Genomic DNA, 922,746 nt, shown 5'->3' with positions numbered 1-922,746 from the left:
GCAGGCATGGCAACATGCAACCAAAACTGGCGAAGTTTGTCCTGCAGGATGGAGACCTGGCAAAAAAACTCTTCCAGTTAACACCGATGCTGAAAAGATGGCCGGGCATGTTGGAGATTACATTACAATTGAAGAAATTATGGATTAACAATTAATCATCATATCAAATCAAGCAGCACGATTATCCGATGGATGAACGTGCTGCTCTTTTTTAACCCTGACTGTGCTGTCCTGTCACTAAAAACCTCACCCTTTCCCGCGAGGAGAAGGGCTGGGCTTGAGATGTTGACTCTCGCCCACTTCACCAACACCTAATATAGTTACCAATATCTTTTCCTGTGATTTTTGGTACAATTAGGAAAGATGGCTAAATTGATATTCAAGCAAAGTAAAACACAACTATTAATAAACACAGGAATAATGATCTACGAGGATTTAGGATATAACAACGAACTAGAACAATATCGAAATGAACAAGGATTGGATTCATTTGAGATGGGTCGGGTTGTATCGGAACACAAGGAAAGATATGTTGTAAAGACACCAACAAATGAGTACGATTCTGAATTGATAGGTAATTTGCGCTTTACGGCCGAGAGCAGACATGACTTTCCGGCCGTTGGCGATTGGGTTGCTTTTTCGGAATACGATGAAGGCAAAGCTCTGATTCATGCCATCTACCCTCGCAGTTCCGTGATTGAACGACAAGCAGTTGGCAAATCAGGACAGGTGCAAATAATTGCGGCAAATATCGATTGCGGCATAATTGTACAGTCCGTTAACCGGGATTTTAATATCAACAGATTAGAAAGGTATTTGACAATCTGTTATGCCTCTAATGTGGAGCCGATCATCCTTCTAAGCAAAATTGATTTAATCACTGCTGTCGAGTTGGAAACGCTTCTGAATCAGATCGCAGAACGCATTAAAGATGTGTCTGTAATTGCCATCAGTAATGAATCGGATGCTGGATTAGATCAATTAGCAGCACTCATAAATAAGGGGAAAACCTATTGTTTGCTTGGTTCCTCGGGCGTAGGGAAATCGACACTGCTAAACAAGTTGAGCGGTAAGGAACTGATGAGTACAGGTGCGATTAGCGAAAGTATTGACAGAGGGAAACACGTTACCAGCTACAGAGAATTGATTGTGCTTGAAAATGGCGGGATTTTAATCGACAACCCAGGAATGCGGGAAGTTGGAATCACAGACACCGCGAGTGGTTTAGAAATGACATTTGATGGCATTATGGAATATGCTGAAAATTGCAGATTTAAAGACTGCACCCACCAACACGAGAAAGGCTGTGCCATTTTAGAAGCTGTCGAAAATGGTGAAATTGATGCCAACACCTACGCTAATTTTCAAAAAATGCATCGGGAAAAAACTCATTTTGAATCGACGGTGCAGGAAAAGAAAAGCAAGGATAAAAGCTTTGGCAAGATGGTTAAAAATGTAAAAAAACAAAGAAAACAGGATAAGTTCTAAGCAGAATCAGTACTTCTCCCAAAAACAAAATGGCCCCCTCTGTCCTTCGTTCCTACAGTTTTCGAAATCCCTTTGCAAAGGAAGAAAACGACAGAACTGAGTCTTCCCTTTTTAAGGAGAAGTGTCGACAAACGAAGGGGTGAAAACAACAATACCAGAACCAGTAAGCGTTTTTTTTCCATGACTTTTCAAAAACCTCACTCTATCCCTCTCCTAAAGGAGAAGAGAATACAGCTTCTGTATCTACACATTTTTGAAAGAAAGCTCCCTTCTTCTCGAGCAAAAGGGTCGGGTTTGAGGTATTAGCTCTCGCCCAGCGACCAACACCTAAAACACATACCAATATCTTTCCTTACTATTTCTTGCAACAATTGGGAAAGATGGCTACTTTCGGGCTCTAATAAAAATGAGAACAACTCATTCCTATAGGTAGGGATAAACGCACCAGTACAGATATAAAGAAATTGTGCGTCGTGCGAAAAAACCAATGGGAAAAGAATCGAATGATAATAGTAAATCACATTTAGCGATTTATTTTAATACACAACAAAGAGTATGATAAAAAAAACAGAAAAACCATCACCAGAAGCAAAAGCGCTTTCTCTTTTTTTAATGGCTTACAAAACGATAGACCCTATTTACAAAGAGAAATCCAAACGTATCAATAAACTGTGGAGTTTGGTGTTAAAAGATGAATTTAGCAGGATTGAATATATTGAAGAAGTGCAAAATATGTTAACATCCTATGGTGGGTATGCAGAAGTTGTAGAGAAAACAGTTCGTTTTTACATTGAAAACACCGGCGAATGGAAATTAGAGGGTGATGATAAATATTGCCGCGACGCTAAGAAAATTGCTGATAAAATCATGAATAAGTAGACAGCCTATTACCAAGATACAGACTAAATCTCTTCATGTGTTTTTATTAATAAGTACGCGAAGAATTTGGCCCATTTCAGGATATCGAAGAGTTAAAATGCTTTCAAAAACTGAATCTAATTAAAATAAAAAAGCCACCCCACAGGTGGCTTTTCTCATTATTCCCCCTGCTTTGGTTACTTCCTTAAACCGCCGTCAGGGATCTTCGACCGCTGACGGGGTATCATCTCCCCGAGCCCGTCAGCGGTTTTTTGACCCTGACGGCGCTTTCAAACGCAAAACTCACCAACACCCGAAACTCTTACCCATACATTTTTATGAGATTTTGACTATTCATAATATACTAGTAAATTAGATTATTATTATTATTATATGTGAAAATCTTATTAATGAGACTTCTTGAAGCAATAGAACACGGCAATTATTATCATATTTTCAACAGAGGTATTAATGGTGAAGATTTGTTTCGAACAAATGATAACTACACTCACTTCCTTCAACTTTACGAAAAGTACATCGAAGAAATTGCTGATACTTTTGCATGGTGCCTTATGAAGAATCATTTTCACATATTAGTGCGAATAAAAGAGAAAAATGAAATCGGATTTATTCCTATTAAAAAGAATAATCATACTACTATAACACCGCCGTCAGGAATAAAAACCGCTGACGGGGTTTCCTCGAAACAATACGATCCCTCCCGTCAATTCTCACACTTATTTAATGCATATGCTCAGTCAATAAATAAGGAATACAAACGAAGCGGCAGCTTATTTGAAAGCCCTTTCAAACGAATACATATTACATCAGATAATTATTTTAAGAAACTGATTAGCTATATTCACAACAACCCTTCACATCATGGCTTTTGCGAAAATTCCATCGATTATCCATGGACATCTTACCATTCTTTATTATCGAAAAAGCCAAGCAAACTAAAACGCGAAGAATTAATCCATTGGTTCGACAATAAAGAAAATTTCATTAGCTACCACCAACAGAAACAAGACTACATCAACATCGAAAATTTAATTATAGAATAAGCCCGTCAGCGGTTTTTTTACCCTGACGGCGCTTTAAGGAAGAAACTCTAACACCCAACACCCCAAATAACAAACCGCCGTCAGGGATCTACGACCGCTGACGGGGTATCATCTCCCCAAGCCCGTCAGCGGTTTTTTTTACCCTGACGGCGCTTTAATTTCATACAGCAACTTCTTCCAATTCGAAACCACCCCTACATCCCCTAAAGTGGACTTCTTCCCAAAACTACTGCCAATAAGCCCCTTTAGGGGTTTGGGGTAATAAAAGGCATCATATTTTCTGTCTTAACGGTAAGTTCACGCCCACCTCACTAACACCAAAATATTTACCAATATCTTTTCTTATGATTTCTTGCATCAGTTGGAAAAGATGCCTACTTTCGAATGCTATTAAATATAAGAATCTATGGAATTAGAAACAGTTTTAAAACTAATTATATCTATTGCTGGTTTAATTTCTGTAATAATAAAACTATTAGACTCATTATCTCAAACTAATAGAAAACGGAAATTAAAAACAGACCTAGAATTACTTGAGAAGATAAATTCTGGAGATATTGATTCGGAAGATAAAGAGAAAATAAATAAACGATTAAAGGAAATTCTTCATGAATATCTTGACATTAAAGAAACTACCGTTAAGTGGTTTGATATTTTCTATGCATTGACCTTATTTGTTGGTTTCGGTTGGTGGACAATTTATATTTATGAAATAAATACGGAATTTAGTCCTTGGACAATTCTGACAGGACTTTTATCTTTTGTTGGTTTATCATTACTTATTGATAATAAATGGAGAAAAAAGAAAGAAGATAAAGTCATTCTTAAAATTACAATCTTGGATGGTTTTAAATATGCGATAGTAATGCTAGGCTTAGCAAGTCTTATAGGATTCTTTTTATATGCAAAATATGACGGATATACACATTGGTATATTTTGATTGGTGTATTTATCCCAATTGGATTTAAATTGCTAGCTGATGGAATCAAATTAAAATAAAGCATATAGGCTTCGTGCTTTTATGGAGCATTTGAAATGCCAAACTCACCATATTCAAACCTTATATAAACAAAAGAAAGCCACCCCACAGGTGGCTTTTCTAATCTCCCCCACAGCACGTCAGCGGTTTTTTTACCCTGACGGCGCTTTCAAACACAAAACTCACCAAAACCCAACACCCTAAATAACAAACCGCCGTCAGGGATCTTCGACCGCTGACGGGGTATTATCTACTCCCATTTTTTTTACCCTGACGGCGCTTTCGGGATCGGCGGTGTACAAAAACCCAACAATTCCCAAAACAAACCGCCGTCAGGGATCTACGACCGCTGACGGGGTAAAACTAAATTTTAGGAGTCTCATTAACTACCAGTTCTTCATCCACAGGCTCGCCTTGCAGGTATCGGTATTCGAAACCATAGGTTCTCATAAATCTGCGCACATTGGAAGTTGTCTCGTTTCTCATCGAAAATTGAATGTAAGCCGCAATTTCCTTAATCATTTCATCCACCGGTTCGCGAACTTCGGCCAAATCTTTCTGTACCTTATTTACAGCACGATCGGCAGGAGCAATTTCGTCGAATTCCTTTTTTGCAGACTCCAAAGCCAAAGCAACTTCCTCTGCCGAAGGATTGCTCATAGCCGGATACCCTGCTTCAACTGCCTTTTGCTCTCCCAAGAGAATGTTTTCGGCAGCCGTTACCAAATCCATATCCTTACTGAAAGTAGGTAATTCACCCCCCGCAGTAATGTTGTAGTAACGCAACACTTCTGCCGGATGATCCATTCGGTAGGTTCTTCTTCTTAAACCATCAAAAAAATCGCGTACCACAACCTCCAGCTTTACAAAGGTTTCATTTTTCTCGCGAACCTCTTTCTGCCTGACCGATAAGCTGGAATTGCTTAGATCGTAAACGGTCCGAAATTTCAATTTCAGCTCTTCTGCCTCGCGCAGCAATTTGGGAGGAATAAAACTAGTTCCTAATACTGCATCTTTCTGTGCAGTTGCAATGGAACGATCTAACATTTTTAACCGATTTAAATCGGATGTAGGTAATACTAAAGAAGCCATTTAATCTTTAATTATAGTTAAACAAAAGGATCAATGAATATCGTCTTCGCTTGATCCGGATAATTCTAAAATGATTTAACATGCAATTATTGTAAAATCTCTTGTTTTAGGAGCCTTTCCGAGCACACGGAGGGGGCATTCCCGAAACTCCGAGAGCATTGTGTGTCCCCAAAATGGGCATTCCCGAAACTCCGAGGGCCTTTTGTGTGAATATAATCGGCATCTGCGAAACTCCGAAGAGCTTGTGTTTTGCGGCAATCGGCATTCATGAAACTCCGAGGGCATTGTGAGCCACTAAAACAGGCATTCATGTAACTCCGAGGGCTTTGTATTTTGCTAAAACAGGCATCCACGCAAGTAGATGCCCATTTATATGGAGTAAAACAGCTGTTTTTAAGAAGAAAAGATGCCTGATGCAACATGTTATGCCATTTTGAATTACCGCCCCCCTCTACTCAACAATACATTTTTTAAAATCGAATCATGAAGTTACTATTTATTAGCACATCTGCAAAACAATACACTTCATAAATATGTTCACTCAAAGCAAATACCCCACTCTTACTAGGAAATACGAGGATAATTTTGTTATGATTTACCTGTAAAACACAAGCAATTGATATTCACCTAATTTAGAATAGCCCATCAGTGTTTTTTTTACCCTGACGGCGCTTTCAAACGCAAAACTCACCAACTCAAATAACACCACAAATAACAAACCGCCGTCAGGGATCTACGACCGCTGACGGGGTATCATCTCCCCGAGTTTCCTTTTACCCTGACGGTGCTTCCGAACATCAACAAGTACCTGCTGGTGGGCGATTGCATCGCGTTCCTAAAAAACCAAACACCAATAAGTCCCAAGATTATCTGATGCTATTTCATCCTTCATTTTCTCCAATATGCCAATACGGTATTTGTTTGACTTTAACATTCCAAAGCAATATATTTAAGTAGCAAGTGTAATGGTATCTAACAGAAATTAAAAGCACATGAAACTGATCTACACCTCAGATCTTCATGGAGATCAATACCTGTACGATGAGCTGGTTGAGATTATCGCACGGGAAAAGGATGCTGATGCTCTTTTGTTGGGGGAGATCTATTTGCCCATACCCGGAAAGTCTCCGATCAGCTGCAATATATAGACCGCTGTTTTTTACAATTCGCACAGGAAATTAAGCTTGATATTCTTTTTATTCCGGGTAACAACGACTGGCCGGCAAGCATTATTAAATTGGAGCAGTTGGCTCTCCCAAATATCATTATGCAGCTTCGCCTGAAAAGTTATCTCTACAAAAACATCCGTTTATCGGGCTACGGAATAGTACCTCCCACCCCTTTTACCCGAAAAGATTACGAAGCCCGGGATCTTGAATCAGATGTAATTCATCCTCAAAAAGGCGCTTACTTCTCCACCACCACTGGTATTGTAAAACCAATTCCTTCTGACTACTTCATAACAAAACCAAGTATAGAGGAACAACTCCATAATATCGATCCAAAGAGCAGTATCTGGATTTGCCATTCTCCCCCTTATGGAGGTAAGCTAGATGTAAGCTGGGAACAAACACACCTGGGCAGTAAGGCCCTCACAAACCAAATATCTAAGCGACAACCTATTTTAAGTTTGCACGGACACATTCATGAATCTCCAATGCTCAGTGGTACTTGGATTGAAAAAATAGGGGAATCTTACTGCATTAATCCTGGTCGCAATGCACAGCAACTTCACGCTGTTATTATTGAACTAGATGAAAAAGGAATCCTTTACTCACTTCAACATACGGTATTCGGGAATTGTAAATGGTAAGCCCAGATTTCGATATCTGAGAAAAAACTGAATACCAATAAACTGAATGACAGGCAAAAATGGCTTCCATCAATACAGATACTAAACTCGACCGATATTGAATCTATCTGCAACAAATTGAATTCAAAACTTTTCACCACTTACTTCAAAAATGACAATTTAACTACCTTAAGACAAATGCAGTTTAGCATAAACACAAAACAGCTCAATCGCCCTGTTTTAAACTAATACGAGAAATATTTATTGCGAATATTAGTCAGGCATTCTATATTTTTTTTGCTACTTTTAGTCACACAAATTAATCCACTGGCATGAGAAAAGTTCTAGCCCTCACGATCATATTTATCTGCATTAATTTCCTCACTGGTTTTGCATCAACACAAGATATAAATCAGGAGCGATTTCAAATTGATTCCTTAAAGGAAGTAAATCAAATTGAAACCAATCAGGAGCAAATCGTAGATAACTACAACCAAATAGCTTATTTATTTGGTGGTATTAATATTGACAGCTCTTTGGTATATAGTAGCAAAGGCATAATACTGGCCAAAAAAATTAACTACTTGCACGGACTTGCCGTATCTCATTCATACCAAGGCAGAGCACTAATTGAAGCAGGAAAGTTAAAACTGTCCATGGAAAATTTTGATAAAGCTCTTATTCAATTTAGCTTAGAAGGAGATTCAATCAATATGTTGGATTGTTACAGTGGCATAAGTTATTTAGCTTCTTATGGATCCAGTCAATTAAAAAGTCTTAACTATAATCTTAAAGCACTCGAATTTGCCGAAAAATTAAAAGATACGAGTAGTTTATCCACAAGATATAATAACATCGGTGCCATTTACAAACGACTCGATAATTACGATCTGGCCTTAAACTATTTTCAAAAATCTATTGATCTTGAACAAAAAATTATTAGTCGAGAACAAAAAAAGATTAGCAAGGAACAACTAGCCATTAATGTCGGAAGTTTGGCCATTTCCTATTCAAATGCAGGAGTTTTAAAGGTGGAACATCAAAAATTTAAAGAGGCTGAATCCGATTATCAGAAAATAAAAAGCTTACTGCCTAAAATTAATAGTGAATATGTTCGATCCTATTTATTTCTTTCCCTAGCAGGTTATTACAATGGCATCAACAATTTTGATTCAACCAATTATTATATAGTTAGAGCCCGTAAAATTTGTATCGAAAATAATTACCAACACATTCTGGTGCGAGTATATCGTCAACAAGGAGAAACGCTTTTAAAACAAAAACAGTATCGTGAGAGTATTTATTTTCTCGACAAATGCCTTAATTTATCCGATTCTATTGGTTTGCACGAAGAGTATCCAGAAATTTATAAGATGAGTGCTGAAGCTTATTCCCATATTGGAAATCATCAAAAAGCTTATAATTCACTACTAAAGGCAAATAGTGCTATAGATTCGTTAAAAAGTGAGAAAGTAACTGGGTTTTTAGTCGAATTTGAAGAACAGAAAGTAAAAAATGAACAGGAACAACAACAACTTAAACTGGCACTTAAAAATCAGCAGGTAGAAAATACTGCTATTAAAATGAGAAATAAATTTATAAGTGCCTTATTGGCAATTATCTTCCTCATTTTAGCAATTGTAATTGTTGTGTTCTATTTTTTAAAGTCCAAGAAAAATAACAAAATTCTGAAATCAAATCATAAACTAATTAAAAAACAAAAATTACTTCTGGAGGAAAATATCCAAAAACTTGAGATTAGCGAAGAAAACCTTCAAAAATCAAATGCAACCAAAGACATATTCTTTTCTATTATTGCTCATGATTTAAAGAGTCCTTTTAGTGCAATTTTAGGTTTTAATGATGAATTGGCACTCCATTATAATGAATATAGCGATGATGAGCGAATGGAAATGATCAATCATGTTGGAAATGCCTCTAAATCGACCTATTCCCTTCTCGAAAATTTATTAACATGGTCGAGGTCACAAAGTGGAGCAATTCAACTACATAAAGAAGCTCATCAGATTAAAAGCCTTATAAATGAGAGTATTTCACCAAACTTGGCGACTGCTGAATTAAAAAAAATCAATGTTGTAAATAATATTGATGATACACAAATGGTTTGGGCAGATAAGGAAACCATTAAAGTAGTCGTTTCCAATTTATTTAGTAATGCCATTAAGTTCTGTAATTCAGGTGGTGTAATTTATTTATCGTGCAAATTAAATAAGAACATGCTCGAAATTTGCACACGTGACACAGGTATTGGCATGAGTGAACAAATAATGGATGGTCTTTTTAATATTGAAAAGAATGTTCAACGCGAAGGAACCAATGAGGAAAAAGGAACGGGATTAGGTTTAATCCTTTGTCAGGAATTTGTTCATAAAAACGATGGCCAAATTTGGGTGAAAAGTAAGCTTGGTGAAGGCAGTGCAATGTATTTTTCTTTACCTGTACATCAAAGCAATTAATATTCCCAAAGCACTCCTTGATACTTACACAGTCGAAAAAAATTAAGCTAACAAAAAGGTCTAAATAGAAATAAAATGAGTGAAAAGAATATTCGCTGGGGAATTATTGGATGTGGAAATGTAACCGAGATAAAAAGCGGACCCGCTTACCAGAAGACCAAAGGCTTTGAGCTGAAAGCCGCAATGAGACGTGATAAAGCCAAACTGGAAGATTATGCTTCCCGACATGGCATTGAGAAATACGATACCAATTCTGATGCAATTATTCAAGACAGCGAAATTGATGCCATTTATATTGCTACCCCGCCCGATTCGCACAAATACTATGCATTAAAAGTTGCCGAAGCTGGAAAAATTTGCTGTATTGAAAAACCGATGGCTCCAAATGCTCAGGATTGCTTAGATATTTGCGATGCCTTTAAGCAGAAGCAATTGCCTTTGTTTGTAGCCTACTACCGCAGGTCATTGCCTCGTTTTAAACAGGTAAAGGAATGGTTAGACGAAGGTGTTATTGGCGAACCAAGACATATAAGATGGCACTTAAGCAAGTCGGCCAATGAACTTGATCTGTCAGGAGAATACAATTGGAGAACCGACTCTAAAATAGCAGCGGGTGGCTACTTCGATGATCTGGCCAGCCATGGTCTCGACCTTTTTTGTTTTTTACTTGGCGATATTAAAACAGCTACCGGACTAAGCCTAAACCAACAAGATTTATATTCTTCAAAAGATGCAGTTACAGCATGTTGGATACACGAAAATGGAGTGACTGGTTCGGGAAGCTGGAATTTCGGCTGTAATAATCGTGAAGATTGTGTGGAAATTTATGGCAGTAAAGGGAAAATTGAATTCTCTGTTTTCGACGAAACGCCCTTGTTGCTTACAAATTCAGAAGGAATGAGTGAGTTATTCATCGAAAATCCGGAAAATATTCAGCTCTATCATGTTAAAAACATAAGGGAACATTTGCTGGGTAATCGTAAACATCCCTCAACTGGCCAAACTGCCGCACACACCACCTGGGTTATGGATCAAATACTTAAAGGGTGAAAACCGAATAAACTGGCCATACTATTTGACAGTCCAATCCATTCATCTCTCAGTAGAAAATATCCGCAGCATAAAAGCACCTTTTAATTAATAGTACAGTACTTGGCAAACTTGACACATAATAATTACAATATCATTTTGTATGTTTAGGTCTTTACTAATTGTTAAACCAAATCATATGAAAAAACTTGTACTATTATTTGCCATTATTGCAATTGGCACATCTTCTTTTGCCCAGGATATTAAATATGGAGTTAAAGGAGGTTTAAATCTAGCCAATTTTAGTGGCGATGACCTTAACGGCGATTCTAAAGCAGACATCTACTTTGGTGGTTTTATGAGAATGACTCTTTCAGAATGGCTAGCCTTTCAGCCCGAGCTGGTTTATTCCCGTCAAGGATCATCTGATGACAGTGAAGGAATTGAATCAAAATTTAAAACAAACTTTTTAAACATTCCTCTTTTGTTACGCGCAAAAATGCTTGGTTCCGATAAATTATATGCAATTGCAGGACCTCAAGTTGGCATTCACCTAAGTTCTGAATTAGAGGAAGACGGAGACTCCATGGATTTCGATAAAGGAATGAGAGATATGGATTTTTCAGTAGTTCTTGGTCTGGAATATGAACTCAACACACAATTTAGCATCGAAGTTCGATACAATTTCGGATTATCAGAGATATTTAATGATGACTATTTTGAAGTAGATGCTAAAAATTCAGTTTTTCAAGTCGGTATAGCAGCATCATTCTAATTCCTCTTATATTTATAAAAACAAAGTCCGATCCAACCTGATCGGATTTTTTGGTTTAAGGAACCTTCCAATTCATGATAGTAACTGCTTGCTTCCCTCCCGGGCTATTCTATTCAGCCAACATTGTTCCTTCTTGTCATAAACAAAAAACTTAATTAAATTAGCATCTTCTGTTTAACCAAGATAGCCACGAATGAATGCGCCTGTAATCAAAAACCGCTTACACGTTGTCGATGCCTTAAGAGGTTTTGCCCTTGTTTCTATTATGCTTTTACACAACATAGAACATTTCGACATCTATTTCTCGCCAGCAAACCTTCCTGCATGGATGGTCTCCACAGATAAAATAATTTGGGATTCCTTATTTTTCCTTTTTGGAGGTAAATCATACGCTATATTCGCCTTACTGTTTGGCTTAACCTTTTTTATTCAGACTGATAATCAAAACAAACGGGGTAATGATTTTAGAGCCCGTTTTGCCTGGCGTTTGGTGCTTCTTTTCATTTTTGGGATCATAAACTCAGCATTTTACCAAGGCGATATACTTACTCTTTATGCCTTTGTGGGTTTGTTTTTAATCCCTTTGGTAAAACTGAACAACAGGTGGGTATTTGCTATTGCTCTACTCCTATTCATTCAGCCTTACGAATTATTTAACTTGTTTAAAGCAATACAAAATCCTGATATTAAATTGGCCAATCCAATATCATGGACCTATTTCGGCAAAATGAATGAATACGTTAAGTCGGATTCTTTTAGTAATACGGTTTATGGAAATCTGACCAATGGAAAAATGGCGGTTATTAACTGGAGCTGGGAGAACGGGCGATTTTTCCATATTCTTTCAACTTTTCTATTCGGGATGCTGGCCGGTCGGATGAATCTTTTTTCTCAATCGGATAAAAATACGAAATTCTGGACAAGGACATTTATCATTTCAATCGTCCTGTTTATCCCATTATTTATTCTTCAAAAACACCTAAGCGGATTAATTAGTAGTGAAGCCATCCGTAGATCTGTGAAGACCATCGAAGCCTCATGGAGTAATCTTTCATTCATGATATTTCTGGTATCCGGATTTGTTTTACTTTTCAACACAAATGCATTTCAAAATATTCTGAAACCTTTTTCAGCAATAGGAAAAATGAGCCTTTCCAACTATGTATTTCAATCCATATTAGGTGCAAGTATCTACTACGGCTTTGGTCTTGGAATGTATCAATACACAGGCGCAACTTATGGTTTGTTGATCGGTATCAGCCTTGCTCTAATTCTTGGGCTATTTTGTTTCTGGTGGAATAAAAAACATACTCACGGACCCTTGGAGGCTATTTGGCACAAAGCTACCTGGTTGGGTGCTAAATAGATTTTACTCTTCACGCATCATCAATTCCCTGGTAATTTTCCAACACGATCTTCTGCCCTTGTTACCAATGCGGCAGGCAATCATACATTTTTGTAGATTTTCGATTAAAACCCCTACAGAAATGGAACTTTTAGGATCTTAAGAATTCATTAACTCACTGAAATATAACGACTATCTGTTTACGGTACTTATTTTGCCTGTTCGTTTGTATATTTTTTAGAACGACTAACAAATAAATAGATTATGAAAGTATTGATACCAGTGGTTGATCATGAAAATGCAAAAAATAAGATTACAAAAGAATTTGATGATGCTGCCTCTTACTGCATATACGATAGCTTGAATAAAACTTATGAGTGGATACCAACTAATGCATTAACAAGCAAAATTGGCAACATAAGCTTTGCATTAAAACGCAAGGGTATCCTTTCGGTGATAATAAGAGAAATGCCAATCATGGCCATTCATCTTTTTACAGAAATGGGAATTGCATTATATCCTGCACAGGGAAATAGTTTAGATGAAAATATTAACCTGTTCGACAAAAAAGAATTGAAACCCCTTACTATATTGAATGAAAATGTTCCACAACTTGCTGTTTCAAATCGCAATTCATCTTGCGGATCCTGCAGTTCCGGATACTAGTTTTGTGTAGTTAATTTACCACTATTAGTTCCAATCAAGCAAATTCTATTACCGAATCATTACACTTAAATAACCCGATATGACAGCAAGAAAATTAAACTGGAACCGATGGATGCAGGATGGGGATCAATTTCTAAAAGGGGCAACACCAAAAGGCGTAAAAAGCATCTTGGGAAATACCGTTAGATACAATTTGTTATCGATGTCCTTAGAAGGATACATCATGGCAATATTGGATTATCATCACAACATGCCTCAAAATCACACCTATAGTGATCTTATTTATGGACTGGAAGAGGTGATGCCAATTGATGAAACCCTTAAAACCCGTATTTTAAAATACGAGAACATCCAATCTATTTGCTCTTTGGAAAAGTATCATCGCTCAGAACCCACTGATGAAGACTTAGTTGATTTATTTGGAGCAATTCAAGAGATAAGCAAAATGGCACATGAAACTTGCATTGCAAGCATATAATCACCTTACTACTTTGCAATTACAAAATAATACAATCTATGCAATCTCTTCAATCAAATAATCTTGCTTATTGAATTGAATACAATCCCCTTTTTGCTTGCCAACAAATTGTTTTGCAAGTGGAGAGGTTAGAGAAACCAAGTAGTATTCGTTATTGTTTAGTTCAACTTTACCTAAAGGAACAGACACGAAAAATCGAAGTTTATCCGTAATTACAAGAGAACCAAGAGAAATAGCCGGATTTGAAATTTCAGGGTCAATTTTATGCAATACGCTTTGTATGCTTTGATTGCTTGCTAATTGCTGAACCATTTTCTCCTGTTCCAAATGAACCATAGCCCGCCCTGTTTCATGCTTATCACCCGCACTACTCTTAGTTTCATTTCCTGCTGATTCCTTTAATTCCTGTAAAGTCACTTGATTGAACTTTAACTTCTCACTTATTATCTGAGATGCTAACCGATACAGTTCTTTTTTTATCTCTAAGTATTTGCTCATAAAATTAGTTGGATTTTCGGTAAATTATTTTTTCCAGTCTGTACCTTACTTGTTAACGGATTTATTATCAAAAATGATCATAAATCCTTTCTTAATTTATGAAGAAAATATCATATTTTCTAGTGTTATCGATAATTCAATTAAATTGGATAAGATGGAAAAAACAATAACTCTCCTACTCATAGTTTTTGCCATTTTTAATGCCTCCACAAGATTTCCGTTAGGGTGTAAAAGTAAGAATGAGCCAGACAAATTTCCGAGGCGAAACCGATGATAGATTATTTAAACAGAAGCTTATGCCGGTATATTATCAAGTTATCAATTCAATAAAAATATTGACTTATAAACTAAGCTTATTTATTCAAGACTAGACTCAAGAGATACACTAAATAGTGATAAAATAAATAGCTCTATAAATTATTTTCAGGTTCCAATACAATCTCGCCATTTCAAGCAATTCAAATTTATTTTAGGCCCACAATTTGGAATCACCTGTAAAAGTTGGGTCTGAGACTTAAATTAGCTATTTTTTAGTCCATGAATATGCAAAATTGCAATCTTTCGAGGATGTAGATTTGACATTGAGTCCGGAGATCGGGACCCCTTAGTGAAGAGAGCGTTAAGAACAAAAAGTTGTTTAAGCGTAGCGAGTTTTTTGTTTAGCAATCGAACTAGTAACGGGTGATTGAGGACGTTGTCAATGATTTTTTGTTTCGTTTTTTATCCTAGAAAAAATGAAAAGCCCGTCCGGCTAAAGGACAAGCAAAAAATAATGAGGTTCACTCCTTTTATTGAAAATTGGTAACATTCAAAACTATCCTAAAGTAAAGCTTTGACTCACGAATTATCGGAACTGTCCTAAGGTTCGGATTTCAACTTTTCAAGCTTCGAGGATAAGCCTTTTGCTATTCCGACGCAAACGCGAATTGCTTTCCAAATATTTTTTTTACCTGCGCTGGTACTTACTGCCACATTAATATTCCAGGGTGGCATTCGCTGTGCTCATTTACTCCGGGCTAAACTATTTGAGCAAATGATAACAAAGGGACGCATGTAAAATACTTCCCTTTTCGCTTGACTGCAATTTATGCATGATTAGTTAAGAAGACCCAAAATTATCTCCTGATCCACAATTCGGCTATCTATTAGATTCAAAATTAAAAGTTGGTAGTGATGCACATATAGGCAAATCCTTATTCTAAGAATTCGATTATGGAGCTGTCCTGGGTTTTTAATATTTGGAATCCGATCGTTTAGTGCTAACTATACGCTACCACATGGGTTTATTTGAATATTACAATCCGTCTAAAGTCGATTCATCCATCAAGAGTTCTGCCTTCTCTGTTGGTCAGGCTTCTCTATTTTAAGAAAAAAATTATTTTTATTCATTTTAAATACACTTCAATCTCATATCAGAAATAAGAAATTACATTATCGAAACTGCTTTGTTTCATGAAATTGACAATTTACAATACCCTCTTGATCTTCTGCTAAAAAATATATTTGTTGCAGAATATTCAAAAAAAACTAACTTTAAAAGCGTTTCATTACAATTTAAGAACTGTTCACCTCTAACTCAAGGCAAACAGAAAATCTGAACTTGTACCCGCTGAAACTTTATTAAAAAAGCAAACTGACTCTAATCTAAATGAGAATTTCTGAAATCATTCTTCTTTGTGCCTTACAAACATTAGGGTTAATGGTTATTCTTTCACATAAAAAGTTCAGAACGCCAGCCAATCTTCATCTGAATGTTATTCTTTTTTCAATGTTGATCTACTATGCTTTTTATTATTTCACGTACAGCATCGCAGATCTTAAACAATACGTACCCTATTTTTTGTGTTTTGCTTTTATTTCACCTCCAATAATCTATTTTTACTGCGAATCGATAATGACAGGGAAATTGGCAAAATTTAAATCTATTGCTCCACATACCATACTCCCCCTACTTCTTTTTCTTTGTGTATATGTTCTGGATATATATGCCTATGAAATTCTTCAAAAATACGTATTCATAGGCATGCTATTGTTATTAGCCCTGTTACATATTTTATATCCACTACTTGTCATCTCTAAATTGGGGAAACTTTATCAGCTTGAGAGGTTTCAAATTATTGGCATCTTCAAATACAATAAGGAAAAAACCCTAATGATAAAGCTCTTTGTTACAATGATGCTATTACATTCCGTTCTCTTAACTGGTAAAGCAATTGTATTCTGCGTAACAAATGAGTATTGGAATTTTCTGGAGGTGATAAACATCGTATTTTTCCTAATACTTAGTTATGTAATAGCCTATCATGTAATTACGAGTCCTAATGCAATACATCACACAAAAAAGAAAAAAACAATTGTTAATTTCAAACAATACTCAAAATCAAGTCTGAAAGAAGAAGACGCAAAGTCAATAGCACTTCGAATTAATAAGTTATTTCAGGAAGAAAAGGTTTACTTAGATCCTGAGATTTCATTATCTGCTACCAGTAAAAAACTCACAATTCCTAGTCATCACATTACCGAAACGTTAAATGGCCTATTGGGACAAAGTTTTAATGATTTTGTAAATAATTACCGTGTTGAAGAGTTTAAAATTCTATTAGAGGATAAGAAATTTAGAAATTACTCTATTCTGGCTTTGGCATTTGAAGTTGGTTTTAAATCAAAAGCTACTTTTAATGCTTCCTTCAAAAAATTTACCAAACAAACTCCATCAGAGTACCAAAAATCCTTAACAATCGAAAAGTAAGTTCTTACTCTTGACTGATAACAATTATTAAAAAGAAAAGCAGTTATCCTTAAATAATAGTAAGGTATAATTTCCTTAATTCATTGCAAATTTTACACATTGGCAATATTTACCCTCTTACAATAGCCGAAAACCAAATTCTTTCTGCCCTATTTTTCAAGTGTTCCCAAAGCATTCCGCTTACAATAAGACTCCACTCGTGAAATCGGGTCAAAATCACTTTCAAAAGAGAAAAAAATCAGTAAAGCCAGAAACACACCTAACAACCTATGCACATGACTAATGTGTAGTATCCCCAATAATATAAGACGTCTTAAAATCTTAGGATTGTCGATTTTAAAACCTTTGCGGAGTAGGTTTGGCATATAAAATAACGTTAGAATTCGCTAATGAAATTCAGATGTTATTTAAGCTAAAGCTTTTGTTCTAACCCAACAAAAGAAAAATCAAACCTAATAAACAAATTTTATGAAAAAATTATTATTCTTAAGTCTAGTTCTCTTATTTACTAGTTCACTTCAAGCGCAACAAGAAACCGGATATTACACCTATGGTGTTGAAGGAATTAAAGCAGCAAGCCTTCCAGGACCGGGTTTTTATTACAAAATGTATAATGCCTATTACTCATCGGATAAATTGATGGATGGCAATGGAGATGAAATGGATATTGACTTTGATGTAACTGTTTTTGCGAATGTACATCGATTCATCTACATCACTAATAAGAAATTTTTAGGTGCCGATTACGGAATGAACATTATTGTACCTCTTGTTTCTACTGACCTATCAATTGGAGCTTTTGGTATTTCAGATTCTCAATTTGCTCTTGCAGATATCACAGTTGAACCAGTAATATTGGGTTGGCACAAAGATAGATTTGACGCTGCATTTGCAGTGGCAGCTATTCTTCCTGTGGGAAAATATGATATGACGGAAGCTGTATCAACTGGAAAAGGAATGTGGACAGGAATGGTAACTTTTGGAGGAACCTATTATCTAACTAAAAATAAGCTGTGGGCAGCTTCAGCTTTATGTAGATACGAAACTCATAGTGAAAAAGACGATTATAAAGTTACTACTGGAGATGGTTTCGGATTTGAATGGGGTGTATCAAAAACAATTCCTAAGGCGAATGCAGTTTGGGAATTAGGAGTAACTGGATATGCAGGATGGCAAGTATCTGATGACAAAGGTGCTGATGTATTTTACGATGCAAATGATCACGATCGTCAGTTTGCTATTGGACCTTCTGTTAGAATGATAATTCCAAAATTAAATATGGTATTCTCGTTACAAGCTGAAAAGGAATTTGGCGTAAAAGATAGATCTGAAGGTTTCATGAGCTGCTTATCGTTTGTAAAAGGATTTTAAGTAATAATTCCTGCTACTATATTTTACATTCGTAGCAGGATACTTCAATCATTAAATTATCATTTAGCGGCAAAAAAACATTCGATATGACAGACAAAAAAACTGACAATTCAAGCGCCTTAAACAGAAGAAATTTCCTTAAGCTTGGTGCTGCAGGTGCCGCACTTGGTGCTATAGCGATACCTGCAAAAGCAAAAGAAACGATAACTAAAAAAATTGATGAAAAAACTGCTGGGAATTTCATCAAAACACATGATGAATTTCCACATGAAATTCGTGATGATTATAAACCTCATAGCAACCAAGATATTATGTTTACGGCTGGTTTTTGGGGATTTCACCCTGAAGATGTAGATGTAGCAAACTCAGGAAAACAATTTGGCTACAAAACATTTATGCATTATGAGGAGAAAAAAGGATTTGATCAATTATCAAAAGCTTTAAATGCCGGAGGTTGGGCATTGCACAATAATGTTTCTCCTTTAGCCTCACAAGCTATTTCGGGCTCAGGAATTCTAAAATGGGATCAATATAGAAAAAAAGAAGGTGAATTTCTTCCCCATCACGACTGGGTAAACGAACATCAGTACGAATTCGAAAATAAACAAGAGGCTACTAATGCTATTAAAAGAGCCGCAAAACTATATGGTGCCGATTTAGTAGGAATTACCAAAAGAGATAAGCGATGGGATTATTCTGATTTTGTAGATCCTCAAGCAATAATGGAAGGCAGACCTGAAGACTCTGTTTATGGTTGGGAAAGATTTCCTTTCGAGCCTAAATCTGTAATTGTAGTGGCTTTTGAAATGGATTATGAGGCCATTGCGACCGCCCCTACTGATGTTCAAGGTGCAGGTGCAGGTGCAGAATACTCATCAATGACAAAGACTGTTTATCAAATGGCTGTTTTTTTAAAGCAATTAGGATATCAAGCTGTGCCATGCGGAAATGATACTGGTTTAAGTATTCCATACGCCATTGCTGCCGGATTAGGTGAAGGGTCAAGAATGGGAAATTTAATTACCTATAAATATGGACCTCGTGTTCGATTGGCGAAGATTTATACTGATTTTGAATTTGTTGAATACGACAAACCTATTGAATTTGGTGCAATGGAATTCTGTAAAAACTGTATGAGGTGTGCTGATGCATGTCCGAATGGAGCAATTACTTTTGATAAAGAGCCCTCTTTTGAGCCAACTCATGAAAACAAAGACAGATCCTGGTACAATGCTAAGGGAGTGAAAAAATATTATATGGATGCTAGAAAATGTTTCTATACTTGGGGAGAGTTTGGTACTGATTGTGGTTCTTGTATGGCCTCCTGTCCTTATAATAAACCTGATTTCTGGCACCATAGACTGGTTGACAAAATTACAGCAGCGATGCCTGGTCCTGTGCATGATTTCATGCGAGAGATGGATCAACTTTTTGGATACGGAGAAGTTGGCAATCTAGAAAAAATTGACAAATTCTATGATCCAAAGGGACGAAGTTATAATGGTCATTAATCTTTAAATCTTATTACTATGATTTTTACAGGAATAGAAACATTATTCTACTTATTAGGAATTATTACCACATTATTCGTGATGGGTTTACTTAAATATAATAAAGAATTAAAGTTTAACGCATTAAGCTGGGCTCTTTTAGGAACAGGTAGCTTTTTATGCATCTTTTGCATTGCCTGGTCGGTTAGTTCAGTTTTAGAAGGTGTGCCAAGGGCAGCAAGTATGGGCCTAGTTATATTCGGAATCCCATCACTTTTATTCCTTTTGTTAGGTCGAAAAGTTGCTTTAAAAAAGAAGTAAAAACATGTTAATCAATAAATTAAAAAAATCATTAATCAACGGATTTGCATTTGCAAGTCTGTTGATTGCTTTTTACATTGGACAATCGAACACAAAAGAGATTGATCTAATTTCTCATTCTAGATTGTTTCAAGAGTATCAAATCGATAAAATATGTAATGAAAAAGGAAGTATAATAGCATATAAAGGAAATAATTTAATTGGTTACGTTTCTTGTGGAGAATCGCAAGGTTATGGAGGCCCCTTAAAAGTGATGATATTAGCTGATAGCTTGGGGAAAATTATCAATTCAGAATTGCTTCATGATACCGAAACACATGCTTATATCGAAAAATTAAAAAATAAACATTACTTCGATCAATATCCCAATAAAATACTTAATGATAAATTTCTGATACATGATGATATTTCAGCAGTTTCGGGAGCAACTATCAGTTCCAATGCAATAGCCTTAGCAAGCAGGGAAGCCTCATGGAGCATTGCTTCTCATAACTTTTCTATGGATCTTCCCGATGTGGGTATTGGCTGGAAATTTGGTTTATATGAACTCTTAGTGCTTTTAATTTTTATTCTGGCATTTATTGCAACTCAATTTAAAAATAAAAAACTAAGATATCTGACCCTTTTCAGTTCCTTTATCGTTATCGGTTTTTTGATTAATTCATCCATTTCACTTTCTCACATAGCCAGATTGATATTGGGATTCATTCCAGATATCAGGCAACATCTTGTATGGTGGATTCTCTTAATTGGAAATCTGTTGATAATTACCATTTTGGGAAAAAATGTTTATTGCAACTCAATATGTCCATTTCATGCAGGACAAATATTGCTAAATAAAATTTCAGGAATCAACTTCAAAATAGCTCCACAGCTAAGCAGATACCTAATTAAAACGCCTAAGTTTTTATTGTGGTTGTCTTTACTATTAATCTTAATTTCGAAAAATCCTACACTGGCAGCATACGAACCATTCGCAATGTTTTTCTCATTAGATGGTATTGGTATCCAATGGTATATTCTTCCAGCATCATTAATCGGATCACTCTTTATTTCTGATTTTTTCTGTCATTACTTTTGCCCTGTTGGTGCCAGTTTTCGATGGCTTATCGATATCAGAAAAAAATTGATTAACCAATTGAAGAAACAAAATGGATAAAAAGAAACAAACACAATTGGCAGCTCTATTATTTTATGGAGTCATGCTACTTTCGATATTGGCTTTTTTAGCCACAAACATTAAATTTTAGTTGGCGCTAGGGTTTATTTTACATTAAAAATAAAAGTCTTTAATACAATGACAACATAACAATAAACTAGAACATGAAAGATAAAGTATCCAAAACAACGCGCAACTATTATGTAGATATTATTTCGCTGACACCTTTCCTGTTGATGATTGGGACAGGAATTATAATGTTGATTTATCATACAGGCAAACCATATTGCACAGAAACTTTAAGTATTGATGGTAATACTTGGTTGATAATTCATGAACTTTTTTCTGTGATATCTTTTATTTTAGTTGTGATTCATTTAACTATACATATTGATTGGTTGAAAAATCTTTTTTTTAATAAATTATCAGATAAACATAAAAGCATAAATATTACTTTGTTTATTGTATTTTCATTGACCGCATTAACCGCATTTTCCTCTTGGCTAATTGTTTCCAATACTGAAATTTCAGAAGGATTAAGAGGTGCTCATAATAAATTAGGACTTTTGTTAATTATTTTTTTTTCAGTTCACATCACAAACTATTTCAAATGGTTAGTTAAAATGACAAATCAAGTTTTCAGCAAGAAAAAAATAATATAGAATAAAGTAGCCAGTTACTATCACATGGTATTTTTCGATTCTAACTTTCTTGGCTACAAACATTAAATTTTAGTTGGCGCTAGGGTTTAAAAAAAGGATTTATTAGTGTTTCGCTAATAAATCCTTTTAATTCTTTTATACTGTCTATGCTTGATTTTTCAAGCAACACTGCTTGTACTTTTTCCCTGATCCACAAGGACAAGCATCGTTGCGGTTAATCTTCCCGCTTTGCTCAATTGGTGATTCTGAAGAAGCAAAAATGTACTCCAGATGTTGGTAATGATTTTTCCATTCGGGATCGCGCATTTCACAAAACGCAGTACCTGTCTGAAAATCAGAAACTTTACCTTCCATCACATCAATATAGTATTTCAACTCAACTGCAGTATGCTTGCCTTCAAATTTAGATAGAATTTCTTTGAATTTCTGAAGGGTATCAGCACGTTGTAAATCACCCAATACACGAATGTAATGATCTAACCAATGAAAATTATCCTTCTCTAAAATAGAATGAATCCTATCAAATTTCTCATCAGAAGCATAATATAATGCCTCAAAACAATATAGATATGGCTTTTTAGTATCTGATTTAATATTTTCCTCAATAAAATCAAGCACTTTACCTACGAACTCTTTCGGGAATTTTCTAGCTAGTAAGCCAACCAAATAAACTGCCTGCTCGTTCATTAGATCCCAATCTTCCTCAACAGAGAACATATCCAATAATGGTTCAAACAATTCTTCAGAAAGATGCTTCTCTGCAACAATACAATACCATAATGGAGCCGGCAACATGATTCTATGCTCGTCAGAATAATATGCTTCACCATTGTAAGCGTTTTTAAAGGCGAAAACCAATTTCTTAGTTAACTCTTTGGTGTTTTCCTGATTTCTCAGGAAATCAATTGCTTCATATGGAATTCCCTTTACTTGGGTATCTAAAATTTCAAATGCTTGTTCTGTCGATTGTATCATAGTTCTGTATTAGCTAGCAAAGATATAGAATATTCAATCTTATTGGGAAATATTACTATTCTTTACAACATTTTTAAATTAAAATAAGTCGGTATTACAACCGAAATGAAAAAAATAAAGCCCTGAATTTACATTCAGAGCTTTAAACCCAAACTAGAATTAAAATGAATTAATTATCCATTTTAAAAACTTTCGTTAATATATCATCCAACAAACACCATTTTGTAATTGATGATTGTAATAGATTTAAGCCTACAAAGGCCGTTAACAACAACCAATTAATATGTACGTAATATGCCAGTAAAATACTAACAAGTACCATTGTTCCAACAATTGCTCTAAAAACTCGATCTTTCATCTTCTCAATAATTTAAATTTAAATAAACTTCTCTACATCTAGCATATAAGCATGCATTGGATTGCAACAATCTATATCATTGTTGAATAGAGTAATTTGACTCAGTAATTTAGAACCTTTTTCATCATTTAAAAAGGAAAAAGAAGCGATAGAATCATAATAGTCCTTATTAGAGGCAAACCAGTTTGGTACCTGACCATCTTTAATATGTTTTTGAGTATACCCTCTTACATCAAATTCACTATAAGTCTCAACACCCGCGGTGCGATAGATTTTTTTTAAATCATCGTAAAAGGAACCCACGCAAAATACAATTACAACTTTCATTTATTTAGAGTTAGATTAGTATTAAGATATTTCATTCTCATTTTCGATAACACCTGATTTTTTTTCGATTACAGGGTAATTTTTCTTTTCAGTCATATAATAGATAAGAGGTACAATAACCAAAGTCAGAAATGTTGAGGCAATTGAACCGCCCATTAAGGAAATGGCTAAGCCCTGAAAAATAGGATCAAAAAGGATTACAACCGCTCCAATAACAACAGTTCCGGCAGTAAGCAATATTGGTGTTGTTCGCACCGCACCAGCTTCAATCACAGCTTCTTTTAAGGGAACACCATCATCCAAACGAAGATTAATAAAATCGATCAGAAGAATTGCATTCCTCACCATTATCCCGGCAAGGGCAATCAATCCAATCATAGATGTAGCGGTAAAGAAAGCCCCCATCAACCAGTGTCCAACTAATATTCCTACCAGAGATAACGGAATAGAAATCATCATCACAAAGGGAACTTTATAATTCTGAAACCATCCAATTATCAGCAAATAGATAACCAATAGCACAACTGCAAATGCAGTGCCTAAATCACGGAAAACTTCATAAGTAATTTGCCATTCTCCATCCCATTTTAAACTGTAATTATCTTCTAAAAATGGCTGTTGAGTATACTCCTCGTTCAATTCATATCCTTCAGGCACCTTAATATCACTCAAATTTTCAGCGATATTTAGAATTCCATAAACCGGACTTTCCAATTTTCCTGCAACATCAGCGGTAACGTAAACTACTCGTTTTTGATTTTTACGATAAATGCTTTTCTCTTTAATCCTCTCGTTTATCTCAACAATATCACCCAAAGGAATAAGTTGACCTGATTGTGCCAAAATATTGATTCTCTTCAAGTCTGCTATGCTGCTTCTATCCTTCTCTTGCAAACGTAACTCAATACCCACTTGATCTTGATCCGCCTCTTGATACAACTGCGCAACTTCCTGTCCGCCTAATGCCATATTTAAGGTCTGAACTACTTGCTGGGTGGAAACGCCAGCCAACATTGCCTTTTCCTTATTAACATTAAACTGGAATTCAGTTTGATCATCTTCAACCAACCAATCAACATCAACAACATCATCTGTTTTTGCAAAAAGAGTTTTTACTTGAGCCGCAATTTTTCGTTGTCCCTCTATGTTAGGACCATAAATTTCAGCAACCAAGGTTGACATTACAGGTGGTCCTGGTGGAACCTCAACAACTTTAACATTTGCATGGAATTTATTACCAATCTCCTGCAACCCAGGTCTCATTAGCTTTGCAATATCATGACTTTGCTCATCACGCTCCCCTTTATGAGTTAGATTTACTTGAATATCTGCTACATTCGATCCACGACGCAAATCGTAATGACGAACCAAACCATTAAAATTCATTGGTGCCGCTGTTCCCACATATGTCTGATAGTCTACCACATTCTCTTGTTGCGAAATGTAAGCGGCCAATTCTTTTGCAACCACAGCAGTTCTTTCAAGAGTAGTTCCTTCCGGCATATCAATTATTACCTGAAATTCATTCTTATTATCGAAAGGAAGCATTTTAACTGCAACCTGTTGAAAATAAACCAAGGTCGTAGAAGCAAGCAATAGGAATATTACAGTACCAATAAAACTCCACCTTTTCCATTTCGATTCAAGCATTGGTGTAATCGTTGCTGAATACAGCTTGTACACCATAGAATCTTCCAATTTAAAGGCCTTCTCGTTATCATCTTCTTTTACTTTAAATCGTAACAAACGATAAGCCAAATAAGGAGTAATAGTAAGAGCTACTAATAACGAGAAAATCATTGCGATGGATGCTCCAATAGGCATAGGACTCATGTATGGACCCATTAAACCCGAAACAAAAACCATTGGCAGAACAGCAGCGATAACAGTGAAAGTTGCCAGAATTGTTGGATTTCCAACTTCATCAATGGAACGAAGAGCGGCTTGCATAAACGGCAATTGTTTCATTTTAAAATGACGGTGCATATTCTCCGCAATAATAATGGAGTCATCAACCACAATTCCCGTGACAAAAACCAAAGCAAATAATGTTATTCTGTTTAGAGTGTAATCTAGAAAATAGTAACTAAACATGGTTAAGGCAAAAGTAATTGGTACCGATAAAAAGACAACCAAACCACCACGCCAGCCCATTGCCAACATAACAACAAATGTTACAGCAATAATAGCTCCCAATAAGTGCATTAACAGCTCTGAAACCTTATCCGAAGCCGTTGCACCATAGTTACGGGTTACTTCAACATGAACATCCGAAGGAATTAAATTCTGCTTCAAAACGGCTATTTTTGTTAAAATTTGTTCCGCGACTTTCATCGCATCAGAACCCCGGCGTTTAGCCACCGAAAGAGTAACTGCTGGATACTCTCCTTTCGAAACTTCCTTGGCCTCATTTATCTTTCCGTAACCAAAACTCACATATTGCGATGGCACTTCGGGTCCGTCGATTACCTCTGCAACTTGTTTTAGATAAATTGGACTACCATTAGCCACACCAACTACTAAATTTGCAACATCTTCTGAGTTTTCAAGAAATCGACCCGTTTCAACTAAATATTCTGTATCGTGATTGTTAAATGTACCGGAACCGATTTGCTGATTGGATATTTCAATTTGTCTGGCAATACTTAAAGGATCTATGTTATAAACAGACATTTGCTCCCGATTCAAAACAACCCGTACCTGACGAGAACGTCCGCCGATTACTTTGGTTTCCGAAACATCATTTACCTTTTCTATCTCGTTATTAACTTCCTCCGCTAATCTTTTTAATTGAAAATCATTATAATTTTCACTCCAGAATGTTAATCCAAGAACTGGTACATCATCAATTGCTCGCGTTTTAATAAGTGGCATAGAAGTACCTTGTGGCATTTGATCCATGTGTTTCATAATCTCATTGTACATCTTAACAAGAGATCTTTCAATATCCTCTCCAACGTAAAATTGAACAATTAACATGGCTTGTCCTGGCATTGATGTAGAATAAACATACTCAACACCGGGTATATTTGCCACTACTTTTTCAAGCGGCTGCATTACCCTCGATTCAATTTCTGATGGACTTGCACCAGGATATCTTAGAAAGATATCAGCGATAGGAACATCGATTTGTGGCTCCTCTTCTCGTGGCGTCAAATAGGCACTATACATGCCGATTACCATAAAGGCGACCATCAAGAGTGGAGTTAATTTAGAATTTATGAATAGTTTGGCCAGTTGGCCTGCAAATCCTGTTTTCATGTGTCTATATTTTGATTGTAACTATCGGTTGTAATTATTGAATAGTAACTGTGGCTCCATCCCAAATTTTTCCCTTATAGGAAGTAATGTATTTTTCACCATCGCTTAAGCCCGATAGAATTTCAACCTTGTCACCAATGGTCTTTCCCAGTCTTACCCAACGTAACAATGCTGTACCACTCTGACTTATTGTATATATTCCAGTTAATTGTCCATTGTGGATCAACACATTTTTAGGAATCATTATAGATGGCATACCTCCCTTTTCAATCAATACATTCGCATACATACCACTATATAAACGGCTTTTTTGTTCGCTGGTAGGCTTCAAAATTATTTTCGCTTCGAACTGATTGCCAGTATATTGAGAAGACGGATTTACTTCCGCCACAAAAGCACTGATTTTCTCATTGCCCAATGCATTAATTTGAACCAAAACGGTATCATTCTTTTTGATTTTCAAAATTTCTTTTTCGGGAATTCGAGCCATCACTTTAAATTCGTCTTGCTTTTCGATAGCTACCAATGGCATTCCCGGAGAAGCCAAATCACCTGCATTCATATATTTTTTGGTAATCACACCATTGTAAGGTGCCCTAATGCTTGTATATCGAAGCATTTCCTCTACCTCAACTCCCATTTCACTAACAGCTTCCAATCGTGCTTTTGTCATATTGAATTGCGTTGTAATATCATCCAATTCTTTCTGAGAAGCGCTCTTTTGTTCAAACAATATAGTATAACGATCATAATCTTTTTTCGCATTGGAATAGGCCGCTTCCGCCTCCAATTTATTTGCTTTTATCTGAGCTTTTTTAGCATGAATATCCTCTGCATGAATTTCAACCAAAACCTGACCGACCTTTACCTTTTGACCAGTTTCTACATTAATCTTAGCAATTTGCCCCATAATTCGCGTACTAAGATTTGAATGTGTCTCAGCTTCCACTTTACCTGAAAAGCTCATTAATTCAGCTTGATTTGTCAATTTAGCTATTTCGACAGCTACACTAACCTCAACCTTCTTCGTCTCCTTTGCTTTACTTTCTCCGCCACAAGATTGTAATGATAATCCACCACCTAGTGTTATCAATGCTATTATTAAAAAATTCCTTGAGTTCATATCTGTAGATTCTTTTTATGATTGTTTATTGTAATTCCTTTTCCAGTAATAATTCCAATTGAAAAACCGCAACATGATAGTTGTATAAACTATTAATATAATCCAGATTTCGAGCCATTGAAACAGTCTCAGTATATAATATATCCGTTGTTTTCTCCAATCCTTGCTTATACCTGTTGGTTCTTATCCGAAGAGCCTCTTCAGCTTGTTCTTTGGCTAACTTGCTCAGTTCAATTCTATCATATGCTACTTTTAAATTTCTCTTTGCAGATTGAATTTCCATCGTGTTTTTGGATAAATATTCAGCGAAGTTTAATTCAGAGATTTTTAACTCGGCCTTCGCCTTTTGAACTTTGCCGATATTTTTATAGCCATTAAATAAAGTCCACGATAAACTGGCTCCAATCATATAATTATTAGCAGAAGTTCCGAAGAGTTTATCATCATTCCATTCGTAAGCACCAAAAGCATTTAAGCGGGGAAGAAACTGCATCTTCTCAGATTTAAGCATATTTTCTCTTGCCTCTACACCTTTTCTATATGCATTCAAATCGGAGCGGTTTTCAATTTGAGATGACTGTTCTAAACCATTTAGCAGGGATGGTTTTTTCTCTAGAGAATCTGTTGTTACAATCACAACATTAATATCCATACCTAATAAATAAGCCAAAAATTCTCCTGCACCCTTCTTATTATTATTTGCATCAGCTAACTGATTATCTAATTCCAGAACTCTTACTTTTGCAGACAACAAATCAGCTTCTTGCACAAAGCCTTGCTTCAAATTATTTTCAGTAAGCTGTAAAGCTGAAGCCGCGGCCAACTTTGATGCTTCCAAAACAAAAACAGCTTCCTGTGCCAACTCAAGCTGATAGTATGCCTTTTTCACCTCAAACTTTGTAAAGTTTATGGTTCTTTCAGTTCTGTAATCAACTGCTTTCATTTTTGCATTAGCCGCTCTTCTACCATAAATTCCGTCGATATTAATTAATGGCTGCAGAACCTCAATTTTAGTATTGAAATTTTTGGTCTGACCAGGATCATTTAGCAACAGTGGATTAAAGTCAGCTTCAGTAGTTATCTCCTGCTTCAATTTGAATCCAAAACTGCTTAAAGGATCGTTAGTAACTATTCCCGTGTGGGAAAGATTCAATATGGGTAAGAAAACCGAGTTTGTTTGGCGGAATTCAGCCTTGGCAACACTACCCTGTGCCTTCGCCTTATTAATTTCCCAATTATTTTCTGAAGCTTTTACTAAGGCTTCTTTCAAACTTAACTTCAATTCTACAGTTTGCGATTTTCCATTAAGAGAAAAGCCCAAGACTAGAAGTAAAATGAAATAAATTTTAAGGTTTCGCATGTTTCTATGTTCTTTTAATTTCGGATCAAATCTAAGCAAGAATATTAAAACATCCAAATATCTACATGTGTATAGTTATTATTATATTTCTATCTTAACTTTGATTTTATTTATAGTAATTGAAATTTAGATATTTAGAAGACTAAAAACAATAGCAACTTAAGATAATGTGAAATTTCTCACATTATTAATTGCATAAAAAAAAGGCTCTCCATGAACTGGAAAACCTTTATATATAAAGACATTAATCTCTTTTTACTTTTCAAGTATTTTACGTAACATATTTAATGCATTCAACGAGGCCACCCGAATATTTCTTTCTCTATTTTTATACAAATAAAATTTATGAGAAATCACTTCTTCCGGTCCTGCTACAGCAATCCAAACAGTTCCAACCGGCTTTTCTACAGTACCACCATCCGGACCAGCTATTCCTGATGTTGCAATTGCATAATCGGTATTTAGTAGTTTTTGGGCACCGATAGCCATCTGCTCAACAACTTCTTGACTTACTGCGCCATATTTTTCTAAATCCGCCGCATTCACCTGCAAAACATTCTCTTTTACCTCATTCGAATAAGCAACAACAGCACCTTTAAAATAAGCAGAACTACCAGCATGAGAAGTTAGTAAATGAGCAACATTCCCTCCAGTGCAACTTTCTGCAGTTCCTAAACTTTTTCCCTTATCGGATAATAGTTTAGCGACTGACAATTCAATAGGATAATCATCATATCCGAATATATTCGCCGGAATTATTTCCCTTAATTTGTCTAGCTGTTCCTCAATAACTCTTTTCAATTTATTTTCATCATCACCTGTAAGACTCATTCTTAAACGAACAAGTCCGGGGGAAGGTAAATAAGCTAATTTCACACAATTTGGTAAATTAGCCTCCCAATCTATCAACATTTCAGCCAGCACAGATTCTCCAATTCCTTCGGTCATAATTGTTTTGTGCAAAATAACCGGTGTAGAAAAGTGCTGCGCCAATGATTTTAAAATCTCATCCTGCATGATTCCTTTCATCTCGAAAGGAACACCTGGCATTGAAATGACTACTTTCCCCTCTTTTTCAAACCACATACAAGGAGCTGTACCATGATTATTCTGAATTATCCTTGCTCCATCTGGCACTAAAGCCTGTTCCCGATTAAAATGATTCATAGAAATTCCTCTATCCCCAAGTCGTTGCTCAATTTTAGCATACAACAAATCATTCTGGACTAAACTCATCCCGAAAAAGTCACTTAAAGTCTTTTGGGTTATGTCATCATTTGTTGGTCCTAAACCTCCCGTAATTAAAACAAGGGAAACTCTTTCCATTGCCTGTTTTAGGGAACTTACTATATCATTTTTTTGATCTGATATACTGGTTATTTTCCCAACATTAATACCTATACCATTTAATTCTTTAGCCATCCATGCTGAATTGGTATCAACAATTTGACCAATTAGAATTTCATCGCCAATTGTAATTATCTCTGCTTGCATTTGCTTATTTTATTAACTGTAATGCTTTTAATCGTTGTAAAAGACTAGGATGAGAATAGTAAAAGAACACATAAACCGGATGCGGCGTTAAATTACTCAAGGAGCTAACAGACAGCTTTTTTAAAGCATTGCCTAAGGCTTTCCCATCGTAGTTCTTCAAGGCATAATCATCGGCCTCGTATTCATTCTTACGTGATAATAAATTCATTCCCAAGCCTAAAAAAGTTGAAATAGGAGAATACAAAATTCCAAATGCAATTAATCCCAAATGAAATCCATGCTGCTTGGCTCCTAATGCTTCTGATAAAAGGGGATTTGAAATAATGAGTGAAAAGATGTAAAACATAAATCCAGTTTGCAGTAAGGATAATAATATACCGCTAAGTGTATGTTTCTTTTTATAGTGGCCAATTTCATGTGCCAAAACCGCAACAATCTCCTCTTTGCTCAAATCATTAATTAATGTATCAAACAGAACAATCCTTTTTTTAGAGCCAAATCCACTAAAGTATGCATTTCCTTTCGATGATCGTTTGGAACCATTCATTACGTATACGTTATCCAATTTAAAACCGACCTTACCCGCAAATTTACTGATCTCATCTTTTAATTCACCTTCTTCCAAAGGTGTTTGCTTATTAAATAAGGGAACCAATAAAGAAGAGTAAAACATGGCCATGAAAATCATGAAAAAAGCAATTACCAACCACGCCATCCACCAAAAGTTGGTTGTGGTCTGCAAATAAATCCATATTATAAGAGCTAAAATACCACCACCAATTACGATACTTAGTAATCCTCCTTTCAATTTGTCTAAAACAAAGGTTTTTAAACTTGTTCTGTTAAAACCATACTTCTCCTCTATTACAAATGTAGAGTAGTACGAAAAAGGCAATCCAAGTATACTTGAGAAAAACATGATAACCCCAAAAAAGGCTAACGCAATTGCTATTGGATGATCGAAATAATTCCTTGCCAGCTCATCAACCCAAGCAAAACCGCCCAGTGCAATCATTAAAACCGTAGCTACAAAACCAATACTTGATGATAGTAAAGACGGCATTAACTTGTCTTTTTGATAGTTCTGAGATTGATGATATTTTTCCTGATCGTAAATACCCTCTAATGCTTTCGGAAGAATTGGCGACCATTTTTGATGATTAAGGTATTCCAAAAACCGTTCTAAAATAAAATCTACTGTTAGTATACCTAGAATGATATAAAGTATTCCTGTTGACGTCATTTATGATAATATTGATTTATTATAAAGTACAAAATTAAAAAACCCTGATAGAATAATCTCTTCAGGGTTATATTTTTTATTCAAGTAAAATTATTCTCCAAAAAAACGATCCAATTTCTCTTTGTTTTTAGTTCTCTCGTTAAGTTCCAATGTATATTTTTTAACGATTTTGAATTCGGAAGGTAAAGACTTAAGTTTTTTATAATTATAAATTGATTTTAGAATCCATTGATTAGCGGTTAAAAAATCTCCCTTAATTTCATTTGCGAAAGCCAAATTGTAACAAGCTCTTCCGGCAAGTTTAAAGTCATCTTCATTCGATATTTCCGTCCATAAGATTATTGGACTCTCCCAATCACCGCGATCAATATAATATTTTGAAATGGCTAATCGGTCATCACCAGAGGCAAAATATTTTCTAGTTATATCAATCCATTTAGGCGCAAGCATGTCTGCATATTGATTTCCAATCTGATAAGATACATCCTTGAAAAGGTCTTTCCTTTTTGGTAATTTATCTTCAATTAATCTATTGTATGAAGGTGATGTTACTTCGGAAAACAAACTATCAATTACTATTTGTTCATCAAGATATGTCTGCTTTAAAGGGTCGTATATTCTCCAAACAGCATAAAAATTAACATCAGCAATTCCATAATATAATACATCTTCAAAAACGGTGTAATTATTATACAACTGAATATCTTCTAGACAAATTAAAACATCCGATCCAGTACTCGCACAGATACTATCTACAAGATCCCATTTCATTGGTTTATAGTTTCTGTTACCTTTCATTTCCTTTTTATCCAACTGAATAAATGGAATAGAATCCATTGCTAAATACTCTGATAAATTCTCAGTAAAACCCTGATAACAATTTGTCGATAAAACAATATTATAATCGGTTGTATCGATAAGAAGGGTACTGTTAACAGTGTAAATTTGACTTACGGAATCAATTTTAAAACTGGTATTTCTATCAACAAAGCCTATCGTCTTCACATCAGACGGAATAATAACCTTAGGCGCGTTTAGACCTTGAAAACTGTAGATAGAAAGAGTTTTACAGGATACCAATAAAAATAAGGAGATTACAATAATAAATATCCTTTTCATATTTACAAGTAGAGTAGATAAACGTTTATTCATTTGATTAATTTTTCACTTTTGAGATTCAAATTCCAAGCCAATACTTTCTCAAAAACCATTCCGAGATCATTAATATGATAATAATAATTAATAAAAATAACATTTCAATTAAATTACCATATTTAGTTTCCACCGATAAAGTAGATTGTGAATGTTCATTTCCCCTAATTTTCTTTACTATTTCCGGTAGTTCGGATAATCCAAAAACTTCTCCTTCACTTAAACTTGAAATTTGTGACAACATTTTCAAATCGGCCTGCAAATTATTACTTTCTGTACTATTAGAACTAACAATAAATTGCCCTGTTTGTTCCAAATTATTTTCAATCTCCTGCGTTTTCGCAACAAACGAATAATTGCCTTTAGTCAATGCTTTGATTTTCAATTGATATTTACCCGATCGTTTTTCAAAACTATAGTTAAATGATTTGCCCTCCTGATTAGTCAGTATAAAATCCATATTAGCTTGGTTAACCAGCTCATAACTCTTATTATACATCTCAACATCAAATACTATTTCATCTCCTTCTGAAACAGATTTGGCATATTTAACAACTAGTTGATTTCGGTCTATCTTTAAAGATAAATACTGAACTACTTGGTTTATCAAATCAACAAATACCATAGGAGATTCATTCATTCGTGCCAAATGCAATTTCCAACGCCAGACTCCCTCCCCAAAAATCCATGCCGTTTTTTGATTATCCCGATGTGTAAAAGCAATTTGAGGATTAGTGGTTTGAATTGATTTAATGCCTTGGTATCCGATAACCTGATGTTCTGAACTGAAATCATAAATCCCCAATGGAGATAGTAAAGGTGGCATCTTCTCTAATATTTCTCGATTAGACTTCTTTAAATCGAATAAGTTAAAAGTCTCGTTACCAACAAACGACGATTCTGAAAAAATACTTTCATTTCCTGAAATAGTTACGCCCAAATTCAATTTATTTACTGCTGAAATATCTGAGTTGCCACCAACAACCATTAAAATGGGAATTTCCTTTTGTTGAATTTGCTGCAAAAAGCCAGAATAAGAATTCAGATGAGATGGAATCTGATAAAGAACTACCAAATTATATTTCCCGAGATCAGCTTGTTTCTGGGCCAGGTTTATTAATTCGACTGTAAAATTCAAATTTTCATTAACTGCCGATTGAATAGCAGCAATATCGGGATGATATTGATCAAAACATATTGCTATTTTTCGTTGATTATCCAATACATCAACAACAAATTCGTAGTGATTATTGATTTTAGAATGTTCATTCTTATCTGCAATGATATCCACTTTAAACTTTTGCAAACCTGCCTTTTCGGGTGTTATAAAAAAGTCTTTTTCAATATAGAATGAATTATTTTTGATTCGAATTTCATCAGAAATCAAAATCTTTGACCCCTTGGAAATTTTCAGTTGCACCAATTCCGAATCGAAATTAGTTGCTTTTACACCAATCCTGACAGGTAATTTGCTATTCACAAACCCTAGTTCGTTTGTTTTAACAGACATCACCGAAACATCTTCAATACGAGCTGTGTCTCCTAACTGTAAAGTGTGTATTGGGAAACTTACGTCTTGTAAATCGTATCTAGGATTACTTCCCTTATTGTACAAGCCATCGCTAGCAATAACAACCTGAACATTACTAGAATTCCCGTAATTATTTTTCAAAAATTCAAACAAATCGGAAAAATTCGTATTTGTTTCTGAATAATCAAAATTCGATAATTCCTTTACTTCACTCCCAAAACTAATTTTCTTAATCTCAAATTCTGAATTCAATGATTCCAGAAATTTCTCAATTTCAGAAGGGTATTCATTCAAATAAAATAATGAATCACTGCTCAAGCCAATAGATTTAGAGTTATCCTGAGCAAAAACCAAAAGAGGTTTTTCTATTTTTTCTGACGAATATTTTAATTTTGGTTCCAGAATTAACAAAAGGAGTAATAAAATTGAAAACCCTCGCAAAAATGCCAAAATGTAAAGTTTAGGCAAAGAAAGATCCTTATGATATGGCCTTTTGAAAAAATAAACCCAGACAACAAGTAAGAATGAAACTAAAGCAAAGGGCAATACCCACCACAAGGAGTATTCTGAAACTATAGTGATATTCAATTTTAATGATTTTAGAATTTTAACAAATTTAACAAACTAAGTTTAAAAGCTGGTTTTAAATCAAATAATATCAACTATTAATTCTTAAATTTTCACGTTTTAATAACACTCAAATAGTGATATTTTAAAGATTTAATCTTCTTTAACACTTGTTTAGACCAATTAACTTGATTCATCTATACATTTGTAATGTACAAAAGAACAAAAAGTAGTTTTTTCATATAGTAGATTAAGGTTTAAAGTGAATAGAAAAAAAGTCGGCTGGTTACCGACTTTTTTTGTGCTTAAAACTTTTTAGCCAAGCAATTATAATACTTCAACTGCATAATTGTAAGCGGAAATTTATTAAAAATATCAATTTCTATTTAAATAATCATAGTTTCGATAACCATCTTTTTCCTTGTACCAATCTTCATATAGATCTCCTCCTGACTCGGCCCATGTTGTAAAATAAGGGTAGCCTAACATTATTTCCTGCTTTTCTTTAGGGTAAGCAAAATCATGAATAATATTAATTGCCCAAGGTAAATTATTACTGTCTTTATAATAAACACCACTTGCAACATTAGTTTTATCATCATAAGAACCAAAAAAATCATTATCAACCAAATCAGTAGGTTGTTGATTTGCACAATGAATCTCCTTACCTCGATTACCTCCTGTAAATATAAATGGATTTAATTCACCCATCATAGAAGATTCTATCGGTTCTGTATAAGCAATAACTATTTCAATTTCCGAATCATTGGAGTTTGCCCACGCATTATCAAATACAATAACAACAGGTAAAGTTTGATCTGATTCTAAGCCCTTCCCATTCAGACTGACAATATTTTCTGTCAAATGATACCCCGAGACTTCTTTTATTAAGGATTCATCCATTTCAAATTGAATGCCAAAACCATTTTTTAATGAGCCTCCAATATTTTTAACAACATAATTCAATCTGGTTTCAACCATCAATCCATCAGCATTCTCAATATTTATATACCGATAATTTACTACTAAATCATTAAAATCATAATCCCCTTTAGATGGCCACAAATCTTCAAATCCATAAGTTCCCCATCCATATATCGAAGGAGTATAAGTTACCGAAGCCTTTTCTGCATCTTCAGGAAATTCATCGTAAAAATCAATAACTCCATCTCCATCCGTATCTACATCTGAAATACTACTTTCATCATAAGGCAAAGTTGCTAAATCATGAATAAGAGTGGGATAAGTCGAACGAGACTCAAAACCTCCAGTTACCTTATCCATAATAAATGTTAATCCTTCACTGCCTATGGCTGTTGCCCACCACAACTCACCATTAGAATCAAAAGTTAATGAATTAGGATAGTTTGGTAAGGTTTCAGAACTTATCCATGTTGCATCAATTGCATTTCCATCGGCAAACTCACATTTATACAAACCTGTTGTACTTGATAAATACATTGTTCCATCTTTATCAAATGCTAAATCTCCTCCTGATGTTGTTTCCAAACCATTGATTTTATAAGTTGCTATCCTCTTTGCATTACTAGGATCCAAAACATAAACGTAGTTTGATGTTGAAAAATACAGCATTCCATCGGTTATATTATAGCCTAACCTCGGCCCTCCTGTATTTACAGAACCAATTGTTTCCCATGTTTCTTCATCAATATTAAAACAATAAAGATTATTGGGTGACTTATTCCCTATCGTATATAATTTCCGGGAAATTGGATCAATGGCGCATGTGTAACTACCTGTATTATCCGGTAATGAACTAATAACCGTTAATTCATTTGAGACTTCATTTATTGTAAATAAATCTCCCCCTCCATTTGTTCCATAAAATATATCAACTGCAGCTTTCGTAGCTTTAGTGCTCACTCCTTTCTTAAAAATTGATTTTTGATTGTTAATTTCAATTATTGACGAACTGAAAATTCCCATTTCATTTTTCACCACATACAACGAATTATATGATGATGGTATGGTAAATTCCATTTCAAAAATTTCTTCGGAAGTAACAAACGAAGCAATCTTATTATTCAAAGCATCAGAAATTTGCAGTGTTGCATTAACTGTCTCTCCTGACTCATCCTCGTAGGTGACCTCTGTATTCGTAAATTCTTCATCATACAAATAAACAGAATACTTAATTTTATTAGTGCTTTTCACCTTTACACCACTAAAGGAAACGGTAACATCTTTGGCTGTTTCAAAATTAAAATCGAGAGGAATGTCTAATTTTGACATAACTCCAGTATCTGTATCTTTAGTAATTGAATCTTCCGTAACACAGTTACTTAATGCAAGTAATATGAAAATCAGACTAAAAAATTTAATAAAGTTTTTCATTATCATAAGTCTTTAAGTAGTCAAGAAAATAATGTTTTAAATATCAAAACCTGGTCTTATAAAATCTCTTGATTCTGGGAATATTTTTTCGACCATTGTACGCAAACCTGATAGTATTAATAATAATGGCAGCATTCTATCCTCTGTCTCAGAAAATTTCTGCATAAAACAAGTCCATGCTTCAATAGATGCATCAATAGACAATAATGCGACTTTACCTGAAGCAATACTGTCATGTTTGTAAAATTCATTACCGGTTTCTTCGGTATTCGCTTTACTTCTAAGTGATCTAAATAATTTACTGGGGATAATAAATTGATGCCATCGAATAATTTCGTACGAATTGAACACAACTTTTTCAAGCTCACTCATCTCCTCTTCATCCTTATAATCTAATAATTCTTTTAAGCTACAACTACCTATAAATAGTAAAGATTCGAATTCTGCAAACCAACTATCTACCAATTCTGAATACATATCTGCCTGACTCATTATTTGACCTTTAAATATAAGGTCGTCTTTCTTCTCCTCTTCTTCAACATCAAAATCATCTGTCTTTTCGGGCATTTCCATTCCCAAATCTTTAGCCGCCTGTTTCAATAGCTCCATACTTAGCTGAAACATTTCATCCAAATTATCCATTGCTGAAGTAGCCTCATAATTAGACGTATCCAAGTCTGGAACACCCTCCTCCATCATTTTATAGTTAAGACAATTACTTGTGAAACTGCATCTTTCACACCATCCATCACAATAATTATAAATACCCGGAATTAAGTAAGGATTTTGAATTAAGGCAAAGAGCAAATCTTTATTCATATTTATAGCAAACTTCTTTTAATTGATTTTGTAGGATCTAAATTCCTAAGCAATATTGTAATTTAAGCTTCAATATTTCCATTATTTAAGAACAAATTCAGAAGATATGAAACCTCAGGTCTAACATCGCGTAATTACAAATACTCGTTCTTTGTTATTACGCACAACATCACTAAAATTGTGACTTATCATTTAACTTTTGTACTAAGTATTATAACGATTAGTTTCAAAATTCATTATGTTTTTTAATAAAAAATACAAATATACTGGCATTCTAAAAGATCAATTCCTTTTAGTAAGTATCATTTTTTCCATAATCCTTGGATTTGTTATTGGTGGTGTTTTTCCAGAATTCGCAATACATTTGTCACTCTTAGGTGAAGTATTCATTAACATTTTAATGATGTTGGTGGTTCCTTTGGTTATCCTATCGATGATAGTAGGTATCGCCAGATTAGGCAATTTACGTGCGCTGGGCAAAATTGGAAGTAAAACAATTCTATACTATTTCACCACTACCGCAATTTCGGTTATTATTGGAATGATCTTGGTAAATCTTATTCAACCTGGTGTAAATACCAATCTAGATTTACCCGAAGCCAATCAGGATATCATAAACAAAAGTATTGCTGTTTCAGAAGCAGTAAAAGAGCTGATTGTTGGAAATCCTGCAAAAGATCAACAAGGCCTAATCGGACACAACCTATTTCTGGCGATGGTAAAAATGGATATTTTACCCTTAATTGTATTTTCCTTGTTTTTTGGAGCGGCCTTATCATCCTTGGGTGAAAAATCGAAAAAAGCAATGGAATTTATCTCTACAATGAATGATGCAATTATGAAACTAGTTAATTGGGTAATGTATTTTGCCCCAATTGGCATTTTGGGATTACTGTCAGCGAGAATTGGTAATGCTGGTGGTTTTGATGTTTTTTTACCCGAACTGAAATCCTTGGGTAAGTTCAGTTTTACTGTCGTTCTTGGACTATTATTACATGGAACTCTTATATTAAGTGTTGCTTTACGGTTTTTGGGTAAACGTTCCCCTCTAGCCTATTGTAAAGGCGTTGGACCAGCTTTACTAAATGCATTTTCTACAGCCTCAAGTACTGCGACCCTACCTTTAACCTTGCACGGTGTTCAGCAAGAAAATAATGTGTCAAAAAAAATCAGCAATTTTGTTCTACCCTTAGGTGCAACAATAAACATGGACGGAACCGCACTTTATGAAGCTGTTGCCGCCATTTTCATTGCTCAAATTTATGGATTAGAATTAAGTACCGGACAACAGTTAATTATTTTCATTACTGCGACATTGGCTGCAATTGGTGCTGCGGGAATACCCGAAGCAGGACTAGTGACTATGGTAATAGTACTTAAAGCTGTTCACTTACCCATTGAAGGAATTGGCTTACTTTTAACAATCGATTGGTTATTGGACAGATTCCGTACAACTGTAAATGTGTGGGGAGATAGTGTTGGTGCAGCAATAATAGAAAATTTTGAAAACAAAAAAAAGCCACTTAAAAAAGTGGCTTAGTATTCTATAATTTGTCTTAAAATGTTTAAACCATTCCAAGTTTTGTCATTTCATCAACTAACAGTTTTCTATTTTCATCCATCATTCTGCACATTGGAGATCTAAATTCTTCATCAAGTTTATTCATAATCGCCAAACCTGTTTTCACAGGAATTGGATTCGATTCGATAAAACACAATTGAATTAATCTTAGATATTTAAAATAAATTTCTTTAGCCTTCACCAAATCACCTTGAGAAGCGGCATTCATTAAATCATGAAACTCCTTAGGTATTAAATTTGCTATTACAGAAATCACACCACTAGCGCCCATACAAACCGCTTGAAAAGCCAAGGCATCATCACCCGAAAAGACCATAAAATCAGATGGCTTATCTTTCAAAATACAAGCCAGTTGCTCCAAATTACCGGAAGCATCCTTTATTCCAACAATATTATCAAATTCATTGGCCAATTCAACGACCAAATCGGCAGGAATATTACCCGCTGTTCGACCAGGAACATTGTACAAAAGAATAGGTACATTAACCGCTTTTGCAATTTGAGAAAAATAATCTTTCAGACCATTTCTAGTTGGTTTGTTGTAATATGGCGATACTACCAAAACTGCATCAACACCTAGAGATTCTGACAGGCAGGAATTTTCAATTGCTTCAGATGTCGAATTTGTACCAGAACCTGCAATAACCGGAATTCGTTTATCCACCTTATCAACTGTATGTTTAATTAGTTCCGCATACTCCTTTTTATTAAGAGTTGCTGCTTCCCCAGTGGTTCCGCAAACTACAATTCCGTCAGTTTCATTTTCCAAATGAAAATCAATCAAATTATCAAAAGCAGTATAATCAATACTACCATCAATATTAAAAGGTGTTACAATAGCAACAATAGATCCTTGCCAAGCTTTTCTCATTTATTTATACTTCTTGATTATAACTTGCAGACATCCGCAAGATTTTGTTAATGCTTGCAAATATAGATTCTACAATAAAATGAACGAAATTTTTAGAAAATTTAGTCAATAATTCTACCTTCTGTTAATTTTTGAACATCTTTGTATAGTTTTTCAACAAAATCCAATTCATGATAACAATTCCACAAGTTGTAGAAAAAATAGTTAGCTCACAACCCTTTTTAGCAGAAGCTTTGGTCGATGGTTTAATAAACATTTCTTCTCTTGCTCGTAAAATTCAGAATCAGGTTGAACAAAGCGTAAAGAAACCCGTAAAAATAGGCGCCATCATCATGGCACTTAACCGATTAGCCCCAAGTTTGGAGGTGAAGATTAATCCGGGATTAAAAGAAGTTATTACTAATGTTGGCGATATTATTGTTCGCTCTCAATTGGTTGACTTCACCTATAAAAACTCAAATACCCTTATCGAAAAACACACAGAATTGTTAAAATCTATAGGTCCAAATCAAGAGTTCTTTTACACAATGGTTCAGGGAGTATTTGAATCTAACTTGGTCGTTAGCAATACATTAATGGAAAAGGTAGAGGAAGTATTTTGCAGTGAAATGCTAGTAAGCAAAAGTGAAAATTTATCGTCTGTCACTTTAAAGCTTCCATCAACCAACAGTCAACAGCTTGGATTCTATTATTTTATACTTAAAAACATTGCCTGGGCAGGCATCAATATTCGCGAAGTAATTTCAACTACCAATGAATTTACTCTTGTTGTAAATGATGCTGATATCGATAAAACCTTTTCGGTTTTAAAGAACATGGGAAAAAACTAAAAATATATAGAATTAGAAATGGCTGTTTTAGATAAAACAGCCATTTTTTTATTCCATATTATTGCAAGCAACATTTTTTGTACTTCTTCGCGCTTCCACAGAAGCACAGATCATTTCTATTTGGTAAATTATCTTTCAACTTTTCAGTAACTTCTGGAACTTCTCCTGATACATAAACCCAAGCTTCAGACTCCAATTTAAACAAGGATCTTTCGTGCATAACTTGCTTTTGTCCATCCTCTTTAAAACTTGCTTTAAATTCTACCCAACCAATTGAATCAGTCTCGCTTCCTTTTTCTGAGCTTATAATTTCCAATCCAAGCCATTCAACAGATTTAGCCCAGTTTAAAATCTCTTCTTTCTGATCGGCAGGACATTTGTCGGATGCATAAGTTTTTAAAATATAATCTATATCAGCTAGAACAAAGGCCGAATATCTGCTTCGCATTAGTTCTTCAGCCGTATTCGCTTTGCGAGTAGCGGCATGAATTGCACCACAACAATCATTATACTTTAAACTATTACCACAAAAACAATTCTTGTCCATCTTTAATTGCTGTATGATTCGTGAAAAAACCGATCCAATTTATCAAAATCCTGTTCTCCTATCAAGCTTAAAAATTGTGCAAAATGAGGAGTCGTATTTTCTAAAACATCTTTAATTTTAAACATGGCATTAAACTCTGTAATAAACTCAGCACGCATATCAAAAGCACTAACTAATGTCTCATAAAAAATTCGGAACAAACTTTCTTCAGATTCTAATGTATGATCATCAATTGAGATTACCTTCATTAAATTCATTAATAAATTATAGTCTTTCAATTCGATGGCCACGGCAATTCCCTTTGTAAAATGTGCAAAGAGAATTTGCAAAGATTCCTTATCATTGTATTCTGGAATCGGAACCGGTATAAATTTGCAATCTGCATAAGACTGCAAAGCTTCCTTTTTTCTACCTGCATTTAAAAGCATAAATGCTCTTACATTTGAAATACTCAAATGATAAAAATCACGATACTTATCAAATGGCAAATCAACTAATGACTGATCGAGAACCTTAACTCCATTGTTCATTGCTTCATTAATCTTCTCTTTATCCCGCTTAAACGAGAACTCAGCCATAAACTGCAAAGCCCAATTCACACCATAAACCCACTTACCACTTGTCGAACAAGATGAATATCCTTTACGATACTCTTCTCCTGCCTCGTTTAATTCTCCAAAAAGAGAGAATGATGCCGCACGTAATTGAAGAATTTCCAAATAAAATTGAGCATCATCCTTAAGAAGTTCTACTGAATCATTATTTAAAAATCCACGAATTTTTTTTGGGTCTTTCGATTGAATCCCATTATTGTACATCTCAATTAGAGATTGATATATTTTTTCTTTTTCCTTCATAATTAAATTTTAGTATTTGTTCTTATTTTTTGAACAAATACAAGTGATACTAAACAAAGAATTGCGCCGGCCACAAATGGAATTCGCCAATTCACCATCCATAACAAACCTCCAACTACAGGAATAACAACAGCTGATATGTGATTAATTGTAAAGCCTACTGCCATTGAAGGAGCAATATCTTTTGCATCACCTGTTTTTTGAAAATAAGTATTAATTCCCATCGAAAACCCAAAAAAGATATGGTCAAGAATATAAAGTCCTGCAACAATCAAGGCATTTTCGATATAAGCATATCCTAAAAAGACAAAAACCAAACCGATATACTCTAATGACAACATTTTACGTTCGCCATACCTATTGATTCCTTTTGCTATCATTGGAGAGACAAAGTAAGCGATGACATTATTGATTACAAATAAAACAGCCACATCCTGAACTGTATAATGATATTTTTGCACCAGCATAAAAACCGCAAATACAACAAAAATCTGACGGCGGGCACCGCTCAGAAAATTAAGGACATAGAAAAGCCAGTATCTTTTTCTAAATACCATTCCCTTATTTTGAGGAAGAATACTCTTATCAACCGGATCCCAAAAAAATGCCCAAACCCCTAAACAAAAAACAACTGCACCAATCAGAATAAAACTTGCCTGTAAGGAAATAAAATGAGCAATTGCAAAAACAAAAGCTCCCATACTTATATTTGCTATAGCTGACCAACTCCTTTGTTTTGCAAATACTATAGGTGCCTGTTCTATTGTAAAATACTGAAGTGTAAGTGATTTATTTGTTGTCTCGAAATAATGAAAACCAACAGACATGATTACCGTAGTAATTATTAAACCTAAAAACGAAGGGAAGAATCCTGTTAAAGCAACTCCTAAACCAACAAATAATACTGATAATGCTGATAAACGATGTTCTTTAATCACCAACAACAAATACACAACTAAAAGGGCCAGAAAACCGGGTATTTCCCGTACCGACTGAATCACTCCAACCTGAAATCCATTAATACCAACTTCCTCTACCGCAAAATTATTGAATAATGTTCTCCATCCCTGATGTCCTGCTGTGGCTGCAATAACCAATACCATCAGATATTGAAACATTATATTTTTTTTAAGCTCTTTAGTCATCTTCATTCTCCTTCAAAAAATTGAATGCCAAAGGTACAAAATTGTAGTGAATGGAAGGGAACAATCCCAATATGCTAAACAAAATGAAAATTCATTAGCTGGATGTCTTATTTATTTTACATTTTTGCACCAAATATCATTAAAATCGAAAGAAGATGAATTTTAAAGAACTTAGCCAGAAAAGATATTCAGTACGATCCTACAAAGCTATGTCTATTGAAAATGAGAAACTTATTAAAATATTAGAAGCTGGTCAAATTGCACCTTCAGCAGTTAACAATCAGCCATGGCATTTTATTGTGATTCGTGAACCTGATAATCACAAACAATTTTCTGAGATATATCATCGTGATTGGTTTAATGAAGCTCCTGTTTACATCGTAATTTGCGGAGATCATAATCTATCGTGGAAAAGAAGTGAAGACGGTAAAGATCATTGCGATATTGATGCTGCAATTGCTATCGATCACATGACGCTTCAAGCCACAGAACTCGGCTTGGGTACTTGTTGGATTTGTAATTTTCACGTCCAAAAATGCATTGATTTTTTCAAATTGCCTGATCATATTGAACCTATAGCCATTATTTCTTTAGGATATCCATCAAATCAAGCACCACCACAAAAGAAAAGAAAATCACTAGAGGAAATTGTACATTGGGAAAAGTTATAAACGAGAATAAGTATGTTGAAAATTCCAGTTACCGTAATTACAGGTTTCTTAGGCTCAGGAAAAACCAGTCTTCTTAATCATTTAATATCAAGTTATCCTGATAAAAAATTCGCTATTATAGAGAATGAATTTGGTGAAGTAAATATTGATTCTGAACTAGTTGCCAATGTTAAAAATGAGGATATTTTTGAATTAAGCAATGGTTGTATTTGCTGCAGCTTAAATGATGAGTTGTATGTTGTTTTACAAAATCTAATTAAATCAGATCATCAATTCAATCATCTGCTTATTGAGACAACGGGAATTGCTGATCCTGGTAGTATTTTGGCATCATTCATTACCGATCCGTTCATAAAAAAAGAATTTGAATTGGATGCGGTCATTTGTCTGGTTGATGCTGCAAATGCTTCTAACATATTAGACACGGAAATTGTTTTAACCAAACAAATAGCTGTTGCGGATCAAATATTAATAAATAAAACAGATGTTGCTGGCCGTGAAAAGACAGATGCACTTAAAATAGAGATTGCAAATATTAATAAGTTTGCCCGAATTGAAGAATGCGTATTCGCTAAACCTGCAAACATGAATTTGCTTGGCTCCTTCTCCTATGATCCGGCAAAGGTATACCAGTTTGTATTAGGCCTCGAAGCAAATTCAACAGCTAACAGTCAAATTACTCATGGTATTGAAAACATGTGTTATACTTCTACCACTCCTATGGATCAAATGAAACTAGGTATGTGGTTGGATGCATTTCTTAAATTTAATCAGGAAAGTATCTATAGAATTAAGGGAATTCTATATTTGGAAGGTGTTGACAAACGAATTATACTGCAATCAGTACATACTCAAATACAGGCAACGGTTGGGAAAACTTGGACAGAAGATGATATAAAGGAAAGTAAAATTGTAATAATTGGGAAAAGCTTGAATCGGAAAGTAATCAATAATAATCTTGATGAACTCCTTGTAAAATAAAAACGAGAGGATATCTCCTCTCGTCTTCATTATTTTTTCAACCCGTTTCGCTTATCCTTTCCAGTTGTGTGAAATTCAATATTTTTAATTTCCGACCATCCATTTCAATAATGCCCTCATTATGAAATTCTTTAAGAATTCTAATGGCACTATCTTTAGACATGCCTGTAAGGTCAGCAACATCTTGTCTTGAAAGATGCAAATCAAAATTTAAATCTTCATATACTTTACTTGATAAATAAATAAGTCCATCAGCTATGCGGCCGTGCATTTGCTTTTGCGATAGACTAACCATTTTTTCAAAATTAAAAATCCCCTTTCGGGTACAGTTTTTAATAAATTCCTCGGCAAATATGGGATTTGTTTGAATCGCTTTTTTAAAGGCGTTTATTTCAATAAAACAGGCAGTCGTATTATCAAGTGCGGCAATCGAATAATGATGTCTGTTATCAAAATACAAGGAAGCCTGTCCAACAATTTCCCAAGGTTTAATTATCCTTATAATGAGTTGTTTGTCTTGTACTCCTTCTACATATAATTTTGCCAAACCAGTTGTCAAAATTAAGAGATGAGTAGCGGAAGTTCCTTGTTTAAATATTGTTTCACCTGCCTTGAATTTCACTTCAAACCGACTTTCATTCAATTCAAGTAATTCAGGACGAGAAAGTATACTTAACATGGGGATTCGCATATTGCAATCAAGGCAACTTTTGCAATTATCCGATTTTGAAAATTTAGCCATAGTAGTATTAGAGATATAGTGTTCAATATTAGTCAGGAGGCAAATCTATTTGAAAATTTCACCAAAACAAATAGTGTATTTTAAATAAAAAATGCTTCAAAACACACCGCATTTTCTTCAGTTTTTTTCTAATTACTATTAAATATAGAAAAAAGACTGAGATAAGCCTAGCGAAAGACTGATAAATGTCGATTTGAATTAGACAAATTCCTTTTTTTCATAAAATAAATCTCGGTGTACCAAACCTATTGCGGTAAAGGCAAATATTTATCTTTAGTGTAAAATGAATTAATCACTATTATCAGTAGTTTAGAACTTAAATTTAAATCTCAATACTATGCAAAAGAATAACTTAGTAAGTCTTTTACTAGTTTTCCTGACAAGTCTATGTTTTGTTTCGTGCGAATACGATACCGTTGAAGTAGATAAAGTCGTGATTCCACCTGATCAGGAAATCTCCTTTAGCGCGGATATCGCACCCATATTTACTTCCAATTGCGTTAGCTGTCATGATGGAGGAACTGATCCAGATCTGCAAGCCGATAAAGCTTTTGATGCATTGACAAACGGTGGTTATATAAATGTTGACGTTCCAGCAAGTAGTAGTTTGTATGAAAAACTAAATGAAGGATCTCATAACACCAGAGCTTCAGCAGCTGAAAAACAATTGATACTAGAGTGGATAACCAGAGGTGCTAACAACAATTAAAACTAATCGCTATGCTAAGATCTAAATATACAATACAGAAATTTATGAAAATGACATTTTCATTTTCTTTATTTCTTGTTATCACCTTGATTGCATCACAAAATTGCCTTGCTCAAGAAGATGAATTTGCAAATGATCCTGTTTCGGGAACTTTTGAATCCGGTCTACTTGGAGAGACACAAACTACTGAAATGCCATTCGCCGGTGAATTTGAAATGCATATTCAGCACCGTTTTGGATTAATTGAAAATGGACTGGAAGATGTTTTTGGTGTTTATGCATCCGCAAACATTCGTATGGGGTTAAATTATGGTGTTACCGAAAAAATCATGTTGGGATACGGTTATACTAAAGAATTCAAATTGCAGGAATTCCAAGGTAAGTATAAAGTATTAACTCAAACTGAATCGAATTCGATTCCTGTTTCTGTTGCTTTATATGGTAACTTATCAATTAATTCGCAAGACGAAATTGTTTTTGGTAATGACTATACATTCTCCGACAGACTTGGGTATTTCTCTCAATTAATAGTAGCTCATAAATTTAATGATAACATTTCATTACAATTAGCTCCTAGTTTCACCCATTTTAATAAAACAGATACCTTAGTTGAACATGATAAGATAGCAATTAACTTATCAGGTAGAGCTAAAGTTACGCGTTCAATGGCTGTGTTTTTCGAATACGATCAGCCTTTAAATATTGATGACATGAGAGAATTTACCAATTCGGATCAAACAGATCCTGAAGCCAACCTAACTTTTGGTATGGAAATTGGTACTAGTACTCACGTATTCCAGGTGTTTATGTCGAACTATGAAGGAATTACTCCACAAAGGAATAGTTTGTATAATAAAAATAAAATTGGAGACGGGGATTTTCTTGTAGGTTTTAATATTATGGTAAGATTCTAGTTAATTACTTCACTTAAAAAATTACAGTTATGAAGAGTATAAAAGTATTTATTGTTATTGCAATTGCAGTTGTTGGATTTGCATTTACAGCACAACAAAAAAAGGCTGAAGCATGGGACGTTCCAGCAGAATATAAAAGTATGGAAAATCCATTGGCTAACGATGAAGCTAGTGTAAATAGCGGAAAAATGGTTTACATGAAGCATTGTCGTTCATGTCATGGTAATGCAGGATTAGGAGACGGCCCAAAGGCTGCTCGTCTAAATACATTCCCTGGTGATTTTTCAGGTGCTGAATTTCAAGCTCAAACTGATGGCGAGATCATGTACAAATCTATCTTTGGCAGAGATGACATGCCTAACTACGAGTCTAAAATTCCTAGTAAAAAAGATAGATGGGCTGTTGTAAACTACATGCGTACATTTAAAAAATAAGTAAAATCAAACAAGATTAAAGGGGTATAAATTATTATACCCTTTTTTTCTGATATTCTAATTAGAACCAAATTGCGAACATTTAATATTTTCAGAATGAACCTGAGCAGTTTTAAACATCTATTTCTGATTGTTGGTTTCCTTTGTATTGTTTCTTTTGGTTTCGGGCAGGAAACAAATAAAGAAAATCAGTCTGAGAGCAACAAAAACCAAAAATGCCTTAAATGCCATGGAAATCATACATTCAAATACATGAATGAGAATTTTGGCATTGAGATAAAAGAAAAAATGTATGGCGATAGACTAATTGATACCATTGCATATAGCCAATCGAACCATGGAATGTTCAAATGCACAGATTGTCACTCTCCGGAATACGAAGCATTTCCGCATGCTGGTAATTTACGCATGGAACTTATGTATGCATGTATTGATTGCCACGGGGGGGATCCTGAGTACCAAGAATTTCATTTTGAGGAGATTGAGGAAGCCTTTTACAAAAGTATGCACTATAATAAAGCACCAGATGCTTTTAATTGCTGGAGTTGTCACAATCCTCATTCTTATAAAACCCAGGCAAGTAAAGGGGGTAAAATTTCTGAAACCGTTACTTACGACAATAATATTTGTTTAAAATGCCACGCAGATGTAAGTCAATTTGAATTGCTTACAGAAAGAGAAAACATTAACATTTTAAAAACTCACGATTGGCTACCCAATCAAGAGCTTCATTTTAAAAATGTTAGATGTATAGAGTGCCATACGCAACTAAATGACAGCCTACTTATAAGTCATGCGGTTATGCCAAAAGAGAATGCTATTCGGGAATGTACTAAATGTCATTCCGAAAACTCACGCTTAATGGCTAGTCTTTACAAGTATAAGAGTATGGAATCGCGTAAAAGCAATGGTTTTGTTAATGCAGTAATTATTAATGAATCGTATGTAATAGGTGCGAACCGTAATAAATATTTGAATATATTAAGTGTAATAATTTTCGGATTAGTTCTTACGGGAATTTTCATCCACGCACTTTTCAGAATCTTTAAACGTAAATAGTATGGCAAGCGAAAAACTTTATTTATATCCTATTTGGATTCGTATATGGCACTGGTTAAATGCGGTACTCTTCATTACACTTTTGATTACCGGTGTTAGTATGCAGTATTCAAATCCTGAGAATCCTCTTTTAGTATCATTCGAACTATCAGTTGAGCTTCACAATCTTTGTGGAATACTCATTAGTTTAAATTACCTCCTTTTCATTTTTGGTAATGCTTTCACATCAAATGGAAGACAATACAAAATGAAAACCGAAGGTTTAATGACTCGAATATTCAACCAATCGATATACTATCTTTTCGGAATGTTCAAGAAACAGGATGCGCCCTATCCTATTTCTGCAGAAAATAAGTTTAATCCTATGCAGCGTTTTATATACTCAACTGCAATGTATGTTGGATTTCCATTAATAATTGCAAGTGGTATGGCAATGTTATTACCTGAAATGATTATTCCTCAAATATTTGGATTGAGTGGATTATTACTAACGGCAATGTTGCATGTCGTTATTGGTTTTGTTTTATCTCTTTTCTTGTTCATTCATTTGTATGTTTGTACAATAGGAAGTTCAATTAGCAGTAATTTTAAAAGCATGATAACAGGTTGGCACTAGCATCAACTATTATAAATACTAAACCGGATCCATTGGATTCGGTTTTTTTTTGTCGTAAAATCAATTCGAAATCGATAAATCATTACTATTTTTGTCTGTAAATATTAAAACAGAAAAAAAAATAGCAATCACGATTCACCCTATTTCGAATAATGATTGTCTTACTAGTAACAACGCACAAATAAAGCTGTCTTTTAAAAGATGAAACAACCAATAAAAAATATCATTTCAATTGTTCTGCTGGTATTCTACCTGGCAGGATTTTGTGGTATTCATCTTTTAAAACATAGTTGTTCTTCTTGTGATCATTCAGAGGTACAAGTGTCGATGAATTCAGATACAGAATGTTCTAACTGTCCCTGTGAAGAAAGCCAACGTTCATATAAAAATCATTCATATGATCAAGCCAATAAGCTTTGTTGCGATTTTGATCTGGTATATCTAAAAACAAACCCAAGATCAATTATCAATAAAACGAACAATGCACCAAGTGCCTCAAAATTTGTTCTTCTTATATCTTATGCAGTAAGCATCGAAATGCTTTTCACTCCAGAAACGTATGCTGAGGAGTTTGAAGCCTGTAATTCTGACCGGCAAAGACGCATCAAACCTGATGTATTGTGCTGTTTTATCTGCTAACCCCTCCTACTTCTTCATCCAATTAATTCTCTGATTTCTTTTCAATAAGAAGGCTTCTAGAATTCCATTGACAAAAAAACACTCATTTATTAAAACCTCTATTAGATAGGTCGTCATTTTAAATGACCTCACTGATCTAATGTGCTTACTTATTACGTATGAAAATTAGAATTATTACAATAATCCTTTTTCTACTTCCAATTATCTCTTTTGCAGAAGATATTAAAGGGAAAATTATTGAAAAACCTTCTTCGGGGGAAATCATTCCACTTGCAGGAGCTTCAATATTTTGGAAAAACACAACAATTGGAACAGCCGCAAATACCAATGGCGATTTCATCTTAAATTCAAGTAATAAATCTGATATTTTGGTTGTGCGATTTGTTGGTTATGAAACAAAAGAAATAACCATTAAACAAACCAATAATGCGGACTTAGTGGTTGAACTTGTTCCAAATATTTCTTTAAACGAAGTTATTATATCGAAGCGTAAATTGGGTACCGTTTTAGATCGGGATAACCCAATACAATCGCAAAACATTACGGGTGCGGAACTTTGTAAAGCGGCCTGCTGCAACCTTTCCGAAAGTTTCGAGACCAATGCTTCAGTAGATGTATCTTATGCTGATGCCGCAACAGGTGCCAAATCCATTAAACTTCTTGGTCTAACAGGTAAATACATCGAAATGATGACCGAAAAGAATCCAAATTTCAAGGGATTAGCATCTGTTTATGGCATGGCTTACGTACCAGGTCCTTGGATGGAATCCATACAGGTTTCTAAAGGCGTAGGATCCGTTATAAATGGATATGAATCAATTACAGGCCAAATTAATATTGAGTATCAGAAACCTCAACAATCGCCAAAATTCTATATAAACACTTATGCAAATAACATGGGAATGGCTGAGGTTAATGCAATTACTTCCGTGAAGTTTTCACCAAAATTATCAACTTCTATCCTAGCCCATGTTCAAGATAACGATCGAGAAATAGATAAAAACAAGGATAACTTTTTAGATGACCCGATGGTGACACAATACAATTTTGTGAACCGTTGGAATTGGGATGTCAGTGAAAATTTCAAAACCCAATTTGGTGTTAAATTCATTGATGAACAACGAATTGGTGGTCAAAAAGGCTATAAAACAAATCAACCAAATGATATCAACAACAAATACCGTATCAATATTGATACACGCAGATATGAAGCATTTGCAAAAATTGGTTACTTATTTCCTAATGATGACGATAAAAGCCTTGCATTAATCACGAACTTTTCCTCTCACAAGCAAAATTCTTTTTATGGCCTAAGAACTTACGATGCGGATCAAAAATATTTCTACGCCAATTTGTTGTTCCAATCATATATCGGAAATTTAAAACACAAATACACTACTGGTTTATCGTATGTATACGATGACTTTAAAGATTATTTATCAGGAGATAATTTAGGAACCAACCGCACCGAGAAAGTTGCAGGTGCGTATATGGAATATACATGGCTTCCCAATGATAAAATTACCTTACAAACAGGTTTGCGATACGATGATCACAATATCTTTGGTGGTTTTGTAACTCCGCGTGTACATTTCAGATATCAATTTGCGCCAAAAACGACAATTCGATTAGCTGGTGGTAGTGGCCGTAGAACCTCTAACCCTATTGCTGAAAACAGCTTTTTACTAGCTTCAAATAGATCATTTGAAATTTCGGACAATTTAAAACAGGAAAAAGCATGGAACTTTGGGTTGAGCTTAACTCAGTATTTCAATCTATTTGGAAAAAGATTCACTGCTTCCGCTGATTTTTATAGAACAATATTTGACAATCAGGTAATCGTTGATCTGGATAACAGCGTGAATTCAGTGAAGTTTTACAACTTGGATGGAAGATCATGGGCAAACAACTATCAAGTAGAATTAAAATTTGAGCCAGTAGAACGTTTTGATGTAACCACTGCCATTCGCTTTTCGGATGTTAAGGCAGATATCAATAATGAATTCAGAAAAGTTCCATACGTGAATCGTTACAAAGGTTTGATCAATTTATCGTACGCAACCAATTTTAATAAATGGCAATTTGATTTCACAACTCAGTTTAATGGTGATGTGAGAATTCCATCTACTCAAGAAAATACGGATAATTTTCAAAGAAGAGAAAAATCTCCAGCTTATGCATTACTAAACGCACAAATCACAAAACGATTCCGTATTTGGGAAATATATTTTGGAGCTGAAAATTTGGGCAATTACACTCAAAAGAACCCAATTATCGAAGCTGAAAACCCTTTTGGAGAACAGTTTGATGCCTCAATGATTTGGGGACCAATACAAGAAAGAAAAATTTATTTAGGTGTTCGCCTAACCATTGAATAACAAACAATTAAAACAAATATCATGAAAAACCTATTACAGATTTTAAAAAGAACGATTGTAGCTCTTAGTATCCTATTAATTTCCTCTACAGTTTTTGCAGGCAACCAAGAAGAGAAGAAAGTTGACACCGTTATATTCAAAGTAGAAATGGATTGTACGGGATGCGTCAGCAAAATTGAAAAAAATATTCCTTTCGAAAAAGGCGTTAAAGATTTGAAAGTTGATTTCAAAAAGCAGCAGGTAAGCATTACTTTCAAAACTAAAGTAAACAGCAAAGAAAATTTAAAAAAGGCTCTTGAAAAATTAAAATTTAAAGTAGAAGAACTAAAGGGATAATGAATTCACATGTGATTTTCATCATTATTAAAACCGAGAAATTTCTCGGTTTTTTTTATTCTCACTTCAAGATACTTCTTTCTATTCTATAATTCACATCCTAAACTTGCTTGTTTTTAAACGCCAATCAAACTTATTTTTTATACTTATGGGATAGATATAAAAAAACCACTCGTTTTAGGAGTGGTTATATAAAACCAACAAATAATTTAATACGTTACCATTGGTGGTAAATTCTTAGCTTGCTCAATAAATTCCTCTATCTGACTTTCTCCAGGAACAACTCGGGTAACCTTCTTCTCTGCATGAACTTCGAGAAGCTTAGCATGTAAATTTTCAGCATTTCGGTTACGTAATTCTTTTACTGTATCAACACCCGATACTTTTAGTAATTCTGCAAACTGACTTCCAATTCCTTTAATTCGAAATAGGTCAGCCATATTTACAAAATCAAGTACTTTGCCTTCATCAATACCACTTTCCGATGCTATGGTTTTTCTACCAGCTTTAGTACATCCTTTTTCCAATAATCCACTAACAGTTTTAATACCTGCTTTTTCTAATTTTGCCGAGAAAGTTGGTCCAATACCTTCAATCTCTGAAATTTTTTGTGTCATCTTTTAAAAAATTAAAAATTAAACTTACCTTTTAACATACCTCCTATTTTATCTTTAATTCCACCTCCAACTAAATCCGCCATTAAATCTTTTACTCCATCGTCATTATCAGTTGGCGCTTCGTCTGTGTTATTTATAAATTTAAATACCATAGGAATTATTGCAGAACTAATCATCTTAGCCATTGTATCACTAACTCCAAGCTTTGAGATTAAATTAGAGCCATAGTTCGAAGCGATGGATGACACTAACGAACTTGATGATCCTCCAGAAAAGGCACTTGTGATGTCCCCAATATTTCCAGAACTAAAAGAATCCTTAAGTCCACTAAGAATACTATCCTTAGCTAAATCCAAGGCTTTTTCATTTTTATTAGAAGGCAAACCCATTCCTTCCAATAAATCCGCACCTTCAGTACTAAGTGCTTTACTTATTAAATCTTTAATCATTATTATTTTTTATTATCAAATTAATTGTAATAATTCAACATTAAAACATGCAGCCATTTCATTTGCTTTCAAACAATTTTACTTGTATCCATGGAATACGTAAGGCGCTTGCATGCAATCAGAGAATAAAACTCTTGTTTACTATTTAGGAAACAAGGGGATCTAATTATTTAAATAAATATGAAGAATTAGAGGTATTAAATTTTAGAACCAATGAAACTTGCAGTTAAAATATTTAAGAGAATTCTTAATAATCATGTATCATTTAAAGCACGATTAGAGGGAGATCAAATAACTAAAACTAATTTAATTCCTTTTTTCAACTCTTTCATTACTACTAGTTTTGCAAGAGTGTTTTAGTTTATTTAGACTAATTTAATTAAATTTAGTAGTATAAAAAAATAAAAATAACCCGCCTTAAAGAAGAATACACATGACAAAAGAAACTACATTATTAATTGGAGGTGTTGTGGTAGATAACACTCCAATTGATGGTCAAAAAGTGACAATATCGGCTAAATCACTAAACCGACATGGATTAATCTCAGGAGCTACCGGAACTGGAAAAACTAAATCTTTACAAGTATTGATTGAGGAACTATCCGGTATAGGTGTACCCTCTTTAGTCATGGATATTAAAGGTGATATTAGTGGTTTGGGTGCAGAAGGCAGTACAAACCAAATTATTGAAAAACGCGCACATCATATTCAAATGGATTGGATTGGAAAACGTTTCCCTATCGAATTCATGAGTATATCCGACGAACCTGGCGTTTCACTTAAAAGCACCATTTCTGAGTTTGGTCCTGTGATCTTAAGCAAGATACTATCTCTTAATGATACACAAACTTCGCTCCTGTCTATTCTGTTTCTGTTTTGCGATGACAAGAAACTCCCCTTACTCGATTTGGACGACTTAAAAACAGTTCTTCGATATGCCGCTGGAGAAGGAAAAACTGAAATACAGAAAATGTACGGATTAGTACCTATCAATTCCGCACACGCTATCATGCGAAGATTAACACAATTGGAACAACAAGGTGGAAATCGAATTTTTGGAGAACCTTCATTCGATGTTGATGATTTATGCAGAACGGATGAAAATGGATTGGGCATGATAAATATTATCCGTTTAACGGATGTTCAATCAAAACCTGCCTTATTCTCAGCCTTTATGATGGCTTTACTTGCTGAGGTATTTGAAGTATTTCCTGAAAAGGGAGATGTAGATAAACCAGAATTAATGATTTTTATTGATGAAGCACATTTACTATTCAAAAATGCCTCCAGAGAACTTCTGGATCAATTGGATACAATTATAAAACTGATTCGCTCGAAGGGAATTGGACTTGTTTTTATCACACAAACACCTGATGATATTCCGGAAAATATTCTTAGCCAACTTGGTTTTAAAATTCAACATGCATTAAGGGCATTTACTGCCAGAGATCGAAAAGCAATTAAGCTCCTTTCCCAAAATTTCCCTGAAAGTGATGCATACGATGTTGAAAGTCTAATCACAGAGCTGGGTATTGGAGAAGCATTGATTTCCTCACTTGATCGCAAAGGAAAGTACACCACTGGTTCATTCACTAATGCGACCTCCTTACTCCCGTATGGATGTTTTAAATCCTTCTGAAATAAATGCCATAGTTAGAAAATCGAAATTAGCCGATAAATACAACAAGGAAATAGATAGGGAAAGCGCCCACGAAATATTGATGGAACGAATTGAACAAATGCTGGAAAAAGAACAAGAAGATAAAGAAGAAACAAGCAGACCTAAGGCGACTCCAAGAACCAAGAGAAGAGTGAAAAATCAGTTTGAACAAATCATGAGCAGCTCTATTGGCACAACCATTGTTCGTGAATTAACCAGAGGAATTTTAGGTGTTTTTGGTATTTCGACCAGCACAAGAAGAAGTTCTAGTAGAACCAAGACTAAGGCAAAAAGTAAAATTTAGGGAAACCGTTTATTTATTCGATTCCCTTAAATTAGGCAATAAAAAAAGTTGCTCAATCTTTTCAGATGAGCAACTTTTTATTGATTACATATTTTTTGAAAAAATCTAACTACCAGGAGTAGGCTCAGCTTCTAAAGCTTCAATTGAATTTTGCAATAAAGCTTTTATATATTTTGGATTGTGAACACCCAAACTACGATCTTCATCCAATCCAGCCCAGTTAAAGAAAGCACGTGCCTGAACCATTGGGTAAACTCCAACAACTGGTTCATAAGCTTCATCTGCGGCAACATACTCAACAACACCTAAGCGAACTAATTCGTCTCTAAGAGTTTCTAGTTGACCTTCAACAAGTGATTGTACTCCTCCATAATTGAAATCTGTTTCTGTAACACCATGACATGTATTACATGCTAAAACAGAAGGATTATATGTATGTCCACCTTGATCTTCATCATTATCAAATTCTGACATATGACAACCAGTACAAGAAGCTTGAGCTAAGTGAGTAGCAGAACCTGCTGCAGGATAAGCTACAGAACCTTCAATTTCAGCAAAACCAACACCAGCAACAACATTTGCCTGCGCACCATGATGAGGTCCGTAATGAGTACTAGAAATATTAAATGTAGCATCATCAGGATTCGTAAACAAAGGCTCACCTCTTCTTGATTGGTGACAATTCGCACATAAATTTGAATTTCCTCCTAAATCCATAGTACTGGTAGGATCAAATATTGGAGCAACAGGATCCTTAAGTCTTAAAGCATAGTCGCTACCGTCAAACGACTCATGCAAACCATGACAAGTTGCACATTCCCATGCTGTAGGGTTTGTAATATCACCAGCAACAGCACCTGTATTTGCAAACTGCACAAAACCTTGATGTGAGTGACATGCTGCACATGATGCACGACCACCTGCGTAAGCAACTGCATTTAAACCACTACTGTGAACAGACATGGCAAATTGAGCATCAATATTAGATTTTGTTTCTGTAGCATGGCAATCTAAACAAGTTGAGTTACCATCGGTTCCATTAAGTCCGTCTGCACCATCAGTACCAGCTGCACCCATAGGTCCTTCTTTTGTACAACCAGCTATGAGCAGAGAAATGGCGAAAACACCAATTCCTACAAATTGAAAAAATAAGCGAGTTTTTTTCATAATAAAAAATATAAGATTAAATTTAGTAGTTACATTTTTGCCATAAAGAGCGTTTCTCCTTATACTTTTTAAATATATATGAATGCAAATGCCTTATCAATAAATGGCTGGCGAGATTTATAAACTACAAGAAAGAGGTTTGTTTTGTTTAAAAAACGAGGAATTTGGTTTTTAAATCGATATTTATCACCCGGAGAGCGATTTTTGTCGGCTAAGCCTGCAATAGGCTGACATACAACGCTATAAAGATTACTAATTGAACTATAACAAGGAATACATTTCGTTTGAGGCAAAAAAAATCAGCCGAAGCTGATTTTTATTGATTATAAATTAAAATAAATTCTTCTAATAATCTAATATTTCAGTCTCATTCCGCAAAATCATTCTGCCATAATCACTTAGTGCACTTAGCACTTCAGCTCCAGGATAAATAGTAACAGATGCAATTTTTTCTACTCTCATTCTAATTTCCCGAACAAAGGTTTCATCTTTGGCCATTCCTCCGGTTATAATTATTGCATCAACAGCTTCCTCCCCAAATACAGGATACATAGAACCTATTGATTTGGCTACCTGATAAGCCATTGCCGACAAGACCTCTTTGGCTTTAGAATCACCAGCATCCCTCATTTTACAAACATCAAATCCGCTATACGTATTGAAATAGGCATACAATCCACCTTCACCAGTTTGCATTTTCAGCAATTCCTCTTGTGAATATTTACCCGAGAAACACATTTGAATCATTTCGCCCATGGGCAAACTACCACTTCGAATAGGAGAAAAGGGACCATCTCCATCATATGCCTGATTTGAATCAACGACTCTCCCCTTTTTATGAGCTCCGATACTAATTCCTCCACCCAAATGAGCAATAATCAAATTCAAATCTTCGTACTTTTTAAAGACAGATTGAGCATATCTTCTTGCACTTGTTTTTTGATCCAATGCATGAAAAATGGAGCGCTTTTTAAACTCAGGCCTCCCTGTAATTCTCGCTATGTCCTCCAATTCATCAACCACAACAGGATCAGCAACAAAAGCATCTGCCCCATCAATTTGCTCCGAAATTGCGTAGGCAAGCAATCCACTTAAATTAACAACATCATTGCCAAACTCACAATTCGAGAGATCCTTAACCATGGCCTCATTAACTCTATAGACTCCTGATTTAACTGGTTTAAGAAGTCCACCCCGGCCAATTATAATTTTTATTTCCTCAAGATATATATCATTAGCCTTTAACTCATCCATAATGATTTTTGCACGATATTTCGTTTGATCGCAAAAGCATTTAAAATCAGTAAGCTCTTCAGGTTTGTGGTTAATTTTCTTCAAAAAAACCGGAGAGTTCATCCGATAAACAGCTATTCGTGTAAATTGCATTCGCGGATTTAAGGCAAGTATCAGTTCTCTACTCATAGTGATGGTGTTTATTGTTATGTGATTTATAGCTATTCGTCTTGAGCTATTAGCTTTTAAAAAATTTATTGTCTACTTTATAATTGTTATAATGAACCCATTTTAGCATCCAATATATCTTGAGATAACCATTCTTTGAATTTCAGATGTTCCTTCTCCAATTTGCAACAATCTTTGATCACGATAAAATCGTTCCACCGGATATTCTTTCATTAGACCATATCCTCCATGAATCTGAACAGCTTCATCGGCAACTTCCTTTGCTATTTCGGAACAATACAATTTAGCCATAGCAGCTTCTTTTCCGTATTCTTCGCCAATATCTTTCAACCAACATGCTTTGTATAGTAAATTCCTTGCCAATTCAATTTTCAGAGCCATATCGGCTAATTTAAACGAAATGGCTTGAAATTTCGACAGTGTTTTCCCAAATTGCTTTCTCTCTTTTGCATAAGCAAGAGCCAATTCGTAAGCACCCTGAGCACATCCAAGTCCCATCGCGGCAATAGATAGTCTTCCTGAATCCAAGGTTTTCAACATGACTTTAGAGCCCATGCCACGCACTCCCAGAATATTTTCTTTTGGAATGCTGCAGTCATCAAAGAACATTTCGGACGTATCCGAAGCCCTCCACATCATTTTACCATGCATGGCTTTGGATGTCCAGCCAGATGTTCCTTTTTCTACAATAAAAGTCGTGAATTCTTTTTCATTACCCTTTATTGCTGTAACCGCCTGAACTGTTACACCCGAACACAAAGGAGTTGATCCATTTGTAATAAAGATTTTCGAACCGTTAATCTCCCAACGATCACCTTTGTCTTTTGCAAATGTTTTTGATCCCCGGGAATCAGAACCAGCTTCAGGTTCTGTCAATCCGAACGCCCACAGTTCTTTACCAGAACAAAGTCCGGGTAGATATTTTAATTTTTGCTCTTCATTGCCAAATTCATACAATGGGCCAATTCCCAACGAATTATGAGCCGCAAGTGTGGCTGCATGCGAACCATCAACCCTTGCAATTTCCTCAACTGCAATTATATAAGACAAATAATCGGTATTATGTCCTCCATATTTTTCAGGAAGTGTCATGCCAAACAATCCCATTTCGCCCATTTTTTGGGTTAATTCAATAGAAAACTCCTCTTTCTCGTCTAGTTCCTGAGCCAATGGTTTTATATCCCGTTCGGCAAAATCCCGAACAGCCTTTCTTATCGTATCATGTTCATCATTCAAATATGGAAGCATATATATTTCTATTAGTAATTAATTATCCAGGAATGAGGAAATATCCCTGCCACTTCAATCTCTACGCTTCCTCATTCACAAATATTAAGTTAGCAACTATCAATGATTTCGCAAATTCCATTCTAGATTTATTTTTGAAATTCCCCGGATAATATAGTGGCGAGAACATCATCAGGAACCACAACCTCTTGATTCAACAGTGCAGATGCAAACATTTTACCCTGAGCATCAATCATTAATGATTTAGTTCCACCACCATCTAAAGCTTCTTCCAACAAAAAATTCAGAGCCATTAAATTATCAATTTCAAATCTTGTTACTTTGCCTTTTGATAATCCGAAAAACATATTCGTAATTCTTTCTGAAGTTAGTTCCGTTTTCAGGAATTCATATACCTCTTTGGATCTAGCCAATACCCCAACATTTACGGTATCGCCCTTATCTCCGGAACGAGCCAAACATATATCTCTAAATGGAACAGCACACATTTTTCTGCCTTTTTCCTTTTTCACATTGTCATGATAAGAATTCGATGATTGTGTTGCTACTAATTCCTGTTCATTTCCTAAAACAGATGGTATTTCTGATGTTTCTTTAATTTCTCCCTCTTTATCCAAAACGTAAACCATCGAGGAGATACAAGTTTTGGGAATTAAAGTAGGCCAATAAGTAATAACCTGTTGCATTCTAGCTCTACCACCTATTACGGCAACTCCAGGAGGTCCGCTCAAGATCAACGGAGCAATACTCATCGAAAAGTCTTTGATTTTTGAAACATCAGTATCGTAAACTGATAATCGCAGTAATATTTCATTGGGATTGATATCTTCAGCCAAATGCTGATGACAAGCATTGTATCCAACAAATTCAGTATTTTTCTTTAAATAAGAGTGCTTTAAACGTTGCCAAAATATTTTCTCGAACTCTTGTGCTTTAAGTAATACTTTGCCACCGCTAATTACGATAGAGCTTGTCGCTTTGTATCCATCTTCAAACGCCATCGAAACTTTTAAATATGGAGTGGATGGATGACCTTTTGCATTTTTCACCAATACACGATTTTCACCTTGCTCTTTCAATACTAATTGACTAAAATCGGCGACAACATCAGGACTGATATATTGAGCAGGATTGCCCATTTCATATACCAATTGCTCGCGAATTGTATCGATACTGATTAAACCGCCGGTATTCTCATGCTTATAGACCGTAAATTCACCATTTTTATTCATTTCAACAATAGGATATCCCATGTTATCCCAGCGTTTAACTTTTTGCCAATCGGTAAAATTGCCACCTGTTGACTGAGCCCCACATTCGATAATATGACCGGCTATTAAACCAGAGGCCAACTTATCCCAATCATCCAGTTTCCATCCCAATTCATAAATCATTGGTGCCATAGTTACTGAGGTATCGGTTACGCGGCCAGCCAGTATCAAATCGGCTCCACTCGCTAAAGCCTTTAATAAAGGAGGCACACCCAAATAAATATTCGCACTTTGTATGTTCTCGAAGATATCCTTAAAATCATCTCCGGTATCCATGTTCTTAAAACTGGTTTTGGCAGGATAAAATTCATCTATTCTTTCGATGATATTATCACCTTCAACCACTGCAATTTTAATAGTGATGCCTTTCTTTTTCAATTCTGAAAGAATTTTACGTGCACAACCGATTGGATTAATTCCTCCGGCATTTGTAATCATTCTTACACCTTTCTCTTTCATTAAATCAGCCACATCTACGATCTGATCCACAAAATCAGTTACATAGCCTAAAGATTCGTTTTTTAACTGTTGTTTACGAAGAATACTCATCGTTACTTCAGCTAAAAAATCAGAAGATATGTAGTCCACATCTCCACCTTCCAACTGTCTTCTAAGTACTCCAAGGTCATCGCCCCAGAAACCACCGGCATTTGCAATTCTGATTTTGTCTTTCATATGTTTATAATTTTAAGTTTTTGTCATATGGTCCCGAAAGCTTTCGGGATTACCATGCTGGAATAATCATCCCCCTGTGTGTCAAAATCACTTTGGCATGGACGTTTCATATTTTCAAAGTATAAGTATCATGTTTCAATCATATCCATTTATCGTAAAATTCTTTCGTCTTGGTCAATTCCCATTAATCATTTAGTGATTACACACTCTGTATTTTCTTCCTCCACCTTTGCGGCAAGCATTACACACCCTGTATTTTTCTTCCTCCACCTTTGCGGCAAGCATTACACACTCCGTATTTTCTTCCTCCACCTTGCGGCAAGCATTACACACCCTGTACTTTATCTTCCTGCAACCTGCAGCAAGCATTACACACTCTATATTTCTTTTCTGCAACTTGCAGGAGACTTACGCTTAGCGGTTAATCCCTATTCTCCAACTGCTTCCAATTTTATTAACTCCATTGCGTTCTTCACCTGATCCCCCTCACTCACAAAAACATTTCCTATAACACCTCCAAACGGAGCCAAAATACTATTCTCCATCTTCATGGCTTCCACAATAATCAGTACATCACCTTTAGCCACTATCTGTCCCGTTTTGGCTTCAATCTTAACCACTCTGCCAGGCATTGGTGATAAAATTCTTCCATCACCTTCTTTCTGATCAGAAACCCCAACATCTCCTATATTGGATTGAATCTCCGACCATCGAATCATCTCACGAACTATCCCCTGACAACTCACAAAGCTCTTTCCCTCTGTATTTTTCGATTGGTAAAACTGATATCTGACACCATTAAACTCCAACATTAATTGAAAGCCATCAATACTCACATTATCAATAATATAATTAGTATTGTAAATTTTTATATTGTATGGGTTTTTGCTGATTATTTCAATATCAAGTACTTCCTCATCTACAATTCTAAGTTTTGTTCCCTGCTGTCTCCAATAACCAATCTCTTCCCAAATTGAATCGACCTTCTCTCTGTTCAACTCAAACAAAGCAAAGCTGATTTGAAAAAGGAATGCTGGTATTTCAAGCTTATCTTCCTTCATTTTTTGCATCAACTCATCGTTATGATTCTGACAAAAATGGGTTGAGATCTTATTTCGTTTAAAATAGCTGGTATTCAACAAAGTATGCAAATACATGATGTTATTTTTGATTCCATGTATCTCGTAATTGTGCAAGGCATGATGCAAGCCTTCAATGGCCAAATCCCTGTTTTCGTCCCAAACTACCAATTTTGCTATCATCGGATCGTAATCAGGATGTATCGTACATGGCCCCACTATGGCGGAATCCAGACGCAGTCGCCCCTCAAACAATTTAGGCGCTTTGTAAAAACTTATTTCACCTGGCGATGGGATGAACTCATTTTCTGGATCTTCCGCATAAATCCTCGCTTCAATAGCATGTCCCTTCATGTGAATATCTTCTTGTCTCAACTTCAGCTTTCGCCCCGAAGCAATTGCTAACTGCTCTTCCACCAAATCAATTCCAGTAATCATTTCCGTTACCGGATGTTCCACCTGAATTCTTGTGTTCATCTCCAGAAAGTAGTAATTCAAGTCCTCATCAACCAAAAACTCAATTGTTCCTGCATTGGTGTAACTCATTTCCTGAGCCAAAAACACAGCCATATTGCCCATTTCCTTCCTCAATTCAGGCGTTAAAGTTGGCGAAGGAGCTTCCTCAATCACTTTTTGAAATCGTCTCTGAATAGAGCATTCACGCTCAAATAAATGCACCACATTTCCATGTTTGTCTGCTAAAATCTGAACTTCTATATGACGTGGATTTTGAACATATCTTTCTATCAGAACTGTCCCATCACCAAAATAAGTTGTTGCTTCGCGAGATGTTGATTCCAATGCCCCTTTTAAATCCTCTTTTTTATGAACGATGCGCATTCCTTTGCCACCACCACCAGCAGCAGCTTTAATCAAAAGCGGAAACTGCATTTCATTTGCCGCAGTAATCAATTCCTTAATGTCCCCAATCACCCCTTCTAACACAGGTACACCAATCGACTTGGCAAATTCACGGGCATTTACCTTATTCCCCATCAATTCGATTGCGTTAGCATCCGGACCCACAAAATCAATTCCATTATCAGCACATAATTGAGAAAAAACTGCATTCTCAGCTAAAAATCCATATCCTGGATGAATGGCATCCGCTTTTGCTTTTCGTGCAATTTCAACGATCTGATTTAAATTAAGATATGTTTCCTGCAAGTTATTTCCCTGCAACGGATATGCTTCATCGGCTTGCAATACGTGCTCTGCCTGCCGATCGAGTTCAGTATACAGCGCAATGGTATGAATACCCAGGTCTCTTGCTGTTCGCATGATTCTTAGGGCAATTTCGCCACGATTCGCTATTAGTAGTCTTTTGTAGTACATTTTTATTCAATTAGTAATCGACAATGAAAAATTATTAATTGTTAATTATTTTCTGTCCAATTGGGTTTCCGTTTCTCCAGAAATGAACTCATTCCTTCCTGACCTTCATCCGATTGACGCAATTCAGCAATCATTTTAGCTGTATTTTCCATTGTTTCTTCATGATTCCAAACATTCTCCACATCGTACAGCAATTGCTTGCAGGTAGAAACTGCAATGGGACCACTCGATTTTAGCATTGAAATCAAATCCTCTAATTTTGCATTTAGCTTCTTTTCACCAAACGACCAATTCACCAAACCTGCTTCCTTTGCCTTTTTACCGTTGAATCTCATACCTGTCAGCATCAATTCTTTAGATTTGTATTCACCAACCCGTTTCATCACGTAAGGAGATATACAAGCCGGAACAATGCCGATTTTCACTTCGCTTAATGAGAAAACTGTATTTTTATGTGCCAGAACAAAATCGCAGGCCGCCAATAATCCATTCGCTCCACCAATTGCCGCACCATGCACTAAAGCAATCGTGGGAAACTTGCAGGAGTAAACAGCATTAAAGCACATCGATAGCTTATAACTCTCCAGATAGTTTTCCTGATATGAATAATTGGCAACCCCTTTCATCCATTTGAGATCAGCCCCAGCGCAGAAAGATTTTCCTTTACCTCTCATGATCACAACCCTGATACAATCGTAATTCATCTTTTCAATTTCTTCGAAACAATCAATGATTTCAGCAATCATCACCTCATTAAAGGCATTATGTATCTCAGGACGATTCAAGCTAATCGTTCCAATTTTGTCTTCTATATTAAATTCTATTGTTTTAAATTGTTTCATTAGTTTATATTTTAATATCAATCAAACATCCCCCTGTATCCCCCTTCAAAGGGGGGACTTTAACACATTGTGATTCCCCTCTTGAGAGGGGATTAAGGGGAGTGTTTACATCCTAAACACACCAAAATCCGGTTCCCCAAACTCTTTATTCACGGAAGCAGCTATTCCCATCGCCAATATCTTTCTTGTATCGGCCGGATCAATAATTCCATCGTCCCACAAACGTGATGTACTGTAATAGGCTGAACCTTCCTCTTCATATTTTGCTAAAATGCTCTCTTTTAGATTATTTTGCTCCGCCATAGGAAATTTCTTCCCTCTTTTCTGAAGTTGTTGTTCTTTCACCTGCACCAAAACACCTGCAGCCTGTTCGCCACCCATTACTGAAATCTTGGCATTGGGCCACATAAACAACAATCTGGGTTCATAGGCGCGTCCTGCCATAGCGTAGTTTCCTGCTCCAAAAGAGCCACCAACAATTACGGTGAACTTAGGAACCTGAGCATTTGCAACTGCATGAACCATTTTGGCTCCATCACGGGCAATTCCTTTGTGCTCATACTCTTTCCCCACCATAAAACCAGTAATGTTCTGCAAGAAGATCAACGGAATTTTACGAAAACAGCACAATTCAATAAAATGTGCCGCCTTAAGCGATGTCTCAGAGAAAATAATGCCATTATTGGCTATAATTCCAACCGGAAAGCCCATGATCTTAGCAAAGCCAGTAACTATGCTTGGAGCATAACGCTCTTTAAATTCCTGAAATGAACTTCCATCAACAATTCTTGCTATCAATTCGTGGGCATCAATTGCTTTTTTCAGGTCAATTGGAGCCAATCCGTACAATTCATCAGCGGGATATGCCGGTGCTTTCACTTCTTCTCTTTCCAATCCAAATTTCCGCACCTTAGGCATCGATTCGAATATATCTCGGCAAATCTGAACCGCATGTCGGTCATTTTCAGCCAGATGATCTGCAACTCCTGAAATGGAAGTATGCATTTCGGCACCACCTAATTCTTCGGCAGTAACATCCTCACCTGTTGCAGCCTTCACCAATGGAGGTCCGCCAATAAAAATGGTTCCTTGTCCTCTTACAATAATGGTTTCATCACTCATGGCCGGAACGTACGCTCCACCTGCAGTACACGATCCCATTACAATGGAGATTTGAGGAATTCCTCTGGCCGACATTTTCGATTGATTGAAGAAAAATCGCCCAAAATCATACTTATCAGGAAAAACCTTCGATTGCTCTGGAAGAAAAACACCTCCCGAATCGACCATATAGATACAAGCTAAATGGTTTTCCATGGCAATTTCCTGTGCACGAATGTGCTTCTTAATGGTTTCCTTGATGTAAGTTCCACCTTTCACCGTTGCATCATTAGCAACAATCACGCACTCTCTGCCATGAATTACGCCAATACCAGTCACAATGCCTGCTGAAGGAAATTGATTTTCGTATTGGTCGCAAGCAGCCATTGCTGATAGTTCTAAAAAAGGAGTATTCTTATCTAACAACAACTCAATGCGATCTCTTACCAATAACTTTCCGCGCTTCAAATGACGCTCTTTGGCTTTTTCATCAACACCATGCATTATTGACTTTAATCGATGGCGATATTCTTTCATCAATTTCTCGTAAGACTTCTTATTATTCAAGAAATCCGCAGATTTTACGTTTATTTTTGATTCTATTTGATTCAATGCTTTATTGTTTTTACTTCCGTTTAAACAAATCTTTTATTCTTAATTAATTTAAAAAAATGAATTATTTCATTCAGGACACAAGATCTTGTGTCCCTACAGAATAATTACATATTCCTTCTATATTGACCACCAACCTCATACAATGCATCGGTTATTTGACCGAGTGTGCAGAATTTGCAAACTTCCATTAAAGAGGCAAATACATTTTCATTCTTCAAGGCCGTCTCTTTCAACTCTTCCAATGCCTTTACAGCCTTTTCCTTCTGATTCCTATGTACTAAGTCTTTAAATTTCACCTGATTGACTTTCTCTTCCTCATCGGAACGAATGACTTCCTTTGGCTGAACTGTAGGAGAACCTTTTGAGTTTAAAAATGTATTCACACCAACAATTGGTAATTCACCACTATGCTTCAAACTCTCGTAAAGCAGAGATTCTGATTGTATTTTGCTTCTTTGATACATGGTTTCCATTGCTCCTAACACACCGCCACGTTCCGTTAATCGATCAAATTCTACCATAACAGCTTCCTCTACCAAATCCGTTAATTCTTCGATGATGAATGATCCCTGCAAAGGGTTCTGATTCTTGGCCAATCCAAGCTCTTTATTAATGATGATTTGAATCGCCATTGCTCTTCTTACCGACTCCTCTGTTGGCGTTGTAATAGCCTCATCGTAGGCATTTGTATGAAGAGAATTACAGTTATCATAAATTCCAGTTAAAGCTTGTAAAGTTGTTCGAATATCATTGAATTCAATTTCTTGTGCGTGCAGCGATCTACCCGAAGTCTGAATGTGATATTTCAGTTTTTGGGAGCGACTATTGGCCTTATATAGATATTTCATGGCCTTCGCCCAGATTATTCTCGCTACCCTACCGATTACGGTATATTCCGGATCCATTCCATTGGAGAAAAAGAAGGATAGATTCGGTGCAAAATCATCAACCTTCATACCTCTTGAAATGTAATATTCAACCAAGGTAAATCCGTTAGATAATGTAAATGCTAATTGAGAAATTGGATTGGCTCCAGCCTCTGCAATATGATATCCTGAAATAGAAACCGAATAGAAGTTCCGAATCTGGTTTTCGTTGAAGTATTGCTGAATATCTCCCATCATTTTCAGAGCAAAATCAATAGAGAATATACAGGTATTCTGCGCCTGATCCTCTTTCAGCATATCTGCCTGAACCGTTCCCCGAATCTTACAAATGGTTTCTGCCTTAATTTTCTGATATACGTCTGCAGGCAATACCTGATCTCCGGTTGCGCCCAATAAAAGCAATCCTAATCCGTTATTTTCTTTTGGCAAATCCCCTACATAATAGACTCTGTCTTTCCCAGCGAAGATTGCTTCAAGTTTTACTTTAACCTCATCTTCCAGTCCATGTGCGCGAATATATTTCTCACATTCCTGATCGATAGCTACATTCATGTAATAAGCAACCAACATAGGAGCCGGCCCGTTAATTGTCATGGATACCGAAGTTTTCGGATCGCACAAATCAAAACCACTGTACAGTTTCTTGGCGTCATCCAGAGATGCTACAGAAACACCTGCATTTCCAACTTTTCCGTAAATATCAGGTCGATAATCTGGATCGGCACCATACAAGGTTACCGAATCGAATGCCGTTGATAGTCGAACCGCTGGTTGACCTAAGGCCAAATAATGAAATCGCTTGTTCGTTCTTTCCGGTGATCCTTCTCCTGCAAACATTCTTGTTGGGTCTTCGCCTTCCCGTTTGAACGGGAAAACGCCTGCTGCGTAAGGAAATTCGCCGGGAACATTTTCTTTTAGATTCCATTTTACGATATCGCCCCAACTTCTATAGCCAGGCAATACAATCTTAGGAATCCGGGTTTGCGAAAGAGTTTCAAAATGTGTTTCCACCGATAACTCTTTGCCACGAACCTTATATTGAAAGGTGTCGTCTTTGTATCTTTTTTTCTTTTCTTCCCAGGAATCTATAATATTCTGATGCTTAAATCCTTTCGAAAGAGATTGTTTTTTTCGCAACAAGACATCTCTAACACCATCACCTTCAATTATCTCAATAGACTTATCTAAAGCATACAATTGATCTGCAATTTCAGATTGCTCTTCAGCCTTTCGATTGTATCTTCTTACCGTTTCAGAGATCTCTGAGAGATATCTTACCCTGGCTGGTGGTACAATTTCGATCTTTTGACTCGCCTCAAGAAGAGGTTTCCCATTCTGCGCAAAACCGGCAGCATTACTCGAGTTTAAAAACTGAATTAAGGCATGATAGAGCTCGTTTACGCCATGATCGTTAAACTGAGAAGCAACTGTGCCATAAACTGGCATATCGTCCGGATTTCGATCCCACAGAAGGTTATTTCTCTGATATTGCTTTTTCACATCGCGCAAAGCATCCTGAGCCCCTTGTTTGTCGAACTTGTTAATGGCAATCAAATCAGCAAAATCGAGCATATCAATTTTCTCCAACTGAGTTGCCGCCCCAAATTCGGGGGTCATCACATACAATTTCACATCGCTGTAATCAACAATTTCCGTATCCGACTGTCCAATTCCTGAACTTTCAAGGAAAATACAATCAAATCCTGCTGATTTCATCAAAATCAAAGCATCATCAACATGTTTCGACAATGCAAGATTAGCACGACGCGTAGCCAAAGATCTCAAATATATGTTTGGATGATTAATGGCATTCATGCGGATTCGATCACCTAGCAATGCGCCACCACTCTTTTTCCTTGAAGGATCTACAGAAAGGATTGCCAGTTTCAATTCTGGATAATCGATATGAACTCTACGGATCAATTCATCCGTTAAGGAAGACTTTCCAGCTCCGCCTGTACCGGTAATTCCAATAACAGGTGTCTGATTGACTTTAGCACTACTCTTCAATTCAAGATATAAATCAGAATCCTGAAGTAGATCATGTTCAGCCAAGGTGATTAACCTTGATAGCAAATTAACGTTCTCACTAGTAATTTCTGATGCTTTTGGCAATTCAAAATCATTCAATGAGTAATCCGATTGCTCCAAAACCTCATTAATCATTCCTTGCAAACCGAGGTTACGACCATCATCAGGAGAATACAAACCAGCAATTCCGTAAGCTTCCAGCTCTTTAATTTCAGATGGTAGAATTACTCCTCCGCCACCTCCAAAAATACGAATGTGTCCGGCATTTTTTTGCTGCAACAAATCATACATGTACTTAAAGAATTCCATATGCCCACCCTGGTAAGAGCTTATGGCAATGGCTTGTACATCTTCTTGAATAGCACAATCCACAATCTCTTCGGCAGAGCGGTTGTGTCCCAAATGAATCACTTCAGCTCCAGAAGACTGAATAATTCTTCGCATGATATTAATCGATGCATCATGTCCATCGAAAAGCGAAGTTGCTGTTACAATCCGAACTGTATTTTTAAGCTTGTATGTCGTGTTTGCTGTCATGCTTTAGTTGTGAAGTCTATAAGTTCAAGGCTTTTTCAATAATTTCTGCTATGTCTATATTTTGCAATTCCGCTTCTTTGTTCTTTAATTTTATTCCATCTGTCAACATGGTCATGCAAAAAGGACAAGCTGAAGCAACTTTATCTACTTTCCTCTCAATAATCTCTTCGGTACGTTCAATGTTGACTTCCTTATCTCCTTTTTCGGCTTCCTTAAACATTTGAGCGCCACCGGCACCACAGCACAGACCGAAACTTCTCGCTCGCTTCATCTCTTTCACCTCACCAAAAACAGCTTTAATTACATTTCTAGGTGCATCATAAATTCCATTTCCTCTTCCCAGATAACATGGATCGTGATAAGTGATGCTTTCGCCTTTAAATGGATTGTTCTCCAATTTCAGTTTCCCGGTTCGAATCATCTCATCCAGAAACACCGTGTAATTAATCACCTCGTAATTTCCGCCCAAGTCAGGATATTCATTTTTCAAGGTATTGTAACAATGCGGACAAGTGCAGATGATCTTCTTCACCTCATAGGAATTAAGCACTTCAATATTCTGCATGGCCTGCATTTGAAAAAGCATTTCGTTCCCGGCACGCTTTGCAGCATCACCTGTACAACTTTCTTCTTTCCCCAAAACAGCATAGCTTACGCCAAGATGATTCAATATTTTAGAAAACGCTCGTGCTACTTTCTGATACCTGTCATCAAAAGCACCGGCGCAACCAACCCAATACAAGTATTCAGGCTTTTCGCCTTTCGCTGTAACGTCCGCCATGACAGGCACATTTATTTTTGTTTCTATTGTCATTTCAAAACAGTAATTAAAGTACAACTTATCTTAAAACGCCTCAACCAACTCCACTACAGATAATTAAACAAACTAATCAGCCCATTTCATTCTATCTTCAGGAGAGAATTGCCAGGGAGCACCATTGTTTTCAATGTTTGCAAACATGACATTTAATCCAGCTGGTGCAGCCGATTCCTCCATCACCAAATACCTTCTCATATCCATGATTAAGTTAGGATGACTAATATCTATCGGACATTCCTGAGCACAGGCATTGCAAGTTGTGCAAGCCCAAATCTCTTCTTCAGAAATATAATCGCGTAAGAGTGATTTATTATCCTGCTTGCCTGCTAATGCCAATGGTCCTTTCTCATCCATCCGCTTTCGCAGATCAACAAATATTTTCCTTGGAGACAAAAGCTTTCCTGTGATATTAGCCGGGCAAACATCCGTACATCGGCCACACTGTGTGCAGGATAAGGAATCCATATAATTCTTCCAGCTAACATCTTCAATGTCTTTCACTCCAAAACGGGCAACCTCTGCGCTCTCATCATAAGCTGCTTCAGGATCGAGCATTAGCTTAACTTCACGGGTAATACTTTCTAAATTTGGATACTTAGTAATCGGTTCCAAATTCGCCAGAAACACATTCGGAATGGATAGAAAAACATGAAAATGCTTCGAATAAGGCAAGTAATTAGCGAATGTGAATATCAATAAAAGATGCACCCACCAACCCGGCTCTTGAAGCAAGCTAAAGTCCCATCCAAATAAATTAACCAAAGTGGCAGAAACGGGATAAACTCCTTCGTAGCCATTTGGGTGACTACTAATGTATCCCATATTGAAACAAATCAGGGAAACCATTAAAAATCCAATAAAATAAAGAGATAAAAGAGCATCCCAATTGGCTTTTGCTGTCATTTCCACTCCTGTAAAACGTTTTATCTTTAAGAACATTCTACGAAGAATAAAAAGCTTGATAAAAACGATAATCAACAAAGCAAATACATCTCCAGAGGCAATAACGACATCGTAGAACCATCCTGTAGAGGCAAAAGCCCTATCCAATCCACTAACACCATCCACAACCATCTCAATACTACCCAGAGTTATCACTAAAAACCCCCAGAATACCAATGCGTGCATCAGCCCAATTACTGGTTTTCGAAATATTTTGGTTTGCCCGAAAGCCACATTCAAAGTATGGGAAATTCTCGCTCCAATATTTTTAATTGGATATGCGGGCTTTGTCAAGCTAAAGAATCCCCACAAACGCTTTACCGAATAGGCAAACACACCAAATGTGATCAATAATGTGATGATGAAGAGGATTTGTTTTATCATGATTCAGTAATTAATGAGATTAGTAACAAACTTTTAGCCCTCTTTCACAGGCTTATTATTATTTTGAATTCCGAATTGCTTCTGTCAATTTTGGCAATACTTCCATAACGTCACCAATGATCCCATAATCTGCAACACCGAAAATAGGCGCTTCAGGATCCGTATTGATGGCAACTATACATTTGCTCCTGCTAATACCAGCAACGTGCTGTATGGCTCCGGAAATACCGGCAGCGAAGTATAAATTGGGTGCAATTACTTTTCCTGTTTGCCCAACATGCTCCTCATGTCCCCGCCATCCTTCATCAGATACCGGACGCGAACAAGCTGTTGCTGCTCCCAACTCTTCTGCCAAATCTTCTACAACACCCCAATTATCAGGGCTCCTCATTCCTCTACCTGCTGACACAACAATATCTGCATCAGCAAGGTCAACTTTATTTGTTTGCTTTTCTTCCTCAAGAACCTGAATTTTGAAAAGACTGGCATCCAAGTGTGGCGAAAATTCTTCGATCAACACATCAACCTGATTTTCTACCAGACCAAAACAATTCTTAGCAATAGAGATAATCTTTACAGGGGAATCAATTTGCACATGTCCAAAAGCTTTTCCTGAAAAGGTGCTTTTTTTAACGACAAATGGATTTAGCGATATTGGCAATTCGAGGACAGCAGATGCCATTCCCGCTTTCATTTTTACTGATAGTCTTGGAGCAATGGCTTTACCACTCTCATTATCGCTCAAAACAATTGCGCTTGCGCCTTCCATTTTCGCAATTTCAGAAATTACCTGTGCATAAACTTGACTTGTTAAAATATTCATTTTAGGATCGTTAACTGATATTATTCTCTCAGCTCCATATTTCCCCAAATTTTTTAAATCATCGTTATTCACCTCTCCAATTGAAACAACAATAAGCTTTGTGTTCAATTGATCGGCTAAATTTTTCGTATATGATACCAATTCATAGGTGGAATTCTTAAATTTCCCGTTCCAGTTTTTGGCAAATGCTATTACTGACATAAGCTTTTTATTTAGATATGAGATAATAGATTTAGAAGTGAGACTATATTCACTGTAAAATCCATCTACATTTATTAAACATGGTAATCTTATTACTTACAATACCTTAGCTTCATTTTTCAACAATTCAACCAATTGTTCTACATGCTCTGAATCAATCATCTTGCAAGCACCTTTAGTTTCAGGCAAATCAAATTTTACAGATTTAGTTAGTATTTCCATCTCCACTGCTGCTTTTACCTCTAAAGGTTTCTTTCGAGCCATCATAATTCCTCTCATCGAAGGAATTCTGGGTTCGGTTGCAATTCCTTTCTGAACTACAGCCACCAATGGCACTTCGGTTTTTATTTTTTGCTTTCCTCCCGGAATTGCCCGATAAAGAATAAGCTCATCCTTATCAATATTTACCTGACTTACAGATGAGACTCCAGAATAATCCATAAACTCTGCAATCATTGCTCCAACAGACGAACCATTGTAATCACTTGATTCGATACCACTAAAAACAATATCAAAAGGATTTTCCTTTAAATATGCAGCAATTTGTCCGGCCACATAGTATGCGTCGGCAGGATAGCCATCAATACGAATCGCCTTATCAGCGCCAATAGCAAGTGCTTTTCGTAAGGTTGCATCTGTTTGCGTGCCTCCAACATGAATTACACAAACCTCATCAACAGAATTGCCGGCATCTTCTTTCAGCTCTAATGCACGAGTTAAAGCCAGCTCATCCCATGGATTAATGATCCACTGAACACCTGAATCATCAAACAGAGTATTATCTTCCTTAAACTTCACTTTTGTGGTGGTATCAGGAACATTACTTATACAGACCAGTATCTTCATATGCATTTATTTTTAGTATCTGGCACCGAAATAATAGTGTAAAGACTAATCCGGCTACAGCAGTTTATATTAACAATCAACTTAATCTATCTATTTAAATAACAATCTATTTATCACTTATTTACAATCAATTAGTAATTTTAATTGATTCTTTATCAATAGCTTCTAACCCATTAATCCTCTGGAAATAACGATCTTTTGAATCTCCGAAGTGCCTTCATAGATCTGAGTTAGCTTTGCATCACGCATTAGGCGTTCCACATGATATTCCTTCACATATCCATATCCTCCGTGAATCTGAACTGCCTCGGTGGTTACCTTCATTGCAGTTTCGGCAGCATACAATTTTGCCATAGCACTTGCATGTCCGTAGGGTTGTCCCTGATCTTTTAACCAGGCAGCTTTTAAACAGAAGAATCGAGCAGCCTCAATCTCCACTGCCATATCGGCTAATTTAAATGCGATTGCCTGATGATGGATAATCTCTTTCCCGAAAGCTTTTCTTTCCTGTGCATATTTTAATGCCAATTCGTAAGCACCAGAAGCAATTCCAAGAGCCTGAGAAGCAATTCCTATTCTACCGCCTTCCAGTGATTGCATGGCCAATTTAAATCCAAAACCTTCTTCACCTAAACGATTTTCCTTTGGGACTTTAACATTATTGAACATTACAGAGCAGGTATCTGATGCCCGCATTCCCATTTTATTTTCATGTGGACCGACAAAAACACCTTCCGATTTGGCATCAACAAGCAAGGCGTTGATGCCCTTGTGTTTTAATTCCGGATGAGTTTGGGCCATTACAATGTAAGTAGAAGCTGAATTCCCATTGGTGATCCAATTTTTGGTGCCATTTACCAAATAATGATCGCCCATATCAACGGCAGTAGTTCTTTGCGATGTTGCATCAGAACCTGCCTCTGGTTCCGATAAAAGGAAAGCTCCGATTTTTTCGCCTCGGGCCATTGGCTTTAGAAATTTCTGCTTTTGTTCTTCAGTACCATATTTTTCTACCCCCCAGCAAACCAATGAATTGTTTACCGACATGATTACAGAAACGGAGGAATCAACTTTTGAAATCTCTTCCATAGCCAAAACGTAAGATATGGTATCCATTCCACCACCATCATATTCAAGCCCAACCAGCATTCCTAAAAAGCCCAGTTCAGCTAAACGCTTAACTTGCTCCGTTGGATACTCTGCTTTATCGTCCCGTTCAATTACTCCTGGAAGCAACTCGCGTTGTGCAAAATCTCGCGCCGCATCCCGAATCATTAATTGCTCTTCAGTAAATTCAAAATTCATAGTTTTAGTTTTTAGGTGTGATACTTAAAACCGGATGAATCCTCCCTTCTATTCCCTCTTACATCATCCCCTTATCCTCTTTTCAATCATCTTACTTATTCAATTTATTCTCCACGTTTGTAAACAATAGCTACCAAAGACTTATCATCTCCGCCCATGTTTACAGACATTGCATATGGTTTTTCCTTTGTTATTTCAATTTGTGCTTTTCCTGCTTTTCCTGTCAATTGCTCCCAAATGGTTACAGCCTGATGTACTCCGGTTGCACCAGTTGGATGCCCCCAGCCAATTAAACCACCTGTTGTGTTCACCGGAATTTTCCCACATCTGGCAGTGTGACCTGCCAATACGAATTCACTACCTTTTCCCTCTTCGGCAAAACCAATAGCCTCCAGAGCCATAATCCCAGCAATGGAAAAACAATCGTGAACCTCAACAGTTCCTAATTGATCAATAGTAATTCCAGCCATTGCCATTGCCTTCTCTGCGGCCACTTTCATGGTCGACAAACTGGTCATGTTCTCAGGTTTCTGTGTTATATCTGCGACAGCATGTGCAAAACCTACTATTTCAACTGCATCTTTTACGTCTAATCCGATTTTTCTTAAACCTTCTTCCGAAACTATTGCAATTGCCGAAGCACCATCAGAAACCTTAGAACAATCAAAAACATTTAAATGATCAACAAAGCCTCTTGGATTTACAGGGGTGTTTGCCGTTCCCTCCAGATCTTTATTGGTATTGTGGAATTCCTGAGCTGTTTCGCACAAGCGGGCATTTTCAATGGCATTGCAATACCATTTAGCCATAGCCTTACGAGCGGTTTCCCGGCCAAACTTTTTGTAGTAAGCACCCGCACGATCACTAAACGCACCTGGAAAAAAGTAAGCATGACCCTCTTTACGTGAGTTTTGCCATCCTGCACCTGCAAGAACATCAGCTCCGTACATCGCCTTCATGGTATTCTGAACTTCAAAACCAAGAGCAAGTACAACATCAGCCGTTTCTGCCAAGATGGATTTAATTCCTGTTGTAAGAGCTAAACCACCAGATGCACAAGCACCTTCCACGCTAACGGCTGGTTTGTACTTCAAGCCAGCATCAATCATAGGCAGAAAAGCAGGCAAATTAGCTTGCTTATTGAATCGAGCCGCCATAAAATTTCCAATCACTCCTTCATCAACATTTTCAGCTCCACCAATCATCTTCAAGCTCGCTTGTCCAGCTTCCCTGATGTAATCCTCCAAACCCGGTCGCGGCTTTTTAGGATGAAATTCATTTCTTCCGGTTCCCATTGAAATGGTATTGTAACCGGCTGTCATGTATGTTTTTTTACGTAAAGCGTTCATTTACTGATAGTATTAAATACAGAGTAGTTAGTCGTTAAACAATTTCAGTCCATTTAGTCCACAAGCCACTCATGGTTAATAAATCCATTTTAAAAATACTCGTTAATGGGTCCGTATGCATGGAAGAAACCTGTTTCCATAACGGTATTCACATCTTCTTTTGATTCAGCAACTTTCGTATCAACAAGCATTTGACCGATGGCTTTGGAGTTTTTACCATAAGCAATAGCCAAATTGGCTCCAACACTACCAATTTGATGCAGTTCAGTAAAAAATTTCTGCAAGACATCAGCTTTATTCGGATCGCGAACAACAGATTTCCAATAGACTTTAAGAGTTGGTAATTCGCCCAAAATTGCGGCGCAATCCATTTCTATGCCTTCGGTTAAAATGTATTTTCCCTGCTCCAAATCGTAAACTTCCATTATTCTGCCTTTCTGATATTTAAAAATACCATCCTTTTGCGATCCATCGGCATACTGACCACCTCTCACTTCATTATCAAACATCTGATTCAAAACAGCATTTGATAAGGTCTCATTTGGAAATGATGGCTGCATACTCTCCAGTATAAATCGGGTAACATCAATTCCCACATAATCCAGCAATTGAAAGATTCCCATAGGTCGAATCAATAAATCACGACTGATGGTGTCAACTAAGAAAAAAGCTTTCGCCCATCCTTCGGTTTTAGCTAATTCTCCAGCCAGCTTCAACGCATACAATGCATCACGCATAAAGTGACCATTTCCAATAAATCCGGCAATATCTCTTGATTGAACAACAATTTTGCGCATCGTTTTGGCCAAATTCACCGAAAAGGCAGCTAAATCATCATTCGTATTGTCTGTTTTAATAATCTCCAGCAATTTTTGAATTACCGGAGGATTGTAAAAATGATATCCTATGACATCCCCATGTAAACCGGCCTCTTTTTCGATTCCCCCAATTGGAATGGATGAAGTATTGGTTAAGAACCAGGCATTTGGATTGTTTTGTTTGATTTGTGAGAACAATTTCACTTTTAATGCTTTGTCCTCTTTAATTGCTTCAAATATCAATTGCGAGTCATAAGCCGTTTCAATACGAGTCGATGTTTGTATCATTGCCATTACATCATCCACAAACTGATTGATGATTTCTTCGTTATCAATTAAATCCTCGCGATCCTGATACCAAGTGCGCAATTCAACTATATTTTTTTCAGCGTGCTTTAGCAATTGCGTTTTCACATAACCCAACAAATTGCTTAAAGCAGATTGTGATACATCAATTGCGTTTAATACAAATTCCTTATCCTCTTTTTTACCCAATTTTAATTTGGCCATTTCAAGAGACAACAAAACAAGAATACCGCTTCCCATTTTACCAGCGGCGCCTAAGACACTTACATTTTCCATTTTTCGGATCAAATCCATATTATATATTGTTTTAATTTTATTGTTTTTATCAGGTATAACTCTTCCATTTGAGCTAAGCAAAACCTATCTACACTACCTGCAAATCATGAATTTCATGATAAGTCTCCCTACAAAAATTGATTACTCTACCAGTTTGGTTTGCGCTTCTCGAGAAAAGCTGTCACGCCTTCTTCCCGTTCCTTCTGATCCTCTTTAAAAAGACGACCAAATTCTTTGGATTCCATTTTGCCTGCATCTTTGCTCGACAATTCTAAACCATTGCGAACCATCTCTTTGATTAATCGCAAGGCATTCGGACTTTTAGAGGCAATTTTACCTGCCAATTCCAAACTAACTTCGAGAACAGTTTCTGGTGGTGCCAGTTTTTGAACTACTCCCAATTGATATGCTTCGCCAGCTGTTATTCCTTCACCAAGCATCATTAGATACATCGCATTTCCAGCTCCAACCAATCGAGGTAATCTTTGCGTACCATTAAATCCGGGTATCAAGCCCAAATTCACTTCGGGCATACCCAATCTGGCTTTTTCACTGGCTACACGTATATCACATGACAATGCCAATTCCAACCCTCCCCCAAGGGCAAAACCATTAATGGCCGCTATGACCGGAACATCCAAATTGGCAATCTGATCGAATACCTTTTTTCCAATTTCAGAAAAGTCGTACGCGGTTTGAGTGGAATACTCCTGCATGGCTTTAATATCAGCTCCGGCAATAAATGCTTTTCCCTCTCCGGTAATCACTAATACTCTAATGCTTTGGATAGTTTCCTTATCGTCTAAAAAACAGGCTAGCTCCTTAAAAACATCCTCGTTTAAGGCGTTTAAGGCTTCAGGACGGTTAAGAGTCAAAATTCCTATTTTGTCTCTTTTTTCAAATTTTAAATAATTAAAGTGCATGTGTATATAATTCAATTATAGTTGCCACATGGAACTTTTCATGCTTTGAATATTCATTTTCTGTAAAATATCATGCATATTCAAACATGAACGTTTCATAGGTGTGTAATAAGACGTTTTTTCATCTACATATCTAAATATAATAAAAACTCTTAACATTCAAAAGGTAAGTTTTCTGACTTACATACCTTTAGCTCACACCCCCAACATTTACAAGGCTTTAAGAAAATAAAAAAAGTCAAAAAAAGATCTTTAATTCTTTTTATACACCTTAGCAAAATAAAAAACCTGATCCGTTAAACGGATCAGGCTCTATATCATCAAAATATAAATTAAATGGCTATTTTCTTATGCCATATTGTGGTAAACATTCTGAACATCGTCGTTGTCTTCCAATTTTTCCAGTAATTTCTCAACATCGGCAACTTGTTCTTCGGTCAATTCTTTAGTATCCATTGGAATTCTTTCGAAACCAGAAGAAATAACTTCTATTTCATTTTCTTCCAGATAAGATTGAATCTTTCCAAAATCAGGGAAGTTACCGTAAAGCATTATGCCTTCTTCCTCAGCAAACACTTCCTCTACTCCTATATCGATTAATTCAAACTCTAATTCTTCAATATCCTGTCCTTTATTTTCAATCTGAAAATGACACTTGTGCTCGAACATGAATTCAACACTACCGGCAGTTCCTAAACTACCTTTGCATTTAGTAAAATAAGAACGCACATCAGCAACTGTTCTTGTATGATTATCGGTAGCCGTTTCAACTAAAATAGCGATACCGTGCGGAGCATATCCTTCGTAAATAATCTCCTTGTAATCTTTCTGATCTTTAGAAACTGCTTTTTTAATTGCTCTTTCAACATTATCCTTAGGCATGTTTACTGCCTTTGCATTTTGAATAACTGCACGCAAACGTGAATTCGTTGCCGGATCAGGGCCGCCTTCCTTTATTGCCATTACGATATCTTTGCCAATTCTCGTAAAAGCTTTAGCCATCTTATCCCAACGCTTAAACTTACGCGCTTTCCTAAATTCAAATGCTCTTCCCATAATTTATGTATATGATTTTGCGCAAAAATAGCACATGTTATCCAATCTGTAAAGCGAAAGTACCTTTTTTTTTGAAACTGCAAATGAGCTTTGAGTAAAAGACTGAATTAGAAATGTTGTATTTCAATGATTTATTTCCAGTACTGATGGTGTTCATTTTTTCTATCCTTGATTCCCCTATGCAGATATAAAGTATGAAAAAGCTCATTGTTTACTTGAAGTTGAATGCTTATTTTTAGCAAGACAAAGTCAAACCAATAACAAGCCTACTCAAATGAAAAAGATGATCATTTTGTTTTCTGCTCTACTGGTACTATCAGCTTCCGGCAATCAGACAAAAGCAGAACAAAAAGCAGATGTTTCGAACATCTCAAGCGCAAATATCAATCAGACGATTGAAATACTGAGCACAAGCAATGCAGATAAGAGCTTGGTTGAAAAAGGAGTAAAACATGCGGCTAACCTATGGCGTGCCAGCGACGGAACTGAAGAAGAATTTACAGCCTTCTGTAAAGAGAACTTCATTACTGATCAAGCAGAAAAAGAACTCGTATTCGAGAAAATATCACGAAACATCGAAATTATAACCGGTCATTTTAATAAAATCACTCTTGATTTATTAGAGCCTGTGCATTTAAATACATTTGAACAACATCCTATTGACAATGCATTTGGAGCTTACAGCGTAGATTCGCATTGGATGAATGATTTCTACCAAAACAAGATTGCTTTTATCATTGCCTTAAACTTTCCGGCATTTAGTTTGGGTGAAAAAGAAGCCAATGCAAAGAACTGGACCCGACAGGAGTGGGCTTATGCTCGTTTAGGTGATTATTTTACAGCAAGAGTTCCAGCCGAATTGTTGCAGGAAGTCGGAAAAATGGCCGCTAACACAGATGTTTATATCATGGACTACAATATTTATGTAGGACATTTAACTGATGCCAAAGGAAACCGTTTCTTCCCTGAGGATAAAGTTCTTTTATCGCATTGGAACCTGCGTGATGAACTTAAAGCGAACTACGCCAACAAAAATGATGGTTTAGAGAAGCAAAAGATGATCTATCAGGTGATGCAGCGCATTATTTCTCAGGAAATCCCTGAAAAGGTAATTAACAAGGGCGATGTTGAATGGGATCCTTACACAAACATGGTTTACCAAAACGGAAAAACTATTGATGCGACTCCTGAACCAAATGAAAGATACCAGCAGATATTGAATAATTTCCACGCCAACAAAGCGATGGATGCGTATTATACCGATCAGAATACCTTTATCAAAAGACAATATGACGGCGCGAAAGAGATATCCGCGGAAGCGACAGAGAAAATCTTTACTGATTTTATGCGCTCGGAAGAAACGGTAAAAGTTGGAAAACTAATTCAAAAGAGATTGGGTCGGAAATTACAGCCATTCGACATTTGGTATGATGGCTTTAAGGCTCGCAGCGGCATGGACGAATCGAAACTGGATGCACAAACCCGTGAATTGTATCCTAATGCTGCCGCCTTGGAAGCTAATTTGCCAAACCTATTGGTGAAGCTGGGTTACGATGAGGAAAGAGCACAATGGTTGGGTGATCATATTGCTGTTGATCCTGCAAGAGGATCGGGTCATGCCTGGGGCGGTGCTGCAAAAGGACAGAAAGCGCATTTGCGTACCCGAATTGGTGCGAAAGGAATGGATTACAAAGGATACAATATTGCGGTTCATGAATTTGGACACAATGTTGAGCAAACTATCTCCTTGTATGATGTTGACAATTTTGTAATGAATGGTGTTCCTAACACTGCATTTACAGAGGCCTTGGCGTTTATCTTCCAAAAAAGAGATATGCTTTTATTAGGCATTACTGATGATTCACCACAAAAAGATGCATTGAAGAAATTGGATTTATTTTGGAGTGCATACGAAATAATGGGTGTATCGGTATTGGATATTCGTATGTGGAAATGGTTGTATGCAAATCCTGAAGCAGATGCAGCTCAGTTGCGCGATGCGACCATGCAAATTGCTAAAGAAGTTTGGAATGAGTTCTACGCTCCTGTTTATGGTGTGAAAGATCAGACCATTTTGGCCATTTACTCGCACATGTTGAACAGTCCGCTGTACTTATCGAACTATGCTTTTGGGAATGTGATTGAGTTCCAATTGGAAGAGCAGTTAAAAGGAAAGAGTTTCCCTGCCGAAGTAGACAGAATATTTAAGCAAGGACGCTTGACTCCAAACCAATGGATGGTTGAAGCTACGGGTAATGATTTATCGGCACAACCTTTATTGAAAGCAGCTAAAGAAGCTTTGGAAGAATTAAAATAGAAGATATTGTTTATAATATGGAGGCTGTCCCGCGAGGGATGGTCTCTTTTGTTTTTTAGGACTAGCTAAGCCGATTAATATATTATTCTCAGTGCTACTTCGTGAGATTTGTGGTGGGAAAATAAAAACATCGATAACATATTAGATAAAAATAACTGAGCACGGAGGACACAAAAATGTTCTCTGTGCTACTCAGTGGTGAGAAAATAGAATATTAATAGCATAAAAGAGATTAAAAAATAGTGTGCCACGGAGGACACATAGGTACACAGAGGAAAAGAACAGCAGGATTTTCAAACAATTAATACTCTGTGCGACTCAGTGCTCTCTGTGGTGAGAAAATAGAATTTTAATAGCATAAAAGAGATTAAAAAATAGTTGCCCCCGGAGGGCACAGAGGCACACAGAGAAATAAAACAGTAAAATGGCTCTTTGGTTTAAGAAATTAACTCGGGCTAAGAATTACATATTTTCCCTATTGGTATAATCATAAATAATCTTTATTTTCGATTCGGACTATAACGAACAGTCTGAAAGTTTATTATTTATATACTAAACACAAAATCAACCCAAATGGAAGCATTTTTCTTCTTTATTTTTTTCGCAATAGCCATTGTTATTTTAATATCAGTAGTCTTTTTCAGTAAAAAAGCGATCATTAAACGAAAGCTGAAAAAATCGGTTCTCCGGAAAATTGCAGATTTTAAAGATGGTGAGCTAGCAAGAATTGTTGGAACCGTAGAATTTGTTGATGCTCCCCTTCTGTCTCCTCTTTCGAATCGTAAATGCTCCTATTACTATGTACATATTGAGCAAAAAGTATCATCAGGCAAAAATTCGAAATGGAAAACGATTATTGAGGAGGAAATATCAAACAAATTTTTAATTCGGGAAGAAACCAGCTGTGCATTTATAAACGACAGTAAGATTAAATCTTACATTGTTCAAGATGAAAGCTATTCTAGTGGCTTTTTTACTGATGCTAGTGAAAATCTTGAAAACTACCTTGCCAGTAAAGGTTATAAAAGTGAAGGCTCTTGGGGATTCAATAAAACACTTCGGTACAAAGAAGGAATTCTTGAAGAAGGAGAAAAAATAGCTGTGTTCGGAATGGGAGAATGGAAGGATGCTGCTGAATTGAACTTGCCTGAGAAGTATGGACAGGTTCTTGCCATCAAATCGAGCGCTGAGGATTCCATTTACTTAAGTGATGATCCTGATACTACAGAAAAGAATACCGCTAAAAGTATTTCTTCAGAAAATCCAATAACGAACGAGATTAGGAAGAAAAGACGTTATAGAAAATAAGGTGCAAATATCAATCTGGAATGCGATTAAAGAAGCTCCTGAAGAATTAATACAAAGCTGTAATTTATAATATTAAGACTGTCCCGCAAGGGATGGTCTCTTTTGTTTTTTAGGACTAGCTAAGCCGATTAATATATTATTCTATGTGCTACTTCGTGAGATTTGTAGTGACAAAATCAAATATTAATACTCCTGAGAAAAAAAACTGACCACAAAGTACGCAGAGGTACACAGAGAAATAAAACAGCAGGATGTTCCAAACAATTAATACTCTGTGCTACTCAGTGCTCTCTGTGGTGAAAATAAAATACCAATAGCATAAAAGAGATTAAAAAATAGTGGACCACGGAGGACACAGAGAAAAAGAACAAAATGGCTTTCATTTTTGTATTAAAAATCCTGTTGCTCCTTTGCCTCTGATTGTAAATCAGATAAAGCTTCGGATCAACCTACTATGCTCTTTGCGACTTCGTGAAATTTGTGATGAGAAAATCAAATGGCAATATTCCTGAGAAACAATAAAATAAACTGACCATGGAGGGATACTGAGGTACGAGAAAAAAAAACCAGAATGATGTCAAGTTTTCAACATTAGACATTAACTTAAGCCCAGATTTACTCAATCTCCTGATTGGGACAACAAGAAAAATCACATATTTATAATGCATTGATTTATTAAATCATATCAAAATACAAACAAGAACTCAATGCTAGCCGTACAAACAATTATCGTGCATACTTATAGGGAATTTTTAAGCAAATACTAAATGAGCAATGACAACCCGACATATCAAGAATTGCAGAATGAAATAATCAAATTAAAACTTGAATTAAAAATTCAGGATAAAATGATTAATACAATTCCGAATCCCTTGTTCGTAAAAAACAAAGATTTCATCTATACGAATTGTAACGACGCTTTTGCAAGTTTTCTCGGTTTGCCTAAAACTAAAATTATAAATTCCAGTGTTTACGATATTGCTCCAAAGGAACTTGCTGACAAATATCAACTTGCAGATTGTGAATTACGTGACAGTGCAGAAAATCAAACCTATGAAAGCCGGGTTAAATATGCCGACGGGACTTTGCATGATATATTATTTCATAAGGCCAATATAATCGATGATAAAAATGAGTTTTACGGAATTGTTGGTATCATGCTTGACATTACCGAACGTAAAAGTTCTGAACAAGCTCTGCAAGAAAGCGAAAAGCAATTAATTGAACTCAATGCCACAAAAGACAAACTTTTTTCAATAATAGCGCACGATTTAAGAGCTCCGTTTAGTAGTATTTTAGGATTTTCGGAACTATTGATTGAAGACGCAAAAGATATTGATGAGTTAGAAACTGAAGAATATTTAAGATTAATAAATACGACTACTAAAGACACACTTGTTTTACTTGACAATTTATTGAATTGGGCAAAATCACAAACCGGACAAATAATTTTCGACCCACAAAAATTGATATTGTCATCCATTATCGAAGAGACAATAAAAAATTCAAATTCGACAGCAAAAATTAAGAATATATCTTTAAACCATATTCAATCGGATGAGTTTGAAATTGATGCTGATAAAAACATGTTGAAGACTGTTTTACGAAATCTTATTTCGAATGCAATTAAATTCACAAAGCCAGGAGGAAGAATAACTATTTCTTCAATTCCGAAGCAAAGCCAAGTTGAAATTTCCGTTTCGGATAATGGAGTTGGAATAAATAACGAAACACTTACTAAGCTATTTGAGATAGATACCAATACTACAACCAAAGGCACAGCTGAAGAAAAAGGATCGGGCTTAGGCTTACTGCTTTGTAAAGAATTTGTGGAAAAACACAAGGGGAAAATTTGGGCGGAAAGCAAAAGAGGAGAAGGAAGTATTTTCAAATTCACCTTGCCTTTGAGTACTTCGTAATAATATTGGCGCCAAAACTAACATTCCGCGACTTTCGGTACGTCAATAGAATACCCTCTTGTCTTTAGGGACATCAATCATTAATTTACTAGCAGATCTTACTTTTTAAGACCTTTCAGCTCACAGTTTGAAGCAAAAGCTCATCAAATATTTCATTCAGATCATACTTTCAACCCGAAAGCTCACTAAATGGCCTCTTCTGCTCATCCTTTAGGTATAAAATCACCTATCTATCCCTATTAAAACAGAGAAACTCATTTAGTGAGCAGAAGTATCCATATTTGCCATTGGAAAGACACCTCACCCTAGCCCTCTCCTGAAGAAGAGGGAATCAAAAAAAACATGGATGAGATTTTATCTTATCCAGCCAATTAAAAACAAGCAACAGAAAACATTATCCCGACTAATTTGTGTATTATTAAGAATTGAAACAAATAGTGAAATTAGAGAATGGCAAGAACACATATAGCAGATTCATCGGATGTTCCGAAAGGGAAAATAAATAAAAGTGGTTTAAAAAGTGCTTTAAGACTTTACAAATACATTAAACCCTACAGAGGACAATACTTTTTGGGTATTTTTTTCTTGTTGGGTTCAAGTTTGGCGAGTTTGGCTTTTCCCAAGCTCTTGGGTGATTTGGTGAACTCTGGCAATGATACAACGCTGGGGCAAAGCTTAAATCAAACGGCTCTATTAATTGCCTGCATATTGATTTTACAAGCCACCTTCTCGTATTTTCGCATTGTATTATTTGTGAACGTAACCGAAAGATCGCTTGCAGCACTTCGTCAGGCCACTTACCGCCATCTAATAAAGCTTCCTCTGCAATTTTTTGAACGCCGAAGAGTAGGTGAACTCAACAGCAGAATATCGGCAGATGTGATATTGCTTCAGGAAACCATGACCAGCACCCTGGCCGAATTCATTCGACAGATTATCGTAATTACAGGTGGAATTACTTTATTGGCTATTATCTCGATAAAGCTTACTGCCTTTATGCTGATTACTTTGCCCCCAACCATGATTGTTGCAAGGTATTTTGGCCGGTTTATCCGGAAATTCTCCAAAGATGTACAAACCAAGCTGGCCGATTCGAACACAATTATTGAAGAGACCCTGCAAGGCATACAGAGTGTAAAAGCTTTTACCAATGAACATATCGAAATTGCCCGTTACAAAAAGAAAACCTTAGAAATGGCCGATTTAGGCATGACCCGAGGCAAGTACCGAGGGGCATTTTCCTCTTTTATTATTCTCGGCCTTTTTGGTGCCATTGCCGCCATGGTGTGGCAAGGTTCCCGTTTACTGCAAGCGGGTGAAATGCAAGCCGGAGATTTATTTTCTTTTGTTATTTATTCAGTCTTTGTGGGGGGTACCATTAGCGGATTGGCCAATGTATATACTAATATTCAGAAATTTATTGGAGCCACCGAAGACCTGTTCAAGATCTACGATGAAGAACCTGAAGATATTCAGGACATCAGTGAAATTGATCCTAAATTTAGGATGCAGGGAGAAATTAGCTTTAAAAATTTGAATTTCGCCTACCCGTCGAGAAGCGAGCAAGCAGTTTTAAACAATATCAATTTAAAAATTGAGAGCAATAAAATGATTGCTCTGGTTGGGCATAGCGGAGCTGGAAAAAGTACCATGGCCTCACTCCTGCTGATGTTACATCGTCCGCCTAAAAACAGCTTATTTTTTGACCAGCATGACAGTCATGACATTCCCTTATCGGCCTTACGAAGTCAGATATCCTTAGTGCCGCAAGATATTTTTCTATTTGGAGGGAGTATCAGTGAAAACATAGCCTATGGAAAATCGGGGGCCAGCGAGCAGGAAATTTACGAAGCCGCACAAAAGGCCAATGCCCTGGAATTTATAGAACGCTTTCCCGAAAAATTTGAAACTGTTGTTGGAGAACGTGGCACCCAGCTTTCAGGAGGTCAGCGCCAAAGAGTAGCCATAGCGCGTGCGATTCTTAAAAACCCTAAGATTTTAATATTGGATGAAGCCACCTCCTCGCTCGATTCCGAATCGGAAATGCTGGTTCAGGAAGCGCTCGAGAAACTCATGACAGGAAGAACATCCATTGTAATTGCCCACCGATTGTCGACCATTAGAAAGGCCGATGAAATTGTTGTGATGGAGCAAGGCGAGATTGTGGAACAAGGTACGCATGATAGCTTGATGAAGATTTCGGAAGGGAAATACAATAAGTTGATTCAGTTGCAGTATTCGAATTAAGTTAACACCTCACCCTAACCCTCTCCTTAAGGAGAAGGAACTAAATTGCAGCATTCGAATTAATGAGCTAGTTTTTATAAAAAAGATAGACGCAGATCCTTATGATTTTTTAAGATCTGCACTGATTATAAGACTAGAGGAATAAAGGTGCAGAGCACCGTGGTATTTATAGCAACAGCCATTATCATGATTTTTAGGTACAGAGTACCGTGGCATTATTTGTTTTGTCTTTTTTAAAAACTTCAACTGGCAGTCTGTTAATTAGGAAGAATTTGACATTGAGTCCGGAGATCGGGACCCGTTTAGTGAAGATAGCGTTAAGAACAAAAAGCTGTTTGAATCGAGATAATTTTGCGGGCCTCATCGATTTCGTTTCACTCAATTGAGCGTAGCGAGTTCTTTTTATTCACATATAAATTTCATAAATAGGAGTTCATGATCTCACAAGTTCGGTAGTTTAGCAATCGAACTACTAACGGGTGATTGAGGACGTTGTCAATGATTTTTTGTCTACTTTTTCATCCAAGGAAAAAGTAAAAGCCCGTCCGGCTTGAGGACAGGAGAAATAAAGGTCTAGAGCTCGAAGACTAGTCATACCCTGACAAGAACAGCTTGCTTATAGTCAGAGCATGACCAAATACCAATTCGTATTAAAAGAAGCTTAAATTATCATTACTAAGCGGATAAATTTGCCATTATATTCTTTCGTGCTTACAGCACTTCTTATTTTGATATTAATTGACTACTACCATAATAACATCCCTACGGGATTTTTAACAGCTCCAGAGGAGCGATAATATGGTAGTTGATAGAGAATAAATAAAAAAGAGCCCCGTAGGCGGCGATACAATGTAAAAACAATTGAAAAGAGTAGCAACAGCCATGTTCATGATTTTTAGGTACAGAGTACCGTGGTAGTATCTATAAATACTTCGCAGCGCTTTTACGATTGTTCTCAAAAGGGGACAGATTGCCACAGTCACTATGCTCCTTCGCAATGACATTTTGTGAATGTTGTTTTTTCTCTGTGGTACTCTGTGTTCTCCGTGGTGTTTTATTTTTCACTCATTACCTCTTGATCTTCCTTACTCAATAATAATCTGCGTCTGATTTTATAAACCAGTTACTCTTTTATCTTTTTGTTTTTATTATTTGTTTTGTCTTTTTTGAAAGCATCACCTTGCAGTCTGTTAATTAGGAAGAATTTGACATTGAGTCCGGAGATCGGGACCCGTTTAGTGAAGATAGCGTTAAGAACAAAAAGCTGTTTGAATCGAGATAATTTTGCGGGCCTCATCGATTTCGTTTCACTCAATTGAGCGTAGCGAGTTCTTTTTATTCACATATAAATTTCATGAATACCCGCTAAAATTAGGCATGAATCAAAAATGAAAAGCCCGTCTGGCTTGAAGACAAAACCTAAGAAAGCTAAAATTTAAAGTATCGATTTTGAGAGTTGGTAAAAAAAAAGAATTGTATTTAAGGTCGGTTCATTAGTGAAGCTGCCGACGAAATTTCAAGCGAGATGAGTATTGTAGTGAAAGACACAAGCCCTAAGAATTAGCTGAAAAGTCTAAAGTAAAATCGACCTCAAAAAAATCACCTCTCCCCCTACTCTTCATTGCCGGCAATTTTCAAATTCCAATCTCCCCCTTTCGGGGATAAGCCCAAAAATTCAAATATAAAGCCTCCCCACTTGGGGAAAGGCGTCTTTTTTCAATTTGAAGCTTTCCCCTGTTCGGGAAAGGTCTCTTTTCTCAAATCGGAGCTTTCCCCTGTTCGGGAAGGGTCTCTTTTTTCAATTTGAAGTTTTCCCCTGTTCGGGAAAGGTCTCTTTTTTCAAATCGAAGCTTTCCCCTGTTCGGGAAGGGCATTTTTTTTCAATTTGAAGTTTTCCCCAAGCAACGAGATACCGATCACTAACTAATTATAATCAGCATAAAACACGATCCTATCCTACTTTTTCACACACTCATAATGAACTTTGTAGGGGTTAAAATGGGCTCTGCAGCAGTAAAAACGGGCATTTCCAGTCCTGAAATGATTATGTATAGATATTCTTCCGCAATAAATTTCACCTTATTCTGCTTTTTTCACCTCAACTTATGTAGAGCAGTTCTTTTTTAGTTCTGCAAATTGTTTTCCCTACCTAATTACTACTGTTTAATGCATTTAATGCTTAGTTTTAATGGCCTTTAGAGAAAATTGTTCTGTCCTATTGGTAGGATAAATACACTTTTTAAAATTATATAATCGAAATAAACAGCCTTGTATTTATAAGTTAGCAATAATATCAAAGCAACATAAATTCAATAAATATGAAGAACATACTTTTAATATTAATCTTATTTACGATAAATATGATAGGTTATTCTCAAGAATTACCTACTAAACCAGCAAATGGATATACATTTCCAATTGGTAGTAAATTCACTATTGAGTTACATCCAATTGACTCAACAAAATTTGACTATTCTATTATAAAATATGAACCATTTCAGGAGTTGGTTGATACATGGGAAAATGACTCTATTTTTAAAGAGAATGGACAAAAAGGAACTATCGAATTCTGTTTCTGCTTATCAACAAGTGGTGATTCTGATGAAGAGAAAGAAAAAAACATGAAAATCCTTTTATTGATGAAAAACCGGACTGAACATACATTAACATACAATTCAGATATTCAAACTGAGGTAAATGGAGAGTTTAAAGAAACATCAAATGCCGGGACTTTCCCAGGAGCAAAAGGAACAGAAATGTGGCCTTATATGATTCATCAAATTGGACTGAATGGTTTTAAAAAAATGAAGTAAATACTATTGCACACATCGAATAAGCTGTCGTTAGCCTAGCGGAAAACCTCTCCCACCACCAAATACTTCGCAAGCTTAAACCAAGCGGGTCTTGCAGTGGTTCATTAGGTGTGAGTGTTATCGCTATTTACATCAATAAATACACTTTTTTAAATTAAATAATCGAAATAAAGAATGAAGGACCAAACGCATCGGTTGATTAAGATGTGTACAAATTTTTAATTATAATATTATGTGGATAAGATCTCAAGATAAAAAACAGTTGATACAAATTGCAAGTTTGTTAATTACAAGAAACTTTGGAGGAAAGCTGAAGTTTGCTATAATAGGCAGTATTGCAGGGGCTTCTATATTTAGTAACTCACAAATTGTAGGACTTTATAAAACAAAAACCGAAGCACTCCAAGAATTAGATATAATTCAAAAATATTTGGAGACTGGTGATACTGGAGTTTATCAGGTAAATTAAAATATTATAAGTTGCCATTCATTCCCCACATCAGAGTAACTGATTAATTTGTTAAGCTAAGGGGAAAAGAAGGTGGGAAATTTACCCTTGGTCAAAATTGGCGAAACGAACTTAAAACACAAAGAATATGATAAAAAGAAACATCTCTTTAATTTTAGTAATATTAGCAATGACCTTAAATATATTAAGTTTTGATTTTTCAAATTTCAACATTGAATCCAAAAATACCTGGATCTTTTTAGCTGCTTCAATAATTATCATTGTTTCGATAACAGCACTAGTTATTAACGAAAACAAAAAAAAACGAATTATTGACAAGTAAAAAGATGAACGGATTTTTAGCACCTTTTCGATAAGTAAATTTAATCGGCCTGCTTTCTTGGCGCAAGACTCACTTCGTGTTGTGATCTCCCTTCGGTCGGTAGATAAAGATTACTCTTTAATCCCGATAACTATCGGGAGCCCAAAAATTTTATTAATAACATTGGCATTCATTTGCAAAAAGCAGAAACCTTATTAACAAAATCAACAGAAGAGTTATGAAAAAGTATTTTACCATTTTACTGATACTATTTCAAATAGTATTATACGGATGTCAATCTCAGAACAAGAATATTTCAGCAGAAGTTAAGGAAAACATCAAAGCTCGTGTTGATAATGGTATTAATACAGGACTAGTTGTAGGCGTAATTACTTCTGATGGCGTAAGCTATTATAGCTATGGTGTAAAATCTTTAGAGACCAAGGAGCCTGTTGATGAAAATTCTGTTTTTGAAATTGGCTCTATTTCAAAAACCTTTACGGGAATTTTATTAGCTGATATGGTTGTAAAAGGGGAGTTAAATTTGGATACCCCTTTGCAAGAACTTTTACCCGAAGGAGTCACATCTCCCATCAGAAATGGAGAATCAATTAAACTGTATCAGATGTCCAATCATACCTCCTCCTTACCTGGAATGCCTGATAATTTCAACCCTGCTAATCTTGCTAATCCTTATGCAGATTACTCAGAAGAGCAAATGTATGCCTTCTTAAATAGTTATGAATTGACTCGTGATATTGGTTCAAAATATGAATACTCCAATTATGCTCAAGGTTTGTTAGGGCATGTATTGGCAAATAAAAAACAAATGACTTATGAAGAGTTAATGGTAAAGACTATCGCCAAACCTTTAAAATTAGAAAATACACGCATTGCCTTTACGCCAAAAATGAAAGAAAACTTAGCTATGGGTCATAGTGCTGGTGTTGAGGTAGAAAATTGGGACATACCAACTTTAGCTGGTGCAGGAGCTATTCGTTCTACAACTGTTGATATGCTAACTTACTTGGCAGCTAATATGGGTTTAAAAAAGAGTGATTTGTATCCAGCAATGCACTTGTCACATAAGAATTCAACAAGCAAAGGCAGTAGCTCAATGGTAGGCTTGGGATGGCATATTAGGTTACGTAATAAGTTGGAAATTGCATGGCATGCTGGAGGAACAGGAGGTTATAGAGCCTTTGCAGGCTTTATTAAAGGTGGAGATAAAGGTGTAGTCGTACTGACAAACTCAGACGTTGCTGTCGATGATATTGTATTCCATCTATTAGATCCAACATCAGCTTTAAATAAGCCCCAAAAGCCTTCTTTTGTAACCCATCTTAAAAAGAGTATTGAAAATGAAGGAATTGAAGTAGCTACAAGAACTTATTGGGAATTAAAGAAAAATCGAACTGACAAATATGATTTTGGAGAGAACCAATTGAATGGTTTGGGGTATTCTTATCTTGGGAAAGGTGAACTTGAAAAAGCTATTGCAGTGTTCAAACTAAATATGGAAGCCTTTCCTAATTCTTTCAATGTATATGACAGTTATGGCGATGCATTGATGAAGAACAAAGAAAATGAAAAAGCCATTGCCAGCTATAAGAAATCTGTCGAAATCAATCCTGGTAATACTAATGGTATTGCAATGCTTAAAAAATTAGGAGTGGATACGGAGAGTTTGGTAAAAGAGGTAACTGTTGAAGATGCTATTTTGGAAAGTTATGTTGGTAATTATAAATACCAAAAGTTTATTATGAAGGTTACTAAAGATGGTAAGCAAATGAAAATTCAAATAACAGGTCAAAATGAAATTGAAATTTATCCTAAATCTGAAAATGTGTTCTATTTAAAAGTAGTTCCAGCTTTAATTACATTTAATAAAACTGAACAAGTTGAAAGTCTGACCTTATCTCAGGGCGGACAAGAAATCATCTATAAAAGGTAAGGCAAAATTCAAATCATCATAAGCGGTGATAAGCCCCCGAGCTATCGGGATTGAAAGTTTAGTACAATTAATCCCGACGAGCCGGAACCAGCAAGCCAATTAAATTTACTCACCTACCCTATTTAAAAGGTGTTCGTGATTTAAAAATGGACTTACTCCCACTATAAATAAGTAAATTTAATCGGCTTGCTTCGGTACGCATGACTCCCTCTGGTCGGTAGATAAGGTAAAACCTTTACCCCAGAAGTTGCATTTGTAGGTTGAATTCAGCTAGTAAAAAAGGAAAGTCCTTTTTTACAAATCTTTTTTTTATAGCTCCATTTCAAATACAATTAAATCGCCTTTTTCCGTTAATCTTGTCGCACTAATTGCTACAAAATTCTCATCAGCAGCTGTTAAATCGTTTAGTTTAATTCCTTGTGGTAAACTAAATTCTTTTTCTGATTGAATACTGCCTGTTTCGTCGATATGGACTAGTTTGATTTTGTTATCAAATGTTCCTGCAATAACAAAACTATTATCAGGTAAACTTATAATTTGTTCTATATTTCCATTTCCAGAAACAGGAATAGGAGATTCCCAAATCTTTTCCCCATTTATAGTATATGCACTTGCAAAAGCTCCTGTAGTATTTAAACCAGCAAAAAGCAGTTTATTGTTCCCATTAATACCAACAGCGGTTGATTTTACATCTTGATCCAACAAAATATCCCATTTTAAATAACCTGCCTGGTTAACAGCAAATATCCAATTGCCTGCAGCAGCATAAGTAATACCTAAGGTATCACCAGCTAAATTATAAAGCTTGCCCTTGCTTGAGTAGGCACGAGACCACAACATTTTACCATTGGCATTGAGTTTTACTAAACCAGGCGTAAAAGTTGAATCGTTTGTGTTTTTGCTATAGCCTGCAACTAAAATTTTATTGTCGGGATAAACTACAAAATCAAGTACTTCATCAATATCAATTCTTTGATTAAATATATTTTTACCATTGGCATCGAGCTTATAAAGCCACGCTTGCCCTTTCACACTATCAACTATGGCATCAGTAATACCGGCAACATAAATTTCGTTCTGAGCGCTTATGCTCACTTTATTTACAAGATCATCAAAACGGTTTCCTAGCATCTTATTCCAGATCATTTTTCCACTGGTATCTAGGCCTAAAAGCCAAGAGTCATACATCTTTCCCTCTGCTTTACGCGACGATGCAGCTACTACAAGCTCTCCATTTGGGCGTTTAGCAATTCCACCACCAAAATCGTTAAACTGCTGGTTATCGAACCCTTTTACGAACTTGTAATTTTCCATTGGAAAATCCGTAAGGATCTCTTCTCCTAATACACTCGCTTTTAGATTAAAAATATCAACGTAATGCTTGCCTTCGGGGAATGAAGCCACAAATTTGTTATAAGCCTCTAAGCTATTTACACTTTTAGCCCATTCAAAAAGCAATTTCTGTTTTACAGCTTTAGCTTTTGGCATTTTTGATGAATTAGGAAATTCTACTATAAAATGCTCAATAGCTTCAAGTGTATTTTTATCGTATGCTTCTTTAAAAGCCATTCCTTCCATTAATTTCTTAGCCTCATCAACTTGAGCAGCCTCAGGATATTTTTCAACAAAATTCCGGAAACTATTCAATGACCCCTCACTTACAGCAGTTTTATAGGCTAACTTATTGCGCATCTTTATTGCTATATCAGCTTGAGCTGATTCAGGATAATCCTTTAAAAATTGATTAAATGCAGCAAGCGTATTTTTATTCTCGGCTTCACGAAACAAGATATAATTCAAAATATGTGAAACATTGGTATAGTATTTCGAATCAGGAAATTCTTTTAAAAACCGCTTGGCATAATCTGTATTATTTTCCTCCCGCACAAATTTAATCAACTTATCTTCCACTTGTTGGCGCTGCCAGTCCATGTTTTTAATTACAGTTCTATTACTACGCCTTTTATCTTGTTTAGAAAACAAATCATTTAAAACATCGTTATCGTCAGCAGTAAACTGAGATTGTGCTTCATAAGCTTTCTGAAAGTATCCCCAAGCTTTAAAATAATCTTTGTCAGAATATTCATCATATGAGTAAACGATAGCTAGTCCTAAATTAGCCATTGCTGATTCAGGTTCATCTAATAAAATTTTATCGAAATGTTCTTTAGCCTTAGTAAGTTCTTTATCAATATCATCCTTTGCACTTGCCTCCATGCCTTTGAATAAATAATTATTGTATATTCTTTCAGGCTTCTGTGCTAAACTAGCAAATGATATTAGCAATGAAATGATTAGTATATTTATTTTTCTTGAGTTCATAAGTAAGAGTTTATTTTTTTAGTACTAAAAATTCCACACGACGATTCTTTGATCGTCCAACTTCTGTTTTATTGGTATCTAAAAACTTAGATTCTCCATACCCAACCCCTTTGATTATTTGAGAATTGATTCCTCTACCAACAAGATACGTAACCACAGACTCTGCTCGTTGCTGACTTAAACTTTGATTTAATTCATCAGAACCCACATCATCAGTGTGCCCACTAATCTCAATCAAACTAACTGTTCCTTCTTTTAAAAAATCGACTACTTTATCGAGTTCTTCAAATGAAGTTGGCAAAAGCGTACTTTTACCAGTTTCAAAGAAAATATTATTTAAAGTAAGAGCACCTCCTTCTTCAATATTTCTTAATCCCTCGGTAAAAGCATCTTTAGACAGCAGTGGCTCTTTAAAAACAATAGTACCCTCGGAGTGGCAATTATTTTGATCACTTACATGGTAAGTATATGTACCTGCTTTTAGGTTTTGAATTTTTTGTGCATTTTTTGTTCCATTACTCCAATCAATAGTATAAGGAGCTTCTCCTCCTGATATTTTTAAGCTAATGACACCATCATTTATTATTTTATTACTTTGACCTGTAACAGGATTTTGACCTCCTGTATAAGAAGAATCAATAAGCACGGTTGCTAAATCTTTAGGAACGCATGCACACATACTACAATCAACTAGCGGACGAATCTCAAAATCGTCGAAAAAGTAGTAAGCATATGTCTTGCCTTTTTTATTCTTAGTATCACGACCAGTAACTACATAGTTCGTATTATCATAGTTATTAAAGTTGCCCACAACAAAGAATTCCTCACCTCCTTTAGCTGTATACACTTGACAGAACTGAACCCATTCGTCTGTATTGTCTAAAAATAAACCCTCTTTATTCGTTAAATGCGCCTTTAAGTTTAAAAATGTTTTATTCCCATTTGCTAATTCTGAATTTGAAAAATGCACGCTCAACTGATCAACAGCAAATTTACTTCCAGATGCTAATTTGTACCAAAATGAAACACAATATTTTTGACCTGCATCCATAGAGCTAATTAAAGTACCTTGAAAGTATTCTCTAAAATCGCGATTACTTCCACTTAAAATAGCTCCCACGTACCCTTTACCAGATTTAGCCTTGCTATATCCTGCAAAATTATCCGGTACTTTTACTTCATTAGAGCCACACTCATTAAAATAATCGGGAGTAGTAGCTGTTGGATATGTCCAGTTAGGAACTAATTTATGCGTGTGGTCCATAAAAGTGTAACTTTGAGGACATTTTTCATACACTTCAAAACTAGGGTTAAGTACCATATTCTGAACTTGAGCATATGATCCAAAGCATGTGAAAATAACACTCAATGCTATGAGATGTTTTATGTAGAGCTTCTTCATTATTAAATGGAATTATGTTTGTGTTGCCTAAAAATAAATAAATATATTGAATTGGCACGTTTAATGATGAAATTGCAACATAAATTATAGTTTTTGCTAAACTATTTATGTTTTCTAAACACTTATTAATGAGATGCATTGTATTTATAATTATGCTATTTTAGCATGGATAATAAATAATTAAAACATGAAAATAAATTAATCCCTCAGGAAAAATATGTTATAATTACCTAGTGTGCTCCCTCCCACTAAATTGAAACGGTTTACCAATTTGGTGTAAAGTCTACTCTTTACCTTTTGCAAAGGATGTGCCTTAACGGGCAATGCTAAAATCGCACTGACAGAAGAATATCAGGAACAAAAGATGGGGATTGATTTTATAGTATCATCTTTGCATTCCAAGGTCAAAAAATATGCAGATGAACAAATATATATATTCCTTTAATTGTGACATTACTGAAAGAGAGTTGTGCACGCTCGAATCGAAATATATTTTTAATGAGGAAGAAAAGAATAAACTGCTTTTTTCCAATATAAAAGTAGATCCTTCGAGTAGTGCTTTCATTAGAAACAGACTTGAACTTATTTCATGTTCTAACGATTATTCTACTTTAATAAATGACATCAAAAAAGAGAGTATTTGCGCTGAAGGGTTCAAAATTGAATATTTAGTTTTTGATGGTGATACTACTGAGTATACCGACAGGCTAAATAAGTTAAGAGACATAGGCTACAGCATTGAAGGAGAACCTGATTATTATAAGCCAACAACAACATATGCTTTGTGCTATTACGAAGGTATTTGGTATTTTGGGGTTTCAATTAAAAACAATATAGACTGGCATAAACACAAGCAAAAACCATGCTCGTTCAGTAACTCAATAGGTGTAAATATTGCCAAAGCTCTTGTCAATATTGCAGCAAAGGCAAACAAAGAGAAAAAGCTGCTGGATGCTTGTTGTGGTGTTGGCACAATAATGTTAGAAGCCTGTTTTGCCGGGAATAACATTGAGGGTTGCGACATTAACGAGAAAACGTGTAATAATGCACGGGAAAATCTTTCTCACTTCAATTATACTGCAAATATATATCACTCCGATATAAAAGACATTAGCAAAAGGTATGAGGCTGCTATTATCGACCTGCCCTATAATTTGTTCACCAGTGCAACTGATACTGAAATCGTAAACATTATTGAGTCGACAGCAGAAATCACAGATCGACTTGTTATTGTATCTACCTCAGATATTACAAACTTAATCAGCAACACAGGATTCAGAATATCAGATTATTGCAGCGTTAGTAAAAGTGGAAAGAAGAATTTCGCCAGAAAAATCTGGGTTTGTGAAAAGAATTGATAGATAATGAGGATAAAGCTTCTGCGCATAGCTCAAGCGTGGTCAAAATAAAAAAGGCAGCACCAACGTGCTGCCTTTTCTCATATTTTAGTTTTCTCTACAATCCAAAAAAGCTTGTAAATACTTTACGGATTCTTTAACGCCACCCGTTTCGCGAACTGAGTGCATGGCAAACATTGGGTTTCCAGTGTCTACTGTACGGATATCGACCTGACCCCCTTGAAACATTACCAAGTGTATTGGAGTATAATAGCCACCCCCAATTTCCCAACACGAAAAAGAGCTTTTTCTGGTGTTATTGTGAGTCACAAATACTTAAAAATTATTAGGATGTTCGGTCGTGTTGTTATATTTTAACGGTCACAGAGGTAAGAGTGTTTTCAAATTGTTTTACTTAACTGTGAGAGTCAGCATGAAAAAACATGAACCAAAACGTGTATTCACAAAAGTGACATTATTATGAGGAATAATGGAGTAATGGACAAATTAGCTACAAAAGAATACACCAATATCGATCAAAAAGTACGTGATGCCCAGATTGAACTGCTTTATCAGCAAACGAAAACTGGCCTGATTGGGGCTTTAATTGTTGCGCTTACTGCCTGTGTCATTTTCTGGCAGGTTATTCCTCAATGGAAACTTGCCTTGTGGGCAGGAATAATAGTTCTCCTTACGATAGCAAGAGGCGGCATTGTATTCGCGTTTGAACGCCGAGCACCTTTAACATCTGATATTGATCGATGGGCAAAGCTTCATGTCATCGGTGTTATTGTTTCCGGCTTAACGTGGGCCATCCCCTTTGCATTCTTATGGCCGATTGAACATCCGGAATATCAGGCGGTATGGCCAATAGTTGTTTTGCCTCTGAGCGCTGCAGCTGTTGCAGCCTACTACACATGGACACCTTCTTATGTCTCATTTCTAATCCTCACGGCATTGCCTATATCATTACGGTTTTTCTTTGAAGGTGGGAGTCTCTATAATATCTTGGGTTTGCTTTGTTTGTTCTTCATTGCAATTTTGCTGCGAGCTGGTCAGGTGATGCATGCTGCCAGTGTGCGTGCGTTTATATTAGGCATTCGTAACGAAGCACTTAATAAGAACTTGAAAGTAGAAATAACAACAAGGGAGCAACTTAACGTGCGTCTTCAACAGGAAATAGCCGACCGAAAGTTGGCAGAAAATGAAATCAGAAAACTCTCCAAGGTATTTCTGGATGGTACTAATCCATGCTTTATAGAAGATTTACATGGCAATATTCAGGAAATGAACAATGAGGCTGTGAATGTATATGGCTTTTCAAGAGAGGAATTAGTTAACAAATCGAGTCAGCTACTAGTGCCGGATGGAGATCATGAAAAAATGGATGAGTTGATTAAACTTTGCGTAGAAGGTAAATTGGTTCGTGATGTTGAGTGTTTGCGATTGAAAAAGGATGGCAAGGAAATCCCTGTTCTTATGACTTTATCCTTATTGACTGATGAAGAAGACAATCCTTTTGGCATAGCTTCTATTGATTCAAATATAAGCGAACAAAAAAATATTGAGAAGCAACTAACAAAATCTAAAGCTGCGGCTGAAAGTGCCAATGCAACTAAGGATAAGTTCTTTAAAATTATTTCCCATGACCTTAAAAGTCCCTTTAGCAGCATAATTGGTTTTTCAGACTTATTGATTACGGAATATGATTCATTTGACGATTTGGAAAGAAAAAATTGTATTCAAGAAATTAATACGTCATCTCTTAATGCATATAGCTTACTCGATAACCTTTTAACTTGGGCTAGAACTCAAACGGATGAAATTAGAATCAATAAAGAAAAATTAGATTTGAAAGAATTGGTAGCGACAAGTATTTCTACCTATTTGTTAAATGCAGATTCTAAAAACATTAAAATAATCAATAAGGTTCAATCTGAATTGATTGTATCCATTGATAAAAATACAGCTTTAACATTCATTAGAAACATAGTAAACAACGCTATAAAATTTACGCATAAAGGAGGGCATATTACTATTGATTCACAGGTTAATGAAGATAGCATCAGTCTCCATATTACCGATACCGGTGTGGGTATGTCTCCTGAGCTTATTGATAATTTATTTCAAATAGACAAGGATATATCAACCAAAGGAACCGATAATGAAAAGGGCACAGGATTGGGGCTTATTCTTTGTAAAGAATTTATTGAAAGAAATGGAGGTTCAATTATCGTAAAAAGCGAAGTGAATAAGGGCAGTGAGTTTATTATATCATTGCCCCTAGAGAGTGATTGATAGCCAAAACGTTTAATATTACAAGATTCGCTATTGAGGCGATGAGTAGACCTCTGGAATCTTTGGGCTTTGAAATTACAGGACACGACACTATTTTAAAGGTGTTCCTGATTTAAAAATGGGCTTGCTCAGAATGTAATAAAGTAAATTTAAACGGCTTACCTACTTGGCGCACTGCTCACTTCGGTAGGTAAATAAGGCTACTCATTGAATCGCCCAAGAAATTTAGCAAGGCCCATTAGTGGCAATATTTAAAAAAAAGAGACTTGGAAATGATAGGAGAAAATTTAGTAAAGCAAATAGAGTTTATCAAAGAAATTGATAAAATAAAATACATCCAGAGACGGACAAAATTGCTCAATAGCGACCGAAATGAAAATGATGCTGAACATAGTTGGCATTTAGCGATGATGGCAATTGTCTTAAGCGAATATTCTGATGTGAAAATTGATTTGCTAAAAGTCGTGAAAATGGTGTTAATTCACGATATCGTGGAAATAGATGCTGGAGACACCTTTTTGTACGACCAAAATAAAAATCATGAAAATACCGAAGAAGAACTGAAATCTGCCAAACGGATTTTTGGTATTCTACCCGAAAAGCAGGCTGCAGAATTTATCGAAGTTTGGACTGAATTTGAAGATGGTATTTCTAATGAGGCGAAATTTGCAAAATCAATGGACAGACTTGAACCTTTATTGCAGAATACATCAAATAATGGTGGGACATGGAAAGAATTTGGAGTAAAATATCAAACAGTTTACGATAAGAAAATAGCAATAAAAAATGGTTCGACAGAATTATGGAATTATGCTGAAAAACTTATTGAAGATAGTGTTGAAAAGGGCATCTTAGAAAAATAAATACGACACCAAACATCTGGTATAAGTAATGGCAGGAAAAGTGCAACGCAATCGGCAACTACTCCTACACGAGCCTTCAAAATAAAAAAGGCAGCACCAATGAAGTGCTGCCTTTTCTTATATTTTAGTTTTCTCTACAATCCAAAAAAGCTTGTAAATACTTTACGGATGTACACATTGTCTTTTACTCCACCCGTTTCGCGAACTGAATGCATAGCAAACATAGGGTTTCCGATGTCTACTGTACGGATATCGATCTGACCCGTTGAAACATTACCAAGAGTGCTCCCTCCCACTAAATCGGAACGGTTCACAAATTTTTGGTAAGGAACATCTGCATTCTTGCACAAGGTTTCGAATACGGTTCCCGAATCACCATCGGTAGTGTATTTTTGGTTGGCGTGAATTTTGATTACCGGTCCTTTGTTGATGTAAGGACGGTTGGTTGGATCGTGTTTATCGGGAATATTCGGATGAACGGCATGAGCCATATCTGCCGAAATCATGAATGAATTATAAATTGCGCGGTGAAAGGCTTCCATATCCTTACCCAACTTGAAAACAATGCGCTGCAATAAATGACGCAATACAGGAGAGCCAGCTCCCTGCTTTGTTAAACTGCCAACTTCTTCGTTATCGAAAATGGCCAGCATCTGTGTTTTTTTCGAGTTACCGACAGATAGTAAAGCTGATAATCCGGCATGTGTCATGGCTAAATCATCCAACTTAGCCGAAGAAATAAATTCTTCGTTTAAGCCCATAACACAACCTTTTTCTACTTCAAATAAATTAATATCAAAATCAATAATGGCTTCTGCATCAATCTTCAACTCCTCAGCCATCAAGTTCACCAAACAGTTATCCTTTTCCATTTCATCGGTGATCATGGCCAGTAAAGGCAGCATGTCCTTCTGTTTGTTTAGGGCTACTCCTTCGTTCACCTCACGATTCATGTGAATGGCTATATTTGGAATCACCATCAACGGACGATCGATCTTCACATATAAATGCTCTGGATTCAACGGGTCGTTTGATTTTACGGATACTCGACCTGCTATGGAAAGCGGACGATCCATCCAGGTATTCAAAATCGGGCCACCGTAAACTTCAGTATTTAGTTTGATGTAATTTCCTTCCACTGCGATCTCAGGATTTGGTTTGATCTTAAATCCAGGAGCATCGCTGTGAGCGCAAATCAATTGGAATCCTTCTTCCTCGATTTCGCCTGTGCCAATCTGAAAAGCAAAAATGGCAGATCCGTTTTTGGTAGTGAAATACTTCCCTCCTTTTTCAATGGTCCATTCTTCCCGAAGATCCAATTCCTGAAATCCTGCTTCGGTTAATTCTTCACGGATATTATTAACCGCATGGTATGTGCTCGGACTTTGATGGATAAAATCAATCAGTTCCTGTGCTTGTTGTTTGTCGATATTCATAAGTGTATGTTAATTTTGTGTTTTATATCTCTGAGTCTCAAAACTACATTATTTTTTAGTTAAAAATGAATTAAGACCTGACAGGTTTTGGAAACCTGTCAGGTCTAAGCATAATTTTTTTATATTTGTTACCAATCGTAAAACCCTAAGCAAAATTAACCTATGACAACTGATCCTATTCTGGAACTCTACAATCATCAATTTGCCATTATTTCATTGGAAACTACCGGTATTTCACCTCAACATGGCGATCATTTAATCGAATTGGCCATACAAACTGTAAATTGGAATGGCGAACTTCTCGATAGTTACGAAACATTGATACATCCGGGAAAAGACATCGAAGGATTCCAAATTCACGGTATTACGGATGAAATGGTGAAAAATGCACCTTCCATCTCTGAGATTGCACCTGATATCTTATCCAGATTAAATGGTAAAACATTGGTTGCTCATGATCTTGATTTTGCCATCCGATTTTTAGAGCCGGCATTGAATGGAAAAATCGCAAATTTAAAGGGTATCTGCACCTTAAAATTGGCCAATTTGGTTGCTCCGGACTCTGGCTTGCGCCGATTGGAACAATTGTGTACGTATTACGACATCGATTTATATGCCCGACATACCGCTAAAGCTGATTCACTGGCAACTGCCAAGCTTTTCTCAATATTGAAGAACCTATACAATCAAAAGTTCGAAATAGAAGATTTTGTACGAGATTTTCTATTCGTAATTAAAATTGATGATTGTCCGAACGGACGTAATATTTTCATTAAGCGTAAGGAAGCTCGGAATATTGCCAACATTCAAAAAACCCGCCTTTATGACCTCTTAAACCGATTGACTTCCAATGCGGGAGACTCGGTTCCGGTTCGTCAATATTTAAATGTTCTGGATCGGGCACTTGCCGATCGTATTTTAAGCGAAAGGGAAATCGTTTCATTGGTAGAACTGGCTTCGGATTACAAACTATCCAAAGATCAGGTAATGAAGATTCATAGGGAATATTTGCGAAAGTTAATTCGTATTTACCTGCTCGATGAGATTTTGACCAATACAGAAATGGAAGACATTAATTTGGTTTCCGAATTATTGTGCATCCTGCCAAAAGATCTGGATTTGTTAATAGAGTATGAACGAACTAAAATACAAATCACCACTCCAGGCTTACAAAAGCAACTGAAATCGTTAAAAGGCAAGAGTGTTTGTTTCTCGGGTCATCTTTCCTGCAAAATAAACGGTGAGCGTATTGATAGTGAATTGGCACAACAATTGGTGAAAGAGCGTGGTTTAATGGTAAAACGTGTAGTTTCCAAAAACGTAGATTACCTGATTACCGCTCATGCAGAATCCTTCTCGGGAAAAGGCCGCAAAAACCGCAAAGCTTTGGAATATCATATTAATGTGATGGATGAGAAGATCTTTTGGGAGATGATTGGAGTACTAGTGGATTAATTACGAATGAATAATTAGGAATTACGAATTGAAGCTCCTGCAAATTTGTAATTTGCAGGTTTCGAGAACAGGGATTTGTAATCCCGACAAGCACAATATCCAAACTGAAATTAAAAATCTCATACTCGGTTACCCCAGATTACAAATCTGGGATAGCTCTTCCAAACAAATTTGAAAAAACGCTGTCAGGCCTTTTCAACCAATGTGTTTTCCATTTCTTTAGAGAAGGCCGATGAATCCAAAACCTCTTTTAGTGCAGAACTTGCGAATACCAATGGATACATGTCCTCGAAATACCAAAGTGAGGCAAAATAAAGCCCAATAGGTGTGGCTTTAATTTCTGATAAGTCATTGGGTAGGTTCTTCTGCAACCAATTAATCCCCATGCTTATTTGCTCCCAGTTATCTTTACCACTTAACGTCCGAGAAGTACTCCTTAGCGCTCGGATTGCCAGTGAAGTTTCTTCAATTGTAGAGATCAGAGAAGCATTTCCTCCCCATCCACCATCTTGATTCTGAGTAGAAACAAGGAAATCTACCGCTTTAATTTTAACTTCACCTAATCCGAACACACACACTGACTCAATGCAAGTTAAAGAATACAAAACAATAGAAGTCCCATACACCGGATTGTGATGTTGTGCATCATCTTCGTTCCCAAACCACAGTGGCAACCATGAACCGTCCTCTTGCTGTGTTGATTTTAAATATTGCCAGGCTTTTCTGAAACAAGCATGGATTTTTGCTCTTAATTCTGGGTTCATTTCCTTGTTCCAAAGAGCAAGTGCCTTCATGGCATGAGCAGTAATATCAGGGCAAGAGCAATCAAAAGGCAATTTCCCCCAACCTTTGCAGAATGTAGGCATTCCTCCATCCGAATTTTGCATTTTCAGCAACCAGTTTATTCCATCTTCGATCACTTTCTTTGGAATGTCCTGAAACTCTTTCAGTCGATGCAAGGCAACCAGTGCTCCCGAAGTATCATCAGCATCCGGCACTCCACCTTCAAGGTGTGTCCATGCCCAACCACCCGGTTCTGCTTTGGTAAAGGGATGTATTGCTTTCAATTGCTGATCAAGTAAACAGTTCACTGTCTTCTCCATTTCGGGTAACTCGGCTAAATCGTCATCATCCAATGCATTTAGAGATAAAGAAGTCACCCAAGTGGCCAAATGCGTATCTATTGGCCAGCTTCCATCTTCCCGAATGGATTTACTTAAAAAATTAGACGCTTTAGAGCAAACCTCAAGCTCTTTCTCTCCCGATCCCACCAAACTCATGAGAACGAATCCTGTTAGTGGCATGGCCTCTAAAAAGCCTCCGTTATCGGGTTGCTTTTCAGCCAGGACCCTCAATATTTTTGCTTTTACCGATTTATTTAAACTCTCAATAGGTTTGCTTGCTTTGGTATTTACTGATTTCACCAGTCCGATGGCTATTAGAGCCGGAATGGCATAACTTACCACAGAAAGGTTCAGTAATTTGAACAGACGATCGGGAAAAACCGCCATCTGAAAAGGCAGTTGTGGGACCAAATCCCAACCTTTCTCTCCCAGTCTGCCGCATAATGCACACATGGCCAAAATAGGAACCGAAAAGGTCTGATCTTTCTGATAATGATTGAGAATGGCAGTACTTATTGATTTAGGATCCAACTTTTTCAATCGATCAGTCAGCCAATTTTCAGCATCGTGAATGCAGTCGGCATATTTAGGATCATCTTTTACAATGCAAAGACAAGCCCAAGTCAGGAGTGTTGTGCTCAAGTTACTTTTATTGCGAATGGTATCGCCCCATCCTCCATCTAAATTGGAATTGTGGCGTAACCATTTTAATCCGCTCGTAATTTGAATATTGTATTTCTTGGGATCGTATTTCCACAATGCAAAAACCGCAATTGCTGTTGACAAGGCACTACTTGACAATCTGCCATCCCAGGACCCCTTATCATTCCGAAGAGAGATGATATGGTCATCCAGTTTTTGTTTGAGGGATTGTATGTTGTCGTAGCTTGGAGTCATTTTTCAAATAAGTATCAAGTGACAAGAATCAAAAACATTCAAAATATAAGCACTGTTAGGAATAAAAAAAAAACCGCTTATGAGCAATTAAAACTTTCAATCTCGTCATCCTGAACGAAGTGAAAGATCTCTTCCTATTCAACAGATCCCTCGGGATGACAATGAAATCCGCAACTCATAACTTAAGAAAGTACTCCTAAACCCAAAAGCGCATAATAAGTATATTCCACATCACAAGTCATGTCGGCAATGCTTCCAAAGAACCCGCCGGACTCATCCCAGTGCAGATTGATGAAATTTACGGAATTTTCGGCATAATCCTGCATATTTTCTCCCGTTACCTGCAAAGCAAGAAGTGCTGTTGAAGTAGATAACAAATCAGCAATAGGAACACCTTTTGCGGCTTTGAAACCTCCACGTTTGGTGAGCATTTGTTTTAACCATTCCTTTGTTTTCACCATTTCTTCCAACTCGCTGCTTGAACTCATAATCAGACCTGCTGCAGTGGAAGAAGTCACACCATCAATGCTATTCTCTTCATTGGCAAATGATCCGTTTTCAGCCATTAAAGTAATATTTGCATCAGTAATCTCATCCAAAACTTCTTGCTCGGTTTGTAAGTCCTGATAAAGTGTCCACATCAGGTAATTTGCATAGATCGTAGACCTCTCTGCTGCTTTTTTGTTATGATTGTATCCACCATCATTTGCTAGGTTCTCTTCCAGTTCCCATAACAATTGAGAACAATTAATTTTTAAGGATTTCACTACTTTTCCAAGAATTAAATCTTTAGCAAAACTAATGGACAGGAATTTAGATGCAGGTAATCTCGATTTTTGCCTTAAATCAATCAGATGCAGCAAGAACTCGCATCGCACAAAACAAATTGAATGTACAAAATCCAGTTTTTCTGCATGTTTTATTCTTCTTAGATATTTTCGTTCTTCAACTACATTTACTTTATAATCTAAAACCAGGGCAAGAGTATAACCAAACACCGAATAGTATAGATCAGCCTTTCCTGCACGATCCACAAATCCCCCGTTTTCGCTTTTCTGAGAACTTAAAAAGGATTTTATTTTATTTTTAGCTTCATTGCTTAGTACTTCTGTTGATTTTAAAAGTGCTTCGAGTATGAATTGATTGCAATTTGTATTTTTCTTCAAGATGATATGAATTGTAAATATTAATTTTTCTTTTATCTCAAGCCGATGGGCTTTTACTTTTTTATTTTTCACCCCTATTCCTAAAGCTTTCGGGACCACTAAAGGGGACTTTCAGAAACCATCAACAAATGATTCTTTAGCCCCTTTCATGGCTTGTCTGTTTATGAATTTCCCGGAACTATCCGATTCAACAAACGGGTCAATAATATTTTCAATGTTGGATTATTTAATGGTCGTAAGGCTTTTAAAGCATTTCGCTTGTAAATATACAGCATTTCTTCTGCTTCTTTCATAGCTTGTTTGGTTTCCTTCCATTGTAAAAACTCAGTATTGATGCTTTCATCTCCATTTTGAGTTCTATCGAAGCATTCCTGCATTTTCTGAGGGTGCTTTTGGTTCAAAAGAGTTGAAACCAAAGATGGCTGAATGGTATTAAAACCACTGACAATGCTTGTTTGCCTGAAATCATCCAAATCATCATTGATTTGATATGCGATCCCCAAAGCATTACTATATTCTGAGATAATATTTAAAATATTCTCGTCAGCATCGGCTAGGATTGCTCCAAACTGCAGTGCAACTTCAAATGCCGGAGATGTTTTGTTGCTAAAAATGCGCAGAATCTCTTCCTGTGTAAGCAATTTTCCATTGTTTCTCCACAAGAGCTCCTCTCCTTGCCCAAGAGACAAATCCCGATGTCCGTAAGAAGCTACTTTTAACAATTTCCGAATGTGTTTTGCCTCCGATTCAGCAATCATCTGATAGCCATACCCAAGCAATAAATCGCCCACATTTATAGCAACAGGAATATCATATTCCTTATGAAGAGTAGGCTTCCCGTATCTCTCATCATCTTCATCAGCAATGTCATCATGAACTAAAGAAGCTTTGTGAAAACATTCTATGGAAACGGCTAATTTTTGAATGGTATCATCATACTCACCTGATTTCCCCGTAAGAGCATCGTAAACCGCAAGCATAATGATCGGACGCCAACGCTTTCCATCGGTATTCATCCACCGAATTGCAATATTTACGGTATCATCATCCTGTCCAAAAAGTGTCTTTAATTGAGCTGTTGCAAACCAATCCTTTACCTGATATTTTATAGAATCCAGGTTGATCCAACCTTTCCAATTTGCTTCACTACGCATGGAAAGCACTTCATCTAACCAGATTTTATCCACTTTAGAATCCTTACAATCATTATTGTACAAAGGAATTGCAAGAGATGGAACAGCCTCTTTTACTGCTAAAGGAAACGAACGTTCGAAGGAGTGCAGGCAACCAACACCAATCACACATTCTACCTTACCCGAAGATAAAAGCAAACTTGCCGAAGTAGTTCCTTCAGTAACTATGGTGTGATAGCCCAATTCATCGGCCTGAGAAATGATTTCAGCCAAATCGCAGCGACCGCATTGCTCGCAAAGTAATCCGAGTTCATCGTACTTTGCAGGACATTGTGTAGAGTGACTAATGCACTTGGGCAACAACAAAATGCGTCTGTTAAAAGGAATCCCGGCAACAATATGGCTCCATGCGTAATTGTTAATCATCACAGCCAAAAGCTTTTGATACAAAAATAGCTCAGGATGCTTCCTGATCAATTCACCGGAATGAAAAATGACTTCTTCCTCCTGCAAAGGCGGTATCAGTTCGCATTCAGCAGCGTAATCTCTAATCAAATCACGAATTTGCTTCAACTTTTCAGGATGCTGAGGCAAATCGTTTCCGAAGCTTATATTTGGCTGTTTGTTTTTTAAAATCATTTTTTACAATTAACAGTGATCAGTTAGCAATTAACAGGTTTTAGAACCTCACCCTAAATTCCTCTACTAAAAGAAGAAGGCTTTTAAAACCTGGAATATTTTATAATTCGTAATTGTTAATTATTCATTCGTAATTATTCTATCCGTATGCTCCAAAGCCAAAGAAAGAGTATTTCTTGGCAAAGCGATAGACCCAACTTTTTTCTGGAATTTCTTTTCCAGGTATGTGATGACCTGCACAAGGCTTCATCTTATTTAATTCTTCAAATGAGCTACTCCTTTTCGATGAATCATAGGCATTTACATCTTTTAGAATCGTGTGCAATTCCTGCGGATTATCCAATAAAATGCATCCTTGGGTGCAGTCGTTGATGCCTTTTCGCAAGCCACCAATGAATTTCGAATTCTCAATGATGTTGACAATATCAGAGCCATCGCCAACCGTTTCGCCTGCAAATTGAATTGGCGGACAAAATTCAATATCCCCGTAAGGATTAATATGATGCGACAAGCCCAAAGCTCCAGGGCATATCGCTTGTCCTTTCTCATCCCAATACGTATCGATGATCATTAAAGGAGCTTTCACCCGGATATCAACCATGAATTGACGCAATTCCAAAATCTCTTCCTCAGACAATGCCAAATCTGTATTTGGACGTTCACCCACAGGACGATAAATGTAAAACCACAGGTAATGAATTCCCTTTGTGATGCAAGAATTCACAAATTCTTCGTTCACCAAATCCTTAAAATTAGACTTGCAAACACTTGTAGCTACACCGGTGAACAATTTATTCCTGGTAGAAGCCTCAATTCCTGTCATGGTTCTGCCATATACATTATCGGCACCTCTTCGAATATCACTCACATCCTGCAGACCTTCCACACTAATTAACGGCGATACATTACCCAGTTTCCGAAGCTTTTGCGCCACTTCATCAGTAAGCAAAGTACCATTGGTAAACATCTGAAAATAACAATCGGGATGGCGTTCAATTACCTCCATTAAATGAGGATACATCAAGGGTTCTCCACCCAATAATCCAAAGAAGTAAGAACCTTTCTTTTTGCTGGAAACAATGATATTATCCAAAGTCTCCATATCCATTCCTTTGGATTGATTGTTGATTGTCACCCAACAGCCCTGACAATTAAGATTGCAATTATCGGTAATCGAAATCATCATGAAAGCAGGATACAACTCTCCCTTTTTCAGACGTTTCTTGTGTTTCGAAACGGCTTTCATTCCCTTCCAGCCCAAATTATAGCCTAGTTTCCAAAGCAATCGGGCATCCACCTGTTTCAATATCCTTGTTCCGAGAGAAAATATCATTTATATCTATTATTCAGACCTGACAGGTTTTTAAAACCTGTCAGGTCTATTAAATTTAACAACAGCTCGATTTTGAATTACCGTCTTTACAAGCACAAGATGAATTTGAATCCCCATCCTTACAGCCACAGTCATCAGTACTTTCAGGATCATCTTTACAATTGCAATCACAGTCGCATTTCTCAGTTTTCTTTTCTTCTTCTTTTTTATCAGCTCCGCTGCAACAAGCTCTGCGCTCCTCTTCAGCCATTTTAAACTGATCCTTTTTCAGCAAGGAAACCTGAAAGTTCTTTCTGCGGGCACTCAATACTGAATAAACATCTTCGTTCTGAATTTGTTCGAGAATATCTGTCTTTTCATTCTGCGTACCATCGCCTTCTCCACCATCAATAGGACTTTCGGCATGTTTTGGGAAAATGATTGCATTCTGAGGACAAACCCGGGCACATGCCGGACACATATCCTTACAATTCGCCGAAGCTGAAACCACAACGGTTCCATCATCCTCCACCGAATAAACACTGAATAAACAGAAATTTAAACATTTACGACATCCATTGCAACGATCGTAATCAATTACGGGATACCAAGGCTTCCATGAATCTGAATATTTGATCTTTAAAGGTTTACCTGTATTCGATTCCAATGCAGAAATAAGCTCTTCCTGACCATCATCGTCAACATGATGATATTCTGTACCATTCCCCTCTGTCTTTCGCCCGGAATTATCAACCAAATGCTTCATGGCGCGAGCCTGACAGCCAAAAACGATGGCATCCTTTGCATTGTACAAACTTTCCAAATCATCGGGATTCTTCAAAATTGTACCACACATGTCCTCGATGTAGGTATAAGCTATATTTTTCTCCTCCAAGGTGCTCATCAGCTTCTGAACCGATTCCTTTTCGATCTTTCCATCTTTTTCGCACCCGCAAATGAATATTTGTTTGCTCATAATTCCTCCAATTTGTTATTTTTTCTTCTAAATCAAACAGATTTGAAATATTAGAAGTGAGATGTAAGAGAAAAACATTCAAAAAAACTTAGTAACTCTTTCACTCATTAATCCATTAACTCTTTAACTCTTTTTCTTAATATCATATGCCAATAAAGCGTCTCCATGACGGATGTATAAAACTCCTTTGTTTATAACTGGTTGAGCAAAATGCTCTTTAGTTCCTTTGGTCACTTTAAATTTACTTACTAATTCCATTGTTTCAGGTGTCACATTTACCAAGCCAACCTGACCTCTTTCGTTGTAACAGTACAACATACCATCGGCAGCAATGGTAGATCCACGACCAAAGCTCAATGTATCCTGAGTTTCGCCAGTCTCGGCATCCACACTCTTCCAGACTTTCTTGCGATGACCGGAAGCTATGATTTTACCGTTCAATTTTACAGCACCACCCATGATGTTGTCCAATTCCTTATTTCGCCACACTTCCGTGATTTGACTTCCGTCTTCGGAAACCTTCATTTTTACCGTTCCATTGCCACATCCGGCAACGTAATACAAATAACCATCTTCAAAAATTGGAGTGTTTCCATTGATATCGCAAAGCGTGTCCTGCAGTTCCGTCCACAATAGCTTTCCTGTCTGCGATTCGATGCCTAATAAGGCATTGTCTGAGAAAGTTACCAAAACTTTTCGGGATGGAAAATCCAATAACAATGGAGAACAATAAGCAGATACCTCACCAACACCGGCACAAGTCCAAGCCATTTCGCCGGTAAACCGATTCAAGGCAATGATGTTATTTTCCGCCCCACCTGGTGATGCAAAAACCAAATCGCCATCCACCAATAAAGATTGTGAATATCCAAAGCGAGTATTTTTACCTTCATATTTCTCCAGCATGTTAATCTTCCACTTTATTTCTCCAGATTCAGCTTGAATACAGGCAATATCTCCCATTCCTGAGGCAACATATACCAAATCATCTACCACAGTTGGAGTTGAACGACTTCCAATGAAGTTTTTCATCCAGTCTTTACCAAATTGAGTTTTCCAAAGTATATTTCCTTGCAAGTCAAGAGCTATTAGGTAAGCGAGGCTATCAATTTCACCATTTAAATACATGATATCATCACTAAATACGGGTGAACCATAACCATTGCCAATACTATCAATATCCCAAAGCAGGTTTGGACCATCAGCAGGCCATTCTTTCAATAAATTGGTTTCGTCGTAAATTCCGGAACGGTTCTCGCCTCTCCAGTCACTCACTTTTTTCTGCTTGGAATTACAAGCAAACAAGAGTACGGCAATAATTAGAATGCTTAAATTTTTCATTGGGTTAGTTTAAGTATGATAGTTTAGTTTTATTCATTCTTTAATGATTCAACGATATTGTATTTTTTGATTTGTCGTGCAGGAATCCAAATCCAGATCAATCCACTGATTAATATACCGAACAGCAATGACAATACATATCCTACCGGCATATGAAATGAGGGTGAAAACAGTGATGGAAGCACACCTATTAGTGCAGCACCTAATCCACAAAGCAATCCTACGATCAACAGAAATAGGTTTTCGTAAAAGAGCAGTTTGAAAAGACTATTTTGCTGATAACCGATTGCAGAAAGCAAAGCCAGTTCCTTTTTGCGTTCCATGATGTTTCGCATCAATACGATTCCCAAGCCTATGGTACCGATGATTACACCCAAGCCTCCCAGAAACATGAACATGCTTAAGTAGGTGTTTTCAACCGAATAAAAAGCGGCCAGACGATCGGATGTTTTCATTCCTGAAACGCCCAAATCCTGAAGGTTATTCTCAAACTTTTGCATTAACTGATCATCACTATCTTTCTGTGAATCAACTAATAATATTTTTGATCCGCTAATGGATGGAAAGTGCTTTTGAAACTGTTTATCAGCGATTAAGATATTGCCCTGGAAGATGGAGTTGTTCAATCCTCCCATAAGTACTAATTTGATGTCTTTTCCAAATTCATTTTGATAGATCAAAGTATCACCTACCGCTTTTTTCAAGCCCCAAACAATAACTGTCTGATCTGCGAAAGCAGGAATCACATCCTCTCCTAAATCCTGATTTAAAATTTGCCATGGATGCTCCGAATCTACATTAGCGACAAGTGCCGCAAATGAAAAAGCATCCTTTTTATCGAGCAACAAAGGATCGAATCCCAATATTCTGGGTTTCTGCACCTGATTTAGATTGAGGCAACTGGCATCATCACCTTCTAAGGCTCTGAACTGTACAAATTTTGTGGTGGAATCGAGATCACCTTCCCAAAATCCGACTTTCTCAAGTCCTTCTGCAGTATTTAAATCAAATAAAACAGGCATCGTGCTTTCCATCCAATATTCATAGCCACCTGTACCCGATTGATTCGCATTTTCAGTATCGAAGAATGTTTTGCGATTGGCTCCTGTAATTAGAACAGAGAATGTGCCCAGTGCCAATAATGCTACACTTGCCAAACTTCTCTTGCGGTTGCGTGCACTGTTCTTCATGGCCAGTTGCAACAAGGAAGGTGTTTTACTACTTCTGGTAGAACTCAATTTTTGCAGATACATGTGAACAAAAGCACAGGCTCCAATCATGAACAAGCCTCCTGCAGACAATAATAGCTCCGCATTTTGATCCAAGGAGGATGCAAAGGCATAAGCAATCATAGCGGCAGTACCTATCATTGATAAAATCCCTATTACTACAGATATCCGATTGGTTTTTAAAGAGCTGTTCTCATCATTGGTATTCTGAATTAGCTCGCTAGCCGTTTTCTTTAACTTTTTGCGAGTCACCAGCCAGATGCACAGCATTGCAACCACAAGACCTATCGCAAATCCAGTAAACAAAGTGGTTCCGCGCAGATGAACATTCAACATATTGGTACGAACCACATCGGTCCACACCGAATTAAGCGCTTTTAAAAGCAGATGGTTGTATAAAATGCCGCCTAAGACACCAACCAATCCTCCAACTACCACAGTTACTAATGACTCATAGATTCTTATTCGTAATATTTGTGATTTATGGAAGCCTAAACCCAGGAGAATTCCGTTTTCCTGACTTCTGCTATCGAGATTTAAAGAATAAATCAAGATGGTTAAAAGCACTCCTGCAAATATGATGAAGAAGCTGAGACTTAAGAACAACTCACCAAAATCGACCATGTTATTTGCTGTCGAAACGCCTGCACTACGAACCGATACAAAGTTTAAATTAAGCAAGTTAGGATCCATCACCGAAAGCATGAGTTTCTCTAGATCTTTCTGATTCAATTCCTTTTCATCAAATCGGAACGCAGTATATTTTCCATATTTATTGCTCCACAATTCAATCGCTTTTTCCTGAGAAATGAAAGCTTTTGGAGTTCCCTTGTACTGTTTCCAGTAGTCTTCGTCTTTCGGACGGATTTTTGAAAAATCAACAGGAACTCCTGCTTCCCACTCGTTGCAGCTACCTGCATCTGATAATCCCGGAAAGGATGGCATCATGGATTGATCCAATAAATCACTGCTTAAAGGCAATACTTCCTTAACTACAAATGTCTGCTTCTGCTCTTCAAGAGCCCGCAAAGCGCCAATTACAAAGTAATCCAGAGATATTGAATCTCCTACTTTGGCATCCAGGTCATCAGCCAACCATTGATTGATAATCATTTCCCCATCAGACAGATTCGACAAGCGTGAATCACCCTTGATGGCAGACACAAACGAATAGGGTGTTTCTTTATCCTTACAGCTGATTCGGTTCACAAAATAGGTAAGAAGAGATTGCTGCTTAATTGCGATTTTCTCCAGCTCATCAGAAATTGGCGTATCAATAAACACCCGATCCGAAATCAATTCCAACTGATCTTTTCCTGTAATAGAGCGGATTTCAAGACCGGCATCCTTCACATTCCAGTTCTTCTCTAAACTGGCTTCTACCTCAGGTAAAGAGAGCGCAGATTCGCCCGCAGGACTTGCCAGCAAAAGATTCGCCCGTCCTTCCAGTTCCATTTCCTGGGCCAGATAATCTCTGGAAAGAAAAACATTGTAGGGTGCAACCTGATTGTTTTTTAGACTAAACCGACCCAGTTCCTGATCGCCGGCAATGGCTTTTACCTTTACCCGCAAGGCAATAGTCTGATCCTCATCAGAAACAAAAGGAGCATTGGCGGGAATCAAAGTCCCCTTTTCAACCCGTAACAGAAATTCGTCACCAATTTTCAGGCTCATTTTATCTGCCAGATTCGAACTAACAGCTGCTTCCCCATCTTTCAGGTCAATTTCCTGAGCAGATGAGAATTTCCAAAATTCCTGATCAACCCCATAGGCCTGAATATTATTCGTACGAGTCTTATTTTCAGGCTGAATGGCAATTCCTTTTACCTGCAAAAGAGCAGCTGCATTCACATTTAAATCTGCCTGAATCTCTTTTGCCAGCTCGGCTCTAACATACCGATCGCCAGTTGGCATGGCATATTCGACCTTAGCCAAACGAAGGTTTACCAAGTCGTGCAAACTGTATTTTACCGAATCACCAATAATTAATGCTCCTGTAAGAACTGCAGTACTCAGAATTGTTCCCAAAAAGACTGCAAAATGCTGCTTTCTGAAGTACCAGAGACTTTTGATGATGTATTTGAAGATATTCATGTAATATCAATTAGTAATTAAGAATGAATAATTGTTGTCTTTAATGAACTTCATCTTGTATTATTAATTATTCATTACCAATTGTTAATTGTTTTAAACTTCCTTCTTCCAATTGATAAATCTTCTTCATCTTTTTGGCCAAATCCATTGAGTGAGTGACTATAACTACAGAAACCCCTTGCTTTTCGTTGATGCTCACCAATAAATCGCCCAATTGTTCTGCTGATTTTTTATCCAGCGAACCCGTTGGCTCATCGGCAAGAATCAGATTTGGCTGATGAATTAAGGCACGAACAACTGCTGCCCGCTGGCACTCTCCGCCCGACATTTGTCCTGGTCGCTGATAGATCAATTCTGATAAGCCAACAAAATCCAAAAGCTCTAACGCCCTTTTTTCAGCATCCTGCTTCTGTTTTTTATCCTTTACAGGGATAAATGGCAGCAAAACATTCTCAATTAGGTTCAACTGAGGCAACAAATGATGAGACTGAAAAACAAAACCCAAATTTTGATTGCGAAAATTGGCCAATTCCCTCTCATTCTTCTGCGATAAATCTTCACCGTCGAAAATTACACTGCCCGAATTGGCGGTATCCAAAGAACTAATCACATTCAACAAGGTACTTTTGCCCGATCCGGATGGACCAACAATGGCGATGGATTCTCCCTTTTCAATAGCCAGGGAAAGATCATCCAATATGATTCTCTTCTCAGCACTACCAGCGTTTTGGTAATATTTGGTGATGTTCTTTAGTTCTACAATCATATCATTTTCCTAATTTAGTTCCAGACCTGACAGGTTTTAAAAACCTGTCAGGTCTCAAAATATCATTCTTTGCTCTACTATTCAGCATTTTTTCGTTCTATACACTTCCTGCTTCGTTGAAATCAACTTGTCCTTCGATGTATTTTACTGCCCATCGGGATAAAATCACCTTCCATCGAGGTAAAAAGCTCAATCATCGCCTAATTTAGTCGATCATCGCAGTAAAATGGTCAATCATCGCCTAGTTCAAGCCGATCATCGGGCTAAATGGTCGATCATCGCCTGTTTTAGCCGATCATCGGGGTAGGTGACCAATCATCGCGGGGCTTTCAGCGCTTTTTTATTTCTCTCCAAAGGCATAAACGCTTCCATCCATACAAGCAACAACAATCATCCCTTCCACCACAGCAGGCGTTCCTACAATGGCTCTTCCGATCTCGTAAGACCAAACTTGTTGACCGGTTTTTCGATCCAAAACATATATTCTTCCATCTCCTGATCCAATAACTACCGAATTACCAGCAATTACAGGAGATGCTTCTATTTTATTTTTGGTTTTGAATTGCCATTGAATGATCCCGTTTTCTTTATCGAAACAGTAAACCTGTCTGTTTTCAGCGCCAATGATTACCTGATCGGCCGAGACCGATGGAGAAGCCAAATAGGAAATAGCTCCCTCTTTCTTCCATTTAACCTGATTTTTAGCGTAGTCCACACAGAAAAATTCGCCATCGTGATTTCCAAAATAAGCCTGATTTCCATCTAAAGCGACGGATGATGCGATATAGGTGGCAATATCCAATTTGTTTTTCGCCGTTCCGGTTTTCACATCCACTTGATGGAGAAAACCATCACACCCACCGAACACGGCAATTTCACCATTGCAGGAAGCCGCTCCGTTAATAAAATTATCAGATTCATACTTCCATTCCAGTTTGCCTGATTTTGCATCAACACAATGCAGATTAAAGTCGTAGCTTCCGATTAAAATCTTCTTCTGTTTGCTTGATTTGTCGTAAAACCAACTGGCTGATCCTGAAATCTGACCATCAGTGATGTACTTCCATTCCACCTCTCCGGTAGTGGCATCCAAACAATAGAAGATTCCTTCCAAAGAGCCAAAAAATACGCTTCCATCTAAATACAAAGGCGAAGCTTCCACGGATGTTTTGGCATCAAACTTCCATTTCAGTTCACCGGTTTTTGAAATGGCGTACAGTTTACAATCATTAGAACCAACAAATATGTTCCCATTGCTAATAATTGGCGATGATTTAATGGCATCTCCTGTTTTAAAACTCCACAATAACTGGGGCGCTTCGGGCACACGAGCTTCCGTTATCCCCGTAAGGCTTGAATTGCCCCGGAAAGACAGCCAATTGTGCTTGTTTTGGGCAATTGCTGGAATTGCCAAAACAATGGATAGTATGTATAGTATAAATTGTTTTTTCATTTTCTATTTTTTCTCATTTGACGCTGACAGGTTCAAGAACGCTGTCAGGTCTTTCTTTTTAATTACTAATTAATAATTCGTAATTAATAATTTCTTTTAACCTCATCCCCCAGCCCCTTCTTCCCGAATTATCGGGACAAAGGGGAGCCTTAATTTCCCTCTCCTCGAGGAGAGGGATTAAGGGTGAGGTATTATTTCAACATTTATTTCGATGCTAATGCCCATTTTAACAAGCCTCAGTATTTACTTTTTTCTTTGTCCTTTAGCCGGACGGGCTTCTACTTTTTTAAAGATAAAAAACTAGAGAAAAAATCTTTGACAAACGTCCTCAATCACCCATTACTAGTTCAATAGCTAAACAAAAAGAACTCGCTTTGCTCAAACAGCTTTTTGTTCTTAACGCCATCTTCACTAAATGGGTCCCGATCTCCGGACTCAATGTCGCTCCCACTTCTACTTTTTAATTACTAATTGATAATTCGTAATTCATAATTACTTTTAACCTCATCCCCCAGCCCCTTCTTCCCGAATTATCGGGACAAAGGGGAGCTCTGCATCGATTTAGGTCTTCACAATTTTTTTATATTTCTGCTCCTATTTATTAGACTCTGACAAGTTCAAGAACGCTGTCAGGTCGTGTTAATTCCCCTCTTGAGAGGGGATAAAGGGGAGTGTTTTAATTAGCTAACAATAACATCCCCCTGATTCCCCCTTGAAAGGGGGACTTCCAAACCTTTCAGGTATTCTTTTTTAGATTTGAGATAAGAGACACTCATTGACTATATTCATTTACTCATTCATCAACAAACGCTGTCAGGTCTTTCCTCGTCGCTTCCCTTTTTACTTAGTTGTTTTTCAGTTGTACTATTTCACCTCATTTCTCCCTTAAATACTTTAAAGCACTTTCTCACTTCGTTTCTTTTGTCCTTTAGCCGGACGGGCTTCTACTTTTTTAAAGATAAAAAACTAGAGAAAAAATCTTTGACAAACGTCCTCAATCACCCATTACTAGTTCAATAGCTAAACAAAAAGAACTCGCTTTGCTCAAACAGCTTTTTGTTCTTAACGCCATCTTCACTAAATGGGTCCCGATCTCCGGACTCAATGTCGCTCCCACTTCTACTTTTTAATTACTAATTCGTAATTATTAATTCCTAATTGGAGCGAAGCGACAAAGCTCCCGTAGGACATGCTATTGCGCACTCTTTAGCTGCAACAGTCAAGGCTTTGTTAATGCTTTGATTAAAAGGCACCGATACTTTAACGGTAAATCCCCGTCCGATATTGGTTAAGCCTGTTTCTTCCTTGTACTTGCCCGCAATTTCTATGCAAAGTCCGCATTTAATGCACTTTTCCGGCTCGTAAATAATACTTTCGTGATCGTAATACTTCACCACACTGTTTCGTTCGCCAAATGAAAATCTTCTGCGATCGGCATTGTGTATGTCTGCACAAACACGAAGCTTACAATTATCCAGTTTGCGACAATCGCAATGCAAACATCTGGCAGCTTCTTCCATGGCTTCCTCTTTCGTAAATCCCTTTTCGGATTTTGCCTCCACACGATCACCCAATACTGACTCTTTCAAATACTCACTCAACTCTTCTTTTCGCAGGGTTCCAAATCGGGAATTGAATGCCCGCTTTGTTGCTTTTCCTTCTCCTTTTCGCAAAAACTCATCAACTGACCATGCTGTTTCTTTTCCCATTGCCACGGCTTTTACAGCCATTTTTTGAGTACGGATTGCACTGCCTGTTGCAAAAATCCCTGTCTGATCGGTAGCGAATGTGTCGCTGTCTGCCCACAAGCCAGTCTTCGCTGATTTTAAACCCAATTCTTCCACATTTTCAAGACCACTTCCTGTTGCCAGGATTACAGCATCAAAACTGGATTTAATCTGTTCCCAGTTCTCTTTTTCAATTTTTTGACCAATAGTAAAAACGACACCAAATTGTTTCAGTATTTCTATTTCTTTTATCAGGATACTTTCAGGTAAGTCCCCTTTTTCGATGGCTTCAAGCAAACTTCCTCCCAAGCGATTTTCTTTCTCGAAGACCTCGCAAGCATGTCCCTCTTTCACCAAATGATAGGCTGCGGCTAATCCGGCCGGACCGGAACCAATAACTGCTGCTTTTTTGCCACTTGCTTTTTTCTTATCCGGAAAATAGAAAGACTCCTCTTCATTTGCAGAAATTCGCTTCAACAGGCAAATGGAAACTGCCTGATCGACATCCTTACGTCGGCAAACTTTCTCGCATGGAGCGGAACAAATGTGTCCTAAAATCCCCGGAAGGGCAATTTCCTCTTTTACAATTTTCAAAGCCTCATCGAATTTACCCGCAGCAATGAATCTGTTCATTTTCGGTATGTCCATATATGCCGGACAAGCCACGCGGCAAGGTGCCTCGCAATCGCCAACATGATCGCTCAACAACAATTCAATGGCTTCTTTTCTCGCTTCAAAAACTTCAGCATCATCACTAACCAAATCCATTCCTTCAGTAACTTTCGTAGCACATGAAGGCAACATCTTCTGATTCGCATTATTTTTCACCATGCAAACCATACAGGTAGGATGATTGCTGCATCCCTCCAAATAGCACATGCTGGGAATCTCAATTCCAACAGATTGTGCTGCCTTTAGAACGGTCGTTCCTTCGGGAACATTGATGGCTATATTGTCTATTGTTAGTTTTGGCATCTTTATATTATCTATAGACCTGACAGGTTTTAAAAACCTGTCAGGTCTTTTAATTATTTTATTTCAACGGCATCTACCGGACAAATTTGTTTACAGATATCGCATTTAATGCACAATTCATTGTCCACTTCGTGTAATTCGTAAGGTTTAGCTTTAATAGCATCTACCGGACAACGTTGAGCACATTTGGTACAACCCGTGCAATTGTCGTTTATTTCGTAGCGAATCAACTCCTCGCATTTGCCAGATGGACATTTGCCATTAATATGCGCTTCATATTCATGTCGGAAATACTTTAATGTTGAGAGTACTGGATTTGGAGCAGTTCCACCCAAAGCACACATACTTCCTTTCTGCGTATTAAGAGCCAGTTGTTCCAATAAATCAAGATCACTTAATTTTCCTTTTCCTATCTTGATTTTCTCAAGGATTTCCAACATGCGTTGCGTTCCAATTCTACAAAATGTGCATCGTCCGCAAGATTCTTCCTGCGTAAATGACAAGAAATAGTGAGCGATATCAACCATACAATCCGATTCATCCAAAACGATCAATCCTCCCGATCCCATCATGGCTCCCACTTCTTTCAAAGAATCAAAGTCGATTGTTGTATCGGACATGGAAGCAGGAATGCATCCTCCTGAAGGACCGCCAATTTGAACAGCTTTAAATTGCTTCCCATCAGCAATTCCACCACCAATTTCTTCAACAATTTGCTTGATGCTTATTCCCATTGGCACCTCAATTAATCCACCACGCTTAATCTTCCCTGCCAAAGCAAAAACTTTTGTTCCCTTGCTTTTCTCAGTTCCAATTTTACTGAATGCTTCCGCACCATTTCGAATAATGTAGGGAACCAAAGAGAATGTTTCTGTATTGTTGATTAAGGTGGGTTTATCCCACAATCCTTTTTCTGCCGGATAGGGTGGCCGCAACTGCGGAATTCCACGTTTGCCTTCAATGGATGCGATTAATGCAGTCTCTTCGCCGCACACAAAAGCTCCAGCACCTTCAAATACTTTTAAATCAAAAGAAAAATCAGAACCTAAAATATTTTTACCAAGCAATCCTTTGCTTTTGCAGATTTCCAAACCTTCCTTAATCCGCTTTACTGCAAGCGGATATTCTGCCCGTATGTAAAGTCTGCCTTCAGTTGCTCCCACGGCATAAGCACCAATTAATATTCCTTCAATAATTCTGAACGGATAAGATTCCAGTAACATTCGATCCATAAATGCGCCCGGATCTCCCTCATCACCATTACAGATAATGTATTTTTGATCAGACTTTGCATTCTGAACCATTTTCCATTTGATAGCCGAAGGAAAACCTGCTCCTCCGCGACCTTTCAGCCCGCTTTTTTCAATTTCCGAAATAATCTCATCCGCAGAAAGCTCATTCAAACATTTTTTAAAGGCTTCGAAACCATGTTTGCTAAGGTATTCTTCAAAATCGGAAGGTTTTATCTCTCCCCGGTATTCTGTTGCAATGTTTACCTGCCCTTTCAAGAACTCCGAAATTGGTGAATGTTCTTCATTCGCATTGTATCGGTTCGAACTCTTAGGGATATCTGAAAAAGTAAGGTTCTCAGCGTAATTGTAAAAGCGATTTTTGAAACGACTCATCCAACTCTTAGACTGAAAGTGTTTCTCAATTATATCGCCAACGTCATTTGCATTTATTTTCGTATAGTAAGCTGCCTCTTCCCCTTTTTTATGGATTTCCATCATAGGAACCTGATTGCAAACGCCCACACAACCAACCTGTTTCACATCTACTTTAATCTTGTTCTCGGCCAATGTCTTTTCCAGTTCCTCTTTCACTCCGGAACTACCACTCGCAATGCAACATGATCCCAATCCAATTCTAATTTCACCCTGAGAGATTCCTTCTTCAGTCACTTCTCTCACAATTTTTTCTTCGCTTGGTGCCAGATTTTTAAAATCCTCTATAATTTCAGCTACTTTACCCGTTTCAACATGACCGTAGGTAACCGCATCAATCTGAACCACCGGTGCCAGCGTGCAACAGCCCAAACAGGCAACTTCCTCTACCGTAAAAAGCTTCTCAGTATCTGTATCTACGCCTTTTTCCAAACCCAATTCCCGTCGAAAACCATCGTATACCTGCTTTGCCCCTTTAACATGACAAGCAGTTCCAACACAAACCCGAATAATATGTTTTCCCACCGGCTGATGACGAAACTGCGAGTAAAAAGTTGAAATTCCAGTTATTTGAGACTCAGTTATAGTTGTAGTTTCACAAACCCTTTTCAGTGCGGGTTCGGGCAAATAGTTGTATTTCCCTTGAATTGCCTGCAAAATTGGAATTACCTTATCAGGCTCTTTTCCAATTCTTCCAACAACATCATCTACAAAATCGATCATCTTCTCCATATCTATTTCCCTATGCAATAAAGATTTTTCTCACCCCGAATATACACTCTACCATCTGCAAAGGCAGGCGATGCATCCGATTTCTCTCCCAAAGCTGATGTTGCAACTTCCACATATTCCTTCTCTGCTTTAAAAATATGCATCACACCTACCCTGTCCATTAAATATATTTTACCATCAACCAATATTGGAGATGCATAAAATCCTGCGTCAAATTCCTTTTCCCAAAGTATTTCACCAGCTTTTGCATTGTAACAGGCAACAGCACCATAACTGGTTATCACAAACAACAAATCATTGTAAGCAATTGGACTCGGAACATCGGAAAGGTAATCGTAAGCTTCCCATAAAATTTCAGGTTTAGCTCCCGGTTTTATTGCTACCAAACTGGCGTATTCGTTTAGCGCAAATACGATTCCGTTTGCATAAGCTACCGAAGGACCAACCTCACCGGTAATGCAGTCTATTTTCCACAATTCCTTTCCTGTTTGTACATCATAGGATGCAATGCAAGGATCAGCTGCTAATAATACTTCAACCTGATCTCCGTTTTGAACAATCACCGGCGATGCCCAGGAAACTCTTACTTTGCGCGCAGTACTCCAGACTTCTTCTCCGCTTGATGTTGACAAAGCCATTACTTTCGAGTTTGTTTTCTGATCATACTGAACAATCAACTTGTCTTCAAAAACAATCAAAGATGATGAATGTCCGTAATGATTATCAGGGACACCTAAATTCTTAGCCCACTGCTTTTTTCCACTCATATCTACTGCGATCAGATCACCATTTGAGAATATGGCAAAAACTGAATTCCCATCAGTCGTAACCGTTGACGCGGCATGACCAGTATCTGGAGTTACCTCCGGCGGATTTGCAGGTGATCCAGTAATCTGTTCTGCTTTAGCTGTCCAAAGTAATTTACCGTTGTTTCTATCGTAGCAATAAACTTCCCGACTTGTAGCAGTGGCTCCGGAAAGGAATAATTTATTTCCCCAAATTACCGGAGAATTATAGGCATGAATAGGAACAGGCTGTTTCCACAGGATATTTTTGCCACTTGCTCCATCCCATTCATTTGGGATGTTCTTTTGGTAAGCAATCGCATTTCCTCCCGGTCCGCGGAAAGATGGAAAATTTGCCATCATCTCTTTCGTTGGATATGTTCCTTTATATGAATTGGTTTTCGCTTTTTCAACCACTACTTCTTCCTTCTTAGCAACAGGAACAACAATTTCCTCTTTTGCAGCTTCCTCCTCTACTTCTTCAGCAGCTTTTTCTTCAACAACTGGCTCTACTATTTCTTCATTTGCGACAACCTCAACAACAGTAACATCTGTTTGATTTGTTTCAGCTTGCTTCGTGTTCGCAGTTGCAGCCGCCACAGTGAATTGATTCCCCAACTCCTTATGCGTCAGAAATGCAAATATCAAAGTGATTCCTACCATTCCAAAACCACCAATCACAATCCATTTCCTTGCTTTTTCGCGAAATAGAATGATATTCTCCTCTTTCTCTTCAGAAATCTGCGGTAACTGTTGCTTGCCCGCATAAAATAACTGCAAGGCAATCGTCGTAATTATAATGCCAAACAAGAATAAATATCCGCCGGCTTTCACTTGCCATTGATTTGTAAAATAGGCTTTACGAACCAATAAATCCATCTCGCGTATTTGCTCTCTTAACTGAGCATCGTTCGGATTATCATTCAAGCGATCAACCAAACTGTTAATCACTTCGGTATTTACCGGATCAATTCTATTAATCTGAATGTAATTCACCAAAACCAACATGCAAATTATGAAGGAAAATGTTCCCGCCACCATTGCAATGCCTTTCCACAGGGATAGGTTGGTGCGATTTAGTTTAAATTTGTTAGTCATATGCTTTACCACAAAGGATACCCGAAGTACGCCACAAAGTCCCACAAAGGATATTGTTAATCGCAAATCCAAGTACGATTATTAAAATTATAATATCACTCTCTTAATTCCGTTTTCCAAATGCTTCACATTAAAATTTACAAGTAAACCCAATTTGCACTCTGCTAACTTCATATAGGTTAAAATCTGAGCTAAATGAATATCTGCAATTGAATCAACGGATTTTAATTCTATTATTACTTCATTATTTACTAGTAAATCAATTCTATAGCCAACATCAAGTTCCACATCTTTATAAAAAAGAGGTACAGCAACCTGTTTCCTAACCTTAAGCCCTTCCTGTTGCAATTCATACATCAAACAAGCTTCGTAAGCAGATTCTAATAAACCCGGACCAAGTTCTGTATGAACTCGAAAACAACAATCCAATACCTTTTTAAAAACTTCTTCTATATCCATTTTCCTTTGTGCTTAATCCTCTTTTTTTTTACCACAAAGGAAGCTCCAAGTACTTCACTAAGGGCACAAAGTATTTTATAACTTTCTATTCATACTTTGTGTTATTCAATCTTTAAATTCTTCTTTTTACTTTGTGCTACTTCGTGCTATCCTTTATTTTCCTTCGTGGTTAAACCTTCCTTTTTTTGTGGTTAATCCTTTTCCACAGGACAATATTTTAAACAACGTGCACAACTCACACAATTCCCTTTGTCTGGCGTATAATCTTCACGATATCGGTATGTTGATAATCCGGATAAAGCCAAACCGATAATCAAACCAATAAAAGCACCAAGAATCCAACCGCCATAATAAAACTGCTTAACAATCTCTGATGCTTCCAGATACAATTGTTTTACTGGTTTCCCAGAAGTTCTGAATCCTACAATTTCCAAACTCTCGTTCATGGTTTTAGAATCGAAATGAAGCATTTCATCTGCCAAACGAACTTTGGAGTTTACCTTTGCAAGGTTTTCATGAAAATTTGCACCAGTCCATCCGCCAACAACCATTAATGCAGGTATAATTAAACTCAGCAAAATAAATCTTCGCGTAGCAGATCTCTTGTCTTCCATTTGTTTCACCTCAACAGGTTTGTTAATAGCATCCAAAGGACAAGAGCTCTCACAAAGTTTGCACTGAATGCAATTCGAAGGTGTGATTGTCAAATGATTTTTCGAAACCCGGCTTACCAAATTCAAAATAACTCCATACGGACAAAAGAACCGACAATAAGGTCTTGCTATAAAAATGCTGATTAGTAAAAAAGCCGCTCCAATCGCAAACATGAAGAATGTTGCATTGAATCTAAAAATCCCCACGAAAGGATCGTATCGACAAATGATAAAATCGGTTGCGGTTGCTGCATATAAAATAGATAATCCCAAATAGATGTATGGAATTAAGCCCAATGCTTTTTGCAACCACTTCTTTAGAGTCACCGGACGCATTAGGAAAACATCCTGCACTGCTCCAAGTGGACAAACTCCTGCACAGAATGTTCTACCAAAAAACAGTGTATAAGCTAAAGGAATCACAAAAAATGCCAAAGCAGATAAAGGAATGTGATAGCCCGGATTGAATAAGGCCAATACAACATTCTGAACGGAACCAACAGAACAGACACATCCTTCCCTGAAAAAACCAAAATATAAAATGGAAAAAATGGATACTGCAACGACTCCGGTTCTTGATCTTTTCTTTAAGATAAACCACGTTATCAGGCTTAGAGCTGCAATTAATACCAATACATCCAATAAAGCGAACATTCCACTACTTGGTACCGGCATTGATGTAACCGGCTGTGTATAGCCCGATTCGAATTCGGGTTTTGGGAAACGTTGCTGTTGTGAAAAGGCCGCAAATTGCGTTCCCACAAAAACTATCAGTAAAGAGATAAAGACTAAGCTTTTCTTCATTGTGATCGATTATATTTTTTTATTTGATTTAAAACCGGCAAACTTATAAGCCTGCTCGATGGGTACTCTTGAAAATGCATCGGAAGGACAATCTCTTGCAATTGCACAATGATTGCAATTCACGCAAAGATCATGGCTAACCTGAAGTTGCAAAGAACCATTTCCGAATGCACCACAGCCTTTTACACATTTTCCACAACCAATACACAGTTCATCGATAATCTCATATTTAAAAAACGGATCCTCCACATAAGAACGTTTGATTGCACCGGTTGGACAAAGCTGGTTTTCGGCTCCTGTAGATAATTTCTTCACGTTTGGGCGGAAATAGCCTCCGCATAAATCGCAATAGCCACACATATCGTAAACATGAATGCATTTTACTGCCGAAGGTGTTACCACACAACTCGTAGCACAACGCCCACACTGCGTGCATTTTGTAGGATCCAATTGCCAAAGAAAATCTCCCTTTTGGCTTTTTACTGCCAAAACTCCTGCAATACCCACAATACCAGCTCCCGCCGCAAAACGAAAGCATGTATTGAGAAAGTCTCTTCGATTCTTCTTATTTTCCTTCATTATTCAATCAAATTATTTTGAAACCTTCGTTCTGAACTTTTCGCCTTCCGGAAGTCGGCAAGCCTTAAGTTTATCGCATCCCTGACATAGAAAATCAAAATCGCATGAAGCTTCTTCACCTCCGTAATTTCGAAGAATCAGAGTTCCGCTCATCACGGCTAGACCTCCTAAAAGCAAACCTCTAAATCCATTTCTTAAAAATTCTCTTCTATTGATCATCGTTTATTTTGCTTCAAATATTCGTATCATTTTTTGTACAGGATCTAAAACCAAAATTCGATCCTGAGAATCAACTGCTAAATCAATACCTACTGTTCCTTCTTCAAATAATTCAGGAGCCGCAACAACTGATTTAAAATCACCGGAAGGCAAATGAATTTTCACTCTTTCCAGCCCTTTCTCTGCCGTTACAAATGAGCCATCAGATAGCATTGCTATATTAGCAGGATTGCAACAACCGCTAAAACCGTCCAAACTCATAGAAGTTCGTTCCCATGAGGAAATTTGCTCACCTCGGGAATTGTAGGCCTCAAAAGCATGTCTGCCCGGATTTACAACCCAAAGCTCAGCTTGTCGGCCAATCATCAAGTCAAAATACGGACTTGGAATCACAAAGCCTTTTATTCCAGCCTCGGGGTTTTTCCCACCTATTTCGTTTATTTTCTCACCATCAATATTATAATGATGCACAATCTTCTGTCCTGCATCAGCTACGTAAACATTGTCTCCATCAATGGCAAGTGAAGTAATAAATGCCTTTTCACCTGCGACTACAAAGCTGTTTCGCAGACTACCATCCGGTTTTCTGATATCGACACGATTGCCCAAACCAACCAAAATGTTTCCATTTTCAGCAACTGTCAAGCAACGAGCCTCTCCTCTCACTTTTAATGAATTGATTTGTTTTCCTTCCGAATCTAAAACCAATATATTTTCATCGGTACTCACATAAATTTGATCTTTATCATCAATTGCGATCCCATGAAGCTCATTAGCCTGAATTTTTATTTGTTTTACCTCTTTATGACTAATTTTTGAAGAGTCGACTTTACGCAATTCTTTCAAATCATATTCATAAATATTTTCCTGTGGCCTATCCGTAGTCACAAAAAGATCTTTTGCCATGAAAGCCACAACAACAAGAAGTAAAATTACCGAAAGCCATAGAATCAATTTATTTTTCATCTGTCTATCCTTTTAATTTGCTCTAATATCAATACACAACAAATGTTTGGCATCCCTCATTAACAATCTTCCGTCCACTACAACCAAAGGTCCCCAAGCATCGTGTCCATCCAAAACTTTTGTTTTATCCAACAGCTCAAACTTTTCAGTACTTGCCTTGGCTATAGTCAAAGTTCCATCATCTTTCAGAATAAAGAACTTCCCATCAGCAATAATATAAGGTCCCAAGCCAAAACGATCATTCGTTCCACTCGTCCATACTATTTTAGTACAATCATTAGGATCACAGCAAACAAATCGATTCCTCATTCCACCGGCATCCTTAGGTAAGATAGCGAACATTCGATCTTTGTAAACAATTGGAGTTTGTTGCTCGGAGGCAACACCGTCTTTCGGTTTAAATTGCTGAAGTGTAAGCGTTTCGTAACTATCCCCATTCTTTTTTATCTGAAATAAAATGGAACCTGCACCATAACCAGCAGTCATGAATATTTTGCCATTTTTCAGTACAACTGGCGATGGAGCAACAACTGAAGGAGAAAACTCTTTGGTTTTCCAGAGAATTTGTCCGATGTCGTCGCCTTCAGCAGAAACACCTACAATTCCGCCAATAGCCGCATAAACCCACATCCTTTTTCCATCTAAAGTCATTGGCATAACCGATGAATGAGACATTTGCCAATTATCTGGATTTGGAGTTTCCCAAAGTACTTTCCCTGTGGCACAATCAACAGCCATTAGCAATGATTTTCCACCCGGAGCAAGAATAACTACATCACCATCAAGAATGGGACACTGACCTGTATACCAAAACGGAATCTCAGACATGTAATCTTTTACCAGATCGAGTCCCCATAGAAATTCTCCGGTATTAGGATCGGTGCACATAACATGACAACGAGGTCCCATTGTAACAATATATTTATCGTTGATTGCCGGAACAGTTCTCGACATTCCATGATTTCGCTTGATATGAACTCTATACCATCTGCGCCAAAGTTCCTCTCCCGTTTCCAAAGAAAAACAACGCAAAGCATCAGCCTTTTTCACTTCATCGTAATCGAGAACATACACTTTCCCATTGTAAACAACAGGGGCTGCATGCCCTTCACCCATTTCTACCTGCCAGTCAATTTTAGGACCTGCACCCCAATTACTAATTAGCTTTGTATTATCAGTTGAAATATTATCAGATTTTGCTCCTCTAAATTGGGTCCATTTCCCAGTTAAACTGGAATTGTTTTCAGTGTAAAGATCAAATCCTTCTCCTATAAGAACTCTTTCAGAAGATTCACTTTGTTCCGGACGATTATCCATTCCCGGGATACTAGCATGAATATCCTTTACAGGATTATAAGCCAGCCAATACACAAACAAGATGCTTGCAACAACAACAGACAAGAGAATTAATCCTTTTTCGCTTCTTTTGGACAGCATATTCTGCAACTTAAGGTCAGTTCAATAATATTATTTAAACCCGGCAGGCGTAAAAACCTGACAGGCTTGAAAATGGTTTAAGATTCTTTTATCGAATATGCCATTAGAGCTGTGGCATGACGAACATATAATACACCATCATTAATTACCATATGAGCCCAATAAGGACCTTTCCCATATGGTACTTTAAATGAACTTATTACTTTAAATTCTTTCGGGTCAACCTTTACCAAGCCAACATTACCATCTTTCTCATCATAGCAATAAAGCATTCCTTCCGCCGAAATGATAGAACCTTTATTTTCCCACTCAGTCTCATACATTTTCTTACCTGTCTCCCATTCCAAGCAAACCCAATATCCATTTCTATTATTGATCCAATTTGCACCATAGATATAACCATCTATTTGAACTGCTCCACCGTGATGTACATCGAGTAAGGAATCAACATAGGCCACTTTTACAGACATTGCATCCTCACTTAAATCAAGCATTACGGATTTATGATCGTAACCATTGGTTATAAATATCTTTCCATCCTGATACAAAGGAGTATTGGTGTTAATATTTGCTTTAGTCTGTTCTCCAGCATAACTGCCATAATCAAACTGCCAATCGATATTACCATTTGAAGGATCAACTCCGATGGCATTATTTTCCGTAACCGTAACAATCTGTTTCTTCCCATTTCTTTCAATCAAAAGAGGAGAAACATAAGCGGGCTTATCATCTATACTTTTCGATTTCCAAACGGTTTCACCAGTCATTTTATTCAATGCAACCATAGTGGTTTTCTTTCCACAAGGAGTATAAAACACCAAGTCTTTGTACAGAAGAAGAGATTCTGAAATCCCCCAATTTCCATATTCACCTTCAAACTTTTCACTTGCTTTTACTTGCCAGTTAAGTTCTCCTGTGATTGCATTCACACAAGCTAAGTCACCTCTTCCACTTGATAGATAAATCCTGTCATCTTCAATAGTCGGTGTGCAGCGAGCATCAGTAAATGATTCATCCCATCCACGACCATATGGGACTTCCCATTTCGGCTTTCCATTCATATCAAGAGCCAACAAGTAATCCATTGAGTCTTTTAGTCCGGTCACATAAACTGTATTGTGCGCTATAGCAACGGATGAATATCCTGTTGGTAGGCTATCTATATGCCAAAGCATTTTAGGTCCTTCAGATGGCCACTGCTTTAGTAAACCTGTTTCGGTATATACACCTGTGCGGTTTGGGCCACGCCATTCACTTTTTTCTTTTGTGAAATTACACTGAGTAAACAGAGCTAGTAAAATAATACAAATTGGGAGTAAGCTTTTCATTAGTTTTAGGTTAGAGTTTTAAGCGGCTACTTTGCTTTTATCGAATATACCATTAAAGAATTTCCATGACGCACATACATTCTTTGATTGTTAATCACTAAATGTGCCCAGTGTTGCTTTTCACCATAAGGAACGCGAAAAGAACTCACTTTTTCAAAGCTTCCATTACTTACATCAACTAGTGCAACTTCACCGGTATCAGCATAGCAATACAATTTCCCATCAGCAAAAATCACATTTCCTCTACCAAGCATTTTCGAAGAGTATAGTGTTTCTCCAGTTTTCCAATCCAAACAAAACCATTCCCGATTGTTTTGTCCAGAACCATATATTTTACCATCAAGCAAAACGACTCCTCCCATTTGATTGTCCAGAGTTTCATTTCTCCAGACTTCAGTTACGCTGCTTCCATCATCAGCCAAATCGAGCATTACACCACCTTTTCCATAACCACTCAAGCAATATAAATAACCATCATGATATAAAGGTGTATTAGGATGAATTGAATATTTATTTGGATGTTCGAAAGACCAAAGGAATTCTCCCGTTGCTGCATCCACACCAATAATTGAACTATTTGTATGAGTAACCAGTAAATTACCAGTAGGAAGCTTTATCAGTGCAGGAGAACAGTAAGCAGATTTTTCGCCATTCGATTTTGCTTTCCAAATCAATTCGCCGGTTTTCACATTTAAAGCAATCATGCTTGCATTAGGACCGCCTGGTGTACAAAACAGTTTATCTCCATCGGCTACCAAATTTTCTGTAACACCCCATCGTGTATTTTCGCTTTCAAAGTCATCCAATATATTTTTAGACCACTGAAGATCGCCATTTTCAGCATTTAAGGCAACAACTTTCCCAAACCCACTCATTATAAAAACCAAACCATTATAAATCATAGGACTTGTTCGAACGCCGTTATAAGATTCCATCCATTCTTTTCCGTATACCGTTTTCCATAGAGTTTTACCAGAATGATCCAGTGCAATTACAAAACCATTTTCGCCTTCTGTTCCAGCGGTGTAAAGCATTTTATCAGTAACTGCAGCTGAAGCGTGTCCCTCGCCAAGAACATCGAAATGCCAAAGCAATTCAGGACCATCAATTGGCCATTCTTTTAACAATCCGGATTCTGCATAAATTCCATCACGGTTTTCACCTCGCCATTGAGCATTTTCCTGAGCAAAAATCATTGTTCCTGCAATCAACAACACAAATAATAAAGAATATTTTTTCATTCTAAAAGGGCTTTATTCAATTAAAAAAATCCAACTCATTAAAGATACAGGCTATTCATCGGTAATAGAAATGAACAAGCAACTGAATACAATATATATTTTAGGTCTAAATAAACACAATGATAATTCCATACCAAACAACTGAAATATCTCATTATAAAAAAAACACTTTACAACATTAATTAGAATCTGTAAAAAGGTGAACGTTTACGCTACAACACCCTTCTAAAAAGGATTACAAGACTTAAAGACCTTTTTCTATTTTACAAAAACATATTGTAAAGTATTCACGTTATCCACTAAAATACAATTGAAAATAAGTAATAATATCCCTTAAACAGTATCAAATTAGATGCCGTTAACAACTTTTTAACGCCTCTTTAAACTCAAAATAAATAAGCAGGCTTTAAAATTACTTATTTTTCTATATGATTTCTATTATCTTTAGGCAATACACCAATACAATTAACTACATGAAAAGATCGATATTACTTATGATTCTAGGACTTGCAATTTTTTCATTTGCATGCCAATCTAAAAAAACTGAAAACAAGGAAGCACCTCTCCCACTTGGAGTTAGCCAAATTATGGTAAAAGAAACTTTTAATGCCGGTGGTTATACCTACATAAATGGAACAAATGACTTATGGCTAGCGGTTGGGCAACACCCAATAGAAGTTGGTAAAACCTATTATTATAAAGGTGCATTGGAAATGAAAGACTTTCACAGCAAGGAGCTAAATCGCGACTTCCCGGTTATTTATTTCCTAAATACCATTTCGGAGACTCCTATTGCAAATGAAATGCCAATGCAAGCCTCGAAAATGAAGAAGCAAACGGCAAAAAAACTTGAGGTGTCAATAGAAAAAACAGAAGGAGTAACAAGTATTTCTGATATCTTTTCTAAAAAGGATGATTTCTCGGGAAAAGAAGTAACAGTAAAAGGAAAAGTTGCCAAGTTTAATCAAAACATAATGGGTAAGAATTGGATACACATTCAAGATGGTTCCGAATTCGAAGGCGATTTTGATCTTACCGTTACCTGCATGGAAGTTGTTTCTGTAGGCCAGATTATTGAAGTTTCTGGAACAATTGCATTGAATAAAGATTTTGGTGCTGGCTATTCTTATGATGTTATCATGGAAGAAGCTAAACTACAGGGTGAGAAAAAATAACAGCAGCTCATAATAAATTAATATGTTCACGCGTTGTTTTGCATTAAATTTTTACATAAATTTAACCAAAGAGTTTCTTTTAACTACATACAACTAATTCACAATGAATAAAAAGCGACTTCGGTCGCTTTTTTAGCGATCAGATTTTAAAACTAAAAACAACTGACATTGGCTTATTATTAAACATTGATAAGCACAACTACTACCTATTACTCCTTTGTTATATTGAAATTATTAGTAGTCCGATCGGCAGACATTAAAATATTCTTTCTTCATATGTCTTTTTAATTTTCCTTAATTTGTTACTTTTAAAAGCATATTAAAAACTATCCAAATGAAAAAATGGTTTTTCATTCCCAGCCTGATTGTCCTAACAATTGCATTATCGACTATACTTTTATATCGGTGCAACCCGGATGATTACATTTTATATCAATCTTCCGATTTTACCGTATTTCCTAATCGAATAGAACAAGGAGAATATACAGCAACGGCGCACAACAACTCGCATATTACCTCCAATTACCCAGGTTTAGGTAGTGAGGAATGGAAGCTTGAATCCGATCTAAGTAAATACCCCAAATATGAATCGAATCAGATTTTATTAGATGCCATTTATAACCTTTCGCTTGAAGAGATAGAAAAGAACATAGCTCCTGACAGCACTTTTAATACTGGTGCAAAATGGAAAGGTGTATGGACTCGTGATATTAGCTATAGTATAATTTTGGCTCTGGCAATAACAAATCCCGAAATCTCGAAAAAGAGCTTACTAAAGAAAGTTAAGCACGGGAAAATAGTTCAGGACACAGGCACAGGTGGTTCATGGCCAGTAAGTTCAGACAGAATGATTTGGTCTACCGCAGCATGGGAATTGTACAAGTCAACAGGAGATATGGATTGGCTTAGAAAAGTTTATTTTATCATTAAAAACTCGACTGAAGATGATCTTAATGTTGTTTGGGATTATCAGAAATATCTATTTAAAGGAGAATCTTCTTTTTTGGACTGGCGTGAACAATCTTACCCAAAATGGATGGAACCTGCTGATATTTTTAATTCCTATAGTCTTTCGACTCAAGCTGTTCACTATCAAAGCTTACAAGTATTGATGAAGATGGGAAAGGTGCTAGGCAAAGATGTGCAAAAATACGAAGATATTTCTCAAGCCTTAAAAAGGAGTATTAATGAAAAACTTTGGTTGCCTGAAAAAAAATACTTCGGACAATATCTATATGGAAGGAAAAATCAAACGCTTTCTGATAAATCGGAAACTTTAGGTGAAGCGCTCATGATAATTTGGGATATCACCAACGAACAAAGGCAAGATGAGCTTATTTCAAATACACCCGTAACCAAGTTCGGAACTCCTTGTTTCTATCCTCAAATACCAAACATACCAGCTTATCACAACGAAGCAATCTGGCCTTTTGTGCAGGCTTACTGGAATTGGGCATCGACTAAAACTCATAATGTAGAAAGCGTTCAGTGGGGAATTGCCAATATGTTCCGTTCAAGCGCACTCTTCTTAACCAATAAGGAAAACCTGCTTATAAAAAATGGGGATTTTAAGGGAACAGAAATTAATTCAGATCGTCAGTTATGGAGTGTAGCTGGCTCTCTATCTACCTTTTACAGAATTTTAATAGGTATGAACTATACGGCTGACCATCTGGAGTTTAAACCATTAATTCCTCGCGAATACAAAGGCAAACAAAGTATAAAAGGCCTTCGATACCAAAATGCTGTATTAGATATTGATATTTACGGGTTTGGCGATCAAGTTAGCTACTACTCACTTGATGGAAAATATTACCAAAATGCGATCGTACCAAAAGAAATGGAAGGAAAACACAAAATTGAAATTCGAATGAATAATCAGTTGCCTGCCAAATCAAAAATCAATATGGTAGATAATGCAGTGTCGCCAGAAACTACTTCGCTTCGGTTTGCCGAGAATCAATTGTTTTGGGAGAAAAAAGAAAGCGCTAATCATTACAATGTGTATAAAAACGGGCAACTCCTTTTAGAGACTGAAGATACATACATGTCGGAAGTGAGCATTACTGAACCGACAGAGTTTCAAATTCAGACTGATGATGATAAGGGAAACTTATCATTCTATAGTGAGCCTCTTTATATTTACAATTCGGATTTTGAAAGAATTATTGAAGCGGAAGATTATAATTCCAATATCAAAACGACCTACGTTGAATTGAACAAAAAACAAAATCGGGAATTTTATTTTAATATTCGAATTCCTAATGAAGGAAAGTATTATATCGATTTTTTATATGCAAACGGAAACGGTCCGATTAACACAGACAACAAATGTGCAATTCGCAGTTTTTGGGTAAACAACGATTACACCGGATGTGTCATTTTTCCTCAACGAGGAGAAAATGATTGGGATAATTATGGCTACTCCAATTCCTTTTCAATTGATTTACAAAACAGAAATAACTTTTTTAAAATCAGCTTCGAGGAATTTAACAAAAATATGAATCAAGAAGTAAATTCCGTTAGAATTGACAAGATCCGACTAATTAAGATTCGATAAAAACACGACCATTTCTATAATAAAGCTTTACATCAGGTAACTATTTATAGATAGTTTACGTTTCCTTAAACAGGCCTTTTTGAATGTAAATACTCTATTGAATGAAATATGTAAATCTAATACTTCTTATTTTTCTTTCGAATATTTTAGTTGCTCAAACTAAAATTGATAGTCTTGAAGTTTTACTTCCAGAAAAACAAGGCCTTGAAAAAGTTGAAGTATTAAATAAACTTGCCTATGCCTACTGGAATGTTTCCCCAGATAAAGGTCTTAATTATGCAAATATGGCCCACACCATTGCTTTGAAGGAAGACAGTAAAATAGATATTGCAAAATCCCTTCAAACTATAGGAATAAATTATTGGGCGAAAAGCGAACTACATCTTGCCTTAGAAAATTACCAAAAGGCTTTTAAAATATATGAGAATCTTAAAGACTCTAAAGGAATTAGCTCTCTATTAAGTAACCTGGGAATGGTTTATAAAGATCTCGCCAATTACGAAAATGCATTATCACATTATTTAAGGGCCTTAAAAATATCAGAAGACAAAGGATTCACTGATTTAACGTCCAAAATCCTAAGTAACCTTAGTACTGTATATTTAGCTCAAAACAATTACAGTAAAGCTCTCGAATATACACAGGAAGCTATTAGCATAAACAAAAAACATGGTAAAAGCGGGATTTTAGCGGTTCAAGAAAATACGCTTGGTAGTATTTATGAAGCTGAAAATAATTATAAAAAAGCTCAAGCTTGCTACAAAAGAGCCTTGCGAATTAATGAAAACAATAAAGATAGTTATGGAACAACAATAAGCTTATATAATATTGGAAACACAGAATATCATCTTAAAAATTTTACCAGTGCAATAGAATATTTTGAAAAATCTCTTACACTTAGCACTAAAATTGATGATCAAATTGGTGTGTTGTTTGCAAATAAAAGTATTGGGCTCATTCATAAAGAACTAAAAAAATATGACTCAGCACTAGCTTATTACAAAAAATCATTTGATTTAGCTACTGAATTGAATTTAAGGGAAGAAAAATTAGATATCTATAAAAATTACTCTGAGCTATATAAGGCTGTTGGTGAATTCAATAAATCATTGAATTATCTGGAAAAATTCGTTTCGCTAAAAGATAGTATTTATACTGAAAATAGCTCGAAACAAATGGCCGAAATGCAAACAAAATATGACAGTGAAAAAAAGGAAAAAGAAAATGAATTGCTTCGAAAAAACAGCGAAATTCAAAATTTAGCAATTGCCAAACAAACCACTATAAGAAACTCATTTATAGCTTTATCCGTATTTATAATTTTAATAGCAATTATTTTATATAGTCGTTTTAAAATTAAAAAAGATGCCAACACAATACTCTCCCAAAAAAACAATTTAATAGAAAAGCATAAAGAAGAACTTTTACGAAAAAACAATAAGCTAACAGAACAATACGGTCAAGTTAAATTATTGAATGCCACAAAAGATAAGTTTTTTAAAATCATCTCTCACGATCTTAAAGCACCATTTAATTCAATATTGGGTTTTAGCGAATTATTAAATTCAAATTATTATTCACTTGACGATACTGAAAGAATTGACATGATTGGTGAAATAGATAGATCATCAAGATTTGCCTATGAATTACTGATAAACCTTCTTACCTGGGCTCGAACTCAAACAGGAGATACTATGATTAGTAAAGAGCCTCTTATTTTAAAGGAATTAGTGGAAACCTGCGCTAATCTGTATGGACAAAGCGCTGTTGCTAAAAACATAGATATTATTGTAAATATTCCTACTGATATTACGCTCACAATTGATAAAAACACATCGCTTATTTTTATTGGTAATTTGATTAACAATGCCATAAAATTTACTCCCGAAGGGGGCTTAATATCAATTAACACCTCTGAGGAGGACAATTTTGTTCGTCTACATATTGTTGATACGGGTGTTGGCATGCCTCCTGAGGTGATAAAAAACCTATTCAAGATTGATGAAGGTATTTCTACCCAAGGCACAAATGATGAAAAAGGAACGGGTTTGGGACTAATCCTTTGTAAAGAGTTTATTGAAAAAAATGGCGGTGATATTAGTGTTATTAGCGAAGTTGGAAAAGGAAGTGAATTTACTGTAACAATTCCAAAAGACTAATTTCGGTCTTATATCAATTTTTGGTATAAAAAATGAATTAAGTGGTAAACTCGGTTAAAATTCTCAAATTTTATAATAAAGCTTTACGTCAGGTGGCTATTCGTGGATAGTTTACGTTAATTTGCACATGCATTTTTGCACTTATATACTCCCCTACATGAAATATGCATTTATAATTATTTTAATTTCTCTTTCGAGTGTTTTGGTCGCTCAACCTAAAATTGATAGTCTGGAAGCTTTACTTCCCGAAAAACAAAAACTAGAAAAAGTCAAATTATTAAACGAGTTAGCTGTTGCATATAGTAATGTATCACCAGATAAAGGTCTTGATTACGCTCAAAAGGCTTACGCTATTGCTTTGGATAAAAATAGCAAAACAGATATTGCAAAATCGCTTAAAAATATTGGAGTCAATTACTGGGCTAAGAGCGAAATGCATCTTGCATTGGAAAATCACCAACAATCATTAAAAATTTATGAAGAGATAAATGATCTTAAAGGGATATGTTCTCTTTATGGTAATATCGGTCTCGTTTATAAGGAACTTTCAGACTACGAAAATGCGTTAAAATACTACCTGAAATCACTTGAGATATCAGACAAAGAGGGATTTAATGATATTTGTATCAAGACGGTTATTAATATTAGTAATATATATATAAATCAGAAAGACTATCCCAAAGCTCAGAAATATGTTCAGGAAGCTATTGATATGTCTGAGAAGTTTGGGAACACAACTATGTTGGCTAGCCCACTAACTACAATGGGGCAAATTTATTCAGCTCAGGACAAGTTAACAAAAGCAGAATCTTTTTTTAAAAAATCGCTTGAAATAAACAGAAAAAACGGCAATATTTTTGGCTCAACAATTTCTTTATATAATATAGGTGGTATAGAATACAAACTTAAAAATTATGCTAAAGCCTTAGAATACTTTCAAGAATCTCTACTCTTAAGCACTAAAATTAATGATCAAATTGGTGTGTTAATGGTTAATAGAAATATTGGACTTATTTATAAAGACCTAAACAAGTTTGATACTGCCCTATCCTATTATAAAAAGGCATTTGAATTGGCTATTGAATTGGATTCAAAGGAAGAAAAGCTGGATATCTATAATAGATACTCTGAGCTATATAAGTCTACTGGTCAGTTCGATAAATCCTTAAATTATCTAGAGAAATATATTTCCCTTAAGGATAGTATCTATACTGAAAACAGCTCGAAACAAATTGCAGAAATGCAAACAAAATATGATAGCGAAAAAAAGGAGAAAGAAAATGAATTACTCCGAAAAAACAGTGAAATTCAAAATTTAGCAATTGCCAAACAAACCACCATAAGAAACTCATTTATTGCTTTATCCTTACTTATAATTTTGATAGCAATTATTTTATATAGTCGTTTTAAAATTAAAAAAGATGCCAACACTATACTCTCCAAAAAAAACAATTTAATTGAAGAGCAAAAAAAAGAACTTTTACAAAAAAATAATAAGCTAACAGAACAATACGGTCAAGTTAAATTATTGAATGCCACAAAAGATAAGTTTTTTAAAATCATCTCTCACGACCTTAAAGCACCTTTTAATTCAATATTGGGTTTTAGCGAATTATTAAATTCAAATTATGATTCACTTGACAGTACTGAAAGAATTGACATGATTGGTGAAATAGATAGATCATCAAAATTTGCCTATGAATTGCTAATAAACCTTCTTACCTGGGCTCGAACTCAAACAGGAGAAATTAAGATGAATAAAGAATCTATTATTTTAAAGGAATTAGTAGAAACCTGCGCTAATCTGTATGGGCAAAGCGCTGTTGCTAAAAACATAGATATTATTGTAAATATTCCTACTGATATTACGCTCACAATCGATAAAAACACATCGCTTATTTTTATTGGTAATTTGATTAACAATGCCATAAAATTTACTCCCGAAGGGGGCTTAATATCAATTAACACCTCTGAGGAGGAAGATTTTGTTCGTTTGCATATTGTTGATACGGGTGTTGGCATGTCTTCTGAGGTGATAAAAAACCTATTCAAAATTGATGAAGGTATTTCTACCCAAGGCACAAATGACGAAAAAGGAACAGGTTTGGGACTAATCCTTTGTAAAGAATTTGTTGAAAAAAATGGTGGTGATATTAGTGTTATTAGTGAAGTTGGAAAAGGAAGTGATTTTACTGTAACCCTACAAAAATAGCAACAAAACCGCAGCCTCACTGCCTCGGTTTTGTTATACTCCACTCCAAACTCTAGTTTTATAAAAATATTAAAGTTCAATCCTCTCCTACTAAAAAAAAAGCATTCGACTCTAAATACTTATAAGTCTCAATTCGCGAATGGTAAGAGAAAATCACTTTGATTCTTCAATAGAGTCCAAGAAGCTTTGATGCTTTCTTCCAGTTACGGTCTCAAAGTCGGATACTAAATCAAAAGCACCATTTCTTATTCCTTCATAAATACCTGCAATAACATTACCGAAAAAATCCCCATAAACATTGGTTCTATCTTGTTTATACTCCTCTACAGAAACTTCATGGTATTTCAAGTTTGTTCCATAAACCTTATTAATGGCATTAGTTAATTCCTGTTGGGTAACGCATTCACCAAATAAATTATAAACGCCACCATTCAGACTATCCTTTTTAATCATACTCACATAAGCAAATGCCAGTTCTTCTCGAGTAGCATAAGCACATCGACCATCACCACCAGAGTTTTTTATTTCACCCGCTTTAACATACTCCCCAATACAATCAATATCCGGTTCCAGATAAAGACCATTCCTCCCAATGGCGTATTGAAGGCCGCACTCCATAATGTCCTTTTCTGTTTGTCGGTTCGATTTAATCACGCTGTCAAAAGCACATTTTCCTTCGTCGCCAAAAATACTGGTATATATAATTTTTTGCACCCCAGCTGTTTTTGCCCCATTTATGATATTCCGGTGTTGTAGAATTCGTTTCTCAGGCTCGTCGTTTCCCGAAAGAATCACAACAACATCAATACCTTTCAAAGCTTCTTCAAAATCTTTAGGATTATTGTAATCCCCTTTTCTTATTTCAATGCCTAAGTCCGCTGCCTTTTCAGGAGTTCGTGCCAAGCCAATGATATTCTCTTTTCCAAATTCAGCAATTGCTTTTTTTACAATTGCCCTGCCTAGATTTCCGCTAGCTGTTGTTACTGCAATTTTCATTTGTTTAAAAATTTGTTAAATATTATTATTGTATTCTTTCAAATGAAACTATTGATAATCTTCACCTTCAACCAAAAATAAGCCTTCGCTTTTTTAGGTATACGATTTGCAAAGCAAGATTAAAAATAGATCCCTAGATTAATATTAAATCGTCTGTTCCATTTTGTATCTCCACCTTCTGCTAGTGCTTTGGTATAATTTTCCCCAATCCACGGATGATTTTTAGCCAGCACATAATCAATTAGCATATAAATTGGACCGGTGTGAATCATACAACCTGTCACATTCATGTAAGAAGAATCAAAACCTGCAATTGATTTGTCCAGAGCTGAAAAATCGTTGTAAAACTTGATGTCGTTTAAAAGAAGATGGTTGATCTTTATTTTGTAACCAATCGCCACACTGTAACTAACTCCCTGGTTGGCTACCTGATAATCGGCAGCAAATGCTCCCATCTCTATGTAATCAAGTTTTACAGAGTCTTTCGCTAAGAACTTATAAATCAAAACTTCGGCTTTTAAATCCCAATTGCTTTTTTGCACAACAGCATGCAAGGCTCCAGCCCACCGATCACCATTTTCTTCAGATACTTTATTGTAAATGCCTCCATACTGACCTGATACTCCTATTTCGATAGGCATTTCTTTTCCAAAATGATAGACCGTTCTTCCGGTAATGGTATTTATTTCCTGGTTATCCTTACTGATATCATAGGCATATCGTCGGTTCCCCTGACTAAAAATATCTTCGGAATTTTTCGAAAAGCTAAGCTGAGCTTCATAGTTTCCTTTAGTATACTCCAGTAATCCTCCTATGTCTGCATCATCCTCAAATCCTAAATAATACTGCATATTAAACATGAAACTATTACTGGTGTAGGGTAATATTCCAAAAGGGGTACGGGGCATGCCCAGCTTCAGTTTTAAATGATTGGTAAGAGGAAGGCCAACATATGCATTTCGAAGCATGAAACCACCAAACGATTCCGCATAGTATCGATTTTCAAAAGCGAATTCAATATCTTTTATCCGGCCACGGGCATTTACTATGAAAACATCGAAAATGGCTCTGCCTCCGGTTTTCTGATGCTCTTCGTCCCAACTGTTATTCATATAAGTATACCTGAATGCACCACCTATAATGAGTGTATCATTTTGGTGTGCTAATTGTGCAACGAGCTTTGTGTTAATTAGTAAAAGGCACAGCAATGCTGCTAATAACTTGTACATAGTTATTTTATTTAAGTGTGTAAGTGTCGTTTAATTGGTGTTTACTGTACTGATTTTCCCTTCGTTCATGTGTATAATTCGAGTACCCAGTTTTTCAGCTTCGTCCTTATTGTGAGTTACCATGATAAAAGTTGTATTCAAGTGTTGATGGATATTTTTCACCAGATTTTGCAGGTTTTCACGGGTTTCCTCATCCAGGGCTGAAAAAGGTTCATCCATTAATACGATCTCTGGATTATGGGCTATGGCTCTTACAATTCCCACTCTTTGACCTTGACCTCCACTTAGCTTTTCGGGAAACTTGTTTAGAATTTCCTTGTCTAAATTTACCAAGGGTAATAGTTCCTCAATACGCTGTCTGCATCGAACTTCATCGTAATTATTTAAATTCATGCAATAGCACATATTCTGGTAAACAGTCAGGTGCGGGAAAAGCGCTCCTTCCTGAAGAACATATCCCATTTTTCGCCTCAATTGATGGATCTCCCAATTGTCGATATTTTCGCCTAATAGCTCAATTTCGCCATCTTCACGATGCAGCAAACTGTTGATTAAGCGCAAGAGGGTTGATTTTCCACAGCCACTTTTACCGGTAAGGCAAATAAATTCGCCTTTTTCAACGCTAAAAGACAAATCGTGAAGCACCTTTTGTTGTCCGTAAGAAAAGTTAACACCACTGAATTTGATAATATTTGAGTTACTCATTATTTCTATTCTTTAAGCTGTTCAATAAATAAGGTTGCTACCTCTTTGGGATCTTTGTTCAGCACTTCCACCTCATAATTCATGTGCATCATGGTTTCAGTACTTATTTTTTGATTTAGTTTGACCAATAAAGGCTCTAATTCCGGATACTTTTCAAGGATTCCCATTCTTATTATTATTCCAGCCTCGTAAGTCGGAAAATAATTTCGGTTGTCGATTAACACTTTAAGCTTTTGTGCAACAATTTTCGCATCAGTTGTAAAGGCATCAATAGCATTTACCTTGCCCTCAACCATAGCATTATATCTCAAATTGATATCCATTTCGTGAATGGAAGAAAAATCAAATCCATAAGTATTTACCAGGCCTTCGTAACCATCGGGACGCTCAAAGAAATCGAACTCGGCACCAAATTTAAAATGCTTACTATATAGTGCAAGGTCCGAACAATTTTTAATGTTGAACTTTACAGCCAAACTATCGGGTATTGCCAAAGCATAAGTATTATTAAATCCCAGTAAGCCCAACCATTTTAATTTAAAATTGTCTTTGTATTGTTTCTGTATCGAATTGAAATCGACCTGATTATTTCCCGGTAATTTCTCTTTCAATACACTCATCCATCCTGTGCCAGTATATTCCACATACATATCTACCTCGCCATTTACCATTGCTGGATGAATATTGGTTGTACCACCACCGATTCCAAATTTGCGTACGACATTTAGCTCTGTATTGCGCTCTATTAATTGTGCAATAACCTCTCCTAAAATAAATTGTTCGCTTGTTGGCTTGGAGGCTACAGTCACTGTTTTTACATGATTCGATTGAAATGGATTTGTATTGGCAGCAGCAGCAATGAGTGCAGCTAAAAGCAGAATTACATTTACATACACCCTTAGCTTTTGCTTTTTCGAGGAGTTTTTACTGATTATACACACCAATTTACCTTCGAAAACACCTACCCATCTGTCGCTTAAAATAGCGAGCAGCGATATTCCCAAAGAACCTGCCACAATCATAGGAGTATTCATTGTGTTCAGTCCCCTAAAAATAGCTTGCCCTAAACCACCCGCGCCTATCAAAGCAGCAAGTCCGGTTAGTGCAACAATCATTACAGTGGTTATTCGTAAGCCTGATAGTATTGCTGGCAGTGCCAAAGGAAAATAAATATCCTTGAAAATCTGGTATTTGGCAGCCCCCATAGCCTTGGCTGCCTCCACAATATCAGAGCGTACTTCACTTAATCCGGAATATGTATTTCTGGTCATCGGCAGTAAGCCATACAGTACCAATACGATTAATGCATTATTAAGCCCTATTCCCACCAGTGGTATTAATAAACCAAACATGGCGATAGAAGGTATGGTGTACAAAAAGTTAACTGCCGACAGAACAATTATTCTTGATTTAGCTGAGTAAAACACCCAAATGCCTAATAATATTCCAATAATTGTAGTAAAAGCAAGTGCTCCGAACGAAATCAGGATGTGTTCTGAGAGCAATTGAAGAAAGTAGTCTTTTCGTTCAAATATTTCCATAGTAAGAATTTATAGTTAGAGAAGATTATTCCCTTCTAATACATTGTATTTTGATTTGCCGATCCCTCAGGAATTTGTTGCAAAGAATCCCAGTGTTCGCAAATTTTTCCAACTTCGTCGAGTCTAAAAAAATCCATGGTCACATATTGATCATTTCCTGGCCATATTTGATGCGTATGCAAGGACACCAAATTGCCCTCTGCGATACACCTTACAAATTCAATGGTTTTTTCATGATATTCAATGTGCATTCTGTCGAAATATTCAATAAAAGCTTACGGACCATTCCCAACTAGTGGATTATGCTGGATATATTCACTACCCACATATTTTTCAACGGCCTTTATCGGATTGCCTTCATAGGCCATTTTATAAAAAGCAATTGCATTTTTTTTGTTGTTTTCCAGATTCATTCTTAGGTCGATTTTGGGTTTCTCTTAATTTTCGGGTGATATAAATCAACCGAATAGATTTTTTGCGGATTCGATTGTTTTGTTCCGAAACAAAAGTAGATGATAATTGAGAAATTTAAAAGGTAAATATGCTCCATTGTATGATACTTTTCTTCCATTTTACTCTAAACTCCTGCCTTTTGAAAAAAAAGGAATGCCCTTTCAACTTCAATTTATACGATGCATCTCTAAAATCTTCCATCAACCCCCTTAGGTTCGATGCGAATAAAATTTCATCTATCTCTTTAATTGGTGCGGATGAAAAAATTAAATGGTCTATTGATAAAAAAGATTTCTTACTAGATCTATCAAATGCAAAGCCAAAACAAAATTTCACTTCCCAATAAAAATTGAATTCAAATAATTAAAACTGAGGAAAATAAAGGGACAATTAATTTAGATTAATTGTCCCTTTTTTATTGTCTGCAAATTTCATTAAAATAGATTTGTAGTAAGCATCCTGAAAACAGTAAACTACCTGTTAATGTTGCTATTGATGCTTCTATGGAACTCGAAAACCAAAACATATTCAGACAATATTTTTTTTAATCGATCAACTTCGATTTTATTTCCATATTACAACACGACTACACTGATAAAATTTCAAAAGCCATAATTATTAGTACTGTTAATACCATTACTTTTTTCACTGTAAATAATTTACAATATTTTAAAATTTAGGCAACAATTAGAAATATTCAAGTATTTTCGTCATAAACAATAAAACAATTAGCTATAAATAATGAGAGCCACATACATTAATCCTAAAGAATTCGACAAGCAATTAAGTGAAAGAAAACAAAGCATTAAATCGGTTGCAGAATTACTTGGAATAGAAATAAGTATCGCTGATAAACTTTTGGCTGGACACAAATCAATCTCCAATTTACAAATCCTGAAATTAACTGAGATGGGTGGCTATTGCTACCAAGGACTAGTTACAATAAATAGAACTCTTCCTATAGATTGCGGTAGCGAAAATGAAGTTAATCCCAGCAGTCAACCTGTAATCATCCGCAAATCAATAAAAATAGATCGAAATATTCAGCAGAAATATATTTGTAAGAAATGTGATTTTTTTATATCGGATACTGTTAATTATTGTCCTTCCTGCGGAAAAGCACTTCCTAAATTTATTAGAAAAAATAAATAAACAATATTAAAAAAACGTCTTCAGGAAAATGACTATAGCTAAACAGTATAACAAATAAAAAACATTAGTAATACTTGATCTTAAAATGATATATAAAGAATAAAACCTTAATGAGGAGAGCTTTTTTCAAGTATTTAATAGATTTCGACTTTAAAAGAGAAACAAAAAAGATTGAGTAGGAAATAAAGATTCACTGAGTTTTAATTGAATGAACATTTAACGACATAGCGATGCAAATACTTCTATTTACTTCGCCTACACTACAGTTACAGAGTATGTTCCCAATTTATACTCTAAAACTATTATCACCTTGCTTAAAAAATAATTGACAACATTTAAAAAACTTGACCGGAATTAAAATTATTCTGCTATTTTCGTAATAATCAATAAGAAACCTAAACTATAAATCATGACTACATCTTACATAAACCCAAAAGAATTCGACAGACAATTAACTGAAAAAAAATTAACCCTTAAAGATGTTGCTGAAATACTTACTCTAGAAATTAATCATGCAAAAGATATTTTTGCAGGATACAAATCGATCCCTGAAATTGAAATCCTTAAACTACATGAATTAATGGGTTTCGTTTACCTTGATCTTATTACAAGTGAAAAAACAATTAACGAAAATAAACCAATCAAAATAGTAAGGCCTAAAAAACATAGCTCAAATAACAATCATTCAATTTTGAAGAATACCTACCTTGACATTGATGAAAAAGCCAGCTGTGAAAAATGTAATTTCCTGATTAATAACCCAGTCAATTATTGTCCGAATTGTGGAGAATTACTTCCTCAGCTTATTAGAGATGATAAGACAATTCCTAATGAAAAATGAGAATCTAGATGTAGTATTAGACTCTAAAAATATAAAAACCCAAATTGCATGTTTTACGATATTATAGACAAATTGGACTTTTCAGAGTCTGATAAATACGCATGGGAAGAAATAGATGGCAAACCCCGTTACCGTTGGTACAAATATGCACTAAACTCGGTATACATGATATCCAGCATTGATGACCTACGTGATATTGACAACATCAGCTTTGATGATCTTGGCGCTTATTACGACAGCGTGGCCTGGGTCGCAAAAAACGACCCAGACGCTTTGAAGCACATCATGGGAACATTGGTAGAACCGGTTACCGATATCGTAAAACAAAAACTGCTCAGCCATCTGCTCAAACGAAAATATTATGAGTCTTGCGCAATTGTTGAAAAATATTTGATCTCTTTTCCAGTTCCCCCCGAAAGAACTTTTACCCGCAAAAAAGAAAAATTCACAAAAGATGTAAACGAGAACATTGCAAAACAGATCTATCATTTATCTAATCTTCTTGTCACCTTAAAAACAACAGGCAAAGAAAAACTCTACGAGCCGGAAATGACAGATTCCCTAAGTAAACTTCTGAACTTTGAATCTTTTTCGGACTACCTTATTCGTGAGCATCTCGATTCGTTGGAGTGGTTGCGACAAAATGCTCTTGATGAGCTAAAAGAAATGTTTACAGTTGAAATATGCACGGAAACAAAAGACAATCTGCTTACTTATCTGGCCCAAAAAGAACTTTACTCATTGTGTCAGTTTTTTAAAGAAACATTGCAGGTGCTCGAAATGCCGTTCTACTTCGAAATTCCACCCTACCATAAAAAAATAACGAATGATGATGGGGACTATATTAATGAAGATGAGGAGTAAGGCTAAGAACTTGCCTGATTATCTAAATTCCAGAAAATAAAACAAATACTATCAACAATTTGAAACCATACAGTAATTGAGACATCTAAAAAAAATCGGAATTTCTTTTTTATGGATTTTATCCTGTTTGAATCTATTCGGCCAGAATGAGAATCTTAAATTCAATGATATATATGATTTACTTGAACAGAAGAATTTCTTTAAGGCAAAAGAAATGTATTCTTTCGCTAAAAATAATTTTCCCATAGCCTATCAAAAATTCACTGAAGCCCTTTTAGATAATGCATTTAACCGACTGGATGAATCGCAGGAAAAGATAACATTCCTAATCGATAAAAAACTAAGTATTCCTGATTCTCTTCAATTAAAACTGTACGAAGTAAAAATGGATAACTCTTTGAAACTGTACAATTACAAAGAAGCTAAAAATTCCATTATTACTATTTTGAGTGATTATAAAAAAGATCTTACTAAGAAGGAAACAGCCAGTTTTGAGAACAGCTTAAAAATATGGTCTTCATTAGAAAACACTTCTCCGCAAAAAGTAATTATCAAACAGAATACAATCCTGAAGATGGAAAAAGACATCGCAGGCCTAAAAAACCTGAAAGTGTCTGCAAATTGTGATACCCTAAATTTTATTTTTGATACGGGTGCTAATTTATCGACCACTTCGCAATCTGTTGCAGAGCGGCTAAAAATGAAAATCATTCCTGTAGAAATAGAAGTCGAAACTATTACAGGTACTAAAATTTTGGCTCAGTTGGCCGTGTGTGATCAACTGACAATGGGAAATGTCGATATGTATCATGTCATTTTTTTGGTATTACCAGACGAAGACTTGTCTTTTCCACAGATAAATTATCAGATTTATGGAATATTAGGTTTCCCCTTAATTGAAGCCTTAAAGGAAATACAGATAACCCAAAATGGTGATTTCATTATTCCTAAAGAAAGGACGGCTTTCATAGAGAGTTCGAATATGGCAATGAATGGATTAACCCCTTTAATTTACATAGACGGAATGCACTTTACTTTTGATACAGGTGCAGATAATACAATGCTTTACCATTCTTTTTATAAGGAAAACCTTGATGAAATTACCAAACATTATCAGCCTGAAAAAATTAGTTTTGGAGGTGCCGGTGGGAAAGCTGGATTTGATGGATATGTGATCAATCATACGTTCAATATTTTGGGAAAAGACGCTGCACTCAAAGACATTCAGGTATTGAAAGAAAAAATTAAAGAAGATGAAACAGTGTATGGAAATATAGGACAAGACCTGATTCAACAATTCAATACCATGACTTTAAATTTCGATAAAATGTTTATAAGGTTTGAATAAGACAACTTGCGAATACATACAAATGAGTGAGCTAAGTTACATTGCGACTTTGCTATTTTTAGTTCACAATTAAAAGCAGATGTGTAGACAATAACATCCCAACCCACAGCACACAATGACAAACCATTAGACACTGTAAAATGTAAAGAAAATTGCTTCGTGTGAAAATTATTGCTTTGTAGATTAGGGCAAAGATACAATGAGATTAGCTCCCTTAGGAGCGGAAACAGGGTAGATGACCGAACAATAAAAACTGGTGTAATTCTGCTGATGGAATAAACTACCTGTTACTATTGATACTTCGATTGAACTTGAAATCAAGATACATTCACAATATTTTTTTAAAAACCGATTACCTCGGTTTTATTTCAATAGTACAATGCCACTACACGGATAAAATTTTTAAAGCGATAATTGTTCATACAGTTAACATTATTACTTTTTTTTCACTGTAAATAATTTACAATATTTTAAAATTAAGCTAACAATTAAAAATATTCAACTATTTTCGTGATAACAATCAAAAATTAACACTAAATATGGCATTCAAATACATTAATCCTGAAGAATTTAACAAGCAATTGATTGAAAAAGCACTAAGCGTTGAAGCGGTTGCTGAATTACTTGAAATTGAAATTGGTATCGCAAAAAATATTTTTTCAGGATACAAATCAATCACCAACTTTGAAATTCTAAAATTACATGAATTAGTCGGTTTTAGTTATCCAGATCTTATTGGAAAACAAAAATTACTTGACCCAAATAAACAAAAAGAAATAAAGATAAAAAAAAACTCAGGACTCACATATCAAACGTACAAAATTAGGGGATAAGTATCTTAACGTTTACCAAAAGACTAATTGTGACGAATGTAATTACCTAATCATTAACCCAGTCAATTTTTGTCCGAAATGTGGAGAATTACTCCCGCTAATTATTAGAGAAGATGAAGTTATTCCTGGTGAGAATAAATCTTCAGGCGAATAACTATAATTCTTCAAAAAAAGGGACAATTGAAAATCATCAATTGTCCCTTTTTTATCGCCTTATTTCTTCTTCCAAATTGTCATTTGCGCTATTGTATGCTGATATTTTCTTGATGTTTCACGAATAACAAAAGGCACATCCTTCGGTTCATCCAACAAATAAAAATGCTCTTTCAAAATCTCCTTTAACCCATCCAGTGTTGTGTAAGGTTCGCCATCTTTTCGATATCCACCCACCCATTTATTTAGCTCAGTAAACTCTTCCAACCAAGTGTATGGCGAAGTTAATACCAACATTCCATTTTCATTAATTCGCTGGTGAATGTCTTTCAGAAATTGAATTGGGTCGTACAATCGATCAATTAAGTTTCCTGCAAACACCAAATCATATCCGGTATAAATATCCTTTAAATTGCAAGCATCTGCTTGAAAGAATTCCACCTTATTTCGAATAATATCCAAATTATGATCTTCCAGTTTCACCTCCTGATAACTCGTCAACTTTCCTTCTTCCTCTCGGATATATTTTAGTTTTCCGGTTTCTTTTAGCTGAGTTCCAATTCGAATAAAGCGAGCCGAAAAATCTACTCCTGTCACCCGATCGAAATGTTTAGCCAGCTCGAATGATGTTCTGCCAGTTGCACATCCCAAATCCAGCGCATTTCCTTTGTGTAAATCGGCCAGATGATTTTCAATAATCGAAAGACAAGCTTCTGAATAATTTTGGATGCCAAAATATTCTTCTCCATATTGAAATTCACAATATTGCGATACCAAATTATCGGTTTCGTAGTAATCGGTTTCAATTTCCACTTTCACATCCGATTCGATATACCGAAAACCTGCATGCTGATAAAAATGACGACGAAAAGCATAACGGGAATCGCGAATGGCCAGGTTCCCCGTCGAAATCCACGAACCTCCTTTAATCAGATTGTGTTTGGCATCAAAAGTTGGTGTTGAAAAATCATCGTAAAACGGATGAATCTCGAAACCATCCAATCCTGAAATAGGCATCTCGGTCCATTGCCACACGTTGCCAATTACATCGTAAAAACCACCGGTTTCAAATTTATCCACCGGACAAGAGGAAGCGTAATGCTCCAAATTAATATTCCCTGGTGCTATTTCCCATTCCGGCTGATCGGCAATATGCAGTGAATCCCGTAAACGATAATACTCCGCCTCGGTTGGCATGCGTAACGTTTTGCCTGTCTTCGCAGATTTCCAGTTACAGAAAGCCTTTGCTTCCAGATAATTTACCTCCGCAGGCCAATTCCAAGGCATTTCAATAATCTCCAGCAGCGTGCGAAACTTCCATTCGGTCCCCTCTTTCACCCAAAACAAAGGATGGGTACATTTTTTATAAGTCACCCAGCCCCAGCCTTCTTCCGTCCACCACTTTTCTGTTGTGTACCCATCATCATCTACAAAAGCCTTAAACTCTTCATTAGAGACTAAAAACTTTGATGCGTAAAATGATTTTATTTTAGAATTGTATTTTCCAAACTCATTGTCCCAACCATACAAAGCATTATCTTTTCCTTTTCCGATACTAACCTTTCCCGATTTAACCTTTACCAATTCGTTAGCTGGAGCATTCCCCCATTCCTCGCAAATTTTAAAGAGAGAATTTGGCTTCACCAGATCAATCGGCAATTGCCGAATCAATACCGATGATGTTTCAATATGAATACGCTGATGTTCTATCCCCATTACAATCACCCAAAACTGACTTTCCCAATTGATTGGAATGGTAAGAGGAAGCTCTAAAATCAGCTTCTCAATCATTTTTTTAGTCTTGTTACGATAAACCTGAGTCTCCTCTACAGTCGGCCAGTCGTAATGCTTTTCATTCAAATCATCCCACGACATTTCATCCACCCCCACAGCAAACATCGATTCAAACTTTGAATCAATTCTTTCAGTAATAATTCCTGCAAGTATCAGTTTATTAACAAAAAAAGTTGCCGTATGACCAAAATAGAATGCCAATGGATGACGCAATGGATCAGCACGATGCAGAAATGCTTCCTGTCCATTTAGGCAATCGTATAACCGTTCATCCAATTCCCAGGTAGCTCTAAAATAATTGAGAAGTTCTCTTCTTTTTTCTTCAGGATTCCCTTGGTTCAATATTGGTGTTTTAGTCACCAATAAATCTTGCTGACTCTTTGTTTCTATCATATTTCCCATAAAATTTCAGCTTTGAATTTTTCGCTTTCATTGCAAAAATGAAGTTAATGATTATTCTTATCCATTCAAAAAACCATTCTAGTGTATGACAAACAATCAAAAGATAAGTTTTGTTTTGAGAATTTTAAGTATTTTAACAAGGCACTAATTTTCAATTTATGAACTATCTTATTTTTTTACTAATTGGACTTGTAGCTGGATGGATTGCCGGCATTCTATCAAAAGGTCGCGGTTATGGCATCTTAGTCAATATGATTTTAGGTGTAATCGGCTCTTTCGTTGGCGGCACAATTTTTAGCTTTTTCGGAATTCATCTCAACGGATTCTTTGGTTTACTGATATCGGCTACTGTTGGCGCCATAGCTATTATTTGGATTGTAGGATTACTTTCGAGGAAATAAGGCGGTTTCAAAGCATTCACCCCAAAATCCCATTTAGACACCCGAAAACTTTCAGTATAGAGTGCATTTATGAATTCGAAACTCTATTTCTCAAAAAAATAGTCCGATTCTACCTTGCAAATCCTTACCGAATATTTTTGATACCAATTCTCTTTGCCTCTTTCCTGAGCAATTTGATGAGCAGGATGTGCTTGCCATTTTTTAATTGCATCCATACTCTCCCAATACGAAACTGTTATTCCAACTTCATTTTCGGCCGATTCTGCTCCCAGAAAACCAGGTTGTCTTTGGGCTAGTTCTATCATGGAATCCGCCATTTCAGAATACCCCTTGTCAAGCGGTGTTTTTATCGAAGTAAATACAACAGCATAATAGGGTGTTCTTATTGTTTTAGCAATCATTTTTCTACAAAATTAGTTTTTACAATTTCTTTATCTTCCCAACTAAGCATTTGGGAAGGCACACTATCTTTAATAACCTGACTAATTACATTCAGCAGGTTTCGTCTCACCTCAGTCTTTAATGAAACCATCGTCACTTCTCTCACCCTCTTCTTCCCTTTTATCACCTTAATCATTTCTTCCTGTTCCGAAGGAATCATCAAAGTAGAAAGTTCAGGCAAAAAGGTAACTCCTCCTTTGTACTCTACAATTCTTCGCAGTGCGTCAATATTATTACTTTCATATACAAAATTACCATTGCTGTTGGGTTGAATACTGCAAATATTAGTCACCTGATCCATAAAACAGTTTCCTTCTTTCAGCAGCCAAACATCTGAATAATCTAATTTTTTGATGTCTATTTCATCTTGAGAATACAGTTCATGCTTATCAGAGACATACAAATAAAACCGCTCATAAAATAAAGGATCCAAAACCAGATTACTTTTCAATTTAATTGGTGTTGAGAGAATTCCACCATGAAAGGTTCCATTTTTAATTCCCCGTAAAATATCTTCAGTAATTGCCTCCTGAATCTTTAGCTTGATTTTAGGATACCTTTTATTCAAGTCATCGATAAACAAAGGCACCAAAAATGGGGATAAAGTTGGAATAATCCCTAAACAAACATCACCCTGAATCTCTTCAGACAACAAAATGGCAAAATCTTCCAATTGCCTCGATTCTGTTACCAAAGATTGCGCTTTCTCCAAAAAGGCAATTCCATTTAAGGTAGGCTCAACACTTTTGGTCGAACGATCGAAAAGAATAATTCCCAACTCCTCCTCTAAAGCTTGTATTTGCAGGCTAACAGCCGGTTGTGAAACCCCCATCGATTTAGCAACACCTATGTAACTTCCTAAACGGCCCAATGCCAAAGCATACTTTAATTGTTTTAAGGTCATCCGATAACTTTTTCTTATTAGAATGATGAAGTTAATTAAATTTTCTTTCTGTGATCATTGAATTGAAATTTTAGCCCCCAGAAAAAACAACCAATAAAGTTAATCGGGCTTGAGTGAACAGCAGGATAGTTTTGTACCTTTGGCATTCTTAAAAATTAATGAAGAAATTTGAGATTGGATGATTAGAAGTCCAGAATCTTATCACTCTCATCTAAAATCTTATTGAGCATGAAAATTGGAATTATAGGTGCAATGGAAGTCGAAGTTGTTAAGCTTCGCGATCAATTGGCCAACAGAAATGAACAAAGAAAAGGATCATTTGTTTTCTATACGGGTACTTTAAACAATGTAGAAATTGTTTTACTTCAATCGGGTATTGGAAAAGTAAATGCAGCCATTGGTGCTGCATTGTTAATCGACAATTTTCAACCCGATTATGTGATTAATACTGGTGCTGCAGGTGGTTTCCCCGGCGATTTAAAGGTTGGAGATATCGTAATATCCGAAGAAGTTATTCATCATGATATGGATTGCACCGTTTTCGGTTATAAAATAGGCCAAGTTCCCGGAATGCCGGCTAGCTTTATCGCAGATGAGAAATTAATTGCCTTGGCAGAGAAGTCGGTTCATTTATTAACCGATTTACAAACAAAAAAAGCATGCATTCTTACTGGAGATCAGTTCATGAATAATGCAGACGCTACAAATAAAATAAAAACACTATTCCCTACTGCCGAAGCTGTTGAAATGGAAGGTGCTGCAATTGCACAAACTTGTTACCAATTCAGTATTCCATTTGTGGTTATCCGATCTATTTCGGATATTGCAGGACAGGAAAATGACATCGAGTATCAGGAATTTGTTGAAATAGCCGCAGTCAATTCAGCCAAAATGGTAACAGAAATGGTTCGTGAGTTAGGAAATCAGAAATAAAAAATAGTAATATGGAAAAAATACAAAGCTTTACAGTTGATCACAATAAATTGAAAAGAGGGATCTATGTATCCCGTAAGGATAAAGTTGGAGCAGAAACCTTAACAAGTTTCGATATTCGAACCAAATTGCCAAACCAGGAACCGGCAATGGATATTCCTGCAATGCATACTATGGAGCACTTAGGCGCAACCTTTTTGAGAAATCATAAGGAATGGTCCGATCGCACGATCTATTTTGGTCCAATGGGTTGCCGTACTGGATTCTACGTTATTTTTAATGGCGATTTAGAATCAAGGGATATTGTAAAACTAACTCAGGAAATGTTTGATTTCATGGCTAATTTCACAGACGAAATTCCAGGAACCAACAAGATTGAATGTGGAAATTACATGAGCCACGATTTACCAATGGCGAGATGGGAATCCAACAAATTCAAAACTGAGGTTTTGGGAAATCTTACTGAAGAAAACTTAAATTATCCTGAATAAGGAAGAAATACAAAATTTAAAGAGGCTGCTATTCATGTTAGAATACAGCCTCTTTTTTTTGTATAAATTTCCTTATATTTATTACCGCTAAATATCTGTACACGATGAAACTTTCAGGATCCAAATTTCTTATTATAACGATTTTGATATTGCTAATTCCCATTTATGGAAATTGGAAACTAATTGTATCTGGTGAAAAAACAGAAGGTGTTGTTGTAAAGATTATTGAAGAAAAGAGCGGCATGTTGCTGTCTTTTTATTCTGTTATTGCCTACGAAGCGAATCAAAAGAAATATGTTCTTAGAGGTCCTGAAAATGTTGAATATCCTATTGGCAAGAAATTTCAGATTCTTCACTCAAAGGAAGATCCTCAAGATGCGATCATTTTCTCAATAAAAGGATTTTATTTTAACAAATACGCTTCGGTTTCGGTTGTTTTATTCATACTATGGATCGCATTTTACCTTAGCTTTTCACCAAAGAGTGAAAACCGGGACTCTGAAAAGCAAAAAAAGAATTCAAATAATAAGACGCCCAGAAAAAAGCTGCTTTAAAGAAAGATAAATATCTGACCATCTCCTCAGGCATCAAAATTAACTATTATTTAAAATAGTTAAGCTTACCAACAACTCCCCTTCCACTTTTCCCATTTCGCATATTTTGATTCTAAATTGCAACGAATATGTTGCGAAAACTAAACAAATCATAAGGAAAACCTATCAAATTTTATTAATTTGGCAGGCAAACATTCTATAAGTACTAATACTAACACCTAACAACGTGAAAAAGACTTTTATTTATGTACTTGTTGCAGGTATCGGTTTAACCGCCTGTAATAGTAACAAAAGCGAGCAAAAGACTGACAATCCGTTCTTTGCAGCCTACGACACACCACATCAAACAGCTCCATTTGATTTAATTAAATTTGAGCATTACGAACCCGCCTTCATGGAAGGCATGAAACAAGGTTTGCTTGAAATTGATGCTATTGCTAACAGCAAAGAGGCTCCGACTTTCGAAAATACAATTATTACCTACGAAAAGTCTGGTGCATTACTTGATAAAGTAAGCGATGTATTTTATAATATTAAAGGATCTGAAAACACTGATTCTATTGCAGCTCTTGCAAAAAGATTGTCTCCATTAATGACAAAGTACAGTGCTGATATTAGTTTGAATGAAAACTTATTCAAAAGAATTAAGTCTGTTTACGATCAAATGGATGAATTGGATCTTTCTGTTGAAGAACAAAGCATGCTGGATAAAATCTACAGTGGTTTTGTTCGTAGCGGAGCAAATCTTGCTGATGATGAGAAAAACCAATTACGTGCTATCGATTCAGAACTTTCAGCTTTAACACTGCAATTTGGTGACAATATTTTAGCCGAGACAAACAATTTTAAATTGGTGATTGACAACGAAAAAGATCTTGCTGGTTTACCTGCAGGTGTTGTTGGTGCTGCTGCTGAAACTGCAAAATCAGATGGTAAAGAGGGTAAATGGATGTTTACGACTCAAAAGCCAAGTATGCTTCCTTTCCTTCAATACGCTGAGAATCGCGACTTGAGAGAAAAATTATACATGGGATATGTGAATCGTGGTAACAATAACAATGAGTTCGATAACAAAGAGATTGCCAAGAAAATTATAAATCTACGTCTTAAGCGTGCTCAGTTATTTGGATTCAAAAACCATGCAGAATTTGTTCTTGAAAAGAACATGGCTAAAACTCCTGAAAATGCATTTAAATTATTGAATCAACTTTGGGCAGCAGCCTTGCCAAATGCAAAAAAAGAGGTTCTTGAAATGCAAAAGGTAATCGATCAAGAAGGTGGAAAATTCAAGCTGGCTTCTTGGGATTGGTGGTTTTATTCAGATAAAGTAAAAAAGGCGAAATACGATTTAGATGAAGAGGAATTAAAACCATACTTCGAAATCAACAATGTTCGTGACGGTGCTTTTACTTTAGCGACTAAATTATATGGAATCAAATTCATTCCACGTACTGATATTGCTAAATTCAATCCTGAAAATCAAGTGTTTGAGTTGCAGGAAGCGGATGGAACACACATTGGTATTTTCTACGCGGATTATCACCCACGTGCTTCGAAAAGAGGTGGTGCCTGGATGAGTTCATTCCGTAAGGAGTCAGGTTTTGGTACTGATAAGTCTGTTAGTCCGATTATCATGAACATTTGTAACTTTACAAAACCTGTTGGTGATACTCCTTCTCTATTAACTCCAGACGAAGTAGAAACTTTATTCCACGAATTTGGTCATGCTCTACACGGATTCTTATCGAAATGCAAATACAACATGTTGTCTGGAACTTCAGTTTCCCGCGATTTTGTTGAGCTTCCATCTCAGGTAATGGAAAACTGGTGTTTTGAACCAGAAATGTTGGCACTTTATGCTAAACATTATAAAACAGGTGAAGTAATTCCTGTTGAATTGGTGAAGAAAATTCAAGATGCTGGTAAATTCAATCAAGGATTTGCAACAGTTGAATACTTAGCCGCTTCCATGTTGGATATGAAATATCATACATTAACTGAAGAGTTAACAGAAGATGTAATGACTTTCGAGAAAAAATATTTAGATGAACTAGGATTAATTTCTGAAATCTATCCTAGATATCGTTCAACTTATTTCAATCACATTTTTGCTGGTGGATACTCTGCTGGATACTACGCTTACATTTGGGCTGGCGTATTGGATTCTGATGCTTTTCAAGCATTCAAGGAAACTGGTTTATTCAACAAAGAAACTGCAAAAGCTTTCCGCGATAACGTATTGGCTAAAGGTGGTTCTGAAGATCCAATGGTATTGTACAAACGATTCAGAGGTGCAGAACCTAGTATTGATGCATTATTAATCAAACGTGGTTTAAAATAATTTGTAAACTATAGCTTTTAGCTGATTTACAAAATTCAAAATATAAAAATCCGGTTCACATTGTGAACCGGATTTTTTATGTCTGGGTAATTCGTAATGGAAAAGCAAGGTTTTTTGGGATCAAAATTAATCTTCGTATTCAGCCTTTTTCATGTACATATTTAAGACTTTCTGTTGCATTTCATCAATTGGATAACCATCGGGCTCCAGAACAAAATTCATGGCAATCCCGTCCAGCATCGAGGCAAGAAAACGTGTTTCCATCTTTGGATTTTCAGCCCCCTCCTTTCTAAAATAGTCAACGATCATTTTAAATTTCGAAGTTGCAATTTTGTGTAGTTCCTGCCTGTACTCCTCAACAACTCCAGGCTGAAATCTTAAAGAATAGAATAGCTTAAAAAATTCAAGATTTTTTTCAATAGAATCGAAATAATCATTAATAAAAAACAGCAACTCAACTTCTAATAACTTACCATCTTGATTTGGATCGATACCATCGAATATCATATGTACCGCTTCAGCAACTATCGTGTGCAAAAGATACTCTTTGGTCTTGAAAAGAGAAAACAACTTCTCTTCACTAATACCAACTTCACTTGCAATCATAGCTCCTGTTGTCGAGAAATAACCATCTCTCACAAAAATTTCTAACGCAATATTTAGAATATCTTTCTTCAATAAATCATTCGTTGGTGTAATTTTCATTGCTCCCATAACCTGAAATTTTAAGAATTAAACCTCCACTCGGTATCCTAAGTTACAACAGAATTTAGCTTATTTCCAAAATTAATCGGTACAACATCCAATAAGAGTTTTTAAAATTCGCTAAGAGTAAGCACTTCTAAAACAATAGAAATGGACTTTTTCAATCCTTAACAATCTGTCACTAAAAATAAAAAGTACCATTAATTAGGCTTCATTCATCCACTGAACAGCAGCTTGCATGGTCGTGAAAGGTTTCACAGGTAGGAACTTAAATCTGACTTGAGCAAGCATAGGAAAAACTGTTTTCTCGGGAGTATCGGCAATCACAGCCATTTTTAAATTAAACAACTTCTTATTCTGAAGAATGAATTGTAAAATTTTCGGGAACTCCTTAATTCCAATTTTAAAATTAGCTTGAGTTAAATCGGTAATAATACCCACAATATTTAGTTCTGCATATTCCTTAAAAATGTATTTGAAGGATTCAGTCACATCCGAAACTTCAACATCCCCAAAAAATTCACGCACAATAATTGTATGCTTATTCGATTCAATTAGTCGATACTCAACTTCTGCCATATTTGTAGTTTATGCAAAATTTATTTTTTCAGATCGGTAACCAAACGATTGATTGAAATCATATCGAAATCGCCAAATTTTTCAGCTTCATAATTCTTTACAAATTCCTGATTAATTAAGAATAATTTACTGTTGTAGGTATCCTGAGGATAGGTGTTTTCACTATGAAATTCATCAAAATCAGTAAAATTAAGCGGACAAGTCGATAATTCCCAATCATTGCCATCCAGACTCATAAATAGTAATGGCAATCCGTGTGTACGACAAATAAATGGTCGGGCTTCGTATATTTGACACAAATCGTCGATTAGGAAATTGCAGTCGTCAGCCTCTTCGTCCAACTCCAAATGTTGCTGTGGTGGGTTTGCTTTTAATTCCTGTAGGATACTAAAATACTCAACCGGCAAAACCGAAAAGTGCATACAACACTCCGAACATCCTTTTTTACAAGCCATTTCATCTTTGTGCAGTTTGGCCAGCTGATCACTCAATTCGCTCACTTCATTTCTCAGTTCGCGATATTTTCCCAATTCGTTTTGTGCCTTATCGTTCATGTTCTATCTTTTTAAGCTGACAAAAGTACTTAGTTTAAGTCCTTATTCCAATTCGATAGGCAATAGTTCCCCCAGTTCAACCTGTTCCGGCGTAACAATTGCTTGGATAGCATAAAGCTCCACTCCATACTCAAAGGCTTCGTTTAAAGTTTTTGCATATTCAAGATCGATATCAAATGCAGGAGCAAATTTACTAACATCTGTTCGCTGAATAACATAAACCATCACAGCTCTTTTGCCCTCTTTCTTCACCTTCATTAAGGTATTAAGATGCTTTTTACCTCGAGTAGTCACAGCATCCGGAAAACGAGCGTACTCACCCACTTTCATGCTCACATTTTTTACTTCGATAAAGCATTCTTCGTCCTCATTCGAAGCAAAAACATCAAATCGGCTATCGTCAAATTTCACTTCTCTTTTTACGAACGAATATTCTCTTAAAGCAACAAATTCTTGATTTTTTACAGCTTCGTAAACCAGTTGATTTGGAACAAGCGTATTAATCCCTACCCAAGAATCGTTAATCTTGATCATTTCCCAAGTGTACTTTGTTTTCCGTTTGGGATCATCCACGTAAGTCAAGTACACCTCTGCACCTTCTTCCAAACAAGACTTCATGCTTCCCGAATTAGAGGTGTGCGCCACAACAATATCCCCATTATCCAACACAACATCAGCTAAAAATCTTTTGTATCGCTTTATTAATCGACCATGCACTAGTTTATTAGGGAAAATCATACATCTATTTTTGTTGGAAAACCAAAGATAAGCAGATTTCTCCTACTTTTGTGATGCAAAATGAACTGAATTAGAATGATGCCAACAGATATTGCTCCCAAAATATTTATTTACAATCCTACCTGCGAAATGGCCATTGCCAACGGAACAGTTAGTTTTATGCCCAACAAAACATTAACCAAGTTTAAACAGGATTTGGATGTATTGCCGATGTTTTTTGCGGATAAAAATGATACCGTATTGGTTCATGAAATGCCAGATCAAAAATTTATGGAACTCCTGGAAAATGCAGGAGTATCTGTACCGAATTTCAAACAACTCACACTTGCATTAACAGATTCCGATTTTATTAAAATGCCAAAAGACAGTCTTCATCCTTGGGGATGGAGTCCAAGAATTCATCATATTTTGAAGCCTTTTAAAGAATCATGCAGCAGCCGTTTTTTAAATCAGCCCAATGCATTCTGGAAAGTAGAGCATCGTGATTTATACAGTCGTAAAAAAGCGCTGGAAGTTGTAAAAGAAGCAATTAAGCACAATAATAGTTCATTATTCATTGATATAGATCAGACTGCACAAGTTTGCACCAGTGTAGCTGAGGTTGAAAAGCTAATGCACAAATGGAAACAGATTGTAATTAAGTCACCCTTGAGCTCGGCAGGCAGAGGTCTGCAAATTCTCCGGCATACCACTTTAAACGAATCAATTATTCAATCAATCAATAGTGTAATTGCCTCGCAATCTTATGTTATGGTTGAACCTTTTTTAAAAAAACAATTCGATTTTTCGCTTCAGTATTACTGTGATGAAAAAGGCAAACTAAACTATTTAGGTTTAGGATTCTTTGATACCAATTCGAAAGGGCAATATTTGTGTAACTACCTTGGCGGTATTCCATCAGAAATGGATACACTTTTAAATGAAAACCGTATTTCCGAACTACAGACTTGCATGTCGGAAGTTCTTTCGGCTTCGGATATTGCAACCAACTACACGGGTTATTTTGGAGTTGACTGCATGCTTGTTTTAGATCACGATGAGAAGCTTCAAATTCATCCGTGTTTAGAAATTAATCTTCGTTACAACATGAGCACTCTAGCTCTTTTTCTAAACGAAAAAATTCATCCTGATACAAAAGGAATTTTTAAAATCTTCAATCAATTCAAAGAAAGTTTCGATCAGTTTCATCTGGAAATGACAGAGAAACATCCTTTAGAAATGCAAGATGGAAAATGGATGAATGGATATCTACCATTGGTAAGTCCTTTTCAGAATAAAACTTTTGGCGCCTATATTTTACTTGAAAAGGAATAAAAAAATTGGGATTCTCACTACTTGTGAAAATCCCAATGATTCAGATTCTATTTGGACTAATTGTGGCCCAAATCAATTCATCTGGCCTAATTTTTAATGATGATGCTTTTCCTCTCCAAAATACAGATGAGACAAATTATGAACAGCCTCATTCAATTTTTCGATGTATTTTAAGTCGGTTGTTTGTTTTGATTTCATTGCATAAACACAAATTTCATGCAAAACAGCCAAAAGCTTGGCATTTTTCTTTTGTACTTCAGCATCATCCGAAACTTTCAGTCGTTGAAACATAAAATATTGAGTCGCAATATTCTGTATCTTATTAGCATGATCTTCTTTATTGGTAATCCATCGTACCAACTGATTGTAATCTACTTCTTCCGCTGATGATAATTCATTGATCATTTTCATGCTTTTCTCAATCGTTTCAATGTCTTCCGACAACATGATTATCCGAAGAGAATCAGCGTAAATACCGCAAGGAATCTCGCAATGCGCATACGTTTTATTTGAAGTACCAACTAAGAGCATGAACAATAGTACTATGCCTGTTCCAATTTTAAATTGCAAAGTTTTCATGGTAACCATTCTTTTTTAGTGAATATTTAAATTTCCTTATTTAAAATTAGTCTAAACATTCATAATACAAAAACTTCCTGCTTTTTATTTTCTTTCAAATAAGCAACTATTGTCCATACCGCTGAATTTCAGGGATCAAATCATTTTAATATATTGCTTTCATCACCTTTCCTTATTCATATTCAGAGCTAATCTCCTGTTTAGCATCAATTAATGCCTGCCGGATTTTAAATGAATGCAGTAAATTATCAGCATTCTTCCATTATACCCCATAAAAAAAAGAGCTATCGTGAAATTTATTCGGTAGATCTGTTTCAATTTCACTTAAAATGAAATTTAAAAAACCAGGGATCGTAAAAACAGAAAAGAGGATGACCTAAATTAAGGACACCCTCTTTAAACTAATTACGTCACTAAATTTTAATGTTTATTATATGTTCTTATCATTTCCAACCTAGTACTATCACTATTGTAAGGTACCAAGCTTGCAACTCGTGAGGAGTCACCTATTACCGCCAGAATTATCCAGAGCTGATCTACCTTCTCCTGTTTAAAACCAAAAAATCAAGCCTCTGACCATTCGCTTTATATCTTTTTTCCAAATACTATAAGATTACCTGCAGTGTGAAACATTTTAAATCCCGGATATTTGAGTTTCCAGAATTAGATTTGCTTCCATGTATTGAATGCCAATTCCATCCAAGTCTTTTGCATCTTCAAGTCCCATATACACATGCATGCCAAGTCGCTCTGCTGCTCTGAATGTACCTGCATAAATTCCAGTGGTTAAATTGTTTTCTTTAAAGGCAGGTTTCATATGATTTTAGATACTTCACAAAATACCGAGCATAAGCCTTGTATATTTTATCACGCCTTATTAGGCGTCCATTCACTGGATCAATTCCAGCCATCTCACCTCTTTTTTTCACCTAGGTCGGAGGACTACAGAGGGAAGCAAAAATAGTTAAATCCGGATTGTAGCTTACAAGTTCATTAATATAAGTAAACACATAGAAGTATTCGAAAAATCCGATGCGCTCAACAAAAAAATTATAATTAAAGAATACACCTTAATTTGTAACGTATCGATTCCAAAATTTAGCATTGTTGTTAGCTAATTCACCAATATTAAAAATCCACCAATTCTCGACACAATCCGAATAGTCTACTCCATTATAATGGATGTACGACCACTCTTCTGCAAACCCATTAGGGAACATTTCGGTAATAACTCTATCAGCTTCAATCCATAATCTTTTTGCTTTTTTGTTGGAAGACGATTTTGCTAATTCAATCCATTTACTGTCTTTATTTCTGTATTCAGGTGTTGAATACGATCCCCGGTCTCCCCAATCTACATCAGTAGGTGCATTTCCATCATCAATGGCAAAATAGCTGGTTTTATCTTTCACATAAACCAAGTCGGTAGAATCCGTTTTGTCTTCGTTCCACTTACTATGTTGCACTACAATTACATTTGATTTCACTGTTGACTCCGGAACTATTTTTAGGACTTCCACAATCCAATCTGCCGTAATGTTCGATTGTCCTGCTTCTTGAACCCAAACTTTTCCTCCTTTTTCTAATATTGAAATCACTTTGTCGGTAATGATTTGTACTGAGCCCTGCCAATCTGCATGCGCATTTGTCCACTTCTTGCCAAATACCATATTAAATAAATCACCCGAATCAATAAATTCTCCATCCTGGATTCCAATGGCTCCAGCTACCGCAAAACAATCCACACCTTTAAGGTCCTTATGCAATAGCATACAACCCAAAGCAGCTTGTGCATGAATATCATCAGGGTCGGGTTTACTATCAAACTGAGCAATTAAAATATCCTTTTTTTTATCAAAACCTGGACGTTCGATAGCATTCGCCAAAGTAGACGATGCAATAAGTACAATAACAAGCAATATTCTTAGTTTCATATGTTTATAATTTTAAGTTTTTGTCATATGGAACTTACCATATAATCATCTCCCTATGTGTAGAAAGCTTTATACATGGACGTTTCATAATATTATATTAATATAATCCGTATAAAATGAGTTTTACAAAATTGAAATTTATTAAACTTCAAAACTAAATGGACAAGCCGTAGCATAAAGTTAAGAGATCGTTTTATTATTCAAATAATTGAATTTCTGGTTCAGAGTAGAATTATAAAATTCTTATTTCAATACCTTTGTAGCGAATGAAATTATTTGCTTTTCTATGCAATTGAATGGCAATATGACCTTTCTTAGACACTCTGTTTTTCACATGGTTTTCATCATCTAAAACACCTGTTCCATCATAATCGGAAACTTTAATGTTGTTTACATAGGTTGTAATGTGCATTCCCTTGCAGACAATTCGCATATCGTTCCAACCCGGTCTTTCATCGTTCCAATAATAAAAAACTGTTTTGGGTGCACAATCCTTTTCCGAAATACTCCAGTCGGGCAAACTTGGATTTATCCAGCGATTTGTATTTCGGGTTTCGTCGTAAATCAGACCATTTCGCCATGGATCGTTGGGTTCAATATCAACCTGCGGTCCATCCATCCACCCCAAAAAGTCACCATCCAACTTGGCATTTTCATCATATCGGCTACGAATTTGAATACCTGCATTGCCTTTATTTTCTCTTGTTGCTTGAAATTGAAGACGTAACTCAAAGTCTGCATACTCGTCAACTGTTTGCAACCACATGTATTGATGATCGGAGCTCCCTTTTGTATTGCATAAAATAGTTCCATTATCAACCGCCCAATAACCTTTGGTTTTATCAGCCTCAACACATTTTACGTCCCAACCGTCCAGATTTTGTCCGTTAAACAAACTTTTCCATTTATGATTTGCCGAAAAGACTTCAATAGAATTCATATTTGAACCCCCTTGTTTGTAACTGCCAGCAGCCACATATATTTTATTGTCATATAAAACAGCGCCACTTCCGTGACGTCCAATAACCATTGGTGAAAGTTGCTCCCACTTTTCGGTTTCCAAATCGAGACTTTGAGTTTGATAATAAGCATGTTTATATACGCCTTCGCCACCCATATAAATGAGTTTATTATCCATCGCTACAATTCCGCCAGCAGCTGAAGGAAAAGGAAGCTCTTCTTCAAGAGTATACCATTCTTCCTTTTTAAAGTCATACACATCAACATAAGGAACGGTTGCTTCGAAAAAAGCACCAAATCTATTTGGAAAATGAACACTAGAATTTCTACCTCCAACACAATACAATTTATCGCCGACAGTAATACCTGGAAAATGATCGCGAATATGCGGCGCTTTGGTCAATACTTTCCACTCTCCCGTTTTTAGGTCATAACTATCAAAAAGGTTATTTGTTCCACTGGTATGACCGTAATCAATACCACAAGCCATATATATTTTATCCTTGTAAACAACAGCTCCGGCACCACCTCTCCTTCGGTTTTCAGGAATCAGCGGACCTTTTTCCCACTTGTCAGTTTTTGGGTAATAAAGCCAAATGTTTTCAAGAGGTTTTTCTATAGGATATTGACCCTCCATAGCGCCTACCAAATAAAAGACATCGCCATAAACCACTGCCTGAAAATGATTGATTTCCATGGGTGATTTTCCTTTGGTTTCCCAGGTATTTGTTTTTGGATCAAAAATATTTACCGGATTTACACCACGTCCTCCAAGCAGGTAAAATTTATCATTGTACTCGATAAAAGAATTTTCGTGACGCCCGGTTACATCGCCTTTTGCATCAATTAAAGTCCAGCGAAAATCTTCTAAATTTTGTGCTGATAGTGGTTCATAATTCAGCAAACCAAAGAGAATGGCAATAATTGAGTATGAGATAATTTTATTCATCATTCTGTATTTTTTCAATAAAAACTTAACGATCTAATTGAATCTGGTTCTTCCGTTCATCTTTTTTCAGGAATCTTTCTAGAGAATTATCTTAAAAGGATCTATATGGGAACTATTTTAATCGTATCCTGCCCCTTTCCCTTTCAAATTATTAAACATTACTCAATTCCATCGCCAATAAAGTCTCTGAATTTTGAAGGGGATCCATTATCGTCACCTACTAATAAGTAATAAAACAAACCACAATCTGAAATATCTGCATCACCTCCGCTATGTGCCTGCACTCTGGTGTACATCCAACGAATATTAGGATCTTTATGATCTCTCATCCAATACCAAACAGAAAAGTCTTTTTTTGAATGCCATAAGTTATTGGGATTATCCTTGTCATTTTGATCCTTAATTTTCTTATACTTCATGCGATGGCCACAAAGTTTTTGTACATCCTCCCAAGTTCGATGGTAATCACGTCGTGTCTCATTTTCATTAAACTCACTATGCGACAATAAATAAACATGGTTTAACGCTTCTATATTTCCCTGTTTTATGACTTCTTCTACCACCTGATATAAAAACTCAGAAAGGCCGGCATGCATAAAGTACAAGGGATCTGAAGCCGTTGATTTTCCAATCTCCTTAGCCAAATGCAATTTTGAATCTTGCAGTTGTTTCGTTACATCAAAGAAATTGTCTTTGTTGAATCCCCAACGAACAATAGCACCATCAGCACTTATTTTCAACTGGTTTTCATTATCAGGTCCCGTTGGAGCATCAATGAAATTGTTGTAAGAGCAATGCACCAATTTTTCTTGTAAATCCAATTTTGCCATTATTGCGCATGAAGCGACAAGCGCGCCCCAATCATCGGGATCGCCCGTTGGCCACTTATATTGATTGTCGGGAGCGCTGTTGCCATCAAAGCTTACCGCCACGCGGTTATTGTTATATCCCCAAGACTGTGCAACTGCCCTATTTTCTGACAACACAATTAAAATAAGTAACAATAACAGTTTTGTACTAATTTTCATCCGTATAAATTTTAATTTATTCAAAAGTAATCTCCATGTTAATATGCTATTTTCTTAAGAAATCGTTTTGGGAAATCATTACTCTTCCTTGCAATTCTGGTAACAATACAATTTACCTCTTTCCATTATTTGTCTGAAGAGTAATCACTTCCTGATGTTTTTTCAGGAAATCTAAATCATACCCAAAGCTGCCCTTGGGATGATTTGAAGAACAACTTACCAAAATAATAAAACTGAAATACAACAAAAATGTAAAATATTTAGACATTATTTTTGTATTGTTTTAATGATGAAAATCTCTCTAATCGTACAATCAATCTTAGTTAACTCTTGCTATTGATTCCTAAAATTTCACTTTAAAAACAAAGGCTGCTCCATCTTGGTTTTCGCCATTTACATTTATTTCCAAACCATTCTCGGTTTGTTTCCAATCAATTTTATTCTTTGCGCTGATAAATTCAACCGATTGTACTGGACGTGTCTCATTTTCATTATTAGTTGCCAGAGATTTGATTACAAAAGTTCCATTTTCAGCATAACCAAGAGCTGTTGCATACAAAACATCTCCTTTTGTAGTAAATCGGATGTCCTTTGAGGTTAAGGCCTCATTGTTTCCTTCTGAATGATGTCCTTCGCTAGCTTTGGTTGGTCCTTCACCGAATATTTTCCATGGACGTGTATCGTAAATGGCTTCTCCGTTTGTTGCTAACCAATCGCCTATTCCCAATAAAACATCTTTTTGATCCTGTGGAATTGTGCCATCAGCTTTAGGTCCTACATTCAATAACATAGTTCCATTCTTACTCACAATATCAATTAAATCATCAAGTAAAGAATTAGAAGTTTTACTCTCCCAAGTGTTGGTATAGCACCAGGAATTCTTACCAATTGAAGTATCTGTTTGCCATGCATCTTTGCTGATATCAGAACGTTTTCCACGTTCGATATCCAATACATTGGTTCCTTCAGGGAATGATTCGTAGCCCATATTTTTACTTTGCAGAACTACCTCTTTCTTATTTTCCAAGCCCATATTGTAATAATAAGCGGCTAATTTTGAATGATAAGAAGCAAATTCCGGACGATCCCAGTAAAAGTCGAACCAAAGGATATCAGGATTGTAACTGTCGATAATATCAGTAGTACGTCTCCACCAAAGATCCATAAACTCCTCACTTACCGGAGCATATCTTTTGTGTGCAGGCCCGTACAAATCTGCCAATTCAGGATTACTGGTATCAAACCTCTCTTCGTGATTATAGTAATCCCAGTTAAAAGCAAAATGAGAAGATACGCCAAACTTTAATCCAGCATTCGCGGTTGCTAGTTTAAGCTCCTTAATAATGTCTCGTTTTGGCCCCATTACTGCGGCATTCCAACGAGTAACATGAGAATTATACATCGCAAAACCATCGTGATGTTCTGCTACTGGAACAACATACTTTGCACCGGCTTTTTTAAATAAGTCTATCCATTGTTTTGCATCGAATTTTTCGGCTTTAAACATGGGAATAAAATCCTTATATCCAAAAATAGAAGGGTGTCCATAAGTTTCCGTGTGATGTGTATAAACCGGATTTGTTCCTTTTTTAGACAAGGAAGGATCAGTTTGGTGCCATAGCATAGAATCCTGATACATATGTCTTGGATACCACTCATTATCATAGGCTGGTACCGAATAAGCGCCCCAATGAATAAAAATTCCAAATTTGGCATCTTCAAACCAAGCAGGGATCTCATAATTTTGAATAGATTCCCAATCTGCAGTGTATTTTTCTACTTTTTTATTGCTTTCAGAGCAACCCATTGTTAAAAAAAGGGCTAAGCTTAAGAATAGTGTTATTTTTCTCATTACTAATAGTATTGGTAGCTTCTTGCACTTACTTAATTGCTACATGTTATAAACAGAAGCCAAACCCAAATTCTTATGGTATTGGCTTCTGTAATTTTAATTATTCATTTGAAAATCGCAAAGCTTAAAATAACACAACAGCTAGTTTAGTTGTAATCAGATTTGTTTGCAATCTCAAATTTAATGAGGCAAAGATTCACTTGGATATTCAGTTAAAGAACCTCCTGAATTACCTTGTTCTGTAAGTCCAATAGGCATATAAATATGCTTAGTCCAATCAACACCTGGGTAAATAGCTCCCATTACACTTGGAGCTCTTCCACTTCTTACTAAATCATACCATCTATCACCTTCACCTGCAAATTCAACACGTCTTTCGTACCACAGTACATCAAGAGTAGTTGCAAATCTTGAAGGATAAGTTGCAATTAGCTCATCTACACCATCAAAACTAGCAGCACCACCGTAAACGTGATTCTTTCTAACTTCATTGATCAAAGATTTAGCTTTTGCTTCATTCACTGTTCCTCTTAGATTACATTCTGCCAACATCAAATAAACATCAGACAAACGAATGATCCGTTCGTTACCTGGACGATTAAGAGCTAAACCACCTACATAATCGTAATCTTTCCATAATGAATATTTCTTTTGTGCGTAACCCACAAAGTCTAATTGGTTATATTGGTCTATTGCCCATTCAACCTGATCATCTTCTGATTTACCTACATTGTAATCTGTTACCAACTCATCGTAAGTCCAAGCAACAGAAGTTTTTCTAGCAACATCATCTGGCAGGTAATAATCCATCAAATCATTTTGAGGAAGTAAGAATCCCCATCCACCATCAATAACATCGTTTCCTGGATATCCACGAGGTCCACAAAACTGAGCCCAAAAGTTTCCTTCTGTAGTTTCATCTACACTACTCCAATTGCTTTTACCACTTTTTGTGGTACGTTGAATTTCAAAAATTGACTCTGAATTATTCTCTGCATGCGGTGCAAACAATAGCGCATAATCAGTAAACAAAGCATAGTTTGGATTGTCAACTACTTTCTGTAAATAAGTAGCAGCTTCATCAAAAGTTGCTTTATCATCATTATTCCAGTCAGCTTTGTAAATCAAAACTTTCCCTAATAAGGCTTGAGCAGCCGCTTGAGTTATACGTCCAACATTAGCAGCATCGTGGGCATCCTCTAACATTGGAATTGCTGCTTTCAAATTATTAATGATGAATTCATTTACAACAGCACGATCTTCTCTCACAAATTTCTGACTTTCAGGAAAAATAGTTTCTGTAACCACCGGACATGGCCCATAAGTTCTTAAAACATCAAAGTGATACCAAGCTCTTAAAAATTTTGCTTCTGCTTTATAAACGTTAGTCGCATCACTTTCAAGCTCTGAATTGATTACCAAATTAGCACGATAAATACCTGTATAATTTTTTTTCCAGATACCATCCGAAGCTGAGTTTACTGAATTATTTACAAAGTCTTCCAGAGCTTGAACATCCGGCTGATCACCTTGTCCACCGCCTCCGGTTTTCATATTGTCTGAACGAATTTCGCTAAAAGGAACACAAGAACCAGCTATACCTCCCCATTGTAATGGGTCATAAGCTGCCATAAGAGCCGCAAACATCTGAGCATCTGTTTGGTAGAAATTATCCTCAGTGGATTTATTCACAGGATCGGTGTCCAGAAATGAATCGGAACATGAAGCAGCGATTAGTAAGACCGCAATAATGAATATATATTTTATTTGTTTCATACGTTTAAATTTATTTTTAATCATATTATATATTAGAAACCTACGCTAAGACCAAATCTGATTGTTCTAGCCTGTGGATACATAGAGTAATCTAAACCTGTATTTAGGATATTTCCTTCCATTGCTCCCACTTCAGGATCGAACATTGGGTATTTTGAGAAAACAGCAACATTATCAGCAGCAGTATAAATTCTCACTTTTGATAAATTCACAGCCTTAACCCATCTTTTAGGTAAAGTATATCCTAATTCAATAGTACCAATCTTAAAGAAAGAAGCATCTTTCACGTGGAATTCAGAAGCTTTTCTCACGTTATCATTAGCATCTGCAATACTTAGTCTTGGCACACCATTGTTATCCCCGGCTTGTTGCCATCTATCTAACCAGAAATCAGGCAAATTAGCACGTCCGTAGGCTTCATCTCTGTATTGAGCCATCCAAATATCCATACCTGTTTTTCCGTGCATCATCATGCTATAATCAAAACCTTTCCATTTAGCATTAATACTCACACCATAAGTCCATTTTGGCCATGGATTTCCAATATCAGTTCTATCATCTGGTGTAATTGCTCCATCTCCGTTAGTATCATGCCATTTAAAATCACCTGGCTGTGCATTTGGATATATTTCACTGTTGATATCAGCCGGAGTCTGGAAAATCCCATCAATCTTATATCCATAGAAAGTTCCAATGGGTAAGCCTTCTTGCATACGAGTTACATTAGTTGTTCCTTTCCACCATCCACCTTCTTCATATCCATTATCATTACCCACTTTGGTAACTTCGTTCTTTAAATAAGAAGCATTCGCATTGACTGCAAAATCAACTTCTCCAACGTTAAAATTGTATCCAACTTGGAATTCAAGACCTGAGTTTTTGATCTCACCTGCATTATAATAAGGAGCATCATTACCTCTTACGGCCTCAACAGTACGTTGAAACAATAAATCTTGAGTCGTTTTAGTATAATAATCCATACTAACTCTTAATGCACCATTATAGAAAACCATATCGGCACCGATATTTAATTGCTCACTTGTTTCCCATCTAACATTAGGATTTACTAAGTTGGATGGAGATGAACCTGTAATCACAGACCCATTACCAAGTGTGTAATTTCGATCATTGGCAATTGTTGAAGTGTATGAAAATGGGCTAATTGCCTCATTACCATTCTGACCCCAACTTGCACGAAGCTTTAATTTATCAAAGTTCTCAATATTCCAAAAATCTTCGTTTGAAACATTCCACCCAAAACTAACTCCTGGAAATATAGCGTATCTATCCTTTGGTCCGAAATTAGAACTACCATCACGACGCACAACAAACTCAGCCATGTATTTTTCCTGATAGTTATAACTTAATCGACCAAAATAAGAAGAAATTGTATGAACAGGATCTGCCTCTCCATAATTAGTAACCCCTTCAATATTACCTGAATTAAGCCACCAGAAATTATCATTACCATCGGCTTCTGCAGGATATCCAACTCTTGAACCTCCTAAATTCTCATAGGTGCTTTCAGATGCTGAAGTACCTAATAAGACTGTAATATGATGATCACCTATCTCTTTTGTATAAGTCAAGGTATTCTCCCATTGCCAGAAAGCTGCTCTATCTGAGTTTTGAGACACCTTGTTAATATCTGAGTAGTTAGACACATTATGATAATAAGTAGGACTAAAACTTCTACTGCGACCACTTTTGAAGTTTGCAGCAAGATCTGTTTTAAAAACAAAATCTTTTAAGAAAGATATTTTCGCATAAGTGTTTCCATATATTCTTTCGCTACGGTTATACCCATTTGAACTAACATCCATAAAAGACATTGGATTCCACATTCTGGTAAATGGAACGGCAGTAGTCCCGTAACCACTTTCATCGGCTGGAGCATAACCATCTCCATAAACAGGCGTAGTAGGGTCCATTAATAATCCGTAATAAACAGCATTGTAACCATTCGAACCTGTAGCAATGCCACTTTTATCGATATGTGTAAAGTTAATGTTAGCACCAACAGTTACGTTTTCATTGACATCAAAAGAAGCATTCATTCTAGCATTGTAACGCTTAAAGAAGGATTTATCTAAATTACCTCCAATAATACCATCTTGGTTACGGTAACCAAGAGATAACAATACACTCCCTTTTTCGCTTCCCATAGTTGCAGTAACATTGTGCTCCTGAACTGGTGCACTGGAAGCAATAGCACCTAACCAATCTGTATCTATTCCATTGTTTTGAGTTGGCATTGAAGTTGGATACGCATTACCATCGTTTGCATAGTATTCTTGCATGATTGTTAAATACTCGTCGGTATTTAATAAGTCAGGCTGATTAAAAGCAGACTGTACACCGTAAAAACCATCATAAGTAAGAGTAGTCTCTCCTTTTTTACCTCTTTTAGTCGTAATCAAAATTACCCCATTGGCAGCTCTGGCTCCATAAATTGCAGCTGAAGTTGCATCTTTTAATACTTGTAAAGACTCAATATCATTCGGATTTACCGAATTCATGTCACTCATTGGCAAACCATCAATTACATATAAAGGGTTTGAGTTACCATTAGTACCTACACCCCGAATCGTAATTTTCGAACTTGAACCTGGCTGACCAGAAGATTGTGATACAACAACACCGGCAGCACGTCCTGTAAACGCTTGATTAATGTCCGCAGGTCTTGATTGTAAAATGTCTTTAGAATCGAGGCTAGTAATAGAACCTGTTACAACACTACGCTTTTTAACACCGTAACCAACAGCTATTACTTCATTCAAATTAACCGCATCATTTTGCATCTTCACATTTAGTGTTGATCCTGTTACGCTAATTTCCTGGCTTAGCATTCCAATAAAGCTAAATACCAACACATCACCTTTATTTGCGGCGATGGAGTATTCTCCGTCGATATTAGTAACTGTTCCAGTTGTTGTACCCTTAAGGATTACAGTAATGCCGGGGATTCCAAAACCATCTTCAGCGCTTGTTACGACACCCTGCACCATGTTTTGTGCAAAGGCACTAAAGTTGCACATAAGCAATAGAATTAGAGCCAAACCTACTTGACTATACTTCCCTTGCAAATAGAAGAATTTCTTTTGTTTCATAAGATATAAAATTTAGTTATTAAATTCAGTCATAAATATAGCCTTGCAATTCGTCCGCGAAAGGGTGTGTTTTTTTACGAACATGGGGGACTGTATTAACAGCATAAATTTCCTCTGTTAGGATTTTCCGGGAAAGGATTTAGGGGGTAATTTTTGTCAAACTTGGGGGACTGCTTGTTGTAAGAAGTTCATATTCTGTTAAAAAATGTTTAAAAGGGAAATGCATCAAAAGAATAAGCGAGCCATGAAATTCACTCATGGCTCGCTTATTCTTTCCTTCAAAATGAAGATTTTTACTCTTTATTTTCTTGTTTTGCATATTCCGATGGATTTAGATCGAACTCCTTTTTGAAACAAGATCTAAAATATTTCAGATCAGAGAAGCCAACCTCGTATGTTACGTCAGCTACCGAATATCGCCCTGTTTTTAATAATTGACACGCACGCTTAAGCCTTACACTTCTAATAAACGCATTTGCTGTCTGTCCCGTTAATGATTTTAGCTTCTTATTTATATTTACCTGTGGCATACCATATATCTTTGCCAATTGCTCAACCGTAAATTCATAATTAGAAATATTTTCTTCTATGATAGTCAGCAATTTTTTCAGAAATCTCTCATCAGCAGAAGTAGTGGTAACTTCGGAAGGATTTATTTCAATTGTCTTGTTAAATCTTTGCTTCAATTCATTCCTGTTTCTTAATACTCCGGCAATTTGAGCTTCAAGCACATTCAAATCAAAAGGCTTGGAAACATACGCATCAGCGCCAAGCTGAAAACCTTTTATTGAATCTTCAGAAGATGTCTTTGCCGTAAGCAAGATGATTGGTATATGGCTGATTCGTTCATTCGTTTTAACTTCACGACATAATTCTAAACCATCTTTTATTGGCATCGAAATGTCACTAACAATAATGTCAATATCATATTTTTCTGCCATCTCTAATCCTTCTACACCATTTACTGCCTGATATACATTATAATAATCGGTAAAAGCATCTGTTAAAAATTCCAACAACTCTATATTATCTTCAACAATCAGAAGGCTATGCTCACGGGAACTTGATTCAGAATCATCTTGTAATTGTTTTATTTCTCTTTGAATTATTTCTACTTCGGAATTTGCCCTATTTATTGATTCGACCTTTACTGACTGATCCTCAGAAACATCAGAAGATTTGTAATGTCCTTTTCCTCTTTTCAACACCAATTCAAAACAACTGCCTACACCTTCGGCACTTTCAAAACTAATTTCGCCACCGTGCAATTCTGCTAATCCTTTAGAGTAGGATAAACCAATTCCTGTCCCACTGGAATTGGCATGTCTCAACTTTGTTCCCTGATAAAAACGTTCAAAAATATGAGACTGCAACTGCTTTGGAATTCCAACACCATTGTCCTTAACCTGAATGATAATATGATCTGTATCATATGAAAGAACCAATTCAATTTGTCCTCCAACATTTGTAAATTTAAAGGCATTCGACAACAAATTATAAACGATCTTTTCTATCTTATCTGTATCAACCCAAACGTATAATTCATCCTCCTGACCTGAAAATTTAAACTGAATATTTTTATTCGACGCCATTTCCTGAAATGAAAAATAGATCTCTTTTAAAACCTGTACAATATTTACATTCCTTACCAACAACTTCATTTTATCCTGTTCCATTTTCCTGAAATCCAACAATTGATTGATCAATCGAAGCATTATGGAAGAGTTTCGTTCAACAGCTAAACACCTTTCTCTGGCTTTTTCCGATAATTCTTCTTCATTTCGAAGTAATTTCTGAACAGAACCGATAATGAGAGATAAAGGAGTTCTAAACTCATGGGATATATTTGTAAAAAACCGAAATTTCATTTGATTTAATTCTTCTATTTTCTCTTTTTCAAAATGCTCCATCAAAAGCTCATTCTTTTGCTTAATCTTTATGATCGAAAAACGTTGAAAGAACCACAGCAGAACAAGAAATAGCAAGCCATAAGCAAGCAATGCAAGATTACTGTGCCACCATGGCGGAATTACAACAATCTCTATTTGCTTTGCTTCTTCAGACCAAATCCCATCATTGTTTGACGCATATAATTTGAATACATATTTACCGGCAGCAAGACTCGTATATTTAGCAAATCTCTCATCAGAATTCTTTACAATCCAACTTTTATCAAATCCTTCAAGCATGTATTTATACTTATTTTTTTGCGGAGCCGAAAAATGTAACGAAGAAAAATAAATAGCAAAACTATTTTCAGAATTCTTAAGTTTAATACTATTTGTATGATTAATTACTTTATCAAGAATAACTCTACGATGAACCTTCTCTCCTACTTTTACCGATTCGTTAAGCACCTGTAAATCTGTAAATGCAACTTTGGGAGGAGTTTTATCTTCGATAATTTGTTCGGGATAAAATGTATTGAACCCATTAACCCCACCAAAAATCATCATGCCATCACTTAATTTGCAACAGGCCAATTCACCAAATTCATTATCCTGCAATCCATCATTAATATCATAATTCATGATATCATTGGTTTTTGGATTAAAACGTGTTAATCCCTTATTCGATGAAATCCACAAGCATTCATTACTATCCTCCAATATGCCTTTTATCACATTATTAGGGAAGCCATCCGAAGTGTTGTAGCGTGTAAATGAAATTGAGTCAATATTATTCTTGTAATTAATTTTATTAAGTCCGCCTCCCATGGTACCCACCCACAAATCCCCATTTGTTGCTTGAAAGAGAGGCAATATGTAATCATTGCTTAAAGAATTTTCATTTTCCGGATTATTATTGAATACTTTAAAAGATGGACTCGGTTTTGCTAGTTCATCAACGGAAAGAAAATTGAGCCCTGCATCGGTTCCTACCCAAATATTCCCCTGCTTATCCTGCATAAGACTCCTAACAATATTGGAGGATATATTTCCTGGTTCACCAAGAGCTCTATAATTTGTTAGACGATAAGTATCACCCACTATTTCATACTTAAACAGGCCAGCCGAACCATAGGTTCCCAACCAAATATTTTCATCCTTGTCCTTTAGCATTGTAAAAATTGACGCTCCAATATCTGAGATCAAATCCTTCTCATCTGATGCCAAATGTTTCCCATCATTTCCAAAACGCTCCAATACTTGTGGAAAACCGGCACCCGCCCATATTTCATTTTCGCCTTTATTATTTTTAGTTTCAATTACCGAATAGATTCTATTTTCAATCTTATCTCCAATAGCAAAATGATTCTTAAAACCAGATGCAAAATTTCTATTTTTGGAAGCCTCCAAATAATCAACACCTCCACCTTCTGTGGCAAACCATATATTATGAGAGCTATCTTCAAAAATGGATCTGATTTTATTACATGAAAGACTTCCCTGTTGCCCTGTACTCTTGTAATGACTAATTTTTTTTCGTTTAGGATTGTATTTATTTAATCCTCCTCCATTGGTTCCAATCCAAATAATACCTGAAGAGTCTCCGTAAATACTCATAATCAGACTACTGTTCAAATCTGATTTAGACCGACCTTGGTTAATCTCAGCCTTAAACTTAAATTTCTGATTTATAAAATCACATGAATAAACTAAAAGCTTTTTATTGGATGAAGCATATAGGTTTTGGTATTCATCCAAGTATATATCATTAGTCGGAAAATCATTTATTTGTACCAATCGCCTTTGATTACTATCATCAACATCTTCCTGCAAAAAGAATAATCCGCTGTCTGTTGCCACCAAAAAGCCACTGATTACGGGTATAATAGACCTTACATTTAAATGTTCGAATTCTTTAATCTGAGTTGTCTTTATTCGATTTGAGACTTTCTCACAAACGACCAAGCCCCTATAAAACCCTAACCATTTTCGTCCTTGCAAATCTTCACTCACCACATTGCAACCTTTTGAAACCAATGGAGTATTAGCTACGGTAATTAAATTGGTTGTTTCGTATTGCCCATTTACTTCCGAGATAATGGTAACACCTTTAGCTGTTGCTACCCATACCGTACCATCAGCCATACATTCAAGATCTAAAACCCGGCTATCCGCTAATTGAATTGGATTTTGTGCAGTATTCCTGATTTGAGTAAAAGTCTCCTTATCAACATCAAACACACATACTCCTTCGTTTGATGTTCCGATCCACAACTTACCCTTCTGATCCTCTTTTACCTTATAAATTAAATTACTCGAAAGACCTTCTCCTTGTTTGTTTCCTTGATTAATTCGAAAAGTACGGAAAGAATAACCATCGTAACGATTTAATCCATCATTGGTACCAATCCATAAAAAGCCGTTGTGATCCTGAAAAATACAGTTCACATCATTTTGCGACAATCCTTGTTGTGTCGTAATTTTTTCGAAGATATATTCTTGTGCCGTGAGGAAACCTAATTGGAAAAATATAAAGACTAAGCAGATCAATTTTTTCATGGGGATAGTAAATAATTTGCAAGTGCATATTATATAATAAAAATGACTTTCAATTGAATTTTTTGGTGATTAAAACAGGGTTAAATTAGTAAAATACCTTCTAATTAAGAAATCGGAATATAATTTGACTTATGCCAACAAAATTATCATCATCATCATTATCTACTCTTTCTTCAGAATCCCCCACACTATTTAAAAAATTCATATTTTTGTGTACACTTATTCAATTCTCAAGAGAATGAAAAAACCCAATTTCAGAAATAAAAACGAAGAAGAAATCAAGGCTTATATTGCGAAGAACAAATTAGATGCTCAAAGAAGTGACACGGGCTTGTACTATCTGATATGTAAGCAAGGTGAAGGTGCGAAACCAACTTGTGATTCGAATATTACAATTAGCTACATTGGTTATTTAACTAATGGTACTATTTTCGATAAAAGCGAAAGTCTGGAAATTAATCTATCGGTTGTGATTGAGGGCTGGAAAGAAGGAATCCAGCATTTTAAAGAAGGTGGAGAGGGAATTCTATTAATCCCTGCTCATTTGGCCTATGGCAATACCGACTATGGCTCCATTCCTGGAGGATCGGTTCTTATTTTCGATATTCTACTGACGAAGGTGTTTTAGGACTACAAAGAGGTTCTGTAATAAGGGATTTTCAAAGTACTCTCCTTATAAAAACAGATTACCAATTCGTCATTAAAAAAAACAGAATTAATAAGGGGAATATTACAATTAGACCCAACCAAGCATTAGCCGGATGTTTGCACGTAACAGGATACGAAGGTCTTTCCGTTCCCTTGATTAAACTACGAACTAACTGGAACACATATCGTAAAGCACCTCCTAATAAACAAAAAATGGCTAAATGCATAGTTCTTATCTAATTAAACCTGACAAGTTTTAACACTTATCAGGTCTTACTATAATTTACAGCCATTTTGAATGGCTTTGTATTTACTGTTGAGGATAAAGAATTAGATGCGTTTCATCATTGCTTCTATTTCCCTGATTTGCGCTGTTAACACTTTTTGCTTGTCCAACTTTTTGGCATCCTGCAAATAGTATGTTGCCAATTTTTTGTTTCGTTTCGAGAGAGCAATTCCAGACAAATTTAATTTAGCAACTGCCTGATCAGTTTTCAATCTTAAACCTGTCTCCAAGGCTTTTTTAAAATGTTTTTCAGCTTGTGCATTTTTTTGCTTTTGCGCTTCAACTAAACCGGAAAGATAGTAGTAATATGCTTCCTGAGTTTTAATCATGTTTTCTGGATTTTTCACTCGCCCCAATACCTTGCCTGAAGCCTCAAACTTATTTTTCCTCACAAAATAAAAGGCAAATAAATTCATTTCATTTTTGAAATGAAACAGAACAAAAATTCCGGAAAGCAGAACTACTAATACACCAGTACCCACTAAGGCCTGAATAAAAAGAAAGATGGATCCCAAAAATAGAATTCCTGCAATTATCAACCGCACATATTTTCTTATCATGATAATGATTTTTTAAATTAATGCTACAAAACAAAGCATTTTTTCATATAAAACAAGCATTTCATCCCTGTCTTTTTTTATATTTCATTAAATGTGTTTGTAATTTAACGTCATATAACTCAGTACCCGCAGAATACAATTCATAAATATTTTTTCCACATTCATAATCTAAATTCACTATAATTTCTTGTAAGAGCATTAATTATTGTGTGACATTATTCTAATTGATTTTAAATTGTTAGAAAAATCGTGTGTGAGAGAAGAATCTTCTACTTTTGGCATCTTAAAAGGAAAGAAAAATGGATATCGTGAAAATGCCTAATAGGGAGCAAGAAAAGAAGGATCAGTACTTTCAGCGAAAGATTGCTAAAAGAATGGGGAAAGCCATTAGCGATTTTGAATTGATAGAGGATGGGGATAGAATTATGGTAGGCGTTTCAGGAGGTAAAGATTCTTTAGCTTTACTTGAACTTCTCGCTTTGAGGCGTAAGTTTAAGAAACAGAATTTTGATGTTGTAGCAGTACATATCAATGTATTGGAATTGCCATATGAAGTTGATCGTGAGTTCCTGAAAGCTTTTTGCGAACGCTTGGATGTAGAACTTATTTATCGGGATATAAATGTTGATTTCGAAAGGCCTAGTAAAAAGCCAGCCTGTTTTAGATGTTCGTGGCATAGGCGGACTACCCTATTTAAAATGACAGATGAGTTTAAATGCAATAAGCTTGCTCTGGGTCATCATATGGATGATGCTATTGAAACTCTTCTGATGAATATGATGTATCAAGGGGCTATATGTAGTATGCCAGCCAAACTGAGTATGTTTCAAGGAAATATCATTTTAATTCGCCCTTTAATTCTTTTGAAAGATGCAGAGATGCGGGAATATAGCAGAATTAGAAAGTTTGTGTTGGAGAAAGAACTTTGTCCGCACCAAGATGTCACGAAACGCAAGGAAACAACTAAGATGATTGAACGTATTGCCGGCGATGATTCGCGGATCAGAACCAATATGTTCCGATCTATGAGCAATGTTCAATCGGAATACCTGCCAATTATTCCTGATAAAATCTGAGTTAGTTGATTTGAATAGCTATTTTAAATTCTTCCATAAAAAAATGGTCATGTAATAATTTACATGACCATTTAATAATTATCTTAATTCTATACGTTTTATTCTCCTATTGCCTTTCGAAATGAGTTGGCTCTTTCAACAAAATCTCCGAACTCTCCATATTCAATAAAACGACTTACGTATCCTTCACACTTTTTACAAACTCCTTTAATTAAAATATCATTCATATCATTAAGAATATTTTCCCTTACTTCAACTCCTTCAATGCATACATCTTTACAATGAACACAGTAGGTGCCCTCTTGTACGATATAACGATAGGCTTCTTTCTCCTCTTCGTCTAATAAAATATTAAGCTGAAACTGATTTAGATGGATTTCTTTTAATGTTTTCATAGTTTGTTTTTGCCTATTCACAACTCGCAAAGAGCGTAAAATTTAGTACTACAACAGCTTACACTATCTTATCTCTTGGAATTAATTACTGGTTTTCTTTTAATAATTTTCTGCCAGATTCAATATGCTTATCCCAAAAGTAGTAAAATTCTGCGATATGCTTATTACTAACTCTAATCATCCTCATTAACCACAATATTAACAAAGACAATACCGTAGCGGTCATACAAATCGTGTTCAAATATGTTGGATTTACATTTGCAATCCCCTGAACGACAACAAGTCCCAATTCAGATCCAAGTAGTTTATTTATATCAATATAGTTTGCACTAACTAAAAGAATTGCAGATGTAATCGCTATCAAACCAAATAATACTTGCAAAACAACAAGTAAACACCTCTTTCTTGCAGCACAATGACTTCCCGTATAGATTTCATTAAATTTGCCTGCTGATGATTTTAACCAGCTTTCCATTTCATTTTTCATTACATTATCGCTGTAAAGTTTTACCATTTACTAATTTTGCATTAAAATTTATGTTGATAATTTAAAATCGACTACAAAATTAATCAAATATCAACAAAAACAAAACTTATGTTGATAACAACTCTGTTTTCACAGCAATAAGAGCATCAAATTAAAATGGTTTCTATTCTATCTATTTCTTTTTTTTGAAAAAAACATCAAAGATTTCCGATTGCCGGAATAGAATAAGACTTAAAACTCTTTTTATTTTAATAATCCTTTTATCTTTGCCTAAAATATGATAAAAAATGAGTTTATACCGATTATTTATACGTCCACTTTTAATTCAGTTCGATCCTGAAGGTATTCACCGATTTACATTTACTTGTTTCAAGTTATCTCAGAAATCTAAATTTATTCGGTCTTTAGTTTCTGCTCAGTTTAGTATTAAAGACGCTTCGTTAGAAAGGGAACTTTTTGGCTTAAAATTTCCAAATCCGGTTGGTTTAGCTGCTGGACTGGATAAAAATGCAGAAGCTTTTGACTTTTTAGGAAGTATGGGCTTTGGTTTCATTGAAATTGGCACACTGACTCCAAAAGGACAGTCAGGAAATCCAAAACCTCGTTTATTTCGTTTTGTTGATGATAAAGCATTGGTGAACCGAATGGGGTTTAATAACGAAGGTGTTGAAGAGGCTGTTAAACGATTACGCAAGAAAAGAACCAATGTAATAATTGGTGGAAATATCGGTAAAAATAAAAACACGCCTAACGAAGAAGCTACTGATGATTACTTAAAGTGTTTTGCTGCTTTATATCCTTATGTCGATTATTTTGTAGTGAATGTAAGTTCTCCCAACACTCCAAACCTGAGAGAATTACAAGGGAAAGAGCCTTTAATGAAGCTCTTGAATGAAATTATGGATTTGAATAGAAGTAAATCGAAATGCAAACCTGTACTTTTAAAGATTGCTCCTGATGTAAATGAATCACAATTGGATGATATTATTGAAGTTGTTAAGGAAACTGCGATTGACGGAATTGTTGCAACCAACACAACAATATCCCGTGAAGGATTATCGTATTCGGAAAGTGAAATTAAAAAGATAGGTGCCGGTGGATTAAGCGGTCAGCCGCTTCGAGAGCGTTCCTCCCAAGTGATTCGTTACATCCATGAAAAATCTGGCGGGAAAATACCAATTATCGGCGTTGGCGGCATCATGACAAAAGAAGATGCTTTGGAAAAACTGGATGCAGGAGCCTCTCTTGTACAGATCTACTCCGGATTTATTTATGAAGGACCTGCATTAGTTAAAGCAATCAATAAAGAGTTGATTAGAAAAGGGGCTTGAAAAGTCAAACAGTCCAACAGTCGAACAGTCGAACAGTCCAACGGTCGAACAGTCGAACAGTCGAACAGTCGAACAGTCGAACAGTCAAAGAGTCACTACTTACCCCTACCCCGAAAGCTTTCGGGGCCCCTAAAGGGGACTTTCCCCTTCTTAATTTTAATTTCGGTATTCTTTTTAAGCCCCTTTAGGGGTTTGGGATATCTTGAAGGTCAAAATACTTAAAATAACAATAATCTAATGTATTGCCCTGTGGCTTTAGCCCGAGGATAAAAAGGATATCTTCTTTCCTCTTTGGGAATTCGTAATTATTTCAATATTTAACACCGCCGTCAGGGATAAAAACCACTGACGGGGTTCCAGATCTTCCTTCTCTTTTTTAAATTCATAATTAGTTAAATCAATAAAAAGTTGATTAGAAAAGGGTCTTGAAAAGTCGAACAGTCTTAAAATAACAATAATCGAATGTATTGCCCTGTGGCTTTAGCCCGGGGATAAAAAGGATGTCTTCTTTCTCTTTGGGAATTCGTAATTATTTCAATATTTAACACCGCCGTCAGGGATAAAAACCACTGACAGGGTTCCAGATCTTCCTTCTCTTTTTTAAATTCATAATTAGTTAAATCAATAAAAAGTTGATTAGAAAAGGGTCTTGAAAAGTCGAACGGTCGAACAGTCAAAAGGTCACTACTTTACCCCTAAATCCCCTAAAGGGGACTTTCCCCTTCTTAATTTTAATTTCGGTATTCTTTTTAAGCCCCTTTAGGGGTTTGGGGTATCTTAAAGGTTAAAATAACAATAATCGAATGTATTGCCCTGTGGCTTTAGCCTGGGGATAAGAAGAACATGTTTTATATCTTTGCTAATTCGTAATTATTTCAATACTTAACACCGCTGTCAGGGATAAAAACCCCTGACGGGGTTCCATATCATCCTTCTCTTTTTTAATTCTTAATTTATAATTAGTAATTCATAATTATTTCGTCACCTCTTCTAAGCTCAAATTCCGCATTCTCTCCATTTTACTGACTTCAACACTGATAAATCCGTATTCCTCTGTTACTTTTCCTTCGATGCAGTAGCAACCCGGCCCACGAAATGGATAGTCTTTGGCAACAGGTGGAAAATGAATCGTATCCAACCAATGCCCATCCAAATCGATCCAGGTTCCAAAATACATGATCTTACCATTACTTGCCTTGGTTGGCTTCCGATGAATAAGATAGCCTACGATGCGGATGTAACGACCAATCAGTTGAGGCAAATGACATGCCTTTAAATCGGATGCAAGTTCATCTTTCAGCAATTCGAAAGGCGACTGTATGGATAAACCCAGCAGTTCAATTTCATCAAAAGCATCTTCTAATTTATGTTTCCATAGTTCCGGAAGCTTGAATTCTTTTACTTCGGTCTGGAATAATGTTTTTTCAGGTTTGGTCTTTTTGCTGTTTCCCATTAGATAATGAGCATCCCAAAGCAATTCTTTTTTGTCTTTCCCTGTAAAGCGAAAAGCTCCTGCCCGAATCAGGATAATCAATTGCTCCAGACTAACTGGAAATCGCTTCACAAAATCGCGCAAGCTTGTAAACACTCCATTCTCATTCCGTTCTCTAATCAGGTCTTTTCCTGTTGTTCGTTCCAAATCGCGCAACAAATAAAAGCCCAACCAAATGGTTCTTCCCTGAATTCTATTCTCCCAAGAACTTTGATTGACACAAGGTGCTTCAACCCTTGCTCCATGCATAATTGCTTCGTGCAAATAAAGCTGAGCAGAATAAAAGCCACCGCCATTATTCAAGGTTGCCACCATATATTCCAAAGGATAATAAGCTTTTAAGTACAGCGCCTGAAAACTCTCTACAGCATAACTGGCCGAGTGCCCTTTTGCAAAAGCATAATTGGCAAAACTCTCAATTTGTCGCCAAATATCCTGAACAATAGAATCGACATAGCCTTTTTGCTTGCAATTGGAGAAGAACTTGCCTCTAACTTTAGCAAACTCATTGCGTTGCTTAAACTTCCAGGACATTCCTCTGCGCAAAACATCTGCTTCGTCGAGCGATAAACCGGCAAAATAATGCGCTACTTTAATCACATCTTCCTGATAAACCATTACACCGTAGGTTTCTTCCAAAATTTTATACAATTCGGGAATTTCACGCCTTGCCTCTTCCCTTCTTTTTTCATCCTGAAAACGAAGAATGTACTCGCGCATCATACCGCTCTTAGCCACTCCAGGCCTAATAATGGAACTGGCAGCCACCAATCGCTTGTAATCCTCGGCCTTTAGTTTGGTTAAAAGCATACGCATGGCCGGCGATTCCACATAAAAACAACCAATCGCTTCCCCTTTCTTCAACATGCGCTTCACCCGCACATCTTCCATATACAATTTGGTGTTGTGAATGTCGATATCAATGCCATGATTTTGCTTGATAATGGCAAGCGTGTCTTTAATTTTACCCAATCCTCTCTGACTCAGAATATCAAATTTATGCAAGCCCAAATCTTCAGCAATATACATGTCGAACTGAGTGGAAGGGAAACCTTTAGGCTTGAGCTCGGTTGCCGAATAATTGCTTACTGGTTCATCTGCTATCAGAATACCACTTGAGTGGATACTGCCATGACTTGGAAATCCTTCAATATACTGACTGTAACGAATCACCCATTTGCCATATTCATCAGCTTCTGCTGGATTTGGATTCCTTTGCAGCCGGGTTATTTCTTCATCGGGTAAACCAAATACTTTACCAATTTCCCGAAAGGCGGATTTGTGGTTAAAAGTGATAAAAGTACCCAACAGAACCACACGATCCCAACCATATTTATCAAACAGATACCGGGTTACGTCATCTCTGTCGGTCCATGAAAAATCAATATCAAAATCGGGTGGTGATGTTCGGAATGGATTGATAAACCGCTCAAAGTAAAGATCCAGATCAACCGGGTCAACATTAGTAATTCTCAGAAGGTAAGCAACCAAACTATTGGCTCCACTTCCTCGTCCTACATGGTAATACCCCCTGCTCATGGAGTATTTTACCAGATCCCAATTAATCAGAAAATAGGAACAGAAATTCAATTCCCGAATTACTTTCAATTCCTTATTCAAACGATCCAAAATCTCATCAGTCACCTGATCGTAACGATAGCTTAATCCGGCGAAAGCCGCCCCTTTCAACAAATCAAAATCTGCCTCTTCGGAAGTAGTAAAACGCTTTTTGTTTTTATTGGTGCCGAACTCAAACTCCATACTGCAAGAGTTCAACAGGTTTTCGGTGTTCTCTATTACCTTCGGATATTCCTTATAAATCTCCAAGAGTTCACTTCTACTTCGGTATTGATCTTCAAAATCAGCTTGTTCAGACTTGGGCAGTTTGCTTAGTAAGGTATTCTTATCAATGGCCCGCAACAAACGATGAATGTTGTAATCGCGTTTGTTGCAAAAGCTTGCTGTTTGCAAAACGACCAACTTCTGCTGATGGTTTTTCCACACAGTAAACGGCAAACGAATTAAATCCTTTGGACTCACACCCACATATTCATTTTCCTTCAAATCCCGAAGTTCTGAAGTGAAAGGATAAACGACATAGGCATACTTAAAATCAGGCGCGCAGAATGAGAATTCTTTCTTTTCATGCAAATGAGCTGTCAGGAACTCATTGATTTCACGAAATCCATCAGCATTTTTAGCAATTGCAACATATTGCTGTTGTACTCCGTTTCGAAAGTCAACACCTACCACAGGCCGAATACCAAACTCCTTGCATCGCCTTACAAAATCGAGACTTGCCGCTGTATTATTGATATCCGTTAAGGCAATAGTCGTGAATCCTCCCGCAGTAAGCTCTTTTAAAAGATCTTCAACAGAAAGTGTTCCGTATTTAAAACTGTAATATGAATGACAATTTAAAAGCATGCTTATAAAGTATAGAAAGTCTAGAAGGGTCTAAGAGTCTGGAAAAGTCTTGAAAGGTCGAACAGTCGAAAGTCAAACAGTCGAACAGTCGAACAGTCAAAAAATCACTAATTATCACCCCTACCCCGAAAGCTTTCGGGGCCCCTAAAGGGGACTTTCCCTTATTAATTTAAATTTCGGAATTCTTTTTAAGCCCCTTTAGGGGTTTGGGGTAAATAAAAATTACAGTAAATTCTTAATTCATCATTATTAATTTATAATTCTCATTCATCGTCTTCAGAATGCTGGAATAATCAAGACTATACCGTTGACGAAAAGATATTAAAAGTCCACGAAACCTTATATTAAACACACTAAAGTGAACTTTTCTTTATTTCATCAAACTCCTATTTTCTTATTTAACCCCCTTTGAGGATAAACGAAGATTCTTTGCTATTCATCCTCAATAAGGAGCACATCCAATTACGGCTTACCAATTGCAGGAATAGTTGGTGCTTGACCATTGAAAGGATTCATGCCACCAATGGTTTTTGAGTCCATACCAATGGCACGTTTCACAGCACCTTGTCCGTAACGATTTCGCACATGATCCATTGCCTGATAGAGTTTTATCAGCTTCTCGGAATCCTCGAACAGACGAATTTGATAAGTTCCACCCACCAAATAACTAAAGCGAACGCCAATCAATCGAATCAGTACTCTACGGTCATATATTTTATCAAACAAATCGAGCACTGTTGCGATGAGCGTGTGATCTAAAGATGTGTAGGGTATTCGCCTTTGTTTGGTATAAGTCTGAAAATCGGAGTACCTGATCTTAATCGACACACAAGCAGTTAGTTTGTTCTCATTCCGCAGCTGATAACACATATTTTCGGCCATAGCCACCAAAAGACTACGTAGTTTTGCCACATCGGTGGTATCCTTCTCGAAAGTGCGCTCGCTGGAAATGGATTTTCGCTCGCTCCAAGCTACCACAGGAGTAGTATCAATTCCTTGTGCCTTTTTCCAAATTACCGTTCCATTTTTACCCAATACACGTTCCATCAGCTCCATGGGCATTTCCTGTACGGTTCGAATCTTTTCGATACCCATACTTCGCAGCTTGTGATAGGTTTTATCACCTACCATGGGTATTTTCTTTATGGAAAGTGGTGCCAAAAAAGGCATTTCGTTTCCTTCCGGAATTTCGATGTGATTATTGGGCTTGGCCTCTCCTGTCCCCACCTTCGAAACTGTTTTACTGGTCGAAAGTCCAAAAGAAATGGGTAAATGTGTCTCTTTTAAAATCTTCTCTCGTAATTCCCGAGACCACAAATAACTGGTCTGAACAAAACGATCCATTCCGGTAATATCCACGTAAAACTCATCTATCGATGATTTCTCAAAAATAGGTGCACTCTCCTTTACAATTTCAGTCACCATATCGGAAAACTTACTGTAAGTCCCGCTATCTCCTCTTATCACAACAGCATCCGGACATAATAGCCGGGCCATCTTCATCGGCATGGCAGAATGAATGCCATACACACGCGCTTCGTAACTACAGGCGGCCACAACACCCCTGTCTGATGTTCCTCCAATCAGTACCGGCCGATTATTCAATCGACTGTCTAAAAGCCGCTCACAGGATACAAAAAAAGTATCCAAATCCATATGTAATATTGTTCTCCTCACAGCTTGTCGATATTTTCGTCATTTTCCTGACTATAATTTAGTCATTTATTGCTATCTTTGAAAAAAAGAAGCTATGTTTTTTGCAGAAAATATCAAGTTCCTTCGCCAGAGGAGGAAGAAATCACAGCTTAGTTTATCTGAGCAACTGGGCATTACCAGGACAACTTTGGCAGGATATGAAAAGAGTGTTCAGCCACCATTTAAAGTGCTGATTAAATTCGCGGAGTACTTTGGTGTATCAATAGATGCATTGCTGCGCTATAATTTGCAGGAATTATCAGAATTTCAGCTTTCGCAGATAGAAGATGGATTCGATATTGATGTTACCGGTAAAAAATTACGACTGCTTACCATATCCGTCGATCGTGATGGCGAAGAAAACATCGAAATGGTTCCTTTAAAAGCACAGGCGGGTTACACAAGTAGTTACGGCGATTTGGAGTTTATTGGCTCATTGCCCAAATTCTCGCTTCCCTTTCTACCCAAAGATAAAACTTACCGCACTTTTCAAATTGCAGGAGATTCAATGCTGCCAATTCCCGAAGGTGCATGGGTTACTGCTTCCTTTATTCAAAACTGGGAACTAATTAAAGATGGCACTCCCTGCATTATAGTAACACTTGAAGATGGGATCGTCTTTAAAGTAGTGTACAAGCAATTGGAGAAAAACCAGACTCTTCTTTTGGTATCCTCGAATCGAAACTACAAACCTTACGAATTGCCTATTAAGAAGGTAATTGAGATCTGGAAATTTGAAACTTACAATGGGTTTGAGATTGAATAAATTCAAAAAAAATAAAAATAATGCATGTAAAAGTGTAACTATCCTTACATCCTCTTACTAAATAATTGTAAAACATTTTGAAAAAGAAAAATTTAAAACTATTTAGAATATGAAACCAAAGACCAATATTATCAATAAATCATTGGAAAAGGATGAGTGCATCAGCTTCCTTAGTAGACATGGTTACAGTATTAATAAAAATGAGAAGGATACAATTGTATTAAAAAAACCAGGTACAACATGGACTTTTTACGGTAAGAATATGCCGATGGAATTAACAATTTTTTTTCAAGAAGATGGCACTCAATTATCTCTAAAATACGATGCTTTTGCCTTGTTTGATACAGGTGATTTACAAGAAATACTTCTTGAAATTTCTAGCGGACTAACCCAAAATGAAATTAATTAGAGAACGTTATAATGTAAATAGAATTGTAAGGGGTGCGCAAATGAACCTCACTCAGACCTAAAAAACGGAATTGAAAAAATTTGTGTAAAAGTAGAATCGGAATTGAGGCGAGAAAAAACATTTCACAGTCGAGTAGCCGCTAGATTATTAACCTAGCGGAGAACCTCTCAAACCACTGTACGTACGGGTCTCGTATACAGCGGTTCGTTAGGTATCAGTGTTATCGCTCTTTACACCAACGCAAAACCTATAAACGATACGGGCTTCAGGCTTAACCGAAGGCTTGTGTATATTTATTAAGTCGCAAAATCTTATGGATTTTGCCCTGGAAAAGAAAAAACAAATCAAAACAATAAAATTTCGCTATGTGCGTGGCGAAAAACAAACGCCAGTTTGCCCCGTACTGTTAATAGCTACACGGGTAACAATTTAAAATTCACACACATTGAAAAAAGAAGATCAATTCAATCAGCTTCTGTCAGAAAATAGTGAACGCATACATCGAATTTGCTCTTACTACAATTCAAATACAGAAGATCAGAAAGATATGTACCAGGAGGTGCTGATTAATATCTGGAAGAGTCTGGACAATTTTAAGGGTAATTCAGCGATTAGCACATGGATTTACCGCGTTGCTGTTAATACATCATTAAGCTTTACGGGCAAAGCCTTCAAGCAAATGAAACTGATGGTAAACACCGATACACAGAACCTGAGTTCCATTCTCGATGATGAAGATTTGAAAAATAAGCAAAAAGAAGAAAGCCAATTTAATCAGCTTCAGAACGAACTCAATATGCTATCGGTTATCGACAAAACCTTAATCTCTCTACTTCTTGAAGGATTAAGCATGAAAGACATTGCTGATATCATAGGCATAAACGAACCCAATGTGAAGGTTAAAATACATCGCATTAAAACACAACTAAAAACTAAATTGACAGGAGGTACTCATGAGCTTAAGTAAAAATAACAGCGAAAAAATAAATATGGATCACTTAATGAGTAATCTCATAAAAGAAGATTCTAGATACGCCAGTATCTTTAAAGCACTTAAGATTGTGTATCGGACGTTTATTCCTATCTATGTGATATTGACAATCGTTATCTATCTTATTTCCAAAGACATAATGGACCTCATTGCAGGACTAACAATTATAAGTTCATTTGTAATTTTCCTCATCTTTTTAGGTAAATATCAAAACGAATACAAAAATGCTGATTATTCATTACCAACTCTTACAATGTTGAAAAATGCAGCATCCAGATATCAACCCATTCGACCAAAAGACGTATGGGTAATTCTTGCACTTGTATTAATGGATATCGGTTTTAGTATAAATTCCACCAATAAAGTAGACCTATTAACTTTCCAGATCTATTTTGGTGCATTTTTTACTCTTGCATTAATTATTGGCTTTACTATATGGTATCTCAAATACAAACCGTTGCGAGATCATGCTCTAGAGATTATTGCTGAAATTGAAGGCGAGTAATAAAACCTATTCTTACTATATAAATGCCCAAACCTCATCGGTTTGGGCATTTTATTTTTCAATAATCGTCAGAATTTATTCTGCAAAGAGGAATAATGCTCGTCTAAATAATCAGAAGCCAAACGACAAATGATGGTGCGCGATTGTATCGCGTTCTTTCACCATCAAACACCAACAAACCACCGTCAGGGATCTGCGACCGCTGACGAGGTATCATCTCTCACGGCGCTTTCAAACACGAAACTCACCAACAAAACCCAACACTCCAAACAACAAATCACTGTGAGTCCCGATGCATCGGGATCGACCGCTAACGGGGTAAAAAAAGACTCTTCGCCCGGTTTGAATCATTTGAAATATTATTTAACATCCTATTATTGAAAGTTTTCATATTATACAGAACTTACAGAGCACACGAGATGGGCATTTTTGAAACTCCGAAGGGGTTGTGTGTCACTAAAATCAGCATTTTCAAAACTCCGAAGGGCTTGTGTTCCCCAATAATGGACATCCACGAAAAAATATGAGCATTGCGTGTCACTAAAATCGGCATTTTTGAAACTCCGAGGGGTTTGTGTGTCACTAAAATCGGCATTTTCGAAACTCCGAGGGGTTTGTGTTTTGCTAAAATGGGCATCCACGCAAGTAGATGCCCATTTATATGGAGTAAAACAGATGTTTTTAAAATTGATTCTGCAAAGAGAAATAATGCTCGTCTAAATAATCAGAAGCCAAGCGACATGAATTTATGGCCGATTCATTTTCCCCGAGAAAGCATGAAACGGCTGTAGACAAAGTACAGCCGGTTCCATGTTGATATTTAAAATTCTTTCTCTCCTTCTCAAAATGATAAACTTCGCTCTTACAAATTAAGGCTTCCCTAATTTTATCATCCGTAAAGTGACCTCCTTTTAATAAAATAGCAGTTCCCCACTCTTTGGATTTTTCTTTTGCAATTTCAATTCCCTCTTCCACAGTATTGATCTTGCAATCTGCAAGCAACTCAAACTCCTGTTTATTGGGAGTAATCAGTTCGCACAAGGGGAACAATTCCTCTTTTAGCAAATGCAATGCTGATGAATCGAAAAGAGCCTTTCCACTTGTAGAAGCCAAAACAGGATCGAGAACAACATGTATTTTCGGAAATTGCTGTAAACAATTGCAGATCACCATCAGATTTTCTTGACTACAAATAGCGCCAATTTTAACTGTTCGAACAGGAAATGATTGTAACAATTTTTCTATTTGAGATTGAAGCAATTCAGGATTTACAGACTCCACAGAAAATACTTTTTCAAAATTTTGAACTGTAATTCCCGTAAGTGCCGAAAGAGCCCAATAGCCCAAATCATGTGCAACTTTACAATCTTGCTGTATGCCTGCTCCACCACTGCTATCCGAAGCTGCAATTGTCAAAAAATATTCCATCCCTACATGCTTTTATCATTTTTAACTGCACATAAATTCCCGCACATGGTACAGTGATCCTCTTCGCTGCTCTCCGATTCCATTTTCCTCTTTCTGGCCATTTCCGGATCGATACTATTCTGAAACATACTCTCCCAATCCAGATCGTAACGTGCTTTCGAAATTGTTAAATCCCGATCACGGGCACCTCCTACATTATTGACTAAATCGGCTGAATGTGCGGCAATTCGACTAGCAATTACACCTTCCTTTACATCTTTTACATCAGGCAAACATAAATGCTCAGCTGGCGTTACATAGCAAAGAAAATCGGCTCCGTGAATGGCAGCAACAGTACCACCAATTGCTCCCACAATGTGATCGTATCCAGGAGCCGAATCGGTAACCAATGGGCCCAACACGTAAAACGGCGCTTCTCCACAAAGTCTTTTCATTAACTTCATATTGGCTTCAATCTGATCCAAAGGCATGTGACCAGGCCCTTCTACCATCACCTGAACGCCTTTGTCTCTGGCACGATCAACCAATTCCCCTAAAACCAACAACTCGGCAACTTGTGCACGATCGGTAGCATCAGCACCTGCTCCCGGACGCAAACCATCGCCTAAACTAATGGTAACATCGTATTGTTTGCAGATATCCAAAATTCGATCGTATTGTTCATACAATGGATTTTCCTTGCCGTTTTCTTTCATCCATCGTTTCAGTAAAGCGCCTCCACGGCTTACAATCCCGCATACTCGTGAATCATTCTCGAGAAAAGAAAGAGATACTTTGGTGACTCCACAGTGCAAAGTCATAAAATCGACACCCATTTTTGCCTGAATTTCAATTTCACGAAACAAATCTTCCGGATCGAGCTCTTTAATCTCTTTTCCTTCGGCCAGCAAGCGTGTAGCAACACCATAAATAGGCACTGTGCCAACCATTACTGATGATTCCTGAATAATTCGTTGCAGAATGATGTGCAAATCGCCACCCGTTGACAAATCCATAATCGCATCAGCACCATAGTGAATGGCCACTTTCATTTTTTCCAATTCCTCATCAAAATGGCAATGCTTTTCGGATGTTCCCATGTTTGCATTTACCTTAGTTCGCAAACCATTACCAATTGCAATAACCGGAAAGTCATGATTTTTGTTTTTAGGAATTACAATTCGACCTAATGCAATCTCGTTTCGCAACCATTCAACTTCAACTTTTTCGTTTTTTGCAACGATATGCATTTCGGCTGTGATAATGCCTTCTTTGGCTTTTTCTATTTGTGTATTCATTATTTCTTGTTTATTAAATTAGTATACTCCAGAACTCTTTCATCAAACTGATCGGTTTGCATAAAATGTCGCACCATGGCCATATTTTTAGCTCCTGCACTGAGAATAGTCTGTATATTTTCGGGGAAAATCCCACCTATGGCAACCACAGGAACTGCAGCAATATCAAGCACCTGCTTTAGTTGATCAATACCAACGGGTTGATCGGGTTTTATTTTTGCATTGGTAGGATATATGGGACCAAAACCTATGTAATCAGGCCTCTGAACCAGAGCTTCCTGCACTTGTTGTATGGAATGAGTTGACAAACCGATTTTCATCTCTCCAACGATATTCCGAGCTTCTTCAATGCTCATATCATCTTGTCCGAGATGTAAAAAATCAGCTTCGCAAATTGCTGCAATATCTGCACGATCATTCATCACAAAACGGGTATCACTCCCTATGGTAATGGCTCTAATTTCCTTTCCAATCCTTATTAATTCCTTATCGGATATCAATTTTTCGCGTAACTGTAACATCTTTACTCCTCGCTCAACACACGATTCGGCAATGGAACGGTATGACGTTTGAGCTTTCGTAATGATGATGTATAAACCAAAGTCTTCCATCCTATTTACTCAGATTTTCAGCAATTAAACCCGCTAATTTTTCACCGGACAAAAGCATTCCCCCAAAAATAGGTCCCATTCGAAATCCGCCACTCACACCATTCGATGCCATGCCGGACACATATAGTCCAGGATAAATTTCCTTGGTGTTCTCAACAGTAGTGCGCTCCGCTTCATCAATGGATAAAGAACACTCACCCATCACCTTACCTGTTTTTGTGTTTAGCTTCACATTATTTTTACGTTCCAATGTTCGTGCAATATCACAATCGTGACCCGTGCCATCCACAACCGCTTTTGCCATGATTACCAAAGGATCTACATGCAATCCTTCCCGGCGAACCGGAGACCAGTTTAAAACAACACCGCATACTCTGTCGTTTTGAAAAACCACATCTTCGATAACTGAACAATTGAAGATTTTTACGCCTGCCTGAGTAGCATGATAAATTAATGCAGAGGTTGCATGTACTGAATCAAGTGTATAATAGTCATCCTGATAGTGTTGGTAGGAAACTCCTAATTCATTCAAAATATGCAATGCATCTTTCTGAACCATTATTTCATTAAACATCATAGCACCACCCCACATGCCGCCACCTGGAGCCAGTTTGCTTTCATACAAAGCAACTTTAAAGCCTTTCTTGGCGAGATAATAGGATGCCACCAATCCAGAAGGTCCACCTCCTACAATTGCTACATCAACCGATAAATTTTCTTTGAGTTTTTTAAAATAGGAATCGACGATTCCTGCAGATACAATTTGCTCCATTTTACTGTTTATTAAGTGAATAATAGTAATAAACAGGGGCAGCCCTACTCCAAAAAAGTAGACTTTTCTTTACTTTCCTACGCAGGCATTATCCTGATCAGGTAAAGGGTATGTTCTCAGCCTTAAAGTTAGGCACCCCTAGTTTATATAAATGCAAATGTAAAATAAAAAACCAGAATTGACACTTCCCCATTGAATCTTTTATGGATTAATTCTCTGGAAAAATTACCTTTGCCTACAAACAATAAGCTTGCAAACAATGTTAGATTTTAAGATAGAGGAAGATAAATGTATTGAATGCGGTCTTTGTGCTCAAGATTGTCCGGTTGGGATTATAGAATTGAATCCAAAGCCTGTAATCCGAAGAGAAAAGGAGAAGAATTGCTTGAAATGCCAACATTGTTTAGCCATTTGTCCTACGGGGGCACTTTCAATATTGGGAAAAAAACCTGAAGACAGTGTTTCGGTAAGTGATGAAATGCCAAAGCCGGAAACAATCAGCAGATTGATAAAAACCAGACGTTCAATCCGGAAATACAAAAAGGAAAATGTAGACAAGGAATTAATTCAGGAGCTGATTGAAACGGCGGCACATGCACCAACAGGACACAATGACAATGCTGTTTTGATATCATTAATTGATAATAAAGAGGATTTAGATTTGTTTCGATCAAAAGTTTACGACTCACTAAAAAATGCCAGAGAGACCGGCACACTTGAGAAGCGATTTCAATTCCTGCTTTCCTATCAGAAATTATGGAAAACCAAAGGTGTGGATGTGATATTTAGGGATGCACCACACATGATTATTGCTTCAGCCCCATCCATTGATGCTTCGCCAATGGCTGATTGCTTAATTACACTGAGTTATTTTGAACTGATAGCTAATTCGCATGGAATTGGTACACTTTGGAACGGAATGATAAAATGGGCCATTGATGATATCGATCCTGAATTACGCACATTAATTGGCATACCAAAGGATCATACAATTGGCTATGTGATGATATTTGGTAAATCGGCAGTGAAATATGCCCGAGGCATTCAATCGGAAGGTTTAAAAGTGAATCGCATAAAACTGGAATAAAAAGAACTCTGTTTATCACATCAGATTCCTACAATAGATTCATTCTATTAACATTTTATTAAAACAATAGTATTCAGGTCCTGCTTATTTTGCACTTTCAATTGGTGTGCATAATTCAATTTATCACGAATCTGAAATCATAAAAAAAAAATCTCACAAAATGAAACGTCCATGCAAAAGTGATTTTAACACACAAAGGGATGATTATTCCAGCATGGTAAGTTCCATATGGCAAAAACATAAAATTATAAACATATGAAAGTAGTCGCATTTAATGGAAGTCCGAAAAAAGAAGGAAACACTTACCATGCCCTTAAATTGGTAACTGAGCAATTGGAAATGCAAGGTATTGAAACAGAGATCGTGCATGTTGGAAACAAAGGAGTAAAAGGTTGTACCGCTTGTGGTCAATGCGCTAAAAATAAAGATGAAAAATGTGTGCTAAAAGGAGATGATCTAAACATTTGGATTCAGAAAATGAAAGAAGCCGATGGCATTTTGCTTGGCTCACCTGTTCATTTTGCATCCTTGGGAGCAAATATGAAATCGTTTTTAGACCGGGCATTCTATGTGAGTGGTGCAAATGGGAACTTGTTTCGCCACAAAGTTGGTGCTTCGGTTGTGGCAGTTCGTCGTTCGGGAGGATTACCAACTTTTAACGAATTGAACAATTACATCACCTATGCAGAAATGATGGTTCCGACCTCAAATTATTGGAATGTGATTCACGGAACTACTCCAGGTGAAGCATTACAAGATGAAGAAGGCGTTCAAATTATGAGAGTTTTAGGGAAAAACATGGCTTACCTATTGCAATTAATTGATCAGGGAAAAGACAAGGTAGAAGCTCCGGTACAGGAGAAGAAAATATACACCAACTTTATTCGATAATTCGAGCCACTAGCATAAGCCTTTGATATATAAACTGCCAACTTTACCGATTGGCAGTTTTTTTTTGATTTAATCCCCAATGAACTTTAATGAATTTTAACTCTTATGTAATGAGCTATCAATCAACATATAACACATCAATGTAACCAAGGATCATTCATGTAAGATATTGTTTGCGTCGTTAAATCAAACTAAAATTGTATAGAATTTAAAAGCATAACTATAAAAGTTAGTGCAATTTTAATAATGAGCATTAGTCTGTTTTTATCGACCAATGCTGATGCAAAAAAGAAAAATATGAAAGAAGGAAAAAAAGAGTACCCAAAAGCTTTTTCCCATATTGGAATCACAGTTCCGGATTTGGATAAAGCTGTTGAATTTTACACCGAAGTAATGGGTTTTTATATTATTATGCCACCTACTGAGGTTGTTGAGGAAAATGAAACTGCAATTGGTGAAATGTGTATTGATGTGTTTGGCAAAGGATGGGGAACATTTCGCATTGCCCACCTTTCCACCGCAGATCGGATAGGATTTGAATTGTTTGAGTTTAAAGAAAGCAAAGAACAGAAACCTACATTTGAACCATTCAAATCGGGTCTGTTTCACTTCTCAATTCAGGATCCTGACGTAGAAGGATTGGTTGCCAAAATTGTTGAACATGGTGGAAAACAACGCATGCCAATCAGAGAATACTATCCGGGAGAGAGACCTTATCGCATGTGTTATGTAGAAGATCCTTTTGGCAATGTATTTGAAATATATTCTCACTCCTACGAATTGCATTATTCACAAGGAGCGTATAAGTGATGATCCTTTGCAAAAGCTTTTCCCCATTCATCTAATTCAAGGATAATGGGGATTATTGCTTTGCCCGACTCGGTTAATTTATAAACTACATGAGGTGGAACTTCAGGATACACTTCCCGACTCACCAATAGATCGTTCTCAAGTGCTCTTACCGAAAAAGTGAACATTCGATTTGATAGGCCAGCTATGGATTTCTGAAGTTCACCAGACCGCATCTCGCCATCTTTTAAATGAAAAAGGATTAATGACTTGTATTTGTCTCCAATTAAACGAAGCGCAAATGCAAGAGAGCAAATATATTCCTTTCCATCGTAGTTGATTATCTTAGGAGTGCAGCTATTATTTTCCATATAAAACTATAAATTTATTGGTAAAGGTAAGGATTTACTAACTTGTATTAATCATCAACTTTAAACTTAGATATGACAAAAAAAATAAACCAAACAGTACTGATTGTTCTTCTTTTCGCATTTGGTGCCTGCCAAAATACCAAGCAGGTAAAAGAAAGCAAACTTCATGTAATTGCTTCCTCAGAGCTGCAATGGACTGGTGTAGCAGTAAGTCAGGAAGGACGAGTTTTTGTGAATTATCCAAAATGGTCAGATAAGGTACCTGTAAGTGTAGCTGAAATTATAGATGGCAAAGCGATTGCCTACCCAAACACGAATTGGAACGACAGCGACAAGCCAGATTCATTTACTGCGATTCAATCGGTAGTCGTTGATAAAAAAGATCGCCTTTGGATTTTAGACACAAAGAATCCTCAATTCAAAGGAGTTTTGGAAAGCGGTCCAATCTTGTATCAATTCAATCTAAAAACTAATCAAAAAGAGAAAGCATATGCATTCCCAAAAGGAGTATTCACTGCTAATTCTTACTTTAATGATGTTAGAATTGATACCAGTAAAGAAATTGCCTACATGACTGATTCGGGCAATGGTGCTATCATTGTGCTGGATTTGAAATCGGGAAAATCGCGTAGATTGCTCGACAATCATTCTTCAACAGAGAATGAAGTTGACTCTTTAATTTGTGATGGCCACAAGTGGAAAAATAGTGTGCATTCCGATGGAATTGCATTAAGCCCAGACAGGAAAGACCTGTACTATAGTGCACTATCAGGTCATTCTTTGTATAAAATCTCAACTGCCACTTTAGTAAACGAGCAACTTTCAGATGAGCAAATTGCTATCGAAGTAAAGAAAGTAATGACAATTCCGGCAACCGATGGAATGCTGTTTGATAAAAAAGGGAACCTTTGGTTAGGTGGATTGGAAGACAATTCTATCAATAAAATCGATGCCAATGGTAAACTTGTTCAGGTTGTTCAAGATGATCTGGTACGTTGGCCGGATTCATTTGCAGAAGATAAAGATGGAAATATTTACTTTACAACTTCACAAATTTACTTGCCGGAAAATCTTCGCCAATCATACGATATTATCCGCTTTAAGCCCGAATAATAAGTTCGATAACAACAATTGGATTTAAAACAAAAAGGCCATTATTCTAGTAACAGAATAATGGCTTTCTTTTTGCTCAAATAGTTATCTAATCATTTATTGTAACTTTTTTCTCATGCGATAACATCCAATCATAAATATTGGAATTAAATGCGTCATATTCAGCATTCTCTTTTCCCATTCCTGTTCCTTCGTAGGTGTAGGTCCAAGAGTCATGCGCAACATCAGGATAAAGTGTAATTTTGGCTTTTTCGGTTGGATGGATGCTATTTATTGCTTCAATCATGCTTTTTGATTTGGAAGGTGCAACAGTTGCATCACTCTCGCCGTGAAATGCCCAAACAGGAATGTTTTTGAAATTTTCTGCCTGTCCTGTATTTCCACCGCCACAAATTGGAACTACTGCGGCCACATGAGATTCATCGCCAAATGTTCCAACATAACTAAAACATCCAAATCCACCCATACTTAAGCCTGTAATGTATATTCTGCGTTCATTAACTTTGTATTTCTCAATTATGAACTCTACAAAACGTTTTATTTTATCAGTCTGCCAACCATCATCATGACATTGAGGAGAAATAACCAGCATAGGATATTTTGGGGCCCAATTTCCATTTTCTATCATTTCAGGAGGACCATTTACAAGAATTCGCTCCAAATATTCCGGATGTTTGAAACTATTGCCAGTTTCTCCGGAACCATGCAAGAAAATCAGTAATGGATACATTGAATCGTTATCATCATCGTATCCTGCGGGCTGATAAGCATAGTAACCATAGGGTGTATTCGCTTCTGCCAATATGTGACCCGAATGAATTCCTCCTGTATCGAGAGGTAAATTTGAAAGATTATAATAATCGGTTTTAGATAAACCATCCTCACTGGAACAAGAAGAAGTACAAAACGAAATGAGTATACAAAAGGAAATAAAAACACAGTTCTTCATAATACAAAATTATTTTATAATTAACAGTTAATTTTCAATTATGAACTAGTACGAGATGAAATTAATTTTGGTTGGATTTATTATAATAATTTTGCCTTCTTGTTAAATAATCACGCTTTTTAATCGGAACTTATGTCTTCTATTGTGACTGGTTCAGTCATTTCTTAAATCCAGTTTGCAAAACTTTTCTGAAACTGCAGCTATTTTTTATAGTTCAGACATCACCTGGATGGATTTTATGGTGAAAAACTTGATTCCTGCAACACTTGGCAATATCGTTGGAGGTGCTTTGTTTGTTGGAACTGCCTATTGGTATGCTTACGATAAAAAATAGCTAGCAGTTGCAAGTGTTATGTCATCCCGAGGTATCGAGGGATCTGTTACTGACAAGATCCTTCACTTTGTTAAGGATGACGAATGATTAGATTAAATTTTCAGGTGCAGAGCACCGAAGCAATTATCCAAATCAGAATAAAAAAGAGAATGCTCAAATTAATGAACATCCTCTTTGTATTTCTTATCTGTCTTCAAGCCAGACGGGCTTCTACTTTTTCCTTGGATGAAAAAGTAGACAAAAAATCATTGACAACGTCCTCAACCACCCTTTAATAGAATAAATTCTAAACAAAAAAAACTCACTTCGCTCAAACAGATTTTTGTTTTTAACGAATTTCTTCTAAAAGGGTCCCGGTCTCCGGACTCCATGTCAAATCCCCTACTCATCATTATTCTGCAAAATAATACTCATTTATTTTTTAGGTGCAGAGCACCGCAGTATTTGTAGAAAATTTATAAGACAAACGAATAAAGGTGCAGAGCACCGAAGCAATTATCCGAATCAGAATAAAGAAGAGGATGCTCAAATTAATGAACATCCTCTACATATTTTTTATTTGTCTTCAAGCCAGACGGGCTCTTACTTTTCTCCTTAAATGAGAAAAGTAAGCAAAAGAATCAAGCTTCTCGGATGCTGTATGGCTTTCCATGGTTAATTCGTGCCCCGAATAACGCCCGATCAGCAATCCCCGAATCAAATCTGTTTTCTAAAAAAAAACAAACATTTATTACTTAGGTGCAGAGCACCGAAGCATTTATCCAAATCAGAATAAAGAAGAGGATGCTCAAATTAATGAACATCCTCTTTTATTTTATAGACTTTCGACTGTTGGACTATTTGACTCTTCTAGACTTTTCGAGACTATTCAAGACTCTTTTATCCTATTTATTCTTCACTGTAACGAGTGCAGCCATTTCTTTGGCCTGATCTACGCAAATAAAAACATCGGTACCGATAGAATTGTAGGCTAGTGTTATGCCCATTCTTCGGTATTCACGACTGGTTGGTTTCCCAAACAAACGTAAATCTGATTTTGGATAGATTGCCGCTTTCTCCAAACCTTCGAAATATGGATTAGTCCCTTCTTTATGTGCAAGAATAACAGCACTTGCTCCTACTCTTTCCAAGGTGATTTCAGGAATAGGCAAACCTAATACGGCCCGACAATGCAATTCAAATTCACTAAAATTTTGAGTGCCTGCAAGAGTAACCATTCCAGTATCGTGCGGACGAGGTGATAATTCCGAAAAGACAACTCCATCTTCGCAAATAAAGAACTCAACACCCCAAAGACCGGCACCACCCAATTCCTGGGTTACTTTCCTGGCCATATCCTGTGCCGCTTTTACATCTGCATCAGAAATTACTGCTGGCTGCCAGCTTTGCTGATAATCGCCACGTTCTTGAATATGACCTATTGGAGGGCAAAATAAAGTTGGCCCGTTCTTCTGACTCACCGTTAGTAAGGTAATCTCAGAAGTGAATTTTACGAATGCTTCTACAATCACATCACCAGAATCACCACGACCTTTAGAACCGGCTATATTCCATGCCTTTTCAATATCAGCCTCACACTTAATTATCGATTGGCCTTTACCTGATGATGACATTAATGGTTTCACCACGCAAGGCATTCCAACCTCTTCCACCACAGTATACATCTCCTCTAATGAACCGGCATACAAATATTTTGCAGTTCTGATTCCCAAATCTTTTGCTGCCAAATCGCGAATCGCTCTTCGATCCATAGTGAAGTTAGCTGCTTTCGCACTTGGTACCACCTGAATGCCCTGTTTCTCGTAATCGTAAAATCGTTCGGTACGTATCGCTTCAATTTCCGGTACAATTAAATCGGGTTTGTGCTTGGCTACCACTTTATCAAGAGCATCCCCATTCAGCATATCAATCACCTCAAACAAATCGGCAACCTGCATCGCCGGAGCTCCTTCGTGACTATCGACTGCCACAACATTTTGTCCCAATCGTTGAGCTGCAATAACAAATTCTTTTCCCAGCTCACCTGAGCCCAATAGTAAAATCTTCTTTACCATAAAATTACTTTCAATTATAAATGGATTTATAGAAATCGTGTTTGGTTGTTGGCCCGCAAAATTACATTCATTTTTTCTATTATGCATATTCTCACGAAGCTATTTTAACACCCCCCAGCTTGTCAATCTCGCCTCAGTTTCTGAAGGCAGAGCCAAAAAGAATCAGAAAAAACAAACAAGATGACAATTTCAGTTTCATTATCAATAATTTATGCTTAGCGACAAGCATGATGCTCCAATCAAAATAACTTTAAAAATTTATCCTGCTTTAATATGTCTAAAAGCACTTTACAATCTAATTATTGTATTATTTTTGTTGCCTTATTAAAAAAATAGATCTGCCAAAAACCGTGTCCTTACAATTAATGATTCTTCTAAATAATGCTTACTCCCATTATAGAATCATTCATACCTATTGAAAATGAGAAACAATAAATTCATAAAATTCATTGGCTCAATTGAGCAAATCCCTTCCTTGTATTACCTGATCAAGTGGCTGTTAATCTGCACATTTCTGGGCGCTATAGCTGGTAGTATTTCTGCATTTTTCCTTTTAAGTCTTGAATGGGTAACAGATTGGAGAGAAAGTCACCTTTGGATCATAGCCCTGCTTCCTGTAGGTGGTTTTATTATTGGCTTGTCGTATCATTTATACGGAAACAGTGTTGTTAAAGGCAATAATTTACTACTTGAAGAATTTCATTCTCCCAAAAAAATTATTCCATTTAGAATGGTACCCTTGGTTCTTTTTGGAACTATTTTAACTCATTTGTTTGGCGGTTCGGCTGGTCGAGAAGGAACAGCAGTCCAAGTGGGCGGGGCTATCGCCGATCGTTTTACGAAAGTATTTAACTTCTCGAAAATAGATCGTAAAATTGTATTGATTGCTGGTATTAGTGCTGGATTTGCATCGGTTTTTGGAACACCATTGGCAGGTGGGATTTTTGCACTCGAAGTTTTGGTTCTAGGAAGAATCAGACTGGATGCCATCATACCCAGTTTTATGGCCGCCATTTTAGCCGATTACTTTTGTCGGATTTGGGGCGTTTCTCATTCTCATTATTCCATCAGCTCTGTTGTTGAAATGAGCCCCGAAAATTTACTTTGGTCCCTTCTCGCAGGCATTATTTTTGGACTGGTTGCAATGCTTTTCTCAAAATCAACTCATTTTTGGAGTCATTTATTTGCGAAGTACATAAAGTATCCTCCCTTTCGTCCGGTAATTGGTGGTATCGTTTTGGCGATTGCAATTTATGCACTTGGAACAACAAAATATATTGGATTGGGTCTTCCGACCATTGCCGATTCCTTTACGATCAACCTAAATTCATACGACTTTTTACTTAAAGTACTATTCACCTCTTTTACATTGGGTGCCGGTTTTAAAGGTGGCGAAGTAACCCCTTTGTTCTACATAGGTGCCGCACTAGGCAATGTTTTAATTTGGTTCATTCCACTGCCTATGAGCTTACTGACCGGAATGGGCTTTGTTGCTGTTTTCGCAGGAGCTACAAACACACCCTTGGCCTGCACTGTAATGGGACTTGAATTATTTGGTGCCGAAGCCGGCGTTTTTCTTGCAATTGCCTGCAGTACCTCCTATCTATTTTCAGGACATTCAGGCGTTTATTCGTCGCAAATTATTGGAAGCCCTAAAAACACAAATTACACCAAAGAAAAAGGACTTCAATTGTCTGAAGTGACACGCAAAATATTTCAGAAATAATTGAGATAACAACTGTTTGAATTCACAGTGAAAATACCGTTGGAAACAAAAAGTTAAATTATCTTGAGCGTTGATCCCAAAGCATCGGGAAAAGTATTTTATCCCATCTGCTGAGCGATTGTATTGCATAACATTTAATAAGTAATAAGGACAGAATAAAGTTGTGCGGGTATCAAGAGTATTGACTACAATGAATATTAATTACCTTAAATTCAGCTAATGGTATGGCAACATTATTTTTTATTACAAAAAAAATTGCCACATTCGGGTAATCAAACGAAACAATATTAATATTGTAAACTTCAATAGAATCATTCCTAAAGAATTTATCTATTAATATTACCTCCATTTAAACAAAACTTCATGAGTAAAGAACACAAAACCCTTACTGAGTTTTTCTCATTTCTTGTTAATAAACAAGAAAATTTTCAACTTCGACAAGAGGATGCAGAAGATATCATTCAAGATTATTACAATTTAAAAAATGAGCAGATTGAAGAATTAAAAGAAGAAAAAAGGGTAAAAGGCTTAAAAAAGTTAGCATTAATTGTACAGAAAAGAGAAGAAAGGGAAAACCAAGCCAGAATCAAAGCACAATTCAAAGCACAACAGCAAGTAAAAGTACAAGTGCAAGTAAAACAGGTTATTCCGAATACAAGTCCAAATACAAATATGATGCGTCCTAAAGTAAAAGCAATAAAGGAGATGCAGGCTTTAATTGATCGCATTAGAAACTGATACAAGAAAAATGCCCTTCCTGATGCGCGATTGTATCGCGACCATATAATAAGTCAAAACCAGACAATAGCATCGTGCGATAGCAAGGGTAAATTATTGGGAGTCCTAAAAAACACAAATTACACCCAAAAAAAAGGACTTCAATTGACTGAAGTTAGACGCAAAATTTTTCAAAAATAACAGATTTAGGAACTGTTAAATTTATCTTTACGATCAGCGAAAGCATTTGATAATGAAGCAAAACCCTTTTTTATTGAGACAAAATCAGTAAGGGGTAAAAATGAAATATACATGAAGTAAGGGATTACAATTCCCCTATGAATCAAAAATTTAAGCGACTTAGATAAGTCGCTATTTTCAATCATTAAAAATTAATTTACACAGCAACTATTTCTTCTCTCATGCTGTACAGTACGAATATAACCTCCTCTTTCTCCCGCTGACCAATATTATTCATATCCAAGGCTTTCATCATATCGGATAGTACAGCCAAGAACTCCGTATCGCTAATATTTAAGCCTTTATGTGTGGCAAGCATATCCAATCCTTTGTACACAACAGGTCCGCCGGTACCCGCAATAAAAAAAGTGGCAGCACCATTTTTCAAAGCGGCCACATCCATCTTCGCATTCTCGAACCGGGTTGCTATCGCTGGATTTACCAAATGCAAATCGACCACGTTGCCGGCAATTTTTGTTATTCCCTCTGTTCCTCCTAATCTCTCATAAAGTGTCTCGCTCATCTTCTATCCTCCTTTTAGTGAATAGACAAGAAGTTAGCACATTAAGACACTAAAGTCAAGGAACATAGCTTATTTAGAAATAGGCTTATCCCTATCAATAGGGCTACTTATTTCAACTTTGCTAAAGAAATTAATGTGTTGACTTTAAACTCCCGCTAATTTTATGTGTTTCATCCCGACCTATAGCGCATACATCGAAAAAACTACAATGGTTTGCTATCGAAATTTTATATTTAAGCCTTTAACATATAATATCTATTTTAACGAACATTAATCACATCGAATGAAAATGAATTTAAAACAAATGGGAAAAGGACTACTTGCTGTTGCTTTTGCGACAACAATCTGTTTGCAGGCAAATGCGCAGGTAAATTACAAGACTCGCGAAGAAATACCAGAAAAATACAAATGGAATTTTAGTGATATTTATGAAAGCTGGGACGACTGGGAAGTTGATTTCAAAGCAATTTCGGGTGACATGGAGAAAATCATATCCTGCAAAGGAACTCTTGGTGAAAGTTCTGATAACCTACTAAAGTTGATGACTGCACAAGAGAGCTTAATGAAAAAAGCTTACAAAGTATATCAATTTGTTTCTTTCCAAAGCACGGTTGATACCCGCAATATGGAATTACAGGCAAAACTACAGAGAGTTGGACTTTTGTTTGCAAGCTTTGGGCCAACCACAGCTTGGATTTCGCCGGAAATGATTGCAATTCCAGAAGCTACAATGAAACAGTGGCTTGCTGAAAACAAAGACTTAAAAATTTACGAATTCGAATTAATGGACATGTATCGTTTACAAAAGCATGTTTTAAGCGAAGAATTGGGTAAAATGGTTTCTTACTACTCTCAGGTATCCGGAACTGCGGGATCTGTATTTTCGGCTTTATCAACCACGGATATCGAATTTCAGGAAATTGAATTATCGGATAGTTCGAAAGTTACGGTAACACCAGGTGTGTACTCTCAAATTACCAGCTCAAGTACACTAACTCAAGAAGACCGTAGAAAGGCTTATGAAGCAATTTACGATGTGTACTACAAGAATAAAAATACTTATGCCGCAATTTACAACGGCATTATCCAGGCTGAATGGGCAAATGCTCGTGCCAAAAATTATGAAACATGTTTAGATGCATCTTTGGAAGGAAACAACATACCGAAAGATGTGTATTTGAACTTGATTAAGACTGTAAAAGAAAATACTGCGCCAGTTCAGAAATATTACAAGCTTCGTAAAAAAGTATTGGGCTTGGAAAAATACTATGGATTTGACGGATCAATCAGTTTGGTTGATTTTGATAAGAAATTTCCATATGATGAAGCAGTTAAAATAGTCACTGAATCGGTTTTGCCTTTGGGTAAGGATTATCAGTCGAAATTAAAAACAGCAACCGCTAGTGGTTGGTTGGATGTTTATGAAAACCCAGGAAAACGTTCCGGAGCATTTTCAGCAGGCGTTTACGGTGTGCATCCATACATGCTATTAAATTACGATGAAACACTGGAATATGTATTTACTTTGGCTCATGAGTTAGGTCATACCATGCACACAACTCTATCGAACGAGACTCAGCCCTTTACAACTTCTAATTACACTATTTTTGTGGCCGAGGTTGCTTCTACCTTTAATGAGCGTTTGTTGTTGGATTATATGATGAAAACAACCAAAGATCCGAAAGAGCGTATTGCTTTACTAACTCAGTCTATTGAGGGAATTATTGGAACCTTTTTTGCTCAAACAATGTTTGCTGATTACGAATATCAGGTTCACACTATGGTGGAGCAAGGACAGCCTGTAAACGCTGAAATTCTTACAAATACCTGGGGCGAAATTGCTGACCAGTATTATGGAGATGTTTCTGAAAAAACACAATATTCGAACTATCCTTGGACAAGAATCCCTCATTTCTACAACTCTCCTTACTACGTGTACCAATATGCAACTTGTTTTGCATCGTCGGCCAAATTATATAAGGATGTAACCGAAGGAAGCAAAACAGAGAAACAGGATGCTTTGAAAAGATACACAACTCTTTTACAATCGGGTGGTAACGATTTCCCTATGGAACAATTGAAAAAAGCTGGTGTTGACTTGTCGAAACCAGAAGCTATGTTGGCTGTTATTAATCAATTGGATAAGTTGGTTGATCAATTAGCCATCGAAATTGATAAGATCAAAATGTAATCGCTAGAAGCTACTTATATGAAGAGGGCGTCCAATAATGGGCGCCCTTATTTTTTTATTGTACACTTTTCATGTAAACGACCCACTATAAGCATTACAAGCAACTGCCGGCCAACACATTTACCTGAAAATTAAAATTGATCAGACAAAACTAAGAATCCAAAAAACAAAAAAGAGGGTGACCTGGTTATAGGCACCCTCTTTAAAAATATTTTGGTATTGCTTACATGTTCATACCACCACAAACGTGAATGGTTTGTCCTGTTACGTAAGAAGAAAGATCACAACCTAAATAAACGCAGGTTTTTGCGATTTCTTCCGGAGTTCCACCTCTTTTCAATGGAATTTTACTTGCCCATTCTTTCACAACATCCTCAGGAAGTTTACCAGTCATTTCAGTAATGATAAAACCTGGGGCAATCGCGTTAGAACGAATTCCACGGGAGCCTAATTCTTTAGCTACCGATTTAGTAAAACCAATAATACCCGCTTTAGAAGCTGAATAGTTCGATTGACCTGCATTTCCACTTACCCCTACTACTGAACTCATGTTGATGATAGAACCACTACGTTGCTTCAACATTGTTTTTGTAGTTGCCTTGGTAAAGTTGAATACCGATTTCAAGTTCACGTTGATCACCATATCCCACTGTTCTTCAGTCATACGCATTAACAAAGTATCTTTTGTGATACCCGCGTTGTTCACCAAGATATCAATAGCACCAAATTCCGCTACAATTTCAGCTACAACTCTATCAGTATCAGCAAAGTTACTTGCATCAGATGCATATCCTTTGGCTTTAACGCCGTAAGAAGCAATTTCTTTTTCAGTTTCGATTGCCTGCTCATTGTAGAACAAATCAGTAAAAGCAACATTAGCACCTTGTTTTGCAAATTCGATTGCAACTGCTTTACCAATACCACGAGATGCACCGGTAATAATAGCTGTTTTTCCTTCTAATAATTTCATGAAATTCTATTTTGATTTTTTACTTTCAATATTATAACCGGATGATCCAGTTTTCAAACTTAAGATTACCAATGATTTAAACTGTGATTAATCACATCATCATTTGAAAATCGATAACAAATATAAAATATTTTCCTCTATTATACTTTATAAATTAGGCTTTTGAAACACCCTTTCGGGATTTGCAAGACATTATAAAGTTCTGAAACCCGTCTGCAAAAGCCAATTAATCAAAATAGTAAGTCTTTAATTCTGAAAAATCAGCTCCTCTAATTCCAGCAATATTTCACCGGCTTTTATTGGCAGAAATATTTCCTTATTCCTTATCACAAGTTCCCAATTCTATTTTTTTGGCGCTGTGACCACAAGTTGTTTTAGTTTCGTTTGATTGAAGTCTTTAACTACTTGATTAATCGTGGAATCTATTTCAGTGAGCTTCTGATAAATCAAATCGTTTGAATTATCCCTATTCTCAGTTACAATTACAGGCGTAGGAGATTCGGATAAGTAATTGCTAACGATTGGAGACACAATGATTGAACATATGGCTATAAATATCGATGCGTACGCAAACATTTTCGCTATCTGTGAAGACTCTCTAGCCTCCTTTAATTCTAAATAGTCGATATACTTCTGTGTGGCTTCACCTTTTATAAATGACTTTTCGGTTTTAAATTCCTTTAATTCATCAAGTGTAACAGGAGTAATATAGGGCGGGCCTGTGCTGTTATATTTTACACTTGCTTCTGCATCTGGATTATAAAAATTAGTGTAAAACCAAATTGTAAAATTACAGGCAAACACAGGACTTTCAAGGTCTTTCTCTATACCTAACTCCTCCACAACTTTACTAAATGATATACCTGTAGTTTGATTCTCAAACCCAATCTCCAGAGCTTTAATGTATATGTTTCCTTTCATTCTCAATGTATTATTTTGATCTACTAAAGTACCAATTATTTAACATTGCCCTTTAACTGTTATATAAAAAGATGTAGCAACAAAAGAAAATGTCCGAGAAGTAAAATTTCACTAGAAAACGTCATGTTGAGCGAAGTCGAAACATCTGTGATCCAAAGTGAAAGATTCTTCGACAAGCTCAGAATGACAATAAGATTGAACTTTTCGGACACCCTCTTACTAATTTAAGACTACAATAAAGATTTTTAAAAAAATCCCAACTGATGTAGCACAAGTAATTTGATAAAATTATCAAAAGTTATATACCACAAAAAAATAAGGCACTAAGCTCTCACCTAATACCTCTTCTCTAATTGCTCAATTATATGAATTAATTTATTTTTCTGGATAAATCAACCCCTCCAATTCCAGCAATATTTCACTCGCCTTCCCCTCTAGAAAAATATCTGTAATACGATTGGTATAATTGGATGGCTCGGTATTTATTTCGATAATTGTTGCTCCTGCCCGCTTTGCCTCGCTAGGAATCATGGATGCAGGCATTACCTCTCCTGTGGTTCCTATTATTAGCACCACATCGGCCTTTCTTGCGGCTAAAATTGATCTGCGGTAAGCTTCTTCAGGAATTCCTTCCCCGAAAAACACAAAATCAGGTTTTAAAATGAAACCATCATTTACACACAAGGGTGGCAACACGTCCAAATTAATCTCTTCGGGCACATACATCTTTTTACATTGCGGACAAATCAGTTTCTGCGAATTACCATGAAATTCCAGAACATTCTTAGATCCGGCCATCTGATGCAGATTGTCTATGTTCTGAGTCACCAAGGTCTTTAGAATTCCTTTTGCCTCAAAATCAGCCAATACTCGATGAGCCTCGTTGAATTTTGCGTTTCCAAAAAAATCATAAAATATCGTTTTAATGGCCGTCCATGATTCTTTGGGGTGAGAATGAAAAAAATCCAGATCCAGACATTGCGGATCGTATCGACTCCATAATCCATTAGTTCCCCGAAAGGGAGGTATTCCACTTTCAACTGAAACTCCAGCTCCTGTAAATGCAATCATGGCTTTCGAATTCCTTATTAATTCTGCAGCTTTCTGAATATAAACTTTCATAGGTTTAAAATTTGTTTTTTAGTTGCCATATAGCCTGTCCCAAATTTATCGGGAGAACTTACCATGCTGCAAGAATCATCTTCCTGTATGTCAAAATCACTTTGGCATGGACGTTTCATATCTAATTATTTTAAATTCAAAATTAAGAATTAAGAATTAGAAATACCGGGCTTTAAAGGCAATGTGAAAAATAATTTAATCTCTTTTCTGAACAATATTCACATGTAAAAGGATACATCTTTTTATTTTTCCAAAAAAACACGACACTTACACCCTTTTATTCAGTAACTTAAAAGATGTAACGTTTATTTAACATTCCTGTAACATTCCTGTAATATTAGCTTCATAACATTGCAGTACCAACAGATGAGGAGCATGCTTCTCTTCTGCTGTTAAAAGTGAAATATAAATATTTTAATAAATACCAGAACAATAGTTCTAAACTAAAATCTTAAAAAGATGAAAAAATTTCAACTGCTTCTAACTGCAATTATCGCAGTCACTCTTATGACTAGTTGCGGAGGCTCAGGAAAAGAGAAAGCTGAGACCATCACTGGTGCCGGTGCAACTTTTCCACAACCATTTTACAACAAAATTTTCAAGAATTACTCTTCAGAAAAAGGTCTTGTGGTTACTTATGGTGGAATTGGATCGGGTGGCGGTATTCGCAGCTTGAAAGATGAAATTGTTGATTTTGGTGCAAGTGATGCATTTTTAGACGATAAAAAATTAGCAGAAATGCCTGGTGAAGTTCTTCACATTCCTACTTGTTTAGGTGCTGTTGTTGCTGCTTACAACCTTCCTGGCAAACCAGAATTAAAATTCACGCCAGAATTAATGGAAGGTGTTTTCATGGGTAAAATCACGAAATGGAACGATGCTAAAATTACTGCTGTAAATCCAGATATTGAATTACCCGATTTGGCAATTACTGTTGTTCACCGTTCAGACGGAAGTGGTACAACCTTCATTTTTAGTGATTACATGAGTAAAGTAAGTGCCGATTGGAAAGAAATAGTGGGTACAGGAAAATCATTGCTTTGGCCGGTTGGACTTGGTGCTAAAGGAAATCCCGGAGTTGCCGGAACTATTAGCCAAACAGAAGGTGCTATTGGTTACATCGGATCGGAGTATGCATTTGCTCAGGATATTCCCGTAGCAAGCCTTCAAAATTTAGCGGGTAACTTTATTAAACCTTCTGTTGAGTCAGTAAGTGCTTCGGCAAAAGGTGAAATTCCAGCCGATACACGTGTTAGCTTAACAAACACGGATGCGGTAGATGGATATCCTATCTCAAGTTTCACTTGGTTGATTATCTACAAAGAGCAGGACTATAAGAACAGAAGTTTAGACCAGGCTGTTCAAACCATCAAATTGATTGAATGGGTTATTGGTTCGGATGCACAAAAAGAAACAACTAAAGTGCATTACGCACCGCTTCCTGAAGCTGCTGCAGCTAAAGCTAAAGCTGTTTTGAGTGCCGTTACCTACAAGGGTAAGTCTTTAAAATAACAAACTGATTAATTACAATAGTAAGCTTGCTTTCAATTTTTTTTATTCTCACAATAAAAAAGCTCTCCAGACTTAATTGGAAGCAAGCTACTATTTAACAGGAACCGTTCAAAGCTTATGAACAGCGAGAAAATATTTCGATATCTTTTAATTGGTAGTGGCGTTTTAATAGTATTAATCGCTTTAGGAATCGTAACTACCCTATTTATTGGGGCAATCCCCTCATTTAAGGAATTTGGGTTTGGTTTTATTTATTCCGCTGACTGGAATCCAACCCAAGGAAGAGAATCATATGGTGCTCTCCCCTTTATCATTGGAACACTGGTTACTTCAATTCTGGCATTACTATTAACATTTCCATTCGCCTTTTCAATCTCATTATTTTTAGGCGAATATTTCAGGAATGGTAAATTACCATCCTTTTTACGATCTGTAGTCGATCTACTGGCAGGAATCCCATCCGTTGTATATGGTTTATGGGGATTTTATGCTTTACGACCCGTAATTATCGACCTAGGGCTAAACGCTCAGGGATTTGGGATTTTCACCTCTTCCATTATCCTAGCTATCATGATAATCCCTTACGCATCCTCTCTTGGATCGGAAGTTATTTCAATGGTTCCAGGCAGCTTAAAGGAAGCGGCCTACTCCTTAGGTGCGACCCGCTTCGAAGTTGTAAAAACGGTCATTATCCCTAATGCAGGTTCAGGAATTTTCGCAGGATACATTCTGGCTTTAGGAAGAGCAATTGGAGAAACAATGGCAGTAACCATGCTAATCGGTAACTCCAACAAAATTCCAACTGGGATTTTCGATTTAGGAAACACCATGGCAAGTTTAATCGCCAACCAATTTGGTGAAGCTGATGGTTTAAAATATACTTCTTTGGTTGAAATAGGATTGCTCTTATTTGTAATCACAGGTATTGTAAACTACCTCGGCAAATTAATCATGAAAAAATTATCGGCTTAACCGAAATAAGATATATAGAATGAATACATCCACTCAAATATCAAACGCTAGGCTTAAAGGACGATTACTTAAAGATAAGCTATTCACTTATATGCTTATATTTTTGGCTTTTCTCTCAAGCGTACCTCTTTTCCTGATTCTTTTCGAATTAATAAAAAAGGGATACAAGCAAATTAACATCAGCTTCTTTTATAAAGTGGCCCCAGACACCATGGAAGCAATGGTAGCTGTTACTAATAATGAGGTTATTCCCGGAGGTATCGCAAACGGAATTGTTGGTACACTTATCATCGTAGGCATGGCCTCATTAATCGCAATTCCGCTGGGAATTATTTGCGGCATGTATTTGGCTGAAAACTCGAAAGGAAACTTCGCTGGTGTCGTTCGGTTTATTGTAGATATGTTACAGGGTGTTCCGTCTATTGTTCTTGGAGTTATTGGATACATTTGGATCGTAAAACCTATTACCGGAGGCTTTTCGGGCTTAGCGGGAAGTGTGGCCCTTTCCATAATGATGCTGCCCTCAATTGTACGTTCAACCGAGGAGACTCTAAAGATGATCCCCGACACTTTAAAGGAAGCAGCACTTTCTTTAGGCGTTCCCTATCACAAAACCATGCTAAGAGTCGTGTTGCCATCAGGCATTAGTGGAATTCTTTCGGGTGTAATTCTTGGTATATCACGAATTGCAGGAGAAACGGCCCCCTTGATGCTAACTGCATTGGGAAGTGCTGCTATCAGCACAGACATTACAGAACCATCAAGTGCTATTCCTCTATTGATATGGGAATTTTACAACGATCCAAATCTGGTAGACATGATTTGGAGTGCATCATTGTTCTTGTTATTTTTGATTTTATGTTTAAACCTTACTGCTAAAGCAATCGCAAAAAGATGGAAAGTACAGTATTAGAAAAAAAGGAAGCTGAAAAAAGAGTTACAAAAAAAACAAACAAAGTCAACACCATGATGCAAAACCCAATAGAAAATATAGAATCTCCTATTATTAACATCGATAAACTATCGCTTTCCTACGGCGGAGACAAATATGCCATTAACGATGTTTCTGCGGGAATTGCAAAAAATAAAATCACTGCGATTATGGGCCCATCCGGTTGTGGTAAAAGCACATTGCTTAGAGCCATTAACCGAATGCACGAATTGAATCCTGATACACACAACAAGGGCACTATTTATCTTGGCAAAGATGACATTTACGAGATGAACCCTATTCTATTGAGAAGAAGGATTGGAATGGTTTTTCAACGCCCCAATCCTTTTCCAACCATGAGCATTTACGACAATGTAATTGCCGGTTATCTTTTAAATGGAATAAAATTGAAACGAAAAGAAAAGGATGAAATTGTAGAAAAATCTTTACGGGAAGTTGGTTTGTGGAGCGAAGTGAAAGACTCTCTTCATAGCAGAGGAACATTTTTATCGGGAGGACAACAGCAACGCTTGTGTATTGCCAGAACACTTGCTTACACACCCGAAATTATTCTTTTGGATGAACCTACCTCCGCTTTAGACCCAATTGCTACGGCTAAAATTGAAGATCTTTTAGTGAAATTAAAAAAAGATTTTACAATTGTTTTGGTTACTCACAACATGTCGCAAGCGGCAAGAATATCAGATTATTCAATGTTTATGTATTTAGGTGAATTGGTGGAATATGGTAAAACCAAACAGATGTTTACCATGCCTAAGGACAAACGAACAGAAGAATACCTAACCGGGAAATTTGGTTGATTTTCATTGATTAACTAATTTCAATACTAACAATGCAAATTCGCAAAAAATGTCAATCAATAAAGATAAAAAATTTGAAAAGCTTGATCATGATTTCAGTAAAATGCAATCACTGCTTTTTCAACAATTTGAAATTCTTGAAGAAGTTGTAACTAATGGCTTAGATAAAATCGATAAAGGGCTTCCCAACACCTTTAAAAAGAACGAAATTAAAATTGATCAGTTTGAATTAAAAATAAACGATACGATCATCCAAATAATTGGTTTGCAACACCCAATGGCAAGCGAGTTACGCCTTTTAGTTGCCTATTTTCGAATAATTGGATCTGCAGAACGGATCGGTGATCAGCTAAATAACATCATGCGGTTTTTCCATAAAATGGATCCTCCCACAATTCACGACGATCATAAAGACTCGGTTTTAAACATGTTGTCGCTGAGTGAGAAAATGGTTAAAAAAGCACTAATCTCCTTCATAGACGGAGATCGGGAGTATGCAATCTGGGCCATTAAAAACGATGAGATTGTTGACGAAATGCAATCCACGATTCTGAGAAGAATGGTTCGAAAAAATTCACCCAATGGCAGTGACTCAACGGCGATTTTTAATCTGTTAAACTTCAACAGCATACTTGGCAATATTGAGAGAGTTGCCGATCATGCAACAAATATTGCCGAAGCGGCCATTTATTACCAGCAAGGAATTGATTTACGTCATCAGGAATTGCCTGAGGAGGATCAGTAAGCAACTAGTAAAGTTGATGAACTACTAAAACTTAAAACTCAACTTTTTGAACCAAAACTCAGGAAAAGAATTCCAAGCATGAAGGATTTAAAGATTTTAGTGGTTGATGATGAAGAGGATTTATGCGAAATCCTCCAATTCAACCTTAAACAGGAAGGATTTGATGTAGATGTTGCCTACTCAGCAGAACAAGCTTTGAAATTAGAACTTAAAACCTACGATTTCTTCCTTTTAGATATTATGATGGGAGAAATTTCAGGGCTCGATTTAGCAAAAATAATTCGAAGAAACCCCGATCTGGAAGCCAAACCAATTCTATTTATAACAGCCAAAACAACCGAAGCTGACAGGTTGATGGGTTTTAATGCCGGAGCAGATGATTATGTCACCAAACCGTTCTCGGTAAAGGAAATAATTGCAAGAATTAATGTAATTTGCAAACGTATTTTTTCTGATTCAAAGGAAGATCCTATTTTCGAGTTTGAAGATTTGAAAATGATCTCGGAATCGAAAAAAGTATGTATTGATGGCAAAGACATTGGTTTAACCAAAACCGAATACGAAATACTTCGATTGCTCATCAGTCATACAGGAAGAATATATTCCAGAGAAGAAATAATGAGTATTGTTTGGGCAAACGACAGCTTTATTGGTGACCGAACAGTAGATGTTAATGTGAGACGAATACGAAAGAAAATTGGTGAATATCACAAATTTATTAAAACGAAATCTGGCTACGGTTACTATTTTGAAACTAGAACAAACTAATGTCCCAAATCTATAAATACATGCAAAAACCCATTCCAAAATCCGGATCAAAATACAAAAAGAAGTTGTTCTTTTTCTTCTTTATCATCGTACTGATCTTCTCTGTTTTAATAGGCGGATTTCAATACAATCAGGAACGATTATACCGTCGTGAAAAATTAGAATATGCTCTAAACATTTATACCGAACAAGTACATGAGCTTATTCGAAAAAAAGATCTGAATGCAAGTCTTAATTTTTCGGAGATTGATACATTGCGTGCCTTAATGCCCGACAAAGACATTAGAATATCGGTTATTACCGGAAAAGGTAAAGTTGTGTATGATTCGTATGTGGATAACCTGGAAAGACTGGATAATCACATGAAGCGACCCGAAGTTCAAAAATCTTTGCATTCTCAAAAAGGAAGTAATATCCGTTTATCGGGTTCTACCGGACAATCGTATTACTACTATTCCAAAAACTATTACGAATATTTTGTTCGAACGGCTCTTCCAATCAACGAAAGTGTGCTTGACTTTTTAAAGGCAAACTCCCTATTCTTTTACTTTTTGCTTGGCTTATTTGGGGTAACCGTAGTTTTTCTAATTTACGCCACCGAGCATTTTGGAAATTCGATTGCAAAGCTTCGTAAGTTCGCAATTAATGCAGCACATAACAGAGAAATCGATCCGAACGAGGATTTTGGAAAAACAGAATTGGGTGAAATTAGTCACCAAATTGTAAAAATTTACCGCAAACTAAGCAATACAACCGAAGCTCTTAGTCAAGAGAAGGAGAAACTAATCATGCACCTTCAGATTGCACAGGAAGGTGTTGCCATATTTGATAAAAAAAAGAACCTGATTCTCTGGAACAGTCATTTTATTGATTACATCAATTATTTGTCGCATATATCGAGTCACAATTATCAGGAACTGTTTGAGCTTCCTGAATTGCTTGAAATCACTGATTTTATCGACAGAAACATCAAAGAGTTGGAAACGAATTACATCCCAAACATTGATATTATCAGCACGAAAAAAACCATTACAATCGGACATAAAGTTTTCTTGTTTCAGGTGGTTGTTTTTACCGACGGAAATTTCGAAATCTCAGTTAATGACATCACCAAACTGGAAAATGAAAAAACCATTAAACAGGAAATGACTCTTAATATAGCACACGAATTGAAAACTCCTATAACTGCTATCTCCGGTTTTCTGGAAACTATTAAGGACAATCCCACCATGCCCGAAGACAAAAAAGCACAATTTATCGAACGTTCTTGTCTGCAGGTTAATCGTTTATCGAATTTAATTCAGGATATCTCCTTTCTCACGAAAATTGAAGAAGCTAATGAGCTATTCTCCATTGAAGACGTAAATGTGAATGAAATAGTAACAGATATGGTAACCGATTTTGAATTGAAATTGGCTGAAGCAAATATGGAAATAGAACTCATATTCCCAAGTGATCTTACTATTAAAGGCAATCCTGAACTCTTGGATTCAATTTTCAGAAACCTGATTGACAACTCGATACAATACGCAGGAGAAGGCTGTAAAATCGACATTGAACATTATTTTCAAGATACGAATTACCATTACTTCTCATTTACCGATAATGGAATTGGAATAAAAGAAGAACATCTGCCACGAATATTTGAACGTTTTTATCGGGCCGATAATGGTCGTTCGAGAAAAATGGGTGGCACGGGTTTAGGTCTATCAATCGTAAAAAATGCAGTTGCCTATCACAAAGGGAGAATCTTTGTTAAAAAACGAAAAGAAAAGGGAATTGAGTTTTTCTTTTCGCTTAAAAAGGAAATTTAAATGCGAGTATAAAGAAATATAAGCCACAGGAATTCCCTGTGGCTTTTTTTTTATGATACTAATTTCAAACGATTGTTCCGTTTTTTTAATTCATTGCAAAAAATGGGACAAAGAAATTGTGCATTAATTCCTATCTTACATTTTCATTAAAATTCAACTTGGAATGTATAAAGCATCTGAAAACAGATATGATGATATGCCCTACCGCAGATGCGGCCGAAGTGGTTTATTGCTGCCGGCAATTTCATTAGGACTGTGGCACAATTTCGGACATGTAGATGTCTACAATGAATTCAAACAAATTATTTTTCATGCCTTCGATCGTGGTGTTACCCATTTCGATTTGGCCAATAACTATGGACCACCTCCAGGTTCTGCCGAAGAAAATTTCGGGAAAATTTTTAACAAAGACCTAAAGCAATATCGTGATGAAATGATTATTTCGACCAAAGCCGGATATGGAATGTGGCCGGGACCTTATGGCGATTGGGGATCACGAAAATATTTGATTTCAAGTTTGGATCAAAGTCTGAAAAGAATGGGGCTCGATTATGTCGATATCTTCTATTCACACCGTCCTGATCCTAACACGCCAATTGAGGAAACGATGATGGCGCTTGACCATGTTGTTCGTCAGGGTAAAGCATTATACGCAGGAATTTCAAATTACAGTGCTGATCAAACCCGTGAAGCCTCAAGAATATTGCGTGAACTGGGAACTCCTTGCCTAATTCATCAACCAAGATACTCCATGTTTGATCGCTGGGCTGAAAATGGCCTTTTAGATGTTTTGGAAGAAGATGGAATTGGAGGCATTGCCTTCTCTCCTTTGGCACAAGGAATGTTGACCAACAAATATTTGAAAGGAATTCCTGAAGGTTCAAGAGCAGCTAAATCGCATGGATTTTTGCAGAAAGATCAAATTACTGAAAAAGTAATTGCTAAAGTTAAAGCTCTGAATGCAATAGCAGAAAAACGCGGACAAAGTTTGGCTCAAATGGCAATTGCCTGGCTACTGAAAGATGAACGAATTACTTCGGTATTGGTCGGAGCAAGTTCGGTGAATCAACTCGAACAAAACATCAATTCGGTAAACAATCTGCATTTTGAAGCTTTTGAGTTAAAAGAAATTCAAGATATCATTAATTAAGTACTTCAAATAGTACATACTAGAAGGATTCTTATTTTTAATAGGAATCCTTTTTTGTTTTAAGCTTACTTTATTTTTATGTATTAATTGTATTTGATATGTAAAGAGATTTTCTTACTTTTAATCCACTTTAAGTTGTTAAAAATTAAACAAGTAAAACTTACCTATGAAATCATTCAAACCCTTTGTGAACCTTACGAAATCAGAAGCCACTGGAGTTTACACTCTTAATTCCGTAGTTTCTTTACCCAAAGATTATGCTCTTAGTTCCATAGATCAAGGTCTTATTGAAAAAGACGGAAAAAAAATATGGACAGTAACAGCATCTGTTACCACTAATGGTTCTACAGAAACCGATATTGTTGAATTTGCAGTTCCTCTAAAACAAGGACCTTCAGAAGAAATCACAAAAGTGATTATGACTGTAATAGACTCATCAAGTTTGAGTACTTCGGTTGCAAATACTGCTGAAGAAAATAGAACTGATGTGAATTATGATGATGCAGAAACAACCAACCCATAGTTATTAGAACTTACCAAAGAATGATGAAAATCGGGTTACTAAATTATACCTTTCCGATATTTATCATTCATTTTTTTTTACCTTAAATTGGTCATTAGTTTTAATCGAATTTCGTATGAGAAACCTTGTCTTGTTATTAATCTTATTTTTATTTATAGCAAAGCCCGTAGCTTTTACTCAGAATTTAGATTCTATTGACAAAAAATTAGATTCAATTTCAGAATTCAATTTAAAAATTGAATTCTTAAATGAGTGGACAGGCAAGAACTATCGGAAATTACCAGTTGAAGCAATTCATTATGCAGAGGAAGCTATAAAATATGCAGAAGAATCCGAAAACTACTCGGGAGCTGGAAATGCCTTCATTCGCATTGCTTTAGTGCATTTCCGTAAGGAAGACTATACTCAGTCAATTTCTTTTTTTAATAAAGCTCTTGATAAATTTACAATTTCAAAAGACTCTATTGGTATATATAACACTTACATAAACAGAGGAATCGTTTATCGAAATATGAATAAACACAATCTGGCTATTGTTGATTTATTTGCTTGTATAAAATATTTCGAAAAAAAGTCCATGACCTTTGAGTTATCCTTATCTTATAATAGTATTGGACTCGTATATAAGGATTTAAAAGAATACAGCAAGGCCCTTGAATATTACAACAAGGCTGAGGAAATTTTCAAAAGGGAGAATCAAATTTCATCTTTATATAGCTCAAATACTAACATTGCCAATATATTATCCATTCAAAATAAATTTCAAGAAGCATTAAATTATTACAAAAGCAATCTTGATATTATAAAAGAAAAGCCCAATAAGTACAAGCTAGCCCAAACCTACCACAACATGGGCTCTTGTTTTTTTGAAATGGGTAACTATCCACTTGCTTTGGAGTACTTAAATCAGAGTTTGGAACTAAAAGAAAAAATAGGAAATAAAAATCTAATAATAACAACACTTAACAGTTTTGCTCATGTTTTTTATCAACAAGGAGCATATACTAAAGCCTTAGAGTATCGCAAAAAAGCTCTTGGTCTTGCGGTAGAGACCCAAAATATTGAGTACCAAAAAGATTGTAATAAAGAACTCTTTAAAATTTTCACACATTTAAATATGGGCGATAGTGCATTGCACTATTTCGCTAATTATGAACTGCTAAAAGACAGTATTTTCAACCATGAAAATCTGAAAGAAATAGCAGAGATTCAAGAAAAATATGAATCGGAAAAGAAAGAAACACAAATTGCCCTATTAGAAAAAGACAACAAGAGTAAAATGTGGCAACGAAACAGTCTGGTGGTATTATTGTTTTTACTATTGGCTTATGCGATTTTTATTGTCCGCTCTTACTATCAAAAGAAAAATACAAATCGATTACTGCAATTGCAAAATAAGCGAATTAAATGGCATAAAACTCTTTTGGACCAAAAAAATGAGGCTTTAACAGATTCCAACAAAACCAAAAACAGGTTGTTTCAAATCATTTCGCACGACCTTCGATCTCCTTTAGCATCTGTCTACAACCTTGCACAGCTGATGAAAATATTTGTTCAGCAAAAAAAGTATGATCTACTTGAGGAAAGTGGTAACGATATGGAAGAATGCATAAATAATGTATTGAGCCTAACCGATAATCTTTTGTCCTGGTCATTAAATCAATCGGGTAAGCTACCTTACAAACCAGCTATTCTCTCATTAAAACCTCTTCTAGAGAGTAATCTTCACACTTATTCGAGTGTAGCAAAACAAAAAAGCATACATCTTCAATTACTTCTCGACGAGACTCTATTTGTATTTGCCGATCGCCAAATGCTGGATACAGTAATTCGTAATTTGATTAACAACTCCTTGAAGTTTACGCCATCAGGAGGAATTATTGTTATCGGTGCGAAGCAAAAAGATGATTCAATTGAAATATGGATAAAAGATAGTGGAATAGGAATATCCGAAGATCTGATATCCGATATTTTTCAATTTGACAATTCGAAGTCTCAATTAGGAACCAAAGGTGAAAAGGGAAATGGATTAGGCTTGCTGCTTTGCAAACAATTTATAGAGCAAAACAGAGGTGACATTTGGGTCGAGAGTACAATAAATGTTGGCACGACTTTCCGATTCACCATTCCTGCGGGCGAAGATACAAATGAAATTGCATCCGTTCTTTCTACAAATTTAAATTCAAATTAAACTTTTTTTTTTGTTCATATCTCCCATATTCAAAAATTACCAAAACTTAATCATTCAATAGGATCAGATTTAAATAAAAATCACTAATTTTGCGCCCTTAATAATTAAAGGAAATAAGTGTATGATTTCAGTTTCAAATTTATCTATTCAGTTTGGTAAAAAACCTCTTTTCCAGGATGTTAATATAAAATTCACCCCTGGAAACTGCTATGGAGTTATTGGCGCAAATGGTGCTGGCAAGTCCACTCTAATAAAAATCATTTCCGGCGAATTGGATTCAACAACAGGATCAATAATAATGGAACCTGGTGAGAGAATGGCAGTTTTAAAGCAGAATCACCATGAATTTGATGAGTTTACAGTTTTAGATACAGTAATTATGGGCCACGCAGAATTGTGGGCTGTATTGAAAGAGAAAAATGATGTATACGCAAAACCTGATTTTTCGGAGGCTGATGGAATTAAGGCATCGGAACTGGAAGAACAATTTGCTGAAATGGATGGTTGGAATGCTGAAAGTGGAGCAGCCGAATTATTAAGCGGTTTAGGTATTAAAGAAGCTCTTCATTACAAGCTAATGAAAGAACTGAGTGGTAAGGAAAAAGTTCGTGTGCTTTTGGCACAGGCCCTTTTTGGAAACCCGGACAACTTGCTTCTCGATGAGCCTACCAATGATCTTGACCTTGAAACAGTAATGTGGCTGGAAAACTACTTGGCCAACTTCGAAAATACTGTTATTGTGGTATCGCATGACCGTCACTTCCTGGATTCGGTATGTACTGATATTGTTGATATCGATTTTGGAAAAGTTCAAATGTTTTCGGGTAACTACACCTTCTGGTACGAATCCAGTCAGTTAGCTGCCCGTCAGCAGGCAAATCAAAATAAAAAGGCCGAAGAGAAGAAAAAAGAACTTCAGGAATTCATTGCCCGATTCAGTGCCAATGTCGCCAAATCGAAGCAAACAACTTCCCGAAAAAAGATGATCGAAAAATTGGATATTTCAAATATTCAAGCCTCTACCCGTCGTTATCCTGGTATTATATTTCAGCAGGAACGTGAAGCTGGAGATAAAATTTTCTCTTGTGCAGGCTTAAGCAAAAGCGTAGAAGGAGAAGTTTTATTTAAAGATGTTGGATTCACAATCGAAAAAGGTGAAAAAGTAATATTCCTTTCAAAAGATCCACGCGCAATGTCTGCCCTATTCGATATTATTAACGGAATAGAAAAGGCCGACTCTGGAAGTTATGAATGGGGAGTAACTATTACACCGGCATATTTACCCCTTGACAATAATCAATTCTTTGAAGAACCAGTTACTTTAATTGATTGGTTAGCCCAATATTCAAGCGATACAAGTGAGATTTATCTTCGAGGATATCTTGGCAAAATGCTTTTTTCGGGTGAAGATATTTACAAAAAAGCAAATATTATTTCAGGAGGAGAGAGAGTTCGTTGTATGATTTCAAGTATGATGTTGAAAAATGCCAACCTACTGGTTTTGGATACACCAACCAATCACCTGGATTTGGAATCCATTCAATCGTTCAATAATTCATTGATCAACTTTGGTGGTACCGTGTTAATGTCGTCTCATGACCACGCATTCATTCAAACAATTGCTACTCGTGTTATTGAATTAACCCCAAATGGAATCATTGATAAATTAATGGATTACGATGATTATTTTTCCAGCGATAAAATTAAAGAGCTAAGAGAAAGCTTATACAAGATTTAGTCTAAATAAAACCTATATATTTCATCCCCCATGCATTTATTTGTTTGGGGGATTCTTTTTTTACTACTCCCGAACTACAGTCTTTGCACAAAATCGATAGTTAAAACACAATTGCAGACTTTTTAATCATTGCTATTTTACTTTTCCAGACTTTTTTATTTATCTTTGCCGCACTACCTAAACAACCCTTCATCAGTATATTAATACATACTTTAAACACAAGTTTATGATTCCTAAAATAGAACGTGCTACAATTGTAGTGCTGGATAGCGCTGGCGTTGGTTATTTGCCAGATGCTGAAGAGTTTGGAGATGTTGGTTCCAATACATTTGGAAATATAGCCAAACATTGCAATGGTATTCATTTACCAAACATGCAAAAACTAGGTTTGGGTAACCTAACTGATATTATGGGTGTTGCCTTAAACAACAATGTAAATGGTGCTTACGGGAAGGCTGCAGAAGCGTCGAAAGGCAAAGACACAACAACTGGTCATTGGGAAATTGCCGGAGTTAAGCTGGAACGTGCTTTTCCTACCTATGCGAATGGATTTTCAGAAAAAACCATTCAGTTATTCGAAGAAAGAACCGGCCGAAAAGTAATGGCAAACAAGCCTGCTTCAGGAACTGCTATTCTTGATGAATACGGAGAAGAACAAATGAAATCGGGCAACTGGATTATTTATACTTCTGCCGATCCGGTGTTTCAAATCGCTGCTCACGAAGAAATTATTCCTTTAGAAGAATTATACCGCGCTTGTGAAATAGCATTGGAAATTTGCACTGAATTGGAGCCTGTAGCTCGTGTAATTGCACGTCCATACTTGGGAAGTGGAAAAGGAAATTTTGCCAGAACAACGAATCGTCACGATTATTCTGTTTTACCACCCGCTCCTACTGTTCTCGATCGATTAAGTGCTAATGGATTGGATGTTATCGGTATTGGTAAAACAAAAGATATTTTTGCCGGACAAGGAATTACTGATACCCGCGGAACCAATAAGGACAATGTAGATGGGATCAATAAAACCCTAATTGCTTTAAAAGAAGATTCAAAAGGCTTGATTTTCACAAATCTGGTTGATTTCGACATGATGTTTGGACATCGTAGAAACCCAGAAGGATACAAAGCAGCCCTGGAGGAATTTGATCGTTATTTACCTCAAATTCAAGCCAATTTAAAAGAGGATGAAATCCTGATTTTAACCGCCGATCACGGATGTGATCCAACCTACCCAGGAACTGATCACACCCGCGAATACATTCCAATAATGGTGTTTGGTAAAAACATCAAACAAAATGTTGATTTGGGAACTAGAACATCTTTTACCGATATTGCCGCTACCATTGAAGAACTTTTATTGGGCAACAAAGTAGAAGGAAGTTTTGCAGAAGAACTTTACAATTAAAAATCTCTTTTTACATTAGAAAAAGAATTAGATAATAAACAGGAATGCCACTTCAACAAATTGAAGTGGCATTTTTATTTATTCCTTTGAAGCAATCTTCTGAATTTATTCTTCAATTCAAGTTAATCCAGCATTTTAAGCAAATGCTCATGTATTCCTATTTTATATCCGCGTGAAGCGAATTTAATATCGCCATTGGAATGTAAAACCAATATGAGTGGCTTTTCAATTTTACCTGTAATGCCCAACACTTTTTTAGCCTGTGTAATCAACTCATTATTTTTATCCTTGTACAGCTCGTGATTCGATGGCATATTGACAAAAAAAGCTTCGGAGAAGTTCTCCGTGGCGATTTCTTCCGCCTGTATTACAACAATATTCCCATCCCATTCCTGGTATCGCTTTTTGGTATCTCTAAATTCTTCCATTAAATGACGAGTTGGCTCCTTTCCAGGCTCCAGCCACATCAATACAATCGCATTCTGCTTCTCCAATGATCCGAGCGATACTTCTTCCCCTTTATCATTGGCAACAATCATTTTAGTGTCCAAATGACCCAACATCTTACTTTCCACCTTTGGATCTCTAAACACCAAATCAATTTTAGTGGTCTGATCTTTCTTAATTTCAAAATGATTCAAATGTGTATAAACGGTCCCGTCAGCGCCACGCTTGCCTGTTACCAATCTGTATTTGCCAACCTCTAACTCTAATGTAGCGGGCAAATCGGATAATTTAAAATCCCAACCATAATCAAGGCTTTCATAAACACCATCAATCATTTTCCCGATGGTGAAATGCATATAATAACCTGGATCAAAATCCTTTGCGGTATTATTCAACATTACAAACCCCGTAATTGGCTGATTCACAATTTGTTTTTCGAAGTAAACATTCATCCATTCTTTGCCATCGAAATACTGTGGTGTTTTTTCTGCTGGCTCCAAACGCGAAGGAATTCCTAAACTTCTGCAAACAGCTACAAAAAACACATCCCTAGACTCTGCATTCGAAATTTTCAATTCAGAAACACCTTTAGGAGTAATTGGCAAGTTGTAATAATTTTCCACTTCCGTAATTTGAATTTCGCTTAAAATCCATTGCTTAATTTGCTCAACTCTCTCTGCCCGTTCACCAGTAAATTGATCTTGAAATGCCTTTTGCAAGTATCCTCGGTAAGCAATTACCCACTCGTTGCTGATTCTTGGATTCAAAACACAGTTCAAATAAACTTCCTTTGAATTGTAATCATCCAGCTTGTATTTTTCGATCGTATTATTCAAATGATCTAATAGGATTTCAGATCGCGTGTCTCGCAAATCCTTATCAGCAATTAAATTAAGAAGATCTACTGCAAAAGAACCATTCTCAGCAGATGTAGCTTCAATAAATTTTTGAATCTCCTTCCAGTTTCCTTGACTTTTCTTGAATATCTTCCAGATCATTTCTGAATCCAAAGATTTTTTCTCTGCTAAACTACTGGCAGTGATTGAATCGATAAAAGTAGTTCGATATTGCACGCGAATACTGTCTTCATAAGACAAGCGAATATCATTTTGCTTCTTTTTGCTCTCATCAACTGAATAAGGATCTTTCTCTACCGGAGGAACCATATTTAAATCGGTAATTTTATCTCCGTAAAAACCACGTCCTAATCCCAAACGAAGCGTATCAGTTCGCTTAACGCTGATTTTCCTGCCAGCATACTCTCCATCTTTACTGGTCCAGATCAATAGATCACCCAAACCTGTGGTTAGGTAAGTCAATCCATCAGCATCAGTTTTCTTACTGGCAATTGGATAAAACTCTGCATAGTTATACAGTCCGAAATCTACTTTTGCATTTCCAACTGAATTACCTGATTGATCAACTACCTGCACGTAAATTTTCTTCACATCAGCGTAGTTTTCCACTACATTAATCTCAGTGAAATTATCTGAACGCTTTACAACTTCATAATTCCCCTCAAAATCACCAAAAACCTTGGTATGCACCAGCATTGCTCTGCGGGCAGGTTCGGTAAACCAACCCATATTCAAATCTGGTTCGGGCTCACAAGCTCCCAAATAAGACCATTTACCATCTGTCCACACTTCAACCCAAGCATGATTGTCATCGCTATGAGCCCAACGTGGAGTATAAACCTGACGGGCAGGAATGCCTACAGATCGTAAAGCAGTAACGGTAAATGTTGATTCTTCACCACATCGGCCCCATGAAGTTCTCACAATGCTAAGTGGTCCGCTTGTGCGAATATCAGTTGGTGCGTAATTTACTTTTTCGTGACACCAATGATTCACTTCGAGCACAGCTTCTTTCATCGACATGCCCTTTAATCTTGGTTTTAACTCTTTCAGAAATACCCATCTGGCTGAATCCAAATTTTCATTATTCACGCGATACGGCAAAACAAAATGGCGAAATAAATCATCAGGAATTTTATTTCCCCACTCAAAACTTTCTCTCGCCTCAAACGAAGATCTCACTTGTTGTAAAAAGAAATCACCATTATAATCAGCCAAATCGCACAAAGGCATGTAGGCATACAGAAATTGTAATGCTTCTTTTTCTTCAGTAGTAATATTTTTCTGAAATACAGAGAAAAGTTCATTTGACCGATTAGATGCAAATTCTTTTCGCTTTTCGAATCGTTTGGAAACTTTTGCACGAACGGCACTGTCTTGAATAAAATGTACATCGGAACAGCCCCAAAAGAAAATGAGACTAAGCAGAAGGATAGAAATCTTCCTCATTAGTAGAATAATTAGTTATAAGTCCTCGGCTTTTAGGATGCTTACAATTTTACGAATTTTCTGGGAGTCTGCCTCATAAAATTCAAATTCAGGCACCTTTTCTTCGCCTCCCATTGCTATTTTAGGATTCTGATATTCCATTTTACCTCTTACTAAAGACTTTGCGGAACAATGAAACTCTTCAGCACCAGTGTGTTTTTTTAAACTCAAAATATTTTCATGACTTATTCCACTTCCCGGCATGATCACTATTCGTCCACTAGCCTTTTCAACTAAGTCTTTCAGTAAATCTTGACCCAATACTGCAGTTTGCTCTCCTCCAGATGTGAGAATTCGATCGGCTCCAATCTCTATTAATTCTTCCAAGGCTTTAAAATGATCCTTCACCATATCAAAAGCTCTGTGAAAGGTGAAATTCATTGGTTTTGCCAAATCGATAAGTTCCTTGGTTCTTTCCACATCAATGCTTCCATCAGAAAGTAAAACACCAGATACAACACCATCCACTCCTACTTCTTTACAGTATTTAATATCCAACTTCATACACTCAAACTCAATATCAGAATAGCAGAAATCAGCACCACGCGATCGTACAATTACATGAACTGGTATTCTTACTAATTCTTTAGCCATTTTAATGCAGGAAGCACTAGGGGTAGTTCCTCCTTCGTGAACACCTGCACACAATTCAATTCGGTCAGCACCAGATTGTTCTGCAATAATTGCTGATTGAACAGAGTAACAACATATTTCAAGCAGTGATGTTTTCATTTTATAATAATATATAAAAAAAAGTTACCTCTTACGAGATAACTTTTAGTGTAAAAGAAGTCAACACTCAACATAAGCTAGTTTGCATTTAAATGATTTTCATTTAAAAAACCAACAAAAGAGATTAAGCTTTCTTCCTTTTTAGGATTTATTTTATTCTGTTTAATAAAATCATATAATTTAGGTTGTTCATTAAATTGTCTCTTTAATTTACCTCTCGTTTTTCCTAATTCAATTAAGCTGGTTCCTTTACAAACAAAGTAACTATGTACTTTTATTATTGAACTTGATTTTTTCCCAGCATCCAATTGCATATTATAACTTGATGGCTGTACTTTAGTATTATACTTGCATAGTAAAGAATTTTCATCATCAATTAATACTTTATAAAAGCCTTTTTGAGAAGATTTTAATAGATTCTCTGTAACAAACAAATCCTCATCATCAGTAAAAACGATACTTCTTATACGATAGCTCGGCAATACCTTTACTTCCCCCTTATACTTAATTTCCAGCTCATTTCTTCGCAAATCAATTCGAGTTTCCATCCCTTTTATAATACTGCTATCTGTCACCATATAAATATCAGTTTTTTTCCAATCTTCACATAAATAAAATGTGCCAACCTGAGATTTCTTAACCCTTAATTTTAGCAAATTTGGATCTTTCAAAATATTTCCTTCAAACACCCTCATAGAATTTGCTTGAAATGTCTTACTATGTTGCCCAAAACATAAATGACTGAATGACAACAATAAAAGCCCTATCCCCATAATGACTTTTACTTTACTTAAACCAGATTTGCTGCGATCTGGTTTTGGTAGGTTAATTAATTCCATGTGTGATTTTTTTGTGTGATTTAATTAATACTTAACAAGTAATAAAAGTATGTATTCTATATTACATAGCATAACATCTTTTAATTATTTTCTCAAAAATATCTCCAACAATTGCCCATTCAGCAATAAGAAACTTTCACAATTTTTCACTAATTTGTATAACAAACAAAAACCTCCGCATCCAATGACCAGATCTAAACTGATTCTATTATTTGTTGGGCTATTTTGTACTCTTACCCTTTTTTCTCAACAAAATAATATTCGATTCAAGAGAATTACCATCAATGAAGGTCTGTCACTCAGCTCCGTCTATTGTATTTTTCAGGATTCGAAAGGGTTTATGTGGTTTGGCACAGAAGATGGATTGAATCGTTACGATGGTAAAAACTTTACAATTTACCGAAGCGATCCTGAAAACTCCAATAGCATCTCAAACAAATGGATTGAACAAGTACTTGAAGATCGTTCGGGAAATTTATGGTTTGGTTCCAGAGGTGGATTAACCCAATTTAATCCGGTAAGCGAAATTTTCACTCAGTACAGAGGCATAGAACCCAATAATCAATTAAGTAATGACACGATCACTCATCTATATGAAGATCAAAATAATCGGTTGTGGGTAGGCAGTCTGAAAGGAATTACCTGCATTAATACTAAACAGGGAACTATTGAAAAGCATAATTATCCTAAAGGCTTAGATTCAAAAATCAATTGTTTTCTTGCGGATACCAAAAACTTCTGGATCGGCACTAAACTTGGGCTTTTTCATTACGATTCTGAAAAAAAATCATTCAAAGAAATAGAATTACCAAAATCTGATTCAAAATGGAATGTAACAAGTCTTGCAAGCGCTGATAATTATTTATGGGTTGGAACCAGCAATGGTTTACTTTCTATTTCAAGAGATTCATTAACTGAAAATGCACAACTCTTTTTAAACGGACTGCATATAGAAAACCTTTTGCCAGACAGGATAAATAGCTTATGGATTGTGACTAATAAAGCACTATTCAAAACAGATAATTCTTCCAAAATATTCCACAAAGCAGTAAAGTCGTTTGAAGTAACCAACAGTCTTTCGATAAGTACAAACAAACCAATACTTAAAAGCAGCAATGAAGAAATCTGGTTTGGCACGTTCGGATCTGGAATCTATCGGATTAATCCAGTAAGCAATCAAACATCGCACGATACAAACAATTCTGCAGATCCTCAAAGTTTATCAGAGAACTCAATAAACTGTATTTATGAAGATAGAAATGGAATTATTTGGATTGGAACATTTGGCGCAGGAATCAGTATATACAATCCCCAATCACATAAATTTGAACTCTTTAAAAATAATCCCTTAAGTGAAAACAGTTTAGCCAGCAACTTTGTCTGGTCTACATGGGAAGATCACAATGGTGACCTTTGGATTGGAACAAACAACAAGGGAATTTCAAAATACATCGTAAAAAGGGATAGTTTCGTTCATTACGATGTGCGAAAATCAGTTAATGATCCCTATTCGGCAATACGAAAGGTGTTTGAAGACAGAAAAAATAATATTTGGATAGGAACAGATGGTGAAGGATTATTCAAGCTAAACCCTTTTACAGGTAATAAAACTCAATACAAACACATCTCGAATGACAGTACTTCTCTTTGTGACAATTCTGTTCGGGTAATTTTTGAAGACAGTGAAGGGATTATTTGGGTTGGAACCCGAGGCGGTCTAAATCGTTACCATGATAAAACCAATAAATTCACCCAGTACAAACACATAGACGGAGATACAAAAAGCCTATCGCACAACTTTATTTATTCTTCGATATATGAAGATTCGAAAGGCCTGTTATGGATTGGCACATACGGAGGTGGCGTAAACATATACGATAAAAAAAACAACACATTTAAAAGTTATCAATACTACGACAACACTAAAAATGGTTTGTCAGATAATGTTGTTTTCTCTGTTTACGAGGACGAGGATGGTATATTTTGGCTGGGAACCAATACTAAATTAAATCGTTTCGATTCCCAAACCGGTCTGTTTTCTCATTTTGGCATTGAAGAAGGATTACCCAACAATGTTGTTTATGGAGTTTTACCTGATGCATTCGGAAACCTCTGGTTGAGTACTAATAATGGAATTGCTAAATTTTCAACACAAGATTATTCTGTAAAAAACTTTACCGTTGATGATGGATTACAAAGTAAAGAATTTAATGGCGGAGCTTATCACAAAGGGAAAAGTGGAAAGTTATATTTTGGGGGTGTTTATGGTTTAAATGTTATTGATCCGAATTTAAAATTCATCGAAGAAAGATCTTATAATATTGTTCTTACCAAACTGGAAATTCATGGACAGGAAGTTCTGGTTGATAACTCTAATGCTGAAAATTTCAATAATCAAATTCAATACTCCAAAGAAAGCGATTCCTATTATCTCAAAAAGAGTATTGCTTACACCGATAGTATTGAACTAGAATACGATCAACGATTCTTCTCCATAGAATTTTCGTCTTTATCCTCCTATTCTTCCGATAAAATCAACTACACCTATCGGCTGCAAGGTCTCGAAAAGAAGTGGGTTAATTCTGGAAATCGCAACTATGTCTCCTACTCCAATCTCTCTCCGGGAGAATATGTTTTGCAGGTTAAAGCTCAAAATCAAGATGGACAATGGAATAAGCATTCAAAAGAACTTTTCATTGAAATATTCCCACCATTTTACATGACTTGGTGGTTTGTTTTCATTGAAATAATAATGGGAACGATAATAACAATTTTTGTTTATCGATTTTTACTTAATGCCAAAACGAACAGATTACTAACTCAACAAAACGAAAAAATCAAATGTCAAAACCTGCAATTGAAAGAATTGAATGCCACAAAAGACAAGTTCTTTAGAATCATTTCCCATGATTTAAAGAATCCATTCACAAGTCTGCTTTCAATTAGTGAAATGATTCATGAAAATTTTGACTCTGTGGAAGATCAGGAAAAAAGAACCGGTATTCGAAAAGTTCATGAATCGGTAAAACACATTTATACATTATTGGAAAATCTATTGACCTGGTCAAAATCACAAACAGATAAGATTGATTTTAAAGCTGAAATCTTTAACCTGACTGATTTGGTTGAGCAGTCAATTTGTTTGTATACAGCATCTGCTGAAAAGAAAGAAATCAAAATTATTTTGCTCAATTCAGAGAAAAATATCGCTTTTGCTGATCAAAACATGTGTAGCTTAATTGTGAGAAATCTCATTAACAACGCAATAAAATTCTCGGAGCCCAAGAGTCAAATTGAGGTTGACATACAAGATAAAAATGAATTTCTGGAGGTTCAAATTATAGATCATGGAATTGGCATAGCCAGCGAAAATCTGGATAAACTTTTCCGAATCGATCTAAAATTCAAATCAACAGGAACCGCCGGCGAAAAGGGAACAGGATTAGGACTTTTGCTATGTAAGGAATTTGCAGAAACGAATGGTGGTAAAATTTGGGTTGAAAGCACAATAGGCGAAGGAAGTATATTTTACTTGCACATTCCTCAATCAAAATAAGCCGTTTAAAAGCCAAAACATGAAATATTGGTTTGATTTTCGCGATAATTTAAGGATATTTGCACCTGAATTTAACCTAACGAGAGACTAAGCAAATATTTACCTGATGAAAGATAAGGTTCTTCAATTAGCAAAAGAAAAGAATGCAGTAATTCTTGCCCACTACTACCAAACCCCTGACATACAAGAGATAGCCGATTTTAAAGGCGATAGTTTGGCTCTAGCGCAAAAGGCTTCTGAAGTAGATGCAGACATTATTTTGTTTGCAGGCGTTCATTTTATGGCTGAAACTGCCAAAATATTAAATCCGACCCGAAAAGTACTTTTACCCGATTTGGCGGCTGGTTGTTCTCTTGCAGAATCATGTCCGGCTGACGATTTTCGTAAATTTAAAGCACTTCACCCCGATCATATCGTTATTTCATACATCAACTGTACTGCCGAAATAAAGACTTTATCAGATGTGATTTGCACCTCAGGAAATGCAGTTCAAATTGTTGAATCCTTTCCGAAAGAGCAAAAAATAATTTTTGCTCCGGATAAAAATCTGGGACGATATGTTAATGAAGTTACAGGCCGACAAATGGTTCTTTGGGATGGAACCTGTGAAGTTCATGATATTCTTTCTTCGGAGAAAATCATGAAAATGAAAATCGAAAATCCTGATGCTGTACTTGTTGCTCACCCAGAATGTGCGCATCCTGTATTGTTACTTGCCGATTTTGTAGGTTCAACCACCGCAATGTTAGACTACTCTAAAAACAGTGCATCCAAAAAAATCATTGTAGCTACTGAAACGGGTATTCTTCATCAGATGCAAAAAGATTCTCCTAACAAAGAATTTTTAATTGTTCCTGCCGATGAAACTTGTTCATGCAATGATTGTGCTTACATGAAGTTGAACACAATGGAAAAAATATATCTGGCATTAAAGAATGAAAAACCTGAAATCATTTTACCCGATGATGTAATGGAAAAAGCAAAAGCACCAATTGTTCGAATGCTTGATTTATCAAGACACTTGATTAAATAGTATTAGAAACTTACAATACAAAAAGGGAGATCCAATAGGGTCTCCCTTTCTTATGATCTGAATCTTGAAATTTTAAATTTTAACACTTTCAGGAGAAACCCCAGCTAATTCACAAGCTTCCTCAAAATGCAAATCATCTAAGGCTTTGTAAAGAACTGCAAAAGCCGAGTGTATCCAAACAATTGAGACAAAAACCCCAACAATCATACATATAAGTCCTAATATTAATACAAAAAAGGAAAGAATCCCCATTCCAAAAATTGTCCAAAAGTATCCTTTGCTTAAATAAAAACTAAGCTTTACTGCCTGAATTGGATCTGCTTTTTTATCCATTATTAAAAAGGGTACAAAAATCAACTTGCAAGCCAAATAAATTCCCGGAATAATAAGAAACAAAAAGCCTACTCCAACTATTCCAATCACCAATAAATGGCTCAAAATCACGAATAAGAATTTCTTAAATCCATCTAATATCTCTTCGAATTGCGGTTCTGTTTTCCTCGACGCTTTCAGAAACATCCAATCTACACCATATTTGAATGGAGTAATAATTAACAGGTAATAGATAAAGCTCAGAAATTTTAATGAGAAAAATCCGAGATTAAATGAATCCTGATCTTCCCATCCCATCTGATTGTATCCCATCGGAGTATCGATAATCCCGACAACTATAATTGCAAGCAATAAAATTAAAAAGTTATTCTTCAAAACACTCCAACCATCTTCAAAACAGCCTACAACAGTTGGATATACTTTTAAAATAAGATCCTTTTCACAATAATCTACTTTCATAAACTTAACTTGTTACTATTCAATTCTTCAGGTTACTTTTCTGATGTAAATAGAATCGCTAAGAAGCTATTTATTTGATTTCATATAAATATAGGACATATTAAGGATGTAAAAAAATAGGCTCTACAATTAGAAAATATCCATTTCAATAAAAAAAGTGAAAAAACGGATAGGGTATAATTCCTTTCATGCATCATAGTAGTAGAGACAAGAAAATACACGATCGGTTTTCTCAAACTATTAAATCTATTATTAAATAAAACATATTGCCATGAAAACAAAAATTAGATTTTATTTCGCAATTATTCTTTCTGCTTTTTTGTTTTTCTCTTTTAGCAATGTAATGGCCGCAGAGGGAAATATCAGTAAAGAAAAAAACAAAGTGCAACAAGTAATCGACACTTTAAAATACGATGTTTATAAAGGGAAGATTCAGGATGCAAACACTAACGAACCTCTAATGTTCGCAACAATAACTGTAAAAGGTGTTAATGTTGCTACAGTATCGAACAATGATGGAGAATTTCTTTTAAAAATCGCCAAAGATCTTCCTGTCAGTAAAATTGAAGTTACTTATATCGGATACAAAAATCTCGAAATCCCTATTAATTCGTTAAAGGAAAAGAGAAATATCTTTAAACTGGAATCGGTTACAATTCCGTTGGATCAAATTAACATTTACCCATTAGATCCTTTATTTTTGGTGAAAAGTATTTTGGCTAAAGTATCTCAGAACTATTCTACAGAACCAAATATGATGAAAGGTTTCTATCGCGAAACAGTGAAGAAAAACCGTTCTTACGTGGCTATTTCTGAAGCTGTTGTAAATGTTCATAAATCGGGTTACAGACAAATGAGAGATGACCAGATTCAAATTTACAAAGGCCGTAAAAGTCAGGATGTAAAGAAAATGGATACACTACTTTTCAAATTGCAAGGCGGACCATACACATCACTACTTTTAGATGTTGTGAAAAATCCTTACAATTTGCTTTCAGAAGACTTCATCGACAACTATAATTTTTCAATTAAATCAATTACTAAGATTAACGACAAAATTCATTACGTAATTGAATTCAAACAAAAAGAAAACATTGATATTCCACTGTATTATGGATTACTGTATGTTGAATCAACAAATTTAGCCTTAGCAAGTGCAAAATTTAGCTTGAACCTAAGTAATGAAGAGGAAGCAACTCGCATGTTTATTAAACGTAAACCTGCAGGTGTAAAAGTAACTCCTACCTCAGCCGATTACTTTGTTAACTATCACGAAAAGGATGGTAAATGGTATTTCAATTATGCAAGAGGAGAAATTAATTTTAAATGCAACTGGAAACGCAAGCTTTTCAATACTAACTATACTGCAATGACCGAAATTGCTATTACCGACCGCGAAGAACAAAATATTGTACGCTTTAAAAGAGATAATAAATTTAAAGCAAATCAGGTAATGGTTGAAGAAGTAAGCAACTTTGCTGACGCCAATTTCTGGGGAGCATATAATACAATTGAACCAGATCAATCGATCGAATCAGCAATTAGAAAACTGAAGAGGAAAATGAAATAATGAAATATTGAATTCAGAACATACAGGAGTTAGTTATCTTTTAAACCTTTACCCACTGAATTCAAAACCAGAAAAGAACCGTTCACTCATGCTTGGGGAAACATGAAAAATTTAAGAACGGTTCTTTTCATCCATACAGGAATCAATTATCGAGAAAAGAAAAATCTAAATTATTGCCATTTTTATAATGAAAATATCAACAATAATATTGAAGATCTTTCCTCTACTGATTGAAAAATCCTAACTTAGAAAGTGTAACAAGCTTTTTAAAACACAGGAAGAGATACTAAAATGTCGGAAGATACAGATACGATACTTAAGAACATACAAAGTGGTAACTTACAGGAGTTTGAAAAGTTATTCAGAGAATATTACCCTTTACTATGTCATTACGCTCTGCGGTTTGTGAGAGACACAAATCAATCAGAAGAAATTGTTCAGGAATTGTTTTGTCAGTTATGGGAAAACAGAAAAACCTTAAAAATACACACTTCATTAAAAGCGTACCTTTACAAGGCAACTTATTTTAATAGTCTGCAGGTATTGCGAAAAAGAGGTGTAAAAAAAAAGTACCAAGAATACATTAAAAACAACAAACAAGAGAACTCATTACCAATAGATTCGGTAGAAGAAAAAGACATTCATAATATTGTAAATAGAACTCTTACGAATTTACCCGATCGTTGCAGTCAAATATTTAAAATGAGTCGGTTTGAAGGTCTAAAATATCAGGAAATTGCCGACAAATTATCTATTTCGGTAAAGACCGTTGAAGCGAATATGGGAAAGGCCTTAAAAGCCTTCCGGAAAAGTTTAAAAGATTACATTGGAATTATTGTGCTATAAACAAAATGAAAAAAAATACATCACATAAAATTGAGTGGGAAATCATTTCGAAATATCTAAGTGGAGAAATGAGCGCAGAGGAAAAATTGACATTTGAAAAGTTGATTGATTCCAATCCTGAGTATGCCGAAATTGTTTCTGCATCCAATAAAGATTTGGGCCTAATTCAAGAGGTTAACAAAGTTCAACAACTATTTAATGTTGATGCGGCTTGGTCGGCAGTAAAATCGAATTTAAGCAATTCTAAAAAGAATAATACCCTAAAGGCAGTTCCTCTGTTTTCGTTCCAAAACACCAGGACGTTGATACAGATTGCAGCCATGTTGGTGATTACCATTGGTCTTGGATTAGCATCATACCATATCTACACAGATAAGCTTGCTCCTTACCAAAGTATCTCATCTGAATTATATGAAAGTGGCAAATCGATAACTTTGGCTGATGGTTCCATCGTAAACCTGAATGGCAAATCGGAATTGGTTTACGAGAAGTCGTTTTCGGGAAATGAAAGACGGGTAAAACTAACTGGTGAAGCATTTTTTACCATTACTAAGAATCCTGCCAAACCATTCATTATTTCAGTTGGGAATGCAGAAGTTAGAGTTTTGGGGACATCCTTCAATGTGAATGCTTCCAATAAGCATGTGGAAGTTCTGGTTGAAACAGGTAAAGTTCAATTCTCACTTGCAAAAGAACCAAATAATAAAATTATTCTTGAAAAAGGTGATTTTGGAATATTACAAGATGATTTACTTGAGAAAACCATACAAAAAGATGAAAATTACCTCTCCTGGAAAACTCATTTAATGGTTTTTAAAGCGATGAGTTTACAAGATGTAGCCAAAGTAATAAATCGAACTTATCAGGTTAATATTGAATTCAACGACACAGCAATTCAGAATTTACCAATCACAACATCATTCAACCAAACACCTCTTACTGATGTTCTGGAAAACTTATGTCGCCCACATAACTTAAGCTACGAAAAGAATGGTAATCAAATTATACTGAAAAAAGAACTTAAGTAATTCACTTGCCGGATGAAAAGCAGAAAAACATATCAAAAAACAGTACGAAGCAAGCTTTCTTATGCATTGCTTGTGCTTTTGATATGCTTTGCTCAATCTACCCTTTCGGCTCAGGAATCACTCTTACAAAATAAGATTTCAATTGATATCACAGAACTAAGTATTAATGATGCATTGGATTCTCTTGCGGCAAAAAACAACTGCTATTTCACCTATAATTCCGATTTATTTACAAATAACGAAAAGCTTAGTCTTAAAGCTAATGATATTGAATTCGAAGTATTATTGCGGAAAATAATTCAAGATACCAGTCTTACATTCCAGGTAGTTAATAGGCATATCATTATTGTACCCGCCTTATACAGAACAAACGAACCTGTCACCTCAAGCATTATTCCTTACATTTCGTACCGAAATATTAGTGGCAAAGTAACAAATCAATCAGCTAAAATGTCCTTGCCCTATGCGAGTATTGGTATTCGAGGCAAGCATGTTGGTACAATTAGCAATCAGGATGGTGAATTTGCGCTCACTCTTTCATCGGAAAATAGTAAAGACACACTTGTTGTTTCCTATGTTGGCTTTAAAAATTTTGAAATACCTGTTTCTGAGATTTTAAATAATCAACTTGAGATCCAATTAAAGGAGGATTTCATTTCACTTCAGGAGGTTGTAATTAGAAATAATGATCCGAGATCGATACTAAAGGCTGCTATAAATAGAATAGACATTAACTATCCGCAAAACGCGGCTAACCTCACCTCTTTTTATAGGGAATCGGTACTTAAAAACAATAAGTATATGATTTATCTCGAATCTGTTTTAGATATCTACAAAAATCCGTATTCGGAGAATGAGCTTACCGATAAAGTGAAAATATTCAAGAGTCGTAAAATTTATGACGTATCTCGTTTGGATACCATATCGTTTCGATTAAAAGGAGGTATTCAGGGTTGTTTGATGCTGGATATTGTACAAAACCCACCCGAATTCCTGAATCCTGAATTTATACATTTATACAACTACCACTTATCCGACATCAGTACATTTAACAACCGAACCGTTTACATCATTGAATTTCAGCCGAAACCAAATTTGAATATGCCTCTTTTGGAAGGCAAGCTGATCGTTGAAACCAGAAGTTTAGCCATTATTGGCGCCGAATTTGGCTATAATAAAGATCGATTGCCTGAATTAACAAATCAATTCATTAGCAAAGCAAATGCAAAAACTAAAGTCAGAGCTCTACATATTCAATATGCTGTAAACTATCGAAATATCAACGGAAAATATTTTCTAAATCACACATTGGGTAATTTAAAATTTAAGGTTAAAAATAAAAAAAAGTTCTTTTCACAGACTTTCTCAACTTCATTCGAGATGGCAACAACAAAATTAGATACCATTAATGTGAGACGATTTAAGCATCGTGAAACCATTGTGCCAACAACAATTCTTTCAACCGAAAATCTTACTTACGACAACCATTTCTGGGGAAATCAGACATTCATTAAGCCCGAAGATAATATTAAAGAAGCCATTAAAAGAATTAGCACCAGCATGCAGCAAGTTGCTCTGGATACTACAAAATAACTTCGATTTTAAAATTTCGCATGACCTATATTTGTCCAAATTGTAAAAGAACATTATTGGGCCCCAACCAATATCATTCTTGCTACATTACTGATAAAGAGACTCATTTACAGAAAACGAGTTCAGATATTTCCGAACTATTTGAAGTCCTCCTATCCTATCTTACAACATTCGAAAACGTCAAAATTATTTACTTAAAAACTTGTATACAGTTTAAGATAGGCGCAACCTTTTTGTCGGTTTACACAAAAAAGAATCATTTGGTATTGGAGTTTCAATTGCATCGGGAAGAAGATCAATTTCCAATTTACCTATGCAAAAGAATATCCAGAAATCGAGTTTTACATCGCCTTGCCATTGGTGAGTTATCTGAGTTTGATCAGCAATTAAAAAACTGGCTGAAGGAGGCCTATCAAACCATCAAGAAATAATCACTTCATCCGATTTTAATTTGCTTTGAAACAAAATATTCTAAAAGTCTTTCTATTTTTGTATTCCTTTACAAAAAAACTAACAAATCCGTAACTTCAATAAATGAGAAGTCGAATAAAAAAAATATTACAAAATTCAATTGGAATAATAATTGGTTCCGTTTTTTTGTTTCTCACATTACGTGATAAGCCAATGGCTCCAGTATGGGAAAGCCTGGCGAATGCTGACTATTTTTTCATACTACTTAGCTTCATCTGTTTGTTCATCGTTTTTTATTTGCGAGCCTTACGCTGGAAACTGTTAATGGAAGAATCTGGAGCATATCCAAAATCAGACAAAGTACTAACCTCTCTCCTTCTGGGCTACTTGGTAAATAGTTTCACCCCAAAATTCGGTGAAATAATTCGTTGCACATCACTGCAAAAAACAACGAAAGTTCCTGTTGCCGTTTCGATGGGTAGCGTTATGGCCGAGCGAGCTTACGATATGTTGATCTTAGGTCTTGGTATATTTGCTGTATTTTGTTTTGAAATGGATCGTTTACAGGGAATTTTTGAATCAACAATAGGTGGTATTTCTCATATTTACGGCTACCGCTATTTGTATGTAATTCCGATTGCTGTACTTGCTCTGTTTATTCTTTTCTTGATTAGCTTACGCAGAATAAAAAAATCGGAGCGTCGTCCAATAAAAAAGATCGTTGAATTCTTACAAAGTATGTTTCTATCGCTTAAGCAAGGATTACTTCTCAAGAAGAGATTCCAGTTTATTTTGTTGACACTGCTAATTTGGACAATGCTCGTTGTCTTAAATTACATCTACCTGCTTTGCTTGCCCGAAACATCAGGATACCCATTCAGTTTTGCAATTGTAATTCTTTTCATTGGTGGAATTGGTTGGGCGTTACCAAGTCCGGGAGGAATTGGAACAACTCATTTCCTGCTTCTTCAATTATTTCTTGCCTTTCAGCTGGATCCTAACGCAGGAATCAGCTTCGGAATTCTTTCCAATGGATTAACTTTTATTGGAACCATAGTAATTGGTGGTTATGGCTATTTCAGATATCGGGTGGAAACAAAAACACTTAAAAAACAGTAAAAACTTAATTTAAGTTCCCTTTTGCCAACAAGCTTATTAGGAACCCAACAAAATCATATTTTACACCTATCTTTGTCCGATAAAATCATCTGAACACAAAAAATGAAATTTAGTCAATATAGTTTTTCCCCCGATATTAAAAGAAATTTGGAAGATTTAGGTTTTAACAGACCTACCGATATCCAATTCAAAGCCATTCCCCCAATTGTTCGTGGAGAAGACGTGCTTGCAATTGCTCAAACCGGAACAGGAAAAACAGCTGCATTTGCGATTCCTATCATCGACAAACTGCACAAAGGAAAAAAGAGTAAAAGCAGCAACGGCATTAAATGTGTTGTAATGGTGCCTACCCGCGAGCTGGCGATTCAAATTACCGAAGTTTTTCAAAAAATTGGAAAACATACCAAAGTAACAAGCTTTTGTGTATTTGGAGGTGTTGAACAGGCTCCTCAAATAGCGAGTTTGCAAGATGGAATCGACATACTAATAACTACTCCAGGTAGAATGTTCGATTTAACCAATCAGGGATTTATTCAGCTTGATAAAGTAGAAACGCTGGTATTGGATGAAGCCGATCACATGTTGGATTTAGGTTTCATAAAGGACATTCAGGATTTGATCTGTTTTCTTCCAAAGAATCGTCAAACCTTGTTTTTTTCAGCGACCATCACTCCTAAAATTAAAAAACTAGCCTATTCGCTGGTTCGAAGTGCTATTCGAATTCAAATTTCGCCTAAAGATCCTGTATCTAAAAATGTAGAACATGGTGTTGCTTTTGTTGGAATGGATGACAAGCGTTTCTTTTTAGAACGTATGATTAAGGAACATGTAGAAAGCAAGATACTTGTTTTTGTGCGAACAAAAGTTAGAGCCGAACGTGTTCACAAAGCCATGCAACGTGTAGGAATAGAAACACAAACCATTCATGGAGATCGCGAACAGGATGATCGTTTAATTGCCTTAAATGCTTTTAAAACAGGAGAAGTAAAAATCTTGATTGCAACAGATGTAAGTGCACGTGGTATCGATATTCCAAATGTTGATTATGTGGTGAACTATGACATGCCTGATGTTGCTGAAAATTACGTTCACCGTGTAGGTAGAACGGGTCGTGGCGTGCAAAAAGGATTGGCCATCTCTTTCTGTGACCCAACAGAAGAGAAAAAGTTATTAGCTGATGTAGAAGAATTTACAGGCACCGAAATTCAGGTAATGGACATCTCGAAAGGAGATTATTCAGCGACCATCGATTTTTCTGAAGACTACGCAAAGAGCTTGAAGGAATTGATGAATGAAGCTGAAGATTTTCTGGATAATCCAAAAAAGAAAAAATCTAAAAAGAAGGTGCCTGCCAAAAAAGCTCCTAAAAAGAAAAAAAAATAATCAATATGATTTAAAAAGAACCTCAAAACCAAAACGGATTTGAGGTTCTTTTTTTATAAGTTAAACTCGATATTTGGAGACACAAATAGGCCTGATTCTTTGCTTTTCGGCAAAAATCCAAATATATTCGTTCCTCATTATCTAAATCAAACACCTATGCAATCATTAATCTCTCCCGAAAACAATTTAGTCTTGTTTTTCGTGATAGCAGGAGCCGCGGCTTTTGGTCTCTATTCAGAACACAAAAAATGGTTCGGTAAACTATCCGGAATTTTAGTTACCATGATATCCATGTCCATACTGGCAATGGCCGGAGTGGTTCCTGTAGCATCAAACCCAACCATTAAAGTGGATGTGTACAATATGGTATTTTCCTATTTTATTCCTATCTCCATTCCCATGTTGCTGTTTAGTTCCAACATCCTTAAAATTGTAAAAGAAAGCGGAAAACTTTTGATTGCATACATTCTGGGTGCTATCGGCATTGTTCTTGGTTGTTTCATTGCCTTTTCGTTTATTGATTTGGGCGCCAATTCAGGAAACACAGCAGGAGTTATCGCAGCAACATTAATTGGAGGAAGTGTAAACTTCATTGCAGCGGCAGAAATATTGAATTTCAGCAGCAATCCGTTATTTACAGCAACCATTGCTGTTGATAATTTTGTATCAAACTTATATACACTGTTCCTGTTCCTGACTCCTTCTCTCCTATTCTTATCACGCTTTTTTGTAAAGCCAAAGAAAGAAAACGAAGTGGAGGATGTTTCAAAATTAGAAAAAGCACAATTCCCAATGACCTTGGAGCGGGTAGCCGTTTCTATTTTTATCGCCGCATTTATTGCAGGCGCAGGAACCCTTTTAACGCCCTATCTTCAAGACTTATTGCACACAAAATTAAACCTTAGCATATTGGTAATTACTGTTTTAGCAGTTCTTGCCGCGAACTTCTTTCCAAAGAGACTAAAACCATTGGAAGACACAGCCTTCTCGCTTGGTTTGTGGATGATGTACATCTTTTTAGCAGTAATTGGTGCGGCTACCAACATGACACAGATATTTAGCATTGGCCCGGCCGTATTGGGATTTTACCTAACCATTATGCTCTTCCATTTTCTGTTTATGCTGGCATTGGCCAAACTCTTTAAACTGGATGTTTACGAGGTAGTTATTTCATCGGCAGCAAACATCATGGGACCATCGGTTGCAGCTCCTATGGCAGCTTCTATGGGACAAAAGAAGCTGGTAACACCTGCTATTCTGGTAGGTATTTTAGGTTACATCATCGGAACCTTTGTTGGTGTTTCCATTGCCTTATATTTAAGCTATTGATAATCAAAACACAAAGAATGTGAATTCTCATATTTAAAAGAATGGCTTTGCGTAAATGCAAAGCCATTTTTTTATGTGAGAAAATGCAGGTAAAATTGTTTCTAAATAATTCATAATATAGAACCATTCAAATAGCATAATTGCACTATTCATTGAATTGTTTTTCTAATTTTATGTTTCTAAAAAATTGCACTTTATCCTGAACTAATCACACAAACTAAAGATGAAAAAATCCAACATTATTGACCTTGCTCTTAAACTCTTTGGAATCTATGTAGTTATTGCCGCACTTCTTTATCTTAAAGATCTGCACTTTATTAAATCGATGTTCACCCAAAACATTCCTGATTATATGGATTTTGTTGGTTTGGGATTATTCTTGGCAGGAGGAGTAATCACTTTTATCATTGGCTATTTATTAATCTTTAAATCATCAAGAGTAGCGAAGAAAATCTGTAAGGAAGACTTTGACATCAATTTAGCAATCGATCCTAATTACAGTAAAATTCTGGAAATTTCATTGGTGATTTTTGGGCTGTACATTCTGATCTTTCATTTTCCATATGTCATATCAAGCATTAGTCAGATAATAAGCCACCTGACCAGAGACTTCCCTCAAGAGAAAGCATCGCTTATCTATTCAATTTGCTCTTTGTTTCAATATCTATTTGGATATCTTTTAGTAACTAACTCCAAAGCTATTGCTGCCTGGATCATTCGAATCAACAAGAAAAATTTTGGGGAAGTGGAAAATTAAAAGGGGCTGTAAATCCCTTCAACAATCACTCATGCAGGTTATAAAACGGTAGCATTCAAGCACCGAAGCTCTCAAGTTTCGGTGTTTTTATGTCTCACCCATAGTAGAATCTTTCCTAGTAGAGAATCACTTACATCTCACCACCATCTATAGTGTCAAATTGTATATGGGCTCCAATTCGCTCCAGAGCGAAGCATCCATTTTGGTGCTGGAAGCCCTTTCGCTTCTTGCGGATGGTTCCTCAATGGTGCTGATTAAGCCATCGCACCAATGCGAAATAGGCTTTTGATGAAAATAAGACCTTCGCATTACTGCGAAACATGTGTTTTGATTAAAAAGAGACCTTCGCATTGGAGCGAAAGGGATTTTATGAAGAAAAAGAAGCCTTCGTCCGAGTGCGAAGGGTATTCCATTATAAAAAGAAAGCCTTCGCTCCGGGTAAATTGATCCATTATCATGCCGGGAGCCTATCTATTCTATCAAAACCTGAGGGTCTCACTACAAGTGAGGCTCTCAGTGATAAATACAAAAGTATCTCCATAATTAAATAATCATTGGTTCTCTCACGAGCACCAAACACAACAAAATTGATTTTTTTTCAATTTATGATACGTGTGCCGCCCCTTTTAATTGTCTATTGATTAGAAAGAGCTTAAATTCCTTTTTTAAAAATTAGCATTGCATGCATAACCGACTTCAGTATTAACCATGGAACACGCGCTAAAAACCCAAGCATTCGAAAACCTGACGGAAACAAGAATAGAGCAACTATTTAAAGAGCACTATTCTGTTTTAACGGCTTATGCCAATAAATTCCTGTCCGATTTCGATGATTCAAGAGAAATTGTACAAGATGTTTTTGTGCATCTGTTCGATCATCGGGAATCTGTGAAAATTCATACTTCCGCCAAGGCACATTTGTATACTTCGGTGCGAAATGCTTGCTTAAATACCATCCGGCAAAGAAAAAATCATGCAACTCATCATGAAAACATAAAATATTTAAGTTCTGGTTTTAGCTTGGAAGCAGATAAAATTTTAGAACAAACCGAATTGGAATATGCCCTTTTTAAAGCCATTGATGAATTGCCTGAACAATGTCAGCGAATATTTAAACTGAATAGAATGGATGGATTTACCAATCAGGAGATAGCCGACCAGTTAGGGATTTCGAAAAGAACCGTTGAAACTCAAATCTCGAAAGCTTTGAAAAGCCTACGAGTAAAGATTGGTCCAATGCTGGCAACACTTCTTATTATTTACTTACTGAACGCATTAAAATAATTTTTCATTTTTTTTGAATTCGAATACGTGTGTAGTCATTCTTATTTGTCTTACCATTAGAAACAGCAAAATGAAACAGAACAATCAACATATCGACGAGCAATTTTTATTTTCCATTTTGGAAGGAACATCATCTGATCAGGACAAGCAACAATTCCAGGAATGGATGCAAGCTGATTCTGCAAATGAAGAGAACTTTCTTAAAATGCAGAAGATTTGGAAATCGAGCAAAGAGATTGAGGTATTCCAAAAAATTGATGAAGAAGCAGATTGGAAAATCATTAAAGCAAAATCAGGAAAAACAGTTCGACTGAAAAAAGTTAACCTGTTTATGCGATATGCTGCCACTGTTCTTGTTTTACTCTCTCTTAGTTTGGTTTATCTGTATCAGACAACACCAGGTTTTGGTAAATATGCTCAAACCAAAAGCATGCAAACAAAAGATAAAATTGTGTTGGCTGATGGAACTGAGGTCTTTTTAAACAAGAAGAGTAAAATTATTTATCCTAAACATTTTAATTCAGACGTAAGAAATGTAGAAATGGAAGGAGAAGCCTACTTTCAAGTTAAGCCCGACCCGACCAAACCATTTATAATCAAATCCGGAAATGCAATAATTGAAGTGCTTGGTACCAGCTTCAATGTTAAAAATGAAATGGATGGAGCAACTGTTGTAAGTGTTAATTCTGGAAAAGTCAGCCTGAAAAATCAAGAAACACAAGAGGTGATTTACCTTACAAAAGGAGAAAAAGGAATTTTATATGATTCGTTCATTACTGAATCGGTGAACAATGAACCTAATTTTGATTCTTGGAAAACTGGAGTCCTTCGATTTAAAGACATGCCTATTCCATTAGTGTTTAAATACCTTGAGAATTTTTATAATGTTAGAATTACTAACAAATGTGAAAGACTGGACACTTTAAAATTCAACAGTTATTTTGATAACGCCAGTATTGATGAGGTAATTACTGAATTGGAATTGCACTTACGGGTTAAAACAGTTAAAAAAGGAAATCACCTAATTATTTCTGACAAAAAGAAATAAGTCAAAAATCTAAATCACATGAAAAACAAGTTTCTATTATTCGCTTTTATCATGCTTGCTAGTGTGAGCTTTACAAAAGCACAAAACACAATTATAAAAGCCAATTTACTAAGTCCGTTAGTGCGCACAGGATCATTTTTTGTAGAGCACAAGTTAAACGACAACAGCAGTATTCAATTGGGTCTTTTGTATACAGGCAATACCTGGGACGACACCAAGGTAAGAGGTTGGGGAATTACTCCGGAATACCGTTTTTATCTTTCAGAATCACCAGCACCAAAAGGATTTTTCGTAGCACCCTATGCTCGTTATTTGAATTATAATTTGGAGAATGATGCTAATGATGAAGCCACCTTAAATGGATTTGGTGCAGGTTTGATCATTGGTCAGCAGTATATTTTTAAGAAAAGAGTAAGCTTTGAATGGTTTTTTGGTCCGGGTTACACAAGCATTAATCTGGATACGAAATCGGGAGCTGAAGAAGATTTTGATACCGATAATTGGGATGGCTTTACATTAAGAGCAGGACTTACAGTTGGAATTGCATTCTAGAACGAAAACACAAAATTATGACACGACAATTATTTACATACCTATTCGTCATTTTATCGGGATTCAGCTTTGTTAGTTGTGAGAAAATTAATTCGAACGACTTGGCTTATGACACTCCGGTTTATCAGTCTTATAAGCTTGTATACGATAACTATAAGAATGAAACTACTGCAAGTGCAGAATTCAAGGTAAGAAATAGCTCTGGTGTTCATATCAAATTGGTTGAAGATTCGAACGTGAAATTTAATGGGGAAAGACATCACGATTATTGGCCTCTATTTCATGAGTATACATGGAAAACGAGAGGTTTTGCTGATGTTGATTTCATCTATAATAAAAGCTGGGATCGAGATTTTGTGAACAGCATTTATACCGATGACATTGCCTATACAACAATCCCTAATGACTTAGACGAAATTGATTTGTTTTCATCGGGAAGATTGTACTGGAATGGTTCGCCTTTGGGTTACGATGAGAGTATTACCATAAGTATTGAGCAATCGGGAACAACTATTAGTAAGACTGCCAGCCGAAGAAATGCAGAATACATTTATCTGGACTCCGATGACATGAGAAACCTTTATCCTGGCTCTGCAACAATTTATTTAGAAAGGGAAAAAAGATATCGTTTGGATGAAGAAGATGGATATGCAGGTGGTAAAAAAATCATTATCATGAAGGATAGAAGACAAATTTATCTTTACGAATAATTCAAAACAAAAATTAACAATTAACCTACAACCAAATATTAAAAAAGTAAAATGAAGAAGTTATTATTTATTGCGATTATCGCATTTGGATTTGTTTTTGAATCACAAGCTCAAACCGTTCACTACAAAGTTATTACTTCGGTAGAATCAATAGTTCCTATGGGAATTGGACGTTCACGAATAATTGAAGAAAAAGCTAGTATTGATGCCGAAGCTTTTACCACAGAAAGAACCGACGGCAAAAAAAGCAAGCAGAAAGATGTGAAGCGCTCCGATGCTAAAGTTGACAAATTTGCTGAAACAAAATTATTGAATTTTTATAGTATCGCAGGTATCAATTTTCAAAACATAGCTTCGAACGATGCATTAACTTCCTCAAAAATAAACACGCTTAGCGCTGAGGGGTGGGAACTTGCCTTTGTGACCAGTGGTGTTGAAAGCGACAGTGGTAAAGGCGATGGAAATGGTATCTATATCACCAGATATATTTTTAAGAAAGTAAATTAATTTTCAACGATAAGTTTACAGAGAACTCCTATCAGGAGTAATATCAATTCATGAAAAGGAAGTCTTCGGACTTCCCTTTGTCGTTTATAAGAACATATTGTAAATTTGACAGATATTCATTTTGAACCTATACTCTACATGAGAAAATTTTTGATTCTATTTTCTTTCCTTCTCCTCTCCTCTTCAGTTTTCTGTCAGGAATCGGTCTTGTCTAAACAATTAGAATTTGAGAATGTTGCTTATCCTTTGCATGAGTTATTGAACGAAATAAGTTCACAAACTGGTGTTGAATTTAGCTACACCAGCGAATTAAATACAAATCAATACATAAAACTCCCCTCTTTAAAGGGAAGTTTAAAATACTTTCTTAACGAGATTATTGATACAAAAGCATTTAAAATCATCAATAGGGACAATAAAATATTTTTAGTTGGAATTCCTCCATCAGAACGAAAATACAGCATTAGTGGATTCGTAACCGATTCTGAAACAGGGGAATCTCTTATTAATGCGAGTATTGTCAATTTAGAAGATTACACCGGAACAATTAGCAATAACTTTGGGTTTTACAGCTTTACACTCAATCAAAAAGCCCATCAACTGCAAATTTCCTATGTGGGCTATCAGAATATTATCATTGATCTAAACCCAAAACAAGATACCAGCATTAATATCTCACTACAGCCTAATTCTATTCTTAATGAGATTAAAGTGCTTGCCGATCAAAAGAGCAATAACATCAATCATCAATTTGTAAGTACCAGTTCGCTAACCTCCGAAAGCTTTAGCAATTCAGGTATTTTAGGAGAAAATGATCTATTTCAGAATTTAGTTCAATTTCCCGGAGTTCAGACCTCCAACGAAGGTCTTGGAGGATTTATCGTTCGAAATGGTTCCCCTTCTCAAAATTTAATTCTTCTCGATGATGTTCCCGTTTACTATTCCTCTCATTTACTGGGTTTATTCTCTGTATTTAATCCCGATGCAATCAACCACGTAAAATTGATAAAAGGTGGATTTCCGGCACATTACGGAGGCCGAGTCTCCTCGGTTCTTGACATTAGAATGAAAGATGGGAATTCAAAAAAATTAGGTGGCGATTTTAGTATTGGTTTGCTGACTGCGAAGTTTAACTTGCACGGTCCAATTAAAAAGGACAAAACAACATTTAATCTTTCCGTTCGTCGCTCCTATCTCGATTTGCTGGTAAATGGTATTTTGGATTTAGCCGATAGTGATATAAACGCCGGATACTATTTCGGTGATTTAAATTTTAAACTCACGCATAAATTTTCTCAGCGCGATAAGATTTTCTTCAGCACTTATTGGGGTGGCGATTTAATTAAGGTGAAAAATACGGAAGAACGAACAGCCACATCAAAAGAGAAGACTGAAAATAAGGTTGGATGGGGCAATTTCACAAATTCGCTTCGCTGGAATCATGTTTACAGCAATCACCTTTTCGCCAATACATCCTTGATACTAAGCAGGTACACTTTTTTAGTTAAGGATAAGAGATCAACACAAAATGAAGATGAAAGTTTTAAGGAAAACTACAACTATCAATTTAGATCAGGTATTCGTGATTTCTCCCTTAAAACAGAATTTGACTGGATTCCTGATGCTAAACATTACTTGAAATTTGGAATGGAAACCTCACTTCATCACACCAAACCTGGCAGCGAACTGTACCGAAACAACGATCAAGACGAACAAAACACATCTAACGATCAAATTATCAGTTCAAAAGAAATAATTTTATTTGGAGAATGCCAGATTCAATTCGGCAAAAAATTCCTTGTAAATATAGGATCGCGTTGGAGTAGCTTTATTGTTGAAGGAACCTACTACTCTACTCTCGAACCTAGGTTTAGTACACAATATCATTTGAATCCAAAATGGACCCTTACGGGAAGTTTTTCCCAAATGACTCAATATCTTCATCTGGTCACTACCAGCTCTTTAAGTCTGCCTACCGACCTTTGGTTGCCGGTAACCAGCAAAATTAAGCCTATCGACTCATTTCAATATACCGGTGGAACGAATTATTCCATTTCCAAATCAGTAAAGTTCTCAGCAGAATACTATCACAAATTATCCCGCAATGTTTTGGAATTCAGCGATGCTTCCTTTTTCCAAAACGTAGGTGCCGACTGGGAAAAGATGGTTGTAGCAGGAAAATCATGGAGCAAAGGATTGGAATTTAACCTGAGTAAAACCAATGGCAAAACTACGGGTAATATGGCCTATACACTTTCCAAATCGCATGTAAAATATCCAGAAATAAATTCGGGTAAAACATTTGCTTCTCCTTACGATCGCCGTCACGATTTTTCGGTACTTTTCAATCAAAAATTAAGTAAGAAGGTCGATTTTTCTATAGCCTGGGTGTATGGAAGCGGTTTACCTGCAACACTTTCCTCAACAAATGTGAATGCGGTTTCCCCTTACTCCCCCGGAAGTATATCTTCAGTACCCATTTTTTCACATCGAAATGGATTTAGATTGCCAGACTATCACAGAATGGATTTTTCAATCAATTTCAGAAAATTTAAGAAACATGGAATAAGAACATGGAACCTAAGTATTAATAATGTGTACAACCGAAAAAATGCCAACTACGTTTCCATTAGCGAAAATCAAAACGAATTTGGTTCCACCACATATAGTTTAAAGCAGATTAGTCTGTTTTCTTTTCTTCCAAGTGTAAGTTATTCCTATAAATTTTAAGAAGAGTTATTATGAAACGTCCATGTATAATACTTTTCACACACAAGGAAATGATTACCAGGTAAGTTCCATCTGGCAACTAAAAAACAAATAATTATCATATGAAATACCGATTACTTTTTCTCAATATCTGCATCCTTTTCCTTCATATCTCCTGTGAAGAAGAATTGCAGGTTCCTATACCGGATGAAGAACCTAAATTGGTGATTAATGCACTAATAGGAGTCGATAGTTTACTCAGGGTTCATGTAAGTAAGAGTTCGGGGTTTCAAAATAAAAATGCGAACTCCCCTTTAACTACTGCCAATGTTGAGATAAGCCAAAACAATCAGAAATTAGGCTATCTGATACATGAAAGCAATGGCTGGTACTCCTTGAATTCAAATGTATTGGCAGCAAATAACTCCTATCAGATTGAAGTTTCCCATCCCGATTTAGAAACAGCTAAATCTGAAACTGAAGTAGTGGAGAAAGTAGCAATATCAAATCTAAACTATCAAGTTAAAGAAGAAAATAAAATAGAATTTACCATTCAATTTCAGGATAAAAAATTGCAGGAAAATTATTATATGATTTTACTGAAAGCAATTGATGGCAACACAATATCCACAATTGATTATTATAGCGATGACATTATTTTCAATGGTAATTTAGCAGAAAACTCCCTTGGTATTCAGCAAAATATGCTTCGTGGTAGTCGTACATTCACCGATGAGAATTTAGATGGTAACAACATTAGTATATACGTTTACAATGGGTTATTTGATAGTTCAGACCTGTTTCAAGAATATAAAATAGAACTGTACCACATTACATCAGATTACTTTAAGTATGAACGTTCAATAACTTCCTATCACAACCGTGATGATTTACCTTTTTTCAACAAAGTAAATCTTCATTCCAATGTAACTGGGGGCTATGGGATTTTCACCGCATACGCTATTGATTCAAAAACAATTAATAATGAGTAATCCGTAAACTCTACCAATTATTATTGATTTAATAAGATCTGCTAAAAAATCGAGTAGCTTTATTATCTCTTAAAATTTGACAACCAAATATGCTCCGATACATACTCATCTCTATTGCTGTTTTACTAATAAATTCAACTCTTATATTCGCTCAGGGAAATTACGAATGGAGTTCTGCGAAAAATGGTGAAGGCTTCAACTCCTTTCTTTTGCGTAACAATGTTTCTCCAGACAAGGATTTAGCAAAATTCAAAGAAGTAAATAAAGGCAGGTTTACCAAAAATGGTGATTTAATTGCAGGTGAAAAATACGAAATACCTTCGCGTTTCAGACTACTTCAAGCTTCCATTTTAGGCAAAGATCATCAAAACGTAGAACAAGTTGATAATTCAATGAGTGGTGCCGTTTTATACTTGGTGGCCGGACATGGTGGACCGGATCCAGGTGCAGTAGGCACAATTTCGGGTAAAAAAATAGCAGAAGACGAATATGCCTATGACATTGTACTTCGAATGGGTGAAGAGCTCCTTTCTCGTGGAGCAAAAGTGCATTTTATTATAAAAGACCCTAATGATGGAATTCGAGATGACGCTTACCTTAAACCAGATCATGACGAACGTTGCTATCCTTCACAGAAAATACCCCGAAAACATACTCGCCGATTAAAACAAAGAGCTGCTGCAATAAATATTTTAGCCCGTAACGAGAAAAAAACAACTTACCAACGTTTAGTTATCCTCCATCTCGACTCAAGAAGTAAAGGAAACAGCACCGATGTATATTTCTATCATCATTCAGCAAGCAAAGAAGGCAAAATTTTAGCTCTAAGCTTACAGCAAAAAATGAAAGATAAATATGCAAAATTCCAGCCTAATCGCGGATACAATGGGACTATTGGCACAAGAAGATTATACATGTTGCAAACTACAACACCTCCTTCTGTATTTATTGAATTAGGGAATATCAATAACAAAAAAGATCAGTTGCGATTTCTAAAATCAGAAAACAGACAAGCCTTAGCGATATGGTTATGCGAAGGAATAAAAGAAAACTATCTAAAAATTAAAAAGAAGTAAGAACGGGAAAAAGAATCAACTATTTGTTTCATGTTACTTAGTTAAGCATAACTTTTATGTGTAAACTTCAATGTAATAGGTTCAACCAAATTATGGAAATCCTCATAAGAAAGCATGATAAGCTCGGTATGAGTCCCTGCATTGAATACGATATCATCATCTTCAATTAAACTTTCAGCCACATAAACCTCCAGACCGTATAAATTACCAAATGGAGGCATGGCTCCCACTTCACATTGTGGAAATATATCTTTAAAATCTTGCTCATGCGCCAACTCTACTTTTTTACATCCCAGCATTTTTTTTAATAAATCAAAGTCAATCAAATAAGATGCAGGCAATACAGCCATGCACATCCTTCCATCTACTCTAATCATAACTGTTTTGGCGAGCATTTTACCAGGAATGTGGGCCGATGCTGCAATTTGCTGAGCGGTGTAGGCTGACGAATGACGAATCGTTACATATTTAATATGTCTCTCATCTAAAAACTCTTTCAATTTACGAATAGGCATAATACTTTGGATCTTACGGTTAAAATATAAGTACTCTACATAAGGTTTTAATAACCTTTAATTGGCATGGCCAACTGGGGTTTTGATTTCTCATTCTTACTTCTACCCATTATTTTGAGATTAATCGGTATGCTATAATTTACGAAAAAAAAAGCAGTAAGTAAAGAGATATAGCTGATTGAGTAAGTATTTAGAATCATTTCCCCTTGCTAAATCGGCTACTTAAATTATTTAACTACGAAATCTATCGTATTAAAATTTTGTTATACGAATGTTTTCGTATATCTTTATCTACGAAAACAATCGTATAACGGAAATCACCACAACAAGATGCCACAGAAGAGTAAGCCAACCGCAGCAGAATTAGAAATATTACAAGTCCTTTGGACGTACGGTCCATCGAATGTTCGATTTGTAAATGACAAATTAAAGTCGGAAAGAAATGTAGGTTACACTACCACTCTTAAGCTAATGCAAATAATGACTGAGAAAGGGATACTTGAACGTAATATGAATTCAAGAACCCATATTTATAAGGCCATTGTGGAAGAAAAAGAAACTAAAAATCAGCTAATCGATAAATTTATTTCCACGTTATTTGGTGGATCAACCTCCGGAATGGTTCTGCAGGCTTTGGGCAATCAAAAATGCTCAACTAAGGAACTAAATGAAATTAAAAAGCTAATTAATAACATCGAAAATCCGGATCAAAATGGAACTGATAAATAATTTCGATTTATATGAATTAAGCCATACGATTGGCTGGACTCTGGTGCATTCCTTATGGCAAGCGATGGTAATTGGAGGTCTTATTTGGCTGTTATTCCGATTTATCTCAAAAGACAATGCAAGAATACGTTATGCCTTTTCAGGCTTAGGACTGATACTAATATGTGTTGCCTCGGCAATAACATTTTACCGTTATATTCCTTCCAATACAAGCATAGCTGTAAGCGATATTGCAGCTCAAATAAAAACAATTGGATTCGTTCAGCAGGAAGAAAGCTTCTTTGCCAGACTATGGATTCAATTACAAGCTCAATTGGAAAATACATTCCCCTATCTGGTTAATATATGGATGATTGGAATGCTCTTTCTTTCCATAAACTTGATTTTAAAATACATTCAAACCCTAAAATTAAAAAAGCACCTAACCTATCCTTTGCGATCTAAGTATATGGCCATTGCCAATCGGTTGGTGTTAAAATACAATCTGAAGCAAAACATTCTTTTTAAGGAATCGGGTCTACTCGACATTCCTTCTGTAATTGGATATTTTAAACCAATTGTACTTCTTCCGGTTTCCATGCTAAGCGGAATCCCCGAAAATCAATTGGAAATTATCATAGCACATGAATTGGCACATATTCGCAGACACGATTATTTGCTGCAATTCATTCAAGGCATTATTGAATTAGTATTCTTTTATCATCCTGTTGTTTGGTGGCTATCTTCTGTGGTAAATGCCGAAAGAGAGCACATTTGTGACGATCTGGCGGTTACGGTTTGTGGTGAATCCTTACCTTTAATTAAAGCATTAAATAATATGGAAGCAATCAGAAAAAAACAGTATGAAATGGTGTTGGGATTCTCTGGTAAAAAGGGAAAAGTTTTGAATCGGATTAAACGTATTCTTAGACCTAAAGCCTCAACCAATCCAAGAAGAGAACGATTTATGCTTAGCGGCGTATTTACGCTCCTGTTCGCAGGTTTGTTCCTGATTTCGAATTTTGCAATTTCAGGGAATACAGATTCTCAGAAAGCATTCTATTCGAAAATCAACATCCTTGACAAAACAACAAATCAAGCTGAGAAGTCCATTCAGATGGAAGCCCTTCCTATTGATTTGGTGAATGCCAACTCAAAAAATGATCAGAAAAAAAAGAACAAAAACCAAACAGAAGTAGTTGCAGCTGAAACTGAGCTTGAAGAAGTCACAGAAGTGGAAGAAGCAGCAGAGGTAGAAGAAATGGAACTATTGGAAATGCCACCTATGCCTCCACTACCTGCAGCCTTAGACATGCCTTTTAATTCTTTTGATGCTCCTGAATTTAATTTCCCAAAAGATTCTGTAAAATCAGACAAATGGGTGAAAATGAAGGCCGATGAGATCATAAAAGAGCAGTTGAAAGAAATGAAGTCGGCAGAAAGAGAAATGAAGGACATGAAAATTGACCTTGATGTTGACCAAATGCGAAAAGAACTTCAGGAAGGATTAAAAGATCTTGATTTTAATTCTGTTGATTTTCAGGATGAGATGAAAGAACAGCAAATTGAAATCGACAAACAATTAAAAGAATTAACCGATGGGAATTTCGCCAAGAAACAAGAATTACAGAAAATGGAACTTGAAAATCACTTGAAGGAAATAGAGTTGACTACTGAATTAAATAAGAAGGAAAAAGACCAACTTAAGTCTGAACTCAAGGAAACCGTTGAACGAATGAATTCAAAGGAGTTTCAAGATCAACTTAAAAAACAGCTTGAAGACGCTAAAGAATCTCTTAAACAACACAAGGCGAAATTCGAATCAGGAGAATTTGAAAATAGAATGAAGGAACAGCGTGAGAACATTGAACAAGAATTGAAAAAAATTGAGTCTCCGGAGTTTCAGGAAAAAATAAATCGGCAAATTAAAGAAAGTAAGACAAGAATTCAGGAACATATTCAGAAAGTTAATTCTGATGAATATCGCCATGAATTGGAAGAAAGTATAAGAAAATCACCCGAAACCAGAAAAGGTTTACCACAAAGCCATTCCAGCATTAGCGATCCAGATAAACAACCGCTTATAATTTTAGATGGGGAAAAAATCACTCGTACGCAAATGGAACAGATTTCACCAAACGAAATTGAATCAATTAGTGTTCTTAAAGATGCCTCTGCAAGTAAATTATATGGGAAAGAAGCCAAAAATGGAGTTATTGTAATCACCAGTAAATCGAATGATCAAAAAAAGAATTCCACTAGCAAGCTTAATTTAGGAGATCTGAATAATTCACCTTTATATTTTCTTGATGGGGAAAAAATTTATCGTGAAGAAATGGATCAAATAAAACCAGAATCGATTGAGTCGATGAATGTTATTAAAGGTGAACAGGCCATTAAAAAGTACGGTAAAAAAGGTACAAATGGTGTTATTGAAATCACCAGTAAAATTCAAAGTTCAAAAAATGCACCTGTTGTGAAAATTAAGGGAGCATCAATCAATAATCCACTTTACATTGTTGATGGGAAAAAGATATCTGCAAAAAAAGCAAACAAGATAAACCCCGACGATATTGAAAGTATGGATGTGCTAAAAGGTGAAAATGCAATTAAAAAGTATGGTGAAGAAGCTAAAAATGGGGTTATTGTAATTACTCTTAAAACCAAATTTTCAAGCATAAACTCGTCTGTCAAATTCCTAGGGAATACAAATAAGGATGAACCTCTTTATATTATAAATGGTGAAAAAATATCAGCTGAGGAAATGAATAAGATTGACGCTAATAATATCGATTACATTACGGTATTAAAAGATGAAAAAGCGACAAATCAGTATGGGAAAGAAGCCAAAAATGGCGCCGTGGTCATTCGATTAAAAGAATAGCCAGTACAAAATTATTTTTACAAAGACCACATTTCACCAATGTGGTCTTTTGCATTTATCATCATAAAATTTTAGCCTCAGCCACTTGCAGGCAAAAGATCAAATTCGTATATTGACTCAATACCTTATACATTTTAATACTCAGTCAATGTTATTCTTGCTTGTCATATTAATTTCATTTGTTTTGGTGTGGCTTACCTCCCGCTTTAGCAAATACCTCATGAAATTTTCGAGAAATGATCGTTTGCGTTTTGCCTATGGAGTCGGCTTTATATCGATTGGATCCATACATATACTCCTTCCAACACCTTTTGAGCATATGTTCTCCGCAATTTCAAATTCAACTTACGAAATGGTTACTATTTTAGGATTTGTATTATTAGTATGCGGGGTTGGCCTCCTAATTCGAAGAGTTCACAAAGAAGCTGCAATTATTCTCATCGTATTAATGCTTATTTTCATTCCTCTTAGTGTAATAATGCTTACCACCTACGTACCAGGCCCACTTGGCCTTGAATACGAACCAGTATTAGGATATGTAAGAATTCTTGCATTCTCACTTCTGATATGGTTTTTAATAAAAGCATGTGAACTTTCACCAAGAAGAAAATACAACAAAACAAAATACGATCAGAATATTTAGTCTCCGTTTTTATTTTTTACAGTTCACGCATTTTTTCATAACTTAATGAATGCCTAAAATTTTGCGACACCATTAATTTACACCAAAATAATTATAACTATGAGTTATTTTATCCGTCTAAGTACGAATTTTAAATTCGACGATGCCATCGACCGTATGACCAAAGCTCTTCAAACCGAAGGGTTTGGAATATTAACCGATATTGATGTAAAAGCTACTTTGAAAGAAAAACTTGACGTAGATTTTAAAAAGTATCGAATTTTAGGTGCATGCAACCCTTCTTTTGCCTACAAAGCGTTTCAGGTTGAGGATCAAATTGGTATCATGATGCCATGTAATGTAACTGTAATTGAACAAGATAATGGTCATGTGGATATTTCTATAATGGATCCGACGGCTGCTTTTAATGTAATAGAAAACGAAGAATTACAGCCATTTGCTGTCGAATTAAAAAATAGACTGGAACGTTGCCTAACTTATTTGGAAGAAGAATAATCCCGTGAGTTTTTAATTTTGTGTTTCACCTCCTAAAATTGCGTCATGAAACGTTTTCTTTTACCCATTTTTATTCTTTTATATTTTGTTTCCTTTTCGCAAAACTCGATTGCTGACAATGCTACTTCTAAGCATAGGCAATTCGATTTTTGGTTGGGAGAATGGGACGTTTATACAAATGATGAACTCGTAGGTCACAACACAGTTAATCTGCTGCAAGATGGTTATCTGTTACAAGAAAATTGGGTATCCGAAAAGGAGAATTTTACAGGCACCAGCTATAGCTTTTACAACGATAAGATTGACCAATGGCAACAAATTTGGGTTGATAAAAACGGAAATAATCTACTGCTAAAAGGAGCTTTTGAGAAGGGGGAAATGGTTTTATCCAGTAGTACAGACTCCTATATGGGAGAAGATCAGTCGCTTCATAGAATTAGCTGGATTATAATGCCAAATGGAGATGTAAAGCAAATTTGGGAATCGACCATCGACGATGGTAAAATTTGGAGTATTCAGTTTGAAGGGGTTTATAAAAAGAAGAAATAAATTTAATAGGACTTCCCTTTTTCATCAACCATTGGAACAAATCGAACGGGAAGTACATTCTGTTTGCTGATTTTCCCATTTTGTTTCTTTAGAAGAACTAACTTTTTAACATTCTTCTCTCCCACAGGAATTACCAACCGGCCTCCTTCTGCCAGTTGAGCAATTAAGGCTTCGGGAATTTCTGTCGGAGAACAAGTCACGATAATTCCATCAAAGGGAGCCTGATCTTCCATACCCAAATAACCATCTCGGCAAAAGGTTTTTACATTTTCATATTTTAAGGAGTCCAGAACAAAAGCCGCCCTTCTCTGCAATGATTCAACAATTTCGATGGAATAAACTTCAGCACAAATCTCTCCCAGAATAGCCGCCTGATACCCAGAGCCTGTGCCTATTTCCAAAACCTTGCTTTTCGAATTCAAATTGAGCAACTGACTCATATAAGCAACAATATAGGGTTGTGAAATGGTTTGTCCTTCCCCAATAGGTAAAGGGCGATCCTGATAAGCAAAACTCTGTAAACTAGCCGGAACAAACAGATGCCTTTCCACTTTTTCCATGGCACGAATAACAAGAGGATCATCCACTCCTCTTTTCATTATCTGATCGATGACCATATTTATCCGAAGTTTCTCAAATTCCATCTCCTGCAGATTAGCAACTTCACTAAATTCTCCAAATGAAAATATCAATAAGAGTAAAAGACTGAAGACTTTCATATTTCAAATTCCTTATTTAGTTAAAGTTACGACTTTAGGCACAAAAAAGGAATCGAAAAGTGCGTAAGCTATCACTTAATGCAGAAAAATAGAGCATAAATGCGAATTGGAAAGCAAATTTTATTAATTTGAATTCAATTTCAAGTGTACTAATTTAAGAGTTTGGCATGCGATTAATAATCTTTATCCTTTTTATATCAGTAAGTAATTTTTCTCTTTTAAATGCTCAAGACAGCCTTGCTCTGCACTATTCCAAATCACTTTCGACAAGTCGTATACAAAACGATGTTGTAGTACTAGCCTCGGATAATATGGAAGGAAGAGACACCGGTAGTAAAGGGCAAAAGCTTGCAGCTAAATATATTCATCAACAATTTCTAAATGCGCATTTAATTAATCCTTCAGGCACTAAAGACAGTCTAGAATACTTTCAGAATTTCTCAGTTTACAAACAAGAACAGTCTGGGGCGGAAATCAAAAACTTGGATAAAGAATTTAAAAATTACGAAGACATTCTTATTTCAGGATTCACGAATTATTCAAACGATAGTATGGATCTCGTTTTTTTAGGAACTGCCCCTGACACAAGCTATACCAACAAAGATTACTCCAATAAAGCAGTTCTTTTTCTAAGCTCTAATCTGTATGCTGCAGCCATAAAATCAAATGATATTGTGATTGCTTCCAAAGCCAAATTGGTTCTGTTTTGCAATCCAAATCAAAACAATCAATACAAGGGATTACTGAACAAGAGAAAAGCAATATCTCCTAGAGGAATGAAGCTTAAATCGGAAATTAATGGTAAATCTAATCCTTTTGATTCCATAAGTTCGAACCAATCTTTTACCAAATACAAAAGCAGAATGAACACCTTTCAAGGAGCAATCTCAAATTCTGTTGCCAGTGCACTTCTTCAAATTAAACCAAAAAGATTAAAACAAATATTAGCGACTAATCAGGTAAACCAAAGCGAACAAGCAAATCGAAAGTTTGCTTTTAATTTCAGCTTAAAATACAAGGAAGTAAGTACTGAGAATGTGTTCGCCTTTTTGCCGGGAACCGATAAAAAGGAAGAAGTTTTAGTTATTTCTGCTCATTACGATCATATTGGAAAAAAAGATGGTGAAATATTCAATGGAGCGAATGATAATGCTTCAGGAACTGCGTCAATCATAGAGATTGCACGAAAATTTCAGGAAGCAAGTGATAATGGACATAAAACAAAAAGAAGTATTGTATTTGTTGCATTTACCGGCGAAGAAAAAGGTTTGTACGGATCAAAATATTTTACTGACAACCCACCGGTGCCTTTATCGAAAATTGTTGGGAATTTAAATTTGGATATGCTGGGCCGATACGACCAATTTCATGATACCACAGATTATATTTACTTGCTGGGAGCCAATCATCTTAAGCCCAAATTGAAAGTCATATCCGATAGTATAAATCAGATCAGCACAAAATTACAGCTTGATTACAAATACGATACGCCTGATAATTTTCTGTATCGAGCTTCAGATCAAGCATCCTTTGTAAAACATGGGATTCCCGCTATTTTTTATTTTAACGGCTTACACAAAGACTATCACCAAGCAAGCGACACAGCCGAAAAGATAGATTTTCAGGCCATAAAACGAGTATCTGAACTTGTATTTTTAACTGCGTGGGAACTCGCAAACGAAAATTAGCTCACTGTATGTAATGACCGTAATTAGAGCCAAAAAGTTATTTTTTAGTTATTTAATTTTAAACAAGACATAACATAAAATCATTTTTTACGTATGTTTGTATTGTTACTATTGATTTACCTAATTACATCATTATGAAACGTCATTATTTTTTCATTATACTTTTCATCATTGGAAGTTTTTCATGTGCAAAAGACAACGAATATTCAGGTTATATTGATGAAAACGAAGCATTGCTGGAAAGTTTGAATGAAGTTGATGGTAGAGATCACACCTATAACTATGATTTTAAATTATTACAATTTCGCGAGAAAGTTGACTATTATGCTCCCGTAAGTTTTTCTCAGGCATTATCAAGTATTCCTTCCGTTATGAGAGATAAGATAAACCTTTTATCTATAGATGATTTGCCATTTACACCTGCACAGCAACAAGCAAATATTGTAACTTCATGGAATGCATTCAACAAATTGGTATTTCAAGTTCAGTTCTCTTATTTAGAGAATACAACAGGATACCAAACCGATTTTAAAGATTTCTTTATTATCTCGATAACTCAATATCCTGAAGATCCTTTTTTAGACCCTGAAACCACTTTAGCGATGGAAGAAAATCTTCCTAGTAATTATCAAAAATTAGTATTGGAGGGAACTCATCCATTGTATTACAAACCAGCAGCTGGAATTTGGCCAAGAATGTTTGATTATTATAAATTCATTGAAGAGGATAACCTATTGGACAAGGAGTCCACTGGATCATCACAATATTACACCTGGTACAATGGTTTGATCTATAAAATAGGATTTAATATGGATGTATCGGGAACCGACCATGAAGCATTAATCCGAAAAATAATACTAGGAAGTTAACATACAAAAAGGACAGCAGATGCTGTCCTTTCTTATTTCTTTAGATCTTTTTTACAACTTACTGCAAGTGCAGGATCAGATATTGCTTTATCGAGTTTTAGTTCATCTTTGGAAGATTCATATAATAAATTGTACACCTCTCTAATTGAAAGGCTTTCTTCTCTGCTTTCAAGCAAAATTAATTCATCACCTTTTCTTACTTCTCCTTCCTCAAGCACACGAACGTATATGCCCGGGAAACCAGCATCTATAAATTGACGAACCATACTGCTGCAATCAAAACGGTAATTTAGTTTGTAACACGGTTGTCTGGGTTGAGAAACCTGAACCTTGGCATTTCCAATTTTAAAGACATCACCAATTTTAATGTTTCCTTCATCTAATTCCGAAATGGTTAAATTCTCTCCAAACATTCCATAATTCCAATCCGAACGGGGGAATTTCTCTTTCCAAAATTCATAATGCTTTTCCGAGTACCAATAACAGGCTTTATCTGCACCACCATGATACTTTCGGTCAATTACCGAGTCGTTAACGACATCATTCTTCGCCAAACAAATTGCCTGATCGACAGCATATTTATACATGCCTGTTTTTTCAATTTTTCCGTGATAATTGATTTCAACACTTTCCCCTATGTTTGTAGAAACGACTTTCATTCTTTGGTTTAAAATATTTTTGCAATTATTTTTTAAGAGATTGCAGTATGTATTCAAATTCCTCTTTTAAAGTTTCGTAATTTTCACTTGAACAGTCAAGGACTAATTCCATTCCAACTCCAGCTTGAACAGAATGCAAAACAATAGTTGTTCGCTCATTATTATTGGAATCGGTATGATTCGCGAAATAACCAATGCTTTGAGGAAGAGTAAATAGATCTTTCTCCTTTGTAATTACTCTCTTTACATCCACCGAGAGGCGTCTTCTTCTGAACGAGGAATAATCAATCAGTCCAATATCCAATGGAACATCTTCCAAAGAAATCAGACAAGATGCTAAATCTTCTATATTCTCATCTTCATTCATTGCAAGTCTGTAAAAAAGGAAACTCAATCTGTCATCAAGCTTGTACCTCTCCGATAAATACCACACTCCTTCCGGAAAACTAATATTAACATCAGCTCCATCAATAAAATATGTGTCTTGGTATAATTCTTCGGCAACTGGCTTGCCATCTTCCGAAAGGTATGTCCAAATTCCAAACTTAATTCCTTTATTGAACTTCCCCATATGGGATATCTTACCATTCGGATAATAATAGATAGCAGGACCATGCAAAGTATCATTTTGAAATTTCACACTTAAACTAGGCTCTCCACTTTCGAAAAACTCTGAGTAAATTCCATTTGCAATATTATTTACAGCAAAAAATTCTTTTTCCTTTTTTCCATTTTCCCACCATAAAGTCACCATGCCTTTCTGTTCTCCGTCTACATATTCAAACTCCTTTTTTATCGAACCTGAAGGATAATAATTACGACTAGTACCATTCTCCACTGCATACTGATTAAAACCTACTTCGTAAAGCTTGTTCCAATCTATATTTGCTTGTAAACCCTTATAATGATATTCAGACAGAAGCACCTTATCAATTGTGAAGTCCTTTACCAAAAATTGATTCTCAGTAATTGGATTTATCGTAGAAAAATACTGAGCGTTCTCTTTCTCAGCAGCCAGCCAATCCTGATTAAAATATACAGTATCCTGAGCTATACTGGCAAACGGAAGAAGTACGATAAAAACGAATAAATAGCGGGCTAAGTTCATATGAAATCAATTTTTTAATAATTATGTACAAAATAGCTAACTTTTTCCATATTAAGCGAAGTATTTACCTACAATTTCTCTTTCTGCTACGCTCATGAAACTTCAAATGAGCCAAACCATTCAACATTTCTTCATCACTGTAATAATTCCAATAAGTATCAAAACCATGTTCTACTCCATGCAATATTTCAAAAGAATGCTCAATCGAATTTTCTTTTAAGAACTGATGCATCTCAAAACATGCTCTTCGATTCTTGTTCCGAACAAAACTATCCTCAGTACCAATTTCAAGTTTCAGCCATGTTGATTCCCTTTTTAATGCCTCTAAATTCTTTCGCCCAAGGAAGAAATTATCCTCCAGAGTGTAGTCACTTACATAACCCATACCAACAATCGACGAAAACAAACCCGGATATTTTAAATAGTAATGAATGGCACCAGCCGCACCACGTGAATGACCTTCAATAGAAATCTGTTTTCCATGATCTCCTGCATGAAAAGAATTCTGACAAAACTGTATGAATTCACCTCCTTGCTCTTTTACCAAAAGACTTTCATTTTCCTCTGCAAACCACTGAACGTTATCGCGATCATTATCTCCACGAATTCCAGCAATCACAAGCGGCTCAATATCTCCATTTGTAATCCATTCATTCAATTGTTCTGCCTGAACATATTTATTAAAAGTACCTTCATCACCACCTTGTCCGTGTAAAAACAGCACCAGAGGATAGGTTTCATTTGGACTCCAATTAGGAGGTAGGTAAACAAAGTACGGAACCCAGGATCTTGCTCCCGTTTTAAATATCGATACATTTATTTTTCCAGCACAACCCTCAAAATCAGTAAGTTCTATAATATTATCAAACTCTTGCATTTATTTTTTATTCGTTTTATAGCTTTTCCGGGAACATCTTAAAAATTAAAACAATTCTATCAAAGCTAAATTTGTTCACTTCTACAAAACTAAAAATTATCCTTCAAATAAAAACTTTATGAGACTTTATCCTTTGCCGGCAATTTGATATCTCTGAAAGACTGAATAGTTAAAGAATCTATCACCTATGATATTAATTCTCTCGATGCTGGTATAAAGATTATTGATTAATATAATTTGTGACTTAGTCAAATCAATTCTACATTTGCAGGCGTTACAATAAACAAGATTAACAATAATTTAAAATCGAAATAATATGCAAACTTTAATTGGAAAAAAAGCACCTTCATTCTCTGCTGGCGCTGTGATAAACGGAAATCAAATTGTTGAAGAATTTTCATTGGACCAGTATATTGGAAAAAAAGAAGTAGTATTCTTCTTCTATCCTCTTGATTTCACTTTCGTCTGTCCTACAGAATTGATCGCTTTTCAGGAAAAATTAGCAGAATTTGAGGCTAGAAACGTAGCGGTAGTTGGTTGTTCTGTTGATTCACCGTATTCTCACTTTGCGTGGTTAAATACTGAGAAAAATAAAGGTGGAATTAAAGGTGTAACTTATCCTTTGGTGGCCGATTTGTCGAAAACAATTTCTGAAAACTATGGTGTATTAGCATCAGAGTACGATTACAATGAAGAAGGAAATGCTGTTTCTACCGGAGAACCTGTTGCTTACCGTGGCTTATTCCTTATCGATAAAAGAGGAACTGTTCGTCACTCTGTAATTAACGATTTACCATTGGGAAGAAGTGTTGATGAAGCAATTCGTATGGTTGATGCATTACAGCATTTCGAAGAAAATGGCGAAGTTTGTCCTGCAAACTGGAACAAAGGAAAAGAAGCGATGCAAGCTACTGCTGCAGGTGTTGCCGACTACCTAAGCAAAAACTAATAAAAAGACAAAACAATCCTCTCATCCTGGATTTATCCGGGAATAAAATCAAAAAAACAAAACATGAAAATTAACAAGTACCAAGACATTAACACCATTGATGGTGAAGCTAAGAAAGATTATATCGACAGACATTCTGCATTCGTTTACTGTGATGACTCAGCTAAAAAAGGTGAAAAATTCAAAGTAAAAGTGAAAATTGGTGATGCTTATTCTCACCCAGATGATTTAGATCATTATGTAGCTTGGCTTCAACTTTGGGATGGTGAGAAAATGTTAACACAAGCTAATTTTTCAACAGGAATTTTAGGTGGTGAAGCCAATCAGGCTGAAGTAGATTTTTACGTAGTACCCTCTCGTAAAATGAAACTAACCGCTACAGCTTACTGCACAAAGCATGGCTTATGGCACTCCGATGAAAAATTAGTAGAAATTGCAGAATAACTACTCGTTAATAAATACAAAAAATGCAGTAACCCAATGGTTACTGCATTTTTTTTTGTTCCTATTTGTTTTGTCTATTCAGTCGCAACAACTTCTTCTTTCTTCAAATACTTATCAAGGAATACTACAACCTGACCGTATCCTTTAATCTCATTTTCCTTTTTACGGAAACCATGCCCTTCATCATCAAATACGATATATTCAACAGGTACACCATTCTTTTTCACAGCGTCAACAATCTCATCCGATTCCGCTTTCAAAACACGAACATCATTTGCTCCCTGCAACACCATTAGTGGTTTCGTTACTTGATCAGCAAAAAACAGTGGCGATTTATTATATAAGGCAACAGAATCAATGGTTGTAGGATCACCAATTTCGGCATACAAAGCCTTACGGAATGATTCCCAATAAGGAGGAATTGATTTTAAGGTACGCAACCAATTGGTCACCCCAAAAATATTAACACCCACCTCAAATTCCTCAGGAGTAAAAGCCAATGCAGCCATCGTCATGTAACCGCCATACGAACCGCCAATAATTCCAATTTTTGTTTCATCAACAACACCTGTCGAGGCCAAAAATTCCTTTCCCCAAATACAGTCCTTCAAATCCTCGTCACCATGCTTCTTGTCATCCATCGCATAAAACTCCTTACCATAACCACTACTGCCACGATTATTTACCGCCAAAACAGCATAGCCATGGTTCACCATAAACTGAATTAAAGAGAAGTAACTCACTCTCGATTGTCCACCCGGACCACCATGAACCCATACAACAGCAGGAACTTTACGATCTGTAGCCGCAATTTTAGGCTGATAGTAAATGGCTGGAATCATAACACCGTCAAACGATTCGTAACGAACCACTTTTGCCTCAACCAAATTAGCAGGATCTATTTCGGGATTTAAAGTCTCAGTCAATTTTTTCGCTTCAGCATCTCCCAGTTCAAAAACATAAATGTTATTAGGCGAAACAGAGGTTCCAACAACCAAACGGACACGACTCTCATCCTTTGTCAGACCCACTGATTTTATGTCACCACCTTTTATTTCGGGCAGTTTCACTTCCTCATTCGTTGCCAAATCGATCATCTTAACATTCGTTTTGCCATCTTCATTAATCCCAATAATCCGGTATTTTTCATTGTACGAATCGTAAGCATACCAAACATCCCAATCGGCCTTAAAAACCATTTCCTTTTCACCCAATTCAATGTCGTATTTATTCAGATAAACAAAATCCGAATCTTCATTACTTAAATAGTACAAATACTTATGATCCAAACTAAAAAACTGAGGATTGTAAGTGGCATCGCCAGAATGTTTTGAAATGTGCTTTTTCTTGCCCGATTTCCGATCGTACAAATACATTTCGTTGTTATTTGTAGTTATGCTTTGGGTCAAGGCAAGATATCTATTGTCCTTACTTTTGGCGGCAACATCCAATCCGTCGTTATTTTCATACAACATTTTTGCAGTAAAATCGCCTTTCTCTATGGATTCCAGACCGATCTGATACAAATCCATAAATTTTGGATCTCGCTTATTGCTTTGGTAGTAAAACGATTTCTCATCGCGGTCCCAGCCCCAAAATCCTGCTCTTGCGCCTTCAAAAGGAGTTAAATCGGTAATCGTACTATCCACATCTCTCATGTAAATATGATTGTTCTCATTCCCCCCCTGATCGTAGGATAAAAGCACCTTATCACTGTTTGGGAAATAAGCCAATCCGAAAAAAGATTCCTTTTCCGAATTCGTCAATTGTTTAGCAGGAGATCCGTCAACAGGAATTTCAAACAGGTTGTAAATACCCGTTTCATTGCTACTCACCAACAATTTACTACCATCGCTGGAGAACGAACCGCCACTCACATTGGTATTTTTGTAAAACTGTTCAATACTGTAGGAAGGAATCTCAACAACTTTTTTTTCGGGCTGACAAGCAGCTAACACGAATAAAAGGGCAAAAAAGATCAAATAATTACGCTTCATAATTGTGATTTAATAAGGTTAGAAAAACTATTGAAGTACTTAAAGAAGTGGTGCCTATATAAAATTAGCACAAAGCGACCGGTTTACAAAATATTATTTTACAGCCTGTTGCCCACTTTTCAAATAAGTATTTGGGCGCTCCCCAGCTTACGCACTTCTCAGCCCACGGGTCAGGCTTTCCGTTTCAACGCCTCACCTCCCTTTCGCTCCGCTACAGGAATGTCTCGGGGTTTTCTCTTCAATCCTTAACGCAAAACATCCGAATGATATTAGCACCTACTCGATTCAAAAAAACAAGCAATGTTTTCCAAATTCCTTTATCTTTGCCGGATCTTTAAAATAAAATACCCATTTATCCAATGAAAGAATCTGTTGTAATTCTGTGTGGTGGTGGTCCGGCTCCGGGCATAAACACCGTGATTAGTAGTGTAGGAAAAGTATTTTTAAAAAACGGTTATCGAGTAATTGGTTTACACGAAGGCTACAAAGGTCTTTTCTCCAAAGATCGTGAAATGGTTGATCTCGATTTCGAGACTCTTGATGGAATCTTCACAAGAGGCGGTTCACACCTAAAAATGAGTCGTTTCAAACCTAAAAATTCTGATTTCTCAACCGATTTTTTCGTTGAAAACAATGTGAAACTATTGGTTACCATTGGGGGCGATGATACAGCATCTACGGCAAACCGAATTTCAAAATATCTGGAAGAAAATAAGGTAAACATCTCTAACATTCACGTACCAAAAACCATCGACAACGATCTTCCTTTGCCTGAAGGATCTCCAACATTCGGATATCACTCAGCCAAAGACGAAGGAGTTAAGATTGCAACCACAGTGTACGAAGATGCCAGAACTTCTCAGAACTGGTTCGTATTGGCAGCTATGGGACGGGAAGCCGGTCACCTGGCTTTCGGAATTGGTACTGCCTGTCATTTTCCAATGATCATTATTCCTGAGATGTTCAACAAAACCAATATTTCAGCCGAAAAAATTGCTCAATTGGTAATCTCCTCCATCATTAAAAGAAGATTAATGGGCTTGAATTACGGAGCAGCTATCATCAGCGAAGGAGTTTTCCATTTTATGAGCGATGAAGATATCAAGAGTACAGGCGTTAATTTCACCTACGATGCTCACGGACATCCCGAATTGTTCAATGTAAGCAAAGCTCACGTTTTCAATATGGTGATTCAGCGCAAAATGAAATCTTACGATCTGAACATCGGTACTCGTCCGGTTGAACTTGGATTTGAAATACGTTGTTGTCGTCCAATCGGCTTTGACCTGAATCTTTGCACTTTACTAGGCAATGGAGTCTACACTTTATTTAAGCAGGGTCATTCGAAATGTATGGTTACTGTTGATCCCGTAGGCGATGCTTCTCCTCTATTCCTAAAAGATGTAGAAGACGAAAACGGAAAGGTTAAACCACGATTGGTTGATGTGAACAGTCAGCGCGTGCAATCTGTATTGAACTACAACTTGCATTATCTTACAGCCGAAGATGTTGAAGCAGCAAAAGCATATCTTCCTGATGCAGAAAACTATGTATTCACCAAAATTTTGAATTGGGAGTAGAAAAGAAGGTTCAAGGAAAAAGTAACAAGGAAGAAGTACCAAGTGTAAAGGAACAAGGAGAAAGGTACAAGGAAAAAGTTCCAAGAAAAAAAAGGTACAAAGTAAAAGGAAAAGGCACAAGACTTTGTCATCCCGATGATGCGAGGGATCTCATTCCTAAGGAATAAGTAAAAGGAAAAAACATACAAGCGAGCTCAAAAGGCTCTAAAATTAATAACCCGGGGTAATGGAGCAATTGTTGCTGCCACCTCGGGTTACTAATATCATGTAGATCTGTAATTCTTGCCAATACTCGTTATTGTAACAAGCTTTTTTGATTCGGAAGCATAACTGCTCAGCAAGTATTCTGAACCAACAATTCATTTTCGAACAGATCCTTCACTGCGTTCAGGATGACCGTCGAGTATTTATCTTTCTTCTTTGCCTTTCACCTTTTAGCTTGATCCTTTGCACTTGAAACTTATTTTTCTAATTTTGCATCACACACCACTTACCTAACGGACAAATCGTTCAATATTGAAGCAAATTAGTAACTTTAATTCACGGAATTTATCATTCCGATATCAACGAAACGACTATGTCTGAAAATAATGTAAACGCATTTTTACTCTTCACTTGTCCCGATAAGAACGGGATTGTAGCTAAAATCACCCAATTCATATACCAAATAGGCGGAAACATCATCGATTTGGATGAACATGTAAACCAGAACCAGCAGTTTTTCTCTTTACGAATTGCATGGAACATGACCAACTCTACTATTCCCGCTTCCAAGCTTAAAGAGGCTTTTGAACCTCTTGCCAAGGAGTTTGATGCGCATTGGAGAATTGAATTTTCGAATCACAAGCAACGCGTCGCCATTTTTGTATCGAAATACGACCATTGCCTGCAGGAAATTCTGTGGCGTTATAACATGAACGAATACGACATCGAGATTCCTTTAATCATCTCGAATCACCCAGATTTGAAACCAATTGCCGATGCTGCTGGAATTCCATATCATGTTTTTCCGATAACCAAGGAAACCAAACAGGAACAGGAAGTAAAAGAAATTGCTTTACTAAGAGAACTCAATATCGACTTGGTCGTTTTGGCTCGCTACATGCAGGTTTTATCGCCGAACTTTATTCGTGAGTTCAACAATAAAATTATCAACATACACCACTCCTTTTTACCAGGCTTTGTGGGAGGAAACCCATACAAGCAAGCCTACGAGCGAGGTGTGAAGATGATTGGAGCTACCAGCCACTTTGTTACCGAAAATCTGGACGAAGGACCAATTATCGAACAAGATATTATGCGGATAACGCACAAGGATACCATTCAAGATTTGATCCGTAAAGGTCGTGATTTGGAGCGTATCGTTCTGGCTCGTGCCCTTGCCTACAAAGCCGAACATCGCATTATTGTAGATGGTACCCGTACTATTGTTTTTTAATTACACCATGAGCTTGGTGCTCTCACTCCCAGTGAGGGTACCAATAAGATCTATTTATTGGGAATCCCACTCCAGTGGGAGCCCCACTAATTATTGAGCAAGATATTATGCGGATAACGCACAAGGATACCATTCAAGATTTGATCCGTAAAGGTCGTGATTTGGAGCGTATCGTACTGGCTCGTGCCCTTGCCTACAAAGCCGAACACCGAATTATTGTGGATGGTACGCGTACTATCGTTTTTTAATTACACCATGAGCTTGGTGCTCTCACTCCCAGTGAGGGTACCAATAAGGTCTATTTATTGGGAATCCCTCCAATTATCGAGCAAGATATTATGCGGATAACGCACAAGGATACCAGTAAAGATTTGATCCGTAAAGGTCGTGATTTGGAGCGTATCGTACTGGCTCGTGCCCTTGCCTACAAAGCAGAACACCTTATTATTGTGGATGATACTCGTACTATTGTTTTTGAATAGATAATTGAAGTTCTTATTATCACCTAAGAGTTCACCCTTCTGAGGCTCTCGTTAATCAGATGGATACCCTCACTCGGAGTGAGAGCATCAAAAAAAATTATTCTTTCAGCGTAAATGTCTGGCTGCACATGATCTGGTCATCATAGATAATCTCAAAAATCCATTCCCCCAGCTGCATTTCCCAGTCTAATTCAAATGTGTAGAAGTCATAGCCTAACTCATCACTATAGCAATCTTTTTCCTCTGTTGTTTCAGTAAATTGTTCCTTGGTCACAGGATTCACCAACTTAGGATGTCTAATTCTGCACACGAAATCAACAAGTTTCGCTTCTTCTGAATCCTGACTGAACTGATAGCTTATTCCAAAACTCAAACCAGTCGTAGGATGAATAACATCGGTTTTTTCCACAAACTCCATATCGTCAGAAAGCAAAAAGTATCCTGTCGTACTACCCGGAACAATGTCTTTCTTCGTCTCTCCTATCGCTTTACAAATTCCGTAATCAACTATTTTTATATTCATTATCGTCGTTTTAAACTGATTGATAGCCTCACTTTGAGTAAGGACAGCAAAACTACAGTTTTTTTTGTCACAACTCCTAATTTTAGTGGACTTCACGAAAAGTGTTCGGGGTTAATATTCGTTTATTTTTTGCCATTAGTAGATTCTCTGGCTAACTGATGGCAAAAGTCTTGCTTTTCATTTCCTGAATGTCCTTTTATCCATTTAAACTCCATCAATTTACCTTCGCAAAGCCGATTCATTTTTTGCCAGTCTTTTACAAATTTCACTTCACTGCCATGGGCGGTTTGCCAATTGTTATGCTGCCAAAAATGAATCCATTGCACCAATCCACGTATCACAAAACGACTATCGGTGTTTACTTGTATCTTCTCAATAGCTTGCAGATGCTCCAAGCCTTCCATTACAGCCAATAACTCCATCATATTGCTGCTTCCCTGCTTAAAAGACTGATGATAGATGTGTTGTTCCCCATCCGGAGTTTCGGTAAAACCACCATAGCCCGACAGCTTCATTTCAGAAGCATGCGATCCATCGGCAAAAATTTTATGAATGCCTTTCATTTCCGTTTCACTTGTGGTGATTTTCAAGTTTTCAGTTCGCCGATCAACCCTGATATAATGGTGAAAATCAGCTTCTTTTACAAAATTGAAACCGTCAATAAATACACAATTAATGGTTTGCCCCAGCCTTAAATTACCGCTAATGGCCGAGCGCATCACCTTCTCGAATTGGAATTGAATTTTACGAACGACTTCTACAAGCTTGGCATCGTCTAAATAAACAACATGGCTTTCCACAGGAAAATAAACCACGCGAATGCTTTCCCTTTCATCCGAAAGTAAACATTCTATTTCCTGCTCTTTAATTGCCTGAATCTGAACTGTGATTTTTATTGCTTTCAATCTGTTATGCTTTTATACTGCAATTTACCTCTAATTCAGATATTCCTCCTGAAACATTCCGAGATTTTTTTTATCAGTTGGATGAAAAAAACCTCTTAGCTTTCTAACACCTTATTTCGATCCAGTTCCTCAGCTAATGCTATCGCCTCTTCAATTATTTCATCCGGGTAACCGTTAATTTGAAGTATTCTGATGGCATTTCTATTTTTCAGCTTGCCTTCCTTCAATTTGTAGTCAAAATCAACCGATTTATCGCTTACAATTTCACTAAAGTGATACAATTCATATTCATCCTCGAGTAAATCGGTTAATTCGATATCGTGGGTAGATACAAAAACAATATTCTCGTTTTTAGCCAATGAAGACAATACGGCCTTGCCTGCCGAAATCCGTTCAATGGTATTTGTGCCTTTAAAAATCTCATCCAACAGGAACAAATTAGCTGTGCCCTTGCCGGCATTGTCAATCATATCCTTAATGGTGAGAACCTCTTCGAAGTAATAACTCTTATCATTCATCAGATCATCACTAATACGAATGGCTGAGTGGATTCGAGCTCGGGGAATCGCCATCGATTTAGCAAAGCAAGTATTAATGGTAAGCCCCGTAATAACATTGATGCCTATGGCCCGAATAAAAGTAGTCTTGCCAGACATATTTGAACCTGTAAGCAATACCGATTTATCATTCACAACAATCTGATTTGTAACGCAATCGAAAATTAGAGGATGATAAATTTGATCCCCAATAATTCTGCTATTCTCTTCGCATATTTCAGGAATACAATTTACTTCAGCGCCCACTCGTAGCGAAGCAATGGAAACCAAAGCATCAACACGTCCTACGAACGAGTACACCTTCTCGACTTCCTCTCTTCTTGTATCTAAACGTTTCAATACACCAAACAAAAGCAATGGCTCCAGTAAGAATAGTATTTTTATAAGCTCCAAAAGAGACCATAATATAACTTGGAAATCACCTTCAATTTTCGACTCCAATTTAAAGATGAGCATGCTGTTTCTAACCTGATCAATTACTTTAATCGATTCGGTCAAAATTGGGTTTATCTTTTTTAAGTTTTCGTGTTGAAACAAATGGTTCGCAACACGTTTTAGAATCAAAAGCTGAGAAATGGAACCGGAATAGCTCGACAAATTTTTCTTGTTCCACAAATGAAAGCAGATGTTAATAATAAAAACACCTATTAAAACGAAAACCAATTTTAAATTAAAAGGCAAAAGAAGAACAGACAGAATACTGGTAAAGGATAACAAACGCATCACAAAAAACCATTTTGGTTGCTCTAAATACCCTTCCTGAAATAAAGTGGAAATGTAGTAAGTCTCTCGCTGATCCAGTTTCGTTAGCTCCGCCTGAATCTCAAGCCGAAAATCAGAATCACTTGCAAATTGAGTGATTAGCTCCTCATCCAACTCCAAATGTTTTGAATCGGAAGGAATCTCTCTCAATTTGTTGTACAAATATTGTTGCCCTATTTTTGAATTTGTTCGATCTAAGAACATAAACAACTCATCAAAATCGAGATCGTTACAAGTCTTATCTGAAAGCATCTGCAAAGATTCGGAATGATCTTTATTCCGAAAATACTTCTCAATTAATTCAAAACTGAAGGATTCATCTTTCAGCTTCCCAAAGGAGGCTTTTAATTGTTCTGCTTGCTTTTTCTTACAATTAAAGATCATATTGTGCGCAAATTATATACTTCTTTTTTTCAATCCTAACAGTGTCCTTGGACCTATTATCATTTGAATATTTGTTCTTGTTTAACGCTGTCAGGTCTTACAGACGCTGACAGGTTTTGGGTTTCCCTCTTCACTTCATTAAACCTGTCAGCGTCCATGGACCTGTCAGCGTTTGATTCCAATTAAATTCCCAGCCACTCATCCATTTCATCAACAGGTATAGATTGCGTGTGACAATATTTAAAATTCTCCCTATCAGAGAACCATTTAATAACAGCCTCTCTCCTAATTTTAGTTGGTTTAGAGCTTATACAACCTAAGTAGCTACTCCAACCGTATTCTATTGGGTGCTCACAAAAACCATGGTGCACCGGATTTTGATGGATATACACTAATACATTATTTAAATAACTTTCGTTGTTAATTAGCTTACGCTTAAACGGACGTTCGAAAAGAGATCCGTGGCGATTGTTTCGTTGATTAATATATTTGGTATAAGCGTTAAAAAAGTGCGAAAAATGAAGATGTGGTTTTGGAATTTTAACGCTGTCAGGTCTTTCAGACGCTAACAGGTTTTGGGTTTCCCACTTCACTTCATTAAACCTGACAGCGTCCATTGACCTGTCAGCGTTTGAATGTTTGTAAACAATTCCCTCCTTTAACCTTATCAGAATATGAAAATGGTTAGGCATCATTACCCATGCAAAAGTATCTGCAATAGGATCGATGTGTTTTTCGTACAGGTTCAAGAAGTATTGATAATTTTCTTCACTTGTAAACAAGTCGCACCCGTTTATTCCCCTATTGTAGATATGGTAATAGTTTCCTAATTCTAAAGGTTCTGTGGCTTGCATAAGCTTGTTGTAAATGATAAATATTTCTTCTTTTTAAACGCTGTCAGGTCGTGTAGACGCTGACAGGTTTCCCACTCCACTAAATCGGTCAGCGTCCTTGGACCTGTGAGCGTTTGATTGTTTGCAAATAAATCGCATCCGTTTATACCACGATTGTAAATGTGATAGTATTGCCCAAATTCAAGAGTATCTAGTGCCTGCATACAGTTGTAATAAATAATAGATCTTTCTTCTTTTTAAACGCTGTCAGGACTTGTAGACGCTGACAGGTTTCCCACTGCACAAAACGCTTACAGCGTCCTTGGACCTGTAAGCGTTTGATTGTTTGCAAATAAATCGCACCCATTTATACCACGATTGTAAATGTGATAGTATTGCCCAAATTCAAGAGTATCTAATGCCTGCATACTGTTGTAATAAATAATAGATTTTTCTTCTTTTTAAACGCTGTCAGGTCTTGCAGACGCTGACAGGTTTCTTACTGCACAAAACCTGACAGCGTCCTTGGACCTGTCAGCGTTTGAATGATAGCACGCAGCATGATGTGCACCGGCGTTGTTTCTAATGAAATATATTATTTACCAAAAGACTAGCAGTAAAGGCTAAAACCGCATAAACAGTATAGACGGCCAAGTAAATGTCAAGATTGGATGTATCTATAATTTTAGACTTATAAGATGGATTTTTGTCGTGTTGCTGCTTTTGATAGAAATGATACCCAATTACAAACACTGGTGTCATGATAACATATAGTCCGAGGTTCATTGAACTTTGAATCAAAGCTGCTGGTAAGTCAAATGACTCAGAATTTAGAAGAGAAAGCAATAAGCTGGCCCCAAAAATTAGTACCGTAGCCGCAATGGCTACTTTTAATCGATTTTCTCTCCAGGTAAATAATAGTGAATCAATCATTCCTTACTCCTTTATTTTTAAGATCATGTTATTTCTTTTGCTTGGGCTCAAGGGTAATTTGAATGAGTAGTATCCAAATTCGAGAGTATCTAATGCCTGCATACTGTTGTAATAAATAATAGATCTTTCATCTTTTTAAACGCTGTCAGAACTTTCTGTATTATATTCCCAACCACTCCTAGATATCATCAACTTGTATAAATTGCTTTGATTTAAAATTTCAATTTTTGCTATATATCAGCCACCATAAAAGATGGCTGTTTTTTCAAAAAAAGCAGAGTTCAGTTCCCGAAGCCTCCCAAACCTTCGTGTATTTATTTCATCCTAGGATCATCACTCAGGTCTTCGTTTTCATCCTCATTCGCGGCATAGTGATACTGCATTCTTTCATCTAATGAAGGTCCATCATTATATAATTCCATAAAATGATAAAATAAATGAGTAGGAATATCTTGACGCCACGGCAGAATTAACTCATTAAGCATGTCTGCAATATCTCCATCTTTTGCAATCCAAATAATTTGGTTGTTCTCTGTACTAGCTTTAGTGATCTCAAATATTTGAATTTTGGATAGTTCTGGACTAAATGAAACTAGTTTTTCAAGTATTTTTCTTGTTTGGTAGAATGAATTGCTATTAATTAAATTCTGAACCAATAAATCCTTTTCCAGTTCCCTAGCCAATTTAATATCCGGATACTCTTGTTTAAAGAATTCAGATAATTTTTTGAAATGAATGATTGATGATTTTTTTTCTTCTTCCCATTCTTCTTTCAAGAACCGATTGAAATCGTTTATATCAATTGTTGAATAATAATCTTTATCACCTGAAATAAAGTATAAATCTTCGAATTGATTGACGTTCATCACAAGAGATTCCCAATTGATAGCATCACCATAAGAGTTGTTTTTACCTGGAGGGTTTCCAAGGTCAAATCTAAGTTTTCCTTTCGTTACGATGTCGTCAGTAAATTCAATTATTTCAGCAACACTGAATAAGCCATCAATAATCTCATCTGCTTTGAGTGACTTTTCCTTAATATCCTTCTGTAGACTATCAATTAATTTCTTCTTAGTATCTAAGTACTGTTTTTGAATTTTTTTCAAATCTTCAAATTCAGGATATTCTTTAAAGAATTGAGGAAATGCTTTACTGATTTTTTCCTCTTTAACATTCTTTAGGGCATCGGCTATTTTAGTGTCTCTATTTCTTTTAAATTCTTGAATTACCTGCCTTGGCATATATAGGCAGATATCATTATTTTCAATTAGTAAAATCAGCTTTTTCAGTTCTTCCAAGTCGTCGCTCGAAAGATGATAAAATGATAATAGTATGTTAGTGTCAATAAAAAGGTTCTTCATTTATTTTTTTGTTTATTTTCAATTCTATCTTGTCTCTTCTACTTCTATAGCATCCACAATCTTTGCATCTTCCTGCTTACTATATTCCTCTAATTGTTTTAAGTAATTTAGAATAGTCTTTTTTTCAGATACTGTGTCGTGAATATGGTCGCATTGCTTTTCATGGTGTTCAAATGAGTATTCAGCTAGATTAAAGTATCTTAGGAATATTTCTTTTTTTTCTACTGCTTTTTCAAGATCTTCAATTAAAGAATTAATGCAGATTTTTTGAAGTCTTGTATTATCAGATTTACTGTAATACTCAAGGGCTTTAAACCACCAAAAAATTTTATTGGCTAGGTTCAAATCATTATCATTGCTTGATAAAGCAAACAATCGAGCACTTTCCGCTTTTATTAAGTTCAATTCCTTATCAAGTTCTTTTATAGTTTCTTCTTTTATCTTAGGCTTTTCCTCCTTTATAATATCTTCAAATTCTTTTCTGAATAGCTTTTTAGCTACGTCAATATTGAACCAAGCGAAAACGACAACCAATAAAGTTACAAATACACCTAATAGCGAGAGTATCCATATAAATCTTGAGTCTTGACTTGCTATTACTTTATCATACACAGCAATCAAATCAGGTGGCACAGTACTGTAAACATGGGTAACAATGGTATCATAAACATGAACATGAGTAATAGTTGTATCAATAACATTCACCTGAGTGTGTAGGCTATCAATATGGGTAGTGGCTTGAATCATTATTAAATAGTAATTAGATGTTGTTGTCTTATTTAGTTGTCCCTAGCATTTTAGTTATCTCGGTTAAGCTTAAATTAAAATTTGAACTTTTTTCACTTAAGTAACCAGTTGAACCTTGCTCATAAATGGCTTTGGCTAATTGTAGCATTAATTCATTACGATGTATTTCGTCATCTTTAGGTAAAATACTATCGAACAATTGGTAAGATTCAAATGCATTAGCACGGTGCCTGTTTACATTCTGCAAATGCTTGTTTACAGAGTATTGTTTAAATGAAAAGCTCATGAAAAATACCTGAATAGCGATGATTAATACTCGTGCCACGATATTTCCAAGATTGTAGTTGATGAAAACTCCAGAATCTGACATATTCTCAGTTTTGAGGCTATCAAAAGCACCAAAAGATAATGTAAGGATGAACACTATTGCAGTAATAATACCAGCACTTAGCCAGTAATGCGAGTAAGTTTGATGTTTTTCCCATACCCTTTGGAAAATTAAAGCATAATCAGATGTGATATGTTTTTTGGTTTGTTTCTGAAGTTCGTTGAGTAGAGATTTAATGGAATTACTATCCCTTTCTGATTCTTTAAGGTTTGGTAATTTTGAATTGATTAAATCTTCGATTTCTTTGATACTTGATAATTCAGGTTCGTTTGCATATAGCTTTATTGTTAAAATCAAATTAAAGAATTTGGTTTGGGCAAGATTGTTACTGAAATTATGGAATTTAATCATGTAACTTTCTACTTCCTCTTGTGTTGGTTCTTTGTTAGTTTTCTTAAACCCTTTAAGTGATTTTTCAGAAAAAAGAGAAATTCGGTTCAACCAGTCAATACAAATTTCTAAAAGTTCTCTTTGTAAATTTTCTGGTATAACATTAAGATTTTGAGTATTTATGTTTATAGCTTGTTTTAATGGTAATGAGACTTTTAGATAAGAATTCCGGAGGAAGGTTTCATCTTTTCTAGTTAACTCAAGTTTAGGTTTTATGTCAGAATAGTCTAATTTTAATACTTGAGAGAATAATTCCTGTACATAGTCTTCTGAATAAACTGTCATAATATTGCTTTTTCGTCTTTAACTTCCAATGATTTTTTCGCCTTTATTATTTCTGTAGAATCAGCTTTAGATTTAATCGTAGGCTGATTAACTTGCTGTCCTTGTTTTGTTTCTTTATTTTCGGATACTTGCATGATAAAAGAGATAACACCAAAAACACCACCAATAATTCCAAAAATGAATACTGGCCAGAAAGTTTTAGTTTGCCATCTTGCAATTTTCGCGTCATTGTTGAGTTTCTCAAAAGATATATCGTTATAATCTTGTTTCTTCTTCTTTTCTTCCTGCAACGATCTGATATAATTACCATATCCATAATGAGCTTCAATATCCCTATAAATATCTGGGTTTAATTCATAGCTATCTTTATCTGGACAGATTAGAATTTTTTCTGATACCAAGAAAGTAAGAGCTTTTTCCAACATTATTGGAGGAATGCCAGTTCTTGCTCTTTGAATATCTCGAATTCTGAGACTAATTGGGTAATCTCTTCTAAAAACATTAACAAGCACGTCGAGCATGTCTATATCCATGTAGTATCTTTTTTTATATTAAACTTCTGTAGGAGTGGTACTCGCAACACCTTGCTCAACCTTGGCAGGTAGTACAAAAAGAAATTCGGCTAATGCTTGAGTAAAATCAATTAATCTCTGGGCTTCTTCTTGAGTGGGCATTTCGTAATCTCCATCAGCATGCCTTTGGCCGTTTGCTCCCAATCTTACTTGATGTGCCCACTTCGCCATTTCATCTGTAATAAGATGGTCTGTTGCTGCCTTATTAATTCTAGGGTAAAGACCACCTTCAGTATATCCTTTGGTTTTAAGCATAGCGTCAATTGAAGACGCGGCAACCATTATTGAAGCAGATGGAGCATGAAGACTATTAATGGCCTGTTTTAAATATTCTTTTGCCGGTTCAGGTATAACAGAATCTACAATTTTAGATTCTGGGTACATTTCAGTAATATGTCCATTGCTATTTGGGCTAGATGCGAGGACAACACCTCCACATTGGGTGCATCGATATGTCATCCAACATCTTATATGACCTCCTTTAAAATCTTTTGTGGTAAATTCTGAAGAGGTATGTAATGATGGGTGTGCAATTTTACAATGAGGGCATCTGTCAAGAATTAATTGGGTGCTTAAATTGGGCATATTTTTAGATTTTATTTTTGAAATATTTCTAGTCTTTTAATTCATTTATTCAATTAACAGTACCAAAGCTAACAAAATTCATATAACTCTTATCCTGTCAAAGTTGCCAAATTAAATTTAAGTAGTAAATCGCTCAATTTCTTACCCCTAAGCCTAAAAATAGGCAAGTAATGCCATTTGCACAGCAGATGTATTCATTTGAGCATAAAAGAACTTAATTTGTGCAACAGAGAACCCCATTAGTGCATAAAATAGTGCTTCCGTAACTGCAATAATGCCTTTCCGTAACATATATTTGGGCTTCCGTAACAGCAATAATGCCTTCCGTAACATGGATTGGAGCTTCCGTAACAGGTCAAATGAGTCTCCGTAACATCAACCATGCCTTCCGTGACAAGACTTAGAACTTCCGTAACGCACGGAAGAACAAAAACGTGTTACAAATGGACTAAAAGAACGAACGGAAGAATAGAAAGTTGGAACGGAAAGGCAAAAACAGGTAGCAGAACAAGTACATCCTGTAGTGAGGCATAAAAAAAGGGAAACATTGCTGCTTCCCCTCCCTCAGTTTTTACATGTATGTAGTTGTAAATACTTACTTAATTTTCAATTGTTGTTTCATTTATTATTTCTTCTGTTTCGGGCTGATTTCGATAAGCGGCCATCCGTTCACGGCTGTACTTGCTGGTATACGCCTCTCGTTTCACCGGATTATTCCGAAACACAAATTTGCCATAGCTTCTTACTTCATCTACTATTTCTTTGGTAAGTGTATAGGCCTTATCGCGAACCAATTTAATATCATCTTCGAAATACATGTGCCCGTTAAGCTCTCCTAACAAACCCCCAAAGTAATCAGCCATTCCAGTTGCCTTATCCAATAAGCTCAGGTCGTAACTTATGGCTGTTAGTGCAGGTGCATTTTCTCTTCCCAGAACTGCCAAATCGGCTAAATCCTGAATGGCATCCGATCTTGATGTTCCCTCTTTAATCTTTTTCACTATTTCTAATTCCGTTGGCTTATTCCGAAGGGCAAAGGCCAGATGATCTGCCAATTCATCGCGAAAGCGAAACAGCTCTGGGGCTTCTGCATCCCAGGCCTCTCGGGCTTTCTTCTTATCCGTTTTTTGTGACTGCCAATTGGATTGTGCGGTGCGAAGTGCTCCGGTGCAAGCCAATAAACGATTCAAGCTATTCGGCTCCATATTGTATTTCACCAATGAAGCAATGTCGAGACTGGCTCGGGAATGCAATCCTTCCGCTTCGTTGATGTAAACCTGATATGGCATATCGCAATAAACAATTGCCTCTTCGGTTACAGCCTTAATTTCTTCCAATAAGTCCAACAAGTTTTGTTGATCAGACATAATACTATTTTTTAAAGATGAATACTATTCTACCCCACAATCAATTCTTCACAATAACTATTTTGATTGAAACGCTCCTTTCGGAAACAATCGCTTAACAAAATCATGATGAAGCTACAAATTAATTATTGAATTAAAAACCTACAATCAAGTCCACCACCATCTTATTTATGTTTATCCCAACTATTTACTTAGTAAAAACGAGCCTTACAGAAGGAAAAAATAATTTCACATTTAATCAACAGTAACAAGTTAAACAAAACACATCAATCTCGACTAAAAACACAAATAATACTCACTACTACATCCTCATCCATAGCATTTTCAATAAACACAGCGCGAAACACCACCAAAAACAAAACGAACTACTAGTCTATTTTTATGCTCAAGTTAAAAGTCTGAATTTCCAACAGACCAATTGCCTAATCAACAATAATATTTGTTTTTATTTTTCTTATCATTAAATTAAAAATCCATCAACACGACTTAATCCTATGAGTTAATAATAGTAAAATCCAGCTTGTATACACTCTATTTTCAACAGTCAATAAATTGATAATCCGAAGTGAAAACCCAGACAAAATAAAGGATACACAACAGCTACATAATAAACAAAGGCCAAGTAACATTTTTGTGCCAATTCGGACAAAAGAGCAAGGCCAATACTATTTGAGATGTGCTTTTGGAATTTCAGACGCTGACAGGTTTTGTGTTTACCACTTCATTAAACCGGACAGCATCGAGACGAAAAGACCTGACCCATTTTAGAAACCTGTCAGGTCTATCTGTAAATCGTCAATTTCATCAACGCGTATAGATTGCCTGTGACAATATTTACAATTCTCTTGATCAGAAAACCAAAAAGGTGCAAAAAATGAAGTTGGCCTTTTGGAATTTCAACGCTGTCAGGTCTTTCAGACGCTAATAGGTTTTGTGTTTACCACTTCATAAACCGGACAGCATCGAAACGAAAAGACCTGACCCATTTTAGAAACCTGTCAGGTCTATCTGTAAATCGTCAATTTCATCAACCTGTATAGATTGCCTGTGACAATATTTAAAATTCGTTTTCATTCTGCTACTATTTTATGGACTTATTTGGATAATGGGCTGAGTTGGAAAAAGGGATAAGTTACTTGGCAGAGTGCGGGAGGTTTCCTGTCTGGGTAGATAGGAGGAAAACATGCGGGAAACCACTATTGGTGTGATAATATTTAACTAAATTTACTCACCCAAAGCGTAATGTTATAGATATTAGTTTAGGGGGAAACTACTTTAAATAAATGTGCATGAAGAGCGGTGGCCCAAAATTGGAAATAAAATACCATCCCAAAAATATGCTTGAATAATCGAAAAGATATGCAATTAAACGAAGAATTCTCAAATCAAGTTGTGTTACCAGATCAACTCGCTCCAATAGAAGTCCAGGAATTTGAAGCTCTGGAAAATAAGTATAAACTTATAAATCAAATAGGTTCTGCAATAGTTTTGGTATTCGCTTTGATTGGCTTTTTCCTTTTTACGCAAATCTCATCGGGTAACATCCCAATTACAGTAGTAATAGCTGTCCCCTTTATTTTTGCCGTTTTATTTATTGGCAAATTAGCCTTCATCATTCTCGGATTTCCTAAAAAAGGATATTTACTTAGAGAACAAGATGTATCCTACCGCAGTGGACTTTTTATTTACAAACTAACTACCATTCCATTTAATAGAATTCAACATGTAGAGGTGAGTCAGAACATGATAGAAAAAAGTTTTGGTTTGTCGAGAGTTAAAGTATTTACCGCTGGAGGCAGTGTTAGCGACCTTTCGATTCCTGGACTTTTGCCTGATAAGGCCCACCAAATAGAATCATTCCTCTTATCAAAAGTAAGCAAGCATGAGTAAACCCGATTTAACAAAACCGACCCGACAAGCCTTGCGAGGAATTTTGGTGATTTTCGTTTTCGAAGTTCAAAAAAGATTGCGGGTATTTTGGCCTATCCTCCTCCTTATTTTTGCTCAGAAGAAGCTACTGCCAGCATCAATAACTATTCCTATGGCAATAGGAATTATTTGCCTGTTAATGCTTGTTCATGTCATTCTTTACTACCTGAATTTCTACTTTTACATTGAAGGGAATCAATTTATCATTAAAAAAGGCTACCTGCGCAAAATAGTTCTTTCAATACCACTGGAACGCATACAAAGTGTGAATACAAAGCAAAACCTTTTGCAACAACTATTAAATGTATATTCGCTTGAAGTAGATACTGCAGGATCGGTAGGAAATGAATTAAAGATCTATTCCTTAAGCGGTTCCTATACCGAGCATCTAACTCAATTCCTGGAATCACATAAGGAAAATACGAATGAAGAGAAGTCTGAATCAATTTCCGATACCAGCAAAGAAGTAGAAATCATAAAACTTAGCCCCGCGGATTTATTGCGAATAGGAATAAGTCAAAACCATTTTAAAACAGGATTAATTATTCTTGTTTTCGTTTCTCAGATAGTGGATCAAATTAAAGATTTATTTCAGAAAGAAACCGATGCCTATTCCGATTCCGTTCAAAACATTATATCCAACTCAGGCATATTAATTTTTACGGCATTAATTATTTTCGCTCTGGCAATATCGATCTTCGCAACACTCCTGTTCACGGTCATAAAATATTACGATTTTAAACTTGTTAAGTACCAACAAAATTACCGCATAACCGCTGGCCTGTTTAATAAGCGCAAGGTTTTGCTTCCATTCAGCAAAGTACAACAGCTCAACTGGGAAACCGGACCCATAAAAAAGATGTTTGGTATATTTAAAATCAGCTTTAAACAAGCTGTGAGTAAACAAGTACAGCAAAAACAAGTGATTGATGCTCCCGGTTGTTTGGAGAAGCATATTGAAAGCATCCGAAATGAAGTATTTAAGGGAGATCTGCCTGATTACAGCGAAAAGATTTATTCACACCGCAGATATTTCAATTTGTTATGGTTCCAAAGAGGATTGTTTCCTGCAGCACTCGCAACTCCATTGTATATTATTGAGCCTTTATGGCTGATTGCAGGAACATTTTGGCTGGCTATATCAGCGGTGTACTGCTGGGTGATGGTCCGAAAAAGCTATTTTCAATTTAATAAATCACAATTGATCGTTGGCAAAGGAGGGATAAATACTGAGTGGCAACAATCCGAAGCCTTTAAAACACAATCTGTTGATTTTAGACAAACGTTTTTTCAAAAACGAAGAGGCTTGGCTTCATTACGAGTAAACAATGCATCAGGACAAATAGATATCCCTTACATCCAGGAAGATATTGCAAATAAACTGATGAACTACATCCTTTATCATGTTGAGACATCCAACAAGAAATGGATGTAAATTGAAATCAGTTTGACTCTTCATTAAATCGGTCAGCGTCGTTTTGGAATTTTAACACTGTCAGGTCTTTTAGACGCTGACAGGTTTTGATTACTCAAACTTCACTGCATTGAAACCTGACAGCGTCTTTGGACCTGTAAGCGTTTGAATGTTTGAAACGAAAAGACCTGTCAGGTCTATCTGTAGTAAAGTCCAAAGAAATCGTCGATTTCATCAAAGGGTATAGACTTCTTATGACAATATTCAAAATTCTCTTGATCAGAAAATCAAAAAGGTGCGAAAAATGAAGATGGGCTTTTGGAATCTTAAGGCTTACAGGTTTTGCGTTTACCACTTCCTTAAAACCTGACAGCATCCTTAGACCTGTAAGCGTTTGAATGTATATAGCTTAGTTTTTCTACAAGCATGCAAGTCCTCTAGACTCAAAAAGCCATAACCAATGCTATTTGAGATGCGGTTTGGGAATTTTAACGCTGACAGGTTTTGGTTACTCAAACTTCACTGCATTGAAACCTGACAGCGTCCTTGGACCTGTTAGCGTTTGAATGTTTGAAACGAAAAGACCTGTCAGGTCTATCTGTAGTAAAGTCCAAAGAAATCGTCGATTTCATCAAAGGGTATAGACTTCTTATGACAATATTCAAAATTCTCTTGATCAGAAAATCAAAAAGGTGCGAAAAATGAAGATGGGCTTTTGGAATTTTAACGCCGTCAGGTCTTTCAGACGCTGACAGGTTTTGTGTTTACCCAAACTTCACTGCATTGAAACCTGACAGCGTCCTTGGACCTGTAAGCGTTTGAATGTTTGAAACGAAAAGACCTGACAGGTTTTAGAAACCTGTCAGGTCTATCTGTAGTAAAGTCCAAAGAAATCGTCGATTTCATCAAAGAGTATAGACTTCTTATGACAATATTCAAAATTCTCCTGATCAGAAAATCAAAAAGGTGCGAAAAATGAAGTTGTGGTTTTGGAATCTTAAGGCTTACAGGTTTTGCGTTTACCATTTCCTTAAAACCTGACAGCATCCTTAGACCTGTAAGCGTTTGAATGTATATAGCTTAGCTTTTCTACAAGCATGCAAGTCCTCTAGACTCAAAAAGCCATAACCAATGCTATTTGAGATGCGGTTTTGGAATTTTAACGCTGTCAGGTCTTTCAGACGCTGACAGGTTTAGGTTACCCACACTTCACTGCATTGAAACCTGACAGCGTCTTTGGACCTGTTAGCATTTGTATGTTTGAAACGAAAAGACCTGACAGGTCTATCTGTATATCACCCTACAATTCCATCCCTTCCCACCTGCTTTAGCTGGTGGTTCAATAAAACCTCAGAAACTTAAAGCATAAAAAAAACCGTCTCAATTACTTGAGACAGTTTTACTTTTAAGAAGTTTTCTGACTTGCCTTCTTATTCTTTAATAAAATTAGCAATAGCTTCTACCAAATCGGTATTCACCGGAAGAATTGGATTGGTATAGGATGCGATATTTTCCTGCATTCCCATTTCAATGGTTTTTAGCACATGATTCATGTTGTTCACAACAACCAATTCCGCATTTGATGATGCTGCTTTCAACTTATTGGCATCCTCTAGCCCAACCTGAATATCTTTATCACCCTGAAGGATTAATATAGGACAAGTTAAATTCGCAATTAGGTCGCTCGGGCTGTATTTAAACCAAGAGATTAGGTAAGGCTGAACTGAGGCTCGAAACAAAGCGTTCAATTCGGGAGGAGTATTTTTAACCAATTCACCCATTTTCAGACTGTCTATAATTAATTCCACCTTCAAGTAAAACTCAGGTGGTAATTTAGGTTTCAACTGTTCTTTAAGAATCAAATCGGCCGACCTTCCTGCTCCGGCAATGGATACGAATCCTTTCACTTTTACCTTCTGAATTGCCAATAATGCAAGCAAAGATCCTTCACTGTGCCCTGCCACATAAATATCCGTAAATCCTTTTTGCCCAGCATGCTTAATTAATTTGGTAAGATCATTAGCATATTGATCAATATTTAAATCTTCCTCTTTAAAATCGGCATAAGCACTTTTTGCAATAGCTCTTTTATCGAATCGTAATGTTGATATCCCTTTCGACACAAGAGCTTCGGATAATAATCGCAAGCTATTGTTTTGCATGCCAGGTTGGTTCCCATTCAAATCGGTTGGTCCCGAACCCGCAACAATAATCACCAACGGAGATGCTGTAGAGCTGGCTTCCTTGCTTAGAACGCAATGCAAGCTTGTTCCTTCAACCTGAACATAGGTTGTATCAGTTTGCTGTGCATGAGTGCACAATACACTTACCAGAAATGCTGTTAACAATACAAGTTTTTTCATTTTATTGAATATTTTGGATTAAAATACTGCTTAAATAACCAGATAAAATCATTGCCCCAATCATTGCCACTATGAATGATGTTACCAACTTTGCCCCTTTCAAATTCGCAGAAATCTTGTAGGCATTAAACATTAAAGTTACCATCCAAATGGTTAGCAAAAGTGTTAAAATGATTAAAGTAATGGCAAGTATCACGCTAAAAGTTGATATCTCAACAGGTTCTCCTGAATGAAGAAAAGTCCACGTTAAAAACGAACTAAACTCCTGCATCGAATCAGAAAAAGCGAAAAAGGCTGCAAAAAAATATGGATATCGTGCCAAAGCTTGTGTTCCAAAAATATCGAGCATGCGAACAGATGATTTTGACAAGATAATTGCGGCCAAATAAAGGAGTATTGATATGGATAGCCAATTGAGTAATGACTGAACAACAAAATACCAAACCGGAGAAGAGAAACCAATCTTTACGGATATGATATCGGGAAAATGAGTATGACTTAGATACCCAACAATGGATGTTGCAAGAATGATCAACAGTCCATTTAGTAAAGATTTTAATCCTGCAATGTAAACAAAAGGGTTAAAGATTTTTTGAATCATGATCTTGCAATTTTTCAATTTTGGTGATGAGTTCGTCTAGCATATTTCTCACAGTAGGATAACTTAGCTTTAATTTCTCGGCCATTACTTTTAGACTCCCACTACTTTTTATAAAATCCAGAATAAAAGCTTGATCCTTATTACCAAGCTTTAATAAGATTGGCAATTCGAATAGTCCTGTTATAGTTGTATCGCAGCTTTCGCAATGCAAACTATTTACTTTAAGTCCCGATTCACAACTGGGACAATTAATCGGCAGTTTTTTATTCATATCATTACAATTTATTCAATAAATATAAAACTTATTTTAATATTATTCAACTATAAATCAACTTTATTGATTTTAACATGAATTTTAGTCCTGATTCATTTATATAAACTACTCGAGTTAAAGCATAAAAAAACCGCCCCAATTTCTTGAGACAGTTTAAATTATTTAGATCCGAAAATTTCTTACCAAATGTCAGCTCTTTGCTCTTCTGTTCGGTACAAAGGAGCTTCCGGACTAATTTCGAAAGCAGCATAAAATTCAGGAATATTGAATAATCCACCATTCACACGGTATTCTCCAGGAGAATGCTCATCTTCTTTGATCAATTTTCGTAAATACGTATCTCTTACATTACCTCTCCAAACTTTAGAGTAAGCAAGAAAGAAACGTTGCATGTTATTAAAACCATCAATATCTGCAGGCTTCTTACCATTCAATGCCATTTTGTAGGCTTCCATCGAAATGGTTAACCCACCGTAATCAGCAATGTTCTCACCCAATGTCAATTTACCATCAACATGTAAATCATCGAATGCCTGAAAACCGTTAAATTGCTCAACTAATTTCTCAGCTTTTGCGTTAAACTTATCTGTATCCTCGGCAGTCCACCAGTCTCTCATGTTGCCATCCTTATCGAATTGACGACCAGAATCATCAAAACCATGAGTCATTTCGTGACCAATAACCACACCAATTGCACCGTAGTTTACGGCATCATCACCATTCATGTAAAAGAAAGGAGGTTGAAGAATTGCAGCTGGAAATACGACTTCATTCAATAGTGGATGATAATATGCATTCACCGTTTGTGGAGTCATGCCCCATTTCTCTGTGTCTACTGGTTCTCCTAATTTGGCAATGTCCTTTTCGGAACTAAAACGAGCCGCATTCCAAAGGTTTTCAATATATGAGTTCGTTCCAACTTCTAGTTTCGAATAATCTTCCCATTTATCAGGATAACCAATCTTCACACCAAAAGCATCTAACTTCGCCAATGCTTGAATTCGGGTGTCTTCGCTCATCCACTCTAATTTTTCAATTCTTCCGCGCAAAGCGATTTTCAAATTGTTCACCAATTCGTCCATTCTCACTTTAGCTTGTGGTGGAAAATATTTCTCAACGTATAACTGACCCACTGCTTCACCTAAAACAGAACCTGTCGAATTAGACATACGTCTCCAACGTGGCTGCTGTTCGGTTGCACCTGTTAGGGTAGTTCCGAAAAAAGCGAAATTTTGCTTTTCCAATTCAGAACCAACAGCACCTGCAGCATCGTTTAACACTTTCCATTTCAGATACAATTTAATATCATCCATTTTTTCATCAACCAACATATTATTCAACTCAGCCATAAAACGAGGGTGAGTTATAATAACATATTCTTTAATGTCAGCACCCAATTCCTTGAAATAAGTAGCCCATGCAAAATTTGGATATTCTTTTTCTAGTTCTTCAAGAGTTTTAGGATTGTACATCGCGGGATAATCTTTATTCTCCAAACGAGTATTGAATTTTTCTGCCATGCGAGTTTCAAATTTCATGATTCTCCCGGCATTGCTTTGAGCTACTTCTGCATCATCACCAATCAATTCAAACATCTTGGCAACATGCTTCACAAACTCTTTACGGATATTTTCACTAGTCTCGTTATCGGCAACATAGTAATCACGATCAGATAAGGAAAGACCATCTTCCGAAACATACATACGGTTAACTGTCGTATTCTTCATATCCTGGTCAACACCTGCACCAAACAAAGCACTAACACCCATTTTATGAAGATGCAGCAATTCATTACGTAAGTCTGTTGCATTTTGCACGGAAGCTATTTGTGCGAACTCAGGAAGCAAAGGCTGAATCCCTACTTTATCAATTTTCTCAACATCCATGGCAGTTGCATAGAAGTCCTGAATTTTCTTCAAGTTACTTCCAGGCTCGGCATTCTCCGCTTTAGCAGCCTCTTCCATAATATTATGCACAGCTTCATTAGCGCTTTCCCCTAAAATATCAAAAGCACCATATCGACTTTTATCAGCAGGAATTGGTGTATTTTTCATCCAAGTACCATTGGCATATTCGAAGAAATTATCACCAGGATTCACTGCAAGGTTCATGTCTTCTTTATTCAGTACGCCTGTACCTTTTGGTGCTTTTTCAGCACAACTTACCATGATGGAAAGCGCTAAACCTGCGCTCAAAATCCCACCTGACAATTTTTTAATATTCATTTTGTGTGATTTGTTGTTTATACTTTTATTTTACTCGCCCAAAATAGGAAAAAGCCACGATAACTACTTATTTTTTCGATATTCATTATGATTTCCCCGACAAGAATGATTTTGTTATCAGATTTTAAAGAGATATTTTTGCACCGGATTACAAAATGGATGATGATATGAACGAGGGGATGAACACAAAAGGCAGACTTGTATTGGGAATGAGCGGAGGAACCGATTCTTCGGTAGCAGCGATGATGCTAAAAGAACAAGGCTATCAGGTTATTGGTGTTTCTTTGTGGTTTTTTGGCCCAAACAATTCATTTGATCCTACTGATCCTCTACCCGATTTTATTGTTGATGCTCAAAAATTGGCGCATCAGTTAGGTATCGAACATCATGTGATTGATGCCCGCAGAGAATTTAGAGAAACCATTATTCAGTTCTTTTTGGATGAATACATGGCCGGACGAACTCCCAGTCCATGTATTCAGTGCAATCCGCAACTGAAATGGAAATTACTTTTGGAGAAAGCCAATGAGCTGAATTGTGAATTTATTGCTACTGGACATTACATTCAGATTATCAAGGAATCGGATAATTTCTATATCCACAAAGGAAAAGATCCTGCGAAAGATCAATCTTACTTCCTTTGGAATTTGGGACAAGATATTTTATCGAGAACAATTACTCCTTTAGGAAAATATACTAAAACGGAAGTGCGTGAATTGGCTCGAAACTACAATTATGCCGAAGTTGCCAAGAAAAAGGAAAGCATGGGCATCTGTTTTATGGATCACATGGATTACCGCGACTTTTTACAAGAAATGATTCCTGATCTGGATCAGAAAATCGGCCGGGGAAAAGTAACCGATACCAAAGGCAATCATTTGGGTTGGCACGATGGATATCCCTACTACACAATTGGTCAGAAAAGAGGTCTGGACCTGGAAGAAAAATCGGGCTTAATGGTGAGTAAGATTGATGCCAGTAGCAACACCCTTATCCTGGAAAAGAAAGATGATTTGAATCGAATGAATATAAAGGTTTCCGATTATTATTTCAATAATATTGCTGACAGTCAGTTGCCAAATATTAACACCATTGTGCGGGGATTGGGCCGAAATCCACAAAAATACAGCACAATACATATCATCAATGGTAAAGAACTGGAAGTGAAATTAGAGGATCCGGCATGGGCAATTGCACCCGGGCAACCAGTCGCATTCTACATTGGTGATAAATTAATTGGTGGCGGTTTTGCCGAGTAGCTCCGTTTAATAAATTGAGGCTTGCGAATGATATCATTCTACTCATTAATAAGTAAATCAGACTCAATACTTTTCCGGAAATGATTAACTAATTTCTGATCTAAATCATTAAATTCTCTATATTCCTTATTTAAGACACATATGGTTCCGAACAATTCCTCGTTAGGATATAGAATTGGCAAGCCCAAATAGCAACACATGCCATTGTTATACTTGAGTTTATCCTTCCAAAAATCATCTGATAAGGCATCTTCAATGTAAACTTTAGCTTTGCTCGCAACAACCGAATCGCAGTACGAACCAATACTAAGCTCTCCTCTGTCTCCAATTGAATAAGGGTTATTCTCGTTACGCGAACTAACAAGAACTTCCAATTCGTGAGGATGCAATTTCATAATTAGAATTGCAGACACCTTTAATAAATCCTCAAGCAGATCAATTTCATCTTGCCATTTGCACAAGATTTCCTTTCCTATATTTTGTTTTTCTAATGTCTTCATCTCGAATTACTTTTAAAGATTAATAAAGTTATGCGAAAATTATCCATAATGTCAAGTACAAATTTCATGCTAAAATCTCTTGTATCTTAAAAATCTAAAATATCTTTACAGCAAACAATCAACAAACGATTATGGAAAATATAGATGGGGCTTTCATGAATGAAGAATTAATTAAATTAATTCAAATGAGAATGCCCTATGGAAAATACAAAGGTCGATATTTAATTGATATTCCTGAACCTTATTTGGTTTGGTACCGACAAAAAGGATTTCCTGCTGGGAAATTAGGAGAAATGCTTGCTTCCATGTATGAAATAAAACTAAATGGATTAGAGGGAATGTTACGACCGCTTTGCAAGAAGTATCAGTGAGCAAGTAGTAGCAGTTAGCACAAAATTAAAATTTGCAATTCATAATTATTTCAAATATTAGTTTGCAAGGCCATTGATTTAAACAAACACCACACCTGTTTTCCTTTGGTAAGCTCCATTTTTAACAAAGAAGCATGTGTAATTGAAACAAGCAATTTAAAGCCAACATCAACAAGGCAATAGATCCGATTATCTTTCTCAATTATTTTCATTATTGTTCCCGGCAACTGATTTCTGATGGAAATATTTGGGATCCTCTCCAAGGTTAAAGAAATATCTTCAGGTCGAAGTGACACATTAATTTCATCACCAATTTGGCAACAATCACTTACCATTTCCCGCTCAATGCTAATTTCCTGACTAGCATCCTTGTTCGTTAAAATGCTTAGTCCATTTTCCTTATCGTGAGCATCCACCTTAAATTGAAGCACATTCATTAAACCAGCACCCCGCATTACATCAAACATATTCTCCTGCTCAATCAAATCAAGATAGTTTCCGTGCCCAAGAACACGTCCATTTTTGAGCAGAAACAACTCTCGGGTCAAACTTAGTAAATCAGGCAAATCATGACTTACAACAAGCATTGGTATGTTGAATTTTCGATTGATCTTAATCAGGTAAGGAATAATCTGTCTACGCAACTTTACATCCAGAGAGGAAAACGGTTCATCCATCAGCAAAAGCTTAGGAGAACTGAGTAAAGCCCTCCCTATCGCCACTCTTTGCTTTTCTCCTCCGGATAATTGTTTGGGTCGCTTTTCAAGCAAATTATTTAATTCCAATAAGTTTACCAATTCGGCAAATTCAATAACTTGTTTGCCTTTAGGTACGTACTTTGTGGCAAAGAGCAGATTTTTCCGAACAGTCATGTGAGGAAATAATCGTCCTTCCTGAAACACATATCCAATTTTACGATTTCGGGCAGGCTCATTTATGTTCTTTACAGTATCTACCAACAAGATATCGTCAATCTGCAAAAATCCTTCATCGGGCTTCTCTAAACCAACCAATAAGTGCATTAAAGTTGTTTTACCTGCTCCCGACGGACCAAATACCCCAGTAATTCCCCGAAAGAAATCAACTTCAATATCCAAAGAGAAATTGCCTTTTTTACGTTTTAAATGTGCCGATAAAGCGTGCATAAACAACAGATTTTTTTTCGTTCTTAAAATAGGTTTTACAAAGCTAAATTCGCTTGTATAATTTCTTCACTAAATATTCAGAAACAGACATAGCCAAAAAAGAAAACACCACAGCAACCAAAAGCAATCGGAATGCTGAACTTTCCATTCCTGGAACCTGAATCTGATTAAAAAGAGCCAATGGTATTGTCTGTGTTTCTCCGGATATATTTCCTGCAAAAATGATGGTCGCACCAAACTCACCCAATGATCGTGCAAACGAAAGAACAAAGCCACTGATAATACCTGGCAAAGCTAAGGGCAAAGTCACTCTCACGAAACTCTGAAACGTGCTGGCGCCTAATGTCTTCGCGGCTTCTTCGAAACCCGGATCTACCATTTCTATTGAAAGACGAATGGCACGAACAGCCAAGGGAAAAGACACAATCATAGAGGCAATTACAGCAGCATAATAGGTAAAGGCAATTCGTATTCCAAACCATTCATATATAAACTGACCTATCAGCCCTTTTGAACCCAGCAAAAGCAACAAAACGAATCCTGTTGCAACAGGTGGCAGTACCAATGGTAAATTTACAAAACCCTCAATTAAAGACTTTCCTCTAAATGATTTACGGGCCAGCCACCAGCCAGTCAAAATTGCCATTGGTAAAACCAGAATAGCACACCACAAAGCCACTTTAAAAGAAAGGCCTATTGCACTCATTTCTGTTTCCGAAAACACGAACCAATTCTCCATAATTAGTTTATTTTAAAGCCATTCCTTTTCCAAATCAACTTGGCTTTATCTCCCTCTAAAAAAGTTAGAAAAGCTTTTAAATTTTCATCAGATTTTATTTTTCCTGCACCATAATAAAGTATCGGGTCACAATCGGCAACTGCAAATTCATAAACTGTTCTTACTTTTTTAGATTTCTGCGCGTCCGACGAATACACCATTCCCATTTCAACCTCTCCCATTTCGACCATAAAGAGTGCATCCCGTACATTTTTAGCTGGTAATATTCGTTTCGCTAATTTTACTTCCCAAGAATTTGAACTCATAATTTGTTGAGCATATTTACCTGCAGGAACATGAGCTGGATCACCAATTGAAATACGACCTTTAAAGAGATCGGGGAAATTAACAATCGAAACCGAATCAATAAATAACTCCTTATTCTCTATTGGCACGATCGCTACCATTCTATTTCCAGCGATGCTACTAATCGAATTTCGATTAACCAATTGCATAGAATCCAAATAATCCATCCACTCCTTACTTGCAGACACATAGTAATCAAAACCAGCACCACTTTCAATTTGTCTGGCCAATATACCTGATGATGCAAAATTTAACTGAATACGTATACCTGTTTCATTTTTAAATTCTCCCGCAATCTCTGTCATTACATTGGTAACACTTGCCGCCGCAAATACACTAATTGAATTCTTTGATTTATCACCAGATGAGCATGATATCAATAAAATAAAGAGGAGCAAATAGAGAAACTTAATTTTCAACAAAAAATTCATGAAGGATTAGCTTAGTTGGGGATTAAAGACCTGAAATTAGTAATTTTTTTCAAGTTACCCCTTCTGAAATCAGAAGATCACTCAAAAAATTCGATTATCAGGCTTTTTTCAGGCGCAACTCTTCTAAACGAGAACGAATTGGTTTGTATCTAATTAGAAAACCCAAACCCAATATACAAGCATAAACAAGCCAGTCTTCTTTGAGTAATATCACATGCAAAAGAACTAAGCCTGCGGCCACGTAGGCCATTCGGTGAAGCTTCTTCCATGCCTTTTTCAATAGCTTCATGGATCTTTTATTTGAGGTAATCATTAGCGCAACCACTATAATTCCTGCCAAAAATCCCAGCACCAATTCCGGTTCACTAAAAATAGCAAAGAATCCCTCATATTTTAGAAATAAGGAAAAATGAAGAAGCACGTAAATACCTGTCGTTATGCCTATTGCCTGACGAGTATAGAGACTGCACGTCCACCCAAAAAGAATTCGCACAGGTGTGCACAGTAAGATGGTAATCAGAAAACGAATGGCCCATTCTCCTGTAGTATGAATCGCAAATTTAATACCTGGGATGGTATCAAAATCCATTTGTTCAGCTATGTGCGGAGGATATTCATAATCATCAAAAATGAGAAAATCGTAATTATTATTCTCGAAATTGAAATTTGCCAATTCATATAAGCTGAAAAGAGGTACAAACGCAATGACACAAACTAAAATCCAGTCCCAGTTTTTTTTCAGCCAATTCATATAAAATTCAAGATTAGTATCGCGGAACCTCTTTACTGAAATGAAATAGAATTAAAAGTTGCTCAAAAAAGCAATCCAGCGAAATGTTCAAGCGCGAAGTTGCAAAAAATACAAGAGATGATAAATACCAACATTTAGGTATTTGAAGTATTACAAATTATCCGACCCTGCTGATTTGTTTCAATTTCTCCATATCCAAAATGAAAATACTACGACCGTTTACTTTAATAATTTGATCTGCTTCAAACCCACAAATCTGTTTTGATACACTTTCTCTACTGGTACCAATCATGTGAGCAATTTCTTTACGGCTAAGAGGTAAGGTGAAATTTGAAGATTCAAAAATAACACTGGAAAAATACAATAAAGCATCAGCAACCTTTCCGAATATCTTCTTTTGATGCTGATCGATAAAACGATGATAATTTCGCAAACTATCATTACATACCGAAGACAATATCTCATAACTAAACCTTCCATTTTCTTTAATAAATTTAGAAAAAACAGGTAGTTTAATATAACAAACCGTTACATTAGTTAAAGCCATATAGGAATAGTGATTTGAACTGTTACTAAATATAGAATGCAATCCTAAATAAGATTGAGGTTTAATCACTTGTAATATATACTCTTGCTTGTGTTCGCCCTTTCCATATTCCTTAACAAGTCCGCGACGTAAGTATACCACATGATCTACAAAAGAACCTTTCGACAAGATTATTTCGCCCTTTTCGAATGATGTCTCATGGTAGTTATCACTCAACAAAGCTAGATCATCTCTCGACAGCGTTTGAACCGCACAAGACTTGTCTGTACAAATTTCACAATTGGAAAAAATAGAGTCCTTTGGTTGTATCAACATAATGATGTAATATATATCACAAAGATAAGATAAAACATTCACAATAAGTAATTTTTAGATCTACAACAGAGGTTTTAACTTTACAGTAAGCACCTAGAATAATGAAAAAAACATTACTTATATTATTATTACTTAGCTCGATATTATTCATCGACTATGTTGTACTTATTGCTTTCGGTTGGTCAGCTTTTGAATTGGGGGCTCAGGATCAATTTTATTGTGGGTTCTATTGCAAATTTGCGGTATTTCTTCTGATATTATCTATTGTTGGTGCAGTCTTGATATCAAAGAATATTTCACAAAAATCAATTTAAAAGCAGTAAATAAATTACATGAATTTGCTCTACAAAAAAAAGAGGTCTGACATTTCTGTCAAACCTCTTTTTTTACTTTTTTGAAATTAAAATCTTACAGACCTAAATTCTTATTTTTTATCACCTCATCTTGAAGTTTTCTTGCCAATTTTTGCTCGCGTACAAGGGCGTTTTTACGATGTGTATCAAATTCCTCGCGCACATCTTCCAAAGTGTCTTTGGTTTCAACCGTTATTACGTGACTCCTCTTAAACAAAAAGAAACATATACCAGCTACCAAAAGGGATATCAGAATTAAAACCCACATTATAGTATTGTAAGTTGATTTTGGAAGTTGCATTCCCAATAAACCCATACTGTCCTTAGATTTAACCGTTTCTTCCAGTTGATCTTTTGCCGTTTGCAATTCTTTCTTTAACGAACTAATCTCTGTATTCTGAGTAGACACTAAGGATTTTGAATCCAATAAATTCTTTTTCACAAAATTCAAAGAATCCGTAACATTGGACTGGAATTTATCTAAAGAACTCTTCTTAACCACTTTGTAATCTTCGTAGCGATTAGATTTGCTCATCATATAATCAAACTGCTCTTTTATTGATCCTTCGTCAAGATAAGATTTTGAAGGCTTCCTTACGACTGGCGTTTTAGCCTTTGGTTTGGTTACTTCCTGCGTTGTTACCTCCTGCTTTTTCACCTCTGCTTTAACTTCTGTTGAAGTTTCAGTAGTCTGTGCGAATGTTGAAAGTGAAAATAAGGCGAAAAGTGTGATTGAAAAAAATGTTTTGTATATCTTCATTGGGCTTCTTTTTGTTTTTTTAGTTCGTTTTTGAATTACAAAGAAAACGATATTCATCTTAGAAAATTGTTATTAGAGAATAATTTTTCTTAAACTTATTTTACGCTGAATTTCTACTAGCATTAATATTACCATAAAGTGACCGAATAACCAAGTTTTGCAATGTGATATATTTATTCTGATCAATATTTCCGGACAAGTCCATTTCCCGAATTTTCATTAAAGCGAATTGCTGGATACATATTAAGGGCAATACAATTTCTTCACGTAAATGAATTGAATCCTTTAATTCCAGTGATAATTCCATGATTTCCTTTTGTCCGGACACTTCCAACAACATATCAATACTTAATTGATATTCCCTGTAAATCCAGTTCCAAAATTCGCCAAACTCCTCATCCTTTTTCATGTATTCAGTTAATGAAAAATAAGATTTACTGATGGATTGCATGCTGTTTTCAACCAAAGTTCTAAAAAATAATGAATTATTGTACAAACTTTTGCAGCCTTCCATTCGTCCTTCATCTTTCAACCTTTTTATAGATGCTCCAACACCAAAAAAACCTGGTACATTTTGCTTCATCTGGCTCCATGCTCCTACAAAAGGAATTGCCCGTAAATCTTCAAAATTCAATTCTGCTGATGCCTTTCGTTTGCTGGGTCGACTACCAATCTTTGCTTTTCCATAGTATTTTAGCGCACTCATTTTCTCTAAATAAGGAACAAACTTATCCGATGATTTAAACCGATGATATTCCTCCAAACTATATTGTGAAAGAGTTTCCATGATTTCCTTGTCTTTAAGACACAATTGTTTGCTCCGATCTTCGAACAACCGATTTCCCAAGCCTGCAGTAATCAGTAATTCCTGATAATATTTTGCAGATGCCTTAGTTCCAAATTTCGAACTAATGGTCTGACCTTGAATAGTTACTTGTATTTCCTGATTTTCGATATTATTTCCTAGGGAAGAATAAAATTTGTGAGTATTCCCGCCTCCTCGCGCCGGCGGTCCGCCCCGTCCATCAAAAAAGACCACCACAATCCCTTTTTCACGAGCCAAACGTGTTATATTCTCTTTGGCTTTATAAATGCTCCAATTTGCCGAAAAATAGCCACCGTCTTTGGTTCCATCCGAAAAGCCAACCATTACGGTTTGCTTCTTACCTCTCGATAATAAATGCTGATAGTATACTTTATTTTCAAACAACTCCCTCATTGTTTCATCTGCCTTTGCCAAATCATCAATTGTTTCAAAAAGTGGCACAATATCCAGCGGTAAAGTTTCTTCCCATGCGCAAAGTTTAGCCATTGCGAATACTCGCGCAACATCAACGGAAGTCTGACAATTACTGATAATGAAACGATTACAAGCAGACTCCCCATTTCTTTCTTGAATTTCTTTTATGGCAGAAAAAACAGTAATCGTATCCTTACTCACCTCATCATCAGTCTGAATAGAAGTGACAGACCCATTTAATTCAAACAAATTTTCCATACTAAGATCGCCAATTTGCTTATTGATAACAGGAGAAGATTCACATAAAACATCGAAAGCTGTCTTTATGATTCGACTGTCCTGCCGGATATCAATACTGGCAAAATGAGCACCAAATAACTTCACCTTATTCTGAAATTTCTTCAATAAATCAAGAAAAAAACCATCGTGTTCTTCAATTAATATTTTTTCAATTTTTTTTAACGAAATATTTATTTCCTCAACAGAAATCCCAGTACCAGATTCGCTTTTATTCAATGCCTTAAGAACCTTTTCTTCCAAATCAACAATTAGCTCATACACGCCTTTAAAACTAAAACGTCTTCGCAAGAGTCTCAAATCCTTGTAATAATTAGAGAAAAGAATATACCGAAGCCGTTCAGCAACTTTTAATGTCGTTTCTGTATTTACATAGGGGTTCCCATCTCTGTCTCCACCTGGCCAAAAGCCAAATGAAATTGTAGGGCAAACCATTTCATCAGATAATTCTTCATTATTTAGCAATTCGGAATACAAATCAGATGCCGACTGATAAAATATATTCTCCAAATACCAGCTTAAACTTTTAGCCTCATCGTATGGTGTTGGTCTTTCCTTCTTAAAAAACGGCGTTTTTCCCAATTGCGTGAGCAATAATTTAATTTGAAGTAAATCACTTTTCTGAATGGATTTTATTAAATCATTAATGATTGCTAACACCGTGCTTGGATAAAATTGCGTAGGATGAGCCGTTAATACTACCCGCACGGCAAATTTCTCCAAATCACGTTTAAATCCCTCTCCTTTACCAAGTTCTTTAATTTCCGCTTTCAATGCCTTCAAACTACCGGCTCCATCTAAATCGTTCATTTTATCAAAGACTGCGTCTTCCACTGCATCCAGCAAAACTACCTGTCGTTCAATATAATGAATCACACGAAACATAAAATCAAACTGTTCTTTCTCAGTTCGAAAAGAAGTTTGTTTCTCAAAAAAGTTCTCGAAAATTTCAACAGGTGATTTCCCTGTATCTAAGCCTTTAGAGCATGAATCTTTCAGAATGGGAATTAAAATACCCGTTCCATGTATGCCATCTAACGGCAAGGTTAAAAATATACTATTGTACAATTTGTACTTTAAATCAACTTCATTTTGGAATTTTTCAGATCTCATATAGCAACTATTTATTCCCCCTTGAATGTGTATATCAATTTATCCTATTAAGATAATAAAACGAATTGAGAATAACGCAGTGCTCAAACTATCTCTTCCGCACAAATTGCTTTATGGATCTCTTAAAGGATCGCAAAAAAACTATTGCACTTCACCCCTCTATTAAAAAAAGGACTGTTGTAAATCCGGCTAAATAATACTAATCCCTAATTACATTTCGGTATTTTAAGGGTGAAGTGCCATATTGCTTTTGAAAAAGTTGACAAAAGTGTGAAACATTGGAAAAACCAGACTCCCAGCAAATGTCGTTTACTGATTTGTCTGTGCTTATTAGTAAATGAGAAGAGTATTCCAATCTTTTAATTCGAATCCAATTAGCCGGGCTGTCATTGTACTTCTTCTTAAACTCTCTTTTGAATTGCGACAAGCTTTTGTTCGAAAGAAATGCGAGGTGATCAACATTAAGATTTCGATAAATGTTCGATTGCAGAACCGTATCAATAGCCGACTGACGTACCATTAATATTTCCCTAAGGAAACTAATAAAATAGGTTCGCTCCTGCCCTAATATCAGAACTAAAAGAAGTTCATTTAATTTGTTGCTTAATAATTCTGGAGCAGGAAGTGGTAGAACTTGAAAATAAGAAATCAAAGAAGAGATATACACCTGCATCCATGAATCCATATGATATTGATAGGCACCCCAAGTTTTAATATCCATGGCTTCCGATGAGTGAAGCATGTGTTGGTATTTATCAACAAACTCGACAATAAATTCCTCTTTTAAGAAAATAAAAATACCGGAATTTTGGTTTCCCTGAATCAATTTTTCGTTGATAAGAATTGAGCCTTTTTTAATGAAAATGGCTTCGCCTTCCTCAATCTGGTAGTAATGATTCGGAGTAACTACACCTTTGTTGCCTTTCAGGATAAACATTAGCGTATGCTCACCAATAAAAAACTTTTCCAACTCTTCCTGGTTGGTATTGGAATAATAGACAATATACTGTTGATCGGATTCCAAGATTTTACAGACCTCCGATCGTTCAAAATATGCTTTTAGTTCCTCGCTAATCACCTTATTAATCTTTTATTTGAAATAGAGTATGGATTGCAAATTAGAAGTCTGATTTTAATCAAATTTGCAATCCATTACATTTTATGAAAGTAAGAATTAATTAATAAATTACAGAGTTAAGATCTCTGGCTTATCATTCTCCAAGTGATTTTTTAAGTCCCTCAAGAGTCCGAATCGATGAATCAATTTGAAAATCAGTCTGATTATCAGAAGTATTCATTGCCCGAATCATTTCTTTCACCTTAGGAATTGCCGGACTATTCATGCTAAACTTCTCTAAGCCTAAACCAATTAACAGGTTAGTCGCCTTAGCATTTCCTGCCAACTCACCACACATACTAACCTCTATTCCCGCTTTTTTCGAACGGCTTATAATCTCTCGAATAGCTTCTAATACCACTGGATGAAAGGGACTATGATATTTAGCTACGCTGTTGTTATCCCGATCTAATGCCAACAAATACTGAGTAAGATCATTGGTCCCAATGCTTAAGAAATCCAATTCTTTAGCTAATTGTGGAATAAAAAATATGGTTGACGGCACTTCTATCATTACGCCAACTTTCATCTTCTTCGAAAAAGCAATTCCTTCTTTATTCAAATCTGTTTGCACTTTGCGAAGCAATTCATTGGCCGAAAGAACCTCTTCAATCACACCAACCATTGGATACATCACCCGAACATCGTATTCAGCGGATACACGGCAGATTGCTCTCAATTGTGTTTTAAATAATTTGGTATCCTGCAAGCAATATCGAATGCCTCTTAGGCCTAAAAATGGATTGTTCTCAGCAGGAATATCAAGGTAAGGAATGGGTTTATCTCCGCCGACATCAAGAGTTCTGATGGTGACCGGATAGCCTTTCATGTTCTCACAAACCGTTTTATATGCCTGATATTGTTCCTCTTCCGACGGAGCATCTTCCCGGTTCATGAACAGGAATTCTGTTCGATAAAGGCCAACTCCTTCTGCTCCATTCTCGAATGATATCTTCGCTTCCTTGGGTCCACTTACATTTGCTACTATTTGAAAGGTTTTTCCATCTCTAGTAACAGCCGGGGCTTTAGCTTTGGCCAGAGATTCCTGCCTTTTTACTTGCTCTACCTCTTTAGCTTTTCTTAAATCTGCAATTACATCCGGATGATTTGCCGTCCAAATATCACCTGTTGATCCGTCGATAGCAATTTCCTCGCCATCCATAATCTTATCTATCTGCTCCCCTACACCAACAATTGCCGGAATACCCAAGGATCTTGATAAAATTGCAGAATGAGAAGTCTCCCCACCAGTTCTTGTTATAATTCCCTGCACCAAATTAAGATCCAATTCCATGGTCTCGGCTGGTCCTAGTTCGTCAGTAACAATAATACAAGCATGAGTAAGTACAATCTTCTTTTTGGGTACACCTAATAGCTCCACAAGTACTTTATTACCAACTTCCACTACATCTGCAGCTCGTTCTTGCAAATAGGCACTATCCATCGCTAAATATTCTGTTTCCAATTTCTTGATCTGGCTTGACCAGACATAAGCTGCATTTATTTTTTCATTACGAATAGTGTCTTCAACTTCTTTAAGTAAATCTTGATCTTGCAAAAGAAGTTTGTGGTAATCGAAGATCTCTGCCTTTTCTTTAGTCAGCTCACGGGTAATTTTCTTTTGAATCACCCCCAACTCTTGAATTACCCGATCGATCGATTGGTGCAACAAGAAAATTTCATGATTTGTATCCTCAACATTTTCCTTATTAATAGTTGGTAATTCTTTTTTGAACCATAAAGATTTGCCAACTGCGATTCCCTCAGAAGCAGCAATTCCATGAATTGCACCATCCAAAGCCTCTGACTTCACTATTTTTTTTGTTGTTGTTTCAATAATTTCCTTGTCATCATCACCAAAATTTGCATCTCTGAAATAGATCAAGGCCTTTTCCAGCTCATCTGCATCTTTACCAAAAATGACAAAATCCAGAACTTCGCCATTTTTCGCACCCAAAGTACCAACCTGACTGATACTGGAGGCAGAAACAGGTTTCTTTCCCTTGGCACTAACCAAAGCTCTGGCGTTAAAACGATTCACAATCTCAATCAATTTTGCGGCAGGTCTGGCATGTAGTCCTTGTTTATTTGGAACAATAATTTGTAAATTTATTCCATCTACAGGTAGTTCATTTTGCTCATCCGATACAGTTTCATCAATCTCTTTTTCTGGTTGTAAAAGAACATTTTTAGCATGTAATGAATTCCTAGCCTCGGCAATCACATCTTTCATATCAGAACCAGACATGGCTTGAGCTGCCGCTGCAATTGTACCTTCAACAAGAGGAGCTTCACACAAAACCACTTTATTCCGAATATCATCCTCCAAAAATTCCAAGGCTATTTCGGCACTCATTATTGCACTTCCAATATCCATTAAAACCAAAACGCCATCCTCAGAATAAGCGGCACGAATTGCTTCTTCAATTTTCATAGGATCGGTTCCAATGGGATTATTCTCATCATCTAAGCCGCCAGCAACTTCTATCCTCACTTTATTTTGCCCCATTTGCATGGCAAGTTCTTTGACTCCCTCTGCCAACATTTTACTATGCGAAACGATTACTAATCCGATCATCTTTTCCTATTTTTTTCCAACAATAATTCCTTGTAATATATTCACGATAAAACATGAAGAGGTAGCTCCTGGATCTTGATGTCCAATACTTCTTTCTCCCAAATAACTGGCTCGGCCTTTTCGTGCAATCATGTTGATAGTCGATTTCAAACCTTTATCAGCCGCTATTACCATTTTATCGGATGCAATCTCTAAAGTATCCTTCTGGTTAACTGATTCGCTAAGCGATTCAACAACAGGAGTCCAAACATCTACCATAGTTTTATCCCCAACAGATGCTTTACCAATGCCTTTAACACCATCCAATCCTTTAGAAATTCCAGTAGATAAATCTTCTAAATTCAACTCCATCTTGCCCATTAAGGCCATTCCCATTTGCATAAAAAACTTTCCGTAAAGAGGTCCTGAAGCTCCACCTACACTAGAGATTAAAGTCATTCCGGTGTTTTTCAACATTGCTCCTATATCTTGATCCGCAAAGGTTTCTGTTTTTATAAGGACTTTTTGAAATCCTCTATCCATATTTATCCCATGGTCGGCATCACCAATTGCAGCATCCAATTGAGACAGATAATCTTTATTCTGCCTCATCACCACTGCAATTTCTTTCAGCCACTCATTAATTGAAACCTGCGATATTACATTCATCATGTTTGTTTTATTAATTAAATCTTGTTTAAAAACTCAAATTCAACTACTCTTGAAAATGAATTTTAATGTAATAAATCAGGATGTCACAAATAATTATGAACATCCTGACTTATACTTTACTAATTTATTGAACTTATATGCCCCAACGAAGACCGGGTGTATTTACCGGTGCATTCCAAAATTTCTTCATTTCTGCATCTGCTTTAACCATAGTTATGGTGCAACCTTGCATCTCAAGAGAGGTAATATAAGCCCCAACTAACTTCTCTACGATTTTAATTCCTTTTGCTTCGCAGATTTCAGCAAGCTTTTTATAAACAACATACAATTCTGAAAGTGGAGTTCCACCCAAACTGTTCACCATCACAATAACCTCATCACCAGCCTTCAATGCATCACTGGTAATAACTTTATCTTCCCAGTCTCCTTTTATTCTATCCCACTCTCTTACAGTTCTGGTATAGTTTTCATCTTCTAATATTCCTGACACCAACATGCTTGTGATTTCATCTGCAGTGGTATGTTTCATTCTTTTACGTCCAGGCTCTCCATGTATACCAACGCCGAACTCAATCTCGTCATCACCTATTTCAAAATTAGGTTTACCACCCGCCGGTACAATACAAGAAGTTAACGCCATTCCCATTGATCTGCCACTACAATTTACTTTTCTTGCCAAATCAGCACATTGATCTAAATTATAACCAGCCTCAGCTGCTGCCCCAACAATTTTTTCCATGAGCACGGTTGTTCCCACTCCACGTCTACCTGCAGTGTAAAGACTATCTTTTACAGCAACGTCATCATCAACTAAAATGCTTTGAACTGCAATTCCCTCCTCATGCAACATTTCGGTTGCCATATCAAAGTTCATTACGTCACCTGTATAATTTTTCACCAAAAATAAAACTCCAGGACCACCATTCACTTGCTTTGCACATTCAAGCATTTGATCGGGTGTAGGCGAAGTAAACATTTCCCCCGGACAAGCACCATCTAACATTCCCATTCCTACAAATCCACAGTGCATTGGTTCATGACCACTTCCTCCGCCAGAAACAATAGCAACTTTGGTGCTAATTGGAGAATCTGAACGATACATGTATTTTGGCTCAAGATTAATCTTAACACCAGCATGTGCTGCTGCCATTCCTTGCATTTGTTCTACAACAACATCGTCTACTTTGTTTATTAATTTTTTCATAGAAATAAGTTTTTACAGGCTAATTGTTGGGTTTGTTTCCTTCGAGCTGAAGATTACTTAACAAAATTTCCTGTTGTAATTATTTGTTATTTTATATAGTGTGAATTAAGCGGTTTCATTTCATACAAAATGTTGTATTTGGCTCATTTCTTATCTAATTTGGTTAAAACGATTGCGAAATGCAAACAGATTCAAAAAAAGAGTAAAGGCAAGCTATTAGTTATAAGACATTTTAAGTTTTATTAAAAAAAATGTACGACAATTACTTCCTAATAATCCCACACATTAACCAAAAGCAACATATCCGATAAAATGGATTAACTCCATCCATTTAAATCCCCTTATTTAAATTAAATGGAAACGTAATTGACTGCAAATTCAGCTCTTCCTTAACTATCACTATCAGGTATACAAAATTCTCAAAAACTTCACTCGATTATAAAATAATTATAATAGATAAATTGTACCTTTAGGATTGTCGCACCTATGACTTACACCCTAACCAGATACACTTATATTGCATATGATTAAACATCTTAAAATAATTGAATCTGACCCCATGTTGATTGATTATCAATATGTGATTCAAAAAAGATTAAACGCAGCTTCTCAAAAAGAAAGAGAGATCACAAAATCAACACTTTCAGACTTTGCTAATGGACATCACTACTATGGACTCCATCGTAATTCAAATCATTGGATCATACGGGAATGGGCTCCAAATGCAGATAAGATGTTTCTTATTGGTGAGTTTTCTGACTGGCAAGAACATGCGGACTATCAATTCAAGAAAATCGAAAATGGGAATTTTGAGCTGAAACTGCCATTAGCTTCACTAAAACAAGCTGATTTCTATAAATTACTTCTTCATTGGCCTGGAGGAAAAGGAGAACGTATTCCCGTGTGGTGTACACGAGTAGTACAAGATGCGAAAACACTGATTTACTCAGCACAAGTATGGCAAAGTGAATTGCCTTTCGAGTGGAAATATGAGTCAAAGAGAGTAAAATACAAATCGCCACTTATTTATGAAGCCCATATTGGAATGGCTACCGAAAAAGAAGGCGTTGGCACTTACAATGAATTTCGTGAGTTAGTGCTGCCTCGAATTCACAAAGCTGGTTACAATACAATTCAATTGATGGCCATTCAGGAGCATCCTTACTATGGCTCTTTTGGGTACCATGTTTCGAGTTTGTTTGCCGCCTCTTCCCGTTTTGGAACTCCCGAAGAATTAAAGCAACTAATTGATGCGGCACATTCATTGGGCATCATGGTAATTATGGACATTATCCACTCGCATGCTGTAAAAAATGAATTGGAAGGCATAGGTAATTTCGATGGCTCACCTTATCAGTTTTTTCATGCAGATGAACGAAGAGAACATATCGCATGGGATTCTCTTTGCTACGATTATGGAAAAAATGAGGTCCTGCACCTTTTATTATCCAATATAAAATACTGGTTAGAAGAATATCATTTCGACGGATACCGTTTTGATGGCGTTACGAGCATGCTGTATTACGATCATGGTTTATCGAGAGATTTCACCAGCTATGAAATGTATTTTGACGGCGGACAAGATGAAGATGCCATTTGCTACTTGACATTAGCGAACAAACTAATTCACGAATACAATCCAAATGCAATTAGTGTTGCCGAAGAAATGAGTGGATATCCGGGATTAGCATCCTCACTTGAAGATGGAGGTTTGGATTTTGATTTTAGATTGGCAATGGGAATTCCCGATTATTGGATCAAGCTGATAAAAGAAACACTTGATGAAAACTGGGATGTAGGTAAAATCTTCTACGAATTATCCAACAAACGATACGAAGAAAAAACCATTAGCTATGCCGAATCTCACGACCAGGCACTGGTTGGTGACCAAACACTTATTTTCCGTTTAATTGAAAAAGCCATGTACGATAGCATGGATAAATCAAGCGAAAACTTAGTCGTTGATCGTGGAATTGCTCTTCATAAATTAATTCGATTGTTAACTATTTCCTGTTCCGGGAATGGTTATTTAAATTTTATGGGCAATGAATTCGGACATCCCGAATGGATAGATTTCCCACGTGTAGGAAATAATTGGTCCTATAAACATGCACGTCGTCAATGGAGTTTAGTTGACAATCAACTCTTGCGTTTCGAAACTTTAAATGAATTTGATAAAGACATGATTGCTCTTCAAAACAAAGAGGAATTCATTAATGAACCCTATATCAATTGCGTTCAATCCGATCAGGGAAATCAAGTTTTAGCTGTTCAGAGAAAGGATTTGCTTTTTGTTTACAACCTAAATCCAAACGAATCGTTCACTCATTATGGTATTCCTGCAAATTCAGGTAAATACCAACTGGTACTTAATTCTGATGAAAAAAAATATGGAGGTTTTGATCGCGTAGACGGAAATCTGCTTTACTATTCGAAACCTGAAGCACTAATGTCGAACAAACACAGGATTTACTTATATCTTCCAAGCAGAACAGCACTGGTATTCAAGTATATTCCTACAAAAAGAATTTTTTAAAAATGACCGACCAGAAACCAATTATATACCAGTTAGTTCCTCGTTTATTTGGAAACAAAAACACAAAATTTGTTGTAAATGGCTCGCGGAGTGAAAACGGAACTGGTAAATTCAATGATATCAGCAATAAAGCTCTTCAGGAAATTAAAAAACTTGGAATTACTCATGTTTGGTATACTGGAATTCTTGAGCATGCAATTGTCGAAGGATATCCTGATGCCGGAATTCCACATGGCAATCCATTAGTGATAAAAGGAAAAGCAGGATCTCCTTATGCAATTAGAGATTACTATGATGTAAACTCCGATTTGGCTGAAGATGTAAATCAGAGAATTGAAGAGTTTCAAAATCTGCTTACCCGTACGCATCAGAACAAAATGAAGGTGATTATTGATTTTGTTCCCAACCACTTGGCCAGAGAATATCATTCGGATGTAAAACCCAAAGGCATTTCCGATTTTGGCGAAGAGGATAATAGTGGTGTAGGTTTCGCGCCCAACAATAATTTTTACTATTTACCGCATGAACATCTACACCTGTCTGATGAAATAAGAAAGCATTTTCCAAATATAGATTATCTGGAATTCCCTGCTAAGGCAACAGGAAACGATCAATTTACCGCCAATCCGCAATTAAATGACTGGTACGAAACTGTAAAATTAAATTATGGTGTCGATTATCAGAATAATCATTCCTTACATTTCGATCCCATTCCAAATACATGGATAAAGATGAAAAACATTTTGCTCTATTGGGCAGAAAAAGGAGTTGATGGCTTTCGATGCGATATGGCCGAAATGGTGCCCGTTGAATTTTGGCATTGGGTGATTGAAGAAATAAAATCGGCATTTCCTGAAATTCTTTTTATTGCTGAAGTGTACAATCCTTATTTATACGAAGCTTACATCAAAACAGGTAAATTCGATTATTTGTATGATAAAGTGGGTTTGTATGATACGCTCAAGGGAATTATTAGAAGTGAAAGACCGGCTAGAGATATTTCACAATGCTGGCAATCCTTAAATAATCTGGATGAATATATGCTTCGTTTTTTGGAAAATCATGATGAACAACGACTTGCCTCACCCTATTTTGCATCAGATCCAATTAAAGCCCTTCCGGCGATGATGCTATCTGTTTGCTTTAATAAAGGTGCCGCCATGATTTACTCCGGACAAGAATTTGCAGAAACAGGAATGGAAGAATCTGGCTATAGTGGCTCGGATGGACGTTCTACAATATTTGATTACTGGAACTTACCCGAACATCAAAAATGGATGAATGATGGCAAATTTGATGGAGAATTATTATCTGATCAGCAAAAAAACTTACAAAATGCCTATCGCGATATCCTGAAGCATGCACAATTGCCAGCCATCTCCCAAGGTGAATTTTACGATATCATGTGGCAAAATACTGATTTATCGATCTTTAATTCGGATAAGGTTTATGCCTTTTTGCGACACACTGCCGAGCAAAAGGTATTGGTAATCTGCAATTTTGATTCTAACAATCAGCATATACAGGTGAAAATTCCTGCACATGCTATGGAAGTAATGAATATTCCTCGTCCGATAGAATTGCACTTTAACAAACTTTTTTCAGAGGAAGAATATAGGCTTAGTTCTAATGAAGTAGCTGAAATTGGATTGCCTCTAAGTATTCCCGGTCATCAATATCTTCTATTAGAGATTAACGTCTAAAGGAATTCGACAATTTTGTTAGCTATAAATACATAATTAGGAACAGCTCAATTAGGAATTATTACGAATTAGATACAATTAATTCTGTACATTAAACGTAGTATGAAGTGTAATTGTACTACGTTTACACAAATTTTTTAAATTAATTGCGAAAAACATTGCTTTGGGGGTTTTGCCTTAGTATTGCAAAACGCAAAAAACAAACTAGGAATGTTAAAGAGTGAATTAGAGATGAGAATATCAGGTAAGAAAATATCAGTAAACCGACCTGAACCAATTGTGGCAGATATTGAAGTATTTCCTTACAAAAAACGTATGGATCCTATGGATGCTGTGGATGCACTAATTGATGGGCATTTCGTTTTAATCGTTGATTATTACAGCAGTGGACTAGCCGTTCTCAGTGAATTAAAAAAACATCTTGAAAAAAAATATCCTGATCAAACATTTAGAGGACAACGTGAATTCAGAACTGCTTACAAAGAGCTTTCTAATAAACTGTTACTACATATAACAAATAACAAACTAACTGTAAGAAAATCACCGGAAATTGGCTGGTTAAAAGACTTGTATCCTGATTTTACTGAATTCCTATTACCATATCCGCAGGTACAAGGATTAAACAGCTCTTGGCAATGGTATGACAAAGGCATCTTCGTTCCTGTTCTTGATCGAAAAATACATCCTTTTTTCGGTACCTACTTCCCTACTCGATTTGAACACGTAAAGGTATTTGAGAAATGGCTAGACCGTTACAAGGGAGATAAAAAATCGGCCATAGATGTAGGAACTGGTTCCGGTATTTTAAGCTTTCAAATGTTAAAGCATGGATTTGAAAAAATTTGTGCAACAGATAACAATCCAAATGCAATAATAGGATTATCTAAAAGTTTGAGTAAAACCAAATTAGAATCGAAGATAGAACTGCAATTTGGAGATTTATTTGCTCAAAATAATACAAAATCAGATTTGATTGTATTTAATCCACCATGGTTACCTGCTTCTTACAATCCAGAAGGTCTTGATGGAGCAATTTACTATGAAAAAGATTTGTTTCCACGCTTTTTTGCAGAAGCAAAAAAACACACTAAAATTAATGGCCGGGTGGTAATTCTTTTTTCTAATTTAGCTCAAATTACCAATCAGAAAGAAGGTCATCCTATTGAAAAGGAATTGGCTGAAGGTGGTCGTTTCGAAAAGGAATTGCTTTTACATAAGAAGGTTCGATCAGCTTCAAAAAACACAAAAAGAAACCAAAATTGGCGCCAGGAAGAAATGGTGGAACTATGGGTGCTAAAATTGCTTTAACCAAACATAGAAATAATATTAAATGCCAATTTATTTCGTAAATTTGAAATCATATTTTATCAGTGCAAATTGGAATATTAATTTTATACTAAAATATCATGGCTAAGTCACAAGACTCTAAGAAAAACGTCAAAAAAGAATCGACAAAAACAGCAAAAGAAAAAAAAGAAGAAAAAAGAGAGAAAAAAGCTAAAAAAAATTAATACTTTTTGATCTTGTTTCATACAATATAAAAAAGCCTGGTTCCATATGGAATCAGGCTTTTTTATATAAAATTAAACCTGTTCAAAGAAGTTGTATTGCAATAAAGAAGACATATGTTACCACGATGGAAATTTCTCAAATTCTGATAAAATTGATTTGGACTATAAAAAAGAAGATAATGAATTAGTATTTTTTGTAAAGGATTCTTCCTTTCTATTTACTAGAGGCGTAAATAATTACAATCTTTCAGTGATTTCATATTTTAAATCAAATTAAGGCTAACAGGATAGAATCCCCATTTTTATCAACAGAATAAAGCTCATTAGGACTCAATAAAAAATATTTAATTTTTATTGAAATATTCCGTAAATTAAGTACACTAAAAAAACAAGAGCTAAATGTACTCCAAGTATCAAATAGCTGTTTGATTTAACACATTCACTTAAATCCAACATTATGAGCATTTTAAAAGTTATTGAAGTAATGGCATCATCCAAAATAAGTTGGGAAGACGCCACAAAAAACGCAGTAAAAACTGCGGCGAAAACGATTAAAGAAATCCGTTCAGTGTACGTTCAGGACATGAGTGCCATTGTCGATAAAAATGACATTACTGAGTACCGGGTTAATGTTAAAATCACCTTTCAATTATTAAACTAGTTCTTTCAGTACTTATTCAACATTGTTTAACCAAATAAAATGCAGGGAGAAAATTTCCAGAAAATCTGAAAAAACTCATGAAAAAGAAAAATCTGAGTTAATTCTGGCCCTTTTAAAAAACTTTGGTTTCGGCACAAGTACCATACTAGTCGCTATGAATGGCAAAGAAGTCACTCTTAGGATTCAACTTACCAATTCTCCTTCGATTGAGCCACCAGTTTCTGTGCCGTTAAAAAAGGAGATTATTTATCAAAAATTGCCAAAGAGGTGTATGGAAAGGCCAATAAATACGATATTATTTTTGAGGCCAACAAACCAATGCTAAAGGATCCAAATATGATTTATCCTGGACAGGTTCTCGTAATTCCACCTTTAAGCTAAAATTAAAAAGGGCTGTTTCGAAACGAAACAGCCCTTTTACTATCATTCTTATTTTAGATCCACTTCACGTAATTAAAATCCTGACGATGTGGAAGATTATCATTAAAAGGATACATTCTCAATCCAAAATCAAAGATTCCCGGATCATTCAATACCAAATCCAATCGATAGAAAGCTAGAGAATCAACTTTATGATCCATAACGAGTTGCTCTGTTCGAATCGGTCCTGGATTTTGAGTATCCATTGAAGCTCTTATCACCAACTCAACACAAATTTTTTCTTCAACTAAATCTTTCAAATCAAGTGCAACTTCAACGTGGTAATTTTCACCTGATAAATACTTGTGCTTAGGTGTACTCGGTGCATCAACAGAAACGACCTCAATTTTTTCCCACGAAACAAGGATTTTTTGTTTCCATTTGACTATGTCTTTTAAAATTTTGTAGTCATTCTCCTTTGTTTTTGTAACACGTTGATACATCTTAGTATAAAAACGATCCTTATAATCGTCAATCATGCGCTTGGTAGTGTATTCCGGAGCAATTTCAGCGATACATTTTTTAATGTACTGAATCCAATCCACTGGAATATTGTTCTCATCACGCTTATAGTATAGAGGAATAATATCATTTTCAAACATCGAATAAATTGTCTGAGCATCCAATTCATCCTGAAAGTCTTGATTCTCATAAGTACGTTGTTCGGATAGAGCCCAACCCGCTCCTTCGCGATAGCCTTCTAACCACCAGCCATCAAGAACACTAAAATTAAGAACTCCATTCATCACCGCTTTTTCTCCTGATGTTCCTGAAGCTTCCAATGGTCGTGTTGGTGTATTCATCCAAATATCGACACCTTTTACCAATCGTTGCCCCAATTCCATGTCGTAATTCTCTAGAAACAGAATCTTACCCTCAAATTGCGGACGACGGGATATCGCAACAATTTGCTTAATTAAATCCTGCCCTGCTTTATCCGCAGGATGCGCTTTCCCCGCGAAGATAAATTGCACCGGTCTTTCTGGATTATTTAGAAGTTCGGACAATCGATCGATATCACTAAACAATAAATGAGCACGTTTATAAGTCGCGAATCTACGGGCAAAACCAATTGTTAAAGCATTCTCATCTATTGAATCCATCGTTTCTACTAACGAACGAGGATCTTCGTATCGTTTAACCCAGTTTTTTTGGAAACGATCCTTCGCAAAATCAATTAGTTTTTTACGCAATACATTTTTAATCGCCCAGATTTTCTCATCTGGAACATCGTATATTTTTTTCCAATATTCTTTGTTCGATAAATCATTTTTAAATTCTTTATCAAATTCTTCTTCGTGCAAAGTCATCCATTCTTTTGCAGTCCAGCTAGGGTAATGAACACCATTAGTCACATAACCAATATGTAATTCCTCAGGGAAATATCCCGAGTAAAGATTATTGAACATTTCCTGAGAAATTTTTCCATGCAGCATACTTACTCCATTCATGGCAACCGACGTGTTGGCGGCCAAATTACTCATTGAAAATTTCTCGTTATAATCCAAAGGATTCACTCTACCCAGAGCAAGAAATTGATCCCAACCTAAGCTCAATTTTCCTGGAACATATGACAGATAATGTCTAATCATATCAGGAGAAAAAGTATCATGCCCAGCAGGAACAGGCGTATGTGTCGTAAACAGTGATGAAGCTCTTACAATTTCCAAAGCTACTTCGTACTTATAACCTTCTGAAATTAGATTAATCAAACGCTCCACATTTATTAAAGCAGCATGTCCTTCGTTGCAATGATACAAGTCTGGTTGAATATTAAGTGCCTCAAGTGTTTTAATCCCTCCTAATCCCAGAAGTATTTCTTGCTTTATACGGTGATCCCAATCGCCACCATACAACTGGTGAGTTAATGATCGATCCTGCTCTTCATTCATAGATGTTTCGGTATCCAACAGATATAAGGAAATTCGACCCACTTTAACTTGCCAAATTTTAGCAACAACAGTTCTTCCTTCTAAAGAAAAAGAAATATTTTTCTCCATACCTGAACGATCTCTTACCCTACTGATTGGCAATTGAGAGAATTTTTGCTCACTCAACTCAACCAACTGTTCCCCATTTATGGAGAGATGCTGATTAAAGTATCCAAAACGATACATAAAGCCAATCGCAACCATATCAACATTAGAATCACTGGCCTCCTTTAAATAATCACCTGCTAAAATTCCTAATCCTCCGGAATAAATCTTTAAGTTATTATTTAAACCATACTCCATACTGAAATAGGCAATTTTAGCTTGCCCTTCAGTTGGTTTCACTGCCATATAATCATTAAACTGCTTAAAAACGTCAGAATAATTCTTCATGAAAGTTGCATCTTCCGCCAATTCCTTCAATCGAGAACTCGACACTTGCTTAAGCAATAAAATTGGATTCTTATTGCAGGTATGCCATAACTTTGGATCTATAGATTGATAAAGATCGATTGCTTTATAGTTCCAACACCACCATAAATTTTTTGATAATTTCTCAAGGCCAAGTAATTCCTTTGGAAGATTAGTTTCAATAATTAATTTCCTCCAATTAATATTATTGCTTCTCTGTACATTCAAATGATTTTCCACCTCAACATGTACAGATGCGTCATTTTCCTTTTCCATATTATTTTTGATTGCTATTTCGTATGCACGGTAATAATTCTCTATAAAATTTTTCCACAATGTTCTTTTGGCAATGCTACTCGCATTTTCCCTACACCTTAGAATATCATCTACTGATTTTGTTGAGAAATTAAATATTTGAGAGGATATATTTTCAACGACTTCTTTTCTATTTGAATCATTTCGTTCAACTACTGCAACACCACCTTTACCCGCTTCTCCAATCATTCGAACCCATTGACCAAATCCGGCTAAAGAAGTTGTGATTGTAGGAACACTAAAGGCAACACTTTCCATTGGAGTATATCCCCAAGGTTCATAGTACGATGGAAAAACCGATAAATCCAATCCCATTAAAAGTTCATAATAGGACTTATTAAATATACCATCCATACCATCCAGATAGGTAGGCACAAAAATAACCTTAATTCGCTCGGTCAGACTATTTGTAAAACCTAAAGACTTAATCTTATTCAAGATCTCATCATGGTCTACATTCCCCAAATAATGGGTTGAAAAAGGTGAAACTAAAGGATTTCTATCGGGATATTTAGCCAGATTCTCTTGCAAATCCTTTCTGGCACCTCGCTGATCTCCAGGAATTAAAAAGAAAACGACAATGTCGCGATCCAAATATTTATTTTCATTCAGCTTCGCCAAAGCTTCCAGAAATACATCAATCCCCTTGTTTTTGTACTCGTACCGTCCTCCTGTTCCAAGAAATAAGGTATCTGCCTGAATTTCATAACCCAGAAGTGACTCAGCAACTTTCTTAAAACTTTTTTTGGATTCCTGCCTTGTAATTTCAAGTTCTGCCAATTCGGGAACAAATTCATCTTCGAAACCATTTGGCATCACGACATCTATTGCCCGTCCATGAAACTGCTTACATTCGCGTGCGGTAATATCACTAACTGTTGAAGTACAATCAGCCGCCAGAGCCACACATTTTTCCATTGAACATTTGGCCGTAACATTATACTGTCTTGGTTTTTCAATTGGATTAAAATTAAGCAGATTATCGTACAAATTCTCATAGTTACTGGCTAATACACGTCCAAGCATACTCGCATGAGTTGTGAAAATTGTAGCAATATCAGGAGCCTTGTATTTTAAATACAAAAGACCTGCACCCGACATCCATTCATGAAATTGAGCAACAATTTTATTCTTAGGTAAATCCTTGTATTCTACAAAACTTTCAATGACTCTACCACTTGCATATCCAAATAATGCAGCATCCCTATAATCATCATGTCCGTACAAAGATTCTACTCGATAAATTTCCCAAAGTTTGCTATAAATAAGATCCTTTTGCGATTCTAAACATGAAAAATCGATTAGAATCACCAAGGGATTCCCAGCTATTTTCCATCGTCCTATTCGAACCAATAAACCTTCTGCTATTAACTTCTCTTTCCATTCCGGAAACAAATTTTCATCTTCCTGAAATTCCTTTTCCCGGTGTTCAGCAATCTTGAAATCTGGTCCTATATAAATGATTTGATCGTTAAATAATGGTTTCAACGACAAGGCCTTTGTAGAAATAACGGTATGAATTCCTCCTACCTTATTACAAACCTCCCAACTAACTTCAAATACAAAATCTGGAGTTATATCCCTATTATTCATACCTAATATATTATTATTGATTAGACATTGGTCATTTTTTTTGTAAAATGGCCAAAGCATTAACTATTCTAAAATTCAACAAAATACATTCTCTTTACTAATTGCATAACAAAACAAATTTAGTATTTCATTAGCTCCAAAAAGCATCCCAACACCATTCTTTTTTATGAATTAAATATTCAATTCGCTCAATTGCTGTTCATATTTAGCGATTATTTCATCCTTTTGTATGAGCTGATTTTGCAACTCTTTGGGATCAACTGCCACTCCTTCTTTGAGTTCTTTTAAACGTATCTGAAAATCGCTTACTACGTTCATGTAATTAATAAAAGCATCGTAAGGCGAACTGTAAGGATTAAAAGAAGAATGTGCATCACCATCTGAAGTAAACTTGGTACACATGTAATAAAAATGGTCGCTGGCTTGTAAATATTTCCAATCCTTATTAATTCGATCATCATTTACAGCCAAAACATCATCACGCAAAGCGTATAGTTTTTGAAAAGCTTCATCTTGAAGTTTATTTCCCAACCACGCTGACAAATCGCGCTCTTCATCGGCCCAGGAAATAACATTAGGCACATGTGCTTGTGCAATTGGGTGAAATTCTGCGGCAACTTCCGAAGGAGTAGAAAATTTATATTTCGATTTGAGAATAACATCCTGTGGAAGGTGAGCCAGAAACTCAAAAATCCCAGATTCTTTCTTCTGATGTTCTCCGAATGTATCGTAATCCATGAATATATTCACCAAATCCTCTTTATCATCCATTTCGTTTAACCAGCCAACCAATTTTGTAGTTGTAAGTGGCCATTCTTTCCATCCTTTAGATGAAAACCGAAATGAAATATCATCACTCAATTTATAGTTGCGCATTAAAATTTTCAGCTTCGGATTAATGGCATTACAATACAAATAATTTGGACTCTTCCATCCTAAAATATGCTTTGCCCCTTCTGTTAAAATTGCCTTATAGCCCATTTTGGCAACCATTGCACCAATTTCATCAGAATAAATCATTTCTGTATTTCTAAATACAGTAGGTCGTCTTCCAAAAAGATCTTCTATTTTATCGCTGTGGCTGGTAACTTGCTGAACAAATTCATCTTGATTGATTAATGAGGCAAGAGAATGAGAATAAGTTTCCGCTAAGAACTCCACATCACCGGTTTTTGCCAGTTCTTTAAAACTATCAATCACCTCAGGAGCATATTGTTCAAATTGATCCAAAGCAATTCCCGTAATGGAGAATGATATTTTAAATTTCCCTTTATTCTTCTTCAACAATTCCAGAATAATCTTATTTGCCGGCAAATAAGATTCATCCACAATTTGTCTCATGATCGACTCATTGGTATAATCATCGTAATAGTAGTGATCGTTACCGATATCGAAAAATCTGTATCTTCTTAAACGTAATGGTTTGTGAATCTGAAAATATAAACAAAGTGCCTTCATAATGTTAATTTTTAATTTGTTGTTCGAATAATTGAATTGCTGAGTTGTAGACATCATGAACATTAATTGCCGCTTTGGCCCATTTCAAATTATCCACTTCCTCTTTCCCCTCTTCCTTAAAAACTTCCGAAAGAGAATCATACTTAATAATTCCGTAAATGGCATCAGCCATTGCATCAATATCCCAATAATCAACTTTTACAGCGTGAGTCAGAATTTCCGATACTCCTGACTGCTTTGATATAATAACAGGAACATTTGATTGCATTGCCTCCAAAGGCGAGATTCCAAATGGTTCCGATACCGATGGCATCACATATACATCGCTTAAAAGGAACATATTAAAAACATCATCTCCCTTTAAAAAACCTGTAAAATGAAACTTATCACTGATACCCAATTGAGCCGCTCTATCCACCATTTGTTCCAGCAAATCTCCACTACCGGCCATTACAAATCGCACATTATTTGTTCTTTTCAAAACCTGATGAGCAGCTTCGACGAAATATTCCGGACCTTTTTGCATTGTTATCCGGCCTAAAAAAGTTACAACTTTTTCTTTAACTCCTTTTTTAATTTTCGCCTTTTCTTCCATAGAAACAGGTTCAACCGCATTGTAAACAGTAACCACCTTATCGGGATTCTGTCCGTATTTTTCGATAACGATATTACGGGTTAAATTACTCACTGCAATAATTTTATCGGCAGCATCCATTCCCATTTTTTCAATCTCATAAACCTTCGGATTTACATTTCCTCCGCTTCTATCAAAATCAGTAGCATGAACGTGTATCACCAATGGTTTCCCAGACATTTCTTTTGCAGCTATTCCTGCAGGATAACAAAGCCAGTCATGTGCGTGTATTACATCATGATCATGTTCAGCAGCAATAGAGGAAGCTACAAAAGCATATTTATAGATCTCCTCCATTAAATCAGTACCGTACTTTCCACTAAATTCAAGTTTCCCTTCGTTATCAACTTTAAAAAACTTGTTTTTTCCAAATAAATCCTGGCTCCTAAATGTATAATATTCATCAGGATCATTATAGGGAATCAATTGCGATTCTACTTCCAAATAGGTATGCTGAGACTTAAAATTTTCAATATGAGTTTGAACCTGCTGAATAGAAACAGAATTCGCACCAACTAAGCTCATTGTACTCTGATCTTCATCTCCATGAGCCTTAGGAACAACAAAAACAATATCCAGATCTTCAATTTTAGCCAAACCTTTTGTTAGTCCGTAACAAGCAGTACCTAACCCTCCGGAAATATGAGGTGGAAACTCCCACCCAAACATTAGAACTTTCATATACAGATTATTTTAAAGATGATTTATTAAACATTTTAGTAACTCTAATAATTTCTGCCACACTTAACCCGTAAGAAGTAGCCTCATTCGGCTTGTGAGGCGGATTTCCGCTGTAAATTTCAGATACAGTGCCCAAGCCATGCTCGAGCAAACTATCTTCGAATACGGCTAACCATCTTTTAATCTTAGTTTCACCACTCAATTTATGGAGCTTTAAATAAGCTTCAGCAAAATGCCCTATCAACCAAGGGTAAACCGATCCATAATGAAATGCCTTACTTCGGCTTTCTTCGTTTCCTTCAATCACTCCCTCATATTCATGATTTTTGGGTGAGAGTGTTCGTAAGCCTCTTGGTGTTAATAGTTCGTTCTCAAGCACATCCAGCACAGCTTTCTTCTGATTATCAGAGAGACAGGAGTAAGGAAGCGATACTGCAAATAATTGGTTGGGGCGAACAGCCCAACTCTTATGAGTATCATCTACATAATCCGCCAGATATGATTTACTTTCATCCCAAAATGCATCAATAAATGATTCTTTCAAATTTTCTTTAACACCTGCCCATTCTGCAACAAACTTAGTGTCTTTAGCTTCCCCAGCCATTTCTAATGCAAAACAAATTGCATTGTACCAAAGCGCATTAATCTCAACAACATAACCCATTCGCCGGTTCAAACTAACCCCACGATGCTTAACATTCATCCAGGTTACTCCTTGCTCCATAATCCAGAGCAATCCATTGTCATGCATCTTAATAGCCAAATTAGACCCATGTTTATAGGATTGAAATATTTCCTTGATCTTTTTACTGTATTTTTTCCAAATCTCCTTTCGGTCTGCTCCCGCTTCAATGTATTTTTGCAGGGTCCAAAATGACCACAATGGAACGTCAACAGAAAATCTTCCTTCATTAACAGCAGGATCTTTCGAAAAGCGATTGCAAACCCTCTTAAATACAGTATCAAACGCATCCAGAAAAGTTTTCTGATCACCTCTTGCCAAAGTTAGTCCTGGCAAGGATAAATAAGTATTTCGTTCGCTGGTACTAAACCAAGGGAAACCGTTTATGATACGTGTTCCGTGACTGTTCTTTGAAAAGAATTGAACCGCTGAATTTTCCAAACAGTTCTCAAAACTGTCTTGACGTACTCTTTTCTTTAACTCCGAATCGAATTGTTTAGCTAGTGTCTTGGGCGAAATTTCTTTCGTTCCGGCCGAAAACACAATGGATTCTCCCTTTTTAATATTCATCTCGAAATAGCCGGGAACAAAAAGATCCTCATGGTAATCATATCCTCTTTTCTTTTCCTCTTTGTACTCTATATCATAGTACCAATCCGGTACATGTACAAACTCCGACTCAACCGAAGACTGCATGTATAAATATGGAAAGTCCTGATACAAACGTATTTTAATACCATTACTGATATCTTCGGATCGGGTATTAGCATCCAGATTTGCCTTTGTTAAGGAATGAATATTCCTAAATGCCAAAAAAGGCTGCAAACGCAAAGTTGTTGACGAATTTGCTTCCAGTAAAGTGTAACGAACCAAAACCCGTTGCTCTTTTTCAACCAAAAGCAACTCTTTTCGTAACACCACACCACCTACACGGTAAATTATTGTAGGAGTTGGATCCATTAAATACTCACGAACATATTTATTGCCTTTCGGGCTATATTCTCCGGGAAATTTATGAATCCCCAAATGAAAAGGGGAATCATGCTGAACTATTGTCTCATCTAAGGATGATAAAAGAACATGATTTTCACCACCAAAATTATCTATTGGACATATTAAGAGTCCATGATATTTGCGGGTATTGCAATTAATAATAGTCGAAGAGGCAAAAGAGCCTGCACGATTGGTTCGAATGTATTCTTTTTTCAGAGAATACTCTGTATTTACCAATTGAGCTTTGTCAAATTTAAGGTAGTCCATTAACAAACGATTTTAGGGTTGGGTTTCAGGCAATTAGCTTACTTGTGTTATCATAACAAAAAATTTTGCTTTGATTAAAGTTATCACTTTTATTTAGAAAACACGCGCTATCCATAGCATTTTTATATTATTTTTTTGCGAATTTATTCACACCTCATAATGCAGTTAACATATTATTTTTCACTACACTTTACCGAAATCGATACAAATGAAAAAAAAGTATATTTACATCGTTTTAAATATGCGAAATTGTTAAACAAAAGCAAAATTGACAATACTGTTCCGGTATAAACGTTTAGCGCTAATATCATTAGACATATTAGAGAATTTTTTCTTTAAATAAATCATTATCCTATTTTTCTTAAACAAACTCCAAATGAACCATCTTCAAGTAATTTCCATACTCCTTTTACTGCTCTATTTTTCAGGAATCATGTTCATTGTTCTCCGGTCGAAAGCAAGTAAAAATACTGAAGATTACTTTTTAGCCGGCCGTCAACTTCCCTTTTGGGCCTTAGCTGTTACATTCATAGCATCGTGGTGGGGAGGCGGATCTGCCATCGATTTGGTGGATCATGGATTTAATCAAGGAGTCAGCTCGTTTTGGATTTATGGAATGCCGGTTCTTTTCTCCACTTTTTTAATGTACTTGTTCTCGAAAGCGATTCGAAAAATAGGAACCATTACCCAACCTCAATTAATGGAGTTGCGCTATAACAAATCCGTTGCCCTTCTTCTCTCCATACTCATACTTGTTTTCATGATTTTAGGAGTAGCCACACAAGCGGTGGTGATCGGGAAATTCTTTCAGGCCTTTTTCGATATCGATTACAAAATTGCAGCCTTGGCAGGTACAAGCATTGTTCTTCTCTACTCTTTCTTTGGCGGATTTAAGGGTGTAGTAGTTACTGACATCATTCAGTTTGTGTTTCTACTGATTGCGGCCATTGTGCTTTTCATCTTCACCTACAATCACTCAGGAGGCTTTGAGCGGGTTTATGAGATTGCTATAGCCTCTGACAAGCCGGAGTTCTTTTCCTTCTTTCACAACCTCTCTAACAACTTTGTATTCATTATTACCTTTGGCTGTTCGTGGATGATACAAGCCAACATTTGGCAACGCATTTCGGCAACCAAGACTCCTGCCGATGCCAAAAAGATGATGGCATTGGCTTTTGTGGTTTTTATTCCTTTATACCTCATCGTAACACTAACCGGCGTACTTAGCCTTGGTTTATTCGATTCGGTGCCCGAAGGAGGAATTGTACCAGCCATCATCATTCAATACATGCCGGTTGGTCTTGCGGCTTTTATGTTTCTGGGTTTGTGCTCGGCCATTATGTCGACCATGGATTCGATGATTAATACCGGCGCCTTGGTTTTAAGTGTGGATATTTTCAAAAATCGATTTCGCCCATTGGCAAAGCCAGAGCAAATGGTTTGGGCTGGTAAAATCTCAACCGTAATCATTGCCTTTCTGGGATTGCTGCTTGCTCTTGAAATTCGTTCGATTCTAAAAATCACCTGGATTGGTTCCGATTTCCTGGCAACAGGAGCATTTGTGCCACTGATTCTTGCCTTTATTTGGAAAAGAGGAAATTCAAAAGCGGCTACTGCCTCTATCCTATTTGGTTTGCTGTTTTCTACCTACAATCTGCTTATCGCCTTGGGCGTAAAATTACCAACAGCATGGGAAATTGCCTCGGTTCAGCAGGCAGGAATTGGTATGGTCGCTTCACTCCTAATATTTGTATTCGTTAGCCTGATAACCAAACCAGAAACAGAAAAAGCAAAGGCATTTATCGAGAAAGCAGGGATGATAAAGTAAAGACAGAACCAAATAACCCGTCAGTGGTTCCCCCTTGCTGGCGCCAGCTTTTAACTAGCGCTTACCGAAAACAGAATCTGTAGGATTCAAATCTTTATAGAAACAATCAATACTCTTAATTCAAAGCACCGTCATCTCAACACATCGGGACTGACTATTTTTTGCTCTGATACAATTGGGGATTTCCGCCTATTCCGTAGTTTTATTCTTAAAAAAGACGCCGATGGATTCTAAAACCTCAACCGACTTTATTGGTTTGGTAATAAAACCATCACAGCCAGAATTTAACGCCTTGTCTTGTTCACCCTCTTTTGCATCATCAATCATCGCCAACACGATTATAGAAGTATTGAATTCACGAATTAATCCGGCGGTTTGATAACCGTCAACACATGGAAGATCGGCACTTATCAGCACCACATCAATCGCCTGGCAATATTGGCATTTAGCAACAGCTTCGAGTCCGGTTTTAACGTGAATTACAGTTTTGGCAAAACCATCCAAAATTTCTTGTAGCGATAAGGTGATTTCCGGATCATTTTCAACCACTAGTACATTTGGCTGCACGTAGCCTTTCTCAGAATAGTCAGCACCATTGGTCATCCTATTTTTCGGAAGCTGCAAGGGTATCGTAAAGTAGAATTCCGAACCATGCTTTACTTTTGAGTTAACCCACATCTTCCCCTTTAGCATATCTACATACGATTTAGAAATGGCTAATCCCAATCCTGAACCTTGCTGTACTTTTTTGATGTTGCCGGCGATTTGCTCAAAACGATTGAAAATAAGACTCAAGCTCTCTTCCTCAATTCCAACACCTGTGTCGATAACAAAAAAGACAAGTTCACAATTCTCTATTCTGTAGCCCATCTCTATCTTACCCGAATCGGTAAATTTAATGGCATTTTTAATCAAATTTGTTAGTATCGATTCAATTTTCACCTGATCGGAAATGATGATAAAATCGCTACCGGGAATTCCTTTATGCAATTTCAAATTCACATTTTTACTTGAAGTTTGCTCCTCGAAAAACGCAAATAACTCATCCAGTATTTTGTTAACATTCATTTCCTTAAGATCTGACTTTACCTGACCCGCTTCAATTCTTGAAATATCAAGGATGTCGTTTATGGTTTCAAGAAGCCTTTGCCCACTCTGATCCATAATTTGAGTATAGCGTTGAATATTCTCCTTGGTTATATTGGGTTTTTTCAACAATTCTAAAAAGCCCAGAATACCATTCATCGGAGTGCGGATTTCGTGGCTCATATTGGCTAAAAAAGCTGATTTCAACCGATCACTTTCCTTTGCTTTTTCTAAAGCTGCCTTAATCTCATTATCCATTTTTATTCTTTCAATAGCAACACTCACCTCATGAGAAATTACTTTCAAAAACTTAAGATCATCTTTACTATATGCATTTTCATCAGTAAAACTTTGTATTGCCAATACTCCAATTAATTTTTGTTTCACCTTTAAAGGAATACCAAGCCATACTTTAAGCCCCGGCTCCAACATTTTAATTTCTCCTGACTTTAAAAGCTGAAGTAACCTCCTGCTTTTCGCCAACAAAGGCCGCTGAGTCTTAAGCACATATGAACTTAAAGTAATTCCAAAGGGTACAAACTCGAATTTGACTTTACTTGTTCTCACATAGGGCACCTCAATGGTCTCACTTTCCGAATTGTAAAGAGAAATGTAAAAATGAGTTGCATCAATAACAGAACCGATCTCTCTCTTTACCAACTGAATTAGTTTTTCGAGGTTCTTGCTACTATTAACAGCATGGGTAATGGTTTGCAATACATTCTGCAGCTTTTCTGCCCGTTTCCTTCCTGAGATATCAAAATTGATGCAGTACACTTCATTTTCACCCTCCCTATTTTTCAACATTGCATAACTCGCGAAGGCATAAACAGGTAAACCAGCCTTACTCTTTAAGATAATTTCGGCACTGGGAATGGATATGTTGCTCTCATAGAAATTAACAACAGCACTTATAAAATCTGCCTTCGTTTGATCGGGGATAATTAAATCTTCCAGATATTTACCTACGGCTTCCTCCTTTGTGTAACCATAATTTTTCTCGCTCGTTTTGTTCCAGTAGGTTATTTTTCTGTTTTTATCATAGCCAACAACGGCAATATCCTGAATATTAAAAATAAATCGATCAAAAGGGTATTCCTGAGCCTCTTTTGCTTCTATATCATTTACTAAGGCTGAATCATTCATATAAATACAGAACATTTTATCACCGGAAAATTCGAGCGGAATAAGCGTTATCCCAATGGGTCGAAGTCTTCCTTTTGCCGTTTTTACGATCCATTCAAAATTGACAATTCCTTTTTCGCAGGCATCCTTTTGCCTGCATGTAAATAATTCCTCCGATATTTTTCCGTTTGCTTGTATGGGGGAAGACAGATCGAGAAAATTGGCGTTCACCAATTGATCAACAGATTCGGATTCAAGAAGTTTGACTGCAGCCTTATTTGCATTGTGTATTTGGGTACCATCGCAAACAAGTGCAGCAGAAGTAGATTTTTCAATTTCTTGAAAAGTTAACTTTTCATTCTCAAAGACTGTTTTTCTCCCTTTCATATTGACTTTTATAGGCTCGATACTAAATTTAGAGCATTTATGCAGAAACACCAAATAAACAGTTTATTTCCAATCAGTAAGCACTGTAATTTCGAGACCATAAGACTTGATGGTTATTTGTTTAGAATTGACACAGACGCTTTCAGGCCTAAACACGCTGTTAGGTTTACTGAAGTAGAACTCCATATTAAAATATTGTCCTTTATGGATTTCAGGAGAAGACACTCATCTAACTAATTCGTTTTTTGTAACATCCTGAATGACAACCCCCCGGACAGGAGTGAGTATTTCCCGGACAAGAATGAGAGCTTCCCGGACAGGAGTCAGGGCTTCACGGACATGAATTACGGTTTCACGGACAAGCTGGGAGTCTTTCCCGGACAGGAGGTACTGTTTCAGGGACACGTTCCAGATCATCCCGGACAGAAATCCAGTATTCATTTTGAGTCAGGAGACAGTGAAGTTTGGGAGGAAGGCATTAAAAAAGGGAACCCGAACAGATTCCCCATGGTGTGGACCAAACCACTATTTCGTAAACAGCTACATGCCTTTCAATTAAGCCTGTTCAGCATCCACCTCGTTCTCAATTTTTGTTCTGCGATATTCCGCTTTCCGGTCGCGCTGGTATTTACTGGCATACAAACGCACATGATCCTCGTCTTTGCGAAAAGCAAATTTTCCATATTCTCTTATTTCGTCAACCAAAACTTTTACAAGAGTGTAGGCTTTGTCGCGGATTACCTTTTTCTCATCGTCGACATACATATTGCCATTTACCTCGGCCAATAAGGCACTCATGCGTTCCGCTTCAGTAAGAGCAGTATTGCACTGCTCCATATCGTAACTAATCGCTTGCAAAGGCTCCGGATTCTCTTTTGCCAGCGAACCCAAACGCGCCAAATCCATCACTGCATCGGCATTCGAGTCTCCCTCGCTAATTGTATCCAAAATTGCCAGCAAACGCTGGTTGTTCCGGTAGGCAAACCTCATGGTGGCGTACATATCACTAATTTGTTCGTTCATTTTAGGAGCATCGGCTTTCCATTTTGCCATAGCCTCCTTGCGCTCGGTATTCTGATTCTCCCAATTCAGTTCAGCCGTAAGCAAAGCGCCTGTTAATACATTGCAACGCTCAATTTTTTCTTGTTGCAATCCCAAAGGCGCCAAAACAGCAATGTCCTCTTCGGCTATGTTGCATACCTTTTTGGCTTCGTGAATAAAGATTTCGAAAGGAAGATTACAATGTTTTACTGCCTCGCGGGTAACAGCTTGAATTTCTTCTAATGAATCCTGATAGTTTTGTAATTCTGACATTAATAATAGTTTTAAAAAAGTGAATATTATCTTTCCTCACCAATTCTCCCACACAAATTTTGTTTTGATTGCACTGCCCCGGCCGGGAACAACTATTTAACAAAAACGCAATGAAGCTAAACAATAATTATTTAATAAAAAAACTTTACACCGCATTATTTCATCAACACCACCACTTATTATGTATGAACAAAGTTGGAATTGCAGTAAACACACGCTCTTGCGGATATAAAAAAATAAATGCACGCCAGAAAAATATATGCGTTAAGTAGGTTTTCAGAAACCTAAAGGTAAATACTCCTATCAATACCTATATAAGATCACTAACCCCTAACTGACAATGAGTTTTAAAAGTAAAGAAAACAAGCCGCCAGCTTCCTGTCTGAGCTATACCCATATAATTATATACAGTAGCAAATTTTAAAATATTGACTACAAAAAGCATTTTTACCGCCAAAATAAATACACACTCCCATTTTATGATTACATTCGGACGCTATTCAGAAAACACAGGGCTTTTACTATACAAAAGAGTTTAAGGTGTTTTATCTGGAAAGCACACTGACCTGATAAATCATCGAACCTAAATTATAAAAAATGAAAAACGACAAAACACGCCCATTTTTCCTGATGCTATTCTGCATCTTTTTACTTTCTCTTATTTTCACCGCATTCGACCTTCCATTTGGCAATGCCAATACTAGCCCCTACGATATAGGTTTCGTTCTTGGAGCAACCCTCGGAAACCTGATTAAAATTTTTATTACACTTGCCTTGTGTTATTTTGTTTACCGGAAAGTGAGGGCTGTTAGGAAGTAAACTATATATTTTCAACATATTATAATTCTAAATATGAAAAAATATTCAATAAATATATCCCACTACAACTCATGAGTAAAGAAATTCCAGAATATCAAGTAAAGCAAAATTTATTGAGTTCATTCAGAAACCCCAAAGAATGTGCAGAAAAGATAAATGATTTGAAAAACAGTACAGACTACAGTTTAGTAAATAGTCTAGTGCAATATCTTAAAAAAAACATCCCTCCATTTGAAAAGTGCCTTTTTGGGAATAGTTTACCTGAAAAAATCACAGAACTTGGCACTCACAAAACTTATTTTTATAAACCGGAATCTTTAAAAAATGAGATAAATTGGATAATCCTATCCATTAAAAATTCAAAAGAAATAATAAAGAAATTTATTGTCTTAAGAAAATCCTTTGAACACGAAATCTTACTTGGTGAAAATGACAAAGCTTTACAAATACTTTCAGTTGTTGAAAAAGAAATAGGGGTTTCAATTTGGCTGTATGAAAGCAAGTTACTTGTTTTTGAATTAATGAAAAAGCCAGAAGAAGCAATAACATTATTGTCAAAGATTAACGAAGCAAGACTTGAGGATGAGAGTAATAACAAAAAAAATAAGCAAAAGATAAACAATAAAAAAAACGAAAATGGATTTGTTTCACTTTTATTACACTATTTATCATATAGAGCACAAAGAGATATCTCAGCATTAAGATATGACCAAGATCTATTTAATAATTTCAAACGCAATAGAACTGAATTTCAAAATGATTATTACAATTACTACTTATTTAGATTAAATTTTTACGTCAATTATAATATTGATGATCCGTCAATACCATTAATAATGGAATCGACAAACTCAATTGTAGATCGTTACGTTGTCTTGATTCAGGTATTGCAAGCTGCTTTCTTAAAAGAAGAAAGTAAGGATACCATTATCTCACGAAGTAAGGCTCTATACAAGTTAACTGAAGACTCTATTTTATTACCATATATGTTTCTGAGCAATCCAGAATATGATTGCGATGACTATTTTGATAAAGAATACCTTGACATTATTGATCTTTATTATCGAGGAAAATATTCAGAAGTCATTATTAAATGTAAAAATTACATTAAACTAAAGACAGACAATTTTGAAGTTCTTAGATTTTACTGTTTTAGTCTCTTATTTGCCAATAACGGATATAGCCCTATACACCTCGACCAATCACCAATCAATCAGATAAGTAGAAAGATTTTCAATTCTATCTCAGAGAAGGATAATTCATCATCTTTATATAATCTTTATCAACTTAATAAAAATCTATATGGCTTCACAATAGCAAACGGACTTGATTATTTCATTAAGGAAGAGAATAATTCTGAAAAATCAGATGAACTTCGTTTTTTATCATTAAAATATTTTGATCCAATTTATTCTAAAATTTTTAAAAGTGATAGTATAGCTATTAAATACCTAGAAAATGGATGTAAGAAGATTGGACAATCCACATCTACTAATCACCAGATTAATAGAATTAAAAAATCATTAATAAACAACACTAATATTGTAGAACATATATTAGAAAAAGACAACGCTAAGATTTTATATGAAAAACAAGATTACCAAGGATCGTATGATGCTTGGATTACAATTTTAGAGAAAAACAGACAACGAAACCCAATCATCCAAATTGCTATAAATAGCGCATTTGATTGCTTATTGAAACTTGAAAAATACCAAGAAGCAATTAAGCTATTTGTGACTGAATATATACAAAGCCCTATTGGTGTTAAAAAGACTAATGTCGATTCATTTATAGGATTCTTAAAAAAACAAAAATATAAAAATATAAAGAGGTCAATTGAACTACCAATATTTGTTGGATTAAACTCATCAAAAGATACTGACAAAAGTTTTATTTTAAAATCATTCTGTGATTATTATGATGTTAAAAAACCATCTGAACTTTTTGATGAAATAGATGATATAGATATTCATAAAAAAGAATCATTTTTTTATGTTATAGTTAGTGAAGATATATTAAGGCATTATTACCACATAAACAGTACTCCAGAAGAACTTGAAGAAAAACGAAAACTATTAATGTACTTAATTAATTTAGACACTCCTAAAATTGAGCTGTACAAAAAAATGCTTGACGAAGTATTTGATGAACTTATAATATATAAAGGAAACAGGAAAATTGATGAAAGTAAAATCTATGCTAATGATCAAGCAATAATTAAATACGAACTAAAAGATATAGATGGATTATATGATAGATTTATGACCCAATATAAAATACTTGAATCAGAAAAACCGATATTAGTTCTTAAAAAAGTCTTTCATCCAGTTATGAATTCCAAAATTGCAGACGCAACTATATTATCGGCAGATTTCATGTATACTGACAATGCAATATATCAAGTAGCATATGATCTTTACGATGGTGTAAGAGACAAATTTTTGTTTAGTAAATTTGGATTGGGAACATACTTAAGCACAAGAATTAGACATGGCGTTTTAGAAGGTGAATTACGATCCGATTTTGTAGCCTGTAATTTAATGCTAAATAAAACAAATGAAAAATATGTAAATAATGAATATTGGGCTAGAACTTATGGTTTAGATAAAAGAAGTAATGATGAACTCTATAAAATTCTCTCAGAATTTTCTGAGAAAGTTGATGACTTCATAAGCTATTTTAAATTTGATGTTCTTCAAATTAAAATAATCGAGAAAGAAAGAGGATACTTTAATTATGATGTTAATGCTGAAACACTTTCACTACAAGCCTTAGAAATTGCAATTAATGCAAAGGACTCTGACGAATTTAGTCAGTTAGTTATAAAAAATCTATGGCAAATAACAGAGCGTAACCTCCAAACTATTAGATCATACATTAAAAACAATTTATCTGAAGAATTTCACAAGTTGCTAAATGAATTAGATCTGAAAGTTAATATTCCAGCTTTGACTCACATAAGAGATGATTTTAATAAAACAATTAGTGATATTAGAACAAATACAAATCAAAAACTAACTCGCATTGAAGGTTGGTTTCACATCCAAGAATCTAAGTTTGACAACTTTAAACTTGATGAATTATTATCAATTGTATGGGATAGCACTGAGAAATTTTATCCTAAAAATAGTCATCCTCTCGAATCAAAGCTTCAAGGTGCTAAAATTACAATTAAAGCTGCTTATGGAATTCATTTTAGCGATATAATGCGAATTTTCCTAACTAATATGTTTAAAAACAGCATTCCAAGAAGTACGTTTAAAATAGACACTAAAATTGAAAATCAAATATTAACATTAACCTTTGAAAATCAAATAAATGTAGACACTGAAACTCTAAATAAAGAATTTGATCTAATAATGGAATCAACAGCACGATTGTCGTTAGAAGGAAAAAGTGGTCTAATTAAAGCCAAAAAAATACTTAAATATGATTTAGGTGACTTGAGCAACTATGTCTGTATTAAAGCGGTTGAAGGAAAATGTATTGCTACAATTAGAATAAACCTAGAGAATCTTACAGTATGAAAAAGATACTTATAGTTGAAGATGAACAAAGGAAACTTGACAGCATTAAGGAGTTCCTTACAAACGAATTTCCAAAGTTTGAATATGTTGAAAAGCGTTCTTACAACTCAGCAACAAAAGAAATCTTCGAGAATTATAAAGATTATGATATTATACTTTTAGATATGTCTATGACAACTTACGATGTTACTGCAGATGAATCTGGAGGTGTCCCAGAACCTTTAGCTGGAGCTAATATATTGGATACAATGTACTTAATGGACATCACCACAAAAGTTGTTGTTGTAACTATGTATGAAAGTTTTGTTGGAAAAAAATTATCAGAATTTGACATCGAATTAAAGAGCAATTATCCTGACAATTACTTAGGTTTTGTATTCTTTTCTTATAAAAAAACAGATTGGCAAATAAAATTAAAAACTTATATAACATCCTACTATGATAAAAATACTAATTGTTGATGATACAGCAAAAAAGGTGTCTTCTATCCTTTCAGTAATAGTTGAAAATTGCAACATTCCTATAGAGAGTGTTGATATTGCGAGGTCTATTAATTCAGGTCGTAAATTATTATGCAAAAATGACTATGATCTTTTATTACTAGATTTAGTTTTGCCTTTGAATGATGATGAAGAGCCAGATATTGAAGAAGGGCCTAAGTTTATAGATGAAATATATATAAATGAACAAATAAATATTCCAAATCAGATTATTGGCTTAACCCAATATGAAGAAAAATATCCTGAGCTAAAGAAGAGGTTCGAAGATAAGGTTTGGTATTTAGTAAAATATGAACAGTCAAAGAATGATTGGAAAACGAAGTTACAGAACAAGGTACTTCATTTGAGAAAAAATAAAGAATCGATTTTAAATTCAGTATTAGATCGCAATAAATTTAACATAGGTATTATATGTGCTTTACCTGAAGAGTTTGCACAACTTAAAGAAGCATTTAATAAAGTAGAGTGGAAAAAAGAAAAGAATGAAAACCATCCTTTTGATCTTTTTAGCTGTAATGTAGTTACTGGATATGGAAACTCTCTTAAAATCATTGCTGGCTGTGTAGGCAAACCCGGAATATCAGCAACTTCAATACTCTCTACAACTCTGTATAATCTGTATAAAATTGACCACCTATTTATGACTGGATTTTGTGCTGGATTCGAATCAGACGACTTAGATTTTGGTGATTTAGTTATCTCCGAATCTATTCAAGACTATAGTGTTGGTAAGATTAAAGAAGATAAAACTGGTAGTATTAGCCTACTAAAAGAGTTACAACAAATTCCAGCAAACTATGAACTTATCTCCCAAATGAATACATTTATTTCGGACGGAGAAAATATCGACAAAGTAAATAGATCTCTTCGAAATGTTAATTTATTAGATTCCCGAAACAATATAAAAGCATTATCAGGTCCATCTGTATGTGGTCCATTTGTTGTAGCCTCAGAGACGATGATGGCTGAGTTGAAAAAAGATTCTCGAAAACTAAAAAGTCTTGATATGGAGGGGTTTGGACTATACTTAACATCTCATATTTTAAATAAAAAATGTTTATGGATAAAAGGTATAGCTGATTTTGCGAATTCAAACAAAGGAGATGAATATCATGATAGATGTTCATACGGTAGTGCAATCTTTCTATATCATTTTATTAAAGAATCATTCTAAACCCTTCGTTTAATATATGAAAAGCTACAATCAAAAATTGCTTGCCGTATGGTTCTAAATGAAAGGGTTACAGCCCACATTCGGCATTTTAAAACTTAGCTTTCACGTAAAAATTAAACTAATAATTAAAAATTTATCAAAATGAAAACGAACAGCCTATTTTACATCCTTAGCCTAATAATGCTAGCGGGATCTTTATTTTTAATAATTAATTATCCAGAATCGGGAAGATATTATATGATTGCTGGAGTATTAATTGCAATTGGTTTAGTGCTAAATATTATAAGCTTCTTTGCTAAAAAAAGAGTTTAACTGGGAAGTGAAAACGCCATTCCGCAACAAACAAAGCCACCTCACGGTGGCTTTACAAGGTCACAGTTGGCAGTTGAGCGCAAAGACATCCACTCACAATTGCAAAACAAATTGGAAGGTAGCGGTAAAGAATAAGTTTATTGCAAATAATTAAACTCAAGAAAACAATGGAAGTAACCGGTATTCTGTTCATTATAGTAATAATTGGATTTTTAATCTACATGCTCTACACAAAAACACAAAGCATTAGCGCTGTAGATGGGTTACTAAAAGAATATTACGAGGATCAAAACAACATAATTACGAACATTTCAAAATTCAGCTTTACTGAACGCTTAAAATATGGAGTGCCAGTAATTCCATTTATGGGCTTTTATTATTCTACATGCTACAGTTTGTTTGCAAAAGTAGATGAAAGCTATTTCAGAAAACTAGACACTACCGATAAGAATGATACAGAACAAATTCGTTACGTAGAGATTCTGTTTTCGCAAAATGGAATCGAATACAACGAGTTTGACACATACGACTTTTAAGGAATATGCAGAAGTACTGGAAAGTAAATCCAAGAAAATCAATCACATTCCATGAACAAAAAGAAAGGATCTTGCTCGGCAAGATCCTTTTTTCGTGCTTTATAGCAAATTACAATTCATTTAGCATCGAGTCAGACCCTGACATGAACGGCTCGCTTATAGTCAGAGCCTGACGAGCTGGGATTTCAATTTACAGCAATGAGTCCAAAAATTCGGAAGCCGTTCCACTGTTTAATGCTTTTATGAATGCGGTTCCAATAATTGCCCCATTGGAAAAGCTGGAGGCATGCTGAAAGCTTTTTTTATCGTGTATTCCAAATCCTATTAACGAAGGAATATCCAAACGGGCTACCTTTTTAAAGTATTCTTCCCTCTCGGCACTTTGCTCTAAAGCACCACCTGTTGTTGCCGATGATGAAACCATGTATAAAAATCCTTTGGCGGATTTTTCTATTTTCGCCATTCGTTGATCGGTAGTTTGAGGGGTTACTAGTAGAATATTGTAAACGCCATGCGCCTCAAACTTTGCTTTAAATTCCTCTTCGTACTCCTCCAAAGGCAAATCGGCCAGAATAACTCCATCGATACCACAAGTTTGGCAATCCAGCAAAAATGCATCGACACCATATTTAAAAACCACATTCCAATAGCCCATTAATATCAAAGGCATTGTAATGGTCTTGCGAACATCTTTGAGTTGCTCAAAAAGCAGTTTCAGGCTCATTCCCTGATCTAAGGATTTCTTTGCTGCAATCTGAATTACAGGCCCATCAGCTAAGGGATCGGAAAATGGGATTCCTATCTCTACCAAATCAACCCCTTTATCCTGTAAAAGTTTCAGGTTGGGTACGGTATCGTTCAAGTTCGGATATCCGGCAGGAAAATAGATGGACAAAATATCCTTTCCTTTATTTTGAAATAATTGATCTATTCGGTTCATGATAAACTAATGAATAATTAACAATTAGAAATTAATAATTTACTAAAACCTAATTGTTACTTGTTATTACTAATTCTCGTAATTTATATTTTCACCCCTCTGCCTATCGGCTCCTCGAAAGAATTTTGAGGTAAATTGTGTTTCGTTATTATTAATTCTTAATTACAAATTATTAATTTCTTTCATGTAAGTCTCCATATCCTTATCGCCTCTTCCTGAGAGATTCACGACTACCACATCATCTTTACGAAAGGTCATTTGCTCTAAGGCTGCCAAAGCATGAGCCGATTCCAGAGCGGGAATAATTCCTTCGGATTGTGCCAGCACCATGGCAGCATCCAAAGCTTCCTGATCGGTAACGGAGAGAAATTGTGCTCTGCCCGTCTCGGCCAAATGTGCGTGCAAAGGTCCTACGCCAGGGTAATCCAGCCCTGCCGAAATAGAGTAAGGTTCCGTAATCTGACCATCCTCATCGTGCATCAGCATGGTTTTGCTGCCATGAATAAAGCCAATATCGCCAATGGTAATGGTTGCGGCGGTTTCGCCACTATTAACACCCAAACCAGAAGCCTCCACAGCCACTAATTTCACATCCTCTTCGTCCAGATAGTGATAAAAAGCTCCGGCGGCATTGCTTCCACCACCTACACAAGCAATCACGTAATTAGGATTCGGGTTTCCGGTCTCTTTGGTTAGCTGCTCGCGAATTTCTTTCGATATTATAGATTGTAATCGGGTTACCATGTCTGGATAAGGATGTGGTCCAACCACCGAACCTATCAAATAGAATGAATGAGGGTTGGCAATCCAGTCTCGAATGGCTTCGTTGGTGGCATCCTTCAAAGTCTGATTTCCCGAAATAGCCGGAACAACCTTTGCGCCCAACATCTTCATTCGAGCCACATTTGGTGCCTGACGTTCTATATCCAATGCGCCCATATACACAATGCATTCCAAACCAAACAAAGCACAAACGGTAGCTGTTGCCACGCCGTGTTGCCCTGCTCCTGTTTCAGCAATGATACGGGTTTTACCCATGTATTTGGCAATTAAAATCTGCCCAACGGTATTGTTTATTTTATGTGCGCCTGTATGCGTTAAATCTTCACGTTTCAAGTAGATATTTGTTCCAAATCGTTTTGATAAATTCGCCACTTTAGTCAATGGTGTTGGCCGGCCCACGTAAGTATCCAACAATCTCTTATAATCTTTCTGAAACTTCTCCGAATTGATAATCTTCAGGTAGTTCTCACGTAATTCATCAACATTGGCACGCAACAATTCAGGAATGTAAGCACCTCCAAATTGCCCGTAGTAACCTCGTTCATTTACTGCATATTTATTATTGCTCATCTTCTTTTTTCTTACTGATTTTAAAAACTCTTCTACTAACACTACATTCTTTACTGCAGGACTTCGTTCAAATCCTGAATTCACATCCAAGCCAAATAGTTTGGAATGCTGAAAGGCTTTTACTGCTTCAACATCATCAATTCCAATTCCTCCGCTCAGGAAAAAAGGAGTTTCGCCTTTGTATTTTTTTAAGATTTCCCAATTGAACTTTTCACCGCTTCCGCCATAAGAATCTGATTTTGTATCAAATAGGAAATAATCACAAGCTTTATGATAGGCTTCCAGTCGTTCAAACTGAAAGTCCTCGTTCAACTGAAAGGCTTTAAACACCTCTATGCCAGAATCTTTTATCTGCTGACAGTCTTCCGGGCTTTCGTCTCCATGCAATTGAATTACATCGAGTTGATATTTCTTCGCCAAAGTCAGAATCTTTTCTGCAGCTTCATTCACAAAAACGCCAACTTTACGGATATGCAAAGGAATCATTTTCGTGATTTCTGCATCAAAATCGTCTCCAACGTAGCGCGCAGATTTTGAATAAAAGATAAAGCCCACATAATCCAATGGCAAAGCCATCAGCTCTTTAATATTACTTTTATCGCGAAGACCGCAGACTTTTATTTTCATTGTTTTTGATATTATATATTGTTCGCCATGGGTTCAAAAATACCATTCGGACACGCCATGGCGTGTCCCTACATTTGCAAAATGAATTGTTTGCAGGCATTGCCTGGTGAATCCTGTTTCATGAAATGCTCTCCCATTAAAAATGCCTGAAAACCATTCTCCCTCATCTTTCGCACAACCTCAGGACTATCCAGGCCACTTTCGGCTACTCGTATCATATCTTCGGGCAATTTGGCTGCCAATTGTATCGATCGATCTGTATCTACCGAAAAATCTTTCAGGTTTCGGTTGTTGATTCCCACCAAATCGACATATCGGTTCACATGTTCCAGCTCCGATTCATCGTGCAGTTCAAGCAACACTTCCATGCCCAGATCCTTTGCTATAAAGGCAAAATCCTTACAACGCTGAGGGCTCAATATGGCTGCAATCAGCAAGATCACATCGGCGCCCATGGCTTTCGATTGGTAAATCTGATAAGCATCTACTATGAATTCTTTTCGCAGCAATGGAATGCTTAGGCTTTCGCGTGCCGTACTAAAATCGACCGCTTTTGCGCCAAAAAACGCCTCATCGGTCAATACCGAAACCATAGAAGCTCCTGCTTCCTGATAAGATTTTACCACATCCTTCGGTTTTGCTGTTCCGTTAATCACTCCCTTCGAAGGCGATTGACGTTTGAATTCCGCGATCACACCCGAGGCTCCCTTCCGGGTAATCGACTCTTTTGCTGAGAAACAAGTTCGTTTGAAATTCTCCTGCTCCATCAATTGAAAAATTGGGGTTTGCTCTTTCTGAAGAGCTACTTCTGCCAATTTTTGCTGTACAATCTTGTCTAATATATTTTGCTTTGCATTCATGCCTGGTTTCCTTTTGTCAGTTTCTTCAACACCTCATACGAATTTCCCGAAAGCAAAGCTTCTTCTGCTCTGCCAATGGCATCTGCCCTGCTAATTTCAGGATGCAAACAATGAATTGCCAATCCTGCATTAATTGTAACCACCGAATTTTGAGCGTAGGTTCCTTTTCCTTTAAGGATGTCGACAAAGATTTTGCCTGCTTCCTCAACCGTTTCGCCACCATACAATTCTTCCTGATTCAATTTCCGTTTTCCAAATGCTTCCGGTTCCAACAACTCTTCCGTTCTGTTTCCAATCAACTTCACCTTTCCGGTCAACGAAACCTCATCGTAACCATCAATTCCGTGAATAATCGTATAATTTGAATCTGTTTCCTGCAGTAAATACTGATACAAACGAGCCAATTCCAAGTCAAAAACCCCAACAATCTGATTCTTTGGGCGCGATGGATTTACCAAGGGACCCAACATGTTGAAAAATGTTCTTACGCCTAAATCGCGACGAATTGGCGCTATATTTTTCATGGCTGGATTGAATAGCGGTGCATGCAAAAAACAAATGCCGGCTTTATCCAAATCTCGTTTCAAATCCTCTTCCTTATTTTTAAACTGATAGCCCAAATGCTCAATCACATTGGAAGATCCGCAAAAAGAAGAAACGCCATAATTTCCATGCTTCGTTACTTTTTCGCCAGCGCCGGCAACCACAAATGAAGCTAAGGTTGAAATGTTAAAAGTGTTCTTTCCATCCCCGCCAGTTCCGCACAAATCAACGCCATTGTATTCCGATAGGTCAACAGGAATGCACAATTCAAGAAGAGCTTCTCTAAATCCTGTTAATTCCTCAACGGTAATGCTTCGCATCATAAATACGGTTAAGAAGGAAGTAATTTGAAATTCGTTAAAATTCCCTTTTGTAATCCGAATCAAAACCTCTTTCGCTTCCTCTTTTTTTAAGGTTTTGTGTTCGAACAAATGGTGTAATATATTGCGCATTTTATCTATTTTATCCTAATTTAATTTAGCTAACAGCATTCAGTTTTCTAATACTTGAAGCTTGTTACTTGAAACTTGTAACTTAATTATTCAGCCAATTCTCAATCATTTTCAATCCATTAGGAGTCAGAACCGACTCGGGATGAAATTGAACACCTTGCACGTCATATTCCTTGTGTCTAATTCCCATGATTTGTCCTTCTGCATCTTCACAGGTAACAATCAAACAATCAGGCAAATTCTCTTTCGTTACATTCCAAGAATGATATCTTCCTGCAGTAAACTCCTGATCGATTCCCTGCAAAACCCCTTTGTCATCATCAGTTCGGAAAACCGAAGTAGCCACACCATGATATACTTTATCCAAATTCTCAATGCTTCCGCCAAAAACCTCAGCAATTGCCTGTTCTCCCAGGCAAACACCTAATATCGATTTAGTGGCTGCGTATTCGCGAATCACATCTTTTAAAATGCCTGCTTCATCAGGAATTCCCGGTCCCGGAGATAGTAAGATCTTATCGAACTTAGCGATCTCTTTCAAATCAATCTCCCGGTTTCTGTGCACTTCAATATCATTTGCACCCAAATTCCGTAAATATTCCACCAAATTATAGGTGAAGGAGTCGTAATTATCTAAAACTAAAATCTTCATATCCTATATAGTTTGTGCCAGTTCCATTGCTTTTCGCAAGGCAGCTAATTTGTTACTTACTTCTTTTAATTCATTCTCCTCTATGGATTTATCAACAACACCGGCTCCAGCCTGAAAGTACAAATGATTGTCCTTGCTCATAAAACTTCGGATCATGATTGCCTGATTTACTTCACCGTTAAATCCTAGAGAACCGATGCAACCACCATAAAAACCCCTTGCCGTTGGCTCGTATTCGTCAATCAACTGCATAGCGCGGTATTTAGGAGCTCCCGATAAGGTTCCTGCAGGAAATGTGTCTCCCATTAACTGAAAGGGGTTGTAATCATCGGGAAGTTCACCTGAAACCTTGGATACCAAGTGAATTACATGAGAAAAGTACTGCACCTCACAAAAGGTTTCTACTTTAATATTTTGTGCATCGCGACTCAAATCATTTCTGGCCAAATCAACTAGCATCACATGTTCAGCCTGTTCTTTTTCATCCTTCAGCAACTCTTTGGCCAGTTCGGCATCTTTCACGGCATCACCGGTTCTTCTGAATGTGCCTGCAATTGGGTGAATGTATGCCTTTTTGTTTTTAATTTCAATCTGCGCCTCAGGCGATGATCCCATGATCCGGAACGATCCGTAATCGAAATAAAACAAGTAAGGCGATGGATTAACTGATCGCAAAGCGCGGTACAAATTAAAATCATCACCTTTATAAGCATGTGAAAACTGACGGGAAAGAACAATTTGAAATACATCACCTCTTTTACAATGTTTCTTACCCTGTGTCACCATATTTAGATAGGTTTCATCGTCCATATTCGATTGCTCCTCACCTTCCAAAGAAAATGTAAAAGCCGGCAGATTTCTATTCCTTAATAAATCAGAAACTTCGCGTATTCTCGAATCATCTCCATTTTTAACCAATTCAATGATCTTCAATGTATTGTTGAAATGATTCACTTCAATGATAAACCGATAAAGCGAATAACACATCTGAGGAATCCCCGATTGCTTCTTTTCCAAATTAAAATCCAAGTCTTCGAAATAAGGAACCGCATCAAAAGTCGTGTAACCAAAAAGTGCATTTGCCTTTGGCACATTTTCCTTTCCTTCTAGGTCAAACTGTCCAACAAAGTCTTTCAACTTTCCCGAAACAAATCGTTTGCCTTTGCCTCTTGCATCACAAACTTCTTTTTTGCCTTCAATCTCTTCAATCAATCGTCCATCTTTTAGGGTAATGCTGGCAATTGGTTCCAAGGCAATAAAAGAACTGGCATTTTCCGGGCTGTGGTAATCCGAACTTTCCAATAATATTGCACCAGGAAATCGATCTCTCAATTTCAGATACATACTTACCGGAGTAATTACATCGGCAAGTAATTCTTTTTTTAGGTATTTAAACTTTATCATTTGGCTGGTAGTTAAATTCGATTCAAAAAAAAACGGCCTACTGAGTATCAGTAGGCCGTTTGCTTTGTTCTTATATTTTAGGAACTAATTTTTGCACATACGGGGGTCACCTCTGCTCTGGTTTTGAGAGTTCATAGCTATGCCACCACCAATATTTGTTAATCATTCCAATCATATTCTTTTTTTCTTCCTACAAATCTAATTAATAATTTACCAAATTTCCAAATCTTAATTTATGAATTATCCAACGCCCAAAGAAAATAAATCTCGCTTTTCCTTTTAAACAAAGGCTTACAGCCAATATTATTTTTTCGTAAATTTATTATAAATTCTTATCGCAATCCAACTCCTCACACACACACCCCCACTTATTACAGGGGTGTCTTCTCAAAAAAACATATTGTATAAACAAACACCCCTTTTTGCACATACATAGCAAAAAATATTTATTTTATATTTTCCTCCCAAACAAGCTACACCTACCGTTTTCACTACAACTACAGCCCATCGTCCACATCTTCTCAAACGTTATCATTCTGAGGCCTCAGTAATTTAGATTTGCAGTATAAGAAATAATTCATACATTTGGACAGACAACAAGTAAACAATTGATTATTTAAGATGAAAACATTCGGTACTTACTTTTATTATTTCTGGTATTTCTATTATCCACAACGGTAAGAGCAAGAATTGATATGTAACGAATCAAACAGATACATTTAAAGGTCTTGCGCAACATGCAAGACCTTTTTTTATACAACAAAACAAGATGAACAGTACAGGATTGGCATTTCGATATTATTATTTTTATTTCTGGTACAACAACGACCGGGCGGGATGCCTTATACCTAATTTTAAATAAAAAGTATAGAAAATATCCTGCTCCTACCGAGCGGGATATTTTTTTATATATAACCAAGATTTTAACCACAAGAACAATGATTCAACCAGCAAATAGAACCCAAGGAGTTAAAGAGTACTATTTCTCAGTAAAACTAAAAGAGATAGCTAAACTAAACGAAGGTGCAGTAAAAGTTCTTAATCTGGGAATCGGTGATCCGGATATGTCACCATCAGAAGATACTTGGGAAATGCTTAAAGAAGCCTGCGCTCATCCAAAAAGCCATGGTTATCAGTCGTACGTAGGAATTCCGGCATTGCGCGAAGGATTTTCAAAATGGTACAAAACCTTTTTCAATGTAGACTTAAATCCGGACAACGAGATTTTACCCTTATTGGGATCTAAAGAAGGAGTCATGATTACTTCATTGGCTTACTTGAATGAAGGCGACGAGGTTTTAATTCCAAATCCGTCCTATCCTACTTACACATCGGTAACCAATTTATTAGGCGGTAAGATTGTTTCTTATCCCTTGGTTGAAGAAAATAATTATCATCCGGATTTTGATGCTCTTGAGAAAAGAGATTTAAGCAAAGTGAAAATCATGTGGGTTAACTATCCTCATATGCCAACCGGAGCGAGAGCAAGCAAAGAATTACTGGAAAAAATAGTTGCTTTTGGCCTAAAACACAAAATATTAATCGTTAACGATAATCCATATAGCTTTATTCTTAACGATACTCCTCTGAGCATTATGAGCATTGAAGGAGCAAAAGATTGTTGTATTGAATTAAACTCGTTGAGCAAGTCGCACAACATGCCAGGCTGGAGAGTTGGAATGATTTGTGGAAAAGCCGAAATGCTTGAGCCTGTATTAAAGGTAAAAACCAATATGGATTCGGGCATGTTTTATCCGGTTCAGCAAGCTGCGATCAAAGCACTGGCTGAAGATCAAAGCTGGTACGATTCAATCAACAAAGTATATAAAATCAGACGGGATTTGGTTTTTAAGCTGATGAATCTGATTGGATGTTCTCCGAGAGAAGATCAGGGTGGAATGTTTGTTTGGGCAGCGATCCCTAAGAAATACAAAGATGGCTACGAGCTAAGCGATAAAATTTTAAAGGAATCAAAGGTATTTATTACACCAGGTGGAATATTTGGAGATCAGGGAGATAAATACATTCGAATTTCATTGTGCAGCAGCGAGGCGGGAATTGAGGAAGCCATAGAAAGAATTAAAGAAAATTAGAACAGAAAAATTCGAAACAATGATACTATCAGTAATAGGATTGGGATTAATTGGAGGATCGATAGCTCTTGATTTGAAAAAAAGAGGATTCGTAAGCAAGGTGATTGGTGTTGAGAACAATACATTGAATGCTCATGCTGCTAAAAAACTAGGCCTTGTTGATGAAATTCAGGATTTAAAAACAGCTGTTTGTTCATCCGATCTGGTTATTCTAGCTATTCCTGTTGATGCTTGTTTGAGATTATTACCAGACATCATGAATTTAATAGATCATCAAATAGTTACCGACTTAGGTTCTACAAAAGAACAGTTAATCGAGTCGATTGCCAATCACCCAAAAAGGAATCAATTTGTTCCTGCTCACCCGATGGCTGGTACTGAATTTTCGGGACCGCAGGCAGCGCACTCGGGTTTATTTGATGGAAAATGTTCAATTATTTGTAATCCGGAAGATTCAGACAAAAAAGCAGTAAATCTGATTACAGAAATGTTCCATTGCCTGAGTATGAGATGTGTTTTTATGGATGCAGAAGTGCATGACAGACAAACGGCTTACGTTTCTCATTTATCACACATTAGTGCTTTTGCCTTATCGTTAACCGTATTGCACAAAGAAAAATCGGAGAAACACATTTTTGAGCTGGCCAGTGGTGGATTTGATTCTACTGTTCGTTTGGCAAAGAGTTCGGCCGAAATGTGGACACCAATCTTTCAGCAGAATAAGAAAAATATTGGAAAAGTGCTTCAAAAATACATCAACACCCTTCAACAATTTAAAGATTTAATTGAAGAGGATAATTTGACCGGAGTTAATGATTTAATATTTGAGGCGAACGACATCAGAAGAATTCTTGATCAGAAAGAAAAAAACGAGAAAGAAACAATAGAGAACACAGAGAAGATTAAGCACAAAGCTTAAAAAAGCGAAAAGGAAAAAAGGTAAAAGGGACAAGTGACAAGGAAAAAGGAAGAAAGGTGAAATTACAGCTCATTCCTTATAAAAGAGTTTTAGGCTAAAAACCAAGAACACATAGTTCAGAATATCATCTAAGTAAAAAACCATATTTTTAATCACTCAGAAAAGAGTAAAAAAAAACAGTATACAATGAAGAATTTGGAAATTAAGGATCTAAGCAGTTGGCCAATTGACGTTAGTACGCGCCCTCTTGTTATTGCAGGACCTTGTAGTGCTGAAACAGAGGAACAAGTGATGGAGGCTGCACGAGGAGTTAAAGCAGCGGGTATTCAAATTTTCCGTGCAGGAATCTGGAAACCACGTACCCGTCCAAATAGCTTTGAAGGAATTGGTGCAAAAGGATTAATCTGGTTGCAAAAAGTAAAAGAAGAATTCGGATTGATTACAGCTACTGAAGTAGCAAACGCCCGTCACGTTGAATTGGCTTTAGGTGCAGGAGTAGACATTTTATGGATTGGCGCAAGAACCACTGTTAATCCATTTGCTGTTCAGGAAATTGCTGATGCATTACGCGGTCATGATATTCCTGTTTTGGTGAAAAATCCAATTAATCCTGATTTGGAGCTTTGGATGGGTGCAATTGAGAGACTTCATGCAGTTGGATTAACAAGATTAGCTGCTATTCACCGTGGCTTTTCAACCTACCAAAAATTGAAATACAGAAATGATCCTCAATGGCAAATCCCTATTGAATTGAAAAGAAGAATGCCACAACTTCCTATCTTTTGTGATCCTAGTCATATTACCGGAGATCGTGACCTGCTTGATGAAGTAGCTCAAAAATCGATGGATTTGAACTACGAAGGATTAATTATTGAATCGCACTGCAAACCAGAAGAAGCCTGGAGTGATGCCAAGCAACAATTAACACCAATTGCTCTTAAAGAACTTCTAGCTAACTTGGTACTTCGTGATCCTGAAGCACCGAATGAATTGGTTGACAGCACTCTTGGTGAACTAAGACATTTAATTGATGATTTCGATCAAAAATTACTTGAGTTATTAGAGAACCGTATGCAAGTTTCCAAAACTATCGGACACTACAAAAAAGAAAACAACATCACCGTTTTGCAAAACAAACGTTGGGGAAGTATTTTGGAGAAAAGCATGGAAAATGGAAAGAAGAAAGGCTTTAGTGAGCAATTCATTAATAGCTTGTTCAAAGCGATTCACCAGGAATCCATCAACCAGCAGGAAGAAATTATGAACTCATAATATTAGTCTAAAGTAACTAGTCATTCGTATTTTGTGCGCTTGACTAGTTACTATCTACTAACATACTCAGAACTCAGAAATGAAGACCATACACATCGAAAAGCAAAACAGCAGTATTTTTGTTGGAGAATCATATCTAAATGTTAACAAATACCTGCCGGAGAAAAAATGCTTTCTAATTTGCGATGAGAACATTTACCAGCACTACTCCGAATTCATCAATCAATTCGATTATATCGTAATGGGTTGTGGCGAAGGAAACAAGAACTGGCAAACCATCGAAAAGATCATCGATCAACTGCTTGAAAGAGGTGCTGACCGAAATAGTTTTCTTTTGGGAATGGGCGGAGGTTTGGTCTCTGACGTGACTGGTTTTGTTGCTTCTATTTTTATGCGGGGACTTGAATTTGGTTTCATTAGCACATCTCTACTATCTCAGGTTGACGCTAGTGTTGGTGGAAAAAATGGAATTAATTTTGGCAAACTGAAGAACATGATTGGTATTTTCAATCCTCCAAAGTTTGTGATTTGCGATCCGGTATTGCTCCAAACCTTACCGAAACGTGAAGTTAGAAGTGGATTTGGCGAAGTAATTAAGCATGCTTTCATTAAAGATGAAGACTTGTATAACTTCCTAAATGAAAACAGTGAGGCTCTTCTGAATTTAGATCCAAATTTAATGGAAGACTTGATTTACAGAGCTGTTTCAATTAAGACTGAAGTTGTTGAAGGTGATCCTTTTGAAAAAGGTGAACGTAAGAAACTGAATTTCGGACACACCATTGGTCATGCTATTGAAAATAATTCAGATTTAACTCATGGCGAAGCTGTATCAGTTGGTATGAGTTTAGCATGCCGAATATCTCAAGAATTGTGTGAGCTAAGCGATGCTAATGTAAAACAAGTCAATGACTTATTGCGAAAATTTGAATTACCCTTGGAACATGATGTTTCTGCCGATACGATTAATCAATATCTGATAAAAGACAAAAAGAAAAATCGATCGACCATTGATTTTATTCTACTCAAAAAAATAGGAGAAGCCACAATTGTCACTCTTCCTATTGAAGAACTAAAAACCAAGGTGATTGGACTTTGTGCCAATCCTAAATAACCACATTAACACCCAAAATTATGAGAGTTCGAATCCAATCCTCAACCATTAAAGGAAGACTGACTCCCCCTTCCTCAAAAAGCATGATGCAAAGAGCTTTAGCCGCTGCAATGTTGGCCAATGGAGACTCTGTAATTCACAATCCTTGTAAATGTGAAGATGCAGATGCTGCAACAGATATCATACAACGAATGGGTTCTGTAGTCACCAAAAAGGAAAATTCGCTAGAAATAACTTCCAAAGTAAGTGAAGCTCCCAAAAGTATTCATGTTGGAGAATCCGGACTTTCGTTAAGGATGTTCTCTCCTATTGTTGCGCTAAAACCGGAAGAAATGGAAATTACGGGAACAGGCAGCATCTTAAATCGACCCGTTCAGAACATTATAGAAGGATTGGAAAATTTGGGCATTGAATGTGAAAATCCTGGCAAAGGATTCTTGCCTATTCGTATAAAAGGTGGCTACAAAAGTAATTTTGCAAAAATTGACGGATCGTTAGGATCTCAATTCCTCACAGGTCTATTAATGGCTCTGCCCTTGCGAAAAGAAGATACAACTCTCAAAGTGAGCAATTTAAAAAGCATTCCTTATATTAATATGACTCTGGATCTAATAAAACATTTCGGCATTGAAATAGAACATGAGAATTACGAGAACTTTCAAATAAAAGGAAATCAAATCTACCAGCCAACCGAATACACCATTGAAGCCGATTGGAGTTCGGCAGCTCCTCTTTTAGTTGCCGGAGCGTTGAAAGGAATTGTAACACTGGAACACATGAATCCTGATTCTTATCAGGCAGATAAAGCAATTTTGGATGCCTTGCAAAAATGCGGCGCTTCCATTGCATGGGAAGGCAACAATTTAACTGTTGAGAAAAAAGATTTAAATGCCTTTGATTTTGATGCAACACACAGCCCGGATCTTTTCCCTCCTTTGGTTGCTTTAGCGGCTCACTGTGTAGGAGAAAGCAGAATTACAGGTGTTCACAGATTAGAGCATAAGGAATGTAATCGTGGTGTCGTTCTGAAAAAGGAGTTTGCCAAATTAGGAGTTCGAATTCGCATCGAAGGTGATGAAATGATAATTCCGGGTGGTGATGTACAAGGAGGATTGGCAAAGAGTAATAATGATCATCGAATTGCCATGGCCCTTGCTGTTACCGCATTGGCCTCACCAAGTCCGATTGAAATTGGCCAGCACGAATGCGTTGCAAAATCCTACCCTGAATTCTTTACGGATTTACGAAAAATTGGTGGCGGTGTAGCACAATTCTATTTCGACAGTCAGTTTGTTTAAAAAAATAAGCTTGGTGATTGTATTACCAAGCCATTCTTACTTATATATTTAAAATGATAATAGTTAGTGCTTGTTTGGCCGGTTGTGAGTGCAGATACGATGGCAAAAGCAACGAAGTTCCTGAAATTAAAAAACTGGTGCTTGAGAACAAAGCCATAGCTCTGTGTCCTGAAGAATTAGGAGGCCTTAGTACGCCACGCATACCCTGCGAAATAGTGAAAGTCAATAATGAAGTAAAAGTAATTGGTCGCGATAAAAATGACTATACAGCCCAATTTACAAAGGGTGCCGAGATATTCACAAATGTGGCAAAAGCCTTGAATTGCAAAACGGTAATTTTAAAAGCCAACAGTCCGTCATGCGGATATGGAAAAATTTATGATGGCAGTTTTACGGGCAAATACAGAAAAGGGAACGGATTTACGGCGGAAAAACTATTTGATTTGAACATCAGTATTTTGAACGAAACCAATTTCAACGACTTCTTCAAAGAAGAAAGTGAATTGCAAAGCGATTAAAAATAATTAATTTTAATACGAATAACAGATTGTGGACATGATCTCCACATCTTATACCTCTATACAAATGAACAATTTCGGAAGAATATTTAGACTAAGCATATTTGGAGAATCGCACGGAAAAGGAGTTGGGATTACAATTGATGGATGTCCATCGGGAATTGACTTATGCGATGAAGATCTGTTAGCTGATATAAGCCGCCGAAAGGCTGGCGCAAAAGGAACAACCCCAAGAATTGAGGCAGATATGCCAAGCATATTGAGTGGAACTTTTGAGGGAAAAACCACGGGTGCCCCATTAATCATCCTGTTCCACAACAAAAATACCAAATCGAAAGACTACAGCAATCTATTAGACAGTCCGCGTCCTGGGCACGCCGATTTTGTTGCTCAGCATAAATATGGTCGACACAACGATTATACCGGAGGCGGTCATTTCTCGGGAAGAATCACCCTTGGGATAGTTGCTGCAGGTGTTGTTGCCAAGAAGATTTTAGGTGATGTAAAAATTGATGCCAAGCTAACCGAAGTTGGTGGTCAAAGTGATTTTGATGCTGCTGTTGAAGATGCATTGCTGCAACACGATTCAATTGGTGGAATTGTAGAATGCCGAGCCAATAATCTTCCTATCGGATATGGCGAACCTTTCTTTGATTCAGTAGAATCGATGATTTCACATCTTATTTTTGCGATACCTGCAACCAAAGGAATTGAATTCGGTTCGGGCTTTGCAGCAGCAAAAATGAAAGGTTCCGAACACAACGATAATTTTATTGATGCAACAGGTAAAACGGAGACCAATCATGCCGGAGGAATCAACGGAGGAATTACCAACGGAAACGAACTGGTATTCCGCGTAGCAATAAAGCCGACCTCATCGATTGGTATCAATCAGAAAACCATGAATTTTGCCAAAGGCGAAGTGGAAGATTTACTGATAGAAGGCCGACACGATGCCTGCATTGCTTTGCGGGTTCCGGTAATTATTGAGGCAGCAACTGCAATTGCATTGGCTGACTTAAAATTGCTCGATAAGGCCAGAAGATAAACAGCTCTTTACTAAAAATACAAACCCCACAAGGATAATCTCTTTGTGGGTTTTTCTTTGTTCATTTTTCGCACAGATAACATTTCATCACACAAATGTTTTTTCGTAACTTATTCACTACAACATACTTTACGGATATTAATTAAACTTAAACCTAAAATGAGAAATTACGGAAATTTGTTACGGATTTGTGGGTATTTCGTCTTGTTCTGTTTTTTAGCAACAAAAATATCTGCTCAGGAACCACAAATAAAAAAGAGAATTGCTGTTTTTGTATTCGAAGATAAAACAGACAAAAGCTGGAGGTGGTGGAACAACAAAGGAGTTGGTGATGGAGTTAGTGATATGCTGACAACGGCTCTTGTAAAATCAGGAAACTATAGAGTGATTGAACGAGCCGAAATTGATCGGATTCTTAACGAACAGGATTTTGGACAAAGCGGACGGGTTACACAACAAAGTGCTGCCCAGATGGGAAGTGTTTTGGGTGTTGAAATTGCGGTAATAGGATCTGTATCGGAGTTTGGATACAAAAAAGGAGAAACCGGAGGTGCCATAAGAGGATTGGGAGTTGGTGTATCCAATCAATCGGCAACAGTTGGTGTTGACGTTCGCATGGTGAATACCACGACCGGAGAAATTGTAACAGCCGAAAATGTACGGAAACAAAAATCAGCCAAAGGACTAAAATTAAGAACCAACAAACTCAATTTTAAAGATCGAAAAGACTTTGATGAATCCCTTGTTGGAAAAGCAGCACGGGAAGCCATTGAAGATATCGTTTCGATGATTGATAACAATGCCAACAACATTGAATGGCAGGCAAAAGTAATTACAGAAAAGGCTGGTGTGGTCTTTATTAACTCAGGAGATGCCGATGGCTTAAAAATTGGGGATGTATTATCCGTTTACAGCAAAGGAGAAGATTTAATTGATCCCGACACGGGAATTTCATTGGGTAGCGTAGACTCAAAAATAGGTGAAATTAAAATTACAGATTCCAGCATCGGTAATGGGAAAGCATCGAAATGTTCAATTGTTAAAGGCACAGGCTTCGCAAAAGGCAATTTTGTTCGTTTAAAATAGACGAATACAATATTTTTAAAGAATACCACTGAGAACACAAAGTGACGCAGAGAAGAAAAACGAATAAGAAAAATCTGTAAAGCTCAGTTTACTCTGTGGTTAGGTGTTTTTTTGCTTGCCTCTCACGAATACCTCATCTAATCACAAATACAGTATTCTAAAAGAATACCACAGAGAACACAAAGTGACACGGAAAAGAAAAACGAACAAGAAAAATCTGTGAAGCTCAGTGTACTCAGTGGTTATTTTTTTGTTTGCCACTAGATGAAGAATAAACAATGGATTATTTTACCCCAAGTTTTGCTGTGGCAGAATGTATTTAGAGTGGAGTACTTTACCCCAAACCCCTAAAGGGGCTTAAAAGAGTAGTCGATTCGAAAAGTCCCCTTTAGGGGTAAAAGGACAAATGCAACATTATAATACAATTTGTATTCTCTGTTTAGAATTCGATTAATTCAGGGAGAGCTTTTCTTACTGATTTAATAAGGTATTCGCTAAGGATGTGAACACAAATACATAAAAATAGAGACACTACCAGAGCGATGCCTATTTTTTGATACCGCAGCCCTCATCACACAAAACTGATGACTCAATTTTTATGCCGATGAAGCTTTCGCGCGAGAGCGATGCCAATTTTTTGATGCCGGAACCCTCTTCGCTCCATGCAGATTCTTCCATTTTTATGGCTAAAGACCCTTCGCATTACTTCGAAACAGTTTTCCTGATAAAAAACAAGCCTTCGCAAAGGTAAAAACCTCCTTTTTTATGCCGGGGAAGCCTTCGCTCCAAAGCGAATTAGCTTTCATGATAAAAAAATAGCCTTCGCTCCCTGCGAATGACTCCCTTTTTATGCCGGGGAAGCCTCCGCTCCAAAGCGAAACGAGCATAATCATCATGAAAAGCCTATAAACATTGGCATTTCCCAATTCAGGCAAAAAAATATACTCTTCGCTGATGAGGCATGCCTTTTCCTCCACCACCAATTCTTCTTCATCTTATTTTAATGAAACTAAATTATACAAACAAGAAAAATCTTTGAACCTCAGTGTACTCTGCGGTTAGGTGTTTTTTTGCTTGCCTCTCACGAATACCTCATCTAAACACAAAATAGTATTTCAAAAGATTTACCACAGAGAACACAAAGTGACACAGAGAAGAAAAACAAACAAGAAAACTCTGTGAACCTCAGTGCACTCAGTGGTGATATTTTTTGTTTGCCTCTCACGAATACCTCATCTAATCACAAATACAGTATTTCGAAAGAATACCACAGAGAACACAAAGTGACACAGAGAAGAAAAACGAACAAGAAAACTCTGTGAACCTCAGTGCACTCAGTGGTGATATTTTTTGTGCTTTTCTCTCACTAATACCGATTATATAAATTTGTGGGCGCTATCCTCCACCTTGCTCAACATAGCTTCCTATTTATTACATCGGCATTAGAATCCGTTTTTTTCATTCGTTTAAAACAGACCAGCCTAACTTTTACAAGCTTATTTCTTTCACGAAAAATTAATTTTATTTGTATATTTAGAATAAGACTGTTAAGATCAAATGCACTGAAATAATCGCCCATGCATCAAAAAGATAACAGATTGCATACAGAGACCATCTACATTAAGAACATGGTTTGCAATTGTTGTGTGCGGATTTTGAGTATGGCCTTAGTCAAAAATGGGATTCAAGTAGATCAAATTCGATTAGGCAAAGCTGATATTAGTTACGACCCCAATCAACACAATATGGATACTATTAATTCCATTCTTCAAGAGAATGGGATGGAATTAGTAATTAGTCATGAACACAAAATAGTAGAACAAATAAAAACAGCTGTTATTGAATTGATTCATCAAATGAATAACGTGGATTCTATTGTCCAAAAATCGGAATATTTGGTAGGCAAACTTGGATTAAGCTATCAGCAATTATCCAAAATATTTTCCCGCCACGAGTCCATTACTTTGGAACGTTTTATTATTCTAAATAAAATAGAACGTATTAAAGAACTAATTGATCAGGACGAATTCACGCTCAGTGAGATTGCTTTCATGATGGATTATAGTAGTGTGCAATACCTATCCAGCCAATTTCATAAAATTACGGGTTTGTCTGTAAGTGAGTACAAAAGAAACCCTGAGAATCACAAAAATCCATTGCACTCCCTGTATTAATTACTCCAGATACCCTTTCCTAACTTAGCAAAACCAAATATTATAACTTATTCACCGAATATTGTAATATTTACTACCTGATACTTTCTTAACTTTTTATTGATATTTAAAGGCTTACTGTGCTTTATCTTACGAATACCCGAAAAGCACATGAACCTGCAAAAACCAAGCATTAATTCCGATATCATGAAGTTAAAAAGAAACATAGCCATCAGTGAAAACGGATTTTTATTTAATCCGGAAACGGGAGACTCCTTTATCGTTAATCCTATTGCAAAAGAAATATTGAACTATCTGGAAGCAGGATACGACAACGAAAAGATTAACCAATTAATACTCGATCGATATGAAGTCGATCTGGTAACTCTTGAAAAAAACATGGAAGATTTCTTTACAATGCTCCAACACAACGAATTACTTGACAGATAAAATGGAGAAACCAAAATTTAATATCGCTGTAACAGGATTAAACAATACTGATAATCCGGGACCTGGAATACCTGTTATTCGAGGTTTAAAAGAGAGCAAGGATTTTGACGTAAGAATAATTGGTCTGGCTTACGAGAATCTGGAGCCAGGAATCTATATGCGCGATTTGGTCGACAAAACCTATCAAATTCCCTACCCATCATCAGGAAAGGAAGCCGTACTTGAAAGAATTGAGTACATCAATTCCAAAGAAAACCTCGATTTCATCATTCCCAATCTGGATGCTGAGTTATACACCTTTATTCAATCGAAGGAAAAACTTGAGAAAATGGGCATTCGGACATTCCTGCCTAGCATGCAGCAGTTTGAGGAACGACACAAGGCGAACCTTAACGAATACGGAGATAAATATGGTATTAAAGTTCCTTTTAGTAAGTCGATTACAAACCGAAGAGACATTGAAGAACTGAAAGAGGATTTTGAATATCCTTTGCTCGTGAAAGGTAAATTTTACGATGCCTATTTGGCCTATACTCCTGAGCAGGTGAATACTCATTTTAACAAAATCTCAGCAAAATGGGGACTTCCGGTTATCATTCAGGAATTTATCAGAGGTACTGAGGTGAATGTTATTGCTCTGGGCGATGGTCATGGAAATACTGTTGGTGCAGTGCCCATGCGAAAACAATACATTACTGATAAAGGAAAGGCTTGGGGAGGAATTACCATTCAGGACAATAAAATGCTTGATTTAACCAAGAGTTTAATCAAACAAACCAAGTGGCGAGGAGGAATGGAATTGGAACTGATAAAAACCAATCAGAATGAATATTTCCTGATCGAAATCAATCCTAGAATTCCGGCATGGGTTTATTTGGCTGTTGCCGCCGGACAAAATCTTCCTGAAGCAATGATTAAACTGGCATTCGGGATGGATGTTCCAAATTATTCTGAGTACGAAGTCGGAAAAATGTTTATCCGATATTCTTACGACTTAATTGGAGATATCGCACAATTCGGAAGCTTATCGGTTACCGGAGAAATGTAAAAATTCAGCGTGAAGCTACACAATTATAAAAACTTGAAAACCTAACAACCTGTCAGATGAAGAAATTGGATTACGAAAGGCCGATACTCAATAAAGTAAATGCTGGTATGCCCGACAAATTCGGAATGAAGACTAAAACAGCAACGCTTAGCCATATTGAAGAACATTCCGTTACTGATATATTAAAGGAATATGGTTCACCTGTGTATGTAATTTCGGAGCCTTGTATTCGGAAAACATATCGAACTGCTTACAAAGCATTTTCCACACGATACCCGCGAGTGCAATTTGCCTGGTCATACAAAACCAACTATATGAATGCCGTTTGTAAAATATTTCATTCCGAAGGAGCATGGGCTGAAGTAGTTTCGGGTTTTGAATACTCCAAAGCCATTGAAAACGGCATCTCCGGAGATCAAATCATATTTAATGGCCCCGAAAAATCAAAAGAAGATTTAGAAAGAGCAATTACCGATGGAGCCATGATTCATTTAGACGGTTTGGATGAATTCTATTTTCTGGGCGAATTGGCTGAAAAGCTAAATAAAAAAGCAAATGTTGCAATACGCATCAATTTAAATGCGGGTATCTATCCACAATGGGATCGTTTTGGTTTCAACCTTGAAAACGGGGAAGCCTGGCATGCGATAAATCGCATTATGCTACACGACAACATGGAATTAGTTGGTCTGCATACCCATATGGGAACCTACATAACAGCAGTTAGCGCTTACGCGATCGCTGCGAGTAAATTGGCAGATATGGCTGTTCGTTTGCAGCGAAAATTTAATCACAGTATAAAATACCTCGATTTGGGTGGAGGATTTGCGACAAGAAATACTCTGAAGGGTGCCTACCTTCCGGGATCTGACACCTGTCCTTCTTTCGATGATTATGCCGAAGCTCTCACATCCGCTCTTTTGGGAAGTGAATTGCCTCCCGACAAATTGCCTCTTTTAATACTGGAAACAGGTAGGGCTTTGATTGATGAATCCGGTTATGCATTAGGAAGTGTATTGGCAAACAAGCGTTTGGTTGATGGTCGTAGAGCTACGGTTATTGATATTGGAGTAAATATGTTATTCACTGCCTTTTGGTACGAACATGAGGTTATGCCTACGAAATTAAATTCGGAGCAAACAGAGAACACAACAATTTATGGTCCTTTGTGCATGAACATTGATATAATTCGCGAAGCCATTCAATTTCCTTTGCTTCAAAAAGGTGATGCTATTGTAATTCCAAGAATTGGAGCTTACAACATGACCCAATGGATGCAATTCATAAAACTTCGTCCACCCGTTTTGTTAATTGATGAAGACAGAAAAATACACCTTATCCGTAAAAAAGAAAGCTTTCAAGAATTTAATGCCCAGGAAAATGTCCCTGAACATCTTAAATAATAATGAAAGAGCTTAAACAAAACATACTATTTTTTGGAGAAGCAACTCTAAACAGCTACGCTCAGGTATTTTTCTCACGAAACAAAGCCTTTGCGGTATTGCTTTTGGTGGTTAGTTTTTTCGATCCGTGGGCCGGAACAGCAGGTCTGATTTCCATTTTAACAGCAAACTTAGTTGCTTTCAAAATGGGCTTCTCAACCTATTACATTAAAGATGGAAGCTATGGATTTAACAGTCTTTTAGTAGGCCTTGGCATCGGCTTATATTTTCAGCCTGGACTCGAAATAACTGTTTTGGTGATTCTGTCATCCATTCTCACCTTATTCATCTGTTTATTTTTGCAAGGAGTGTTCACAAAATATGCCCTGCCCTTTTTAAGCGTTCCTTTTCTGCTGGGAATCTGGATGATTATGCTCGCAAGCAGCGACTTAACTTCATTAGGGATTAGTGAAAGAGGCATTTACGAAGCCAATGAAATGTTCAGCCTCGGTGGTTTAAAATTGGTAAATGTATACCATTTCATACAAAATTGGGAGTTGCATGAATCGGTATCCATATTTCTGAAATCGCTGGGAGCAATTTTCTTTCAAAGCAATTGGCTGGCTGGATTATTTATCCTGATTGGATTACTTTTTTATTCCAGAATTGCCTTTACATTCGCCATTTTAGGATTCTATATTGCTTACTTTTTCTATATCCTTATCGGTGTAAATATTACCGAATTAGGCTATACTTTTATTGGCTTTAACTTTATTCTTACTTCAATTGCTCTTGGGGCTTTTTACTTAATTCCATCCCCTTATACTTATCTCTGGATTATTCTGTTATTGCCAATCGTGGTGTTAACCACACTCAGCAGTATGCATTGGTTTGCTCCTTACCGATTATCTGTTTATGCACTGCCATTTAATGTGGTAACTCTTCTTTTCCTGTACATTTTAAAATTGCGACATCAGCCCAGCGGAAGACTTCAGGAAGTGCAGGTGCAGCACAACTCACCTGAAAAGAATTTGTATTACTTCAAGAGCAATGTTCAGCGTTTGTCCTCAAATGTATTCCCTGATTTTCAACTTCCGTTTATTGGAGAATGGTCGGTAACACAAGCTCACGATGGTGAAATTACACACAAGAATGAATGGCGCCATGCCTGGGATTTTGCAATACGTAATGATCAGGATGAGCAATATAAAAACGATGGCGATTTTGTAGAAGATTACTACTGTTACAACAAAACAATATTATGTCCGGCCGATGGCGAAATTGTGAATATTTTGGATGGTATTCCTGATAATACAATTGGACAGGTAAATTTAGAACAGAATTGGGGAAATAGCTTGGTGATTCGTCACGATTACGGTTTCTACTCGCAATTAAGTCATTTTAAAGAAGGCGGTTTTAAAGTGAAAAAAGGTGATATGATCAAAAAGGGTGAGGTATTGGGCATCTGTGGAAATTCCGGCAGATCGCCCTACCCTCATCTTCATTTTCAATTTCAGGCGACACCCTATATTGGATCTGCAACATTGGATGTAACACTTCCTCATTATATTAAGCGTCAGGAAAATGATTTATGCCTACAATCGTATTCTAAGCCAAAGCAAAACGACAAACTCTTACGAGGAGAAATTCATCCTCTTCTCTCTCAAACATTTGGTTTTCAATCTGGACAAAAATTCACCTTATCGGTAGAATCAGAACTCGATTCAAAATTGTTGCTTTTAGAAAAAAACTGGGATTTTGAGGTAAAATCGGATGCAATTGGAACTACTTACATTCAATGCCTGCGAACAAATTCCAAGGCCTTTTTCTCTGTAGAAGCTAATGTATTGCAATTCCACAACTACCTTGGCAACAGACGATCGTTGCTTTACTATTTGTATCTATCCTGTTATAAAGTTTATTTGGGATATTATCAAGATCTGAATGTAAAAGCCGAAATTCCACCGAATCAGGTTTTCAATTCAAGCAAACTCTTTCTACAAGATTTCATCGCTCCCTTTTACATTTATTTAAAATCAGACTATCAATTAAAATATCAAAATAAAAAGGAAGGAATCAGTTCCGAAAAAATTGACCTCAGGTCTAAAATTGAGTGTGGCTACTCCAATAAGAAAGAGCATCTAAGCTGTGAAATAAAAATCGAAAGTAGTGCTTCGTTACAGATAAAAATTAATAGAAATGGTAAATTAATAGAAATAAAATGTGGAAACATGCAAGCATATTAATTCTGGCTATTCTTCTTGGTCTATCTGCAAACTGCCAAAAAACACTTAGTGTTGCTCAGGTAGACAAAGAAAGCTTTGCTCTGTTCCAAAAAGGGCAATGGGAACAATTGATTCTTGAAGGTGAAAAAGCCAACAAGCAAGGTATTGATTTTTACTATCTGCAATACCGTATGGCTATTGCTTACTATGAGCTGAAAAAATACAGGAAAGCGGCTAGCCTTTTTCATAAGTTATACCTGCTAAATGGCGAAGATGCCATAATCAAAGAGTATTTGTACTTCTCATATCTTTTGGGTGGTCAGGAAAAAGATGCAATCCAATTGCAAAACAAATTAGCCCAGTCTACATCGGAGAAATATGGCATCGGTAAAACAAAAGTTATTTCCAGTATTTATTCAGAAGTCAAAAATGAACTATTGGATGACTATGCAATTACTTCAGATCTATTGCAAGAACAAACAGTTCGTAAAGACTTTCTGCACTATAGCATTGGGCTAAATCATCAGTTGGGAGAAAGAGTTTCACTCTTCCATGCATTTAGTCATGTAGATGTTAAGAATTCTATTGTAAGCGAGACCTACTTATTCGACGAAGATATTACCCAAAATCAATACTACTTAAAAAGTTCTATTCAAGTAGGCACAGGAACCGAACTAGTAATCGCAGGGCATATTATGCAAACAAAAATAGACGGAAACCCTCAGACAGATATACTTACCACTGCACTTAGCCAACAAACCACATTCACAAAGGCCGGTGGAAATGGGAATGGTCCTGGTGGTGGTGGTGATGGAGGAAATGGACCCGGTGGTGGCACTGATGGTTCCGGAGATGGAAACAGTGATGGTACAGGAACAGGAAATGAAACAGGAAATGGAAACGACCCGACCAATACAGATACTGCTGATACCGAGATTATTCTATCTCCTTATCACTTCAGTCAAAATAACTTCATAGCTTATCTGGGACTTACACAGGATATTTCCAATTGGAAACTTGGTGCAGGAGTTTTATACTATAGCGGAGACGATCTTACCCGTTGGCAACAAGAACTAAAGCTAACATTTTACCCTTTAGGCAATACAAACATTAACCTATCTGTAGGTTTTAACAATCAAATAGAAGAAACAACAGATGGGAATTCCCTAAATCGAAGTTATTGGAAAACTGCTATTGCATTTCGCATAGCAAAAAATACTTGGGCTAGTGCCGGGTACACTTTTGGAGATTTATACAAGCAAGTAGAAAATCAGGGATATTCCGTTTTCAATGGCGTTAACCTTGTAAAAAACCGGAAGGAGTTTTCGATTTATCAGTATCTATTCAAAGGAAAACTAAATGTGTTCCTGATCTATCAAAATCAGAACGAAAAAAATAATTATACGATTAATGATGTGATAAATAGTCAAAACATCAACGTTCAATCAATAACCGGAGGAATCAAATGGAACTTCTAAAAAAATCAAAACGCAATATCTTTCTGATCTTATTCTTCTTTATGCTTATTGGTAATGCAATAGCTCAGGATTTTCAAACTACAGGCACTGCATTCGAAGAAAGCTACAAATATGAACGAGAAGGAGACTTTTCTAATGCCATAAATCAGCTAAAAGCAGTATATGATTCAGATTCCTATGAAATTAATTTACGTTTAGGCTGGCTCAATTATCAGGCAGGTGTGTTTAATGAATCCATTTCTCATTATCAGCGGGCAGCTAATTTAAAACCCTATGCCGAAGAAGCAAAATTTGGTTTGGTATTACCCAAAGCCGCCATTGGAAAATGGGATGAAGTTGTAAATATCTATAAAGAAATTCTTAAGGTATCCCCCAACCAAACCGTTGCCAATTACCGCTTAGGTCTTATTTTCTATGGGCGAGAAGATTTTGAAAAAGCTCATCAGCACTTTAAAAAGGTAGTGGATTTGTATCCTTTTGGATATGATGCACTTATTATGTTAGCATGGACCAATTTTAGAATGGGAAAAAGTCGTGAGGCTCTAATCTTATTTCAAAAAAGTCTTTGGTTCATGCCTAATGATCCATCAGCATTAGAAGGTCTTAAGCTCTTAGGCCAAGCACAGGAAAGCCCTTCGGAGTAAGAAAGACCATTTAATTCCTGATTCTTATTTTCGATATCAATTTATATTATGTACATTTATTCGAACAAAAATAAACATTAACAATCGAGAATAATGACAACAGATTTAATGATGATTGATATGGAAATCGGCATAAAAGCCTACGATATTGATGCAATGGGAATCGTGAGTAATATAGTATATATCAGATGGTTTGAAGATTTACGACATCTATTTTTAGAGAAGTACTTTCCGTATGAAGAAATGATAGCGACCAATATCTCCCCTATTTTAATAAAAACAGAAGTACATTATAAAGTTCCGCTAACTATTCATGATCATCCAAATGGAACATGCAGAATTAAAAATCTGGGGTCCAGCAAATGGGAAATGGATTTTGAAATAAGTTCGGGTGATATTATTCATTGCAAGGGAAAACAAGTAGGTTGCTTTTACAATTTAGAGAAGAAACGACCGTCATTAGTCCCGGAACGTCTTCTTGAAGCTTACGAAGAGGCTAAATTGCAAATGCATGACGAATAGCACCGTTAGTCAATCTTCTTTTGTTAACGGCTGAAACTTTATGAGTAAAAGAGTAAAATACATTTCCGTATTAAGAGGAATAAATGTGGGTGGCAAACGTAAAATTTTGATGGCTGATCTTAAAAAAATGTATGCTGAATTGGGATTTGAAAATTGCATCAGCTACATACAAAGCGGAAATCTAATCTTTGAATCTAAAAAGTTATCCAATACGGAACTTGGAGGAAAAATAGAAGATGCCATCTCAGAAAAATTTGGTTTCGCTGTACCGGTAATTGTGAGAACATGCGAAGAATGGGAACAATCAGTTCTGGCAAATCCATATACTAATTCTCATGAAAAAGAGAGTCTTTGTCTCACCTTCCTCAATGAAACTCCAAAAGCAGAATTAACAGCAGTAATTAGTGAGTTAAACTTTGAACCGGATAGTTTTCGAATTATCGATAAAGATGTCTTTATTTACTGCTCGAGAAAGTATCATCAAACCAAGCTCAGCAATCAGTTTTTTGAATCGAAACTAAAAGTAAAAGCAACAACCCGTAACTGGAATACTGTTCTTAAATTATTGGAACTATCAGCAGAATAGAATTCGCGGTATAAAGTTGTTCAATTTGGCTCTTATACATCCCGTAAATCACCCTTCTTATCGAAAAGTGTAAAAAAATAACAATTCTTCTTGCACCTATTTCTATTTTCGTTGTCTTAAAGCAACACAAATATAACTCAACAACATGAAAAGAAATTTATTGACTCTCCTATTTTTACTGATAGGAATAGGATTATTTGCGCAGGAAGTACCTGTTACAAAAGCAAATTACGAATTGGCGGCTAAATTCTCGCCCAACCGATTAAAAAATATGGTCTACTCAACCAGCCTTACTCCTCATTGGTTAAAGAATGGCGAGAAATTCTGGTACAACTACAAAACTTCGGAAGGAAACATTTACTATTTGGTAAATCCGGTAAGCAACACAAAAGTGAAATTATTCGATGCGGTAAAAATGGCTGCTGACATGAGTCGTCTAACGGCAGATCCATTTGATGCTCAGCACATGTATATCAGTAAATTGAAATTCATTAATAATGAAAAAACGATTCAATTTGAAGTGAAAAGTAAGCTTGTAGAAGAGGAAGAAAAAGACGACGAGGAAGACGGAGATAAGCAGGTAGAAAAAAAAGACGGAGAAGAAAAAAAGAAAGATAAAAAGAAAATGGTTGCCAAAGTTTGGCATTTCGAATATCAAATTGCTTCTGAAAAACTAAATCTACTTGATGATTTTGAAAAATCATTGGAGCAAAAGGATTGGGCATCGGTTGCTCCAAATCAAGAATATGTGATTTTTGCCAAGCACCACAACCTGTATTGGATGGATGCGGAAAACTATAAGAAGGCTCAAAAAAGCGAGAAAGATTCGACCATTATTGAACATGAATTAACTACGGATGGTGTAGAATATTACAGCTATGGCAGCGGCACTTATGGCAAAACCAATAAGGAAATAGAAGAAGAGAAGGACAAACGCAAAGAAACCTATGTAACATTCTCTGCAGACTCAAAAAAGTTCGCATTAACCCGAGAAGATGAACGGGAAGTTAAAGATCTTTGGGTAATTAATTCGGTGGCTTCACCCCGACCAACTTTAGAAAAATACAAATACCATATGCCGGGAGAAAAAGAAGCTCCTCAATATGAAATTCTTATTTTCGATTGGGACAGTAAAGAATCTGTAAAAGTAAAAGCAGCAGCTTTCAAGGATCAGTCTCTTTCAATTCTAAGAGCTCCTAAGAAGAAAATGAATGCAGATGATGATTTGAAATTTTCAAAGTGGATATCCACAAACAGTGATGTTTTGTATTTTAAACGTCAGAGTCGCGACATGAAACGCGTCGATATCTGTACCGCAAATACTTCAACAGGTGAAGTGAAAGTGCTGATTGAAGAACGATTAAATACCTATATCGAAACCAAACCAATTGGTTTTGTAAATAATGGCAAGGAACTTATTCAATGGTCTGAACGTGATGGTTGGGCACATTTTTACCTATACGATGGTGAAGGCAATTTAAAGAACCAAATTACATCAGGTGCATGGCATTGTGAAAAAATTCAAGGAATTGATGAAAAGAACAGAGTGCTTTATTTTACTGGAAATGCCCGTGAAAATGGTGAAGATCCATACTACTCGCATTTATATAGCGTAAACTTTGATGGATCAGGATTAAAGCTTCTGAATAAAGGAGATTTCTCGCATGATGTGAGCTTAAATGATCAAAATCACTACTTTGTAAACAACTCATCAAGAGTAAATACAGCTCCTGTTTCGGCTTTGTACAATGCAAAAGGAAATAAGTTAATGGATTTGGAAACAACTGATTTATCGAGATTATTCGAGGCTGGTTACCAATTTCCTGAACCATTTAAGGTGAAAGCCGGTGATGGTGTAACCGATATTTATGGGGTTATGTACAAGCCTTTTGATTTTGATCCAAACAAAAAGTATCCAATACTTACCTATGTATATCCTGGCCCGCAAACCGAAGCCGTTTACAAAAGCTTTTCGACCCGTATGGACAGAGCCGATCGTATGGCTCAGCTAGGATTTATTGTAGTTACAATTGGTAACAGAGGTGGTCACCCTGCCCGCTCAAAATGGTACCACAACTACGGTTATGGCAATTTAAGAGATTATGGTTTAGAAGATAAAAAAGTTGGTTTAGAACAATTAGCGAACCGATTTGACTTTATTGATATCAACAAAGTTGGAATTTTTGGTCACTCAGGCGGTGGATTCATGTCTACAGCTGCAATGTTGGTTTACCCTGATTTCTTTAAAGTAGCAGTTTCTGCTGCAGGAAACCACGACAACAACATTTACAATCGCTGGTGGAGTGAAACTCATCATGGTGTAAAAGAGGAAATATCTGAAAAAGGAGATACCACTTTCACCTATAAAATTGATACTAACCCAAGCTTGGCGAAGAACCTAAAAGGAAAGCTAATGATTGTAACTGGTGACATTGATAACAATGTTCATCCGGGAAATACAATTAGAATGGCCAATGCCTTGATTAAAGCGAATAAACGATTCGATTTTTTCATCTATCCGGGTCAGCGCCATGGGTTTGGTGACATGAGTGAATACTCGTTCTGGTTGCGCGGTGAATATTTCTGCAAGTATTTACTTGGTGATTTCAGAAACAGTGCCGATTATGTAGAAATGCAAAATGATCAGCCAAGAAACTAAGACTCTCTTGACCTAAGATATTTGAAATCCCGATTTGCAATTGCAGATCGGGATTTATTTTTATTAATTGAGTTGATCGTTCTGCAAACGAAATCAATTTTAATGTTAAATAATTTATTATTAGATTTATAAAATATCAAGCTCACACATTCAACTCTCTAAATAACATGAAAGCCTTCGCTATATTCATAAGCATATTATTATCCACATCAATGTCAGATTCGTTCAAATTGGATCAGAAAAGGTATTCCCGAGTTCGTGAGGCTTATGCCGAAAAAGAACAAATCATCCTTGATCTTTTAAAGACTAAAGGAATTGAAACCAAAAATCTGCAAATATACCTAAGAGCTTTTAAGCTTGGAAAGAAAATAGAATTGTGGGCGAAAAATAGTTCAGACGATAAATATCAGCTTATTAAAGAATATAAAGTTTGTCGCACATGTGGAAAACTTGGCCCCAAACGTCAACAAGGCGATATGCAAATTCCGGAAGGCTTTTACTTTATTGATCGATTCAATCCAAGTAGTAATTACCACCTTTCCTTAGGATTAAATTACCCCAATAAATCAGATCAAATTCTTGGTACAAAAGGCAAATTAGGTGGAGATATTTTCATTCATGGTTCTTGTGTAACTATTGGGTGTTTACCAATAACCGACGATCAAATTAAAGAACTCTACCTGTTTTGTATTGAAGCCAAAAACAGCGGACAAAGCAAAATACCGGTTCACATATTCCCTACTATCCTCAGCGACAAGAATATGGATGTACTTAAAGAAAAGTATTCGAAGGATTCTGACAAATTAGTTTTATGGAATAGTCTGGAAAAAGCTTATGATCTTTTTAATGAAACAAAGCAAATGCCAGAGGTTCGGTTTTTAAATGATGGTACGCATATAGTCGAATAATAAAAACTTATATTCTCACCCCTCTGTCCTTCGACTCCGCGAAAGCTTTCGGGATCCCCTTAAAAAGGGAGAATCGTAAAACTACTGAGATCTTTTCCCTCTTGAGGGAAAATGCCGACAGGCAAAAGGGTGAATCAATCATGCTCTATTATTTTTCACAAATTCTATCACAAAACTCTCTTAAAATTTTCTCTGTAGCTTCAAAATCAAGACATTCATCAGTAACCGAAACGCCGTATTTTAATTTCGATTGGTCAGAAGGAATACTTTGCTTGCCAAAATTCAGATGGCTCTCAATCATAAATCCCATAATGGATTTATTTCCATTGGCAATTTGGTCAGCCAAACTCGACAGTACAACTTCTTGCTTACCCGCTTTTTTATAACAGTTCGCATGACTACAATCGACCATTATTCTTGGCACAATTTCCAAATCAGTCAATTTCTTTTCAATCGCGGCAACATGTTGAGCTTCAAAATTTGGTTTCTTACCTCCACGAAGGATAATATGAGTATTTGAATTCCCTAAAGTATGAATAACAGCCACTTTGCCTTCCGGATTGATACTCACAAAATTATGAGATGCTGCAACTGCTTGCATAGCGTTAATGGCGATATCAATATTGCCGTCGGTGCCATTTTTAAAGCCAACAACTGAGGATAAACCGCTTGACATATTACGGTGACTTTGAGATTCAGTAGTGCGGGCACCAATTGCCGTCCACGAAAAAAGATCTTGAATGTACTGTGGTGTAACAATATCCAAAGCTTCTCCAGCAGCAGGTAATCCAAGTTCTGCAATATAAACCAAAAGCTCACGAGCTTGCTTCAATCCATCCTGAATTTCACACGAATTATCCATGTAAGGATCATTTATCAAGCCTTTCCATCCCACTGTTGTTCTAGGTTTTTCAAAATAAACCCGCATCACTATAAACAAATCATCTTTTAAATCATCAGCTAATACTTTCAATTTTTGAGCATACTCCTTTGCCGATTTAATATCATGAATAGAACAAGGTCCAACAACTGCTAGAATTCTTTTATCACTGCCATTTAGTATATTTTTAATAATAGTCTGTCCATTATTAACCGTTTCTATGTGTTTTTCACCCAGCGGATACATTTTTTTCAATTCTATTGGAGTAATAATAGACTGCTCAACACTCACATTCAAATTCTCTATTCTCGAATCCATCATACTTTCAGCTCTTATTGATTTTGGTATAGATCGCACTTTTTCCAGTACAGCTTGTGAAATTAAGTTTTATTTTTTTTAAAAGAAATTTTAGCCCGTACAATATAAAGTATCACCACCAAAATCTATAAAAATAGATCAATAACTCTTTACGGAAATTTCTAGTGTTGTATATTAAAACTCCTAAACAATCGAGCTCTTCCCTGCTTATTAAAAGTTTATATCAAATCTAAACAAGTAAAACCTTTCTTCAAAAACCCAATAATTCCAAGCCCCCAACTTCGAATCAATAACATAAACATATCAAAACCAGTAACAAAACGAGAAAACAGCAACCAATAAATCTAGAGATATGGATATAATTCTTTAAATTAGATAATTAACAAAAGAAAGCTGAATGTTTGACATTCACTTTTCTTTGACAGATTGAATTTGAATCATTTAACATCTTACAAATACACACTTAATTCAAATAAATCATGGCCAAAATTGTTGTCTTAGGCGCAGGTATTTCAGGACATACCGCTGCCGCCTTCATTAAAAAGAAATTGGGCAAAAAACACGAAGTTGTAGTGGTTTCTCCAGGCAGTTATTACCAGTGGATCCCCTCAAACATTTGGGTTGGAGTAGGCCGAATGAGTGTTGATCAGGTTCGGTTTAAACTAAAAAAAGTATACGACAAATGGAAAATTGACTTTAAACAAGCCAAAGCTGTTTCCATTCATCCCGAAGGAAATGAAGTGATTAACAGAGGATTTGTCACTATAGAATATACGGATCCAGAGAAAATTGGAGAAACAGAGCAAGTCGACTACGACTATCTGGTAAATGCAACTGGCCCTAAATTAAATTTTGAAGGTACACCAGGCTTAGGCCCTGGTAAAAATACAGAATCAGTTTGTTCCTGCGATCACGCCATCCATGCATGGGAAAAATTGCAAAGCTGCATAAAGAAAATGGAGGCTGGCGAAAAGCAAACATTCTTAGTTGGAACAGGACATTCCATGGCAACCTGCCAAGGAGCGGCATTCGAATATATCTTAAATGTTGCTTACGAAATAAGAAAACGAAAATTAGAGCATTTAGCTGAACTTATTTGGATCACTAATGAATACGAATTGGGTGATTTTGGAATGGGTGGCGCTTTTATTAAACGCGGTGGTTACATCACATCAACCAAAGTATTTGCCGAATCATTCTTAATCGAAAACGGAATTAGATGGATTAAACGGGCAGGTGTTTTCGAAATTGAACCAGGAAAAGCAAATTACGAGACTCTCGATGGAGAAAAAAACTCAGTCGAATTTGATTTCTCGATGTTGATTCCTGGCTTTTCGGGTGTTGGTTTAAAAGCCTTCGATAAAAATAACGAAGACATCACCTCTACTATTTTTGCACCCAACGGATTCACCAAAGTTGATGCTGATTATACGCCAAAAGATTTTGAGGAATGGAAGGCTGCAGATTGGCCTGAAACCTATCGCAATCCAACTTATCGAAACATTTTTGCCCCGGGCATTGCTTTTGCTCCTCCTCACTCCATTTCGAAACCAATGAAGAGCAAAAACGGAACCGCTATTTTTCCTGCTCCTCCCCGCACAGGAATGCCATCGGGTGTATCCGGTAAGATTGTAGCCTTAAACATTGTTAATTTGGTTAAAAAAGGGGAACACGACTTAAAACACAGAGCTTCGATGGCGAAAATGGGCGCCGCATGCGTTGTATCTGCAGGATTTGGCATGACCAAAGGATCGGCCGCAACCATGACCGTTTTTCCAATTGTTCAGGATTGGGATAAATATCCTGAATGGGGACGCAGTATTAAATATACCATGGGTGAACCAGGCTTAGCGGGTCATTGGCTTAAATGGACGATGCATTATATGTTCCTGCACAAAGCCAAAGGATACCCATTTTGGTGGTTGTTACCTGAGTAAAATTTCAATTAAGTCGAATTTGTTATAACAGATATATCATGAGCAAAACAAAACGAAGAGGATATTATGAAGAAGCTTATCCTCCAATGCCTACAAAAACAACAATGTTTTGGCGCAAAGAGATCTTCTTTCAAACCTATCGGTTCATTGTTCTTAACATTAAAATTATCCGAATTGTGGTAATGGGACATTCTTAATGAATTAAAGAACACATAAATGGGGAATTTACAGCTTGTAAGTTTCCCTTTTACTTTTGCACAACTAAAAAGTAAAATACTTGTTGCCTTTACCCGTAATTGTAAAACACCTAAAAATTTACAATTACGGGTTTATCTTTCATTATCACCACTAAAAATAAAATCAGTAGGAAGCTCAACACCCTTGATGTGCAAACATGTAATTATTTATGATACCTACTCCTTAAATTTTCAAGCAAAGCAACATAATCTTCAAAATTATTCCGAACTTTGCAAAAACTAATAATTATGGTGATAGACAAAATTGAAAACCAACATCTTTATGTTGGTTTAAGTAGTAGAATTGACAAAGCATTGAACTACATCAGCAAAACAGATTTAGTGAATACTGAAATTGGCAAGTATGAAATCGACGGGCAGAATGTAATCGCAATTGTTCAAGAGTACATCTCAAAAAATCCAGAAGACGCCAAACAAGAAAGCCATTTCGAGCACATCGATATTCAGTACATTATCTCAGGAGAAGAAATGATGGGACTCGGCATTTTAACAAATCAAGTTCCTCATACTGTGATTCACGAAAAAGATGTTGCCTTTTATCCGAACGATTCAACTCCTTTTAAACTAGAAAAAGGAATGTTTGCCATCCTTTATCCGAACGACCTTCACTGTCCGGGTATGAAATGCGGTGAAAATTCGAAGGTAAAAAAACTAGTCGTTAAAATTCGCATCTAAATTTCGAAGAAAAATACAGACAGCAAGCTGAAATCTACTTTCAGCTTGCTACTGCTTCTTCCCCAAAGTTTTCAAGTTATACCGAGTTTTTTTCGCTGGCCATAGCTAACTAATTATTCAAAATGGTATAACATCTATCTCCCTCCATAGAAACATAACCAACTACAAATCCTCATCAACTACAACCACATTATAATCTGACTTGCACCCTTTTTTATAGTGCCAAACACAAATAATATTCTTAAATTTAATCTAGAGTGTTAAAAATCACTGAACTAACAAATTTAAAAACACTAACTAAAGAGGAATAAGCTCATTCCGAGCGGTTCCTTTGTGCCTCGAAATAATTATTAATTAAACCCCTAAATGTTATGAAAAAATTAAGTTTACTTGTTGTACTCTTCTCTTTCCTATTTGTGGCCTGTGCCGATAAAAAGCCAAAAGCTGAAAAAGTTGAAGTAACAACAGAAATGGAAAATATGCAAGTTGATACTAGCGTTATTGATTCTCTTGCGACTGAATTGGAAAAAACAAAAGAAGATATTGACGAAGCCGCCAAAGAAGTTGATCAATTATTAGAGGAGTTATAATCGTAAAAGCAAAGCTATGAAAAAGTTAATTATAAGCTTACTTTCCTTGTGTATCATGATGTGCACCAGTCAGGCACTAATGGCCCAAAAAGGATTGGAAAAAAAGGGAAAGGAAAAAATCGAAAAAAAGCACAACTCTCAAATGGATTCCATTCAAAAGGGAATGAAAGACAAAAAGGAGAAATTCGAAAAAAAGGGTGACGCTCACATGGACAGCATGAAGGTCCACAAAGAAAAACATCAGGGAAAATACAAAGATGCCAAGGAATCGGCGGAGTCGAAAAAAGAAGAAATGATGGGTAAAAGAGATTCCATGAAATCTGAAATGATAGAAAAAGGGCATGCTTTTGGAAAAGACAAAGAGCTGGAAGGCAATGGATTTGGACAAAAAAGAGCCGAACAAGCAAAAATGCACAGGGAAAAATGCCGTAAGGAATTAGACGAAACGGTAAACAAATCGGATGAAAAAATAAAAGCTGCCAAAGAAAAAATAAAGAATGCAAGGGAAAAGTTAGAGAAAGAAAAAAGTGAAGGCAAAGCTACTGACGAGATGTATCAGGAAAAATTAGAAAAAATTAAGAAAGCTGAAGACAGCGTGAAAGCTTTGGAAGAAAAAGTGGAAAAAGCGAAAATGGAAGAAGAATAAAAAGAAATCTTAATGGATATCACCTCTGCTAAAAGTACAACAGTACTAAGCAGAGGTTTTTTTGTGTCTAGAAAAATCTCTTAATATCAACCTCTTTAGCTAGAGGATAATCGTTAACCGAAAGAAAACGAACCATTTCGCGTGCAAAATAAGGAGCTAACATCACTCCTTTTGTACCCAAACCATTAAAAATTGCAACATGCTTGTGCAATGGATGAGTTCCCAATACCGGACGGCGATCGGCTACCGTTGGGCGTATACCGGCCCAATGATTAAGTACAGTATATGGCAGCGAAATTAAAGCATCCAAGCGAGCTAACATATTCGTTCTTGCTGCAATGGTAATCTCCTCATTATAATTTTTCCAATCGTAAGTAGAACCTACCTTAAAGCGATGCTTACCAACAGGCATTACAAATAAATTTTTGTTAATAATATAATCTTCAGGCAATTCCTTACATTCTATTTCTAACACCTCTCCCTTAGTAGGATTAAAGCTAAGGTTCTTAAAAAATGGGTTTTCAGTAGCATAATGTCCTTCACAAAAAACAATTGTCTCAGCAGAAATTCCGTGCCAGGTAATCTCACCATCAATAAACCCTACATCTTTATAGTCAAAATTCGAATCTATCAGCAATCCTTTTGATTTAAAAAACTTCCGCATTTTTTTCAGTAATTTTTCCAGATGCACATAGCCTGAATTGGTCACCCGTCCGTAGGCATTAAAATCCTTAATCCCCTTACCTATCGAATTGCTTCCAAGCCCAACAATATAATCAGAGAAATGGCCTTCTTCTATTCGCTCTTCCCACATTTTTGTCTCATTTTCAACCAAAGGTTTAATGATATCCATAGGAAACAAAAACTGATGTTCCAATTCACTTTCCAAATCCTGATACATTTTCGTCATAACAGGTAATACTTCATCTACCATCCAACTCTTGGTGAGTCGTTTAAAAACAAGAGGATTATACATTCCTGCAGCAACATCAGAAGCCTTACTTTTATCCGGACACGATACAATCGTAAAATTGAGTCCAGCTTTATACATTTCATATGCCAGTAATGATCCCGCTATTCCCTGCCCTATAATCAGAAATTTCTTTTCCATAAATTGGTGTTAAATAATTCTGCAAACTTAGCAATTTCAGACTTATAAGTCTTATTTACGCCTCGTGACTTGAATTGTTACTTGTTTGAATGTAAAAAACGATTACTTTTGCAATGCTTATTAATTCTAAATTAGAATAACAAAAATGCTACTTCACAATAAACTTAGCAAAGAAGAACTAAAGAAACAACTTGAAAACGAAAACTTTAGCAGAAAAACGTTTTCATTTTACCGATATGTGATTATTGATAATCCTCAAGAGTTTCGTGATCAATTGTACCAAAAGTGGTTTGAATTAGACTGTAAGGGAAGAATATACATTGCCCGTGAAGGGATTAATGCGCAAATGAGCGTACCGGAACACAAGCTGGACGATTTCTTTTTATTCTTGAATAGTTTGATCGAATTGCAGGACATGCCAATAAAATGGGCTGTAGAAGATGATGGAAAATCATTTTACAAGCTAATCGTTAAGCTTCGACCAAAAATTGTTGCTGACGGATTGGATGATAATGCCTATGATGTAACCAATGTGGGGAATCATCTCTCACCCATTGAGTTTCACGAGCAAATAAGCAGGCTGGATACCATCGTTGTGGATATGCGAAATCATTACGAAAGTGAAATAGGACATTTCGAAAATGCAATTTGCCCCGATGCAGATACCTTTCGCGAGGAAATAGACATTGTGGTTGATGATTTGAAGGACAAAAAGGATCAGAAAGTACTGCTTTACTGCACAGGAGGAATTCGTTGCGAAAAAGCCAGCGCCTATCTCAAACATCATGGTTTCGAGGATGTGAACCAATTGCATGGTGGAATTATCGCCTATGCTCAGGAAATTAAACAGCTTGGGCTGGATTCAAAATTCAGAGGGAAAAACTTTGTGTTTGATGAACGGTTGGGCGAAAGTATTAACAATGAAGTAATAGCTAAGTGTCACCAATGTGGTGCAACTTGCGATACTCATACCAATTGCGCCAACGACGATTGCCATTTGCTCTTTATTCAGTGCGAAGAATGCCGCGATCATTACCAAGGCTGTTGTACCGATGAGTGCACAGAAATTATTCAATTGCCATTGGAAGAACGAAAACTATTGCGATCTAAATTTCACGACAAATACAGTAAAAGTCAGATTTACAGGAAGAGGATCAGGCCAAAGTTGAAGGGAATTAAGAATTAGGAATGATGAATTAAAAATTACTGCACCCCTTTCTTTATCAGGATTTCCCTAAAAAAGTGAAGACTCAAATAATAAAAATCACCAACTAACGAATTAATCACTAAATCCCCTAAAGGGGACTTGATTCAATATCTGAATAATTAGGTTAATAATTGAATAAGGGCCTTTAGAGGTTTGAGTTGGAAAAAATAAATTCCAAGGAACAAGTAATAAGAAACAAGTTCCAAGAACTATCATCTGAGCCGTGCCTTAGCTCGGCAATATGAAGGGAAAACAAAAAGCGTCATCCTGAACGAAGTGAAAGATCTCGTCGATGGAGACAGATTACTCGATTCCTTGGGATGAAGTATTAAAAACAAAGACGCTGTCAGGTTCTACGAACACTTACAGGTCGATAACTGATAACACATGACCAATTTTTGGCACAACATACAAACTCCCAGCTTCTCACTCGCTCCCATGGAGGACGTTACCGACACCTCGTTTCGCGAGATTGTTTTACAAACTTCGCAGGAAGCGAAACTGAACATTCTATTTTCAGAATTTACTTCCGTTGATGGAATGTGTCACCCCATAGGACAAGATAAGGTAAAGCACCGGTTGCGAATTAATAAATCGGAAAAAGCATTGCTGAAGCAGAAAAACGTTAAGATAATTGCGCAGATCTGGGGAAAAGATCCGGAGAAATATTACAAAACAGCTCAATACATAGCCCGAGAAACCGATTTTGATGGCATAGACATTAACATGGGCTGTCCGGTAAAAAATGTGGTGAAAAATGGCTGTTGCTCGGCCCTTATTGCTCAACCCGATTTGGCCAAAGAAATTATTTTAGCCACAAAAGAAGCTACCAATCTGCCTTTGAGCGTGAAAACCCGAATAGGATTTAAGGAAGTGGTTACCGAATCGTGGATATCCCATTTGCTGGGAACACCTATTGATGCTCTGGCTATTCACGGACGCATACAAAAACAACTGTCAAACGGAATGGCCGATTGGAACGAAATAGCGAAAGCGGTGCAATTAAGGAATCAACTTGCTCCCCACATTAAAATTATTGGTAACGGCGATGTAGACAGTTACGAAGAAGGACTCCAAAAAGTAAAGCAATATGGTGTTGATGGCGTAATGGTAGGTCGTGGTATCTTTAAAAACCCTTGGTTCTTTTATCCCGATAAGGGAGATGTGAGTATGGACGAAAAACTGGCTCTTTTAAAAGAGCACACCCGCGTGTTCGATGAATCTTGGGGGAAAACTAAGAATTTCGCCATACTGAGACGTTTTTTTAAGATTTACACCAGTGGATTTATTGGTGCCTCTGCCCTGCGTAATCTATTAATGAATACGCACAATGCAAAGGAAGTTTACGAAACGCTTGAACGGTTTGCTGTGAGTAATGAACTGAAAACTGTAAACTGTGAGTAAGTAAATAGGGCCTCAATTTTAGATTCCAAAACTACTTGAACCTTCGACTTTCTAGACTTTTCAAACCCCTTGGTATAATTTTCGTGATATTTGAAGCAACCAATTGATCTTTTTGCATCTGCTTTATGTAGTTCGTTACGAACTAAAATGATTACTCTGATTCGCCATCAAATGAAAACTAAAAATTTAATTCTGCTAATTGCAACAATTGCAAGTCTTCTGAGCTCATGCGATAATGATAAATATTCGGATTTCACCACAGTTCCGAATGATTACTTTCCATTGCAAATTGGCGATACATGGGAATACGACGATCATATCCGTAAAGTAACGGGAACCGAAAAAGTAAACAACATCGAATACAAAGTAGTTACAAATAAAACCTACCGTGCCGATACCCTATATTATTCCTACAACAACTACTATCGTTTAGGGAGTTATGGAAAGGTTTACCAACTTTACCGCGATAAATCTGATGAATTCCTATTTCTTAATTTTTCTCGCAGAGAAGGTGAAAGCTGGAGTTACGAAACTGCTGACAGAGATGATCAGAAATGGAATGTAGAAGTTCTTCCTGAATTAAACTTTACCATTAATAATCACATCATAAAAAACTGTAAATCATTCTTTTACAACGTTCCCGGCTGCGCCGATGAAGAACACCAGATAACTTTTGCCCCTGGAGTAGGTGAAATTCATAGTTACTCAACAGCTTGGGGAATTAGCCAAACAATTCAAAAAACAAAGATTAATGGCATCATCCGTCAATTTTAAAAATTAGTAAAGTGGCACAATTATTGTTCATAAGTAACCAATTACGAATTACTGCATCTAGTATAAGAATGAAGTAATTTACTCTTAAACTTGTCCTATATTATGAAAATATTTACATCAGTAATGATCATTATTCTATTAGGTCTTTGTCATTATGTCGACGAATTAAGCCCAAAACAACAAGAAAACTTACCAGCGCAAAGTAGCAACAAGGCATATGGCCCTGTTGAGTATGAACAAAACGAAATTGATATTTTAAAAACCGATACCGTTTACTACACCCTTCAAAATACTAAAGAAATAGACATTAACAGAACTGTAAACTAAAAAGGACGTGGCTTGACAACAATTTTCAAAAAGAAAAGATTAATGGGATTGAATAATTATGTCAATAAAAAAGGATAGGCTCTCACCCATCCTTAATTTTCAATTCGTTTCTTGAATTAACAACACCTTTTTTACAGAAACTTCCGCGTCTTTACTATTTCGAGCTTTACGAGAACGAGCTTTGATATTTGCACTCATAATATATTCGTGGATAAGCTTACAAATAGCAGCATATTTCTCTGGAAAAGCAACTACCACTGCATCTAAGTAAGGAAGCAATTGTTCATTTACAATTTTGCGAACCACACGTCTTTGAGCCGATGGCGCAATAACTTTTGCCACCCCAGTCACAGTATTTTGGGTCTCTAAGAATTGAATTCGAAGATTTCCACTTGTCTTTACAAACTTGTCAAATAGACTCTCAACACCTGTTAATCCAGCCATTTTTTGCTTCAATTCCGGCTCATTTAAATTTACAATCAGCAACTTCGATATGATCATCTGAGACTTGTAACTCTTACGGTGCATGTTCATATCATGAATATCAAACACTTTCCAAAGTTCACGGGCATCTTTCGCTTTGTTCTCATCCAATTCGTAGGTGTTGGCCCACAAAAATTTCTTTACACAAACAAAAGCCTTATCGGCAAGCTCATCCATTTCGTGCAAATCCTTTGAATGGATACTCGCCTTTGTCAGTTGTAGGCCTTTGGTTAAGACTACATTTTCGGTTCCCAAAAAACCCAGTAAAGTAGTCAATACTGCATCATTGCTCCAATCGCCCTTCGCAAAGGCAATTAAAAGATTAGTTACAGCGCTACTCACCTCGTTGGCAGTACAGTAATGATGAATTCTCTCTGTCATTCTTACTTAATTTATAAATTGGTTGCTTAACATTATCTAAGCTATGAAATTTCCACCAAACAATAAAAACTATTTAGTAATATTTTATGTTTTACTCAAAATGAGCAACCGAATACATTTCCCTGTTTCACTATTCATTTTTTATGTATATCTTCATGAGTTTTTATTTTTACATGATGTAAAACAAAAGGAATTAACCCCAATTAATAAACAGTAATCTAAAGAACAAATACGCGCGCTTAATTCCTACTGTTTCCAACAGACATGCCGTGCATTTTTCATCTATACCCCTTCCCGGGGATGTAAGAAAACAAGTAACCACCACTCCAAAAGCCGTAAACCTGCAAGACAAGCGTGCCCACACTTCATCATATACAAATTCACTATTCAATGCTTGTTATTTAATAAAACTACCATCAAATACATATCAACATGATCTGATTTTAAGACAACTAGTACTACATTCCTGTTTACCGAACGGTAAAGCACAAATTCAAGCATAATACCTACTACGCATTGCTTTTTAGGCAAGTTCAAACTTGATTTTAATACATACAGCTCTTATTATGCAGTCAATTCAATCTTAGGTCAACTGAGAACCTAATGTCCAATGATAAAATAGATTGGGATAACAATTACAGATATGCTTTAACCATCTCACAGATTTCACTTTGCTACGCTTAAATAGTTTGTATTTGTTAAATATTGAAAAGATAGTTTTTTGAAAAACAAGTATGAGCAAATGCCGTCAATCGAGCGTGCCGCGTGCAACTAATGATTATTTGGAAAGCAGAAGAGCTTTTCGATTGACTTGATTTTTTTTTTGCTTTTTTGATCTAAGCAAAAAAGTAAAAGCCCGTCTGGCTTGAAGACAAAATAACGATAAGATCTTGGATTAGCAGATCCCTCGACACCTCGGGGTCACAGTTCTATAAGCATATCATCCTTAACGAAGTGAAGGATCTATTCGATAAAAACGGATTTCTCTGGATAAGGATAAAAATAATACAAAAACACCCTTTCCCCTGTCGGAAATTCCCCTAAAAAAAGAAATACCGAAGGTTGAAGCTTGGAATAGCTCCAAAACAAAGTAATTTAAAACTTCAAAACAGCCCCAACGTTCTCTCCCCTCATCTCATCCAAAAGAGCGGTTTCTTTTTGGAAATTCTTCCATTGTTTCGAGAGATCATCACTTAGCATGTAGCGTTCACATTCTTTAAATTGACTAATTACAGATTTGGGAATTTGCTTTTTATTTGCCCAATCATAAAACGCTTTGTATTCTGTAACGACCTTTTGTTTGTAATCTTCGGGTAAAGCTTTTGTGTTGTAATGCAAGGGTCGATCGAGCATATTAATGTAAAGGCCATCGGCTTCTATAATCTGCTCCAGCAAACAAATCTGGTACAAAGCAGGCAAATTAAAAATGGAGAAAACCGAAATGGTTGGCGCAATGAGAAATTTGATGTGCTTGTGTTTGCGAATCAATTCCCGATTTTGTTTGTATTGCTCCCAATCAAATCCCTTTCGAATATACTCTCCAAGCTTTCCATGTGCATCAATGCTCGATAAAATCTCCACTTTACTAAAGAGTTTCCAGTAATTCAACACATTGTACTCTCCCATTTGTAACAGGGAAAAGTTAGTGTTGTATCGCAAATCAATTTGTGTGGCTTTATTTTTCACCAGCCAATCGAGCAATAGGTAATGTTCTTTGGTAACCAAAGGCTCACCACCCGCAAAGTAAATTTCTTTGGCTTGCAGTAAGGCTTCTCCTGTTTCTTCAATAAATGCATCGAAATCCTGAATATTCTGTAATAGGGCCTTCTCACCTAAATTACGTTTCATTAGTTTGGCCTCAGGAAACCATCCAGAACTGGCACCATGCCAACAGGTGCGGCAGGCAAAATTGCAGGCATTTGAAAAGCGGATATCAAAAGTAAAAGGCAAATTCGTTTCCTGCTCCTGAAATATAGCACCAAACTTCTCATGAGTCTCCTGTCGGATGCTCTTCCCTCCTGCTTCCTCTAAGCGGGAACAAACTGCACAACGTGAATCTTTCTCACCTTTGGCAAACTTTGCTCTCAATTCGTTGATGGCATCACCATTCCATATTTCGGCAAAAGATTGAGTATTGCAATCTCCGTAAGGAATATTGGCAACACAACATGCTTTTACTCTGCCTGCATTTCCAACATGATAATGTATCCATGGCATCAGGCAATATGGTTTTGTGTTTGTCATTTGGCAAAGATAGGAATTGAATTATGAGTTATGAATTAATAATTCTGAATTAAAAAAAAACTTACCACTGAGAACACCGAGTGACACAGAGATAAAACCTTGTACGACTTTGTGAAGGACTTCTTTTTCCTTCTTGGTTAAACTTCTTTACGCAAAAAAAGAGACACGATAGTTCGTGTCTCTTCAATTATAAATTGATAATTACCAATTATTTTAGTCTGCCATTAAAACCGACAGAGCAATGCAATAGAATTTTGATTTTTCGCTTTCGCTTCGCGACATTACCACAACAGGTTTTGTCGTTCCCTGAATTAAACCGGCCAATTCGCCACCTGCAAACAACATTAGTCCTTTATAGAACGAGTTGCACGCTTCTAATGATGGAAATACCAGACAATCAGCCTCACCGTTAATTGGTGTTGAAATTCCTTTGATCTCAACAGCTGCAGGATCGCAAGCAAGGAAAACATCCAAAGGTCCATCAACAATACAATCTGTTATTTGACCACGATCGGCCATTTTGCAAATAATTGCATCATCGATACTAGATGGAAACGCTGCATTTGGTTTCTCAGTAGCAGATATCAAGGCCACTTTTGGTTTTTCGATTCCGAATTTATTAGCCATTTTCACAGAATAGTTAAGCATGGCAATTTTCTGATTCAAATCAGGAAAAGGCAATACCGCTGTATCGGAAACAAACAAAAGCTTATTGTATTTTGGTAAATCCAATGCACAAACGTAACTCATTACCGCTTTAGGAGGCAATAAACCATGCTCTTTGTTCAAGACTGCTTTCAGGAATTTATCTGTTCCAACCAATCCTTTCATCACCACATCTACCTCGTCGGCACGAGCCATACGAACCGCTTCAATAGTAGCCGCAACATCATTAGGAATATGAACAATGGTAAAAATATCAGGATTGATTCCTTCCGCTTTGGCTTTATTTCTGATCTCAACTTTATCACCAATCATAACAGCCTCAACAAAACCTTCAGCTATAGCCTTGGCAATTGCACCAATTGTATTTGGATCCTGTGCATACGCAACAGCTATTTTCTTTTTCTTTCCGCTCTCGCGAAGGTGCTCAACCATTTGATCGAGTGAACGTATTGGGGCCATTTCCTTAAGATTTTAGACGTTAAATATGCCAATAAGCATCAAGACAAAACGCAACACTTGCCCTTATTCCTTGGTACTTGTTACTTGTTCATTAGTACTCGTCCCTTGGTACTTGTTCCTTGGTACTTGTTCCTTGGTACTTGTTCCTTGGTACTTGTTCCTTGGTACTTGTTCCTTGGTACTTGTTCCTTGGTACTTGTTCCTTAGTACTTGTCCCTTGGTACTTGTCCCTTGGCACTTATTCCTTGTTACTTGCTACTGTTACTTATTTTGAGCTACTAAAGCAGCCAATGCAATTGAATAAAGTTTCGTTTTAACACTATCGCCGCGGGATGAAAGAATTGCCGGACATTTAGCCCCAACAACCATAGCACCCAGCTCAGCTTTTGCCAATTTGGTGTTCACCTTGTAAAATACATTACCCGATTCAATATTTGGAAATACCAAACAATCGGCATCACCAGCGACTGGTGAATCCAGCTTCTTAATCTCCGCCGATTCTTTATCAATCGCCACATCAATTGCCAAAGGTCCATCAACGTAAGCATTTTTTATTTGACCTCTGTCTGCCATTTTCGAAATGATAGCTGCATGAACACACGCCTCCATTTTTAGTAAAACCTGTTCTGTTGCAGCTATTAAAGCCACCTTTGGTTTATCGATACCCAAAGCGCGAGCAACATTTATCACATAGTTTGTTATGGCAATTTTCTGATTTAAATCGGGCTGAGGAATAACGGCAACATCGCTAAACACTATTAATTTGTGATAATTAGGACTTTCCATTACGGTAACATGACTCAAAACTGCTTTTGGAGGCATCAATCCCGTTTCTTTGTTTAGAATTGCCTTCATGTACTTGTCTGTACTTACAAGGCCTTTCATAATCATATCGCCTTCGCCATTATTGATCAACTCAACAGCTTTTTGTGCTGCTTTCAATTCATCCGGCTCATGCACAATAGTAAACTTGCTACTATCAAAATTGTGTTCTGCACAAGTTTTCTCAATGGTTTCTCTGTCACCAACCAAGGTAGCATCTACAATTCCGTGCTGAATTGCATCGTAAACAGCTCCGATCGTATGAGAATCGTTAGCATAAGCAGCTACCAAACGCTTTTTTTCATTGTTTTTAAGTACTTCAATGATCTGATCCAAACGTGTAATCATCTTCAATATTTTTAGTGAGTGTGTTTCAGGAAAAATATTCCTATTATTTAAGTTGTAAGGCAAAAATAGGAAATAATTACGAATTGTTTCGAAACAAGACGTCAAAAGCTACAAATAATCTCAATATAGATCGTTTACATTGCAGATTGCAAGTTGTCAGCGAAAAAACTATTTGTTTTTTGGAATTGAAAAGAAGAAACTAGTTCCCTTATCTTTAACACTCTCCGCCCAAATCTTCCCGCCATTGAGTTCAACAAATTCTTTACTGAGCATTAATCCAAATCCTGTCCCAGTTTCATTTGCAGTACCTTCACTAGAGGAAACAGCATCTATCTTAAAGAGTTGGTTCAATTGCTTTTCTGTCATCCCGACTCCCTGATCAGAAACCTGAACCACAACATCACCTTTCATCTTGTATGACTTTAGTTCTAGGGTTTGCCCAGGAAATGAAAATTTAATTGCATTCGACATTAAATTTCGAATCACAGTATCTATCATCGCCATATCAGCTGTCACATTTACAGGTTCAAATTCACCCTTTACATCAAGCCCTTTCAACATCCCCAAACTCTTATGGATACTTAAATTCTTTTCCATAAGCATCTTTAAATCAAACCCTTCGGCGTTTAATTTAAAATCCCCCTTTTGAACATTAGCCCACTCCAATAAGCTTTCCAAAAGCTTAAATGTATCATCAGAACTTCTATAAATGGTTTCTATCAGCTCGAAACTTTCCTCTTTCGATAAAATATCAGAATCTTTCATTAGAATCGATGAAAACCCGCGAATGGCATTGAATGGATTTCTCAAATCGTGCGCAATTATAGATAGAAATTTATCTTTTGCAATATTCGCAGTTGCTAAATTTTCATTAACCTTTTGTAGCTCCATGGTTCTATCTGAAACTATCTTCTCTAAGGCCAATAGATTTTTCTGAGTTCGCCTCTTGCTATATTCGTTTGTAACATAGATTAGAAGAAATATTATTAAAAATTCAATAAAAAAAGTATACCATCTTAAATACCACTGCTGTTCTACTTCAAGCTCAATAATACAATGTTCACTCCATGCATAATTTCCTTCATGTTTTCCACGAATACAAATTTGGTATTCTCCTGGTTTTAGATCTGATATTAAAATCTGATTTTTTGCAGATAATTCTTTCCAATCACTATCTTTTTGATAGTTTTGAACCGTACAATATTGAAATTTATTTCTCTTTTGCGGATAAATACTGGCTGCAACATCCAACAATAACATTGAGTTGGCGCTCATCGAAATAGCACCACTTTGATTCGGAAGCACCCCTTCGCCATCAGCCAAGTAAACTACCGGCATTGGAGTTCGCTGAATGGAATCAGAAATTTGCGCAAAAGCAATACCATTTGAAGTTCCCACCCATAAATTATTCTCCGAATCAACAAGCAAATTACGATTTGTGAATGTTTTTGAAGGCAAGCCCTGCTCCGGCGTAAATAAAGAAATATCCGTTTTCCGTTTACGAACAACCCCTTTGCTTGTAGTCACCCAGATTGAATTTTGTTTATCAAAAACGATAGAATTGACTTCACTATTTGACATTTCGCCCAAATTAATTCTCTCAAAAGCCTTTTCTGTGTATTTTAACAAACCTTCTGAGGTACCCATATACAATGTATCCCGATCCAATTCCAGATCTATCACCCAAAAATCTTCACTAATTGCAAAAGGAATTGGTTTGCTAACATTAACAATTTCATTCTTATCAACATCATATTTAAACAAATAAGAATTTTTAAATTGGGCACCTATATAAAGATTCTGTTTTGTGTCTAAACAGATATCCTGTACAATACGTTTTCTTTGAAACGAATCAAAATAACTCTTAACCTGACCTGTAGTTAAGTTAAGCTTAAATAATTCTTTGTTCGCAACAACCCATGCAATTTTCTTCGAAACAATCTGAATACTGGTAACTGCCTGATCTGAAATCTTGAGATTAAAAAGGAAGTCATCCCCTTTAAAAATATTCAAACGACCTTGCTCTGTTCCCAGTAAAGTTATATCTCCGAAGGTCTTAAAAACATTTAACGATCCCTCAAAAGTGAAAGGTATGCTTTCGATATTTTTTTGGCTATCTACATTAAAAACACTGTTTCGACCAGCAAAATTCACACTTCCTTCATTAGTAAGATTAACAGATATAATGTATTCTGAATTGGCTGTTGAAAATTGATATGAAAAGAACTTCTTTTCCATAACAACAGCTCCCGAATTTGTTGACACCCAATATTTCCCAAAATCATCCAAAAAGATATCGTTAACCGTAAAGTATGGGAAGCCTCCTACAGAATAAATGCTATTCTTATCAGCAATATCTAGTTCTACTAATCCTTGAAAAAATGTTCCCAATAATAATTTATTATCAGAGATCTTCTCAAAACAGGATGCAATGATATCCGTTACAATTACTTCATTCTTAATGATTTTGCCTTGAGTATCGAATAAAATTTTAACCACACCTGCTGAAGATCCAAGTAAAAATTCATTTGGCCCAATTTTAAAAGAGGCCTGAATAATATGGTTAAAATTAAAGTCTAACTCAATAAATGCATTGTGCTTAGAATCAAACTTATAAATCCATCCCTTTTGAGAGACAACGATCATGTTTCCATTATCACACTCTAAAAACTGAAAAGATCTGGCATAAGATGAAGTCATGTTTTTTTCATCCATCTTGTATTTTGCCACAATCCCTTCCTTATATCTATAAATATGATTATAATCCGTAATCCATAAATCGTTTTTCGAATCTTCAAATAAATGCTTAGGGTATTTTGGTTTAGACGGATCGGTATTGCATTCAATAAATAACTCCATTTCTGGTTGCTCTACTGAATTTGTTATCTTATAGATAGCATCATCAGAAACAGCCAAAAGATCCCCATTCTTCCTTTTAAATAATTCTTTAAAATAGCCGGATTTATCTTCGGGTAAAGTAAGTGGCTCAAAATGATCATTCTTTAAGAATAATACTCCGTCGTCTGTGGCAAAATAGTATACACCCAAAGAATCCTGTCGGATGGATTTAACCAATTCTTCATTTAGTTTATTCTCTTTATTGTATTGATAAAATCGAAAATTCGTTCTCTGTCCTTCAGAAGAAAAGGAGCCTGATACAAATAATAGAATAAGAAAAACTTTAATTGATATGATACTTGTTCTAATCATTGATTAGTTTTCAATTTACACTATAAAAATAATACGTAATGAATACTAGTGCCTTAACGATAATCGTAATATTTTGTTTCAATAAATATTCATAAATAACAGTTTTATTAATGGATAAAGCTAATAATAAAGTATAAAAGCGAGTACTTTCAAAAAAAAAAGCTCTGCCAAACGACAGAGCTTTCATACATTATAATAATATCAATTATGCCTTTAAAAGACGTTGAGTATCCTGCGCAATTACCAATTCTTCATTTGTAGTAATCACCATAGCTTTTACTTTTGATCCTTCTTTAGAAATAATAGCATCTTTTCCTCGTAATCCATTATTCTTTTCAAAATCAAAATCAAGACCTAAGTATCCAAAATCTCCAACAATTTTCTCACGAGAAAGAATATCATTTTCACCAATACCACCAGTAAAAATAACCAAATCAACACCACCCATTGTTGCAATATAAGAACCTACAAATTTTTTCACTCTGTAAGTGAACATATCCAATGCCAATTGAGCTCTTTTGTTTCCTTTTTCAGCAGCAGCTTCCAAATCTCTCATGTCTGAAGAAATACCTGAAACTCCAGCCAATCCACTTTCCTTATTAATCATCTTGTTAGCCTCTTCAATCGACAAGTTTTTCTTTTCAGAAATATAAAGAAGTGCACCTAAATCGAGGCTACCTGTACGAGTACCCATTAACAAACCTTCGTTTGGAGTAAATCCCATTGAAGTTTCGATTGATTTTCCACCTTTAATTGCACAAACAGATGCTCCATTACCCAAATGACAGCTAACAATTTTTTTGTCTTCGATTTTCCATCCCAAAATATCACAGGCTTTGTGAGCAACAAATTTGTGACTTGTTCCGTGAAATCCATATTTACGAACACGAAGATCTTCGTAGCAATCGTAAGGCAAGCCATACATAAATGCTACAGGAGGCAAAGTTTGATGAAATGAAGTATCAAAAACAGCAACTTGAGGAATACCAGGAAGAAGTTTTTCCATGGAAAGAATTCCTTCTAAGTTAGCAGGATTATGAAGTGGTGCCAATTCACAACAAGCTGCAATCTGTTCTTTAGCTTTTGCATCAATAATAGCACTATCTTTAAAATACTCACCTCCGTGTGCTACACGATGACCTGTCGCATCAATCTCCTTAATATCAGCAATTACACCATGCTCAGGATTTACAAGTGCTTTCAACACAAGATCAATTGCTACTGTATGATTTGGAATATCCTGTACAAGCTCGAAATTACTTTTTCCTTCTGTTTTGTGAGTTAAAATTCCTTCTTTAAGGCCTATTCTCTCAATACAACCTTTAGCCAGCAAAGTGGCTTCCTCACCCATATGCAACAACTGATACTTTAAAGAAGAGCTGCCACAATTAAAAACTAGAACGTTCATTGGAATTTTGTTTTATTATTAATTTGATATCTATTTTATTATAATCCTGCAGCCTGATTCGCAGTTATTGCAACCAAGTTTACGATGTCGCTAACCGAACAACCTCTTGACAAGTCATTAATTGGAGCTGCCATTCCTTGTAAAATAGGACCAACTGCCTCTGCTCCTGCCAAGCGCTGAACTAATTTGTAAGCAATATTACCAACTTCCAATGTTGGAAATACAAGTACATTTGCTCTTCCAGCCACCTTGCTGTTTGGAGCTTTTTGTGCACCAATTGCCTCAACAATTGCAGCATCAGCTTGCATTTCACCATCAATTTGAAATTCCGGTGCCATTTCTTTAGCCAAACGAGTAGCCTCAACTACTTTATCAACCATTTCGTGTTTACCCGATCCCATTGTAGAGAAACTCAACATGGCTACACGTGGTTCCATTTTTGCAATTGCTTTTGTTGTTTTTGCTGTTGCAACGGCAATTTCAGCCAATTCACTTGCTGTAGGATTTGGATGAACTGCACAATCTGCAAATACCATCATTCCATTATCACCAAATGTTTTATCTTTCAAGAGCATAATAAACGCACCAGACACTACAGAAATACCAGGCATTGTTTTTATAATCTGAAATGCCGGACGTAATACATCACCAGTAGCATTTAAAGCACCTGCAACTTCTCCATCAGCATCACCAGCTTTAATCATTAAGGTTGCCAAATACAAAGGATCTTGCACCAATACCATGGCTTTTTCCATTGTCATTCCCTTTTTCTTTCTCAATTCAACCAAAATTTCAGCATAAGCTTCCATTTTGTCATGATTTTTAGGATCAACAATTGTCGCTTCTCCAATATTTTTCAAATTTAAGCGAGTTGCCTCCGATGCAATTTTATCAGCGTTTCCAATCAATATAATTTTAGCGATTTTTTCACTTAAAATGATATCGGTAGCCTGTAAAGTTCTTTCTTCAGTTCCTTCTGGTAAAACGATTGTTTTACCACTTAAACGTGCATTCTCTTTAATCCTCTGTAATAAATCCATTGGTATTCAGTATTTTAATTGGTTTTGTAATCTCGACTTTACAAAAATAGGAATAAATCGTAAACTTTAGATTCCTAAACCAATAATTTTTCATCATTTCCATTTTATTTTTTTAATAAATATTCATTCTCAATAAGTCTAGGTTTTAAAATAAAAATGTAATTTCAATTTTAGAGATTCAATCACACCAATCATAACAATTCTATGGAATCTACGATACAAAACACTCTCTTTGAGAAACTTCAGGGGCGAATGGCCGGAGAACTGCATCGTGACATGACTACACGTCTTTTATATGCGACAGATGCTTCTGCCTATAAAGTTCTTCCCTTGGCTGTTACTTATCCTAAAACCGAAGATGACTTACAGCATTTGATTCAATTTGCATCTGAGAATAATTTATCCCTAATCCCAAGAGCTGCTGGAACATCTTTGGCAGGCCAAGTCGTTGGTGATGGAATTGTGGTTGATATTTCGAAATACTTCACTAAAATTATAGAGGTAAACAAAGAGGAAGCATGGGTTCGTGTTCAACCAGGTGTAATACTTGATGAATTAAACCTGCACTTGAAAAATTACGGTTTGTTTTTTGGACCGGAAACTTCAACCAGCAGTCGCTGTATGCTTGGTGGTATGCTGGGAAACAATTCTTGCGGATCGCATTCTATTATATATGGAAGCACCCGCGATCATACTCTTGAAGTAAGTTGTATTTTGAGTGATGGCAAAAAAGCGATTTTTTCATCTTTAAGCAAGGCTGAATTTGAAAGTAAATGCGATGAAAATAATGGCTTGGAATCGAAATTGTATCAACAAATAAATAGAATCCTTTTATCTGATGAAAATCAGAAAGCAATTACCAAAGAATATCCTGACCCAAAAATAAAAAGAAGAAATACCGGATATGCTATTGACATATTAGCAGATTCCTCTCCTTTTAAACCAAATGGTAAAGCGTTTAATTTTAGTCAGCTTTTAGCTGGATCGGAAGGAACATTGGCTTTCACAACCGAAATAAAATTACACTTAGTTCCCGTTCCTCCTAAGGAAAAAGCTTTGGTTTGCGCGCATTTCGCAAATTTGGAAGATGCAATTAAAGGAAATCTAATTGCATTAAAATACCATCCGGGCGCTGTAGAATTAATGGATGAGCAGATTCTAAAATTAACGGAAGGAAATATCACGCAAGCAAAAAACCGATTCTTTTTGGAAGGAAATCCCGGTGCACTCCTTATTATTGAGTTCGCCAGAGAATCAAAAGGTGAAATTGATAAAATTGCTCGAGAGATGGAAGCTGAATTCCGGCAGAATAAACTGGGCTATCATTTCCCAATTGTTTCGGGTTCCCAAAATATCTCGAGAGTATGGGATTTACGAAAATCAGCATTAGGAATTTTATCGAACATGATAGGTGATGCGAAGCCAGTTTCCTTAATCGAAGATACTTCGGTGACACCTGAAGATTTGTATGATTACATTGCAGACTTTAAGCTATTAATGAAGAAGCATGATATTGAATGTGTATTTCATGCACATATTGGTACCGGAGAAATTCACCTGCGTCCTATTTTGAATCTGAAGGATTCCAAAGATCAGGAGAAATTTCACGCCATAGCTTTGGATTCTGCTAAGCTGGTTAAAAAGCACAATGGCTCTTTAAGCGGAGAACACGGAGATGGCAGACTTCGGGGGGAGTTTATTTCCATCATGATTGGAGAACAAAACTATCAGCTCTTACGGGATATCAAGCAATGCTGGGATCCCCAGAACATCTTCAATCCCGGTAAAATTGTCGATACACCAAAAATGAACACGCATTTGCGGTATCAACCCAATCAGGAAACACGCGATATCAAAACTTACTTCGATTTCTCTACTGATATGGGAATTGTTCGTGCTACAGAACGTTGCAACGGATCTGGCGATTGCAGAAACACCCACATTACGGGCAAGGGAATGTGCCCCAGTTATCAGGCCACTTTAGATGAAAAATTGACAACCAGAGCGAGAGCCAATTTATTTCGTGAATTCCTGACCGACTCAACTAAAATAAATCCGTTCGACCACAAGGAATTATACAATATATTAGATTTATGCTTGTCTTGCAAGGCTTGTAAATCAGAATGTCCGTCGAGTGTTGATATGGCCAAACTAAAAGCTGAATTTCTACAACAATATTACGATTCCAATCCAATTCCACTTAGAAGTAAGCTAATTGCCAACATCACTAAAATAAATAAGCTTGGAAGTTATGCTCCCAGCCTATTCAATTCTATAAATCAACATCCTATTATTGGCAAAATAATTAAAAATAATCTTGGTTTTGCTGAAGAAAGAAGCATTCCTAAGTTGCATAAAACGACACTACGAAAATGGCATTCTTCATCCAAAAAAGAATCAAATAAAAAGAAAGTATATCTATTTGCTGATGAATTTACAAACTACAACGATACTCCAATAGGTATCAAAACAATTCAATTGCTCGAACATCTAAATTATCAGGTTATTATTCCAGATCATAAAGAAAGTGGCAGAACATATTTATCGAAAGGATTGGTGAAAAAAGCTAAATTTCTAGCAATAAAAAACGTGAACCTTCTTAAAGATCTGATTTCAGAAGAAAGTCCACTTATTGGTATTGAACCGTCTGCAATTCTCACTTTTCGTGATGAATATCCGGAATTAGTAACGGCAAATATGGTAAAAGATGCTAAACTACTCGCAAAATACACCTACACAATAGAGGAGTTTTTATATCAGGAAATGCAAAATGGTAAAATTAAAAAGGAACAATTTACCTCAGCAAAAAAAGAGGTGAAATTCCACACACATTGTTACCAGAAAGCTCTTGCCTCATCCTTACCCATAAAAGAGATATTAAGCTTCCCCGAGAACTATAACGCAACGGAAATTCAATCTGGTTGTTGCGGAATGGCTGGGTCATTTGGTTACGAAAAAGAACATTACGATTTAAGCAAAAAGGTTGGTGAGCTGGTACTTCTTCCCGAAGTACGAAGAATGCCAAAAACTACATTGCTAGCTGCTTCAGGAACCTCATGCCGTCATCAAATAAAGGATGAAACAGAACGTGAAGCCCTGCATCCGGTTGAAATTCTGTTTGAGGCCTTACGCTAATTAAGACTCTATTTGAAAATTGTGAATGTTTCTTATATCAAGGAAATAAAAAGATATATGGGCGGTCGCTATGTTCTAAAACTGAACAATCAGACCTCTTCAAAAATAATTAGCGGGCGAAATTATCAAGAGCAAATTAAAGCTTTAACGATTTTTTAAGATTGTTGAAACACTTGATAATTGTCGTTCAGGATAGCAAATAGTCGAATAAGTTAGGGGAATTTCACCCCTAACTACTCACAAAATCCTACCTGATACTCTCCCATCATATGCCCTCTTCGCTAAACGGGTTCTAATCTCTAGCCTCAATGCTAAGTCTCATATTCAACTTGTGATAGTAATCCTGCTTCAAAGCATCATTTAAAATCCAAAAGGAGTGTTAAAATTTCGAACGGAGATACTCTTGAAAACAAAAAATGATTCTTGCTATAAAATTCATAGTCTTTCCGCTTAACATGAAGTATTTCCACTAAATACTGAGTCTTTCCGCTAAATATAGAATCTTTCCCCAAATTTTTAAAGCTTTCCGGGAAAGAGATGAAATAAAGGGGAAAGAGAGCGAAAATCATGGAAAGACTTAAGATTTTAGAGCAAGCTTAAGAAAATCACGGAAAGATGAGCGTAAATAGGGAAAGACTCAAGATTTCTCAATTCCGATACGAGAATAGTGAAAAACGATAAGCATAAACTATAATTGTTAATAGTAAATTAGGTCCTGACTGCGATAAGGATAAAGAATTTAATACTTATTGCATAGAAACATTTAGTACGCGATTGATTTTTTAAGATTGCTGAAACAATTGAAAAAAATCATTCAGCTTAATTACGGTCGCAAATTCTCTGTGTAAACTTGCCAATGCTGTATCGTGAATAAGCTGAGCGGAGAATTTTTCACCATTAACACCAATCTTATCGAACGTGGCTGTAGCATCTTCAATTAGATAAGTTTCGTAGCCAAAATTACCGGCCATTCGCGTGGTAGTAGAAATGCAATGATCTGTTGTTAAGCCAACAATAACAAGTTTTGAGATCTTTTTTTCATCCAGCAGTTCTTTTAAATTTGTACCAATAAATGCCGAATTCACATTCTTTTTAATCACAATTTCTCCTTCTATGGGTTTGGTTAATTCAAGAAAATCGTTTCCCGGATTACCTTCAACAAAAGGCGATTGTGGCGTTGTAGAGCAATGTTTAATGTGAAATAAAGGCAAATTATTCTCACGCCAAACTTTCAAAATTTCAGCAGCATTTTCTTCTGCTCCAAGATTATTTCTTCCTCCACCCCAATACTCAATATCCTCAAATCCTTTCTGTAGGTCGATTAGCAATAAGGCACAATTCTGTTTAAAATCCATAATTTCAACAATTAACCTAATAAAAACACCATTCAACAATATTTAAGCTACTCTTCTAGTAATATCCTTCAACAAAATATTTAGCTGGATCCTTCCAAATTTCATTCTTACAATCTAAATTATATTTAATAGCTGCTGTTACATGCAAGGCTACACCAATCAATTCTTGCCCAGTTGTAAACTTTTCTCTTTTATAACTTAAATCGCCTAACTTAAGGTTCGAATTTTCAGCTAATACTACAATCGCAAAATCCTCTCGTTTGACATCATTAAAAGGGGCATTCTTTTTTTTAAAATTATCCCACTCCTTTAAATAATTATCATCACATTTTTCTTGTCCAAATACACTTCCGGAAATTATTACAAAAAATATTAGACTAATAAAGATTCTCATAAGTTGAAGTTTTTATAAGATTATGAAATAAATCTAAGAATTGTTAACCTATTAAACAAAAATGAATTCAAGTAATAAAAGACAAGCTGTTTCAATGTGAAATTCATGAATTCACACTTGATTTACCTCAGAGTTTATCTGTTTTTGTGTGATTTTAAAATCTATTTAAATCCCCAATCGTGACTTATAATATCTTTGAAATCATTTTCCCCTTGCCCAAAATATTTCATAATGCGCAGAATTAAAATGATCATTGATTAAAAAAATCACAAACCTTACTAAAAACAATATTTAAGCTTTCCTCAATATTTTGCGATTCCTGCTTATTCATTGGAAATGGATTTTCATGTGAATATGAATATGGAAAATCAAGCTCTTCAACAGTAATATCTATATCTCTGGAGGCTCCTTTCAAGGTGTTTTCGATCTCATAGGTCGGAAAAACAGAATCTCCTTTTAATGCGATAGCATAAATCTGATTTTCCGATTTCTTAAATAAAGCTTCTCTAAAATCCCTCATAACCCTATAATCCAACATGGTATGAAATACTTTTCCTTCCATATGATCTTCTTCAATATAATGACGCAAAAGATCATCTTTCTTTAAAAAACTACTAAAATGCTCAACCAAGTAGGAATACAAAGCAACATTAACCTCACTATCTAAAATAAATTTGGAAACAGGAGATAAACGATTAAATACGGCACCACTGCAAAATAAACACAATTTAGTTTCACTAAAATAATTTTTGGGGTTCGTTAACTTCAGAATTTCAGCCAAAAAACCTCCAATAGAGTAAGCAAAAATATCAAAGCTAAAATCCTTATCAATCAACTCATGCTTACCACTTTTACACTCCTCAATAAACTGAATAATATCGTAATAGCTTTGCAAACCCGACCAAATAAATCTTTGTGGCTTAGAATGAAGACGCATGCTAATGGCCACGTTCGACAAGGATGAACCAATAATATTTGGAAATTGAGCTTTGCGTTTTTTACTTAATTCAAACATTGCCTTTTTATCACTCCAAAGTTTTGGTGCACGCTGCATATGAAATGCGATAGGAAAAAACACAACTGCACTTTGTGTTTTCTCACAAATAGCTTGCCCCCAAGGCAAATATTTATCCCATGTTTTTTCATTAAACCCATGAAAAATAAACGTGACTTTTTTCACGCTATCATTCCCTTTCGGTTTTAATATCTTATAGGTGAAATTTTGATTTTCTTCTACAATAACATCCTCAATCTGAACATCATCCTGAATTTCACCTATTTCATTCTTGGATAGCATGTTCTCGATAAGATCCAATTTATGACTGGCACAATAATAATTGGTTTTACCAGGTAAAATATCGTGTGCCAAAGAATGAAATTGATACTCGCTAAATTCCATATTGTCAAACTCTGGCTCTCCTCCATCAAAGGCTAATTTCAATTTTTGACACCGATCAATATATGACATAATAACAAACTTTTATGAATTGATTTTGACAACTGAATGCAATTCAGTTGATTTACTTTACAAAATTCAAATTTACAAAAACACGACTAATTAACAAAAAACAAATTCATATATACTTCCCAATTTTTTATGGTTATTTTTACAACCGTTCAGCAAATCACTCTAATGAAATTTTATGTACCAGAAAGATTTTATAATGCGCATGATCGAAATGATTGCAGATTTGATTGCTCTCCTTTTGGGTTTGATTAAAAAAGGAGATTTACCACAAGCATCTAAATTATTAGAGAATGCCTATCGTGATTTTTTAAAAGAAGATGCTTCCTTTTTCAGAAATCTTCCCAAAGAGAAACTAACTAATAAATTGCTGACAGAACACAATTACACGAATGGTCATTTGAAAATATTATCGGAACTTTTTTTTGCAGAAGGGGAACTGAATTTCGCGAAAGGTGATATGGAGACCAGTCTGAATTATTACGAAAAGTCGTTACTGATATTAGAATTTTCAGAAGAATCATCAAATACATTCTCCTTAAGTTCGGAAGCAAAAACAAACTTATTAAAAGCAAAAATTGAAACATTAAAATTTAAAATATGAAACGTCCATGCCAAAGGGATTTTGACACACAGGAGGATGATTATTCCAGCATGGTAATCCCGAAAGCTTTCGGGACCATATGGCAAAAACTTAAAATTATAAACATATGAAACGTCCATGCCAAAGTGATTGTGACACACAGGGGGATGATTATTGCAGCATAGTAATCCCGAAAGCTTTCGGGACCATATGGCAACTAAAAAAACAAATTATAATCATATGAAATTTAGCAGAAAAGAAGAGAACCTAAAAACAATTAAAGCTGCATTATTAGCATTAGGAATAATGCTAATAACACTGCTATGTTTGGGAATATATGTTAGCATAAACAATTTCGGATCACTTTCGTTTATTGTAGTTCCTTTTATCTTATCTCCAATCCTTTATGTGTTTGCAAAAAAAACATTCACCATTACTGAAGAAATTAAAAGCAGAGAAATATAGAATCTAAGAGAGGTTGCAATTTTAGTTTTTTACTTAAGCTTCTATTTAAATTAATCGTGAAGAAAAAGTGGATGGTCTTCTGAAAAAATCAGAATAAGCATATTTACACTCCACATAACAATCAACTTTTTCATCAAAAAAATGAAACGAACCACATTTACTTTAACTTTGCATGTTCACACATCAGATCATGCAAACAATACAAGAAATATTAGCACATTATGGCGGACGTATTCTGTCTACCAAAACTTTACCGGCCCGAGGAGCAACTTTTGTCCCCATTCCAGAAGAAATGAATCCCGAACTGAAGGATTGTATCAAACAGATGGGCTTTGATAAATTGTACTCTCATCAGGCAGAAATGTACAAACGTGCGATATTGGGTAAAAGTGTTGTTATCACCACAGGAACTGCAAGTGGAAAATCACTATCCTTTTATCTTCCTGTTATTCAGCGTATTTTAGAAAACCCAACTCGAAGGGCTGTGTTTATTTATCCAACCAAGGCTTTAACAAAAGATCAGCTGCGCAACATTGTTGAATTTGTAGAATATTTTGGAAAACATCGCATTCAAGCAGGAATTTACGATGGAGATACACCTGCTGCAGAGCGCAGTCGTATCCGACAAGAGGCTAATATTATTCTTACCAATCCGGATATGATTAATGCCACTTTTTTGCCCAATCACAACCGTTACGGGTTTCCACATTTGTTTGCAAATTTAGATTTTATGGTGATTGACGAACTGCACACCTATCGAGGAGCTTTTGGATCTCATGTATCGAATGTAATGCGTCGTATGTTGCGAATATGCCAATATCATGGAAATACACCACGTTTTCTCTGCAGCAGTGCAACCATTGCCAATCCCACTGAATTAGCGAAGAACATATGTCATCAGGAGTTCGAATTAATCGAAAAAGATGGCTCACCTGCTCCCGAAAAAGAAATTCATTTCTGGCAACCGGAATACATAAAAGAAGCTCAGCGCAAACGATCGGTTACCGAAGAACTAAAAGGCCTTCTTCCCGACCTAATAGCAAACGGCATAAGAGTAATTACCTTTTGCATGTCGAGAAGAGAAACCGAAGTGGTGACCAAAGAATGCAGAGATATTCTTGCTCAGGATCCGTTAAAACTTGGACCCGATTTCTCGGATAAAATATCGGCCTACCGTGGAGGCTATACTCCATTGGAACGTGCTAGAATTGAAAAGAATTTGGTAGAAGGCAAAATTTACGGCGTGGTTTCCACCAGTGCCTTAGAACTTGGAATAGACATTGGAGCTCTGGACATGGTCGTAATGGGTGGATTCCCCGGAACACGCGCCAGTTTTTGGCAGCAATTAGGGAGAGCCGGAAGAAAAGGCAACAAAGCTCATGCTGTGCTTATGCTGAAAGAAAAACCAATGGATCAATATGTGGGAATGAATCCTAATTGGTTATTGGAATCGGCGTCGGAAAATGCGGTAATCGACAAAAATAACCTGTACATACAATTGGCTCACATTAGAGCAGCCTCGGCAGAACTGCCACTAAGCATAGATGATATAGCAAGTTTTCCCGATTTGGGAGAGATCATTCCTTTGCTGCAAAAAGAAGGAGAACTAAGCGAACACAACGCTCAATATCAATGGAGCGGACAAATTTCACCGGCCCACGAAATCAGCCTTCGAAACATCACTAGCGATACCGTCAAAGTGGTTGACAGGGAAAAAGAACACACGATCACGACAGTAGATTTATTACAAGCAAAAAAAGAATTTTATCCAGGTGCTATCTATCTGCACGACAGCATACAATACAAAAGTTTGGATCTTGATTTGGAAGGCAAAACCGCGTGGGTAAAACAAGTTGAATCGAATTACTATACCGAGCCACACAAACCCGGCAATATCGATATTCTCATGGAACACGAACAGCAGGAAAAACATCGAATCTATTCCTGCTTTGGAGATGTAAAGGTTAGTGTTTTGGTATCGGGCTACAAGATGATACAGTTTAATTCACATCAAAATTTAGGCTACGAAAGCTTATCGCAGATTTTGCAATCACAAATGGATACAGAGGCTTGTTGGATTCAAATTCCAGACAATGTGGTTCGTGTTTTTGTGGCTACTGGCAAAGCACCAAGCCTTGAACCTCTAAAAGAAATGGCCGAAGACAAGCCCATTCCTCGCTTCGATTACACCGAAGGATTGGTTCATTGTTTGAAAGCTGCTGCTTCTATGCGGGTAATGGCTACTTATTCCGATTTGGGCGGTGACATCTTCGGATTTGCACATCCTAAATCACATCAACACAAACATGCTATTATTCTATTCGATGAATATCCAGGAGGTTTGGGATTTTCGGAAAAAGCATACGAATACTTAAACGAAATCATCCAAAATGCAGGTCAGCTGGTAAAAGATTGTCCTTGCAAAGATGGTTGTCCCGCTTGCGTTGGCGATCACAGAATTAACAAACACCTTATTTTATGGGCTCTTCGCTCCTTTTACAAAGAAATTCCTTTACCAGATAATGTAAAAATAGATGGTTTGGCTAATTATCGTGCTACACCCTTTCAAAAAATGGAATGGAATCAAGTAAAGGATCAATGGCAAGAAGTTCTCAACCGCTTCGATCGTGAAAATCTATTTGGAGCACGATTTTTAAAACAAAGCAGCTCCTTGGAAGTAAAGGGCAACAAATTAATTCTTTACTATTCGGATAGCAGCTTAAAACTAGCCCAAAAACCAGATGTAATAGACGGCATTCGTTCCGAATTATCAAAAGTCATATTGCTACCAGAAAATTTTGAATTGATATTATGTCTGGATGATAGCGAGGCCAATCTGCGAAACCAATTGAAATTACAACGAATCATGAGTAGTGGAAAAGGGAGTCTTAATAATTAGGAATTCAGCACAAAACTAGGGTTTTAAGAGCTACAATCATCCACTTTTTTTACAAAAAACAATCCTATATTAAAGGGATCTTGTCAATTCAAAAAAATCAAAATAATATTAATAAAGCTTGAGTTTAAAGAATCTACATAGAAAATTAGGCATCAACCATCAGTCTGGAGATGAATTCGATCCAATTGCGGCCTTCGAGGCAGAAGATTTACCTGAAAATCTGAACCTAATTCCACCTGAACGATTTACCGAACCCAAAGACAATTACAAGCAGGAGTTAAAACTCGTGGCAGAAAAAAATGCCAGTTTATCTGCAGCTCTCGAGCATTTGAATCCTTATCAGCTTCAAGCCATTTTCAGCGACGAGCAAAAAGTTGTGCTCAGTGCCATGGTGGGAAGTGGGAAAACCACGGTTCTAACTTATAAATTACTCTACCTTCATTTTATAAAAGGCATACCGCTTTCGCAGATGGCCGTACTTACCTTTACCAATAAAGCTGCCCGCGAAATCAGAGAGCGTATCCTCTCTTTTTATGGAGATAAAATGATTCCAAGCAGTCAGGAATTAAGATATTTTGGCACCTTTCATTCCATGGCACGCCAATTACTCAAAGAGCATCCTAAATTACAGGACTTGGGCTTTACCCCCTCTTTTTCCATTATGGATCAAGAAGCAAAAGAAGATTTTCTCCACCGTTTAATTCTAAGTCATGAGTTGAATGTGAAATATCAAAACAAGCTGGATAAACGATTAAAATTGTATCGTCACGAGAAGCAGATTCTCTATGGAAACATGAAGTATCCTGACGATTTGCCACAATTGCTGCAATTATCGCGTGAGGAGAAACAAGCCAATAATTTGATGGATTTTGATGACCTTATTTCCATTGTAAATTGGTTACTTCATCGCGACAAATCCTTTCTGCCACAGTGGATTATTGTAGATGAGTTTCAGGATTGTAACGAAGATCAATTGGAATTTATCAATCATTTAAGCAATAAAGACACTAGCTTTTTAGCCGTAGGCGATCCAAATCAAAGTATTTATGCCTGGCGAGGAAGCACAAGTAAAATCTTGCAAAACTATGTGGCTGACTCTTCTTGCTGCATGATGCGTTTGCCTCTAAACTACAGAACATCAAGCCAACTGCTCGATGCCGCAGCTTGTCTGCTCCAAAAAGACGATAATAATTTGCAGGCAACTCGTCCTGAAGGAAAAAAACTGATCATTCGAAATCATTTCGATGATCATCAAGAAGCCCATTATTTGGTGCAAAAATGCCGAGAATTGAACCAAACCGGAACACCATGGGAAGAGATTGCTCTCTTGTTTCGTACCCGCCAACAAATCGGCCTATTCGAAACCATTTTTACAAAAGAAGGTATTCCTTGCGAAATGCTAAGCAAAACCAGTTTAAGAGAACAACCCGCTCTCTTTTGGTTACAAAGAATTATGCTTGCCGCATTTCATCCAAACGACTTTGACAGCATTCTTCAGGTTTTTACGTCGACGGAGTTCGGATGTTTAAAAATGGGTAAAAGTTTGATTACTGCTTATCAGAAATTTACATGGGAGAAGAAATTTGACACAAAACTGGAGGCTTTCTCGGCATTTATGAAGGGAAAACACAGCAAACAAGAGTATCATATTCAATTGATAAAGGCGCTATTGCAGCTGCCAATTTACCTGCAGAAGGAAAAAATGGAACACGATATTTACAGTTTCCTTTCACTTGATCTATTCTTAAAACCAACTTCAGTTCATTATCAAAAGAATGCTGGGGAAGTAAAAAATGCACTTCAAGAATTAAATCAATTTGCACGCAAAAATTATTTCGGCAATTGGCTCGAGATCTATCAGGCAGCCATGAGTCAGGTAAATTTAGAAGGTCATTTTCAAATCAATGGCAACATAAAAAAAGAAAACAAAGGTGTACGATTGCTCACGATTCATGCTGCTAAAGGTCTGGAATTCGATTATGTATTTCTAAGTGGAGCCAATTCAGGAATTATTCCTTTGGATCGCAAGAAAGAAGGACACGATTACCTCAAGGAAGAGAAACGCTTGCTATTTGTAGCCTTAACTCGGGCACGTAACCATATGGAAATATCCTGGCACACGCAAAGTAGTGCTTGGAATGCTCAGGAAGGTCCTTCCTATTTTCTCAATTCGATTCCCAGTACTCTAGTAGAAAGAATTGATACTAAAACATCAGTTATTAAAGAACCAGAAAAGCAACAAGTTGCAGAGACAAATGACAAATGGCAAAAAAACATGAAGATAAAACACCCTAAATACGGTGAAGGTATTATCCTTAGCAGCAATCTGAATGAAATCACATGTAATTTCGACAAATTTGGAAAAAAGAGTTTTGCTGCCGCTTGGGCTTCCATAGTTAAAATATAAGAATTCAACTTAAGCCTATAAAACTCACTTAGAAAATCTCAATTTTTAAGTGATATTTTATTATTGTTCATTACTTTTACATGAAAATTATAATGTTAGAATACTTATGTACCAGAAAGATTTTATAATGAGAATGATTCAGATGATAGCTGAGGTTATTGCTCGAATTTTAGGTTTAATTAAAGACGGAGATCCAGAGCAAGCTAATCTCCTATTGGAAAATGCTTATCACGACTTTCTAAAAAAAGATGCTTCCTTTTTCAGAAATCTTCCCAAAGAAAAACTAACCGTTGATTTATTGACCGAACACAATTACACGAATGGTCATTTGAAAATATTGTCTGAACTTTTCTTTGCCGAAGGAGAGCTCAATTTTGTGAAAGATGATATGGAAACCAGTCTGAATTATTACGAAAAGTCGTTACTTTTATTAGAGTTTTCAGAAGAATCATCAAATACATTCTCCTTAAGTTCGGAAGCAAAAATAAACTTATTAAAAGAGAAAATTGAAACATTAAAATGTAAAATATGAAACTCAGCGCAAAAGAAAAAGACCTAAAAACAATAAGTACTGAACAGCTTCAATTGGAAGCCAAAACAATTAAAGTTGCATCGATAGCATTAGGAATAATGCTGATAATGCTTCTATGTTTGGGAATATATCTTAGCATAAACAATTCCGGATCACTTTCGTTTATTGTAGCTCCTTTTATCTTATCTCCAATCCTTTATGTGTTTTCAAAAAAGGCATTCATTATTAATGAAGAACTTAAAAGCAGAGAACTATAGAATCTAAGAGAAGTTGCGATTTTGATTTTACTTAAGCTTCTCCATAACATTACTTTTTGTGTAACGCTATTTCAGCACAAGACACTAAAAAACAGAAAAGAGGATGCCCTAATTTGGACACCCTCTTTATTTTTATTTGATTCGACAATTAAAATTTGTAGGCACTGATCAAATGATTACTTTCATTCACAAGAACTACATTGTCCACTTCATCAATCACATAATCTGGTGTTTTATCCATCAATTCAATTTGAATATCAGCTTCACCGGTTAATTTATTTACCTTATAAATGAAATGCTGGTTTCCTTCAGTTTCATTCTTCACTTTAGTAACAATAAACTTATGAGTTTTTATTGATTTTGAATTCGAATACCTTGTTTTAGTAATTTCGATTACTGGAGCCATATTCCCATCTGTTGTTTCTGCATATAAGCCTCCAACTACATTTGTTTCAGCAGTTCCATCTGTTTGATCAGAAGGAGTTCTATAAGCTCCATTAGATAGTGAAGACAGCATCTTAATATTATCTAAACTACCTTGAATATCAAAATCGACCCCAGCAAGCATTAATCCAAGTTGTGCTGCTTGTTTTAAACCACCCAAATCTGATGCTGGTTCAAAATATTTAGTATAAATAATTTTTCCTGAAGGTGATAATAATGACAAATGCTGACCTGTACTCAACAAATAGCCTGCGCCCTCAACATATTCAGCTAACAAAGGTGTTTTCTTTTTCACATTTTCCAGCTCTGCATCTTCCGCAAAAAGTTCAATTTTGCCAGTACTAAGATCAAATTTATAAGCTTTTTTATTCTCAAAAAGAATCACCTTATCTTCTTTCTCATCGTAAGTAACAGCAGGTATTGCTTTAAATTTCACGTCTCTATCCCAAACATCTTTACCTTTTTCAAAACCTAAAATATTAGATCTTTCCGTAGAAATATACAATACCCCATTTGCGGTTGGAGTTACATAATATGAGTATCCTTTAATTTTGGTTTCCCACAATTTATCCCCTCCCATGTCTACCAAAGCAACAGAACCGTCCTTTTCATTTTTCCCAACAGCAATGTATCCATTCTCGGTTGGGATAACTTCCTCTAAAAAGTCAATTTTAAAACTTTTCTTCCATTTAAAATTATTTGTTTTAAGATCAATAATATTGAATCCTTCTGTTTCCACAAGAATCAAATTTTCATCAATATCGGCTCTTACATCAACAAGTGTTCCCTTCAACTTTAATTTTCCTGGGGTAATATCCTCACCACTATTGGGATTCAAAACTTTCAATTTATTCGATTTTTTAACCCCTACGTACAAACTATTGTTGGCCTCAGAAAAAACCAACGCATTAATTTTTTTATCGGCTTCGTACTTCCAGGTAATTTCACCATTAGTTAAGCTAATTGCATAAATTTCATTCTTTATTCCAATCACTAAATTATTTTCCGTGGTGAAAAATGGTCCCTGATCAATATAGCTTCCTTTTGATAATCTTTTAATCAATCCTTTTGATTCACCAACAACAGCAATCCATTCCTTTTCCCAAGTTTTAAGACTAAAACTCATTAGGTTTCGTTCATTATCCTTTAGTAATTCAAATAATATGATCCCCTGATCTGGAATAATAGTAAAATCCTTTATTCTATATCCATCATCCTTGGTATCAAACAAAATGTCACCATTACTTGAGTTCATTAAAATTCCTCTTACTTTACCAACAATCGGAGCATATTCAAAATAAATAATTGGTAAGCCATCAATTGTCATGAAACTATTCTTATCAACAGTCTTAAACTCTTTATTGTGCCATATTGTTTCACCATTTTCATTATTCATTGCAAGTAGTCCTTTCGCACCTGAGGCAATAATAAAACCTTCATTTGATTGCTTGATCCATCCTACTTCGTACAAAGCTTCCTTCAAATCAACGTTCCATAATTTATTTTGCGAAAAAGTGGTTACCACAAATAACATTGCAAAAAATATTGCACTAGTTTTTTTCATAAGTAGATTCATAATAATTCAATTATTAGTATATAATGGGTTTATATAAAAAAACACAGGAAAGAAAAACCTAACAACTTAATAAAAACACCTCCATATTTGATCGATTGTCCAATTTATGGAAAAACAAACAATTAATCATATAAAATGAAATAGATTGATTATAAACTACTATGAAAAGCCAAAATATTCTGCGACACATGTTGAAGAAGCATCTTAATCGTTGGATATTGTATTTGAGAAAATCCTACATTTGTCTGTTACCAACAGTAATTTTTTACCCAATGAGCTTTCCCCATAAAAAAACAAAGGCCGACATAGCCTTAAAATATTTCCACAAACCGCCTGGTTATTTCAACTGTGCTCAGGCTATATATAAATCTTTTCAAGAAGAGTATCAGATTACTAACGATGAGATCATTGAATTCTCGAAATATGGGAATGGTAAAGCAAAAGATGGCAATTGTGGTGCTTACTATTCGGCTTTGGAATTACTAAAAGACAAGCCTGAATTAGTAGATGAATTTACCCGACGTTTTCAGGAAAAATCAGAATATTTAAGCTGTTTTGATATTCGATTCAACTACAGCATGTCCTGCACAAATTTGGTGCGTTTGGCATCCGACCTACTTGAAGAATTAACTCCATTATCTTCTGAAAAATAATGAAAGCCATCAAAGTTACTGCTGCAATTATCATTAAAAATGAGAAGGTATTTATTGCCCAGCGAAGCAAAAATGACGAATTATCTGGCAAATGGGAATTTCCGGGCGGTAAAATTGAATCAAATGAAACAGCTCAGGAATGCCTTGAAAGAGAATTATTTGAAGAATTTGGGATAAGAACAAAAATTCTTGATTATTTAGGAGAGAGCATATTTGATTATGGAAACAAGTTGATTCATTTGTTAGGCTACTTTACGGAGCATCTTTCAGGTGATTATATTCTTCAGGTTCACCAAAATTGCAAATGGATTGATGTTAATGAATTCGACGACATTGACTGGGCACCTGCTGATATTGAACTTGTAAAACAATTAAAGAAGAAATTAACCGACCAATAACTCATCTACCGATTTCTTTAGAAAATCTCTTGAATGATAATCCTCGTCTACAATTTCATTATTCCAAACAATAATATCTAAATCAATATTCCGCGGTCCAAATTTAACTTGACTTCTATCCCGCCCCATTTTATCTTCCAATTGTTTCAAATACAAATTGAATTCTTCACGGCAATGATGTGTTTTTACTCTAACCGCCCCATTGATAAAATCGTCCTGATCGGTTATTCCAATGGGCTTTGTTTTAATCCACTTTGAATGCTTTTTCACCAAATGATCTTTAGACAAAAGACACAACATCTTACGAATGTTTTCAATTGGATTAATATTCGACCCTATCCCCACAATACAATCATTCATTACACATTGCTTTAGTAAAACTATTGTTTATGATTCATCCCTCCTATAAGCCTCTAACTCAACCGATACCGATTCTGCAAATCGCAAGGCATGAGGCTTATCCACTTCAACTTTTGCCCACTCCACTTGAGGATTCGCTATAACCACATCTAAAATTTGTTGAGTAAGATTCTCCAACATTTTAAACTTGCCTTCCTGAACAAGCACAATCACCTTTTTAGTTATTGTTTTGTAATTGTATGAATTATCAACATCATCAGTAGCTATCGCTTTATCTACATTAGCCTTAATGGTCATATTAATTACAACATCTTGTTTATTAAGCAATTCGTCCTCATTAAAGCCAATATATGTTCTAATTAACAAATTTTTAACACGAATAATTGCCATAAGTTATTTTTTATAAAAGTTGTCCTCCCCCGTCGCAAAACAAAATTTGCCCGGTTAAGTTCTGATTTTCCAATATATAATCCAAGGACTGCAAAACAGGATCTATTCCACCAGGAATTTTCATTGGTGTCTTTTTTGCAATTCTTAGCAAATATTCCACTCCCTGATCCTCAGGAGGCAGAGTTGCACCTGGCGCGATTCCATTCACTCGAATAGCAGGTGCAAATTCCAGCGCCGACATTTTCGTTAAATGACCCAATCCAACTTTTGACAAACTATAAGCTGCATGTGAGCTTGAATTGTTTGCAATCCGGGTATCTAATAGATTTACAATAAGCCCATTTATACTATTTAAAGCATAATCGCGGGATAAGATAAAAGGAGCCAAAAAATTCACACTCATCTGCTCTTGAAACAATTTTACCGAAGTTTCGCGTATCACACCCGAATCAAATACTGAAGCATTATTTATTAAAACATCTATCTTTTCAAAATGCAGTAAAACCCTGTCGATTAAACCTTCGACATCTTCGGTACAATGCAAATCACATTTGAAAATTTTAAATTTCTGGTTGGGAAATTGATTCCCCAATTTAGTTTGCAAATCAATAGCTTCACTTTTAGATGAATTATAGTGAATGGCAATATTGAATCCATTTTTCGCCATATGGATAGCAATAAATTTCCCAATTCGCTTTGCTGCACCAGTTATTAAAGCTGTTCTATTCGTCATACATTCGATGGTTTTGTATAAAGTTAACGAATATCTACTCTGATAAAAAGTTTATAATAAATTATTTTTTGATTCAGTAAATTGGATTTAATCCATCAAATAGTTTAAATAAAATAAGTAGAATATGTATTTTGCATTCGTGTTAAAAATTGGTCACAATACCGATCCGCTACTAAAAACAGATATGACTAAAATTGAAATAGAAGCCGAACTAAAACAAATTTGCCCTTCCCTGCGCTTGGGCATTATTCAATGTAAGGTAAATACCAAAGAAGAGTGCCCTGATCTTTGGCACATAATAAATGAAAACACAAGAGATATTCAAGAGAATCTGGCCATTGCCGGCATTAAAGATATTCCAAGTATTGATAGTTCAAAAAAGGGATATCGAGCTATTGGAAAAGATCCCAGCAGATATCGTTTATCAGCAGAATCTCTACTAAGAAGAATTGTGAATGGTAAAGGTTTGTACAAAATAAATAATGTAGTGGATTTGTTGAACCTTGTTTCTATTAAAAGTGGGTTTTCGATTGGAGGATACAATGCTGACAAAATAGAAGGACTAGTTCAATTTGGAATTGGCAATACAGATGAGCCATATCAAGGCATTGGCAGAGGTAAATTAAACATTGAAAGACTTCCGATTTTCAGAGATAATTTGGGAGCGTTTGGAAGTCCGACAAGTGATTCCTTACGAACCCAAATCGATGAAACGTGTAATAATTTTCTCATGATAATTATTAGTTTTCAAGAGGAGGAAGCCTTACCTGAGGCAATTAAGTTGGCCATCGACCTACTTAAAACACACGCTTATGCCGAAGAAATTCAATCAATAATTATATAATTGGTAAAGCCTGCCGAACTATTCGGCAGGCCATACTTTCGCTAATCTGTATATTATTACTGAAGCACAAAATTGATAACGGTAGAATAAGAAACTTTTACTGGTTTTCCTCTTTGTTTACCAGGCTCAAACTTTGGTAAGTTTCGAATTACCCGTAAAGCTTCCTGATCCAAAGAAGGGTCAACACCACGAAGCAATTCTACTTTGGAAATACTCCCGTCTTTGCCTACAACAAAACTAACATAAACCCTTCCTGTTATTCCATTTTCCTGAGCTATTACGGGATATCGAATGCTGGAATTTATGTGTCTGTACAATTCCAAATTACCTTCAACATTGTTTTTGCAGATATCAGGTCTAAATATTGGCATTTCCTCTACAATCACAAAAATTTTCATTTCCTCGTCAACCTCTTCCTCCACAAATACTTCTTGTGGAGCGATTTCAAATTCAGTTTCCTGATTAAAGTCATCTTCGACTATTTCAAGTTCATTTTCTAACTCAGTATCGTCTTCAACGATAGTGATCACATCTGTTAAATGAATTTTTGGTGGCAATTTTGGTTTCTCTTTAATTTCTTCCTGCCTGGTAATTGGAATTATCTCTTCGTCTAATTTCAGATCAACTAAATTTCTAATTTCAACGACTTCTCGGACTCTTGTAGGCCATTCAAAAGATATTAAAGTTAATGCCAAAGCCACAACCAACCCTATTTCAAAAAACAAAGATTTTCGTTTTTCCAAATCAGCGTTTGGATTCTTTTTGGGAATCATAGCTAAACATTTTAAATATTAAAGTATAGTATCCGTAGCGACTAATAACTGAACACCACTAAAACATCTCATAATGTTCAGCTTAAGCCCTCATAAGAGGATGAGTTCAAAGAACGGTTTATATAACTAATATACGATTTTTATTCCTATTTGTTTCAAATTAAATAGCACTTATGTACAACAGGTATTTATTGCAGAACAAAATTAATAAAGCCTGAAAACCAAACAGGAACTTTTTTATTAAATTGTTTGCCAGGCTTAAATTTAGGCAAATTTTGAACCACGCGAATAACTTCCTCGTCCAATAAAGGATCAACTTTACGAATCACCTGAATATTTGATATTCCACCATCTGTTGTTACTACAAATTTCACAAAAACCTTTCCCTGAATATTCGATTCTTGGGCTGCTATTGGATACCGAACCATTCTTTGCATCGTAATAAACAAGTCGTTACAACCTTCTTCATAGGTTTTATTTTTTTGAGGATTAAAAATTGGCATTTCCTCTACACTTACAAAAGGTCTCACTTCATCTAAAATTTCCTCTTCATAAACTGGCTGTTCAATTATTTCCTCATTAGGATCCCCAAACGAATCCTCTGGGATATATTCAATTTCAGGCTCCTCTTCAATTTTCAACAGATCAATTAAATCAATTTTTTTAACCTTTGGAGGCTCCAACTTCTTATCTGGTTCACTAAATGTTATTAGTGCCAATTCTTCAATATCATTAAATGAATCAAATACAATAACATCTGGTTCATCCATAGGCACTTTGTATTCAAAAGCCATTAATACAAACAGTAAACTAATTAAGAAACCTAATTGCAAAAACAATACTCTTTTCTTCTCTAAATTATATCGGGGGTTCTTTTTCACTTGCATAACGATGAGTTTTTTGTGAAATTTAATCGATTTACTCATCCATTCAAACTAACTTTTTAGTTATATGGATTAAAAAAAAGGTTCTATTGCAGTACAAATGAAATATACCCACTAAACCAGACACTAACGGGTTGGTTTCGTTGCATTCCAGGTTTAAATTTTGGCAAATTTCGCACCACACGAATAGCTTCCTTATCTAGAGATGGATCAACTGGCCTCATCACTTGAATCTGCTCAATATCGCCTGTTTTCGTAACTACAAATCGAACATATACCTTGCCTTCAATCCCATTTTCCTGAGCAAGCATCGGATATTTTGTCATTTTTTGCATGGTTATAAACAAATCCCTTAGGCCCTCATCATAAGTATTATTTCTTTGAGGATTAAAAATTGGCATTTGCTCTACCATTACGAAAGGAACATCATCATCATTTTCCTCAACATCCTCTTTAACATCCGTTATCGCATAAGAGTCATCTTCTGACGCATTAGAATCAATAATATCTAAATCAATAACATCTTCATCATCCTCCACTAAAATTAATTCAGTTAGAAGTATCTCCTTAATTTTTGGCACTTCCTTTGGCTTGGGTTTATCCTGCACTGTAATTGGTACTATTTCGTCCATTTCTTCCAGCACATCGAAATTTAAATCAGCAATTTTATCAACAGGTGTTTCATACTCGAAAGCCATTAATACTACAACAAGACTTACAAGGAGTCCGATTTGTAAAAATAAACCTCGTTTCTTTTCCAAATCATAGCGGGGGTGTTTTTTAACTTCCATAACAAAGGGGGTTTTGGTTAGACAATATAAATTGGTTTTACTTTATACCTAAGGAATTAGCTCTACAACTAAAACTTTAGTTAATATACGTAAAAAAATTTATTAGTTCAAAGAAAAACGAATAGGAATTGTATAACGAACCTCAACTTTTTTTCCCTGTTGCTCTCCAGGCACCCAATTTGGCATGTTATTTATCACCCGTAAGGCTTCCTTATTCAATTCAACATTTGCACCTTTAATTACTTTTGCTTTAGCAACACTTCCATCAGTAGTCACAACAAATTGAACAAAAACCTGGCCTTCGTAACCTTGATCTGCAGCGAGTACAGGATATTGAATTTTTCTTGCGATGTATCTTCTCAGATGTCCATTTGCTTCTGTAAATTGAGGCATCTTCTCTACCAAAACGTATTCTTTGCTTTTATTCGTTCTAAGAATATTTTCAAGATGATAATCCGATGCATTCTTTATTCTTGCCTGCAAAGGATCGGGCGATGTAATCGGCTTATCAAATAAATTCTTTAATTGAAAATTAATCGGAACAGTGTATGAGATATTCACAAATTCCCCGTCTTTCTTTCCAGGAATCCATTTAGGCAGTGACGACACAACACGTAAAGCCTCACGATCTAATTGAGGATGAACTTTTTTTGCCAAAGCAACATTAATGACATTCCCTTCTTTATTAACTACAAAAGAAACGAACACACGACCTTCAATCTGCCCAGATTGAGCAAGCTTAGGATACTTTACATGTTTTGCTATGTATTTTTGAAGAGCAAGAACACCACCAGGGAAAACCGGCATCTCGTCTGTTATCGTTTTAATCTCATCCAGATTGATTGTCTCCTTATATTCCAATTTATTAATTCTGTGAGCAGGTGAATAAATTGGAAAATCATTTTTCGTTTCGTTGTAAAAGTTAATAGGATCACGTTTAAAAGATGAAAACAAATCTAAATCCGTTGGCAACAACTCTTTAAAAGAGAAATCAGAATCTAACTTTTCTTCCTCTTTAATAGTGAAGGCAAATGCAGATAACAAAACCATAAATATTGGAATAATAAGCAGGAGTTTAACCAAAGCAATTCTTGGTGTTTTTAATCTGCCCAACATTGTAATCCTTTTTTTCAGGGTAGATTGACCAAAATTATTGGCCAGGCGAAACAAATCACCACCTGCAAATTGATTTACAATATGCATTTTATATTCGTTGGCATTCACAGCTCCATTTACAACCTTATCATCAGCTAAGTATTCATGAACTTCCTGAATTGAGTACTTATAAAACCAAACAACAGGATTTAACCAGAATACAACTGTAAGGATTTCAATCATTAATAAATCGAAAGTATGAAGTTGATCGACATGTACCCTCTCGTGAGCTATAATGGATGTGAAATTTGCCTTTTTATAATCTGCTTTTCCAATAAAAACAGAATTCAGAAAAGAGAAAGGAGGATAATCATCGTTCATTATCACCAATCGTAATCCCTTTTCACGTAAAATCTGACTGCTTTTTGTCCAGGACAATAATTGGAATAAATTTTTAAAAAATCGAATTGAGAATAGAAATACTCCTAGTATATATACTATACCTAGGTATTGATACCCTGTAAGCACTTTATTTACTGTTGCAGTAACAACAACCTCTTCGAGCATATTGCTGTTTAAATACTGCTGTGAAGCTATAACTACGGCATCTAAAACATGAAATGGATTTTCTATTGCACTCTTTGGTTCTGGTTGAAAAGGAATTTCAAGAGTTGGAATTAATACGGAAGCAAGCAAAGTGAGCAACAGGAACACACGGTTTATTCTAAAAAAAGTATCCTTTTTTAGAAACAACCAATACAAAGCATAAAAAAAAGCCATGCATATTGCCGATTGCAAAAAATATAAAATGATGCCTGTTATCATTCCAAATTTTAGATTATTTACTTTGCTTTTTAATTTGTTCTTCAACCATTCTCTTTACCTCTTCCAGCTCCGACAAACTCACCTGTTCTTCTTTCGCAAAAAACGAAACCATATCGCGATATGAGTTCGAAAAATAATTACGAACAAAACCTTTCATAAATTTACGAGTGTATTCTTTTTTTCCCACTAATGGAAAATACTGATGACTTTTACCGTAAGCAATATGGCTGACAAAGCCTTTCTTCTCAAGAATTCGAGTAATTGTGGATATTGTATTGTAAGCAGGTTTTGGTTCGGGGATTTTCTCTATAATCTCTTTCACAAATGCATTTTCAAGCCCCCAGAGGATTTGCATCACTTGTTCTTCTGCTCGAGTTAATTCTTTCATTGATCTTATTTTAGGATGGTTTCTTGTCTTAAATATATAACTATAAGTTTAGTTTTACAAGTACCTAAAAGCACATTATTATTGTAACGAAACAAAGTCCTACTGCTCAGATCATTATTTAAATATAATTCAGCTTATTTGAAATGAATCTGCATCAAGGTGAAGTGGAAATTTCCGCCTGAAATCGTTTAATTCATCTAAATTTAATTGCAAAGTAATAATTTCCTCCACGTGATCGGTACATTTCCCAACAAGCCTGCCTTTTGCATCAAAAACAGAAGAATCTCCCGAATAGGAAAGCCCCAATCCATCGATTCCAACTCGATTCACTCCAAGCACAAACGACTGATTTTCAATTGCTCTAGCTTTCAGGAGTGTATTCCAAACCTCTCTTCGAGCCTCGGGCCAGTTGGCAACATATAGCAAAACATCATAATCATTCTGATTTCGGCTCCAGACCGGAAAACGCAAATCATAACAAACCAAAGGACGAATTCTCCATTTTCCAAGATTGAAGACAACCCGATCGGCACCATTTGAAAAATGCTTGTGCTCCTCTCCCATTCTAAACAAATGACGCTTATCGTATGAACAGATTATCTTTTCTCCATCGACACAATACAAACGGTTAAAATAGTTCCCATCTTCCTCTACAATAATACTCCCAAGAAGAGTTGCATTTAACTGCTTAGCTTGATTTTTCATCCAATCAAGAGTCATTGCAGCTTTAGGCGAAATCAGATTTTTATTCTCCATCATAAAACCAGAGGAAAACATTTCCGGCAGAACAATTAAATCTGTCTGATTTTTCATCGGTAATAGTAGATTCGAAATTCGTTTCAGATTCTCTTCTACATTTCCCCACACCAATTCCAATTGTACTAAGCTAACTTTTAGAGTATCAGACATCATTTTGTAAATTACAATCCTGTTGTGAAATTCTTTGGGTATTTTGGTTTACAGTTAATGTATTTGCTTTTAATTGTTATCATATCCTTCTCAACATCTCCTGTAGGATAAAAAGCCTCATCACAAGTTATGGTTTTTTCTTCGTAGTTTATTTCTGCCAAATAAATGGGAACCTTTGCCTTTAAGGCGATATAGTAAAAACCCTTTTTCCATTCTGATCGCAAACCGCGACTTCCTTCAGGCGCAATCGACAAATACAGAGACTCACGACTTGCAAACTCTTTCGCTAACTCGTCGGTCATATTGCCTTTTGTGGTTCGGTTAACCGGAATTACACCCCATGTTTTTAAAAAATATTTAAAAGGGAACACAAACATCTCCTTCTTCATCAAAACAGTTGTAGGAATATTATAAGAAAGAAAAGCGAGCTTTCCCCAGATAAAATCCCAGTTGGAAGTATGAGGTACTGCAATCACTACAGCCTTTTTCACCTGTGGTATACCCCCTAAATATTTCCACCCAAACAATTGCATTAGTAACCTGCTAATTTTAGCCCTCATCGTCTCCATTTTGTGATCATCATGCAAAACAATCAATTCTTTACTAACAAAACAACAGCAAATCAATTTATTTTAACAGAAAATATCTCGTCAAGCTCAATAAATCTCAATAAAAACTATTATTTTGTAAAAAACTAGCAAAATGCAAATATTAATTTCAACCACATAAATCATAATCACTTTGGCTTTTATACAAAAGGACACTTTTTTTTCCGGTAAATGGTTTTACAATTATACCATTTTAATTTTTGGTGCGCTGGTATTGGCGGCCGGATTTGTTTTTTTCATTATCCCTCATGGTATTGTTCCCGGCAGCATCTATGGTATCGGAATTATCATTAACAAACTAACCCTCGGATTATTTCCTCATGGTATTTTCGGAATTTTAAATCCGGCTGATTACGATGGTTTCTTTTCGGGGCTGCTCTATCAATTCATGGATTATTCGAATAACTTGTTTAGAAAATATGGTGGCGGTATACCTGTTGGTGTAGCAAGTTTGGCGATTAATATTCCTCTAAGTTTATTAGGAATTAAATTACTAGGGCCACGATTTGGAATTAAAACCTTTATCTCATTTATTCTTTGTGCATTATTTATTGATACTATTAGCACTTGGTGGGGACTCATACCTTTGGTTGACGATGTACTTTTATCCTGTATTTTTGGAGGAATCTTTATTGGTTTTGGTTTAGGTCTAATACTAAAAGCCAAAGCCACTTCAGCAGGATCTGATATTATTGCCATGATTGGGGCTAAGTACACTGGTCTCCCTCTAGGACAGCTTGTTATTTATGTTGATTCGCTAATTGTATTGAGTAGTTTATACATTAGAATGGATTGGCAAATTCCATTGTATTCATGGATCGTAGTTTTCATTATTGGGAAAGTCACCGATATCACTTTACAAGGCTCCACATACGAAAAAGCGCTATTTATTATTTCTGATAAACATGAAGAAATCAGAAGAAAAATCAACGACGACTTTAAACTTAATGGAACCATAATAAAAGGCAACAGAACTCTTGATCTTAAGGAAAAATCAATAATCTTTATCGTTGTTAACCGAAGGGAATTATCAATGCTGCAAGACTATATTCATTCTATTGATCCGATAGCCTTTGTGAGTGTAATGGACACAAATGAAATTCTTGGCAAAGGATTTAAATCACTAAATGATAATTTAGAAGAAAACGAAGGCATCAAACCATAGAACTTAAACCTTCCTCAGACAAGACAATTTTCCAAGAGTACTGAAAAGCTTCAACAATTTAACGATCATTATTGTTCGGCTCTTTACTTAAAAATTCGGGTGAAGGAAGTTCGCCAATTTTGCTTCTGTATTTCTTTTATTTTAAGAAGTAATAGATCGGAACAGTCAGGTGGCATTGCCGCATTGCCAATTTTTAAGAATAGCAGGAAAAGTTCTCTGTCGGCTCCTGTTGTATCAGACAAATCCATTCGTGAAAAATACAAACGCAGTTGTTCTTCTTCTTTTACTGTTGACTTTCCTGAATAATATTTGAATAAAACTTCATTACTTTTCAAATCTGTTAAAATAACATTTGGATCTATTCTCGCTCTAATTGCTTTCCGTACCACGGATAGAATGGATTGTACATTATTAATTCCCAATCCTACAACTATAGAGATATCATCCATACGCAATCTTACCATAGCACGTAAGCACATAACCTCGGCCTGCAGTGGAGACAAATCTTGAGTTAAACTACAAAAACGTGCTAAAACAGGATTGGTTTCAGCTAATAAATTATTTGTATGGTTTGAAAATATTCTTTTTTCCAGGCTATTCGATCTAAGTGTCGCCAGCTTTCTTGCAATTTTAAACACGTAAATCATATCGGTATGACTGAATTTCTTTCGCTCCTTCCAACATTCCTCCAGTGTTAAAGAAACGACTTCAATCGTCTCCTGCTCATTTCTTAATAAGCAATATACGTAATAGTAGACCTTATCCGCATTGGAGAAAATAAACGTATTAAAATGTGATTTATCCATTTTTCAGCAAGTAGTAGTGTCTTGTGATTACACATCACAATTGTGCGGGTATACTGACCAAACCAAGAAAAGTTACGCTGCACAAAGGAAAAACAGGTATTTTGAATAAATGCCTACAGTCAAAGTTGCTTTTTTATTTTAAAGGTGAATCTGGCTCTTTGGCCATATGACTATAGGTTAGTTTTTCCAGTAAGGCCGGAAACCATTTCTTGAGCCAAACGGTTAATTTTCCTTCCATAAATGTCATAATCAGTTCCCGTTTTCGTTTCACCACAGCAACAGCAATTAATCGAGCACATTCCTCGGCACTCATCATTTTACTCTCATCTCGTGGAGTTTCACCCTGGGAAGAGCCATCAGCAGTTAAGGCAACATTTCGAACATTGGAAGCGGTAAAACCAGGAGCAGCAACCAGAACATGAACTCCAGTCTTCCGGTTTTCAACACGTAAGGTATCCAAAAAGCCACGAATAGCGTATTTTGATGCAGAATACCCAGATCTGGCAGGCAAGCCAATATAGCCGGCTATAGATATCACTCCTACAACAGACCCTTTTGATTTGGTAATGTATGGCATTGCAAATTTGGTACAATATACAGTTCCCCAAAAGTTAACATCCATCAAATTTCTAATTACCGATAAATCCAAATCAGCAAAAAGAGCTCTCATGGAAATTCCTGCATTATTTATCAATACGTCGATACCTCCGAATCTCTTTACTGTTTCTTTCATTAGATTTTCACAATCCTCTTCAACGCTTACATCCGTTTTAACGGTTAAAACTTCATTTCCCATTGCCTTGATACCTTTTTCAACTTCTTTTAGCTTATCGAGGCTTCTTGCGGCTAAAACAATTTTTGATCCACGAGATGCAAATTCAAAAGCCAATGCTTTTCCTATTCCAGAAGAAGCTCCTGTAATCACAACAATTTTTTGATTCATGAAAGAGAGATATTAACAGTTTATAAAGTGACAGATAATCGATTTTTCTGTTTTTTTTTCGACTACAAATTTAAAAATATTTTACGGCATTGAAATTTTAAAGTCGTAAATTCAAATTTATTGCCGGAAAATCTGGAATTTCCTCTAAATTATTCGCTAAAACAAACAGATCTTCGACACAAAAAAAGACCATTATCATAAGGATTTCAAGGATGAATTAAAAAAATGAACTTTTTTTTCACTCTTTTTCATTTCACTATCAAATTACGAACCAATACAATAAAGCAAACCAGCTTACTTCCTCTTGCAGGATATAGAGATTTATGACATTTTCAGTTTGCGATTTAAATTTAATCGCTCTATATTTGCATCGCTTTAAAAAACCAAAATTATCTGATTCCTTAGCTCAGCTGGTAGAGCACATCACTTTTAATGATGGGGTCCTGGGTTCGAACCCCAGAGGGATCACAAAAGACAACCAAAGTCTTCAAAAAATAAGGATGATTCCTTAGCTCAGCTGGTAGAGCACATCACTTTTAATGATGGGGTCCTGGGTTCGAACCCCAGAGGGATCACAAAGACAACCAAAGTCTTCAAAAAATAAGGATGATTCCTTAGCTCAGCTGGTAGAGCACATCACTTTTAATGATGGGGTCCTGGGTTCGAACCCCAGAGGGATCACAAAAGACAACCAAAGTCTTCAAAAAATAAGGATGATTCCTTAGCTCAGCTGGTAGAGCACATCACTTTTAATGATGGGGTCCTGGGTTCGAACCCCAGAGGGATCACAAAGACAACCAAAGTCTTCAAAAAATAAGGATGATTCCTTAGCTCAGCTGGTAGAGCACATCACTTTTAATGATGGGGTCCTGGGTTCGAACCCCAGAGGGATCACAAAGACAACCAAAGTCTTCAAAAAATAAGGATGATTCCTTAGCTCAGCTGGTAGAGCACATCACTTTTAATGATGGGGTCCTGGGTTCGAACCCCAGAGGGATCACAACTTAAGCAATAGCTTAAAAAGAGCTTATAAAACTAACGTTTTATAAGCTCTTCTCATTTGATATAACATTACAATTCTGCAATAAAGTTGCTCAAACTTGTCTCATGCAAAAGTTTTAATTTCTTCCGGATCCGATATCTTGATGTATGAATGCTTTGCAAAGAAATATTCAGAATTTGTGCCATTTCATTACTATCAAAATTTAGCCTGATAAGAGCACAGTGCTTCTGCTCTGTTGGCGTTAAATCAGGATATTTTTCACGTAATTTCTCATAAAAGTCACTATTCACTTCTACAAAACGCATATTAAACTCTTCCCACAGCTTATTGTTTCGATTTGCGTATTTACTATGTAATGAATGGTGTTTTCCAGGTGCAACTTCTCTAATTATCTCAAGTAATTCATGCAAGGCTTTTTCTTTATCAATCATCTGGAGTGCATAAGTGGTCAGTTCTTTGCTCTTAACTTCCAAAACTGCACTATTTTTCTCCATTTCCATTATTTGTTTCAAGCTAAGTTTTTTCAGCTTTACACGAAGTCGAAAAAACAGGAATCCAGATACTCCAAGCAACACAATAAGCCCAATTAAAAGCCTAAGTCGCACTTGTGCTGCATTTTTTTGCTCGATAAGCACATTTTGTGCTTGAAGCAAGGTCTCTTTTTCTAACAAAGCCTCTTTGTACTTATTTTTTATTTCAAACAATTTATTATTCTGATCGCTTGTTGCATTAAATAAGCTATCTGAAACTTTTGTTGATGCATTCAAATAGTTGTAAGCGTTCACATAATTATTCTTCTTTAAATGCAAAGAAGATATCTTCCTGAGAAGATCAGGTCTAAATTCAACATATGCCTTTTTAGCTTCAATTGTGTTTAAACTTTTGGAATAATAATACAAGGCACTATCGGGTTCATTTTGCGCAAGCTTTAAATCTCCAATGAAAGAGTAGCATACGACCAGATACCTCTCATTATTGCGAGTCAGGTACTTAGAGGCATTGTAAAGATGTTTCTCTGCCAATTTTAAATTCCCCATTTTCAAATAAAGGTACCCTTTATCCGTTTCCACATACGGTAAATTCTTATCTGGATTTAACAAATAACATGAATCCAGATAATTCAAAGCAAGATCGTACTGTTCATTATCCCTGTAAATTGAGGATAAACTAAAATAGGAAGCGATAATCTCCCCGTTTTTAACGGATTCTTTCTCGTTAAGAATCTTAGCTTTTTTCAAGGAGAGACTCAGGTGATTTATAGCGGAACTATCCTTATTATATATGCCATAAAGAATACCTAAATTCCGGTGAATCGTAATAATGTTTTTTTCATTTCCATACTTATCAGTCAATAATAATGCATCCCAAAGCTTTTCAAAGGCAAGATTGTAATTCCCTCTAAATCGTTCAATATCGGTTATGCCAATGAGACATCGAATTGCATTCCCAAAGTCTTTTTTTTGCATGCAATGCTCATAACTTTTAGTTAATAAGCCCAAGCTTTTTTCTGGATCGGTTTGAATTTCACCCAGACCCAGTTTAATAGTATCGATATAACTTGTATCTAGGTCATCATGTTGGTAATTTGAATTTGTATAGCTGCTGAAAAATACAGAAACTGCTAATCCCGCAAAAAACACAAAACACAAACTCCTGATATTATTCATGATAACAAAGATTACAGAATTTAACCAATAAAATTTCACTCGTAAGCTTTTAAGCCTATTGTCTAGTTGCAAACATACAAAAAACAGCAACACACTAGTAAAAACATCGAATAGTACATTGATTGAATAGTGTCTTACAAGTTAAAACAATTCTCTATTCGCTAGATTTACAATATTAAAATAAAAGCTTTGACATTAAAAATGATAAGCTAATTAAATTCTAGTTTGCTTTTTTAAAGAAAACAAAAATCAAAATCATGAATGGAATTCATCAAATAATACTCCTTGCAATTGCGGTAATATTGAATGCGGGAATATCAAAAGCTCAAGAGGTAGACTTTTCATTTCAGGATCATTCGATGTCGATAGAAGACAGAGCCGAAAATTTAGTTTCCCAAATGACTTTAGAAGAAAAAATTAGTCAATTGACAAATAGTGCTGCAGCCCTACCCCGTTTCGATATTCCGGAATACGATTGGTGGAATGAAGCATTACATGGTATTGCGCGTAATGGCAAGGCAACTATTTTTCCGCAAGGAATTGGTATGGGAGCTACTTTCGACCCTGAATTGGTTCAACGTGTAGCATCAGCTATTTCAACGGAAGCCAGAGCCAAATATATTATTTCCCAGAGAATGGGCAACAGAAGCAAATATGCTGGTTTAACCTTTTGGACACCCAATGTAAACATATTCAGAGATCCGCGTTGGGGACGTGGACAGGAAACCTATGGCGAAGATCCGTTTTTAATGTCGAAAATTGGAATCTCTTTCGTAAAAGGTCTTCAAGGGGATGATCCTATTTATTTAAAATCAGCCGCTTGCGCAAAGCATTTTGCTGTTCATTCGGGACCAGAAGCTTTACGCCACGGATTTAATGCCGCGCCAAGCAAACAAGATCTGTATGAAACTTATTTACCTGCCTTTGAAGCTTTGGTAACAGAAGCAAAAGTGGAAGGTGTTATGGCTGCCTACAATGCAGTTTATGGAAAACCTGCATGCGCAAGTCCATTTTTACTCCAAGAGATTCTACGCGACAAATGGAAATTTGATGGATATATTACTTCAGATTGTGGTGCTGTTAGTGGTGTGACAAGTAGCCAAAAGTTTGTAAAAACCCCTGTAGAAGCTGCAGCTGTTTCCTTGCAGGCAGGAACGAACTTAAATTGTGGTGGCACCTACAAATTATTGAATCAAGCTGTAGAACAAGGACTCGTAACCGAGGATTTGATTACTGAGCGTACCAAGCAACTTTTCAAAACACGTTTTCGATTGGGAATGCTGGATGAATCAGCTGATAATCCATACAGAAATATCAGTCCTGATAAAATTCATTGCGATGAGCATGTTCAACTGGCTCGTGAAGCAGCACAAAAATCAATTGTTCTGCTAAAAAACAGAAATAACACATTACCATTATCAAAAGATATCAAAATACCATATGTTACCGGTCCGTTTGCAAATTCAGCAGACATGCTTATCGGAAGTTATTACGGGGTTAGTTCCAACCTGGTAACTATTTTGGAAGGAATTACAGATGCTGTTTCATTAGGAAGCTCGTTGAACTACCGTTCGGGAGCACTGCCTTTTCAGGCTAATATAAACCCAAAGAACTGGGCGCCACATGTAGCCGCCGAATCGGATGTAACCATTTGCGTTGTAGGACTTACTGCTGATTATGAAGGTGAAGAGGTAGACGCAATTGCTTCTTCGGATGTAGGTGATAAAAAAGACCTGAAACTTCCGGATAATCAAATAAACTACATCAAACAGCTTGTTGAATATAAAAAAGGACCATTGGTATTAGTAGTTGCAAGTGGAAGCCCAATTTCGTTGGAAGGAATCGAAGAAGACTGCGATGCGATTATACAAATCTGGTATCCAGGTGAGCAAGGAGGAAATGCAGTAGCAGATGTTTTATTTGGAGATATTTCACCATCAGGGCATTTGCCAATAACATTCCCTAAAAATGCGGATCAGTTACCTCCTTACAAAGACTATTCGATGAAAGGTCGTACTTACAAATACACGACCAAGGAACCTATGTATCCGTTTGGATTCGGTTTAACTTACTCTGAAACAGAAATCAGCAACTTGAAGTTAAGCTCAATCAAGCTGAAAAAAGATACGGAACTAAGTGCACAGGTTGATATTAAAAACAGTGGTAAGTATGATATCGATGAAGTTGTGCAGCTTTATATTAGTCCGAAAGACACAACAGGAGGATTACCGATTAGCAGTTTGAAAGCTTTTGAACGTATCTCTCTCAAAAAAGGAGAACAAAAAACAGTTTCATTCACAGTTAATCCTGAACAATTGAAAGTAGTGAATACCGAAGGAGAAAAGGTATGGAGAAAGGGGGACTATCAGGTTGTTGTGGGCAATTGTTCCCCGAGTACGATAAGCAAGAAACTAGGGGCTGCCACACCTCAACAAATCAATATTCAACTGAAATAATAAAAGCATTTTACTCTCAATTGAAATATGAAAAAATCACGGACATATTCCTCTTTGTTTTTATTGTGCAAATTTCATTTGCACAAATAAAAGTATGGAATACTCCAAAGTCAAATAAAACGATCCATTGTTCGCAATGGATCGTAAATGATTTGGTTTATCATGTAAAACAAAAAAATGATTCGACATTCGGCAAGGAGGTTTATGCTGTGGTCAATTTAGGTCAAGAGACACAAACGATTCCATTATTTTGCAATAACTGGAAAATGACATCACCCAATGGTTTAACACATTAACAGGTGATTTTATGATAGAAACAAAATAGAAGGCAATTGAAAATAGTTTCTGGAAGTGGCGGCCTTGGCATAATGAAGCCGACGCGATCTTAATTATTCGAAATTTGCGTCCGCTAGATAAGAAATAGATTAAACTCAATAACTCTATGACTAATATTTATAAAAGCATCAAAATCTTTTTCGCGATTCAATTGATAACAATACTTTTTGTAGGTGTCAGTTGTTCGCAAACAGACATTAAAATCACAAACAGTCCCAATAAAGTAGTTAACTCAGGCATAACTCCCGAAAAAGAGGCTATCATACAAAAACGTGTTCATGAGATTTTTGCGACACTAAGTTTGGATCAGAAAGTTGCTCAATTAATGGGTGAGGCCGATCAGCCCAAGCTAGCTCGCGGTGAAGCCATTTCAGGATACAACATTGAAGGAGCCACTACCCTGCCCCAACAAATAGGAATTTCATGTTCGTGGAATCCAGAATTACTGAGAACAAACACCTCTCTCACCTCCAAATTAATGCGATCGCTGGGAACCACGCTGGCTCTTTCGCCTATGCTTGATGTTAGCAGAAATGCCCATTGGGGAAGAATGGAAGAAAGCTTTGGCGAATCGGCCTATCTGACCTCGCGAATGGGACTTGCTTTTGTAAAGGGAATGCAGACCGACGATTTGACCAAAGGAGTTGCGGCTACAACCAAACACTTTGCAGGATACGGCGGTAAAAACGATGACCTACGGGAATTTTACGAAGAAATTTTAATGCCTCATGAAGTCGCCGTTCGCCTGGGGAATTCACAAAGCTTAATGCCTGGTTATCATGCCTATCAAGGCGTTCCAGCCCACGCATCAGATTTTTTATTAAAAGATGTATTGCGGGAAAAATGGGGCTTTGATGGCGTGGTTGTTTCGGACTATTTCGCAGTTAAACAAATACATGCATCGCATAAGTATGCAAACAGCAAATTAGAGGCTGGAGTAATTGCATTGAAGACCGGAGTAGATTTAGAGTTGCCTAGTGGCGATGCATACAAATTATTGCCTGAAGCTCTCAAAAAAGGTTTCGTCTCAATGGAAGCTATTGATCAAGCCGTAAAACGGATTTTAACATTAAAAGGAAGGTTAGGATTACTCGATCCTGAAAATCCAATTCAAATTGACAAGAATATAGAATTAGACCCGGCTCATAATCGCCAACAGGCTTACCTATCAGCTTGTCAATCTTTGGTTCTTCTGAAAAACGAAGGGATTCTTCCTTTAAAAAAGGATATCAAGAACATTGCTGTTGTTGGTCCCAATGCTGATGCGGTGGAATCACTACTCGGAGATTACACCAGTCAAACATTGAAGCTTTATTGGGGAAAGAAACCAATAAGCGGAACAAATCCAAAATTGGTAACCTTATTGGAAGGATTGCAAAATAAAGTCGATACTGACGTCAACATCGAATATGAACGCGGTTGTGACTGGACAAAATCATACAAAGAATCGGTTGCTAAAGTTGGTGACATAGGCGATGAGCGCGAAAAGAAAGTGGTCGAAATCGACTCAAAAGATTTTGGTACACCCAATCCTGAAAAGGCAATAGAATATGCAGTAAACAGTGATGTAATAATTGCTGCCATGGGCGAAAACAGGTACTTGTGCGGAGAAGGGCGCAACCGTAATGATATCAGACTGGCAGGAGAGCAGGAAGAATTTGTTCAAAAATTGATCGCTACAGGCAAACCCGTAGTCCTAATTATTTTTGGGGGTCGTCCACATGTTTTAACCGCTGTAAATGATGGCTGCAAAGCAATAATTCAGGCTTGGTATCCTGGCGAAGAAGGTGGTAACGCCGTTGCCGATTTATTACTCGGAAACATTAATCCTTCCGGCAAAATGACCGTTACAGTTCCTCGTACCAACGAACAATGCCCAATATGGCACAGTGGCGGTTATGATTCCAGTGATATGCCACTTTATTCTTTCGGACATGGTTTGTCGTACACTACCTATAAATATTCCAATATAACAGCGCCTGACAATGCAAACACAACTGACAAATGGATTTCTGTGGAATTTGACATTGAAAACACAGGCAATATGGATGGTGCTGAAATTGCCCAATTGTATGTAGCAGCAACCGATTTATCAATGCCTCGTCCTCCAATAAAACTGGAAGGATTCACAAGAGTTGAACTAAAAAAAGGCAACAAAACACACATCCAATTTTTAGTGTCGCCTCAGCAATTTGCTTTTTATAACAAAGACATGAAATTGGTAATTGAACCAGGCAATTATAGTTTCCTTGTCGGTGCTTCGTCAACCGATATCAAACTAAAATCAACAGTAAGCTTAAAAGGCGAGATTCAACATCTATCTCAAAAGGATATTTTCTTCAGTGAGACCATTATAAATTAATTTCATTGGATCAGGATCAAATGAAGACTCCATAATTCAATATAGTATTCGAAAAAAATAAAATCATGAAAAAAAGACCAGCCAAAATTCTAATATGCTCCTTGTTAGTAAGCGTTTCGATACTAGTAAATGCTCAAACCAAAGATGCTGCGGATTTTTTCAATCAACTTTCAACAGAACGAGTAGCCTCAGACAATACCATTCTTTGGGAACAAGTTGCTCCTGGAAATGCGGGATTTGCAAACTTGGTGCGTTACCACCCTACTATACCCGGATTGGTAGTTTTATGTCCTGATATGTGGAACATTTATCAATCGAATAATAATGGTGCCGAGTGGTACAGCATGAAAGATCCGGATGGCAATGGTGATTTTTACCACATTCGCGATTTGTATTATTCACCCAGTGATGCAAATTTTGGCTTGGCCATTGAATCTTCAAGATTGTGGAAAACGGAGGATACAGGACAAAACTGGACCAATCTTACGAATTGTCCGTGGTATACGAAAGATGCTGATGGCTACGATAAAGATGGTTGGAGAAAAAAGGTGGCCTCTTTAGCTATCGATCCAAACAATAAGAATGTTTGGTTTGTGGGCGGAGGTTCAAATGTAAGAGGACAAGAATGGTTATCCTGCTATCAGGAGATTACGGCAGCTCAACCACACGGCACAAGTGCTGATAATGAGGGGAAATTATGGCGTACAAAAGATGCTGGCTCAAGCTGGACTCTTGTTAATGCAGGAATGGATACAAAAGCACAAGTTGGACGTATTATTGTGAACCCAAAGAATTCACAACAGGTGTTTGCTTCATCAAACTATGGTTTGTATCGATCGGATAATGGAGGAACCAGCTGGACTCAGATTTCTGCAGGAAAGTTGGACAACGATATTGTTATGGACATGGATTTCTATTACAATGCGACAACTGATCAATTTGTTCTCTACCTGATTGATCAGATTCAATATCATGCCAATGGAAACACTACTAAATGTACTGGAGGAATTTTTAAATCGACTGATAACGGAGACAACTGGACAAATATTACCGGAGATTTAGGATTAGATATCAACCAATTAACAGGAGGTACGCCAGCAAATTACTACAAGTACATTGCCAAGTGGTTCGGCATTACTGAAGCTGCAGCAAAATCGGCTTACCCTACTTTGCCAACGCATGCCCTTCAATGTTTTAATATGCTAAGTGTTGATCCGAGTCGCGAAAGCGCATTGTACATTGGATTTGCCGACCCGCAAATTGCAAACTCAATTGTACCGGGACGGGTTTGGACAACCAGCAACGACGGTCAAAAATGGATAAATACAGCTCGTTTGTATGGAGATATCTGGGCCAACGATAAGGCATATTGGGAATCGAGAGACAATCCATATCATGAAAACATGAAAGTTGGTCATGAATCTCCTCACATGCAATCTGGTAACGATTATGCCTTGCGTTCCACCCGGGGAATTGCCGTTGGTGTGGATGGAAGCGTGATGATGATTTCGGATCACAGCACCATGCTAAGTACCGATCATGGGGAAACATGGAATCAAATGGATGAAGATTACACCGCTGATGGAAATATCATTGGTCACGGAAACAGTAACCTTCCTGCATTAACAATAGGACAAGATAAACGCTACGAAACGGCCATACTTGGATCGGGAGAGCATCGTGTATGGATTCCAACCAATGACAGTCCGGATGATCGCCAAGCATTAAAATTTATTAAAAGTGCACAGGAAACAGTAATCTCCATGGCTTTTGATCCATACGATAATCAAACCATTTATTCGACTTCGAGTCGACAGGCAAATAAGCAAAATATTTTTAGAAGTAGCGACGGAGGATTAAATTGGGGAAATTATGGTGTGGCCACACCTGCGACTAATGCTTGGGGCGATGATTTCTATACCAACGCACTGACTATTGATCCCATTGATAATAAATATTTCTATTTCGGAATTACAAGCATTAAAAATGCCTCGAAAGAAAATCAAGGCGGCTTTTATTTTTCTGATAATCAAGGAAAAACCTTTTCACAACGGAACAATGGTTTGCCTTCTCCTTCCAGAATAAAAGATATTGAATTTGATCCTCGTGATGATACCAGAGCCTCTTTGTTTGTGGCTGCAGAGAAAAACGCATTTTCTCAAGAGACACCTGTTGCACAGGGTGGCCTTTATCACTCAAGCAACAGAGGTGAAAATTGGACGAAAGTAAACACTCCATCTTCTGTTGAAGGAGTTAACTATATTGTCATCGATCATACAAACCGAATGTATATAACAACCGGATACCGTGGTGCAGGTGATGGTGTTTGGTATACCGATGATTTTGGAACTACCTGGAATCAAGTGTTTAAATATGCTGGGGCAGAATGCATCGATATCTCTCCTTACGACCATAATTTATTGGTGGTTACCGTAGAATACTTATCTAAAAATCCGGGTGTATTTGTAAGCCGTGACAGAGGACTTAGCTGGGTAAAAAGTAATAAAACGATAGGATCACCAAACCATATTGAGGACATCAAATTCAACATTCAAAATCCGTCGGAATTGTGGCTGGCTACATTAGGATGCGGTTTTTACAAAGGGGAAATCGAAAATGGTAGTGCAGTACAAGCCGTAAGCGTTTCTCCCAAAGTTATTGAATACAACGCGGGAGATGACAAGCAAATTACCGCTGAAATTATCCAAAATCAATACGCTAACGAAACGATTGTTTGGAAATCGGATAACCCTGCAGTTGTTACAGTCGATCAATATGGATTAATTACACCCGTAAACAAAGGAAAAGCTACAATTTGGGCTACCATTTCCAATGATCGGTTTTCAGACAATTGCGTAGTAGTGGTTCATGAAAATACCCTTGTAGGTATTAAGGATATACTCGATCCAAAAAATCAGACGCCAACGAAAGAAAATGTATTTATAAATCCAAACATCGTAAGTGATTCATTTTCCATAAGCGGAGCGAATGAAAATAGTGATGTAAATATCTACTCCATGCACGGAAGCAAGGTGTTGGAAACAAAGAACACCCGGGAAATTAATATTTCGGATTTTAAAGCTGGCGTTTACATTGTTGAAATACTCTTTGAACAAGCCCGTATCACCAAAAAAATAGTAAAAATCTAAAGCAGAACATTTAATAAATAAGTCGTTTCAGTCAACTGATTTTAGAACTAGACCAATCATAAGAAAAACCACCAGAGCAATTTGGTGGTTTTTTTATATCTAGTGATTAAAGCATTCCTGCTGCATTACGATGCAAAATCGCAATCTTTCGAGGATGTAGATTTGACATTGAGTCCGGAGATCGGGACCCGTTTAGTGAAGAGAGCGTTAAGAACAAAAAGCTGTTTGAGCGTAGCGAGTTCTTTTGATTCACATTTAAATTTCATAAATAGGAGTTCATGATCTCACAAGTTCGGTAGTTTAGCAATCGAACTAATAACGGGTGATTGAGGACGTTGGCAATGATTTTTTGTTTCGTTTTTTATTCTAGAAAAAATGAAAAGCCCGTCCGGCTAAAGGACAAACAAAAAATAATGAGGTTCACTCTTTTTATTGAAAATTGGTAACATTCGAAACTATCCTAAAATCAAGCTTTGACTCACGAATTATCGGTACTATCCTAAGGTTCGAATTTCAACTTTTTAAGCTTCAAGGATAAGCCTTTTGCTATTCCGACGCAAACGCGAATTGCTTTCCAAATATTTTTTTTACCTGCGTCGGTAATTACTGCCACATTAATATCCCAGGGTGGCATTCGCTGTGCTCATTTACCCCGGGCTAAACTATTTGAGCCCTTCAGGCTCGAGAAAAAAATGATAACAAAGGGACAAATGTAAAATACTTCCCTTTTCGCTTGACTACAATTTATGACTTATTAGTAAGAAGACCCAAAATTATCTCCTTATGCAAATTCCATGCTCCTCTCCTGTTTCCCTTGAGCGATGTAATCGCGCAGTGCATCTAAATTAGCATCTTGCAAGGTATCCAAATCGAATTCCTTGTCTTTTAATTTAAAAAGATCACCTAAACCTGCTTCTTCGAACATCACGGTTAAGCGAGGATATTTCTCAGTATCTATATTCGTAAAGGTGCTTAAACAATCAATTTTCCAATAGCTGATGTCTTTCCAACCTAAACCGCTGATTTCTTTCAGCTTATCGCCTTCGGGTGTTGATGAATGAGTAATGAATAGGAAAGTTTTAAAAACCAGTAAATCGTCAATTACATCAGCAACCAAGTATCCAACTCTACAATTATGCAGCTCGTACGGAAAAAGAATATGATCTTTGTAGATAATAAATTTATCCATATCAAGCGTATTTTCCCACAATGTAAAATATATCGATGAAGAATCCAGCAGATCAAGTCGGTCAATTAATCGTTGTTTTGCATGTGATTGCATGTAAACAGCCAGCTCCTCTTTTTCTCCGCTGTAAGCTCCTTTCAGAAAACCTGATTTTACTTTTAACCAATCCATTCCTAAATTTAACTTGGGCAAGCCAATAGAAAATGCGGGGCGGTATACATTATTAATTTTAATGTGTTTTTTCCTTGCCGGATGAAGATACAATTGCACCGACATTTCCATTTCCGGATTATCAGGAACAATTGCAGCCATTCTAATATCAATACTATAATATTTAGTATCAATAGAACTCAAACTCATTGCCGCCTTACTAATTGAAAGAAAAAACTGAGGAGCAAAACTTTTAAAACCTATTATGTGGGGGCCAAATAATTCCTTTAAAGCCTGTTTTCGATTAGCAGTTGTCGACTTGCAATCCATTAGCCCCCCTAACAACCAAAATATCTGTAATTCGTAGGCCGAAAACCAGCTGCCACTTGATTGGAATGAACCCACTCTAATTTTTTTCTGAATACAATCGCCTAATTTTTGAAGTTCCTTTGAAGGTATTGGCTGACCTTTTGCCGCAACGGGTCTGGTAAGCACCACTTTATTGGTAAACATCGATCTCTTTTCTGATATAGATAAGCTGTTGTATTGCATTAACAAATCCAACTTATTAAAAAAGACTCGGCATGCCTTATCAAAAGCCGAGAATCCTCCTCTTTTATAAAAAATTCGGGCCTGATCAGTATTTTTGGGTTTTCTTCTTTTTGCCATTGGGGATTACATTTTAGTCTGCAAAAGAAAACCCCCATTTGTTGAGATGGGGGAATTCAAAAAATAAAACGATCAATTAGCAACTTCCTCAGCCTTCGAATTTTTTCGACGGGTAGTACGACCCAATGCTTTTGCATTAACCTGATCCACCACTTCATTTATGGCAGTTGCAATTACTAAATATTCAGGTTTGTCTGTAAGATCATTCATGGTAGACAAAAGTTTTTCCAGGCTAACTAAGGCTGTTCTAATATCTTTCGTCGCCTCAACGCTCTCCGATTTCTCTTTTCCCGTACCATCATTAAATTTATCAGCTTCTTTTTCCTCAAATACCGCTTGCGCTGATTTCAATTCATTGTACAATACATTGGCCGAAATTTTCTCCAAAGCCTCAGTATATACAACATCAGCATCTATGATATTGAAAAAATTAGTTGTGTTAACAGTTTGTTTCTGATACCCCAAATTATGAATATGCATCTCTGGCACAGATGCGATTACCAGTAATCTATCGGCAAACTCTCTCGATTCAGAATTTAATCTGCGCGAACAGGAAATCAGGTAATGATAAAATGACATCCACGCATCATCCCTATCCAAATCCAATTTTGCCAACACCTCGGTTACAGCCTTCGATTTTACCATTTGTGCACTACCAAGTAGCTTATCATTTGCTGCTTTTAGTTTCGCTTTAACTTTCCCCAATTGTAATTCGGGTTCTTCGTACCGATTTAAAATATCCAACACATAAGTTGCTAAAAATTGGTAATCTGATAAAATCAACAAATAGAATTTCGTTTTGTTAAACATCTTTATAAATTTTAATTATTTGCATTATGCTAACATCAATTTAACAAATAAATAGCTATTATACAATTACAAATGCATTACGTTTCTAAATCGAAGCACAATATTTCAACAAAAAAAGCCTGTATACATAATAAACAATGAGGAATTACAGAGGATAAAAAAAAATCTTTTAAAAAAAAAACCAAATTTACCAATCCTCATTCCCCAACATGCATCTGTTTACTAGTATTTTTTAAAAAAAGCATGAAAACCAAATCATTTTAAATGCATTTAAAAAAAAGGAGCCCATTATAATTTCGCTCAACACCCTTTGCTATAGAAATATGATTAAAACGAATTGGGTAAAGGACATTTTAAAAAAAATGTATCCATCTTAAAATCCCGATGATCGAATTTTAAAAAAAATGCACTCAAAACGAAGCTAAACAAGAGTTATTTTGGAAGGAGACAATCAACAAAGCCAGTAAAAACAGCCCATTGCAAAAAACAGGTAATAAACATAGCATTAAACCAAACACTATTCCCCTTCTATTTTTACCGTATTTCCACTTTACACCCACAACATGCCACGGCTCTACTATTTAGAACAAATACCACAACACTTATTCTGTTTTGTTAATTGAATATAGATTGCTACATTAGGCAATTGTTAATCACCGCAGGCTCGTTGCGTGCAACTTCCCTAACGTACAACAACAGCAACTTACAAACACCTATTCGATGAATGAAAATCCATTTGGAAGAACTAAAAAAAAATCAATTTTACAGAAAGCCTTTGCAGGCAAATTGACAAATTCCGAAGGTATGATATATAGTTTGGATAGGATTTATATACCGCCCTTTCAGGGCTATTCCTTTTTCGATGGTCGCCTATTCGATGGATTAAAATCCATCTCTATTATATTTTGTCCTTTCAGGACATAACAACAACTTACAAATACCTATTCTGTGAATGAAAATGCATTTAGTAGAACTACTAAAAAAAATACATAAAGCCTTTGCAGGCGAATTGACAAATTCCGAAGGAATGATATATAATAACGATGGGATTTATCCCATCGGGGAAGTAAGACCAATAAACAAGCCCTGAAAGGGCGAAATAAAATAATCATGGGACAATCATTAGTACAAAACTACCTTCACATCGTATTCAGCACAAAACATCGTGAGGCGCTCATACATTCCCCACACGAAGAAAAGCTGCACGCCTATCTTGGTAAAACATGTAATGAGCTTAGTTGTCCCATATTAATAGTAGGAGGTCATGTCGATCATATTCACCTACTTTGTATGTTATCAAAAAACAGTAGTTTGGTAGAACTTATCAAACGCATCAAAACATCATCGTCGAGATGGATGAAAATGCAGAGCTCTGAATTGGCGCATTTTTACTGGCAAGATGGTTATGGTGCCTTCTCGGTAAACCCAACTGAGGTGGATGTCATTCGAGACTATATACAGAACCAGCATCAGCATCACAAGAAGCATAGTTTTCAAGATGAATACCGTGCTTTTCTTAAAAAATACAAGGTCGATTATGACGAGAGATACATCTGGGATTAATATTTCGCCCTTTCAGGGCTATTCCTTTTTCGATGGTCGCCTATTCGATGGATTAAAATCCATCGCTATTATATTTTGTCCTTTCAGGACATAACAACAACTTACAAACACGCACAGATAAGTGATATAAGATGCATCGCATTTTAGCCACTTGTTAGCACTAATACTAATTAAATGACAAGAAACACTATAGAATTGAAAACATAATAATACAACTAAGCCTTCGCATGGCAAAAACGGCCCAATAGGTAAGGTAGTTTGATGGTTTCGGTCATCGAATTTCTAGTTTATGGGGAATGAACTAATTTGAGGAACTTTTAGCAAAGGGAATGCTAGGAAATAAAGTTCCTAAAATGGATTGATTTTGAAAATATTGTAAAGCTGCGGAGTAATCTACAGCTTTTTTTATCTATTCATATCACAAGATTTTACTAATGAGCACAGTTATCGCACTAGCCTTGAATTAATGGTGCTGTTAGAGTTAAAAGGGCCCCAGATTTAAGAACCTCAATTCTATTTTCAAATAAAAGCATTTTCATTTTTCATGTATGCTTAAAACCGCTATATTTAAACACTAAACGAATAGCCTTATGAGTTTTTAGACAAACTGCCGTCCCAAGCAATTTTAAAAAATTAATGATATATCACATCAAAAAATGGAAAATCAAGATTTTGAGAATACTGACAATAGAAAGCTTAAAGTTTTGAGTAAACTAAATTTAGCATCCATCTTTGAGAATACAACAGATAGTGTATGGGCAATAAATTCGGCATATGAAATTCTATATGCTAACAGTGTTTTTGTTTCTGCTTTTCATGAGGGGTTCGGAATTTATCTTAAGACAGGAATAAACCTTCTTTTGTCACTTCCTAAACCTTTTAGAGAAGTCTGGAAATTACGATATGACAGAGCCCTGAGTAATGAATCGTTTTCATTTATCGACAATATTAATACTGAGAATACTTCACTATACATTGAAGTATTTATGAATCCGATAGTTGTTGACGAAGAAATAATTGGAGCATTGTTTTTCGGAAAAGACATCACTAAACGCAAGCAAACTGAAAAGGCATTGATCGATTCACAGTTGCTACTAAAGTCCAGTTTAGAAAGCCAAAGTAACACAATACTTTTCTCTATCGATAAAGATTATCACTATCTGTACTTCAATTCGGCTCATGCTAAAGTAATGAAACATGCCTATGGAAAGGAAATCGAAGTTGGAATGAATATTCTGGATTGCATAAGCTCTGATGAAGATAGGGCAATAGCCAAAGACAATTACGACCGAGCGTTGAGGGGCGAAACTCATTCAAATGTTAGGATGTATGGGACCGAAAATCTTGCTTATTACGAAAGTTTTTTTAATCCGATTAAAAATGATAGGAATAAGATTATTGGAGCAACAGGCTTAGCAAGAGATATAAGTGAAAGGAAAAGATCTGAATTAGCGTTAATTGAAAGTGAAAGAAAATTAAAAGAATTAAATGCAACTAAAGACAAGTTTTTTTCAATTATAGCACACGATTTACGAAGCCCTTTTAACAACATTATAGGATTTTCCGAATTGTTAATTGAAAAAGTAAATGATACATCATTTACTGAATCTGAAAAGTATTTAAACGTTATAAATTCGTCGGCTAACAACACGCTTACTCTGCTGGATAACTTATTAAACTGGGCAAAATCTCAAACTGGAAAAATTAGTTTCAAGCCAGAAAAAATAGTTTTTTCAAATATCATTCTGGAAGTTTTAAAACTTGAAAAAACAATAGCAAATGCTAAAAACATCTCTTTAAATTATTTCACTGCAGATGAAATTGAAGTTTATGCAGATGAAGATATGCTGAAAATAATTTTAAGGAATCTTATTTCCAATGCAATTAAATTCACAAAACCTGGAGGAGAAATACGTGTCTTTGCAATTTTAACAAAAGATTGGGTTGAGATAACCATTTCGGATAATGGTGTTGGTATGAATGAAGAAAAACGTAAAGAGCTTTTTAAGATATCTTCAAATTCAAGCACAATTGGCACAGCAAAAGAAAAAGGTTCTGGTTTAGGTTTAATCCTTTGCAAAGAATTCGTTAAAAAACATGGTGGAAATATTTGGACTGAGAGTGAATTAGGCAAAGGTAGTGATTTCAAATTCACACTACCTTTTAATAAATCCGAATGAAGAATGACAAAACTGCTTATAACGAACTAAACGTTCGTGTGGCAGGAACTGCCCAATAGGTACGATGGGTTGATGGTTCCGATGACAAAATTGCTATTTTATGAGTAATAATTTAATTTGGGTAACTTTCAGCAAAGGGAATGCTAGGAAATGAAGTTCCTAAAATGGATTTGTTTTGAAAATATTATAAAGCTGTGGAGTAATCTGTAGCTTTTTTTTGTTTTCATCTCAAAAGATTTCACTAGTGAGCATAGCCATCGCACTAGCCTTACATTAAAGGTGTTTTCAGAGGCAAAAGTGACCCAAGAAAGAACCTCAATTCTATTTCCAAATAAAAGCATTTTCAATTTTCAGGCATGCTTAAAACCGCTATATTTAAAGACTAAACGAGTAGCCTGATGAGTTTTTAGAGAAACTGCCCTTAGTGGCAAGCAAGGTGAAAATACAAAATAGCATATGAAACGTCCATGTATAAAGCTTTCTACACACAGGGAGGTGATTATATGGTAAGTTCCATATGACAAATAAAAAACGAATAAAAAAACACATGAAATTAAAAGCAATAATCTTTGATTTAGACAACACGATTTATTCAGTATATTCTATTGGTGATAAATTATTTGAACCATTATTTAATCTATTTCAGAATGACCCTGACTTACATGATAAAATTGAAAGTATAAAAAAAGATATTATGAGAAAACCATTTCAAAAGGTTGCTTCAGAATATCAACTTTCCGAAACATTGATTAAAAAAGGATTTGAAATACTTAAGGAATTGACCGCTGATATGGGAATGACCCCATTTGAAGATTATATTTCCACAAAACAATTAGATTGTGATAAATTTTTGGTGACAGTCGGATTTACAAAAATGCAAGAAGGGAAAGTCAAAAATTTGGGAATAAAAGAAGATTTCAATGAAATTTACATCATAGACCCACAAAAGGACAATAGAACAAAAAAGGAAGTTTTTGCTGAAATTATGGAAAGACATCAGTATCAACCCAATGAGTTGATAGTAGTAGGTGATGACCCAAATTCAGAAATACAAGCAGCTAAAGAATTAGGAATAAAAGCAATTTTGTACGATAAGTTAATATTTAACAGTCACCGAACTGATTTAATAAGGATAACAGATTATCAACAGTTGATAAAATTCATTGAGGATTATGAATGAATGCCAGCCACTACCCCACAATATACCCAATGCGGTTTACGAGCGAATTTGAACCTAATTTGTATTAATAAAGCGTCCGCACTGTGCATATTGTCAACCTTATGGACAAGCAAAATAAACGATATAAAGCAATAATAAAATGAGTGAAATACCAAAGAAAATGCGCGGAGTCTATTTAAATAGGCAGAGCATGACGAGCTGATATTTCAAACAGATTTTTTGGAATTAAATGGATGTAAAACCGCCACCACACTCTCCTACTTAAAAAACTCCATCAATTCTTTTTCCAATTGGAAGAAGGTTTGAGGAACAGCAACTGTTTTCAGACTTGGATCAATCAGAAACATACTTGGAGTCACGTAAATATTAAATTGTTCAGCCGTTACGCCATTTAAACCATCGGTATCGCACGCATTTACCCAAGGGTAATAGTTTTGAGAAACCATTTGTTGCCAATAATTCAAATTATTATCAAGTGATACTGCTACAACCTCCAAACCTAATTCATGATATTCCGGATACAAATCGTTAATACGCTCCAGCATCTCTCTACTATGAATACAACTCCCCGACCAAATTATCAGTAGAGTTAAATCACTATTAACATCTGATAATGATTGAATTTTACCATCTAAAGAATTGTTTAGCGGCACATCAGGAACCACCCACCCGGTATTGTTCAGATATGAATTCTGCATTCTGTTTTGTATCACCTTATTGCCCATAACGTATTCACAGGTATTCATCACTTTGTAGGCATCCACTGTTACATGGTAAATTTCAGGATGATCTTTTTCAGAATAACGATTCATTAAATAATTCGCCAGATATTTTTGAGAAGTAGGCTCCAATTCGGTTAGCCAAAACAATTTATTAATTACTTCTTTTATCTTTTCATAGCTTTCTGCTTTTATCAGATCATCAATGTGTTGTGCTTTTAAAAACTTTCCAATTTTTTCATAATAAATTGGCGTTGCTTGCAATACTGAATCTGAAAAAGTGAAGTAATCAAAAAAATGCTTCTGAAGATAATCATCGTAATCCTTTCCTTTTAGTTTAAAATCAGGCATTAATTCTTGTTGAGCCAATGCCATGCGTGCCGGCCATTCGTCGATATGAGATCGCCACAAATCTTTTACTAAAACTTTCTTCTCTTTTTGCACATTTTTAAACTGGGAGCGCAACTCTTTATATGATGAATCTCTTTTATTTAAAGCATTCAGTTTTTCTCTTAAATCCTCAATATTTCGATTCAACGCTTCAAATACTGAAAGGTAATAATGGAACTTATTATTTTTATCATTATCAGGAAAACGAAGCACTCCCCCTTCTGGTTTCCCTTCTAAGGAGAAGTGAAAATCAGGAGTGGAAATCATAAAATCAATTTTTTCATTCTCACCCAAAAGTCTGTAGAAACCATAATTACCTTCCCACGAAAAAGACAGGATTCCATTTTCACTTACATCCGTTTTGTCAATAACGAACGTCCCTCCTTCATCGCCTTGCAAAAGTAAAAACTCTTCGTTCTTACAATTGGGCATTTCAACAGTTAATTTCAGTTGCATTTGTCCAAACACGCTTTGTGTGATCAGCAAAAATACAAATGCAAGAATTTTATTGTTTGCAAATATCATGTTCCTAATTTATATGATATAAATTATCAAAGTGAGCTATAAAGGTACGTAATTCTTATAATGGATAGGCAAAGGCTGATCTTTAATTAACAAATTGGAATCAAAAAAAAACAGGATCAAAATGAAGTTTTCCAGTTTTCATTTTTCCGTAAATTTAATATTCTTAAGAAAAAAATCCCTTGGCTCAGCTGGCAGAGCCCAACACTTTTAATCTTGGGGATTATGGATTTGAATTCCAGAGGGATCACTTACAAACCACCAAATGACTTCGGTGGTTTTCTCATTTTATATAATGATTAATTAGCCTCTCCTTTTTAAACATTTTACCTATATTTAATGGTATAATTTCAATATGCATGCAACGCATGCTTTCCGCATTCGTCATTAGAATAGAAATTGATTAATGAGCTCATCGTACAAGAACATTCACCAGGACCTAATTGAGCTTTGTGGAAAAAATGACCCCAAAGCCCAGTTCAAAATCTATAAGTTATACTACAAAGCAATGTATAACACATCTTTACGAATTGTAAAAGATGCAAGAGAAGCAGAAGATATTATGCAAGAAGCATTTTTATCTGCCTTCAGAAACATTAAAAAATACAAAGGTGAGGTTAGTTTTGGTGCCTGGCTAAAAAGAATAGTTGTAAACCGTTCTTTGGATAGTTTAAAAAAGAAAAAATTGGAATTATTTCCTCTCGACAATGAGCTGTATAAATTATCGGAAGAAGAGGAAAACCAAAGCGTTACATATTCTGAAGAACAAATTAATAGTATAAAAAAAGGAATAGACCTGCTACCAACAGGCTACCGAATTATTTTGAGTCTGTATTTGATTGAAGGGTATGATCATGAAGAAATAGGAAGCATTCTTAACATTACTGCCTCCACTTCCCGATCACAATTCTTACGAGCGAAGAAAAAACTAATTCAGATAATTTCGGAAAAAGAAAACCAAAAATTGCTATGAACCATTCTCTTTCATTTATCAACTTGATAAGCTAAAAGATCAGTTGGCGTAACGAATAAAGAAGATGAAAAGAAGGTTACATACTAACATTTGTAAGTATGAAAGAATTAGAAGAAATTTTAAGAAATCACAAAGATCAATTTGATGATAATGAACCTCAGGATGGTCATTTCGAAAATTTTCTTGAGAAGTTAAATCATCAGAAGAAAAAAAATGTGTTTGAAAGTATCCCAAACTTTTTAAAAGTGGCTGTAATAGTTACTTTTGTAATCTTTTCGGGACTGATTGGATACCAGATTCGCAATTTAGAGGATAATCAGTTAGGCTTGGGAGGAATATCTCCTGAATACAGAGAGGTTGAATTATTCTACACTGCTAATATAAACAGTCAGCTTGGCATGTTGAAAAAACTTGGGAGTTTTAATAAAGAACAGCATCAAAGTATCCTGCAAGAAGAATTAAAAGATATGGATGAACGATATTCACAGCTAAAAAAAGAGCTTGAACTACATCCGGATGATGACAGAATTATTCAAGCAATGATTGAATATTATCAGGTTAAGACAAGTATTTTAAATCGTATAATTGAACAATTGTATCAGATAAAAAAACAAACCAAAAACAATCTTAATACAGCAGTGTAGGTTAAGACAATATAATAAAAACTAAAAAAATCATACCCGTAAATAAAAAGACTATGAAGACATTAAAATTTAAATTTTCCGCTTTCTTATTTGTTGTACTTCTCGGTTTCACAACAAATGCCTTAGCATTAGATGACTTCGAGAAACAAATTAAAGAAGTATTCCCTGCCTCGCAAGGCACTGAATTTAGTATCAATAATAAATACGGCGATGTAAACATTAAGAATTGGGATCGTGATTCTGTATCTATTAACGTTACTATAACATTAGAAACATCCAGCGAAGAAAAAGCCAAATCGCTCTTCAAGAGTATCGACATAAGGCTCTACAAAATGGGGAATGAAATTACAGCCTTAACTGAAATGTCGCATCAATTCAAAACAGGTAACAAATTCAGTATTGATTACGAGATATTTATGCCTGATTATACCCAACTGGATCTTACTAATAAATTTGGGAATATTTACATTAATGCGCTACGTGCTAAAGCCAATATTAATTTGAGCTACGGAAACCTTCAAGGCGAAAGCTTTCTTTACCCTGAAGATAAACCTGTTAGCACCATTAACCTTAGCTATGCCAAAGCAACGATAAACGAATGTAACCGTACCAAATTAACTCTTAAGTATTCGAAAATGAATATTGGCACAAGCAAGGCCTTAGTTGTGGTGAGCCGTTACTCAAAATTACATCTTGACAACAATAATACCCTTATTGCTGACAGTAAATACGATGCTTTTGATATTGTAAACACCAACACTTTTATAGTTACGATGGGGCAATATTCCGACTTTAAAATTGAAAATGTAAATAAAAATTTGGAATTAAATCTTCGTTACGGAAATTGCAAGGTCGACAATGTCTCAAAAGAATTTGAAACCATTAAAATTGATAATCAATATGTTGCCAGTAGAATAGCGATAGAAGAAGGTGCTAACTATTCATTGGATGCAGAAACAAAATATTGTGGCATCAGCTATCCCGAAAATGCTCAGGTAATTGAGAAAATAGTGAACAATGCCGAAACTTCCCTGAAAGTGGTTGTTGGAACGTCAACGACTCCAAAAGGAAAAGTTACAATTAACAGTCAGTACGGCAATGTAAGTCTTAAATAAGTAATTGACTAAACAATATATCATCCCTCTTTGTCATGCAAAGGGGGAATTTTTTAATTAAAAAAGGCTAATTCAAGAAAATATGTCTCATTTTCGACCATTACAATTCATAATGTTGTATTTTTAGCCTGCAAACAATAAGAAACTTAAAAATGACTTTTGCTAACAGAGTAAACGCCTTGCGTTCTTTATTACATGAAAAAAATATTCATGCCTACATTATAACCAGTTCAGATCCTCACATGAGCGAATACGTTCCCGACAGATGGAGCACACGTCAATGGTTATCTGGATTTACCGGCTCGGCAGGAACACTTGTCGTAACCCAGGAAAAAGCGGGTTTGTGGACCGATTCCAGATATTTTCTTCAAGCGGAAACCCAATTAGCTGGTAGTGGAATTAAACTCTTCAGAATGGGAACTGCAGGAACTCCTACTCAAAACGAATGGTTATCCGATGAGCTACCTATAAAACCAAATGTTGGATTTGACGGAACCTGTTTCTCTGTTGCGCAAACCAGAGAGTTAAAACACAAATTAGGCGATTTAGGAATTAATATCGAGGAAGAATTCGACCTTGTTAATGAAATTTGGGAAAATCGGCCAGAACTCCCTACCAAGCCAATTTATGATCATGAAGTTTGCTATTCAGGTCAGACCCGATATAGTAAATTGCTGAATATCCGCAAACAAATGGAAGAATTTGAATGCAACTTCCATTTTGTAGGTAGTTTAGATGATGTAGCCTGGATATTCAATATCAGAGGTAATGATGTCGATTACAATCCCCTTGCCTTGGCCTATGCCATAATAGGAGTCGAATCGGCGACCCTTTACCTTAATGAAGGTCAAATTTCTAATGAATTGATTCAAAAGTTAGCCGAGGACGAGATTTATATTGCTGATTATACCCGAGTGTTTAACGATTTGAGTGAAATAGCAGGATCCTCGAATGTTCTTTTAGATTCAAACAGAACTAACTTAAATATTTTCAACTCGATAAGTGCCAATATTATTGAACGAGAAAACCCTTCACAACTGCTGAAAAGTCTAAAAAATGAAGTGGAAATAGAAGGAATGAAAAACGCCATGAAGAAGGATGGTGTAGCTCTAACTCACTTCTACTATTGGCTCGAAGAAAATATTGATAAAACAAAGATTACCGAATTTACGGTAATGGATAAACTCAAGGAATTCAGATCTCTTCAAAAAGATTTTAAAGGCGAAAGCTTTGGAACAATTGCTGGTTACAAAGATCATGGAGCTCATCCTCATTACTCTACAACACCTGAATCGAATGTTGAAATTAAAAGGGAAAGTTTACTTCTAATTGATTCCGGAGCACAATACCTTGATGGAACGACTGATATTACCAGAACCATTCCCTTGGGCGAATTAAATGAAGAAGAGAAAACTGATTTCACTCTGGTTTTAAAAGGAATGATTCAATTAGCACTCGCTAAGTTCCCCAGAGGAACTCGTGGATGCAATTTAGATATCCTGGCTCGTCAGGCATTGTGGAAAAGTGGGAAGGATTACGGTCACGGAACAGGGCATGGTGTTGGGTGTTTTATGAATGTTCATGAAGGTCCTCAAAGTATCCGACAAGAAATTAAAGATCAGGCCTTACTACCCGGTATGATAACTTCCGATGAACCGGGATTTTACCGTGAAGGATTTTACGGAATTCGTCATGAAAATCTTATTCTTTGTTGCCCGGAGAAAACAACTCAATTTGGAGAATTCCTAAATTTTGAAACAATCACCTTGTGTCATTTCGAAACGAAAGGTATTATAACTAAGCTTCTAACTCCCGAAGAAAGAGAATGGTTAAATAATTATCATGAGAAAGTTTACGAGATAATATCTCCCGAACTGGATGACAAACACAAAAACTGGTTAAAAGAAAAAACCAAAACGATATAAAGCAAAAACGCCTCAGCAATGAGGCGTTTTTCATTACGAATATATTGTAACTACAAGCTTTCTTCGGCCTCCTCTATTTCTAAACTCGCAAAGATAAATTCCTTGCCAAGTACCTAAATTTAATCGGTGATTAGTAATTGGAATTGTAAGTTCAGGCCCCATTAAGGATGATTTTACATGAGCAGGCATATCGTCAGCCCCTTCAAGAACATGAGTGTAATACGGTTTGTTTTCAGGCACAATATTATTCATGATAGATTCAAAATCGTCGCGAACAGACGAATCAGCATTTTCATTAATAGTTATGGCTGCCGAAGTATGTTTCATGAATAAATTCAGAATTCCTACTTTAGGCAAATCAGGTAAAAGCTTTGCAATCTCCGAATCGATGAGATGATAACCTCTGCCATAAGCAGGCAAAGTAATTTCTAATTGTTGGATCATAGAATCAAAATAATAAGTACTTCAATGCAAGATAATATATTCAATGAGAAGCTCAAAGAAATGCAAATTCCCATAACTGAATTTTACAACAAGAATTAAGTTATAAACATCAAATTATGGGAATAGCCTTACGATTTTATAAAAATAAAACAACTAATGACGAATGCGAACATTCACCTTAATTGACTTCTTATCAAACTCCTTTTTAACACAGGCAATCATCTGTTTTTTAGTTAAATGATCTTCCGATTCAACTTTACGAATTCGATCTTTAAGCATAGCTTCCTTGCTTATGTGCTTTGCAAGATGAACCTTAGTCTCAGCTGGACCAAATAGATAAATCTCTTCTGCGTCCTTTAAACGACCAGTAATATTTTCAAAATAATGCTTTAATTGATGACGTCTTTTATGTGTAATTTTTGTTGCGGGATTAATAAACTGATTCCCCATTCGCGAATAAGCTTTTGTCTCTCCTTCGAAACGCATTCTGGTTTCAATCTCAGATTCAATCTTATCAACCTTTGTTCCACTATCCTCAATACTAATAATGTAGGCTTTTTCGGTATCTAACCAAACTCCAATGTTTTTTTTCATTTTCGCCTCTTTTTAATGAATAGAATTTAAATTAACTTGAAATGGTTTGTAATTGGCAGGTTTTAGAGAAGTGCAATCATTATTCCATTGAAAGCACATATTCGCACAATTTCATAAAGATGGATTTTCATCTGCTGATAGTAATAAATAACGTATGTTTTACTTATTTGATCTAAACTAAAATTACGAAATTTCCAGCCCCTTGTCAAGTTTAATAACTGAATACCAACACTATTAATACAATAAAAAAAGCACTATTTACAAGATTATTGCTGATGAAAAATTTGATGAGAACAGCAAACATCAAAATTAAAAATTAGACGAAAAAGAAACGAAACATACTAATATGGAGCTTATGCGAAAACAAAAAACGGGATTCATTTCTGAATCCCGTCCTATATTTAAATCAAGATTAAGCTTCTTATGTCTCAAAACGACACGATGACAGCTTATCAATATAATTAATAATTTCAGCTAACAATCTGAAAATGTTCCTGAACAAAGCTAAAACAAATGTCATCAACGGCATTGCAAACAGCATTATAAGCCTGTAATCTAATGTTTTCCTCTCCCTCCACATCGGCTGGATCAGGAAGTTCATACAACAGAATTTCAGGATTTCCATCCAAAACAGGAACACGACTCTCCATTTTTTGATCGAAACACAAAACGAAATCAAAAGTATTCTGCTCAAGCTCCGAAACTGCTTTCGATTTGTATTCCGGTATATCCATTATACATTCAGCCATTGCTTTTTGCGCCAATACGTGAATTGATCCTTTCTCAAGGCCTGCACTCCAAACCTCAATGTGTCTTTTACCATAATACTTCAACCATTTTTCAGCCATTTGAGAGCGGGCCTCATTCTTATCACTCAACACCAATACTTTCTTCACAATTCAATCTTTTAAAAATTAGACGCAGCAAATGTATAAAATTGCCAACAAAGAGAATAAGTTACAAAACAGTTAGAGTCTAATTCAATGCCATTTTTTGATTCTTGGCATACTCTTCTACTTCCGTAAAAACGCGCATAAAGTTTCCACCCCAAATTTTAGCAATTTCTTCTTCCGAATATTTCCTCTTCAATAATTCTTTAGTAATATTCATCATTTGACTGGCATCAACACAATCCTTTAGACCGCCTCCGCCATCAAAATCAGTACCAATTCCTATGTGATCAATTCCAATTAATTTCACGATATGATCGATGTGGTCAACTGCATCTGCCACGGTAGGTTTGTCTTTTGGATAATCAATTTGCATCTGACGCCATTCGTCCCACAATTTATCTTCCTCCTCTTTCGACATCTTACTCGCATTCCGATAACGAGCGTGTAAGTCAAGCTCTTTTTGATAACCTACAGTAGTCGTATCTGGCGCTTTAACGTAATCGTCTAAAATGCACATTTGTATAACGCCGCCATTTTCAGCCAATGCCACCAACATTTCATCTGTTAAATTTCGAGGATTATCGCATACTGCTCTGGCACATGAATGTGAAGCAATCACAGGTGTTTCAGACAATTTCAGGACATCAAAAAATGAGCTGTCCGAAATATGTGATACATCAATTAAAATTCCCAAATCATTCATTTTAGGAACTACTTCTTCGCCAAATGAGCTCAAACCATTGAACTCAGCTCCATCTTTATCTGTAGATGAATCACAAATATCGTTATTTGATGTATGACACAAAGTGATGTAGCGAACTCCCTTATTAAAATATCTTTCTACCTCCAAAATATCCTTCCCAATTGGAAATCCATTCTCAAGGCCAATAAAAATTGCCCTTTTCCCTTCTTTTTCCAATCGATATCCATCTTCGACAGACAAAGCGACTTCGGCCAAATCATTATTTTTTTGACAGGCAGCATAAATAGAATCTATTAATTCATCTGCCTTACTACGTGCAACAAGTATATTTTCAGAAGTTCTTTCTCTTTGCGAAGTAAATGCGGCAAAAAAGATTCCATCTAATCCTCCCTCTTTCATTCTGGGAAAATCAACACGACTACCTCCTTCAACAAACGGATGAGCAACAGCAATATCGAAATCTTTATCTAATAAATGATAAGGAGTATCCACATGAGTGTCAATAGTAAATGCATGATTGTGAATTTTAGCTGCTTTTTGATCCAGGCTTTCACAAGACGATAAAACGGTTATTAGGGTAACTACCAGTCCTGCCAAATAAACTTTTTTCATATTTATCTAATTTTGGGTTATTGAATGCGTAAAGATAGGCTCCCGAAGGCAAAAAAAGTAAAATATTGATTTATTTATATTTTATGGAAACTATTCCTTTATTTAGAATTGCTTTGTATCTTGGTATTTTAGTAATTTTCAATAAAGTTTTCGATCCTAAAACTTAACAGACTGTTTACCATTATGGTTCAATCAACATATCGATTTATTCTTTTGTTTATCTTCTTGCTTCCACTACAATTAAAAGCACAACAGAACTCCATACTCAAAGGAAAAATTACTGATATCAGGCAAAACCCTATTTCAGGAGCGAACATTCAAATTGAAAGTTTTTCTCACTATGCCACGAGTGACACCAATGGAAATTACACGATAAAAGTTCCTTCAGATCAAACATTCATCCTAAAAATATCGCACATAAGCTATCAAAATATTGTTGCTAATTTCAAATTAAGATCAGGAGAAATAAAAGTTTACAATCCCATCTTAAAAATAAAACAAGAACAACTGCAAGAAGTTATTGTAGAATCGAATCAAAGCATTAAAGATAAAAACATAACCATTAACACGGAGCAATTAGAGCAGTTGCCTGTTTCTGGAAATGGAGCCGTCGAACAAATAATTAAAACCCTTCCCGGTGTTAGTTCCAATAATGAATTAAGCTCACAATACTCAGTTCGTGGCGGAAATTTTGATGAAAATTTAGTTTACATCAACGAAATTGAAATTTACCGTCCTAATTTGGTTCGGTCTGGTCAACAGGAAGGATTAAGCATCATTAATCCTGATTTAGTCTCATCCATTCAATTTTCTTCTGGCGGATTCGATGCGAAATATGGTGATAAACTCTCTTCGGTATTGGATGTAAAGTACAAAAACCCAGACAAATTCGAAGCTTCCGCTGAGGCGAGTTTACTGGGTAGCTCTTTTCACTTTGCCAACAGCAGTAAAAACAACAAACTCAGCTATATGGCTGGATTTCGATACAAAACAAATGAATATCTGCTCAACTCATTGGATACCAAGGGTGAATACAAGCCTAATTACACAGATGTTCAGGCCATGATCAATTATCGTTTTTCATCATCATTTAGCATGCATTTGTGGGGAAGTTTCAGTGAAAACAATTACAATTTTAAACCTGAAACCAGAAATACTTCTTTTGGTACAATAAACAATGCCCTTCAACTTAAAATTTATTTTGATGGCAAAGAAAAGGACAAATACGAAACAAATATTCAAGCATTTACATTAAAATTTCATCCAAACAGCAAGGCTTTGTACCGTTTAATTGCCAGCAGATACGAAACAACGGAGAAAGAAACTTTCGATATCATGGGTCAATATTATCTAAGCGATTTATTTGTTTCACAAGGAGGAAGTTCATCGGAAAGTATTGAGAACTTGGGTGTAGGAACATTTATTGATCATGCCCGGAATAAACTTAGCAAAAAGGTTACTACAATAGATATAAAGGGAGATCACAACATCGACAATTTATTTCTTCAATGGGGAATTGGCGGAAAACACGAAGAGGTAGATGATCAAATAAATGAATGGCAATATCAGGATTCAGCGGGCTATGCAATTCCTGTTTCCAATAGCAAAGTGGCCCTTGCCTACTCAAGAAATGCAAACAATAAAATTAACAGCAATCACATCACATCTTTTGCTCAGGGAACCTATGTACTTCAGAATGACAATGGCGAATTTCAATTTACCGGCGGTTTACGACATCATTTCTGGGATTATAATGATGAGAGTTTCTTCTCTCCCCGCGCATCTGTCAATTACATTCCAAACTGGGAAAAGAAGGTTAAATTTCGCTTTTCGACCGGTTACTATCAGCAAACACCATCGTTTCGTGAAATGTTAACTATTAATGGACAAATAAGTAATCATCTAAACCTGCAAAAATCCATTCACTATGTTTTGGGTCAGGAATATTACTTTGAAGCATGGAATCGACCGTTCAAATTTTCGAGTGAATTGTACTACAAAAATCTCAAATCACTCACTCCATATGACATTGAAAATGTTCGAATTCGATACTATGGAGATAAAAAATCAAAAGGTTACGCAACAGGCTTAGATTTAAGAATTAATGGAGAATTTGTTCCGGGAACCGAATCGTGGGCAAGCTTATCGATAATGAAAACCGGAGAAGATATTATTGGCGATGAACTAGGTTATTTACCAAGGCCAACGGACGAACGAGTAAATTTCTCGATGTTTTTTCAGGATTATTTGCCAAACAATCCATCTTACAAAATGCATTTAAGCCTATTTTATGGAGGAAAATTACCAGTATGGACTCCCAAAAAAGGGAAAAATGACAAAAGCTTTCGAATGCCTAATTACAGAAGAATAGATTTGGGCTTTTCAAAAATATTGCTCGATGAAAACTCAAAGAGTAAAAATGGATTATTGAAACATTTTAAATCGATGTGGATCAGTCTTGAGGTATTCAATGTGTTGGATATAAATAATACGATATCCTATTTATGGATTAATGATGTGTCGGGGAATCAATATGCAATTCCAAATTACCTAACGTCAAGAAAATTAAACGTAAAGCTTGCTGCTAAATTTTAACAGAAGGCTTATTATAGAATAGTCTTTTAGCTATTTTGAATAACGAACAAAACTTACATATGCTTCAATTTTTGCATCCTCAGGTACTTTGGGCTCTCTTAGCTCTGCTACTTCCTATCATTATACATCTTTTTAATTTTAAGAGATATCAAAAAATATATTTCAGTAATTTAAAGTTTCTTAAAAATCTGAACATTGAAAATAAGCGACGATCAAAAGTGAAAAAATGGCTGTTGCTACTACTTAGACTTCTGGCATTAGCATGCATTATCATAGCCTTCTCACAACCATACATCTCCAACGAAAATGGCAATAATAAGCATCTACAACAATCAGGATGCTTTACTATCTATATCGACAACTCATTTAGCATGAATGCCGAAACGGAAAGTGGTAATGCCTTAGAGGTTGCAAAAAACAAAGCCATTGAGTTAATCAACAGCTACCCAAGCTATTCTAAAATTAGAATTTACAGCAATAATTTCTATTCCTTTTCGTCGAATTTAAACAAGCAACAGGCCATTGCAAGAGTAATGGATATAAATCCTTCACCAATTCCTGTTAGGCTTTCGGAACAAATTAAAAAAATACAAATTAATAATGCCGGTGATGATTGTCGACTGTATGTATTCTCCGATTTTCAAAAGGGACAAAGCGATATTGAAAATATTAAAATTGACAGTACAAATTCAGTCACATTTCTACCCCTTTCTGTTCAACGATCAAACAATTTATTCATTGATTCCTGCTGGTTTGAGAAGCCTTATCATCAGCTTAATCAAAGTCAGGAGCTCTTTGTTAGAGTGGTAAATACTTCGAATCAAAACTATCAGAAAAATCCCATTAAATTAAGCATAAACGACAGTACAAAATCGATTTCCAGTTTTGATATTGACAAAAATTCAGAGAAAATTGTAAGCCTAAAATACCTGAATCACAAATCAGGAATTTACCAGGGAATGGTTGAAATTAACGACTTTCCCATCACATATGACAACCAATTTTATTTTTCGTACAATATTAACAGTCAAATTCAAATCTTATCTGTAAATCAGGATAAACCCAATAAATATTTGAATAAATTATTTTCAGGAACGGAAACATTTGCTTTTAGAAATAGTAGTAAATCCGGAGTTTTTAATGAAAATTTAGAAAACTATCAACTGATTATCTTAAATGAGATTCAGGAAATGGAGAGTGGTTTCAATCAATCAATTAAAAATTATTTATCAAATGGAGGACATGTACTATTCATTCCAAGCGATAAGAATGATACTACTGTAAATTTATTTCTTGAAGAAATATCGGTTCCCCAATTAACACAGATCGATTCAAGCAAGCAAAGATTAGCAAAAATCGAGTTGAATTCGGAACTCTACCAAAATGTTTTCGAAGAAATTAAGAAAGATGCACGACTCCCGGATATTTACAAACATTACAAATTAGGACGCTCTACAAATATTCTATCAGAAAACATTTGGAAGACGCAAGCCGGAGATGATCTGTTAACCAAATTAAAATTTGGAAACGGTCAATTCTTTCTTCTTACCATACAGCTTAATCCTGAGTGGACCAATCTAATTACTCACCCTCTTTTCGTACCCACATTTATTAATTTAACCCGTGACAGTAATAACGCACAAAGCTTATACTACACCCTAGGTAATCAGGAACCTGTTAGAACAGCATCATTCAATCAAAACTCATCCAGCGAAGAGTTTCACATCATTAACAAGAAGAATCAGACAGATATCATCCCTGACCAGGAAAATAACTTTGATAAAGGCTTACTTCTCTACCCTCGTGATCAAATTGATCAGGCCGAGAATTATTTAATAACAAAAAGTGATTTAATAGTTAATTCCTGCTCTTTTAATTATTCAAGAATAGAATCAGATCCTGAATATTTCACTTTAGATGAACTTAATAATCTGATAAAGATACAAAAATTGCCTATCTCGATTAATTCTCCTGTAAAAATGAAACTATCTCAGCTTTATAACGAACAAAGTAATGGAAAGCAGTATTGGAAGTTATTTGTTATACTCTGTCTGATCTTTTTTGTATCAGAAACATTGTTACATCGAATTAAAATAAAAAAGGATGTTATACAATCATAACTCACAAAATTGAATACACACAAATCGTCATAAAATCAAACGCATAAGCCTATTTTAAACAACATAACACGCAAACTAACCCACCCAATATGAAAATTGACACATCCCTGCAAATCAGACAGTTAGATAAAATTCATCGTATAGCAGGCATTGGCTACTGGATCTACAACTACAATTCGAATGAAATGTGGTGGTCGAACATCACCTATTCAATCTTAGGATACGACAAGCAAGACTTCACTCCAAACAGACAAAATCTGGCTAAACATATCCATCCTGAAGATCTTGAATTCTTCCTGATCTCTTTGCAACAAATGACAAAACAAGCAATTGAGATTGAATTTCGTTTTTTCAAAAAGGGAGAATTAAGACTCGGTAAAATTACTGGCGAAGTCTACGACGACAGCAATGAAGGACTGATTGAAGAAGTTCTTTTTCAGGATATTACCGACATAAAGATAAAAGAATATGAAATTGCAAGAGCGTGGAACAAAGCACTTGAAGCAGAGAACCTAAAGAACTCATTTTTAGCTAACATGAGTCATGAATTAAGAACCCCATTAAACTCGATAATAGGTTTTTCGGAACTGCTAGAATCCTGTAATTCAGACGACAGTGTCAATAAATTTGCATCCACAATAAAAGCTTCTGGAGTACAACTACTTCGAATTATTGAGGATATATTAAAAGTCTCAATGTTAGAAAGCCGTGTCTCTAAACCTATTAAAAGGAATTTCCATCTCAATCAAATGCTCTTAGACATCAAAGAAAATAGTTTGGAGCTACTGCACGACAGCAACAAAGAGCACATTGAACTACTTTTAAATTTCGGATTAGACTCCACAAACGACATCATCAAGTCAGATCAGATCAAAATCCGAAGCATATTTAAAAACCTAATACACAACGCAATAAAATTCACCGAAACAGGAAGCATTACCTGTTCTTATAAAATCGTAAAAGACACAATTCACTTTTCGGTTACCGATACGGGCGTTGGCATACCTTCCGAATATGAAAATCAGGTATTTAAGCGATTCAGACAAGTTAACGAATCGGGAAAAAAGTTTTATGGCGGTACAGGTCTAGGAATGTACATTTCCCGACTTGAACTTGAATTACTTGGAGGTAAAATATGGTTTGTTTCAGAAAAGAACTTAGGAACAACTATAAACTTCACAATCCCAAACATATTAACATCTGATAATCAGACTGAAGAGGATAATTCCTCAGGAAATTATAACTGGGAAAATTATACCGTTATAATAGCCGAAGATCAAATAACCAATTTTAAAATTCTTGAAGCTTATCTTCAAAAGACAAACATCAACATACTCTGGGCAAAGAACGGACAAGAAGTAATTAAAGCCTGCTCACAAAACCCCGAAATAAACATTGTTCTTATGGATATTAACATGCCATATACCAATGGATTAGACGCAACAAGAATCATTAAAGAAAAAAGACCAAACCTAACTATTATTGCACAAACAGCATATGCCTTAATTGGAGACAAAGAAAAGTCACTGGAAGCTGGCTGCTCTGACCATTTGGCAAAACCAATTAGAAAAAGCGACTTACTTGAATCGATGGCAAAATTCCTCCCATAATTCAAACAGTCTGTATTCATTGGGACAGCATCTCTAATTTATAATCATAAAAATACAATTATTTTAAAATATCACTTATGATAACATAAGGCTTCCAACAACATTTATATTAAAACATTAAAAAAAACCTCAAAAGTGTTGGTTTATAAAAAAATAATTGCAAATTTGGCATACTGGATTTTACGAGTTTAATCCTAAAGAACAAATCTTTTAAACATTGTAATTATGACAAATGCAACAACATCCATGACTGCGAAAGATTACATGGAGAAGGAATCCAATTTTGGTGCGCACAATTACCATCCACTTCCAGTAGTTCTAGAACGTGGAGAAGGTGTATATGTTTGGGATACAGACGGGAAAAAATATTTTGATTTTCTTTCTGCTTATTCCGCAGTTAACCAAGGTCACTGTCATCCAAAAATTGTGAAAGCATTAGTTGACCAAGCTCAGAAACTTACTCTTACCTCCCGTGCCTTTTATAGTAGCAACCTAGGTAAATACGAAGAATTTGTAACTAAATATTTTGGCTACGATAAGGTGTTGCCAATGAATACAGGAGCTGAAGCTGATGAAACAGCGCTCAAGCTAGTTCGTCGTTGGGGATATGATGTAAAAGGTATTCCTGATAATGAAGCGAAAATTATTGTATGCGATGGAAACTTCCACGGACGCACAATTACTATCATATCAATGTCTTCGGATCCAGATTCATACAAAGGTTTTGGACCTTTCACTCCTGGATTTATCAACATTCCTTACAACGATGTTGTAACTCTTGAAAAGGAACTAAAAGATCCAAATGTATGTGCATTTTTAGTTGAACCGATTCAAGGAGAAGCTGGAGTTTACGTTCCTGAAGATGGTTTTTTGAAGAAAGCATTTGATCTTTGTAAAGCAAATAATGTTTTATTCGTTGCAGATGAAGTGCAAACTGGTATTGCCAGAACAGGTAAATTATTAGCTTGTGATCACGAAGGTGTACGACCTGATGTATTAATTCTTGGGAAAGCAATTTCAGGAGGTGTTGTTCCAGTATCTGCCGTATTAGCTGATGATGAAATCATGCTTTGCATTAAACCAGGTGAGCACGGTTCTACTTTTGGTGGTAACCCAATTGCTTGTGCTGTTGCGATGGCGGCTTTAACTGTTGTTAAAGAAGAGAAATTAGCTGAAAATGCCGAAGCTATGGGTAAAATCTTCCGTAAAGAATTACAAGAGGTTAAATCAGAAATGATAACTCTAGTTCGAGGAAAAGGATTACTTAATGCAGTTGTTATTAAGCCTAAAGATGGGAAAACAGCTTGGGATGTTTGTATGCGTTTACGCGATAACGGAATGCTTGCAAAACCAACTCATGGTGATATTATCCGTTTTGCTCCTCCATTAACAATTAACGAAGAACAATTGAGAGAAGCTCTTGAAATCATTAAGAAAACAATGGCTGAATTCGAATAATAATTCAATAATTTACAAAAGGGATTTTCCAGCTTGGAAAATCCCTTTTTTTATTAAAAATTCACTTTTACTGAATGATTAATTTTGTTCTAACAACTTTGTTCGGATACTGAATGGTCAAAAAATAGATACCACCAGTTAGGTTTTTCAGATCGAAAGCAATTCGATTATTAAGAAGACTATTTTCAATGTTTCGAGTAGCAACCACTTTTCCTGCTTGATCAAATATTCTCAACACACCGTTTTGATCCGAATTTGAAATCTCTATGAAAAATTCGCCTCTACTTGGATTTGGATAAACGACTAGCCCAGTCTCTAAAATTAAATCTTCAATACCTGTAGTAATAAATACTTGTTGTGATTTTTCACTCTTAGGACAAGCGTCGTTTGAAGCTGTTAAGCGAACCACATATCCCGTTCCATTCGTATTATCCAATACAAAAGAATGACTTGGCTCAAACTCACTGCTAAGGATTCCATCGCCAAAATCCCAAACAATAGTTGTTGCGTTTGTACTTAAGTTTACAAAATCAACTCGATTGTATTCAATCTCGAATGTAAAATCAGCTAAAGGCGGTTCAATTGGACTTACTGAAACAGAATTAGAATATTGCGTTGTAAAACCCTCTTTCGAAACCATTGCTCTGTATCTTGTATTTTGAACAACTTCATCGGATATAAGAATTTCCGCATTTTCACCAGCAAGATCTTTGTAGATCTCATTCAATTCATCAAACTTTTGCCACTGAATTGTACCGTCAAAACCAACTAGTGTAATACTTGAACTAGCGCCATAACAAACTAATTCAGGGTTTGCCTTGGCTTCACCGGCCCTATTTTCCTGAGGTTCAGGAATGGTAAATGACTGAGATAATTTAGGAATTATTCCCGTGCCTTCAAACTCCAGACGTGCTCCTTCCACCTCCCTTTCGCTAGCCGCAGTAAGGTCTATGTATTTAATAAGGCCATCAACTGCAATTTGGGTAAAAGTTCCCTTAAGCGACCAATCACCATCATCACCTTTCTTAACTGCTATAGGAGTTTCATTATCAGTAACACAATTATTTCGAAATTGATCCTGCAATTTAAGTTGTGGCTGCCTTAACAACACTTCGCCATTTTTGAGCGGTGCAGATGGTTCTTTAACAATCACCATATATTTTGATTTTCCATGATGAATGGTTTGCTCAAATCGAACCGTATCATAGTTGCCCGAATAAATATACATCGAATCAACGCCAGATTTTTGTAGGATAGAAGTAACAGTCGGATCAAATGTAATTTTCCCTGGCTCAGAGATATCGTAATTTCCCCCTAGGCTGCGTATTCCATAACGGATATCAAAAATTAGTGATCTCCATGTTTTATTATCAGTAAATTCCACAAAGAAACTTCCATCAACAGAAGCATCCACAGCACCTAAAATAACCGGAGGAGGAGGAATTACAATATCAAAACTATCCGATACAACATTAGGCAGAGCATCAGAAGTAAACAGCAATCGTGCTCCCTCCACCCTATTTTCACTGGCTGCAGTCAAATTCAGATAAGTTACAAGTCCATCTATGGCTGTGATAGTTTTAACGCCCCCTAAATTCCACAAATCAACCACATCAGTTTCCGAACCGTCAGAATATTTCGAAGTTAAAATTTGAGTGGCATTATCATTTTCACAATCATTTTCATATTGATCCTTCAATTGCAATTTAGGTTGTTGTGCCAGTGTATCTCCATTATTTTCCGGACCAATTGGTTGATCAACAATCACCATATCTGTTGCAACACCATGCTTTATAGATTGTTCAACAATTGCATTCGCATATCCATTGGCAATTACAATTAATGTATCTGTTCTTGCAATCTGAAGTATCGAATCCCTATCGGGATAAAAAGTAATACCTCCGGCTTCAATCAGATAAGAAGTATCGACTAAAGTTTCGCCGGCAAATGAAATTGCAGAGATAGAATCCCTCCAACTGGCATTGTCACTTGCCTGTATTGTGAATTCATTATCCACAGTAACATCCAACGCGGCAGTCAACTCAATAATTGGAACTGGAATCGTAAACAAAGCAGATATCACCGTGTCCTTATCAAAGGAAAATTGCAGGTAAGCCGAGTCGATTGCAATTTCACTTGTGGCCATTAAATCAGTAAAACTAACTACGCCACTAACAGACTGAGCTTGCAGAGTTCCTCCCAAAGTCCAGACATTCTGATCATATTTCACTACACTTACTTGCGTAAGATTATCTCCGGTACAATCATTTAAATATTGATCACTTAATTTTAAAACAGGTTGCTGAGCTAATAATTCACCGTTATTCTCCGGATCCAATGGCTGACTTGTGATCAGCAAACTATCGGCTAAACCGTGATTGATATTTTGCTGAACTGTATCGTGAGCAAAACCCCGAGACTGCACGATAATCTGGAACGACCCATTTTTTTGCAGAAATTCAGATTCAGAAGGAATCAACTCCAGCTCACCAACTTGACTTGTATTGTAACTTGCTGCACCCAAAACACTATCGTTAACAGTCACAACATTAATGCGACTCCTCCACACAGAATCCTCTGTAAAAGTAATTTTGAAAGGATTATCTACAGTAACATCAATCGCAGCATTTAAAACCGGAGCACTACTAACATCCGGAATAGTAAATGAAGTTGAAACAACAGAAGTCAAATCTGTAGAGCTAAATTGCAATTCGGCATCTGTTACAGGACCTGAACTATATGCCGACAAGTCGGTGAATGTTACTATTCCATTCGTTGCGATTTGCTCAACAGTTCCCGCCAAACTCCAATCTCCGGTATCATTTCTTGAAACAATAATACTTTCTTGAATTTCAGAGGTACATTCATTTGCATACTGATCTAAAAAACGAAGAATAGGTTGTTGCTCAAGAACATCCCCATTTGTTAACGGAGCCAATGGCTGTTGAGTTATTTCCATACTCGCGATTGCTCCATGCCCAACTTCTTGTTCTATCAGTACATTACTATAACCTGTTGAATAGATTACAATATTGAATGTTCCTGCCTTTTGCAGCAACACCTCTTGCGAAATATGAAAAACAATTGATTCTGTACCTATGCTGTAAGCTGATGCAGGAAGGGTATCTCCTTCATAAGTAATTGTCGTTACACTATTTCTCCAAGTATCATCAATTGCAAAAAAGCTTAGTGAAAAATCCGCATCAACTGTAACCTGAAATGCAGGATTGATATTTGGAGGATTTAACAATTCAACAATGTCGAATGGATCAGAATTCACTGAAGTGAGTCCTGCTCCTGAAAATGTTATAAAAGCACCCGTTATAGCCGTTTCACTTGAAGCAATTAAATCACTGTAAGTAAGCACTCCTGATATAACAGATTGAGTTACGCTTCCACCCAAAGTCCATGCCTGAGCATCTCCATTGGTGGCAGTAATCTCAAAAGTATCATTACTCCCACAACTATTATTGTACTGATCGCGCACTGATACCCTTGGTTGCGTATCCAAAGAACCACCATTCACCAATGGTGCTGTAGGTTGCCTGTCAATAAAAATAGTATCTGGAATACCATGTTTAATTTCCTGATTGACCGCTGCATTTTGATATCCTCTGGAATAGACTAAAATTTCTTTCGTACCGACTACTTGTAATTCAGTACTTTTCGATGGATCAAAAACAATTTTCCCTCCTTGACTTTTGTCATATACATCAGAAGAAAATAGGTTTCCTCCGTAAGAAATTGAATCAATTTCTCCCTGCCAACCGGCATTTTCTGAGAATGTAACATCAAACAATGAATCAACAGTTGCAGTCGTTGAGGCAATAAGAAATGGAGCAATAAGAGGTGCTGGGATAATAAATGTCGCCGACTCCTGGCTTGTTAGTCCTGTGCCAGAAAAAGTGATTGTTGCATCAATTACCAAATCCGTACTTCTGGCGGTCAGATCGGTAAAATCAACAATCCCATTAGTTACCATTAACGAAGTAGTTCCCTCTACTACCCAGCTTCCTCCTGTTGCATTTGCATTGATAGTTTGTACACTATTTGTTGTACAATCATTTGAATATTGATCTTGTATTTTAACACCTGGTTGTGTTTGTAGTAAACCCGCATTGCTTGCCGGTTGTTGCGGTTCAGTTGTTATAACAATAGATGTGGCTGCACCATGCCCAATTGCCTGCAGAACAGAATCTTTCAGGAATGAGGTAGACGTGATATAAATATATTTGCTAGCCACCGTTTGTAAAACAGGTGATTCAATAGGTTTAAAAGTTATTATTCCTTCAATAGAAGTATCGTATGCTCCAACAGGCAGCACTTCGTTTCCATATCTGATTTCTGTAACTTGACTTCTCCAAGCAGGATTATCCACGAAAGTGATATCAAAATTTGAATCAACCGTCACACCACTTGCAGCAGTTAATACTGGTGATGCTGCTAAGTCTGGAATGTCAAAAGTATTTGAATTAACCGTTGTTAAACCTACACTTGAAAATGCAACAAAAGCATCAGTTATTGCGACACCACTAGATGCTGTTAAATCAGTAAAACTAGCAGAACCATTAGTAACTTTTTTCACCAATGTTCCTCCTAATGTCCAAACATTAGCATCTCCTTTTGCTCCAGTTATTTCAATTGTATTTTCACTCGTACAATCATTAGCATACTGATCTCGAAGCGTTACAACAGGTTGATTAGCTAATAATGCCCCATTCTCCACCGGAGCCGATGGCTGCAAAACAATTACCATATCGGTAGCCACACCATGCTTTATTTGTTGTGACACACTTGCATCATTATACCCCAAAGCATAAACAATCAAATCTTTTGTTCCTGCTACTTGTAAATCAGTATCCAAAGAAGGATCAAATATTATTTTTCCTGATTGAGTAATATTATAGGCAGTCGCATCAATTAAATTTCCATCATAGCTTATCGAATCAATGGCAAGTTGCCAAGTGGCGTTTGCACCAAAGGTTATCTCGAAACTTGCATCTACTGTTGCTGTTGAAGAAGCTAGCAGTGTTGGTGATGCATCCAAAGAGGGAATTGTAAACGCCGTAGATACAACATCTGTTAAAGCAACTGATGAAAAAGTAATGCTGGCTGTAGTCAATTCCGCACTACTATTTGCCGTTAAATCGGCATAAGTGAATACACCTGAACTGGCAGTTAGTCCAGTTATTCCGCCCAACGCCCATGTTCCGCCACTTGTTGTTTCCGAAATAGTACTTGTATTATCCGTAGTACAAATATTTGCGTATTGATCTCGTAAATGAACTACTGGTTGTGTAGCAAGCTGACCACCATTACTCGAAGGACCAACTGGTTGAGTAAAGATAAAAAGCTCATTGGCAATTCCATGTCCAAGTTCCTGGTTTAAAGTATCATTTTCGTAGCCACTGGAGATTATAATAATTTCCTTTGTACCTGCAGTTTGTAAAAAATTTGATTGAACAGGTTTGAAAATAATTCGAGTAGCAATAGTGGCGTCATAAGCTGCTGCCGGAATAGAATTGCCATCAACTGTAATATCGGATATACTTCCCCTCCAGGCAGCATTATCCGCAAAAACAATTTGAAACTCTCCATCAACTGTTGCATTAATTGCTGGAGAAAGACTAGGTGAAACGTTTACAGGAATATCAAAAGTTGCAGAATTAACAGTCGGGAAACTACCCGATGAAAATGTTAAATAAGCGCCAATAACCGGTGCATCACTCGTAGCAGACAAATCAGTGTATGTGAACGATCCTCCCCCTAAAGTATGATCGGGTGAACCGCCCAATGACCAGGATCCGGCATCCCCCTTTACAACAGATATTGCTGTTGCATTATCAGAAGTGCAGGGATTTAAATATTGATCCTGACTTATAACAATTGGTTGTTGTACCAATAAACTACCATTACTTGTTGGCGCTGTTGGTTCAACATTCACTTTAATTGACGCTGGCACACCATGACCAATCGTTTGTGATAAAGTTGCATTTGAGAATCCTGCAGCAACAAAAATAAAATCTTCTGTTCCAGCAGTTTGCAAAGTGGTTGAAAGAGATGGATCAAAAGTGATTTGACCACTCGTTAGTGTATTGTAAGCCGAAGCATCAATCTCAACACCACCATAGCCAATACTACTAACTTTACTTTGCCAACTGTTTTCATCAACAAAAGTTACCGTAAATACTCCATCAACGGTCACGCCTGAAGTGGCTGTTAATGCAGGAGCTGAATTTAGCCCTAGATCAAATGTTGTCGAACCCACACCTGTTAATCCTGATGCTGTAAAAGATATAAAAGCTCCCGCAACTAAAGCATCACTACTTGCAGTTAAATCAGTATAGGTCAAGATACCTGAAGCAACAGCATTCACCAGAGTTCCTCCCAAAGTCCAATTAACAGGATCATTTCCAGCTGCAGTAATTGAAATTGCACTATTCGTTGTACATGTATTATCGTATTGATCCTGAATAGCAACAACAGGCTGCGTGGTAAAAGAATTTCCATTCACACCAGATGGTACAGGCTCTGTGTCCATAACCAGTTTAGTTGCCACGCCATGACCTAAAGTCTGGGAGACAGTTGCATTATCATAACCGTCTACAAATACTACAATATCAGCCGTTTTTGCCATTTGAAGGACAGCATCCACCGATGGATTGAATGTTATTTTATTACTTGTTGAATTCACACTATAAGCTCCTGGAGAAATTATATTTCCATCAAAAGATATACTGTCGATATCAGATTCCCAATCTACATTATCATCATAGGATATTTCAAAAATCCCATCTACTGTAGTTCCTGATGATGCAGTAAGATTTGGTGCTGTATTTAAGCCAAGGCTAAAATCAGAAGAAGTTATTCCTGTTAATCCGGTTGATGAGAAACTAATATTTGCTCCCGTTATATTCTCATTACTACTGGCTGTAAGATCCGCAAAAGTATGAGTTCCTGAATTTGCATTTTGATTTAAAGCACCTCCCAAAATCCAATTTCCAGCATCCCCTTTTGCCGCAGAAATTACCCTGCTCCCATCGGATGTACAAAGATTATCGTATTGATCCAGAATTTCAATTACAGGTTGTGGATTTAAATCTCCACCATTAGCAGAAGGAGCTCCCGGCTGAGTATTTATTGCCAATTTATTAACTGCACCGTGAGATATAGTCTGAGATAGTGTTGCATTACTAAATCCGTTTGCAGAAATAATAAGATTTGCAGTTCCTGCTGTTTGAAGTGCTGTTGATGAAGAAGGAGTAAACACAATTTCTCCCGGAGTGGTAATATCGTAGGCCACCGCATCAACAGTAAGACCATTATATGTAACAGCACTTATTTTAGATTGCCATCCATCAATATCGGTAAATGTAACTGTAAAATCAGAATCAACATCAGCATTACCATCCTCTGCCAAATCTGATGGCGGATCATTTAAACCAATACTAAAAGTAGATGAATTTACACTTGTTAAGCCCGTGCTAATAAAGGATAGAAATGCACTTGAAATAGTTTCATTACTACTAGCTGTTAAGTTAGTATAGGAAAGAGTTCCTGAACTAACACTTACCGTTGCATCACCTCCTAAGGTCCAATTACCCGTATCACCCTTAGCAACTGTTACTGACGTAGAATTATCAGATGTACAGTCATTATCATATTGATCCTGCAGCTTTACAACTGGCTGATTCTGAAGCTGACCTCCATTTACACTTGGTCCACTTGGTTCAGTTACCATTACAATAGCTTTAGCCGAACCGTGACCAATGACTTGCGAAATAGGAGAACTATTATTAAATCCATCAGCAGAAATAACAAAATCAGCAGTTCCAGATGTCTGTAATGCTGAAGATAAAGATGGCGTAAAAGTTATTTCTCCGCTTGTTGCTGTATTATAGGCGGCATTATCTACTGTAGTCCCGCTATAAGTGATACCATTAATATTAGATTGCCAGTCATTTTCATCTGTAAAAGTAATAGTGAAAGGATTATCAACTGTAACACTACCTGCTGCAGTTATATCAGATGGCGCATCGTTTAAGCCTAAACTAAAATCAGAAGATGTAATTGGAGTGATTCCCGGAGAAGTGAATTCAATACTTGCACCAGTAACTTCCAATGCACTACTTGCCGTTAAACCAGAGAAAGTCAATACTCCTAAATTCGCATTCTGATCAGGTGTACCTCCAAGAGTCCAACTTCCGGCATCTGCCTTTGCTGCAGTAATTGTTCTATTTCCATCTGTCGAACAAAAATTAGAGTACTGATCCCTAATCTCAATGGCTGGCTGAGGATTTAAATTCCCCCCATTTATGGAAGGAGTGCCTGGCTCTGTTGTTATTGCCAATTGATTTGCAGCTCCATGTCCAATAATCTGTGTTAATGGTACTGTACTATTGAATCCATCAGAAAAGATAACAAAATCAGCAGTTCCTGAAGTTTGTAAAGCTGTTGATTGAGAAGGATCAAAAGTAATTCGATTACCTATACTTGTATCGTAAGCAACTCCATCTACAGTATTGCCGTTATAAGTTATACTTGATATTTTACTTTGCCAGGATTGGGAATCAGAAAAAGTAACTATAAACGGAGCATCAACAGTGGCTACACTAGCAGCAGTAAGACCAGGAGGTGTATTCAAAGCCAAATTAAAAGTTGTAGAATTCACTCCCGTCAATCCAGATGCGGAGAAAGAGATAAAAGCGCCATTTACAATTTGAGTACTTGATGCTGTTAAATCAGAATAAGTCAAAATTCCTGATGCAACTGTTCCTGATAATGTTCCTTGCAAATCCCAGGATGCAGGATCGTTTTCTTCAGCGGAAATTGATACTGTACTATTGCCGGCACAAAGGTTATTGTACTGATCCCGAACATTAACGACAGGCTGAGTTTGAAATGAATCTCCATTATTAGCAGGTGCAACAGGCTCTGTAGCTACTACTAAATTATTAGCTGCTCCATGTCCAATTGTCTGAGATATTAAGGCTTTGTCATATTGCGAAACAAATATCTCAATATCTCCTGTCTTAGCAGTCCTTATTTCTGAATCTAATGCAGAAGCATCGAATATGACCTTGTTTTGGGTCGAATTTACCGTATAAGTCTCTTGAGGAATTAAAACTCCATCAAATTGTATTGAATCAATATTTGCTTCCCAAAAAATATCATCTGGAGAATAAGAAATTTCGAAAGGACTATCCACTGTAGCTCCCGATGCGGCTATTAAACCAGGTGGTAAATTTACAGGAATATTGAATGGATCAGAATTGAGCGTTGGTAAGATGCCAGATGAAAAAACTAAATATGCTCCATTAACAACCAAATCACTGCTTCCCGTAAGTCCGGCAAATGTAACAGTTCCTCCTACCGAAGTAACGGTAGTACCTGTACCTCCCAGAGTCCAAGCTCCAGATACATCTGCAGCGACAGTTACCTGGGTTGCTTCATCACCAATACAGTCATTACTATACTTATCCTGCAATTTAACAACAGGCTGTGTTCCTAATAAGCCTCCGTTTGAACCCGGATCTGTTGGCTGAGTAACCATTATAATATTCGCAGCTATGCCATGACCGATAATTTGATCAACACTTGCATTAGCATATCCTGAAACAATAATTTCCAAGCTAAGATCTCCCGGATCTGTATGTGGAACTTGTAAGATAGAATTTCCACCCGACGGAATTAATGTAATTTCATCTGCACCTGTATCAATAGTGTAATCAGTACCTAAAAGCAATTCCACACCGTCGTATGTAACAGAAGTAAAAGTTGTTTCCCATGTGGCATCATCAATATATTCCAAAATAAAACTAGCATCAACTGTAGCTCCTGTTGCCGCAGTAAGTGTTGGTGGAGTATTCACAGGAATATCAAATGGATCAGAATTGAGTGTTGGCAAAGAGCCAGATGAAAAAACTAAATATGCTCCATTAACAACCAAATCACTGCTTCCCGTAAGTCCGGCAAATGTAACAGTTCCTCCTACCGAAGTAACAGTAGTACCTGTACCTCCCAGAGTCCAATCTCCAGACGCATCTGCCGCTGCAGTCACCTGATTTGCAACGCCTCCGGTACATTCATTATTATACTTATCCTGCAATTTCACAACAGGCTGTGTTCCTAATAACCCTCCGTTTGAACCCGGATCTGTTGGCTGAGTAACCATTATAATATTCGCAGCAATACCATGCCCAATAATCTGAGATACAGTACCATCAACACCAGGCGTATTAGTGGAAGTAATTGTAATTACCAGAGTTGTATCATTTTGTAAGAATTCACTTGAATCTGGATAAAATAATATCTTATCAGCAACGGATAAATCATACGCTTTAGCCGGAAGAATATCATCACCATATGAGATTTGTGAGACTGCTAATCGCCATGCAGAATTATCCGTAAAGGATATTTCAAAAGGAGCATCGACTGTTGCGGAAGGAGCTGCAGTAATATCTGCAGGAACTTGAGCGTGTACGAAAATAGTAGAGATAACCCAGAGGCATCCCAAGAGTAGATATTTTTTCATAATTACAGGACTTTAGATAACTAACACTTAGTCATTACCAAAGGCTATACCACGAAACATAGAACGCTCATTATCTGGATGCTACTGTAAAATCATTTATTTTTGCATTTATACGATAACGGATAAAAAATTAAAAGGTTTAAAAAAACTCAATAAAAATCAGAGTTTCATCCCAATCAAAAAATGACATCCTATATTGGATGAATTCTCCATATTCGGATAAAAAAAAAGCCGAATCGATAAGATTCGGCTACTACTTTAAATTTTAAAGTCCTTTATTCTGAAAGTCCTAAAGATTTTTGAGATTTTGGAATGTAATGTCTTATTCTAAAATCTCTGGAATAATTTACAACTTGAATGCCTTGATTTTCCAATCCTCCAAATGCATTTACTCTTTTAAAATGGTAATTAGATTGTAATAAATCCACGTTCATTTTATTTAAGTGACCAGGGAAAGCACGCCCAAAACTGCTAACAGCCTTTGAAAAATATCGACAAAGATCAAATGCTCTAAAGCTAAAATCATTTGGCTCACATTTGAATTTATCTCTAAAATCAGAAACAAAAGAATCAATCTTAACTTCCTTATAATCTATATTATAAGGAGTTATCACACTTAAATTTAAATTATAAAAAATTTCAGCATCTAAACTATTAAATCGTTGCCACACAGGAAAACCAATTAGACGAATATCGAATCGTTGACTTAAAATATTTAAATTCGAAATTATATTTTCAACATAAGGTTGCAAGGTAGATGGAATAATAATGACATTTTCAACTGTATCACTTAACATCCTCTCAATACCAAAAAGACCATATTCATCAAATGAGATCTTTTTATAGGTCATATCATCATTTTCCCAGTATTTTCCTTTTTCAAACAAATTCCGCTCAATGTCTGTCACCAGTTGAAATTCATTCAAATGCTCATAGCGATCAGGATGAACCACAATCAAATTCCTCGTATCCAAATCGTAAGAAACAAAATCTGATATTTTCCCACAAATTGACTTCACAGAAGTATTTATTTGAATTACAAATGGATTTGTTTGCAACTCTGAATTCTTCGGAGAAAGAGGAGAAATAATAGGTATTCTTCTTCTTTGAGCAAAATCAGCAACAACAGAAAATGTATTTTGATACACCGGTCCAATAATGAAATCTAAATCAGTATACTGCAATCCGGCAAGAATTCGTTGAAGTCGCTCGGGATTTTTTTCGGTATCAAAAACATGAAGATCTACTGATAATCCATCTTTTTGAAGAGAATCAACAGCCAAAAGAACACCTTGATAGAAACGAATAAAATCATGCGATCTACTGTATAAAACCCTAGGTTCTAGCTCTGTAATAATCTCAATAGTATCCTTATAGAAAACATTCCTATTTATGGAATCATTTGCATTTAAATAAAGAGGCAAAAATAAGGCAATTCTTATCTTATTTTGAATCCTAGGTTTCAAAATCACTTCTGAAACAACAGAATCAACAACTTGCTGCACTTCCAAAATTGTATCTTTTGGAGCCCCTTTCTCTACAAAATATTCTGGTGGAACTAAATACCTGGGAATTCGAACCCAATCACCAATTTTCAGAGTCGTTCTTTTCACCTTTGGATTTAACTTTCTGAATTTTCGCAACTTCATAAAAAACTTTCGGGAAATAGCAGATTCAGTATCCCCTTGCTTTATTACGTAATAGTAATAATACTTATCGTGCTTTGGTGTAAAATTAACCTGCACCTCCTTTTTAATTTTAGGTACTTTAACAATCGATCCCAAGCTTAGATTAGGTCCCATATCAGGATTTGAGGACCTGATCACTTCAACATCAACACCATATTTTCTATACAAAGAAAATAATGTATCTCCTTTCTTAATAATATGATAAAAGAATTTATCATCCTCCTTTTTCACTAAGACAGAAGGAAGAACAGTTTCTGCATCTACAACAGGAATTCTTAAAACCTCTCCAATATTAACAGTTACGTCCGTTTTTCGATTCACTTGCAAAATAACAGCAAGGTCAACACCATATGCTCTGCTAATTGAGAACAAGGTCTGCTTCTCCTTAACAACATGTAAAAAACAGGTCTGTCCACCTACAACAACCTTATTATTAGATAATTCAACTGTTCTAGATTGAGCTTCCGCAAAATTAACAGCCCCAAGGATGAGACATATCAGAAGAATACTTCGGAAAAAATAATTCATTAATTATCTGTATTTCAAACATTTATAGTTAACATGTAATGACCAACAAAAATACTAAAGTCCGCTTGGAAAACAAAATATCTACAATAATTGCACCGTAAAAAATAAAATCGAAATTCTTCACCAGAATTTCGATTTAAATATGCTTTCTCACAATCAATTTTTCATTTTTATTCGCGAATCAATTCTCCAATAGAATATGTTCGTCATATTCTATTTCAATTTTCAATTTTTGTCGAGCCTCTTCATTTGCCAATGCTATGAATGTATCTTTGCATTCTTTATTTAACGCACTGCCTGCCATATTCAAATAAAATTTAAATTTAGCCTTTTCCCTTTTCATAGCTATTATCAAAGCATCCTGATAGGACAAATCATTTTTTGCATGATCTATATCCTCCAAACTCCCTTCAATCTTCAGATCCTGAATTTCATCAAAATCAAATCCAGTTTTCACGTCCTTCATCTTCTCCAAACGAAGCATTCTAGCAGTTTTTTCCAGAGCAAAATTCCGAAAAAGACCTTTCATATTTTCCCTGTCCATTCGATTGGCAATTTCAGAATAAAACTCAATTTCATCCATCTCCTTTTCAATGGCATAATCGATAATTTCCTCAAATGTCCTAAAAATTTTCATTTCTTTTTTTGTTAATTGATAATAAATTACGAAACCAAAAATCAATTTTAGTAGGCTATTATTTCACTTTCCAGTTCGACTTTAAAAGTTACAAAATATTAACAATCAATACAAAAGAATTTTTAATGACAAAAAAAAGAGTCTTGATTCCCCAAGACTCTTTTCAGTATATTGATTACAATTCTAATTCTCTTTTAGAATATTACTATCGTACTCCACCTCGAAACGAAGCTTATGTTTTGCTTCTTCCTGAGCAAGCATCAGGAATAATTTTTTTGAAGGTTCATCTGTCGATGCAGAAGCAAGATCGTTATACAATCTAAAGGCAATTTTCTCCTTTTTCATGGCAAGAATCAAAGCTTCCTGATAGGTAAGATTTGATTTGTCAACATCTACATCCAATAAATAATCACCAATTTTTAAATCAGCAATTTTAGTTTCTGAAACCTGAACCTTTTTACCATTCTTAATTGCTTCCAATTTAGCACGATGACCAAGTTCTTCCAAGGCATATTGCTCAAAAGTATCTTTCATCTCCTGATGCTTCATTTTCCCAGCTAGTTCTGTATAAAAATCAGCAGCCATTTGCTCCTCATTAATGGCAAAATCCAAAATATCTTCTATCGAATTAAATTCTTTCATAGCTATTAATTTTAAAGTTCTACTTTTTTAGACATATACTTCTCCTTTAAATAAACATCCATATTTGCAGCAGCTTTACGACCATCGCCCATTGCTAAAATAACAGTAGCACCACCACGAACAATATCTCCTCCTGCAAAAAGTTCAGGAATTGAGGATTGCATTTTATCTTTTACAACCTCAATAGTTCCCCATTTTGAAACCTCTAATCCTTCAACCGAATTTGGAATTAATGGATTTGGAGAAACTCCAACTGCAACAATTACAACTGTTGCATCAATTGTATATTCAGAACCTTCAATTGGAACAGGTCTTCTTCTGCCCGATGAATCTGGCTCTCCCAATTCCATTTTCTGAACCCTTATTTGTTTTACACGCCTATTTTCATCAGCAATGTATTCAATTGGATTTGTTAAGGTAAGAAATTCGATTCCCTCTTGTTTTGCATGATGAACTTCTTCAGCACGAGCAGGCATTTCTTCTTCAGAACGACGATAAACAATAATTGCTCTTTCAGCACCTAATCGTTTTGCAGTACGAACCGAATCCATAGCGGTATTACCACCACCAACAACTACAACATTTTTACCACGTAAAATAGGCGTATCTGATTCTTCAGAATCTGCTCCCATTAAATTTACACGGGTTAAATATTCGTTTGATGACATAATTCCGTTAGAATTCTCACCTGGAATATTCATAAAACGAGGTAAACCAGCACCACTACCTACATAGAATGCTTTGTATCCTTCTTTCTTTAAATCATCCAAACTTGCTGTTTGACCAACGATATAATTGGTGATAAATTTAACACCCATCTTGCGTAAATTCTCAATCTCTACATCAACAACGGCATTTGGCAAGCGGAATTCAGGAATACCGTATTTCAACACACCACCAATTTCATGCAGAGCTTCGAAAACTGTTACATCATAACCCAATTTCGCCATATCACCAGCAAAAGACAGTCCTGATGGTCCAGAACCAATAACGGCTACTTGAACACCATTCGGTTCAGCCAATTTAGGAACCGAAATCACACCCGATTCTCTTTCAAAATCAGCAGCAAACCGCTCTAAATGACCAATTGCTACTGATTTCAGGTTCAATTTTTCAACGTAAAAACATCTCTCCTCACACTGCGCTTCCTGTGGACAAACACGACCACAAACGGCAGGCAAAGCACTTGTTTCTTTTAAAACAGATGCCGCTTCCAATATGTCTCCGCGTTCAATATTCTTAATAAACTTAGGAATATTAATGCTTACCGGACATCCCTCCATGCAGGTTGGGTTAGCGCAATCCATACAACGTGTTGCCTCTAACATTGCCTGCTCTTTAGTCAGACCCATATTCACCTCAACACGTTGCGATTTAATGCGCTCTTCAGGAGCCATTTCTGTCATTTGAACCCTTTCGATCGACATGCGATCTTTGGCTTTTGTTAATTTTTGGAGTTCGACTCTCCACTCTTTTTTACGTTCGTTTTTTATATATTCTTCAGACCTTTCCATTGTCCTGTTTTGTCTTTAGTTAATTAATTCTCAAAATGATCCATTTTGTCTTTTTCTTCTTCCTTATAACCTCCTAATCTCGACATCATTTCGTCAAAATCAATTTTATGAGCATCAAACTCAGGTCCATCCACGCAAGTGAACTTCGTTTTACCATCAACAGTAACCCTACATGCACCGCACATACCAGTTCCGTCAACCATAATACTATTTAAACTAGCCATAGTAGGAATTTCATATTTCTTGGTTAACAAGGAACAAAATTTCATCATAATGGCAGGACCAATGGTTATGCACTCATCGACTTTCTCACGCTTAATCACCTCTTCCATACCTTCGGTAACCAAACCTTTTCTTCCATGCGATCCATCATCAGTCATCACGATAAGCTCATCGGAATTTTTGCGCATCTCATCTTCCAGAATCAAAAGATCTTTTGATCTTGCAGCGATAACAGTAATTACACGATTACCTGCTTTTTTATATCCTTCAACAATTGGAAGTAAAGGCGCTACGCCAACACCACCACCGCAACAAAGCACAGTACCAACATTATGTATTTCAGTCGGTTTGCCTAAGGGGCCAACCAAATCAGTTATATATTCTCCAACCTTAAGATCGCACAACTTTGTAGACGACACGCCCATTTTCTGAACGATAATGGTAATGGTCCCTTTTGCAATATCAGCGCCAGCAATAGTCAAGGGAATACGTTCCCCTTTTTCACCAACTCTTACAATTACAAAATTACCAGGCTTGCGAGCCTTGGCAATTAAAGGTGCCTCAACTACAATCTTAACAACCTTTTCTGAAAAATTCTCTTTTTCAACTATCTTGTTCATTACTTTTCGAAATAAATGAATGAATAAAATGCTAAATAACATCAATACCAAAACACGAAACCATCTGGACTTCAGTCGTTTGCAATTCCAACTCACAATAAATATTTATATATCAAATGTAGAAAGAAGTAATTTTTCAGCCTAGTCAAACACATCTAAATTAGCGGGGGTAAATACTTTAGGATGAATCTAAATAGGCAATACTCCTACCTGCTCATGATTCATAGAATAAAATAGAAAAATTCCTAAATCTCCTATTCAATTCTAATACCAAATAAATCAAACTTGTAAAATTGTAACGGAACAACATTCTAATTTAATACAACAAACACAGGGCGAATTGAATAATTCGCCCTGTGTTTATTAAAATTTATTTTTCACTTACAAAGTAATCGCTCTTCCTTCGTAACAAGCTTGGAAGATCGCTTTGATCTCTTCGAATTTTGGTTTTCTAGGGTTGAAAAGAGTACAAGGATCATCCATTGCATTCTGTGTTAGTACATCCAATTTCGCATCCCATTCTTCCTGGCTAACACCATATTCTTTAATAGAACCCACAACACCCACTGATGCACGAAGTTTTGATACTTCTTGTGCAAACTCTTCTGCACTTGTTCTTCCTGATAAAGCTGCAAGCTCACTGTATTTGTTAGTTACTTTAGAGTTGAAACGAATCACATTCGGCATCAAAATAGCGTTACCACATCCGTGAGGAATACCGAAAGTACCACCAATTTGGTGAGACATAGAGTGAACAATCCCCAACCATACGTTTGTAAATGCCATACCTGCCATACAGGAAGCATCGTGCATTGCCTGGCGAGCTTCTAAATTATTTGGTTCTTCAATAACAGTCGGTAGAGTTTTGAATACAAGATCAATAGCACCTTTTGCCAACGCATCATTATAACGGTCAGCAATATTAGAAACATAAGCCTCTACGCCATGACTTAAAACATCCAATCCTGTGTTAGCGGTTACATGCTTAGGCATGCTTGCACATAAATCACCATCAATAATTGCAACATCAGGTGTTAACTCGTGAGATACAATTGGGTATTTAGTTCCTTTTTCTCTGTCAGTAATAACAGAAAGACCTGTCACTTCAGTACCCGTGCCACTTGTAGAAGGAATTGCTACAAAATAGGCTTTGTTACGCATTGGTTTCACAGCAAATGGAGCTGCCAATTCTTCCAGTTTTGAATCTGGATACTCGTAGTAGATCCACATTGCTTTTGCTGCGTCGATAGACGAACAACCGCCCAAACCAACAATAACATCTGGTTGCTCCTGAGTAAAGAACTCAGCACCTTTCAATACAGTTTCAATTGAAGGATCAGGTTCAACACCCGAGAACACAACTGTTGATATACCTGCTTCTTTCAAGTAGTTTTCTGTTCTTTCTAGAGATCCGTTTGCTTTTACAGAGCTACCACCGATTACGATAACCGCTTTTTTCCCTGTTAATCCTTTTAGATTTTCAAGGCTACCTAGTCCGTGAAAAATTTCTTTTGGTACTTTAAATTTTGCCATAATTCTATTCTATTATTTGGTTTTTCGATTTTTACAACGAAGGTTCTGTCATTACGTTTTTAGTCAGAACGCTTGTTGTTATTACGAAGGCAAAAGTAGGGCATGTGGGGGCAGATCTACTTACTGAAATAGTTCAATAACTTATTAAAAAAGGTCAAGTTGATTTTGTCGTGTTATTTGAGAGCTTTAGATATGTGTATATCGCCCATTAGAACAGGAAGGTTGACTGATTGAGTTTATTTGGTGGTCTCAACTGGACTGATTCCAAATTTGTTTTTGAAAGCAATACTGAAGTTTGATAGGTTGCTATATCCAAAATCCAAATAGATATCAGAGGCTTTTAATTCACCATTCTCTAAAAGTTCTTTTGCTCTTAGCAGTCGCTTGTCTTGCAACCATTTTCCGGGGGATTCATTGTATTCCGTTATAAAATAGCGTTTAAAGGTCGATAAACTCATATTGCACAAAAAGGCAATTTCTTCCAGTTTTAAATTCGAATAGACATGACTCTCAATTGTCTTTTTAAAGGGGGACGTTTCCTTGGATATCAGGGAATGCAGGTACAACTCAAATTTCTGACCATATTTGGCAGTCAGGTACAGCATGATTTCTTCAAACTTTACGGAAAGTAAATTTACATTGAAACTAGAGGACATTGCACTCATTCTCGATAGTGAATCCAGATAAGACGCAATATAATCGTCATTTTCAATAACGAAAAAAGGGATTTCATCCTTGAGGCTTTCCTGCTTGGGCGTATATTTTTTCAAAAACTCCTTAAGTCTGTTTTCCGAAAAGAAGAGAAGCTTGCAATAATAAATATCGTCATTATCAAGTAGCTCTGTCCATAGCCAATTCCCCTTTCTTATGAGTAGGGATTGTTTCTTATTAACCATGACCGATGCATCAGCAAAATGGACTTGTTTTTTACCCACCTGTAAAAAGCTAAACATGTTCATACTCAAATTGACCTTGCTCTTAACAACATCACTGGTCATTTTAAAATCATAAACAAACAAATCCTGAACAGGCTCGTCTTTATTAAGATATATTTCCGGAATATTTTCTATCGACATGAATATATTTTTATTTCTACAGGATCCTGCTTTCTCAACATCTCATTTTTTTAAATTAAATGATACGAAGAAGATATCGAACCGGCAAAAATAACTCTTTTTTTATGAAGTTTTTAGTTTCTTAGTTCAATCTCCAAATTCTGTTATCTTTGATAACCCCGAAATTAATAAACAAAAAATGATACAGGACGAAAAAAACAATATCGAAAATCAGATAAAAGAAAAAATAGAACAGCTTGAAAATGATATCGTAATGCTAAAGGATTTAACTCAACCTATTTCACCAGATTGCGCCATTGGTAGAATTAGTAGAATGGATGCAATAAACAACAAAAGTGTGAATGAAGCTGCTTTGCGCAAAAAAGTAGTTCAGCTATCAGCATTAAAAGAATCTCTCAGAAATATCGATTCAGATGATTTTGGAAAATGCATAAAATGTGGAATGCAAATTCCCATCGGAAGAATCATGATTATGCCTGAAAGCAAGAAATGTGTAAATTGTGCTTCAAGATGATAATTTCGTATCTTTAAAAGATTCATTCACCTAATCATAATTAACTAATGGAACTAATTACTCCCTCATCTGCCATTGGGATGATTGTAATGCTTCTAATTTTTGCACTTGCTTTTTTATTACCCTTACTAGCCTTACTTGATGTTTTAAGGAATGAGTTCACCAACTCGAATAAATTAATTTGGATTTTAATAGTTCTACTATTGCCCTTTATCGGTCCAATTATATATTTTATAATCGGATCAAAACAGAAAATTAAATAAGATTACATGATACTTTCAATCATATTTGACATTTGGCTAATAACCAAACTAATAGCAATATTACTTCCTTTAATTGCGATAATCGACATATTAATGCGTGACTTATTAGGACTAAATAAATTATTTTGGATATTAATAGTTGCCTTTATTCCATTCATTGGTTCAATTATCTATTTCTATGAACGATTTACTTACAAAGCTAAAATTTAAATATCTTTGTACTGATAGTAATAAATAACTGGCAATTCATGCTTATTCACCAATTTTAGACCAGTTACTAGCATACTAGTAACTAACATATTTTAAACACAATGGCAAAAACCAAAAAAAATATAGTCTACTCTACAAATCCTGATTACAAATTTGAATACGATGAAGATTTAGTAGAAGAAACGATAGCTCCCAACAAACAAAAACTAAGAGTTTTATTGGACAAAAAACAACGAAAAGGTAAAGTTGTAACTCTAATTGAAGGTTTTGTGGGTACTTCTGATGATCTTAAAGAATTAGGCAAACTATTAAAAACCAAATGTGGTGGCGGAGGTTCTTCAAAAGATGGCGAAATCTTAATTCAAGGCGATCATCGTGAGAAAATTATGGATCTTTTAAAAGCAGAAGGTTATCAGGTAAAACGAGTTGGAGGATGATTCAATAGACGCACGCTTGTGCTCCTAAATAAATATAACACATTAAAAAAACCGAAATCATTACAGATTTCGGTTTTATTTTTTCTTTCCTTTTAGTCCCCTTTAGGGGATTTAGGGGTAATTATCTTATAAAGATTTCAAACAATCTGAAATATTTTTTTCAATTCTTGCATTAACGCTTTTGGCATCTGCTTTTACGAACTTCTCGCCAATAATTTTCTCGTACAATTCGATATAACGCTCAGAGATCTGATTCACTTTTTCGTCGGTCATTTCAGGAACTTTTTGTCCTTCTTTACCTTGAAAACCATTCTCCATTAACCATTCGCGAACAAACTCTTTCGATAGCTGCTTTTGCTGCTCATTCTTGGCCAAACGCTCAGCATATCCTTCCGAATAAAAATAACGCGATGAATCTGGAGTATGAATTTCATCGATCAAATAGATCACACCGTCTTTTTTACCGAATTCATATTTTGTATCAACCAAAATAAGACCTTTTTCGGCAGCAATCTCAGTTCCTCTGGCAAATAAAGCCTGAGTATATTTTTCAAGCATTTCGTAATCTTCTTTAGATACGATGCCTTGTTTTAAAATTTCTTCTCTTGAAATATCTTCATCGTGACCTTCCATTGCCTTGGTTGTTGGCGTAATGATTGGTTTCTCGAATTTCTGATTTTCCTTCATCCCTTCGGGCATTGGCATGCCACAAAGCACACGTTTACCTGCTTTATATTCTCTCCAGGCATGACCGGTTAAGTAACCTCTAATCACCATCTCCACCATAAATGGTTCTGCCAAATGACCAACTGTTACCATTGGATCAGGAGTTGCAATTTTCCAGTTTGGAACGATATCAGCTGTTGCATCTAAAAAGCGGGTGGCAATTTGATTCAATACCTGTCCCTTAAAAGGAATTCCTTCAGGTAATACAACATCAAAAGCTGAAATACGATCAGAAACAACCATAGCAAGATACTCATCATTAATATTATAGACGTCTCTTACCTTACCTACGTAAAGATTCTTTTGATTCGGGAAATTAAAATCTGTTTTAACAATTGCTTCTTTCATTGCTCCAAAAATTCTAATAATTTATAAAAATGGTTTAAACTATAAGGCATTTGCTGTGTTCTGTTACCGATATAACATCAGTTTGAAAATTAGCCTTTATTTAGTGCGAAGATAGATAAAAGTAAAAAAGCAGAAAAGCACTACTAACTATTTATATCCATCTCAACTATCTTTTTACAAAACTGCTTACCGATAACCGTTTTACTGTTCTTTGCTTTCTCTCTTTTTTTCCTGCCTTTCATCTTCCAATTCGTAAGCAGAAACAATTTCTTTCACCAATCGGTGTCGTATAATATCCGATTTATCGAACTCAACCATCGCAATTCCTTTTATGTCCTTCAAAATTCGAAAGGCCTGAATCAATCCCGATTGTTGTTTTCTGGGTAAATCAATTTGAGTAATATCACCTGTAATCATGAATTTACCACTTGTTCCCATCCGCGTTAAGAACATTTTCAACTGCTTGACTGTTGTGTTTTGTGCCTCATCTAAAATTACAAATGCTTCGTTCAAAGTCCGTCCACGCATGTAAGCCAAGGGAGCAATTTGTATGATTTCAGCCTCCAGATAATCTACCAGCTTACGTGGCGGAATCATATCCAGCAAAGCATCATACAAGGGTTGCAAATAAGGATCTATTTTCTCTTTTAAATCTCCGGGAAGGAAACCCAGATTCTCCCCTGCCTCAACTGCCGGTCTGCTTAAAATGATCTTTTTAACCTCAGAATTACGCAGGGCTTTAACAGCCAGAGCAATGGCAGTATAGGTTTTACCCGATCCGGCCGGACCAATAGCAAAAATCATATCGTTCTTTGCCGTCTTTTCAACTAACTTTTTTTGATTGGCCGTACGGGCGCGAATAATTTTCCCATTATTCCCAAACAGAATCACGCTTTTAGGATCATCAGGATCCTGAATCTCGGGCGTGTTTTCCAATACAATTCTTTTAATGTTGGAAAGTGTTAGAACATTATATTGATTATAATGCTGAATCAACAGGTGCACTTTCTTCTCAAATAAATCAAGCGTTTTTTCTTCACCATTGGCAAATATTTCATTGCCTCTTCCAACTATTTTCAACTTTGGAAACATCTCCTTCAAGATTGCCAATTTTGAATTATTAATTCCATAAAATTCGAGAGGATCAATTACCCCTAAAGATATGCTCTTTTCAATCATATATTCCGTTCAATATTCATTACTTTTGAGTCTACAAATTAATTATTAATTCCGATTTGTTTAGCAGTACAAAAGAGAAATCTGAATAAAATATCAATTAAATAAATTTTCTTTCTCTTCTAAATATAAGATCCAGTTATGGCAATAATAAGTTTAACTACCGATTGGCAACACCGCGATTACTACCTGGGGGCACTCAAGGGGCGATTGCTATCCATATGTCCGGGAGTACAAATTGTCGATCTGAGTCACAATGTAGACAACTACAACATATCTCAGGCATCATTTATTATTAAAAATGCCTTTATCCATTTCCCCAAAGGAAGCATTCATATTATAGGCGTTAAATCAGAAGAAACTCCGCAACACCCGCATGTTGCAGTAAAATATAAGGATCACTATTTTATTGGTGCCGACAATGGTATTTTTAGTTTGGTAACGAAAGGAGAACCTGAAGAAATAGTGCGCATAGAAAATATTGAAAAGGAAGATAACTTTCTTACTTTTCCCGAGCTAAATATATTTGCAAAAGCGGCATCTCATATCATTAAACACAAACGACTTTCGAAATTAGGATCTATCCAAAAAGAGTTGTTCCGTTTGATTCCCATTCGCGCATTAATTCAGAAAGGAACAATTACCGGACAAGTAATTTATATTGATTCGTATGGCAATGCAACCACAAATATTTCAAAAGAATTGTTTGAATCTGTCCGTCAGGAAAGAGAATTCGAAATTTTGGTGCAAAGCAATCATTATCGAATCACAAAAATTAACCTGAATTATCACGAAACTTCCGAAGCTGATTTTTTGGCACTCTTCAACTCTTCAGGATTGCTGGAAATTGCAATAAACAAAGGCAATTTAGCAGAACTATTACAATTAGAAATAAACTCCGATATTAGAATCAAATTTCATGATCATTAGATTTGTAAAACTGGAAATACTGCCGCAACACATTCAAGATTTCAAAAATCTTACATCGGGTGAAAAAGATGATATTATCGCCTTTCCTGGTTGTTCTCATCTGGAGGTTTTACAGGATGTATCAAACCCAGCGGTATTCTTCACAGTAAGTCATTGGCAATCGGAAGATGATTTAAATACTTACCGAAGCTCCGATTTTTTTCAAGGCAACTGGAAAGAGGTTAAGCAATGGTTTTCAGCTAAACCCGAAGCTTGGAGCCTACGCAATGAATAGGGCGTATCCCTCCTTTCCTTGCCCGCATTCCATCTCTCAGTCGGGTCAGGCTTTCCGCGACTACTCCTCGCCCACCCCACAAATTCCGCCTCTGCTGTGGGGTAATCGCTTCAATCCTTTACGCAAACTAATTTTCAGCAGCATACTAAATTTCTTCTATTATAAAAAACTGTTATAAAACAAAAATAACAACAGAACTTCTATATATTTAGCTCGTAAACAATGCACATTTATAATACCAATTCACATTTAATTTTATTGACTTAACAATTGCTCACAACTATAATATGGGGAAAGAAATAAGGTACATCACCAATTTTTTCATTTTAATTATCGTCACCATTACCCTACTAATCGGTAGTTCCTTGGCATGGAATATTCACAAAGAAAATCAAACTGCATATGAATTAGCTAAGGTCGAAGCTTTAGGCAGCTACAATAAAGATTTAGTATTTCGCAGATGGGCCTCAATGCATGGCGGTGTTTATGTTCCTATAACTGATTCAATTCAACCGAATCCGCATTTAAATTTCTTAGAAGAGCAAAACGTAACAACCACAACGGGTAAAAAATTGACTCTGGTAAATCCAGCATACATGGCAAGATTGGTTTTTCAAATTGGTGAAAAACAATACGGTCAAAAAGGACATATCACCAGCTTAAATCCCATTAGACCAGAGAACAAAGCTGATGAATGGGAAACAAAAGCTCTTCAATTATTCGAAGAAGGAAAAACAGAATTCAGCAGTATTGAACAATTAGACAATGAAAATTATTTGAGACTAATGCTGCCCATGCATGTTGAAAATAGTTGTTTAAAATGTCATGCACATCAAGGATATAAATTGGGAGATATTCGTGGAGGAATAAGTGTTTCAATACCTATGAGTAATTACAAACCTATCGTGCAAGCCAATATTAAAAGCGTGATAATCACCCACTTAATCTCATATCTAGTCGTGCTATTTTTCAGTGCCTTAGGCTATCGAAGAATAGTAATAGAAATGAAAAATCGCAATCGGGCACAAAAAATAATATTGAAAAATGAGGCAATTCTTCAGCAACGAAATAACGACCTATTAATGGCTAAAGAACAAGCCGTTGAAAGCGATCGTCTCAAATCTGTTTTTTTACAAAACATGAGTCATGAAATTAGAACTCCAATGAATGCGATTATGGGATTTGCCTCATTCCTTCCAGATAGTTTTAATGATAAAGAATGCATTGAAGAATATTCCAATATTATTATGCAACGATGTGATGATCTGCTTGCTATTATTAATGATATTCTTGACATCTCAAAAATAGAGACAAAACAGATTCCTCTTAATTTTGAAGAATGCAACACAGATGTGCTTTTATTGGAAATACAAGCATTGTTTACTGAAGAACAAAAACGTCAGGATAAGGAAAATATCAAATTAATAATAACCAATTCTACCTCTAAAAATAAAACCTTTACAACCGACAAAGAAATAGTAAAGCAAATAATAACAAACCTAATCAGTAATGCTTTAAAATTTACAAATCAGGGGCAAATTAAAATAGGCATAACAGTTAATGATTTCAAGAGTGTAATAGTACAAGTTTCAGATACTGGAATTGGAATCCCAGCTACAGAGCATAAAAAGATTTTTGAACGCTTTGCACAAGTAGAGCAAGGTACAAATCGTGTTTACAATGGAACAGGACTTGGTTTATCGATTGTCGAGGGCCTTACAAATGCATTATCTGGTACAATTCATCTTGAATCGGAATTGGGTAAAGGAAGTACTTTTACAATTACACTGCCACAAAATCAAGCTCCGGTTTACAAAACATCAAATTCGAATGGCGCAAAACCTGATTATAATTTTAGTGGCAAAACCATTCTTATTGTAGAAGATGATATACCAAATGCTCAATATTTAAAAGAGGTTTTTAAGAAAACATCCGTTAAAACAATTCATGCTGCCAATGGAACTGATGCTATTCGAATTGCATTATCTCAACCCATAGATGTAATTTTAATGGATATTCGTCTGCCCGATATTAATGGTTATGATGCTACCCTAAAAATAAGAGAAAAAAACAAAAATGTGGTAATTATTGCCCAAACTGCTTATACTTCGGGTCAGGACAGGAAATATGCCATCGATTCGGGATGTAATGAGTATTTAAGCAAACCAGTTAAGGCAAAAACATTGCTAGAACTAGTCAACAAGTATCTTAACGGTTGAAATATAAAATACAACTCTTTTTATTTTTCCCCTTAAAGTGAAATTGATATTTTGATACTGCATTCGCTTTATCCAGTTATGCTTTGCAAAAATTGCAAATAAAAATCAGCATCTTTATTCAAATATTTACCACATACTACTTAATTGAATAAATAATGAAAACAATTGGACTAATTGGCGGAATGAGCTGGGAATCATCGGCTGTTTACTATGATCTGATCAACAAAAAAGTAAGAGAATTATTGGGCGGATTTCACTCCTGCAAAAGCATTCTACTTACCGTAGATTTTGACAAAATTGTAACATTACAACACGAAGAAGAATGGGATACTCTGGATGATATGATGGTAGAAGCCGCACAGCAATTGGAACGTGCCGGAGCAGATATTGTCGTTCTTTGCACCAACACCATGCATTTGTGCAGTCCGGCAATGATAAAAAGCATTTCCATACCATTTTTGCACATTGCAGAAGCTACGGGAATGGCAATTCTAGATAAGAACATCAAAAAAGTTGCCTTATTGGGTACAAAATTCACGATGGAAAAAGATTTCTACAAAGGATATTTGGCAGACCATTTTGGCATTGAAGTAATCACTCCAACTGATGAAGAAAGAGAGCAGGTTCACAATATTATTTATCAGGAATTGGTTCATGGCAAGTTCAAAAATGAATCGAGAGAAACCTACAAGAATATCATCAAAAATTTAGAGCTCAGAGGTGCCGAAGGTGTGATTTTGGGTTGCACCGAAATTCCTTTGCTGATTTCTGATGCCGATGTAGACATTCCTACATTTGACACAACCACAATTCATGCAGAAAAAGCTGTAGAATGGGCTCTGCAAGCTAGTTCTGCAATAAAAAAATAAAAGGGAAATATTAACCCCAGAGAGCACTGAGTTGCACAGAGGAAAAATTGACTCTTTGTGTTTCTTCGTGATATCCCTTCGTGTACTTTGTGGTGAAATTGCTAGAAATGACAATACAACACGCAGAAAAGCTCCTGGTTCATTGAACAAATAAACCCCTAAATCCCCTAAAGGGGACTTTTTAGCAAGTAATTTAGAACTTGAAAACACAAGCACAGAGAACACGGAATACAACAGAGAAAAAAATTGAATTCTTTGTGTTTCGGCATGTACTACTTTTGTGGCCTTTGCACTTACTATTATTATGGTTTTTTTAAGCCCCTTTAGGGGTTTGGGGATAAGAAATAGGTAGTTGAGCTTTATTTCCCTTATCTTTGTCGGCGGAAACAAATCCGTAATAATAATCAGAACAAAAATATATGTCGTTTGCATCTTTAGGATTATCTTCATCTTTACTAAAAGCTCTGGCCGATCAAAACTACACCGAAGCCTATCCAATTCAAACAGAAGCTATTCCAGCCATTCTTAAGAAAAAAGATGTATTGGGTATTGCCAAAACAGGATCAGGAAAAACAGCCAGCTACGTTTTGCCTATTCTAACCAACCTTCAGGGAGGAAGTATTTCTAAAAACAGATACATCAAGACATTGGTATTGGTGCCAACACGCGAATTGGCCATGCAGGTTTTTGAAGTCTTTCAACAGTTTTCAAATGCACTTCCCGATCCAGTTAAATGCTTGGCTGTTCATGGTGGAGTTTCTATTAATCCGCAAATGAAGGCAATGAACAATGTGGATGTTTTGGTTGCCACTCCGGGTCGATTATTGGAATTGGTCGATTCGAATGCAGTTCACCTGACTGAAATTGAAGCATTGGTGTTGGATGAAGCAGATAAAATGCTAAATCTGGGATTTAAAGATGAGATGAACCGCATATTTGCTCTTCTGCCTAAAAAACGCCAGAATCTTTTGTTCTCGGCTACTTTAAGCGATGATGTAAACAACGTAAATCAGGTTCTTTTGAACGACCCAATGGTCATTAAAATTGAATCGGAAGAAAATACGCTCGATTTAATCGATCAGATCGCCTATTCTGTTGAAGAAGAGAAAAAAGGGCCACTCCTTCGATATATAATTAAGCGCAACGATTTAGAACAAGTGCTTGTATTTGTTTCTTCGGCACACAAAGCCGATGCGGTTGCCTACAAACTAAGTAAAAATGGCATTCAGGCGACCAGTACGCACAGTAAGAAAAGTCAGGGCGCCAGAACTGAAAATCTACGAAAGTTTAAAACCGGTGTGTTGCGTGTTTTGGTTACTACCGATTTATTAACCAGAGGTATCGATATCGAATTTTTGCCTTATGTGGTGAACTACGACTTGCCTCGATCACCTAAAGATTACATCCACCGAATTGGACGAACAGGTCGTGCAGAAGAACCCGGAGAAGCCATTTCCTTTGTTACCGAAGAGGATGAGCATCACTTTAAAGTGATTCAGAAAAAGATGAAAATAAGATTAAACCTTATTCAAAGTAAGGACATTGATCTAAAAGATATTAAATAGAAGCTTGCCGTAGTAAAAGCAAGTATTCCAACAACGAATTTTTAAAACACATTCACGTGAAAGACCTACTTCTGGTTACTCCTCCTTTTACTCAATTAAATACTCCTTATCCGGCAACGGCTTATTTAAAGGGTTTTTTTAATGGGAAAAACACCTCCTCTTTTCAAATGGATTTGGGTATTGAAGTAATTCTGGCGCTTTTTTCCAAAGAAGGTTTATCGGAACTTTTCGAAATTGCTTTGGATCAGGATCATATTGTTTCGGAGAATGCCCAAAGAATATATGCCCTGCGAGAGCATTATTTATTGGCAATTAACGATGTGGTTTCTTTTCTGCAAGGGAAAAATCAAACTCTGGCCCGACAAATTTGCAGTGATAATTTTCTTCCTGAAGCCTCCCGATTTGAACAAGTTGAAGATCTGGATTGGGCATTTGGTTTGATGGGCATGCAGGATAAGGCAAAGCATTTGGCAACGCTCTTTCTTGAAGATTTATCGGATTTTATTAGCGAATGCATAGATGAGAATTTTGGCTTTAGCCGATATGCCGAAAGATTGGGCCGAAGCGCTTACTCTTTTGATGAGTTGTATGAGCATTTGCAAAAAGAGCCCACTCATATCGATCAGATGAGCACAAACATTCTGGCCAAACAAATTGAATTGAATCAGCCTAAACTGGTTTGCTTTTCGGTTCCATTCCCAGGCAATTTATACAGTGCTTTTCGTTGTGCCCAGTTCATTAAAAAAGAATATCCTGCCATTAAAATTGTTATGGGTGGAGGATTTCCCAATACCGAATTAAGAAGTCTGACTGAGCCAAGAGTATTTGATTTCGTGGACTTCATTACATTGGACGACGGTGAATTACCGTTGGAACTTCTGGCGAATCATGTATTACATCCGGCCAACGAAACACCAGCATTTAAACGAACCTATGTTCGGGAAAACGGCGAAGTGCAATACATCAATACCGCTACCCAATGCGATTACAAACAGCATGAATTGGGTACTCCCGATTATTCGGATCTTTTGCTTGACAAATACATTTCGGTAATCGAGATTGCCAACCCCATGCACAGTTTGTGGAGCGATGGACGATGGAACAAGCTAACCATGGCTCACGGTTGCTACTGGGGAAAATGCACCTTTTGCGATGGTTCTTTAGACTATATTAAAACTTTCGATCCCATTGCTGCCAAATTACTGGTAGACCGGGTTGAGGAAATTATGGCACAAACAGGTGAAAAAGGCTTCCATTTTGTTGATGAAGGGGCACCTCCTGCATTGATGAAAGCTTTCGCCATTGAAATTCTAAAACGGAAGTTGTGCATCACCTGGTGGACTAATGTTCGATTCGAAAAGAGCTTTACCAAAGACCTTTGCATCTTGCTAAAAGAATCGGGCTGTATTGCCGTTTCGGGCGGATTGGAAGTTGCTTCGGATCGAATGCTAAAGCTGATTAACAAGGGCGTTAACTTGCAACAGGTTGCTCAGGTAACTCGTAATTTGACCGAAACAGGAATTATGGTTCATGCCTATTTAATGTATGGATTTCCATCTGAAACGGTACAAGAAACCATCGACAGTTTGGAAGTTGTTCGACAAATATTCGAAATTGGCATTGTGCAGTCGGCATTTTGGCATCAGTTTGCACTTACGGCCCACAGTCCGGTTGGTTTAAATCCGGAAGCTTATGGCATTACGCCTGAATACAAAGCGATCACCTTTGCCAATAACGATATTCAATTTACCGACAAAACGGGTATCGATCACGATCTGTTTAGCTACGGATTGAAAAAATCGCTCTACAATTTCATGCACGGTGTTGGCTTCGAAATTCCTTTGCAGGAATGGTTCGATGATGTGCCATCTGGATTTAGAATTCCGAAAACCACTATCAAACACAATTTTATTCAGAACTGTTTGGAGACTGTAGCTTACACAATACCTAAGGATTCGTCCCATGTAATTTGGTTGGGAGGCACACCAGAAGTATTGACCAGCTCGAAATCGAAAAAAGGCAGAACTTGGGAACTTTACAAGATGACCTTTCATGAAAAAACAGCTAGCTTTGAAGTATCTCTTGAAAAAGAAAAAGGAGATTGGTTTTTAGAAGTGTTGAAAAAAATATCCGTTAAGGAAGAAAACCTCCTTAGCTTGGCTGATTTAAAAGCTGATTTTGAGAATCAGTTTGATGATTTTGAGTTGTTTTGGTATTCGAAACCAGTTAACCAATTGCGGGAAAATGGCTTGCTTATTTTGTAAATAGCAGTTATTAACCTCCCATCCCACCTCGAAAGCTTTCAGGATAGGGGTAAAAGAAGTAAAGAATAATTAGAAATTAGCAAATAGTAAAATGGAATCAGACGAGAATAATCTTACCGACAGAGAACAAAAAAATAATCCATTGCACGGCGTTAAGTTAGCCGATGTATTGGAACTTCTGGTTTCGTATTACGGATGGGAAGAACTGGGCAGCATGATTAAAATAAACTGCTTCACCAGCGATCCTTCAATCAAATCGAGTTTAAAATTCCTTCGGAAAACACCTTGGGCCCGCGAAAAAGTAGAAGGCCTTTATTTAAAATGCATTCGGAAACATAAAACCAACAATTCATAAATATGCCTCAACAATGTCCTCTTTGTAATAGCACAGCGAAGCTTTTTCATACAGATAAGCACAACAGTTATTATCAATGTGATGCATGTTTTGGCATTTTCTTACCTATTAATTCAAGACCAACCAGCCAGCTCGAAATAGCACATTACGAGCAACACAATAATGATGTTGAGGACAAAGGATATCAGAAGTTTGTCTCCCCTATTACCGAGGCCATTTTGCATGATTTTAACGCAAATGACAAAGGCTTGGATTTTGGTGCAGGCACAGGTCCTGTTGTCTCCAAAGTACTGAATGATCACGGTTTTTCCATTGCCCAATACGATCCTTACTTTCACAACTACCCTGAATTGCTGAACGAAAAATACGATTACATTGCCTCCTGCGAGGTGATCGAGCATTTCTTTGATCCCCACAAGGAATTTACATTGCTTAAAAAATTGCTAAAGCCCCAAGGGAAGTTGTATTGCATGACGCACATTTACGACAAAAGCATCGAATTTACGAACTGGTACTACAAAAATGATCCAACCCACGTGTTTATTTATCATGCAAATACCATCGAGTGGATTAAAAAAGAATTTGAATTTGCAGATGTGATGATTGATAACAGATTGATTATTTTCTCAACTTAATCAGAGTAATATTAGGGTGCCCTGCACCTGCTTTGGTACTAATACCAAGCTTACTACAAATATTTTGGTGCTCTGCACCTATTTTCACCATCGTACAAAATTAACCTACAAAAACTACGCTACTCTGTTGCTTACGATTCATTTTAGGTACGTAGTACCGTGGTATTTGTAGAAATAAATCATCAAAATTTAAAAAGGTGCAGCGCACCGAAGCCACCAACAATAGACTCTGATTATTTTATGGCAACGATAAAAAAGTCACCACAGAGTTCACTGAGGAACACAGAGAAAAAACAACAATATTCACAAATTGTCATTGCGAAGGAGTATAGCGACTGTGGCAATCTGTTCCCTTTTGAAAACAATCGTAAAAGCGCTGCGAAGTATTCAACTTTTGGGCTCTACTTTTTTGTGCATAGCTAATTATGGGGAATTTGACATTGAGTCCGGAGATCGGGACCCGCTTAGTGAAGATGGCGTTAAGAACAAAAAGCTGTGTGAGCAAAGCGAGTTCTTTTTGTTTTATTGGCTGCATTGATTTAGATAAAAATTGTTTTTTATTAAAAAGTGATATTTTCAGAGCAAGCGTTGCCGATCGGGCGTTATTCGGAGTACTCATTAACCATAGAAAGCCGTGCAGCATTCGAGAGGCTTGATTCTTTTGCTTACTTTTCTCATCTAAGGAGCATTGAAAATCATGAATGCCTTAATTTGAATTTATTTATGAATAAAAGTAAGAGCCCGTCTGGCTTGAAGACAAAACATCAAACCTAAGAATGCTAAAATTTAAAGAGCTTCGGTACTCTGTACCTAATTCACTATCGTACAAAATTAACCTACAAAGACTTCGCAACTCTGTTGCTTACTATTCATTTTAGGTGCGTAGTTAACATGCTACATTTATAGTCACGATGATGATTAAAGAATCAAAAGTCAAAACACGGAGCTTTGACATGGAGTCCGGAGATCGGGACCCGTTTAGTGTCGATGGCGTTAAAAACAAAAAGCTGTCTGAGCGTAGCGAGTTCTTTTATTCATATATAAATTTCATAAATAGGAATTCATGATTTCACAAGTTCGGTAGTTTAGCCATCGAACTGATAACGGGTGATTTAGGACGTTGTCAATGATTCTTTTGCTTACTTTTCTCATCTAAGGAGCATTGAAAATCATGAATGCCTTAATTTGAATTTATTTATGAATAAAAGGAAGAGCCCGTCTGGCTTGAAGACAAAACCTCAAACCTAAGAATGCTAAAATTCAAAGCATCGATTTTGCGACTTGGTAAAAAAAAAGAATTGCATTTTCTGATGTGATGATTAATAAAAGATTGGTCATTTTCTCAAGGTAATCAGAATAATATTACGGTGCGCTGCACCTATTTCAGCACTAATACCAAGCTTACTACAAATATTTGGGTACTCCGTACCTTCCCAATCAAGCAACAGACTTGCGTAATATTTGTTGATAATTAGCACAAGCAATATCGAAAGGTACAGCGTACCGGAATATTAAAAAAATTCACATTTTAGGATGTGATGATTCAATATAGATTAATTACCTTTTCATAGTAATTAACCCTTACCCCATGATCTTAAAATACACAACAGGAAAACTGCCTCCCAACTTCTTTATGCTGGGTGTTATTTTATTGCTGTTAGGTATACTGGCAGCAATTATGTCTGAATTTGCTGGCCTAGTCGCTATTCCTTTGTCCATTCCGTTACTTTTTATTCGAACAGGCATCTTAATCGATCCAAAAAAGACACGGATCAAAAAATACATCGGTCTGTTTGCTTATCAATCGGGAAAATGGGAAAGCATCGCCCCAATTAAGCATCTTCAAATTATTCGGGTACGCCAAACAACAGGAATGGCTGTTCTTTCTATCGCCAGAAATGAAATCAATGTAGTTTATAAATTATTAGCCGTTTTGCCCAATGAAAACATCGAACTTCTTTCGGGAGAAGGTCGGTTCATTAGTGAAGCCGCCGACGAAATTTCAAGCGAGATGAGCATTGAAGTAAAGCACACAACTCACAAGGACCAGCCATAAACTTATGGCTAAAATAATTATCCAATGCATCTATAAAAATTCCATTTGTAAACCTAATACCCTTCGCTTCGGTTCTATTTAAAACGGTTCTTAATTTATGTGACTATGTTCATGTATTGCTATAATAAATGTAAATTGAGAAGATATGCTCCTTGGCAATTTCCATAGCAATTGTTATTAATAGCCCCAGAGCTTAGTAAATCCGCAAACGCGAATACCAATTGAATTTTCAAATCGAAATTGTAGAACGTTGAAATTTAAGACGTAATTATGAAATCAAACAAACCGGAAATCAAAGATGAGCTAGAGAAGATCAAAAAAAACGACCCAGGTGTTTTTGATTCTATGGATATAATGTTCCAAGTTATTGAATTGATCTATGACAAGAACAATAATGCAGTTGATTACTATTACCGACAAGTAAACCCGGCATTTGAAAAATTGGTAAACAAGAAAAGTTCTGAATTGGTAGGCAAACGAGCAAAAGATATTTTTGGAGTTGTTGAAGATCATTGGTTAAAAACATATGAAAAGGTTGAAAAAACCGGAATCCCTGCAAATTATGAGAATTACGGTAAAGAACTCGATAAGTACTATAACATTAATGCCTGGAAGACTGGTGACAAACAGGTAGCGATTGCTTTTACAGAGATAACGGAACGCAAACTAGTAGCACAAGAACTGATTGAAGCCATAGAACAAGCAAAACAAAGCGAAGAAAGGTTTACCCTTGCAATGGACGCCTCGAATGATGGAGTATTTGATTGGAATCTTGAAACCAACGACATCTATTATTCTCCGGGATGGAAAAAAATGCTCGGGTATGAAGACAATGAACTGCCAAATGATTTTTCTGTTTGGGAAAAAATGACAAATCCCGATGACGTTCAAAAATCTTGGGCAATGCAACAGAAATTGATCTCGAAGGAAACAGACCGTTTTGTTTTAGAATTTAGAATGAAGCATAAAGAAGGACATTGGGTTGATATCCTTTCACTAGCAAAAGCAATTTTTAATAACGAAGGAAAAGCCATTAGGATTGTAGGAACTCATACAGACAAAACCGAACTCAATCTTACAGAACACAAATTAAGAGACAGTCAGAATTATTTATCTGCTGTTTTTAACAACACACAAGATTTGCAACTCTTATCGAAAAATGAGGGGAACAAAAACTTCAAAATTGTTGCCGTAAATAAAGCATACCTAAAAAAAATAAATCAAATTGGATTACAGGTCACAGAAAAAGAATTGGTTGGGAAAAGTTTAAAAGAATTACTTTGTGATATTCTATTTCTTGATCAGGAGATATTCGATTACACCCTTAATTACTATCAAAAAGCGATTGAAACCCGCGAAAAAGGAACTCACACGGAAAGCTTCCCTATTAATGGAAAAACCTACCACTCCAAAACATCCTATACACCAATATTTAATTCAGAGGATGGAACAAGCTATGTTTTCTATAACTCTCATGATATCAGCAATGAAACAGAATCGATTCAATTGCTGCAAAAAAGTAAAGACCGATTTGCATTAGCAGTAGAGGGTTCGAATGATGCAATATGGGATTGGGATAACCTGGAAAGCGATGAATATTGGTGGTCAGATCGTTTGTATGAAATTTTAGGTTATAAACCCAGCGAAGTGGAAGCACGAATCTCTAACTGGAAAAAATGGACACATCCTGATGATTCTGATCTGGTTATGGAAAGACTTACCGATCATTTTGAAAAGAAACTGCCTTATAAAGTTGAATTCAGAATGAAAAAGAAAAACGGCGATTTTGTCTGGTTACTCGTTAGAGGAGAATCTGTTCGCGACAAAAATGGAAAACCCATTCGTATGGCTGGCTCCTTATCGGATATTACGGTAAGAAAAAAAGCTGAACAAGAAATAGTAATTGCAAAAGAGCGTGCCGAAGAAAGTGATCGCCTTAAATCTGCTTTCCTCGCCAATATGAGCCACGAAATACGTACTCCAATGAATGGAATACTGGGTTTTGCCGATCTGCTTAAAACACCAGATCTTCCTGTTGGCAAGCAAAAAAAATACATCAACATTATTGAGGATAGCGGAAACCGTATGTTGAATATCATCAATGATATTATAGATATTTCAAAAATTGAAGCGGGTCTAATGGAAATCGATATCGAAGAATCGAATGTAAACGAACAAATCAAATTCATCTATTCATTCTTTAAGCTCGAAGCTAAAAACAAAGGATTAAAGCTTACCTACAATACTGCATTACCCACAAAAGAAGCGATTATTAAAACCGACCGCGAAAAAGTTTTTGCAATACTAACAAACCTTGTTAAAAATGCTATAAAATATACCAAAAAAGGATCAATTGAACTTGGTTACCTTAAAAAGGCTGACAAACTTGAATTTTACGTGAAAGACACCGGATTTGGCATTCCGAATGACCGCACAGTAGCAATTTTTGATCGATTTATTCAAGCAGATATTGAAGATAAAATGGCTCGTCAGGGTGTAGGACTGGGCTTATCAATTACCAAATCGTATGTTGAAATGCTAGGTGGTACAATATGGGTAGAAAGCGAAGAAGGTGTTGGCTCCATATTTTATTTCACCTTGCCCTACCCTGACTAATTGAAATGGAGAACTCAATGGAAGAACTAAAGTAAAATCGACCTCAAAAAAATCACCTCTCCCCATACTCTTCATTGCCGGCAATTTTCAAATTCCAATCTCCCCCTTTCGGGGATAAGCCCAAAAATTCAAATGTAAAGCCTCCCCACTTGGGGAAAGGTCTCTTTTTTCAAATCGGAGCTTTCCCCTGTTCGCGAAAGGCCTCTTTTTTCAATTTGAAGCCTCCCCACTTGGGGAAAGGTCTCTTTTTTCAAATCGGAGCTTTCCCCTGTTCGCGAAAGGCCTCTTTTTTCAATTTGAAGCTTTCCCCTGTTCGGGAAAGGTCTCTTTTTTCAAATCGAAGCTTTCCCCTGTTCGGGAAAGGCCTCTTTTTTCAAATCGAAGCTTTCCCCTGTTCGGGAAAGGCCTCTTTTTTCAAATCGAAACTTTCCCCTGTTCGGGAAGGGCATTTTTTTTCAATTTGAAGTTTTCCCCAAACAAGAAGATAGCGACCGATCACTAACTAATTATAATCAGCATAAAACACTATCCTACTCCCCTTATCTTATTTAAAACCATTTAAAATTGCACAGTAATAAAAACATACATAATACAACCAAGAACCAATAAATACGCCACATTTCAATAACTAGCAGAGCATTAACAATTCGCAACCTAAATAATATTATTTTTTATTGTTAATTTTTATAAATAAATTCAGTACTTAAATTAAAAAAATCTATAAACATTTAAATCTTTATTTTATGTATTCAATTATTAACGTTCACAGCCTACAAAATGCTGAGTTTATTCAATTCATTAAGAATTTTTTAAGTATTCTAGCCAAAGAAAACTCTGAACTTTAAAAAGTCAAAGAACAATACGACGAACTGTTTGCCAATTTTACAGCAATGCAGGATTTTTACAAACCTGAACTTGGCAATAAACTCACTGCCAACGTACAAGAGTTGGATGGACAAAGAGACAACGCTCTATATGGTATTTTAGACGTATTAAAAGGTTATACAAGGCATTTTAATCTGGAACAAAAAGAAGCTGCTGACCTGCTGTTATCCTCTATCTATATTTACGGAGACAATATCCCATCGGATAACTATCAAAAAGAGAGTACAATTGTTACAAAAATTTGTTCGAACTGGAAAAATGAAGAACAATACTCCAGCGCACTTAGTAGCTTGCATCTTACCCCATGGGCCAACGAGCTAAACAAATTCAATATCCAATTCGAAGACCAACACATGGAAAGATTGGAACTGGATGCCAATGCTCCCGAAATAAAAATGCGCGATTACCGCACACTATGCTCCGAGAGCTACCGAAAAGCACTAAAATACCTCGATGCCAATGCAGTACTAAATGGCGAAGCAGCCTACAAAGCACTTTCTTTAAAAGTGAACAAGCTAATCGAAATCAATAGCAAACTGATCGACAGTAGATCTAAAAAGACAGAAGAAACTCTCGCCGAAGAACTTTAATTAATATTGATATGTGTTTGCAAACCACTCCGAATGGAGTGGTTTTTTAATGAAGTAAATTACAGTTTCCCATTCACAAAAACCGGCCTGCCCTACTTCATATTGTTAAAAAACAGCACAGTAAAACGATTATTAATTTTACCTTTAGCATTCAGTAATTGGAATAAGAGAATTGTAATGCAGTATTCGAATAAAACAATTGGAATTTACAATTGAAGAAGCGAAACATCTCTTGCAAAAACAAAAAATCCTTTAGACCTAAATATTATGGATAACACGAAGAATAACAATAACTTACAGTAGACGACAGATAAGTGATATAAAGTGCATTGCACTTTACACATACGTTACCTGCAAGCTTTAAAAAAAAACTGCGGTACCATAATGAATATAGGAGTTAAATAATGAAACGGATTTTAGTAATATTTGGATTCTTATTAAGCATATCTTGTTCTTCTCAAAATAGAATACAGATTGATTCAATATCCAATGAAGAGATCGTTGATATTTTTAATAGAATAGAACTTCTCCGAGAGTTTAAAACTGAGGATTTAATGATTCGATTGTTTAGTTACGCGAATGAATCAGGAAGCGCTGGTTTTAATAGTGGAGAGATTACAAATGATATTTATTTTGCAGTTTCTGAATTTGATGAACTACCTAAACAATCGCTTTTTAAGATTAAAAATTTATACTCAACTGAAATAGTTAGCATTGATGAAATTAAGAATGACAAAGTCCTAATTACATTAGTACATATTGAGAATAAGACGAAAAAAACTTTAGAATTAGAATTGACAATTAATGAATTAATAAAGACAAGTAATTAAAACATGTTTATAGGCTATTTTGATTGTATAGTTTTGGGAGTTCTAGGGATTCTAAATGCCGTTTATTGGTATAAGAGATTTAATAGAAAATTAGGGTGTTTAATAATCGGATTAGCCTTTGGAATAATCTTGCCTATGATTTCAATGAAAATTGAGATTGTTCGAGTTTCTAATGAGTTTGAAATAGTAGATGGATTTAATTTACTATACACCTATTTTAGATTCCCGATGTATTGGATCGTTGGGATATGTCAATCTATTTTAATCAATGTTCATGATAAGCCCAAAAAGCCAGCAGGTAACAAAAGCTAAATTTCATGGGCGCTGATAAGCAGTTCGAAAGTTTAGTACAATTAAGAAACACCAGCAAGCCAATTAAAATTGGTTTGTTCAAAAATATATAGGAAATTTAATCGGTTTGCTTACTTGGCGCATTGATAAGATTACTCTTTGAAATCGCCCACGCAACTTAGCAAGACCGTTATGCGCAAGCACCTTGGGCAATTATTTTGAAAACTATAATATTATTTTAATTCTAACTTATGAAAAAATCAACATTACTTTTTATTTTAATAATATTGACGGCAATTAATGGAATATCTCAGGTATATGAGAATGATAAAAGATGTCAATTAGAAAAAGAAGATGACTACAGTGTATATAATTCAGAAAACACATCTAATCTCGATCTAATTCAGGCTCTAGAAGTTGCTGGAATAAGAATTAATAAATTTCGCCTAGGAAAGTTTGATAAAAAATACAACTTAGCTATAACAATTGATGAATATGCAGACTTTAAATTGTTAGCTACAGATACCATCTTTGCAGGCGACAACGAATACACCTATTACAAAGAAGACAACGAAAAATACTTTGTAGACTACATTGATGAGATTAAAATATTTACAAGGGAGGATGACAATAAATTCTCACTTAATATAAAGACATATAGTGTTGATCTAAAAAATATTCAATCATTTAAATTAACTAATGAAGAACAATATTTTAACCTAAGAAATTATTCAAAAACGAAATGGAAACTCGATAAAAAGATACCCTTGTTAATATATGCTTCTTCATGGGAAAGGAATGGATTTCAGACGTTCTGTGGAGCTGTAGTGTTGGAAGAAAATGAGAAATATACAGAAAGAATTCTATCATCTTCACCTCATTATTTTTTAGTTTCTTATAGAATAACAGAGATGAATATTTAAGAAATTAGTATTGCCAGCGCATAACAAAAGCTAAATTATCATGGGCGTTGATGAGTCGTTTGAAAGTTTAGTTCAATTAAGAAACACCAACAAGCCAATTAAAATTGGTTTGTTCAAAATATAAACAATTTCACTCGGCTTGCTTACTTGGCGGTTTGATAAGATTACTCTTTTAATCGCCCACGAAACTTAGCAAGACCGTTAGGCATAATAGCGGAAGCGATTTTTCACTAAACCATATAATTGAGAAATGGTAATATTTATTGGATTATTTATTGCAGGATTTGGCTTAATGATGTACAAATTTTATCGTGGGTATTCATTTCATCATAAAATAGGTATACCAATCATAATATTAGGATTATTGATTTCGATTGGTGGAGTTGGTTTTCAAATCAGCAAGAAGAATGCAGAAAACATTATGAACTTGAGCACACTTGAAATTAAAAAAGTGACAATTAGTAGTATTTATGATCCTAATGATAATTTTAATGAATATTCTGATTTTGCAATTGAAAACCCTGATAATATCAAACTATTTCTTGAAACAATTCAGAAAGGTAAAATATGCAAGTATGAAACTGGGACAATTGAATGGTATATGAATTTAAAAATTGAACTTGAATCGAACGAAATATTATATGCAATAATTACAAAAACTGAAAACGGTTTTGAATATAATCAATTGATAAAATTTATTATTACAGCTGGTTCAGATGATTATTATTGTATAGATAATATATCATGTTTTGAATCAATCATTAAATAAACTATTTGACAATGCTACAATGCCTAACAAAAGCTAAATTGTCATGGGCGTTGATGAGCAGTTTGAAAGTTTAGTACATTTAAGAAACACCAGCAAGCCTTGTAAATTTGTCTTGCTCAAAATATAAATAAGTAAATTTAATCGGCTTGCTTACTTAGCGCATTGATAAGGAAATTACTTTAAATCGCCCACGAAACTTAGCAAGACCGTTGTGTGCAAGCCACGCAGACCGACAACTACGAACTAAATGATTATGATAAAATTGAAATCTAAATACTTACTAATTTGCTTGGCGATTATGCTGTTGACTCAATGTAATTATCGCACTTCAAGTCAAAAGAGATTTTCAAAGACACTTGATATTGAGATTCCTAAGAATGTGGAGATACTTAAAGATGAATACCAAGATATGTGGCAGGACTTCGCGATTATTTATGAAATAAAGTTGAGTGAAAAACAAATGTCGGACTTGACCCATAGTATAAGAAGTTCAAAATATTTCAATCCAAGAGTTTTTGTTACTGACTATGTGCAACAAGATATGTTTTTAGACCATGGTGATTTAAAAGCTGTTTGGGCAAAGACAGATTCTGGATACATTTTTCAAAATGATTTCAAAAGGGATGCATATTCAGCAAAGATTGATACCGTTAATTTGACCGCTAAGTTTAATGAATCACATGACTAAAAAAAGAACCAAGCTTAAAATCATTATAGGATTTTTAATTCTAATGATTTCCTTTTCTTGCTCAAGAGGCAGCAAGATTAAATTCTATTCATTGGACAAAGACAATTGCGTGACCGTTCTGACAAAAGATACCTTACGATATGTTATCGCAGGTGATTATGATAAGGTTCCTGATACGAATTTTGTAAAACTTGATATTAGTAAAATAACAGAACTTGGAGATGGAGTTTGGATTTGTTGGTTGGAAAATCAAGGTTGGGATATTGTTGTAGATAAGTCTATTATAATTGAGAACAAATTAGACACAGTAAAATACCGATTTGACACAAACTTGCCTGTTGACGAAAGAGAAATACCAACAGAGATTAAATTTAGACAGGAAAATTGTGCAATCTTTGATTATTATTTAATGAAATTAAGCCCTGATAAAGGAGCAATTGTAGAAATAAATTGATTAGAAACAATAAAGGCCAGCACACAACAATGTATATACAAAATAGGCGTGACAGTAGTAAATTCAAGGGTTGTAGCCCGCTTCAACTTCTCAACGGTTTGATAAGCTTGAAGCCCGCAATCGCCTACTTTGCATATACTTACCGTTGTGGCGCATTGAAAATAGACTAACATGAAGCATTTGATCTTATTAATTTTTGGATTTGCATTATCTATAAATTTGATTGCACAGGAATCAGATTCTTTACTAGTTTCTAAAATTGACAAGATTGCAAATGATATTGACAATAATCCAGAGTATCAAAGACTACACGAAGATGGAGAATTAACGAAGAAGAAATGGATGTTTTTTGAAAAACACGTTGGAGGCTTTTATTCTAATATTGTTTATTCTGACTCTTTGATTTTATCAACTGAAAATGAATTCTTTTATGCAAAACAAAACAGAACAAAAAATGAGAAATTTTATTTCAGTGAACACAGACTGATTAAATACACTGAGAAAGTGATTGTAGATAGTATTTTAAGACACAGAATTGATGCATATTTTGACAACGAAGGATTAGTCAAAGTCGAGAATGAAATACATGATAAATTCTTATTTGACTTGGAGAAGCAGAAATCAATAATAGATAAATCAAAGAAAGAAATTTCTCTTAGACAAATGACTACCAGTGAATGGGTACGACTATTTGGAAAGAATTAAAAGATAGAAACAACGACGCCACAACAAAAGCTAAATTATCATGGGCGTTGATGAGTAGTTTGAAAGTTTAGTACAATTAACAAACACCAGCAAGCCAATTAAATGTGGTTGCTTAAAAATATAAACAATTTTACTCGGCTTGCTTACTTGGCGCATTGATAAGATTACTCTTTTAATCGCCCACGAAACTTAGCAAGACCGTTGTGGTGCATAAACTGAATAACGACATATTATGAAGAAAATAAGCAAATTATTTATATCATTTTTGATTTTATTTTCATGCTTAAAAGTTTATGGGCAGGAAGCCAAATCTGATACTGTTTTAGTCACAAAGACAATTACTGAATTCTATGAATGGTATATTCATTCAACTAGAAGTGAAGAAAATGAAGAAAACAGACCTGTTTTCGTAATTGACAGTAATGACATTGTTCGTTTAGATCTAACCAGATACTTGACTAACCTTCGGATATATCATTTTTCTGAACAACTTATATCACGCGAAATCGCAAACTACAAAAACTGCGAAGAGAATCTTAAGAAGATTACAAAGGAAGAATTTTTAAGTTTTGACGATATTTTTGCCTACGAGGATATTGATTGTGGATTTGACAATTCTTATAAATGGATTGGTGGACAGGAAATGATTGATGGAATTAGGATTAATAAATTAGACTTCTCGAACAAAAAGAACTGTCATGTTGAAATAGAATATTATAGCATAAACGGAGACGAAAAATCATTTTGGAGAAATAGTACCGTAATAATATTAAGGAAAAGAAAGAGTAACTGGGAAATTCTAGACATTAAGATTTGAATTACGCACCACAACAAAAGCTAAATTATCATGGGCGTTGATGAGCAGTTTGAAAGCTTAGAGCAATTAACAAACACCAGCAAGCCAATTAAACTTGTCTTGCTCAAAATATAAATAAGTAAATTTAATCGGCTTGCTTACTTAGCACTTTGATAAGGTAATTACTTTAATTCGCCCAAGAAACTTAGCAAGACCGTTACCCACCATATTAAAAAAGAAAATGAGACAATTATTATTATTATTAATTATTTCTATTCTGAGTTGTAATTACAAAAACTCAAAGAAAGAAGAAGTTGTAAAAACCGATAATATCACAGCGGTTTCTATTGACACGACTATAGTAGAAAAAGAATTGGAAAAAGTAAATGAATGCGGATGCATTGACTATGCCTTTTCACAAAAAGATGAACCACCATTGTTAACTCACAAAATTGGAAATTCAAAAATCATTGTTTGTGGATATCGTGGTGAATATGAAGACAAAATTACACTTGGGGAAATTCTTCCTGATTCAAGTTTCTATGTGAGTGGATTTGTAGTGTTTAATTGTTCGGGTTCTGAGCCCACCTCAATATTTATGGATGGGGAATATTATTTGGACATAATTAAACCAAAACCGGAAGAATTAGAAATTGTTCGACTCAAGAAAATGCCAAGAGATACAAGTTTAAAATATGAATGGACAGAAGTTCTTTCAATAAGAATTTTTGAGCAAAATGGATTAATAAAAACAGATAGTTCATTCGTATTACCAGTTGACTCCTATAATCAAGATTTCTTAAAACATTTCAAATCGGAAATTGATAGGATGAAGAACGACACGAAAGGAAAAATAAACTATCCTGATTATTTGATTGACTATAATTTTATTCAAGCAGTAAAAAATCCTGAAAAATATTCAAAAGAATTTAAATCTATTGGACCTTTTGATGGCTACTTAGTACCAATTTATCGAGATGCTTTAAAATATTATGAATTATTTGAAAAAGAAAATACAGTGGGTAACAAAAGTAACCGTTGCACAACCAAATAATATTTCTAAAAATAAGATGGGAGCTTTAAAAGTTTGCTAATTAGCGAGCTTTTAAAGCTTCCTTTTTTAGCTTAATAATCCCGAAACTTAAAATTATTGAAGCCTTAAAAAGGAATTAAATGAGCCAAATTGATTCATTACAATAGAAAAACAGGTAATGGCCTGATTAACCATTATCTTAGTCTTTTTACGAGCAAATTTCAGCAGTTTTTTAAGATTATAGGCACAGGCAACATGTGCTTTACTTTGTTGATCTGAAAACCTTCCTAAAATAAGCTTTACAACGATTATCTTATTTCCTTGAATTAATGTTACTGTTAGAATTAAAAGTGGCCCAAATAAGAACCTCAATTCTATTTCCAAATAAAAGGATTTTCAATTTTTATGTATGCTTAAAACCGCTATATTTAAGACTTAATTGAGCAGTTTGATTAGTTTTTAGACAAACTGCCGTTAGCTACAATTTTATAGACAGATATGAAACACCTAAAAAATCTATTTAATGTAATTTCAAAAGTTACTGGACTTATTTTTATTATTGGGTTATTGTTTATTTTTTTTAACAGACTCACTTTTGTTAATTCTCTACCTGATAAGTATAAAGATTGCGAATGGAGTGGTACATGGCAAAGCGAAAATTTAGGATCCATTAAAGGTCGGTTAGTTGTTAGCATGCCAGACACATTACCACAAAATAAAGAATTTAAAGTCGATGCATTAATTTATTATGACATCTGGAGTATTTATAAAACTGGATCAACAAAAGAGATCAAGCTTATATGCTTTTTTGATGATGTCAATTCAACAACTGGAGATAATAAAATCAATGCTCAGGATAAAAGACAGTTAAGTTTTAAAGCAAAGTTTATTGACAGCTCTGGGCAAATAATTGAATATTTAGGAGTTTCAAATAATTCTAAAACAGTGATTCTTGGTGGTTATAAGTCCTATTATCCTGGAGATTTAGGAGTGTTTAAAATGAAAAAACAGTAGCTAACAAAAGCTAAATTATCATGGGCGTTGACGAGCAGTTTGAATGTTTAGTGCAATTAAGAAACACCAGCAAGCCAATAAAATTTGTCTTGCTCCTACTATAAATAAGTAAATTTAATCGGCTTGCTTACTTAGCGCATTGATAAGGAAATTACTTTAAATCGCCCAAGAAATTTAGCAAAACCGTCGTTGGCACAATTACGATAGAGCCTTGAAATAATCTATTAAATAGAAAGGTAACTGATAATTTATTTTAAATAGCATGTTTTGGCTGATAGAATATATTAGGTTATTTTTTATTTTAAAAAAGAAAATTCAAGGTTTTCCAAAATAGTAAAAAAATATAGCCAAAGTGAGATATTAGAGAATTTAATAGGTTCTGGAAATTCCGCTTTGACATTAAAGAGAATTATATTGTGAAAAAATAGGCTTTGTGATGAGTTGAGATAATAGGATTTTCAATTCACTTACAATACAGACATAATCAGTTAAGTATAATTCACCGCAACCAAAGACATTAATTTAGTATGAAAACAGTATATAAAATTTTTAATAAAGATTAACTGAAGTATTATAGATAATATACTATACGTTAGGATGAATTAGAAACAATTTAATTAACTAATAATTTATGATTTTAGAAGTAAAAACTTTTTCAGAACTTACCCTAGAAGAATTGTATGAAATATTACAATTACGTTCAGAAATATTTGTGGTAGAACAAAATTGCGTATATCTAGACACAGACGGAAAAGACCACAAAGCATTACATGTTTTAGGAAAGAAAGACGGAAACATTATAGCTTATACACGATTATTTAATGCTAACGACTATTACAAATATGCAAGTATAGGAAGAGTATTGATAAAAAAATCAGAAAGAGAATTTGGTTACGGACACGATCTAATATGTTTTTCAATAAAAGCTATTCAAGAAAAATTTAATAAATCAACTATAAAAATTGGTGCTCAAACATATCTGAAAAAATTCTATGAAAGTCACGAATTTAAGCAAATAGGCGAAGGATATATTGAAGATGGTATTCCGCACATATATATGATACGAAATTGAATTTGAAATTTACAATAGCTATGAAACAATTCAGATAAAAAAGTGCCTAATCAAGTAAGCTGCCGCTAGGTTCTTAGCCTAGCGGAAAACCTCTCACACCACTTTTAATAACCACCAGCAAGCCATGTGAAGTTACTACTCTATTTTAAAAGTGTTCGTGATTTAAAAATGGTCTTGCTCAAAATATAAATAAGTAAATTTATAAGACTATTACATTATCAGAGAAAACACTTTATTTTTTAATATTTTTGCCTTATGAAAAAATTAATGAATTATTTCCTGCAAGGCTTGCTGTATACTGCACCCATTGGAATTACGGCATACATAATTTATGTGGTTTTCAATTTTACAAATAGTTTACTGGATGATGTCCTGGAGAACTTCCTTAAAATAGACATCCCAGGATTAGGACTCATTGTGATTTTCTTCTTTCTGGTATTAATTGGAATAATTGGCAGGAGCATATTTGCCCAACCATTCAAAATCTTGTTTAAACGTTTACTTGAAAAAGCTCCTTTATTAAAATTGATCTATTCAGCATTAAATGATCTTTTCTCAGCATTTGTAGGAAAAGAAAAAAAATTTAACAAACCAGTTCTTGTATTGGTAAATCCAATCTCTAATCTGGAAAAATTGGGCTTCCTAACAGCCGAAGATTTAAGCAAAATAGATGAGAAAGATAAGGTTGCGGTATATTTCCCTCATTCTTATAATTTCTCAGGAGAGTTGTTCATTGTTCCTAAAACCCAGGTAAGGCCACTAGATATAAATCCGGCAGTTGTTATGAAGTTTATTATTTCTGGTGGTGTTTCTGATATCTATGAAAAACAAGAAACAGGGAATAGCGATAATTAGAAAATGTTAAAGATGTCAGGCAAAATTAATTTTTATTGCTTTTGCTGTATTACTTGTGTACGCAGGTGCAAAACCTATGCTGCATAAGTGCATAGCCCATTTTGGATTTAAGTCAGTTTATTTAGATTATTAGACAGCCACCCCTTGGCGGTTATACCGAGACACTGATAAATAAGAACTTATGGAATTATACTCAGAAAGATTAATTTTCAAGGAAATTTCAGTTGATGATTTAGAAATTATTCATCAGATGCATTCAAGCCTGGAAGTTGATGAATTTGGCACTCTAGGAATTCCAAAAAACATTGAAGAGACAAGAGAAAGAGTTAATTCAATGATTAAAGTACAGACTGAAAAAAACAGAAAATCATACAATTGGAAAATAATAACTAAAGATTCAAATTCTTTTATTGGATTAGCAGGGATATCATTATCACTGGACAGATTTAAATTAGGTGAGATTTATTATGAATTACATCCAAATTATTGGGGTAATGGATATGGAACGGAAATTTCAAAAGAATTGATAAGAGCAGGTTTTGATAAATTTCATCTTCATAAAGTAGAAGCTGGAGTTGCAACAGAAAACATCAAATCAGTACGTATATTAGAAAAATGCGGAATGACAAGAGAAGGATTAAGAAGAAAAATTCTTCCGATTAGGGGAGAATGGATAGACAACTATCATTATGCAATTGTAGAAGACGACCCAAGGCACTATTAATAAAAAAGGTACAAACCTCCACTATGCCTCCTGCACCACCTACCCTCTTATTGAAATTTGAATAAATCCCAAAACTCCCAAATACTTTTGTAAATTTGATCTTCGAATATCAAATACAGAACCAATGGATAGAAAACTACAAGCCTTTGAGCGCTTACTAAATATTATGGATCAGCTTCGTGATGGCTGTCCATGGGATAAAAAGCAGACCTTTGAGAGTCTGCGAACACTTACCATCGAAGAAACCTACGAACTGGCCGATGCCATTTTAAAAGGCGAAAAAGAGGAAATCAAGAAAGAATTGGGCGATATTTTGCTGCACATTGTGTTCTACGCCAAAATCGGTTCTGAAACCAACGATTTCGACATTGCCGATGTTTGCGATGGCATCAGCGAAAAGCTAATCTATCGTCATCCTCATATTTTTAGCGATACCAAAGTTGCCAATGCCCAAGAGGTGGAAGAAAACTGGGAACAGTTGAAGCTCAAAGAAAAAAATGGAAACAAAACCGTTTTGGAAGGAGTTCCAAAATCACTGCCTGCTTTAGTAAAAGCAAACCGAATTCAAGATAAGGTGCGAGGTGTTGGTTTCGACTGGGACGAAAAAGAACAGGTTTGGGAAAAGGTAAAAGAAGAAATGCACGAATTGGAAGTGGAAATCAAAAAAGGGGATCAGGACAAAATGGAAGCCGAATTTGGCGACATGTTCTTCTCCTTGATTAATGCAGCCCGTTTGTATGGCGTAAATCCTGAAAATGCTCTGGAACGCACCAACCAAAAATTCACCAAACGATTCAATTATCTGGAAAGTAAAACCATGAAATTAGGAACAAACCTAAAAGACATGAATTTAGCCGAAATGGATTTGATTTGGGAAGAGGCCAAGCAGTTTGATAAATAAGTGAGAAGTTTCAAGGAAGAAGGAACAAGTAAAAAGTTTCAAGTTTCAAGTTTCAAGGGAAAAGTAAAAAAAACAAGACCTGACAGCGTCCTTGGACCTGTCAGCGTCCTTGGACCTGTCAGCGTCCTTGGACCTGTCAGCGTCTGAATAAATAAGTTTCAAGGAAGAAGGAACAAGTAAAAAGTTATAAGTTTCAAGGGAAAAGTAAAAAAACAAGACCTGACAGCGTCCTTGGACCTGTCAGCGTCTGAATAAATAAGTTTCAAGGAAGTAGGAACAAGGAAAAGCTCCAAGGGACAAGTTTCAAGGGAAAGGAAGAAGGAAAAAGTCCCAAGGAGTAGGTAAAACCCAAGACCTGACAGCGTTTTTCAAACCTATCAGCGTCTATCTAAATCAATAAAAAAATAAAGTGCCTGGAGTTAATTACTTTAGACACTTTCTGCTTGAAGTACTTTTAACTGATTTTGCTATCTTGTGTATTCCATAAAAATCAGAAAAATGAACATTCTTCAAATTATACCAGGCTCGGGAGGCAGTTTTTACTGTGGTAATTGTTTGCGCGACGATAAATTTCATCTTGCCATGAAAAAACAGGGACACGAAGTGACCAAATTACCTATGTATCTCCCCCTGTTTTCTGATGAGCATGACTTGAACGAGATTCCTGTTTTTTATGGAGCCATCAGTATTTATCTAAAGCAATTGTATCCTATTTTCAGACATGCACCCTCCTGGGTAGATCGTTTGTTGAACTCTAGTCCAATGTTGAAATTGGCTGCAAGCATGGCAGGTTCAACCAATGCAAAAGGGCTGGAAGAAATGACCGTTTCGATGTTAATGGGAGAAGAAGGAAAGCAAAAAGAGGAACTCAACCGCATGGTAAGCTGGATGGCGGAATATCTGAAGCCCGATGTAATTCATTTATCGAATGCTCTGCTTTTGGGTTTGGCTCCTAAGTTAAAAAAGGAATTTCCCAATGCGATACTGGTTTGCTCGCTGCAAGATGAAGATGTTTGGGTAGATGCGATGAAAGACTCCTTTAGAGATAAAATTTGGGCATTGATGAGTAGCAAGGCAGAACATTTGGATGCATTTATTGCTGTGAGTGATTTTTATGCAGGCGTTTCGCTGGAAAAAATGAACATTCCAAAAGAGAAAGTCTTCACGAACTATTTGGGTGTTGATCCTGAGGAATACAAGTATGCATCACCCGGAATGAAAGCAAGAAACATTGGCTACATTTCCCGAATGTGTGAAGGAAATGGTTTCGATATTATCATTGATGCCTTTATCGAACTAAAAAAAGATACTACTTACGAAGATGTGAAATTGATTGTAACGGGAGGATCAACTGGTGACGATAAGCCTTTACTAAAACAAGTTCGGAAAAAATTGAAAAAAGAAAGGCTCTTGGAACAAGTTGAATTTCATTACGATTTTGACGGTGAAGGAAGGCATGAATTCTTCAAAAAAGTAAAACTAATTTCTGTTCCGGTGAGAAATGGGGAGGCTTTTGGTTTGTATCTACTGGAAAGTATGGCTTCGGGCGTACCGGTTGTGCAACCAAAACTGGGCGCATTCCCCGAGATTGTTGAAAAATCGAAGGGTGGAATCATCTATGAGAACAACACAGCACAAGAACTAGCCATAACTCTTAAAGCACTTTTGAACAATGAAGACAAATTGCAGGAGCTTTCAGTGGCTGGCCGGAAAGGTGTTGAAAAGGAATTCAATATTTATACACAGGCAGATAATTTGATTCAAATTTACAGTGAGTTGATGGAGAAGAAATAATTAAATACCTACTTCTGAAAGCTTCGGTACTCTGTACCTAGATTAAGCATTTTACAATTTTCCCTACAAAGACTTCGCAACTCTATTGCTTAATTCATAGCAAATTACAGGTGCATAGCGCCGTAGTATTTGTAGAAACAAATCATCACAGGATTACAAAAGGTGCAGCGCACCGTGGCATTCATAATTGTTTTCAAACCTATTCAAATTGAATAATCAGGTATATTATTGAAATATGTGTGAATTAAATCGGACCTCTTTTACAGTTCCTGCAGAAAAGATTGAATCGATCGGGAATGATTATTCATTCCCATTTTTTTTTGCTAGTTGCACGACCAAAGGCAATTCCATTCCTATTTCCTGCATCAAAACTTTATTACACATGGTTTTTCCCGGCGAATCTGATGCAATAATTCAAAGATATCAATGAATATGAAACCAAACGTAAGAAACGGGATGAAAAGTCATTCCGTTTTTTTTATAAACAGCCAGATTTGCAATCCATTCGATGATTTAAAAACTGATAATACTGTTCTTACTGCTGGTTTTCTCATAAATATCCTTGGAGAACATGAAAAGACGAGCTGGTTTTTTAGAGCTTCCAACTCGCTTTTCGTCGAGCGGAACAATATAGCTTTTGCAAATTGCCTTTTTCCTGAAATTTCGATTGTCAATTGTAGTATTCAGCACCGATTCGTAGGCTATCTGCAATTCATTCAAGGTAAATTTATCGGGTAAAAATTCAAAAATCACCGGCTCACTCATCACCTTTTGCTTCAAATCGTCGAAAGCACGGACAATAATCTCTTCATGATCGAAGCCCAAATGCGGTAAATTCTTAAGAGGAAACCATTTCGTATCCCCATTTTTCAAATCAACCCTTTCGGCAGGAAGTAAAAAATAGTAGGCTACCGACATCACGCGAGCTTCCACCCCTTTACTTTTCAACCAAAGCAAATCCTTCTCATTTTTAATTCGTTCAGGATTTCCAAATGTTCGAAACTGTTTTTTATAAACATCCTCAAAGCCAGTAAGTTCTTTAAAAATTCTGACCGCAGATTCATCCAGTCGCTCACTTTTAAAAACATGATCGCCCGTCAAAACCCAATCGTCGATTACAGGATATTTTAGATCATGCATATTTAGCATACGCCTCGACAATAGGATATTAATATTGATATTATCAAACCCAAAGACAACGCAGTCTACCGAAATATTGGCTATTTTTCTAAAATCCATCATAAATTAAACGTTGAATCCACGCTTTATCTTCGTGGATTTTCGGAACAAATATAAGAATCTTGTTTTTCATATCCCAATAATTCCCAATTAATGTAGGAATACAAAACAAACGTACTTTTCACGCAAAAAAGAAATACAAACAAAGTTTAAATCCATAAAACCTTCTCAAACAAACTAAAACAGAGATGAAATAAATAAAAATACAAACGCTTATATCACTATATTTCAGGATTTTAATCATTTAGCAATCGATTTATTTTTTAAGATGTTTGGTTTTTAAGTTTTTTTTTAGATACATTTGTCAAGCAAACGTATTAATTACGTTTTATAGATTATTTGATTTGTACTTAAAGCAAGAGCACGATGAAACTACAACTTAAAAAATGTAGGCTTTTAATGAAAAAGCAGAATTTAAAAAAGAGTCTATTAGTACGTTTAAAAAACATCAAATTATTCTTTGTACTGTTGTTTGGTGTACTAATCTTTCAAAGCGCAAACGTTCTAGCACAAGAAGAAAAATCACTTGCTGATCATTTCAACATCAACCTAGACCTAAAAAACATGCACCTTTGGCACGGCTCAGTAGTTACTTCCGGAGCCATGATGGCTTCCAGCATGGAATATTCGTCTACCGATCAGAAATTCATCTTAGGCTTATGGGGTGGCGCTAGTTTTAGTGGAGAATACAAAGAGTTTTCCTACTATTCAAAATACAAATTCACAAACAATTTTTACGCAGAACTAGTAAGCCACAACAATTATAGTAACGAAGAAAATCCAGACATTTTCAGTTACAATAAGTACAGCTCACCCAACTTCCTTGACATCGCTATAACTTACACCTTATCCGAAGATTTTCCGATAAGTATCTATTGGTCAACAATTCTATTTGGAGAAGGTGGTGATTATGAAACTCAGGATGATGGTAGCGTTACCAATTCATATTCGAACTACGTTGAATTATCCTATCGGATTTTTAAAGAAAAAGACACCGAGCTAAAAGCTTTTGCAGGAGGAGCGTTTTCTTTTATTACGGATAAAACCTTTTACAGTGAGAAGGCAAATATGGTGAACTTAGGTATAAGTCTTACTCATTCCCTAAAGATTTTCTCTACCAGCTTTCCCATTAGAGGAACAGCAATGTGGAATCCCGAGACAAAGCTTGGGGCTTTACAATTAGCAATTACACTTTTTTAACAAACCATTCAAACGATATAAATCATGAAAAATGACTCATCGCAAAATTTTGCCCTTCTTGATGAAGAACAGTTACCGATAGCAAAAAACAAACTTCATGGAGGAAAACATTTTGCCGGATTATATGCCGGAGAGCACGTTGCTGCAACCGAATTTGTAATTGGTGCGACTTTTGTTTCTCTAGGAGCAAGCACAAACGATATCTTATTCGGACTTCTTATTGGTAACATTCTGGCCGTACTTAGCTGGACCTTTATGACTGCGCCCATTGCGGTTCAAACCCGACTGAGTTTGTACACCTATTTAAATAAGATTGCCGGAGATTCGATGACCAAATTATACAATTGGGCCAATGTGATTATCTTCACTGTTATTTCAGCTGCCATGATCACCGTATCCTCTTCGGCAGTGCGATTTCTATTTGATATTCCCGCCCAGTTGAACTGGTATTCTACCAATGTTTGGTTTATACTTATTGTGATTGCGGTAGGAATCGTTGTCGTGTTTGTTGCCATTTATGGTTTTAGCACCGTGGCCGATTTCTCGAGCATTTGCGCCCCATGGCTCTTCACTCTTTTTGTTGCCGGAGCCTTAGCACTTCTTCCTGCACTCGCCTATTCTGTAATCGGATCGACTAGCATTTCAAGTTGGAGTGAATTTATTCATATCGGCGATCTGTCGATTTGGAAAGGAGTCACCAGTGACGGGGAAGCTGGAATTGGTTTATTAGAAGTGATCGGCTTTGCTTGGGCTGCCAACACCATTACCCACGTTGGGCTTATTGATATGGCGATTCTTCGTTATGCAAAAAAATCCACTTATGGCGTTTATTCCAGTTTTGGAATGCTATTCGGACACTATGTTGCCTGGATTGCAGCAGGAATTATGGGAGCTGGAGCAGGTGTTTTACTAAGTCAACCTGTTGTGGCCTTAGATCCAGGTGATGTAGCCTACTATGCTTTAGGAGCTTCTGGTTTTGTGATTGTAATTATTGCCGGATGGACTACCGCCAATGCCAATTTATACCGTGCGGGTCTGGCTGCTCAAGCCATATTCAAAAATCATTCCCGAAGAAGAACTACATTAATTGTAGGTGTTTTCACGGTGATTATCGCTTGTTTCCCTTTTGTTTTCTCGAAAGTGTTACCTATGCTTACCTATGCCGGACTACTTGTTGTACCAGTAGGAGCAATTGTGTTTGCCGAGCATTTTATTTTTCCAAAAATCGGCTTGACCCGATATTGGGCTTACTATAAAAAACTAGTGACAAGCAAGCCTGCTGTTATTTCCTGGGGAGCAGGGTTAATCCTCGGATTTGGCCTCAACACTTTGGATATCATGTCGTTCTACTATCTTTTTATTCCCACTTGGTTCTTTACAGTGATCTTATACACCATACTGGCTAAAATGAATGGTGCTACAGAAGATTACACAGAGGAAATCAAAGAAGAAAAACAGCTTCAAGCTGATATAAAAACCTATCAGGAAGAAAAAGCAAAAGATGAAAAAGTTCAATACGAAGACAAATCACTATTCTCTAAAATTCTGAACAGCCTGGCTATAATTTGTTTAATTATCATTACCCTTTTAGCCTTGAATACGATGTTTGGAAGTGCCGATTTAGAAAGCTACAATAGCAACAAAACCTTCTTTCACAAATATGCCTTCTACTGCACCATCGGTTATTTTGTATTTGCCTACTGGAGCCTTCGTAGAAAAAAAGCATTGATTAAATAGAACAATAGTAAAGATCATATCAGCATAGTATTTTCCATTCCGAAGATCAAGTTAAATCTGCGACAAGCAAGCTACTGTGCGAATAAAAACATATAGAAATGAAAACATCGATAGCATTAAATCAAGAGAATTTAGGCCTCATGCCTTCAAATGTGCAAACACCATCCTACGATAGGAATAAAGTTACAACTAGCATTGTTCACATTGGCGTAGGGAATTTCCACCGCTCACACGAAGCTTACTACACCAACGAATTAATGGAACGTTATGGCATTATGGATTGCGGAATTTGCGGAATTGGTCTGCTGGATTACGATCGAAGAATTTACAACATCCTTAAAGATCAGGACGGACTTTACACCTTGGTCATCAAAAACCTGGATGGTACCCGAAGTGCCAAAATAATTGGTTCATTGGTGGAGTATATTTTTGCTCCAGAAAACCCGATTGCAGTCATCGAAAAAATGGCGAATCCTGATATCAAAATTATTTCCTTAACCATCACCGAAGGTGGCTATAATTTGAACGAAGCCACGGGTGAATTCAATTTCAGTAATCCCGTGATTGTAGAAGACATGAAGAACCCAATGTCGCCCAAAACTGTTTTTGGTTATCTGGCACAAGCCCTAAAACTAAGAAAAGAACGAGGGATAGCAGGTTGCACAATACAATCGTGCGATAACATACAAGGCAATGGCGACGTGGCTAAAAAAGCTCTTTTAAACTATGTGGCAAAAGCGGAACCAGAATTGCAATCCTGGATAGAAAAGAATGTTTCTTTTCCGAATGCAATGGTCGACCGAATTACACCGGTAACCGTTGCCGATGATATTAAAAACTTGCAAGATGAATTTTTGGTCGACGATCAATGGCCTGTTGTTTGCGAACCTTTTATTCAATGGGTAATTGAAGACAATTTTGCAAACGGAAGACCTGAATGGGAAAAGGTAGGCGCTCAATTTGTAAAAAATGTAGTTCCATTCGAGAATATGAAGTTACGCCTACTCAATGCGGGCCATTCGGTACTCGGAATGCTCGGCGCTTTGCATGGCTATAAAACCATCGATGAAGCTGCGAGAGATGAAGATTTTTCAATCTTCCTAAAAGCATTTATGGACGAAGAAGTTACGCCAATTTTAGGCGATTTGGGAGATATCAATCTGGAACAATACAAACAGAGCTTGATAAAACGTTTCCAAAATGTTTACATCAAAGATATTATTCCACGAATTTGCCTCGAAAGCTCTGCTAAAATTCCAATCTTTTTACTCCCTACCATAAAAGGACAATTACAAGGAGATGCAAAAATTGCAAGAGCCGCTTTTGTCGTTGCCGCCTGGTGTAAATACAATGATGGAGTGGATGAAAATGGAAATAGCTATGAAATTGTTGATGCCATGAGTAATGAACTAATTCGCGCTGCCGCTTTATCGCATCAAACACCAATTCGATTTTTAGAAATTGAAGCCATTTTTGGGAAACTGGTAAGCGACAAAACTTTCGTAGATGCATTCCTAACTTCTCTTGAAATGCTACGAAGCAAAAAAGTGAAAGATTGTGTGAAAGAAATGAACTCAAAATTAGCATCAAAATGAAACAGATAGTCTGCTACGGCGAAGTATTATGGGACATGCTTCCAAGGGGTAAAAAGTTGGGGGGAGCTCCCTTGAATGTTGCCTTACGGGCGCAATCACTTGGCAATAAAGTAAAAGTCATCAGCAGCATCGGACAGGATGCCATTGGAGATGAGATTATTGAGGAAATAAAAAGTTTCTCAACAAGTATTGAGCACATTCAAATCAGCAAACACTTTTCAACCAGCGAAGTCTTGGTGAAATTGGATCAAAACGGATCAGCATCTTACGAAATCAAAATGCCATGCGCCTGGGATGATATCGTCCTTTTGGATAAAGACATCGACATTGTAAAAAATTCGGATGCTTTTATATTCGGAAGCTTGGTTGCCAGAAGTAAAACCTCACGAGAAACACTCTTTCAACTGCTCGAACATGCAAAATTCAAAGTATTTGATGTCAATCTGCGCTCGCCACATTACACAGAAAAAAGCATCATTGACTTAATGAACGATGCTGATTTTATAAAATTCAACGACGATGAAATTTTTGAGATCTGCGCCAGCATGGGATTTGCAAGTAAAACTCTTGAAGAATGCATTGAATTTATTGCCAATAAAACCAAAACCAAAGAGGTTTGTGTAACCCTTGGGAAAGATGGAGCGGTTCTCTTTATCGAAAACAAATTTGTCTACAGTAAAGGTTTTAAGGTAAAGGTGGCTGATACGGTTGGTGCTGGAGATTCGTTTCTTGCAACAATAATTAGTAAACTTTTGCATGAAACCGACCCTCAGGAAGCCATTGAGTGCGCCTCCGCTGTTGGAGCCATTGTAGCCTCTAAAAGTGGTGCAAATGCAGAAGTTTCAATCCAAGAAATCGAAAACACAATGCAAACATCAAAATAAATAGCACAACGAACAGGAATTGGGGAGGCGCAAGTCTCCCCTTTTTTTCAAACAAAATTAATCTGTTAAAAATTAGCATTCTTGAGTGAAAAACAATGCTACATTTCCCAAAGCAAAGATTGAATGGATCGAGAATCATTTTTCAAGCCCAATTTTTTAGCCAATTGCACAACCAAAGGTAATTCCATTCCTATTTCTTGCATCAGCACTTTGTTGCACATGGTTTTTACCGGCGAATCGGAAGCAATGATTCGCCCCTCTTTCATCAACACAACATTATCAGCCCACTCGTAGGCAAAATCCGGATTGTGTGTCGAAATCAAGACCGTTTTGCCCTGTTTGTTCAAATCATCAATAATCTCATTCATAATGTGCTTGTGACGGTTGTCGAGCCAGGCAAAAGGCTCATCAAACAAAATAATTTCCGGTTCCATGGCCAAAACTCCGGCCACTGCAACCTGCTTTTTCTGTCCGTAACTCAATTGATGGGGCGCTTTGTCTTTCAAATCCTGAATGCTTAACAAATTGAGATACTTCTCTACTCTGATTTCTATATCTTTTTTATCCAAACCTAAATTAAACGGACCAAACGCAACATCCTCGTACACACTTGCTGCAAACAACTGCACATCCGGATCCTGAAACACATAACCCACTTTGTGTGCCATTTGCTTTCGCTCTGTGGTCGAGAACCCAAATTGTTTTCCATCCAAAACATACTTCCCTTTCTGAGGTTTATGAATTCCATTCAAGACCAAAAACAAGCTTGATTTTCCGGCTCCGTTCTCACCCAAAAAAGCAACTTTACTACCCTTTTCAATTTCAAGAGAAATATCATCAAGCCCTATGGTGCCCTCAGGATAAGAATATTTTATATTTTGGAGTTGAATCATTTTAGCAAATATGAGTTATGAATAATGAATTAAGACAAAAATGAAACCCAACTAGAGCCACTGCAAACAATACTATTAGAAATAATTGTTTGAATCGCAGGGAATCCTGTTGTTGCCTGAAATACAATTCGCCATGATATCCTCTGGATTGAAGCGCATCTAAACTTCGATTGGAAAAGAGGAGACTTTTTATGAATACGCAGGAAAAAAGCATGCCAACAGATAGTATTGACTGTTTTTTACTTACATATCCAAGACGATTTCGTTGTGCAATATGAACCTGACTAGTAAAAGTAAAAAGCAATGAAATGTAACGATAGGTTAAGACAAATAACTCGCGCAAGATCAAAGGAATTCTCAATCTTCGACCAATGTCATTAATCTCTGATAAAGTACAAGAAAGAATCAAATAATTAAGCGCCATAATGGCTGCCATTGCCTTAAAAAACAATTCGATAGCTTTGTCCAAGCCAGCATTTTCCAAACCAATACACAAACCCATACTATCGAAACAAAATAAACTACTTTTCGGATCGGTATGCAATGAAACGGCAATTGAAATACTTCCCATTACAATAAATCCCAATGGCAAGGAAATTAATCGAAGCAGTTTTCTCAGGCCAATTCCATGAGCAAAAAAACCAATCGAAATCAGAGAAATTAGAAACAAGTGCAGATACGAATTTGCGGAAAGCAAAGCAGCGTTGAGAAGCACCATAAAAAGGATGAATTTCTCCATGCTGTACAATCCAAGTATGGGTTTTTTTAGTATGTATTGTTCGCTTATAAACACTTTCTGTAATTAAAAATTAGTAATGAGTAATTACGAATTACTCCTGAATACTTTCCCCTGTTTTTTTTCCTTTGTAGTAACCAATGACGTAGCAAACTACACCTGCACCAATGGCCGCCTGCACGGCAAATAGCAAACTTTCAATTTCGGGTCCTGGTGGTTCCCAAATGTTCGAAAACCAGACTTTGTAATCAGGATCAGCCTGAGTGATGTACTCTTCTGCATGTCCATCGGAACCTCCAAACTCAGAATCTCCAACGTAAGCAAAAACACCAACCAAAATGCTGATGATGGCCAGAAGCAAGAAAATATTTTGATTCTTTTGAACTATTTTCAGCATGGATCTACGATTTTACAGTTTGAAATTTCAGTTTTAATCCTTTTAAGTTCGGGATATTTTTAATCAAAATATTCATCACCAAAACAGTTACTAAACCTTCTACAATGGCTATTGGAATTTGAGTTAAGCTAAAAATAGATGCAAATTTCACGAATGCTCCTGCTACACCAGTTTGAGTATCTGGATGAGCCAATGCCAATTGTAAGGCCGTAACCGTGTAGGTCGCCAAATCGCCCAGGCAAGCGGCTAAAAAGATAGAAACGGAGCGGTTGCATTTCAATTTGGCGCACAACTTATAAATTCCGAATGTTACCACCGGACCAGCCAAAGCCATCGAAAATGCATTAGCGCCCAAAGTAGTTACTCCCCCATGAGCCAATAAAAGTACCTGAAAGATTAGCACCAAAACGCCCAATACACTCATCGTAATTGGCCCAAATAACAATGTACCCAAACCGACACCAGTAGGATGCGAACTACTGCCAGTCACCGATGGTAATTTTAATGCAGAAAGAACAAAGGCAAAAGCGGCAGCCAATGCCAAAAGCATTTTTAGCTCGGGATGCTTTATTACCATCTTCTGAATCACCTTTACACCCCAAATAAAAAAAGGCAAATAAACGACCGTCCAGAAAATAGACCAACCGGCAGGCAAATAGCCTTCCATTATGTGCATGCTAAATCCCTGAAAAGGAAGTGAAAATGCAAGTAGTACAAATAACTTTTTTCCCATCGTATAATTTTTCTAATCGACGCTGACAGGTTCTTCGAACGCTTTCAGGTCTATTCTATTCAATAGTTAATTATGAATTTGCAAGTCGAAACCTCCTTCATAATTCGTAATTGAGCTTCGTAATTAAATTATTTCTCCCTGATTGCTTATCAAAAGAAGCTCAAAATCATAGTCTTCAATTACTTGTTGGCAAACGCGAACACATTTGCTTTTTAAGACTTTAAAAAACAGCTCATCTTCCGAGAATGAGAATATCTCCTCCAACTCACGTCCCATTGTCATCTCTCCAATCTTCATAATAATCTCTTCGGAATACCTGCAATCTCTTGCCAATCCCATCAGAAACTCATGATCTAAAACCACCTTACTACTATGCGTATCCAAATAACCGGCAGCCAATTTTACCGCCTTGCCAGTCATAATTCCCATGCTTAGCTTCTCAATACCAGACTTATTGCTAATTGTCAATATTTCACCAATAAAATTCCCGTATTGTAAAAAAGCCAAATCATCCAAGTGAGGAAATTTCTTCTTCAGATATCGCTCACTTCTTCCGCCCGAATTCACAACAATGTGCTTGTTCTCGTTATGAACGGCTAAATCCAATTGCTTTTTAATACTCTGAATATAGGCTTCCAAGGAGTAAGGCTTAATTCTTCCACTTGTTCCGATAATTGAAATTCCATCAACAATTCCCAGCTTGGGATTAAATGTTTTGGCTCCCATCTTTTTGCCAACAGGAACAAATACCGAAACATCTATACCTCTGTGCACATCGTACTCTTCCAAAATTTGTTCCAATTCGAAGGCAATCATCTTTCGGGGAACAGGATTTACCGCCGGTTCACCCAAGGGAATCCCCAAACCGTTTAAAGTAACCGTTCCGACCCCTTCCCCTTTCACAAAACGAATGCGATTCACATCATTCCATCTCAGGCAAGCGCCAATTTCCATTCCGTCTGTTACATCAGGATCATCGCCAGAGTTTTTCACCACCGAACACAAAGCAAAATCTTGTCCCCATCTATTTTGATGCAATTGCATTTCGCAAATTTCCCCATCGGGCAAAGCAACGCTCTCTTTCTGGTTCAATTTATCGCCTAACAATAATTTTAATGCCGCTTTCGCGGATATTGTTGCACAAGTACCCGAAGTAAAACCAGGCGCCAATTCTTTTCGCTCCAGTCCAAATTTACTCTTCAAATATTTCTGCAATGTTTCACGATTAGTGATCGTCTCATCGTAATTGGGCAAGTCGGGTCGGGCAATCACGTAAAGTGGAATTTGGTATTTTACCGCCAAGTCCATTTTCTGATCCAACAAACCAGAATAGCCACTTTCTTTAGTGATCATGGCTTCAATCCCTTCATCATTCAACAAATCTTCAATAGATTTCATTCCTTCAAATGCTGCCGAAACAATCAATTTCTCCCTGCTAACTCCTGCCGCTTTGGCGATTTCCAGAGAGGAAGGAAAATCAAGAATTCGATACCAAATATTGGCATTTGGCATGGTTTTATGAATCACTGGTAAGGCTTTTACTCCAACCAAGGATATTATTTTCGCACAATCTACGGCATGCAAATCGGCCAAAATGGAAGCTAAAGTCTTGTGATATTGGATGAATTCACTCTTCATTCTTGGCACAGCATCTCGCTCTACTCTCAGTACAGGCACATTCGCATGAATTGCGGCGACCGAAATACTGTGGTGCAGTACTTCCGCAAAAGGATGTGCTGCATCTATCAATAAATCAATTTCACTTTCCTCACAAAAGGTCCAAATCTCTTCCACATTCATCGCACCACTAATTCGCTGGCCAAATTTAGATTCGTAGTTCCCCGAACTCGTTTTTGTCGAATAGAAATGCGAAATCTCCAAATCATCCAACCAGTTAGAAGTTGCTTTCCCCTCTGTCGTTCCACCGAATAATAAAATTTTCATTCCAATTTATTTTCTTTCTTTCGCCCTTTCAGGGCTAAACTTATAAGTTACCTTTTTTACACAGGGCGTTGCCCTGTGCTAACTTCTTCCGCTCTTTCAGGGCAAATAATTCCCATCTCGTAATCTGAATCGATGCTCCTTATTAATCATCAATTCCCTTACGGCAGCCGTGTGTAAACTTTGGATCGTATAGTAAAGATCTGTTTTTGCGATTCCCAATGGCCTCACCAACAACAATCATCACTGTTAAGGCCAATTTGTTTTCCTTCACAATTTTTGCCAGATCTTTCAATTCACCTCTCCAAATTTTCTCCTCTTTCCAGGTTAGTTTGTGACAAATGGCCACCGGTGTATTCTCCGGATATCCTTCCAATAAATCAGCTTGAAGTTTGTCCACCAAAGTCACGCTCAAAAACAAACAGATTGTTGCTTGAAATTTGGCAAACTCAGACAGTTGCTCTCTTGAAGGCATCGGTGTTCTTCCTTCTCCTCGAGTCAGAATAATAGATTGAACCTTGTTTGGAATCGTAAATTGAGATTTCAAACGTGCGGCAGCAGCCTGAAATGAGGAAATACCCGGAACAATATCATAATCCATTTCGTGCTGATCGAAGAAATTCATTTGCTCCTGAATCGCACCATAAATGCAAGGATCACCTGTATGCAAACGCACAACCAATCCTCCTCTATCGTAATGTTTCCTCATGACATCAAACTGCTCTTCTAGAGTTAAATCTGCCGAGTTTCGAATCACACAGGAAGCTTTTCCGTAATCGGTCAATTCCCTTGGCACCAGACTTCCAGCATATAGAATCAAATCCGCTCTTTTTAAAAGACTCTTGCCTCGAACAGAAACCAAATCGGGCGCGCCCGGACCCGCACCAACAATAACGATCTCGCCTTTCCGCTCCTGCTCAGCATCCATGGCCAAAGCCAAAGTAAAATGCTTTCCTTTTGCATCAACATGTTTGCTTTTAGTTTGAAGCAATGTTTTTGCACCGCTGGCGATCAATGCCGATGCCTCGGATACATTTACAGCTCCTACCTCACGATACGCTGCCTCAGAATAAGAAACTTCACCTTCCTTCTCATTCAATTCTTCAGCCGAATAGGTAATGAAAGGCAATTTAGTTGTCTCGCTAAATTGCCTATATGCCTCTTCTTTAGCCTTTACTATAATGCTGTGTATGCTTTTTAAGGAGGCAAAAGACAAGTGGTTTGCCTCAAATCGGGATCTCACTTCTGTTTCAAAAGCGGCCACTCCAATTCCTTTTTGTGCTCCCGTACCTACCACAATGCATTTAGGACGAAAAAACAAGCTAGGAATAATCGTTTCGTACAAAGCTGGGGTCACTGCAATTAGTAAATCAAAATCTTCCTGTTTAATCTGATTAAACTGATAGAAAACCTCCACAAAATCAGGACAAGATTCCTGCAAGCTTTGCGTTCCTTCATTTTTCACATCAAGAAGTAATGCTGTTTTCTTCTGATTTACAAAGGCGGCAATCAGTTCGTTCTCCGAAGCATTCTGATATTCATTCGTCCAGTTGTATTTTCTTCCGAAGATATCCAATGGCCAAAGTTCCAATGTATCGCTTGCTGTTGTAATTATCACTGTTCCATTGGTGATTTTAGCAATTTGCTGTGCATACTCGTTCGCACCCCCTTTGTGTCCCGACAAAACCGACTGCACATATTTTCCGTGCAAATCCATATTGATCACAGCCGGATCAATCGCTTTATTCTGGATAAACGGAGCTATACTTCGAACACAAATGCCCATAGCACCAATAAAAATCAGTAGATCGACCTGAGGAAATGATTTCTTAAGAAAATCTGGCAAGGAGCTAATTTTCTTACTACCCGGATATCCGGTCACGGAAACAATTGTACTTCCCTCCATTTTTGCCGCAATTCGTTCGGCTGCTGCCATGGCAAAACTGTTGTTGATAATGATAAATGTATTGCTCATTTTTTATTTTATTTTACCACAAAGGATACACTAAGGTCTTCACAAAGTCACACAAAGTATTTACTCCTTTTATAGTTTTAAAATTCTTTAAGTAATGTCTTTTATTACAGCACAAACTAATAACTTACGACACCAAACTAATCATTCCTTTGTGCTACTTCGTGCCTTACTTTCTACTCCTTCGTGGTTACATCTTTTTCTAGCCTGATAAATCACAATCGGATTAAAATCATCCTGTTGCAAACTCATCTGATCGGTAATCTCCATTTGAAGTTCTTTTGCTGCCTGCAGAAAATCCTGCTTTGTTGCTTCACTAACAGCATTAAAAACGATGATTCCATCCTCTTGCAAAACCGCATGCAAACGCTGCATCATTTCGTTTAATTTACCTCCGTGCCCGCCAATAAAAATCCGATCGGGCTTCTTAATTGTCGATAAGTCGATATTGAAAAAATCATCATGAATGCCTTCTATTCCGGGTACACAAAACTTTCGTTGATTCAACTTCAAAAGCTCTTTGGATTCTTCTCTTCGCTCGAAAGCAGTCACCTGCAAATGTGGTGCAAATTGCTTGGCTTCAATAGAAACCGACCCCGTGCAATATCCTACATCCCAAAGGTGTTTTGCATCATTCAATTCTAAAAATGAAATGGAATTCAATCGGATGCTTCGCTTGGTAATCATCTTTGGCCTACCATTCAAAATGTGAAAATCAGCCTCGTGAATGCCCAATGTCCTTTTAATCTCCTTCTGCTGAATTAGAATTAGGCAATTCGGATGAGCAAAGTCCTTATCAATAACATTCTGTAATGAAATTTCAGTGCAATACTGCTCATCACCACCCAGTTTTGAACCAACAATCATCTTGTAATTATCGAAACCAGCTTCCAACATTCTTGCAGCAATAGTAGCTGGTGTTTTTTTCTTATCAGTAAGAACACCAATGCACTTTTTACCCTGAATCAACTCCTGATCCAAATTCACCCAATCTCTTCCAGTCAGGGTGCAAATTGTCATTTCGCCATAAGCCAATTGAAACTCATGTGCCAGCAACTGCAAACTATTGAAATAAGGGTACACCTTTATTTTTGTATCCGGAAAACGGCGCTTAATTGTATTCCCAATACCAAAGAACAGAGGATCTCCGGAAGCTATCACCACAATGGGTTGATCAATCTGCTCATAAACCATAAACGTCCCTTCCAATGGAACAACTATGTCAATCCATTTCGCATTCTCCGGCAAATAAGAAGCTACCAAATCTCTGTGACGCTTTCCCCCCGAGAAATAATGATGATTTTGCAGCACTTCCTTCACCTCATCAGAAAGACTCACTTCCATTCGGTCCGGTATTCCTATGATGTAAAAATTAAACATCTCTTCCAGGTTTTAAATCGTAAGCATCTTCCAAACTTAAAATGGCATTCACGATGGTTGCTGCCAATGTAGAACCACCTTTTCGTCCTTCAATAATCACAGCAGGTAAATCTGTAAAACTCTTCACTCTGTGTTTTGATTCTTTTACATTAACAAAGCCTACCGGAGCTGCAATTATACCAGCTGGTCGAATGTTTTTACTTCTCATTAAATCAGTTAACTCAATCAAGGCTGTTGGTGCATTTCCAAACACATACATTGCATCAGGATGCTCTTCAACTGCTAAACGAACTCCAGCCTGAGTGCGGGTGATGCCATGTTTTTCGGACAATTCCATGGTTCGGGGATCGTGCAAATAACACTTGATCTCTACTCCCATTCTCTCGCAGGCTTTCTTGCGAATTCCCGACTGAACCATGGTAACATCGGTAATGATTACACCCCCTTTTTGAAGGTATTCATTCAATTTCGGAGCTGCATTATTCTGAACTTTCAAAATCTTAGCCAATTCAAAATCCGCAGATGTATGAATGCAATGCAAGAGCATCCATTTTGTTTCCAAAGGCAAATCCATTCCTTTTAATTCGGAAGCAATGGTTCTGAAGCTTTCCTGCATAATCAATGGTCCCGGTCTTCCCGTTTCCTCTTCTTTGTCGTAATATCCGCGTGGTGTAATAAATCGATCACCAGAAATATAGCTTTGTGAATTTCCAATAATTACAAGCGAGAACATATCTACCATTTCAGGATCGAAATCGCGTAAGTTTGTCAAAGTAATTTGTTCCTCGGCACGAGCCACCTGACGCACAATAGCAACTGGTGTTGTCTCTTCTCTTTCCTCCAAAAACAATTCCCGTAAGCGATACAATTGCCAATATCTTTTCTTGCTTTTAGGATTGTAAATTGCTGTTACAAAATCGCCCATTACTGCCGCTTTAATGCGCTTTTCGATCAAAGCATAACTGGTCAATAAATCCGACAAGGAAAGAATAACCAAATCGTGACTAAGTGGAGCGCCCAATTTTGCTGCTGCCGCCTGAAAAGCAGAAATTCCCGGTATAACTCTTAACTCTACTTTCGATTGCGTTTTCTCAGCCATTTCGAAAACAAGCGATGCCATTCCGTAAATCCCGGCATCTCCCGAGCTGATTACAACAACATCTTTTCCTGTTTCAGCCAATTCAAAAGCTTTTTCGGCACGCTGCACCTCCTGACGCATTCCCGTATCCATACATTCTGTTCCTTCTTTTAGAAATGATTCTATGAATTGGAAATAATATTTGTATCCTATCACCACATCGGCTTCTCTTATTGCATCTATTGCCGGATTTAAAAATAGATCCGGACTTCCTGGTCCGAGGCCTGCAACGGTTATTTTTCCAAGTATATTTGGCATGATATATTATTTGTTTCCGTAAAAAATTAAAATGGCGAAATATGGAATTTGCCTGTCCCTCAAGCTGTCCATATCAGTGCAGGTAAATTGCTTCTCGGTTCCTAAATACTCCCCATAAAAAAATTGCAATTTGCTTTCTTCAATGAATTCCTTAATCCACTCGCGAACCTTCGAAATTTTCATTAAAACCACCGTTTGATTTTGAGCAAGTAAAGCCTTTAGCTCCGGCTTATTTTCCAAATCGGGAGCAACCAGAAGCTTGTCGTTTTGAGTGACCAATGGCAGTTTGCCTACCGAGCCTCCTAAAATAAATGCCGGAACTCCCGGAATCATCTCAAAATCGACACTATTCTTCCTGAAATCTTCAAGCAAATAGGAAAATGTGCTGAAAAATGAGATATCACCTTCACTCACAACTGATACCTGTTTGCCTTCTTCAACATCTTTCTGTACTTTTAAAAACAAATCAGCATAAGCCTTCACCGCATGCGATCGATCTTTACTCATCGGTACATTAATAGGGATGAATTTCTTCTCCTCTACATCCAATTGCTTCAAAATCACCAATGAAAAACTATCCTGATTTCCTTTTGATGATTGCGTTGCCGGATAGTAAATCTTCTCCGATTTCTTCAAACAATTCAAGGCTTTCACCGTTATTAACTCAGGATCTCCCGGTCCTAACGCTACACCAAACACTTTTCCGCTCATATCTTTTATTCCCCTCTTCTATTATTGATGATGATGTCCGTGATCATGACTATGCCCGTGATCGTGTCCATGATGATTGTGTGGCTCCACCCCGGTTAAAACAGTAGTTGCTACCAAATCAACTTTTCCGTCTAACACTTCTTGTAATCTTGTATTCAATACCTCAAACAATCCATTCACATCACCTAACAAGGGTGCAATTGCGATGTTCTTATCCGGATTTTCTTTTGCAAAAACCTCCATCGTATCATTTGCTTTATCCATATAAACTCCAGGAAAAAATACAAAAGGCAACATCACAATATTTTTAAACGGCAAGACCTTCAACCAATCCAATACCACAGGCAATGCCGGATAAGTCATGTTGCTCGTGTAGGCATTAACAGCAAAAGGATAATTCTGTTTTTCCTGAATCAAACGGGTCATCTTCGCCAAATCGGCATTGGCCTCGGCTTTGGAAGCTCCAATACCTAGTCCCAGAAATGCAGTATCATCAATCTTCCAATCCTTATTTTTAAGAGTTTCACTTATGAGCTGCACTCCGTACTCAACCATTTCATTACATGTCCCGATGTAATTGGCCAACTGAATCTTCACCTTATATTTATCCTGAAGGCCATTTAAGGCATAAGGAATATCTCTTTCCATATGCACTCCTGTAAATAAAAAGACAGGAATAGCAATAATCTCTAAGACTCCTTTTTCAAGCAATCGCTTCACACCCGTCTCAAAATCCGGTTCAGACAGCTCCAAAAATCCATATTCAACCTCATAATCCGTAACTTGAGACGCAAATCGCTCTGCAAACTCTTGAAAAGCTCTTGCTCCTCTTTCTTTGCGGGTTCCATGCCCACACAGTAAAATTCCTTTTCTGTTCATAGCTATCAAATTTCTGTTTCGGCCATTTGATTAATCAGTGGTGATAATTGTTCTGAATAGGCGACTACTTCCCCAACAATAAATATTGCCGGTGGTTTAAAATCATGCTCCTCCATCTTTGCCACAATATTTCCTAAAGTTCCTTTTAGCACTTCCTGTTCCGGCAAAGTTCCCCAACGAATCATGGCAACCGGTGTTTCTGGTTTCCTGCCATTTGCCATCAGATTTCGAACAATTCGTGCTGCCTGTGTAACCCCCATATAGAAAACAAGAGTATCAATACCCGTAGCAATCTTATCCCACTGAATTTCTGTTTTGTGATTATCACACTGATGTCCTGTGAAAAAAGCTACTGAAGAAGCCACATTTCTCAATGTAACAGGAATACCAGCGGCTCCAGGAACAGCAAATCCTGCCGTAATACCAGGAATCACTTCAAACTCAATGTCATGTTCTTTCAAACCCAATATCTCTTCCGCGCCACGACCAAATACGAATGGGTCTCCACCTTTCAATCGTACAATCTTCTTTCCTGCTAATCCTAACTCAATCAGCATTCCATTGATCTCTTCCTGTGGATAGGTATGTTGTTTGTTCCTTTTCCCAACGTAAATAATTTCACAATCAGATTTACAATAGGCTAACAATTCCTTGTTTACCAAATAATCATATAGTACTACGTCTGCATTTTCAATGGCGCGAATAGACTTCAGTGTGATTAATTCAGGATCGCCCGGACCAGCACCAACAATGCTCACTTTACCTCTTTTAGGATTCATTTCATCTTGATTTTAAAGTATACAAACGGTAGTTTGCCTTTAAGTTATGAGTACAACAATTCGGTCCTGTTGAAAACAACAAGCTGAATTATTAAATTGTATTAATTTGGGAGTAATCTTAGGCTCCAAAAATTAAACTTTTGCGAATCGCATTTTTCTGCCTTCGCTCTTTCATAAAGTTTTGGAGTTAACCAGTTCGTTTTATCAATAAACGAGATGAACAGAGTGTCATCTATAACCGATCTAAATTTTAAAATTTGGTTCCGAATTAACGAACCAAGCATAATATGCCACTTAGGCATAAACATAGTCTTTCTCTTCATAATCTAACTTTTAGTCCCGAAAGTATCGATTAAACAAAATTGCTTTTAAGCAGGTCTTCTGACTTTCTCCCTCTTGTTGCGCCTTCCCATATCTTCCATAAGATACAGTGACATCATGCAACAGAGTTTGGTATAGAGATTACAGCTGCGGGTACAGTTCCGGACTCAAACCGGATTCCCTCTTTAATATCAAATCAAGTGATAGGATATTGCCAAATCGCGAAACAAATGTATCAATATTAATTCAAGATTTTAAGCATTCCTCACATCATTATTGAGCTTCGAATAACACCAACCACAATCTATCCTGATAATCTGACACATACAAATATGAAATAAGTCTCACATCTGTCGAGAAACATATTTTACAAGTTTAGTCCAGAACATAAAAGAAAACATCCACACCTATATTTTATTATGTGTCATAATATGATGTTCTCTACATTTATGCTAATCTAAACTTCTATTATCATGAGTAAAGTAAGACTGTAAATTGATGGAATTCGAATTTACCGCCCAAAGAAAAGCGGGCAATTACACTTTGTAATAATTGCAGATCACACAATCGAAGCGGATAAAATAATGGCGACTACAATTCCTCTAGAACCGTTTAAAGTAAGCGTCATGATAATGAATATTTCTTAGACTCCAATCAACCGGGTTCTGAAGGCTTATATATCCTAAGCAGAAAAATGCTTAAAGACAGAGAATTAAATGTTCATATCTACTTAAGACTCACAAGAAAAAGCCAAAGAGATTTAGGTGAAATATTAAAAGATATAGAAACAGGAGTAGCAGGTGATGCATCTAATATCGTGACTGATATCGTTGGTGCAGTTAATGTTTCTTGATTAATCATCTCGAAAAAGGCCGTCTCGTTGGTTGGTAAAATGGTAAAGGATATTCCGGATAGATATTTTGGATTTATGAGCGCATTTGAAAGGTTTGGTCCGGAATTCGAGGCCCTGACCGAAATCGACCGGAAAAAAAAATTCACTGGAGACACTTCCCTTATTTACAGTTGGTCACTTGAAGAATCGATACAAAATACAAGGCAAAAAAAAAGGCTGATTTTCATCAGCCTTTTGTATTTCTAATAGTATAAAAATCGTTTTATTTTATGTGTTGCTGTTTTCTGAAATGGATCAACGTGAGCCACGATCAATTGAACCTGTGAAAATTTGTTCACCCGGGAGTTCACATATACCTGTAACTCCTGCATCAATTCATCGACTGTAAGATCAACATAATTACCCATCTCTTTTTTAACATTATGATATTGCTGTTCCAGCTCCTCATAATTAAAATGAACCATTGCGACTAATTTGCCTTTCTGTTCAATAACTACAGATTCGACTACATGCTTAAAGTTATTGATTACCGATTCAATTTCTTCCGGATAAATATTTTCACCACTTGCTCCTACGATCATATTTTTTAAACGACCTTCAATGTATAAGTAATTGTCCTTATCCATTTTTGCGAGATCTCCGGTTTTAAACCAACCATCCTCTGTAAGCACCTCTTTGGTTTTCTCAGGTTCTTTATAATAACCCATCATTACATTATCCCCTTTTGCCCAAACTTCACCAATTTGAGTAATAGGATCAGGATTATTGATTTTCAGCTCAACTCCGACTAAAGCAGGGCCTGTCGATTTAAATTTAGTAATTGCCGGACCGCTTCCAGCAATTAATGGTGCTGTTTCGGTTAATCCGTAACCAATGGCATATGGAAATTTTGCTTCACGTAAAAAAAGCTCAACTTGCGAATTCAATTTCGCACCACCAATACCAAAAAAGGTTAATTTACCTCCAAAGGTTTCCATCAATTTCTTTCCTGCTATGGCATTTAGTTTTTTGCGGAAAAAAGGAATCTTATATAAATATCTGGTAACAGCCTTACCATTTATTGATGGCAAAATCTTACTCCTATAAATCTTTTCGATAATCAAAGGAACCGAAAACATAATGGTTGGTTTCACGTCCTTAAATGCAGAAATCAACAATGAAGGAACCGGAGCTTTACCCAAATAATAAATACAAGCACCAGCAATCATAGGTATCACATAGCCCAAAGTATTCTCATAAGTATGAGATAATGGTAATATGGAAAGAAAACGATCCGTTTCATCTATAGGATGAATCGTTTTTGATGCAATCGCATTAGAGCAAATATTTTTATGTGACAACATTACACCTTTTGAACTTCCTGTAGTTCCGGAGGTGTAAATAATTGCCGCCATATCTTCCTCGTTCACTTCATACCTGCACTCAGGTGTTAGTGAAGAATCAAAATTAATTTCATTCTTATTCGAAGAAATCAGACTGAAATCCTCAATTGCAAGCTTGTGATGCAAAGTATCAACATCAAGATTTTTTATTTTTGGCAACAATCCTTTTGAAACAAAAACTAGTTTTGCTTCTGAATGCCTCAATATGTTTTCAATCTCATATTCACTAAAATCGGGTAGCATAGGTACAACTACTGCTCCCATAAAAGTGGTTGCATAGTAGGCCATACCCCAATTAGGCATATTTGTACTCAAAAGAGCAATTTTATCACCAGGTTTTACTCCTAATTTTTCAAAAAATACAATCAAGGCTTGAATATTAGAATATACCTCGTTATAAGTAAAAGGAGTTTGCCCCACAAGGGCCATTGCGTTACAGTTGCCGAATTTCTCTACTGTTTCTGTAAAAAGCGCAGGAAATGTTAAACTTTTATACTGTTTCATCATGGTTTTATTTGTCCGTTGCAGTTCAATATTAAGGTTGAATTAATACAAATCACAGGTGCAAGTTAAAAAAAAAACAACATCCGTATTATCTTTTCAACGAATTGCTTGACATCCTACATATACGTTAAACACTCAGAAAAGTTCTCAAAGCTCTACACAATAACACTTTCAGATCCATATTATAAGGAAATAACCAAAGAATAATTCGACCTATTAAATCCTGAAATATTTCTTTTTTTAATACATTTAAGGCACAAACCTAAGCCTCAACCTATGAAACGTCGCCAATTTATCTCCTTATCTGCTCTTGGAGCAAGTACAATTACAGCATTTGGATTGCATTCTTGTCAAAACGAAACATCTTCGGAAACAAAAAAACTAAACCTAGAAGATTATAACACATTCCTTTTTAATGAGAAAAGTATTTCTGAATTACAGGAAATGATGGGAAATGGCGAATTAAATTCGGAGGAATTGATTATATCATATCTTGACCGAATTGAAAAAATTGATAAAAATGGTCCGGCGATTAATGCTGTTATAGAAAAAAATCCTGACGCCTTAGCCATTGCGAGAACTCTGGATGAGGAACGGAAGGCTGGTAAACTGAGAGGTTCTTTGCATGGCATTCCTATCATGCTAAAAGATAATTTTGACACTGCAGATAAAATGATGACAACTGCCGGATCATTAGCTATGAAAGGTAATTTTGCCGAAAAAGATGCTTTTGTTGTTCAACAATTAAGAAATGCAGGAGCAATTATTCTGGCTAAAACCAATTTAAGCGAGTGGGCAAATTTCAGAAGCACACGTTCGTCGAGCGGATGGAGTGGCCGCGGTGGACAAACTCATAATCCATATGTAATTGATCGCTCTCCTTGTGGTTCCAGTTCGGGTTCTGGTGTGGCCGTAGCTGCAAATTTATGTGTTGCAGCATTAGGTACCGAAACTGATGGATCAATTGTTTGCCCTTCGGGACACAATGGTGTGGTTGGGATTAAACCAAGTGTGGGCTTAGTCAGCAGATCTGGGATTATACCTATTGCCCATTCTCAGGACACTGCCGGTCCTATTGCCAGAAGTGTTAAAGATGCGGCACTACTTCTTACTGCGATGTGTGGCAGAGATGATAAGGATCCGATTACAATGAACGAAAACAATACAGGTCTTAATTATGCCAAGAATCTTTCAAAAGATGCCTTAAATGGAGCTAGAATTGGTGTAGTTCGCCAACTATTTGGATTTCATACAGCAGTCGACAAATTAATGGAACAAGCAATTGCAGACCTAAAAAATGCAGGTGCAATTCTTGTTTATGTTGAATTAGAAAACCTACATCAATATGGGAATGAGGAATTTGAAGTTCTTCTATACGAATTCAAACATAATTTGAATAAATATCTAAATGAATGCAGATTCCCAATTGTTAAAAATCTGGACGACATTATTAAATTTAATGAGCAATACAAACATCTTGAAATGCCATGGTTTGATCAGGAAATTATGGAGATGGCCAATAAAAAGGGAGATTTATCTGAAAAAAAATATCTGGAAGCCTTAGCCAAATGTAAAGAACTGTCAGGAAAAAAAGGAATTGATGCTACACTGAAGAAAAACAAAGTAGATGTACTAATTGCTCCGACAAATGGCCCTGCCTGGAATATTGATTTAATTAATGGGGACCATTATGGTGGAGGAAGCAGCGAACCTGCAGCTGTTTCAGGATATCCTAACATTACGGTTCCTGCAGGTTTTGTTCATAGTTTGCCAGTGGGAATCTCTTTCTTTGCCGAAGCATTCTCAGAACAAAAATTGATTCAATACGCCTACGCTTACGAGCAAGCCACCAAGCACAGAAAAGCGCCTGAATTTTATTCCACAATCATGCAATAAATTATTTTTATAAGAAAAAAACATATGGATTGTTAAAGCAATTATTTGCTTACAAGTAATACTTTCTTTTTATCGCACAAAAGGAAACTTTATTTCAAATGTACTTCCATTTCCCACTTCACTTTCTACGCGAATGGTGCCATTGTGAATACGGATTAATTCAGTACAAATACTTAAACCTAATCCTGTTCCTTGTTCATCGTGTACACCTCTAATGCTATTTGTTGTCTTAGTCACATCAAATAGCCGATCCTGAATATCTTTTGGCATCCCAGTTCCATCATCTTTCACTGTTATTTTCACAAAAGATTTCTCTTTTATCGCATCCAATTGAATTAAACCACCTTCATTGGTATATTTAATGGCATTAGAAATTAAATTTCTTAAAATGGTGCGAAGAATATCAGAATCTGCCTTCAACTCCTCTTCAATGGAATTATGAAATTTGAGTTCCACCTTATACTTTCTAAACTCTGAATCAAAACTGCTGTTTAACTCATCAAATAAATCATTAATGACTAATGATCTTGGATTAAATGCGATGGCTCCAATTTGAGCACGAGACCAATCCAATAGATTATTAAGCAACTTTAACCCTTCTGTTGATGATTGATGAATATAATTGGTAAATTCCACAACATTTTCATACTGTCCTTCTCTAACTTCACCTAATAATAATTCACTAAAACCAATTAAAGTATTAAAAGGATTCTTTAAATCGTGCGAAATTACCGAGAACAATTTATCCTTGGTTTTATTAATTCTTGCCAGCTTACGATTTATTTTACGATGTGAATAAAAACGCCAAAAAAGCACTATCACAATGATCAACATCAAAATGATAATCACTACCATGTACATTTCTTGAAATTTACGAGATTCCAACTCCTTTTCTGTATCAGACAATGTTTGCCGCATAGAGAATCGGTTCTGCATTTCATTAATGATCTCGAATTGCTGAATCGAAAAAATAGAATCATTTTGAGCCAAAAAAGCGTTATAACTCTCCGTTGCCTTCTGAAAATCATTTAGAATCTGATAGAAAGTCGCATAAGAATTGTAGACTTTTAATATTTTAGCATTCAAATTGAGGCTCTTGGCAATTTCAAGACTTTCCCGAAGACAGGCTTCTCCTTCTGCCCGCTTACTCTGTTGAGCATACACAAAAGCGATTCCAATGTAGTCATCAATAAGTCCAAAATTGTGATTGCGTTGTTTATTTAGCTTGACTGAATTTTGGTAGAATTCAAATGCCTTTTCATACTCTTTTTGAAAATAAAAAATATTAGCCATTCCATTTAAACAAAATGCAGCGTATCTCACATTCATTGATATCTGACTTTTATTATAGGCTCTCTGGTAGTAAACCATGGCAACATCCATGTCACCTTTTTCCTCATAAGTGCGTGCCAGTTCAAGCAGGACAGAACCAACTCCTAACTCATTTTTTTCGTTAGCAAGAATCTTCTTTGCCCTATTAAAATAGTCCAGGGCAAGCTTATAATCCTTTTTTGCACGATATACCAAACCCACATTTACATTGGAATAAGATTGACCTACCGAATTACCCAGCTTTGTAAATATATCCAGAGAATATTCCGAAAACTTTAAAGACAAAGGAATATTTCCAGTTAATAAATACAAATCGCCCAAATTATTATAGGAATAGGCTAATTGCACAGAATCTTTTTGTCTAAGACTATGTTCGAGGGCTGCATGCAAGTATGGAAGAGATTCTTTTGTTTTGTACTGGTAATGTAACTTCACGACACTAAGGAATCCATAAATTCGAGGCAGTTCTTTCTTTAAATTATATCTGGTGGCAATTTGTAATGCCTCTTCACCAAAAAGGACTGCACTATCCGGATTTATTTCCCGCAACCGCCAACACTCGTCACTTAAATCGTTTACCCTTTGATGAATCTCATCTTTCGACAAAAGCTCAATATCTTTTTTCGCATCAAATTGAGCAAAAGTGACGAAATTACAACACAAAAATAGAAGAAGAAGAGTAAAATAGTGACGAGGTAGTATCATTCAATATTTATTTAGAAAATCAAATATAAAACAAATTTTGTATAGACCATTGATTCATCAAGCTTTTCACGAGATTTTATTGAAGTTAGAACACTCAAAAAAACATCGCGAATTATACAATATTAAAGGTCTGCAGTAAAATGATAATTGCACAGAACTATAAGAACAATTGGGAACCTAGAATAATTAAAATAATGGCTATTACACCCAAATAGGTATAAGGATTTGCAAAATTTAAGGTCCACCCCAACATAGGATTGTATTTGGGGACAATTAAGCGTGAATCTTTTCGGTTGCAATAAAATGGACCATGCCAATTGGACAAGTCTTTGCTCATAGCATCAAGAATGTGTTGTTCTGTTTTCTTTTTCATAAGTACCGTTTTTTATTTTCTAAATTAACAATTTTCAGCTAAAAACAACCCGGCAAATAACATAAAAAAAACCTCCAATCAGTTTTCTGACAGGAGGTCGTAATATTCTCTCGAACTTAAGATTCATTGGCATAATTTTTAGATTAACTATCCCTATATGTAAAAGTAAAATGAATGAAAAGCAGATCCAAGGTCACCTTATTTTACCAGTACAATCAACTAAATTTTCTGTTTAAATCTATACTGATTTAGGACGCCGAAAAACTTTTTAGTTTCTCAAAGTACATGGCAAACGAACGATATAAGAAATGTGTCCATTTTCCGAAAGGCACAATAATTATGGCCCATTGAACAAGAACCGTTAAATGAATTAAATACATCCAAATATTAGTTTCCAGAATATCTAAATCGATAAACAAACGGACTGCAAATGCACTTAATCCCATTAGAAATAACCAGATCACAAAAAACCAGTCGCTTGGATGAGAATTTTTACTCACTTGCGTCTTTTTGTTGACACGCCCAATCATGAAAATAAATGTTACTGAAAAAATGACTATACTTTCGGCATAACCCAGAATCAGAACGAAACTGCTATCAGTAGCAAACCAATCTAAAAACACCGTTGTAAAAAGCAATGATAAATAACCAATTACAAGAATTAAGTGTTGAACCCAACGAGTCTGACTATCATCACAACCCAATGTTCTTTTTTGAGTAAACATATGAACAATCAGTTCGCTAAATGATTTAAAGTAATCCATAAATGTCACTTTCACTTTAGGTTTTCGAATTATCAAATTCCACATCCGAATTAAATTAGGTAGCAGTATGAAAAGAAAAACACCTCCAATTGCCAACATCTCGAAATAGTGTCCGTAGTGCAATAACGATTCAAGCTCAAAATTTAAGCTTGATGCAAACCATATCACTCCTACAGCTAACAAAACAAATGCAATAATGGTTGTGCTTAGTGATTTATAAAGCATTCCTGAAAGACCTGTCCAGTCATATCTTGAAGTAAGGTATCTACGAAGTGACATCATCAATTCTCCCGGCTCTGCTTCACGCGGGCAAGTTGCACTGCAATCACCGCAATAATAGCACAGCCAAGGCTCTAAAGAAGATTGAATTTCATTTTCCAAACCAAGTACACTATATCTCACCATTTTTCGTGGAAACGAGTTGTCTTCGTCTGACAAAGAGCAAACAGCTGTACAATTCCCGCAATTATAACATGCGTTTGTATCAAAAGCGCCATAGCTTTGCAACTCAGTTGTGAATTTAGGATTTATCCTTGCCATTGTCTTTTATTTTGTAATAAAAATATTCGTCCATATCGTCGATATCGCCCGTTTCTGCAAAACCAAATTTAATCAAGCTCATTAACTGATACAACACCTCATCTGCAGGTATAGAAAGCGCTTCGGAAAGTTGAGGAACAGTTTTATCCCCTTCTTTCAAAGCATCCATAAGTATCTTTTTTGTTTTTGTAAAATATTTAAGATTCTCCATAACCTCTTTGGCTACAGGATTCTTTTCTTTCCGATATTTTGCGGTTTTACCTTTTTCAACATCCATATTCATAATTTTAATCAGTTGATACTAAAGCGTCAATCATGCTTTCGATTTGATTGTCAGTATATCCGATCAAATCAATCGCATTAGATGGACAAACAGGCGTACACATTCCACATCCCTTACAAACAGATTTATTTACAACAGCAACCATCTTACCATTAACATCTGTTTTGGCTAATGCATTAAACGGACATGCATCATCACATTTACCACACCATTCACAATTGTTAACATCAATTTTCGCAATAGTAGGTGAAAGAGCAAGCTCTCCTGAAGCAATTAATGAAAAGGATTTAGTAGCGGCAGCTAAAGCAGAATTCACAGATTCCGTAATATTTTTAGGCCCCTGAGATGCGCCAGCTATGGTTACACCATCAATTACCGTTTCAACTGGTCGCAACTTCATATGAATTTCATTGAAGAAATTATCCCTACCCTTAGGAACCTTCAGAAGGCTGCCAATTGAATTGTCTTGTCGGGGTACCATTCCGGTTACCAAAACCACCAAATCAGCTTCCACTTCCAAAGTTTTGTCTGTAGTCAGAATATCGTTAATAGTAACAATAGTCTTGTCTCTATCCTTGGACACAACCGGTGGATGATCTTCGAATGACTGCAAATAAATATCACCCAAACGAGAAGATTCATCATATAAAACTTCTTGCTTTCCATAGGTTCTTATTCCTCGGTTAAAATGGAAATTATACAGATCTTTGTATTTCTTTTTAGCAGTAATTGCTGCATGTATTGCAGCTGTACAGCAATACCGGGAACAATATTTATTTTCCCCATTAGCCTGACGACTGCCTACGCAATAGATATAGGCAACATTTTTCACCTCTTTTCCTTTGTAAACAAGCTGATCATCGCAATAATGAACCAAACGTTTAAATTGAGGAAGTGTAACTACATTATCGATGGTTTTATAACCAAACTCATCATTTTTAGGTTCGTATGGATCAAAACCTGTTGCAAGAAGTACAGAACCAACTTTAATATTGAGAAATTCGTTCACCTGACTAAAGTCAACACTTTCACAAACTTTTTCACATTCACCACATCGGGTACAATGCTCCATGTCGATTACCGGTAGTTGTGGATACTCACCTGGAAAATTATGGTACACAGCCTTGCGTGTGGTAATATCAAAGTTAAATTTATCAGGAACAACTACAGGACAAACTTCAATGGCTTTCGCTAAATTACCCTCATTGCAATTCAATTTGAAATGACGAGGAGCAATTTTCACCTTCAGTGAGATATTTCCGACACTACCGCTGTTCTCAATAATTTCAGCTCCGGTAAATAATGTGATATTTTTGTGATTCATTGCTTTGTCGTAAAGACGGGTAATTAACTCCTTACCCGTTTCATTTGACACAAATAAATCATCCCATTGAGCAACTCTACCCCCTACAAAAAATTCACGCTCGATTAAATAAACCTGAGCTCCAGATTCGGCCAATTGAATTGCTGAACGAAGCCCTGCGATACCAGCACCAACAACAGCTACAGCATTAGTAGCTGCTACCCGAAATGGTTCGAGGGCATTAGATCTCTTCACTTTTGCAACTGCGGCTTTTACAATCTGAATTGCCTTTTCGGTTGCACCAAGCTTATCATCAGAGTGTGCCCAAGAGGCTTGCTCCCGGATATTTGCATGAATATAATTGTATTTATTCAATCCACCTCTTTCAGCAACAGCGCTAAAGGTAAGTAAGTGCAAGGTAGGAGAACATGAAGCTACAACGGCGCCATCCAATTGCTTTTCTGCAATATCTGTAACCATATCCTTCTGGTTGGAATCAGCACAAGCAAACATGGTTGTTTTGGCTAAAAAAACACTTTCGTCCTTCTCAATTTCTGCGCGAACCTTTTCTACATCCACGTAATCAGAAATATTACCTCCACAATGACATACGTAAACACCTATTTTCTTTTTCATAACGAGGCCCTCCTTAAATAACTTGTAGTTTCAGCCGAAGCTGCTCCTGCTGACAATATTGAATCAGGAATATCCATTGGACCAGTAGCAGTGCCAGCAACAAATACACCATCAATGTTGGTTTCAGCAGGACTGGCTAGAATATCATCTTGATTGATGAAACCATAATCATCCAATCGTAACGATTCACCTTGGAAGGAATCAGAAATTTCAGAATTAGACATCACGCCTACTGAAAGGACTACCATATCATGTTCGGCCTCCTTCACTTTACCTTCTTCGACATCTTCATACCTAAGAATTAAGTTTCCATTCTCCTTTTCCTTGATATCTCCTATTTTTCCTTTAATAAATTCGACTCCCATGTCTCGAGCTTGTTCATAGAATTCATTAAAACCTTTTCCAAATGCTCTAATGTGTAAGTAATATATCGTAACATCTGCCATAGGAAGTGATCCCATTAACAATTGTCCTTGCTTTATGGAATACATACAACATACTTGCGAACAAATTGGGTTTCCTACAGATTTATCACGAGATCCGGTACACAATACATAGGCGATATTATCCGGCATTTTTCCATCACCAGGTCGCAGAATTGCATTAAAAGGTCTGGTAGGTGCAAGTTGTCTTTCCATTTGCATGGAAGTAATCACATTTTTATATTTTCCGTAACCGTAACGTGGAATTTTAACTGGATCAAACAAGTTAAAACCAGTAGCCAGCACTACAGCTTTAGCTTTTACTGTGTAGTCTTTATCAGTTTGTGTAAAATCGATACATCCTGTAGGACAAACTCTTTCGCATGCTCCACAAAGGGTACAATTAATGATATCTATAGCTGCTGCACGTGGACTTGCGATACTAAATGGAATAAAAGCGGCTTTACGTCCCACTAAACCTTGTTGATATTCATCTATTACGCTAACCGGACAAGCTTGCTCACACAATTGGCAAGCCGTACAATCATCAATATTTACAAATCTTGGTTTTTGATGTACATGAGCTTCAAAATTGTGATCCCCCAATTTATCAATCTTCTTAGCTTCAGCACTAAACATGATTGTAATGTTCGGATGCCTTGATATTTCGGATACTTTTGGTGTAGTTATACAAGCCGCACAATCCAGAGTTGGGAATACCTTGCTAAGCGCAATCATTTTTCCACCCAGAGATAAGTCTTTCTCAACCACCAAAACCTTATAATTAAGATTGGCCAAATTGAGAGCTGCTTCTCCGCCAGAAATACCACCGCCTACAACAAGTACATCATATTCTAATATTTTCTTTTCCGACATTCTACTTAGTTTGAAGAATTCATTAAATACTTAGTAAAACTCTTTACATGTTTTACGAATGGTTCACTACACACAGAACAAATAGCTGCCATTTTCAAACGCGCAGGATCCATCCCTTTTTGCTTTAAAATTTCTTGTGTTGCACCTACAAGCTGGCCGGTTTTATCGACACAAGACTCACCATAAGGACAGTCGGTTCCATCAGCAGCTATAAATACACCATCAAAGCCATGTTCAAGCGCATGTAAAATCCATTTGGATTTAATTGCACTTGAACATGGTACTGTAATGGTATAGACAGTAGGCGGATAATGTAACTTCAATAAACCCGCCATATCAATAGCTGGATCAGAGATTTTCTCAGTTGAAAAAACCAGAACCTTTGGGCTTTTATTTACTTTTCCCGCTCCCATCTTTATTTTTTTAAATAAATTTTATAAAACCCAGATTCTTCAAGAGTACCTAAACATTCGAATCCTTTTTTGTTACACCATTTTGGAATATCATTTCTTGTTCCTTCATCAGCTGAAAGAATTTCCATAATTTGACCTTTATCAATAGTTCCAATTGCTTTTTTAGCAGCCAATAATGGTCCTGGGCATGAAGTTCCACGCGCATCAACACATGTGTCTGCGTTTACTGTCAATAATTCTTCTTGTGTCATGATTTTAAATTTTAATAATTAAAAAAATTCTTTTTATATAAATAACTGAGCTGAACTCTCACCCATATCACCTGCAAATGTTACAGCCCCGGCGATACGCATATTTGGATAGTCGATCAATTCCTCTTTCTTAATCCCCATCAAATCCATAGACATCTCACAGATGGTAATTTCAATACCGAGTTCACCAGCTTGCTTAAACATTTCTTCCAAAGAAAGAACGCCATGTTTTTTCATAATCGATTTTATCATTCGCGGTCCCACCCCCCCCATGTTCATGGTTGACAATTTTAAATGTTCCCAACCTTTAGGAAGCATAATTCCGAACATTTTAGAAATGAAATTCTTACCTCGAACTGATTTTTTTGGATCACGTAAGGCTGCAATTGACCAAAATGAAAAGAATAATTTAACTTCTGTATCCATTGCTGCAGCTCCGAGAGAAATAACCATAGCTGCTAAAATCTTATCAAAATCACCAGACACTACCGCTATTGATAATTGGTCTTGGTTCATGTCTTCCAGCATGGAAACCTTTGCGGTTAAGGCGTCAATTTGTTTTTGAAAATCAACAGCCTGAATTTCTGTTACTTGTTGCATTTTAGTTTTTGAATTAAATAAATAAACTTAAATCGGAGTTTTGTGAAAATGTCAGATATGAACTTTTCCTCAAAAACCATCCATACTATTACTAATAGCGCTACCAAAAACATTACGAATAGCAATCAATTTACCAACACATATATTCTTAAGGACTGTGGTTAATTTCTTAATTGCCATTTGATTTACTTTTTAATTAGTGTAGATTACAAATCTACAGAGAGGAAAAACGGTTTTTAATAATTAAGGTGTGATGTAGAGTAAATATTGATGTGATTCATATCACATTATAGAAATATTTATATATTTACATCTGATTTCATTACTGCGATTCAGTAAAAACATATAAAATCCACATATTAGACTCAAAATCAGTACATTTATTAAATAAATATTTCTTTAATCTCGATCAGGATAATTTATGAACGAAAAATCATGTAAACTTTGCAGCAACAGGTCTAGTGCTACAAATTTTTTAAACGATAAAGAACTAAAAATGCTTGAGGAAAGCTGCGTGGATGTGAAATTTCATAAAGGGGACGTTATTTTCAGGCAAAATGCTCTTTCTTCAAATATCATCTTTGTAAAAAGTGGATTAGTGAAAATACATATTACTGGCCCTGAGAGAGAACAAATTTTAAAGATTATTAAAGGACCTATTTATCTTGGAATCCCTACAACTCTTGGAGATAAAGTGAATCATTATTCTGCCACAGCATTAATGGAAACAAGAGTTTGCTTCATCAGTTTAGACTCTTTTAAAGATTTCATCGCATCAAACAGCGATTTCGCCTACGAAATAATCACAGAATTATGCAAGAATGAATTAGGGCATTTTGATCATTGTGTAAATCAAGTGCAAAAGCAAAGTCAGGGAAGAATTGCAGAATCCCTTTGCTTTTTTGCTGAAGATATATTTAACGAGCTGAATTTTTCACTACCTCTCTCCCGACAAGAATTTGGTGACTTAACTGGTAATTCAAGAGAAAGTGTTTCCCGAATACTGGCCAATTTAAATAGCGATGGTGTCATATCATTAAATGGAAAAAACATAGAAATTCTGGATATGGAACGCTTGAGAAGCATCCGCAAAAATGGATAAGCTTCTGGTTACAATTATTCCGTGGTATTGTTTTTATATTTTCCTATTACTCCATTTAATTGATTGGATCCAAGATAACTTACATCTTCTGTCACGTCTTCATTTGACAGAAAAAACCATGGGATTTTAATTACATTTGCCATTCTAAAAACCACTGTCTTTCAAGATTTATATGGAGAATACAAAAAATGCCACAATGGGATATGTATATGCCCTTCAAGCCTTTTTAACTTGGGGAATACTGCCTATATTCTGGAAACTTCTGTCAGATGTTTCTGCATTGGAAATATTGGCTCATCGTATTTTTTGGTCATTTGTTTTTCTGATAATTCTTTTGATACTGACCCGACAAAAAAATGTATGGAGTTTGCTACGACAAAAGAAAACTCGTAAAAGTCTAATTATATCATCACTGCTAATTGGTTTGAATTGGGGATTATTCATTTATGCCGTAAATACCAAGCAAATCGTTGAGGCGAGTTTAGGCTATTACATCAATCCTATTGTAAACGTAATACTTGGGATGATTGTTCTTAACGAAAAGTTGGATAAGCTAAAATACATTGCGGTATTTATAGCATCGGCAGCCGTTATTTACCTGACAATTGATTACGGGAAATTCCCTTGGATTTCAATTATTTTAGCCTGCTCTTTTGGTTTATATGGCTTAACAAAAAAGACTGCGGGAATTGAAGCGATACCCTCGCTAGCAGTTGAAACACTGATTTTGGCACCATTTGCATTGGGATATATCCTTTATAAAATGTGGATTGGTAGCGGAGCTTTATTTACCGGTAGCATATCAACCTCAATCTATTTGATGCTAACGGGAATTGTAACCAGTCTGCCTTTATATTGGTTTGCAAAAGGAGCACTACGTATTCCGCTATCAGCTTTAGGATTTATGCAATACATTGCGCCTACCCTAATGCTGTTAATTGGTGTACTGATTTATAATGAACCATTTAGACATGAACAATTTATTGCCTTTGGTTTGATATGGATTGCCTTAACTCTGTACACAACATCTATAATTCGAAATACAAGAAAAAAAATCAAAGCAGAACTGAAATCAAATCTGCAAAGGCAAAATTAATGTAAAAGCGATTCTATAAAATTAAATAGGAGCAGATTTATTCTAATGAAGCTTTCTAAAGTCTTATTGTTTCTGCTAAAAAAGGAAATGAATGTCCAAATTCAACCCACCGGAAAACTCCGTTCTTTACACATGATACAAAAAAGCATATCCCCGTATATGGAAAAATTAAATTTTAAATTGACAGTATTTTCACCATGCACGAACAAGATGACTTATTTCCCTTTTCGCAAGGACAAATACATGGTTTAAAGGCATTTAATGATTCGTAATTTTTAATTTTGCGAGCTATGAAATAAACGAAAAAAAAAAGCCTTCTCAGTGAATCTGAGCAGGCTTTTTTTCTGAATTGATGTATGCAATACCTTCTTTAAGGCATTCTAATTGATAAGCCTAAGCTAACAAAAAAATCAGGAGAAACCTTACTTAATCCTACTCCAGTTGAAAAATCGAGCTGTAAGTCCTCATTTACAGCATAGGTTAATCCAGCATCCCAACGATGATCATTTTTCCCTTCTTTAGGAAGAAAACCGTATAACTCGGCAAAAGCACCTAGCTTTTCCGATAAACTCATTCCAATAACGGCAGTGTAAATTCCAGTTGCATAATTCCCATACTCTGCACCACTCCAGGCCACTCCAAGATTTGCTCCAAAAGACATTGCATCATTTAATGAATATTCTCCAGCAACACGAAAATCAGCACCCATATATTTATTTTCAAAAGCTTTATTTCCAGATTTTGGAATCGTGAAGGTTGACATGAATGCTAATTTTGGTATACCATCGCCTTCTTCCATCAAATGAAATTTTGCACCAACAACTATTGGAGCAAATCCACTTTCATTAAAGCTAGCACCTAACAAAGAAACATCCCTACCTAAATAGGCCAATCCCAAACGAAGTTCCATTTTCTCAAATAGACCATATCGAACCAATGTTGAATTGTAAGTTGTATTGTTGATTTCAGAATTATATTTTTCAAATGAAAATCCTGATTCTATTTGCAGGCCCTTTACTGAAATCAGACTTGCAGATTCTGTTTGATCTGGACGATCAGTTACCATATCCACCTTTTCCTGAGCAGTTAACCACCCTGAGATTAGAACAGCAACAGCTATTAATGCTACTTTTTTCATGTTTTACTTCTAATATTTATCCTTTTTGTAATTCATCAATGCAAGCACGTGCCTTTTCTGCATCTTCTTCTGCAACTAATAATTCCACCGAATTAGGAACACCGCCTATTCCAACAATAGTTCCCGAACTGAAATCATCTTTCAACAATGAAGAGATTGCTAATTCATCTAGTCTTTCCTTATAATATTTAACGTCGACTAATGATCCTACAAATACGCAAGTTAATTCAGTTCCGTCTGTCATAATGAGTGTTGTTTTAATTATTTATGTTCTATATTCCGAAGATATGCAAAACTTTTCATATTCCTAATCTTGATTTATAAAAAAATATTCTTTAGATAGATACACATCCCGAAAAACAAGCTTTATCTTTTTTAAATTGGAAATAAAACCACTAACGATCTATAAGTAAACTAGTCAAATAAGATTTCCCATTCAGGATAATTGTCCTCGATTCTGTGTATATTTTATTTTTGTTTTAAATCATTCAAAAATGTATTTAGGAAAAGACACATCAGAAAACCCGAAAATAGTCCTAAAAAAGAAATAGAGTTTGTTAATTAAGAAACTGTGGTATTTGTTATCCAGCAAGAAAAATCCCCAAGCATCTTTTTATTTTTGGGGAAGATAGAACAAAGGTATTTCACACAAATAAACAATGATCAGAACTTTATGTTTGGCATATACGACAAGTGACCTTTCAGAGAAAAGCATTGAACTCAACAAAGAGATTCTTGATAACCATTTAGGCTCCAACACGCAAAGCGGTGAGCGTTTGCTTACAGAGGCCGTATCCGACGAAATGATAAAAAGTTGAAAATAATGAACTTCAAATTATTGATTATCAAGATATCATATCATGCAATTTAAAAGTTTTTTAAAATGATAGAAATTAATATTGACAATTGGGAGCGCAAAGCTCAGTATAATTTTTTCAAAGATTTTGATGATCCATTTATGGGCACAACATCCAATATTGAATGCTCGCAGATGTATATGAAAGCTAAAGAATCTAATGAATCGTTTTTCATTCATTACATGCACAAAGCATTACAGGTTATTAATGAAATACCCGAATTTAGATTGAGAATACTAGGCGAAAAAGTTGTTCAATATCCAATTATCAATGGAACAACAACGGTTTTCAAACACGATAAAACATTTAATTTCTGTTATTTTAAATACATCAAGAACTTTAACGATTTTTATATTCAGACTACGAACGCCATCGAATTAGCACAAAAAAATGAATTATTAGTTTCCAAACCAATGCAGGATCTTATCCATGTCTCGGTTATTCCGTGGCGCAGTTTTACCTCTATTAAGCACCCTCGAATATTTAAAGATTCCGACTCAATACCTAAATTAGTATTTGGGAAAGTATTTAAAACTGAAGAGAAGTATTTTATGCCAGTTAGTGTTGATGCCCATCATGCATTAATGGATGGGTATCATGTTAGTGAATTCTTTAATAAATTTGAAGTGTTATTGTCAGAAAAACAATACTGAAACATTTAAGAATAGAGAAAAATATTACTCTCCAAATTTTCGCAACAAAAAGTAATGATTAAAAGTAAATTATTTACCGCACAAATAGAACCCCATTTAAAGCGCTGTACTTCAACGAACAATAAACAACAAAGGTAAATAAAGCTCCTTTTTTTTGTTCCTAAAATTAAAATTGATTTCGATTGTTCAAAAAGATACTTTACATTTGATGGAACAAATGATTATTGATATGAATAACATACAAAACAAACTTATACTGGTAGTTGAAGATGAAGAATTCAACAGAATCTATTTTGAAGAGTTACTAAATCAGATTCACTGTAATGTTTTAGTTGCTAACAATGGCCTTGAAGCCATCGATATTTGCCAGAAAAACGATAAGATTGACTTGGTACTTATGGATATCAAAATGCCTCTAATGGATGGATATCAGGCGACAAAAGAAATTAAAAAGATCAGACCCAACTTGCCAATTATAGCTCAAACGGCATTCGCCCTGCTTGGCGATAAAAATAAATCATTGGAAAATGGCTGTGATGATTACATCGCTAAACCCGTTAAAAAAGATGTTCTTATCCAACTAATTAGAAAACACTTAGCTTAACAATTCCAGCTTTTTTCTATTTCTTTCCTTTCATCTCATGAAAGGAATATTGTTGTATCTCCCAGTTTCGCTCGCCTATTGTTCAAAATCACATTCCATCCTGTTAATAAACCATCACCTTATAAATTAAGGTTTTATAACATTTCAGCTCTTGCATTTCAGACTAAAAAGTGTTTTATTACACCTTAGTCAAATTTTTAAAGGACAGGAAGATGAGGAGAAGGATTAGAAGGGTGTTGTTTATTTCAGGATTTGCCATTTTACTGGTTATCGGAATTGTAAGTGTATTATTTCAATTATTTAGAGCAGAATTCGACCATCAAAAAATAATGAGTGAATTTCATGCTCAAAATATTTTTCCGATCAGCGAAATGATTACTTACGAGGATGATCAGATTCATACTAGTTACGTTGGCGATTTATCAAAGCCCAAAGTTTTATTAATTCACGGATCTCCTGGTTATTGGTTCGATTTTAAGAATATTTTTGCAGATAAAACACTGCAAGAAGACTATTGCATTATTTCCTATGATCGACCTGGTTATGGGCAAACTACCGTTCCTGTAAAAAAACGTCTTCATGATCAGGCTAAAGTAGCAGCTACAGTTCTAAACCATTATGGAGAACCAGGTGAGAAATTTATAGTACTGGGCCATTCTTATGGTGGAGCCGTTTTGGAACAAACAATTCTCGATTATCCTGCCAAAATATCACATGCAATATATGTAGCTCCCTGTTTATCTCCCGAATTTCAAAAAGCAAAATGGTATAATCTCATGGTATCAGGAGGATTAGCAAATGGTGTATTACCCAATGAATTGCTAAACAGCAATAAAGAAATGATGGCTTTAGAAGAGGATTTGGGAAATAATGAAACAAGATTACACGAAATTCATATCCCCACAAGTTATATACAAGGCAAAGAGGATATATTGGTTCCTTATCAAACTCAAGCATACTATCTGCAGTTTCACAAGAACGTAAATCATATACTTCTCGATGATTTGAATCATTTTGTTCCATGGTCAGCTCCTGAACTAATTGTTGAGGCAATTAAAAATGCGAATTCATCTACTTATTACAGTAAATTTTGAACTAATCAGTTTTTCACTTATCTTTAGAATCATTCAAAATAAGGAGGACGCATTATGAAGAGATATATCATTTTAATTGGACTTATCCTTTTTGTAAGTAACAACCTATTAGCACAAAAAGCAATGACAAAAGATAAATACAACGTACTTACGCCAGACGAAAAGAGAGTAATTATTGAAAAAGGAACTGAATACCCTGGTACTGGCGAACATTTAAACAACAAAACCAAAGGTGTTTATACCTGCAAGCAATGCAATGCCGAGCTTTATCGATCGGACAGTAAGTTTGAATCGAATTGTGGCTGGCCTAGTTTCGATGATGAGATTGACGGCGCTGTGAAACACATTACTGATGCAGATGGCAGACGAACAGAAATTGTTTGCGCCAATTGCAATGGACACCTTGGCCATGCATTTACAGGAGAGGGATTTACTCAAAAAAACACTCGCCATTGTGTCAATAGCATCTCCCTAAATTTCACCCCAACAGAGGAGATTAAAAAGAAATAAAGAAACATACAATTGTATAAAAAAGACTTACTTGAGGTAAGTCTTTTTTGCATAAACAACGAATACTTTCCCATCCTTTAAATATTTCAGCTAAGATTATTGGCTATTTCAAAAAAAGATATATCTTCGCCAAAGTTTAAAATTTAAACACAATTGTTGCATTATTGTTTTATTTTAAACATGTATGTCTGTTTCGTATTTATTTTTCACAATAGTAACTTGCTGAATTAAGAAGATCGAAAGATTGAACTTACTCATTCAATTAAAAAATGGGTAAGTTTATCGAAGCTGATTACAAGTCTATTTACAAGTCCAAAATTATATTGTTATGAATTTCAATTTTCTTGAGATTATCACTTCCTCAATGGTATTATTTGCAGTAATCGATATTATTGGATCTATTCCAATCATTGTGGATTTACAAAAAAAAGGAGGTAAAATTGAAGCTCTAAAAGCAACTCTTGTTGCACTTGGTGTTCTAATTGCCTTTACTTTTTTAGGTCAAAAACTTCTAGGACTATTCGGAGTTGACATCTCAAGTTTTGCAATTGCCGGTTCGTTTATTCTGTTTATAATGGGTGTGGAAATGGCTTTAGGAATCGAAATTATTAAATATGACGGCCCTAGTGGAGTTTCAATTGTTCCTATTGCGTTCCCATTAGTTGCCGGAGCAGGATCATTTACAACAGTTCTTGCATTGCGTGCCGAATATGCAATGGAAAACCTTATTGCTGCCATTATATTAAATATGATATTTGTTTACATCGTACTTCGATCAACTGATCTCGTTGAGCGCGTTATTGGCGAAGGAGGAATTCATATCCTACGTAAAGTGTTTGGAATTATACTTCTAGCCATTTCAGTAAAGCTGTTCATGACTAACGTAGCCATACAAATTCATACTTTATTCCCTTTCCTTAAGGAAGCTTTATAACATTTATCAGAAAGGGATTTTAAGCATATTTAACGCAGAATATATAGGTGAATCCACTAACTTTGTATCATTCAAGTACAAATTATTAATTGGGCTTACAATGCATGACATTACCATAATTCAAATCGTTCTTTGCAGCATAGTTATTCTTTCGGCAGCATTTATAAAAGGGATGACAGGTTTTGGATTTGCATTACTTGCAATCCCTTTTCTTTCTTTTATTTTTCCAATGCAGGTATTGGTTCCTGCTATGAGTTTATTCAATTTAATTACCAGTTTGGTGATCTTATTTAAACTTCGGGAGAAAATAAAAGCCTACTATTTCATTCCCATGTTTATTGCCAGTTTGGGAGGAATTCCATTGGGTATTTATGCGCTCGAATATGTTAGCAGCGATACCTTGCGACTAATTACGGGTATTCTCATTATCCTTTTTTCGATTCAAATGTTAGGCAAAGTAAAATTGGCCAAACGCTTTTTAAATTTCCCGATTGTATTTGCCGGATTTATTAGTGGAATTCTCGGCAGCGCCATATCTGTTGGGGGTCCTCCTCTGGTAATTGCGATGAATCGTAAAGGCTATTCAAAAGAAAGGTTTCGAGGCGTATTTGCCTGGTTCAGTACTTTTTCCTCCTTTTTTACCACTGTCGCCTTTTTAATGAAAGGCATGATAGAAATGGAATCTGTTAATCTTGCTCTTTTCTGTCTTCCAATTCTATTTTTTGGTTCCCATTTCGGATCAAAATTTTCCGGGAGAATAGAACCTGAAAAATTCAGGAAAATAGTGATTGGAATTAATATCATCACCGGTTCTATCATTATTATCACCGCATTTATTAACTAATACCGATTGGTGTTTCATATGAGCCATAAATTCGCAAGCTCATCTACAGCTCAACTCAACATTCATCGGCATTATACTATTTAGCTTTATAGCTCAAACTATAGTCAAGTTGGTATAAAAGACCTAAAAAAAGGATGTCCAAAATGAACATCCCTTTAAAAAATAGGTTTGTAATTGTTTTACATTTCAAATTCTTCTACATCTACTCCGCCTTCTGATCCTCTTTCGCGCTTCGTTTTATAGTTGTTAATTTTAAAGCTTAACTTCAAATTAAATGTTGGCGAATTGTGATCAAACTGGCTAAAGTTGTAAAAGGTATCCCCTTCATATAAAGTTTCATGTTTTGCGGTACCAAAAATATCACGAACTTGGAAAGTTGCAGATAGTTTACGTTTCATGAAATCGCGTTTTACAGCTGCCGAAGTTGTAAAAAACCCCTTGCGCTTTCCCTGTGCCCAATTTGTATCGGAATTATAATTAGCCGTAAACTGAAGTCGCGTTGCTGGATCCAATATAAAGGTCGAATTATTCCGTAAGCTCCAATTGTAACTTTCAGTTGAGAAATCCTGATAAGTATCCTCATTGGCCGAATTTGTTATGGTAAAATCACCTTCTTCCTTGTAATGATAAAAATTACCAATTAAGTCGTTCTTTAACCATGTAGAAAAAGATAAATTGAATGTTGCTTCGATACCCAAAGAATAATCGTTCCCAACATTTACATTGGTACTCTTCATTACATTGCCTTGCTCTTCCCAAGGATATCTAACCCGCTCAATTTTATTGTGAGTAACTTTATAGTAAGTCTCGAAAGAAATAGCCTGATCACCAAATCGTTTCATATAACCCAACTCGTAAGAATCAATATATTCCGGATCTAAATCGGGATTCCCCTGACGAACATTGTATGCATCGGTCCATGTCACAAATGGTTCTAAATAATAGCCACGGGGACGCTGAATTCGTCTGGTATAGCTACCCATTACCTGATTGTCAGAGCCCAAATCCATCTGTGTATGAATGGTTGGAAAGAAATCCCAACGCTTGATAGTAAAAGTTTCTAACTCATCCTTAAAATCGATCTCCCGACTGGTATATTCAGATCTAAAACCAAGCTGGTAGCCAAACTTTCCAATTTTAGAAGCATAAGTTGTATACAAGCCATGCACCTGTCGATCGTAAGTTACATCGTGACTATATAACGGCTGAGGCTTGTATCCGCTTCCCACAACATAATCTTCTTGTTCTGTATCCGCTTCGCTGGATCTAATTTGTCCCTGATAACCAAACTCAAATTTGGCATCTTCTCCTAATGGCAATGTATAATCGGAACGGATCTCCCATCGGGTTCCAGGACCATCTTCTGTCGCAATTTGACCTGATACTTGACCATTACTATCAAATAATTCGTTTGTAGAGCTTTCGTCACCACTGCCACGATGTGAGTAACTTACCTGTGAAGCCCACTGATGACCTTTGCCAGTAAATTTTCGTACGTAGGTGAAATTAGAATTCACAAAGGTCATTTCCTTCTTCCAAAGATCCCTACTATCATAGGAGGTTATTACCGGACTAGAACTATTCGATTCCTGATAATCCAAAACCGAACCTCGTTCCATGTCTCTAGTCCCGTATCGAAAGCCAAACGAAATTGAATTTTTATCATTCACATCAAAGTCGAAACCTGTTCGAATTCCATAACCGGAACGTTTCATTTTAGATTCTCCATCAGATAAAACAGAACTGGTAACATCATTGAACATGGTTCTATTTTCTGTTTTACTTGTTCCTTCATACTGACGGTTGCTGTAATCCAAACCAAAATTCCAATTCCACTTCTTTTTTCGGTAATTAATTAAAATGTCACCGCTACGATTGTCCTGACTTCCTACCGATAAATTAGCAACGCCATTCAATCCGTTCTCTGTATTCTTTTTGGTGATAATATTGATAATTCCAGCCGTTCCTTCCGGATCGTATTTTGCCGAAGGGTTTGTGATTATTTCAATGTTCTCAATCACACTGGCAGGCATTTGCTGCAAAATGTCAGCCGCATCTAAAATAGAAGGTTTTCCATCCACCAAAACTGTAAAATTTGAATTTCCGCGAAGACTCACATTCCCTTCAATATCCACACTTACAGATGGCACATTTTCCAAAACATCAACGGCAGTTCCACTGGCTGCAGTAATTTGCCTGCTAACAGGGATTACTTTTTTATCAATTTGATATTGTACAGGCACACGTTCCGAAGTTACAACGACTTCATTTAATGCTTCGCTTGATTGTCGAAGACTCACGATCTTTAAATCTGCCAATTTTCGATCTTGATTAATCGGGATATTTCGAACGATTGCTTTGTTGTAACCAATAAATGAGATCTCTACAAAGTATTTTCCTGGCTTTAGCTTTGTGAGCTCAAAAACACCTTTTTCATTGGTAATGGTTCCGTCAATAAGACTTGAGTCGGCCATAGTGTATACCGAAACAGTTGCATATTCAACGGGAATATCCATAGCATTGTCCATTACAATACCTTTTATTACGCCACCTTTCATTACCGGATTTACAATCGGTTCCTCTGCCTTTGCTGCGAATATTACAAAGCTTAAGCAGATCAGAAGAATTAATCTATTCATTGAGGTTAATTATGAGTTTTTAAAATTGTCCTAACAAATTTACTACTCAAAACCCAGAAACGTTCACAAAAATCGGATTTTAGATTTTCGTTAACATTTGAGCGATCAGTATATAAATTAGCAAGATTTTCATTACTCTTTATAGACAGTAAAAAAGGCAAAAGGTTTAATGGGGAAGTCTATTTTTTAAAGATTCCATTTTTCAATGGCAATTTTTCCTATTTTTCGTCCCAATTCATAGTCATCAACAAGAATATTGTAATCTTGAGTAAATCGTTTGGTCTTGAAGTTTTCCGGAGGACAAATATCTACTATTTGAAGATTTTGAGGAGGGTTTTGAATAAAATCAATGGATGAATTGTAATTATAAGGTCGATTTTGCAGAGCCTTCACCAATCCTGGGTGCTTTCGAAAGAGCAAACGTCCCAATTTTGATTCCATCCCTTTTTTCATCCGAAAAGAATTTGGACGGGAACGAATCACCATAATTTTGGAAGCACCTATTTCCACCGCTCTTTGAATGGGAATTGGAGCCGAAACGCCACCATCAGATACAATCTGATTGTCTATTTCCAGAAAATTGCGGTAAAAAAGAGGAACTGTACAGCTTGCTTTCATTACATGACTGATATTCTCTGCGTCAGGCTTGATAAAAACAGAACGACCATCGGAATTCATAGTGACTCCAATTTCAAAATCAGCATTGCTTGCAAACAAGGCATCCATATCAATAGGTAATTCGCGGGAGGTAATATCCCACGACCAATCTAAATCCATTAAATGGCCACCTCTCAAAAACTTCATCCAACTGATATATTCAGGTCTCAATGAATAATCGGTAAACATCTTAAAGTTTCTCCTTTTCTGCTTCGAAAGATAAGCCGATGCATTTATGGCTCCGGCAGAAACTCCTATTACCGTATGAAAAGGATTAAATTCTTCCTCGATGAACTGATCTAAAACGCCGGCAGCAAAAATGCCCCGCATGGCACCACCTTCAACGACCAATGCCGTTTTGTTAATTTCATTCATTATTGAGGTATCCTAATTCGTTATTGGTTCAATTCTTTTTTAATTAAAGCTTCAACCATCTGGGTTAGCTCTATGGCAGTGTAATTGGCTGGTTCAATTGGGTCTAAAACCTTATACTTCACCTTTGCTCCCAAACACAATGGGAACATTCCTTTTTCTTCAAGTTTATAGTTGCCATCAATTACAAAAGGAACTAGTAATGCATTTGGCGCAGCTTTAAGTAATGCTTCTATCCCACCCGCTTTAAACTCCTTTACAATTCCGGTTTTGCTTCTTGTCCCTTCCGGAAAGATACTGGCAGCATAGTTGTTTCTAGCAATCAATTCGCCCAGCTTATATATTTCGGGTATTGCCTGAGCTCTGTTCTTTCTATCGATTAAAGCCGCCCCCGAATGACGAAGATTATAAGACACACTCGGAATGTTTTTAGACAATTCCTTTTTTGAAATGAACTTGGGGTGGTGTTTTCTGAAAATCCAGACAATGGAAGGAATATCGTATACTCCCTGATGGTTGGAAATGATAATTAAAGGTCGGTCAGTCGGCAAGTTTGTTTTTGGTAAAGAAGCAATGCGAACGCCTAAGAATACAACCACACGCATTAAAAAAAAGTTTAAAATATCTACCGAATTCTTATGAGCCTGATAACCAAACAACTTGTGACAGATTACCTGTATTGGATGAAAAATAACCAGCAAAAGCAAAAATAGGATGTAAAATATAGAACTGAGAATATAAGATAAGATCTTGATCATTTATTTTTTTGATTTTGAATTTCACCACAAAAGAACAAAAAAAACATTTATCGATAAGGGGTTGCGGAAAAAAAGTTTGCCCACAAAGGACAAACAAAAAAAAGTTTAACCACTAAGGACACATAAGGAAATCACAAAGACACACAAAGGAAAAAGCTCTTTGTGGTTACTCACTTTATCCACAACCAAAAAAAACTAACCACTAAGGTCACATAAGGAAATCACAAAGACACACAAAGGAAAACACTCTTCGTGCGCTTTGTGCTTACTCACCTTTATTCCAAACAAAAAAAACGAACCACTAAGGACAAACAAAGGAAAAGAAGACAGATACTTTGCGATACTTTGTGCAGTACTTCGTGCACTTTGTGGTTAAATCTATTATTTAAACAGGCAAAAAAAAGATCTCTAGCTGATAGAGATCTTCGTGTTTATTGCTGGTTAATTCTATTCCAAGGCAAAGCTGATCATCACAGAATACTCTAATATAATCTTCTGAAAATCAAGCTCAGGCATTGCCATATTCGATTGATAGCTTTCGCTTTTTGTTCTCATCATCGTATTTACCATTTGTCCACGATACGGTGCTGAAATCTCATTAATATAAATGGCTTTTCCGATTTTCTGACCAATCGCCTCAGCTAAAGCCGCGGCTTTTTCTTTCGCAGCTACAACAGCATTTATTTTAACCTGCTTGCGAAACTTTTCAATTTCAGAATGATCCACTCTCAAAATGCTGATGTTCGATATTTTGATCCTATCCAATTCGACAAAAACCTTTCCCAGTGTTTTAGAATCATGCACCAATAGCTGAAAATCTTTCGATTTCTTCATATCTGCACGTTTAATAAAATGATCCTGTAAAGTACTTGCAAAATCGGATACAGAAAGTTGCTTCTCCAAATTGATGCCGGCCTTTTTTAAAGCCACGAACATTTGCTTTTCCAATACCTCAACGCTTTCCTTGTTCTTGGTGTCCTCCTCATCCAAATGAATCTTTAAGTAGATCTCATCGGGTACAATCTCTAACTCAGCCAATCCTTTTACTTCGATGTAATTTTGATCGATAAAGTTTTTTTGCGCTTGCGCCATGGCACTCCAAGCTAGGAAAACAGCCAATAGTAGTATTACATTTCTTTTCATATGATTATAATTTGTTTTTTAGTTGCCATATGGAACTTACCATGCTGGAATAATCATCCTCCTGTGTGTCAAAATCACTTTGGCATGGACGTTTCATATGTTTATAGTTTTTCGTGTGTGAGTTTCTAATAATTTACGAAGATTTAGTAAACAAATACCGTGCTAAACAATATTCTTTGTTCACACAAGATGGGTTGAATGCAATTTGGTTGCGTCGAATTTTATTAAACATGTAATTTCCGGAAACTACAAAACACAAAGTTTTGAACCACGCCCGAAGGTGTTTTGTGATCGACCGTGATGCATTTTATTTTGGAAAAGAAATTAGTCAACAAATCGTTCATTGAGGTTTCTGAATATTGTTTGATTTCTATTCCACTGCATTTTTGCGGCCCCTGTTCCGAAAAAGTTCCAATGACCAGTACACCCTCGGGCTTGATGTTTTTCTGAGCTGTGTCCAGATAATTCGAAATCTCCTGTTCGCCAGTTAAAAAGTGAAAGGCCGCACGGTCGTGCCAAAAGTCATATTTCTCGCTTGGCTTAAAGGTGGCTGCATCTGCAACAATCCAGCTTACCTTTTTGGCTCTTTCGCCAAGTCGCTGCTTTGCTTTCTCAATTGCGGCTTCAGAAATATCCAGAACTGAGATGTTCTGATAACCCAGATCCAATAAATGATCAACAAGCAGACTATCGCCACCGCCAACATCGATAATTTTTGCTGACGGAGCTACATTAAATTGTTTGAAAAAATCAAGAGACGTTTCCGGTGATGACTGAAACCAACTTACGTCTTTCGACTCTTTCGATTGGTAAATAGTCTCCCAATGTTTTTTGCGATCAAAATTATTCATTCTCACTTTATTTATTGCCCTGTTTATTGCGCTTGACTAAAAGGCTTGAGCAATATTAATTATTCTGATTGCAATACCAATAGATTAGTAGCCAAACCAGCCATTACTTATACAAAGTATTACAGCCCTTTATTTTTTATCATATTTCAAGAACCAATCATATAACTCCTGTTTTGGATACGCAAACCAATGAATACCATGCCCTCCATCTGGTACAAGTGTAAATTTTAAATTCTTAATTCAATTATTCGCTTGTAAATTATTGTATCCGAATAAGAAATTGCCTGATGCAAATAAAACGTATCTATCTGCTGCGCTTTTACTTCACAGAGCAGTACCAATAGAATTAGTAACGCAACAAATTTCTTCATTTAAATGGCTTAAGGATAGCCCAATTTACCGCAGGCACTTTAGCTAATTTACACCTTATTTTCTTTTTATTTTCGTCAATTACTAGCAGACAAGAACCTGCTACTTATAAACTCTGATTTAATTATCTCTGAATAGAAGCAAATTACTTCAGAGTGAATGTTCTTATATTTTATCGCTTATGCAAGGATTGGATACTTGTAAAAACGATTGCCGATAATGTAATCCCAAAGAAATTCGCATCTAAACCAAAAGGCAATGCTAGTTCGGTTAAAATAAGGGCTAAGGTAGTTCCACCTCCCAAAAGCATAGCATACATTGCGGCCTTTGCAGATGGGTTTTTCAAAAACATAAAACCCAAAACAGGAACAAATAGACCCGAAACCATAAAGGCATAAGAGTATAACATCAAATCGAGTACATTTTGCATTTTGGTAGCCAGAAAAATGGCCAGTATTCCAATGACTAATGTTGCTAATTGCGAATAACGAATACCCTTGGTGTTATCTTTTGAAAGCCTTAATATATCTGTTGTAAAATTACCTGATGCTGCCATTAAACAACTATCGGCCGTTGACATTATTGCCGAAAAATAGGATGACATTAGCAGTCCCATCAAGCCAACGGGAAAAATATGCGTTAGGAGTAAAGGCAAGCCAATTTCTGGATCGATAGCACTTCCGGGAGCATATCCAAATTCAGTAAACATGCCTTGTTCAAAGGCAACCCGACCCAATAATCCGAGAGTAATTCCCATAAATGCCATTACAGGCCATTCGAACAAGCCAGCTATAAACCAAGCCTTTTTTGCTGTTTTCTCATCTTTTGAAGCATAGATTCTTTGGTACAGAGTCATGCCAACAAACCAAATAGGAACAATTGTAATAAACCAGTTAATAAATTGAACAAAGCCAACATTGGTGAGGCTTTGAAAGTTAGCCGGCAAATAAATCCGAAGTGCTTCCCACCCTCCAACTTTTATAAATCCTAAAGGAATACCAATTAGTATTAAACCAACCATGAGTATGATCCATTGAATTGTATCGGTGAAAATAACGGCCTTAAGCCCACCAAGCACAGTATAACCAATAACCACAACTCCCATTAACAATACGGCATCGACAATGGTTATTGAAGGAAAAGTTGCCGCAGCTAGTTTAGCTCCTGCCAATACCTGAGAACTGGTAAATCCTATATAACCAATCAGAGAGATAATGCCGGCTATAATGGCTACTTTCCGATCGTAGAAATGATTCAGGACTTCAGGAAAACTCAAGAAATTGTGTTTTTTTGCCAGAGGATATATAATGGGAATCAGAAAAATAGCACTGATCCATGCCCCGATTATGCCTGTAAACAGCATCCAACTGCCCGAAAGACCAATTAAAAAGCCCAAACCACCTAATCCTATCGAAAATCCACCACCAACATCTGTAGCAACAACAGATAAGCCTATATGAAAGGAAGTCATTTCCCGGCCACCCACATAATAGTCTTCCTGCGATTTATTGCGTTTCATAAAATAGATGCCAACACCTAGCATGCCCAGCATATAGATTATAAATATTGAAATGTCGATAATGTGCATAATTTGATTGTTTGTTAAAGAAATAAATTTCGCAGCCTACAAAATCATTTTTTGGGGATGAAACTCTTTATTTAAAAAATGGAAACTAAGGTCAGTCTGGCTAAAAACTATTAAAATACTCTATTGAATTTTAAAGATAGCTACTTTAAAGGAACATCAAAATTGAATGTACAATTGATACGCTCAAAAAACAGATCCTTAAGAGTCGAAGCGATCAAGTGTTTATGAAGCTTACATCTTGTTTTTAAAATATCAGGGAGCTGAGAAAGGCTTGATTTTGTAAGCCACAGGTATTTCTTCAGTAGTATAATTCGATCTCAAATTGACTTGCTCGTGCAGACAAATTTTCCAATTGCTCTATATATTCTTCTTCAATACCCAATTCTAAAATTTCTGCAACTGCACGATTATACATTTTATAGATCCAGAGATAAGAATTCATTAAACTGTCCTGCCAAGGAAGCAAGCCGATTAAATTTACCTGTTTAAATTTTAATCGGCTATTCTAATAAGAGCAATCAAATTCTCGGATTGATTAATGATGACTCTCTGACAATGACTTAAATGGTCAATCTGAAAGGGTAATATTATATCAAAATGACTATTGCCGGCGATTTTAAATATTCCCTTACATTCTAAATCTCCTTCGGGACCATATCTTGAAATATGATAATTTCTAAACTTCTGATTTATAACAAACCATGAGCCTGAACCTTCGCCACTTAGCCACATAGCATTCTCAGGTATGTTATTCATTCTTGGTGGCTCTACTAATGTGAGTTTTAATTTCCGCTTGTCGGATACTGGAGCAGGGCAAAATGCTTTTGTTTTTAGAAGTTTAGGAATCACTACTTTGTTTGGCAATGCATTTACGTTGTTGAGTGGTGTTGGTGTTAATGGGACAAAGTATTTAAGTCTAAATGCATATTTCCATTGTGGCTTGCCAGATAATATCGAAGTATTTACAAAGCGTGAGCAATTACTGCCCTTGTATTGGAACGGACCGTATTGAATCGGGCCTCTTCGCTGTAAATGCAAAACCTTTTGATATGCCTTTTCAAACTCAATCATTGAATATGAAGCATGTAAAGCTCCTTCTCCATGACATTCATGGTTTAATTGTAATTCTGTTAGTATTTCGTTGTAATTTTCAATTCTTTGTCCGTCTTCCGAAATTTGAGCAAGTGTATTAACTTTTAGCCCATGATCTGTAATTTCGCTTCGAACTCTACCGTGTTGAAAAGGGGCAACATATCTACCAAAATCGAAATAATGACATTTTTTAGTTTTTGAGTTTATAAGAACTAATGCTGCATGCCCTACTTTGTAATAATGGTTGTCACTAACTCCTAATAAATTAGTAAAACGATCATACCAATAGCCTGGCTGTTTGCAATAGGTTTCAGGCCATGCTATTGCAATGGCAAAATCAGTACATCTGTTATTTTCAGGCATTGAAAATCGCATTTTCAAGTTTTTCTACTTCGAACAATAAATTGGCAAAAAACAAATCAATGTCCGACTTCTGCAGTTCCCCGTTTGCTGTAATCAGGCGTATTGCCAATGTTTTACCAATGTAACCATAGTTCACAATTGACTTGCCCGATTTTCTTAAGGATTCGCGTAATTCAAGATTGAATTTATTCAAATCGCTTTCATTTTTAGGAATGTATCGAAAGCAAACAGCAAAAGAATTTCTTTCAGATAAAAGCTCAAGCTGCGGATTTTCATTTACAATGTTTTCGGCATAAACAGCCATGTCAATTAAATTGTCGATGCGCTTTTGGTAACCTTCTAAGCCAAAATATTTCCACGCAAACCAAAGTTTAACTGCATCTACTTTTCTTCCACATTGTATTGATTTCTTTCCTAAATCTTCAATGGCATCAATATCATGAAAAATGTAATCGGTATTTATATCTGTAATATTGTGTTGAAGTGTGCCGCGTTTTTTAACAAGCAGTGCAGAACAAATCAGAGGGATATTCATGAGTTTATGAGGATTCCAGGCAAATGAATCGGTTTGCTCAATGCCTTTCATTAAATACCGGTTTTTATCGCTTAATATCAAAGAACCGCCAAATGAGCCATCGGCATGAAGCCAAATATTGTGTTTTTTGCATATCTCAGCCATTTCTTCAATTGGATCATAAGCTCCCAACAATGTTGTTGCACAAGTTGCGACAGCAAAAAATGGTTTTTCGCCACGACTAATAGCCTTTGCTATTTCCTTTTCCAATTCCGAGCTAATGAGTTTGCCGTTTTTGTCGGCTTTTACTTTGATTACATTTTTTGCCCCAATACCTAAAATATTAGCCGCGGTTTCAAATGAATAATGCGCTTGCTCATTTACAAAAGCAACTAGTTTATTGTTTCGGTCATATCCTTCAAAGCGGCTATCTGGAAAAATTCTGTTTCGAGCCGAGAACATGGCAATTAAATTTGCGTTGCTCCCACCACTTACAAAAATTCCATCGCCATCGGAATAACCCGCATAACTGTTCATTAGTGAAATCATTTCCGTTTCGATGACAGTGGCAACCGGGGCTACTTCGTATGTGTACATTGAAGTATTTGCCAAAACGCTAAACACCTCACCAATAAAAGCCGGGAAATTAAAACCTGAATACAGTTGATTTAAAAACTGCTTGTTGCCTGTTCTTACTGAATATTCCAAATACTTGTCTAAAAGTTCAAGAAATTCGTTCTCGGAAACTCCGTTTTCGCCAACTTTAAAATCAAATACTTCCTTCAATTCTTCAGGGCTTTTGAATTTAACTACGGGTTGAGAATCGTTTTGATTTTCTTGAATATAAGCTCTAATTTTCTCAAATGCTCCTGATAAAATCTCAATATCTTTCATTTTTGTTTTCTGCTTAATTAATACTTCTATTTCCCAATTTCTTCTCCATATTACGCAAGAGGGGCGAAAGTCCATTGCATTCATAAAACAGTTTTACCAATGAAAAATAATCGGCAACAAGCTCGTTACTTACGTTTATCAATGGCTTTTCAGAAAGAATAAGTTGCTTGTCCATATTCAAATATGCCGAACCCATTGTTGTTACTTCCTTATCTAATTCGGGAAGATAAACAATAGCATCCTTTGAAACATCGCTTTGCTGGCTGTTTGAACCATAAATATGAAGAGTGCTAAAGTTTTTGGAACTTGAATTGCCCATCATATGAGTTAAATTTCCACTCACCGAAGCAATTTGCCCTTTTTGAAAATTGTCTTTTTGAATAATTTTCAGTTCATCATTTGTTACGCTGTACAAACGATGGGTAGCTTCACCAAAAAAGTAAACACAACCCCACTCGGTATAGCCATGATTGTGGATGGCAGTAAAATCTCCCGGTTTCCATGACATTAAAAGGATTTTAAAATTTCCGTTATCGTAAATCAACTGCCTGCCGTAACTTTCATCTGGGGAATGGTTGTAAGAAAAATATTGGGCGACATCTTGTTCTGTTAGTTTATAACTTTCAACCATCTCTAAAACCATCGGATTGGTGACCGAATTCTGATTTCTGAGATCGTTTATCAGATTCTCTATATTTTTTGAAAAGCCCGTATTCATAATATTGAGTTTTATGGAATTATGGTTTCTTTTATTTTCTTGTCAGTTCTAGATAAGGTTGCATAGAGCTCAACTTTGGGAATTTTAGGAATCCAGAAAGTACCCCCAGTAATGTAAATAAACACTCTATCAACTTCAACTTCCACATTATTAGACATTGTGAAAACCCTGAATTCATTGTTCTTGTTTTTCTTTAGTTCAAAAACCCGTTTATCGTAAGCCGCGAGTCTAAATTTAGCATAGTTTTCTGATTTTGAAAGATAAACTATACCGTAAGCAAATTTTTGTTGAATCCATGTTAAAGGTACAATCTTACTTTTTCTGGTTCTTTTTATCCAGTAAACTTGTATTGGGTTTTCGGCATTCAGCCGATTGTATTTGTCTAAATTTAATGAATAGTAGATTTCGTTTGCATCTTTGCTTCGTCCAATTGAAAACAAAATTTTATCCTCTGGAGCTACTCTCAAACCAGTACTAAGAAGTCCGAAAGAAAGTAGTAAAACCGATTTGAAAATAAACTTAATCATACACTACTATTTATATGTTAGGGCATATTCCTTTTTAAATTCAATGGCAAGAGCTAAAACAATAAGGAAGTATGGAATGTTTATAATAATATCCTTAGCATCGACCTTTTCTTATAATCATGCTTAGAATGCCACCAAAATATTTGAGCATTAATAATGCAGGAAGTAAAATTGTCAGAATTTTACTTCCTACAAAAAATAGTGTAGTATGTCTATTTAGCTTGATACTCTGCGTGAACAGTTATCTCAACTGTTTTGGCAATGTTCGATGCAGGTTTTCCTTTCACGAAAGTTATTCCATAATCAGCCAATGTGATATTGAATGTACTTTGCACTTCAATTTGATTCCCTTTTACAGTAATATTTCCTTTTTCTTTTATCGGTTTTGTTACACCTTTAATTGTCAGATTACCTTCAAAATTAGCCAGATACATGCCATCCTTTTCAAAATTTATTTGAGCTAAGTTGGTAATCTTTCCTTTTAGCTTTGCTTTAGGAAATGCTTTTGTCTCCAAAAATTTCTTGCTGTTAAAATGTTTTTGCATTAAAGCCTTTTCAAACTCAAAACTTTGCATTGGAACCGAAAAAACGACATCACCTGTTGATGGGGCAATGGTACTTATGCTTGTATAGTTATTGGCCTGGATATCTTCAACACCGGTGTGCGAGAAAAATTTCACATGTGTTTTCGAACTAACTAATTTTCCAACTGGTGGGCTAAAGGCAAATAATGTTAAAACTATTGCCGACATACTTACTAAAAATTTAACTTTTTTCATGATATATAATTTTAAAATCGGTTACTAATTATTTAACTAAATCACTTTTTTCAAGAACTACGTTCTCGTACATTTCCAAGTCGGAGTCAAACGAAGCTCCTAAACGAATTACACCTTTAATGGTTACTATTTCGCCTACCCTGGTATTTGAAATATTTTCATTGGTTTCTTTCGTAAATGTGCAGCTAACTCCAGCTTTGTCCGAAGTTCCCTTAAGCAAAACAACTTTTTGTCCCTTAAAATCTTCGCTGATTTTGGCAACGGTACCTTTAATTTCTAAAACCTTTGATTCTCCATCATTAGCAAGGTATTTTTCATTTGATTCTGCTGGATTTTCAAGATATTCAGCAACCAATTGAGAAGCCGAAAGGCTAAAATCAGTAGAAGCACTTTGAACATTACGATGTGGCATATTGAACATGTATAAAACAGTTCCGCCACCTATAAGTAAACCAGCTATTAGCAGGATTACTCCAATTTTCAATATTTTTTTCTTTTTCGGTATCATATTATTTTCAATTAAACGGTGATTATATGAATTGCGAATTTTGCTGTTATTTCAAATTCTTACTATTAAACAAAATTTACTTTCAAACAAACAGTCGGTAAATTTTTCAAACCTGACAGAACAATCAGGTTTTTTTCTGATTATTTTTCATCACCCTGTACCTGAGTGTATTTCATTCTATTTTCTTCAAATAAACTCACCAATTCATTCTTGCCAATACTTCCATTGTGCGTAAAAATAATTTTGCCTTTACGATACAAAACCAAATAGGGAACACTAACAACAGTTAATTCTTTCATCAGTTTTTTACTTGCATCAGAATTGATTTTAACGATTGTAATTTTGTCTTTGTATTCTGTTTTAAGGCTATCAATCATTGGCATCATTTTACGGCACGGAGCACACCAAGGGGCATAAAAATCAGCAAATACTAGTTGTTCAGAATTTATCAAAGCGGTAAATTCGTCCACTTCCATTTTATTTTCGGTATCAGGTTTGGCATCAAGGTCAACTAAAACAGGAAGGTTTTTTAAATTCCACTCCATAATGCCGTGTTCCAGATTATAAATATTTTTGTATCCATTTTCCGCTAATATTTCAGCAGCTTTTTGGCTTCTGTAGCCTGTGTTGCAATACAGGTAAATGGCTTGGTTTTTAGGAAGCAATAATAACTTCTTCCTGAATCCTAAAGCATAGTAGTTTAATTGTCCGGCATCTTTTATATGCCCATTTTTAAACTCACCAAGAGTACGTACATCAAGCAATGTGCCTGATGAATCTTTAATGAGTTTTTCAAATTCGGTGGAATTAACTTCTTTAATAGTCTGATTTTGACCGCAAGCAGTTAAAAATAAAAAGCAGGGAAAGACTAATGATAATATTCGTTTCATGATTTCAAAATTTTACGATTTACTAAACTGTCGTATACATTTTGAAACCTGACAAATAATCGGCAATATTTTTTTTGATGATTGAGAATCAGAATTATAGGCTGAGCTATTTATTTCTGTTTGCTAAAACTGAAGAGAATAAAGAAACACAAAAAGGGACTAAAAATGTCAAAATAATTCGGCTAAGATGGATTTCTGTGTCTGAAGAAACTTGAAATAACTGTGGATTATTAATGAGGTTTAGAATAATACCGATAAACAAAGCCACTTTTAAAGCTCTGAATAAACTGGTTTTATCTGTCGCCAATTGCAGATAGCTTACATTTTTAGTTTTCATCAAGGCCTTCAATTTTTTTTGTTATTGTACTTTTAAGTGCCTCAACATCAATAGTTGATACTTTTGATTTTTCTAAATTTGAAATTACTTTCTCAATCAAGCTACTTTGTTTTTCGTAATTTGAGCAAGCACTGCACATCATTTTGTGCATTTTGAGTTGTAGTTTTTCCTTTACCGAAAGTTCAAAATGAAATTTCTTTTCAATCAATTCAGTAGCCTTCAAACAGGAAAGGAAAAAAAGATGCATTAGTTTCTTCATGTTTCTAATTTTTAAACCAGTTATTTTCAATACAATTTCTCAATTGTAATTTTGACCTATGTACTATCTGCCAATAATTAGTAGGAGCAATCTCTAATTCCTGACAAATATCTTCACCACTTTTTTCAGTCAGGTATTTCAACTTAACGCAAGTACTCCATTTTTCAGGCAAAGCATCGAGGCATTTTTTTAAAATCTGCTGAAAATCATTATCGTCAAGCAAATGATTTTCTTCATCCTGCCAGTCTTTAGGTCGTTTCTCTTTTTGCCAACTTCCATCCTCATCAAAATAGCTTGCAATCGTATTGCTTTCCATGGCAACTGGTTTATTTACCTTCTTTCTGTAATAGTCAATTATCTTATGGTTTAAAATTGAGAACAGCCATGTTTTAGCAGAACTATCCCCCTTAAAAGTGCTTACTTTTTCAGCTGCAGCCAAAAAAGTTTCTTGTACCAAATCTTCTGCGGTTTCGGCCGATGAGGTTTTATAATACGCCCATTTGTACAGCTCGTTGGTAAATTCATTTACCCATTTTATTAAGTTTTCATTCTCCATAGTTCAAATTATATGTTTCGGGCAATATTTGTAAAGTGGGTTGATAAAATTGACTCTTAAAATTTTGTCGAAGGCCTGGCTTTTTGCATCAGGACAAAAATAAAATGTGCCATTTGTGAGCTTGGCAAAATATACTAAAACATTCGGCAGCCTTGGGTCTCTGGTAACTTTTTCTTTCTGTCCTTTCACAATGATTTACTTTCTATTTTAGTTCTGTCATCGGTCTTATTGCACTTGGCACTATGGCCAGTTTGTCTAAAAACATATTAAGAATACTCAATTGAATTTTAAAGATAGCCACTTTAAGGAAACATCAAAATTGGATGCAAAATCGATAGACTGAAAAAAAAGATCCTTAAGAGTCAAAATCAATCAAGTGTTTATGAAGTCGGTATTACTGATATCTGTTTTGAATGTGGTTTTGGAAATATCTCCTATATCAACAAAACATCTAAAGCCATCACTGATATCATTGTGATTCCTTATTCTTATCCCCTTTTTTAAACCAATTTTTAGGGTTAAAGTATGATTTGTATTTTACGAAAAGTTCTTTACCAACCAATATTCCTCCCACCCAAAACATTACTTCACCAATAATCAGAGATATTGTTGAGAGTGTAATTTTGCTTTTAGCTTCCATTTCAAGGAATGGAATTGCAGGTAGGAAAAGAAAAAATGGAATACAGAAAACAATCAATAATATTCCCACTCTTATTCTCCAGTTCTTTTTTTTCATATGATTATAATTTTAAGTTTTTGCCATATGGAACTTACCATATAATCATCTCCCTGTGTGTAGAAAGCTTTATACATGGACGTTTCATATTGTTTTACTTACTAATGGTTTGTATAAGAATAGTAGCCGGCTGCGGCACTCAAAGCTTTCAATTTACAATGAAGTTTAAGCGGCTCACAACTCCTGAATTGACTATTAAACCGGCTGTTATTTTATATTTCCTAAGATGGTAACAACTTATTTACTGAATTCAGTTAAAGGAACAATAGCTGGATTAAATTCAATTCCTAAATCTTTTTTTGCAGCCTCATTTTTGTAAATAACACGAGCATTTCGAGACGGTTTTATATTATTTAGCATAGCCGAAATATCTGTTGTTGATACCCGAACCTTAAAACCTTCCTGTAAAAATTTCTTTGTGGTGTGACTTCCAATGAAACCTGAGCCACCAATAATTCCTACTTTTTTCATTTTAGTATTTTAGTTAATTGCATAGCCTGTTTCTCCCAAATAATGGCTGACAAGAGGATAAAGAGCATTGCACTATACATCGCTTATCTGTGATTTGCACAGACAACGGCCTCTCAAATCATCAAAACCGTCCTTTTAAATTACGACTTTTTTAATTGAACTGACATACTTATCATACTGGGGAAAAGATCGCTTATCTTTCAAGGATATCTGGTAATAGAAAAGGATATGATCATTTGTATTCAAACAGAAAAAACACAAAAATAGAGACACTACCATTTGTCTGGCTCAGATTGCCATTTGTGATGCCCAAATCGCTATTTTTCGACTTTAACTTGCCATTTTTTCACTTCAGATTAGCATTTATCGGGTCCTTATTGTTATTTGTGATGCCCAAACCGCTGTTTTTCGACTTTAACTTGCCATTTTTTCACTTCAGATTAGCATTTTTGGGGTACAACTTGCCATTTGTGATCCTCAAATTACCATTTGTGGGGTGAAAACCTCCGCTGGAGGGTACAAATTAGCGGGGGACTAGTAAAATAGGGTGTTTTGCCTAAGTTGACAAATAAGAGACCTATTAAATATGCCAAGTTATAGTAAATACAAATCTAGAAGGATCAGATTCAATCAAGATTATCCTACAAGGCCTGCTTTTATTGGACTAATGAGCATAAAAAAAGACCCGTTTGGGTCTTTTTTTTTATTGTGTCTGATGCATAGTGATTCATTTTTTTAATTCTTTCATTTGAATAAAGTTCCCTTCAGCATCTATACTAATTATTTGTGATTGAAGACCTTTTGACACTCCAAATCGATAAATCTCTATTGGCCAAGCCGGAGATTCTAATTTCTCTTTTGTTGTTGATATTTTCCAGGCATTGAATTTAGATTCTTTAAGCGCATTATGAATGCCCATAGTTAAGCCCTTAATTTGTGTTCTTGTTTCGTACCAATAGCCATTAATATTATAAATTGCTCTACTCAGTTCTCCTGGATTATTCACAAATTCAACCTCAAAGTAATTCGGTTTCTGGTAGGTGTAAACTACAACTGTTCGCTGACCATACCATCCATTATACCAATCAGAACTGTAATCATTTTGCCAATAGGTTAAGTGGGTTACGTACCACCCTTTTAATAAAATATCAGGATATTGTTTTTTAAATGTGTTCGAAACAATTTTGGGAATAGACCTTTCGCTGACAGCCAGTCTTTGAGCTACAACATTTTGAGAATATCCGTTTATGCTTGAGCCAATCAAAAGGATCAACAGGAATGTGATTGCTACTTTATTTTTCATTTAATTCATTTTTAATATTCGTTTGCAGGCCTTACTCCCATCAAGTTACAAGGAGCTTGATGTTGATGTGCCTAAATTTAACCTAAGGGAAGTCTGTCTAAAAACTGATTGAAATATTCAATTAAATTTTAAAGATAAACACTTTCAGTACAGATAAATATGTACACCCCGAATTTACAAAACAAACATTGCTTACCAAAAAAAATTGCCAAATCCGGTTAGCGCAGAAGATCGGTAAGAGTTTTGGCAGTGAAAAGGATACGAAGATGGCAAAACGGAACAAAAAGCATCTTCAAATCACAATCGCATTAGGTTAATTGTCTTCGCTGGTTTCCTCTTTACCATTTAAAGTGTAAAACAAACGGGCACTGCTCATGCTCTTCGCGGCTACAGCTCTACTTCCCGCAAATGGCCCTAAAATTTTTGGATGAATAAGAAGGAGAAGCCCCTTGAGCTAGAGAACGACACCATCGCACATAGTGCGCACAGCCATTGTAAGCTTTCTTTTTTCATCAGGAAGCACTCTTCAGTCATTTAATGATTTGCTTCGGTTCAGGAACGACTTTGTTGTTTCATTTGGAAGCTTCGTTCGGTTCAGGAACAACTTGGTTCCATCATTTGATGACTTGCTTCGGTTCAGGATACTCTTTGTTTTTTCATTCGATAACTCTCTTTTCTCATTGGGAAGCTTTCGTCAGTCATTCGATGACTTGCTTCGGCTCAGGATACACTCTGTTTTTTCATTGGGAAGTGTTCCCAGGAAATACCCTTGCTCCCAATTCCTATAAATTTGCTTTCTCTAGAAAAACCGACCAAATGTAGCAAGTTATGGAAACTGCAAATCAAGAATGATGATATAGAAGCAAAATCATCCTGCAAGGCCTGCTTTTAGTGGAATAATGAGCATAAAAAAAGACCCGCTTGGGTCTTTTTTTTATTGCGGTTGGTTGTCCTTTTAAGTTATAAGGAAGTTGAAGTGGGCTAAAACTCTTGAATTTTACTGACTCTGCTGTTATTTTTATACATTGTTATGCCTTCGTTGTTCCTTTTCGTCCGTTCGGTTAGTTTATTATTTCAGGGTTATACTTCTTCAACTATTTACCAAAAACAAATTTAATAAATCGTTTGAAAAGAGATTGTTTATTATACTTATTTTCAAGATTATAATAATATGACTTTCTCTTTTCTTCTTCGGCTTCGCCCCCTTCTTTAATTTGTTCTTCACTCCACTGATATGACCATACTATTTTACCATCTATAATCCAATAATGAGATTTACAAGGTAATTGCCAATTACCAATAGATGGATAAAGAGTTGGTTTGTTATTTACCTCTTTAAAAGACCACTCAGCTAGATCAAGTGGTGTTATTATTTTATTCTTACAACCACAAGGACATAAGTGTCCCGCAACTCCAAATTCTTTAGAAACATATAAAAACCCTTCTTCAAGTTCTTTTGGTAAATAATGTACTTTTAATAGTTTAATTCTTTCCATTTTCCCCAAAACAATTTAGCCCGTCGATATTAAATAATGTATGATAATAAGAATTGTCATCAACATAAAATTCTCTTAACTGCTTATACTTTATTATTGCTAAACAAGCATTTAATGCATTAAGCTCTGAAATTTGAATATTGTTTTTATATACATCATCAGGAATATCACTCAGGGGAGCTAATCTTTTTTCCATTAGATTTTGTGCTGATTCTTTAGAGAAACTTGTTGTGCGAAGCATTCCGCTTATAGCCCCCATATTTCTATCAAGCCCCATACCGATATCGATAAAAGGAATTTTCAATTTTATTAGCAACTCAAAAATTTCAGCACGAGAAGTCCCACTATCTACACATACAAAAGCAAATGTAACACCCACTAAATCTTTTTCAGAATCAGAAGTAATATAATTAGAGTGGATATTAATATTATCACGAAAGCCTTCGTATCGTTGTTTATATACTTCCGATTTTCTTTTACCAAGTTCATCTGCTTCTAATTTTCCAGGCGAACGAAAAGCATTATGAACATGATACCAATCTAAATCAAATCCTCTAATTTCTTTAACAGGAGTCTTAACAAGGAAATCTAAAAGATATGCCCCTGTTCCTCCAAGTCCTATAATCGCAACAGTATCTTCTTCAAGTTTAGCACTTAAATCACCAATTTCAGATCTACTAGAAAGAGTATCTCTAAATTTGAATACTGAATTTGAGTTTTCTGCGACAACCCTAAAAGTATATGGATGAATATCAAATTTATTCATAGATGGTCCAGAAATAATGGTGACATAACTCTCAATTTTATCAAACCAATTTTCAAACTTTCCACTTGGAGGTTTATTTGAAAATGATCTTTGCACTATTAAATCATCTGAAGTTAATTTTAATTGTACTGGTCCACCACCTAAATTTCTGATTGGTTTTCCACTCAATTCATGAGGGTGGCTACCGCAAAAATAAATTTGATGATCTACCATTCCAACTTTATACTGGTCAATCGAATTCAGTATTGAGACAATTGCCCCAATATTTAATTCACCTTTATTGTCTAGATATGGAATATCCCTAACAACAAGGTGATTGCTATCAATAGATAATGCATAACCCTTCTTTAGTAACCTATCAATGTCTTCGTTATATTTAGCAAGTTTAGTAGCCATAGTTTATGATTGTCCAGTATGTTTAACTTTAAATCTCATTCCTTCTTTAACCTTTACAGTTCCACCTGGCGATAAGATTCCAGTGGGTTTGTTACCCTGACCTCTTTCATAAGTCACAGAATAAGTTCTTTCTGGATGTTGCGGAAAATCTGGAAAAGCAAGTGTTACTACTTCATCATAAGTTATTTCATCTTTTTCAACTTCATGAGGTTCTCCGTTTATAAATATGGTTACCTCTTTTTTTTCTTTAGAATTTGACATTTTATTATTTATTTAAACGTTAATATTATTTTACGTTACAAATAAACAATGACATGACGCACTCTACTTGCGTCATAAAAAATAATTAAAAATTAATTTCTATTTGCACGTTTAATAGCGACTTAAAGCCTCAACAAAAGTTTGTTTAAATATTTTACATATTGATTCTGGGGCTAATACGGTTGCCGAACTTCCATAACTGAATATCTTGGAATAAAATTCATAAGAAGGTTTAACAGAAACTTTAATAACAAATTTGCTCGTTGTATCCTCTAAAACTATTTGAGAAAGATGAATAGGTAAGGTTTTAAGATAATTTCCTTGTTCAGGATTAAATGAAATAATAACATCAATAGGATCTTCTTCTGTAACTGTAATACCGAAAGAGTATTTAAAGTATTCTTTACTATCGAAAGGGACTTCATCGAATAAATCTTCTGTTATAGTAACATCAATAATTCGATCTAATGCAAAAGTAATAAGTCTATCATGCTTAACATTTATTCCTAGAATATACCAAAGTTGTTTATCCTCTTTTAAAAGAATTGGTTTAAGTCTATGACACTTAATTACATCATCAAACTTATGATATTCAATTTCAATAATTTTCTTTTTGGATATTGCCTCTAAAATATCTGAAATTAACTCAATTCCTCCTATTTGTGGATGTTTTTCAGTTTCGAGCAATGTCTCTTTTTCAAATAGTTCTTTTAATTCTGGGTCAATATTTGAATTATCGAATACTTTTTGAACAGCATTCGTAATTTCTTTGAAAATAGGATATTCTTTATATTGACTAACAGTTTTTGCATAAAAAAGTAAAGCAGTTATTTCTTCAGGTTCTAATTCTAAAGATGGAAAGATATTTTCAGGAATTTCTGAATAGAAATATGTTTTGGTCCTTTCATCTTTCACAATAGGTAAATAGAAACCTAATTCAGTATCCTCAGCTAAATCTTTAAGGTCTGTTTGGATAGTTCGAAGTTTAACAGGTATTCCAGCATCATTACAAATTTCAACTATTCTACGAGTCTTGTGTCTTCCGCCTCTTCGTAAAATATTGTGAATAATTCGATATCTTTTTAAAGCTTCTTTGTTTTTTGGCATAACTCAATTTTTTAATTCCCGAAAATGCTCATAAATCATAACCATCGCTAAAGTATCTAGCTCACAGTATTCCAATAGTGCACTAAATTCCGCATTACATATAGCTTTTGTTACCAACTGACCTTTATATTTTATATATTTCTTGTCTTCTTTTAAATGCTTGTTTCCCACCTTCCAATATTTCACAACAAGACTTACGAGTTTGTTCAGTATCAATTGAACCTCTTTCCATTATGACAGATTTTATACTTGTACTCTTCAACGGAATAATCAATTCAGCATCTCCCAAAACTGCAATATTAGGATTGTGAGTAACTATAATTACCTGTCGAAATTCTTTTATCCGCCTTAGATTTTTAACTATAGACTTGTAAATAAATTCACTATCTAAATTATCTTCGGGTTGGTCAATCAATAGGGGTACTTTACTTTTAGACTGTAATAAGATTGCAAGCAAAATAGATTGCTGTTGTCCTAATGAAAGTTGATTTAATGAACGACGAACAGTTTGCATCGTTCCATTTTCATCAGAGACTGTTTTCGTTACTATTATGCTAGGTCTATCGTCATAATCGAGTGTGTCAAAATCTTCATAATTATAGTTTTCTTGAGCCTTGCTAAGCAAAGAGTTTATTTCTTCGTCATTAAACATCCTACCATTCTGGTCTTCTATGTCTTTCATAAAATCAAGATTCTTTTTTCGAATCGCCATTACAAATTCAAGAGGTGTAATGCTATTTGCAAAAGCTTCTGATTTTTTATTCAATCTCCATTGTGCTAAATTTTTAATTGCTTGTTCAAAAGAAGGTGAATATTTACCCTCTTTATATTTAACAGAAACGAAAAAATCATCTACGCTATTCTTTAGATTGTCATTAATAGTTTTCCCGAACTCATAGTGCTGATAATAAATCTTACTTTTTACGTCTAGTCTTTGACGGATAAGTACATCCCTTGATTTTAATAAATCTTTTAGCTCAACTTCCTTCTGCTTTAGTAATTTTAACTTATTCTGGTAAGTAACAACATCTTTAGTGATTTGATTAATTTTGCCAATATCAAAAGGAATCCCCTTTTCTTCAAGCTCTTTTTTCTTAGCATTAATTTTTGCCTGAATTTCAGTTTCTTTACTAGCCCAATCTTGTAGCTGTACTTTTAATTCTTCTATTTTTTGTTTGAGCTCAGTACTTAATTCTATTTGTTTGACAGAAACAATGTCGCCAAACATTTTAACTATTTCTTTAACTTTAATAAAATTGTCCTTTCCTACTTTAATCTCATTCCCGTCAATCTCCTCAAAACTGTCGAAAATTGTTTTATCTGATAAGATATCTCGATATTTAGTAAACAACTCATTTAAATCCTCTTTAATATCAGTTCTTATTTCTTTTTCTCGAACTAAAGCAAGGTGAAAATTAACCAATTCGCTTGCTTTATCTTGCTGTAACTGTTTTAATTTACCTTCTAGATTTACCTTCATTTTGGTAACTTCGGGTATTTGAGTTACTGCTAAACGCAAACCTCTTAAGTTACTTTGATTTTCATGCAACTTGTCTCTTAATGTTCTATCATCAGAATTTAATTCATCAAGGTCAAGAAATGAATTAAGAAAGTCAATTAAGTATTGTGGATTTTGTTCGCTAAATTGAATGGTTTTTGCAGTTTCTCCTTGTCCATAACTTTCAATTGGTATTTTTGATAGACCTTCCTCAGTTGATGAATTAAGAGGATAAGAATTTTTCTCTCTTACAAAACTAATTAATTGACCTGTTTCATCTTCATAAGTAAGATTAATTTCATCAGGCCAGACTTCACTATCAACTACTGACATTTCAGAATTATTCCCTGAACCTACACGTAAAGCTTCAAGCAAGGTTGATTTGCCTGCACCACGACCACCAATGATACATGTGAGATTACTACTAAAATGAATTATTTGATTTGCTAATAAACCACCATTTAAACTCACTCCAACAAACCTAGGTAGTTTCTCAGGAATTAAATTCTCAATTCTAACTCTAGAATTGCTTGAAATTAGTGCAATCCTAAAGGCATGAAAAGATATTATATCTAGCTTTATTCTTGTTAATTTTTTCTCGCCATCAGCATTTGTTCCCAGTCTATCAGTAGTATGGGCATCCGAAGACATTAGTTTAGGAAATTCAAAGTCTTTCTCAGAATCTAGAAAATCTATTCTTTGATTTACAAAATGCATCCTTTTTTGACCATCTTCACTTTTATCTCTCTCAGTGTATAAATCAATTTCACTTTTGTCACTTATCTCTAAACCATATAAACATTCATGTTCTAAAATTTTAGACATCTTTGGATCAAATCTACCAATGGTCTTTTCAAATCCAGCATTTGAACTTATATGCGCAAGGATACCAAGTCCATTGTATTGTTTTGCGAAATTAAGACACTCAACAATTCCCTGTGTGCAAGTTTCTCTATCATCGGAAATTGTGAGTTTTCCCCTAAAATTCTTAAGGTCTTCATGTTTTTCAAAGTATACTAGTAGGTGGCCCTGCAAGGTTGATATTTCGATACCTGGGATTACTAGTATTTCTTTACCTTCTGCATGCTTTATTGCTTTTTTACTATTTTGAACTTCATTATGATCAGTTATAGCTATGATTGACAAGCCTTTTTCTATTGATATGTCAACAATATTTTCGGGGGTCATTGTTGTATCAGTTACATCAAAAGAACCATCCTCTCCATAACTATGAATGTGTAAGTCAGCTTTGTAAAATTTTGCACCGCTATTAGTTGTAGTGTAATCAATCATATCTTTTTCTTAGGCGTTTAGTTTCTACGATGCTGTTTTTTTGGCTTGTTGATAATGTTTGTGTATTTATATTTCTTTTATCGATCTTAAAACACACATTTATACATCTTATAGAATAGTATCAATGTATTTATGTCCACCTATAAGCCTTTCATGTATACTCTTTACCTTTTCGCCCCCCAATCTACAAAACAATAAAGCCCCAACAAAAATTTATTATCATTATTTTACAGGACATTATCGTTTAAGAATAGAAAGACGAGATTGTCTTTTAAAAAGCAGGAAGGAATTTGCAATAGTTAGCTAAGCAATTGGCTGGTTAGTCCAAACCTTAGTTCGCATATTACTCCTATGCCCAACTCCAATTCTATTTTATGTGGCTAAAGCCAATTTATTAATTTCATGCTATCAGTTGCTTAAAAGCAAAGCAATAGATGTTTTGCTTTGCTCCTTACATCAGTAAGTGCTTTGTATTTTTTATCCATTGCAGTTTGGCTTTAGCCAACTGAAATTAGAATATTCTAATCTTTTGCTTTAGCATCATTTTATTTCTTACAATCATTTATATTTCTTGTTATCTTTTGCTTGAAAGCAATTGCACTAGACACTCAGCTTTGCTCCTTGCATCAGTAAATGCTTTGTATTTTTCATCTATTGCAGTTCGGCTTTAGCCAACTGGATTTAAAATATTCTAATCTTTCGCTTTAGCATCATTTTATTGCTTACAATTCAGCACAAGAATCGACTAAACAATACTCCCCAAACAAAGCATTCTCTTTGATATTTTACATGTGATTATAGATTAACTATATAAAGATAATGTTGTCTTGTTTTATTTAACTTAGAAAAGCAAGTCCTTCCCTGTTTTTATTCAAGTTCAAGCAATAAAAAAAGTGAAAGAATCTCTTCTCCCACTTTTGTAGTTTATCTTGAAGCCAGGCTATTTGTAATTCTTTGGCAATAGGTGGTTTATCAACAATCTTGCTATCTAAATAAAATACAATCTGGTTTTACTTTTAAGATAGTCTTGCGGTGTTCGTTCCTATCCACCGTGGTTAAGTTTAAGCGGGCCCCTCCACTTTAATTTACAACTGTACCAGCTATTACCGATGAGCGCGTGTTGGCATTTAATTACCAACTATTCCATTGATCCACACATAAGTTCCGGCTTCACCCATTCATCAAATTGCTCATTGGTTACAAGATTAAGTTCCAAAGCTGCCTCACGCAAAGTTTTGTTTTCTACATGCGCTTTCTTTACAATTATAGCAGCATTTTCATAACCTATATGCGTATTGAGTGCCGTTACCAGCATAAGAGATTTTTCGAGATATTGTTTTAGTATAGGGAAATTCGGCAGAATCCCTACAATGCAATTCTTATTGAATGAAGCACAGGCATCTCCTATCAAGCGAGCTGATTGCAAAACATTAGCCGCAATAAGTGGTTGAAAAGCATTTAATTCAAAGTGCCCGTTTGAACCTCCTATGGATACAGCTACATCATTTCCCATTACCTGGGCGCATACCATTGTTAAAGCTTCTGTTTGAGTGGGATTTACTTTACCCGGCATGATGGATGATCCGGGTTCATTTTCCGGAATGATAAGTTCACCTATGCCGCAACGGGGCCCAGAACTTAACATTCGTATATCATTTCCTATTTTCATCAATGAAACGGCACAACGTTTTAATGCTCCGGATAATTCAACCATACCATCGTGTGCTGCGATGGCTTCAAATTTATTGGGCGCTGTAATGAAGGGTAAACCGGTGAGCTCCGCAATTTTTTGTGCCACCATTACATCATATCCTTTCGGTGTATTGAGTCCTGTTCCAACAGCAGTACCACCCATGGCCAATTCACTGACCGTTTTCAGTGCATTTTTAATTGCCTTGATACTATTCGTTAGTTGTTGTGAGTAACCTGAAAACTCCTGCCCTAAGCTTAGTGGAGTAGCATCCATAAAGTGAGTACGCCCTATTTTCACTACACCTTTAAAATCCTGCGATTTCTTGAACAAGGTATCTGCCAATGTCTCTATCCCTGGAATCGTATTCTCAACTACCATTTTATATGCTGCAATGTGCATAGCAGTTGGAAAAGTATCGTTAGAGGATTGTGATTTATTAACATCATCATTTGGATGAACATAAAGCTTTCCTTCCCCTAATCTATTGCCTTGTATTACATGGGCCCGATTAGCAATTACCTCGTTTATATTCATATTCGATTGAGTTCCTGAACCTGTTTGCCATATAACCAAAGGAAACTCCTTATCATGCTTGCCCGCAATAATTTCATCACATACTTTTGCAATCAGCTCCTTTTTATCTTCAACCAACACTGCTAATTGATGATTCGTTATCGCGGCTGCTTTCTTCAGATAAGCAAATGCATGAATTATTTCTTTAGGCATAGATGCTTCATGCCCTATTTTAAAATTATTTCGTGAACGTTCTGTTTGTGCGCCCCAATAACAATTAACCGGCACTTTTACTTCACCCATCGTATCTTTTACTACTCTGTATTCCATAAAATTCATCTTTTTACCTTTAGTATTTCTTATATATCGTCTGTCATGCTTGCTTGTTAAGGCAGTCTGTCTAATAATCTAAATCAACTCGCTTTGATTCTTCTTTTTCTTCATTTTCACAGACAAATCCCTAAATAAAATACTATCCCCTGCTAGCGGGGCATTCATGTTGTTTTTCCCCATTAAGCTACAAAACAATAATCCCCAAACAAAGCATTCCTACTTGATATTTTATATGCGATTATAGATTATAAAGCCAAAGTGGTCTTTTAAAAAGCAGGAAGGAATTTGTATTAGTAAGCTAATTAATTGGTTGATTAGGCCAAAACTCAGTTCGATAAGTACTGCCTGATTTTCTGTGCATGTTACTCCTAAATCCCCAACTCATATTTTATGTGGCTAAAGCCTATTTACTAATTTCATGTTATCAGTTGCTTAAAAGCAAAGCAATAGATGCTCAGCTTTTTCTCATTACATCAGTAAATACTTTCTATTTTATCCATTTCAGTTTGGCTTTAGCCAACTGAATTTAAAAAATTCTAATCTTTTGCTTTAGCATCATTTATATTTCTTGTTATCAGTTACTTAAAAGCAAAGCAATAGATGTTCAGCTTTTCTACTACATCAGCAATTGCTTTGTATTTTTTATCTATTGCAGTTCGGCTTTAGCCAACTGAATTTAAAAGTTTATAATCTTTTGCTTTAGCATCATTTCTTGTTATCTCTTGCTTAAAAGCAAAGCAATAGATGCTCAACTTTTCTCCTTACATCCCAAATGCTTTGTATTTTTTATCTATTGCAGTTCGGCTTTAGCCAACTGGGTTTAAAATATTCTAATCTTTTGCTTTAGCATCATTTATATTTATTCAATTATTTTATTGCTTGTTATCATCTGCTTAAAAACAATTGCAATAGATGCTCAGCTTTGATCCTTTCATCAGTAAATGCTTTGTATTTTTTATCTATTGCAGTTTGGCTTTAGCTAACTGGGTTTAAAAGATTCTAAATCATTTGATCTATTTCCCTTTAATGAAACTCCATCCGTATTTTTCCATAAATACATTTATTTCATCCGTAAAAGATTGCTTTGAATGATGTTCTTCTTGATTGTGAATATACTTCCTGACCGATTCAAGATGACTTTCACTTACTCCAACAACCCAGTAATCATCCTGCCAAATAAATCTTTCTGCCATCAATTTTTGTTGATTGATCCAAAATGATGATTCACCTTTTATTAACTGTGCTACTTTACTTATGCTTTGCTCTTTACCAAGAGAGATTAGGCAATGAACATGATCTTGATGTCCATTTACACAATCAAGCCAAATTTCCTTTTCTTCTGCATTTTTTTTGATGTGCTGAAATACATTTTTCTTTAATTCTGATGAATTCAAAAAAGGCTCTCTGTTTTTTGTAGAGAATACCATGTGTACATATACTCTTACCCAACTCATATCATTTATTTTATGTGGCTAAAGCCTATTTACTAATTTCATGTTATCAGTTGCTTAAAAGCAACTGCAATAGATGTTTTGTTTAACTTCATTTTATTTCTTCAATCATTTATATTTCTTGTTTTCTTTTGCTTAAAAACAATTGCAATAGATGCTCAGCTTTGATCCTTTCATCAGTAAATACTTTGTATTTTTTATCTATTGCAGTTTGGCTTTAGCTAACTGGGTTTAAAAGATTCTAATCTTTTGCTTTAGCATCATTTATATTTCTTGTTATCTCTTGCTTAAAAGCAAAGCAATAGATACTCAGCTTTGCTCCTTACATCAGCAATTGCTTTCTAATTTTCATCTATTGCAGTTCGGCTTTAGCCAACTGAATTTAAAAGATTCTAATCTTTTGCTTTAGCATCATTTATATTTCTTGTTATCTCTTGTTTAAAAGCAAAGCAATAGATGTTCGGCTTTAGCCAACTGGGTTTAAAATATTCTAATTTTTTGCTTTAGCTTCATTTTATTTCTTACAATTCAGCACATGAAGCTACAAAACAATAATCCCCAAACAAAGCATTCTCATTGATATTCTACAGGGCATTATGGATTAAGAATATAAAGATAATGTTGTCTTGTTTTATCTAAGTAAGCAAGGCAAGACTTCCAAGACACACTTATTACCTAAAAATTGTAATCGCTTGGTAAGTTGTTTCTGGGAATAGTTCGGAAGCACCGTCAGGGTAAAAAAAACCGCTGACGGGCTTTCCCAGTTTGGCATGCAGTTACGGATAATACCGATTTTAAGCCGTAGTAATAAGGGATCAGGAATAATGGACAATTGCAAATAAGAATATCCGCGAAAGCATAACTGAGTGGGCCAAACAGGAAGAAGAGTAAGGGGGTTGAAAGCGATTGAAAGAAGCCTTACAGTACTTAAAAAAAATGAAAATCTAAGTGAGTTTAGAATCAAAATAGCCCAAGCTGGTGAGCTTGGGCTATTGCATGTAAGAATTGATAATATCTATTTATCCTCCAATTTCCAGGTTCTTACCCAGTCAATTTTCATGGTATTAATTGAATTATCAGCTAAGTCGGCTTTCAAGGCAAGACCACCGAGCCAATCATAATCAGCTGTCCATAAATCAAAGATTATTTCCAACTCTCGGGTAAATTCGCGTTCGCTATATGTTGTTCCAGATCTATCATGTCCTACAAGCACAGAACCGGCAAGTTCACCATCCAAATAAAACTGAATGTTCTTGGAATCTTTCCACCACACACCAAATGTATGATAATCCTCGTTCCATTTCAACCCTTTACCTGGATTGGCATCCGATAAATTGGTCTGGTTAAAATTATCCTCATCTCGTATTTCTACAGGTGTTTTATCAGAATCGGCATGAAAATATTGTGAATTCATTTGCGTAGGATAATCTGGTTGACAATCACAGGATGGTTTCGAATTATTTTCAATAATATCAATCTCATCTCTATTTGTTGAATTACCATTATTCAACCAATAAGTATTAAAAGCAGAAATATAAGCTGCTTTTATCCTCGACTCAGTATACATTGGGTAAGTCGTCTCAGCTTTTGAGTGAATTCTGGCCGTTTGAAACCATCTCCCCTCAGGATTACTTTCATTAAGGGTTGCCTTTATCCACAAATTACCATCTGCCACTCCAGAGTTAATATCGCTTGTCGACATATAAACAGGAACTCCGTAATTCCATGTAGACTTGAACCATTTATCAGCATCCCAGGCTTCAAATTCATCCGACATACTTGCCATTTTAACCCACTGCTTCCCCTCAGGAGTTGTATCATCTATGGACACAAAAGAAGGATAGTTGGGATCTATATTGTTGAAATCTTCTGCTGTTGGGCCATCCGCGACAGCGTTTACAGTAATTGTTACTGTTCCCGTATCCGAATCTCCATCCCTATCAGTAATTGCATAGCTAAAGCTGTCGGTGCCGTTAAAATCTGCATTGGGAACATATTCAAACACTCCGTCGCTTATTTCGCTTACCGTTCCATTACCAGCATCCGATAATAAACTGTAATCATCGCCATCGCCTCCATCTTCACCAATCTTATCGTTTACCGAAACTATAATCTGATTTAAAGTACCTGCAGAACTATCTTCATCAACCCTTAAGTTATCATTTACCGCTGTTGGGTTATCATTTTCAACTTCTGGCACAGTGTCTGGTTCAGAATTACTACTGCAACTACTTATCCCTATAAATAGGGATAAAATTACTAATAAGCTCATGTTTTGGAGTGTTAGGCTTCTTTTAAGCATCATCTTTTTTTAATGGAAATTATAGATATTATTCATTCGTTTCAATTGAATGATTAAAAATATTAATACTTGGCTTAGTTCCCAAAAATTGAGCCTAGACAAAACCTGTACAAGAACAATAAATGTTATTTGAAAGCTTGAATTAGATATATATGCATTAACAAAAATATAAGTTACTACATTCGCATAACACGCTATAGCGGAGGACTATAACAATTTAACTTTTGATAGCACACGTTGTTTGTTAAATTTCAATCACTCTGAAAAGCTTAGGAAAGCTATTTAAGAAGCTGTTCTTTAATTTTAGATAGCAACATTTCTCTTTTAAAAGGTTTACTAATAAAATCGGAGCACCCACAGGCAAAAGCTTTGTTTTTATCTGCTTTAGAGCTATATGCTGATTGAGCTATTATGGCTAAATTAGGTCTAAACTCTTTAATGCGTTTTGTAGCTTCGAAACCATCCATCTCAGGCATTTTCATATCCATTAATACCAAATCTACCTGAGGGTTAGATTTGCAAATAGCAACAGCTTCAATACCGTTTACAGCTCTGATAATAGTTATATTCATGTCTGAAAGGTACTGTTCTAACAGTATGAAATTATAATCTTCATCCTCGGCAATTAAAACTGTTTTTGACTTTGTAAATCCAAGGTTTAACTCATTAACGGGGAGCTTTGATATCGTTTTCGAGTTTACCTTTTTGTAAGGAAGGGTAAAATAGAACACAGAACCTTTACCTGGTTCGGAGTTTAGCCAAATAGTACCGCCAAGCATTTCAACATAAGCTTTTGAAATAGACAAACCCAAACCTGAACCACCAAACATTCGGGCTGTAGTCTTTTCAGCCTGACGAAAGCGTTTAAATATTTCGGCATGCATATCGGAAGGAATACCTATTCCGGAATCTTCTACGTAAAATTCCAGAAAGTCATCTTTTAGTGTGTATCCAAAATTAACAAAACCTTTTTTGGTAAACTTAAGGGCATTGCCAATAAGGTTAGTTAGTATTTGAGTTAGTTTGGTTGAATCGGTAATAATAATTGCTTCATCGTCAGCTAAACTGGTTTGTAAACTACAAGTAACATTCGGTTTTGTGTCTTTCAGAAAGAATTGCTCGTTTATCAGTTTACATATTAAATTGATATTGATTTCATTTCCCTGAACTTTTTCATGACCAGACTCAATAGAGGCAATACTTACGATATCATTGATAATGGAAAGCAATTGGTCGCTACTTTGTATAATTATATCGGTGAAATATTTGCGTTTTTCAGGAAGCAAATCGGGGTCGTTAAGAAAACTTGAAAAGCCTACAACTGCATTCATAGGTGTTCGTATTTCGTGCGAAATATTTTGCAAAAATGAAGTTTTGAGGTGGTCGCTTTCTTCTGCTTTTTCCTTGGCTATAATTAATTCTTGATTTCTTTGATTCAATTCTTCATTAACACACAGGTATTCTTCGTTTTGTGATGCTATTTTATCTGTTTTTTCTTTAAGTAATACTTCTGCATTTTTACGATCAGTAATGTCGTAGATAATTGAATGTAACACATCATTATTGTCGATATTAATTGTGCTACTCAATACTTCGACGTCCCTAATAGAACCATCCTTCAGCTGATGCTTGAATTCAAATTGATTTTTATTTTTGGATAAGATATTCTCAATATTTTTTGTGATTTCTTGAGCCGAAAGACCATTGAGTTGCCCAATGTTCATCTTTATCAATTCTTCACAGCTCCATCCATAATAGTTGGCTGCAGATTTATTAGCATCAACAATATTGCCTGTATTGGGGTCTAAAATAAGTTTCACGGCTGCATGATCATCAAATATTTTGCGGAATTTCTCCTCGCTTTTAAACAATATTTTTTCGACTTCTTTTCTTTTGGCTTCTTCTTTTAAAAAATTTCTAACTTTAGTAAGCGAATAAAAATAAAATGAAAGAGCTATAAAGAGCAAAGAAAAAACGAATATTAAACGATTACGAAGCCGGGATAGAGCAATATAAACATCTTCTTCTTGATAGGAAATAAGAATAGTCCAATAGGTATTGCCAAGCGGAACGCGATAAAAAGCATAATACAAATCTAATAGCTTCGTTTTGTCGTTATCAAATACCTCCTGATGGATACTTTTTCCTGTTCCCGTACTATTATTATTTATTGTCTCGAGCATCTCAACGGAAGAAGCATCGTGTTTTGTAGTTTCAAGAATGGATTTTCCTGTGTGCCCACTTATAGGGCAATATATTTCGATCCCATTTTCGCTAAGCAGCCATGCATGTCCTTTTTTTCTGTTCTTGATTTTTTCAAGATATAGCTTTCCCAATCGATCAATTGGGATTAAAACGGAAAGGCTACCTACATAGTTTTTATTTTTAAACACAGGAACATGCATGGCTATTGCTAAAAATCCTTGTGCCGACATAAACACATCACTCAGAACAGGCTTGTGATCAATAATAACTTGTTGAATATGATCTTGATAAGAGATATCCTGCCCTATTACTGATTGATTATAAGGATAAGTGTACAGAATTACACCTGTTGTATCTATTCTTGTAACAGCTGTAACAATACTTTTATGGGTTTCATAATAGTTTGCCATAAATGCTTTACTCTCCTCCGAAAAATCTATGATTTCCTTCAACTGCGCAATAAAAACAAGTTCGGATTCATAATAATCGAAGAAAGAAGTAATACCCTGAGATGCAGTTTCGGCTAATATTAATTGTTCATTATTGAATTCATTAATTGTATTGCTTTTAATATCTTCATAAATCATGTAGAAGGTTAAAAAGAATAGAATTAATGCGATGGGCACGAAAAAATACCGATTGATCGATATTATTTTATTCGTTTTAAATTTTCGCGTGTTCATCCTCTATCGTTTTTTATTTCCAATACCAATTGAAGTTACACAAAAAAACAAAATTATTATCAAATTATAGAATCAACCGATTAATTGTAAACGGAAGTTTTTTTTTGCTAAAGAAACAATAAGGGATAAACAGAAAATAATAAAACGCTTACAGGTCTTCGAAACTGTCAAATATTAGCAATTCAAAGGATGTGAAGCTGGCAAGACGGAACAAAAAGCATCTCTCCCCTTCCTCATTGTATTTTAGCCTATAATTTATTCGTCGAGCGCTTCCTTTCATTTAGAGTACACCACAAACGGGTACTATCCACTATCTTAGCAATGTAATTATCCAATTGTATTACTGAACCTTAGTGTCGGATTTCCTGTTTCTCCAAGATTAAAAGCAAAAAAAGACCCATCGGGGTCTTTAATTCATTTTCGGTACACTATTGAAGTGATTACTATTCTTCTTTAATTACAACAGCAGTTATAGTATTTGCCGGTATGTTCACCTTCACCTCTTGATTTTCAATAAGAATTTCAAAGGTTTTTTCTTCCGTGTTGGTGTTTTGGATGACTACTTTAATACTGCCATCGGGTGATTTAACAGAAATCATTGGATACTTTCCTCTGGTAACAGAAGCAATTCGCACATCACCAGGTTTTATAAACCTACTTATGATGTACATGGCATTAAAGTCAGGATTATACTGAACGTCACCCGTTTCACGATTAATATTGATGAGTGAATTTTGGGGCCAGTCCCAGCCACTTTTCGTTGTTTCGTTCAATATCATATTCCAATAGGTAAAAGTAGTACTGCCACTATTTATGTAACCGGCCACTTCTTCTAAACGGTGCATCGCCTGTTCTGCAGAATTTTCACCATTGTAACAATGCCCTTCGGTATGAAATATTTTTAGCTTAGGTTGAAGTGCTTTTGCATCGGCTATGAACCGGGAATCTGTATACTGTATTCCTACCCCTTCAATCTTTTGGGTATTCTGGCATTTCGCGAAATCCAATAAATCCATTTTATTGACCGCCCTAAACGTTCCGGCATAAACTTTAGTCGTGATTTTGTTTTTTTCAAATGCGGGAAACAAATAATTATTGGCAAAAGAAAGCATTTCTTTTGCAGGAAATACGCAGCTAGGATATTTGGTATCCGCATCGTTTTCGTTTTGAATACAGATCCGATTTATTCTTACACCCTGATCTTCATACTCCTGAAGATATTTCACAAAGTATTTTGCATAGGCTTTATAGACCTTAGGCTCATTTATTAATTTATTTGGTTTTCCACGTAAACCTTCCATTTCACCACTTTCTTTCATCCAGCCCGGAGGACTCCATGGAGAAGCAAAAAGGCTTAGATTTGGATTTACTTCCAATGCACTTTTAATGTAAGGCAATACATATTTGTTATCCCTGTCAATAGAAAAATGTTCCATTTTATAATCATCGGCAAGCTCAGAATAACTGTAAGCATCCAATCCAAAATCGCTGGCACCAATGGCAGTGCGGCAAAAAGTAAATCCGGCATCGTCGTTTGAAAATAAATGATGCATAACTTCTTGCTGTTGCTCCTTATTCAAACTCAATAGCGCCTGTCCGCCAATTTCGTTAAAAGCGCCTCCAATACCTTCTATTTTCTGAAATGTCACCTCCGGTTGAATGAAAATATGATTTTTCCATTCCACCTTATCAATCGAAGCATCCGTTTTCACTTCATACAAAGGAGACGCTTTTCCCTGCTCAAGCTGCACAGCCCAGAGCTTTACATCCAATTTTTGCTGAGCATTAATCGAATTGGGAAACAATAATAAAGCAATTGCTATTGTTTTTAGTATGCGCATCGTATCTGTCTTTAATAAATTACTTAATCTGTTTAAATTCTAATCCGTTTAGCCAGGTGGCTGCATTTTCTTTATCGGTTTCGAAAGTAATCGTAACCGAATTTACACCATCACTATCGATATAATTGGTCACCGATATGGGCTTTCTTTCTCCAATGTCGTTTGCATCGTACATTCCCACGGCCTCATCATCGGAGGTATATGTAAATTCTCCCTTTGCATCTTTTCGCTCCACTTTCAGGTTATATGGGAAAAGCTTTTTCACATCCTGAAATGAGTGATGATAAGTCTTTAAAACATACTTCCCCTTTGGCAAACCGCTTAAAATAAGCTTGAGTTTTCCTGATTCAACATACACACCATCGCAAGCCATATATCCCAGGTTTCCCAAGATTGTATTGGTGCCTTTGCGCCATTTCAAATTGGAATCTGCCTGTACCGAAAAAGTACATTTACCCGTTTGAAATGAGAACTCATCCTTATCTCCACCCTTTTCAACTCTCCAACCAAATTGAGACAACTGCCCTTCTGTTTGAATGTCTATTTTGTAGATTGGATAATCATAAATGGCAGCAGCGTAATTTGCAATTTCATCCGATTGGTATGGAATTGTATGAAGTGCTAAAGAAGCCGTTTTAAGTTTTCCCAATGAAGCTTTTATTTTTACTTCGCCAGCTGTCGCATTTCCTTTCAAATAAATGCTTGCAGCTCCATGGTAGGTCTGCATATTTTGCACATAGGGTTTATCGGCATAAAAAACAGTACCAGCACCTGTTGCCTCGAAATGCACTTTTAGGTCAGCATCAGTAATAACTTCACCGTTTTTATCTACCACATAAGCACGAATCATTTTCAGATCTGAACCTCCTGATTCCAGAGGAATATCCGGATTATCCACAGCCAATTTCAGGGCATAAGCTTCGCCGGCTTTAGTCCGGAAATGCGTCGCCTCCACTTTCCCCCTATTCAAAGCTTTTGCAGTCAATTTCTCCTGGGTCCAGTTGTAATGAAAGGTAAACGAAGGATGTGCATTCCGAATTCGCAAAGGATCATTATCAGCCCTTTGAACCGCAATTAATTTATCGTTGGCATAGAGGGCAACTTCAGAAGCATTGCTGTATACATGTATTTTCTGATTTTTATAAACCGATTGATCGGTAATGTGCACATAGGGAGCATCTGTAAGTTCAGACACATACCAATAATATGCAGGACGGGGAACACGGTAAGCGGTTTGCAATCCATACTCCGTAAACATATCGTGCTGCTTTTCGGTAGGACGCATGTGGTTGTAATCGGCCCCAACCCACAACAGGGCTCCAATGTTATTATTCCGTTTTTTGTATCGTGAAATATGGTGCTGATTAGCCAGACTATTATTCGAGTAGCCATGTTCCATCAGCAGGCAAAAATCACCTTCGGGCCAATCGGTTCTGCGGTAGTCCATGGTGGCGTAAATATCTGTAACACCCGCATTTTTAGTACCACACCAAGGACTGGAAGCACTTGCTGTTAAACGAAATGGATCTTCTTCTTTTGCAGCATTATTCAATTGCGGCACTGGGCCCCGATGATTGATTCCAGCTCCCCAGATAATGATGGAAGGATGATTTCGGTGATTTCGGACCATCACACGCAGTGATTGTTCTAGTTTATTCATCCATTCTCCTTGTTTCCATTGTATCCACGAGGAAGCTTCTTCATAAAGCACAATTCCGAGTTCATCACAGGCTTCGATAAAGGAATTGTCTTGCGGATAATGTGAAAGTCGGATCGCATTAATGCCCGCTTGCTTGTAACGCAAAGCCGCTTCGTAATGCATCGAGTTAGGCACAGCATCACCAATATGTGGATAATTCTGGTGGCGATTTACCCCTAGCATAAAAAAGGGTTTCCCGTTTAGCAGAAGTCCTTGTCCATCGACCAATTCAATGGAACGGAATCCGAATTTATTCTCCACAAAATCAACCGGCTTATCATTCAAATAAATTACCGAAACTGCTCTATATAAGTATGGATTATCAGGCGACCAAAGATGATAATTATCGGTAATCTCGGTAGTCTGTCGGAATGTGTTTTTGTGACCGCCCTTTATTTTAGAACTTGATTCTATTTTTTTTAGCACATAACCATCAGCATCCACAATCATGGTTTCGATTCGGCAATCTGCATCCTTTTCGTATTCATTTAAAACGGTAGTCTTTACCGATACCGTACCATTTTCCTTTTTTACAGAAGGCGTTGTGATGTGAACCCCAGCATCAAAATCCTCCCAATTGAAATTTACGTGTAGCTTATTGGTCTTTACCAAATATACGTCCCGATAAATGCCGGCCCATTTCACATAGTCTGTTTCATCGGGGTCGGGAGCTATTGTGGCATCAAAACTATTATCCGCGTCGATGGCAATCGTGTTTACTTCTCCGGAGTTCACAAAATCAGTAATATCAAAATGGTGCGGGATATAGCCATTAACAGCGTATCGGCCAACCAATTTTCCGTTTACCCAAAGCTCAGTAGCATTATGCACCCCTTCGAATTCGATAAAGGCTTTTTCGTTGGCTTCCAATTCAATGTATAATTGTTTTCTGTACCAGTTATGGTCTCGTAAAAATTCTTTCTGACTCCAATGCTCTGTTACACTGTCTAAGGACAAAGAAAGGGGGTCGGGATTGTGCGGAATGCAGACCATTTTCCAGCCACTATCATCAAAATTAATGGCAGCGGGGATTTCTGCTTTTGGCATTTTGGAGAATTTCCAATCCAGATTGATGTTCTGCTTTGTTCTGCTTGTTGCAGGATAACCAGTAGGCAGATTTGCCCCACTCACGGCGCTGGATAGCAAGATGAAAATTGTTAAGATTTTATAGTTCATTCCTTCCATTTTAATATTTATAACAAGGATAGCAGGAAATTCTGACTTTCTCGATGCAATAGAGTTCTAAAACGGTAGCCGCCACTGTGATTTTAACGGTTAAAATTACACTATTACAAACTGATTACAAGGCAATTACTTAATTACCCCTCTGAGATTTCACAATTCACACTTTATACACAATGAGTACAAATCAATAGGCTCATATGCTTTCTTATGTGCAAAATATGGGTTATTTTTGAGCATATGATTTACGAAAAAGATCAAAAAGCCATTGAGAATGCTTTGAAAAGAATTTGCAGTCACCCATTGTTTGCCAATTCATCTATTTATACGCGTTTACTTGAGTACTTGGTTGAAAAAGCGCTTAGCGGCGAAGAACTAAAAGAGTTTACCATTGGAACAGACCTTTTCGGAAAAAATTACCTTGATGATAAAAATGATGGTACCGTACGTTCGTACATGTATAAACTACGAAAAAAACTTGCCGCGTATTATGCTGAGGCGGACATCCGCGAAAGCGTTATATTTGAGATAAAGAAAGGGCAATATAATCTTAGTTTTATTCCTTCGAATAAATATCATCAACTTAAAAAGAATACAGATATTAGTATAAAGATTCCCCTAAAAGCTCTTAAGCTTGCAGGTATTATTGCCTTTACAGTCTTGGCAGCTTCATTGGTGATAATCAATCAAATGAATACCCCTTCAAACATTTGGAAAGCATTTTTTGAAAAGATGGCGACTAATATGGTGATCGTATCGGACCAATACATTGTAGACGAAATCTATTCCGATGGTGAAATGCATGGCGTTGCTTATCCGGAAATAAATAACGCTGATGATTTCTTTACTTATACCCAGAAACATCCTGAAAAACATCTAAAACCCAACGATTATACGCTATTATCAAAGATGGCTCCCTATTCTGTAAAAAGGCTGACTCAGTGGTTCGATTCGAATAAAACGGATTATACTTTACAATTAGAAAGCGAACTTTCTTATGATGATGTCCGGGAAAATAACATTGTATTTGTTGGTCAGTTTAAAACAATGAACTTATCGAAATCTTTGTTTCTAAAAAATAGCAAAGCATTTACAACTTACCTGGATGGTTTCAAGTATGAAACTAAAGATACCGTGAAGGTATTTGATACCAAATACGGCGAGAATGGTAAGATTGAGTATGCAATGGTTTCCTACACATCTATAAGTCCCAGTAAAAAAGCCATCTATTTTGTATCCAATAACGATATTGGTGTAATGGCGACCTTAAGAAAGTTTACGGATAAAAAATGGCTTTCGAAATTTTGCGATGGATTAACCAAAGACACAAATCATTTTAATGCCTTGTTTGAAGTTAGCGGCCTTCAGCGAACCGATATAAGTTGTAAGTTGATTGAGTTAGAAATAATTGAGTAAAGCGTATCATCAAGCAACAATTTACTAAACCTATTTTATTGAATACATTTCGAGTTTATTTTTGTCATAAGATCCAACTAATAAATACCAGTTGTCATACATATTTTTAAGGGTCATGCCATTGTATATTGAATATCCCAAGTCGATTGTTTTAATTGGTTTAAGAATACCATCTTGCTGTAAAGAGCAAATCTGAATTCCTTTGTCGTCTCTTGTTCCGATAAAAACGAATGCGCTATTTTCATCCGATTTGAGTATTTCAATTCGTGTTGACCCTTTCAATAGAAGCTCCTCATTATCCTTAAGCAAAGAATGTAGTTTTATTTGTCCTTGCGCATCCACTTTAAATACATTGATACCATCACCATGATAATCTTCTTCCGCATTATCAACCGAGTAATGGATCTTGTGCCGATGCCCTACCAGCAGAAAATTTTGATCGCCTAGCTGAACGGTATTCACTGGGAAGGTACCATTTAGAAACATGTTCTTATCATCTTTTAGGTTGGAAACATTCTTTAGATGTCCATTCTCCATGATTTGAAAACAACTTATTCCTCCATCAAAAAATGCGCCTGTAATTAAAAAAGTCTTGTTATCTATAACGAGTGACGACATGCCTATAATTCCATGAAGAAACAGTGTATCATTATCTTCAATGGACTGAATGGGACGTAAGGCTCCATTCTCGCTTAGTTCGAAGCATGATAATCCCTTATCTAATCCTCCCGCATAAATAAAAGTTCTATTATTTATCGTAATATCGTGGATGGTAACCGTTTCATCGATAAAAGTAGAATCGGTATCAAAAACAGAATTTATTTTCTCGAGCTTTCCGTTGTTTTCTATCCGGTAAACTTCAATAGAATTATCAGCTTTATTGCCTAAAATAAGAAGATTTGAATCGTTAATTTTCACATTTGTCAATGCTCTAATGCCCCCAGCTTTGCTCGCAACTTGATGTTGCTCCAAAAAGTCTAATTTACCTTGTTCATTAATTGTATAAACCTCCGTTGACTTCGTCTCTCCTGCTACGTAGGCAAAATAGTTACTATGCGCATTAAAAATTTGAACGGAAACCAATCGAGCTGAATGGTTCGTTGAATCAATCAAACTAATGTGAAGCTCACTTTTTTTTGAATTTGTTTTATTAGAACAAGCTGAAAAACAAACAATAAGAAATAATAAAACAATATAAGGACAGCTTTTTAGTCGCATAATAATTTTGATTTTTTAATAGATAGGCAATCTTTTGGGTGATTGCAACCACTTATAGATAAACACAATGGCGTTTATAGAGATTGAAAAAGTGTGTCTTTCACCCCATATCGAGCCGTAACGAACACTTATTAAATCCCCTCCCCGAATCTACAAAACAAAGCTTGCTTAGCAAAAAATAATAATGAGAAATAACCAAAAATCTCAAATGCATACAGGTCTTAGACGCTGTTCGGATTCCGCAAATAGCTAAGCTAAAAATTGATTCCCGCACTATTTACAAATAGTCAAATCGGAGTGGAATAAATACGTCAATTACCTCACCTCCGGTGATCACTTCCCAAGTATGCCCGGCAATTTCGGGAATGCAATACGAATCACCCGATTTTATAATTCATTTTGGTCACCATAGATTTCTCTTTGGTTGCCAAAACCTCAAATTGGACACCTTTAAATTCTCGTTTCTTCGATTGATCCAATTTTATTATCGCCTAAGCGATTTAATTGTATCAGTAAAAAGTAACGGGACACAAATTTAGGGAAAGTCCTTTTAACTTTGAGATCCGGCAGGTATGAATTGAAGTTTACTAATTTTTGTGCCACTTACAAATAAACTTATTTATCGGTAGCTTTTCGCCTGCCTACCAGCGAAGTGAAAATTCCGATCACACACAAAAATGTAAAGGCAATAACAATCACTCTCATGCTTAGCATGAATGAATCCAAATTACCGGCATGAATTTTGGCATCGCCCAAAAACACATGTACCGAAAGGGCTGCAACGGCCATGCTGAACATCATCCCGGTGGTTCGCATTGTGGCAACGGTTGCCGATGCAAGTCCTATAAAACGTTTTTCGACCGAACTCATAATTGAATTTGTATTGGGTGATGAAAACAGTCCAAAACCAAATCCTAAAATCACCAAAGCAAAAACAATATAGGCATAGGGCGTTTCTTTGCTGATAAAGCAGAGCATCAACAGCCCTGCGGCACTTATGCCCATGCCTAGGGATGCCAAAATACGCGGGTCTTTTGTATCCGACAATTTTCCTGAGAAGGAGGCAACTACGGCCATCACTATGGGTTGCGCAATTAAAATAAAACCGGCCTCTTTGGGCGATAAGCCTTTCACGTACTGCAAATACAAACTAAAAACGAATGTGATGGCAAAGGTAGCGGCATAGTTAATAAAAGCGGATAGATTGGAGTAAGCGAACAACTTGTTTTTGAAGAACAGCTGCATTTCGAAAACCGGGTTTGGGTGTTTTAACTCGTACCTCACAAAAATAAGTAAACCTATAATTCCCGCTAAAGTGAATAAAATTGCTTCCGTTTTTGGTAAATGCGAAAAGCCATACATCAATCCCGAAACGGAAAACATATAGAGCAAGCAGCCCTTAAAGTCGAATTTAGCACTGTTTGGAACGGCCCATTCGGCTTTAATTTTTGTAATTACGGCCAGTATGATTAACAAGACTGCTCCTGCATTAAGGAAGAACAAGGAACGCCAGCCCATCGATTCGGTTATAATTCCACCCAAAACCGGAGCAATGGATAAACCTACGTAAACAGCCATCACATTTAATCCAATCATTTTACCTCTTTCGTGTGGTTCGAAAGCCGATATTACAATGGCCATGTTCGAGGCAAATATGCCTGCAGCGCCAATTCCCTGCAATAAACGACCAATTAGTAATGTTTCGGCAGAAAAAGAAAAGGCACAAAATAAAGTGGCAAAACCAAATAATACATTGCTGTACAAGAACATTTTTACACGTCCCCAATTGTCGCTTATTTTACCAAAAGGAACTAAAAATACCGAAGAAGCCAACAAAAAGGACATACTCACCCAACTTAAACCCACGGCCGACATCGAAAACTCTGCCCCAATTCTGGGTAAAGCGACATTAACGGCAGCACCCATTAGCGGATTCAAAAAATTGGATGCCATGGTAACAGCCAGCAGAATGGTTTTATTCAAGTTTCGATTCGGTTCCATCATCATTTTCGTTCAAGTGTGTGCAGGCCTATAAATTTAGATTTTTTTTAATAAGATATGCTATACTAAATAAACATCGATGCATGACTTGTCATGTGTTTTGTGTCATCTGATTATCATTTGTTTTTGTTTACAAGGCATTATGGATTAACTAAATCAAGGACAATGTTGTCTTTTAAAAAGCAGGAGGGAATTTATATCAGTAAACTAATTGATAGATTAGTCCAAAACTCAGTTCGGTAAGTACTGCCTGATTTTCTGTGCATGTTATCCCTAAATCCTCAACTCATATCATTTATTTTATGTGGCTAAAGCCTATTTATTAATTTCATGTTATCAGTTGCTTGAAAGCAAAGCAATAGATGCTTTGCTTTTCTCCTTATCTCAGTAAATGCTTTGTTGGGGGTTTATCTATTGCAGTTTGGCTTTAGCCAACTGGATTTAAAATATTCTAATCTTTTGCTTTAGCTTCATTTTCATTTCTTGCAATTCAGACCCCGAATCGACAAAATAATAATCACCTGATATTTTTAATCGCTTGGTGGATTGTTTCGGGGAATATTTAGTTTGCGGGCGTACGGAAGCAACGTCAGGCTAAAAAAAAACCGCTGACCGGCATTCCTTGCTTGGTATGCAGATCCGGAGAATACCGATTTTAAACCGTAGTAATAAGGAATCATAAATTATTGCAGCCTACAATCATCTTAATCATCCAGTCATCTTATCAATCCAGTTCTAACAATACTGCAAATGCCGAAAGTATGAAAAATAATATTTCATAATTAACAAATACTATTTCGTGCATTATTACTACAATAAAGTCGTATTTTTGAAGTTTATTTTTGAGTAACAAATTGGTGTATTTAATAAACAACTGAAACGAGCATGCCAAAGTGATTTTAATACACATAGGCATGATTATTGATTGATGGTAATGTTCCCGATAAATTCGGGACAGGCTATATAACAACTAAAAAACAAATTGTAAACATATGAAACGGATCGCATTAATTTTTTTAAGCATTGCTTTAGTAGCACTTTTCTCAACCTCATGTACTGAAGAAGAAGATATTCACCCCAGTTTTGATCAGACATTAATTATTGGCAAATGGAAAAGTGGTACATTATTCGAAAGATACGACTCTAACAAATCAGGTGCTACTTGGGATACTTTCGATGATGTTACAGAAGATGAAGCTCAGGAATTTACCTGGACCATAACAAAAGATCAGTTAGAGCAGATTCATATAATCGTGAATGGTGGTCTAGTTCCTAAAACATATACCATTACAGACTTAACGGCATCGTCCTTAAAGTATGAGGACGCTTACGGAAACACAAAATCATTTAGCAAACTATAGTAAAATGCGAATCGTAAAAAAGCTTGGAATAACTTTGTTGGTATTGGTTTTTGTAGTGATAATAGCTGCAGCAATAGGCTTGTGGTATGTTTTCACACCTGAAAAATTAACCCCAATAGTTAATAATCAGGCAAAAGAATATTTAGACTGCACTACTAGTATCGAAAAAGTTGAACCAACTTTTTTTAGTACCTATCCGTTTTTTGGCATGGAGCTAACGAATCTCTGTTTAACAGAGAATAATGATTCTGTAAAAACAGATACTCTGTTATACGCCAAAAAATGCTTCGCCTCGCTAGATGTACTATCGTACTTATTTCACGACAATATAAGGCTTAACCCATTTTTGGTTGAAAATGGTTATTTGAATTTCAAAATAGACTCTCAGGGCAACTCTAATTTCGATATTTTTAAAAGTAGTTCCGATTCAACAGAAGCTGATTCTGAAGCCTCATCATTTGGTAATATCGACATTAGCAATGTAGTATTTAAGAATTTTAATGCCAATTATACCGATGAGACTACATTTAGAAAGGCGGCTATTAACCACTTAAATGCTGCGCTCGAGTTTAAATACACCGACGAGAAACAGTATTTTGATTTGGATCTGCAAGTAAATAAATTGCTGTTTACAACATCCGATTCAATGGCTCTTTGTATTGATGCCAAAAACTGTGATCTAAAAATGAATTCGAAGGGTCAGGACAAAAATCTATTCAATTCCGATTTACAACTTGTTTGTAAGGAAATGTCTGTTTCAATGGCTGGTGATACAATTTTATCGAAGCTAAAAGTTGACAGCCATTTGCCTTTTTCTGTAAACATAGCAGAAAATTCTTATGACTTTAAAGAGGCAAAGCTTATGGTGAATGATGCGCAAGAAGTAGCTTTTAATGGTCCTGTAAAAATACAGTCCGATAATTCGATAGCCATAGACATTCACTACACCACCAACGAATTGGATGTGGAAAAAATTACAGCTCTTGTTCCTAAAGTATATTCGGCTCCGCTAAAAGATTTGGTTGCCAAGGGCTATGCACAAGTATCAGGATCGGTAACCGGAGTGTATTCGGACACGAACACTCCCCTTGTAACAACAAACTTGAAATACTACAAGGGAGAAATTAAATATGAAGCTTATCCAAGAGTGAAGGCCATTCAATTATCGATGTCTGCAAAGGTCGATGTAAATAAAAACCAGACTTCGAATATTACTGTAACGAGTAGTTCTGCCAAAATACTGAATAGCACTGTTTCTGTTACAGGAAATATCTCGGATATTATGGAAACGCTGCAATACGACCTCTATTCGAAGGGTGATATTCACTTAGCCGATTTTCAGTCGTTTATCCCAAAAGATCAAAATGTAATTGTTCGGGGTTTGGTGAATGGAAATCTGCATACCCGATTTTCTCAATCTGATTTGGATCAAGAGAAATATCACCGCATCTATTTAACCGGTGATTTTAATACCCGGAATTTTGATGCAATCTATAACGACTCGATAAAGATAAACCTTCCTTCGGCAAAAATTAAGCTTAATTTACCGAGCCAAGCCAGAGCAGACAAAAACCTTCTGTTTGCAAACATCAAAATTGATACACCAAACTTTACCACAAGCCTATCTCCTACGATGAGTGCCGCGGCTCAAAATATTGAGCTTTCTGTCGACATCAATAATCTCGCAAAAGGAGCCTCCTCACCAATTTCGTCATGCAATTTTAAATTGGGTAGCTTTTATGCTGTGGCCGACACTTTATCGGTTAGCGCAAATAATGCAAACGGACGATTTGAATACACTCCAAGCCTTAACGGAAAACAAGAGATTGCGCTTATCAATTCGACAATGAATAGTGATAAAATTTCAATAGCCGGCAAGGATTCCATCCTGTTTGATGCTAAAAATCTGTATGCTAAAACAAATTTGAAGTACGACGACTCGCAAAATAAGGTTCTCCTTAAATGGCAGCCCGAAATGGCAATCAATTTCTCCGATGCAATTTATAATTTGAGTGAACAGCTAAAAGGTGAAATTCCTAACATATCGTTTACACTTAATCAAGACAGTATGGAGATTAAGAAAGCGGATTTAATTTTAGGCAATTCCGACTTTAGTCTTACCGGTCAGCTTACCGACATTTCAAAATATCTTAACGACCAGGCATTACTGAAAGGAAACTTTAATTTAGTCTCTAAAAATACCGATGTATATCAGCTCATGGACATTTTTAACGGCATGGGCAGTCAAGACTCAACTCTTGCCGCCAATAAAGCTGTTGCGTCGGAAGACGATCCGTTTATGGTACCAAAAGGGATCGAAATTCGATTAAAAACAACAATTGCCATGGCTGTGGTGAATAATCATATCATCGAAAATATTAAAGGGGGACTAACCGTTAAAGATGGCACCCTTATTCTCGATCAGATGGGTTTTACAAACAAGGCAGCAAATATGCAGCTAACGGCAATGTATCGTTCCGACAGAACAAATCACCTTTTTAGCGGCATCGACTTTCACCTTTTAAATATTGATGTTGCTGAACTAATTGCCCTGGTTCCTTCCGTTAATACAATGATTCCAATGCTAAAATCATTCAAAGGAAAAGGTGAATTTCATTTGGCTGGAGAAACATATCTTAAGAGCGATTATTCTCTTAAACAATCTACAATTCGTGGTGCGGCTGCTTTCCAGGGACAGAAACTAACACTTATGGATACCGAAACATTCGGCATGATAGCCAAGAAACTACTGTTTAAGAAAAAAACAGTAAATGTGATAGATAGCCTTAGTGTTGAGATGACTCTATTTAAAGATGAAGTTGATCTATATCCTTTCCTTATTGTGATGGACAATTATAAAGCAGTTATTTCTGGTCGTCATAATATGGATAATAGCTTTAACTATCACATATCGGTAACAGATACTCCACTGCCTATTCGACTAGGACTAAATGTAACCGGAACAATAGATAATTTAAAGTACGACCTAGTGGAGTGCAAGTATAAATATTTGTACAATCCAAAAAAACAAGGGGCACTGGAGAAGCAAACATTACGTTTGAAAAAGCTGATTTCGGAATCGCTTAAAGAGAATGTTAAGGAGTATGAATAGAGGAGACAAGGAGAAAGGATCAAGGAAAAAGTGACAAGTTTAAAGGAGAAAGGAACAAGAAAAACAGTGAACAATTGACAGTTAGCAGTGAATACAAACCTGACAGCGTAAATGCTTGTCAGGTTTTTTTGTATTGTGAATATATACCATTTTACAGACAAGTTAGGTTTTAAACTCTCGAAACGACAAAACAATAATTCCCCAACAAAAAAAACATTATAATTATTTTACAGGCCATTACAGATATAAGAATAGATAGAAAAAGTAGTTTTATTATAGTTAAGCAAGTCCTCCCCTTTTCTATTCAAATGCAAGCAATAAAAAAAGTGGAAGAATCTCTTCTCCCACTTTTACAGTTTAACTTGAAGTCAGGCTATTTGTATTCTTTGGCAATAGCGTTCTTTAGTATTCCCTTTTTAGCCTAGTTGTTGGTAAGTGTGTAAATACAAAAAGCAACAATTAGGCTAATAAAGCAAATAAATGAAAACAAAAGCTTAGAAAACCGTATAGTTACCACACACAAGACATTCGATAAGTGCACAAAATTTTTGTACGCTTACCTCCAGATAGTTAATGCTTTATACAAACAACAGGACAATGGTCAAAATAACTCCCCCCACAGCAAAGTACATACCTTTCTTAAAAACAGGCATTTTTGGTGAGTACATCCAGAATGCCGATAACACAAAAAAGAGTAGTGATACCCCAAAAAAGATATTTAAAAAGTACAAAGGGCTATTTGTTGTTGCTTTATGCAGTCGTTCCATTTTTTCAAGAACAAAAGGCAATTCCATTTTCGTTGCAATTACCACTCCTGTTTTTTGGTTGTAATTGCCATCCTTAAAATATAAGACGTCACCTTCTTCCTTTTCAACCTTAACCCTCATCCGCAATTTTGGACTTAGTTCAGCTCCAGTTAAATTTGGTTCGAGTTGTTGTTCCAAGACAACCTCGTTTTTTAAGAAATTAGTTTCTCTAAAAATCATTACAATTCCGCTTACTGCATAAACCATCATTATACCTGATAAAAAATAGCCGAGATATCTGTGAATAATTCTAATTTGAAGTGGGAATCGAGTCTTGCCTTTTGCCATATTTAATGCTTTATTTAAATTTTTATTTAGTTTAGACTTTAATTTTAATTAAAGGTTTAAATGTTAAAAACCCTTTTTAAAAAAAACAGCTATTATGCTAAAAACAAATTAGATCCTAGTCTTACTATTTTAAGTAAAGTCAAAATGTTTTACAAGGTATATAAACTGCATCAATACACTTTACACCACCATATAGAATATATAGTGCATTCATGTTGTTTTCGCCCCCGAATCTACAAAACAATAATCTCCAAACAAAGCATTACAAAGGATATTTCACAGGCCATTAGTGGAAGAATCTCTTCTCACACTTTTATATTTCAACTTGAAGCCAGACTCTTGTAATTCTTTAAAAATCTTAATTTTTTCAATATTCCTTTTGAGTGCCGTTGATAAAAACCACTCTTTCACATCATCCCAAATTGGTATTGTATGGGAACAGCTTTCCCGCCCCTTAAATTCAATTATGATAGCTACTAAGGCTGCATGAATAATAAAAGAGGTTTTCGTCTTTTATTATTGTAAATTGCATGGTTTAAACATTTATAGTATCAATAACCAACACATTAGACCATTTAAAAACCAAATCTTTTTTACTATGAAAATAAAAAATAATGCCCTACTTATTCTATTGATTTTTACGGCACTACTTACCAGCTGTAAGTTTGAACTGATACAGGAAGTTGATGAAGTTGCAGAGCTTGAATTAGGCATACCCGGCGAAATTGCGAATGGAATTTCTGATGAAACCTTACTTTCAATCCCTATTGATTTGGGTGAAATAGGAGTTGCAGTAGATACACGAATCCTTGCGATTCGGGCTTACAAACCAAGTAAAATCAGTTTCAGCATTGAAGGTTCGTTAAGTGCCTTTTCTCAGGTAGACATTCCCGTGGATGAATTTACGCATGTGGCAAACTTTACCATTAAAAGAAAAGACCTAAGCGATGCCGAATTAAAAGGTTTTAGCAATGGGGTTCCAATAAGCGTTACCGTATTTAACGAGGTCGGTGATTATATTGATGGCAGAACGGTCTCGAGATACATTATTAATGCAACCAACCGCACTTTAAAAATAGAGAGCAAACTACCCTATATTTTAAAGCCTTTGTCTTTTAATCCGGATATCCCCTACTTTATGCAGACGGCTGCTGACACAGAATTCAAAACCCTAGGCATCAGTAGTGATTACGAAGGCTTTACAGGCAGTGAGCTAGGGCTTTTAAGTGGGAAGTACCAATTTTATTTTGAAAAAACTGCCAATTATGAACGAGACTTTACTTACAAAATAAAAATCTACACCTACACTTGGGATTACGTTGACTATGGTTATTTGGATGCTGATGTATTTAATACATACGGGAATAACGGAGGAAATAACGGCGAAAAAATTGCTGTTGGCTGGGGAGTAGACGATCCCACCAGCAACAGAATGCTAATCGGTGAAAGCGATTTTCTTTTGGAACAGACCAATAATGGCACTGTAAAAATTCGTCTCTTTAGCAGCGAGTCCTATTTAAGCACCAATGGAGATCCATTTGAGACTGGATACAAAATATTTTTTGATACCGACCCAACAAATGATTTAGAGTTCAATATTTTTGCTGATAATATCAGCTGGAAGTTCGACGATTTGGGCACCAAATATTCACCGGCAATTATACCACCTACAAAAATGGATTTTGCCTTTGATCAGACCATCATAAATTGCTCAGGTGCCACGGGCGATTACGAGGTAGGTATTGCTACTACTGTAAGCAATACCACCAGTATATCATACGAAGAAAGCATTAACCTTTTTTCATCCAAATTTGATTTTAAGGAAGCTACTGTTGAGGCTTCGGCAGAAGCAAGCTTTTTTGGCATTGGGGCAAGTGTTAGTGCATCGGGTACCCTAAGAACAGAAACAACAACCGAATGGGGAAAAGAAAAAAAGACCAACCAAGGAATAGAGTATGAAGGATCGCAGGAAGTATCTGCTAGCAGAAAAGTTAGCGTTCTACCCTATAGTGCCATAGAAGTTTTTGATGTGATACAAAAGCTCGAAAATGTACGCATCCCTTTTGTTCAACGGTTCATCATCAGGGGTTCTGTTAATGATGAAAAACACCTGACAGGTCCGGAAATTGAGGCTCAGCTTATCTCTAACCAGTTTCGGGGAGTTGTAACAGAGGTAGGCAGCGATTTTATCGTTATTAGTATTCGGGGGGCGGTAAATGTTGCCAACTATTTTGAATACAACAACAACCTGCATGATATTGAAGGAGCTTGTAATTAATTCGATTCAGTAAGCAAATTACCTGCTTTTTAAAAGATTTTCCATGTCATGGATTTCTCATTTTCTAATCACGTCTAAACAATTATTACTATGTATAAAATAATATTCCTATCCTTCATTTTTTCCATCGCCCTATTTGCGAGCTGTACTTTTGAAGTAAGTGAAGAGCCCCGATCTGCAGATATAGATCTTGAAGTTGAGAATGGCACAACAAGATTTGAAGGCATTTCAGATTCAACCTTAAACAGCATTCCTGTTGATGCCGGTGAAATAGGCGTTGCAATTGATACTCGAAAATTAGCCGTTCTTGGTTATAAGCCAAGTAAAGTGAGCTTTACTATTATTGGTGATCTTAGCACTTTTACACAAAGCAATATTCAGATAGACCCTTATACGCATGTGGCTCTTTTTAAATTGTCACGCAAAGATCTTACAGAAGAACAAATCACTGAATTTAGTGAAGGTGTAGCCATTGAAGCTAGGGTATTCGATGCCGAAAATGTTACAATGGAAACAATGTACGGCTCTAAATTTATTATCAACTCCACAAACAGAACCATAAAAATAGAAAGTGAAAAACCGCATGTACAATACCCTATGAAGTTAAATGCAGATATGCCTTATTATTTGGCCTACGAAGGCTTTAGCCTTACAAATTATTTGGGAGCAGAGATTGTCGGTAATTTTAGTGAAATGAGTGGTACTTTTATAATTAATTCAACTCTTTACCACAACGATCCAACTAATATTTACAGCAAACTTCAAAAATTTTATTTCATTGAGATTGAAGAGAATATTTATGCCATTAAAACAGCGCATAAGAATTCATATTTGGAAATAAATGATAAAAGAAAGCTTGCTTATAATATCGAAAACACCGATGACAATCCTAATTTTGTCCTTGGAGATAAACACAAGTTTATTTTGGAACAAACAGCAAAGGGTACGATAGAAATACGTTCGCTTTCAGGAGGGACATTCTCTTTTTATAATGGTGGAGCACCCTTTACTTTTATAGCTGCCAATATTACCTGGGAGTTCAACGATTTGGGTACAGAATATTCAGCAGCCATTTTGCCTCCTGCACAAATGGATTTTGCTTTTGACCAAACCATTCATAATTGCTCGGGGGCTACGGGAGAATATTATGTAGGTAACAACAGAGAAGAAACCAAAACAGTCAGCATTGACGTAGAAGAAACAGCTAGCTTTTATTCGAGTACTACAGATAGTAAAGAGGCGACAGTGGAAGCGGAAGCCGGTGGTGAAATATTTGGAATTGGTGCAAGTGTAAGTGCTTCTGGCACCATAGGAACCAGTAGAACAAGAGCCTTTGGTTCGGGAACAGGTACGAACAAGGGTAAAACTTATACTGAAACACAAACGGTTTCTTCAAATCGGGTAATAACCGTACCGCCTTATACTTCGGTAGAAGTTTTTGATGTGATACAGAAACTAAAAAATGTACGCATTCCCTTTGCACAGCGCGTTTTATTGAGAGCTGCCAATGATGAAGGCATTCCTTTAAGTGGTGAGGAAATTCAATCCCAATTGGGAGCAAATCAATTTGGTGGCGTAGTTCTGGAGGTAGGTTCCGACTATATCGAATATAGCGTAAGAGGATCGATTAACGTGGCGAACTATTTCGAATACAAGAATACCGTTAATGATATTGTGGGCATCTGTAATTAATTATTCGATATTTTAGAATAGGAAGATGAAACTCTATTAAGTTCTCATCCCTATTTAATGTTCAGATCTTTTTAAAAAGTGCATGTAATACCTCCATCATGGATGATATTACATGCACTGCTTGTTTTTAATTGCTACAAACCAATAAGTCCAAACAAGCATTTACACTCCATTTTATTGAGTTACAAGTGTGTTCAGTTTTGCTCAATATGCATTCAAATAATAAAAGACATTTTCATCCTTAATTATTTTTTACTATCTTAAATGGCGTCGCAGCAAGTAAAAGCGCGGTACATGAGCCCAAACCATCAAATTTTGAGATATGCAAAAATACCTACTAATCACCTCGATCTTACTAATAGCAAGTACCATTTACGGACAAAATGAGAATCCAAAATCAGGCCGTTTATCTATCGATTTTGTGAATGGAATCAGCATGCCCAATGGCGGTTTTGAAGATTTTGCAAAAGATGGTTTCAATAGTGAAATATCGCTTAGCAAAAGCTTTTGTGAGAAACTTTCGATCGGTTTTGGAGCTAAACATTCTTCCTTTAACGTGCGGCAAGAGTTTGGTGCGGTGCAGGGATCAAGAAATCAGTTCACCAGCACCACTTTTGATATGGGTCCGCAATTTTCTTTGGGCTCGAAGAAATTCGCAATTGAATTGTATGGTAGAACAGGCTTATCGGTTAACAGCACTCCAGAAATTAAGATGCTGCAAGCCAACACCGATATAACAATCGGCAAAATGGATCAGCAGAGTATGAAAGCTTTGAGTGCACGATTGGGCGCAAAAATTAAGACGGAACTTTGCACAGGCCTCCAGTTATTTGTGAGCAGTGAATATGTTACCACTTTAAACTCGGACATGAACTTCTACAGCAAAGATCTTTCGAAGGCCATTGATGCCGAAGGCAGAATTGATCCTGATTTAGCTGGGGAAATTCCTTTTTCGACAGAAAGTTTGAATTTTTCGAGCCTTAATGTGAATTTTGGTGTGAGCATTGCGCTAGGGTCTTGTTGCAGCGGAAAATCTTCGAAAAGAAGCTCCAATCCTCTTTATCAAGGCAATGGAAAAGCAGTGGATAACCCTATGTTTCAGAAAAATAGCAGAGGCGTGAATCCAATGTATCAGCAAAATAGCAATCAGGGAGAAATGCCTTTATCCGAAGGAGCGAATAATTCAGGAGGGTCTTCGGCCACTCGTGCACAAGATCACAATGCAAGCAGAAGTAATACCACTAGCTCCATTCAACCAGATAATAACAATGATAAAGTTGACAAGACAAACACTCGTGCTCAGGATCACAATGCAAGCAGAAGTAATACCTCTAGCTCCATTCAACCAGATAATAACGGTGGAAATGGAAATGAGGGTGGAACAAAAGCGACCGATTACAATTCTAGTAGAAGTAACCGCACCACCAGTTCATCAGTAATGAATAATGAGGGCGAAAATGGAAATAATAGCAGAAACAATCGAGGTGTAGTGGCTACAGATTACAATTCGAGCAGAAGTAACAAGCAAGGTGTTGCCGACTCATCGGGTGATGATGGAAATAATGACGGAACATCCGGAACCAAAGCAACCGATTACAATTCGAGCAGAAGCAACCGAACCACCAGTTCTTCGGTAATGAATAACGACACCGGCAATGACAGTCAAGGTAATTCTACGCGAGCACAAGATCACAATGCGAGCAGAAGTAATACCTCTAGCTCTATTCAACCAGATAATAACGGTGGAAATGAAAATGAAGGCGGAACAAAAGCGACCGATTACAATTCCAGTAGAAGTAACCGAACTACTTCATCTGCTATAGATAACAATACGGATAATGGCAATAGTGGCGGAACCAAAGCCACCGATTACAATTCGAGTAGAAGTAACCGAACTACTTCATCTGCCATGGATAACAATGTGGATAATGGCAATAATGGTGGTAACAGAGCTACCGACTACAACTCGAGTAGAAGCAACAAGCAAGGTGTTGCCGATACAAATGACGATATCCGCGTAAGCATGACACAGGCCGACAAACGGAAAATGATAAAGAAATTGAAAAGGGAAGAACGTGCGCGAGTTAAAAAGGAGAACAAACAGCTAAAAGAAGAACAGAAAAAAAGAAAAATGCAGGCGAATTCGATTTATTAATATCGAGACATGAGATTTTAGATGTGAGAATTGAGATATAAAAAATGGAATTTGATCCTTCTAACTTCTTTAGTATCTTAGGTTTCTATTAAATAAATATGCACATGAAGCAAAGTATTGCCCACGTAACTCTTGTTGTTAGAGATTACGATCAAGCCATTGAATTTTATACGAATAAACTACAGTTCGATCTGTTGGAAGATCTTAAAATGAGTGAAGATCATCGTTGGGTATTAATTGCTCCCAAAGGCAGTTCCTCTTGTTCCATAATGCTCGAAAAAGCAATTGGTAAGGAACAGGAGAGCCGAATTGGAAATCAGACCGGTGGCAGTGTATTTATGATTTTGCAAACAGATAATTTCGAGCGCGATTACAAACATCTACTTGATAATAAAATTCGAATTACACGCGAATCCTCAACTGAAGTTTATGGCAAAGTATGCGTATTTGCCGATTTGTATGGCAACTTGTGGGATTTGATTGAACCTGTAAAAAAAGAGGATTAAGGCACAAGGAACAAGTTACAAAGTAAAAAGGATCAAGTGACAAGGAGAAAGGAACAAGGAGAAAGAAACAAGGAACAAGGAACAAAGTAAAAGGATCAAGTGACAAGGAGAAAGTATCTACAATGATTTTATTTTCTTCGTCGCTTGTTCCAATACTTAATGTAATGATCCTGAGAAATCAGCCCAATTGAACCGGTATAGATTCCGCCTCCTTGTGTTGCGTCGTAAACACGAACAACAATTCTGTTTTTCTGTCCTTTTTTAATCAGATTTACGGGCAAATAATAGCCACGAAGCTGTTGATATGTATTTGAATAGTTTTGAACTGTTGAAGGATCAAAATCACCCGATTGACCAACCAACACTCCATTTACAATTACCTGATCGAGATCATCAATCTTGCCCAAAACAAGTACCATTCTTTCAGCTATAAGCTTTTCATCTGCCACAAAATCGAGAGCATAACAGGCATATCCATCGTAATTTTTGTATCCCTGATTCTCCCAAAATCCAGGAACAATAATGTCATCCCAATTTTCTGCATTTTGCAGATCTTCATGTGCCGAACGCCCTATTTTAAATTTCCATTTACCTTGTAAGTCAATGTCAACCGGTATTGCATCGCGATCAACAACAATAGAGATATCTCCGCGAATAATGCCTCCTTCTCCCACATCATCGTAAACACGAACGGCTATCACATTATTATCGCGCAGAATGGCCGAAGGAATATTGTACTCCCGATTGGAAGTATAAGCTGTTGAAAAACGAGGAGGAAATGTTCCTGTTCGCCCAATACTTTTTCCATTCATAAAAACTTCGTCCACATCATCAATATTTCCCAACTTCAAAAACAGACTCTGACCTTTTAGCGAACCAGAATAAGTAAAACTGGTTCTGTACCATGCAAATCCATCGTAACCATGAAACCCCTGATTTTCCCATGCCGAAGGAACATCAACCCGTTCCCAGTTTGAATCATTGTAATTGGGATTTGCCCATTTAGAATCGTCACCAATCGAAAATTTCCAACGACCGTTTAAGTCAACCACTTTCTCATAATCCTGCGCCTTTGTTTCATTGCTAAATCCACAAAATAACAACATTACAAAAAGTAAGTTCATCCATTTAATCGTATGCTCACCTATCCTATTCATATCTTATATTTTATTCTGCAACACAGAATTAGTCAAACCAATAATCAAAAAACTTCTCAAAGCTTGATCGGTTGTCCTTGTACTCTTTTCTCACCATTTCCTCGGCTAAATCGATATCGGTAATTCCAATTGGACCGCGATAAATTCCACCTGGTCCCATATGATCTGTTACCGTTACCTCTATTACATTCGTACCACTACTTTTCAACACGCCCTTTGGAATCTGATAAGCACGAAAAGTATTATAATTCGAATTACCAGACCAATTACCGCCTCTTTTATAGCCCATCCATCTGATTCTCTCTCCATTTACATATACCTCATCCTCATCGTCAATTATACCCAAAACCAAGGCTTTTTCCGATGTACTCATATCCGATGGATAATTGAATTTTTTGGTGTACTTGGCTTTTCCGTCTACCCCATTATAACCTCTGGTTTCCCAAAACCCCGGAACAAATATTTTTCCTTTCCGATAGCTTATGCAAGCTAAATTTCCTTTATCAACAGAGTTTCCACATTCAAAATCCCAGTAGCCTGTTAGGTCTACATCCATTCTCTCCTGATCTTTATCGATAAAAAGACCTACCGGTCCTTGGGTAATTCCTCCATTTTGAATTTCATCGTAAACCCGCACAGCAATTACGTTTTTGCCACCTTTACGAATTAAATTTGCCGGAACAGGATACATTCTTGGAATATTGTAGGCTGTTTTCATTCGCGGCGGAAAATTACCCGATGCTCCTATCAGTTTCCCATTCAAGTACACTTCATCAACGTCATCAATATAGCCCATGTATAAATAAAGGTACTCTCTGTTAAAAGACTCTCTTATTTGAAAACTTTTACGATACCAGGCAAAACCATTGTACCCATCGTAACCATTATTTTCCCAATTATTGGGGACAAATATATTTTGCCAATCGGAATCATCATAATCAGGGATGGCTCTTGCAGGGTCATCCCCAATTGAAAACTTCCAGTTTCCTTCCAGATTCACCAAACTTTTCAGATTCTCAGATTGTATCGTACCCACTTGAAAAATCAAGAACAAAAGTAGAATACTTACTTTCAAAGTTTGGGTTTTATAGATCACACTATTCATTTCTTATCTCCTCTATTTTAAACAAATCCTCTTGTTTACTGCTATTGCATTGCAAATTTAAACTGCAAAGCCAATTCTTCACCCACTAAACCTGAGCTTGCTGTAATGATTTTTTTATCCATTGCTTTGCGAACTGCTTGTTTCAATTCTTCATCGAAGCCAATCACTTTACTCACAACAACACGGTTATTTTCGTTTACAATACAACGTAAAACAATTACTTCTGATTTGCCAACTTCGATAAAATCTACAAAATCGATTTTTGTTACAGATTTGCGAATTTTATTCAACAACATACTTTTCTCTTTCTCTATTTTTTGTTTTTCGGGAGTTATTGCCATCCCCAAATTTGCAGTTAATAGTAAACATGCCAATGCGAAAAATGCTATTTTTATTGCTTTCATCATCCTAATTTTTAAATTACCAATCAATTTTTAGTTTTTAAAAGAGAATGGAGTCGTACGCCCACCATTCCATCTATCTTAACTTTCTATTGGTAAAATTAGGCTGTTAAAAAAACATTTGTGTCACCCCCAAGTTATAAGATGTCATCAATTGTCATCAGTTGTGTTTTAAGGTGAAAAAGCTATCTAATAGTTGATTTATTTCGACCTTTTGCCATTACAAACTACCCCTAAATCGCCTAAAGGGGACTTTTACTTTCAGCTTTTTATTTTCACAAACCTCGAGCTAAAGCACGGGGCAATGGATACTTATTAATGACAACTTGTTACTTTATACGTGAAACTTGATACTTGACACATCCTGCTTAACACACCCCTCTTCCTGTCGGCATCTCCCCTGAAAAGGGAGAGTTTTCTACTTGTTACTTTGTACTTGTTCCTTTTCAACCTTTTGACCTTTCCAGACCATTTGACCTTTCTAGACTTTTCCAGACTTTCCTATACCACCAAACGATAACCTACACCGTGCACGGTTAATATTATTTTTGCATGGTTTGGATCCACTTCAATCTTGTGTCTTAACTTCAAGATAAAATTATCTATTGTTCGGGATGTTGGCTGATATTCAGTTCCCCAAATATGATCCAAAAGGTCATCGCGACTAACGATTGTATTCTTATTATCCCACAGATAGTTCAATATCTCAACTTCTTTATGCGACATTTTCACTTCCTGCTGATCGACAAATCCTTCGAAAGAGGAAAAATTGATTGATAAATTTCCGATCTCAACGGAACTATCGGTTTTGCTTTCTATCCGGTTTTCAGTGCGCCTAAGTACTGCTCGAATTCGAGCCAATAATTCACGTAAACTAAACGGTTTGGTAATGTAATCATCAGCACCAAACTCCAATCCCAATACTTTATCGATCTCCTCACCTCTTGCCGTCAGTAAAATTATTGGAGTAGAGATTCCTTTTTTGCGAACTTGTTTACAAATATCGAATCCCGAAATTTTTGGAAGCATCACATCCAAAAGCACCAGAGAATATTCATTTCCTAAGATTTTATCCAGTCCAATCCCGCCATCTTCGGCAACATCAACCTGATATCCCTCAAACTCCAGATTATCTTTCAGTCCCATCAGCATGCTGGGCTCGTCTTCCACAATTAATATTGGTTTCATCTATCTATAATTTCATATTTTACCAGACTCAACTTATCTCATAATCATTTCACTGCGTGCACAAGCTTTATACATGCGCATTTCAGTTCTCTCTATTTAAAACTCAGAGGAAAACTTAGAGTAAAACAAGTTCCGTTCTCTTTTGAACTCTTAACAGTTATCCGCCCATTGTGAGCATCCATAATGTGCTTTACAATACTCAAGCCAATTCCCGAACCTTTTACTTTATTGGCGAGATCACCCGAGCTAACTCTATAGAATTTATCGAATATCAAAGCCTGATCTTTTTTGGAAATTCCAATTCCAAAATCGATCACATTTATATTGGCAAACTCCAAATCGGTATTGCATGCAATCTCAATCCTCTTGGTGTTCCCACTGTATTTTACGGCATTGTCAATCAAGTTGATAATTGCTTCGGAAACGGCTTCTTTGTCAATTAATAACTTTGGGAAATCATCGAAAGATTCAAAATTAATTTCAAAACCCTTTTTATGTAGGTGCTGTCCGTAATTTTCGAGAATTATTTCTATTTCGGCATTAATATCCGACTCCTTAAAATGATATTCCCGTTTACCGCTTTCAATTTTACTGAAATTGAGGATATTATTCACCATATTCGACAAGCGGTTTGCCTCGGTATTAATCACCTTATAGTATTCCTGCTTTTTTCCTTCGGATGGCAGGCGTCCCATTTCCAAGGTCTCCGAATACATATTTATTAGCGCCAATGGCGTTCTTATTTCATGCGATACATTAGATATAAAATCAGATTTTATTTGGGTTAGCTTCATTTGCTGTCGGATATTTCGATACACGAACCACGCTCCCAGCAAAAGAATCATATCCATCACGATCAGCATAATTATATTGGTTCTTGTTCTTTTCCGCACCAAATTCTCAATGGTATTTCCTTTCATCTGAATACCCAAATCGTAAGCTGGGAACAGCCAAATCTTTCTACGTTGCTGAATATTCTTTTCCCCCTCATCGTAAACAACATTAGAATAAATCTCGGCGTTTCTCTTTTTATCAATTACAGAAATATAAAACTGGTCTTGCGCAATCCCTTGAATTTTTGGCCCTAAATTCTCCCCAATAAACTTCTCAATATCAATAAGCAGGAGAACCGTTTCCACGGATAAAGAATCGACAGTTCTTGCAAATGCAAACAGACTTTTTCCTTTCATGTTAAAGTCCAAAACTCCAATTTTCTGATAACCGCTTTTAATATATTGCTGCAATCTTTCAATTTCATTCGCATTCTGAGCAAAAGCGTATTCTAACTTCTCAGTCAAAATTGTAAGACTGTCTTCAGGAATTTTTTCTTTGGAAAAGAGTTGATGTTTTAAAGAATCAATCAGAAAAAAAGCATCGATCGAATAATTCTTTGTCACCAGTGATTCCATTTCCTGATCAAGGCCATATTTTCCTTTATCGAGCTGATTGGCCCAACCGCTGATAACATCATCAGAATATTGATTGACAGAAAATAGAATGGACTCTAACTGACTGGAATAGATTGAATCAATAACTGCCTCGTTTTGATTGATATTACTGATCTCGTATGCAGAGAAAAACAAGGAAGGCAAAACCAAAATAAGAGTAAGAAGTATGCCGATTTTCAATCCGGGTTTGATCATATTATTGCTTTTTGTATTCCAAATATAATGAATAATGATGATGTTCATGAGTTTTTACAAATAAGCTCATAAATTGTATCGATCAAAGCAAAAAAAAATCACGATTCAATATGAATCATGACTTTTTGTTTTATTGATGAGAGTCTGCTAATTACTATTCATTAGCACACTTAACACCATCTATTTTCCCTTTAAAGTATTTGCCTTTTAATTTCAAGGAAACATTTACCAAGGCGATTAATACCGGTACTTCAACCAATGGTCCAATAACTGCAGCAAATGCAACACCCGAGTCAATACCAAAAACGGCAATAGCTACTGCAATGGCCAATTCAAAATTATTACTTGCTGCTGTAAAAGATAAACTCGCTGTTTTGGCATATCCTGCTTTAAATTTATGTCCCATAAAGAAGGAAATCATGAACATGATCACAAAATAAATGACCAGAGGGATCGCTATTCGAACTACATCAAATGGTAACTGCACAATGTATTCTCCTTTTAACGAGAACATCACAAAAATGGTAAACAACAAAGCGAATAATGTAAGAGGACTAATTTTTGGTATGAATTTCTTCTCGTACCAATCCTTGCCTTTTGCTTTAATCCCGAAGTATCTGGTAATCATTCCAGCAATAAATGGAATTCCTAAGTAAATGAATACACTTTCTGCGATATCTCCCATAGAAACATCCACTACAGATCCTTCTAAACCAAAAAAACCTGGCAATACAGTAATGAACACATATGCATAAACAGAGAAAAACAACACCTGAAAGATGCTGTTAAAAGCCACTAAACCAGCAGCGTATTCAGGATCTCCTTTCGCTAAATCATTCCAAACAATTACCATAGCGATGCATCTGGCCAATCCGATCAAAATTAAGCCAGTCATGTATTCCGGATAATCCTGAAGAAAAATAATAGCCAAAGCAAACATTAAAGTCGGACCCAATATCCAATTCTGAACCAAAGAAAGAATCAAAATTTTACGATTCTTGAATACATCCTTTAGTTCTTCATATTTTACTTTTGCAAGTGGCGGATACATCATGATCACCAAGCCAATAGCAATTGGAACATTAGTTGTCCCAACCGATAATTTATTCCAAAATCCAGACATGGCAGGAAAAAAGTAGCCCATGGCAACACCAAATGCCATGGCTGCAAATATCCATACTGTAAGATACCTGTCTAAAAACGATAATTTCTTATTTAAAGCTCCCATTATTTATTCAATATATAGTCTTCGTTAAACTTTGCAAAATCTCTACGAATTTCATCGCGTACACGTCTGAATACATTAAAAATCTCCTCTTCTGTTCCTTCAGCATAAGCAGGATCGTCGAAACCAATGTGCAAGCGAGTGCCAACAGGTCCAAAAAACGCAGGACAGGCATCTTTTGCTCCACCACATACTGAAATTAGGAAATCAACTCCTTCTTCTAAAAATACATCAACCATTTTTGGACGTAACGAACTAATATCAATACCTATTTCGGCCATAGCCTTCACTGCCAAAGGATGAACCTGATCGGCAATTTTTGTTCCAGCTGAAACAACTTCCAATTCCGGGTTAATTTCACGTAAAATTGCTTCACCCATTTGACTTCTGCATGAATTCCCTGTACACAAAACCAATACTTTCATATAATTATAATTTGTTTTTGATTTGCAATATGGTCCCGAAAGCTTTCGGGATTACCATTCAGGAATAATCATCCTCCTGTGTGTTAAAATCACTTTGGCATGGACGTTTCATATTTCTTATTTAGAGATGAGATGTGCGAGCTTAGATCTGAAAACATTTCAGTATGCTGCTTGCTCTTTTCTCATTCTGATTTATATTAATTATTTACAAACAATTCTTTTCTTCTTCAGGAGTTATTTCCTCCAAAAGATCACCGAATGATTGCTTCAGTTTTTCAATTCCTTTTTTGTTCAAACAATACTTGATTTTTAAACCTTCGACTTCACCCTTTATTAATCCGGCAGATTTTAAATCTTTTAAATGCTGAGAAACAGTAGTTCTGCTTAGTGGTAAAAAGTCAGAAATATCACCTGAAATACAAGTTGGTGTTGCCGCTAAAAATTGCAGGATTGCAATTCGTGCCGGATGCGACAATACTTTTGCCATTGCAGCTATTTCTTGTTGGCCTTCTTCAAATAAATCTAATTTTCTCATAATTCTCAGCAAATATCAATCACTCCCATTTCTAATGACGCAAACATACGACATAGATTTTGTGATCACAAATCAAATTGATAAATTTCACAATTTATTAACACTAAAAAAAGCTGCACTTATACAAGTGCAGCCTCTATCTATTCAATATTTAACAAGTCTATAGTCTAGCCTGAAGAATTTTAGCAACATCCTTCACCTCAACATCGGGAAGCATACCTACATAACCTTTTTCTTCGAATCGTTTGGCAATAGTATTGATACTATCCTGCCCAACGTTGTGATCACTTAAACGAGTTGCAATTCCAACCTGGTTAAAAAATGCTTCTGTTTTCTCAATAGCTAGGGTCTTTTTCTCCTCATCAGTTCCTTCTGTAATGTTCCACACTCTTTCGGCATACTGCAATAATTTCTCGCCTCTTTTCTCTTTCAAATGAGTCAATAATCCAGGAAGAACAATTGCCAAGGTTACAGCATGATCAATACCATGGAAAGCAGTTAGCTCATGACCAATCATATGTGTAGCCCAATCGCTTTTCACACCCATACCGATCAAACCATTTAAGGCCATAGTAGCAGCCCACATTAAGTTTGCTCTGCGCTCATAGTTAGGAGTATCCGAAGCCAATTCTTTTGGGCCTTCTTCCAATAAAGTAAGAAGAATTCCCTCGGCAAAGCGGTCCTGAACCGGAGAGTTTACCGGATAAGTTAGATATTGCTCCATTACGTGTACAAAGGCATCAACGACACCATTAGTAAGTTGTCTTTTCGGCAATGAATAAGTTGTTTCCGGATCTAAAACGGAGAACTTTGGAAATAGCAATGGATTACTAAAAGGTATTTTCTCCTTTGTTGCGGCCTTTGTAACTACTCCACCATTATTCATCTCGGAACCTGTTGCTGCCAAAGTTAAAACAGCACCTAAATCAACTGCTTTGGTTATTGGTGCCCGCTTAGCCAAAATATCCCATGCATCGCCTTCAAAGTAGGTCGCTGCCGCAATAAATTTTGTTCCGTCAACTACCGAACCACCACCAACTGCAAGAAGGAAATCTATCTTTTCAGATTTAACAACTTCAACAGCTTTCATTAAAGTCTCGAAGCGCGGATTAGGTTCAATACCTCCAAATTCTACGATTTTGTAGCCTTTTAAGGCATCCATTACCTGATTATAAACACCATTCTTCTTAATGCTGCCACCACCGTAAGTCATTAAAATCTTAGCATCTTTAGGAATATGCTTATTTATTTCTGCAATTTTTCCTTTTCCAAAAAGGATGTTTACTGGATTGTAAAAATCAAAATTTTCCATTTTTATTGTAGTTATATTAATTATCTAATTCTATTTTTCCTTTAATAATTTGACTAATTCTTTCGCCATTTCTAAATCTGAAGCAGGATTTTGCCCCGTTATTAGTCTTCCTTCAACCACCACGTACTCTTGCCAATTTGCAACACAAGAATAATTTGCTCCCTTTTCTACCAAAGCTGTCTCCAACAAAAAAGGCACTTTCTGATCTGTTCCTATTGCTTCTTCTTCCTTATTGCTAAAAGCAGTCAATTTTTTACCCTTTATCAATAAAGAACCATCAGCTAACTTTACATTTAGCAGTCCTGCTCCACCATGACAAACAGCACAAACAACACCCCCTTTATCATATATTTCCCCTGCTATTTTTGCAATTCCCTTGCAGTGTGGTAAATCAAAAACAACACCATGACCTCCCGGGAAATAAATGGCATCATAGTCATTGGAATCAACCTCCTCGGGTAATTTTGAAGAGTAAAATTTTTCACTGGCCATTTTATCTGCAAAAAAAGATTTTACTTTAGCTGCATCCAAATCGCATTGCTTTACAGGTACTCGTCCTCCAAGCGGCGAAACGAAGTCAATTTCCACTCCATTTTTTATCAAATGAAAATAAGGAACTGCGACCTCTAATACATAGCAACCCGATTCCCATCCCGAAGCATCTTTAAAGTGACTGGTTACTGCAAATAAAACTTTACTCATGATTCTCCTTTATTATTTAAAACAAAGTTAATACCTGTTTTGCTATAAAAAAAGTTATTCTTTTTATACATTTATATAAAATAATTTATAGCAACATGTTGAATTTAGAATGGTATCGAACCTTTAAAGCAATTTATGAACGTGGCACATTAACCGGCGCTGCGGAAAGTTTATTGATTACCCAACCAGGTGTAAGCCAGCAATTATCTTCTCTGGAAGCTTATATGGGAGTTCAATTATTTGAACGAAAACCACGAAGAATGCTGCCTACACCCAATGGCATTCAATTGTATAATCAGATTGAAGAGGCCGTTGCTCAACTTGAAAAGACTGAAGATAATTTTAAGCGAAAAACATTATTAAACAGGCCAAAAATAAAGATTGGAATGTATATGGAAGTATTCCACTATGCCTTTTCCCCAATTCTTAGCCAACTAGAAATGGATGTGGAGTTTCTGTTCGGAGAAACAGAAGAATTACAGGATAAGTTATTTCGAAAACAGCTTGATTTACTCATCACAACGGACCAAAGCAGCTATAAGGATATTAAATACACCCCATTTTACAAAGAAGAATTGTTGCTTATAAACAGTAAGGACCTGGATACCATACCTTTCAACCAATTAATTTATGAAAAGAAAATGGATGAAGCGGAGAAGTGGTTGTCGCAACAAGATTGGTATGCTTACTCACATAAAATGGAAACCATAAAATCGTTCTGGTCTGATAATTTCAAAAAACGGCCCTATTTTAAACCAAGATATGTGATCCCAAATTTGAATGCCATTCTCGATGCAATTCAACACAACAACGGATTGTGTTTGTTACCCTTTAGTATGTGTAAGGATTTAATTGAGAAAAAAGAAATAAAAGAATTATGGCAAGGTGTGAAAACTACTTATTCCAATAAATACTTTGCCATACAAACACAAAGCATAAACCTAAAACAAGCAGAAGAAATAATTCAGATCATTACCAATAACACGAATCAGTAAATGAATATAAAACGTCCATGCCAAAGTGATTTTGACACACAGGAAGATAATTATTCCAGCATGGTAAGTTCCCCCGATAAATTCGGGACAGGCTATATGGCAACTAAAAATCAAATTATAATCATATGAAAAAAATATATCACCTATCCGGCTGTTCAACTTGTAAGAGAATCATCAAAGATCTAAATCCGGGTGCAGATTTTATACTACAAGACATAAAGACCGATAAAATAAGTGAAGAACAGCTAAACCAAATGGCGGAATTATCTGGTAGTTATGAAAGTTTATTCAGTCGCAGAGCAATTAAATTCAAAGAGCTCAATTTAAAAGATAAAGATGTAAGTGAAGAAGAATACAAAAATTTAATTTTGAATGAGTACACATTTTTAAAAAGACCAGTTGTAATTATTGGAAGTCAAATTTTTGTTGGGAACTCTAAAGAAGTTGTAGCGAGTGCCATAAAAGAGCTTCACTCAATATAGAGAAGTAATTCCCTAATTTTGTAATTCTCTCATTTAATAATAACTTAAGTGTCTCAACCATTTATTTTTCTTGAATAGAAACTCATTATTCATATAATTAGGAATAAAATTTAATCTTAAACCTTTTAACTATGCCTTATTTAAAAGTTCAGACCAACAAGAGCTTTTCGAGCATTGAGCAACAAATTTTTCTAAAAGAATGCTCAATTTTAATATCGATGGAATTAAGTAAACCTGAGAAATATGTAATGACTGCATTTGAACCAAAAGTAGAAATGACTCTGGGTGGAAGTGAAGAGCCTTCTTTATTTCTTCAATTAAAAAGCATTGGTTTACCCGATACTAAAACAAAAGATCTATCGAACAAGTTTGCTTGTTTGGCTGCTGAGAAATTAGAGATTGCAAAAGATCGAGTTTATATTGAATTTATGGATGTCCCCAGAGGTTTTTGGGGCTGGAATGGAATATTATTTTAGTATAATTACCCTTTCGATAGTTAATATTTTAACAAGTTGAATAATTTTGATTGGAATAATAAATAATTTTACACAACTTTACACCGTCAAATAAAAAACGAAATAAATGATCGCTATTACATTAATATATAAGAAGCATTATAAACGCAATAAACGTTTTTGACGTTATGTGATCTGAATTAATGTAAAGCTATCGAATAAGATATATAAGCCTGCAGAAATTCTGCAGGCTTTTTTTGAGAGAAAATTAAAAGCCACAAGCTTATAATATAGTTATCAGCTTAAACACCTTCCATTTCCAAATGAAATGGCAAAACTAAAATTAGTAACCAATGAAAGTTTTAAAATTTGGTGGTACCTCTGTTGGATCACCTGAAAGAATTAAAAATCTTGCCCAACTGGTTCAAAGTGATGAATCCAGAATCATAGTTCTATCGGCCATGGCCGGCACGACAAATTCTCTTGTTGAGATAGCTGATCTATTGTATAAACGGGAGATGGAGAAGGCAGATGAAAAAATCACGAATTTAGAAGCACAATATAGAGTTCGAATTGAGGAATTATTCACTAGCACAAAGGGAAAGGAAAAAGGGAATGAGTTAATCACATCTCATTTTAATTATATTCGAAACTTTGTTTACCGGAGCTTTACTGCTTTACAGGAAAAAGCAATTTTAGCACAAGGTGAATTAATTTCGACTGCATTTTTTCATTATTATTTGACTGAAATTGGTGTTGATTCCGTATTTCTACCGGCTTTAAATTTCATGAGAATTGACAAGGATGGAGAACCTGATTCCTACTACATTAAAGAAAATCTGGAACGTGAACTGGCACAATATCCTAATCAGAAACTTTTTATCACTCAAGGATTTATTTGCAGAAATACTTATGGAGAGGTTGACAACTTAAAGCGTGGGGGAAGTGATTATTCCGCCTCTTTAATTGGTGCGGCCATCAAATCCGACGAGGTTCAAATTTGGACAGATATAGACGGATTTCACAATAACGATCCCCGCTTTGTAGAGAATACTAAGGCTCTTAAGCAATTGTCGTTTGATGAAGCCGCAGAGTTGGCTTATTTTGGAGCAAAAATAATGCACCCTTCAAGCATAATGCCATGTCAGCAATATAGCATTCCTGTTCGTTTAAAAAACACACTTAGCCCATCGGATGAAGGAACTCTAATAACAGGTGATATGGTTGGCAAAGGGATTAAAGCAATTGCAGCCAAAGATGGAATTACAGCAGTAAAAATTAAATCAGGAAGAATGCTGTTGGCTTATGGTTTTCTGCGTAAGGTGTTTGAAATATTCGAAATATATAAGACTCCAATCGATATGATTACCACTTCGGAAGTAGCTATCTCTCTCACAATAGATGATGATACTCATTTAGCGGAAATAGAATCTGAATTATTGAAATTTGGCCTTGTTGAAATAGACAGGAACCAATCGATAATTTGTATTGTTGGCGATTTTATTTCAGAATCGGCAGGCAGTGCTAAAAAGGTACTGGAAGCACTTGAATCTACGCCATTGCGTATGATTTCCTACGGAGGCAGCAAACACAACATTTCTGTTTTGGTAAATCAAGAAAATAAAGTTGCAGCCCTTAGGGCACTTAGTAGTCATTTATTTTAATTGTCGTTTTCATATTTTTTTTATCATGTTTAACAGCTCAAGAATCAACGAATTCTCAAACATACCTACTCCATTCTACTATTACGATATGGAGATTCTTCAAAACACTTTGGAGATTATTAAAAAAGAGTCATCTAAATACGGATATCACGTGCATTATGCCGTAAAAGCAAATGCCAATCCAAATATCATGTCTAAAATTCAATCGTATGGCTTTGGTGCCGATTGTGTAAGTGGAAATGAAATCAAAAGATCTTTGGAATCAGGATATCCTTCTAATAAAATTGTATATGCAGGTGTTGGTAAATCCGATCAGGAAATCCAAACGGCATTAGATACTGAAATTTTTTGCTTCAATTGTGAATCGATTCCCGAAATGGAATTGATTAATGAACTGGCTGAAAAAAGCAATAAAATTGCCAAAATTGCCATTCGCATCAACCCTAACGTAAATGCAAATACTCATCATTACATCACAACCGGAGTTGAAGAAAATAAATTTGGAATTAGCCGTTGGGAATTTGATGATGTTCTTAAAGGTCTTGCTACTTACAAAAACATTGAATTAATTGGATTGCATTTTCACATTGGATCTCAAATTACCGATTTGAGCGTATTCAAAGGCTTGTGTATTCGGATCAATGAAATCAAACAGTGGTTTGCTGACCGACAAATTATTGTTGATCACATCAATGTTGGTGGCGGATTTGGTGTAGATTACAAACATCCTGATAAGAATCCGATACCCGATTTTGTGACCTTTTTTGCAATTTTCGATGAATTTTTAGAACTGGATCCAAATCAGGAACTTCATTTCGAATTGGGAAGATCGATGGTTGCTCAATGTGGCAGCTTAATTTCTAAAGTTTTATACGTTAAAAACGGGGTGAAAACCAAATTTGCAATTTTAGATGCCGGCATGACCGAATTGCTGCGACCGGCCCTTTATCAGGCTTATCACAAAATTGAGAACTTAAGTTCCAATGGAGAAACTGAAAATTACGATGTGGTTGGACCTATTTGCGAATCATCCGATTGTTTTGGAAAATCGGTTAGCCTGCCAGCTACAAAAAGAAATGATATCATAGCAATACGTTCTGCCGGCGCTTATGGTGAAGCAATGGCTTCCAGATACAATTTAAGAGATATTGCTCCGTCGATATTCTCAAATAATATAAACTAAACACCAAGGGCAATGTTCTTACCAATTTTAAACCAAGAGGAAAGGATATTGCCCTTTTCTATTCTATTAAACCAATCTTTTTCAAAATTGTTTTTGAGGGTACGAGAAACACCGATAGATTATAAAAAAGTCCTCCTTCTGCATTCGAATCAATAATATTATTTTCACTGGTCAACTTGCTTCCCGACAAACTGAAAGCATGATTACTATTAGTCACATCAAAATTAATATTGGTGCGATAGCCAGATTCAAAGGAAGCCCATAACCAATCCGTAATCCCTTTTTCAATTTCCAGCGAAAAATTCAGATCAGCTCTTCTTAATTCCAGTGTTTTAAAATCATTCAATTTCGGATCGTCAAAATGGATACTATAACTCCCACCCTGTAATCTTACTTTGGCATTAATAAAACAAAGTTTTGAGGGCTGATAACGCAATTTTATTCTCGCTGGAAGAAAGGCTTCAACACCCCATTTATCTGCAAAAGAATGGTTGTAAACAAAAATTGGAAATAGCAATGGATCTCCAAATGTATAGGAATAAGCCATACCAATACCCCATGATTTTTTAGAATTCACTTTCCATCCAATTACAGGCGACATCTCCATTTTCAGAAAAGTATACTTACTCACATCACCAATGTGCTCTTTCCAGTAATCACCTTTTAACTTGACATTAAAACGAAACATGAAAAACACATTCCTTTTTAACTGAGTCATGAGATAAATACTCCCTCCAATGCTTTTTAAGTTTTTATCATTCAAACTTTTATACAAGGGGTAATTATTATCCGATATATCATCAAAATGAATTTCTTCATCGCTGTAATCAAAACTACCGGCAATTTTTAATTTTTGATTTAGAAATAATGGAAAGCGAAGCTTTGTTTCAAAAACCCGATCGTTATCAATTTCACCTTTTCCTTTTCCATACAAATCAGAATTGGAATTCACATTATAATTTGTATTCGAACGCAAAGACACCTCTAACCCGCGAACAGGGCCAGTCCCTTCTATGCCAGGATTCCAATCGTACTTCAAACTATCACCTCTATCCTGCCCAAAAGCTACACTCAAAGTGCTGCAATAAAGGATAACCAAGAATAAAATATATTTATTCATATAATCATGTTTTTCCGTTTGCAATTCAGGTCAGACAACTACTCTTTTATCAGAACCAAAAACCTATGTTAACATAGTTTGAAATTCCATTCTTTTTATCAGAATACATTAGCGAAAATTCTATGGGTCCAATTAAACTATTATATGAATAGGTTAAACCAATTCCTTTAATCCATTCACCTTGCGTTAATGCATCATTAACATCTTCCACTAATTTACCGGCATTCATTTTCAGAATTAAATAATTATTCCTGAATAGTTCGTATTGAAAATCAGTTCGAAAAATAAAAGAATTCGTAGATGCAATTTCCATTCGTTCCAAACCAACAAATGGCACTTGAATATCAAAATAATCTGTCTGATCCATTCCGCCTGTATAGGACATGAAAAAACTGGGTATATTTTTACCCCATACAACCCTTCCGAAAAATTTTGGATAAACCGTAAATGCAGAGCTCATACTGATTGCTTTTTGAAATTTAAGATAAGCAACCGAAGCTGGACGATCCATTTCGTCAAGTTTTAAACCATTATTTGTAACTAACTTATATTCCGCATAAAGACTCATCCCTTTCTTTGGATAATATGCTGTATCATGAGAATCCAGGTTAAGGAATGCATAATAAGTAAAATAATAATCTTCATCTCGAGCTATTATCAAATCTGAAGTGGTAAATTCGGAATTAATGTTGAAATATTCAATTTTCCCACCCAATCCAAAAGAATATGATTCCCGAAAAATGGTATGCGTATTAATATCAAATTTTAAATAATTAAAATCATAACTGCCGATTTTCGCTCCATCATCAAATGCATATACCTCAGAATCATTAAATTCCGCCTCTACATTCAGTCCAGGTTTCAACCCATTATCAATGGTATAGGTGGTTTTGAATCTTGGACTTTCAGCTAATTTTAAATCAAAAGATAAACGAGACCCGCTTTTTAATTTATTCCGAAATGTTGTATTCAGCAATACCGATGCATTATTATCACTATCGTAATGCAGTCCAACATTAAAACGTTTAGTCGTTCTTTCTTTCACATTTATTAAAAGAGTTTTTTCATTTTCCCCTTTCATCTGGAAATCGACATGATCGAAGTACCGACTGCCATAAGCCCGATTTATGCCATCTTGCAATTCATGCAAGCTAATATTGGAATTCTTGCCATAATTTAGTTTACCTGATAACAACGAGTAACTAACCTCGTTAAGTCCGTTAAATTCAATATCCTTCAAATAATATTCAGAAGTATCGCAAGGAGGTATATATCTTTTTATTTCTCGTTTCTGTAGATTATATTTTTTCTTTAAATCCATCAAGGTTGGAATAAAGGTTCGAGCTATTTCTTCTCCTCTGTGAATCAGAGAATCTGCATCTTGAAAGCTTCCAACAGTATAATTGTCAATTTTTGGTTTAATATAGATATCACAATATTTCAGATTATCCTTAAAATTATTCAACGCCATCAAAGAAACAGTTTGATTGATAATATCCAAAAGAGACTTTAATTCCTTTTTAGATTTAACTCCAGACTGAACATTAACACCAATAACGATATCAGCACCCATTTTAATCAATTCCTTCACCGGGAAATTATTGATCATTCCTCCGTCAGCGAGTAATTTCCCATCGATCTCAATAGGTGCAAAAAAGGTTGGAATAGCCATACTTGCCCGCATTGCTAATGGAAGATAACCTTTATCCAGAACTACGGCCTTACCGGTTTCCAAATCGGTGGCGATGCATAAAAATGGAATAGGCAATTTTTTAAAATCAGTTTCGTCATGAAAATCTATTGTCAATCGCTCAAATAAATTAAGCACATTTTGACCTTCAACAATTCCACTAGGCAGCTCTATTCCCTTAGGCTTAATAGGAAACGAAAGAATATATCTTTCAAAATCCTTTTTTTCATAAATAGGCACGAAATTCCGCGATACATTATCCGAAAGTAAGTCTTCCCAATTCTGATTTAAAATAATTTTCTCAATATCAACGGCAGAATATCCAATTGCATAAAAACCGCCTATAAGTGCTCCCATACTAGTTCCGGCAATATAATCAATAGGAATTCCCAGTTCGTCGATAATCTTAAGAACACCAACGTGAGCAAATCCTTTAGCTCCACCTCCACTTAACACAAGACCAATCTTGGGCCGTGCCGTATTAACCAAAGTATCGGTCGATAACTGTGCATAACTTAAAAAACTTAGCGAGCTTAGAATCAGGCTAAGGAATAGGGATTTAAAGAGCATAAACTTATTATTCTTCTAATTTGATATCAATACTATAGTAAACACTTAAAGCTAATCATTCAATTTTAATGCCTTTGCAACAGCAAGAACTTCTTTGGGTTGTATTCCATGTTTAATCTGCACTCTTAGCGCCCTTAAACCATATACTCCTTGTAAATCTTCAAGAACCAAATGTTCTATATTGTCTTCAAAATAGCCCTTTGCAACTAAATACTCCAGATATCTCTGATACTCTAACATCTCAGATTCCTGACTAAATATTACCGCTAACATTCCGGGTTGAGTAAGACGCTCGCTGGTTCCTTTTATGACAGCTTTATCAATTCTTTTCTTAATAATCTCATATCTAATATTATAAGCACCATCTACATCGAATTTTTTTTCATCTTGTCTGAATCTAATTGCTAAAGGCTGGCTATGTACTAAAATTAAACCAGCTGTTTCCAATTCAATCGGCAATGAACTTTTTAAAGCATCTGTTTTTCTAGCTAACTCGGCACTTACAATTAATTGCCACAATCGTAAATTCTTTAAATAAATACGATCAAATGTTTTTTGTGCAGAAATACTTTGCCCAATGTAAATATTATGCTCTACACCATCTGTACGATACTTCTCAAAATAATGGGGAAACATTTTTTGCGCATTTTCTTCTTCTTTTTCAAGATAAGAAGTTACACAATCATTGATCATCCCCAAACTATCTTCAAAATCTTTTCTTCGTTTGTATACGATATTTAATTCCGGATCGATATTTCTATCATATTCGGAAATAGCTTCGGTTAAGGCAGTACTATTTTCCTTAAAATGTGGAAACAATGTTTCTACATCATAGCGAATAAAATTTAGTACATTCATTTCATCTCCTGAAGATAATCCCTTTTGAATTCCTTCGGTAAAATAATCAATCTTGTAAATAAGCTGATCGTAAATAGGCATTTTACGGTCCAAAAAGGCTTGTTTCAATACATTGCGAGCCAATTCCAATTGTTCTACTAAATCGTCCTGAATGGTTTGATTTCGAATAATCGAAGAATGACGAACGTCAATAGCTCCATATAAAGGATGTACTTCCTTGAACACAATTTCTTCCATCTGTGCCAATTCATCAACTTCTTTTTTCGCTAGCAATTTTCCCGCTGCCTGCTGAAACCGCCACTCAACACTATGATGTATAGCCGTACATTCTTCTTTTATAATTGCCTCAATTCTATTCTTTAATTCTTCACTTGTACGCTGAACAGCTATTGAAAAAACCGGAATAATATCTTTTATTATCCTTAGTTTGGTGAAATTGATATCAAATGCCTTTGTTGAGCCTAATTCCATCATTCCCACCAACTCGCCATCGTAATGAAGAGGAATAATACTAATATTTTTAATGCCTTGATTTAGCAACTCTTGTTCTACAGGCTTTAAATCGGTTTTTTTGGAAAGATCATTAATTAAAACGACAGAACCCGAGAGAGCAGCATCTTCATAAATTGTTCCTCGATACGCTTCGCATTTATACTTAGCAGGATCAATAAATCCATGCCAAAAATCAGACGGATTTTCAACATTCCCTTGAGTAATTCCCATAGCAAGAACACCTAAATTCAAATTTGGCAAAGCTAATAAGGAACGAATATTTTGTTCAAGAGCATCAAAATTACTCCTGTTGATAATTGAAGCTTTCTCTAATAATTGAGATTTCAATGATGAAATAACCTCAATTTGAGTCACATCAATATATCTAAATGACATCAGTCCACAAAATGTAAAATTATCCAAAGGAAGAGTTTCTAACCAAAAATCCATATTCAGAGGATCATTAATCATATTATGAATATCATCTTTAGATACAGATGGCAATTCCCCGTCGTGGGTAATTTCAATACAAGACTTGTTAAACTCAAGTTTATAGTATTTCACCAGACCGTTCAACTTATCCGTCATTCGATACATGAACAGATAATCCATATCTAAATGAAAGTCATAAAATTTAGGAAGGATCATTAAGTAAGCATACACCAACTTGGTGAAAGTCTTGTAACAGCTATCCTGAATCTTCTGCTCAACCATCTCAATTTCAATATCTTCATTCTCATAAACCCCAAGGTAATTGGGGGTGAAGTAAAAATTTTGATCATCGAAAGGGCTTGCTACTACGCCAATATCATTATTATATTGAGAAGGAGTAAAAAAATAGGACATCATAACATGTATCTCATCCTTATACTTATCAACGTCCTTAATATTAAAATCTGGTTGCACCAAAACAGGATGCATCTCAATTAAATCCAAAATAATTTTTGCATGTAAATCAATACTCCCATCTATACCTCGCTCCTCTTTCAACTTATTAATTAATGGAAGAAAACTTAAAGATTTCCGGAAAGGAATTTGATCGATATTTAGTTTTAATTGATCCAACTTCATGATTCGGTTTTTGGTCTTGAATTTGCGAACTGCTAAAGTAGTGGTTTTTAAATAGACATAAAAATTAACAGCGTGGGATAGCAGACAATTAAAGGAAATTCATCATATTTATTACGTTCCAAGATATAAAATGCGGGAAGTATTTCCAAATGGAAGATCAACCCGCATAAAATTATTGGTTAAAAGGAGAATACTCTTATTATCCTCAATAGAAGATCAAAATTCAGAGGCTAAACCTATTGCTTTCTCAGATGCCAATTTTACAATTTCAGAAACTTTAGTTTGTCCCATTGCAATACCTTCAACAGGTACAAATTCCAATTCAGATATACCCGTAAATCCCAAAACTGTTTTTAAATATCTGTGTGAAAAATCCATTTCAACTGCAGCACCTTTGCTATAAATACCACCCGAGGCTTGAATATGAATAGCCTTCTTCCCCTTCATCAAGCCTTCTGGTCCATTTTCGGTGTAATGAAATGTTTTTCCAACCTGCAATATCACATCAATATAAGCTTTAAGTACAGGAGGAACTGAAAAATTCCACATTGGATTAACAAATGCGTATGAATCAGCTTCCATAAATTGTTCCAAAAGCTGATTTAACTTTCCAAGCTGTTGTTTTTGCTCCTGATCCAAATCACTGAAACTACCACCATTCTGCAACTTCGAAAAACCATCAAAAACTACTGCATTCAAAACAGGAACATCTGTTTTAAACAAATCAAGTTCTGTAACTTCGTGATCAGGATTTAGTATTTTGTATTGCTCAATAAAAGCTCTCCCTACCTTTAAGCTGTATGATTCATTTTCTCCTTTTGGATTTGCACTTACGTATAAAAATTTTGTACTCATCATCTACTATTTAAAAATTCAAAATTTAAGTTCTTTACTCTATCAGCAAAATTAGAATAATCATTCCTGCCTGTAAATGGATTAAATGCGGGTATTCTTGTACTATTTCCCTCTATTGCATTTCAAAAAAAAACTCAACTCCGAATAACAATTTTGTTGACAAACATATTTTTCATAAATTTCAATTAGAAACCTTAAATTTAATATAGTCGATTTACAGCAAAGACTATTTTCATTATATCTCATCTGAAACTGAAAGCATATCAAATTTCGTATGGAATATGTGAATTTATTCACTCATTACAATCTTTTGCTTACAACTACTGGTTCGATCCCAAAAAGCTGATTACATTACGGTTAAGTAAGATTTAAGGAAATAAACAGTCACTTTTAATCTGAAATTTACAGCTATGAAAAATTTTAGTCTTTTACTTTTTATGGGTTTATTGTTACTATCATGCAATCAAGCCCCAAACCAACAGCAAAGCATAGTAAAAACAGAGTCTGTTAGAGATGGGGTTTTCATTCACATCACGGAAGGTTTCAGCGATCCTCATCGCGTGTTAATGCCTCTGAAAATGGCTGTTCTGATGGCCGACGATAAAGATGTAATTGTGTATATGGACATTCATGCAACTGAATTGTTGATGAAAGGTGCAAAAGATCTTGAATTTGCAGAATTCGAATCTCTTCAAACTTATATTAAACAATTAATTGATAAAAAAGTAAGCATTTATGCTTGTCCTACCTGTTTGAAAGTTGCTGGGTACGAATCAAGCGATCTCATTGCAGGAATTCAATTGGCTGAAAAAGAAAAATTCTTCAATTTCACTAAAGGTCGAATAATAACTCTTGACTACTAAGCATTTGCAGTACTCTTCTTTTCAATCATCATTTTTACATTCAAAAATAAACCAAGGTCACTTTGCAGTAACCTTCTTCACCCTAATCATAACTTAAGCCAAAATACACTATTACATAGTCTAAACAGTTCTACTTATAAGCCCACATACATGTTAGAAAAAATCATTAATTTTAGCATTCGAAACAAGTTAATCGTAATCTTGTTTACTCTTTCCATTGCCCTTTTCGGATCATATGCCATATTTAAAATCCCTATTGGTGCTGTTCCTGATATTACCAACAATCAGGTTCAGGTAATTACTACCTCTGGAAATCTTTCCACACAGGAAATAGAGCAATTCATTACCGCTCCTGTTGAGCTGGAAATGGCAAATCTCCCCGGAGTTGAAGAAATCAGATCCATTTCTAAATTTGGCTTATCAGTTGTTACTATTGTATTTAATGATGAAATTGGCACCTATCTTCCCCGCCAACTAATTGCCGAAAAAATTAAGGCAGCATCTGCGAATATTCCTGAAGGATTTGGTTCTCCTGAAATGGGACCAATAACCACAGGATTAGGCGAGATTTACCAATACATCCTGGATGTTAAACCTGGATTTGAAAATCAATATTCTGCAATGGATTTACGAACCGTTCAGGATTGGATTGTTAAAAGACAATTATCAGGTATATCAGGAGTGGTTGAAGTAAACAGCTGGGGTGGATTTTTAAAGCAATACGAAGTCGCAATTGATCCAACTCGATTGAGATCCATGGATCTAAACTTGATGGAAGTTTTTGAAGCTTTGCAAAACAACAACAGCATTTCCGGTGGTGCCTACATCGAAAAAACCAATCAGTCGTACTTTATCCGTGGCGACGGACAAGTAAAGTCCATTCAGGATATTAAAAACATAGTGGTTAAGAATAACCGTGGTATTCCAATTCTGGTTAAAGATATTGCCACAGTTCATTTTGGATATGCCAATCGTTTTGGTGCTATCACAGCTAACGGTCAGGGAGAAAAAGTTCTGGGTCAAGTCATGATGTTGAAAAATGCAAACTCTAAATTGGTGATTAATGAAGTAAAAGTAAGAGTTGCTGAAATTCAGAAAAATCTGCCCGAAGGTGTTTTTATTAATCCAATATTGGAACGAAGTGAATTAATAGACAAAACTACTACCACGGTAGTGGAAAATTTGGTCTTGGGTTGCCTGATTGTAATGCTGATCGTATTTGTATTGCTTGGAAATATAAGGTCCGCATTGGTTATTGCTTCTATGATTCCTTTGGCGCTTCTCTTCACACTTTCCTTGATGTATATTTTTGGTATTGATGCCAATTTAATGAGTTTGGGAGCTCTCGACTTTGGAATTATAATTGATGGAGCCGTTATCATTGTGGAATACATTGCCATTCGGATCAATGCTAAAACAGATGAATACAATCAATCAAACAAAGAAGAACAGAAAACGCTTATTGATAAAATCACCTTTACAGGAGCATCAAAAATGATGAATTCTGCCATTTTTGGGCAAATAATTATTCTTATTGTCTTTATCCCGATCCTATCTCTGCAAGGAGTGGAAGGCAAAATGTTTAGACCCATGGCACTCTCGTTTAGTTTTGCGATAATTGGTGCTATGATATTAGGTTTCACATGGCTTCCTGTTGCCTCTTCCCTCTTCTTGAAACCTGAAAAGAAAGGCAAATGGAATCTTGCAGATAAAATCATGAATTTAACCTATCGATCGTATACTCCAGTTATGAAATGGTCTTGCGGTCACAAGAAATTCGTTTTAGGAGCCTCGCTGGCAGCACTTATTTTTACAGGTGTTTTGTTCTCGAAAATGGGCGGTGAATTTGTTCCTACACTGGATGAAGGTGATTTTGTGATTCAACCTGTTCTAAAAACCGGTACTTCTCTATCCAAAACGGTTGAAATGTGCACTCAAATGGAAAATATTCTAATCGATCGCTTTCCCGAAGTAGATCAAATTGTTTGCCGTATTGGAGCAGCCGAAGTTCCGACAGATCCTATGTCGATGGAAGAAATAGATATGATCATTAAATTAAATCCCCGACACGAATGGACGTCCGCAAAAAGCAAGGAAGAACTTGCTGATCTGTTTAAAGAAGCTCTATCGATAATCCCCGGTATTGACTATGAGTTTACCCAACCAATAGAAATGCGTTTTAACGAGTTAATTACGGGTGTTCGCGCTGATATTGCCATCAAAATATTTGGTGAAGATTTGACGTATTTAAATGAAAAAGCTAATGAAATAAAGAAATTAATTGAAGATGTGCCGGGTGCCGCTGATATTGTTATCGAAAAAACAGAAGGATTGCCACAAATGAGTGTAATCTACAAGCGCAATAAAATTGCTCATTACGGATTGGATATGCAAACACTGAACTCCTATTTGGCTATGGCTTTTGGCGGAGAATCAAGTGGCAGTGTTTTCGAAGGTGAAAAACGATTTGATTTGGTCGTTCGACTTCAGAAAGAAAGTCGGATGGACATCGAAAACATTCAACAATTAATGATTCCTCTGCCAAATGGAAATCAAATTCCGATGAATGAATTGGCTGACATTTCTTTCTCGGAAGGTCCTGCAAAAATTTCCCGCGAAAATACACATCGTATGATGTCGGTTAGCGTGAATGTTAGAAATCGTGATCTTCAATCAGTCGTTGAAGACATACAAAGTAAAATTGATGGTATAATTAAATTAGAGCCAGGGAATTACATTGTTTATGGCGGTCAGTTTGAAAATCTAAAAAATGCGAGTAAGCGTTTACTTTTTGCTGTTCCGCTTGCCTTACTTCTAATCTTTATCTTCCTGCACTTTGCATTTGGATCGTTTAAAGATGCAGTCATGATCTTTACGGCAGTTCCCTTATCGACCGTTGGTGGAGTTCTTTTTTTATGGATCAGAGGAATGCCTTTTAGTGTATCCGCAGGAATAGGCTTTATTGCCCTTTTTGGTATTGCTGTTTTAAATGGAATTGTATTGATTGAACATCTAAAAGATTTGCAGGAAAAAGGAATGACCAGCATGCGGGAATTGATACTTACCGGCACAAAAGATCGGCTTCGCCCGGTAATGCTAACAGCAGCAGCTGCAGCAATGGGATTCTTACCAATGGCTATTTCAACTGGTGCTGGCGCAGAAGTACAACGCCCTCTGGCAACTGTGGTTATTGGTGGCCTCATCACCTCTACCATGCTTACGATGATTGCCTTGCCCTTACTTTTTGAAATTTTCTACAATGTAATTGGAATCAAATTCAGACCCCTTCGGTTCATCCGATCGAAATCTGCAATTACCGGCATCCTAATTGCCTTTTTATCGCTTACAGCAACAGCACAAACGAAGGAATTGAGTCTTGAAAATGCAATTGAAATTGCTATGGATAATAATAAGCAACTTCAAGCTTTCGAACTTACAGTAAAACAAAGTGAAGCTTTAAAAGCAAGTGCTTTCTCTGTAGACAAAACATTGTTCTACTATGGTTATGATCAAAATAACATTGCGGAAAATGGTCATCCGCTCAAAATTTTTGGTATTGAACAAAACTTCAGTTTCCCTAGTGTTTATACTTCACAATCGAAAGTGAATAAAAGAAATGTATCCATTGCAGAAACCAACTATTATCGACAGAAACAAATGGTTTCCAAAGATGTATCTCAAGCATATAATCAAATACTATATCTGCAAAACAAACAGACAATATTTTTCAAAATAGACTCTTTGTATGCCAATTTCAGAAAAAGTGCTGAGCTAAGATTTGAAAAAGGAGATATCAGCCAAATAGATCTTTTAAATGCCAAAGCCAAACAACAACAAGTGACAATGGACATCCAACAACTGAAACACAATCTGGATATTGCCAATCAAAAATTGAATGCAATTTTACAAAATGATAGTGCATTTACAGTTCCAATGCTGGAGTTGAAAAGGATTCCTGTTGAGAACAATCTTGTTGAATCCAGTTCCGATTTACAAATCATGAAACTGCAATGCGAACAACAATATGCCTTACTTGGTTTGGAGAAAAACAAGCTTCTACCCGATATATCACTTGGTTATTACCGGGGAAGCAATAACTATTCTAACGCTCAAACCTACCAAGGTTTTCAAATTGGATTAGCAGTCCCATTATTTTTCGGAGAACAAAAAGCACGAATTAAAGCAAACAAAATTGCTTTGGACATCGATCAAAACATGCGAAATGATTTTCTAATTAACCGGAAAGCAAAACAGGAAGAATTACGAATAGAGTTACTTAAATTTGAAGAATCTCTCCAAAACTATGAAGATTCAGGTCGAAATTTGAGTGACGAAATCATAAGAATAGCTCAGAAATCGTATCAAATGGGAGAACTGGACTTTTTCCAGTTTGTTGTAAGCATCGAAAATGCACTAAATCTGACCCTAAATTATCTCGATAATCTTGCTCAGTACAATAATCTTGCTCTTGAAGCCAACTATCTAAATAAATAAAAACAAATATCATGAAAAGCTATATCCTACTCGCCTATATTCTATTTACAATGTTTGTTTTTGCATGCAAACCAAAAGCTCCTCCTGCTAATCCCATCATAGATGAGAGCGAACAATTGATTCCGATTTCCCAGCAGCAGTTCATCTCAGAGAAAATGGAAATTGGTGCGGTGACTACACAGTGCTTTGAGGATTTAATCTTATGCAACGGGTCCATTTCAGCACCTCCAAATGGAATTGCCAATATAAGCACACCTGTTTCCGGTATTGTAAAGAGTATTCATTTCACAACTGGAGATTATGTGAAGAAAGGTCAGATATTGTGTCAAATTGAATCCAATGATTTGATTAGCCTTCAGCAGGATTTCGCAGAAACTTCAGCACAACTATCTAATAGTAAAGCTGACTATGAAAGAAACAAAGCTCTGTATAATGAAAAAATTGGCGCAGAAAAAAACCTTATTTCCTCTGAAAGCACTTACAAAGCAACAAAGGCAAAATATGAGAGTTTAGAGTTGAAATTAAAGATTCTCCACCTCAACACGAATAAAATAAAAGAAGGAGATTTTTATTCTTCTCTTTCATTAACAGCCCCAATAGATGGCTATATCACCAATTACAATCTGATTCTTGGTGAATTTGCCGAACAACAAAAGTCCTTAATTGAAATTGTGAACACCAATCAACTCCAAGTTCAAATTTCAGTATTCGAAAAGGACATTCAAAAGCTAAAAATAGGACAGATTCTGCATTTTAAAACCCTAAGTGATTCTGAAAAAATACATACAGCACATTTGAGTGCAATTGGAAAAGGAATTGATCCGGAAACTAAAACCATTCTCTGCTTAGCTAAAATTGAAGAAGAGGCAAAAGGAAAATTATACAACGGTTCATTCATCGAAGCAGAAATAATTACAAATAAAAAAGATGCAGAGGCACTTCCTAGCCATGCAATTCTTAAATCAGGCCCCGACCGATATGTTTTTGTAATTGATAAAAGTGATGCACAGAACTATTATTTACGTAAGGAAAAAATAATTATTGGTGCAGAAACAAAAGGCTTTACGGAAATTGTAGGTTCTCAAAACCTGGTTAAGGTTCTCACTGAAGGAGCTTACAATATTTCCCTTGAATAGGTAAAAAGACTTTTTTTCGATGTATACTATTAGAAAGTAAGAAATAGTTCTCTTTCAAACAGAATCTATTTCTTACTTTTACATGATGATCGCAACACAATATATTCTTCTCTCTCTGCTTTTAGTGCTTTGGTGCTTTTTTCACAGCAGTTTAATTTCAAACCGTTTCCTGTGCTACATAGAGCCCAAAATGGGTAAACACTTCCGAACATACAGGATACTATACAATCTATTTTCACTGATTACATTCTCACCACTAATTTTGTATTCTTATTCATTAAAAAGTGAACTTATTTTTGACTGGTCGGGATATTTTCAAATTGCCCATATACTGATCTTACTAACTTGCTTTTTTCTGTTTTTTGCAGGCTCGAAATCATACGATCTATTGTCTTTTTTCGGCTTTCGCCAGATTCAACAATCAGAACATCATAAAACAATGTCTGATGATGGAAATTTAAGCACTGTAGGAATTCTCAGCATCATTCGTCATCCGTGGTATACTGCAACTTTTCTATTCATTTGGTCCAGAAATCTAGATATCGCTGCACTAATTGTAAATGTAATATTCAGCATTTATCTGATTGTTGGTTGCTATCTGGAAGAAAAAAAGTTAGTTCATGAATACGGAGAGGAATATCAAATTTACCAGCAAAATGTATCAATGTTATTTCCCTGGAAATGGTTGAAAACAAAACTAATTGGATAAAATATGGATTATCGGGACGAAGTATTTATTGCTGTAGCAGAAAACCTAAATTTCTCGAAAGCAGCCGAAGAACTATTCATTAGTCAACCTGCAGTTACCAAACACATTAAGGAGCTGGAAAGTAAATTAGCCACCGCCCTTTTCGAACGAAAAGGAAACAAGGTTTACCTAACCAAGTCGGGCAAATTAGTATATCGTAGCCTTAAACAAATCAAACAACAGTACCGCGACTTGGAATACGAATTGGGCAGATTGAACGAAGCATTTAATGGCTCTTTACGGATTGGTGCCAGCTCGACAATCTCACAATACATTATTCCTAAAGTTATAGCTGCTTTTCATAAACGTTACCCTAAAATTGATCTTTATTTGTTGAATGGGAACTCTTTTGAGATGGAACAAAAATTACTCGATAATGAAATTGATTTGGCTTTGGTAGAGAACGATTCGTCGAGATCGAACATCAAGTATATCGATTTTCTCGACGATGAAATTGTTGTTGTAACTGGCAGTAATAGCGTTTATTCTAAAAAGAAGGTTTTATCCCTCACTGATCTTCAATCCTTACCCATAGTTCTTCGAGAAAAAGGATCTGGAACTCTCGAAGTAATATATAAATCATTAGCTAAGCAGAATGTGTTTATCGACAAGCTTAATATATTCATTCATTTAGGAAGTACCGAAGCGATCAAGAATTTTTTATGCGAATTTGATGGTATAGCACTTGTTTCAGAAAAGGCCATTGAAAAAGAATTGAGGCTAAAAGAAATTACAAAACTGGATTTAAAAGGGATGCGTTTAAATCGAAAATTTAGAATTGCACTTATGCAGGGACATGAGGTTTCAGCGACGAAACTCTTTATGGAATTTCTTTCCAATTATAACTTTTAGTTATTACTAATAATAATTGAGTATTTGCTTTGACTATAGGTTGAGCGTATGTTTGTCGTAAATAAATATGACAAACATGAAATTAAATCAAAAACAGATTCGCATTGTTTACAACTGTTTGCTATGCCTTTGTTTTATGCCTTTTATCTCGCCAGCTATTGCATTAGGAATGGGAATTGTTCTTTCGTTTCTGGGATTTAAGCAAGAGGCATTTTCAAAATACACTTCTTTTTCCTTACAAGCCTCAATTGTATTGATGGGTTTTGGAATGAATTTAACTCAAGTAATAAGTACCTCCAAATCGGGTTTTATCGATACAGCGATATCTGTTTGTGTAGTGATGACTAGTGGTTTATTGCTTGGAAAATTATTGAAGGTCGATTCAAAAATTAGTCTTCTGATTGCCTCGGGCACGGCTATTTGTGGGGGAAGTGCGATTGCTGCGATTGCACCGGTAGCAGGTGCTAAAAATTCACAAATCTCATTTTCTCTGATTGTAATTTTTGTATTGAATGCGATTGCTTTGTTGATATTTCCTGCAATTGGACATTATTTCAACATGAGCCAAGAAACCTTTGGATATTGGGCAGCCATTGCAATTCACGACACGAGTTCTGTTGTAGGAGCAGGTGCAACTTATGGTGCTAAGGCTCTTGAAATAGCGACAACGGTAAAACTAATCAGAGCCTTGTGGATTATTCCATTATCTATTGTTGTTGCTCTTTTTCAAAAGGATAAGAGTATGGGAAAACTAAAATTTCCATGGTTTATTGGTCTTTTTATTATCAGTATTCTGATCCGCTATTTCTGTCCTAGTTTGGACGAAACCTTTTCTCATTTTAAATGGTTGGGAAGCAGAGGTATGGTTGTTGCCCTATTTTTAATTGGTTCCAACTTATCTCTTACTGAAGCAAAACAAGCAGGCTTTAAAAGTTTTGCTCTGGGTATTTTACTTTGGTTGCTGATTGGTATTGGCTCGTTTCTTTTACTTACTTCAAATGTGTAACTATGATGCTTTATTTCTGGATTATTTTGATTGTATCAGTAGCAAGTTTAATTAAAGGAATTACTGGCTTCGGGTTTGCATTAGTTGCGCTACCTCCATTGTTAATATGGTATTCGCCTAAAGAAATAATTCCAGTATTAATCCTTTGTAATTTATTTGCTTCACTGGTTATCGTATTACAAAAGAAGGATAGAAAATTGGTGAATAAGAAATTTCAATCACTTATTTTCTTTGGAGCCATATTTACACTGGTTGGTGTTTTAACATTAAAGTATATATCAGAAAATATCTTAATTACCATTATGAGTATTTTCTTTATTTTATTATCTATTTTATCCCTTTTAGGGATTCGATATACAATTAAATTATCCGATTGGTCTTATCGAATAGCAGGTATGTTCCTTGGTTTTTTAACAGGAAGTATTTCCATAAGTGGACCACCTTTAGCTCTATTTCTGCATTCAGCAAATGTAGATAAGGAAGAATTTAGAGAGATATTTTCGTGGTTTAGTATAGTGACTGCATTTATAGCTCTCGTGGGCTATGGTGTTCTAGGACTCTTAACTGTGGCAACTTTTAAAATGGGATTTCTATTTCTTCCCATACTTTATCTTGGTTCATTTATTGGGAAAAGATTAAATCATTGTATTTCACCATTTTTATTTAAAAATATAAGTGTGTTTATTACTTTGCTTTCCAGTCTGTTTTTACTTCTGAAATAGGTGGATTTCAGCAAACAAATCTTAATTTTCCATCAATCCTGTCCTAAAGGTTTTTTCACCATAATTATCGCAACCTACGAGTCTATCGAACTTAAAAATTTTGAGATTTCCATATTCAAGTGGTAAAATTTATAATGCCGGTGTATTTAGGGATTGATAATCACTTGACATTTTGAAGAGTAGAACTACTAAAACAGATGAAATCAATTAATAGGAAAGCGAAATGGCAAGTCAACAAGCACAATACTCAAAAACTTCAGTAAGCCTCATTAATTAATATTGATGAAAATTTCTTTGCAGATACAACATAAAACTACACTTATGTGAATCAAATCAGAACACACAACATTGCCTTCTAATATTTTGAAATTATCATAAAATTTCGTAACTTAGATAGAACTATTCAAATCGGATATAAATCAAATGATTTTGATGATAAAAAAATAGCAATGGAAACAGACATCACACATACAAATGAGCGGTTTAGTGTACTGAGCGAATCAAGTGATTTTTTAAATTTGATACTAAATAATATTAGTTCGTGCATTATGCTTTTGGATAAGGATCTTAAATTACGGGCTTATAACGACCCATTACTAAGCATATTTTCCAATAAAAAGAATGAAAATTTAATGTATCGGAAATGTGGTGAAGTAATCGGTTGTGCGTATCAAATAGATGAACAAAAACTATGTGGTGATACCAGTATGTGCAGAACATGCGAATTACGAATCTCTGCACTTAACTCTTACGTAAGTGATAAGGCTATTTTTAATGAGAAAATCACGAAGCCTTTTTTTAATTTCGAAGGCGTAAAGGTTGACAAACATTTACAGTTTTCGACACGCATATTTCCCTATCAAAAAGAAAAATACATCATCATGATTCTGGAAGACATAACAGAATTAGTTTCTGTCAAAGAAAAAATGGATCATCTTATAACGGATCATTCCTAAAAAGGAAAGACTACTGCTCTCAAATAAAAACAGACTAATTTTAATTGAAAAAAGGAACATCATGACGGTGTTCCTTTTTCTTATTTTGAATCATTTATATCAATTCAATTCCCAATAAACCACATGCTAATTGTAGCTTCTCGAGCTGATTACCCTGTAAAATCAGATGATGATTTCCCAAAGGATTTTCTTTTAATTTAGTAATTGCAGATAGAGGAAGTTTAACCTCAATTTGCGTGCGACATGCTGTTGCGTATCTCGGACGATCCAAAACCTCGCCTCTGGTGATAAAAGCCTTGTTTAATTCTCCATTAAAACGAAAAACAGTAATATCATTATAGCGATACATGCCTTGAATTGCCGTTCCCAAACCTGTTTCAAAATGAGTAGTCACCTCGTAATTAGATAATAATTTGGTGCCTATTGTACAATGAGCAAACAGAGTCGCTTCCTCTGATATTTTAGCCACGTTTGCCATCCAGGGAATTGAACCTGAAATTTCTTTCGCAAACATCATTCCCACAATACTGGCTAAATCGCCTTCACAACCAGCAGGCACTTCCTGATCATTTAATAATGACAAAGCCAAACATGCTGTTACCGATTTCTGACGCACCAATGGAAAACACTCTACTGTTATTGCATCCAATTTTTCCCTTTTGATACAATCATTTAGGATGTTATAAATTTTAGATGCGTTAATTTTTTCTTCCTCATTATTATATTCAAATTCTCCCAGAAAGTCAGCATTGGTTTCAGCATCCTCAAAGCTGCATAGGCTTTTCCAATCAATTTGTTTCAAATTGATACCCAACTTACTCATCAAGACGTTCTTCTCAACACTTGAAGCAATCAGCCAATCGGACACATTGCCAATTAATCCAACTTGCTTTCCCTTTAAAGCTTCAATAGCCGAAGCTACTTCAAGGTAACGAGACATATACGCCTTCATCTCTTCGGGATTCGAAAGCAATACAGAACCTATCCCTTCGCGATTCATCCATGCTTTAATTTCCAATGCCGCCGCATTCGAATTATCCAATTCATTCGACAGAATAATATAGAACTTCCCCTTTTCAACCAATTGAGTTGTAGCATACTCGCTCCCACCACTCAAAACGAATAAGATGTTTGCGTCATCATCCACAAATTGAAATTGATCAGAAAATTCCGGAAGCATATTTGAAAGTCTTTTCTTTCCCAGATCAAGGTATTTGGCATCAGCCTCTTTAAAAGCCAAAATTTTTACTCGTAATTGAATCATTAGAATAGTTTATAGTTTTGATTTGTTTCAACGGATTTGAATGGCGTTCAAAAGTACAAATTATATGATATTATAGAAACAGGAAGCACGTGATCGACACAAAAATCCATTTGTCCATGTTAGGATATTTTACAACACATCACATCTATTGAACTAGTCCTTTTTAATATTTACATTGATTGTGCAAATACTAACAACTAATTATGAAAATCAATCATTTTAAACTCGAAAGATATTTTGCCAAACATGAATTTACTGCAAAATACTTACTTTCTAGTTCCGACTGCGATGGATATGAACTAAAGTATGTGCTTGATGGCGCCTCGGCTAAGGAACTGGCATTATGGGAAAACATGAAACTTGGCTACACCGAAAGTGAGGGCAATCCACTTCTTAGAAAAATCATATCAACCAACTACAAGAAACAATCCATTGATAACATTGTAGTTGCAACACCTGGAGAGCTAAATTTCATTAGTATGAATGTTCTCCTCGATTCTTCTGATCATGTAATAACGGTTGCTCCCTGTTATCAATCTTTATACGAAGTTGTAAAATCAATTGGATGTGAACTTTCTAATTGGTATCCAAGCCAAGATGATTGGACTTTTGATACAAAAAAACTAGAGCAACTAATAAAGCCAAATACGAAACTTATTATCCTCAATTTCCCTCACAATCCGACAGGAAGTTACCTATCATTAGATCAACTGAATGAGATTATTAGAATCGCAAGAGAGAAGAACATTTACATTTTTTCGGATGAAATGTACCATAAGTTAATGGTAAGTGAACTCCCGGAATTGCCTCCTTTATGTGATCTGTACGAGAAAGGCATAAGCCTTTGGGGTGCATCTAAAACTTTCGGGTTAGCGGGTTTACGAACAGGTTGGTTGGTCAGCCAGGATAAAGAGTTTCTTGCACGTGTAGTTTCTTACAAGGACTATTTAAGCATATGCAATAGTGCTCCAAGTGAAGTATTAACAATTATGGCATTGAATCATATGGATCGCCTCATACTACCTAACCTAAAGAAGGTAAAACGAAATATTGCCTTGTTTGCAGAATTTGCTGAAAATCAGAAGGTAATAGAAAACTTTGTACCTCCACGTGCAGGAACAACATCATTTGTAAAATTGAATATTGAGTGTTCATCATTAGAATTTAGCGAGCATTTGGTTAAAGAAACCGGTATCATGACTGTTCCTGCTGAAATGTTTGAGTACGAAGGCAAATACATCAGAGTTGGCTTTGGAAGAGAGAATTTCCCTGAAATGCTGGAAATTTTAGGAGGATACTTCAAGAAATTTTACGTGTAATTAGAAATATTGAAAAAACGAACCAAAGAAAGAGGTTCATGACTAGCGCCTGAATCTCTTTTTAGTTAATATGAATTAAAATAACTTCTCCAATAATCCATCACCAATATTCCCTTTTACATTATTATGCATTGTAAAAATTGATTTACCAACAATCTAACAAGCCTCATTTCAAACAATTACATTTTGCACTAAATCACGACCAGCTCTTTTACTAGAATATAAGCAATACATATACAAGAGAGATAATTCACAAAACGAAAAAATATCATTTTCCCGTTGCAATAAAACGGATAAAAACTCTTATTTTTAACGTTTAAAAATAAGAATATGGATGACATGATATTTTATGATAGATTGCAGTTCGCATTTACTATCACATTTCACTATATATTTCCACAATTAACAATGGGACTATCTTTAATGATTGTCTATTTTAAATGGAAATATTTAAGAACTAAACTTGAAAGGTATAACAATGCAGCAAAATTCTTCATGAAGATTTTTGCCATTAATTTTACCATGGGTGTTGTAACTGGAATTCCAATGGAGTTTCAATTTGGTACTAATTGGGCTAAATTCTCGGAACTTACGGGAGGAATTATCGGGCAAACCTTAGCGATGGAAGGTCTGTTTTCATTTTTTCTCGAATCTTCTTTTTTGGCACTTTTCATTTTTGGTGAAAAGCTAATGGGGCAAAAGCTACACTTTCTAACAGGGTTTTTAGTCTTTTTAGGTTCCTGGGCCAGTGGCTATTTTATTTTAGCGACTAACTCCTGGATGCAAAATCCTGTTGGATATGAAATTTTAGAGAATGGGAAGTACGTACTAACTAATTTCTCAGCCCTATTCAGCAATCCGTGGTTGATACCAGCCTTCCTGCACAATCAATTTGCATCTGTTGTAACCTCATCCTTTGTTGTTGCCGCTATAGGTGCATTTTATGTATTGCGCAATAAGAATCTGGAATACGGAAAGTTATTTTTAAAGACAGGTGTTATTTTCGGTTTTGTTTCGAGCATGCTGGTGGCTGTCCCAACGGGCGATTGGAACGCTAAAAATGTAGCCAAATTCCAACCGGCCGCCTTTGCTGCCATGGAAGGGATTTTTGAAACCGAAGAGGCAGGTGCCGAAATCGTACTTATTGGTCAACCTAATATGGTTGAAAAAAAGATAGACAACAAAATTGCCGTTCCCAACATCTTAAGTTTTCTGACTTATCAGGATTGGAACAAGCAAATTCCTGGAATGGATCAATTTACAAAAGAAGAATTACCCGATAATATTCCTGCTCTCTACTACTCCTATCATATTATGGTAGGATTAGGCACTATTTTTATTGGATTAATGGGCTTGGCACTATTATTTTTATGGAGAAGAAAACTCTATACAATGAATACTTTGCTTTGGGGCATCATGTTTGCATTCCCTTTTCCGTATATCGCAAACATAACCGGATGGTATGTAGCCGAACTGGGACGACAACCCTATTTGGTATATGGTTTATTAAAAACCGTTGATGGAATCTCACCAACCGTTTCATCAGGAAATACTTTATTCACCCTATTGGGATTTGTTGGTTTATATATGCTTCTGGGCTTACTGTTCCTGGTCTTGGTTGGTAAAACAATTCATAAAGGACCTGAAACTCAAACACATTAATTATGGAATTATTTTGGTACACAATGATAGCTATTGTTTTAGCTGTATTCTTCATATTGGACGGTTACGATTTCGGGACAGGAATTATTCATTTGTTTTTTGCTAAAAAGGAAAAAGACAAAGAGGTAATTGCAAAGGCCGCAGGGCTTTTCTGGGACTCGAATGAAGTATGGCTGGTAGCCGCAGGTGGATTGCTGTTTATGGCTTTCCCAACCTTTTATGCCTCTGTTTTTAGTGGTTTTTATCTCCCTTTAATCATTGTTTTGTGGTTTATTATTTTCAGAGCAATAGGATTGGAGTTACGAAGCCAATTTAACTTTCAGATGTGGAAAGATATTTGGGATAAATCCTTTGGTGTTTCGAGCCTACTGCTAACACTGTTTTTTGGTATTGCACTGGGCAATGTTGTTAGAGGTGTAAACTTGGGCGGTGTTGAAAATGGAGTTTCGGCTTACGAAGCACATTATTTTTTCTTACCCTTATGGAACAGCAGTTTTAGCCCTGAGGGCACTCATCCGGGGGTTATTGATTGGTTCACAATTGTGATAGGAATAATTGCCGTTGTCACCTTATCCATTCATGGTGCCAACTGGATCATCTTAAAAACCGAGTCGTCAATCAATGAAAAATTAAAGTCGGTAGTTTTTAAACTAAATATTGCGCTTTTACTACTTACTATTTTCTCAGTATCCATTTGGCACATCATTAAGCCACAACCATTTTCTAATTTTATAGAAAGTCCACTTCTGTTCATTTTTCCGATGATCTATCTTAGCGGATTGTTTGGCACTTTTTTAGTTAAAAAATTCAAGAAAGATGTTTATGCCTTTGCTTGCTCGTCGCTGATTATTGTTGGCGGAATAACTTCTTCATTGGCATCTATGTTTCCTGTAATTTTGCCTTCAACCAATAGTGTAAACGAGTCTTTAACCATTTACAACACCGCTGCATCGGAATATGGTTTGTCGGTTGCTTTAGGCTGGGGAATTGTTGGTTTTGCACTTCTTCTTGTTTACTTTATTGTTCAGAAAAGATTGATGGGAGGAAAAGTTGATAAGATGGATTACGGACACTAATATTTCCAGCTAATTTATGACAGATACACTGATTTCTTTACTAAGCATTATTATTGGAATAATTGGAGCTAACAGCAGCAGTCTATTCTTCAAAAAATATTCCTTTGGACTAATTGGAAATACCATTGCCGGAGTATTCGGCAGTGTTTTTTTCATTAAATCAATTGGCCGATTAGGTTTTTCACCCCAAGCTATCATGCAAACCGGTAGTGTGAATTTTAATTTGTTTGTGATAAATTCGGTGGTATCATTTTGTGGTGGTCTTGTTGCCTTGATTTTATTGAGCAAGCTGGCAACAAAATTCAATAAATCTGATAAAATTAACTAATCGGAACCACTTCCGAACGATTTTATCATGTAATTACTATATCCAAACTTTCAATCACAGCAAAGCCTACAAAATAAACTCCCTCTAGATTGTAAAATTTATAATTACGACTCGTACTCTAATTTATTATTCTTATTTACCAACTACACAATTGTCCAATAGCAGGGTTTGGCTGCCTTGCTTTTATTCTTTGTCTAGTCTATTTTTTTTTGCTTTATTTCGCTTGGAAAGGCACTCATTTACTTTTACATAATCTTCCTCACTATCTGCAAGGACCATTAGAATGTCATTTACTTTAATACCTGTAGAACCACCTGGGCGAATATATTCTTTATCACGTTTTATCATTATAATGAATGCGGATTTTGGAAAATTCAAATCAACAATTCGTTTGTTTACTGAAAAAAAGTCTGGTAAAATCACAAATTCCTGCAAAGTAGATTTCGGCAGGTCTAAAATAAGTTGGTCTATTTCGGTAATCTTTTTTGATTTTCCAGGTAGAACCACTTTTAACCATTTTGCAAAGATTGATAAAGTTGTCCCCTGAATTAGAACTGATGTAACCGAAATAAAAAACACGATATTGAAAATCATATTTGCCTTCTCAATTCCCGCCAAAAGTGGATAAGTTGCAAATACAATTGGAACACCACCCCGCAAGCCTACCCAAGAAATATAAAATCGTCTTCTTAGTTTCATTTTGAAAAAGATTAAGCTAATAAAAACGCTTATAGGGCGAGCAACTACTATCAAGAACAATGAAATAAGTAGTCCAATGCCGACATAGGGACTTATTTGGGATGGGAAAACCAGTAGACCTAAAGTAAGGAACAAGACAATTTGCATCAACCAAGCCAAACCGTCATACATTTTTAAAATTGTTTTTTTGTGTATTAGGTCTTGATTTCCTAAGTACACCGCACAAATGTATATTGCAAGAAAGCCGTTACCACCGACAAAATCAGTTGCCGAAAAGGTGATGAACATCAGAGCAATAACCAAAACAGGATATAGCCCTTCAAAGTCAAGCTTGATTTTGTTGATGATGAATTTACTCAGCATTCCAAATGCAAAACCTGCGATAGCCCCAAAAATCATTTGCTGAAAAAATAAGGAGATAATTGAAACAATACTTTGGTCTTGGTTAATTACTAAAGATAAAAAGGCAATAGTTAGCACATATGCCATTGGGTCGTTACTTCCACTTTCTAATTCTAATGTTGGTCTTAGATTTGTTTTTAGTGCGAGACTTTTTGAACGTAAAATTGAGAACACGGCCGCTGCGTCTGTTGATGAAACAATGGAGCCTAAAAGCATACTTTCATAAATAGTAAAATCGGTAATAAACCAAACAAATGTACCAAGTGAAAGAGCTGTCAGTAAAACACCTAAGGTTGATAAAATAATTCCCTCTTTGAGAATGGGTTTTAAGGAATTCCAATTGGTGTCGAGCCCCCCTGAAAACAAAATAAAATTAAGTGAAACAATACCTATGAGTTGTGCAATTTTGGGGTCGTCAAAAAGGATGCCTCCTATGCCATCAGAACCGGCCAACATTCCTATTGCCAGGAAGAGGATTAAAGTCGGAACACCAAATTTATAAGTTGTCTTACCTACAATAATACTAATGAAAAGTAATATAGAACCAACTAATAGTATGTTTTCAATCGTTAAATTCATTCTTTTGTTTTTCTTAAATCTGTCTGCATAAAAATACTACTTCTTACTTGTCAAGTTGTAAGATAGTTCTGGTATTGTCAAACGAAAACAAGTTAAATTACAGGATGTCATTTGGGAAGTCGGTTGGCATTGCAGCCAACAGCAGTCTGTCTAAAAACTAATCAAACTGCTCAATTAAGTTTTAAACATATCTCAAAATACCCAAAACTTTCGATAAAAGCATAAAAAACAAAATCCCAGCCTTCTGGCCGGGATGTAGTTCAATGCCGATGCAAAATCGGGACAGGCGATAAACTCATCGCGGCGTCTTGCAGACCGCTCCTAGTTCTGCCTATTATATGTTTATTTATCTTTTTTGAAAATCACGATTGTTTTTTGCCTGAGAATATCAAAAGGTCTTGTTGAAATTAATCATCAATGTTTTTATCCATCAACTTTACACAAGCTTTTTGAGACTTAATAATGTCTTTATATATATTTAAATCTTGTACTGATTTATCAGAAGCATTAAAAGTATTTACCGCTTTAATGAAATACTTCTTGGCAGCTAGGTTTCGGCTAAGCATAGTACTTACATCGGCAATAGTCAAAAAATCTTTATAATCAGGATTTTCCTTTTGCTCTATCAGATCAATAATTTTTAATAAACTCTCTTCAGCTTTATCCCTATGTTTTTCAGCAAAACTTAAAGGCAAATGATAATCTGTAAAAAGCAAAAGATGGGTGGTAGCCTTACTTTTAAGGTAAATTGTGTTGTCTGGGTCTAAAGTTAATGCTTCATTAAAGTTTTTTAGAGCATCTTGCTCTTTTCCTTTTGTATGCTGAACAGCAACTCCCTTGTAATAATGTCCTGCTGCAATATTGGGATCCAATTCAATAGAAACATCAGCATATGTAGACAAGTCTTCAAAATTCTTAGTTCTTACCAAGCACTGACAAGCAAAAAGAGAGAGCTCTATGTTTTCAGAATCATTTTGTAATTCAGCAAGAATTTTATTTAATGACGGCTTCACTTTTCCAGAATAATATAAAGCTTTAAGTGTTTCATAAGTTTCTCCTTTTATCGCTTCCTTTTTCTCTTTACTCATATATTTTTCAAATTATATTTTAATCTAATACCGTTCTATGTGGAGTTGTTTTATCTACGAATAGGACAAAGTTACAAATTGAAAAACTCATTATTGCTTTTAAAGGCTTCTATTTGTCTATCTAATTTGAAAACTTACTTCATTAATCTAACTTAAAGTAATAGAACGAAACTACTAAAATGTTACTTTTTGGGGAGTAATTCAAATCGATAAAGAGCTGAAATTAGGAAAAGGAAGATCTAAAGAAAACAACAATTTATCGTGACTCTTTTTTGGCAAAAAAAAAGAAACTCAGACTTAATGGTCTTCCCAACAAGCTAATCAATTAAGTAGACCTTGTAATTTCCCCATCCGTTTCGTGAATTAATTAATTTACTTGCACGCCATGGCTGTCTGTCCATAAACTAAACAAAATTCTCTATTAAGTTTTAAACAAAGCCGTTTTAAGGACACATAAAAATTGAAAATATTTTTATTTAGAAATAGAATTGAGATTCTTAATTTAGGTCACTTTTAACTCTAACAGCGCAATTAGTTCAAGAAAATAAGATAATTGCTGTATCAGCCGTTACATTAGGCTTTCACTAAATAGGCATCGTTTAAAGTGCTCCTTATTGGAAAATAAATTACCCTCTAGTTATTCTCTTATCTTCAAATAATACTGAAAAAAAAAGAAAAATACCAACCTACTGTCCGGGATATAATTCAATCCCGATGCAAAATCGGGACAGGCGATGAACTCATGGTTGGGGCCTGCAGACCGCTCATCGTTCTACTTATTATGCACTTTTTTTACTTCTCAGTATTTTCACAATACGACTATATATGATTTCCGCTAAATTCCAGTCATATCCATCAAAATTAGTTGTATTATTAAATTGAATAACAACCGTATCAATATCTTTGTGGTATTTGGCAATACTCTGATAGCCAACAAGCAGACCTGTATGCTCGTACACGTAAATGGAGGAATAAATTTCCTGTTCCCCTTTCTCAAACACAGAACCATCGTTTAATGCTCTTAAGAATATGCCCACATCCTCTGCTGTAGCTATCATTAAACCAGAATATTCAGTCTTTAGATCGTCTTCAACTCCAACATAATATCCGCTCATCACATCGTCTATATCCACTTCATGAAGCGAACCGAAGGTATTGTTGAGTTTGAGAGGAATCAAAATCTCCTCCTTGATATATTGTTGATAACTATAGCCCAGTACTTTATCAATGAGGTCAGAAATCAACATATAATTCGTATTTGAATAGCCATAATCTTCACCCGGTTCAAAGTCAGCGGGTAAATCCAGTGCGTATTCAAGTGTTTCATGTTTGTTTTTTGGCGGTTTTGTCCAATAATCAGGATGGTCAACAAAATTGGGAATGCCACTCCGATGTTGAAGCATTAACCTCAAGGTGATTTTTTCTGCATTTTCGATTCTTCCCACAAGTTCAGGAAAGTAATCAGCGAGAGTTTTATCCAAAGACAAACGTTCGTCTTTGACTAATTTTGCCGTAGCAACGGCGACATATAGCTTGCTAATGCTGGCAATCTTGAATAAGGCTTTCGGGTTCGCAGGAATTTTATTTTTTCGATTGTGCCAGCCTGCGGCATAAAACTCGGGTGGCTTCCCAGCTTGGTCCACGTAAACTATCATCCCATCAAATCCATAACCAATTGCTTCATTTACTTGTTCTTGAACTGTATTAGGTAGTGGTAAAATCCAAGCCTTTACCAAAATCCATGGTACGAACGCCAAAGAGCTTATGCTAGCAATAATAAATACTATTCTGAGTATTTGTTTTATTTGTTTTTTTATCATGCTATTTCAGAACAATTCGTTTTTTTAAATTCTGACTAACGTAAAATTAACCATCAGTACTTCAACACCTTACATCTCCCTCGTTATTTAAAATTCATGCTGCCTTTACACCATCTTTTACGTTCGCATCAGAAAATAAATGTCTCTGGAATAGCGTGAATTGCACGCAAAGGCAGTCTATCTAAAAACTCATTAAGAAGCTCAATTCAATTTTAAATATAGCGATTTAAAGGATACCTGAAAATACTATTATTTAAAAATAGAATTGAGTTTCTTAGAAAGTAACACTATGTCAACAATTAACAAAGACTGAAATATTTATTTCTTGTAGAAATCATTTTCAGTAAAATAGCCTTCATTAGATACAGCAGCATCACTTACAAAAATACTTCCTGTTTTAAACCAAACCTCAGCATAGTTTCCATCTTCATATTGTTTTTGAATATCACCGCCATGCGTTTCAGCACCAGAACACCAGTTCTTATTTACTTCTGGAGATTTCCCATTGGTTTGATTGTAACAACCAAGCTTAAAGAAACAACCCTCACCAGTATACGCATTTTCACGTTCTACTCCATCTTGACCAATTGGCACAAATAATTTTTGTGTTTGCTCAGGCATATTAGCAATTGTAGTATATTCAGATGCAATTAAGTTTTTTGTAAAGGTTTTGGTTTCATGTCCTTCGCTAGTAAATTTCAAGCTCATAATACCCTCCTTAACCACGATTTCATAAGTCAATTCTTCACCTAATGCAATACCATCCTTAGGTTCTTCTGGGTAAGTATTTTCACTAGTACCAACAACAGATAAGTCATAACCCCAAACAGCTGTTGAATAATCCCATCTACCAGCATTGTCATCTCCTGCAGTGTTGATTTCATAATCCCAAAAAATAGAACCTTTGGTATGACTAGGAAATTTCTTGTAAAATATTTTAAGAGGTTCATTCTCAAACCCATCAGCACTATGAATCTGACCTATTACTACAGCATACGAAGCCGCTACCCGAGCATCGCCCGTAGTTGATACATTCATCACTTTAAGTGTAGCAGTCAATTTATCATTAGCAGTTTCGGGATACCACTTTTTCGTTTGAGCCAATTCTGTTCTTGTATTGTTAGAGGATCCATGTGTACTACCAGCATTGGGTGCTTTATAAACGACCCAATTACTTTTGCCATCGTTTGCGGTATAAAAGAAATCTTTATGCTCAAAATTAATTGGTTTACCAACATTTGAACCATCACCTAAAATCAATTTCCAATGATCAAAAAATGGAATAACGTCACTTGCGTAAACGGTTTTTTGAGCTTCTTTTTGATTCGACTTTTTAGCGGTATTGGAACAGCTACTTAGTATTAGAAAAACACTAAGGATTAAGGAAGTTGATAATGATGTGATAATTTTTTTATTCATGACTTTTATTATTTAGGTTCAAAAAATCTTTTCTGAATGTTTACTATGATCCACATTGTGTGCTTTATGCGGTATAATGCCTGTTTTCTTAGGATTAATGCTGTTTGTGTTGATGCAAATACAGTTTCTTGATGTTAAAAAAGCATCAAGTAACTAGAATCCGCTTTCCTCTGCCATTTTTACTACGCCAACAATGAGAATCAAATTTGCAAAACGACGTTGCTCACCTGTTTGAATTATTAATGTGGTGGCAGGTTCTCTAATTTTGTCGTAAAAAGCCCAGCGCTCCATCGCGTCCCATGTTACGTCCCCTAGTAATTTTTTATAAGCATCGTGTATTTCTGCGCTGGCTTCAGCAGGCTTTTCCATGACAATTGCACCTTGAACAGGGCAAACTTCCAGTATGCCTTCAAGCACTGTGAGAGCATCTAATAGTCCCGGACGAAAATTGAGGTGTACGGTGGTCGAGTTAGGGCCTGTCATGGCACCAACGGGTAAATTACCATCAGCAATGACAACTTGTGCAAAATGGCCTGAACGCGCAAGCGCTTCCATGATTGTTGGGTGTATTACCGGAGTCTTTAGCATAAATTTATTCTTAAAAATTAGACAGGCATAAAACACCAGGAGCTAAACAGCACCTAGTATTTTATATCTTGTAAGGATAACTGGCATATGACTTAGTATTCAATCACATACAACTTAACGACTAATTACATATTGTAGACGCCGCCATTGATGTCGAGTGTAGCACCGGTAATAAAACCATCGTATTCCGACGCCAAATAGACAACTGCTCTCGCTACGTCATCTGCGTTACCTGCTCGTTGAATTGGAATGCCAGCTGTTGTTGCAGCCGCTGATTCTTTTGTCGTATGAGTGTTGTGAAATGAAGTTCCAAGGATAAGACCTGGAGCAACGGCGTTTACCCTTGTGCCTTGAGGCCCTAATTCTGCAGCCAGTGCTCGTGTTAGCGTTAGGATAGCTCCTTTGCTGGTAGAGTAAGCTAGTGAGCCTGGGTGACCCCCTTTACGCCCAGCGAGTGATGCCAAGTTGACAATACTACTGTTGTCATTTTTTGCCAGATAAGGTGATGCGGCTCGGGTCACAAACATCATGGATGTGAGATTGATATTCATGACCTTATGCCAGAATTCAGCATCCATTTCACTCAGCATTCTACGCGCAACAAGTGAACCTGCGTTATTGATCAGTATGTCCAGACCACCAAAGGCTTCTACTGCTTTTTCGACCATTGCATTCGCATCGTCTTCCTTTGTTAAGTCACCACTTATAGCAAGCGCTTTTTGTCCTTTGCTGGTTGCGTATTCAACCAATTGCTTCGCGGTATCGGCACTAGAAAAATAGTGGATAGCAACATTGGCACCGCTATCAATAAAGTGTCTGGTGATTGATTCACCAATACCCTGAGCACCAGCGGTTATTAGAATATTTTTGCCAGTTAATTTATTATTCTTCATCTTATTCCTAAATTAATAGAGTTAATAATCATAGTGAAATTATTACTTGTCGTTATAGACGACTTGCCTTTATTTTTGCAAAAAAAACGCCAAAACTTAACTTCGATACTCCCTTGTATTTTCACCTAGCATTCTGAATTACAGCAATCAAATGAATAAACAAATAGACTTTTCAAATCACTAGAGAGTAAGTTGAATATTTTGCACTTGCCAAGTGCAAAAACAAAGGCCGTTGTAACTTTAAATACTGTTTTATTAATCGTTCCTCAAGATTATAATGTCTCTATTATCGCCAAAATACCCGTGTATGAAATAACACATGAAAAGAACAATGCAGAATACAAGCCAATGTTTACCCCAATACTTGTTTTGTAGTTTTTCATTACCTTTTTATTATTGATCATTAAAATGATTCCAAGAACAACAATTGGCAAAACGAATACATTAAAAACTTGAGATAAAATTTGCATTTGTATTGGATTAGCTCCAAAAACAGGTACAATTAATGCAACTAAACAGGCTATAAAAGTTATAATCTTAAACTGTCGAGAACTTGTATCCAACTCTCCAGATTGATAATCAGCAACTAATAACGGAGCAATTAGTAAACAAGGAAAGATAGATGAAAGACCTGCACTTAAAGTTCCAAAGAAGAAAATTGTTACTGCTAAATTTCCCGCAATTGGCTCCAAGGTATTTGCCATATCCAATACTTGAGTTACAGGTTTTCCTTGATAAAATAGAGCCCCACAAGCAACAGCCATTACCGAAGCACTTATAATGAAAACCAAAACTGCTGCTGTTATAGAATCATTTTTTTGTTGTTTTAAGTTATCGATAGTCCATCCTTTTCCTTTTACAAAAAGAGGTCTAGATAAAAATGTAGCCGCAGCCATTGTTGTTCCAACAAATGCAGCAACCATCATTTTACCACCTGGAACTTCGGGTACTGAAGGAATAAGCCCTCTAACAACATCAGCAGGAAGTGGATACACAAAAAATAGAGATAGAATAAACGATAATCCCATAAAAGTCACGAAAATGACTAAGATTTTCTCGAAGAACGAATATTTCCCAACCATCATTAAGCCATAAAAAATACCAATTACGATTATAGCAATTGCTAGTACAGACTCATATTTATAAGGTCTTAATCCTTCAAAATTCATTAATAAAATTTCATACAACATATTGGCAGAAATCCCTAAAATTCCCATAAGCGAATTCCATTGTCCGAATGTTATACCAACAATTATTAAAATCGCTAAAACCTTACCTCCTTTTATATGCTTTTTAAAACCATACAGAGCTGTTTCACCTGAAATTAAGGCATAATTCCCATAGGCAAACATGAGTACTCCTGAAAAAACACAACTTAATAAAAGCACCCATAATAATTGCATGCCATACGTACTACCAGCAACAATCATAGAAGTAACACTTCCTGTTCCAATGGTATATCCAATTGCAAATATCCCAGGCCCAAAACCTAAAATTATCGCAATTATTCTTTTTAATAATGATTTCTTCTTTTGAGCTTCTGGCATGATTTTAGGGTTTAGTTAGGATTTGTTATCCGGTAAGTCAATACTACCAATTTGTGTGATGAAACTTCCCTGAAGCATCATCGGTTCGTTGATAGGTATGTGCTCCAAAATAATCGCGTTGTGCTTGTATTAAATTTGCTGATGAATTTGCTGTTGTATACCCATTAAAAAAGCTAACCGACTCACTTAAACAAGGAATCGCCAGCTCATTTAAAATACATTCAGACACCACTTTGTTTATTGATGGTTTCAATGATTTGACTTGATTGATAATTGTTTTATTTGTTAAAATATTATCATTTTCTTTTAAGACTGATTTTAATTCCATTATTAAATCAGATTTAATGATGCAACCATTCGTCCAGATCCGAGCTATTTCGCTTAAGTTTAGCTGCCATTCATAAGCTTTCCCAGCTTCAGAAATTAATTTAAGCCCTTGGTAATGATTTACAATTCTAGCAAACTGATAAGCTTTTAGAACCTCTTCGATATTTAGATTTATCGCTGATGGATTAATCGTGAAATTTTGGCTTGCTTGAAGTCTTTCTTCTTTATAGAAAGAGGTATATCGCGCAAATAACGCCGAAGCAATTAGAGTACTTGGAGTACCTAATTGTGCCGTTGCAATTGTAGTCCAATTCCCAGTTCCTTTATTGCCTGCTTTATCCACTATTTTATTCACCAACCAATCGTTGCCTTCTTTTCTCCTAAGCACATCTACAGTAATTCCTAATAGGTAACTATCCGCCGTCGATTTCCAAGATTCTAAAATATCAGCAATTTCATCTGGATTATTCCCCAAATGTTTTAGAATGGTGTACACTTCAGCTAACAATTGCATCTCTACATATTCAATACCATTATGAACCATTTTCACAAAATGCCCGCTGCCCTCTTCACCAATATAAGTACAGCAGGGTAAATCATTAACATCTTTAGCGGCAATACTTTCCAAATAAGGTTTCACCAGATTATAGGTTTCTTTGTTACCCCCTGGCATAATTGAAGGTCCTTTAAGCGCGCCTTCTTCTCCTCCTGAAACACCAACACCAATAAAATGAATATTCTTAGCTTTTAAATAATCGTAGCGTTCTTTTGTATTTAAATAATTTGAATTACCACCATCAATCAAGACATCTCCATCGGATAAAAAGGGAATCAAATCCTCTATAACCATATCCGTAATCTTACCGGCATTAACCATCAACATAATTTTTCTTGGCGCTTGCAATGAGTTTACAAAGGCTTCGATATCTGAAAATGCTTGTGCGGACTCAAGCTCTTGATGAGCATTCTTAAAGTCGATTGCTACATTTTCTTCTGTTCCTTTTGCTTCACGATTAAAAAGTGAAATATCAAATCCTTTTTGAGCTAAGTTTCTACTTAAACTCTTACCCATAACACCTAAACCAAATAAGCCAAATTCTGATTTCATCTTTATTTTCTTTGTGATTTCTTCAACAATTTCTTGTGGTTTTAAACCAATATTTACAACCAAAGCATCCTTTGGTTGCTCTAAAGTGGTAAACTGCGATTGCAATAAATCGGAGGACATAAAATGATTTTTTCTATTGTTTAGTCGCTCTAAAATTTGTTCGAAACTTCCTGCTAAATGAACCCATTTTACCTGATTCTTAATATCTCTACTTAAAATCTCTCTGTAGCTTTCTTTTAAAGCTGAACATACAATGACACAACTATTATTTTGTAATTGATTTTTTGCCAGCTCATTAAGTGTAACCAGCCAATCGTATCTGTCTTCGTCATTTAATGGTATTCCATTACTCATCTTTTTGATATTTGATGGAGGATGAAAATCGTCACCGTCAAAAAAAGGAATCCTAAGTTCTTCAGATAACAATTTACCTATGGTGCTTTTTCCGCAACCTGAAACACCCATTATAAAGATTACTTTGTTCAAATTCATATTGTATTTTTAGTAAGCGAGATGATTCTTTATTCGGCATTGTGCCAGAAGTTTGATTGCTTCACCCCAGACCTTTAATTTTAGGGGCTGAATTACAAATGAGTACTCATTTTGTAACCATCTGATGGTTCCATTAGTTGCAATTGAAATTTGCTATTTAAGCTTAGGAGTAAAATCAAATAGACTGGACAGGTGGTCTCTCATCGATTCTCTGGATTGTTCAATATCACCATTTTTAATGTGTTCCATAATCACTCTGTGCTCCTTAAGTGCCTTTAAATTCCGGGAATTACGGCAGATATCATACTTCTTCGAAAAATCTTGCATGTGTGCTGTCAAATATGATATTAGATATTTCAAAACATCATTCTTAGTCGCTTCTGCAATCCGAACATGGAACATCAGATCTTCCTCCAAACCAGCTTCCCCTTCCGCTACCTTTTTAGCTAATAAATCTACGGCCTCTTCCATCATCTTAATATCTTCGGGCTGAGCTCTTTCTGCTGCACTTCCTGCCGCTTCTATTTCAAGTACATTTCGCACTTGCATTAGTGACTTATAATCGGGATTTATCAAATTTAGAGCATTGGTAAGCATTCCAACAAAGGCAGAGTCTTGATTGCCAGCAACTATGGTTCCGCTTTGTGGAACTGTTTTTACAATACCATAAAACTCTAGTTTTCGAATTGCATCTCGAACATAAATTCTTCCAACATTGAGTTTTTCACTAAGAAATCTTTCGGAAGGCAATTTATCCCCTGTTTTTAATTGCCCCGAAGAAATGAGTTCATTTATTTGGTCGGCAATTTTATCAGAAGGTTTTTCAATTACTATTTCTTTTAGATTATCAAATAATTCTTTCGGCATCTCAATACTATTTGCTTATTTATACTTAAACATAAATGAATTGGTTAACCAGTCGCTGGTTAGACAAATGTATGTAAATATTTTAAAAAACCAAATTGGTCAACCAGTTTATTTGCCAACTACATTCTTTACTATTAGTCTTTTTACCTTTCACAATACAACACCTAAGCCTTTTGGAATCGATACAGCATAAAGGTTTTACCAATACTTCCCAGTACTCTCAATTGCTACAGTAGTAGCATTCTGTATCTATGAATCATTTCATGCTCTAAGGGGATTTGCTTTCGACAAAGTAAACATCTTGATTGGGGCGCGGTCGTTTAAAATAAATGAATAGTCACTACTCTAATGATAAGCTTGTGCTTACCGATTTAGGAATGACTTTCTTGCGAAACATCGCGAAACCATTCGATAACAAACTATACTATTCAAAATAGTGGAGAAAGGAATATGTTCTTGAAAGCGATATAGATATTGAATTCACATAAAAAAATCCGCTAATCGTAAGTGATTACCGGATTTTTTTATGGGTTTTTATTTTGAACAAGACAAGTTAAATGGCTTGCTAGTGTGAGCACTATAATTTAGCTTTTGTTATCCTGATATTTTCTTGAAATAATAGTAAAATTATATCCATAAACTAACAAGCAAATAATATACTTTTAAGCTTCGTGTGTTATTTAAATTCCGCTCAATAGTACTGGTTTTCCTTTATCTATACCAATTGGGAAGCTTATTTCATGTGTTGATGTTGCATTATCAGCTTTGCTACTTCTGCTTACTGTTATTTGACCCAGTTCCAATTTCTGTGTTGGGTCACATATGGCAATTTGTAATTGGTTTTGGTTTTCTTCGCACAATAAAATTGCAGGAACACTGGAAGATATTTCTATTGTATTATTTATTTTTATTGTTCCAGGCCTATGGAAAACGATTGACGTGTAATTATCGAATTGAACAGCTTGTATTTCTTCTGTATTCGAAAGTATTTGGTAAGCTTGTTTCTGATCAATTTTAGCGAGGTCTTCTTTATTCATATTTGGAAATACAGCGTAAGCATATTTGCCGTTCTTAACGTTTTCCCCATGATCAATGCCTAATGTGAAGACATTTTTCGCTTCTTCCTGTTCCGACCGCCAGTCGATAACATTGCCCCAATTGGCCGTCTTTTTCTCTACACTCACAACTACATTACCGTGATTTATGATGTAGCCTGAACCCTGATGCCAGAAACTACGCAGATTTTCAGTCCCGTTTGCTATCGAAATTTTGCCATTCTTACTATACAAGGGACTTGTACTGAAACATTGCTCAATGGTAGTTTGTAAATGTTGCTTGTTTTGCCCACTGATTCCCGATCCTAAACAAACAGTAAACTCTGGAAACAGAAAATACGATTTATTGGCAGTTATGCCGTCGCGTTTGTATTGCATGCTTGTAATTGCATTCATTTCATGGGTCAATGCTCCTACAAAATCACTAGCAATAGTGTAACTGCCCCAGCCAATTTCTGGTAGCTTGCTTGTATCTTGAGCCGAAGTTGTTCCAGGAATTTTACGCCAATCCCAATAAGGATAAATGTTGAGGTACTCTTTGCCAGTTTTCATCACATACATGGCGCCATCGGCAAGGTAGTAGCCACTTAGGTTTTCGCCGTTACCCGATTCCGAACCTTTAATTCGGCTAGAACACATTCTAATTGTAGAGATGTAATCATTTGTACGTTGAACTGTTAGTTCTGAAAAAGGAAAGTGCTTCACACCAATCAATTTATTTTCTCCACTTATTGATTGGTATAGATCAATATGATTCGGGTCAATTTCCTTCATTTCTACTGCGGCTTTGTGTACCCGCTTGTATTTTTTGACTTGCTCGTTCGGGAAAAGCTGACGACCACTGCTGTTTATATCGTACACACCTTTCCAAATCACCCAGCGTTGTCCCTGAGCAAAGTAGTTTCTCATCAAATCAATTTGCTCTGGCGCATAATTGTATTCCGAATCTTTCAATATGAACATCCATTTCACCTGATCTTCGAGAAAGTGCAGGCCATAATTCCCAAATTGTAATTGTCGTCCATGTTGGTGAAACGAGTAGTCGGGCTGTAGTCCCTCAGCATTGTTTGCCATTTGCATTTCCTTACGTATTTTACCAGTAGCTTCGACAAGCAGAGTCGTATCACTTTTAAGGATGCTGCGCAAAACAATATTTGAAGAAACCCACACCAGATTTTGTCCCGTATTTTTTCCAAACACAACACGATCCATAATGTCCATGCCCTTTTGCCACTGCTCTGCATTAATCTCATCTTGCATTAGCAGCATAATTACACCAATATTTTGCGGTACACCTATTTGAGGATACCACCAGTTGGGATTTACAATATCATTGTTTACCCACCAATTGTAAGCTAGTTGTATATTCTCCCCTAGCCTTTTATTCTTATAGTACTGATTTTCTTTTTGTTGATATGCCTTGGTCATTTCGATGGTTCGAAAAAGGTGATTCCGAAGTGGCCAATTTCCTCTTTGCCTATTGGTGTAATCTAAATCGCTCCATGTTCCGTCAGGTTTAAGGTCGAAAAAGTAGGCTTCCATTTCTTGCTTTACCTCTTCATTAAGTAGGTAATTCGTCCAGTTATTTTCCAGAATTGAAAGTTGATTTTCAGGTATTTTTGTAGCACAAGAAGAAAAAACTACAGCAAGCAGAACAATGATTAAATTTCTCATAAATTGGTTACTATTACTTAGGCTTTATCAGTGAAGAGTCATAATGAAACACAATGGCAGTCTGTCTAAAAACTCATAAAATGGCTTAATTCAATTTTAAATATAGCTATTTTAAGAATATTTAAGTTCAAAGAATCAGCAACAAAGTGATTTCAAAGAACACTTTCCAAAACAACAATAACTGTGGATAAACGCATAATAAGAAAAATCCCAGCCTACTGACCGGGATGTACTTCAATCCCGAGGCAAAATCGGGACAGACGATGAACTCATCGCTAGGTGTTGCAGACCGCTCATAGTTCTGCTTATTGTGGGTAGTTATTCCATATCCAATATAGGAATATTCCACTTGCCTAATTTATGTCTTAAATGTATCATTTACTTGTAAATAGAATTTCAATATTTGAACCAACATAGACATCTTATTGACAAACGAATATCTGTTTTTCCGAATCATCATTAAATGCTTCTTCTTCAAAACCGCCAAACTTATGAATAATATTAAAACCATTCCATTCCAGGTATGAATCCAATTCTTGAGGAAAAAACAGTCTCATGTCCAAATTTTGAATAGAATTAAACTCCCCATTTATAAAATAATGCCATTCTATGCGATTAATCTGAGTTTTATTTTCATATCGCATTATCTGCTTTATCAATACTTCTCTTCCATCCTTGGTTGTATATTCAGCAATTTCTTTTTGTTCTTTTTCACTTTCAGCAATAAATTGAATATTCGGATTAAAGCAATCTAACAGAAATAAACCTCCTTCTTTAAGATGATTTTTAACAACATTAAAAGCCTTAAATAAATCTTCATTTTTATATAAATGATGGATTGAATTAAATGGAATAAAAATAAGATCGTATTTTTCCGGCAAATCTAAAGTTCTAATATCTGCTTCAATAAACTCAACGTCTAATCCACCTGCCGAAGCTTTTACTTTTGCTTGTTCAAGCATCGAAGAAGTGTAATCTACCCCACTAATATCATATCCATCCTTTGCAATTGGAAGAGTAAGTCTGCCTGTGCCGCAACAAAGCTCAAGTATACGGGCATCCTTATTTTTTGGCAGCCACCGCTTGTAAAATTCCAAATCAGCCAGGTTGGTATTCATTCCATCATAAATATTCGCATCATAAATTAAATCGCCAACTTTATATTTATTATTCATTTGTATGTCCTCCAATTTCTATTGGTTATTTTATAATCACTGCACTCAAAAACAATGTGCAATCCTATCAAAAAAGGCAATTGCCCACAAGGTTGACTGTGAGAATCCTAGCCGATTGCGGGCGAACCACCTATTAAACCGATATGCAATTTGAGCGGACTATAAGCCTTGAAATTCAGCACTTCCCCGCCATGACCTATACGAAATACCTAAAATCGTGCGGTAGCGGAGTAATGATTGTCTTCTTTTCCAGTCTAAAGGATCGCAATACTACCGAAACGGTAGTGGAGATCAGCGAAGTTAATCGCGCACTAGCGGCGGTATTTCTTTTGCAATGCCTTCAAAAAATGTCGTAGGTACTGATCCAAGAAATCTCGATAGGTTTTATGATCTGGATTACGGAAAAAAGCACTCAACTCATGTTTGCTTATTTTTGTATTTATTGAGGCGAACAGCTCTAAGATGTCATCTGATTTTAAGTCCAATGCAATTTTTAATTTCCGAAGGATCATATTATTGCTTAAAGGATCTTCTGCCTCTGGTGGAGGGCCTTCTCTTTTTCCGCGTTTTTCAATGATCAATCCGTTAAGAAAAATGGCCAGTTCTTTATCTGTCATTTCTAGTAATAAAGGGTCATCTTCTTTTTTTAACCAGCCACTTAAATCCTCTTTAGCAACATCGTGATTGGCTAATTTAAAAAGTTCAATCATTTTGAGATCACTAAAGTCGAACACGTAGCGAACACGGCGAAATATATCATTATTGGTCATAGTATCTTTTATTTAATTTTCAGTTCAGTCATAATTTTTATTTTTCCAATCTAACTCCCTTGCTAATTGTGTCTCAGCGGCCGTAATAAGCACTTATAATATTCAAACCCCGAAACTACAAAACAATAAGGGCTTACCAAAAGAAACAATAAAAAATAAACAAGCCATACTCCGTGAAGAATGGCTTGTTGGTCCCAAATTCTATGGGTAATCCAAATTATTTCGGGATTATGCATAATATACTATACTGCTATAGCTGTTTTGTTTAAATGATATTTTTTCGAAATATTATTTGGTTGTGCAACGCTCACTTTTGTTAGCAACTAGTTTATTATTGATTTTCAGATAATTTTATCAAAACTTTAATTGCTTTGTCCGAGTCTTTTTTATCAACGAAAATATGGTCGTGATAATATCCAGCGATTACATTGCAACTAATATTATTTTTTGCCAATTCCGTCGAAAATATGGCTGTTAAACCAACAGCATCAAGCGATGAATGAATCATGAGGGTAATCCAAGAGGCAATATATTCATAACTCAAGTTTAGTTCATCTGCTTTCTCTTTCTCAATAACAATAGTCGTTCCTTCCTTTTCTTTGAATTCACAAATAGTGTTTTTCCGGTCAATCTTACTAACATCTTTTATTGTCGAAAAGACATATTCTCCATCGTTCAGTTTTGGAGTCATTCCTTTTAGTAATTCAGATAAATTTGTTTCTCCAGCCATTTACGGTTTTCTTTTATATTATATAAGTGAAATTAACGATACAATAGTCCATACTCCTTCAAGTATAATAAATGGAATGACTTCCCTAAGTATTGAAGCAAAACAAGCCATACTTACACCAATTAAATTCAGTAAAATAAAAGTCAAATCATTGCTTTTTATTTTTCCAACTACATTAAGTATGTGCGCTACTAATATTTGAAAAGCTCCAATAAATCCAACCTTCACTGCTAACCTATTGTATTTCTATTTGTTGCTGACGACAATCTGTCTAAAAACTGATAAAACTGCTCAATTAAGTTTTAAATATAGCGGTTTTAAGCATACCTAAATTGAAAATCCTTTTATTTGGAAATAGAATTGAGGTTCTCATTTGGGGGGATTTTAAGTCTAACAGCCCCCGCTATCGGGGGCATCTTGTTTTAATTAAATAACTGGAACGGTTTGAATAAACGCTCGGTTTAATAGTGTTTATTTTTTGTTGGCAGCAGTTTTTGTTTTCAATAGTACTTGTCAATACCGCCAAACCCTTTAATTAGTTTATTTTCTTTTGTCTTGTCAATAAAGTTTTTCAAACGCTTCTCAAATTCATCTGGTCTCTTTCTCGCACTATTGATGTATGCAATTCTGATTCGTTTATAAGAATCTGAAAATTTTTGATAACTCCCCCAAATAGCTTTATCCGATTTTAACCGTTTAATTACGTCTTCAGGAAAAATGAATTCTTGTTCAATTATTTCTAAAACTTCATTCCTGATTGAGTCGTGAATCATATTGTTTTCAAAAAGCCATTTCAAACGTTCTTTGTTGGGTTGTGAAAAGGAAGAATTCTTTCTTCTTTTACAAAACCTCTGAATGGTAGTCTCTTCATTTAATGATTTAACCGTACTATCAATCCATCCGAAACAGAGAGCCTCTTCAACCGCATCATTGTATAAAATTCGTTCTCTACCTGTCTTATTTAATGGGTATTCCAACCAAATATCATCCTTGATCTCAAAATTATTTTCGAGCCATTTTCTCCATTCTTTTCTGTCAATAAAATATTTGGTTGATATTTCGTTCATTTCCTTAATGTAAATAAAGGGAGACAGTTGTACAAGTCACATGGTTTACATTATGTGGTCTGTTAACCGAATACTCTTTTCTCTATATTTTGAGCAAGACAAATTTACAAGGCTTACTGGTATTTATTAATTGGACTAAACTTTCTAACAACTCATCAACGCCCATGATAATTTAGCTTTTGTTATAAACTGGCTGTTGATTAATTCTTTCAGTTTTGTAATTGGCTATCAACGAAAAATAAAATTGGTTTAGTTTTAGAAATAGCAAATTGCCCAATAGGGCAAAAGTATTTAACACTGTTTTATGCAAGAAGTTCTTCCAAGGCATACATTAATCTGTTTTGAGAACCTTCCTGAGAACCAAAAATAGAACGGGATAAGTGTCCATCGGCGGTGATCAATAACCATTGAGGAGTTCCTTCTGACTGAAACAGATCATACACTTTATGTTCTTCGTCCAAGTAAATAGGGAAGGGTAATTTATTTATTGTAAAAATACTTTTCACATCCTCTTCGGTAGTTCTGTTTTTACCAAAGTTGGAATGAATACCAATTACCTGAAGTGTTTCAAATTTCTGTTGACATTGGTAAGCAAAAGGAATTGCTCTACCGGTACAGCCTAAACACTGATTGTTATAAATTATTATCAGAAGAGGTTTTCCTTTGTATTCCTCCATCAAATTAATTTCAGTAGAATTAAAATCTTGCACCTTAATGGATGCAATGTTCGTATCTTTATTTGTGAAATCTGATGCTTCGTTATCTGGTTGCATATCTTTAATTATGAGATTCAAATGTAGTTATAAACTTATAAGCAGAAATTATCTGAAAGGAAATAAGATCCCAATACTTCTAGTTTCCGTTTTTTGAGTTAAAAACAATATTAACCAAGAATTTATATTTTATCCTCCCCAAATTCCTTAATAATATCTGAAGCATCCCATCCTATATCTTTTTCTTTATGGAAATCTTCTTTTTCCTGCAACATAGATTTTTCAAGGAATTGCATTCTTTTTTTGGCTTCGGAGATTAATAAAGACCTGTCTTGCCAAACCTCACTTAATTCTGGAATAAACTTTTCTACATTTTTTCTATAGGTTTTTGATGCGCGAAAGGACTCATGTCTTCTGTGGCCCAGATTACAAAGTGCATCGGTTCCCATTCTTAATGCTGAATCTAAAAATTCTAATTGTATACGATCAGCACCCTGCTCTATTAAACTATAGGCACCAAAAAAAGATTGGCTTCTTACAATCATTTTTAATTTTGGGTAATGCTTTTTAACCACCGCTACAATTTCTTTTGTCTTCTCCGGATCGTCAACGGCTATGATTAAAAGATCTGCTTCAGCTGCTCCTGCAGCATTTAATAAATCGTGGCGAGAAGCATCTCCATAGAAAACTTTTAAGCCAAACTTTCTCAAAAGATCTACATTGTCGGGGTCAATATCCAAATAAGTAGCATAAACACCATTGGTTTGCAAAAATCTTCCAATAGTACTCCCATATCGACCAAAACCTGCGATGATTACTTTTTTATCTTCCTGCATTTCATCAGCTTCTTTTACACTTTCTTTGGTACCAAACCTGGGTTGTATCAGTTTCTCGTTGAACAACATCAATAGAGGAGTGAGTGCCATAGAAATAGCAACGACAGCAATTAATGGGTTCGCGACATCGCTTGATAAAATGGAATTAGAAGTAGCGAAGGACAAGAGTACAAAGGCAAATTCTCCACCTTGTGCGAGTGAGAAAGAGAAAATTAGATTTTTATCGAGCCCCATCTTGAAAAAGTAACCAATAACAAATAAGACAACAAATTTTACAGTTATCAGAATCGCTACTAATCCAAAAATTATTTTTGGACTCTCGGCTATTAGATGAAAGTCGATAGAAGCTCCAACAGCGATAAAAAACAGTCCGAGAAGCAAACCTTTAAAGGGTTCTATATCTGTTTCTAACTCGTGCCGGTACTCACTTTGTGCCAAAACCACTCCCGCTACAAAAGTTCCCAATGCAGGGCTTAGTCCTATCATGGTCATAAGAGCAGCTGTTGAAATAACCAAGAGGAGAGCTGCAATAGTGAATAATTCACGTAAATCGGCTTTAGCTATTAAACGAAACGCAGGACTGATTAAATATTTCCCTGCAAAAACAATAGTAGAAATTACCCCCAAAGTTAATAAAGACTTTCCCCAAATAGGCCAGCCATCAACCCAGGTAGTGGCATGATGAGCTGCATCAGCTGTTTCTGGCACCAATCCTTTAATTGCCAAATAAGGAAGGATCGCAAGAATGGGAATCACTGCAATGTCTTGAAACAAGAGAACCGAGAAGGCATTTTGACCTGCTTCGGTTTTCATGAGTCCTTTTTCGTTTAAGGATTGAATAACAATAGCTGTGGAAGATAGCGCAAAGGTAAGACCAATGGCCATACCAGTTTGCCAGGCAAATCCCATTATAATAGCAATGCCCATGATTATAGCGGCTGTAATTCCTGTTTGAAAACCACCCAGTCCAAAAATAGATTTCCGTAATTTCCATATCATAGAAGGTTGTAATTCGAGCCCCACAAGAAACAGCATCATTACTACACCAAACTCAGCGAAATGCATTACGTCTTGTCCTTCTTCGCCAATAAACCCAAAAAGGAATGGCCCAATAATAATACCTGCTATGAGATAACCTAATACTGAGCCCAAACCTAGCTTTTTGGCTACTGGAACAGCAATAACTGCCGCTGCTAAATAAACCAATGCCTGAAAAAAGAATCCTCCTTGTTCCATATCAATCTTTTCTATTTCTGGGTAAAATAATCATTAAAATATTCTCTATTGGCCAAATCATCCAAATTGATGGTTTCGTCTCGTAGGCCAGCTAATAATTCCAAATAGGTAGTTTTATGTTCTAGCACTTCTTGCATGGTGATAGAATGCGTTCCATGAACCACAAAAGGGGGTAGATAATTCATTTTACAAAGATTGGCCATTTGTTCGAAAGGACTTAATAGTTGGCGGATAGTAAACTTATTATAACCCTGCTGACAATAGGCCATTCTTTCTCCCCCTGCGGTTAAAACTTGAAATATGAATTTACCTTTTAAATTCTTCCCTTCGTGTCCATAAGCCCATCCGTGTTTTAATACAAGATCTTGCCATTCCTTAAGAATAGCGGGTGTGCTATACCAATAAAATGGATGATGAAATATAACAATATCGTGTGCATCGACCAGTCTTTGCTCGGATTCAATATCAATATCCATTTCAGGGTAAGCTTGATAAAGATCGTGCAGAGTAATTCCTTCTATATCATCAAGTCCTTGAATCAGGATTTTATTGATTCTAGATTTTTGAAAAGCGGGATGAGCAAACAATATTAGTATCTTTTTCATGAAAAGGTTTTTAGCTTAAAAAAAAATATTTATATAATAAATACAATCAATTTCGGAATAATAGAATTTTCAATCTATTAGACAAGAAATGATGTGTTTAAATTGAAATTCCAATTTGTGCGAAGCACAAAAGTGCGTTGGACAAACTAAACCAATTTTCTATCATACTTACTGAATCAATCTCGATAGTTTCAACTTCAAACCGTAAGAACAATATTTACTTTCACTATCAGAAACGCAATAAGAATCAGAACACGCCTACTTATTAAAATGAGTAGGCGTGTTCTGTTTTAGAAATTTTTACGCTGCTTGTTTATAACGGGCTTGCTTAGTTTCTTGGGCGATTAAGATGGATTTCCTTATCAATGCGCCAAGTAAGCAAGCCGATTAAATTTACTTATTTATATTTTGAGCAAACCAAATTTACAAGGCTTGCTGGTGTTTATTAATTGTACTAAACTTTCAAACTGCTCATCAACGCCCATGATAATTTAGCTTTTGTTGTGCCGTCGTGCTTTATCATTCCTGTTCTTCAATCATTTTATTAACCTTAGGCTGAACAATCCAAATTCCAATTGGAAAGAACCAAATCATAAAAAATTCACCTGCAAAGTCAGCAAAAGTCACCTCTCTCTGTAATTCGACTGTCTTAAAAGTCTTTGCAACAAAATATAAGCAATAGAAGATACAAAACATTGAGAAGAGATGTAATGGAACAATTATTCCAACCATACTACCAATCATTCCTGGACTAGGTTCTTGACCCATGAAAGCTCCATTAAACATTGACCCCATTGAAATAAAAAGCATATAAATCAAAGGAATAATCAAGAATACCTTAAACTTCTTGACTTTCATTTTTACATCATTGGGTACTTTCATTTGTAATCCTACTCCAATTGACCAAAACCAACCTAAAAATCCGCCCATAAATAGAATCATTATTACTGGGAATACATTCATCATTACCGTTGGGTCATTTCCAATTATTGTCATTGGCAGCATGATAATTTGAATTAAAAACGGCAATCCAAATGTTACCATAAATATCTGCCAGTGTTTTGCTTTTAAAAATTTCTCTATCATTTTTTATTTCTTTACTTCGTTCGGTTTTTTTGCATGCCACACGAACGCTTAGTTGTTAGGGCTAGTTTTATTTTTCGTTCACTACATATTTCAAAACTCCAATGTTTTGTTCCAATGTGTCGTTGACTTTTAGATTTACTATTATTGAAGTATAACCTGGTCTCCTAGGAATAAATTCGTAAATGAAACTATCCTTTTCCCAATGATATATGATAGTTCCATTACTTGCTATCGGAATAATTTGATTTTTGAAAATTGAACTGTGTTTAATATCTATATTTACAGTATCGCCACTAATAAATGGGTCACAATTGTGAGAAAATGTCACTTTAAAATCAGAAAGCGTTGGTAAACTATCAACATTTAAATAGGTGAAGCTATCAGTGACTTTTCCTTCTGCATTAAACCATTTATAACTAAGTAATTTATCGTTACGATGCTTCTCAATATAGTTCAATTGTCCCAATGTGTCGAAACCTTGCACTTCTCCCTTAATTTTGCCTTTTTCAAAAGGCTTAACCATTCGCAATTTACCATCAGGGTAATAAAACTTTGCTAATCCATTGGGTTTACCGTGATAATAATTAGACTCAAAATTGATAATTCCTTTATCATTGTAAAGTTTAACTTTCCCATGCCAATTATTTTCAGTGTCTAACTGAACCTTGGCTTTTATTACTCCATTCTCATAATATTCATTTTTCACTTCCGTACATGAAACCAAAAGAATGAGCAAAAACATTTTTATGAAACGGTCAATATTAATCATTGTTCTACTTTAAAATTAGCCCTAACGGTAGTCTGTCTAAAAACTAATTAAACTGCTCAATTAAGTTTTAAATATAGCGGTTTTAAGCATACATAAAAATTGAAAACACCTTTAAAAATTTGAGATGCAAATTATTATATGTGGCTAAAGCCTATCTATTAATTATACAACACCAGTTGGCTAAAGCCAAACTGCAATAGATGTTTTGCATTCGTTTCATTTCAATCATTTATAATTCTATTATCTGTTGCCTGAAAACAAGTGTAATAAACACTCTAATTTTCTACTTACAACAGCAAATGCTTTGTGTTATTTATTTATTGCAGTTTGGCTTTAGCCAACTGAATTTAAAATATTCCTAGTCTTTTGCTTTAGCATCATCCTACTCCTTCATTAATGTAAAGCTTCGAGATTTTTAAGCTAAAAAAAGGAGCTTTAAAAGCTCGCTAATCAGCAAACTTTTAAAGCTCTCATCTTATTTTTTAGAAATATTATTTGCTTGTGCAACGGTTACTTTTGTTGTGCCACGTTATTTTTTAAATTCTGGATAATCCGCAAGCAATTCTTCAAGTCGTTCTTGTTCGTCTTCTCCAAAATTGTTAACCGAGTACATTACTTCTCCATTTGGTCCGTCCAATTGTGTCACGTCAACTGTCAAAACAGCGTCTTTTGGTGCATCTACTTTCCCCCAATCGCTGAACATATTAGGTGCTAAATACCAAGTAACTTCTTCCCCTGGCTCAAGTCCGCCTGAAATTTCGTAGTTGAAATCGTCTTTTATCCATGGTACACTTCTTTTTGGGCTTGCCAAAGTTCCTGTAAAGTAGGCTCTTGAAACTGCTTTGTCAGTACCGTTCCTTACAGTAAGCTCTATAATTGGTTCTTCAGTTACATAGTATGTCCCTTTTTTCCTTTTGTAAAATCGAGACCTTTTAACTTCAAATTTGGCAAGCATTTGTTTGTCCTTTTCAGCCTGCCCCATTTTCTGGTTTAGTTCTTCAATTTCACCTTTTGCTTGATCTTTTTTCTTTCGTTCGATTTCAGCTTGGATTTTCTCTCCTTCTGCTATAAGATCATCCGCTGTTTTTCCGTCAAGTTTTGATTTCATATCGGAAACAGTTTCTTCTGCACCACCTTCCTGCATTAGTTTACCAAAGTCAAGTCCTTGAAACATTATTAACTTCATTGACTCTTCAAACTTTTCCTTTTTTTCATCGTCTAAGGATTTTTTAATTTCTTCAATTGACGATTTCATGGCTTCTTCACTTGAGCCGTCAATCTTTTTAGCACAGGAAGAAAGAAGAATTGCGATTACTCCTAATAGTAGTGTTACTCTTTTCATAATGGTCATTCTAATTGTTTATAGTTTCTGTTTTTAATGTGGCACAACGGGCTTGCTATGTGTTTTGCGGGTCATAGAAGCATTTCACTTTCAAATCCGCACTTAGCCAAAACTTTGATTTACATTAATTCAAATTATAAATTGACAAATCAAAGATTTGGCGGTGTTGCAACGGAGAACTGCGGTTGATTTACCCGCTAAACCCCGCATTACATATAGCTTTTGTTACCTGCTGGCGGTACTACTAATTTTAATTTTACCATTTTCTAATATTTGATATTGAGTAATTCCAGTCGTCATTTGCAAACTACCTTCAATTATGTCAGCTTCTTCTTCATTTATTTTCCAACGTTTGACAGTATCGATAATTACTATAGTTCGACCTTTTGTAAAAGTCAAATGTTCTATTGCTTCATATCCCAAGTCTTGTCCACTCTTTTTATAGAAACTTGTTGAATCAATTTTGTTACCATTTACATCATACGTTGTCAAGAAGGGTACAAGGCCCCAATCTCCGATAGAACAATCAATAATCCCAACAGTTTGTTTGTCTTTATATAGAATTCCTAATGGTTTACTTGTCCAAGTGTGCTTGAATTCTTTAAATCCACTTTTATTATATGTTTTGATAATTTTGGCAGCTCTGCTAATGGATTATGATTCAGTGGTAATGGAATCTGCTCAAGAGTTGAAACATAGTTTTCAAATTTATTGATTGAAATAGTTTGAATTTCTTCCTTTTCTGAACTTGCAGTTTTAGTCTTTGTCTCAGTTTTAGTTTTGCAACTCCATAATGCTGAAATTAACAGAGTCAAAATTATCAGGGTTTGTTTCATTTTCGTCATTTTTAGCTTGCAGGTAACGGCAGTCCGTCTAAAAACCAACTAAACTGCTCAATTAAGTTTTAAATATAGCGGTTTTAAGTATACATAAAAATTGAAAATGCTTTTAATTTGAATAAAATTGAGGCTTTTATTTTAGCCACTTTTGCCTTGAAAACACCATTGATTAAAGGCCACTGCGATAGCTATGCTCACTAGTGAAATCTTGTGAGAGGAAAACAAAAAAAAAGCTGCAGATACCTCCACAGCTTTACAATATTTTCAAAATCAATCCATTTTAGGAACTTTATTTCCTGGCATTCCCTTTGCTAAAAGTCCCTCAAATTAGATCATTTCCCATAAACTGGAAATTCAATGACCGGAACCATCAACCCACCGTACCTATTGGGCAGTTCCTGCCACACGAACGCTTAGTTGTTGCCAACCGTTTTTCCTTTAATCTTTTAATTCTTCGACTCCGACAATCAGCCCATTTGCTATAAAATTATCTCCTGAACTTAGTTTCGAAATAGTATAAGTTTCTTGTTCTCCTTCTAAAAAATCAATCGAAATCAATTTATCCGTTCCGTTTGCTGCCAAAAAGAAGTCTCCAATACTTATTTTATTAATATTTTCAAATCCTTTGTATTGTGCAGAATTATCAGGTTTTAAAGAAGCCCAACCTTTATTCTCAATTCTGAATGGATGGTCTTGTGTTGCTGTAATTTCCAATCCGCTTTCAAATCGGTAAGTTACCAGTCCATGATGCACCACTTTTTCCGTTTTCTCAATCTTGGCTGATTTTATAGTTTTATTGTCGAAATCCATGTAAGCAACCAAATCACCGACTTCTAAGTCCTCAATATTTTTGCTTGATTTATCAGCTAATTGGATTTTTGTTCCTTTTGTAAAACAGTGAACATCTAATCCGTCGAAATAGATTTCAGAAACTGCAACATCATCATATTTTAGTCCTTTGTAGACATCAAGTATTTCAAATTTCAAAGTCCAGTCTGGCTTGGTTTTGAGTACATCCCAATCCTTTCTGTCATTATTTCCGATTGGCTGGACTTTAAAGCTCTGTGAACCACGAATATCTTTTAGATTTAAAATTGCATAAGGTTTATCATCAATATACACTTTGAGCTTTTTAACTCGTGAATTGTTTTCCCACGCCGTCTTACTTTTTACATATCCATTTACAACGATAATCTCATTAATTCTGGGTGATGCTCCACAAAATGTATACAAAAGATATTCTCCGATTCCGTAACCATCAACTCCCTCGACCCAAACATTTTTATAATTTGAATCATGAGCGTTTTTGGGCTCGTAGTTATTTTCGCCTTGTGATTTTAAATAACTAGAAGCCGAAACCTCTTTTGGTCCACCACCACAATACCAACTACAACCTCCTCCGATAATATCCCAATAACTCTCCATCGTTTCATCAACTTTTGATAAAGCATCTTTTTCCTCTTTTGTCAAGTCATCGAATTTAGTACCATCACTCATTTTTTGCATCACAATCATACCAGCTTCTTGATTTTTATCAAAGTCCTTTTCTCCTTGAACACCTAAATCTAACAATCTAGTCGATGATGGATTCATTTCCTTTATCTGTGAAAATCCAATCTGTGATATTAATATCAATCCTATTATTAAAATCTGTTTCATATTTGCAGTGTCGTATTTAAATGGTTGGCAACGTCAGTTTGTCTAAAAACTAATTAAACTGCTCAATTAAGTCTTAAATATAGCGGTTTTAAGCATACATAAAAATTGAAAATGCTTTTATTTGGAAATAGAATTGAGGTTCTTATTTGGGTCACTTTTAACTCGAACGGCACCATTAATTCAAGGCTACTCCACTAGTTCTACTCACTAGTGAAATCTTGTGAGACGAAAACAAAAAAAAGCTGCAGATTACTCCACAGCTTTACAATATTTTCAAAATCAATCCATTTTTAGAAACTTCATTTCCTGGCATTCCCTTTGCTAAAAGTCCCTCAAAATAGATCATTTCCCATGAACTGGAAATTCAATGACCGGAACCATCAACCCACCGTACCTATTGGGCAGTTCCTGCCACACGAACGCTTAGTTGTTGGGGAAAGTATTTTTTACTTAATCAACAATATTATATATTTCAACAGGTTTATTTGTAAGAATTGGAAAACCTTTTTTAACCCATTCTTTATATTTCCCGGTATTACTTAAGTCCAATTTTATATTTTTATCTAATCCTTTAAACTTTGAATTAAATCGGTCCTCATTGCATCATCAACAACAAAGTATATCTTTTTTTACTTATGAAATTTGAGAAATCCGCCAAATAACAATTTTTACATTCTCCATTTCAACTTGTTTATCAATTAAGCTAATCAACACCTTTCACCTTCATTTTTAAAGTATATACAGAAGTACGTGCTGTAATAAATAGAATGTTTCTTTTCTTTCCTCCGAAGCACACATTACTTGGGTTTTCAGGAGTTTCAATTTCTTTTATAAGCTTCCCCTCAGGATTGTATACCCAAATCTTGCCAGAAGTTAAATACACATTTCCTCTACTATCAATTGTCATTCCATCGCTACCATGAGGAGCAAAAAAAGTTTTATCACTTAAATTACCACCTGATTCAATCTTAAATCTCCATATTTTTTTGTCTTTAATATCGGCAACGTAAAGTACTTTTCCGTCGGGAGTTCCAATAATTCCGTTGGGCTTTTTAAAGTCATTAATAACTCTAGTTAATTTTTCATTTGAATTCAAATAATAGACTCCAGGCGTATCTTGAATCTCCTTGTGATTTTTATCCCACCATTTTCTGTGATAATACGGATCTGTAAAATAGATACCTCCACTTGGCTCAATCCATAAATCGTTTGGGGCGTTTAGATGTTTGCCTTCAAAATTTTCAATAATTACATGAGGTTTTTTGTCTTCGTCGAAATAGACAAGTTGATTGTTCTCATCGGCACATGCAACCAATTGTTTTTTTGCATTAAAGTACATTCCGTTTGACCTTTTAGTGCCTTCTAAATAAAGTGAAATGCCTTTTTTCTGATCCCAAATATGAATTCTGTCGTTGGGCTGATCTGTAAAATAAACCTGTCCTTTTGAATTTACAGCTGGACCTTCGGTAAATTTAAAACCAGTGCCAGCCAATTCGACTTTTTCATTTTTGACGATTATATTGTCTTGGTTATTTGATTTTGAAAATGAGAATAACAGAATGCAAGGCAACACTATTATAATCTTAATAGTCGTTTTCATAACTAAATTTATTAATGTTCAAAAATAAGAATTCATTTTAACTAATTACATAACACCATTGCTAATGCATTTTTTCATTAGATTGAACTAAGCTTTCAAACTGCTCATCAGCGTCCATGATAATTTAGCTTTTGTTAGGGCTAGTTATTTGCTAATTCTTTTTGCTTTGGGCTCAATAATAACTGAAGTTAGTTCCTTTGGTAAAAGATAGTCCCATGCAATTCCATATTCTTGAATCATGGTAGTATATCTCAAAAAATCTGTTTTCTGTGAATTATCTATTGAACCAAAATCAATATTCTGAACTCTATATCCACAAAAGTAACCAGAGTCCTGTTTTTGATTAATATCTAAGATTAGATTACCTATATTCTCCAATACTTCCTTTTTTCCAATTACACTTGAATTATAGCTATTTAATAGATATAACATCTTGGAATTATCAGTGATTATTTCAACTAATTCTGAATTCTTTTTTTCTAAAAACTCCTTTTCACTATTAAGCTTACTGACTCCCCAAATGTGCTTTGTAATGTTTATCCCAATTACAATCCCTATTAGCAAAACTGTAAAATTGATTAAGTATTTGAGCATAGTTTTCTATAATTAGTGCTAACGGCAGTTTGTCTAAAAACTAATCAAACTGCTCAATTAAGTCATAAATATAGCGGTTTTAAGCATACCTAAAAATTGAAAATCCTTTTATTTGGAAATAGAATTGAGGTTCTTATTTGGGTCACTTTTAACTCGAACAGTACCATTAATTCAAGAAAATAAGATAATTGCTGTATTATTTATTTCATAAAGGTTTTCAGTCCAACAAAGTAATGCACATGTCTGCCTGTGCCTATAATCTTAAAAAACTCCTGTAATTTGCTAGTAAAAAGACTGAGATAATGCTTAATCAGGCCATTAGCTGTTTTTCTATTGTAATGAACCAATTTGGCGCATTTAACTCCTTTTTAAGCCTTCAATAATTTTAAGCTTCGGGATTTTTGTCATCCTTTTCAAAATTAAAAGTTATAGTAATAAAACTATTCCTATATGCCATGATTAAAAGAATATTGTGGTACTATTCCTTCGATGTATCTGAATTTAAAGTATGATTAAATGATAGAGTCCGGTATTCCGCACAAATGCGAAATACCGGACTTTAAATCTTGTTCTGGAGTTTATATTATAAACTATTTATTTTCAAGAATTTTTCAGAACTGGTCATTGAAATACCACAACGTTCAGGTGGTGTTTGATCGTAGGTGTTTCCGCAAGTAGGACATATATAATATACTTGAGGTAGCTCGTTTACCGAGTTATTGTCAAGTGCTGCCAGTGCATTTTTGTACATTATCTGATGTTTTTTCTCCACTTCAAGAGCATAATTAAAAGTTATTTGAGCCAATTGACTTTTAGAGTTACCAGCATCTTTCAAAAAATCAGGATACATAGTAGCTATCTCATACGATTCCCCGTCAATGGCATCCTGCAAATTAGCGGCAGTTGATTTAACGGTAAATTCAGGCGCGAATTCCGGAATGGCTACGCCGTATTCCACCATAACCGATTTGTGATTATTAGCATGCACCTTTTCAGCAGTCGATGCAGCTTTGAACAGCAATGCGATGTTGTGAAATCCATCTTGCTCTGCTTTTTGAGAATAAGCTGCATATTTGGCTGATGCAGTGGTTTCACCTTTAAATGCTTCCTGCAGGTCGGCCATAGTTTTTGCCTTGGCTTCGTCGGGTGTCATTTGTTTTTCATTACTTACTTTGGCTGTCGGGTTTTGTAGTTTGGTGTCCTTGCTATTTCCCATGTTACATGAACTTAGAATGCCAATAAACATGGCTAGTACTGATAAGGATAATAAATTTTTCATTGTCTTTTAAATTTAATAAATAATTACACTACAAAGATGACACAGGGGCCATTAAAACTTCCTTTAGCCTTTCTTAAAATCTGCTTAAGATTTTTAGGCTTTAAAATGAAGAAAAAATTGAGTTCCCCGATTAGCCCGATTATTGACCTCTATTTGTATTCCCTGAATATCGGTTAGCATCTTAACAATATAAAGTCCCAATCCGGTACTCTGTACCGAAGAACTTCCAGGAACATCAGCCCGGTAAAAACGCTCGAAAATATGTGGTAGATGTTCCTGTGGAATACCGGGACCATTATCACTTAGCGTTAATATGTTGGTGTCGTTTTGCCATCGGCAACGTAATTCTCCGTGTACATTTCCGTATTTTACCGCATTGCTAACCAAGTTCTCCAATATCATTTCAAGCAAACCAAAATCAACCTGAACCATGGTATTTTCAGGTACGTCTACTTGCATGCTCATGTTTTTCTCTAAAAACCTGCTTTGCCATTTGTTCCGGATTGATTGCAACATATCGTGTAAAAGAACTGGCTTATTTACAATCGACAAGTTTCCTGAATCTAAACGTGCCAGATACAGCAACTCACTAATAATATGGTTTATCGAATCTACTTCCTGTATCACTTGCTTTGCCTTTTCTTCGTAATGATGCGGCTCGCGAGGTTTTCGAATGAGAACTTCCAGGGTTCCTCTAATGCCAGTAAGGGGGGTCCGCAATTCATGCGATATATCGGCAGTAATCTGTTTCTCGCGGTTGCGGCCTGTTTCTATTCTTTCAAGCAAGGCATTGATGGTAGCGGTAAGCTGGTAAATCTCATCATGATGTTCCGGTAATGGCAGGCTTGGATTGATATTGTTGTAATTCATCTTTTCTGCATAACCAATCAATTGCTTTACAGGAGCTATACTGCGCGATGCCACCAAAGAAGTAACCAAATAAAAGAATAAGAGCATCAGCGGAAACGCGGCAAAAAAAGTATTGCGTAGGTTGCTGAGAATTAAAATGGAATCGACCTGAGATATACCAATATCAAGCTGTCCGATAATTTTACCCGTTTCGGTTTTGATGGGAAATTGTCCTTGTCGTAATTTTTTTTTGTTGAACTCCACATTAAAAAAAGTATTGGAGTTCAGGGAATCGGCAAACAGTAGCTGGTCGTTTTGTAAATTGCGCGAATGAAAAATAACAGTTCCCTGCTCATCTACTATTTGTAAAAAGATAGGATCTACCTCTGCATTATTGTGCTCCAATTCTTCCCACTCAGCATTCAAACTAAATACCAGAGAATCGCCTTCGGTGGATATCTGGGAAAACAATTCTTCCTTTTCTCCTAGAATACTGCGGTCAAGATGACGAAACGTAGTAGTATAAATTACAGAATACACTGCAGCAAACACCACAAACATGGTAATGGCAGCTGCAATAGTATTAAAAAGTGCTATACGGGTTTTAAAATGTAGCTTCATGCTTCATCGTTTATTCGGTAACCTACTCCTCGAATGGTTTCAATGAATGATTCGTTATTTTTATCATTCAATTTTTTGCGGAGTGCATTAATGTACACATCAATTACCGAGGTATCGTAATCGAAATGGATATCCCACACTTTTTCAATAATGCGGGTGCGCCGACTTACTTTTCCCTTGTTGCGCAATAAAAACTCAAGCAAGGCAAATTCTTTTTGGGTAAGTTCAACATTCTTCCCGGCTTTGCTTACCCGGTGCGAAGCTACATCCAGCGAAATATTTCCATAGTGAAATACCGAGTTCTCACCACTTTTTGTGCGCATCAGCACACGAATGCGGGCCAGCAATTCTTCAAAAGCAAAGGGTTTGCGAATATAGTCGTTAGCTCCTGTTTCAAGTCCAAAAACGGCATCGTCGGTGGTATCTCGAGCGGTAAGGAAAATTATCGGTACTGCCGGGTCTTCTTTTCGGATATTACGGAGTATTTCAATACCGCTCATTCCGGGCAACATCCAGTCGAGCAGAATAATATCGTATTCTTCCAAATAATCAAGGGCCAATTGTAAACCCTGTTTTCCGTTATCGGCTGTATCAACAGCAAAACCCTCCTCTTCCAAACCCTCTTTAAGGAAATTGGAAATGGAGGGCTCGTCTTCAACAATTAAAATTCGCATAAGTTATATCTAAGTGCTTTTCCCAAAGCTTATTTTTTTCGTTATCATGATGAACAGCCATAGCTTAATCATTGTTTTGCAAAGTTCCAAAATTACTAAAGCCTAGTTCAACACCAGCAGCGTGTTTAAATACCAACTGACCACCCAAATAACCAGTACGTACCACACCTCCGGCAGCAGCCAGCAACAAAACAAAAGCCAATATTTTTAGCCAGAGAATTTCTTTTTTTAATATATACAGGGCACTTTTAGCCCCTGCGGCAGCTATGGTAAACCATAGGGTAAAAGAAGCTGCTTCTGCGTGTGCTTCCATGGCCAGGCCTAAAGAACCTCCATCCATTCCATCACCTGCAGCATCGCCAGTTAAATATGCAACAATAGCACCAAGAGCAGCCAGAAATAAAATATAAAACGTAGCTTGCTGATAAAACTTTTTCTTAAGTATTAAGCCGAGGACTTCCGTAAAAAATGCCACCAATACCAAAGCAACCGGAAAATGGACAATCATTGCATGTAGGTGTGTTGCTGTAAACATAGTTTTTTTGTTTTAAAGTTTATACAAATATTGTACTATTCATTTTTAAATTAGCTTAAGCAAAACTTAAAATTAGCTTAAAATTTACTATCGATCTATTAGCGAAAAGTAATAATTAGTTTAAGTAAACTCGATAAATCAAATTGCTGAAAGTTAGTCTATCTAATGCTATTGTATTTCAGTCACTTGCCCTAACTTATTTATATGCGTACTGGTGCACCTTTTTGGATTTACCCTTTCAAATCTACAAAACAATATGAGTGCAACAAAGTAAACATGCACCTATTTTATAGTTAACAAATTGGAAAATTAACGATCTAAATTCGCAAGATTACTACAAACCACTTAAGCTATTAAAGATGCCTGAAAACAGGAGCAATAAACAGTCTAATTTTCTACTTACAACAGCAAATGCTTTGTGTTTTTTATCTATTGCAGTTTGGCTTTAGCCAACTGAAATTAAAATGTCTCCAGTGTTTTGCTTTAGCATCATTCTTCTCCGCCATTAATATAAAGCTTCGAGATTTTTAAGCTAAAAAAGGAAGCCTTAAAAGCTCGCTAATCAGCAAACTTTTAAAGCTCTCATCTTATTTTTTAGAAATATTATTTGCTTGTGCAACGGTTACTTTTGTTAGGTGTTGAGCGATCTAAGTTTCTGATCTAATCATCTCTATAGGAATCAAATTCCTGACTATAGTTTAGGGAGTCAGATTTAAATATTCCTTGCTCAAATGCTTTTTTACGAACTTCTGGAAGTTTATCGAATCTTTTCTTTCTGAGTCTATCAGCCTTTCTGAGTGAAATAAAATCATAATGCACACCATACATCATTATTATTTCTAGCTTTTCACAATTGTCAGCAAATGTTATAGTCATTGGTTCCAGACCTACAAACCCAAACATCAATTGATCAGTTTCTTCTTGAATAGAGATATTAAATTCTCCATCTAAATTAGTTCTACCTATTTCGACAGTGTCCAAACTATAAATTGAAACGCCAGGAAGTAATTCTAAATATTCACATATTACAGTACCTTTTATGGTTCTTATTTGTCCGTGAACAGCAGAAGTTAAAAAGATAAAAATTGAAAGTATTAATGTCAGTTTCATCATTTCTTGTCTGTTTTAGCTTTACACCTAACGGTCTTGCGTCGAGTAGGCAAAGGGAGTCTCACCCTAAGCCTCTCACAGAACCGTACGTGATAGTCTCCCATCATACGGCTCTTGTTGTATATAAATCGAGTTACAAGTTAAATAGAAAAATTCAACTTCCAATGATAAAACAAGTATGGAAACTGTTTCTTTATTCTATTGAGCCACGCATAAGCGCGACAAATACTATTCTTGTAACGTTTGTACTTTTGTCGTGCCCAACGAACCAGGCGACTGTGCAGTAAGCGGAAAATAGAATGCATTTCCCACATGCGGAATTTACCGTAATAATTAACCCAGCCTCTTATCTGAGGATTGAGCTTTTGAGCAACTCCCACAATACTTCTACAGGTTTTACATTCTTCCAACGTAATGGCTATCTTTTCAGCTATCTTCTTACGTGAAGAAATGCTAATTGCACAACCGTAACCCTGAAATAGATTTCCTGTCTTCTGTGACCTACTACTGCGTGGCTGAAAGCTATAAGCTAGAAAATCGAATTTGACATGCTTATGTTTTTCTTGCCTGCGGTAATCTCTGCAATAAACCAGTTTGGTCTTTTCTGGATGCAATTCAAGGTGACAGTTTGCCATCCTTTCATGCAATTTGTTCAACAACCAATCTGCTTGTCTTTTGGTTCTGCAGTGAATAATGGCGTCATCAGCATAACGCACAAATTTCACATTGGAATTTAAATTCTCTAACCATTTATCGAAAGCATAATGTAGAAACAGATTGGCCAATAAAGGACTGATAACGCCACCTTGCGGTGTGCCTTTTCCCTGTTTTTGTATCAATTCTCCGTCTATTCTTTGAATTGGCATCTGCAGCCATCTTTCGATGTACATACACGCCCAATTCTCGGGTACATGCTTTCGAACTGCCAACATCAGTTTTGCATGATCAATATTATCGAAAAACCCTTTGATGTCTAAATCAATTACCCAGTCGTTTTTCCAACAGTTACGCTGAACCTCCTCTAATGCTTGATGTGCATTGCGATTTGGTCGATAGCCATAACTACTATCACTGAAAATAGATTCGAACCTTGGTTCTAAATAATATTTCACTACTTGTTGACCGATACGATCGGTAATGGTAGGAATCCCTAGCTTACGCTTTGTACCATCCTTTTTAGGAATCTCAACCTCTTTTACCGCTGGTGGAAAATAACTCCCCGATGCCATGCGATTCCAGAGTTTGTAGAGTTGTTCCGATCGTTGGGATTCAAATTCGTCCCATCCAATTTCATCAACTCCGGCACTTCCTTTATTGGATTTCACTTGCTTGTAAGCATTCCATATCATGGTACGACTTATTGGTACCGATTTTGTTTCATTCCATAGATTCATCCTCATACGAGTTGATTTCTGTTCTAAAACCATACAACTCTATCCCTTTGCTCCATTCCCATTACAAGAACTTCAAAGCTACTACGGATAGATCCGTCTCTGTTGTTGTACTTTGCTATTCAGCCTCTAAGTTGTGCTTATTGCGCCTTTCACTTTACATTACAACACAGGTTCCCAAGTTCCTTATCTGAGCCTAAATAGAAGTCATGCCACCTGAACGCCGCCTGCCGTGCAACCAATAAACAGGTTTCCGTTGCACTCATCATCGTATAACTTACTCTACGATTTTTGACAGAATTTATCCACGTCTCGACACCTCATCAGAGGTTCACTTTCGTTCATCTCTTCTATTAATACCTGCTATGCTCTTGGCATAGATTCTCCTAAACGCTCAGCACCATGGCTCTTTACCACAGCACCTTTAGGTGGTTTGATGCCCTTTCCTGTAAAACGACACCGGTGGGCCTAGCTTACAACTGCTATCCACCATCTCAAACAAAGCATGCAGTACTATTTTATGCCGATGTACTGCTTCTTGGCACACTAAGTTTCGTGGGCGATTTAATGAGTTTCCTTATCAATGCGCCAAGTAAGCAAGCCGATTAAATTTACTTATTTATATTTTGAGCAAGACAAGTTTAATTGGCTTGCTGGTGTTTATTAATTGAACTAACTCTCAAGTAACTCGCCACGCCCATGAAATTTAGCTTTTGTTAGCGCTTTGTTGCTTTTAGTAGTTGTCTGACCTCTCCTGCCATAAATTTTATTAGATCAATTACTTTTACTTAGCAGTTCCTAAAACAAAAACAATCTGTTCATCATTCATATTTATTGTATTTATAAACTGCGAGCAACGCGTAAGCCTACATTTTTTTCTATAATACCTGAGATGTCGTAACGACGACGTTTGACACGACAGTCGTCAGGACCATAGTCCCAACATCCACCTCGAAGACAGCGATAAGTTCCATTAGGAATACCATCAGGATCTGTAACAGCATCACTATCATAATTATCGTACCAGCCATCAAGCCACTCCCAAACATTTCCAGTCATATCATAGATGCCTAGTTCGTTAGCCTTTTTTGATGCTACATCATGAGATTTGTAAGCAGCGTTAAATGCATACCAAGCCACATCTTCAATTGAGTTACTACCAGAATAAGTAAAGCCATTTGAAGAATTTCCACCAAGTGCAGCAAATTCCCATTCTTCTTCTGTTGGTAAACGGTAATTTTTACCTGTTTTTTGGTTCAGTTTGGTAATGAATTCTTGAGCCATGCCCCAATTTACTCGTTCAACGGGTAAATTATCTCCTTTAAAATATGATGGATTACTACCCATTATCACCTCCCATTGTGCTTGAGTTATCTCATATTTTCCTATTTCGAAGCTGCTAACTGTAACTGGGTGAACTGGCTGCTCCCTGTTAGTTTCGTCATTACTACCCATTTGGAAAATACCACCTTCAACTATAATCATTTCTATGTCATATGATCGAGTTGTAAAGATTTTTTCTTCACCATAAGCAGTGCCAATTGAATTAGAAGCAAAAGCCCTTACATAGTAATTCGTATTGGGGCTTAAATCAGTCAATTCAGCTGTAAAATTTTGTATTACTTCTTCTTTTTTGATTGTACCATCATTTTCTTCAATTGTTGGGTTTGCATCTGTACTCCATACAACTCCAAACATTGTAATTTCCGTATATCCATCATTAATAATATTGCCGCCACAAACTGCAGTTGTGAATTCAATATCGGTTGGATTAATTGTTTCTAAAGTAGCTACTGATATTCCTTGGTACAACTCATTCATTATATCTTTATCTGCTGTTTTTGTGCAGGAAATAATTGTAAGCAAAAGTCCTATTGTTAGTATGATATATTTATTTTTTGGAAATTTCATTTTCATAGCTATTTAATAATTAATGTAATTTGAGCCTTGGTATTTATTGCTAGAGGCTTTAAAGTCGCTACCGAAGATTCATCGTTAGTAAGGTCTCCTTTAACTGCAGAGAAATAATAAATTTGCTCCTCTAATTCCTCAAAAAGAACAATGCCTGAAGAATTAGTTTCTGCTTCTAATATATCATTTGTTTTATTCTTCCAGCCACTCTCGTTTGTGTATAAGGTAACAGTAACGTTAGAAATAAAATTACCATCATTATCATTAACAGTAATTTCTAGTTTTGGGGATACGTCCTGGTATTCTGTCTTTTGACATGATGACAGACAGTACAAAGAAATAAGTAACAAGTAGATTATTCTTTTCATTTCAATATTGTTTAGTATTAATCTAGATAAATGCATTATTATTCAGTTGATTGTAAAAATCCCAACTACTATGTTTTTGTGCAATAAGCGCTAACGGCAGTTTGTCTAAAAACTTATAAAACTGCTCAATTAAGTCTTAAATATAGCGGTTTTAAGCATACATAAAGATTGAAAATACCTTTAAAATTTGAGATGCAAATTATTATATGTGGCTAAAGCCTATTAATTATACAACACCAGTTGGCTAAAGCCAAACTGCAATAGATGTTTTGCATTCGTTTCATTTCAATCATTTACATTACTATTTTCTGTTACCTGAAAACAGGAGCAATAAACACTCAAATTTGCTACTTACAACAGCAAATGCTTTGTGTTTTTTATCTATTGCAGTTTGGCTTTAGCCAACTAAATTAAAAAGTCTCCAGTGTTTTGCTTTAGCATCATTCTTCTCCTTTATTAATATAAAGCTTCGAGATTTTTAAGCTAAAAAAAAGAAGCTTTAAAAGCTCGCTAATCAGCAAACTTTTAAAGCTCTCATCTTATTTTTAGAAATATTATTTGCTTGTGCAACGGTTACTTTTGTTAGGTGTTGAGCGATCTAAGTTTCTGATCTAATCATCTCTATAGGAATCAAATTCCTGACTATAGTTTAGGGAGTCAGATTTAAATATTCCTTGCTCAAATGCTTTTTTACGAACTTCTGGAAGTTTATCGAATCTTTTCTTTCTGAGTCTATCAGCCTTTCTGAGTGAAATAAAATCATAATGCACACCATACATCATTATTATTTCTAGCTTTTCACAATTGTCAGCAAATGTTATAGTCATTGGTTCCAGACCTACAAACCCAAACATCAATTGATCAGTTTCTTCTTGAATAGAGATATTAAATTCTCCATCTAAATTAGTTCTACCTATTTCGACAGTGTCCAAACTATAAATTGAAACGCCAGGAAGTAATTCTAAATATTCACATATTACAGTACCTTTTATGGTTCTTATTTGTCCGTGAACAGCAGAAGTTAAAAAGATAAAAATTGAAAGTATTAATGTCAGTTTCATCATTTCTTGTCTGTTTTAGCTTTACACCTAACGGTCTTGCTAAGTTTCGTGGGCGATTTTAAGAGCAATCTTATCAATACGCCAAGTAAGCAAGCCGATTAAATTTACTTATTTATATTTTGAGCAAGCCAAATTTACAAGGCTTGCTGGTGTTTATTAATTGTACTAAACTTTCAAACTGCTCATCAGCGCCCATGACAATTTAGCTTTTGTTAGCGGTAGTTACTTCCTATTTATTTACTTGGCCTTCACATAAAAGACATATTCAAAAAACAATGGACGTACATCAGCTAATATATCTTGTTCTGAATCATCCTCATAATAGCTAATGTAATCATGTATGATACCCTTCAATACATTTTCCCCTTCGTGATATTTAGTTGTAGTATAATGCACTTTAAAATCAACTTGATCATCCATTCTATCCCATAAAGTATCAGTATATGTGGATTTATTATAGTTGGTATCAAAATCACCGAAAATCACAAGCATATTCATATTAAAATATGATGCCTCTAGTTTAACATCTAAACTAAATACTTCACCCATTTTAATTGTGTCTTTTTTTGAATGCAAAGAGAAGTAATTGCTCCGTTCAATATCTATTTTTCCATTTTCAGTATAGTCAATAACTTGGTTTAAATAGGACGAATCATTTCTTATTATATAAGACTGTTTACAGGATAACTTGCCCATTTCGTATACCAATAACTCCCCACAAACTATCCCGTTTCTATAGTTTGATGTTTGCATTATTATTCCGTCTTCATTATAATATTGTTGTATACTATCTTGTATTCCCTTTTTAAAATAAGCACGGACTTCTAGACAACCATTGGTATAGTAACTTTTATACTCACCGTGCCGTTGATTATTTAATTTGAAACTTTCAGATTTTACCTTTCCGTTTTCATGATAGGTAACAACTTTCTGCAGTTTATTTTCATGATTGTTGCAAGCAAATAAAAATAAACAGATACATACGGTGATGTATTTAGGTGTTATATTTTTCATATTATATCTGTCAGATATCAACATTTATTTAATTCTTTTATTTATTTCCCGGGTAATTACCGCTAACGGCAGTTTGTCTAAAAACTAATCAAACTGCTCAATTAAGTCTTAAATATAGCAGTTTTAAGCATACATAAAAATTGATAATGCTTTTATTTGGAAATAGAATTGAGGTTCATATTTGGGTCACTTTTAACTCGAACGGCACCATTAATTCAAGGCTACTGCGATAGCTATGCTCACTAGTGAAATCTTGTGAGACAAAAACAAAAAAAAAGCTGCAGATTACTCCACAGCTTTACAATATTTTAAAAACAAATCCATTTTAGGAACTTCATTTCCTAGCATTCCCTTTACTAAAAGTCCCTCAAATTAGATCATTCCCCATAAACTGGAAATTCAATGACCGGAACCATCAACCCACCGTACCTATTGGGCAGTTCCTGCCACACGAACGCTTAGTTGCTAGCGGCTGCTGTTCTTTCTTTCAGTAACTATTCTATAAGTCAAATCTTCAATTTTATTCAGTCTTTCCAGTAATTTAAAAATGTCATTGTCCTTATCAAGAAGACTTCTAGTCGGATGGGCAATACGTTTTCTAAGCTCGTTTATACTGCTTAAATCCTGCCATTCTTTTTTTGAGAATGCAAGTTTCTCATAAAGTTCTTTGTCCTTTATTATTTTAAAGAAGTCAACAAGAAAAAAATGTTCTGTTAACTGATTTTCTAAGTCTAGCTTGGTCAAGTCATTAAAATTTTTCAATATCAAGGCGTATTTGCTTCCAGGATAATCTTTGTCAACTTTACTTATGAGCCAATCATTAATTTCCTGATTTGACAAACAGCTATTTATAAAGTCACCTAATTCTCTTTCTAATTCGCAAATTAAACTAAAAATGTAGACTTGAACTTGTTTGCAGTTTAAATTACCTAATGTAATCAGTCCTGAAATGTTTTTATGATAACATAAAAAGTAGAAAGTTCTGTTGTCATTCGCGAATTTTTCAATAACGTCTTTAATGTTGGTGTCAAGTGGAATGAGGTCATTATATTTAATTTTATGCCTGATGATATTTTTGTAATTATTTGGTTCCTCAGTTTTAAAAAATTCTGTTATAGACCCGTTTAAAGATTCAATTGGCAAATGGTCAAATCTGTTATTTGACATTATGTCAATATGTTTCTCTGTTGAAATTTCTAATTCTTTTACTGATGTCCAACGTAATTTACTTATACCAACTGATGCCGCAGTTATTTTTACTTGTCCGTCGTCTAAAAAATAAATGTCCTCAATCATTTTATTTATGTTGGTGATATTACTACAGTTGTCGCTAGCGGTCTTGCTAAGTTTCGTGGGCGATTAAAAGAGTAATCTTGTCAAACCGCCAAGTAAGCAAGCCGATTAAATTTACTTATTTATATTTTGAGCAAGACAAGTTTAATTGGCTTGCTGGTTTTCATTAATTGTACTAAACTTTCAAACTGCTCATCAACGCCCATGACAATTTAGCTTTTGTTAGCAACTGTAGATACATTAATCTACTTAGCAATTTCAAGCCTTAGTATAAGATTCTCATTGTCAATTGTAGTATATCCAATTCGCACTTGTTGTCCATTTTGATGAATTGGCCCGTTGTTTTTTGAAGTCTTATGAAACCCCTCTATAATTCCATAGTCTGAATACTCAAATTTGATTCCGTTTACCGCAAAAGATTCATTATACCTTAAACCCTCAACAGGAGGTAAAAAATCTACAGTGACTCCCTCAACAATTGAGTAACTTTTATTTTCGATCATTTCTTTTAATGATTGTACTTTCGAGTACTGCTTAGGAATGTTGATAATAAAAACTATCAACATGAGCAATGCAAATCCTCCAGCGGAATAACCAAAGAAAAGTAAGAATTGTCTGAATAATGAAAAAGTCTTGAATCGCTTTTTTACAAAATAGACTATTCCAACCCCAACCAAGACAAATATTACAAGTGTTATAAAGTGAAAAATAATTCTACTGGAAACTTCATGTTCGTATAATGATAAATAGTTCATTCTATTGTTGCTAACGGTCTTGTGTCGAGTAGGCAAAGGGAGTCTCACCCTAAGCCTCTCACAGAACCGTACGTGATAGTCTCCCATCATACGGCTCTTGTTGTATATAAATCGAGTTACAAGTTAAATAGAAAAATTCAACTTCCAATGATAAAACAAGTATGGAAACTGTTTCTTTATTCTATTGAGCCACGCATAAGCGCGACAAATACTATTCTTGTAACGTTTGTACTTTTGTCGTGCCCAACGAACCAGGCGACTGTGCAGTAAGCGGAAAATAGAATGCATTTCCCACATGCGGAATTTACCGTAATAATTAACCCAGCCTCTTATCTGAGGATTGAGCTTTTGAGCAACTCCCACAATACTTCTACAGGTTTTACATTCTTCCAACGTAATGGCTATCTTTTCAGCTATCTTCTTACGTGAAGAAATGCTAATTGCACAACCGTAACCCTGAAATAGATTTCCTGTCTTCTGTGACCTACTACTGCGTGGCTGAAAGCTATAAGCTAGAAAATCGAATTTGACATGCTTATGTTTTTCTTGCCTGCGGTAATCTCTGCAATAAACCAGTTTGGTCTTTTCTGGATGCAATTCAAGGTGACAGTTTGCCATCCTTTCATGCAATTTGTTCAACAACCAATCTGCTTGTCTTTTGGTTCTGCAGTGAATAATGGCGTCATCAGCATAACGCACAAATTTCACATTGGAATTTAAATTCTCTAACCATTTATCGAAAGCATAATGTAGAAACAGATTGGCCAATAAAGGACTGATAACGCCACCTTGCGGTGTGCCTTTTCCCTGTTTTTGTATCAATTCTCCGTCTATTCTTTGAATTGGCATCTGCAGCCATCTTTCGATGTACATACACGCCCAATTCTCGGGTACATGCTTTCGAACTGCCAACATCAGTTTTGCATGATCAATATTATCGAAAAACCCTTTGATGTCTAAATCAATTACCCAGTCGTTTTTCCAACAGTTACGCTGAACCTCCTCTAATGCTTGATGTGCATTGCGATTTGGTCGATAGCCATAACTACTATCACTGAAAATAGATTCGAACCTTGGTTCTAAATAATATTTCACTACTTGTTGACCGATACGATCGGTAATGGTAGGAATCCCTAGCTTACGCTTTGTACCATCCTTTTTAGGAATCTCAACCTCTTTTACCGCTGGTGGAAAATAACTCCCCGATGCCATGCGATTCCAGAGTTTGTAGAGTTGTTCCGATCGTTGGGATTCAAATTCGTCCCATCCAATTTCATCAACTCCGGCACTTCCTTTATTGGATTTCACTTGCTTGTAAGCATTCCATATCATGGTACGACTTATTGGTACCGATTTTGTTTCATTCCATAGATTCATCCTCATACGAGTTGATTTCTGTTCTAAAACCATACAACTCTATCCCTTTGCTCCATTCCCATTACAAGAACTTCAAAGCTACTACGGATAGATCCGTCTCTGTTGTTGTACTTTGCTATTCAGCCTCTAAGTTGTGCTTATTGCGCCTTTCACTTTACATTACAACACAGGTTCCCAAGTTCCTTATCTGAGCCTAAATAGAAGTCATGCCACCTGAACGCCGCCTGCCGTGCAACCAATAAACAGGTTTCCGTTGCACTCATCATCGTATAACTTACTCTACGATTTTTGACAGAATTTATCCACGTCTCGACACCTCATCAGAGGTTCACTTTCGTTCATCTCTTCTATTAATACCTGCTATGCTCTTGGCATAGATTCTCCTAAACGCTCAGCACCATGGCTCTTTACCACAGCACCTTTAGGTGGTTTGATGCCCTTTCCTGTAAAACGACACCGGTGGGCCTAGCTTACAACTGCTATCCACCATCTCAAACAAAGCATGCAGTACTATTTTATGCCGATGTACTGCTTCTTGGCACACTAAGTTTCGTGGGCGATTTCAAAGAGTAATCTTATCAAAACGCCAAATAAGCAAGCCGAGTAAATTTGTTTATATTTTGAACAAACCAATTTGATTGGCTTGCTGGTGTTTATTTATTGCACTAAGCTTTCAAACGACTCGTCAACGCCCATGAAATTTAGCTTTTGTTGGCAACTGGGCAATTTATTACAATTGTAATTCGAAAAAGCACTCTTAATTAATGCATTTGAAGATAGATTTTGTTGATACTTCATCAATAAGATTATAATCAAAACCATTGATCATTGCTTCTACCCGTATATCTTTAACATCATATTTAACTAATTTAGCTAAATCCTCATCAGTTAAATTATATGTAAATTCCGCGACATAACTATTAAACTTGCCTTGCATATTCGGGATTAAGGAATTTATATTTAAACTAATAGATTCATTATTACGTAACAATAAAATCAATTTTTCAGAGCCTACCATCACAATACTACCTTTGGACAAATTATAAGATGTCATTAAATATTTCCTGTTATTTTCGTTCTTTACTTTCCATTTAACAGTTTTTATTTTTAATATCTTAGCTATTTTAAGACTTTTCGCTACCATTACAGGTTTAGTCACGACTTTCTTTTCTTTGGTGAACTTATCAACCTCATTAATTTCATATTCACATTCCTGAGCAAATACTGCTGTTGATAAAAACATTGTTAATACAAGAGTTAAAAGTTTGATTGTCTTTTTCATTATTCTTCGTGTTATTTGTAATATTTATATTTTAAAAATTATCTGATTAATATATTACGTCCTGCCTTGTTGCCAACGTTAGTATAAGTTTGCGTTGCGGATTGCGGAGTGATTTCCTGTCGAGCCGCAGTATTGTTGTTGCGAGCTAAACAGTTTGTTGTCCGAACGAAAACCGCAATGAAATTTATACATTGTTAACGCCCGGTTTTAATTATTTGTCTTCATCTGTTTGTCTTTTTACTTTAAACAGTTTGAATATTTAGTCTTTTTATTACCGTAATTATCGTTTTATTTTCTGTAAGATGTCAGTTTTAATCTGAAATCCTCAGAGAAGTCATGAACGTTATGAAATATTGGTTGGCACATTTTTATCTTTTCTGTGATTATCAAATACTTCAATTCCAGTTTTTAAAAAACCAATAAGTCCAACTCCTAATACTATAGCACCAAATGATACTTCTTTAATTTGTTCGTTTTCGGTAATAAAATATCCAAACACGCCGAACGCTAATGTTGAAAACGATAGCAATATAATCAAAGCAATAATCCAAATACCTTTTTTAGGATTTTCCCAAATCTTTTTTTCAAACTTAAGTGACGTTTTTGTTGTATCCTGAAGTGAAGAAAAACTGATTCCAAGTCCCATGAAAATCAGCATATTATTTATGCTGTCTAAAGCCAAATTCATTTTATCCTCACTATCAAAAAAACCATTCAAATAGGGTTCTAAAGCAAAGAAAATCACAAATATCATGAGAGGATATTGTAAATAACTTAGATAGTGAAATAATAATTTTATTTTCATTTTTCTGTCAATTTCTGAGTGCGATTAATAAATCAATTTTGTCTTTTCTCTTGTTTAGGTGCAGCACCTTAACTGGGCGTTAACTTCTTTATATGTACACTGGTGCACTTATTTCTACTATCTCAAAACCAAAAGGTGCACAATACATACCCATATGGTGTGTATTGTGCACCTTTTTGGATTTACCGTTTCAAATCTACAAAACAATATGAGTGCAACAAAGTAAACATGCACCTATTTTATAGTTAATCAATTGGAAAATTAACGATCTAAATTCGCAAGATTACTAGAAACCACTTAAGCTATTAAAGATACCTGTTCGTGAAGGAAACATTCCCCTTTACATGGCACAATTGCCTATTGTAAGGGCAAACTTCCCTCTCGGAACAGGAACATCCCCTATTTGTGCTACCAGCTTCCCTGTAAAAGAAGCAAGATTGGAGTAAAAAGCAGGAAGTATACCTGTTTCAAAGAGATTCATGCCTCTTTGCAGGACACAATTGCCTATTGGTAAGAGCAAACTTCCCTCTCGGAACAGGAACATTCCCTATTTGTGCTACCAGCTTCCCTATAAAAGAGACCCGATTGGAGTAAAAAGCAGGAAGTACACCTGTTTCAAAGCGATTCAGGTCTCTTTGTAGGTCGCAATTGCCTACTGTAAGGGCAAACTTCCCTCTCGGAACAGGAACGTTCCCTATTTGTAGTACCAGCTTCCCTATAAAAGAAGCACGATTGGAGTAAAAAGCAGGAATCATGCCTGTTTTATAGGGGTTCATGCCTCTTTGCAGGACACAATTGCCTGTTTTTTGGACAATCATCCCTCTTGCGATAGGAAACTTCCCTCTCCGAATAGCAAGCTTCCCTCTCAGAACAGGAACATTCCCTCTCCCGATAGCATGTTTCTCTCTCGGGATAGGAACATTCCCTCTCTGGATAGGAATTTCCCTATTGGGATAGGAAAAATACCTGTTAAATAAAAAAAGCCCAAACCTTTTGGTTTGAGCTACAATTAATTGGCTAAGTAATCATGATTATTATTCTGCAATTACGGCACTTTTCCTTTTACCTGGGAAACGGCTTTTTAAATCGTCACTGGCTTCCTGAGCACCAGCTTGTCCCATATTGGCGGCATTCTTCAACACCTTATAAATGGAAAGTGCCGAACTGTAGGCTTCGCTCCCTGCCATTGTCATGGTATCGTCTAATTCGTTGGTAATTCGCAACAAAGGTGTTAGTAATTGTTTCAAGCCTTTCACCGATCGCAAGTCGGTCTTGGCCTCATCAACATCAATAAACTTTGGCATAAAATCGGGATACATTCCTCCATACCCAACTGATTTCTCGACAAAAGCCAAGGTTTTATCCCCCATTTTAGGCATATCCCTTTTATCGCTTGCCGCCAAACTAATTAGTTTCGGTTCCAATATTGTTTTCAATGTGTTTACTGCTTGGTCAACCTGATCCGATTCTTCTTTAGTCAGGCTAAATTTGAGATTGTTTTCCATTTGTTCTTTGATTTTACTATTAAACTAATACATTTTATATGTTTTTGCTTATGTAATTTACAACAATTACACTGATCAAAACAAACCCAAACTACACACTTTTCATAACTATGCCGTTTGGGTTTGTAAACAGGTGCTTTTTAGCGATTTGTGAACTATTCCCGGCACATTGGATGTCATTTTTCACCATTCCCCCCCTCATCATTTGTTTTTTTGCACGGCTTCCAAATCTTATTTAACTTTAGTTGATCAACTAACAGTCAGGAATACAAACCACCCTAACGCACAAACAGAATGGACATCAGCATTTTTACCGACAAGGCAGTAGAGCCAAATCTCGATGACTTAAAAAACAATTTAGATTCGACTTTTGATCTGTGGCAACAGATTGTCAAAATTGTGAAAGAACAATATCCAAACCCAAAAGAAGAGTGGAACTATCCCGGCAAAAAGTATGGATGGAGTTTTCGTTTGAAGGATAAAAAACGGGCGATCATTTACCTGCTCCCCCGACAAGGGTATTTTAAAGTGGGCTTTGTATTTGGACAAAAGGCTAGCGATCAGATTATGGCCAGCGATATTAATTCTGCAATAAAAGAGGATTTGGCTGCTGCTAAAAAATATGCCGAAGGACGAGGAATTCACATTCTGGCAACAAAAGAAAGTCTTTCTGATATCAAGACATTGATAGAAATAAAATTGGCCAATTAAAAATGAGGAATCCAAAAAACGGATTCCTCATTGTATTTTTTTATCTCCCAACAGGGAAAACTCTTAATTTCGACCGGCCATAACACCGCCATCAATATCCCAAATGGCACCTGTAACCCATGCGCTTTTATCGGTGAGCAAGAAATGAATCGTATTGGCAATATCTGCGGGTCGCCCTACTCTTCCTATTGGATGAAATGCGTTAAAACCCTGCAGCGTTTCTTCAATTTTATCTTCCTCTATAAAAGCAGCATAAATTGGCGTAACCACCACTGCCGGAGCAACTGCATTCACCCGAATGTTGTAATCGGCCAGCTCCATAGCCAAATGCTGTGTGAAAGCATGCAAACCTGCTTTAGCCATCGAATAGGCCGATGATGGAGTTGCCTTAATGGCCTGCTTGCCCCACATCGAACCGATATTAACAATAGAACCCCCTTGGTTATCTTTTAAAATTTTGGCTGCTGCCTGAGTAATAAAAAAGAATGCCTTGTTAAAATCGTGGTACTTGTCGTAATCTGCTTCGCTGTGTTCCAAAAATGCTTTCGGACTAAAATATCCAGCCGCATTCACCAAATATTTCAAATTAGGCATTTGTTGAGCCATTCCTTTTGCAAATTCATGTACCGATGCCAGGTCGGATAAATCCAAAGCTATTGTTTTCACGCTTCCCATTTTGGCCAATTCGCTCTCACTTTTCTTCAAATTCTTATTGGGTCGCCCAATAATTATCACTTCAACTCCCTCTTTTAATAACAATTCGGCAGTGGCTTTTCCTATTCCTGTTGTTCCTCCAACTATTAGTGCTTGATTTTTCATTTGTATCATTTTTAATTCGTTCTAAAACAAATGTCGTTACAAACAAACGTTTAAAATGGTAATTAAAGGACAAGTAGTGGCAAATTAAAGCACAATGGTGTGCTGAAAATCTTTTGGAGTTAAACCTGTTGCCTTCTTAAAATATTTGGTGAAATAAGTAGGATCCTCGAAGCCCAGAAAATAGGCAATTTCCTTAATGGCCACTTTCTGATTGGCAAGCATTCTTTTCGCTTCCAATATTTTCTTTTGTCTGATAATGCCCGCAGGAGTATCCATTAGGTATTTTTTGCAGGATGCACTTAGTTTTTTAGGCGTAGTCAATAAAACTTCGGCATAACGCTCAATGCTCCAAAACTCTTTAATTTTCGCACCCACCATATTACTAAAGCGCACGGCCAAAGTATAAGCCTTGTCGGTATCAAAGCTTTGTACTCCTTGCTTTTTTCTTGCTCGCTCTACATCAAAAAGAATGCTTTGAAAAAGAGTGAAAATCTGTTCTTTGTAAAAATAATCCTGAGTTTTCATTTCCTCTTCAATAAAGGAAGTTATCGCTTTTAGCTTTTCCACTTCGCTATGGCCAAATTGCACGTAAGCATCACCAATTTCATTAAAAATGGAAATGTGAAAACGATCCAACAAAGCGGGGTTATAACGATCAATAAAAAAGTCGTTGAAATGAAACAGGTAGCCTTCATTTGCCGAACCGGGGCAAAAATAATGAATTTGATTTTTATTGATGAAGAAAAGAGAGTTTGCCGAATGATGAATCACTTCATAATCCACATAATGACGACCTTCTTCTTTAAACCAAATTAACTGATAAAAGCTATGCCTGTGCGGATGTGAAGCTCTTTCGTGGTTCCGCTCAAAATAACTTCCTGCATCGTTTATCTCAAAATGCAACTTTGAATAGTCATTCTTGTGCAGGTGGTATTTCTCTATCTTTTCCAATTGCTTTTTTGTTTTTTAGTACCGAAACCCAAGATAGTTTTTTTAAACAAGAATGTGTGTTTACACGATTCTACACATTCATTTTCCCTATCTTTATTTGCAAACAAATGCATCATTTTCACATGTGTTACGACATACAGGCAAAACTGGAAGCTCAGCTAAAACGCGCACGCCGACTGAATCAAAAAGACGTGATTCGTGAATTGGAATCCAACTTGAAACCATACATCACGCAATGGCATCATGTTTCGGGTTTTGCACACCCAAGCATACTCATTTACACCAACGAAACGCCTGCTTTGCCCTCTCCCGCTTCCTGGGGATTAATTCCCTAATGGACAAAAGATCGGCAACAAGCCAATCAATTACGCCTGAATACAATCAATGCCCGTGGCGAAAGCATTTTTGAAAAACCATCCTTCCGGGATTCTGCAAAACACAGGCGTTGTTTGATTACAGTGGATGGTTTCTTTGAACATCAACACCGAGGGAAAAAAACATTTCCTTATTTTATCCGCAAACAAAATGGCGATGCCATGACAATGGCCGGGCTTTGGGCTGAATGGCTTGACAGGGAAACCGGTGTATGGGAACGCACTTTTAGCATTGTTACCTGCAAGGCAAATCCTCTACTTACCGGGATTCATAACAATCCACAACTTGCCGAAGCCAGAATGCCCCTACTTCTTACCGATAACAATGCGGATGAATGGTTGCAGCCCATCAGAAATAAAAGTGATCAGGAACAAATACAGAGCTTGGTTCAAGCATCAAGCGAAGAATTAATTGCTTACACCGTTCGTCCTTTACGGGGAAAACTGGCCCTTGGTAACCGTCCCGAGGTCACAAAAGAATACTTCTATGATGAATTGAATGAGTTGTTTTAAAATCAAATGAAAAGGCGCAAATTTTTATTTGCATTGAAATATATTTTAATACATTAGTGTATCAGTTTACCTTTTATATTAATGATTAAATAATACAAAGAATAGCAGTTATATTAATAGATCTTAGGCTCAAAACAATCACCTAAAACTGTAGTTATGAAAATAATAGCAATCGAAAAGGAATTTAAAGATGTCGACTGGAGTAACAAAAGTGACATTTTAGAGCAAGAAGCTCGCCATGTTCACGGATTATACATATCAGAATACTTACGTGAAATTTATTTTACTGAAGACAACAATGCTGTACTAATAATGGAATGCAAGAGTTTGGAACATGCCAAAGAGATTTTAGATGAACTCCCTTTGGTAAAAGCAAAACTGATCAAATTTAAGATCATGCAACTCAACCCATACTCCGGATACAAACGAATTATTAAAAAAGACAATATCCAGGAAAAATAGTTGCCTCCATTACCTTCCCAGAATAAAGAACTTCACATTATAGCTTGAACTGATACTGGCTTATAGTGTGAGGTTTCAAAAAATACGGCTTTAAACGTAGCTTTTTAAAAGATAGAATTCTTACTCTTGTTTCATGCTTTTACAAATTGCACTAATAGTATCCGTTTTATTACAATTCGGAGCTTTTTTTATTACCATTAGCCTGATTCCAAAAACACGCTTCAACAGCTCATGGATCATGGTTTCCATCGGTTTCTTACTAATGGCTTTGCGCCGATTTACCGAACTTTTTAGCGTATTTAATGCAGACCAAAGCAAAGCGGAAACCGTCATCACCAGCTGGATGGCTGTGGTAATTTCATTGCTCATGTTTTTTGGTGCCTTTTACATTCGCCGTATTTTTCAGCTGCAGGATAAGGTCGATAAAGAGAGAAAAGAAAATGAAGCCAAAGTGCTGAGTGCAGTAATCAAGACCGAAGAACAGGAACGCCATCGCTTTGCCAAGGAATTGCACGACGGATTGGGGCCTATCCTCTCTACCATTAAAATGACAAACTCCGCTCTAAATAAGTCTGTTGAAAATGCGAATAACCTGCAAATCATTCAAAAAACAGATCAGGCCATTAACGAAGCCATCATCACCCTTAAGGAGATATCCAACCAATTAAGTCCGCATATTTTGGAGCGATACGGTTTAGAAAAAGCCATTAAAACATTTATCGGGGGAATTCAGCTAACAAATCAATACCAGATTCAATTGAATATTCAATTGTCCGAAAAACGTTTCGACTACAATCTAGAGTTGATTCTATATCGGATCATCGGAGAATTATTCAACAACACGCTAAAACATGCTTCAGCCTCTAAAATCGACCTTTCACTCCTTACCTATCATCACAAATTAGAATTGATGTATAGTGATAATGGAATCGGCTTTTCACCAAACATGAAATCGGTAAAAGGAATGGGCTTGTCGAACATCCACACACGGGTAAAATCTTTGGACGGAAGCATTGAAATAAACACCCGCAAAAATGAAGGCTTTTACCTTAAAGTTGAAATACCAATATCATGAATGAATCTTTAAAATTGGCACTGGTTGACGATCACGATTTGTTTCGGGAAGGTTTATTCTTTCTACTCAACAATCAAAATAGCAAACCTGAAATAAAGGAAGCCAGCAACGGACAGGAATTATTGGATTTGCTGTTGAACTGGCAGGCCGACCTAATTCTTATGGATATTGAAATGCCTGTAATGAATGGAATAGAGGCAAGTAAAGAGGTCATTAAAAAATATCCCGACACAAAAATAATTGCGCTCTCGATGCATGCCAACGAAAATTATTATTCGGAAATGATTGATGCAGGAGCCAAAGGTTTTTTGCTTAAAAACTCTAGTTTCGAAGATGTTCAGCAAGCAATTAAAGCCGTTATGGAGGGAAAAAACTACTTCTCACCCGAAATATTAGAGAGTATCATTGCCAATTTAAACCACAAAAAAAATCACCTCTCAAAATCAGATCTTACTCATCGGGAAATCGAGATTCTATACAACATTTGCAAGGGACTATCGAATCAGGAAATAGCCGAAATACTCTTTATCAGCAAACGAACGGTTGACAAACACCGCGAAAACATACTGCTAAAAACCCAATCGAAAAACACCGCAGGCTTGGTAATTTATGCCATTAAAAATCACATTTTTGAGGTGTAACAAATGAATTCTCTCTGTGATTCAGACAGTCTGTTCGCAATAATTTCAGATTGTAAATAAAGCAATCGTGTTGCTTTACAAGCTGATTTCGCTATGGCTTCAGTCCAAAATAAATACAATAAAAACCTTTCCTTTTTTGAAGCATTTTAAAAAAAATGCTGTCTTCTCGATTCAGTTTGACTGCCTTCCAAAGAATAGTACTCTATAAAAAGTAAGGGAAGTAAGCCAAAATCTAAAAAAAACTAAAGATATACCTTTTACCTAGAGCACTCTACGTACAAACACCTATCACACAATTACGTTTTTATACGCTGAGAGATAGCTTGCAGATGAAATACTTTTGATGCTAACGAATCAAAACAATCTGCTATGCTGATCCCTTTTTTAATTCCTTTTGTAATCGCTATTTTTTTATCCATAAATATGGGGGGAAGTGGCACCGGGCCAGCCTTTTCGGCCGCCTACGGTTCTAATGTGATTAAAAAGAGTCTAATTCCTGGCTTATTTGGACTGATGGTTTTCATAGGGGCTATTGTTGGTGGTGAAGAAACAGCCAAAACCATAGGGAAAGGTCTTTTGGATCCGGAATTAATGAACTTTACGATTGTCTCCGCCATACTGCTAGCCGTGGCTATTTCCCTACTAATCTCCAATCTCTTTGGCATCCCTCAATCAACCAGTCAGTCGACAGTAATGGCCGTAACTGCACCGGCAATCTATTTCAATTCACTAAATACCGATAAATTGTTATTTGAAATACTCCCAACCTGGTTCATTATGCCGATTGTGTCTTTTGCACTGGCATTTTTCATTGGCAAATACATTTACAAACCCATACGGAAACGTGGCTACACGATCTCCAAAAAAGTGAACGACAGTTATCTGCTAAAAGGTTTAATCGTAATCATGTCCTTATACGTTGCTTTTTCCATAGGAACCAATAATGTTGCAAATGCCACCGGCCCTTTATCATCAATGGCCTGTAACGAGCTAATGGTAAGCCCAAATCACTACTTGCATGTTCTGATATTGGCTACACTAATCGTTGCACCAAGTTTCTCCATTGGCAGCTCGATTTTTGGAGATAAAATTTTACAAAACACAGGGAAAGAAATCGTGCTGTTTGGAAGAATCGAAGCGGTAATCATTGCTTTTATCTCGGCGAGCTTGTTGCTTAGCGCATCCTTAGTAAAAGGAATTCCCACTTCGCTGGTACAGCTTAATGTGGGTGCTATTATTGGAATTGGTGTGGCCAAACTAGGATTCCGCAACATATTTCGAAAAACCGAAGTCGATCGTTTTTTTGTGATGTGGATCATCGCTCCCCTTGTTGCTTTTTCTTTGTCGCTATTGTTTACTTATTTATTGGATATTATGGGACTCGTTGACTTATAAGCAATAGATCTACAGCAAAGGCTTCGCTTAATAAAACCTCGATATATTTATAGGCATTAAATTCAAAAGCGCTCTAAGCAATTAAAAAAATACGAAGAGCGCTTAAAAATTTATTTAATGGCATGCACAACAGGAGGCTGCCATACTTTTAGGTCAATTCCTTCAATCAGGATATTCTCATCTTCAATCTTAACAACTACACCAGAATGAACCTTTTGCATCATGCAATGTTTCGGCAGAAACCTCACCGTTTCACCTACTTTGATATTTCTCCCATGATAGCGGCCTTCAAAAGCAATTACCATGCAGCAACCCACTGGGGTAAACTTAGTCTCGCTTTCTCTCCTTCGGCACGGCCCAATTAAATGGACTGTAACCAACAAATGATCAATCTTAATCACTTTCCCGTAATGCACAATCGGACACCCCAAGGGTCGGTACTCAATCACTTCGCCTATCCGTAATTCAACTAAAGCCATCGGCATCAGCACTTCTCTGCATGAAATTTCTCCTTTCAGAGGATCCAAAATAATATCAGCTTCGTAAGAATCAATTACTCCTACTATTTTTTTCTGACACCCATTCAGCCGGCTCGTTGCTAATCTTTCAATTTCTATTTTATTAGAGGTAAATCGTTCCTGTGTTAAAAAGGGACATAAATCTATACTTTCCGATTTTGTTTGAATCACTTCGGCAAACTCAGCACATGAACCAAAGCCACAACGTCCGCAATTGAACCCAGGAAGAAACTCTATCATCTTTTTTTCCATATTTCTATTCTTAAAACGGCAATAATTTATTCACCAACATACTCCTGCATGCCATTCATTTTTCGCAACAAACCACGATGATGTTCAGCACCAACTCTTTTTTCGCCCGCACAAAGCGTGCATACTGCAAAAGGCGCATTGTGCCGCAAACTTTCATTTTCAGACACTCGCTTTTTAGTACTTCTAATTTGCAAGGCCAGTTCCGAAGCTCCTTGTCCGCTTAATCCGTTCGCCTCTATAATTGAACAATTCTGATTGGTTTCCAAAATACATTCCCGAAATATCTCCCGCTCAGCTTGCGATATCATATCGCCTTTTGTGATTACTACGATATCAGCACAACTCAAAAAAGGACCCACTTTCATAGGATTATTGGGTCCGCTGGTAGCATCAATCACACAAACGCCCAAACTATTAGTGGTATAAGGCGCACATCGATGGCACAAACCAGCCGTCTCCATAATCAAAAACTCGGAATTTTGCGCTCTGGCAAACTCCAAAATTGCATCGGTATTATAAATTGAGAAATGATCGGGACACATGTCCATCGATAAGCCCAACTGAACCGGAACACCCAATTTTGCAAAGCGCTTGGGATCATCAGAATACAAACAGTCGATCTTTACCACCGATGGCTTTACATTCTGCTGCAATAATATTTTCAGAGTATGAATAAGTACCGCGGTTTTCCCGGCACCAGGAGTTCCGGCAACAATAATAAATTTCATATGATTCTAATTTTCTTGATAAAGACATCCGGAAACCGTCTGCAAATGATTTTGCATAGCCGTTTCATTGATCTGTTATTTTCACATTTTCAACACTCATCAATTGCAGGCATTACAAAAAACTCAATTCATGACGCAATGCCTCAAAATTGACTTCTTCTATTTTCCTGCCTGCCCGCACATCCTCCCGTAAAGCCAAAATACACCGATCAATATCATTTAACTGCAATGATATTTGTTTCTCACGGTAAGTGCTTTCAATAATATCGCGCATGCCACCATTCCTCATAATAATCCTCTTTTGTGCACTTAAGGCCAATACCGGATCGTGGGTGACCACAAGAATTATTTTCCCCTCTCCCGATAACAATTGCAAAGCCTCGTGCTTTTTAATCCCTGCATTTTCAATTTCATCGATTAAAACAATTGGTGATTCGCTAATAATGGCAACATCTGCCACCATTAGAGCCCTGGTTTGTCCTCCGCTTAAAATTGTTAGATTATCGCTTGCATTTATGGGCTCTCCAGTAAGAGTATTCGCAATCGAAATTACCTGCTTAATATCAACCTTGCTTTTCCCTCGGCACTTGGCGTGAAGTTTCAAAAAATCGGCAACGGGCATATCAGCGAAAAAATTCATGTTCTGCGATAATTGAGCCACCATTTTTTTTCTGGGATCACTCCGAAGTTCATGGGAAGGGATTGCTCCATTAATTAAAATTCTGCGCTTACTTGCCGTATCTCCTTGTGCCAACTGCTCAATATCTGCAATCAACTGACTTTTCCCGCTGCCGGTAGGGCCAACAATTCCATATATCTCACCTTTGTTGATTCGCAAATCGGGCAAACGTTCCGTATTGCCTAACTTGTCGATGCCTGCCTGTATTGTAATTTGATGTATTTCCATAAGCTTCTCTGTTCAAATTGATATGGAACAAAGTTCAAGCTTATACCAATTGGAAAAAACAGCTTATGAACGTATTATAAGAATAGGTTTTTGTGCGTACTTCCCTTTAACACATTACAAAAACACAAAAGAACATCACAACATTAAAAAACAGAACAGATTAAATTGGAAAACTGATTAATAACAAGAGGGGATTCCAAAAAAATTAGAATCCCCTCATTACAATAAATTAGTTTGTATCCGAATTAATTCGTTACCCTAAACCTCACCAAACGAAGAGGAATATCTGAAGCCTCTTTCAGTTCTTGAAGTGCATAAATATACCCCTTGTAAAAAACCATTTTTGATGGATTTATCTGTAAGTTGTAATCATCGCATTCAAAACTACTTGAGCCTACAAAAGAGCCATTACTCTTATAAATCCACACATTAAATTTATTGGCTCCTTTTTCTTTAGGAAACTCAAAAAACAAGAGATTGTTATCTGAGTCTTTAATCACTGTTGAAAAAACAGGAGTAGGAATTGGCTTTGTAATTTGTTTAAGGTCAGTTTCCATTTCCAGTAAAGCTTTCTCGAATCCTTTTGTATTCTTTTCGGCATAATCACCAATGGCAAACTTTGGTTTTAAAGCTTTAAATTTTTCAATGGCCTTCTTTTGTATTTCTTTTTGTTCTTCTACAGAAATAGTGTTGGAAGCCCATTCTATTTTATCCTTCGACTGCAGATTCCCATCTAAATCGAACTGTAAAATCTCTCCGGTCTTGGGAATTGCAATAATTAATTTTGCACCAACACTGGCAATCACAGGAGATTCAACACCAGTTGATTTACTAAAAGGCATAGTTGTAATCCCATAACTTCCCTGCTTTCCATATTCAAAAGAATAATTAAACATGTTGCAATGCTGAGTGCCTGCACAACGATCCGTAAAATGTTCCCAAATTACTTTTTCTTCATTCGTCTCATAATCAACTATTGCAACAAAATCTCTAAATTTCTCCTTCCAAATCACCCAGCCCACTACCGCTATTTTATTATTTGGCAGCGGTATCATCTGTCTTGTCATATAATCCAGCTTAAGGGTTTTACTATACCTTCCTTCCATATCAAAACAGATCATATTCCCCATATTATCAAGACCCGAGAAAAAGTTATTATTGATTATTCCAGCGATATCCTCCTTTTTCTTAAATCGCTTGCCATTGCTATCGGTAATACCAAATTCTTTCTCGAATTTACCATCAGCTGAAAACTTTGTATAGAAATTTCGATATGCGTTATTAACAACTATCGATCCGACAGGCGTTATCTTTAATGATTTCCTGAGTCCAACAGCTTTGCCGTATAAACTATCCTTGTACGATGCAAAAACCTTGTTCCAATCATTTCCTTTCGCAAATTCCTTATCTGGAATCAATTTTACATTTCCATTCTTATAAATATCGACTAAACTTTGAGCCGATACAGAGCATGCAATAAATGCAAGCAATATCATTACTGCTAATTTCTTCATAATAGGATTATTTAATTAGACATTTTGCGTACCGGTACGTCACAAAATTTATTACTCAATTATCTTTCCATTTTCATCAAAAAAATCAAAACTCATCTCTTGTTCTGTAATCGGTAAATTTGCATCGTATTCAGATTCAAATTGGTACCTGATCATCAACTCTGTCTGTACATCTTTCTCCTGAAACATCTGAATTCCAACAAAAATTAAAATTGCCGATGCTGCAGATAAATCGTAAAACATCTTTCTGACAATACTCTTTTTATACCCTCTTTTAGGAGTAAATTTAAATTCTGGAATCTCAATATTTTCATCAACAAAATTCCCAATTGCCTCTTTAATCCCTGCTACAATTTTCACTTGACGAATCAGTTTCGCTTCACACGCCACACAGCTTTCGATATGATCTTGCAAGATTAAATTTTCTGCAACATCAAGCTCTCCATCTATATATCTCTGAATGAATTCATCATTAATACAATTCATAATGCTTGTTTTTTAATTCCAATTGAACTTTTTGTAATGCCCGAGAGAGTGTTTTACCTATTGATGAAAATTTAATTCCAGTTACTTCGGCCAACTCTTTATAAGATAAGCCCTCACTATATAAAATCACCAAAAATTTCTCTTCAGCCTTTAATTTTGATAAAGCACATTGAATTTCTTTGTGCAAATCACTCTCATCCAAAACGTTCTCGTCTTCTAAACAATCTTCAAAAGTGTCAATCGTCTGAAATCTATTTTTATTCTTTAAATAATCGATACTTTTATTGTAAGTCGCCCGATACAACCAGCTTTTAGGATATTGAATTACCTTTCCTTCCTCCATTTTTTCATGCAGATAAATAAATACCTCCTGAATAATGTCGGCAACTGTATCTTCGTCTCGTATTAATTTTTGAGCTACCCGATAAACAGTTTGATAATTCTCTTTGTATATGTTCTGAAATGTATCCAACAAACTAATTTTATAGTTAGTCTATTAAAATACTGTTTTGTGACAAAACTTTCTGATTTTTTTTCATTTATTAAGTTTATTCGAATATTTCCATTATATTTACTTTGAATTACAAAGTACTTTCCATGAATCAGCAAAAATACATCGAAGACTTAAAAGACATTAAAGAGATGATGAATAAATCATCTAAATTCATCTCTTTGAGTGGTTTATCTGGTATCTCAGCAGGTATAGTTGCATTGATAGGTGCTTATTTCGCCTGGATAACAATTTATTCCCAAACTGGGTATCAGGATTTTGATCGTACACTTTTAGATATTGGTCAGCTAATCCAATTGCTGACTATTGCTTTTGTAACCCTATTGCTCGCAGTAAGTTTTGGACTATTTTTCACCAGATTGAAGACAAAAAAATTAAAACAAAAAGTGTGGGATTCTCAAAGCAAAACACTTCTAATTAATTTATTAATACCATTACTAAGTGGTGGCGTATTTTGCCTTCTCCTTTTATTAAAAGGATACATCGGATTAATTGCACCACTAACCTTACTATTTTACGGTTTGGCATTGGTAAATGCCAGTAAATACACAATAAGCGAAATCCGTAGTTTGGGAATACTTGAAATTTTACTAGGTTTGACCGCAACTTATTTCGTAGGATATGGTTTGATTTTCTGGTGCATCGGATTCGGTCTCCTTCATATCATTTATGGAATAATAATGGAGATAAAATACAAGTCGTGAAGGAACTACTTAAAGATTTAAATAAAGCTTTTGAAAACCGAATTCGACTAGGAATCATGTCGGCTTTGGTGGTTAACGACTACCTCGATTTTAACGCCCTTAAAAACCTATTGGGCGTTACCGACGGTAACTTGGCGAGCCATTTAAAGTCGCTTGAAAAAAGCGAGTACATTCGTGTGCAAAAAGAGTTCCTCGATCGAAAACCCAACACTAAATATTCTGCTTCGGATGAAGGCAAATTGGCCTTTATCAAACACATAAAGGCCATAGAGCAATTGCTTAAATAATTTTTTTTCATCTTCTACTTTGAATTTCAAAGTACTTTTAAAACAAAATAAAAATGAACGATACCCAATCACCATTTGACAAAGTAAACAGCTGGATTAAAAATTCGGTTGGACTTAAATTAGGTACTATCACCATTTTAATGCTATTGTTGTTGATCCCAGCAAGCATGATTAAATCGATCATCAGCGAAAGAGAAATGCTAAATCAATCAGTATTAAACGAAGTCAGTCAAAAATGGGCTGGAAAACAGCAAATTAACGGGCCGATTCTTACAATACCATTACTCTATGAATATGAAGTGGAAGATGGCAAGATCATCACGAAAACAAAATACCTGTACCTGCTACCCGAACAACTAACAGTAACAGGTAAAATAGAACCCGAGAAATTAAAAAGGGGAATTTATGAAGTTGTCGTGTACCGAAGCGCAATGCAACTTTCGGGGCAATACAATCTAAAAGTTAAAATTGATGAGGATCATTTAAAAGAAATTAAATACAACGAAGCTTTCCTAACTGTTGGAATATCGGATCTTAGAGGAATAGAAGATCAAATTACCCTGAACTGGGGAAAACAAAAGCTGGATGTACAACCCGGATCTAAACTAAGTGAAATGATTACCTCCGGCATTAGCATCGATTTGCCTGATTTGAGCGAACAAATAAATACAAATATTGATTTCTCATTCAACCTGAATTTGCAAGGCAGTCAAAACCTTTCCTTTATACCGATAGGCAGCACCACCAATGTAAACCTATCCTCCACCTGGTCTTCACCCAGTTTTAATGGCAATTTTCTTCCCGACAACAGAGAAGTAACTGATGAAGGGTTTTCGGCCGATTGGAAAATTCTGCAACTGAATCGTAATTATCCTCAAACCTGGGTCGATAAAAACATGCGCGAAGAAATGCAATATTCAGCCTTGGGAGTTGATCTGATTATGCCTCTGGACGATTATCAAAAGTCCATGCGCTCCTCCAAATATGCGGTTATGACTATTGCCTTAATTTTCTTGGTTTTCTTCTTAGTCGAGATCTTGAATGGTCGGAAAATCCACCCGTTTCAGTACACTTTGGTAGGTCTGGCTCTTTGCCTTTTCTACATATTACTGATATCCATATCGGAGCATTCCAATTTTAACATTGCCTATTTAATTTCAGCAGGAATAACATCTCTGATGATATTAATTTATGCTAAAAGTGTGTTTAAATCGAAGAAATTCACGGGAGTTTTAACCGCCACAATATTGGGAATATATGGCTTCCTGTTCGTAACGCTTCAATTGGCCGATTATGCTCTGTTAATGGGCAGTATTGGCTTAGCGCTGATATTGGGAATCACGATGTATTTCACCAGAAATATTAACTGGTACAAGATAAATATGAAGACTGAATAAACAGAAAAAGCGAATGCAACAACTTAGTTGCATTCGCTTTCAATATTATACCCAAATAAATAGTTCAACGATGAAAATCAATCTCTCCTGCATATCTCTCCCCTCTTCCAACAGAATATGCTATTTCTATATTTTAAGCGTTGAAATTGGTTCTTGGTATCGGGATTATGGGTTTGGATTCCAATTTTGACTTTTTTCACGACAAAAAAACCGGTTGAAGCAGATGCTCAACCGGTTTTTATATGTTTGAATAAAATCAGACTTTTTTAGAATCCCAATCCGAATTTTCCCCAATACTCATTCTCCAATTCTTTCCAACGCAACATGGTTGCGCCAGTAAAATCTCGGGTATATTTGTTCAGTAATACTTTTGCCTCTTTTGTTTTACCCTCTTTCAATAACTTCTGAATTTGAACTTCGAGCTTAGGCAATTCCGTAAAACCTTTCTCCTCAAAGTAAGCCACTTCTTCCATCATTCCTTCGCGGGTTGATTGCCATTGCAATGTTGCCAATTTGTTCGCTTTGCGATACTGCCAAATAGCAGCATCTTCACGGTAACGTTGCTGTCCGCAATACTGAAAACTCTCTGGTAATTCGGTCGTTCCGCAGTAAATGGGAATACGAGGACTCTGACCTGGATTGTCGAAAGAAAACCAAGCTCTGCCACCAATTTCATCAGGCAACCAATCTCTCAACTGAATAATATGAGAATACGAACACCACGATACGGCAACAGTTCTTTGATATTCAACCGATTCGTCTTTCAGGTAATTATATAACTTTCGATTGTCACCATTTGGCCAAGGATTTGCATTTAAGGCCTTGATGGTATCAACACCAATCTCCTCTTTCTCCTTATTGTATTTTTTCCTGACTACGTTCAAATTTTGAGTCATATCATACTTTGTACCTTCATAAGTTTCACGATACAAAGCAATCACATCGCGTACAGAAACTTTTTGATCCGGCTTTACAGAGAATGGCAACTCATCAGCCTCAAAATCTAATTTTAAAGATGGCGCCAAGGCATTCATGATAAAAAACTCGCGAATTTTAAATGGTTTTTCAACTTTGCCATAAGCTTTCCAGAATTTAAATTCCTCATTGCCATCCCAACGTTCCAGCTCTTTCGCTACAGAGAATACATTCTCCGAATACATAAAATAATCTTTGTTATTTTTTTCAATCACTCCAATTCTTGAGATATTTGCCGATACTCCAATGTGATCGTCAGGAATACGTTGAGCCGCCCAAACGCCTCCTATTTTATCGGGTCCTTCACCAAAAATTTCCAATTGCCACACTTCTTTTTTATCAGCAATTGTAATGCACTCTCCCCAATCGCCATAACCATATTCCTTAATTAGCTTTCCAATTAATTCAATCGCACCGCGAGCAGTTGTGCAACGCTGTAAAGCAACACGCTCCAATTCTTCAATTAAAAACATTCCCTCATCGTTCACCAATTCTTTAGGCCCAACAATGGTTGATTCGCCAATCGCCAGTTGTTTTTCGTTTAAACAAGGATAAGCTGTGTTTAGGTAGGCGTATGTTTCCTTTGCCTGAGGTATTGCTCCAACCACTTTCATGTTTCGTCTGTCCCAAGCCGTTTCCGTCTTCAAACTGCCTTTGTAAATTTCAAGAGTAGTATCCTTCTCAAATTTTTGCCCTTTTTCAATATCCAGCCAGGTTCTGTATCTGCCATCACAAGTATGACTGGTTATCACAGATCCATCTGTAGACGCTTTTTTCCCTACCATAATACTGGTACAACTTTCACCGAAATAAGGATCGTTCACCTGATCGAATACCGATTGGGCATTAGATTGATGTACACTAAATGTTAAAATCGCCAAAATGGCAATCAATAATTTCTTCATTGGTTTGTTGTTTTAATTTATGCTCAAAATAACCTAATCTTGTTATCGTTTCTCCAAAAATGAGCTCTAATATAAGTTATTCGTAACATTTATTAGCAAATAGCTGTTAATTTAGAAAGGTGTTAACAGAATTACTGATGCTTTGTATAATTGATACAATGAATTGATACCTTTGCGAAACAGAGAAACCGCAAAATAAAAACAAATAAAAGTGAGGTACTTTTTTCATATCGGGTACAAAGGAACCGAATACAGAGGTTGGCAACGCCAAAATAATGTTATCAGTGTACAGGAAGTTCTGGAAGACAATTTATCTAAATTATTAAAGGAAAAAGTGATTTGTATTGGCTGTGGCAGAACGGATGCAGGCGTGCACTCCTCTCAGTACTTTTTTCACATCAATACCGATAAAGTATGGACCGATAACTTACTATTTCCTTTGAATAAGATTCTTCCATATGACATTTCTGTTTACGATGTTTTTGAAGTTGACCCCAGCCATCACGCACAGACAAGTGCAAAAGAAAGAACATACAATTATTTCATACACACAAAAAAGAATCCTTTTTTAAATAAAATAAGCTCGCTGTACTCTATAAAACCAGATGTAACAAAAATGGCGCAGGCAGCATCCCTACTATTAAAATATACCGATTTCAGATCCATTTGTAAATCACCAGACAGTCATAACCACACTCTATGTACTATCTACTCGATACAATTCTTTACGGATGCTGCAAAAGCTAATTTTCGACTGCAGATAACTGCCAATCGATTTTTAAGGGGAATGATTCGAATTCTTGTGCACGAACTAATTGAAGTTGGAACAGGGAAAAAAAGTATTGACCAATTTGAGGAGATGATTCAAAATAAAATTCCTTCTCAATTTTTAAATTTAGCCTATCCACAAGGCTTGTATTTATCTCAGGTAAAATATCCTTTCATAAATACGACTCCAATCGACGATTTTTGTCCTCTGTTAAAAATGAATCAATGGATAGAAATTGAAAACGTCTAATTAGTTCATGTGTTTTTCAATTTTACGGAACAGCTCTTCTGGATTTATCGGTTTGGTGATATAATCATTCATACCTGCTTCCAAAACTCTTTTACGAATATCATTAAATGCCGAGGCAGTAATGGCTAATATCGGGATCTCTCTAAACTTATCGTCAGCAAGACTTCTAATACTTTGTGTCGCTTGATAACCATCCAATATTGGCATCTGCAAATCCATTAGCACCATATCAAAATTACCAGACTGAACTTTTCCTAAAGCTACCTGACCATTCATGGCAATTTCGTAAGTAATTCCCCACTTTTTCAAAAACTGCTTCAGAATTAAAATATTCATCTCATTATCTTCAACTAACAAAATATGCAAGCCCTTAATTTTAGCTGTATTTCGGTAAGTATCAATGGATAAATCTAATTTTGGCTTTGACTTATGGCTAATCATCAAACTCAGCTCAAAACAGAAAGTAGTTCCAAATTCAAGATCACTTATCACATTAATAAAGCCCCCCATAATCTCAATTAACTTTTTTGAGATGGTTAGACCCAAACCTGTTCCTCCGTATAGTCTGGTAGTATTTGAATCAGCCTGAGAAAAAGACTGAAAAATTTGATCTTGCTTATCCTCAGGAATTCCGACCCCTGTATCTTTTATTTCAAATTTCAATTTAACCTTATCATCACATTTCTCTTGATAACTCACCAAAACCTGAACATTTCCTGAATCTGTAAACTTAACTGCGTTGCCGCATAAGTTATTAATAATTTGCGATATACGATTTGGATCTCCAATTAAATAGGACGGTATTTTAGGATCAATGTCTACGATAAAATCCAGTCCCTTTTCTCTTGATTTAATCTCAAAACCAGAAACGATATTCTTTACTAAATTTCTAAAATTAAAATCGATCGATTCAAGATTAACCCGACCAGCTTCAATCTTACTAAAGTCTAAAACATCATTGATTAAAGTCATTAAATTATCTGCTGACAATTTCAATATATTGATATTCTGAATTTGATCTTCTCTTGGATTATCCTCTGACAACAAATGAGTGACTCCAATAACAGCATTCATCGGAGTTCGAATTTCGTGTGACATTGTCGATAAAAACTGTGCTTTAACCGAAGTTGCTTCCTCTGCTTTTTCTTTTGCAATGATTAATTCTTGCTCTACCCTTTTTCTTTCTGATAAGTCGTTTAACACTACAAACAAAACATTTCCATCCATTAAAGGCACTGTATTTAAAGCAACCTCAACAGGGAATTCTGTTCCATTCTCTCTTACATGCATCCAATCGAACTTTGAATAGCCTTTGATCTTACATTCTTCAATGCGCTCTTTTGCTTTGTCGAAAGACAATTCTCCATCGGGTTGGTATTCAGGAGAAAAATCTTTTACATATTTGCCAATAAAATCTTCCCTTTTTCTTACACCATATAAATCCAAACAAGCCTGATTGCATTCTATAAATCGGGATTCTTTTATGATTAAGTATGCAACAGAAGATTTTTCAAATATCAATTTGAATTTTTCTTCTGTTTTTTTCTTCTCTTCCTCGAGTCTTTTCCTTGACGTAATATCTTTTAATGTTCCGGTAAAACCATTTCTTTTCCCATCAGAATCTCTTGTTACTCGAATTGTTGCTTCGCACCACTTATAACTTCCACTTATAGTTACTAGCCTAAGTTCAATAAATACAAAATTCCTTTTGCTTTCAATTAAATCCCTCAGAATTACCATACAATTTTCTGCATCATCTGGATGTATGAACTCAAAAACATTACTATTTAGACTTTTCTCAATAACAAAACCAGTAATTTTATTCCATGCCGAATTTAGGTACAACCATTCTCCAGAAAAATTAGTTTGAAAAATTACCTCTGAAATACTATTTACTATTGATTCCATTTTGGAAGACGTAACTTCAACCTCCTTGGTCTTATTGACAACAACTTTACGCAGGTCATTATTTAAGGTAAAAAGTTCAATCGAACAATTTTCCAAGATGTTTTCAGTCTGTTTTAAATCCATATCATAATCCACATAGGCCTCATCGACAGCTTTCAGAAAGTCCTTAAATTTACTTTCATCCTCCGCAGATAAATACTTCCGAACTTGCCTTTTCAATAATCTATGCATATCCTTTATTTTTCTGAAAAGGTAGTAATGGTCATGGTTTGATTATGAAGAAAACAAGCACCATCTTCTTCAAAAGGTGAGATTTCCCCATAGGAGTAAAATCCAGTAATGCTTGCCTGATCACCTATAATATCACCAACAGCTTCTATTTCTTCTTCAACCAACTGCTTAAGAACTAATTTGCGACCAACACAACTAATTAAAATTGCCAATTCCGACTCGCCCTTATTAATCATATCAGTACTTGCCTTAGCCGATAATTGAGCACCTAGAATAAGTCGGTCCACATTTGCTTTCATCAATTTGACAATTGCCCCTTCAGGAATATTGCCACCAAATAAAAGGCTTTGATCTTCCTCATTTATGCCATGCACCGTTCGCACAAAAGCATTTTGCGAGTCGCCCACCCGGCAACTTAAAGGGAATGACATACCTGATACGGGTAAGTCTTTTGCCCGTTCACCCAAAAATTGTTTGTATAATATAAGTGCTGGTTGATTATCCAATTCGTACAATACATTATCTTTCGATTTTGTCACCATACGTTCAATGCCAAAATTCTCCCATCCTCCATTTGTTCCGTATCCTACAGTGAGAGAATCGCCATAAAACCCTAAACCACAAACACAATTTGATTTTGCCTCACCGTCTTTATTAAATACAAGAGTCTTCGAAAATCGGACACCATCGCCAGCTAACCCACCAGTTATTGCAACTTCCTTCGGTAATATTTTCTGAATTCCTTCAATAAGATGTGATCCATTAATATTAATACCATCCGACAAAACCATTAAATGCTTTAAATCTTTAACAGGAAATTTCTCACACAATCCTTCACCACATTCTATGCTATTCTTATATTTTGTAAGATCAACAGATTCTAATTTAAGTTTTGTTGAAGAGAATTTAATCGCAGTAATAGAAATACTATTTTCGAATACTTCTAATCCTGATATTTCTCCAGAGCTTGAACATCCAAAAACCAAGGAGTCTGGAAAAGAATTCTTTATTACAGAATTGAATTCTTTTTCAACCAATAATTCACCCTCGCCAAAAACGAATAGTAAATCTGGCTTAAGCGTAATTTTATTTATTTTAGAAAACTCACCCTTAGACCTTATGATTACTTTTTGTATCTCCATATCCACATTTTAAAATATGTGATCTATTTACTCCTCCACATAAATCACACAATTACATCAATTAGCTACAGTAAAAAGTCATCTCGTCAATAATATACTACGAAAAAACATATTTATTACGTGACATTAAGATACGTGAAAAATAAGTATTATTGTTTACATTTACGAGCTAAATTTCTAGAATGGTTTTTATAACATTATAATCTTTTAGAGAATTATGCGTTATTTAGAAAATACGATGATATTAGAATGACAAAAACAAAAAAACCTTCCAAAGGAGTAACTACTTCACAAAAGAAAACGAACAAAAAAATGAACTCCTCAAAACCTTCATTTTCACACTATTTGATCCGACTTATTGGTTTTGGCGTACTTCTATCCCTGTTAGTTGTCGGTATCCTATTGGGTAGTGTTTACATTGGCTTATGGGGTAAATTACCTGATTACGCTACCTTAAAAAGCATTAAAAATGCAAATGCATCGGAAATTTACTCTGAAGATGGGGTTATATTGGGAAGAGTTTATGCTGAAAACCGAACCGATGTAAATTTCAAAGATATTTCTCCTGATGCCATCAATGCGCTAATTGCTACCGAAGATGTTCGTTTTTATGAGCATCAGGGAGTCGATCAAAGAAGCCTTTTACGCGTGCTGGTAAAGTCTTTAGTTTTGCGAGATAAAAGTTCAGGAGGAGGAAGTACCCTGAGTCAGCAATTATCAAAAAACCTTTATCCAAGAAGGAATTTTGGTCTTTTAAGCATGCCTGTAAACAAAACAAAAGAGGTTATAACTGCATCCCGTCTGGAAAAAATCTATTCGAAAAAGGATATTCTTCAACTCTATTTAAATACAGTGTCGTTTGGCGAGAAAGTTTTTGGAATTGAAAGTGCATCCCGTCAATTCTTTAGCAAACCAGCATCAAAACTGGAGATCCATGAATGTGCCGTATTAATTGGCATGTTAAAAGCTCCAACATTCTACAACCCAAGACTTCATCCCGAAAGATCAAAACAACGAAGAAATATTGTTTTGAGTCAAATGGCTAAATATGAATTTATTCCCAAGCATAAATTAAAAGAACTTCAAGCTCGGCCATTACTAATTCACTATCAAAAGCAATCAACACAAGCTGGTTTAGCCTCTTATTTGCGAGAAAAAATAAGAACTGAAACAAATAAGATACTAAAAGACTATCCTAAAGAAGATGGAACTTACTATGATATCTATCGTGATGGATTAAATATCATTACCACGATTGATGCGAGAATGCAAACGGATGCCGAAAAGGCAGTTGCAGAGCACATGAAAAATCTGCAGGCCCTATTCAGTCAACATTGGGGCAATAAAAATCCATGGGGAAATAATATTGACGTAATAGAAGATGCTAAAGTACGCTCTGAACATTACAAATCATTAAAGCAAAAAGGAAAATCAGCAAAGGAAATTAATAAAATATTTAATGAGAAGGTGAGTATGAAAATTTTCACCTGGAATGGTGACAAGGAAGTGAAAATGTCTCCCCTCGACTCAATAAAACACTATGTACAACTATTAAAAACTGGTTTTTTAGCCATGGAGCCTAAAAGTGGAAAAATTAAAGCTTGGGTTGGCGGTATTAATTTCGATCATTTTAAATATGATCATGTAAAATCCAAACGCCAGGTTGGATCGGTATTTAAGCCAATTGTTTATGCTTCTGCTTTGCAAGAAGGAGTTTCTCCTTTCGATTATCTACCTAATGAACGCAAGGTTTACGAAGAATATGACAATTGGTCGCCACGAAATGCAGATAATTTATACGAAGGAAGTTACAGTATGGAAGGAGCTTTGGCTGAATCGGTAAATACCATCGCTGTAGACGTTCTTCTGGAAACCGGAATTCGAAATACAATTGTACTGGCTGAAGAAATGGGAATTGAAAGTAGTTTACCCAAGGTACCATCTCTGGCCTTGGGAACCGCAAATATTTCTTTGTATGAAATGATTCAGGTGTATGCCACTTTAGCCAACAGAGGTGAACATACGGATCCTTATTACATTTCCAAAATCGAAAATAACAAGGGCAATTTAATTGTGGACTTTACTATCAACAGAGAAGAAAACAGGTATGTGTTATCGCCTGAAAATGCTGACATTATTAATCATATGCTTCAGGCTGTAGTTAATGATGGTACGGGGAAATCTCTTCGTTCAGTTTATGGATTAAAAGGAGAATTAGCCGGAAAAACAGGAACAACACAAGTACAAGCCGATGGCTGGTATATTGGTTATAATTCCAATTTAGTAGCAGGTGCATGGGTTGGAGCCGATGATATGCGTATCCATTTCAACTCCTTGAGTTTGGGACAAGGAGCTAGCATGGCTTTACCTATTTATGGTAAATTTATGAATAAATTAAGTACAAATAGAAACTTTAACCGCTACACAAATTCACCAATCCCAAAACCACACGCTGATGTTTTAGCTGATCTGGATATACCTCATTATTTACCCCCCGAATCTAACTTTTTCGAATATCTATTTGGAGTTAAGGCAACTGACCAAGAAAAATTAATGAAACGAAAAGCAAGAAAAGATAAACGAGAGACTGAAAAAAAATCAATCTATCAGAAAATTAAAAACATATTTAAGCGTAAAAACTAGAAATGATTCCTCAGGTATTTATCGGACTCAATTTTAAACTCTTGTTTAAATTTATTGTTCTGGTTTTTCAAATTACGCAGAACTCTCGTTACACCTGTTTGAGATAATTCCTGATCTAATTTCATCAAGAAATTATCCAAGACCTTATAATTGTGCCAATTACCTAAAGATGTTTCGGTAGCATTTACGATATCCAATGCTTGCCTTCTTTTCTCATCGTCGTGAAGAACCAATAGCAACTGTTCCAAGGCTTTAACTACCTTTAAAAGTTTTCTGATTTGATGATGATATTCTTCTCCTTTTGATGAATTAAATAATCGGTTAACGATTTCCAATTCATCATGGATGATGCTATCAACTTTTATTTTTAATTCAGAAATATTTACCTTGTTTAATACTGAATACAAGCTTGTTATTCTTTGTTTAAATTTAAGAAGATCAAATTCAGTAAGGCTTGTTTTAAAATTATCCGCTTTTGAATTCAACTCTCTATTTAAAATAAGCATTATCTCAGCAGGTATCTCAACACCACCTTTTAACATCAATGATTTAGAAACCTGAATAACACGCAGTTTACCTGCACTATTAAAAATGCTTTTTAGCTGTTTCAAAAGCTTTGCGGCAATATCGGAATCAAAATTCAATTCTTCGATCAATAACAATAAGCTTCGTATGTATTTTATATCCACACGTAACTTATGAATGTCTTCTTCTTTAATTTGCTCAGCTACTGATAGATTACGCAAAAAAGAATCGAATTTTTCTTTATAAAATAAACTTAAGCTGGTACTTCCCTCTTTAGATTCCATATTTCTATTTTTATATACAAGATACATAAAATCAAAGAATTTTTCAAAACACTTATTAAGTAAACCTATTACAACAAAAATCTCCCATTTTCAATAATGGGAGATCTGTATTTATTAATGAAATAGATTTTCTGAATTGATTGGTATTTGGTAAAAATAATTTGAACACCAAGAAACTTGCTGATTAGCGTAGGGAGTGTTTTTCACCATTATTATTTTTATAGGATACAAGCCTTCATCAAGATGAATTCGACCTCTGCGTTCATATCTTGAATTTAGTCCTTCCTGATTAATTAAAACATGACCACCAATGGATATTTGAACAGGATCGACAGCGTAATTAAAAAAGGTATAAGTTGCTTTTTTATCAATTTTTAGAAATCCCGTAATTTCCATCGCGTAGCAGTCCTCTTCAATATCTTTAGGGAACTTAATCTTATCAAGAACTCCACACTCCATTACTTCATCGTTAGTTAACTCATTAAGATTATTAAATTTCCCTTTAATAATCTTATATCTTAATCCTTGCGCAAGTTCTGATATCGTATCCGGCACCAATGGCAAAATTTTAATGCATTCAATATTTCTAATTTTACTCTTTAAGCCTGATTGGTGAAAGGTTTGAGTTTTAATGCTAGTCGTATTTTTCAACACCAATGGTTCGGTATAAATTTTAGAATTAACATCTGGCTTCGAACCATCCAATGTGTATCTTATTTCAGTATTCTGCAATTTCACCTCTAAAGGTAATTTCATCCGATCGAAGAAGAAATTCCTATTCACTCCACCATGCGGTGCCTGTATAAATGAATTTATCTCTTTTTTATGCAATAATTCGTAATGATGATTCATCCTAAGCTGAAAATCAGCCCAATTTCTCTGATCTTTCGCCGACCACACTACTTCGGCCAAAGCACAAATTCGAGGAGCAACCATATACTCTACCCGATCTGAAGTATGCATATATTCGGTCCAAACATTTGCTTGTGCTCCCAGAATGTATTTTGCTTCGTCTTCATTTAATTCTGAAGGTGTTGGTTCAAATTCATACACCTTCTTTAGTGGAGAAAAACCTCCAATAGCAGTAGGTTCAATGTAATTTTCATCTTGGTAATGATCAAAATAACAATGGGATCCAGGTGTCATTATCACATCGTGTTGCTGTTTTGCAGCCTGAATACCACCTTCAGTTCCCCGCCATGACATAACGGTTGCCTCAGGTGCTAAACCACCTTCCAATATCTCATCCCAACCAATAATCTTGCGATTTTTACTTATTAAAAACTTCTCTATACGCTGGATAAAATAGGATTGTAATTCATGTTCATCTTTTAAACCTTCTTCTTTAATACGTTTCTGACACAGAGGACATGATGCCCAATTTGACTTAGGACACTCATCGCCACCAATATGAATATACTCTGACGGAAACAAATCGATAACCTCTAGTAATACATTTTGCAAAAACTCAAAAGTAGTCTCCTTTCCTGCGCAATACACATCATCAAATACGCCCCATTCATTTTCGACATTAAAAAGACCTTCGGTACAAGCCAAATAAGGATAAGCAGAGAGGGCTGCTACAGAATGACCCGGTAATTCAATCTCAGGAATTACTGTAATAAAACGATCGGCAGCATATTTTACAATCTCTTTAATTTGATCTTGGGTATAAAACCCTCCGTACCTACTCCCATCCTTTTCGATTCGCCATGCACCAATCTCTGTTAGTTTCGGATATTTCTTAATTTCTATTCTCCATCCCTGATCCTCGGTTAAATGCCAATGAAAAGTATTCATCTTATACATGGCCATTAAATCGATATATTTCTTGATAAAATCGACAGAAAAGAAATGACGGCACACGTCTAAATGCATTCCCCGATACGAATATCTTGGTTCATCCAATATCTTTACGTAAGGAATTTTCAGCTCAGCATTTAGAGAAACTAACTGCAAGAGAGATTGTATTCCGTAAAAAAATCCTTTGCCCGAATTAGCCTCAATTAAAACTCCAGTAACATCAACAATTAAAGAATATTCTTCTTCTCCCCAATTTTCATCATTTACCTTCTTAAAAATGATTTTGTTCGATGCTGGCAGTTTTCTTGTTATCTTTTTAGGAATTCGAACACCTGTCAACTGATTAATCTGATCGCTCAAATAGGAAAGCAAAACCTTTTCATCTTCAATTCCTTCCGAAAAGAATATCTTTACATCTTCTTTTAACAATAAACTCCCCTTAGTAGTAATAATTCTTGATGGCTTTGGAATTATGCCTATGGAATTACTTGTTTGAGCATCGGAATTAAAAGGATTCATAACTTGTGCGCTTATCAGCAACAAAAATAGTAAGGAAGTTCTCATAGAATCAATTGATTAATTGTTAGTATTAGGCTTTAGGAACGTTAAACTTAATAAATTTATCTAAGAAATAGATAGAAATTACTGAGCATAAAAAAAGTGGCATTTCTTATTTAGAAATGCCACTTACATTTATATAATAATTACTTAATTAGTAACTAAACATTGTTGAATTTGGAAAATTCCCTACAATAACATCCTTTATTTTATCACCTTGTGAAGAGTAAACATGAACTTTTCCAGCAGTAGTTGCACCATTCGACTCACTCAACCAAAGGTTTCCATTAACAGGATTCACATCCATTCCGTAAAATGTAGCATCAATAAATTTAGCTGTTGGTAAAGCTGTATCATCAATGTTCATTGCATAAACGGCATCAGATATGAAATAAACAACATCCTTAGCTTTGTTAATTGCAATCATCTTTGTACCCGATGAAATATCTGTTAACTCATAAGATATTACCTCATTAGACGATGTTGTAATTTTTGAGATTCCTATATTAGAAATAGTCACATCTGGATAATTGGAATAATCTGGCTTACCTCCACAATATGCCCAAACATCTCCATTTACATCAACTACCATATCTTTAGGGCAATATTTTACAGTAATCGTTTCAATCACTTCATCCGTATCAACATCAATTACAGAAACAGTATTGTCGTCGTTCGACCATCCACCACTGTTTGCAACATATAACTTACCTCCTGAAACAATCATTTTTTCTGGTCCTGCACCAACAGCAATTTCCTTTGTTTTAGTCATTGTTTTCAAATCAATCACATAAACTTCATTATTTTGTTTCGAATAATTTGCATCAGCTCCGTTACCATTCGACACGTAAGCTTTTCCATTGGCAAAAGCAATTTCACGAGGATATGAAAATCCAGAAATGGTTGCATAATGCTTAAAATCTGAAGCAGTAACAACTTCAACATAACCAGCACCGCTTCCTGTAGTCACAACAATATATGCATATTCATCATTAATTGCCATAGATTGAGGAAATTGACCTAAAGTAACTCCACTATTTACTGATGAAAAATAATTATTGGTCACCTCATCATTTCTGTTGATCATTGTAACTGAACCATTAGAACTTCCTTCGTTCAACACATAAAAATAGCTGATCTGCTTTTCACCAATACTAATATTAAAAATACCTGTTAATAGATTGTCTCCATCTGTAACTGTAAAAGAAAACTCATCCGTTAAAGTTTGACTTCCATTGTGTACATATACAATTTTAGAAGCAACTAAATCAGCCTGAGTAAAAAGATCAACAGAAGTTGTAAGGTCTGCCGTATTAGCAAGAATTCCATTTTCAGGAGCAGTTGTTACCGTATATACAATATCAATATCATCGGTATCAGCATCCACAACATTTAATTCTAATCCTGAAATAGTTACCGTAGCACTATTTTCAAGAACGATACCATTATTCACCGACAGATTCGGCATTGCATTGTCATCGTCATCAGAACACGATACTAACGAAACACTTGCAATTAACAATCCCAATACAAGATTCAAAACCTTTTTCATAGCTAATTAATTAAAAAATTACATTTACCCCAAAATAATAAGCTCTGCCAGGCATGGGGTAAAACCTAACAATTTCATATGATTCATCTAACAAGTTTTCTACTCTACCTGTTAATTTAATTTTTGCAAAATTGGTATCGAAACGATAGCCTGCGTTAATATCTACCAGTAAATTACCATCCACCTGGTCTCCTTCCCAAGTATTGGTATTTGAACGTAAAGTCCCCAACAATCCAACATCCCATTTCCCAAATAAATAATCGGAAGAAAATTTGACTATGTGATGCGGACGATAGGCTAATGTCTTCTTATAGTTATCGCTTTCCTTATCATTATTGTAAGCATCGTTATATGCATATTTTAATGAGGTACGCAAGCTGTTATTTTTAATTTTCATTACATGAGTTAATTCAACATCTGCACCTTGAGTAACTGACTTGCCTATGTTAACAGGTCTCCAAAGAGATCCAGATTCTGGTTGCCATGCAATTAATTCATCATTAAGAGCCTTATACGCATTCAAATCAAGAGTAATATCACCATTCAATGCCTTTTGAGATAGCATCACTAATCCTAATTCATAATTCCATCCATTCTCAGACTTTAAATCAACGTTCCCTGAATTATTCCAGTAACGATCATTAAATGTGGGCCTTCTGTAATGAGTCGATGCTTTAGCTCGAATATCTATAATATTTGGGAAAAGATGAATTAAAGAACTAAATGAATACATTTCCGGCGGATTAACCTCCGAATTCCACTCTTTACCATAGGTGAAAATAAATGTGCCTAATAAGGGAGTATATTTAGCAGCTAAAGTTAAACGTGATTCATTCTCAATAATATCGCCCTCATAATTATTGGTGATCCCTTTCAACCAACTGTATTTACCATTTATATCAATACTCCAATTATCTGAGAAATAATATCTCAAGTTGACATCATTTAACCAACGTTTCGATTCTATCTCTGAAAATATTTTATATCCTGTATTAGTGGCACTGCCTCTATCGGTATACTTCAAATAATCTGATAAATACGCGGATTTTGCTTCCAAACGAAATTTACCAACCAATTTTTTCCAACCGACATAAGCTTTAAAGGACGAATCGCGTTGTTTCTGATAGCTAATGGGAGCACCAATTCCCATTAATCCACCAATATTCTTTTCTTTTACCTGATACCAGGCTCCAAAATCAATATAGTGTTCATTAATTTTTAAGTGCAGGTCTTGTATTGTCCCAAATGCTCTGTTCTCATTATTATTTAATCGCTCCTTAGGCGATCCAAAATCATGAAAATCGGTGTACGAAAAATCATTCTTTCCATACTGAAAAAAGACTTGACCTGAATAAGAAATCGACTTGTTGGAATATTTACCAAAAAGTTTGGTTGTAGAATTTGAGAAGCTACCTATTTCAGAATTCAGACCAACAGAGGACTTTTTTTTCCAATCGGGCGTATTTGACAATTCAATAGCACCACCTAAGGTTCCTGAACCATATAAAGATCCTACAGCACCATAAATCACCTGAACTTCATCGAAAGAACCAGCATTTATTAAAGATAAATCTGCCGAACCTGTTGTCAAAGAATTAACTGGAATCCCATTCCAATTCACAGATGTGTGTGTTCCTGATGCACCTCGCATTCCGACCGTAGCAAGAGCCCCAAATGCACCACTTGAAGAGATATTTACCAAAGATGTTTTCTGAAGTAAGCTCGATAAATCTTTTCCATCGTATCTCTGAATAAGAATAGAATCAATTAGCACCGTTTTTTCGGTGGACGAAAAATGCTGAAGTCTTGGTGCAACAATATCAATAGATTCAATTTGGATGGTATCGATACCCATGGTTTGCGACCAAGCACTAAAATTCAAAAAACTTACAATTACTATAAATAAATATTTCAACTTCATCTTATTGTATGATAAAGAAGAAAACACAAGGATAGAACAAAAGAAATATAGGATTCAATCGTCTTCCAAACATCTTCTCCGAATGTTTTGAAAAATAAGTTTGCATTGGCAGGTCTTCTGACTTACTCAACTTTTTCGGCCTTCCCATCTCGACATGTCGGGACAGTGGCATTGTGGTGAAAAAGCTTTTTCTGAGCTTACAGCTACGGGAACAGTTCCGGACTTTAACCGGATTCCCTTTTCATCTCCATCTGATAATATTCAGACACACGAGAACCAATTGCTCTGCAAATGTATAAAAAAAAACAAAATCAGATTTAGGAATCTCTTATTTAGAAAATATTTTAAAACACATTGCAACCCAACTACTAATAACCAGTAAACAATAAAAAAAGGGACATCCCAAAATTGGAACACCCCCTTTCAACTGAATAAAATTCTTTTTTAGAATCGATAAGCAAACTTGGCTGTCACTGATCTTCCAGGCATGTTGTAACCGTCCTTTTCGGTGTAATTCTCGTCCAATAAGTTAGATATAGTTAATCCTACGATATATTTTTCTTTGAATGTATAACTTGTAGAATAATCAAATTCCATTGAAACAGGGTGACGTAGTAACTCTTCATTTATTAAATCAGGACGAACCTCTTCATTATTAAACACAATTGCTTGCTTTGCAACAGTCGGATAATTGGAGTAATCGGCCAAATACATATAATTGTTTTCATATCTATGACCAATGTACCGACCCATTAATTGTGTTGAAAATCCTTTCAAATTATCAAATTCGACACCAAAAGAAGCTGTATTATCACGTACGTATCTCATTTCTCCTGTCAAATCATTTCCTTCCGAGTCTTGATACTTTACTTTTGCATCGATCAAATGTGTATAGTTTACAAATACACGTAATGAATAGTCATAATCTTTTAGAGCTCCAATATCATAAGACGCAAGTAATTCCAGACCATTCATATCTGCACTCTGTGCATTTATATAGGTTGAATTGTGATTTGGCAAGGTACTTTTGATAATCTTATCCTTGTGATGGGTCGTAAAATAAGTTACATCCAATTTAATTCCTTTCTTATAGTTGTCATAGCCAAACCCAAAATCCAAAGTGTTCGATTTCTCCGGATCAAGATCAGAATTCCCTTCTGTGGTAGTCGTTCCTCGAGTATATACACCAGCAACTTGATAAGCTTTAGGAGCTAAAAAAGCATCTCCCCAACTAGCATGGGTTGAAAATCCTTTTATTAGTTCATATTTTGCACCAATATTTTTTGTGAATACCCAATAATCCTCTTCACTCTTCTCATTTCCCAACAAATTATCAGCATCAAGTTTAAATTTGATATTATCGCCTCGCAGTCCGAGCATAAAATTCAATTTATCGTTCAATAATTTAAATTGAGCCTGCCCATAGATCCCTGTGGCTATATTTTTATAATCCGGTTGATATGGTGCCTCTATCGCTCCAGAGGTATCAAAGTTCATACTCTCATACCTTTCGGTTTTATTATCTAACCCAACAGCCAAACTATGATTTCCGATTTGATAAGAGTCATTCAATTGAAAACCGTAGGTTTTGTAAACACTCTCAAAATCCCCATAACCATCGGAGCCAACATCGTAAGTCTTATTCTCTTCATTCGAATAAAAAGGCGAGAATTCGATTTGATGTCCGTTCATCTTACCCATCAAATCGAAGCCTGTTGTAAAACGTTCAATGTCCTTTTTGTCCATTCCTCCTGTATGCCAAAAATTACCAGGCGTTTCGATATCCTTTCCCTTATAATATCCACCATTTACATTTAGTTTCCAGTTCTCAGCCAGTACAATTCCCAAACGTGAATTTAAATTGTAAGTTGTGAATTGAGAATTCTCCATTCGCTCACCATAGGTACTTGCATCCAATATCGATTTAGCAGATTTCTCATCATACAAATTATTTTCTCCTGTCTTATAATCCTTAGCTTGATTGTTGTATGAAAATCCCAAGTCGAAATCCAAAACTTCAGATAAAGAACCACCTAAAGCCAAATTCACTTTTGACCTATGAAAACTTCCATATTCCATGGCTAGCTGACCCCGTATTTCTCCAGAACTATTCTTGGTAACAATATTAATAACACCCGCCATAGCGGCAGATCCGTATTGTGCCGAAAAAGGTCCTTTTAATATTTCCACTCTCTCTACATTCTGTAAATCAATACTTGCAATATTATCAGTACCAGAAGGTTTTCCATTAATTAGTATTGTAGTATACTTTACGCTTGGTGAAGGGCTAAATCCGCGCATACTTACAACGGCCGATACTCCAGGATACTGAAGAATATCTACTGCTGCCGAACGCTTTAATAAACCCGCAACATCAACGGCTGGCGAAGCCTCAATCATTCGTTTGGTAATAATCTCAATTTTTTGAGGCAGGTCTTTTACCGTAGCATTCACACGTGACGCATTAATTGTTACCTCTGATAAATTGAGGTGCTTCACAACCTTCGTTTCGTCGATTGGGTTTGGAACTACATCAGCTTTTACTGCAGAATTAAATAATGACAGCAATGCAAAAGCGGTTAAAAATGTTCTTTTCATGTTTTTAAGAATAAAATGAAAATAAGTTTAACTATTGCAATGCAGACAGGGAGCTAAAAGAAAATTTCTCAACAAGACATATCGAACCAGTCATGGCAGATCAATCCTTATATCAATGCTGATAAAGTTTTCGTTCACTTGCTCTTTTTCCCGAAAGCAATGACTATTGATTTGCAAAGGCAGGTCTTCTGACTTGTTCTACTTTTTGAGGCCTTCCCATTCCGAAATTGGAACAGTGGCATAGGACTTTCAAAAAGCTTGTAACAGAACTTACAGCTACGGGTATAGTCTCGGATTCTCACCGAATTCCCTTTTCATTTCATTCTCGATAATGAGAGATGAAATACCAAATGCAGGGCAAATGTATAAAAATTTTGACGTTTTATTTCTATTCTATACGACATAAAAAAAATACAACATTCGAAACTCATTTATTCAGAGAACTAATCGTTGCATCATTTTACTTGGAATTTTTGATTTTTGAATTAATCAGTAGAAAAAGAGGTTCGAAGATAGGCTAACAATTCCTCTATGCTTTTACAAGTAAGCGTTTCTCCATTTTTATGAATTTCCCACTCCATAATATCTTCAAGCAATTTTACAGAGCAATTACCGGCTTCTTCACAAGTCACTTGATAACCTTCACGCGACAAAGCTCTTTGAGTCCAGAAACCCATTACATCATTACCCAAAACCTGAATTTTCTGTTTCTTTTGGTAATTCATAATAAAATTGCCTGTTTTTCGATCGAAGATAAAGGACTTGTTGTGAAAAGTTTCTTCGATGCTTCCATTCAAAACCAAATCTTCGGGAGCACCTATTTTTATAGGCTTGCCTAATGCCATTAACCAAATAACATCTGCTGCCTGAAGGGCTAAATCCAGTTCATGAGTAGAAAGTAAAATGGCCTTATTCGTTTCACGAGCCAAACGATGCAACAAACGCATGATGTCAACACGATTTGGTAAATCCAGGTGAGCAGTAGGTTCATCCAGCATGATGAGTGGCGTATCCTGCGCCAAAGCTTTGGCAATCATTACACGTTGTCGTTCACCATCACTCAACTGATTGATAAAATGATCGGCATAGTGCATCAAACCCACTTGCTCCAAAGCCCATTTTATTTTATCGTTGTCTTCTTCCGATAAACGTCCCATCCATGAAGTATAAGGATGACGCCCTAACGAAACGATATGGTAAACGGTCAGATTTCCCACATCAATTCTTTCAGTTAGCACAATACTTAATAGCTGCGCAATCTCTTTGTAATTTCGATCCCGAATAGGTATCCCTTCTACTAAGGTATATCCCGCCAAGGGCGATTGAATTCCGGCAATGGTTCGCATGAGCGTTGACTTGCCCGCTCCGTTTGGACCTAAAAGACAAACCATTTCGCCTCGCCTAATTGTTAGGTTTATATCAGAAAGCAAGCACAAATTATCCTTTCTCCCCTGCTTGTACCCAATTGAAAGATCCTTCGTTACCAGTATGTTTTTTTGCATCTCTTTTATATCGCTCATAAATCCCCCACTAACCGGCAAAAGAAGCCTTTACATTTCTACTACGCATAATCACCCAAATTACAACTGGCCCTCCAAATAAGGCTGTTACCGAATTAATTGGCAATGTATTTTGATTCCCTGGAATTTGAGAAATAATATCGCAAGCAAGCATTATTGCAGCTCCTATTAGTATTACCGCTGGCATTAATACCTTATGGCTTGCTGTTCTAAAAATTGATCGGGCAATATGCGGTACCGCAACACCAACAAAAGCAATAGGGCCTGTAAATGCGGTTAAAGTTCCGGCGATTAATGCCGTACTTATAATAACAGCAATTCTAGTTCGATTCACTGAAATACCTACACCACGAGCATAATTCTCGCCCAATAAAAGTGCATCCAAGGGTTTTATCAGAAAAAAGGCAATAATTAATCCGCAAAAAACTATGGGTGCCATTACTTGCATTTCATTCCATGTAACACCTGCCAAGCTTCCAAAAGTCCATACTATAAAACTTTGTATTTGTTCTGGGGCGCTAAAATATTGCAGAATATTTACAACGGCGCCAGTAATGCTTCCAAACATGATTCCAATAATTAGTAATGAAACACTATCTGATATTCGGATGGATGCCAAGGCCACAAGCATAAACACTACCGATGCACCAACAACGGCTGAAACAACCAATGCCCAACTACCCAAAAAAGCCGAAATGGCACCAAAAGCAACTGGCATTATAGCAGATGCCATCACCATTAAGGCAACCCCTAAACTGGCTCCGGAACTAATTCCCAAAACGTAAGGTCCAGCCAATGGATTTCTAAAAAGAGTTTGCATCATTAAACCTGTAACCGACAAACCAGCTCCTACAATAATTGCAGTTAATGCTTTTGGCAGTCTAAAATTCAAAATGATGTAATTCCATGAGTTTTTCACATCAGCGCCAGAAAGAATTGCGAATACCTTTTTAAAAGGAATACTTACACTTCCATAGATTAAATCCATCAGGAAAATTCCACAGATGAAAAGTAGTATGATCCCAAATATGGCCGCAAAAAAACTTCCTTTTTTTATCGATTGCATAATTCGTCTATTTCAATTGCTGATAGTAATGTAATTCGTAGTTTGGCAACAACTCCGGATGCAGAATTTTGATAACATCCTTAAACACTACATCGGGCTGCATTACTCCAAGTTCGTACCAATCGTTGGCCCCGCTTTCTTTCATTCGCTTGGTGTAGCAATATACCTGACCATTTTTATAGGACTTGAAAAGAGAATATCGCGAATCGAGTCCATTCATATCTTCCAAAGTTCTGCATTGACCAGGCCCAAACCAAATGTCGGCCTCGGATTGTTTATCAAAAACAACCTCGAAACTTAATGGCATACTTCCACTGGTGCTATCAGAAAACCAACAATAATCGGCTTTGCCATCTCGCAGAAATTGAGCCAAATAACTCTGTCCTCCCGGCATGTACCATGTTCCTTTAAAATTGTAACCTGAAAGAATACTTGGTTTGCTCTCAACATGTTCAACCAATTTTTTCAAGTCATTATATCTCTGTTCCAGAGCAATAAAAAGTTTCTCCGCCTCAGCTTCCTTATTAAAAAAGGCCGCAATAAATTTTGCCCATTCAGCACGCGCCAAAGGTGAAGTTTCCATCCACTCAATATTATAGGCTACAGGCAAACCTGCATTCATTAGTTTAGTTTCACTATCGGTGATATTCATAAAACCAGCCACCATTACCAATTCAGGGTCTAAGTCAACAATTTTCTCAAAATTTAAAGTTTCAGCATGCCCAACGGCCTGTATTATACCTTCCTGAGCCTTTTTATTCAAATCCTCATCGTAAATACGGTCGTTCAAAGAGACAGCAACGATTCTGTCCTGAACATTTAAAAACTTTAAAATTCCGATTTGTGTACTTGATAGGGCGGCAATACTTCTTACAGGAACTTCTACCAACAAACCATCAGTAGGAACCTGAACATTCGTGTTTTCTCCACGATTCTTCAAATAGTATTTTTGAAAAATTTTGCCCTCGTTCCATGGATCCCAAACGATTAATTCTTTTAAGCCATTATCGAGAATTTTAATATCGAATCCTTTTGCATATTTAATATGAGTAGGATGATAAAAGGCGAGATCCGGAGGGAAATTTTGAGTCGACTTTTTCGTTTCCTTTTTTTTAGGACCCGATTGACAAGAAATAGTACCTAAGAATAGAAATAGGATTAATGCCCAATAGATTGATTTTGCTAAATTCATTTTCTTCCACAATAATTGTGGGGATAGCATACGAGAAAATACAATTGCAACAATTATACCTTCGTTACTCAGTTCCCCGAAGTTACGAAACAGTTCAATATACTAGGCAGGTCTTCTGGCTTACCCATTCTAACGCCTTCCCATGCGAAACAACATTCACATAGTGACTAATTTGTTAGAACTTATCAATGATAAATCATTGAGGGCTTACAGCTGCGGGGACAGCTCCGGTATTACACCGGATTCCCATTTTAATTCTCAAAAGGTGAGAAACCCAATTCTTGCAAATCTATGGATTATTTCGGAAAAAGAAGATGTTTTGAAAAAGCAATATGCAATTTATACCGATTGTCGTTTCGTTTGAATCATAAATCCGCAAGCTCATCTGCGACCCAATTCAACATGCATCGGCATCCTTAGTTTGTAGTCTTCTTAAATAGACTAAGTGAAACAAGAAAAATAGTTTATTCACCCTTGAATAAAAAGCTCCATTTGGTATTCCATACTATAAAAGCAAAAAGACTGAATCATAGTAAATGAAAAAGTCTTTGTATAAATATTTACAGACATAAATAATGAAAATATATGAACACGCCATGGCATGTCCCTACCTCAATGCATTCATCTGGATTTCCAACTTCGCCGAAAACTCTTCAATATCCTTTGTAATAAATTCGTGAATTACATTTTCGGGGGCAACTTCCTGAATGATCTCCTTCACCCTATTGGATTGAAATGGTAAATGCTGATCGATTTGAAGCACATGTTTTCGTGCCGTTGAATATTTCTCTGAGTGGCTCAAGTCCGACCAGTCCATTGGCAAACCCGTCATTACTTGTTTTGTTTGATATTCTCCCGACAAACTTAGATTTAAATGCAAACTATTGATTTTCCCCTGAATATCCTTCGACAATCGGGATATCCGATCCAAAACAAAATCAATTGCCTCATCCTCGCACCTCAAAGCAATATTGGTATTCATTAAATGTCCTGTATCCAAGAGCAAATTCCAATTTGAGAAATCCAAACGCGATGCAAAATCATCGGCCTCGGCCGGAAACAAGAAATCGAGACCTGGCCACCATAAATTTTCAATTGCCAGCGTAACCGGAGGTTCACCATCACCAAATTCCTGTGCTGTTCGGTTTAGCATTTCCGAAAAACTTGACAAGACCTCTGTGCTTTTGTAAGTGAAATCGCGGGTGAAAGAATGGTCCAGTTCTATATGTGCAGCATGCAAAACGGCATGTGCTGGATTAAAATGAGCTGCATGTTCCCACAATTTCTTTTGCGATGCAATCATTTCTAAAGCATTCTTACCTCCACAGCAAAATTGCAGATGCTTTGGTGAGGTATCCGGGAAATAATAGTTAGCAGCATCTTCCCCTTTTCTCCAAACATCCAACCAAGTAACCCAAAAAGGCAAGTGCACACTTTTCACAATATCTTTAGGAATCTCAACAGATGGATGATCGTAACCTATTAAAAGTTCGACCCCATCGATATTTTTAGCCGCAATATATTCTGTTAGTCCGTCCCATTTATTCGAAAACCGATTCACATCGGATGGATGAACGGAAAAATCTATCAGGTTTTGGTAGTTCATATATAATAGTGTGATTTTTCTTCCCTATACTTATTAAAACAAGGGTTGATATTAAATTCACATCAAAAATAGTCTTAAATGATCATTTTTTCACCCCCCACACTTGATATTTTTGATCTCTTTTTTCACCTGCCAAGTAAAAAAATGACGTTTTGGCCATTTTTCGCAATATTCGAAAACGTTATCATAAAAACGAAACATCCCTTTTAAGCTTAATAATGATAAATTTCTTTATTAAATCTATGTAACGCAAACAATTTCGGGAGCTTCCGCAACCGTTTTAAGTTGTTTTTTTTGTTATTTCTTCAATTTTGTGGTTTGTTATTTAGATCATTTCTAAGATTTATCTCTAGATTTACAATGTCAGCTAACAACAAATAATCGATAGTTGATTTAGTAAATTTTTAATCATTAAATTTTAAAACTATGAAAACGAAAAACACATTTAAAGGATTGGTATTGGGAGTAATACTATTCTTAGGCGCAAGTTCAGCATTTGCAACCGGAAACATTCGAATTAATCCTTATTTGGATACTGATTTCTCAATTGTATCTATTATCAATCCAACTGAATCAGTTCTTAAAATGAAGATTTACGATGAAGCTGGAAACTTGTATTATTCAAATAAAGTAAACGGTGGAACTTCAGATCAAAAATTGCTTGATTTCTCATATCTTGAAGATGGAACATACAAAATTGTTTTGACTGGCAAAGAAGATAAATTGGAAAAGAACTTTGAAATTATTAACAGCAAACAAGTAGCTGAATTAGGTGATGAAATGACTGAAAAAACTCTTTTCAGAACTGAAGACAACAATCTGTTTGTAACCTACCTATCATTTGAAAATGCAACATTTAGTATTTCTATTAATGACGCATTTGGAAATGAAGTATATACTAACTCTTATGCATCGGAACCAACTTTCTCTAAAAAGTTCAATGTAGAAGCATTGCCAAAAGGAGATTATAAAGTTCGTTTAGTGTCGGATAAAAAAGAGTATAACTATGCCTTCAGAAAGTAGTGACCAAAGTGGTTCTAGTGACCAAATGATTCTAAAGAATCATTCCTATATAATAAGTGTAAGCCTTGAGAAATCAGACCTACACTTATTTTTTTGTTTTAATTAAAACGAAAAACACCTTCCGAAGAAGGCGTTCCATTATTTCTCTATAGGAAATGAAGAATTACGACTCTTCTGAATGAAGCATAGCTTCTTCTTTTTTTACAGGAGCTTCCTTAGGAACTGAATTCTCATCAACTGGCGCTACTGTTTTTTTCCTGTTTTTCACTTCTTTTTTGGTATTCGTTTTCCGCACTTTATGAATTAAGCAGCTAAACATATACTCTTCGGCTTTCGACTGATCTTCTTTCATGAGCATTTTTCCTGTTTTCGAAATATCGCTCAACTGCTTCCACAAATGATCAAATTCTGCATTGTTATCAACAACCAGTTGCTTTCTTTCACTAGTCTTTTGCTCCTGCATTAAATTTAAATTGTATACTTTCTGGGTCATTTCATCCAATTCGGCACCAAGACTTTCTTTATAGCCTTTCTCTTTTAACATCTCCAAATTTTTGGTGATATTTTGCTGAATCACTTTTACTTTAGCACAATAGCCTTCAACATTTCTCAATCGGATCATTTTTTTGGCTTCTTTCACTCCAAAATCGGAAGCTTTCACAAGCATCGATTTATTCGCTCGCTGTGCATAAGCCGAAATAAGTTCCAACTTGTGCAGAATTGCATCAAGACCATCATACAAATCAGAAGTAATTTTTTTAATCTCTGCGGTTTGTGTTTTCGACTGAGTAAGATCAGCAACACGATGAATTTTATTTTGCAAAGCAGCAACAAACTCATCATTAAAGTCTGGCGAAAAGCTAACAAACTTTTCACGATCACGTAAAAACATTTGCAATAAAATCTCTCCCACTACGGGCAGTTCTTCTTGTTTGAATTTATAATATAAACTCATGTGTAAATAATTAGTTTGATTAATACTATGTTGATTTAAAAATAATTTATTCCAAAACTCAACTAACAAAACTCCCAAACACACTTTGCATTTATTTTAAGGCTTTGCCCAAAAACTAATACAGATCATCCTACATTTTAACTAAACGATATTTTCATTCCCCGGCCCTACATTTACACACCCTTACGAATATCTTCAGCTCCCTTGAGCTACATTCCGACTCCCTTGAGCTACAATTCAATTCCTTCGGGTTACATTTAGGGTCCCTTAAGGAACATACAAACTAGCTTTTCCAACAAATACATTCCCTTTAAGAACAACAAGATATTTCCGAGATAAAATCTACATTTCTCAAAGCCCTCAACCCAATTATTGCTGAAAACCGCCTTCTAAAAAAAGAACCTAACCTACTACTCATTAAGAACATATCACAAAACAAGTAGCTAAGGATAACAGTAACTATTAAAAGCATATCTAATTTAGTTTATTCCAGATTATCCTTCAAATAATTTAACATTTATTTTATCTCAAATAAATGTTATTATACTAAGCCTATTTCCCTGACCAATAAATCCAAGGATCTTGAATAAAAATTCAACACCAAGCTTGTATTTAAATGACATTTACATTATTCCAGTACAAAATATAGTCTCGTAAATACTCTCGCTTTGCTTTGTTATGCAAATGCAATAGACTATTTTTGCATCCAATTTTACTAAAAATGGGGTAAAACCCCTTAAACCGCTATTATGAGACTATTACTATTTATAACTGCCATACTAATGTGTAGCTGCAGTCATTTACCCGAAAGAAATTTCGAATTCAATTACAAAGTAAGTTTACCAGCCAATTCGGCACAAGACATCAAAATTTGGATTCCGGTACCTACAAGCAACGAAGTACAAAGCATCGGTAATCTATCAATTGATACTGATTTGGATTATGAGATTAAAAAAGAAGAGAAGCACGGCAACACCTATCTGTATGCTTCAATTAATGGGGGTCTGGCGAAATCAACTGAAATCAACATGCATTTTACGGTGAACAGAAAGCAAATTGGAAATGTCGATTTCGAAGGAGTAAATCTTTCGAACTATCTGGGTTCAAACAGACTTGTTCCTGTTGGCGGCCGATTCGATTCTATTATCGCGGCAAACGCCTTTACTTCAAAAGACATGAAGGCGGTTTACAATTTTGTTTTGAACGAAATGCACTACGGCAAACCAAAAGCGAGTACTAAAACGGATGAATATTATACCCGTTTACCGGATGTAATTAAAGATGGCGTTACAAAAGACAGTGTTGTGTCTTTATATGAGAAAAGCAAGAAATATGGCGGCGAGTATACATTTGGAAATGGAAATTCCGACTATGCCTGTGATATTTCGGTAGGCAATTGCACCGATTTCCATTCCTATTTTATGTCTTTATCAAGAAGTTTGGATGTACCTGCCCGTTTCCACATTGGATTCTCGATACCACAAGCTACTGAAGGAAATATTGGAGGCTACCATTGCTGGGCTGATTTTCAACAAAACAATAGCACATGGACTCCAGTTGATATTTCTGCCGCAGATATTGAAGCAGATAATTCTGAATTCTATTTTGGAAATTTAAATGAAAACAGGGTTGAATTTACGCAGGGACGAGACCTTAAATTGGAAAATTACAAGAATGGTTTGGTTAACTTTTTCATTTACCCTTTGCTTGAGGAAGATGGAAAAACAAGTAATAACTACAGCAAAGAGTTTTCGTTTAAAGAAATTTGATATTTCCGAACTTAAAAAACTATTGTAAAACACATTACGGTTTAACAAAAACATTTGTTAAAACAAGTAAGAATGGATATATTCACTTCCTTAATTTTGTGAAAAAATCACAAATTGAAAATCACTTACATCTCAAATCAATTTAAATTATGAAAAAGTTATTATTTGCCATCGCTATCTGCGGATTCGTATTTACTTCTTGTGGAAACAAAACTAAAGCTGCTGCTTCTGAAGAAACAACTGAAGTTGCTGCTGAAGCTACTGCAGAAGTTGCAACGGATTCTGCTAAATGTTGTTCAGCGAAAGCTGAGTGTACTAAAGATACTACTGCTACTGAAGAAGTTGTTGCCGAAGAAGTTGAAGTTGAAGAAGAAAACTAAAGAATGTACCCCTGATTGCACTGCAATTTGCCGCAAGGAGTAATTGGGATACAAATAAATTAAGAATTAGCCATAGAGATTTTCTCTGTGGCTTTTTTGTGGCTATTTGTTACCTAAATTAGAATACCAACAACTAGTTATTGGAAATCAGTAAACGAACATCTATATTTGTTCCATACTTTTACAAAATGAGGAATTTAAAGAAACAAATGTTATGTCTGCTCATGCTAATACCTATGTTGGTATTGCTTGCTCATGATGTAATTCCTCACAACCATCATCTTCACAATGCCAATTCAGAACAACAGGTTTCGATTATCCGCGTTCATCAACACGTGGAATCCAATGCCTGCAGTCAAAACAATAATGGTGGAGCGCACTGGAACCATCAACACAAAACCAATGGTGAATCTTGCTGCATTCTGACTCACAGCAGAGTTCAGAAAGAATTAAAATATCAAATCTTCCTTAAAGCAGATGCAATTCGGTTTGATTCAAAAGACATACAAAAAGTTAAAAAATTCAGGGTTCATAACTATATCCTGATTCCTGAACCACTCCGGTTCTCCCCTCTTAAAAGAGGTCCTCCAAGTTCAAATTTAGTGTAGGCTTACTGATAATTACAGATTATCAGCTGGTAGGAAATCCTATGGACTGAAGTCTGTTATTTAAACTGACAGAGAGCTACTACTAAGAACAAAACCACACTCTTTCAAATTTTCAAAAAAACAATATTATACTCACCTGTTTTGGCGTTGTAATGTGTCTTTCCAGTAGGTCTGTCTGATCTATAAGGAACATACATTTTCAAGGCCCAAGCATTACTCAAAAATTAATCGAATGAAAAAGTTCCTATTTATTTTGGCAATCAGTGGATTGGTGTTCACATCATGCGGTAATTCAGCTAAAAAGGCAAAAAGCGAAACCACAACCGAAGAGCAGCAAGATTGTGATCACGATCATGGCGATGGCGCACATTCTCACGATGCGGATGCAAATCATCATCAGGAAGAGTTTACAGTTGATTCGACAGAGCACGAAGCTGCTGATGCAGAGGCTGAGCATACTCATGAGCACGAAGAAGGACACGATCACCAACATTAGAAAACAGCAAAGTGAATCAGGGGAAATCCTCTGATTCATATCAATTTGATTTTTGAGATAAAAAAATAACACACAAATACGATGAGACAATATATCTGGATAAGCTTTTGCTTATCAATTCTATTAAGTGCCTGCCAAGCTTCAGACAAATCGAATACTGGTCACGAAGGACACGATCATTCTGCTGAAGCAGAAGCTCACGAAGATCATGCCACAGAAAGCCTGACGCTATTTAATGACAAGACCGAACTTTTTGTTGAGTTTCCGACTATGATGACAGGACACACCACTCAATTTTTGGCTCACCTCACCAATTTGGAAAGCTACAAGCCATATACCGAAGGAAAGTTAACCGTTAGCCTGATAAAAGGGGGAAAAGGAGTTCGACAAGCAGTTGATGCTCCGGAAAGAGCTGGAATATTTACACCCAGCATAATGGCAAAGGAAGCTGGAATTTACAGTCTGGTTTTTGACGTTGAATCGAAATACGGAAAAGAACGGTTCACAGCTGATCATGTTCGTGTTTACAAAGATCACGAAGAGGCCGAACAAGCTAAACCTGCAGAGGAAAAAAAAGCAACCAGTTTTCTGAAAGCACAAGCCTGGAAAATTGATTTTGCAACCTCAGAAGCCAAATTAGGTCCTTTTCAGCAAATCATTAAAACAACCGGAAGTTTACTGCCTGCTGTTAATATGGAAAAGCAAATTGTAGCCAAAAGCAACGGCATCGTTCATTTTCAATCGCAGGATATTGTTCCCGGCAAAACCATTAAAAAGAACGATGCAATATTTAATCTTTCAGGCGATGGTCTGGCTGGCAATAATATTTCAACCCAATATATTGAAGCAAAAACAAATCTGGAACAAACAAAATCAGCTTTCGAAAGAGCTAAAACATTGCACGAAGATCAAATCATCTCTGAAAAAGATTTTGTGGAAGCAAAAAGCAATTTCGAGAACGCAAGAGCAAACTATGAGAGTATCAATAAAGATTATAACTCAAATGGTTTTTTGATCTCCTCTCCTGTTACTGGATTTATTTGTGATGTTTATGTGAACGAAGGACAGTATGTTCAAAAGGGTGATGCTCTGGCTAAAGTAGATCAGGGATCTAAATTATTACTAAAAGCTGATGTGTATCAGAAACATCTTCAGCAGTTGACACATATTAAATCGGCGAACTTCAAATTGCCTTACAGCGAACAAATATTCGATACCGAAAAGCTAAACGGCAGATTAATTGCCTACGGAAAAGATATTCACCAAGAGGACTACACAACACCTCTGTATTTTGAATTGAACCTGACTCCGGATTTATACGCCGGATCGTTTGTTGAAGTTTATCTCAAATCAGAGCGATCATCCAATGTACTGCATATCGAAAAATCGGCGATTCTGGAAGATCATGGACTAAAATATGTGTTTGTGCAATTATCCGGCGAAAGTTTCGAAAAACGATTTGTAAATATTGGTGTTAGCAATGGCCAGGAAGTAGAAATTACTTCAGGACTAAAAGCCGGCGAACGCGTTGTAAGCAAGGGTGCTTATTTTGTGAAACTTGCCTCAATGGCAGGGGCTTTGCCCGCTAGTGCGCATAATCATTAGAACCTATTGCTGATGTATCTGCTTCCTTATTGCAATGCTGGTCTTTACACATAATGCTAAATCAGCAATTTGCCTGCTTTTAGACTTTAACCAGAGTGCCATAAAAGACAACTTATAAGGAAGCAACATAAAATTAAATCAATTATAATCATTGATAAAAAGAAACTATCGTGTTAAATAATATTATACAATACGCATTGCACAATCGCATTTTGGTGATGTTTGTATCCATTCTCCTTGTTTTAGGTGGTGGCTACACAACAGCAAACATGGATGTAGATGTGTTTCCCGATCTGACTGCCCCTACTGTGGTAGTTATGACTGAAGCTCATGGGATGGCTCCCGAGGAAGTTGAAAAGTTAGTCACCTTTCCTATCGAAACAGCTGTAAACGGAGCTACAAATGTTAGAAGGTTACGTTCATCCTCATCAGCAGGATTCTCCATTGTATGGATTGAATTCGAATGGGGAACGGATATTTACAGAGCCCGGCAAATTGTGAGCGAGAAACTGTTAGCTGTTTCCGAAAACTTACCCGAAGGAGCTGGAAATCCTAGTTTGGCTCCTCAATCGTCAATAATGGGAGAAGTTCTAATGATTGGATTGCAATCGGACAGTATTTCTCCAATGGAACTAAGAACTTTGGCTGACTGGACCATTCGTCCTCATTTGCTGGCCATAAACGGAGTTGCTCAAGTTGTTGTTATTGGCGGGGAATTCAAGCAATACCAGATTTTAGCCAATCCTCAAAAAATGAGGTATTACAAAGTTAGTCTTGATGAATTGATGAAGGCGGCCCGAGCTACCAATCAGAATTCGGCCGGTGGATTTATTAACGAATATGGCAACCAGTACAACATTAGAGGAATTGCCCGTACTTCCGATTTTGAAGAGCTTGGAAATTCGGTAGTTAAAATGTACAACAATGTACCCGTTCGAATTAGTGATATTGCTGAAGTAAAAGTTGCTGCAGCTCCGAAACTTGGTTTGGGAACCATTAACAGTGAACAGGCAGTCTTGCTAACGGTAAAAAAGCAACCAGGCATCAACACGTTACGATTGACCGAAAATCTGGATAAATCCATCGCGGAATTATCAAAATCATTGCCGGCAGGAGTCACTGTGAACACACATATTTTCCGTCAGGCGGATTTTATTAACTCATCCATTGGGAATGTTAAAAAAGCACTAATGGAAGGTTCCATTTTTGTGATTGTAATTTTACTGGTGTTTCTGATGAACTACAGAACCACTATAATTTCACTTTTGGCCATCCCTATTTCGCTTTTGGTAACCATGATTACCTTGAAGTTTTTGGGCATTACCATCAACACCATGACCTTGGGAGGTATGGCGATAGCCGTGGGAGATTTAGTGGATGATGCCATTATTGATGTTGAAAATGTTTACAAACGACTCAGGCAAAATCATCTTTTACCAAAGGAAGAGAGAAAAAAACCAATTAAAATCGTTTACTCTGCATCCTGCGAAATTCGTTCTTCCATTATTAATGCAACCTTTATTATTATTGCAGCCTTTTTGCCTTTGTTTTTCCTAAGCGGAATGGAAGGCAGAATGCTTCAGCCACTTGGTATTGCGTTTATTGTTTCACTTTTTGCATCATTAGTTGTCGCTCTTACCCTTACTCCTGTTTTGTGTAGCTTTATGCTTACCAGCGATAAAATGCTCGATAGAAAGAACAAAGAGAGTTGGTTGGTAAGCCATCTGAATAAATGGTATGGCAATTCATTAGGGAAAGCCTTACAGCACAAAAAATGGATATTAGGAGGTGCTGGTCTCCTCTTTATTGTCTCCATTTTTATCCTTACGGGATTAGGCAGAAACTTCCTTCCCGAATTTAACGAAGGATCCTTAACTGTAACAGCAATCACCCAACCAGGTATTTCTTTGGAAGAATCGAACAAAGTAAAAGTTTTGGCCGAAGATGCCTTGAGAACAGTTCCTGAAATCAGCCTAACTGCACGTCGTACAGGTCGATCGGAATTGGACGAACATTCGTTTGGAGTAAATACCTCTGAAATTGAAGTCCCTTTTACTTTAGGAGAAAGAAGCAAATCAGAGTTTCTGCAGGAAGTTCGCGAAAAACTGAACCGTATATCGGGAGTTAATTTTGCCATTGGACAACCTTTAGCACATCGAATTGATCATATTCTTTCAGGTACAAAAGCCAATATTGCGATTAAAATTTTTGGTGATGATTTGAATTTAATGTTCAAGATGGCAAATGACATCAAAACATCAATTTCTCCAATAGAAGGTGTAGTTGATGTGAATGTAGAGCAACAAGTGGAAATTCCACAAATCAGGATTTTACCAAAGCGCGATATGCTTGCTAAGTATGGCATTTCAATCGCTCAATTCTCAGAATTTATTCATGTCGCTTTTGGCGGATCAAAAGTATCTGATGTTTTTGAAGGCATCAAAGCATTCGATTTGGTTGTAAAATACGACGAAGAAAACAGAGGGGATATTGAAGCAATCAGAAATGCACTCATTGATACCTGGGATGGTAAAAAAATTCCATTTAGCTATGTTGCCAAAATTCAATCTCTTTCGGGTCCAAACACGGTGAATCGTGAAAACGTGCAGCGCAAGCTTGTTGTTTCTGCTAATGTTGCCGATCGCGATCTTCGAAGTGTAGTTACCGATATTCAGAACATGGTTGAACAAGATGTAGTATCACCGGAAGGATATCGAATTGAGTATGGCGGTCAGTTTGAAAGTGAAGCAAAAGCTTCCCGTGTATTAATGATCGCATCAATTTTCAGTTTCATGATTATTTTCCTGCTGCTATTTCAGGAATTCAGAAGCACTCAGCTGGCCAGTATCATTTTATTGAATTTGCCATTGGCGCTTATTGGTGGTGTATTCACCATTTATTTCACATCAGGAATGCTTAGTATTCCAGCCATAATAGGTTTCATCACCTTATTTGGTATTGCTACCCGTAATGGAATTCTGCTCATCTCAAATTACCAGAGCATGAAGAAAAAAGGTCTGGCAATCAAAGACATCATCGTTCAGGGATCCGTTCACCGTTTGAGCCCTATTTTGATGACTGCTTTAACAGCAGCTTTAGCCTTAATTCCGATGGCAATAGCCGGTGATAAACCCGGAAATGAAATTCAAAGTCCGATGGCTGTGGTTATTCTTGGCGGACTACTGAGTTCTACCCTATTGAATATTTATATTATTCCGATCGTGTATCTATTACTGAACACTAAAAATAAAGGAAATGCTTAAAACATTATTACTAATCATCATAACAGGATTGAGCCTTCAAGGGATGGCTCAATCCTCTGTTCAAGAAGTATTGCAGGAGATTGAAAAGAACAATCCCAAGCTTAAGGCACATCAGCAATATTTGGAAGCACAAAAATTAGGATTTCGATCTCAAAATAATTTGGCGAATCCGGAATTGGAGTGGGAAAAGAGTTTTTCATCGCAGGAAGGCAAACCCTACGAAATTTTGGTAAGTCAGAGTTTCGATTTCCCAACCAGCTACATCTATAAAAATCAAATTAGAGATGAAAAAATAGCGAATCTTCAAAACAGCAGTGCAAGGGTGCGACAAGAAGTATTACTAAATTCTGAATTGCTTTGTTTTGAGTTAATATACCGAAGCAAGCAAAATACAGAATTGAGTACAAGATTGGATAATGCGGAGAAATTAAGTTCTTTTTTTGAGAAAAGGCTAAAAGAAGGAGATGCTAATATTCTTGAAGTAAACAAAATCAGAATGCTTTCGTTGAACACAAAAAATCAGCTACAGCTAGTTCGGAACAAAATCGCCAACCTAAAAGAAGATTTAAGAAAACAGAATGGTGGTTTGGAGCTGAACTTGAATACTCTTGCCTATCCTGTTATAAGCATTGAAGAGGATACCCAACTTTTATTGGCGAATGCTATTAATGCAGATCCTTATTTAAAACAGCTCAGTTCAAATGAGCAAATGGCTTCGAAAGAAACGTCTCTGGTGAAGACTAATTCTCTTCCCAAGATATCAATTGGCTATCGTTATTTAGGTTCAGATATAATGAAAGAAGCCAATGGAATGAAACTCGGAATTAGTATTCCTTTATGGGAAAACAAAAATAAGGTAAAGCAGGCTAAATTGATGGAACATTTCCGAAAAGAAGAACTATCCTTCGAGAAAATGGAGAAAGAAAATGAATACAGAAAACTTTTTCAAACTTTTTTCAGTCTAAAATCCAGTCTTTCCGATTATCAGAATGTGTTTTCAGAAAAGAAATATGGAACCCTATTACGAAAGGCGCTTGATTTTGGAGAGATATCTGGCATTGAATATCTTATGGAGAGTATTTACTATTACGAAAGCTTCGATACTTATCTTGAAATTGAGTATGAATACAACATCACCAAGGCGAAAATAGTAAGACATCTACTTTAATACTTACGTAGATTCATTCAAAATATCACTTTTCTTATAACTTTTTTGAAACCCATGGCGTACAAATAGCAAAACGGTTTCCGTTTTTAAGGTTTAAAGTGAATAGATTAAAAAAGGATGGGGTGGTTACCATCCTTTTTTGCTGTCTAATAATTCGTGTTCGTAAGGGTAAATTATCAATATATTTACCAATCACTTGACAATAAAAAATTTATTCCTATATTTGTTTCGAATTATCAATTGAGAATTCAGGTTATAAAGTGAATAGAGAAGGGATGGAGTGGTTGCCATCCCTTTTTCATGCCTTTGATTTTGTGTAATTACAGGGCATACTGAGAATTACTTCATGCCTTTTTAATAATTATATGCATTCTATTTCTCTTCCTCTTTGACTTTGCAAAGAATTCTTATCTCCCCTTTTGCCTCACCAAATTCTATGGATTGCAAACCAACATTGTCTCAATGGATGTTATCCCATTGTGATTTCCTCCCAAACCCAACTTCATTTTTTGCCATAGTACAAAAAACGGAGGCAAAAAAAACGGAGAACCATTATGATTCTCCGTTCTATCTTGAATATTGTAAGTTTTTTCTACTTGAATAAACTCTTCAATAAATCTTTACCTTTCTTTTGCAATTCTTTTTTGGCTCGTCGTTCCAGCTCTTTGGCAACTGCCTCTTGTGCCTGTTTAATTGCTTTGCTTAAATCAAGCTTTACATTTGGATTATCAACCGTACCAGTGATTTTCACAGTAACATCAAGTACTTTAACTTCATCAAACCCTGGCAATTTATCGAAATACTGATTTACCTCTTTGCCTAACTCCTCTTTTGGCAATTTCATATCCATGGTAAAATTCAATTTTCCATCAACCGACTGCGTTCCATATATTTTGGCAGGGTTGCCAGCAATTTTAGCCTCAAATGGTTTTACTTCCACATTTCCATCTGTTATCACAAAATCCATATCGAATTGGGTTACAGATATCCGCTTGTACTTGTCATTTTTTAATGCTGAGGCCAAGGCATTGAATGCTTTATTGTCTTTTATAATAATCTCTTTGGAGTGAATAGCACCCTTTCCATTCAAGCTACTCATTACTGGGCTCATTTCCTGATCAAGCAAAGAGGTTATTTCTAAATCGGATGAAATCTTACCTGAACAATTCATAGCAATTGGCACCATTTCCTTTATCATGCTCAATGACTCGTATGCTGATTTGATATCAAAATTCTTCACATCCAAACCAAAATCGATGGCTGGTTTCTGAATATTCTTAGTACTGTACGAACCATTCATTGTCATCGACCCTCTTAGCATTTCCATGGATAAGTCTGTCAACTGTGCTTTTGAATTTTTAACAACAATTAAACCATTAACATTCTGGATATCCATTTTATCGTACTGAATCAGCTTCATGGAAGAAACTAATCTCAAGTCGAGATTAGCCGGAATCTCAACCGCTGTTAAAGGAATTGTATCCGCAGTTGCTTTTACTTCCTCTTTCCCATTCATAAATTCATTTAAATCGAACAAATTAGAAGTCAAATTGAAGTTTCCTTTTAAAACTTTATCTTTTAAAATGTAAGGAATGTAGTCCTCTATCTTTCCTGTTAACTGAATATCAGAAGTTCCAATTTTGGAGTTAAAAGAAGTTAAGCTGATGTACTTGGGTGTAAAATTCAGAACAGAACTAATAATCTTAATTCCCTGAGGGAAATCAGGAGTGGAAAATTCAAAATTTTTCAATTTCACATCCCCTTTGGTCGTGATTTTTTCATATTCCTCTTTTTCTATGGCAGACATCTTTCCGCTAAAACTAACATCAGAAGTAACAATCCCCTTAATTTTTATGCTATCCATTGGGATTGCGTGGCGAATTTTTGCGAAATCGATAACCCCCTTAAATAAGCCATTCATGTAAGGATCTGACATTGGATTCTTTACATGAATTTCTGCATCGAATGGGTTGTTAGCAACCTCAAAATGAAATGAATTTACATCAGCAGTTAATAGATCCAAATCTCCACCCGGATGTTTTACTTCCGCGTTTATGGTAATATTATTAATTGACTCTTTTAGATCAGGATATTTAAGGGTTGCCTTATGAACAGCTAACTTGGCCCCAAATGAAGGCATATACTCTTCTTTATAGTCCCCTTTTACAAAAGCTGTTAATGCAAGAGTTCCGTTGGTCTCTATACCTTTAATATCGGCTCTAAACACATCAGGAACCATTGAAAGCAATGTTTTGAAATCTGCCTCTTGAGCATTCATTTTCAAATCCAGACTATAACCATCTTCAAGCATTCCAACATTTCCATCGATACCAAACACCAGCTCATTTAAGGTCAGTTTATTTTCTTTAAATGTGAATGTCATATTCTGAAGATCAGCTTCAAGAACGGCATCAAGAGTAACATCTGCCTTTTTCAAATATTTTACACCATCGTAATCTAAATCGACTCCTGTAATTTGTGATTTCACATTTAGATTCGTTGATTTCACTGTAAAATCACCATTTAATGTCAAATCCAAATCATCCATAATAAGAACTGTTTTTATGGATGCATCAGCGTAACGCAAAAAGAAATCTTCAATACGCACTTCTTCAAAAATCACTTTAAAATCGGAAACCTCACCAGTCTCTTCTTCCACCATTAGCTCATCAGTTTCTTTTACAATATCCCAATTTGCTTTACCAGATTCCAAAACAACTGCATTCACCTTTGCATTGGCCAATACAATTGCACCAACTTTTATTTGAGTACCAGACAAAGCTGAGCGCAAATTAACTGCAGTGTATAAACTACCGACTGAAGCCAAGGTGTCATTTGCAAATTCATTTTTACCAACAACACTTACATTTTCGAGCTCAACATACAAGTTTGGGAAATTTTTAAACATTGATAAAGACAAATCTCCTATTTGAACCTCCGCATCTATCGTATTATTAATTTCGGTTTTCACCAGTTCCATTATTTTATCCTTAAAGAAAAAGGGTAAAATGATTAGTAGAGCTAAAATTAAGACTACAAATCCTCCAAAAAACTTTAGAAACTTCTTCATTATATTATTTATTTATATGATTTTACATAACAAAAGTACAAAACCTAAAGCATTATACTTGGTTCTATGAAAAAATAAACATGAACAAGGTAAATTTAGTCTAAAATATTCTTAACTCGAATCCTAACTAAAAGATTTAGAGTTTTTTAATATACCCTCCAGTGAAACCAATCATTTTAATTAAAAAAAAGATGATTTTTATAGACCCAAAATGTAAATTTTATCTATATTTGCACCGCATTACCAAGGTAATCATGGATGCGTAGCATAACTGGATAGTGCACTACGTTACGGCCGTAGAGGTTGGGGGTTCGAATCCCTCCGCGTTCACAGAAGACTCACCAAGAAATTGGTGAGTTTTTTTGTTTTACACAACATTTTCGATTTACCCACCACAAAATATTCTACTAAAAAAAACAAAAGCATAACTGGATAGTGCATCACTACTTCTGGGTTACGACCATAGAGGTTGGGGGTTCGTACCTAGCTTATGACGAGGAACGAGGAATCATCCCTCCGCGTTCACAGAAAACTCACCAAGAAATTGGTGCGTTTTTTTGTTTTACACACCGATTTTTACTCATCGCGAATCTTACGTTTGAATTTGCCCTCCACACAATATCCTTCTAATAATATAAAAACAAAAGCATAACTGAATAGTGCATCACGACTTCTGGCTTACGGCCGCAGAGGTTGGGGGTTCGTACCTAGCTTATGACGAGGAACGAGGAATCATCCCTCCGCGTTCACAGAAAACTCACCAAGAAATTGGTGAGTTTTTTTGTTTTATAGAGTAATTTGTAATCATCGCGAATCTTACGTTTGAATTGGCTCTCCTCAAAATATCCTTCTAGTAATATAAAAACAAAAGCATAACTGAATAGTGCATCACGACTTCTGGCTTACGGCCGTAGAGGTTGGGGGTTCGTACCTAGCTTATGACGAGGAACGAGGAATCATCCCTCCGCGTTCACAGAAAACTCACCAAGAAATTGGTGAGTTTTTTTGTTTTACACACCGATTTTTACTCATCGCGAATCTTACGTTTGAATTTGCTCTCCTCAAAATATCCTTCTAGTAATATAAAAACAAAAGCATAACTGGATAGTGCATCACGACTTCTGGCTTACGGCCGCAGAGGTTGGGGGTTCGTACCTAGCTTATGAAGAGGAACGAGGAATCATCCCTCCGCGTTCACTGAAAACTCATCAAGAAATTGGTGAGTTTTTTTGTTTTATAGAGTAATTTGTAATCATCGCGAATCTTACGTTTGAATTTGCTCTCCTCAAAATATCCTTCTAGTAATATAAAAACAAAAGCATAACTGGATAGTGCATGACTAATTCTGGGTTACGGCCGTAGAGGTTGGGGGTTCGTACCTAGCTTATGACGAGGAACGAGGAATCATCCCTCCGCGTTCACAAAAAACTCACCAAGAAATTAGTGAGTTTTTTTGTTTTATAGAGTAATTTGTAATCATCGCGAATCTTACGTTTGAATTTGCTCTCCTCAAAATATCCTTCTAGTAATATAAAAACAAAAGCATAACTGGATAGTGCATGACTAATTCTGGGTTACGGCCGTAAAAATTTAGGGTTCGTCACGAGTTCATGACGAGGAACGCGAGCCGTAACCTCTCTCTCTCCGCAATAAAAGAGAGTTTCATCCATTTGAGACTCTCTTTTTTAATGCACAAATTTTAAAATATACAATGAGAGGCCCCTAAAAAAACATTCCACTGCTTTACTAGCCCCCTTCCTATCCCTTGATTCCGAGTAGTAAACAACTTTTTTGATCTTAAGAGCTGATACTGGTTGTTTTACAACCAATAAATTATTCATATTTACCTCAAATAATCTGTCGACTAACATATTTTATACGTAAATTTGCCCTGTTAAAAAGTTAGAACAAATCCATTTGCCGATTAATAAATAGATAAACACCCCAAAATAGAATTCATAGCAGACAATCTTCTGCCTATGCGCGAGCATCTAGATAATAAGTATGAATAGAGTAAGGCTGAAGAAACACAGAATAAAAACAGTGAATTTTACAATCTTCTTCCGCGCCCCTAAGTGAACACATAAAATAGAGCTAATACAAATTTGCTCGTAAGAACTTATATATTATTTACACATATGAAACGTCCATGTATAAAGCTTCCTACACACAGGGAGATGATTATATGGTAAGTTCCATATGGTAAAAACATAAAATTATAAACATATGAAATACAGAAAATTAGGAAATACTGATCTTACTCTTTCAGCCATCACATTTGGTTCATTTGCCGTTGGCGGTTGGTTATGGGGAGGTACAGAACAAAATGAATCCGTAAAAGCAATAAAATCGTCTTATGATTTAGGGGTAACCTCCATTGATACGGCTCCAGTATATGGACAGGGCTTCAGTGAAGAAATTGTTGGACAGGCAATAAAAGACATCCCTAGAGATAAAATACAAATTCTTACCAAATTTGGAATGCGTTGGGACTTAGCAAAAGGCACACACGTTTTCAAATCCCAAGATAACAATGGAAAAGACATTGATATTTACAAATATGCTGGCAAGGAAAGCATCATCAAAGAATGTGAAGATAGCTTGAAGCGATTGGGTACTGATTATATTGATCTTTACCAGCTTCACTGGCCAGATGTTACCACTTCTATTGAAGAAACAATGTACGCGGTTAATGAGTTGATTAAGCAAGGAAAAGTTCGTTATGCTGGTGTTTGCAACTACAATGCAGAACAATTTGCGGAAGCAGAGAAATATATAAATCTGGCCTCGAACCAGGTTCCTTACAGCATGGTGCTGCGCGATATCGAGAAAGAAATCGTTCCCTATTCTCTTGAAAAAGGAAAAGGAATTATCGCTTACAGTCCTCTCGAAAGAGGATTGTTAACTGGAAAAATGAAACCCGGGTATAAATTTGGAGAAGGCGATCAACGTGCAACAAGAGCTTTTTATAAAGATGAAAATCTTCGTCGCACCAATGAATTTCTAGACAAAATCAAACCAATTGCTGATTCAAAAGGATTGAGCCTTGGACAGTTGGTTATTTTATGGACACTCGAACAACCTGCAATTTCGATTGCTTTGGTTGGAGCACGAAATGCAGAACAAGCTATTCAGAATGCTAAAGCAGCTCAATCAAGTTTGACAAAAGAAGAAGTTGCAATAATTGACGGTCATTTGAACCAATTGGTTTTGGTCCCATAATTGCTAAAATGGAAAGACTTTTTCCGAGTGAGCAAGTATGCACATTCATCCAATCAAAGTCTTGTCTATTTTTACAACTAATAAAAGGATGTATTCAAGCAATACATCCTTTTTTAGTAACAACTTAACTTCCAAATTCAAGACAAATAGTAAAAATAAGAGTTAGTTCATTTACTTCTCTTTAGATATTCCTTAGCAAATCGTTCTCCGATTATTCTCTGACTTTGGGAATCGAAATGCAGACTATCTCCCCTATTAATTAGAAAGGATACTATTACTCCCTCATGTAAAAGTGGAACTACTACTTTTGACTGGACTCTAAGTTAAGCCCTTATCTTTGCAAAGATGAATAAAAGAAAAAAAGCACTCATCCTTAGACTATCTAAGTCCTTTAGATTTTGGAATTAAATATTATAAAAACGCGGCTTAGTTTTTTGTAGGAAATCCATAAAAAAAAGGATGGATAATACTAAACATCTACAATACTAGCTCCCCTTCTCTTTTAGGAGAAGGGTTCACATAATAAATGCAAAAATGAGGATGCCTAAAATTAGACATCCTCATTTATAGGACTAGTCAACTCTGAAGGAATCTATTCTGCTTTCATATGAGCATCTAAAAATGTTTCCATAGTCCGATAAAAATCAAAACGGTTTTCCTGATTTCGGAAACCATGACCTTCATCGTCTTTTACCAAATATTCAACTTCTACTCCACGTGCCTTCATGGCTTCCACCATTTGATCCGATTCGGCAAGATTTACCCTAGGATCATTAGCACCTTGGGCTACAAACAAAGCTGCGGTAATTTTATCAGCATGAAATGCTGGTGAAATTTGTGTAAACATCAAACTATCTTTTACCGGATCTCCTGCCATTTCGTACAACATTTGTCGATACGGCTCCCAATAAGGAGGGAATGTTTTCATAAAAGTAAACATGTTACTTACCCCAACGTAGTCTACTCCACACTTATACAAATCCGGAGTAAAAGCCAAACCAGCCAAGGTTGCATAACCTCCATAACTTCCGCCATATATTGCAATCCTATCTTTATCAGCAATACCTTGTTCTATAGCCCATTTTACACCATCTGTTATATCATCCTGCATACTTTGTCCCCATTGCTTGAATGAACATTCCCAGAAGTCGCGACCATAACCAGTAGAACCTCTAAAGTTCATTTGAAGAACAGCATATCCTCTATTTGCAAGGAATTGAATTTCGGGATTAAAGCCCCACTCATCTCTTGCCCATGGACCTCCATGTGGATTAACCACAACAGGAAGTTTTTTTGCTTTAACACCAACAGGTAAAGTTAGGTAGCCATGTATCAATTTACCGTCTCGACTAGTATAGTGAATAGGCTTCATTTTGGCCATGTGTTCTTCGTTCATCCAGGGACTAACGCTACTAATCAATTTGAGTTCATCAGTATTTTTATCGTAAAAATAGTAAGCACCTAAAGATCTATCGCTGTAGGTGCGAACCAAATACTTATCTTCATTTTTATTAGTGCTCGTAAAATAGCAATCGTAAGCAGATAATTCTTTCTTAACACGATTGTACATCTTCTCACTTTCATCATCGAAGAATTTATAGTGAACCATATCGGTACTATACAATGCATAGGTAAGAACCTTTCTTTTCTTTGAATACGATAAGCTTTCTACATCAACCATATCATGAGCAAACAATGATTCAGTTTCTTTACCTGTAGCAGGATCCACAATCACTATCTCTTGCTTATCGCGGCCAATATTAGAACTGGCATACAGCATTTTGTTGTCGAACGTGAAGAATTGTGGAGATAATGTCTCTTTAAAACTAGTTGTAATAACTGGTTTAAATTCGTCATTCTCGGTTTCACGATACAATAATGTAGAATTAACCATATCGGTAACAGACATTGCAGCTCTTAATTTCCCATCATGATCTGTAATCCAACCAGAAATATTCCCAGGATTCTCATAAAGCATAGTAAGTTCTCCTGTAATTATATTTAAACGATAAGGATCGAAAACCTGAGGATTTCTCTTATTCATAGATATGATGATCTCATCAGAAATTTCATCCAATCGATCGATAATACCAGTTCTTACATTTTCAAAATCGGTAAAACACACTAAATTTTTACCATCAATATCAACACCGTAAAGTTTAAAATTTTCATCTCCTCCATTATCTTTCAAATACAATATTCGATTTTCGTTAGCCCAGAAATATCCTGATATGTCGCGATCAGTTTCAAAGGTAATTTGAACCGATTTATCACTGGCAATATCCTGAATGAAAATATTCATTCTATCCTGATAAGGAGCTCGATAAGAGAATTTTGTTCCTTCTGGAGATATCTTATATGAAGTCTTTTCTGGATTTTTAAAGAAATCTTCGAGAGCAATTTTAGGCGGGCGTTCTACTTTCTTTTCTTTTGAAGTGCAAGCAATTATTGATAATGCCATTACTAAAATACAAAAATGTGGAATTCTAAATCTCATAGTTAAATATATTCGTTAATAATTTGTCAACGACTTAATTTACAACAATAAACTATATCAGTCAATGAATTAGTTCAAATTGTGATCATAAGTAATAAATTCAGTCTCTATCAATAAATTGTGAGTTTTTTTGTTCTTACTATTTACAAGATTACAAACTGGGAATTATTAAGGCAAAAACCATCTCCAAAAATAGGACAGCTTTATTATATTTCTGATAAAACTTACATTTCCAATATTTTCACTTCAGCTCTTCGATTGGCCTAAGGTTCTTATTTTCAGCATTTAACACCAATAGAAAAATATTTTACTAGCTTGGTTTCGTCACAACCTTTTGTTTTAATCCATCTGAAGAAATTCCTTATTATATTTTCAGGATAACAAAAAGACATTTTTCTCGTAACATTTAAACAGAGTCGTGTTGTTTTAATAGAAAAATACCTATATTTGCACCGCCTTAAAAAGCAAAAAGGATGCGTAGCATAACTGGATAGTGCACTACGTTACGGCCGTAGAGGTTGGGGGTTCGAATCCCTCCGCGTTCACTAAAAACTCATCAAGAAATTGATGAGTTTTTTTATGCACAATTATCAAAACGAAATTAGGAATGAAAAACCATTGTAGTTCGTATAACTAGTTCATGACGTGGAACAAGGAATAACCCCTTCGCGTTCACTAAAAATGTTACTACCGATCTATTTCCCCTCCTATGTTTCCTTTCATCAGTTGTTCCACTTCTTCAAGACTAACATTATTCACATCACCTGAAATGGTATGTTTTAAAAATGAGGCAGCAACAGCAAAATCAATTATCTTTTGAGAATTATCAGGATAAGTAAGAAAACCATAAATCAATCCAGCCATCAAAGCATCACCTCCACCTACACGATCAACAATATGAGTCATTTGATAGGTGGAAGATTCGATCACTTGTTTGCCATCGAACATTATTCCAACCCAAGTATTGTAATTGGCGCTAATAGTTCCTCGACGTGTAGTAATTACCTTTTCGAGCTTTGGGTATTTTTGCATGAGCTGCTTGGCAACAAAGCCAAAGGTAAATTTTGAATATTCTACTTCTGGAGGCAGATTAATTGGAACACCTAAGACTTTCTCTGCATCAAATTCATTTCCAATTAGCACATTGGTTTTAGCTATTAAGCGTGGCATCACCTCCTCCACTTTATTCCCTTCTTTCCAAAGTTTACTTCGGTAATTCACATCACAAGAAACAGTAATTCCCATTTCGTTCGCTTTCACCAATGCTTCCTCTAACACCTCAGTAGCGCCGGGAGAAATAGCAGGTGTTATCCCAGTCCAATGGAACCACCCAGCATCTTTAAATACCTCATCCCAATCGATCATGCCCTTTTTTAAACTTGAAAAAGCAGAATTAGCACGATCGTAAACCACTTTAGAGCCCCTGGCCACCGCTCCTGTCTCCAGATAATAAATTCCCATGCGATCTCCACCCAAAATAATATGGCCAGTATCAACACCAAATTTATTTAATATTTCTTTACAGGATTTTCCAATATCATTATCCGGCAATCGGGTAACATAGGCAGTCGAAATTCCGAAATTTGCCAATGATACGGAAACATTCACCTCTCCTCCACCAAAAGTAGCATCAAAGATGTCGGTTTGTGAAAAACGTTGATAGCCAGGTGTTGCCAATCGCAACATAATTTCTCCAAAAGTGATTACTCTTTTATTCATTGTATTTTAAAACTAGTCATGAATCATTAGTCGATCGTTCTATGTGATTAATAAAACCACAATTTAATTGCCAAAACTAATATGGTGATCAGAAGTATTCCTTTGATCCACTTGTCTCCTTTTTTTACTGAGAATACAGATCCAAGATATCCCCCAACAGAATTTCCAATAGCCAATATCAAAGCATATTTCCAATTGATAGCATCCTTATAAATAAAAACTCCTACTGCGGCAATTGTGTACACCAAGGCAACGGTTACTTTGATACTATTGGTTTTCACTAGTGAAAATCCATTTATTTTTGTGAGAGCCAAAATAATAATGAAGCCTATTCCAGCATGAAGAAAACCTCCATAAATCCCTATAAAGAAAAAACTAATCACTCCCCACATTTGATTTTTAAATTCCATTTTCTCTCCATTAGCAAGCGGACTCGCTTTTGAATTAAAAAGGATTAAAATGGCTACGCAAACCATCACAATGGAAAGAATTTTCTTAAATAAGTCTTCATCAATATCCACAACCAAGAAGGCTCCTATAGTTGATCCAAAAAGAGCCGAGATTCCCAGATAAATACTATAAGGATAAGAGCTTATCCCTTTTTGATTAAATTTGGCTATAGCAAAACTGTTTTGCGCCAGAATAGCAATTCGATTTGTTCCGTTTGCAATTGTTGGTGGCAAACCTAAAAAAATTAGCAGAGGTAAGGTAATTAATGATCCACCACCTGCTACTACATTCAAAAATCCGGCAAATACACCAGCCACAATAATAAAAATTGGTTCTAATAGTTCCATAATTCCCATTTTTATTTGAGAATTTCGGCACTATGCCCAGCTCTCCTAATTTTTAATTCTACAATTTATTTAATCCAAGAAAACTTGTGCAAGAAAATGCATTGTTACCCATTAATCTTGCACAAATAACCATATCATTCCGATTATCTCTGAAAATATATTCATTGATAATGGAACAAAAGAATTGGACAGAAAAAAAATAATAACCTGATTATAAGAAAGGAAACATGCAGAAACCAATCAAATGCTGATTGATTAATTGTAGAAGTAGATTAAAAAAAGCAATAAATTGTATGGGAAATTATTTCGTTGAGTAAAAAAACAGTGCGCTTTCACGCACAATCTCATTACAATATTTTTTTACTAAACTCTAAAACTTTGTGCAAATGATTCGACATTAGTAAAGCTGATTTTTCACCATCTTGATCTATAATTGCTTTCAAAATAGATCGATGTTCATTTGAATTCCCCTCCTTCACATCCTTACTACAAACATGTTCTTTTCTGTATATGGCTAGAATATCAGGCAAAATAATTAACATCATGGCTTTTACCACCGCGTTGTGACCTGCTTCAGCAATCTTTAAATGAAATAGAAAATCTTCATTTTCAGCAGGAAGGTTATTTATAGCCTTATCCTCATACGCTTCCAATGCTTTTTCTAATTCTTTTAAATCATCCTCTGTCCTTCTTTCAGCAGCAGCTCGCACCGAAAAGATCTCCATATTTACTCGAGCCTCAACTAAAGAAAAGAATTCTGGTCGCTCTATTTTCATTATATTAGAAAACAAACCTTCCATTGCTGAAATATTGATTCCATTTACAACAACACCCGATTGTGGGAGCGTGGTTAATATACCAAAAAACTCTAATTTTTTTATAGCATCTCTGATATATGTTCTACCAACCCCTAGCTTTTCTGAAAGCTTTCTTTCGGAAGGCAATTTATCCCCAGGATTTAAATATCCTGAAACAATTAAACCTCTAATCTGACGAATAATTTTATCAACAGGTGTTTCCACCTCGATCGTCTTAAAATTATCTAATAAGTCCATACAAGTATCTAAATTTTCAACCAAGTCTATATGAACAGACTATTGGTAGTACAAATTTAGTTACTTTTAATCTGTTTACAAACTTCTAGAATAATAAATATCTACAAGCCCCATGAAATAAGCCATAATCCATGTTTTCAATAGTTTTGTAAATTCCCAGATTAAGAAAAATCAGTAAAAAAAGTAACTTAATATCCTTTACGCCTACTATTTCTCACTAATTGGTCTACCACTACAATTTCAAATCGATCTTAAAACGAAGGATTCTACCTTTTCTTCTTCACACTACAGCATTCTTAATTCCTTAACAATCTACATAGCACTTTTTGCTATCAGAGTAAGCTCGTTATATTTCTCTCTTCAATTACGCTCTTTCCAATCAACAAAGATCCATTTCAACGCAAGTTACACCTGCAGCTATCGGCAAACGGCTTACAAATTCAGAAGCAAGACAATAGTAATATGACTCCTACTATTTTGATTCTAAATAGTAAACAAAATTCCGGGAAGCGATTGGGAATAATACAACTCCCCGGAATCTGCTAACCAAAGGCTTTATGAAAATGCGAAACCTATTAAATCCCTAATGCCTGACCACCACCAATTTGGATAGTTTCAGCTGTCATGAAAGATGCATCATCACTTGCTAAGAAAGATATAACCGAAGCAACTTCTTCTGGTTTACCTATTCTTCCAAGCATAATATTATTTGCCCATGAAGCAAATACCTCAGGCTTAGTCGCTTTAATTTGAGCATGGAAAGGCGTATCAATGGTACCAGGAGATACTGCATTTACTCTAATTCCATATTCAGCTAAATCTTTTGCTAATGATCTTGTAAGTGATTGAACTGCTCCCTTAGATGCTCCATAAACACCAGCTCCAGGGCCTCCGCCATTCCAAGCTGCATTAGAAGTGAAATTTATAATTGAAGCATTTTTACCTTTTTTAAGAAAAGGAATAGCTGCTCTTGATGTAAAAAATGCTGAATCAAGATTTAAAGCCATTACAAATCTAAAAAATTCAGTGGTCATCTCTTCAAATCGAGATCTTCCACCTAGTCCACCTGCACAATTTACAAGAAGATCAATCTTACCTTGTTTTGCTCCAATTTTATTTATAGTAGAAGTTACACCATCTTCTTTTGTAAGGTCAACGCTAAAATACTCTGCGGTAATTCCGTCAGCAGCAAGCTCTTTTACTTTTTCAGCTCCTTTTGCGTCATCTGCTATGTCCATCAAAAATACTGAATAACCATCTTTACCTAATTTTTTGGATACCTGAAAACCAATTCCACCGCTTCCACCAGTAATAATAGCTACTTTTCCTTTTGCATTCATAATAAATATTTCTTTTAAATAATTAACGATAAAGAATCTGTATCATAATTAAGAAAAACCTATTTGTTTATTCTTTGTAATTTGCAGATCTTTTTTTTTTATTTTTAGCTTTTCTGCTTTTCTCCACAAATTAAAGGAGAAGTTAAATACGTCTGGATATGACCTCATATTGGTTATTTCCAGACGTAAAAACTGAAATATATAAAAAAACTAAACCTCTTATATTCCTAAAGCTTGGCCTCCGCCAATTTGAATAGTTTCAGCTGTAATGAAAGCTGCATCATCACTTGCTAAGAAAGATATAACCGAAGCAACTTCTTCTGGTTTACCTATTCTTCCAAGCATAATATTATTTGCCCATGAAGCAAATACCTCAGGCTTAGTCGCTTTAATTTGAGCATGGAAAGGCGTATCAATAGTACCAGGAGATACTGCATTTACTCTAATTCCATATTCAGCCAAATCTTTTGCTAATGATCTTGTAAGTGATTGAACTGCTCCCTTAGATGCTCCATAAACACCAGCTCCAGGGCCTCCGCCATTCCAAGCTGCATTAGAAGTGAAATTTATAATTGAAGCATTTTTACCTTTTTTAAGAAAAGGAATAGCTGCTCTTGATGTAAAAAATGCTGAATCAAGATTTAAAGCCATTACAAATCTAAAAAATTCAGTGGTCATCTCTTCAAATCGAGATCTTCCACCTAGTCCACCTGCACAATTTACAAGAAGATCAATTTTACCTTGTTTTGCTCCAATTTTATTTATGGTAGAAGTTACACCATCTTCTTTTGTAAGGTCAACGCTAAAATACTCTGCGGTAATTCCGTCAGCGGCAAGCTCTTTTACTTTTTCAGCTCCCTTTGCGTCATCTGCTATATCCATTAAAAATACAGAATAACCATCTTGACCTAATTTTTTTGAAACTTGAAAACCAATTCCACCGCCTCCACCGGTAATGATGGCTACTTTTCCTTCTGCTTTCATAATAATTTGTTTAAATGTTATATTGATTTTATAATTAAAAGCTTTATTTGATTTGCTCAATCTTACCTACAGTTAGGAAAATTGAAGCCAATGACAATGGAACTAAGGCTCCAAGCAATCCGAACAATAGTGGCCAACTTGTAATGTAACCAGCAAAAAGAATTGCTAAGATGACTCCTAATACAGCAGAAGCACCACCTAATCCAGCTAATGAACCCACTGATTTTCCTCCATGTAAATCACTAGGTAAAGTTTGAATATTTGTCATCATAAATTGGAATCCACCTAATACAAACGCCATTAAAATAACCGCTAATACTGCATTTGGAACCAAAACTGAAGCAATTATAGCAGGTATGATAATTGAACCACCTAATACCATAGCAGTTTTTCTTGCTTTATCCACTGTTGCACCTTTACGAATTAAGTAACCAGAATACCAACCACCAGCGACAGATCCAATCATTGCACCTACATAAGGTATCCAAGCTGAGAATGCTAATTCTGTAATGTTTAAACCAAATTCTTCAACTAAATACATTGGTAAGAAAGTAACAAACATCCACCAAATTGGATCAAGAAAGAAACGACCTAAAATTACAGAGTAGTTTTTCTTATTAGACAATAACTGTCCCCATGTTTTACCTACTTCATTGGTAACTTTTCCCTCTGGCTGACCACTCAAAATATATTCTTTTTCTTCTTCAGAAATCCATGGATGCTCTTTTGGCCCTTTTTTGTTAATGATTAACCAAGGAATTAACCAAAGTATACCCAAACCACCGACTACTACAAAAGTCATTTTCCAACCAATAGATATATAAAGCATTAGAATAATAATAGGAGCTAGAATAGAACCTATAGATGCTGCGGCACCAAAAAGTCCTTGTGCGAATGCCCGTTCTTTTTGAGGAAACCATTCTGCATTACTCTTGGTAGCTCCTGGCCAAGGTCCAGCCTCACCCAAACCAAGCATCATTCTAAATCCAGTTAAGGATACTTTACCTTGAGATAATGATGTAAGAGCATCTGCAATTCCCCATAAAAACACAGAAACCACAAAACCTCGACGAGTTCCTATTTTATCATATAATTTACCTGAAAACATTTGGCTAAGACCATAGGCTATCATAAAAAAGATAGTTATTATACCTAGTTGTTTTTTGGCTTGTCTTGACGCCTCTTCAGGTGTTGCACCTTCTTCAACTATTCCTAGTTCGTAAGCCATACCTTGACGGTTCACTACAATTTGCCCTTTATTTTTAAAGTGAATATAATCAGCTCTTTGGACAATTTCGTCCCCTCTTTTAGTTACCAAAAGATAGGTGTTATCTTGCTCATTAAATTGAGCTTGATTTTTTCTCAGGTCTGAATCAATGTTGTCGACTAATTTGTATTCTATATTGGCAACCCACATGTAATTGAGCGTTCCCCTATCCAGATAATTTATTATTGTGATAAGCATTATCAAGCCAATAATCCACCATCTTAAACCTTTTAATTTCATAAGAAATGTATTTAATTATTAGTTAAGGCCTTAGCTTACTTCCCAAAATAAGAAACTGCACTACCATCTAAAAAATCTTCACGAACAGGACTAAATACATCAATTAGAATTCCTGCCTCTAAACAAACAGCACCATGAGGTAAATTCGGTTTAATGTAAACCCCATCACCTGCTCCGACAAGCTTAACATCGTCGCCAATTGTAAATTCAAATTTACCTTCAGCACAATAAGTAGATTGTGTATGAAAATGCTCATGAGTAGATCCAACAGCACCTTTCTCAAATTTCACTTTCACCATCATAATTTGATTGTCGTAACCTAAGAGCTGACGTTGAACTCCTCCTCCAAGATCTTCCCACTTCATTTCTTTTGATGTAAAAAACTTTTGTCTTTCTGTTTTCTTTTCCATGATTAGCTATTTTTTTAGTAAATATTTTATTTAGCAAGAGGATCAACCTCTCTCCCAATCTTATCCTTTTTAAATTTTATTATTATGACTCAAATGCTAATACAGCAGTTTTTGAGTCAGAAATTCATCTGTTACAATTTTTGACTTTCCTTGAATTGTATTTCCACTTTCCACATTATTTTTCTCTCCCCACAACCTAGCAATGAAACCTGACTGAACAGAACTAAAGGTGTTATTCAAAACCTGAACATTAACAATCCCTTGAGTTTTCAATAGAATTTCATCAGAACCACTTTTACCTGCTCGTTCAACTGTATTATTATTGAATACAAAGTTTCCGCCGATGGTAGATTCATCATATCCTCCTCTATAGAAGTCAACAAATACATTTTCAACATCACTTACTTGGTTGTTTTCTAGAATCAAAAACTCTGCATTATAGTCTCCTTTATCATCCGTTTCCGAATGTAGAATAAACCCATTAACCAAGTTTTTCATTACTGAATTAACCACTTTTACTGTATCTGTAAACGAACCTTTTTTAGATCTGTAAATGGAATTAAATCCACTTAACGTACAATCGTCAACAAACACATTTGCTGCAATTGACATATCTGCATGATTAGGTTCAAAACAGGTTAAAGTTTTTGATCCTTCAACAATTAGGTGTTTTAGATTAATATCTACACCTGGGCCTAATTCAAAGGCTGGAACATTTTCTTCCGATGTAAATTGCAGACTTACTTGCTGCTCTTTTTTACTAGAAGCAAGAACTACACTTTTATTTACTTGAATCGTTTTATTCAGCTTCAGTATGTCAGCATCAATAATGATCGTATCGCCATTATTTGCTTTTTCAAATGAAGCATAAAGATCCTCACTCGATTTCACAGTAACACGCTTTGCATTTGCATTCCCCTTTGAAACTACAAACCAAGATGGTCCATACTTATCAACATCAATCACTTTATATTTTGCATCCTTAACTGCACAAATTGCACCCGCTTGATTTGCACTACGGCTATTTGAGAATATATCGTTATTTATAGTGGAAAAATCGAATCCGTCGAACAGTTTGGCATTAGAATCTGCTAATTGAACAAAAGGCACATTCGATTGCCCATTACTAACATTCATTTCTGTATTAATAAAACCATCTATATTTTCAACACCCTCAACTCCACTTACATAGTTATATTTAAAATCAATATCACCCGGAGTGTCATAATATTTTACGATAGCTTTACTTACCGTTTTGCTATTATAAATGATATTATTAGCAACTGTTGTTCGAATAGGAAGTGCTGATCTAATCTCTGATTTTGGCAAAACATCACTCTTATTTACATTAGAACCGACACTAAACTGCAATGGACTAATACAATCAACCCAACTATTATGGGCTATTACCACATCTGTAACCTGGTTGTATCTGTTTAATGGTGATTTTGGAATTCCATTCATTACAGCAATAGCACTGCGAAATTCGTTTCCTTTTAAGTTGTAGAAATAATTGTTGGTAATCCAGTGACCCGTATTAATCACTCTTACTCCTCCAATATTATCTGAATTATCATCTCCAATAAACCAGTTGGAATCGATAGTAGCATAATTCCCATGACGCAATACAAGCGATCCTTCGCACTTATAAAAAACGTTATTGATGAATTGATTGTAATTCGATTTACTGGAAATAACCTCTACCTCACCATTACACCTGTCTAAAAAATTATCTCTTACTTCAATAAAAGCAGGAACCATTGATGTATAACTATCACCTAATTGCATTGTTTCACCTCTTGGTCCTCCTCTTCTTGGACGTGGGCCAAAATAATTATGAGCGATTACGTGATGACAATTTGCATGTTGATTTCCCTCTAATTCAGCTCTAACTGTTGGTCCATTATTAGACTTTCCAGCTATATAACAAGATAGCAACTGGTTACGCTGTCCCCAGAATTCTACCCAATGATCTTTTTTTCTTCTATCTAATTGCGTAAAATTCTCAATGACACAATTTACCACCTTACAATCGTATGCCGCATTCTCTTTGTCGCTTTTAAATTGAATAACACTATTAATAGGTGTATAACCATTTCGGAAGTACAGATCGTGAACCTCAAGATAATGACCAGCAATTTTTAAAAATGATTGTCCCTCAATAAAAACTTGTCCTGGAGTTTCTGCTTTTAAAACGATAGGTTTATCGACTAAACCCTTGGCCTTAAAATCTATTTCAGCATCTTTCCAAATACCATTTGACATTACAATAACATCTCCTGGTTGAGCTTTATCAATAGCCGATTTTAACTCAGTCATATTACTAACCACACTTCCTAAATTGCTTCCGCAAGAAGTTAGAATGAATAAGGCTAGAGTTAGAATACTTATAGATTTAAACAATTTCATGTTGTTTCCTTTTTATGTATTTGAATTCGTTTTCTTGTCAGTTTCGTAATTATTTGGATTGTATAAAATGATACGCACCGCTCCACATGTAATCAGTTCCATTTACATTTAGCTGATGCTTACTGTCTTTGCAAGCCTCTTGATTCGCAAGAATCAACACCCACTTATTCTCTTTTTTATCTTGAAAAGCGACTGCAGTATACTCATCGGTATTCACTAAAAGATCTACTTTTGAAATACTACTAAAAGCATTGTCTGCAAACTCTGTTACTCTATCGTACTTTCCATGAACTTCAACTACCGATACAAACACTGCATCTTTTTGTTGATTTTTTCGAATGATAAAAGCGGGTTCTTGTCGAAGATTAAAATTAGGATCATTAGCTCCTAGACGTACCAATAACAGTTTATCCTCAGGACTCACATAGCTTGTTAATGAATAGAACCGATTATTTGCAAGCCAGCTTACTTTTGCATTACCTCCCTTTACCTGGCCTTCTGCTTCCAGTCTCAGATGCTGATATCCGTAAGATTCCCCCATTTTTGTAAGCACTTCGGGACACTGATATTCATAGTTGGTAGAAAGTAGTTGCCCTGTAAAATGGTAAGGCAATTCGTATTGTTGTGCTGTATCTGAATTCACACAGAATACGTCTAATAATATTGGCTTTTCGAATCTAGTATCCGAAATCAAAGCTAAAGTTCGGTGCATTTTCACACCTGGATATGCATTGTTTTCTTTGGCCGAAATGATCTGGATATTCTCCTGGTCGGCATCAAAAAAGTAAGGTTCTGAATGAAATTTATTTCCTGTATCTGTTTTTCCACCAAAATGAGAAATTTCATTCACAACAACCGTATTGTGAGCCACAGTTTGTTTCGCCCAAGTTGTATTTTCATGTAGATATCCTCCACCGAATTTTTGTTCAATATTTACATATCGGGCAGCACCATAATCAGGAATAACTTCCCCTTTATCATCGTAAAGTGAAAAAGACAGTTTATCGAAATGACCGTGTCCCATTCCCTGAGAAGTATTTTTCATGACAAGGCAAAGTTCATTCTCGCCCTTTCCGGCACGAAGAATACCTAAGGCTCCTTCATTACCTGCTGCTCCATCTTTATAGTTGGCCGATTTCTTTTGATATGCTTTTTGTTTTCCTTCCTGAATTGCTTTAGCTACCGCTAAACCGCTATCATCTAGCATTACCTGACCTTGCTGTTCAGCCACCGATAGCAATCCTGCATCCTGACCTCCAAAGTGATAAACAATATCGACAGAAGAAACCAGTTCTCTTGACAGGTATGACATTCCCTTTAGAGCATCGTTAATCGGGAAAAACAAGCCATTAACATCTGTCAAATTCAATAGTGTTTGAACCGCTTTCACCAAAAGGCTGTCGCGATATTCAAAGATTTTTACCTCCGGACGATAATTTTCTATCGCTTCAGCAAACATCACAAAAGGATACATGGCATATCTCTGATAGTAAGGTCCTTCGGTATAATATCCGTCAGGTGAGAACAAATTGTCCAGTTGTGCAAAAAAACCAGCCTGACCTTGTCCAGGCATTTTTATCAGGCCACCATCGTTATCCTTCTGATCTGCTTTAATATTATCTGATTTTAAACCATAAAAAGCTCGGTCAATCAATTCCTGATCATTCATTACAAAACCAATCATTCCGACTGCTGCATTTCCCCAGGTACTGTGATTGTGTACACGATTATAGAATTGTGGTGAATCAACAGACAAGTGATCTGCGAAAGGACGGAAAAGGTCCTTCTCTAATTTTTTTCTTTCTTTTGCCGACAACCAGTCGTACACGCAATCGTAAGCCTCACTGGTATAAACCAACCAATTGGCATCGTTCAAATTTTGCCAGAAAATTTTCCCTGGCGCATACGACCTGTTTGCGGGATGCAATCCCAATGTTGGATACATTTTAGCATACTCCATCAACATATCGCGTACATAAACGGCATATTTTTCATCCTGGGTAATTTGAAATAAAACCCCAGCCTTTTGCATTAGCACATAGTTTTTCTTATGACGATTATGAGTATATCCGCCAGCCATATCCTTAGGCACAGGAACATCAATTCCTTTTAGCATTTCACCATCCACCAAGTCGATTGCCTGCTGAAGTGATGATTGTAACATAGGCAATTGACTCAACTGCTCTCTTATTTCTACAACTCCCTTTTTCGTTAAAATTAAATTAGGATGAGTTTGAGAATAAGCCCAATTAGCAAGTACTATAAAAAATAGGAAGAGAATGTATGTTTTTAATTTACTCATGATCTAGTAAAGTATATTTTGTTTCTTATAAATCTATTTGTATCGATTTACCAAATTTCAAATCGATGTATTGACTCAGAACTATTCATCTCACCTCAGAAATACCTCACTTGACAATTTAGCAACCACCACTTTACTTGTGTAGCTGAAAATGATGACTATAGAATAAAAAAGGAATTTAGGTATTGGTATCTTTGGTGAAATTTAAGTCACAAATATTCTTAACAAATTAGTAGCTGTGTTGGGAGTCCATAAAACAAATCATGGACTCCTGTTCACAGTATAATTAGCACACTACTAATCTAACATTCTTTATTTTGGATTAATACCCAGCATTTTGAGGTAATAAGTTCGAATTTCTTACTAATTCATTTGCAGGTAATGGAAATAAATAATTTTGATTCGGGTTAAATTGTGCTTTTAATCCTTCTAATCCAGAAGCACTAAATACTTCATTTCCCATTTTTCTTCTAGCAATGTCGTACCATCTTTTACACTCAAAAGCCAACTCCAATTTTCGATCTTCTAAAACCAAAGTTCTAAAATTGTCTTGAGATAATCCAGAAACGTTGGCAGGGACAGCACTTGGCGTACTACCTGCTGCTCCAGATCTTGCTCTAGCTCTAACTCGATTCACATAACCTTCGGCCTCTGCAGTTCCTGGAGTAATTTCATTTAATGATTCTGCAGCAATTAGCAATACTTCTGCATAACGCATCATCAAATAATTACTATTTGTATTTCTACCATTTCCATTAGAAGCTGGTCCTGCTTTACGTGTATATTTTGCAATATGTGGACTATTTACACTTGCACCGTAGAAATTTGTAAACTCGGTATAAGGATGTACTTCACCACCAAAAACGCCTGTAGCATCAAGACTAACTGCTTTTCTATAATCTTGATCATTCCAAGTAGTATATACAGCTACAGAAGGGACCAATACAGACCAACCTCCAGAATAACCATACTGCTCATCGCTTCGAATACCTGTATATGCTGCTAAATAATCTCTCCCCTGATCTCCATCGGAAGTTCCAATAAAATCTATTACAAATATTGGTTCTTTAGAAGCATCTGTTTTAGAATAATCATATAAATCTTGAAAATCAGATTCTAAACCTAAATCATAAACCCCTTCATTATCAATAACCTCTTTGGCCTCATCATACGCGTTTTGATAGTCTCCCATGGTTAAATACACCAAGGCTAAATAAGAACTAGCCGCTGATTTAGCAGGTATAGATCTCGCTACTTGGGTATTTGGCAACCATTCTTTAGCGAACTCTAAATCTGCAATAATATTTGTATATACATCAGCAGCTGAAGTTTTGCTAATAATAGCTGCTGCTTGTACATCTGTTACCGGTTCAGTTAAATAAGGAATAGCTCCAAATTGTCTTACTAAATGAAAATACGTAAATGCTCTTGCAAAATAAGCTTGCGCAATAATTGCATTTTCTTCAGCAGCATCGGCATCTACCAATTCTGCTCCTGCAATAGCTTGATTAGCAGCGCCAATAATTTGATAACATTTTGGCCAATAATTAGCAATATTTGAATTATCAGCTAGAAGACTTACGTCATTAAACTGAATTCTTTCTGCCTGTGTAACGGCAGGATTAAGATCTACCATGTCACTGCCCAACATAAGAGACATTGACATCGCTCTGGACATAAAATATCTATGTTGCATATGGCCATAAGCACCATTTACAGCAATTTGTATTTTATCTAAGGATGTAAAAAAAGTTTCAGGTGCTAATAAACCTACAGGCTCTTCCTCTAAATCTGAACATCCAAACATTGATAATCCTATCAATAATAATAATAAATATTTATATTTTTTCATTATCTGTTTTTTTTAAAATTTTACCTGAAGGCTAAAAGTCATTGATTTAACAGTTGGATAATTTCCAAAATCAAACCCTTGAGTTGTATTACTTGCTCCGCTACTTTCACCACCGGAACCAAAATAACTTACTTCAGGATCTAAACCAGAGTAATTTGTAAAAGTTAATAGATTCTGTGCACTAACAGAAAATCTAACGAAATTCAGACCTAACTTTCTAGTAATATCTGAAGGTAAACTATAGCCTAAGGCTACACTTTTCAATCTAATATAACTACCATCCTCCACAAATCGTGAAGAAATCTCTCTTCCCCTACTAGCTACAACGCGAGGTACGTCTGTGTCTGTATTTGTTGGTGTCCATGCATTTAAAACATCTTTAAGTCCATTCGAATCTCCATTATACAACTGTACATTTGTAAGATTAAAAACATCACCACCATAAGAACCTTGAAAAAAGATATTTAAATCAAAGTTTTTGTAAGTAAAAGTATTTGTAATACCCATATTCCAATCTGGATTAGGGTTTCCTATTACTTTTTGATCATCAGTAGTAATATCGCCACTACCATCTATATCTGTAAACAATGGATCTCCTGCTACGGCTCCCGCATAAGTAGCTGTACCTTCTGGCAAATCACCACCTTGGTAAACACCTTGATAATCATAGCCCCAAAAAAGACCAACTTCTTCACCTTCTCTTAAAATATGTGTACGTGAAACGCTAAAATATCCTGGCGCAGCATTCTGAAATACATCTATACCATTAATTAATGATACAACCTCGTTTTTATTTGTAGACCAATTAAAATCTGTAGTCCAAGTAAAATTTTCCTTACTTATATTTCTTGTATTTAAAGAAATTTCAAATCCTCTATTATTAATCTCCCCTACATTTCTGATACTTGCTAATGTTGAGAAACCAAGATATTCTGGTTGACTTGCATCCTCTAAAAGAAGATCTTTCGTATCAATATTATAATAGTCTAATGAAAGTGAAATTTTATTATCGAGTAAGCCTAAATCTACACCAATATTTGTTTGGTAGGAAGATTCCCATTTCAAATTATCATTAGCAGCTTGATCTGGCACAACAGCACCTACAACCTGTCCATTAATTCCACTAAAAATAGGGCTTAAACTTGAAAATGATTCATAAGGACTAATTGCCTGGTTACCAGTTACACCATAACTAGCTCTTATCTTTAAATTTGAAATCTTATCATTATCTTTTAAAAAGTCTTCATTCGACACTTTCCAACCAATAGCAGCAGAAGGGAAAATGGCATATTTTTCATTTTTCGCAAAATTAGATGCCCCATCTCTTCTTACTGTAGCTGTTAATAAATATTTATCATCATAATCATAATTAACCCTACCGAATTGAGATTGAATTTCTTGTTCTGTAAAAGATGAAGTAGGTATAGAAGTAACCTCACTACCCCCTAAATTATAGTAAGAAAAACTATCATCAATAAAGCCTTGAGCACCTGCAGAAAATCTTTCTGAAGTAGTTTTTTGATAAGAATAACCTGCCAATAAGGTTAAATCACCTTTCCCTATTTCAGTTTTATAAGTCAAGTAATTCTCATTCAATACGTTTGATCTTTTAAGATTTGATATACTTGCTTTTCCACCTGTACCACCTCCAGCTGTAACAATTAATGTTGATGGTCTAAAAACCCCTACAGTTTGATTTGTTGTACTATAACCAAACGTAGTTCTAAAAGTAAGACCTTCTATAATATCATAATTTGCAGATAAATTTGCTCTGTTAATATCTGTTTTAGTTCTATTTACAGCTTCAGTAGCAACGGCATACGGATTATCAATATTATCACCTATCGTATTAGTTGTATTTAAACCGTTTTCATCTTTTATTCCTAAATCTGGCATAAATCTAAACATCAATGAAATAACATCATCTCCACCACCATTGGCTGTTTCACCAGTTGATTGTGTAGAAACTCCATCTTTATCTCCTCTACTGCTATAAAGATTAAAACCTAATTTCAATTTATCCGTTACTTGCGCCTCAATATTTGACAAGAAAGTTAGTTTCTCATAATTTGAATTGATAACAACCCCTTCTTGTTTAAAATAATTAGCTGAAGCATAAAAGTTAATTTTATCACTTCCTCCTGAAAAAGAAAATTGATGATTCTGAGTACTACCTTGTCTATACAATAGGTCTTGCCAATCTGTATCTTCAGGTCCTTGAACATAGCTAGGATTTGATATCTGTTGATAAGCTGCAAATTCAGCTGCATTTAATAAATCTAGTTTATCTGCAGTATTTTGAATAGAATAATTAGAGTTAACTTCAACAGATAACTTACCACTTTTACCTTTTTTTGTAGTTACTAAAACAACCCCGTTTGAACCTCTAGAACCATATATCGCGGTTGCTGATGCATCTTTCAAAATCTCCATAGATTGAATGTCATTTGACTGTGGCATCGTTGCACCTACAAAACCATCGACAACAATAAGTGGAGCACTACTTGCATTAATAGACGTATTTCCTCTAATTTTTATACTGATAGGGGCTCCAGGCTCACCACCATTATTAGATTGTACAACAACACCAGCTGCACGTCCTTGAAGCGCTTGTGCTGCATCTAGCACAGGAAATGCATTTATTTCACTAGACTTAACCGAAGATACAGAACCTGTTACATCACTTTTTCTACGAGCTCCGTAACCGACTACAATAACCTCATCAAGACTTTCTGTATCCGACTCCATTAGCACATCAAAAGTAGTTAATGAACCCACCGGCTTTTCAACAGGAACATAACCTATAAATGAGAAAACCATGATACTTTCTTCTCCAGCAACACTTAATGTGTAATTTCCATCAAAATCAGTAACAGTACCATTTGTCGTTCCCTTTTCATATACACTCACTCCTATTAAAGGAGAGTTATCTACTTTATCAACAACATTCCCCGAAATCGTTTGCTGAGCAAACAGATAGGAAGAGAATCCTGTTAACAAAACCATTAGCATTAGGATTTTTCTTTTCATTTCACTTTAATTTAGTAAAATTAGTTAGTTATTAGATTTTTTATTCGACACTTAAAAAAAGTTAAACAATGCACAGGGCCCATTGCAACACGGTTCAACAGAAAAGTGCTTAACGATAATTTGAATACTACTTTGTATTCGCACACTTGGTTTAATAATTGGAAATCCATTCCCTAAACCAAGTGATTTCAGAGATTTAATTTTCTTTTACTGAATTCCAGAACATCCTTAAGATGCTCATTCATATAATCTGTTGCCACATCTGAATCCTGATTTACAATTGCTTCTAAGATATTTTGATGCTCGTTTAATGATTTTTCAGCTTCCTCTTTAACACAAACCTTTTCACGACGATAAATCTCAAGAATATCAGGTAAAACAATTAACATTAGAGCTTTAATCACAGAATTGTGACATGCTTCGACAATTTTTAAATGAAATATGAAATCTTCCTGTTCGGCAGGCAGATTATTCATCACCTTCTCCTCGAAATTGGCAAGAGCTTCTCTAAGTTTTAAGATGTCATTTTCAGTTCTTCTTACTGCAGCTTGCTGAACAGAAAACACCTCCATAAAGCATCTCGTTTCCACCAAGGAAAAGAAATCAGGACTTTCAATCTTCATCACATTTGTGATCAAACCAATCATAGCAACCATATCGGCACCATTAACAATTACACCACTTTGTGGATTTGCTGTTAATATACCGTAGAACTCCAATTTTTTTATCGCATTTCTAATGTGAGTTCTACCAATACCAAATTTCTCCGAAAGCTTTCTTTCCGATGGTAATTTATCTCCTGCTTTTAAATATCCTGCAATTATCAAATCTCTGATCTGACGGATTATTTTATCAACCGGACTTTCTACCTCTATAGTTTTAAAACTCTCTAAAATTCCCATATAACGATTTTAACACGCAAGCATCTGCTCGACCTACAACTGGTAAACCAAAGCTACAATATTTTTTTTTAAACACAAAACACAAATACTTAAAGGCAATCAATAATACCGAATCACAACCGCTACATTACCTATATTTACTAGCATTGCAAACGTTGAAGTTTTTATAAAAAAAAACTATTTAAAGTGTTATTATTTGCAAAAAACCAATGGAAAAATGCAAACAGTCAATTGGTCGACCAATTGAGTCTTACTGAAATTAAAGGAAAACAAACACCATTTATTGCTCTTGATATGCAATAAAGAGAAACCCGAAAATAGGATTAGATACATTTATTACAATCTGATTGTAATATTTCATGTCGTAACAGATACCTTTAACTAGTCCTAATGATAAGCGTTACAGATTATCAAACTAAAATAAAGTATTTTCAGCACCTGTCAAATTTAAATTTTACATGTGCTGTTTTTATAGGTTTTGATCTTTATTTCTCGTTGTTTATGCATCCTATCTGGCATTCTCATATAACAAGACCAATGCGGTCTTAATACATTAAATTTTCTCACACTGTGTTTAATTAACTCTTTCATCACCGGTAGTTTTACCAGATATTGTTCTAGTAAAAATTCTTGTTTTAATATCCCATTCATTCTTTCGGCTATCGCATTGGCATAAGGATCACAACGAGGCATATGACTGCGAAGCTCAAAACCATCGTGATGGTTTTGATGCTCTTTCTTGACTTATAAGTAAGTATCTATGGCTTCTGTAATAAACCTGTCGACTTACCCCGAACAAACTACAGGCAGAAACTACTGTTTCTTTGCGGCTGCGATCGATTGTTCGGGTGAGTACTTTTTTCGAATAGGAATATTAAACTCCTTTTCTGCAATATCAATCATCATATCAAAAAGAACGGCTTTGCGATCTGAACAATCGACCTGAGCCACTCCAAAATAGTACTTCTACCTTGAATCCTATATTTTCGTTTAGCAGCTAACTGACTTAATTCTCCTCGTTCAACTTCCTGAACAACTTGAAGTTTAAAAGACATACTGTAGTCTTTTTTACTACGCTTGACGTACTGTATTTCCTTAACTTTCTCCATAACATTACTTTTTGTGTAACGCTATTTCAGGACAAGACACTTTTAAAACATAAACACAATCAACCAATGCATATTAAGAGTTAGAAAATATTGAGCCGTCTGTATTTCTACACAAAAAACGAATCAATAAATTTACCCGTATTGCAGATCTACTCGCGCGTGACAATTGATACCAACTAGGTGAATGCCATTCCAAAACCTCTCTTTTTTTAACATTTATTAATGAATTTACTCCTACATATTTTCTTTAAATTCACTATATTATACTATTAATCAACAGAATAAAGCCCATGGAGATATTTCAAAATAATCCAGACTAATTAAAAAAAGTCGCGACAAATAAATAATAAGGATTTCAACATACCTAATCCTTACATTCTTTAATCAACAATAGAAACCTAAAAGCATCTGTAAACAGACTCACTAGAATGAATGCAAAAAACCAATAACTACTTCAGATTCCTATAAAAGCTTAAACCACTATTTATCTAAATGATAATCAATCACTTTCATTCCAGATGGTTAATCTCTCTCAACTAAAAAAATAAAAGACCTTTGAGTCTTTTAAATCCGTTTATTTAGCTTATTTTTATTGCGTCTAAATCCTAATTAAAATAAGCAACCACTATTACCTACACGTAAATTGTGGTTTTAAACCTAATAACCTACTTCCTTTTGAAGTAGAATAAATTAACCAGACAAAAAATCATGAGTACAAATTTTTCTGAATACTTACAGGCTTTTGAGAAGAGCCTAAAATCTGCTTTTCACGAACGAGAGGACATTAATCAATTTAGTTCACAACGAGGCTTACCTCCTTTGGCGATGAGAGAAGTTATGTCAGTGAATCCTCTTTCAGTTGCAATTCCCGAAAATTACGGTGGTCGAGGTATTAAGGTAAAAGAATGTCTGGGTATACTATCCGCTGCAGCTTACGAATCTCTTCCTTTATCACTAACCTTTGGCATTAATATTGGTCTTTTTCTTGAACCTGTGGCTAAATACGCAAATGAAATTGTAAAAAAGGATATTTTCCAACGATTCCTAAACAAGCAGAATATGGGCGGTTTAATGATAACCGAACCTGAACACGGAAGTGGTGCTTTAAATATGCAGACCTCATACACTGAGACTGATGATCGTTTTCATATTAAAGGAACAAAACATTGGCAAGGACTTACCGGTATGGCTGACTATTGGTTAATTACATCGCGCCAGCAAAAGCAAGATGGACAACTGGGAAGAGATATCGGCTTTTTCATTTGCGATGTAACTCAAGAAAACCAACAAGTTATTGTTGAGGAGTACTACGACAACCTTGGATTATACATGATCCCTTACGGCAAAAACAAGCTGGACTTACAAATCCCAAAACAGTTCAAATTAGAACCAGAAACTACCGGTATTAAAATGATGCTTGATATTCTACATCGCAGCAGAATGCAATTCCCAGGTATGGGACTCGGTTTTATAAAAAGAATGATGGATGAAGCTTTGGATCAATGTAAAAACAGAATGGTTGGTGGCAAGAGTCTAATCTCTTACGATCAGGTACAATTTCAAATTGCTAAAATTCAGAGTGCCTTTACGATATGTTCTGCATTTTGCGCAAGAAGCAGCACAAAAAGCAGTATCGAAAATGATCTTTCGGCAGATGGAATTGAGGCCAACAGTGTAAAAACCATTGTGACTGATTTAATGCAGGAATCTGCCCAGACGCTGGTTCAACTATCTGGTGCAAAAGGCTATCGCCTTAGTCATATTGGCGGTAGAGGAATTGTAGATAGTCGCCCGTTTCAAATTTTTGAAGGAGCAAATGAAATGCTCTACACTCAAATTTCGGAAATGGTAATAAAACTAATGAAGAAGAAAAAGGAATTCAACTTGTTTCAATTTCTAAAAAACTTCGATTTAACAAGTAAAGCATCTGAATTCTTTAAAAAGCAAACCAATTTTTCTTTAAACACCGATTTACCACAACGTAAATTAGTTGATCTGGGAAGAGCAATAGGTAGAATTGTATCGGCAGGATTAGTAATTGACCTCGATGAAAAAGGATTCAGAAAAGACTTAATTGAAAACTGTTTATCTTCTCTTGATCAAGACATAAGTAACCTGATCTATTCTTACCACAACAACAGTAAAATTACGAGTGTTAATGAATATCAAGACGGAAGTTCCTGGCTTGAATTCTCCTAATACTCTATTCTCAACAAATCGAATCTTAAAAACAATGGCCATCTGCTGCAGATGGCCATTACTATTTTCAAGCAATAGAAAACGATTTTCTATTACCATTAAATCTCCCGCTTCATTCCTCTGGTCTTAAGTTTACTTTCTTCACTACAATAAATGCCAGTATTGCAATCACACTCATAAAACTCTCTCATATCTCTTTTACACCTTGTCTCCATAACAAAGGAAAGGCACCCCGAATTACCGAAGATGCCTTCCAATTGTCTACATACTAAAAAGTTTTAGGGTTATTAATAATCGACCATTTAATCAATTCATCGAATACTTCATGTGCAAAATCGCCACGTTTCCAAGAATAATATCAGTACCAATTAGCGTTCGTTGATTTCTATCTACTCCTATAAATTCCGCCATGTTATAAAGACAACTTTTTAGTGTTGGTTCTGAAAGTATGACAATCTGATAATTAGAATTTTAGCTTGCATTACAAAATAATAAACAGCGCTACCTTCCCAAAAATCTTCACGAACCGGACTAAATACATCAATCAGAATACCTTCCTCCAGGCAAATAGCACCATGAGGCAAATTCGGCTTAATGTAAACACCATCTCCTTCTTCTACAAGCTTAACATCATCACCAATTGTGAACTTAAACTTACCATTTGCATAATAAAAGGATTGTGAAGTATATCTTGTTTCTTATAAATCTATTTGAACTGATTTTCCAGGTTCTAAGTCTATATACTGACTTGATACCGTTAACCGAACTCCTAAGATACCGCAATTGGTAACATTCCAGCTGCCTTTTTCCCATTTTAGGAGCAAATCACTTTTCTTGTTTGTTGTCATCACATCACCAGATTTGAATTGAATTTTTGATCCATCGAATAACAGAATCACCTTATCTTTTGCTAGAACCAAAGATGCATCTGACTCTAAATATTCTGTTTTATTTATTTGATCTGATTTGCTGATTTGCCAGCCACACAGTTTTAAGTTTTCATATTGATCTTGCTTCTGAATTCGCTCCTCAAATCCTTTAAAGGGAAATAACAAGCTTGAATAAGTTGCTTTGTTCATTTTTTCTGATTCGAACACTATACGCCCTTTTCCTCGGGCAGAACCTTTTGTAATTACATTCGGAACATCTCCCAATTGAATGATATCTAAGCCTGCTCCATTTGGAAATACAGATCGAACATGCACTTTATTTTCAGTGTCGTAATGCCCTTGCCAAACTTGCTGATAGTTGTGTTGAGTTCCATCGGAAATGAAATGATCACGAACCAACCAAAAACCATCTTTCAAAAAGAAAACCTGACGAAAAGTCTCAACACCCATATCCTTATATCCATCATGTGTACCAATAAAGAAATCAACTTGATCGCCTTTTGTCCAGTTCAACACTTTTGGAACTGGCAACTGTCCCCATTTTCCGAATCCACTGCCACCTTTATTGCCTGTCCATTTTCTACCATGAGGAACAGAATCAACCAGACCTACATTTTTTGTCCAAGAGTTCTTGAACTCCTCTAAATCCTCTAAATAATATCTCACCTGATAATTTGGCAAAACCATATTGCCATATGCATAGGCTTGTACTCCCAACATATCTCCATGCTGATGATCTGGTTTTTCTTCTGTTATTCCGGCACTTATAGCCATATACAAATCATCTTTCTCCCAGCCATTTCGCATGATATAGTAACCAGTCTCGGGCAACTCCGTACTCTTAAGCTTGGGTTTAGATGCTTTTCTATTTTTGAAATCTTCAAGCTGAGCATTACTCAACAACCAGTAATACTTTGAAGGAAGTTTCTTTCCAGCAAAATATTTAAATTCTTTATTGGCAATTAGTACTGATCCTAAAGCCATAATATCTTCAATTTTATTGTACTCAGCCCACGGATCATTCGTATCATCCTGAAAGACTGGTGCATTTTTAGTTGGCAATGCTATTTTTACGAATACCTGAAACATTGCTTTTAATCTTTGATCCCATATTGGGTTGAGGCTTACGCCATTCATTTTTGCTAACTGATATGGATAGAAGTAATTATCGATATCATCAATGTGATAATGTACAGATCTCTCAAATTGAAATCCATCGGCATAAACTTCCTTTTCCAGATGTTCTTCCAATCGATTGGTAGCTCGGGTCCACCATTCATCTGCACCTTTAAATTCTTTGAATAGAATCGCTAACATTCCCAAAGCACTCATGCCCCTGGTTTGATGATTGCCTTCGCGATACTCTGAATTGTGATGGTATAATTTAGCACCTGTGTGCAAAAAATTCTTAATCATGACAAGCTGCTCTTGCCAGGTATATTGATCGGATGCCAATAAACATTGATGAGCAAACAGCCAGTTGTACATTCTGTTTCCGGCTCTGTAAGCTTCATAAGCACCATTTCCATCTGCAATAGTCTCTACTTTCCCTTGATTAAAAGCTTCATTTAATGATTCCGCCTGTTTGGGTATGTAGTGCAGATAAGTAGTGTCGTTTGTAAAATAAAAAAGCAATGCAATATCTCCAGCCTTGTGCTGTCTTGTTAAATGCCTGTATGGATATGAACTCACCTCTTCCCCTTTTAAATTAGTAAAAGGTATTTTCCATTCGGTCCATGCAGGATACAATTCAAGATGTTGCTTTGCTTTCTTTTCATGGTATTCAAATCTGCCGGAATACATCTTGTTATACTCCTCGAAACGCTGACGAAAATCATTAGAACTGAAAAAATAACGATCCGATAATTTATGTTTAAAATACTGAGTTAAGGCAATTAATGCCTTATCTTCTTTGCCTGCTTGGTAGGTAGACTGAATCTTTTTCAGTTCAGTATTCGACTCAACATTCAACATACTGACTAATTCCGCATTTCCTAAGACATGATCGTGTGGAATAATAAGATCTTGAGCTGAAACGGTTAAAGTAATCAGTAAAAAGATAAAAGTAAGATATTTAGCCATATTCTTTAATGCAATTTGATACACAATACTTATTTGTAACTATGGATGGATTGTGTTAGTATGGAGTCCGCAAGTCGGCTTGCGAACTTCATTACTTTTTTACTAACACTAATTCACCACTAATTTAATATTCTCTATTTTTTAGTTAGTTCACCATTACTCACATTGATTTCTGTTTGTGGGATTGGAATTGGAAGTAAAGAATCCTGTATTTAATCATGATTCACTTCTAATTCAAAGTATTTAACTTTTGAAAAAGCATCAGAATCTTTTGTAACTAAATAATTCCCTGCCTTAAAATAGTTTTCGAATACACCCCATTTTTCAATGTGAATATCATCATATACAACTGACTCATTATCATTCAGAATAACCTCCATTCTTCCATCGGTAACTATCACTTCTAAAGTGAATTGTTCAAAACCAACAGATTCTGAAAAAGTGTGTCCATCATCATCTCCCCAAGCATCTGTTTCAAGTAAGTCTTCATAAGAAGCATTTAGATCTTTTAGAACTTTTGTTTTTACTCTAACAAATCCATCAGTCCAATATATTTTTAGCATTGGAGGTGCATTGTTATCGTTTTCTCCTATTAAATCTCTCTGCTCATCAGTTAACCTACCATGAATTTGCATAATGATGGCTCTGTGATATTCCCCTTCGTCATCTTTAGAAATATCTGACATGGCCAAAGTTCCTTTCATAGATCCACCCTGAGCAAATGTCCAATTCGTTTCCCCTTTATCTTCGGGGTTCATTAACTCTCTTAATTCAGTTCTTGAGTAAGCCGTATTGGTAGTCGTTGCTTCTGGATAAGTATAAAACACTAATGCTCCTTCTATAGAATCATTATACATAAAAGGTTTTAGCGTTTCATTAGTTGCATAATCTAATATTTCTGGAGGTAATACTTCCGATGGGTTTCCAATCGGAAGTGTTACTTTCCAGTTGCTTAAATCTATTTCTGGTACTTCATACCGAACATCATCTTCAACATTAGGCTCATCATTATTTTTATGACAGCTTTCTACAATAAGCACGAAAGGAATCATTAGAAACAATAATATATAATAGCTTTTTCTCTTTAACATTTAAAAAAATTAATGACTGACACTTAACTCATAAAATTTTACAGATGAATAAGCTCCTTCATCTCTGGTTTGAAAATAATTTCCAGCTTTAAAGTAGTTTTCAAAAATCCCCCATTTTTTCATGTGAACATTTTCATAAACTTTATATTCATTTTTATTTAAAACAACAACCATTTTCCCATCAGAAACTTTAACCTCCAAAGTGAATTTTCTAAATCCAACTTCTTGTTCAAAATTAAATCCTTTGTCATTTCCCCAGGCATCTTCATGTAACATCTCTTCATATGAAGCATTTAAATTTTTAAGCACCTTTGTTTTAACCCGTATCTTTCCTTTATCCCAATAAATTTTTAATATTGGTGGCGCGTTATTGTCATCGGCACCAATTAAATCACGTTGTTCATTCGTTAGCCTACCGTGAATTTGCATAATAATGGTTCTATGGTATTTACCATCAGAATCTCTAGATGTTGCCTCCATCGATAATTTCCCCTTCATATAAGCTCCTTGTTTAAAGGTCCAATTCACATTATTTTCACCTGGCACTATTTGCTCTCTTAATTCGGAACGGGTATACTTGGTGTTTTTTGTTTTAGAATTCGTTGGCTTTGCGTGAAATACAATAGCTCCTCTAGTAGAATCGATATACATATAAGGTTTTGCTACCTCCATTTTTGCAAAATCTAAAATTTCAGGTGGTTCAATTTCAACTGGTTTTCCTGCATCGTTTGATACAGGTAAGGTTACTTTCCAATGGCTTAAATCTATATTAGGAAGCTTAACTTTCTTTTTCTTTCTTTTATCTCGTTTTTCAATTTTACTTTCCGATTCTGTAACGCTACTTTTCTCGTTTTGAGAAGTAGCGTTAACAGATAGAAATGCTATTAAACCAATTAGTAATATATTTCTTCGGAAGATTTTCATCTGTTTATAATTGTTTTTGGTAACAGATGAAACTCCCATGATAATAATCATTCGCGTTTGCACGAAAAATATTCTCATGGTCGTTTCATTAAATTGAATTATTTAAATGGTTCTAATCTTGATAGACTTTAACATTATCAATCCAAGCATCTACTGGAGTAACTGCATAAAACATTACTGCAACTTCACCACTATCATTAGTAGTAAATTGAAGCTGAACTAATGTTCCTCTTGTATCAGAAAATTTACCCTCAGCTATAGTTCCAACGTGATTACCTAAGTTAGAACTGATATTAGCAACAGCATCTGCACCATCAATGTAGTGATCATCTAGAACGAGCCCAACAATGCTTCTGCCTCCAATAGGATCATCAGCTTCATCACTTTTGATAGTATATTCATACTCTAAAACATAGTCAGTATTTGGCAATAAATTAAGCGCTTGGTATGCGTATCTCGAGTCAGAACTTTGAAGAGATCCTCCAGATTGACTTGCGGACCATTTTGCCCCTGCTGTTTTACTTCCGTTATCTGATTCGTCATAATTAGTCCAAGAACCATCAGAACTTGAGCCAAATGGAGTTGTGGTTCCATCTGTAAAAGTAGTAAACCTCCAATGATCTGTTTTAGCATCAAAATCTCCATTTAGAATAACGGAAGTAATTGGTTTATGTAAATAAACATTATCTACATTTAGCGTTGCAGCATCATTTGCCATACCTTCAGTACCTAATTCAAATTTTATTTCATCAAACTGAACAACCGGTGCTGAAAAATCAGTGTCCAAATCTAAATCTAAACTTACCCACTCACCATCTACTAAATCTTGATTAAAGACATACTCTGTATCTCCATTAACCAAAGTTACTTTCAACTTATTAATACCAACAGCAAAATCAGAATGAACATCTAAACGTAAGTGTGTAGCAGCAATACCTGATTCAAAAGCATCTGCAACAATAATTTCATCTAATTGAATAGATGCTGCAACCTGTTCACTTAGTCGTGAGTATTGCATTACTTTATTTCCTGATTCCATAGTAACTTCACCCTGTTGAGCAGCTCCTTTGGTAAAATCAACTCCTGCCGCTTTATATCTGTATGATATAAAAGAACCATCATTTTCAATACCATTACTATAAATATATAATACTTCCTCAAGACCTTCAGTTGGGGAGTCAGGTGCTGAAGTTACAGCTGCAACTTCATGTATAACTGTTACATCTTCCGTTTTAGTAATGCTCTCTAAACCTTCATCAGATTTTGCAGTCACTGTTATCGTATATATAACTTCTTCAACTTCGTTAGGATAATCGTAAGAAGCCGAACCTCCCGGCTCTATAGTTACAAGAGAACCGCCGTTTCCAAAGTCTACATCATAAGAAGTAACTCCGATAGCTAGTGGCTTAACAGTCATATAGGTACCATCTTCTACTCCATTCTCGTCAGGACCTGTAGTTGCCTCAAAACTTGAAAATGTAATTTCAGTAAGACCCGTCCCTACAGAACTCTCGTCCTCTGGCGATATAGTATCATCACATGATACTATAAGACCCATTATTAGCAAGGCAAATATTCCTTTTTTATATAAATCCATAATCATTTGTTGTTATTTTTTCTTTTTCTGAAAATTAGTTTGCTGGATAAACTTTAACATTATCAACATATGCATTACCCGCGGTAATATTTTGTCCATAAATCCATATAGAAACTGCACCACTAGAGTTCGTCGTAAATTCTTTTCTAACTACTGTTCCCATTCCCGCTGAAGCACTTAACTTACCATTCGCATCTGTTCCAATACTCTGTACCAATGGAGTACTATCAAAAGCATCAGCTCCATCAGTAAAGTGGCCGTCTAAAATTTCAACTATTATTTTACCTCCAGCAGTTTCAATAGAATATTCATATTCTATGAAATATTTAACTGTACGATCTACTAATGTAGGTGATACAAAAATTGGTTGGTAAGCAAATCTACTAGCTGCATTTCTTGTTCCGTCTGCATTAATAGAGGTAGTAGCCTTCCATTTTGCACCTCTTGTTTTACTAGTACCCTCTACACCATCATAGCTTGTCCAAGACCCATCACCACTAGCATCGAATGATGTTGTAGTTCCATCTGTAAAACTTGCTATTTCCCAGCCATCTCTACTATCTTCAAAAGCTCCATTTATAACATTTACTGGAAGTGCTACAAATTGATCAACTACCTCAACATCTAGTGTTACACTAGTTGCTGCATTATTTGCATCAAGAGCAGTCAATGTTACTGGATAACTTCCTTCTCCAGCTGCAAAAGTATAGGTAGGGTCTTTTTCTTCTGATGTAGCTCCACCTCCAAAGTCCCAAAGATATTTGATAGATTCCATTGACAAATTATTGAATTCTACGGTTTTGAAATCCTCTGCATCTGGAATATAAGCAAAATCAGCTACTGGTAAACTAGTATCTTCTAAAGAACCAGCCTCAGGCAAATCAAACTCGAAAGTTTCTTCACAGCTTACCGATAAAAACATTACCGATATGCACAACACCACCTTCATGGTGTTTTTGAAAATATTTAATCGATTTTTCATAATCTTTAAAGTTTTAAATATTATTGAGGATTTTGAGTTAAAATACCATCACTTAAATTAATTTCCCTTGAAGGAATTGGTAATAATAATTTTCTAATATTATAACTACTATAGCCCATTGCTTCGGCATGTGCACCCAATACTTCATGTGCAACACCAAACCTTACTAAATCAAAGAAACGATGATTTTCAAAAGCTAATTCTACTCTTCTTTCAAGCAATAAATCATCTTTAGTTAAAACTGAAGGGCGATCTGCTATAGCATCAAACCCTGCTCTAACTCTAACTTCCATAAAAGAATTTATAGCATCATTATCTGCAGTATAATCTCCACCTTCCATAATAGCCTCTGCATGCATTAATAACACATCAGAATAACGTAAAATAATCCAGTCGTTACCCGCTAGTGAAGGAGCTCCTCCATAAGTAGGAAGGTTTGTATCAGAAATGTCATACCCATCTGGTAAAAACTTTATGACTTCGGCTATCTCCGGTATAGGAAGATCAGCATCATCACCAAAAGCAGCATAAGACACAGCCGTTCTATTTCCTCCATTAGCAATAAAATCTACAGCAAGATTTGGATTAACTATATTAAGTCCATCCTGTTTACCTTGACGTTTGTAAGAAGTAAATTCAGATGAAAAACCTTGACTTTCTGCTGGGTTTCCAGATAAGTACTGAACAGCAAAAATAATTTCGTCGTTTAACTCGTTGTAGAATACATCCTTAAAATTAGATTCTAAAGCAAAACCACTGTTCATAATGTCCTCACACAATTGTTTTGCACCTGAATAGTTACGTGTTGGTTGTGTTAAGTACACTTTAGCTAAAATTCCTTGCGCCGCAGCTTTAGAAGCTCTAGACTTATGTGTGTTATCTAAATAAGTAACCCCTTCTTGTAAATCTGATACAATTTGCTCATAAACTATTGATTCCTCTATTCTAGTAAATAGCAATTCTTTTTCGTCAGCGCCAACTACAGTAGTTACCAATGGTACTGGCCCGTACAATCTTACTAAGTTAAAATATGCATACCCTCTTAAAAACTTAGCCTCGGCAGCATATTTATTAATGTTTGTAGCATCAGCCTTATCAACATATTTCAAGACATTATTTGCTCTAAAAATAATTTCAAACATAGATTGGTAATAATCTTCAGACTGAACATTATCAGCCTCCACGATATATCTTTGAAAATCAGCTCTTGAACCTTCAAGTGTTTTACTTCTTGTATTATCAGATCGGTGTTCAGTCAAAAGATACTCTAATTGTACTCCTCTATTGTATCTTGCTGAACTTGATTCAGTATTTTCATTAACCCCTTGTAGGGCATCATACATCCCAATAATTCCAGATAAAACATCATCGTCTGATTGAAAATAGCTTTCAGCAACAATAGCAGAGTCTGGTAATGGATTCAAAAACTCCTCTGTATCACAAGAACCAAATAAGATTCCTGTAATAGCAAAAAATAAAAATTTTGTATATTTCATGATTTAGTTTTTTTGATTAAAAATTAACATTTAAACCAACTGATACAGTTCTAAATAATGGTGTACCCGATCTTTGAGCACCATAAGACTGAGGTGTATTATTACTATCAACAAACTCGGGGTTAAAACCATGATAATCATCCGAAGTGATGTATAGTAAATTCTGACCTGTTGCAAAAATTCTTAATGATTCTATTCCTAATTTTGATAATACATAATCTGATAAAGTATAGCCAATGTTTACATTTCTCAATGAGAAATAACCTGCACTCATAACAACATCATCAGTAAGAACTCTAGCCTTAAGGAAAGAAGCATCAGAAATGATTCCTGCATCTACAACAGCCTGGTCACTGGTAGTAGGTCCGTTCCACTCAGAGAAAAAGTATTGATCTCCAATATTTTTCACTTCAGCTCCTTGGCTACCTTGAATCATAAAAGAAAAATCTATATTTTTATATTTGAATTCGTTAGTTACACTCCAAGTAATTTCTGGGTATGGATCTCCTAGAATAGTTTTATCATCATCGGTAATTAAACCATCACCATTCAAATCTTTAACGATAACATCTTCTGATATTCCATTAATTGGAAGCCAAGGAGAATCCCAATATTCAGCTGCGAATTCTTTATCTACAACATAACCATAAAAAGAAGAGATAGGATTACCTACAGAATTTATCCATTGTGAATTTCTACCAAATCCATCTTCAGTTAATGCACCATCAGAATCACCATAATCAAGCAATTCATTTTTATTAGTAGAGGCTATAAAAGTAGTTTTCCAAGAAAAATTCTCGGTTATAATATTTTTGGTTCTTAATTCAAATTCCCAACCACTGTTTTCTACTTTCCCTAAATTTACAATACCACTATTAAAACCAGTAACATAAGACACAGGGTTGTTGAGTAATAACTTGTCGCTGGTTCTTTTATAATAATCTAACGAACCTGAAAATCTGCCATTTAAAAATCCAAAATCTATACCTGGGTTAAATTCCTCCGAAGCTTCCCATTGTAATAATAGGTTAGCAATATTTTTAGGAGAAACACCCGTTGAAATACCACCGTCAATAATTGCATTGGTATTATCCAATTGTGCTAAATAAGGATATGCGTTAACTAAGTCGTCTCCTACACTAAAGTTTTCAGCACCTGTAAGTCCATAACTAACTCTAATCTTTAATTTGCTTAGAACATCGCTTCCACTCAAGAAATCTTCATTATGCACATTCCATCCTAAAGATGCCGCAGGAAAGTTACCCCACTTAGATTGTACTCCAAAAACAGAACTACCATCACGTCTAAACGATGCATTTACTAAGTACTTATTAGCATAAGCATATGTGACTCTACCAAAATATCCTATTTTATTCTTTTCAATATTGTATTCTCCTTCTGAAGTAACAGTAGTTGCTCCTTGTAAATTTTTAAGTAAATCGTTAGAATATCCTGTACCTACAAGTTGACTGGTTTCTTCTTTTCTTTTTTGGATAGTTATACCTGCCAAAGCGCTAATCTCATGATCACCAATTTTTGTGTTGTATGATAAAGTATTATCAGAAATCATCCTGGTTTTATATCTATTATTTAATAAATATGCAGCTCTACTACTTCCAGATGCATGGTGTTTTGTTCCATCCCATCTTGTTCTTTTTCGTTGCTCTAAAGTTACCCCTAAAGATGTCTTAGCAGTAAGTCCATCCATAATTTTATAACTCAAATAAGTAGAACCTAATAGTTTGGTGTTATACTCATAATGTTCTCTTTCTACATATTGTGCATAAGGGTTTGAATCACCTGTAGTACGCGGTCTACTATCACTACCATCACCATTTAAATCCAATTCAACTAAATGATTCTCATAGAAATAATCTCCTACACCCACATTTGGATAAGCATCTCTATTTATAAATTGTAATGTTTCCTCTGTATGATATATAGGCAACCAAGGAGATTGTCTTAATGGATTATGAACAGAAGTAGGTAAAGCTCTTCTTTTTGAATAGGAAGGTGTCACACTCAAGCCAAATTTCATTTTTTCGCTTATTTTACTATCTATTTTCACTTTTGCAGAATACAGTTTGTAGTCATCTGTAATAACAACACCTTCGTCATGTAAATATCTTAATGAAGTAGAATATTTAGTATCTTCAGTTCCTCCACTTGCTGCTATAGAGTGACTGGTGATTATTCCACCGTTAAAGAAAACATCTTGCCAATCTCTGTCAATACCAGTTACTTCAGCTATTTTTTGTGCATATTGGGTAGCTTCTGAAATTTCACCCGTAGCAGCGAACTCTTTGGCAGCCCAATCACCTAGATTTTTCTTATAGTCATCACTTCCAAAAGCAGATTTATATCCTGTATAAGTGTTATACGATAATTTTACTTTCCCTACTTTTCCGGTCTTTGTAGTAATCAGAATTACTCCATTAGACCCTTCACTACCATAAATAGCTGCAGATGCGGCATCTTTTAATATCTCAAAAGACTCTATATCATTCATATCTAGGGTTCCAAGATAACTAGCATCGACCACCATACCATCAACTACAACTGCAGGTCCTGAATCAGCCGTTATTGATCCAACACCTCTAATTGTAATTGTTGGAGCAGCACCAGCCTCAGCAGAAGTTGCTTGAATGTTTACACCAGAAACTTGACCAATTAAAGCATCATCTACCCTTGAAACAACCACTTGATCTAATTTTTCATTCACAACTTTTGAAATAGCTCCGGTAAGATGTGATTTTTTCTGAGTACCATAACCTACAACTACTACTTCATCCAAACTTTCGGCATCAACACCCATTGCTACATCGATTGCAGATAGAGTTCCTACTAGTTTTTTAATTGTCTCATAGCCTACAAATGAGTAAACTAGAACACTTTCTGATCCGGCAACACTTATTGTGTAATTTCCATCAAAATCAGTTACTGTACCGTTTGTTGTACCTTTTTCATATACACTCACTCCTATTAAAGTTGACTTATCTGTTTTATCAATGACATTCCCCGTAATCGTTTGCTGAGCAAACAAATAGGAAGAGAATCCCGTTAATAAAACCATTAGCATTAGAATTTTTCTTTTCATTTCACTTGATTTTAGTAAAATTAGTTAGTTATTAGATTTTTTATTCAACACTTAAAAAAAGTTAAACAATGCAAAGGGCCCATTACGACACGGTTCAACAGAAAAGTGATTAACAATAATTTGAATACTATTTTGTATTCGTACACTTGGTTTAATAATTGGAAATCCATTTACTAAACCAGGTAATTTCAGAGATTTAGTTTCCTTTTACTGAATTCCAGAACATCCTTAAGATGCTCATTCATATAATCTTTTGCCACATTTGAATTTCGACTTACTATGGCTTCTAAAATGTTCCGATGCTCCTTTAATGATTTTCCAGCTTCCTCTTTAGCACAAAGATTTTCACGACGATACATCTCAAGAATATCAGGTAAAACAATTAACATTAGAGTTTTAATCACAGAATTGTGACATGCTTCTGCAATTTTTAGATGAAATATGAAATCTTCATTTTCGGCAGGTAGGTTATTAATCACCTTCTCCTCGAAATTGGCAAGAGCTTCTCTAAGTTTTAAAATGTCAACTTCAGTCCTCCTTACTGCTGCTTGTTGAACAGAAAACGCCTCCATAAAGCATCTTGTTTCCACCAAGGAAAAGAAATCAGGACTTTCAATCTTCATTACATTTGTAATCAAACCTTGCATAGCAACCATGTCGGTACCATTAACAATTACACCGCTTTGTGGATTTGCTGTTAATATACCATAGAACTCCAATTTTTTTATCGCATTTCTAATGTGAGTTCTACCAATACCGAATTTCTCCGAAAGCCTTCTTTCCGATGGTAATTTATCCCCTGTTTTTAAATATCCTGCAATGATCAAATCTCTGATCTGACGGATTATTTTGTCAACTGGACTTTCTACCTCAATAGTTTTAAAACTCTCCAAAATCTCCATAACACAAATTTAACCAGCAAGAATCTGCTCAACCCTTAACTGGTGCACCAAAGTTATAAACATTTCTTAAAACACAAAACACAACTACTCAAAGACAATCAATAACACAAAATCGTAACCGCCACATCACCTATGCATAGTAGTGTTGCAAACGTTGTAGTTTTTATAAAAAAAACTACTTAGAGTGTTGTGATTTGGAAAAAAACAATAGAAAAGCACAAACAATAATTTGGTAGACCAATTTAGCCTTGCTGAAATTAAAGTAAAACAAACACCCTTTATTGCTCTTGAGATGCAATAAAGAGAAACCCGAAAATCGGATTAGATACATTTATTACAATCTGATTGTAATATTTCATATCGTAACAGATACCTTTTAAAACATAAACACAATCAACCAATACACATTAAGAGTTAGAAAATATTGAGTCGTCTGTATTTCCACACAAAAGACTAATCAATAAATTTACCCGTATTGCAGATTTACTCGACTAATACAAACAAGGTAAATGCCACTCCGAAACCATCCTATTTTTAACATTTATTAATAAACCTACTCCGCACACCTCATTGAAATCCGCCATATAACACTACTGATGAGTGATTTAAATAAAAAGCAATATTACAAACCAAACTAATCGAAAAAAAAACACGACAAATAAATAATAAGGATTTCAACATACCTATACATTCTTTAACCAACAATAGAAACCCAAAGCATCTGTAAACAGGATGGACAACTGGGAAGAGATGTCGGTTTTTTCATTTGCGATGTGACTCAAAAAAACCAATAAGTTGTTGTTGAGGAGTACTACAACAACCTTGGATTATACATGATCCCTTACGGCAAAAACAAGCTGGATTTAGAAATCCCAAAACAGTTCAAACTAGAACCAGAAACTACTGGTATTAAAATGATGCTAGATATTTTGCATCGAAGCAGAATGCAATCCCCAGGCATGGGACTCGGTATTATAAAAAGAATGATGGCTGAAGCTTTGGATCAATGTAAAAACATAATGGTTGGAGGCAAGAGTTTAATCTCTTACGATCAGGTACAATTTCAAATTTCTAAAATTCAGACTGCCTTCACCATATGCTCGGCATTTTGCTCGCGAAGCAGTAAAAAAAGCAGTATCTAAAATGATCTTTCGGCAGATGAAATTGAGCCCAATAGTGTGAAAACCATTGTGAACGATTTAATGCAGGAATCTGCCCAGACGCTAGTTCAACTATCTGGCGAAAAAGGCTATCATCTTAGTCATATTGGCGGTAGAGGAATTATAGATAGTCACCCGTTTCAAATTTTTGAAGGAACAAATGAAAAGCATCACATTGATACAAACGAACAACCTTTTGGTTGACCAATACGTAAAACTATTTTAAATTACGCAATTAACAATCGATTCCATAAGCTTAAAAAACGATCCATAAAAAAAATGAACACAGACCACAATTAGCACAGAACTAACTAAAATGCAACGAAACCTAAACGCAAAGATCTGACAAAATTATTTTTATTTATTTTGGTCTACCAATTAAATTAATGTAATTTAACGAAGTGAAAATCAAAAAAACAAGCCTTATGATTCTTAAAAATTCATTCTTCAAACAAATTGTACGACTTTCATTCTTTGCTCTGTTAATAACATTTACTTTAGCTTGTTCAAAAGAGAATAGTACAGAGGAAGATTCCACTGAAGCAAAAATTGAAGAACCCGAGAATGACGATGAGAATATCGCTTCCACTAAATATCCAGCTTCAATCCTTAATTTAAGCTGCTGGGAAGAGACATTACCTATTTCGGAAATTGACGATAACGATAATCCAATGGACATTTATCAGCCGGAACTCGAAATTTTTAAGCACGACACCTATTTCCATGTAAACAGTTCGGAAGATGGTGTTGTGTTCAGAGCACATTGTGGAGGTGTTACCACATCTGGTTCGGGCTACCCCAGAAGTGAGCTTCGTGAGATGAATCCCAACTACGCCGGTTCAAATTCAAAAGCTAGCTGGAGCACAACTTCAGGCACACATACGATGTATATCAAACAAGCCATTACTCACCTACCCGATTACAAAAAACATGTAGTTGCTGGGCAAATCCACGATGCCAATGATGATGTGATTGTTTTCCGTCTGGAAAACGACAAGCTGTTTATTGATGAAAATGGAAATGATGGTCCTGTTCTTACTTCCGATTATCAATTAGGAGATATTTTCACAGTTAAATTCATCGCTGAAGAGGGAGGCGTAAAATGCTATTACAATGATGAATACATCTACACCTACAAAGTAAATGCTAATGGATGTTATTTTAAGGCTGGTTGCTACACACAATCAAATGTGAGTAAAGGAGATAAAGCAACAGCATACGGCGAAGTTGAAATATATGATCTTTGGGTGAGTCATTAGAATTACAATTTAAGATTGCTTACCTAACCCACCATTAACAAATAGTAAATTGACACGATAAACCAATTCGTAGATGAAATTCGAGTATTCATTGATTCCTTTTTAGTATAAAAATAAAATCTCATTCCTTAGTATCAAATTAGAAACTAAAACTCTAAGGTATGAGACTAAATTGGATTTTAATAAGCTCTTTAGCATTATTAGCCAGCACATTCGCTTGTAGCGATGATGACACTATTTCTGATAGTGAAAATATAACTGAAAACTTACCAGACATTTCTGGCTACCCTATTGTTGGAACAAATCAATCTACCGCTTTCAACAATACAACAAATATCTCGACTCCCTCTTCGGGCGATGATTTTTATGGCCAAAATGCGAATTATCCAGGAACTACACCGCAATATGTTGACAATGGAGATGGAACCGTAACAGATATGGTAACCGGACTCATGTGGCAAAACACATTGGATCACAACAGTGATGGACTTATCAATTATGACGACAAATTAACTTATGCCGAAATACTAGCTTTAGCCAGTGAGGTGGCTACAGGAGATTATACCGATTGGAGAGTACCTACAATCAAAGAACAATACTCCTTAATGATGTTCAGCGGTCGCGATATTAGTGGTTATGAAGGAACTTCAACCGAAGGATTAACACCTTTTATCAATACCGATTATTTTGGCTTCAATTATGGTGATACCGATGCAGGCGAACGCTTGATCGATGTACAATGTGCCTCAACTAATGTATCTGTTGGTAATACTGAAATCGAGATGGTTTTTGGTGTCAACTTTGCAGATGGACGTATTAAAGGCTACGGAACAACTATGATGGGACAAGCGAAAGTATTTAACTATTTGATGGTTCGTGGTAACACGACATATGGTGAAAATAATTTTTCGGACAATGCCGATGGAACAATAAGCGATTTAGCAACAGATTTAATGTGGATGCAGGATGATAGTGACGAAGGTATGAATTGGCAAAATGCTCTTGCTTATGCCGAAAGCTTTGAATTCGCAGGTCGTTCAGACTGGCGCTTACCAAGTGCAAAAGAATTGCAGAGTATTGTTGACTATTCCCGTTCTCCACAATCATCTGCTTCTGCAGCTATCAATCCAATTTTTAACTGCACACAAATAACGAACGAAGCTGGTGAAGTTGATTATCCTTTTTACTGGAGTGGAACAACACACGCAACTACAGGTAATGATAATAACGGTGGTTGGGGAGCCTATGTTGCTTTTGGTCGCGCCATGGGAAACGAGTCTACTATACTGCCAGATGATCAAAACCCCCCAACGGAAGGTGAACAAGGACCTCCTCCTACAGACAATATCGATTCTTCTTCGGATTCAATCAATTGGACAGACGTGCACGGTGCCGGAGCACAGCGTAGCGATCCTAAATCGGGTGATCCAAGTGAATATTCCGAAGGGCACGGTCCACAGGGCGATGCAGTACGCATTCTGAATTACATCCGCTTAGTACGTGACACCAAATAATTTGACGATAAAAACACAAATATTAATATTTTACAATCATGAAAACAGATATAAAGAAAATCGCAAGCATACTAATGATAGTAGCTATAACAGCGATTAGCGGAAACCTTTTGCAAGCCCAACCGGGAGGACAGCAAGGACCTCCTCCAATTCCAAACACAACACAAATCAAGAAAATGGTGAGCGAATTAAGCAAAACTCTTGATTTAACAGATGAAAAAAGCGAACAGCTTTCAGATTTATACACTGCTCATTTCAAAGAAATATCTGCGAAAGTAAAAAACTCAAAACCGAGTAAAAACGAAATGGATGCGTTCGAATCAAAATTTGAGAAAGAAGTGAAAGCAATTTTATCACCCGAACAACAAGAACAGTTTGAAGCTTTTCTGAAAGAGAATAAGCCCAAACAAAATGGCCCTCAAAAAAGACGTTAAGAAAGAATAATAGTAGTGTGCTAGTTACCAGAACTACCCTAATGTGGGTGTTCTGGTATTTTTTTTTCATTACATACAGTTTAAAGCTATATTTCCCGAAGCAAGAAACTCCCCTCCTGTAATTCTAATTCCCCCATTCGTTGATAAAATTTGCCCATTCGTTGATCCGATTTCCTCCCTTGGATACGATCATGTTACTTTACCATATAAAGGTAATATCATCACATAAAACAAAGCGATGGCTATAGAAAATATAAACGGATGTATAGGTTGCGGAATTTGCGTAAAAACCTGCCCTACCGACGTAATTCGTTTGGATCCGGAAACAAAAAAAGCGACTATAAAATATCCGGCAGATTGTCAAATTTGCCACTTATGCAGAATGTATTGTCCGGTAGATGCCATTACAATTACTCCGGAAAAATCGATACCAGTAATTGTTTCATGGGGGTAATTATGGAAAAACGAATTAAAAAAATTAATATCATAGCGGCAGTATTTATCTTTCTTGGATTGCCAATCCTCTTTCTGGGCTTAGGAAATTACCCTGCACGCAGTATTCTGAAGGAGGGAATTTCATTACTCACTATCATTGCCTTTTGCATGATGTTAGCCCAATTTTATCTGGCTCGCAGCAACAAAAACATCCTAAAAGATCATAAAATGAGCAAAGTACTGAAACTGCACAAATACCTTGGATATGTATTTGTATCTATTTTGCTGATTCATCCTTTTCTACTTGTTCTTCCTCGGTATTTTGAATCGGGAGTAGAACCAATTGATGCTTTTTTCACCATCATCACAAGCTTAAACAGTACAGGAATAGTTCTTGGGATAATCGCATGGTGTTTGATGCTAATTTTAGGTGTAAGCTCTATTTTTCGAAATAGATTAGGAATGAATTACAAAACATGGAGAGTCTTTCATGGAATTTTATCGATTGCTTTTATTGCAACAGCCGCATGGCACATAATTGATCTGGGACGACACATCCACTCAGCTATGTTCATCTTCATTATTGTCCTTTCGGGGATCGGAATATTTTTATTACTAAAAACCTACCTTTTAAAAAAATCGGAGGATACCAAATGACAAATACAAATAACAGAAATGAAATAACCCGTAGAAAATTTATGGGACTGGCCGGCGGAGCAATTGGCATGGCGACTCTTGCCTCAATGGGTATTGCAGGTTGGGCTGCAAACAAAACAGATATTGATCTAAAATCATTAAAATACATAGAAGAAGAAACTGACATTTTGGTTATTGGCGGTGGAATGGCTGGACTATTTGCAGCTGTTAAGGGACATGATGCCGGCGCGAAAACAGTGATGATTTCAAAAGGAAGACTTGGTTCATCGGGGCAAACGCCTTTTGCCAAAGGTATTTTTGCTTACGATCCAAACACAGCGAAAGTCTCCATTGATGAATTTACTGCTACGGTTTCTCGTTCCGCATTGGGATCGAACAACTCGGTATACACCAAACAAATGGCTGAACACTCGTTCGCAAGAGTTCAAGAGCTTCGCGAATGGGGATTTTTCGATTCTGCATTGTACAACAAGTCATTCAGCAAACCGATAAACGAAAGAAAAATTGCTTTACTGGAACGAATTGTAATCACCAGTTTAATAAAAGAGCAGGGTAAAATTGTCGGCGCTGCAGGTTTTAGTCTCGATGATGAGAAGGTTTACATTTTTAATGCAAAAAGTGTTATTCTTTGTACCGGAGCTGGAGGGTTTAAACCTAATGGGTTCCCCATTTGTGACCTTACTCACGATGGAACAATAATGGCTTATAATATTGGAGCCAAAGTAACAGGAAAAGAATGGAATGATGGCCACCTGGGACAAGCCACAAATGCCGCTGACTGTTTCAATGGATGGCACAATATGTTCGAACGCAAACCAAGTGTGAATGGTATTGAAGTCCATCACGATTTAGGTGTTGACTTGAACTACGTAGCCTACACCAATGGAAATCCTGTGCAAATGAGTCCTCCGGGTGCTGGAGCCAATAAGAAAACTTCTGGTGGACCATTCACTCCAGATGAATTCAATCGAAGTGGACAAGAAAATCGTAAAGAGGGACCTATGAATGGACCCGAAGATGGTAAAAGACCGCCAAGAGGAGAAAAGTCAGGTGAAGGTGGAGGCCCTCCAGGAATGGGTGGTGTATCAGTAGGTGGATCATCTGCAGGAATGGCCATACACAAATCGGAAGGACTCGTACCCATTAACGACAAATGTGAATCGAACATTCCTGGATTGTATGCTGCGGGCGATGCTCTCGGCTCTCACATGTCTGGAGGTATTTATACTCAAATAGGCTCATCATTAGCAGGCTCAGCTGTTCAGGGGGCAATTGCCGGCGAAGCTGCTGCAGAATATTCTGCCAATATAAGCACGCATGTAATTTCTAAAGGTAAAATTCAAGACATTAAAGAAAAAATATTGGCTCCCTTGCATCGGGAAGCAGGTTACAGTCCGGCTTGGGTAACCCAAACCTTACAAGGAATCATGATTCCGAACTTTGTTTTGTATGTAAAAAAAGAGAACATGCTTAAGGCTGCTCTAGCCTATGTTGAAGAATTACGCGATCACCATGTTCCCATGCTAAGAGCAGCTGATATGCACGAATTGCGATTGGCCCACGAAACGGTTAATATGATTACAACTGCTGAAATGAAACTGAAAGCATCCCTGATGCGGAAAGAAAGCCGTTGCAGTCATTATCGCATGGATTATCCTGAAATGGACAATGAAAACTGGCAGGCCTGGATTAATATTTTTAAAGGAGATGATGGCAGTATGCAATTTGAGAAACAGCCATTCGGAAGCTGGCCAAAGCCTAATTCAATTTAAAATTGGATGCCTTTCTAAGAAATGATAAAAACGAATCATAAATAAAAGAACTATTTGCATCTCTCTCACAAAAAAATGAATTATTTGGATATTTTTACAGAAACAATCTTTACCTAATATGATAATTACACAAAAACGAAGCGAGAATCTGATCTATGCATTGCTATGGTTGATGGTTTTATCCCTACCTGTTTTCACCCTAAAAGGCGGCGATGAATTCAATTGGGACAGAGTTATTCTGGAGTGGATTCGTATCCTTCCTTTTTTACTGATTTTCATTATCAACAACAGCTTATTGGCTCCCAAACTTTTTTTCAAACAAAAGCTGATTGGGTATTCTATTTCAATATTAACAATTGTTATTTTATTTTCTGTTTTTAACAATTTACCCCAAATATTACACGATTTTTTGTTTCAAGGGCCAGGTCCAGAAAGAATCCCAATGCATCCAGAAGGACCAATGTCACCTGATTCGATGGGTGCGTTTCCCGAACCGCCACCCTTTGGCAGGCATTCACAACTAAGAGGAAACAAACCTTTCAGTTATCTCATATTTGAGAATATGATTATTTCATTTTTGGTTGTTGGCTTTAACAATGCAATTAAACTGGGAATCAGCAGACAAAAAGAAGAATTGCAACGCGAGGAAAAAGAGAAGATTCATCTGGAAACAGAACTCTCTTTTCTGAGAACTCAAATTAGCCCGCACTTTTTCATGAACACACTTAATAACATCCATGCACTAATTGAAATAGACCAAGTTCAAGCACAAAAATCGGTAATTGAACTGTCAAAACTGATGAGATATTTGCTCAATGAATCTCAACAGGGAACAGCAACAATCAGAGCCGAATTTGAATTTTTAAACTCATACATCGACTTGATGCGAATTAGATATTCAGACAAAGTGAAGATTGATGTCAATTTTGAGATACCAGATGATCATCAAAAAATCCCATCCTTACTCTTTATCTCTTTAGTAGAAAATGCCTTTAAATATGGCATTAGTTATTCCAAAGAATCCTATATTTCCATTCATGCAAAACAAGATCAAGAACAGCTATCTTTTGAAATAAAAAACAGTGTTTCACCTAAGTCCAAAATAGAAAAAGGAACTGGTGTAGGATTGGTCAATTTGCGTAAACAACTGGATATATTATTCGATGGTGAGCAAAGCTTCGACATTATTGAATCTGAAAATGAATATCAAGTAAAACTAATTATACCTTTAAAAAATGATTAACTGCATAGCCATAGACGATGAGCCATTGGCTCTGAAGCAAATTACAGGATATATTGAGAAAACTGCTTTTCTAAATTTACAAGCCGGTTTCGACAATGCCATGGATGCTTTACAGTACATCAATGAAAACAAGATAGACCTGATTTTTCTGGACATTCACATGCCCGATTTGAATGGAATGGACATGGCTAAATCGCTAAACAATGGTCCTGAAATTATATTCACGACTGCCTATAGTGAATATGCACTTGATGGATTTAAGGTAAATGCACTTGATTACATACTAAAACCGCTTGATTATGCTACTTTTTTAAAATCTGCACTAAAGGCGCAAACACACTTCGATCGTATAAAAATTGGCACTGAAGATCTTAAAGCAAGCTCGAACCATTTGTTTATTAAATCCGAATACAAAATCATCCGAATCGAGATTGAAAATATTCTTTACATTGAAGGAATGAGGGAGTATGTGCGCATTCATCTTGAAAATGCCAAACCCTTAATGACATTGCTTAGCATGAAAAAGATCGAAGAAAAACTGCCCTCTTCAACATTCATGAGAGTTCACCGCTCCTACATTGTAAACCTGCAAAAAATAACGACCATAGAACGTAACCGAATTATTTTTAATGATGTTTACATTCCCATAAGTGATCAATACAAAGAAAAGTTCCAGAATTTTATCGATAACAATTTCCTGATCTAGATGATCAGGAAATAAATTCCAACTCCAATTCTTCATCGCTTCCCTCCTTTTGTTTCATTTGAAACCTACCTTTCGATTTAATTTCAAGCTTTTTAGCAAGAGCCAATCCTTTCATTTTTTCCACCAGATCGGCCACAACAGCATCATTCATGCTTTCATTAAAAAAAGCAAAAAAGGAATCTTTCTTCGAATCATCAAACTGAATCAAGAAAGCATTACTATCTACAAATAACAAATCATCATAAGGGTAAGAAATTGTAAATCCCAATTCTTCAATCAGACCTTTTATTTTTGTTAACTCCCGGTATATAGTACTCATAGATGTATTATTTTGTATCACAAATGATTAATTCAAATAAATGTTTCAGGTTAAAAAGCGTATCTGCCTGTTCAGCAAACTGACATTCAGAATGCAAATGATTAAAAGCTTCTTCAAATTCATCATTTGAAAACTCCAGATCCTCACTGTTCTGAAACTTTTGAAATTCTTCGATCCCATTTATTTTATAAAGCGATTTTCTAAAACTGGAATCACGATCCGCATTATTCATAAACCTTATTGCATTCCCTATCGACATATGCTTTCATTTTACATTTCGGTTAGCACTTCTGAGCGATATCCTACAATTGTGTAGGAAAAGTCATATTCAGGACTCTTTTCAACCCCAATAAAAACAAGACTTACAGTAAATCAGTATTGTTTTCACAGATTAAAGAACAATTCGAATGCCAAATAAATCCACTCATTTTGAAATAGCATTGTGGTATCAAAAACAACTAATAAATAAAAATGTCCATTCGTTGATAAAATCCGCCCATTCGTTGATTCCTTTTCCAAAAGACCCTCTTCTGTAATATTTTTGAAACATCATTAATTAAAACAAAGGCAATTATGAATACAAAATATTTTGATTCAATAGAGCTAAAGGAGATGGACAAGGTGAAATTGATGAACCGAACCGATCATAAATTTTGGTTTCATGGTGCTTATCTGCCAGATCTATTAAAACAGGTGGAAGAAGATTATTATCTCTTACATATTGATGGTGAATATCAATTACCATACGCAACGACTTACTATGATACGAAGAAAAACTTCATGTTTTCGGCACATCACAATGGCAAATTGAATCGCTTCAAAATTAGAAGAAGAAGCTACGTTAATTCGGGAATCAGTTTTTTGGAGATCAAATTCAAAAACAACAAGGGTCGAACCATTAAAAAACGAATTCCCAGTACTCAAAGCTATTCTGAATTCACAAGTACAGAGGATCAATTTATTAATTCAAAAACACCGTTTTCTGCGGCAGAATTAAAACCCTCTCTAGAAAATAAGTTTACCCGTCTGACCTTGGTGAACAAAAATTTTAAAGAAAGATGCACCATTGATTTAAATATCGAATTTGAAGTATCGAACAGTATTGTTTCGCTCGATAACTTGGTAATTGTTGAAATTAAATCGGATGGGAAATCAAGTTCCTCTCCATTAGGATTGGCCTTACGCAAAAATAGAATTAAGAACAATGGATTTAGCAAATACTGCGTAGGCAGAAGCATGACGAATCCAAACCTTAAGCAAAATGCCTTTAAAGCAAAAATAAGAAACATTGAAAAAGTTACTCAAACAAACTATCAACTAATCTAATTAAATATGCTCGATTTAATTCAAATTTCAGACACCATTACAAATGCAGTACCACTCGTAACCGAAATAAGTAATTGGGAAGAGGAATTGCGTTTTTTAGGAATCAAACTAATTAATGTTGGTGATTTCACCGAACTAATCGTTCGATTCTCCTTTAACACTTTTCTACTTTTCTTGGTAACACATTGTATGTATGCGAAAAACAGCAGTCGAAAAGATTTCTATTTCAGCTATCTCGCCATTGGTGTAATCGTCTTTTTACTCTGCTTCCTTTTGAATAGTGTGAAACTGGAGTTGGGATTTGCTCTTGGTTTGTTCGCCATTTTTGGAATTATTCGTTACCGAACCGATGCCATTCCAATCAAGGAAATGACTTACCTGTTCATCATTATCGGAATATCAGTAATGAATGCCCTTTCGAATAAGAAAGTAAGTTATGCAGAACTAATACTCACCAACTCGCTCATCGTTGCAGGTCTTTGGTTTTTAGAGAAAAAACTGATGTTAAAACAAGAGAAATCGATCAAGCTCATTTATGAAAAAATTGAATTTGTTCACCAAAATAAACATGAGGAGATGCTACTTGATTTTCAGGAAAGAACAGGTATCAACATCAGTCGATACGAAATTGAAAAGATTGATTTCCTACGAGATGTAGCAGAAATAACTCTCTACTACAATATTAATGGCCAAAAGTAAGTATCAAACCGGAAAATTAAAACCATGAAAAATATAACACAAAAGACTCACTACCTTATTCTATTCCTTTTGATAATTGCGAACACTGCAATTGCTCAGGAAGTTGAAAATGATTTTCAAAGCAGAACCTCATTTACTGCGAGCACCAAGTTGCTTAAAAATCTGAAGTTGAGTATCAGTCCAGAATTTCGATTCGACGATAGCTTTTCTTTAGACAAATACTTACTGGAAGGAAAACTTTCTTACAGCTTAACAGATAACCTATCACTAGGAACAGGCTATCGGTTTTATGCAAATGAAAGAGAAAGCAAAAGCACCGAATACGACAATCGGTATTCATTCAATGTAAAATACGAAAAATCATACCTCCGATTCGAGCCATCGCTTAAGATTAGTTACACCAACGACTCTGATGATGATTCAAACGGTAATTTACTACGCTACAAAACCGAGTTAAAATACAACATCAAAAAATGCAAAATAACACCTTTTGCAGGTCTGGAAGCTTTTCAGGAAGTAAGCGGCGGTGACCTTAGTAAAATGCGTTATTTTCTAGGTGCGGATTATAAAATATGCAAGAAAAATTACATCGAAGCCAGTTACAAGTTCGATTACTTTCAGAATGAATTCAAAAACAAACACATTGTAAGTTTGGGTTATAAACTAAAATTTTAAACGAAATATTATGAAATCAAAATATCTATACCTACTGGCCCTTTTAATAGGAATAACATTCGCTTGTCGCGATGATGAAGCAATTGAAGAGACAACCGAAACAAGTGAAGAAGAAGTTATTGTTGATACCGAAACTTATCCTGACTGGACAGATGCAACGCACAGTAAAAGTGCAGAATTGGATTACGCTACTGTTTTTAATCAAAACGAAGTATTGCGTTTCGATATCAAAATAGATTCGGACGATTGGTCGGATATGCAATCAGACTTATCTTCAAATTTAGGTGGTAATTCCGGAAGACCAGGCCAGGTAACAACAAGCGATTTCGATCCAATTTGGGTGCCTTGTTCTTTTAATTTTAACGATACAGAATGGTACCATGTTGGCGTTCGTTACAAAGGAAACTCAAGCTTAAGCTCTGCTTATCAATCAGGAAATAAGAAGCTATCTTTCAAGCTTGATTTTGATGAGTTTGAAGATGATTACCCATCTTTAAAGAACCAACGTTTTTATGGTTTTAAACAACTAAACCTGAACAATAACTTCGACGATTTGTCATTAATGCGCGAAAAAGTGGGAGCTGATTTGTTCCGTGAGTTCGGATTGGCCTCATCCCAAACTACCTTTTGTGTTATTTACGTAGACAATGGTTCCGGTTCCCAATACTATGGAGTATACACTTTGGTGGAAGAAGTTGATGATACGGTTATAGATACCCAATTTACCGATGGTTCGGGTAATTTGTACAAACCAGATGGTGATGCTGCAAGTTTTGCAAGTGGTAGTTTTGACGAGAGCGAAATGGAAAAGAAAACCAACGAAGACGAAGCTGACTATACGGATGTAAAATCACTCTACACCATCATCAACAGTAGTGACAGAACTAGCGATATAGCTCAATGGAAAAGTAATTTGGAAAATATTTTTAACGTAGACGGATTCTTAAAATGGCTAGCTGCCAATACTGTAATTCAAAACTGGGATACTTACGGCAACATGACACACAATTATTATCTATACAACGATCTAAATACAAACAAACTAACATGGATTCCTTGGGACAATAATGAAGCTTTCCAGGCCGGAAAACTGCAAGGTGCTTTAAGCTTCTCATTAAATGAAGTTAGCTCCTCGTGGCCTTTGATCAGCTACCTAATTGATGATGAAGAGTACAAACAAATATATGATGACTACTTACTACAATTTGTAAACGAGGTATTTATTCCATCAGAACTTAGCGATACATACACAACTTATTACAATTTAATTAAAGATTATGCTTACGCAGAAGAATCAGGATACTCTTTTCTTGGATCCAATTCTAGTTTCGACTCAGCTGTGGAAACACTTAAATCTCACGCTCAGGAAAGAAAGGATGCAGTGACTAGTTACTTAAAATAAACATTCATAATCGATACACATTTAGTTAGAAGGAAGGTGGCGGTACCGATGAAAATCAGTTCGCCACCTTTATTCTATTAGCCTATAAAACATTTCCTAAACTGATTCAAAAAAAATCGTTCTTGGAGAAATTGTCCCATAAACATAGGTAGCATCTCGAGAGTTTCCGTAATCCGCATCATCAAACACAAACATATGTAAAGGAACATTCCCATTATCCCAAGTGTTGCTTTACTCATCCAATCAAGCTCGGCAATTCAACCAAACCGGAATGTTCTTTTCTTTTTGGGAATTACAAAAGCCATTTACATGGATGAAAAAATTGGGCCGAAATACATTTTACTTGCAGAAGTTTTGGCTGCGAGTATTTCAATCAGTATTCTTCTTATTTACTCGAGTAAAGCACCTGCCATTCGATAAAAACATTAGAAATGTAATTCAAAAGTTTTGTCACAAATAGTCGCAAAACGGGCAGATAAAAACAAACCCTCCTCAATTTTAATACAATCTCATTGCCAGCAATGGGGGTCTTTTGAGTAAAGACTTAGTAAACTGCTTTTTTTTAATATTTTTTTAAATCCTCACGCAAAACATAACTACACTCAATCATATCTATTATTTTGATTATAAATAAACATTCAAACGATACTGGTAAAACTCAACACAAGCACACAATAGCCCATTCGCCCCCTTTAAATAACCAATTACGCCCCCTCTAATATTTTACACTAAAAAAATAATCCTATTAAGTAGAAAAACAAACATAACAAATATGTTATACAGGTAAAAGCCCGTAGAAATTCACAAATAAAAAAATGCCCCCTTACTAAATAAAAGCTTGAAACATTTTCTTTTTACCGCCGTTTAATCATTAGTATCATTATATTGGCACCTGTGTTTTTTTCTATTGAGTATGAAAAATAGGCAGTCTTATTTTATTGAAATCTTAAAACAGTAGCAGTTTAAAATTGTAAAACGAAAGAGTCTTTTCAATAAGGAAAACAGCTCAAATAGTTACTGATTTTGTAAAAATAACTCTTAAATGACAACTAATTCAAACGATAAATATTACAAAAACATTATCGATTTTGCCCCCATTGGTTTCTTTCAGACAAGCCAGAATGGTAGATTCACAATGGTAAATAATGAAATGCTTTCCATACTTGGTTTTGTGGAAGATGAGGAATTGCTCTCCAAAAACATAGCTGATTTTTATTTTGAAGCCCATACAAGGGAAAAATTAATTGCCAAATATGATATTTCACCAAAAGCTCAGATTAAAAATAAAGAGATTAAATTTAAAAGAAAAGATGGGAGTCCTATCTGGATTTTAATGACCGCCAAGGCCATTAAAAACAAAGATTATAAAACGGAGAGTTATGATGGTTTCATAATTGATATTACCAATAAAAAGGAAGATCAGGAACGTTTGAATGAAAGTAATAATCATTTATCCGCATTTGTGGACGCATCTTCCAATATGATATACATTAAGGACGAAAATGAGAAATACCTGAATGTAAATAAGAGTCTATGCGAATTTATAAACAAAAGTAAAGATGAAATAAAGTACAAACGAGATGAAGAAATACCAAACAATCCTTTTCATCTTGCTTCTACTGCTTCACCTAAAAACGTACTTACAAACGACACGATAATTCGGAAAACAGTTCAGATTAAGGATCGTATTTTTGAACTATCAAATTTCCCGGTTACTGTTGCTGGAAAATTAAGATCCGGAGGTATTTACAGTGACATAACAGAACAAACAAAGCAAGAAAAAATTCAGCACTTTCTTTATGAGATTTCGGAATTATCATTTACCGAAAACTCACTCTCGAATTACCTGGGGAAAATTCATCAGGGAATTAAAAAGCTGATAAGCGCCAATAATTTTTACATTGCCTTGTACGATTCAGAGTCTCAAGAATATTCCTTCCCCTACTGCGTTGATGCCTGTGCGTCTTACCCGGAAAACTATTCTTCCGAATTAAGAGGCAGCTTAACCGATTTGGTGCGTCGGAACAAAATCGGTAAAATTTTTGTTGGTAAAGAACAAGAACAAGTATATGCTGATAGCAATGAGCAAGTAATTGAAGAACCTTCAGCAGTATGGATGGGTGCTCCAATCATCAACAAGGAAACCAATCAAGCCATTGGGGTGATTGCGGTGCAGGATTACACCAATCAGAAGGCATATTCTGATAATGATCTTAAAATTCTGGAAATAATCACCCACAACATCGGTATATTTATTAGGCGGGTTAAATACATCGAGCTACTGAAAAGGGCGAAAGAACAAGCTGAAGAAAGCAAACTGGTATACGAATCGCTCTTCAACGAAAACGCATCGGCAATGATATTGATCGATGCTAAGAATGCGAAAATTGAAGATGCAAACCAATCTGCCTGTAACTTTTACGGCTATACCAAACAGGAAATATTGACACTTTTTATTCAGGATCTTAGTATAGATCCTGCTTCGCTTGTAACCAACGAAATAAATAAAACAGCAAAATGCGGGAACTTCAGCGCAGAATACAAACACAAACTAGCAAACAATGAAATAAGAGATGTAGAGGTATTTAGTGGGAAAATCATGCTTCATGGTAAATCTTTTATCTATTCAATTATTAACGACATCAGCACCCGAAAAAAGAATGAATTGGAAATTCAACGTCTGTACTCGGCAATTGATCAAAGTCTTTCCCCAATTGCTCTTACCGATTTAAAGGGTGTTATTACTTATGCAAATCCAGGCTATTGTTACACTTCCGGATATTCAAAGGAAGAACTCATTGGTCAGTCCACCAGCATTCATAAATCGGGAGAAACACCAAAACAAATATACAATGATTTATGGCAGACAATTTTGAAAGGAGAAATTTGGAGCGGTGAAATCACCAATAAAAAGAAAAATGGGGAACTATATATTGAGCAAGTCAATATTTCACCTGTTTTTGATGAAAATCATAAATTACTACAGTTCACAAAAGCTTCCCGTGACATCACAAAAGAGTTAAAAATCAAAAAAGAATTGATTGAAGCGAAAGAAAATGCAGAGGAAAGTGACCGCTTAAAATCAGCATTTTTAGCCAACATGAGTCACGAAATCAGAACTCCAATGAATGGCATTTTAGGCTTTACAAGCCTATTGCAAGATTCCGATTTTACGGGGGAAGAAAAAGATGAGTTCATCAACATTATTAAACAAAGTGGTGATCGGCTTCTAAATACCGTGAATGATTTAATTGATATTTCGATGATTGAAGCGGGGCAAATTAAAATCTCGAAGACCGAATTAAATGTTACGAAACAAATAGAAAATTTGTGTTCTTTTTTTAAACCGGAAGCTGGAGCAAAAGGGATACAACTAGAATTCATTACTGAATCTGAAAACAACGATTTAGTAATGGAAACAGATGAAGCAAAATTCACCTCTATTCTTACGAATTTGATTAAAAACGCAATTAAATTTTCAATGAAGGGCACGATACAAATTGAATGTGAGTGTTTAGAAGGAAGAAATAAAGGACATGCTAAGTTTTCGGTAAAAGACCAAGGCGTAGGTATTGCACACGACAAACTCGATCGTGTTTTTAATAGATTCGAACAAGAAGATATTACGAATTCAAAAAGTTATGACGGATCGGGAATAGGTTTGACTATTGCAAAGGCCTATGTAGAAGCATTAGGAGGCCAAATATGGGTTGATTCTGAAAAATCAAAAGGTTCAAATTTTCAATTTACTTTACCTCTAAGTTCGATGACACAAACAAAATCAATCATAGATTTTCAATCACAGAATGAAGAGCAGTCTGACAAAAACGGAATTAAAATACTGATTGCCGAGGATGAAAAAGCAATTTCTAAATATTTATCAATTATCCTCAAAGATATTAGCCGCGAAATAATACTTGCAAAAAATGGAGCTGAAGCGCTTGAAATATACAGTAATCAAAGGGATATTGACCTTATTTTAATGGACATTAACATGCCTGTTATGGATGGATATGAAGCAACACGAAGAATTAGAGAATTTGATCGTAACATACCTATTATTGCTCAAACTGCCTTTGCACTATCAAACGATAAAGAAAAAATACTTGCTTCTGGTTTTGACAAATACATTTCCAAACCAATAGATAAGAATAAACTAATTAACATGATTACAGCATTAAAACCATAAATAGGGGTATTGGCTGCAAGCATCTCCATTAGTATTCTACTTTTCTACTCATCTGTTTACAAAAGAATATATTGAGCAAAATTATCCTGAACGTTTTCATCGTAAATCAGTTTAACTGTTACCCTCATTGCTTTTCAGCCAGTCAAGAGTTTTTCTGAACCCCTCATCCAGCGGAGTTATTTGATAATTGAGCTCCTCTTGTGCTTTTGCACTTGAGACCTCCCAATTATAAAGAAAGCGTTTCGCCCAGTCCGAAGTGATCAATGGTGGTGTTCCAAATAGCTTTGTTCGCAGCAGAAACAGGTGTGCTACACCAAGCATTAAAGAAAGAGAAAGCTTCATCATCCGAAGTTTTCGTTCAGAAACTTTAGCCAGAAGTTCAAAAAAATCATTGTATGAGAAATTGGCACCTCCCAAAATGTATCTTTCACCCGACTTGCCTTCTTCAAGAGCCAAAATATGCCCTTCAACAACATCATCTACATAAACGTAGTTCCCAACACTTTCCCCATCTCCCGGAATCCATCTGAATTTACCCTCTGAATAAAGCTTAATCATTTTCGTTACCCCATTGCTTACACTTAGCAATCCCGGTCCGTAAACCCGGGTTGGATTAACAATAACAATTTCAAGTCCCTTGTGAATGTATTCCAGCACCTTTTCTTCTGCCAGTGCTTTCGTTATTTCATATTCGCTGAAATATTCTATATCCCGTTGCGTATCCTCAGTAACCCTTTCACAATTCGATGGTCCTATAACCCCGGCCGTAGAAGTGTAAACTATTTTCCGGACTCCTTCCTTTTGGGCGGCATCCAGTACGTTCACAGTTCCCTGAACATTTATTCTGTTGAAAGTAGCGGCATCTTTCGCCCAAGCTTTGGCATAGGCAGCCATATGAAATATCACTTCGCATGATTTCACAGCCTTTTCAACAGATCGGTAATCAGTAATGTCCCCTTTAAACAAGATTACATTTGGGTGTTTAATCGCTTTCGCCTTCTCTTCCGAGCGATACAAAGCATGCACACAATGCCCTTTCTCTGCTAACTTTAGCGTTAGTCTTGTCCCTATGAAGCCCGTAGCTCCTGTAATCAGAATATTCATTTTATCACCATTATTAAAACTTAATTGCCAATTTTATATCCTTGTTGTGATACAATGAGATCCACTCATTGCTTAGCGCCATAATTACATGCGCCAGAAAAGCAAACCAAATCGATCCTGTAGCAAGGGTAACAACACAAAGAAGCAAGCCCAAAGGAATGGCTCCAATTGTTTCTAATTTTCCTTTAGGAATATGTGCTACGGAATAAATCATCATATTAATTGCAACTGCAGGCACCGCACCAAATTCTCTTAGGCAGGCAAACAGTAAGAAGCCTCTGAATAAAAACTCATAAAAAAGCAGATAGCCAGCCCAGGTTAAACCACTAAGAAGCAAGGTGTTTAACGTCCACTTCTTTGAACGGATTTGCGGATATACAGCCAGATTAGAAGGTGACTTAGCATTGTAGAGTGTTAACGGAATGATGATAGCCGCAAACAGGATTCCCCACAACAATGTTTCTGATGGATCTGTAAGCACGGTACCATAATCTCGAAGAGTGCCCTGCAGCAGTATCAGCACGATTACAAGCGGCACAATGCCATAGAAAAACATCCCCATAAATCGTTGCAGATAAACGCTCCGTTTGGCTGCTGTTTCGCCGGAATATTTTGCCAGCAAAAAACGAAATGGTTTTGCAAAAGTTAAAAGGTAGGAATTAAGAGATATTCCAAGCACAACATACAACAGCACGACAATAATCTCGATATTGTCAAAATATGTTTGTAACATTATAATCAATTTAAAAATAAGTTATATCTATACAAATCAATTATTTCAATTGTGTCACAATCTCCCGTTTTACAATATTCGAAATTATTGGGACTCCAATTCTTGTGGGAATGATCTTCATCATCAACCAATTGAACTTATTCATGTAGCCAGGAATAATCATCGTCTTCCCTCCTATTAAATTACGAATGGCAATTTCTGCAACTTCTTCGGGAGACTGAATTCCTAATTTAGCCAAAAAACCTTGTGATTCGATTCGTTTACTTACCTCCGCATTTGTTTTCATAGGACCTGGATGCAAAACACTAACGGAAACACTCGTATTCTTCAATTCCTCTTTCAAACAGCGCGAAAAACTGTAAACAAAAGACTTAGATGCAGGATACACGGTTTTAAATGCAATAGGGCTAAACGAAGCCATACTGGCAACATTAAGAATATACGATTTAGGCTGTTTTTTTAAATTTGGCAATAACAAATAGGTTAGTAAGGTCAGACTTCTAATATTAATCGAAATCATAGCATCCAAATACTCGACACTAGCCAATTCAAATGGTTTTGCCCCTCCTATGCCAGCATTGTTAATAAGTATGCTTACATCAACTTTACTTGACCAATCGGCAATTTCATGAACAGCAGAAGAGTCTCTCAAATTAATCTCAAGATAATCAACCTCAACCCCAAACTGGTTCTTTATTTTGGCACTCAATTCTGGTAAACCCTCCCCGTGTAAAGCAACCAAGAGCAAATTAATACCCCCCGAAGCCAATCTAAATGCAAATGCTTTGCCTAATCCTTTGCTTGCTCCTGTTATCAGTGCATATTTATTTTCCTTCATAATTTCTCTGTATTGCTGATTAACAACAAGTCCGTTCCTTTTTTTTATAATCCTTTTCACCAAATATAAAAAATGAAAGCAGGAATTATTACCATAATGACCCCTCCCACAACAAGTGGAAGTAAAACATAAGAACCGGAATCGATTAACGTAAAAAAGAATAACGTATCCAAATGATCAGGAAAAGCAAAATCTGATTTCCCAAAATAATTTGCGATCCCAGATAATAGTTAAGCTAAAGATGAAAATGCCCATTACGATATTCGTAGTAAAAGCAGCTATGCCCGCCGCAATCCGGTTCCATTTTAAAAGACTGATCAATCCTAATGATACGACCAAATACAATGCAACAAAAGTAGTCATACTAACGGACGAAGCAAGCTAATTCTTTGGCAATTTTATCTGGCTTATCTTTAAGACTAAAAAATATTCTGACGCATCGATTTCACTTTTCGCAAGAGATGTTTAAAATCCTTTTCCGAATTGTGTTCCATTGTTCTTATTAGTAAGAATATAAAAGAACATAAAAACCACATCTGCTTTCCATTACTAAATTACAATAACTTCCGCATATCACCCACAGGCACGTACAAATCCTTCCTTCGCTTTTTTGACGAATTGCTAATTGTTACGCAGCAATATTAACTCCATACAAACAATCCTATTTCGTTAAAAATTTACGCTTGCTTTGGAAATTATTGTAAATTTTAGAATACACAACCTAATGATTTTAAAGCTTCGATTACTTTTCCACCAACAATTCAAAAGGAAAGTAAGTGTCTGAAAACGATACAATACACAAATATAACTAAAGAAATCTAAGTTAGAAAGAGGGAAGCTTAGGCAGATCGTTCCCGAAAAGTTTTAACCGAACTCAACAACCTGTTGAAGAATTCAGGCCTCTCTTTTTCTCGAACCCGACTAATCAGGTTCGACGATGAAATTAAACCACGCAAGTACGCCTCTACACTATGGCAAAAATCGGGGTTTGTAGTATGAAGAAGATTTAAAGAATTAAACGCCTTGAAAACATTCGGAACACCATCCAACTTCACGAAAATGGTATTATCGCCCAATTCATTTTCGTACAACTGAAACGAATCTTCTAATCCCTCAGCAGGTTCTCAATTATACTCAATCTGACTAAGAGTAATATCAAAAGTATCCTGATTGCAAATCTCAATTGTTGGAATTTTTATTGAAAGAGAAAGAATCTGCCTTCCCACTATTTGAATCTCAGGATTCACATCATCCAAACAGAATAAACTCTCCTTATGGTTCGGAAACTTATATAGCGTTTTTTCCAAAAAGAAAACTTTAAAGGCAGAGATTTCCGGAAACTGAAAATAATGAAAAATAGGAGGATCCTTTGCTGAGTAGATAATTTCACTCTCACTTGCTGCCCGAAAGGTTTCTACATTGCGAAGAACGAAGCGTAACCAATCGATAACACAAAAACTTTCCGGTTCAACAATTCTACAATCGGAAACCACTTTATTTGAAGCAATACCGCAATAAGAATCAACCGATATTCGATAATGACTGCACAGGGCATAGAGCTCCTCGAAAGACAATACTTTATCGCCTCGAATTCTACGATAAGAGCTATCGTAACTTATTTCGAGAACCTGAGCTATTTCATGAACTAAGAATAAATTTGGGGCAAGACTACCTTTAATTTGTTGAAATAATACTTTTCTCCAAACTCTGAATTAAAATACCCCGCTAAATTAAATGAGTCGTGGTAATCTTAATGTGTGAATAATGCAACTCTTTTTCTTTAATTGTATAACGCTTTCTTAAAATAAAGTTGTAACTTGATACAGAGTCGTTTAGGCCATTTTATAAACCTTTAATATAAAAGCGAAAAAACATATTATTTTCAGTATACTTCAATACTTGTATTTGCAGGGAAAGTGCAGAACTCAGTGAATAAAAATCTTGTTTTACGACCATAATGATGTAACACTTTCCGGCAATAATACCCCCTTTTTATCGTGATCTTAAATTCACATATGAACCTGAATAACAGGGATAATGAAAATTAAAAAAAAACAACTATGAAAACTTTCACAAAAAACAAGTTGGTGATTGTAAGCATACTTGTAAGTATGTTTTACACTTCTAATCTATTTTCCCAAGATGCTAAGTCGATAATATTTAATGATGCAAAAAAAGCATATCAATACGCTATCGACAAACGGGCAGAAATATTATCCCCTTCAAATTTTTATGACGGATTAAAGTATTATAAAAAAGCTCATTCGGCCTATGAAAGCGAAGACAACCTAGCTGATATCAAAGAATATTTGAAGGAAGCTGTTAATTATTTCCAGAAATCTACTGAGGAAATTGATGTAATGGAAGTTCTTTTCGCTGAAACCCTGAATTCAAGAGATGATGCACTTGACGCTGAAGCGGATGTATACGAAAAAGAGTTGTGGGAGGATGCACAAGATGAATTTAAAAATGCAACCCACAAATACGAGCAAGGCAATTCAGATAAGGCAAAAGAAAAGGGTAAAGAGGCATATGATTTATACCGCAAGGCAGAACTTGCTGCTATTAAATCAAATTTATTCAATCATGCCAGGGAATTAATTGCCAAAGCAGAAGATATGAGAGCCGAAAAATATGCTCCCAAAACCCTTGCAAAAGCTAAAAAAAATCTGAAGGAGGGTCAAACAGCTTTGGAAACTGAACGCTACGATACAGATAAGCCACGTATGCTTGCAAAAAATGCTGAATACGAAGCAAGCCATGCTATTTACCTTGTAAATTATATTAAGGAGATTGATGATCAGGATAAGGAAATTGAAGATTTAATCTTAAGGGGTGAATCCTATCTTACACAAATTGGTGATGTTACAGGTATTTCGGTTAAATTTAATAAAGGCAGCAGCATTGCTGCTGAGAAAATATCGGCAAATGTAATCATACTTAAAGACAGTATTTTCAAGCTTAAGCATAACCTGGATATTTACGAAACAACCAATGCTAACCAAATAAAGCAAATTGCTGCAAGTGCCCAACAAATTAAAGCGATGGGTAGCAAGCAAAAAGAACAAATTTCTGATGCCTCAATGAAACAACAGATGCTGGAAGATCAAATAGCTTATGAAGAAAAGATTGTTGAAAAATTTGATGAGGTATTCAATATGTTTGATATGACTGAAGCCAATGTGCTTCGTCAGGGGAATGACATAATTTTACGAATGACCGGTTTCAATTTTGATATAGGAAGCGCCGGAGTGAAACCTGATAATTATCCCTTACTGGCAAAAGTTCAAAATGCCATCAACATATTCTCCGAAAGCAAGATTGTAATTCAGGGGCATACAGATTCTCAGGGAGGGGATAGTTTGAATTTGACTCTATCTCAAAAAAGAGCCGATGCTGTAAAAGCATATTTAATGGCAAATATGCCGGATTATAACCAGTCAAATATTGCATCTGTTGGATTTGGTGAAAGCAAACCCATTGAAAACAATGAAACAAAATACGGTAGGTCAAAAAACAGGCGTATAGATGTTGTAATTAAAGTAAAAAGAGTATTATATACTGCTAAACCAATTACGACAAACTAGCATATCGGTAAAACAAAATAAGAATTGCACAGGATTATTGATTCGCTTTAATCCTGTGCTTATTAAAAAGGTATCAGACAACTGAACATTCGTTAAAGGGTATCTTTCAAGTATTCCATAATAACCTAATGAAACGATACAAATTTCATTTAAGACTATACATTTAAACCCCGCCAATTCCATTCCAATTACCAGGCCACCAACTGCAAAGAGCCCAAAAACTGTAAAGTCCTTACTTGGTTTAGCCTCATTAGACTCCTCTTCTGTCACAAATAACTCCCCCATAAATTCCTGCATGTCTCTTTTTCTATAAACCCTGCAATTTGATATAGGTTCTTTTACAGCAATCAATTTGCCTTCCCTATCCCATCTTCTCAAAGTTTCTTTACTAGTACCAATAAGCTTTGAAGTATTAGATAATGTAATATACTCACCCATAACCAACTTAGTCAACATTAAACAATGGTTATAAAATCAAAGGGAATAATAACCGATATTTTGACAGCATCTTTAATAGGCTGAACTTCAATTAGAAAAAAATATAATCTTACCAATTGCTCAAACTTTATAATTAATTCTGAAATCACAATACGAACAGCTGCTTGTTTTGCAATTAAAAACCAATTATTAAAAGCTCCGAACGGTTCCTGTTTTCCATCTGCTCTGCCAATAAAGGAGAGTCATCTCTCTCCTAAAACATAATGCATAACAAATCTAAATACACACTTAACAAAACTTGGCACATTTGACACCCTCCAGTTTCATTAATTTTTATTAATTTAAATATTCGTTAAAAACACAGGTTAAATAAAGACTGTTTTTTTTTATAGGCAAATAACAGAAAGGCAATCTATAGCATAACAAATCGGTGAAAACTATTGATTAAGCCAATACCTATTTCCCTGCCGCGACAATAGTTCTTTGACAAATTTGGAACCAGATAAAAAGCATCTCTATTTACTAAACAGTACTTATTTTAGAAGGATAAAGAGGGATTGTAAGAAGCTTCGTTTTTCGGTAAATGTCCATACACGTAGGTCAGACTCAAAAATTAATTGTTTTTTGAATCGCACCGTCGATCAGACTCGTTTTACAATTTGAATTTTGATCGCGCAAGCGGTCATTGCCATTTTTCAACTTAAAAATCGACCGCGCAGTGGATCCTATTCATTTTAGAAATTATTTTTCGATCATCATCGTCGATCAAGACGATTTTTTAATTTGAAAATCGACCACGCAGTGGATCATATTCATTTTACCAGTTACCATTTGATCCACGCAAGTGGTAAAGGACAATTTTCAAAAGGTAAGCTGTCTCTGCAAACAAAATCATCCCTTATCCTTACTTCTCTTGCATAGCCAACAGGCTATTATACGCTTTAAATATGTTATAAAATCAAACAAAAACACGTATGAAAAATATATCATACTACCTATTTTCGCACAAGGCACTCTTTACTTTTATTGGAGGAATTATCGATCTTGTAGGGAAAACAAACGCAGAAGAATTGGGTTTTAAGATATTCCTCGAGAAAACTAAAACGGAATTCAGTCTGTTCGAATCGGCCTTAAAACGCGATTATATCGATCCATTTACTGAGAAATTGGTGATGGCAGATCAGAAAAGAGACGATCGATTTTTAGGCTTTAAAGGCTATACTGGTGTGTGCAAATATCGCAAAGCAGAAAGCTGGGGACTCGCAGCCGAAGAACTGGAACGCTTAATTGCCCGCTATGGCAACGAATTGTACAGAATGGCCTTTGCCGAAGAATCGGCAGCTTTGGACAATATGATTGCTGAATTGCAAACCGAGCCATGCAAAACAGCTGTTGTAACTATACAGGCGAATGATTGGATGGATGAAATGGTGGAAGCAGAGCAGGAATACAAAGCTCTGAACCAGGAACGCAGCGAAACCAGCGATCAGAATACCAATACTATTGGTAGTACCCGAAAATCAACTACTTGTGCAGTAAGATCCTTGCTTAGCATGATCAGTTTGCAGGTACAAGCTACTGCCAATCCTGTACTTGTCGATTTGATTGATCAATTGAACAATCACATATCGAAAAGTATGAGCAATGCTCGTTTGTCTTACTCTTTGAACGAGAAGGAAGAGCCAAGCGCAGAAACTCTACCCTAACAAGCTGTTTATTGAGATGCTTTTTTGGTCCAATTTGATGCTTTATCTTCAGGCGATAGATTCTAAAGGCGGCATGCATAACTTCCTTGCTTCGCGGGTTCAACTCCATTAAAAGATAGCATCAGTAGTATTGGCATAAAAAAGGTGCAATTCAAAACTGAACAGCACCTTTACCTTTCCTTATTTCTTCTTTTTTTTGGCTTTAAATTCAGCCAAATCGATCTTCTTGTCGGAGTTCACATCTTTTCTAGCAAACATTTTCTCCAATTTTGCAGCATCCAATTCTTCTCCTTTTTTATTCTTTTTTCCTTTCATTCCTGCAACATATTCAGCCTTATCCAAAAAGCCGTCTGAATTGGCATCCATTTTTGCAAAAACAGTTGCCTTTTTAGGCTTTTGTTCTTGAGCATTCACTTGAGAAAAAACAACCAGGCCTATGGCCAGTACACCTAATTTTAAAAAATTAACTTTCATTTGATTCTTTTTATTGTGAAACTAAATTTTACTTCTGCCAACTGTCAGAAGTTCGATCGCTTATTACGAACTGAATGCTAAGACTGCAAAATCGGGAAATGGTTTAAAGAGACAGCTGTTTTTTTATAAAAAAGCCCACACAAGTTGCCGGGCTAAATTATAGCAGGTGAATGAACCTCATATGCAGTTCGGTATTATCTTTAAAAATCGTAACGAATACCTGTGAAAATACCAATTGAGTAAGGCTTGTACTGATACTGACTACTTGTATTTATGGAATTCAGATAATATTTAAAAGAAGGCTCTACTCCAATTTGAAGTTTTGAATTCAGCCTGTATTCCAATCCGAAGCTAAACTGAGAACTAAAATTAGTGGCTCGAATTCCTTCAATTTCCCCAATCTTCCTATTTCCTCCGTTGGATTGATCGTACACACCGTTTCCAACAATCATGTTGGCACTTACTCCTCCGGAAACGAACACTCCAATCTGTTTTTGAACTAAATTGTAACGCATCAAAAAAGGAATTTCAATTGCTTTAAAACTTTGAATTAAATCTGCCGATGATGAATACGAATTAAAACTTGTAAATTCATTATAGGAAGAAGACGGATCAGCCATTGGCAGATTGCTTCCTCCACTTAGCCTAATTGAACCTGCAGAAGTTTCGGATGGATAGGAAACTTCACGACTTATCGTTTTATCTTCTGGAATCGGATTTGCGTCAGCACTCATCAAATCCCGGCCTCCACCAGAACTTAAATCCTGACCAAAACGATTGTAAACAATTCCTGTCTGGAAAGCAAACTTCTCATTCACAGCAAAATTCACTTTCGCTCCTCCCCCTACACTCCAAATACCAGATTCCATATTACTCCCTTTACTGTCGCCCGAATAAGAAGAATAACTGGAAGATACCTGACCTATAATCGACCATCTATTTTTATTGTTTTTCTCCTCACCTAGTTGCTCAATGGTCAGAATATTTTTCTGAATTTGTATTTCATCCGCTATAAGCGCATAATCCTGTGTCTTAGTTAACTGACTCGTATTCGGGACTAAATGTGTGGGAAGATCGTATTCAAAATTTGAAAGCTTTTCCTCCGTTTTGCTATTCATCAATTCATTTACAAAATCGCTATCTAAAAAAGTCGCCTCTTTTTCTTCGGATAGAAATGCGATGTTTACCTTCGATGTTTTAATTTCGGCACCATTTGAACCGGTAAACTTGCTAAGAGCGCTGCCTGTATTGCCATTGGTAAATAATTCCTGCGAGTTGGCCTCTCTTGAATTCGAACTCTGAGATGCCTGATTTGCAGTCGTCATTTCCTCTTGCTTATTTTCAGATGCAAGTAACTCCTCTGAAGAATTTGCATGATCGGCTACTTCTTTTTTTGTTGAAGTATTGGCTTTGCTATCTGTTTGCTGATATAAGTTTTGCTCAGAATCGTTTTGAGGGGATGCACTATTTTCGGAAATAGTATTTAATTGCATGTTGTAATTTGGCTGCCCGCTAAAATAATGATTGCCTATGGCCAAGAGCAAAAGAATAGACGCGGCAACACCTGTCCACACATAAATAGCAAACAATCTCTTCTTTTTGGCGGCCATCAGCTGGCTATTTATTCCTTGCCACACCTTAGGGCTGGGAGGAACAGACAGATTTTTTAATCCATCGGCAAAAAGACTATCCATATGTTTATTGTCCTTTAGCATACTCTTAAATTATTCTCTTTCACACGTAAATAATCCCTTACTTTTTGTTTTAAAATAGCTCTGCCCCGAGCCAAATTAGATTTTGATGTTCCAACTGAAATATTCATTACTTCAGCAATTTCGTTGTGCGGATATCCATCCAGAACATATAAACTAAATACCATTCGATATCGATCGGGTAATTCCTGTACCATTTTCAGTAAAATATCTATAGAAATATCCGATTCGGAATAATTCTCATCACCATCGTCTTCGATATCGGCAAACTCCTCTACAATTTGAATTTTCTTTGCTTTTCGAAATTTTTCAAGTGCAGTATTCACAATTATTCTCCTCATCCATCCTTCAAACGAGCCTTTAAACTGATAAGATTTAATATTCTGGAAAATTTTAATGAACCCATCCTGTAAAGTGTCTTCAGCCTCGGCCAAATCTTTGGAATAGCGCAAACTCACCCCTAGCATTTTAGAGGCAAATTCTACATAGAGAAATTCTTGTGCTTTCGATTTTCCCTTGATGCAATCCTTTATGATTTGATCCAATTGATGGTTTTCCAACTTCTTTCGTGGTTTAGCGCAAAACAGATTTATCTATTAGTTGTTGCAATTACAAATGGGTTGCGTTAAAATTACAATTTTTTTAAATCTTTTAATCCTCGATCCTCTTTTGTTATTGTCCACAGCTAAATCAACAAAAATCACAAAACTCCAAAGCAACCTATTTCATTTTTAAGCATCAGAAGAATAAGTCAAATTAAATATTAATTTATTATCTATTAAAAATGAAAAGTTTAAAATTTAGCCTTCTCTTATTGATCTCAATATCGATACTGTCTTCATGTGAGACAAATGAGTATGAGGAACCGGAATTTAATGGCATTGGCGATGTGTTTGTTCGTTGTAGTAAGGTGGGCGACGAAACGCATTACGCTCCAGCCTTTCATGCTTTCGCAAATGAGAATTTATCAGAAGTATTGGTCGAAAGTCCTGTCGCTGAAATACCCAATTACGAATTAAGTGATTATACCGTCGATAAAAGATGGTTCAGATTATTACCTGAAACAGCTGATTATTCAACCACTGACATCGCGAATGGCATTTACAAATTTGAATTAGTTTCAGTAGGACAAGAAACAATTCGAGTTCAGGATAAACTATTAGATTCAAGAATTGAAGCCATGGAGATTACTGATTTCACTTACAAAAAAGAAGGCCATACTTTTACTATTTTGTGGAACGAATTAGATAATGCAGATACCTATGTTGTAGAATTAATGACTGAGAAAGATGGCAAAGTTCTTTACATTTCTGATCGGATAGCTGCAACAGAATATGAGTTTAACGAAAACTCAAAAAACTGGAACTACGGAGTTCAATTAGCCGTGGGCACCACTTATTGGGTAGGCGTATTTGCCTACGAATTTGAAAGTGCAACAGCCAATAATGGATCTGACATTAACAGTGAAACTGTTGAATACAGGGAAATAGTTTGGTAAAAACAAAAAATCCCGCCTTTTAGAAGGCGGGATTTTAATGTTGATCGTTAATTTATTTTGAACCTATGGTAAATCGGAAAGCAGTATTCCGACTAATTGTTCTAATTTAGAAACCGATACCTAAAATAAGGTTTGCAGTTTCTGCTTGTGGGTTAATACCGATCTTAGCCCATGTATTCAAAGAAAAGCTATCTGTAATTTTGATTTCTCTTGTAGCAGTTGCTCCAACATTTACAAAACCGAAGCTCTCTCCATAAACCTGATTTGCAAAAGGATTAAGACCAGCAAATAAAGAAACAGTCTCACCACCAATTTTAACAGGGTAACCAAACTCAACATAAGTTGAATAATTCTGATCTCCGCTAGCATCTAAATCGCGACCATAAAGCATTGTAGCTACGCTAATACTTAAAGGAAATTGCTCAGTAACGTAAAAATTAAAACTCGCATCAATTAAGTGATTGGTTGTGCTTTTATCAAAATCAAGATAGTTGTAGTCATCAATAGAAGTTCTATCTCTGTTTGCGAATAGATCCCAAACTGCAACATTAAAATGATCGCTAAACTTGTATCCTACATGGAAATCGAACTCTGAATAAGTATTATCGAATGCATATCCACCCCAAGCTCCAAATGTGAAGTTATTGTTGGTATAAGCAAGATCCATTTCATAGTTTGTAGAATTACTTACCATGATACCTCTCCAGTAATGACGAGTAGTAACCGATGGGCTGACTGTTACTTTACCTTGTGCGTTAACAGTAAGGTTTGAAGCCATTATTATTACCAGAACCAATAGTGCTGATATTTTAAATGTAATTTTTTTCATCTTAATTTAAATTAGATTCTAATGAGATTTGAAATAAATACTAATCCAAATCTCATTAGATAGGTTAATTTTTGTAGTGGTTAATTTTATTATAATGCCATGAAAAGTGCCGCTGCCATAACTGCGCCTATAACAGGAGCAACGATAGGTACTAAAGAATATCCCCAGTCACTTGTTCCTTTGTTATCCATAGGAAGAATAGCATGCATAATTCTTGGACCTAAATCTCGTGCAGGGTTAATTGCATATCCTGTAGTTCCCCCTAAAGAAAGACCAATAGCAACAATTAATAATGCAACAGGTAAAGCTCCTATAGTTCCCAATCCAATTTTAGCACCTTCTCCACCTGCACCTATGAATGAAGGACCTGCTAAATAAAAGATTACGAAAACCAATACAAAGGTTCCAATAATTTCACTAATTGCATTACTAGGAAGGTTTCTGATAGCTGGACCTGTAGAGAAACAAGCCAATTTAGCTCCACCATCTTCTGTAGCATTAAAGTAATCGCGGTACATCAACCATACAAGGAATGCTCCCACGGCTGCACCTAACATTTGAGCTGCAATATAAAGAGCAACCTTCGACCATGCAAACATGCCAGCAACAGCTAGACCAATAGTAACAGCAGGGTTAATATGAGCTCCTGAAACAGGACCTGCAACTGCAACCCCAACAAATACAGCTAATCCCCAACCAAAAGCGATCACGATCCAACCACTGTTATTTCCTTTTGTTTTATTTAATACAACATTCGCTACTACTCCATTACCTAGTAAAATTAGTAGCATTGTTCCTAAAAATTCTGCAATAAATTCATTCATAATATAAAAGATTAAACGGGTTTTTGTATTTAAAAGATAAAATGCCGGATTGTTCCTCTTCTCAGTTCAATCCATCTCCCAATCCGGCATTAATTCAAATAGTTTTAGTTTAAGATTACTCTTAGATATCCCAACTTTTCGCACGACCTAAAGCTTTATTCCATCCAGTAATAAGTCTCTTGGATTCGTCTTTAGCCATTGTTGGTTCGAATTTGCGATCCATTTGCCATTGATTTTTGATATCATCGATACCATCCCAATATCCTACAGCCAAACCAGCTAGGTAAGCTGCACCCAAAGCAGTTGTTTCAAGAGTCTTAGGACGATAAACCGGAGCATCAAGCATATCCGACTGAAATTGCATTAACAAGTTGTTAATTGCCGCACCACCATCAACACGTAATTCTCTAATTTCGATTCCAGCATCAGCTTCCATCGCCTTTAAAACATCCATTACCTGGAAAGCGATTCCTTCCAGAGCAGCTCTTGCAATGTGAGCAGCTGTTGAACCTCTTGTAAGACCTACAATTGTTCCTCTTGCATACTGATCCCAATGTGGAGCTCCTAAACCGGTAAGAGCAGGAACCATAAATACACCACCATTATCTTTCACTGACATAGCTAATGCCTCAACATCTGCAGATGATTTAATAATACCTAATCCATCGCGTAACCACTGTACAATTGCACCACCCATGAAGATACTTCCTTCCAAACAGTAAGTAGTTTTGCCATTAATTTGCCATCCAATAGTTGTAAGCAAGTTATTTTTAGATTTTACCGGCTTATTTCCTGTATTACAAAGCATGAAACAACCTGTACCGTAAGTATTCTTAACAGAACCTGGCTCTATACACATTTGTCCGAAAGTTGCAGCCTGCTGGTCACCAGCGATACCTGCGATAGGTACTTTATGAGCAAATAATGTAGAAGTTGTGTGTCCGTATACTTCTGAAGAAGACTTAACCTCTGGTAACATACTTGCAGGAACAGTTAAAAGCTCTAACATTTCAGTATCCCACTCAAGAGTGCTAATGTTATAAAGGAGAGTTCTACTTGCATTAGATACGTCAGTTACATGAACTTCACCTTTTGTCAATTTCCAAATTAACCAGCTATCAATAGTACCAAATGCTAACTTACCAGCTTCTGCTTTCTCACGAGCACCTTCAACATTGTCAAGAATCCATTTCACTTTTGTTCCTGAGAAATAAGAGTCAATAATCAATCCTGTTTTATCCTGAATCATGTCAGCATGTCCGGCAGCTCTTAGTTCATCACAATATTTTGAAGTTCTTCTATCCTGCCAAACGATTGCATTATAAACCGGTTCACCAGTTTCTCGATCCCAAACTACAGTTGTCTCTCTCTGGTTAGTGATACCAATAGCAGCAATACTTTTACCATCAACACCTGCGCTAGTAATTGCTTCTGCGGCAACACCTGCTTGAGTAGACCAAATTTCGTTTGCATCATGCTCCACCCATCCTGGCTGAGGGAAAATTTGTGTAAACTCTTTTTGTGCAGTACTAATCATCTCGCCTTTCTTGTTGAAAACGATAGCACGTGAACTTGTAGTTCCTTGGTCGAGTGCTAAAATAAACTTGTCTTTCATACTAATTCTAATTTTGGGTTATTGTGTTATTTAATTTTCAGTTTTAGAGTAAACCTTACCGTTAGATAACGGTCCAGTTCTTATGAATTTCTATCAGTTCGTATTGTTTAAAGTATTTCAAAAGATAAAATAAGGATTTTCATTTCAATCAAAATATTGTATTTAGTTCATTTATTATCTTATTTGGCTATATCGTTTGCATCGGTTACTTAAAAAAAAACACTGTCAACTACAGTACTGCTAATCAAAACAGTAAGGAAAAACAAGTGTGTTATCACTTCTTCATTTCACCAATACATATCAATATTTGTAATCGATTGCGAGTCTATTATAAAAAAAAAGTTCTTACCTAAAACTTTCCTTTTTCAACATGCCAATAGAACTGTAAACTTTCTTTTAGAGTATAGAAGAAAGGTGACCAAAGTAACCACCTTTCTTCCTGGTGTAAATTGTAAGTCGATTTGCGCTGAGTCAATTTTGTGCCAAAAACTAACTGATTAATATTATTATAACTAACAATTATAGCAGTACCTTTTAAATTCCCGAAGTACTTCTAAAATCTCATCGCAAATCCACTTTCACAATTACTAACTATTTTAATATATATCGAGATGCTAACTCACTATATTCTTTAATCTGATTTTCTTCCCATTGTTTGTCGTAGCCTAATTCTTTGGCCAACAATTCAGCAACTTTAGGTGCCATCACAATACTTTCTTTTGCATCCAAAAGCAAACATCTTGTTCTACGGGATAATATATCTTCAACCGTTCTGGCCATCTCGTGTCTTGCTCCCCAAACCACCTGAGCGTTAATCACTTTTAATTTTTCGCTCAAGTACTCTTCTAATCCTACTTCTTTTTTAGCTAGAGCCAAAATCTGTTCCTCATCAGCACCATAGAAATACAATGGATTGTTTAGATCTACGCCGTTCTTATAGCCATGTATTTTTAAATTACGGGTAATCGATTTCTTTTCAGGAAACTCACCTGTTTTTGCTACAGTGTCAATAACGTCCTCTGCCATTTGACGATAAGTAGTCCACTTACCTCCTGTTATAGTTACCATTCCCGATTTTGAAACAACGATTTTGTGTCCTCTCGAAATCTCTTTGGTCTTTTTACCTTCACCACTCGGTGCAGCCAAAGGTCTTAAACCTGCAAATACACTTCTTACGTCAGATCTTTTTGGAGGTTTTGTTAAAAACCGACCTGCTGTTTCTAAAATAAAGTCAACTTCCTCTTCTAAGGCTCTTGGTTCCAACTCTGCACTATCTTTCGGTACATCTGTTGTACCAACTACAACCTTACCATGCCAAGGCACTGCAAACAATACACGCCCGTCTGATGTTTTTGGAATCATAATAGCATGATCACCAGGTACAAACTCCTTATCCAACACCAAATGAACTCCTTGGCTAACTTTTACGATATCTCTTGCTTTTGGTTCATCCATTTTGATGATTTCATCAACGAATACACCTGTGGCATTTAAAATCACCTTTGCTTCCAAAGTATATTTAGAACCGCTTTCCATATCTGTTACAAAAACGGCATTTACTTTCCCGTTGGTTTTCTTTAAGCCACCCACTTTCATGTAGTTTATGGCAACACCGCCATTTTCTACAAATGTTTGGCACAAATTAATTGCCAATCGGGCGTCATCAAACTGACCATCATGATAAACAACTCCACCGCAAAGGTTCTTATCCTGTAGAGTTGGAATGTGTTTTAAAGTACGTTTTTTTGAGAATGGTAATGAACGACCATAACTTAATTTCCCGGCCATCAAATCGTACATGGTAAGCCCCAAGGTGTAGTAAGGAGTCCCCCACCAAGTATAATTAGGAATGATAAATGATTGATCTTTAACTAAGTGAGGAGCATTCTGCTTCATCAACCCTCTTTCACGAAGAGCTTCCAAAACGAGTGAAATATTTCCCTGGGCTAAATAACGAACTCCTCCATGCACCAATTTGGTACTTCTGCTTGATGTCCCCTTTGCAAAATCACCTTGCTCCAACAATAAGGTCTTATAACCTCTTGTAGTTGATTCAATAGCAGCTCCCAAACCTGAAGCACCACCACCAATGATAATAACATCCCACTTACAATCGATTTCTTCAATTTCCCGAATCATCTTATCTCTTTCCATAACAGCTCTGTAAACAGTTCTCACCTTTGATTTGCTCTACTAAAGTTCTTTTTCCCAAAACTCCCAAATACTCCCATATGAATTTTCTTCATCTCGAACACAGTTATTATTTTGCAGTACCATAATGTCGAGGAAAAAGTCGTAAAGGCGATCGCCTACTTCTAAATTAAATCTCTGATCTTCCATTGCTAAATAATTTTCATTTAAAAATTAAATCTGTATACACAGTACATAGCATAACTATGTTCTTTGCGAAAAAAATAGGAAGTCTTACTTCCGGTGAATTATTATTGAAATATTTAGATGTTTCTAAAGCCTTTAATAAATCCTTCCTTACAAAGCTAAATAAAATACTTGGCTTTGCAAGGTATGTAGTATTATAATTGTTAATTCTTATTTAATCTAAACTTCAAATAACCCTATAAATACCTAATTAACAGACGCTTACAATTCTAAATAACTGTTAAAATTCATTAAAAAAAACAAAACAAACTCCTATAAACAAGAAAGCCGCACTTATTAAGTGCGGCTTTCTTTATAAAAAAATAGAGTTTTTTATTCGTCAGAATCGATCCAATTTAAGGAACGGCTTACGGCCTTATTCCAATATTTTTTTTGATGAGCCACAGTTTCTTTATCCATTTGAACATGATATTCATTGGCAATCTTCCAATATTGTCTAATTTCATCCATACTTTCCCAGAAACCGACACCCAAGCCAGCTAAATAGGCAGCCCCCAATGCTGTAATTTCGTTATTTTTAGGCTGAACAACAGGAATGTCTAGATAATCAGCCTGATACTGAAGTAAGGTTTTACTCACCATAGTACCACCAGCCCGTAATTGTGTAAATTTCATACCCGAATCGGCTTCCATGGCCCGTAAAACATCTGTCGACCTATGCGCAATAGATTCTAATGAAGCTCGCGCAATATGCCCAACACTTGTTCCCATATTCAGTCCCCAAAATGTTCCTCTGGCATATTGATCCCAATAAGGTGCTCCTAATCCAGTAAAAGCGGGTACAATGTATACGCCTCCATTATCTTTTTCGGTAAGAGCAAGGGTTTCAATTTCCTCGGTAGAATGAATTAAACCCAAGCCATCACGGAGCCACTGTACAACGGCCCCCCCCATAAATACGCTACCTTCAAGTGCATAAGTAACCTTGCCCCCAATACTCCATGCAATTGTAGTAATTAAATCATATTTTGATTCTACAGGGTGATCTCCAGTATTCATTAAAATAAAACAACCTGTATTATAAGTGTTTTCCACCATCCCTTTCTCGAAACAAACCTGTCCAAACAAGGCTGCCTGCTGATCTCCACAAATTCCGGAAATTGGAATATCAGTCCCGAACATGGATCTTTTGGTATATCCGTACACTTCACTTGATGAGCATACTTTTGGTAAAAGTGAAGCCGGAATATCCATAATATCTAATATTTCCTGATCCCATTCCAATGTATGAATATTATAAAGCATCGTACGGCTTGCGTTAGATACATCTGTAACGTGCTTCTCCCCCTTGGTAAGCTTCCAAATCAACCAACAATCTACGGTACCAAAAGCAAGTTCGCCTCGTTCTGCTTTTTCTCTCGCTCCTTCTACATTGTTTAAAAGCCATTTTATTTTTGTTGCAGAAAAGAAAGCGTCCAGAATTAAACCGGTCTTCGCTTTTATCAATGAAGCATAACCATTCTTTTTCAATTTATCACAAATATGAGAAGTCCGTTTATCCTGCCAAACAATTGCATTATAGATAGGTTGACCAGTTATCCGATCCCAAATAATCGTAGTTTCCCTTTGATTTGTTATACCAATACCCGCAATATCAGCTCCGGTCATACCTGCTTTTGCCAAAACTTCTTCAGCAACTGATGCCTGAGAATACCAAATTTCATTTGCATCCTGCTCAATCCATCCAGGTTTAGGGTAGTATTGTTCATATTCTTTTTGAACCAAAGAAACAATTTCTCCATCCTGATTAACTATTATCGCTTTTGATACTGAGGTTCCTTGATCCAAGGACAAAATATACTTTTTCATCACCTACTAGTTATATGATTTCTCTGGTTATTTTAAACACTCTCTTTAATCCTTTCAACCGAAAGATTTAAAGCATCAACATATTCTCTCATCACCATTAAATGGGCAGTTCCCTCCTCGGTAAGCTTATAATACTTTCGAGGAATACCTGTATCCATTTCAGCCCATTCCGAGGTAACCAATTTTTCTTTCTTCAATCGATTCAATAAGGGATAAATGGTCCCCTCAGCAATTTCGAGTGATGTAAATTGATTCATCTCACTAATTAGCTCGTATCCATAACACGGTCTAGACCGCAATAATAGCAGGATAATATATTCGAGAAGTCCCTTTTTAAATTGAGACTTCCACTTCGTAATAAAATATAAATTTATTTCTTCATTCATGGTTTAACAAACATATAAAAAAACACCTAGTTTTACAAGATACTATGCATCAGGATAATCATCTGCATTAAATTTTATTGTAACGATACCTCAATTCGGAAATTTGGAGTACGCTGTTCTTCAGACAAATTTCTTAAATCAACACTTTTGAATTCGAAGGCATCACTAACAACTAACGATTTGTTCGTCAACGACTTTGCGACAATATGATTTCTTTTTTCATAGAGATTATTGAATAAAATACTCAATACTTGCTCACCGATTATAGCAATACAATTCTCTTGAAGTGTTTGTTGTGAATTTGATTTGTCCTGATTAAAAATATAAGTTCTAAATTCCAGACTCTCTTCAGCCCAGATCTCTAATTGATCATTCGGGATGATCTTATCATTTATAACCTTTGATTGAAAATACCGATTTACACATTCCCTTACTGCAAGTAAGGTTTTTTCTTGGACGATATTTGTTTCCTGAGAAAACACGAACTTTAATTCAGGTTTCTTCTCTAAAATTTTTGCAAGTTTTTCTAATGTATTGATTTGATCTGAATTCAAGCTATCCTGTAAAAAATGAAATGGCATTTTCTCAATTCTCTCAGGATTGGAGCCTACTAAATCGCCCAGTATTCCAAAAGGTTTACTGACCGTTTTCACCAAAAAATTCATAAATGTTTTCCATACAATTTCTCCCAATTTAAATTGCGGATCCTTAGGGTTACCAGAAACAGGCAAGTCAAATTTGATCTGATCATTTTGATCTTTTAATAGATACAAAGCTAAACGTAGCGGAGTCTTTATTGCATTTGGATCTTCGGTTTTATCTCCAAAATCAAATTCCGACACTTTTATTTTGTTACTATTTATAAGCGATACAGAAGTCATATCCAAACTACAATCATAAGTCAGCTCTCCTTGGGTAATAGGTCTTGCCATATAAAACTCAGTATATGGTGAAAAGCTCATCAAATTAAGTCTTTCAATCTTTCCACGGATATTAAATTGAGTTTCGTCTTTTAAACTAAAAAAAGCAGAACCTGAAGATTTCCCTCCTCCATTTAAATTCATAGAATAGGCTACCGGGATTTTTGATGCATCTGCGTTAATAGTCCCTATATTAATATTGACATCATGCAGGTCGTAAACAAATTTCCGATTTAATGTATGATCCGTAAATTTCACGACTCCTTTAGTAAGAACGATTGTATCCAACTGGTAAAACAATGAAGATTCCAGTTCTTCTTTAGCAATCGTGTCAACAGAAAGAATATCTGATTTCAAATAGCTCTCAAATATCTTTTCAAAATTGCTTGCATCAGAATATAAATCCGCATAAATAACTGGCGAGTCCATACTAACACGTCCAATTTCATAATGGGAAGAGCCAATATGCAACGAATCCAAAACCACATTTAAAGCTTTCGCTGATACAAATGGATTTCCCTCAGAATCATATATAGAGAATTCATGAAGAGCTGCATCTCCCCTAACAAAAACATCCATAAAATCATTCATACTTCCACTAATGTCAAGCTTTGTGTCTAACGAGCCTTCCATTTTTGAAACCACCATATTATCTTTCAAATAGACAATAAAAGGACTAATATCCAAGGAAGTAACTCCTAAATTAATGGTATATCGTTTTATAGAATGGTTGATATCCGCATTAATAAAAACACGCCCTGTCTTTCCCATTGAAAAGTTAACTCCAATCTCTGATTTCTTATTATCCCAGGCAACTAAAGGCAATTCAATATTAATATCCTTGAGATCAATGTTGTTATCTTTTTTAATATCAAGGTAATTAACATGCCCATTTTTGAATTTAATATTTTGAATGGCAAACTTTACATCTTGTTTTTCTTCATTTAAACTAGTGCTATCAATTACTTGCAAACCATCCTCTTTGCTTAGATCATCAAAATTAAATCCGTTCAAATTCTTTACAACAGAAACATTCAATCCATCCAAAAATATTTCACTAATTGAATACTCTCCTTCTAATAATTTCCATGGATTAAAATTTACATACAACTCATCGAAAGAGATAAAATCACTTTTCTTATCCAATTCGTAAAGCCGAAACCCATTTGTCCTTACAGAAAACTTAGCGTAATTAAAGTGAAGTTCTGAAATTTCAATTTTGCGACCAGTCAATTCTTCCGAATTTTCATTCACCCAATATTTAACAATTGTAGATAACATTAGGAAGATAAGAAACAGCACAATAGCAATTGAGCCAATAATTATTTTCCCTTTGGTAAGTTTCATCATAAGATCTTTAAAGTTTAGCGAACAAAAATAGAAAATACATTGCTTGGAATTAAATCATTTCGTACTTATCTCAAATGAACTCATAAAAAAAGGAGACTTTCGCCTCCCTTGTAATGTATCCTTAACTTATTAATGTTTATAAAGGTGAACATCGGTTTGTGGGAAAGGAATACCAACCTTATTCTTATCGAATTCTTTCTTCACAGTTTCTTGCATATAGAAGAAAACGGTCCAATAATCAGCAGCATTCACCCAAGCTCTCACAGTAAAATTAACTGAACTGTCAGCCAATTCTGAAACAGCAATAAAATGAGCTGGATCTTTAAGCACACAGTCATGATTAGTTAATAATCCATTAAGAATCGCTTTTGCTTTATCAATATCATCAGAATAACCAATTCCAAACTTCATATCAACTCTGCGGGTTGGTTGAGTTGAATAATTAATCATAGAACCAGATGATAAACCTCCGTTTGGAATAATAATAGTTTTATTATCAAAAGATAGCATTATTGTATTAAAAAGTTGAATTTCCTGAACAACTCCAGCGAATCCCTGTGCTTCCAATACATCACCAACCTTAAATGGCTTAAAAATTAAAATCATTATTCCCCCTGCAAAATTCTGTAAGGTACCTGATAAAGCCATACCAACGGCTAAACCTGCTGCTGCTAAAATGGCAATAAATGAAGTCATTTGCACTCCAACCATCCCTACTACAGTAATAAACAACATCACTTTCAAAGAAATCCCTAAAAGACTTATGAAGAAAGGCTTTAAGGTTGCATCCATATCTCTCTTATCCATCACCTTACGAACACCTTTTGTAATTACTTTAATAATCCATAATCCAATTACTAAAGTTACTAAGGCAAGTAATAATTTAGGGGCATACTCCATTGCCATTGTCCAAAGTTGGTCTGATTTACCAAAAAGATCATCCATATCCATTTTCATTTTTTTTTGTTGTGTATATTTTAATATTAATTCGAACTGTACTTTTATTCAAAGTATAAAATCCAGTTAATACATAACTCACTATAATACATTGTGTAAAACAGCTTAGTTAAATTAAATAAAATTAACCTAATAAAAAACACCTATTTGATCAATACTATGATCTTTATTATAAACTTCAGATTATATATACATTATATTATTAACCACTAAATTTAATCAAGTATAACGCAAAAAAAAAGGAAGCTTTCGCTTCCCTCTTTTTGAATATCTTGGACTATCACCAATCTTCCTTTGTCAATCTTTAAATGATAATCCTCCTCTGCGAAAAGCCTAAGCTTCCCTCTTTTTTCTTTCCGAGTATCTTGGACTATCACTAGTCTTTCTTCGTCTATCTTTAAATGATTCTCTTTTGCTTCCTCCGCGATCAGATCCGCCTCTGCTTCTATCAGATCCACCTCTATCAGATCCTCTAGATGATCTACCTTTTCTGTGACTTTCGCCACCACCACTCGATGGGCGATCTCCTGACACTTCAATACGCACAGCTCTGTCTCCCACAACTGCACCAGCAAAACCTTTTACAATCTCATTAGTAAATTCTTTTTCCACATCAAAGAAAGAAAACACTCCCTTTAAATCGACTCTACCAATATTCTTTCCTCTAACTCCACATTGCTTGTGAATTAAAGTCAATAAACGAGGAACATCAATTCCATCTTTTATCCCAATATTAATAAACATACGATCTTCATTGCTATCAACACTCTCATGAGTTTTTTGAGCTCTTTTTTGAGTAGATGATTTCATATTCAAATCAGGAGTATTTTTATAGAAATCCATAAAACGATTGAACTCAAGAGATACAAATTTCTTAATGATATCCTCTCTGCTTAATTCGCTTAATTCGTTGTTTATGGCTTCAAAATGGGCTCCGATATTATTATCTTCAATATTTACCTCCTTGATACGGTTCATATAATGAAGCAATTGTCTTTCACAAACTTCTTCACCACCAGGAACCTTCAATTGAGCAAATTCAACATTTAATTTTTTGGCAAGATCTCTTACTTTTCTCTCATCGCGAGGAGTAATCAAAGCAATAGAAATACCAGATCTACCTGCTCTTGCTGTACGACCACTTCTGTGCGTATAATATTCCAACTCATCAGGCAAGTTGTAATGAATTACGTGAGTAAGGTCATCAATATCAATTCCACGAGCAGCAACATCTGTAGCCACTAAAAGTTGAATTGTTTTATTTTTAAAACTTCTCATTACTTTATCACGCTGAACCTGAGAAAGGTCACCATGCAAAGCATCTGCAGCATATCCATCTTTCATTAATAATTCGGCTACTTCCTGCGTTTCCTTTCGGGTACGACAAAAAACAATTCCGAATATTTCTGGGTAATAATCAACGACTCTTTTCAGAACGTTGTAACGATCACGATTATTTAATAAATAATACTGATGCGAAATATTTACATTCGAAGTGTTCGCTTTCCCTACAGTAACTTCAACAGGATCTGTCATGTAGTTTTTAGCAATTCTTCGAACTTCATTAGGCATAGTTGCAGAAAACAACCAGGTCAATTTATTTTCAGAAGTAGAAGATAGAATTACGTCAATATCCTCTTTAAATCCCATATTAAGCATTTCATCTGCTTCATCAAGAATTAAATATTCGATTTTAGATAGATCTACTGCTTTACGTCTAATCATATCAAGTAGACGGCCAGGAGTTGCAACAATAACATGTGCTCCTCTTCTTAATTTCCGGATTTGATCATCAATGCTAGCACCGCCATAAACGTTTACCACATTAAGATTCAAAATATTTTTAGAAAATAGTCTTAAGTCGTCTGCAATTTGGATTCCCAATTCCCTAGTAGGGGACAGAATCAAAGCTTGTGGTAATTTTTGGTCTTGCTCGATTAGTTCGAGCAAAGGTAAACCATAAGCCGCCGTTTTCCCAGTACCAGTTTGAGCCAAACCAACAAAATCAGATCTACCTTCCAAAAGAACAGGAATTGCCTTTTCTTGGATTGGTGTCGGATTTTCGAAGCCTAACTCTTTGATTGCTCCTAGGATAGCCTCAGAAAGGCCAAGATTTTCAAATGAATTCATTCTATAAAATTTATGAGCCGCAAAGGTACGAATTTAATTGCGAACTAAACCATCTTTTATAGTATTATACCACAGGAGAAAATATAAGGCGGCGGACAGATCGGTATTGATATTTTTTATACTGAAAATCAAAACCTTGCCCATGATAAGCACATCCGTGTCATCAGTATTTCTTCATTCATTAACGAGCATAAACACAACTTCTGATTTTATTATGGAAGGAAGTTCTATTTTTCGAAGTTCTAAACTCCTCAACCACCCTTCCATTTCATTTTGCTTCAAAGAATAAAGGACCTCACGGAACTCATCAATTTGATCATCATTAAAATCGTTTTCTTCGAAGTTCCTATACGCATCTAATTCTTGGTCTTCATAATATAATATTTCCTCAGACATTTTATTAATCAAATCAGTTTCGCAAATCTCATGTGCACCACAGCACTCCTCCAATGGTTCTTCTGAAGTTTCACTTTCCTCATCCCCATCTTTTTTCGATTTCCAACGCTGCCCAAAATAGGTGGTTAAAAATGCAATTCCCGCAATTCCCACTAGTGCTAGTAATAAAACTTCCATGAGCGCAAAGCTAAAAATTCAAAATTAATTAATCAAGATATCTAAATGTTCTTTTTCCGTCCAACAAATCGAATCACCATCGCATTTCCATTATGCAATTTTCCTTCTGAAAGATAAATTTCAACTTCCTCTAAAACAGAGATGTCAAATTCATGAAAATCCCGTCTGATTTCTAAAATATCGTAGAGCATATCTTCCTTTTGCGGTCCTCCGGAATTTCGACCGATTTGTCTTTTCGAGAAAACTTCCATTACAACAACTCCACCAGGTTTCAAGGAATCAGCAACAAAGTGATGAGTTTTCATTCTTTCCTGCGAAGGCAAATGCAAATAAAGTAGGGCAAGAGCATCATATTTTTCGACAACTGTAGGATGATCTAAAATACTCCCATGATACATATTTACATCAACCTTATTTTCCTCGAAGAATACCCGAGCATTTTCAACTGCCTGCTTACTGTAATCAAAGGCATCAACGGCCCACCCTTTGCTGGCAGCGTAAGCCGCATTTCGGCCCTCTCCTTCTGCAGGCAGTAATACTTTGCCTGAACTAAGAAGATTTAATTGCTCTTCGAAAAATGCATTGGCCTTCTTTCCATAAATATATTTCGATTCAGCATAACGCTGATCCCACATCTTACTCATAATATAATCTATTCTTGAAAAAAACTTATTTTGCAACAGCCTTCTCGTACTCTTTCTTATACAACTTAACTTGATTGGTCAGTTTTTCAATTTCAGCTTCATTTTCATCCTGAACCTTTCGCAACCAACTTAGCTTACCATCCTTTTCTTTAATTTCAGCCTTTAGGTTTTCAATCTCCTTATCTTTCATTGAGATCAAATCACTATTCTTTTTAATTTCTGTAGCTATTTTTTTCTTTTCCCAATCAGCATCAATAGTTGCAGTCTTTAAATCCTGACTCAACTTACCAGACTCCAATTTTAACGATTCAATTTGTTTTAACAAACCCGAAATCTTCACATTATTTTGATCATTTAGATTCAAGGCAGAATTATACTTATCCAATGTTTCCATCAAACGAACCTTAAGTTCTGTCGTATCCGAAGCAAGTCCCATCAAGTCCGTACTTAAATCATCAATTTCAGTATTCTTCATAGCATTGCTCTCAGACATGCTATTCTTCATTTCGTTATACTCCATTAGCGTTCGATCCAACTTAGAATTCAACTGACTAATATGTTGACCTTTTTTCGAATTCTCATTATCGAGAGCAACCACTTTTGCATCACTTCGGCGTTTTGCATATTCTAATTCTTCATACTTTTTCTTTGATACTACACATGACAGAAGAAATAATGGAAGAATTGACAGGATAATAATTTTTTTTTTCATAGGATCACTATTTATTAATGAGTTTAAGAAACCAAATTGATCTGGTCGTATTGAAAGCTTATTGCAAACGAAGGTATTTCTAATTCAACAAAAAATAAACTCATATGATAAAAATTAACATTTTTTATCATGAAAACCACACCTTTTACTTTTCTGAATCTGTCATAAACATATCTTTGTAAGAAATATTTCTTTCAAATTAAAATAAAAAGATAAAATTACACACAGTTCTCAATTCTGGCAAGAGAATTGATAGCTTACAACTAATTTAGAATCTAATTTTACTAAAAATATTCAAACTCCTTATACTTATGCAAAAATACATTACTCTGTTCCTTGCTGTAATCACATTAGCCTTTTCGGTTAAAGCTCAGGAGGAAAACAAATCTGAACAAAATATAAAATTAATTCGAATTGTCGGCAAACTGACTAACGACCAAAACAACGAACCAATTCCTTTTGCTAATGTTGGAGTTATAGGATCATATATTGGAGCCGCCTCTAATATGGATGGTGTTTTCGAACTAAAAATCCCAGGTAGTTTAATTGACAAAACCATACAAGCTTCGGCTGTTGGTTACTCCACATTCTCAAATAGTGTAAAAAACTGCATTCAGGAAGACACATTACGAATCAAACTAACTCCAAAGAATTACAGCATTGCTGAAGTTGAGATTACTGCTCAATCGTTAGTTTTAAAGAAAAGAATAAAAACTGCGATTGAACGAATTTCTGAAAATTATTTACAAACCCCTTTTAATTACGACGTTTATTATCGATCTGAAAAATTTAAAAATAGTGAGCTAAATCGTCTTCGTGAAGCGGCAATCCGTATTTACGACGACAAAGGATACCAAAGAGCAGATGCCTATCAGGTATTTAAAGAACGCGGGTATAAATTTCTGCAAGTACGAAAGAATTTTGAGAACGCATCGCTTGCTGATGGCTCCACCTACTTAGATGAATTATTGGAGATGGACATTGTTCGTGGTCGCGGAAATATCCTAAACAGTAATCATATTGACTTTTACAATTTAAAGTTAGAGCAAATCACAGAATACGAGAATGATTCAATCTGGGTTATTGGATACAAAAGTAAAAAACCAATGCTAAGCAACACAGGTGATTATTACGCCAAAGAATATTCTGGGAAAATCTACATCAAAATAAAAGACTTTGCAGTGATCAAAAATGAAACGCATGTGGTTGCCAGCAATTATTCATCGCAAGGAAGAAGTTTTTACGTGAATGAAGAACGACAAAAGTGGAAGCCATTAAAAATAGAATACGATTTTAGTGTTACCTACAAGCAACATTCAGGAAGATATTACCTGAGCTATGTGAATTACAAGCGTCATCACAAGGTGCAAGATAAAAAAACCAAAGAAATCACTTTAGTGGATATCAATACTGAAATGCTGATCACTAAAATAAATACAAGCAACCCGGAAATAATAGAAAAAAGAGCCTATTACGAGAACATGCCTTACGACAAAAAATTCTGGGAAAGTTACAACATCATTTTCGATGGAAAATAAAGAAAGAGGCTTATGCCTCTTTTTTTTATCTTCTAACAATAGTGAAAATCAGTTGATCTAAATAAACACCATTTTTATAAACAGCATCCTTTAAAACTGCTTCCTGAACAAACCCTGCTTTTTCCAAAACCTTTACAGATCCTATATTTCCCTCAAAAACATTTGCATACAACCTTACTATATCCATATGAAAAAAGGCATGCTCAATCGTTTTTTTCACAACATGTGTCATGATCCCCTTTCTCCAAAATTTTTGTCCAATCCAATAGCCCAATTCAGCCGATTTACAAAATACATCTTCCTCCTTTTCGACACCAATGCAACCAACTACTTCATTATTAAAATCAATTGCTCTAAAATATCCTTTAGCAATATGATTCACATAATGAATCCAACGTTGAGCATCTTTAAGTGTATATGGATAAGAAAAGCTGTTCCTTAGGAAGCGAGCCACATCAGGATCACTTGCATATTTAACAAGATCCTGCTCATCTCCAGGCTTTAATCTCTTTAACACAATGCACCTTTTATCAATTTCCGATATCATCCAAACCTCCTTTTTCAATGCTTACTTACAATTTCGCAAAAAAACCATAGTTAACAATCAAAAACCGGCAAAAAAAAAGCTGCCTATTACCATAGACAGCTTTTTAAAATTATATAGAAGTTTTACTCTTCCTCTTTTGTTTCTTCTACGGCCTCAACAACATCTAACAAATTATTTTCCTGTAGAATATTGTACCACTGAAAAACCTTTTTCATGTCAGAAACATATACACGATCTTCATCATAACTTGGCAATACTTCAGCCATGTAAGCTTTCAGTTCATTTCCTGAGGCTTTGTGACTAATAGCTTGTCCACCGTTTTCTTTGTCCTTAATACTTTTAAAAACCTCGGCTAATTGAACATCTCCTTCTTCTGTAAAAATAGCAATATCTTCTAAAGCACTAATTTTAGAGGATGCATAAGCAGCCATACGCTTTTTATCAATCAAAGACTCTACAATTAATGCATTCTTTGAGTTAGAAACCATTTTAAAAAGACCTGTGTGTCCTGCGATGGCTAATATTCCTTTCAACATATTTTCATTTTTATATTTGGAAGCACAAATTTATAATTCCATTGTAGTTAAAAAAATATTTTTGCAAAAAAAAATCTTAGAATCAATACAGATTATGCAAATCCTCTTTCCTTTTTTAGCTTTTCGTAGGCTTCGCTTAGTTTTTGAAACTTTTCCTTAGCAGCCTCCTGCACATCTTCGCCCAAGTAACTTACTTTATCAGGATGATATTTAACTGCCATTTTCCGATAAGCCTTTTTCACGTCATCATCAGAAGCATCCCTTGCTAAATCAAGTATTTTATAACTTGATTCTGTCGATTGAATAAACATGGATTTAATCGAATTATAATCACCGGATTGAATCTTCAGGTAATATGATATTTTATCAATCAAATTCAGCTCTGTTTCTGATATAGCTCCGTCAGCCTGAGCAATTCCAAACAAAAAATGCATCAATTGTAATCGAGAGGAATAATCTAGATTGTGCTGAATTTGCTGACAAACCTCTTCTACGGATACATTTTGTTTTAAAATATCACGCAGCATGGTAATTGCCTCGCTAGCTCGTCCAGCACCAAAACTTTTTACCAAATATTCTTTTACGTAATCTAATTCTGCTTTTAATATTTTTCCATCCGCCTTCATTACAGCAGCAACCAAAATCAGCAAGCTCATTACAAAATCACCTTGCCTTGTAGTACCGCGAACGTGACCTTTCTCAATCTCAACGGTATCTATCGCCGATCCTAACATAAACCCTAACACACCACCAATTGGCCCTAAAAAAGCCCAACCTAATCCTCCAGCAATCCATCTTCCGTATTTTCCCATTTTCTGGTCCAAAATTATTTGACAATCCTTATTTTCTAGTAAGCAAAGAAAACAAAAGATAATCTATTTATAAATCGCACTTCTAAAAAAGCGATTCTATTAACAAAGTTTAACATGTATTGAATTTATCTGCTGGCCAGAAACCTAATTTGCTTATCAATCAGGTCAATTTGAGGAAGGATCAACTCCGTGCTGTTGTAAATTACAAAATCTGCTCTTGCAATCCTTTCAGATTCCGAAAGTTGATTTCTCATTCTTTCCACGATTTGTTCTCTACCCGCCGAATCTCGATCAACTACTCTTTGAATTCTTATCTCTTCTTCAGCAGTAACCGTAATAATTTTATCGAAATCCCGATATAAACCCGTATCAAAAAGAATAGCAGATTCTTGTATCACATAGGCGATTTGAGAATATTGATTACTCCATCTTTTAAAATCAGCTCTAACAGCAGGATGAACAATTGAATTAATAGCTTTTAATGATTCTGAGTCATTGAATACAATTTCGGCTAATAATTTTCGATTTAAATTTAAATTGGAATCATAAATTCCATGTCCAAAACGGGAAATTATTAATTTCCGCACTTCCTCATTTGAAACCATTAATCTTTTCGCCTCAATATCGGCAACATAAACAGGAACTCCCATCATCTCAAATGCTTTCCCAACAATTGATTTTCCTGATCCGATGCCTCCTGTTAAGCCAATTTTCAACATTACTGGTTCCTATTTATATTCCTTTTCACCAGAAGGTAATACTGGTTTATTTGAATGATTTCTTCTTCTCTATTAGGTAAGTAACTTCCTGAGGATGAAAACGAACATTCGTTACAAAACTAGGATTACTCAACAACCTTATCTTTAACTTATTGCTCCCCTCCTCAGAGGTCTGATTATAATCTACTCTTATATCGAACAAATCCGCAGAAACCTTATCGTGCTTTTTAAATCCTACAAAATAAGACACCTTAACATCCCCTGGAAACAATCTAAGTAAAAGAGAATCGGGCAAATTACTTACTTTCACAGGAACGTTCATTTTCTCTTCGGTAAACTGTTCTACCGGGACAGTGATCTCAATTTTCCGTTGAGAAAATTTAATCCCCTTAATCTGCTTTAAACTAACATTCCTTTTAGCTGTCTTATTTAAATCTTTTAAAACAAGTCTCTCGGTCTCAACAAAATAAACACTATCCAGCTTCGAACTCGGGCCTTTCAAAACCACACTGTCCATTTCCAATGAGATTGCTTCATCAAGCATGTATTGTTGTTCAAAGCTAATTGAAACCATGCTCTTAATTGGAACTTTCTTTTCTACGATCGGAGAAAACTCAAACATGATCGTATCCGGTAAAATACTTATCAATTTGATACTTGAGGATAAATCCTTCTCGAACAGGTTCACTATTTGAGAAGTAGTAAGAGAATAGTTGCGAAGGGAGCTATTTTCCATGCGATTGTTAGTATAAAGGCCAACATCAAATGGATTAGATAGAAAAGCTGAACTTAGCTTATAGCGTAGCAAATCGAAACCATACGCATTAACTTTTAAGGCAAAATGTTCAGGTAGCTTATTGGTAAGAACCTTATTCTGTGGCAAATTAATGTAACGTACCGGGTAGTTTACCGTAGTTGTATATTCTTTACCCAGAGCATTTAAGAACCAAAATATTGTAGCAATCCCAACAAAAAAAACATACACAAGTAGTTTCTTATTCGAAGCGATTTTTCCTGTATTAAAAAACGCCTTTACCTTTTGAAGATCTGGAATACCCAATGTTTGGAAAGTTTAAAAAGAGACTGTGCTCAAAGAGCACAGTCAAAACAATTATTTTTGAGCGACATCACTCATATCTTTAACCACCGCTGCTTTGTCAATTTTCAAACGATTTTGTCCTTCAACTTCCATGATAATTACAGTCTCTTGAATCTCAATAACTTTCCCGTAAATACCACCTGTAGTTACAACCTTATCACCTTTTTTCAAATCTTCACGGAATTTCTTCAAATCCTTCTGCTTTTTCATTTGCGGACGAATCATGAAAAAATAAAATACCACTACGATTAGAATTAGAGGTACAAATTGCATAATCGGGTTTGCGCCTTCTTGAGGTTGCGTCATCAATAAGATGTTCAATAAATTATCCATTCAATCCTGAGTTTTAAGGCCTAAGGCCATATTATTATATAAATACTAATTATTCTATTTCACTTGAGCAGTAATTACCAACTCCTTTGTTCCATATAAAGTATTGCAAAAAACAGTAATCACCTTATATTGTTTTCCATATCTTCCTTTTGAGTCGAACTCTACAGTAATATGAGATTCTTCTCCAATTGCTACTGGTTTCTTATCCCATTTAACGGCAGTGCACCCACAACTTGTTTCAATGTTCTTAATTACTAAATCTTTTGATCCTATATTCTTAAAAAAGAAATCACAAACAACTATTTCCCCTGCGGAAATCTCCCCAAATTTATGCAATTCTTTAGTAAACTCAAACTTAGGAAAGCCTTTCGTCATAATAATTTGTTCCGAAGCTTTTCCATCAATCACTTTATTTTCAATCTTTGTTTTTTTATCAGAGGAACATTGGATCAAAAATATTGCCAGCACCAACAAATAAACAGTGTAATAAAGATAATTGAGAATTTTAAAAAGAATTATTTTCTTCATTATTTTTCAAACATATTGATTTTCGAAAGTAGTGAATTTTAATGGAAGAATATTTGCGAAGTGCAATAAAATAAAAAATGCGCATTACCCTAAGATAAGCGCATTCTATATAATAGTCCGTTTAATTCTATTTCCCTTCAATTAAGCCTCTACCTACTTTTTTAACGGTACCATTGGCTTTTAGTTCCTGTACCATTTTATCCAGAATACCATTAATAAAAGTACTACTATTAGCTGTACTATAGAACTTCGCAATTTCAAGATATTCGTTAAAACTCACTTTAACCGGAACACTTGAGAATTCTTTTATTTCAGTAAGAGCTAACTCCATGATTAAAATATCCATGTATGCAATACGCTCCAAATCCCAATTTTTAGTATTAGCCTCAATTAATCCCTGATGTTCAGGATGATTTATAATAGCCTTGCGGAACAAAGTTTTCATAAACTCCTCATCGTCACGATCTTTAAACAAAGGCATTAATGAAGTATGAGTATCGTCATCTTTAGTGAAACCTTTTATTGTTCTTGCAACCATACTAATAATGAACTCGATCTCATCATTCCAATAGATGCTCTTTTCTTCCATCACACCATAAAAATCCTCATCTGCAGCAATAATATGAGTATAAAATTTCTCAACAAATTTCTTATCTCTTGCATAGGTACATTCAGGTGCGTTCATATATTCCTGATACAAGTCTGAGCTAATCAATTTTTCGCGCAAAATCCGAACGTAATCCTCCTGATCATCCCAATTTATGGTGTTCGTATTAGAATAGCTACTCAACTGAATGTTATTCGCTAACTGCTTTATTACAGCATTGTCAATAAATCTTGTGTTGGGATTTAGATCCTCATGAGATGGAACAATTTTGTCTCTTAATTTATCAATCTTCTTTTCAGAAACAAAAGCAACATCCACAATAAGTAGAAGTAAATAATGATACAAATCGTAAGCTTTCCCGACACTAAAGAACAATTCCTTTTCGGCTTTAGCTATTGTGCGATCTTGATTTTTATAATAGGCATACAGAATTTGTAACACCTTAACACGAAGCAATCTTCTACTAATCATACGTTTAAAGAACTTATCAATTATATTAATCTCGCCGCAAAAATAGGCTTTTTTTACTTGCGAACAAGAGAAAATCAACAATTTGAATAAAATATTTAACACCCCAAATAAAAAGACTTTACATATTAATAGTAAGTGAAATAAATACACATAGTCTGAAAAGGTTTGCATACTCATTTTAAATAACCACATTTTCCTCAATAAAATACATATTTATTATAATTAGTAGGTATATTTTTTTATTTTTGAATATATAAAATCAAAATAAATAACAAATTATTTCAAATGGAAGGTTACGAAAAAAAGGAAGGATTTGAAAAACATAATCGCGATGAAATCTATACTGAAGCGGTTAGAGCGGGGAAAAGGACTTATTTTTTTGATGTTAAAGCAACAAAAAAAAACGACTATTACTTAACAATCACTGAAAGTAAAAAACGTTACGACAAGGAAGGGAATTTCTCCTTCGAAAAGCATAAAATCTTCCTATATAAAGAAGACTTTGATAAATTCTCTGGAGGTCTCTTAGGAGCAATTGAATTTATCAAATCTGCGAATGCAGAAAAAGAAAATAATGAAGAAACTTTCTTGGATTCAGAATATATGGTGCCAGAAAATATACTCGAGGGTGTTGAATCAGAATCCTTCACAAATGTAGAATTTGAAGATTTAACCGAATAATAGTTCCAATACATTTTAAAGCTGTCCTTTGTGGCAGCTTTTTTTTTGTCCAAATTTAATTTATATCAGTAAAAAGAAAACTAATTAGCCACAGTTTACCCCAAAATATTTACTTTTGCTTTAATTTAGATTAAATTAAATGTAGAAAATAATAAATCAAGACTAGTCCCTATTAGCAGATCAAAATACCTACTAATAGCGATTGTAAATCATCTGTTTTTCCTATACGTTTGACATGTGTAAAGAAAAACAAGAATTAAAGTATTATCAAATTGCAATAAGCAGATACCATATGGTATCATTTATTATATAACTAAGAATGAAGCTTTCCGAATTATCTGATACTCAAGAAGGAATTATTATAAAAGTTCAGGGACATGGTGCCTTTCGGAAAAGAATTACCGAAATGGGATTCGTAAAGGGCAAGAAGGTGACTGTTATTAAAAATGCACCTCTCAAAGATCCTGTGGAATATCAAATAATGGGCTACGAAGTTTCATTAAGAAGAAGCGAAGCCTCATTAATTGAAGTGATCACTAAAGAAGAGGCTAAAAGCATCAAAATAAATGGATTCGAAGGAACTATTGGTGACGATATCCTTAAAACATCAGCAAAAGAAAAAGGGAAAAAAATACACATTGCTTTGGTTGGAAATCCAAATTCGGGAAAAACAACTCTCTTTAATTATGCTTCCGGATCGAAAGAGCATGTAGGTAATTACAGTGGAGTAACGGTAGATGCGAAACAAGCCAAAGTAAAACAGAATGGTTATCACTTTAACATTACCGATCTTCCGGGCACATACTCCTTAACAGCTTACTCTCCTGAAGAATTATTTGTGCGAAAATACATCATGAACGAAAAGCCGGATGTGGTAATTAACGTGATTGATGCATCTAATCTGGAGAGAAATCTATATCTAACAACACAGTTAATCGACATGGATATAAAGGTGATTATTGCCCTTAACATGTACGATGAACTGGAACAAAAAGGTGCTGTACTCAAGTTCAAGGCTCTTGCGAAAATGCTTGGCATCCCAATTATCCCAACAGTAAGCCCCAAAGGTACTGGTATAAAAAAACTATTCGACAAAGTGATTAATGTGTACGAAGACAAAGATCCAATCGTACGTCACATTCACGTTAATTATGGCAAGTTTGTTGAAAGATCCCTTGCCAGGATCCAACAAGAAATGAAAAAAGATCCTAAGATCTGCACAAAAACCTCCCCAAGATTTCTATCAATCAAGCTATTAGAAGGAGATAAGAGTGCTCGGCATTTGGTTCAGGAAAGTGATCATCATTTCAATATAAAAAAGACAGTAAAAGAAGAAATTCAAAAAATTGAAAAAGAATTTGGAGAGGTATGCGAAACAGTTATCACCGATTCAAAGTACGGATTTATTGATGGAGCGTTAAAAGAAACTTACAAAGAGAGTCCAATAAAAAGAAGACGGAAAACCACAATAATAGATACATTTATCACTCACAAATTATTTAGTTTTCCGATTTTTTTCGTGTTTATGTTTTTAACATTCTATGCTACTTTTAATTTGGGCGAATACCCAATGCATTGGATAGATATGGGTGTAAATGCTTTCGCAGGATTAATTGAACAATTCATGCCCGAAGGTCCGTTAAAAGATTTATTCGTAGACGGAATAATTGGTGGTGTTGGAGGAGTTATTGTTTTTCTCCCAAACATTCTGATTTTATTCTTCTTTATTTCGTTTATGGAAGACACAGGATATATGGCCAGGGCTGCCTTTATCATGGATAAGCTAATGCATAAAATAGGATTGCATGGAAAATCTTTCATTCCATTAATAATGGGATTTGGATGTAATGTGCCGGCCCTAATGGCAACACGAACACTCGAAAACAGGAATGACAGAATACTTACAATGCTGATTACCCCATTCATGTCCTGCAGTGCCAGACTACCCATTTACATATTGATTATTGGAACATTTTTCCCTGAAAATGCAACTCTAGTACTATTTGGTATTTACACTTTTGGAATAGCTCTTGCTATTATCTTTGCAAAGGTATTTAAGGCAAGTTTTTTCAGATCCAAGGAAGCTCCATTCGTGATGGAACTACCGCCATATCGACTTCCGACATTGAAGTCAACCTTAATTCACATGTGGAATAAAGGAGCTCAGTATTTACAGAAAATGGGAGGAGTTATCCTCTTGGCTTCGATTCTGATTTGGGCTTTAGGATATTTCCCAAGAGAGGTTAACTTCTCGAAAGATTACGATAAAATGATTATTGAAACCTCTCAGGAATACGACAATCAGATAAACAACTCTCAACAAAATGACGAAACCTACACAAATCAGTTATTAGTTGAAAAAAAGTCGGAGGTTCTAAAACTCAAAAATCTTAAACTTGAAGAAAAACAACAAAAATCCTATATCGGTCAAATTGGTCAATTTGTTGCACCTGCATTTCATCCATTAGGTTTCGACTGGAAGATGACAGTAAGTATACTAACTGGGATTGCCGCTAAAGAGGTTGTTGTAAGTACTATGGGTGTTTTGTATCAGGAAGGAGAAGGTGCAAGCGAAACCAGTGAAGGTTTACGAACAAAATTAAAAGAACAGAAATTTATTGGTAGTTATCGAACAGGAGAAAATGTCTTTTCCAGTCTATCTGCTCTCTCATTCCTTTTATTTATACTGATATATTTCCCTTGCGTGGCCGTAATAGTCACTATCGTTAAAGAAGCAAATTGGAAATGGGCCGCTTTTGTAGTGTTCTATACTACAGGATTGGCTTGGTTAGTTTCATTCATTATCTATCAAACCGGTAATTTAATACTTTAAGACTATGAGCTTTCAATTAGTATCAACTTATATTATTGTATTTTTTGCATTCGGATATACCTTTTATCAGTTCTTAAAGTTGTTTCTGAAGCAAAAATCAAGCTGTGGCGGAAGCTGTGGCGGTTGTGATTTCAAAAGAGAACTCAACAAACGCAATATTTCCTCAAAAGCCTTCACAAAAACACAAAACTTAACATACATCAAAAACTAGAAAAGATACAAACAGTATCCAATCAGAGTAATGACGTGAATCTAAAACACATAACAACAACAAAAATGGCGACTAAGAAGTCGCCCTTTTTAGTGATTATTTTATACCTATGCTCCTAAAGTAGCAACCATTACCGCTTTAATAGTATGCAAACGATTCTCAGCTTCATCAAATACAATAGACGCAGGAGACTCAAAAACTTCTTCAGTAACCTCAACGCCATCCATACCAAACTTCTGAAAAACTTCTTCTCCAACCTTAGTTTGTCTATTGTGGTAAGCAGGTAAACAATGCATAAATTTACACTTATCGTTTCCTGTCGCGCCCATCAAATCAGCATTAATTTGATATGGCTTAAGAATACTTATTCTTTCTTCCCATACTTTATCTGGCTCACCCATTGACACCCAAACATCAGTATAAAGGAAATCACATCCCTTAACACCTGCTTTAGCATCATCAGTAATTGTGATAACAGCACCTGTTTCTTTAGCAATCTCCATACATTGAGCAACCAACTCTTCTTCTGGCTGAAGATTAGCGGGTCCAACAATTCTCACATCCATACCCATTTTAGCAGCACCAACCATTAGAGAGTTAGCCATGTTATTACGAGCATCACCTAAATATGCAAAAGAAACTTGATTCAATGGCTTATCAGAATGCTCCGTCATAGTTAAAAAGTCCGCTAAAATCTGAGTCGGATGAAACTCATCTGTTAAGCCATTCCAAACTGGAACACCAGCAAATTTACCCAATTCCTCAACAATCGCCTGTCCGTATCCACGGTATTCAATACCATCATACATACGTCCCAAAACACGAGCGGTGTCTGCCATTGACTCTTTAACACCAATCTGAGATCCAGAAGGCCCCAAATAAGTTACGTGAGCTCCTTGATCGTAAGCTGCTGCTTCAAATGCACAACGAGTACGAGTAGAAGATTTCTCGAAAATCAAAGCGATATTCTTCCCCTTCATAGTTTGCACTTCAGTACCAGCATATTTTGCTCTTTTAAGATCTCTTGCAAGATCCAACATATATTGCATTTCCTTTGGAGTAAAATCCAACAACTTCAAAAAATTTCTGTTTCTTAAATTAAAAGCCATAATATGTATTTTTATAAATTACAATCACAAAAGTAACTATAATCTGATATTAACAATATTTATTTAAGCATTATGCTCTACATCATTTTTGTCGTACTCCATTGTTATCTTAGTACCATAAGACCTATCTACCAGCTTAGTTGCCTCAGTAATAACTGATTTACCACCACCATTTTCGATAAAACTTAAACAAGCACGAATTTTTGGAGCCATTGATCCTTCAGCAAAGGTACCATCTTCCATATATTTCATTGTATCTGCATGATTCAGGAATTCGAGTTTCTTCTCGTTTGGTCCTCTAAAATCATGATAAACAAAAGATACATCCGTAAGAATATAGAATTCATCTGCCTTAATTCGAGCTCCAATCAATGCCGAAGCAAGATCCTTGTCAATCACAGCCTCAACCGGACATAAGTTACCGTTTTCATCTTCTGAAACAGGAATTCCTCCACCACCAACAGTAATTACGATATTTCCTTGTCGAGCTAAGCTTTCAATCACCTTCTCATTCAATACTCGAATTGGCTTTGGCGAAGGGACAACACGTCTCCATCCCCCATCTGTTTTTACCTCTTCTTTGAAAATCCAACCTTTTTCAACAGTCAACTTATCAGCTTGTTCTTTGTTATAAATCTTACCAACACGTTTTAAAGGATTAGCAAAAGCAGGATCATTCTTATCAACAACAACTTGAGTTACCAAAGTTACCACATCTTTTTCAATACCATTTTGCTTTAATATATTACGCAAATTTCTCTCAATCATATAACCAATTCCACCTTGAGAATCTGCCACATCAATATCCAAAGGCATCTGAGGAATATTATAAAGTTGCTCACCCGCATCGTTTCTCATTAAGATATTACCTACCTGAGGGCCATTACCATGAGCAATAATAACATCATACCCTTCTTTTACAAGAAAAATAAGATTTTCAAGAGTATCAACCGTATTTTGAATCTGTTCCTCCACAGTCCCTTTTTGATTCCCTCTCAACAAGGCATTTCCGCCTAATGCTACAACTGCTAATTTATTTTTCATTATTTTTCTATTTATGTTTTTCTTTCCGCTTTGCAAATCTAAAAAAAATAATATCAATACAATGAAAAACTTTTTTATTTATAATATTTTTCACTCTCTGTTTTTCAACACATTAGACCATTCTGTAATTTACTGTTCACTATCCAATTTGCTAATTGCATGAAATTCAAAGCGAACAATCAATTGAAATACACTCGTTTGCAAAAGCCAGTTAAACAGTGCTGTTATGTTTATAATCAAACCCTTTTACTTTAATTTGACATCCAAAACGAATTTTAAGGAAAAAATTTAATTCAGGTTATTCTTATCTTTCACAAAACCTGAACGATTTTTCTGCGTATCACTAAAAGTGGAATTTAATAGGCCAATTATGTGTCATTCGTAAAAATATAAAAAGATTTCATGTAAGATGTCAAATTTTAATATTGTATTCCCCAATGTTTTCATACTTTTAGTAAATGCTATTTATTGAATATCGAAATCGTTTGAATTACTATTAGCATGGGCAATAATCTATATCAATAAACATTCACAACCAACACATATAATTTTATGAAACAAGGATTATCTATAATTCTAATTTTATTACTAGTCACGGGTTGCAAATTAAAATCCGAAACAGATAATAAAATAAATGAAGGGATAATTACCTATGATGTTAGTTATTTCACCTCAGAAAAAGACAATCCTATAATTGCTCTCTTGCCCAACAAAGTAGAATTGCGTTTTAAGGATAATAACATCTGTCTTATATCGGAAGGTTATCTTGGTTTTTTCAGCACAAAATTCATTTCCAGATACGAGAATAAAAGCAGTAATATTTTATTAAAAGTTTTGAGCAATAAGCTCAACTATGAATTTCCTAAAGATGAAGTTGCTTTTGTCTATAGTCAACTTCCTCCTACCAAAATAGAATACCAAGACTCAACCAAACATATCGCTGGCTATGAATGCAAACAAGCAACAATTTATTTAGATGACCAGTCAAAAACTAAAGTGGATGTATTTTATACAATAGATATAGGATTAAAGGATCCCAACCGAAACACTCCTTTATATGGTATTCCTGGCGTACTCATGGAATTTGAGACTACAATGAATCAAGTAAAAACAAAATTCACAGCACAATCAGTAAATCTAATAAGCGTTAGTGAAGAAGATTTCAATATTCCTGAGGAGTATGTTCTATCCGATCTAAAAACTTTAAAAAAGTACATCGTAGATTTCAACTAGTTATTACCCACTTTAAAACTTATCTTTTTGTAAGCCGATATTCCTGTGGTTTTAAATGCCATTTTTATTACTTTTACATAAATTCCAGAACTACTCGAATTTTGTGAAAATTGAAAATATAGTCAATGGCTAAAAAGAAAATAACAAACAATACAAAAGCAAAACCGCGCTTCTCAACCCCAAAGTTTCTTGCTGATGAAAGAATTAAATTCCTATTTGGTATTACACTTTCATTATTCACTATATACATAGGATTGGCATTTGTATCCTTCTTTTTTACAGGAGGGGCTGACCAGAGTAAATTAGATATTAAATGGCTTGAATTAATTACAGACTCAAAAGTACGGGTTGAAAACTGGACAGGTAAAACGGGAGCTTACATTTCAAATTTGGTAATAAACAAAGGCTTTGGAATAGCTTCATTTTCTTTTCTTTATGTACTTGTAGTCCTTACTCTACGAATCTGGGGAGTAAAAATTCAATCATTACGAAAAACGATTATCTATACCTTACTATTCTGTATTTGGTTTTCAGTTTTAATGTCATTTTTATTTGTTCAATCAACATCCCATTCATTTTTATTTTTAGGAGGTGTTCATGGTTACTTTATTAGTGAATGGCTGATATCTCTAATTGGGAATATTGGCACTTTATTTCTAGTCGTTCTTAGCTTTTTGACACTCGTTACTTTTGGCTTTCAAAACTCAATTTCTTTTTTCAAAAAAATAGTTAAGTCCAAACCTAAAACTGATCCTATAGCAGACAACGACCTTTCCAAAGCTGAAAAAGTCGAAAATGAAACTGAATCAATCATTCAACCACCACATTCAATAAGTCATGAGCAAGATATTGAAGATACAGGAGTTATTTTAGAATCCGAGTTCCTTCCTAAAGAAGAAAGTATTAAGAAAACTAAAGCTTCCGAGGCCGAAGCTGTCAAAAAAGACTTAGAACTAAAAATAGAGACAGTATCAGAGAAAGAGGAAATCGTTAGCATTAAGCATACATCAATGGAAGATTTCGATCCTACTCTTGATCTTTCCAACTACCAATACCCTCCTATTAATTTATTAGAGGCACACCATTCCAACAATTCGAGTGTTAGCAAAGAGGAGCTTGAATCAAATAAAGATAAAATTGTAGAGACTCTACGTCAATACAAAATTGAAATAACTCAGATTAAAGCTACGATTGGTCCAACAATCACTCTATATGAAATTGTGCCTGCTCCGGGAATACGTATTTCCAAAATAAAGAATTTGGAAGATGATATTGCCCTTAGTCTGTCTGCATTAGGAATTAGAATTATCGCTCCTATTCCAGGGAAAGGAACTATTGGTATTGAGGTTCCGAATCGTACACCTGAAATAGTGTCCATGAAAAACATTATTTCATCTAAAAAATTCCAGGAATCAACACATGCACTTCCTGTTGCTCTAGGGAAAACAATATCGAATGAGACCTATACCCTTGATTTAACCAAAATGCCTCACTTGTTGGTCGCTGGTGCAACAGGACAAGGAAAGTCTGTTGGTTTGAATGCAATTATCACGTCCCTTTTATATAAGATGCATCCATCTCAGCTTAAATTTGTCCTAATTGATCCGAAGAAAGTAGAATTAAGTATTTATTCCACGATCGAGAAGCATTTTCTAGCAAAACTTCCGGGTGAAGAGGAAGCAATTATCACTGATATCCATAAGGTTATTGCAACATTAAACTCCTTATGTATTGAAATGGATTCCAGATATGATTTGTTGAAAAAAGCACATGCCCGAAATATAAAAGAATACAATACCAAGTTTGTTAAACGAGGTTTAAATCCGGAAAACGGTCATCGTTATCTACCCTATATTGTCGTAATTATTGATGAGTTTGCTGATTTAATAATGACTGCCGGGAAAGAAGTAGAAACTCCGATTGCTCGTATCGCTCAGCTAGCTCGTGCTATTGGCATACATATGATTATAGCAACACAACGACCATCAACCAATATCATCACAGGAATTATTAAGGCCAATTTCCCTGCTCGAATTGCCTTTAAAGTAGCATCTATGATCGATTCAAGAACAATTCTTGATAGCCCTGGAGCTAATCATTTGATTGGTCGTGGAGATATGCTAATTTCGTTAACCAGTGAGCTGGTAAGGGTACAATGTGCTTTTGTTGACACTCCGGAGGTAGAAGCAGTAACCGAATTTATACAAAAACAACAATCCTACCCTACGGCAATGTATTTGCCAGAATATACAGGAGAATCATCTGAAAATACTTCATTGGATATCGATCTGAAAAAAAGAGATACCCTTTTTGAAGATGCAGCAAGATTGGTTGTAGGGTCTCAACAAGGTTCTACATCTGGAATTCAAAGACGATTTTCCATTGGATATAATAGAGCTGGCAGAATAGTTGATCAATTAGAAGCTGCTGGAATTGTTGGCCCTTTTGAAGGAAGTAAAGCAAGGCAAGTACTCGTGCAAGATGAATATTCGCTGGAAAAACTGTTAAGCGATGTTCTAAAGTAAGGCATGGCACAATTATTGATTAAGAATAAGTAAATATTAATAAAATCATATAAAATGAAAAAAATCTTTTGTTTCCTCCTATTTGGAATTCTATGTTTTAACCTACCAGCCCAGGATATTAAAGCCAAAGCTGTTCTAGATAAAGTTTCTGCAAAAAATAAAGAATTTAAAAGTTTAAAAGCTGAATTTACGTTTTCAATGGATAATGCAGAAGAAGATATTCACGAAATATCTGAAGGAAGCATTACTCTTGTTGGTGATAAATATCGTCTTAAACTTATGGGTGTGGATACTTATTTTGATGGAACTACGCTATATTCCCATATAGTTGACGTTGACGAAGTAAATATTAGCGAGCCAGAAAAAGGTGATGAAGAAGGATTAAATCCTGCTGCCATTTTCTCGATTTACGAAAAAGGATATACTTATAAGTACATTAAAGAAGAAACTAGTAACAATTCAACTTATCACATTATTGATCTATTTCCAAAAAATACTGAACGAGAATTCACTTTAATCCGATTAAAGATCAGTAAAGCTAACGATCAAATTGAATCGTTAAAATCGATTGGTAAAGATGGTAATAACGTGAGTATAATACTTAAAAACCTAACTCCAAATCTTACTTATCCTGATAGTTATTTTGTTTTTGATAAGAAGTTAAATCCGGACGTAGAAATAAACGATTTGCGATAAAATATTAAATAAGACATTCTTCCTCTACTCTATAATGGGTAGAGGATTTTTTTTCTATCTCTTCAGTGTGTAATGATAGCGTAAACCAGAATTTACTTCCTATTCCTTCTTGACTTTCCACTCCTATTTCGCCTCCATTTTTCTCAACAAAATCCTTACACAATATTAAGCCCAAACCTGTCCCTTTTTCATTTGAAGTTCCTGGCCTTGAATAGTTCGAGTCAAGATTAAATAATTTTGCTTTATCCTCAAGTTTGATTCCAATACCATTATCCTGAACACCTACAACAGCTTTTCCATCATATTTTTCAATTGAAAAGATGATTTTCCCCCTTTCCTCAGTAAATTTAATCGAGTTGTTTCCTAAATTCCGCACCACAGTCCTAACCATATCCGAATCAGCATAAACCAACAACACATTCCTTTCATCAAACTCAAGAGAAATCCTTTTCGCAAAAGCCTTATCCTCAAGCCCCTCCATTTCTTCTTTTATAATTTGATTTACATTAAAAATGATTGGAGTATACTTCATCACCCCCATTTGGGATCTCGACCAAGTCAATAATGTATCAAGTAATAATGATCCATGAAGTGCTGATTTATGAATGATCTCGATGTATTCCTGTCTCGTTGAATCCTCCAGTTCAGCATATCGGTCTATTAACAAATCAGTAAAACCTAGAACCGCATTAAACGGATTCTTTAGATCATGAGCAACAATGGATAAAAACTTATCCTTCATGGCATTTAAACTTGTCAAACTATTATTTTTCTCAGAGATTATTCTATTTTTCTCGGTTAGAATCTTATTATGTCGCTTCCGAAATCTACTAATGTAATTCGAATAGATCACTAAAGATAAAACCAAAACAGCCAAACTAAATAACAATATGTTTCGAGTCTTTTGTTTATCTATTTCTAATTTTTGAATTGTATTTCGTTGCTTCAGAATTTCATTTTCAGAATCTATTTTTTCCAATTGAAACTTCGCCTGAATTTCCGCAATTTCCTTACTACTATTTTGCTTATTAATCTTCTCTCTTATTTTATCGTACTTTTTAAAATAGATTATACTCTTCTCGTAATTATTTTTCTTCTCATATAAGCCCGACATGTAATAATAACAATCCTGCTCAAGTCTGAGAACACCAATTTCTTTCGCAATTTCCAAAGCCTCCTCGAACAAACCTAATGCAACACCGTATTCTTCGTTCTTCAAATAAGCAATCGCTAATGATGACTTTACACTCGAAATAGATATTCTATCACCTCTTTTTTCGGATTCGAGCAAAGCCCGATGGTAATAAATCAAACATTTGGAAATTTCACCCCGATCTAAGTATAGTTGTCCTATATTTTCAAGCAGAATTGACTTCCAAACAACTTCTTTTTCGGCTCCGATGATCTCTAAAGCTTTAAAGTATGAAGAAAGAGCCTTGGCCCCATCATCCAATTTATGATACACATTTGCTATATTATTAAGCATTATAGCGACTCCAACCAAACTATTCGCGTTTTCTTTTAAAACCAATGATTGATTGTAATAATCTAAGGCATTAGAATAATCACCCATTTGAAAATAAACATTGCCAATATTATTTAAGGAAGCCGAAATAAGCAAACTATCACCCAAAGTATTTCGAATATTTAAACTTGTGAAATAAGAACTAAGAGAAAGTTTGTATTTATCAATTCCGATAAGCGAATTACCTAAACCATTATAACAATCGGCCTTTTCTTTTTGTTGCGAATTAACACAATAAGATATTGCCTTTTCAAAATAATTGATAGAATTTGAATAATCACTATTTCGGTAAGATGCTTTCCCCTTTAGGTAATACGCCTTCACAATAAAAGTTGAATCATGAACTAACTTTGCAGATTTCAAAACTTGATCCGCATAATAAATTGTCGAATCAGGAAAATCAGGAAGATAATTCTCACTCAACTGACAAAAAACAGCAAGATTCATCGATAATTTTAGACTATCGGGATTTGATTTCAACGAGTATGCGAAGAAAAATTGGGGAACTAAAAGGATAACGAAAAGAAGTCTTCTCACTTTGTAGGGGTTAGGTTAGTTTAATACAGCTTATAAAGATGTTAAATAATATTAAATCTGATAAGTAATATACACTATTTTTGACGAAGCAACTAAAAACAAGTCTAGAAACGATGTCCTGTAAACCACTACTCAACAACATATTAAAAAATACAAATTTGTGATGTAATCGGCAGATTAATCAACAGCAACTTAAACTTGTTTAAGCGACTTCCATTTAGAACAATAATCTGCTATATTTTATAAAATCAAAACATTCAAAATATTCATAAAATAGCTATCTTCGAAGGGTAAACATTTACTATTATGGCATTAAAAATCATCTCTTTTCAAATCTTATTAATTGCATTTTTTTCATTATCAATTTGCAATCATGCAAAAGGACAAAACTTATCAGCGAATGCAGAAATCAGTCTTCTTACCTGTTCCCCAGGAGATGAATTGTACTCCCAATTTGGACATTCTGCTTTGCGAATAAAAGATGAAGATAAAAAATTAGATCTTGTTTTTGGGTATGGCGCGTTCAATTTTAACACGCCAAATTTCTATCCTAAATTTGCCCGAGGCAAACTGGACTACATGCTATCTTACAACGATTTTGATCGATTTAAGAATGGGTACATTTATGAAAAGAGAGGGATTACTGAACAAAAACTAAATTTGGACAGTATTGAAAGACAAAAGCTATTCAATGCTTTAATTATAAATTACAAACCAGAGAATCGATATTACCGATACGATTTCCTTTTTGATAACTGTTCTACAAGGATTAGAGACATCGTGAAAGCAAGCACTTCTGGAACAATTCTTTTCGATACGATCGTTGATCATCCAAAATCATTTTGGAATTTGTTAGATCCATTCATGGATAAAAGCCGTTGGATTTTTTTAGGAATCCATTTGGCCTTAGGAATACCTTGCGACGTGGAGGCCACTCCTTACCAATACATGTTTTTGCCTGACAATATGATGTTGGGATTTGAAAATGCGCAAATTAAGTCGAGCGAAGCAACTAAACCTTTGGTGAAATCAACTGAAGTTATACTTAAGCCAGCTCTTGATCTTAAAATTACCAGCTGGTATAAAAGACCTGTATTCATTTTTGGAATTATTGCAACATTGGGACTCATCCTCAGTTTTGTACATCTTAAAAAAGAAAAGAACTTCTTTGTTTTCGACCTCTTTATTTTTGGTGTCTGTGGATTACTTGGCTGGCTTATTATTTTCTTATGGTTTTTTACTGATCATCAGGCCACGGGACCTAATTGGAATATTATTTGGGCCTTCCCTCTTCACTTTCCAATGGTTTTTGCATTGCTCAGAAAGAAATCCAGTTCGTTTGCCTACTACTACTTTCTACTCCATTCAGTAATACTGATACTTGTGTTAGGCTGTTGGACATTTATACCACAATCTTTTCCTAATGAAATACTACCATTTGTAGTTCTTCTATTAATAAGATCACTATACATAGTTAAAAAACTCAGAACATACCTATTTTAATGAATACGTCAAATATCGACATAACGAAATACCGGGAAACTTTTCAAATTGGCTCTTTTGATGCCGATTTACACGGAAAAGCAAAACTCACAAGTATCTGCAATTATTTTCAGGAGATTGCAGGGAAACACGTGGATTTAATCCATAAAGGAATTAATGACCTAAAAGACAATAACATGGCGTGGGTTTTATCCCGACTAAAACTTCAAATTTTTGAAACGCCCAATTGGAAAGATAAAATTAGTATCGAGACTTGGTCGGTTGGAACCGATGGAATATTTGGAAATCGGGAATTTAAAATTTATGATTCAAAAGATCAGGTTATTGGTCAGGCACTATCTTCGTGGCTGGTAATTAATACGAATACAAAAAGATTGGTTAGACCTCAGAAAATAGTTGCCAACCTACCAATAAACCAGGAAGATCCTATTTTTGCTCACACATTAACGAAATTGCCCCAAATCAAAGATCCGAAGTATATCGAAGATCTGCACATTCATTATAGTGATTTGGATATCTACCGGCATGTAAACAATGTAAAATACGTAAAATGGGCTATTGACTCTTGCCTTACTGAGATTTTATCAAAAAAAAGAATTCAAGAGCTTGAGATAAATTACATACACGAAGCAAAATTGGGTGAAACATTGGAGGTATTCAATACAACCAATGATAACACCTCCGAAATTTTTATAAAAACGAAGAACACGGACATCGAAAATTGTCGTGCAATTATAAAATGGAAATAAAATAATATATGAACACAATTCTAGCAAGTTTCGAATCAGCATTTTATCATTTAATATCTTTTTCCTCATTTGAGCCCTTTATGCTATTGGTTTTATTTGGAATCACTTTCCAATTAAAAGATTGGAAAGCATATTCTTCATTACTACTAGCTTTGGTAATTGGTTCAATTGTTGGACTTTTGCTTTGTAATTTCACGGTTATAAATTTCTCACATTCCACCGTCAAATTAATTATGGCTTTCTCTATACTTCTGGTTGGCATACAAAATCTACTTACCAATCAGAGTTCTGCTTCAACAGTAAAATATAATTTCTTTGCCTTAATCGGGATTATTCTTGGAATAGGAATCAACTTACATTATAAAAATGTTTACGGAAGCTCATTCTCTTTTTATCCATTTACAGGATATAATCTGGGCGCGACTGTCTCCTACTTTTTGATTTCCTTTAGTAGCCTACTTGTATCATCATTACTCATGTTGGTTTTTAAAACAGACCGAAGAAGCTTTAATTTGGTAATTACAGGTATAGGCATTGGAATAGCCCTCGTTCTAATCTACTTACGCTATTAGATAAAAAAAATGCGAATCGTTATGATTCGCATTTTTTTTTTATAAATATATCCTTACACTTTATGTGTTAATTGATCAACAACACTGATCTCCATAAATGAAACTCCTTTCGAAGGACCAAAACTACCACCAATAATGATAACCATATCCTCACTTGTAAAACATCCTTTATCCATTAACGAGAACATAGTTTGCTTTACGTATTCATCACGACTTACAAGCAATTTACGATAACCAGCCTCAACACCATAGGAAAGAGCTAATTCTCTCATTACACGTTTTGAATAGCACAATGCGTAAACAGGAAGTGTTCCTCTGTATGCAGATAAATATCTTCCGGTTCTTCCAGTTAACGTATCTGTTACAATTGCTTTTACAGGTAATAATTGCGATGCTTTTACAGCAGAACGAGCAAGAATAGCCGAAAGCTCACGGTTACTTCTCACAAAATTTTGTTTTGTATCTGGATAAAGCTCCTTCTCTACCTCCATCGCTACAGATTTCATTACTCGAACAGCCTCAACAGGATAATCACCGTATGCAGTCTCTCCACTTAACATGATTGCATCGGTTCTGCTGTATACTGCATTTGCAATATCACTAACTTCTGCTCGTGTAGGTCTGGGATTACTAATCATTGAGTGAAGCATTTGTGTCGCTATAATAACAGGCTTCTTGCTTTCAATACATTTACCAACAATTTTACGTTGAATCACAGGAATCTTCTGAGCTGGAATCTCAATAGCCAAATCACCTCTGGCAACCATGATACCATATGCATGCTCCAATATTTCATCAATATGGTCAACTCCTTCCTGATTCTCTATTTTTGCAATAATTTTAATATCCGAATTCTGCTGATCAAGAATTCCTTGAATTTGCATTACATCATCTTTATTTCGAACAAATGAATGCGCAATAAAATCAATATCCTGCTCAATTGCAAAGTGAATAAAGTCAATATCCTTAGGGCTCAAAGAAGGTAAATTTATTGATACACCAGGAACATTTACACTTTTACGATTTTTAACAGGTCCACCATTTTGTGCTTCTACAGTTAAAAATCCCTTGTCCTTACTAACAACTAACAACTCCAATTCACCATCATCAATTAAGATTTTCTTTCCAACTTTTAAGTCTTTAACAAAATCTTCATAACTAACCTTTATGCACAAATCCGTGCAAGGAAGGTTATCGTTCCCTTTCATCTTAATTAAATCACCCTTCTTAAGATAAATTTCCTCATCAACATCAACAGTTCTAATCTCAGGTCCTTTAGTGTCTACAAGTAAAGCTATCCTATCAGATACTTTTCTTACATTCCTAATAACCTTTAATGCATCATCATGAGTTTGATGAGCAGTGTTAAGTCGAACTACATTCATTCCTTCTTCAAACAACTGTGTTAAAAATTCAACATCACATTTTTTGTCAGAAATAGTCGCAATAATTTTCGTGTGCTTCTTCATCGAGTAATTCTTTCTATTATAGTTTTGGCAGGGCAAAGGTACTCAATTTCTCTCAAGCAATTAAATAAGCGCTCAACTACTTACTCTTATTATTAAAAGGTACGAAAAAAACCATTTGTCAAAAAAATATCACCTTTTGTCACAATAATTTAATAAACCCTCAATTCCCAATCGATATGAATCAAGTCCAAAACCAGATATAGTACCTAAACAAGCCTTTCCAATCATGGTAGCATGCCTTATCTCTTCTCTTTTATGTACATTAGAAATATGAACTTCTAGAACAGGAATATTTATTGCAGATATAGCATCCGCAAGGGCTAGAGAGGTATGGGTATATGCTCCTGCATTGAGCACAATTCCATCATAACTAAATCCCACACGATGAATTTCATTTATCAATTCACCTTCAATGTTTGACTGAAAATACTCTAGTTCAACTTTACTATATAACGCTCTTAACTGCTCAAAATAAATTTCGAACGAAAGCTCTCCATATATAGATTTTTCGCGGGTTCCAAGCAAATTGAGGTTCGGTCCATTAATAATCAAAAAATTCATCTTATCTAAAGTATTTTAAGGTTAAACATAAAGAGGTCTATTAAAAAGTGCGGGCTTACGTAATATTTTTTTAAATTGCAGACATGTTTTATCATAAAGAATTCGTATATTATTAGTACTTGAGTAAAACTAACAATAAAATGGTATTACTTACAACTAAACTACATACTAAAAACTGAATAAAATGAAATGGACAACAACAATTGAAAATTTTAAGACCTACTTAACCTTGGAGAAGAATCTTTCCAAGAACTCAGTAGATGCTTACATCAACGACATTACAAAACTAACAACCTTCTTTAGAGAAAAAAACATGGAGGTTGCTCCTGAAGAAGTAATTCTTCAGCACTTAAAAGACTTTGTTGCCTGGATTAATGATGCAGGTACAAGTCCTAGAACTCAAGCTCGTGTAATTTCTGGTATTAAAGCATTTTTCAAATACTTATTACTAGAGGAAATTATTGAAAAGAATCCTACAGCATTATTAGAGGCTCCAAAAATTGGACGTAAACTACCAGACACCTTAACAACTGACGAAATTGATATTTTAGTTAAGGCTGTTGACATGAATAAAGCTGAAGGTCAAAGAAACAGAGCAATTCTTGAAACACTTTATTCTTGTGGATTACGTGTGTCAGAATTAATTGACCTACGTGTTTCGAATCTTCATTTCAGAATGGGTTTTATTAAAATTCATGGAAAAGGTAACAAAGAGCGTTTGATTCCAATCGGGAAAAAAGCGAAAAAAGAAATCAAGATATATCTTAAGAGCTTTCGAGGAAAATTAAATATCGATAAGGAAAGTGAAGATATTCTTTTCTTAAACCGTAGAGGTCGTAAACTTTCTCGTGTTATGATTTTTACTATCATTAAGAATCTATCGAAAAAAGTTGGATTGAAGAAAAATGTTTCTCCTCACACATTCCGTCACTCTTTCGCTTCTCATTTAGTTGAGGGTGGTGCTGACTTAAGAGCTGTGCAGGAAATGTTAGGACACGAATCAATTCTTACTACAGAAATTTATACTCATTTGGATAGAGAATACTTAAAGGAAACAATTAAAAATTTCCATCCTCGTTCAAAAGACTAAATTGTATCAAAAATGACCATTATTGACAACAGGTAGTGGTTAAATGTAAAATACATATTTTTAAAACCTTCAGAAGCGTGCTTTTGGAGGTTTTATTTATTTAATCAATTCAGTTCTCTAATAATATTAGGAATGGTTTGGGTTCAAGCAGAAAATTTAGGGGAAATAAATAAAAGTGGACATTTAGTAATGGAGCGATTTATCCACATTTCATTTGAGTTTATAAGCAATACCTATATCAGAGAATAAACACCTAGAAAGTATTGTAAGCTCTCTACTCCCATCAGATTTACTCTATTATTCTGAAATTAGCTCAGAATTAACCGATAAAGATAAACTAGCTGTTCACTCGAGTAACAAAATATAATTTCTAAGGAATATTCTGATCTGGAATTACTTTCTCAAGGACTTCTACTTTAAATTTGTATTCCGAATTCCCCAATTTGAGACAAGGGTTTGTTTCTGTTTTATTAAGTAATGAAAATGAACAGTGAGCAGGAGTAGCAAAATCATTAGCCAAAATTGGTTCTTGGTAGCAAAGGGACTCGGTTCACGAATGAATTTAAGGCTTTTAAAAAGAACTTCTTATATCCTTAAGCAAAAGATCTTACCCAGATCGATGTACTCTCAGAGACCGTTAGTTTAGACATGGCAGTCCAATGAATAAAATCACAAAAAAAGTTTTCCAAAAGCACTGAAGGTCATAAAGCGATTTTATGTCCAAAAATTTGCACTTTAAGCAGTTCAAGATGTTCATATTGCCTATCATCAGCAAGCGATCTCTCAAGCGAATCAAAATATATGATAATCTGAATAGAGTCCCCAAGTTTTTTGCTTGAACCATGGTTTTTAGGTGCAATTTGGAAGATAAAAGGAGTCTTATTTATTATAATATCATCATCGCAAACGATTGTATGACAGGCAGTGAGGATGAATCTAGTTAACATTACAAATCAAAAGGTTAACGAAACCTATTGTTAATGAACTAGTTTGAACCAATCTTCGCCACGATAAAACTACAAAATCTTATTGAGAAATAACACAACAAAAATGTAAAAATAATATCAACATAATAGGATTACTCTATATATAGTCATACTTTTAACTACCAAATTTTAAAAAATGTTGTATGAACGATATTCAAATTGGAATGACTGAAGATTTAATAAAATCAATACAACTACATTCTAACCTTAAGGAAAATCTATCAAGAGAGATTCTTATTACAGAAGCTGTAGTTAACAAAGAGGCCATATTGACCCCGAATGGTGCATTAGCCACCTGGACACCAGTCGATTCGACAGGAAGAAGTCCAAAGGATACTTATCTTGTAAGAAATCCTGAAAGTCAATTAAATATTGACTGGTCTTCACCAAACAATATCGAAATGGATCCAAAAACTTTTGGATTAATTTTTGAAGATGCTTTAAAAGCAATCGCTGAAAAGCAAACAATATTTACGACGGACAGAGTAATTGGAGCCGATTCAAAATATGCACTTCCCGTAAAAACTGTTACCGATCAAGCCTTATGTCAAGTTTTTGTTGACAATATGTTTAGACCCATTCCTAAGGACATCGATAAATCTATTTTTGCCGATGAGGAATTTATTTTAATTTCTCTCCCTAAAGATAAATTAGACAAAGACCGCTACAAAGGACTTCTAAGAGATCTGCCCAACGGTGAGACATCAGATATTTGCGTAGTCGCTGATTTTGATAAAAAAATTGGCATTGTTTATGGTTCGGCCTATATGGGAAGTATGAAAAAGTTGATGTTTACTGTAATGAACTACTATCTTCCATTAAATGGTGTTCTTCCTTTACATTGTTCTGCAAACGAAGGTTCAGATGGCGATTCGGCACTACTACTGGGCTTATCTGGTACAGGAAAGACTACTCTTTCGGCTGATCCAAAAAGAGCCTTACTAGGAGATGATGAACATGGATGGAGTAAGGATGGCATTTTCAATTTAGAAAATGGATGTTACGCAAAGATGATTGACCTCAAAGCAGAAAATGAGCCAGAAATCTTCGACGCGGTAATGCATAAAGCCGAATACACAAAGCACGGTGCTATTATTGAAAATGCAATGATTTATCCGAGCGGTAAGATTGACTTCTTCGATACCAGGTATACTCCTAATTCAAGAGCCAGCTATCCTCTTAGATTCCTAAAAAACATCAAAAAAAGTTCTACTTCTGGAAATCCACATACAATTTTATTTTTAACTGCGGATGCATCCGGAGTATTACCTCCAATTTCTAAATTAAGCAAAGAACAAGCTATGCTTTGGTTCTTGATGGGATACACCTCAAAATTGGCAGGTACAGAAACAGGAGTAACTGAACCTCAAGCTACTTTTTCTCGCTTTTTTGGTCAACCATTTATGCCATGTAATCCAAGTATCTATGCTAAAATGCTAGGCGACAAAATGGAATTGCATAACACAAATGTATTCTTAATTAATACGGGGTGGAGCGGTGGCTCTTATGGTACAGGTTCAAGAATTAAACTGAAATTTACAAGGGCTATGGTTGATGCAGCTCTTAGTGGAAAATTAAATAATGTTGAGTCTGTACAAAATGATTTATTCCATCTAAGTGTTCCTCAATTTTGTGAAAACGTTCCTACAGAAATCTTAAATCCTATTAATACATGGAAAAATAAAGAAGACTATAAGAGAACCGCTGAAAATCTCGCTAAAAAATTCTCTGATGAATTTGATAAATCTTATGGAGAACAAGATATCGACCCAGCTGTTATTTCTCAATGTCCAGGAAAGTAGATAAAATTTAAAAGAGCCTCAGAAGAGGCTCTTTTTACTTAGACTTATATCAATTGATTCATCTTTTACCAGATCTTCATAATACATAGACACTTCCTTATTCTTTCGTATAATTTGCGTTATACTTAGGGTTTTCACCTTCCCTTTCCTATTCATCACCAAACCGTTAAAAGCATCATCGGCTCCTGTTGTTTTATGAAATGAGAGAATATTCTCTTGAGAGAAATCACGTTGTTCTTTCAGCCAATTTGTAAACCAATTCTGACGCATTTCTCGAGCATCTTTATTATACAAAGTTGACGATGACCAAATATGTAGTTTTGAAGCATCTAATTTTCGATAATGTATTGTTTCTCCATCCCAACGAACTTCCTCCAGATTTCGCTTTTGTTTATAGCTTAAAACAAGAAGTGTGAATGGTTCCATTCCACTAAAATTATAATGTAAAATTAAATCTCTGATTGAAGAAAAATCTGCAAACTCAAGAACCATTAAGCCTCTACTTTTCTTATAAGGTGGCTCAGGTGTGTGTTTCTCAAATGCTCCATTCAGCAAACAAAGAGATAAATCATTTTCATGACACATCATCCATGTTCCTTGAGCCAATTTATCTTTAGGGTAAATAGCAAAAGATTCTTTAACAGGATAAATTTTGGGAAACTCGGCCACACGAATTGGATTTTCATCCCTATTTGTAGTAAAGAAAAAATCATCAGATCCCAAAGGTATATATGTTAATGTGCACATAAGTCATCTCTAAATCTGATTGTGGAAAAGGCAAGCCCAAAATGTTTATCTAATTTAATGTCAGGGAATTCCCGTTCAATAGCAATTCTAATAATCGCCATATGGTGAATTGCATGTTCAATATTGTACACTAATTCCCTTTCCAAGCTGGTATGAATTTCAAATCCTTCCTCTGGTGTCTTCTCATAGCTTACCTTCAATTTAAGAACGACGTCATTATCTATTTCGTCAAGCCATTTCAGAATGGCTATAAATCTATCAACGGCCACTTTAATCTCCGTTTCGGTTCTATTGCAATGTTTTCGCTTATCGTAGCTCAATACACAGTTTCCTTGACAACTATCTTTAAGAATATCATAAAACTCAACAATATGTCTTATATGTTTGCCTATTGAGTTGTTCATTAATAGATTTAAAGATGCCGAATACTGCTGTAAAGATAGCTCTTCACAAAGAGTAATAAGTTGATTAATAATTATTTTAGAGACAGATAAAACTTGCATAAAATTAAATTTCAATGGGTAAAAGAAAACAGTGGTAAGATATCAAATTATCAAAATAATTCATAGAAAACAGTTTTATAAATGAGTCAATGTCGGATGAATTACATTAATCTGTAATTTTAAGTTGTAATACTAACTTCATGTATCCTCTTATCTGTTAATCATCTTTAAAGCACTAACAGAATAATTACATAGAAATACAAAATTAACTTACTTGTTGCGTATGAAAATAAAGCTACCCTTTTTCCTCTCAAAATGGTTTCATTTTGAATTTTGGCCGTTCTGGATTTTTTACTTTCCGGTATATGGCTATGGTATTTATTTGGCTATTAAAGCCCGTTCCTTTTCCTACTTCACAGCGACTAATCCAAGTATGAAATTTGGAGGTGCATTTGGAATGGATAAAATGAAAATGCTTGAATTTATCGACAAAAAATACCTTCCAAAAGGTTTTTTATCGAAGAATGAAGAAGATGGAGCAAGTATTTGTGAAAAAATGCAAAAGTTTGAATTTAACTTTCCTATTGTATGTAAACCCAATGTAGGCGAAAGAGGTATTGGTGTTGAAAAGATAGATAATGAAGAAGATTTAAACCTGTTTTTACAAACACAAAATGAGGATATCCTTGTTCAGGAATTTATAGACTATCCTATTGAATTGGGAGTGTTTTATCACCGATTCCCTTCTTCAACAAAAGATGGAATTACTTCTGTTGTGAGAAAAGATTTTTTGAAAATAACAGGGAATGGAAAGGCCAAATTCGGAGATCTTGTAAATGAAAATGTAAGAGCAAAAAGCAGGATTTCCTACTTAAAAAAGAAATACAAAACGAAATGGAACCAAATTGTACCTTCTGGTATAACCTATAAGATTGAGCCAATTGGCAACCACAACAGGGGCACTAAATTCATAGATGGGAATTATTTAATTAATGATCAATTAGTGAATGTTTTTCGCAAGATCGCGAAACCCTTAGATGGTTATTATTATGGACGTTTTGATCTTAAAGTAAATAGTATAGAGGATCTTTACGAGGGAGATAAAATAAAAATCATTGAACTGAACGGCACTAATTCGGAACCTGCACATATTTACGACCCTGACTACCCTATTCTAAAAGCCTATAAAGAAGTAACTAAACACATGAGGTTGGTGTTTGAGATAAGCCAGGAAAACAGGAAATTTGGAGTTAGCCCAGATCCATTTAAAGATGTATTGCGTGGATTATATGATCATTTATTTCCAAGTAAAATAAAAAAATAAATTCTCTTCAGAACTCATATTTGCACATAAAAAAAGAGGTTTACCTTAGGGAAAACCTCTTTTTTATTCATTGTATATTTTCTAGAAAGTAAAAGCTATTTCTACTTCAATTTGATTCATTTCCAATTCAATTGTTTGATTAGGAACCATATTTCCTTGCATAGCCTGGGCTGCATCGAAATCCATAGGATTATATCCTTTTACACTTGCCGGCAATGCATAAACCAATGCCAAGTGAAGAGCTTTACCTGAATCACCAAGAGTTTTTGAACAACCCAATGTGATATGATCTTCGATAATACCTGGAGCTAAAATATTAAACATTACTTCAGTATCAGGAACTGGTTGATCGCAATGCGAATAACCTCCTCTTAAAGTCCATCCTTCAATGCCGGCATATTCAACACCAAATTTCCATACATTAATATCTTCCCATCCAAAACCAGAACCATTATCTGTTCCAAGGGGAGCAAATGCCGGATCCATTGGCGTACGCATTTTATTTGAAACAGAAGCGACATCAGTATAATTGATTGCTTTATAATCTGCCATTACAGCCCAATCTTCGTTGATTTCATAAGCCAAACCAACTGTCCATGTAGATGGAATATTGAAATCTCCCTGCTCCGCAAAAAGACCGGCATAATCATCAAACTCACTCATGTACAACATGGTTTGGTAACTAGCTCCAAGATGTAATCCCTTGGCCAATTCTCCCAGATAACCAAACTTAACACCGTAGCCAAATGCATTATCATGACCATTACCTGTCAATTTAGTCGCGTCACTAGACATTTGACCAAAATTAGCTAGACCCTTGGCCTCGAAATATTGATAAGCCAATAATGCTGTTACACCAAAACTATGCTTTTCAGTTATTTTTCTAGAATAAGTAAGCCCTACAAACATTTGACCCAAATCAACACCTGTAGTTTCTGAACTGGTATCTCCAAAAGTCATTGTTGGATAGTCTGTATTCATACCACCATTTCCAAAAACGGTAGCAGAAAAACTACTATTTTCATTGATCATCCAATTGGCACCCATACTAGGCATCAAAAATAATTTTGAATCACTTTCAACATTTCCTGGCATTAAACCAAAAGTACCATCCATTCCAGAAGGATTTCCTGTAACTGTATACTCACGATTTGGATTAAAAAAACCAACACCAACCTGATATTGTGTTCCCAAGAACACATGACCAGCAGGATTACCACTGATTAGTGAATTTTGATACCATGCAATACCTGCTCCAGCTAAACCTTTATTTTGAGCACCGTAACCAACGCCAAAATACCCATCTGTTGCTTTAACAGGCTGAGTCGAAAAAATTCCAGCCAACACAATTAGAGCCGAAAAAATAATCTTAGTCGTATTTTTCATTTTCTGTTTTAATTAGGTTTTATAATTAGGATTCACAAACAAAATACAAACTCTACATTTATCCATACATGTTATATATCATATATCTACATATCAATTCAATCACATCTCAAACTATCTAAATACTAAGGATTTACAAAAGAACAAACCTCAATAACTTTCCTATTTTAACTCAATGTAAATAAGGGAGATACAAACAAATACGTATATCAAAAACCCAATCTATTTTATCCAATGATCCCGTCGACATATCTCTTTATTCTAACATCCATCTGAAATGTGAATTCAAAAAAAAGCCTCTCCGAAACTAATCGAAAAGGCTTTTTAGTAAGGATGAAATAATTAGCATCCTCCAGCGACTCTTTTCTTCTTTTTCTTTCTCACGATAGGTGGTTTAACAGACTTGGTTTCATTACTACTCGACACTACAGAACTCCCTCCTCCAAGAGCCATACTTGCCCCTTTTCTGAAATCGTATTTTGCGATTTCATCATCAGCAAGAACCGATTTTGGAGCTGTTGGATTCATAATAGTTTCGGCCCAGTAATTTAAACCACCCTGAAGAACGTAATTGTTCTTAAAGCCCAACTGACGAGTAAGCATCCAGGCTTCGTTTGCCTTAAGATTTCCATTGGAATAAAATACATTCATTTTTACTCCTTGATCGAGAAAATCTTTCCATTCTTCAGAAAGAAGATCGGAAAGAGGGACATTGACAGATCCCGGAAGACTATATTTTTCATATTCATCCTGAGTACGAACATCAATTAATTGAAGACTTGGATCTTTTTGCACCAACATATCAGCGATTTGATCGGTGCTTATAAATTGAGTTCCTTCACGTACCTCGTTTAGCAATTCACCAGCAGTTAAACGAAACTGTTTGGTCTTATTTTCTGGCACTGCAGCTATAATAATTCCTAAAGGAATCAAAACTGAAGCTATTATCAATCTCATTTTCATCTGATTGTTTTTTTTAAGTTATCTGACCTTACATCAAGTTAAATTAAAGATTTTCTTTTGTCAAGATTTCTCTTCATAATTTAATATTCTTCACGAGGAAATTTCTTTTCAGCCCATTCCCCTACCCAAAACATTGCGAAAGCAACTAGTATCATTCCAAGTGCGAACACACCTCTAGGGATATCTAGTATTTCATTCATGGTTGGTGCTCCAAGAAAATCAGCTTTGTACATATCTTCCCATAAAGGATATCCTTCTGTAAAAATGATGATACCCAAGACTAATCCACCTACAAATGCAAGTGCATCTAATTTTCCAATCGATAAGGCACAAAATGCTGTTCCTGGACAAAATCCTCCAACAATAAAACCAACTCCCATTATTGTGCCTCCAACTATAGCTGAAGTTAAATAGGTAGGATTAATATAGATATAACTCAAATCCATCCAACCAAAAAGGCTAAAAAACAACATACCAACCATTGCTGTAATAGCGGCGGTAAAAAACACTTTTAATACAGTTGTATCGTAGCCATAAAACATTCCTGCTAACTTACGACTCGATGAGAATCCGCTGGATTCCAACACAAAACCAAATCCAATTCCAATTAATAATGCAATTAATAAATTGGTATCCGGTGAAATTATTTCGTTAACTATTAATGGTCCCATAATAAATAAGTTTAAATACGTTTAAAATTTAGATCCAATTTTTACGGAAAAAGTAAGCCAAAGCGAATGCTGTTCCAAAAATAAACGCCATCGTAATAAATCCGCCAACGGATAAAACAGCCATACCACTTAAGGCTGATCCACTAGTACAACCTCTTCCCAACTGGGAACCAAAACCAAATAGGATACCTCCCAAAACAGCAAACATTATTCTTCGCTTAGAAGTAATTTTAGGAGAATGCTCAACCTTAAATTTCAATCGTTTTGCAAAAGCACCTGATAGAAATCCGCCAATTAAAACACCTAGCATTTCAAAAACCAACCATGATTTCATTGGATTTCCAGGATGAGATTCATTGTATTCATTATAAAATGCAGAGTTTTCAGCATGAGAAGGCATTACCGTCTTCACTGTGGTTACCACTGCACTTTTTATAGCTCCACTTGCTCCAAGTCCACGACCAGAGACAAAATTAGCGGTCAAAAGTACGAGACCTAGCAATACCCCTCCAACATATGGATTTAGGTATTTTGTTGTTTTCACTTCGCTCATAATTATATTTTTTTGTTTTTTCTTAGAGTTTGAGTTTAGGAATAAGCTTTAATATCCTAATATTTAATCATTTGCCAATCATTAATTTTCTTTAATAAAGCCATCTACTTGCCTGTCCTGCATTCGAGATGATGAAACGTAACATTATGCTTCCAAACAAAACCAATACCACTGGAATAGCAACTGGTATTTTATAACCTTTCAATTCAAGACCTTCCAAAATTGCAGGAACGATCATACCTAAAATGACAACAAATCCCCAGAATTGAGCAGTATAAGGCCCCCCTAGAAACAGATTTACAGCATCAATTTGAACTTGAGTGCTTGCTAAAAACCCCATAAACATGTGAATAATTAAAAATAGTTCAATTCCAATTATCATCAGGTCAAGTTGAGCAAACCGCTTTCGTTCTGCATGATCTTTAGACATCCAAATTACAACTGCCGCCCCTGCTGACAAACCCGAAGCTAAAAATAAAGGCCCCATGATAGAAGTATTCCATAATGGTCTTGCATTAAATGCAGAAAATAAAATTCCGGTATAAATTCCCAGAATCGCTGATGAAATCAACATGATCCAAGCCAAAACTTTCTTCTTTTTCTGAAAAAAATCAATGAGTTCTTTTGCAAAATCAAACTTCCAATCCCAATTTGGAAAGAGCTCCTTTATATGAAGTGCACTCCAGATTATAGAAACAGGAGTAACAACCATTAAAGTCCACGCTCCCCAAGACATTGGTGATTCTAATCTTATCGTGGTATATAATCTCCAAAAATAAAGTTTGTGATGTAAGTCCAAAAACAAAGCGACAAGTCCTAAAGCTAAAGCAATTGGAGCAATCATTGGCGCAAGTTTCACCGCTGTCCGATAATCATTTTCTTTCCCTCTTAGGTAATACAAAGCCGCAAAAAACATCAAGCCTGCAGCCAAACCACCCAAAAACAAATAAGTTGGTATTTCCCAGTGCCAAACGTGTAACTGAGGATCGATGAGTGGGTTATTTCTTCCACTTACAATTATTTCTTCTCTCATTTTGTTAATTTTATCAGATTAGGAAATACAATTGAGGTTTTGTTCCGGCTTCAGGAATTAAAGTCTTGTACTTTCGTTTTTTCAACACTTCTGAAACCTCACTTCTTGGATCGTCTAAGTCTCCAAAATACATGCATTTGGTAGGACATACTGCCACACAAGCAGGTTGCATTCCTTTTTTCACTCTGTGCAAACAAAATGTACATTTATCTACATATCCATCGGGATGAACATATCTGGCATCATAAGGACATGATGTGATACAAGCACTACAGCCTATACATTCATTTTTTGTTACCAGAACAATTCCACCATCGGAATAATGGCTTGCACCAGTCGGACAACAACGTACACAAGGTGAATTTTCACAATGATTACATCGTTCAGACCGCAATTCCATTTCCAGCTCAGGGTAGGTTCCATCCATTACTTCCACGACCCAATCGCGGCAGTGTCCAATAGGAACATCGTTTTCGGTTTGGCAAGCTACTACACAGTCGCTGCAACCTACACACTTTTTTGTATCAATCGCCATTGCATATCTCATAGCTTACACCTCCGTTTTTTTGTTATCAAATCGAAACGTCACAAAATTGCCACGCATTCCTGTTCCTCCCATTATAGGATCGAGCATTACATTAGTAATCATCTGAGTATCGCTTACGCCTTTCCCAAAAGCTCTTGTCAAACGTTTATCTGCATGTCCAAAGCCATGAACCATATAAACAGAATCCCAACGGATACGTTCCGTTACTCGTACTTTTATTTTAAAGTCTGAAATTACTCCATCCTGATTTTCTAAATATACGTACTGATCGTTTTTCAAACCCCATTCTTTTGCCACTTTCGGATTCACCCATACTGTGTTTTCGTCCATTAAATCGGTAAGATTTGGATTATTGGCAGTCCGGCTAAAAGTATGCATTGGGGCGCGACCATATATTAATCGATAAAATCCTTCGCTTGGTTCAGGATGTTGAGTAAATACAGGCATTGGGTCGAATCCTTCTCCCTCTAAGGCTGTTGAGTACAATTCTATTTTCCCTGTATTTGTATAGAATTCTACATCCTCATCTTCACCAAAATACAAGTCATCAACTTCACGATCCATAAGTTTAACACCTATGCGTTGCATTTCTTCCAATGAAGAACCGACTTGTTTCAATTCCCAATCAATTTCCTCTTCGATAGTTTCAAATGGGAAATATTGAAGTAAATCAAGTTTTTTGGCTAATTCACGAGCCATCCAAAAGGCTGGCTTCGTATTGTACAAAGGATCAACCGCGGGCATTCTTAGAGCAATACTTGGGACTCTACCCTGCGATATCCGCAAAGAATCATATCTTTCCAAATAAGTACACTCTGGAAGAACCACATCAGCATATCCAGTGATCTCCATTGGCATCGTGTCAACTACCACGAGCAAATCAAGTGCTTGAATAGCAGCAATCGTTTTTTTCTGATCCGGCAAAGTATTAATCAGATTGGTTCCATTTACAATCCATCCTTTAATAGAACAACTCATTTCCGGACTTGGTATCGTTGCCTCACATACACCGGAAGCGAGTGCTAAATCAGCAAGCTTGTATTTTCCTCCCATGGCAGCTCGCCAGTCCTTATTTGGCGTTGGAAAATCAGGTAAATGAAAATGAGGTACCGAAGCTTTCGCTGGATTATAAAATCCACCTCTTCGTCCCCAACTTCCTAATAGAGCATTCAAAATAGCAACTGCACGCAATCTTTGTGTGTCGTCGCCATACCATGTTACGTGCCGCCCTGGATGAACAATTACTGCAGGAGCAGCATGTGCCATTTCGCGAGCAGTATCGCGTATTTGCTGAGGCTTTATTGTAGTAATTCCATAGGCCCACTCTGGAGTAAAGGATTGAACATGAGCTTTGAGCTCCTCAAAACCAAAAGCATACTTTTCGATGTATTCTTTGTCATATAAACCTTCGCTTATTATCACATTCATCCACGAAAGCAGAAGTGCCATATCGGTAGATGGTTTAATTGGCAACCAATATTTTGATTTACTTGCAACAGTTGAAAAACGAGGATCAACAGTTATAATAGTAGTCCCTTTATCAATCGCATCAGACATTTCCTGAACCTGCCCATTGTGCATGTTTTCACCCAGGTGCGATCCGATTAAAACCAAACATTTTGTATCACGAATATCAGTATTTTCAGGAGAGTTTATCCCTTGTCCAAAAGTCGCTATAAAAGCGACTTCACGAGGACCACGACATTGTGCATAGGATGGTGCAGCTATATTATTAGAACCAAAACCTTTTAGTAGATTACCAAAATATTTCCCTCCTGAACCATGAGTGAACAAAGCCGTACATTCAGGACCATGTTCCTCTTTAATTTTGTTCATTTTAGCGGCAATGTAATCGAATGCTTCATCCCAGGTGGCTTCCCTAAAAGATTGCTTTCCTCTTTCATCGGTCCTAATTAAAGGAGTTTTCAAACGATCCTCATCGAAATACATTCCAACTCCTCCAGTACCTCTAGGACAAAACCTACCGTTACAATTTGGGTCGTCATCGTTTCCGATTATTTTCTTAATTCTACCATTTTCATCCTTATGAACCCATCCGGCACACTTCCAAAAACACACTTCACAATAAGTCGGAGTGCGGGTAAAATCGTAAGGTCCTTTAAAATAAGACTGATTGCTTTTCAATAGATTATCGGCAAACGTTTCCAATAAACCTCCTCCAAAAACCAATCCGGCTGCACTTAAGGAACTAATTTTCAAAAACTGTCTTCTGCTTTTCATGTTGTGAATACTTTAAACTTATACACATAAACACATGTAGAAACATACATCTATGGATGTAAACATATCTAAAAAGATGATTCGGAAATGTGTTGTAGAGCATAAAAACCCACTTTGGAATTAGTCTAAAAAAAGAAACATCACCGAAGACACTGATACAAACAAATATGCAACTATTTAGATCTTTACTAAATTAGATTTATTGTAATTTTTCTTTATTTGTATTGAAATCCAGCTCTCAAAACCCCTCAGTTAAGAGTATTGAGAATATTCTCATTACGAGAATACCTTTTTAAATTAAGGATAAAATTCGTTAATACTCTGATTTTATTATAAAAAATTTATATCATGGAGAGAATTAGCATTGGATAACATTTTGGGATTGAAATAAGTCAATTCCTCGCTTACAGAAAATGTTTTAGTAGTTAGTAAACCTAGAAGCTTCATCATCTTATAATTCCCTTTTAATAATTCCTCTTCTATCACTTTAAAACATGATGCTTTATAAACAGAGATCAAAGGTTGTCCTCTCTCTCCTTTATCAGTAGGGAAAATTGCGTCTGCATTTCCAATATTTAAAAGTAAATCGTTAAATAACTGAAAAGGAACATTAGGCACATCACAAGCTAAAACAAGATAATAATCTGCCTTTACCGCTTTCATACAAGAATAAATCCCTCCAATAGGGCCACAATCTTTAATCTCATCAGCTACAACAGGCAAACTAAGGTAGTCGTAACAATCTTTATTAGAACTCACAACAATATTTTTGCAAGTATTTCGCAAACAGTCAACAGAATACTCAATCAAAGACTTTCCTTTCCATTTTACCAGCCCCTTCTCTGTGCCCATGCGAGAGCTTTTCCCTCCAGACAAAACAATACCTACTATTTGTTTGTTTTCTATCATACTCAAATATAATGAAGAATTATTTGAAGCCAAATTAAGACTTTAAGCTCTTTTAATTTTGATATAATAGTCGAATCGATTATTTTTAGAACGATTTTAAATAAGAACCAAAACCGGAAAACATGAAAAAGTCAATATGTATCGTCTTTGTATTAATTTCCGGCTTATTATTCGGAAATACAACTATGCGTGAAATGAAACAAAATAAGGAATTACAAACAATAACATTAGGAGCAGGGTGTTTTTGGTGTGTTGAAGCAATTTTTCAGGAACTAAAAGGAGTTGATAAAGTTGTATCGGGCTACATGGGAGGTAAAGAAGAATCAACCTATGAGCAGGTTTGCTCAGGACAAACAGGACATGCCGAAGTTTGTCAAATTTCATATGATCCAACTGTAATTAGCTTTAAAGAACTTCTTGAAGTCTTTTGGCAAGTTCACGACCCAACTACCTTAAACCGACAAGGTGCTGATGTGGGTTCACAATATCGTTCAGTCGTTTTTTACAATAACGACGAGCAAAAAAATATTGCAGAGACTCTTAAGAAGAGATTAAACGAATCTGGAGCTTGGGATAATCCGGTAATCACAGAGGTATCGCCTTCGTCAATCTTTTATCCGGCAGAAAATTATCACCAGGATTATTTTAATAATAACTCAAATCAGCCCTACTGTTCGTTTGTTATTAAACCGAAACAGGAAAAATTCAAAAAAGCCTTTAAAGATAAATTGAAACAGGAATAAATATAATGCCACTTTTAAAGTGGCATTTTTTTCATTCACCAAATAAATCCTTATCTTCCTTTAAGTTAAGGCATTTTTCAACTGGAATTTACTTCGATTAATCAAATCCTAACTGTGGCTTAACAATAAAAATATGCATTAATTTTCCTTTATAGTATTTTTGAATTGACTATTCAACCAAAATTATAAAAATGATTAAACTGCTACTCTCGTTACTCATAATTAACGCCATGTCAATTCTGGCATTCTCACAAAAAAGCTCCATTTGGAAAGAATATCCAAATTTTGGAATTATGCATTACTCAGTTATTTTAGATGATAATTTTGAAGTCCAATCTAACTATCAAAACTCGATATTCGAGACATCTAAACTAATAACAACAAAAAACACAGAATTAAATTCGATTAAAATTCGTTACAATGTGAAAACAGATGTAATGGAATGTAAAATTGGGACGCAACACAGTGTTATTAAATCTCCTGAAAAATTAAAAGAGATTACTATAAATGGTGAGTGCTATGAGTACAAAAAATATTTGGTTAAAAAAGATACTACCAGCGGATATCTTCAAAAACTATACGGTGGGGGGCAAAAAATCTATGCTAGATATTACATACTATCAACTAAAAGCAAATTGGATTTTAAAAAACCAAAATCTTACTATTTAGTTCAGACTAAGGGTGAAATACCAAGAAAATTAAATTCTGCAAATCACTTAATTTCAAAATATTTCAAATCCTTTCTGAAAGAAGCCAAAAAATTTGAGAGGAACAATCAATTGGATTTAAACAGACCGCAAGACTTTAAAAGATTACTTGCTTACCTTGATCATTTAAGCATAGACGCTGTTGCTTCACGCTGAAGTTTGCCATTTGGAGTTCGTTTAAATTCTTGAATAAAAATAATAGCTCGGGCTTGTTCGTATTTTCCGAGCAAGCCTTTTATTTTTGCCAATAAATTGGATACATATTCGGAGGATTGATTGTCCTTTTCAATAATCAGCACTAGCTTTTGTCCAAGCAATTCATCCCTAATCCCGGTGATGAAAAAAGGGTCAGAAATAACATCTCTAAGCTTTTCCTCTATTTTCTCGGGGAACAACTTAACCCCTCCTGAATTCACAACATTATCATATCGCCCAAGCCAGACAAAGTGCTTTTCATCAACAAGTTCCACTACATCATTCGTGCAAATTACTTTTGAAATAATTTGTGGCGCAGTAATCTGTAAACAAGCTCGCTTATCAAGAGAAAAAGTAACATTCCCCAATCCTTGGTAATACTCCGATTTACTATTTCCATTTAAAGGTTTAATGGCAACATGAGAAACGGTTTCAGTCATTCCATAACTTGAGAAACATTTGGTGGGCAATTCTTGTAACTGATCTTCCAAATTAGCATCTACTGCACCTCCTCCTATTAAAAGATTAGCGATTAAGCCAAAGTCAACCCCATCTTTTAAACAATTAATCACTTGAAGTGGAACCATAGCTGCAAAATCAATTTTATCCTTCAAATTATTCAATGGGTGTCCGTTTGGATCCACAAGAATCAAGTTTAACTGCCACAGAAAGGCACGAACAACCATCATCTTACCTGCTATAAAATTTGTGGATAAACAGAGCAAAGCAGTCTGTCCTTTTTCAAATTTAAAATATTCGCCTGTTAATTGAGCCGAATTTATCATGCGCCCCTTCGATAAATCCATCAATTTAGGTTCTCCTGTTGATCCGGAAGTATGAGCAACAATGGTTTCTTTTGAATCCAACCATTCCAATATAAAAGAATAAACATCGCGCTCCCATTGAAAATCACTTATCGACAATTGACTGGCACAGTGTTTAGGCAATTCTTCTTCCGAATATAATTTACCATTTATAGTGAGTTCCCGCATATCTGTTTCTATCAATTAAATCTCCCATTTTGCCGAAGTATCGTAGGCTAAAAAGCCTTTACTCATATAGAGAGGCGACACTATGTTATTGCTATAGATTTGTCCGGTGCCCAGGCCTTGTGGCATTGGATTATTAAGAGTGTAAGTCCATTGCGCGATGGCATTCAGTCCTACATTAGATTCTAATGCCGAAGTTATCCACCAAGGTATTTTTCGTTCTTCAGCCAAATCAATCCATTCTTTGCTTCCTTTTATTCCACCCAATAAACTTGGTTTCAGAATAATGTATTGAGGCTTAATTGTATTTAAAAGTTCATTCTTCAAACTTAAATCAGACACTCCAATCAATTCCTCATCCAAAGCGATAGGCAGTGGACTAGACAAACACAAATCTGCCATATCATTCCATTGTCCGGCTTTTATTGGTTGCTCGATAGAATGAATTTGAAATTCGGATAAGATCTTCAACTTACCCAAAGCATTTGCGGGTAAAAATGCGCCATTGGCATCAACACGCAATTCTATTTTATCGGATCCAAAATCTTTACGGATGGCCTGTAAAAGTTTAATTTCCTCATCAAAATTGATAGCTCCAATCTTAAGCTTTAAACAATCAAATCCATCTTCTAGTTTTTGCTGAATCTGTTCTTTCATAAAACCCGAATCACCCATCCAAACAAGCCCATTAATTGCAATTTGTGCTTTTCCTGCTGTAAAATCAGAAGGGAAAAGCACTTTACTTCCTTTCGACTGAAAATCTAAAAATGCCGTTTCCAATCCAAAATATATTGAAGGCCATTCTATTAATCCATCCTCCAAATAATACCAATAGTCATCAATACTCTCGCAAATTTCTTTGATTTTATCCTCATAACCTTCCCTGTCATCAGAACTCAATCCTTTAATGATGGAACATTCACCTATGCCAATCACATTTGGATTTTTATCATCCCAAATTCGAATGAACCATGAATCTTTTTGAGTTAAAACACCCCGAGAGGTTCCGCTCGCTTGTTTAAAAATCAGAGGATAATATTGATAATCTGCTTTAAGCATATTTTTTATAGATATGAGATGTGAGATAAGTCGTAAAATCTCAGTTCCAACTTATCAAATCGAGTTTAAAGTACCAATCCTAATCCAAAACTAAGACTGAATAGTAATGTAGAAATTGCCAGACGTTTTAATTCCGGATCCAAATCTCGTGCATTTTCATTTTTAAATACGTGCAAAACATTTCGCACAATAAACGGAAAGCTCAGTAAAAACAAAAACTGAAATACTGAACCCCAATGAAGTAATGTATACAAACAAGGAAGAATCATGGCTATGGAAAGAAGCATTAAATGATATCTCTTTGCATTAGCAACCCCCATCTTCACAACAAGAGTCATTTTCCCGGTTTTTGCATCATTAGTCACGTCACGCAGGTTGTTCAAATTCAGAACTCCCACACTAAGTAAACCGACTGAAATAGCAGGTAAAAAAAGACTCCATGACATACTTCCTGTATGAAGAAAATAAGTGCCTAAAACACCAACCAAACCAAAAAAAAGGAAGACAAATAAATCACCAAAGCCAGTATATCCATATGGATTTTTCCCAACCGTATAATTTATTGCAGCACCAATAGCTAAAAGACCAATAAACAGCATAACACCTCCTTGCTTGAGGCTTATTAACTGCATCCCCTCATACAAAAGCCATAAACCAGAACTTAATGAAAGTAAAACAAAAAAGGCAAGCATTCGTTTCATCTCTTTCTTGCTGATAACACCACTCTGCACAGCTCTTTCTGGCCCAACCCTCTCCTTATTATCAGCTCCTGAAATAGAATCGCCCAGATCATTAGCCAAATTTGACAATACCTGTAAAAATAAGGTAGTTAGGGTTGATAAAATGAATATTTTAAGACTGAATGCATGATCAGCAGCAGCTAAAAAACTCCCCAAAAAAATACTTGAGAGTGCCAGAGGTAATGTGCGTAATCGAAATGCATGAATCCATGCTTCTGTTTTGTTCATAGGTCTAACCAAATTTGAAAGTCAAAGTTAGTAAAATTAGACGCAGATTGTTTGTGATATTTATGATTTACGTAGATAGAAACTCCATTATTGCTATTTAAAAAAGGCCTAAAAAGCATGGCGCATAAAAACGACCCCGACAAAACAAATACACATCCCAACCCTGTAATTACAAAACAAATGCAAGCTAATCCTTATTTTAGTGCAAGACGCTATTGATTCAAAATCAAAAAAAGAGTGATGCAATACATCACTCTTTCTGAATTCGGATAAAATAATTGATGTAAAAAACGATATCTATGCCTCCAATTCAGGAGTTATTGATTCGGCAAATTTATTTGAAAGTGAAATGTATCTATTTTTAAAATCATCATGCTTCAGATATTCTTTAATCTGCTCCCGCCACCCACTGGCTTGTTCTGATAATTCCATGATTCGGTGCTTATTAGAAATGTCTGATTTAGATAACTTCTCCTTCTCAACCACTTCAATATAGTTATTTACCCAGGTTTCATACTTCTGCAAAAAAATCTCACGATCCTGTTCTGATGAAAAACGATTTAAGTTAATATCAGCTAAAGCTTCCGTTTCAATTAATGCAGCAGCCCCTATTGTTAGCCCCAGTTTCTGAAAAAAACTTCTTCTTGTACTATTTTGATTACTCATACCATTCAAATTAAGACTTTAAGATCTTAAACTTACTATTTAAATTTAGGTTATAAAAGAATAGTACGCAAAATTAAGACGCTGATCTTTCTGATTTCATAAGATTAAAGATGATAATCTTACTCATTTATCCCAATTCATACCTCATCATATTTAATTCTTCCTTAAATTCAATGCTGTTATTAAATACGGATTCTCGTAATCCTAATTTTTCAATATGAGTAGCATTATTTATAATTTTTAATTCCTAAGTCATGAAACACATCCCTACCCGCGAGGAAGCATTCGAACTTTTAAAGAAACACACCAAATCGGAGAGTCTTATCAGACATGGATTAGCCGTAGAGGCAGTAATGAGATATTACGCTAAAAAGCACAACGAAGATGAAAATAAATGGGGAATTATAGGACTCGTTCACGATTTGGATTGGGATCAATATCCGGAAGAGCACTGTCAAAAAACCAGAGAAATATTAGAATCGGAGAATTGGCCCGAAGAATACATCAGAGCTGTTGAGAGTCATGCATGGTTGACCTGCACAGAGGTTGAGCCTAAAACAATACTTGAAAAAACACTTTATGCTGTTGATGAGTTAACTGGTTTGGTTACTACCACAGCTCTAATTCGGCCGTCGAAATCGCTACTAGACCTTAAAGTGAAATCCGTAAAGAGAAATTGGAAGAACAAGCGATTTGCTGCCGGTGTAGATAGAACTGTGATTGCAAGGGGGGCCGAAATGCTTAATATGGAACTTTCCGATTTAATACAAGGATGTATTGAGGGAATGCAGAATATTTCAGATGAATTGGGATTAAAGGGGATTGATCAGACATCATAAACTTATTTTTATCCAATGTAAATAGCGCTAAACGCCAACAAATGCAGCATTGTAACGTAAAGAATTTAATGGCATCATTAATTTAAACATGAAAACATGCGAAAATTATTAGCTTTCTGCATCATCTCTTTTCTTCTTACCATTTCAACTATTGGAAGCTCACCAATCTTTGCTCAACCCTCATCTAAAAATGAGACAAATGTTTTGGTTCTTCATAGCTACCACCAAGGATTAGCATGGACTGATAGTATAACCAACGGAATACGAAGCGTTTTTAAAGACAGACCAGATATTAATTTGATTTTTGAATATCTGGACACTAAGCGTAATTATAATGAAGAATACTTCAAAGCTTTGCAAAATATTTATAAAGTTAAGGCTAAACAAATGCCGTTTAAAGCTATAATTACCAGCGATAATGCGGCTTTTGATTTCATGAAAGATTATGGGAGTAAATTCTATCCAAATATCCCTGTAATTTATTGCGGTGTGAATAATATGGATCCAGACATTCTCAAAGATTATCCCAATTTTTTTGGCTATGGAGAAAAGGCCGATCATTACGGAACCATCTCGGCCATAAAGCGCATATTTCCAAATAGAAAAAATATTTTCATTATTAATGACAATACCGAAACAGGACAAGCTATTCAAAAAGAATTAAAAAAAATTACACCTCAATTTAAAGGCCTTAATTTTGAGTCGATTTCTGAATTCACAATGGAAAGCCTACAGCAAACAATCAGGAATTTAGATGACTCCTACGTAATTTATTTGCTTGTACTTAATCGCGATAAGAATGGAAAATTTATATCCTACCAAAAAGGCATAACACAAATTAAAGAGGTTGCACATGTTCCAATATTTGGATCCTGGGATTTTTACCTCAACAAAGGCTTATTTGGCGGAAAAATTACAAGAGGCTATGAACAAGGTGAAAGAGCTGGAATGCTTGCCTTAAAATTGATACAGGAACCTTTTACTAATGACATCCCGCAATTCAACAATCTTCCAAGCTCATATGTTTTCGATTACAATGAATTGATTTATTTTAATGTTTCCAAAAGTCAATTGCCTAAAAACAGTATCATACTAAATGAGCCAAAAGATTTTGATTTAATTCTAAAAATCGGCGTTATCAGCATCATTATATTAATTGTTCTTGTATTAATATTAATCATCTGGCTGAAAATAAAACAAAACAGAGCCAAAGCTCTGCAACAGCTCGTTCTTGAAAAAACATCAAAATTAAACGAAACCAATATAGAGCTCGAAAAGGTGATTCAAAATAAAAATAAGTTTTTTTCGATTCTCGCTCACGATTTACGTGGTTCCATCGGAGTGCTTTTAAACTTATCTACTTTTATAAACAATGATGATTTTGAGATTAGCGAAGAAGAAAAAGACGAATTCAATAAAGATATTTTTCATGTTGCCACAAGAACAAATGGCCTATTGGAAGATTTATTTTATTGGGGGACAAATCAACTAAAAGACGGTCCGAAATTAACCTATACTGAATTTGATATCAATGAGGTATTAACTGAAATGACCAAAACCTTTCGTATAAATCTTAGCGAAGTTAGTTTTGAAATTGATTTTACTGGAGAACTAAGAATAACAAGTGATCTTAACATTTGTAAATTCCTATTTCGGAACATCATTCAAAATGCAATTAAATATAGTTACAAAGGAGGAAAAATCACAATTCGATCCTACTCTGCCAATAACCTATTCTATATTGAAGTTAAAGATCAAGGATTAGGTATGTCGAAGGAAATTATTGAGAGTATCTATCAAAAAAATCCGATTCGAATTGAAGGTTTATCAGGACAAAAAACAACAGGTATGGGCTTGCCCACTGTTCTTGATTATTTGGATATTTTGGAAGGACAACTCTTAATAGAAAGTGAAACAGGCAAAGGATCAACCTTTACCATTGTTTTGAGAAGCCATGAAGAATCAGAACAAGTTTAAAAAACCTCAGATTTTTCTTCCATAATATAAATGATCGCAGATTTCACCGTCGATATCGGCTACATGAGGCATTAAGCCCCAGCGTTCGAAACCAAATTTCTCAAGAAGTTTTAGGCTTGCCAAATTTGCCGCCAATAAAATCGCAAAGAGGCTTTTAAATTTATATTTGGAAGCTTCGTCAATAGAAAACTGCAATAACTGAGAGCCAATTCCTTTCTGCAAATTCTCCTCATCTATGTAGTAACTCACCTCAGCAGCAGATTGCAAAGCCCTGCGCCCTGCCCTGTATGCACTATAACAAATCCATCCCACTACCCGATCATCTTCAACTGCTACAAATACTGGATATTGATCAGATTGATGCCTTTCAAACCATTTTGTACGCTGCGCCAAACTAATTTCATCCAAATCGGCAGTACAATATTTTTTACGTACAGCTTGATTGTAAATATCATTAATGGCAGGAAGATCTGATGAAGTGGCTAGGCGGATTTTCATTGTATTTCTTTTTTATTTTGAGTGATCAAGATAATGAAAAAATGGATTCATGAACCCCTAAATTCCCCAAAAGATAACTTCTTCCCAAAACTCCTGTCAGTAAGCCCCTGTAGGGGTTTGGGGTTCTCCTCTGCAACCAAGACAAGTTTTGTTTAGTACTAGACTGCCTACAAAACACAAGATGTAATCGTTCGAGAGCAAGGCTTGTCTATATACTTTATACCGGATCTCTATACAGGAGCAATATTTTTAACAAAAATGTGATTTATTTCATCATCCTGTAAGTATTCAATGTCTTCGTTAAACTCATCTTCTTCAGTATTTTTTTCTGCAACCTGAGGTATCTTCTTATAGCCACATCTGGAATAAAATGAGTTGAGCCTTTCTTGTGCTTTATCGTAATTTTTATCGTCGGTGATTCCTTCGAAACCTAGAGGAAAGCTTTTAAGAACCACATAAGCACAGGTCGATTTAAAATAGATATCTAAACTATTTAAGACATATTTACCATATCCTTTAGCTCTGTATTTTTCTTTTATCTCCAATCTATTGACAAGCAAAATATTCGTATTGAAACTATCGCCCACCAAGTCTAAAATCTGATCATTAATAGTAGAATAGGTATCGTCTAATATAGCTGTTCCCACCGCAAGAGATGAGGCAGAATGATCAAATGCGTCCATTAAGCTACAATGCTCGGCTTCGAAATTCAAGTCGTACATCTCTAAACAGATCGTACCAATCTCGACCTCATCCAGATCATAATTATCAAATTCATCATATGAATGGATTAAGATCTTCCCCTCATAAGTCGTCATATTGGGATGAGAAGCATAATCTACATCTAACAAATGCGAAAAACGGTATTCTACTCTAACATTTTCGTCCATATATTCAATATTTTTATTGAGATGCAAAGAAAGTAAAAACCTCTAGAATAGTAAACAGATATTCATTTCCTCTTAATTCTAAAGTGTAATGTCGGTGGCAGGGGTGTAGATATTTGATCGCGGGAAGATTCGATGAAGTGGCTAGGAGGATCTTCATTTTAGGTTATCGTAAGGGACATGACAGTCATTGTCCGAAATGAAATAGGGACACGCCATGGCGTGTCCCTACAGTTATATTCTTTAACCTGGAAATTTAGGGAATTTCTGAAAGTCAGGATCACGTTTTTCAAGGAAAGCATTTTTTCCTTCCTGTGCTTCCTCCATCAAGTAATACATCATGGTTGCATCACCAGCAAATTCCATTAATCCACGTTGTCCGTCCAACTCAGCGTTTAAACCTCGTTTGATCATTCGCAATGCCATTGGGCTGCGCATTAACATGGTTTTACACCAGTCTACAGTTTCATCTTCCAATTGCTCTAAAGGAACCACTTTGTTCACCATTCCCATTTCTTCGGCTTCTTTAGCGGTATATTGCTTGCAAAGGAACCAGATTTCGCGGGCCTTTTTCTGACCTACGTGACGAGCCAAAAAGGAAGAACCAAAACCAGCATCGAAACTACCTACTTTTGGTCCTGTTTGTCCGAACTTCGCATTATCAGAAGCAATCGTTAAATCACAAACAACGTGGAGTACGTGTCCGCCACCAATTGCATACCCATTTACCATGGCAATAACCGGCTTGGGCATAGAGCGAATTGCTTTGTGCAAGTCCAATACATTTAAACGAGGTACACCGTGCTCATCAATATAACCACCTACCCCTTTTACATTTTGGTCGCCACCTGAACAAAACGCTTTATCTCCCGTTCCGGTAAACACAATTACACCAATATCGCTGCGTTCGCGACATATTTCCATCGCATCCAACATATCAAAATTGGTTTGCGGACGAAATGCATTATAGACCTCTGGTCGGTTGATTGTTATCTTTGCAATCCCTTCGAAAAAATCGAATTTAATGTCTTCGTATTCTTTAATGGTAGTCCAGGCTCTGGTTGTCATACCTTTGATTTTATGGTTTTAAAATAATTTATTAATACTTGATCGTTCACCGTTCTGGGCGTTTTAATTTCCAATATTGCCGCACGTTTGTTTGAGGCATAGAAATCAGGAAGCACATTGTTCACTTCCTCTTCATTTTCGGCATGAAAATAATCCAAACCAAATGTTTCAGCCAATTTATCGGCTTTATAATCCTGCACAGTCTCAAAATATTCTTCCAATTCCTCAACTCCCGAAGGACCGGATATAAAACGAAAGATTCCTCCTCCTCCATTATTAATCAGAATAATTTTAAAATTAGACTGCAAATATTTATTCCACAATGCATTCGAATCGTAGAAAAAACTGATATCACCCGTAATTAAAGTTGTTGTTTTTTCGTTCACCAAAGCGGCACCTGCTGCGGTTGATGTGCAGCCATCGATACCACTGGTTCCACGATTCGAATTATAAGTATGTGTACCTGATATTTTGAATAATTGTGCGTAACGCACAACTGAACTATTGGCCAACTGAAGATTTCCATCTTCAGGAATCCCATTTAGGATTTGCTCAAAAGCTTTTAAATCACTCCACTCTATCCCTTTAAGATATTCGGCATGAATTTCAGAAACCTCAGCATCTCTGCCTTTCCAATGTTCTAAAAAGGAACTATCAGATGGTTTTATCAATGGCAATAGTTGCTTGAAAAAAGCCAATGGCGATACATCAATATGAGAAGTAAGGTTTTTAAATGTATCGATAAAATGATCCTCTTTTCCAATAAACCAATGCTCTGTTGGCTTGTTATCTCTTAAAAATGTTTTAATCATTTTCGAAACCAATGGCCCGCCAAAATTAATCAGCAAGTCTGGCTTAAAATCATCTAATTCCTCCTCTTTTATCGAGCAAATCACCCGATCGATACAAGGCAAAAATTGTTTATTGTGGAGGTTCGACACCGATTCGGTAAGAACTACAACATTCTTGTTTTGAGCCAATTCGGCAAGCAATTCATTCAATTCGATTTGCTGATGCAGCAAACCAACTACAATTACAATTTTCTGATTGGAATTGATAATATCAGCAATAGAATCAATTGTATTGGAACTTAACTGATCAACCGAATTGATTTTTCCAATCACCCGCTCAATCGAATTCGGATAGCTTTTCACGCCATATAGCGGTTCCCGCAAAGGAAAATTGATATGAACAGGTCCTAATCTTCCACTTTGAGCTTTCGATAATGCTTCATTCACCATTCGGTTCAGATACCAGCAGTCATCCTGATTATTTGCATCCAATGGCAACTGATAGCTCGCCTTAACAAATTGTCCGAAAACATTGACCTGTGGCAATGCCTGCGAATCATCCTGCCCAATCCACTCTACCGGGCGGTCAGCTGAAATAACCACCAAAGGCAATCTCTGATAAAAAGCTTCGGCAACCGCAGGTCCGTAGTTCAACAATGCGGTACCCGATGTACAAACCAAGCCAACCGGTTTTCTTGTTTGCTGAGCAATGCCAAGTGCAAAAAAACCTGCGCTTCTTTCATCAACAATCACCAAACTCTTAATTCGATCATCTTTAGCAAAAGAAATACTTAAAGGTGCGTTACGAGAACCAGGCGAAACAATTACGTATTCCATCCCTTTGGCCCAACAGATATCAATTAATTCTTTAATCCCTTTAATATCCGAATAAGTCCGTTGCATATAATCTATTTTTCTTTAATCGATACGAGCATTCAAAATGCAAAAGATTGCATTTTGAATGTATGTTTGCTCAAATTTATAATAATTTATTGGGCTTGCCTTACGAACGAATCACATTCAGTAAGGTTTGAGCTTTTAAACAGGTTTCCTCCCATTCTTTTTCAGGAATTGAATCAGCCGTTATTCCACCTCCAACAAAAAGAGCCATCTGATTTTCAAGCACTTTCATACTGCGGAGATTTACGAAAAGGGAAATCGATCCGTTCGATTCAATTGGCCCCAAATAACCGGCATAATACTCCCTGTCGTGCCGTTCAATCTCCCTGATTAAATCCATAGCCTTGCTTTTGGGTAATCCACAAACTGCAGGAGTTGGGTGAAGATCTTGAACTAAGTTTGACAATTGATGAAAATTCATGCCATTTGGGAGCATATAAGTTGTTTTTAGGTGAACAACATTCCCAGCCTGAGCTGTTACCGGGCCAGTTCGATGATAGTCGCTTACATTGTGATTTTCCAGCACCTTTTCAACATACGAACTTACCAAAGCCTGTTCGTACACCTCTTTTTGTTCCCATTTAATTTGATCGACTATTCTACCTGCAAGTTTTTGAGTTCCTGCTAAAGCAACAGTTTCAATTGCATTATTTTTTGATGACAATAAAGTTTCCGGACTTGCACCAATCCATGTTCCAACTTTGGGTATCGAAACCAAAAACACAAATGCAGAATCGTAAGATTCTGATAATTTCAAGAATGAATCAACGGCGCAATTCATCCCCATCCCATCTAACATTTGAATTCTAGATAAAATTGCCTTTTCCAACTTGAATTGTTTTAAATCATTGATCATTTTGGTGACCTGATCAAAATACAATTCATGCGGACTTTCAAAAATCCGACCTAAAGGATATGCCTCATCCATCTTAATATCAGCTGATCGCAGTAATTGAATCGAACCAGAATCAATTTCAGTCGCAGCCAAATTAATATCACTGCGTATGAACCATGATTTATGGCAACTTTCTATATCGAATGGAGAAAACACAAAGCCATTCTGCTCATCCAATTCTGACAAAGAATGATAATCCTTCAAATCCAGATCGGTTTGAACTCCTATCTGAATCATCCCTGATTTAGGCAACTGATAAGCGAAAAAGGGGAAATTATTCTGCAAACAGCAGCACAAGAAAGAAGACAATTCATTTCTATTTTCCACCATTTTATTTTTTTAATATCACATTGGTTATTCGGCACACCGAAATCAACTTTTCATCTTCATTTAGGATATTCACTTCAACAACGTGAGTCAAGCTTCCTTTATGAATGAAATGTGCCTTTGCTGTTATAATCCCGGTTCGTGTGCTTCTAATGTGATTGGCATTAATCTCCATTCCTTTCACATCGAATTTTTCCACATCGGTCTTAATTACTGATAAAGCACTCCCAACAGATTCGGCCAATGCAAGTATTGCACCACCGTGTAAAATTTTCATCGGTTGCCAATGATTAGGTGTTACCTGCATTTCTGCAACTAAGTAGTTTTCTCCTACTTCAGTGTAAACAATACCCAAGTGCTCCATTAATGTATCCGAGCACATCTTATTTAGCCCAACCAGTGTTTCTATTTCATTGATCATCCTACAAAATTAATATAATCTGCAATTAGAAAAAGTCAAAGGAAAAGTTTCCTTGATTAATATTCTTTATTACCCGTAAAGGTGAAATGTAGTGCACAAAAAAAGCTCAACATTACATTGAGCTTTACTAAGGAAAAATATTTTATTCCGACTTAGTTAATTTTTACATTAACCGCGTTCATTCCTTTTTTTCCTTCAACAAGGTCAAAAGTTACTTCGTCATCCTCATTAATTTTGTCAATTAATCCTGTTACATGAACAAAGAGATCTTCTCCTGTTTCGCTGTTCTTAATGAATCCGAATCCCTTGGATTCGTTAAAAAATTTTACTGTACCTGTAGGCATTACTTAAGAAATTTAAATTATTATGAAGTAAATTTACTTATTTTGAATTGATCTCAAAATAATTCCATGAAAAATTTAAAAGATATTTTCATTTGCACATCAGACTAATTAAAAAGGTGTAAAACAAAACCTTATCCTGCCAAAATTCATTTAACCGTAAGAAAAACAAGAATTTTTTGCTGATTCAATTAAAATTTCTACTTTAGCCAAAGTAAAACTCATCCAAAATGAACCAAAAATTTAATTTCAATAATCTTTTCAATAATTTGATGAATAATTATTCATTGAAATCGGGAAGCTTATAGAATAAATAAAAATATTCAATTACCAAGCCTTCCCAATTCGGGAAGGCTTTTTTTTTACCTGTACATGAACAAGCAATTTCAAAATAATAACATCAATAATATTTCTCCTCTTGGGTGAGAAAGGATATTGTTATACATATATCAGCCCTTCTTATCAACGAGAAAGGTTTTTTTTTGAATCAATCTAACTTGAGGAAAACTCCTCATTATCAAAATTTACCACAAATGAAAAACTTATTTATCCCAAAAGATTACCAAAGCACATTGGATCTTGATGCAACAGAAAAAGCCATTAAATTTATTAAAGATCAATTTCAATTGCATTTGGCTGCTGAATTAAAATTACGAAGAGTTACAGCACCTATGGTTGTAATGAAAGGAACAGGACTTAATGATGATTTGAATGGTATTGAACGCCCTGTGTCATTTCCAATTAAAGGCTTAGATGATCAGACAGCGGAAGTGGTTCATTCTCTTGCAAAGTGGAAACGCTTTATGTTGGGAGAACTAGATATTCCTACCGGCAAAGGGATATACACAGACATGAATGCCCTTCGTCCTGATGAAGAGTTCACTAATATTCATTCCATTTATGTAGATCAATGGGATTGGGAAAAATCAATAACAAAAGCCGACCGCAAGTTAGATTTCCTGAAGCAAACAGTAAAGCAAATATATGCTTCGCTTAAAAGAACAGAATATGTTTTAAGCGAGTATCATGCACCTCTTCAGCCAATTCTTCCGGAAGAAATAACATTCATTCATTCTGAGGAATTATTGGCGCAATATCCTGATTTGACACCCAAAGAACGTGAAACTAAAATAAGCAAAGAATTTGGTGCTGTATTTATTATCGGGATTGGTGGTGAGCTTGCAAACGGAGAACCTCATGACGGCAGAGCTCCCGACTATGATGACTGGACAACACCGAGCTCAAATGGATATCATGGTTTGAATGGTGACATTTTACTTTGGAATCCTATACTTGAGCAATCATTTGAAATTTCTTCCATGGGAATTCGAGTTGATGAAGAAGCATTAAAATTGCAATTAAAAATTTGTGGCGAAGAAAAAAGAAAAGATCTTATGTTCCACAAAAAGCTTCTTGCAGGAAAACTCCCTTATTCTATTGGCGGTGGAATTGGTCAATCAAGATTGTGTATGTTCCTGTTACAAAAAGCTCATATTGGGGAAGTGCAGTCAAGTATTTGGCCTGATGAATTAAGGGATGCCTGTAAAAAAGCCGGCATTATCTTTCTATAACAGCAATACGAATTACAAAAGAGTCCTCTTGAACAGGACTCTTTTTTTTTGAATCATTCCAAATTAAAAATGAAAATTCCCTATCTTTAGTAAATCATGTTTAAAGCTTAATAAAATTGCATTACCACACTAACCAGGTAACTACTAACCAAAACCTTACACCATGAAAATTTTGCTTTACATTCTACTTGGACTTGGCCTCTTGGTGGCTATTATTCATTTTATTGCCCCTAAAACTTACCATGTTGAAAGAAAAATTGTAGTTTCAGCCAATATCGACACAGTCTTCAAAAGTCTTTGCTCTCTAAAAGACCAACAGGTTTGGTCTCCATGGGGTTCTAAAGACCCAGATATGATTGTTGAATACAATGGAACTGATGGTGAGCTTGGTTCGACTTCACACTGGATAGGAAATAAGGAGGTTGGAGAAGGAGAACAAGAAATTACCAAAATAGAACCCACCTCTTATATTGAAACAGAACTTCGTTTTTTAAAACCATTTGAATCGACCAGTACCGGTTTTTTTGCAATCAAACGAGTTGCAGAAGGAACCGAAGTTACCTGGGGATTCAAGGGAAACAATACATTTCCAACAACCTTAATGATGGTATTTATGAATATTGATAAAGCCATTGGGCCAGATTTCGAAAAGGGATTGGCTGATTTTAAATCATTCATCGAAAAATAAATTCATGAGAACCTTAAAAAAATCGGGTATTATATTGCTTGTTGCAATTCTAACCTTCATTACACTTGGTCTTTTCCTAAACAAACAAGAATATCAACTTGAAACCACAATTAATCGTCCCTTAGCAGAGGTTTTTCAATTATTCAATGATCACAACCGACTTTCGGAATGGCTTACTGAAGTTCAAAGTTTTGAACCAATCACCGAAACGGAGAACAGAATTGGAAGTAGATACAAAATGATGGTAGACAATGATGGGAAAATTGTCGAATTAATAGAAACACTGACGGATTATAAAGAAAACGAAATGGTTGAAACGGAATTCGTAGCTGGATGGATGCACAAATACAACCATTTTACATTCTCAGAATCAGAAAATGGCACTAAAATAATTGCACACTATTCTATTGAAGGAACCAATCCATTTGCTAAATCCTTGTTTCTATTTTTCACCAAAAGCTTTCAGGAAGTTGATGGAACCAATTTAGCACGCTTTACAACTTTTGCAGAAAAACAAGCTATATTTATTGAACCAATAAACGAAATTGATATTGTCAACTAAACGTAACAGACTATGAAAAAAAACATGGGTAAGATTGATCGTATTTTAAGAGTAATTGTAGCTCTTATTCTAGCAATCCTTTATTTTATGAATATCATTACAGGAACTATTGGAATTGTAGCTTTAATAATTGCAGGCATGTTCCTTATTACAAGCCTTGTTGGGAGCTGCCCTCCTTACGGACTTTTTGGCATTAACACATGCAAAGTTAAAGAGCAAAAGAAATAAGATTATCTTTAAAAATAGTACATCCCCAATGAGAAATCTTTGGGGATTTTTTGATGCCTGTTTTTCAACCAAAAAGTTGAAACTACATGCATAAAACCGCATTTCTTTTTCTCGACCCAAAGAGCAAAACACTCCCGTTTAATTTATAATCAATAAGCTTTAAAACATCTTGAAAACTTCAATATCTTCCTTATATTTAAAGATATAATTCTGTAATTGAAGATCGAGTGAAGAGAATCATGAAGTAAAAAACCTCAGTGCTAAAATGGGAAAAATTCAGGAGAAAGATAAAATAGCCTACTGCGGAGTTAACTGTTCAACTTGTCCTGCTTATGTGGCAACAAAAAAAAATCAGGCCATTGTACGAATAAAGATTGCAGAACTTTGGTCAGATAAAGAAAATAAGTATGAAGCTTGCGAAATAACCTGCAAGGGATGTCATGAGCCATGGGGCAAAAAATTTCGACATTGCGCAGAATGCCAGGTTAGGGATTGTGCCCGAAAGAAATCATACACTACCTGTGCAGAGTGTCCTGAATATCCTTGCAGCAAATTAAATGATCTACTTCAAACTTTGGATGAAAAGATTAGCCGAATAAATCTGGATGAACTAAAGTATAGCAATATAAATCCCGCTTTTTTTCCGCAATAAATTTTCAGGCATTTCCAATTTTAAAACACTCTTACTATTCGATTTACAGGACTAAAACTGAAGAGAAAACTCTGTTAATCGATCTGGTTTTGACCGAACAGATACTGTACCACCATGCAAGCTCATAATTTGTCTGGAGAGATTTAATCCTATTCCCGACCCTTTCTCCTTTGTCGTAAAAAAGGGTGTAAAAACAGTATCAATAACATCATCAGGAATTCCCTTGCCATTATCCCGAACAATAATAAAATTAACGGGGTTTCCTTGTCCTGTCGAAATAGAAATTGATTTAGATTCCGTATTCTCTAGTGCCTCTATCGAATTGCGAATCAAATTGATCAATACTTGTGAAATTAGTTTCTCATCTGCAATTAGCTCCTGCTCAGAATCATACAAATGGGTTGTAAACTCAATATTTTCTGATTTAAACTCTTCCTTAAATAGAGTATCGATATGCGAAAACAATTTCTTAACTGAGAGCAATTCAAAATGAGGTTTAGGTAGCTGTGTTAAATTTTTGTACCCATCAACAAAAGTCATTAAGCCTTTGCTCCTTTTGCGAATGGTTTTCAATCCCATTAAAGTATTTGAAATAGCGCCATCGCTCAATATTTCCTTACATGGTTGATCACCATTTTTCTCATACAAATCAATTAAACTTCCCGATAACATAGAGATAGGACTCACCGAATTCATAATTTCATGTGTGAACACCCGAATTAATTTATGCATCGCATCCATTTCCCCCTTGTCAATTGCATTTTTTATATCCTGAAAAGCAATCAATTTTATGCAATCCTCTTCCAATCGAAAATCGACTGCCTTAACTGCCAATTTCAAAATTCGACTTTTCACCAAATATCTCCTCAGGTTTTGTGTTCCCGTCTTTACTCTAAGTAAAAAATCAGGAAACTCTTCTTCAATACAATCCAATTCTGAAATGTTCTGAAATTCTTTAACCAAAAACAGATCCTTAAAAGCCTTATTGCACAATCGCACATTTCCGTTGTGATCAAACGCCAACAATCCAACTCCCACCAGCTCTACCGTGTTTTGAAAGAAAATAAAATCCTTCTCTTTTTCAATCTTCACCTTTCCAAATGCATTGATAATACGATTGAAACTGTGATGCAGATTTTGGAATGCTTTGTCTTGTTTTTGCTCATTAAATACCAATGTAGAATCTTGATACTGAAAGGCAGAAAAGAATCTGGACAAATCGCGATTTGTTTTATTGATATAAAAAATAAGATATCCAATTTGTAAAATCCATAAAGCAAAAAGACTAAAGGTCGTTACCACCATGTACTCTTTTGAGAGTGTGAACCAAAACAAAACCGGCGTAAGGGATATCAAAATAATTTGAACAACCATCCAAACATAAAATCTTTTATAAATCATACTTTTTAATTTTATCGTATAATGTAGACCGGTTTATCCCTAATTCCTTCGCCGCAAGACTCATATTCCCACCAGTATGCTTTATTGCTTTCTCAATTAATAACTTCTCATTATCTGTCAAATTAAAACTATCCAATATTTTTTTAGATAATTGAAATCCCTCTCCAATTAAAACATCCGAAGCAGATAATTTTTTAGTGTCCGATAAGATAACTGATTTTTCGATAATGTGTTGAAATTCGCGAATATTTCCTGGCCATGAATATTGCGAAAGTTTCTTTATTGCTGATTTCTCAAGAGTACATTCTCCTTTATTATACTGATCGGCATATTTCTGCAGGAAAAAATCAGCCAATTCAGGAATATCATCAATTCGTTCTCGCAGTGTTGGTAATTCAATCGTAATTGTATTCAAACGATACAACAAATCTTCCCGAAACAGACCATCTGCAGCCATCTCAAGCAAATTACAATTTGTGGCCGCGAGTATGCGAACGTCTACTTCAACAGGAGAATTTCCTCCCACGGGAACAATCTGTTTGTTTTGAATGGCTGTCAATAACTTTGTTTGCAGATGTATGGGAACATTTCCGATTTCATCCAAAAACAGCGTCCCTCCTGATGCCAATTCAAATCTCCCCATTCGATCCTCTTTTGCGTCGGTAAAAGCACCTTTTTTAGAGCCGAACAATTCACTTTCGAATAAGTTCTCGCTCAAAGAACCCAAGTCAACACTTACAAACACCTGATCTTTGCGGTGCGATAACAGATGAAGTTCCCTGGCAATTACCTCTTTTCCTGTTCCATTCTCACCTGTAATTAAAACATTAGCCTCAGTTGCAGCAACTTTTTCGACAGTTCGAAAAACGTCCAGCATGCCTTTGGAATTCCCCCTAACAAATTGAGTATTTTTATTAATCTGATGATTGATTTGTTTCTGTTTTTCCTTTAATCCTTTTATTTCGAGTTTCGAATTCCGCAATTTATAAGCAGAAAGTAATGTTGATAAAATCTTATTTTCATCCCATGATTTTTGAATAAAATCGACGGCACCCTCTTTCATCGCTTTAACAGCCAATTCTACATCACCATAAGCTGTTATAAGAACAACGCAGGCATTCGAATCAAAATCTAAAATTCGATTTAACCAATATAGACCTTCATTTCCAGAATTTATTCCTGCCTTAAAATTCATGTCCAACAAATAAACATCATACTCGTCCACTTCAAGCTGTGAAAGCAATTGATTGGGATTCTTAATGGTATCTATTTTTGCAAAATGAGGCTTAAGAAATAATTGCAAAGCAAATAATAGCTCCACGTTGTCATCTATAATTAAAAGCTTTCCTTTTCCTGCCATTCTTTTATCAATTTAAATTCATTGGTTAAAATAATCATATTGTTGTAAATATCGACATCACGTGTTGGATTTTCCAACACTATTTTTCTCATCACGAACACAAATGCCTGTATTTCTGTATCATTTGACAATGGCACAATACTTGGCTCATTCAAATCGAAACACACAAATTAAACAAAATGATAAAAACAGAAGCTCTGGCGAAAATATTTAGAACTGAGGAGATTGAAACCTCAGCTCTAAGCAAGGTGAATATCCACATTAAAACAGGAGAATTTGTTGCGATTATGGGACCATCCGGATGTGGCAAATCAACTCTCTTAAATATCATTGGCTTATTAGACAATCTGACCGAAGGAAATTACATTTTTAATGATGTAGATGTATCTCAAAAAACGGAAAAACAACGAACAAAATACCGAAAAGGAAACATCGGCTTTATTTTCCAGAGTTTTAATCTGATTGATGAACTTACTGTATTTGAAAATGTAGAATTGCCTTTACTATACATGGGAATTCCATCGGTACAGAGGAAAGAAAAGGTATTGGAAGTATTGGAACGTATGAATATTTCGCACCGCGCGAAACACTATCCACAACAACTTTCGGGCGGACAACAGCAAAGAGTTGCCATAGCACGAGCTGTGGTTTCGAATCCGAAACTAATTTTGGCTGATGAACCAACCGGTAATTTAGATTCAACAAACGGTAAAGAGGTAATGCAATTACTCGAAGAATTAAACAAAGAAGGGACTACCATTGTGATGGTTACCCATTCTCAGGCAGATGCCGAATATGCTCACCGTACCATTAATTTGTTTGATGGCAAAATAGTTTCGGAAAACCAAAAAGATATTCATTCACAAATCAGAGCAACTGCAGTATTATAAAATATCTAACAATCTTATTACTTTTAATCCCCTAATAAAATCGACTCAATGCTTTGGTACAAACTTAAACTCTCTTTTCGAAGTCTGGCAAAAGACAAACTCAATTCCATTATCAATATTTTTGGTCTTGCTGTTGGAATGGCTGCGGTAATCCTTATTTCTATTTACGTTCAGCACGAATTGAGCTACGATAAATTCAACACGAAACAGGAACGGATTTACAAGCTAATTACCCTACTTAATGATACTGGAAAAGAGTTATCCCCATACGAAACCGGCCTGCGTTTAACCAATGAAAACTTCGCTTCTCAAATACCCGAAATAGAAGAAATTACTCAATTGTATAGAGGGTATACACAAAATGCGACAGTAAACGATAAACATTTCAACGGAATTCGCTGCCAATACGTAGATACAAATTTTTACAAGATATTTACCCTAAAACCAATTTCAGGGCAATCAACCAATTTATTTTCAAAACCTAATGGGTTTGTTATTAATGCAACAACAGCATTAAAACTGTTTGGAACCACCAATGCAGAAGGTAAAGAATTCGAAATGTTTGGTGGTAATTTATGCACTGTTAGTGCGGTTGTCGAAGATCTTCCCCTCACCTCTAGTTACGATTTTGACATGCTATTACCATTTTCTGGTTTCCCTAGAAAGGCAGGGCTCCAAAGTTTGGAATACTTAACCTATATTTTAGTAAAGCAAGGAGTTGATCGTAATACAGCAATTAAGAAAATTGAAGCTAAATACACCAAAATGCTTGATGATAGATTTGGTGAATATGGTGGGAAAGCAGGATCTTACTTACAAAATTTATGTGATATCCATTTAAGATCAAACTATCAGCAAATCTTAAAACCCGGTGGAAATATCAATACCATTTACATACATATTTTTCTGGCTTTTTTAATATTGATTATTGCCATAATTAATTTCATCAATATTATTACCGTTCAATACGATGGGAAATTAAACCAAATTGGTATCAAAAAAGCGATTGGTGCAGAGCGCATCGATTTAATTAAAGATTTTTTAGGCCGAACCACACTAATGTCTGCCATTGCGCTTCTATTTGCTGTAATAATCGCCGAAATCCTAATGCCTTTTTTTGGTCATTTAATGAACAGAGAATTACCTATTAATTATTTATCAAATCCCCTTCTATTTATAGGGCTTCCCGTGATGGCTTTACTTGTTGGGCTTATCTCAGGCTTGTATCCAGCCATCACAATTACCCGATATACTCCAGCTTCCATCATTAAAGGAAAGCTTCCAAGTAATCACGGCACCAATTTACTTTCTCGAATTCTGGTTATTTTTCAATTCTCAGCATCCATTGTTTTAATCTCGGCAGTTATCATTTCTCAGCAACAGATTGACTATATGAAAAATGCTGATTTGGGTTTCGATACGGAACAAGTAATTGCGATAAACAATCTGAGCCAAACACAAACACAAGCTTACTCCTCAATCAAACAAGAACTTTTAAAAATACCTCAAATCTCTTTTGTTAGTGCCAGTCATCATCTTCCCGGCTATAGCGGAAGCGGTCAACTATTGCGGCTTTATGGAGCTGACATTAAAAACACGAAAAATTTTAATGAATATCGTGTAAGGCCGGACTATTTCAAAACTCTGGGAATCCAAGTTGCTGAAGGAAATGAATTTAATGAGACTCAGGTTGAAAACTGCAAAGGAATTATACTAAACGAAGCTGCCGTTAAATATTTGGAAGTTGATGACCCTTTGGGGAGAATCGTATGGTTTCATGAAGCCAAGTATGAAATCCAAGGCATTGTTAAGGATTTTCATTACGCATCATTGCAGGAAAAAATAGCTCCATTGATGTTTAGTTGCTTCAGTCACTATGGAAATATTCAATTTGTATTACTCAAAGTTAAGACCAATAACATGACTGATTTGCTGAGCAAAATAAAAGAGACATTCAAAAAAGTTGATCCGGAAAGAGTTAATTACCATATGTTTATTGATGATGTCTGCCGCGATCGATATCAAACTGAAGAAAGATCGCAAATACTAACAGGCTACTCATCGGCACTTTCTATCATTCTTGCGCTATTAGGATTGTATTCCCTTACTCTATTTATGGTTCAAAAACGCACCAAGGAAATAGGAATCCGGAAAGTAACAGGTGCCGGTATCAGCCAGATTTCATTATTGCTGTTTTCTAATTTCTTAAAATGGATTGCAATAGCCTTTGTCATATCAATCCCCATTTCATATTATATGATGCAACACTGGCTGGAACAATTTGCCTATCACATCACTATAGGCCCGCTCCCGTTTGTATTTGCAGGATTGATAACCGCAATTTTTGCACTGCTGGTTGTTGGCGGACAAACCTGGAAGGCAGCCAATCAAAATCCGGTTGAATCCTTAAGAAGTGAATAGCAGTCATTTCTAGAAATTATTCAATAAGGGAGCACATCCTATTCGGCTTGTGCTCCTTTATTATCGGGTATAACACATTTATCTATTTCCTGAGCATTTACAAGCTTTTCCGACGACGGAAAGCCTCAGACTTGTGGCGGAATACTTCAGACTTGCGACGGAAAATCTCAAACTTGCGACAACAAACTTCAGACTTGCGACGACAAGACCTAGACTTGCGGCAACAAAACTCAGGGGAGCGACGTGACTGACCTTCCCTAAAATGGTGTTCCTAAGTAAAATTCGTATTTACAGAAGAGTACATGCCACTTCGTAAACTGCATCAACATTGTGTGTGTCGGCGGGAGTTTTTCCCTTGGCATATCCTAATTCGGTTAAACGTAAATGCGTAAAATCTGAGATTTCATTTTTACACATAACCAATTTGCCGCAATCCTTTGGGCAACCATCAATAACAAGAATTTTTGCTCCCCGAACAGAATCTATCATATCAGTAATCCCAGCTCCCACAAAAGCTAAACATTTCATTTGGGCATTTCCTTTTTTTTGAAGTTTCCGGGCAACTAAATCAGTTAGCTCACCCACATCGGCAGCACCAGAACACGCAAAAACTACTTTGGTACTCTTCTCATCACATCCACTAGATCTATTTTCCATGATGTTTATTTTAAATGAAATTACATTCTCACCAAACCATTATCTTAAATGCTTTAAAGCTGATTCAAGCTCAATTGATATTCGCTCTAAAACAGTATCAAATTCCCCGACTCCATCTATTTTTTTCACTCCATGCAATTGATTGTACTTTTCAATTACCGGTACCGTTTTTATTTCATGCTCTTGTAAGCGTTTCACAATTTTTGAGGTGTTGTTATCGTATGGCATGCACCTATCGGTTTTACTTCTTTTATCCAATCGACTAATTAATTCCAGTGTTGGCACTTCAATTTCGATAATTTGAGAAATGGCCGAACCATGTTTTTTCAGTAAACCATCTAAAATATAAGACTGAACTAATGTGCGTGGAAATCCCTTGAAAATGAATCCTTTTACGCCATTCGAATTTGCGATTTTCTTTTCAATCAATTGCACCACAATTTCGTCGGGCACCAATTCTCCATTTTCATACAACTCAACAATTCGTTTCCCAATTTCAGAACTTTTCTGAATTTCCTGATCAAGCATTTGACCGGTAGCAAGGTATTCCAAATCGTATTTTTTTGCCAAAGCAATCCCTTGAGAGCCCCTTCCCGAACCAGGATAGCCAAACAAAACCAAATTGAACAAACTCTTACTCAATTCTTCCTTAATAATCTTCTGAATATTCTTATTTACCTCCTCGATTGATTCATCACCTTTTAATCCAAAATAAACTCCTTTGTCTTTATAAAACTGCAAAACAGGAAGTGTTTTATCATTGTACTCTTTTAGTCTGTTTCGAATTACCACCTCATTATCATCTGCCCTGCCCGAAGTTTTGCCTCTATTCAGTAATCGTGAAACTGAAACCTCCTCATCAACCTCCAAACTAATCAAGCAATTCAGCGAAGTATTCAACTTTATCATTAAGCCTTCCAAAATATAAGCTTGAATATAAGTCCTGGGAAAGCCATCAAACAAAAATCCATTGGAATCGGGATTTTCTGTTATTGTTTTCTCAATGATCTGAACAATGATTTCATCAGAAACCAAACCTCCTGAAGCGATAATGCTTTGTGCTTCGAGACCTAATTTGCTTTTATTTGCTATTTCATTTCGCAACAAATCACCTGTTGAGATATAAAAAAGATTGTACTTATTGATCAAAAACTCAGATTGAGTTCCTTTACCAGCACCAGGAGGTCCAAATAATGCGATGTTTAGCATATAGAATTGAGTTAGCTGTTATACCATTTTGAATAATTCGCGAACCATTGCGAGCGAAAAAACCAGTCTAATGCCGATGAAATAAAATAGGGAGCTATGTTGAGCATGACGAAAAGGAGCTCGCTAATATAGCCAATCGGTATTACTTGTCAAGTCGATCTAAAAAGCCATGATTCTACTACAATGTAATACTTATACCAATTAAGATCAAGATTTATTGTCCAATGTGATAAATTTTTCACTTAAATTATTCTTAAAATATCAGACTTGAATACCATATGTACAAAAGGAACTCGTCGTATTTATATCGATAATTGTCGATGTAATTATTCCTTACAGACTTTTTCATTCTTCACAAAACTTATAAAGTCCAACATAAGCAGACTTTACAGCTATTTAATAAAAATAAATAGTTCTGTAAATACAAGTTAATTGCACAAATAAGAAAGCTTTTAAATTAATCATATAAGTAGATTATTATCAGAGTTTTGTATAAATTATTGCTGATTAACTAAAACAACTCGAAATGAAACTACCCAAGTCTTCGTACAATTGGATCTCCATTTTAGGAGCAAGTATAGCGGTAATTGCCTTTTTTCTGATCGTCTTCTTCTTTGTTATTTCTGTCCTTTTCAATCAGGGAAGTTCCTATATGGGTCTGATTATCTATATTGTACTACCCATATTTATGGTAATAGGAATGCTTCTTATTCCTATTGGGATGTTAATTCAAATTCGCAGAAAAAAGAAACAAATATTTATTTCTGAGGGAATGCGTTGGCCAAAAGTAGATTTGAATGATCAAAAACACCGAAATGCTTTCACCTTGTTCGTTGCAATAAGTTTCATATTTCTATTTCTTTCATCAATTGGCAGTTACGAAGCTTTCGTATACAGTGAGTCGGTGCCTTTTTGTGGTACTTTATGTCATGAGGTTATGGAACCGGAATATGTTACCTATCAAAAATCGGCTCATGCGAAGGTAGCCTGCGTTGAATGTCATGTTGGCGAAGGAGCCGATTGGTATATGCGTTCTAAATTAAGTGGCTTGTATCAGGTTTATGCAGTTACAGTAGGTAATTTCCCTCGTCCGATCCCTACTCCTCTTGCTAATTTACGTCCAGCCAGAGAAACATGCGAACATTGTCATTGGCCCGAAAAATTTTACCCAAACCGTATTAAAAATGAGATACACTTTTTGGGTGATGAACACAATACAGAGTGGAACATTCAGTTAACAATGAAAACTGGTCCCGATCATCACACTCAAAAACTAAGTGAAGGAATTCATTGGCATATTAACCCAGATGTTAAAATCGAGTTCATGTCGGCAGATAATAAATCGGAATACATTCAGTGGGTTAAATATACTAACTCGGCTACAGGAGAAGAGCACATTTACGAAGATACAATGATGGAACCTGACAGTACGTTTTTTGCGGATGGAAAATTGCATGAAATGGATTGTATGGATTGCCACAATCGCCCATCTCACGGCTATTTATCGCCTCCCGATTTTATAGATATAGCGATGGCTTCGAAAGAAGTTGATCCGAAAATTCCATACATAAAATTGGCTGCCATGGAAGCATTATCACCAACCTATTCCACTAAAGACAGTGCCGATTTACTGATCAAACAAAGCGTTCTTAATTTCTATAAAGAAAATTATCCTGATAAAGGAGTAGAGCACGAAGCCGATATCTTAAAAGCAATAGAAGGCATTAAAATTGCTTATCATGAAAATACATTTCCTGAGATGAAGGTTCGTTGGGATGCATACCCCGACCATAAGAGTCATATGGAAACACAAGGTTGCTTCCGCTGTCACGACAACAATCACAGTACAAAGGATGGCCGGGTTATCTCCAAAGATTGCAATCTGTGTCACTCAATTACTGCTCAAGGGAAACCTGATTCTTTGCAAATGGCCTTTACCACTCAAAAAATGGAATTTATCCATCCTGTGGATATTGGTACAGACTGGAAAGACTACTCCTGTGTAGATTGTCACGCCTATCTTTATCCATAAAAAGAGAACAAACAAAAGCATTCTATTTGGAATTGTTTTAATTAAAGAAGATATTCGTATCTGAATTAGAACAAAACCATAGAATGATAGGAAATAGACTGAGCGGTTCGGAACTACATGAATTAGGAATCAAGTGGGTATACAAACACATAAAAGATGAGTTTGAAGTCTTGTCGGTGAATATTGAATTTGAAAAGAATCCTCAAATTCTGGCTAAGAAAGACGATGCTTTGCATTTTATCGTGGTTAAAACAAGTACCTATCCTGATGTAGGTTCACTCTCACCATCTGCTGCTGAGGAAATCATCCAACATGCAGACAAGCACAAGGCTAAAATTTTATTTGCCCATGTTGGCGTAGCAAATGCGGATACCCAAGATGATAAAGAAATGCCATATCCTGTAAAAGGAGGCCAGTACTATATCAATTACACCGGCCTAAGCATTCAGCCAAACATACTAACGAATCCAAATACCTAAGCTAATGAAAAAGGATTTTAAAAAGCTTAGGCATGAATATGGTATGGCTGAATTGAATAAATCGGATATTAATTCAAATCCATTTACACAGTTCCAGATATGGTTTGAACAAGCAGTAAAAATGGAATTACCAGACGCCAATGCCATGACTCTGGCTACGGTTTCAGCAGACAACAAACCTTCTGCAAGAATTTTACTATTGAAGGATTATAATGAGAAAGGCTTCTGTTTCTTCACCAATTACAAAAGTCGAAAAGGTGGTGATATTAAGGCAAATCCTTATGGTGCGCTGGTGTTTTTCTGGCCTGAACTGGAGAGACAAATCCGCATTGAAGGAAAAATCGAAAAGTTGGATTCTAAGTCGTCCGACGAATATTTCTTTGAAAGACCTGTTGGTAGTCGCACAGCAGCTTCAGTATCCCCTCAGAGTGAGGAAATTGAGAGTAGGGAGATTTTAAGCCGAATGATTGAAACCTTTAAAAAAGATAATGGTGATGATTTTAAGAGACCTGCTTTCTGGGGCGGATATCGTCTTGTTCCTGATCTTTTTGAATTCTGGCAAGGACGAGAAAACCGATTAAATGACAGAATTGAGTACAATTTTGACAATAACAATTGGAGAATCAGAACTCTTGCTCCATGAAACAAACACTTTTACCAACAAAAAATTAACGTTCATCCAAAACTCTGAAAATAAGCACTTTCTTAGGGTCACCTTTTGCCTTAAATGAGAATTAAGAGGTAGGAACGATGTCCATTGTTTCTATTCTGAAATATGTATGTAGTTAAAAACACCCCCTTTTTGTTGTAAAGGGGGTGCTTTTTCTTACAATCGGTACTTCTTAGCCGTATTTAGGGGTAAAAAATTATCATAAATCATACAAACTTCCTGAGAAAAGATTGTTGCAATAGAGGCCAAGTCATTAATATGCTCTTCTGAAAGTTCAGCCAAATCTGAAGTTTTAATTCCATTGCGAACAAAAACAAAAGTAATTGCAGCATTTACCGTATCCCCTGCTCCTACTGTGCTAATAGGTTTAATTGATGGTACTTTAAAGGAATATTTTTGATGATTATAAAAAAACAGTCCATCTTTATTAGCTGTATAAATAAGCATTGCATCCGAAAATCCTTGTAACCATTGGTAAGCCTGATCCGAATTTTTCTTTTCACAAATTAATTCGAAATCTTCATTCGATGCTTTTACCACATTTGCCAAAGCCATATTCTCCTTAATATACGGCAAAACCTCCGGCAACATTGGCAAATGCTGAGATCTGAAATTTGGATCATAAATAATCAAAGCTCCTCTCTCTTTGCAATCAACCAAAAATGCATGTAAAGCAGCACGAAACTCCTTTTTAATAGCCAAAAAAGATCCAAAAAGAATAATATCATCCTTTTTAACATCCTTAGGAAACACGATTGTATTGGGAAGTCCTTTACGTGTTTTATAAAAGCTATAATCCGCATTTCTATTTTCGTCAAGAAATGCCAAAGCTAAATTGGAGTTGGTATCAGAGAAATAAGATATGTGTTTGATGTCAACCTCATTTTGCAGCAAGAATTTTTTAATTTGATTTCCAACCCGATCAACTCCCAACTCGCTAATCAAAGAAACATTTATACCCAAGCGGCCTAATGTTACTGATGAGTTTAAGAAGGATCCTCCTGGTTTTGCTTCAAATGGAGTATCGTCCTCAAAAAATAAATCCAACACACAATCACCTATGGTATAAACTTTTCTCATTTACATTTTCATTATTGGTTACACATCTTACTTAAAAACCCACAAGGTACAAAATCAAACTCCATAAATTTATGGAGTCCAAACAGGTACCCATTCTTCTTAAAAAGCAAATAAATATTGAATTTACACGTATTTTAATCAAACGATATACAAAACACCACCAACAAATAGCTACTGACTCACTTATATTCAAAAAAATAATCCGCCTCTTCTTTGGAAGAAGATTAAAAAATATGCAATTTGTAATCTTTATAAATAAGAGTCGAAATATCATACTTAAATCGTTTTCGCTTCCCACAAACTAAGCATATAAAAAACAGAGTGGTTAAACTTAGATAAGCTGAACGATAATGAGGTTTGTAGGAATTTTTAGAATGAGAAAAATAAAGTAAATTTGGTTCCGTCATTCCCTAAGCAAAATAAATTGGAGACATATGCAAAGCAAAAAATCAAGTAAGATTAAATCTAAGGAGGTTAAAATTGATCAAAAAGATTTGATTCGTTATATCAACCTTCAGCTGGCAGCAATGGGTCAGCCTATTTTTACGGAAGATTCCAATGAGGAAAAAACCCAATTAACCGACCCAAAGTTTATTCAGCTTACCGATAGCTTAATAAAAAATTATCGTGCACAAGCGAGATTATTAGCAGATCACCTATGTCCTGCAGATCAACGTATACAAAATTTCTTAAATGAATATTTGGCAGATGTTGACACAGACGTTGCAAAGATTCCAACTTCTACCTTCATTCTTGATCAACCAGGAATAGCAAGAGAATTGAGTCTTCCTCCAAATAAGGATGAACATATCACAGAGTTATTAAGCTCGTATAGAATACAACAAGGTGTACTTCACAACCCCAAACACGATCGAAGAACCACTAGCGGTTCTTTTCATATTGTTGGTGGCGGATTGCCAGTACCTTTAGATAAAATTGAGCTTCCAAAGAAAGCCTATGGTAAATTTTTACAAGCAGCCTTCTCTCCGGACTCAGAATTAAAGCAACTTCCATTTACAGCGACTCAAGAAGATAAAGCTGAATTGATGGTGTCTCTTTTACTTCGCCCGATTGTATGTCCAGAAGTAAAAGGAATAATCAGTCAAAAATCAATGGAGGTTCGTTTCTTCGCTCCTGGCAGCCTGGTTAGTAATCTTGATTTTGTAGAATCGATATTTGGGAATGCCGGTGATCCTAACATTCCTGCTAATGATGCTGGTTTGGATATTGAACATTGGACCGGTCATACCGGCTGTGTTGTATTGGCTCCTCAATTATTAAAGCTTAATAAGAAAGAATTAGGTTTACCTCATTACGATGATGCTACAGAGCGCGAAAGAAATGATGGCGTTTGCTGGAAAGATGAAAATGAGTTGTACAACAACGGAAATGCATTTAAGCTAACCTGTCGCAGCGAAAAAGGTATTGTTATGACCTTAATTGCCGACAATTATTTCGGTTACTCTAAAAAAGAAATTAAAACTCAGATAAGTTTCTCTGCCAACCTTTATGGTTTAGCAGAAGAAGAGCATTCGGGTGGTGCAATCGCATTCCCTCGTAAAAATTTGGGAGATAGCTTTAGTGGTTCTCTTTTTATGAAAAGTGTATTGAAAAAGCAGTACAGTTTTGATGAAATGGTAAAGCAATTTGGAGACACAATGGATGTGAATCCAGAAGGGTTTGCTGTTGACAAAGAATATCCGGACATCTATTACATTAACGAGAATGCGAATATTGATGTTTATGAAAGTAAGATAAACTGGGAAAAGGATGGTAAAAAACAAAGCATTCGTTTAGTGCCGAACCGTTACTACGTTCACCCTTCTGGATATAAAATGCACATGGAGAAGCATCCTTCTGCACCCTCTTGGAGATTGGTAAGTACTGCTTCGGAGGGAACTTTCTGTCATAAACCATGTACTGTTTCTGGTGGAGGAAAATCTGAAATTTCAAAATCATTGCTAAATGCAATTATTTACGGCTCTTTCTATATCCAGGACATGGAGAAAGACTTTAATCTTGCCGATCAGGTAATTAATCATGATTATACAAATCGTTGGAAAGATACTCCAGACAGAACAGCTCCATCCAGATCTCTTTTAAGTTCTGGTCGATCCTTAGGTTCTGTTGTAAAACTATTAACGCCATCGAAATATTATACTGCTGAATACGATGAATTCTTGAATACTATTCCTGATCATGTTAAAGCATTAGTATTATTTGTAAAAAGATTCTATCGTCCGGAAAGAACGGATGGCGGCTGGAGAGATTATTTCTCTGTTGATGTTATCAATGGTAGAAATGGTCACGAATTATTATTCAACAACCGTAAAATTGTTGCCAGTTACCTTCGGGTAGGTTTTGCAGGTAATAAATCGTGGTATTTGAACAAACTACGTCAGGATTTTATTGCCGCAGCAAAAATACAAATGGAAGATGATATTACAGCTTCCATTGTGCTACCAGCCAGCCGATTTAATTATTTGAATGATTGTTACGACAATAAGAGTATTAAACTTACCGCAAATTGCGAACAACGTTTTTTCCAACGTCCTGATGAAGCAGTTAACCGTGGATACGATAAAGAAGCAGAAGCGGATCTTTCGATGAGAAATAACTTTACATCAAACTACGAACCTCTTACCAGAGAAGATGGTCAGGAAATAGTAGCTGATGCTATTGGTTTCGATCTATATACAAAGCCAATTAAGGAAATTATTCGTCAGGGAGCTGAGAGTAAAAAATCGAATTACTTTATTTCTCCTTCTCACACGAGAATTGTAGATGGAAAACCATCTCAAAACCCACGCTACTTGCAGGTTCGTCCGGATTTGGTAAATCCTGTTGATGATCGTTTAGCAGAAATTGGTATTCGTTTGGCTCGAAGAATTCCTTTGGATCAGCCCGTGCATCACCCAGTAAATGCAGTTCTTCCAGGTCGTAGAAATAACCCGGCAGATAAAAAAGCTGGAATTCGTGCTTTGAGTGTTTACAACCCAATTCATTATCAGGAATTGCCTGAATTGTTTATGGATTTCATTTGTAGTTTGACTGGAAAATCTCCTTCAACAACCGGAGCAGGTTCTGAAGGTGCCTTAACTAAAGGTCCTTTCAACATGTTATCTCCAACAACTGATTTGAACAATGCATTGCTTTCTTATATCCTTACCGGATATCAGGGCTTCTCATCAGCAGCAGGACATGTGGGAACAGAAAATCGATTTGATCATGATGTTTCCTTGTTAATTCCTGAACTTTGGTGCAGATTAAAAGAAGAAAACCGCGATCCTAAGTTATTGATTAAGGAAGGTTCATTAGAGAAACTGAACGATTTCGAATACGAAGGAGAAAAGATTCATGCCAGTCGTTTGGGATATCGTATTACTGAAGAATTCCTTTTCCGTTATATGAATCGTATTTTTGATGAGCCTCAGAATGTTTTCAATGAGAGAATGTTGAAACCTGAAATTCAAGATATGGAAGCTTACGCTGATGGTATCAAGAATATCGTAGAAGCTCAGGAAAAAGTTTCAATCAACTACTTTAAAGACAATAGCGTTTCGGCGGCAATTCCACCTTTGCAGATTCTTTTAAATATTATGGCCTATGGCCAATATGAAGGAAAAGAAATCAGCGATCCGGAATTACGTAAACAATTCGACCGAGACTTGGTAATTAACTCATCATGGTATAATGCTCGTTTGAAGAACAAGCAACAAATTGACATCAACTTCTACCAAAAGCAACTTACTTACTTAGAGGCTTTCATGGGCAACAAGATAAATGCAGAATGGAATGAAGAGTTGAATTTGGAAGAACGTTTCTGGAAAGCTAAAAAAGATTTAGAACACGTAAAATCTGAAGAATATCTGAAAAGTTTAGTTGGCACAATTGGTGCTGACCCTCTCTTTAAAAAATAGAGTAAACTTTATTCTAAATAACAATGGGGAACTCTAAACAGAGTTCCTCATTTTTATTTTTGAGAAGATTCAGGGATCAGCCACAAAAGGTGGATCTGAGATTTGAATCAGCTATTTTTTAGCTCTTAATTTTAAGCTCATGAATAGCTCAAACGAAGATTCATTATTAGCCTTGTCCTTACCCGATGACATCCTTGATTATTTTAATGCTGATCATCAAACTGTGGATTGATACTAATTAATTATTCTTTTCCACCCATCCCACAGCCCCCTCCTATAAAGGCGAAGAGGAAATAGCGTTATAGCTGTTTCTATTATCCATCCTTTTTTTTGTTTTATATTTCCTTCTCCTCAAGAAGAGAAGTTAAGGCTGAAAGTTTCTAAAAAAAACTACTATTTATCAAAACACGATAAATTCTAGGAGGTTAGATCTTATTTCAAATCCCAAAACCTTCCTAAAATCAAGCTTTGACTCACGAATTATCGGGACTGTCCTTACGTTTGGGTTTCAACGCTTCAACCTTCGACGATAATCCTTTTGCTATTCCGACGCAAATGTGAATTGCTTTCCAAATATTTTTTTTATCCTGCGCCGGTAATTACTGGCACATTAATATCCCAGGGTGGCATTCGCTGTGCTCATTTACCCCGGGCTATTATCTTTGAGCCCTTCAGGCTCGAGAAAAAAGTGATAACAAAGGGACGACTGTAAAATTTTTCCTGTTTCGCTTGACTAAAATTCAGTCCTGATTTTAACAAGACCCAAAATCATCTTCTGACCCCATTTTAGTATTAGTAAGGTGCCGAAATAAGACAAAAAAAAGCCCGTGATATAGGGGAATCACGGGCAATAATTCTAAAGGGTTAATTAACCTACTAACCAGCCTTGCGGCTGAACCTTTAATGAACTCTTACCGTTGTAAGAGCTTCGTTATAAATATAAATAAAAAAAATCATATTATCTTAACATATTGTAAAACTTATATCTCTTTAGAATAGCTATAAATTATTCATAATAACATTTATCAATTCTAACTTCAATTCCAAAAGCCTGTTTTGCATGTATAGCAAGCTTTCAAGGAAGATGACTTTCGTCATCTTTTTTACAATAATATACTTTAAACACGCAAAAAAAATTCGCTTCGATTAAAATCGAAGCGAATTAACAAACCTAGCCACCAGTATTTAACAAACTGGTTTTCTAATCGTACAAAAATTGAAAAACAGACTTTTATAATTAGTATAGATTATTAAAAAGAATATTTAAGATGAACACTGAAACGAGTGCTGCCTACTTCTTTTGAATCTGCAACTGTACCATCAATTTGAGTTGTACCATAAGCTGCTGCAGTATATAATGCTTGAGTAGCTATCATGAAACTTCCCGAGTAAAATTCAACTCTAGGGCCAAACTGATATGCATAATCGATATCTGCACCGCGACTATACAAGCCTACAAATCCTTCAGTATCGGTAGCTAAATCATCATCAGCACCTAAATTCTTGGTATAACCTGCAAATAAACCATAACGCACATTTCCTGTAGAAGTATACACATCAGACCATATAGAAGATGTTTTAATATTGGTAAATTCGTAATCACCATTAGCATTAACACCTTTTACACCGTAACCACCTAACATTACAAAATTATTCATGTTCTGTCCGTAGATTGTAGTAACATTCCAAACCAATTTATCCGTTTTCACAGTCATCCAGGCATTCATTTGGTAGCTGCTTAACATTTCGTCGGTTTTTAAACCCGCTGGATTTTTAACCATAGGCTTTAGAAATTTATAACCTGCCGTTGCACCCAAAGTAAAACCTTTGGCTAAATCATACTTAATCTGTCCTGAGAATTCAGGAATACTGGCTTGCTGCACATATTTCACATTAGGACCATCAGGTCCTGTTGATTTAAAGTCCATTTCCGATAAGGCTGCAATTAAAAAGTAACCTTTATCACCAAGGTTACGGGTATATCTAAACTGAGGAGCTCTACCTAATACATTAAAAGGTATTGCAGCACCCCAACTTGGTACTCTAGGAAAACAGGAAGTAACGAACATTGGGTGCCAATATTTACCAACCAAAAGTTGATCTTTTCCCCAATCTAATTTCACAAATGCATGTCTCAAGCGAAATAAACCACTATTAGGAGTAGATGTTCCAACGAAATCTCCTTGAACAGTTGCAGATCCTTTTGCTCCAAAAGCAGTAAAACCAGTAATCCCTACACTTAATCTTGAGTGAATGCTTGTCATGAACAATTCTGATCGGTCATTTAAATCTTCACCATTAGCATCGTAATCTTTATTTGCAGGATACAGAAGTACGTCACCCTCGCGGGAGTTTACTGTTTTTCGCGAATCATAAATTGCTTCGGCTGATACGAAACCACTTAACTTTACTTTTACCTCATCAGCTTTTTGAGCCATACCTACTAAAGGCAGAAGTCCTAAGAACATCAAAATTACTTTCTTCATCTTAATTTGGGTTTTTTTAGAATTGAAACAGAACATGATCTTTATTCTCCCGAAACAAAATCATATACTAACTATGTAAACAATAGACCATGCCTGTTTCGATTATAGTGATTAATAAATTATTAATTTTTATTTTGCAGTAGTTGCTCTATCCACCAAATAAACGATTGACTGATAGGAAACGCCACTGTTTAATGTCAAACCAATTTCACAGGTTCTACTTGTTGAATACCCGTTTTTAACTTCGGCAGGATGCTGAATTTTAAGATCGCGCAAACCATGATCGTTCAATTCTGAGTGAGTAAAACCTCTATCACCCGCAAAACCACAGCAATTAGTATCTGGTTTCACCACGTTTTTAGCACAAAGCTTGGCCAAATCAACCAATTGATCCTCAACACCCAGCTTTTTAGCAGAGCATACAGCAAATACCGAAACCGTTTCGTTTAGTTGTGTAAAATTCAAATGATCTTTTAAATGATCCATTATGAATTCAATGGGTTCGTATAGTTTCAATCGCGACTGCATGTTCTCCTTCATGGTATACAAACAAGGACTCATATCGCAAAGAACAGGATATTCCCCATTGTTACTTGCTTTTACCAAAGCGGCTTCCAAGCTATTGGATTTTTTCAGTCCGGCTTCTTTAAAACCTTTACTCAAAAATGCCATTCCACAACAATGATTGTTTACATCTTCAGGATAAATAATTTCGTATCCAGCCTTCTTGATCAACTTCTCCATCTTAATAGTCAAGGCAACTTTCTCATCGTAATCTTTCGATACGCCCATGCTTCGGTTAATACAAGATGGAAAATACACAACCTTTTTAGGATTGTTTTGATTCACTGCAGGCGGAACAATTGCAGGCGACCCTTTAGGGAAAGCCTTAGTCCAGCGAGGAATTGTATTTCCTGATAAAGTTCTCACACCACCAGCAATTCCGCCCATTAATGCGGAACCGAGTATAGAATGAAAGAAGTTTACTGTATTTAAGCCTATTTGTGCATAGGATTGAACTTTATCCATATTATCGGCACACCACATGGCATATTTCTTTGCCTTTGGCGATGCATCATCAGCTCTAAGATCCTTAACTAATTTTCCTGTATCGATCTTTACCGGACAACTAAGCGCACATAAACTATCTGTAGCACACATTTGCAAGGCTTCGTAGTCGAATTGCTTCACCATACTGGCTAACACGTGAGGAGTCTCTCCTGAGGCTTTCAAACGAGTAATTTCGCGATAGGTAGCAATTCTTTGACGCGGACTTAATGTCAAGTTGTGAGAAACACAAGCTGGCTCGCAAAATCCACACTCCATGCACTGATCGATTTTCTCGTGAGCAGCTGGCAGAGGTTTCAAATTCTTTAAGTGAGCCTGTTTGTCGTCATTCAGAATAACTCCTGGATTGATTAAGAAATTAGGATCAAAAATAGCCTTGATCTTCTTCATTAAATTGTAGGCATCTGTTCCCCACTCCATTTCAACATAAGGAGCCATGTTTCGTCCGGTACCGTGTTCTGCTTTTAGCGCACCATCGTAACCACCCACAACCAAATCGGCCAATTCATCCATGAATTTAGCATACCTGTCGATTTCGGGCTGCGTTCCAAAATCCTGAGTAAATACAAAGTGTAGATTACCTTCCAAAGCATGACCAAAAATTACTGCTTCGGAATATTTGTATTTTTTGAACAAGTCCTGCAAATCCAAGGTAGCCTCGGCTAACTTTGGCACAGGAAAACAAACATCCTCGATAATAACAGTGGTTCCTACTTTACGCATACCGCCAACCGTTGGAAGCAAACCTTTGCGAATTTTCCAAAGCATAGCAAATTCAGCAGGAACATCAGTAAACTCAATAGGCAATTCCACCTGAATATCCTTAACCGAATTTTTAATTGTTTCAATCTGCTGTTTCAGTGTTTTCGCATCACTCGCTCTGGTTTCCACCAAAATAGCTGAAGCACCTTCACAAAGAGTCTTTAAGTAAGCAGGAACACCATCATCGTTCTCCACAGAACGCAATGCAGCTCTGTCCATTAATTCAACCGCAGCAACAGGCTCCGATTTTAGGATAGAAACCGCTCTACAAGCTTTTTCAATATCCGGGTAAACCATTAATGAACTAGCCTTAAACTTGTGTTCAACTACTGTTCTGTAAACCACTTCAGAAATAAATCCAAGAGTTCCCTCAGAACCGATCATTAAATGAGTTAAAATATCAATTGGATCTTTGTAATCAACAAGAGCATTTAAGCTGTATCCCGTTGTATTCTTCATTTTGAATTTCGCACGAATTCGCGCATCCAAAGTCTTATTGTTCTGAACATCTTTTGCCAATTGACTCAAGTCGTTCAGTAAGCTTATGTGAGTATTTTTAAAGGAAGCGATACTATCTTTACAGGAGGTATCGAGAACGGTTCCATCGTGTAAAATTACACGGATAGAATCAATTGTTTTATATGAATTTTCAGAAGTACCACAACACATTCCTGATGCATTATTGGCAGCAATACCACCAATCATTGCAGCATTAATGGAAGCAGGATCGGGTCCTATTTTTTTTCCATATCGTGCCAACAAAGCATTTGCACGAGCACCGGTAATACCTGGCTGAAGACGAATTTTCTTTCCATCATCCAAGATTGTGTGCTTTTTCCAATGCTCTCCGGCAACCACCAAAACAGAATCACTAATGGCCTGACCTGATAAACTAGTTCCTGCAGCACGATAAGTAACAGGTAAGTTTAAATTATGACATTCCCGCATAATCAAACTTACCTCGGCCTCGTTTTTCGACTTTACTACTAATTTTGGTATTAGTCGGTAAAAACTGGCGTCGGTTCCCCATGCTAGAGTATGTAAAGGATCATGAAACATCCGATCTTTATCAATTGTCTTCAGTAATCGTTCATGTAAAATTTTATATTCTCCTGTAAGCATATCTCTTTGGTTTATATTTTTAAATATGAATCAAACTATCCCTTCTCAAAATATTTTTACAAGCTGAAAGTGGTAAACAAACCTCTCATTTCCTTTTCAGCTTGTAAAAAAATTTACATCATTTATATTCTTACTTCGAATACTAGCGATGGCATTAAATTGTAGCCATTTGTTTTTTAGCCTTCTTTTTCTTGTAATTCACTTTCGCAGATTTTGCTGTTGTTACTCGATCTACCAAGTAAATAATAGACTGATAAGGAACACCACCATTATGACTTAAGCCAATTTCGCAAGTTCTACTGTTGGAATAACCCGCAATCACTTTTTCCTTCGCAATTACTGGATGAAGATGTCGAAGTGCATATTTGTTGACTTCAGGAAAGTTAAAACCTCTATCGCCAGCAAAACCACAACAACCCACCTCTGCAGGTAAAACAACGTGCTTAGCACATGCCTCAGCAACCTCTTTCAAAGCTGGAGTTAATCCCATTTTTGTAGTAGTACAAGTTGAATGAATGGCCACCACCTCGTCTACTATTTTAAAGTTTAGTTTATCCATTAAAAATGCATGAATAAATTCAACCGGTTCGTAAAGTTTCAATGTTTTATCCATTACATTACGCATACGGTAAAGACATGGAGAAGTATCACATAAAACAGGGTATTTTCCATTCTCTGAAGCTTTAACCAAAGCATCTTCCAATTCTGAAGATTTTTGATTGGCTTGTTTTATAAGTCCTTTACTCTCCCAAGGCGTACCACAACATAAATTGGCCATTCCCTCTGGGAAAATTACTTCGTAACCCGCTTTCTCGAGCAAATTTTGCGTTGCCTTATGCAATGGTTCCTTGTAAGGATCTCCTTTTGCAGGTCCCATGGTTTGCGAAATACAAGATGGGAAATACACCACTTTTAATGGATTTTCCTTATTAATAGGATGAGGAACAGGCTTTTTAGCTCCTTTAGGCATAGATGAAGTCCACAATGGAATGTTATTGCCACTTAAAGTTCTAAAACCACCGGCAACAGCTCCCAATAAAGTTGTACCCATTACAGCATGTACACCATTCACAAATGTAAGACCTCCACGAATCATTGGACCAATTTTGTACAAATTATCGGCGGCCATTTTACTATATTTTTGAGCTTTTTCACCCGTCATATCAAGTGATCTCAAATGCTTAATATACTTACCTGTATCAATTCCTAAAGGACAAGAAGTAGAACACAAACCATCTCCGGCACAAGTTTCTTCGCCCAGATATTTGAAATCCTTTAGTAATACTTTAAGACGTTCATCATCTTCGTGAGATATTTCCAATCGTTTGATTTCACGTTGTAATACAGTACGCTGACGTGCTGAAAGTGAGAAACCAGCGGTCAAACAATTCACTTCGCAAAAACCACACTCAATACACAAATCAACAAGATCGTGAACAGGAGTTAATGTCTTGAAATGTTTGATATTACATTCTGGATCGTCATTAATAATAACACCAGGATTCAATAAGCTTTTAGGATCAAAAAGATTTTTAACCTCTTTCATCAATTGATAAGCTTCGGCACCCCACTCATGCTCAACAAAGGGAGCCATGTTTCGTCCCGTACCATGTTCAGCTTTCAATGAACCATCATATTCGTCAACCACCAAGTGATCAACAGCAGTCATGAAATTTTTATATTGTTCAAGCTCTTCTGGCTTGTCGAAATTCTGGTTGAAAATAAAATGGAAATTACCTTCTAAGGCATGTCCATAAATCACACCGCCCTTATAACCATGGTCGGCAATCAATTTCTGCAATTTAGCAGTTGCTTCTGGTAAATCCTCGATATGAAAAGCAACATCCTCGATGATACAAGTTGTACCTATTTCTCTTAAACCACCAACTGCTGGAAATACACCTTTACGGATATTCCAATATTTGGAATATTCCTCTGGTTTATCAGTAAATTCGATAGGACGAACTGTTTCATAGGCCGATAAAAGAGACTTAATTTCTTTGATATTGCTATCCAATTCCTTTTTAGAATTCGCCATGGTCTCAACAAGAACTGCTGTTACACCATCAGGAAAATCTTTGATAAAAGCAGGAATACCATCCTCATTTTCTACCGAACGTAAAGCAATACGATCAAGCAACTCGGCCGCATCAACAGGACCTGGTTTCATAGTGACCACCGCCTGGCATGCAACTACAATATCAGAGAAATACATCATTGCACTGGCTTTGAATTTAGGATTGTCGACAGACTTCATTGTCAACTCAGCCATAAACGCCAAAGTTCCTTCCGAACCCACCATCAAATTCACAATAATTTGAAAAGGATCCGTATAATCGATAAAAGGATTAATACTAAGTCCGGTGGTATTCTTTATACTGTACTTGAAACGAATGCGCTCAGCCAATTTTTTGTTAGCTCGCACCTTATCGCGCATTTCTTCAATTTGGCGAATAAAATCGCCATGAGTCTTTTTAAATTCCTCTTTACTCTTGCTATCTCCGGTATCTAAAATGGTACCATCTGCAAAAATCAGACGAGCTGACAGAATTGTTTTATAAGAATTTTCATGAGTACCACAATTCATACCAGATGCATTGTTCATCACAATACCACCAATCATAGCAGAATTAATCGAAGCAGGATCTGGCCCCATTTTACGACCATAAGGAGCAAGAATTTGATTTACACGAGCACCCACAATACCTGGTTGCATTCTAATCGCGTCTCCATTATCAATAACATCGTAATTTGTCCAATTTTTTCCAGCAAAAATAAGGATTGAATCAGTAATAGCTTGTCCAGCTAAACTTGTTCCTGCTGCACGGAAAGTAACTGGTAGATTGTATTTATTAGCCAGAAGAATTGCTTTTTGCACTTCAGCTTCATCTTTCGCTCGAATAACAATTTTAGGTGTTAAGCGGTAAAAACCAGCATCAGTACCGTAAGCTAAAGTTCTAACTTCATCAGTATATAATCGAGACTTCTCAATCGTCGATTTGATCTCATCATAGAATTTCTTATAATTTCCTGTTAGCATCATTTTTAATTTTTAATTTTCAGTCATCGCAACTATCAATTGATGGGAAAACCTATCCTTTTAAACTGGTAACTTGTGTGACACTATATATATTTTTCAATCTTAAAAAAGAACCAAATATTCAAATAAATGAATATTTGGTTCCTGTGTTTTACAATGGAAGAGGATTAAATCCTGATGAAATTAATATCACCACAATTACCATTACCATTAAATAGTAGATAAAAGCTGGTATTGCATTTCTTCTGATAATAGTACCTTCTGCACCAATACAACCAACAGTAGCACATACTGCAACTACGTTATTTACACATATCATGTTACCTAAAGCAGCACCAATTGATTGAACTGCTACAATTAATACCTGAGGAATACCCAGAATAGTAGCCGTTTCGAACTGAAGTGAAGAGAATAATAAATTAGAAACAGTAGCTGATCCAGACATAAAAGATCCTAATACACCAACCAGTGGTGCTATTATTGGATAAGCATTTCCAGATAAATCAGCAATTGCAGTAGCCATAGTCGTTAACATACTATCCATTCCTGCTCCGTTGGTTCCCGATTTCAACATCAATTGAACCATGGCAACACCTGCAAGTAAAGCGATTGCAGCACCTGTAATTTGTTTAAAAGTAGTTTTCCAGGAACTAACCACCATTTTCATTGGCATTTTATATACAAAATTTGTGATAACCGCTACCAAAATAAATGGTATGGTTCCAGGCAGATAAGCCCATTTCAATACGTATGTTAAACCTTCAATACCAAAAATATCCGACAAGGTTAATGTTTGTGAAGCTAACCATCCTTTTAAACCTAAAGATGGAATACGGGTAACTACCAAAATAATTGCGATTAATGCATATGGCATCCAAGCTTTAGCCAATCCCATTTTTGCTTCTCCTGTATCACCAGTAGACTCTTTAGATTTCCAGTTAGCAGCCCATTCTGATTTTGGAGGAAAATCCCATGGTGTTTTTGGCATTAAAAAACCTCTTTTAGCAGCAAAGATAATAATTCCAAGACCTATAAATGCACCTAGTAAAGATGGAAGATCTGGTCCAAGAGTCGAAGCTATAATTACGTAAGGAATCGAAAATGCCAATCCTGCAAAAATTGCAAAAGGAGCAGCCGCCAATGCAGGCTTAATTGATTTTTCCTTACCAAAGAACTTAGTCATGACCATGATTCCCAACAAAGGAATAAAAATACCAACCAATGCATTCGGGATAGCAACCCATTCAGTTAATGCCATTTTAAATACATCTGGGTTTGCACCTATATTCGATAAGTTTTGCTCCAGGGTTACCATAGCACCACCACTAATTGGAGTACCTACAGCACCAAAAGGCACAGGAACCGAATTATATATTAAAGCAACCATTGCTGCAGCTAAAGGAGGGAATCCGAGTCCGACCAATAAAGGACCGGCCAAAGCAGCAGGTGTTCCAAATCCGGCAGCACCTTCAATAAATGCACCAAACATGAAACCAATAATAATGGCTTGAATTCTTCTATCCTTGGTTATTCCACTAAATCCATTATTAATAGTTGTCATTGCTCCCGACAACTTCATGGTATTCAGTATGAGAATAGCCCCAAAAATAATAATTAAAATATCCAATGCTTTTAGAAAACCAAAAACAGAATATCCCATAATGTGGAAAATATCAATTTCCCAAACTGTGTAAGCCACTATCACCGATAATAACAGCGATAAAGGCAAAGCCTTTTTTGCTCCCCAATTGAAGCCCACCATCAATACGATGGTTAATAAAATAGGCGAAAATGCTAATAATGCGTCCATAAAAAAATAATTTAGGTTTAATTACAAATTGTGTTATTGATTGTAGTAAATGGGTTAGATCTACTGTATTTTTCTATTATTGAATTGTCCAATCTTTCTAGAGTACCGTTTATTGCACTGTTGTGCATTAAAACGTCGAGGTCGGTAAGCTTTTGTTTTAAAACTTCCAGACTTTTTTTTATCTCTATCCTATCGTTATTGAAATCCATAATTTTTAATTTTATTTCTTGATGACCTCTACATATTTTTCAATAAATTCGGTCAGATGAAGCACTTTTACAGGTATATTTTTATGCATTAATCCACCGTTAATCTGCATCACACATCCCGGACAATCAGTCACCAAAATCTCGGCACCGCTCGCTTGAATATTCTCTATCTTTTTGGTTAGAATTCCGTTTGATATGGTTGCAAAGTCGAGAGAGTAAGTTCCACCAAAACCACAACACACATTGGTATCAGTTAATGGAATAAATTGTTTTCCTATTAATTTGGAAAGGAATGATTCAGCCGAATAATCCAATGATCTGAAATCATGACAAGGAGTATGATAAGTAACCTTCTTATTCCCTTTCACTTTGAATCGGATGTTGTTATCTTCTAAAAACTTCCCGATTGGAGTTACCATATCTCCCAATTGAGCTGCTTTTTTATATCTGTTTGGATCCTCTTTGGTAAAATCTAAAAATTCATGCTTAATGGCTCCCCCACATGTTGGGCACAATACAAGCAGTGCTTCGTAGTCTTTAGGTCCTTGTATGTTATCAAGGGTATTGTAAATCATGCTTTTTGCATTATCAGGATCGCCTGATGCAATTGCAGGAATACCACAGCAAGCTGCTTTTTTAGGAATATCAACCTGAATACCACTTTTCTGAAGAAGTTTGACCATAGCCAATCCCATTTCTGGATAAAAATATTCGATAGCACAACCTGGATAGAAGAATACTTTTCGATCGGAAGTAAACTGATCGTAACCATCTTTGTGAAAGCGCTTGCTAAATGTTTTGGATGCCAAAGCCGGAAATTTTCTAAAATCCATCTCTTTAGGCAACATTGGAATTGAACCTATAATTTTCTCCTGATTTAATTGATTGGTTTTCGTTAATGGAAACTGAAAATTTGCTCCCAGGCTCAACATCGATTTCATTCTGTCGGGTTTTGCAACCAAACTTTTAAATACGTTCTTCTTTATTGGGTTGATTCCGTATTTTTTACCCACAACCAATTTGAGTTCCGAAATTAATGATTGCAAATCAATGCCCGAAGGGCAATTAAAAGAACAGGCACGACAACCAATACACATTTTTAAAATGTCTTTGGCAGCTTCATCGCCTTGGTAAAGTGCAGTTAATATTAATCCAATAGAACCAATATAACGATCGCCGTAAACATGGCCACCCACCATTTCGTAGGCCGGACAAATATTGGCACAACTACCACAACGAATACACTTAAGTGCCTCTTTGAACTTAGGATGTTCGAAAAATGCCAAACGACCGTTATCTAAAAACACATAATGAGTTTCCTTTATGCCGTCGGCACTTTTGTGAGCTGGTACCCGGCCTTTGATCCAGGTCGTATATGAAGTAATAATTTGTCCGGTAGCACTCTTTGGCAACACCCGAACAATATCTAATGCCTGATTAAAATCGTCGCACAATTTCTCGTATCCGACTAAAACAATATGCACAGGAGGTACGGTTGACGACAAGCGGGCATTACCTTCGTTGGTAACCAAACCAATTGTACCTGTGCTGGCTACGGCAACATTTGCCCCGGTCATTCCTACACCTGCTTTAAAGTAAGATGATCTAAGAAATCGACGGGCGATTGCAACCATTGCGTTAATATCTTCAGGATCGACCACTTCTCCTGTATAATCAGAGAAAATTTTGGCAACCTGCTGTCTTGTTTTATGAATAGCCGGCATTACCATGTGCGATGGATGCTCGCTGGCCAACTGCAAAATCCACTCTCCCAAGTCGGTTTCGATAGGTTGCAGGCCTTCCTTCTCTAAATAATGGTTTAGCAAAATTTCTTCCGATGTCATCGATTTACTCTTCACCATGTATTTTACATTGTGGCTTTTCATTACATCGGCAATGTATTTACAAGCATCATCGCCTGTTTTTGCCTGAAACACTTTACAGCCATGCTTCTCAACATTCGCTTTAAACAAGTTGAATTGTTCCATCACCTTGTTTAAGTCCCTGTCCTTTATGTCGTGCACCCTTGTTCTTAATGCTTCAAAATCTAAGCCCTTATAGGCGTTAATTTTAGAAGCCTTATATGCTGTTGCGAAACCTTTAAGGTTTTTATACAAAACCTCGTCGCTTATTTTTTCCTGTATTTTATCTTGAATTTTCATGGCTTCTTTTTATAAATCGTTTAAGATATAAACCTTCATCTCTTTAGGTCCGTGCACTCCAACTGTTAAAACTCGCTCGATATCGGCTGTGCGGCTGGCCCCGGTAATAAAAGCAACATAGCCGCCCATATCTGCAGTTCTCTCCTCAATAAAATCGGCCACATCATTTAAGCGGTCAACCAGTTTACTAATGGGCATCGCTACAAACAGCTTATCGGCCAGGCAAGTTGCCAAACGTTTATTTTCATTGATACTATCAATAACAACCGTTCCGGTCTCTGCAATTGCGTAATCAACTTCGATAAGAGCATTTTTGATGCCTGCTTCTCCGGCTTGTATATCTTTCAACTGATTAAAACTTGGAACATCGATGTATTCAAAACTTTCCTTGCTTAAAATATTTTCAAATTCGACCGAAGACAGAATTTGGTTTTCATTTCCGACCAGTGCAGATTTTTCTAAAAAGAGTTCGAGATTGTTCATGTGTTTTTGTTGTATAGTATTGTAAAAGAATGGTCAGAAAAGCTGACTATTTAGAAGTTTGACTAACCAATAGCGATGCCAAAAATTTCACGCACTCGTTATTTGGATTCATTCTAATCATTTTAGCACTGATACCCTTGCCTTTAGCCTACGCAAAGGTTTTCAGGAAACAGATTTAAAACGATTTCGAAAACGTTCAGTTGTGAACACCGGTGCCTGTATGGCTGTGCTAAACTGAACAATCGTTCAGTTTAGCACAGTGAAAAGGACTGATTTTGGACGGCTAAATTTGCACAATAGCCCCTTCTTGTTTTTCGAGAAATTATTCTGATAAGAGCAATAAAAGCAAAACCACATTTAACTATATTTCTTTTTAACGGTTAAACCCCAGTAAATACTGAGATTTATAGCCGAATCATAAAATAAATTATAAGTTATTCTGGGTATTTATTTTTATTTTAACATATATTTCCTACTTTCAGAATCTGAAATGATTTTTACTACTAACCCGGTTGATAATTCAACCCTAAAAACGGATACAAAATGACCGATGTAACAACAACAAAACCGATTGATGAATTAGTGCAGGAAATGATTAATAAAATAGTATCCCCTACCATTCCTGTAGATATTAGCATCGGTGAAGCCGGACAACTTCGTAGATTTGCAATGGAAGACAAAATAGCCTTGCTGGCCAAAGGATTAACGGTTGATAAAATTGAGAATCTAAATGCAAGAGCCATGTACTTGCGAGAGAAGCAATCGATTTGGATTAGTGTTTATGAATCGGCACAAAGCAATACCGATGCGTGGGAACAAATGTTTGAAGAAGCCTCTCTGTTGCAAAAGGAGTTGAGATATGATTTTCAGTTCGCCTATAGAGATGAGCCAAAAATACTTACTAAGCTAAATAATATTTTAGATGGTAATGGGAAAATGGACCTAATGCAAGACTTGAGCGACTATCCTGATTTTGCGCTAAAGTATCCGGAGCCATTGCTATTGATAAATTTTGACAATAATAAATTAGACAGAGCAAGTCTACTTTCGCGTGAGTTATATGGCTTGTGGCAGAAAATAGATGGTGCGCAAAACAGTACAAACCGACCCGAAAAAATACTTCGCGATAGGGCTTATACCTATCTTAAGCTATTGGTTGATGAAATTCGTGCCTACGGAAAATACGCTTTTTGGTACGATGACGAGAAACAAGAACGATATGCCAGCGACTATGCAAGAAGAAAAAACAATAAAAAGAAGAACAAAGAAGAAATAGGAAACTAGCTGAAAGGCCTAAATCTGTTGACTCATTTCGCTACAGGAGGGCATTTCTTGCTACAGAAGCAATAATTCATCCTACAGGCACTCAATTTTGGCTACAGAAGCCCTAATTTAGTCTACAGGCGAGCAATTTGGGCTACAGGCGGCATATTTCACCCTACAGGTGTATTATTTTAGCTACAGGCGCCATGTTTCATCCTAGAGGCGTTTAAAATTGACAACTGAAATATCAATAGTTCCAACAGGAATAGCAAATGGACAACTTGAAGCATGCCATTCCTACTTTACTACATACAACTGAAATCAAGCAGATACCCCGAGCGAGAGTTTGGGGTGTTTTTTTATTTTGCATGATAAGGCAAAAAGCTCAGCCCCCTTCCCTGTCTTATTTAACATGATTCTACTTTGCTAAACAGTATTAATTTTATAATTTAGTGAATCCGTAACAACAGCATTTAATGAGCACAAAAATCCACTTGTCGGCCGATAAACATCGCAATAAAGAAGTTGTAGTCATTCAATTTGACTACAGTTTGGAGGTTGTGGGTTTATTAAAGCAGAATTTTACTGCCCAATGGAGTCAAACAAAAAAATGCTGGTGGATTGCCCGAAAAGATTTTGATTACAAGAAGTTTAAGGAGGTGTTCTGCCCTACTGCTGAAATCGTAATTTACAAAGAAGAAAAAATACTTGAAATTGAATTTCCCAAGAGTTATATAGAAAAACTTAAAAGGCTTAGATCTAGTGATAGTACAATTAAAACTTATACTAAATATTTTAAAGATTTTCAAATTGCGCATAAAGATGTTGTTATAGATGATTTAGGGCCAGAAGAAATTAACAACTACTTAAGTGATTTAATTAGGAAAAGAAAGATGTCTCCTAGCCAACAAAATCAACGGATTAATTCGATCAAGTTTTATTTTGAAAAGGTGCTAGGCAGAAAAAAATTATATTACAAAATTGACAGACCAAGGAAACAGACCCGATTACCCAAGGTAATTGGCAAGAGCGAAATGATTGCTTTACTTTCAACTTGTAAGAACCTAAAACACAAATGTATTTTATCGCTAATTTATTCAGCAGGTTTGCGTAGAAGCGAATTGATAAATATGAAGGTAACGGATATTATTTCTGATCGCAATCAGGTGAGAATAAGTCAGGCAAAAGGCAATAAAGACAGATATTCTATTCTATCTGCGCATTTGCTCACAGAACTTAGAGTATATTATAAGGAGTACAAACCTAAAGATTGGCTATTCGAAGGCCAAAAACCAAATTCACAATATAGTGCAAGTAGTATTCGAAAAATATTAGAAAAAGCCAGCATTAAAGCAGGTATTAAAAGAAAAGTAACACCTCACATGTTACGTCATTCCTTTGCTACGCATTTGTTGGAACAAGGGGTTGATTTAAGATATATTCAGGTGTTATTAGGACATTCTTCATCAAAAACAACAGAAATATATACTCACGTATCTACTTTAGAATTGAGCAAAATTGTGAATCCTCTTGATGAACTATGGAACAAGACTTAACCAAAAGGTGCACAATACATGCCATATTGGTATGTATTGTGCACCTTTTTACCTGATATAGCGAAAATAAGTGCACCATAGGTGCACATATAAACAAGTTGTGTGCAACGCTAGCAGAGATTGAGCCATGGATTTAATGAGCAAAACTAATTTGATACTTGATTTTTTATACGGAGCAACAGGATTACTTTGGTGTATCTTTAGCATTGGGCGATTAATAATTAAAAAACGAATCTTTGATTATTATGATTTCTGTGGTAAAAATGGTTCGAGCAGTGATTTTAATAAAAAACCATTCAATTCTATAATTGGACCTTTTGCCCTGATTTACTTCTTTAAAGAACTTCCGAGCAAAAAACGAAATCCTGAATTTTATGCTGACACAAAGACACAGAGTCTGATTTCTGAATTGAAAGGATTTTCAAAGATTTTTGGTTATTTGCTTTTAAGTTGTATAGTTATTATTCTATTTACCATGATTTTCAAACTTGATGCATAAAGATATTTTAATACAATTGCCATACATTTTTATACAGCCTCAAAGATATTTCAGAGAGGTTATTGTAAATAGAACCTTTGTGATTAAAGACTTGTTTTATACTGCAATAGGATTATTCCCAATTATAACGATTTTACACATAATGGAATCCGAAGTTTTAAGCAGGTTTCAAACAGGACTTGAGACATTTATCTATGTATTTGCTTTTGTTTTAGGACTAACATTCTCATTAAGTTTTAGAACCTACTTTCTGACAATGGTGCTTAAAAAAATGGGGCACGTTTATGATTATAAATCTGTCGGAATGATTGTCGGAGTATCGATGATAATGAATATAATAATGATTCTGCTACCATTAATTATCCAAAGTGCAGATTTAAATATTTATTTCGAGATAGTATTTCGATTCTGGAATCTAATTTTGATACTAATAGGATTAGTTTGTTTAACAAAGATACGGTGGATAAGGATTGCTTTAGTATTATTGGTCATGTTTGGATTTGAGTTCATGTTTAGGTATTTATTTGGAGGAATAAGATTATAAATTAAAAATGCGCAGCACACAACAAAATGTAAAACAAATAGGGCGTGATGCTTAATTGGTTTTCATTGTGCAAGTAATAAACACCGCCGAAACTTTTGTTTCGGCTAATTAAATAATTTGTAAATTGGTAACCAAAACAAAAGCTTCGGCTCGTTGTACCGTGACAAGAAAGTGCAGTCTACTGCCCTACTTGTCTTACATCAATCCGTTAGGGCTAATTTTAAAGTAGAACAATGATTAATATTGACCGTTTCATAAAAATGTTTTTGCTCATTCTTTTGGTTTCATGTACGGAAGTGAAAAAGGAATATTATGAGAATGGCGTAATAAAATCCAAGGTTCAGTTAGACACTGAAAATAATTGGCATGGGAAAGTTAAACTTTACAATGATAAAGGAATTATCAATTTTGAGTCTAATTATTATCACGGTAAACCCAATGGATTAGCAAAGTTTTATTACCCTGATGGTAAATTGCGAATGGTTAAGCCTTTTGAAAAAGGCAAAATTAAGGGAGAAGTGCAAGGTTTCGACACATTGGGACAATTGAACTATATTGAGAGGCATCGGAACGATAAATTACTTAGTTATAAATGGTTTAATGCAGACGGAAAAGTCACTGATAGCTTTACCTATTTAAATGTTGATAGTTTACCAACGCTTTCTGATTTTAAAGTAACATTTTCTCACAATTGTGACACATTTATTAGTGGCGATACTGTAAATATAGATATTAAACACAGTTCAATTTTCAAAAATCAAATTGTTCCGATAGCAAGTAATGGAACTATAATATATCATTGGGAAAGAGACAGTTTCATTTATGAATTTATCCCAAGGCAACCTGGTCGTACTTTATTAAAAGTATGCGTAAAGGTCAATGATACATTGGAAAAAAGCATTGGAACTTTAAAGTATATCGTGAAATAAAAACTAGCCCTAACAAAAGCTAAATTGTCATGGGCGTTGATGAGCAGTTTGAAAGTTTAGTACAATTAATGAAAACCAGCAAGCCAATTAAACTTGTCTTGCTCAAAATATAAATAAGTAAATTTAATCGGCTTGCTTACTTGGCGCTTTGATGAGATTACTCTTTGAAATCGCCCACGAAACTTAGCAAGACCGTTAGAGTGCATTAATCACGAACATCAAATATGAAAACAATTCTAATTTTAACACTTGGAATAATAATTCTGACAAGTTGTAAAGAACAAGTTACTGAGACATTAATTGATGCTTCTAAAATGTCTCACCAAACTAAATATTTTTACAATTATGAGTCTGATAAGTTAATTTCACAGACAGAAAAAACATATACAATAATGTTTGGTCAAGTTGTTGACTCAATGCTTATCGAAACAGTTTTCGGGTATAATAACAAAGGATTGTTGATTAAGAAAAAGTCACAAAATAATTTTGAGCAAAAAGCTGAGTTAAGAATGTATGACTATGACTCAAACGATTCATTGATATTAGACATGACCATTAATCCGGAAAATGACACCACATTTTGGAATGAATATAAATATTTCTCAGATGGTAGAAAGATAGTTTTTGATCGAAAAATAATCCCAAGTTATTTTAATAATTCAGCTCTAATCGAAAATTTAGCTTCTGATACTTTCGACACAATTCAATATCAATATAAGTATCAGTATGAGGGTAATATTTGCACTCATTTAAAACAGTATGACAGTAAAAATAATCTGGCTAAAACTATCAAATTTGATTATCAAAATGATCTATTGATCAAAGAAACACACCTGTCCTATTTTAATTCATTAGAGCTCCTTGAGAAAATTAAAAACTACGATTATTCTAAATCTGAACATAAACCTGACACTTATGCTCTTGATTCAGAAAATGATACAATCGAGATGAGTATTAACGAATTCTATAAGGACGAATTATTGTCGACAACCGATTTTTTTGAATACGGTAACTTGATTTACAAAACATTATTTGAAAGTGGGAAAGAAATCAGCATAATCGGTTTCGATAGAACAACAAATAATAGAAGCGTAGATATATTAGATTATTATAAAAATGGTGATTTAAAAGAATCTAAGTCTTATAATGAGGAAATTAACGCACTCTAACAAAAGCTAAATTGTCATGGGCGCTGACAAGCAGTTTGATAGTTCAACTTAATTAAGGAAAACCAGCAAGCCTTGTAAATTTGTCTTGCTCAAAATATAAATAAGTAAATTTAATCGGCTTGCTTCGGTGCGCACTGATAAGGAAATTACTTTAAATCGCCCAAGAAACTTAGCAAAACCGTTGTGTGGCATACTAAGAGAAAAATGAACAAACTGATTTTAATAATATTTGGAATTATAATATTTGTTTCATGTCAAAATAATACTGACAAAAAACCTGAAACTTATATGGAAATCAATACTTCATTTTTCGACCTTAGAAATGGTGACTTGACAAAAAATAATTGGATACGAAATCCTGAAAATTTATTAATGGTTCATGAAACGTTGAAAAAATTTAACTACATGGACTTATTAAAACAATTCTATCATGACAGCGACGTGTTTATCTTGCAAGGACTTTACATCAAAAAAGACATCGTAGAATGGGTTGATTCACTCATTTTGACTCATGGACAAGCAAATATTGACAGTAAATATTATCGTGAATTTTGGAATCGTAGGGAACAGGAGAAAAATGATAGTATCGTATTTGAAATATTGAAAGACATTCAGAAATATAAATTTTCTAAAATTGGTCCAGCATATTCAGAAGAAATAGTAAATGACACATTATTTGACCTTTTGACAATTGAATTTGAGTATGACACGATTACAAAAGCGATTGCAGAGAAAAACTTCAGCAAGTTAGTGGAATATGGATTTCATGAATCTGCATACAACTTACTATTAGAAAGATATGAATACTATGACGTTGATTGGGACAGAAATGAACTAAAAAAGAGATTAAAGAAAATAGATAAAAATGAAGGTGTCTGGTTGATTGATAACACGAAATAAAAAGTACGACCACACAACAAAAGCTAAATTATCATGGGCGTTGATGAGCGAATTGAAAGTTTAGCACAATTAACAAACACCAGCAAGCCAATTAAACTTGGCTTTGCTCCTACTATAAATAAGTAAATTTAATCGGCTTGCTTACTTAGCGCATTGATAAGATTACTCTTTAAATCGCCCACGAAACTTAGCAAAACCGTTATGTGTAAACTTTAAAAATGGAACATGGTCGATTTTACTAAAATCTGTAAGATTTATATTATTGAATCTCAAAACCCCAATGATATTCTCAATAATAGAACTGAGGGGAAAGCTTTATCTGCAGGATTAGATTTAGCTGGGATTGCAAATCAATATTTTCAAGTTATAGATAATGAATGCTTCGATAAGTGTATTGAAATTATTTGTGAAGATATTAATCGGCTAAAGAAAGAAGGTTTAGTAGCTCCATATATACATATTTCAGCTCATGGAAATGAATCAGGAATAGGCTTAACAAGTGGTGAATTTTTAGAGTGGGACTCATTAACTCTAAAAGCGGATAGAATAAATGAATTAACAGGAAAAATACAGCCAGATCCAAAAAATCCTCACATTGAAATCTCGCCAATTAACTATTGCTTTTCAACTTGTCAAGGTTATAATGCATTCAAAATGCAAGGAGATATCAAGGAGAATAAATTTTCATCAATTATTGGTCCGGCAGCCCCTGTGGATTGGTCAGATTCACTTTTAGCTTTTATGACTTTATATCATCAAATATTTTATAAACGGCAGAAAGCAGTTACTGCTGTTGAGATTATGAATATGTCAGCAGGTCTTGACAATATTTTTAGAATTGCAATGGGATTTGGATTAGTGCTAAAATAAAGTCAACACATAACAAAAGCTAAATTTCATGGGCGGTGACGAGCAGTTTGAAAGTTTAGTGCAATTAACAAACACCAGCAAGCCAATTAAATGGGTTTGCCTAAAATTATAAATTTAATCGGCTTGCTTACTTGGCGCATTGATAAGATTACTCTTTGAAATCGCCCACGCAACTTAGCAAGACCGTCAGACTGTCTAAAAACCTTGATAAGTTGTTGATAAGTAGATGCATCTATATTTGACAGATTTTAAGCACTTTGTTATCTTAGAGTATGAGATTTATACAAGGACAAGACAGAACACAAACTCATCTTTTTCCCATCTCATTAGATCAGTCAATTGCTAGAGACAATGAAGTTCGATTAATCGATTTATTTGTTGATAGTCTTGATTTGAATGACTTTGGTTTTAAAGTTGATTTTGATGAAAACGGACGCCCCGCTTACCGTCCATCGGATTTACTCAAACTCTACATTTATGGGTATCTGAACAGAACCCGCTCCTCCCGAGGTTTAGAGAAAGAGTGCAAGAGAAACATAGAGGTCATGTGGTTACTCAAATGCTTAAGCCCTGACCACAATACCATTTCGAACTTTAGACGGGACAATCCCAAAGCAATAAAAAAAGTGTTTCGAAAAACCGTTCAGCTGGCCAAATACTTTAATTTGATTGGCGGGAAAATGTTAGCTGGAGACAGTACCAAACTAAGGGCACAGAACAGCAAAAAGCACAACTTCAATCAAAAAAAGATTGACCGTCATTTAGCTTATATTGAGAACAAACTTTCGGAGTATGAAAAGGCATTGGCAGAAAGTGACGGCGATAAAAAAAAGATCATCGAAGAAGAAATCAGCAAACAAACTGATCGGAAAAAGGAGTATCAAAATATAGAGAGTCAAATCAAGCAAACAGGTCAGCCTCAAATCTCTACTTCCGATCCTGACAGCCGTCAGATGATTATCCGTAATAACATTACCGAAGTAGCGTATAATGTACAAACTACGGTTGATTCAGATAACAACATCCCCATCGATAACAAAGTGACAAATGCCAACGACAGCAAAGCCATGGGCAATATGCTGCAACGTGCAAAATCAATTTTACGAAGCAACCAATTCACGGCTCTATACGATAAAGGTTATCATACCGGTTCCGAATTCGCTGTCGCGGATCGATTGGGTATTGAAACCATAGTAGCCATACCCAGAGTGGCAGCACAAGCACCAAATCCGCAGTATAATGTAGAAAATTTCAAGTACAACAAAGAGGAAGATTATTATACTTGTCCGCAAAACCAACAGCTAAAAAGTAACGGAAGATGGCACCAGGCCAGAACCTATCAGTTTAAACGCTACACGACCAAAGCCTGCGGGAACTGTGAAGTAAAAGATCAATGCAGTAAGGCTGTCTGTGGAAAGGCAATACAACGCAGTGAACACCAGGATCTCATTGAGATAAACAAACAACGCGTAAATCAGAATCAGAGCTACTACAAACGGCGACAGGCCATAGTTGAACATCCCTACGGAACCATAAAACGACAATGGGGCTTCGATCACATTATGACAAAAAAAGGCATAGCAAGGGCAAGTGCTGATGTAGGCTTAATAATGACAGCCTATAACCTACGCCGTTTAATCAATATAATTGGCCTAAAAACCCTTCTAAAATGGGCAATACTGCAATTATCTTGTTTTCTTGAATTTATGGTGCTGTTAAAGTTAAAAATGTCCCAAATAAGAACCTCAATTCTATTTCCAAATAAAAGGATTTTCAATTTTTATGTATGCTTAAAACCGCTATATTTAAGACTTAATTGAGCAGTTTTATAAGTTTTTAGACAAACTGCCGTTAGGGGTAATTTTAAAGAGGCATTTAATCTTTAATAACAATTGAATTACAAAATGACACCACTGAAATATTTATACAAAAGAAAATCTGAAAGTATCGTTCTATGGATATTAACAATAATATCGGTTTTTCTAATCTTTAAATCATCAGATGATCCATTATTACCGTTATTCGAAGGGGGGATTTTTGAAAGCATTTTCTATCAATTCAGCTATGGTAATATTATTATACAGACCATTACACTTGGTTTCTTAGTTAGTTTAATATTTTACCTTATAGTTGTGTATATACCGGCGAAAAGAAAAGAGAAAGATGTTAATCCCTATGTGAAAATTCAATGTGAATCTATCATATTTACATCCTACGCTATAATAGATGATATCATTTCAAAATCAGATTCGGGATATGATTTTAAAAATTTAACAAATGAACAATTTAAGGAGATTTGTGAAAATGTAAACCCCATAGAACACATTTCAAAATTCCACAATGATATTGGAAAATATTTTGATCATCATTTAGGTTACAAAATATACAACAGATGGATTAGAATTGAGGAAGAGATGAATAACCTTCTCAAACTACTACCTCATATTGATACTGGTATATTAAAAAAAATATACAATTTAAAGAATTGTACTTTTAGAATATTAGCAAAAGATTTATCTCAAGTGGAGAAATTTCAAAATGATAATTTAAATACCTGGTCAGAACATTTGTATGAGGTATATACGCTTACAAAAGATTTAAGAGATTATAGTAGTTTGTATTTTAAAACGGACCTTAAAAATGATCCATGGAATAAATAAAAACTACCCCTAACAAAAGCTAAATTTCATGGGCGGTGACAAGCGGTTCGAGAGTTAGTTCAATTAATAAACACCAGCAAGCCTCTATAATTGGTTTGTTCAAAATATAAACAATTTTACACGGCTTGCTTATTTAGCGGTTTGATAAGACAACTGTTTTAATCGCCCACGAAACTTAGCAAGACCGTCAGACTGTCTAAAAACCTTGATAAGTTGTTGATAAGTAGATGCATCTATATTTGACAGATTTTCAGCACTTTGTTATCTTAGAGTATGAGATTTATACAAGGACAAGACAGAACACAAACTCATCTTTTTCCCATCTCATTAGATCAGTCAATTGCTAGAGACAATGAAGTTCGATTAATCGATTTATTTGTTGATAGTCTTGATTTGAATGACTTTGGTTTTAAAGTTGATTTTGATG

At 35.9% G+C, this 922,746-nt stretch carries 758 protein-coding genes, 8 tRNA genes, 3 pseudogenes and 5 riboswitches (2 of these 774 only partly in view); of the genes and pseudogenes, 342 read left to right on the top strand and 427 right to left on the bottom strand.

Annotated features, from left to right (window positions below; genetic code table 11):
• From ALGA_RS20080 to ALGA_RS20055, 5 genes are all read left to right on the top strand, one after another.
• Positions 1–148 carry the 3' portion of a peroxiredoxin gene (locus tag ALGA_RS20080; protein ID WP_096432321.1) on the top strand. The gene continues 557 nt to the left of window position 1, outside the view, so only the last 148 of its 705 coding nucleotides appear in the window; the start codon falls outside the window, past its left edge; the stop codon is at positions 146–148.
• A gap of 215 nt (positions 149–363) precedes the next feature.
• Positions 364–1,488 carry a ribosome small subunit-dependent GTPase A gene (gene rsgA, locus ALGA_RS20075; RefSeq protein ID WP_231706002.1) on the top strand — a complete coding sequence of 375 codons (1,125 nt, stop codon included), beginning with the start codon at positions 364–366 and terminating at the stop codon, positions 1,486–1,488.
• Positions 1,489–2,043: 555 nt separating this feature from the next.
• Complete coding sequence (locus ALGA_RS20065) at positions 2,044–2,367, top strand: hypothetical protein (RefSeq protein ID WP_096432315.1); 324 nt, start codon at positions 2,044–2,046, stop codon at positions 2,365–2,367.
• 389 nt (positions 2,368–2,756) lie between these two features.
• Positions 2,757–3,410 (top strand): transposase, encoded by a 654-nt coding sequence (locus ALGA_RS20060; RefSeq protein ID WP_096432314.1) that lies wholly within the window; start codon positions 2,757–2,759, stop codon positions 3,408–3,410.
• A gap of 406 nt (positions 3,411–3,816) precedes the next feature.
• Positions 3,817–4,410, top strand: a complete 594-nt coding sequence (locus ALGA_RS20055; RefSeq protein WP_096432312.1) for a hypothetical protein — start codon at positions 3,817–3,819, stop codon at positions 4,408–4,410.
• Positions 4,411–4,753: 343 nt separating this feature from the next.
• Here ALGA_RS20055 and ALGA_RS20050 read toward each other — a convergent pair whose 3' ends face one another.
• Positions 4,754–5,482 (bottom strand): hypothetical protein, encoded by a 729-nt coding sequence (locus ALGA_RS20050; RefSeq protein ID WP_096432310.1) that lies wholly within the window; start codon positions 5,480–5,482, stop codon positions 4,754–4,756.
• Between the two features lie 992 nt (positions 5,483–6,474).
• On the opposite strand from ALGA_RS20050, the gene ALGA_RS23040 reads away from it, so the two are divergent.
• The 8 genes from ALGA_RS23040 (at position 6,475) to ALGA_RS20015 (ending at position 14,044) form a co-directional block, all read left to right on the top strand.
• Positions 6,475–6,630, top strand: a complete 156-nt coding sequence (locus ALGA_RS23040; RefSeq protein WP_153244863.1) for a hypothetical protein — start codon at positions 6,475–6,477, stop codon at positions 6,628–6,630.
• A 98-nt stretch (positions 6,631–6,728) separates the two neighbouring features.
• Entirely contained in the window at positions 6,729–7,295 is a 567-nt protein-coding gene (locus ALGA_RS20045) for a metallophosphoesterase family protein (RefSeq protein ID WP_145957689.1), read from the top strand.
• A 311-nt stretch (positions 7,296–7,606) separates the two neighbouring features.
• On the top strand, positions 7,607–9,751 hold the full coding sequence (locus tag ALGA_RS20040; protein ID WP_096432306.1) for a tetratricopeptide repeat-containing sensor histidine kinase: 2,145 nt from the start codon (positions 7,607–7,609) through the stop codon (positions 9,749–9,751).
• A 75-nt stretch (positions 9,752–9,826) separates the two neighbouring features.
• On the top strand, positions 9,827–10,801 hold the full coding sequence (locus ALGA_RS20035; RefSeq protein WP_096432304.1) for a Gfo/Idh/MocA family protein: 975 nt from the start codon (positions 9,827–9,829) through the stop codon (positions 10,799–10,801).
• A gap of 178 nt (positions 10,802–10,979) precedes the next feature.
• Complete coding sequence (locus ALGA_RS20030; protein WP_162845499.1) at positions 10,980–11,555, top strand: porin family protein; 576 nt, start codon at positions 10,980–10,982, stop codon at positions 11,553–11,555.
• A gap of 193 nt (positions 11,556–11,748) precedes the next feature.
• Positions 11,749–12,921 (top strand): DUF418 domain-containing protein, encoded by a 1,173-nt coding sequence (locus tag ALGA_RS20025; protein ID WP_096432300.1) that lies wholly within the window; start codon positions 11,749–11,751, stop codon positions 12,919–12,921.
• Positions 12,922–13,164: 243 nt separating this feature from the next.
• Complete coding sequence (locus tag ALGA_RS20020) at positions 13,165–13,566, top strand: NifB/NifX family molybdenum-iron cluster-binding protein (RefSeq protein WP_096432298.1); 402 nt, start codon at positions 13,165–13,167, stop codon at positions 13,564–13,566.
• Between the two features lie 79 nt (positions 13,567–13,645).
• Positions 13,646–14,044: a hypothetical protein gene (locus tag ALGA_RS20015; protein WP_096432296.1), complete on the top strand. Its 399-nt coding sequence runs from the start codon at positions 13,646–13,648 to the stop codon at positions 14,042–14,044.
• A 36-nt stretch (positions 14,045–14,080) separates the two neighbouring features.
• Here the strand turns inward: ALGA_RS20015 and ALGA_RS20010 are convergent, their stop codons facing one another.
• Complete coding sequence (locus ALGA_RS20010; RefSeq protein ID WP_096432294.1) at positions 14,081–14,542, bottom strand: 3-oxoacyl-ACP synthase; 462 nt, start codon at positions 14,540–14,542, stop codon at positions 14,081–14,083.
• Between the two features lie 1,648 nt (positions 14,543–16,190).
• Here ALGA_RS20010 and ALGA_RS20005 point away from each other — a divergent pair.
• The 6 genes from ALGA_RS20005 to ALGA_RS19980 all read left to right on the top strand — a co-directional run bounded on the left by ALGA_RS20005 (position 16,191) and on the right by ALGA_RS19980 (position 22,294).
• Entirely contained in the window at positions 16,191–17,291 is a 1,101-nt protein-coding gene (locus ALGA_RS20005) for a helix-turn-helix domain-containing protein (RefSeq protein WP_096432292.1), read from the top strand.
• A gap of 468 nt (positions 17,292–17,759) precedes the next feature.
• Positions 17,760–18,662 carry a SphA family protein gene (locus ALGA_RS20000; protein ID WP_096432290.1) on the top strand — a complete coding sequence of 301 codons (903 nt, stop codon included), beginning with the start codon at positions 17,760–17,762 and terminating at the stop codon, positions 18,660–18,662.
• Positions 18,663–18,748: 86 nt separating this feature from the next.
• On the top strand, positions 18,749–20,173 hold the full coding sequence (locus tag ALGA_RS19995) for a reductive dehalogenase (protein WP_096432288.1): 1,425 nt from the start codon (positions 18,749–18,751) through the stop codon (positions 20,171–20,173).
• Positions 20,174–20,191: 18 nt separating this feature from the next.
• Positions 20,192–20,473: a hypothetical protein gene (locus tag ALGA_RS19990; protein WP_096432285.1), complete on the top strand. Its 282-nt coding sequence runs from the start codon at positions 20,192–20,194 to the stop codon at positions 20,471–20,473.
• Between the two features lie 4 nt (positions 20,474–20,477).
• Positions 20,478–21,632: an FMN-binding protein gene (locus ALGA_RS19985; protein ID WP_096432284.1), complete on the top strand. Its 1,155-nt coding sequence runs from the start codon at positions 20,478–20,480 to the stop codon at positions 21,630–21,632.
• A 164-nt stretch (positions 21,633–21,796) separates the two neighbouring features.
• On the top strand, positions 21,797–22,294 hold the full coding sequence (locus ALGA_RS19980) for a DUF4405 domain-containing protein (protein WP_096432282.1): 498 nt from the start codon (positions 21,797–21,799) through the stop codon (positions 22,292–22,294).
• A 144-nt stretch (positions 22,295–22,438) separates the two neighbouring features.
• On the opposite strand, the gene ALGA_RS23280 is transcribed toward ALGA_RS19980, so the two are convergent.
• The 12 genes from ALGA_RS23280 to ALGA_RS19920 all read right to left on the bottom strand — a co-directional run bounded on the left by ALGA_RS23280 (position 22,439) and on the right by ALGA_RS19920 (position 38,859).
• Positions 22,439–23,269: a YecA family protein gene (locus tag ALGA_RS23280; RefSeq protein WP_197705631.1), complete on the bottom strand. Its 831-nt coding sequence runs from the start codon at positions 23,267–23,269 to the stop codon at positions 22,439–22,441.
• Between the two features lie 169 nt (positions 23,270–23,438).
• Positions 23,439–23,627, bottom strand: coding sequence for a YgaP family membrane protein (locus ALGA_RS19970; RefSeq protein WP_096432280.1), 189 nt, complete (start codon positions 23,625–23,627; stop codon positions 23,439–23,441).
• A gap of 18 nt (positions 23,628–23,645) precedes the next feature.
• Entirely contained in the window at positions 23,646–23,954 is a 309-nt protein-coding gene (locus tag ALGA_RS19965) for a hypothetical protein (RefSeq protein ID WP_096432278.1), read from the bottom strand.
• Positions 23,955–23,975: 21 nt separating this feature from the next.
• Complete coding sequence (locus tag ALGA_RS19960) at positions 23,976–27,215, bottom strand: efflux RND transporter permease subunit (RefSeq protein ID WP_096432276.1); 3,240 nt, start codon at positions 27,213–27,215, stop codon at positions 23,976–23,978.
• Positions 27,216–27,249: 34 nt separating this feature from the next.
• On the bottom strand, positions 27,250–28,338 hold the full coding sequence (locus ALGA_RS19955; protein ID WP_096432274.1) for an efflux RND transporter periplasmic adaptor subunit: 1,089 nt from the start codon (positions 28,336–28,338) through the stop codon (positions 27,250–27,252).
• Between the two features lie 25 nt (positions 28,339–28,363).
• A complete protein-coding gene (locus ALGA_RS19950) occupies positions 28,364–29,698 on the bottom strand; it encodes a TolC family protein (RefSeq protein ID WP_096432272.1) in 1,335 nt (444 codons plus the stop codon).
• A gap of 255 nt (positions 29,699–29,953) precedes the next feature.
• Positions 29,954–31,192, bottom strand: a complete 1,239-nt coding sequence (locus ALGA_RS19945) for a competence/damage-inducible protein A (protein ID WP_096432270.1) — start codon at positions 31,190–31,192, stop codon at positions 29,954–29,956.
• A 4-nt stretch (positions 31,193–31,196) separates the two neighbouring features.
• On the bottom strand, positions 31,197–32,435 hold the full coding sequence (locus tag ALGA_RS19940) for a M48 family metallopeptidase (RefSeq protein WP_096432268.1): 1,239 nt from the start codon (positions 32,433–32,435) through the stop codon (positions 31,197–31,199).
• A 90-nt stretch (positions 32,436–32,525) separates the two neighbouring features.
• Entirely contained in the window at positions 32,526–33,587 is a 1,062-nt protein-coding gene (locus ALGA_RS19935) for a DUF6340 family protein (protein ID WP_096432266.1), read from the bottom strand.
• Positions 33,588–33,612: 25 nt separating this feature from the next.
• Complete coding sequence (locus tag ALGA_RS19930; RefSeq protein WP_145957688.1) at positions 33,613–35,706, bottom strand: hypothetical protein; 2,094 nt, start codon at positions 35,704–35,706, stop codon at positions 33,613–33,615.
• Between the two features lie 354 nt (positions 35,707–36,060).
• Positions 36,061–38,040 (bottom strand): LruC domain-containing protein, encoded by a 1,980-nt coding sequence (locus tag ALGA_RS19925; RefSeq protein ID WP_162845498.1) that lies wholly within the window; start codon positions 38,038–38,040, stop codon positions 36,061–36,063.
• Positions 38,041–38,076: 36 nt separating this feature from the next.
• On the bottom strand, positions 38,077–38,859 hold the full coding sequence (locus tag ALGA_RS19920) for a hypothetical protein (protein ID WP_096432263.1): 783 nt from the start codon (positions 38,857–38,859) through the stop codon (positions 38,077–38,079).
• A 238-nt stretch (positions 38,860–39,097) separates the two neighbouring features.
• Between ALGA_RS19920 and ALGA_RS19915 the strand changes: the two genes are divergently transcribed.
• The gene (locus tag ALGA_RS19915) at positions 39,098–40,399 is read left to right on the top strand and encodes a dicarboxylate/amino acid:cation symporter (protein ID WP_096432262.1); all 1,302 of its coding nucleotides are present in this window, start codon (positions 39,098–39,100) and stop codon (positions 40,397–40,399) included.
• Between the two features lie 25 nt (positions 40,400–40,424).
• On the opposite strand, the gene dapA is transcribed toward ALGA_RS19915, so the two are convergent.
• Positions 40,425–41,312, bottom strand: coding sequence for a 4-hydroxy-tetrahydrodipicolinate synthase (dapA, locus tag ALGA_RS19910; RefSeq protein ID WP_096432260.1), 888 nt, complete (start codon positions 41,310–41,312; stop codon positions 40,425–40,427).
• Between the two features lie 170 nt (positions 41,313–41,482).
• Here dapA and ALGA_RS19905 point away from each other — a divergent pair, with 170 nt between their 5' ends.
• Positions 41,483–42,142, top strand: a complete 660-nt coding sequence (locus tag ALGA_RS19905) for an aspartate kinase (RefSeq protein WP_096432258.1) — start codon at positions 41,483–41,485, stop codon at positions 42,140–42,142.
• Positions 42,143–42,200: 58 nt separating this feature from the next.
• Here the strand turns inward: ALGA_RS19905 and ALGA_RS19900 are convergent, their stop codons facing one another.
• The 3 genes from ALGA_RS19900 to ALGA_RS19890 are packed head-to-tail and all read right to left on the bottom strand — an operon-like array spanning position 42,201 to position 44,664.
• Positions 42,201–42,689 carry a YchJ family protein gene (locus ALGA_RS19900; protein WP_096432256.1) on the bottom strand — a complete coding sequence of 163 codons (489 nt, stop codon included), beginning with the start codon at positions 42,687–42,689 and terminating at the stop codon, positions 42,201–42,203.
• A 2-nt stretch (positions 42,690–42,691) separates the two neighbouring features.
• Positions 42,692–43,546 carry a hypothetical protein gene (locus ALGA_RS19895; protein ID WP_096432254.1) on the bottom strand — a complete coding sequence of 285 codons (855 nt, stop codon included), beginning with the start codon at positions 43,544–43,546 and terminating at the stop codon, positions 42,692–42,694.
• Between the two features lie 2 nt (positions 43,547–43,548).
• Positions 43,549–44,664: an MFS transporter gene (locus tag ALGA_RS19890; protein WP_197705630.1), complete on the bottom strand. Its 1,116-nt coding sequence runs from the start codon at positions 44,662–44,664 to the stop codon at positions 43,549–43,551.
• A 182-nt stretch (positions 44,665–44,846) separates the two neighbouring features.
• Between ALGA_RS19890 and ALGA_RS19885 the strand changes: the two genes are divergently transcribed.
• Together ALGA_RS19885 and ALGA_RS19880 are read left to right on the top strand one after the other, a co-directional pair.
• On the top strand, positions 44,847–45,362 hold the full coding sequence (locus ALGA_RS19885) for a nitroreductase family protein (RefSeq protein WP_096432250.1): 516 nt from the start codon (positions 44,847–44,849) through the stop codon (positions 45,360–45,362).
• Between the two features lie 12 nt (positions 45,363–45,374).
• Positions 45,375–46,343, top strand: coding sequence for a CobW family GTP-binding protein (locus tag ALGA_RS19880; protein WP_096432248.1), 969 nt, complete (start codon positions 45,375–45,377; stop codon positions 46,341–46,343).
• 37 nt (positions 46,344–46,380) lie between these two features.
• Here ALGA_RS19880 and ALGA_RS19875 read toward each other — a convergent pair whose 3' ends face one another.
• Positions 46,381–47,022: a Crp/Fnr family transcriptional regulator gene (locus ALGA_RS19875; RefSeq protein ID WP_162845497.1), complete on the bottom strand. Its 642-nt coding sequence runs from the start codon at positions 47,020–47,022 to the stop codon at positions 46,381–46,383.
• A 400-nt stretch (positions 47,023–47,422) separates the two neighbouring features.
• Here ALGA_RS19875 and ALGA_RS19870 point away from each other — a divergent pair, with 400 nt between their 5' ends.
• The 8 genes from ALGA_RS19870 (at position 47,423) to ALGA_RS19835 (ending at position 54,170) form a co-directional block, all read left to right on the top strand.
• Positions 47,423–47,794, top strand: coding sequence for a cytochrome c family protein (locus ALGA_RS19870; protein ID WP_096432244.1), 372 nt, complete (start codon positions 47,423–47,425; stop codon positions 47,792–47,794).
• Positions 47,795–47,805: 11 nt separating this feature from the next.
• Complete coding sequence (locus tag ALGA_RS19865) at positions 47,806–48,708, top strand: DUF5777 family beta-barrel protein (protein WP_145957687.1); 903 nt, start codon at positions 47,806–47,808, stop codon at positions 48,706–48,708.
• A gap of 29 nt (positions 48,709–48,737) precedes the next feature.
• Positions 48,738–49,142: a c-type cytochrome gene (locus tag ALGA_RS19860; protein ID WP_096432240.1), complete on the top strand. Its 405-nt coding sequence runs from the start codon at positions 48,738–48,740 to the stop codon at positions 49,140–49,142.
• Between the two features lie 96 nt (positions 49,143–49,238).
• Positions 49,239–50,201: a cytochrome c3 family protein gene (locus ALGA_RS19855; RefSeq protein WP_096432238.1), complete on the top strand. Its 963-nt coding sequence runs from the start codon at positions 49,239–49,241 to the stop codon at positions 50,199–50,201.
• A gap of 1 nt (position 50,202) precedes the next feature.
• Positions 50,203–50,817 (top strand): cytochrome b/b6 domain-containing protein, encoded by a 615-nt coding sequence (locus ALGA_RS19850; protein WP_096432236.1) that lies wholly within the window; start codon positions 50,203–50,205, stop codon positions 50,815–50,817.
• A 201-nt stretch (positions 50,818–51,018) separates the two neighbouring features.
• Complete coding sequence (locus ALGA_RS19845) at positions 51,019–51,456, top strand: hypothetical protein (RefSeq protein WP_096432234.1); 438 nt, start codon at positions 51,019–51,021, stop codon at positions 51,454–51,456.
• A gap of 158 nt (positions 51,457–51,614) precedes the next feature.
• Positions 51,615–53,834, top strand: coding sequence for a TonB-dependent receptor (locus tag ALGA_RS19840; RefSeq protein ID WP_096432232.1), 2,220 nt, complete (start codon positions 51,615–51,617; stop codon positions 53,832–53,834).
• 21 nt (positions 53,835–53,855) lie between these two features.
• Entirely contained in the window at positions 53,856–54,170 is a 315-nt protein-coding gene (locus ALGA_RS19835) for a heavy-metal-associated domain-containing protein (RefSeq protein WP_197705629.1), read from the top strand.
• 209 nt (positions 54,171–54,379) lie between these two features.
• Here ALGA_RS19835 and ALGA_RS19830 read toward each other — a convergent pair whose 3' ends face one another.
• Positions 54,380–54,787 carry a DUF4332 domain-containing protein gene (locus tag ALGA_RS19830; protein ID WP_096432230.1) on the bottom strand — a complete coding sequence of 136 codons (408 nt, stop codon included), beginning with the start codon at positions 54,785–54,787 and terminating at the stop codon, positions 54,380–54,382.
• 11 nt (positions 54,788–54,798) lie between these two features.
• Complete coding sequence (locus ALGA_RS19825) at positions 54,799–55,236, bottom strand: hypothetical protein (protein ID WP_096432228.1); 438 nt, start codon at positions 55,234–55,236, stop codon at positions 54,799–54,801.
• 433 nt (positions 55,237–55,669) lie between these two features.
• Between ALGA_RS19825 and ALGA_RS19820 the strand changes: the two genes are divergently transcribed.
• Both ALGA_RS19820 and ALGA_RS23495 read left to right on the top strand, forming a co-directional pair.
• A complete protein-coding gene (locus tag ALGA_RS19820) occupies positions 55,670–56,875 on the top strand; it encodes a helicase HerA-like domain-containing protein (protein WP_197705628.1) in 1,206 nt (401 codons plus the stop codon).
• Positions 56,853–57,200 carry a helicase HerA-like domain-containing protein gene (locus ALGA_RS23495; RefSeq protein WP_197705627.1) on the top strand — a complete coding sequence of 116 codons (348 nt, stop codon included), beginning with the start codon at positions 56,853–56,855 and terminating at the stop codon, positions 57,198–57,200. The genes ALGA_RS19820 and ALGA_RS23495 overlap by 23 nt, the downstream gene beginning before the upstream one ends.
• 105 nt (positions 57,201–57,305) lie before the next feature.
• On the opposite strand, the gene ALGA_RS19815 is transcribed toward ALGA_RS23495, so the two are convergent.
• The 17 genes from ALGA_RS19815 to ALGA_RS19735 all read right to left on the bottom strand — a co-directional run bounded on the left by ALGA_RS19815 (position 57,306) and on the right by ALGA_RS19735 (position 81,459).
• A complete protein-coding gene (locus ALGA_RS19815; RefSeq protein WP_096432226.1) occupies positions 57,306–58,367 on the bottom strand; it encodes a hypothetical protein in 1,062 nt (353 codons plus the stop codon).
• A gap of 345 nt (positions 58,368–58,712) precedes the next feature.
• Positions 58,713–59,789, bottom strand: coding sequence for a butyrate kinase (buk, locus tag ALGA_RS19810; protein ID WP_096432224.1), 1,077 nt, complete (start codon positions 59,787–59,789; stop codon positions 58,713–58,715).
• A gap of 102 nt (positions 59,790–59,891) precedes the next feature.
• Positions 59,892–61,037 (bottom strand): acyl-CoA dehydrogenase family protein, encoded by a 1,146-nt coding sequence (locus ALGA_RS19805; protein ID WP_096432222.1) that lies wholly within the window; start codon positions 61,035–61,037, stop codon positions 59,892–59,894.
• A 128-nt stretch (positions 61,038–61,165) separates the two neighbouring features.
• Positions 61,166–62,983, bottom strand: a complete 1,818-nt coding sequence (locus ALGA_RS19800; protein ID WP_096432220.1) for an acyclic terpene utilization AtuA family protein — start codon at positions 62,981–62,983, stop codon at positions 61,166–61,168.
• A 428-nt stretch (positions 62,984–63,411) separates the two neighbouring features.
• Positions 63,412–65,397: an acetyl/propionyl/methylcrotonyl-CoA carboxylase subunit alpha gene (locus ALGA_RS19795; protein WP_096432218.1), complete on the bottom strand. Its 1,986-nt coding sequence runs from the start codon at positions 65,395–65,397 to the stop codon at positions 63,412–63,414.
• A gap of 41 nt (positions 65,398–65,438) precedes the next feature.
• A complete protein-coding gene (locus ALGA_RS19790; RefSeq protein WP_096432216.1) occupies positions 65,439–66,239 on the bottom strand; it encodes an enoyl-CoA hydratase-related protein in 801 nt (266 codons plus the stop codon).
• Between the two features lie 105 nt (positions 66,240–66,344).
• Entirely contained in the window at positions 66,345–67,952 is a 1,608-nt protein-coding gene (locus ALGA_RS19785) for a carboxyl transferase domain-containing protein (RefSeq protein WP_317044247.1), read from the bottom strand.
• A 107-nt stretch (positions 67,953–68,059) separates the two neighbouring features.
• Positions 68,060–71,410 (bottom strand): methylmalonyl-CoA mutase family protein, encoded by a 3,351-nt coding sequence (locus tag ALGA_RS19780; RefSeq protein WP_096432214.1) that lies wholly within the window; start codon positions 71,408–71,410, stop codon positions 68,060–68,062.
• Between the two features lie 16 nt (positions 71,411–71,426).
• Positions 71,427–72,191, bottom strand: coding sequence for a (Fe-S)-binding protein (locus ALGA_RS19775; protein WP_197705626.1), 765 nt, complete (start codon positions 72,189–72,191; stop codon positions 71,427–71,429).
• 105 nt (positions 72,192–72,296) lie between these two features.
• Positions 72,297–73,556 (bottom strand): 4Fe-4S dicluster domain-containing protein, encoded by a 1,260-nt coding sequence (locus ALGA_RS19770; RefSeq protein WP_096432212.1) that lies wholly within the window; start codon positions 73,554–73,556, stop codon positions 72,297–72,299.
• Positions 73,557–73,614: 58 nt separating this feature from the next.
• A complete protein-coding gene (locus ALGA_RS19765) occupies positions 73,615–74,580 on the bottom strand; it encodes an electron transfer flavoprotein subunit alpha/FixB family protein (RefSeq protein ID WP_096432210.1) in 966 nt (321 codons plus the stop codon).
• 96 nt (positions 74,581–74,676) lie between these two features.
• A complete protein-coding gene (locus tag ALGA_RS19760; protein ID WP_096432208.1) occupies positions 74,677–75,426 on the bottom strand; it encodes an electron transfer flavoprotein subunit beta/FixA family protein in 750 nt (249 codons plus the stop codon).
• Positions 75,427–75,591: 165 nt separating this feature from the next.
• A complete protein-coding gene (locus tag ALGA_RS19755) occupies positions 75,592–76,731 on the bottom strand; it encodes an acyl-CoA dehydrogenase (RefSeq protein ID WP_096432206.1) in 1,140 nt (379 codons plus the stop codon).
• 104 nt (positions 76,732–76,835) lie between these two features.
• Positions 76,836–78,080, bottom strand: coding sequence for a thiolase C-terminal domain-containing protein (locus ALGA_RS19750; RefSeq protein WP_096432204.1), 1,245 nt, complete (start codon positions 78,078–78,080; stop codon positions 76,836–76,838).
• A gap of 89 nt (positions 78,081–78,169) precedes the next feature.
• Positions 78,170–79,498, bottom strand: a complete 1,329-nt coding sequence (locus ALGA_RS19745; protein ID WP_096432202.1) for a 3-hydroxyacyl-CoA dehydrogenase family protein — start codon at positions 79,496–79,498, stop codon at positions 78,170–78,172.
• Between the two features lie 128 nt (positions 79,499–79,626).
• Complete coding sequence (locus ALGA_RS19740; protein WP_096432200.1) at positions 79,627–80,403, bottom strand: enoyl-CoA hydratase/isomerase family protein; 777 nt, start codon at positions 80,401–80,403, stop codon at positions 79,627–79,629.
• A gap of 348 nt (positions 80,404–80,751) precedes the next feature.
• On the bottom strand, positions 80,752–81,459 hold the full coding sequence (locus ALGA_RS19735) for a YebC/PmpR family DNA-binding transcriptional regulator (RefSeq protein WP_096432198.1): 708 nt from the start codon (positions 81,457–81,459) through the stop codon (positions 80,752–80,754).
• Between the two features lie 274 nt (positions 81,460–81,733).
• Here ALGA_RS19735 and ALGA_RS19730 point away from each other — a divergent pair, with 274 nt between their 5' ends.
• From ALGA_RS19730 to ALGA_RS19695, 7 genes are all read left to right on the top strand, one after another.
• Positions 81,734–83,776, top strand: a complete 2,043-nt coding sequence (locus tag ALGA_RS19730; RefSeq protein ID WP_096432196.1) for a gluzincin family metallopeptidase — start codon at positions 81,734–81,736, stop codon at positions 83,774–83,776.
• A 573-nt stretch (positions 83,777–84,349) separates the two neighbouring features.
• A complete protein-coding gene (locus tag ALGA_RS19725) occupies positions 84,350–85,084 on the top strand; it encodes a hypothetical protein (RefSeq protein ID WP_188115968.1) in 735 nt (244 codons plus the stop codon).
• Positions 85,085–85,851: 767 nt separating this feature from the next.
• Complete coding sequence (locus ALGA_RS19720) at positions 85,852–87,003, top strand: PAS domain-containing sensor histidine kinase (protein WP_096432194.1); 1,152 nt, start codon at positions 85,852–85,854, stop codon at positions 87,001–87,003.
• A 450-nt stretch (positions 87,004–87,453) separates the two neighbouring features.
• Positions 87,454–89,250: an ABC transporter ATP-binding protein gene (locus ALGA_RS19715; RefSeq protein ID WP_096432192.1), complete on the top strand. Its 1,797-nt coding sequence runs from the start codon at positions 87,454–87,456 to the stop codon at positions 89,248–89,250.
• A 2,318-nt stretch (positions 89,251–91,568) separates the two neighbouring features.
• The gene (locus ALGA_RS19710; RefSeq protein ID WP_145957686.1) at positions 91,569–92,063 is read left to right on the top strand and encodes a hypothetical protein; all 495 of its coding nucleotides are present in this window, start codon (positions 91,569–91,571) and stop codon (positions 92,061–92,063) included.
• Positions 92,064–92,295: 232 nt separating this feature from the next.
• Positions 92,296–92,532 carry a hypothetical protein gene (locus tag ALGA_RS19705; protein ID WP_096432188.1) on the top strand — a complete coding sequence of 79 codons (237 nt, stop codon included), beginning with the start codon at positions 92,296–92,298 and terminating at the stop codon, positions 92,530–92,532.
• Between the two features lie 539 nt (positions 92,533–93,071).
• Positions 93,072–94,787: a serine hydrolase gene (locus ALGA_RS19695; RefSeq protein ID WP_096432184.1), complete on the top strand. Its 1,716-nt coding sequence runs from the start codon at positions 93,072–93,074 to the stop codon at positions 94,785–94,787.
• Positions 94,788–95,096: 309 nt separating this feature from the next.
• On the opposite strand, the gene ALGA_RS19690 is transcribed toward ALGA_RS19695, so the two are convergent.
• A complete protein-coding gene (locus ALGA_RS19690; protein ID WP_096432182.1) occupies positions 95,097–97,109 on the bottom strand; it encodes a hypothetical protein in 2,013 nt (670 codons plus the stop codon).
• 10 nt (positions 97,110–97,119) lie between these two features.
• A complete protein-coding gene (locus ALGA_RS19685) occupies positions 97,120–98,511 on the bottom strand; it encodes an OmpA family protein (RefSeq protein WP_096432180.1) in 1,392 nt (463 codons plus the stop codon).
• Between the two features lie 419 nt (positions 98,512–98,930).
• Here ALGA_RS19685 and ALGA_RS19680 point away from each other — a divergent pair, with 419 nt between their 5' ends.
• The gene (locus ALGA_RS19680; RefSeq protein WP_162845496.1) at positions 98,931–99,869 is read left to right on the top strand and encodes a TRM11 family SAM-dependent methyltransferase; all 939 of its coding nucleotides are present in this window, start codon (positions 98,931–98,933) and stop codon (positions 99,867–99,869) included.
• Between the two features lie 87 nt (positions 99,870–99,956).
• Here the strand turns inward: ALGA_RS19680 and ALGA_RS23690 are convergent, their stop codons facing one another.
• The gene (locus tag ALGA_RS23690) at positions 99,957–100,037 is read right to left on the bottom strand and encodes a hypothetical protein (RefSeq protein WP_394339918.1); all 81 of its coding nucleotides are present in this window, start codon (positions 100,035–100,037) and stop codon (positions 99,957–99,959) included.
• 291 nt (positions 100,038–100,328) lie between these two features.
• Here ALGA_RS23690 and ALGA_RS19675 point away from each other — a divergent pair, with 291 nt between their 5' ends.
• Together ALGA_RS19675 and ALGA_RS19670 are read left to right on the top strand one after the other, a co-directional pair.
• Positions 100,329–102,146 (top strand): sensor histidine kinase, encoded by a 1,818-nt coding sequence (locus ALGA_RS19675; RefSeq protein ID WP_096432176.1) that lies wholly within the window; start codon positions 100,329–100,331, stop codon positions 102,144–102,146.
• Positions 102,147–102,418: 272 nt separating this feature from the next.
• The gene (locus ALGA_RS19670) at positions 102,419–103,009 is read left to right on the top strand and encodes an HD domain-containing protein (protein ID WP_096432174.1); all 591 of its coding nucleotides are present in this window, start codon (positions 102,419–102,421) and stop codon (positions 103,007–103,009) included.
• A 134-nt stretch (positions 103,010–103,143) separates the two neighbouring features.
• Here the strand turns inward: ALGA_RS19670 and ALGA_RS19665 are convergent, their stop codons facing one another.
• Positions 103,144–104,445: a M18 family aminopeptidase gene (locus ALGA_RS19665; RefSeq protein WP_096432172.1), complete on the bottom strand. Its 1,302-nt coding sequence runs from the start codon at positions 104,443–104,445 to the stop codon at positions 103,144–103,146.
• A 162-nt stretch (positions 104,446–104,607) separates the two neighbouring features.
• Between ALGA_RS19665 and ALGA_RS19660 the strand changes: the two genes are divergently transcribed.
• The gene (locus ALGA_RS19660; RefSeq protein WP_096432170.1) at positions 104,608–105,900 is read left to right on the top strand and encodes an exonuclease domain-containing protein; all 1,293 of its coding nucleotides are present in this window, start codon (positions 104,608–104,610) and stop codon (positions 105,898–105,900) included.
• 185 nt (positions 105,901–106,085) lie between these two features.
• Here ALGA_RS19660 and ALGA_RS19655 read toward each other — a convergent pair whose 3' ends face one another.
• The 20 genes from ALGA_RS19655 to ALGA_RS19560 all read right to left on the bottom strand — a co-directional run bounded on the left by ALGA_RS19655 (position 106,086) and on the right by ALGA_RS19560 (position 134,697).
• Positions 106,086–107,921 (bottom strand): prenyltransferase/squalene oxidase repeat-containing protein, encoded by a 1,836-nt coding sequence (locus ALGA_RS19655; protein ID WP_096432168.1) that lies wholly within the window; start codon positions 107,919–107,921, stop codon positions 106,086–106,088.
• A 182-nt stretch (positions 107,922–108,103) separates the two neighbouring features.
• Entirely contained in the window at positions 108,104–109,087 is a 984-nt protein-coding gene (locus ALGA_RS19650; protein ID WP_162845495.1) for a prenyltransferase/squalene oxidase repeat-containing protein, read from the bottom strand.
• A 161-nt stretch (positions 109,088–109,248) separates the two neighbouring features.
• Positions 109,249–110,859 (bottom strand): polyprenyl synthetase family protein, encoded by a 1,611-nt coding sequence (locus ALGA_RS19645; protein WP_096432164.1) that lies wholly within the window; start codon positions 110,857–110,859, stop codon positions 109,249–109,251.
• A 139-nt stretch (positions 110,860–110,998) separates the two neighbouring features.
• Positions 110,999–112,192 carry a radical SAM protein gene (locus tag ALGA_RS19640; protein WP_096432162.1) on the bottom strand — a complete coding sequence of 398 codons (1,194 nt, stop codon included), beginning with the start codon at positions 112,190–112,192 and terminating at the stop codon, positions 110,999–111,001.
• Positions 112,193–112,247: 55 nt separating this feature from the next.
• A complete protein-coding gene (locus ALGA_RS19635; RefSeq protein ID WP_096432160.1) occupies positions 112,248–113,147 on the bottom strand; it encodes an ATP-binding protein in 900 nt (299 codons plus the stop codon).
• A gap of 123 nt (positions 113,148–113,270) precedes the next feature.
• The gene (locus ALGA_RS19630; RefSeq protein WP_096432158.1) at positions 113,271–114,488 is read right to left on the bottom strand and encodes a PQQ-binding-like beta-propeller repeat protein; all 1,218 of its coding nucleotides are present in this window, start codon (positions 114,486–114,488) and stop codon (positions 113,271–113,273) included.
• A gap of 29 nt (positions 114,489–114,517) precedes the next feature.
• Entirely contained in the window at positions 114,518–117,811 is a 3,294-nt protein-coding gene (locus ALGA_RS19625) for an FtsX-like permease family protein (RefSeq protein WP_096432156.1), read from the bottom strand.
• Positions 117,812–117,878: 67 nt separating this feature from the next.
• Positions 117,879–118,577 carry an ABC transporter ATP-binding protein gene (locus tag ALGA_RS19620; protein ID WP_096432154.1) on the bottom strand — a complete coding sequence of 233 codons (699 nt, stop codon included), beginning with the start codon at positions 118,575–118,577 and terminating at the stop codon, positions 117,879–117,881.
• Positions 118,578–118,917: 340 nt separating this feature from the next.
• Entirely contained in the window at positions 118,918–120,030 is a 1,113-nt protein-coding gene (locus ALGA_RS19615; protein WP_096432152.1) for an outer membrane protein assembly factor BamB family protein, read from the bottom strand.
• A gap of 1,154 nt (positions 120,031–121,184) precedes the next feature.
• Positions 121,185–122,732, bottom strand: a complete 1,548-nt coding sequence (locus ALGA_RS19610) for a 2Fe-2S iron-sulfur cluster-binding protein (RefSeq protein ID WP_096432150.1) — start codon at positions 122,730–122,732, stop codon at positions 121,185–121,187.
• A 53-nt stretch (positions 122,733–122,785) separates the two neighbouring features.
• Positions 122,786–125,119, bottom strand: a complete 2,334-nt coding sequence (locus ALGA_RS19605) for an NAD(P)H-dependent oxidoreductase subunit E (RefSeq protein WP_096433780.1) — start codon at positions 125,117–125,119, stop codon at positions 122,786–122,788.
• An 11-nt stretch (positions 125,120–125,130) separates the two neighbouring features.
• Positions 125,131–127,011 carry a PQQ-binding-like beta-propeller repeat protein gene (locus ALGA_RS19600; protein ID WP_096432148.1) on the bottom strand — a complete coding sequence of 627 codons (1,881 nt, stop codon included), beginning with the start codon at positions 127,009–127,011 and terminating at the stop codon, positions 125,131–125,133.
• A gap of 87 nt (positions 127,012–127,098) precedes the next feature.
• Entirely contained in the window at positions 127,099–127,470 is a 372-nt protein-coding gene (locus ALGA_RS19595; RefSeq protein ID WP_096432146.1) for a GxxExxY protein, read from the bottom strand.
• Positions 127,471–127,661: 191 nt separating this feature from the next.
• The gene (locus ALGA_RS19590) at positions 127,662–128,927 is read right to left on the bottom strand and encodes a 4Fe-4S binding protein (protein WP_096432144.1); all 1,266 of its coding nucleotides are present in this window, start codon (positions 128,925–128,927) and stop codon (positions 127,662–127,664) included.
• A gap of 9 nt (positions 128,928–128,936) precedes the next feature.
• A complete protein-coding gene (locus tag ALGA_RS19585) occupies positions 128,937–129,506 on the bottom strand; it encodes a 4Fe-4S dicluster domain-containing protein (protein WP_096432142.1) in 570 nt (189 codons plus the stop codon).
• A 12-nt stretch (positions 129,507–129,518) separates the two neighbouring features.
• Positions 129,519–129,725 (bottom strand): hypothetical protein, encoded by a 207-nt coding sequence (locus ALGA_RS19580; RefSeq protein ID WP_096432140.1) that lies wholly within the window; start codon positions 129,723–129,725, stop codon positions 129,519–129,521.
• 3 nt (positions 129,726–129,728) lie between these two features.
• On the bottom strand, positions 129,729–130,691 hold the full coding sequence (locus ALGA_RS19575) for an NHL repeat-containing protein (protein WP_096432138.1): 963 nt from the start codon (positions 130,689–130,691) through the stop codon (positions 129,729–129,731).
• A 12-nt stretch (positions 130,692–130,703) separates the two neighbouring features.
• Complete coding sequence (locus ALGA_RS19570) at positions 130,704–132,128, bottom strand: outer membrane protein assembly factor BamB family protein (RefSeq protein ID WP_096432136.1); 1,425 nt, start codon at positions 132,126–132,128, stop codon at positions 130,704–130,706.
• A gap of 77 nt (positions 132,129–132,205) precedes the next feature.
• Positions 132,206–133,456 carry an outer membrane protein assembly factor BamB family protein gene (locus ALGA_RS19565; RefSeq protein ID WP_096432134.1) on the bottom strand — a complete coding sequence of 417 codons (1,251 nt, stop codon included), beginning with the start codon at positions 133,454–133,456 and terminating at the stop codon, positions 132,206–132,208.
• A gap of 26 nt (positions 133,457–133,482) precedes the next feature.
• The gene (locus tag ALGA_RS19560) at positions 133,483–134,697 is read right to left on the bottom strand and encodes an outer membrane protein assembly factor BamB family protein (protein ID WP_096432132.1); all 1,215 of its coding nucleotides are present in this window, start codon (positions 134,695–134,697) and stop codon (positions 133,483–133,485) included.
• A 473-nt stretch (positions 134,698–135,170) separates the two neighbouring features.
• Here ALGA_RS19560 and ALGA_RS19555 point away from each other — a divergent pair, with 473 nt between their 5' ends.
• From ALGA_RS19555 to ALGA_RS19540, 4 genes are all read left to right on the top strand, one after another.
• Positions 135,171–135,872, top strand: a complete 702-nt coding sequence (locus ALGA_RS19555; RefSeq protein WP_145957684.1) for a hypothetical protein — start codon at positions 135,171–135,173, stop codon at positions 135,870–135,872.
• A gap of 334 nt (positions 135,873–136,206) precedes the next feature.
• Entirely contained in the window at positions 136,207–138,432 is a 2,226-nt protein-coding gene (locus ALGA_RS19550) for an alpha-L-rhamnosidase-related protein (protein ID WP_096432128.1), read from the top strand.
• A 101-nt stretch (positions 138,433–138,533) separates the two neighbouring features.
• Positions 138,534–140,591 carry a tetratricopeptide repeat protein gene (locus tag ALGA_RS19545; RefSeq protein ID WP_096432126.1) on the top strand — a complete coding sequence of 686 codons (2,058 nt, stop codon included), beginning with the start codon at positions 138,534–138,536 and terminating at the stop codon, positions 140,589–140,591.
• 157 nt (positions 140,592–140,748) lie between these two features.
• Positions 140,749–142,803: a tetratricopeptide repeat-containing sensor histidine kinase gene (locus ALGA_RS19540; protein ID WP_162845494.1), complete on the top strand. Its 2,055-nt coding sequence runs from the start codon at positions 140,749–140,751 to the stop codon at positions 142,801–142,803.
• Between the two features lie 153 nt (positions 142,804–142,956).
• Here ALGA_RS19540 and ALGA_RS19535 read toward each other — a convergent pair whose 3' ends face one another.
• From ALGA_RS19535 to ALGA_RS23265, 6 genes are all read right to left on the bottom strand, one after another.
• Positions 142,957–143,799: an NAD(P)H-binding protein gene (locus tag ALGA_RS19535; RefSeq protein ID WP_096432122.1), complete on the bottom strand. Its 843-nt coding sequence runs from the start codon at positions 143,797–143,799 to the stop codon at positions 142,957–142,959.
• Between the two features lie 119 nt (positions 143,800–143,918).
• Complete coding sequence (locus ALGA_RS19530; RefSeq protein WP_096432120.1) at positions 143,919–145,028, bottom strand: hypothetical protein; 1,110 nt, start codon at positions 145,026–145,028, stop codon at positions 143,919–143,921.
• A gap of 30 nt (positions 145,029–145,058) precedes the next feature.
• The gene (locus ALGA_RS19525) at positions 145,059–145,733 is read right to left on the bottom strand and encodes an ATP-binding cassette domain-containing protein (RefSeq protein ID WP_096432118.1); all 675 of its coding nucleotides are present in this window, start codon (positions 145,731–145,733) and stop codon (positions 145,059–145,061) included.
• A 5-nt stretch (positions 145,734–145,738) separates the two neighbouring features.
• Positions 145,739–147,274, bottom strand: a complete 1,536-nt coding sequence (locus tag ALGA_RS19520) for an ABC transporter permease/substrate-binding protein (protein ID WP_096432116.1) — start codon at positions 147,272–147,274, stop codon at positions 145,739–145,741.
• A 35-nt stretch (positions 147,275–147,309) separates the two neighbouring features.
• Positions 147,310–147,525 carry a nuclear transport factor 2 family protein gene (locus tag ALGA_RS23270; RefSeq protein WP_197705625.1) on the bottom strand — a complete coding sequence of 72 codons (216 nt, stop codon included), beginning with the start codon at positions 147,523–147,525 and terminating at the stop codon, positions 147,310–147,312.
• A gap of 24 nt (positions 147,526–147,549) precedes the next feature.
• Positions 147,550–147,687 (bottom strand): nuclear transport factor 2 family protein, encoded by a 138-nt coding sequence (locus ALGA_RS23265; RefSeq protein WP_197705624.1) that lies wholly within the window; start codon positions 147,685–147,687, stop codon positions 147,550–147,552.
• A 781-nt stretch (positions 147,688–148,468) separates the two neighbouring features.
• On the opposite strand from ALGA_RS23265, the gene ALGA_RS19505 reads away from it, so the two are divergent.
• From ALGA_RS19505 to ALGA_RS19485, 5 genes are all read left to right on the top strand, one after another.
• Positions 148,469–148,879 (top strand): hypothetical protein, encoded by a 411-nt coding sequence (locus ALGA_RS19505; protein ID WP_096432112.1) that lies wholly within the window; start codon positions 148,469–148,471, stop codon positions 148,877–148,879.
• Between the two features lie 409 nt (positions 148,880–149,288).
• On the top strand, positions 149,289–149,720 hold the full coding sequence (locus tag ALGA_RS19500) for a hypothetical protein (RefSeq protein WP_096432110.1): 432 nt from the start codon (positions 149,289–149,291) through the stop codon (positions 149,718–149,720).
• Positions 149,721–149,768: 48 nt separating this feature from the next.
• Positions 149,769–150,584, top strand: a complete 816-nt coding sequence (locus ALGA_RS19495; protein ID WP_096432108.1) for a hypothetical protein — start codon at positions 149,769–149,771, stop codon at positions 150,582–150,584.
• Between the two features lie 76 nt (positions 150,585–150,660).
• Positions 150,661–151,932 carry a retropepsin-like aspartic protease gene (locus ALGA_RS19490; protein ID WP_096432106.1) on the top strand — a complete coding sequence of 424 codons (1,272 nt, stop codon included), beginning with the start codon at positions 150,661–150,663 and terminating at the stop codon, positions 151,930–151,932.
• A gap of 539 nt (positions 151,933–152,471) precedes the next feature.
• Entirely contained in the window at positions 152,472–152,765 is a 294-nt protein-coding gene (locus ALGA_RS19485) for a hypothetical protein (RefSeq protein ID WP_096432104.1), read from the top strand.
• 213 nt (positions 152,766–152,978) lie between these two features.
• Here the strand turns inward: ALGA_RS19485 and ovoA are convergent, their stop codons facing one another.
• Entirely contained in the window at positions 152,979–155,114 is a 2,136-nt protein-coding gene (ovoA, locus tag ALGA_RS19480) for a 5-histidylcysteine sulfoxide synthase (RefSeq protein ID WP_096432102.1), read from the bottom strand.
• 158 nt (positions 155,115–155,272) lie between these two features.
• Here ovoA and ALGA_RS19475 point away from each other — a divergent pair, with 158 nt between their 5' ends.
• Complete coding sequence (locus tag ALGA_RS19475) at positions 155,273–155,515, top strand: GlsB/YeaQ/YmgE family stress response membrane protein (RefSeq protein WP_096432100.1); 243 nt, start codon at positions 155,273–155,275, stop codon at positions 155,513–155,515.
• An 83-nt stretch (positions 155,516–155,598) separates the two neighbouring features.
• On the opposite strand, the gene ALGA_RS19470 is transcribed toward ALGA_RS19475, so the two are convergent.
• Both ALGA_RS19470 and ALGA_RS19465 read right to left on the bottom strand, forming a co-directional pair.
• Positions 155,599–155,916 carry an antibiotic biosynthesis monooxygenase family protein gene (locus tag ALGA_RS19470; RefSeq protein ID WP_096432098.1) on the bottom strand — a complete coding sequence of 106 codons (318 nt, stop codon included), beginning with the start codon at positions 155,914–155,916 and terminating at the stop codon, positions 155,599–155,601.
• Positions 155,913–156,860 (bottom strand): LysR substrate-binding domain-containing protein, encoded by a 948-nt coding sequence (locus ALGA_RS19465; RefSeq protein ID WP_096432096.1) that lies wholly within the window; start codon positions 156,858–156,860, stop codon positions 155,913–155,915. Before ALGA_RS19465 ends, ALGA_RS19470 begins: the two co-directional genes overlap by 4 nt.
• A gap of 228 nt (positions 156,861–157,088) precedes the next feature.
• On the opposite strand from ALGA_RS19465, the gene mtnN reads away from it, so the two are divergent.
• The 4 genes from mtnN (at position 157,089) to ALGA_RS19445 (ending at position 161,179) form a co-directional block, all read left to right on the top strand.
• On the top strand, positions 157,089–157,793 hold the full coding sequence (gene mtnN, locus ALGA_RS19460) for a 5'-methylthioadenosine/S-adenosylhomocysteine nucleosidase (RefSeq protein WP_096432094.1): 705 nt from the start codon (positions 157,089–157,091) through the stop codon (positions 157,791–157,793).
• An 11-nt stretch (positions 157,794–157,804) separates the two neighbouring features.
• Positions 157,805–158,284, top strand: coding sequence for an S-ribosylhomocysteine lyase (locus tag ALGA_RS19455; protein WP_096432092.1), 480 nt, complete (start codon positions 157,805–157,807; stop codon positions 158,282–158,284).
• Positions 158,285–158,388: 104 nt separating this feature from the next.
• Positions 158,389–158,838: a DUF3592 domain-containing protein gene (locus ALGA_RS19450; RefSeq protein WP_096432090.1), complete on the top strand. Its 450-nt coding sequence runs from the start codon at positions 158,389–158,391 to the stop codon at positions 158,836–158,838.
• Positions 158,839–159,064: 226 nt separating this feature from the next.
• Positions 159,065–161,179 (top strand): M3 family metallopeptidase, encoded by a 2,115-nt coding sequence (locus ALGA_RS19445; RefSeq protein WP_096432088.1) that lies wholly within the window; start codon positions 159,065–159,067, stop codon positions 161,177–161,179.
• 126 nt (positions 161,180–161,305) lie between these two features.
• On the opposite strand, the gene ALGA_RS19440 is transcribed toward ALGA_RS19445, so the two are convergent.
• From ALGA_RS19440 to sfsA, 4 genes are all read right to left on the bottom strand, one after another.
• Positions 161,306–161,893: a TetR/AcrR family transcriptional regulator gene (locus ALGA_RS19440; protein WP_096432086.1), complete on the bottom strand. Its 588-nt coding sequence runs from the start codon at positions 161,891–161,893 to the stop codon at positions 161,306–161,308.
• 195 nt (positions 161,894–162,088) lie between these two features.
• Positions 162,089–162,463, bottom strand: a complete 375-nt coding sequence (locus ALGA_RS19435; RefSeq protein ID WP_096432084.1) for a hypothetical protein — start codon at positions 162,461–162,463, stop codon at positions 162,089–162,091.
• Positions 162,464–162,483: 20 nt separating this feature from the next.
• Complete coding sequence (locus tag ALGA_RS19430) at positions 162,484–163,017, bottom strand: YkgJ family cysteine cluster protein (protein WP_096432082.1); 534 nt, start codon at positions 163,015–163,017, stop codon at positions 162,484–162,486.
• Between the two features lie 42 nt (positions 163,018–163,059).
• The gene (gene sfsA, locus ALGA_RS19425) at positions 163,060–163,755 is read right to left on the bottom strand and encodes a DNA/RNA nuclease SfsA (RefSeq protein ID WP_096432079.1); all 696 of its coding nucleotides are present in this window, start codon (positions 163,753–163,755) and stop codon (positions 163,060–163,062) included.
• Positions 163,756–163,830: 75 nt separating this feature from the next.
• Between sfsA and ALGA_RS19420 the strand changes: the two genes are divergently transcribed.
• Positions 163,831–165,069 (top strand): hypothetical protein, encoded by a 1,239-nt coding sequence (locus ALGA_RS19420; RefSeq protein ID WP_096432077.1) that lies wholly within the window; start codon positions 163,831–163,833, stop codon positions 165,067–165,069.
• A gap of 93 nt (positions 165,070–165,162) precedes the next feature.
• Here ALGA_RS19420 and ALGA_RS19415 read toward each other — a convergent pair whose 3' ends face one another.
• The 9 genes from ALGA_RS19415 to ALGA_RS19370 form a co-directional block, all read right to left on the bottom strand.
• The gene (locus ALGA_RS19415; RefSeq protein ID WP_096433778.1) at positions 165,163–165,648 is read right to left on the bottom strand and encodes a superoxide dismutase [Ni]; all 486 of its coding nucleotides are present in this window, start codon (positions 165,646–165,648) and stop codon (positions 165,163–165,165) included.
• 634 nt (positions 165,649–166,282) lie between these two features.
• Complete coding sequence (locus tag ALGA_RS19410) at positions 166,283–166,465, bottom strand: hypothetical protein (protein ID WP_096432075.1); 183 nt, start codon at positions 166,463–166,465, stop codon at positions 166,283–166,285.
• A gap of 253 nt (positions 166,466–166,718) precedes the next feature.
• A complete protein-coding gene (locus ALGA_RS19405) occupies positions 166,719–167,582 on the bottom strand; it encodes a hypothetical protein (RefSeq protein ID WP_096432073.1) in 864 nt (287 codons plus the stop codon).
• 232 nt (positions 167,583–167,814) lie between these two features.
• Positions 167,815–169,494: a family 16 glycoside hydrolase gene (locus ALGA_RS19400; protein WP_096432071.1), complete on the bottom strand. Its 1,680-nt coding sequence runs from the start codon at positions 169,492–169,494 to the stop codon at positions 167,815–167,817.
• A gap of 155 nt (positions 169,495–169,649) precedes the next feature.
• Complete coding sequence (locus ALGA_RS19395; protein WP_197705623.1) at positions 169,650–170,519, bottom strand: hypothetical protein; 870 nt, start codon at positions 170,517–170,519, stop codon at positions 169,650–169,652.
• 343 nt (positions 170,520–170,862) lie between these two features.
• On the bottom strand, positions 170,863–172,371 hold the full coding sequence (locus ALGA_RS19390) for an alpha-L-fucosidase (protein WP_096432069.1): 1,509 nt from the start codon (positions 172,369–172,371) through the stop codon (positions 170,863–170,865).
• 180 nt (positions 172,372–172,551) lie between these two features.
• Positions 172,552–174,147, bottom strand: a complete 1,596-nt coding sequence (locus ALGA_RS19385; RefSeq protein WP_162845493.1) for a RagB/SusD family nutrient uptake outer membrane protein — start codon at positions 174,145–174,147, stop codon at positions 172,552–172,554.
• Between the two features lie 32 nt (positions 174,148–174,179).
• Positions 174,180–177,257 (bottom strand): SusC/RagA family TonB-linked outer membrane protein, encoded by a 3,078-nt coding sequence (locus ALGA_RS19380; RefSeq protein WP_096432065.1) that lies wholly within the window; start codon positions 177,255–177,257, stop codon positions 174,180–174,182.
• Between the two features lie 293 nt (positions 177,258–177,550).
• Positions 177,551–181,705 carry a hybrid sensor histidine kinase/response regulator transcription factor gene (locus ALGA_RS19370; RefSeq protein WP_096432061.1) on the bottom strand — a complete coding sequence of 1,385 codons (4,155 nt, stop codon included), beginning with the start codon at positions 181,703–181,705 and terminating at the stop codon, positions 177,551–177,553.
• A 238-nt stretch (positions 181,706–181,943) separates the two neighbouring features.
• Between ALGA_RS19370 and ALGA_RS19365 the strand changes: the two genes are divergently transcribed.
• Positions 181,944–182,333: an FKBP-type peptidyl-prolyl cis-trans isomerase gene (locus ALGA_RS19365; protein WP_096432059.1), complete on the top strand. Its 390-nt coding sequence runs from the start codon at positions 181,944–181,946 to the stop codon at positions 182,331–182,333.
• A gap of 350 nt (positions 182,334–182,683) precedes the next feature.
• Here the strand turns inward: ALGA_RS19365 and ALGA_RS19360 are convergent, their stop codons facing one another.
• Positions 182,684–183,199, bottom strand: a complete 516-nt coding sequence (locus tag ALGA_RS19360) for a hypothetical protein (RefSeq protein WP_096432057.1) — start codon at positions 183,197–183,199, stop codon at positions 182,684–182,686.
• A 299-nt stretch (positions 183,200–183,498) separates the two neighbouring features.
• Here ALGA_RS19360 and ALGA_RS19355 point away from each other — a divergent pair, with 299 nt between their 5' ends.
• Positions 183,499–184,275, top strand: a complete 777-nt coding sequence (locus ALGA_RS19355; RefSeq protein WP_197705622.1) for an ATP-binding protein — start codon at positions 183,499–183,501, stop codon at positions 184,273–184,275.
• A gap of 98 nt (positions 184,276–184,373) precedes the next feature.
• Here the strand turns inward: ALGA_RS19355 and ALGA_RS19350 are convergent, their stop codons facing one another.
• Together ALGA_RS19350 and ALGA_RS19345 are read right to left on the bottom strand one after the other, a co-directional pair.
• Positions 184,374–184,670 carry a hypothetical protein gene (locus ALGA_RS19350; protein ID WP_096432055.1) on the bottom strand — a complete coding sequence of 99 codons (297 nt, stop codon included), beginning with the start codon at positions 184,668–184,670 and terminating at the stop codon, positions 184,374–184,376.
• Between the two features lie 85 nt (positions 184,671–184,755).
• Positions 184,756–185,184: a hypothetical protein gene (locus tag ALGA_RS19345; protein WP_096432053.1), complete on the bottom strand. Its 429-nt coding sequence runs from the start codon at positions 185,182–185,184 to the stop codon at positions 184,756–184,758.
• 260 nt (positions 185,185–185,444) lie between these two features.
• Here ALGA_RS19345 and ALGA_RS19340 point away from each other — a divergent pair, with 260 nt between their 5' ends.
• Positions 185,445–186,488, top strand: coding sequence for a quinone-dependent dihydroorotate dehydrogenase (locus ALGA_RS19340; protein WP_096432052.1), 1,044 nt, complete (start codon positions 185,445–185,447; stop codon positions 186,486–186,488).
• A 973-nt stretch (positions 186,489–187,461) separates the two neighbouring features.
• Here ALGA_RS19340 and ALGA_RS19335 read toward each other — a convergent pair.
• Together ALGA_RS19335 and dinB are read right to left on the bottom strand one after the other, a co-directional pair.
• Complete coding sequence (locus ALGA_RS19335) at positions 187,462–190,407, bottom strand: DNA polymerase III subunit alpha (RefSeq protein ID WP_096432050.1); 2,946 nt, start codon at positions 190,405–190,407, stop codon at positions 187,462–187,464.
• A 462-nt stretch (positions 190,408–190,869) separates the two neighbouring features.
• The gene (gene dinB, locus ALGA_RS19330) at positions 190,870–192,084 is read right to left on the bottom strand and encodes a DNA polymerase IV (protein ID WP_096432048.1); all 1,215 of its coding nucleotides are present in this window, start codon (positions 192,082–192,084) and stop codon (positions 190,870–190,872) included.
• Positions 192,085–192,157: 73 nt separating this feature from the next.
• On the opposite strand from dinB, the gene ALGA_RS19325 reads away from it, so the two are divergent.
• The 4 genes from ALGA_RS19325 to ALGA_RS19310 all read left to right on the top strand — a co-directional run bounded on the left by ALGA_RS19325 (position 192,158) and on the right by ALGA_RS19310 (position 194,773).
• Positions 192,158–192,868, top strand: a complete 711-nt coding sequence (locus ALGA_RS19325) for an XRE family transcriptional regulator (protein ID WP_096432046.1) — start codon at positions 192,158–192,160, stop codon at positions 192,866–192,868.
• A 109-nt stretch (positions 192,869–192,977) separates the two neighbouring features.
• Entirely contained in the window at positions 192,978–193,277 is a 300-nt protein-coding gene (locus ALGA_RS19320; protein ID WP_096432044.1) for a hypothetical protein, read from the top strand.
• Between the two features lie 445 nt (positions 193,278–193,722).
• Positions 193,723–194,244 (top strand): RNA polymerase sigma factor, encoded by a 522-nt coding sequence (locus tag ALGA_RS19315; protein WP_096432042.1) that lies wholly within the window; start codon positions 193,723–193,725, stop codon positions 194,242–194,244.
• Between the two features lie 34 nt (positions 194,245–194,278).
• A complete protein-coding gene (locus ALGA_RS19310; protein ID WP_145957683.1) occupies positions 194,279–194,773 on the top strand; it encodes a hypothetical protein in 495 nt (164 codons plus the stop codon).
• Positions 194,774–195,454: 681 nt separating this feature from the next.
• On the opposite strand, the gene thiD is transcribed toward ALGA_RS19310, so the two are convergent.
• From thiD to ALGA_RS19285, 4 genes are read right to left on the bottom strand one after another with little or no spacing between them, the layout of a single operon-like run.
• A complete protein-coding gene (thiD, locus tag ALGA_RS19300; RefSeq protein WP_096432036.1) occupies positions 195,455–196,201 on the bottom strand; it encodes a bifunctional hydroxymethylpyrimidine kinase/phosphomethylpyrimidine kinase in 747 nt (248 codons plus the stop codon).
• 2 nt (positions 196,202–196,203) lie between these two features.
• On the bottom strand, positions 196,204–197,478 hold the full coding sequence (gene thiC, locus ALGA_RS19295) for a phosphomethylpyrimidine synthase ThiC (protein WP_096432034.1): 1,275 nt from the start codon (positions 197,476–197,478) through the stop codon (positions 196,204–196,206).
• A complete protein-coding gene (gene thiE / locus ALGA_RS19290; protein WP_096432032.1) occupies positions 197,478–198,089 on the bottom strand; it encodes a thiamine phosphate synthase in 612 nt (203 codons plus the stop codon). The genes thiC and thiE overlap by 1 nt, the downstream gene beginning before the upstream one ends.
• A 1-nt stretch (position 198,090) precedes the next feature.
• On the bottom strand, positions 198,091–198,861 hold the full coding sequence (locus ALGA_RS19285; protein WP_096432030.1) for a sulfide-dependent adenosine diphosphate thiazole synthase: 771 nt from the start codon (positions 198,859–198,861) through the stop codon (positions 198,091–198,093).
• Positions 198,862–198,918: 57 nt separating this feature from the next.
• Positions 198,919–199,011: riboswitch (TPP riboswitch) on the bottom strand.
• Between the two features lie 109 nt (positions 199,012–199,120).
• Between ALGA_RS19285 and ALGA_RS19280 the strand changes: the two genes are divergently transcribed.
• The 3 genes from ALGA_RS19280 to ALGA_RS19270 all read left to right on the top strand — a co-directional run bounded on the left by ALGA_RS19280 (position 199,121) and on the right by ALGA_RS19270 (position 201,649).
• Positions 199,121–199,948, top strand: coding sequence for a nitroreductase family protein (locus ALGA_RS19280; protein ID WP_096432028.1), 828 nt, complete (start codon positions 199,121–199,123; stop codon positions 199,946–199,948).
• A 255-nt stretch (positions 199,949–200,203) separates the two neighbouring features.
• Complete coding sequence (locus ALGA_RS19275; RefSeq protein ID WP_096432026.1) at positions 200,204–200,839, top strand: flavodoxin family protein; 636 nt, start codon at positions 200,204–200,206, stop codon at positions 200,837–200,839.
• A 297-nt stretch (positions 200,840–201,136) separates the two neighbouring features.
• Positions 201,137–201,649, top strand: coding sequence for a lactoylglutathione lyase family protein (locus ALGA_RS19270; RefSeq protein ID WP_096433772.1), 513 nt, complete (start codon positions 201,137–201,139; stop codon positions 201,647–201,649).
• On the opposite strand, the gene ALGA_RS19265 is transcribed toward ALGA_RS19270, so the two are convergent.
• On the bottom strand, positions 201,625–201,999 hold the full coding sequence (locus ALGA_RS19265) for a winged helix-turn-helix transcriptional regulator (protein ID WP_096432024.1): 375 nt from the start codon (positions 201,997–201,999) through the stop codon (positions 201,625–201,627). The genes ALGA_RS19270 and ALGA_RS19265 overlap by 25 nt on opposite strands.
• A gap of 72 nt (positions 202,000–202,071) precedes the next feature.
• On the opposite strand from ALGA_RS19265, the gene ALGA_RS19260 reads away from it, so the two are divergent.
• Positions 202,072–203,112: an SMP-30/gluconolactonase/LRE family protein gene (locus tag ALGA_RS19260; RefSeq protein ID WP_096432023.1), complete on the top strand. Its 1,041-nt coding sequence runs from the start codon at positions 202,072–202,074 to the stop codon at positions 203,110–203,112.
• A gap of 88 nt (positions 203,113–203,200) precedes the next feature.
• On the opposite strand, the gene ALGA_RS19255 is transcribed toward ALGA_RS19260, so the two are convergent.
• Positions 203,201–204,061 carry a carboxylesterase family protein gene (locus ALGA_RS19255; RefSeq protein WP_096432021.1) on the bottom strand — a complete coding sequence of 287 codons (861 nt, stop codon included), beginning with the start codon at positions 204,059–204,061 and terminating at the stop codon, positions 203,201–203,203.
• A 175-nt stretch (positions 204,062–204,236) separates the two neighbouring features.
• On the opposite strand from ALGA_RS19255, the gene ALGA_RS19250 reads away from it, so the two are divergent.
• Entirely contained in the window at positions 204,237–204,395 is a 159-nt protein-coding gene (locus tag ALGA_RS19250) for a formate/nitrite transporter family protein (RefSeq protein ID WP_197705621.1), read from the top strand.
• 884 nt (positions 204,396–205,279) lie between these two features.
• Here ALGA_RS19250 and purT read toward each other — a convergent pair.
• Complete coding sequence (gene purT / locus ALGA_RS19245; RefSeq protein WP_096433768.1) at positions 205,280–206,449, bottom strand: formate-dependent phosphoribosylglycinamide formyltransferase; 1,170 nt, start codon at positions 206,447–206,449, stop codon at positions 205,280–205,282.
• A 421-nt stretch (positions 206,450–206,870) separates the two neighbouring features.
• Here purT and ALGA_RS19240 point away from each other — a divergent pair, with 421 nt between their 5' ends.
• Both ALGA_RS19240 and ALGA_RS19235 read left to right on the top strand, forming a co-directional pair.
• Positions 206,871–208,175, top strand: coding sequence for a voltage-gated chloride channel family protein (locus tag ALGA_RS19240; protein WP_096432019.1), 1,305 nt, complete (start codon positions 206,871–206,873; stop codon positions 208,173–208,175).
• A gap of 363 nt (positions 208,176–208,538) precedes the next feature.
• Complete coding sequence (locus ALGA_RS19235; RefSeq protein ID WP_096432017.1) at positions 208,539–208,913, top strand: hypothetical protein; 375 nt, start codon at positions 208,539–208,541, stop codon at positions 208,911–208,913.
• Between the two features lie 376 nt (positions 208,914–209,289).
• On the opposite strand, the gene ALGA_RS19225 is transcribed toward ALGA_RS19235, so the two are convergent.
• The gene (locus ALGA_RS19225; protein ID WP_096432013.1) at positions 209,290–209,655 is read right to left on the bottom strand and encodes a group I truncated hemoglobin; all 366 of its coding nucleotides are present in this window, start codon (positions 209,653–209,655) and stop codon (positions 209,290–209,292) included.
• Between the two features lie 283 nt (positions 209,656–209,938).
• Here ALGA_RS19225 and pepF point away from each other — a divergent pair, with 283 nt between their 5' ends.
• A complete protein-coding gene (gene pepF, locus ALGA_RS19220; RefSeq protein WP_197705620.1) occupies positions 209,939–211,846 on the top strand; it encodes an oligoendopeptidase F in 1,908 nt (635 codons plus the stop codon).
• A 223-nt stretch (positions 211,847–212,069) separates the two neighbouring features.
• Here pepF and fabG read toward each other — a convergent pair whose 3' ends face one another.
• The 4 genes from fabG to ALGA_RS23490 form a co-directional block, all read right to left on the bottom strand.
• Positions 212,070–212,816 carry a 3-oxoacyl-[acyl-carrier-protein] reductase gene (gene fabG / locus ALGA_RS19215; protein WP_096432011.1) on the bottom strand — a complete coding sequence of 249 codons (747 nt, stop codon included), beginning with the start codon at positions 212,814–212,816 and terminating at the stop codon, positions 212,070–212,072.
• 342 nt (positions 212,817–213,158) lie between these two features.
• Entirely contained in the window at positions 213,159–213,737 is a 579-nt protein-coding gene (locus ALGA_RS19210; protein ID WP_096432009.1) for a hypothetical protein, read from the bottom strand.
• 375 nt (positions 213,738–214,112) lie between these two features.
• Positions 214,113–214,859: an SIR2 family NAD-dependent protein deacylase gene (locus ALGA_RS19205; RefSeq protein ID WP_096432007.1), complete on the bottom strand. Its 747-nt coding sequence runs from the start codon at positions 214,857–214,859 to the stop codon at positions 214,113–214,115.
• Positions 214,856–214,978 (bottom strand): hypothetical protein, encoded by a 123-nt coding sequence (locus ALGA_RS23490; protein ID WP_262496434.1) that lies wholly within the window; start codon positions 214,976–214,978, stop codon positions 214,856–214,858. Before ALGA_RS23490 ends, ALGA_RS19205 begins: the two co-directional genes overlap by 4 nt.
• 340 nt (positions 214,979–215,318) lie before the next feature.
• On the opposite strand from ALGA_RS23490, the gene pstS reads away from it, so the two are divergent.
• The 12 genes from pstS to ALGA_RS19145 all read left to right on the top strand — a co-directional run bounded on the left by pstS (position 215,319) and on the right by ALGA_RS19145 (position 229,432).
• A complete protein-coding gene (pstS, locus tag ALGA_RS19200; protein WP_096432005.1) occupies positions 215,319–216,371 on the top strand; it encodes a phosphate ABC transporter substrate-binding protein PstS in 1,053 nt (350 codons plus the stop codon).
• Positions 216,372–216,488: 117 nt separating this feature from the next.
• On the top strand, positions 216,489–217,343 hold the full coding sequence (gene pstC / locus ALGA_RS19195; RefSeq protein WP_096432003.1) for a phosphate ABC transporter permease subunit PstC: 855 nt from the start codon (positions 216,489–216,491) through the stop codon (positions 217,341–217,343).
• 19 nt (positions 217,344–217,362) lie between these two features.
• Positions 217,363–218,256, top strand: coding sequence for a phosphate ABC transporter permease PstA (pstA, locus tag ALGA_RS19190; RefSeq protein WP_096432001.1), 894 nt, complete (start codon positions 217,363–217,365; stop codon positions 218,254–218,256).
• Entirely contained in the window at positions 218,238–219,095 is an 858-nt protein-coding gene (gene pstB / locus ALGA_RS19185) for a phosphate ABC transporter ATP-binding protein PstB (protein WP_231705999.1), read from the top strand. Before pstA ends, pstB begins: the two co-directional genes overlap by 19 nt.
• 49 nt (positions 219,096–219,144) lie before the next feature.
• Entirely contained in the window at positions 219,145–219,840 is a 696-nt protein-coding gene (phoU, locus tag ALGA_RS19180; protein ID WP_096431999.1) for a phosphate signaling complex protein PhoU, read from the top strand.
• A 78-nt stretch (positions 219,841–219,918) separates the two neighbouring features.
• Positions 219,919–220,608 carry a response regulator transcription factor gene (locus ALGA_RS19175; RefSeq protein WP_096431997.1) on the top strand — a complete coding sequence of 230 codons (690 nt, stop codon included), beginning with the start codon at positions 219,919–219,921 and terminating at the stop codon, positions 220,606–220,608.
• A gap of 20 nt (positions 220,609–220,628) precedes the next feature.
• Positions 220,629–222,422, top strand: a complete 1,794-nt coding sequence (locus ALGA_RS19170; RefSeq protein WP_162845492.1) for a sensor histidine kinase — start codon at positions 220,629–220,631, stop codon at positions 222,420–222,422.
• 163 nt (positions 222,423–222,585) lie between these two features.
• Positions 222,586–223,572: an L-glyceraldehyde 3-phosphate reductase gene (gene mgrA, locus ALGA_RS19165; RefSeq protein ID WP_096431993.1), complete on the top strand. Its 987-nt coding sequence runs from the start codon at positions 222,586–222,588 to the stop codon at positions 223,570–223,572.
• Positions 223,573–223,738: 166 nt separating this feature from the next.
• Complete coding sequence (locus ALGA_RS19160) at positions 223,739–224,095, top strand: hypothetical protein (RefSeq protein WP_096431991.1); 357 nt, start codon at positions 223,739–223,741, stop codon at positions 224,093–224,095.
• A 115-nt stretch (positions 224,096–224,210) separates the two neighbouring features.
• Positions 224,211–226,286: a tetratricopeptide repeat-containing sensor histidine kinase gene (locus ALGA_RS19155; RefSeq protein WP_096431989.1), complete on the top strand. Its 2,076-nt coding sequence runs from the start codon at positions 224,211–224,213 to the stop codon at positions 226,284–226,286.
• A 121-nt stretch (positions 226,287–226,407) separates the two neighbouring features.
• Positions 226,408–228,024: an ABC-F family ATP-binding cassette domain-containing protein gene (locus ALGA_RS19150; protein ID WP_096431987.1), complete on the top strand. Its 1,617-nt coding sequence runs from the start codon at positions 226,408–226,410 to the stop codon at positions 228,022–228,024.
• 226 nt (positions 228,025–228,250) lie between these two features.
• Complete coding sequence (locus tag ALGA_RS19145) at positions 228,251–229,432, top strand: phosphopentomutase (protein WP_096431985.1); 1,182 nt, start codon at positions 228,251–228,253, stop codon at positions 229,430–229,432.
• Between the two features lie 122 nt (positions 229,433–229,554).
• Here the strand turns inward: ALGA_RS19145 and ALGA_RS19140 are convergent, their stop codons facing one another.
• From ALGA_RS19140 to ALGA_RS19130, 3 genes are all read right to left on the bottom strand, one after another.
• Positions 229,555–232,185, bottom strand: coding sequence for a transglutaminase-like domain-containing protein (locus ALGA_RS19140; RefSeq protein ID WP_096431983.1), 2,631 nt, complete (start codon positions 232,183–232,185; stop codon positions 229,555–229,557).
• A 15-nt stretch (positions 232,186–232,200) separates the two neighbouring features.
• The gene (locus tag ALGA_RS19135; protein ID WP_096431981.1) at positions 232,201–232,956 is read right to left on the bottom strand and encodes a copper homeostasis protein CutC; all 756 of its coding nucleotides are present in this window, start codon (positions 232,954–232,956) and stop codon (positions 232,201–232,203) included.
• Positions 232,957–233,033: 77 nt separating this feature from the next.
• Positions 233,034–233,795: a hypothetical protein gene (locus tag ALGA_RS19130; RefSeq protein ID WP_096431979.1), complete on the bottom strand. Its 762-nt coding sequence runs from the start codon at positions 233,793–233,795 to the stop codon at positions 233,034–233,036.
• A 184-nt stretch (positions 233,796–233,979) separates the two neighbouring features.
• Between ALGA_RS19130 and ALGA_RS19125 the strand changes: the two genes are divergently transcribed.
• Together ALGA_RS19125 and nadA are read left to right on the top strand one after the other, a co-directional pair.
• On the top strand, positions 233,980–237,351 hold the full coding sequence (locus ALGA_RS19125; protein WP_162845491.1) for a sensor histidine kinase: 3,372 nt from the start codon (positions 233,980–233,982) through the stop codon (positions 237,349–237,351).
• Positions 237,352–237,457: 106 nt separating this feature from the next.
• The gene (gene nadA / locus ALGA_RS19120) at positions 237,458–238,384 is read left to right on the top strand and encodes a quinolinate synthase NadA (protein ID WP_096431975.1); all 927 of its coding nucleotides are present in this window, start codon (positions 237,458–237,460) and stop codon (positions 238,382–238,384) included.
• Between the two features lie 72 nt (positions 238,385–238,456).
• Here nadA and ALGA_RS19115 read toward each other — a convergent pair whose 3' ends face one another.
• A complete protein-coding gene (locus ALGA_RS19115; RefSeq protein WP_096431973.1) occupies positions 238,457–239,176 on the bottom strand; it encodes a hypothetical protein in 720 nt (239 codons plus the stop codon).
• 271 nt (positions 239,177–239,447) lie between these two features.
• On the opposite strand from ALGA_RS19115, the gene ALGA_RS19110 reads away from it, so the two are divergent.
• The 17 genes from ALGA_RS19110 to ALGA_RS19030 all read left to right on the top strand — a co-directional run bounded on the left by ALGA_RS19110 (position 239,448) and on the right by ALGA_RS19030 (position 258,090).
• Positions 239,448–240,746: a carboxypeptidase-like regulatory domain-containing protein gene (locus ALGA_RS19110; RefSeq protein ID WP_096431971.1), complete on the top strand. Its 1,299-nt coding sequence runs from the start codon at positions 239,448–239,450 to the stop codon at positions 240,744–240,746.
• Positions 240,747–241,037: 291 nt separating this feature from the next.
• The gene (locus ALGA_RS19105; RefSeq protein ID WP_096431969.1) at positions 241,038–241,592 is read left to right on the top strand and encodes an RNA polymerase sigma-70 factor; all 555 of its coding nucleotides are present in this window, start codon (positions 241,038–241,040) and stop codon (positions 241,590–241,592) included.
• Positions 241,593–241,597: 5 nt separating this feature from the next.
• Positions 241,598–242,620, top strand: coding sequence for a FecR family protein (locus ALGA_RS19100; RefSeq protein ID WP_096431967.1), 1,023 nt, complete (start codon positions 241,598–241,600; stop codon positions 242,618–242,620).
• 12 nt (positions 242,621–242,632) lie between these two features.
• A complete protein-coding gene (locus ALGA_RS19095; protein ID WP_096431965.1) occupies positions 242,633–244,213 on the top strand; it encodes a carboxypeptidase-like regulatory domain-containing protein in 1,581 nt (526 codons plus the stop codon).
• A 20-nt stretch (positions 244,214–244,233) separates the two neighbouring features.
• Entirely contained in the window at positions 244,234–244,644 is a 411-nt protein-coding gene (locus ALGA_RS19090; protein WP_096431963.1) for a DUF5655 domain-containing protein, read from the top strand.
• A 103-nt stretch (positions 244,645–244,747) separates the two neighbouring features.
• Positions 244,748–245,743 carry a lysylphosphatidylglycerol synthase transmembrane domain-containing protein gene (locus ALGA_RS19085; RefSeq protein WP_096431961.1) on the top strand — a complete coding sequence of 332 codons (996 nt, stop codon included), beginning with the start codon at positions 244,748–244,750 and terminating at the stop codon, positions 245,741–245,743.
• A 102-nt stretch (positions 245,744–245,845) separates the two neighbouring features.
• Positions 245,846–247,126: a DEAD/DEAH box helicase gene (locus ALGA_RS19080; protein ID WP_096431959.1), complete on the top strand. Its 1,281-nt coding sequence runs from the start codon at positions 245,846–245,848 to the stop codon at positions 247,124–247,126.
• Between the two features lie 156 nt (positions 247,127–247,282).
• Complete coding sequence (locus tag ALGA_RS19075) at positions 247,283–248,455, top strand: DUF819 family protein (RefSeq protein ID WP_096431957.1); 1,173 nt, start codon at positions 247,283–247,285, stop codon at positions 248,453–248,455.
• Between the two features lie 223 nt (positions 248,456–248,678).
• The gene (locus ALGA_RS19070) at positions 248,679–249,212 is read left to right on the top strand and encodes a hypothetical protein (RefSeq protein ID WP_096431955.1); all 534 of its coding nucleotides are present in this window, start codon (positions 248,679–248,681) and stop codon (positions 249,210–249,212) included.
• Between the two features lie 708 nt (positions 249,213–249,920).
• The gene (locus ALGA_RS19065) at positions 249,921–250,496 is read left to right on the top strand and encodes an RNA polymerase sigma-70 factor (RefSeq protein ID WP_096431953.1); all 576 of its coding nucleotides are present in this window, start codon (positions 249,921–249,923) and stop codon (positions 250,494–250,496) included.
• Between the two features lie 70 nt (positions 250,497–250,566).
• Entirely contained in the window at positions 250,567–251,544 is a 978-nt protein-coding gene (locus ALGA_RS19060) for a FecR family protein (RefSeq protein WP_096431951.1), read from the top strand.
• A gap of 18 nt (positions 251,545–251,562) precedes the next feature.
• Positions 251,563–252,096 carry a DUF3575 domain-containing protein gene (locus tag ALGA_RS19055; protein WP_096431949.1) on the top strand — a complete coding sequence of 178 codons (534 nt, stop codon included), beginning with the start codon at positions 251,563–251,565 and terminating at the stop codon, positions 252,094–252,096.
• 17 nt (positions 252,097–252,113) lie between these two features.
• Positions 252,114–252,806, top strand: a complete 693-nt coding sequence (locus ALGA_RS19050) for a hypothetical protein (protein ID WP_096431947.1) — start codon at positions 252,114–252,116, stop codon at positions 252,804–252,806.
• Positions 252,807–252,857: 51 nt separating this feature from the next.
• Positions 252,858–253,313 (top strand): hypothetical protein, encoded by a 456-nt coding sequence (locus tag ALGA_RS19045; protein ID WP_096431945.1) that lies wholly within the window; start codon positions 252,858–252,860, stop codon positions 253,311–253,313.
• A 138-nt stretch (positions 253,314–253,451) separates the two neighbouring features.
• Positions 253,452–256,043 carry a TonB-dependent receptor gene (locus tag ALGA_RS19040; RefSeq protein ID WP_096431943.1) on the top strand — a complete coding sequence of 864 codons (2,592 nt, stop codon included), beginning with the start codon at positions 253,452–253,454 and terminating at the stop codon, positions 256,041–256,043.
• A 101-nt stretch (positions 256,044–256,144) separates the two neighbouring features.
• Positions 256,145–257,014: a DUF4249 domain-containing protein gene (locus ALGA_RS19035; RefSeq protein WP_096431941.1), complete on the top strand. Its 870-nt coding sequence runs from the start codon at positions 256,145–256,147 to the stop codon at positions 257,012–257,014.
• A gap of 89 nt (positions 257,015–257,103) precedes the next feature.
• Entirely contained in the window at positions 257,104–258,090 is a 987-nt protein-coding gene (locus ALGA_RS19030) for an N-acetylmuramoyl-L-alanine amidase family protein (RefSeq protein WP_096431939.1), read from the top strand.
• A gap of 41 nt (positions 258,091–258,131) precedes the next feature.
• On the opposite strand, the gene ALGA_RS19025 is transcribed toward ALGA_RS19030, so the two are convergent.
• Entirely contained in the window at positions 258,132–258,605 is a 474-nt protein-coding gene (locus ALGA_RS19025; protein ID WP_096431937.1) for an aminoacyl-tRNA deacylase, read from the bottom strand.
• Positions 258,606–258,935: 330 nt separating this feature from the next.
• Here ALGA_RS19025 and ALGA_RS19020 point away from each other — a divergent pair, with 330 nt between their 5' ends.
• The 5 genes from ALGA_RS19020 (at position 258,936) to ALGA_RS19000 (ending at position 263,884) form a co-directional block, all read left to right on the top strand.
• On the top strand, positions 258,936–259,334 hold the full coding sequence (locus ALGA_RS19020) for a BlaI/MecI/CopY family transcriptional regulator (RefSeq protein WP_096431935.1): 399 nt from the start codon (positions 258,936–258,938) through the stop codon (positions 259,332–259,334).
• Complete coding sequence (locus tag ALGA_RS19015; RefSeq protein WP_096431933.1) at positions 259,318–262,197, top strand: TonB-dependent receptor plug domain-containing protein; 2,880 nt, start codon at positions 259,318–259,320, stop codon at positions 262,195–262,197. The genes ALGA_RS19020 and ALGA_RS19015 overlap by 17 nt, the downstream gene beginning before the upstream one ends.
• A gap of 220 nt (positions 262,198–262,417) precedes the next feature.
• Positions 262,418–262,840, top strand: a complete 423-nt coding sequence (locus ALGA_RS19010) for a hypothetical protein (RefSeq protein ID WP_145957682.1) — start codon at positions 262,418–262,420, stop codon at positions 262,838–262,840.
• 99 nt (positions 262,841–262,939) lie between these two features.
• Positions 262,940–263,335 (top strand): DUF302 domain-containing protein, encoded by a 396-nt coding sequence (locus tag ALGA_RS19005; RefSeq protein ID WP_096431929.1) that lies wholly within the window; start codon positions 262,940–262,942, stop codon positions 263,333–263,335.
• A gap of 45 nt (positions 263,336–263,380) precedes the next feature.
• Positions 263,381–263,884, top strand: coding sequence for a hypothetical protein (locus tag ALGA_RS19000; RefSeq protein WP_096431927.1), 504 nt, complete (start codon positions 263,381–263,383; stop codon positions 263,882–263,884).
• 2 nt (positions 263,885–263,886) lie between these two features.
• On the opposite strand, the gene ALGA_RS18995 is transcribed toward ALGA_RS19000, so the two are convergent.
• A complete protein-coding gene (locus ALGA_RS18995; RefSeq protein ID WP_096431925.1) occupies positions 263,887–264,603 on the bottom strand; it encodes a protein-L-isoaspartate(D-aspartate) O-methyltransferase in 717 nt (238 codons plus the stop codon).
• 167 nt (positions 264,604–264,770) lie between these two features.
• Here ALGA_RS18995 and ALGA_RS18990 point away from each other — a divergent pair, with 167 nt between their 5' ends.
• Together ALGA_RS18990 and ALGA_RS18985 are read left to right on the top strand one after the other, a co-directional pair.
• A complete protein-coding gene (locus ALGA_RS18990) occupies positions 264,771–266,291 on the top strand; it encodes a M28 family metallopeptidase (RefSeq protein WP_096431923.1) in 1,521 nt (506 codons plus the stop codon).
• 134 nt (positions 266,292–266,425) lie between these two features.
• Positions 266,426–267,160: a hypothetical protein gene (locus ALGA_RS18985; protein ID WP_096431921.1), complete on the top strand. Its 735-nt coding sequence runs from the start codon at positions 266,426–266,428 to the stop codon at positions 267,158–267,160.
• Positions 267,161–267,192: 32 nt separating this feature from the next.
• On the opposite strand, the gene ALGA_RS18980 is transcribed toward ALGA_RS18985, so the two are convergent.
• From ALGA_RS18980 to ALGA_RS18970, 3 genes are all read right to left on the bottom strand, one after another.
• Complete coding sequence (locus ALGA_RS18980; protein ID WP_096431919.1) at positions 267,193–267,819, bottom strand: MOSC domain-containing protein; 627 nt, start codon at positions 267,817–267,819, stop codon at positions 267,193–267,195.
• Positions 267,820–267,844: 25 nt separating this feature from the next.
• Positions 267,845–268,927 carry a toxin-antitoxin system YwqK family antitoxin gene (locus tag ALGA_RS18975; protein WP_096431917.1) on the bottom strand — a complete coding sequence of 361 codons (1,083 nt, stop codon included), beginning with the start codon at positions 268,925–268,927 and terminating at the stop codon, positions 267,845–267,847.
• Between the two features lie 64 nt (positions 268,928–268,991).
• Positions 268,992–269,804 (bottom strand): alpha/beta hydrolase, encoded by an 813-nt coding sequence (locus ALGA_RS18970; RefSeq protein ID WP_096431915.1) that lies wholly within the window; start codon positions 269,802–269,804, stop codon positions 268,992–268,994.
• A gap of 316 nt (positions 269,805–270,120) precedes the next feature.
• Here ALGA_RS18970 and ALGA_RS18965 point away from each other — a divergent pair, with 316 nt between their 5' ends.
• Together ALGA_RS18965 and ALGA_RS18960 are read left to right on the top strand one after the other, a co-directional pair.
• Positions 270,121–270,753 carry a peroxiredoxin gene (locus tag ALGA_RS18965; RefSeq protein ID WP_096431913.1) on the top strand — a complete coding sequence of 211 codons (633 nt, stop codon included), beginning with the start codon at positions 270,121–270,123 and terminating at the stop codon, positions 270,751–270,753.
• Between the two features lie 63 nt (positions 270,754–270,816).
• A complete protein-coding gene (locus tag ALGA_RS18960; protein WP_096431911.1) occupies positions 270,817–271,197 on the top strand; it encodes a desulfoferrodoxin family protein in 381 nt (126 codons plus the stop codon).
• Between the two features lie 74 nt (positions 271,198–271,271).
• Here ALGA_RS18960 and ALGA_RS18955 read toward each other — a convergent pair whose 3' ends face one another.
• Positions 271,272–273,194: an alpha/beta hydrolase family protein gene (locus ALGA_RS18955; RefSeq protein ID WP_096431909.1), complete on the bottom strand. Its 1,923-nt coding sequence runs from the start codon at positions 273,192–273,194 to the stop codon at positions 271,272–271,274.
• Positions 273,195–273,553: 359 nt separating this feature from the next.
• Here ALGA_RS18955 and ALGA_RS18950 point away from each other — a divergent pair, with 359 nt between their 5' ends.
• The 5 genes from ALGA_RS18950 to ALGA_RS22860 all read left to right on the top strand — a co-directional run bounded on the left by ALGA_RS18950 (position 273,554) and on the right by ALGA_RS22860 (position 276,694).
• The gene (locus tag ALGA_RS18950) at positions 273,554–274,774 is read left to right on the top strand and encodes a 6-phosphofructokinase (RefSeq protein WP_096431907.1); all 1,221 of its coding nucleotides are present in this window, start codon (positions 273,554–273,556) and stop codon (positions 274,772–274,774) included.
• Complete coding sequence (locus ALGA_RS23035) at positions 274,765–274,941, top strand: hypothetical protein (RefSeq protein WP_153244862.1); 177 nt, start codon at positions 274,765–274,767, stop codon at positions 274,939–274,941. Before ALGA_RS18950 ends, ALGA_RS23035 begins: the two co-directional genes overlap by 10 nt.
• A gap of 410 nt (positions 274,942–275,351) precedes the next feature.
• Complete coding sequence (purU, locus tag ALGA_RS18945) at positions 275,352–276,212, top strand: formyltetrahydrofolate deformylase (protein WP_096431905.1); 861 nt, start codon at positions 275,352–275,354, stop codon at positions 276,210–276,212.
• Positions 276,213–276,319: 107 nt separating this feature from the next.
• Positions 276,320–276,460 (top strand): hypothetical protein, encoded by a 141-nt coding sequence (locus ALGA_RS22865; RefSeq protein ID WP_197705619.1) that lies wholly within the window; start codon positions 276,320–276,322, stop codon positions 276,458–276,460.
• Between the two features lie 90 nt (positions 276,461–276,550).
• On the top strand, positions 276,551–276,694 hold the full coding sequence (locus ALGA_RS22860) for a hypothetical protein (protein ID WP_188115967.1): 144 nt from the start codon (positions 276,551–276,553) through the stop codon (positions 276,692–276,694).
• 97 nt (positions 276,695–276,791) lie between these two features.
• On the opposite strand, the gene ALGA_RS18940 is transcribed toward ALGA_RS22860, so the two are convergent.
• The 12 genes from ALGA_RS18940 to ALGA_RS18885 form a co-directional block, all read right to left on the bottom strand.
• Positions 276,792–277,217, bottom strand: coding sequence for a DUF3859 domain-containing protein (locus ALGA_RS18940; protein ID WP_096431903.1), 426 nt, complete (start codon positions 277,215–277,217; stop codon positions 276,792–276,794).
• A gap of 122 nt (positions 277,218–277,339) precedes the next feature.
• Positions 277,340–278,122 (bottom strand): ribonuclease H family protein, encoded by a 783-nt coding sequence (locus tag ALGA_RS18935; protein ID WP_096431901.1) that lies wholly within the window; start codon positions 278,120–278,122, stop codon positions 277,340–277,342.
• Positions 278,123–278,217: 95 nt separating this feature from the next.
• The gene (locus tag ALGA_RS18930) at positions 278,218–279,825 is read right to left on the bottom strand and encodes a MutS-related protein (RefSeq protein WP_096431899.1); all 1,608 of its coding nucleotides are present in this window, start codon (positions 279,823–279,825) and stop codon (positions 278,218–278,220) included.
• A gap of 182 nt (positions 279,826–280,007) precedes the next feature.
• Entirely contained in the window at positions 280,008–280,679 is a 672-nt protein-coding gene (locus ALGA_RS18925) for a hypothetical protein (protein WP_188115966.1), read from the bottom strand.
• Between the two features lie 561 nt (positions 280,680–281,240).
• Entirely contained in the window at positions 281,241–281,591 is a 351-nt protein-coding gene (locus ALGA_RS18915; protein WP_096431895.1) for a hypothetical protein, read from the bottom strand.
• Between the two features lie 314 nt (positions 281,592–281,905).
• On the bottom strand, positions 281,906–282,952 hold the full coding sequence (locus ALGA_RS18910) for a PIN domain-containing protein (protein ID WP_096431893.1): 1,047 nt from the start codon (positions 282,950–282,952) through the stop codon (positions 281,906–281,908).
• Positions 282,953–282,976: 24 nt separating this feature from the next.
• A complete protein-coding gene (locus tag ALGA_RS18905; RefSeq protein ID WP_096431891.1) occupies positions 282,977–283,699 on the bottom strand; it encodes a hypothetical protein in 723 nt (240 codons plus the stop codon).
• Between the two features lie 28 nt (positions 283,700–283,727).
• A complete protein-coding gene (locus ALGA_RS18900; RefSeq protein ID WP_096431889.1) occupies positions 283,728–284,762 on the bottom strand; it encodes a hypothetical protein in 1,035 nt (344 codons plus the stop codon).
• On the bottom strand, positions 284,759–285,295 hold the full coding sequence (locus ALGA_RS18895) for a hypothetical protein (RefSeq protein WP_096431887.1): 537 nt from the start codon (positions 285,293–285,295) through the stop codon (positions 284,759–284,761). Before ALGA_RS18895 ends, ALGA_RS18900 begins: the two co-directional genes overlap by 4 nt.
• A gap of 18 nt (positions 285,296–285,313) precedes the next feature.
• Entirely contained in the window at positions 285,314–285,919 is a 606-nt protein-coding gene (locus tag ALGA_RS18890) for a DUF4145 domain-containing protein (RefSeq protein WP_096431885.1), read from the bottom strand.
• A gap of 153 nt (positions 285,920–286,072) precedes the next feature.
• A complete protein-coding gene (locus ALGA_RS23030) occupies positions 286,073–286,210 on the bottom strand; it encodes a hypothetical protein (protein WP_153244861.1) in 138 nt (45 codons plus the stop codon).
• Positions 286,211–286,518: 308 nt separating this feature from the next.
• Positions 286,519–287,286 carry a hypothetical protein gene (locus ALGA_RS18885; RefSeq protein ID WP_096431883.1) on the bottom strand — a complete coding sequence of 256 codons (768 nt, stop codon included), beginning with the start codon at positions 287,284–287,286 and terminating at the stop codon, positions 286,519–286,521.
• Positions 287,287–288,645: 1,359 nt separating this feature from the next.
• On the opposite strand from ALGA_RS18885, the gene ALGA_RS18880 reads away from it, so the two are divergent.
• Entirely contained in the window at positions 288,646–289,176 is a 531-nt protein-coding gene (locus ALGA_RS18880) for a PH domain-containing protein (protein ID WP_096431881.1), read from the top strand.
• Complete coding sequence (locus ALGA_RS18875; RefSeq protein ID WP_096431879.1) at positions 289,169–290,650, top strand: PH domain-containing protein; 1,482 nt, start codon at positions 289,169–289,171, stop codon at positions 290,648–290,650. Before ALGA_RS18880 ends, ALGA_RS18875 begins: the two co-directional genes overlap by 8 nt.
• 1,409 nt (positions 290,651–292,059) lie before the next feature.
• On the opposite strand, the gene ALGA_RS18865 is transcribed toward ALGA_RS18875, so the two are convergent.
• From ALGA_RS18865 to ALGA_RS18850, 4 genes are all read right to left on the bottom strand, one after another.
• A complete protein-coding gene (locus ALGA_RS18865; RefSeq protein WP_096431875.1) occupies positions 292,060–292,992 on the bottom strand; it encodes an alpha/beta hydrolase family protein in 933 nt (310 codons plus the stop codon).
• A gap of 1 nt (position 292,993) precedes the next feature.
• Entirely contained in the window at positions 292,994–293,593 is a 600-nt protein-coding gene (locus ALGA_RS18860) for a hypothetical protein (RefSeq protein WP_096431873.1), read from the bottom strand.
• The gene (locus tag ALGA_RS18855) at positions 293,574–293,864 is read right to left on the bottom strand and encodes a DUF2089 family protein (protein WP_096431871.1); all 291 of its coding nucleotides are present in this window, start codon (positions 293,862–293,864) and stop codon (positions 293,574–293,576) included. The genes ALGA_RS18860 and ALGA_RS18855 overlap by 20 nt, the downstream gene beginning before the upstream one ends.
• 182 nt (positions 293,865–294,046) lie before the next feature.
• On the bottom strand, positions 294,047–296,092 hold the full coding sequence (locus tag ALGA_RS18850) for a M13 family metallopeptidase (RefSeq protein WP_096431869.1): 2,046 nt from the start codon (positions 296,090–296,092) through the stop codon (positions 294,047–294,049).
• A gap of 167 nt (positions 296,093–296,259) precedes the next feature.
• Here ALGA_RS18850 and mnmA point away from each other — a divergent pair, with 167 nt between their 5' ends.
• A complete protein-coding gene (gene mnmA, locus ALGA_RS18845) occupies positions 296,260–297,351 on the top strand; it encodes a tRNA 2-thiouridine(34) synthase MnmA (RefSeq protein WP_162845490.1) in 1,092 nt (363 codons plus the stop codon).
• 38 nt (positions 297,352–297,389) lie between these two features.
• On the opposite strand, the gene ALGA_RS18840 is transcribed toward mnmA, so the two are convergent.
• Positions 297,390–297,851 carry a GAF domain-containing protein gene (locus tag ALGA_RS18840; RefSeq protein ID WP_096431865.1) on the bottom strand — a complete coding sequence of 154 codons (462 nt, stop codon included), beginning with the start codon at positions 297,849–297,851 and terminating at the stop codon, positions 297,390–297,392.
• Between the two features lie 131 nt (positions 297,852–297,982).
• Here ALGA_RS18840 and ALGA_RS18835 point away from each other — a divergent pair, with 131 nt between their 5' ends.
• The gene (locus ALGA_RS18835) at positions 297,983–298,222 is read left to right on the top strand and encodes a DUF3820 family protein (protein WP_197705618.1); all 240 of its coding nucleotides are present in this window, start codon (positions 297,983–297,985) and stop codon (positions 298,220–298,222) included.
• A gap of 50 nt (positions 298,223–298,272) precedes the next feature.
• Here ALGA_RS18835 and modC read toward each other — a convergent pair whose 3' ends face one another.
• The 11 genes from modC to dhaK form a co-directional block, all read right to left on the bottom strand.
• The gene (gene modC, locus ALGA_RS18830) at positions 298,273–299,367 is read right to left on the bottom strand and encodes a molybdenum ABC transporter ATP-binding protein (RefSeq protein ID WP_096431863.1); all 1,095 of its coding nucleotides are present in this window, start codon (positions 299,365–299,367) and stop codon (positions 298,273–298,275) included.
• A 43-nt stretch (positions 299,368–299,410) separates the two neighbouring features.
• Complete coding sequence (gene modB / locus ALGA_RS18825; protein WP_096431861.1) at positions 299,411–300,106, bottom strand: molybdate ABC transporter permease subunit; 696 nt, start codon at positions 300,104–300,106, stop codon at positions 299,411–299,413.
• Between the two features lie 2 nt (positions 300,107–300,108).
• Entirely contained in the window at positions 300,109–300,882 is a 774-nt protein-coding gene (modA, locus tag ALGA_RS18820) for a molybdate ABC transporter substrate-binding protein (protein WP_096431859.1), read from the bottom strand.
• A 97-nt stretch (positions 300,883–300,979) separates the two neighbouring features.
• The gene (locus ALGA_RS18815) at positions 300,980–301,633 is read right to left on the bottom strand and encodes a ferric reductase-like transmembrane domain-containing protein (protein ID WP_096431857.1); all 654 of its coding nucleotides are present in this window, start codon (positions 301,631–301,633) and stop codon (positions 300,980–300,982) included.
• 157 nt (positions 301,634–301,790) lie between these two features.
• Positions 301,791–302,495: a Crp/Fnr family transcriptional regulator gene (locus ALGA_RS18810; protein ID WP_145957681.1), complete on the bottom strand. Its 705-nt coding sequence runs from the start codon at positions 302,493–302,495 to the stop codon at positions 301,791–301,793.
• A 408-nt stretch (positions 302,496–302,903) separates the two neighbouring features.
• Positions 302,904–303,608, bottom strand: a complete 705-nt coding sequence (locus tag ALGA_RS18800) for a hypothetical protein (RefSeq protein WP_145957680.1) — start codon at positions 303,606–303,608, stop codon at positions 302,904–302,906.
• 100 nt (positions 303,609–303,708) lie between these two features.
• Positions 303,709–306,258, bottom strand: a complete 2,550-nt coding sequence (locus ALGA_RS18795; protein ID WP_096431849.1) for a phosphoenolpyruvate carboxylase — start codon at positions 306,256–306,258, stop codon at positions 303,709–303,711.
• Between the two features lie 199 nt (positions 306,259–306,457).
• Entirely contained in the window at positions 306,458–307,336 is an 879-nt protein-coding gene (locus tag ALGA_RS18790; RefSeq protein ID WP_096431847.1) for a helix-turn-helix domain-containing protein, read from the bottom strand.
• Positions 307,337–307,469: 133 nt separating this feature from the next.
• Complete coding sequence (gene ptsP, locus ALGA_RS18785) at positions 307,470–309,953, bottom strand: phosphoenolpyruvate--protein phosphotransferase (protein ID WP_096431845.1); 2,484 nt, start codon at positions 309,951–309,953, stop codon at positions 307,470–307,472.
• Positions 309,954–309,959: 6 nt separating this feature from the next.
• Positions 309,960–310,604, bottom strand: a complete 645-nt coding sequence (gene dhaL / locus ALGA_RS18780; RefSeq protein WP_197705617.1) for a dihydroxyacetone kinase subunit DhaL — start codon at positions 310,602–310,604, stop codon at positions 309,960–309,962.
• 133 nt (positions 310,605–310,737) lie between these two features.
• Positions 310,738–311,808 (bottom strand): dihydroxyacetone kinase subunit DhaK, encoded by a 1,071-nt coding sequence (dhaK, locus tag ALGA_RS18775; RefSeq protein WP_096431843.1) that lies wholly within the window; start codon positions 311,806–311,808, stop codon positions 310,738–310,740.
• A 523-nt stretch (positions 311,809–312,331) separates the two neighbouring features.
• On the opposite strand from dhaK, the gene ALGA_RS18770 reads away from it, so the two are divergent.
• The 4 genes from ALGA_RS18770 (at position 312,332) to ALGA_RS18755 (ending at position 318,219) form a co-directional block, all read left to right on the top strand.
• Complete coding sequence (locus ALGA_RS18770) at positions 312,332–314,344, top strand: alpha amylase C-terminal domain-containing protein (RefSeq protein WP_096431841.1); 2,013 nt, start codon at positions 312,332–312,334, stop codon at positions 314,342–314,344.
• A gap of 2 nt (positions 314,345–314,346) precedes the next feature.
• Positions 314,347–316,047, top strand: coding sequence for an alpha-amylase family glycosyl hydrolase (locus tag ALGA_RS18765; protein ID WP_096431839.1), 1,701 nt, complete (start codon positions 314,347–314,349; stop codon positions 316,045–316,047).
• A 210-nt stretch (positions 316,048–316,257) separates the two neighbouring features.
• Positions 316,258–317,355, top strand: a complete 1,098-nt coding sequence (locus ALGA_RS18760) for a methyltransferase (protein WP_197705616.1) — start codon at positions 316,258–316,260, stop codon at positions 317,353–317,355.
• Between the two features lie 660 nt (positions 317,356–318,015).
• The gene (locus ALGA_RS18755; RefSeq protein WP_096431837.1) at positions 318,016–318,219 is read left to right on the top strand and encodes a dodecin family protein; all 204 of its coding nucleotides are present in this window, start codon (positions 318,016–318,018) and stop codon (positions 318,217–318,219) included.
• Positions 318,220–318,653: 434 nt separating this feature from the next.
• On the opposite strand, the gene glgP is transcribed toward ALGA_RS18755, so the two are convergent.
• From glgP to ALGA_RS18730, 4 genes are all read right to left on the bottom strand, one after another.
• Positions 318,654–322,889: an alpha-glucan family phosphorylase gene (gene glgP, locus ALGA_RS18745; RefSeq protein WP_096433755.1), complete on the bottom strand. Its 4,236-nt coding sequence runs from the start codon at positions 322,887–322,889 to the stop codon at positions 318,654–318,656.
• A 171-nt stretch (positions 322,890–323,060) separates the two neighbouring features.
• Positions 323,061–324,347, bottom strand: coding sequence for a glycoside hydrolase family 57 protein (locus ALGA_RS18740; RefSeq protein ID WP_096433753.1), 1,287 nt, complete (start codon positions 324,345–324,347; stop codon positions 323,061–323,063).
• 4 nt (positions 324,348–324,351) lie between these two features.
• Positions 324,352–325,662 (bottom strand): glycosyltransferase family 4 protein, encoded by a 1,311-nt coding sequence (locus ALGA_RS18735; RefSeq protein ID WP_096431835.1) that lies wholly within the window; start codon positions 325,660–325,662, stop codon positions 324,352–324,354.
• A 7-nt stretch (positions 325,663–325,669) separates the two neighbouring features.
• Positions 325,670–327,604 carry a glycogen debranching enzyme N-terminal domain-containing protein gene (locus ALGA_RS18730; protein ID WP_096431833.1) on the bottom strand — a complete coding sequence of 645 codons (1,935 nt, stop codon included), beginning with the start codon at positions 327,602–327,604 and terminating at the stop codon, positions 325,670–325,672.
• A 376-nt stretch (positions 327,605–327,980) separates the two neighbouring features.
• Between ALGA_RS18730 and ALGA_RS18725 the strand changes: the two genes are divergently transcribed.
• A complete protein-coding gene (locus ALGA_RS18725; protein ID WP_096431831.1) occupies positions 327,981–329,432 on the top strand; it encodes a sodium:solute symporter family protein in 1,452 nt (483 codons plus the stop codon).
• A 189-nt stretch (positions 329,433–329,621) separates the two neighbouring features.
• On the opposite strand, the gene ALGA_RS18720 is transcribed toward ALGA_RS18725, so the two are convergent.
• Both ALGA_RS18720 and ALGA_RS18710 read right to left on the bottom strand, forming a co-directional pair.
• Positions 329,622–332,030 (bottom strand): ATP-binding protein, encoded by a 2,409-nt coding sequence (locus tag ALGA_RS18720; protein WP_096431829.1) that lies wholly within the window; start codon positions 332,028–332,030, stop codon positions 329,622–329,624.
• Positions 332,031–332,585: 555 nt separating this feature from the next.
• Positions 332,586–333,344, bottom strand: a complete 759-nt coding sequence (locus ALGA_RS18710) for a hypothetical protein (RefSeq protein WP_096431825.1) — start codon at positions 333,342–333,344, stop codon at positions 332,586–332,588.
• Positions 333,345–333,941: 597 nt separating this feature from the next.
• On the opposite strand from ALGA_RS18710, the gene ALGA_RS22850 reads away from it, so the two are divergent.
• From ALGA_RS22850 to ALGA_RS18690, 5 genes are all read left to right on the top strand, one after another.
• Positions 333,942–334,163, top strand: coding sequence for a hypothetical protein (locus ALGA_RS22850; RefSeq protein WP_145957678.1), 222 nt, complete (start codon positions 333,942–333,944; stop codon positions 334,161–334,163).
• Positions 334,164–334,234: 71 nt separating this feature from the next.
• Positions 334,235–337,693, top strand: a complete 3,459-nt coding sequence (locus ALGA_RS18705) for a hypothetical protein (RefSeq protein WP_096431823.1) — start codon at positions 334,235–334,237, stop codon at positions 337,691–337,693.
• Positions 337,690–338,154 (top strand): response regulator transcription factor, encoded by a 465-nt coding sequence (locus ALGA_RS18700; protein ID WP_096431821.1) that lies wholly within the window; start codon positions 337,690–337,692, stop codon positions 338,152–338,154. Before ALGA_RS18705 ends, ALGA_RS18700 begins: the two co-directional genes overlap by 4 nt.
• Positions 338,132–339,367: a 5'-methylthioadenosine/S-adenosylhomocysteine nucleosidase family protein gene (locus ALGA_RS18695; RefSeq protein WP_096431819.1), complete on the top strand. Its 1,236-nt coding sequence runs from the start codon at positions 338,132–338,134 to the stop codon at positions 339,365–339,367. Before ALGA_RS18700 ends, ALGA_RS18695 begins: the two co-directional genes overlap by 23 nt.
• A gap of 479 nt (positions 339,368–339,846) precedes the next feature.
• Positions 339,847–340,215: a hypothetical protein gene (locus tag ALGA_RS18690; RefSeq protein WP_096431817.1), complete on the top strand. Its 369-nt coding sequence runs from the start codon at positions 339,847–339,849 to the stop codon at positions 340,213–340,215.
• 190 nt (positions 340,216–340,405) lie between these two features.
• On the opposite strand, the gene trpA is transcribed toward ALGA_RS18690, so the two are convergent.
• The 6 genes from trpA to ALGA_RS18660 form a co-directional block, all read right to left on the bottom strand.
• Positions 340,406–341,155 (bottom strand): tryptophan synthase subunit alpha, encoded by a 750-nt coding sequence (gene trpA, locus ALGA_RS18685; RefSeq protein WP_096431815.1) that lies wholly within the window; start codon positions 341,153–341,155, stop codon positions 340,406–340,408.
• A 162-nt stretch (positions 341,156–341,317) separates the two neighbouring features.
• On the bottom strand, positions 341,318–343,135 hold the full coding sequence (locus ALGA_RS18680) for a bifunctional phosphoribosylanthranilate isomerase/tryptophan synthase subunit beta (protein WP_096431813.1): 1,818 nt from the start codon (positions 343,133–343,135) through the stop codon (positions 341,318–341,320).
• A 68-nt stretch (positions 343,136–343,203) separates the two neighbouring features.
• Positions 343,204–343,995: an indole-3-glycerol phosphate synthase TrpC gene (gene trpC, locus ALGA_RS18675; protein ID WP_096431811.1), complete on the bottom strand. Its 792-nt coding sequence runs from the start codon at positions 343,993–343,995 to the stop codon at positions 343,204–343,206.
• On the bottom strand, positions 343,992–344,990 hold the full coding sequence (trpD, locus tag ALGA_RS18670; RefSeq protein WP_096431809.1) for an anthranilate phosphoribosyltransferase: 999 nt from the start codon (positions 344,988–344,990) through the stop codon (positions 343,992–343,994). The genes trpC and trpD overlap by 4 nt, the downstream gene beginning before the upstream one ends.
• Before the next feature lie 82 nt (positions 344,991–345,072).
• Positions 345,073–345,642, bottom strand: coding sequence for an anthranilate synthase component II (locus ALGA_RS18665; protein ID WP_096431807.1), 570 nt, complete (start codon positions 345,640–345,642; stop codon positions 345,073–345,075).
• A 3-nt stretch (positions 345,643–345,645) separates the two neighbouring features.
• The gene (locus ALGA_RS18660; RefSeq protein ID WP_096431806.1) at positions 345,646–347,046 is read right to left on the bottom strand and encodes an anthranilate synthase component I family protein; all 1,401 of its coding nucleotides are present in this window, start codon (positions 347,044–347,046) and stop codon (positions 345,646–345,648) included.
• Positions 347,047–347,984: 938 nt separating this feature from the next.
• Between ALGA_RS18660 and ALGA_RS18655 the strand changes: the two genes are divergently transcribed.
• From ALGA_RS18655 to ALGA_RS18620, 8 genes are all read left to right on the top strand, one after another.
• Positions 347,985–349,139, top strand: coding sequence for a pyridoxal phosphate-dependent aminotransferase (locus tag ALGA_RS18655; RefSeq protein ID WP_096431805.1), 1,155 nt, complete (start codon positions 347,985–347,987; stop codon positions 349,137–349,139).
• Between the two features lie 19 nt (positions 349,140–349,158).
• On the top strand, positions 349,159–350,058 hold the full coding sequence (locus tag ALGA_RS18650; RefSeq protein ID WP_096431803.1) for a prephenate dehydrogenase: 900 nt from the start codon (positions 349,159–349,161) through the stop codon (positions 350,056–350,058).
• A 186-nt stretch (positions 350,059–350,244) separates the two neighbouring features.
• Complete coding sequence (locus ALGA_RS18645; RefSeq protein ID WP_096431801.1) at positions 350,245–351,330, top strand: bifunctional 3-deoxy-7-phosphoheptulonate synthase/chorismate mutase type II; 1,086 nt, start codon at positions 350,245–350,247, stop codon at positions 351,328–351,330.
• Positions 351,331–351,409: 79 nt separating this feature from the next.
• The gene (gene aroB / locus ALGA_RS18640; RefSeq protein WP_096431799.1) at positions 351,410–352,444 is read left to right on the top strand and encodes a 3-dehydroquinate synthase; all 1,035 of its coding nucleotides are present in this window, start codon (positions 351,410–351,412) and stop codon (positions 352,442–352,444) included.
• A gap of 20 nt (positions 352,445–352,464) precedes the next feature.
• Positions 352,465–353,742, top strand: a complete 1,278-nt coding sequence (gene aroA / locus ALGA_RS18635; protein WP_096431797.1) for a 3-phosphoshikimate 1-carboxyvinyltransferase — start codon at positions 352,465–352,467, stop codon at positions 353,740–353,742.
• A gap of 53 nt (positions 353,743–353,795) precedes the next feature.
• Positions 353,796–354,260: a DUF523 domain-containing protein gene (locus tag ALGA_RS18630; RefSeq protein WP_096431795.1), complete on the top strand. Its 465-nt coding sequence runs from the start codon at positions 353,796–353,798 to the stop codon at positions 354,258–354,260.
• A 67-nt stretch (positions 354,261–354,327) separates the two neighbouring features.
• Complete coding sequence (locus ALGA_RS18625; protein ID WP_096433751.1) at positions 354,328–355,308, top strand: chorismate synthase; 981 nt, start codon at positions 354,328–354,330, stop codon at positions 355,306–355,308.
• Between the two features lie 159 nt (positions 355,309–355,467).
• Entirely contained in the window at positions 355,468–356,394 is a 927-nt protein-coding gene (locus ALGA_RS18620; RefSeq protein WP_096431793.1) for a CsgG/HfaB family protein, read from the top strand.
• Between the two features lie 546 nt (positions 356,395–356,940).
• Here the strand turns inward: ALGA_RS18620 and ALGA_RS23485 are convergent.
• Entirely contained in the window at positions 356,941–357,072 is a 132-nt protein-coding gene (locus ALGA_RS23485; RefSeq protein ID WP_262496428.1) for a hypothetical protein, read from the bottom strand.
• Positions 357,073–357,080: 8 nt separating this feature from the next.
• Positions 357,081–357,377 (bottom strand): hypothetical protein, encoded by a 297-nt coding sequence (locus ALGA_RS18615; protein ID WP_145957677.1) that lies wholly within the window; start codon positions 357,375–357,377, stop codon positions 357,081–357,083.
• 594 nt (positions 357,378–357,971) lie between these two features.
• Between ALGA_RS18615 and ALGA_RS18610 the strand changes: the two genes are divergently transcribed.
• The 11 genes from ALGA_RS18610 to ALGA_RS18560 all read left to right on the top strand — a co-directional run bounded on the left by ALGA_RS18610 (position 357,972) and on the right by ALGA_RS18560 (position 370,449).
• Positions 357,972–358,568: a helix-turn-helix domain-containing protein gene (locus tag ALGA_RS18610; RefSeq protein ID WP_096431789.1), complete on the top strand. Its 597-nt coding sequence runs from the start codon at positions 357,972–357,974 to the stop codon at positions 358,566–358,568.
• Positions 358,569–358,754: 186 nt separating this feature from the next.
• Positions 358,755–358,997, top strand: coding sequence for a PqqD family protein (locus ALGA_RS18605; protein WP_162845489.1), 243 nt, complete (start codon positions 358,755–358,757; stop codon positions 358,995–358,997).
• A 1-nt stretch (position 358,998) separates the two neighbouring features.
• Positions 358,999–360,045: an ATP-grasp domain-containing protein gene (locus ALGA_RS18600; protein ID WP_096431785.1), complete on the top strand. Its 1,047-nt coding sequence runs from the start codon at positions 358,999–359,001 to the stop codon at positions 360,043–360,045.
• 56 nt (positions 360,046–360,101) lie between these two features.
• Entirely contained in the window at positions 360,102–361,448 is a 1,347-nt protein-coding gene (locus ALGA_RS18595; RefSeq protein WP_096431783.1) for an alanine racemase, read from the top strand.
• A 2-nt stretch (positions 361,449–361,450) separates the two neighbouring features.
• Positions 361,451–363,673: an urea transporter gene (locus tag ALGA_RS18590; RefSeq protein WP_096431781.1), complete on the top strand. Its 2,223-nt coding sequence runs from the start codon at positions 361,451–361,453 to the stop codon at positions 363,671–363,673.
• Positions 363,649–365,130 carry a tetratricopeptide repeat protein gene (locus tag ALGA_RS18585; RefSeq protein WP_096431779.1) on the top strand — a complete coding sequence of 494 codons (1,482 nt, stop codon included), beginning with the start codon at positions 363,649–363,651 and terminating at the stop codon, positions 365,128–365,130. Before ALGA_RS18590 ends, ALGA_RS18585 begins: the two co-directional genes overlap by 25 nt.
• Positions 365,118–365,774: a tetratricopeptide repeat protein gene (locus ALGA_RS18580; RefSeq protein ID WP_197705615.1), complete on the top strand. Its 657-nt coding sequence runs from the start codon at positions 365,118–365,120 to the stop codon at positions 365,772–365,774. Before ALGA_RS18585 ends, ALGA_RS18580 begins: the two co-directional genes overlap by 13 nt.
• A gap of 93 nt (positions 365,775–365,867) precedes the next feature.
• Positions 365,868–366,296, top strand: a complete 429-nt coding sequence (locus tag ALGA_RS18575) for an acyl-CoA thioesterase (RefSeq protein WP_096431777.1) — start codon at positions 365,868–365,870, stop codon at positions 366,294–366,296.
• Positions 366,297–366,336: 40 nt separating this feature from the next.
• Entirely contained in the window at positions 366,337–366,882 is a 546-nt protein-coding gene (locus ALGA_RS18570) for a DUF1697 domain-containing protein (protein ID WP_096431775.1), read from the top strand.
• A 145-nt stretch (positions 366,883–367,027) separates the two neighbouring features.
• The gene (locus ALGA_RS18565) at positions 367,028–369,541 is read left to right on the top strand and encodes a S9 family peptidase (protein ID WP_096431773.1); all 2,514 of its coding nucleotides are present in this window, start codon (positions 367,028–367,030) and stop codon (positions 369,539–369,541) included.
• Positions 369,542–369,753: 212 nt separating this feature from the next.
• Positions 369,754–370,449 carry a L,D-transpeptidase family protein gene (locus ALGA_RS18560; RefSeq protein ID WP_197705614.1) on the top strand — a complete coding sequence of 232 codons (696 nt, stop codon included), beginning with the start codon at positions 369,754–369,756 and terminating at the stop codon, positions 370,447–370,449.
• A gap of 148 nt (positions 370,450–370,597) precedes the next feature.
• Here the strand turns inward: ALGA_RS18560 and ALGA_RS18555 are convergent, their stop codons facing one another.
• Positions 370,598–371,650 (bottom strand): 3-deoxy-7-phosphoheptulonate synthase, encoded by a 1,053-nt coding sequence (locus ALGA_RS18555; RefSeq protein ID WP_096431769.1) that lies wholly within the window; start codon positions 371,648–371,650, stop codon positions 370,598–370,600.
• 476 nt (positions 371,651–372,126) lie between these two features.
• Here ALGA_RS18555 and ALGA_RS18550 point away from each other — a divergent pair, with 476 nt between their 5' ends.
• The 5 genes from ALGA_RS18550 (at position 372,127) to ALGA_RS18525 (ending at position 375,752) form a co-directional block, all read left to right on the top strand.
• Positions 372,127–373,584, top strand: coding sequence for an NAD(P)/FAD-dependent oxidoreductase (locus ALGA_RS18550; RefSeq protein WP_096431767.1), 1,458 nt, complete (start codon positions 372,127–372,129; stop codon positions 373,582–373,584).
• Between the two features lie 38 nt (positions 373,585–373,622).
• Positions 373,623–373,781: a hypothetical protein gene (locus ALGA_RS23075; protein WP_096431765.1), complete on the top strand. Its 159-nt coding sequence runs from the start codon at positions 373,623–373,625 to the stop codon at positions 373,779–373,781.
• Between the two features lie 288 nt (positions 373,782–374,069).
• Complete coding sequence (locus ALGA_RS18535; RefSeq protein WP_096431761.1) at positions 374,070–374,516, top strand: YhcH/YjgK/YiaL family protein; 447 nt, start codon at positions 374,070–374,072, stop codon at positions 374,514–374,516.
• A gap of 371 nt (positions 374,517–374,887) precedes the next feature.
• A complete protein-coding gene (locus ALGA_RS18530; RefSeq protein ID WP_096431759.1) occupies positions 374,888–375,106 on the top strand; it encodes a hypothetical protein in 219 nt (72 codons plus the stop codon).
• A 16-nt stretch (positions 375,107–375,122) separates the two neighbouring features.
• A complete protein-coding gene (locus tag ALGA_RS18525) occupies positions 375,123–375,752 on the top strand; it encodes a hypothetical protein (protein ID WP_145957676.1) in 630 nt (209 codons plus the stop codon).
• Positions 375,753–375,819: 67 nt separating this feature from the next.
• Here the strand turns inward: ALGA_RS18525 and ALGA_RS18520 are convergent, their stop codons facing one another.
• Complete coding sequence (locus tag ALGA_RS18520; RefSeq protein ID WP_096431755.1) at positions 375,820–376,863, bottom strand: NAD(P)/FAD-dependent oxidoreductase; 1,044 nt, start codon at positions 376,861–376,863, stop codon at positions 375,820–375,822.
• A 145-nt stretch (positions 376,864–377,008) separates the two neighbouring features.
• Between ALGA_RS18520 and trhO the strand changes: the two genes are divergently transcribed.
• The 4 genes from trhO to ALGA_RS18500 all read left to right on the top strand — a co-directional run bounded on the left by trhO (position 377,009) and on the right by ALGA_RS18500 (position 380,575).
• Positions 377,009–378,049 (top strand): oxygen-dependent tRNA uridine(34) hydroxylase TrhO, encoded by a 1,041-nt coding sequence (gene trhO / locus ALGA_RS18515; RefSeq protein ID WP_096431753.1) that lies wholly within the window; start codon positions 377,009–377,011, stop codon positions 378,047–378,049.
• A 408-nt stretch (positions 378,050–378,457) separates the two neighbouring features.
• A complete protein-coding gene (locus ALGA_RS18510; protein ID WP_096431751.1) occupies positions 378,458–379,474 on the top strand; it encodes a tRNA dihydrouridine synthase in 1,017 nt (338 codons plus the stop codon).
• Positions 379,475–379,645: 171 nt separating this feature from the next.
• The gene (locus ALGA_RS18505) at positions 379,646–380,248 is read left to right on the top strand and encodes a hypothetical protein (protein ID WP_145957675.1); all 603 of its coding nucleotides are present in this window, start codon (positions 379,646–379,648) and stop codon (positions 380,246–380,248) included.
• A gap of 102 nt (positions 380,249–380,350) precedes the next feature.
• Positions 380,351–380,575, top strand: coding sequence for a hypothetical protein (locus tag ALGA_RS18500; RefSeq protein ID WP_096431747.1), 225 nt, complete (start codon positions 380,351–380,353; stop codon positions 380,573–380,575).
• 99 nt (positions 380,576–380,674) lie between these two features.
• Here the strand turns inward: ALGA_RS18500 and ALGA_RS18495 are convergent, their stop codons facing one another.
• The 7 genes from ALGA_RS18495 to pta all read right to left on the bottom strand — a co-directional run bounded on the left by ALGA_RS18495 (position 380,675) and on the right by pta (position 391,636).
• Positions 380,675–381,439, bottom strand: coding sequence for a hypothetical protein (locus ALGA_RS18495; RefSeq protein WP_096431745.1), 765 nt, complete (start codon positions 381,437–381,439; stop codon positions 380,675–380,677).
• Positions 381,440–382,534: 1,095 nt separating this feature from the next.
• On the bottom strand, positions 382,535–383,683 hold the full coding sequence (locus ALGA_RS18490; RefSeq protein WP_096431743.1) for a twitch domain-containing radical SAM protein: 1,149 nt from the start codon (positions 383,681–383,683) through the stop codon (positions 382,535–382,537).
• Between the two features lie 213 nt (positions 383,684–383,896).
• A complete protein-coding gene (locus ALGA_RS18485) occupies positions 383,897–384,808 on the bottom strand; it encodes a phosphate acyltransferase (RefSeq protein WP_096431741.1) in 912 nt (303 codons plus the stop codon).
• A 261-nt stretch (positions 384,809–385,069) separates the two neighbouring features.
• Entirely contained in the window at positions 385,070–385,978 is a 909-nt protein-coding gene (locus ALGA_RS18480) for a bifunctional enoyl-CoA hydratase/phosphate acetyltransferase (protein ID WP_096431739.1), read from the bottom strand.
• Between the two features lie 168 nt (positions 385,979–386,146).
• On the bottom strand, positions 386,147–389,188 hold the full coding sequence (locus ALGA_RS18475; protein WP_096431737.1) for a sensor histidine kinase: 3,042 nt from the start codon (positions 389,186–389,188) through the stop codon (positions 386,147–386,149).
• A 205-nt stretch (positions 389,189–389,393) separates the two neighbouring features.
• A complete protein-coding gene (locus tag ALGA_RS18470; RefSeq protein ID WP_096431735.1) occupies positions 389,394–390,596 on the bottom strand; it encodes an acetate/propionate family kinase in 1,203 nt (400 codons plus the stop codon).
• A 38-nt stretch (positions 390,597–390,634) separates the two neighbouring features.
• On the bottom strand, positions 390,635–391,636 hold the full coding sequence (pta, locus tag ALGA_RS18465; protein ID WP_096431733.1) for a phosphate acetyltransferase: 1,002 nt from the start codon (positions 391,634–391,636) through the stop codon (positions 390,635–390,637).
• 204 nt (positions 391,637–391,840) lie between these two features.
• On the opposite strand from pta, the gene ALGA_RS18460 reads away from it, so the two are divergent.
• Both ALGA_RS18460 and ALGA_RS23680 read left to right on the top strand, forming a co-directional pair.
• Positions 391,841–394,771, top strand: coding sequence for an FAD-binding and (Fe-S)-binding domain-containing protein (locus tag ALGA_RS18460; protein ID WP_096431731.1), 2,931 nt, complete (start codon positions 391,841–391,843; stop codon positions 394,769–394,771).
• 21 nt (positions 394,772–394,792) lie between these two features.
• Positions 394,793–394,930 carry a hypothetical protein gene (locus tag ALGA_RS23680; protein WP_394339917.1) on the top strand — a complete coding sequence of 46 codons (138 nt, stop codon included), beginning with the start codon at positions 394,793–394,795 and terminating at the stop codon, positions 394,928–394,930.
• A 623-nt stretch (positions 394,931–395,553) separates the two neighbouring features.
• Here the strand turns inward: ALGA_RS23680 and ALGA_RS18445 are convergent.
• The 3 genes from ALGA_RS18445 to ALGA_RS18435 form a co-directional block, all read right to left on the bottom strand.
• Positions 395,554–396,126: a cysteine hydrolase family protein gene (locus ALGA_RS18445; protein WP_096431725.1), complete on the bottom strand. Its 573-nt coding sequence runs from the start codon at positions 396,124–396,126 to the stop codon at positions 395,554–395,556.
• Positions 396,127–396,181: 55 nt separating this feature from the next.
• Positions 396,182–396,520, bottom strand: coding sequence for a hypothetical protein (locus tag ALGA_RS18440; protein WP_096431723.1), 339 nt, complete (start codon positions 396,518–396,520; stop codon positions 396,182–396,184).
• Between the two features lie 250 nt (positions 396,521–396,770).
• Positions 396,771–397,988: a DUF6051 family protein gene (locus ALGA_RS18435; protein WP_096431721.1), complete on the bottom strand. Its 1,218-nt coding sequence runs from the start codon at positions 397,986–397,988 to the stop codon at positions 396,771–396,773.
• Positions 397,989–398,163: 175 nt separating this feature from the next.
• Here ALGA_RS18435 and ALGA_RS18430 point away from each other — a divergent pair, with 175 nt between their 5' ends.
• From ALGA_RS18430 to ALGA_RS18405, 6 genes are all read left to right on the top strand, one after another.
• Positions 398,164–398,589, top strand: coding sequence for a hypothetical protein (locus ALGA_RS18430; RefSeq protein ID WP_096431719.1), 426 nt, complete (start codon positions 398,164–398,166; stop codon positions 398,587–398,589).
• A gap of 219 nt (positions 398,590–398,808) precedes the next feature.
• A complete protein-coding gene (locus ALGA_RS18425) occupies positions 398,809–399,033 on the top strand; it encodes a hypothetical protein (RefSeq protein ID WP_096431717.1) in 225 nt (74 codons plus the stop codon).
• Between the two features lie 190 nt (positions 399,034–399,223).
• Positions 399,224–401,932 carry a DEAD/DEAH box helicase gene (locus ALGA_RS18420; protein ID WP_162845487.1) on the top strand — a complete coding sequence of 903 codons (2,709 nt, stop codon included), beginning with the start codon at positions 399,224–399,226 and terminating at the stop codon, positions 401,930–401,932.
• Between the two features lie 118 nt (positions 401,933–402,050).
• A complete protein-coding gene (locus tag ALGA_RS18415; RefSeq protein WP_096431713.1) occupies positions 402,051–404,339 on the top strand; it encodes an ATP-dependent helicase in 2,289 nt (762 codons plus the stop codon).
• A 127-nt stretch (positions 404,340–404,466) separates the two neighbouring features.
• Positions 404,467–404,871, top strand: coding sequence for a hypothetical protein (locus ALGA_RS18410; RefSeq protein ID WP_145957673.1), 405 nt, complete (start codon positions 404,467–404,469; stop codon positions 404,869–404,871).
• A complete protein-coding gene (locus ALGA_RS18405) occupies positions 404,868–405,128 on the top strand; it encodes a hypothetical protein (protein WP_096431709.1) in 261 nt (86 codons plus the stop codon). The genes ALGA_RS18410 and ALGA_RS18405 overlap by 4 nt, the downstream gene beginning before the upstream one ends.
• 148 nt (positions 405,129–405,276) lie before the next feature.
• Here ALGA_RS18405 and ALGA_RS18400 read toward each other — a convergent pair whose 3' ends face one another.
• Positions 405,277–407,136: a PQQ-binding-like beta-propeller repeat protein gene (locus tag ALGA_RS18400; RefSeq protein WP_145957672.1), complete on the bottom strand. Its 1,860-nt coding sequence runs from the start codon at positions 407,134–407,136 to the stop codon at positions 405,277–405,279.
• Between the two features lie 173 nt (positions 407,137–407,309).
• Between ALGA_RS18400 and ALGA_RS18395 the strand changes: the two genes are divergently transcribed.
• Both ALGA_RS18395 and ALGA_RS18390 read left to right on the top strand, forming a co-directional pair.
• Complete coding sequence (locus ALGA_RS18395; RefSeq protein ID WP_096431705.1) at positions 407,310–407,801, top strand: C-GCAxxG-C-C family (seleno)protein; 492 nt, start codon at positions 407,310–407,312, stop codon at positions 407,799–407,801.
• Positions 407,801–408,199, top strand: coding sequence for a (deoxy)nucleoside triphosphate pyrophosphohydrolase (locus tag ALGA_RS18390; protein ID WP_096431703.1), 399 nt, complete (start codon positions 407,801–407,803; stop codon positions 408,197–408,199). Before ALGA_RS18395 ends, ALGA_RS18390 begins: the two co-directional genes overlap by 1 nt.
• Here the strand turns inward: ALGA_RS18390 and folK are convergent.
• The 3 genes from folK to ALGA_RS18375 are packed head-to-tail and all read right to left on the bottom strand — an operon-like array spanning position 408,185 to position 409,682.
• Complete coding sequence (gene folK / locus ALGA_RS18385) at positions 408,185–408,559, bottom strand: 2-amino-4-hydroxy-6-hydroxymethyldihydropteridine diphosphokinase (RefSeq protein WP_096431701.1); 375 nt, start codon at positions 408,557–408,559, stop codon at positions 408,185–408,187. The genes ALGA_RS18390 and folK overlap by 15 nt on opposite strands.
• A 27-nt stretch (positions 408,560–408,586) precedes the next feature.
• Entirely contained in the window at positions 408,587–408,949 is a 363-nt protein-coding gene (folX, locus tag ALGA_RS18380) for a dihydroneopterin triphosphate 2'-epimerase (RefSeq protein ID WP_096431699.1), read from the bottom strand.
• A gap of 10 nt (positions 408,950–408,959) precedes the next feature.
• Positions 408,960–409,682, bottom strand: a complete 723-nt coding sequence (locus ALGA_RS18375) for an SDR family NAD(P)-dependent oxidoreductase (RefSeq protein WP_096431697.1) — start codon at positions 409,680–409,682, stop codon at positions 408,960–408,962.
• Between the two features lie 124 nt (positions 409,683–409,806).
• On the opposite strand from ALGA_RS18375, the gene ALGA_RS18370 reads away from it, so the two are divergent.
• Positions 409,807–410,526, top strand: coding sequence for a B3/B4 domain-containing protein (locus ALGA_RS18370; protein WP_231705997.1), 720 nt, complete (start codon positions 409,807–409,809; stop codon positions 410,524–410,526).
• Between the two features lie 56 nt (positions 410,527–410,582).
• Here the strand turns inward: ALGA_RS18370 and ALGA_RS18365 are convergent, their stop codons facing one another.
• The 7 genes from ALGA_RS18365 to ALGA_RS18335 form a co-directional block, all read right to left on the bottom strand.
• On the bottom strand, positions 410,583–411,299 hold the full coding sequence (locus ALGA_RS18365; protein WP_096431695.1) for an energy transducer TonB: 717 nt from the start codon (positions 411,297–411,299) through the stop codon (positions 410,583–410,585).
• Positions 411,300–411,487: 188 nt separating this feature from the next.
• Positions 411,488–412,186 (bottom strand): energy transducer TonB, encoded by a 699-nt coding sequence (locus ALGA_RS18360; RefSeq protein WP_162845486.1) that lies wholly within the window; start codon positions 412,184–412,186, stop codon positions 411,488–411,490.
• Between the two features lie 83 nt (positions 412,187–412,269).
• Complete coding sequence (locus tag ALGA_RS18355; RefSeq protein ID WP_096431691.1) at positions 412,270–412,974, bottom strand: energy transducer TonB; 705 nt, start codon at positions 412,972–412,974, stop codon at positions 412,270–412,272.
• Between the two features lie 102 nt (positions 412,975–413,076).
• Complete coding sequence (locus ALGA_RS18350) at positions 413,077–414,849, bottom strand: M56 family metallopeptidase (protein WP_162845485.1); 1,773 nt, start codon at positions 414,847–414,849, stop codon at positions 413,077–413,079.
• A gap of 58 nt (positions 414,850–414,907) precedes the next feature.
• Positions 414,908–415,282 (bottom strand): BlaI/MecI/CopY family transcriptional regulator, encoded by a 375-nt coding sequence (locus ALGA_RS18345; RefSeq protein WP_096431687.1) that lies wholly within the window; start codon positions 415,280–415,282, stop codon positions 414,908–414,910.
• Between the two features lie 129 nt (positions 415,283–415,411).
• Complete coding sequence (locus tag ALGA_RS18340; protein ID WP_197705613.1) at positions 415,412–416,191, bottom strand: amidohydrolase; 780 nt, start codon at positions 416,189–416,191, stop codon at positions 415,412–415,414.
• 11 nt (positions 416,192–416,202) lie between these two features.
• Positions 416,203–416,751, bottom strand: a complete 549-nt coding sequence (locus tag ALGA_RS18335; protein WP_096431683.1) for a 1-acyl-sn-glycerol-3-phosphate acyltransferase — start codon at positions 416,749–416,751, stop codon at positions 416,203–416,205.
• A 181-nt stretch (positions 416,752–416,932) separates the two neighbouring features.
• Between ALGA_RS18335 and ALGA_RS18330 the strand changes: the two genes are divergently transcribed.
• Positions 416,933–417,964 carry a YitT family protein gene (locus ALGA_RS18330; RefSeq protein WP_096431681.1) on the top strand — a complete coding sequence of 344 codons (1,032 nt, stop codon included), beginning with the start codon at positions 416,933–416,935 and terminating at the stop codon, positions 417,962–417,964.
• A gap of 83 nt (positions 417,965–418,047) precedes the next feature.
• On the opposite strand, the gene ALGA_RS18325 is transcribed toward ALGA_RS18330, so the two are convergent.
• Both ALGA_RS18325 and ALGA_RS18320 read right to left on the bottom strand, forming a co-directional pair.
• A complete protein-coding gene (locus tag ALGA_RS18325) occupies positions 418,048–418,770 on the bottom strand; it encodes an RNA polymerase sigma factor (RefSeq protein WP_096431679.1) in 723 nt (240 codons plus the stop codon).
• A gap of 133 nt (positions 418,771–418,903) precedes the next feature.
• Positions 418,904–419,713, bottom strand: a complete 810-nt coding sequence (locus ALGA_RS18320; RefSeq protein WP_096431677.1) for an SDR family oxidoreductase — start codon at positions 419,711–419,713, stop codon at positions 418,904–418,906.
• A 395-nt stretch (positions 419,714–420,108) separates the two neighbouring features.
• On the opposite strand from ALGA_RS18320, the gene ALGA_RS18315 reads away from it, so the two are divergent.
• From ALGA_RS18315 to ALGA_RS18290, 6 genes are all read left to right on the top strand, one after another.
• Positions 420,109–420,181, top strand: a tRNA-Lys gene (locus ALGA_RS18315).
• Between the two features lie 34 nt (positions 420,182–420,215).
• Positions 420,216–420,288: transfer RNA gene (locus tag ALGA_RS18310), tRNA-Lys, on the top strand.
• A 33-nt stretch (positions 420,289–420,321) separates the two neighbouring features.
• Positions 420,322–420,394: transfer RNA gene (locus ALGA_RS18305), tRNA-Lys, on the top strand.
• A 34-nt stretch (positions 420,395–420,428) separates the two neighbouring features.
• Positions 420,429–420,501 (top strand) — tRNA-Lys (locus ALGA_RS18300).
• Positions 420,502–420,534: 33 nt separating this feature from the next.
• Positions 420,535–420,607 (top strand) — tRNA-Lys (locus ALGA_RS18295).
• A gap of 33 nt (positions 420,608–420,640) precedes the next feature.
• A tRNA-Lys gene (locus ALGA_RS18290) sits at positions 420,641–420,713 on the top strand.
• Between the two features lie 71 nt (positions 420,714–420,784).
• On the opposite strand, the gene ALGA_RS18285 is transcribed toward ALGA_RS18290, so the two are convergent.
• Complete coding sequence (locus ALGA_RS18285) at positions 420,785–422,383, bottom strand: tetratricopeptide repeat protein (RefSeq protein WP_096431675.1); 1,599 nt, start codon at positions 422,381–422,383, stop codon at positions 420,785–420,787.
• A gap of 257 nt (positions 422,384–422,640) precedes the next feature.
• On the opposite strand from ALGA_RS18285, the gene ALGA_RS18280 reads away from it, so the two are divergent.
• The 3 genes from ALGA_RS18280 to ALGA_RS18265 all read left to right on the top strand — a co-directional run bounded on the left by ALGA_RS18280 (position 422,641) and on the right by ALGA_RS18265 (position 430,686).
• Positions 422,641–424,839 (top strand): glycoside hydrolase family 3 C-terminal domain-containing protein, encoded by a 2,199-nt coding sequence (locus ALGA_RS18280; protein ID WP_096431673.1) that lies wholly within the window; start codon positions 422,641–422,643, stop codon positions 424,837–424,839.
• Between the two features lie 442 nt (positions 424,840–425,281).
• Positions 425,282–427,537, top strand: coding sequence for a glycoside hydrolase family 3 N-terminal domain-containing protein (locus ALGA_RS18270; RefSeq protein ID WP_096431669.1), 2,256 nt, complete (start codon positions 425,282–425,284; stop codon positions 427,535–427,537).
• A 65-nt stretch (positions 427,538–427,602) separates the two neighbouring features.
• Positions 427,603–430,686 carry a VPS10 domain-containing protein gene (locus ALGA_RS18265; protein WP_096431667.1) on the top strand — a complete coding sequence of 1,028 codons (3,084 nt, stop codon included), beginning with the start codon at positions 427,603–427,605 and terminating at the stop codon, positions 430,684–430,686.
• A gap of 781 nt (positions 430,687–431,467) precedes the next feature.
• Here the strand turns inward: ALGA_RS18265 and ALGA_RS18260 are convergent.
• Together ALGA_RS18260 and ALGA_RS18255 are read right to left on the bottom strand one after the other, a co-directional pair.
• Positions 431,468–432,691, bottom strand: a complete 1,224-nt coding sequence (locus tag ALGA_RS18260) for a hypothetical protein (RefSeq protein ID WP_096431665.1) — start codon at positions 432,689–432,691, stop codon at positions 431,468–431,470.
• A gap of 72 nt (positions 432,692–432,763) precedes the next feature.
• Positions 432,764–433,501, bottom strand: a complete 738-nt coding sequence (locus tag ALGA_RS18255) for a DUF6261 family protein (protein WP_096431663.1) — start codon at positions 433,499–433,501, stop codon at positions 432,764–432,766.
• A gap of 1,110 nt (positions 433,502–434,611) precedes the next feature.
• Here ALGA_RS18255 and tnpA (ALGA_RS18245) point away from each other — a divergent pair.
• The 3 genes from tnpA (ALGA_RS18245) to ALGA_RS18235 all read left to right on the top strand — a co-directional run bounded on the left by tnpA (ALGA_RS18245) (position 434,612) and on the right by ALGA_RS18235 (position 438,424).
• Complete coding sequence (gene tnpA / locus ALGA_RS18245; RefSeq protein WP_096431659.1) at positions 434,612–435,064, top strand: IS200/IS605 family transposase; 453 nt, start codon at positions 434,612–434,614, stop codon at positions 435,062–435,064.
• A 656-nt stretch (positions 435,065–435,720) separates the two neighbouring features.
• A complete protein-coding gene (locus ALGA_RS18240) occupies positions 435,721–437,244 on the top strand; it encodes a sensor histidine kinase (RefSeq protein ID WP_096431657.1) in 1,524 nt (507 codons plus the stop codon).
• Between the two features lie 547 nt (positions 437,245–437,791).
• Positions 437,792–438,424 carry an HAD family hydrolase gene (locus tag ALGA_RS18235; RefSeq protein ID WP_096431655.1) on the top strand — a complete coding sequence of 211 codons (633 nt, stop codon included), beginning with the start codon at positions 437,792–437,794 and terminating at the stop codon, positions 438,422–438,424.
• 257 nt (positions 438,425–438,681) lie between these two features.
• On the opposite strand, the gene ALGA_RS18230 is transcribed toward ALGA_RS18235, so the two are convergent.
• A complete protein-coding gene (locus tag ALGA_RS18230) occupies positions 438,682–440,058 on the bottom strand; it encodes a thioredoxin-like domain-containing protein (protein WP_096431653.1) in 1,377 nt (458 codons plus the stop codon).
• A gap of 403 nt (positions 440,059–440,461) precedes the next feature.
• Between ALGA_RS18230 and ALGA_RS18220 the strand changes: the two genes are divergently transcribed.
• The 4 genes from ALGA_RS18220 (at position 440,462) to ALGA_RS18205 (ending at position 444,712) form a co-directional block, all read left to right on the top strand.
• Entirely contained in the window at positions 440,462–441,028 is a 567-nt protein-coding gene (locus ALGA_RS18220; RefSeq protein WP_096431651.1) for an RNA polymerase sigma factor, read from the top strand.
• A gap of 98 nt (positions 441,029–441,126) precedes the next feature.
• Complete coding sequence (locus ALGA_RS18215; protein WP_096431649.1) at positions 441,127–441,672, top strand: hypothetical protein; 546 nt, start codon at positions 441,127–441,129, stop codon at positions 441,670–441,672.
• A gap of 53 nt (positions 441,673–441,725) precedes the next feature.
• Complete coding sequence (locus ALGA_RS18210; protein ID WP_096431647.1) at positions 441,726–442,787, top strand: hypothetical protein; 1,062 nt, start codon at positions 441,726–441,728, stop codon at positions 442,785–442,787.
• 152 nt (positions 442,788–442,939) lie between these two features.
• Positions 442,940–444,712, top strand: a complete 1,773-nt coding sequence (locus ALGA_RS18205) for an aminopeptidase P family protein (RefSeq protein WP_096431645.1) — start codon at positions 442,940–442,942, stop codon at positions 444,710–444,712.
• 33 nt (positions 444,713–444,745) lie between these two features.
• Here the strand turns inward: ALGA_RS18205 and ALGA_RS18200 are convergent, their stop codons facing one another.
• From ALGA_RS18200 to ALGA_RS18185, 4 genes are all read right to left on the bottom strand, one after another.
• A complete protein-coding gene (locus tag ALGA_RS18200; protein ID WP_096431643.1) occupies positions 444,746–445,156 on the bottom strand; it encodes a secondary thiamine-phosphate synthase enzyme YjbQ in 411 nt (136 codons plus the stop codon).
• A 153-nt stretch (positions 445,157–445,309) separates the two neighbouring features.
• Positions 445,310–445,750: a hypothetical protein gene (locus ALGA_RS18195; protein WP_096431642.1), complete on the bottom strand. Its 441-nt coding sequence runs from the start codon at positions 445,748–445,750 to the stop codon at positions 445,310–445,312.
• A 470-nt stretch (positions 445,751–446,220) separates the two neighbouring features.
• Positions 446,221–446,646, bottom strand: a complete 426-nt coding sequence (locus ALGA_RS18190) for an arsenate reductase/protein-tyrosine-phosphatase family protein (protein ID WP_096431640.1) — start codon at positions 446,644–446,646, stop codon at positions 446,221–446,223.
• A gap of 79 nt (positions 446,647–446,725) precedes the next feature.
• The gene (locus tag ALGA_RS18185; protein ID WP_096431638.1) at positions 446,726–447,958 is read right to left on the bottom strand and encodes a dipeptidase; all 1,233 of its coding nucleotides are present in this window, start codon (positions 447,956–447,958) and stop codon (positions 446,726–446,728) included.
• 183 nt (positions 447,959–448,141) lie between these two features.
• Here ALGA_RS18185 and ALGA_RS18180 point away from each other — a divergent pair, with 183 nt between their 5' ends.
• The 4 genes from ALGA_RS18180 to rocD all read left to right on the top strand — a co-directional run bounded on the left by ALGA_RS18180 (position 448,142) and on the right by rocD (position 455,741).
• Positions 448,142–450,553, top strand: a complete 2,412-nt coding sequence (locus ALGA_RS18180) for a TonB-dependent receptor (RefSeq protein ID WP_096431636.1) — start codon at positions 448,142–448,144, stop codon at positions 450,551–450,553.
• 59 nt (positions 450,554–450,612) lie between these two features.
• The gene (locus ALGA_RS18175) at positions 450,613–452,673 is read left to right on the top strand and encodes a BatA domain-containing protein (RefSeq protein WP_096431634.1); all 2,061 of its coding nucleotides are present in this window, start codon (positions 450,613–450,615) and stop codon (positions 452,671–452,673) included.
• An 89-nt stretch (positions 452,674–452,762) separates the two neighbouring features.
• Entirely contained in the window at positions 452,763–454,283 is a 1,521-nt protein-coding gene (locus tag ALGA_RS18170; RefSeq protein ID WP_096431632.1) for a PAS domain-containing hybrid sensor histidine kinase/response regulator, read from the top strand.
• 225 nt (positions 454,284–454,508) lie between these two features.
• A complete protein-coding gene (rocD, locus tag ALGA_RS18165) occupies positions 454,509–455,741 on the top strand; it encodes an ornithine--oxo-acid transaminase (RefSeq protein WP_317044238.1) in 1,233 nt (410 codons plus the stop codon).
• A gap of 67 nt (positions 455,742–455,808) precedes the next feature.
• On the opposite strand, the gene ALGA_RS18160 is transcribed toward rocD, so the two are convergent.
• The 8 genes from ALGA_RS18160 to ALGA_RS18125 all read right to left on the bottom strand — a co-directional run bounded on the left by ALGA_RS18160 (position 455,809) and on the right by ALGA_RS18125 (position 474,735).
• A complete protein-coding gene (locus ALGA_RS18160; RefSeq protein WP_096431630.1) occupies positions 455,809–466,275 on the bottom strand; it encodes a hemoblobin-interacting domain-containing protein in 10,467 nt (3,488 codons plus the stop codon).
• 275 nt (positions 466,276–466,550) lie between these two features.
• Positions 466,551–468,491 (bottom strand): PBP1 and LysM peptidoglycan-binding domain-containing protein, encoded by a 1,941-nt coding sequence (locus ALGA_RS18155; protein WP_096431628.1) that lies wholly within the window; start codon positions 468,489–468,491, stop codon positions 466,551–466,553.
• Between the two features lie 181 nt (positions 468,492–468,672).
• Complete coding sequence (locus ALGA_RS18150) at positions 468,673–469,128, bottom strand: ferritin family protein (RefSeq protein WP_145957670.1); 456 nt, start codon at positions 469,126–469,128, stop codon at positions 468,673–468,675.
• A 183-nt stretch (positions 469,129–469,311) separates the two neighbouring features.
• Complete coding sequence (locus ALGA_RS18145) at positions 469,312–469,770, bottom strand: ferritin-like domain-containing protein (RefSeq protein ID WP_096431624.1); 459 nt, start codon at positions 469,768–469,770, stop codon at positions 469,312–469,314.
• 11 nt (positions 469,771–469,781) lie between these two features.
• Positions 469,782–471,284, bottom strand: a complete 1,503-nt coding sequence (gene gltA / locus ALGA_RS18140) for an NADPH-dependent glutamate synthase (protein ID WP_096431622.1) — start codon at positions 471,282–471,284, stop codon at positions 469,782–469,784.
• 23 nt (positions 471,285–471,307) lie between these two features.
• The gene (locus tag ALGA_RS18135; RefSeq protein ID WP_096431620.1) at positions 471,308–472,126 is read right to left on the bottom strand and encodes a sulfide/dihydroorotate dehydrogenase-like FAD/NAD-binding protein; all 819 of its coding nucleotides are present in this window, start codon (positions 472,124–472,126) and stop codon (positions 471,308–471,310) included.
• A gap of 381 nt (positions 472,127–472,507) precedes the next feature.
• On the bottom strand, positions 472,508–473,659 hold the full coding sequence (locus tag ALGA_RS18130) for an iron-containing alcohol dehydrogenase (protein ID WP_096431618.1): 1,152 nt from the start codon (positions 473,657–473,659) through the stop codon (positions 472,508–472,510).
• Between the two features lie 236 nt (positions 473,660–473,895).
• Positions 473,896–474,735: a helix-turn-helix domain-containing protein gene (locus ALGA_RS18125; RefSeq protein ID WP_096431616.1), complete on the bottom strand. Its 840-nt coding sequence runs from the start codon at positions 474,733–474,735 to the stop codon at positions 473,896–473,898.
• A 178-nt stretch (positions 474,736–474,913) separates the two neighbouring features.
• On the opposite strand from ALGA_RS18125, the gene ALGA_RS18120 reads away from it, so the two are divergent.
• From ALGA_RS18120 to ALGA_RS18105, 4 genes are all read left to right on the top strand, one after another.
• Positions 474,914–475,249, top strand: coding sequence for a TraR/DksA family transcriptional regulator (locus ALGA_RS18120; protein WP_096431614.1), 336 nt, complete (start codon positions 474,914–474,916; stop codon positions 475,247–475,249).
• Between the two features lie 47 nt (positions 475,250–475,296).
• Positions 475,297–475,512: a PLDc N-terminal domain-containing protein gene (locus ALGA_RS23675; protein ID WP_096431612.1), complete on the top strand. Its 216-nt coding sequence runs from the start codon at positions 475,297–475,299 to the stop codon at positions 475,510–475,512.
• 6 nt (positions 475,513–475,518) lie between these two features.
• A complete protein-coding gene (locus tag ALGA_RS23670; RefSeq protein ID WP_096431610.1) occupies positions 475,519–475,722 on the top strand; it encodes a PLDc N-terminal domain-containing protein in 204 nt (67 codons plus the stop codon).
• Between the two features lie 101 nt (positions 475,723–475,823).
• Positions 475,824–476,159 carry a translation initiation factor gene (locus ALGA_RS18105; protein ID WP_096431608.1) on the top strand — a complete coding sequence of 112 codons (336 nt, stop codon included), beginning with the start codon at positions 475,824–475,826 and terminating at the stop codon, positions 476,157–476,159.
• 126 nt (positions 476,160–476,285) lie between these two features.
• On the opposite strand, the gene ALGA_RS18100 is transcribed toward ALGA_RS18105, so the two are convergent.
• Both ALGA_RS18100 and ALGA_RS18095 read right to left on the bottom strand, forming a co-directional pair.
• Entirely contained in the window at positions 476,286–477,233 is a 948-nt protein-coding gene (locus ALGA_RS18100; RefSeq protein ID WP_096431606.1) for a phosphoribosylaminoimidazolesuccinocarboxamide synthase, read from the bottom strand.
• Positions 477,234–477,434: 201 nt separating this feature from the next.
• Positions 477,435–478,412 carry a PhoH family protein gene (locus tag ALGA_RS18095; protein ID WP_096431604.1) on the bottom strand — a complete coding sequence of 326 codons (978 nt, stop codon included), beginning with the start codon at positions 478,410–478,412 and terminating at the stop codon, positions 477,435–477,437.
• A 138-nt stretch (positions 478,413–478,550) separates the two neighbouring features.
• On the opposite strand from ALGA_RS18095, the gene ALGA_RS18090 reads away from it, so the two are divergent.
• The 20 genes from ALGA_RS18090 (at position 478,551) to ALGA_RS17985 (ending at position 500,177) form a co-directional block, all read left to right on the top strand.
• Entirely contained in the window at positions 478,551–479,339 is a 789-nt protein-coding gene (locus ALGA_RS18090) for an SAM hydrolase/SAM-dependent halogenase family protein (protein ID WP_096431602.1), read from the top strand.
• Complete coding sequence (locus tag ALGA_RS18085) at positions 479,329–479,613, top strand: putative quinol monooxygenase (protein ID WP_096431600.1); 285 nt, start codon at positions 479,329–479,331, stop codon at positions 479,611–479,613. The genes ALGA_RS18090 and ALGA_RS18085 overlap by 11 nt, the downstream gene beginning before the upstream one ends.
• A 287-nt stretch (positions 479,614–479,900) precedes the next feature.
• Entirely contained in the window at positions 479,901–481,832 is a 1,932-nt protein-coding gene (locus ALGA_RS18080; RefSeq protein ID WP_096431598.1) for an ATP-binding protein, read from the top strand.
• A 155-nt stretch (positions 481,833–481,987) separates the two neighbouring features.
• On the top strand, positions 481,988–482,701 hold the full coding sequence (locus tag ALGA_RS18075; protein WP_096431596.1) for an aspartate/glutamate racemase family protein: 714 nt from the start codon (positions 481,988–481,990) through the stop codon (positions 482,699–482,701).
• A 419-nt stretch (positions 482,702–483,120) separates the two neighbouring features.
• Positions 483,121–484,266, top strand: coding sequence for a DEAD/DEAH box helicase (locus ALGA_RS18070; RefSeq protein ID WP_096431594.1), 1,146 nt, complete (start codon positions 483,121–483,123; stop codon positions 484,264–484,266).
• Between the two features lie 56 nt (positions 484,267–484,322).
• On the top strand, positions 484,323–486,530 hold the full coding sequence (locus ALGA_RS18065; RefSeq protein WP_096431592.1) for a B12-binding domain-containing radical SAM protein: 2,208 nt from the start codon (positions 484,323–484,325) through the stop codon (positions 486,528–486,530).
• Between the two features lie 91 nt (positions 486,531–486,621).
• Positions 486,622–486,885, top strand: coding sequence for a VF530 family protein (locus tag ALGA_RS18060; RefSeq protein WP_096431590.1), 264 nt, complete (start codon positions 486,622–486,624; stop codon positions 486,883–486,885).
• A 2-nt stretch (positions 486,886–486,887) separates the two neighbouring features.
• Positions 486,888–487,520, top strand: a complete 633-nt coding sequence (locus ALGA_RS18055; RefSeq protein WP_096431588.1) for a class I SAM-dependent methyltransferase — start codon at positions 486,888–486,890, stop codon at positions 487,518–487,520.
• A 1,588-nt stretch (positions 487,521–489,108) separates the two neighbouring features.
• Positions 489,109–489,576, top strand: coding sequence for a hypothetical protein (locus ALGA_RS18045; protein WP_096431584.1), 468 nt, complete (start codon positions 489,109–489,111; stop codon positions 489,574–489,576).
• Between the two features lie 270 nt (positions 489,577–489,846).
• Positions 489,847–492,192, top strand: coding sequence for a PAS domain-containing sensor histidine kinase (locus ALGA_RS18040; RefSeq protein WP_096431582.1), 2,346 nt, complete (start codon positions 489,847–489,849; stop codon positions 492,190–492,192).
• Between the two features lie 890 nt (positions 492,193–493,082).
• Entirely contained in the window at positions 493,083–493,667 is a 585-nt protein-coding gene (locus tag ALGA_RS18035) for a DUF6261 family protein (protein WP_096431580.1), read from the top strand.
• Positions 493,668–494,071: 404 nt separating this feature from the next.
• Positions 494,072–494,497 carry a hypothetical protein gene (locus tag ALGA_RS18025; RefSeq protein WP_096431576.1) on the top strand — a complete coding sequence of 142 codons (426 nt, stop codon included), beginning with the start codon at positions 494,072–494,074 and terminating at the stop codon, positions 494,495–494,497.
• A 135-nt stretch (positions 494,498–494,632) separates the two neighbouring features.
• Positions 494,633–494,809: a hypothetical protein gene (locus tag ALGA_RS23025; protein WP_153244860.1), complete on the top strand. Its 177-nt coding sequence runs from the start codon at positions 494,633–494,635 to the stop codon at positions 494,807–494,809.
• 230 nt (positions 494,810–495,039) lie between these two features.
• Positions 495,040–495,711: a DUF5041 domain-containing protein gene (locus ALGA_RS18015; protein ID WP_096431572.1), complete on the top strand. Its 672-nt coding sequence runs from the start codon at positions 495,040–495,042 to the stop codon at positions 495,709–495,711.
• A gap of 250 nt (positions 495,712–495,961) precedes the next feature.
• Complete coding sequence (locus tag ALGA_RS18010; protein ID WP_096431570.1) at positions 495,962–496,480, top strand: hypothetical protein; 519 nt, start codon at positions 495,962–495,964, stop codon at positions 496,478–496,480.
• Positions 496,481–496,733: 253 nt separating this feature from the next.
• On the top strand, positions 496,734–497,168 hold the full coding sequence (locus ALGA_RS18005) for a hypothetical protein (RefSeq protein ID WP_145957669.1): 435 nt from the start codon (positions 496,734–496,736) through the stop codon (positions 497,166–497,168).
• A complete protein-coding gene (locus ALGA_RS18000; protein ID WP_096431566.1) occupies positions 497,161–497,622 on the top strand; it encodes a hypothetical protein in 462 nt (153 codons plus the stop codon). Before ALGA_RS18005 ends, ALGA_RS18000 begins: the two co-directional genes overlap by 8 nt.
• A 171-nt stretch (positions 497,623–497,793) precedes the next feature.
• Positions 497,794–498,327: a hypothetical protein gene (locus tag ALGA_RS17995; protein WP_096431564.1), complete on the top strand. Its 534-nt coding sequence runs from the start codon at positions 497,794–497,796 to the stop codon at positions 498,325–498,327.
• Between the two features lie 232 nt (positions 498,328–498,559).
• Positions 498,560–499,144 (top strand): hypothetical protein, encoded by a 585-nt coding sequence (locus ALGA_RS17990; protein ID WP_096431562.1) that lies wholly within the window; start codon positions 498,560–498,562, stop codon positions 499,142–499,144.
• A 220-nt stretch (positions 499,145–499,364) separates the two neighbouring features.
• Positions 499,365–500,177: a hypothetical protein gene (locus tag ALGA_RS17985; RefSeq protein ID WP_096431560.1), complete on the top strand. Its 813-nt coding sequence runs from the start codon at positions 499,365–499,367 to the stop codon at positions 500,175–500,177.
• 93 nt (positions 500,178–500,270) lie between these two features.
• On the opposite strand, the gene ALGA_RS17980 is transcribed toward ALGA_RS17985, so the two are convergent.
• Positions 500,271–500,540, bottom strand: a complete 270-nt coding sequence (locus ALGA_RS17980) for a hypothetical protein (protein ID WP_096431558.1) — start codon at positions 500,538–500,540, stop codon at positions 500,271–500,273.
• A gap of 114 nt (positions 500,541–500,654) precedes the next feature.
• Here ALGA_RS17980 and ALGA_RS17975 point away from each other — a divergent pair, with 114 nt between their 5' ends.
• The 6 genes from ALGA_RS17975 (at position 500,655) to ALGA_RS17950 (ending at position 506,516) form a co-directional block, all read left to right on the top strand.
• The gene (locus ALGA_RS17975) at positions 500,655–501,170 is read left to right on the top strand and encodes a hypothetical protein (RefSeq protein WP_096431556.1); all 516 of its coding nucleotides are present in this window, start codon (positions 500,655–500,657) and stop codon (positions 501,168–501,170) included.
• A gap of 631 nt (positions 501,171–501,801) precedes the next feature.
• Positions 501,802–502,242 (top strand): GNAT family N-acetyltransferase, encoded by a 441-nt coding sequence (locus ALGA_RS17970; protein ID WP_096431554.1) that lies wholly within the window; start codon positions 501,802–501,804, stop codon positions 502,240–502,242.
• Between the two features lie 255 nt (positions 502,243–502,497).
• A complete protein-coding gene (locus tag ALGA_RS17965) occupies positions 502,498–503,097 on the top strand; it encodes a DUF502 domain-containing protein (RefSeq protein ID WP_096431552.1) in 600 nt (199 codons plus the stop codon).
• A 181-nt stretch (positions 503,098–503,278) separates the two neighbouring features.
• The gene (locus ALGA_RS17960; protein ID WP_096431550.1) at positions 503,279–503,821 is read left to right on the top strand and encodes a GNAT family N-acetyltransferase; all 543 of its coding nucleotides are present in this window, start codon (positions 503,279–503,281) and stop codon (positions 503,819–503,821) included.
• Positions 503,822–503,945: 124 nt separating this feature from the next.
• On the top strand, positions 503,946–504,722 hold the full coding sequence (gene mazG, locus ALGA_RS17955) for a nucleoside triphosphate pyrophosphohydrolase (RefSeq protein WP_096431548.1): 777 nt from the start codon (positions 503,946–503,948) through the stop codon (positions 504,720–504,722).
• 498 nt (positions 504,723–505,220) lie between these two features.
• Positions 505,221–506,516, top strand: coding sequence for a glycosyltransferase family 4 protein (locus tag ALGA_RS17950; RefSeq protein ID WP_096431546.1), 1,296 nt, complete (start codon positions 505,221–505,223; stop codon positions 506,514–506,516).
• Positions 506,517–507,029: 513 nt separating this feature from the next.
• On the opposite strand, the gene ALGA_RS17940 is transcribed toward ALGA_RS17950, so the two are convergent.
• Entirely contained in the window at positions 507,030–507,758 is a 729-nt protein-coding gene (locus ALGA_RS17940) for an NUDIX hydrolase (protein ID WP_231705995.1), read from the bottom strand.
• Positions 507,759–508,154: 396 nt separating this feature from the next.
• Between ALGA_RS17940 and ALGA_RS17935 the strand changes: the two genes are divergently transcribed.
• From ALGA_RS17935 to ALGA_RS17920, 4 genes are all read left to right on the top strand, one after another.
• Entirely contained in the window at positions 508,155–508,955 is an 801-nt protein-coding gene (locus ALGA_RS17935) for a hypothetical protein (RefSeq protein ID WP_231705993.1), read from the top strand.
• Positions 508,956–508,979: 24 nt separating this feature from the next.
• Positions 508,980–510,692, top strand: a complete 1,713-nt coding sequence (locus ALGA_RS17930; RefSeq protein ID WP_096431540.1) for a purine-cytosine permease family protein — start codon at positions 508,980–508,982, stop codon at positions 510,690–510,692.
• Between the two features lie 98 nt (positions 510,693–510,790).
• Positions 510,791–512,287 carry a mannitol dehydrogenase family protein gene (locus tag ALGA_RS17925; protein WP_096431538.1) on the top strand — a complete coding sequence of 499 codons (1,497 nt, stop codon included), beginning with the start codon at positions 510,791–510,793 and terminating at the stop codon, positions 512,285–512,287.
• Positions 512,284–513,171 carry a carbohydrate kinase family protein gene (locus tag ALGA_RS17920; RefSeq protein WP_096431536.1) on the top strand — a complete coding sequence of 296 codons (888 nt, stop codon included), beginning with the start codon at positions 512,284–512,286 and terminating at the stop codon, positions 513,169–513,171. Before ALGA_RS17925 ends, ALGA_RS17920 begins: the two co-directional genes overlap by 4 nt.
• Before the next feature lie 98 nt (positions 513,172–513,269).
• Here ALGA_RS17920 and ALGA_RS17915 read toward each other — a convergent pair whose 3' ends face one another.
• The 12 genes from ALGA_RS17915 to ALGA_RS17860 form a co-directional block, all read right to left on the bottom strand.
• Positions 513,270–514,064 carry an energy-coupling factor ABC transporter ATP-binding protein gene (locus ALGA_RS17915; RefSeq protein WP_096431534.1) on the bottom strand — a complete coding sequence of 265 codons (795 nt, stop codon included), beginning with the start codon at positions 514,062–514,064 and terminating at the stop codon, positions 513,270–513,272.
• A 1-nt stretch (position 514,065) separates the two neighbouring features.
• Positions 514,066–514,803, bottom strand: coding sequence for an energy-coupling factor transporter transmembrane component T family protein (locus ALGA_RS17910; protein ID WP_096431532.1), 738 nt, complete (start codon positions 514,801–514,803; stop codon positions 514,066–514,068).
• A gap of 91 nt (positions 514,804–514,894) precedes the next feature.
• Positions 514,895–515,197 carry an energy-coupling factor ABC transporter substrate-binding protein gene (locus ALGA_RS17905; RefSeq protein ID WP_096431530.1) on the bottom strand — a complete coding sequence of 101 codons (303 nt, stop codon included), beginning with the start codon at positions 515,195–515,197 and terminating at the stop codon, positions 514,895–514,897.
• A 4-nt stretch (positions 515,198–515,201) separates the two neighbouring features.
• Positions 515,202–515,930: an energy-coupling factor ABC transporter permease gene (locus tag ALGA_RS17900; protein WP_096431528.1), complete on the bottom strand. Its 729-nt coding sequence runs from the start codon at positions 515,928–515,930 to the stop codon at positions 515,202–515,204.
• Positions 515,931–516,053: 123 nt separating this feature from the next.
• Positions 516,054–517,874: a cobalt-precorrin-5B (C(1))-methyltransferase CbiD gene (gene cbiD, locus ALGA_RS17895; RefSeq protein ID WP_096431526.1), complete on the bottom strand. Its 1,821-nt coding sequence runs from the start codon at positions 517,872–517,874 to the stop codon at positions 516,054–516,056.
• 142 nt (positions 517,875–518,016) lie between these two features.
• Complete coding sequence (cobM, locus tag ALGA_RS17890) at positions 518,017–519,846, bottom strand: precorrin-4 C(11)-methyltransferase (RefSeq protein WP_096431524.1); 1,830 nt, start codon at positions 519,844–519,846, stop codon at positions 518,017–518,019.
• 141 nt (positions 519,847–519,987) lie between these two features.
• On the bottom strand, positions 519,988–521,223 hold the full coding sequence (gene cbiE / locus ALGA_RS17885) for a precorrin-6y C5,15-methyltransferase (decarboxylating) subunit CbiE (protein ID WP_096431522.1): 1,236 nt from the start codon (positions 521,221–521,223) through the stop codon (positions 519,988–519,990).
• The gene (gene cobJ, locus ALGA_RS17880; protein WP_096431520.1) at positions 521,216–522,619 is read right to left on the bottom strand and encodes a precorrin-3B C(17)-methyltransferase; all 1,404 of its coding nucleotides are present in this window, start codon (positions 522,617–522,619) and stop codon (positions 521,216–521,218) included. The genes cbiE and cobJ overlap by 8 nt, the downstream gene beginning before the upstream one ends.
• Positions 522,620–522,625: 6 nt before the next feature.
• Positions 522,626–523,330: a precorrin-2 C(20)-methyltransferase gene (cobI, locus tag ALGA_RS17875; protein ID WP_096431518.1), complete on the bottom strand. Its 705-nt coding sequence runs from the start codon at positions 523,328–523,330 to the stop codon at positions 522,626–522,628.
• A gap of 21 nt (positions 523,331–523,351) precedes the next feature.
• A complete protein-coding gene (locus ALGA_RS17870; protein ID WP_096431516.1) occupies positions 523,352–524,209 on the bottom strand; it encodes a sirohydrochlorin chelatase in 858 nt (285 codons plus the stop codon).
• 5 nt (positions 524,210–524,214) lie between these two features.
• Positions 524,215–524,988, bottom strand: coding sequence for a uroporphyrinogen-III C-methyltransferase (cobA, locus tag ALGA_RS17865; protein WP_096431514.1), 774 nt, complete (start codon positions 524,986–524,988; stop codon positions 524,215–524,217).
• Between the two features lie 101 nt (positions 524,989–525,089).
• The gene (locus tag ALGA_RS17860; RefSeq protein ID WP_096431512.1) at positions 525,090–525,311 is read right to left on the bottom strand and encodes a hypothetical protein; all 222 of its coding nucleotides are present in this window, start codon (positions 525,309–525,311) and stop codon (positions 525,090–525,092) included.
• Positions 525,312–525,342: 31 nt separating this feature from the next.
• Positions 525,343–525,543: riboswitch (cobalamin riboswitch) on the bottom strand.
• 460 nt (positions 525,544–526,003) lie between these two features.
• On the opposite strand from ALGA_RS17860, the gene ALGA_RS23020 reads away from it, so the two are divergent.
• Positions 526,004–526,162, top strand: coding sequence for a hypothetical protein (locus ALGA_RS23020; RefSeq protein WP_153244859.1), 159 nt, complete (start codon positions 526,004–526,006; stop codon positions 526,160–526,162).
• A 242-nt stretch (positions 526,163–526,404) separates the two neighbouring features.
• On the opposite strand, the gene ALGA_RS17850 is transcribed toward ALGA_RS23020, so the two are convergent.
• The gene (locus tag ALGA_RS17850; protein ID WP_197705612.1) at positions 526,405–528,048 is read right to left on the bottom strand and encodes an AMP-binding protein; all 1,644 of its coding nucleotides are present in this window, start codon (positions 528,046–528,048) and stop codon (positions 526,405–526,407) included.
• Positions 528,049–528,324: 276 nt separating this feature from the next.
• Between ALGA_RS17850 and ALGA_RS17845 the strand changes: the two genes are divergently transcribed.
• Positions 528,325–529,944 (top strand): amidase, encoded by a 1,620-nt coding sequence (locus ALGA_RS17845; protein ID WP_096431506.1) that lies wholly within the window; start codon positions 528,325–528,327, stop codon positions 529,942–529,944.
• 69 nt (positions 529,945–530,013) lie between these two features.
• Here the strand turns inward: ALGA_RS17845 and ALGA_RS17840 are convergent, their stop codons facing one another.
• From ALGA_RS17840 to ALGA_RS17800, 9 genes are all read right to left on the bottom strand, one after another.
• The gene (locus ALGA_RS17840) at positions 530,014–531,981 is read right to left on the bottom strand and encodes a tetratricopeptide repeat-containing sensor histidine kinase (RefSeq protein ID WP_096431504.1); all 1,968 of its coding nucleotides are present in this window, start codon (positions 531,979–531,981) and stop codon (positions 530,014–530,016) included.
• 157 nt (positions 531,982–532,138) lie between these two features.
• A complete protein-coding gene (locus ALGA_RS17835; RefSeq protein ID WP_197705611.1) occupies positions 532,139–532,354 on the bottom strand; it encodes a DUF5808 domain-containing protein in 216 nt (71 codons plus the stop codon).
• A 248-nt stretch (positions 532,355–532,602) separates the two neighbouring features.
• Positions 532,603–533,658: a 4Fe-4S dicluster domain-containing protein gene (locus tag ALGA_RS17830; RefSeq protein ID WP_096431503.1), complete on the bottom strand. Its 1,056-nt coding sequence runs from the start codon at positions 533,656–533,658 to the stop codon at positions 532,603–532,605.
• Positions 533,639–533,935, bottom strand: coding sequence for a hypothetical protein (locus ALGA_RS17825; protein WP_096431502.1), 297 nt, complete (start codon positions 533,933–533,935; stop codon positions 533,639–533,641). The genes ALGA_RS17830 and ALGA_RS17825 overlap by 20 nt, the downstream gene beginning before the upstream one ends.
• 10 nt (positions 533,936–533,945) lie before the next feature.
• Positions 533,946–535,880 carry a CoB--CoM heterodisulfide reductase iron-sulfur subunit A family protein gene (locus tag ALGA_RS17820; RefSeq protein ID WP_096431501.1) on the bottom strand — a complete coding sequence of 645 codons (1,935 nt, stop codon included), beginning with the start codon at positions 535,878–535,880 and terminating at the stop codon, positions 533,946–533,948.
• Positions 535,877–537,178, bottom strand: a complete 1,302-nt coding sequence (locus tag ALGA_RS17815) for a CoB--CoM heterodisulfide reductase iron-sulfur subunit A family protein (RefSeq protein WP_096431499.1) — start codon at positions 537,176–537,178, stop codon at positions 535,877–535,879. Before ALGA_RS17815 ends, ALGA_RS17820 begins: the two co-directional genes overlap by 4 nt.
• Positions 537,179–537,183: 5 nt before the next feature.
• A complete protein-coding gene (locus ALGA_RS17810) occupies positions 537,184–537,591 on the bottom strand; it encodes a hydrogenase iron-sulfur subunit (RefSeq protein ID WP_096431497.1) in 408 nt (135 codons plus the stop codon).
• Between the two features lie 2 nt (positions 537,592–537,593).
• Positions 537,594–537,842, bottom strand: coding sequence for a sulfurtransferase TusA family protein (locus ALGA_RS17805; RefSeq protein ID WP_096431495.1), 249 nt, complete (start codon positions 537,840–537,842; stop codon positions 537,594–537,596).
• Positions 537,843–537,875: 33 nt separating this feature from the next.
• Positions 537,876–538,442, bottom strand: coding sequence for a DsrE/DsrF/DrsH-like family protein (locus ALGA_RS17800; protein WP_197705610.1), 567 nt, complete (start codon positions 538,440–538,442; stop codon positions 537,876–537,878).
• A 421-nt stretch (positions 538,443–538,863) separates the two neighbouring features.
• Between ALGA_RS17800 and ALGA_RS17795 the strand changes: the two genes are divergently transcribed.
• Positions 538,864–539,544 (top strand): Crp/Fnr family transcriptional regulator, encoded by a 681-nt coding sequence (locus tag ALGA_RS17795; RefSeq protein WP_096431493.1) that lies wholly within the window; start codon positions 538,864–538,866, stop codon positions 539,542–539,544.
• 172 nt (positions 539,545–539,716) lie between these two features.
• Positions 539,717–540,640: an EamA family transporter RarD gene (gene rarD, locus ALGA_RS17790; protein ID WP_096431491.1), complete on the top strand. Its 924-nt coding sequence runs from the start codon at positions 539,717–539,719 to the stop codon at positions 540,638–540,640.
• Between the two features lie 370 nt (positions 540,641–541,010).
• Here rarD and ALGA_RS17785 read toward each other — a convergent pair whose 3' ends face one another.
• Entirely contained in the window at positions 541,011–541,778 is a 768-nt protein-coding gene (locus tag ALGA_RS17785; protein WP_096431489.1) for a transporter, read from the bottom strand.
• A 16-nt stretch (positions 541,779–541,794) separates the two neighbouring features.
• Positions 541,795–542,022 (bottom strand): putative signal transducing protein, encoded by a 228-nt coding sequence (locus ALGA_RS17780; RefSeq protein WP_096431487.1) that lies wholly within the window; start codon positions 542,020–542,022, stop codon positions 541,795–541,797.
• A 415-nt stretch (positions 542,023–542,437) separates the two neighbouring features.
• Between ALGA_RS17780 and ALGA_RS23015 the strand changes: the two genes are divergently transcribed.
• The 7 genes from ALGA_RS23015 to ALGA_RS17750 all read left to right on the top strand — a co-directional run bounded on the left by ALGA_RS23015 (position 542,438) and on the right by ALGA_RS17750 (position 547,274).
• The gene (locus ALGA_RS23015; protein WP_153244858.1) at positions 542,438–542,596 is read left to right on the top strand and encodes a hypothetical protein; all 159 of its coding nucleotides are present in this window, start codon (positions 542,438–542,440) and stop codon (positions 542,594–542,596) included.
• A 65-nt stretch (positions 542,597–542,661) separates the two neighbouring features.
• The gene (locus ALGA_RS17775) at positions 542,662–543,288 is read left to right on the top strand and encodes a chloramphenicol acetyltransferase (RefSeq protein WP_096431485.1); all 627 of its coding nucleotides are present in this window, start codon (positions 542,662–542,664) and stop codon (positions 543,286–543,288) included.
• A 229-nt stretch (positions 543,289–543,517) separates the two neighbouring features.
• Positions 543,518–543,892 (top strand): response regulator, encoded by a 375-nt coding sequence (locus ALGA_RS17770; protein WP_231705991.1) that lies wholly within the window; start codon positions 543,518–543,520, stop codon positions 543,890–543,892.
• A 212-nt stretch (positions 543,893–544,104) separates the two neighbouring features.
• Complete coding sequence (locus ALGA_RS17765; RefSeq protein WP_096431481.1) at positions 544,105–544,986, top strand: alpha/beta fold hydrolase; 882 nt, start codon at positions 544,105–544,107, stop codon at positions 544,984–544,986.
• A gap of 54 nt (positions 544,987–545,040) precedes the next feature.
• Entirely contained in the window at positions 545,041–545,496 is a 456-nt protein-coding gene (locus tag ALGA_RS17760) for a methionine-R-sulfoxide reductase (RefSeq protein ID WP_096431479.1), read from the top strand.
• A 328-nt stretch (positions 545,497–545,824) separates the two neighbouring features.
• Positions 545,825–546,430 (top strand): MarC family protein, encoded by a 606-nt coding sequence (locus tag ALGA_RS17755; protein ID WP_096431477.1) that lies wholly within the window; start codon positions 545,825–545,827, stop codon positions 546,428–546,430.
• 100 nt (positions 546,431–546,530) lie between these two features.
• On the top strand, positions 546,531–547,274 hold the full coding sequence (locus ALGA_RS17750; RefSeq protein WP_096431475.1) for a sulfite exporter TauE/SafE family protein: 744 nt from the start codon (positions 546,531–546,533) through the stop codon (positions 547,272–547,274).
• Positions 547,275–547,453: 179 nt separating this feature from the next.
• Here ALGA_RS17750 and ALGA_RS17745 read toward each other — a convergent pair whose 3' ends face one another.
• From ALGA_RS17745 to ALGA_RS17600, 30 genes are all read right to left on the bottom strand, one after another.
• The gene (locus ALGA_RS17745) at positions 547,454–549,913 is read right to left on the bottom strand and encodes a TonB-dependent receptor domain-containing protein (protein WP_096431473.1); all 2,460 of its coding nucleotides are present in this window, start codon (positions 549,911–549,913) and stop codon (positions 547,454–547,456) included.
• Between the two features lie 186 nt (positions 549,914–550,099).
• Positions 550,100–550,945 carry a patatin-like phospholipase family protein gene (locus ALGA_RS17740; protein ID WP_096431471.1) on the bottom strand — a complete coding sequence of 282 codons (846 nt, stop codon included), beginning with the start codon at positions 550,943–550,945 and terminating at the stop codon, positions 550,100–550,102.
• Positions 550,946–550,965: 20 nt separating this feature from the next.
• Complete coding sequence (locus ALGA_RS17735) at positions 550,966–551,700, bottom strand: lysophospholipid acyltransferase family protein (protein ID WP_096431469.1); 735 nt, start codon at positions 551,698–551,700, stop codon at positions 550,966–550,968.
• Positions 551,701–552,147: 447 nt separating this feature from the next.
• Positions 552,148–552,843, bottom strand: a complete 696-nt coding sequence (locus ALGA_RS17730; RefSeq protein WP_096431467.1) for an SIMPL domain-containing protein — start codon at positions 552,841–552,843, stop codon at positions 552,148–552,150.
• Positions 552,844–553,067: 224 nt separating this feature from the next.
• Entirely contained in the window at positions 553,068–553,694 is a 627-nt protein-coding gene (locus ALGA_RS17725; protein WP_096431465.1) for a class I SAM-dependent methyltransferase, read from the bottom strand.
• Positions 553,695–554,235: 541 nt separating this feature from the next.
• On the bottom strand, positions 554,236–555,651 hold the full coding sequence (locus ALGA_RS17720) for a sodium:solute symporter family protein (RefSeq protein ID WP_096431463.1): 1,416 nt from the start codon (positions 555,649–555,651) through the stop codon (positions 554,236–554,238).
• A 492-nt stretch (positions 555,652–556,143) separates the two neighbouring features.
• Positions 556,144–557,118 (bottom strand): DUF6695 family protein, encoded by a 975-nt coding sequence (locus ALGA_RS17715; RefSeq protein WP_145957668.1) that lies wholly within the window; start codon positions 557,116–557,118, stop codon positions 556,144–556,146.
• Positions 557,099–558,514 carry a pyridoxal phosphate-dependent decarboxylase family protein gene (locus ALGA_RS17710; RefSeq protein WP_162845483.1) on the bottom strand — a complete coding sequence of 472 codons (1,416 nt, stop codon included), beginning with the start codon at positions 558,512–558,514 and terminating at the stop codon, positions 557,099–557,101. The genes ALGA_RS17715 and ALGA_RS17710 overlap by 20 nt, the downstream gene beginning before the upstream one ends.
• Before the next feature lie 13 nt (positions 558,515–558,527).
• Complete coding sequence (locus tag ALGA_RS17705; protein WP_096431457.1) at positions 558,528–559,232, bottom strand: cysteine dioxygenase; 705 nt, start codon at positions 559,230–559,232, stop codon at positions 558,528–558,530.
• An 11-nt stretch (positions 559,233–559,243) separates the two neighbouring features.
• On the bottom strand, positions 559,244–559,759 hold the full coding sequence (locus ALGA_RS17700) for a DUF4833 domain-containing protein (RefSeq protein ID WP_096431455.1): 516 nt from the start codon (positions 559,757–559,759) through the stop codon (positions 559,244–559,246).
• Between the two features lie 212 nt (positions 559,760–559,971).
• Complete coding sequence (locus ALGA_RS17695) at positions 559,972–560,538, bottom strand: YceI family protein (RefSeq protein ID WP_096431453.1); 567 nt, start codon at positions 560,536–560,538, stop codon at positions 559,972–559,974.
• Between the two features lie 28 nt (positions 560,539–560,566).
• A complete protein-coding gene (locus tag ALGA_RS17690; protein WP_096431451.1) occupies positions 560,567–561,046 on the bottom strand; it encodes an OB-fold protein in 480 nt (159 codons plus the stop codon).
• 140 nt (positions 561,047–561,186) lie between these two features.
• Positions 561,187–561,936 (bottom strand): thioredoxin domain-containing protein, encoded by a 750-nt coding sequence (locus tag ALGA_RS17685; protein ID WP_096431448.1) that lies wholly within the window; start codon positions 561,934–561,936, stop codon positions 561,187–561,189.
• 106 nt (positions 561,937–562,042) lie between these two features.
• The gene (nrtS, locus tag ALGA_RS17680; RefSeq protein ID WP_096431446.1) at positions 562,043–562,273 is read right to left on the bottom strand and encodes a nitrate/nitrite transporter NrtS; all 231 of its coding nucleotides are present in this window, start codon (positions 562,271–562,273) and stop codon (positions 562,043–562,045) included.
• Positions 562,263–562,532 carry an anti-sigma factor family protein gene (locus ALGA_RS17675; RefSeq protein WP_096431444.1) on the bottom strand — a complete coding sequence of 90 codons (270 nt, stop codon included), beginning with the start codon at positions 562,530–562,532 and terminating at the stop codon, positions 562,263–562,265. The genes nrtS and ALGA_RS17675 overlap by 11 nt, the downstream gene beginning before the upstream one ends.
• Before the next feature lie 4 nt (positions 562,533–562,536).
• Positions 562,537–563,088: a sigma-70 family RNA polymerase sigma factor gene (locus ALGA_RS17670; protein WP_096431442.1), complete on the bottom strand. Its 552-nt coding sequence runs from the start codon at positions 563,086–563,088 to the stop codon at positions 562,537–562,539.
• 469 nt (positions 563,089–563,557) lie between these two features.
• Positions 563,558–563,824: a transporter suffix domain-containing protein gene (locus ALGA_RS17665; RefSeq protein ID WP_096431440.1), complete on the bottom strand. Its 267-nt coding sequence runs from the start codon at positions 563,822–563,824 to the stop codon at positions 563,558–563,560.
• Between the two features lie 237 nt (positions 563,825–564,061).
• On the bottom strand, positions 564,062–564,295 hold the full coding sequence (locus ALGA_RS23260) for an NAD-dependent epimerase/dehydratase family protein (protein WP_197705609.1): 234 nt from the start codon (positions 564,293–564,295) through the stop codon (positions 564,062–564,064).
• 727 nt (positions 564,296–565,022) lie between these two features.
• Complete coding sequence (locus ALGA_RS17655) at positions 565,023–565,598, bottom strand: hypothetical protein (RefSeq protein ID WP_096431438.1); 576 nt, start codon at positions 565,596–565,598, stop codon at positions 565,023–565,025.
• A gap of 1,094 nt (positions 565,599–566,692) precedes the next feature.
• A complete protein-coding gene (locus ALGA_RS17650) occupies positions 566,693–567,094 on the bottom strand; it encodes a DUF6527 family protein (protein ID WP_096431436.1) in 402 nt (133 codons plus the stop codon).
• Positions 567,081–568,256, bottom strand: a complete 1,176-nt coding sequence (locus ALGA_RS17645) for a ThiF family adenylyltransferase (protein ID WP_096431434.1) — start codon at positions 568,254–568,256, stop codon at positions 567,081–567,083. The genes ALGA_RS17650 and ALGA_RS17645 overlap by 14 nt, the downstream gene beginning before the upstream one ends.
• Positions 568,257–568,259: 3 nt before the next feature.
• Positions 568,260–568,517 carry a multiubiquitin domain-containing protein gene (locus ALGA_RS17640; RefSeq protein ID WP_162845482.1) on the bottom strand — a complete coding sequence of 86 codons (258 nt, stop codon included), beginning with the start codon at positions 568,515–568,517 and terminating at the stop codon, positions 568,260–568,262.
• Between the two features lie 111 nt (positions 568,518–568,628).
• A complete protein-coding gene (locus tag ALGA_RS17635; RefSeq protein ID WP_096431430.1) occupies positions 568,629–569,624 on the bottom strand; it encodes a helix-turn-helix transcriptional regulator in 996 nt (331 codons plus the stop codon).
• Between the two features lie 124 nt (positions 569,625–569,748).
• A complete protein-coding gene (locus tag ALGA_RS17630) occupies positions 569,749–572,415 on the bottom strand; it encodes a TrlF family AAA-like ATPase (RefSeq protein WP_096431428.1) in 2,667 nt (888 codons plus the stop codon).
• Between the two features lie 1,138 nt (positions 572,416–573,553).
• Positions 573,554–574,951 (bottom strand): class II fumarate hydratase, encoded by a 1,398-nt coding sequence (fumC, locus tag ALGA_RS17625; protein ID WP_096433737.1) that lies wholly within the window; start codon positions 574,949–574,951, stop codon positions 573,554–573,556.
• Positions 574,952–575,967: 1,016 nt separating this feature from the next.
• Positions 575,968–576,408: an IS200/IS605 family transposase gene (gene tnpA, locus ALGA_RS17620; protein ID WP_096431426.1), complete on the bottom strand. Its 441-nt coding sequence runs from the start codon at positions 576,406–576,408 to the stop codon at positions 575,968–575,970.
• 1,012 nt (positions 576,409–577,420) lie between these two features.
• Positions 577,421–578,677, bottom strand: a complete 1,257-nt coding sequence (locus ALGA_RS23065; RefSeq protein WP_162845481.1) for an Ig-like domain-containing protein — start codon at positions 578,675–578,677, stop codon at positions 577,421–577,423.
• A gap of 308 nt (positions 578,678–578,985) precedes the next feature.
• Positions 578,986–581,595 (bottom strand): ATP-binding protein, encoded by a 2,610-nt coding sequence (locus ALGA_RS17610; RefSeq protein WP_096431424.1) that lies wholly within the window; start codon positions 581,593–581,595, stop codon positions 578,986–578,988.
• A 443-nt stretch (positions 581,596–582,038) separates the two neighbouring features.
• Positions 582,039–583,436: a glycoside hydrolase family 30 protein gene (locus tag ALGA_RS17605; RefSeq protein WP_096431422.1), complete on the bottom strand. Its 1,398-nt coding sequence runs from the start codon at positions 583,434–583,436 to the stop codon at positions 582,039–582,041.
• Positions 583,437–583,455: 19 nt separating this feature from the next.
• A complete protein-coding gene (locus ALGA_RS17600) occupies positions 583,456–586,311 on the bottom strand; it encodes a glycoside hydrolase family 2 TIM barrel-domain containing protein (RefSeq protein WP_096433733.1) in 2,856 nt (951 codons plus the stop codon).
• A 246-nt stretch (positions 586,312–586,557) separates the two neighbouring features.
• Between ALGA_RS17600 and ALGA_RS17595 the strand changes: the two genes are divergently transcribed.
• On the top strand, positions 586,558–587,733 hold the full coding sequence (locus ALGA_RS17595) for a helix-turn-helix domain-containing protein (protein ID WP_145957667.1): 1,176 nt from the start codon (positions 586,558–586,560) through the stop codon (positions 587,731–587,733).
• Between the two features lie 30 nt (positions 587,734–587,763).
• Here the strand turns inward: ALGA_RS17595 and ALGA_RS17590 are convergent, their stop codons facing one another.
• Positions 587,764–588,951, bottom strand: a complete 1,188-nt coding sequence (locus tag ALGA_RS17590; RefSeq protein ID WP_096431418.1) for a hypothetical protein — start codon at positions 588,949–588,951, stop codon at positions 587,764–587,766.
• A 615-nt stretch (positions 588,952–589,566) separates the two neighbouring features.
• Positions 589,567–590,958 (bottom strand): MFS transporter, encoded by a 1,392-nt coding sequence (locus tag ALGA_RS17580; protein ID WP_096431416.1) that lies wholly within the window; start codon positions 590,956–590,958, stop codon positions 589,567–589,569.
• A gap of 986 nt (positions 590,959–591,944) precedes the next feature.
• Here ALGA_RS17580 and ALGA_RS17575 point away from each other — a divergent pair.
• A complete protein-coding gene (locus tag ALGA_RS17575) occupies positions 591,945–592,313 on the top strand; it encodes a hypothetical protein (protein ID WP_096431414.1) in 369 nt (122 codons plus the stop codon).
• A 4-nt stretch (positions 592,314–592,317) separates the two neighbouring features.
• A complete protein-coding gene (locus ALGA_RS17570) occupies positions 592,318–595,425 on the top strand; it encodes an AsmA-like C-terminal region-containing protein (protein ID WP_162845480.1) in 3,108 nt (1,035 codons plus the stop codon).
• A gap of 578 nt (positions 595,426–596,003) precedes the next feature.
• On the opposite strand, the gene ALGA_RS17565 is transcribed toward ALGA_RS17570, so the two are convergent.
• Positions 596,004–596,519 carry a hypothetical protein gene (locus ALGA_RS17565; RefSeq protein WP_096431410.1) on the bottom strand — a complete coding sequence of 172 codons (516 nt, stop codon included), beginning with the start codon at positions 596,517–596,519 and terminating at the stop codon, positions 596,004–596,006.
• 598 nt (positions 596,520–597,117) lie between these two features.
• Here ALGA_RS17565 and ALGA_RS17560 point away from each other — a divergent pair.
• The 4 genes from ALGA_RS17560 (at position 597,118) to ALGA_RS17545 (ending at position 603,150) form a co-directional block, all read left to right on the top strand.
• Positions 597,118–598,797, top strand: coding sequence for a hypothetical protein (locus tag ALGA_RS17560; RefSeq protein ID WP_096431408.1), 1,680 nt, complete (start codon positions 597,118–597,120; stop codon positions 598,795–598,797).
• A gap of 90 nt (positions 598,798–598,887) precedes the next feature.
• Positions 598,888–600,489 (top strand): hypothetical protein, encoded by a 1,602-nt coding sequence (locus tag ALGA_RS17555; protein ID WP_096431406.1) that lies wholly within the window; start codon positions 598,888–598,890, stop codon positions 600,487–600,489.
• A gap of 322 nt (positions 600,490–600,811) precedes the next feature.
• Complete coding sequence (locus ALGA_RS17550) at positions 600,812–602,644, top strand: hypothetical protein (protein WP_096431404.1); 1,833 nt, start codon at positions 600,812–600,814, stop codon at positions 602,642–602,644.
• A gap of 104 nt (positions 602,645–602,748) precedes the next feature.
• A complete protein-coding gene (locus tag ALGA_RS17545; RefSeq protein ID WP_096431402.1) occupies positions 602,749–603,150 on the top strand; it encodes a VOC family protein in 402 nt (133 codons plus the stop codon).
• Positions 603,151–603,278: 128 nt separating this feature from the next.
• On the opposite strand, the gene ALGA_RS17540 is transcribed toward ALGA_RS17545, so the two are convergent.
• The 10 genes from ALGA_RS17540 to ALGA_RS17495 form a co-directional block, all read right to left on the bottom strand.
• Positions 603,279–604,307, bottom strand: a complete 1,029-nt coding sequence (locus tag ALGA_RS17540) for a beta galactosidase jelly roll domain-containing protein (RefSeq protein ID WP_145957666.1) — start codon at positions 604,305–604,307, stop codon at positions 603,279–603,281.
• A gap of 28 nt (positions 604,308–604,335) precedes the next feature.
• Positions 604,336–605,382: a beta galactosidase jelly roll domain-containing protein gene (locus ALGA_RS17535; protein ID WP_162845479.1), complete on the bottom strand. Its 1,047-nt coding sequence runs from the start codon at positions 605,380–605,382 to the stop codon at positions 604,336–604,338.
• 71 nt (positions 605,383–605,453) lie between these two features.
• Positions 605,454–605,816 carry a hypothetical protein gene (locus ALGA_RS17530; RefSeq protein ID WP_096431396.1) on the bottom strand — a complete coding sequence of 121 codons (363 nt, stop codon included), beginning with the start codon at positions 605,814–605,816 and terminating at the stop codon, positions 605,454–605,456.
• Positions 605,817–606,314: 498 nt separating this feature from the next.
• On the bottom strand, positions 606,315–607,001 hold the full coding sequence (locus tag ALGA_RS17525) for a response regulator transcription factor (protein ID WP_096431394.1): 687 nt from the start codon (positions 606,999–607,001) through the stop codon (positions 606,315–606,317).
• A 92-nt stretch (positions 607,002–607,093) separates the two neighbouring features.
• The gene (locus ALGA_RS17520; RefSeq protein ID WP_162845478.1) at positions 607,094–608,644 is read right to left on the bottom strand and encodes a sensor histidine kinase; all 1,551 of its coding nucleotides are present in this window, start codon (positions 608,642–608,644) and stop codon (positions 607,094–607,096) included.
• Between the two features lie 154 nt (positions 608,645–608,798).
• Entirely contained in the window at positions 608,799–609,872 is a 1,074-nt protein-coding gene (gene arsB / locus ALGA_RS17515) for an ACR3 family arsenite efflux transporter (protein ID WP_096431390.1), read from the bottom strand.
• Positions 609,872–610,294, bottom strand: a complete 423-nt coding sequence (locus ALGA_RS17510) for an arsenate reductase ArsC (protein ID WP_096431388.1) — start codon at positions 610,292–610,294, stop codon at positions 609,872–609,874. Before ALGA_RS17510 ends, arsB begins: the two co-directional genes overlap by 1 nt.
• A 205-nt stretch (positions 610,295–610,499) precedes the next feature.
• Entirely contained in the window at positions 610,500–610,829 is a 330-nt protein-coding gene (locus tag ALGA_RS17505; RefSeq protein WP_096431386.1) for an ArsR/SmtB family transcription factor, read from the bottom strand.
• 160 nt (positions 610,830–610,989) lie between these two features.
• The gene (locus ALGA_RS17500; RefSeq protein WP_096431384.1) at positions 610,990–612,141 is read right to left on the bottom strand and encodes an iron-containing alcohol dehydrogenase; all 1,152 of its coding nucleotides are present in this window, start codon (positions 612,139–612,141) and stop codon (positions 610,990–610,992) included.
• A 30-nt stretch (positions 612,142–612,171) separates the two neighbouring features.
• Positions 612,172–612,843 carry a type 1 glutamine amidotransferase domain-containing protein gene (locus ALGA_RS17495; protein WP_096431382.1) on the bottom strand — a complete coding sequence of 224 codons (672 nt, stop codon included), beginning with the start codon at positions 612,841–612,843 and terminating at the stop codon, positions 612,172–612,174.
• Between the two features lie 95 nt (positions 612,844–612,938).
• Between ALGA_RS17495 and ALGA_RS17490 the strand changes: the two genes are divergently transcribed.
• The 5 genes from ALGA_RS17490 (at position 612,939) to lysA (ending at position 617,622) form a co-directional block, all read left to right on the top strand.
• On the top strand, positions 612,939–613,838 hold the full coding sequence (locus ALGA_RS17490; protein WP_096431380.1) for a LysR family transcriptional regulator: 900 nt from the start codon (positions 612,939–612,941) through the stop codon (positions 613,836–613,838).
• 125 nt (positions 613,839–613,963) lie between these two features.
• Positions 613,964–614,320, top strand: a complete 357-nt coding sequence (locus tag ALGA_RS17485; RefSeq protein ID WP_096431378.1) for an arsenate reductase family protein — start codon at positions 613,964–613,966, stop codon at positions 614,318–614,320.
• Positions 614,321–614,451: 131 nt separating this feature from the next.
• Positions 614,452–614,796, top strand: coding sequence for a phenylpyruvate tautomerase MIF-related protein (locus tag ALGA_RS17480; RefSeq protein ID WP_096431376.1), 345 nt, complete (start codon positions 614,452–614,454; stop codon positions 614,794–614,796).
• Positions 614,797–615,128: 332 nt separating this feature from the next.
• Positions 615,129–616,439 (top strand): aspartate kinase, encoded by a 1,311-nt coding sequence (locus tag ALGA_RS17475; RefSeq protein ID WP_096431374.1) that lies wholly within the window; start codon positions 615,129–615,131, stop codon positions 616,437–616,439.
• 25 nt (positions 616,440–616,464) lie between these two features.
• Complete coding sequence (gene lysA / locus ALGA_RS17470; protein ID WP_096431372.1) at positions 616,465–617,622, top strand: diaminopimelate decarboxylase; 1,158 nt, start codon at positions 616,465–616,467, stop codon at positions 617,620–617,622.
• A gap of 58 nt (positions 617,623–617,680) precedes the next feature.
• Here lysA and ALGA_RS17465 read toward each other — a convergent pair whose 3' ends face one another.
• The 4 genes from ALGA_RS17465 to ALGA_RS17450 form a co-directional block, all read right to left on the bottom strand.
• On the bottom strand, positions 617,681–618,742 hold the full coding sequence (locus tag ALGA_RS17465; RefSeq protein WP_096431370.1) for a DUF6268 family outer membrane beta-barrel protein: 1,062 nt from the start codon (positions 618,740–618,742) through the stop codon (positions 617,681–617,683).
• A gap of 49 nt (positions 618,743–618,791) precedes the next feature.
• The gene (locus ALGA_RS17460; RefSeq protein ID WP_096431368.1) at positions 618,792–621,002 is read right to left on the bottom strand and encodes a patatin-like phospholipase family protein; all 2,211 of its coding nucleotides are present in this window, start codon (positions 621,000–621,002) and stop codon (positions 618,792–618,794) included.
• A 51-nt stretch (positions 621,003–621,053) separates the two neighbouring features.
• Entirely contained in the window at positions 621,054–623,423 is a 2,370-nt protein-coding gene (locus ALGA_RS17455) for a GAF domain-containing protein (RefSeq protein ID WP_096431366.1), read from the bottom strand.
• Positions 623,424–623,639: 216 nt separating this feature from the next.
• Positions 623,640–624,278 (bottom strand): FMN-dependent NADH-azoreductase, encoded by a 639-nt coding sequence (locus ALGA_RS17450; RefSeq protein ID WP_162845477.1) that lies wholly within the window; start codon positions 624,276–624,278, stop codon positions 623,640–623,642.
• A gap of 410 nt (positions 624,279–624,688) precedes the next feature.
• Between ALGA_RS17450 and ALGA_RS17445 the strand changes: the two genes are divergently transcribed.
• The 8 genes from ALGA_RS17445 (at position 624,689) to ALGA_RS17410 (ending at position 635,055) form a co-directional block, all read left to right on the top strand.
• Complete coding sequence (locus ALGA_RS17445; RefSeq protein WP_096431362.1) at positions 624,689–625,141, top strand: DsrE family protein; 453 nt, start codon at positions 624,689–624,691, stop codon at positions 625,139–625,141.
• A 150-nt stretch (positions 625,142–625,291) separates the two neighbouring features.
• On the top strand, positions 625,292–629,635 hold the full coding sequence (locus tag ALGA_RS17440) for a CusA/CzcA family heavy metal efflux RND transporter (RefSeq protein ID WP_096431360.1): 4,344 nt from the start codon (positions 625,292–625,294) through the stop codon (positions 629,633–629,635).
• Positions 629,636–629,646: 11 nt separating this feature from the next.
• Positions 629,647–630,771 carry an efflux RND transporter periplasmic adaptor subunit gene (locus ALGA_RS17435; RefSeq protein ID WP_096431358.1) on the top strand — a complete coding sequence of 375 codons (1,125 nt, stop codon included), beginning with the start codon at positions 629,647–629,649 and terminating at the stop codon, positions 630,769–630,771.
• A gap of 82 nt (positions 630,772–630,853) precedes the next feature.
• Positions 630,854–631,480, top strand: coding sequence for a methyltransferase family protein (locus ALGA_RS17430; RefSeq protein ID WP_096431356.1), 627 nt, complete (start codon positions 630,854–630,856; stop codon positions 631,478–631,480).
• A 3-nt stretch (positions 631,481–631,483) separates the two neighbouring features.
• Complete coding sequence (locus ALGA_RS17425; protein WP_096431354.1) at positions 631,484–632,371, top strand: LysR substrate-binding domain-containing protein; 888 nt, start codon at positions 631,484–631,486, stop codon at positions 632,369–632,371.
• Between the two features lie 76 nt (positions 632,372–632,447).
• On the top strand, positions 632,448–633,377 hold the full coding sequence (locus ALGA_RS17420; protein ID WP_162845476.1) for a YeiH family protein: 930 nt from the start codon (positions 632,448–632,450) through the stop codon (positions 633,375–633,377).
• Between the two features lie 2 nt (positions 633,378–633,379).
• A complete protein-coding gene (locus ALGA_RS17415) occupies positions 633,380–634,099 on the top strand; it encodes a sulfite exporter TauE/SafE family protein (RefSeq protein ID WP_096431350.1) in 720 nt (239 codons plus the stop codon).
• A 449-nt stretch (positions 634,100–634,548) separates the two neighbouring features.
• A complete protein-coding gene (locus tag ALGA_RS17410) occupies positions 634,549–635,055 on the top strand; it encodes a transcriptional regulator (RefSeq protein ID WP_145957665.1) in 507 nt (168 codons plus the stop codon).
• Positions 635,056–635,149: 94 nt separating this feature from the next.
• Here ALGA_RS17410 and ALGA_RS17405 read toward each other — a convergent pair whose 3' ends face one another.
• The gene (locus ALGA_RS17405) at positions 635,150–636,319 is read right to left on the bottom strand and encodes a hypothetical protein (protein WP_096431346.1); all 1,170 of its coding nucleotides are present in this window, start codon (positions 636,317–636,319) and stop codon (positions 635,150–635,152) included.
• Between the two features lie 203 nt (positions 636,320–636,522).
• On the opposite strand from ALGA_RS17405, the gene ALGA_RS17400 reads away from it, so the two are divergent.
• The 4 genes from ALGA_RS17400 (at position 636,523) to ALGA_RS17385 (ending at position 640,704) form a co-directional block, all read left to right on the top strand.
• A complete protein-coding gene (locus ALGA_RS17400) occupies positions 636,523–637,638 on the top strand; it encodes an aminotransferase class I/II-fold pyridoxal phosphate-dependent enzyme (RefSeq protein WP_096431344.1) in 1,116 nt (371 codons plus the stop codon).
• Positions 637,639–637,968: 330 nt separating this feature from the next.
• Positions 637,969–639,300 (top strand): cytochrome ubiquinol oxidase subunit I, encoded by a 1,332-nt coding sequence (locus ALGA_RS17395; RefSeq protein ID WP_096431342.1) that lies wholly within the window; start codon positions 637,969–637,971, stop codon positions 639,298–639,300.
• 2 nt (positions 639,301–639,302) lie between these two features.
• A complete protein-coding gene (gene cydB / locus ALGA_RS17390) occupies positions 639,303–640,376 on the top strand; it encodes a cytochrome d ubiquinol oxidase subunit II (protein ID WP_096431340.1) in 1,074 nt (357 codons plus the stop codon).
• 16 nt (positions 640,377–640,392) lie between these two features.
• Positions 640,393–640,704, top strand: coding sequence for a hypothetical protein (locus ALGA_RS17385; protein WP_096431338.1), 312 nt, complete (start codon positions 640,393–640,395; stop codon positions 640,702–640,704).
• Between the two features lie 183 nt (positions 640,705–640,887).
• On the opposite strand, the gene ALGA_RS17380 is transcribed toward ALGA_RS17385, so the two are convergent.
• From ALGA_RS17380 to ALGA_RS17165, 43 genes are all read right to left on the bottom strand, one after another.
• A complete protein-coding gene (locus tag ALGA_RS17380; RefSeq protein ID WP_096431336.1) occupies positions 640,888–642,384 on the bottom strand; it encodes a potassium/proton antiporter in 1,497 nt (498 codons plus the stop codon).
• Between the two features lie 407 nt (positions 642,385–642,791).
• Complete coding sequence (locus ALGA_RS17375; protein ID WP_096431334.1) at positions 642,792–643,472, bottom strand: tetratricopeptide repeat protein; 681 nt, start codon at positions 643,470–643,472, stop codon at positions 642,792–642,794.
• 779 nt (positions 643,473–644,251) lie between these two features.
• Complete coding sequence (locus tag ALGA_RS17370) at positions 644,252–645,292, bottom strand: serine hydrolase domain-containing protein (protein ID WP_096431332.1); 1,041 nt, start codon at positions 645,290–645,292, stop codon at positions 644,252–644,254.
• Between the two features lie 318 nt (positions 645,293–645,610).
• Positions 645,611–646,711 (bottom strand): polysaccharide lyase family 7 protein, encoded by a 1,101-nt coding sequence (locus ALGA_RS17365; RefSeq protein WP_096431330.1) that lies wholly within the window; start codon positions 646,709–646,711, stop codon positions 645,611–645,613.
• Between the two features lie 153 nt (positions 646,712–646,864).
• A complete protein-coding gene (locus ALGA_RS17360) occupies positions 646,865–647,299 on the bottom strand; it encodes an RbsD/FucU domain-containing protein (RefSeq protein ID WP_096431328.1) in 435 nt (144 codons plus the stop codon).
• 125 nt (positions 647,300–647,424) lie between these two features.
• The gene (locus ALGA_RS17355; RefSeq protein ID WP_096431326.1) at positions 647,425–648,192 is read right to left on the bottom strand and encodes an SDR family NAD(P)-dependent oxidoreductase; all 768 of its coding nucleotides are present in this window, start codon (positions 648,190–648,192) and stop codon (positions 647,425–647,427) included.
• Positions 648,193–648,464: 272 nt separating this feature from the next.
• A complete protein-coding gene (locus ALGA_RS17350) occupies positions 648,465–649,739 on the bottom strand; it encodes an Nramp family divalent metal transporter (protein ID WP_096431324.1) in 1,275 nt (424 codons plus the stop codon).
• Between the two features lie 43 nt (positions 649,740–649,782).
• Positions 649,783–651,666, bottom strand: coding sequence for an NADP-dependent phosphogluconate dehydrogenase (gene gndA, locus ALGA_RS17345; RefSeq protein ID WP_162845475.1), 1,884 nt, complete (start codon positions 651,664–651,666; stop codon positions 649,783–649,785).
• 153 nt (positions 651,667–651,819) lie between these two features.
• On the bottom strand, positions 651,820–652,533 hold the full coding sequence (locus ALGA_RS17340; RefSeq protein ID WP_096431322.1) for a FadR/GntR family transcriptional regulator: 714 nt from the start codon (positions 652,531–652,533) through the stop codon (positions 651,820–651,822).
• Between the two features lie 680 nt (positions 652,534–653,213).
• Entirely contained in the window at positions 653,214–655,262 is a 2,049-nt protein-coding gene (locus tag ALGA_RS17335) for a polysaccharide lyase family 8 super-sandwich domain-containing protein (RefSeq protein WP_096431320.1), read from the bottom strand.
• Positions 655,263–655,684: 422 nt separating this feature from the next.
• Positions 655,685–656,437: a class I SAM-dependent methyltransferase gene (locus ALGA_RS17330; RefSeq protein WP_096431318.1), complete on the bottom strand. Its 753-nt coding sequence runs from the start codon at positions 656,435–656,437 to the stop codon at positions 655,685–655,687.
• Between the two features lie 311 nt (positions 656,438–656,748).
• Entirely contained in the window at positions 656,749–657,207 is a 459-nt protein-coding gene (locus ALGA_RS17325; RefSeq protein ID WP_096431316.1) for a YehS family protein, read from the bottom strand.
• Between the two features lie 331 nt (positions 657,208–657,538).
• Complete coding sequence (locus tag ALGA_RS17320; protein ID WP_096431314.1) at positions 657,539–657,937, bottom strand: ACT domain-containing protein; 399 nt, start codon at positions 657,935–657,937, stop codon at positions 657,539–657,541.
• A gap of 18 nt (positions 657,938–657,955) precedes the next feature.
• A complete protein-coding gene (locus ALGA_RS23740; protein ID WP_096431312.1) occupies positions 657,956–658,165 on the bottom strand; it encodes a CBU_0592 family membrane protein in 210 nt (69 codons plus the stop codon).
• A 272-nt stretch (positions 658,166–658,437) separates the two neighbouring features.
• Positions 658,438–659,004 (bottom strand): YdeI/OmpD-associated family protein, encoded by a 567-nt coding sequence (locus ALGA_RS17310; RefSeq protein ID WP_096431310.1) that lies wholly within the window; start codon positions 659,002–659,004, stop codon positions 658,438–658,440.
• Between the two features lie 302 nt (positions 659,005–659,306).
• Entirely contained in the window at positions 659,307–659,777 is a 471-nt protein-coding gene (locus ALGA_RS17305) for a TlpA family protein disulfide reductase (RefSeq protein WP_096431308.1), read from the bottom strand.
• Positions 659,778–659,899: 122 nt separating this feature from the next.
• Positions 659,900–661,789, bottom strand: a complete 1,890-nt coding sequence (locus ALGA_RS17300) for a monovalent cation:proton antiporter-2 (CPA2) family protein (RefSeq protein WP_096431306.1) — start codon at positions 661,787–661,789, stop codon at positions 659,900–659,902.
• Positions 661,790–661,800: 11 nt separating this feature from the next.
• The gene (locus tag ALGA_RS17295; RefSeq protein ID WP_096431304.1) at positions 661,801–662,394 is read right to left on the bottom strand and encodes an NAD(P)H-dependent oxidoreductase; all 594 of its coding nucleotides are present in this window, start codon (positions 662,392–662,394) and stop codon (positions 661,801–661,803) included.
• A 519-nt stretch (positions 662,395–662,913) separates the two neighbouring features.
• Positions 662,914–663,480: a hypothetical protein gene (locus ALGA_RS17290; protein ID WP_145957664.1), complete on the bottom strand. Its 567-nt coding sequence runs from the start codon at positions 663,478–663,480 to the stop codon at positions 662,914–662,916.
• Positions 663,481–663,547: 67 nt separating this feature from the next.
• On the bottom strand, positions 663,548–664,249 hold the full coding sequence (locus tag ALGA_RS17285) for a toxin-antitoxin system YwqK family antitoxin (protein WP_096431300.1): 702 nt from the start codon (positions 664,247–664,249) through the stop codon (positions 663,548–663,550).
• A 529-nt stretch (positions 664,250–664,778) separates the two neighbouring features.
• Positions 664,779–665,591 (bottom strand): DUF6694 family lipoprotein, encoded by an 813-nt coding sequence (locus ALGA_RS17280; protein ID WP_162845474.1) that lies wholly within the window; start codon positions 665,589–665,591, stop codon positions 664,779–664,781.
• 225 nt (positions 665,592–665,816) lie between these two features.
• The gene (locus tag ALGA_RS17275; RefSeq protein ID WP_096431298.1) at positions 665,817–666,014 is read right to left on the bottom strand and encodes a hypothetical protein; all 198 of its coding nucleotides are present in this window, start codon (positions 666,012–666,014) and stop codon (positions 665,817–665,819) included.
• 143 nt (positions 666,015–666,157) lie between these two features.
• Complete coding sequence (locus ALGA_RS17270; RefSeq protein WP_096431296.1) at positions 666,158–666,427, bottom strand: hypothetical protein; 270 nt, start codon at positions 666,425–666,427, stop codon at positions 666,158–666,160.
• Positions 666,428–666,868: 441 nt separating this feature from the next.
• Entirely contained in the window at positions 666,869–668,089 is a 1,221-nt protein-coding gene (locus ALGA_RS17265) for an NADase-type glycan-binding domain-containing protein (RefSeq protein ID WP_096431294.1), read from the bottom strand.
• Between the two features lie 703 nt (positions 668,090–668,792).
• Complete coding sequence (locus tag ALGA_RS17260) at positions 668,793–669,689, bottom strand: SMP-30/gluconolactonase/LRE family protein (protein WP_096431292.1); 897 nt, start codon at positions 669,687–669,689, stop codon at positions 668,793–668,795.
• Positions 669,690–669,833: 144 nt separating this feature from the next.
• The gene (locus ALGA_RS17255) at positions 669,834–670,283 is read right to left on the bottom strand and encodes a hypothetical protein (RefSeq protein ID WP_096431290.1); all 450 of its coding nucleotides are present in this window, start codon (positions 670,281–670,283) and stop codon (positions 669,834–669,836) included.
• Between the two features lie 583 nt (positions 670,284–670,866).
• The gene (locus ALGA_RS17250) at positions 670,867–671,562 is read right to left on the bottom strand and encodes a rubrerythrin family protein (protein ID WP_197705607.1); all 696 of its coding nucleotides are present in this window, start codon (positions 671,560–671,562) and stop codon (positions 670,867–670,869) included.
• A gap of 93 nt (positions 671,563–671,655) precedes the next feature.
• A complete protein-coding gene (locus ALGA_RS17245) occupies positions 671,656–673,032 on the bottom strand; it encodes a sensor histidine kinase (RefSeq protein ID WP_096431288.1) in 1,377 nt (458 codons plus the stop codon).
• Entirely contained in the window at positions 673,029–673,706 is a 678-nt protein-coding gene (locus tag ALGA_RS17240; protein WP_096431286.1) for a response regulator transcription factor, read from the bottom strand. The genes ALGA_RS17245 and ALGA_RS17240 overlap by 4 nt, the downstream gene beginning before the upstream one ends.
• Before the next feature lie 64 nt (positions 673,707–673,770).
• Positions 673,771–674,241: a DUF2231 domain-containing protein gene (locus ALGA_RS17235; protein ID WP_096431284.1), complete on the bottom strand. Its 471-nt coding sequence runs from the start codon at positions 674,239–674,241 to the stop codon at positions 673,771–673,773.
• Positions 674,242–674,901: 660 nt separating this feature from the next.
• Positions 674,902–675,354: a peptidase associated/transthyretin-like domain-containing protein gene (locus ALGA_RS17230; RefSeq protein ID WP_096431276.1), complete on the bottom strand. Its 453-nt coding sequence runs from the start codon at positions 675,352–675,354 to the stop codon at positions 674,902–674,904.
• Between the two features lie 137 nt (positions 675,355–675,491).
• The gene (ltrA, locus tag ALGA_RS17225; protein WP_197705605.1) at positions 675,492–676,751 is read right to left on the bottom strand and encodes a group II intron reverse transcriptase/maturase; all 1,260 of its coding nucleotides are present in this window, start codon (positions 676,749–676,751) and stop codon (positions 675,492–675,494) included.
• Between the two features lie 831 nt (positions 676,752–677,582).
• Positions 677,583–678,653 (bottom strand): formylglycine-generating enzyme family protein, encoded by a 1,071-nt coding sequence (locus tag ALGA_RS17215; protein ID WP_197705606.1) that lies wholly within the window; start codon positions 678,651–678,653, stop codon positions 677,583–677,585.
• Positions 678,654–678,661: 8 nt separating this feature from the next.
• On the bottom strand, positions 678,662–679,021 hold the full coding sequence (locus ALGA_RS17210) for a hypothetical protein (RefSeq protein ID WP_096431278.1): 360 nt from the start codon (positions 679,019–679,021) through the stop codon (positions 678,662–678,664).
• Positions 679,022–679,632: 611 nt separating this feature from the next.
• Positions 679,633–680,085 carry a peptidase associated/transthyretin-like domain-containing protein gene (locus tag ALGA_RS17205; RefSeq protein WP_096431276.1) on the bottom strand — a complete coding sequence of 151 codons (453 nt, stop codon included), beginning with the start codon at positions 680,083–680,085 and terminating at the stop codon, positions 679,633–679,635.
• Between the two features lie 234 nt (positions 680,086–680,319).
• Entirely contained in the window at positions 680,320–681,096 is a 777-nt protein-coding gene (locus tag ALGA_RS17200) for a toxin-antitoxin system YwqK family antitoxin (protein WP_096431274.1), read from the bottom strand.
• Between the two features lie 465 nt (positions 681,097–681,561).
• Entirely contained in the window at positions 681,562–682,392 is an 831-nt protein-coding gene (locus ALGA_RS17195; protein ID WP_096431272.1) for a hypothetical protein, read from the bottom strand.
• A gap of 242 nt (positions 682,393–682,634) precedes the next feature.
• A complete protein-coding gene (locus ALGA_RS17190) occupies positions 682,635–683,144 on the bottom strand; it encodes a hypothetical protein (RefSeq protein WP_096431270.1) in 510 nt (169 codons plus the stop codon).
• 123 nt (positions 683,145–683,267) lie between these two features.
• The gene (gene ltrA / locus ALGA_RS17185; protein ID WP_197705605.1) at positions 683,268–684,527 is read right to left on the bottom strand and encodes a group II intron reverse transcriptase/maturase; all 1,260 of its coding nucleotides are present in this window, start codon (positions 684,525–684,527) and stop codon (positions 683,268–683,270) included.
• 751 nt (positions 684,528–685,278) lie between these two features.
• Positions 685,279–685,803, bottom strand: a complete 525-nt coding sequence (locus ALGA_RS17180) for a hypothetical protein (protein WP_096431266.1) — start codon at positions 685,801–685,803, stop codon at positions 685,279–685,281.
• Positions 685,804–686,146: 343 nt separating this feature from the next.
• Positions 686,147–686,608 carry a hypothetical protein gene (locus ALGA_RS17175; protein WP_096431264.1) on the bottom strand — a complete coding sequence of 154 codons (462 nt, stop codon included), beginning with the start codon at positions 686,606–686,608 and terminating at the stop codon, positions 686,147–686,149.
• A gap of 467 nt (positions 686,609–687,075) precedes the next feature.
• A complete protein-coding gene (locus ALGA_RS17170) occupies positions 687,076–687,384 on the bottom strand; it encodes a hypothetical protein (protein ID WP_145957662.1) in 309 nt (102 codons plus the stop codon).
• 258 nt (positions 687,385–687,642) lie between these two features.
• Positions 687,643–688,113, bottom strand: a complete 471-nt coding sequence (locus ALGA_RS17165) for a cytochrome P450 family protein (RefSeq protein WP_096431260.1) — start codon at positions 688,111–688,113, stop codon at positions 687,643–687,645.
• Between the two features lie 294 nt (positions 688,114–688,407).
• Between ALGA_RS17165 and ALGA_RS17160 the strand changes: the two genes are divergently transcribed.
• Positions 688,408–688,824, top strand: coding sequence for a DUF3788 domain-containing protein (locus tag ALGA_RS17160; RefSeq protein ID WP_096431258.1), 417 nt, complete (start codon positions 688,408–688,410; stop codon positions 688,822–688,824).
• A 63-nt stretch (positions 688,825–688,887) separates the two neighbouring features.
• Here the strand turns inward: ALGA_RS17160 and ALGA_RS17155 are convergent, their stop codons facing one another.
• Together ALGA_RS17155 and ALGA_RS17150 are read right to left on the bottom strand one after the other, a co-directional pair.
• Entirely contained in the window at positions 688,888–689,643 is a 756-nt protein-coding gene (locus tag ALGA_RS17155) for an SDR family NAD(P)-dependent oxidoreductase (RefSeq protein ID WP_197705604.1), read from the bottom strand.
• A gap of 84 nt (positions 689,644–689,727) precedes the next feature.
• A complete protein-coding gene (locus ALGA_RS17150; protein ID WP_096431254.1) occupies positions 689,728–690,594 on the bottom strand; it encodes a helix-turn-helix transcriptional regulator in 867 nt (288 codons plus the stop codon).
• Between the two features lie 107 nt (positions 690,595–690,701).
• Between ALGA_RS17150 and ALGA_RS23255 the strand changes: the two genes are divergently transcribed.
• The 6 genes and pseudogenes from ALGA_RS23255 to ALGA_RS17125 all read left to right on the top strand — a co-directional run bounded on the left by ALGA_RS23255 (position 690,702) and on the right by ALGA_RS17125 (position 695,054).
• Entirely contained in the window at positions 690,702–690,929 is a 228-nt protein-coding gene (locus ALGA_RS23255; protein WP_197705603.1) for a hypothetical protein, read from the top strand.
• Between the two features lie 12 nt (positions 690,930–690,941).
• Positions 690,942–691,481 (top strand): annotated as a pseudogene (locus tag ALGA_RS17145) (SOS response-associated peptidase); the annotation flags it as partial.
• Between the two features lie 156 nt (positions 691,482–691,637).
• The gene (locus ALGA_RS17140) at positions 691,638–691,943 is read left to right on the top strand and encodes a hypothetical protein (protein ID WP_096431252.1); all 306 of its coding nucleotides are present in this window, start codon (positions 691,638–691,640) and stop codon (positions 691,941–691,943) included.
• A 133-nt stretch (positions 691,944–692,076) separates the two neighbouring features.
• Complete coding sequence (locus ALGA_RS17135; RefSeq protein WP_096431251.1) at positions 692,077–693,018, top strand: sensor histidine kinase; 942 nt, start codon at positions 692,077–692,079, stop codon at positions 693,016–693,018.
• Complete coding sequence (locus ALGA_RS17130; protein ID WP_096431249.1) at positions 693,015–693,659, top strand: response regulator transcription factor; 645 nt, start codon at positions 693,015–693,017, stop codon at positions 693,657–693,659. The genes ALGA_RS17135 and ALGA_RS17130 overlap by 4 nt, the downstream gene beginning before the upstream one ends.
• A 369-nt stretch (positions 693,660–694,028) precedes the next feature.
• A complete protein-coding gene (locus ALGA_RS17125) occupies positions 694,029–695,054 on the top strand; it encodes an inorganic phosphate transporter (protein WP_096431247.1) in 1,026 nt (341 codons plus the stop codon).
• Between the two features lie 110 nt (positions 695,055–695,164).
• Here the strand turns inward: ALGA_RS17125 and ALGA_RS17120 are convergent, their stop codons facing one another.
• The 6 genes from ALGA_RS17120 to ALGA_RS17095 form a co-directional block, all read right to left on the bottom strand.
• Positions 695,165–695,824 carry a (Fe-S)-binding protein gene (locus ALGA_RS17120; protein ID WP_096431245.1) on the bottom strand — a complete coding sequence of 220 codons (660 nt, stop codon included), beginning with the start codon at positions 695,822–695,824 and terminating at the stop codon, positions 695,165–695,167.
• A gap of 26 nt (positions 695,825–695,850) precedes the next feature.
• A complete protein-coding gene (locus ALGA_RS17115; protein WP_096431243.1) occupies positions 695,851–696,552 on the bottom strand; it encodes a GTP-binding protein in 702 nt (233 codons plus the stop codon).
• Positions 696,553–696,664: 112 nt separating this feature from the next.
• Positions 696,665–697,459: an ATP-binding cassette domain-containing protein gene (locus ALGA_RS17110; RefSeq protein WP_096431241.1), complete on the bottom strand. Its 795-nt coding sequence runs from the start codon at positions 697,457–697,459 to the stop codon at positions 696,665–696,667.
• Between the two features lie 245 nt (positions 697,460–697,704).
• On the bottom strand, positions 697,705–698,973 hold the full coding sequence (locus tag ALGA_RS17105; protein ID WP_096431239.1) for a hypothetical protein: 1,269 nt from the start codon (positions 698,971–698,973) through the stop codon (positions 697,705–697,707).
• 51 nt (positions 698,974–699,024) lie between these two features.
• Positions 699,025–699,459, bottom strand: a complete 435-nt coding sequence (locus ALGA_RS17100) for an anti-sigma factor family protein (RefSeq protein WP_096431237.1) — start codon at positions 699,457–699,459, stop codon at positions 699,025–699,027.
• Complete coding sequence (locus ALGA_RS17095; protein ID WP_162845473.1) at positions 699,446–699,931, bottom strand: RNA polymerase sigma factor; 486 nt, start codon at positions 699,929–699,931, stop codon at positions 699,446–699,448. The genes ALGA_RS17100 and ALGA_RS17095 overlap by 14 nt, the downstream gene beginning before the upstream one ends.
• 125 nt (positions 699,932–700,056) lie before the next feature.
• Between ALGA_RS17095 and ALGA_RS17090 the strand changes: the two genes are divergently transcribed.
• The 3 genes from ALGA_RS17090 to creD are packed head-to-tail and all read left to right on the top strand — an operon-like array spanning position 700,057 to position 702,358.
• A complete protein-coding gene (locus tag ALGA_RS17090) occupies positions 700,057–700,674 on the top strand; it encodes a hypothetical protein (RefSeq protein ID WP_096431233.1) in 618 nt (205 codons plus the stop codon).
• Positions 700,671–700,961 (top strand): winged helix-turn-helix domain-containing protein, encoded by a 291-nt coding sequence (locus ALGA_RS17085; protein WP_096431231.1) that lies wholly within the window; start codon positions 700,671–700,673, stop codon positions 700,959–700,961. The genes ALGA_RS17090 and ALGA_RS17085 overlap by 4 nt, the downstream gene beginning before the upstream one ends.
• Positions 700,962–701,014: 53 nt before the next feature.
• Positions 701,015–702,358, top strand: a complete 1,344-nt coding sequence (gene creD / locus ALGA_RS17080; RefSeq protein ID WP_096431229.1) for a cell envelope integrity protein CreD — start codon at positions 701,015–701,017, stop codon at positions 702,356–702,358.
• A gap of 266 nt (positions 702,359–702,624) precedes the next feature.
• On the opposite strand, the gene ALGA_RS17075 is transcribed toward creD, so the two are convergent.
• Positions 702,625–704,238: a dipeptidase gene (locus tag ALGA_RS17075; RefSeq protein WP_096431227.1), complete on the bottom strand. Its 1,614-nt coding sequence runs from the start codon at positions 704,236–704,238 to the stop codon at positions 702,625–702,627.
• A 211-nt stretch (positions 704,239–704,449) separates the two neighbouring features.
• On the opposite strand from ALGA_RS17075, the gene truA reads away from it, so the two are divergent.
• Positions 704,450–705,256 (top strand): tRNA pseudouridine(38-40) synthase TruA, encoded by an 807-nt coding sequence (truA, locus tag ALGA_RS17070; protein WP_162845472.1) that lies wholly within the window; start codon positions 704,450–704,452, stop codon positions 705,254–705,256.
• Here truA and ALGA_RS17065 read toward each other — a convergent pair whose 3' ends face one another.
• Complete coding sequence (locus ALGA_RS17065; protein ID WP_096431223.1) at positions 705,257–707,395, bottom strand: PAS domain-containing hybrid sensor histidine kinase/response regulator; 2,139 nt, start codon at positions 707,393–707,395, stop codon at positions 705,257–705,259. It lies immediately after the preceding gene.
• A gap of 5 nt (positions 707,396–707,400) precedes the next feature.
• A complete protein-coding gene (locus tag ALGA_RS17060) occupies positions 707,401–708,537 on the bottom strand; it encodes an FIST signal transduction protein (RefSeq protein WP_096431221.1) in 1,137 nt (378 codons plus the stop codon).
• A 249-nt stretch (positions 708,538–708,786) separates the two neighbouring features.
• On the opposite strand from ALGA_RS17060, the gene ALGA_RS17055 reads away from it, so the two are divergent.
• Positions 708,787–711,180 (top strand): transglycosylase domain-containing protein, encoded by a 2,394-nt coding sequence (locus tag ALGA_RS17055; protein WP_197705602.1) that lies wholly within the window; start codon positions 708,787–708,789, stop codon positions 711,178–711,180.
• On the opposite strand, the gene ALGA_RS17050 is transcribed toward ALGA_RS17055, so the two are convergent.
• The 9 genes from ALGA_RS17050 to ALGA_RS17010 all read right to left on the bottom strand — a co-directional run bounded on the left by ALGA_RS17050 (position 711,177) and on the right by ALGA_RS17010 (position 725,805).
• Entirely contained in the window at positions 711,177–711,989 is an 813-nt protein-coding gene (locus ALGA_RS17050) for a CHAD domain-containing protein (protein WP_162845471.1), read from the bottom strand. The two genes, ALGA_RS17055 and ALGA_RS17050, sit on opposite strands and share 4 nt — an antisense overlap.
• Positions 711,990–712,103: 114 nt before the next feature.
• Positions 712,104–714,356 carry a family 20 glycosylhydrolase gene (locus tag ALGA_RS17045; protein ID WP_096431217.1) on the bottom strand — a complete coding sequence of 751 codons (2,253 nt, stop codon included), beginning with the start codon at positions 714,354–714,356 and terminating at the stop codon, positions 712,104–712,106.
• 148 nt (positions 714,357–714,504) lie between these two features.
• Entirely contained in the window at positions 714,505–715,902 is a 1,398-nt protein-coding gene (locus tag ALGA_RS17040; RefSeq protein ID WP_096431215.1) for a cadherin-like domain-containing protein, read from the bottom strand.
• Between the two features lie 10 nt (positions 715,903–715,912).
• Complete coding sequence (locus tag ALGA_RS17035) at positions 715,913–717,823, bottom strand: TonB-dependent receptor plug domain-containing protein (RefSeq protein WP_096431213.1); 1,911 nt, start codon at positions 717,821–717,823, stop codon at positions 715,913–715,915.
• 90 nt (positions 717,824–717,913) lie between these two features.
• A riboswitch (cobalamin riboswitch) is annotated at positions 717,914–718,120 on the bottom strand.
• Between the two features lie 147 nt (positions 718,121–718,267).
• The gene (locus ALGA_RS17030; protein ID WP_096431211.1) at positions 718,268–720,421 is read right to left on the bottom strand and encodes a TonB-dependent receptor plug domain-containing protein; all 2,154 of its coding nucleotides are present in this window, start codon (positions 720,419–720,421) and stop codon (positions 718,268–718,270) included.
• Positions 720,422–720,582: 161 nt separating this feature from the next.
• Positions 720,583–720,788: riboswitch (cobalamin riboswitch) on the bottom strand.
• A gap of 118 nt (positions 720,789–720,906) precedes the next feature.
• Entirely contained in the window at positions 720,907–721,941 is a 1,035-nt protein-coding gene (locus ALGA_RS17025) for an ABC transporter ATP-binding protein (protein WP_096431209.1), read from the bottom strand.
• A 10-nt stretch (positions 721,942–721,951) separates the two neighbouring features.
• The gene (locus ALGA_RS17020) at positions 721,952–723,007 is read right to left on the bottom strand and encodes an iron ABC transporter permease (RefSeq protein WP_096431207.1); all 1,056 of its coding nucleotides are present in this window, start codon (positions 723,005–723,007) and stop codon (positions 721,952–721,954) included.
• Positions 723,008–723,014: 7 nt separating this feature from the next.
• Positions 723,015–724,199, bottom strand: coding sequence for an ABC transporter substrate-binding protein (locus tag ALGA_RS17015; protein WP_162845470.1), 1,185 nt, complete (start codon positions 724,197–724,199; stop codon positions 723,015–723,017).
• Positions 724,200–724,287: 88 nt separating this feature from the next.
• Positions 724,288–724,492: riboswitch (cobalamin riboswitch) on the bottom strand.
• A gap of 314 nt (positions 724,493–724,806) precedes the next feature.
• Positions 724,807–725,805 (bottom strand): TIM barrel protein, encoded by a 999-nt coding sequence (locus ALGA_RS17010; RefSeq protein WP_096431205.1) that lies wholly within the window; start codon positions 725,803–725,805, stop codon positions 724,807–724,809.
• A 426-nt stretch (positions 725,806–726,231) separates the two neighbouring features.
• On the opposite strand from ALGA_RS17010, the gene ALGA_RS17005 reads away from it, so the two are divergent.
• Positions 726,232–726,828 carry a hypothetical protein gene (locus tag ALGA_RS17005; protein WP_096431203.1) on the top strand — a complete coding sequence of 199 codons (597 nt, stop codon included), beginning with the start codon at positions 726,232–726,234 and terminating at the stop codon, positions 726,826–726,828.
• 163 nt (positions 726,829–726,991) lie between these two features.
• On the opposite strand, the gene ALGA_RS17000 is transcribed toward ALGA_RS17005, so the two are convergent.
• Positions 726,992–727,783, bottom strand: coding sequence for a hypothetical protein (locus ALGA_RS17000; protein ID WP_145957661.1), 792 nt, complete (start codon positions 727,781–727,783; stop codon positions 726,992–726,994).
• A 749-nt stretch (positions 727,784–728,532) separates the two neighbouring features.
• Between ALGA_RS17000 and ALGA_RS16995 the strand changes: the two genes are divergently transcribed.
• The 7 genes from ALGA_RS16995 to ALGA_RS16965 all read left to right on the top strand — a co-directional run bounded on the left by ALGA_RS16995 (position 728,533) and on the right by ALGA_RS16965 (position 737,072).
• A complete protein-coding gene (locus ALGA_RS16995) occupies positions 728,533–729,552 on the top strand; it encodes a transglutaminase domain-containing protein (protein ID WP_096431199.1) in 1,020 nt (339 codons plus the stop codon).
• A 149-nt stretch (positions 729,553–729,701) separates the two neighbouring features.
• Positions 729,702–729,932: a hypothetical protein gene (locus ALGA_RS16990; protein WP_096431197.1), complete on the top strand. Its 231-nt coding sequence runs from the start codon at positions 729,702–729,704 to the stop codon at positions 729,930–729,932.
• 188 nt (positions 729,933–730,120) lie between these two features.
• The gene (locus tag ALGA_RS16985; protein ID WP_145957660.1) at positions 730,121–730,540 is read left to right on the top strand and encodes a hypothetical protein; all 420 of its coding nucleotides are present in this window, start codon (positions 730,121–730,123) and stop codon (positions 730,538–730,540) included.
• Positions 730,541–730,772: 232 nt separating this feature from the next.
• A complete protein-coding gene (locus ALGA_RS16980; protein WP_096431193.1) occupies positions 730,773–731,036 on the top strand; it encodes a hypothetical protein in 264 nt (87 codons plus the stop codon).
• 81 nt (positions 731,037–731,117) lie between these two features.
• Positions 731,118–732,641, top strand: coding sequence for an efflux RND transporter periplasmic adaptor subunit (locus ALGA_RS16975; protein WP_096431191.1), 1,524 nt, complete (start codon positions 731,118–731,120; stop codon positions 732,639–732,641).
• Positions 732,642–732,811: 170 nt separating this feature from the next.
• Entirely contained in the window at positions 732,812–735,904 is a 3,093-nt protein-coding gene (locus tag ALGA_RS16970; RefSeq protein WP_096431189.1) for an efflux RND transporter permease subunit, read from the top strand.
• Positions 735,897–737,072: a TolC family protein gene (locus ALGA_RS16965; protein WP_096431187.1), complete on the top strand. Its 1,176-nt coding sequence runs from the start codon at positions 735,897–735,899 to the stop codon at positions 737,070–737,072. The genes ALGA_RS16970 and ALGA_RS16965 overlap by 8 nt, the downstream gene beginning before the upstream one ends.
• A gap of 592 nt (positions 737,073–737,664) precedes the next feature.
• Here ALGA_RS16965 and ALGA_RS16960 read toward each other — a convergent pair.
• A complete protein-coding gene (locus tag ALGA_RS16960; protein WP_096431185.1) occupies positions 737,665–740,142 on the bottom strand; it encodes an AsmA family protein in 2,478 nt (825 codons plus the stop codon).
• 256 nt (positions 740,143–740,398) lie between these two features.
• Here ALGA_RS16960 and ALGA_RS16955 point away from each other — a divergent pair.
• Positions 740,399–740,472 (top strand) — tRNA-Arg (locus ALGA_RS16955).
• A 1,896-nt stretch (positions 740,473–742,368) separates the two neighbouring features.
• A complete protein-coding gene (locus tag ALGA_RS16945) occupies positions 742,369–743,364 on the top strand; it encodes an aldo/keto reductase (RefSeq protein ID WP_096431181.1) in 996 nt (331 codons plus the stop codon).
• A 592-nt stretch (positions 743,365–743,956) separates the two neighbouring features.
• Here the strand turns inward: ALGA_RS16945 and ALGA_RS16940 are convergent.
• Positions 743,957–745,861, bottom strand: coding sequence for a S9 family peptidase (locus ALGA_RS16940; RefSeq protein WP_096431179.1), 1,905 nt, complete (start codon positions 745,859–745,861; stop codon positions 743,957–743,959).
• Between the two features lie 471 nt (positions 745,862–746,332).
• On the opposite strand from ALGA_RS16940, the gene ALGA_RS16935 reads away from it, so the two are divergent.
• Positions 746,333–746,406, top strand: a tRNA-Arg gene (locus ALGA_RS16935).
• A gap of 142 nt (positions 746,407–746,548) precedes the next feature.
• On the opposite strand, the gene ALGA_RS16930 is transcribed toward ALGA_RS16935, so the two are convergent.
• From ALGA_RS16930 to ALGA_RS23665, 13 genes are all read right to left on the bottom strand, one after another.
• Entirely contained in the window at positions 746,549–747,580 is a 1,032-nt protein-coding gene (locus tag ALGA_RS16930; RefSeq protein WP_096431177.1) for a sugar kinase, read from the bottom strand.
• Between the two features lie 47 nt (positions 747,581–747,627).
• On the bottom strand, positions 747,628–748,377 hold the full coding sequence (locus ALGA_RS16925; protein WP_096433721.1) for a sulfite exporter TauE/SafE family protein: 750 nt from the start codon (positions 748,375–748,377) through the stop codon (positions 747,628–747,630).
• Between the two features lie 347 nt (positions 748,378–748,724).
• The gene (locus tag ALGA_RS16920; protein WP_096431175.1) at positions 748,725–749,432 is read right to left on the bottom strand and encodes a FadR/GntR family transcriptional regulator; all 708 of its coding nucleotides are present in this window, start codon (positions 749,430–749,432) and stop codon (positions 748,725–748,727) included.
• Between the two features lie 575 nt (positions 749,433–750,007).
• Positions 750,008–750,772 (bottom strand): SDR family NAD(P)-dependent oxidoreductase, encoded by a 765-nt coding sequence (locus ALGA_RS16915; RefSeq protein ID WP_197705601.1) that lies wholly within the window; start codon positions 750,770–750,772, stop codon positions 750,008–750,010.
• 219 nt (positions 750,773–750,991) lie between these two features.
• Positions 750,992–751,756 (bottom strand): SDR family NAD(P)-dependent oxidoreductase, encoded by a 765-nt coding sequence (locus tag ALGA_RS16910; RefSeq protein WP_197705600.1) that lies wholly within the window; start codon positions 751,754–751,756, stop codon positions 750,992–750,994.
• Between the two features lie 43 nt (positions 751,757–751,799).
• Entirely contained in the window at positions 751,800–753,263 is a 1,464-nt protein-coding gene (locus ALGA_RS16905; RefSeq protein WP_096431171.1) for an MFS transporter, read from the bottom strand.
• 35 nt (positions 753,264–753,298) lie between these two features.
• Positions 753,299–753,673: a cupin domain-containing protein gene (locus ALGA_RS16900; RefSeq protein ID WP_096431169.1), complete on the bottom strand. Its 375-nt coding sequence runs from the start codon at positions 753,671–753,673 to the stop codon at positions 753,299–753,301.
• Positions 753,674–753,769: 96 nt separating this feature from the next.
• Positions 753,770–756,082, bottom strand: coding sequence for a chondroitinase-B domain-containing protein (locus ALGA_RS16895; RefSeq protein WP_197705599.1), 2,313 nt, complete (start codon positions 756,080–756,082; stop codon positions 753,770–753,772).
• Between the two features lie 49 nt (positions 756,083–756,131).
• Positions 756,132–758,384, bottom strand: coding sequence for an alginate lyase family protein (locus ALGA_RS16890; protein ID WP_096431167.1), 2,253 nt, complete (start codon positions 758,382–758,384; stop codon positions 756,132–756,134).
• Between the two features lie 322 nt (positions 758,385–758,706).
• Entirely contained in the window at positions 758,707–760,236 is a 1,530-nt protein-coding gene (locus ALGA_RS16885) for a RagB/SusD family nutrient uptake outer membrane protein (protein ID WP_096431165.1), read from the bottom strand.
• 12 nt (positions 760,237–760,248) lie between these two features.
• The gene (locus ALGA_RS16880) at positions 760,249–763,266 is read right to left on the bottom strand and encodes a SusC/RagA family TonB-linked outer membrane protein (RefSeq protein ID WP_096431163.1); all 3,018 of its coding nucleotides are present in this window, start codon (positions 763,264–763,266) and stop codon (positions 760,249–760,251) included.
• 188 nt (positions 763,267–763,454) lie between these two features.
• Positions 763,455–764,168: a FadR/GntR family transcriptional regulator gene (locus tag ALGA_RS16875; RefSeq protein ID WP_096431161.1), complete on the bottom strand. Its 714-nt coding sequence runs from the start codon at positions 764,166–764,168 to the stop codon at positions 763,455–763,457.
• 447 nt (positions 764,169–764,615) lie between these two features.
• The gene (locus ALGA_RS23665) at positions 764,616–764,861 is read right to left on the bottom strand and encodes an integrase core domain-containing protein (RefSeq protein ID WP_197705598.1); all 246 of its coding nucleotides are present in this window, start codon (positions 764,859–764,861) and stop codon (positions 764,616–764,618) included.
• 1,124 nt (positions 764,862–765,985) lie between these two features.
• Between ALGA_RS23665 and ALGA_RS16865 the strand changes: the two genes are divergently transcribed.
• Positions 765,986–767,476, top strand: a complete 1,491-nt coding sequence (locus ALGA_RS16865) for an acyl-CoA dehydrogenase family protein (protein WP_096431159.1) — start codon at positions 765,986–765,988, stop codon at positions 767,474–767,476.
• Positions 767,477–768,174: 698 nt separating this feature from the next.
• On the opposite strand, the gene ALGA_RS16860 is transcribed toward ALGA_RS16865, so the two are convergent.
• The 8 genes from ALGA_RS16860 to ALGA_RS16825 all read right to left on the bottom strand — a co-directional run bounded on the left by ALGA_RS16860 (position 768,175) and on the right by ALGA_RS16825 (position 780,537).
• Positions 768,175–770,448: a heparinase II/III family protein gene (locus ALGA_RS16860; RefSeq protein ID WP_096431157.1), complete on the bottom strand. Its 2,274-nt coding sequence runs from the start codon at positions 770,446–770,448 to the stop codon at positions 768,175–768,177.
• A 212-nt stretch (positions 770,449–770,660) separates the two neighbouring features.
• The gene (locus tag ALGA_RS16855; protein ID WP_096431155.1) at positions 770,661–771,539 is read right to left on the bottom strand and encodes a polysaccharide lyase family 7 protein; all 879 of its coding nucleotides are present in this window, start codon (positions 771,537–771,539) and stop codon (positions 770,661–770,663) included.
• Positions 771,540–771,548: 9 nt separating this feature from the next.
• The gene (locus ALGA_RS16850; RefSeq protein WP_197705597.1) at positions 771,549–772,541 is read right to left on the bottom strand and encodes a polysaccharide lyase family 7 protein; all 993 of its coding nucleotides are present in this window, start codon (positions 772,539–772,541) and stop codon (positions 771,549–771,551) included.
• 34 nt (positions 772,542–772,575) lie between these two features.
• Entirely contained in the window at positions 772,576–774,021 is a 1,446-nt protein-coding gene (locus ALGA_RS16845) for a hypothetical protein (protein ID WP_145957659.1), read from the bottom strand.
• A gap of 73 nt (positions 774,022–774,094) precedes the next feature.
• Positions 774,095–775,042, bottom strand: coding sequence for a PKD domain-containing protein (locus tag ALGA_RS16840; protein WP_096431151.1), 948 nt, complete (start codon positions 775,040–775,042; stop codon positions 774,095–774,097).
• A gap of 20 nt (positions 775,043–775,062) precedes the next feature.
• The gene (locus ALGA_RS16835; RefSeq protein ID WP_096431149.1) at positions 775,063–776,538 is read right to left on the bottom strand and encodes a RagB/SusD family nutrient uptake outer membrane protein; all 1,476 of its coding nucleotides are present in this window, start codon (positions 776,536–776,538) and stop codon (positions 775,063–775,065) included.
• 16 nt (positions 776,539–776,554) lie between these two features.
• Positions 776,555–779,635 carry a SusC/RagA family TonB-linked outer membrane protein gene (locus tag ALGA_RS16830; protein WP_096431147.1) on the bottom strand — a complete coding sequence of 1,027 codons (3,081 nt, stop codon included), beginning with the start codon at positions 779,633–779,635 and terminating at the stop codon, positions 776,555–776,557.
• A 188-nt stretch (positions 779,636–779,823) separates the two neighbouring features.
• Complete coding sequence (locus ALGA_RS16825; protein WP_197705596.1) at positions 779,824–780,537, bottom strand: FadR/GntR family transcriptional regulator; 714 nt, start codon at positions 780,535–780,537, stop codon at positions 779,824–779,826.
• An 833-nt stretch (positions 780,538–781,370) separates the two neighbouring features.
• Here ALGA_RS16825 and ALGA_RS23400 point away from each other — a divergent pair.
• From ALGA_RS23400 to ALGA_RS16775, 9 genes and pseudogenes are all read left to right on the top strand, one after another.
• Positions 781,371–781,901, top strand: a pseudogene (locus tag ALGA_RS23400) (acyl-CoA dehydrogenase family protein).
• A gap of 221 nt (positions 781,902–782,122) precedes the next feature.
• Positions 782,123–782,956, top strand: a complete 834-nt coding sequence (locus ALGA_RS16810) for a polysaccharide lyase family 7 protein (protein ID WP_145957658.1) — start codon at positions 782,123–782,125, stop codon at positions 782,954–782,956.
• A 161-nt stretch (positions 782,957–783,117) separates the two neighbouring features.
• Entirely contained in the window at positions 783,118–784,470 is a 1,353-nt protein-coding gene (locus ALGA_RS16805) for an Lcl C-terminal domain-containing protein (RefSeq protein ID WP_096431139.1), read from the top strand.
• A gap of 38 nt (positions 784,471–784,508) precedes the next feature.
• Positions 784,509–784,904, top strand: coding sequence for a hypothetical protein (locus ALGA_RS16800; RefSeq protein ID WP_096431137.1), 396 nt, complete (start codon positions 784,509–784,511; stop codon positions 784,902–784,904).
• Between the two features lie 238 nt (positions 784,905–785,142).
• The gene (locus tag ALGA_RS16795) at positions 785,143–785,358 is read left to right on the top strand and encodes a 4Fe-4S dicluster domain-containing protein (protein ID WP_096431135.1); all 216 of its coding nucleotides are present in this window, start codon (positions 785,143–785,145) and stop codon (positions 785,356–785,358) included.
• A gap of 2 nt (positions 785,359–785,360) precedes the next feature.
• Entirely contained in the window at positions 785,361–785,996 is a 636-nt protein-coding gene (locus tag ALGA_RS16790) for a ferric reductase-like transmembrane domain-containing protein (RefSeq protein WP_096433713.1), read from the top strand.
• Positions 785,993–787,768, top strand: coding sequence for an FAD-dependent oxidoreductase (locus ALGA_RS16785; RefSeq protein WP_096431133.1), 1,776 nt, complete (start codon positions 785,993–785,995; stop codon positions 787,766–787,768). Before ALGA_RS16790 ends, ALGA_RS16785 begins: the two co-directional genes overlap by 4 nt.
• Before the next feature lie 118 nt (positions 787,769–787,886).
• Positions 787,887–789,011 (top strand): sensor histidine kinase, encoded by a 1,125-nt coding sequence (locus tag ALGA_RS16780; RefSeq protein WP_096431131.1) that lies wholly within the window; start codon positions 787,887–787,889, stop codon positions 789,009–789,011.
• Complete coding sequence (locus ALGA_RS16775; RefSeq protein ID WP_096431129.1) at positions 789,004–789,717, top strand: LytR/AlgR family response regulator transcription factor; 714 nt, start codon at positions 789,004–789,006, stop codon at positions 789,715–789,717. The genes ALGA_RS16780 and ALGA_RS16775 overlap by 8 nt, the downstream gene beginning before the upstream one ends.
• 4 nt (positions 789,718–789,721) lie before the next feature.
• Here ALGA_RS16775 and ALGA_RS16770 read toward each other — a convergent pair whose 3' ends face one another.
• Complete coding sequence (locus tag ALGA_RS16770; RefSeq protein ID WP_096431127.1) at positions 789,722–790,036, bottom strand: hypothetical protein; 315 nt, start codon at positions 790,034–790,036, stop codon at positions 789,722–789,724.
• Positions 790,037–790,043: 7 nt separating this feature from the next.
• Positions 790,044–790,295 (bottom strand): hypothetical protein, encoded by a 252-nt coding sequence (locus ALGA_RS16765; protein ID WP_145957657.1) that lies wholly within the window; start codon positions 790,293–790,295, stop codon positions 790,044–790,046.
• A 314-nt stretch (positions 790,296–790,609) separates the two neighbouring features.
• Between ALGA_RS16765 and ALGA_RS16760 the strand changes: the two genes are divergently transcribed.
• The 5 genes from ALGA_RS16760 (at position 790,610) to ALGA_RS16740 (ending at position 798,327) form a co-directional block, all read left to right on the top strand.
• The gene (locus tag ALGA_RS16760) at positions 790,610–791,362 is read left to right on the top strand and encodes a polyphosphate polymerase domain-containing protein (protein WP_096431123.1); all 753 of its coding nucleotides are present in this window, start codon (positions 790,610–790,612) and stop codon (positions 791,360–791,362) included.
• A gap of 6 nt (positions 791,363–791,368) precedes the next feature.
• Positions 791,369–792,061 (top strand): DUF4956 domain-containing protein, encoded by a 693-nt coding sequence (locus ALGA_RS16755; RefSeq protein WP_096431121.1) that lies wholly within the window; start codon positions 791,369–791,371, stop codon positions 792,059–792,061.
• 24 nt (positions 792,062–792,085) lie between these two features.
• Entirely contained in the window at positions 792,086–792,736 is a 651-nt protein-coding gene (locus ALGA_RS16750) for a DUF2490 domain-containing protein (RefSeq protein ID WP_096431119.1), read from the top strand.
• A 10-nt stretch (positions 792,737–792,746) separates the two neighbouring features.
• Positions 792,747–794,138, top strand: a complete 1,392-nt coding sequence (locus ALGA_RS16745) for a CotH kinase family protein (RefSeq protein ID WP_096431117.1) — start codon at positions 792,747–792,749, stop codon at positions 794,136–794,138.
• Positions 794,139–795,180: 1,042 nt separating this feature from the next.
• The gene (locus ALGA_RS16740; protein ID WP_096431114.1) at positions 795,181–798,327 is read left to right on the top strand and encodes a PAS domain S-box protein; all 3,147 of its coding nucleotides are present in this window, start codon (positions 795,181–795,183) and stop codon (positions 798,325–798,327) included.
• 111 nt (positions 798,328–798,438) lie between these two features.
• Here the strand turns inward: ALGA_RS16740 and ALGA_RS16735 are convergent, their stop codons facing one another.
• The 5 genes from ALGA_RS16735 to ALGA_RS16720 form a co-directional block, all read right to left on the bottom strand.
• Positions 798,439–799,431: an SDR family oxidoreductase gene (locus ALGA_RS16735; protein WP_096431112.1), complete on the bottom strand. Its 993-nt coding sequence runs from the start codon at positions 799,429–799,431 to the stop codon at positions 798,439–798,441.
• A 13-nt stretch (positions 799,432–799,444) separates the two neighbouring features.
• Positions 799,445–800,164, bottom strand: a complete 720-nt coding sequence (locus ALGA_RS16730; RefSeq protein WP_096431110.1) for a CPBP family intramembrane glutamic endopeptidase — start codon at positions 800,162–800,164, stop codon at positions 799,445–799,447.
• Between the two features lie 40 nt (positions 800,165–800,204).
• A complete protein-coding gene (locus tag ALGA_RS16725; protein ID WP_096431108.1) occupies positions 800,205–801,002 on the bottom strand; it encodes an SDR family NAD(P)-dependent oxidoreductase in 798 nt (265 codons plus the stop codon).
• 839 nt (positions 801,003–801,841) lie between these two features.
• Complete coding sequence (locus tag ALGA_RS22840; RefSeq protein ID WP_145957656.1) at positions 801,842–802,093, bottom strand: hypothetical protein; 252 nt, start codon at positions 802,091–802,093, stop codon at positions 801,842–801,844.
• Positions 802,094–802,126: 33 nt separating this feature from the next.
• Positions 802,127–802,576: a hypothetical protein gene (locus ALGA_RS16720; protein WP_096431105.1), complete on the bottom strand. Its 450-nt coding sequence runs from the start codon at positions 802,574–802,576 to the stop codon at positions 802,127–802,129.
• Positions 802,577–803,062: 486 nt separating this feature from the next.
• Here ALGA_RS16720 and ALGA_RS16715 point away from each other — a divergent pair, with 486 nt between their 5' ends.
• The gene (locus ALGA_RS16715; RefSeq protein WP_096431103.1) at positions 803,063–804,589 is read left to right on the top strand and encodes an OmpA family protein; all 1,527 of its coding nucleotides are present in this window, start codon (positions 803,063–803,065) and stop codon (positions 804,587–804,589) included.
• Here ALGA_RS16715 and ALGA_RS16710 read toward each other — a convergent pair.
• Positions 804,557–805,027 carry a MerR family transcriptional regulator gene (locus ALGA_RS16710; RefSeq protein ID WP_096433711.1) on the bottom strand — a complete coding sequence of 157 codons (471 nt, stop codon included), beginning with the start codon at positions 805,025–805,027 and terminating at the stop codon, positions 804,557–804,559. The two genes, ALGA_RS16715 and ALGA_RS16710, sit on opposite strands and share 33 nt — an antisense overlap.
• A 974-nt stretch (positions 805,028–806,001) precedes the next feature.
• Between ALGA_RS16710 and ALGA_RS16705 the strand changes: the two genes are divergently transcribed.
• On the top strand, positions 806,002–806,733 hold the full coding sequence (locus ALGA_RS16705) for a DUF6261 family protein (RefSeq protein ID WP_096431101.1): 732 nt from the start codon (positions 806,002–806,004) through the stop codon (positions 806,731–806,733).
• 180 nt (positions 806,734–806,913) lie between these two features.
• On the opposite strand, the gene ALGA_RS16700 is transcribed toward ALGA_RS16705, so the two are convergent.
• The 3 genes from ALGA_RS16700 to ALGA_RS16690 all read right to left on the bottom strand — a co-directional run bounded on the left by ALGA_RS16700 (position 806,914) and on the right by ALGA_RS16690 (position 809,479).
• Positions 806,914–807,207 (bottom strand): EF-hand domain-containing protein, encoded by a 294-nt coding sequence (locus ALGA_RS16700; RefSeq protein WP_096431099.1) that lies wholly within the window; start codon positions 807,205–807,207, stop codon positions 806,914–806,916.
• A gap of 200 nt (positions 807,208–807,407) precedes the next feature.
• The gene (locus tag ALGA_RS16695) at positions 807,408–808,922 is read right to left on the bottom strand and encodes an outer membrane beta-barrel protein (RefSeq protein ID WP_096431097.1); all 1,515 of its coding nucleotides are present in this window, start codon (positions 808,920–808,922) and stop codon (positions 807,408–807,410) included.
• A complete protein-coding gene (locus tag ALGA_RS16690) occupies positions 808,916–809,479 on the bottom strand; it encodes an RNA polymerase sigma factor (RefSeq protein ID WP_231705988.1) in 564 nt (187 codons plus the stop codon). The genes ALGA_RS16695 and ALGA_RS16690 overlap by 7 nt, the downstream gene beginning before the upstream one ends.
• 224 nt (positions 809,480–809,703) lie before the next feature.
• On the opposite strand from ALGA_RS16690, the gene ALGA_RS16685 reads away from it, so the two are divergent.
• A complete protein-coding gene (locus ALGA_RS16685; RefSeq protein ID WP_096431095.1) occupies positions 809,704–810,417 on the top strand; it encodes a hypothetical protein in 714 nt (237 codons plus the stop codon).
• A 106-nt stretch (positions 810,418–810,523) separates the two neighbouring features.
• Here ALGA_RS16685 and ALGA_RS16680 read toward each other — a convergent pair whose 3' ends face one another.
• The 13 genes from ALGA_RS16680 to ALGA_RS16625 form a co-directional block, all read right to left on the bottom strand.
• On the bottom strand, positions 810,524–811,246 hold the full coding sequence (locus ALGA_RS16680; protein WP_096431093.1) for a hypothetical protein: 723 nt from the start codon (positions 811,244–811,246) through the stop codon (positions 810,524–810,526).
• 89 nt (positions 811,247–811,335) lie between these two features.
• Entirely contained in the window at positions 811,336–812,070 is a 735-nt protein-coding gene (locus ALGA_RS16675) for an MIP/aquaporin family protein (protein ID WP_096431090.1), read from the bottom strand.
• Between the two features lie 121 nt (positions 812,071–812,191).
• Positions 812,192–813,685, bottom strand: a complete 1,494-nt coding sequence (glpK, locus tag ALGA_RS16670; RefSeq protein WP_096431088.1) for a glycerol kinase GlpK — start codon at positions 813,683–813,685, stop codon at positions 812,192–812,194.
• 591 nt (positions 813,686–814,276) lie between these two features.
• Positions 814,277–815,839 carry a glycerol-3-phosphate dehydrogenase/oxidase gene (locus ALGA_RS16665; RefSeq protein WP_096431086.1) on the bottom strand — a complete coding sequence of 521 codons (1,563 nt, stop codon included), beginning with the start codon at positions 815,837–815,839 and terminating at the stop codon, positions 814,277–814,279.
• 39 nt (positions 815,840–815,878) lie between these two features.
• Positions 815,879–816,025 carry a hypothetical protein gene (locus tag ALGA_RS23010; RefSeq protein ID WP_153244857.1) on the bottom strand — a complete coding sequence of 49 codons (147 nt, stop codon included), beginning with the start codon at positions 816,023–816,025 and terminating at the stop codon, positions 815,879–815,881.
• Positions 816,026–816,394: 369 nt separating this feature from the next.
• The gene (glpK, locus tag ALGA_RS16660) at positions 816,395–817,891 is read right to left on the bottom strand and encodes a glycerol kinase GlpK (RefSeq protein WP_173804024.1); all 1,497 of its coding nucleotides are present in this window, start codon (positions 817,889–817,891) and stop codon (positions 816,395–816,397) included.
• A 32-nt stretch (positions 817,892–817,923) separates the two neighbouring features.
• Positions 817,924–818,277, bottom strand: a complete 354-nt coding sequence (locus tag ALGA_RS16655; RefSeq protein WP_096431082.1) for a PadR family transcriptional regulator — start codon at positions 818,275–818,277, stop codon at positions 817,924–817,926.
• A 74-nt stretch (positions 818,278–818,351) separates the two neighbouring features.
• Complete coding sequence (locus ALGA_RS16650; RefSeq protein WP_096431081.1) at positions 818,352–820,547, bottom strand: DUF748 domain-containing protein; 2,196 nt, start codon at positions 820,545–820,547, stop codon at positions 818,352–818,354.
• Positions 820,548–820,676: 129 nt separating this feature from the next.
• Positions 820,677–821,504 carry a mechanosensitive ion channel family protein gene (locus ALGA_RS16645; RefSeq protein WP_231705986.1) on the bottom strand — a complete coding sequence of 276 codons (828 nt, stop codon included), beginning with the start codon at positions 821,502–821,504 and terminating at the stop codon, positions 820,677–820,679.
• A gap of 333 nt (positions 821,505–821,837) precedes the next feature.
• Positions 821,838–823,634: a DEAD/DEAH box helicase gene (locus ALGA_RS16640; protein ID WP_096431079.1), complete on the bottom strand. Its 1,797-nt coding sequence runs from the start codon at positions 823,632–823,634 to the stop codon at positions 821,838–821,840.
• A 174-nt stretch (positions 823,635–823,808) separates the two neighbouring features.
• Positions 823,809–824,207, bottom strand: a complete 399-nt coding sequence (locus ALGA_RS16635; protein WP_096431077.1) for a hypothetical protein — start codon at positions 824,205–824,207, stop codon at positions 823,809–823,811.
• Between the two features lie 41 nt (positions 824,208–824,248).
• The gene (locus ALGA_RS16630) at positions 824,249–824,851 is read right to left on the bottom strand and encodes a class I SAM-dependent methyltransferase (protein WP_096431075.1); all 603 of its coding nucleotides are present in this window, start codon (positions 824,849–824,851) and stop codon (positions 824,249–824,251) included.
• A gap of 25 nt (positions 824,852–824,876) precedes the next feature.
• Positions 824,877–825,563 carry a GumC domain-containing protein gene (locus ALGA_RS16625; RefSeq protein WP_096431073.1) on the bottom strand — a complete coding sequence of 229 codons (687 nt, stop codon included), beginning with the start codon at positions 825,561–825,563 and terminating at the stop codon, positions 824,877–824,879.
• Positions 825,564–825,874: 311 nt separating this feature from the next.
• Between ALGA_RS16625 and ALGA_RS16620 the strand changes: the two genes are divergently transcribed.
• Entirely contained in the window at positions 825,875–827,101 is a 1,227-nt protein-coding gene (locus ALGA_RS16620) for a carboxypeptidase-like regulatory domain-containing protein (RefSeq protein ID WP_096431071.1), read from the top strand.
• 25 nt (positions 827,102–827,126) lie between these two features.
• Here ALGA_RS16620 and ALGA_RS16615 read toward each other — a convergent pair whose 3' ends face one another.
• From ALGA_RS16615 to nusB, 8 genes are all read right to left on the bottom strand, one after another.
• Positions 827,127–827,618, bottom strand: a complete 492-nt coding sequence (locus ALGA_RS16615; RefSeq protein WP_162845469.1) for a GNAT family N-acetyltransferase — start codon at positions 827,616–827,618, stop codon at positions 827,127–827,129.
• Positions 827,619–827,770: 152 nt separating this feature from the next.
• Positions 827,771–828,184, bottom strand: coding sequence for a DUF5606 family protein (locus ALGA_RS16610; protein WP_096431067.1), 414 nt, complete (start codon positions 828,182–828,184; stop codon positions 827,771–827,773).
• Positions 828,185–828,276: 92 nt separating this feature from the next.
• Positions 828,277–828,996 carry a TerB family tellurite resistance protein gene (locus ALGA_RS16605; protein ID WP_096431065.1) on the bottom strand — a complete coding sequence of 240 codons (720 nt, stop codon included), beginning with the start codon at positions 828,994–828,996 and terminating at the stop codon, positions 828,277–828,279.
• A 125-nt stretch (positions 828,997–829,121) separates the two neighbouring features.
• Positions 829,122–829,715, bottom strand: a complete 594-nt coding sequence (gene coaE, locus ALGA_RS16600) for a dephospho-CoA kinase (RefSeq protein WP_096431063.1) — start codon at positions 829,713–829,715, stop codon at positions 829,122–829,124.
• A 46-nt stretch (positions 829,716–829,761) separates the two neighbouring features.
• The gene (locus ALGA_RS16595; RefSeq protein ID WP_096431061.1) at positions 829,762–830,775 is read right to left on the bottom strand and encodes a YbbR-like domain-containing protein; all 1,014 of its coding nucleotides are present in this window, start codon (positions 830,773–830,775) and stop codon (positions 829,762–829,764) included.
• Positions 830,776–830,826: 51 nt separating this feature from the next.
• Complete coding sequence (gene yajC / locus ALGA_RS16590; protein ID WP_096431059.1) at positions 830,827–831,147, bottom strand: preprotein translocase subunit YajC; 321 nt, start codon at positions 831,145–831,147, stop codon at positions 830,827–830,829.
• Positions 831,148–831,201: 54 nt separating this feature from the next.
• A complete protein-coding gene (locus ALGA_RS16585; RefSeq protein ID WP_096431057.1) occupies positions 831,202–831,675 on the bottom strand; it encodes a DUF1573 domain-containing protein in 474 nt (157 codons plus the stop codon).
• 127 nt (positions 831,676–831,802) lie between these two features.
• Entirely contained in the window at positions 831,803–832,753 is a 951-nt protein-coding gene (gene nusB, locus ALGA_RS16580) for a transcription antitermination factor NusB (RefSeq protein WP_162845468.1), read from the bottom strand.
• A 285-nt stretch (positions 832,754–833,038) separates the two neighbouring features.
• On the opposite strand from nusB, the gene ALGA_RS16575 reads away from it, so the two are divergent.
• From ALGA_RS16575 to ALGA_RS23660, 3 genes are all read left to right on the top strand, one after another.
• Positions 833,039–833,434: a DUF3276 family protein gene (locus ALGA_RS16575; RefSeq protein ID WP_096431053.1), complete on the top strand. Its 396-nt coding sequence runs from the start codon at positions 833,039–833,041 to the stop codon at positions 833,432–833,434.
• A 319-nt stretch (positions 833,435–833,753) separates the two neighbouring features.
• On the top strand, positions 833,754–836,267 hold the full coding sequence (feoB, locus tag ALGA_RS16570; RefSeq protein WP_096431051.1) for a ferrous iron transport protein B: 2,514 nt from the start codon (positions 833,754–833,756) through the stop codon (positions 836,265–836,267).
• A gap of 4 nt (positions 836,268–836,271) precedes the next feature.
• Positions 836,272–836,478 (top strand): FeoB-associated Cys-rich membrane protein, encoded by a 207-nt coding sequence (locus tag ALGA_RS23660; RefSeq protein ID WP_096431049.1) that lies wholly within the window; start codon positions 836,272–836,274, stop codon positions 836,476–836,478.
• A 107-nt stretch (positions 836,479–836,585) separates the two neighbouring features.
• On the opposite strand, the gene argF is transcribed toward ALGA_RS23660, so the two are convergent.
• Together argF and arcC are read right to left on the bottom strand one after the other, a co-directional pair.
• Positions 836,586–837,587, bottom strand: coding sequence for an ornithine carbamoyltransferase (argF, locus tag ALGA_RS16560; RefSeq protein WP_096431047.1), 1,002 nt, complete (start codon positions 837,585–837,587; stop codon positions 836,586–836,588).
• A gap of 63 nt (positions 837,588–837,650) precedes the next feature.
• Complete coding sequence (gene arcC, locus ALGA_RS16555) at positions 837,651–838,631, bottom strand: carbamate kinase (RefSeq protein WP_096431045.1); 981 nt, start codon at positions 838,629–838,631, stop codon at positions 837,651–837,653.
• A gap of 552 nt (positions 838,632–839,183) precedes the next feature.
• On the opposite strand from arcC, the gene ALGA_RS16550 reads away from it, so the two are divergent.
• The 3 genes from ALGA_RS16550 to ALGA_RS16540 all read left to right on the top strand — a co-directional run bounded on the left by ALGA_RS16550 (position 839,184) and on the right by ALGA_RS16540 (position 843,085).
• A complete protein-coding gene (locus tag ALGA_RS16550; protein ID WP_096431043.1) occupies positions 839,184–839,864 on the top strand; it encodes a hypothetical protein in 681 nt (226 codons plus the stop codon).
• A gap of 125 nt (positions 839,865–839,989) precedes the next feature.
• On the top strand, positions 839,990–842,389 hold the full coding sequence (locus ALGA_RS16545; protein ID WP_096431041.1) for an FtsK/SpoIIIE family DNA translocase: 2,400 nt from the start codon (positions 839,990–839,992) through the stop codon (positions 842,387–842,389).
• A gap of 54 nt (positions 842,390–842,443) precedes the next feature.
• Positions 842,444–843,085, top strand: coding sequence for a LolA family protein (locus tag ALGA_RS16540; RefSeq protein ID WP_096431039.1), 642 nt, complete (start codon positions 842,444–842,446; stop codon positions 843,083–843,085).
• A 4-nt stretch (positions 843,086–843,089) separates the two neighbouring features.
• On the opposite strand, the gene ALGA_RS16535 is transcribed toward ALGA_RS16540, so the two are convergent.
• Complete coding sequence (locus tag ALGA_RS16535; protein ID WP_096431037.1) at positions 843,090–845,057, bottom strand: tetratricopeptide repeat-containing sensor histidine kinase; 1,968 nt, start codon at positions 845,055–845,057, stop codon at positions 843,090–843,092.
• A 396-nt stretch (positions 845,058–845,453) separates the two neighbouring features.
• Between ALGA_RS16535 and ALGA_RS16530 the strand changes: the two genes are divergently transcribed.
• The 3 genes from ALGA_RS16530 to ALGA_RS22835 are packed head-to-tail and all read left to right on the top strand — an operon-like array spanning position 845,454 to position 847,971.
• Positions 845,454–846,650, top strand: coding sequence for an Lnb N-terminal periplasmic domain-containing protein (locus ALGA_RS16530; protein ID WP_096431035.1), 1,197 nt, complete (start codon positions 845,454–845,456; stop codon positions 846,648–846,650).
• Complete coding sequence (locus ALGA_RS16525; protein ID WP_096431033.1) at positions 846,650–847,399, top strand: acyl-[acyl-carrier-protein] thioesterase; 750 nt, start codon at positions 846,650–846,652, stop codon at positions 847,397–847,399. Before ALGA_RS16530 ends, ALGA_RS16525 begins: the two co-directional genes overlap by 1 nt.
• Positions 847,400–847,407: 8 nt before the next feature.
• Complete coding sequence (locus ALGA_RS22835) at positions 847,408–847,971, top strand: HupE/UreJ family protein (RefSeq protein ID WP_145957655.1); 564 nt, start codon at positions 847,408–847,410, stop codon at positions 847,969–847,971.
• A gap of 53 nt (positions 847,972–848,024) precedes the next feature.
• Here ALGA_RS22835 and pyk read toward each other — a convergent pair whose 3' ends face one another.
• Entirely contained in the window at positions 848,025–849,440 is a 1,416-nt protein-coding gene (gene pyk / locus ALGA_RS16515) for a pyruvate kinase (RefSeq protein WP_096431029.1), read from the bottom strand.
• Positions 849,441–849,569: 129 nt separating this feature from the next.
• Positions 849,570–850,001, bottom strand: coding sequence for a type II 3-dehydroquinate dehydratase (gene aroQ / locus ALGA_RS16510; protein WP_096431027.1), 432 nt, complete (start codon positions 849,999–850,001; stop codon positions 849,570–849,572).
• A gap of 184 nt (positions 850,002–850,185) precedes the next feature.
• On the opposite strand from aroQ, the gene xerD reads away from it, so the two are divergent.
• Positions 850,186–851,091: a site-specific tyrosine recombinase XerD gene (gene xerD, locus ALGA_RS16505; RefSeq protein ID WP_096431025.1), complete on the top strand. Its 906-nt coding sequence runs from the start codon at positions 850,186–850,188 to the stop codon at positions 851,089–851,091.
• Between the two features lie 1,129 nt (positions 851,092–852,220).
• Positions 852,221–853,879: a phosphoenolpyruvate carboxykinase (ATP) gene (locus tag ALGA_RS16495; protein WP_197705595.1), complete on the top strand. Its 1,659-nt coding sequence runs from the start codon at positions 852,221–852,223 to the stop codon at positions 853,877–853,879.
• 18 nt (positions 853,880–853,897) lie between these two features.
• Here the strand turns inward: ALGA_RS16495 and ALGA_RS16490 are convergent, their stop codons facing one another.
• The gene (locus ALGA_RS16490; protein ID WP_096431021.1) at positions 853,898–854,626 is read right to left on the bottom strand and encodes an NRDE family protein; all 729 of its coding nucleotides are present in this window, start codon (positions 854,624–854,626) and stop codon (positions 853,898–853,900) included.
• Positions 854,614–855,129 (bottom strand): hypothetical protein, encoded by a 516-nt coding sequence (locus ALGA_RS16485; protein ID WP_096431019.1) that lies wholly within the window; start codon positions 855,127–855,129, stop codon positions 854,614–854,616. Before ALGA_RS16485 ends, ALGA_RS16490 begins: the two co-directional genes overlap by 13 nt.
• A 223-nt stretch (positions 855,130–855,352) precedes the next feature.
• On the opposite strand from ALGA_RS16485, the gene ALGA_RS16480 reads away from it, so the two are divergent.
• Positions 855,353–856,393 (top strand): ATP-grasp domain-containing protein, encoded by a 1,041-nt coding sequence (locus tag ALGA_RS16480; RefSeq protein WP_096431017.1) that lies wholly within the window; start codon positions 855,353–855,355, stop codon positions 856,391–856,393.
• An 81-nt stretch (positions 856,394–856,474) separates the two neighbouring features.
• Here ALGA_RS16480 and ALGA_RS16475 read toward each other — a convergent pair whose 3' ends face one another.
• From ALGA_RS16475 to ALGA_RS16440, 8 genes and pseudogenes are all read right to left on the bottom strand, one after another.
• Positions 856,475–857,779, bottom strand: coding sequence for an OmpP1/FadL family transporter (locus ALGA_RS16475; RefSeq protein WP_096431015.1), 1,305 nt, complete (start codon positions 857,777–857,779; stop codon positions 856,475–856,477).
• 342 nt (positions 857,780–858,121) lie between these two features.
• Positions 858,122–858,742 carry a rhodanese-like domain-containing protein gene (locus ALGA_RS16470; protein ID WP_145957654.1) on the bottom strand — a complete coding sequence of 207 codons (621 nt, stop codon included), beginning with the start codon at positions 858,740–858,742 and terminating at the stop codon, positions 858,122–858,124.
• A gap of 80 nt (positions 858,743–858,822) precedes the next feature.
• Positions 858,823–859,413, bottom strand: coding sequence for a YeeE/YedE thiosulfate transporter family protein (locus tag ALGA_RS16465; protein WP_096431013.1), 591 nt, complete (start codon positions 859,411–859,413; stop codon positions 858,823–858,825).
• Positions 859,414–859,441: 28 nt separating this feature from the next.
• A pseudogene (locus tag ALGA_RS16460) lies at positions 859,442–859,978 on the bottom strand (YeeE/YedE thiosulfate transporter family protein); the annotation flags it as partial.
• Positions 859,979–860,057: 79 nt separating this feature from the next.
• On the bottom strand, positions 860,058–860,999 hold the full coding sequence (nrfD, locus tag ALGA_RS16455) for an NrfD/PsrC family molybdoenzyme membrane anchor subunit (protein WP_096431009.1): 942 nt from the start codon (positions 860,997–860,999) through the stop codon (positions 860,058–860,060).
• 13 nt (positions 861,000–861,012) lie between these two features.
• Entirely contained in the window at positions 861,013–861,546 is a 534-nt protein-coding gene (locus tag ALGA_RS16450; RefSeq protein ID WP_096431007.1) for a 4Fe-4S dicluster domain-containing protein, read from the bottom strand.
• 3 nt (positions 861,547–861,549) lie between these two features.
• Positions 861,550–863,787 carry a molybdopterin-containing oxidoreductase family protein gene (locus tag ALGA_RS16445; RefSeq protein WP_096431005.1) on the bottom strand — a complete coding sequence of 746 codons (2,238 nt, stop codon included), beginning with the start codon at positions 863,785–863,787 and terminating at the stop codon, positions 861,550–861,552.
• A 330-nt stretch (positions 863,788–864,117) separates the two neighbouring features.
• A complete protein-coding gene (locus ALGA_RS16440; RefSeq protein WP_096431003.1) occupies positions 864,118–864,696 on the bottom strand; it encodes a molybdenum cofactor guanylyltransferase in 579 nt (192 codons plus the stop codon).
• A 122-nt stretch (positions 864,697–864,818) separates the two neighbouring features.
• On the opposite strand from ALGA_RS16440, the gene msrA reads away from it, so the two are divergent.
• Together msrA and ALGA_RS16430 are read left to right on the top strand one after the other, a co-directional pair.
• A complete protein-coding gene (gene msrA / locus ALGA_RS16435; protein ID WP_173804022.1) occupies positions 864,819–865,439 on the top strand; it encodes a peptide-methionine (S)-S-oxide reductase MsrA in 621 nt (206 codons plus the stop codon).
• A 422-nt stretch (positions 865,440–865,861) separates the two neighbouring features.
• A complete protein-coding gene (locus ALGA_RS16430) occupies positions 865,862–866,302 on the top strand; it encodes a hypothetical protein (RefSeq protein WP_145957653.1) in 441 nt (146 codons plus the stop codon).
• Here the strand turns inward: ALGA_RS16430 and ALGA_RS16425 are convergent.
• From ALGA_RS16425 to ALGA_RS16410, 4 genes are all read right to left on the bottom strand, one after another.
• Positions 866,269–867,348, bottom strand: a complete 1,080-nt coding sequence (locus ALGA_RS16425; protein ID WP_145957652.1) for an AMP-binding protein — start codon at positions 867,346–867,348, stop codon at positions 866,269–866,271. The genes ALGA_RS16430 and ALGA_RS16425 overlap by 34 nt on opposite strands.
• Positions 867,349–868,389 carry an o-succinylbenzoate synthase gene (locus tag ALGA_RS16420; protein ID WP_096430995.1) on the bottom strand — a complete coding sequence of 347 codons (1,041 nt, stop codon included), beginning with the start codon at positions 868,387–868,389 and terminating at the stop codon, positions 867,349–867,351.
• 65 nt (positions 868,390–868,454) lie between these two features.
• Entirely contained in the window at positions 868,455–869,357 is a 903-nt protein-coding gene (locus ALGA_RS16415) for a 1,4-dihydroxy-2-naphthoate polyprenyltransferase (RefSeq protein WP_096430993.1), read from the bottom strand.
• 297 nt (positions 869,358–869,654) lie between these two features.
• Positions 869,655–870,023, bottom strand: coding sequence for a hypothetical protein (locus ALGA_RS16410; RefSeq protein ID WP_096430991.1), 369 nt, complete (start codon positions 870,021–870,023; stop codon positions 869,655–869,657).
• Positions 870,024–870,277: 254 nt separating this feature from the next.
• On the opposite strand from ALGA_RS16410, the gene ALGA_RS16405 reads away from it, so the two are divergent.
• Together ALGA_RS16405 and ALGA_RS16400 are read left to right on the top strand one after the other, a co-directional pair.
• A complete protein-coding gene (locus tag ALGA_RS16405; protein WP_096430989.1) occupies positions 870,278–870,862 on the top strand; it encodes an HD domain-containing protein in 585 nt (194 codons plus the stop codon).
• Positions 870,863–870,958: 96 nt separating this feature from the next.
• Positions 870,959–872,839, top strand: coding sequence for a sensor histidine kinase (locus ALGA_RS16400; RefSeq protein WP_096430987.1), 1,881 nt, complete (start codon positions 870,959–870,961; stop codon positions 872,837–872,839).
• 6 nt (positions 872,840–872,845) lie between these two features.
• Here ALGA_RS16400 and ALGA_RS16395 read toward each other — a convergent pair whose 3' ends face one another.
• The 7 genes from ALGA_RS16395 to ALGA_RS16365 form a co-directional block, all read right to left on the bottom strand.
• Positions 872,846–873,337: a GNAT family N-acetyltransferase gene (locus tag ALGA_RS16395; protein ID WP_096430985.1), complete on the bottom strand. Its 492-nt coding sequence runs from the start codon at positions 873,335–873,337 to the stop codon at positions 872,846–872,848.
• Between the two features lie 230 nt (positions 873,338–873,567).
• Positions 873,568–874,227, bottom strand: a complete 660-nt coding sequence (locus ALGA_RS16390; RefSeq protein WP_096430983.1) for a hypothetical protein — start codon at positions 874,225–874,227, stop codon at positions 873,568–873,570.
• A 240-nt stretch (positions 874,228–874,467) separates the two neighbouring features.
• Positions 874,468–875,292 (bottom strand): 1,4-dihydroxy-2-naphthoyl-CoA synthase, encoded by an 825-nt coding sequence (menB, locus tag ALGA_RS16385; RefSeq protein WP_096430981.1) that lies wholly within the window; start codon positions 875,290–875,292, stop codon positions 874,468–874,470.
• Complete coding sequence (menD, locus tag ALGA_RS16380; RefSeq protein ID WP_096430979.1) at positions 875,289–876,986, bottom strand: 2-succinyl-5-enolpyruvyl-6-hydroxy-3-cyclohexene-1-carboxylic-acid synthase; 1,698 nt, start codon at positions 876,984–876,986, stop codon at positions 875,289–875,291. Before menD ends, menB begins: the two co-directional genes overlap by 4 nt.
• A 100-nt stretch (positions 876,987–877,086) precedes the next feature.
• On the bottom strand, positions 877,087–878,208 hold the full coding sequence (locus ALGA_RS16375; RefSeq protein WP_096430977.1) for an isochorismate synthase: 1,122 nt from the start codon (positions 878,206–878,208) through the stop codon (positions 877,087–877,089).
• Between the two features lies 1 nt (position 878,209).
• Positions 878,210–878,626: a PaaI family thioesterase gene (locus ALGA_RS16370; RefSeq protein WP_096430975.1), complete on the bottom strand. Its 417-nt coding sequence runs from the start codon at positions 878,624–878,626 to the stop codon at positions 878,210–878,212.
• Positions 878,627–878,778: 152 nt separating this feature from the next.
• Positions 878,779–878,970 carry a cold-shock protein gene (locus ALGA_RS16365; RefSeq protein WP_096430973.1) on the bottom strand — a complete coding sequence of 64 codons (192 nt, stop codon included), beginning with the start codon at positions 878,968–878,970 and terminating at the stop codon, positions 878,779–878,781.
• Between the two features lie 530 nt (positions 878,971–879,500).
• Here ALGA_RS16365 and asnA point away from each other — a divergent pair.
• The 5 genes from asnA (at position 879,501) to ALGA_RS16340 (ending at position 882,668) form a co-directional block, all read left to right on the top strand.
• Positions 879,501–880,538: an aspartate--ammonia ligase gene (gene asnA / locus ALGA_RS16360; RefSeq protein WP_096430971.1), complete on the top strand. Its 1,038-nt coding sequence runs from the start codon at positions 879,501–879,503 to the stop codon at positions 880,536–880,538.
• Between the two features lie 163 nt (positions 880,539–880,701).
• Positions 880,702–881,226 (top strand): SRPBCC family protein, encoded by a 525-nt coding sequence (locus tag ALGA_RS16355; RefSeq protein WP_096430969.1) that lies wholly within the window; start codon positions 880,702–880,704, stop codon positions 881,224–881,226.
• Positions 881,227–881,230: 4 nt separating this feature from the next.
• Positions 881,231–881,788 (top strand): SRPBCC family protein, encoded by a 558-nt coding sequence (locus tag ALGA_RS16350; RefSeq protein ID WP_096430967.1) that lies wholly within the window; start codon positions 881,231–881,233, stop codon positions 881,786–881,788.
• Positions 881,789–881,800: 12 nt separating this feature from the next.
• Positions 881,801–882,016: a YgaP family membrane protein gene (locus ALGA_RS16345; protein WP_096430965.1), complete on the top strand. Its 216-nt coding sequence runs from the start codon at positions 881,801–881,803 to the stop codon at positions 882,014–882,016.
• A 265-nt stretch (positions 882,017–882,281) separates the two neighbouring features.
• Positions 882,282–882,668, top strand: coding sequence for a DUF3795 domain-containing protein (locus tag ALGA_RS16340; RefSeq protein WP_096430963.1), 387 nt, complete (start codon positions 882,282–882,284; stop codon positions 882,666–882,668).
• 51 nt (positions 882,669–882,719) lie between these two features.
• Here ALGA_RS16340 and ALGA_RS16335 read toward each other — a convergent pair whose 3' ends face one another.
• The 3 genes from ALGA_RS16335 to ALGA_RS23005 are packed head-to-tail and all read right to left on the bottom strand — an operon-like array spanning position 882,720 to position 885,560.
• Complete coding sequence (locus ALGA_RS16335; protein ID WP_096430961.1) at positions 882,720–884,069, bottom strand: sensor histidine kinase; 1,350 nt, start codon at positions 884,067–884,069, stop codon at positions 882,720–882,722.
• On the bottom strand, positions 884,059–885,429 hold the full coding sequence (locus ALGA_RS16330) for a sigma-54-dependent transcriptional regulator (RefSeq protein WP_096430959.1): 1,371 nt from the start codon (positions 885,427–885,429) through the stop codon (positions 884,059–884,061). The genes ALGA_RS16335 and ALGA_RS16330 overlap by 11 nt, the downstream gene beginning before the upstream one ends.
• Positions 885,405–885,560 carry a hypothetical protein gene (locus tag ALGA_RS23005; protein ID WP_153244856.1) on the bottom strand — a complete coding sequence of 52 codons (156 nt, stop codon included), beginning with the start codon at positions 885,558–885,560 and terminating at the stop codon, positions 885,405–885,407. The genes ALGA_RS16330 and ALGA_RS23005 overlap by 25 nt, the downstream gene beginning before the upstream one ends.
• A 48-nt stretch (positions 885,561–885,608) precedes the next feature.
• On the opposite strand from ALGA_RS23005, the gene ALGA_RS16320 reads away from it, so the two are divergent.
• On the top strand, positions 885,609–886,319 hold the full coding sequence (locus ALGA_RS16320; protein ID WP_096430955.1) for an ABC transporter ATP-binding protein: 711 nt from the start codon (positions 885,609–885,611) through the stop codon (positions 886,317–886,319).
• Between the two features lie 48 nt (positions 886,320–886,367).
• Complete coding sequence (locus ALGA_RS16315; RefSeq protein ID WP_096430953.1) at positions 886,368–888,740, top strand: ABC transporter permease; 2,373 nt, start codon at positions 886,368–886,370, stop codon at positions 888,738–888,740.
• 288 nt (positions 888,741–889,028) lie between these two features.
• Here ALGA_RS16315 and ALGA_RS16310 read toward each other — a convergent pair whose 3' ends face one another.
• Both ALGA_RS16310 and ALGA_RS16305 read right to left on the bottom strand, forming a co-directional pair.
• On the bottom strand, positions 889,029–889,397 hold the full coding sequence (locus ALGA_RS16310) for a putative zinc-binding protein (protein WP_096430951.1): 369 nt from the start codon (positions 889,395–889,397) through the stop codon (positions 889,029–889,031).
• Positions 889,398–889,436: 39 nt separating this feature from the next.
• The gene (locus ALGA_RS16305; protein ID WP_096430949.1) at positions 889,437–890,606 is read right to left on the bottom strand and encodes an adenylate kinase; all 1,170 of its coding nucleotides are present in this window, start codon (positions 890,604–890,606) and stop codon (positions 889,437–889,439) included.
• A 526-nt stretch (positions 890,607–891,132) separates the two neighbouring features.
• Here ALGA_RS16305 and ALGA_RS16300 point away from each other — a divergent pair.
• The 3 genes from ALGA_RS16300 to pdxH all read left to right on the top strand — a co-directional run bounded on the left by ALGA_RS16300 (position 891,133) and on the right by pdxH (position 893,760).
• Complete coding sequence (locus ALGA_RS16300) at positions 891,133–892,638, top strand: cytochrome c3 family protein (RefSeq protein ID WP_096430947.1); 1,506 nt, start codon at positions 891,133–891,135, stop codon at positions 892,636–892,638.
• A gap of 83 nt (positions 892,639–892,721) precedes the next feature.
• Positions 892,722–893,117, top strand: coding sequence for a hypothetical protein (locus ALGA_RS16295; RefSeq protein ID WP_096430945.1), 396 nt, complete (start codon positions 892,722–892,724; stop codon positions 893,115–893,117).
• 4 nt (positions 893,118–893,121) lie between these two features.
• Positions 893,122–893,760 carry a pyridoxamine 5'-phosphate oxidase gene (gene pdxH / locus ALGA_RS16290; RefSeq protein WP_096430943.1) on the top strand — a complete coding sequence of 213 codons (639 nt, stop codon included), beginning with the start codon at positions 893,122–893,124 and terminating at the stop codon, positions 893,758–893,760.
• A gap of 183 nt (positions 893,761–893,943) precedes the next feature.
• Here pdxH and ALGA_RS16285 read toward each other — a convergent pair whose 3' ends face one another.
• On the bottom strand, positions 893,944–894,867 hold the full coding sequence (locus ALGA_RS16285) for a PfkB family carbohydrate kinase (protein ID WP_096430941.1): 924 nt from the start codon (positions 894,865–894,867) through the stop codon (positions 893,944–893,946).
• A gap of 434 nt (positions 894,868–895,301) precedes the next feature.
• Between ALGA_RS16285 and ALGA_RS16275 the strand changes: the two genes are divergently transcribed.
• Positions 895,302–898,787: a hypothetical protein gene (locus ALGA_RS16275; protein WP_096430937.1), complete on the top strand. Its 3,486-nt coding sequence runs from the start codon at positions 895,302–895,304 to the stop codon at positions 898,785–898,787.
• A 1,250-nt stretch (positions 898,788–900,037) separates the two neighbouring features.
• Here ALGA_RS16275 and ALGA_RS16270 read toward each other — a convergent pair.
• From ALGA_RS16270 to ALGA_RS16240, 6 genes are all read right to left on the bottom strand, one after another.
• On the bottom strand, positions 900,038–901,273 hold the full coding sequence (locus ALGA_RS16270) for a hypothetical protein (protein WP_096430935.1): 1,236 nt from the start codon (positions 901,271–901,273) through the stop codon (positions 900,038–900,040).
• A 129-nt stretch (positions 901,274–901,402) separates the two neighbouring features.
• Positions 901,403–904,225: an FAD-binding and (Fe-S)-binding domain-containing protein gene (locus ALGA_RS16265; RefSeq protein WP_096430933.1), complete on the bottom strand. Its 2,823-nt coding sequence runs from the start codon at positions 904,223–904,225 to the stop codon at positions 901,403–901,405.
• Positions 904,226–904,379: 154 nt separating this feature from the next.
• Complete coding sequence (locus ALGA_RS16260; RefSeq protein WP_197705594.1) at positions 904,380–907,268, bottom strand: FAD-binding and (Fe-S)-binding domain-containing protein; 2,889 nt, start codon at positions 907,266–907,268, stop codon at positions 904,380–904,382.
• A gap of 148 nt (positions 907,269–907,416) precedes the next feature.
• Positions 907,417–909,075, bottom strand: coding sequence for an L-lactate permease (locus ALGA_RS16255; protein ID WP_096430929.1), 1,659 nt, complete (start codon positions 909,073–909,075; stop codon positions 907,417–907,419).
• A gap of 220 nt (positions 909,076–909,295) precedes the next feature.
• Positions 909,296–911,446 (bottom strand): L-lactate dehydrogenase (quinone) large subunit LdhH, encoded by a 2,151-nt coding sequence (gene ldhH, locus ALGA_RS16245; RefSeq protein WP_096430925.1) that lies wholly within the window; start codon positions 911,444–911,446, stop codon positions 909,296–909,298.
• A gap of 9 nt (positions 911,447–911,455) precedes the next feature.
• A complete protein-coding gene (locus ALGA_RS16240; protein WP_096430923.1) occupies positions 911,456–911,929 on the bottom strand; it encodes a lactate utilization protein in 474 nt (157 codons plus the stop codon).
• Positions 911,930–912,472: 543 nt separating this feature from the next.
• Here ALGA_RS16240 and ALGA_RS16235 point away from each other — a divergent pair.
• From ALGA_RS16235 to ALGA_RS16185, 11 genes are all read left to right on the top strand, one after another.
• Complete coding sequence (locus tag ALGA_RS16235; protein ID WP_096430921.1) at positions 912,473–913,213, top strand: hypothetical protein; 741 nt, start codon at positions 912,473–912,475, stop codon at positions 913,211–913,213.
• Positions 913,214–913,668: 455 nt separating this feature from the next.
• Positions 913,669–914,748, top strand: coding sequence for a tyrosine-type recombinase/integrase (locus ALGA_RS16230; RefSeq protein WP_096430919.1), 1,080 nt, complete (start codon positions 913,669–913,671; stop codon positions 914,746–914,748).
• Between the two features lie 136 nt (positions 914,749–914,884).
• Positions 914,885–915,247 (top strand): hypothetical protein, encoded by a 363-nt coding sequence (locus ALGA_RS16225; protein WP_145957651.1) that lies wholly within the window; start codon positions 914,885–914,887, stop codon positions 915,245–915,247.
• Positions 915,240–915,791 (top strand): hypothetical protein, encoded by a 552-nt coding sequence (locus tag ALGA_RS16220; protein WP_096430915.1) that lies wholly within the window; start codon positions 915,240–915,242, stop codon positions 915,789–915,791. Before ALGA_RS16225 ends, ALGA_RS16220 begins: the two co-directional genes overlap by 8 nt.
• Positions 915,792–916,024: 233 nt before the next feature.
• Entirely contained in the window at positions 916,025–916,720 is a 696-nt protein-coding gene (locus tag ALGA_RS16215; protein WP_096430913.1) for a toxin-antitoxin system YwqK family antitoxin, read from the top strand.
• Between the two features lie 224 nt (positions 916,721–916,944).
• Entirely contained in the window at positions 916,945–917,889 is a 945-nt protein-coding gene (locus ALGA_RS16210) for a hypothetical protein (RefSeq protein ID WP_096430911.1), read from the top strand.
• Between the two features lie 204 nt (positions 917,890–918,093).
• Positions 918,094–918,789 (top strand): hypothetical protein, encoded by a 696-nt coding sequence (locus tag ALGA_RS16205; protein ID WP_096430909.1) that lies wholly within the window; start codon positions 918,094–918,096, stop codon positions 918,787–918,789.
• Between the two features lie 225 nt (positions 918,790–919,014).
• Positions 919,015–919,659: a hypothetical protein gene (locus ALGA_RS16200; RefSeq protein WP_096430907.1), complete on the top strand. Its 645-nt coding sequence runs from the start codon at positions 919,015–919,017 to the stop codon at positions 919,657–919,659.
• A gap of 272 nt (positions 919,660–919,931) precedes the next feature.
• Positions 919,932–921,479, top strand: coding sequence for an IS1182 family transposase (locus ALGA_RS16195; RefSeq protein ID WP_096430905.1), 1,548 nt, complete (start codon positions 919,932–919,934; stop codon positions 921,477–921,479).
• 84 nt (positions 921,480–921,563) lie between these two features.
• Positions 921,564–922,319: a hypothetical protein gene (locus ALGA_RS16190; RefSeq protein WP_096430903.1), complete on the top strand. Its 756-nt coding sequence runs from the start codon at positions 921,564–921,566 to the stop codon at positions 922,317–922,319.
• 273 nt (positions 922,320–922,592) lie between these two features.
• Positions 922,593–922,746, top strand: the beginning of a protein-coding gene (locus ALGA_RS16185; protein ID WP_096430901.1) for an IS1182 family transposase. 1,394 nt of this gene lie beyond the right edge of the window; the window shows 154 of its 1,548 coding nt (coding positions 1–154); its start codon is at positions 922,593–922,595; its stop codon lies off the right edge, out of view.

The sequence above is a fragment of the Labilibaculum antarcticum genome, from assembly GCF_002356295.1.
Taxonomy (GTDB): Bacteria; Bacteroidota; Bacteroidia; order Bacteroidales; family Marinifilaceae; genus Labilibaculum; species Labilibaculum antarcticum.
The sequence above is the reverse complement of the archived record's forward strand: the minus strand, read 5'-3'. Positions and strand labels throughout refer to the sequence as shown.

Excerpts from the sequence above, each read along its gene's own strand:
- ALGA_RS17195 (WP_096431272.1), bottom strand. The coding sequence starts at position 682,392 with ATGATTGAGGACATTTATTTTTTAGACGACGGACAAGTAAAAATAACT.
- ALGA_RS17180 (WP_096431266.1), bottom strand. The coding sequence starts at position 685,803 with ATGAAAAAGACAATCAAACTTTTAACTCTTGTATTAACAATGTTTTTA.
- ALGA_RS17645 (WP_096431434.1), bottom strand. The coding sequence starts at position 568,256 with ATGGCTACTAAACTTGCTAAATATAACGAAGACATTGATAGGTTACTA.
- ALGA_RS19960 (WP_096432276.1), bottom strand. The coding sequence starts at position 27,215 with ATGAAAACAGGATTTGCAGGCCAACTGGCCAAACTATTCATAAATTCT.
- ALGA_RS19360 (WP_096432057.1), bottom strand. The coding sequence starts at position 183,199 with ATGATAAGAAAATATGTGCGGTTGATAATTGCAGGAATTCTATTTTTG.
- ALGA_RS18525 (WP_145957676.1), top strand. The coding sequence starts at position 375,123 with ATGAAAAAGTTAATTATAAGCTTACTTTCCTTGTGTATCATGATGTGC.
- ALGA_RS19415 (WP_096433778.1), bottom strand. The coding sequence starts at position 165,648 with ATGAAAACTTTGCAATTTAAAATTGGAACAGGCATAGTACTATTGTTC.
- ALGA_RS16585 (WP_096431057.1), bottom strand. The coding sequence starts at position 831,675 with ATGAAGAAAATAATTCTTTTTAAAATTCTCAATTATCTTTATTACACT.
- ALGA_RS19895 (WP_096432254.1), bottom strand. The coding sequence starts at position 43,546 with ATGAAGGAAAAAGAAAAAATATATCAATCTCTAATTGAGATGTACAAT.
- ALGA_RS18170 (WP_096431632.1), top strand. The coding sequence starts at position 452,763 with ATGAAAATTGACACATCCCTGCAAATCAGACAGTTAGATAAAATTCAT.
- ALGA_RS18235 (WP_096431655.1), top strand. The coding sequence starts at position 437,792 with ATGAAATTAAAAGCAATAATCTTTGATTTAGACAACACGATTTATTCA.
- ALGA_RS19680 (WP_162845496.1), top strand. The coding sequence starts at position 98,931 with ATGAACAAATATATATATTCCTTTAATTGTGACATTACTGAAAGAGAG.
- ALGA_RS19485 (WP_096432104.1), top strand. The coding sequence starts at position 152,472 with ATGGCATTCAAATACATTAATCCTGAAGAATTTAACAAGCAATTGATT.
- ALGA_RS19735 (WP_096432198.1), bottom strand. The coding sequence starts at position 81,459 with ATGGGAAGAGCATTTGAATTTAGGAAAGCGCGTAAGTTTAAGCGTTGG.
- ALGA_RS17705 (WP_096431457.1), bottom strand. The coding sequence starts at position 559,232 with ATGAATACGGGCTTTTCAAAAAATATAGAGAATCTGATAAACGATCTC.
- ALGA_RS17285 (WP_096431300.1), bottom strand. The coding sequence starts at position 664,249 with ATGATTAATATTGACCGTTTCATAAAAATGTTTTTGCTCATTCTTTTG.
- ALGA_RS17765 (WP_096431481.1), top strand. The coding sequence starts at position 544,105 with ATGAGGAGAAGGATTAGAAGGGTGTTGTTTATTTCAGGATTTGCCATT.
- ALGA_RS18105 (WP_096431608.1), top strand. The coding sequence starts at position 475,824 with ATGGCAAAAACCAAAAAAAATATAGTCTACTCTACAAATCCTGATTAC.
- ALGA_RS18265 (WP_096431667.1), top strand. The coding sequence starts at position 427,603 with ATGAAAAAAAGACCAGCCAAAATTCTAATATGCTCCTTGTTAGTAAGC.
- ALGA_RS18230 (WP_096431653.1), bottom strand. The coding sequence starts at position 440,058 with ATGATATTTGCAAACAATAAAATTCTTGCATTTGTATTTTTGCTGATC.
- ALGA_RS19325 (WP_096432046.1), top strand. The coding sequence starts at position 192,158 with ATGTTTTTTGCAGAAAATATCAAGTTCCTTCGCCAGAGGAGGAAGAAA.
- ALGA_RS18560 (WP_197705614.1), top strand. The coding sequence starts at position 369,754 with ATGTCAGATTCGTTCAAATTGGATCAGAAAAGGTATTCCCGAGTTCGT.
- ALGA_RS17310 (WP_096431310.1), bottom strand. The coding sequence starts at position 659,004 with ATGAACGAAATATCAACCAAATATTTTATTGACAGAAAAGAATGGAGA.
- ALGA_RS18730 (WP_096431833.1), bottom strand. The coding sequence starts at position 327,604 with ATGGACTACCTTAAATTTGACAAAGCTCAATTGGTAAATACAGAGTAT.
- ALGA_RS19830 (WP_096432230.1), bottom strand. The coding sequence starts at position 54,787 with ATGACACAAAAAATTTCAGAGATTGAAGGTATTGGACCAACTTTCTCG.
- ALGA_RS16960 (WP_096431185.1), bottom strand. The coding sequence starts at position 740,142 with ATGAAGAAGTTTCTAAAGTTTTTTGGAGGATTTGTAGTCTTAATTTTA.
- ALGA_RS16945 (WP_096431181.1), top strand. The coding sequence starts at position 742,369 with ATGAAATACAGAAAATTAGGAAATACTGATCTTACTCTTTCAGCCATC.
- ALGA_RS17040 (WP_096431215.1), bottom strand. The coding sequence starts at position 715,902 with ATGAAAAAGGTTTTGAATCTTGTATTGGGATTGTTAATTGCAAGTGTT.
- ALGA_RS18630 (WP_096431795.1), top strand. The coding sequence starts at position 353,796 with ATGATAATAGTTAGTGCTTGTTTGGCCGGTTGTGAGTGCAGATACGAT.
- ALGA_RS20020 (WP_096432298.1), top strand. The coding sequence starts at position 13,165 with ATGAAAGTATTGATACCAGTGGTTGATCATGAAAATGCAAAAAATAAG.
- yajC (WP_096431059.1), bottom strand. The coding sequence starts at position 831,147 with ATGGATAATTTATTGAACATCTTATTGATGACGCAACCTCAAGAAGGC.
- ALGA_RS16305 (WP_096430949.1), bottom strand. The coding sequence starts at position 890,606 with ATGCTAAACATCGCATTATTTGGACCTCCTGGTGCTGGTAAAGGAACT.
- ALGA_RS19845 (WP_096432234.1), top strand. The coding sequence starts at position 51,019 with ATGAAACAACCAATAAAAAATATCATTTCAATTGTTCTGCTGGTATTC.
- ALGA_RS17500 (WP_096431384.1), bottom strand. The coding sequence starts at position 612,141 with ATGGAAAATTTTGATTTTTACAATCCAGTAAACATCCTTTTTGGAAAA.
- ALGA_RS19025 (WP_096431937.1), bottom strand. The coding sequence starts at position 258,605 with ATGCCTATTCGTAAATTGAAAGAGTTTTTAGATGAGAGACATATTAAA.
- ALGA_RS17720 (WP_096431463.1), bottom strand. The coding sequence starts at position 555,651 with ATGCACATTATCGACATTTCAATATTTATAATCTATATGCTGGGCATG.
- ALGA_RS18950 (WP_096431907.1), top strand. The coding sequence starts at position 273,554 with ATGAAAGAATCTGTTGTAATTCTGTGTGGTGGTGGTCCGGCTCCGGGC.
- ALGA_RS16920 (WP_096431175.1), bottom strand. The coding sequence starts at position 749,432 with ATGGACTTATTAGATAATTTTAAGACGATCGAGGTGGAAACACCTGTT.
- ALGA_RS18485 (WP_096431741.1), bottom strand. The coding sequence starts at position 384,808 with ATGGCCCCAATACGTTCACTCGATCAAATGGTTGAGCACCTTCGCGAG.
- ALGA_RS16525 (WP_096431033.1), top strand. The coding sequence starts at position 846,650 with ATGAATACGTCAAATATCGACATAACGAAATACCGGGAAACTTTTCAA.
- ALGA_RS17835 (WP_197705611.1), bottom strand. The coding sequence starts at position 532,354 with ATGAAAAAGAAAACAGAACAACACATTCTTGATGCTATGAGCAAAGAC.
- ALGA_RS17415 (WP_096431350.1), top strand. The coding sequence starts at position 633,380 with ATGATGCTTTATTTCTGGATTATTTTGATTGTATCAGTAGCAAGTTTA.
- ALGA_RS16665 (WP_096431086.1), bottom strand. The coding sequence starts at position 815,839 with ATGGAAAGAGATAAGATGATTCGGGAAATTGAAGAAATCGATTGTAAG.
- ALGA_RS19140 (WP_096431983.1), bottom strand. The coding sequence starts at position 232,185 with ATGAGGAAGATTTCTATCCTTCTGCTTAGTCTCATTTTCTTTTGGGGC.
- ALGA_RS17780 (WP_096431487.1), bottom strand. The coding sequence starts at position 542,022 with ATGACAGACGGAACTGAATTAACTTGCGTATTTGTAGGATCATTAGTC.
- ALGA_RS18965 (WP_096431913.1), top strand. The coding sequence starts at position 270,121 with ATGCAAACTTTAATTGGAAAAAAAGCACCTTCATTCTCTGCTGGCGCT.
- ALGA_RS20065 (WP_096432315.1), top strand. The coding sequence starts at position 2,044 with ATGATAAAAAAAACAGAAAAACCATCACCAGAAGCAAAAGCGCTTTCT.
- ALGA_RS19670 (WP_096432174.1), top strand. The coding sequence starts at position 102,419 with ATGATAGGAGAAAATTTAGTAAAGCAAATAGAGTTTATCAAAGAAATT.
- ALGA_RS23485 (WP_262496428.1), bottom strand. The coding sequence starts at position 357,072 with ATGGAAGAATCTGCATGGAGCGAAGAGGGTTCCGGCATCAAAAAATTG.
- ALGA_RS17330 (WP_096431318.1), bottom strand. The coding sequence starts at position 656,437 with ATGAATAATAAATATAAAGTTGGCGATTTAATTTATGATGCGAATATT.
- ALGA_RS19385 (WP_162845493.1), bottom strand. The coding sequence starts at position 174,147 with ATGAAACAAATAAAATATATATTCATTATTGCGGTCTTACTAATCGCT.
- ALGA_RS17870 (WP_096431516.1), bottom strand. The coding sequence starts at position 524,209 with ATGAACAGAAAAGGAATTTTACTGTGTGGGCATGGAACCCGCAAAGAA.
- ALGA_RS16900 (WP_096431169.1), bottom strand. The coding sequence starts at position 753,673 with ATGGAAAAGAAAACAGAAAGACAAAAGTTTTTTACATCAAAAGAAATG.
- ALGA_RS20035 (WP_096432304.1), top strand. The coding sequence starts at position 9,827 with ATGAGTGAAAAGAATATTCGCTGGGGAATTATTGGATGTGGAAATGTA.
- ALGA_RS16550 (WP_096431043.1), top strand. The coding sequence starts at position 839,184 with ATGAAACAAGGATTATCTATAATTCTAATTTTATTACTAGTCACGGGT.
- ALGA_RS19130 (WP_096431979.1), bottom strand. The coding sequence starts at position 233,795 with ATGGAATTAATTAACCTACCAAAACCAGATCGCAGCAAATCTGGTTTA.
- ALGA_RS19065 (WP_096431953.1), top strand. The coding sequence starts at position 249,921 with ATGGAACACGCGCTAAAAACCCAAGCATTCGAAAACCTGACGGAAACA.
- ALGA_RS17125 (WP_096431247.1), top strand. The coding sequence starts at position 694,029 with ATGCTGATCCCTTTTTTAATTCCTTTTGTAATCGCTATTTTTTTATCC.
- ALGA_RS18645 (WP_096431801.1), top strand. The coding sequence starts at position 350,245 with ATGAAGAATTTGGAAATTAAGGATCTAAGCAGTTGGCCAATTGACGTT.
- ALGA_RS16285 (WP_096430941.1), bottom strand. The coding sequence starts at position 894,867 with ATGAGAAAAGTTTATACCATAGGTGATTGTGTGTTGGATTTATTTTTT.
- ALGA_RS16210 (WP_096430911.1), top strand. The coding sequence starts at position 916,945 with ATGAAAACAATTCTAATTTTAACACTTGGAATAATAATTCTGACAAGT.
- ALGA_RS19825 (WP_096432228.1), bottom strand. The coding sequence starts at position 55,236 with ATGATTAAAGATTTAATAAGTAAAGCACTTAGTACTGAAGGTGCGGAT.
- ALGA_RS18015 (WP_096431572.1), top strand. The coding sequence starts at position 495,040 with ATGAAAAAATCAACATTACTTTTTATTTTAATAATATTGACGGCAATT.
- ALGA_RS16375 (WP_096430977.1), bottom strand. The coding sequence starts at position 878,208 with ATGGTGGAAAATAGAAATGAATTGTCTTCTTTCTTGTGCTGCTGTTTG.
- ALGA_RS18835 (WP_197705618.1), top strand. The coding sequence starts at position 297,983 with ATGGAAAATATAGATGGGGCTTTCATGAATGAAGAATTAATTAAATTA.
- ALGA_RS16260 (WP_197705594.1), bottom strand. The coding sequence starts at position 907,268 with ATGATGCTAACAGGAAATTATAAGAAATTCTATGATGAGATCAAATCG.
- ALGA_RS16830 (WP_096431147.1), bottom strand. The coding sequence starts at position 779,635 with ATGAAAAGAAAAATTCTAATGCTAATGGTTTTATTAACGGGATTCTCT.
- ALGA_RS17970 (WP_096431554.1), top strand. The coding sequence starts at position 501,802 with ATGATTTTAGAAGTAAAAACTTTTTCAGAACTTACCCTAGAAGAATTG.
- ALGA_RS19875 (WP_162845497.1), bottom strand. The coding sequence starts at position 47,022 with ATGTTAAGTATACTTTCTCGTCCTGAATTACTTGAATTGAATGAAAGT.
- ALGA_RS19805 (WP_096432222.1), bottom strand. The coding sequence starts at position 61,037 with ATGCTTCCATATTTGAATGATGAACATGATACGATAAGAAAGGCTGTT.
- ALGA_RS17655 (WP_096431438.1), bottom strand. The coding sequence starts at position 565,598 with ATGAAAAATAAAGTAGCAATCACATTCCTGTTGATCCTTTTGATTGGC.
- ALGA_RS17595 (WP_145957667.1), top strand. The coding sequence starts at position 586,558 with ATGATTTACGAAAAAGATCAAAAAGCCATTGAGAATGCTTTGAAAAGA.
- cobJ (WP_096431520.1), bottom strand. The coding sequence starts at position 522,619 with ATGCCAAATATACTTGGAAAAATAACCGTTGCAGGCCTCGGACCAGGA.
- ALGA_RS16685 (WP_096431095.1), top strand. The coding sequence starts at position 809,704 with ATGAAAAGTTTAAAATTTAGCCTTCTCTTATTGATCTCAATATCGATA.
- ALGA_RS16795 (WP_096431135.1), top strand. The coding sequence starts at position 785,143 with ATGGCTATAGAAAATATAAACGGATGTATAGGTTGCGGAATTTGCGTA.
- ALGA_RS19430 (WP_096432082.1), bottom strand. The coding sequence starts at position 163,017 with ATGAACGATAAGGCACAAAACGAATTGGGAAAATATCGCGAACTGAGA.
- ALGA_RS16715 (WP_096431103.1), top strand. The coding sequence starts at position 803,063 with ATGAAAACTTTCACAAAAAACAAGTTGGTGATTGTAAGCATACTTGTA.
- ALGA_RS16645 (WP_231705986.1), bottom strand. The coding sequence starts at position 821,504 with ATGAAAATGGATATGGATGATCTTTTTGGTAAATCAGACCAACTTTGG.
- ALGA_RS18500 (WP_096431747.1), top strand. The coding sequence starts at position 380,351 with ATGAAAATATTTACATCAGTAATGATCATTATTCTATTAGGTCTTTGT.
- ALGA_RS18135 (WP_096431620.1), bottom strand. The coding sequence starts at position 472,126 with ATGAACAAGATAGTTGAAAAAGAGAATTTTTCAGAAAAGGTTGTTAAG.
- ALGA_RS19775 (WP_197705626.1), bottom strand. The coding sequence starts at position 72,191 with ATGGCGGACGTTACAGCGAAAGGCGAAAAGCCTGAATACTTGTATTGG.
- ALGA_RS19820 (WP_197705628.1), top strand. The coding sequence starts at position 55,670 with ATGACAAAAGAAACTACATTATTAATTGGAGGTGTTGTGGTAGATAAC.
- ALGA_RS19625 (WP_096432156.1), bottom strand. The coding sequence starts at position 117,811 with ATGAATATCTTCAAATACATCATCAAAAGTCTCTGGTACTTCAGAAAG.
- ALGA_RS17360 (WP_096431328.1), bottom strand. The coding sequence starts at position 647,299 with ATGCTAAAGACTCCGGTAATACACCCAACAATCATGGAAGCGCTTGCG.
- ALGA_RS17025 (WP_096431209.1), bottom strand. The coding sequence starts at position 721,941 with ATGAGCGATATAAAAGAGATGCAAAAAAACATACTGGTAACGAAGGAT.
- ALGA_RS16780 (WP_096431131.1), top strand. The coding sequence starts at position 787,887 with ATGATAATTACACAAAAACGAAGCGAGAATCTGATCTATGCATTGCTA.
- ALGA_RS19355 (WP_197705622.1), top strand. The coding sequence starts at position 183,499 with ATGGATATCGTGAAAATGCCTAATAGGGAGCAAGAAAAGAAGGATCAG.
- ALGA_RS19970 (WP_096432280.1), bottom strand. The coding sequence starts at position 23,627 with ATGAAAGATCGAGTTTTTAGAGCAATTGTTGGAACAATGGTACTTGTT.
- ALGA_RS17265 (WP_096431294.1), bottom strand. The coding sequence starts at position 668,089 with ATGAAACAGATTTTAATAATAGGATTGATATTAATATCACAGATTGGA.
- ALGA_RS16785 (WP_096431133.1), top strand. The coding sequence starts at position 785,993 with ATGACAAATACAAATAACAGAAATGAAATAACCCGTAGAAAATTTATG.
- arsB (WP_096431390.1), bottom strand. The coding sequence starts at position 609,872 with ATGGGAGCTTTAAATAAGAAATTATCGTTTTTAGACAGGTATCTTACA.
- ALGA_RS18585 (WP_096431779.1), top strand. The coding sequence starts at position 363,649 with ATGTGGAAACATGCAAGCATATTAATTCTGGCTATTCTTCTTGGTCTA.
- ALGA_RS18215 (WP_096431649.1), top strand. The coding sequence starts at position 441,127 with ATGAAAGAATTAGAAGAAATTTTAAGAAATCACAAAGATCAATTTGAT.
- ALGA_RS18240 (WP_096431657.1), top strand. The coding sequence starts at position 435,721 with ATGGAAAATCAAGATTTTGAGAATACTGACAATAGAAAGCTTAAAGTT.
- ALGA_RS17485 (WP_096431378.1), top strand. The coding sequence starts at position 613,964 with ATGAAAAAAATATATCACCTATCCGGCTGTTCAACTTGTAAGAGAATC.
- ALGA_RS17105 (WP_096431239.1), bottom strand. The coding sequence starts at position 698,973 with ATGAAGAAATTAGCAGTAATGATATTGCTTGCATTTATTGCATGCTCT.
- ALGA_RS17550 (WP_096431404.1), top strand. The coding sequence starts at position 600,812 with ATGCAAAAATACCTACTAATCACCTCGATCTTACTAATAGCAAGTACC.
- ALGA_RS16340 (WP_096430963.1), top strand. The coding sequence starts at position 882,282 with ATGGGAAAAATTCAGGAGAAAGATAAAATAGCCTACTGCGGAGTTAAC.
- menD (WP_096430979.1), bottom strand. The coding sequence starts at position 876,986 with ATGCAACGGACTTATTCGGATATTAAAGGGATTAAAGAATTAATTGAT.
- ALGA_RS17030 (WP_096431211.1), bottom strand. The coding sequence starts at position 720,421 with ATGAAAAGAACATTTTTAACCGCTTTTGCATTGCTGTCATTATTTAAT.
- ALGA_RS17825 (WP_096431502.1), bottom strand. The coding sequence starts at position 533,935 with ATGGATGTTGAAAAAGGTAAAACCGCAAAATATCGGAAAGAAAAGAAT.
- ALGA_RS18375 (WP_096431697.1), bottom strand. The coding sequence starts at position 409,682 with ATGACGAATAGAACAGCTTTAATAACTGGTGCAGCAAAGCGAATTGGG.
- ALGA_RS19260 (WP_096432023.1), top strand. The coding sequence starts at position 202,072 with ATGACAAAAAAAATAAACCAAACAGTACTGATTGTTCTTCTTTTCGCA.
- ALGA_RS23675 (WP_096431612.1), top strand. The coding sequence starts at position 475,297 with ATGGAACTAATTACTCCCTCATCTGCCATTGGGATGATTGTAATGCTT.
- ALGA_RS17635 (WP_096431430.1), bottom strand. The coding sequence starts at position 569,624 with ATGCCAAAAAACAAAGAAGCTTTAAAAAGATATCGAATTATTCACAAT.
- sfsA (WP_096432079.1), bottom strand. The coding sequence starts at position 163,755 with ATGATTTTCCCTAATAAACTAGTGCATGGTCGATTAATAAAGCGATAC.
- ovoA (WP_096432102.1), bottom strand. The coding sequence starts at position 155,114 with ATGGGAAATATGATAGAAACAAAGAGTCAGCAAGATTTATTGGTGACT.
- ALGA_RS18590 (WP_096431781.1), top strand. The coding sequence starts at position 361,451 with ATGAAAGAGCTTAAACAAAACATACTATTTTTTGGAGAAGCAACTCTA.
- ALGA_RS19560 (WP_096432132.1), bottom strand. The coding sequence starts at position 134,697 with ATGAAAAAATATTCTTTATTATTTGTGTTGTTGATTGCAGGAACAATG.
- ALGA_RS18800 (WP_145957680.1), bottom strand. The coding sequence starts at position 303,608 with ATGAAGATATACAAAACATTTTTTTCAATCACACTTTTCGCCTTATTT.
- ALGA_RS19085 (WP_096431961.1), top strand. The coding sequence starts at position 244,748 with ATGAGAAGTCGAATAAAAAAAATATTACAAAATTCAATTGGAATAATA.
- ALGA_RS16220 (WP_096430915.1), top strand. The coding sequence starts at position 915,240 with ATGCATAAAGATATTTTAATACAATTGCCATACATTTTTATACAGCCT.
- ALGA_RS16860 (WP_096431157.1), bottom strand. The coding sequence starts at position 770,448 with ATGGCTAAATATCTTACTTTTATCTTTTTACTGATTACTTTAACCGTT.
- cydB (WP_096431340.1), top strand. The coding sequence starts at position 639,303 with ATGGAATTATTTTGGTACACAATGATAGCTATTGTTTTAGCTGTATTC.
- ALGA_RS17610 (WP_096431424.1), bottom strand. The coding sequence starts at position 581,595 with ATGAACACGCGAAAATTTAAAACGAATAAAATAATATCGATCAATCGG.
- ALGA_RS17985 (WP_096431560.1), top strand. The coding sequence starts at position 499,365 with ATGAGACAATTATTATTATTATTAATTATTTCTATTCTGAGTTGTAAT.
- ltrA (WP_197705605.1), bottom strand. The coding sequence starts at position 684,527 with ATGAGGATGAATCTATGGAATGAAACAAAATCGGTACCAATAAGTCGT.
- ALGA_RS20055 (WP_096432312.1), top strand. The coding sequence starts at position 3,817 with ATGGAATTAGAAACAGTTTTAAAACTAATTATATCTATTGCTGGTTTA.
- ALGA_RS17725 (WP_096431465.1), bottom strand. The coding sequence starts at position 553,694 with ATGAATAATTTTGATCGCAAAAAACATTGGGAGACTATTTACCAATCG.
- ALGA_RS18620 (WP_096431793.1), top strand. The coding sequence starts at position 355,468 with ATGAGAAATTACGGAAATTTGTTACGGATTTGTGGGTATTTCGTCTTG.
- ALGA_RS17960 (WP_096431550.1), top strand. The coding sequence starts at position 503,279 with ATGGAATTATACTCAGAAAGATTAATTTTCAAGGAAATTTCAGTTGAT.
- ALGA_RS18930 (WP_096431899.1), bottom strand. The coding sequence starts at position 279,825 with ATGATCTTTAATTGTAAGAAAAAGCAAGCAGAACAATTAAAAGCCTCC.
- ALGA_RS16405 (WP_096430989.1), top strand. The coding sequence starts at position 870,278 with ATGAAACACATCCCTACCCGCGAGGAAGCATTCGAACTTTTAAAGAAA.
- ALGA_RS18420 (WP_162845487.1), top strand. The coding sequence starts at position 399,224 with ATGCAAACAATACAAGAAATATTAGCACATTATGGCGGACGTATTCTG.
- ALGA_RS18405 (WP_096431709.1), top strand. The coding sequence starts at position 404,868 with ATGAAACTCAGCGCAAAAGAAAAAGACCTAAAAACAATAAGTACTGAA.
- ALGA_RS20015 (WP_096432296.1), top strand. The coding sequence starts at position 13,646 with ATGACAGCAAGAAAATTAAACTGGAACCGATGGATGCAGGATGGGGAT.
- ALGA_RS18565 (WP_096431773.1), top strand. The coding sequence starts at position 367,028 with ATGAAAAGAAATTTATTGACTCTCCTATTTTTACTGATAGGAATAGGA.
- ALGA_RS17505 (WP_096431386.1), bottom strand. The coding sequence starts at position 610,829 with ATGAGAAAATTAGATTTATTTGAAGAAGGCCAACAAGAAATAGCTGCA.
- ALGA_RS17995 (WP_096431564.1), top strand. The coding sequence starts at position 497,794 with ATGAAGCATTTGATCTTATTAATTTTTGGATTTGCATTATCTATAAAT.
- ALGA_RS19600 (WP_096432148.1), bottom strand. The coding sequence starts at position 127,011 with ATGACTAACAAATTTAAACTAAATCGCACCAACCTATCCCTGTGGAAA.
- ALGA_RS23030 (WP_153244861.1), bottom strand. The coding sequence starts at position 286,210 with ATGTTACGGAAAGGCATTATTGCAGTTACGGAAGCACTATTTTATGCA.
- ALGA_RS19605 (WP_096433780.1), bottom strand. The coding sequence starts at position 125,119 with ATGATCGATTTTGTAGATGATGTTGTTGGAAGAATTGGAAAAGAGCCT.
- ALGA_RS16825 (WP_197705596.1), bottom strand. The coding sequence starts at position 780,537 with ATGGAGATTTTGGAGAGTTTTAAAACTATTGAGGTAGAAAGTCCAGTT.
- ALGA_RS19160 (WP_096431991.1), top strand. The coding sequence starts at position 223,739 with ATGAAATCATTCAAACCCTTTGTGAACCTTACGAAATCAGAAGCCACT.
- ALGA_RS18040 (WP_096431582.1), top strand. The coding sequence starts at position 489,847 with ATGAAATCAAACAAACCGGAAATCAAAGATGAGCTAGAGAAGATCAAA.
- ALGA_RS20050 (WP_096432310.1), bottom strand. The coding sequence starts at position 5,482 with ATGGCTTCTTTAGTATTACCTACATCCGATTTAAATCGGTTAAAAATG.
- ALGA_RS18905 (WP_096431891.1), bottom strand. The coding sequence starts at position 283,699 with ATGATTCAAGCCACTACCCATATTGATAGCCTACACACTCAGGTGAAT.
- ALGA_RS19890 (WP_197705630.1), bottom strand. The coding sequence starts at position 44,664 with ATGTTTCAATATCTGATGGTATTGGTTATTGCAGCCACAGCAGGACAT.
- ALGA_RS16910 (WP_197705600.1), bottom strand. The coding sequence starts at position 751,756 with ATGAAAGCAGAAGGAAAAGTAGCCATCATTACCGGTGGAGGCGGTGGA.
- ALGA_RS18430 (WP_096431719.1), top strand. The coding sequence starts at position 398,164 with ATGTACCAGAAAGATTTTATAATGCGCATGATCGAAATGATTGCAGAT.
- ALGA_RS19465 (WP_096432096.1), bottom strand. The coding sequence starts at position 156,860 with ATGACCTTAAAACAATTAAAGTATGCTTTGGCATTGGGCCGTTTAGGA.
- ALGA_RS17240 (WP_096431286.1), bottom strand. The coding sequence starts at position 673,706 with ATGCGAATTTTAATTGTTGAAGACGAGCCCTCCATTTCCAATTTCCTT.
- ALGA_RS17730 (WP_096431467.1), bottom strand. The coding sequence starts at position 552,843 with ATGAAAAGAAATGTAATACTACTATTGGCTGTTTTCCTAGCTTGGAGT.
- ALGA_RS16335 (WP_096430961.1), bottom strand. The coding sequence starts at position 884,069 with ATGATTTATAAAAGATTTTATGTTTGGATGGTTGTTCAAATTATTTTG.
- ALGA_RS17555 (WP_096431406.1), top strand. The coding sequence starts at position 598,888 with ATGTATAAAATAATATTCCTATCCTTCATTTTTTCCATCGCCCTATTT.
- ALGA_RS18795 (WP_096431849.1), bottom strand. The coding sequence starts at position 306,258 with ATGAGATCTGAAAAATTCCAAAATGAAGTTGATTTAAAGTACAAATTG.
- ALGA_RS18810 (WP_145957681.1), bottom strand. The coding sequence starts at position 302,495 with ATGTTGATACAACCAAAGGACTCTATTTTTTCCAATTGTGAAATTTGT.
- ALGA_RS18995 (WP_096431925.1), bottom strand. The coding sequence starts at position 264,603 with ATGAAAGTCTTCAGTCTTTTACTCTTATTGATATTTTCATTTGGAGAA.
- gltA (WP_096431622.1), bottom strand. The coding sequence starts at position 471,284 with ATGGAAAGGTCTGAAGAATATATAAAAAACGAACGTAAAAAAGAGTGG.
- glpK (WP_173804024.1), bottom strand. The coding sequence starts at position 817,891 with ATGAAAAAGTATATTTTGTCCTTGGATCAAGGAACCTCAGTATCAAAA.
- ALGA_RS17590 (WP_096431418.1), bottom strand. The coding sequence starts at position 588,951 with ATGCGACTAAAAAGCTGTCCTTATATTGTTTTATTATTTCTTATTGTT.
- ALGA_RS17370 (WP_096431332.1), bottom strand. The coding sequence starts at position 645,292 with ATGATAAAAAAACAAATAAAACAAATACTCAGAATAGTATTTATTATT.
- ALGA_RS18725 (WP_096431831.1), top strand. The coding sequence starts at position 327,981 with ATGAACCATCTTCAAGTAATTTCCATACTCCTTTTACTGCTCTATTTT.
- ALGA_RS19370 (WP_096432061.1), bottom strand. The coding sequence starts at position 181,705 with ATGAAAAAATTGATCTGCTTAGTCTTTATATTTTTCCAATTAGGTTTC.
- ALGA_RS16875 (WP_096431161.1), bottom strand. The coding sequence starts at position 764,168 with ATGGGAATTTTAGAGAGTTTTAAAACTATAGAGGTAGAAAGTCCGGTT.
- ALGA_RS19175 (WP_096431997.1), top strand. The coding sequence starts at position 219,919 with ATGAAGGATTTAAAGATTTTAGTGGTTGATGATGAAGAGGATTTATGC.
- ALGA_RS16310 (WP_096430951.1), bottom strand. The coding sequence starts at position 889,397 with ATGGAAAATAGATCTAGTGGATGTGATGAGAAGAGTACCAAAGTAGTT.
- ALGA_RS17475 (WP_096431374.1), top strand. The coding sequence starts at position 615,129 with ATGAAAGTTTTAAAATTTGGTGGTACCTCTGTTGGATCACCTGAAAGA.
- ALGA_RS19320 (WP_096432044.1), top strand. The coding sequence starts at position 192,978 with ATGAAACCAAAGACCAATATTATCAATAAATCATTGGAAAAGGATGAG.
- ALGA_RS16930 (WP_096431177.1), bottom strand. The coding sequence starts at position 747,580 with ATGAATAAAAGAGTAATCACTTTTGGAGAAATTATGTTGCGATTGGCA.
- ALGA_RS17685 (WP_096431448.1), bottom strand. The coding sequence starts at position 561,936 with ATGAAACGAATATTATCATTAGTCTTTCCCTGCTTTTTATTTTTAACT.
- ALGA_RS18570 (WP_096431775.1), top strand. The coding sequence starts at position 366,337 with ATGAGTAAAAGAGTAAAATACATTTCCGTATTAAGAGGAATAAATGTG.
- ALGA_RS18390 (WP_096431703.1), top strand. The coding sequence starts at position 407,801 with ATGAAAGCCATCAAAGTTACTGCTGCAATTATCATTAAAAATGAGAAG.
- ALGA_RS19705 (WP_096432188.1), top strand. The coding sequence starts at position 92,296 with ATGTGGATAAGATCTCAAGATAAAAAACAGTTGATACAAATTGCAAGT.
- ALGA_RS18495 (WP_096431745.1), bottom strand. The coding sequence starts at position 381,439 with ATGACAGAGAGAATTCATCATTACTGTACTGCCAACGAGGTGAGTAGC.
- ALGA_RS18595 (WP_096431783.1), top strand. The coding sequence starts at position 360,102 with ATGAAGAAATTGGATTACGAAAGGCCGATACTCAATAAAGTAAATGCT.
- ALGA_RS17435 (WP_096431358.1), top strand. The coding sequence starts at position 629,647 with ATGAAAAGCTATATCCTACTCGCCTATATTCTATTTACAATGTTTGTT.
- ALGA_RS18475 (WP_096431737.1), bottom strand. The coding sequence starts at position 389,188 with ATGATTAGAACAAGTATCATATCAATTAAAGTTTTTCTTATTCTATTA.
- ALGA_RS16300 (WP_096430947.1), top strand. The coding sequence starts at position 891,133 with ATGAAACTACCCAAGTCTTCGTACAATTGGATCTCCATTTTAGGAGCA.
- ALGA_RS19000 (WP_096431927.1), top strand. The coding sequence starts at position 263,381 with ATGAAACGTTTTCTTTTACCCATTTTTATTCTTTTATATTTTGTTTCC.
- ALGA_RS19715 (WP_096432192.1), top strand. The coding sequence starts at position 87,454 with ATGGCAAGAACACATATAGCAGATTCATCGGATGTTCCGAAAGGGAAA.
- ALGA_RS16205 (WP_096430909.1), top strand. The coding sequence starts at position 918,094 with ATGAACAAACTGATTTTAATAATATTTGGAATTATAATATTTGTTTCA.
- ALGA_RS18260 (WP_096431665.1), bottom strand. The coding sequence starts at position 432,691 with ATGGCAAAAAGAAGAAAACCCAAAAATACTGATCAGGCCCGAATTTTT.
- cbiD (WP_096431526.1), bottom strand. The coding sequence starts at position 517,874 with ATGAAAATTTTATTATTCGGTGGAACGACAGAGGGGAAAGCAACTTCT.
- ALGA_RS18880 (WP_096431881.1), top strand. The coding sequence starts at position 288,646 with ATGCAATTAAACGAAGAATTCTCAAATCAAGTTGTGTTACCAGATCAA.
- nrfD (WP_096431009.1), bottom strand. The coding sequence starts at position 860,999 with ATGAGAGAAGAAATAATTGTAAGTGGAAGAAATAACCCACTCATCGAT.
- ALGA_RS19720 (WP_096432194.1), top strand. The coding sequence starts at position 85,852 with ATGAGCAATGACAACCCGACATATCAAGAATTGCAGAATGAAATAATC.
- ALGA_RS17930 (WP_096431540.1), top strand. The coding sequence starts at position 508,980 with ATGAAAAATGACTCATCGCAAAATTTTGCCCTTCTTGATGAAGAACAG.
- ALGA_RS16540 (WP_096431039.1), top strand. The coding sequence starts at position 842,444 with ATGAAAAAAATCTTTTGTTTCCTCCTATTTGGAATTCTATGTTTTAAC.
- ALGA_RS17355 (WP_096431326.1), bottom strand. The coding sequence starts at position 648,192 with ATGAAGAATAATAAATTAACTGGCAAAAATATTCTAATAACCGCTGGT.
- ALGA_RS18695 (WP_096431819.1), top strand. The coding sequence starts at position 338,132 with ATGATAAAAATACTAATTGTTGATGATACAGCAAAAAAGGTGTCTTCT.
- ALGA_RS17795 (WP_096431493.1), top strand. The coding sequence starts at position 538,864 with ATGAACGAAAAATCATGTAAACTTTGCAGCAACAGGTCTAGTGCTACA.
- ALGA_RS18890 (WP_096431885.1), bottom strand. The coding sequence starts at position 285,919 with ATGCCCAATTTAAGCACCCAATTAATTCTTGACAGATGCCCTCATTGT.
- ALGA_RS16575 (WP_096431053.1), top strand. The coding sequence starts at position 833,039 with ATGGAAGGTTACGAAAAAAAGGAAGGATTTGAAAAACATAATCGCGAT.
- ALGA_RS16440 (WP_096431003.1), bottom strand. The coding sequence starts at position 864,696 with ATGATAGAAAACAAACAAATAGTAGGTATTGTTTTGTCTGGAGGGAAA.
- ALGA_RS18535 (WP_096431761.1), top strand. The coding sequence starts at position 374,070 with ATGGTGATAGACAAAATTGAAAACCAACATCTTTATGTTGGTTTAAGT.
- ALGA_RS19435 (WP_096432084.1), bottom strand. The coding sequence starts at position 162,463 with ATGGCAGAAGTTGAGTATCGACTAATTGAATCGAATAAGCATACAATT.
- ALGA_RS18100 (WP_096431606.1), bottom strand. The coding sequence starts at position 477,233 with ATGAAAGAAGCAATTGTTAAAACAGATTTTAATTTCCCGAATCAAAAG.
- ALGA_RS17630 (WP_096431428.1), bottom strand. The coding sequence starts at position 572,415 with ATGATTGATTACACTACAACTAATAGCGGTGCAAAATTTTACAAAGCT.
- mtnN (WP_096432094.1), top strand. The coding sequence starts at position 157,089 with ATGAAAATTGGAATTATAGGTGCAATGGAAGTCGAAGTTGTTAAGCTT.
- ALGA_RS22865 (WP_197705619.1), top strand. The coding sequence starts at position 276,320 with ATGCGGATAACGCACAAGGATACCATTCAAGATTTGATCCGTAAAGGT.
- ALGA_RS16995 (WP_096431199.1), top strand. The coding sequence starts at position 728,533 with ATGAGACTATTACTATTTATAACTGCCATACTAATGTGTAGCTGCAGT.
- ALGA_RS19945 (WP_096432270.1), bottom strand. The coding sequence starts at position 31,192 with ATGCAAGCAGAGATAATTACAATTGGCGATGAAATTCTAATTGGTCAA.
- ALGA_RS18865 (WP_096431875.1), bottom strand. The coding sequence starts at position 292,992 with ATGAAAAAACTTGTATTGTTAACAGCATTTCTGGTAAGTGTATTGTGC.
- ALGA_RS18395 (WP_096431705.1), top strand. The coding sequence starts at position 407,310 with ATGAAAAGCCAAAATATTCTGCGACACATGTTGAAGAAGCATCTTAAT.
- ALGA_RS19390 (WP_096432069.1), bottom strand. The coding sequence starts at position 172,371 with ATGAGAAAAATAACACTATTCTTAAGCTTAGCCCTTTTTTTAACAATG.
- ALGA_RS16990 (WP_096431197.1), top strand. The coding sequence starts at position 729,702 with ATGAAAAAGTTATTATTTGCCATCGCTATCTGCGGATTCGTATTTACT.
- ALGA_RS17600 (WP_096433733.1), bottom strand. The coding sequence starts at position 586,311 with ATGAACTATAAAATCTTAACAATTTTCATCTTGCTATCCAGCGCCGTG.
- ALGA_RS18985 (WP_096431921.1), top strand. The coding sequence starts at position 266,426 with ATGAAACGTCATTATTTTTTCATTATACTTTTCATCATTGGAAGTTTT.
- ALGA_RS19365 (WP_096432059.1), top strand. The coding sequence starts at position 181,944 with ATGAAAAAACCCAATTTCAGAAATAAAAACGAAGAAGAAATCAAGGCT.
- ALGA_RS16195 (WP_096430905.1), top strand. The coding sequence starts at position 919,932 with ATGAGATTTATACAAGGACAAGACAGAACACAAACTCATCTTTTTCCC.
- ALGA_RS19645 (WP_096432164.1), bottom strand. The coding sequence starts at position 110,859 with ATGATTTTAAAAAACAAACAGCCAAATATAAGCTTCGGAAACGATTTG.
- ALGA_RS18600 (WP_096431785.1), top strand. The coding sequence starts at position 358,999 with ATGGAGAAACCAAAATTTAATATCGCTGTAACAGGATTAAACAATACT.
- ALGA_RS16240 (WP_096430923.1), bottom strand. The coding sequence starts at position 911,929 with ATGAACAATCTCGAACTCTTTTTAGAAAAATCTGCACTGGTCGGAAAT.
- ALGA_RS18660 (WP_096431806.1), bottom strand. The coding sequence starts at position 347,046 with ATGATAAAGTTTAAATACCTAAAAAAAGAATTACTTGCCGATGTAATT.
- ALGA_RS16765 (WP_145957657.1), bottom strand. The coding sequence starts at position 790,295 with ATGTCGATAGGGAATGCAATAAGGTTTATGAATAATGCGGATCGTGAT.
- ALGA_RS18520 (WP_096431755.1), bottom strand. The coding sequence starts at position 376,863 with ATGGAAAAGAAATTTCTGATTATAGGGCAGGGAATAGCGGGATCATTA.
- pyk (WP_096431029.1), bottom strand. The coding sequence starts at position 849,440 with ATGAAGAAGCACACGAAAATTATTGCGACTATTTCTGACAAAAAATGT.
- ALGA_RS18575 (WP_096431777.1), top strand. The coding sequence starts at position 365,868 with ATGACAACAGATTTAATGATGATTGATATGGAAATCGGCATAAAAGCC.
- ALGA_RS19270 (WP_096433772.1), top strand. The coding sequence starts at position 201,137 with ATGAAAGAAGGAAAAAAAGAGTACCCAAAAGCTTTTTCCCATATTGGA.
- ALGA_RS17650 (WP_096431436.1), bottom strand. The coding sequence starts at position 567,094 with ATGGAAAGAATTAAACTATTAAAAGTACATTATTTACCAAAAGAACTT.
- ALGA_RS18410 (WP_145957673.1), top strand. The coding sequence starts at position 404,467 with ATGAGAATGATTCAGATGATAGCTGAGGTTATTGCTCGAATTTTAGGT.
- ALGA_RS19940 (WP_096432268.1), bottom strand. The coding sequence starts at position 32,435 with ATGACGTCAACAGGAATACTTTATATCATTCTAGGTATACTAACAGTA.
- ALGA_RS16835 (WP_096431149.1), bottom strand. The coding sequence starts at position 776,538 with ATGAAATATACAAAATTTTTATTTTTTGCTATTACAGGAATCTTATTT.
- ALGA_RS19265 (WP_096432024.1), bottom strand. The coding sequence starts at position 201,999 with ATGGAAAATAATAGCTGCACTCCTAAGATAATCAACTACGATGGAAAG.
- ALGA_RS19595 (WP_096432146.1), bottom strand. The coding sequence starts at position 127,470 with ATGGATATAGAAGAAGTTTTTAAAAAGGTATTGGATTGTTGTTTTCGA.
- ALGA_RS19310 (WP_145957683.1), top strand. The coding sequence starts at position 194,279 with ATGAGTAATCTCATAAAAGAAGATTCTAGATACGCCAGTATCTTTAAA.
- ALGA_RS18975 (WP_096431917.1), bottom strand. The coding sequence starts at position 268,927 with ATGAACTTAGCCCGCTATTTATTCGTTTTTATCGTACTTCTTCCGTTT.
- ALGA_RS18255 (WP_096431663.1), bottom strand. The coding sequence starts at position 433,501 with ATGTTTAACAAAACGAAATTCTATTTGTTGATTTTATCAGATTACCAA.
- ALGA_RS16200 (WP_096430907.1), top strand. The coding sequence starts at position 919,015 with ATGGTCGATTTTACTAAAATCTGTAAGATTTATATTATTGAATCTCAA.
- ALGA_RS19380 (WP_096432065.1), bottom strand. The coding sequence starts at position 177,257 with ATGAAACAAAAGAAATTCTTCTATTTGCAAGGGAAGTATAGTCAAGTA.
- ALGA_RS17325 (WP_096431316.1), bottom strand. The coding sequence starts at position 657,207 with ATGACCAATAATGATATATTTCGCCGTGTTCGCTACGTGTTCGACTTT.
- ALGA_RS16400 (WP_096430987.1), top strand. The coding sequence starts at position 870,959 with ATGCGAAAATTATTAGCTTTCTGCATCATCTCTTTTCTTCTTACCATT.
- ALGA_RS17175 (WP_096431264.1), bottom strand. The coding sequence starts at position 686,608 with ATGAAAATAAAATTATTATTTCACTATCTAAGTTATTTACAATATCCT.
- ALGA_RS16330 (WP_096430959.1), bottom strand. The coding sequence starts at position 885,429 with ATGGCAGGAAAAGGAAAGCTTTTAATTATAGATGACAACGTGGAGCTA.
- ALGA_RS19980 (WP_096432282.1), top strand. The coding sequence starts at position 21,797 with ATGAAAGATAAAGTATCCAAAACAACGCGCAACTATTATGTAGATATT.
- ALGA_RS18285 (WP_096431675.1), bottom strand. The coding sequence starts at position 422,383 with ATGAATAATATCAGGAGTTTGTGTTTTGTGTTTTTTGCGGGATTAGCA.
- ALGA_RS19235 (WP_096432017.1), top strand. The coding sequence starts at position 208,539 with ATGAGTAAAGAACACAAAACCCTTACTGAGTTTTTCTCATTTCTTGTT.
- ALGA_RS18160 (WP_096431630.1), bottom strand. The coding sequence starts at position 466,275 with ATGAAAAAATATCTACTCTTGGGATGCCTCTGGGTTATCTCTACTATT.
- ALGA_RS17090 (WP_096431233.1), top strand. The coding sequence starts at position 700,057 with ATGAATCAGCAAAAATACATCGAAGACTTAAAAGACATTAAAGAGATG.
- ALGA_RS17540 (WP_145957666.1), bottom strand. The coding sequence starts at position 604,307 with ATGAATAGGATAGGTGAGCATACGATTAAATGGATGAACTTACTTTTT.
- ALGA_RS19580 (WP_096432140.1), bottom strand. The coding sequence starts at position 129,725 with ATGATCAATAGAAGAGAATTTTTAAGAAATGGATTTAGAGGTTTGCTT.
- thiD (WP_096432036.1), bottom strand. The coding sequence starts at position 196,201 with ATGGAATATTTTTTGACAATTGCAGCTTCGGATAGCAGTGGTGGAGCA.
- ALGA_RS23065 (WP_162845481.1), bottom strand. The coding sequence starts at position 578,677 with ATGAGCTTATTAGTAATTTTATCCCTATTTATAGGGATAAGTAGTTGC.
- ALGA_RS23040 (WP_153244863.1), top strand. The coding sequence starts at position 6,475 with ATGAAACTGATCTACACCTCAGATCTTCATGGAGATCAATACCTGTAC.
- ALGA_RS23020 (WP_153244859.1), top strand. The coding sequence starts at position 526,004 with ATGCTTAAAGACAGAGAATTAAATGTTCATATCTACTTAAGACTCACA.
- msrA (WP_173804022.1), top strand. The coding sequence starts at position 864,819 with ATGAAAAAGTCAATATGTATCGTCTTTGTATTAATTTCCGGCTTATTA.
- aroQ (WP_096431027.1), bottom strand. The coding sequence starts at position 850,001 with ATGAATTTTTTGATTATTAATGGACCGAACCTCAATTTGCTTGGAACC.
- ALGA_RS19275 (WP_096432026.1), top strand. The coding sequence starts at position 200,204 with ATGAAAGTAGTCGCATTTAATGGAAGTCCGAAAAAAGAAGGAAACACT.
- ALGA_RS19005 (WP_096431929.1), top strand. The coding sequence starts at position 262,940 with ATGAGTTATTTTATCCGTCTAAGTACGAATTTTAAATTCGACGATGCC.
- ALGA_RS19340 (WP_096432052.1), top strand. The coding sequence starts at position 185,445 with ATGAGTTTATACCGATTATTTATACGTCCACTTTTAATTCAGTTCGAT.
- ALGA_RS16490 (WP_096431021.1), bottom strand. The coding sequence starts at position 854,626 with ATGTGCACATTAACATATATACCTTTGGGATCTGATGATTTTTTCTTT.
- ALGA_RS19240 (WP_096432019.1), top strand. The coding sequence starts at position 206,871 with ATGAGAAACAATAAATTCATAAAATTCATTGGCTCAATTGAGCAAATC.
- ALGA_RS17775 (WP_096431485.1), top strand. The coding sequence starts at position 542,662 with ATGATAGAAATTAATATTGACAATTGGGAGCGCAAAGCTCAGTATAAT.
- ALGA_RS19095 (WP_096431965.1), top strand. The coding sequence starts at position 242,633 with ATGAAAAGCAGAAAAACATATCAAAAAACAGTACGAAGCAAGCTTTCT.
- ALGA_RS20010 (WP_096432294.1), bottom strand. The coding sequence starts at position 14,542 with ATGAGCAAATACTTAGAGATAAAAAAAGAACTGTATCGGTTAGCATCT.
- ALGA_RS19170 (WP_162845492.1), top strand. The coding sequence starts at position 220,629 with ATGCAAAAACCCATTCCAAAATCCGGATCAAAATACAAAAAGAAGTTG.
- ALGA_RS17110 (WP_096431241.1), bottom strand. The coding sequence starts at position 697,459 with ATGGAAATACATCAAATTACAATACAGGCAGGCATCGACAAGTTAGGC.
- ALGA_RS19520 (WP_096432116.1), bottom strand. The coding sequence starts at position 147,274 with ATGGAAATATTTGAACGAAAAGACTACTTTCTTCAATTGCTCTCAGAA.
- ALGA_RS16915 (WP_197705601.1), bottom strand. The coding sequence starts at position 750,772 with ATGAATGCAAAAGGAAAAGTAGCTATTATTACTGGTGGAAGCGGTGGA.
- ALGA_RS16480 (WP_096431017.1), top strand. The coding sequence starts at position 855,353 with ATGAAAATAAAGCTACCCTTTTTCCTCTCAAAATGGTTTCATTTTGAA.
- ALGA_RS17845 (WP_096431506.1), top strand. The coding sequence starts at position 528,325 with ATGAAACGTCGCCAATTTATCTCCTTATCTGCTCTTGGAGCAAGTACA.
- ALGA_RS19055 (WP_096431949.1), top strand. The coding sequence starts at position 251,563 with ATGAAAAACAAGTTTCTATTATTCGCTTTTATCATGCTTGCTAGTGTG.
- ALGA_RS17935 (WP_231705993.1), top strand. The coding sequence starts at position 508,155 with ATGAAAAAGCAGAATTTAAAAAAGAGTCTATTAGTACGTTTAAAAAAC.
- ALGA_RS17065 (WP_096431223.1), bottom strand. The coding sequence starts at position 707,395 with ATGCATAGATTATTGAAAAGGCAAGTTCGGAAGTATTTATCTGCGGAG.
- ALGA_RS18370 (WP_231705997.1), top strand. The coding sequence starts at position 409,807 with ATGTATTTTGCATTCGTGTTAAAAATTGGTCACAATACCGATCCGCTA.
- ALGA_RS16230 (WP_096430919.1), top strand. The coding sequence starts at position 913,669 with ATGAGCACAAAAATCCACTTGTCGGCCGATAAACATCGCAATAAAGAA.
- ALGA_RS19500 (WP_096432110.1), top strand. The coding sequence starts at position 149,289 with ATGACTACATCTTACATAAACCCAAAAGAATTCGACAGACAATTAACT.
- ALGA_RS17690 (WP_096431451.1), bottom strand. The coding sequence starts at position 561,046 with ATGATACCGAAAAAGAAAAAAATATTGAAAATTGGAGTAATCCTGCTA.
- ALGA_RS17940 (WP_231705995.1), bottom strand. The coding sequence starts at position 507,758 with ATGATGGATTTTAGAAAAATAGCCAATATTTCGGTAGACTGCGTTGTC.
- ALGA_RS18175 (WP_096431634.1), top strand. The coding sequence starts at position 450,613 with ATGCTTCAATTTTTGCATCCTCAGGTACTTTGGGCTCTCTTAGCTCTG.
- ALGA_RS23255 (WP_197705603.1), top strand. The coding sequence starts at position 690,702 with ATGCATCATTTTCACATGTGTTACGACATACAGGCAAAACTGGAAGCT.
- ALGA_RS16655 (WP_096431082.1), bottom strand. The coding sequence starts at position 818,277 with ATGAATGAAGAAATAAATTTATATTTTATTACGAAGTGGAAGTCTCAA.
- ALGA_RS16725 (WP_096431108.1), bottom strand. The coding sequence starts at position 801,002 with ATGAAGGAAAATAAATATGCACTGATAACAGGAGCAAGCAAAGGATTA.
- ALGA_RS23670 (WP_096431610.1), top strand. The coding sequence starts at position 475,519 with ATGATACTTTCAATCATATTTGACATTTGGCTAATAACCAAACTAATA.
- nusB (WP_162845468.1), bottom strand. The coding sequence starts at position 832,753 with ATGATTAGTAGAAGATTGCTTCGTGTTAAGGTGTTACAAATTCTGTAT.
- ALGA_RS17430 (WP_096431356.1), top strand. The coding sequence starts at position 630,854 with ATGATGATCGCAACACAATATATTCTTCTCTCTCTGCTTTTAGTGCTT.
- ALGA_RS19530 (WP_096432120.1), bottom strand. The coding sequence starts at position 145,028 with ATGTACAAGTTATTAGCAGCATTGCTGTGCCTTTTACTAATTAACACA.
- arcC (WP_096431045.1), bottom strand. The coding sequence starts at position 838,631 with ATGAAAAATAAATTAGCAGTTGTAGCATTAGGCGGAAATGCCTTGTTG.
- ALGA_RS19205 (WP_096432007.1), bottom strand. The coding sequence starts at position 214,859 with ATGAAAGTTTATATTCAGAAAGCTGCAGAATTAATAAGGAATTCGAAA.
- ALGA_RS19040 (WP_096431943.1), top strand. The coding sequence starts at position 253,452 with ATGAGAAAATTTTTGATTCTATTTTCTTTCCTTCTCCTCTCCTCTTCA.
- ALGA_RS20040 (WP_096432306.1), top strand. The coding sequence starts at position 7,607 with ATGAGAAAAGTTCTAGCCCTCACGATCATATTTATCTGCATTAATTTC.
- ALGA_RS18335 (WP_096431683.1), bottom strand. The coding sequence starts at position 416,751 with ATGAGGGCTAAAATTAGCAGGTTACTAATGCAATTGTTTGGGTGGAAA.
- ALGA_RS17045 (WP_096431217.1), bottom strand. The coding sequence starts at position 714,356 with ATGAGAACTTCCTTACTATTTTTGTTGCTGATAAGCGCACAAGTTATG.
- ALGA_RS23260 (WP_197705609.1), bottom strand. The coding sequence starts at position 564,295 with ATGAAAAAAGTAGGAATTATTGGTGGCTCAGGTTTCATTGGAAGTCAC.
- ALGA_RS19985 (WP_096432284.1), top strand. The coding sequence starts at position 20,478 with ATGTTAATCAATAAATTAAAAAAATCATTAATCAACGGATTTGCATTT.
- ALGA_RS19965 (WP_096432278.1), bottom strand. The coding sequence starts at position 23,954 with ATGAAAGTTGTAATTGTATTTTGCGTGGGTTCCTTTTACGATGATTTA.
- ALGA_RS19990 (WP_096432285.1), top strand. The coding sequence starts at position 20,192 with ATGATTTTTACAGGAATAGAAACATTATTCTACTTATTAGGAATTATT.
- ALGA_RS18055 (WP_096431588.1), top strand. The coding sequence starts at position 486,888 with ATGCCTCAACAATGTCCTCTTTGTAATAGCACAGCGAAGCTTTTTCAT.
- mnmA (WP_162845490.1), top strand. The coding sequence starts at position 296,260 with ATGAACGAGGGGATGAACACAAAAGGCAGACTTGTATTGGGAATGAGC.
- ALGA_RS16760 (WP_096431123.1), top strand. The coding sequence starts at position 790,610 with ATGAATACAAAATATTTTGATTCAATAGAGCTAAAGGAGATGGACAAG.
- ALGA_RS18000 (WP_096431566.1), top strand. The coding sequence starts at position 497,161 with ATGACTAAAAAAAGAACCAAGCTTAAAATCATTATAGGATTTTTAATT.
- ALGA_RS17215 (WP_197705606.1), bottom strand. The coding sequence starts at position 678,653 with ATGAAATTTCCAAAAAATAAATATATCATACTAACAATAGGACTTTTG.
- ALGA_RS16475 (WP_096431015.1), bottom strand. The coding sequence starts at position 857,779 with ATGAAAAATACGACTAAGATTATTTTTTCGGCTCTAATTGTGTTGGCT.
- ALGA_RS18840 (WP_096431865.1), bottom strand. The coding sequence starts at position 297,851 with ATGAAGACATTAGAAAAACAAAATATAGGAAAGGAAATCTTGTGCAAA.
- ALGA_RS18360 (WP_162845486.1), bottom strand. The coding sequence starts at position 412,186 with ATGCAAGTGAAAAAGAACCCCCGATATAATTTAGAGAAGAAAAGAGTA.
- ALGA_RS16275 (WP_096430937.1), top strand. The coding sequence starts at position 895,302 with ATGCAAAGCAAAAAATCAAGTAAGATTAAATCTAAGGAGGTTAAAATT.
- ALGA_RS17420 (WP_162845476.1), top strand. The coding sequence starts at position 632,448 with ATGAAATTAAATCAAAAACAGATTCGCATTGTTTACAACTGTTTGCTA.
- ALGA_RS16410 (WP_096430991.1), bottom strand. The coding sequence starts at position 870,023 with ATGAGTAATCAAAATAGTACAAGAAGAAGTTTTTTTCAGAAACTGGGG.
- ALGA_RS17450 (WP_162845477.1), bottom strand. The coding sequence starts at position 624,278 with ATGAGTACAAAATTTTTATACGTAAGTGCAAATCCAAAAGGAGAAAAT.
- ALGA_RS16745 (WP_096431117.1), top strand. The coding sequence starts at position 792,747 with ATGAAATCAAAATATCTATACCTACTGGCCCTTTTAATAGGAATAACA.
- ALGA_RS17915 (WP_096431534.1), bottom strand. The coding sequence starts at position 514,064 with ATGATTCAACTCCAAAATATAAAATATTCTTATCCTGAGGGCACCATA.
- ALGA_RS16620 (WP_096431071.1), top strand. The coding sequence starts at position 825,875 with ATGCAAAAATACATTACTCTGTTCCTTGCTGTAATCACATTAGCCTTT.
- pstC (WP_096432003.1), top strand. The coding sequence starts at position 216,489 with ATGAACAGCGAGAAAATATTTCGATATCTTTTAATTGGTAGTGGCGTT.
- ALGA_RS16350 (WP_096430967.1), top strand. The coding sequence starts at position 881,231 with ATGAGAACCTTAAAAAAATCGGGTATTATATTGCTTGTTGCAATTCTA.
- ALGA_RS18680 (WP_096431813.1), bottom strand. The coding sequence starts at position 343,135 with ATGAAAATAAAAGTCTGCGGTCTTCGCGATAAAAGTAATATTAAAGAG.
- ALGA_RS18895 (WP_096431887.1), bottom strand. The coding sequence starts at position 285,295 with ATGGATATAGACATGCTCGACGTGCTTGTTAATGTTTTTAGAAGAGAT.
- ALGA_RS16625 (WP_096431073.1), bottom strand. The coding sequence starts at position 825,563 with ATGAAAAAAAAAATTATTATCCTGTCAATTCTTCCATTATTTCTTCTG.
- ALGA_RS18130 (WP_096431618.1), bottom strand. The coding sequence starts at position 473,659 with ATGGCAAAATTTAAAGTACCAAAAGAAATTTTTCACGGACTAGGTAGC.
- ALGA_RS18550 (WP_096431767.1), top strand. The coding sequence starts at position 372,127 with ATGGCCAAAATTGTTGTCTTAGGCGCAGGTATTTCAGGACATACCGCT.
- ALGA_RS20025 (WP_096432300.1), top strand. The coding sequence starts at position 11,749 with ATGAATGCGCCTGTAATCAAAAACCGCTTACACGTTGTCGATGCCTTA.
- ALGA_RS17020 (WP_096431207.1), bottom strand. The coding sequence starts at position 723,007 with ATGCAATCGATAAAAAAAGGAAGTTTTTTTGCGGCCATATTTGGGATC.
- ALGA_RS18910 (WP_096431893.1), bottom strand. The coding sequence starts at position 282,952 with ATGAAGAACCTTTTTATTGACACTAACATACTATTATCATTTTATCAT.
- ALGA_RS17140 (WP_096431252.1), top strand. The coding sequence starts at position 691,638 with ATGAAAATAATAGCAATCGAAAAGGAATTTAAAGATGTCGACTGGAGT.
- tnpA (WP_096431426.1), bottom strand. The coding sequence starts at position 576,408 with ATGAGTTGGGTAAGAGTATATGTACACATGGTATTCTCTACAAAAAAC.
- ALGA_RS17830 (WP_096431503.1), bottom strand. The coding sequence starts at position 533,658 with ATGGCAAGGATAAATCCTAAATTCACAACTGAGTTGCAAAGCTATGGC.
- ALGA_RS19050 (WP_096431947.1), top strand. The coding sequence starts at position 252,114 with ATGACACGACAATTATTTACATACCTATTCGTCATTTTATCGGGATTC.
- rsgA (WP_231706002.1), top strand. The coding sequence starts at position 364 with ATGGCTAAATTGATATTCAAGCAAAGTAAAACACAACTATTAATAAAC.
- ALGA_RS23665 (WP_197705598.1), bottom strand. The coding sequence starts at position 764,861 with ATGCCTCGTTGTGATCCTTATGCCAATGCGATAGCCGAAAGAATGAAT.
- ALGA_RS16355 (WP_096430969.1), top strand. The coding sequence starts at position 880,702 with ATGAAAATTTTGCTTTACATTCTACTTGGACTTGGCCTCTTGGTGGCT.
- feoB (WP_096431051.1), top strand. The coding sequence starts at position 833,754 with ATGAAGCTTTCCGAATTATCTGATACTCAAGAAGGAATTATTATAAAA.
- ALGA_RS17665 (WP_096431440.1), bottom strand. The coding sequence starts at position 563,824 with ATGAAAAAAAAGAACTGGAGAATAAGAGTGGGAATATTATTGATTGTT.
- ALGA_RS17675 (WP_096431444.1), bottom strand. The coding sequence starts at position 562,532 with ATGAAGAAACTAATGCATCTTTTTTTCCTTTCCTGTTTGAAGGCTACT.
- ALGA_RS18090 (WP_096431602.1), top strand. The coding sequence starts at position 478,551 with ATGGCAATAATAAGTTTAACTACCGATTGGCAACACCGCGATTACTAC.
- ALGA_RS19860 (WP_096432240.1), top strand. The coding sequence starts at position 48,738 with ATGAAGAGTATAAAAGTATTTATTGTTATTGCAATTGCAGTTGTTGGA.
- ALGA_RS17735 (WP_096431469.1), bottom strand. The coding sequence starts at position 551,700 with ATGATCAAGATCTTATCTTATATTCTCAGTTCTATATTTTACATCCTA.
- ALGA_RS19035 (WP_096431941.1), top strand. The coding sequence starts at position 256,145 with ATGAAATACCGATTACTTTTTCTCAATATCTGCATCCTTTTCCTTCAT.
- ALGA_RS19885 (WP_096432250.1), top strand. The coding sequence starts at position 44,847 with ATGAATTTTAAAGAACTTAGCCAGAAAAGATATTCAGTACGATCCTAC.
- ALGA_RS17190 (WP_096431270.1), bottom strand. The coding sequence starts at position 683,144 with ATGAACTATTTATCATTATACGAACATGAAGTTTCCAGTAGAATTATT.
- ALGA_RS23015 (WP_153244858.1), top strand. The coding sequence starts at position 542,438 with ATGATCAGAACTTTATGTTTGGCATATACGACAAGTGACCTTTCAGAG.
- ALGA_RS18740 (WP_096433753.1), bottom strand. The coding sequence starts at position 324,347 with ATGAAGGCACTTTGTTTATATTTTCAGATTCACAAACCATTACGTTTA.
- ALGA_RS16265 (WP_096430933.1), bottom strand. The coding sequence starts at position 904,225 with ATGCTTACAGGAGAATATAAAATTTTACATGAACGATTACTGAAGACA.
- pstB (WP_231705999.1), top strand. The coding sequence starts at position 218,238 with ATGGAAAGTACAGTATTAGAAAAAAAGGAAGCTGAAAAAAGAGTTACA.
- ALGA_RS19690 (WP_096432182.1), bottom strand. The coding sequence starts at position 97,109 with ATGAACTCAAGAAAAATAAATATACTAATCATTTCATTGCTAATATCA.
- thiE (WP_096432032.1), bottom strand. The coding sequence starts at position 198,089 with ATGGAAGACTTTGGTTTATACATCATCATTACGAAAGCTCAAACGTCA.
- pstS (WP_096432005.1), top strand. The coding sequence starts at position 215,319 with ATGAAAAAATTTCAACTGCTTCTAACTGCAATTATCGCAGTCACTCTT.
- ALGA_RS16980 (WP_096431193.1), top strand. The coding sequence starts at position 730,773 with ATGAAAAAGTTCCTATTTATTTTGGCAATCAGTGGATTGGTGTTCACA.
- ALGA_RS18280 (WP_096431673.1), top strand. The coding sequence starts at position 422,641 with ATGAATGGAATTCATCAAATAATACTCCTTGCAATTGCGGTAATATTG.
- ALGA_RS18710 (WP_096431825.1), bottom strand. The coding sequence starts at position 333,344 with ATGTCAGAATTACAAAACTATCAGGATTCATTAGAAGAAATTCAAGCT.
- ALGA_RS18705 (WP_096431823.1), top strand. The coding sequence starts at position 334,235 with ATGAGTAAAGAAATTCCAGAATATCAAGTAAAGCAAAATTTATTGAGT.
- ALGA_RS19105 (WP_096431969.1), top strand. The coding sequence starts at position 241,038 with ATGTCGGAAGATACAGATACGATACTTAAGAACATACAAAGTGGTAAC.
- ALGA_RS23270 (WP_197705625.1), bottom strand. The coding sequence starts at position 147,525 with ATGCACATTGAATATCATGAAAAAACCATTGAATTTGTAAGGTGTATC.
- ALGA_RS19030 (WP_096431939.1), top strand. The coding sequence starts at position 257,104 with ATGCTCCGATACATACTCATCTCTATTGCTGTTTTACTAATAAATTCA.
- ALGA_RS18340 (WP_197705613.1), bottom strand. The coding sequence starts at position 416,191 with ATGTCTGATACTCTAAAAGTTAGCTTAGTACAATTGGAATTGGTGTGG.
- ALGA_RS19725 (WP_188115968.1), top strand. The coding sequence starts at position 84,350 with ATGGAAGCATTTTTCTTCTTTATTTTTTTCGCAATAGCCATTGTTATT.
- ALGA_RS18345 (WP_096431687.1), bottom strand. The coding sequence starts at position 415,282 with ATGAAAGAATTAACTCGAGCAGAAGAACAAGTGATGCAAATCCTCTGG.
- ALGA_RS17245 (WP_096431288.1), bottom strand. The coding sequence starts at position 673,032 with ATGAAGCTACATTTTAAAACCCGTATAGCACTTTTTAATACTATTGCA.
- ALGA_RS19765 (WP_096432210.1), bottom strand. The coding sequence starts at position 74,580 with ATGTCAGTAATAGCATTTGCCAAAAACTGGAACGGGAAATTTAAGAAT.
- ALGA_RS18610 (WP_096431789.1), top strand. The coding sequence starts at position 357,972 with ATGCATCAAAAAGATAACAGATTGCATACAGAGACCATCTACATTAAG.
- ALGA_RS18770 (WP_096431841.1), top strand. The coding sequence starts at position 312,332 with ATGATTAAACATCTTAAAATAATTGAATCTGACCCCATGTTGATTGAT.
- ALGA_RS19080 (WP_096431959.1), top strand. The coding sequence starts at position 245,846 with ATGAAATTTAGTCAATATAGTTTTTCCCCCGATATTAAAAGAAATTTG.
- ALGA_RS19210 (WP_096432009.1), bottom strand. The coding sequence starts at position 213,737 with ATGAAAGGAAACATATACATTAAAGCTCTGGAGATTGGGTTTGAGAAT.
- ALGA_RS17115 (WP_096431243.1), bottom strand. The coding sequence starts at position 696,552 with ATGAAATTTATTATTGTTGCCGGAACTCCTGGTGCCGGGAAAACCGCG.
- ALGA_RS18530 (WP_096431759.1), top strand. The coding sequence starts at position 374,888 with ATGAAAAAATTAAGTTTACTTGTTGTACTCTTCTCTTTCCTATTTGTG.
- ALGA_RS19770 (WP_096432212.1), bottom strand. The coding sequence starts at position 73,556 with ATGATAAAACAAATCCTCTTCATCATCACATTATTGATCACATTTGGT.
- ALGA_RS18650 (WP_096431803.1), top strand. The coding sequence starts at position 349,159 with ATGATACTATCAGTAATAGGATTGGGATTAATTGGAGGATCGATAGCT.
- ALGA_RS19695 (WP_096432184.1), top strand. The coding sequence starts at position 93,072 with ATGAAAAAGTATTTTACCATTTTACTGATACTATTTCAAATAGTATTA.
- ALGA_RS17740 (WP_096431471.1), bottom strand. The coding sequence starts at position 550,945 with ATGAATGAAATTAACAAAACGGCATTGGTCGTTGAAGGTGGTGCCATG.
- thiC (WP_096432034.1), bottom strand. The coding sequence starts at position 197,478 with ATGAATACACAAATAGAAAAAGCCAAAGAAGGCATTATCACAGCCGAA.
- rocD (WP_317044238.1), top strand. The coding sequence starts at position 454,509 with ATGACAAATGCAACAACATCCATGACTGCGAAAGATTACATGGAGAAG.
- ltrA (WP_197705605.1), bottom strand. The coding sequence starts at position 676,751 with ATGAGGATGAATCTATGGAATGAAACAAAATCGGTACCAATAAGTCGT.
- ALGA_RS18120 (WP_096431614.1), top strand. The coding sequence starts at position 474,914 with ATGATACAGGACGAAAAAAACAATATCGAAAATCAGATAAAAGAAAAA.
- ALGA_RS18060 (WP_096431590.1), top strand. The coding sequence starts at position 486,622 with ATGGAATCAGACGAGAATAATCTTACCGACAGAGAACAAAAAAATAAT.
- ALGA_RS19335 (WP_096432050.1), bottom strand. The coding sequence starts at position 190,407 with ATGCTTTTAAATTGTCATTCATATTACAGTTTTAAATACGGAACACTT.
- ALGA_RS19640 (WP_096432162.1), bottom strand. The coding sequence starts at position 112,192 with ATGATATTTTCTCTCGGAACAAGGATATTGAAACAGGTGGATGCCCGA.
- nadA (WP_096431975.1), top strand. The coding sequence starts at position 237,458 with ATGAAAGATAAGGTTCTTCAATTAGCAAAAGAAAAGAATGCAGTAATT.
- ALGA_RS19455 (WP_096432092.1), top strand. The coding sequence starts at position 157,805 with ATGGAAAAAATACAAAGCTTTACAGTTGATCACAATAAATTGAAAAGA.
- ALGA_RS19780 (WP_096432214.1), bottom strand. The coding sequence starts at position 71,410 with ATGACAGCAAACACGACATACAAGCTTAAAAATACAGTTCGGATTGTA.
- ALGA_RS19925 (WP_162845498.1), bottom strand. The coding sequence starts at position 38,040 with ATGAAAAACTTTATTAAATTTTTTAGTCTGATTTTCATATTACTTGCA.
- ALGA_RS17805 (WP_096431495.1), bottom strand. The coding sequence starts at position 537,842 with ATGACACAAGAAGAATTATTGACAGTAAACGCAGACACATGTGTTGAT.
- pta (WP_096431733.1), bottom strand. The coding sequence starts at position 391,636 with ATGGATTTATTACAGAGGATTAAAGAGAATGCACGTTTAAGTGGTAAA.
- ALGA_RS17640 (WP_162845482.1), bottom strand. The coding sequence starts at position 568,517 with ATGTCAAATTCTAAAGAAAAAAAAGAGGTAACCATATTTATAAACGGA.
- purU (WP_096431905.1), top strand. The coding sequence starts at position 275,352 with ATGTCTGAAAATAATGTAAACGCATTTTTACTCTTCACTTGTCCCGAT.
- ALGA_RS17920 (WP_096431536.1), top strand. The coding sequence starts at position 512,284 with ATGAAACAGATAGTCTGCTACGGCGAAGTATTATGGGACATGCTTCCA.
- ALGA_RS17035 (WP_096431213.1), bottom strand. The coding sequence starts at position 717,823 with ATGAAGTTGAAATATTTATTTATAGTAATTGTAAGTTTTTTGAATTTT.
- ALGA_RS17060 (WP_096431221.1), bottom strand. The coding sequence starts at position 708,537 with ATGGAGATACAAAAAGTAATCATAAGGTCTAAGGGTGAGTTTTCTAAA.
- ALGA_RS16710 (WP_096433711.1), bottom strand. The coding sequence starts at position 805,027 with ATGGGTGAGTATATTACATTATCTAATACTTCAAAGCTTATTGGTACT.
- ALGA_RS18220 (WP_096431651.1), top strand. The coding sequence starts at position 440,462 with ATGAGCTCATCGTACAAGAACATTCACCAGGACCTAATTGAGCTTTGT.
- ALGA_RS16215 (WP_096430913.1), top strand. The coding sequence starts at position 916,025 with ATGATTAATATTGACCGTTTCATAAAAATGTTTTTGCTCATTCTTTTG.
- ALGA_RS16295 (WP_096430945.1), top strand. The coding sequence starts at position 892,722 with ATGATAGGAAATAGACTGAGCGGTTCGGAACTACATGAATTAGGAATC.
- ALGA_RS18655 (WP_096431805.1), top strand. The coding sequence starts at position 347,985 with ATGATTCAACCAGCAAATAGAACCCAAGGAGTTAAAGAGTACTATTTC.
- ALGA_RS18270 (WP_096431669.1), top strand. The coding sequence starts at position 425,282 with ATGACTAATATTTATAAAAGCATCAAAATCTTTTTCGCGATTCAATTG.
- ALGA_RS19745 (WP_096432202.1), bottom strand. The coding sequence starts at position 79,498 with ATGGATTTGATCCGAAAAATGGAAAATGTAAGTGTCTTAGGCGCCGCT.
- ALGA_RS18350 (WP_162845485.1), bottom strand. The coding sequence starts at position 414,849 with ATGGCTTTTTTTTATGCTTTGTATTGGTTGTTTCTAAAAAAGGATACT.
- ALGA_RS17530 (WP_096431396.1), bottom strand. The coding sequence starts at position 605,816 with ATGAAAGCAATAAAAATAGCATTTTTCGCATTGGCATGTTTACTATTA.
- ALGA_RS18700 (WP_096431821.1), top strand. The coding sequence starts at position 337,690 with ATGAAAAAGATACTTATAGTTGAAGATGAACAAAGGAAACTTGACAGC.
- mgrA (WP_096431993.1), top strand. The coding sequence starts at position 222,586 with ATGTATAAAGCATCTGAAAACAGATATGATGATATGCCCTACCGCAGA.
- ALGA_RS18425 (WP_096431717.1), top strand. The coding sequence starts at position 398,809 with ATGAAATTTAGCAGAAAAGAAGAGAACCTAAAAACAATTAAAGCTGCA.
- ALGA_RS19395 (WP_197705623.1), bottom strand. The coding sequence starts at position 170,519 with ATGAAAATTAGTACAAAACTGTTATTGTTACTTATTTTAATTGTGTTG.
- ALGA_RS19495 (WP_096432108.1), top strand. The coding sequence starts at position 149,769 with ATGTTTTACGATATTATAGACAAATTGGACTTTTCAGAGTCTGATAAA.
- ALGA_RS17255 (WP_096431290.1), bottom strand. The coding sequence starts at position 670,283 with ATGCTCAAATACTTAATCAATTTTACAGTTTTGCTAATAGGGATTGTA.
- ALGA_RS18510 (WP_096431751.1), top strand. The coding sequence starts at position 378,458 with ATGACCAATTTTTGGCACAACATACAAACTCCCAGCTTCTCACTCGCT.
- ALGA_RS19950 (WP_096432272.1), bottom strand. The coding sequence starts at position 29,698 with ATGCGAAACCTTAAAATTTATTTCATTTTACTTCTAGTCTTGGGCTTT.
- ALGA_RS16535 (WP_096431037.1), bottom strand. The coding sequence starts at position 845,057 with ATGAATCTTGCTGTTTTTTGTCAGTTGAGTGAGAATTATCTTCCTGAT.
- ALGA_RS19090 (WP_096431963.1), top strand. The coding sequence starts at position 244,234 with ATGACCTATATTTGTCCAAATTGTAAAAGAACATTATTGGGCCCCAAC.
- ALGA_RS19225 (WP_096432013.1), bottom strand. The coding sequence starts at position 209,655 with ATGAGCGAGACACTTTATGAGAGATTAGGAGGAACAGAGGGAATAACA.
- ALGA_RS18325 (WP_096431679.1), bottom strand. The coding sequence starts at position 418,770 with ATGGATAAATCACATTTTAATACGTTTATTTTCTCCAATGCGGATAAG.
- ALGA_RS18855 (WP_096431871.1), bottom strand. The coding sequence starts at position 293,864 with ATGAATAAAAAACTGCCGATTAATTGTCCCAGTTGTGAATCGGGACTT.
- ALGA_RS17375 (WP_096431334.1), bottom strand. The coding sequence starts at position 643,472 with ATGAGTAAAGAGAAAAAGGAAGCGATAAAAGGAGAAACTTATGAAACA.
- cobI (WP_096431518.1), bottom strand. The coding sequence starts at position 523,330 with ATGAGCGGAAAAGTGTTTGGTGTAGCGTTAGGACCGGGAGATCCTGAG.
- ALGA_RS18580 (WP_197705615.1), top strand. The coding sequence starts at position 365,118 with ATGGAACTTCTAAAAAAATCAAAACGCAATATCTTTCTGATCTTATTC.
- ALGA_RS19565 (WP_096432134.1), bottom strand. The coding sequence starts at position 133,456 with ATGAAAAGCTTACTCCCAATTTGTATTATTTTACTAGCTCTGTTTACT.
- ALGA_RS17165 (WP_096431260.1), bottom strand. The coding sequence starts at position 688,113 with ATGGAAAACAATCTCAAATTTAGCCTGACTAAAGAAGAATCGGATCAG.
- ALGA_RS17295 (WP_096431304.1), bottom strand. The coding sequence starts at position 662,394 with ATGAAAAAGATACTAATATTGTTTGCTCATCCCGCTTTTCAAAAATCT.
- ALGA_RS17565 (WP_096431410.1), bottom strand. The coding sequence starts at position 596,519 with ATGGCAAAAGGCAAGACTCGATTCCCACTTCAAATTAGAATTATTCAC.
- ALGA_RS19850 (WP_096432236.1), top strand. The coding sequence starts at position 50,203 with ATGGCAAGCGAAAAACTTTATTTATATCCTATTTGGATTCGTATATGG.
- trpC (WP_096431811.1), bottom strand. The coding sequence starts at position 343,995 with ATGAATGCAAAGCAAAATATATTAGACAAGATTGTACAGCAAAAATTG.
- ALGA_RS16605 (WP_096431065.1), bottom strand. The coding sequence starts at position 828,996 with ATGGGAAAATACGGAAGATGGATTGCTGGAGGATTAGGTTGGGCTTTT.
- ALGA_RS20030 (WP_162845499.1), top strand. The coding sequence starts at position 10,980 with ATGAAAAAACTTGTACTATTATTTGCCATTATTGCAATTGGCACATCT.
- ALGA_RS18755 (WP_096431837.1), top strand. The coding sequence starts at position 318,016 with ATGAGCATTTTAAAAGTTATTGAAGTAATGGCATCATCCAAAATAAGT.
- ALGA_RS16840 (WP_096431151.1), bottom strand. The coding sequence starts at position 775,042 with ATGAAAAATCGATTAAATATTTTCAAAAACACCATGAAGGTGGTGTTG.
- ALGA_RS18885 (WP_096431883.1), bottom strand. The coding sequence starts at position 287,286 with ATGTCTGATCAACAAAACTTGTTGGACTTATTGGAAGAAATTAAGGCT.
- ALGA_RS17605 (WP_096431422.1), bottom strand. The coding sequence starts at position 583,436 with ATGCGCATACTAAAAACAATAGCAATTGCTTTATTATTGTTTCCCAAT.
- ALGA_RS16700 (WP_096431099.1), bottom strand. The coding sequence starts at position 807,207 with ATGAAAGTTAATTTTTTAAAATTAGGTGTACTGGCCATAGGCCTGGTT.
- ALGA_RS17410 (WP_145957665.1), top strand. The coding sequence starts at position 634,549 with ATGGAAACAGACATCACACATACAAATGAGCGGTTTAGTGTACTGAGC.
- ALGA_RS17695 (WP_096431453.1), bottom strand. The coding sequence starts at position 560,538 with ATGAAAAAAGTTAAATTTTTAGTAAGTATGTCGGCAATAGTTTTAACA.
- ALGA_RS17365 (WP_096431330.1), bottom strand. The coding sequence starts at position 646,711 with ATGAATAAAAAAATTATCACATCATTATCAACTTCCTTAATCCTTAGT.
- trpA (WP_096431815.1), bottom strand. The coding sequence starts at position 341,155 with ATGAACCGAATAGATCAATTATTTCAAAATAAAGGAAAGGATATTTTG.
- ALGA_RS19615 (WP_096432152.1), bottom strand. The coding sequence starts at position 120,030 with ATGAAAAAACAATTTATACTATACATACTATCCATTGTTTTGGCAATT.
- ALGA_RS17900 (WP_096431528.1), bottom strand. The coding sequence starts at position 515,930 with ATGGGAAAAAAGTTATTTGTACTACTTGCATTTTCACTTCCTTTTCAG.
- ALGA_RS17005 (WP_096431203.1), top strand. The coding sequence starts at position 726,232 with ATGAAAACGAAAAACACATTTAAAGGATTGGTATTGGGAGTAATACTA.
- ALGA_RS17545 (WP_096431402.1), top strand. The coding sequence starts at position 602,749 with ATGAAGCAAAGTATTGCCCACGTAACTCTTGTTGTTAGAGATTACGAT.
- ALGA_RS19815 (WP_096432226.1), bottom strand. The coding sequence starts at position 58,367 with ATGAAAAAAACTCGCTTATTTTTTCAATTTGTAGGAATTGGTGTTTTC.
- ALGA_RS19505 (WP_096432112.1), top strand. The coding sequence starts at position 148,469 with ATGAGAGCCACATACATTAATCCTAAAGAATTCGACAAGCAATTAAGT.
- ALGA_RS16365 (WP_096430973.1), bottom strand. The coding sequence starts at position 878,970 with ATGCCTACAGGTACAGTAAAATTTTTTAACGAATCCAAGGGATTCGGA.
- ALGA_RS16530 (WP_096431035.1), top strand. The coding sequence starts at position 845,454 with ATGGCATTAAAAATCATCTCTTTTCAAATCTTATTAATTGCATTTTTT.
- ALGA_RS19920 (WP_096432263.1), bottom strand. The coding sequence starts at position 38,859 with ATGAATAAAGATTTGCTCTTTGCCTTAATTCAAAATCCTTACTTAATT.
- ALGA_RS17480 (WP_096431376.1), top strand. The coding sequence starts at position 614,452 with ATGCCTTATTTAAAAGTTCAGACCAACAAGAGCTTTTCGAGCATTGAG.
- ALGA_RS17905 (WP_096431530.1), bottom strand. The coding sequence starts at position 515,197 with ATGCTGAAAATAGTTCAAAAGAATCAAAATATTTTCTTGCTTCTGGCC.
- ALGA_RS17575 (WP_096431414.1), top strand. The coding sequence starts at position 591,945 with ATGAAACGGATCGCATTAATTTTTTTAAGCATTGCTTTAGTAGCACTT.
- pepF (WP_197705620.1), top strand. The coding sequence starts at position 209,939 with ATGAAAATGAATTTAAAACAAATGGGAAAAGGACTACTTGCTGTTGCT.
- ALGA_RS23490 (WP_262496434.1), bottom strand. The coding sequence starts at position 214,978 with ATGAAACGTCCATGCCAAAGTGATTTTGACATACAGGAAGATGATTCT.
- pstA (WP_096432001.1), top strand. The coding sequence starts at position 217,363 with ATGAATACATCCACTCAAATATCAAACGCTAGGCTTAAAGGACGATTA.
- ALGA_RS18990 (WP_096431923.1), top strand. The coding sequence starts at position 264,771 with ATGCGATTAATAATCTTTATCCTTTTTATATCAGTAAGTAATTTTTCT.
- ALGA_RS16465 (WP_096431013.1), bottom strand. The coding sequence starts at position 859,413 with ATGGGACCATTAATAGTTAACGAAATAATTTCACCGGATACCAATTTA.
- ALGA_RS23075 (WP_096431765.1), top strand. The coding sequence starts at position 373,623 with ATGAGCAAAACAAAACGAAGAGGATATTATGAAGAAGCTTATCCTCCA.
- ALGA_RS17840 (WP_096431504.1), bottom strand. The coding sequence starts at position 531,981 with ATGATACTACCTCGTCACTATTTTACTCTTCTTCTTCTATTTTTGTGT.
- ALGA_RS16680 (WP_096431093.1), bottom strand. The coding sequence starts at position 811,246 with ATGAAAAAAATTACATTTAAAATATCAGCACTATTGGTTCTGGTAATA.
- ALGA_RS17015 (WP_162845470.1), bottom strand. The coding sequence starts at position 724,199 with ATGAATTTAGCAAAATCAATCTATTGGGCATTAATCCTATTTCTATTC.
- ALGA_RS16190 (WP_096430903.1), top strand. The coding sequence starts at position 921,564 with ATGACACCACTGAAATATTTATACAAAAGAAAATCTGAAAGTATCGTT.
- ALGA_RS17860 (WP_096431512.1), bottom strand. The coding sequence starts at position 525,311 with ATGAAGAGAAAGACTATGTTTATGCCTAAGTGGCATATTATGCTTGGT.
- ALGA_RS18490 (WP_096431743.1), bottom strand. The coding sequence starts at position 383,683 with ATGACAAACACAAAACCATATTGCCTGATGCCATGGATACATTATCAT.
- ALGA_RS17975 (WP_096431556.1), top strand. The coding sequence starts at position 500,655 with ATGAAACACCTAAAAAATCTATTTAATGTAATTTCAAAAGTTACTGGA.
- ALGA_RS17520 (WP_162845478.1), bottom strand. The coding sequence starts at position 608,644 with ATGATCAAACCCGGATTGAAAATCGGCATACTTCTTACTCTTATTTTG.
- ALGA_RS17580 (WP_096431416.1), bottom strand. The coding sequence starts at position 590,958 with ATGATGATGGAACCGAATCGAAACTTGAATAAAACCATTCTGCTGGCT.
- ALGA_RS17510 (WP_096431388.1), bottom strand. The coding sequence starts at position 610,294 with ATGAAAGTATTGGTTTTGTGTACAGGGAATTCATGCAGAAGTCAAATG.
- ALGA_RS17950 (WP_096431546.1), top strand. The coding sequence starts at position 505,221 with ATGAACATTCTTCAAATTATACCAGGCTCGGGAGGCAGTTTTTACTGT.
- ALGA_RS19420 (WP_096432077.1), top strand. The coding sequence starts at position 163,831 with ATGATGCCAACAGATATTGCTCCCAAAATATTTATTTACAATCCTACC.
- ALGA_RS17925 (WP_096431538.1), top strand. The coding sequence starts at position 510,791 with ATGAAAACATCGATAGCATTAAATCAAGAGAATTTAGGCCTCATGCCT.
- ALGA_RS19150 (WP_096431987.1), top strand. The coding sequence starts at position 226,408 with ATGATTTCAGTTTCAAATTTATCTATTCAGTTTGGTAAAAAACCTCTT.
- ALGA_RS16640 (WP_096431079.1), bottom strand. The coding sequence starts at position 823,634 with ATGAATTCATTTGAAAATCTTGGCCTTTCTGAGGCTATCCTAGGAGCA.
- ALGA_RS16770 (WP_096431127.1), bottom strand. The coding sequence starts at position 790,036 with ATGAGTACTATATACCGGGAGTTAACAAAAATAAAAGGTCTGATTGAA.
- ALGA_RS18900 (WP_096431889.1), bottom strand. The coding sequence starts at position 284,762 with ATGACAGTTTATTCAGAAGACTATGTACAGGAATTATTCTCTCAAGTA.
- ALGA_RS22850 (WP_145957678.1), top strand. The coding sequence starts at position 333,942 with ATGAAAAACGACAAAACACGCCCATTTTTCCTGATGCTATTCTGCATC.
- ALGA_RS18045 (WP_096431584.1), top strand. The coding sequence starts at position 489,109 with ATGATCTTAAAATACACAACAGGAAAACTGCCTCCCAACTTCTTTATG.
- xerD (WP_096431025.1), top strand. The coding sequence starts at position 850,186 with ATGAAATGGACAACAACAATTGAAAATTTTAAGACCTACTTAACCTTG.
- ALGA_RS19145 (WP_096431985.1), top strand. The coding sequence starts at position 228,251 with ATGATTCCTAAAATAGAACGTGCTACAATTGTAGTGCTGGATAGCGCT.
- ALGA_RS16390 (WP_096430983.1), bottom strand. The coding sequence starts at position 874,227 with ATGGACGAAAATGTTAGAGTAGAATACCGTTTTTCGCATTTGTTAGAT.
- ALGA_RS18925 (WP_188115966.1), bottom strand. The coding sequence starts at position 280,679 with ATGCAAGCCACAGAACCTTTAGAATTAGGAAACTATTACCATATCTAC.
- dhaK (WP_096431843.1), bottom strand. The coding sequence starts at position 311,808 with ATGAAAAAATTAATAAACAAAGTAGACGATGTTGTTGTAGAACAAATG.
- ALGA_RS16775 (WP_096431129.1), top strand. The coding sequence starts at position 789,004 with ATGATTAACTGCATAGCCATAGACGATGAGCCATTGGCTCTGAAGCAA.
- ALGA_RS19740 (WP_096432200.1), bottom strand. The coding sequence starts at position 80,403 with ATGCACTTTAATTATTTAAAATTTGAAAAAAGAGACAAAATAGGAATT.
- ALGA_RS17785 (WP_096431489.1), bottom strand. The coding sequence starts at position 541,778 with ATGAAAAAAGTAGCATTAATAGCTGTTGCTGTTCTAATCTCAGGGTGG.
- ALGA_RS19100 (WP_096431967.1), top strand. The coding sequence starts at position 241,598 with ATGAAAAAAAATACATCACATAAAATTGAGTGGGAAATCATTTCGAAA.
- ALGA_RS19110 (WP_096431971.1), top strand. The coding sequence starts at position 239,448 with ATGAAAACAAAAATTAGATTTTATTTCGCAATTATTCTTTCTGCTTTT.
- ALGA_RS18860 (WP_096431873.1), bottom strand. The coding sequence starts at position 293,593 with ATGATTCAAAAAATCTTTAACCCTTTTGTTTACATTGCAGGATTAAAA.
- ALGA_RS18470 (WP_096431735.1), bottom strand. The coding sequence starts at position 390,596 with ATGAACGTTCTAGTTTTTAATTGTGGCAGCTCTTCTTTAAAGTATCAG.
- ALGA_RS19550 (WP_096432128.1), top strand. The coding sequence starts at position 136,207 with ATGAAAAAATGGTTTTTCATTCCCAGCCTGATTGTCCTAACAATTGCA.
- ALGA_RS18185 (WP_096431638.1), bottom strand. The coding sequence starts at position 447,958 with ATGAAAAAAGTTTATTTGGCAGGACTGGTAGTTACCCTAATAACCGTT.
- ALGA_RS16740 (WP_096431114.1), top strand. The coding sequence starts at position 795,181 with ATGACAACTAATTCAAACGATAAATATTACAAAAACATTATCGATTTT.
- ALGA_RS19630 (WP_096432158.1), bottom strand. The coding sequence starts at position 114,488 with ATGAAAAATTTAAGCATTCTAATTATTGCCGTACTCTTGTTTGCTTGT.
- ALGA_RS19685 (WP_096432180.1), bottom strand. The coding sequence starts at position 98,511 with ATGAAGAAGCTCTACATAAAACATCTCATAGCATTGAGTGTTATTTTC.
- ALGA_RS18010 (WP_096431570.1), top strand. The coding sequence starts at position 495,962 with ATGGTAATATTTATTGGATTATTTATTGCAGGATTTGGCTTAATGATG.
- ALGA_RS17395 (WP_096431342.1), top strand. The coding sequence starts at position 637,969 with ATGGATGACATGATATTTTATGATAGATTGCAGTTCGCATTTACTATC.
- ALGA_RS19730 (WP_096432196.1), top strand. The coding sequence starts at position 81,734 with ATGAAAAAGATGATCATTTTGTTTTCTGCTCTACTGGTACTATCAGCT.
- ALGA_RS16650 (WP_096431081.1), bottom strand. The coding sequence starts at position 820,547 with ATGATGAAACTTACCAAAGGGAAAATAATTATTGGCTCAATTGCTATT.
- ALGA_RS23010 (WP_153244857.1), bottom strand. The coding sequence starts at position 816,025 with ATGGAAGATCAGAGATTTAATTTAGAAGTAGGCGATCGCCTTTACGAC.
- cobM (WP_096431524.1), bottom strand. The coding sequence starts at position 519,846 with ATGAGCAATACATTTATCATTATCAACAACAGTTTTGCCATGGCAGCA.
- ALGA_RS18505 (WP_145957675.1), top strand. The coding sequence starts at position 379,646 with ATGAAAACTAAAAATTTAATTCTGCTAATTGCAACAATTGCAAGTCTT.
- ALGA_RS19450 (WP_096432090.1), top strand. The coding sequence starts at position 158,389 with ATGAAACTTTCAGGATCCAAATTTCTTATTATAACGATTTTGATATTG.
- ALGA_RS17290 (WP_145957664.1), bottom strand. The coding sequence starts at position 663,480 with ATGATAGAGAAATTTTTAAAAGCAAAACACTGGCAGATATTTATGGTA.
- ALGA_RS18320 (WP_096431677.1), bottom strand. The coding sequence starts at position 419,713 with ATGAATCAAAAAATTGTTGTGATTACAGGAGCTTCTTCTGGAATAGGA.
- ALGA_RS16895 (WP_197705599.1), bottom strand. The coding sequence starts at position 756,082 with ATGAAATTGTTTAAATCTATAAGTATTCTAACTCTAGCCTTATTCATT.
- ALGA_RS16635 (WP_096431077.1), bottom strand. The coding sequence starts at position 824,207 with ATGGAAGTTTTATTACTAGCACTAGTGGGAATTGCGGGAATTGCATTT.
- ALGA_RS19125 (WP_162845491.1), top strand. The coding sequence starts at position 233,980 with ATGACCAGATCTAAACTGATTCTATTATTTGTTGGGCTATTTTGTACT.
- asnA (WP_096430971.1), top strand. The coding sequence starts at position 879,501 with ATGAAAAACTTATTTATCCCAAAAGATTACCAAAGCACATTGGATCTT.
- ALGA_RS18555 (WP_096431769.1), bottom strand. The coding sequence starts at position 371,650 with ATGATGGATTCGAGAATAGAGAATTTGAATGTGAGTGTTGAGCAGTCT.
- dhaL (WP_197705617.1), bottom strand. The coding sequence starts at position 310,604 with ATGATGAATGTAATATCGCAGGTTTCAATTAATGAGTGGCTGAAAGAA.
- ALGA_RS23495 (WP_197705627.1), top strand. The coding sequence starts at position 56,853 with ATGGATGTTTTAAATCCTTCTGAAATAAATGCCATAGTTAGAAAATCG.
- ALGA_RS19955 (WP_096432274.1), bottom strand. The coding sequence starts at position 28,338 with ATGAACTCAAGGAATTTTTTAATAATAGCATTGATAACACTAGGTGGT.
- aroB (WP_096431799.1), top strand. The coding sequence starts at position 351,410 with ATGAAGACCATACACATCGAAAAGCAAAACAGCAGTATTTTTGTTGGA.
- ALGA_RS19070 (WP_096431955.1), top strand. The coding sequence starts at position 248,679 with ATGAAAAAATCCAACATTATTGACCTTGCTCTTAAACTCTTTGGAATC.
- ALGA_RS16800 (WP_096431137.1), top strand. The coding sequence starts at position 784,509 with ATGAAAACAGATATAAAGAAAATCGCAAGCATACTAATGATAGTAGCT.
- ALGA_RS17260 (WP_096431292.1), bottom strand. The coding sequence starts at position 669,689 with ATGAAAACGACTATTAAGATTATAATAGTGTTGCCTTGCATTCTGTTA.
- ALGA_RS19535 (WP_096432122.1), bottom strand. The coding sequence starts at position 143,799 with ATGAAAATTGCAGTAACAACAGCTAGCGGAAATCTAGGCAGGGCAATT.
- ALGA_RS19570 (WP_096432136.1), bottom strand. The coding sequence starts at position 132,128 with ATGCTGTCCAAAAGAAGCGAAAAAGGATTAATTCTCTTGTCTGTTGTT.
- ALGA_RS17300 (WP_096431306.1), bottom strand. The coding sequence starts at position 661,789 with ATGGAACAAGGAGGATTCTTTTTTCAGGCATTGGTTTATTTAGCAGCG.
- ALGA_RS19835 (WP_197705629.1), top strand. The coding sequence starts at position 53,856 with ATGAAAAACCTATTACAGATTTTAAAAAGAACGATTGTAGCTCTTAGT.
- ALGA_RS23660 (WP_096431049.1), top strand. The coding sequence starts at position 836,272 with ATGAGCTTTCAATTAGTATCAACTTATATTATTGTATTTTTTGCATTC.
- ALGA_RS19075 (WP_096431957.1), top strand. The coding sequence starts at position 247,283 with ATGCAATCATTAATCTCTCCCGAAAACAATTTAGTCTTGTTTTTCGTG.
- ALGA_RS23025 (WP_153244860.1), top strand. The coding sequence starts at position 494,633 with ATGATTTCAATGAAAATTGAGATTGTTCGAGTTTCTAATGAGTTTGAA.
- fumC (WP_096433737.1), bottom strand. The coding sequence starts at position 574,951 with ATGGAATACAGAGTAGTAAAAGATACGATGGGTGAAGTAAAAGTGCCG.
- ALGA_RS17340 (WP_096431322.1), bottom strand. The coding sequence starts at position 652,533 with ATGCCGAAAGAATTATTTGATAATCTAAAAGAAATAGTAATTGAAAAA.
- ALGA_RS19525 (WP_096432118.1), bottom strand. The coding sequence starts at position 145,733 with ATGAGTAACTCAAATATTATCAAATTCAGTGGTGTTAACTTTTCTTAC.
- ALGA_RS18195 (WP_096431642.1), bottom strand. The coding sequence starts at position 445,750 with ATGAAAAAAAACATTGGAGTTTGGTTAGATACCGAAAAAGCCTACATT.
- ALGA_RS16750 (WP_096431119.1), top strand. The coding sequence starts at position 792,086 with ATGAAAAATATAACACAAAAGACTCACTACCTTATTCTATTCCTTTTG.
- ALGA_RS17815 (WP_096431499.1), bottom strand. The coding sequence starts at position 537,178 with ATGTCGGAAAAGAAAATATTAGAATATGATGTACTTGTTGTAGGCGGT.
- ALGA_RS19675 (WP_096432176.1), top strand. The coding sequence starts at position 100,329 with ATGAGGAATAATGGAGTAATGGACAAATTAGCTACAAAAGAATACACC.
- ALGA_RS18200 (WP_096431643.1), bottom strand. The coding sequence starts at position 445,156 with ATGATCCAACAATTAGAAATTACTTTGCCTGCTTATGGCAGAGGTTAT.
- ptsP (WP_096431845.1), bottom strand. The coding sequence starts at position 309,953 with ATGATCGGATTAGTAATCGTTTCGCATAGTAAAATGTTGGCAGAGGGA.
- ALGA_RS16905 (WP_096431171.1), bottom strand. The coding sequence starts at position 753,263 with ATGAAATTAAAAGGTTTAAGATGGTGGATTATTGGCTTGATAATGCTT.
- folX (WP_096431699.1), bottom strand. The coding sequence starts at position 408,949 with ATGGCAATTATTCGTGTTAAAAATTTGTTAATTAGAACATATATTGGC.
- ALGA_RS17755 (WP_096431477.1), top strand. The coding sequence starts at position 545,825 with ATGAATTTCAATTTTCTTGAGATTATCACTTCCTCAATGGTATTATTT.
- ALGA_RS22835 (WP_145957655.1), top strand. The coding sequence starts at position 847,408 with ATGAACACAATTCTAGCAAGTTTCGAATCAGCATTTTATCATTTAATA.
- ALGA_RS16315 (WP_096430953.1), top strand. The coding sequence starts at position 886,368 with ATGCTTTGGTACAAACTTAAACTCTCTTTTCGAAGTCTGGCAAAAGAC.
- ALGA_RS19135 (WP_096431981.1), bottom strand. The coding sequence starts at position 232,956 with ATGAAAACATCACTGCTTGAAATATGTTGTTACTCTGTTCAATCAGCA.
- ALGA_RS17455 (WP_096431366.1), bottom strand. The coding sequence starts at position 623,423 with ATGAAGTTGGATCAATTAAAACTAAATATCGATCAAATTCCTTTCCGG.
- menB (WP_096430981.1), bottom strand. The coding sequence starts at position 875,292 with ATGACAACCAGAGCCTGGACTACCATTAAAGAATACGAAGACATTAAA.
- purT (WP_096433768.1), bottom strand. The coding sequence starts at position 206,449 with ATGGTAAAGAAGATTTTACTATTGGGCTCAGGTGAGCTGGGAAAAGAA.
- ALGA_RS19555 (WP_145957684.1), top strand. The coding sequence starts at position 135,171 with ATGAAAAGATCGATATTACTTATGATTCTAGGACTTGCAATTTTTTCA.
- ALGA_RS16925 (WP_096433721.1), bottom strand. The coding sequence starts at position 748,377 with ATGGAACTATTAGAACCAATTTTTATTATTGTGGCTGGTGTATTTGCC.
- ALGA_RS17700 (WP_096431455.1), bottom strand. The coding sequence starts at position 559,759 with ATGATTAAGTTTATTTTCAAATCGGTTTTACTACTTTCTTTCGGACTT.
- ALGA_RS17270 (WP_096431296.1), bottom strand. The coding sequence starts at position 666,427 with ATGAAACAAACCCTGATAATTTTGACTCTGTTAATTTCAGCATTATGG.
- phoU (WP_096431999.1), top strand. The coding sequence starts at position 219,145 with ATGTCAATCAATAAAGATAAAAAATTTGAAAAGCTTGATCATGATTTC.
- ALGA_RS17385 (WP_096431338.1), top strand. The coding sequence starts at position 640,393 with ATGACAGATACACTGATTTCTTTACTAAGCATTATTATTGGAATAATT.
- nrtS (WP_096431446.1), bottom strand. The coding sequence starts at position 562,273 with ATGAAAACTAAAAATGTAAGCTATCTGCAATTGGCGACAGATAAAACC.
- ALGA_RS19405 (WP_096432073.1), bottom strand. The coding sequence starts at position 167,582 with ATGAAACTAAGAATATTGCTTGTTATTGTACTTATTGCATCGTCTACT.
- ALGA_RS17465 (WP_096431370.1), bottom strand. The coding sequence starts at position 618,742 with ATGAATAAATATATTTTATTCTTGGTTATCCTTTATTGCAGCACTTTG.
- glgP (WP_096433755.1), bottom strand. The coding sequence starts at position 322,889 with ATGAATAATAGGGATATAACTCCAGATTTTGTATTTGAAGTTAGTTGG.
- ALGA_RS19020 (WP_096431935.1), top strand. The coding sequence starts at position 258,936 with ATGCCACAGAAGAGTAAGCCAACCGCAGCAGAATTAGAAATATTACAA.
- ALGA_RS16940 (WP_096431179.1), bottom strand. The coding sequence starts at position 745,861 with ATGAGATTTAGAATTCCACATTTTTGTATTTTAGTAATGGCATTATCA.
- ALGA_RS17445 (WP_096431362.1), top strand. The coding sequence starts at position 624,689 with ATGAAAAATTTTAGTCTTTTACTTTTTATGGGTTTATTGTTACTATCA.
- ALGA_RS16810 (WP_145957658.1), top strand. The coding sequence starts at position 782,123 with ATGATTCTTAAAAATTCATTCTTCAAACAAATTGTACGACTTTCATTC.
- dapA (WP_096432260.1), bottom strand. The coding sequence starts at position 41,312 with ATGAGAAAAGCTTGGCAAGGATCTATTGTTGCTATTGTAACACCTTTT.
- ALGA_RS18460 (WP_096431731.1), top strand. The coding sequence starts at position 391,841 with ATGGAATCTACGATACAAAACACTCTCTTTGAGAAACTTCAGGGGCGA.
- ALGA_RS18445 (WP_096431725.1), bottom strand. The coding sequence starts at position 396,126 with ATGGATTTTAAACAGAATTGTGCCTTATTGCTAATCGACCTACAGAAA.
- ALGA_RS19665 (WP_096432172.1), bottom strand. The coding sequence starts at position 104,445 with ATGAATATCGACAAACAACAAGCACAGGAACTGATTGATTTTATCCAT.
- buk (WP_096432224.1), bottom strand. The coding sequence starts at position 59,789 with ATGAGTAGAGAACTGATACTTGCCTTAAATCCGCGAATGCAATTTACA.
- ALGA_RS19350 (WP_096432055.1), bottom strand. The coding sequence starts at position 184,670 with ATGAAAACATTAAAAGAAATCCATCTAAATCAGTTTCAGCTTAATATT.
- ALGA_RS19840 (WP_096432232.1), top strand. The coding sequence starts at position 51,615 with ATGAAAATTAGAATTATTACAATAATCCTTTTTCTACTTCCAATTATC.
- ALGA_RS18940 (WP_096431903.1), bottom strand. The coding sequence starts at position 277,217 with ATGAATATAAAAATAGTTGATTACGGAATTTGTAAAGCGATAGGAGAG.
- ALGA_RS17800 (WP_197705610.1), bottom strand. The coding sequence starts at position 538,442 with ATGCAACAAGTAACAGAAATTCAGGCTGTTGATTTTCAAAAACAAATT.
- ALGA_RS18850 (WP_096431869.1), bottom strand. The coding sequence starts at position 296,092 with ATGAATATTAAAAAATTGTCAGGTGGGATTTTGAGCGCAGGTTTAGCG.
- ALGA_RS18875 (WP_096431879.1), top strand. The coding sequence starts at position 289,169 with ATGAGTAAACCCGATTTAACAAAACCGACCCGACAAGCCTTGCGAGGA.
- ALGA_RS20000 (WP_096432290.1), top strand. The coding sequence starts at position 17,760 with ATGAAAAAATTATTATTCTTAAGTCTAGTTCTCTTATTTACTAGTTCA.
- ALGA_RS19855 (WP_096432238.1), top strand. The coding sequence starts at position 49,239 with ATGAACCTGAGCAGTTTTAAACATCTATTTCTGATTGTTGGTTTCCTT.
- ALGA_RS19015 (WP_096431933.1), top strand. The coding sequence starts at position 259,318 with ATGGAACTGATAAATAATTTCGATTTATATGAATTAAGCCATACGATT.
- ALGA_RS16345 (WP_096430965.1), top strand. The coding sequence starts at position 881,801 with ATGAAAAAAAACATGGGTAAGATTGATCGTATTTTAAGAGTAATTGTA.
- ALGA_RS17320 (WP_096431314.1), bottom strand. The coding sequence starts at position 657,937 with ATGGCTGGAGAAACAAATTTATCTGAATTACTAAAAGGAATGACTCCA.
- ALGA_RS17460 (WP_096431368.1), bottom strand. The coding sequence starts at position 621,002 with ATGCTCTTTAAATCCCTATTCCTTAGCCTGATTCTAAGCTCGCTAAGT.
- ALGA_RS16545 (WP_096431041.1), top strand. The coding sequence starts at position 839,990 with ATGGCTAAAAAGAAAATAACAAACAATACAAAAGCAAAACCGCGCTTC.
- ALGA_RS19660 (WP_096432170.1), top strand. The coding sequence starts at position 104,608 with ATGACAACTGATCCTATTCTGGAACTCTACAATCATCAATTTGCCATT.
- trhO (WP_096431753.1), top strand. The coding sequence starts at position 377,009 with ATGCTACTTCACAATAAACTTAGCAAAGAAGAACTAAAGAAACAACTT.
- ALGA_RS17010 (WP_096431205.1), bottom strand. The coding sequence starts at position 725,805 with ATGAACTACCAAAACCTGATAGATTTTTCCGTTCATCCATCCGATGTG.
- ALGA_RS17205 (WP_096431276.1), bottom strand. The coding sequence starts at position 680,085 with ATGATGAAACTGACATTAATACTTTCAATTTTTATCTTTTTAACTTCT.
- ALGA_RS19585 (WP_096432142.1), bottom strand. The coding sequence starts at position 129,506 with ATGAAGGAAAATAAGAAGAATCGAAGAGACTTTCTCAATACATGCTTT.
- trpD (WP_096431809.1), bottom strand. The coding sequence starts at position 344,990 with ATGCGCAATATATTACACCATTTGTTCGAACACAAAACCTTAAAAAAA.
- ALGA_RS18665 (WP_096431807.1), bottom strand. The coding sequence starts at position 345,642 with ATGAAGATTTTAGTTTTAGATAATTACGACTCCTTCACCTATAATTTG.
- ALGA_RS18005 (WP_145957669.1), top strand. The coding sequence starts at position 496,734 with ATGATAAAATTGAAATCTAAATACTTACTAATTTGCTTGGCGATTATG.
- ALGA_RS17055 (WP_197705602.1), top strand. The coding sequence starts at position 708,787 with ATGACAAAAACAAAAAAACCTTCCAAAGGAGTAACTACTTCACAAAAG.
- coaE (WP_096431063.1), bottom strand. The coding sequence starts at position 829,715 with ATGTTGAAAATTGGCTTAACAGGAGGCATCGGATCAGGAAAATCAATT.
- ALGA_RS17155 (WP_197705604.1), bottom strand. The coding sequence starts at position 689,643 with ATGAAAAATCAAGCACTAATAGTTGGAGGAACAACAGGAATAGGAAAA.
- ALGA_RS19045 (WP_096431945.1), top strand. The coding sequence starts at position 252,858 with ATGAAGAAGTTATTATTTATTGCGATTATCGCATTTGGATTTGTTTTT.
- ALGA_RS16320 (WP_096430955.1), top strand. The coding sequence starts at position 885,609 with ATGATAAAAACAGAAGCTCTGGCGAAAATATTTAGAACTGAGGAGATT.
- ALGA_RS19655 (WP_096432168.1), bottom strand. The coding sequence starts at position 107,921 with ATGACTCCAAGCTACGACAACATACAATCCCTCAAACAAAAACTGGAT.
- ALGA_RS16415 (WP_096430993.1), bottom strand. The coding sequence starts at position 869,357 with ATGAACAAAACAGAAGCATGGATTCATGCATTTCGATTACGCACATTA.
- ALGA_RS19540 (WP_162845494.1), top strand. The coding sequence starts at position 140,749 with ATGAAATATGCATTTATAATTATTTTAATTTCTCTTTCGAGTGTTTTG.
- ALGA_RS17750 (WP_096431475.1), top strand. The coding sequence starts at position 546,531 with ATGCATGACATTACCATAATTCAAATCGTTCTTTGCAGCATAGTTATT.
- ALGA_RS18035 (WP_096431580.1), top strand. The coding sequence starts at position 493,083 with ATGCAGGATTTTTACAAACCTGAACTTGGCAATAAACTCACTGCCAAC.
- ALGA_RS16845 (WP_145957659.1), bottom strand. The coding sequence starts at position 774,021 with ATGGGTCTTATAGTATCATGTGATGATACTATATCGCCAGAGGACGAG.
- ALGA_RS16730 (WP_096431110.1), bottom strand. The coding sequence starts at position 800,164 with ATGTTACAAACATATTTTGACAATATCGAGATTATTGTCGTGCTGTTG.
- ALGA_RS19790 (WP_096432216.1), bottom strand. The coding sequence starts at position 66,239 with ATGAAACAATTTAAAACAATAGAATTTAATATAGAAGACAAAATTGGA.
- ALGA_RS18070 (WP_096431594.1), top strand. The coding sequence starts at position 483,121 with ATGTCGTTTGCATCTTTAGGATTATCTTCATCTTTACTAAAAGCTCTG.
- ALGA_RS18145 (WP_096431624.1), bottom strand. The coding sequence starts at position 469,770 with ATGAAAGAATTTAATTCGATAGAAGATATTTTGGATTTTGCCATTAAT.
- ALGA_RS17820 (WP_096431501.1), bottom strand. The coding sequence starts at position 535,880 with ATGAAAAAGAAAATAGGTGTTTACGTATGTCATTGTGGAGGTAATATT.
- aroA (WP_096431797.1), top strand. The coding sequence starts at position 352,465 with ATGAGAGTTCGAATCCAATCCTCAACCATTAAAGGAAGACTGACTCCC.
- mazG (WP_096431548.1), top strand. The coding sequence starts at position 503,946 with ATGGATAGAAAACTACAAGCCTTTGAGCGCTTACTAAATATTATGGAT.
- ALGA_RS16880 (WP_096431163.1), bottom strand. The coding sequence starts at position 763,266 with ATGAAAAGAAAAATCCTAATGCTAATGGTTTTGTTAACAGGATTCTCT.
- ALGA_RS17050 (WP_162845471.1), bottom strand. The coding sequence starts at position 711,989 with ATGGAATCTAAAGAGGGAAGTACCAGCTTAAGTTTATTTTATAAAGAA.
- ALGA_RS19900 (WP_096432256.1), bottom strand. The coding sequence starts at position 42,689 with ATGGACAAGAATTGTTTTTGTGGTAATAGTTTAAAGTATAATGATTGT.
- ALGA_RS18480 (WP_096431739.1), bottom strand. The coding sequence starts at position 385,978 with ATGATTACACGTTTGGATCAGATCATTGAAGTACTTAAAAACAATGAA.
- ALGA_RS16485 (WP_096431019.1), bottom strand. The coding sequence starts at position 855,129 with ATGCAAGTTTTATCTGTCTCTAAAATAATTATTAATCAACTTATTACT.
- ALGA_RS23690 (WP_394339918.1), bottom strand. The coding sequence starts at position 100,037 with ATGCACTCAGTTCGCGAAACGGGTGGCGTTAAAGAATCCGTAAAGTAT.
- ALGA_RS19590 (WP_096432144.1), bottom strand. The coding sequence starts at position 128,927 with ATGAAGAAAAGCTTAGTCTTTATCTCTTTACTGATAGTTTTTGTGGGA.
- ALGA_RS19865 (WP_145957687.1), top strand. The coding sequence starts at position 47,806 with ATGCTAAGATCTAAATATACAATACAGAAATTTATGAAAATGACATTT.
- ALGA_RS19400 (WP_096432071.1), bottom strand. The coding sequence starts at position 169,494 with ATGATGAATAAAATTATCTCATACTCAATTATTGCCATTCTCTTTGGT.
- ALGA_RS16420 (WP_096430995.1), bottom strand. The coding sequence starts at position 868,389 with ATGCTTAAAGCAGATTATCAATATTATCCTCTGATTTTTAAACAAGCG.
- ALGA_RS19935 (WP_096432266.1), bottom strand. The coding sequence starts at position 33,587 with ATGAATAAACGTTTATCTACTCTACTTGTAAATATGAAAAGGATATTT.
- ALGA_RS17305 (WP_096431308.1), bottom strand. The coding sequence starts at position 659,777 with ATGCAACCAGATAACGAAGCATCAGATTTCACAAATAAAGATACGAAC.
- ALGA_RS18625 (WP_096433751.1), top strand. The coding sequence starts at position 354,328 with ATGAACAATTTCGGAAGAATATTTAGACTAAGCATATTTGGAGAATCG.
- ALGA_RS17715 (WP_145957668.1), bottom strand. The coding sequence starts at position 557,118 with ATGCGATTTTCAATGCCTGAAAATAACAGATGTACTGATTTTGCCATT.
- ALGA_RS19915 (WP_096432262.1), top strand. The coding sequence starts at position 39,098 with ATGTTTTTTAATAAAAAATACAAATATACTGGCATTCTAAAAGATCAA.
- argF (WP_096431047.1), bottom strand. The coding sequence starts at position 837,587 with ATGGCTTTTAATTTAAGAAACAGAAATTTTTTGAAGTTGTTGGATTTT.
- ALGA_RS16805 (WP_096431139.1), top strand. The coding sequence starts at position 783,118 with ATGAGACTAAATTGGATTTTAATAAGCTCTTTAGCATTATTAGCCAGC.
- ALGA_RS19880 (WP_096432248.1), top strand. The coding sequence starts at position 45,375 with ATGTTGAAAATTCCAGTTACCGTAATTACAGGTTTCTTAGGCTCAGGA.
- ALGA_RS19610 (WP_096432150.1), bottom strand. The coding sequence starts at position 122,732 with ATGCCAAAACTAACAATAGACAATATAGCCATCAATGTTCCCGAAGGA.
- cobA (WP_096431514.1), bottom strand. The coding sequence starts at position 524,988 with ATGAATCCTAAAAGAGGTAAAGTGAGCATTGTTGGTGCTGGTCCGGGC.
- ALGA_RS17910 (WP_096431532.1), bottom strand. The coding sequence starts at position 514,803 with ATGGAGAAATTCATCCTTTTTATGGTGCTTCTCAACGCTGCTTTGCTT.
- ALGA_RS16885 (WP_096431165.1), bottom strand. The coding sequence starts at position 760,236 with ATGAAAAAATATAAATATTTATTATTATTATTGATAGGATTATCAATG.
- ALGA_RS19750 (WP_096432204.1), bottom strand. The coding sequence starts at position 78,080 with ATGAACGCTTTACGTAAAAAAACATACATGACAGCCGGTTACAATACC.
- ALGA_RS16985 (WP_145957660.1), top strand. The coding sequence starts at position 730,121 with ATGAGGAATTTAAAGAAACAAATGTTATGTCTGCTCATGCTAATACCT.
- ALGA_RS18980 (WP_096431919.1), bottom strand. The coding sequence starts at position 267,819 with ATGAAAGTCGTTTCTACAAACATAGGGGAAAGTGTTGAAATCAATTAT.
- fabG (WP_096432011.1), bottom strand. The coding sequence starts at position 212,816 with ATGAAATTATTAGAAGGAAAAACAGCTATTATTACCGGTGCATCTCGT.
- tnpA (WP_096431659.1), top strand. The coding sequence starts at position 434,612 with ATGGGACAATCATTAGTACAAAACTACCTTCACATCGTATTCAGCACA.
- ALGA_RS19870 (WP_096432244.1), top strand. The coding sequence starts at position 47,423 with ATGCAAAAGAATAACTTAGTAAGTCTTTTACTAGTTTTCCTGACAAGT.
- ALGA_RS19155 (WP_096431989.1), top strand. The coding sequence starts at position 224,211 with ATGAGAAACCTTGTCTTGTTATTAATCTTATTTTTATTTATAGCAAAG.
- ALGA_RS19255 (WP_096432021.1), bottom strand. The coding sequence starts at position 204,061 with ATGAAGAACTGTGTTTTTATTTCCTTTTGTATACTCATTTCGTTTTGT.
- ALGA_RS19905 (WP_096432258.1), top strand. The coding sequence starts at position 41,483 with ATGATAACAATTCCACAAGTTGTAGAAAAAATAGTTAGCTCACAACCC.
- ALGA_RS17425 (WP_096431354.1), top strand. The coding sequence starts at position 631,484 with ATGGATTATCGGGACGAAGTATTTATTGCTGTAGCAGAAAACCTAAAT.
- creD (WP_096431229.1), top strand. The coding sequence starts at position 701,015 with ATGAACGATACCCAATCACCATTTGACAAAGTAAACAGCTGGATTAAA.
- ALGA_RS17335 (WP_096431320.1), bottom strand. The coding sequence starts at position 655,262 with ATGAGAAATTTAATCATTGTTCTGCTTGCTGTAGTTTTTTCTTCTTGT.
- ALGA_RS17490 (WP_096431380.1), top strand. The coding sequence starts at position 612,939 with ATGTTGAATTTAGAATGGTATCGAACCTTTAAAGCAATTTATGAACGT.
- ALGA_RS18210 (WP_096431647.1), top strand. The coding sequence starts at position 441,726 with ATGAAGACATTAAAATTTAAATTTTCCGCTTTCTTATTTGTTGTACTT.
- ALGA_RS17380 (WP_096431336.1), bottom strand. The coding sequence starts at position 642,384 with ATGAATTTAACGATTGAAAACATACTATTAGTTGGTTCTATATTACTT.
- ALGA_RS19010 (WP_145957682.1), top strand. The coding sequence starts at position 262,418 with ATGAAATTTTCGAGAAATGATCGTTTGCGTTTTGCCTATGGAGTCGGC.
- ALGA_RS19280 (WP_096432028.1), top strand. The coding sequence starts at position 199,121 with ATGTTAGATTTTAAGATAGAGGAAGATAAATGTATTGAATGCGGTCTT.
- ALGA_RS17000 (WP_145957661.1), bottom strand. The coding sequence starts at position 727,783 with ATGAGTTTATATTATAAATTCAAACAAGAAGAACTGCCCGTAGTGGGA.
- ALGA_RS19475 (WP_096432100.1), top strand. The coding sequence starts at position 155,273 with ATGAACTATCTTATTTTTTTACTAATTGGACTTGTAGCTGGATGGATT.
- ALGA_RS16675 (WP_096431090.1), bottom strand. The coding sequence starts at position 812,070 with ATGAATGAATTTATTGCAGAATTTTTAGGAACAATGCTACTAATTTTA.
- modA (WP_096431859.1), bottom strand. The coding sequence starts at position 300,882 with ATGAATTTTTTGTTGAAAATTAAGTTTCTCTATTTGCTCCTCTTTATT.
- ALGA_RS17850 (WP_197705612.1), bottom strand. The coding sequence starts at position 528,048 with ATGAAACAGTATAAAAGTTTAACATTTCCTGCGCTTTTTACAGAAACA.
- ALGA_RS17400 (WP_096431344.1), top strand. The coding sequence starts at position 636,523 with ATGAAAATCAATCATTTTAAACTCGAAAGATATTTTGCCAAACATGAA.
- ALGA_RS19635 (WP_096432160.1), bottom strand. The coding sequence starts at position 113,147 with ATGAGCAAACAAATATTCATTTGCGGGTGCGAAAAAGATGGAAAGATC.
- ALGA_RS17560 (WP_096431408.1), top strand. The coding sequence starts at position 597,118 with ATGAAAATAAAAAATAATGCCCTACTTATTCTATTGATTTTTACGGCA.
- ALGA_RS16735 (WP_096431112.1), bottom strand. The coding sequence starts at position 799,431 with ATGAATATTCTGATTACAGGAGCTACGGGCTTCATAGGGACAAGACTA.
- gndA (WP_162845475.1), bottom strand. The coding sequence starts at position 651,666 with ATGAATTTGAACAAAGTAATCTTTATAATGGGTGTTTCAGGTTGCGGA.
- ALGA_RS16965 (WP_096431187.1), top strand. The coding sequence starts at position 735,897 with ATGCTTAAAACATTATTACTAATCATCATAACAGGATTGAGCCTTCAA.
- ALGA_RS17810 (WP_096431497.1), bottom strand. The coding sequence starts at position 537,591 with ATGGGAGCGGGAAAAGTAAATAAAAGCCCAAAGGTTCTGGTTTTTTCA.
- ALGA_RS16495 (WP_197705595.1), top strand. The coding sequence starts at position 852,221 with ATGAACGATATTCAAATTGGAATGACTGAAGATTTAATAAAATCAATA.
- ALGA_RS16255 (WP_096430929.1), bottom strand. The coding sequence starts at position 909,075 with ATGGACGCATTATTAGCATTTTCGCCTATTTTATTAACCATCGTATTG.
- ALGA_RS18815 (WP_096431857.1), bottom strand. The coding sequence starts at position 301,633 with ATGAATTGGCTGAAAAAAAACTGGGACTGGATTTTAGTTTGTGTCATT.
- modC (WP_096431863.1), bottom strand. The coding sequence starts at position 299,367 with ATGCACGCTTTATCGGCACATTTAAAACGTAAAAAAGGCAATTTCTCT.
- ALGA_RS16610 (WP_096431067.1), bottom strand. The coding sequence starts at position 828,184 with ATGTTGAAAGGAATATTAGCCATCGCAGGACACACAGGTCTTTTTAAA.
- pdxH (WP_096430943.1), top strand. The coding sequence starts at position 893,122 with ATGAAAAAGGATTTTAAAAAGCTTAGGCATGAATATGGTATGGCTGAA.
- ALGA_RS16225 (WP_145957651.1), top strand. The coding sequence starts at position 914,885 with ATGAGCAAAACTAATTTGATACTTGATTTTTTATACGGAGCAACAGGA.
- ALGA_RS16790 (WP_096433713.1), top strand. The coding sequence starts at position 785,361 with ATGGAAAAACGAATTAAAAAAATTAATATCATAGCGGCAGTATTTATC.
- ALGA_RS20060 (WP_096432314.1), top strand. The coding sequence starts at position 2,757 with ATGAGACTTCTTGAAGCAATAGAACACGGCAATTATTATCATATTTTC.
- ALGA_RS19345 (WP_096432053.1), bottom strand. The coding sequence starts at position 185,184 with ATGGTAAAACTTTACAGCGATAATGTAATGAAAAATGAAATGGAAAGC.
- ALGA_RS18765 (WP_096431839.1), top strand. The coding sequence starts at position 314,347 with ATGACCGACCAGAAACCAATTATATACCAGTTAGTTCCTCGTTTATTT.
- ALGA_RS17235 (WP_096431284.1), bottom strand. The coding sequence starts at position 674,241 with ATGTTTACAGCAACACACCTACATGCAATGATTGTCCATTTTCCGGTT.
- lysA (WP_096431372.1), top strand. The coding sequence starts at position 616,465 with ATGTTTAACAGCTCAAGAATCAACGAATTCTCAAACATACCTACTCCA.
- ALGA_RS17770 (WP_231705991.1), top strand. The coding sequence starts at position 543,518 with ATGAATAACATACAAAACAAACTTATACTGGTAGTTGAAGATGAAGAA.
- ALGA_RS18960 (WP_096431911.1), top strand. The coding sequence starts at position 270,817 with ATGAAAATTAACAAGTACCAAGACATTAACACCATTGATGGTGAAGCT.
- ALGA_RS18970 (WP_096431915.1), bottom strand. The coding sequence starts at position 269,804 with ATGCAAGAGTTTGATAATATTATAGAACTTACTGATTTTGAGGGTTGT.
- ALGA_RS16630 (WP_096431075.1), bottom strand. The coding sequence starts at position 824,851 with ATGAGTAAGATGTGGGATCAGCGTTATGCTGAATCGAAATATATTTAT.
- ALGA_RS19620 (WP_096432154.1), bottom strand. The coding sequence starts at position 118,577 with ATGATTGTAGAACTAAAGAACATCACCAAATATTACCAAAACGCTGGT.
- ALGA_RS19575 (WP_096432138.1), bottom strand. The coding sequence starts at position 130,691 with ATGAAAAATAAATTGATTCTATGGCTTTCGGTAATTTTACTTCTTGTT.
- ALGA_RS17965 (WP_096431552.1), top strand. The coding sequence starts at position 502,498 with ATGAAAAAATTAATGAATTATTTCCTGCAAGGCTTGCTGTATACTGCA.
- rarD (WP_096431491.1), top strand. The coding sequence starts at position 539,717 with ATGGAGAATACAAAAAATGCCACAATGGGATATGTATATGCCCTTCAA.
- ALGA_RS16370 (WP_096430975.1), bottom strand. The coding sequence starts at position 878,626 with ATGATCAATGAAATAGAAACACTGGTTGGGCTAAATAAGATGTGCTCG.
- ALGA_RS19710 (WP_145957686.1), top strand. The coding sequence starts at position 91,569 with ATGAAGAACATACTTTTAATATTAATCTTATTTACGATAAATATGATA.
- ALGA_RS16395 (WP_096430985.1), bottom strand. The coding sequence starts at position 873,337 with ATGAAAATCCGCCTAGCCACTTCATCAGATCTTCCTGCCATTAATGAT.
- ALGA_RS17710 (WP_162845483.1), bottom strand. The coding sequence starts at position 558,514 with ATGAAAGATATTGAGATTTTATCAGGAGCATTTGAGAAAATTAGAGCT.
- ALGA_RS18355 (WP_096431691.1), bottom strand. The coding sequence starts at position 412,974 with ATGGAAGTTAAAAAACACCCCCGCTATGATTTGGAAAAGAAACGAGGT.
- ALGA_RS16705 (WP_096431101.1), top strand. The coding sequence starts at position 806,002 with ATGAAAAATATATCATACTACCTATTTTCGCACAAGGCACTCTTTACT.
- ALGA_RS17525 (WP_096431394.1), bottom strand. The coding sequence starts at position 607,001 with ATGAAACCAATATTAATTGTGGAAGACGAGCCCAGCATGCTGATGGGA.
- ALGA_RS18440 (WP_096431723.1), bottom strand. The coding sequence starts at position 396,520 with ATGAGAATCTTTATTAGTCTAATATTTTTTGTAATAATTTCCGGAAGT.
- ALGA_RS16855 (WP_096431155.1), bottom strand. The coding sequence starts at position 771,539 with ATGTTAAAGAGAAAAAGCTATTATATATTATTGTTTCTAATGATTCCT.
- ALGA_RS16890 (WP_096431167.1), bottom strand. The coding sequence starts at position 758,384 with ATGAGTAAATTAAAAACATACATTCTCTTCCTATTTTTTATAGTACTT.
- ALGA_RS19115 (WP_096431973.1), bottom strand. The coding sequence starts at position 239,176 with ATGAAAGTAGATTATTGTGAAAAGGATCTTATTTTAAAAGTATATCCA.
- ALGA_RS18760 (WP_197705616.1), top strand. The coding sequence starts at position 316,258 with ATGTTAAAGAGTGAATTAGAGATGAGAATATCAGGTAAGAAAATATCA.
- ALGA_RS16975 (WP_096431191.1), top strand. The coding sequence starts at position 731,118 with ATGAGACAATATATCTGGATAAGCTTTTGCTTATCAATTCTATTAAGT.
- ALGA_RS18080 (WP_096431598.1), top strand. The coding sequence starts at position 479,901 with ATGGGGAAAGAAATAAGGTACATCACCAATTTTTTCATTTTAATTATC.
- ALGA_RS18150 (WP_145957670.1), bottom strand. The coding sequence starts at position 469,128 with ATGAAAATTTTTAGGACATTTGAGGAAATTATCGATTATGCCATTGAA.
- ALGA_RS17745 (WP_096431473.1), bottom strand. The coding sequence starts at position 549,913 with ATGAATAGATTAATTCTTCTGATCTGCTTAAGCTTTGTAATATTCGCA.
- glpK (WP_096431088.1), bottom strand. The coding sequence starts at position 813,685 with ATGAAAGACAAGTTTATTTTAGCACTCGACCAAGGAACTACAAGTTCA.
- folK (WP_096431701.1), bottom strand. The coding sequence starts at position 408,559 with ATGAATGATTGTATTGTGGGGATAGGGTCGAATATTAATCCAATTGAA.
- ALGA_RS19800 (WP_096432220.1), bottom strand. The coding sequence starts at position 62,983 with ATGAAAGACAAAATCAGAATTGCAAATGCCGGTGGTTTCTGGGGCGAT.
- ALGA_RS16755 (WP_096431121.1), top strand. The coding sequence starts at position 791,369 with ATGCTCGATTTAATTCAAATTTCAGACACCATTACAAATGCAGTACCA.
- ALGA_RS19060 (WP_096431951.1), top strand. The coding sequence starts at position 250,567 with ATGAAACAGAACAATCAACATATCGACGAGCAATTTTTATTTTCCATT.
- ALGA_RS19410 (WP_096432075.1), bottom strand. The coding sequence starts at position 166,465 with ATGAAACCTGCCTTTAAAGAAAACAATTTAACCACTGGAATTTATGCA.
- ALGA_RS16235 (WP_096430921.1), top strand. The coding sequence starts at position 912,473 with ATGACCGATGTAACAACAACAAAACCGATTGATGAATTAGTGCAGGAA.
- ALGA_RS18720 (WP_096431829.1), bottom strand. The coding sequence starts at position 332,030 with ATGAAAGGGAGAAAAACAGTCTTTGAGAATGAAAAGTTAACTTTTCAA.
- ALGA_RS18025 (WP_096431576.1), top strand. The coding sequence starts at position 494,072 with ATGAAACGGATTTTAGTAATATTTGGATTCTTATTAAGCATATCTTGT.
- ALGA_RS19755 (WP_096432206.1), bottom strand. The coding sequence starts at position 76,731 with ATGAATTTTGAATTTACTGAAGAGCAATTAATGATTCGGGATGCGGCG.
- ALGA_RS17440 (WP_096431360.1), top strand. The coding sequence starts at position 625,292 with ATGTTAGAAAAAATCATTAATTTTAGCATTCGAAACAAGTTAATCGTA.
- ALGA_RS18435 (WP_096431721.1), bottom strand. The coding sequence starts at position 397,988 with ATGTCATATATTGATCGGTGTCAAAAATTGAAATTAGCCTTTGATGGA.
- ALGA_RS16470 (WP_145957654.1), bottom strand. The coding sequence starts at position 858,742 with ATGAAAATGAGATTGATAATAGCTTCAGTTTTGATTCCTTTAGGAATT.
- ALGA_RS19440 (WP_096432086.1), bottom strand. The coding sequence starts at position 161,893 with ATGGGAGCAATGAAAATTACACCAACGAATGATTTATTGAAGAAAGAT.
- ALGA_RS17405 (WP_096431346.1), bottom strand. The coding sequence starts at position 636,319 with ATGATTCAATTACGAGTAAAAATTTTGGCTTTTAAAGAGGCTGATGCC.
- ALGA_RS18205 (WP_096431645.1), top strand. The coding sequence starts at position 442,940 with ATGACTTTTGCTAACAGAGTAAACGCCTTGCGTTCTTTATTACATGAA.
- ALGA_RS23265 (WP_197705624.1), bottom strand. The coding sequence starts at position 147,687 with ATGAATCTGGAAAACAACAAAAAAAATGCAATTGCTTTTTATAAAATG.
- ALGA_RS18365 (WP_096431695.1), bottom strand. The coding sequence starts at position 411,299 with ATGATTCCCAAAAAGAATCCAAACGCTGATTTGGAAAAACGAAAATCT.
- ALGA_RS23280 (WP_197705631.1), bottom strand. The coding sequence starts at position 23,269 with ATGATACAATCGACAGAACAAGCATTTGAAATTTTAGATACCCAAGTA.
- ALGA_RS17130 (WP_096431249.1), top strand. The coding sequence starts at position 693,015 with ATGAATGAATCTTTAAAATTGGCACTGGTTGACGATCACGATTTGTTT.
- ALGA_RS19995 (WP_096432288.1), top strand. The coding sequence starts at position 18,749 with ATGACAGACAAAAAAACTGACAATTCAAGCGCCTTAAACAGAAGAAAT.
- ALGA_RS19545 (WP_096432126.1), top strand. The coding sequence starts at position 138,534 with ATGAAATATGTAAATCTAATACTTCTTATTTTTCTTTCGAATATTTTA.
- ALGA_RS16450 (WP_096431007.1), bottom strand. The coding sequence starts at position 861,546 with ATGAGATATGCAATGGCGATTGATACAAAAAAGTGTGTAGGTTGCAGC.
- ALGA_RS18085 (WP_096431600.1), top strand. The coding sequence starts at position 479,329 with ATGATCATTAGATTTGTAAAACTGGAAATACTGCCGCAACACATTCAA.
- ALGA_RS16270 (WP_096430935.1), bottom strand. The coding sequence starts at position 901,273 with ATGAAGAAAGTAATTTTGATGTTCTTAGGACTTCTGCCTTTAGTAGGT.
- cbiE (WP_096431522.1), bottom strand. The coding sequence starts at position 521,223 with ATGTTTAATTTTTACATCATAGGAATACCGGACCGAATGGAAGTGAGT.
- ALGA_RS18155 (WP_096431628.1), bottom strand. The coding sequence starts at position 468,491 with ATGAATTATTTTTTCCGAAGTATTCTTCTGATATGTCTCATCCTTGGG.
- ALGA_RS18955 (WP_096431909.1), bottom strand. The coding sequence starts at position 273,194 with ATGAAGCGTAATTATTTGATCTTTTTTGCCCTTTTATTCGTGTTAGCT.
- ALGA_RS17760 (WP_096431479.1), top strand. The coding sequence starts at position 545,041 with ATGAAGAGATATATCATTTTAATTGGACTTATCCTTTTTGTAAGTAAC.
- ALGA_RS18180 (WP_096431636.1), top strand. The coding sequence starts at position 448,142 with ATGGTTCAATCAACATATCGATTTATTCTTTTGTTTATCTTCTTGCTT.
- ALGA_RS17495 (WP_096431382.1), bottom strand. The coding sequence starts at position 612,843 with ATGAGTAAAGTTTTATTTGCAGTAACCAGTCACTTTAAAGATGCTTCG.
- ALGA_RS17075 (WP_096431227.1), bottom strand. The coding sequence starts at position 704,238 with ATGAAGAAATTATTGATTGCCATTTTGGCGATTTTAACATTTAGTGTA.
- ALGA_RS17120 (WP_096431245.1), bottom strand. The coding sequence starts at position 695,824 with ATGGAAAAAAAGATGATAGAGTTTCTTCCTGGGTTCAATTGCGGACGT.
- modB (WP_096431861.1), bottom strand. The coding sequence starts at position 300,106 with ATGGAGAATTGGTTCGTGTTTTCGGAAACAGAAATGAGTGCAATAGGC.
- ALGA_RS17135 (WP_096431251.1), top strand. The coding sequence starts at position 692,077 with ATGCTTTTACAAATTGCACTAATAGTATCCGTTTTATTACAATTCGGA.
- ALGA_RS17100 (WP_096431237.1), bottom strand. The coding sequence starts at position 699,459 with ATGAATTGTATTAATGATGAATTCATTCAGAGATATATAGATGGAGAG.
- ALGA_RS20005 (WP_096432292.1), top strand. The coding sequence starts at position 16,191 with ATGAGAATTTCTGAAATCATTCTTCTTTGTGCCTTACAAACATTAGGG.
- ALGA_RS16445 (WP_096431005.1), bottom strand. The coding sequence starts at position 863,787 with ATGAAAAGCAGAAGACAGTTTTTGAAAATTAGTTCCTTAAGTGCAGCC.
- ALGA_RS18605 (WP_162845489.1), top strand. The coding sequence starts at position 358,755 with ATGAAGTTAAAAAGAAACATAGCCATCAGTGAAAACGGATTTTTATTT.
- ALGA_RS16865 (WP_096431159.1), top strand. The coding sequence starts at position 765,986 with ATGAGTACAAATTTTTCTGAATACTTACAGGCTTTTGAGAAGAGCCTA.
- ALGA_RS19470 (WP_096432098.1), bottom strand. The coding sequence starts at position 155,916 with ATGATTGCTAAAACAATAAGAACACCCTATTATGCTGTTGTATTTACT.
- ALGA_RS17200 (WP_096431274.1), bottom strand. The coding sequence starts at position 681,096 with ATGAAAAATATAACACCTAAATACATCACCGTATGTATCTGTTTATTT.
- ALGA_RS18095 (WP_096431604.1), bottom strand. The coding sequence starts at position 478,412 with ATGATTGAAAAGAGCATATCTTTAGGGGTAATTGATCCTCTCGAATTT.
- ALGA_RS17230 (WP_096431276.1), bottom strand. The coding sequence starts at position 675,354 with ATGATGAAACTGACATTAATACTTTCAATTTTTATCTTTTTAACTTCT.
- ldhH (WP_096430925.1), bottom strand. The coding sequence starts at position 911,446 with ATGAAAATTCAAGATAAAATACAGGAAAAAATAAGCGACGAGGTTTTG.
- ALGA_RS19285 (WP_096432030.1), bottom strand. The coding sequence starts at position 198,861 with ATGGAGCAAATTGTATCTGCAGGAATCGTCGATTCCTATTTTAAAAAA.
- ALGA_RS17670 (WP_096431442.1), bottom strand. The coding sequence starts at position 563,088 with ATGGAGAATGAAAACTTAATAAAATGGGTAAATGAATTTACCAACGAG.
- ALGA_RS17160 (WP_096431258.1), top strand. The coding sequence starts at position 688,408 with ATGGACATCAGCATTTTTACCGACAAGGCAGTAGAGCCAAATCTCGAT.
- ALGA_RS17250 (WP_197705607.1), bottom strand. The coding sequence starts at position 671,562 with ATGAAAAATTTATTATCCTTATCAGTACTAGCCATGTTTATTGGCATT.
- ALGA_RS18735 (WP_096431835.1), bottom strand. The coding sequence starts at position 325,662 with ATGAAAGTTCTAATGTTTGGGTGGGAGTTTCCACCTCATATTTCCGGA.
- ALGA_RS18690 (WP_096431817.1), top strand. The coding sequence starts at position 339,847 with ATGGAAGTAACCGGTATTCTGTTCATTATAGTAATAATTGGATTTTTA.
- ALGA_RS19795 (WP_096432218.1), bottom strand. The coding sequence starts at position 65,397 with ATGTACTACAAAAGACTACTAATAGCGAATCGTGGCGAAATTGCCCTA.
- ALGA_RS18400 (WP_145957672.1), bottom strand. The coding sequence starts at position 407,136 with ATGAAAAAAACTAGTGCAATATTTTTTGCAATGTTATTTGTGGTAACC.
- ALGA_RS18125 (WP_096431616.1), bottom strand. The coding sequence starts at position 474,735 with ATGTCGATAGAAAATATTCCGGAAATATATCTTAATAAAGACGAGCCT.
- ALGA_RS16850 (WP_197705597.1), bottom strand. The coding sequence starts at position 772,541 with ATGAGAATATTTTTCGTGCAAACGCGAATGATTATTATCATGGGAGTT.
- ALGA_RS18075 (WP_096431596.1), top strand. The coding sequence starts at position 481,988 with ATGAAAACAATTGGACTAATTGGCGGAATGAGCTGGGAATCATCGGCT.
- ALGA_RS17570 (WP_162845480.1), top strand. The coding sequence starts at position 592,318 with ATGCGAATCGTAAAAAAGCTTGGAATAACTTTGTTGGTATTGGTTTTT.
- ALGA_RS22860 (WP_188115967.1), top strand. The coding sequence starts at position 276,551 with ATGCGGATAACGCACAAGGATACCAGTAAAGATTTGATCCGTAAAGGT.
- ALGA_RS16695 (WP_096431097.1), bottom strand. The coding sequence starts at position 808,922 with ATGCTAAAGGACAATAAACATATGGATAGTCTTTTTGCCGATGGATTA.
- ALGA_RS17170 (WP_145957662.1), bottom strand. The coding sequence starts at position 687,384 with ATGAACCCCTATAAAACAGGCATGATTCCTGCTTTTTACTCCAATCGT.
- ALGA_RS18915 (WP_096431895.1), bottom strand. The coding sequence starts at position 281,591 with ATGATTGATTCACTATTATTTACCTGGAGAGAAAATCGATTAAAAGTA.
- ALGA_RS17350 (WP_096431324.1), bottom strand. The coding sequence starts at position 649,739 with ATGCCAGAAGCTCAAAAGAAGAAATCATTATTAAAAAGAATAATTGCG.
- ALGA_RS17280 (WP_162845474.1), bottom strand. The coding sequence starts at position 665,591 with ATGAAAAGAGTAACACTACTATTAGGAGTAATCGCAATTCTTCTTTCT.
- ALGA_RS19760 (WP_096432208.1), bottom strand. The coding sequence starts at position 75,426 with ATGAAGATACTGGTCTGTATAAGTAATGTTCCTGATACCACCACAAAA.
- ALGA_RS17990 (WP_096431562.1), top strand. The coding sequence starts at position 498,560 with ATGAAGAAAATAAGCAAATTATTTATATCATTTTTGATTTTATTTTCA.
- ALGA_RS17210 (WP_096431278.1), bottom strand. The coding sequence starts at position 679,021 with ATGAAAAGAATAATCTACTTGTTACTTATTTCTTTGTACTGTCTGTCA.